Source organism: Streptomyces sp. NBC_01717, assembly GCF_036248255.1.
GTDB lineage: Bacteria > Actinomycetota > Actinomycetes > Streptomycetales > Streptomycetaceae > Streptomyces.
Map to the genome: position 1 here is coordinate 1821227 of NZ_CP109178.1, position 922746 is coordinate 2743972.

Annotated in this window: 792 protein-coding genes, 30 pseudogenes and 1 riboswitch (2 of these 823 only partly in view); of the genes and pseudogenes, 366 read left to right on the top strand and 456 right to left on the bottom strand. The window is 69.9% G+C overall.

Annotated features, from left to right (window positions below; translation table 11 throughout):
- From OHB49_RS08350 to OHB49_RS08370, 5 genes are all read right to left on the bottom strand, one after another.
- On the bottom strand, window positions 1-307 hold the start of the coding sequence (locus OHB49_RS08350; protein WP_030971982.1) for a substrate-binding domain-containing protein. 731 nt of this gene lie to the left of the window's left edge; 307 of the gene's 1038 nt are visible here — the first part of the coding sequence; it begins with the start codon at window positions 305-307; its stop codon lies beyond the left edge, outside the window.
- Between the two features lie 98 nt (window positions 308-405).
- Window positions 406-1455 (bottom strand): ABC transporter permease, encoded by a 1050-nt coding sequence (locus OHB49_RS08355; protein ID WP_030971981.1) that lies wholly within the window; start codon window positions 1453-1455, stop codon window positions 406-408.
- Window positions 1452-2987, bottom strand: a complete 1536-nt coding sequence (locus tag OHB49_RS08360; RefSeq protein WP_329159148.1) for a sugar ABC transporter ATP-binding protein — start codon at window positions 2985-2987, stop codon at window positions 1452-1454. Before OHB49_RS08360 ends, OHB49_RS08355 begins: the two co-directional genes overlap by 4 nt.
- 142 nt (window positions 2988-3129) lie before the next feature.
- Window positions 3130-4311, bottom strand: a complete 1182-nt coding sequence (locus OHB49_RS08365) for an ROK family transcriptional regulator (RefSeq protein WP_329166405.1) — start codon at window positions 4309-4311, stop codon at window positions 3130-3132.
- 387 nt (window positions 4312-4698) lie between these two features.
- Complete coding sequence (locus OHB49_RS08370) at window positions 4699-5145, bottom strand: MarR family winged helix-turn-helix transcriptional regulator (RefSeq protein ID WP_329159150.1); 447 nt, start codon at window positions 5143-5145, stop codon at window positions 4699-4701.
- A gap of 176 nt (window positions 5146-5321) precedes the next feature.
- Here OHB49_RS08370 and OHB49_RS08375 point away from each other — a divergent pair, with 176 nt between their 5' ends.
- Window positions 5322-6788: an MFS transporter gene (locus tag OHB49_RS08375; RefSeq protein ID WP_329159152.1), complete on the top strand. Its 1467-nt coding sequence runs from the start codon at window positions 5322-5324 to the stop codon at window positions 6786-6788.
- A gap of 96 nt (window positions 6789-6884) precedes the next feature.
- On the opposite strand, the gene OHB49_RS08380 is transcribed toward OHB49_RS08375, so the two are convergent.
- On the bottom strand, window positions 6885-7562 hold the full coding sequence (locus tag OHB49_RS08380) for a GntR family transcriptional regulator (protein WP_329159154.1): 678 nt from the start codon (window positions 7560-7562) through the stop codon (window positions 6885-6887).
- Between the two features lie 64 nt (window positions 7563-7626).
- A complete protein-coding gene (locus OHB49_RS08385; protein ID WP_030971962.1) occupies window positions 7627-8583 on the bottom strand; it encodes a beta-ketoacyl-ACP synthase III in 957 nt (318 codons plus the stop codon).
- A gap of 307 nt (window positions 8584-8890) precedes the next feature.
- Between OHB49_RS08385 and OHB49_RS08390 the strand changes: the two are divergent.
- Together OHB49_RS08390 and fdhD are read left to right on the top strand one after the other, a co-directional pair.
- A pseudogene (locus OHB49_RS08390) lies at window positions 8891-9037 on the top strand (2Fe-2S iron-sulfur cluster-binding protein); the annotation flags it as partial.
- Window positions 9038-9042: 5 nt separating this feature from the next.
- A complete protein-coding gene (fdhD, locus tag OHB49_RS08395) occupies window positions 9043-9891 on the top strand; it encodes a formate dehydrogenase accessory sulfurtransferase FdhD (protein ID WP_030971958.1) in 849 nt (282 codons plus the stop codon).
- Between the two features lie 161 nt (window positions 9892-10052).
- On the opposite strand, the gene OHB49_RS08400 is transcribed toward fdhD, so the two are convergent.
- Entirely contained in the window at window positions 10053-11126 is a 1074-nt protein-coding gene (locus OHB49_RS08400; protein ID WP_329159156.1) for a bile acid:sodium symporter family protein, read from the bottom strand.
- Window positions 11127-11243: 117 nt separating this feature from the next.
- Here OHB49_RS08400 and OHB49_RS08405 point away from each other — a divergent pair, with 117 nt between their 5' ends.
- From OHB49_RS08405 to OHB49_RS08420, 4 genes are all read left to right on the top strand, one after another.
- Window positions 11244-12146 carry a LysR family transcriptional regulator gene (locus tag OHB49_RS08405; RefSeq protein WP_030971954.1) on the top strand — a complete coding sequence of 301 codons (903 nt, stop codon included), beginning with the start codon at window positions 11244-11246 and terminating at the stop codon, window positions 12144-12146.
- A gap of 228 nt (window positions 12147-12374) precedes the next feature.
- A complete protein-coding gene (locus OHB49_RS08410; RefSeq protein ID WP_329166406.1) occupies window positions 12375-14174 on the top strand; it encodes an AMP-dependent synthetase/ligase in 1800 nt (599 codons plus the stop codon).
- Between the two features lie 108 nt (window positions 14175-14282).
- Window positions 14283-15119 carry an aldo/keto reductase gene (locus OHB49_RS08415; protein WP_329159160.1) on the top strand — a complete coding sequence of 279 codons (837 nt, stop codon included), beginning with the start codon at window positions 14283-14285 and terminating at the stop codon, window positions 15117-15119.
- Window positions 15120-15209: 90 nt separating this feature from the next.
- Window positions 15210-15692, top strand: a complete 483-nt coding sequence (locus OHB49_RS08420) for an RICIN domain-containing protein (RefSeq protein WP_329159162.1) — start codon at window positions 15210-15212, stop codon at window positions 15690-15692.
- A 49-nt stretch (window positions 15693-15741) separates the two neighbouring features.
- Here the strand turns inward: OHB49_RS08420 and OHB49_RS08425 are convergent, their stop codons facing one another.
- The 3 genes from OHB49_RS08425 to OHB49_RS08435 all read right to left on the bottom strand — a co-directional run bounded on the left by OHB49_RS08425 (window position 15742) and on the right by OHB49_RS08435 (window position 18426).
- Window positions 15742-16671 carry a class I SAM-dependent methyltransferase gene (locus OHB49_RS08425; RefSeq protein ID WP_329159163.1) on the bottom strand — a complete coding sequence of 310 codons (930 nt, stop codon included), beginning with the start codon at window positions 16669-16671 and terminating at the stop codon, window positions 15742-15744.
- A 162-nt stretch (window positions 16672-16833) separates the two neighbouring features.
- Window positions 16834-17577, bottom strand: coding sequence for a class I SAM-dependent methyltransferase (locus OHB49_RS08430; RefSeq protein WP_329159165.1), 744 nt, complete (start codon window positions 17575-17577; stop codon window positions 16834-16836).
- A gap of 75 nt (window positions 17578-17652) precedes the next feature.
- The gene (locus tag OHB49_RS08435) at window positions 17653-18426 is read right to left on the bottom strand and encodes a LysR family substrate-binding domain-containing protein (RefSeq protein ID WP_329159166.1); all 774 of its coding nucleotides are present in this window, start codon (window positions 18424-18426) and stop codon (window positions 17653-17655) included.
- 58 nt (window positions 18427-18484) lie between these two features.
- Between OHB49_RS08435 and OHB49_RS08440 the strand changes: the two genes are divergently transcribed.
- Window positions 18485-18889, top strand: coding sequence for a DUF5997 family protein (locus OHB49_RS08440; RefSeq protein WP_030971941.1), 405 nt, complete (start codon window positions 18485-18487; stop codon window positions 18887-18889).
- Window positions 18890-19113: 224 nt separating this feature from the next.
- Here the strand turns inward: OHB49_RS08440 and OHB49_RS08445 are convergent, their stop codons facing one another.
- Window positions 19114-19419, bottom strand: a complete 306-nt coding sequence (locus OHB49_RS08445) for a 4a-hydroxytetrahydrobiopterin dehydratase (protein ID WP_030971938.1) — start codon at window positions 19417-19419, stop codon at window positions 19114-19116.
- 62 nt (window positions 19420-19481) lie between these two features.
- Between OHB49_RS08445 and OHB49_RS08450 the strand changes: the two genes are divergently transcribed.
- Window positions 19482-20291: a helix-turn-helix domain-containing protein gene (locus OHB49_RS08450; RefSeq protein WP_030971936.1), complete on the top strand. Its 810-nt coding sequence runs from the start codon at window positions 19482-19484 to the stop codon at window positions 20289-20291.
- A 39-nt stretch (window positions 20292-20330) separates the two neighbouring features.
- Here the strand turns inward: OHB49_RS08450 and OHB49_RS08455 are convergent, their stop codons facing one another.
- The 10 genes from OHB49_RS08455 to OHB49_RS08500 all read right to left on the bottom strand — a co-directional run bounded on the left by OHB49_RS08455 (window position 20331) and on the right by OHB49_RS08500 (window position 33595).
- The gene (locus OHB49_RS08455; RefSeq protein ID WP_329159171.1) at window positions 20331-21074 is read right to left on the bottom strand and encodes a YoaK family protein; all 744 of its coding nucleotides are present in this window, start codon (window positions 21072-21074) and stop codon (window positions 20331-20333) included.
- A gap of 132 nt (window positions 21075-21206) precedes the next feature.
- On the bottom strand, window positions 21207-23516 hold the full coding sequence (secD, locus tag OHB49_RS08460; RefSeq protein WP_329159173.1) for a protein translocase subunit SecD: 2310 nt from the start codon (window positions 23514-23516) through the stop codon (window positions 21207-21209).
- A 51-nt stretch (window positions 23517-23567) separates the two neighbouring features.
- A complete protein-coding gene (locus tag OHB49_RS08465; protein ID WP_329159174.1) occupies window positions 23568-24065 on the bottom strand; it encodes a hypothetical protein in 498 nt (165 codons plus the stop codon).
- Between the two features lie 95 nt (window positions 24066-24160).
- Window positions 24161-24982, bottom strand: coding sequence for a rod shape-determining protein (locus tag OHB49_RS08470; RefSeq protein WP_329159176.1), 822 nt, complete (start codon window positions 24980-24982; stop codon window positions 24161-24163).
- A 182-nt stretch (window positions 24983-25164) separates the two neighbouring features.
- A complete protein-coding gene (gene ligA, locus OHB49_RS08475; protein ID WP_329159179.1) occupies window positions 25165-27279 on the bottom strand; it encodes an NAD-dependent DNA ligase LigA in 2115 nt (704 codons plus the stop codon).
- A gap of 27 nt (window positions 27280-27306) precedes the next feature.
- On the bottom strand, window positions 27307-29433 hold the full coding sequence (locus OHB49_RS08480) for a phage holin family protein (protein WP_329159181.1): 2127 nt from the start codon (window positions 29431-29433) through the stop codon (window positions 27307-27309).
- Between the two features lie 96 nt (window positions 29434-29529).
- Window positions 29530-29943, bottom strand: coding sequence for a hypothetical protein (locus OHB49_RS08485; RefSeq protein ID WP_030971923.1), 414 nt, complete (start codon window positions 29941-29943; stop codon window positions 29530-29532).
- A 148-nt stretch (window positions 29944-30091) separates the two neighbouring features.
- On the bottom strand, window positions 30092-31537 hold the full coding sequence (locus tag OHB49_RS08490) for a gamma-aminobutyraldehyde dehydrogenase (protein WP_329159184.1): 1446 nt from the start codon (window positions 31535-31537) through the stop codon (window positions 30092-30094).
- A gap of 76 nt (window positions 31538-31613) precedes the next feature.
- The gene (locus OHB49_RS08495; RefSeq protein ID WP_329159187.1) at window positions 31614-32024 is read right to left on the bottom strand and encodes a YybH family protein; all 411 of its coding nucleotides are present in this window, start codon (window positions 32022-32024) and stop codon (window positions 31614-31616) included.
- Window positions 32025-32056: 32 nt separating this feature from the next.
- Complete coding sequence (locus tag OHB49_RS08500; RefSeq protein WP_329159189.1) at window positions 32057-33595, bottom strand: purine-cytosine permease family protein; 1539 nt, start codon at window positions 33593-33595, stop codon at window positions 32057-32059.
- A 103-nt stretch (window positions 33596-33698) separates the two neighbouring features.
- Here OHB49_RS08500 and OHB49_RS08505 point away from each other — a divergent pair, with 103 nt between their 5' ends.
- The 3 genes from OHB49_RS08505 to OHB49_RS08515 all read left to right on the top strand — a co-directional run bounded on the left by OHB49_RS08505 (window position 33699) and on the right by OHB49_RS08515 (window position 36654).
- Window positions 33699-35150, top strand: a complete 1452-nt coding sequence (locus OHB49_RS08505) for a PucR family transcriptional regulator (protein WP_030971915.1) — start codon at window positions 33699-33701, stop codon at window positions 35148-35150.
- A gap of 104 nt (window positions 35151-35254) precedes the next feature.
- Window positions 35255-36037 carry an MBL fold metallo-hydrolase gene (locus OHB49_RS08510; RefSeq protein ID WP_030971913.1) on the top strand — a complete coding sequence of 261 codons (783 nt, stop codon included), beginning with the start codon at window positions 35255-35257 and terminating at the stop codon, window positions 36035-36037.
- Window positions 36034-36654 (top strand): DedA family protein, encoded by a 621-nt coding sequence (locus tag OHB49_RS08515; RefSeq protein WP_329159192.1) that lies wholly within the window; start codon window positions 36034-36036, stop codon window positions 36652-36654. The genes OHB49_RS08510 and OHB49_RS08515 overlap by 4 nt, the downstream gene beginning before the upstream one ends.
- On the opposite strand, the gene OHB49_RS08520 is transcribed toward OHB49_RS08515, so the two are convergent.
- Window positions 36644-37723 carry an MBL fold metallo-hydrolase gene (locus tag OHB49_RS08520; protein ID WP_329159195.1) on the bottom strand — a complete coding sequence of 360 codons (1080 nt, stop codon included), beginning with the start codon at window positions 37721-37723 and terminating at the stop codon, window positions 36644-36646. The genes OHB49_RS08515 and OHB49_RS08520 overlap by 11 nt on opposite strands.
- Window positions 37724-37827: 104 nt before the next feature.
- Window positions 37828-39120 carry an aminotransferase class I/II-fold pyridoxal phosphate-dependent enzyme gene (locus tag OHB49_RS08525; protein ID WP_329159198.1) on the bottom strand — a complete coding sequence of 431 codons (1293 nt, stop codon included), beginning with the start codon at window positions 39118-39120 and terminating at the stop codon, window positions 37828-37830.
- 260 nt (window positions 39121-39380) lie between these two features.
- On the opposite strand from OHB49_RS08525, the gene OHB49_RS08530 reads away from it, so the two are divergent.
- The 3 genes from OHB49_RS08530 to OHB49_RS08540 all read left to right on the top strand — a co-directional run bounded on the left by OHB49_RS08530 (window position 39381) and on the right by OHB49_RS08540 (window position 42617).
- Window positions 39381-40535 carry a mandelate racemase/muconate lactonizing enzyme family protein gene (locus OHB49_RS08530; protein WP_329159201.1) on the top strand — a complete coding sequence of 385 codons (1155 nt, stop codon included), beginning with the start codon at window positions 39381-39383 and terminating at the stop codon, window positions 40533-40535.
- Window positions 40532-41554, top strand: a complete 1023-nt coding sequence (locus tag OHB49_RS08535) for a zinc-dependent alcohol dehydrogenase (protein ID WP_329159203.1) — start codon at window positions 40532-40534, stop codon at window positions 41552-41554. Before OHB49_RS08530 ends, OHB49_RS08535 begins: the two co-directional genes overlap by 4 nt.
- Before the next feature lie 100 nt (window positions 41555-41654).
- Window positions 41655-42617, top strand: coding sequence for a hypothetical protein (locus OHB49_RS08540; protein ID WP_329159205.1), 963 nt, complete (start codon window positions 41655-41657; stop codon window positions 42615-42617).
- A gap of 48 nt (window positions 42618-42665) precedes the next feature.
- On the opposite strand, the gene OHB49_RS08545 is transcribed toward OHB49_RS08540, so the two are convergent.
- The 3 genes from OHB49_RS08545 to OHB49_RS08555 all read right to left on the bottom strand — a co-directional run bounded on the left by OHB49_RS08545 (window position 42666) and on the right by OHB49_RS08555 (window position 45027).
- On the bottom strand, window positions 42666-43508 hold the full coding sequence (locus tag OHB49_RS08545) for an SMP-30/gluconolactonase/LRE family protein (protein WP_030971898.1): 843 nt from the start codon (window positions 43506-43508) through the stop codon (window positions 42666-42668).
- A gap of 5 nt (window positions 43509-43513) precedes the next feature.
- The gene (locus OHB49_RS08550; protein ID WP_329159208.1) at window positions 43514-44287 is read right to left on the bottom strand and encodes an IclR family transcriptional regulator; all 774 of its coding nucleotides are present in this window, start codon (window positions 44285-44287) and stop codon (window positions 43514-43516) included.
- 149 nt (window positions 44288-44436) lie between these two features.
- A complete protein-coding gene (locus OHB49_RS08555; RefSeq protein ID WP_329159210.1) occupies window positions 44437-45027 on the bottom strand; it encodes a TIGR03086 family metal-binding protein in 591 nt (196 codons plus the stop codon).
- Window positions 45028-45108: 81 nt separating this feature from the next.
- Between OHB49_RS08555 and OHB49_RS08560 the strand changes: the two genes are divergently transcribed.
- The 3 genes from OHB49_RS08560 (at window position 45109) to OHB49_RS08570 (ending at window position 47956) form a co-directional block, all read left to right on the top strand.
- On the top strand, window positions 45109-46614 hold the full coding sequence (locus OHB49_RS08560) for a bifunctional phosphatase PAP2/diacylglycerol kinase family protein (RefSeq protein WP_329159211.1): 1506 nt from the start codon (window positions 45109-45111) through the stop codon (window positions 46612-46614).
- 115 nt (window positions 46615-46729) lie between these two features.
- Complete coding sequence (locus OHB49_RS08565; RefSeq protein ID WP_326745605.1) at window positions 46730-47539, top strand: class I SAM-dependent methyltransferase; 810 nt, start codon at window positions 46730-46732, stop codon at window positions 47537-47539.
- Window positions 47540-47602: 63 nt separating this feature from the next.
- Window positions 47603-47956, top strand: coding sequence for a VOC family protein (locus tag OHB49_RS08570; protein WP_030971888.1), 354 nt, complete (start codon window positions 47603-47605; stop codon window positions 47954-47956).
- 101 nt (window positions 47957-48057) lie between these two features.
- Here OHB49_RS08570 and OHB49_RS08575 read toward each other — a convergent pair whose 3' ends face one another.
- Window positions 48058-50028, bottom strand: coding sequence for a DUF5107 domain-containing protein (locus OHB49_RS08575; RefSeq protein ID WP_329159216.1), 1971 nt, complete (start codon window positions 50026-50028; stop codon window positions 48058-48060).
- A 214-nt stretch (window positions 50029-50242) separates the two neighbouring features.
- Between OHB49_RS08575 and OHB49_RS08580 the strand changes: the two genes are divergently transcribed.
- Window positions 50243-50584, top strand: coding sequence for a DUF6204 family protein (locus tag OHB49_RS08580; protein ID WP_329159217.1), 342 nt, complete (start codon window positions 50243-50245; stop codon window positions 50582-50584).
- A 173-nt stretch (window positions 50585-50757) separates the two neighbouring features.
- Here OHB49_RS08580 and OHB49_RS08585 read toward each other — a convergent pair whose 3' ends face one another.
- Together OHB49_RS08585 and OHB49_RS08590 are read right to left on the bottom strand one after the other, a co-directional pair.
- Window positions 50758-51879, bottom strand: a complete 1122-nt coding sequence (locus tag OHB49_RS08585) for a serine hydrolase domain-containing protein (RefSeq protein WP_329159218.1) — start codon at window positions 51877-51879, stop codon at window positions 50758-50760.
- Window positions 51876-52808, bottom strand: a complete 933-nt coding sequence (locus OHB49_RS08590; protein WP_329159219.1) for an IclR family transcriptional regulator — start codon at window positions 52806-52808, stop codon at window positions 51876-51878. The genes OHB49_RS08585 and OHB49_RS08590 overlap by 4 nt, the downstream gene beginning before the upstream one ends.
- A gap of 54 nt (window positions 52809-52862) precedes the next feature.
- On the opposite strand from OHB49_RS08590, the gene OHB49_RS08595 reads away from it, so the two are divergent.
- From OHB49_RS08595 to OHB49_RS08615, 5 genes are read left to right on the top strand one after another with little or no spacing between them, the layout of a single operon-like run.
- Window positions 52863-54437: an ABC transporter substrate-binding protein gene (locus OHB49_RS08595; protein ID WP_329159222.1), complete on the top strand. Its 1575-nt coding sequence runs from the start codon at window positions 52863-52865 to the stop codon at window positions 54435-54437.
- Window positions 54437-55426: an ABC transporter permease gene (locus OHB49_RS08600; protein ID WP_329159224.1), complete on the top strand. Its 990-nt coding sequence runs from the start codon at window positions 54437-54439 to the stop codon at window positions 55424-55426. The genes OHB49_RS08595 and OHB49_RS08600 overlap by 1 nt, the downstream gene beginning before the upstream one ends.
- Window positions 55423-56328 (top strand): ABC transporter permease, encoded by a 906-nt coding sequence (locus tag OHB49_RS08605; protein ID WP_329159226.1) that lies wholly within the window; start codon window positions 55423-55425, stop codon window positions 56326-56328. Before OHB49_RS08600 ends, OHB49_RS08605 begins: the two co-directional genes overlap by 4 nt.
- On the top strand, window positions 56325-57152 hold the full coding sequence (locus OHB49_RS08610) for an ABC transporter ATP-binding protein (RefSeq protein WP_329159227.1): 828 nt from the start codon (window positions 56325-56327) through the stop codon (window positions 57150-57152). The genes OHB49_RS08605 and OHB49_RS08610 overlap by 4 nt, the downstream gene beginning before the upstream one ends.
- Window positions 57149-57967 (top strand): ATP-binding cassette domain-containing protein, encoded by an 819-nt coding sequence (locus tag OHB49_RS08615; RefSeq protein WP_329159228.1) that lies wholly within the window; start codon window positions 57149-57151, stop codon window positions 57965-57967. The genes OHB49_RS08610 and OHB49_RS08615 overlap by 4 nt, the downstream gene beginning before the upstream one ends.
- 8 nt (window positions 57968-57975) lie before the next feature.
- On the opposite strand, the gene OHB49_RS08620 is transcribed toward OHB49_RS08615, so the two are convergent.
- Complete coding sequence (locus OHB49_RS08620) at window positions 57976-58938, bottom strand: ROK family protein (protein WP_329159229.1); 963 nt, start codon at window positions 58936-58938, stop codon at window positions 57976-57978.
- Between the two features lie 41 nt (window positions 58939-58979).
- On the opposite strand from OHB49_RS08620, the gene OHB49_RS08625 reads away from it, so the two are divergent.
- The 4 genes from OHB49_RS08625 (at window position 58980) to OHB49_RS08640 (ending at window position 62583) form a co-directional block, all read left to right on the top strand.
- Window positions 58980-59789, top strand: coding sequence for a creatininase family protein (locus tag OHB49_RS08625; RefSeq protein ID WP_329159231.1), 810 nt, complete (start codon window positions 58980-58982; stop codon window positions 59787-59789).
- 31 nt (window positions 59790-59820) lie between these two features.
- Window positions 59821-60948, top strand: coding sequence for a mandelate racemase/muconate lactonizing enzyme family protein (locus OHB49_RS08630; RefSeq protein WP_329159233.1), 1128 nt, complete (start codon window positions 59821-59823; stop codon window positions 60946-60948).
- Entirely contained in the window at window positions 60945-61349 is a 405-nt protein-coding gene (locus OHB49_RS08635; protein ID WP_329159235.1) for a RidA family protein, read from the top strand. The genes OHB49_RS08630 and OHB49_RS08635 overlap by 4 nt, the downstream gene beginning before the upstream one ends.
- A 724-nt stretch (window positions 61350-62073) precedes the next feature.
- On the top strand, window positions 62074-62583 hold the full coding sequence (locus tag OHB49_RS08640; RefSeq protein WP_329159236.1) for a hypothetical protein: 510 nt from the start codon (window positions 62074-62076) through the stop codon (window positions 62581-62583).
- 368 nt (window positions 62584-62951) lie between these two features.
- Here the strand turns inward: OHB49_RS08640 and OHB49_RS08645 are convergent, their stop codons facing one another.
- The 5 genes from OHB49_RS08645 to OHB49_RS08665 all read right to left on the bottom strand — a co-directional run bounded on the left by OHB49_RS08645 (window position 62952) and on the right by OHB49_RS08665 (window position 70074).
- Window positions 62952-63917, bottom strand: a complete 966-nt coding sequence (locus tag OHB49_RS08645) for an ABC transporter substrate-binding protein (RefSeq protein ID WP_329159237.1) — start codon at window positions 63915-63917, stop codon at window positions 62952-62954.
- A 1-nt stretch (window position 63918) separates the two neighbouring features.
- Window positions 63919-65880: an ABC transporter permease gene (locus OHB49_RS08650; RefSeq protein ID WP_329159238.1), complete on the bottom strand. Its 1962-nt coding sequence runs from the start codon at window positions 65878-65880 to the stop codon at window positions 63919-63921.
- A gap of 112 nt (window positions 65881-65992) precedes the next feature.
- A complete protein-coding gene (locus tag OHB49_RS08655) occupies window positions 65993-67042 on the bottom strand; it encodes a quaternary amine ABC transporter ATP-binding protein (protein WP_329159239.1) in 1050 nt (349 codons plus the stop codon).
- Window positions 67042-68568, bottom strand: a complete 1527-nt coding sequence (locus OHB49_RS08660; protein ID WP_030971838.1) for a GMC family oxidoreductase — start codon at window positions 68566-68568, stop codon at window positions 67042-67044. Before OHB49_RS08660 ends, OHB49_RS08655 begins: the two co-directional genes overlap by 1 nt.
- Before the next feature lie 21 nt (window positions 68569-68589).
- The gene (locus OHB49_RS08665; RefSeq protein WP_329159240.1) at window positions 68590-70074 is read right to left on the bottom strand and encodes an aldehyde dehydrogenase family protein; all 1485 of its coding nucleotides are present in this window, start codon (window positions 70072-70074) and stop codon (window positions 68590-68592) included.
- 247 nt (window positions 70075-70321) lie between these two features.
- Between OHB49_RS08665 and OHB49_RS45820 the strand changes: the two are divergent.
- Window positions 70322-70432: pseudogene (locus tag OHB49_RS45820) on the top strand (transposase); the annotation flags it as partial.
- Between the two features lie 53 nt (window positions 70433-70485).
- Here the strand turns inward: OHB49_RS45820 and OHB49_RS08675 are convergent.
- Both OHB49_RS08675 and OHB49_RS08680 read right to left on the bottom strand, forming a co-directional pair.
- On the bottom strand, window positions 70486-71322 hold the full coding sequence (locus OHB49_RS08675) for a class I SAM-dependent methyltransferase (protein ID WP_329159243.1): 837 nt from the start codon (window positions 71320-71322) through the stop codon (window positions 70486-70488).
- Between the two features lie 235 nt (window positions 71323-71557).
- Entirely contained in the window at window positions 71558-71707 is a 150-nt protein-coding gene (locus OHB49_RS08680) for a hypothetical protein (protein ID WP_329159245.1), read from the bottom strand.
- A 417-nt stretch (window positions 71708-72124) separates the two neighbouring features.
- On the opposite strand from OHB49_RS08680, the gene OHB49_RS08685 reads away from it, so the two are divergent.
- Window positions 72125-72922, top strand: coding sequence for a maleylpyruvate isomerase family mycothiol-dependent enzyme (locus OHB49_RS08685; RefSeq protein WP_329159246.1), 798 nt, complete (start codon window positions 72125-72127; stop codon window positions 72920-72922).
- Window positions 72923-73116: 194 nt separating this feature from the next.
- Here the strand turns inward: OHB49_RS08685 and OHB49_RS08690 are convergent, their stop codons facing one another.
- The 4 genes from OHB49_RS08690 to OHB49_RS08705 all read right to left on the bottom strand — a co-directional run bounded on the left by OHB49_RS08690 (window position 73117) and on the right by OHB49_RS08705 (window position 75838).
- Window positions 73117-73566 carry a hypothetical protein gene (locus tag OHB49_RS08690; protein ID WP_329159248.1) on the bottom strand — a complete coding sequence of 150 codons (450 nt, stop codon included), beginning with the start codon at window positions 73564-73566 and terminating at the stop codon, window positions 73117-73119.
- 499 nt (window positions 73567-74065) lie between these two features.
- The gene (locus OHB49_RS08695) at window positions 74066-74620 is read right to left on the bottom strand and encodes an SMI1/KNR4 family protein (protein ID WP_052189557.1); all 555 of its coding nucleotides are present in this window, start codon (window positions 74618-74620) and stop codon (window positions 74066-74068) included.
- A gap of 120 nt (window positions 74621-74740) precedes the next feature.
- Window positions 74741-75073, bottom strand: coding sequence for a hypothetical protein (locus OHB49_RS08700; protein ID WP_329159252.1), 333 nt, complete (start codon window positions 75071-75073; stop codon window positions 74741-74743).
- A 429-nt stretch (window positions 75074-75502) separates the two neighbouring features.
- Window positions 75503-75838 carry a hypothetical protein gene (locus OHB49_RS08705; protein ID WP_030971824.1) on the bottom strand — a complete coding sequence of 112 codons (336 nt, stop codon included), beginning with the start codon at window positions 75836-75838 and terminating at the stop codon, window positions 75503-75505.
- Window positions 75839-76725: 887 nt separating this feature from the next.
- On the opposite strand from OHB49_RS08705, the gene OHB49_RS08710 reads away from it, so the two are divergent.
- The 3 genes from OHB49_RS08710 to OHB49_RS08720 all read left to right on the top strand — a co-directional run bounded on the left by OHB49_RS08710 (window position 76726) and on the right by OHB49_RS08720 (window position 78602).
- Window positions 76726-77472: an ALF repeat-containing protein gene (locus OHB49_RS08710; protein WP_329159256.1), complete on the top strand. Its 747-nt coding sequence runs from the start codon at window positions 76726-76728 to the stop codon at window positions 77470-77472.
- Window positions 77473-77481: 9 nt separating this feature from the next.
- Complete coding sequence (locus OHB49_RS08715) at window positions 77482-77979, top strand: hypothetical protein (RefSeq protein ID WP_234432839.1); 498 nt, start codon at window positions 77482-77484, stop codon at window positions 77977-77979.
- A gap of 395 nt (window positions 77980-78374) precedes the next feature.
- Window positions 78375-78602 (top strand): DUF397 domain-containing protein, encoded by a 228-nt coding sequence (locus tag OHB49_RS08720; RefSeq protein ID WP_078852701.1) that lies wholly within the window; start codon window positions 78375-78377, stop codon window positions 78600-78602.
- 980 nt (window positions 78603-79582) lie between these two features.
- Here OHB49_RS08720 and OHB49_RS08725 read toward each other — a convergent pair.
- A pseudogene (locus OHB49_RS08725) lies at window positions 79583-79903 on the bottom strand (sigma factor); the annotation flags it as partial.
- 392 nt (window positions 79904-80295) lie between these two features.
- Between OHB49_RS08725 and OHB49_RS08730 the strand changes: the two are divergent.
- Window positions 80296-82494 carry a phosphocholine-specific phospholipase C gene (locus OHB49_RS08730; protein WP_329159262.1) on the top strand — a complete coding sequence of 733 codons (2199 nt, stop codon included), beginning with the start codon at window positions 80296-80298 and terminating at the stop codon, window positions 82492-82494.
- Window positions 82495-82567: 73 nt separating this feature from the next.
- On the opposite strand, the gene OHB49_RS08735 is transcribed toward OHB49_RS08730, so the two are convergent.
- On the bottom strand, window positions 82568-84766 hold the full coding sequence (locus tag OHB49_RS08735) for a SpoIIE family protein phosphatase (RefSeq protein ID WP_443079505.1): 2199 nt from the start codon (window positions 84764-84766) through the stop codon (window positions 82568-82570).
- Window positions 84767-85304: 538 nt separating this feature from the next.
- Between OHB49_RS08735 and OHB49_RS08740 the strand changes: the two genes are divergently transcribed.
- A complete protein-coding gene (locus OHB49_RS08740) occupies window positions 85305-86093 on the top strand; it encodes a VOC family protein (protein ID WP_329159265.1) in 789 nt (262 codons plus the stop codon).
- Between the two features lie 162 nt (window positions 86094-86255).
- Here OHB49_RS08740 and OHB49_RS08745 read toward each other — a convergent pair whose 3' ends face one another.
- The 5 genes from OHB49_RS08745 to OHB49_RS08765 form a co-directional block, all read right to left on the bottom strand.
- Window positions 86256-87404 carry a PP2C family protein-serine/threonine phosphatase gene (locus OHB49_RS08745; protein ID WP_329159267.1) on the bottom strand — a complete coding sequence of 383 codons (1149 nt, stop codon included), beginning with the start codon at window positions 87402-87404 and terminating at the stop codon, window positions 86256-86258.
- Between the two features lie 251 nt (window positions 87405-87655).
- Entirely contained in the window at window positions 87656-90109 is a 2454-nt protein-coding gene (locus tag OHB49_RS08750) for a SpoIIE family protein phosphatase (RefSeq protein WP_329159268.1), read from the bottom strand.
- Window positions 90110-90179: 70 nt separating this feature from the next.
- Window positions 90180-91016 (bottom strand): VOC family protein, encoded by an 837-nt coding sequence (locus tag OHB49_RS08755; RefSeq protein ID WP_329159269.1) that lies wholly within the window; start codon window positions 91014-91016, stop codon window positions 90180-90182.
- 34 nt (window positions 91017-91050) lie between these two features.
- Window positions 91051-91377: a hypothetical protein gene (locus OHB49_RS08760; RefSeq protein WP_030916455.1), complete on the bottom strand. Its 327-nt coding sequence runs from the start codon at window positions 91375-91377 to the stop codon at window positions 91051-91053.
- Window positions 91378-91627: 250 nt separating this feature from the next.
- Window positions 91628-92035 (bottom strand): DUF2795 domain-containing protein, encoded by a 408-nt coding sequence (locus OHB49_RS08765; RefSeq protein WP_030971803.1) that lies wholly within the window; start codon window positions 92033-92035, stop codon window positions 91628-91630.
- Window positions 92036-92285: 250 nt separating this feature from the next.
- Here OHB49_RS08765 and OHB49_RS08770 point away from each other — a divergent pair, with 250 nt between their 5' ends.
- From OHB49_RS08770 to OHB49_RS08785, 4 genes are all read left to right on the top strand, one after another.
- Window positions 92286-92597 carry a hypothetical protein gene (locus OHB49_RS08770; RefSeq protein WP_329159272.1) on the top strand — a complete coding sequence of 104 codons (312 nt, stop codon included), beginning with the start codon at window positions 92286-92288 and terminating at the stop codon, window positions 92595-92597.
- A 204-nt stretch (window positions 92598-92801) separates the two neighbouring features.
- Window positions 92802-93149, top strand: coding sequence for an ArsR/SmtB family transcription factor (locus OHB49_RS08775; RefSeq protein WP_030971797.1), 348 nt, complete (start codon window positions 92802-92804; stop codon window positions 93147-93149).
- A 97-nt stretch (window positions 93150-93246) separates the two neighbouring features.
- Entirely contained in the window at window positions 93247-95469 is a 2223-nt protein-coding gene (locus OHB49_RS08780; protein WP_329159273.1) for an NADP-dependent isocitrate dehydrogenase, read from the top strand.
- Window positions 95470-95757: 288 nt separating this feature from the next.
- On the top strand, window positions 95758-96471 hold the full coding sequence (locus OHB49_RS08785) for a carbon-nitrogen hydrolase family protein (protein WP_329159275.1): 714 nt from the start codon (window positions 95758-95760) through the stop codon (window positions 96469-96471).
- On the opposite strand, the gene OHB49_RS08790 is transcribed toward OHB49_RS08785, so the two are convergent.
- The 9 genes from OHB49_RS08790 to OHB49_RS08830 all read right to left on the bottom strand — a co-directional run bounded on the left by OHB49_RS08790 (window position 96360) and on the right by OHB49_RS08830 (window position 106936).
- Window positions 96360-97031, bottom strand: a complete 672-nt coding sequence (locus OHB49_RS08790; protein ID WP_329159277.1) for a GNAT family N-acetyltransferase — start codon at window positions 97029-97031, stop codon at window positions 96360-96362. The genes OHB49_RS08785 and OHB49_RS08790 overlap by 112 nt on opposite strands.
- Before the next feature lie 29 nt (window positions 97032-97060).
- Window positions 97061-97300 carry a lipopolysaccharide assembly protein LapA domain-containing protein gene (locus tag OHB49_RS08795; protein ID WP_030971788.1) on the bottom strand — a complete coding sequence of 80 codons (240 nt, stop codon included), beginning with the start codon at window positions 97298-97300 and terminating at the stop codon, window positions 97061-97063.
- A gap of 128 nt (window positions 97301-97428) precedes the next feature.
- Complete coding sequence (locus OHB49_RS08800; RefSeq protein WP_329159279.1) at window positions 97429-99243, bottom strand: CocE/NonD family hydrolase; 1815 nt, start codon at window positions 99241-99243, stop codon at window positions 97429-97431.
- Window positions 99244-99370: 127 nt separating this feature from the next.
- Window positions 99371-100315, bottom strand: a complete 945-nt coding sequence (locus OHB49_RS08805; protein ID WP_329159281.1) for a S66 peptidase family protein — start codon at window positions 100313-100315, stop codon at window positions 99371-99373.
- Window positions 100312-102300, bottom strand: coding sequence for a prolyl oligopeptidase family serine peptidase (locus OHB49_RS08810; RefSeq protein ID WP_329159282.1), 1989 nt, complete (start codon window positions 102298-102300; stop codon window positions 100312-100314). Before OHB49_RS08810 ends, OHB49_RS08805 begins: the two co-directional genes overlap by 4 nt.
- A gap of 22 nt (window positions 102301-102322) precedes the next feature.
- The gene (locus tag OHB49_RS08815; protein WP_329159283.1) at window positions 102323-103666 is read right to left on the bottom strand and encodes a M20/M25/M40 family metallo-hydrolase; all 1344 of its coding nucleotides are present in this window, start codon (window positions 103664-103666) and stop codon (window positions 102323-102325) included.
- Window positions 103659-104492, bottom strand: coding sequence for a M55 family metallopeptidase (locus tag OHB49_RS08820; RefSeq protein WP_030971770.1), 834 nt, complete (start codon window positions 104490-104492; stop codon window positions 103659-103661). The genes OHB49_RS08815 and OHB49_RS08820 overlap by 8 nt, the downstream gene beginning before the upstream one ends.
- A 213-nt stretch (window positions 104493-104705) precedes the next feature.
- Window positions 104706-105704, bottom strand: coding sequence for an alpha/beta fold hydrolase (locus tag OHB49_RS08825; RefSeq protein ID WP_329159284.1), 999 nt, complete (start codon window positions 105702-105704; stop codon window positions 104706-104708).
- A gap of 239 nt (window positions 105705-105943) precedes the next feature.
- Window positions 105944-106936: an aldo/keto reductase gene (locus OHB49_RS08830; RefSeq protein WP_329159286.1), complete on the bottom strand. Its 993-nt coding sequence runs from the start codon at window positions 106934-106936 to the stop codon at window positions 105944-105946.
- 117 nt (window positions 106937-107053) lie between these two features.
- On the opposite strand from OHB49_RS08830, the gene OHB49_RS08835 reads away from it, so the two are divergent.
- Window positions 107054-107956, top strand: coding sequence for a LysR family transcriptional regulator (locus tag OHB49_RS08835; RefSeq protein WP_329159288.1), 903 nt, complete (start codon window positions 107054-107056; stop codon window positions 107954-107956).
- A 7-nt stretch (window positions 107957-107963) separates the two neighbouring features.
- Here the strand turns inward: OHB49_RS08835 and OHB49_RS08840 are convergent, their stop codons facing one another.
- Entirely contained in the window at window positions 107964-109013 is a 1050-nt protein-coding gene (locus tag OHB49_RS08840) for a chitinase (RefSeq protein WP_329159290.1), read from the bottom strand.
- Window positions 109014-109323: 310 nt separating this feature from the next.
- Here OHB49_RS08840 and OHB49_RS08845 point away from each other — a divergent pair, with 310 nt between their 5' ends.
- From OHB49_RS08845 to OHB49_RS08855, 3 genes are read left to right on the top strand one after another with little or no spacing between them, the layout of a single operon-like run.
- A complete protein-coding gene (locus OHB49_RS08845) occupies window positions 109324-109728 on the top strand; it encodes a hypothetical protein (RefSeq protein ID WP_329159292.1) in 405 nt (134 codons plus the stop codon).
- 6 nt (window positions 109729-109734) lie between these two features.
- The gene (locus OHB49_RS08850) at window positions 109735-112014 is read left to right on the top strand and encodes a bifunctional polysaccharide deacetylase/glycosyltransferase family 2 protein (RefSeq protein ID WP_329159294.1); all 2280 of its coding nucleotides are present in this window, start codon (window positions 109735-109737) and stop codon (window positions 112012-112014) included.
- Window positions 112014-113120: an acyltransferase family protein gene (locus tag OHB49_RS08855; RefSeq protein ID WP_329159296.1), complete on the top strand. Its 1107-nt coding sequence runs from the start codon at window positions 112014-112016 to the stop codon at window positions 113118-113120. Before OHB49_RS08850 ends, OHB49_RS08855 begins: the two co-directional genes overlap by 1 nt.
- An 8-nt stretch (window positions 113121-113128) precedes the next feature.
- Here OHB49_RS08855 and OHB49_RS08860 read toward each other — a convergent pair whose 3' ends face one another.
- The 4 genes from OHB49_RS08860 to OHB49_RS08875 form a co-directional block, all read right to left on the bottom strand.
- Window positions 113129-113848 carry a class I SAM-dependent methyltransferase gene (locus OHB49_RS08860; protein ID WP_329159297.1) on the bottom strand — a complete coding sequence of 240 codons (720 nt, stop codon included), beginning with the start codon at window positions 113846-113848 and terminating at the stop codon, window positions 113129-113131.
- Window positions 113849-113959: 111 nt separating this feature from the next.
- Entirely contained in the window at window positions 113960-116407 is a 2448-nt protein-coding gene (locus OHB49_RS08865) for an ATP-binding SpoIIE family protein phosphatase (RefSeq protein ID WP_329159298.1), read from the bottom strand.
- 207 nt (window positions 116408-116614) lie between these two features.
- Window positions 116615-119089: an MFS transporter gene (locus OHB49_RS08870; RefSeq protein WP_329159299.1), complete on the bottom strand. Its 2475-nt coding sequence runs from the start codon at window positions 119087-119089 to the stop codon at window positions 116615-116617.
- A 188-nt stretch (window positions 119090-119277) separates the two neighbouring features.
- Entirely contained in the window at window positions 119278-119721 is a 444-nt protein-coding gene (locus OHB49_RS08875; RefSeq protein WP_329159300.1) for an SRPBCC family protein, read from the bottom strand.
- A gap of 148 nt (window positions 119722-119869) precedes the next feature.
- On the opposite strand from OHB49_RS08875, the gene OHB49_RS08880 reads away from it, so the two are divergent.
- The 3 genes from OHB49_RS08880 to OHB49_RS08890 all read left to right on the top strand — a co-directional run bounded on the left by OHB49_RS08880 (window position 119870) and on the right by OHB49_RS08890 (window position 123323).
- The gene (locus OHB49_RS08880; protein WP_329159301.1) at window positions 119870-120910 is read left to right on the top strand and encodes an Rv2578c family radical SAM protein; all 1041 of its coding nucleotides are present in this window, start codon (window positions 119870-119872) and stop codon (window positions 120908-120910) included.
- A 177-nt stretch (window positions 120911-121087) separates the two neighbouring features.
- Entirely contained in the window at window positions 121088-122686 is a 1599-nt protein-coding gene (locus tag OHB49_RS08885) for an alpha/beta hydrolase (protein WP_329159304.1), read from the top strand.
- Window positions 122687-122759: 73 nt separating this feature from the next.
- Window positions 122760-123323 carry a GNAT family N-acetyltransferase gene (locus OHB49_RS08890; RefSeq protein WP_107055311.1) on the top strand — a complete coding sequence of 188 codons (564 nt, stop codon included), beginning with the start codon at window positions 122760-122762 and terminating at the stop codon, window positions 123321-123323.
- Here the strand turns inward: OHB49_RS08890 and OHB49_RS08895 are convergent.
- Complete coding sequence (locus OHB49_RS08895; RefSeq protein WP_234432836.1) at window positions 123301-123897, bottom strand: adenylosuccinate lyase; 597 nt, start codon at window positions 123895-123897, stop codon at window positions 123301-123303. The genes OHB49_RS08890 and OHB49_RS08895 overlap by 23 nt on opposite strands.
- 333 nt (window positions 123898-124230) lie before the next feature.
- Here OHB49_RS08895 and OHB49_RS08900 point away from each other — a divergent pair, with 333 nt between their 5' ends.
- The 10 genes from OHB49_RS08900 to pssA all read left to right on the top strand — a co-directional run bounded on the left by OHB49_RS08900 (window position 124231) and on the right by pssA (window position 136080).
- Entirely contained in the window at window positions 124231-126012 is a 1782-nt protein-coding gene (locus OHB49_RS08900; RefSeq protein ID WP_329159305.1) for a 3-hydroxyacyl-CoA dehydrogenase family protein, read from the top strand.
- Between the two features lie 199 nt (window positions 126013-126211).
- The gene (locus OHB49_RS08905; protein ID WP_030971720.1) at window positions 126212-127033 is read left to right on the top strand and encodes a TetR family transcriptional regulator; all 822 of its coding nucleotides are present in this window, start codon (window positions 126212-126214) and stop codon (window positions 127031-127033) included.
- A 135-nt stretch (window positions 127034-127168) separates the two neighbouring features.
- Window positions 127169-127966, top strand: a complete 798-nt coding sequence (locus tag OHB49_RS08910) for a GNAT family N-acetyltransferase (RefSeq protein ID WP_329159308.1) — start codon at window positions 127169-127171, stop codon at window positions 127964-127966.
- 392 nt (window positions 127967-128358) lie between these two features.
- Entirely contained in the window at window positions 128359-129696 is a 1338-nt protein-coding gene (ccrA, locus tag OHB49_RS08915) for a crotonyl-CoA carboxylase/reductase (RefSeq protein ID WP_329159310.1), read from the top strand.
- Between the two features lies 1 nt (window position 129697).
- A complete protein-coding gene (locus OHB49_RS08920; protein WP_329159311.1) occupies window positions 129698-131710 on the top strand; it encodes a protein meaA in 2013 nt (670 codons plus the stop codon).
- Entirely contained in the window at window positions 131707-132672 is a 966-nt protein-coding gene (locus tag OHB49_RS08925; protein WP_030971713.1) for an HpcH/HpaI aldolase/citrate lyase family protein, read from the top strand. Before OHB49_RS08920 ends, OHB49_RS08925 begins: the two co-directional genes overlap by 4 nt.
- 2 nt (window positions 132673-132674) lie before the next feature.
- Complete coding sequence (locus OHB49_RS08930; protein ID WP_030916550.1) at window positions 132675-133202, top strand: MaoC family dehydratase; 528 nt, start codon at window positions 132675-132677, stop codon at window positions 133200-133202.
- A 2-nt stretch (window positions 133203-133204) separates the two neighbouring features.
- The gene (locus OHB49_RS08935; protein WP_030971711.1) at window positions 133205-134410 is read left to right on the top strand and encodes an acyl-CoA dehydrogenase family protein; all 1206 of its coding nucleotides are present in this window, start codon (window positions 133205-133207) and stop codon (window positions 134408-134410) included.
- A gap of 181 nt (window positions 134411-134591) precedes the next feature.
- Window positions 134592-135239: a phosphatidylserine decarboxylase gene (locus OHB49_RS08940; protein WP_030916556.1), complete on the top strand. Its 648-nt coding sequence runs from the start codon at window positions 134592-134594 to the stop codon at window positions 135237-135239.
- Between the two features lie 22 nt (window positions 135240-135261).
- Window positions 135262-136080: a CDP-diacylglycerol--serine O-phosphatidyltransferase gene (gene pssA / locus OHB49_RS08945; protein WP_176902275.1), complete on the top strand. Its 819-nt coding sequence runs from the start codon at window positions 135262-135264 to the stop codon at window positions 136078-136080.
- 171 nt (window positions 136081-136251) lie between these two features.
- On the opposite strand, the pseudogene OHB49_RS08950 reads toward pssA, so the two are convergent.
- Window positions 136252-138195: pseudogene (locus OHB49_RS08950) on the bottom strand (SpoIIE family protein phosphatase).
- Window positions 138196-138521: 326 nt separating this feature from the next.
- Here OHB49_RS08950 and OHB49_RS08955 point away from each other — a divergent pair.
- The gene (locus OHB49_RS08955) at window positions 138522-140861 is read left to right on the top strand and encodes a discoidin domain-containing protein (protein WP_329159313.1); all 2340 of its coding nucleotides are present in this window, start codon (window positions 138522-138524) and stop codon (window positions 140859-140861) included.
- A 147-nt stretch (window positions 140862-141008) separates the two neighbouring features.
- On the opposite strand, the gene OHB49_RS08960 is transcribed toward OHB49_RS08955, so the two are convergent.
- Window positions 141009-142124 carry a glycerate kinase gene (locus OHB49_RS08960; protein WP_329166409.1) on the bottom strand — a complete coding sequence of 372 codons (1116 nt, stop codon included), beginning with the start codon at window positions 142122-142124 and terminating at the stop codon, window positions 141009-141011.
- 153 nt (window positions 142125-142277) lie between these two features.
- On the opposite strand from OHB49_RS08960, the gene OHB49_RS08965 reads away from it, so the two are divergent.
- Both OHB49_RS08965 and OHB49_RS08970 read left to right on the top strand, forming a co-directional pair.
- On the top strand, window positions 142278-142772 hold the full coding sequence (locus tag OHB49_RS08965) for an NUDIX hydrolase (RefSeq protein ID WP_329159315.1): 495 nt from the start codon (window positions 142278-142280) through the stop codon (window positions 142770-142772).
- Between the two features lie 164 nt (window positions 142773-142936).
- Window positions 142937-143680, top strand: a complete 744-nt coding sequence (locus tag OHB49_RS08970; protein ID WP_329159316.1) for an SIR2 family NAD-dependent protein deacylase — start codon at window positions 142937-142939, stop codon at window positions 143678-143680.
- Window positions 143681-143801: 121 nt separating this feature from the next.
- On the opposite strand, the gene OHB49_RS08975 is transcribed toward OHB49_RS08970, so the two are convergent.
- Window positions 143802-144212 (bottom strand): (2Fe-2S) ferredoxin domain-containing protein, encoded by a 411-nt coding sequence (locus OHB49_RS08975; protein ID WP_329159318.1) that lies wholly within the window; start codon window positions 144210-144212, stop codon window positions 143802-143804.
- 369 nt (window positions 144213-144581) lie between these two features.
- On the opposite strand from OHB49_RS08975, the gene OHB49_RS08980 reads away from it, so the two are divergent.
- A complete protein-coding gene (locus OHB49_RS08980) occupies window positions 144582-145166 on the top strand; it encodes a TMEM165/GDT1 family protein (protein ID WP_030971696.1) in 585 nt (194 codons plus the stop codon).
- An 83-nt stretch (window positions 145167-145249) separates the two neighbouring features.
- Here the strand turns inward: OHB49_RS08980 and OHB49_RS08985 are convergent, their stop codons facing one another.
- Genes OHB49_RS08985 through OHB49_RS09000 form a run of 4 tightly spaced genes read right to left on the bottom strand, consistent with a single transcriptional unit; the run spans window position 145250 to window position 149292 of the window.
- Complete coding sequence (locus OHB49_RS08985; protein ID WP_030971695.1) at window positions 145250-145768, bottom strand: methylated-DNA--[protein]-cysteine S-methyltransferase; 519 nt, start codon at window positions 145766-145768, stop codon at window positions 145250-145252.
- Window positions 145769-145780: 12 nt separating this feature from the next.
- Entirely contained in the window at window positions 145781-147253 is a 1473-nt protein-coding gene (locus tag OHB49_RS08990) for an AlkA N-terminal domain-containing protein (protein WP_329159320.1), read from the bottom strand.
- 49 nt (window positions 147254-147302) lie between these two features.
- Complete coding sequence (locus tag OHB49_RS08995) at window positions 147303-147839, bottom strand: O-acetyl-ADP-ribose deacetylase (RefSeq protein ID WP_329159322.1); 537 nt, start codon at window positions 147837-147839, stop codon at window positions 147303-147305.
- Between the two features lie 37 nt (window positions 147840-147876).
- Window positions 147877-149292 (bottom strand): phytoene desaturase family protein, encoded by a 1416-nt coding sequence (locus OHB49_RS09000; RefSeq protein WP_329159323.1) that lies wholly within the window; start codon window positions 149290-149292, stop codon window positions 147877-147879.
- An 87-nt stretch (window positions 149293-149379) separates the two neighbouring features.
- Between OHB49_RS09000 and OHB49_RS09005 the strand changes: the two genes are divergently transcribed.
- Both OHB49_RS09005 and OHB49_RS09010 read left to right on the top strand, forming a co-directional pair.
- Window positions 149380-150192, top strand: a complete 813-nt coding sequence (locus OHB49_RS09005; protein ID WP_443079506.1) for a nucleotidyltransferase domain-containing protein — start codon at window positions 149380-149382, stop codon at window positions 150190-150192.
- Window positions 150193-150216: 24 nt separating this feature from the next.
- Window positions 150217-150642 carry a VOC family protein gene (locus OHB49_RS09010; RefSeq protein WP_329159325.1) on the top strand — a complete coding sequence of 142 codons (426 nt, stop codon included), beginning with the start codon at window positions 150217-150219 and terminating at the stop codon, window positions 150640-150642.
- Window positions 150643-150711: 69 nt separating this feature from the next.
- Here the strand turns inward: OHB49_RS09010 and OHB49_RS09015 are convergent, their stop codons facing one another.
- The 12 genes from OHB49_RS09015 to OHB49_RS09070 form a co-directional block, all read right to left on the bottom strand.
- Window positions 150712-151539, bottom strand: coding sequence for an inositol monophosphatase family protein (locus OHB49_RS09015; protein WP_329159326.1), 828 nt, complete (start codon window positions 151537-151539; stop codon window positions 150712-150714).
- A 63-nt stretch (window positions 151540-151602) separates the two neighbouring features.
- Window positions 151603-153444, bottom strand: coding sequence for a gamma-glutamyltransferase family protein (locus OHB49_RS09020; protein ID WP_329159327.1), 1842 nt, complete (start codon window positions 153442-153444; stop codon window positions 151603-151605).
- A gap of 70 nt (window positions 153445-153514) precedes the next feature.
- Window positions 153515-154471 (bottom strand): ABC transporter ATP-binding protein, encoded by a 957-nt coding sequence (locus tag OHB49_RS09025; protein ID WP_329166412.1) that lies wholly within the window; start codon window positions 154469-154471, stop codon window positions 153515-153517.
- An 80-nt stretch (window positions 154472-154551) separates the two neighbouring features.
- A complete protein-coding gene (locus OHB49_RS09030; protein ID WP_329159329.1) occupies window positions 154552-155643 on the bottom strand; it encodes an ABC transporter ATP-binding protein in 1092 nt (363 codons plus the stop codon).
- On the bottom strand, window positions 155640-156530 hold the full coding sequence (locus tag OHB49_RS09035) for an ABC transporter permease (RefSeq protein ID WP_030971661.1): 891 nt from the start codon (window positions 156528-156530) through the stop codon (window positions 155640-155642). The genes OHB49_RS09030 and OHB49_RS09035 overlap by 4 nt, the downstream gene beginning before the upstream one ends.
- Window positions 156527-157480: an ABC transporter permease gene (locus tag OHB49_RS09040; RefSeq protein WP_030971659.1), complete on the bottom strand. Its 954-nt coding sequence runs from the start codon at window positions 157478-157480 to the stop codon at window positions 156527-156529. The genes OHB49_RS09035 and OHB49_RS09040 overlap by 4 nt, the downstream gene beginning before the upstream one ends.
- Window positions 157477-159060, bottom strand: a complete 1584-nt coding sequence (locus OHB49_RS09045; protein ID WP_329159331.1) for an ABC transporter substrate-binding protein — start codon at window positions 159058-159060, stop codon at window positions 157477-157479. The genes OHB49_RS09040 and OHB49_RS09045 overlap by 4 nt, the downstream gene beginning before the upstream one ends.
- Before the next feature lie 273 nt (window positions 159061-159333).
- Window positions 159334-162363: an alpha-mannosidase gene (locus tag OHB49_RS09050; protein WP_329159333.1), complete on the bottom strand. Its 3030-nt coding sequence runs from the start codon at window positions 162361-162363 to the stop codon at window positions 159334-159336.
- Window positions 162364-162435: 72 nt separating this feature from the next.
- Window positions 162436-163689, bottom strand: coding sequence for a glycoside hydrolase 5 family protein (locus OHB49_RS09055; RefSeq protein WP_329159335.1), 1254 nt, complete (start codon window positions 163687-163689; stop codon window positions 162436-162438).
- Between the two features lie 53 nt (window positions 163690-163742).
- Entirely contained in the window at window positions 163743-164603 is an 861-nt protein-coding gene (locus tag OHB49_RS09060; RefSeq protein ID WP_030971650.1) for a carbohydrate ABC transporter permease, read from the bottom strand.
- On the bottom strand, window positions 164600-165568 hold the full coding sequence (locus tag OHB49_RS09065; RefSeq protein WP_234432834.1) for a carbohydrate ABC transporter permease: 969 nt from the start codon (window positions 165566-165568) through the stop codon (window positions 164600-164602). Before OHB49_RS09065 ends, OHB49_RS09060 begins: the two co-directional genes overlap by 4 nt.
- A gap of 34 nt (window positions 165569-165602) precedes the next feature.
- On the bottom strand, window positions 165603-166889 hold the full coding sequence (locus tag OHB49_RS09070; protein ID WP_329159340.1) for an ABC transporter substrate-binding protein: 1287 nt from the start codon (window positions 166887-166889) through the stop codon (window positions 165603-165605).
- A 408-nt stretch (window positions 166890-167297) separates the two neighbouring features.
- On the opposite strand from OHB49_RS09070, the gene OHB49_RS09075 reads away from it, so the two are divergent.
- Both OHB49_RS09075 and OHB49_RS09080 read left to right on the top strand, forming a co-directional pair.
- Window positions 167298-168338, top strand: coding sequence for a LacI family DNA-binding transcriptional regulator (locus OHB49_RS09075; RefSeq protein ID WP_329166415.1), 1041 nt, complete (start codon window positions 167298-167300; stop codon window positions 168336-168338).
- 109 nt (window positions 168339-168447) lie between these two features.
- Window positions 168448-169593 carry a PP2C family protein-serine/threonine phosphatase gene (locus OHB49_RS09080; RefSeq protein WP_443079650.1) on the top strand — a complete coding sequence of 382 codons (1146 nt, stop codon included), beginning with the start codon at window positions 168448-168450 and terminating at the stop codon, window positions 169591-169593.
- 130 nt (window positions 169594-169723) lie between these two features.
- On the opposite strand, the gene OHB49_RS09085 is transcribed toward OHB49_RS09080, so the two are convergent.
- Window positions 169724-170110 carry an ATP-binding protein gene (locus tag OHB49_RS09085; protein WP_329159343.1) on the bottom strand — a complete coding sequence of 129 codons (387 nt, stop codon included), beginning with the start codon at window positions 170108-170110 and terminating at the stop codon, window positions 169724-169726.
- 399 nt (window positions 170111-170509) lie between these two features.
- Here OHB49_RS09085 and OHB49_RS09090 point away from each other — a divergent pair, with 399 nt between their 5' ends.
- Entirely contained in the window at window positions 170510-171163 is a 654-nt protein-coding gene (locus OHB49_RS09090; RefSeq protein ID WP_329159344.1) for a response regulator transcription factor, read from the top strand.
- A 402-nt stretch (window positions 171164-171565) separates the two neighbouring features.
- Window positions 171566-172003 carry a hypothetical protein gene (locus OHB49_RS09095; protein WP_329159346.1) on the top strand — a complete coding sequence of 146 codons (438 nt, stop codon included), beginning with the start codon at window positions 171566-171568 and terminating at the stop codon, window positions 172001-172003.
- A gap of 80 nt (window positions 172004-172083) precedes the next feature.
- Here OHB49_RS09095 and OHB49_RS09100 read toward each other — a convergent pair whose 3' ends face one another.
- Window positions 172084-173088: a helix-turn-helix transcriptional regulator gene (locus OHB49_RS09100; RefSeq protein ID WP_030971634.1), complete on the bottom strand. Its 1005-nt coding sequence runs from the start codon at window positions 173086-173088 to the stop codon at window positions 172084-172086.
- Between the two features lie 385 nt (window positions 173089-173473).
- Window positions 173474-174736, bottom strand: coding sequence for an MFS transporter (locus tag OHB49_RS09105; RefSeq protein WP_329159348.1), 1263 nt, complete (start codon window positions 174734-174736; stop codon window positions 173474-173476).
- Between the two features lie 317 nt (window positions 174737-175053).
- On the opposite strand from OHB49_RS09105, the gene OHB49_RS09110 reads away from it, so the two are divergent.
- From OHB49_RS09110 to OHB49_RS09125, 4 genes are all read left to right on the top strand, one after another.
- Complete coding sequence (locus tag OHB49_RS09110; RefSeq protein WP_329159350.1) at window positions 175054-176151, top strand: baeRF2 domain-containing protein; 1098 nt, start codon at window positions 175054-175056, stop codon at window positions 176149-176151.
- A 126-nt stretch (window positions 176152-176277) separates the two neighbouring features.
- Window positions 176278-176808, top strand: a complete 531-nt coding sequence (locus OHB49_RS09115; RefSeq protein ID WP_030971629.1) for a nucleoside-triphosphatase — start codon at window positions 176278-176280, stop codon at window positions 176806-176808.
- 365 nt (window positions 176809-177173) lie between these two features.
- Entirely contained in the window at window positions 177174-179141 is a 1968-nt protein-coding gene (locus OHB49_RS09120) for a YncE family protein (protein WP_329159352.1), read from the top strand.
- 249 nt (window positions 179142-179390) lie between these two features.
- Window positions 179391-180632: a copper resistance D family protein gene (locus tag OHB49_RS09125; RefSeq protein WP_329159354.1), complete on the top strand. Its 1242-nt coding sequence runs from the start codon at window positions 179391-179393 to the stop codon at window positions 180630-180632.
- A gap of 162 nt (window positions 180633-180794) precedes the next feature.
- Here OHB49_RS09125 and OHB49_RS09130 read toward each other — a convergent pair whose 3' ends face one another.
- Complete coding sequence (locus OHB49_RS09130) at window positions 180795-181136, bottom strand: Ig-like domain-containing protein (RefSeq protein WP_329159356.1); 342 nt, start codon at window positions 181134-181136, stop codon at window positions 180795-180797.
- Between the two features lie 306 nt (window positions 181137-181442).
- Between OHB49_RS09130 and OHB49_RS09135 the strand changes: the two genes are divergently transcribed.
- From OHB49_RS09135 to OHB49_RS09145, 3 genes are all read left to right on the top strand, one after another.
- On the top strand, window positions 181443-181727 hold the full coding sequence (locus OHB49_RS09135; protein WP_030971622.1) for a hypothetical protein: 285 nt from the start codon (window positions 181443-181445) through the stop codon (window positions 181725-181727).
- A 63-nt stretch (window positions 181728-181790) separates the two neighbouring features.
- A complete protein-coding gene (locus OHB49_RS09140; RefSeq protein WP_329159359.1) occupies window positions 181791-182063 on the top strand; it encodes a hypothetical protein in 273 nt (90 codons plus the stop codon).
- A gap of 384 nt (window positions 182064-182447) precedes the next feature.
- Entirely contained in the window at window positions 182448-182723 is a 276-nt protein-coding gene (locus OHB49_RS09145) for a hypothetical protein (RefSeq protein WP_329159361.1), read from the top strand.
- A gap of 267 nt (window positions 182724-182990) precedes the next feature.
- Here the strand turns inward: OHB49_RS09145 and OHB49_RS09150 are convergent, their stop codons facing one another.
- Window positions 182991-183833, bottom strand: coding sequence for a helix-turn-helix transcriptional regulator (locus tag OHB49_RS09150; protein ID WP_329159363.1), 843 nt, complete (start codon window positions 183831-183833; stop codon window positions 182991-182993).
- A gap of 101 nt (window positions 183834-183934) precedes the next feature.
- Here OHB49_RS09150 and OHB49_RS09155 point away from each other — a divergent pair, with 101 nt between their 5' ends.
- Entirely contained in the window at window positions 183935-184738 is an 804-nt protein-coding gene (locus tag OHB49_RS09155; RefSeq protein ID WP_329159364.1) for an SDR family NAD(P)-dependent oxidoreductase, read from the top strand.
- Window positions 184739-185015: 277 nt separating this feature from the next.
- Here the strand turns inward: OHB49_RS09155 and OHB49_RS09160 are convergent, their stop codons facing one another.
- Window positions 185016-185609 (bottom strand): DUF4291 domain-containing protein, encoded by a 594-nt coding sequence (locus OHB49_RS09160; protein ID WP_329159365.1) that lies wholly within the window; start codon window positions 185607-185609, stop codon window positions 185016-185018.
- A 1178-nt stretch (window positions 185610-186787) separates the two neighbouring features.
- On the opposite strand from OHB49_RS09160, the gene OHB49_RS09165 reads away from it, so the two are divergent.
- The 6 genes and pseudogenes from OHB49_RS09165 (at window position 186788) to OHB49_RS09190 (ending at window position 191606) form a co-directional block, all read left to right on the top strand.
- Entirely contained in the window at window positions 186788-187630 is an 843-nt protein-coding gene (locus OHB49_RS09165; RefSeq protein WP_329159366.1) for a DUF6461 domain-containing protein, read from the top strand.
- Window positions 187631-188028: 398 nt separating this feature from the next.
- Entirely contained in the window at window positions 188029-188385 is a 357-nt protein-coding gene (locus OHB49_RS09170; protein WP_329159367.1) for a DUF805 domain-containing protein, read from the top strand.
- A 430-nt stretch (window positions 188386-188815) separates the two neighbouring features.
- Entirely contained in the window at window positions 188816-189736 is a 921-nt protein-coding gene (locus tag OHB49_RS09175) for a GNAT family N-acetyltransferase (protein ID WP_329159368.1), read from the top strand.
- 411 nt (window positions 189737-190147) lie between these two features.
- Window positions 190148-190312 (top strand): hypothetical protein, encoded by a 165-nt coding sequence (locus OHB49_RS09180; RefSeq protein ID WP_329159369.1) that lies wholly within the window; start codon window positions 190148-190150, stop codon window positions 190310-190312.
- A gap of 482 nt (window positions 190313-190794) precedes the next feature.
- Complete coding sequence (locus OHB49_RS09185; RefSeq protein WP_329159371.1) at window positions 190795-191001, top strand: hypothetical protein; 207 nt, start codon at window positions 190795-190797, stop codon at window positions 190999-191001.
- A 73-nt stretch (window positions 191002-191074) separates the two neighbouring features.
- A pseudogene (locus tag OHB49_RS09190) lies at window positions 191075-191606 on the top strand (transposase).
- A gap of 209 nt (window positions 191607-191815) precedes the next feature.
- Here the strand turns inward: OHB49_RS09190 and OHB49_RS09195 are convergent.
- The gene (locus OHB49_RS09195; protein ID WP_329159373.1) at window positions 191816-192166 is read right to left on the bottom strand and encodes an antibiotic biosynthesis monooxygenase family protein; all 351 of its coding nucleotides are present in this window, start codon (window positions 192164-192166) and stop codon (window positions 191816-191818) included.
- A 25-nt stretch (window positions 192167-192191) separates the two neighbouring features.
- Window positions 192192-192602 carry a VOC family protein gene (locus OHB49_RS09200; RefSeq protein WP_329159375.1) on the bottom strand — a complete coding sequence of 137 codons (411 nt, stop codon included), beginning with the start codon at window positions 192600-192602 and terminating at the stop codon, window positions 192192-192194.
- A 117-nt stretch (window positions 192603-192719) separates the two neighbouring features.
- Between OHB49_RS09200 and OHB49_RS09205 the strand changes: the two are divergent.
- A pseudogene (locus OHB49_RS09205) lies at window positions 192720-192821 on the top strand (LysR family transcriptional regulator); the annotation flags it as partial.
- 8 nt (window positions 192822-192829) lie between these two features.
- Here the strand turns inward: OHB49_RS09205 and OHB49_RS09210 are convergent.
- A complete protein-coding gene (locus tag OHB49_RS09210) occupies window positions 192830-193276 on the bottom strand; it encodes a DUF1772 domain-containing protein (protein ID WP_329159377.1) in 447 nt (148 codons plus the stop codon).
- A gap of 91 nt (window positions 193277-193367) precedes the next feature.
- On the opposite strand from OHB49_RS09210, the gene OHB49_RS09215 reads away from it, so the two are divergent.
- The 3 genes from OHB49_RS09215 to OHB49_RS09230 all read left to right on the top strand — a co-directional run bounded on the left by OHB49_RS09215 (window position 193368) and on the right by OHB49_RS09230 (window position 195112).
- A complete protein-coding gene (locus tag OHB49_RS09215) occupies window positions 193368-193946 on the top strand; it encodes a TetR/AcrR family transcriptional regulator (protein ID WP_329159378.1) in 579 nt (192 codons plus the stop codon).
- Between the two features lie 474 nt (window positions 193947-194420).
- Window positions 194421-194723 (top strand): ArsR/SmtB family transcription factor, encoded by a 303-nt coding sequence (locus OHB49_RS09225; RefSeq protein ID WP_030977991.1) that lies wholly within the window; start codon window positions 194421-194423, stop codon window positions 194721-194723.
- Window positions 194720-195112: a VOC family protein gene (locus OHB49_RS09230; protein WP_030977993.1), complete on the top strand. Its 393-nt coding sequence runs from the start codon at window positions 194720-194722 to the stop codon at window positions 195110-195112. The genes OHB49_RS09225 and OHB49_RS09230 overlap by 4 nt, the downstream gene beginning before the upstream one ends.
- A 97-nt stretch (window positions 195113-195209) precedes the next feature.
- On the opposite strand, the gene OHB49_RS09235 is transcribed toward OHB49_RS09230, so the two are convergent.
- The 3 genes from OHB49_RS09235 to OHB49_RS09245 all read right to left on the bottom strand — a co-directional run bounded on the left by OHB49_RS09235 (window position 195210) and on the right by OHB49_RS09245 (window position 197887).
- Complete coding sequence (locus OHB49_RS09235; RefSeq protein ID WP_030977995.1) at window positions 195210-195755, bottom strand: AAA family ATPase; 546 nt, start codon at window positions 195753-195755, stop codon at window positions 195210-195212.
- A 457-nt stretch (window positions 195756-196212) separates the two neighbouring features.
- Complete coding sequence (locus OHB49_RS09240; protein ID WP_329159381.1) at window positions 196213-196644, bottom strand: hypothetical protein; 432 nt, start codon at window positions 196642-196644, stop codon at window positions 196213-196215.
- 688 nt (window positions 196645-197332) lie between these two features.
- Window positions 197333-197887: a hypothetical protein gene (locus tag OHB49_RS09245; protein WP_329159382.1), complete on the bottom strand. Its 555-nt coding sequence runs from the start codon at window positions 197885-197887 to the stop codon at window positions 197333-197335.
- Between the two features lie 629 nt (window positions 197888-198516).
- On the opposite strand from OHB49_RS09245, the pseudogene OHB49_RS09250 reads away from it, so the two are divergent.
- Together OHB49_RS09250 and OHB49_RS09255 are read left to right on the top strand one after the other, a co-directional pair.
- A pseudogene (locus OHB49_RS09250) lies at window positions 198517-198696 on the top strand (serine/threonine protein kinase); the annotation flags it as partial.
- A gap of 681 nt (window positions 198697-199377) precedes the next feature.
- A complete protein-coding gene (locus OHB49_RS09255) occupies window positions 199378-200349 on the top strand; it encodes a hypothetical protein (protein WP_329159383.1) in 972 nt (323 codons plus the stop codon).
- Between the two features lie 328 nt (window positions 200350-200677).
- Here OHB49_RS09255 and OHB49_RS09260 read toward each other — a convergent pair whose 3' ends face one another.
- A complete protein-coding gene (locus OHB49_RS09260; protein ID WP_329159384.1) occupies window positions 200678-201256 on the bottom strand; it encodes a 3'-5' exonuclease in 579 nt (192 codons plus the stop codon).
- Between the two features lie 382 nt (window positions 201257-201638).
- Between OHB49_RS09260 and OHB49_RS09265 the strand changes: the two genes are divergently transcribed.
- Window positions 201639-201821, top strand: coding sequence for a hypothetical protein (locus OHB49_RS09265; RefSeq protein ID WP_329159385.1), 183 nt, complete (start codon window positions 201639-201641; stop codon window positions 201819-201821).
- Window positions 201822-201837: 16 nt separating this feature from the next.
- Here OHB49_RS09265 and OHB49_RS09270 read toward each other — a convergent pair whose 3' ends face one another.
- Both OHB49_RS09270 and OHB49_RS09275 read right to left on the bottom strand, forming a co-directional pair.
- Window positions 201838-202461, bottom strand: coding sequence for an NADPH-dependent F420 reductase (locus tag OHB49_RS09270; protein ID WP_329159387.1), 624 nt, complete (start codon window positions 202459-202461; stop codon window positions 201838-201840).
- A gap of 33 nt (window positions 202462-202494) precedes the next feature.
- On the bottom strand, window positions 202495-203229 hold the full coding sequence (locus OHB49_RS09275) for an SDR family NAD(P)-dependent oxidoreductase (RefSeq protein ID WP_329159389.1): 735 nt from the start codon (window positions 203227-203229) through the stop codon (window positions 202495-202497).
- A 144-nt stretch (window positions 203230-203373) separates the two neighbouring features.
- Here OHB49_RS09275 and OHB49_RS09280 point away from each other — a divergent pair, with 144 nt between their 5' ends.
- The 4 genes from OHB49_RS09280 (at window position 203374) to OHB49_RS09295 (ending at window position 206954) form a co-directional block, all read left to right on the top strand.
- Window positions 203374-203985: a TetR/AcrR family transcriptional regulator gene (locus tag OHB49_RS09280; RefSeq protein WP_329159391.1), complete on the top strand. Its 612-nt coding sequence runs from the start codon at window positions 203374-203376 to the stop codon at window positions 203983-203985.
- Window positions 203986-204585: 600 nt separating this feature from the next.
- Window positions 204586-205392 (top strand): hypothetical protein, encoded by an 807-nt coding sequence (locus OHB49_RS09285; protein WP_329159394.1) that lies wholly within the window; start codon window positions 204586-204588, stop codon window positions 205390-205392.
- Window positions 205393-205544: 152 nt separating this feature from the next.
- Window positions 205545-205766, top strand: a complete 222-nt coding sequence (locus tag OHB49_RS09290; protein ID WP_329159396.1) for a hypothetical protein — start codon at window positions 205545-205547, stop codon at window positions 205764-205766.
- Between the two features lie 123 nt (window positions 205767-205889).
- On the top strand, window positions 205890-206954 hold the full coding sequence (locus tag OHB49_RS09295; protein WP_329159398.1) for a lipoate--protein ligase family protein: 1065 nt from the start codon (window positions 205890-205892) through the stop codon (window positions 206952-206954).
- 213 nt (window positions 206955-207167) lie between these two features.
- On the opposite strand, the gene OHB49_RS09300 is transcribed toward OHB49_RS09295, so the two are convergent.
- Window positions 207168-207848 (bottom strand): response regulator, encoded by a 681-nt coding sequence (locus tag OHB49_RS09300; RefSeq protein WP_030978018.1) that lies wholly within the window; start codon window positions 207846-207848, stop codon window positions 207168-207170.
- A complete protein-coding gene (locus OHB49_RS09305; protein WP_329159399.1) occupies window positions 207845-208993 on the bottom strand; it encodes a sensor histidine kinase in 1149 nt (382 codons plus the stop codon). The genes OHB49_RS09300 and OHB49_RS09305 overlap by 4 nt, the downstream gene beginning before the upstream one ends.
- A 168-nt stretch (window positions 208994-209161) precedes the next feature.
- Between OHB49_RS09305 and OHB49_RS09310 the strand changes: the two genes are divergently transcribed.
- Window positions 209162-210145 (top strand): carboxymuconolactone decarboxylase family protein, encoded by a 984-nt coding sequence (locus tag OHB49_RS09310; RefSeq protein ID WP_329159400.1) that lies wholly within the window; start codon window positions 209162-209164, stop codon window positions 210143-210145.
- Window positions 210142-210951, top strand: a complete 810-nt coding sequence (locus OHB49_RS09315) for a class I SAM-dependent methyltransferase (RefSeq protein ID WP_329159402.1) — start codon at window positions 210142-210144, stop codon at window positions 210949-210951. Before OHB49_RS09310 ends, OHB49_RS09315 begins: the two co-directional genes overlap by 4 nt.
- An 11-nt stretch (window positions 210952-210962) precedes the next feature.
- Here the strand turns inward: OHB49_RS09315 and OHB49_RS09320 are convergent, their stop codons facing one another.
- Window positions 210963-212417, bottom strand: a complete 1455-nt coding sequence (locus OHB49_RS09320; protein ID WP_329159404.1) for an amidase — start codon at window positions 212415-212417, stop codon at window positions 210963-210965.
- A 201-nt stretch (window positions 212418-212618) separates the two neighbouring features.
- Here OHB49_RS09320 and OHB49_RS09325 point away from each other — a divergent pair, with 201 nt between their 5' ends.
- Both OHB49_RS09325 and OHB49_RS09330 read left to right on the top strand, forming a co-directional pair.
- Window positions 212619-213320 carry a hypothetical protein gene (locus OHB49_RS09325; protein WP_329159406.1) on the top strand — a complete coding sequence of 234 codons (702 nt, stop codon included), beginning with the start codon at window positions 212619-212621 and terminating at the stop codon, window positions 213318-213320.
- Complete coding sequence (locus OHB49_RS09330; protein ID WP_329159407.1) at window positions 213317-214345, top strand: nucleotidyl transferase AbiEii/AbiGii toxin family protein; 1029 nt, start codon at window positions 213317-213319, stop codon at window positions 214343-214345. Before OHB49_RS09325 ends, OHB49_RS09330 begins: the two co-directional genes overlap by 4 nt.
- A 102-nt stretch (window positions 214346-214447) precedes the next feature.
- On the opposite strand, the gene OHB49_RS09335 is transcribed toward OHB49_RS09330, so the two are convergent.
- Window positions 214448-214795 carry a hypothetical protein gene (locus OHB49_RS09335; RefSeq protein ID WP_443079651.1) on the bottom strand — a complete coding sequence of 116 codons (348 nt, stop codon included), beginning with the start codon at window positions 214793-214795 and terminating at the stop codon, window positions 214448-214450.
- A gap of 229 nt (window positions 214796-215024) precedes the next feature.
- On the opposite strand from OHB49_RS09335, the gene OHB49_RS09340 reads away from it, so the two are divergent.
- Window positions 215025-215798, top strand: coding sequence for a hypothetical protein (locus tag OHB49_RS09340; RefSeq protein WP_329159409.1), 774 nt, complete (start codon window positions 215025-215027; stop codon window positions 215796-215798).
- On the opposite strand, the gene OHB49_RS09345 is transcribed toward OHB49_RS09340, so the two are convergent.
- From OHB49_RS09345 to OHB49_RS09380, 8 genes are all read right to left on the bottom strand, one after another.
- Entirely contained in the window at window positions 215770-217329 is a 1560-nt protein-coding gene (locus tag OHB49_RS09345) for an NCS1 family nucleobase:cation symporter-1 (protein WP_030978037.1), read from the bottom strand. The genes OHB49_RS09340 and OHB49_RS09345 overlap by 29 nt on opposite strands.
- Window positions 217330-217428: 99 nt before the next feature.
- A complete protein-coding gene (locus OHB49_RS09350) occupies window positions 217429-218427 on the bottom strand; it encodes a TIGR03842 family LLM class F420-dependent oxidoreductase (RefSeq protein WP_030978039.1) in 999 nt (332 codons plus the stop codon).
- An 11-nt stretch (window positions 218428-218438) separates the two neighbouring features.
- The gene (gene hydA / locus OHB49_RS09355) at window positions 218439-219839 is read right to left on the bottom strand and encodes a dihydropyrimidinase (protein ID WP_329159411.1); all 1401 of its coding nucleotides are present in this window, start codon (window positions 219837-219839) and stop codon (window positions 218439-218441) included.
- A 462-nt stretch (window positions 219840-220301) separates the two neighbouring features.
- Window positions 220302-221585 (bottom strand): aspartate aminotransferase family protein, encoded by a 1284-nt coding sequence (locus tag OHB49_RS09360; RefSeq protein WP_030978042.1) that lies wholly within the window; start codon window positions 221583-221585, stop codon window positions 220302-220304.
- Window positions 221582-222424: a nitrilase-related carbon-nitrogen hydrolase gene (locus tag OHB49_RS09365; protein WP_030978044.1), complete on the bottom strand. Its 843-nt coding sequence runs from the start codon at window positions 222422-222424 to the stop codon at window positions 221582-221584. Before OHB49_RS09365 ends, OHB49_RS09360 begins: the two co-directional genes overlap by 4 nt.
- A 278-nt stretch (window positions 222425-222702) precedes the next feature.
- Window positions 222703-224100: a hypothetical protein gene (locus OHB49_RS09370; protein ID WP_329159412.1), complete on the bottom strand. Its 1398-nt coding sequence runs from the start codon at window positions 224098-224100 to the stop codon at window positions 222703-222705.
- 143 nt (window positions 224101-224243) lie between these two features.
- Window positions 224244-224633 carry a PPOX class F420-dependent oxidoreductase gene (locus OHB49_RS09375; RefSeq protein WP_329159413.1) on the bottom strand — a complete coding sequence of 130 codons (390 nt, stop codon included), beginning with the start codon at window positions 224631-224633 and terminating at the stop codon, window positions 224244-224246.
- 108 nt (window positions 224634-224741) lie between these two features.
- On the bottom strand, window positions 224742-225014 hold the full coding sequence (locus OHB49_RS09380; RefSeq protein ID WP_030978049.1) for a helix-turn-helix domain-containing protein: 273 nt from the start codon (window positions 225012-225014) through the stop codon (window positions 224742-224744).
- A gap of 75 nt (window positions 225015-225089) precedes the next feature.
- Here OHB49_RS09380 and map point away from each other — a divergent pair, with 75 nt between their 5' ends.
- Window positions 225090-225857, top strand: coding sequence for a type I methionyl aminopeptidase (gene map, locus OHB49_RS09385; protein ID WP_329159416.1), 768 nt, complete (start codon window positions 225090-225092; stop codon window positions 225855-225857).
- A gap of 56 nt (window positions 225858-225913) precedes the next feature.
- On the opposite strand, the gene ggt is transcribed toward map, so the two are convergent.
- Window positions 225914-227722 carry a gamma-glutamyltransferase gene (gene ggt / locus OHB49_RS09390; protein ID WP_329159418.1) on the bottom strand — a complete coding sequence of 603 codons (1809 nt, stop codon included), beginning with the start codon at window positions 227720-227722 and terminating at the stop codon, window positions 225914-225916.
- A gap of 103 nt (window positions 227723-227825) precedes the next feature.
- Here ggt and OHB49_RS09395 point away from each other — a divergent pair, with 103 nt between their 5' ends.
- Complete coding sequence (locus tag OHB49_RS09395; protein WP_030978055.1) at window positions 227826-228569, top strand: hypothetical protein; 744 nt, start codon at window positions 227826-227828, stop codon at window positions 228567-228569.
- A gap of 78 nt (window positions 228570-228647) precedes the next feature.
- Here OHB49_RS09395 and OHB49_RS09400 read toward each other — a convergent pair whose 3' ends face one another.
- From OHB49_RS09400 to OHB49_RS09420, 5 genes are all read right to left on the bottom strand, one after another.
- A complete protein-coding gene (locus tag OHB49_RS09400; protein WP_329159420.1) occupies window positions 228648-229175 on the bottom strand; it encodes a hypothetical protein in 528 nt (175 codons plus the stop codon).
- Window positions 229172-230608, bottom strand: a complete 1437-nt coding sequence (locus OHB49_RS09405; RefSeq protein ID WP_329159422.1) for a HAMP domain-containing sensor histidine kinase — start codon at window positions 230606-230608, stop codon at window positions 229172-229174. Before OHB49_RS09405 ends, OHB49_RS09400 begins: the two co-directional genes overlap by 4 nt.
- Window positions 230605-231288, bottom strand: a complete 684-nt coding sequence (locus tag OHB49_RS09410) for a response regulator transcription factor (RefSeq protein ID WP_030978061.1) — start codon at window positions 231286-231288, stop codon at window positions 230605-230607. Before OHB49_RS09410 ends, OHB49_RS09405 begins: the two co-directional genes overlap by 4 nt.
- 99 nt (window positions 231289-231387) lie before the next feature.
- Window positions 231388-233067 carry a murein biosynthesis integral membrane protein MurJ gene (murJ, locus tag OHB49_RS09415; RefSeq protein ID WP_443079508.1) on the bottom strand — a complete coding sequence of 560 codons (1680 nt, stop codon included), beginning with the start codon at window positions 233065-233067 and terminating at the stop codon, window positions 231388-231390.
- A complete protein-coding gene (locus tag OHB49_RS09420; protein ID WP_329159424.1) occupies window positions 233064-234236 on the bottom strand; it encodes a lipid II:glycine glycyltransferase FemX in 1173 nt (390 codons plus the stop codon). The genes murJ and OHB49_RS09420 overlap by 4 nt, the downstream gene beginning before the upstream one ends.
- Before the next feature lie 227 nt (window positions 234237-234463).
- Between OHB49_RS09420 and OHB49_RS09425 the strand changes: the two genes are divergently transcribed.
- Together OHB49_RS09425 and OHB49_RS09430 are read left to right on the top strand one after the other, a co-directional pair.
- Window positions 234464-235684: a L,D-transpeptidase gene (locus OHB49_RS09425; RefSeq protein ID WP_443079509.1), complete on the top strand. Its 1221-nt coding sequence runs from the start codon at window positions 234464-234466 to the stop codon at window positions 235682-235684.
- A 160-nt stretch (window positions 235685-235844) separates the two neighbouring features.
- Entirely contained in the window at window positions 235845-237440 is a 1596-nt protein-coding gene (locus tag OHB49_RS09430; protein WP_329159426.1) for an alpha/beta fold hydrolase, read from the top strand.
- A 58-nt stretch (window positions 237441-237498) separates the two neighbouring features.
- Here OHB49_RS09430 and OHB49_RS09435 read toward each other — a convergent pair whose 3' ends face one another.
- The 5 genes from OHB49_RS09435 to OHB49_RS09455 form a co-directional block, all read right to left on the bottom strand.
- Window positions 237499-238368: an amino acid ABC transporter permease gene (locus OHB49_RS09435; protein ID WP_329159428.1), complete on the bottom strand. Its 870-nt coding sequence runs from the start codon at window positions 238366-238368 to the stop codon at window positions 237499-237501.
- Window positions 238365-239009, bottom strand: coding sequence for an amino acid ABC transporter permease (locus tag OHB49_RS09440; protein WP_329159430.1), 645 nt, complete (start codon window positions 239007-239009; stop codon window positions 238365-238367). Before OHB49_RS09440 ends, OHB49_RS09435 begins: the two co-directional genes overlap by 4 nt.
- Before the next feature lie 16 nt (window positions 239010-239025).
- A complete protein-coding gene (locus OHB49_RS09445; protein WP_329159432.1) occupies window positions 239026-239937 on the bottom strand; it encodes a glutamate ABC transporter substrate-binding protein in 912 nt (303 codons plus the stop codon).
- 14 nt (window positions 239938-239951) lie between these two features.
- Entirely contained in the window at window positions 239952-240695 is a 744-nt protein-coding gene (locus OHB49_RS09450) for an amino acid ABC transporter ATP-binding protein (protein ID WP_313939881.1), read from the bottom strand.
- Between the two features lie 122 nt (window positions 240696-240817).
- Window positions 240818-241258, bottom strand: a complete 441-nt coding sequence (locus OHB49_RS09455; RefSeq protein WP_329159433.1) for a DUF6278 family protein — start codon at window positions 241256-241258, stop codon at window positions 240818-240820.
- A 286-nt stretch (window positions 241259-241544) separates the two neighbouring features.
- Between OHB49_RS09455 and OHB49_RS09460 the strand changes: the two genes are divergently transcribed.
- On the top strand, window positions 241545-241817 hold the full coding sequence (locus tag OHB49_RS09460) for a mycoredoxin (RefSeq protein ID WP_329159435.1): 273 nt from the start codon (window positions 241545-241547) through the stop codon (window positions 241815-241817).
- Between the two features lie 32 nt (window positions 241818-241849).
- On the opposite strand, the gene OHB49_RS09465 is transcribed toward OHB49_RS09460, so the two are convergent.
- The 11 genes from OHB49_RS09465 to OHB49_RS09515 all read right to left on the bottom strand — a co-directional run bounded on the left by OHB49_RS09465 (window position 241850) and on the right by OHB49_RS09515 (window position 252186).
- Entirely contained in the window at window positions 241850-242173 is a 324-nt protein-coding gene (locus OHB49_RS09465) for a hypothetical protein (RefSeq protein ID WP_329159437.1), read from the bottom strand.
- A gap of 75 nt (window positions 242174-242248) precedes the next feature.
- Window positions 242249-243028: an exodeoxyribonuclease III gene (locus OHB49_RS09470; RefSeq protein WP_030978079.1), complete on the bottom strand. Its 780-nt coding sequence runs from the start codon at window positions 243026-243028 to the stop codon at window positions 242249-242251.
- A 48-nt stretch (window positions 243029-243076) separates the two neighbouring features.
- A complete protein-coding gene (locus OHB49_RS09475) occupies window positions 243077-243733 on the bottom strand; it encodes an MBL fold metallo-hydrolase (RefSeq protein WP_329159440.1) in 657 nt (218 codons plus the stop codon).
- Between the two features lie 13 nt (window positions 243734-243746).
- On the bottom strand, window positions 243747-245009 hold the full coding sequence (gene pcaDC / locus OHB49_RS09480) for a bifunctional 3-oxoadipate enol-lactonase/4-carboxymuconolactone decarboxylase PcaDC (RefSeq protein ID WP_329166418.1): 1263 nt from the start codon (window positions 245007-245009) through the stop codon (window positions 243747-243749).
- 327 nt (window positions 245010-245336) lie between these two features.
- Entirely contained in the window at window positions 245337-245933 is a 597-nt protein-coding gene (locus OHB49_RS09485; RefSeq protein WP_329159442.1) for a hypothetical protein, read from the bottom strand.
- 12 nt (window positions 245934-245945) lie between these two features.
- A complete protein-coding gene (locus OHB49_RS09490; protein WP_030916796.1) occupies window positions 245946-247109 on the bottom strand; it encodes an ROK family glucokinase in 1164 nt (387 codons plus the stop codon).
- 135 nt (window positions 247110-247244) lie between these two features.
- The gene (locus OHB49_RS09495; protein WP_199919299.1) at window positions 247245-248111 is read right to left on the bottom strand and encodes an ATP-binding cassette domain-containing protein; all 867 of its coding nucleotides are present in this window, start codon (window positions 248109-248111) and stop codon (window positions 247245-247247) included.
- Window positions 248078-249133 (bottom strand): ABC transporter permease, encoded by a 1056-nt coding sequence (locus tag OHB49_RS09500; RefSeq protein WP_329159444.1) that lies wholly within the window; start codon window positions 249131-249133, stop codon window positions 248078-248080. Before OHB49_RS09500 ends, OHB49_RS09495 begins: the two co-directional genes overlap by 34 nt.
- A complete protein-coding gene (locus OHB49_RS09505) occupies window positions 249130-250143 on the bottom strand; it encodes a sugar ABC transporter substrate-binding protein (RefSeq protein ID WP_443079510.1) in 1014 nt (337 codons plus the stop codon). Before OHB49_RS09505 ends, OHB49_RS09500 begins: the two co-directional genes overlap by 4 nt.
- A gap of 176 nt (window positions 250144-250319) precedes the next feature.
- The gene (locus OHB49_RS09510) at window positions 250320-251333 is read right to left on the bottom strand and encodes a sugar ABC transporter substrate-binding protein (RefSeq protein WP_329159448.1); all 1014 of its coding nucleotides are present in this window, start codon (window positions 251331-251333) and stop codon (window positions 250320-250322) included.
- A gap of 94 nt (window positions 251334-251427) precedes the next feature.
- Window positions 251428-252186, bottom strand: a complete 759-nt coding sequence (locus OHB49_RS09515) for a GntR family transcriptional regulator (RefSeq protein WP_329159450.1) — start codon at window positions 252184-252186, stop codon at window positions 251428-251430.
- Between the two features lie 218 nt (window positions 252187-252404).
- On the opposite strand from OHB49_RS09515, the gene OHB49_RS09520 reads away from it, so the two are divergent.
- Window positions 252405-252824: a PPOX class F420-dependent oxidoreductase gene (locus OHB49_RS09520; protein ID WP_030978096.1), complete on the top strand. Its 420-nt coding sequence runs from the start codon at window positions 252405-252407 to the stop codon at window positions 252822-252824.
- Window positions 252825-252937: 113 nt separating this feature from the next.
- Here the strand turns inward: OHB49_RS09520 and OHB49_RS09525 are convergent, their stop codons facing one another.
- Complete coding sequence (locus OHB49_RS09525) at window positions 252938-254062, bottom strand: peptidoglycan recognition protein family protein (protein WP_329159452.1); 1125 nt, start codon at window positions 254060-254062, stop codon at window positions 252938-252940.
- Window positions 254063-254412: 350 nt separating this feature from the next.
- Here OHB49_RS09525 and OHB49_RS09530 point away from each other — a divergent pair, with 350 nt between their 5' ends.
- Window positions 254413-255417 (top strand): Gfo/Idh/MocA family protein, encoded by a 1005-nt coding sequence (locus OHB49_RS09530; RefSeq protein ID WP_329159454.1) that lies wholly within the window; start codon window positions 254413-254415, stop codon window positions 255415-255417.
- Window positions 255418-255432: 15 nt separating this feature from the next.
- On the opposite strand, the gene OHB49_RS09535 is transcribed toward OHB49_RS09530, so the two are convergent.
- Genes OHB49_RS09535 through OHB49_RS09550 form a run of 4 tightly spaced genes read right to left on the bottom strand, consistent with a single transcriptional unit; the run spans window position 255433 to window position 259037 of the window.
- Complete coding sequence (locus tag OHB49_RS09535) at window positions 255433-255849, bottom strand: PaaI family thioesterase (protein ID WP_329159456.1); 417 nt, start codon at window positions 255847-255849, stop codon at window positions 255433-255435.
- Between the two features lie 16 nt (window positions 255850-255865).
- On the bottom strand, window positions 255866-257044 hold the full coding sequence (locus OHB49_RS09540) for a cytochrome P450 family protein (RefSeq protein WP_329159458.1): 1179 nt from the start codon (window positions 257042-257044) through the stop codon (window positions 255866-255868).
- Between the two features lie 50 nt (window positions 257045-257094).
- Entirely contained in the window at window positions 257095-257814 is a 720-nt protein-coding gene (locus OHB49_RS09545; protein ID WP_329159459.1) for a response regulator transcription factor, read from the bottom strand.
- A complete protein-coding gene (locus tag OHB49_RS09550; protein WP_329159460.1) occupies window positions 257811-259037 on the bottom strand; it encodes a sensor histidine kinase in 1227 nt (408 codons plus the stop codon). Before OHB49_RS09550 ends, OHB49_RS09545 begins: the two co-directional genes overlap by 4 nt.
- 168 nt (window positions 259038-259205) lie before the next feature.
- On the opposite strand from OHB49_RS09550, the gene OHB49_RS09555 reads away from it, so the two are divergent.
- Entirely contained in the window at window positions 259206-259409 is a 204-nt protein-coding gene (locus OHB49_RS09555; protein WP_329159462.1) for a hypothetical protein, read from the top strand.
- Between the two features lie 5 nt (window positions 259410-259414).
- Here the strand turns inward: OHB49_RS09555 and OHB49_RS09560 are convergent, their stop codons facing one another.
- The gene (locus tag OHB49_RS09560; protein WP_329159464.1) at window positions 259415-260338 is read right to left on the bottom strand and encodes a DMT family transporter; all 924 of its coding nucleotides are present in this window, start codon (window positions 260336-260338) and stop codon (window positions 259415-259417) included.
- Between the two features lie 210 nt (window positions 260339-260548).
- Here OHB49_RS09560 and OHB49_RS09565 point away from each other — a divergent pair, with 210 nt between their 5' ends.
- On the top strand, window positions 260549-261379 hold the full coding sequence (locus OHB49_RS09565; RefSeq protein ID WP_329159465.1) for an aldo/keto reductase: 831 nt from the start codon (window positions 260549-260551) through the stop codon (window positions 261377-261379).
- Window positions 261380-261460: 81 nt separating this feature from the next.
- Here OHB49_RS09565 and OHB49_RS09570 read toward each other — a convergent pair whose 3' ends face one another.
- From OHB49_RS09570 to allB, 3 genes are all read right to left on the bottom strand, one after another.
- Window positions 261461-261790 (bottom strand): putative quinol monooxygenase, encoded by a 330-nt coding sequence (locus tag OHB49_RS09570; RefSeq protein WP_030978123.1) that lies wholly within the window; start codon window positions 261788-261790, stop codon window positions 261461-261463.
- 106 nt (window positions 261791-261896) lie between these two features.
- Complete coding sequence (alc, locus tag OHB49_RS09575) at window positions 261897-263027, bottom strand: allantoicase (protein WP_329159468.1); 1131 nt, start codon at window positions 263025-263027, stop codon at window positions 261897-261899.
- A gap of 2 nt (window positions 263028-263029) precedes the next feature.
- Complete coding sequence (gene allB, locus OHB49_RS09580) at window positions 263030-264373, bottom strand: allantoinase AllB (protein ID WP_329159470.1); 1344 nt, start codon at window positions 264371-264373, stop codon at window positions 263030-263032.
- Window positions 264374-264725: 352 nt separating this feature from the next.
- On the opposite strand from allB, the gene OHB49_RS09585 reads away from it, so the two are divergent.
- Complete coding sequence (locus tag OHB49_RS09585; RefSeq protein WP_329159471.1) at window positions 264726-265526, top strand: IclR family transcriptional regulator; 801 nt, start codon at window positions 264726-264728, stop codon at window positions 265524-265526.
- A 90-nt stretch (window positions 265527-265616) separates the two neighbouring features.
- Here the strand turns inward: OHB49_RS09585 and OHB49_RS09590 are convergent, their stop codons facing one another.
- The gene (locus OHB49_RS09590; protein WP_199919301.1) at window positions 265617-265919 is read right to left on the bottom strand and encodes a DUF5955 family protein; all 303 of its coding nucleotides are present in this window, start codon (window positions 265917-265919) and stop codon (window positions 265617-265619) included.
- A 302-nt stretch (window positions 265920-266221) separates the two neighbouring features.
- On the opposite strand from OHB49_RS09590, the gene OHB49_RS09595 reads away from it, so the two are divergent.
- Together OHB49_RS09595 and aceB (OHB49_RS09600) are read left to right on the top strand one after the other, a co-directional pair.
- Entirely contained in the window at window positions 266222-266791 is a 570-nt protein-coding gene (locus tag OHB49_RS09595; RefSeq protein WP_329166420.1) for a nucleotidyltransferase family protein, read from the top strand.
- Window positions 266792-267037: 246 nt separating this feature from the next.
- Complete coding sequence (aceB, locus tag OHB49_RS09600; RefSeq protein WP_329159474.1) at window positions 267038-268657, top strand: malate synthase A; 1620 nt, start codon at window positions 267038-267040, stop codon at window positions 268655-268657.
- A gap of 111 nt (window positions 268658-268768) precedes the next feature.
- Here the strand turns inward: aceB (OHB49_RS09600) and OHB49_RS09605 are convergent, their stop codons facing one another.
- A complete protein-coding gene (locus OHB49_RS09605; RefSeq protein ID WP_329159475.1) occupies window positions 268769-270127 on the bottom strand; it encodes a M20/M25/M40 family metallo-hydrolase in 1359 nt (452 codons plus the stop codon).
- A 107-nt stretch (window positions 270128-270234) separates the two neighbouring features.
- Entirely contained in the window at window positions 270235-271230 is a 996-nt protein-coding gene (locus OHB49_RS09610; protein WP_329159477.1) for a fibronectin type III domain-containing protein, read from the bottom strand.
- A 148-nt stretch (window positions 271231-271378) separates the two neighbouring features.
- Between OHB49_RS09610 and OHB49_RS09615 the strand changes: the two genes are divergently transcribed.
- Window positions 271379-271984, top strand: coding sequence for a TIGR03086 family metal-binding protein (locus OHB49_RS09615; RefSeq protein ID WP_329166421.1), 606 nt, complete (start codon window positions 271379-271381; stop codon window positions 271982-271984).
- A gap of 97 nt (window positions 271985-272081) precedes the next feature.
- Here OHB49_RS09615 and OHB49_RS09620 read toward each other — a convergent pair whose 3' ends face one another.
- On the bottom strand, window positions 272082-272765 hold the full coding sequence (locus tag OHB49_RS09620) for an alpha/beta fold hydrolase (protein WP_329159479.1): 684 nt from the start codon (window positions 272763-272765) through the stop codon (window positions 272082-272084).
- Window positions 272766-272882: 117 nt separating this feature from the next.
- Here OHB49_RS09620 and OHB49_RS09625 point away from each other — a divergent pair, with 117 nt between their 5' ends.
- Window positions 272883-273683 (top strand): chitosanase, encoded by an 801-nt coding sequence (locus OHB49_RS09625; RefSeq protein WP_329159481.1) that lies wholly within the window; start codon window positions 272883-272885, stop codon window positions 273681-273683.
- A gap of 234 nt (window positions 273684-273917) precedes the next feature.
- Entirely contained in the window at window positions 273918-274796 is an 879-nt protein-coding gene (locus OHB49_RS09630; RefSeq protein WP_329159482.1) for a chitosanase, read from the top strand.
- Between the two features lie 70 nt (window positions 274797-274866).
- Here the strand turns inward: OHB49_RS09630 and OHB49_RS09635 are convergent, their stop codons facing one another.
- The 9 genes and pseudogenes from OHB49_RS09635 to OHB49_RS09675 all read right to left on the bottom strand — a co-directional run bounded on the left by OHB49_RS09635 (window position 274867) and on the right by OHB49_RS09675 (window position 282226).
- Window positions 274867-276252 carry a nucleobase:cation symporter-2 family protein gene (locus OHB49_RS09635; protein WP_443079652.1) on the bottom strand — a complete coding sequence of 462 codons (1386 nt, stop codon included), beginning with the start codon at window positions 276250-276252 and terminating at the stop codon, window positions 274867-274869.
- A 294-nt stretch (window positions 276253-276546) separates the two neighbouring features.
- Window positions 276547-277935: an 8-oxoguanine deaminase gene (locus tag OHB49_RS09640; protein WP_329159485.1), complete on the bottom strand. Its 1389-nt coding sequence runs from the start codon at window positions 277933-277935 to the stop codon at window positions 276547-276549.
- Window positions 277936-277980: 45 nt separating this feature from the next.
- Window positions 277981-278163 (bottom strand): annotated as a pseudogene (locus OHB49_RS09645) (purine permease); the annotation flags it as partial.
- Between the two features lie 157 nt (window positions 278164-278320).
- Window positions 278321-279244 (bottom strand): factor-independent urate hydroxylase, encoded by a 924-nt coding sequence (gene pucL, locus OHB49_RS09650; protein ID WP_030978156.1) that lies wholly within the window; start codon window positions 279242-279244, stop codon window positions 278321-278323.
- 7 nt (window positions 279245-279251) lie between these two features.
- Window positions 279252-279656 carry a hydroxyisourate hydrolase gene (uraH, locus tag OHB49_RS09655; RefSeq protein WP_267000373.1) on the bottom strand — a complete coding sequence of 135 codons (405 nt, stop codon included), beginning with the start codon at window positions 279654-279656 and terminating at the stop codon, window positions 279252-279254.
- 5 nt (window positions 279657-279661) lie between these two features.
- The gene (gene uraD, locus OHB49_RS09660; RefSeq protein WP_329159486.1) at window positions 279662-280171 is read right to left on the bottom strand and encodes a 2-oxo-4-hydroxy-4-carboxy-5-ureidoimidazoline decarboxylase; all 510 of its coding nucleotides are present in this window, start codon (window positions 280169-280171) and stop codon (window positions 279662-279664) included.
- A 166-nt stretch (window positions 280172-280337) separates the two neighbouring features.
- Complete coding sequence (locus OHB49_RS09665; protein ID WP_030978162.1) at window positions 280338-280715, bottom strand: helix-turn-helix domain-containing protein; 378 nt, start codon at window positions 280713-280715, stop codon at window positions 280338-280340.
- Window positions 280712-280963, bottom strand: a complete 252-nt coding sequence (locus tag OHB49_RS09670) for a thiamine-binding protein (protein WP_267000380.1) — start codon at window positions 280961-280963, stop codon at window positions 280712-280714. Before OHB49_RS09670 ends, OHB49_RS09665 begins: the two co-directional genes overlap by 4 nt.
- Before the next feature lie 57 nt (window positions 280964-281020).
- Complete coding sequence (locus OHB49_RS09675) at window positions 281021-282226, bottom strand: lactonase family protein (RefSeq protein WP_329166422.1); 1206 nt, start codon at window positions 282224-282226, stop codon at window positions 281021-281023.
- Between the two features lie 236 nt (window positions 282227-282462).
- On the opposite strand from OHB49_RS09675, the gene OHB49_RS09680 reads away from it, so the two are divergent.
- The 3 genes from OHB49_RS09680 (at window position 282463) to OHB49_RS09690 (ending at window position 285903) form a co-directional block, all read left to right on the top strand.
- The gene (locus OHB49_RS09680; protein WP_030978169.1) at window positions 282463-283302 is read left to right on the top strand and encodes a TIM barrel protein; all 840 of its coding nucleotides are present in this window, start codon (window positions 282463-282465) and stop codon (window positions 283300-283302) included.
- 46 nt (window positions 283303-283348) lie between these two features.
- Entirely contained in the window at window positions 283349-284248 is a 900-nt protein-coding gene (locus OHB49_RS09685; protein WP_329159488.1) for a 2-hydroxy-3-oxopropionate reductase, read from the top strand.
- Between the two features lie 197 nt (window positions 284249-284445).
- Window positions 284446-285903 carry a catalase gene (locus OHB49_RS09690; RefSeq protein ID WP_329159490.1) on the top strand — a complete coding sequence of 486 codons (1458 nt, stop codon included), beginning with the start codon at window positions 284446-284448 and terminating at the stop codon, window positions 285901-285903.
- A gap of 341 nt (window positions 285904-286244) precedes the next feature.
- Here the strand turns inward: OHB49_RS09690 and OHB49_RS09695 are convergent, their stop codons facing one another.
- The 5 genes from OHB49_RS09695 to gcl form a co-directional block, all read right to left on the bottom strand.
- Window positions 286245-286916: a response regulator transcription factor gene (locus tag OHB49_RS09695; RefSeq protein WP_329159491.1), complete on the bottom strand. Its 672-nt coding sequence runs from the start codon at window positions 286914-286916 to the stop codon at window positions 286245-286247.
- Window positions 286913-288220, bottom strand: coding sequence for a sensor histidine kinase (locus OHB49_RS09700; RefSeq protein WP_329159493.1), 1308 nt, complete (start codon window positions 288218-288220; stop codon window positions 286913-286915). Before OHB49_RS09700 ends, OHB49_RS09695 begins: the two co-directional genes overlap by 4 nt.
- Before the next feature lie 10 nt (window positions 288221-288230).
- A complete protein-coding gene (locus OHB49_RS09705) occupies window positions 288231-289409 on the bottom strand; it encodes an acyltransferase family protein (RefSeq protein ID WP_329159495.1) in 1179 nt (392 codons plus the stop codon).
- Window positions 289402-290391 carry an alpha/beta hydrolase gene (locus tag OHB49_RS09710; RefSeq protein ID WP_329159497.1) on the bottom strand — a complete coding sequence of 330 codons (990 nt, stop codon included), beginning with the start codon at window positions 290389-290391 and terminating at the stop codon, window positions 289402-289404. The genes OHB49_RS09705 and OHB49_RS09710 overlap by 8 nt, the downstream gene beginning before the upstream one ends.
- Before the next feature lie 236 nt (window positions 290392-290627).
- The gene (gene gcl, locus OHB49_RS09715; protein WP_313939843.1) at window positions 290628-292412 is read right to left on the bottom strand and encodes a glyoxylate carboligase; all 1785 of its coding nucleotides are present in this window, start codon (window positions 292410-292412) and stop codon (window positions 290628-290630) included.
- 251 nt (window positions 292413-292663) lie between these two features.
- On the opposite strand from gcl, the gene OHB49_RS09720 reads away from it, so the two are divergent.
- From OHB49_RS09720 to OHB49_RS09730, 3 genes are all read left to right on the top strand, one after another.
- A complete protein-coding gene (locus OHB49_RS09720) occupies window positions 292664-293377 on the top strand; it encodes a hypothetical protein (RefSeq protein WP_030978184.1) in 714 nt (237 codons plus the stop codon).
- A 28-nt stretch (window positions 293378-293405) separates the two neighbouring features.
- A complete protein-coding gene (locus OHB49_RS09725; protein WP_329159501.1) occupies window positions 293406-293912 on the top strand; it encodes a GNAT family N-acetyltransferase in 507 nt (168 codons plus the stop codon).
- Between the two features lie 168 nt (window positions 293913-294080).
- On the top strand, window positions 294081-294323 hold the full coding sequence (locus OHB49_RS09730) for a hypothetical protein (protein WP_030978188.1): 243 nt from the start codon (window positions 294081-294083) through the stop codon (window positions 294321-294323).
- A 33-nt stretch (window positions 294324-294356) separates the two neighbouring features.
- Here OHB49_RS09730 and OHB49_RS09735 read toward each other — a convergent pair whose 3' ends face one another.
- On the bottom strand, window positions 294357-295970 hold the full coding sequence (locus tag OHB49_RS09735) for an AMP-binding protein (RefSeq protein ID WP_329159504.1): 1614 nt from the start codon (window positions 295968-295970) through the stop codon (window positions 294357-294359).
- On the bottom strand, window positions 295967-297643 hold the full coding sequence (locus OHB49_RS09740; RefSeq protein ID WP_329159506.1) for an AMP-binding protein: 1677 nt from the start codon (window positions 297641-297643) through the stop codon (window positions 295967-295969). Before OHB49_RS09740 ends, OHB49_RS09735 begins: the two co-directional genes overlap by 4 nt.
- Before the next feature lie 110 nt (window positions 297644-297753).
- On the opposite strand from OHB49_RS09740, the gene OHB49_RS09745 reads away from it, so the two are divergent.
- Together OHB49_RS09745 and OHB49_RS09750 are read left to right on the top strand one after the other, a co-directional pair.
- Entirely contained in the window at window positions 297754-298596 is an 843-nt protein-coding gene (locus OHB49_RS09745; protein WP_030978193.1) for a response regulator transcription factor, read from the top strand.
- Window positions 298597-298703: 107 nt separating this feature from the next.
- Window positions 298704-299351, top strand: a complete 648-nt coding sequence (locus OHB49_RS09750; protein ID WP_329159508.1) for a LysE family translocator — start codon at window positions 298704-298706, stop codon at window positions 299349-299351.
- Between the two features lie 7 nt (window positions 299352-299358).
- Here the strand turns inward: OHB49_RS09750 and OHB49_RS09755 are convergent, their stop codons facing one another.
- On the bottom strand, window positions 299359-300528 hold the full coding sequence (locus OHB49_RS09755) for a winged helix DNA-binding domain-containing protein (protein WP_329159510.1): 1170 nt from the start codon (window positions 300526-300528) through the stop codon (window positions 299359-299361).
- 127 nt (window positions 300529-300655) lie between these two features.
- Between OHB49_RS09755 and OHB49_RS09760 the strand changes: the two genes are divergently transcribed.
- Window positions 300656-301537 carry a DMT family transporter gene (locus tag OHB49_RS09760; RefSeq protein ID WP_329159512.1) on the top strand — a complete coding sequence of 294 codons (882 nt, stop codon included), beginning with the start codon at window positions 300656-300658 and terminating at the stop codon, window positions 301535-301537.
- Window positions 301538-301565: 28 nt separating this feature from the next.
- Here the strand turns inward: OHB49_RS09760 and OHB49_RS09765 are convergent, their stop codons facing one another.
- Complete coding sequence (locus OHB49_RS09765) at window positions 301566-302474, bottom strand: DUF2510 domain-containing protein (protein WP_329159513.1); 909 nt, start codon at window positions 302472-302474, stop codon at window positions 301566-301568.
- A 230-nt stretch (window positions 302475-302704) separates the two neighbouring features.
- Between OHB49_RS09765 and OHB49_RS09770 the strand changes: the two genes are divergently transcribed.
- The gene (locus OHB49_RS09770; RefSeq protein ID WP_329159515.1) at window positions 302705-303073 is read left to right on the top strand and encodes a nuclear transport factor 2 family protein; all 369 of its coding nucleotides are present in this window, start codon (window positions 302705-302707) and stop codon (window positions 303071-303073) included.
- A gap of 7 nt (window positions 303074-303080) precedes the next feature.
- Here OHB49_RS09770 and OHB49_RS09775 read toward each other — a convergent pair whose 3' ends face one another.
- The 9 genes from OHB49_RS09775 to OHB49_RS09815 form a co-directional block, all read right to left on the bottom strand.
- Complete coding sequence (locus OHB49_RS09775) at window positions 303081-304124, bottom strand: aldo/keto reductase (protein ID WP_329159516.1); 1044 nt, start codon at window positions 304122-304124, stop codon at window positions 303081-303083.
- Window positions 304121-308011 carry an ABC transporter ATP-binding protein gene (locus OHB49_RS09780; RefSeq protein ID WP_329159518.1) on the bottom strand — a complete coding sequence of 1297 codons (3891 nt, stop codon included), beginning with the start codon at window positions 308009-308011 and terminating at the stop codon, window positions 304121-304123. The genes OHB49_RS09775 and OHB49_RS09780 overlap by 4 nt, the downstream gene beginning before the upstream one ends.
- A complete protein-coding gene (locus tag OHB49_RS09785; protein WP_329159520.1) occupies window positions 308008-309393 on the bottom strand; it encodes an LLM class flavin-dependent oxidoreductase in 1386 nt (461 codons plus the stop codon). Before OHB49_RS09785 ends, OHB49_RS09780 begins: the two co-directional genes overlap by 4 nt.
- Complete coding sequence (locus OHB49_RS09790) at window positions 309377-310198, bottom strand: ABC transporter ATP-binding protein (protein ID WP_329159521.1); 822 nt, start codon at window positions 310196-310198, stop codon at window positions 309377-309379. Before OHB49_RS09790 ends, OHB49_RS09785 begins: the two co-directional genes overlap by 17 nt.
- Window positions 310174-311103, bottom strand: a complete 930-nt coding sequence (locus OHB49_RS09795) for an ABC transporter permease (RefSeq protein WP_329159522.1) — start codon at window positions 311101-311103, stop codon at window positions 310174-310176. Before OHB49_RS09795 ends, OHB49_RS09790 begins: the two co-directional genes overlap by 25 nt.
- A complete protein-coding gene (locus tag OHB49_RS09800) occupies window positions 311100-312164 on the bottom strand; it encodes an ABC transporter substrate-binding protein (protein ID WP_329159524.1) in 1065 nt (354 codons plus the stop codon). Before OHB49_RS09800 ends, OHB49_RS09795 begins: the two co-directional genes overlap by 4 nt.
- A gap of 77 nt (window positions 312165-312241) precedes the next feature.
- Window positions 312242-312754 carry a flavin reductase family protein gene (locus tag OHB49_RS09805; protein ID WP_329159526.1) on the bottom strand — a complete coding sequence of 171 codons (513 nt, stop codon included), beginning with the start codon at window positions 312752-312754 and terminating at the stop codon, window positions 312242-312244.
- 357 nt (window positions 312755-313111) lie between these two features.
- Complete coding sequence (locus tag OHB49_RS09810; RefSeq protein WP_030978219.1) at window positions 313112-314365, bottom strand: ROK family transcriptional regulator; 1254 nt, start codon at window positions 314363-314365, stop codon at window positions 313112-313114.
- Between the two features lie 368 nt (window positions 314366-314733).
- Window positions 314734-315561: an ArsR/SmtB family transcription factor gene (locus tag OHB49_RS09815; RefSeq protein ID WP_329166423.1), complete on the bottom strand. Its 828-nt coding sequence runs from the start codon at window positions 315559-315561 to the stop codon at window positions 314734-314736.
- Window positions 315562-315766: 205 nt separating this feature from the next.
- Here OHB49_RS09815 and OHB49_RS09820 point away from each other — a divergent pair, with 205 nt between their 5' ends.
- Complete coding sequence (locus OHB49_RS09820; RefSeq protein ID WP_329159528.1) at window positions 315767-318184, top strand: endonuclease/exonuclease/phosphatase family protein; 2418 nt, start codon at window positions 315767-315769, stop codon at window positions 318182-318184.
- A 144-nt stretch (window positions 318185-318328) separates the two neighbouring features.
- Here the strand turns inward: OHB49_RS09820 and OHB49_RS09825 are convergent, their stop codons facing one another.
- The 3 genes from OHB49_RS09825 to OHB49_RS09835 form a co-directional block, all read right to left on the bottom strand.
- Window positions 318329-319246, bottom strand: a complete 918-nt coding sequence (locus tag OHB49_RS09825; RefSeq protein WP_329159530.1) for an alpha/beta fold hydrolase — start codon at window positions 319244-319246, stop codon at window positions 318329-318331.
- A 21-nt stretch (window positions 319247-319267) separates the two neighbouring features.
- The gene (locus tag OHB49_RS09830) at window positions 319268-320521 is read right to left on the bottom strand and encodes a beta-ketoacyl-[acyl-carrier-protein] synthase family protein (protein ID WP_443079653.1); all 1254 of its coding nucleotides are present in this window, start codon (window positions 320519-320521) and stop codon (window positions 319268-319270) included.
- A 125-nt stretch (window positions 320522-320646) separates the two neighbouring features.
- Window positions 320647-320880, bottom strand: a complete 234-nt coding sequence (locus tag OHB49_RS09835; RefSeq protein WP_030978229.1) for an acyl carrier protein — start codon at window positions 320878-320880, stop codon at window positions 320647-320649.
- 356 nt (window positions 320881-321236) lie between these two features.
- Here OHB49_RS09835 and OHB49_RS09840 point away from each other — a divergent pair, with 356 nt between their 5' ends.
- The 3 genes from OHB49_RS09840 to OHB49_RS09850 all read left to right on the top strand — a co-directional run bounded on the left by OHB49_RS09840 (window position 321237) and on the right by OHB49_RS09850 (window position 325612).
- Window positions 321237-322874, top strand: coding sequence for an N-acetylmuramoyl-L-alanine amidase (locus tag OHB49_RS09840; RefSeq protein WP_329159532.1), 1638 nt, complete (start codon window positions 321237-321239; stop codon window positions 322872-322874).
- Between the two features lie 295 nt (window positions 322875-323169).
- The gene (locus OHB49_RS09845; protein WP_329159534.1) at window positions 323170-324210 is read left to right on the top strand and encodes a hypothetical protein; all 1041 of its coding nucleotides are present in this window, start codon (window positions 323170-323172) and stop codon (window positions 324208-324210) included.
- A 187-nt stretch (window positions 324211-324397) separates the two neighbouring features.
- Entirely contained in the window at window positions 324398-325612 is a 1215-nt protein-coding gene (locus OHB49_RS09850; protein WP_329159536.1) for an MFS transporter, read from the top strand.
- Between the two features lie 220 nt (window positions 325613-325832).
- Here the strand turns inward: OHB49_RS09850 and OHB49_RS09855 are convergent, their stop codons facing one another.
- The 6 genes from OHB49_RS09855 to OHB49_RS09880 form a co-directional block, all read right to left on the bottom strand.
- Window positions 325833-329594 (bottom strand): S8 family serine peptidase, encoded by a 3762-nt coding sequence (locus OHB49_RS09855; protein ID WP_329159538.1) that lies wholly within the window; start codon window positions 329592-329594, stop codon window positions 325833-325835.
- Between the two features lie 236 nt (window positions 329595-329830).
- The gene (locus OHB49_RS09860; RefSeq protein ID WP_329159540.1) at window positions 329831-330982 is read right to left on the bottom strand and encodes an XdhC/CoxI family protein; all 1152 of its coding nucleotides are present in this window, start codon (window positions 330980-330982) and stop codon (window positions 329831-329833) included.
- Window positions 330983-331019: 37 nt separating this feature from the next.
- Window positions 331020-332483 carry an NCS2 family permease gene (locus OHB49_RS09865; RefSeq protein ID WP_030917021.1) on the bottom strand — a complete coding sequence of 488 codons (1464 nt, stop codon included), beginning with the start codon at window positions 332481-332483 and terminating at the stop codon, window positions 331020-331022.
- A gap of 466 nt (window positions 332484-332949) precedes the next feature.
- Window positions 332950-335334, bottom strand: coding sequence for a xanthine dehydrogenase subunit D (pucD, locus tag OHB49_RS09870; RefSeq protein ID WP_030978241.1), 2385 nt, complete (start codon window positions 335332-335334; stop codon window positions 332950-332952).
- A 2-nt stretch (window positions 335335-335336) separates the two neighbouring features.
- Window positions 335337-335930, bottom strand: a complete 594-nt coding sequence (locus OHB49_RS09875; RefSeq protein ID WP_329159543.1) for a (2Fe-2S)-binding protein — start codon at window positions 335928-335930, stop codon at window positions 335337-335339.
- 2 nt (window positions 335931-335932) lie between these two features.
- Window positions 335933-336823, bottom strand: a complete 891-nt coding sequence (locus tag OHB49_RS09880) for an FAD binding domain-containing protein (RefSeq protein WP_329159545.1) — start codon at window positions 336821-336823, stop codon at window positions 335933-335935.
- 260 nt (window positions 336824-337083) lie between these two features.
- On the opposite strand from OHB49_RS09880, the gene OHB49_RS09885 reads away from it, so the two are divergent.
- Both OHB49_RS09885 and OHB49_RS09890 read left to right on the top strand, forming a co-directional pair.
- The gene (locus tag OHB49_RS09885) at window positions 337084-338838 is read left to right on the top strand and encodes a PucR family transcriptional regulator ligand-binding domain-containing protein (RefSeq protein WP_329159547.1); all 1755 of its coding nucleotides are present in this window, start codon (window positions 337084-337086) and stop codon (window positions 338836-338838) included.
- A 152-nt stretch (window positions 338839-338990) separates the two neighbouring features.
- Window positions 338991-339776, top strand: coding sequence for a hypothetical protein (locus OHB49_RS09890; protein WP_030978257.1), 786 nt, complete (start codon window positions 338991-338993; stop codon window positions 339774-339776).
- Between the two features lie 23 nt (window positions 339777-339799).
- On the opposite strand, the gene OHB49_RS09895 is transcribed toward OHB49_RS09890, so the two are convergent.
- Entirely contained in the window at window positions 339800-340240 is a 441-nt protein-coding gene (locus tag OHB49_RS09895) for a hypothetical protein (protein WP_329159549.1), read from the bottom strand.
- A gap of 87 nt (window positions 340241-340327) precedes the next feature.
- Window positions 340328-341173 carry a GntR family transcriptional regulator gene (locus tag OHB49_RS09900; RefSeq protein WP_329159550.1) on the bottom strand — a complete coding sequence of 282 codons (846 nt, stop codon included), beginning with the start codon at window positions 341171-341173 and terminating at the stop codon, window positions 340328-340330.
- A 146-nt stretch (window positions 341174-341319) separates the two neighbouring features.
- Between OHB49_RS09900 and OHB49_RS09905 the strand changes: the two genes are divergently transcribed.
- Both OHB49_RS09905 and OHB49_RS09910 read left to right on the top strand, forming a co-directional pair.
- On the top strand, window positions 341320-342165 hold the full coding sequence (locus OHB49_RS09905; RefSeq protein ID WP_329159552.1) for a (2Fe-2S)-binding protein: 846 nt from the start codon (window positions 341320-341322) through the stop codon (window positions 342163-342165).
- 191 nt (window positions 342166-342356) lie between these two features.
- Window positions 342357-343436, top strand: a complete 1080-nt coding sequence (locus tag OHB49_RS09910) for a DUF2637 domain-containing protein (protein ID WP_329159554.1) — start codon at window positions 342357-342359, stop codon at window positions 343434-343436.
- A 98-nt stretch (window positions 343437-343534) separates the two neighbouring features.
- On the opposite strand, the gene OHB49_RS09915 is transcribed toward OHB49_RS09910, so the two are convergent.
- Window positions 343535-343909 (bottom strand): ATP-binding protein, encoded by a 375-nt coding sequence (locus OHB49_RS09915; protein ID WP_329159556.1) that lies wholly within the window; start codon window positions 343907-343909, stop codon window positions 343535-343537.
- 262 nt (window positions 343910-344171) lie between these two features.
- On the opposite strand from OHB49_RS09915, the gene OHB49_RS09920 reads away from it, so the two are divergent.
- The 3 genes from OHB49_RS09920 to OHB49_RS09930 all read left to right on the top strand — a co-directional run bounded on the left by OHB49_RS09920 (window position 344172) and on the right by OHB49_RS09930 (window position 348327).
- Complete coding sequence (locus OHB49_RS09920) at window positions 344172-344564, top strand: ribonuclease domain-containing protein (protein ID WP_030978267.1); 393 nt, start codon at window positions 344172-344174, stop codon at window positions 344562-344564.
- Between the two features lie 103 nt (window positions 344565-344667).
- Window positions 344668-345057, top strand: a complete 390-nt coding sequence (locus tag OHB49_RS09925) for a barstar family protein (RefSeq protein WP_329159558.1) — start codon at window positions 344668-344670, stop codon at window positions 345055-345057.
- A 156-nt stretch (window positions 345058-345213) separates the two neighbouring features.
- Window positions 345214-348327, top strand: coding sequence for an alpha-mannosidase (locus OHB49_RS09930; RefSeq protein WP_329159560.1), 3114 nt, complete (start codon window positions 345214-345216; stop codon window positions 348325-348327).
- Between the two features lie 71 nt (window positions 348328-348398).
- Here OHB49_RS09930 and OHB49_RS09935 read toward each other — a convergent pair whose 3' ends face one another.
- From OHB49_RS09935 to OHB49_RS09945, 3 genes are all read right to left on the bottom strand, one after another.
- The gene (locus OHB49_RS09935) at window positions 348399-350141 is read right to left on the bottom strand and encodes a pyruvate dehydrogenase (protein ID WP_329159562.1); all 1743 of its coding nucleotides are present in this window, start codon (window positions 350139-350141) and stop codon (window positions 348399-348401) included.
- 62 nt (window positions 350142-350203) lie between these two features.
- Window positions 350204-351793, bottom strand: coding sequence for a protein phosphatase 2C domain-containing protein (locus tag OHB49_RS09940; protein WP_329159563.1), 1590 nt, complete (start codon window positions 351791-351793; stop codon window positions 350204-350206).
- Window positions 351794-351914: 121 nt separating this feature from the next.
- Window positions 351915-355691, bottom strand: coding sequence for a S8 family peptidase (locus OHB49_RS09945; protein ID WP_329159565.1), 3777 nt, complete (start codon window positions 355689-355691; stop codon window positions 351915-351917).
- Window positions 355692-355902: 211 nt separating this feature from the next.
- On the opposite strand from OHB49_RS09945, the gene OHB49_RS09950 reads away from it, so the two are divergent.
- From OHB49_RS09950 to OHB49_RS09960, 3 genes are all read left to right on the top strand, one after another.
- Entirely contained in the window at window positions 355903-356892 is a 990-nt protein-coding gene (locus OHB49_RS09950) for a helix-turn-helix domain-containing protein (protein WP_329166425.1), read from the top strand.
- 120 nt (window positions 356893-357012) lie between these two features.
- Complete coding sequence (locus tag OHB49_RS09955) at window positions 357013-357495, top strand: DUF456 domain-containing protein (protein WP_030974991.1); 483 nt, start codon at window positions 357013-357015, stop codon at window positions 357493-357495.
- A gap of 167 nt (window positions 357496-357662) precedes the next feature.
- The gene (locus tag OHB49_RS09960) at window positions 357663-360059 is read left to right on the top strand and encodes a glycosyl hydrolase family 95 catalytic domain-containing protein (protein WP_329159568.1); all 2397 of its coding nucleotides are present in this window, start codon (window positions 357663-357665) and stop codon (window positions 360057-360059) included.
- A 156-nt stretch (window positions 360060-360215) separates the two neighbouring features.
- Here OHB49_RS09960 and OHB49_RS09965 read toward each other — a convergent pair whose 3' ends face one another.
- Together OHB49_RS09965 and rsgA are read right to left on the bottom strand one after the other, a co-directional pair.
- Window positions 360216-361568 carry a DNA-3-methyladenine glycosylase 2 family protein gene (locus OHB49_RS09965; RefSeq protein WP_329166426.1) on the bottom strand — a complete coding sequence of 451 codons (1353 nt, stop codon included), beginning with the start codon at window positions 361566-361568 and terminating at the stop codon, window positions 360216-360218.
- A gap of 83 nt (window positions 361569-361651) precedes the next feature.
- Window positions 361652-362824, bottom strand: a complete 1173-nt coding sequence (rsgA, locus tag OHB49_RS09970; RefSeq protein WP_329159570.1) for a ribosome small subunit-dependent GTPase A — start codon at window positions 362822-362824, stop codon at window positions 361652-361654.
- A 366-nt stretch (window positions 362825-363190) separates the two neighbouring features.
- On the opposite strand from rsgA, the gene OHB49_RS09975 reads away from it, so the two are divergent.
- The gene (locus OHB49_RS09975) at window positions 363191-363691 is read left to right on the top strand and encodes a DUF5949 family protein (RefSeq protein WP_329159572.1); all 501 of its coding nucleotides are present in this window, start codon (window positions 363191-363193) and stop codon (window positions 363689-363691) included.
- A gap of 126 nt (window positions 363692-363817) precedes the next feature.
- On the opposite strand, the gene OHB49_RS09980 is transcribed toward OHB49_RS09975, so the two are convergent.
- From OHB49_RS09980 to OHB49_RS10005, 6 genes are all read right to left on the bottom strand, one after another.
- Window positions 363818-364228, bottom strand: coding sequence for a rodlin (locus OHB49_RS09980; RefSeq protein ID WP_329159574.1), 411 nt, complete (start codon window positions 364226-364228; stop codon window positions 363818-363820).
- 119 nt (window positions 364229-364347) lie between these two features.
- Window positions 364348-364551, bottom strand: a complete 204-nt coding sequence (locus OHB49_RS09985; RefSeq protein ID WP_329159576.1) for a hypothetical protein — start codon at window positions 364549-364551, stop codon at window positions 364348-364350.
- A gap of 301 nt (window positions 364552-364852) precedes the next feature.
- The gene (locus OHB49_RS09990) at window positions 364853-365263 is read right to left on the bottom strand and encodes a rodlin (RefSeq protein WP_329159578.1); all 411 of its coding nucleotides are present in this window, start codon (window positions 365261-365263) and stop codon (window positions 364853-364855) included.
- A 190-nt stretch (window positions 365264-365453) separates the two neighbouring features.
- On the bottom strand, window positions 365454-365744 hold the full coding sequence (locus OHB49_RS09995; RefSeq protein ID WP_329159580.1) for a hypothetical protein: 291 nt from the start codon (window positions 365742-365744) through the stop codon (window positions 365454-365456).
- 439 nt (window positions 365745-366183) lie between these two features.
- Entirely contained in the window at window positions 366184-366417 is a 234-nt protein-coding gene (locus tag OHB49_RS10000; protein WP_030917090.1) for a chaplin, read from the bottom strand.
- A gap of 294 nt (window positions 366418-366711) precedes the next feature.
- Window positions 366712-367122: a rodlin gene (locus OHB49_RS10005; RefSeq protein ID WP_329159582.1), complete on the bottom strand. Its 411-nt coding sequence runs from the start codon at window positions 367120-367122 to the stop codon at window positions 366712-366714.
- 432 nt (window positions 367123-367554) lie between these two features.
- Here OHB49_RS10005 and OHB49_RS10010 point away from each other — a divergent pair, with 432 nt between their 5' ends.
- On the top strand, window positions 367555-368349 hold the full coding sequence (locus OHB49_RS10010; protein ID WP_329159584.1) for a chaplin: 795 nt from the start codon (window positions 367555-367557) through the stop codon (window positions 368347-368349).
- A gap of 160 nt (window positions 368350-368509) precedes the next feature.
- Here OHB49_RS10010 and OHB49_RS10015 read toward each other — a convergent pair whose 3' ends face one another.
- From OHB49_RS10015 to OHB49_RS10030, 4 genes are all read right to left on the bottom strand, one after another.
- The gene (locus OHB49_RS10015) at window positions 368510-368968 is read right to left on the bottom strand and encodes a MaoC family dehydratase (protein WP_329159585.1); all 459 of its coding nucleotides are present in this window, start codon (window positions 368966-368968) and stop codon (window positions 368510-368512) included.
- 32 nt (window positions 368969-369000) lie between these two features.
- Window positions 369001-370344 carry an MFS transporter gene (locus OHB49_RS10020; RefSeq protein WP_329159587.1) on the bottom strand — a complete coding sequence of 448 codons (1344 nt, stop codon included), beginning with the start codon at window positions 370342-370344 and terminating at the stop codon, window positions 369001-369003.
- 224 nt (window positions 370345-370568) lie between these two features.
- A complete protein-coding gene (locus OHB49_RS10025) occupies window positions 370569-371798 on the bottom strand; it encodes an acetyl-CoA C-acetyltransferase (RefSeq protein ID WP_329159589.1) in 1230 nt (409 codons plus the stop codon).
- 150 nt (window positions 371799-371948) lie between these two features.
- Window positions 371949-372848 carry a LysR family transcriptional regulator gene (locus OHB49_RS10030; protein ID WP_030974970.1) on the bottom strand — a complete coding sequence of 300 codons (900 nt, stop codon included), beginning with the start codon at window positions 372846-372848 and terminating at the stop codon, window positions 371949-371951.
- Window positions 372849-372998: 150 nt separating this feature from the next.
- On the opposite strand from OHB49_RS10030, the gene OHB49_RS10035 reads away from it, so the two are divergent.
- From OHB49_RS10035 to OHB49_RS10050, 4 genes are all read left to right on the top strand, one after another.
- Window positions 372999-373910 carry a CoA transferase subunit A gene (locus OHB49_RS10035; protein ID WP_329166427.1) on the top strand — a complete coding sequence of 304 codons (912 nt, stop codon included), beginning with the start codon at window positions 372999-373001 and terminating at the stop codon, window positions 373908-373910.
- A 26-nt stretch (window positions 373911-373936) separates the two neighbouring features.
- Complete coding sequence (locus tag OHB49_RS10040) at window positions 373937-374698, top strand: CoA-transferase subunit beta (protein ID WP_329159591.1); 762 nt, start codon at window positions 373937-373939, stop codon at window positions 374696-374698.
- A 45-nt stretch (window positions 374699-374743) separates the two neighbouring features.
- Window positions 374744-376288: a 3-hydroxyacyl-CoA dehydrogenase gene (locus tag OHB49_RS10045; protein ID WP_329159593.1), complete on the top strand. Its 1545-nt coding sequence runs from the start codon at window positions 374744-374746 to the stop codon at window positions 376286-376288.
- A gap of 145 nt (window positions 376289-376433) precedes the next feature.
- Window positions 376434-376880 (top strand): VOC family protein, encoded by a 447-nt coding sequence (locus OHB49_RS10050; RefSeq protein ID WP_030974962.1) that lies wholly within the window; start codon window positions 376434-376436, stop codon window positions 376878-376880.
- On the opposite strand, the gene OHB49_RS10055 is transcribed toward OHB49_RS10050, so the two are convergent.
- Together OHB49_RS10055 and OHB49_RS10060 are read right to left on the bottom strand one after the other, a co-directional pair.
- Window positions 376817-377560, bottom strand: coding sequence for a helix-turn-helix domain-containing protein (locus OHB49_RS10055; RefSeq protein ID WP_329159595.1), 744 nt, complete (start codon window positions 377558-377560; stop codon window positions 376817-376819). The genes OHB49_RS10050 and OHB49_RS10055 overlap by 64 nt on opposite strands.
- A gap of 71 nt (window positions 377561-377631) precedes the next feature.
- Window positions 377632-378828, bottom strand: a complete 1197-nt coding sequence (locus tag OHB49_RS10060) for a YihY/virulence factor BrkB family protein (RefSeq protein WP_329159596.1) — start codon at window positions 378826-378828, stop codon at window positions 377632-377634.
- Between the two features lie 17 nt (window positions 378829-378845).
- Between OHB49_RS10060 and OHB49_RS10065 the strand changes: the two genes are divergently transcribed.
- The 13 genes from OHB49_RS10065 (at window position 378846) to OHB49_RS10125 (ending at window position 392401) form a co-directional block, all read left to right on the top strand.
- The gene (locus OHB49_RS10065) at window positions 378846-380483 is read left to right on the top strand and encodes an acyl-CoA dehydrogenase family protein (RefSeq protein ID WP_329159597.1); all 1638 of its coding nucleotides are present in this window, start codon (window positions 378846-378848) and stop codon (window positions 380481-380483) included.
- Window positions 380484-380727: 244 nt separating this feature from the next.
- A complete protein-coding gene (locus tag OHB49_RS10070) occupies window positions 380728-382008 on the top strand; it encodes a GAF domain-containing protein (RefSeq protein ID WP_443079511.1) in 1281 nt (426 codons plus the stop codon).
- 178 nt (window positions 382009-382186) lie between these two features.
- Window positions 382187-382777: a GNAT family N-acetyltransferase gene (locus OHB49_RS10075; RefSeq protein WP_329159598.1), complete on the top strand. Its 591-nt coding sequence runs from the start codon at window positions 382187-382189 to the stop codon at window positions 382775-382777.
- Window positions 382778-383126: 349 nt separating this feature from the next.
- On the top strand, window positions 383127-384824 hold the full coding sequence (locus OHB49_RS10080) for a nitrite/sulfite reductase (RefSeq protein ID WP_329159599.1): 1698 nt from the start codon (window positions 383127-383129) through the stop codon (window positions 384822-384824).
- A complete protein-coding gene (locus OHB49_RS10085) occupies window positions 384821-385000 on the top strand; it encodes a hypothetical protein (RefSeq protein ID WP_030917138.1) in 180 nt (59 codons plus the stop codon). Before OHB49_RS10080 ends, OHB49_RS10085 begins: the two co-directional genes overlap by 4 nt.
- The gene (locus OHB49_RS10090) at window positions 384997-385698 is read left to right on the top strand and encodes a phosphoadenylyl-sulfate reductase (protein WP_030974952.1); all 702 of its coding nucleotides are present in this window, start codon (window positions 384997-384999) and stop codon (window positions 385696-385698) included. Before OHB49_RS10085 ends, OHB49_RS10090 begins: the two co-directional genes overlap by 4 nt.
- 23 nt (window positions 385699-385721) lie before the next feature.
- Window positions 385722-386267 (top strand): adenylyl-sulfate kinase, encoded by a 546-nt coding sequence (gene cysC, locus OHB49_RS10095; protein WP_030917145.1) that lies wholly within the window; start codon window positions 385722-385724, stop codon window positions 386265-386267.
- A complete protein-coding gene (gene cysD, locus OHB49_RS10100; protein ID WP_329159601.1) occupies window positions 386264-387199 on the top strand; it encodes a sulfate adenylyltransferase subunit CysD in 936 nt (311 codons plus the stop codon). Before cysC ends, cysD begins: the two co-directional genes overlap by 4 nt.
- Window positions 387200-388543 (top strand): sulfate adenylyltransferase subunit 1, encoded by a 1344-nt coding sequence (locus OHB49_RS10105; RefSeq protein WP_329159603.1) that lies wholly within the window; start codon window positions 387200-387202, stop codon window positions 388541-388543.
- Between the two features lie 244 nt (window positions 388544-388787).
- Complete coding sequence (locus tag OHB49_RS10110) at window positions 388788-389903, top strand: ABC transporter substrate-binding protein (protein ID WP_030974943.1); 1116 nt, start codon at window positions 388788-388790, stop codon at window positions 389901-389903.
- A 38-nt stretch (window positions 389904-389941) separates the two neighbouring features.
- Window positions 389942-390733, top strand: a complete 792-nt coding sequence (locus tag OHB49_RS10115) for an ABC transporter ATP-binding protein (protein ID WP_030974941.1) — start codon at window positions 389942-389944, stop codon at window positions 390731-390733.
- On the top strand, window positions 390720-391628 hold the full coding sequence (locus OHB49_RS10120; RefSeq protein WP_329159605.1) for an ABC transporter permease: 909 nt from the start codon (window positions 390720-390722) through the stop codon (window positions 391626-391628). Before OHB49_RS10115 ends, OHB49_RS10120 begins: the two co-directional genes overlap by 14 nt.
- 8 nt (window positions 391629-391636) lie before the next feature.
- Window positions 391637-392401, top strand: coding sequence for a sirohydrochlorin chelatase (locus tag OHB49_RS10125; RefSeq protein WP_329159606.1), 765 nt, complete (start codon window positions 391637-391639; stop codon window positions 392399-392401).
- 35 nt (window positions 392402-392436) lie between these two features.
- Here the strand turns inward: OHB49_RS10125 and OHB49_RS10130 are convergent, their stop codons facing one another.
- The 3 genes from OHB49_RS10130 to OHB49_RS10140 all read right to left on the bottom strand — a co-directional run bounded on the left by OHB49_RS10130 (window position 392437) and on the right by OHB49_RS10140 (window position 394794).
- Window positions 392437-393069 (bottom strand): mycothiol-dependent nitroreductase Rv2466c family protein, encoded by a 633-nt coding sequence (locus OHB49_RS10130; protein ID WP_329159607.1) that lies wholly within the window; start codon window positions 393067-393069, stop codon window positions 392437-392439.
- 68 nt (window positions 393070-393137) lie between these two features.
- Complete coding sequence (locus OHB49_RS10135; RefSeq protein ID WP_329159608.1) at window positions 393138-393722, bottom strand: TIGR03086 family metal-binding protein; 585 nt, start codon at window positions 393720-393722, stop codon at window positions 393138-393140.
- Between the two features lie 70 nt (window positions 393723-393792).
- Complete coding sequence (locus tag OHB49_RS10140) at window positions 393793-394794, bottom strand: ketopantoate reductase family protein (RefSeq protein WP_329159609.1); 1002 nt, start codon at window positions 394792-394794, stop codon at window positions 393793-393795.
- 315 nt (window positions 394795-395109) lie between these two features.
- Between OHB49_RS10140 and OHB49_RS10145 the strand changes: the two genes are divergently transcribed.
- Together OHB49_RS10145 and OHB49_RS10150 are read left to right on the top strand one after the other, a co-directional pair.
- A complete protein-coding gene (locus OHB49_RS10145; protein ID WP_052189853.1) occupies window positions 395110-395433 on the top strand; it encodes an aldo/keto reductase in 324 nt (107 codons plus the stop codon).
- 14 nt (window positions 395434-395447) lie between these two features.
- On the top strand, window positions 395448-396335 hold the full coding sequence (locus OHB49_RS10150; protein WP_329159611.1) for an ABC transporter ATP-binding protein: 888 nt from the start codon (window positions 395448-395450) through the stop codon (window positions 396333-396335).
- On the opposite strand, the gene OHB49_RS10155 is transcribed toward OHB49_RS10150, so the two are convergent.
- The 6 genes from OHB49_RS10155 to OHB49_RS10180 all read right to left on the bottom strand — a co-directional run bounded on the left by OHB49_RS10155 (window position 396310) and on the right by OHB49_RS10180 (window position 401883).
- A complete protein-coding gene (locus OHB49_RS10155; protein ID WP_329159613.1) occupies window positions 396310-396690 on the bottom strand; it encodes a nuclear transport factor 2 family protein in 381 nt (126 codons plus the stop codon). The genes OHB49_RS10150 and OHB49_RS10155 overlap by 26 nt on opposite strands.
- Window positions 396683-397231 carry a DUF1697 domain-containing protein gene (locus OHB49_RS10160; RefSeq protein WP_329159615.1) on the bottom strand — a complete coding sequence of 183 codons (549 nt, stop codon included), beginning with the start codon at window positions 397229-397231 and terminating at the stop codon, window positions 396683-396685. The genes OHB49_RS10155 and OHB49_RS10160 overlap by 8 nt, the downstream gene beginning before the upstream one ends.
- A gap of 88 nt (window positions 397232-397319) precedes the next feature.
- Entirely contained in the window at window positions 397320-398522 is a 1203-nt protein-coding gene (locus tag OHB49_RS10165) for a S8 family peptidase (protein WP_329159617.1), read from the bottom strand.
- Between the two features lie 258 nt (window positions 398523-398780).
- Complete coding sequence (locus OHB49_RS10170; RefSeq protein ID WP_329159619.1) at window positions 398781-400088, bottom strand: ABC transporter substrate-binding protein; 1308 nt, start codon at window positions 400086-400088, stop codon at window positions 398781-398783.
- Entirely contained in the window at window positions 400088-400927 is an 840-nt protein-coding gene (locus tag OHB49_RS10175; RefSeq protein ID WP_329159620.1) for a carbohydrate ABC transporter permease, read from the bottom strand. The genes OHB49_RS10170 and OHB49_RS10175 overlap by 1 nt, the downstream gene beginning before the upstream one ends.
- Complete coding sequence (locus tag OHB49_RS10180; protein WP_329159622.1) at window positions 400924-401883, bottom strand: carbohydrate ABC transporter permease; 960 nt, start codon at window positions 401881-401883, stop codon at window positions 400924-400926. The genes OHB49_RS10175 and OHB49_RS10180 overlap by 4 nt, the downstream gene beginning before the upstream one ends.
- 125 nt (window positions 401884-402008) lie before the next feature.
- On the opposite strand from OHB49_RS10180, the gene OHB49_RS10185 reads away from it, so the two are divergent.
- Window positions 402009-402875: a phosphotransferase enzyme family protein gene (locus OHB49_RS10185; protein WP_329159624.1), complete on the top strand. Its 867-nt coding sequence runs from the start codon at window positions 402009-402011 to the stop codon at window positions 402873-402875.
- 116 nt (window positions 402876-402991) lie between these two features.
- Here the strand turns inward: OHB49_RS10185 and OHB49_RS10190 are convergent, their stop codons facing one another.
- Window positions 402992-403720 carry a 3'-5' exonuclease gene (locus tag OHB49_RS10190; RefSeq protein ID WP_329159626.1) on the bottom strand — a complete coding sequence of 243 codons (729 nt, stop codon included), beginning with the start codon at window positions 403718-403720 and terminating at the stop codon, window positions 402992-402994.
- 81 nt (window positions 403721-403801) lie between these two features.
- Window positions 403802-405034, bottom strand: a complete 1233-nt coding sequence (locus OHB49_RS10195; protein WP_037821892.1) for an SAV2148 family HEPN domain-containing protein — start codon at window positions 405032-405034, stop codon at window positions 403802-403804.
- Between the two features lie 358 nt (window positions 405035-405392).
- Here OHB49_RS10195 and glgX point away from each other — a divergent pair, with 358 nt between their 5' ends.
- Both glgX and treY read left to right on the top strand, forming a co-directional pair.
- Entirely contained in the window at window positions 405393-407582 is a 2190-nt protein-coding gene (glgX, locus tag OHB49_RS10200) for a glycogen debranching protein GlgX (protein ID WP_329159629.1), read from the top strand.
- A 159-nt stretch (window positions 407583-407741) separates the two neighbouring features.
- Entirely contained in the window at window positions 407742-410141 is a 2400-nt protein-coding gene (treY, locus tag OHB49_RS10205) for a malto-oligosyltrehalose synthase (RefSeq protein ID WP_329159631.1), read from the top strand.
- Here the strand turns inward: treY and OHB49_RS10210 are convergent.
- Window positions 410101-411120 (bottom strand): cytochrome P450, encoded by a 1020-nt coding sequence (locus OHB49_RS10210; RefSeq protein ID WP_329159633.1) that lies wholly within the window; start codon window positions 411118-411120, stop codon window positions 410101-410103. The two genes, treY and OHB49_RS10210, sit on opposite strands and share 41 nt — an antisense overlap.
- A gap of 245 nt (window positions 411121-411365) precedes the next feature.
- On the opposite strand from OHB49_RS10210, the pseudogene OHB49_RS10215 reads away from it, so the two are divergent.
- Window positions 411366-411521: pseudogene (locus OHB49_RS10215) on the top strand (dihydrolipoyl dehydrogenase); the annotation flags it as partial.
- Window positions 411522-411542: 21 nt separating this feature from the next.
- On the opposite strand, the gene OHB49_RS10220 reads toward OHB49_RS10215, so the two are convergent.
- Window positions 411543-412136, bottom strand: a complete 594-nt coding sequence (locus OHB49_RS10220) for a DUF1707 and FHA domain-containing protein (protein ID WP_329159635.1) — start codon at window positions 412134-412136, stop codon at window positions 411543-411545.
- A gap of 206 nt (window positions 412137-412342) precedes the next feature.
- Here OHB49_RS10220 and OHB49_RS10225 point away from each other — a divergent pair, with 206 nt between their 5' ends.
- Together OHB49_RS10225 and OHB49_RS10230 are read left to right on the top strand one after the other, a co-directional pair.
- Complete coding sequence (locus OHB49_RS10225) at window positions 412343-413302, top strand: GNAT family N-acetyltransferase (RefSeq protein ID WP_030974909.1); 960 nt, start codon at window positions 412343-412345, stop codon at window positions 413300-413302.
- A 179-nt stretch (window positions 413303-413481) separates the two neighbouring features.
- Window positions 413482-414393, top strand: a complete 912-nt coding sequence (locus OHB49_RS10230; protein WP_329159638.1) for a GNAT family N-acetyltransferase — start codon at window positions 413482-413484, stop codon at window positions 414391-414393.
- Here OHB49_RS10230 and OHB49_RS10235 read toward each other — a convergent pair.
- Window positions 414365-414526 (bottom strand): annotated as a pseudogene (locus OHB49_RS10235) (alpha-L-fucosidase); the annotation flags it as partial. The gene OHB49_RS10230 and the pseudogene OHB49_RS10235 overlap by 29 nt on opposite strands.
- A gap of 125 nt (window positions 414527-414651) precedes the next feature.
- On the opposite strand from OHB49_RS10235, the gene OHB49_RS10240 reads away from it, so the two are divergent.
- Entirely contained in the window at window positions 414652-415878 is a 1227-nt protein-coding gene (locus tag OHB49_RS10240; protein ID WP_329159640.1) for an MFS transporter, read from the top strand.
- Here OHB49_RS10240 and OHB49_RS10245 read toward each other — a convergent pair.
- Window positions 415867-417237 (bottom strand): GH1 family beta-glucosidase, encoded by a 1371-nt coding sequence (locus OHB49_RS10245; protein ID WP_329159642.1) that lies wholly within the window; start codon window positions 417235-417237, stop codon window positions 415867-415869. The genes OHB49_RS10240 and OHB49_RS10245 overlap by 12 nt on opposite strands.
- Before the next feature lie 158 nt (window positions 417238-417395).
- Here OHB49_RS10245 and treZ point away from each other — a divergent pair, with 158 nt between their 5' ends.
- The gene (gene treZ, locus OHB49_RS10250) at window positions 417396-419156 is read left to right on the top strand and encodes a malto-oligosyltrehalose trehalohydrolase (RefSeq protein ID WP_329159644.1); all 1761 of its coding nucleotides are present in this window, start codon (window positions 417396-417398) and stop codon (window positions 419154-419156) included.
- Between the two features lie 88 nt (window positions 419157-419244).
- Window positions 419245-420255, top strand: a complete 1011-nt coding sequence (locus OHB49_RS10255; protein ID WP_329159645.1) for an aldo/keto reductase — start codon at window positions 419245-419247, stop codon at window positions 420253-420255.
- Between the two features lies 1 nt (window position 420256).
- On the opposite strand, the gene OHB49_RS10260 is transcribed toward OHB49_RS10255, so the two are convergent.
- Together OHB49_RS10260 and OHB49_RS10265 are read right to left on the bottom strand one after the other, a co-directional pair.
- The gene (locus OHB49_RS10260; protein WP_329159647.1) at window positions 420257-421384 is read right to left on the bottom strand and encodes an aminopeptidase P family protein; all 1128 of its coding nucleotides are present in this window, start codon (window positions 421382-421384) and stop codon (window positions 420257-420259) included.
- A 71-nt stretch (window positions 421385-421455) separates the two neighbouring features.
- A complete protein-coding gene (locus OHB49_RS10265) occupies window positions 421456-422091 on the bottom strand; it encodes a nucleoside/nucleotide kinase family protein (protein ID WP_329159649.1) in 636 nt (211 codons plus the stop codon).
- Window positions 422092-422168: 77 nt separating this feature from the next.
- Between OHB49_RS10265 and OHB49_RS10270 the strand changes: the two genes are divergently transcribed.
- Window positions 422169-422558: a VOC family protein gene (locus OHB49_RS10270; protein WP_329159651.1), complete on the top strand. Its 390-nt coding sequence runs from the start codon at window positions 422169-422171 to the stop codon at window positions 422556-422558.
- A gap of 123 nt (window positions 422559-422681) precedes the next feature.
- Here the strand turns inward: OHB49_RS10270 and OHB49_RS10275 are convergent, their stop codons facing one another.
- A complete protein-coding gene (locus tag OHB49_RS10275; protein ID WP_329159653.1) occupies window positions 422682-423149 on the bottom strand; it encodes a winged helix-turn-helix transcriptional regulator in 468 nt (155 codons plus the stop codon).
- Between the two features lie 94 nt (window positions 423150-423243).
- Between OHB49_RS10275 and OHB49_RS10280 the strand changes: the two genes are divergently transcribed.
- Window positions 423244-423738 carry a PaaI family thioesterase gene (locus OHB49_RS10280; RefSeq protein WP_030974888.1) on the top strand — a complete coding sequence of 165 codons (495 nt, stop codon included), beginning with the start codon at window positions 423244-423246 and terminating at the stop codon, window positions 423736-423738.
- A gap of 159 nt (window positions 423739-423897) precedes the next feature.
- On the opposite strand, the gene OHB49_RS10285 is transcribed toward OHB49_RS10280, so the two are convergent.
- The 4 genes from OHB49_RS10285 to OHB49_RS10300 form a co-directional block, all read right to left on the bottom strand.
- Window positions 423898-424812, bottom strand: coding sequence for a LysR family transcriptional regulator (locus tag OHB49_RS10285; RefSeq protein WP_030974886.1), 915 nt, complete (start codon window positions 424810-424812; stop codon window positions 423898-423900).
- 110 nt (window positions 424813-424922) lie between these two features.
- The gene (locus OHB49_RS10290; protein WP_030974884.1) at window positions 424923-426116 is read right to left on the bottom strand and encodes a glycine C-acetyltransferase; all 1194 of its coding nucleotides are present in this window, start codon (window positions 426114-426116) and stop codon (window positions 424923-424925) included.
- Between the two features lie 38 nt (window positions 426117-426154).
- The gene (tdh, locus tag OHB49_RS10295) at window positions 426155-427183 is read right to left on the bottom strand and encodes an L-threonine 3-dehydrogenase (protein WP_329159655.1); all 1029 of its coding nucleotides are present in this window, start codon (window positions 427181-427183) and stop codon (window positions 426155-426157) included.
- A 281-nt stretch (window positions 427184-427464) separates the two neighbouring features.
- Window positions 427465-427602: a hypothetical protein gene (locus tag OHB49_RS10300; protein WP_329159656.1), complete on the bottom strand. Its 138-nt coding sequence runs from the start codon at window positions 427600-427602 to the stop codon at window positions 427465-427467.
- A 144-nt stretch (window positions 427603-427746) separates the two neighbouring features.
- Here OHB49_RS10300 and OHB49_RS10305 point away from each other — a divergent pair, with 144 nt between their 5' ends.
- Both OHB49_RS10305 and gap read left to right on the top strand, forming a co-directional pair.
- A complete protein-coding gene (locus OHB49_RS10305) occupies window positions 427747-428703 on the top strand; it encodes a GlxA family transcriptional regulator (RefSeq protein ID WP_329159657.1) in 957 nt (318 codons plus the stop codon).
- Window positions 428704-428804: 101 nt separating this feature from the next.
- Window positions 428805-429803: a type I glyceraldehyde-3-phosphate dehydrogenase gene (gap, locus tag OHB49_RS10310; RefSeq protein ID WP_030974868.1), complete on the top strand. Its 999-nt coding sequence runs from the start codon at window positions 428805-428807 to the stop codon at window positions 429801-429803.
- Between the two features lie 135 nt (window positions 429804-429938).
- Here gap and OHB49_RS10315 read toward each other — a convergent pair whose 3' ends face one another.
- On the bottom strand, window positions 429939-431159 hold the full coding sequence (locus OHB49_RS10315; protein WP_329159660.1) for an erythromycin esterase family protein: 1221 nt from the start codon (window positions 431157-431159) through the stop codon (window positions 429939-429941).
- A 58-nt stretch (window positions 431160-431217) separates the two neighbouring features.
- Here OHB49_RS10315 and OHB49_RS10320 point away from each other — a divergent pair, with 58 nt between their 5' ends.
- Window positions 431218-431967: a TioE family transcriptional regulator gene (locus tag OHB49_RS10320; protein WP_329159662.1), complete on the top strand. Its 750-nt coding sequence runs from the start codon at window positions 431218-431220 to the stop codon at window positions 431965-431967.
- Window positions 431968-432087: 120 nt separating this feature from the next.
- On the opposite strand, the gene OHB49_RS10325 is transcribed toward OHB49_RS10320, so the two are convergent.
- Window positions 432088-432720: a helix-turn-helix domain-containing protein gene (locus OHB49_RS10325; protein WP_329159664.1), complete on the bottom strand. Its 633-nt coding sequence runs from the start codon at window positions 432718-432720 to the stop codon at window positions 432088-432090.
- A gap of 144 nt (window positions 432721-432864) precedes the next feature.
- On the opposite strand from OHB49_RS10325, the gene OHB49_RS10330 reads away from it, so the two are divergent.
- Window positions 432865-433860, top strand: a complete 996-nt coding sequence (locus OHB49_RS10330) for an alpha/beta fold hydrolase (RefSeq protein WP_329159666.1) — start codon at window positions 432865-432867, stop codon at window positions 433858-433860.
- A 273-nt stretch (window positions 433861-434133) separates the two neighbouring features.
- On the opposite strand, the gene OHB49_RS10335 is transcribed toward OHB49_RS10330, so the two are convergent.
- Window positions 434134-435750: a PH domain-containing protein gene (locus OHB49_RS10335; protein WP_329159667.1), complete on the bottom strand. Its 1617-nt coding sequence runs from the start codon at window positions 435748-435750 to the stop codon at window positions 434134-434136.
- Between the two features lie 235 nt (window positions 435751-435985).
- Here OHB49_RS10335 and OHB49_RS10340 point away from each other — a divergent pair, with 235 nt between their 5' ends.
- Window positions 435986-436375, top strand: coding sequence for a VOC family protein (locus OHB49_RS10340; RefSeq protein WP_329159668.1), 390 nt, complete (start codon window positions 435986-435988; stop codon window positions 436373-436375).
- 203 nt (window positions 436376-436578) lie between these two features.
- On the opposite strand, the gene OHB49_RS10345 is transcribed toward OHB49_RS10340, so the two are convergent.
- The gene (locus OHB49_RS10345) at window positions 436579-437136 is read right to left on the bottom strand and encodes a hypothetical protein (RefSeq protein ID WP_329159669.1); all 558 of its coding nucleotides are present in this window, start codon (window positions 437134-437136) and stop codon (window positions 436579-436581) included.
- Window positions 437137-437255: 119 nt separating this feature from the next.
- On the opposite strand from OHB49_RS10345, the pseudogene OHB49_RS10350 reads away from it, so the two are divergent.
- Window positions 437256-437462 (top strand): annotated as a pseudogene (locus tag OHB49_RS10350) (transposase); the annotation flags it as partial.
- Window positions 437463-437578: 116 nt separating this feature from the next.
- Here OHB49_RS10350 and OHB49_RS10355 read toward each other — a convergent pair.
- The 5 genes from OHB49_RS10355 to OHB49_RS10375 form a co-directional block, all read right to left on the bottom strand.
- Window positions 437579-438019, bottom strand: coding sequence for a hypothetical protein (locus OHB49_RS10355; RefSeq protein ID WP_329159670.1), 441 nt, complete (start codon window positions 438017-438019; stop codon window positions 437579-437581).
- Between the two features lie 28 nt (window positions 438020-438047).
- Window positions 438048-442778: a putative T7SS-secreted protein gene (locus OHB49_RS10360; protein WP_329159672.1), complete on the bottom strand. Its 4731-nt coding sequence runs from the start codon at window positions 442776-442778 to the stop codon at window positions 438048-438050.
- Window positions 442778-443422, bottom strand: coding sequence for a hypothetical protein (locus OHB49_RS10365; protein WP_329159675.1), 645 nt, complete (start codon window positions 443420-443422; stop codon window positions 442778-442780). The genes OHB49_RS10360 and OHB49_RS10365 overlap by 1 nt, the downstream gene beginning before the upstream one ends.
- Window positions 443419-443880, bottom strand: a complete 462-nt coding sequence (locus OHB49_RS10370) for an SseB family protein (RefSeq protein WP_329159676.1) — start codon at window positions 443878-443880, stop codon at window positions 443419-443421. The genes OHB49_RS10365 and OHB49_RS10370 overlap by 4 nt, the downstream gene beginning before the upstream one ends.
- A 225-nt stretch (window positions 443881-444105) precedes the next feature.
- Window positions 444106-444663 carry a Uma2 family endonuclease gene (locus tag OHB49_RS10375; RefSeq protein ID WP_329159678.1) on the bottom strand — a complete coding sequence of 186 codons (558 nt, stop codon included), beginning with the start codon at window positions 444661-444663 and terminating at the stop codon, window positions 444106-444108.
- Window positions 444664-445097: 434 nt separating this feature from the next.
- Here OHB49_RS10375 and OHB49_RS10380 point away from each other — a divergent pair, with 434 nt between their 5' ends.
- On the top strand, window positions 445098-447518 hold the full coding sequence (locus OHB49_RS10380; RefSeq protein WP_329166430.1) for a GTPase-associated protein 1-related protein: 2421 nt from the start codon (window positions 445098-445100) through the stop codon (window positions 447516-447518).
- A gap of 173 nt (window positions 447519-447691) precedes the next feature.
- Complete coding sequence (locus OHB49_RS10385) at window positions 447692-448459, top strand: SDR family NAD(P)-dependent oxidoreductase (RefSeq protein ID WP_329159680.1); 768 nt, start codon at window positions 447692-447694, stop codon at window positions 448457-448459.
- Between the two features lie 62 nt (window positions 448460-448521).
- Here OHB49_RS10385 and OHB49_RS10390 read toward each other — a convergent pair whose 3' ends face one another.
- The 20 genes from OHB49_RS10390 to OHB49_RS10485 are packed head-to-tail and all read right to left on the bottom strand — an operon-like array spanning window position 448522 to window position 478013.
- Entirely contained in the window at window positions 448522-449406 is an 885-nt protein-coding gene (locus tag OHB49_RS10390) for a peptidoglycan-binding protein (RefSeq protein ID WP_329159682.1), read from the bottom strand.
- A gap of 28 nt (window positions 449407-449434) precedes the next feature.
- Window positions 449435-451015 carry a DUF6519 domain-containing protein gene (locus tag OHB49_RS10395; protein WP_329159684.1) on the bottom strand — a complete coding sequence of 527 codons (1581 nt, stop codon included), beginning with the start codon at window positions 451013-451015 and terminating at the stop codon, window positions 449435-449437.
- A 46-nt stretch (window positions 451016-451061) separates the two neighbouring features.
- Window positions 451062-453221, bottom strand: a complete 2160-nt coding sequence (locus OHB49_RS10400; RefSeq protein ID WP_329159686.1) for a hypothetical protein — start codon at window positions 453219-453221, stop codon at window positions 451062-451064.
- A complete protein-coding gene (locus OHB49_RS10405) occupies window positions 453218-456970 on the bottom strand; it encodes a putative baseplate assembly protein (protein WP_329159687.1) in 3753 nt (1250 codons plus the stop codon). The genes OHB49_RS10400 and OHB49_RS10405 overlap by 4 nt, the downstream gene beginning before the upstream one ends.
- Window positions 456967-460134 carry a putative baseplate assembly protein gene (locus tag OHB49_RS10410; RefSeq protein WP_329159688.1) on the bottom strand — a complete coding sequence of 1056 codons (3168 nt, stop codon included), beginning with the start codon at window positions 460132-460134 and terminating at the stop codon, window positions 456967-456969. The genes OHB49_RS10405 and OHB49_RS10410 overlap by 4 nt, the downstream gene beginning before the upstream one ends.
- Window positions 460131-460508, bottom strand: a complete 378-nt coding sequence (locus tag OHB49_RS10415) for a GPW/gp25 family protein (protein ID WP_030974834.1) — start codon at window positions 460506-460508, stop codon at window positions 460131-460133. Before OHB49_RS10415 ends, OHB49_RS10410 begins: the two co-directional genes overlap by 4 nt.
- Window positions 460505-460840 carry a hypothetical protein gene (locus OHB49_RS10420; protein ID WP_030974833.1) on the bottom strand — a complete coding sequence of 112 codons (336 nt, stop codon included), beginning with the start codon at window positions 460838-460840 and terminating at the stop codon, window positions 460505-460507. The genes OHB49_RS10415 and OHB49_RS10420 overlap by 4 nt, the downstream gene beginning before the upstream one ends.
- Window positions 460841-460878: 38 nt before the next feature.
- Window positions 460879-461406 carry a phage baseplate assembly protein V gene (locus OHB49_RS10425; RefSeq protein ID WP_313939730.1) on the bottom strand — a complete coding sequence of 176 codons (528 nt, stop codon included), beginning with the start codon at window positions 461404-461406 and terminating at the stop codon, window positions 460879-460881.
- A 40-nt stretch (window positions 461407-461446) separates the two neighbouring features.
- Window positions 461447-462586 carry a hypothetical protein gene (locus OHB49_RS10430; RefSeq protein ID WP_030974829.1) on the bottom strand — a complete coding sequence of 380 codons (1140 nt, stop codon included), beginning with the start codon at window positions 462584-462586 and terminating at the stop codon, window positions 461447-461449.
- A complete protein-coding gene (locus OHB49_RS10435) occupies window positions 462579-462929 on the bottom strand; it encodes a hypothetical protein (protein ID WP_329159690.1) in 351 nt (116 codons plus the stop codon). The genes OHB49_RS10430 and OHB49_RS10435 overlap by 8 nt, the downstream gene beginning before the upstream one ends.
- 3 nt (window positions 462930-462932) lie before the next feature.
- The gene (locus tag OHB49_RS10440) at window positions 462933-463598 is read right to left on the bottom strand and encodes a hypothetical protein (protein WP_329159692.1); all 666 of its coding nucleotides are present in this window, start codon (window positions 463596-463598) and stop codon (window positions 462933-462935) included.
- A 38-nt stretch (window positions 463599-463636) separates the two neighbouring features.
- Complete coding sequence (locus OHB49_RS10445; protein ID WP_329159694.1) at window positions 463637-464224, bottom strand: HEAT repeat domain-containing protein; 588 nt, start codon at window positions 464222-464224, stop codon at window positions 463637-463639.
- 4 nt (window positions 464225-464228) lie between these two features.
- Entirely contained in the window at window positions 464229-470792 is a 6564-nt protein-coding gene (locus tag OHB49_RS10450; RefSeq protein ID WP_329159695.1) for an eCIS core domain-containing protein, read from the bottom strand.
- On the bottom strand, window positions 470789-471085 hold the full coding sequence (locus OHB49_RS10455) for a hypothetical protein (RefSeq protein ID WP_329159697.1): 297 nt from the start codon (window positions 471083-471085) through the stop codon (window positions 470789-470791). The genes OHB49_RS10450 and OHB49_RS10455 overlap by 4 nt, the downstream gene beginning before the upstream one ends.
- Complete coding sequence (locus OHB49_RS10460) at window positions 471076-473238, bottom strand: ATP-binding protein (RefSeq protein WP_329159699.1); 2163 nt, start codon at window positions 473236-473238, stop codon at window positions 471076-471078. The genes OHB49_RS10455 and OHB49_RS10460 overlap by 10 nt, the downstream gene beginning before the upstream one ends.
- A gap of 33 nt (window positions 473239-473271) precedes the next feature.
- Window positions 473272-474114 carry a DUF4255 domain-containing protein gene (locus OHB49_RS10465; protein WP_329159701.1) on the bottom strand — a complete coding sequence of 281 codons (843 nt, stop codon included), beginning with the start codon at window positions 474112-474114 and terminating at the stop codon, window positions 473272-473274.
- 4 nt (window positions 474115-474118) lie between these two features.
- Window positions 474119-474841, bottom strand: coding sequence for a hypothetical protein (locus tag OHB49_RS10470; protein WP_329159703.1), 723 nt, complete (start codon window positions 474839-474841; stop codon window positions 474119-474121).
- On the bottom strand, window positions 474834-475580 hold the full coding sequence (locus OHB49_RS10475; protein ID WP_329159705.1) for a T4 family baseplate hub assembly chaperone: 747 nt from the start codon (window positions 475578-475580) through the stop codon (window positions 474834-474836). The genes OHB49_RS10470 and OHB49_RS10475 overlap by 8 nt, the downstream gene beginning before the upstream one ends.
- A gap of 29 nt (window positions 475581-475609) precedes the next feature.
- Window positions 475610-476134 carry a phage tail protein gene (locus OHB49_RS10480; RefSeq protein ID WP_030352235.1) on the bottom strand — a complete coding sequence of 175 codons (525 nt, stop codon included), beginning with the start codon at window positions 476132-476134 and terminating at the stop codon, window positions 475610-475612.
- A 28-nt stretch (window positions 476135-476162) separates the two neighbouring features.
- Entirely contained in the window at window positions 476163-478013 is a 1851-nt protein-coding gene (locus OHB49_RS10485) for a phage tail sheath C-terminal domain-containing protein (protein WP_329159707.1), read from the bottom strand.
- 508 nt (window positions 478014-478521) lie between these two features.
- On the opposite strand from OHB49_RS10485, the gene OHB49_RS10490 reads away from it, so the two are divergent.
- A complete protein-coding gene (locus tag OHB49_RS10490; protein WP_329159709.1) occupies window positions 478522-478983 on the top strand; it encodes a hypothetical protein in 462 nt (153 codons plus the stop codon).
- 39 nt (window positions 478984-479022) lie between these two features.
- Here the strand turns inward: OHB49_RS10490 and msrB are convergent, their stop codons facing one another.
- The 4 genes from msrB to OHB49_RS10510 all read right to left on the bottom strand — a co-directional run bounded on the left by msrB (window position 479023) and on the right by OHB49_RS10510 (window position 482241).
- Window positions 479023-479430: a peptide-methionine (R)-S-oxide reductase MsrB gene (msrB, locus tag OHB49_RS10495; RefSeq protein ID WP_329159710.1), complete on the bottom strand. Its 408-nt coding sequence runs from the start codon at window positions 479428-479430 to the stop codon at window positions 479023-479025.
- Between the two features lie 10 nt (window positions 479431-479440).
- Window positions 479441-480835, bottom strand: a complete 1395-nt coding sequence (gene murC / locus OHB49_RS10500) for a UDP-N-acetylmuramate--L-alanine ligase (RefSeq protein ID WP_329159712.1) — start codon at window positions 480833-480835, stop codon at window positions 479441-479443.
- A gap of 39 nt (window positions 480836-480874) precedes the next feature.
- Window positions 480875-481327: a hypothetical protein gene (locus OHB49_RS10505; RefSeq protein ID WP_030979276.1), complete on the bottom strand. Its 453-nt coding sequence runs from the start codon at window positions 481325-481327 to the stop codon at window positions 480875-480877.
- Window positions 481328-481476: 149 nt separating this feature from the next.
- The gene (locus tag OHB49_RS10510; protein WP_329159715.1) at window positions 481477-482241 is read right to left on the bottom strand and encodes a pyrimidine reductase family protein; all 765 of its coding nucleotides are present in this window, start codon (window positions 482239-482241) and stop codon (window positions 481477-481479) included.
- A gap of 36 nt (window positions 482242-482277) precedes the next feature.
- Here OHB49_RS10510 and zapE point away from each other — a divergent pair, with 36 nt between their 5' ends.
- From zapE to OHB49_RS10525, 3 genes are all read left to right on the top strand, one after another.
- Complete coding sequence (zapE, locus tag OHB49_RS10515) at window positions 482278-483369, top strand: cell division protein ZapE (RefSeq protein ID WP_329159717.1); 1092 nt, start codon at window positions 482278-482280, stop codon at window positions 483367-483369.
- A gap of 39 nt (window positions 483370-483408) precedes the next feature.
- The gene (locus OHB49_RS10520; protein ID WP_030979282.1) at window positions 483409-483834 is read left to right on the top strand and encodes an OsmC family protein; all 426 of its coding nucleotides are present in this window, start codon (window positions 483409-483411) and stop codon (window positions 483832-483834) included.
- A 126-nt stretch (window positions 483835-483960) separates the two neighbouring features.
- A complete protein-coding gene (locus tag OHB49_RS10525) occupies window positions 483961-485340 on the top strand; it encodes an alkaline phosphatase PhoX (RefSeq protein WP_329159719.1) in 1380 nt (459 codons plus the stop codon).
- Between the two features lie 148 nt (window positions 485341-485488).
- On the opposite strand, the gene OHB49_RS10530 is transcribed toward OHB49_RS10525, so the two are convergent.
- The 4 genes from OHB49_RS10530 to OHB49_RS10545 are packed head-to-tail and all read right to left on the bottom strand — an operon-like array spanning window position 485489 to window position 487917.
- Complete coding sequence (locus OHB49_RS10530; protein WP_030979286.1) at window positions 485489-485683, bottom strand: hypothetical protein; 195 nt, start codon at window positions 485681-485683, stop codon at window positions 485489-485491.
- A 10-nt stretch (window positions 485684-485693) separates the two neighbouring features.
- Complete coding sequence (locus tag OHB49_RS10535) at window positions 485694-486368, bottom strand: ABC transporter (protein ID WP_329159723.1); 675 nt, start codon at window positions 486366-486368, stop codon at window positions 485694-485696.
- Complete coding sequence (locus tag OHB49_RS10540) at window positions 486365-487195, bottom strand: ATP-binding cassette domain-containing protein (RefSeq protein WP_443079654.1); 831 nt, start codon at window positions 487193-487195, stop codon at window positions 486365-486367. The genes OHB49_RS10535 and OHB49_RS10540 overlap by 4 nt, the downstream gene beginning before the upstream one ends.
- A 44-nt stretch (window positions 487196-487239) precedes the next feature.
- Window positions 487240-487917 carry an AIM24 family protein gene (locus OHB49_RS10545; protein WP_030917714.1) on the bottom strand — a complete coding sequence of 226 codons (678 nt, stop codon included), beginning with the start codon at window positions 487915-487917 and terminating at the stop codon, window positions 487240-487242.
- A gap of 82 nt (window positions 487918-487999) precedes the next feature.
- On the opposite strand from OHB49_RS10545, the gene OHB49_RS10550 reads away from it, so the two are divergent.
- The 5 genes from OHB49_RS10550 (at window position 488000) to OHB49_RS10570 (ending at window position 493131) form a co-directional block, all read left to right on the top strand.
- Window positions 488000-488767: a peptidyl-tRNA hydrolase gene (locus OHB49_RS10550; protein ID WP_329159725.1), complete on the top strand. Its 768-nt coding sequence runs from the start codon at window positions 488000-488002 to the stop codon at window positions 488765-488767.
- 163 nt (window positions 488768-488930) lie between these two features.
- Entirely contained in the window at window positions 488931-489674 is a 744-nt protein-coding gene (locus tag OHB49_RS10555; protein ID WP_329166434.1) for a DUF4142 domain-containing protein, read from the top strand.
- Between the two features lie 146 nt (window positions 489675-489820).
- Window positions 489821-491194: a DUF692 domain-containing protein gene (locus OHB49_RS10560; protein ID WP_329166436.1), complete on the top strand. Its 1374-nt coding sequence runs from the start codon at window positions 489821-489823 to the stop codon at window positions 491192-491194.
- Between the two features lie 5 nt (window positions 491195-491199).
- Complete coding sequence (locus tag OHB49_RS10565) at window positions 491200-492237, top strand: TIGR04222 domain-containing membrane protein (protein ID WP_329159727.1); 1038 nt, start codon at window positions 491200-491202, stop codon at window positions 492235-492237.
- Between the two features lie 105 nt (window positions 492238-492342).
- Window positions 492343-493131 (top strand): TIGR04222 domain-containing membrane protein, encoded by a 789-nt coding sequence (locus tag OHB49_RS10570; RefSeq protein ID WP_329159729.1) that lies wholly within the window; start codon window positions 492343-492345, stop codon window positions 493129-493131.
- A 301-nt stretch (window positions 493132-493432) separates the two neighbouring features.
- On the opposite strand, the gene hemQ is transcribed toward OHB49_RS10570, so the two are convergent.
- Window positions 493433-494146, bottom strand: coding sequence for a hydrogen peroxide-dependent heme synthase (gene hemQ / locus OHB49_RS10575; RefSeq protein ID WP_030979298.1), 714 nt, complete (start codon window positions 494144-494146; stop codon window positions 493433-493435).
- 4 nt (window positions 494147-494150) lie between these two features.
- Window positions 494151-495626: a protoporphyrinogen oxidase gene (gene hemG / locus OHB49_RS10580; RefSeq protein WP_329159732.1), complete on the bottom strand. Its 1476-nt coding sequence runs from the start codon at window positions 495624-495626 to the stop codon at window positions 494151-494153.
- Window positions 495627-495753: 127 nt separating this feature from the next.
- Between hemG and OHB49_RS10585 the strand changes: the two genes are divergently transcribed.
- Entirely contained in the window at window positions 495754-496746 is a 993-nt protein-coding gene (locus tag OHB49_RS10585) for a DUF4349 domain-containing protein (protein ID WP_329159733.1), read from the top strand.
- Between the two features lie 46 nt (window positions 496747-496792).
- A complete protein-coding gene (locus OHB49_RS10590; RefSeq protein ID WP_329159735.1) occupies window positions 496793-498175 on the top strand; it encodes an FAD-dependent oxidoreductase in 1383 nt (460 codons plus the stop codon).
- 111 nt (window positions 498176-498286) lie between these two features.
- On the opposite strand, the gene hemE is transcribed toward OHB49_RS10590, so the two are convergent.
- Window positions 498287-499360, bottom strand: coding sequence for a uroporphyrinogen decarboxylase (gene hemE, locus OHB49_RS10595; RefSeq protein ID WP_329159737.1), 1074 nt, complete (start codon window positions 499358-499360; stop codon window positions 498287-498289).
- Window positions 499361-499452: 92 nt separating this feature from the next.
- Here hemE and OHB49_RS10600 point away from each other — a divergent pair, with 92 nt between their 5' ends.
- The 6 genes from OHB49_RS10600 to OHB49_RS10625 all read left to right on the top strand — a co-directional run bounded on the left by OHB49_RS10600 (window position 499453) and on the right by OHB49_RS10625 (window position 507134).
- Complete coding sequence (locus tag OHB49_RS10600) at window positions 499453-500112, top strand: DUF3000 domain-containing protein (RefSeq protein ID WP_030917737.1); 660 nt, start codon at window positions 499453-499455, stop codon at window positions 500110-500112.
- 259 nt (window positions 500113-500371) lie between these two features.
- The gene (locus OHB49_RS10605) at window positions 500372-501034 is read left to right on the top strand and encodes a helix-turn-helix transcriptional regulator (protein WP_024488613.1); all 663 of its coding nucleotides are present in this window, start codon (window positions 500372-500374) and stop codon (window positions 501032-501034) included.
- Between the two features lie 117 nt (window positions 501035-501151).
- Window positions 501152-502429: a ribonuclease D gene (locus tag OHB49_RS10610; protein ID WP_329159740.1), complete on the top strand. Its 1278-nt coding sequence runs from the start codon at window positions 501152-501154 to the stop codon at window positions 502427-502429.
- A 295-nt stretch (window positions 502430-502724) separates the two neighbouring features.
- A complete protein-coding gene (locus OHB49_RS10615) occupies window positions 502725-503945 on the top strand; it encodes a thiolase family protein (protein WP_329159741.1) in 1221 nt (406 codons plus the stop codon).
- Window positions 503942-506071: a 3-hydroxyacyl-CoA dehydrogenase NAD-binding domain-containing protein gene (locus OHB49_RS10620; protein WP_329159743.1), complete on the top strand. Its 2130-nt coding sequence runs from the start codon at window positions 503942-503944 to the stop codon at window positions 506069-506071. The genes OHB49_RS10615 and OHB49_RS10620 overlap by 4 nt, the downstream gene beginning before the upstream one ends.
- A 139-nt stretch (window positions 506072-506210) precedes the next feature.
- Window positions 506211-507134, top strand: coding sequence for an endonuclease/exonuclease/phosphatase family protein (locus OHB49_RS10625; protein WP_329159746.1), 924 nt, complete (start codon window positions 506211-506213; stop codon window positions 507132-507134).
- Between the two features lie 32 nt (window positions 507135-507166).
- On the opposite strand, the gene OHB49_RS10630 is transcribed toward OHB49_RS10625, so the two are convergent.
- The 3 genes from OHB49_RS10630 to OHB49_RS10640 form a co-directional block, all read right to left on the bottom strand.
- Window positions 507167-508684: a hypothetical protein gene (locus OHB49_RS10630; protein WP_329159748.1), complete on the bottom strand. Its 1518-nt coding sequence runs from the start codon at window positions 508682-508684 to the stop codon at window positions 507167-507169.
- Window positions 508677-512468: a bifunctional glycosyltransferase/CDP-glycerol:glycerophosphate glycerophosphotransferase gene (locus OHB49_RS10635; RefSeq protein WP_329159751.1), complete on the bottom strand. Its 3792-nt coding sequence runs from the start codon at window positions 512466-512468 to the stop codon at window positions 508677-508679. Before OHB49_RS10635 ends, OHB49_RS10630 begins: the two co-directional genes overlap by 8 nt.
- Window positions 512469-512794: 326 nt before the next feature.
- A complete protein-coding gene (locus tag OHB49_RS10640; protein WP_037853834.1) occupies window positions 512795-513778 on the bottom strand; it encodes a hypothetical protein in 984 nt (327 codons plus the stop codon).
- 394 nt (window positions 513779-514172) lie between these two features.
- Here OHB49_RS10640 and OHB49_RS10645 point away from each other — a divergent pair, with 394 nt between their 5' ends.
- Window positions 514173-515273 (top strand): LCP family protein, encoded by a 1101-nt coding sequence (locus OHB49_RS10645; RefSeq protein WP_030979324.1) that lies wholly within the window; start codon window positions 514173-514175, stop codon window positions 515271-515273.
- Between the two features lie 38 nt (window positions 515274-515311).
- Window positions 515312-515719, top strand: a complete 408-nt coding sequence (locus OHB49_RS10650; RefSeq protein ID WP_329159754.1) for an NTP pyrophosphohydrolase — start codon at window positions 515312-515314, stop codon at window positions 515717-515719.
- A gap of 1 nt (window position 515720) precedes the next feature.
- On the opposite strand, the gene OHB49_RS10655 is transcribed toward OHB49_RS10650, so the two are convergent.
- The 9 genes from OHB49_RS10655 to ngcE form a co-directional block, all read right to left on the bottom strand.
- The gene (locus tag OHB49_RS10655) at window positions 515721-517232 is read right to left on the bottom strand and encodes an amino acid permease (protein ID WP_030979328.1); all 1512 of its coding nucleotides are present in this window, start codon (window positions 517230-517232) and stop codon (window positions 515721-515723) included.
- 190 nt (window positions 517233-517422) lie between these two features.
- Complete coding sequence (gene dxs, locus OHB49_RS10660; RefSeq protein ID WP_030979329.1) at window positions 517423-519351, bottom strand: 1-deoxy-D-xylulose-5-phosphate synthase; 1929 nt, start codon at window positions 519349-519351, stop codon at window positions 517423-517425.
- A 175-nt stretch (window positions 519352-519526) separates the two neighbouring features.
- A complete protein-coding gene (locus tag OHB49_RS10665) occupies window positions 519527-520825 on the bottom strand; it encodes a sugar ABC transporter permease (protein WP_329159755.1) in 1299 nt (432 codons plus the stop codon).
- A complete protein-coding gene (locus tag OHB49_RS10670; RefSeq protein WP_030979331.1) occupies window positions 520822-521610 on the bottom strand; it encodes an ATP-binding cassette domain-containing protein in 789 nt (262 codons plus the stop codon). Before OHB49_RS10670 ends, OHB49_RS10665 begins: the two co-directional genes overlap by 4 nt.
- Before the next feature lie 231 nt (window positions 521611-521841).
- The gene (locus OHB49_RS10675; RefSeq protein ID WP_383373737.1) at window positions 521842-522909 is read right to left on the bottom strand and encodes a sugar ABC transporter substrate-binding protein; all 1068 of its coding nucleotides are present in this window, start codon (window positions 522907-522909) and stop codon (window positions 521842-521844) included.
- A 123-nt stretch (window positions 522910-523032) separates the two neighbouring features.
- Complete coding sequence (locus OHB49_RS10680) at window positions 523033-524232, bottom strand: ROK family transcriptional regulator (protein ID WP_030979334.1); 1200 nt, start codon at window positions 524230-524232, stop codon at window positions 523033-523035.
- Between the two features lie 199 nt (window positions 524233-524431).
- Complete coding sequence (locus OHB49_RS10685) at window positions 524432-525349, bottom strand: carbohydrate ABC transporter permease (protein ID WP_329159757.1); 918 nt, start codon at window positions 525347-525349, stop codon at window positions 524432-524434.
- On the bottom strand, window positions 525349-526272 hold the full coding sequence (locus tag OHB49_RS10690) for a carbohydrate ABC transporter permease (protein ID WP_329159759.1): 924 nt from the start codon (window positions 526270-526272) through the stop codon (window positions 525349-525351). Before OHB49_RS10690 ends, OHB49_RS10685 begins: the two co-directional genes overlap by 1 nt.
- Window positions 526273-526322: 50 nt before the next feature.
- Window positions 526323-527771, bottom strand: a complete 1449-nt coding sequence (ngcE, locus tag OHB49_RS10695) for an N-acetylglucosamine/diacetylchitobiose ABC transporter substrate-binding protein (protein ID WP_329159761.1) — start codon at window positions 527769-527771, stop codon at window positions 526323-526325.
- Window positions 527772-528273: 502 nt separating this feature from the next.
- Here ngcE and OHB49_RS10700 point away from each other — a divergent pair.
- The gene (locus OHB49_RS10700) at window positions 528274-532122 is read left to right on the top strand and encodes a GH92 family glycosyl hydrolase (protein WP_329159763.1); all 3849 of its coding nucleotides are present in this window, start codon (window positions 528274-528276) and stop codon (window positions 532120-532122) included.
- A 148-nt stretch (window positions 532123-532270) separates the two neighbouring features.
- Here the strand turns inward: OHB49_RS10700 and OHB49_RS10705 are convergent, their stop codons facing one another.
- Window positions 532271-532900, bottom strand: a complete 630-nt coding sequence (locus OHB49_RS10705; RefSeq protein WP_329159764.1) for a histidine phosphatase family protein — start codon at window positions 532898-532900, stop codon at window positions 532271-532273.
- Between the two features lie 247 nt (window positions 532901-533147).
- Between OHB49_RS10705 and OHB49_RS10710 the strand changes: the two genes are divergently transcribed.
- The gene (locus OHB49_RS10710) at window positions 533148-534128 is read left to right on the top strand and encodes a hypothetical protein (RefSeq protein WP_329159766.1); all 981 of its coding nucleotides are present in this window, start codon (window positions 533148-533150) and stop codon (window positions 534126-534128) included.
- Between the two features lie 242 nt (window positions 534129-534370).
- Here OHB49_RS10710 and hemC read toward each other — a convergent pair whose 3' ends face one another.
- A complete protein-coding gene (hemC, locus tag OHB49_RS10715) occupies window positions 534371-535306 on the bottom strand; it encodes a hydroxymethylbilane synthase (RefSeq protein WP_030979349.1) in 936 nt (311 codons plus the stop codon).
- Window positions 535307-535759: 453 nt separating this feature from the next.
- On the opposite strand from hemC, the gene xylA reads away from it, so the two are divergent.
- Window positions 535760-536929 (top strand): xylose isomerase, encoded by a 1170-nt coding sequence (xylA, locus tag OHB49_RS10720; protein ID WP_329159770.1) that lies wholly within the window; start codon window positions 535760-535762, stop codon window positions 536927-536929.
- Window positions 536930-537288: 359 nt separating this feature from the next.
- On the opposite strand, the gene acnA is transcribed toward xylA, so the two are convergent.
- Window positions 537289-540003 (bottom strand): aconitate hydratase AcnA, encoded by a 2715-nt coding sequence (acnA, locus tag OHB49_RS10725; protein ID WP_329159772.1) that lies wholly within the window; start codon window positions 540001-540003, stop codon window positions 537289-537291.
- A gap of 751 nt (window positions 540004-540754) precedes the next feature.
- Here acnA and OHB49_RS10730 point away from each other — a divergent pair.
- Window positions 540755-542284: a helix-turn-helix domain-containing protein gene (locus tag OHB49_RS10730; protein WP_030980745.1), complete on the top strand. Its 1530-nt coding sequence runs from the start codon at window positions 540755-540757 to the stop codon at window positions 542282-542284.
- Window positions 542285-542427: 143 nt separating this feature from the next.
- Here the strand turns inward: OHB49_RS10730 and OHB49_RS10735 are convergent, their stop codons facing one another.
- The 3 genes and pseudogenes from OHB49_RS10735 to OHB49_RS10745 all read right to left on the bottom strand — a co-directional run.
- Window positions 542428-543111: a tyrosine-type recombinase/integrase gene (locus OHB49_RS10735; RefSeq protein WP_329159774.1), complete on the bottom strand. Its 684-nt coding sequence runs from the start codon at window positions 543109-543111 to the stop codon at window positions 542428-542430.
- 617 nt (window positions 543112-543728) lie between these two features.
- Window positions 543729-544031, bottom strand: coding sequence for a helix-turn-helix transcriptional regulator (locus OHB49_RS10740; RefSeq protein ID WP_329159776.1), 303 nt, complete (start codon window positions 544029-544031; stop codon window positions 543729-543731).
- A gap of 67 nt (window positions 544032-544098) precedes the next feature.
- Window positions 544099-544341 (bottom strand): annotated as a pseudogene (locus OHB49_RS10745) (helix-turn-helix domain-containing protein); the annotation flags it as partial.
- 1078 nt (window positions 544342-545419) lie between these two features.
- Here OHB49_RS10745 and cutA point away from each other — a divergent pair.
- Window positions 545420-545746 (top strand): divalent-cation tolerance protein CutA, encoded by a 327-nt coding sequence (gene cutA / locus OHB49_RS10750; protein ID WP_329159778.1) that lies wholly within the window; start codon window positions 545420-545422, stop codon window positions 545744-545746.
- Window positions 545747-545812: 66 nt separating this feature from the next.
- On the opposite strand, the gene OHB49_RS10755 is transcribed toward cutA, so the two are convergent.
- Complete coding sequence (locus OHB49_RS10755) at window positions 545813-547054, bottom strand: helix-turn-helix transcriptional regulator (RefSeq protein WP_329159779.1); 1242 nt, start codon at window positions 547052-547054, stop codon at window positions 545813-545815.
- 130 nt (window positions 547055-547184) lie between these two features.
- Here OHB49_RS10755 and OHB49_RS10760 point away from each other — a divergent pair, with 130 nt between their 5' ends.
- The gene (locus OHB49_RS10760) at window positions 547185-547694 is read left to right on the top strand and encodes an ATP-binding protein (RefSeq protein ID WP_329166437.1); all 510 of its coding nucleotides are present in this window, start codon (window positions 547185-547187) and stop codon (window positions 547692-547694) included.
- A 62-nt stretch (window positions 547695-547756) separates the two neighbouring features.
- Here the strand turns inward: OHB49_RS10760 and OHB49_RS10765 are convergent, their stop codons facing one another.
- Together OHB49_RS10765 and OHB49_RS10770 are read right to left on the bottom strand one after the other, a co-directional pair.
- On the bottom strand, window positions 547757-548257 hold the full coding sequence (locus tag OHB49_RS10765) for an SAM-dependent methyltransferase (RefSeq protein ID WP_329159780.1): 501 nt from the start codon (window positions 548255-548257) through the stop codon (window positions 547757-547759).
- A gap of 72 nt (window positions 548258-548329) precedes the next feature.
- Window positions 548330-549718, bottom strand: coding sequence for a Tat pathway signal protein (locus tag OHB49_RS10770; RefSeq protein ID WP_329159782.1), 1389 nt, complete (start codon window positions 549716-549718; stop codon window positions 548330-548332).
- 255 nt (window positions 549719-549973) lie between these two features.
- Here OHB49_RS10770 and OHB49_RS10775 point away from each other — a divergent pair, with 255 nt between their 5' ends.
- The 29 genes from OHB49_RS10775 (at window position 549974) to OHB49_RS10915 (ending at window position 579505) form a co-directional block, all read left to right on the top strand.
- Window positions 549974-550402 carry a DUF6415 family natural product biosynthesis protein gene (locus OHB49_RS10775; protein ID WP_329159784.1) on the top strand — a complete coding sequence of 143 codons (429 nt, stop codon included), beginning with the start codon at window positions 549974-549976 and terminating at the stop codon, window positions 550400-550402.
- Window positions 550403-550635: 233 nt separating this feature from the next.
- Window positions 550636-552480, top strand: coding sequence for a glycoside hydrolase family 15 protein (locus OHB49_RS10780; protein ID WP_329159785.1), 1845 nt, complete (start codon window positions 550636-550638; stop codon window positions 552478-552480).
- Window positions 552480-553943 carry an ATP-binding protein gene (locus OHB49_RS10785; protein ID WP_329159787.1) on the top strand — a complete coding sequence of 488 codons (1464 nt, stop codon included), beginning with the start codon at window positions 552480-552482 and terminating at the stop codon, window positions 553941-553943. Before OHB49_RS10780 ends, OHB49_RS10785 begins: the two co-directional genes overlap by 1 nt.
- Window positions 553940-554350 (top strand): roadblock/LC7 domain-containing protein, encoded by a 411-nt coding sequence (locus tag OHB49_RS10790; protein ID WP_329159790.1) that lies wholly within the window; start codon window positions 553940-553942, stop codon window positions 554348-554350. Before OHB49_RS10785 ends, OHB49_RS10790 begins: the two co-directional genes overlap by 4 nt.
- Window positions 554347-554703: a DUF742 domain-containing protein gene (locus OHB49_RS10795; RefSeq protein ID WP_329159791.1), complete on the top strand. Its 357-nt coding sequence runs from the start codon at window positions 554347-554349 to the stop codon at window positions 554701-554703. The genes OHB49_RS10790 and OHB49_RS10795 overlap by 4 nt, the downstream gene beginning before the upstream one ends.
- Entirely contained in the window at window positions 554681-555283 is a 603-nt protein-coding gene (locus OHB49_RS10800; protein WP_175309475.1) for a GTP-binding protein, read from the top strand. Before OHB49_RS10795 ends, OHB49_RS10800 begins: the two co-directional genes overlap by 23 nt.
- Window positions 555280-556458, top strand: coding sequence for a cytochrome P450 (locus OHB49_RS10805; protein ID WP_329159795.1), 1179 nt, complete (start codon window positions 555280-555282; stop codon window positions 556456-556458). The genes OHB49_RS10800 and OHB49_RS10805 overlap by 4 nt, the downstream gene beginning before the upstream one ends.
- Before the next feature lie 13 nt (window positions 556459-556471).
- Window positions 556472-557704 (top strand): cytochrome P450 family protein, encoded by a 1233-nt coding sequence (locus OHB49_RS10810; RefSeq protein ID WP_329159797.1) that lies wholly within the window; start codon window positions 556472-556474, stop codon window positions 557702-557704.
- Between the two features lie 24 nt (window positions 557705-557728).
- The gene (locus OHB49_RS10815; RefSeq protein ID WP_329159799.1) at window positions 557729-558208 is read left to right on the top strand and encodes a helix-turn-helix transcriptional regulator; all 480 of its coding nucleotides are present in this window, start codon (window positions 557729-557731) and stop codon (window positions 558206-558208) included.
- Window positions 558209-558351: 143 nt separating this feature from the next.
- The gene (locus OHB49_RS10820) at window positions 558352-558945 is read left to right on the top strand and encodes an HAD family hydrolase (protein WP_443079513.1); all 594 of its coding nucleotides are present in this window, start codon (window positions 558352-558354) and stop codon (window positions 558943-558945) included.
- Entirely contained in the window at window positions 558942-560789 is a 1848-nt protein-coding gene (locus OHB49_RS10825) for a hypothetical protein (protein ID WP_329159800.1), read from the top strand. Before OHB49_RS10820 ends, OHB49_RS10825 begins: the two co-directional genes overlap by 4 nt.
- Window positions 560786-561742: a thymidylate synthase gene (locus tag OHB49_RS10830; protein ID WP_329159802.1), complete on the top strand. Its 957-nt coding sequence runs from the start codon at window positions 560786-560788 to the stop codon at window positions 561740-561742. Before OHB49_RS10825 ends, OHB49_RS10830 begins: the two co-directional genes overlap by 4 nt.
- Before the next feature lie 8 nt (window positions 561743-561750).
- Complete coding sequence (locus tag OHB49_RS10835) at window positions 561751-563469, top strand: carbamoyltransferase family protein (protein ID WP_329159804.1); 1719 nt, start codon at window positions 561751-561753, stop codon at window positions 563467-563469.
- The gene (locus OHB49_RS10840) at window positions 563466-564518 is read left to right on the top strand and encodes a glycosyltransferase family protein (protein ID WP_329159806.1); all 1053 of its coding nucleotides are present in this window, start codon (window positions 563466-563468) and stop codon (window positions 564516-564518) included. The genes OHB49_RS10835 and OHB49_RS10840 overlap by 4 nt, the downstream gene beginning before the upstream one ends.
- A gap of 96 nt (window positions 564519-564614) precedes the next feature.
- A complete protein-coding gene (locus OHB49_RS10845) occupies window positions 564615-565124 on the top strand; it encodes a topology modulation protein (protein ID WP_329159808.1) in 510 nt (169 codons plus the stop codon).
- A gap of 31 nt (window positions 565125-565155) precedes the next feature.
- Window positions 565156-566001 carry a class I SAM-dependent methyltransferase gene (locus OHB49_RS10850; protein ID WP_329159810.1) on the top strand — a complete coding sequence of 282 codons (846 nt, stop codon included), beginning with the start codon at window positions 565156-565158 and terminating at the stop codon, window positions 565999-566001.
- Window positions 565998-566765 (top strand): phosphotransferase, encoded by a 768-nt coding sequence (locus OHB49_RS10855; protein WP_329159812.1) that lies wholly within the window; start codon window positions 565998-566000, stop codon window positions 566763-566765. The genes OHB49_RS10850 and OHB49_RS10855 overlap by 4 nt, the downstream gene beginning before the upstream one ends.
- On the top strand, window positions 566762-567418 hold the full coding sequence (locus OHB49_RS10860; protein ID WP_329159814.1) for a histidine phosphatase family protein: 657 nt from the start codon (window positions 566762-566764) through the stop codon (window positions 567416-567418). The genes OHB49_RS10855 and OHB49_RS10860 overlap by 4 nt, the downstream gene beginning before the upstream one ends.
- Entirely contained in the window at window positions 567415-568251 is an 837-nt protein-coding gene (locus OHB49_RS10865) for an aminoglycoside phosphotransferase (protein WP_329159816.1), read from the top strand. Before OHB49_RS10860 ends, OHB49_RS10865 begins: the two co-directional genes overlap by 4 nt.
- Window positions 568252-568289: 38 nt before the next feature.
- Window positions 568290-569288 carry an NAD-dependent epimerase/dehydratase family protein gene (locus OHB49_RS10870; RefSeq protein WP_329159817.1) on the top strand — a complete coding sequence of 333 codons (999 nt, stop codon included), beginning with the start codon at window positions 568290-568292 and terminating at the stop codon, window positions 569286-569288.
- A 31-nt stretch (window positions 569289-569319) separates the two neighbouring features.
- Window positions 569320-570441 (top strand): adenosylhomocysteinase, encoded by a 1122-nt coding sequence (locus OHB49_RS10875; RefSeq protein ID WP_329159818.1) that lies wholly within the window; start codon window positions 569320-569322, stop codon window positions 570439-570441.
- Between the two features lie 4 nt (window positions 570442-570445).
- Window positions 570446-570994, top strand: coding sequence for an NUDIX hydrolase (locus tag OHB49_RS10880; protein WP_329159819.1), 549 nt, complete (start codon window positions 570446-570448; stop codon window positions 570992-570994).
- 33 nt (window positions 570995-571027) lie between these two features.
- Window positions 571028-571864, top strand: a complete 837-nt coding sequence (locus OHB49_RS10885; RefSeq protein ID WP_329159821.1) for a 3-deoxy-manno-octulosonate cytidylyltransferase — start codon at window positions 571028-571030, stop codon at window positions 571862-571864.
- 386 nt (window positions 571865-572250) lie between these two features.
- Window positions 572251-572718, top strand: coding sequence for an NUDIX domain-containing protein (locus OHB49_RS10890; protein ID WP_329159823.1), 468 nt, complete (start codon window positions 572251-572253; stop codon window positions 572716-572718).
- Window positions 572715-574697 (top strand): ABC transporter ATP-binding protein, encoded by a 1983-nt coding sequence (locus OHB49_RS10895; RefSeq protein WP_329159825.1) that lies wholly within the window; start codon window positions 572715-572717, stop codon window positions 574695-574697. Before OHB49_RS10890 ends, OHB49_RS10895 begins: the two co-directional genes overlap by 4 nt.
- A gap of 21 nt (window positions 574698-574718) precedes the next feature.
- The gene (locus OHB49_RS10900; RefSeq protein WP_329159826.1) at window positions 574719-575675 is read left to right on the top strand and encodes an NUDIX hydrolase; all 957 of its coding nucleotides are present in this window, start codon (window positions 574719-574721) and stop codon (window positions 575673-575675) included.
- An 89-nt stretch (window positions 575676-575764) separates the two neighbouring features.
- Complete coding sequence (fxlM, locus tag OHB49_RS10905) at window positions 575765-578104, top strand: methyltransferase, FxLD system (protein WP_329159827.1); 2340 nt, start codon at window positions 575765-575767, stop codon at window positions 578102-578104.
- Window positions 578097-579179, top strand: coding sequence for an NUDIX domain-containing protein (locus tag OHB49_RS10910; RefSeq protein WP_329159829.1), 1083 nt, complete (start codon window positions 578097-578099; stop codon window positions 579177-579179). Before fxlM ends, OHB49_RS10910 begins: the two co-directional genes overlap by 8 nt.
- Window positions 579173-579505 carry a hypothetical protein gene (locus OHB49_RS10915; protein WP_329159831.1) on the top strand — a complete coding sequence of 111 codons (333 nt, stop codon included), beginning with the start codon at window positions 579173-579175 and terminating at the stop codon, window positions 579503-579505. Before OHB49_RS10910 ends, OHB49_RS10915 begins: the two co-directional genes overlap by 7 nt.
- A gap of 140 nt (window positions 579506-579645) precedes the next feature.
- Here OHB49_RS10915 and OHB49_RS10920 read toward each other — a convergent pair whose 3' ends face one another.
- Entirely contained in the window at window positions 579646-580050 is a 405-nt protein-coding gene (locus OHB49_RS10920) for a DUF805 domain-containing protein (RefSeq protein ID WP_329159833.1), read from the bottom strand.
- Window positions 580051-580281: 231 nt separating this feature from the next.
- Window positions 580282-580959, bottom strand: a complete 678-nt coding sequence (locus OHB49_RS10925) for an SDR family NAD(P)-dependent oxidoreductase (protein ID WP_329159835.1) — start codon at window positions 580957-580959, stop codon at window positions 580282-580284.
- 129 nt (window positions 580960-581088) lie between these two features.
- Here OHB49_RS10925 and OHB49_RS10930 point away from each other — a divergent pair, with 129 nt between their 5' ends.
- The gene (locus OHB49_RS10930; protein WP_329159837.1) at window positions 581089-581805 is read left to right on the top strand and encodes a TetR/AcrR family transcriptional regulator; all 717 of its coding nucleotides are present in this window, start codon (window positions 581089-581091) and stop codon (window positions 581803-581805) included.
- A gap of 70 nt (window positions 581806-581875) precedes the next feature.
- On the opposite strand, the gene OHB49_RS10935 is transcribed toward OHB49_RS10930, so the two are convergent.
- The 5 genes from OHB49_RS10935 to OHB49_RS10955 all read right to left on the bottom strand — a co-directional run bounded on the left by OHB49_RS10935 (window position 581876) and on the right by OHB49_RS10955 (window position 585960).
- Complete coding sequence (locus OHB49_RS10935; protein ID WP_329159839.1) at window positions 581876-582082, bottom strand: hypothetical protein; 207 nt, start codon at window positions 582080-582082, stop codon at window positions 581876-581878.
- A 250-nt stretch (window positions 582083-582332) separates the two neighbouring features.
- A complete protein-coding gene (locus tag OHB49_RS10940; RefSeq protein ID WP_329159841.1) occupies window positions 582333-583769 on the bottom strand; it encodes an amidase family protein in 1437 nt (478 codons plus the stop codon).
- Window positions 583766-584974 (bottom strand): MAB_1171c family putative transporter, encoded by a 1209-nt coding sequence (locus OHB49_RS10945; RefSeq protein ID WP_329159843.1) that lies wholly within the window; start codon window positions 584972-584974, stop codon window positions 583766-583768. The genes OHB49_RS10940 and OHB49_RS10945 overlap by 4 nt, the downstream gene beginning before the upstream one ends.
- Complete coding sequence (locus OHB49_RS10950; RefSeq protein ID WP_329159845.1) at window positions 584971-585483, bottom strand: hypothetical protein; 513 nt, start codon at window positions 585481-585483, stop codon at window positions 584971-584973. Before OHB49_RS10950 ends, OHB49_RS10945 begins: the two co-directional genes overlap by 4 nt.
- A gap of 36 nt (window positions 585484-585519) precedes the next feature.
- The gene (locus OHB49_RS10955; protein WP_326746067.1) at window positions 585520-585960 is read right to left on the bottom strand and encodes an XRE family transcriptional regulator; all 441 of its coding nucleotides are present in this window, start codon (window positions 585958-585960) and stop codon (window positions 585520-585522) included.
- Between the two features lie 880 nt (window positions 585961-586840).
- Between OHB49_RS10955 and OHB49_RS10960 the strand changes: the two genes are divergently transcribed.
- The 8 genes from OHB49_RS10960 (at window position 586841) to OHB49_RS10995 (ending at window position 593778) form a co-directional block, all read left to right on the top strand.
- Window positions 586841-587746: a helix-turn-helix domain-containing protein gene (locus tag OHB49_RS10960; protein WP_329159848.1), complete on the top strand. Its 906-nt coding sequence runs from the start codon at window positions 586841-586843 to the stop codon at window positions 587744-587746.
- A 2-nt stretch (window positions 587747-587748) separates the two neighbouring features.
- Entirely contained in the window at window positions 587749-588465 is a 717-nt protein-coding gene (locus tag OHB49_RS10965) for a zinc finger domain-containing protein (protein ID WP_326746065.1), read from the top strand.
- 161 nt (window positions 588466-588626) lie between these two features.
- On the top strand, window positions 588627-589268 hold the full coding sequence (locus tag OHB49_RS10970) for a WhiB family transcriptional regulator (RefSeq protein ID WP_326746064.1): 642 nt from the start codon (window positions 588627-588629) through the stop codon (window positions 589266-589268).
- Window positions 589265-590914 carry a hypothetical protein gene (locus OHB49_RS10975; RefSeq protein ID WP_329159850.1) on the top strand — a complete coding sequence of 550 codons (1650 nt, stop codon included), beginning with the start codon at window positions 589265-589267 and terminating at the stop codon, window positions 590912-590914. Before OHB49_RS10970 ends, OHB49_RS10975 begins: the two co-directional genes overlap by 4 nt.
- Window positions 590911-591102 (top strand): hypothetical protein, encoded by a 192-nt coding sequence (locus OHB49_RS10980; protein ID WP_055493674.1) that lies wholly within the window; start codon window positions 590911-590913, stop codon window positions 591100-591102. The genes OHB49_RS10975 and OHB49_RS10980 overlap by 4 nt, the downstream gene beginning before the upstream one ends.
- An 89-nt stretch (window positions 591103-591191) precedes the next feature.
- Complete coding sequence (locus OHB49_RS10985) at window positions 591192-591428, top strand: hypothetical protein (RefSeq protein ID WP_329159855.1); 237 nt, start codon at window positions 591192-591194, stop codon at window positions 591426-591428.
- Window positions 591425-592042 (top strand): plasmid mobilization protein, encoded by a 618-nt coding sequence (locus OHB49_RS10990; protein WP_329159857.1) that lies wholly within the window; start codon window positions 591425-591427, stop codon window positions 592040-592042. The genes OHB49_RS10985 and OHB49_RS10990 overlap by 4 nt, the downstream gene beginning before the upstream one ends.
- Window positions 592039-593778, top strand: coding sequence for a relaxase/mobilization nuclease domain-containing protein (locus OHB49_RS10995; RefSeq protein ID WP_329159858.1), 1740 nt, complete (start codon window positions 592039-592041; stop codon window positions 593776-593778). Before OHB49_RS10990 ends, OHB49_RS10995 begins: the two co-directional genes overlap by 4 nt.
- A 23-nt stretch (window positions 593779-593801) precedes the next feature.
- Here the strand turns inward: OHB49_RS10995 and OHB49_RS11000 are convergent, their stop codons facing one another.
- The gene (locus OHB49_RS11000; protein ID WP_329159859.1) at window positions 593802-594020 is read right to left on the bottom strand and encodes a hypothetical protein; all 219 of its coding nucleotides are present in this window, start codon (window positions 594018-594020) and stop codon (window positions 593802-593804) included.
- Between the two features lie 188 nt (window positions 594021-594208).
- Here OHB49_RS11000 and OHB49_RS11005 point away from each other — a divergent pair, with 188 nt between their 5' ends.
- Window positions 594209-594652, top strand: coding sequence for a hypothetical protein (locus OHB49_RS11005; RefSeq protein ID WP_326746059.1), 444 nt, complete (start codon window positions 594209-594211; stop codon window positions 594650-594652).
- 79 nt (window positions 594653-594731) lie between these two features.
- On the top strand, window positions 594732-595427 hold the full coding sequence (locus tag OHB49_RS11010; protein ID WP_329159861.1) for a hypothetical protein: 696 nt from the start codon (window positions 594732-594734) through the stop codon (window positions 595425-595427).
- A gap of 665 nt (window positions 595428-596092) precedes the next feature.
- Here OHB49_RS11010 and OHB49_RS11015 read toward each other — a convergent pair.
- From OHB49_RS11015 to OHB49_RS11025, 3 genes are all read right to left on the bottom strand, one after another.
- Entirely contained in the window at window positions 596093-596914 is an 822-nt protein-coding gene (locus OHB49_RS11015) for a DUF317 domain-containing protein (protein ID WP_329159863.1), read from the bottom strand.
- Between the two features lie 15 nt (window positions 596915-596929).
- Window positions 596930-597220, bottom strand: coding sequence for a hypothetical protein (locus tag OHB49_RS11020; RefSeq protein WP_326746056.1), 291 nt, complete (start codon window positions 597218-597220; stop codon window positions 596930-596932).
- Window positions 597221-597324: 104 nt separating this feature from the next.
- Window positions 597325-597678, bottom strand: coding sequence for a DUF317 domain-containing protein (locus OHB49_RS11025; protein WP_326746055.1), 354 nt, complete (start codon window positions 597676-597678; stop codon window positions 597325-597327).
- Between the two features lie 224 nt (window positions 597679-597902).
- On the opposite strand from OHB49_RS11025, the gene OHB49_RS11030 reads away from it, so the two are divergent.
- Both OHB49_RS11030 and OHB49_RS11035 read left to right on the top strand, forming a co-directional pair.
- A complete protein-coding gene (locus OHB49_RS11030) occupies window positions 597903-599216 on the top strand; it encodes a hypothetical protein (protein WP_329159865.1) in 1314 nt (437 codons plus the stop codon).
- Window positions 599217-599365: 149 nt separating this feature from the next.
- Window positions 599366-600889, top strand: coding sequence for a gamma-glutamyltransferase (locus tag OHB49_RS11035; RefSeq protein WP_329159867.1), 1524 nt, complete (start codon window positions 599366-599368; stop codon window positions 600887-600889).
- 185 nt (window positions 600890-601074) lie between these two features.
- Here OHB49_RS11035 and OHB49_RS11040 read toward each other — a convergent pair whose 3' ends face one another.
- Complete coding sequence (locus tag OHB49_RS11040) at window positions 601075-601305, bottom strand: hypothetical protein (RefSeq protein WP_185298067.1); 231 nt, start codon at window positions 601303-601305, stop codon at window positions 601075-601077.
- A gap of 200 nt (window positions 601306-601505) precedes the next feature.
- Window positions 601506-601730, bottom strand: a complete 225-nt coding sequence (locus tag OHB49_RS11045; protein ID WP_326746052.1) for a hypothetical protein — start codon at window positions 601728-601730, stop codon at window positions 601506-601508.
- A 227-nt stretch (window positions 601731-601957) separates the two neighbouring features.
- Here OHB49_RS11045 and OHB49_RS11050 point away from each other — a divergent pair, with 227 nt between their 5' ends.
- On the top strand, window positions 601958-604558 hold the full coding sequence (locus OHB49_RS11050; protein WP_329159872.1) for a DEAD/DEAH box helicase family protein: 2601 nt from the start codon (window positions 601958-601960) through the stop codon (window positions 604556-604558).
- 526 nt (window positions 604559-605084) lie between these two features.
- On the opposite strand, the gene OHB49_RS11055 is transcribed toward OHB49_RS11050, so the two are convergent.
- From OHB49_RS11055 to OHB49_RS11160, 22 genes and pseudogenes are all read right to left on the bottom strand, one after another.
- Complete coding sequence (locus OHB49_RS11055; protein WP_329159874.1) at window positions 605085-605501, bottom strand: GFA family protein; 417 nt, start codon at window positions 605499-605501, stop codon at window positions 605085-605087.
- Window positions 605502-605789: 288 nt separating this feature from the next.
- Entirely contained in the window at window positions 605790-606794 is a 1005-nt protein-coding gene (locus OHB49_RS11060) for an MSCRAMM family protein (RefSeq protein ID WP_326746047.1), read from the bottom strand.
- 397 nt (window positions 606795-607191) lie between these two features.
- On the bottom strand, window positions 607192-607680 hold the full coding sequence (locus OHB49_RS11065; protein WP_326746046.1) for a hypothetical protein: 489 nt from the start codon (window positions 607678-607680) through the stop codon (window positions 607192-607194).
- 29 nt (window positions 607681-607709) lie between these two features.
- Complete coding sequence (locus tag OHB49_RS11070) at window positions 607710-608582, bottom strand: DUF317 domain-containing protein (protein WP_329159879.1); 873 nt, start codon at window positions 608580-608582, stop codon at window positions 607710-607712.
- Window positions 608579-609838, bottom strand: a complete 1260-nt coding sequence (locus OHB49_RS11075) for an ATP-grasp domain-containing protein (RefSeq protein ID WP_329159881.1) — start codon at window positions 609836-609838, stop codon at window positions 608579-608581. Before OHB49_RS11075 ends, OHB49_RS11070 begins: the two co-directional genes overlap by 4 nt.
- A gap of 25 nt (window positions 609839-609863) precedes the next feature.
- Entirely contained in the window at window positions 609864-610166 is a 303-nt protein-coding gene (locus OHB49_RS11080; protein ID WP_329159883.1) for a hypothetical protein, read from the bottom strand.
- Between the two features lie 32 nt (window positions 610167-610198).
- The gene (locus tag OHB49_RS11085) at window positions 610199-611434 is read right to left on the bottom strand and encodes an MFS transporter (protein ID WP_329159885.1); all 1236 of its coding nucleotides are present in this window, start codon (window positions 611432-611434) and stop codon (window positions 610199-610201) included.
- A complete protein-coding gene (locus OHB49_RS11090) occupies window positions 611431-611949 on the bottom strand; it encodes a regulator (RefSeq protein ID WP_329159887.1) in 519 nt (172 codons plus the stop codon). The genes OHB49_RS11085 and OHB49_RS11090 overlap by 4 nt, the downstream gene beginning before the upstream one ends.
- Window positions 611946-612788: a winged helix-turn-helix transcriptional regulator gene (locus OHB49_RS11095; protein ID WP_329159889.1), complete on the bottom strand. Its 843-nt coding sequence runs from the start codon at window positions 612786-612788 to the stop codon at window positions 611946-611948. Before OHB49_RS11095 ends, OHB49_RS11090 begins: the two co-directional genes overlap by 4 nt.
- A 40-nt stretch (window positions 612789-612828) precedes the next feature.
- The gene (locus OHB49_RS11100; RefSeq protein WP_329159891.1) at window positions 612829-613242 is read right to left on the bottom strand and encodes a hypothetical protein; all 414 of its coding nucleotides are present in this window, start codon (window positions 613240-613242) and stop codon (window positions 612829-612831) included.
- Window positions 613243-613252: 10 nt separating this feature from the next.
- On the bottom strand, window positions 613253-613696 hold the full coding sequence (locus OHB49_RS11105) for a hypothetical protein (RefSeq protein WP_329159892.1): 444 nt from the start codon (window positions 613694-613696) through the stop codon (window positions 613253-613255).
- Window positions 613693-614175, bottom strand: a complete 483-nt coding sequence (locus OHB49_RS11110) for a hypothetical protein (RefSeq protein WP_329159893.1) — start codon at window positions 614173-614175, stop codon at window positions 613693-613695. The genes OHB49_RS11105 and OHB49_RS11110 overlap by 4 nt, the downstream gene beginning before the upstream one ends.
- A gap of 101 nt (window positions 614176-614276) precedes the next feature.
- Window positions 614277-614624, bottom strand: a complete 348-nt coding sequence (locus OHB49_RS11115; RefSeq protein ID WP_329159895.1) for an SH3 domain-containing protein — start codon at window positions 614622-614624, stop codon at window positions 614277-614279.
- Window positions 614625-614772: 148 nt separating this feature from the next.
- Window positions 614773-615522: a hypothetical protein gene (locus OHB49_RS11120; protein WP_329159896.1), complete on the bottom strand. Its 750-nt coding sequence runs from the start codon at window positions 615520-615522 to the stop codon at window positions 614773-614775.
- 17 nt (window positions 615523-615539) lie between these two features.
- Window positions 615540-616238 carry a hypothetical protein gene (locus tag OHB49_RS11125; protein WP_329159897.1) on the bottom strand — a complete coding sequence of 233 codons (699 nt, stop codon included), beginning with the start codon at window positions 616236-616238 and terminating at the stop codon, window positions 615540-615542.
- Between the two features lie 18 nt (window positions 616239-616256).
- A complete protein-coding gene (locus OHB49_RS11130) occupies window positions 616257-616742 on the bottom strand; it encodes a hypothetical protein (RefSeq protein ID WP_329159898.1) in 486 nt (161 codons plus the stop codon).
- Window positions 616739-617290, bottom strand: a complete 552-nt coding sequence (locus tag OHB49_RS11135; protein ID WP_329166441.1) for a DUF4913 domain-containing protein — start codon at window positions 617288-617290, stop codon at window positions 616739-616741. The genes OHB49_RS11130 and OHB49_RS11135 overlap by 4 nt, the downstream gene beginning before the upstream one ends.
- A gap of 446 nt (window positions 617291-617736) precedes the next feature.
- Window positions 617737-617873 (bottom strand): annotated as a pseudogene (locus tag OHB49_RS11140) (IS5/IS1182 family transposase); the annotation flags it as partial.
- A gap of 538 nt (window positions 617874-618411) precedes the next feature.
- Window positions 618412-619617, bottom strand: coding sequence for a hypothetical protein (locus OHB49_RS11145; RefSeq protein WP_329159899.1), 1206 nt, complete (start codon window positions 619615-619617; stop codon window positions 618412-618414).
- Window positions 619618-620796: 1179 nt separating this feature from the next.
- Window positions 620797-621123: a helix-turn-helix domain-containing protein gene (locus OHB49_RS11150; protein WP_329159901.1), complete on the bottom strand. Its 327-nt coding sequence runs from the start codon at window positions 621121-621123 to the stop codon at window positions 620797-620799.
- Window positions 621120-622307 (bottom strand): tyrosine-type recombinase/integrase, encoded by a 1188-nt coding sequence (locus OHB49_RS11155; protein ID WP_443079515.1) that lies wholly within the window; start codon window positions 622305-622307, stop codon window positions 621120-621122. The genes OHB49_RS11150 and OHB49_RS11155 overlap by 4 nt, the downstream gene beginning before the upstream one ends.
- Before the next feature lie 37 nt (window positions 622308-622344).
- Window positions 622345-623112 carry a DNA-methyltransferase gene (locus OHB49_RS11160; protein ID WP_329159903.1) on the bottom strand — a complete coding sequence of 256 codons (768 nt, stop codon included), beginning with the start codon at window positions 623110-623112 and terminating at the stop codon, window positions 622345-622347.
- A 513-nt stretch (window positions 623113-623625) separates the two neighbouring features.
- Between OHB49_RS11160 and OHB49_RS11165 the strand changes: the two genes are divergently transcribed.
- The 39 genes and pseudogenes from OHB49_RS11165 (at window position 623626) to OHB49_RS11355 (ending at window position 657203) form a co-directional block, all read left to right on the top strand.
- Complete coding sequence (locus OHB49_RS11165) at window positions 623626-624759, top strand: C40 family peptidase (RefSeq protein ID WP_329159905.1); 1134 nt, start codon at window positions 623626-623628, stop codon at window positions 624757-624759.
- Between the two features lie 138 nt (window positions 624760-624897).
- Entirely contained in the window at window positions 624898-625212 is a 315-nt protein-coding gene (locus OHB49_RS11170; protein WP_011031268.1) for a DUF6112 family protein, read from the top strand.
- Complete coding sequence (locus OHB49_RS11175) at window positions 625212-625904, top strand: hypothetical protein (RefSeq protein WP_329159906.1); 693 nt, start codon at window positions 625212-625214, stop codon at window positions 625902-625904. Before OHB49_RS11170 ends, OHB49_RS11175 begins: the two co-directional genes overlap by 1 nt.
- 36 nt (window positions 625905-625940) lie before the next feature.
- A complete protein-coding gene (locus OHB49_RS11180; RefSeq protein ID WP_329159907.1) occupies window positions 625941-627317 on the top strand; it encodes an SCO6881 family protein in 1377 nt (458 codons plus the stop codon).
- Window positions 627318-627398: 81 nt separating this feature from the next.
- Entirely contained in the window at window positions 627399-628871 is a 1473-nt protein-coding gene (locus OHB49_RS11185; RefSeq protein ID WP_329159908.1) for an SCO6880 family protein, read from the top strand.
- A 94-nt stretch (window positions 628872-628965) separates the two neighbouring features.
- A complete protein-coding gene (locus tag OHB49_RS11190; RefSeq protein ID WP_329159910.1) occupies window positions 628966-629427 on the top strand; it encodes a DUF6238 family protein in 462 nt (153 codons plus the stop codon).
- Window positions 629428-629455: 28 nt separating this feature from the next.
- Window positions 629456-630970: a VirB4 family type IV secretion system protein gene (locus OHB49_RS11195; RefSeq protein WP_329159911.1), complete on the top strand. Its 1515-nt coding sequence runs from the start codon at window positions 629456-629458 to the stop codon at window positions 630968-630970.
- Between the two features lie 119 nt (window positions 630971-631089).
- Window positions 631090-631554, top strand: a complete 465-nt coding sequence (locus OHB49_RS11200; RefSeq protein ID WP_329159913.1) for a hypothetical protein — start codon at window positions 631090-631092, stop codon at window positions 631552-631554.
- A gap of 115 nt (window positions 631555-631669) precedes the next feature.
- Complete coding sequence (locus OHB49_RS11205; protein ID WP_329159915.1) at window positions 631670-631834, top strand: hypothetical protein; 165 nt, start codon at window positions 631670-631672, stop codon at window positions 631832-631834.
- Complete coding sequence (locus OHB49_RS11210; protein ID WP_329159917.1) at window positions 631824-632753, top strand: hypothetical protein; 930 nt, start codon at window positions 631824-631826, stop codon at window positions 632751-632753. The genes OHB49_RS11205 and OHB49_RS11210 overlap by 11 nt, the downstream gene beginning before the upstream one ends.
- Before the next feature lie 30 nt (window positions 632754-632783).
- The gene (locus OHB49_RS11215) at window positions 632784-633278 is read left to right on the top strand and encodes a hypothetical protein (RefSeq protein WP_329159919.1); all 495 of its coding nucleotides are present in this window, start codon (window positions 632784-632786) and stop codon (window positions 633276-633278) included.
- Between the two features lie 59 nt (window positions 633279-633337).
- A complete protein-coding gene (locus OHB49_RS11220) occupies window positions 633338-633562 on the top strand; it encodes a hypothetical protein (protein ID WP_328919855.1) in 225 nt (74 codons plus the stop codon).
- Window positions 633563-633856: 294 nt separating this feature from the next.
- Window positions 633857-634651, top strand: a complete 795-nt coding sequence (locus tag OHB49_RS11225; protein WP_329159920.1) for a hypothetical protein — start codon at window positions 633857-633859, stop codon at window positions 634649-634651.
- A gap of 152 nt (window positions 634652-634803) precedes the next feature.
- Entirely contained in the window at window positions 634804-635319 is a 516-nt protein-coding gene (locus OHB49_RS11230; protein WP_329159921.1) for a hypothetical protein, read from the top strand.
- Between the two features lie 48 nt (window positions 635320-635367).
- Window positions 635368-636111, top strand: a complete 744-nt coding sequence (locus OHB49_RS11235) for a glycosyltransferase family 2 protein (protein WP_329166445.1) — start codon at window positions 635368-635370, stop codon at window positions 636109-636111.
- Window positions 636104-637210: a hypothetical protein gene (locus OHB49_RS11240; RefSeq protein ID WP_329159922.1), complete on the top strand. Its 1107-nt coding sequence runs from the start codon at window positions 636104-636106 to the stop codon at window positions 637208-637210. Before OHB49_RS11235 ends, OHB49_RS11240 begins: the two co-directional genes overlap by 8 nt.
- Window positions 637211-637248: 38 nt before the next feature.
- Complete coding sequence (locus OHB49_RS11245; protein ID WP_329159924.1) at window positions 637249-637710, top strand: hypothetical protein; 462 nt, start codon at window positions 637249-637251, stop codon at window positions 637708-637710.
- Complete coding sequence (locus OHB49_RS11250; RefSeq protein WP_329159926.1) at window positions 637707-638897, top strand: hypothetical protein; 1191 nt, start codon at window positions 637707-637709, stop codon at window positions 638895-638897. Before OHB49_RS11245 ends, OHB49_RS11250 begins: the two co-directional genes overlap by 4 nt.
- 18 nt (window positions 638898-638915) lie before the next feature.
- On the top strand, window positions 638916-640184 hold the full coding sequence (locus OHB49_RS11255) for an MFS transporter (protein ID WP_329159928.1): 1269 nt from the start codon (window positions 638916-638918) through the stop codon (window positions 640182-640184).
- Window positions 640185-640232: 48 nt separating this feature from the next.
- Window positions 640233-640730 carry a hypothetical protein gene (locus OHB49_RS11260; protein WP_329159930.1) on the top strand — a complete coding sequence of 166 codons (498 nt, stop codon included), beginning with the start codon at window positions 640233-640235 and terminating at the stop codon, window positions 640728-640730.
- A gap of 105 nt (window positions 640731-640835) precedes the next feature.
- Window positions 640836-641261 (top strand): hypothetical protein, encoded by a 426-nt coding sequence (locus tag OHB49_RS11265; RefSeq protein ID WP_329159931.1) that lies wholly within the window; start codon window positions 640836-640838, stop codon window positions 641259-641261.
- Window positions 641258-642103 carry a relaxase/mobilization nuclease gene (locus OHB49_RS11270; protein WP_329159933.1) on the top strand — a complete coding sequence of 282 codons (846 nt, stop codon included), beginning with the start codon at window positions 641258-641260 and terminating at the stop codon, window positions 642101-642103. Before OHB49_RS11265 ends, OHB49_RS11270 begins: the two co-directional genes overlap by 4 nt.
- 13 nt (window positions 642104-642116) lie before the next feature.
- Entirely contained in the window at window positions 642117-642812 is a 696-nt protein-coding gene (locus OHB49_RS11275; protein ID WP_329159935.1) for a hypothetical protein, read from the top strand.
- A 23-nt stretch (window positions 642813-642835) separates the two neighbouring features.
- Window positions 642836-643594, top strand: a complete 759-nt coding sequence (locus OHB49_RS11280) for a hypothetical protein (protein ID WP_329159937.1) — start codon at window positions 642836-642838, stop codon at window positions 643592-643594.
- Window positions 643595-643679: 85 nt separating this feature from the next.
- On the top strand, window positions 643680-644087 hold the full coding sequence (locus OHB49_RS11285; protein WP_329159939.1) for a hypothetical protein: 408 nt from the start codon (window positions 643680-643682) through the stop codon (window positions 644085-644087).
- Between the two features lie 275 nt (window positions 644088-644362).
- Window positions 644363-644746 carry a hypothetical protein gene (locus OHB49_RS11290; protein WP_329159941.1) on the top strand — a complete coding sequence of 128 codons (384 nt, stop codon included), beginning with the start codon at window positions 644363-644365 and terminating at the stop codon, window positions 644744-644746.
- On the top strand, window positions 644743-645546 hold the full coding sequence (locus tag OHB49_RS11295; protein ID WP_329159943.1) for a DUF317 domain-containing protein: 804 nt from the start codon (window positions 644743-644745) through the stop codon (window positions 645544-645546). The genes OHB49_RS11290 and OHB49_RS11295 overlap by 4 nt, the downstream gene beginning before the upstream one ends.
- 26 nt (window positions 645547-645572) lie before the next feature.
- A complete protein-coding gene (locus OHB49_RS11300) occupies window positions 645573-645929 on the top strand; it encodes a hypothetical protein (protein WP_329159945.1) in 357 nt (118 codons plus the stop codon).
- The gene (locus OHB49_RS11305) at window positions 645920-646741 is read left to right on the top strand and encodes a DUF317 domain-containing protein (RefSeq protein ID WP_329159947.1); all 822 of its coding nucleotides are present in this window, start codon (window positions 645920-645922) and stop codon (window positions 646739-646741) included. Before OHB49_RS11300 ends, OHB49_RS11305 begins: the two co-directional genes overlap by 10 nt.
- A 169-nt stretch (window positions 646742-646910) precedes the next feature.
- Entirely contained in the window at window positions 646911-647327 is a 417-nt protein-coding gene (locus OHB49_RS11310) for a hypothetical protein (RefSeq protein ID WP_329159949.1), read from the top strand.
- Between the two features lie 2 nt (window positions 647328-647329).
- Window positions 647330-648109 (top strand): DUF317 domain-containing protein, encoded by a 780-nt coding sequence (locus tag OHB49_RS11315; RefSeq protein WP_329159951.1) that lies wholly within the window; start codon window positions 647330-647332, stop codon window positions 648107-648109.
- Window positions 648110-648139: 30 nt separating this feature from the next.
- A complete protein-coding gene (locus OHB49_RS11320) occupies window positions 648140-649933 on the top strand; it encodes a type IV secretory system conjugative DNA transfer family protein (protein WP_329159953.1) in 1794 nt (597 codons plus the stop codon).
- Complete coding sequence (gene trpA, locus OHB49_RS11325) at window positions 649930-650964, top strand: tryptophan synthase subunit alpha (RefSeq protein ID WP_329159955.1); 1035 nt, start codon at window positions 649930-649932, stop codon at window positions 650962-650964. The genes OHB49_RS11320 and trpA overlap by 4 nt, the downstream gene beginning before the upstream one ends.
- Window positions 650957-651424, top strand: coding sequence for a hypothetical protein (locus OHB49_RS11330; protein ID WP_329159957.1), 468 nt, complete (start codon window positions 650957-650959; stop codon window positions 651422-651424). The genes trpA and OHB49_RS11330 overlap by 8 nt, the downstream gene beginning before the upstream one ends.
- Window positions 651425-651458: 34 nt before the next feature.
- Window positions 651459-652382 carry a hypothetical protein gene (locus OHB49_RS11335; RefSeq protein WP_329166446.1) on the top strand — a complete coding sequence of 308 codons (924 nt, stop codon included), beginning with the start codon at window positions 651459-651461 and terminating at the stop codon, window positions 652380-652382.
- Window positions 652379-653641: a DNA cytosine methyltransferase gene (locus tag OHB49_RS11340; RefSeq protein WP_329159959.1), complete on the top strand. Its 1263-nt coding sequence runs from the start codon at window positions 652379-652381 to the stop codon at window positions 653639-653641. The genes OHB49_RS11335 and OHB49_RS11340 overlap by 4 nt, the downstream gene beginning before the upstream one ends.
- Window positions 653641-654759: a DnaB-like helicase N-terminal domain-containing protein gene (locus OHB49_RS11345; RefSeq protein WP_329159961.1), complete on the top strand. Its 1119-nt coding sequence runs from the start codon at window positions 653641-653643 to the stop codon at window positions 654757-654759. Before OHB49_RS11340 ends, OHB49_RS11345 begins: the two co-directional genes overlap by 1 nt.
- Window positions 654760-654825: 66 nt before the next feature.
- Entirely contained in the window at window positions 654826-656247 is a 1422-nt protein-coding gene (locus OHB49_RS11350; protein WP_329159963.1) for a DUF317 domain-containing protein, read from the top strand.
- 98 nt (window positions 656248-656345) lie between these two features.
- A pseudogene (locus OHB49_RS11355) lies at window positions 656346-657203 on the top strand (GNAT family N-acetyltransferase).
- Between the two features lie 720 nt (window positions 657204-657923).
- On the opposite strand, the gene OHB49_RS11360 reads toward OHB49_RS11355, so the two are convergent.
- On the bottom strand, window positions 657924-658766 hold the full coding sequence (locus tag OHB49_RS11360; RefSeq protein WP_329159965.1) for a GIY-YIG nuclease family protein: 843 nt from the start codon (window positions 658764-658766) through the stop codon (window positions 657924-657926).
- A gap of 118 nt (window positions 658767-658884) precedes the next feature.
- Between OHB49_RS11360 and OHB49_RS11365 the strand changes: the two genes are divergently transcribed.
- A complete protein-coding gene (locus OHB49_RS11365) occupies window positions 658885-660273 on the top strand; it encodes a DNA cytosine methyltransferase (protein WP_329159966.1) in 1389 nt (462 codons plus the stop codon).
- A gap of 4 nt (window positions 660274-660277) precedes the next feature.
- Window positions 660278-661099: a very short patch repair endonuclease gene (locus OHB49_RS11370; protein ID WP_329159968.1), complete on the top strand. Its 822-nt coding sequence runs from the start codon at window positions 660278-660280 to the stop codon at window positions 661097-661099.
- On the opposite strand, the gene OHB49_RS11375 is transcribed toward OHB49_RS11370, so the two are convergent.
- The 6 genes from OHB49_RS11375 to OHB49_RS11400 all read right to left on the bottom strand — a co-directional run bounded on the left by OHB49_RS11375 (window position 661080) and on the right by OHB49_RS11400 (window position 667522).
- Window positions 661080-661268 (bottom strand): AbrB/MazE/SpoVT family DNA-binding domain-containing protein, encoded by a 189-nt coding sequence (locus OHB49_RS11375; RefSeq protein ID WP_329159970.1) that lies wholly within the window; start codon window positions 661266-661268, stop codon window positions 661080-661082. The two genes, OHB49_RS11370 and OHB49_RS11375, sit on opposite strands and share 20 nt — an antisense overlap.
- Before the next feature lie 141 nt (window positions 661269-661409).
- Complete coding sequence (locus tag OHB49_RS11380; protein WP_329159971.1) at window positions 661410-661622, bottom strand: hypothetical protein; 213 nt, start codon at window positions 661620-661622, stop codon at window positions 661410-661412.
- Window positions 661592-662908 (bottom strand): sigma factor-like helix-turn-helix DNA-binding protein, encoded by a 1317-nt coding sequence (locus tag OHB49_RS11385; RefSeq protein WP_329159973.1) that lies wholly within the window; start codon window positions 662906-662908, stop codon window positions 661592-661594. Before OHB49_RS11385 ends, OHB49_RS11380 begins: the two co-directional genes overlap by 31 nt.
- A gap of 8 nt (window positions 662909-662916) precedes the next feature.
- Window positions 662917-663516: a hypothetical protein gene (locus OHB49_RS11390; protein WP_329159976.1), complete on the bottom strand. Its 600-nt coding sequence runs from the start codon at window positions 663514-663516 to the stop codon at window positions 662917-662919.
- Window positions 663513-665168, bottom strand: a complete 1656-nt coding sequence (locus OHB49_RS11395) for a DEAD/DEAH box helicase family protein (RefSeq protein WP_329159977.1) — start codon at window positions 665166-665168, stop codon at window positions 663513-663515. The genes OHB49_RS11390 and OHB49_RS11395 overlap by 4 nt, the downstream gene beginning before the upstream one ends.
- Before the next feature lie 5 nt (window positions 665169-665173).
- Complete coding sequence (locus tag OHB49_RS11400; protein ID WP_329159979.1) at window positions 665174-667522, bottom strand: ATP-binding protein; 2349 nt, start codon at window positions 667520-667522, stop codon at window positions 665174-665176.
- Window positions 667523-668251: 729 nt separating this feature from the next.
- Here OHB49_RS11400 and OHB49_RS11405 point away from each other — a divergent pair.
- The gene (locus OHB49_RS11405; RefSeq protein WP_329159981.1) at window positions 668252-669250 is read left to right on the top strand and encodes a hypothetical protein; all 999 of its coding nucleotides are present in this window, start codon (window positions 668252-668254) and stop codon (window positions 669248-669250) included.
- A 281-nt stretch (window positions 669251-669531) separates the two neighbouring features.
- Here OHB49_RS11405 and OHB49_RS11410 read toward each other — a convergent pair whose 3' ends face one another.
- The 5 genes and pseudogenes from OHB49_RS11410 to OHB49_RS11430 form a co-directional block, all read right to left on the bottom strand.
- On the bottom strand, window positions 669532-670176 hold the full coding sequence (locus tag OHB49_RS11410) for a hypothetical protein (RefSeq protein ID WP_329159983.1): 645 nt from the start codon (window positions 670174-670176) through the stop codon (window positions 669532-669534).
- Window positions 670177-670434: 258 nt separating this feature from the next.
- Window positions 670435-671778, bottom strand: a complete 1344-nt coding sequence (locus OHB49_RS11415; RefSeq protein WP_329159985.1) for an endonuclease domain-containing protein — start codon at window positions 671776-671778, stop codon at window positions 670435-670437.
- 251 nt (window positions 671779-672029) lie between these two features.
- Window positions 672030-672433: pseudogene (locus OHB49_RS45825) on the bottom strand (DUF5655 domain-containing protein); the annotation flags it as partial.
- A gap of 153 nt (window positions 672434-672586) precedes the next feature.
- Window positions 672587-673594 (bottom strand): hypothetical protein, encoded by a 1008-nt coding sequence (locus OHB49_RS11425; RefSeq protein WP_329159988.1) that lies wholly within the window; start codon window positions 673592-673594, stop codon window positions 672587-672589.
- A gap of 39 nt (window positions 673595-673633) precedes the next feature.
- Window positions 673634-673804 (bottom strand): hypothetical protein, encoded by a 171-nt coding sequence (locus tag OHB49_RS11430; protein WP_329159991.1) that lies wholly within the window; start codon window positions 673802-673804, stop codon window positions 673634-673636.
- Window positions 673805-673982: 178 nt separating this feature from the next.
- On the opposite strand from OHB49_RS11430, the pseudogene OHB49_RS11435 reads away from it, so the two are divergent.
- The 3 genes and pseudogenes from OHB49_RS11435 to OHB49_RS11445 all read left to right on the top strand — a co-directional run.
- Window positions 673983-674105 (top strand): annotated as a pseudogene (locus OHB49_RS11435) (IS5/IS1182 family transposase); the annotation flags it as partial.
- 13 nt (window positions 674106-674118) lie between these two features.
- Window positions 674119-674436, top strand: a pseudogene (locus tag OHB49_RS11440) (transposase family protein); the annotation flags it as partial.
- Window positions 674437-674521: 85 nt separating this feature from the next.
- A complete protein-coding gene (locus OHB49_RS11445; RefSeq protein WP_329159993.1) occupies window positions 674522-678169 on the top strand; it encodes a tetratricopeptide repeat protein in 3648 nt (1215 codons plus the stop codon).
- 989 nt (window positions 678170-679158) lie between these two features.
- Here the strand turns inward: OHB49_RS11445 and rpsN are convergent.
- Window positions 679159-679464 (bottom strand): 30S ribosomal protein S14, encoded by a 306-nt coding sequence (rpsN, locus tag OHB49_RS11450; RefSeq protein WP_329159994.1) that lies wholly within the window; start codon window positions 679462-679464, stop codon window positions 679159-679161.
- Window positions 679464-679700: a 50S ribosomal protein L28 gene (gene rpmB, locus OHB49_RS11455; RefSeq protein ID WP_329159996.1), complete on the bottom strand. Its 237-nt coding sequence runs from the start codon at window positions 679698-679700 to the stop codon at window positions 679464-679466. Before rpmB ends, rpsN begins: the two co-directional genes overlap by 1 nt.
- 62 nt (window positions 679701-679762) lie before the next feature.
- Between rpmB and rpmG the strand changes: the two genes are divergently transcribed.
- From rpmG to OHB49_RS11515, 12 genes are all read left to right on the top strand, one after another.
- Complete coding sequence (gene rpmG, locus OHB49_RS11460) at window positions 679763-679927, top strand: 50S ribosomal protein L33 (protein WP_225011871.1); 165 nt, start codon at window positions 679763-679765, stop codon at window positions 679925-679927.
- A 49-nt stretch (window positions 679928-679976) separates the two neighbouring features.
- A complete protein-coding gene (locus OHB49_RS11465) occupies window positions 679977-680234 on the top strand; it encodes a type B 50S ribosomal protein L31 (RefSeq protein WP_329160002.1) in 258 nt (85 codons plus the stop codon).
- Window positions 680231-681382, top strand: a complete 1152-nt coding sequence (locus OHB49_RS11470; RefSeq protein ID WP_329160003.1) for a CobW family GTP-binding protein — start codon at window positions 680231-680233, stop codon at window positions 681380-681382. Before OHB49_RS11465 ends, OHB49_RS11470 begins: the two co-directional genes overlap by 4 nt.
- Before the next feature lie 31 nt (window positions 681383-681413).
- Entirely contained in the window at window positions 681414-681650 is a 237-nt protein-coding gene (gene rpsR / locus OHB49_RS11475; RefSeq protein WP_329160004.1) for a 30S ribosomal protein S18, read from the top strand.
- Between the two features lie 46 nt (window positions 681651-681696).
- Window positions 681697-681867: a 50S ribosomal protein L32 gene (gene rpmF / locus OHB49_RS11480; protein ID WP_329160005.1), complete on the top strand. Its 171-nt coding sequence runs from the start codon at window positions 681697-681699 to the stop codon at window positions 681865-681867.
- A 5-nt stretch (window positions 681868-681872) separates the two neighbouring features.
- Window positions 681873-683048: a GTP-binding protein gene (locus OHB49_RS11485; protein ID WP_329160007.1), complete on the top strand. Its 1176-nt coding sequence runs from the start codon at window positions 681873-681875 to the stop codon at window positions 683046-683048.
- 315 nt (window positions 683049-683363) lie between these two features.
- A complete protein-coding gene (locus OHB49_RS11490; protein WP_329160008.1) occupies window positions 683364-683807 on the top strand; it encodes a Fur family transcriptional regulator in 444 nt (147 codons plus the stop codon).
- Window positions 683808-683927: 120 nt separating this feature from the next.
- Window positions 683928-684869 (top strand): metal ABC transporter solute-binding protein, Zn/Mn family, encoded by a 942-nt coding sequence (locus OHB49_RS11495; RefSeq protein ID WP_329160010.1) that lies wholly within the window; start codon window positions 683928-683930, stop codon window positions 684867-684869.
- A gap of 11 nt (window positions 684870-684880) precedes the next feature.
- Window positions 684881-685750: a metal ABC transporter ATP-binding protein gene (locus OHB49_RS11500; protein ID WP_329160012.1), complete on the top strand. Its 870-nt coding sequence runs from the start codon at window positions 684881-684883 to the stop codon at window positions 685748-685750.
- Window positions 685747-686628: a metal ABC transporter permease gene (locus OHB49_RS11505; protein WP_329160013.1), complete on the top strand. Its 882-nt coding sequence runs from the start codon at window positions 685747-685749 to the stop codon at window positions 686626-686628. Before OHB49_RS11500 ends, OHB49_RS11505 begins: the two co-directional genes overlap by 4 nt.
- A gap of 134 nt (window positions 686629-686762) precedes the next feature.
- On the top strand, window positions 686763-687788 hold the full coding sequence (locus tag OHB49_RS11510) for a permease (RefSeq protein WP_329160015.1): 1026 nt from the start codon (window positions 686763-686765) through the stop codon (window positions 687786-687788).
- Window positions 687785-688507 (top strand): TIGR03943 family putative permease subunit, encoded by a 723-nt coding sequence (locus tag OHB49_RS11515; protein ID WP_329160016.1) that lies wholly within the window; start codon window positions 687785-687787, stop codon window positions 688505-688507. Before OHB49_RS11510 ends, OHB49_RS11515 begins: the two co-directional genes overlap by 4 nt.
- Window positions 688508-688821: 314 nt before the next feature.
- On the opposite strand, the gene OHB49_RS11520 is transcribed toward OHB49_RS11515, so the two are convergent.
- From OHB49_RS11520 to OHB49_RS11565, 10 genes are all read right to left on the bottom strand, one after another.
- On the bottom strand, window positions 688822-690219 hold the full coding sequence (locus OHB49_RS11520; protein ID WP_329160017.1) for a salicylate synthase: 1398 nt from the start codon (window positions 690217-690219) through the stop codon (window positions 688822-688824).
- A 58-nt stretch (window positions 690220-690277) separates the two neighbouring features.
- A complete protein-coding gene (locus OHB49_RS11525) occupies window positions 690278-692035 on the bottom strand; it encodes an ABC transporter ATP-binding protein (RefSeq protein ID WP_329160018.1) in 1758 nt (585 codons plus the stop codon).
- Window positions 692032-693870 carry an ABC transporter ATP-binding protein gene (locus OHB49_RS11530; RefSeq protein ID WP_329160019.1) on the bottom strand — a complete coding sequence of 613 codons (1839 nt, stop codon included), beginning with the start codon at window positions 693868-693870 and terminating at the stop codon, window positions 692032-692034. Before OHB49_RS11530 ends, OHB49_RS11525 begins: the two co-directional genes overlap by 4 nt.
- Window positions 693867-694595: a class I SAM-dependent methyltransferase gene (locus tag OHB49_RS11535; protein ID WP_329160021.1), complete on the bottom strand. Its 729-nt coding sequence runs from the start codon at window positions 694593-694595 to the stop codon at window positions 693867-693869. Before OHB49_RS11535 ends, OHB49_RS11530 begins: the two co-directional genes overlap by 4 nt.
- 73 nt (window positions 694596-694668) lie before the next feature.
- On the bottom strand, window positions 694669-695502 hold the full coding sequence (locus OHB49_RS11540; protein ID WP_329160023.1) for a thioesterase II family protein: 834 nt from the start codon (window positions 695500-695502) through the stop codon (window positions 694669-694671).
- Window positions 695499-696764, bottom strand: coding sequence for a cytochrome P450 (locus tag OHB49_RS11545; protein ID WP_329160024.1), 1266 nt, complete (start codon window positions 696762-696764; stop codon window positions 695499-695501). Before OHB49_RS11545 ends, OHB49_RS11540 begins: the two co-directional genes overlap by 4 nt.
- A gap of 9 nt (window positions 696765-696773) precedes the next feature.
- Window positions 696774-698930 carry a Gfo/Idh/MocA family oxidoreductase gene (locus OHB49_RS11550; RefSeq protein ID WP_329160026.1) on the bottom strand — a complete coding sequence of 719 codons (2157 nt, stop codon included), beginning with the start codon at window positions 698928-698930 and terminating at the stop codon, window positions 696774-696776.
- Entirely contained in the window at window positions 698927-700099 is a 1173-nt protein-coding gene (locus OHB49_RS11555; RefSeq protein WP_329160027.1) for a saccharopine dehydrogenase NADP-binding domain-containing protein, read from the bottom strand. The genes OHB49_RS11550 and OHB49_RS11555 overlap by 4 nt, the downstream gene beginning before the upstream one ends.
- On the bottom strand, window positions 700096-705648 hold the full coding sequence (locus OHB49_RS11560; RefSeq protein ID WP_329160028.1) for a non-ribosomal peptide synthetase: 5553 nt from the start codon (window positions 705646-705648) through the stop codon (window positions 700096-700098). Before OHB49_RS11560 ends, OHB49_RS11555 begins: the two co-directional genes overlap by 4 nt.
- Window positions 705645-712403, bottom strand: a complete 6759-nt coding sequence (locus OHB49_RS11565) for a non-ribosomal peptide synthetase (protein ID WP_329160029.1) — start codon at window positions 712401-712403, stop codon at window positions 705645-705647. Before OHB49_RS11565 ends, OHB49_RS11560 begins: the two co-directional genes overlap by 4 nt.
- 187 nt (window positions 712404-712590) lie before the next feature.
- Here OHB49_RS11565 and OHB49_RS11570 point away from each other — a divergent pair, with 187 nt between their 5' ends.
- On the top strand, window positions 712591-714228 hold the full coding sequence (locus OHB49_RS11570) for a (2,3-dihydroxybenzoyl)adenylate synthase (protein WP_329160031.1): 1638 nt from the start codon (window positions 712591-712593) through the stop codon (window positions 714226-714228).
- 62 nt (window positions 714229-714290) lie between these two features.
- Here OHB49_RS11570 and OHB49_RS11575 read toward each other — a convergent pair whose 3' ends face one another.
- The 5 genes from OHB49_RS11575 to OHB49_RS11595 form a co-directional block, all read right to left on the bottom strand.
- Window positions 714291-715877, bottom strand: coding sequence for an ABC transporter ATP-binding protein (locus tag OHB49_RS11575; protein WP_329160033.1), 1587 nt, complete (start codon window positions 715875-715877; stop codon window positions 714291-714293).
- The gene (locus OHB49_RS11580; protein ID WP_329160035.1) at window positions 715874-716734 is read right to left on the bottom strand and encodes an ABC transporter permease subunit; all 861 of its coding nucleotides are present in this window, start codon (window positions 716732-716734) and stop codon (window positions 715874-715876) included. The genes OHB49_RS11575 and OHB49_RS11580 overlap by 4 nt, the downstream gene beginning before the upstream one ends.
- Window positions 716731-717681, bottom strand: a complete 951-nt coding sequence (locus OHB49_RS11585) for an ABC transporter permease (RefSeq protein ID WP_329160036.1) — start codon at window positions 717679-717681, stop codon at window positions 716731-716733. The genes OHB49_RS11580 and OHB49_RS11585 overlap by 4 nt, the downstream gene beginning before the upstream one ends.
- Window positions 717678-719264: an ABC transporter substrate-binding protein gene (locus tag OHB49_RS11590; protein ID WP_329160037.1), complete on the bottom strand. Its 1587-nt coding sequence runs from the start codon at window positions 719262-719264 to the stop codon at window positions 717678-717680. Before OHB49_RS11590 ends, OHB49_RS11585 begins: the two co-directional genes overlap by 4 nt.
- Window positions 719265-719415: 151 nt before the next feature.
- Window positions 719416-719637, bottom strand: a complete 222-nt coding sequence (locus OHB49_RS11595) for a ferredoxin (RefSeq protein ID WP_329160039.1) — start codon at window positions 719635-719637, stop codon at window positions 719416-719418.
- Window positions 719638-719952: 315 nt separating this feature from the next.
- Here OHB49_RS11595 and rpmF (OHB49_RS11600) point away from each other — a divergent pair.
- From rpmF (OHB49_RS11600) to OHB49_RS11610, 3 genes and pseudogenes are all read left to right on the top strand, one after another.
- Window positions 719953-720060: pseudogene (rpmF, locus tag OHB49_RS11600) on the top strand (50S ribosomal protein L32); the annotation flags it as partial.
- Window positions 720061-720115: 55 nt separating this feature from the next.
- Window positions 720116-720345 (top strand): annotated as a pseudogene (locus OHB49_RS11605) (hypothetical protein); the annotation flags it as partial.
- Window positions 720346-720434: 89 nt separating this feature from the next.
- The gene (locus OHB49_RS11610) at window positions 720435-721394 is read left to right on the top strand and encodes an ATP-binding protein (protein WP_329160040.1); all 960 of its coding nucleotides are present in this window, start codon (window positions 720435-720437) and stop codon (window positions 721392-721394) included.
- A gap of 1507 nt (window positions 721395-722901) precedes the next feature.
- Here OHB49_RS11610 and OHB49_RS11615 read toward each other — a convergent pair.
- The 4 genes from OHB49_RS11615 to OHB49_RS11630 form a co-directional block, all read right to left on the bottom strand.
- Window positions 722902-723699, bottom strand: a complete 798-nt coding sequence (locus OHB49_RS11615) for an 8-oxoguanine DNA glycosylase OGG fold protein (protein ID WP_329160041.1) — start codon at window positions 723697-723699, stop codon at window positions 722902-722904.
- A gap of 187 nt (window positions 723700-723886) precedes the next feature.
- Window positions 723887-725647 carry an Hsp70 family protein gene (locus OHB49_RS11620; RefSeq protein WP_329160043.1) on the bottom strand — a complete coding sequence of 587 codons (1761 nt, stop codon included), beginning with the start codon at window positions 725645-725647 and terminating at the stop codon, window positions 723887-723889.
- Window positions 725644-726390 (bottom strand): hypothetical protein, encoded by a 747-nt coding sequence (locus OHB49_RS11625; protein ID WP_329160045.1) that lies wholly within the window; start codon window positions 726388-726390, stop codon window positions 725644-725646. The genes OHB49_RS11620 and OHB49_RS11625 overlap by 4 nt, the downstream gene beginning before the upstream one ends.
- A 149-nt stretch (window positions 726391-726539) precedes the next feature.
- Window positions 726540-727226, bottom strand: a complete 687-nt coding sequence (locus tag OHB49_RS11630; protein ID WP_329160047.1) for a hypothetical protein — start codon at window positions 727224-727226, stop codon at window positions 726540-726542.
- Window positions 727227-727382: 156 nt separating this feature from the next.
- On the opposite strand from OHB49_RS11630, the gene OHB49_RS11635 reads away from it, so the two are divergent.
- Entirely contained in the window at window positions 727383-728318 is a 936-nt protein-coding gene (locus OHB49_RS11635; RefSeq protein ID WP_329166447.1) for a DUF5655 domain-containing protein, read from the top strand.
- 99 nt (window positions 728319-728417) lie between these two features.
- Here the strand turns inward: OHB49_RS11635 and OHB49_RS11640 are convergent, their stop codons facing one another.
- Window positions 728418-729164: a DNA-methyltransferase gene (locus OHB49_RS11640; protein ID WP_329160049.1), complete on the bottom strand. Its 747-nt coding sequence runs from the start codon at window positions 729162-729164 to the stop codon at window positions 728418-728420.
- A gap of 580 nt (window positions 729165-729744) precedes the next feature.
- Between OHB49_RS11640 and OHB49_RS11645 the strand changes: the two genes are divergently transcribed.
- From OHB49_RS11645 to OHB49_RS11680, 8 genes and pseudogenes are all read left to right on the top strand, one after another.
- On the top strand, window positions 729745-730890 hold the full coding sequence (locus tag OHB49_RS11645; protein ID WP_329160050.1) for a C40 family peptidase: 1146 nt from the start codon (window positions 729745-729747) through the stop codon (window positions 730888-730890).
- An 88-nt stretch (window positions 730891-730978) separates the two neighbouring features.
- The gene (locus tag OHB49_RS11650) at window positions 730979-731287 is read left to right on the top strand and encodes a DUF6112 family protein (RefSeq protein ID WP_011029048.1); all 309 of its coding nucleotides are present in this window, start codon (window positions 730979-730981) and stop codon (window positions 731285-731287) included.
- On the top strand, window positions 731287-731967 hold the full coding sequence (locus tag OHB49_RS11655) for a hypothetical protein (RefSeq protein ID WP_329160055.1): 681 nt from the start codon (window positions 731287-731289) through the stop codon (window positions 731965-731967). The genes OHB49_RS11650 and OHB49_RS11655 overlap by 1 nt, the downstream gene beginning before the upstream one ends.
- A gap of 28 nt (window positions 731968-731995) precedes the next feature.
- Complete coding sequence (locus OHB49_RS11660; protein WP_240136735.1) at window positions 731996-733405, top strand: SCO6881 family protein; 1410 nt, start codon at window positions 731996-731998, stop codon at window positions 733403-733405.
- A 132-nt stretch (window positions 733406-733537) separates the two neighbouring features.
- Window positions 733538-735007 (top strand): SCO6880 family protein, encoded by a 1470-nt coding sequence (locus OHB49_RS11665; RefSeq protein ID WP_329160058.1) that lies wholly within the window; start codon window positions 733538-733540, stop codon window positions 735005-735007.
- A 25-nt stretch (window positions 735008-735032) separates the two neighbouring features.
- Window positions 735033-735485, top strand: a complete 453-nt coding sequence (locus tag OHB49_RS11670) for a DUF6238 family protein (protein WP_329160060.1) — start codon at window positions 735033-735035, stop codon at window positions 735483-735485.
- A gap of 26 nt (window positions 735486-735511) precedes the next feature.
- Window positions 735512-737017, top strand: coding sequence for an ATP-binding protein (locus OHB49_RS11675; RefSeq protein ID WP_329160062.1), 1506 nt, complete (start codon window positions 735512-735514; stop codon window positions 737015-737017).
- 32 nt (window positions 737018-737049) lie between these two features.
- Window positions 737050-737370 (top strand): annotated as a pseudogene (locus OHB49_RS11680) (hypothetical protein); the annotation flags it as partial.
- Here the strand turns inward: OHB49_RS11680 and OHB49_RS11685 are convergent.
- A pseudogene (locus OHB49_RS11685) lies at window positions 737371-737571 on the bottom strand (ISAzo13-like element transposase-related protein); the annotation flags it as partial.
- Window positions 737572-737625: 54 nt separating this feature from the next.
- Window positions 737626-737718 (bottom strand): annotated as a pseudogene (locus OHB49_RS11690) (hypothetical protein); the annotation flags it as partial.
- Between the two features lie 118 nt (window positions 737719-737836).
- Here OHB49_RS11690 and OHB49_RS11695 point away from each other — a divergent pair.
- Entirely contained in the window at window positions 737837-738064 is a 228-nt protein-coding gene (locus OHB49_RS11695; RefSeq protein ID WP_329160064.1) for a hypothetical protein, read from the top strand.
- Window positions 738065-738244: 180 nt separating this feature from the next.
- Entirely contained in the window at window positions 738245-739483 is a 1239-nt protein-coding gene (locus OHB49_RS11700) for an IS256 family transposase (protein ID WP_329160066.1), read from the top strand.
- 57 nt (window positions 739484-739540) lie between these two features.
- Here the strand turns inward: OHB49_RS11700 and OHB49_RS11705 are convergent.
- The 6 genes and pseudogenes from OHB49_RS11705 to OHB49_RS11730 form a co-directional block, all read right to left on the bottom strand.
- A pseudogene (locus OHB49_RS11705) lies at window positions 739541-739954 on the bottom strand (transposase); the annotation flags it as partial.
- A 134-nt stretch (window positions 739955-740088) separates the two neighbouring features.
- Entirely contained in the window at window positions 740089-741294 is a 1206-nt protein-coding gene (locus OHB49_RS11710) for a condensation domain-containing protein (protein WP_329160067.1), read from the bottom strand.
- Between the two features lie 167 nt (window positions 741295-741461).
- A complete protein-coding gene (locus OHB49_RS11715) occupies window positions 741462-742208 on the bottom strand; it encodes a histidine phosphatase family protein (RefSeq protein ID WP_329160069.1) in 747 nt (248 codons plus the stop codon).
- A gap of 128 nt (window positions 742209-742336) precedes the next feature.
- Entirely contained in the window at window positions 742337-744127 is a 1791-nt protein-coding gene (locus tag OHB49_RS11720) for an ABC transporter ATP-binding protein (protein WP_329160071.1), read from the bottom strand.
- The gene (locus OHB49_RS11725; RefSeq protein WP_329160073.1) at window positions 744124-746031 is read right to left on the bottom strand and encodes an ABC transporter ATP-binding protein; all 1908 of its coding nucleotides are present in this window, start codon (window positions 746029-746031) and stop codon (window positions 744124-744126) included. Before OHB49_RS11725 ends, OHB49_RS11720 begins: the two co-directional genes overlap by 4 nt.
- Window positions 746032-746435: 404 nt before the next feature.
- Complete coding sequence (locus OHB49_RS11730; protein ID WP_329160075.1) at window positions 746436-747647, bottom strand: class I SAM-dependent methyltransferase; 1212 nt, start codon at window positions 747645-747647, stop codon at window positions 746436-746438.
- A gap of 1249 nt (window positions 747648-748896) precedes the next feature.
- On the opposite strand from OHB49_RS11730, the gene OHB49_RS11735 reads away from it, so the two are divergent.
- The 11 genes from OHB49_RS11735 to OHB49_RS11785 all read left to right on the top strand — a co-directional run bounded on the left by OHB49_RS11735 (window position 748897) and on the right by OHB49_RS11785 (window position 767483).
- Entirely contained in the window at window positions 748897-749937 is a 1041-nt protein-coding gene (locus tag OHB49_RS11735; RefSeq protein WP_329160076.1) for an inosamine-phosphate amidinotransferase 1, read from the top strand.
- A 423-nt stretch (window positions 749938-750360) separates the two neighbouring features.
- Complete coding sequence (locus tag OHB49_RS11740; protein ID WP_329160077.1) at window positions 750361-751245, top strand: aminoglycoside phosphotransferase family protein; 885 nt, start codon at window positions 750361-750363, stop codon at window positions 751243-751245.
- Window positions 751246-751324: 79 nt separating this feature from the next.
- The gene (locus OHB49_RS11745) at window positions 751325-752428 is read left to right on the top strand and encodes a phosphotransferase (protein WP_329160078.1); all 1104 of its coding nucleotides are present in this window, start codon (window positions 751325-751327) and stop codon (window positions 752426-752428) included.
- Window positions 752419-752718: a hypothetical protein gene (locus OHB49_RS11750; RefSeq protein WP_329160080.1), complete on the top strand. Its 300-nt coding sequence runs from the start codon at window positions 752419-752421 to the stop codon at window positions 752716-752718. The genes OHB49_RS11745 and OHB49_RS11750 overlap by 10 nt, the downstream gene beginning before the upstream one ends.
- A gap of 42 nt (window positions 752719-752760) precedes the next feature.
- Window positions 752761-754122, top strand: a complete 1362-nt coding sequence (locus OHB49_RS11755) for a DegT/DnrJ/EryC1/StrS family aminotransferase (protein ID WP_329160081.1) — start codon at window positions 752761-752763, stop codon at window positions 754120-754122.
- A 199-nt stretch (window positions 754123-754321) separates the two neighbouring features.
- Window positions 754322-757813, top strand: coding sequence for an amino acid adenylation domain-containing protein (locus OHB49_RS11760; protein ID WP_329160082.1), 3492 nt, complete (start codon window positions 754322-754324; stop codon window positions 757811-757813).
- Window positions 757810-758049: an MbtH family protein gene (locus OHB49_RS11765; RefSeq protein ID WP_329160084.1), complete on the top strand. Its 240-nt coding sequence runs from the start codon at window positions 757810-757812 to the stop codon at window positions 758047-758049. Before OHB49_RS11760 ends, OHB49_RS11765 begins: the two co-directional genes overlap by 4 nt.
- 503 nt (window positions 758050-758552) lie before the next feature.
- On the top strand, window positions 758553-760640 hold the full coding sequence (locus tag OHB49_RS11770; protein WP_329160086.1) for a non-ribosomal peptide synthetase: 2088 nt from the start codon (window positions 758553-758555) through the stop codon (window positions 760638-760640).
- Window positions 760641-760701: 61 nt separating this feature from the next.
- Window positions 760702-764220 (top strand): amino acid adenylation domain-containing protein, encoded by a 3519-nt coding sequence (locus tag OHB49_RS11775; RefSeq protein WP_329160087.1) that lies wholly within the window; start codon window positions 760702-760704, stop codon window positions 764218-764220.
- Window position 764221: 1 nt separating this feature from the next.
- On the top strand, window positions 764222-766678 hold the full coding sequence (locus OHB49_RS11780; protein ID WP_329160089.1) for a type I polyketide synthase: 2457 nt from the start codon (window positions 764222-764224) through the stop codon (window positions 766676-766678).
- Entirely contained in the window at window positions 766611-767483 is an 873-nt protein-coding gene (locus OHB49_RS11785) for an FkbM family methyltransferase (RefSeq protein ID WP_329160091.1), read from the top strand. Before OHB49_RS11780 ends, OHB49_RS11785 begins: the two co-directional genes overlap by 68 nt.
- Window positions 767484-767617: 134 nt before the next feature.
- Here the strand turns inward: OHB49_RS11785 and OHB49_RS11790 are convergent, their stop codons facing one another.
- The 3 genes from OHB49_RS11790 to OHB49_RS11800 all read right to left on the bottom strand — a co-directional run bounded on the left by OHB49_RS11790 (window position 767618) and on the right by OHB49_RS11800 (window position 772210).
- On the bottom strand, window positions 767618-768256 hold the full coding sequence (locus tag OHB49_RS11790; protein ID WP_329160092.1) for a hypothetical protein: 639 nt from the start codon (window positions 768254-768256) through the stop codon (window positions 767618-767620).
- A gap of 383 nt (window positions 768257-768639) precedes the next feature.
- The gene (locus OHB49_RS11795; RefSeq protein WP_329160094.1) at window positions 768640-770634 is read right to left on the bottom strand and encodes a SpoIIE family protein phosphatase; all 1995 of its coding nucleotides are present in this window, start codon (window positions 770632-770634) and stop codon (window positions 768640-768642) included.
- A 169-nt stretch (window positions 770635-770803) separates the two neighbouring features.
- Entirely contained in the window at window positions 770804-772210 is a 1407-nt protein-coding gene (locus tag OHB49_RS11800; protein WP_329160096.1) for a short-chain fatty acyl-CoA regulator family protein, read from the bottom strand.
- Window positions 772211-772597: 387 nt separating this feature from the next.
- Between OHB49_RS11800 and aceA the strand changes: the two genes are divergently transcribed.
- From aceA to metE, 4 genes and pseudogenes are all read left to right on the top strand, one after another.
- Complete coding sequence (aceA, locus tag OHB49_RS11805; RefSeq protein WP_329160098.1) at window positions 772598-773887, top strand: isocitrate lyase; 1290 nt, start codon at window positions 772598-772600, stop codon at window positions 773885-773887.
- An 81-nt stretch (window positions 773888-773968) separates the two neighbouring features.
- Window positions 773969-775561, top strand: coding sequence for a malate synthase A (aceB, locus tag OHB49_RS11810; RefSeq protein WP_329160100.1), 1593 nt, complete (start codon window positions 773969-773971; stop codon window positions 775559-775561).
- Window positions 775558-775671 (top strand): annotated as a pseudogene (locus OHB49_RS11815) (3-hydroxyacyl-CoA dehydrogenase NAD-binding domain-containing protein); the annotation flags it as partial. The gene aceB (OHB49_RS11810) and the pseudogene OHB49_RS11815, both read left to right, overlap by 4 nt.
- Before the next feature lie 49 nt (window positions 775672-775720).
- Window positions 775721-775936, top strand: a riboswitch (cobalamin riboswitch).
- Between the two features lie 163 nt (window positions 775937-776099).
- Window positions 776100-778418 (top strand): 5-methyltetrahydropteroyltriglutamate--homocysteine S-methyltransferase, encoded by a 2319-nt coding sequence (metE, locus tag OHB49_RS11820; protein ID WP_329160102.1) that lies wholly within the window; start codon window positions 776100-776102, stop codon window positions 778416-778418.
- Window positions 778419-778614: 196 nt separating this feature from the next.
- On the opposite strand, the pseudogene OHB49_RS45830 reads toward metE, so the two are convergent.
- Window positions 778615-778757 (bottom strand): annotated as a pseudogene (locus tag OHB49_RS45830) (iron chelate uptake ABC transporter family permease subunit); the annotation flags it as partial.
- A 355-nt stretch (window positions 778758-779112) separates the two neighbouring features.
- Entirely contained in the window at window positions 779113-779622 is a 510-nt protein-coding gene (locus OHB49_RS11825; RefSeq protein WP_329160104.1) for a MarR family winged helix-turn-helix transcriptional regulator, read from the bottom strand.
- Between the two features lie 116 nt (window positions 779623-779738).
- Here OHB49_RS11825 and OHB49_RS11830 point away from each other — a divergent pair, with 116 nt between their 5' ends.
- Both OHB49_RS11830 and OHB49_RS11835 read left to right on the top strand, forming a co-directional pair.
- Window positions 779739-780152 (top strand): organic hydroperoxide resistance protein, encoded by a 414-nt coding sequence (locus OHB49_RS11830; protein WP_313939670.1) that lies wholly within the window; start codon window positions 779739-779741, stop codon window positions 780150-780152.
- Window positions 780153-780415: 263 nt separating this feature from the next.
- On the top strand, window positions 780416-781909 hold the full coding sequence (locus OHB49_RS11835; RefSeq protein WP_329160106.1) for a DUF6056 family protein: 1494 nt from the start codon (window positions 780416-780418) through the stop codon (window positions 781907-781909).
- Here OHB49_RS11835 and OHB49_RS11840 read toward each other — a convergent pair.
- The 9 genes from OHB49_RS11840 to OHB49_RS11880 all read right to left on the bottom strand — a co-directional run bounded on the left by OHB49_RS11840 (window position 781884) and on the right by OHB49_RS11880 (window position 791541).
- Window positions 781884-782954, bottom strand: coding sequence for a PP2C family protein-serine/threonine phosphatase (locus OHB49_RS11840; RefSeq protein WP_329160108.1), 1071 nt, complete (start codon window positions 782952-782954; stop codon window positions 781884-781886). The two genes, OHB49_RS11835 and OHB49_RS11840, sit on opposite strands and share 26 nt — an antisense overlap.
- Before the next feature lie 140 nt (window positions 782955-783094).
- Complete coding sequence (gene mnhG / locus OHB49_RS11845; protein ID WP_030980210.1) at window positions 783095-783448, bottom strand: monovalent cation/H(+) antiporter subunit G; 354 nt, start codon at window positions 783446-783448, stop codon at window positions 783095-783097.
- A complete protein-coding gene (locus OHB49_RS11850) occupies window positions 783445-783774 on the bottom strand; it encodes a monovalent cation/H+ antiporter complex subunit F (protein ID WP_329160110.1) in 330 nt (109 codons plus the stop codon). Before OHB49_RS11850 ends, mnhG begins: the two co-directional genes overlap by 4 nt.
- On the bottom strand, window positions 783771-784403 hold the full coding sequence (locus OHB49_RS11855; protein WP_329160111.1) for a Na+/H+ antiporter subunit E: 633 nt from the start codon (window positions 784401-784403) through the stop codon (window positions 783771-783773). The genes OHB49_RS11850 and OHB49_RS11855 overlap by 4 nt, the downstream gene beginning before the upstream one ends.
- On the bottom strand, window positions 784400-786058 hold the full coding sequence (locus tag OHB49_RS11860; RefSeq protein WP_329160112.1) for a Na+/H+ antiporter subunit D: 1659 nt from the start codon (window positions 786056-786058) through the stop codon (window positions 784400-784402). Before OHB49_RS11860 ends, OHB49_RS11855 begins: the two co-directional genes overlap by 4 nt.
- Window positions 786055-786666 (bottom strand): Na(+)/H(+) antiporter subunit C, encoded by a 612-nt coding sequence (locus OHB49_RS11865; RefSeq protein ID WP_329160113.1) that lies wholly within the window; start codon window positions 786664-786666, stop codon window positions 786055-786057. The genes OHB49_RS11860 and OHB49_RS11865 overlap by 4 nt, the downstream gene beginning before the upstream one ends.
- Window positions 786663-789647 (bottom strand): Na+/H+ antiporter subunit A, encoded by a 2985-nt coding sequence (locus OHB49_RS11870; protein WP_329160115.1) that lies wholly within the window; start codon window positions 789645-789647, stop codon window positions 786663-786665. The genes OHB49_RS11865 and OHB49_RS11870 overlap by 4 nt, the downstream gene beginning before the upstream one ends.
- A gap of 335 nt (window positions 789648-789982) precedes the next feature.
- Window positions 789983-790384 (bottom strand): RidA family protein, encoded by a 402-nt coding sequence (locus OHB49_RS11875; RefSeq protein WP_329160117.1) that lies wholly within the window; start codon window positions 790382-790384, stop codon window positions 789983-789985.
- Window positions 790381-791541 carry an acyl-CoA dehydrogenase family protein gene (locus tag OHB49_RS11880; RefSeq protein ID WP_329160119.1) on the bottom strand — a complete coding sequence of 387 codons (1161 nt, stop codon included), beginning with the start codon at window positions 791539-791541 and terminating at the stop codon, window positions 790381-790383. The genes OHB49_RS11875 and OHB49_RS11880 overlap by 4 nt, the downstream gene beginning before the upstream one ends.
- An 88-nt stretch (window positions 791542-791629) precedes the next feature.
- Between OHB49_RS11880 and OHB49_RS11885 the strand changes: the two genes are divergently transcribed.
- The 4 genes from OHB49_RS11885 to OHB49_RS11900 are packed head-to-tail and all read left to right on the top strand — an operon-like array spanning window position 791630 to window position 795416.
- The gene (locus tag OHB49_RS11885) at window positions 791630-793255 is read left to right on the top strand and encodes an AMP-binding protein (protein ID WP_329160121.1); all 1626 of its coding nucleotides are present in this window, start codon (window positions 791630-791632) and stop codon (window positions 793253-793255) included.
- A 4-nt stretch (window positions 793256-793259) separates the two neighbouring features.
- Window positions 793260-794087 (top strand): PaaX family transcriptional regulator, encoded by an 828-nt coding sequence (locus OHB49_RS11890; RefSeq protein WP_329160123.1) that lies wholly within the window; start codon window positions 793260-793262, stop codon window positions 794085-794087.
- Window positions 794088-794127: 40 nt separating this feature from the next.
- Window positions 794128-794949 (top strand): GNAT family N-acetyltransferase, encoded by an 822-nt coding sequence (locus OHB49_RS11895; RefSeq protein WP_329160125.1) that lies wholly within the window; start codon window positions 794128-794130, stop codon window positions 794947-794949.
- Entirely contained in the window at window positions 794946-795416 is a 471-nt protein-coding gene (locus OHB49_RS11900) for a hypothetical protein (protein WP_329160127.1), read from the top strand. The genes OHB49_RS11895 and OHB49_RS11900 overlap by 4 nt, the downstream gene beginning before the upstream one ends.
- Here the strand turns inward: OHB49_RS11900 and OHB49_RS11905 are convergent.
- Complete coding sequence (locus OHB49_RS11905; RefSeq protein WP_329160129.1) at window positions 795403-797685, bottom strand: bifunctional salicylyl-CoA 5-hydroxylase/oxidoreductase; 2283 nt, start codon at window positions 797683-797685, stop codon at window positions 795403-795405. The two genes, OHB49_RS11900 and OHB49_RS11905, sit on opposite strands and share 14 nt — an antisense overlap.
- A 4-nt stretch (window positions 797686-797689) precedes the next feature.
- Window positions 797690-798517 (bottom strand): enoyl-CoA hydratase family protein, encoded by an 828-nt coding sequence (locus OHB49_RS11910; protein ID WP_329160131.1) that lies wholly within the window; start codon window positions 798515-798517, stop codon window positions 797690-797692.
- 235 nt (window positions 798518-798752) lie between these two features.
- On the opposite strand from OHB49_RS11910, the gene OHB49_RS11915 reads away from it, so the two are divergent.
- Window positions 798753-799184, top strand: coding sequence for an ATP-binding protein (locus tag OHB49_RS11915; protein ID WP_329160133.1), 432 nt, complete (start codon window positions 798753-798755; stop codon window positions 799182-799184).
- A 151-nt stretch (window positions 799185-799335) separates the two neighbouring features.
- Here the strand turns inward: OHB49_RS11915 and OHB49_RS11920 are convergent, their stop codons facing one another.
- The 17 genes from OHB49_RS11920 to OHB49_RS12000 all read right to left on the bottom strand — a co-directional run bounded on the left by OHB49_RS11920 (window position 799336) and on the right by OHB49_RS12000 (window position 817522).
- Window positions 799336-800802 (bottom strand): amino acid permease, encoded by a 1467-nt coding sequence (locus tag OHB49_RS11920; RefSeq protein ID WP_329160135.1) that lies wholly within the window; start codon window positions 800800-800802, stop codon window positions 799336-799338.
- A 191-nt stretch (window positions 800803-800993) separates the two neighbouring features.
- Window positions 800994-801998: an ornithine carbamoyltransferase gene (gene argF, locus OHB49_RS11925; protein WP_329160137.1), complete on the bottom strand. Its 1005-nt coding sequence runs from the start codon at window positions 801996-801998 to the stop codon at window positions 800994-800996.
- Window positions 801999-802150: 152 nt separating this feature from the next.
- Window positions 802151-803383, bottom strand: a complete 1233-nt coding sequence (locus OHB49_RS11930) for an arginine deiminase (protein ID WP_329160139.1) — start codon at window positions 803381-803383, stop codon at window positions 802151-802153.
- Window positions 803384-803451: 68 nt separating this feature from the next.
- Entirely contained in the window at window positions 803452-806031 is a 2580-nt protein-coding gene (locus OHB49_RS11935; RefSeq protein ID WP_329160140.1) for a polynucleotide kinase-phosphatase, read from the bottom strand.
- Window positions 806028-807506, bottom strand: a complete 1479-nt coding sequence (locus tag OHB49_RS11940; RefSeq protein WP_329160141.1) for a 3' terminal RNA ribose 2'-O-methyltransferase Hen1 — start codon at window positions 807504-807506, stop codon at window positions 806028-806030. The genes OHB49_RS11935 and OHB49_RS11940 overlap by 4 nt, the downstream gene beginning before the upstream one ends.
- Window positions 807507-807559: 53 nt before the next feature.
- Entirely contained in the window at window positions 807560-808525 is a 966-nt protein-coding gene (gene mmuM, locus OHB49_RS11945; protein WP_329160143.1) for a homocysteine S-methyltransferase, read from the bottom strand.
- A gap of 91 nt (window positions 808526-808616) precedes the next feature.
- Window positions 808617-809540, bottom strand: a complete 924-nt coding sequence (locus tag OHB49_RS11950; RefSeq protein ID WP_329160145.1) for an LLM class F420-dependent oxidoreductase — start codon at window positions 809538-809540, stop codon at window positions 808617-808619.
- 114 nt (window positions 809541-809654) lie between these two features.
- Window positions 809655-810191, bottom strand: coding sequence for a DUF6099 family protein (locus OHB49_RS11955; protein ID WP_329160147.1), 537 nt, complete (start codon window positions 810189-810191; stop codon window positions 809655-809657).
- Window positions 810192-810314: 123 nt separating this feature from the next.
- Window positions 810315-810674, bottom strand: a complete 360-nt coding sequence (locus OHB49_RS11960) for a nucleotide pyrophosphohydrolase (protein ID WP_329160149.1) — start codon at window positions 810672-810674, stop codon at window positions 810315-810317.
- Window positions 810671-811879 (bottom strand): ATP-binding protein, encoded by a 1209-nt coding sequence (locus OHB49_RS11965; RefSeq protein ID WP_329160151.1) that lies wholly within the window; start codon window positions 811877-811879, stop codon window positions 810671-810673. The genes OHB49_RS11960 and OHB49_RS11965 overlap by 4 nt, the downstream gene beginning before the upstream one ends.
- A 55-nt stretch (window positions 811880-811934) precedes the next feature.
- Window positions 811935-812333 (bottom strand): cell division protein SepF, encoded by a 399-nt coding sequence (locus OHB49_RS11970; RefSeq protein WP_030979259.1) that lies wholly within the window; start codon window positions 812331-812333, stop codon window positions 811935-811937.
- Window positions 812334-812437: 104 nt separating this feature from the next.
- Window positions 812438-813706, bottom strand: a complete 1269-nt coding sequence (locus OHB49_RS11975) for a cytochrome P450 (protein WP_329160154.1) — start codon at window positions 813704-813706, stop codon at window positions 812438-812440.
- A complete protein-coding gene (locus tag OHB49_RS11980) occupies window positions 813703-814317 on the bottom strand; it encodes a GTP-binding protein (RefSeq protein WP_030979256.1) in 615 nt (204 codons plus the stop codon). The genes OHB49_RS11975 and OHB49_RS11980 overlap by 4 nt, the downstream gene beginning before the upstream one ends.
- Complete coding sequence (locus OHB49_RS11985; protein WP_030979254.1) at window positions 814295-814648, bottom strand: DUF742 domain-containing protein; 354 nt, start codon at window positions 814646-814648, stop codon at window positions 814295-814297. The genes OHB49_RS11980 and OHB49_RS11985 overlap by 23 nt, the downstream gene beginning before the upstream one ends.
- Window positions 814645-815070, bottom strand: coding sequence for a roadblock/LC7 domain-containing protein (locus tag OHB49_RS11990; protein ID WP_030979252.1), 426 nt, complete (start codon window positions 815068-815070; stop codon window positions 814645-814647). The genes OHB49_RS11985 and OHB49_RS11990 overlap by 4 nt, the downstream gene beginning before the upstream one ends.
- Window positions 815067-816431 (bottom strand): ATP-binding protein, encoded by a 1365-nt coding sequence (locus OHB49_RS11995; protein WP_329160158.1) that lies wholly within the window; start codon window positions 816429-816431, stop codon window positions 815067-815069. Before OHB49_RS11995 ends, OHB49_RS11990 begins: the two co-directional genes overlap by 4 nt.
- A 92-nt stretch (window positions 816432-816523) precedes the next feature.
- Window positions 816524-817522 (bottom strand): MBL fold metallo-hydrolase, encoded by a 999-nt coding sequence (locus tag OHB49_RS12000; RefSeq protein ID WP_329160160.1) that lies wholly within the window; start codon window positions 817520-817522, stop codon window positions 816524-816526.
- Between OHB49_RS12000 and OHB49_RS12005 the strand changes: the two genes are divergently transcribed.
- Window positions 817512-817778: a hypothetical protein gene (locus OHB49_RS12005; RefSeq protein ID WP_329160161.1), complete on the top strand. Its 267-nt coding sequence runs from the start codon at window positions 817512-817514 to the stop codon at window positions 817776-817778. The two genes, OHB49_RS12000 and OHB49_RS12005, sit on opposite strands and share 11 nt — an antisense overlap.
- An 82-nt stretch (window positions 817779-817860) precedes the next feature.
- Here the strand turns inward: OHB49_RS12005 and OHB49_RS12010 are convergent, their stop codons facing one another.
- The 6 genes from OHB49_RS12010 to OHB49_RS12035 all read right to left on the bottom strand — a co-directional run bounded on the left by OHB49_RS12010 (window position 817861) and on the right by OHB49_RS12035 (window position 825782).
- Window positions 817861-819036, bottom strand: a complete 1176-nt coding sequence (locus OHB49_RS12010) for a ricin-type beta-trefoil lectin domain protein (RefSeq protein WP_329160163.1) — start codon at window positions 819034-819036, stop codon at window positions 817861-817863.
- Window positions 819037-819189: 153 nt separating this feature from the next.
- Window positions 819190-820362: a Gfo/Idh/MocA family protein gene (locus tag OHB49_RS12015; protein WP_329160166.1), complete on the bottom strand. Its 1173-nt coding sequence runs from the start codon at window positions 820360-820362 to the stop codon at window positions 819190-819192.
- Window positions 820363-820401: 39 nt separating this feature from the next.
- Window positions 820402-822042: a hypothetical protein gene (locus tag OHB49_RS12020; RefSeq protein ID WP_329160167.1), complete on the bottom strand. Its 1641-nt coding sequence runs from the start codon at window positions 822040-822042 to the stop codon at window positions 820402-820404.
- Window positions 822043-822097: 55 nt separating this feature from the next.
- On the bottom strand, window positions 822098-823057 hold the full coding sequence (locus OHB49_RS12025) for a carbohydrate ABC transporter permease (protein WP_329160169.1): 960 nt from the start codon (window positions 823055-823057) through the stop codon (window positions 822098-822100).
- The gene (locus tag OHB49_RS12030) at window positions 823054-824064 is read right to left on the bottom strand and encodes an ABC transporter permease (protein ID WP_443079517.1); all 1011 of its coding nucleotides are present in this window, start codon (window positions 824062-824064) and stop codon (window positions 823054-823056) included. Before OHB49_RS12030 ends, OHB49_RS12025 begins: the two co-directional genes overlap by 4 nt.
- Window positions 824065-824981: 917 nt before the next feature.
- On the bottom strand, window positions 824982-825782 hold the full coding sequence (locus OHB49_RS12035; protein ID WP_313939628.1) for a DeoR/GlpR family DNA-binding transcription regulator: 801 nt from the start codon (window positions 825780-825782) through the stop codon (window positions 824982-824984).
- A 185-nt stretch (window positions 825783-825967) separates the two neighbouring features.
- Here OHB49_RS12035 and OHB49_RS12040 point away from each other — a divergent pair, with 185 nt between their 5' ends.
- Window positions 825968-826852 carry an SIS domain-containing protein gene (locus tag OHB49_RS12040; RefSeq protein WP_329160170.1) on the top strand — a complete coding sequence of 295 codons (885 nt, stop codon included), beginning with the start codon at window positions 825968-825970 and terminating at the stop codon, window positions 826850-826852.
- A gap of 330 nt (window positions 826853-827182) precedes the next feature.
- Here OHB49_RS12040 and OHB49_RS12045 read toward each other — a convergent pair whose 3' ends face one another.
- The 8 genes and pseudogenes from OHB49_RS12045 to OHB49_RS12080 all read right to left on the bottom strand — a co-directional run bounded on the left by OHB49_RS12045 (window position 827183) and on the right by OHB49_RS12080 (window position 838979).
- Window positions 827183-828208, bottom strand: a complete 1026-nt coding sequence (locus OHB49_RS12045) for a TrmB family transcriptional regulator (RefSeq protein WP_329160171.1) — start codon at window positions 828206-828208, stop codon at window positions 827183-827185.
- A gap of 189 nt (window positions 828209-828397) precedes the next feature.
- Window positions 828398-832258: a S8 family peptidase gene (locus OHB49_RS12050; RefSeq protein WP_329160173.1), complete on the bottom strand. Its 3861-nt coding sequence runs from the start codon at window positions 832256-832258 to the stop codon at window positions 828398-828400.
- A gap of 285 nt (window positions 832259-832543) precedes the next feature.
- Entirely contained in the window at window positions 832544-833074 is a 531-nt protein-coding gene (locus OHB49_RS12055) for a hypothetical protein (protein ID WP_329160175.1), read from the bottom strand.
- A 374-nt stretch (window positions 833075-833448) separates the two neighbouring features.
- On the bottom strand, window positions 833449-833757 hold the full coding sequence (locus OHB49_RS12060) for a hypothetical protein (RefSeq protein ID WP_329160176.1): 309 nt from the start codon (window positions 833755-833757) through the stop codon (window positions 833449-833451).
- A gap of 5 nt (window positions 833758-833762) precedes the next feature.
- On the bottom strand, window positions 833763-834761 hold the full coding sequence (locus OHB49_RS12065) for an RNA polymerase subunit sigma-70 (protein WP_329160177.1): 999 nt from the start codon (window positions 834759-834761) through the stop codon (window positions 833763-833765).
- 102 nt (window positions 834762-834863) lie between these two features.
- A pseudogene (locus OHB49_RS12070) lies at window positions 834864-835371 on the bottom strand (transposase family protein); the annotation flags it as partial.
- 281 nt (window positions 835372-835652) lie between these two features.
- On the bottom strand, window positions 835653-837914 hold the full coding sequence (locus OHB49_RS12075) for an ATP-binding SpoIIE family protein phosphatase (protein ID WP_329160178.1): 2262 nt from the start codon (window positions 837912-837914) through the stop codon (window positions 835653-835655).
- A gap of 285 nt (window positions 837915-838199) precedes the next feature.
- Window positions 838200-838979 carry a VOC family protein gene (locus OHB49_RS12080; protein ID WP_030979222.1) on the bottom strand — a complete coding sequence of 260 codons (780 nt, stop codon included), beginning with the start codon at window positions 838977-838979 and terminating at the stop codon, window positions 838200-838202.
- A 390-nt stretch (window positions 838980-839369) separates the two neighbouring features.
- Between OHB49_RS12080 and OHB49_RS12085 the strand changes: the two genes are divergently transcribed.
- The 5 genes from OHB49_RS12085 to OHB49_RS12105 all read left to right on the top strand — a co-directional run bounded on the left by OHB49_RS12085 (window position 839370) and on the right by OHB49_RS12105 (window position 843876).
- Complete coding sequence (locus OHB49_RS12085; RefSeq protein ID WP_329160179.1) at window positions 839370-840920, top strand: esterase; 1551 nt, start codon at window positions 839370-839372, stop codon at window positions 840918-840920.
- A gap of 154 nt (window positions 840921-841074) precedes the next feature.
- Entirely contained in the window at window positions 841075-841497 is a 423-nt protein-coding gene (locus OHB49_RS12090) for an ArsR/SmtB family transcription factor (RefSeq protein ID WP_329160180.1), read from the top strand.
- 59 nt (window positions 841498-841556) lie between these two features.
- Entirely contained in the window at window positions 841557-842228 is a 672-nt protein-coding gene (locus OHB49_RS12095) for a DUF6445 family protein (protein ID WP_329160181.1), read from the top strand.
- A 48-nt stretch (window positions 842229-842276) separates the two neighbouring features.
- A complete protein-coding gene (locus OHB49_RS12100; protein WP_329160182.1) occupies window positions 842277-842903 on the top strand; it encodes an RraA family protein in 627 nt (208 codons plus the stop codon).
- 187 nt (window positions 842904-843090) lie between these two features.
- Window positions 843091-843876 carry an SAM-dependent methyltransferase gene (locus OHB49_RS12105; protein ID WP_329160183.1) on the top strand — a complete coding sequence of 262 codons (786 nt, stop codon included), beginning with the start codon at window positions 843091-843093 and terminating at the stop codon, window positions 843874-843876.
- A gap of 169 nt (window positions 843877-844045) precedes the next feature.
- On the opposite strand, the gene OHB49_RS12110 is transcribed toward OHB49_RS12105, so the two are convergent.
- Window positions 844046-845632: a Na+/H+ antiporter gene (locus tag OHB49_RS12110; protein ID WP_329160184.1), complete on the bottom strand. Its 1587-nt coding sequence runs from the start codon at window positions 845630-845632 to the stop codon at window positions 844046-844048.
- Window positions 845633-846184: 552 nt separating this feature from the next.
- On the opposite strand from OHB49_RS12110, the gene OHB49_RS12115 reads away from it, so the two are divergent.
- Window positions 846185-846577: an ATP-binding protein gene (locus OHB49_RS12115; RefSeq protein ID WP_030979208.1), complete on the top strand. Its 393-nt coding sequence runs from the start codon at window positions 846185-846187 to the stop codon at window positions 846575-846577.
- 191 nt (window positions 846578-846768) lie between these two features.
- On the opposite strand, the gene OHB49_RS12120 is transcribed toward OHB49_RS12115, so the two are convergent.
- Window positions 846769-846942 carry a hypothetical protein gene (locus OHB49_RS12120; protein ID WP_329160186.1) on the bottom strand — a complete coding sequence of 58 codons (174 nt, stop codon included), beginning with the start codon at window positions 846940-846942 and terminating at the stop codon, window positions 846769-846771.
- A 1218-nt stretch (window positions 846943-848160) separates the two neighbouring features.
- Here OHB49_RS12120 and OHB49_RS12125 point away from each other — a divergent pair.
- Window positions 848161-850146, top strand: a complete 1986-nt coding sequence (locus tag OHB49_RS12125) for a helix-turn-helix transcriptional regulator (RefSeq protein WP_329160188.1) — start codon at window positions 848161-848163, stop codon at window positions 850144-850146.
- Window positions 850147-850171: 25 nt separating this feature from the next.
- Window positions 850172-850594, top strand: coding sequence for an acyl-CoA thioesterase (locus OHB49_RS12130; protein ID WP_329166449.1), 423 nt, complete (start codon window positions 850172-850174; stop codon window positions 850592-850594).
- Between the two features lie 66 nt (window positions 850595-850660).
- Here OHB49_RS12130 and OHB49_RS12135 read toward each other — a convergent pair whose 3' ends face one another.
- The 15 genes from OHB49_RS12135 to OHB49_RS12205 all read right to left on the bottom strand — a co-directional run bounded on the left by OHB49_RS12135 (window position 850661) and on the right by OHB49_RS12205 (window position 865793).
- The gene (locus tag OHB49_RS12135; RefSeq protein WP_329160190.1) at window positions 850661-851842 is read right to left on the bottom strand and encodes an NAD(P)/FAD-dependent oxidoreductase; all 1182 of its coding nucleotides are present in this window, start codon (window positions 851840-851842) and stop codon (window positions 850661-850663) included.
- A 163-nt stretch (window positions 851843-852005) separates the two neighbouring features.
- Entirely contained in the window at window positions 852006-853064 is a 1059-nt protein-coding gene (locus tag OHB49_RS12140; RefSeq protein ID WP_329160192.1) for an LLM class F420-dependent oxidoreductase, read from the bottom strand.
- Window positions 853061-854008, bottom strand: coding sequence for an alpha/beta hydrolase (locus OHB49_RS12145; RefSeq protein WP_329160194.1), 948 nt, complete (start codon window positions 854006-854008; stop codon window positions 853061-853063). Before OHB49_RS12145 ends, OHB49_RS12140 begins: the two co-directional genes overlap by 4 nt.
- A gap of 115 nt (window positions 854009-854123) precedes the next feature.
- A complete protein-coding gene (gene fabG, locus OHB49_RS12150; RefSeq protein WP_329160195.1) occupies window positions 854124-854870 on the bottom strand; it encodes a 3-oxoacyl-ACP reductase FabG in 747 nt (248 codons plus the stop codon).
- 178 nt (window positions 854871-855048) lie between these two features.
- Window positions 855049-855303, bottom strand: coding sequence for an acyl carrier protein (locus OHB49_RS12155; protein ID WP_030979196.1), 255 nt, complete (start codon window positions 855301-855303; stop codon window positions 855049-855051).
- Window positions 855304-855367: 64 nt separating this feature from the next.
- Window positions 855368-856174 (bottom strand): SDR family oxidoreductase, encoded by an 807-nt coding sequence (locus OHB49_RS12160; protein WP_329160197.1) that lies wholly within the window; start codon window positions 856172-856174, stop codon window positions 855368-855370.
- Window positions 856174-857157, bottom strand: coding sequence for a beta-ketoacyl synthase N-terminal-like domain-containing protein (locus tag OHB49_RS12165; RefSeq protein WP_329160199.1), 984 nt, complete (start codon window positions 857155-857157; stop codon window positions 856174-856176). The genes OHB49_RS12160 and OHB49_RS12165 overlap by 1 nt, the downstream gene beginning before the upstream one ends.
- Window positions 857154-858473, bottom strand: a complete 1320-nt coding sequence (locus tag OHB49_RS12170; RefSeq protein ID WP_329160201.1) for a beta-ketoacyl-[acyl-carrier-protein] synthase family protein — start codon at window positions 858471-858473, stop codon at window positions 857154-857156. The genes OHB49_RS12165 and OHB49_RS12170 overlap by 4 nt, the downstream gene beginning before the upstream one ends.
- Window positions 858470-859441, bottom strand: a complete 972-nt coding sequence (locus tag OHB49_RS12175) for a beta-ketoacyl synthase N-terminal-like domain-containing protein (protein ID WP_329160203.1) — start codon at window positions 859439-859441, stop codon at window positions 858470-858472. The genes OHB49_RS12170 and OHB49_RS12175 overlap by 4 nt, the downstream gene beginning before the upstream one ends.
- A complete protein-coding gene (locus OHB49_RS12180; protein ID WP_329160205.1) occupies window positions 859438-860580 on the bottom strand; it encodes a beta-ketoacyl-[acyl-carrier-protein] synthase family protein in 1143 nt (380 codons plus the stop codon). The genes OHB49_RS12175 and OHB49_RS12180 overlap by 4 nt, the downstream gene beginning before the upstream one ends.
- Entirely contained in the window at window positions 860577-862121 is a 1545-nt protein-coding gene (locus tag OHB49_RS12185; protein ID WP_329160207.1) for a class I adenylate-forming enzyme family protein, read from the bottom strand. Before OHB49_RS12185 ends, OHB49_RS12180 begins: the two co-directional genes overlap by 4 nt.
- Window positions 862118-863086 (bottom strand): beta-ketoacyl synthase N-terminal-like domain-containing protein, encoded by a 969-nt coding sequence (locus OHB49_RS12190; protein ID WP_329160209.1) that lies wholly within the window; start codon window positions 863084-863086, stop codon window positions 862118-862120. The genes OHB49_RS12185 and OHB49_RS12190 overlap by 4 nt, the downstream gene beginning before the upstream one ends.
- Window positions 863076-864317 carry a beta-ketoacyl synthase N-terminal-like domain-containing protein gene (locus tag OHB49_RS12195; RefSeq protein WP_329160210.1) on the bottom strand — a complete coding sequence of 414 codons (1242 nt, stop codon included), beginning with the start codon at window positions 864315-864317 and terminating at the stop codon, window positions 863076-863078. Before OHB49_RS12195 ends, OHB49_RS12190 begins: the two co-directional genes overlap by 11 nt.
- Window positions 864317-864574, bottom strand: a complete 258-nt coding sequence (locus OHB49_RS12200) for an acyl carrier protein (RefSeq protein WP_329160211.1) — start codon at window positions 864572-864574, stop codon at window positions 864317-864319. The genes OHB49_RS12195 and OHB49_RS12200 overlap by 1 nt, the downstream gene beginning before the upstream one ends.
- Before the next feature lie 16 nt (window positions 864575-864590).
- Entirely contained in the window at window positions 864591-865793 is a 1203-nt protein-coding gene (locus tag OHB49_RS12205; RefSeq protein WP_443079518.1) for a 3-deoxy-7-phosphoheptulonate synthase, read from the bottom strand.
- Window positions 865794-866173: 380 nt separating this feature from the next.
- Between OHB49_RS12205 and OHB49_RS12210 the strand changes: the two genes are divergently transcribed.
- The 8 genes from OHB49_RS12210 to OHB49_RS45835 all read left to right on the top strand — a co-directional run bounded on the left by OHB49_RS12210 (window position 866174) and on the right by OHB49_RS45835 (window position 877932).
- A complete protein-coding gene (locus OHB49_RS12210) occupies window positions 866174-868105 on the top strand; it encodes an anthranilate synthase family protein (RefSeq protein WP_329160212.1) in 1932 nt (643 codons plus the stop codon).
- 254 nt (window positions 868106-868359) lie between these two features.
- On the top strand, window positions 868360-869898 hold the full coding sequence (locus OHB49_RS12215; protein ID WP_329160213.1) for an MFS transporter: 1539 nt from the start codon (window positions 868360-868362) through the stop codon (window positions 869896-869898).
- 584 nt (window positions 869899-870482) lie between these two features.
- Window positions 870483-873953: a phosphodiester glycosidase family protein gene (locus tag OHB49_RS12220; RefSeq protein WP_329160215.1), complete on the top strand. Its 3471-nt coding sequence runs from the start codon at window positions 870483-870485 to the stop codon at window positions 873951-873953.
- A 581-nt stretch (window positions 873954-874534) separates the two neighbouring features.
- Window positions 874535-874924, top strand: coding sequence for an LppU/SCO3897 family protein (locus OHB49_RS12225; RefSeq protein WP_329160218.1), 390 nt, complete (start codon window positions 874535-874537; stop codon window positions 874922-874924).
- Between the two features lie 141 nt (window positions 874925-875065).
- Window positions 875066-875950 (top strand): metallophosphoesterase family protein, encoded by an 885-nt coding sequence (locus OHB49_RS12230; protein WP_329160220.1) that lies wholly within the window; start codon window positions 875066-875068, stop codon window positions 875948-875950.
- A gap of 584 nt (window positions 875951-876534) precedes the next feature.
- Window positions 876535-877221 carry a hypothetical protein gene (locus OHB49_RS12235; protein ID WP_329160221.1) on the top strand — a complete coding sequence of 229 codons (687 nt, stop codon included), beginning with the start codon at window positions 876535-876537 and terminating at the stop codon, window positions 877219-877221.
- Window positions 877181-877348 (top strand): hypothetical protein, encoded by a 168-nt coding sequence (locus OHB49_RS12240; RefSeq protein WP_329160222.1) that lies wholly within the window; start codon window positions 877181-877183, stop codon window positions 877346-877348. The genes OHB49_RS12235 and OHB49_RS12240 overlap by 41 nt, the downstream gene beginning before the upstream one ends.
- 182 nt (window positions 877349-877530) lie before the next feature.
- Window positions 877531-877932, top strand: a complete 402-nt coding sequence (locus OHB49_RS45835; protein WP_443079520.1) for an IS3 family transposase — start codon at window positions 877531-877533, stop codon at window positions 877930-877932.
- 11 nt (window positions 877933-877943) lie between these two features.
- Here OHB49_RS45835 and OHB49_RS12245 read toward each other — a convergent pair whose 3' ends face one another.
- Window positions 877944-878987 (bottom strand): NAD(P)-dependent alcohol dehydrogenase, encoded by a 1044-nt coding sequence (locus tag OHB49_RS12245; RefSeq protein ID WP_329160224.1) that lies wholly within the window; start codon window positions 878985-878987, stop codon window positions 877944-877946.
- 118 nt (window positions 878988-879105) lie between these two features.
- Here OHB49_RS12245 and OHB49_RS12250 point away from each other — a divergent pair, with 118 nt between their 5' ends.
- The gene (locus tag OHB49_RS12250; RefSeq protein ID WP_329160226.1) at window positions 879106-880029 is read left to right on the top strand and encodes a helix-turn-helix transcriptional regulator; all 924 of its coding nucleotides are present in this window, start codon (window positions 879106-879108) and stop codon (window positions 880027-880029) included.
- Between the two features lie 220 nt (window positions 880030-880249).
- Window positions 880250-880954 (top strand): annotated as a pseudogene (locus OHB49_RS12255) (IS256 family transposase); the annotation flags it as partial.
- On the opposite strand, the pseudogene OHB49_RS12260 reads toward OHB49_RS12255, so the two are convergent.
- Window positions 880954-881328 (bottom strand): annotated as a pseudogene (locus tag OHB49_RS12260) (transposase); the annotation flags it as partial. The pseudogenes OHB49_RS12255 and OHB49_RS12260 overlap by 1 nt on opposite strands.
- Before the next feature lie 59 nt (window positions 881329-881387).
- Complete coding sequence (gene trhA, locus OHB49_RS12265) at window positions 881388-882173, bottom strand: PAQR family membrane homeostasis protein TrhA (RefSeq protein WP_443079655.1); 786 nt, start codon at window positions 882171-882173, stop codon at window positions 881388-881390.
- A 278-nt stretch (window positions 882174-882451) separates the two neighbouring features.
- On the opposite strand from trhA, the gene OHB49_RS12270 reads away from it, so the two are divergent.
- Complete coding sequence (locus OHB49_RS12270; protein WP_329160228.1) at window positions 882452-883012, top strand: hypothetical protein; 561 nt, start codon at window positions 882452-882454, stop codon at window positions 883010-883012.
- A gap of 273 nt (window positions 883013-883285) precedes the next feature.
- Here OHB49_RS12270 and OHB49_RS12275 read toward each other — a convergent pair whose 3' ends face one another.
- Both OHB49_RS12275 and OHB49_RS12280 read right to left on the bottom strand, forming a co-directional pair.
- Complete coding sequence (locus tag OHB49_RS12275; protein ID WP_019072426.1) at window positions 883286-883489, bottom strand: cold-shock protein; 204 nt, start codon at window positions 883487-883489, stop codon at window positions 883286-883288.
- Window positions 883490-883733: 244 nt separating this feature from the next.
- Window positions 883734-884072, bottom strand: coding sequence for a helix-turn-helix domain-containing protein (locus tag OHB49_RS12280; protein ID WP_326792779.1), 339 nt, complete (start codon window positions 884070-884072; stop codon window positions 883734-883736).
- 1377 nt (window positions 884073-885449) lie between these two features.
- On the opposite strand from OHB49_RS12280, the gene OHB49_RS12285 reads away from it, so the two are divergent.
- Window positions 885450-885842, top strand: a complete 393-nt coding sequence (locus tag OHB49_RS12285) for an ATP-binding protein (protein WP_329166451.1) — start codon at window positions 885450-885452, stop codon at window positions 885840-885842.
- 46 nt (window positions 885843-885888) lie between these two features.
- Entirely contained in the window at window positions 885889-886248 is a 360-nt protein-coding gene (locus tag OHB49_RS12290; RefSeq protein WP_329160231.1) for a hypothetical protein, read from the top strand.
- A 103-nt stretch (window positions 886249-886351) separates the two neighbouring features.
- Here OHB49_RS12290 and OHB49_RS12295 read toward each other — a convergent pair whose 3' ends face one another.
- The 6 genes and pseudogenes from OHB49_RS12295 to OHB49_RS12320 form a co-directional block, all read right to left on the bottom strand.
- Complete coding sequence (locus OHB49_RS12295; protein ID WP_030980872.1) at window positions 886352-886660, bottom strand: SCO5918 family protein; 309 nt, start codon at window positions 886658-886660, stop codon at window positions 886352-886354.
- Window positions 886661-886710: 50 nt separating this feature from the next.
- The gene (locus OHB49_RS12300) at window positions 886711-887115 is read right to left on the bottom strand and encodes a CBS domain-containing protein (protein ID WP_329160233.1); all 405 of its coding nucleotides are present in this window, start codon (window positions 887113-887115) and stop codon (window positions 886711-886713) included.
- A 46-nt stretch (window positions 887116-887161) separates the two neighbouring features.
- Complete coding sequence (locus OHB49_RS12305; protein ID WP_329160234.1) at window positions 887162-888682, bottom strand: DEAD/DEAH box helicase; 1521 nt, start codon at window positions 888680-888682, stop codon at window positions 887162-887164.
- Window positions 888683-889008: 326 nt separating this feature from the next.
- Window positions 889009-889212: a cold-shock protein gene (locus tag OHB49_RS12310; protein ID WP_030980875.1), complete on the bottom strand. Its 204-nt coding sequence runs from the start codon at window positions 889210-889212 to the stop codon at window positions 889009-889011.
- Window positions 889213-889677: 465 nt separating this feature from the next.
- A pseudogene (locus OHB49_RS12315) lies at window positions 889678-889861 on the bottom strand (cold-shock protein); the annotation flags it as partial.
- Between the two features lie 239 nt (window positions 889862-890100).
- Window positions 890101-890439, bottom strand: a complete 339-nt coding sequence (locus tag OHB49_RS12320) for a MerR family transcriptional regulator (protein ID WP_329160235.1) — start codon at window positions 890437-890439, stop codon at window positions 890101-890103.
- 705 nt (window positions 890440-891144) lie between these two features.
- Between OHB49_RS12320 and OHB49_RS12325 the strand changes: the two genes are divergently transcribed.
- Both OHB49_RS12325 and OHB49_RS12330 read left to right on the top strand, forming a co-directional pair.
- Entirely contained in the window at window positions 891145-891684 is a 540-nt protein-coding gene (locus OHB49_RS12325) for an HdeD family acid-resistance protein (RefSeq protein WP_329160237.1), read from the top strand.
- Window positions 891685-892061: 377 nt separating this feature from the next.
- Window positions 892062-892940, top strand: a complete 879-nt coding sequence (locus tag OHB49_RS12330; protein ID WP_329160238.1) for a hypothetical protein — start codon at window positions 892062-892064, stop codon at window positions 892938-892940.
- A gap of 184 nt (window positions 892941-893124) precedes the next feature.
- On the opposite strand, the gene OHB49_RS12335 is transcribed toward OHB49_RS12330, so the two are convergent.
- The 8 genes from OHB49_RS12335 to OHB49_RS12370 all read right to left on the bottom strand — a co-directional run bounded on the left by OHB49_RS12335 (window position 893125) and on the right by OHB49_RS12370 (window position 905061).
- Window positions 893125-896697, bottom strand: a complete 3573-nt coding sequence (locus OHB49_RS12335; RefSeq protein ID WP_329160239.1) for a glycoside hydrolase family 32 protein — start codon at window positions 896695-896697, stop codon at window positions 893125-893127.
- 82 nt (window positions 896698-896779) lie between these two features.
- Window positions 896780-898291 (bottom strand): glycoside hydrolase family 32 protein, encoded by a 1512-nt coding sequence (locus tag OHB49_RS12340; RefSeq protein WP_329160241.1) that lies wholly within the window; start codon window positions 898289-898291, stop codon window positions 896780-896782.
- Window positions 898288-899340: an ATP-binding cassette domain-containing protein gene (locus tag OHB49_RS12345; RefSeq protein ID WP_329160243.1), complete on the bottom strand. Its 1053-nt coding sequence runs from the start codon at window positions 899338-899340 to the stop codon at window positions 898288-898290. The genes OHB49_RS12340 and OHB49_RS12345 overlap by 4 nt, the downstream gene beginning before the upstream one ends.
- Window positions 899337-900302 (bottom strand): ABC transporter ATP-binding protein, encoded by a 966-nt coding sequence (locus OHB49_RS12350; protein ID WP_329160244.1) that lies wholly within the window; start codon window positions 900300-900302, stop codon window positions 899337-899339. Before OHB49_RS12350 ends, OHB49_RS12345 begins: the two co-directional genes overlap by 4 nt.
- Before the next feature lie 3 nt (window positions 900303-900305).
- Window positions 900306-901226 carry an ABC transporter permease gene (locus OHB49_RS12355; RefSeq protein ID WP_329160245.1) on the bottom strand — a complete coding sequence of 307 codons (921 nt, stop codon included), beginning with the start codon at window positions 901224-901226 and terminating at the stop codon, window positions 900306-900308.
- Window positions 901227-901240: 14 nt separating this feature from the next.
- Complete coding sequence (locus OHB49_RS12360) at window positions 901241-902218, bottom strand: ABC transporter permease (protein ID WP_329160247.1); 978 nt, start codon at window positions 902216-902218, stop codon at window positions 901241-901243.
- 95 nt (window positions 902219-902313) lie between these two features.
- Window positions 902314-903993, bottom strand: a complete 1680-nt coding sequence (locus OHB49_RS12365; RefSeq protein ID WP_329160249.1) for an ABC transporter substrate-binding protein — start codon at window positions 903991-903993, stop codon at window positions 902314-902316.
- A 75-nt stretch (window positions 903994-904068) separates the two neighbouring features.
- On the bottom strand, window positions 904069-905061 hold the full coding sequence (locus OHB49_RS12370) for a LacI family DNA-binding transcriptional regulator (RefSeq protein WP_328891204.1): 993 nt from the start codon (window positions 905059-905061) through the stop codon (window positions 904069-904071).
- Window positions 905062-905287: 226 nt separating this feature from the next.
- Between OHB49_RS12370 and OHB49_RS12375 the strand changes: the two genes are divergently transcribed.
- Complete coding sequence (locus OHB49_RS12375; RefSeq protein ID WP_030980335.1) at window positions 905288-906277, top strand: carbohydrate kinase family protein; 990 nt, start codon at window positions 905288-905290, stop codon at window positions 906275-906277.
- A 141-nt stretch (window positions 906278-906418) separates the two neighbouring features.
- Here the strand turns inward: OHB49_RS12375 and OHB49_RS12380 are convergent, their stop codons facing one another.
- Window positions 906419-906550, bottom strand: a complete 132-nt coding sequence (locus OHB49_RS12380) for a hypothetical protein (RefSeq protein ID WP_329160250.1) — start codon at window positions 906548-906550, stop codon at window positions 906419-906421.
- Window positions 906551-906975: 425 nt separating this feature from the next.
- On the opposite strand from OHB49_RS12380, the gene OHB49_RS12385 reads away from it, so the two are divergent.
- On the top strand, window positions 906976-907401 hold the full coding sequence (locus OHB49_RS12385) for a hypothetical protein (protein WP_329160251.1): 426 nt from the start codon (window positions 906976-906978) through the stop codon (window positions 907399-907401).
- Window positions 907402-907640: 239 nt separating this feature from the next.
- Here OHB49_RS12385 and OHB49_RS12390 read toward each other — a convergent pair.
- From OHB49_RS12390 to OHB49_RS12400, 3 genes and pseudogenes are all read right to left on the bottom strand, one after another.
- A pseudogene (locus OHB49_RS12390) lies at window positions 907641-908386 on the bottom strand (transposase family protein).
- Window positions 908387-908717: 331 nt separating this feature from the next.
- Window positions 908718-910076: a class I SAM-dependent RNA methyltransferase gene (locus tag OHB49_RS12395; protein ID WP_329160253.1), complete on the bottom strand. Its 1359-nt coding sequence runs from the start codon at window positions 910074-910076 to the stop codon at window positions 908718-908720.
- Window positions 910077-910166: 90 nt separating this feature from the next.
- A complete protein-coding gene (locus OHB49_RS12400; RefSeq protein WP_329160254.1) occupies window positions 910167-912215 on the bottom strand; it encodes an APC family permease in 2049 nt (682 codons plus the stop codon).
- Window positions 912216-912644: 429 nt separating this feature from the next.
- Between OHB49_RS12400 and OHB49_RS12405 the strand changes: the two genes are divergently transcribed.
- Both OHB49_RS12405 and OHB49_RS12410 read left to right on the top strand, forming a co-directional pair.
- The gene (locus tag OHB49_RS12405) at window positions 912645-913313 is read left to right on the top strand and encodes a potassium channel family protein (RefSeq protein WP_026242838.1); all 669 of its coding nucleotides are present in this window, start codon (window positions 912645-912647) and stop codon (window positions 913311-913313) included.
- Window positions 913313-913990, top strand: coding sequence for a potassium channel family protein (locus OHB49_RS12410; protein ID WP_030980341.1), 678 nt, complete (start codon window positions 913313-913315; stop codon window positions 913988-913990). The genes OHB49_RS12405 and OHB49_RS12410 overlap by 1 nt, the downstream gene beginning before the upstream one ends.
- A 119-nt stretch (window positions 913991-914109) precedes the next feature.
- Here OHB49_RS12410 and OHB49_RS12415 read toward each other — a convergent pair whose 3' ends face one another.
- From OHB49_RS12415 to kdpA, 8 genes are all read right to left on the bottom strand, one after another.
- Window positions 914110-914859, bottom strand: coding sequence for a DUF3159 domain-containing protein (locus OHB49_RS12415; RefSeq protein ID WP_327239703.1), 750 nt, complete (start codon window positions 914857-914859; stop codon window positions 914110-914112).
- Window positions 914860-914862: 3 nt separating this feature from the next.
- Complete coding sequence (locus OHB49_RS12420) at window positions 914863-915270, bottom strand: OB-fold nucleic acid binding domain-containing protein (protein WP_078853134.1); 408 nt, start codon at window positions 915268-915270, stop codon at window positions 914863-914865.
- 109 nt (window positions 915271-915379) lie between these two features.
- Window positions 915380-916072, bottom strand: coding sequence for a response regulator (locus OHB49_RS12425; RefSeq protein WP_030980344.1), 693 nt, complete (start codon window positions 916070-916072; stop codon window positions 915380-915382).
- A 64-nt stretch (window positions 916073-916136) separates the two neighbouring features.
- Entirely contained in the window at window positions 916137-918680 is a 2544-nt protein-coding gene (locus OHB49_RS12430; protein ID WP_329160256.1) for a sensor histidine kinase KdpD, read from the bottom strand.
- Window positions 918681-918879: 199 nt separating this feature from the next.
- Window positions 918880-919632 carry an ABC transporter ATP-binding protein gene (locus OHB49_RS12435; protein ID WP_329160258.1) on the bottom strand — a complete coding sequence of 251 codons (753 nt, stop codon included), beginning with the start codon at window positions 919630-919632 and terminating at the stop codon, window positions 918880-918882.
- A gap of 157 nt (window positions 919633-919789) precedes the next feature.
- Complete coding sequence (locus tag OHB49_RS12440; RefSeq protein WP_329166454.1) at window positions 919790-920458, bottom strand: potassium-transporting ATPase subunit C; 669 nt, start codon at window positions 920456-920458, stop codon at window positions 919790-919792.
- A gap of 16 nt (window positions 920459-920474) precedes the next feature.
- The gene (gene kdpB / locus OHB49_RS12445; RefSeq protein WP_329160260.1) at window positions 920475-922610 is read right to left on the bottom strand and encodes a potassium-transporting ATPase subunit KdpB; all 2136 of its coding nucleotides are present in this window, start codon (window positions 922608-922610) and stop codon (window positions 920475-920477) included.
- On the bottom strand, window positions 922607-922746 hold the end of the coding sequence (kdpA, locus tag OHB49_RS12450; protein WP_329158345.1) for a potassium-transporting ATPase subunit KdpA. Its footprint extends 1525 nt past the window's final position; only the last 140 of its 1665 coding nucleotides appear in the window; its start codon lies off the right edge, out of view; its stop codon occupies window positions 922607-922609. Before kdpA ends, kdpB begins: the two co-directional genes overlap by 4 nt.

Below are 922746 nucleotides of genomic sequence, written 5' to 3' on the forward strand. Positions count from 1 at the left end.
GGGTCTTGACCTGGCCGATCTGGGCGGCGGTGTCGTTGGAGCCCTCGGTGATCTCCAGGGTCACCTCGGAGTACTTCTCCGCCTGCGACTTGGCGTTCTCATTGATGGCGTTGAGCCACCCGTGGTCGGCCTGCGGACCGGCGAAGCCGATGGTGACGGGCTTGCCGGGCTTGTTGTCGGCGGCCGGCTGATCGGTCTGCGAGGTCTGCGGCTTCTTGGGCTCATTGCTGGTGCAGGCGGTGAGGAGGGCGCCCGCGGAGACGGCTGCGGTGCCGAAGAGCAGTCCTCTGCGGCTGGTTTCTGGCATGGCTGTGGAACCCTTCATCCGGTGCGTCGGTGGCATGCGGAACTGTGGGTGGGGCGGGATATGGGGTGAGGTGGGACGGGAGTGGGGAGAGCCGGGGCTCAGGTCTCCCCGTGGGCCGAGGTTCGGCGCTGGACCAGGACGGCGGCGACGATGATCGCGCCCTTGGCGATCTGCTGGACATCGCTCTGCAGATTGTTGAGAGCGAAGATGTTGGTGATGGTGGTGAAGACGAGGACGCCGAGGACGGATCCGACGATCGTGCCGCGTCCGCCGCTGAGCAGGGTGCCGCCGATGATCGCGGCGGCGATGGCGTCGAGCTCGTACAGGTTGCCGTTGGTGTTCTGTCCCGAGCCGGACAGGATGATCAGCATGAAGGCGGCGATGCCGCAGCACAGCCCGGAGAGCAGATACAGATAGAGCCGCTGGCGCCGTACATCGATCCCGGCGAGCCGGGCCGCTTCCGCGTTGCCGCCGACCGCGACCGTGCGGCGACCGAACGTCGTGCGATTCAGCACCAGCCAGCCGATGACGGTGACCGCGGCGAACGCCATCACCAGGGGCGGTATGCCGAGGACGTACGAGTCGGGCAGGCCCAGGTCCAGGACCGACTGGACGGTGACGATCTGCGTCTTGCCGTCGGTGAGCTGCAGGGCGAGGCCGCGGGCCGAGGCGAGCATGGCCAGCGTCGCGATGAACGGCACGATCCTCCCGTACGCGATCAGCAGCCCGTTGACGAGTCCGGCGCCGAGTCCGACGAGCACGGCAGTGAAGAGGATGCCTGCGAAGCCGTACTCCTGGGTGGCGAGCGTGGTCGCCCAGACCGAGGCGAGCGCGACCATGGCACCGACCGACAGATCGATGCCGCCGCTGGTGATGACGAACGTCATACCGACGGTGACGACGCCGATGACGGACGACTGGGTCAGGATCAGCTGCAGGTTCCCGGTGTCCAGGAAGGCGTCGGGCTCGGTGAATCCGCCGACGGCGATCAGTACGGCGAGGACGCCGAGCAGCGACAGGTTACGGACGTCCGCGCGCACCCCGAGAGCGCGCAGTCCGCCGCCCTTCGAGGGCGGCACCGAGGCCGGGGCGGGCGGGACCGCCTTGTCCGGCCCACCGTGCTGCGCCGAGGAGACGGGCTGTGTCATGACGTCGGGCTCCCTTCCATCACGAGGTCGAGTACGCGGTGCTCGTCGAGCTCCCGGGCGTCCGCCGTATGCACGACGCGGCCCTCGCGGAGCACCAGCACCCGGTCGGCGAGGCCCAGCACTTCGGGCACTTCGCTGGAGACCAGCAGGACGGCGAGGCCTTCGTCGGCCAGCCGGCGGATCACGGCGTAGAGCTCGGCGCGGGCGCCGACGTCGACGCCGCGGGTCGGTTCGTCGAGCAGCAGCACCCGGCAGCCGCGCAGCAGCCAGCGGGCCAGGACGGCCTTCTGCTGGTTGCCGCCGGAGAGAGTACGGACGGGGGTGTCCGGGTTGTCGGGGCGCAGCGACAGTTCACGGGTGGCGGTGCGGGCCGCCCGGCGCTCGGCCCCGCGGTCGAGCCAACCTGCCCTGGAGAAGCGGGACATGGAGGACACGGAGACATTGCGGGTGACGGATTCGAGCATCAGCAGGGCCTGCGCCTTGCGTTCCTCGGGGGCGAGCCCGATGCCCGCCGCGACGGCGGCGCGGACGCTGCCGGGGCGCAGCGGCCGCCCGCCGACCAGGACCCGGCCCGCGCTCGGCCTGCGGGCGCCGTAGATCGTCTCCAGGATCTCGGAGCGCCCGGAGCCGACCAGGCCGGCGAGGCCGACGATCTCGCCGGGCCGCAGCGCGAGGTCGAGCGGTGCGAACTCCCCTTCCCTGGCGAGCCCTTCGACGGTGAGTACGGGATCCTGCCGGGCGGCCTCCGTGACCTCCGCGGAGGCCTCGGGGCGCTGCGGGAAGACGTACTCGACGTTGCGGCCGGTCATCATGGCGACGATGTCCCGTGTCGGGGTGGACTTGGCGGGCAGACCGACCGCGACGGCCCGCCCGTCCTTCAGCACGGTCACCCGGTCGCCGATCCGGCGGATCTCCTCCAGCCGGTGGGAGATGTAGACGACGGCGACACCGTCGGCGGTGAGTGAGGCGACGATACGGAAGAGGTTGTCGACCTCGTCGGGGTCGAGGGCGGCTGACGGCTCGTCCATCACGATGAGCCGTACGTCGTGGGAGAGCGCCCGTGCCATGGAGACGATCTGCTGCTGGGCCGCGGAGAGCGCGCCGACCGGGCGGGCGGGATCGATCTCGGGGTGGCCGAGGCGCTTCAGCAGTGCGGCGGCCGCGGTCCGGCCCTCGCGGGTGCGGACGATGAAGCGGGCGGTGGTGGGTTCATGGCCGAGGAAGATGTTCTCGGCGACCGAGAGGCCCTCGACCAGGTCGAGTTCCTGGTAGATGGTGGCGATGCCGAGGCGCATGGCGGCGATCGGCGACTTCAGTGCGACGGGTGCGCCGCGCCAGGCGATCTCGCCGTCGTCGGGCTGGTGGGCTCCGGCGAGCACCTTGATGAGGGTCGACTTGCCGGCGCCGTTCTGCCCGAGCAGACAATGGACCTCACCGGCCTGGACCTCCAGGTCCACGCCGTCGAGAGCGCGCACACCGGGGAAAGACTTGGTGATGCCGGACATGGTGAGCAGGGGTGGTTCTGGTGCCATGACAAATCCCCTCGGCGAAACGGGCCCCTGCTCGAGCGAAGCCGAGAGCTTGGGGAAGGGCCGGTGAGCGGGCAGGGCTGTACCAGGTGCGGGTGGTGCTCAGTTGCCGTTCAATCGCTGGTGCCGTACGGCCGGCCGAGGATCAGGCCGGTGAGAACAGGTGGTCGCTGATGAGCCGGGCGGCGCCGATGACTCCGGCGGTCGGTCCCAACTCGCCCAGCACGATGGGAAGATTTCCGGTGGCCAGCGGCAGGGACTGCCGGTAGACCTGGGTCCGGACGCTGGCGAGGAGCGTGTGGCCGAGGCCGGTCACGCCGCCCCCGATCACCACCAGTCCGGGGTTGAAGAAGCTGACGAGTCCGGCGATGACCTGGCCGACCCGGTTGCCGCCCTCGCGGATCAGGTCGAGTGAGGTCGCGTCACCTGCCGCCGCCGAGGCGGCCACATCGGCGGCGGTGAGCCGGCCGGCCGACTCCAGCCGGGCCGCGAGTTCCTGCGACTGGCCCGTGCGCGCCGCGTCCTCGGCGTCGCGGGCCAGCGCCGCACCGCTGAAGTGGGCCTCCAGACAACCCCGGTTGCCGCAGGCGCATGCACGCCCGTCGGGTTCGACCTGGATATGCCCGATGTCGCCCGCACTGCCCGTCGTGCCGCGGTACACGTCGCCGCCGACGACGATGCCGCAGCCGATGCCGGTACCGATCTTGACGCAGAGGAAGTCCCCCACGGAGCGTGCGACGCCTGCGTGCTGCTCCCCCATCGCCATCAGGTTCACATCGTTGTCGACCATGACGGGGCAGCCCAGTTCCTGGCTGAGCGCCTCGCGGACCGGGAAACCGTCCCAGCCGGGCATGATCGGGGGTGCGACCGGTACGCCTTCGGGGAAGCGGACCGGTCCGGGTACGCCGATGCCGGCGCCGTCGAAGCCTTCCGCGAGCCCGGAGGCCCGGAGCTTGGCCGCCATGGACAGCACCTGCTCGAAGACGGCGACGGGTCCTTCGCGCACGTCCATGGGGTGGTTGAGGTGACCCAGGACCTCCAGCTCCGCGTTGGTGACCGCCACGTCGATCGATGTGGCGCCGATGTCGACGCCGAGGAAGCGCAGTGCGGGAGCGAGCCGGATGTTGTGCGAGCGACGCCCGCCGCGGGAGGCGGCGAGTCCGTCGGCCACGACAAGTCCGGTCTCCAGCAGCCGGTCCACCTCGACGGCGAGCTTGGAGCGGGAGAGATCGATCTGATCCCCCAGCTGTGCCCGTGAGTTGGGCCCGTCGTCGCGCAACAGCCGGAGCAGTCGCGCCTGATGCGCATTCGCGGGTCGTGCCGTCATACGTCTCACGCGCCCCTCCCCGCCACATCGGCTCATCCGTCGGGCTTTCGAGTGGAACGTAGCAGCGGTTGCCGGGAGTGGGAAGAAGTTGCGCAGGAATCCGCTACAACTTTCTCCACACCGAGGACAAAGCTGGTTGCCTTGTCAGGGGCCCGCTTCGGCACGGGTGCCTTCAGTGCACCGCGGCACGACGCGGCGGGGGAGTCAGCGGCGCCGGAACGGACCCTCCGGAGCCGCGCACACCGTGACCGCACATCGAATTGACCGCGCGTCGATCTCGCCGGCTTCGCGACGACTCCCTTCCCTACGGGCGAGCCGGGGCGGCCTCACCGTCTCGCGATACCGCCCACGCCGCCCTCAGCTCCCGGCCGCGGATCGCGGCCGCACTCAGTCGCGGGGCCAGGGACGGCCGTCGAGGCGCTCGATGTCGCGGTTGAGGCGCCCGAGGCAGTGCGCGAGCTGGGCCGCCTCCTCGGGCGTCCAGTCGGCCAGCACATGGGACAGGCCGTTCACGTTCTTGGCCCGGTCGTTGTCCAGGCGGCGCTTGCCTTCGGCGCTGATGGCGAACTTGCGGGCGATACCGCCCTCGGGGTCGGGGATGCGCTCGACGACACCGGCTCGCAGCATGGCGGCGGTCTGGCGGTTGAGGGTGGAGGTGTCCAGGCCGAAGGCGTCGCTGAGCTGACTGATGGACAACGGACCCTCGGCCTGGATGCGACTGAGGAGGATGTAGGCACTGCGGTCGAGTCGCCCGCTGCCCCGGTACGTGAGCAGATGCATGTACCGACTGAGAAGCATGGTCTCGAACTCGATCTGGTCAAGGGGCATGTCCACGCAGGGTTTCCTTCGGCCGCGGGCTTGCCTTCCTTTCAGGAAGGTCACCTTCCAGTAGATATATCACGAATTGCATGCATGATGCATGTGAAGTGCATGAAGCACATCAAGTGTAGGGTGCACATCGACTGCATGGTGCATCTCGCCATGGCCCCGAAAAGCAAGAGGGAGTACCCGTGGACAGTCCCCAGCCCGCAGCACGCTCAGGCGGTGTTGTCGGCATCCTCGCCTTCGCGGGCATCGTGGCCGCGATCACGCAGACCCTGGTGGTGCCGCTGATCGCGGAACTGCCGAAGCTGCTCGACACCTCCGCATCGAACGCCTCATGGGTGATCACCGCCACGCTGCTGGCCGCCGCCGTGTCGACGCCCGTCGCCGGGCGCCTCGGCGACATGTACGGCAAGCGACGCATGCTGCTGACCTCCCTGATTCCGCTGATCGCGGGCTCGGTGGTCTGCGCCCTGTCGTCCTCCGTCGTCCCGATGATCGCCGGTCGTGGTCTGCAGGGCCTGGGCATGGGCGTGGTACCTCTGGGCATCAGCCTCCTGCGCGACGTGGTGCCGGCCGAGAAGCTCGGCTCGTCCATCGCGATCATGAGTGCATCCATGGGGGTGGGCGGCGCGCTCGGCCTGCCCTTCGCCGCCGCGATCGCGGAGAACTCCAGTTGGCGGGTGCTGTTCTGGGTCGTCGCGGCCCTGGCCCTGGCCGTCGGCACGCTGATCTGGATCTTCGTGCCCGGGGACCGCGAGAACAAGGCCTCGGGCGGCTTCGACCTGCCCGGTGCCATCGGCCTGGGCAGCGCGCTGATCTGCCTGCTGCTCGCCGTCTCCAAGGGCGCCGACTGGGGCTGGGGCAGCGGCACCACACTCGGCCTGTTCGCCGCCGCTGTCATCGTGCTGCTGGTCTGGGGCTGGTGGGAGCTGCGCATCAGCGATCCGCTGGTCGACCTGCGGGTGACCGCCCGCCCGCAGGTACTGATGACCAACGCGGCCTCGATCCTGGTCGGGTTCGCGATGTACGCCCAGTCCCTGGTCGTGCCCCAGCTGCTGCAGCTGCCCGAGGCCACCGGCTACGGCCTGGGCCAGTCGATGCTCGCCATGGGCCTGTGGATGGCGCCGGCGGGCCTGATGATGATGGTCATGTCGCCGATCGGCGCCAAGCTCTCTGCCGCCAAGGGCCCCAAGGTCACCCTGGCCGTGGGAAGCCTGATCATCGGCGTCGGCTACGGCATCTCCCTGCCGATCATCAGCTCCGGCTCCACCTGGAGCCTGCTGGCCGTGACCATCGTCTGCAACACGGGCGTCGGCTTCGCCTACGGAGCGATGCCGGCCCTCATCATGGGTGCGGTCCCGCAGTCGGAGACCGCCTCCGCCAACAGTTTCAACACTCTGATGCGTTCGATCGGCAGCTCGGTCTCGGCCGCCGTGATCGGTGTGGTCCTGGCCCAGCTGACCACCGACTTCGGCGGTTACGCCCTGCCTTCCGAGGACGGCTTCCGCATCGCCATGCTGATCGGCTGCGGCGTGGGTCTCGCGGCTGCGGTCGTTGCTTCCCTCATTCCCGTGAGGGCGGCGGCACGGCCGGGGGCCACCGTTCCCCAGCACACGGCCTCCGAGGTGACCGAGGCCGAAGTCAAGGCCTGACCGGCCGCCCACCACCCGAGCGAGGTTGTCCTGTCCCGTCACGGGGCAGGACAACCTGCTGTTGCGTGGTGTCGGGCTGAGCGCCCCTCAGCTCGTCTAGCCCTGTTCGCGCTGGTGGTACGTCTTGCGCGTGTGCTCCGTGTGCGTCCGCATGATCTCCGTGGCCCGCTGTTCGTCCCGCGAGGAGATCGCCGCAATCAGTGCGCGGTGCTCGATCCAGGACTGGGTGCCGCGCTGGCGGGCCACCGGGGTGTAGTACCAGCGGACCCGGCGGTCCACCTGTCCGGCGAGTTCGGCGAGGACGACATTGCCCGCCAGTTCCATGACCTTGGCGTGGAACGCGGCATTGGTGGCAACGGCGAGATCCACATCGTCGTCGGCGACGGCCTGCTCACCCTTGGCGCAGAGCTCTTCGAGCGCGGCGATGCCGGCCGTGCCCGAGTTGGCCGCGGCCAGCCGGGCGGCCTCGGCCTCCAGGAGCGTACGGACCGACAGCAACTGGTCCGCTTCCTCCTCGGTGGGTTCATGGACGAACGCACCTTGCGCGGGCCGCAGATCGACCCAGCCCTCGGTGTTCAGCCGCTGCAACGCCTCGCGCACCGGCTGTCGCGACACGCCGAGGTGTCCCGCGAGTTCGCTCTCGACCAGATGCTGGCCGGGGCGGAGCGCACGCGTGGTGATCAGTTCGAGCAGCGCCTCATAGACACGCTCGCGCAGCGGACCGGGCCGTTCCAGCTTCGGCACAGCCCCTTGCGGCAGTCCTGTGGACAACATCGCGGTCCCCCTCCGGGCGACGAGCAATTGCTTATCGTCTACAGTCTACCGAGCACAATGGGGGTCAGGGACAGCGGATCACCTGACCTGCGTACGAAAGATTTCCGCCGAACCCGAAAAGCAGCGCCGGGGCACCGCTCTCGACCTCACCCCGTTCGACCAGTTTCGACAGCGCCATGGGGATGGAAGCGGCGGATGTATTGCCCGAATCCACTACATCGCGGGCGATGACGGCGTTGACCGCACCGATCTTCCGGGCGACCGGCTCGATGATCCGCAAATTGGCCTGATGCAGTACCACCGCAGCGAGATCCTCGGGGGCGACCCCGGCCCTTTCGCACACCTTGCGCGCGATGGGCGGCAGTTGAGTGGTGGCCCAGCGGTAGACGGACTGCCCCTCCTGGGCAAAGCGCGGCGGCGTCCCCTCGATCCGCACCGCACGCCCCATCTCCGGCACCGAACCCCACAGCACGGGGCCGATTCCGGGCGCGGCGTCCGCATCGCCCCGCGGATCCGCGACCACGACCGCGGCGCCCGCGCCGTCGCCGAGCAGGACGCAGGTGGAGCGGTCGGTCCAGTCGGCGATGTCGGCCATCTTGTCGGCACCGATCACCAGCGCACGGGTCGCGGCGCCCGCCCGGACGGCGTGATCCGCGGTGGCGAGGGCGTGGGTGAAGCCGGAGCAGACCACATTGATGTCCATCACGGCCGGGGAACCCATGCCGAGCCGGGCGGCGACCCGCGCCGACATGCTCGGCGACCGGTCCATGGCGGTGGAGGTCGCGACGAGGACCAGATCGATGTCCGTGGGGAGCAGACCGGCCGCGGCGAGCGCCTTGGCCGCCGCGTGGGCGGCCATCTCGTCCACCGGCTCGTCAGGGCCTCCCACATGGCGAGTCTTGATCCCGACGCGACTGGTGATCCACTCGTCGCTGGTGTCGACCATGGCCGCCAGGTCGTCGTTGGTGAGCACCTTGGCGGGCTGATAGTGGCCGAGCGCCACGACACGTGAGCCGGTCATGTAGAGGTTCCCCTCGCTACGTATGGCAGGAACTATCCAGTCTTGGTGGCTACCGCCCGGTACGGGTGCACGTGATCCCACAGGATTACCGGCCGAGGCTTGGAGGCTTGACAACACCCTTGACGCCTTTGAACGCATACTGTAGACAATATTCGGTCGACTTGACATCGTCTCCTGTTCCCGCGCTCGGTCCTTCACCGAACGGAGAGCCCCCGTGAAAGTCGCAGTTGTCGGTGCCGGTGCGAACGAGCGGCTGACACACCCCCCTCGTACGCGAGGCCGGAGGCACGCTGCCGTCCGCGCCACCCACTGCGGCGTGGGAGGCGATCTCACACTCCATGTGCAGCACAATGAAATCGTCGAGGTCACCTCACCGCACGACAACCCGGTGACCCACGGCAACCTCTGCATCAAGGGCCGTTTCGGCTTCCAACACGTACAGAATCGGGTTTAACCGCCATGGGACGGGTCACCGAGCGCCGCCGCACCATTCGCATCAGGGACGGGGTGGTCTCCGCCCGCCCCGACACACTTGTCGCCGAGGAGCCTCTGGAGATCCGGCTGAACGGCAGGCCGCTGGCGATCACGATGCGTACGCCGGGCGACGACTTCGCACTGGCCGCGGGCTTCCTCGTCAGCGAGGGCGTGATCGGTGACGGCTCCGAGGTGCAGTCGATCGTGTACTGCGCGGGGGCGACGGCCGACGGCGTGAACACGTACAACGTGGTGGACGTGAAGCTCGCGCCCGGCGTGCAGGTCCCCGACATCACGTTGGAGCGCAACGTCTACACGACGTCGTCCTGCGGGCTGTGCGGCAAGGCGAGCCTCGACGCGGTCCGCACCACGACCCGGCACCCGATCGCCGACACTCCCCCGGTCCGGGTCGAGCCCGCGCTGCTCTCGGCCCTTCCCGACCGGCTGCGCGAGGCGCAGCGGGTCTTCGACCGGACCGGAGGTCTGCACGCGGCGGCGCTGTTCTCCGAGACGGGGGAACTCCTCGACATCCGGGAGGACGTCGGCCGGCACAACGCGGTCGACAAGCTCGTCGGCCGGGCCCTGACCGACCACCGGCTGCCGCTGTCCCGGGCGATTCTGCTGGTGTCGGGGCGGGCCTCGTTCGAGCTGGCCCAGAAGGCGGTGATGGCCGGCATCCCGATGCTCGCCGCGGTCTCGGCGCCGTCGTCGCTCGCCGTCGATCTGGCGGCCGAGACCGGACTGACCCTGGTCGGCTTTCTGCGGGGTCCGTCCATGAACGTGTACGCGGGTGACCACCGCATCGCCCTGGAGGCGACGGTCGGCCAGGGCTGAGCGGCCCGGCCCGCAACACGGGTCAGGGACCCGGCCGGCGGGGAGCGCCCCCTGCGCCGGCCGGTCCCGCCCCGTGAGTACGTCATCGGCCCGTTCGGGGGCGACGGAATGAGCCGTCGGGCCACGCCACCGGTCAGCGGCTCACGCCGCGGGCGAGCCGGTCAGCCCACCGCGACCGGCTCCTCCGCCGCCGCACCGCTCGCCGGATTCCCTGACCGCTCCCGGCGCCCCTGCTGCGGGTCGCGCGGGTCGAGCCTCTCGAGCGGGTCGCGCGAGCGACGCTTCGCGATCACCGCGCACACCATCAGCTGCATCTGGTGGAAAAGCATCAGCGGCAGCACGGCCAGGCTCGCGTGTGCTCCGAAGAGCACGCTCGCCATCGGCAGCCCCGAGGCCAGGCTCTTCTTCGAACCGGCGAACTGGATGGCGATCCGGTCGCCCCGGTCGAAGCCGAGCCGCTTCGCCCCGTGCCAGGTCAGTGCGAGCATCAGTGCGAGCAGCACCGCTTCGGCGGCGAGCAACGCACCGAGCCGGGCCGGGGTGACCTGGTGCCAGATTCCGGCGACCATGCCCTCGCTGAACGCGGTGTAGACGACCAGCAGGATCGAGCCCCGGTCGACATAGCCGAGCACCTTCTTGTGGCGGGTGATGAACCCCCCGATCCAGCGGCGCAGCAACTGCCCGGCGACGAACGGCAGCAGCAGTTGGACCCCGATCTTCAGCAGCGCGTCCCCGGAGAATCCGCCACCGCTGTTGCCGAGCAGCCCGGCAGCGAGCAGCGGGGTGAGGAAGATCCCGGCTAGCGAGGAGAAGGAGCCCGCGCAGATCGCCGCCGGCACGTTGCCGCGGGCGATCGAGGTGAACGCGATCGACGACTGGATGGTCGACGGGACGAGGCAGAGGAAGAGGAAGCCGCTGTAGAGCTGGGGCGTCAGGACGTACGGAACCAGGCTCTCGCCCGCCAGACCCAGCAGCGGGAACGCGACGAACGTGCAGATCAGGACGGTGAGATGGAGCCGCCAGTGCTTGAGTCCGTCGAGCGCCTCGGCGGTCGAGAGGCGGGCGCCGTACAGGAAGAAGAGAAGGGCGACCGCTCCGGTCGACGCGCCGCCCGCCACGTCCGCGGCGGCCCCCGACGCGGGGAGCAGCGCCGCAACCGCGACGGTGCCGATCAGCGCCAGGATGTACGGGTCGATCGGCAACCAGGACGGCAGCTTCAAGGTGCGGCGGCTCATGTGCTCCACGTGTTCTCTCGTTCAGGTCGTGCCCTCTCCATCTTGCTCTTGATCACCGCGATCGGGAATCCCGCATACCGCTCTCACTGTCATCATGTTCCGCGATAACCTGGCACTATGTACGACCCTGCACAGCTCCGTACCTTTCTCGCCGTCGCCCAGACGCTGAGTTTCACCCAGGCCGCCCGTCGGCTCGGCGTACGGCAGTCCACGGTGAGCCAGCATGTGCGGCGGCTCGAGGACGCGACGGGACGGCAGCTGTTCACCCGGGACACGCACCGGGTCGATCTCACCGGGGACGGCGAGGCGATGCTCGGCTTCGCCCGGACGATCCTGCAGGCCCATGAGCGGGCAGCGGCGTTCTTCACCGGGACCCGGCTGCGCGGCCGGCTGCGGTTCGGGGCCTCCGAGGACTTCGTACTGACCCGGCTGCCGGAGATCCTGGAGTCGTTCCGCCGTGACCACCCGGAGGTCGAGCTGGAGCTGACCGTGGAGCTCTCCGGGACGCTGCACCGGCAGCTGGCGGCGGGCCGGCTCGATCTGGTCCTCGCCAAGCGGCGGACCGGTGACACGCACGGTGAGCTGGTCTGGCAGGACGCGCTGACCTGGATCGGCGCACCGCACGTGCGGATCGATCCGGACCGTCCGGTGCCGCTGGTCCTCTTTCCGCCGCCGGGCATCACCCGGGCCCGCGCCCTGGAGGTGCTGGAGGAGCACGGCCGGTCGTGGCGGGTCGCCTGTACGAGTACGAGCCTGAGCGGACTGATCGCGGCGGCCCATGCCGGGCTGGGCGTGATGGCGCACACGCGCGGCCTCATCCCACCGGGACTGACCCCGGTGCCGGCCAGGGCGGGGCTGCCGGAGCTCGGCGATGTGGATTTCGTCCTGCTGCACGGCCGCCGCCGGGACGCGGCGCAGGAGGCGGCGGACGCGCTCGCGGCGGCGATCCTGGCGGGAGGCGACCGGCTGATCCGCTCCGTCGGCGGGATCAACGCGATCGGCGGCCGGGAGGGCGCGTGACCGAGGCGTACAGATTCGGTGGAGATTCCGGCGCAAGCTACTTACTCCTCCGTCAGATGTGCGCCCGAGCCCTGCCCATGTGGCCGGATATTTGTGGCTGACCTGTACAGATGCCACGCTTTCCAGAGCCTCCGGGCCCTCCCGTCGCGCCGCCCGATCAGGTAGCGTCACGGCGCTGTGCGGAGCGCCACAAGGAGCAGTTCATTGCGCGAGTTCACGGTCCCACCCATGGCGGCCGCGCCCCACGTCGGCGGTCTGGCTGATGTCGTCTTCGACTACCCGGAGGAGGACCCGCATCGGATTGCGTTCGGCCGGAAGGACGCGAGCGGACACTGGCGTGACATCACCGCCGCGACATTCCGTGACGAGGTGCTGGCCCTCGCCAAGGGGCTGATCGCCCACGGCGTCCGGTTCGGCGACCGGGTCGCCCTGATGTCCCGTACCCGGTACGAGTGGACGCTCTTCGATTTCGCGCTGTGGACGGTCGGTGCCCAGTCGGTGCCGATCTACCCGACGTCCTCGGCCGAGCAGGTCTTCTGGATGCTGCACGACGCCGATGTGTCCGCCATCGTGGTCGAGCACGAGGATCACGCGATGACGATCGCTTCGGTGATCGACCGGCTGCCCGGGCTGAGACGGCTGTGGCAGCTGGACTCCGACGCGGTGACCGAGCTCGTCGACGCGGGCACCCATGTCGAGGACGAGGTGGTGCACCGGCACCGGCGGGCGGTGACGCCCGAGTCCGTGGCGACCATCATCTACACGTCCGGTACGACGGGCCGGCCCAAGGGCTGTGTGATCACCCACGCCAACTTCATGTTCGAGACGGACACCATGGCCGCCCGGTGGGAGTCGGTCTTCCACTCCAAGCCGGGCGACGAGGCCGCCACGCTCCTCTTCCTGCCACTGGCGCATGTCTTCGGCCGGATGGTCGAGGTCACGGCGATCCGCGGCCGGGTGAAGCTGGGCCATCAGCCGGAGCTGTCGGCGAAGGCGCTGATGCCGGACCTGGTGACGTTCCGGCCGACGTTCATCCTGGCGGTCCCGTACATCTTCGAGAAGGTCTTCAACGGCGCCCGGCGCAAGGCCGAGGCGGAGGGCAAGCTCGGGCCGTTCGACAAGGCCTTCGACGTCGCGGTGAGGTACGCGGACGCGATGGAGCACAAGGCGTTCGGAACCGGCCCCGGGCCGTCGCCGGGGCTGCGGATGCAGCACCAGTTCTTCGACAAGGTCGTGTTCAAGAAGGTCCGCGACGCGATGGGCGGCCGGGTGCGGCACGCCATGTCGGGCGGCTCCGGGATGGAGCGGCAGCTCGGCCTGTTCTTCGAGGGCGCCGGCATCACGGTGTACGAGGGGTACGGACTGACCGAGTCGACTGCGGCGGCCACCGCCAATCCGCCGGAGCGCACCCGGTACGGCACGGTCGGGCAGCCGATCCCCGGCACCACCGTGCACATCGCCGACGACGGCGAGATATGGGTGTACGGACGCAATGTCTTCGGCGGCTACCTGGGCGACCCGAAGGCCACCGACGCGGTGCTGTACGACGGTTGGCTGGCCACCGGCGACCTGGGTGCACTCGACGAGGACGGCTATCTGACCATCACCGGGCGGAAGAAGGAGATCCTGGTGACGTCGGGCGGCAAGAGTGTGTCGCCGGCCGGTCTGGAGGAGCGGGTGCGGGCGCATCCGCTGGTCGCGCAGTGCATCGTGGTCGGCAACGACCGGCCGTACATCGCGGCGCTGGTGACCGTGGACCAGGAGTCCGTGGACCACTGGCTCTCCATGCAGGGGCGGCCACCGATGAGGGCGGCGGACCTGGTGCGTGACCCGGATCTGGAGATGGAGGTCCGGCGGGCGGTGGTGGCGGCCAACACGGCGGTGTCGCAGGCCGAGTCGATCCGTACGTTCCGGATACTGGCGCATCAGTTCACCGAGGAGCACGGTCTGCTGACCCCGTCCCTCAAGCTGAAACGGAAGGCGATCGAGACGGCGTACGCCGCCGAGGTGGACGCGCTGTACCGGTGAGGCGTGCCCGGGGCCGCCGACCTGAAATGCCCCTCGCCGGGAATGCTTCAGGGCCGTTGATCGTTGACCCAGGGAATACCGAACCGACGACGTAAGGATCGACCGCTCGTGAGCCAGGTCCCCTCCATCACCCTCAACAATGGCGTCGAGATGCCGCAGCTCGGTTTCGGTGTCTGGCAGGTGCCGGACACCGAAGCGACGAAGGCGGTCACGACGGCCATCGAGTCCGGGTACCGGAGCATCGACACCGCCGCGATCTACGAGAACGAGCAGGGCACGGGCAAGGCCATCGCCGACTCCGGTGTCGCCCGGGAAGAGCTGTTCGTCACCACGAAGCTGTGGAACAGCCAGCAGGGCTACGACACCACCCTGCGTGCGTTCGACGCCTCGCTCGACAAGCTGGGTCTCGACTATGTCGACCTGTACCTGATCCACTGGCCGGTGCCGGCCAAGGACGCGTACATCGACACGTACAAGGCCTTCGAGAAGATCTACGCCGACGGCCGCGCGAAGGCCATCGGTGTCTCGAACTTCCTGCCCGAGCACCTGGAGCGCCTGCTCGGTGAGACCTCCGTGGTCCCCGTGATCAACCAGATCGAGCTGCACCCGCAGCTCCAGCAGGCCGAGTCCCGCGCCTTCCACGCCAAGCACGACATCGCGACCGAGGCCTGGTCGCCGCTTGGTCAGGGCAAGGGCCTCCTGGAGGTCCCGACGGTCGTCGCGATCGCCCAGAAGCACGGTCGCACGCCCGCGCAGGTGGTGCTCCGCTGGCACATCCAGACGGGCAACGTGGTGATCCCGAAGTCCGTGACGCCGTCGCGGATCGCGGAGAACCTCGATGTGTTCGGCTTCGAGCTGGACGCCGACGACCTCGCCGCGTTCGCCGCGCTGGACGAGGGCAAGCGCCTCGGTCCGAACCCCGGCGAGTTCAACCTCGGCGCCTGAGCCCCACCGCTCCACGACCGAATCACACGGAACCGCCGCCCGGTCTCGAGCCGGGCGGCGTCCGTATGCCCGAACCTGGAGGACCGCGCCATGAGCGGGGAGACCGCACCCGTCGTCGAACCGGGCCTGTACCGGCTGCGCAATGTGGGCAGTGGGCTGCTGCTGGAGGTGTACGGCTCCGCCAAGGGCAGCGGCGCCAATGTGCAACAGGGCAGCGAGAAGCGGGACGGGGTGGGCGCCCAGCACTGGCAGCTCTCACCGGTGCACGAAGGTGCCGCCCTCCACCATCTGACCAACGCGCACAGCGGCAAACGACTGGACGTCGCCAACGCGTCCACGGAGAACGGCGCCAATGTCCAGCAGTGGAAGGCCAACAACTACGGCGCCCAGGAATGGCTGGTCGAACAGCACCTGGATGCGCCGGGCACCGTGACCCTGGTCAGCTTCATCAGCGGACTCGTCCTCGAAGTGGCCGACGGCAGCACGGCGGACGGCGCCAACGTCCAGCAGTGGGAGGACACCGACTCCCCCGGTCAGTGGTGGCAGTTGGAACCGGTGTCCCAGGGGCGCTGAGGGCTGTCCCATCGGCCCTGGGCGCCCCACAGGGATGACGGGACAACCCTCAGGCGCGCCGGGCCAGGTGGACCGTGCGTGCCGTGAGCAGGAAGACGTCCGGGCGGTGGCGCAGCCCGGCCGGGTCGTCGGGATCGAGCAGCCGGTCGAGTACGGCGAGGTCGTCGGCGGCGAGCGCGTCGGCAAACATCTCGCGCCGCCGGGCGAATTCGGCGATGACATGGTCGCGGGCCTGGTCGGAGAGTGGTGCGGGCAGATCGAGCAGGAAGCTGCGGGTGCCCTGCGGAGCCAGCCCCACCGCGGTGAACAGGGCGCTCCAGTCCTCGGTCTCCCGCTTGGCGTCCGGAAGGGACGCCCTCATCTCCTCGAACCAGTCTGCGGTCACCGCGTCGAGCCTCGCCTCCAGGCCCGGCCGGCCGAACCCGATGTCGCGTGGCAGCTGACGGGGCGGCAGCCCGCCCTCGACCAGGGCGACGGTGCCACCCGGGCGCAGCAGCCCGGCGAAACCGGTGAGGACGGCGCGTTGGTCACCCATGTGGTGCAGCGCGTTGCCCGCCCAGATCAGGTCCGCGTCCCCCAGCTTCGCCAGTTCGTCCGGGAGCTCCGCGTGCAGCGTACGGACGCGGTCACCGAGGCCGAGCCGTACGGCGCGGGCCCGGGCGCGCTCCAGCAGCGCCGGGGTGCCGTCCACGGCGACGACTTCGGCTTCCGGGAACGCCTCGGCGAGCAGACACGCGATCACGCCGGGGCCACTGCCGATGTCGAGGACCCGGCGTACCCGCGAGGCGGTGGGAAGACCGGCGATCCAGCGGGCTGCCTCCCGGTACTGCGGGCTGCTGAGCTCGGCGTTCCGCTCCAGGATCGGACCCATGACGTCCCAGTCGAAGTCGGTGGTGTCGTGGTGAGGGCCGTGCCCGGCACGGTCGTGCCTTCCGTGGGCGATGTCGTGGTGAGGGCCGTGGTCGGCATGCTTCGTCATGCGGACAAGACTCGCCCCGTATCAGGTGTCCGGCATAGCCTTGTTGCCGATTCGGCAAGCCGCCGCCGCGCCGGTCCTGTGGACGACGCGGTCGTCGACGGCGCCGGCGCCACTCGTGCGCCAGGCACGTGTGCGCGCCGGCCACGCATTGCGGTCCCGCCGTCAGTCCCGGCGGCGGAACACCAGCAACCGGTACTCCGGGTCGCGGCGCGGCCGGTTCCCGTCGGGCAGAGCCAGCAGCGCCGCCGCGAGCCGGTCGGCCGCCGCCCCCGGCAGCTCCAGACGCGAGACGAAGTCACCCCTGCGCACACTTCGCGCCGCCGCCAGCGGTGTCCGCCCCTGTCCATGGCCGAGGAAGCGGGCCTCCCCCACCACGTCGAGCCCGGCTTCCGCCCCGTACGCGGCGACCAGTTCCTCGCTGTCCGACGGCTTCGGCCTCAGATAGGGGGCGAACGCCTCGTCGATGTCGCTGCCCACGTCGTGCGCCGCGTCCTTGTCGACCGTGGTGACGAACACCCCGCCGGGCCCCAGTACCCGGGCGGCCTCGGACACCACCGCTCGCGCGTCCCCCGCTCCCCGCAGCAGATGCAGCAGCCAGATCGCACCGACCGCGTCCACGGTCGAGGCGCCCAGCGGCAGCCGGCGCGCGTCGCCGAGCGCCACCGCGCCGATCCGCTGCCGGGCAAGCCGCGCCATTCCGTACGAGGCATCGGTGCCCAGCACCTTCAGTCCGGGCCGGGCCGCCGCGATCCGCTGGGTGACCAGCCCCGTACCGCAGCCGATGTCCAGCAGTGTGCGCGCGGACTCCGGGACCAGGCCCAGCACGGCGCGGGCCGCGGACTCGGCCCTGGGCACGCCACCGCGGGTCGCGTCGTAGACAGCCGCCTCGGTGTTGTAGTCGAGCATGCGGACGACTGTAGGACACCGGCCGGACCCAGGGTGGGGGCTGCCGGAAGACTGCGAATACGCGAGGCCGGGGCTCTACGACCGACGGCGCGGCTTGCCGCCCTTGCCGCCCTTGCCGCCCTTCGGGCCGCCGGCACCGCCCCGTGGACTCTTGCCGCCCGACTTGCCGGCCGCGGGCTTCCGCCGCGCGTCACCCGCGTCGGGGCGCTTGCGCTGCTTCGGCTGGGGCGGGGTGGCGGTGCGGCCCCGGGAGCTGTTCACGGTCCGCCCCCGGACGATCCCGATGAAGTCCTCCACCATGTCGGTGGTTGCGTCCTCCGGCCACGACAGTGCGACGCGCGACTCGGGAGCGCCGGTGACCGGCCGGTACGTGAGGTCCTTGCGGTGGTGCAGGCGCGCCAGCGACTGCGGGACGACCAACAGGCCCACTCCTGCAGCCACCAGTTCGATGGCGTCCGCCGTCGTGGCCGGGCGCTCGTTCGCGGGCCGTCCCGGCGGACGCTCCCAGTCGAGGGTGTCGTCGAGGGGATGCAGCACGATCTCGTCGGCCAGATCCTCGGCGGACACCTCGTCGACCGCGGCCGCGATGTGGTCCTTCGGGATCACGACCACCGTCGTCTCGGTGTACAGGGGGATCGCGCTGAGGTCCGTCCGGTCGATCGGCAGCCGCACGAATCCCGCGTCGGCGCCGCCGCCCCGCAACACGTCGGATGCCTCCGCGGCGGTCACCGCGACGAGGGTCAGGGGGATCTCGGGCAGCCGCTCGTTCCAGATACGCACCCACTTGGTCGGCGTCACGCCTGGTACATACGCAAGCCGGAAAGAAGGGGGGATCTCGGAGCCTGTCACCCCGCCAGGTTACCGGTCGTGGTCGGAGGTATCGCACACGCTCGCTACTCTTGACACCATGACGTCGCACCAGACCACCCAGACCATGAAGCCCGCGACCGCGGCGAAGAAACTGGGTGTGTACCTCGAGGCCACCCCCACCGAGTTCCAGGAGGGTGTCGTCTCGCGCAGCGAGCTCAACGCGCTGCAGGCCGATCCGCCCGAGTGGCTGCAGGAACTGCGGCGCAACGGCCCCCACCCCCGTCCGGTGGTCGCGGCGAAGCTCGGCATCTCCATCTCGGGTCTCGCGCGTGGCGGCATCACGGACGCCCTCACCACGGAGCAGATCGAGGCGCTGAAGAAGGAGCTTCCCGAGTGGCTGCAGAAGGAACGCGCCACCCAGGCCGAGGTCCGGAAGGAAGCGGTCCGCATCAAGGAGATGAACGCGGAGAAGCAGGCGGAGCGCGGCGACCAGACCCGCTGACCTCGTCTCCCCCGTGCTCGACGGCGGTGGGCGCCGCGTGCGCGGGCACACCCGGGAGGCGCACGGGGAGGCGGTGGAGCGCGACGACACCCCTACGCGTCGGCTCGCCGCGCACCCCGGGTTCGGCGCGGCGCCCTGACGAGCGCGGCGCCCTGGTTCCGCCGCCGTGACATCGCACCGTGCGCTGCGCCCCCCGTTCCGTCACCGGCGTCACTCGCGTCTCGTCAGTGCGCGCCGTGCACCGCAGCGACCGCCTCCACCCGAGCCGCCAGCGTCAGATCCTTCTCGGTGACCACACCGCCCGCATCGTGCGTGTGCACCGCCAGGGCAACAGTGTTGTAGCCGAGCGTCAGATCGGAGTGATGGTTCAGCTCGTCCTGGATCTGAGCGACATGGACGGCCAGTGCGGCGGCGGCGAAGTGCGAGGCGAGCCGGTAGGTGCGGGTGATCCGGTCACCCTCCAGCGCCCATCCGGGCAGCTCGCTCAGCCGGTCCTCGATCTCTTTCTGCGACAGCGGTTCGGTGGGCACGGGGCGGCTCCCTCACGAGGTCGGTTGCTGATGGGCGGTGGCGGTGACGTTACGGTCTCCGTATGACAACTGTCGCGCTAGACACGGGGGTAGGGCCACTGCTGCGCAGCTGGCGTCAGCAGCGGCGGATCAGTCAGCTGGAGCTGGCCCTGCGCGCCGACTCCTCGGCCCGTCACATCTCGTTCATCGAGACGGGCCGCTCGCGCCCCAGCGAGGAGATGATCCTGCGGCTGGCCGATCATCTCGACATCCCGGTCAGGGAACGCAACGCCCTGCTGTTGGTGGCCGGTTACGCGCCACGCTACGCGGAGACCGCGCTCGACGACCCGGCGATGGGCGCGCTGCGCGACGGCATGGACCAGCTGTTGCAGGGGTACGACCCGTATCCGGCGCTCGTCGTCGACGGCACCTACACCGTGGTGGCGGCCAATCGAGGCATCGCGATGCTGCTGGAAGGGGTCGCGGAGCATCTGCTCGCGCCACCGCTGAACGCCATGCGGCTCACCCTCCATCCGCAGGGTCTCGCTCCGCGCATCCGTAACCTGCGTGCGTGGCGGGCCGATCTGCTGGCCCAGATGGAGCGTCAGATCGCGCTGGCCCGTTCGGCGGAGCTGCGTGAACTGTACGAGGAGGTCGCCGCCTATCCGGTGCCGGAGGGCGCCGACGGTCGGGACGAGCCGGCCGGGCCGTCTTCGGCGCTGTCGTTCGCGCTGCCGCTGGTGATCGAGTACCGCGGGCGGGTGCTGTCGTTCGTCTCGTCCATCGCGACGTTCAACACGCCGATGGATGTCACGGTGGCCGAGTTGGCGATCGAGACGTTCCTGCCCGCCGATCAGGAGACCGCCTCGTATCTGCGCTCGCTCGCCTCCTGAGGTCCGCCGTCACGTGCGTCCCCGGCCGGGCACGAGGTGTCACTTCTTGGCGAGGGGGCGGGTCCACGGGGCGTCGGTGCGGGCCAGGACGGTCGCGGCCGCGCTCGCCGCGGCCAGGATGACCGCGGCGAGCAGCACGGGCAGCGTCGGGTGTCCGTTCAGGACGGCGAGGGCTCCGACGACGGCGCCGAGCAGCATGGCGCAGGCCGAGACCACCCGCCGGCCGGCCCTGTTGCCGCCTCCTCCGGTGAGATGGCTGTCGGCGGCGATGCCGGTGATCGTGAGGGTCAGCACGGTGGTGGTGAGGTCGGGAACCGCGAGAGCGCGGGAGACGGCGTTCTGCACGCCGAGGCCGAGGGCGAGCAGCACGATGAGGGTGAAGCGGGCCCCTCCCACGAACGGAGTGCCGGACACCACCGTGACGATCAGGGCGGCCGCGACGCACACGGTCTCGGCGAGGAGCGCGTACTGGAGCATTCTGCCCCGGTGGGCGTGCGTGCGGTGCACGAGCAGGCCGCCGAGCAGCGCCCCGGTGGCGAAGGCGGCGAGCGCGACGAGCGAGGCGGCGAGCGAGAAGCCTGCGGCCCCGGCGAACGCGAAGCCGGAGAAGACCACGTTGCCGGTCATGTTCGCCACGAAGACCCTGCCCAGCTGCAGATAGCTGACGGCGTCGACCAGGCCGGTGACGACGGTCAGGGCGAGCATCAGGGGCGGCAGGGGCCCGTGCCGGTCGCTCATGTCAGGCACGAGGGTGCCCCAGGCGTCACGCAGCAGGACGGGCATGGGCACGCTCCAATCACCGGGACGGAATCAGGATTGTGCCGTGAGCGGGGCGCGGAACGCAGGACCGCCGCAGCGTGTGCCGCCCCCGCACCGCTGGGCGGGGGCGGCACACGTCGTGGGAGCGCGAAGCGGTTATACGCGCGCCCCGTTGTCGAGCGGGTCCCGGCGTTTCGCTCCCGCGCCGGACGTGCGTCCGGAGGCGCGCTTGCGGGCGGGCGGCGGGGTCTTGGCTCTCTTCTCCAGGGTGAGAGCGACCGGTACGGCGGTCAGGACGGAGGAGTACGTACCGACGCCGATGCCGATGAGCAGGGCGAGCGCGAAGTCCTCGAGGGAGTCGCCGCCCAGCACGGCGAGGGCGGCCAGGATGAAGAGGGCGCCCATGCCGGTGTTGACGGTTCTGGGCACCGTCTGCACGACGGCACGGTTGGCGATGGTTTTCACGGGTTCGCGGCGTGCCTTCGCCCACAGTTCGCGGACCCGGTCGAAGACGACCACCGAGTCGTTGACGGAGTAGCCGATGACGGTCAGGAGTGCGGCCAGGAAGATGCCGTCGACGGTGCGGCCGAGCCAGGCGAACGCGCCGACCAGCAGGATGACGTCGTGGACGAGCGCGGCGACCGATGCCAGGGCGAACGTCCAGCGGAACCGGACCGCCAGATACACGAGTTGCACGAGGACGGCGACGGCGAGTGCGATCAGCGCATTGCGCCGGAGTTCGTCGCCGAGGCTGGGTCCGATGAGTTCGTCGCGGACCTTGGTGGTGTGGCCGCCCTCCTCGGCGAGGGCGGCACGCAGGGCATGCTCCTCGTGGTTGTCGAGGTCTCCCGTACGTACCGAGAGGTCGCCGGCGCCCGCCGTGGTGACCTCGGCGTCGCCGAATCCCGCTCCGGCCAGGACGGTGCGGGCGGTCTGCACGTCGACGGGCCGGCTGGTGGAGTACTCGACGAGCCGGCCGCCGGTGAACTCCACGCCCAGGTTGACACCTCGTACGACGATGCCGAGGACCGCGACGGCGATCAGCGCCGTGGAGATCAGCAGCCAGCGGCGGGGGGACCGGAACAGCTGCGGGTCACGCCGGGCCAGCCAGGTCCGTACGCGTCCGGGGCGTGCGATGCCGTTGACCCCCCGGTAGTCACCGACGAACCGCGAGCGGGACGCGATCTCGGTGAGGGCGCGAGCGATGACCAGCGCCGAGAACATCGACGCGAGAACTCCGATGGCGAGCGTGACCCCGAAGCCCTTGACCGGTCCCGAGCCGAGGAAGAAGAGCAGACCGGCCGCGATCAGTGTGGTCACGTTGGAGTCGGCGACCGCGCTCCAGGCGTTACGGAACCCGGCGGTCATCGCGGAGCGCAGGGAGCGGCCGGTCCGTTCCGCGTACTCCTCTCTGGCGCGTTCGAAGACCAGCACGTTCGCGTCGACCGCCATCCCGATGGCGAGGACGAATCCGGCGAGTCCGGGGAGGGTGAGGGTGACTCCGAGGGCGACCAGTGCGGCGTACGAGATGACTCCGTACGCGGCCAGGGCCACTGCGGCGAGGGCGCCGAAGAGCCGGTAGACGAACGTGATGAAGAGGGCGGTGGCGGCGGCGCCGATGAGGGCGGCCCGGGCGCTGGCGTCGATGGCGGCGGCGCCGAGCGTCGGGCCGACGGTCCGCTGTTCGACGATCTCGACGGGGAGGGGCAGCGCGCCGCCTTTGATGAGCAGCGCGAGATCGCGGGCCTCGTCGGCGCCGAAGGAGCCGGTGATCTGCGTGGAGCCGGACGGGAGGCCCACGTTGCAGCCGACGGACGGGGCGACCTGGGGCGAGGAGATGACCCGGTCGTCGAGGACGATGGCGACCCGCCGCCGTTCGTCCTGAGCGGGATGGCAGGCGGCTTCGCCGGTCAGCCTGGTCCAGTCCCGGCCCGCGCCCTTGTGGAAGTCGAGGGCGACGGTCCAGCCGGCGCCCTGCTGGGCATCGAAGGAGGCCCCGGCGTCCTTGACGCCCGCGCCGGTGAGCCGGGCCGGGCCGAGGGCGAGAGGGCGGCCCTCCTCGTCGGGCAGCGTCAGCCCGGCGGCCTTGCCCTTTTCCAGTTCCGTGCCCGGACCCGGGCCCCGGACGGCGTGGAAGCTGAGCTGGGCGGTCCTGCCGATGACTTCGGCGGCCTTGCGCGGGTCCTGGACGTCGGGCAGTTCGACGATGATCCGGTCCTCCCCGGACCGGGTCAGGGTCGGTTCGGAGACGCCGAGCGAGTCGATCCGCCGGCGCAGCACCTCAAGGGTCCGGTCGGTGCTCTCCCGGTCCGCCTTCGCGGTGGCGGAGTCCTCGGCCTGGAGCACCATCCTGGTGCCGCCCTGAAGATCGAGGCCGAGTCTGGGTGACATGGTCAGCGTGATGAGCACGGAGACGAGCAGCACGGCCGCAGCCAGGACCGCTCGCACCGAGGTGGCGCGAGTCATGGAAATCCTCCGAGGGACGCCGGCCGCCCTCACCTCGGCGAGGACGCGCCGTCAGATCTGTCGAGCAGAACGGTGGCCGAGGGAACGGTCCGTCCTCGGAGGGCCCCGTACGCCGGGGAGCGCCACGCGGAAGCGGTCGGCTGAGAAGGAGAGGGCGTCCGGCGCCTGTTGCCGAGCGGGAAGCGGTACCTGGATGTCGCCCGGCCCCGGCAACAGGGCGCCGCCGGGGCCGGGCGGCGGGAGCTGGTGCTGAATGCGGATATGGCCGGTGGCGACCCAGGGGCGGGGAACGGCCGGAAGGTCTGTGCGGTCGTGGCCGGTCGCCGTGGCCGTGCGGGTCCACCGGGTGTCGTGCGGGGGGCCGGTGCGCGCGGTCAGGTCGGTGCGCCGGGCGGGCGTCGGAGCGTCGGGCGTGTGCGCGGCGGCGGACTCGGGGCCGGACAGGGAGCGTGGCGGGGTTACGCCTCCGGTGGCCGCGATGGCCGCGGACGCGCCGCCGACGACGGTGAACACGACGAGGAGGAGCACGACCAGGGCCTGACGGGCCACCGCGGCACGCCCTCGGCCCGCCGTACGGGGGGCCGGGCTGGCCGTTCGCCGTCTCGGAGGTGCGTACCCCGCGGGCAGCGGCCCCAGGGAGGTGGTCACCTGACCGGGCCGGGCCGGGCGGGTGCCGCGCCGGCCTTCCGGAGCGCGGAGCCGAGGATCAGTCCCGCGCCGCGGACCACCGTGGTGGTCGGGTCGTCGGCGAGCCGCACCGGAACCCCGAGGCGGACCGCGATCCGGTTGGTGATGTCGGGGCGCAGCGCACCGCCTCCGGCGAGCAACGGCCCCTTGCGCAGGGCTCCGAGGACCGCGCCGTGCCGGTCCTGCCGCCACATCTCCATGATCATGTCCAGTGCGGTGCGGACGACGGCGGTGGGTGGCTCGGTGGGTCCGAGGTCACTGAGCCCGTTCTCGGCCTGGCGGGCGTCACGGACCATTCCATCGACCAGGAGGGTGACTTCGGTCAGCTCGGCGCCGATGTCGACGACGAGCAGCGGGCCGCCGTCCTGCGGTCCGGCGTATGCGGCGGCGGCTCTGGCGCTGTCCAGCACGATGATGCTCGTCGGCCCGAGTGCGGCGAGCAGCTCCCGCACCTCGGCCCGGTGTTCGGGCCCGGCGAGTACCGGGTGACTGAGGACGATCAAGCTCTCGCTCCGGTCGGCGCCCAGAGCCGTGTCGGCGATGCGGCTGAGCATCCGGCCGCAGGACTCGGGGTCGACGATGCGCCCGCGCCGGACCGGACGGACGTGACCGGACCCGTCGGGGCCACCGGTGGACTCGGCGTCGGTGACGATGCCGAGTCCGGGGATCCAGGCGCGGGTGCGGGAACTGCCGAGGTCGAGGGCGAGTCCGCGGGTGACACCGCGGTATCCGTCGCGGAGGCACCGGCCGTGTCGCCGTCCGTCGTGCGGAGAATGCATCGTCCCTCATCCCCCGGCCTGCCGCAGCAGCCGTTCACACACGCGTCGACCCGTCGATAGCGAGGCACGACCGAGCCCTCACTATGCAATAAGAAGGCAAAGAAAGCCACTCTCAGGCAAAATCCAAGGCCCGGCGCGCCGTCCGTCCACCCTCGCGGGCGGGCGCCCGAGTGTTCCGCCCCTCACACCTCCGACGGCAGGAACTCGGCGATCAGCTCGGCGAACTCGTCCGGTGCGGCGATCCGTACGCCGAGATCCTCCGCCTTGGTGCGCTTGGACCCGGCCTTCTCCCCGGCGACCAGCAGCGTGGTGCGCTTGGAGACGCTGGACGAGGACTTCCCGCCGGCCCGCTCGATCAGCTCGTTCATCTGGTTCCGCGAGAGCTTCTCAAGCGCCCCGGTCATGGCTCCGGTGACCACCACCGTCATCCCGTCCAGCGGCCGTTCGGCCGCCGCCTCGCCGTCCGCAGGGGCAGCTGCGCCCTCCGCGTTCTCCTCGCCGGGCTCCGGCGGCGGCGTCGCACCAGGCTCGGCCATGTTGACCCGGGCGGCGACCAGCTTCTCGATCAGCGGGGCGAGTTCCACCAGCTCCGCGACGACGGCCGCGGCCTTCTCCTTGCCGATGCCGTCCACCCGCTGGAGCGCATCGGCATCGGCGGCCCGGATCCGGTCCATGGTCGCGAAGTAGCGGGCGATCCGCCGCGACATGGAGCGCCCGGTGCCCCGCACCCCGAGCGCGCAGAAGACCCGGGAGAGCGGCCGGCTGCGCGCCGTCTCGATGGCGGCCAGCAGATTGTCGGTGCTGGTCTCGCCCATCCGCTCCAGGCCGAGCAGCTGCTCGCGTTCGAGCGTGAAGAGATCGGCGAAGTCGGCGACCAGTCCGGCATCGACGAGCTGGACGACGCGGGTCGCCCCGAGCCCTTCGATGTCGAGCTGGTCGCGTCCGGCCGCGTACGAGATGGAGGCGACCAGTCGGCAGTCCCGGCCCCGGACACAGCGCCAGCGCTGCTCACCGGTGTCGATCTCGGAGCCGCACTGCGGGCAGGTCTCCGGGAAGACGATCGGCTTCTCGTCCCCGGTCCGCAGATGGGCGACGGGGGCTTCGATGCGGGGGATGATGTCGCCCGCCTTGTAGACCATCACCCGGTCGCCCAGGCGGAGATCGCGGCGGGTGATGTCGGCCGGGTTGTGCAGCGTGGCGTAGCTGACGGTCGATCCGTCGATCTCGACCGGCTCCAGCACGGCGCGCGGCGCGATGATGCCGGTCCTGCCGACGTTCCACTCGACAGCGAGGAGCCGGGTGACCTTCTCGACGGCCGGGAGCTTGTACGCGATGGCCCAGCGCGGCGCCCGGGTACCCGAACCGGCTTCGCGCTGGTCGGCCGCCAGATCCGCCTTGATCACGATGCCGTCGATGCCGAACGGCAACGAGGCGCGCAGCGCGGCGACTTCCTCGACCCGGGCCTGCACCTCCTCGACGGTGGTGACGGTGCGCGGCGCCACGTCCGTGTCCGCCGCGGTGTGCACACCGAGCCCGGCGACGTACTCCAGGACCTCGCTGTGCGGGAGTTCGGCCAGGGTGCCGGTCAGCTCGCCGGACTCCGGCAACGGCAGGGCACCGTACGCGAAGAACGTCATCTCGACCGTGTAGGGGCGGTCCTTGGCGCGGAGGGTTCCCGCCGCGCCGTTCCTCGGGTTGGCGAAGGGGGCGCCGCCGTGCTCGGTGCGCACGGTGTTGGCCTGTTCGAACTGCTCGTTCGTCATCAGGATCTCGCCGCGTATCTCGATCGTCACCGGCTCGCCGAGCTGTTCCGGAAGCCCGACGACGGTGCCGATCGCATGCGACACGTCCTCTCCCGCGGTGCCGTCGCCCCGGGTGATCAGGCGCTCCAGGCGGCCCGACCGGTAACGGGCGGCGACCGCGAGCCCGTCGAGCTTCGGCTCCACGGACCAGGCGGCCACCGGTCTGCCGATCCGGCGCTCCAGGGACGCCGTCCAGGTGACGAACTGCTCGGCGGAGAACACATTGTCCAGGGAGAGCATCGGAACCGTGTGCGGCACGTCCCCGCCCGCTGCACCGCCGGCGACCTTGCCGGTCGGTGAGGCGGCCAGCACGTCCAGCGGATGCGCCTCCTCGTACGCGGCGATCCCGCGTACCAGCCGGTCGTACGCGTCGTCGTCGAGCGTGCTCTCGCCCGTGGCGTAGTACGCGGCGGCGGCCGCCGAGGCTTCTTCGACCGCGGCGGCGTAGGCGGCGGCATCGGCGAGCACAACAGCTGAGTTCGTCATGGCCCCCATCCTGCCGCCCACCACTGACAACGCCCCTCAGCCGGACGCCTGCACGGTCCCGTCCGCCTCGCCCGCGTCATCCGCACCATGGGACGTCAGCGGCACCTGCGGCCCGGAGCACTCCCGCAGCCAGCGCCGCAGCACCTCGTGCACCTGCTCGGCCCCCACCAGCTCCGCGTCCGGCTCCGCCGATGCGTGGAAGGCCACCGGATCCGACATGGACCGGGGCCAGAGCAGGAACGGCAGCGACTGCCGGCCGCCGAGTCCGCCGTGCGAGCCGATCTGTTCCTCGAAGGCGTGCACGCAGCCCGTGTCCGGGTCGTACATCGAGTTGACCATCACGTCCGCGACGTGCGGGAAGGTGTCGGTGCGCCGCACCGCGGCCGCCGCGCCCGGGCCGAACGGGGTCAGTGGGCCTTCCCCGTCCTGCAGTTCCGACACCGGGATCTCGGCGCCGCCGCGCCCCAGCACGACCGATCCGTGCCGCTCGCTGCGGACCAGCAGGAAGCCGATGCCCGGGTGGTTGGCCAGGGTGCGGAGCAGCGCGGGGTGCCGGCGGTCGAGCTGTTCGCGGGCCGCGCGTCCGTCGATGTCGGGGAAGGAGATCAGTCCGAGGTTGCCGGAGGCCAGGACGATCGGGTCCGACGGGGGTCCGGCGTGCTCCACCGCGCTCTCCTCGACGGGCCGGTGCAGGGCGATCCGTACCGCGTCACGCGCCTCCGAGGCACTCTTCGTATGCTGCGCCCGGCGCGGCACGGGCAGCCCGCAGCCCGCCCGCACCAGCTCCTTGAGCGTCAGCCCGTACACCCCCGCAAAGGTCTCCCCCGGGCTCTGTCCGTGGTCGGAGAGCAGCACGATCCGGTAGGTGCGCGGGGTGTGTTCGGCGACTTTGACGATCAGGGCGAGCGAACGGTCCAGCCGTGCCAGGACCTTCTCCGCGTCCCGGCTGTGCGGCCCGGAGTGGTGCGCCACTTCGTCGTACGCGACCAGGTCGGCGTAGACGGCGGTGCGCCCGGCGAACATGTCGCCGATGACCGCGGCGACCACCACATCGCGTTCGACGACGGTCGCGAAGGCGCGGATGAAGGGGTAGAGCCCGCCGCGCTTGATCCGGGGTGTGTCCTTCCGGAGCCTCGCCCGGGTCGACTGGACGATCTCCCGGACGACCTCGGCGACGAACGACAGCGCGGTACGGACGGCGTTGGCCGGGTCGGAGAAGTAGGCGAAGTAACCGGCCCGTGAGCGGCGGCCCTTGCCGCGCCTGGCGGCCATCGACAGCACGAGCGCGAGCTGGTCGGCGCCGCCGCTGAAGAGATTGCCGCGGCTGGCTCCGTCGAGGGTCAGCAGCCCGCCGTCATGGGTGCGCACGATGGCGCGCCGCTGCAGTTCGAGGGCGCTCGCGGGTCTGCTGGAGACCATGACGTCGCCGGTCTCCTTCTCGTACCAGCGGAAGGCGGGTATGTCGTAGTTGCTGCCGTGCAGAATGCCCAGCTGGCTGGCGCCGGTCTGGCTGGACCAGTCGGTGCGCCACGGGGTGAGCCGGTGGCTCGACCCGTCGCCGAGCCAGTGCGCGACGGTGGGCATCAGCCCGTCGGCGGCTGCCTGCGCGAGGACGTGGTGGCCGACGCCGTCGAGCTGGATGAAGACCGTTCCGGGTGGTCCATCGCGACCCGTGTCCACGCCCCGGCCCGTGCCGGTGCGACGGCGGCGCCGGTCGGCGAGGCGCGAGAGTCTGCGGCGGTAGGCGTTGTCGTCGCGTACGGCGAGCGCGGTGGATGTCGCGGAGGCGACGGCGGACATCACGGCGGCGACGACGACCGCGGTCTCGGGGTTGGCGGCGCCGCGCCCGTCCGGGGTGAGCCGCAGGGCGACCAGCAGCAGCGAGCCGTTGAGGAAGAAGACCAGCATCCCCAGGACGAGGGCGGGCACGATGAGCAGTGCCCGGACGAGAGCCGGCCAGACCAGCGCGGAGAGCAGACCGAACGCGCCCGCGCCCCAGGCCGCCGTGAACGCGATCCTGGTGATGCTGTCACCGTTGTCCGACTGGAGCTGGAAGTCCGGCAGAATCCCGGCGAGTACCAGCATCGTGAGGGTCGAGACTGCCCACACCACGATCACTCGCACGAGGGCGCTGCCGGCCGTTCGCCATCGCCCGTCACTCACGCCGTCCCACCTCACACGTCCGGGCCGCGTTGCTGCTGAGGGCCCGTCCCCAGCCTTTCACAGGGGGCTCGTACGGCGCGGAGCACCGGGCGGCGGTCAGCAGCCGTCGTAACCGGCGGTCGGCATGGAGAGCCTGCGGTGCACGCTCGCCTTCGTGCGGCTGCTGTACGACGGCTCGTCGAGACCGGCGAACTCCAGCCGTACGCCGCGCCGCTCGCACTCCGCGGCGAACTGCGGCACCGACGTCAGTGCCCGGGCGAGGACTCGGTCGTTGGGGGCCACGAACAGTTCGATGTCGCCGCCCTCGACATCCGACCACAGTGCGTGGTGGTCGGGGCGCAGGCCGTAGAAACGCAGCTCGCGCGTGACGACATAGCCCTTGTCCGCGGCCCACCGGGCGCACATGGCCTGCTGGCTGCGGGTGTCCACGAGGAACGGGTCGCTGTCGAGCTCCTCGAGCGGTGTGAGACTGGCGATCGCCGCCACCCGTACGTCCCGTACGTCCCCCATGGGCGTTCCCCCCGTGCTAGGCGTACCGGCGACCCTACCGCTCCGACACTCGTACAAAAAGGCGCATGTCAGGACGGGAGGCGTACGGGGCGGGAGCGCGCCGCCGCCCCCGCGCCGGGGCGGAACCCGGGGCGGGGGCGGCGGGAGGTCAGTCGTCGAGAGACGTCATGACGTGCTTGATGCGCGTGTAGTCCTCGAAGCCGTACGCGGAGAGGTCCTTGCCGTAGCCCGACTGCTTGTAGCCGCCGTGCGGCATCTCGGCGACGAGCGCCATGTGCGTGTTGATCCACACACAGCCGAAGTCGAGGTTCTTGGACATCCGCATCGCCCGTGCGTGGTCCTTGGTCCATACGGAGGAGGCGAGGGCGTAGTCGACGCCGTTGGCGTACGCGACCGCCTGGGCCTCGTCGGCGAACGACTGGACGGTCATGACGGGGCCGAAGACCTCGTTCTGGACGATCTCGTCGTCCTGGCGCAGGCCGGAGACGACGGTCGGGGCGTAGAAGTAGCCCTTGTCGCCGACCCGGTGGCCGCCCGCCTCGACCCTGGCGTGCTCCGGCAGCCGGTCGATGAAGCCGCTGACCTGGGCGAGCTGACCTGCGTTGTTGAGCGGGCCGTACAGCACGTCCTCGTCGTCCGGTCGGCCCGTCTTCGTGCCGGTGGCGGCCTTGGCGAGCGCGGTGACGAACTCGTCGTGGACCGACTCGTGGACGAGGACTCGGGTCGCCGCCGTGCAGTCCTGACCGGCGTTGAAGAAGCCGCCGACGATCAGGTCCTCGACCGCCTTCTGCAGGTCCGCGTCCTCGAAGACGACGGCCGGGGCCTTGCCGCCCAGCTCCAGGTGTACCCGCTTGACGTCCTTGGCCGCGCTCTGCGCGACCTGGATGCCGGCCCGGACGGAACCGGTGATGGAGGCCATCGCCGGGGTCGGGTGCTCGACCATCAGCCGGCCGGTCTCGCGGTCGCCGCAGATGACGTTGAAGATGCCGCGGGGCAGCTCCAGCTCCTCCAGCACGCCGCCGATGATCTCGGCGATCAGCACGGTGGACGCCGGGGTGGTGTCCGAGGGCTTGAGGACCACCGCGTTGCCTGCGGCGAGCGCCGGGGCGAACTTCCAGACCGCCATCAGCAGCGGGTAGTTCCACGGTGCGACCTGCGCGCAGACGCCGACCGGCTCGCGGCGGATGATCGAGGTCATGCCCTCCATGTACTCGCCGGCCGAGCGGCCTTCGAGCATCCGCGCCGCACCCGCGAAGAAGCGGACCTGGTCGATGGCCGGGGCCAGTTCCTCGCTGCGGGTGAGGTGGAGCGGCTTGCCCGTGTCCCGGCTCTCCGCCGCCACCAGCTCGTCGGCCCGCGCCTCCATCGCGTCGGCGATCTTCAGCAGGGCCAGCTGCCGTACGGAGGGGGTGGTGTCGCGCCATACGGGGAACGCGGCGGCAGCGGCCGCCATCGCCGCGTCGACGTCCGCGGCACCGGAGAGCGGGGAGGTGGCGTAGACGTCGCCGGTGCTGGGGTCCACGACATCGAGCGTGCGGCCGTCCGAGGCGTCGGCGAAGGTGCCGTCGATGTAATTGCGGAACGTGGTGCTCATGGAACCGGTCTCTCTCGTGGTCGGTCGGCGTGACGGGTGCGCCCCCGGTCGGGCGGCCGCACCCGTGAACGCCTCGTCAGGCGGTGGTGCGGGCGGACAGGTGCTCGTGAACGGCGGGCCAGCTGCCGTCCTCGGCGCGGGCGAAGACGATCGTCTCCCGCTCGTGGACGGTCTCCTCACCGGCCCGGGTGGCGATCCTGGTCTCGACGTCGTGGCTGAATACGCCGGTGGAGCCGAGGTGCTGGATCAGCTGTCCGGTGGAGGTGCAGCCCAGGATCCGGAAGTCGTCCTCGGCCACCCACCGCTGCCACAACGCGCGGTACTCGGCCGTGGAGGCGAGCCGCTGCGGCGTGGAGTGGAAGACGAACGTGGCGTCCGGGGCGAAGGAACCGAAGTAGTCGTCGAGGCGCCCCTCCGCGAAGGCGGCGACGAGCGCATCGGCGGCGGCCTGGATCTCCTGGACGGGGGTGCTCTCGGACGTGTTCATGGGTGGCTCCTGGTTACGGGCGGGGAGGGCGCTCAGTGAGCGGCGGCGGGTTCGGCGGCGAGGGACTCCTCCGGACCTCCGGTGATCGGCGGGACCTCGGTGTCCGACGCCCGGACGAGCCGGGGCCCATCCGGCCCGTACACCCCGCGCGGCTCCGGGAACACGGTGAGCAGGGCGAGGTAGAGCACGGCTGCCAGGGCGAGACCGACCGGCAGGGAGATGTCCGCGCCGTTCGCCAGGTTGCCGAGCGGGCCGACGAACTGGCCGGGCAGGTTGGTGAAGAGGAGCGCCACGACGGCGGAGATGACCCAGGTGGACATTCCGCGCCAGTTCCAGCCGTGGTTGAACCAGTAGCGTCCACCGATCTGGCGGCGGTTGAAGACCTGGAGGGCGTCCGCGTCGTACCAGCCGCGCCGGGTGAGGTAGCCGAGAGCCATGACGATCATCCACGGGGCCGTGCACGTGATGATCAGTGTCGCGAAGGTGGAGATGGACTGCGCGAGGTTGAGCGCGAACCGGCCGACGAAGATGAAGGCGATCGACAGGGCCCCGATGAAGAACGTCGACTGGACCCGGCTGAAGCGCGTGAACACGCTGGAGACGTCGAGCCCGGTGCCGTACAGCGCGGTCGTGCCGGTGGAGAGGCCACCGATCAGGGCGATCAGGCAGAGCGGCAGGAAGTACCAGCCGGGCGAGATGGCCAGCAGTCCGCCGACGTAGTTGGGGGCGGCCGGGTCGACGTACTTCGCGGCCTTGGCGGCGATGATCGAGGCGGTCGCCAGGCCGAAGAGGAACGGCAGCAGGGTGGCGATCTGGGCGAGGAACGCGGCGCCCATGACCCGGCGGCGCGGCGTGGCGGTCGGGATGTAGCGGGACCAGTCGCCGAGGAAGGCTCCGAACGAGACCGGGTTGGACAGGACGATCAGCGCGGAGCCGATGAAGGCCGGCCAGAAGAGCGGGTCGGCGGTCGAAGCGAAGGCTCCCGCGTACCCCGGGTCGAAGTCTCCGGCGAAGGCGAAGGCGCCGAGGACGAAGAGCGCCGAGGCGGCGACGACCGCGATCTTGTTGACCAGCAGCATGAACCGGAAGCCGTAGACACAGACGACGAGCACCAGTCCGGCGAAGATCGCGTAGGCGACGCCGTAGCTCACATCGGACTCGGGGAGACCGGCGAGTCGGTGGGCTCCGCCGACGAGTGCGTCACCGGAGGACCACACGGAGATCGAGAAGAACGCGACCGCGGTGAGCAGCGAGAGGAACGAGCCGACGATCCTGCCGTGCACGCCCAGGTGGGCGGAGGAGGAGACGGCGTTGTTGGTGCCGTTGGTCGGCCCGAAGAGCGCCATCGGGGCGAGCAGCAGGGCGCCGACGACCAGACCCAGCACGGTCGCCGCCAGGCCCTGCCAGAAGGAGAGCCCGAAGAGGATCGGGAACGCACCGAGCACACAGGTGGCGAAGGTGTTGGCGCCGCCGAAGGCGAGCCGGAAGAGGTCGAGGGGGCGGGCGGTGCGGTCCGCCTCTGGTATCCGCTCGACCCCGTTGGTCTCGACTTCGGTGATCGAGGAAGTCACGGACGCTCCACCTACTGTTCATGCACGGGGACTGGCCCCTCAGTCTGTGGTGCCGAACCGTGGGCGGCAATTGTGAGAATCACAAAGGGATACGCTGTTGTCTGTGGCCAGCGACAAACTCACCGTTGAGGATCTCCTCTCGTACCCCGCGCTCCAGCTCACCGTGAAGGCGGGCAGCAGCGGTCTGGGCCGCTCGGTCTCCTGGGCGCACGCGAGCGAGTTGGACGATCCGACGCCCTGGCTCCTCGGTGCCGAGGTGATCATGACCACGGGCCTGGCGATGCCGCGTACCGCGGCGGGGCAGCGTGCGTATCTGGAGCGGCTCGACGACGCCGGGGTGTCCGCACTGGCCCTCTCGGCACAGCTGCACATGCCCCCGCTGCACGACGCCTTCTTCCGGGCCGCCGAGGAGCGGGGCATGCCGGTCCTGGAGGTGCCGCTCGCCGTCCCGTTCATCGCGGTGTCCCAGGAGGTCGCCGCGTCGGTCCAGGAGGATGCCCGGCACCGGCTCGGCGCCCAGCTGCAGGTCTTCGGTTCACTGCGCTGGCTGGTCGCCGAGGACCTCGACACGCCGACGCTGTTGCGCCGCCTCGAACGCCTCTCGGGTTACGACGTCTACCTCTGTACGCCGCAGGGGCGCCCCCTCCTGCCCGGCGTGCCCGTGCCCGATCCGGGCGTCCTGCCCGCCTCCGTCGATGCTCCGCCGACCGTGCCCGGCGGGTTCGTGCTGCCCGTTCCGGCGCCCGGCGGCCCGGCGGGGTTCCTCGTCGCCTACGAACGGGAGGGCGCCCAGCCGGCCGGGCTCGCCGTCGTCCAGCACATCGCCACGGTGGCGGCGCTGCGGGTGGCGATGGTGCGCAACGAACGCGAGACGCTCCGCCGGGAGGGTGCGGAGACCCTCGCCGAGCTGCTGCAGGAGGTCCTCGACCCGGAGGCGGCCCGGCGCAGGCTCGCCCGGCACGCGATCGAGGGCGACACCGTGCTGATCGTGGTCCGGCGGACCACGGACGAGGCGCTGCTGCGGTGTCTCCAGGATCATCCGCACCTCCTGCTCACCTGGGGCGAGGACCGCTATGTGCTGGGTGCGCCGCAGCTGGCCGACCGGATCGGTGAACTGCCGGACGTGGCGGCGGGGATGAGCCGCCCGTTCCTGCCGGGCGCCGCACTGCGGGTGGCGCAGCGCGAGGCGCTCTGGGCGGTCTCGAAGGCCGTCGAGTCGGGCCGCCCGGTGATCCGTTACGGGGACGATTCGATGGGCCGCTGGCTGCCCGACGACCCGGCGGTGCTGACCGCGCTGGTCGAACATGTCCTCGGCGCGGTACTGCGTTACGACGAGGCGCACGACTCGCAACTGCTGGTCTCCGCCCGCACCTGGATGGAGCGCGACCGCCGCACGGATGCGGCGGCGGCCGCCCTCCACATCCACCCGAACACCCTCACGTACCGGCTGCGGCGGTTCGGCGCGCTGACCGACCGCGATCTGGCGTCGACAGGAGCGCTGGCGGAGGTGTGGCTGGCGATCCAGGCGGCGGGCGCGCTGGGGCTCACGGACTGAGATCTCCCTGTCGCCGGGCACAGCGGCGGCCGGACGCGCCCGGCTCCGGCATTACGCTCATGGCCAGGACCGGACGGCGGGAACCACGGGCGAGGAGGCAGACGGTGCCGGTGGAAGTCACCTGGTGGGGTCATGCCACCTGCACCATCGAGGACTCCGGAGTCCGTGTCCTGACCGACCCCCTCTTCGTGCGCCGCCTCGCCCACCTGCGCCGCCGCCGCGGCGCGCTCCCGGGCCCCGAGGCCACCGTCGCCGATGTCGTCCTCATCTCCCATCTGCACTCCGACCATCTGCATCTGCCGTCACTGGCCCGCCTCGCGCCCGGCAGCCGGCTGATCGTTCCGCTCGGTGCCGTCCGTTCCGTACCCGGGCTGCGGATGCTGCGCCGGGTGCGCGGGCTGCGGATCACCGAGGTGGCGGCCGGGGACGAGGTGCGGGTCGGCGGTGTGCGGGTACGGGCCGTCCCCGCACAGCACGACGGGCGGCGGCTGCCGGTGGGCCCGCACCGTTCACCCGCGCTGGGCTATGTCGTCGAGGGCGAGGCGCGCACGTACTTCGCCGGGGACACCGGGCTGTTCGACGAGATGGCGGAGGCGGTCGGCCCGGTCGACGTGGCGCTGCTACCGGTCGGCGGCTGGGGCCCGTATCTGGGCCACAGCCATCTGGACGCGGGCCGCGCCGCCCAGGCCCTGGCCCGGCTGGCACCGCGATCGGCCGTGCCGGTGCACTACGGCACGTACTGGCCGATCGGGATGGACGGGGTCCGGCCCCATGAGTTCCACTCGCCGGGCGACGAGTTCGTCCGTAAGGCGGCTCTGCTGGCACCGGACGTGACGGTGCACCGGCTGGCCCACGGGGAGCATGTGCGGCCGGAGGCCGCCAGGTGATCCAGGAGGTCGTGGGGCAGCTGCCCCCTGAGTCGACGCAGCAGGCCGTCGGCTATCCGTCCCTGTTCCTGCTGGTGGCGCTGGGTGCTCTGGTGCCGGTGGTGCCGACCGGGGCGCTGGTGAGTTCGGCGGCCGTGGTGGCGTTCCATCAGACGGACGCGTTCGCGCTGCTGGTGGTGTTCGGGGTGGCGTCATCGGCGGCGTTCCTCGGGGACGTCTGTCTGTACTGGCTGGGGCAGCGCGGGGTGCGGTCCAAGAATGGTTCGAAGTGGCTGCAGGTGATCAGCGACCGGGCGGCGCCGGAGCGTCTGGCCCAGGCGCAGCAGAAGCTGGACGAGCACGGTTCGGTGGTGCTCGTGCTGTCGCGGCTGGTGCCGGCCGGGCGGATTCCGGTGATGCTGGCGTGCCTGCTGGGCCGGATGCCGATGCGCCGGTTCGCCCGGGGGGATGTGCCGGCCTGTCTGGCGTGGGCGGCGACGTATCAGCTGATCGGCATTCTGGGCGGTTCGCTGTTCCCCGAGCCGTGGCAGGGCGTGGTAGCGGCGGTCGGCCTGACGCTGCTGATCAGCGGGGCGCCCGCGGTGTGGCGCAGGGCGCGGGCCCGGTTCAGCCGCTGATGCCCTGGGGTGGCTGGGGGTACCGCGGGGTGCGGGCCCCGTCCAGCACCCGGGAGCCACCGATCGGCAGGTCCCAGAGGTGTTCGCGCGGATGGCCGGCCCGCTGCCAGGCCGCATGGAGCCGGGTGAGCGGTTCGAGTACGGGCTCCGCGGAGAGCAGGAACGTCGCCCAGTGCATCGGTGCCATCGCGCGGGCACCGAGATCCTCGTACGCCTGCACGGCCTCTTCCGGATCGATGTGTACGTCGCCGAGCCACCAGCGCGGTTCGTACGCCCCGATCGGCAGCAGGGCCAGATCGATCCCGGGGTGCCGGCGGCCGATCTCCGTGAACCAGTGCCCGTAGCCGCTGTCCCCGGCGAAGTAGACCCGCTGTCCGTCGCCACCGCCGATGCCGTTGATGATCCATCCGCCCCACAGGGAGCGGCAGGTGTCGGTGAGGGTCCGCTTCGACCAGTGGTGGGAGGGCACGAAATCGAAGCGGACGCCGTTCAGCACCGCCGACTCCCACCAGTCGAGCTCGGTGACGCAGGAGAAGCGGCGGCGCCGGAACCACCGGCCGAGTCCCGCGGGGACGAAGAGCGGGGTGTCCTGCGGCAGTCTGCGCAGGGTGGGGGCGTCGAGGTGGTCGTAGTGGTTGTGACTGATGACCACCGCGTCGACGGCCGGCAGATCCTCCCAGCGGACGCCGACGGGCGTGATCCTGGCGGGTGTGCCGAGGATGCGGCGGGACCAGACGGGGTCGGTGAGGATGGTCAGCCCGCCCGTCCGGACGATCCAGCTGGCGTGTCCGACCCACGTCACGGTGGTCCTGCCCGCGCCGGTGTCGGGCAGCGGTTCGGGGGCGTAGGGGAGCCGGTGGACGCCGCGCAATCCCTCCGCGTCGGGCCGCACGGCGCGCTCATAGGCCAGTCTGGACATGCCCCTGACACCCGGCAGCGGGCCGGTGAGCCGGTCGGCGAACGTGTCGGGCCAGACCCTCACCTCGCCGAGGGGGCGCGGTGACACGATCCGGCCGAGGGGAGCCGGGCGCGTGGGCCCGTCGAGGGAGCGCTCGGTCTGTTCCGTCATCGAGGGACTCCCGTCGCGGAGTGCGTCGTCGAGTGGGTCGTCGCGGGTGCGGCGTCGCGCAGGCCATCGGGGACACCGTCGGGTATGCCGTGGGTATGCCTTCGTCAGCGGAGTTCGCCGAGAGCTGCTGCGAAAATGCTCAGCGCTCGGGCGACGTGCGGCAATTCAAGGGGCTCCACCGCAGTGAGGGACTCCATCTGCTGCTCCGGGGTCGAGCCGAGCAGCGGTCCGGTGCCCAGCCGAACCCGCAGCGCACCCAGTTCGTCGCCGAAGCGGTGGCCGCCCGGGGTGGGAGCGCCGAGGCGTTCGGTGAGGTACTCCTCCAGTTCCAGCGAGTCCGTGACACCTTGGGTGGCCAGCCGGGACCGGAGAGGGCCGAGGTCGGCGTAGAGATGGCGGCCGGCCTGCGGGGGTCTGGCCAGCGCTCCCGAGGCAAGCACCGCCCGGTGGGCCGCGGCCGCGACCTGCGCCTGCAGTCCGGCGGCCAGGCGGAGCCGCGCCGTGACGGGCTCCGGTTCACGCAGCGCGTGGGCGGCCGCGGCAGCCACCGGGCCCGCGACGAGGGCGCCGAGCGCGGTGAGGATGTCGAGGGTACGGGCGTGGCGCGTCGCCGCCCGTTCGGTGTCCGGGAATCTGGCGACCGCGACCGGCCAGGCGGACGGAGTCAGCGCACCGGCCAGATCACTGAGGACGGTGACGTCCTCGGGGCACATCTCGGCGGGGCTGAGCAGGACGGTGTCGTGCGGCCGGTGCAGTGTGTCGCGCCAGGTCTCGTCACTGACGATGTGCATCCCCTCGGCGACCGCGGCCTCGCACGCCTCGCGCACCAGCTCCGGCGGGGCGACGGTGGCGGTCGGGTCGTCGACGACTGAGATCAGCAGGAGCCGGGGTCTGCCGCCCTCGGCGCGCACCCTGCGTACGGTCTCGAGGAGCGCGTACGGATCGGGCACGCCGCCGCACTCGGCCGGGGTCGGCACATGGTAGGCGGGCCGGCCCAGCAGCCGGGCCTGCGGGATCCAGGTGGGGGGGCAGGGGCGCGGCATGAGGACATCGCCGCCGTGTGCGGCGATCAGGGCGAGCAGCAGGGGTGAGGCACCGGGGGCGGCGGCGATGTGCTCCGGTCCGCCGCGCAGACCGCGCCGGATCCAGTAGGCGGCGGCCGCCTCGCGCAGGGCCTCGCCGCCGCCGGTCGGTTCGGGCTCGCTGCGCCCGGCCGCGGCGGCGAGCACGTCGGCCAGTTCGGGCAGCACGGGCAGCCCGGGATCGGGGGCGGGTGGCCCGTACCGAACGGGCCCGCGGTCCTCCCGAAGGGTCCGGGCGGCGGCCCGCCCTGCGCCACTCCCGGCCGGTCCCGCATCCCCGTCCTGCCCGGCCCGCCCGGTCCGCTCCCGCGCCATCCCGGGCCTCCTTCGCTGTCGCTCGGTCACCCTGTCTCGCTCTCAGGGCCCTTTATACGGAGGTTTGAGCGACACCGCTTGCCCGGCCGGGCGACACACCGGCCACCCCCTGGCGGGCCGGCCGGCCGGGAGCACCCTCCCGACCGGCAATGCCACCGGGACCCGACGGCCCCATTGACACTCGACCCACCGCGTCATTACGGTCACGCCAGAATTTCGAACGAGTGACGAAATATCGAACACGTCGAGGGGCAACTCCCGTGCGCATCACCGGAATCAGCACACACGTCGTCGGCACCCCCTGGCGCAACCTCACCTACGTCCAGGTCCATACGGACGAGGGCCTCACCGGTGTCGGCGAGACCCGGATGCTCGGCCGCACCGACGCACTCATCGGCTACCTGCGCGAGGCGGAGACCAACCACATCACCGGCTCCGACCCGTTCGCCGTGGAGGACCTCGTACGCCGGATGAAGTACGGCGACTACGGGCGGGCCGGAGAGATCGTGATGTCCGGCATCGCGGTCGTCGAGATGGCCTGCTGGGACATCAAGGGCAAGGCGCTCGGCGTCCCCGTCTGGCAGCTGCTCGGCGGACAGGTCACCGAGCGGGTCAAGGCGTACGCGAACGGCTGGTACACAACCGAGCGCACCCCGGAGGCGTACCACAAGGCGGCACGGGCCGTCGTCGAGCGCGGCTACCGCGCCCTGAAGATCGACCCGTTCGGGACCGGCCACTTCGAGCTGGGTCAGCAGGAGACCCGGTACGCGGTGTCGCTGATCGAGGCGGTACGGGATGCCATCGGCCCCGACGCCGAGCTGATGCTGGAGATGCACGGCCGGTTCAGCCCGTCGACCGCCGTACGGATCGCCCACGAGATGGCACCGTTCCATCCGGCCTGGCTGGAGGAACCGGTGCCGCCGGAGAACCTCAAGGCTCTGAGCAAGGTCGCCGGCAAGGTCGATCTGCCGATCGCGACCGGTGAACGCATCCACGACCGGATCGAGTTCCGTGAGCTCTTCGAGTCGCAGGCTGCCGACATCATCCAGCCGGACGTCGGCCACATCGGCGGCATCCTGGAGACCCGCAAGCTCGCCGCGACTGCCGAGACCCACTACACACTGATCGCGCCGCACAATGTGGGCGGCTCGGTGCTGACCGCCGCCAGCCTCCAACTCGCGGGCTGCACACCAAACTTCAAGATCCTCGAACACTTCAACGACTTCGCGGACGCCGACATCAAGAAGGTCGTCAAGGGCGCCCCGCAGGTGGACCCCGCAACCGGCTGCTTCGAGCTCTCCCACGCTCCGGGCCTGGGTGTGGAGCTCGATGTGGACGCGGCCGCAGAATTCCCGCAGCAGCAGGCCCGGTTCGATCTGTGGGCCGACGGCTGGGAGAGGAGGCAGCCCAAGTGAGCGGCACCCGCTCACGGTCGGTCACGGTCGAGCGGCCCGGCGAGCACCGGCTGACCAGCGGCCCCGTTCCCGAGCCCGGTCCCGGTGAGGTCCGGGTGCGGGTCGCCGCGGCCGGGATCTGCATGAGCGACCGTGAGGTGTACGACGGCCACCGCGACCCGGCCTACGTCCGTTACCCGGTGGTGCCCGGCCACGAATGGTCCGGGGTGGTCGACGCCCTGGGTGCAGGCGTCGATCCGGCGCTGCTCGGCCGCCGGACGGTCGCCGAGGGCTTCCGGTCCTGCGGCGGATGCGAACGATGCCGGAGCGGGGAGACGTCGCTGTGCACGGCGGGCTACGACGAGACGGGGTTCACCCGGCCCGGGGCGTTCGCCGACCATGTCGTGGTCCCGGCACGGCTGTTGCACCCACTGGCCGACGACGCGGATCTGCGGGCCGCCGCCCTGCTGGAACCGGCCGCGGTGGTCGCTGCGGCCGTACGGGCCGGGGCACCCGAACCGGGCGAGCGCATCGCCGTCGTGGGCGCGGGGACGCTCGGGCTGCTCGCCGTGCAACTGCTCTCCGCCATGTCGCCCGGGGAGCTGACGGTGATCGACCCACGCGATGAACGGGCAGGCCAGGGCCTGGCGTTCGGGGCGAGCGAAGCCCGCACCCCGAAGGAGGCCGACGAGGTGCACGGCCGCTACGACCTGGTCGTGGAGACGGCGGGCGCGCCGTCCACCGCCGCCGACGCCTGCCTGCTGGCGCGGCGCGGCGGCCGGGTGGTGCTCACGGGCATGTTCGCACCGGGTGCCGCCGGTATCGATCCGGTACATCTGTCGCTGAGCCAGCTCACCGTGCGCAGCGTGTTCGGGGCACCGTCGGCGGCCTGGTCCTATGCGGTGCGGGCGTTCACGGCCGGGCTGCTCGATCCGGCGGCGCTGATCACGCACGAGTTCCCGCTGGAGCGGTTCGCGGATGCCGTGGCACTGGTCGGCGGGGGCGGTCCCGGGACGGGCAAGGTGCTGCTGCGCCCGTAGAGCCCCGCCGGCCCCACCGCTCTTCTCTCACCACGCCCGATGCAGCCCTACACCCGCCCACCCGAACCACGTCCGATATATCGAACACGAAAGGTCGCTCATGACCTCGTCCGACTCCCCCGCCCGCCGCCCCGGCGAGCCCGCGCTCACCGCGCTCGGGCTGGGCGCGCCCACCGCCGACCCGGCCGACACCTCCCCGTACGCCTTCCCCGACGGTGGCACCTGGCGGACCGAGGTCCCGTCCGTCGAAGGCCCCGAGGCCCTCTCCGTCGCCCTCAAGGAGTCCTCCCGGCTCGATGTACCGATCCATCGGATCAGCCAGGGCAGCGGCATCTGGATGCTCAGCGACGCCGAGATCACCGAGATGGTCGAGGGCTGCGCCGAACGCGGCGTCGAGCTCTGCCTGTTCACCGGACCACGCGGAAGCTGGGACACGGGCGCCGCCACCCGTACCGACTCGGGCGGCGCGGGGCTGCGCGCCCGCGGCCATGACGCGCTGGCCGGCTGTGTCGAAGACGCAGTGCGGGCATCCGAGTTGGGTGTGAAATGCCTGCTCGTCGCCGACGAAGGGGTGCTCTGGACACTGCACCGGCTGCGTACCCGGGGCGTACTGCCGGCCGATACGACGTTCAAGGTGTCGGCGCTCATCGGGCCGGTGAACCCGGCCTCCTTCGCGGTCCACGAACAGCTCGGCGCCGACTCGATCAACGTTCCGTCCGACCTGACTCTTGCTCATTTCACCGAGATCCGACGGGTGTCGGGCGCGCCGATGGACCTCTACATCGAGGCGCCGGACGACCTCGGTGGCTATGTGCGGATGTACGAGGCCGCCGAGCTGATCCGTCGCGGCGCCCCGATCTATCTCAAGTTCGGCCTGTCCAGGGCGCCGGGCATCTATCCGTACGGCGCGCATCTGCGTGACGTCGCGCTGGACACGGCCCGCGAGCGGGTGCGTCGGGGGCGGCTGGCCCTCGACCTGCTGGCCCGGCACGGCGCCGGCACGAACATGTCACCGCTCGGCTCCCGGCTGCCCGGCCCGCTGCGCCGCTTCACGGTTGAGTAGCGAGTAGCGCGCAGCGAGGTCGGGTTCCTCGAACCTCCCTCGCCCGATTCAGCCCGCGAAGGCCGCCCCCGGCATCCCTTGCCCCGCGCCCGGCAGCACCAACAGCGAACCGGACAGCGGGTGCGGGGCGGCGAGCCCCGTCCGGGCCGTGGAGATGTACAGGTCGCGCAGGTCCGTACCGCCGAAGGCACAGGCCGTCGGGCGCCGCACCGGCAGTGGGACGGTCCGGTCAAGCGCGCCGCCGGCCGTGTAGCGACGCAGCGCCCCTCCGTCCCACAGGGCGACCCATATGCATCCGTCGGCATCGACCGTCAGCCCGTCGGGGAAACCCGCCCCCTCCTCGACCGTCGCGAACGGCCGCCGGTTCAGGGCGCGCCGACCGTCGAAGTCGAAGACGTCGATGCGGCGCGTCGGGGTGTCGATGTAGTACATGAGCCGCCCGTCCGGGCTCCATCCGATGCCATTGCTGCAGGCAACCACGGGCAGCACCGGGGTGACCGTGCCGTCGGGCGCGATGCGGGCCAGGCCGCCACCGACCTCCGCCTCGTCGTAGCGCATGGTGCCCGCCCACAGCGCCCCGTCGGGCGCCACGGCCGCATCGTTGCCGCGCCGCCCGGGCTCGGGGTCGTGCACCAGCCAGCGGAAGGCGCCGTCGGAGTCGTAGAGTCCGATGCCGTCGCGCAGATTGACGACCAGCCCGCCGCCCGCGCGCGGCTTTGCCGCTCCGACATGCTGCTCGGTGGCCATGACCGTGCGGCGGCCGCTCGCCGGGTCGTAGGTGTGGACGCGGGCGGAAAGAATGTCGACCCAGATCAGCCGACCGGTCGCCGGGTCCCAGGTCGGGCCCTCACCGAGCTCGGCCCGCTCCCGCACGGCCACGTCGAGGCGCATCCTGCTCACTGCTCCCTCCGGTGGTGTCCGAGACGGGCGGAGAGGGCGTCCGCGCCGTCCACCGCAAGGACCGCCAGCTCCTGCTCGCGCTTCTCGCTCCAGCGGATCACCGGTACGGAGATGGAGAGCGCGGCGACGACCCGGCCCGCCCGGTCCCGCACCGGAGCCGCCACACAGCTCACATCCGGATTGGACTCACGGTGCTCCACCGCGATGCCCCGTTCCCGCACGCCGGTGAGCACGGTCCGCAACTCGGCAGGGTCCGTGATGCTGTTGGGGGTCATGCCGGTGAGTTCGCGGCCGTCGAGCCGGGCGTCGAGCTCCCGGTCGGGCAGGGTGGCGAGCAGCATCTTGCCGACAGAGGTGCAGTGGGCGGGCAGCCTGCGTCCGGCCGCCGAGACCATCCGTACCGCATGGGTGGAGTCCACCTTGGCGATATAGATGACGTCGGTGTCCTCCAGGATCGCCACATGAACCGTCTCGCCGCAGGTCTCGGCGACCTCGCGGGCCACCTGCTGTCCCTCCGCGGCGAGGTCGAGCTGCTCGGCGTACCGGCTGCCGAGCTGATAGGTGCGGACACCGAGGCGGTAGCGGCCCGGCTGATCCGGGAGCGCCACCAGGTACGAGCGGGCGGCGAGGGTGGTCAGCAGCTCGTGAACGGTGGTGCGCGGCAGCTGGAGTTTGCGGGTGACCTCGGGCGCGGAGAGTGTTCCGTCGCCGTGGAGGAAGAGTTCGAGTACGTCCAGGGCTCTGGTCACCGCAGGGACGAGTCGCCCCATGTTGTGCACCCACCTCTCGCGTTCGACACTCCGACCATTGGCCGGAATCGCGAACACAGGCTAGTCGTAGCGCACTTGTGACGGCAATGCCGCCGACCCGCCCCGACGCCCAGCCGAAACGTCGACATAAACCGTTTACTGCCCCTTTGTCACACCTGCCGCCCGAGCAGCGCGAGCAGCTCGGTCTGCGGGTCCGCGCCCTTCTCGGTCTTGACCGGCGGGGCGAACAGACCGGTCTGCGACAGTCCCTTCACGTACGGCCCGACCTCGCGCCGGGTGAACTCGACGAGGCCCTCCGGCAGCAGTTCGTCGGAGCCGATCGCCCGGGAGAGGTCCCAGGAGTGCACTACGGCGTCGCTCACCATCTGCGCGCAGTAGGCGTCGGCGGCGCTGTCCCCGTACGAGAGATTCACGGTCCGCTTCAGCGCTCCGGGGGCCGCGAACGCCTTGCGGGCCTCCGCCGCCGCACGGTCCCACACCGTCACCGGGTCGTCGCCCAGCACATCGCCGTCGAAGGCGTCACCGACCTCGGCGACGGTACGTCCCTCCGTCAGCAGCATCGGGACCCAGAGCTGCTCGGACGTGAGATGGGTGACCAGATCGCGGACGGACCACTCGGTGCACGGCGTCGATGCGGACCACTGGTCGTCGCGCACGGCATGCACCCGGTCCGTGAAGAGCTGGAGTGCCTCGGCGTGCCGGTCGAGCAGGTCGCGGGCGGAGGGAGTGTGAGATGCCATGTGACCACTGTCTCCGTCGGAAGAGCCGCGCGCGAGCGCGTCTGCTGCTTCGGCGCGGCCGAAAAGGGTATCCGCAGTCCCATGTCGTCTCCGAGCAACGCGTCCTCAGTCCCCTCGCCCACCGGACTCCGTACCTGGCTGCACCGGGGCGATCTCGCCGTCTTCCGGAGCGTGGCCGGCCGGCACTGGCCGGGCGCCGGCCCCGTACTGCCACGGCTGAGCCGCAGCGCCGATCACGGGCTGCTGTGGTTCGGCGCCGCGGCGGGCATGGCGGTACTGGGCGGCAGCGCCCGGGCCCGGCGTGCCGCGCTCCGCGGGGTGGTCTCGCTGGCCGTGGCCTCGGCCGCGATCAATACCGTGGGGAAGGGTGCGGTGCGCAGGGAGCGGCCGGTACTGGACGCCGTGCCGGTGATACGGCGGCTCACGCGCCAGCCGTTCACCACCTCCTTCCCGTCCGGGCATGCCGCGTCGGCGGCGGCCTTCGCGACGGGTGTCGCCCTCGAATCGAAGGGCTGGGGTGCGGCGGTCGCCCCGCTCGCGCTGGCGGTCGCCGCCTCCCGCGTCTATACGGGGGTCCACTATCCGAGTGATGTGCTGGCCGGTGCGGCGCTCGGCATAGGAGCCGCGTTCGCGCTGCGCGGTGTCGTACCGACGCGAGGACAGCTGCCCGCACCGGGCAGACCGCCCGCGCATGCGCCTGCTCTGCCGGGCGGCCGGGGCCTGGTGGTCGTCGTCAACCAGGAGTCCGGCTCGGCGACGGCCACGGCCTCGCTGGTGCGCGACTCGCTGCCGCTCGCCGAGGTGGTGGAGTGCGCGCCCGGCGAGCTCTCCGCCGAACTGGAGAAGGCCGCCGGACAGGGCCATGCGCTCGGGATCTGCGGGGGCGACGGCACGGTCAACAGCGCCGCTGCTGTCGCCGCTGCGCACCGTGTGCCGCTCGCGGTGTTCCCCGGCGGAACCCTCAACCACTTCGCCTACGACCTGGGCATCGAGACGGTGGACGACGTATGTGCCGCGCTGGCAGCGGGCGATGCGGTACGGGTGGACCTCGGCCGCTTCCGGCCGGGGCCGGACGGGCCGGCCGGCGCGCCGGGCTATTTCCTCAACGCCTTCAGCCTGGGGGCCTATCCGGAGCTGGTACGGACCCGCGAGCACTGGGCACCGCGTATCGGCGGCTGGCCGGCAGGCGTCCTGGCGGCGCTCCACGTACTGCGCGGCGATCGCCCGCTGGAGGCCGAACTGCAGGGAGAGCGACGGCCGTTGTGGCTGTTGTTCGTGGGCAACGGCCTGTTCCGGCGAGTGGGCCCGGCGCCGGGCCGACGCCACAACCTCGCGGACGGACTGCTGGACGTCCGGGCGGTGCACGGCGGCCGCACACCCGGTCTTCGCCTCCTCGCGGCTGCGGTCGCGGGCCCGTTGACCCGCTCCCCCGTGCATGCGGCGGTACGGCTTCGCAGGGTGCGGATCGCCGGCCTGACCCCGGGAACGCCCTATGCGTACGACGGCGAAGTAGCGCACAGCCAGAGGGAGTTGGTGATCGACAAGCTTCCGGAGGCGCTGACCGTCTACTGCCCGATGCCTGTGTGAGCCATCGAGTCGTCGTCCATATAACAAGACGCCCATCTCACGATCCGACATCTCGGCGTACCGTTGGTGCCACGCTCAGCGCTTCGCATCACGCTCCGAGAGGGGACGCACAGCCATGCCGAAGGAAACCGCCGTCTACACCCACGGCCACCACGAGTCGGTGCTGCGCTCGCACCGCTGGCGCACTGCCGCCAACTCGGCGGCCTATCTGATCGGCGAACTCCGGCCGGGCATGGCGGTGCTGGACGTCGGCTGCGGTCCGGGCACCATCACCGCGGATCTGGCGGCACTGGTCGCCCCCGGCCGGGTGACCGCCGTCGACACCACCGGGGAGATCCTGGACCAGGCCGCCGAGGTCGCCGCCGAACGCGGCCTGGACAACATCGAGTTCACCACCGCCGACGTGCACGACCTGGACTTCCCCGACGACTCCTTCGACGTCGTGCACGCCCACCAGGTGCTGCAACATGTGGGCGACCCGGTGCAGGCACTGCGCGAGATGCGGAGGGTGTGCCGCCCCGGCGGCATCGTCGCGGCCCGCGACAGCGACTACGCGGCGATGGCCTGGTACCCCGAAGTGCCGGTCATGGACGAGTGGCAGGAGCTGTACAGGCGGGTGGCCCGCACCAATGGCGGCGAGCCGGATGCGGGCCGGCGGCTGCTCTCCTGGGCCCGGCAGGCCGGCTTCACCGACATCACCCCGTCCGCCGCCGCCTGGTGTTTCGCCACACCGGAGAACCGGGTCTGGTGGAGCGGTCTGTGGGCGGACCGTACGGTCGGCTCGGTGTACGCGAAGCTGGCCGTGGACGGTGGCCATGCGACCACCGAGCAGCTGAACGACATCGCGGCGGCCTGGCGCACCTGGGGTGAGCAGGACGATGCATGGTTCATGGTCCCGCACGGCGAAGTGCTCTGCCGTGCCTGACCCAGCCGGGCCGGCCGCGGGAATCGATCACGGGTCGCGGCCTCGCCAACTACCCTGTTCCGCATGGAAATTCTGGGAACCACGCTGCGCATCTGCGTCGACGACCTGGAGGCCGCGGTGGCCTTCTACGAGGACCTCACGGCCAGTCCGGCGCTGCGCTTCGAGCGCGGCGGTGTCTCGGTCGCCGCGATCAGCTGCTTTCTGCTGATGAGTGGCCCCGAGTCGGAGCTGGAGATCCTGCGCAAGGTGACGGCCACGATCGCGGTGAAGAACGTCGACGACGCGCATGAGTCACTCACCCGCGTCGGCGCCCGGATACTCGCGGGCCCGGTGCCGACCCCGGTCGGCCGGAACCTGATCGCGGTCCACCCGGACGGCTCGGTCTTCGAGTACGTCGACCGGAACCTGCCGGCCTGATCCGGCAGGTTCCGCAACTCCTGACGTCGCTCCGTACCCACGCGCGCCGGCACCTCGCCGGCCGGTCCGCACGTGGGCCGCTCACTCCGACGAGTGTCCGGTCAGCTCTTCGGGCGCATCCGGTAGTTGTAGGCGTCGGGCAGCGGCTGGTCGGTGAGCGCCGACCAGACCTCGTCCAGGATCTCCGCCCCCTCCCGCAGATCCGCGACCTCGAAGCCCTCGTCGAAGACGGCCCGGGCCGCCGCACGGTCGCCCTCGGCGAGCAGGAGCCGGGCTTCCAGCAGGCGGAACCGGCCGCGCTGCCGGATCGCCGGCCGCAGCCCGTCCCACACCGTGCGTGCCCCGTCGGTCCGCCCGGCCGCCAGCAACGCCTCTATCGCCTCATGGCCGAGCGCCGTGGTGGCGGCGGTCCAGGCTTCGCCGTCGTCCCGGCGTTCCGCGCAGAGGTCCTCGAACGCCTCGGCGTAGTGGTCGGCGACCCTGTTCCGCTGGCCGCCCTCCTGGGCGGCGACGGCCAGGCAGCGCAGCAGCGGCCAGCGGGACGGGGCGAGGGCCAGACCGCGCTCCCAGCTGCGGACCGCCTGGGCGCGGTCACCGGCGTGCCACTGGGCGACGCCGAGGTGGTACTCGGTGAGAGGTTCGGCGGATGCCGTCTCCAGCATGTCGCGCCAGTGCGCGGAGACGAGCGAGGGTCCGGGCGGCGTCACGCGGCGCGGCTCGGGGAAGGCGCCCTGGTCGAGCAGGTGCAGCCAGGGTGCCTGCTGTTCGCCGAGGGTCGACTCGGCGAACGGTGTGCCCGGGAGTCGGTACTTGCCGCGCCGGACTTCGAGGGCGCCCCAGCCGGAACCGGTGGCGAGGGACTCGCCGGGCTCGGTGTCGGCGTGCGGGCGCCAGGCCGCGTACGCGGCGTCGACGTCGGCGCGCGGAAGGGCTTCGGCGAGGCGCTGTTCGGTCTCGGAGCGGGCCGCGGCCCAGTCGTCGCCGTGCACGACACCGGGGTCGGCGGTCAGCGGTCCGTACGACTCCAGCCAGCTGAACTCGGCGCCGGGTTCGAGCGGAATGTGCTCCAGCTGGGTACGGGCGAGTCCTGCCTGGATCTCCGCGTAGCCGACGGTGCCGGGTTCGGTGAGCCACTGCTGCCACCGTCGCCCGCCGGGCCCGCTGCCCCAGAGGAAGAGCTTGCGGCCGCGCAGCAGGTCGGTGGAGGTCTGGACGAGTCCGTGACCGTCCTCGTCGAGGGACGCGATCCAGCGGCGGGTGCCGTCCGACACCTCGTAGAAGTAGTCGGCGGGAAAGTCGCTGCGCAGCGGGTACGTACGGTCGACGGAACCGGTCTCCGGCACGGGGACCCGGGTCAGGGTCCGCTCGTAACCGAAGTGCCAGGCCTCGTCGGCAGGGGCCAGGACGCGGGACCGCGCGCCCTCGGGGACGGCGATGTTGGACCACCAGTAGACGGGCGCGGTGTGCTCGTGCGGATTGCGTATCCGTACCCCGACGTGGAGGAAGTCGGAGTCCTCCGGCAGCCAGAGGTCCACCTGGAACGGCAGGTCGCGGAGCCGCTCCCACTCCCAGAGCCGGACCATCTCACCGCCGTCGGGTGCGGGGACGCGGGCGGCGTGCACCGGGGCACAGGACAGTGTGGTGTGGCCGGTCGCACCGATGTTCCACTCGATGCCGCCGGAGAACCAGGCGCCGTTGAGGGCGAAGTCGGCAGGCTGCAGGACGGGGTTGGTGTAGAGCAGTTCCCGGCCGGTCGGCTTGTGGTGCAGGGAGTGGATCCGGCCGCCGAGGCCGGGCAGGACGGTGGCCCGGAGCCGGTCGTTCTCGATGACGATCGCGTCCAGGTCGGTGGGGGTCCGCTCGCGCCCGTACCCGTCGAGAATGCGCACCGGCAGGACGGTGGTCAGCGGCTCGTAGCCGAGCTGCCGAGCCATGTCGCGCGGCAGCCCGGCCCGGTCACGGTCGTCGACGACATGCATCTCGTCGAGCGGCCGCAACGCGGGCAGCGGGTTTTCCGGGCCCAGCGGTGCGGCGGGCAGAGTCAGTACGGCACGTCGTACGGTCGTGGCCAAAGCAACCTCGCTCCCTCGCGCGGGCCGCCGCAGGTCCGGGCGCCCCCCGATGACCATGGAACACTCTCGAAGCCGCCCCGACCAGGGGCGTCGCCGTCAGACTTCGGCAAAGGCCGTCACCGGCGTCGACGGCGACAATATTCCGTGTGCGTCCCGTCCTCGCCGTCGTAGCCTTCATCCTCAACGATTGATGCGACAGAGGCGGCAGAACGGGATGAGCACCCAGCACACCTACCGAGTGATCGTGCGCGGCACCTGGGAGGGCCTGACGGACGAGGCCCGCGCCCGCTTGCTGGCCGAGGTGGAGCAGCACGGCCTGGAGGCGATGCAGTTCACCGAGGAGGGTTCGCTCAGCTACGACACGGTGCTCAAGCACTTCAGCTTCCGGTACGTGGTCGTGTCGGACGCCGAGGACGGCGAAGAGATGGCATCCGCGATCGCCGAGGACCGGGCGGAGACGACGCTGAAGGAGCACGGGTACGGCTACGGACGGCTGCGCTCCACCGCGACGGACATGGACACCATGAAGATCAACTACAAGCTCCAGCGGCACTGACCTGCGCGAGTGTCCGATGAGCCCAGTCCACGACCCCCACGCCGATCAGATGGCGTGAACGTCGGCGCCTCAGGATCTCAGGAGTCACGCATGTGGCCCTGACCGACTCCCGCCCCCACCGGAAGATCGAGTGCCGGTGGCGAGACGGCCACCGGCCCGGACACTTCCCGCCGTCACCCTCCGATCGCGTGGAAGTCCCGCCGCAGCGCCGTGAACCCGCGCTCCTCGCGGCTGGGATGGACGCGGTTCGTGAGCAGGATCGCGTAGCGGCCGTCCGCCGGGTCGAGCCACAGGCTCGTGCCGGTGAAGCCCGTGTGGCCGTACGAGGTCGGGCCGAAGGTGTCGCCCACCGGCGAACCGATCGGGTCCTGCCCCTGCCAGGCCAGTGCGCGGCGCAGGTTGAGGTGGTCGGTGCGGGGGGCCGTCATCAGGGCCAGGGTGTCCGGCTTCAGCAGCGGTGGGCCGCCGCCGAGCAGGGAGAGGGCGAGGCGTTCCAGGTCCGCGAGGGTGGAGAAGAGGCCCGCGTGCCCGGCGACGCCGCCGAGTACCACGGCGTTCTCGTCGTGCACCTCACCGACGACGGTCCGGCCGCGCCAGGGGCAGGCTTCGGTTGCCACCGCGCGTGCCCGGTCGGCGGATTCCGGCCGGAAACGGGTGTCGGTCAGGCCGAGGGGAGCGCTGACGAGGTCGGTCATCAGCTGGTCCAGGCCCTGGCCCGTGGCCTGTTCGGCCATGAGGCCGAGCAACATGAACCCCTGGGAGGAGTAGGTGACATGGGTACCGGGCTCGGCGGTGCGCGGCAGTGAGCCGAGCGCCGTGAGCAGGGACTCAGAGGTGGGGTGATCGCGGTAGAGCGGCACGCCCCCGGGCAGCCCTGCGGTGTGGTCGAGGAGTTGGGCGACCGTACGGGCGGCGTGCGGACTGTTGGAGTAGCGGGTGAGGTGGTGTCCCACGGTGTCGTCGAGGCCCACGACACCGCGGTCGACGAGAGCCATGACGACCAGGCCGACCATCGGCTTGGTCACGGACGCGAGGTCCCACAGGTCATGGCCGTCCAGAGCTGGTCCGTCGAGCGAGCGGGTGCCGGTCCAGCCCCGGTCGTACGGGCCTGCCGCGTCGCCCAGCGACCAGGTGGCGCCCGAGTAGAGGCCGCGCGCCCGGCCGTCCTCCAGCAAGCGTCGGCGGACGGCCGCGTGGTGCGCGGAGCCGGTCGCGTCGGGCCTGGTGCCTATCGGGCCGGTGGTCGTCCCGCGGTCGCCGATGGTCGATGCCGGCTGCCGCTCCTCGGCGTTCATCGCTTCTCCCCCGCCGCTTCGACTCCGTTCGCACTCCCCCTGCGGCCGTTGCCGCCCGTCCCGCCCGTGGGGCGCTCCGGGCCCGCGACCAGTCCGAGCCGTGCGCCGGGCAGGGCGGCCAGGCTCGCCGAGACCGCGGCCGCGGCGGAGCGCACCATCGGCCCGTACAGCTGTGCGGCCGCGTCGTCGAGAGTGAAGGCCACGCCGGTCAGCACGAGGGCGCCGACAGCGTGGCCCGTCGCGTCGCGCACCGGGGCGGCGAGCGCGCGCCGGTCGAGCCAGGTGTCCGTGCCGTCGAAGACATAGCCGTCGCGGGCCGCGGCGGCCAGGGCCGCGTGGGTCGCCTCATCGGCGGGGGCGCCGTCGGGGCCGGTCGACAGGGACTCGCTCTCCTCGGCCGGCAGGGCGGCAAGCAGGGCGAGGCCTGCCGCGCCCGCGGTCACCGGTTCGCAGAAGCCGGGGCGCAGGTCGAGCCCGAGTCCCTGGGCGGGCGCACGGACATCCAGGTGGATCACCGTACGGTCGTCGCGCACCGCGTAAGAGGCGAACAGGCCGGTGCGTTCGCGGAGTTCGTCGAGGACAGGGCTGACCCGGCGCAACGCGGCGTCGTCGGCGAGGACGCTCGCGGCGAGTCCGAGGAGCCGTGGCCCCGGCCGATAGCTGCCGCCCGTGGCAGGTTCGGCGTAGCCCGTTGCGGCGAGGGCGCGGAGCAGGCGGTGCACGGTGGGTTTCGCGAGTCCCGTGTGACGGGCGAGGTCTGCGAGACGGTGTGGCGCACCAGACCGCGCGAGGGCCGCCAGAACCTCCATGGCCTTGTCCACCGGTCCGGGCGCGGGCGGCGCGGTGTCCACGCCCGGGCCGTCGGAGGCGATGGTGGACGCTGCTGCGGAGGCCTGCTTCTGCGAACGACTGTTGACCGGTTTCCCCATGTGGCCTACCTTACCCGAACTGCATTCCATTCACCGGAACGAGTGTGTTGCCTAATGGAACGAATACGTGAAGAGGGAGTAGGCCGGCGCGTCGGCTGCTCCCGCCGTTCGGCGCTGCGCCTGTGTGGTCTCGCGGTGCCCGCCCTTGCAGCCCCGGCCCTGCTGACCGGGTGCGGCGCACCGTCGGCGGCCTCCGCAGGCAACGTGCTGCGGGTCTCCCAGCCCGGGGACCCCAAGACGATGGACCCGCACAAGCAGGGCGACATGACGTCGATGAACGCCCTGATCAACATCTTCGACACGCTCACCACGAGGGGCCGCGACAACACCCTCCAACCACGGATCGCCGTGTCCTGGAAGGCCGTCGAGCCGAAGGTGTGGCGGTTCGAGCTGCGGCGCGGGGTCACCTTCCACAACGGCGAGCCGTGCGACGCCGAGGCCGTCCGGTTCAGCATCAAGCGGCTGCTTGCCCCCGCCACCAAGTCGCCCATCGTGGAGCTGCGTTACGTCGAGGACGTCAGCGTGGTCGACCGGTACACGGTGGACGTGCACACTTCGGTGCACGACCCGATCCTGCCCGCGAAGCTGTCCCTGTTCGGCGGCGTCGTGGTGCCCCCGCGCTACCTGGCCGAGGTCGGCGACGAGGGGTTCGCCGCGCACCCGGTCGGTACCGGGCCGTTCACGTTCCGGCGTTGGCAACGTGACCACGAGCTGCGCCTGGCCGCCTACGACCACCACTGGCACGGCCGCCCGCACGTCGACGAGCTGGTCTTCGTACCCGCCCCCAACTCGTCGTCCGCGCTGGCCGCCCTGCAGAGCGGCGGCGTCGACATCGTGGCGGGCATGACCCCGGACGCCGCCGAACAGCTGGCCGGATACCCGGGCGTGCGGATCGGCCACCACACCGGAATCCGCACCTCGTACCTGTCGCTCGACACGCTGACCGCGGGACCGCTGCGCGACCGGCGCGTACGGCAGGCGCTCAACCACGCCGTCGACGTGCCCCTGCTCATCAAGGCGGTGCTCGGCGGCAACGCCACCGAGGTCCCGGCGATGATCCCGCGCGGCGCGTTCGGTTTCGACGAGTCCGTGAAGCCGTTCGAGCGTTCCCTCACCAAGGCCCGCGCGCTGCTTGCCGAGGCCGGGCATCCCGACGGCATCAGCACCTCGATCACCGCCTCCAACCTGGACGCGAACGTCGCCGAGGCCATCTCGGGCCTGCTGGCCCGCGCCGGCATCCGCGCCAAGGTGAACCTGCTCGACCCGGGCACGTACTCCCAGCGCCTGACCTCCACCAACCACGGCGCGCTCGGCCCGATGTACCTGGCCGCGTCCACCGTCTGGACCATGGACGGCGAGAGCATGCTCCAGTCGAACGTGCGCAGCGACCGCCGGCAGAGTCGCTGGCACCACAAGCGCGCCGACCGACTCGTGGACCGCGAGGAGCTGTCCGTGGATCCGGCCGTGCGCCGCCGCGCCTTCTCCGACCTGCAGCAACTGATCAAGGACGAGGCGCCGTTCGTGCCCCTGTACCAGATCGACAACATCTATGTGCACAACACCCGGCCGAGCTGGACGCCCGGCACCGCAGGGGTGCTGGACATGGCGAGCGCGAAGGTGGCCGTGTGATGAGCCGGACCCTGACCGCGCCCACCGCCCCCACCGCGCCCGTCGCCGGACACAGCCGGGCCTGGACCGTGCTGCGGCCCGCTGCCGCCCGCCTGGGCACCGCGCTGCTGGTACTGCTGTGCACCGCCACCGTCGTGTTCTTCCTGGTGCGTCTGTCCGGCGACCCGGTGAAGGTGATGCTGCCGCCCGATGCCACCGCCCAGCAGGAGAGCGTGCTGCGGCACAACCTGGGCCTGGACCGGCCGCTCGTCAAGCAGTATCTGGACTACCTGTGGGGCCTGCCGCGCTTCGACTTCGGCAACTCCCTCTTCTACAACCAGCCGGTCCGCGCGGTCCTCGCCGACCGCATCCCGGCAACCCTGCTGCTCGCGGCGGGCGCCCTCGTGGTGACGCTGGTGATCGCGCTGCCCGCCGGCACGATCGCGGCGATGCGCCGCGGGAAGGCCGCCGACCGCGGTGTGATCACGGCCGTCCTGATCGGCCAGTCGACACCCGCCTTCTGGGTGGGCATCCTGCTCATCCTCGTGTTCGCAGTCGGTCTGCACGCGCTGCCCGCCTCCGGGTACGGCACGTTCGCCCATCTCGTCCTGCCGTCGATCACGCTGGCCGTCTACTCGGTCGCCGTCGTCGCGCGGCTGCTGCGCTCCTCGCTGATCGACGTGCTCGGCTCCGACCACATCCGCACGGCCCGCGCCCGGGGCCTGGGCCCGGTGCGCACCGTGCTGCGGCACGGCATGCGCAACGCGTCACTGCCCGTGGTGACGGTCGTCGGCCTGGAGGTCGGCAGCCTGCTCGGCGGCGCGATCCTCACCGAGCAGGTCTTCTCCTGGCCGGGTGTCGGCCAGCTGACCGTGCAGGCCATCGCCAACCGCGACTTCCCCCTGGTACAGGGCACCGTGCTGCTGTTCGCCGCCACGTTCGTCGTGGTGAACCTGCTCGTGGACCTGTCCTACGGCCTCCTCGACCCGAGGGTGAGGAACTCCCGATGACCACCACCGCCCCCTCCGCCACCATTGCCGCACCCGCCCCCGCCGCGACCCAGCCGTCCGTGTTGCGCTCGCTGCTGCGCAACCGGCTCGCCACGATCGCGCTCGTCTTCCTCCTGCTGATCGTCGTGTGCGCGCTGTGCGCACCTCTGATCGCTCCCGCCGACCCGGGCGCCCAGAACCTCCTCGGCCGGCTCCAGCCCCCCGCCTGGCAGTCCGGCGGCGGCACGGACCACCTGCTCGGCACCGACCAGCTCGGCCGCGACCTGCTCTCACGGGTCATCTACGGCACCCGGGTCTCACTGCTCGTCGGCGCCGGCGCCGCCCTTCTCGCCGGTGTCATCGGTACCGTCGCGGGCCTCGCCTCCGGCTACCTCGGCGGCTGGACCGACCGTATCGTGATGCGCCTCGCCGACGTCCAACTCGCCTTCCCCGCGATCCTGTTGGCGCTCGCCGTCGTCGGCTTCGTCGGCTCGGGCCTCGGTTACGTGATCCTCGTGATCGGCATCACCGGCTGGGTGTCGTACGCCCGAGTGGTGCGTTCCGAAGTGCTGTCGCTGCGCACCCGCGACTTCGTCACCGAGGCCCGCGCGATCGGGGTCGGGGACCTGGCGATCATGCGCCGGCACCTGCTGCCCAACGTCATGGCACCACTGGCCACCATCGGCACCCTGCACATCGCGTCGGCCATCGTCGCCGAGGCATCGCTGAGCTACCTGGGCCTCGGCGTTCCGAAGGAGACGGTGACCTGGGGCGGCATGCTCTCCGACGGACAGCTCTACCTCGGCACGTCCTGGTGGATCGCCGTCTTCCCCGGCATCGCGCTCATGCTCACCTCGCTGTCCATCAACATCCTGGGCGACGCGCTGCGCGACGTCGCGGACCCGAAGGCGTACCGCCGATGACCGACTCCGCACAGACCCCACCGTCCGCGCCCGTCCTCGAATTCCGGGACCTGCGTGTCGACTTCGCGCTCGCCTCCTCGACCGTGCACGCGGTACGCGGGGTGAACTTCTCGGTCACCGCCGGCGAGACCCTTGCCGTGGTCGGCGAGTCCGGCAGCGGCAAGTCGGCCACCGCCCTGTCCGCGCTGCGCCTCAACCCCGAACCCCCGTGCGTGTACGCGGGCGGCCAGGTGCTGCTCGACGGCAAGGACGTACTCGCCCTGCGCGAGAAGGAGTTGCGCAAGGTCCGCGGCGCCCAGATATCCATGGTCTTCCAGGACCCGATGACCAGCCTCGATCCGTTGCAGCGGGTGGGCGACCAGGTCGCCGAGGTACTGCGGCTGCACGGCGACCACACCCGCGTCGAGGCCCGCCGGGCGGCGCTGACCGCACTGGACGAGGTCGGCATCCCCGACCCGGAACGGCGCTACGGCCAGTACCCGCACGAACTCTCCGGCGGCCTGCGCCAGCGCGTCATGATCGCCTCCGCACTCGTCGCCCGGCCCCGCGTCCTCATCGCCGACGAGCCCACCACTGCGCTCGACGTGACAGTGCAGCGGCAGATCCTGGAGCTGCTCGTACAGCTCCAGCAACGCCACGGCATGGCCGTCCTGCTGATCACCCACGACCTGGGCGTCGTCGCCGAGACCGCCGACCGTGTCGTCGTCATGCGGCACGGCGAGGTCGTCGAGACCGGCGACGTGGAACAGGTCTTCACGCGCCCCACCGCCTCGTACACACGCGATCTGCTGGCCGCCACTCCCCGACTGGAGCCCGTCGCATGACCACGACCCCGCTTCTGGAAATCGACGGCCTGCGCAAGGAGTTCCCCGGCCGCCCGCCGAGCGTCGCCGTCGACGACGTCTCCCTCACCGTCCGGGAGGGCGAGACCTTCGCCCTGGTCGGCGAGTCCGGCTGCGGCAAGACAACGCTGACCCGGCTGCTGCTCCGGCTGCTCGAACCCACCGCGGGCAGCGTGCGTTTCGACGGCACGGACCTGCTGGCTCTGAACGGCGCCGCGCTGCGGCCGCTGCGCCGGCAGATGCAGGTCGTGCTCCAGGACCCGTACTCCAGCATGAATCCGCGACTGCGGATCGCCGACATCGTCGGGGAGCCGCTCGTCACCCACGAGGAGTGGGCGCGCGGGCGGCGCGGCCGGGCCAAGGTGCGCGACCGGGTCGGAGAGCTCCTCGACTCCGTCGGTCTGGACGCGAGCATCCTGGACCGGTATCCGCACGAGTTCTCCGGCGGGCAGCGCCAGCGCATCTCCATCGCGCGGGCACTGGCCCTGGAGCCACGCCTGGTCGTGCTCGACGAGCCGACCAGCGCGCTCGACGTGTCCGTGCAGGCCCGCGTCCTCGACCTGCTCGCCGAACTCCAGGGTCGCCTCGGCCTGACCTATTTCTTCATCTCGCACAACCTGGCCGTCGTCCGTCAGATCGCCGACCGGGTGGCCGTGATGCGGCAGGGCCGCATCGTCGAGTCCGGCACCGCCGACCAGGTGTTCACCGCACCCGAGGACGCGTACACCCGGCGGCTCCTGGACGCCGTGCCGGTACCCGACCCCAGCCGCCGGATCCTGAGGAGCGTCCCGGCATGAAACCTGCGCTAAGGCCGAGGCCCCGACAGGACCAGGCCCGCCGCCCCGAGCAGCGCGCCGGTGTCCGCGGCCTCGCCGAGGACCACGGTGGGAGCCTCACCGCCGCCGAGCACATCGGCGCGCAGCCGGGACTCGACCATGGCCCGGAACGGTTCACCGCCGTCGAGGGCCTCGCCGTGCAGCACGAACAGGCCGCACGCGAACAGCTGCTGGACGGTGGCGAGGCCGAGCACCAGGTTCTCCGCGTAGCGCGCGACGAGATCACCGGCGGCCGGGGCGTCGGACGCCACCAGCGCCGCCAGTGTGGCCGCCTCCGGAGCGAGGCCGTGCTCGGCGGCGCGCTCGCGCAGCCAGCGGGTCGTCGCCACGGTCTTCCAGCAGCCGCGCCGTCCGCAGGTGCAGAGCCGGCCGCTCGCGGTGACCGTCATGTGGGCGCCGCTGCGCCCACCGGTCGGGGCAAGCACCTCCCCCGCGTAGAGGATGCCGACGCCGAGGACCTCACCGGTCGCGACGGAGGCGAACGAGCGGCGGCCGCGCCCCGCGCCGAACCAGCGATCGCCGAGCACCTGCACGCGCGCCCGGTGCTCGATCCGCACCGGCGCACCGGCCAGCCCGGCGAGCCGGTCGGCCACCGGGTAGCCGCGCAGCGCCGGGGCGTCGTTCGCCTCGATGATCCGGCCCGCCGCCGGATCCACCACACCGGCCGCGGCCACGCCGACGCCGAGCAGGGCCTGCCCTGCGAACACCACCGTCGCCTCCCGCAGGGCCGCGTCGACGACGGCCGGGTCGAGGCTGCGCGCGTCGAAGCGGGCCTGCGCCCGCTCGCGTACGGCTCCGGCGCGGGTGAGCAGCGCGGCACGCACCAATCCGGGCAGCACCTCGACGGCGCCCAGCACACCGACGTCCCGCCCGGCCGACTCGTCCGGACGCGGATCGGGTACCAACCGCAAAGGAATACGTTCATGCGCCATGCGCCGACTCTGTCATGCCATCGATCCGGGGAGACAGCGGCATGACCCACCGGAATCTGACCGAGGCCACCTGGCGCGAGACGCGGGCAGCGGCTCCCGACGCGATCGCCGTCCTGCCGATCGGTTCGCAGGAGCAGCACGCCGAGCACCTGCCGATGGGCACGGACACGATGCTCGCCGACGCCGTGGTCTCCCGCGCCCTGGCTCTGCTCGACGAGCGGGCCGCCGCCGGTGACGACGTGCCCGATCTCGTGCGGCTGCCGACGCTGCCGTACGGGCACAGCCCGCACCATCTGTTCGCGGCGGCGCTGACGCTGTCCGCGCCAGTGCTCGGCATGGTCCTCGACGAGCTCCTCGACTCGCTGGCCGCCTGCGGCTACCGGCGGGTGCTCGTCGTCAACGGACACGGCGGCAACGACGAGATCATGCGGCTCGCGGTCAAGCGGTTCGCGCTGCGCGCCGACGTGACGGCCGCGGCCTGCTCCTACTGGACGCTCACCGACACCGGCGAGCCCGAGCAGGACGCGGACGCGCCGGACGAGAAGCACGCCGCGCTGGTGCCCGGGCACGCCGGCTGGTTCGAGACGTCGCTGATGCTGGCCGCACAGCCGGAGCTGGTACGTGCCGAGCGCGCCCGGCACGAGCCGGTCGAGCCGCCGCCGCTGTTCGACAAGCCGCCCTACCCCGGTCTGACCGTGGAGCGGCACGGCGAGTGGGAGCGGGTGGGCGGCGCCACCGACGACGCGGCCGGCGCCGACGCCGCGCACGGCGAGCGCCTGCTCGACCGGCGCGCCCGCGGCCTGGCCCGCGCGGTGCTCGCCTTCGACGCCGCGTCGCGGCCCGTCGCGTGACCCTCCACCACTTCACACGTAAGGAACGTTCATGAAGATCACCGAGGTCGACGTCCACGTCGTCAATCTGCCGCTGGTCAACCCGTTCACCAGCTCGTTCGAGACAAAGACCGGGGAAACACGCACCGTGGTGCGCATCAAGACCGACTCCGGCGTGGAGGGCTGGGGCGAGACGATGTGGGGCCGCCCGGTCGCCGCGATCGTCCGCGACCTCGCCGAGGACCTGATCGGAACGAGCCCGTTCGCCCTGGAGTCCTTCCACCGCCGCCACCACATGGTGCCGTTCTTCTACGGCTACCTGGGCTACGCCGCCCTGGCCGCGATCGACGTCGCCTGCTGGGACGCCATGGGCAAGGCCACCGGGCAGTCCGTGACCGACCTGCTGGGCGGCCCGGTGCGCCACGAGGTGCCGCTGACCGCGCTGATCACCCGCGCCGACGCACCCGGCGCCGACGCGGGCGACCTGCCGCGCATGCTCGCCGAGCACACCGAGCGCGTGGTGGCCGAGGGCGGCTTCACGGCCGTGAAGCTCAAGGGCACCAAGGACGTACAGGGCGACGTCGCAATCCTTCGGGCAGTGCGCGCCGCCCTGCCCGAGGTGAGTCTGCGCGTGGACCCGAACGCCGCATGGTCGGTGCCCGACTCGGTGCGCGCCGGTATCGCCCTGGAGGAGCTGGACCTGGAGTACCTGGAGGACCCGTGCGTCGGGATCGAGGGCATGAGCCAGGTCCGCCAGAAGGTGCGCATCCCGCTGTGCACCAACATGTGCGTGGTCCGCTTCGAGGACTTCGCGCCCGCCATGCGGCTCAACGCGGTCGACGTGATCCACGGTGACGTCTACAAGTGGGGTGGTATCGCGCCGACGAAGGCGCTGGCCGCGCACTGCGAGACGTTCGGCCTCGGCATGAACCTGCACAGCGGCGGCGAGCTGGGCATCGCGACGGCCGCACACCTCGCGGTGGTTGCCAGCACCCCGGTGCTGTCGCGTGCCATCGACTCCATGTACTACCTGCACGCGGACGACATCATCGAGCCGCTCACGCTGAACAACGGCAGTCTGCGGGTGCCGGACGGTCCGGGTCTCGGCGTCACCGTCGACGAGGACAAGCTCCGCCACTACGCCGAGGTGAACGCGCGCGAAGGAGACCTCACCAATTGACCACCGACAGTCCCCTCCCCGGGCGCCACGCCATCACGACCGCCGGGGCGCCCGCGCCGATCGGCGGATACAGCCAGGGCGTCGCCGCGGGTCCGTACCTGTTCACCTCCGGCTTCGGTCCGCAGGACCCGGTCACGGGCGAGCTGGGCGAGACGATCGACGAGCAGACCCACCAGGTGCTCGCGAATCTGAGCGCTCTCCTGGCAACCGACGGGCTCACGCTCGATGACGTGGTGAAGGCGACGGTCCATCTCCAGGACGTGCACCGTGACTTCGCCGGGTTCGACCAGGTCTACCGGAAGCACTTCAGCGACCCGCGGCCGGCACGCACGACGGTCGGCTCCGAGCTGATGGGTATCCTCGTGGAAATCGACGTGGTGGCGCTGCGCCGGAACACCTGATCCCGGGTACGTGGGCCGGGCCGTCCGACGACAGCCCGGCCCGCAGCGCTTGACTCGCGCGATCGGTCCTTGCCGTCCGGAGCGATCCGCCCCACCGGACGCAGCAGCGCGCCTCGAAGGCGTCACGGTCCTCGAAGTCGATCGCCCGGTACGCAGCCGACGCCGATCCGGGGTCTGCGCCGGACTCGGCCTCGCGTCAGATCCTGTGAAGGGTCCGGTCGAAGCCGAGCACCACGGCCTTGATGTTCGGTGATCCCTTGCGGGAGATGACGGGCAGGATCCGTCGTCGACGCAGTTCGTCGCGGTGGGCGCCGGCCTGCTCGATGCGCAGATCGCCGTGGTCCCGTCACGGTCGGGTCACGGATTCGAATATGCCCGAAAAAGTTACCCTGGGAAAACAAACATGTACCCAAGGTCACAAATCAGTGTCTTGGGGGCAGCCGTGGCAGATGTTGTACTGGCCGGAATCCTGGGGGCCGTCGCCCTGGCGGTATTCCTCCTCCACTGGGCGCACCAGAGAAGTCGAGAGACCATCACCCAGCTGCGCGCAAAGGTAGCCGCACAGAGGACTGCAGCAATGCCGCCAGGCCGAACGTCCGCTGTAGCTGCCTCTGACGCCCCGGAGGAGCCGGTCGGCCGCAGCGGCGGTGCAGCCGCCCTTCTCGCCTCGTTCAGCGACCGAGCCCGGTCTGCCTGGAGGGGACATCGCACGGCCACCATCACGGTGACAGCCGCCACCGTCGCCATCGTGGGCGCGCTCGCCCTGACGTCGGGCGGGAGCACACCCCAAACAGCCACGGCCGCGCCGTCCGCCACTGCCTCGGGCGCCATCCCGGACGCCCGCCAGGACAAGAAGGGGGATGGTCAAAATACGGAGCACAGCCCCGCCGAAGAGGGAGACGACACGGGCGTCACCCATGACGACAGCAACGCGCGGGCGTTCTCCGGCCCCGGATCGGTGGCCCCCCTCGAGGGGGAGCCCACACCTGGGAGCAGCAGCACGCCCGCCTCCGGCGGCGAGGACCGGACCGAGCCGCCCACCGGAGGCACCCCGGCCCCGGACCGGACGACGGTACCCGGCCCGCCCGGGACCACCGCACCCGGCCCGGGCGCTTCCCCCGCCACTACGCCGCCATCTCCCACGCCGAAGCCCTCAGCGCCCCAGAAGCCGGACAAGTGTGACGGCGTGATCGACCTCCACCTGCCACTGCTGCCGGACGTCTGCCTCCTGTAGCGCAGAGGGCGGAGCGCGCAGCCAGTTCGGTGATCTCGGTCTGGAGCTGCTGCGACACGTGGCCGTCAGGTGGCCCGGGCTCAGGGGTTCCGCCCTCTGGCGATCGCTCCGCCATCGTCGTGGCGTTGCTACCGGCATCGGCGGCATGCTCGCCCTGCGCCAACTCCCCCGGCTCAAGCCCGAAGCAGACCGCGGATCGGAGACCGCGCAGGCCTCGTGACGCTCAAAGGCGCCTCCGGTCGCGGGAGGGCATATGCCGTTCCGTCACATGCCCTCCCGCGACTCACATCGGTTGGCCGTCGTGGGCAAGTACGTCCGCCCTCAACCGGGTCGAACGGTCGTGGAGACTGCCGGTCCGCCCAACGACATCACTTGGGCAGCCAGGCGCGCCACGTCGACTCGTTCTTGTCGACCCACTTCTTTGCCGCCTCCTGAGGTGAGAGCTTCTGATCGGCGATCATCAGAGCCACCTCGTTCTGCTCCTCGGTGCCCCAGGAGAAGTTCTTGAGGAACTGAGCCGCCTTGCCGCCGTTGCCGGCGAAGCGCGCGTTGAGGTACTTCTTCAGCGGCGTGTGCGGATAGGCGCACTCGACCTTCTCTGCGTCGGCGTCGCAACCGTCCTTGTACGGAGGCAGTTCGATCTCCGTCATCGGTACCTTCTCGAACAGCCACTGCGGCTTGTACCAGTAGGTGAGGAACGGCTTCTTCTCCTTGGCGAACTGCTTGATCTGGGTGATCTGCGCCGCCTCGGAGCCCGAGAACACGACCTGATAGTCCAGGCCGAGGTTCTTCACGAGCGCCTTGTCGTTGGTGACGTACGACGGAGAGCCGTCCAGCAACTGGCCCTTGCCGCCGCTCTCGGCGGTGCGGAACCGGTCGGCGTACTTGTTGAGGTTCTTCCAGTCGGTGACGTCGGGGTGCGCCTTGGCGAAGTACGTGGGGACGTACCAGCCGATGTGGCCGGTGACGCCGAGGTCCCCGCCGGGCGTGATCGTCTTCTTGTCCTTGACGTACCGGGCCTCCTGGTCCGGATGGCCCCAGTCCTCCAGGATGGCGTCCACCCGGCCTTGGCTGAGGGCGTCCCAGGCGGGCACCTCGTCGATCTGAACGGTGTCGACGCGGTAGCCCAGCTCGTGTTCGAGAAGGTATTGGGCCACGGCGGTGTTCGCCTGGGCGCCGACCCATGACTGGACCGAGAGCGTCACGGTCTTGGCGCCCTGCGCGTTGGCGAACGGAGAGGGCTGGCGCGTCATGTCCGCCGCCCCGCAGCCGGCAACGGCTACCAGACCGGCGGCGCAGACGAGCGCGATCAGAGGTGTGCGCAGACGAGCCATGTCAGGCCCCCTTTTCGGTGCGGCGCTGTGTCGGCTGCGTGACACGGTCGAGCATCAGGCCGAGGCAGACGATCGCGGCACCTGCGACCAGACCGGTCGCGAGGTCGCCCTGGGCGAGGCCGAACACGACGTCGTAGCCGAGAGCACCTCCGCCGACGAGACCGCCGATCACGACCACGGCGAGTACGAGGACGACTCCCTGGTTGACGGCGAGCAGCAGTGCCGGGCGGGCCAACGGCAGCTGGACCTTGCGCAGCTGCTGCATCCCGGTGGCACCGAGCGAACGAGAGGACTCCATGACGACGGGGTCGACGCTGTTCATTCCCTGCGTGGTGATGCGGACGACGGCGGGCAGCGCGTAGATGACGGCGGCGGCCACCGCCGGTGCGCGGCCGACGCCGAACAGAGCGACCACAGGGATGAGGTAGACGAACTGCGGCATCGTCTGGAACACGTCGAGCACCGGACGCAGCAGGCGTTCCACCCGCTCGCTCCGGGAAGCGGCGATGCCGACGGCGAAACCGATCACCAGGGTGACGGCGACGCCGGCCAGCACCTGGGAGAGCGTGTTGAGCGCCGGGTCCCAGACGCCGAGCACGCCGATCGCGGCCATCGCGAGGACGGCGGTCAGCGTGGTGCGCCAGGTGCCGATCACCATGGCGAGTACGGCGACCAGCAGGAGCAGTGCCCACCAGGGCAGCCACTGGAGCCCGTCGCGTACCGGATCGAGGATCCAGGTGGTGAAGTGGGCGGCCCAGTCCGCCGTGCCGCCGATGACGGGCACGCCGGAGTAGAGGTGGTCGGTCATCCAGCCGACGGCCTCATTGACCGGCTCGGCGATGCCGACGGTCCAGGCGTCGGGCCAGGTCGGCTTGGAGGCGAGCCGTGCCACGACGGCGGCGCCGACAGTGCCGGCCACCACGACGGCCCAGCCGGACCAGGCGGGCCCGGCCTGCGGGGCGGTGGTGCCGATGCGGGTGCCGGCTGCGGCGGTGACCCGGTCGAGGACGACGGCGAGCAGCACGATCGGAATGCCGGCGGCGAGCGCGGCGCCGACGTCGACGGAGGCGAGGGCCTGGTAGACGCGGTCACCGAGGCCGCCCGCGCCGATCACGGAGGCGATGACGGCCATCGACAGGGCCATCATGATCGTCTGGTTGAGGCCGAGCAGCAGTTCCTTGCGGGCGAGCGGAAGCCGGGCGGTGAGGAGCCGCTGCCGTCCCGTCGCGCCGAGCGAGGCCGCGGCCTCCATGACGCCGGCGTCGGCGTCGCGCAGTCCGAGCGCGGTCAGCCGGGCCATCGGAGGTGCCGCGTAGATGACGGTCGCCAGGACGGCGGCAGGCACACCGATGCCGAAGACCAGCACCACCGGCAGCAGGTACGCGAAGGCCGGCATGACCTGCATGGTGTCGAGTACCGGGCGCAGAGAGCGGAACACCCGGTCGGACAGACCGGCGGCCAGGCCGAGCAGTGCTCCGAGGATCACGGAGGCCAGGACGGCGACGACCATCAGCGCGAGGGTCTGCATCGTGGGCACCCACATGCCGAGCAGTGCGCAGAGGATGAACGCGGCGACGGCGGTGAGTGCGAGCCGGACGCCGGCGACCCGCCAGGCGATCAGACCGGCGGCGACCGTGACACCGGCCCAGCCGGCGGCGAGCAGGACCAGGTAGACGCCGCGTACGGACAGCACGACGGCGTTGCTGATGTGCCCGAAGAAGTAGAGGAACAGCGGGTGGGTGTCGCGGTTGTCGATGATCCAGTCGCTGACGTGCCCGAGCGGACCGGTCAGATCGACGGTCAGGCTCCCGGGCCATGTCCCGCCGCCGATGAGGAAGGCGCCGAGTATCAGCAGTGCGAGGGCGCCGACCAGCACGACGCCGGTGCGGTGCCGCGCGAAGGAGGAAGCCGGTGTGGAGGCGTCCAGCCCGGTGGTACGCGGAGTGGTGACAGTGGCGGTCATCGCGGCCACCCCCCGCTCGTGAGCCAGGAGGCCCGCGCGGCGGCCCGGCATTCTGGCGCGGACGGGTCAGCTGACGTATGGCCCGGCGGAGCCGAGCAGGTACTCACATGCATCACGCGGCCTCCTTCACGGCCGGTATCCCGGCTACGACGCCGAGCAGGCAGGCGTGGTCGACCACGCCCAGGCAGCGGCCGTCGTCGACCACGCGTGCGGTCCTGCCGGTGCGGACGACTGCCTCGATCGCATCGGAGACCGTGGTACCGGGTGCAAGTGCCGGGCCCGAGATGCTCTCCTCTCCGTCGGCGGGACGCATGGCTGTCTGCACCGTCAGGACCTGCTCACGCGGTACGTCGCGCACGAAGTCCCGTACGTAGTCGTCGGCCGGCGTCCCCACGATCTCCTCCGGAGTGCCCAGCTGCACGATCTGTCCGTCGCGCATGAGCGCGATGCGGTCGCCGAGCTTGAGCGCCTCGTTCAGGTCATGGGTGATGAAGACCATCGTTCGACCTTCCTCGCGGTGCAGGCGTACGACTTCCTCCTGCATGTCGCGGCGGATCAGCGGGTCGAGCGCGCTGAACGGCTCGTCGAACAGCAGCACTTCGGGGTCGACGGCGAGCGCACGCGCAAGTCCGACCCGCTGCTGCTGACCGCCGGAGAGCTGTCCGGGACGGCGGTTCTCCATGCCGTCGAGGCCGACCTTGGCGATGAACTCGGCCGCCCGCTCGCGCCGCTTCGCGCGGCCCATGCCCTGGATCTCGAGCCCGTAGGCCACGTTGTCGATCACCGAGCGATGCGGCAGCAGGCCGAAGTGCTGGAAGACCATGGCGGCGCGGTGGCGGCGTAGTTCGCGCAGCCGGCCGGCGTCCATCGACAGCACGTCCTCGCCGTCGATGGTGATCTCACCGGACGTCGGCTCGATGAGCCGGGTGAGGCAGCGCACGAGCGTGGACTTGCCGGACCCGGACAGGCCCATGACGACGAACACCTCGCCCTTGCGGACGTCGAACGAGACGTCGCGCACCGCTGCGGTGCAGCCGGTGCGCTCGCGCAGCTCGGCCGGGGTGAGCGCACCGAGTTCGGCATCACCGGGGACGCGGTCGGCCTTGGGACCGAACACCTTCCACAGGTCGCGTACGGAGAAAACGTGCGGCGGCGTGTTCATCAGGCATGACCCCCAGTAGTGGCACCGAGCAGATCTGCGCATTTCTCCCCGACCATCAGCACGCCGATCATCGGGTTGACGGTCGTCATCGTCGGGAAGACGGACGCGTCGGCTATCCGGATGCCATCGAGGCCCCGGATCGTCAGGTCAGGTTCGACGACGGCGAGTTCGTCGTCGGCCGCGCCCATGCGGCAGGTTCCGGCCGGGTGGTAGACGGTGTGCGCGACCTTGCGCGCGTACTCGCTGATGTCCTCGTCGGAGGTGATCTCGGGCCCCGGGCAGACCTCGCGCTTCAGCCAGCCGGCCAGCGGTTCCTGCGCTGCGATCTCGCGGGCGATCCTGATCCCGTCGACGAGCGTGCGGCCGTCGTAGTCGTCCTCGTCGGTGAAGTACCGGAAGTCGAGTGCGGGTTTGACCTCGGGGTCGGGACTGGTCAGGTACAGCCGTCCGCGGCTCTTCGGCTTCGGGATGTTCGGCGTCATCGACACGCCGTGCGCGGGCCGCTCATAGCCGAGGCGCTCGGGGTTGTCGGTGAACGGGATCTGGTAGAAGTGGAACATCAGGTCGGGACCCTGGCTGTTCGGATCCCGCCGTACGAACAGCCCGGCGTCGCTGTCCATCGCTGAGTTCTCGGGAATCGGCCCGTGCGTCTCCCAGACGATGACGGACTCGGGATGGTCGAGCAGGTTCTCACCGACACCCGGCAGGTCGTGCACCACGGGGATGCCGAGCTTCTCCAGCTCCGCGCGGTGCCCGATGCCGGAGTGCATCAGCAGCCGCGGGGTGTCCACCGCACCGGCACACACCACCACTTCTCGCCGCGCCCGCACGAGCCGCTCCGCACCGTCCTTGGTCCGCACGTGCACGCCGGTCGCACGCGTTCCTGCCAGCTCCAGCCGGAACGCCCAGGTCTCCAGGGCGATGTGGAGGTTCGGTCGGTCGAGGAAGGGGTGCAGATACGCCACCGACGCCGAGGAACGCTTGTTGTTCTCGGGATGGTAGGCGAGGTCGAAGAAGCCGACACCGTCCCGGAAGGCCTCCTTGTTGAAGCCCTCGACGCGCGGCACCCCGAGTGTGGTCTGCGCCGCGTCGACGAAGTCGCGGGCGATGGCGTTCCGGTCGGCCTCGTCGACGGGGACGATGTTGTTGCGCAGCTTGTGGAAGTACGGGTCCATCGACGCCGCGTCCCAGCCGGCCGCGCCCGCCTCGGCCCACTCGTCCCAGTCGGACGGCAGCGGCTTGAAGGCGATGAGGGTGTTGTGGGACGAACAGCCGCCGAGGACCCGGGCCCGGCTGTGGCGGATGTTCGAGTTGCCGCGGGGCTGCTCGGTGGTGGGGTAGTCGTAGTCCAGCTCACCGCCGAGGAGGCCCATCCAGCGGCGCAGGGTCAGGACGTCGTCCCGACCCACGTCGCTCGGTCCACCCTCGATGAGGGCAACGGTGATGTCCGGGTTCTCGGTGAGCCGGGAGGCGATCACCGAACCTGCGGTGCCGCCCCCGACGATGACGTAGTCGTAATCGGTCATGTGCTTCACCTCTGCTCCCGTTCAGCCCGCGAACCAGCGCACGGGGCGCGGGGCGAGGTTTTGGTAGATGTGCTTGGCCTCGCGGTACTCGGCCAGGCCCGTCGGGCCCAGCTCCCGGCCGATGCCCGACTTCCCGAAGCCGCCCCACTCCGCCTGCGGCAGGTAGGGGTGGAAGTCGTTGATCCAGACGGTGCCGTGGCGCAGCCGGCCCGCGACCCGGCGTCCGCGGCCCGCGTCCGCAGTCCACACGGCGCCGGCGAGTCCGTACTCGGTGTCGTTCGCGAGGGCGACGGCCTCGTCCTCGGTACGGAAGGTCTCGACGGTCAGGACCGGCCCGAAGATCTCCTCGCGCACGACACGCATGGATCGGTCGCAGTGGTCCAGAACCGTGGGCCGGTAGAAGTACCCGGGGCCTTCGGGACGCTCGCCACCGGCCCGCAGCACCGCACCTTCCTTCAGCGCGGAGGCCACGAACTCCTCGGTCCTGACGAGCTGCTGCTCGGAGACGAGAGGACCGCATTCGACACCGTCGTCGGTGCCGCGGCCGATACGGATCCTCGCGGCGCGCCGGGCGAGTTCGGTGACGAAGCGGTCGCGGACCAACTCCTCGATGATCAGCCGTGAACCGGCCGAGCAGACCTGCCCGCTGTGGATGAAGGCAGCGTTCAGTGCCTGGTCGACGGCGGTGTCGAAGCCCTCGTCGGTGGCGCACGCGTCCGCGAACACCACGTTGGGGTTCTTGCCGCCGAGTTCGAGCGCGACCTTCTTGACGGTGTCCGCGGCGGCCCGCATCACCTTCGTACCGCTGGCGAGTCCGCCGGTGAAGGAGACGAGATCGACGTCGGGGTGGTCGGCGATCCGGGCACCGACGGCGGCACCGGCACCGGTGACGATGTTGGCCACACCTGCGGGCAGTCCGGCCTCGACGAGCAGCGCGACGAGGGCGACGGTGGTCAGCGGCGTGATCTCACTGGGCTTGATCACAAAGGTGTTGCCCGCGGCAAGTGCGGGCGCGATCTTCCAACTGGCTTGGAGCAGCGGGTAGTTCCACGGCGTGATGAGTCCGCAGACTCCGACGGGCTCGTGCACGACGACGCTGTGAATCTCGTCGGATCCGGCGTCGACGACGCGTCCGCCGCTCTCGTTCATGACGAGGTCGGCGAAGTAGCGGAAGGCGTCGCGCACGCAGTCCACGTCGACGCGTCCCTCTTCGAGTGTCTTACCGGCGTCCCGGCACTCCAGAGCGCCGATCTCCTCCCGGTCGCGCTCCAGCAGGTCGGCCACCCGTCTGAGCAGTGCGGCCCGCTCCGCGACGGGCGTGTGCGGCCAGGGCCCCTGGTCGAAGGCCGCCCTGGCTGCGGCGACGGCGGCGTCCGTGTCCGCGACGCCACCCTCCGCGACGACGGCGAACGCCGTCGCGTCGACAGGGTCGAGAATCTCGCGCGTGGCGCCGGAGGCGGCTTCTCGCCACTCCCCACCCACGTGGATGGTCTTTTGTACAGACACGTCGATCCTCGACCTTCTTGAGCTGGTTTGTCTGATAAGGGGGCATCCCAGTGATCTGGTCCTCTTCCCCGGAAGGTGAAAGCCATGCGCAACGATTGACCGAAAGTGACTCGGCTCACGCGTGTGCGCTGCTGCGGAGGCACTCCGCATGCGATCCCCACGCCAGGCGGCAGGGTCGGGCCGGTCGGCACGATGCGCGGAGTTCCGGCCCGAGGCGGCTCCTCGGCGGGAAACGTCACCCGGTCCTTCCAAGGTCCTGGCCTCGATGCCGGGATTCGGCGTGAGGATCGGAGCCCGCATCCTGATCGAGGTCGGTGACGGCAGCACTTTCCCGACCGCCGGCCACCTGGCCGCCCACTGAGTGACAGGTGTGTATGGGGACGTTCTGTCTGTGAGGGCTGGGGCGAGCAGTTACCCTGCGGTCGTTTGAGGTGACACCGCTCGCAGCGAGTAGAGGATCGGGAGATATGTGTCGCCGAACGGGAACCGGTAGTTACCGTCGGGTCCCTTGGGTAGGATACGGCGTCCGTTGAAGTCGGCCTCGGTGTGCTCGCCGAGCCGGTCCACAATCAGCCCTGCGCCGGCGGCCGCCGTCACGATCTCGCCCACCGAATGCGGGTACTGGACCACCTCTTGCGATGCCATCGGCAGGTCCGGATCTGCATACGTGCCCGTTACGGCTTCACGCTGGGGTTGACCGCCGCCGTAGGGCCAGTCGGCCACGAGCGGTTCGTAGCTGGCCAGTGTCTGGAACGCCGGGTGCAGGTCGACCAGCACCAGCCTGCCGCCGGGCCGCAGCGCCATTGCCGCACCATGCATCCACGCATCGAGGTCTCCGATCCAGCACATCACCCCGTAGGTAGCGATCACCAGGTCAAACCTGTCCGCAAGGTCGGACGGCAGGTTCTGTGTGTCCGCCTCGACGAAATCGGCGGTCAGCCCAGCCCGCTCGGCAAGCTCGCGTGCCCGGACGATCGCCGTCGACGAGAAATCGACACCGGTGACCCTCGCGCCCAGCCGGGCCCAGTTGAGTGTGTCCATGCCGAAGTGGCACTGCAGATGTAGCACATCCTGGCCGGTCACATCACCGGCCAGCTCCAGCTCGATTCCGTAGAGCGTCTGCCGGCCGGCCAGGAACGAATCGACGTCGTAGTACTTGTCGTTGGGGGTCGTGCCGTGTGCCCGGGCGCGGGCATCCCAGAGGGCACGGTTCGCGGCGAGCTCATCATCAAGCGGCTTTCCATTCATGCCTGCAGTGTGGCAAAGCCCCCACCGGCTCCCCCAACTGCCCAGGCGGGCACCGACATAAGGCGCCCGCCCGTTCGCATTCCTGTCGGGGGAAACGATCGAGCGGGCTCCGGGAACCAACGCTACCGGTCCCGGCCGCCCCCTTCACTACCGTGCTCACTCGAGCCCAGGACAGCCAGAAAACGTCACCCAATCGAGGGGGTGGGGCCAGCAAAAACCGTTCGTAAGTGAGCACCTACCCGGTGAACTGCATCCACCGCTTGATGACCTTGGGCTCAGCCTCGGGTGCCGGCCACACCTGAATGCGGACCCTCTCGGTGGTCTCGGGGCTCTCGTCGGAGTCGACATCGACCTCGGTAACCGGACCCAAGTTGCTCCGGGACACGCGAAGGCGGGTCCATCCGGCAGGAACTTCAAACCTGTCAGCGTCAATCGTTCGGTGGGTCAGGCCGCCGAGCGGTGCCATGACCAATCCTCACAGTCGTTCGTACAGTGGCGCGCTCCACCTTGACGCCCTGAACCACGCCCGCTCCACGATGTGTGGGCCGAAGGCGGACGGGATGGCAGCAGGGACAGTTGTGGCTCCTGTCGGAGCCAGACCCGCGAGTCAATCGGAAACCTCAAATTGGGCACGGTAAGAGCGGCTAATGAGGCCTTGCCGGTGCCGCGTTGCGTGACTCACTGATCGTTTCAGAATGTGGACACGGCGTCATCTGAGGGCGCCCGGCCCGTGCCGCGCGCTCGTTGCCTCCGCTGTGAAAATCACTGTCCGATTGTCGGAACACGGTGATAGAGAGTCCATGTGACAACGACACTTACGTTCCCCGTTCTGTTGCGACTGATCGACGAACGGTCGACTGCCTTCCGCGCCGCGGTCGCCTCCGCGCCCAGCCTCGACGTACAGGTGCCGACCTGCCCCGAGTGGACGCTGTTCGATCTGGCGCAGCACATCGGCGAGGGGCGCCGCGCCTGGGCCGCCACCGTCGCCGCAGGGCCTGCTCCGGCCAAGTCCGCAGCGGAGGGCGCCCCGGCTGCGCCTCGGGAGCGCGAGGCCCTGCTGGCCTGGTTGGCGGAGTCCACGGAGCAACTGCTGGACGCATTGCGGAAGGCCGGCCCGGATCGCGGTTGCTGGACGTGGTGGGGTGCGTCCCAGTCGCCGCAGACCTGTGGCGCCGTCGCCCGGCACCAGCTCCAGCAGATCGCGGTGCACACCTACGACGCCCAGGTCACTGTGGGTGCCCCGGAGCCGCTGCCGGATGAGGTGGCACTCGACGGTGTCGAGGAGTTCCTGTCCACCTGCGTCGCAACGACGAGTGCCTGGCCGCACAAGCCCACTGCCTTCGACTTCCACGCCACCGAGAGCCACTCCTGGCGCCTCACGGTCGACGGCGACGGCGCACGCTCCACCCGTATCTCCGCGCCCGGCACGACGCCTGTCGCCGCTGCCGACGAGGGCCCGAACGCGGCTGGCGTCTCCGTTCGCGGCACGGCCAGTGAGCTGGTTCTCTTCGTGTACGACCGTATCCCGGCGGACTCCCTGCAGATCGAGGGAGACGCAGGTTTGTTCGACCTGCTCCGCGCGTGGGACCCGGAGGAGTAGGACGGGTGCTGTAGAGCGGCGAAGTAAGCCTTGTCAAGACTGCATGCGGCGTCTGACACCAGCGGCTGACACCAACAAGCACGAACCGCAGCGGTCAGCGCCGGACCTCAGTGAACGATCGACCAAGGCGCAAGGGCCGTTGGCCGACGTTGACAGACCCCCGTGATCGACCTGATAAGGATGAGGCCACAGGTTCAAGTCCTACGGTCGGCCAGAGCGAGCGCCTTCTGGACTTCGGCGAGCCGGCCACGCCTGATGCCAGCAGACGCGTCACCCAAGGCGACAGCGTGGATCTTGAACCCGTCCCTGCGGTGGAACTCTGCGCCATGCAGGCCGTCGGTAACTGCGACGATGTCCTCCCGGTGCAATCGGTACGTGGCCAGCGGATTGACGATCACCACCACCTCGTCGCGTAGTTCCACTCGTGGCCGAAGAAGCACCAGCCACCAGATCAGTGACACCGCCGCGATGATCCCTGCTGCCACAGCGGCGCGCACTGCCCGCACCTCTGTCGGACCCACCAACCAAGCCAGCCAAGCTCCGACCACTGACAGCATGACCAGCGTCCACAACACCCCTGCCCAGACCATCCGGCTCGGGTGCACCCGCCACACTACGACCGCATCCCCGCCTTGTTCGCTCACGGGCTCATTGTGCCGCTGACCAACCTCGGAGTCCCCGTCCTGTAGGCCCCGGATCGAAAACGCCCATAGGTGGCGCGTAGTCGGTGCGGGTACCGGTGGGCTCATTTCCATCAGGAGGCGGTCGCTGCTCAGCTGCGTGAGCCGTTGGACGAGCCACCCCGAGACGCGCGGCCCGCCGCTTACTGCTCCGCGCTCGATGACCGTACGAGCGTGCTCGACCTCAAGTGCCAAGTCCCGATGCTCCGGCTAGAGCTATGGATCAGAAGGTCCCGTGCCACAACCGCGCCAGATCGGGCGGGGACTCACGGGGAACAGCGGCTGCTGACGGAGGCTGCACCCAGCAGCCGCCGAAGTCAGCATCCCGCAGGTCAGACCCCAACTCGCCCCACCTCGCTCCTAGGGCGCGTATCGGAAGTGGATCTCGAACGGTGCGGCGAAGGTTCAAATCACGGTGGGAGATGTCGGTCGGCACCGTGGGCCTACGTGCGTACGCCGATCATCAGTCCCAGATGAGCCTGCCGTCTTGAACACGTCCAGCAGCGCGCTGCTCCCCCGCGGAAATCTGCGCCATGAGGGCGACCATCTCGCTGAACAGAGCGGTCAGTGACTCGTGAACTCCGAAAGATGGCTCATCTCCATCGCCGAATGAACCGATCTGACCGCTACGCGCATCCAGGAACTTGCCGTAACAACTATCATCGTCCGAGATGATCGGAATCCACTGCTCATGCCAGAAGGGAAAGTCCGGATCGGGGGACGGGTCGTCGCGCTCGATCTCCATCTTGAAGTGGTACGTCCGCTCCATGGCCGCGAGTCCCAGCAAATCGCGGTTGTTGCCGGGCACGACCCCCTCCGTGACACCAACAGGGCCGTTGTCGGCCCCGGAGGCCAGGAGCCACGTCCGAAGGTCGACCGGGAAAACGACGCCCATGCGCTTCTCTGCCGCAGTGATCGCTGCCGGCGGAGCGGGAGCGAGAACCGACGATGCAGTCGTCGGTGCATTCGTCTCCAGCCAGTCCACCAGTCGCTGCCACGCCAGCTGCACGTCCCCCATGGCCATTCCTCTCTGAACGTCTACCTCGCGGCGCACCCTACGGCCCGGCAGCGAATCGCCCCCATCCGTCACTCAAGATCCACTTTCGATACACGGCCCAAAGCGGTGATTCTCGCCCACCTAACCCGAGGCCACGGCGTCGCCCTTCGGCGTGTTCGCTAGCCAGTACGCACCGAGCTGAGGGAACCAGTCGAAGCCGTCGAGCACCGCAACCGCCTTGGCCAGGAGTTCGTCGCCGCTCTCCGGCCAGGGCTCGAACCCACTCTCGCCCAGGTCGCCGACGTCCATGAGCCCGCTGCTCAGCAGCAGCGTCAGCAACTCGACCGCGACGCCGCGGAACTCGGCGCCCCGGTCCTCTGCAATGTCCTCGGCCAGACCGAGGAGCTGGTCAACCGGAACCCAGTCGTCCAGGCCCTCCTCGATCAACTCACGGAAGATGTCGTGGTCGTTCACCGGGCAGATGCACCTTCAAATCTTTCTTGCTCCCCGCCGGGGAGAGGTCGATCGTCTCTGACATCCACCGTTGACATCAACCGCGCCGGACGGAGACGCACCCCAGCGTTCTTGTCCAGCCATCGTGTCAGCTAGCGGTTGCAGCCGGAGCGGGCTCGGATCGAACTCCTCAAGCGGATGTCATCACACCACGGAGCGCCCTCCTGGGGCCGTCTCGGGGCCGTGGAAGGGCGCTCAACGGTGACCAACGCTGACAACTGCCGACAGCTCAGCAGCAGGTCACGGCGTCAATCGATGATGTGACCGCAGGTCGGAGACCCGGCATGTCACTTCTTCGGCTACTGAGCGCACCTCGGGCTCATGGCTACCCCATTGGGGGCTCCAGTCGATTGCCAGGAGGCCATAGACGACCTCATCGCGTTGGCCGAGTTATTGATCGCAGGAAATCTCAGCCAACCATTCCGGGGTGTAGCACTCAACGAACGACCACTTCTGGTCCGAGTAGCGGTCGACCGTGCTGTCGGTGTACACCTCAAGTGTGGCTTGCGGCGTCAAGCGGTAGTACTCGCGAATGGGGTCACCCTCCATTGTGGGAGAAGCCACCTTCAGTTCTGCGCCCTTACCGCTCTTGAGGGACCGCCGGAGGCAGGCGATTTCCCGAACCGCCTGCTTCTGCATCTCCTCACCCTGAGCCAAGCTCACCTCGCCACAGCTTGAAAACTCAGTTCTGGACTCCCAGCGGTCCTTGACCGGATCGTCCAGCATGCCGCAACCTCCAGCCAGCAAGGTCGTGGCCGCTACCACGACGAGCCGCGCACGGGCCGAAACAGCCGCCACACGGCGACGACGAGTACAGCTCTCACCTGTCGTCCGCGCCAGGTCCGCCGGCCCCACCCGTCGCAATTGGTCCGGCACGTCGCCGACGGAGTACACAGGCAGATCCGTCTTCGCTCCCAAATCCCCCCCAACCCAATACTTGATCGCGGCTGCACCACACCCGCCGGCTCCGAGATGCGATGCACGTCGAGTGGCTTGAACAGTGACGGCGCCCGGTACAGCAACGCAGTACCGCAACCACAACAACCGACACCGCCCGACAGCGTCCCTCTGGGGCCTCGAAGCGGCCAGTATGGCTGGTCGCTGACCGATCCAGATAGAGCTGAGCGGCCGTGCCATACGTGTGCCAGAACAACTGGCGAGCGGCGGTCTGTCGCGGTCACTCCAAGGGACGACCCTGACGATTGGCCACACAACTGGTACATCCGCCGTGGCTTCAACCCGATCGGCCGCTTCCACATATTCACCCGCACGGAGGCCGAGAGCTGAGCCGTGATCGACCTGATGAGGATGCGGTCAGACCGCAATGGCCGTGCCGGCGGGGCGCCACCTCCGACCGTTCTCGTTGGAGCCACGAAATCAAAGGCACCCGATCCCAATCACTCGACGACCTACCGGAGGCTCCAGCGATGCGTAGGTTCGGGATCGGCTTGGCAGGCGAAGGTCGTTGGGAGCTGACCGGCCCGGCACGGGGCTGACCGGGTATGCGGACGGCAACGACAGTCGACGAAGACTGCCTATTCCCGGCAATGACGTCGGTGGCCAACAGCGGCGAGGATCTTCCCACCGACAGCTCGACCACGGAGGCATCACCCATGAGACCGACCCGCGCTGCCCTGATCGTCGCGGCCACCGCCCTGACGCCGGCCCTCCTCTTCGCCACCCCGGCGTTCGCCACGGGCTCGACGGCCATGTCGACGACCGTGACGGCCACGTCCGAGACGCCGTTGGACGAGATGCCGGAGGAGGAACTCCGTATCGCGATCCTGCGCATCCTGGCAGACGAGGACAGCGGTACGGCGGTCGTCCGAGAGGCCAACAAGGCCCTCGACGGCACGGCGGAGGACATGCGGAACTTCCTGGAGACCGGCTACCGCCTTGCCCAGGCCGAGGACGACAGTGTCGCTGTCGTCCGCATTCTGGGCCTGGCGCAACAGAAGGGCGACAAGGCGGTCGTGCGCGAGGCCGGCAAAGCCCTCGACGACGGCAGCCCGGAGGCCCTGCGCGCCTTCCTGGAGACCGGCTACCGCATCGCCCAGGCCGAGGACGACAGCGTCGCCGTCGTCCGCATTCTGGGCCTGGCGCAACAGAAGGGCGACAAGGCGGTCGTGCGCGAGGCCGGCAAAGCCCTCGACGACGGCAGCCCGGAGGCCCTGCGCGCCTTCCTGGAGACCGGCTACCGCCTTGCCCAGGCCGAGGACGACAGCGTCGCCATCTTCCGCATACTGGCCGACCCGACCATCAGCGACGCCCTCCGCGCGGCTGCCGAGGAGGCCATCGAAGGTACGCCAGAGGAGCTGCGGTACTTCCTGGAGGTCGGGCAGTACAAGGTGGACGGCTAGACCGCAGCCATGGATTGGCGTGTCCGGCGTGCCGGGCTGTCCGGCGCTGTCGTGACGGCACTGCCCGCGGTGGTGGCGGTCGTCAGCTACGGGGCCAGGGCTGATCTGCCGTGGTGGGCGGTGGTGGCCGTGGCCTTGCTGACGGCGGGGCTCGCCGGTTGGACCGGGGCGCAGATCGGCCGCCGACGCGGCATCCGCAACGAGGTCCTGGAGCCCGGGGAGAAGATGCTCGGCACCTACACCGTCCGGCCCCCCTACACCGAACACACCCCGCCCGCAGCCCATGAGGGCCCGCAGTACCAACTCCGCGTGACCACCCGCGGCATGCAGATGTGGGAGCGCTCCGCCCTGCTGTGGCGTCACCCGTGGCCGGAGCTGCGCGTGATCGCCGACGGTCCGCGACTGCGCATCCACCATGAGGAGCGCGAGGTCGGGACGATGCTGCTGGAGCAGCCGGGCGCCGTGCACGAGATCTGTCATGCCGCCGGGCGACACGGGGCCAACTGATACGCGCCTTGTCGCCAGGCTGATCGGCCACCTTGCACTGTCGTCGCCAGAGCGGGGGCAACGCGGCAGCCCGACTACCCGCAAGCCCTACCGGGTGCCGTCTCGGTGGAGGCGGACTGCGACGTTGCAGAAGTGGCGGCCGACGCGTATGCGCTTGCCGGTGGCCTTGCAGCGGCGGCAGGCAAAGCCGAGCAGCCGGACGGCGGTGAGTGTCCAAATGCGTGACAACGCCGACGCACAGCAGCGGACAAGCGTGCAGGGGAGAGGCGCACCGACCGCTGGCCGGCCTTGCCAGTCGTCGAGATCAACGGTATTTGTCTCGCCGTTTGCAGGGCTGAAGCGAAAGGGTGAAGGTGGATAGAGAACACATCACCCGGCCCCGAACGGAGCATCTCATGCAAGCGAGAAAGGCTGAACTGTACGCGCTTGACCTGAGCCAAGCACGCTGGGTCAAGAGCAGCAAGACCCTCCCCTACCGGGACACCTGCGTCGAGGTGGCGGAGCTTGGTGGCGGAGCTGTTGCCGTCCGTGACTCGAACCATCGAGACCTGCCGCCTCTGCGGTTCACTGCAGAAGAATGGGCAGCCTTCAGAGATGGTGTGCGCCAGGGTGAGTTCGGTTAGAACATCTCCCAGCCAGGGACCGATCAGTCGAAGCGCCAGCGCCTTCTAAGAGGTCATCTCGTTTCGGACTGCCGATTCCTGCCGCCGAGGTTGGCGAATCACATACCACGGCCCAGACCGCACCTTGTTGCGGTCTGGGCCGCACCAATGCTCGGGGCGTTCGTCGGCGGACATTGGAAGGTGCTGCAGTTCCACCGGACCTGGGTAGAAAGCGGAGCTGTTGGGGCCGGCCATGTCTTCGCCGATCAGTTAGCGGTAGAGCCATTCGGCGAAGCTCACTGCTGTGGCGAGGGCGCGTTCCGGAACCCCTGGGAAAGCGTCAGGAGCTCGGATGCGGACTTCTTGTAGTCGCCCGCGTAGTCGCCCGCGACGAGCTTGCCGTCCGGGGACAGCCCCGCGTCGTTGAACCAGTGCACGTACTCCTCATTCACGGGCTTGGAGACCTCGTTGCCCTCGAAGTCGTAGTACTGCATGGTGGGATCCGTCGTGAGTCCGGAGTAGACCAGCTTGCCGTCGTGGCTGAAGGCGAAGTCCTGGCGGACGTTGAGGTCGTCGCTGTTGTACGTGGCCTCGCTCCAGGAGCCTTTGCCGGCTTCCATGTCGATGACATAGAAGCCGGTCCGGTTCGACTGACCGTACTGCGGCATCCAGTCGTTCTTCTTGCCGTCGCCGTTGCTGTCGTAGTCCGCCTTGTACCGCAGGTCGGGGTTCGTGCTGTACGTCGTCGCGACGAGCTTGCTGCCGTCGGGTGAGAACTCGACCCCCGCGACGCCGCGGTCGACCGGGATCCAGCGCTCGACCTCGCCGGTGAGCAGGTTGAGCAGGCCGATCCGCTTGGCGGGCAGGTCCTTTTCCAGGACGGCGGCGGTCCGCATGCCTGGAGCGACGTCGATGAAGGACCACTTGGTCGTCTTCACGTACTTGCCGGTCTTCTGGTCGAGGAGCCGGTAGGTGCGGACGGCGACAGCGCGGTCGTCCGTGACGATGCGCAGGTCGGCCGCGCCAGGCCCGTCGTCGGCGCCCTGGCGCGCGGGGCTCTCCAGCGGCTCGGGGACGCTCAGTTCGCGGCGCGGCCACTTCAGCCGCCAGCGGTTCACCTGCTGCCGGTGGAGGATCTGCCGTACGTACGCCTCGGGCTCGTCGATGCGGTGCCAGCGTCCCGCGGCCTTGATCAGTGCGTTCTGCAGCAGGTCCTCGGCCGCGTGCCGGTCGCCGCCGTTGAGCAAGACGGCGGTCTTCAGCAGCGCGCTCGACCTGTTCTCCACGAACTCCCGGAAGTTTTCCTGGCCCTCGGCATCCATCGTCACCTTCTCTTGTTGTTCTGGGATTTTCCTAAGGGCTGTCCCAACCTATGGGGAAACGGACACGGCCTTCCGTCGGCAGCTCGACCGGTCGTACGTCCTCAGCCTCATCGACAGAGGCGATCACGTCGCTCATCGACGCTTCCTTGATCAGGAGATGGACCGGTCACGGGGCAGCACCGTATCCGTCAGCCGACGCCGCGAGCCCGGCGCCGTGTTCGGCGCTGTTCATGCCGATCTTCCGCACGGTCGGTCAGGGTTCACCATGCCTTCCTAGCCTGTGCTGGCTGCAGCCGTCACCACACGGAAAGCTCCCGACCCCGGAGGCCGAAGTGTTTCCGGAGACGGTCCCTGTCCGGGCGCAGCCCCTCCACTGCGCGAAGGAATATGTCATGCCCTCACCAGCCAGTAGACGCGACTTTCTCCGCCGGTCGGCCACGACTCTGGGGGCAGCCGCCGCCGCGTCCGTGCTCCCCGGATCCATCAGCCGGGCCCTCGCCGTCGACGCGGCCGTCCGCACGGGAACGATCAAGGACGTCGAGCACGTCGTGATCCTGATGCAGGAGAACCGCGGCTTCAACCACTACTTCGGCACGATGCGCGGCGTGCGCGGCTTCGGTGACCGGTTCCCGATTCCGCTCGAGAGCGGCAAGCCGGTCTGGTACCAGTCCGATGGCGCGCGGGAGGTCCCGCCGTACCACCTCGACCCCGAGCGCTCCAGCGCCCTGCTCATCCCCTCGACACCGCACTCCTTCGCCGACGCGCAGGCCGCGTGGAACCAGGGCAAGCTCGGCCACTGGCCGAAGTACAAGACCGAGTACTCCATGGGGTACTACCGGCGCGACGACATCCCCTTCCAGTTCGCCCTCGCCGAGGCGTTCACCATCTGCGACTCCTACCACTGCTCCATCACCACCGGTACCGACCCCAACCGCATCACGTTCTGGTCGGGTTCCAACTTCAACCCCGAACTCGGCCGCCAGGGCGTCAACTCGGGCCCCGACCAGTCCGAGCCCAACAACCTCCGGTGCTGGATCACCGGCAAGTGGGTACCGGACGCGTGGCCGCAGACCTACAAGTACGCGAGCAACGCGTTCACCTGGGACACCATCCCGGATGTACTGGAGCGCTCCGGCATCAGCTGGCACATCTACCAGGACATGAACGACAACTGGACCGGCGCGATGAACGGCTGCCTGGCGTTCGAGAGCTTCCGCAACGCCCAGCCGGGCACGCCGGTGTACGAGCACGGCATGACCGGTGGCCCCGACTTCCTGGACCGGCTCCGCCAGGACGTGCTCGAGGGCACCTTGCCGCAGGTCTCCTGGGTGCTGACGACCGCATCCAACTCCGAGCACCCCGGCGCGGGTTCCAGCCCGACGCACGGCGGCAACTTCACCGCCGACGTGCTGGACGCGCTGACCGCCAACCCGGAGCTGTGGAGCAAGACCGTCTTTCTGCTCACCTTCGACGAGAACGACGGCCTCTTCGACCACGTCCCCGCTCCGGCCGTCCCGTCGTACAACCTCGACGGCACCCTCGCCGGCAAGTCGACGGTCCCGGTGGACGGCGAGTACTTCGACGCGTCCGGCAAGCCGTCGTCGTGGCTCAAGGCCGACGACACGGTCACGGGGACGACCCGCCCGTGGGGCATGGGCCCGCGCGTGCCGCTCTACGTCGTCTCCCCGTGGAGCCGGGGCGGCTGGGTCGACTCCGAGGTGTTCGACCACACCTCCGTCGGCATGTTCCTCGAACAGCGCTTCGGCGTCCAGATCGACGCGATCAGCCCGTGGCACCGCGCCGTCTCCGGTGACCTCACCTCGGCGTTCGACTTCAAGCACCCCAACAAGCAGCGGTTCCCGGAACTCCCCGACCAGAGCGAGTGGGCCGCCTCCGACGCCCACCAGCGCACCCTGCCGTCGCCGAAGGCGCCGACGGCACCGGAGCCGCTGTTCCAGGAGCGCGGGACGCGCTACTCCCGCGCGCTGCCGTACGAACTCCACACCGACGCCTCCACCGACCAGGGCGCGGGCACGGTCACCCTGCAGTTCCTCAACTCAGGTCACAAGGGCGCCGTCTTCCACGTGTACGACAGGCTTCATCTCGACCGGATCCCGCGGCGTTACACCGTCGAGGCCGGGAAGCGGCTCACCGACGTGTGGGACGCCATGGCGACGGACTCGGGCGCGTACGACCTCGAGGTCCACGGTCCTGGCGGCTTCTTCCGTTCCTTCGCCGGGAATACGGCCTCCAAGGCCGACCCGGAGCTCCGGGTTCGGTACGACCGTCATGGCAAGTCAGTCGTTCTCAGCGTGCACAATCCCGGACCCAAGGCGGTCACGCTGCACGTCGAGCCCCACGCCTACCGCTTCACCGAGCCCCGGACGATCCATGTGCCGTCGCGCAAGGAAGTCGATCGGCGCTGGTCGCTGAACCCGAGCGGTCACTGGTACGACTTCACCGTCACCGTGGACGGCTCATCGCTCGAGCGTCGCTTCGCCGGCCGCGTCGAAACCGGCGGGGACGGCATCAGCGACCCGGCCATGGCGGCCCACATCCAGCAGGCGGAGAGTCCCGTAGCCGCCGGCTGACACCGGCCCCGGGCGCCGCTGCGACACATCCTGCGGCGCCCGAGCCGGCTCGCACCACCAGTGGGCAGGAGTTTCACCCTGTGGGCTTGAAGGGCTGAGTCCGGGCGATGAGCAGGGCGACGTCATCAGGGTCGTCAGGACGTCGCAGCTCATGAAGGAGCCGGTCACAGGTTTCCTCCAGGGAACGGTCGGGCGCGTCCAGCACGCGGAGGAGAGTCTTGAGGCCCTTGTCGATGGGGTCGTGGCGGGTTTCGACCAGTCCGTCGGTGTACAGGACCAGCTGGTCGCCGGGGCCGAGGTCGAAGGTGGTGGTCTCGAAGGAGACGCCACCCACTCCCAACGGGATGCCGGTGGGCAGGTCGAGCAGTTCCGGATGCCTGCCGCTGCGCACGAGGACGGGGGGCAGGTGACCGGCGGTGGCGATGTGGCATTCGGCGCGGTGTGGGTCGTAGACGGCGTACACGCAGGTGACTATGGGATGCCCCAGTCCCGAGGTGATCTTGTCCAGGTGCTGGAGAACCTCGGCGGGGTCGAGGTTGAGGTCGGCGAAGGCACCGGTGGCGGTACACAGGCGGCCCATGGTGGCGGCAGCGCCGATGCCGCTGCCCATGACGTCGCCCACAACGAGTGCGGTCTTGTCGCCATCGAGCGGCAGGACGTCGTACCAGTCGCCGCCGACCTCGAATGCGGCCTGTGCGGGCCGGTACCGGGAGGCGACCTCCAGGCCGGGACGTCGGGGCGGGAGTTCCGGGAGGAGGCTGCGCTGCAAGGTCTCGGCGGCGTTGCGCACCCTCTGGTGCGAGCAGGCGTTGTCGATGCACATGGCGGTGCGAGAGGCCAGCTCACCGGCGAGGGCGAGGTCGTCCTCGTCGAAGGGCAGCGGGTTGCGCGCCCGGGTGAGACCCAGGAAGCCCAGGGTCTGGCCGTGCGCGGTGAGCGGGACTGCGATGTAGGAGTGCACGCCGGCGCGGGCCAGCAGGGCAGCGGCGTGGTCGTCGCGGGCGATGCGCGCCAGGTCGTTGTCATCCGCTTGGGTGATCAGGATCGGGCGGCCGGTGCGTACGCATTCGGTGGCAAGCCGGCCGATGCCATAAGAGGCCAGGTGGCCGGGTCGGTCGGCGGCCTCAGCGGCTTCGGTCGGGTATGCGGCCTTGACCGCGAGGGCGCGAAAGATCGCGGGGCCGTCGCGATCTGCCAGGTGACAGTCTTCCAGGACGGAATCCAGGACGTCGACCGCGACCACGTCGGCGAGCTCGGGAACGGTGACCTCGGCCAGCTCCCGGGCGGTCTTCCCCACCTCCAAGGTGGTGCCGATGCGAACGGAGCTGTCGGCGATCAGGGCCAGACGCCACCGGGCCTTGGCAGCCTCCATGGCCGCCTGTTGCCGGTCGGTGACATCCACCACCAGTTCGGCCACCCCGAGGACCCGCCCCTGGGGGTCCTCCAGCCGGTACAACGAAATCGACCAGGCATGCTCGTGCTCCGGGTCGGCGGGGGCGCGGCCGACGACGGTGGACTGGTCGATCATGGGGATCCCGGTCTCCAGGACCTGCTGCATCGCGGCCTCGACCACCTCGAACCTCGTGTGGGTCATGATCTCTCGGTAGCCCCGGCCCAGGTGGTCATCCGCGGGTATGCCATGCATCCGCTCCAAGGCGGGGTTGACGGACACGTACCGCAGGTCGGTGTCGAGGATCGCCAGCCCCATGGGGGACTGGGAGATCAGCCGCGTGGACAATGCGACGTCCCGCTCCACCTCACGCAACGTCGACTCGTCGGTGGCGAGCCCGAGGGCGTAGAAGTCGCCGTGGTCGTCCAGCAGCCTCGTGTTACGGAACTCCACCAGACGGGCGCTGCCGTCCTTGTGCCGGATGGGGAACGCTCCGGCCCAGCTCTCACCGGTCCCCATGACGTGGTCAAACAGCTTGATCATCAGTTCCCAGTGCTGTTCATGGACGAGCACCTGCACCGCGTACTGCCCGAGCACCTCATCAGCGGTATAACCGAACACCTTCTCGGCCTGCGGGCTCCACAGGACGATCCGCCCATCGCCGTCCAGCAGCAGCGCGGCGAAACCGAGGAGGTCCACCAGCCCGCTCGGCTGCGACGACCGCGCCCCCGGCCGACCGGCGTCAGCCACGCCCCCTTCGACCTCGCTCACCCGGGCACTCCTTCCACCGGCCGGCCGCGTGGGCCCTCCCACGCCCCGGTCCGTGACCTGACCACTTACCTGCGGCCTGTCCCCCTGTTCGCTGAATCCTTCAGCTTCCATGGTCCCCCGGATCGATCGAACACACATCCGTCCGCACGGGGACGTCGAACCGAGCCCAGCCGATGTGTCCTTCGACCGGCACCCGCGCGGCGGTCGCGCAACCCCGCCGAAGTCGTCCACGAGAACCGTGTCGGCCTCGATCCCGGACAGCGGCCGGGCCGCGAGCACCACGGCGCGTGGAGGCCGCACCGGTTCGGCACCCACTGCGCCGGCGCGTCCTCGGCGCACCGACCCTCGCCGCTGGACTGCTCCAACTCCTCATGCGCTTGATGAAGTCGGGACGCCGGTTCCGCGCGATCCCACCTGCCGTCATCCACGGCATACCGTCGGGCACCGGGCCGGTACCGACCGCCGGACAGCTCAAAGCCCTGACCGATACGCAGGCTCCCGGCGCCGCCCAGGCGGCCACGACGCCGCGTCCGCCCACGACAGAAGAATTGACCATATGTTCGAATTCTTTGCCGGTCAGGGTGCACGAACAACGAATAGCGTGGCCAGCCAGTCACCAGATGTCCCTCGACCAGGAGGCAGTCAGACCATGACCGCAAGACCTGAAGGCGCGCCCTGTTGGGCCGACGCGATGTTCCCCGACCTGGAGGCCGCCAAGGGCTTCTACGGTGAACTGCTGGGCTGGAGCTTCGGCGAGTCGTCGGAGGAGTACGGCAACTACACGCAGGCGTACTCGGACGGCAAGAATGTCGCCGCCCTCTCCCCCCAGATGCCCGGCTGGGAAGGCCCGCCTGCCTGGAGCATCTACATCGCCTCGTCGGACGTCGACGCCGCAGCCGCCAAGATCCGCGACAACGGCGGCGAGTTGATGATGGAACCCATGGCCGTCGGCGAGTTCGGCAAGATGCTGATGGCGAAGGACCCGAGCGGCGTCGTCTTCGGCGTCTGGCAGGCGGGCACCCACGAGGGCTTCGAGAAGCAGGGCGAGGCCGGCGCGTTCTGCTGGGCCGAGGTCACCACACGCGATGTCGAGAAGGCCGACGGTTTCTTCCCCGCTGTCTTCGGTTACGGCGTGAAGACCATGCAGGACGAGGCCGTCGACTTCAAGCTCTACGACCTCGGTGACGACACCGCGTTCGGCCGGATGAAGATGACGAAGGACTGGCCGGCCGAGGTCCCTCCGTACGTCAACGTCTACTTCGCCGTCGACAACTGCGACGACGCGATCGCCACCGTCACCGAACACGGCGGCCAGGTGCACTTCGGCCCGCACGACAGCCCGTTCGGCCGCTTCGCGGCCGTCTCCGACCCGCAGGGCGCGGCCTTTTCCGTGATCGACCTCAAGACTACGAAGGGTGAGATGCCCAAGATCACCTGAGCGACGGGGAACTGTCGCCCCTCCCTGCTCCGGTCCGCGGCCGCTCGTCGACCGCGGACCGACTGCGACGGACGCTGAGCGGCAGGATCGGTTCCGCACTTCTGCTGCTCCGGTCGTGGCTCGCCGCGCTCATCCCCGTGGTTCGATTCCGGAGCCGTGGCGTCACCCGTCAGTATGGAAGATCTTTCCGTGCGGGCGGTCCCGGTGGTGGGTGGGTGGCCGGTGGATCGCGATGAGGGCGGCGTCGTCACCGAGGCGCCCGCCGGCGTGAGCGAGGAGGTCATGCCGGATGTGCTGCAGGAGTGCCTTGGGGTTGCACTCGGCCCACTGGGCCGCTCTTTCCGCGAACGGATAGAACGCACCGGCCTGGTCACGGGCCTCGATGACGCCGTCGGTGTACAGGATGAGGGTGTCTCCGACCTCGAAGGTGAACACGTCAAGGGTGTGGGCCTGCCGCGTCAGACCGAGCCCCAGCGGAGGCGCGGGGTGCAGGCTCGGGACGGTGACGGAGTCGCCGGGGCTGAGCAGCAGAGGCGGGGGGTGCCCGCAGGTGGTCATCCGGGTGACGTGGTCGCCGTCGGGGATCTCCAGCAGCAGGGCGGTGACGAAGCGTTCTCCGACCTCACCCTCCGGCTCGGAGAATTCTGCCTGGTAGCGGTCCACACTCCGATCCAGGGCGTCGGCCAGTGCGGGCAGGGACGTGTGCTGGTGGGCGGCCTCACGGAAGGCGCCGAGAAGCAGTGCGGCCTCTCCGATGGCGGCCAGGCCCTTGCCCCGTACGTCCCCGATCATCACTCGGGTACCACCTTCGGTGCGGGTCGCCGCGTACAGGTCACCGCCGATCTCTGCCTCGTCCTCGGCTGCCAGGTACAGGCAGGCCGTCCGCAACGGACCGATCCGGTCCGGGATGGGCCACAGCAGCACATGCTGTGCGGCCTCGGCCACCGACCGCACCTGGTCCAGCGTCCTTTCGCGCCCCTCGCGCACCACGCAGAAGAACACGATCAAAGATGAGAGCACCGCCAGCGCGACGACCTGCACCACCGTGTTGCGGGAGAAGAGCAAGCCGACGTGCCAGCCGATGTACGCCTGGGCCGCCACGGCGAGGAGTCCGATCGCGCCGGTCAGCCGGGGACCGGCGAACGAGGCGGTGATCGCCGGTGCGATGACCAGCAGCGGACCGAGATGTACGTCGGCCGGGACCAGGATGTCCACGACCGTGATCACCACGATGAGGGCGATCGGGATGACCAGCAACGCATGGCTCGACTGCCATGGCCGCCAGCCGGCGAAGGGCTGCCCGCCTCCCATAACTTCCACAGTGCACCGTCCGAGGGAGGCTGACGAGCCGGGCCGGGCACACCATGAAGACATGGCCGGGCCGGGCAGCCGCCTCGCGGCGGTCGTCGAGCACGTGTATACGCGCTCTCCGACACCGCAGCGAGGTGCTGTCGCTGCCGTTGTGCGCCCGTCAGGGATCACGACGGCACGGTCCTGGGCCTCCGCCGCCTAGAGCCCGATCCTCCGGGGCGACCGCACGGCCGCGCCCCTGGCCCCGCAACTCAGTGCGGAAGGGACAGCTCGGCCCAGATGATCTTGCCGCGTGCGGCGTAGCGGGTGCCCCAGTGGTCGGTGAGCTGGGCGACGAGGAACAGGCCGCGACCGCCCTCGTCGTCGCTCTGGGCCCGGCGCAGATGCGGGGCCGTGCTGTTACCGTCGGACACTTCGCAGATGAGGTTCTGATCGTGGATCAGGCGCAGCCGGAGGGGCGGCTTTCCGTAGCGGATGGCGTTGGTGACCAGCTCGCTGACCACGAGTTCGGCGACGTACGTCAGGTCCTGCAGCCCCCACAGGTCCAGCTGCCGGGTGGCCGCGGCCCGCGCGTCCACCACAATGGCGGGATCCAACGGCAGATCCCAGGTAGCCACGCGGTCCGGGCCCAGTGCGCGGGTGCGGGCGACCAGCAGCGCGACGTCGTCCGGCGGCCGGAACGGCAGCAGCGCCGTGGTCAGCTGGTCGCAGACGTCCTCGAGCACGGGCTCCGGTCGGGACAGGATGCGGCGCAGCGAGTCCAGTCCGATGTCGATGTCCTGGTCCCGGGCCAGGATCAGCCCGTTGGTGTACAGGACGAGCAGGCTGCCCTCGGCAAGGTCCAGTTCGGTCGTCTCGAACGGCAGTCCCCCCAGACCCAGCGGAGGCCCGGCCGGCACCTCCGGGAAAGTGACGCCGCAGGGGCCGGCCACAGCGGGCGGATAGTGGCCGGCACTGGCGAGCGTGCAGCGCCGCTCGGCGGGGTCGTACACCGCGTACAGACAGGTTGCCCCGATCGCGGGCCCGTCGGCGTGGGGCTCGTCGCGGCCGCCACCACCTTCCTCCTCGGTGAGGCGGCCCACCAGGTCGTCGAGATGGGTGAGCAGTTCGTCGGGCGGCAGGTCCAGGTCGGCCAAGGTGTGTACTGCGGCGCGCAGTCGCCCCATGGTGGCGGAGGCCTGTACTCCGTGTCCGGGCACATCCCCCACCACCAGAGCGACCCGGGCCCCGGACAACGGGATCACATCGAACCAGTCCCCGCCCAGGTCGGTGTCCGAGCCCGCGGGCTGGTAGCGGCCGGCGACCTCCACCGCGTTGAGCACCGGGAGGCGTTGCGGGAGCAGGCTGCGCTGCAGGGCCAGGGCGGTGTTGTGTTCGCGCGTGTAGCGGCGGGCGTTGTCCATGGAGAGAGCGGCCCGGGAGGCCAGTTCGGCGGCCAGGGTGACGTCGTCGTCGTCGAAGGGCTCGGGATCCCGCCACCGGTAGAACGTGGCCACGCCCATCAGGACGTTCCGCGCGGTCAGGGGTACGGCGATGAGCGAGTGGACCCCGGTGGCCCGGATGATCGCAGCCCGCTTGGGATCCTCGTCCAGCCAGGGCGCCGTGAGGTCCAGGTGGGCGATGAACTTCGCCTCGAGATCGGCTACGCACAGGGCCTGGGGCGAGGCCGGATCGAAGCGGCTCAGTTCGCCCACGGTCAACACCTTCGGTGGCCGCATCGACTCGAATACGGTCTCGTGGGCCGCCCGACGCAATGTGAGGCCCTGGTCGGCCGGGCCGGGCGTGGGCGTGTCGCCCCGGAGCACCGAGTCCAGCAGATCCACCGTCACGCTGTCCGCCAGTCGGTGGAGCGCCACCTCCGCCAGTTCCTTTGCGGTTCGCCCCACATCCAGGGTGGTGCCGATACGTATGCTCGCCTCGTTGATCAGCTGCATCCGCTCCCTGGCCCGGTGGGCATCGGTGATGTCGACGACCGCGTGGCACAGCCCGAGCACCGTTCCCTCGGAGTCCTGGAGCCGGAAGATCCCGGTGGACCAGACGTGCTCACGGCTGGGATCGGCCGGAGTGAGGCCGCGCTGGATGAAGTCGAGCACCGGTTCGCCGGTGGTCAGGACGCGTTTCATCGTCGCCTCGACCTCGGCGACGTTCAGGTCGGGCAGCGCCTCGCTGATCCGTTTGCCCAGCCGCTCCCCGATCGGCACCCCGGTCATCCGCTCCAGTGCCCGGTTGCGCCGGGTACAGCGCAGATCGGTGTCGGAGACCAGCAGGCCGACCGGCGACTGGTTGAACAGGCCGGACAGTACCGCGAGGTCCTCCTCCCACCGCCGCGTCTCGGCCTCCTCGGCGGCCAGCAGCAGCCAGAACCGCGCCTCGTCCGGGCCCACCCACGGGTGGGCCCGCAGGACCACGGCCAGGTCTCGCCCATCCTTGCAGCGCAGAGTGGCACCGACCTGCCGCCCCTGTGCCGCCTCGTGGCCCAGGTCGGCGGCCGCCGTGAGGACTGCTGCGCGCCCGGCAGCGGCGAGCAGGGACACGGCAGGCCGCCCAAGAACCTCGGCGGCACCGTGGCCCAGCAGCTGCTCTGCACCCGCACTCCACCCGACGAGCACCCCGCGGGCGTCCGTCACCGCTGCAGCCGCCCGAGTCGCAGCGAACGGGCTGCCGGACGGACTGCCGACCTCGGTGTGGTGTGTGTCCGGTGCCATGCACCCCGTCCTTGCCGTGTCGTCCTCAGAGGCCTTTCCAAGAAGTCCTGCCGCGCGAATTCACTCCCGATTATCGTCCGCCGTGTCCGACGGGGCCTTCCCTGGTCACCGGCCCGGCCGGCACCGATCCGGTGGAGACGGTGAAGAGACCTCCACCGGGGTCGCTGATGACGGACTCGGCCCCGCCGCCCGGGGACGGAGCCTGGGGAGTGGCGGTTCCTCCTGCCGCGTGTGCGGCGGCGACGACCGGTTCCACGTCGTCGACCCGGAAGTGCACGTGCCAGCGCGGCCGCACGCGGGGGTCGGGAGATTCCCCGACGCCGCCTCCGCGCACGGTGGCCACGGTGTTCTTGGCCTGCCGCACGGTGACGATGTCGTTCTCGTACGCGTAGGCGACCTCGCAGCCGCCGGGCTCGCCGGAGGCCCAGTCGAAGATCTGTGCGTAGAAGATGGCGGCGTCGAACGCGTCCCGAGTGCGTAGCTCGAGAAAAGCCGGCCTGTTGCCGTGCTCGTCCGACCAGCGAAGGGCCCGGCCTTCCCAGAAGCCGAAGACGGCCCCGTCACGGTCGGCTGCCACCGCGCCCCGGCCCAGGCCGAATCGCACCGGGCCGACGGCGATGGTGCCGCCGCGCTCACGCACCCGGGCAGCGGTGACGTCCGCGTCCGCCACGGCGAAGTACGGGGTCCACGACCCGGCCACCGGCCGGCCGGGCGCCACCTCACCCAGCCCGGCCACCGGCTGCCCGTGGGAGGAGGCCACCGAGAAGCCCGTTCCCAGGTCGCCCGGCCGGAACTCCCATCCCAGAACGGCCGAGTAGAAGTCCTGCGTGGCTCGCAGGTTGTGGGTCATGAGGTTGACCCAGCACGGTGTTCCGCACACCGGCGTGACGTGCCCTGTGGGCGTCATCAGCGTTGTCTCCTCGCCCCCGCACGATGTGCTGTCAGCGGCCGAGCGCCTCGCGCAACTCCTGTTTGTTCATCGTCGAGCGGCCCTCGACGTGCTTCTTCTTCGCCTCTTCGTAGAGCTGGTCCTTCGTGGGCCCCTGCGCTCCGCGATGGGACCGCTCACCGCCACGCTGTGAGGCGGATTTCGGATCGCGCAGGGAAGTCCTGCTCGCCGTTTTCGCCTCTCCTGAGCGGGCCCGCTCCTTGTTGACGGTGCGTGCGGCGAGTTCCTTCGCACGCTCCTCGGAAGCGCCACGTTTCTCGGCGCTCTCCTTGATGTGCTCGTACTGCCGCTCCCGCTTCCGACTCGATCCTGCCGGCATCACATCGTTCCTTTCCTGCATCCGGCCCTGCGCGTGGCAGCCCTGGTGGCGATTCCCTCGCGCCGTGCGACGTCCCCCACGGGGCCGCCGCACGCACTCCACCCATACGCCCACCACACCCCGTACGCCACCCGGGACGGCGCCGGACTCCTGTCGCCGATCCGTCGCCGCTCCCGGCATGTTCACGCACTGACAGGTACCGAATGCCGCACGACCTCCGAGCTCCGCAAGCACATTCCGCCGTGCGCGTTCACACGCGGGGGTGGTAGCCGAGCGCCCGGACGATCTGCCCGGCGTTCCCGTACCGCTCGTCCGCGGGCAGGTCTCGTACGGCTTCGAGCAGCGGGTCCGGCACATGCTCCTCGGACAGGGTCCGCAGGAGTGATGTGCGGTCGGCGGGGAAGTCGCTGCGGTTCAGATGCCGTGCCAGGTCGGACCTGAGCCGTCCGGCCTCGGCCTCGGCACGCGCCCGGTCCCTTACTGCACCGGGCGGCGGAACGGGACCGCCGACGTCCACCGTCACATCGTCGTCGGCCGCCGGCTCGGGGTCGTACGACTCCACCGTGTGGGTGGGGTGTCCGGACCTCAGATAGTCCTTGAGCGCGTGCTTTCTCTCGTCGTCCACCCACGGACTGACCTGGCTGCTTCCTCGCTCCATGGTCAAGCACCTCCTAGGCCTCCGTCGCTGACACGGGCGCGACCTCGCTCAGCCTTGGATCTCATTGTGCTCTGGCTGTCCGTCGATGGCGATCTTGCGATCTTGTGGTCTCGCTGCGAGCCCGTCCGGCTGCGAACATCGCAGCCGCGACCGTCATCCCGCCCGGCCTCGACCGCCGAAGCGAGTGCACCGGGCTCCGGCGGGCCGATCCCGAGGGGCAACGGTACGGATGCCGACCGAAACTGGTTCCATGAACCCGTACGAGGGACTGGCAACGGTGAAGCGGGCGGACGACTCGACAGTCCGCGTGTGGGCCGAAGTCTCGCTCGACGAGAACCCCGACGACACCACCGGGCTGTCCAGCGACACGCCTCGATGGACAGCCCGTCTGACGGCCCCCGGCGGCGAAGCACTGCTGCTCCGGGGCTGTGTGACCCTGATCCTCGACTCCGGTGCCCGCTGGCCGGCCGAGGTGACCCACTCGCACCTGTCGTCCGGACCTCACTCCCCGAACTGGACCGAGGCCAAGGGCGCAGGCCCGGCCGTGAGCCGGACGACGTGAACGCCTGGTGCCCCTGCATCGCACGGAGCGCACCGGCGATCTCTTTCCCGCGCCCGCTGCGCGAGGCAGCGCCTCCGGCCGGCCGGACCCGGGCGACTTCTCGGCCCGACCCGTCGATCACCCCTCCGGCTGGACCGTCGGCGACTTCTCGGCCACCCGCAGCAGCAGCTTGCCCGTGGCACCGAGCACAGCGAGGAGAGCGGCATGGAGGACCCGACGACAGGCGGCGGACACCGCCCCGCCCCTGTACACACCGATCCGGACGAGGTTCCCCTCCTGGCGGCACTGTCCGCACTGGCCGATCCCGTACGCATCCAGCTGATCCGCGAGCTGGCCGGCTCCCCGGAGTGGACGCGCAGCTGCGGCAGCTTCGACGTGCCGGTCGGCAAGGCCGCGCTCAGCCACCACTTCTCCGTGCTGCGCGGCGCCGGCCTGGTCGAACAGCGCGATCAGGGGCCCAAGCGGGTCAACCGACTGCGGCGGGAGGAGTTCGACGCGCGCTTCCCCGGTCTCCTCGAACTGGTCCTGCGCGCCGACAGCCCTCGTCGGTGATTTCTGCCACCGGTCGGGGCAGGGCCCTGTCGAACGGGCGGGCGTCACGGGATATCTTGATGTCAAGCAATGTTGCAGACGTGGAGCGGAGCACCCGGTGACTGACTCGACCATCATCTATACGCACACCGACGAGGCCCCGGCGCTGGCCACGTACTCGTTCCTGCCCGTGATCGAGGCGTACGCCTCGACGGCCGGAGTCACCGTGGAGAACCGCGACATCTCCCTGTCGGGACGGATCATCGCCGCGTTCCCCGAGCGCCTCGACGAGAACCAGCGCATCGATGACGCTCTCGCCGAGCTCGGCGCGCTGGCCAAGACACCCGGCGCGAACATCATCAAGCTGCCGAACGTCTCGGCGTCGATCCCGCAGATGAAGGCGGCCATCGCCGAGCTGCAGCAGCAGGGTTACGCGCTGCCGGACTACCCGGACGACCCGCAGACGGACGAGGACAAGGACGTCCGCGCGCGCTACGACAAGATCAAGGGCAGCGCGGTCAACCCGGTGCTGCGCGAGGGCAACTCCGACCGCCGCGCCCCCGCCTCCGTGAAGAACTACGCCAAGGCGCACCCGCACCGCATGGGCGCCTGGACGGCCGACTCGAAGACGAACGTCGCGACGATGGGTGTCGACGACTTCCGCTCCACCGAGAAGTCCGTCGTGATCGCCGAGCCGGACACGCTGCGCATCGAACTCGTGGGCGACGACGGCACCACCACCGTGCTGCGCGAGTCGGTACCGGTCCTCGCGGGCGAGGTCGTGGACGCGTCCGTCCTGCGCGCCGCGCCGCTGCGCGAGTTCCTGACCGCGCAGATCGCCCGGGCCAAGGCCGAGGGCGTGCTGTTCTCCGTACACCTGAAGGCCACGATGATGAAGGTCTCCGACCCGATCATCTTCGGCCACGTGGTCCGCGCCTTCTTCCCGAAGACGTTCGCCAAGTACGGCGAGACGCTGGCTGCCGCGGGCCTGTCCCCGAACGACGGTCTCGGCGGCATCCTCAAGGGCCTGGACTCGGTGCCGGACCTGGGCGCCGAGATCAAGGCGTCCTTCGAGGCCGAGCTGGCCGAGGGCCCGGCCCTCGCGATGGTCGACTCCGACAAGGGCATCACCAACCTGCACGTCCCGAGCGACGTCATCGTCGACGCCTCCATGCCGGCCATGATCCGCACCTCCGGCCACATGTGGGGCCCGGACGGCAAGGAGGCCGACACCCTCGCCGTCCTCCCGGACAGCAGCTACTCCGGCGTCTACCAGGTCGTCATCGACGACTGCCGGGCGCACGGCGCGTACGACCCGTCCACCATGGGCTCGGTCTCGAACGTCGGCCTCATGGCGCAGAAGGCCGAGGAGTACGGCAGCCACGACAAGACCTTCGAGATCCCCGCCACGGGCACCGTGCGCCTCGTCGACCAGGCCGGCAACGCCGTGCTGGAGCAGCAGGTCTCCCAGGGCGACATCTTCCGCGCCTGCCAGGCGAAGGACCTGCCGATCCAGGACTGGGTCAAGCTCGCGGTCACCCGCGCCCGCGCGACCGGCGTCCCGGCCGTGTTCTGGCTCGACGAGACCCGCGCCCACGATGCGCAGGTGATCGCCAAGGTCAAGACTTACCTCGCCGACCACGACACCGATGGTCTGCAGATCGAGATCATGTCGCCGGTCGAGGCCACCGCGTTCTCCCTGGAGCGCATCCGCCGTGGTGAGGACACCATCTCCGTCACCGGCAACGTCCTGCGTGACTACCTGACCGACCTGTTCCCGATCCTGGAGCTGGGCACCAGCGCCAAGATGCTCTCGATCGTCCCGCTGATGGCCGGCGGCGGCCTCTTCGAGACGGGCGCCGGCGGCTCCGCCCCGAAGCACGTCCAGCAGTTCGTCAAGGAGAACTACCTGCGCTGGGACAGCCTCGGCGAGTTCTTCGCCCTGGCCGCCAGCTTCGAGCACCTGGCCACCACCACGGGCAACGCGCGCGCCCAGGTCCTCGCCGACACCCTCGACCGCGCCACCGGCACCTTCCTCAACGAGGACAAGTCGCCGAGCCGCAAGCTGGGTGGCATCGACAACCGCGGCAGCCACTTCTACCTGGCGATGTACTGGGCCCAGGAGCTGGCGAAGCAGACGGACGACCCGCAGCTCGCGGAGGCGTTCGCCGGTCTCGCCAAGACGCTGACCGAGCAGGAGCAGACCATCGTCGACGAGCTCATCGCCGTGCAGGGCTCGCCGGTCGACATCGGTGGCTACTACCACCCCGACGCCGCCAAGGCCTCGGCCGCCATGCGTCCGTCGGCGACGTTCAACGAGGCCATCGCGACCCTCGGCTGACCTTCGGGCCACCCGAGCCTGCGGTACTCGTTCCGCCCCGGCCGCGCTTCCGTGCGGCCGGGGCGGTCCCGTATCCGGGCACACCGCCGGCTCGGATCTGCTGGGGACGCCGTCCGTCGGCGTGCTCGCGTGCGAGCCGGCCCCGGTACGTGTCCCGGCCGACTGCCGTCGACGGAACAGCCCTTAGGCTGAGGATGACGCTTTTCATACCCGTGACCTGCACGTATGAAGAGGCCTGTGCATGCCTGACAGCTCTGTCGCCCACCGCCGACCGACCCGGAGTAGCACGTGTCCGCACCCTTGACCGTCGCCGTCGCCCAGCCCGTCTGTCTCCATCTCGATGTCGCAGCGAACGCCACCGCCCATGCGGCGGCGGTCGCTGAAGCCCGGGCTCGGCTGGTCGTCTTCCCGGAGCTGTCGCTGACCGGCTACGACCTCGCCGCCCCGGCCGTCTCCCCCGACGACGCCCGCCTCGGGCCGATCGTCTCCGCATGCCGTGCCACCGGGGCGACGGCGCTGGCCGGGGCCCCGGTGCGCGACGCCGACGGACGTGAGCACATCGCCACGCTCGCCGTCACGGGAGAGGGCGCGCGTGTCGTCTACCGGAAGATGTGGCTGCACGGCGAGGAGTTCGACCGCTTCGGCCCGGGCGAGAAGCCGGAGGTCCTGGTTGTCGACGGGGTGCGGCTGGGGCTTGCGATCTGTTACGACGCGGCTGTCCCCGACCATGCCGCCGACACCGCCGCTCTGGGCATCGACGCGTATGTGGCGAGCACTCTCTACGGTGCGGGCCCCGAATCGGCCACCCGGCGCGACGGGCACATGAGCGAGCGGGCCGCCGCCCACGACGTGTGGGTGGTGCTGTCCACCTCGGCGGGGGCCAGCGGAAACTATCCGCAGACGTCGGGCGGCTCCGGAATCTGGGCTCCTGGCGGTGCCGTGGTCGTCCAGGCCGGACCGGAGCCCGGTGCCATGGTGTCGGCGTCCCTCGGCGGGTCCTGACGCACCATCTCGGCCGTGATCGCCCACCGCTCGTGATCGCGCCACGCGCCGTCGATGAAGAGGAAGTCCGGGGAGAAGCCTTCGAGGCGGAAGCCGGCCCGGCGCACCAGGGCGATCGAGCCCGCGTTGGCGGGCTGGATGTTCGCTTCCAGGCGGTGCAGGCCCAGCGGGCCGAAGGCGTACCGCATCACCAGGTCGAGCCCCTCGCTCATCAGGCCGCGCCCGGCCGCGTGGGCGAACGCTCCGTATCCCAGCGCGCCGCAGCGGAAGGCGCCGCCGACGATGTTGTTGATGTTGATGAATCCCGCGATGGGGCCGCTCGCGGTCCCGTTCCCGTCGTCGACCGCACGTTCGCAGACGAGGAAGCCCGCCTTCGTGGCGTCCTCCGTCAGCCGGCCCGAGTACGCGGCGTACGCACGCGCGTCGTCGGGCGGGAACAGCCACGGATGGTGCATGCCGTGGCTCTCCTTGGCGCGATCCGTGAACTCTTCGGCGTCCGCGGGAGTGAAGGGGCGGATCGCGGTGCGCGCGCCCTCGGCCAGGTAGGCGTTCTCAGACATCCGGACAGCGTAGGCAACCGCCGTCGGCCTCACTTCGCGCGGCGTCGGAAGAGATAGCCGCCGCACACCAACCCGGCGACGAACATCGCCAGCAGCACCGCCGCGAGCGGCATCGTCACCAGGGGGATCAGCAGCCGGATCGTGACTTCATCAGTGTTCTCGACGATGAAGACGAGCGACAGGATCGCGATGACGAGGACAACGATGCGGGAAGGCGAGAACGCTCCCACGGCGCCCTTGCCGCCGCTCGACACGTCCTTCGGGCTCATGGTCCGGCCCCTTCTCTGGTCCTGATACGTCACCGCCCCCGGTACCAGGATGTCTCCATCCGGCGCCCAGGGGGCGGTGGTGAGCGGCCGTACGGGTGACGGTCCGGCCCGCGTCGGTCTGCCCGGTTTCAGTTCACCCGGCCGGCGACCACGGGCAGCTCCAGCACCCCCGTGTCGTCCGGGGCGCTGACGACCGTGACCGGCTTGATGCCACGGTTGCCGAAGTACGCGCTGTCGCTGGCCGCGATCACGAACTCGAGCCGGTGCCCCGCCCGGTACCGGTGCACGATGCCCGGCAGCTGCACGGTGAACTGCCGGGTGACGTCCGGTACCCGCACCGGGGACACGAGGCGGTTCACCAGTGTCCTGGAGCCGTCCGGCGACACGTCGTACACCTTGGCGAACAGGACCAGCTTGTCGGCGGCGTCACCGCTGTTCTGCACACGTTCCGTCTTCGGCGAGACCACCTTCAGGGTGGCCCTCGGCGCGCCGACGACGTCGACGGCGGAGGTCAACGGGGCGCTGGTCCAGCCGAGGTAGGTGCCATGGGTGTCGTACGGCTCGGGGTCGGGCAGTCCGACGATGCCGGCGAGCGAGCTCTCCGAGTGACTCGTCGGCACCAGCCAGTTGGCGTACTGGCGGCTGCCGCGGGTGACCTTGGAGCGGTTGTCGACGAGCTTGCCGTCACCGGAGAGGTAGACCTTCTGCGACAGCGAGGGCACGGCGGCCGCGGTGCCGTAGCCGCTCTCCCAGTCACGGTAGTAGGCGAACTCGGGTCCGGTGTCGGTGCTCCTGCTGTGCCGGAGGTAGCGGTCGAACCAGGCGAGTACGCGCTGTCCGACGTAGCTGGTCTCCAGGTTGCCTTCATTCAGGTCGAGTTCACCGGGCACCTGGCCGCCGCTGTGGCCCCAGGACTGCCAGATCATTTTTGTCGTGGTGCCCTGTGACTTGAGCGTCCGGTACGTGGCGGTGGCCTCGTTCAGGTTGAACAGGCTGTCGGTCTGACCCTGGACCAGCAGGGTGGGTGCCTTGACCTTGCCGAGGTAGGAGACCGGGGAGACGCTGCGCGCGTAGTCGAGCATCGCGCCGGCGCTGTCGGCCGGGTAGCGGCCGGAGTTGAGCAGCCGGATCGTGTCGCAGGCCTGCGCGGCGAAGTGCAGACAGGTGAGGTTGCCGAACCGGGACGGGTCGAGGCTGGGGGCGAGGATCGTCTGCCCCTCCCCCATCAGGTAGAAGCCGTTGGTCCACTGCCACTTGAAGACACCGGGGGTTTCCGAGGAGACGCCCTTGCTCGTGGCCGTGTTGTTGGGATCGAGCGCGTACGACAGGTCGTTCCAGGTGATCAGCGGGACGAGGGCGTCCACGCGGTGGTCGACGGCCGCCGTGGCCAGCTGGATGGCGCCGCCGTACGAGCCGCCGATCATGCCGACGCGCGGGTCGCCGTTGCCGTCCTTGGTGACGAAGTCGGCCTTCGTCCCGTCGTCGGCGGCGCGGGTCCCGGCGAGGAAGTCGATGAGTCCGGTGGCGGCCCTGCCGTCGATCGCCGGGTCGTCGAGCGTGATCAGGCAGCCGGACTTGCCGAAGCCGAGGCCGGAGTAGACGAGGCCGACATAGCCGCGGGAGGCGAAAGCCTTGCCGATGGCGTCGGTCGAGCCGTCGGACTTGCTGCCGCCGAAGCCGTTGGTGGCGAGGACGGCGGGGGCGGGGTGAGCGGCGTCGGCCCCGGCGGGGCGGTAGAGGTCGGCGTCGACGGTGCAGGAGCGACCGCCTGCCGCGACGGTGAACTTCAGTGCGGTGACGGTGTATTCGGAAGCGGCAGCCGTGGTGGCGGCGTGTGCCGCGCCGGTGAGGGCCAGAGGTGCGGCGAGCGCCGCCCCGGCTACGTAGGCGAAGGACTTACGGGACCGGGATCTGCGAACAGCGCGTGACACGAAGACCTCCACAGCGAGGGCAGCATACCGACCAGTAGGTACTGGGGCGCGCCCATGCTGTGATACGCGTCATAGCGATGTCAACGCTCGCGACAGCGTTTCCTGAAGGATGTTCAACTTCTTCGCATCCGGAGTACGTTCAGATCAGCGCGGGCACCTCGACCGTGAGGGTGCCCGGACCGCCGCCTTCCGGCGCGTCCAGCACCGCGGGCACACCGAGCGGGATCGTGAGCGCCGTCGGTCCGTGCCCGAAGCCCAGCTCCTCGACGACGGGCACGCCGAGCCCGCCGAGCCGGTCGGCGAGGACCGTACGCACCTGCTCGTACGGTTCGCAGCCCTGCCAGGAACCGCAGGCGACGCCGGATATCCCGGACAGCGCCCCGGCCCTGAGGAGTTGGGTGAGGATGCGGTCGAGGCGGTACGGATCCTCCGTCGTGTCCTCGATCATCAGCAGTCCGCCCCGCGCGGACGTCCGGGCGTGCGGGGTGCCGATGTCGGCGGCCAGCAGGCTCACGCATCCGCCGTACGTGATGCCGCGGGCCCGGCCGGGCACCAGCACCCCGGCCGTGCGAAGGCCGAGGGTCCGTACCGACTCCGGCTCGAACAGGGTGGCCCGCAGCGATTCCTGGGTGTCCGGGTCCTTGAGGAAGGTCTCCGTGGCGGCCATCGGGCCGTGCAGCGTCGAGAGCCCCATGTGCCGGGCGAACGCCTCGTGCAGCACGGTGATGTCGCTGTAGCCGACGAACACCTTGGGCCCGGCCGCGCGCATCGCCGCCCAGTCGACCAGGTCGACCATGCGGTGTGCGCCGTACCCGCCGCGGGCGCACAGCACCGCTTCGACCGACGGATCGCACCAGGCCTCCTGGAGGTCCCGGGCACGCTCCTCGTCCGCACCCGCGAGATAGTCCAACTCCTGGTGCATGGCGCGGACATGAGGCATCTCGAAGGGCTCAAGGCCCCAGCCGCGCAGCACATCGAGGCCTGCTTCCAGGCGGTCGACGGGCACCGGTCCGCTGGGCGACACGACGGCGACCCTGGCACCCGGTCGCAGGCGGGCGGCGCGAGTCAGAGGAGTCAGCGTCACTTCTTCAGCTCCAGTCGCGGTACGTCGGGGCGGTCGATCCCGAAGGTCTGTGCATAGAGGGAGAGTTCGGCCTCCAGCGCGGCGATCATGGTGTCGGCACGCCGGAATCCATGGCTCTCCCCCTCGAACGCCAGATACGCGTGCGGGATGCCTCGGCCTTCGATCGCAGCCAGGAACCGCTCGCACTGGGCCGGTGGGCAGATCACGTCGTCGAGCCCCTGGAGCAGCAGGAACGGGGTGGTCAGCCGGTCCGTCCCGTTGATCGGCGACCGTTCGCGGTAGCGGTCCGGGACCTCGGCGAGCGGGCCGACCAGGGACTCCAGGTACTGCGACTCGAAGTCATGGGTCTCGTCGGTGCCCCAGCCGGTCAGGTCGAGGATGGGGTAGCTGATGGTGCCGCAGGCATAGACATCGGTGCTGGTCAGCGAGGCGGCGGTGGTCCAGCCGCCGGCGCTGCCGCCGCGGATGGCGAGCCGGTTCGGGTCGGCGGCGCCCTCGGCTGCCAGCGCCCGGGCGACGGCGGCGCAGTCCTCCACGTCGACGACGCCCCACTGCTGGCGCAGCCGGTTGCGGTACGTCCTGCCGTAGCCGGTGGAGCCGCCGTAGTTGACCTCGACGACGCCGATGCCGCGCGAGGTGAAGTAGACGATCTCCAGGTCGAGGACGAGCGCGGCATGCCCGGTGGGACCGCCGTGCGCCCACACCACGTAGGGCGGCAACTCGCCTTCCGGACCGACCCGTTCGGGGTTGCGTGGCGGGTAGATGTGGGTGTGGACGTCGCGGCCGTCGGGCCCGGTGAAGGTGCGCTCGTGAGGTTCGGGGTAGTACGCGGGATCGACCTCGTCCCGGTGCCGGGCGCCGATGATCCGACTACGGCCGGTCGTGGTGTCCAGCTCCACGATCTCGTACGCGCTCCGCGGGCTCGCGGCGACACCGATGACCCGGCTGCCGTGCACGGCGAGCGTCTCGGCCCATTCGGTCCAGGGCCCCGCGATGTCGGCGAGTTCGCCGGTCTCCGGATCGAGGATGCCGAGGGTCGTGGTGCCCTTGCCGTGGATGGTGGCGATCAGTCCGTTCTCCAGTGGCCGGAACCAGCCGAGCCCGATCTTCCACAGCGGTCCGGCGAACTCCTGCTCCTGTGTGCAGAGCGCCACCGTGCCCCGGTGCGGATCGGCACGGTAGAGGTTCCACCAGCCGCTGCGGTCACTCGCGAAAAGGAGCTGTCCGTCGGTGGTCCATTCGATCTGTGGCACCGATTCCTCGGGTCCGCCGCCGAAGCTCCGGGCGCTGTGGAACGTGCCGTCGTCGGCGATGTCGGCGAGCATCACCTCGGTGCCGTCCCACGGCATCCGCGGATGGTCCCAGGCGATCCACGCCACCCGCCGCCCGTCGGGCGAGATCTTCGGTCCGGTGACGAAGCGGTGCCGGTCGTCGGAGAGTTCGCGCACCGCGCCGCGGTCGTCGGCCGCCGATCCGTCCAGCGGCACGGCGGCGATCACCCGTCGTACTTCGGTAGGCGCTTCGCCGGTGAACTCCTCCAGGACACACCACACTTCGCCCCGCTCGCCCCGGTCGAGGTGCAGTTGCGGGTCTACCCAGCGCAGTCCGCCGCCGACACCCGACAGCGGGGTGATCGGCCACGGCTCGCCGGCCCCGTCCGGCGCATACGCGTACAGCCGCTGGTCGGTGAAGTTCACGAAGACCACGAGCGGTCCGCCGTCGGTGCGCCCGGCGCCGGCCCAGGGCCGTCCGCCGTACTCGATGACGCGGCTGCGGACGTTCCACGGAACGGGCAGCACGGAGTCGGTGGTCCCGTCCGCCCGGCGGCGGACCAGGGCGCGGCGGCCCGCCTCGGCCGGACGCGGCTCCGTCCACCACACCTCGTCGCCGACCACGCCGACGTATTCCGGGCGGCCGTCGTGCGACGCGGCCAGCCGTGCGTCGACCGGTGACGGCCATGTTCCGTAGGCCCCTGTGGACACCATGATCAAATCCCCCCAGTGCAGGTCAGGCCGTGCGCAGATAGTGGTCGAGTACCCGGACGCCGAAGTGCAGCGCCTCGACGGGCACGCGTTCGTCGACGCCGTGGAAGAGCGCCTGGTAGTCGAAGCCCACCGGGAGCTTCAGCGGTGAGAAGCCGTAGCCGGTGATGCCGAGGCGGGAGAACTGCTTGGCGTCCGTGCCGCCCGACATGCAGTACGGGACGACATGACCGTCCGGGTCGAAGCGTTCGACGGCGGCGCGCATCTTCGCGTACGTCGGCGAGTCCACCGGGGCCTGCAGGGCGACCTCGCGGTGGTGGAACTCCCAGTCGACATCGGGTCCGGTCAGCCGGTCCAGGGTGGCGTGGAACTCGTCCTCGCCGCCGGGCACCATCCGGCCGTCGATGTAGGCGACGGCGCGGCCCGGGATCACATTGACCTTGTAGCCGGCCTCCAGCATCGTCGGGTTGGCGCTGTTCCTGACGGTCGGTTCGACCAGCGCGGCGGCCGGTCCGAGCTTGCCGAGGAGTTCGTCCACGTCGAATCCGGGAGCGTCGACATCCACCTGGATCCCGTGCAGCGCGGCGATCTCGGTGAGCGCCGCCCGTACGGTCGGGGTGAGCCGCACCGGCCATTCGTGCGCGCCGATCCGGGCGACGGCGGCGGCGAGTGTGCTGACCGCGTTCGCCTTGTTGACCTTGGAGCCGTGGCCGGCCTTGCCGTGGGCCGTGAGCTTCAGCCATCCGGTGCCGCGTTCGCCCGCGGCGATCGGGTAGAGCGGCATTCTCGGTCCGGCGTGGAAGGTGAAGGCACCGGACTCACTGATGCCCTCCGTGCACCCTTCGAAGAGTTCGGGGTGCTGGTCGGCGAGGAAACCGGAGCCGTCGGCGGCGCTGGCCTCCTCGTCGGCGGTGTACGCGATCACGATGTCCCGGCGGGGCCGGATGCCGGCCCGGGCCCAGGACCGGACGACGGCGAGGACCATCGCGTCCATGTTCTTCATGTCGATCGCGCCACGGCCCCAGACGACACCGTCGCGGACCTCCCCGGAGAAGGGGTGCACGGTCCAGTCGTCGGCCTCGGCGGGCACGACGTCGAGGTGCCCGTGCACCAGGAGCGCGTCCGCGGACGGGTCGGTGCCCTCGATCCTGGCGACCACGTTGGTGCGGCCCGGGGTACGTTCCAGCAGCTCGGGTGTCAGTCCGGCGGCGGCCAGCCGTTCGGCCACGTACTCGGCGGCCGGGCGCTCCCTGCAGTCGCCGGCGCCCCGGTTCGTCGTGTCGATCCGGATCAGTTCGGAGGTGAACGTCACCGATTCGTCGAGCGCCAGATCGTCGACGGAGTCCTGGGGGGTGGTCACCTCAGCCATACTGCTCCTCCACAGCGGACGACACGATCGTCGTCACCGCCTTGAACGTGCGAATGCCTTCGTACATCGTCGTACTGGTGTAGGCGACACGCCGCTCACCGCTCGGCGCCACGCCGGGGACGACGGTCGCGGCCGCCGCCAGGTGCTCCGCGTCGAACTCCAGCTCCACGGTGAACGAGCCGCCCCGCACCGGATCACGGCGCCCGGCAAGCGCGGTCGCCTCCTTGGCGGCAGCACGGATGTCGGCGGCGGTACGGGCCGGGGTGCGGCACACCGCCGCGTACCGCGACACATAGTCCTTCACCGCGACCTTGCGGGCCTCGGGGGCATATCCGTCCGCGTCCACGCAGGTCAGGTTGTCGCCGGTGACGAGGACGACGGGCACGCCGTACTCGGCGGCGACATGGGCGTTGAGCAGCCCCTCGCTGGCACGGACGCCGTTCAGCCAGACTCCGGTGATGGAATTGGCGAGATAGGTGTGCGCGAGCACGCCCTCCGTACCGGCTCCCGTGTGGTAGCCGACGAACGCGATCGCGTCGACGTCCCCGTGCTGGATGCCCTCCACCATGCTGAGGGACTTGTGCTTGCCGGTGAGCATCTGGACCCGGTCGTCGAGCCGCTCGAGCAGGAGGTTGCGCATGGACCAGTGCGCCTCGTTGATGAGCACCTCATCGGCACCCCCGTCGTAGAAGCCGAGGGCCGCCGCGTTCACATCGGAGGTGAACATCGAGCGGCAGCGCTCCCACTGCGGGGTGCCGGGCAACACGTCGGCCGGCCAGGTCACCCCCGTGGCGCCCTCCATGTCCGCGCTGATGAGGATCTTCACGATGTACCGGTCCTCTCACAGGTCAGAAGTCGTTGCGATCTTCCTGCCGCAACACCGTACGCGGCGGCGGAGTCCCAGGCCAGAGGTGTTTTCAGCTCCAGAGGTCCAGTCCAGTGCAAGACCGTCGGGATCTCGGAGCCGGGCGTGCGGCGATGTCGGCGCCGGCGGTACGCGGTCGGTGACCGGGCCGGCGGCGGGGCTCGGCGGTGCGGGTCAGCGCCCGGGTTCGCGTCGCTTGCGGGCTGCCCCGGAGAGGCCGAAGCCCATCAGTACGGTCCCGCCCGCGAGAACACCGAGGCCTGCCAGGACCAGGGTGTTCAGCCCCGTGCCGGCCAGGGCGGGCTGTGCATATGACCCGCCGCCGGTGGCGGCCTGGCGGATGAGATCGGTGACCGCGTCCGGGTGCGACACCAGGGCGACGTGGGACGCGTCGATCTCGACCGTCTGCGCGTGGGCGCGCTGCGCCTCGAAACGCTCGAGGGCCGGGGAGATGGCCTTGTCCCGGGTCGAGACCAGGGCCCAGGACGGGATGGTCTTCCACGCGGCTTCGGCAGCCTTGTCCATGAACGCGGAGGCGACGATGGGGCGTTGGGTGGCGGCCATCACTGCCGATACGGCCGCCGGGAGGTCCGCGGCAAAGGCCTGGTGGAACTTCGCGGCCCGCAGGTAGAGGTCGATACCGCTGGTGCCGTCGGCGTTGCGGAACGGTACGGGCTTGAGAGCCGCGGCGAGTTCACTGCCCGGGAACCTGTCGCCCAGTGCGCCGAGGGCCTCGCCCTTGTCCGGCATGAACGCGTTGACGAAGACCAGCGACTTCACCTGGGAGTTGCCGGCGGCGGCGGTGCTGATCACCGCGCCGCCGTAGGAGTGCCCGACCAGCACGATCGGTCCCTGGATGCTCTTGAGGAAGTCGGCTATGTACGCGGAGTCCCCCGCCAGTCCCCGGAGCGGATTGGCCGGGGCGACGACGCTGAACCCGTCGTGCTGCAGCCGTTCGACGACGGCGTTCCAGCTGGAGGCGTCAGCGAACGCACCGTGCACCAGCACGACGGTCGGTTTGGTGACGACTGTGGTACCCGTGTCGGCCGCTGCCGATCCGGCGGCTCCGGCGAGGACCGTCGCGGTCAGCGCCGCAGCGATCGCCTGCCCACGCCGGGAACGTGTCGGACGTATTCGCCGGTGCCGCGGCGCGTGAACGGGTGACACAGCCATGCGGTTCTCTCTTCAGGAGGAGGGGGCGACACATCCAGCGTTTCCGGAGCCGGCCGGTACGGCGCGGCCCGGGAAGCAGCCGGGTGACATCGGCCGACCGTCCGGGTGAAGACGGCTCCTGACCGCATGGCGACCGGCGGATCGGGTCACCTTTTACCGGCCGGTGGTACGGCCCCGTTCCCGGGCGGACCGGGCGGGCTGCCCGGTCCGCCCCCCTCCTCCGAAGGGCAGCACCCCCCTCAGGAGGTCTTCAGAAGTTCCTCGATCCGGGCCAGTTCCTCGTCACTGAACTCCAGGTGCCGCACGGCGTCGACGCTGTTCTCCAGCTGAGCGACGCTGCTCGCCCCGACCACGGCCGACGTGACCCGTCCGCCCCGCAGCACCCAGGCCAGCGCCATCTGCGCCAGGGACTGCCCGCGCTCGGAGGCGACCTCGTCCAGCGCGCGCAGCCGGCTGATCAGCTCCGGGGTGACCGACTCGGGCGTCAGGAACGGGCTGTCGCCCGCCGCGCGCGAGCCGGCCGGGATCCCCTGCAGATAGCGGTCGGAGAGGATGCCCTGTTCCAGCGGCGAGTAGGCGATGGAGCCGACGCCCAGCTCGTCCAGCGCCGTGAGCAGGCCGTCCTCGACCCAGCGGTCCAGCATCGAGTAGCGCGGCTGGTGGATCAGCAGCGGGGTGCCGAGGTCCTTGAGGATCCTGGCCGCCTCCCGGGTCTGTTCCGGCGAGTAGTTGGAGAGGCCGACATAGAGCGCCTTGCCCTGCCGTACCGCCGAGTCCAGCGCCCCCATGGTCTCTTCGAGCGGAGTGTCCGGGTCGGGCCGGTGGGAGTAGAAGATGTCGACGTAGTCGAGGCCCAGCCTGGTGAGGCTCCGGTCGAGCGACGAGAGTACGGACTTGCGCGATCCCCACTCCCCGTACGGCCCGTCCCACATCAGGTAGCCCGCCTTGGTGGAGATGACGATCTCGTCCCGGAGCCGGGCGAAGTCCGTCCTCAGGGCGCGTCCCATCGCGCTCTCGGCGGCGCCGGGCGGCGGGCCGTAGTTGTTGGCGAGATCGAAGTGTGTGATGCCGAGATCGAACGCCCGGCGCAGGATCTGCCCCTGGGTGTCCGCGGTCCGGTCGCTTCCGAAGTTGTGCCAGAGGCCGAGCGAGAGCGCGGGAAGCAGCAGACCGCTGCGTCCGGTGCGCCGGTACGGCATGGCCTGGTAGCGGTCGGGGGACGGGAGGTACATGCGGGCTCCACGGAGAGGGGAAGGGGTGCGGGATGCGTGGTTCTCCAGGCTCCCCGACATCGATCCAGCAGTCCAACAGAAGATTCAGGTTGGATTTATCGTCTATGTTTCTCAATCATGGAGTTGCGCCAGCTGGAACATTTCATCGCCGTCGCCGAGGAGCAACACTTCACCCGTGCCGCCGAACGGGTCGCCGTGTCGCAGTCCGGGCTGTCGGCCTCCATCCGCTCCCTGGAGCAGGAGTTGAAGACCCCGCTGTTCAGCCGGACCACCCGCACCGTGCGGCTGACCGAGGCGGGCCGCGCACTGCTCGTGGAGGCGGAGCGCACGCTGGCGGGCGCACGGGCGGCGAAGGACGCCGTCGACGCGGTACGGGGACTGCTGCGCGGCACACTGACGGTGGGGTTCGAGCAGTGTGTGGCCGGTGTGGGGGTCCCGCGGCTGCTCGCGGCCTTCCGTCGCAAACACCCGCAGATGGAGATCCGGCTCCGCCAGGAGGGCACGTCGAGTCTGGTGGACGGAGTGGCGGGCGGGCGGCTCGACGTCGCGTTCGCCGCGACGGTGAGTGCCGGGGAGTGGCGCGGCGAACTGATCCCGCTGGCGCGGGAGCGCATGGTCGTCCTGTGCGCCCCCGGCCACCGGTTCGCGCAGGCGCTCCGCGTCCCGTTCGACGAGCTTCCCGGTGAGTCGTTCATCGACTTCCATCCGGACTGGGGGCCGCGCCGCGCCGCCGACGAGGCGTTCGCGACGGCGCGGGTGCGCCGCACCGTCGGCCTTGAGGTGAACGACGTACACAGCCTGCTGGAGCTGGTGCACGAGGGGCTGGGGATCGCCGTGGTGCCACACCACTTCTCGCGCAAGCCCGAGGCCCGCGGGCTGGTCGCGGTGGAGCTGGACGGCGCCGACCAGCCTTTCTACGAGAGTGTCGTGGTGCTTCCGGCCGCCGGGGCCATGAGCCCCGGCGCCCGCTCGCTGATGGCTTTGGTACGCAGCGACGTACGCGACGGCGCCACGCGCTGACCAGCGGTCACCCGCCCAGCGCCGTCGCGAAGGCTCCTGGTTCCTGCTCGACCCCGCTGCACGTGTCGTTCGCCTTCGTGGTGTCCTCGTCGGTGCATTCCCGGTCGCGGAAGGTGGCCCACATGGAGAGCGCACCGACGCCGGTCCGCCGGGCGAAGGCGCGCAGGGTGGCGGCGTCGGCGAGGGTGAACGTCTCTCCGGCCGTGTCGTTGACACCGAGCATCACCGTGAGGTGCAGCGCCCGCCAGGCCTCGGAGTCCGACAGACCGAGTACGTCGGTGAGCTGGTCGTGGGTGGCTTCGGCGGCCTGCTGCGCGTAGTCGCTCATGTCGCCGTCGTGGGATGTGCTGTAGTTCATGGCCATGATGTTCACCGCGGAGAGGTCGACCTTCTGCTCGGCGGCGTCGCTCAGGAGGTCCGTCCCGGTGGTCTCCAGGCCGTCCGGCATCACGGGCAGGGTGTACGTGACGTCGAGGTGCCGCTTCTTCTGGAGCAGGCGGAGCGCCTTGTCCCGGAGGGTGATCGACGCCTGGTCGGTCAGGGCCTCGCCCTCGATGTCGAAGTCGGCCTTGGTGGCGCCCACGGCGTCGAGCACCCGGGCGTAGGCGTCGGCCAGGTCCTCGGCACTGTCGCAGGCGAGCGCCAGCTCGGACCCGGCGGCCCCGCCGAACGAGACCCGGATGTCCGCTCCGGTCGCGGTGAGTGCGGCGACGCGTGCGGCCACCGCACGGCTGGTGGGCTCGGCGGTGCCGCCCCAGAGCGGGGCGCAGGTGTCGTCGTCGGCGACGACGAAGGCGAGGTTGTACGTGTCCGGGGAACCGACGGAGTCGGTATCGGCCGCGGTCGTGGCGCTGACGTACGGGGTGTAGGCGGTCGTGGCGGCCGAGGCCGTGGGGCCGCCCGGGCGGGAGCGGGAGTCGCCGCCCTGGTTCGCCGCCGCACCCGTCGTGCACGCCGAGCAGGCGAGCCCGAGCGCGACGAGTCCGGCGACGACTGCGGTCGCCCGCCTCGCACGGCCCGCCGCTCCCTTCGGAGAGCCGTTCGGTGAAATGCGCATAAAGTTTGCACCTGCTCTCATGAGAATTGTCCCGAAACAGCAACAATGAAGAACTGGGAACACCGAAAACCTCTCACACATCACCATGTGTCGGAACCCGGATATTTTTTCCCCGCGGGTCCACCGAAGAGCCACCCCTCGATTATCCATTCCCCCTTTAAAAAAAGGGATATGACGGTACATCACATGCCGCCTATGAGGCCTGGCCCGCGGTCGCGTTCTCAGTGCATCCACAGACTTTCCGCGTTCTCACAGCGTTCGGCCAGGAACGGCTCAGACTTCGCACATCGCAGTTCGTCAGCATGCGCAAATGCATTCCGACACCGCCATCGAGAAAAATCCGACCGGACACGGCCGGCGCAAACACGCCGGCCTGCGCAGGCCCCTGGCCGGCACCGCGGCGCAGGAAGGTCCCGTCTTCGTGGACAGCTCCGGGCGCCGGGCCCGGTTGCTCCGCCGTGCGGGTATCGCCCTGGGCATCGCCTGTGCCGGCTACGCGGCCGTACTGGGCCTCGCCTTCATGGGTGGCATCTCCATGTCGCCCTCGGAGCTGCTTCCCTTCGACGGCGCGCCCTCCGCCCAGGGCGGCCGCGACGGGATCGCGCCTCCGGGAGTCACCGGCGCACCCCCGAGCGGCCCTCCCGCCGACGGGGCCGGCCCGTCGCCCTCGGCATCCGTGTCCGTGTCGGTGTCCGCGACCACGGGGACCGGCTGATCCTTGATGAACCGGAATCAGGTACGACCCCAGCGACGGCATGCCACGCCGAGCCGGATCGAACGCGTCCGCCGGCAGGCGGTTCCCAAGCCACGAGTGATCATCGCCCTTCTGCTCCTGCTGGGACTCGTCTCCGTGATGCTGCTCGACGGCTATCTGCGGGCCGAGGTCGGAAACGACCAGCGTGTCCGCTCCGACGCGAGCGCGAGCAAGGTGCCCGACAGCGTCCTCGACGGCGGGCCGCTCCTCAGCTTCCAGGGCGGCACGGCACGGACCCAGGCCGTGCCGGACAAGACGATCGTGCTCACCTTCGACGACGGCCCGGACCCCGAGTGGACCCAGAAGGTGCTCGACATCCTGGACGACAACGATGTGCCCGGCACGTTCTTCCTGGTCGGCTCGATGATCTCGCGCTACCCGGACGTGGTACGCCGGATGGTCGACGACGGCAACGAGGTGGGCGTCCACACCTTCACCCACGTCGATCTCTCGTACCAGAGCGCGGCCCGCGTCACTCGGGAGATCGCACAGACACAGCTCGCACTGGCGGGAGCAGCGGGCATCACGACGACACTCTTCCGCGCCCCGTACTCGTCGACGAACGACGCGATCGACAACTACAGCTGGCCCGTCTACAAGAAGCTCGGCGCGATGGGCTACACCAGTGTCTTCGTCGACACGGACAGCGAGGACTGGCAGCAGCCGGGCGCATCCAAGATCATCAAGTGGGCCACACCGAAGAGCGGAAAGGGCGCCTCGGTGCTCTTCCACGATGCGGGCGGCAACCGTGCCCAGACCCTCGAAGCGCTCCCCCGGTACATCAAGAAGATGAAGTCGAAGGGCTACACCTTCACCACGGTCAGCGGCGCCCAGCAACAAGCACAGGGACAGCAGGAACAAGGGCAGCAGGCACAGGGACAGCGGGCGCAGGCACCGCAGGGCACCCCCGCCACGGCGGGCAACGCCCGGCAGAGCAACCCGGAGCAGGCCGCGCACCGCACGGCCGACACCGCCACGCTCTGGGAGGGCCGCGCCCTCCTCGGTGCGGTCGCCGTCGCGGAGTGGACGGTGCCCGGTCTGGCCGCGGTGCTGGCGGTTGTGGGCGTAGCCGTGTTGGGCAGGTTCGCGATGATGCTCGTCCTCGCACGGCGCCACTACCGGCAACGCAACAGACGCAGGTTCTCCTGGGGGCCGTCGGTCACCGGACCGGTCAGCGTGATCGTGCCCGCGTACAACGAGAAGGAGTGCATCGCCAACACCCTGAACTCGCTGGCCGCCAGCACCCACCCGATCGAGATCGTGGTCGTCGACGACGGCTCGACCGACGGCACCGCCGAAATCGCCGAGTCCCTGGGACTGCCGAACGTGCGGGTGATCCGCCAGCCGAACGCGGGCAAGCCCGCCGCGCTCAACAACGGTGTGCGGCACGCGCGTTACGACATCGTCGTGATGATGGACGGCGACACCGTCTTCGAACCCGACACCGTGCAGCGGCTCGTGCAGCCGTTCGGCGACCCGGAGGTCGGCGCGGTCGCCGGCAATGCCAAGGTCGGCAACCGCACCACCGTGATCGGCGCCTGGCAGCACATCGAGTACGTGATGGGCTTCAACCTCGACCGCCGCATGTACGACCTGCTGCGCTGCATGCCCACCATCCCGGGCGCGATCGGGGCGTTCCGCCGCGATGCGGTGCTGGGGGTCGGCGGGATGAGCGAAGACACTCTCGCCGAGGACACCGACATCACGATCGCGCTGCACCGCGCCGGATGGCGGGTCGTCTACGCCGAGCACGCGCGAGCCTGGACCGAGGCGCCCGCCTCGCTGGGGCAGCTGTGGCGGCAGCGCTACCGCTGGAGCTACGGCACGATGCAGGCGCTGTGGAAGCACCGGAAATCGGTCACCGACCGGGGGCCGTCCGGACGCTTCGGCAGGGTCGGGATGCCGCTGGTGGTCCTCTTCCAGATCGTCACGCCCGTCTTCGCACCGCTCATCGACGTGTTCACGGTCTACGCGATGATCTTTGTGGACTTCAAGGCGTCGCTGCTCGCCTGGCTGGCGGTGCTGCTTGTCCAACTGGTCTGCGCCGCCTACGCGTTCCGTCTCGACGGCGAGCGGTACCGGTATCTGCTCATGCTGCCGTTGCAGCAGATCGCGTACCGGCAGCTGATGTATCTGGTGCTGATCCACTCGTGCGTCACCGCCGCGACCGGCGGCCGGCTGCGCTGGCAGAAGCTGAAGCGCACCGGCGAGGTCGGTACACCGGCCCCCGGCACGGGGGTGCGCTGATGGGAGGCGCACACCGCAGGGGTGGACCGCAGGTCGCGGTCCGTACGGAAGAGGTCGCGGCCGAGTCCGTGGTGCCGGCTGCGCAGAAAGGCGGCCGCGACCGCTACTTCGACGCGCTGCGGGCCTTCGCACTGGTCCGCGTCATCACGTACCACACGTTCGAGTGGCCCTGGCTGGGGCTGGTCTTCCCGTCCATGGGCGTGATGTTCGCACTCGCCGGATCGCTCATGGCTCGTTCGCTGGAGCGGCCCGCGCTGCGCGTCATCCGCGGCCGGCTGCGCAGACTGCTGGTCCCCCTCTGGGTGTTCGCGCTGGTCATCGGTACGGCGATGCTGCTGCACGGCTGGCTGCCGGGACCCGATGTCCTGAACTGGGTACTGCCGGTCGGCGATCCTCCCGGCAATGCGTGGGGCGAGCAGGCCTGGGCGGTGCTGTGGTACCTGCGCACGTATCTGTGGTTCGTGCTCCTGTCGCCGGTGCTGCTGCGCGCCTTCCGCCTGGCCCCGCTGCCCGTGCTCGCACTGTCCCTCGTGCCTGTCGTGGTCCTGGAGACCGTGGGGAGTGTGCCGGACGGGCGCCTCGGCAGTGCCCTCAGCGACCTGTCGGTCTTCCTGTTCTGCTGGCTGCTCGGCTTCGCCCACCGCGACGGTGTACTCGACCGGATGCGCCCCGCACTCGTCGTCACCGTGGCGCCGGCCCTGCTGGCGGCGGGCGCCTGGTGGGCCTTCCACCACCGGGTCGACGGTTCCTACGATCTCGACGACATCCCGCTCGCCCAGGCACTGTGGTCCGCGGGATTCGTCCTGCTGCTGCTCCGCTTCCGGCCCGACTTCGGCGGGCTCGCCCGGCATCGCGTGGCCGACCGGATCGTGAAGGTCTTCAATGCCCGTGCCGTGACGATCTATCTGTGGCACGAGGTCGCGCTGATGGCGAGCGTCCCCCTGATCGATCTGATGTGGAACGTTCCCGCGTTCGAGCGGGATCTGCCGCTGGACAGCATGTGGTTCCAGTTCACGATCGCCTGGGTGCTGATCGCGGCGGCCGTGGCCCTGTTCGGCTGGGTCGAGGACATCGCAGCGAAACGGGGGCCACGACTGCTGCCGTGATCCCCGTGTCAGCCGCCGGCGAGGACGAACCAGCGGGCGGGCAGGTCGATGCGGGTGCCGTCGGGCAGGTACTCGGTCTGGGCGAGTGCGGTGTCCCCGGTGGCCAGCGTCGTCAGCCCTGCCGCCCGCAGCAGCTCCGGAACCTCCTCCTCGGTGGCGCTCGCCGGCTTGAGCCCGTGCTCGAAGACCCGCCGCAGCTTCTCGGGCGGTCCGCCCGGCGCCTGGGCGGCCTGTTGGAGCACGGTCTTGGAGGCGGGGGTCAGCTCGGCGACGAAGGCCCGGCCGCGCTTGCCGATCAGCGTCGCGACGGCTGCGGCGACCACCGGCCGGGCCGGCGGCTCGCTCTGGTGGATCACCGCCCGCATATAGACGTTGGTGTCGCCGATCCGCTCGTGCAGAGCCCGCACCGCGTCCCCGTCGACGAGGTTGAGCTGGGCGAACTCCGCGACCCCCGCGGTGTCCGCGCGGCGTGCGTGCTCGATCGCCGCATGCGAGAGGTCCACGCCGATGGCGCGGGCGAAGCAGGTGGCGAGGTAGCGGGTCTGGGTGCCGTTGCCGCAGCCGAGGTCGACGACGGGCAGCGAGACGTCGGCATAGGGAAGCAGCAGATTGCTGTCGGGTACGGAGGTGAGGGACGGGTCGGAGTCCCAGATCGCCTCGCCGGGGGCGTCGGAGGTGGTCGACCAGAAGCCTTCCCACGACTCGCGGTAGCCCTGCGACACGTCCATACGCACTCCCGAATCCGTTGTATCCACCGCTGTCCGCTCTGCAACGGACTACCGCCCCGGAGCCCCCGGGGCAAGGGTGTGCGCGTCATCCGTCGTGCGGGGCGGCGTCTTTCACCTGATGTTCGACCGGGGACGCGGGATGCGGGTGAGTGCCTGTTCGAACCAGACGGTCTTGCCCCGTGCCGTGGTGCTCGTCCCCCATTCGCGGGCGAGGCCGCTCACCACCAGCAGTCCGCGGCCGAACTCGTCGTGGGCGGAGGCGTTGAGGAGCGCGGCCGGGGCCGGTTCGTCGTCGCTGACCTCGCACAGCAGGGCGCCGGTCCGGACGAGGCGCAGCCCGATGTGGTGGGTGCGCCCGTGCTTCACGGCGTTGGTGACGAGCTCGCTGACCATCAGCTCGGCCGACTCCACCGCCTCCGGCAGCTCCCAGTCGAGGAGCCGGCCGCGGACCAGCCGCCGGGCGCGGGCCACTTCGCGTGGGTCCAGCGCGAGTTGCCACTCGGCGACGTCGCCGTCCGGGATGCCGTTCAACCGGGCCATCAGCAGTGCCACGTCGTCCTTGCGGCCGCCCTTCGGGTTCAGGGCGCGGATGATCGTGTCGCAGGCGTCGTCCATCGAGGCGGCGGGGTGCGCGGCGGAGGCGCAGAGTGCGGCGAGTCCCGCGCCGATGTCCTGACCGCGCACCTCGACCAGACCGTCGGTGCACAGGACCAGCCGGTCGCCGGGCCGCACCTGCACGGTCGCGGTCTCGAAGGCGACACCGCCGACGCCGATGGGCGCACCGGTCGGCAGGTCGAGGAGCTCCGCCCGGCCGTCCTCGGCGCGGACCAGTACGGGCGGGATGTGCCCGGCGTTGGCGATCTGGAGCTCGGAGTGGATCGGGTCGTAGACGGCGTAGAGGCAGGTCGCCAGATACTGCTCGCCGAGGCGTTGTGCCAGGTCGTCGAGGTTGCGCAGCAGCTGGGCAGGCGGCATCTCCATGGTGGCCATCGTCAGTACGGCGGTGCGCAACTGACCCATCATCGCCGCCGAGTTGAGTCCGTGCCCCATGACGTCGCCGACGACGAGCGCGGTCCGGGAGCCGGGCAGTTTCACCGAGTCGAACCAGTCACCGCCGATCCGGCCGAGCCGGGCGCCGGGCAGATAGCGGGTGGCGATGTCGCAGCCCGCCATGCGCGCCTCCACCTGGGGCAGCATGCTGTCCTGGAGGGTGTCGGCGACATTCTCCTGGTACGTGTACATGCGGGCGTTGTCGAGTACGAGACCGGCGCGGGCGGCGAGTTCGGCGCCCGTGGTGCGGTCCATGTCGTCGAATGGCTCACGGCCGGGACGGCGCATCAGGACCATGAAGCCGAGCACCACGTCACGCGCCTTGAGCGGCACGATGAGCAGCGACCGGTGGGTGATCAGGGGACGCAGGTCGCGCTTCTCGAACTCGCCCGAGATCCGGTTGCTCATCTCCTCACTGACGTACGGGATGAGGACCGGCTCACCGGTGACCATGCACTGGAAGAACGGTGTGTGCTCGGGGAAGGCGATGGACTCGCCGACCGGGACGGTGTCGTCCCACCGGCCGGGTTCGTCGTTGTGCTCGACCCACACCCGGTGCCAGACGGTGGTGACGTCGGGCGGCCCGTCCGGGAAGCCCTCACCGGCGAGGACCGCGGCGCGCAGATGCGTACCCGCGAAGTCGGTGAAGCGGGGGACGGCGGCGCTGGTGACCTCGCGGATGGTGCGTTCGAGATCGAGGGAGGTGCCGATGCGGCCGCTGACCTCGTTGAGGAACTCCAGCCGTTCGCGGACCGCGCCGTACTCGAGGTCGAGTTCGGGGCGCGGCACGGCGCGGGGTGCGGGTGAACCGTCGCCGGTGGCCTCCGGATCCTCGGCCGGAGGGCGCGGCGTCCGGCGCGGCACCCCCCAGTCGGGAGTGACCGGGAACCGGTCACGGTGGCTGAACTCCAGGATCGGGTAGCCCAGTTCGAGGACCTGCGAGACGATCCGGGTCGCCTGGTGGACGCTCATGTTGGGCAGGATCTCGGGGAGCCGGCCGGCCAGGTCCTGGTAGCCGGGGAAGTCGGTGTGGAGCGCGAAGCCGGGGGCGATCGTCTCGCTGTCCCGGCTGCCGTTCGCCTCGGCGTCGCGCAGCTGCCCGGCGTCCGCGGCCAGGACGAGGAGCCGTTCGGGACCGGGGCCGACCAGCGGGTAGGCCCACCACAGAACGTCGATCCGGCCGCGCCGCGGCTCGTCGACACGGGCCCGCCCCGCCGCCGGATAGGCGACGCTCCCGCTGAGCGAACTGTCGAGTGGGTGGCCGAACCCGGCGTACGTACCGTCCGGCCCGGGCTCCCCGTCCTGCCGCAACGCCCCGGAGACCGGGAGGAGTTCACCGGCCGGGCAGCCGATGGCGTCCTCCCTGGAGACGCCGAAGAGCCGTCTGGCCCCGGTGGACCAGTGCGACACGAGTCCGGTCGCGTCGACGACGACCACGGCGAGCGGCACCCGTCCGGCAGTGGCGTCGCGCGGCTGTGGTGCCCTCTGCGGCGGTACACCAAGGTCCATGGGTGGAAGGCTCCTTCCCCACCGCAAGGCTCTGCGGCTTGTGACTCCACGGTACGGCTCCGTGTCCGGCCCCCGCCGGTCATCGGCGGAATCGACCCCGGGGTCGTGCGCCCCGCGCGCCCCACCGCGCACAACCGGGCGGGGGGCGACCGGAACCGGGTCCTCACAAGAGCCTGCCCCCCAGGGCTCCGACCATGGCCCCCTGCGTCAGTCCGCATGCCCGAGCTGGAGGTCGCGTTCGGTGCGCCCGCCGCCCGCGACCTGGAGCACGGTCGCCACCGGTGGATACCCGGCCGCGATCACCGTGTACTCGCCGGTCGACAGATCCACGAAGCGGAACGCCCCGTCGGGCCCGGTGGTCAGGGTGTCGACGACATTGCCCGCCGCGTCGAGGAGCGTGACCCGGGCGTCCTCGACGGGCCGCCCACCGCTCGCCCGTACGATGCCGCGCAGCACGGCGCCACCGGCCAGTTCGATGTCCTGCCGGGTCTCTCTGGCCGCCTGCACGCTGACCGGCAGCGCTGCGGGCCGGAAGGCGGGGGCGCTGGCGGCGAGGGTGTACTCGCCGGCCACCAACTCCGAGATCACATAGCCGCCCTCGCGGCCGCTGCGGGTGGACGCGACGACCTCACCGCGCACATCGGTGAGGGTGACGGCGGCGTCCCGCACCGGGATCCCGTCGGCCGTGACGACGGTCCCGGCCAGTCTGCCCGCGCCGCCGAGCACCACGTCGAGCTCGACGGGCCGTTCGCCGACGGTGACGCTGACGGCCTGCGGCTGGTGTCCGCCGGCCGCCGCGATCAGGACGTAACTGCCGGAGCCGGGCACGCTCAGCGCGTACCGCCCGTCGTCACCGCTCGCGCCCCTTCCGACCTGCTGCCCCTGGACGTCGATGAGGGTGAGGGCGGCGCGCGGGACCTTCGAGCCGTCGGCGTGCTGGACGCTGCCGCACACCGGCACGCCCGAGAGGTGGGCGGGAGGCGGCGGGGCGGCGGTAGTGCGTGCGCCGGGGATCGAGGCGGACTCGGCAGCTGAATCGGGGCTGTGGTGGGACACCAGCGGTTTCTCCTTGAGGAAGAAGGCGATGACGAGGCCGAGCGCGAGCACCGGCACGAGGTAGAGGAAGATCCGGGGCATCGCGTCGGCGTACGCCTGGATGTAGCTGTCGCGGAGCGCGGGCTCCATGGCATGAACCAGCTGCGGGGTGATCGACTCGGGGTCGGGGAGGTCGGCTCCGGACGGGAGGCGGACGGCGAGAGCGTCCGCGAGACGGCCCGCGAAGAGCGTCCCGAACACGGCGGCACCGACGCTGCCGCCGATCTGCCGGAAGTAGTTGTTCGCGCTGGTGGCGGTGCCGAGGTCGGCGGGCGGCACGGAGTTCTGCACGGCCAGGATCAGCACCGGCATGATCAGGCCGATCCCGATGCCGAGCACGGCCTGCGCAATGCTGTACTCGATGCGCGGAGTATCGGTCTCGAGGCGCGAGAGCAACCACATGCCGACCACCGAGATCGCACTGCCGATGATCGGGTACATGCGGTATCGGCCGGTACGGGAGATCAGCTGGCCGGAGACGACGGACGCCCCGACGATGCCGCCCATCATCGGGAGCATCAGCAGCCCCGATTCGGTGGCGGTGGCGCCGTCGACCATCTGCAGGAACGTCGGCAGATAGCTGGCGGCGCCGAACAGGGCGACACCGACGACCGCGCCGACGAGCGCGGTGACATTGAAGATCGAGTCGCGGAACAGCCGCAGCGGGATGACGGGTTCGGGTGCGTGGCGTTCGACCACGAGGAAGAGCAGTGTCGTTCCGGCAGCTCCGGCGGCCAGCCCGAGGATCGTGCGCGAGCCCCAGGCGTACTCCGTGCCGCCCCAACTGGTCAGCAGCACCACGCAGGTGGAGGCGGCGGCCAGCAGGAGGGCGCCGAGCACGTCGAGGCGGGGCCGGACCGTGGGCTTGGGGAGCTTCAGTACGACGGTGATGACGGCGAGGGTGACGAGGCCGAACGGGACGTTGATGTAGAAGCACCAGCGCCACGAGGCGTGGTCGGTGAAGAAGCCGCCGAGCAGCGGGCCCGCGACGGACGCAAGACCGAACGCGGCGCCGATCAGCCCCATGAAGCGGCCGCGCTCGCGAGGCGGCACGACGTCCGCGATGATCGCCTGGACCCCGATCATGAGTCCGCCGCCGCCGACGCCCTGGACGGCACGGAAGGCGATCAGCTCGTCCATGGTGCGGGACCAGCCGGCCAGCGCGGAGCCGACGACGAAGACGACGATCGCGAACTGGAAGACGCTCTTGCGGCCGAAGAGATCCCCGAGCTTGCCGTAGATCGGCAGTCCGATGGTGGAGGCGAGGAGATAGGCGGTGACCGCCCAGGACATCTTCTCCAGGCCGTGCAGCTCACCGACGATCTTGGGCAGCGCGGTGGCGACGATCATCTGGTCGAGCGCCGCGAGCAGCAGGGTGAGCATCAGCCCGAGGAAGACCAGCCGGATCCCTCGGGGGCTGATCTCCTGGGCGGCGGGATCCGTGGTGGTGGGATCCGTGGCGGTGGGATCCGTGGAAGCCGATGCGGACGGGGGCGCGGTCGCCGCGCCGGGAGGGGCGGCTGTCGGCTCCCCGGCGCCGCCCGCACCGTCCGGTTCGTCCTTCACCAGAGTGATACCACCCACCACGTGCCGCTCCCCTCGTCGCATCTGCGCCGCCCATTTCTCGCATTGCGCGACATAGAGAGGCAAACGCGACGGGGGGCGCTGACGGCGCACTCGGGGGGGCTTATGCCCCGGTGGGAGCCACTACGGCGCGCAACCGGCGGGCCGGGAAAACCACCCGAACCGGTGAGGCCGGCCAGGGGTGTCCGGTGCTACTTCTCGACCTCGGTCGCGAGGTTCTGCAGCAGCTCGTCGTAGATGCGCCCAAGCCCCTTGGGCGCAAAGGTCTTCTCGAAGAATCCGCCGATGCCGCCCGCACCGTTCCAGACGGTCGACACGACGGCCTTGGACTTGCCCTCACCGGCCGGGGTGACGGTCCAGGTGGTGACCATCGACGAGTTGCGGTCCTTCTCGACGAGCTGACCGTCGGTCGGCTCGCTGACCTCCAGCAGGCAGTCGCGGATCCGCTTGCTGGTGGCCTGCAGCTTCCAGTGGACGAGGGTGCCCTCGCCGTCACCGCCCTCGCGCACCTCGTACTCACTGAACTGGCCGGGCAGCACCTTGCCCCGGACCTCCTTGTAGTCGGCCAGCGCATCGAACACCGTTTCCGCGTCCGCCGCGATGATCCGCTCTGTCGTGGCCTCGACCTGCGCCATGGCTGCTCCTCCACCACTCGGTTGTTCGGGGTGTGCTGAGCCAATCACCTCCGGCACGCCGCTCAAAATCCGGGCCGGCACGAAGGGGAGGAAACGATCAAGGGAACAAGTGTTCTATTCTGTGCCCAGCGCTACCGAGGAGGCGTCCATGCGCTGGGACAATCTGGTCGAGAACACCCGGGAGACCGGGACCGGCGCGCTCTTCGCCGCGGATGCGGTGACCACGCGCACCTTCGACACCCCCGAATTCCGGGGAATCACCTTCCATGAGATCCGGGCCCGCTCGATCGTGAACCGGGTGCCGGGCGCATCCCGGATGCCGTTCGAATGGACCGTGAACCCGTACCGGGGCTGTACGCATGCCTGCGTCTACTGCTTCGCCCGTAAGACCCACAGCTATCTGGACCTCGACACCGGGCTCGGCTTCGACTCGCAGATCGTCGTCAAGATCAACGCCCCGGAGCTGCTCCGTCGTCACCTCGCCTCCAGCCGCTGGCACGGCGCGCACATCGCGATGGGCACCAATGTCGACTGCTATCAGCGGGCCGAGGGCCGCTACCGGCTGATGCCCGGCATCATCGAGGCCCTCCGCGACCACGCGAACCCGTTCTCGATCCTCACCAAGGGCACGATCGTCCTGCGCGATCTGGAGCTGTTGCGACAGGCCGCGGAGGTCACCGAAGTCGGCATCTCCGTCTCGGTCGGCTTCGTCGATCCCGAGCTGTGGCGCACGGTCGAACCCGGCACCCCCTCCCCCGAGCGCCGCCTCGACGTCGTGCGCACGCTGAGCGAGAACGGCATCGACTGCGGCGTACTGATGGCGCCCGTCATCCCGTTCCTCGGTGACCGCCCGGACCAGCTGCGGGCCACGGTCCGCGCGATCGCCGCCGCCGGGGCGACCTCGGTGACCCCGCTCGTACTCCATCTGCGACCGGGCGCCCGCGAGTGGTTCATGCAGTGGCTCGGCCGGCACCACCCCCAACTGGTGCGGCGGTACGAGCGGATGTACGCCGACGGGGCGTACGCGCCCACGTGGTACCAGCGCACCGTCACCCGCCGGGTGCACGAGCTGGCCGCCGAGTACGGCATCGGTCCGGCGCGGCGCGGAGAGCCCCGCCGGATCCCCGTACAGCAGGAGCAGCAGTCGCCGCTCGACGGTCCCGGCCCCACCCAGCTGACCCTGCTCTGACCTCGGCCCGCGCGCTGTTCCGGACGTCACCCCGAAGCTGTCGTGGGTCTGTACGAGCCGGGGTCGGGCAAATGGGTCAACTCTCATCAGAACATGTCCTTCCGTGTCCGAATGTGGGGAGCATGCGGCGGGGGCTGCACCACCCGCAGCCGCGTTCCCTCCACCACGGGAGGCCATATGACGAATCGTTCAGGAATTCTGTTCGCCGTCGGTGCGACAGTCGCCGGTCTGCTGACCGGCGTTCCGTCCCCGGCGGCAGCCGACGGAGTCGCGCCGGCTGCCGCGCAGCTCACATGGACCGGCTGCGCCACGAAGTCGTATCCGACGCTGCAGTGTTCAACCGTGCGCACCCCGCTCAATCATGACGATCCGTCGGGCAGGAGCATCACCCTCGCCCTGTCGCGGATCCCGCACACCGCGAAGACCTCGCAGGGCCCTCTGCTCGTCAACCCCGGCGGCCCCGGCGGCAGCGGGCTGACGATGGCCGGCTACGTGGCGGCCTCGCTGCCGAAGGAGACCGCCGCGCAGTACGACGTGATCGGGTTCGACCCGCGCGGGGTCGGGAAGAGTTCCCCGGCCCTGAACTGTGTACCGAAATACTTCGAGCCGCTGCGCCCCGACCCGGTGCCGCTGGACCTGCGGACCGAGCAGGCCAACCGCGACCGCGCCGCGTCTTTCGCCGCCGCGTGCGGCGCGAAGTACCCCGATCTGCTGCCGTACATGGACACGGTGAGCACCGCCAAGGATCTCGATGTGATCCGGCAGGCCCTCGGCTCCCCGCAGATCAACTACTTCGGATACTCGTACGGCACCTATCTGGGCGCGGTGTACGCCAAGCTGTTCCCGGAGCGGGTACGGCGTCTGGTGCTCGACTCGAACGTCGACCCGGACGGGGTCTGGTACGACGACAACATCGGCCAGGACTACGCGTTCGACGCCCGCCAGAAGGCGTTCGCCGCCTGGATCGCGAAGCACAACTCGACGTACGGACTCGGCAGCGACCCGGCGAAGGTCGAGGCCGCCTGGTACGCGATGAGCGAAGCGGTCAGGAAGGAACCCGCGGGCGGCACGGTCGGTATGAGCGAGCTGCAGGACACGTTCCTGCCGGGCGGCTACAACAACGGGTACTGGCCCTTCCTGGCCGATGCGTTCGCCTCGTACGTGAACCACAAGGACCAGGACGCGCTGGTCCGCGCGTACAAGATGCTCGGCGCCGTCGACGACAAGGGCGACAACGGCTACTCGGTCTACGCGGCCGTGCAGTGCCACGACGCCGAGTGGACACGCGACTGGAACACCTGGCGCAGCGAGAGCTGGAACGTGCACAGCAAGGCGCCCTTCTACACCTGGAACAACACCTGGTACAACGCACCGTGCGCATCCTGGCCGGTGGAGCCGCTCAACCCGGTGCAGGTCTCCAACGACGCGCTCCCGCCGGCGCTGCTCTTCCAGGCCACGGAGGACGCGGCCACGCCGTACGAGGGCGGGGTCACCCTGCACCGCAAGCTCCGCGGCTCCAGCCTGGTCGTCGAACAGGGCGGCGGCAACCACGGCATCACGCTGAGCGGCAACAAGTGCCTGGACGGGTACTTGGTGGACTACCTCGACAAGGGAATCGTCCCGCGCGCCAACGGCAGCAGCGCCGACGCGGACGCGGTCTGCCCGAAGTCGCCCGACCCGGAGCCGCCGGCCGCCGGGGCATCGGCGAAGACGCTGCGGAGCGCGACGGCAGAAGTAGGCGGCGCACTGCACGGGATGCTCGGCTTCCGCGGCTGACGGGAGAGGGGCCGAACTACGACCGCGGGGACCCGAGCTCACGCCCTCGGGGGCGTACGCCACCATGGTCCGTATGACGACACGGCCCATATCCGCGTACGCCCCCGACCTGTCCGTCAGAGCCATGACCATCGACGACTGCGAGGCCGTCGCGACGATCCGGGTACGCGGCTGGCAGGCCGCGTACACCGGGCTGATCCCGCAGGCGTATCTGGACGCGATGGACATCGCCGAGGACGCGCAGCGGCGGCGCGGCTTCTTCGCCGAACGCAACACGGTCGTCAATGTGGTGGCCGAGCGGCCGGGCCCGGGTGTGATCGGCTGGGCCTGTTACGGCCCGTACCGCGCGGACGGCAGGCGGCTCGCCCGCGGCGAGCTGTACGCCATCTATGTGCTGCCCGAGCAGCGCGGGACCGGGGTCGGTCGCGCCCTGATGGCGGAGATCCTGGCGCGCTCCGCAGCGGACGGGTTCCCCGATCTGTCGCTCTGGGTCCTCAAGGAGAACGCACCGGCTCGCCGTTTCTACGAGCGTGCGGGCTTCGCTCCGGACGGAGCCGAGGAACCCTTCCAGGTCGGCGGCGTCCTCGTGCCCGAGGTGCGTTACGTACGTCCGCTCAGCCCGCCGGAAGCCGGCTGATCGCCTCCTCGGCCGCGCCGCCGAGCCTCGGGTGCGGCAGCGCCGCCTGCAGGACCGGGCGGGCCTGCGCGTCGCCGAGCTGTCCCAGCCCCTCCACACAGGCCAGTGCGACCCGCCAGTGCGGCTCGTCCGGTGCCAGCAGCCGTTCCAGGGTGCTGATCAGCGTCGGGACGGACTCGGGGGCCCGCAGGGCGGTGAGCAGCCGCACCGGGTGCAGGGCGTAGGCGGTACGCAGGGTGTTGGTCGCGAGGGCGGCGGCGGCCCGGGGCGTGCGCGGGTCGCCGAGGCGCACCAGGGCATGGGCCGCGGAGACACAGCGCTCCGGGTCGCGGTGGTTGAGCAGCAGGACCAGCGCCTCGAAGGCCCGTCTGTCGCCGCCGCAGCCGAGCCGGAACGCGGCGATCTCGCGCGCCCAGAGCGGACGTTCGCGTTCGACGAGGACCCGGGCCAGTTCCTCGTCGTCCTCGGTGGCGAGCAGTCTGCGGTACGCCGCCGACTCCCCCGCCTCGTCCCCCAGCCGGTCGGCCAGCGACCGGAACTCCTCGTCCATGACCGTCAGCGTATCGGCGGACACGGCGAGTGTGAGCGGGCACACAACAACTCGGGACTGGCGCGCTCGTTACTCGCCGGTTAACCTCATATGAGCGGGACACACTCCCCGCCGACTCCAGTGGCCTGGTGACGCAGCCATCCGGAGTGCTTGTCGGTTCGGCAGCTTTGCGAGACGTGACTCCGGGACAGAGTCCGTCACCCCAATCCCGGGTCCGGGTGTGTTCGGTACACCCCGGGTCCTGAGCACCACGACACGCAATTCCCGCACGCCATGCGCCGGTCGGGCCCCTCGGCCCCACCGGATCCTTTCGCCTCGTGCGCCCACACAGTCGTCACTCATCCCTGGAGTCCCGTGATGGACATCCCGCTCTCCACCATCGCCGTCGTCGGCCTCGGCACCATGGGCACCGGCATCGCCGAGGTCCTCGCCCGGGCCGGCCGCGAGGTCATCGGTATCGACATCAGCGAGGCGGCCGCGCGTCAGGCCGTTGCCGCCCTGGAAGCCTCCACCGCCCGCGCCGTGCAGAAGGGGCGGATCACCGAGGGCGAGCGGCACGACGTCCTCGCTCGGTTCCGTACCTTCTCCGATCTGCAGGCCGCCGCTGACGCGCAGCTCGTCATCGAGGTCGTGCCCGAGTCGTACGAGATCAAGCAGCAGCTCTTCCGGGAGCTCGACGCGATCATCTCCCCCACCGCGATCCTGGCGACCGGCACCAACGCCCTGTCGGTGACCCGGCTGGCCGCCGAGTCGCAGCACCCCGAGCGCGTGCTCGGTCTGCACTTCTTCAACCCGGCGCCCGCGATGAAGCTGGTCGAGGTGGTCTCCTCGGTGCTGACCGCGCCGCCGGCCGTCGAGGCGGTCACCGAGCTCGCCCGTGAGCTGGGCAAGGAGCCGGTCGCGGTGGGCGACCGGCCTGGGTTCGTCGCCGACGGGCTGCTGTTCGGCTACCTGAACCAGGCGGCCGCGATGTACGAGGCGAGCTACGCCTCCCGTGAGGACATCGACGCGGCCATGAAGCTGGGTTGCGGGCTGCCGATGGGCCCGCTCGCCCTGCTCGACCTGATCGGGGTCGACACCGCCCGTACCGTCCTGGAGGCGATGTACTCCGAGTCGCACGACCGGCTGCACGCCCCTGCGCCGATCCTCAAGCAGCTCAGCGAGGCCGGGCTGACCGGCCGCAAGTCGGGCCGCGGCTTCTACACGTACGCGGCGCCGGGCAGCCAGACCGTTGTGCCGGACACGAAGACTCCGCAGGAGAGCACCGGAGCGGCGACCGGGCGCACCGTGCGGTCCGTGGGCGTCGCCGGCTCCGGAACGATGGCCTCGGGCATCGCGGAGGTCTTCGCGAAGGCCGGCTACGACGTGGTGCTGGCCGCGCGCAGTCAGGAGAAGGCGGACACGGCGAAGGGCCGGATCGCCAAGTCGCTGGAACGTTCCGTCACCAAGGGGCGGCTGACGGCCGAGGCGCGGGACGAGACCCTCGCCCGCATCACCGCGGCCGGTTCGCTGGACTCGTTCGACGACGTCGATCTCGCGGTCGAGGCGGTCGCCGAGGACCTGGCGGTCAAGCAGCAGCTGTTCGCCACGCTGGACAAGGTGTGCAAGCCGGGTGCGGTGCTCGCCACCACCACGTCGTCGCTGCCGGTCGTGGCGTGCGCACGGGCCACCTCGCGTCCGCAGGACGTCATCGGGATGCACTTCTTCAACCCGGCGCCCGCGATGAAGCTGGTCGAGGTGGTCCGTACGGTGCTCACGGACGACGACGTCCACGCCACCGTCCGTGAGGTGTGCGGGAAGATCCGCAAGCACCCGGTCGACTGCGGGGACCGGGCCGGTTTCATCGTCAACGCGCTGCTGTTCCCGTACCTCAACAACGCGATCAAGATGGTCGGGGAGCACTACGCGACCCTCGACGACATCGACGCCGCGATGAAGCTGGGCGGCGGCTACCCGATGGGCCCGTTCGAGCTCCTCGACGTCGTCGGGCTCGATGTCTCGCTCGCCATCGAGAAGGTGCTGCACAGCGAGTTCCGCGACCCGGGCCTGGCCCCTGCGCCGCTGCTGGAGCATCTGGTGGCCGCCGGCTGCCTCGGCCGCAAGACGGGGCGCGGCTTCCGCGAATATGCCCGGCGCTGAGGGACGGCGGGCTCCCGCCCGGCCGGTCGGGTCTCCGGCCGGGCGGGACCGCCCGGCCGGCTCCCAGCCGGCTCCCGGACCGGGAGTCGGCTGGGGAGGGCTGCTCGATCCGCCGCCACCGCCTTCGGCGTGGGAGGTGCCGCCCGGCGGCCCGCCCCCGCAGGCGCGCTCTCCTGCGCCGATGCAGTACGTTCACACCATGTCCCAGCCCGCCAGGTCCCCCCGTGTCTCCGCCGCACCCGACGCCCCGGAGAGTGCCGCCGGCACGCGCGCCGCCGCCCAACGGCTCAAGATGCGCCGCGAACTGGCCGCCGCAGCGATGGAGCTCTTCGCCACGAAGGGGTACGAGGCGACGACGGTCGACGAGATCGCGGGCGCCGCGGGCGTCGCCCGGCGGACCTTCTTCCGGCACTTCCGCTCCAAGGAAGAGGCGATCTTCCCGGACCACGACGACACCCTCGTCCGGGCCGAGGCCGTCCTCAATGCCGCCCCCGCGCACGAGCACCCGCTCGACACCGTCTGCCGCGGCATCAAGGAAGTCATGAAGATGTACGCGGCCAAGCCCGCGGTCTCCGTGGCCCGCTACAAGCTGACCCGCGAGGTCCCCACCCTTCGGGAGGCCGAGATCGCCTCGGTGGCCCGCTACGAGCGGCTGTTCACGCGCTATCTCCTGGGCCATTTCGACGAGCGCGACCACCATGTCGGCAATGACGATCCGCTGCTGGCGGAGGTCGCGGCGTCCGCCGTCGTCACCGCGCACAACCATGTGCTGCGCCGCTGGCTGCGGGCGGGCGGCCAGGGCGACGTGGAGGCCCAACTCGACCACGCGTTCGCGATCGTCCGGGACACGTTCGGGACCGGGATCGGCGCGGGCCGGATCGCCGGGACCGAGCCCGCGACCCCCGGCCCGGCCGCCGCTTCGGTGAGCACGGAGGGCGAGGTGCTGGTCGCGGTGGCGCGCACCGACGCACCGCTCGACGAAGTGATGCGCACGATCCAGCAGGCGCTCAAGGACCACTGAGCGGGGGCCTGTTGGCCGAACCGCTCCGTCGACCCCCGCATGCCGGACGGGCTCGCTGCCGAGCCCGTCCGGCATGCGCGTGCCCGGCCTCCGAAACTGGTTGCGGCCCGGACCCGCCGGTGTTGTGGTGGGCGCATGACTCATGATCATGACGCCCTGCTGTCCCTCTTCGACCACGAGATGCGCGAGCATGCGCGACCCGACGGCCCCGGTGTCCGCGTAGAGCGCACCGCCGATGTCGTACGTCAGGTCGGCGCGGCCGACGACTGGAACGGCGTCGTCTGGTCGGCGCCGGATCTGGACGCCGTCCGGGCGGACGCGGCGATCGCGGCCCAGGTGGAGCGCTTCACCGCGCTCGGCCTCGACGAGTTCGAGTGGAAGCTGTACGCACACGACCGGCCGGCGGACCTGGGGCAGCGGCTGCGGGCGGCCGGCTTCGTCGCGGAGGAGCCGGAGACCCTGCTGGTCGCCCCGGTCGCGGACCTCCCGACCGCGGTGGAGCTCCCCGAGGGCGTCCGGCTGCGTACGGTGACCGATGCGGCCGATGTGGAGCTGATGGCCCGGGCCCATGGGCGGGCGTTCGGCTCCGACTGGTCGCGGTTGCGGCATCAGGTGCTGGCCCGGCTCACCGAGGCCCCGGACAGCTTCGTCGGGGTGCTGGCCATGGTGGGCGACGAGCCGGTGAGCTCGGCCCGCATGGAGCTGTACCCGGGCACCGGCTTCGCGGGACTCTGGGGCGGCGGGACGGTCGAGCCATGGCGCGGGAAGGGCATCTACCGGGCACTGGTGGCCTTCCGTGCCGCGATCGCCACCGAGCGTGGCTACAGATATCTGCAGGTCGACGCGACCGACCAGAGCCGTCCGATCCTCCAGCGGCTCGGTTTCACCGCGCTGAGCACCACCACGCCGCACGTCTACCGGCACACGTCCTGACCGTACCGAGCGGGACAGAACAGCCCGAAACACCTCGCATGTTGCTCATACGTGCCGGCCGGATGACATGTGAGAGAAATTGTTGGCACCCAGTGCCTTGCCAGGTGTCACGGAGTGCCATACGTTGAAGTTGTCCGGGCGGCCGGCGTGCAGAGACCTCACGTACGCCGGCTGTCCCCGCAAGCCATGTGCCTGCGCGCCCGGACGCCTGCGTCACAGGCGAACCCTTCTGCTCCACCAGAGCAGGCCGAAGCCTTACCAGCCGAACCGACGGCAGCACCTCCACAACGCACCGCACCCCCGTTGGCAGGGACCCTCAGGCGTCCCTCGACGCCATTCCCCGAGCACTCGGCTCCGGTCGAGCAGGGGAGACACCATCCCGGAGGCACACCGTGAAGGAAATCCTGGACGCGATCCAATCGCAGGACAGCACAGCCGCAGATTTCGCGGCCCTGTCCATCCCTGAGTCGTACCGCGCGGTGACCGTGCGCAAGGACGAGACGGAGATGTTCGCCGGGCTCGCCTCCCGCGACAAGGACCCCCGCAAGTCGCTGCACCTCGACGACGTCCCGGTGCCCGAGCTCGGGCCCGGCGAGGCACTGGTCGCCGTCATGGCCAGCTCGGTGAACTACAACTCGGTCTGGACCTCGATCTTCGAGCCGATGTCCACCTTCGGCTTCCTGGAGCGCTACGGGAAGCTCAGCGAGCTCACCAAGCGCCACGACCTGCCGTACCACGTCATCGGCTCCGACCTGGCGGGCGTCGTCCTGCGCACCGGCCCCGGCGTCAACGCCTGGCACCCCGGCGACGAGGTCGTCGCGCACTGCCTCTCGGTCGAACTGGAGTCCTCGGACGGCCACAACGACACGATGCTCGACCCCGAGCAGCGGATCTGGGGCTTCGAGACCAACTTCGGCGGCCTCGCCGAGATCGCGCTCGTCAAGTCCAACCAGCTGATGCCGAAGCCGCAGCACCTGAGCTGGGAGGAGGCCGCCGCTCCCGGCCTGGTCAACTCCACCGCCTACCGCCAGCTCGTCTCGCGCAACGGCGCCGGCATGAAGCAGGGCGACAACGTGCTGATCTGGGGCGCCAGCGGCGGACTCGGTTCATACGCCACGCAGTTCGCGCTGGCCGGTGGCGCCAACCCGATCTGCATCGTCTCCAGCGAGCAGAAGGCGGACATCTGCCGCAAGATGGGCGCAGAGGCGATCATCGACCGCAACGCCGAGGGCTACAAGTTCTGGAAGGACGAGCACAACCAGGACCCGCGCGAGTGGAAGCGGTTCGGCAAGCGCATCCGTGAGCTGACCGGCGGCGAGGACGTGGACATCGTCTTCGAGCACCCGGGCCGCGAGACGTTCGGCGCCTCGGTGTACGTGACCCGCAAGGGCGGCACGATCGTCACCTGCGCCTCCACGTCGGGCTACAACCACGAGTACGACAACCGCTACCTGTGGATGTCGCTGAAGAAGATCGTGGGCTCGCACTTCGCCAACTACCGCGAGGCGTGGGAGGCCAACAGGCTGATCGCCAAGGGCAAGATCCACCCGACGCTGTCGAAGGTCTACTCCCTGGAGGAGACCGGTCAGGCCGCGTACGACGTGCACCGCAACCTCCACCAGGGCAAGGTCGGCGTGCTCGCGCTGGCCCCCCGCGAGGGTCTGGGTGTGCGCAACGAGGAGCTGCGCGAGCAGCACATCGACGCCATCAATCGCTTCCGGGACGTCTGACATGAGCGGGCGTCAGAAGGACCGCCCGTGGCTCATGCGGACGTACGCCGGTCACTCGACCGCCGAAGCGTCCAACGAGCTCTACCGGCGCAACCTCGCCAAGGGCCAGACCGGTCTGTCGGTCGCCTTCGACCTGCCGACCCAGACGGGTTACGACCCCGACCACATCCTCGCCCGCGGCGAGGTCGGCCGGGTCGGCGTGCCCGTCTCGCACCTCGGTGACATGCGGCGGCTGTTCCAGGACATCCCGCTGGAGCAGATGAACACCTCGATGACCATCAACGCCACCGCGATGTGGCTGCTGGCGCTCTATCAGGTGGTCGCCGAGGAGCAGGGCGCCGACGCCACGAAGCTCCAGGGCACGACGCAGAACGACATCGTCAAGGAGTACCTCTCGCGCGGGACCCATGTCTTCCCGCCCGGTCCCTCGCTGCGGCTGACCACCGACATGATCACGTACACGGTCAACCACATACCGAAGTGGAACCCGATCAACATCTGCAGTTATCACCTGCAGGAGGCGGGGGCCACTCCGGTCCAGGAGATCGCGTACGCCATGTCGACGGCGATCGCCGTGCTCGACGCGGTCCGTGACTCCGGGCAGGTGCCCGAGGAGAAGTTCGGCGATGTCGTCGCCCGTATCTCCTTCTTCGTGAATGCGGGCGTCCGCTTCATCGAGGAGATGTGCAAGATGCGCGCCTTCGGCCGCATCTGGGATCAGGTCACCCGCGAGCGGTACGGCATCACCGACGCCAAGCAGCGCCGGTTCCGCTACGGCGTCCAGGTCAACTCCCTCGGGCTGACCGAGGCGCAGCCGGAGAACAACGTCCAGCGCATCGTCCTGGAGATGCTGGCGGTCACCCTCTCCAAGGACGCCCGCGCCCGGGCCGTCCAGCTGCCCGCCTGGAACGAGGCGCTGGGGCTCCCCCGCCCCTGGGACCAGCAGTGGTCGCTCCGGATCCAGCAGGTCCTCGCACACGAGAGCGATCTGCTGGAGTACGAGGACATCTTCGCGGGTTCGCATGTGATCGAGGCCAAGGTGGACGCCCTGGTCACCGAGTCGTTCGCGGAGATCGACCGGATCCAGCAGATGGGCGGCGCCATGGCGGCCGTCGAGTCCGGCTACCTGAAGTCGGAACTGGTCTCCTCGCACGCGCAGCGGCGGGCCCGGATCGAGGGCGGCGAGGAGAAGATCGTCGGCGTCAACATCTACGAGACGACCGAGCCGAACCCGCTCACCTCGGACCTCGACGGCGCGATCATGACGGTCGACCCCGCCAACGAGGCCAGGGTCGTCGCGGCGCTCCACGAGTGGCGCGACAACCGTGACGAGGCCCGCGCCTCCGAGGCGCTGGCCGCGCTGAAGAAGGCCGCGGCCGGCACCGACAACATGATGGAAGCGACTGTGGAGTGCGCCCGGGCGGGTGTAACCACCGGCGAGTGGTCGTGGGCGCTGCGCGATGTGTTCGGCGAGTTCCGGGCCCCGACAGGCGTCTCGTCCGCACCGGTCGCGGTGACCGCGGAGGCGGGCACGCCACTCGCCCTGGTCCGCGAGAAGGTCGCCCGCACCGCCGGCGACCTCGGCACCGGACGGCTGCGACTGCTGGTCGGCAAGCCGGGCCTGGACGGACACTCCAACGGCGCCGAGCAGATCGCCGTACGGGCCCGTGACGCCGGGTTCGAGGTCGTCTACCAGGGGATCAGACTGACCCCAGAACAGATCGTCTCGGCCGCGCTCGCCGAGGACGTGCACTGCGTCGGTCTGTCGATCCTGTCCGGCTCGCACGCCGAGCTGGTGCCGGACGTGCTGAACCGGCTGCGCGAGGCCGGCGCCAACGACATACCCGTCATCGCGGGCGGGATCATTCCGCCCGCCGACGCCACCGCGCTGATCGAGGCGGGCGTCGCCGCCGTATTCACCCCGAAGGACTTCGGCATCACGGAGATCATCGGCCGTATCGTCGACGAGATCCGGAAAGCGAACAAGCTCGACCCTCTGGAGGTCCCCGCATGACCCAGCCTGTGAACCGTCTGCGTCCGCGTCGCTCCTGCCTGGCTGTGCCGGGCTCGAACCCGCGGTTCCTGGAGAAGGCCCAGGGCCTCCCGGCCGACCAGGTCTTCCTGGACCTCGAGGACGCCTGCGCCCCGCTCGCCAAGGAAGGCGCCCGGCACCACATCGTCGACGCGCTGAACAACGGCGACTGGACGGGCAAGACCCGGGTCGTGCGCGTCAACGACTGGACCACGCACTGGACGTACCGCGATGTGATCACGGTGGTCGAGGGTGCCGGCCAGAACCTCGACTGCATCATGCTGCCGAAGGTCCAGGACGCCCAGCAGGTCGTCGCCCTCGATCTGCTGCTCACCCAGATCGAGAAGACGATGGGCTTCGAGGTCGGGAAGATCGGCATCGAGGCGCAGATCGAGAACGCCAAGGGCCTGGTGAACATCGACGACATCGCCGCCGCCTCACCGCGTCTGGAGACGCTGATCTTCGGCCCGGCCGACTTCATGGCGTCGATCAACATGAAGACCCTGGTCGTCGGCCAGCAGCCGCCCGGCTACGGCGCTGACGCGTACCACTACATCCTCATGCGCATCCTGATGGCGGCTCGTACGCACGACCTCCAGGCGATCGACGGTCCCTTCCTGCAGATCCGTGACGTGGACGCGTACCGCGAGGTCGCCGGCCGTGCGGCGGCACTCGGCTTCGACGGCAAATGGGTACTGCACCCCGGCCAGGTCGACGCGGCCAACGAGGTGTTCTCGCCCTCGCAGGAGGACTACGACCACGCCGAGCTGATCCTCGACGCGTACGAGTGGTGCACCTCGGAGGAGGGCGGCAAGAAGGGTTCGGCGATGCTCGGCGACGAGATGATCGACGAGGCCAGCCGGAAGATGGCCCTGGTCATCGCGGGCAAGGGCCGCGCGGCCGGCATGCAGCGCACCTCCAAGTTCGAAGCTCCGGAGGCCTGACCATGCAGTTCGGGCGCACCTATGAGGAGTTCGAGGTCGGTGCGGTGTACAAGCACTGGCCCGGAAAGACGGTCACCGAGTACGACGACCACCTTTTCTGTCTGCTCACCATGAATCACCACCCGCTGCACATGGACAGCAACTACGCGGAGAAGACGACCGATTTCGGCAAGAACGTTGTAGTCGGCAACTACATCTACTCGCTGTTGCTCGGCATGTCCGTCCCCGACGTCTCCGGAAAGGCGATCGCCAACCTGGAGGTCGAGTCGCTCAAGCATGTCGCACCGACCTTCCACGGCGACACGATCTACGGCGAGACGACCGTCCTCGACAAGACTCCGTCAAAGTCCAAGAGTGACCGCGGAATCGTCTACGTGGAGACCAAGGGCTACAAGCAGGACGGGACACTCGTCTGCGTGTTCCGACGCAAGGTGATGGTCCCCACCGAGACGTACATCAAGGAGCGCGGCGGCGAGCAGCCCGGCCGCCCGGAGCTGAACCAGCCTTCGCAGAAGAACGTGGAGAAGTAGCCATGACGCGACTCGCCCAGACCGCCGGCCTGAACGACATCCAGCAGGAAATCCTCTCCACGGTCCGGGATTTCGTCGACAAGGAGATCATTCCGGTCGCGACCCAGCTGGAGCACCGCGACGAGTACCCGACGGAGATCGTCGAGGGGCTCAAGGAACTGGGCCTGTTCGGGCTGATGATCCCCGAGGAGTACGGGGGCCTGGGTGAGTCGCTTCTCACATACGCGCTCTGCGTCGAGGAAATCGCGCGCGGCTGGATGAGCGTGTCGGGGATCATCAACACGCACTTCATCGTGGCGTACATGCTCAAGCAGCACGGCACCCAGGAGCAGAAGGACACGTTCCTGCCGCGGATGGCGCTGGGCGAGGTCCGGGGCGCGTTCTCGATGTCCGAGCCGGCGCTGGGTTCCGATGTCTCGGCCATCACCTCCAAGGGCGTCAGGGACGGCGACGAGTACGTCCTGAACGGCCAGAAGATGTGGCTGACGAACGGCGGCACGTCCTCGCTCGTCGCCGTGCTGTGCCGAAGTGACGAAGGCCACCCCGAGGGGACGGCCCGGCACAAGTCGATGACGACCTTCCTGGTGGAGAAGGAGCCGGGCTTCGGCGAGGTCCGGCCGGGGCTCACCATTCCCGGGAAGATCGACAAGATGGGTTACAAGGGCGTCGACACGACGGAACTCATCATGGACGGACTACGCATTCCGGCCAATCGTGTACTCGGCGGCACCACCGGCCGAGGGTTTTACCAAATGATGGACGGTGTCGAGGTCGGCCGGGTGAATGTGGCCGCGCGTGGTTGCGGCGTCGCGCAGCGTGCATTCGAGCTGGGCGTTTCCTACGCTCAGCAGCGCCACACCTTCGGAAAGCCGATCGCTCAGCACCAGGCGATCCAGTTCAAGCTGGCCGAAATGGCCACCAAGGTCGAAGCGGCGCATGCGATGATGGTGAATGCAGCGCGCAAAAAGGACTCCGGGGAACGAAACGACCTGGAGGCAGGGATGGCGAAGTACCTCGCCTCCGAATACTGCAAGGAAGTCGTCGAGGACGCCTTCCGTATCCACGGCGGTTACGGCTTCTCCAAGGAGTACGAGATCGAGCGCCTCTACCGGGAGGCCCCGATGCTGCTGATCGGTGAAGGTACCGCCGAAATCCAGAAAATGATCATTGGGCGCCGACTCCTCGAGGAGTACCGGTTCCAGGGCTGATTGTCCCCTTCGAGGTGATTTAGCCGCGAAGAAGATCACACCCTGTCATCCTCAGCCGGTGCCTTCCAGCCGTCCGACTCGGCTGCTGGCTTGCCCAGTTGCGGCTCGCAACCGATAGCATCGCCGGAAAAGCCGCCGTCCCCCGTTGCCAGCGCGGCATCATCCGCTACGAAGGTCATCCATGCCCGACAGCCAAACCTCTGCATCACGCGGCGGAGTCCGCCTAGCGCGCGGAGCTTCGCCGTGGCTCCTCCCGACCGTCGCCACCGCGGCGCTCAGCCTCACCCGGGCCCGCAAGTCCGGACGCTGGGCCGCCGTGGCCGTGCCCACCACCGCGCTCGCGGCGGGCATGCTGTGGTTCTTCCGCGACCCCGAGCGCGAGATCACCCAGGGCCGAGTCATCTCTCCGGCCGACGGTGTGGTGCAGAGCATCATGCCGTGGAAGGACGGGCGCACCCGCGTCGCGATCTTCATGAGCCCGCTGAATGTCCACGTCAACCGTGCGCCCCTGGCCGGCACGGTGACATCGGTCGAGCACATCCCCGGTGGGTTCGTCCCGGCGTTCAACAAGGAGAGCGAGAACAACGAGCGCGTTGTCTGGCACTTCGACACCGAGCTCGGTGACATCGAGATGGTGCAGATCGCGGGTGCGGTTGCCCGTCGCATCGTCCCGTACATCCCGCAGGGCACGAAGGTGGAACAGGGCGAGCGCATCGGCCTGATCCGCTTCGGCTCCCGGGTCGACATCTACCTTCCGGAAGGTATCGATGTCGCGGTCGAGGTCGGCCAGGCCACCACCGCGGGGGTGACTCGAATTGACCGTGATTGATCCCGACACACAGGCCGGCTGGGTGCCGGAGGCCGAGTCGGAGGACGACGTCGAGGACATGCCGCTGTCTCTGCGGCTGTCGATAGCGGACACCCTCACTCTCGGTAATGCCACGTGCGGTTTCATGGCGGTGTACTTCACCACCACGGGGATCCTCATCCCGCACCTCACGGGCAGCGACGAAAGCGGCATGGCCCGGCATTCCGCGGCCACCGCCGTGATCCTGATGCTCCTCGCCGCGGTCTTCGACCTCTTCGACGGGCTGGTGGCGCGCAAGCTCCGCAGCTCGCCGATGGGCGCTGAGCTGGACAACCTCTCGGACCTGATCAGCTTCGGCCTCGCCCCGGCGTACTTCGTACTCGTGTACGGCATGGTCGCGGACGACGCACACCAGAGGGTGTCGGCGCTCGCGGCGATCGTCGTGCTGCTGGCCGTGGTGCTGAGACTGGCCAGATTCTCCTGCGTGACCATGAAGGACGGCATGTTCCAGGGCATGCCGAGCCCCTTCGGAGCGCTCACGGTCGTCTCGATCGTCCTCCTGGAGCTGCCCTTCGTACCGACGCTGCTCGCGATCGTCGGAGTGGCGTGGTTGATGGTCAGCCGGGTCGAGTACCCGAAGCCGCGGGGTGTCCTCGCGGTGGCGATGCTCAGCTGGATCGTCGGCGCGATGGGGCTGCTCGCCGCCTGGGCGTTCGACGCCCCCGGCGGTCAGCTGCTCCTGCAGACCGGCTGCGCGCTGCAGGTGGTCCTGGGAGCGGTCATCCCGCTCTTCGCGACGGCGCGGCGGGTGAACACCTTCCGCGACAACCGGCGCGAGGCACGGGCGGCTCAGCTGCCCTAGCGGTACAGCGCAAGACCTACGAGGGCCCGGGTGCTTCCCCAGCACCCGGGCCCTCCTGCATGTCCTGGTGACCGCTGCCTCAGCACCCGCGGTGAACGCAATGTGCTGACGTCATGGAGCAGGCCGGGCGCGCTGTCTCCCGGCCGACTCCGCGGGTCGGTGCGGCGACCGCTACGCCGGGTCCCAGCGGGCGGCGAGCAGCAGCGCGATGTCGTCGGGCCGGTCGGACTCCTGCTTCGCCTCCCGGATCACCAGATCCGCCATGTCGGCGAGCGACGGCAGGTCGGCTCGCTCGATCGTGGAGCGCAGCCGCTCGATGCCCAGATCGATGTCGGTCCCTGTGTGCTCGACCAGTCCGTCGGTGTACAGCGCCAGGATCTCGCCGGGGTCCAGGAGGAGGTCGCTGACCGGGTAGGACGCACGGGGGGCGACCCCGAGCACGATGCCGCCGGGCAGGTCCAGGACCTCGGTCGTGTGGTCGGGATGGCGGAGCAAGGGCTGCGGGTGCCCGGCCCGGACCGCCTGGGTGCGGCCGGTGACAGGGTCGAGGACGACGTAGCAGCAGCTGGCGATCTGGCCGGGGTCGAGGTCGATGAGCAGCCGGTTGGTGCCGCTCACCACCTCCTGGGGATCGTGCCCGCTGAGGGCGAAGGCCCTTACCGCGCTGCGCAGTTGGCCCATGGTCGCGGCCGCGGCGACGCCGTGCCCCTGGACGTCCCCGATGACCAGGGCCAGGCCGCGCTCTCGAGACCTGGCGTGCGGTGACGGCCTCCGTCAGCGCGATGGCGAGGGCGACCGGCCGGTAGAGCGCGGACGCCCGGTCGGCCGGGGAACCGATCCCCACGCCCGGTGTGACGACGGACCCCGGAGTGTAGGCCGGTTCCGTGGCGGCGAGCGTGACCGTCACTCCGTCGTGGCCCGGGTACAGGGACACGGACAGCCAGTCGTCGGTGGAGCGCCGCACGAGGAAGTGCACCGGGTCGTGGGAGAGCAGGGCGGCCCGGTGATCGTCGTCGTACGCGGGGTGTCCGAACCACGGCAAAACCTCCCACAGGACGCGACCGAGCAGGTCGGCGCGCGCCCGGTCGAGCAGCTCCTCCGCGAGATCGTTGACATAGGTGATCCGTCCGAGCCGGTCGAGCGAGAAGATGCCGCGCGGGAGCCGGTCGGCCGCCTCCGCGACGACCGTCCCGGCACCGAGGTCGACGAGGAAGCCGGTGAGATGACCGGCCGCGCCGTCACCGGGCGGTCGGGTCCCGGGGCTGGAGAGTTCGAGGAGGTTCGTCCGGCCGTCGGGGCCGCGCAGCCGCAACCGGCGTACGACCGGGCCGGGCGATCCGGCCGCCCCGCGGGCGACAGCACACAGCCCGCACACGTCCTCCGGGGCCAGCAACGCCGTCAGCGCGTCGACGGTGCCCCCGAACTGTGCGGGCTCCGTGGCGAGGATCGCGCACAGCTCCGCGTCGGCTTCGACGGCGCCGGTGTCGAGGTCCCACTCGAAGTGTCCGATCCTGACCGGTGGTGCGAGGGCCGAGGGGGCAGCTGGACGGGCACCGGCTCGCCGTCCCACACGACCTGGGTGCCCTCGCCCGCCAGCTCCGCGAGGTCGGAGCCGAGCTGCCGGGCCACCTGCTGAAGACTGTGCCGGTGGGCCGGCGATACCGGCCTCCCGGGTGTGGCGGGCCGCAGCACCGCCAGGACCCCGAACTTCTGGTGGCTGCCGCCGATGGGCACGAACAGCGAACCGAACGGGAACGGCAGGCCCGCCATCAGTTGCGGGAACCGGCGCATGGCCTCCTCGGCGTCGGGGAGCAGGATCGACCGGTACGAGCGGTAGGACTCGCACACCGGGAAGGGCCGGTTCACATGCATGCGCCACCAGGGGCGGAACAGTCGACCCGGCAGCCCCGCGAGCACCGCGAGCCGCAGCAGCTCAGGGTTCCCGGAGCGCAGATATACGCCGCCTGCGTACCCGTCGGCGGACTCGACCGCGCTCACTGCGGCCTGCGCGAGCACCAGGGACAGTTCGCCCGGCACTCGGCCGCCGTTCACCGCCCCGGGCACCGCCCTGCCTTCATCCCGCGGACTGTGCCGGGTAGCGCCGTACCAGGTCACACAGTCAGGATGCGCCCCGGCGGCCCTGCAGCGCACCCGGTGGACCGGGGCACGCAATGAACGAAATCTTCCAACATCATGTGAATCTTTTGCGTCAGAGGGCCGCTTGATCGTGTGCCTGGAGTCAAGACATGCCACGGGACACTTCGATACCCACCGTTGCGCACACCTATTTTTCTGGATGCTCTTCGCAAAAGCCCCCGACGAGAGTCTCAATTTTGAGTGATCAAGGCAATATTTTGCGAAGAGTATAGACGTCTTTGCGGTCCACTCCTAGCCTGTGGGGCGTCCGAAGAGCCCCCACGAGCCGCAAGGACGACGATCACGTGACCCCACCACCGAAACGCCTCCTGCTCAGACGCTCTCTGTCCGCTTCCCTCTCCCTGGCCCTCGCCGCGTTCGGCACCGCCGCCGCGGTCGTACTGTCCAGCGCCCCGCCCGCCCGGGCCGCGGGTGTCCCCGCGCCCTCCCCCCTCGCGGTCCCCGGCCGCGGTGCGACCGTTCCGTTCAAGGAGCAGGAAGCCGAGTACGCGGCCACGAACGGCACGCTGATCGGACCCAACCGGCTGTACGGCACGCTGCCCTCCGAGGCCTCCGGTCGGCAGGCCGTGACGCTGGACGCCGTCGGCGAGTACGTGGAATTCACCCTCACCGCCCCGGCGAACGCGATGTCCTTCCGCTACTCGCTGCCGGACAGCCCCGACGGAACGGGCCGTGACGCCTCGATCGACGTGCGCGTGGGCGACGGGGCGCCGAAGAGTGTCCCGGTCACATCGAAGTACGGCTGGTACTACGGCGGTTACCCGTTCAACAACAACCCGGGCGACACCAACCCGCACCACTTCTACGACGAGGCCCGGACCACGTTCGGGTCGGCGCTCCCCATCGGCACGAAGGTGCGGCTGCAGGTCTCCTCCACCGCCGCGTCGCCGACGTTCACCATCGACCTGGCCGACTTCGAGCAGGTCGGCGCCCCGGTCGGCAGTCCGTCGGGGGCGCTGGACGTGGTCAGCGACTTCGGCGCCGACCCGACAGGCGCGACCGACTCCACCGGCAGGATCCAGGCGGCCGTCGACGCCGGCCGGGCGCAGGGCAAGGAGGTGTACATCCCGCAGGGAACCTTCCAGGTCCGCGATCACATCGTCGTCGACAAGGTGACACTGCGCGGGGCCGGCCCCTGGTACAGCGTGCTGACCGGGCGCGATCCGTCGAACCGCAGCAAGGCGGTCGGTGTCTACGGCAAGTACGCCGCGGACGGCGGCAGCAGCAATGTCACCCTCAAGGACTTCGCCATCATCGGCGACATCCGTGAACGGGTGGACAACGACCAGGTCAACGCCATCGGCGGGGCGATGTCCAATTCGGTCGTCGACAACATCTGGATGCAGCACACCAAGTGCGGCGCCTGGATGGACGGACCGATGGACAATTTCACCGTCAAGAACAGCCGCATTCTGGACCAGACCGCAGACGGCGTGAATTTCCATTACGGCGTCACGAACTCCACCGTCACCAATACATTCGTCCGCAACACCGGTGACGACGGCCTGGCGATGTGGGCGGAGAACGTACCGAATGTGAAGAACAAGTTCACGTTCAACACCGTGATCCTGCCGATCCTCGCGAACAACATCGTGACGTACGGCGGCAAGGACATCACCATCTCCGACAACGTCATGTCCGACACGATCACCAATGGCGGCGGTCTTCACGTCGCCAATCGCTATCCCGGTGTGAATTCGGGTCAGGGCACGGCGGTCTCCGGCATCACGACAGCCGCCCGGAACACTCTGATCCGTACCGGGAACAACGACTTCAACTGGCGGTTCGGGGTCGGCGCGGTCTGGTTCAGTGGACTCAACGAACCCATCAACGCGACGATCAACATCACCGACACCGAGATACTCGACAGCTCGTACGCCGCGATCCATCTGATCGAGGGGGCGACCAACGGGCTGCATTTCGACAACGTGAGGATCGACGGCGCGGGTACCTACGCCCTGCAGATCCAGGCGCCGGGGACGGCCACGTTCACCAATGTCGTCGCCACGCACATCGCCCAGTCGAACCCGATCCACAACTGTGTCGGCAGCGGCTTCCAGATCACCCGGGGCAGCGGAAACTCCGGCTGGTACGCCGACCCGCCGGCCTGCACCGGCACCTGGCCGGACCCGGTGTGGACCAACGGCGGGGTGCCGGGGGGTGGCACCGACCCGACCGACCCGCCCACCGACCCTCCGGCCGATCCCGGCAACCTCGCGCTGGGCCGACCGGTCACCGAATCGGGGCACGCGGACGTCTATGGTGCGGCCAACGCCGTGGACGGCAATGCGAACAGCTACTGGGAGAGCACCAACCACGCCTTCCCGCAGACCATCACCGTGGACCTGGGCGCTCCCAAGGCCGTCAAACGCGTGGTCCTGAAGCTGCCCCCGGCGACTGCATGGGCGACCCGCACGCAGACGCTGAGCGTGTCGGGCAGTGCCGACAACTCCTCGTACAGCTCGCTCAAGGGGTCGGCCGGCTATGTCTTCGACCCGGCCGACGGCAATACGGCGACGATCACTCTGCCCGGCACATCAGCCCGCTATCTGCGGCTGACCTTCACCGCGAACACGGGGTGGCCCGCGGGTCAGCTCTCGGAACTGGAGGCGTACACCAGCTGAGGAATGCGACCGGTCGCCGGACGGGTTCGGGCCCGTCCGGCGACCGGTCGGACGTTCCGGGCGGGCCAAGGACCGTCCCGGCTCAGCCCACCTCGATCCGACTCGACTCGACTCGGCTCAGCTCAGCTCAGCTCAGCTCAGCTCAGCTCACGACAGGAAGTCGCGCGCGATCCCTTCCGCCACCCGCTCCAGCAGCGGGCCCGCCTGTGCCATGCACACGGCCGGGTCCGGCTCCAGCTCCGTGAGGGCGTACGCGCGCCGGATGCCGGCCCTGCCCAGCGCCTCCGGAGGCAGTGCCAGGCGGCCGCAGACCGCCACCACCTCCAGTCCCGCCGCGCGGGCGGCCGCCGCGACGCCCGCCGGGGCCTTGCCGTGCAGGGTCTGCTCGTCGAGCGAACCCTCGCCCGTGATCACCAGCGTGGCGCGGGCCAGTGCCGGCGCGAAGCCGAGTACGTCGAGCATGACCTCGATGCCGGGGCGGAACCGGGCGCCGAGCGCTACCAGCGCCCCGTAGCCGATACCGCCCGCCGCACCCGCTCCGGGGAGCTTCGCATGGTCCGGTCCCAGGATGGACGCGTAGTGGGCGAGCGCCGCGTCGAGGGTCGCGATGTCGTCCTCGGTCGCGCCCTTCTGCCGCCCGTAGACCTCCGGGGCGCCCTTCGGACCGGTCAGCGGGTTGTCCACGTCGCTGGCGAGGATCAGGTCCACTTCGGCCAGCCGCGGGTCGAGGCCGGACAGGTCCGCCTCGGCCAGCTTCGCGAGGCCGCCGCCACCGGGACCGACGGGCTTGCCGTCCGCATCCAGGAAGCGGGCGCCGAGCGCGGCCAGCATGCCCGCGCCGCCGTCGGTCGTCGCGCTGCCGCCGACCCCGAACACAATGGTCCGGGCGCCCGCGTCCAGCGCCGCGGCAAGCAGCTCGCCGGAGCCGTACGTGGTGGCCGTGAGCGGGGCGAAGACCCCTGCGGGAAGGTGCTGGAGACCCGAGGCCTCGGCCATCTCCACCACCGCGGTGGTGTCCCGCAGCGCGTACGCGGCGGTCACGGTCTCCCCGCGCGGCCCGGTCACACGCGCTTCGCGCCGCTCGAAGCCGGCAGCCACCGCCGCCGCCACCGTGCCGTCGCCGCCGTCCGCCACGGGCAGGGTCTCGACCTGCACCTCGGGGACGATGCGCCGCAGCCCGGCTGTCACCCGCTCCGCGACCTGTACCGCGGTCAGCGAGCCCTTGAACTTGTCCGCCGCGACGAGCACGCGGGCGGTCTCCATCACTGCTCCGTCCGTCACCTTGCATCCCTTGCTTTCGAACAGGCAGTCGCGCCGCCCCGACCCTATCCGGAGCGCCCGCCCTCTGCCCATGGGTGTCCGGGCCCTGGACCCGGGCTCCGGTGGCCGGCCCGGCGCCCCCACTACGCTGCGCACGTGACCACCACTGACTACGCCACGTACATCGCGGGACTGCCCAGGGTGCTGGCCGCCGCCGCAACCGTCTTCCAGGACACGGAAGGACGGGTCCTGCTCGTCGAGCCGAACTACCGCGACGGCTGGGCGCTGCCCGGCGGAACGATCGAGTCCGACGAGGGCGAGACCCCGCGCCGGGCCGCGCGCCGTGAGACTGCCGAGGAGATCGGCCTCGATCTGGAGCCCGGACGGCTGCTCGCGGTCGACTGGGCGCGCAGCCCCGCACGGCCACCGATCGCCGCGTATCTGTACGACGGCGGAGTCCTGGACGACGTCCAGTTGAAGGCGATCCGGCTGCAGGAGGAGGAGCTCCTGTCCTGGAAGCTGGTGGAGCGCGACGCTCTCGACCAGTATCTGCTCGGCCCGCTCGGAGACCGGTTGCGGGCGGCACTCGAGGTGAGCGACTCCGGAATCGGCGCCGTGGAGCTGGAGGACGGCAGGCCGGTCGCCCCCTGACCGTCCCGTTCGCCGGCGTCCCGGGCCGGCCGACGCCGGCGGGGACCATCGCTTCCCCCACGGGTGCCGCATCGGGACCGCCGGTGGACTCGGCCATGGGAGGGCCCTGACAGCGTGATCAAAACGCCTCGCGGGCGGTGGCCCTCGCTGCGTACGCTCGCCGTATGACTCTCGTCGCGATCCTCAGCGGCGCCGGCATCTCCACGGACTCCGGCATCCCCGACTACCGCGGGCCGAACGGCCTCTGGCGGAAGGACCCCGAGGCCGAGAAGCTCGTCACGTACGACTTCTACATGACCGATCCGGAGATCCGACGCCGTTCCTGGCAGATGCGCCGCACCAGCGCCACCTGGCACGCCGAGCCGAACGCCGCCCACCGGGCCGTGGCGGACCTGGAGCGGGCCGGGGTTCCGGTGCGGGTGATCACGCAGAACGTCGACGGGCTGCACCAGTTGGCCGGTGTCTCCGCCCGCAAGGTCCTCGAACTGCACGGCACCGCCCGCGAGGTGGTCTGCACCCGATGCCATGCCCGGTCACCCATGGCCCAGGCGCTCACCAGGGTCGAGGCGGGTGAGGCCGACCCGGCGTGCACGGTCTGTGGCGGCATCCTGAAGTCCGCGACGGTCATGTTCGGTGAGCGGCTCGATCCGGTGGTGCTCGGCGAGGCCATGTCGATCGCGAAGGCCTGCGAGGTGTTCATCGCAGTCGGTACGACGCTGCAGGTGCAGCCCGCCGCGTCGTTGGCCGGGATCGCTGCGGAGCACGGTGCGCGGCTGATCGTGGTGAACGCCGAGCCGACGCCGTACGACGAACTGGCCGCCGAGACGATCCGCGAGCCCATCGGAACCGCGCTGCCGTCGCTGCTCGGGCGGCTGACCGCCGAGGCGGGCGCGGGGGCCGGCGGCTGACATGCGAGGGACGGCGGCCGGCCGAGCGAAAGACCTGGCTGTCCCGTGATCCCTGGTCGGCGCGCGACGACGGTTGCGGCACCTCCGCGCGCTGATCCACCAGGGGATTACGGGACAGCCCTCAGGACGAACCGAGTTCCTGCTGTATGCGGCGCGAGGGGCGGAAGGTGTAGAGGTCGAGGATGTCGGGGGCGTCCGCGAGGCCAGGGCCACCCGCTTCGACCCAGGCGATGATGTCGGCGACGGCATCCGGGTCGTTGACGAGGCCGAGCCAGACCGGACGGCCCCCCGCCCTTCTGCCCTCGGCCGAGGGCTGCACGACGATGACATTGGCCTGCTCGCAGGCGTCCAGGCACTCCACGGCACGCACCGCGGCGATCTCGCCGAGGGACCGGCGCAGAGCTGCGAGCTGGCCGGCATGGTCCACGTCCGGGATCTTCGGCGTACCGCAGCAGCAGCCCCGGCAGACACTGACGGTGGGCCGGGATGCGCCCGGCGCGGACGTGGCGGCCTTACGGGTGCGGCGGCTCATACGGGGACGCTTCCGGTCGTGACGCGGGCGAGGGCGAGGGCGCGGATGATCACCGTGGGACTGTACCGAGCGCAGCGTGATGTCGAACACCTGAGCCCCTCCGGCACCGGTGGCTGCGGGCGGGTGAGGTAAAGTTGGTGGCTGCGAAGGGGAGTAGCCCCGCAAACCGGTCGTCGACACACTGGAACCCTCGGGTTCCCGGTGGCCGGGCTCGTAGATCGTTACGGGTGGGCGAGACCTTCGGTCAGGTATGACACGCCCGCGCCCTGTGGGCGCTGCAGTCATGCCGGGCCGAGTGGTCCTCCGAAAAGCCCGAGTGGCGCTTCGCGGAAAGACCCGGGGCCCGGCTCTCACAGAAAGCCACCCGGAATGCATCTCGACCCCCTGGCGATCGTCACCGCCTTCGGGCTGATCTTCCTCGCGGAGCTCCCCGACAAGACCATGTTCGCGTCGCTGGCCATGGGCACACGCATGCGGCCGCTCTATGTCTGGTTCGGCACCTCGTCCGCGTTCCTCGTGCATGTCGCGATCGCCGTCGGCGCAGGCGGGCTGATCGGGCTCCTGCCCGACTGGATCGTCAAGCTCGTCTCGGCGGTCCTCTTCGCGTTCGGCGCGTTCATGCTGCTGCGCGGCGGGGGGGACGACGGCGACGAGGAGAGCGAAGTCAAGACCGTGACCGGCTTCTGGCCTGTCTACTCGACCGCGTTCATGGCGGTGTTCATCAGCGAATGGGGCGACCTCACCCAGATCACCACGGCCAACCTGGCCGCCAGTAACGGCACGTGGTCCACGGCCATCGGATCCCTGGCCGCGCTGATGTCCGTCTCCGCGCTGGCGCTGCTCGCGGGACGCTTCATCGCGAAGCGGGTTCCGCTGGGCACGGTCCAGCGCATCGGCGGCCTGTGCATGCTGGGGCTGGCGATCTGGTCGGTGGTCGAGATCTTCGCGGCCTGAGCCGGTTCCGTAACGCAGCCAGAGCGAAGCCCGGCGGTCGCCCCGTGCGACCGCCGGGCTTCGCCGTGTCCGGATCACAGCCCTCAGAAGAGCATCGGGATGTCGTCCCCCGTGCCGTTCTCGAAGGCCAGCAGCCGCTGCTTGCGGTCGAGACCGCCGCCGTATCCGGTGAGGCCGCCGGAGGCCCCGATGACCCGGTGGCACGGAACGATGATCCCCACCGGGTTTTTGCCGTTGGCGAGGCCCACCGCGCGTGAGGCGCCCGGCTTGCCCAGCCGCTCGGCGAGTTCCCCGTACGAGCGTGTCTCCCCGTACGGGATCTGCCGGAGCTGCTCCCACACACTGCGCTGGAACGGCGTTCCGTCCAGGTGCAGTGGCAGATCGAACTCCCGCAGTTCGCCCGCGAAGTAGGCGTCCAGCTGGCGGATCGTCTCCACGAAGGGGCGTGGATCGGGGTCACCGAAGGTCTCCTCGGGCGGTCGGTGCCGCTGTTCGGTCATGAAGAGGCCCGAGAGGACGCCGTCGGTGGCGACGAGGGTGAGCGGGCCGTACGGGCTGTCGACGACCGTGTGCCGCCGGGTCGCGAGATGTGTCGCAGTCATGCGGGAACTCCCTTATACAGGCAGGTGGTTGATGGGGTGGTCGTCGACCGTCCACAGATACTGGACCGCGTACGCCCGCCAGGGCCGCCAGGCCGCGGCGCGTGCGGTGAGCGCCGCGGGCGTGGACGGGAGGCCGAGTTCCTGCGCCGCCCGCCGGATGCCGAGGTCGGTGGGGAGAAAGGCGTCCGGGTCGCCGAGCGCCCGCATGGCGATGACCTCGACGGTCCACGGGCCGAAGCCGGGCAGTGCGATCAGTTCGGCCCGGGCCTTCTCCCAGTCGCTGTCGGTGCCGAGCCGCAACGAGCCGTCGGCGAGCGCACCGACAAGTGTGGTGAGGGTGGTGCGGCGGCTGCGGGGCAGGGCGAGCTGCTCGGGGTCGAGGCATGCCAGCGCCTCGGGCGTCGGGAAGAGGTGGGTGAGGCCGCCCTCCGGGTCGTCGACAGGGATGCCGTGCGTGGTGACCAGACGGGCCGCGTGGGTGCGGGCGGCGGCCGTCGAGACCTGCTGGCCGAGCACCGCCCGTACGGCGAACTCGGCGCCGTCGACGGTACGCGGCACCCGCCGCCCCGGGGCCTTGTCGATCAGCGGCGCGAGCAGCGGATCGGCCCGCAGTTGGTCGTCGACGGCGACCGGGTCGGCGTCCAGGTCGAGCAACCACCGGCAGCGGCTGATGGCGCGGGTGAGGTCGCGCGGATCGGTGAGCAGGAGCCGGCACGCGATGTGGTCGGGGTGCGGAGTGAGGGCGACGATGCCGTGCCCGTACGGGAGGGTGAGCGTGCGGCGGTAGGCGCCGTCGCGCCACTCCTCGACGCCGGGTACCGCTGTCGCGGCCAGGTGGCCGAAGAGGTTGGACGGGTTGAGCGGGGCCCGGTACGGCAGCCTCAGCGCGATCACGCCCGGTGTCGCCGGCGACCTCACCGACCGGGCGGCGCGGGTGCGCAGCTCGCCGGGCGCGAGGGCGAAGACCTCACGGACGGTGTCGTTGAAGGTGCGGACGGACGAGAACCCGGCCGCGAACGCCACGTCGGCCATGGGGAGTTCGGTCGTCTCGATGAGCAGCCGGGCGGTCTGGGCGCGCTGGGCGCGGGCCAGGGCCAACGGGCCGGCTCCCAGCTCGGCGAGGAGCTGGCGTTCGATCTGGCGGGCGGAGTAGCCGAGCCGGGCGGCCAACCCCGGCACGCCCTCGCGGTCGACGACCCCGTCCCCGATGAGGCGCATCGCGCGGGCGACCGAGTCGGCGCGGGCGTTCCACTCCGGGGAGCCGGGGCTGGTGTCGGGCCGGCACCGCTTGCAGGCGCGGAATCCGGCCTGCTGGCAGGCGGCGGCACTGGGGTAGAAGGTCATGTTCTCGACCTTGGGCGGCACGACGGGGCAGCTCGGACGGCAGTAGATCCGGGTGGTCAGGACCGCCGTGAAGAACCAGCCGTCGAACCGGGCATCCTTGGACCGGACGGCCCGTACGCAGCGCTCGGTGTCGGTGTACATGCTTCAAGCATGGGTCACCGGAAGGGTGGGGGCTGGCGAGAATCCGACATCAACCTTGCGCTGCCAGGACCTCTTCGAACTCCACGAACGCATGTGCGTCGAAGAGCACGAACCGCACCTCCTCGACCGGCGCGGCAGCCTCCGCCAACACGGTACGGACGGCGATGCGCGCTCCGTCGTCCATGGGCCAGCCGTAGATGCCGGTCGAGATGGCGGGAAAGGCCACGGTACGCGCGCCCAGTTCGGCGGCCACACGCAGCGATTCGCGGTAGCAGGAGGCCAGCAGCGCGGACCGGTCCTCGGCACTGCTCCAGACCGGTCCCACCGTGTGGACCACCCATCGGGCGTCGAGCCTGCCGGCGGTCGTGGCGACCGCCTGGCCGGTGGGCAGCCCCTTCCCGTACTGCGAGGCGCGCAGCGCCCGGCACGCGGCGAGGATCTCCGGACCGCCGTGGCGGTGGATCGCTCCGTCGACCCCGCCGCCGCCGAGCAGCGAGGAGTTCGCCGCGTTGACGACGACATCGACGGACTGCTGGGTGATGTCACCGCGTACCAGAGTGACTCTGACGGTCGGAGGTGTGCTCATGCGGGCCATCATGCCGTCACCGGGCTGCTCCGGTGGGTCAGACCGCCCGGAGCCGTCGCCAGACCGCCTTCGCCGCATGGTGACCGGACATCCCGTGCACCCCGGGCCCGGGAGGAGTGGCCGAGGAGCACAGGAACACCGCCGGGTGCGCCGTCGCGTACGGCACGCGGGCGAGCTTCGGCCGGATCACCGTCTGCAGTCCGGCGAACGCGCCGCAGGCGATGTCACCGCCGACGTAATTGGCGTTGCGCGCGGCGAGTTGCGGCGGACCCGCGACGGCGCGGGCGAGCACCAGATCGCGGAAGCCGGGCGCGAACCGCTCCAGCTGCCGCTCGACGACTTCGGTGGCGTCGCCCTCCCAGCCCGCCGGGACATGCCCGTACGCCCAAAAGACATGGCGGCCCGCCGGCGCTCGCGACGGGTCGAAGAGGCTGGGCTGCGCGGTGATCAGGAACGGCACGCTCGGGTCGCGGCCCGCCACCGCGGCGCGCAGCGCCCCGTCGATCTCACCGGCCGTGGGACCGACATGGACGGTGCCGGCCCGCCGTGCCTCCTTCGCGGTCCAGGGGACCGGGCCCGACAGGGCATAGTCGATCTTGAAACAGGAGGCGCCGTACCGGTAGCCGCGGTAGGCGTTGCCCAGTCCGGCGATCCGCGCGAGAGCGGTCGGCGAGGTGTCGAAGACATAGGCGCGCGCGGGCGGGAGTTCGTCGAGGCGCTTGACCTCCGTGCCGGTTCGGATCGCGCCACCCAGTTCGCGTACGTACGAGGCGAGGGCGTCCGAGATGGCCTGTGAGCCGCCGCGCGGCACCGGCCAGCCGTTCTCGTGCGCGGCGAGTGCGAACAGCAGGGCGATTCCGCCGGTGGCGATTCCGCTGGTGGGAGCTATGGCATGGGCGGCGAGCCCGGCGAACAGGCCGCGCGCCTTCGCGCCCCGGAACCGGCGGGAGAGCAGTGTGGCGGGCTGGATCGCGGCCAGTCCGAACCGCACCCAGTGGTACGGATCGCGCGGCAGCCCGTCCCACGGGGTCCGCAGGAAGTCCTCGGCGAGCGTGTCCCAGTGGCCGAGGTACGGGGCGAGCAGTCTGCGGTACGCCCCCGCGTCCTGCGGCCCCAGCGACATGGCGCTCTCCCCCACCGACCCGGTGAGGATCGCGGCGGAGCCGTCCGGGAAGGGGTGGGCGAGCGCCAGCTCGGGCTGGAGCCACTCCAGGCCGTGCCGGGCGAGCGGCATCGCGGCGAACGCGGGTGAGCCGATGCCCAGCGGGTGCACGGCGGAACACGGGTCGTGGCGGAAGCCGGGGAGGGTGAGTTCCTCGGTGCGGGCGCCGCCTCCGATGGTCTCAGCCGCCTCGAACACCTCCACCGAGAAGCCACGGCGGGCCAGTTCTGCGGCGGCGGTCAGTCCGTTGGGTCCCGCCCCCACGACGACGGCATCGAGCATCGACGGCACCTGCGGACTCCTTTGTCAGCCGACGGCCATGAGACTGAAGGATATTCCGCCGCACCGACAGCCGGGCCGCGGGTAACGTCCCTGCCGATGAACAGGGATTCGGTGCCAGTATCACTCATCGGCGACATGGCGGCGCGACTGGCCGAACTGCCAGGTGTCCGGGCCGTCGTCCTCGGCGGCAGCCGCGCCCGTGGCACACACCGCCCGGACTCCGACTGGGACCTCGGCGTCTACTACCGGGGCGCTCCCGACCTGGCCGCACTGACCGCACTGGCGTGCGAGGTGCAGGGCTCCCCGGTGGAGGTGGCGGGGCCGGGCGGCTGGGGACCGTGGGTCAACGGCGGTGCCTGGCTACGGGTCGACGGGACACCGGTGGATTGGATCCTCCGCGACCTGGACCGGGTCGAGCAGGTCTGGTCCGACTGCTGTGAGGGCCGCTTCGAGGTGGGCGTCCAGCCCGGTCACCCACTGGGGTTCTGGTCCCCCTGTTATCCGGGCGAGGTGGCGCTCGGCCGCGTACTGGCCGATCCTTCCGGTGAACTGACGGGGCTTCAACAGGAGACCCGCAGCTACCCGGAGCCGCTGCGAAAGGCACTCGCCGACGCCGCCTGGGAGGCGGACTTCTCGGTGGCCGCAGCACGGAAATCGGCCTCCTCCGGTGACACCCTGCATGTCGCACTGTGCCTGTCGAGGGCGTTCGGCATCCTCGCCCAGTCCCTCCACGCCCATCACCGCACCTGGTGTCTGAACGAGAAGGGCGCGCTGGCGGCGGCCGCGCTGCTGCCGCAGACTCCGGCGGACTTCGCCGAGCGGGTGGGCGTGGCGCTGCGGGGGCTGGACGTGGCGGCGGTGGAGACGGCGGCGGCCGTGGTGCGCGATGTGCGGGCAGTGCTCCGGTGACCGGGTCCGGCTTAGGATCCGGTCATGATCGCCGAACTTCAGTGCGTGGTGCTCGACTGCCCCGATCCCGTACGTCTCGCCGAGTTCTACCGGTCGGTGGTGGGCGGCCGGGTCAATGAGCCGGACCGGCGGTGGGGGCTCGACGAGAACTGGGCGACGCTGCACACCGACACCGGTCTCGTCCTGGCGTTCCAGCGGGCGGCGGATCATCGGCCGCCGCAGTGGCCGGACCCGGCGCGGCCCCAGCAGTTCCATCTGGACTTCGGTGTGCCGGACCTGGACGCGGCGCAGGCGGAGGTCGTCGCGGCCGGAGCTTCCGTGCTCGACGACGGGAGCACGGACGGTGCCGGGGAGGCCGACCCGGAGCGGGCCCAGCGGCCGTGGCGGATCTATGCCGATCCGGCTGGGCATCCGTTCTGCCTGGTCCTGCACCGGGCGGAGCAGCCGTAGCCCGGTCTTCGCGGCAGACGGCCCGGCTCGTCGCGGACGGCCGGCCGACGCGAGTCCCGTGCGGCCAGGTCATCCTCCGGCGCGCAGTGCCTCCAGGATCCGCTCGGCCGTCGCCTCGTCACGGGCGGCCGTGAAGGGCAGGGCGTTGCCGCCGGTGATACGGAACGGAGCGCCCGAGAGCGTGGCCTGGGCGCCGCCCGCCTCGGTGACCAGGAGCAGGCCCGCCGCGTGGTCCCAGGCGTACTCCCAGTTGAAGGCGACCGCGTCCTGGTCGCCGCGGGCGACGGCCAGGTATTCGAGGCCCGCCGAGCCGCACGGGCGCGCGTTGATGCCTTCGGTGCGCAGGCCGAGCAGGGCACGCTTCTGGGCATCCGAGGTGTAGTCCGGGTGCGACATGGCCACCTCGAGCACGGCGCCCGGCACGGGCGATCCGGAACGTACGGGGACGCCGTTCAGCGTGGCGCCCCGGCCACGGACCGCGACCGCCATCTCGTCCAGGGCCGCGGCGTACGTCCACGAGGCGAGGAGTTCGCCGTGGTGGGCAAGGGCGACGAGCGTGCAGAAGCCTGGCTCGCCGCGGACGAACTGGCGGGTGCCGTCGACCGGGTCGACGATCCAGACCGGTGCCTCGCCGCCCAGGGCGTCGTACACCTTCGGATCGGCGTGGACCGACTCCTCACCGACGACCACCGAGCCGGGCAGGAGCCGGGTCAGGGACGCGGTGAGGTGTTCCTCGGCAAGGCGGTCGGCGGTGGTGACGAGGTCGTGCGGACCGCTCTTCTCGACGATCTCGTGTGCGGCGAGCTGCCGGTAGCGCGGCATGATCTCGGCGGCGGCCGCTGCGCGGACCGCCTCCTCGACCTCGGTCAGGTCCCCGGCAAGGAAGTCATCGATCATGACCCCAGCTAAGCACGGTCCACCGGGTCCCTGACGACCTGGTCATGACGTGAAGATGGCCGGTCAGCGGCCTACGGCGTACCCCTGCATGCCACGGGGGTTCGCAGCGGCGGAGAGCACCCCGGTCTCCGGGTCGCGGGCGACGGCGCACATCCGGCCCTCGGACCACGGATCGCCGACCGTGACGTCATGGCCGCGGCGGCGCAGCTCCTCGACGACCTCCGGGTCCATGCGCTCCTCGACCGTGACGCTGCCGGGCCGCATGCCGCGCGGGAAGAACGAGCCGGGGAAGCTGTCGTTGTGCCAGTTCGGTGCGTCGATGGCACCCTGCAGGTCGAGCCCGCCCCGGACCTCGGCGCGCAGCGCGACGGCGAGGAAGAAGTGGACCTGCCACTGGTCCTGCTGGTCGCCGCCGGGCGTGCCGAACGCCATCACCGGGACGCCGTCGCGCAGGGCGAGGGACGGGGTGAGGGTGGTGCGGGGGCGGCGGCCGGGGGTGAGGGAGTTCGGCAGGCCCTCGTCGAGCCAGGCCATCTGGAGGCGGGTGCCGAGCGGGAAGCCCAGCTCCGGCACCACCGGGTTGGACTGGAGCCAGCCACCGCTGGGGGTGGCGGAGACCATGTTGCCCCAGCGGTCGACGATGTCGACGTGGCAGGTGTCGCCACGGGTCGCGCCGTCCTCGGCGACGGTCGGCTCTCCGGCAGCGGCGCCGTCCTTCGCGACGGTCGGCTCACCGACACCCGCCGCAGGGATGCCCATGGCGTCGAACCCGCCCTCGCCGGAAGCGACGGCGTGCGCGTGGTCGCTGAGGACGGGGGTGCGGCCGCCGGGGCTGCCGGGGCGCAGCTCGCGCGACGCCTCGTCGGTGATCAGTGCGCGCCGCTCGGCGTTGTACGGCTCGGAGAGCAGCACGTCGAGGGGCACGTCGGCGGCGTCGCCGTACCAGGCCTCACGGTCGGCCATGGCGAGCTTGCAGCCCTCGATGAGCAGGTGTACGTACTCCGCGGAGCCGTACTGCGGGAGCTCGGCGGGGAGCAGGGCGAGCTGCTGGAGGAAGGCGGGGCCCTGACTCCAGCCGCCGGCCTTGGCGAGCGTCCAGCCGTTCCAGTCGTACGTGGCGGGCGCCTCGTACGACGCGGACCAGCCGGCCAGGTCGGCGGCGGTCAGGGTGCCGGTGTGGCGGCTGCCGCTGGTGTCCATGGTGGGGCGGGCGGCCTGGCGGACCAGGGCTTCGGCGATGAAGCCGTCGCTCCAGATCTTCCGTGCGGCGTCGATCTGGGCGATGCGGTCGTCGCCGCCGGTCTTCTCGGCCTCGGCGATCAGGCGGCGCCAGGTCGCGGCGAGGGCGGTATTGCGGAACAGCTCGCCCGGCTTCGGGGACTTTCCGCCGGGGAGGTAGACGTCGGCGGAGGAGTGCCACTCGGTCTCGAAGAGTTCGCGGACGGTCTCGACGGTCTGGCCGATCCGCTCGACGGGTGCGTGGCCGTCCTCCGCGTAGCCGATCGCGTAGCGCAGCACCTCGGCGACGGACTTGGTGCCGTGGTCGCGCAGCAGCAGCATCCAGGCGTCGAAGGCCCCGGGGACCGCGGCGGCGAGGGGTCCGGTGCCGGGGACGAGGTCCAGGCCGAGGGAGCGGTAGTGGGCGACGGTGGCGCCGGCGGGGGCCGGGCCCTGGCCGCAGAGGACCTGCACGTCGCCGTCGCTCGGGGCCAGGATCATCGGCACCTCACCGGCCGGGCCGTTGAGGTGCGGTTCGACGACGTGCAGGACGAATCCGGCGGCGACGGCGGCGTCGTAGGCGTTGCCGCCTTCCTCCAGGACGGCCATCGCGGACTGCGAGGCGAGCCAGTGGGTGGAGGACACCATGCCGAAGGTGCCCTGAAGGGTCGGCCGGGTGGTGAACACGGATGTGGCTCCTAGCTGCGACGTACTGTGCGACGTACTTGCGTGTGGTTCGGATCGTATGTACGGGAGGTCAGGAGGCCGCGTCCGGGGCGGTCCCGTCCTCCTCGACGAGGTGACACGAGACCTGCCGTCCGCCGGACAGCTCGCGCAGGGCCGGCACCTCGGTGCGGCAGCGGTCGGTGGCGAGCGGGCAGCGGGTGTGGAAGCGGCAGCCTGCCGGGGGATCGAGCGGGCTGGGCAGGTCGCCGTGGAGCACGATGCGCTCGCGGGAGCGCTGCTCGACCGGGTCGGGGACGGGCGCGGCGGAGAGCAGCGCCTGGGTGTAGGGGTGCTTCGGGGAGGCGAACAGTTCGGCGGTCGGGGCCTGTTCGACGATCTGCCCGAGGTACATCACGGCGATCCGGTCGGCGAGGAACTCGACGGCGGCCAGGTCGTGGGTGATGAACAGGCAGCCGAACCCGCGGTCGCGCTGCAGGTCGGCGAGCAGGTTGAGGACGGACGCCTGTACGGAGACGTCGAGCGCGGACGTCGGTTCGTCGGCGACCACCAGATCGGGGTCGCAGGAGAGCGCACGGGCGATGGAGATGCGCTGGCGCTGGCCGCCGGAGAGTTCGTGCGGATGCCGGTCGGCGTGCTCGGGGCGCAGGCCGACCTGGGCGAGGAGCTGCTCGACCCGGGCGCGCACCTCCTCGCCCCGGGCCTGGCGGTGCAGCTTGATCGGTTCGGCGATGATCTGACCGATGGTCATGCGCGGGTCGAGCGAGGACGACGGGTCCTGGAAGACCAGGTGGAAGTCCTTGCGCAGGGGGCGCACGGCACGGCGCGAGAGGTGGGTGATGTCGGTGCCGTTGATGCGAACGGTGCCGCCGGTCGGTTCGTCGAGGCGTACGGCGCAGCGGCCGACGGTCGACTTGCCACTGCCGGACTCGCCGACGAGGCCGACGACCTCGCCGCGGCCGATGGTGATCGAGACGCCGTCGACGGCACGGACGGTGCCACCGCCGGAGGCATCGAAGTGCCGTTCCATGGCGGTGATTTCGAGCACCGGTACGTTCTGCCCGGCGGCTCCGTCGCTGCCGCGGGGTGCGGGGACCGTCTGTGCGGTGGTCACTCTCCGGCCTCCTGGTCAAGTGTGTCGGTCGTGTCGGGTGCGGGGGTGGTGTCCGCGGCGGCGTCGGCGCCATAGGGGTGCCAGCAGGCCGCCCGGTGGAGGGCGTCCGCGCCTGCCTTCGGGTCGATGGCCTTGAAGCCGGGCCGGCCACCGGTGCAGGTGTCGTCGGCGCGGCTGCACCGCGGGGCGAAGGTGCAGGCGTCCGGCTGGCTGTCGAGGCTCGGCACCAGGCCGGGGATCTCGGGCAGCCGCCGCTTGCCCTCGCCGCCGGGCCGCAGGACGGCGCCGAGCAGGCCTTGGGTGTACGGGTGTCGGGCGGAGGCGAACAGGTCGTGTACCGGCGCCTGTTCGACGGAGCGTCCGGCGTACATCACCAGCACCCGGTCGGCGGCGTCCGCCACCACGCCGAGGTCGTGGGTGACCAGGACGATCGCCGTGCCGAGCCGTTCACGCAGCGACTGGAGGACTTCGAGGATGCCGGCCTGCACGGTGACGTCGAGTGCGGTGGTCGGCTCGTCCGCGATGAGTACGGACGGGTCGCAGGCGACGGCGATCGCGATCATCACGCGCTGCCGCATGCCGCCGGAGAGCTGGTGCGGGTACTCGTCGATACGGCGCTGCGGGGCTGGGATGCCGACCAGTTCGAGGAGTTCGACGGCCCTCGCCCTGGCGTCCTTCCTGTTCAGCCCCTGGTGCCTGCGCAGCACCTCGCCGATCTGCCGGCCGATGGTGAGGACCGGGTTGAGCGAGGTCATCGGCTCCTGGAAGATCATCGCGATGTCCTTGCCGCGGACCTTCTGGAGCTCCTTCTCGTGGGCGCCGACCAGTTCCCGGCCGCCGAGCCTGATGGACCCGCCGACGTGCGCGGTCGGCGGCAGCAGGCCCATCACGGCCATGGAGGTGACGGACTTGCCGCACCCCGACTCCCCCACCACGGCGAGGACTTCGCCGGGGGCGAGGTCGTAGGAGACACCGTCGACGGCGTGCACGGTCCGGGTGTCGGAGCGGAACGACACCGACAGGTCGCGGACGCTGAGGACCGGCTCACGCACCGGCTCCCGTACGGGTTCGAGGACGGTCTCGGTCATCGGGTGCCTCCGCGGGGGTCGAGGACGTCACGCAGTCCGTCGCCGAGCAGGTTGAAGGCCAGCGTCGCCGCGACGATCGCCAGGCCGGGGAAGACGGCGAGCCAGGGGGCGGGCGCCAGGAACGACTGGGCGCCGGAGAGCATCACGCCGAGCGACGGGGCGGGCGGCTGGACACCGAGCCCGAGGAAGCTGAGCAGCGCCTCGCCGATGATCGCGGCGGGGATGCCCACGGTCGCCTGCACGATGAGGGCCGACGTGGCGTTGGGCAGGATGTGCCGGAAGAGCACGGTGCCGTCGCCACCGCCGTTGGCGATGGCCGCGCCGACGTAGTCGACGTGCTTGAGCCGCAGGGTCTCGGCCCGGGTGATGCGGATGACTGCGGGGATCTGCGAGATGCCGATGGCGATGGTGGCGTTGGTCAGCGACGGGCCGAGGATCGCGGCCAGGCCGACGGCGAGCACCAGGAACGGGAACGCCAGCATGGTGTCGGTGAGCCGGGAGATGGTGCTGTCCGCGAACCGGCCGTAGTAGCCGCCGACCAGGCCGAGGGGTACGCCGATGACGAAGGCCAGCACGACGGCGACGAGTCCGACCTGCATGGAGGCGCGTGCCCCGTACACGATGCGGGAGAGCTGGTCACGTCCGAGGTCGTCGGTGCCGAGCCAGTGGGCCCAGCTGGGTTCGGCGAGTACGTTCCCGAAGTTCGGCTGGGCGGGGTCGTACGGGGCGATCAGCGGCGCGAGGAGCGCGACGAGAACGAAGACGGCGGCGATGATGCCGCCGGTGAGGGCGAGCCGGTTCTTGCGCAGGGCACGGAGCCGGCCGCTGCTCGGCCGCTTCCTGGTGGCCTCTGGGGTGGTGGGGAGCGCTGTGGTCGCGGTGGTCACCGGGCACCTCCGAGCCGGATGCGCGGGTCGATGACCGAATAGACCACGTCGACCAGCAGATTGATGAGGATGTACGCGGCGGAGGTGCAGAGCACCACGGCCTGAAGTGTCGCGTAGTCGCGGGTGAAGACGGCGTCGATGGTGAGCTTGCCGAAGCCGGGCAGGACGAAGATCTGCTCGGTGACGACGGCGCCGGAGATCAGGTGGCCGAGCTGGAGGCCGAGGACGGTCACCACGGTGACGAGCGAGTTGCGCAGGGCGTGCCCGCCGACGACGGACCGCTTCGACAGCCCCTTGGCACGGGCGGTGCGGACGTAGTCGGCGGAGAGCGAGTCGAGCATCGCGGCCCGGGTCTGCCGCATCACGACGGCGGCGAGTCCGGAGCCGAGGACGATCGCGGGCAGCACCATGCGGCGCAGGTTGTCGATCGGGTCGGTGCCGAACGGTACGTAGCCGGAGGCGGCGAACACCGGGACGGCGATGGCGAATCCGAGGACCAGCACGATGCCGAGCCAGAAGGTCGGCACGGAGAGGCCGATCAGCGCGATGACGTTGGCGAGCCATTCCTCCGGCTTGCCGCGCCGCACGGCGGCGACGACTCCGGCGCCGATACCGAGGACGACGGCGAGCAGCAGGGAGAGCGCCGCCAGTTCCAGGGTGACGGGCAGGGCCTGGCCGATGGCGTCGGCGACCGGGAGTCCGGTACGGGAGGAGGTGCCGAGGTCGCCGGTGAGGGCGTGGCCGATGAACCGTCCGTACTGCACGACGATGTTGTCGTTGAGCCCGTACGCCTCGCGGATCGCGGCGAGTGCCTCGGGGCTGCGTTCCTCGCCGGCGAGGGCGAGCGCCGGGTCGCCGGGCAGGGCCCGGATTCCGGCGAACACCACGATGGAGACGAGGAAGAGCGTGATGAGGGACTGACGAAGGCGCGTCAGCAGGTATTTCGTCATCGGGTGTACCCCGCAGTCTTGACCCGGACCAGACCGTCGCCGTAGACGCGGATGCCCGCGACGGACTTGGTGGCGACGACGTAGTTCTTCTGCCGGTAGAGGTAGATCATCGTGTGGGCGTCCTGAACGCGCCGGGTCAGCTCGTTGTAGATCTTGGTGCGCCGGGCCGGGTCGGCCACGGCGCGGCCCTCATCGATCAGCCGGTCGATCTCGGGGTCGCCGAGGCCGTAGGCGTTCATGGCGCCTGCTGTCTTGAGGAAGTTGGAGACGTTGCCGTCCGGGTCGAGCCGTCCCGACCAGCCGCTGGTGAAGACGTCGTAGTGCCCGGCGTCGGTCTCCGAGAGCATGGTGGCGTACTCGGTGGGCCGCAGGGAGAGGTCGAAGCCGGCCTCCTTGACCATGGCCTGGAGGACCTGCCCGACGCGCCCCTGTTCGGGGGTGGTGGAGGTCTTCAGCTCGATCTTCACCGGGGTCTTCACCCCGGCCTCCTTCAGCAGCTTCTTCGCCTTGGCGACATCACGCCTCGGACAGTCCTGGGGCTTGATGCCGGGGGCGATGGCGGACTGCGGGGAGATCGGGCTGCAGGCCGGCTCGTACATACCCTGGAAGACGACCTTGTTGAGGGTCTCGCGGTCGATGGCGAGCTCGAACGCCTCACGGACCCGAACGTCCCGGGCCATCGGGGTGTCGAGCTTGCCCGGCTTCTTGCCGAGGCCGTGCACATTGCCGACGTTGAGTCCGATGCCCTGGTAGCCGAGCGACGGCGAGTTGAAGAGCTGGAGTTTGGGCTCGGTCAGCGCGCTCTGGACGTCGATGGGGCCCATCTGGTCGCCGACCTGGAGGTCGCCGGAGCGCAGATTGGCGAGCCGGACGTTGCCGTCGGGGATCGGCTTGTAGACGACCCCGTCGAGGTGGACCTTGTCCGCGTCGTAGTAGTTGGGGTCCTTCTTCAGCACGATCCGGTCGCCGCCGACCCGCTCGACGAACCGGAACGGTCCGACGCAGGACGGGTGGTTCGTGAAGTTCTTCCCGTACTTCTTGAGCGCGGTCGGTGACATCACCATCCCGGCCCGGTCGGCGAGCACACCGGTGAGCGGGACGTACGGGTGGTCGAGTTCCATCCGTACGGTGTACGGGCCGGTGGCACGGACGGACTTGACCGGGGCGAGTTCGGTGCCGCGCGCGGATCCGGGCAGATCGCGGTGGCGCAGCAGCGAAGTGACGACGGCGTCGGCATCGAGCCTGGTGCCGTCGCTGAATTTCAGGTCGTGGCGCAGCCGGACGGTGACGGTGCGACCGTCGGCCGAGGTGGCGGGCAGTGCGGCGGCGAGCTGCGGCACGACCGCGCCGTCCTCGTCGATGTCGTAGAGCTTCTCGCACATGCCCGCGAAGACCGTGCGGCCGACGAGGGTCTGGGCCAGGGTGGGGTCGAGTTTGTCCGGGTCGGAGTTGAGAGCAACGGTGAGTGTCCCGCCGTCGCGTACGGACCGTTCATCGGTTTTCCGCACACCGCCGACCTCGGTCGCCGAGGACTGCAACGACGCGCAGCCCGAGGTGAGGGACACCAATGCAACTGCCACCAGGGCAACCGCTTGTCGGCGCACGAGGGCCTACCTCCTGCCAGAGGGTGATCAAGGAATATCGCCGACCGTATTTCGCATACAGTCCGCAGGGCAAGGGGGGTGTCCACATAGCGGACGGTTTTCGCTGACGATCGAATAACGAAAGGTGTAGGACACACACGGGCCGGGCGGATTGACCTGGATGCCCTGTTACGACATCGAGGTCAGTCCGCCCGGCCTGTTTCCACCGGTCCGTCGGGGCCCGGCCGCCCCGCTCCGTCCCGGCCCGGCTCAGCGGCGCGTCAGACGGACCGTGACCAGCTCGAACGGGCGCAGCGACAGCTGTACGCCGCCGTCCACCCGCACCGGCGCGTTCCCCTCGGCGAGCGGCCGCTCCAGCAGATCGGTCAGCTTCGGATCGGCGAACTCGAAGCCGGTGCCGAGCCGGACCCTGGCACGGCCGCCCGTCGACTCGTAGAGCCGTACGACGACATCGCCGCTCGCGTCGTCCGCCAGCTTCACCGCGCTGACCACGACCGCGTCGTTGTCGACGGTCACCAGCGGTGCCACCACACGGTCGCCGGTGACCCGGCGCTCCGGCAGGTTGATCCTGAAGCCCTCACGGACCGCGTCACCGATCGCGGCGCCCGGCGCGAGCGCGTGGCGGAAGCGGTGCACGCCCTGGTCGGTCTCCGGGTCGGGGAAGCGCGGGGCGCGCAGCAGCGAGACCCGGACGGTGGTGGTCGTCCCGGCGGTCGAGTCGCGTACGGTACGGGTCACGTCGTGGCCGTACGTCGAGTCGTTGACGAGCGCGACGCCCCAGCCCGGCTCCTCCAGGTGGACGAAGCGGTGGTTGCAGGCCTCGAACTTGGCGGCCTCCCAGCTGGTGTTGGTGTGGGTGGCCCGGTAGAAGTGCCCGAACTGCGTCTCGGAGGCGTACCGCTCGGCGTGGATGTCCAGCGGGAACGCGGCCTTCAGGAACTTCTCCGTCTCGTGCCAGTCGACCTCGGTGTCGATGTCGAGCCGCTTGGCGCCCGGGGCGAGCGTCAGCACCTGGGTGACCTGGGAGTCGCCGAAGCTGCGGACGATACGGACGCCGACCGCGCCCTCGTCCTCGACGGGGGTGAGCTCGTCGAGCTCCGTCAGATCCGTGACGGTGTTGCGGTAGAACGCGTCGACGTCCCAGGCGTCCCACATGTTCGGGAAGTCGGGGTGGATCTGCAGGAGGTTCGCGGCCTGCCCGGGCGCCACGGTCTCGCGCTCGGCACCGATGTCGTACGCCGACACCACCAGACCGCGGCCGTCGATCTCCACCTGGAGCAGGCCGTTGTCGAGTACGTAGCCGCCGGCCTCGCGCGGTGCGAGCCGGCCGGGGCTGCCGAGCGTGACCGCCCCGGCGCCACCGGCCGGAACCCCGCCGCGGGTGTGCGGCGCGGAGTTGAAGACAAGCAGTTCCCCCGATGCGGGGTCGCCCGCCAGGGCGCGCTGTGCGGCGGCGACGATGCCGTTCAGTTCGTCGGCGACGGCCGCGTACGTCTTCTCGGCCTCACGGTGCACCCAGGCGATCGACGAACCGGGCAGGATGTCGTGGAACTGATGCAGCAGCACCGTCTTCCAGATCCGGTCCAGCTCCGCGTACGGGTAGGGGAACCCGTTGCGCACCGCGGCGGTGGCGGCCCACAGCTCGGCCTCGCGCAGCAGGTGCTCGCTGCGCCGGTTGCCCTGTTTGGTCCTCGCCTGACTGGTGAGGGTGGCGCGGTGCAGCTCCAGGTAGAGCTCGCCGACCCACACCGGGGCGTTCGGGTACTCCGCCTCCGCCTTGGTGAAGAACTCGGCGGGCGTCTCCCAGGTCACGGTGGCCGACCCTTCGAGGCTGCGCATCCTGGCCGCCTTCGCGACCATCTCACGCGTGGTGCCGCCGCCTCCGTCACCCCAGCCGGTCGGCGCGAGGGAGTGCCGGGCGACGCCCTTGTCCTTGAAGTTCTTCGCCGCGTGGGCGATCTCGCTGCCCTTCATCGAGCAGTTGTAGGTGTCGACGGGCGGGAAGTGGGTGAAGATCCGGGTGCCGTCGATGCCTTCCCACTGGAAGGTGTGGTGCGGGAACTTGTTGGTCTGGCTCCACGAGATCTTCTGGGTGAGCAGCCACTTGGAGCCTGCGGCCTTGATGATCTGCGGCAGACCGGCGGCGAAGCCGAAGGTGTCGGGCAGCCATGCCTCGTCGTTCTCGACACCGAACTCGTCGAGGAAGAACCGCTTCCCGTGCACGAACTGACGGGCCATCGCCTCGGAGCCCGGCATGTTCGTGTCGGACTCGACCCACATGCCGCCGGACGGCACGAACCGTCCGTCCGACACGGCCTTCTTGACCTTGGCGTAGACCTCGGGGCGGTGCTCCTTGATCCAGGCGAACTGCTGGGCCTGCGACATCGCGAAGACGAAGTCGGGTTCGTCCTCCAGCAGGGCCGTCATGTTGGAGGTCGTACGGGCGACCTTGCGGACCGTCTCACGCAGCGGCCACAGCCAGGCGGAGTCGATGTGCGCGTGACCGACGGCGCTGATCCGGTGGGCGGACGGCTCGGCGGGTGCCGCGAGCACCGTGGCCAGCTCGGCGCGGGCGGCGGCCGCGGTGCCGTTCACGTCCTGCAGGTCGACCCTGTCGAGAGCGCGGCCGACGGCACGCAGGACGTCCCAGCGGCGGGCGCCCTCGACCGGAAGTTCCGCCATGAGTTCGCCGAGCACCTCCAGGTCCTGGACGAGGTTCCACACGTTCTCGTCGAAGACCGCGAGGTCCATCCGGGCGAGGGTGTACTGCGGTTCGCTGCCCGCGGTCTCCTTGTCACCGAGCTGCGTCGGCAGAAAGGGGTGGTAGTCGAGTATGACCGGATTGGAGGCGGCCTCGATGTGCAGCAGCACGTCCTCGCCGCCCGCGACCGGGGCGCCGATGCGCACCCACTGATTGCGCGGGTTGAGGCCCTTCACCGGGGTGCCGTCGGGCCGGTGGACCAGGCCTTCGCACTGGAAGCCGGGCATGTTCTCGTCGAAGCCGAGGTCGAGGAGCGCCTCGACGGTGCGGCCCGCCCATGCCTGCGGGACGGTTCCGGAGACCCGGAACCAACTGGTGCCCCAGGGCGCGCCCCACCGGTCGCCGACCGCGATGGGTACGGTCGGGGCCGCGAGGCCCTCGGCGACGGGGACTGGCTCACCGGGCGCCGTCCAGACGGCGACGTCCAGCGGTACGGACTCCGGGTGGACGGCGGGCCGGATGCGCTCGTCGAGTACGCGCTTCAGGCGCGCTTCGACCAGAGTGCGGTCGTCATGCATGAGGGTGACTCCGTGGTGGGTTGAGTGCGGGTCCTGTTGTGTGAGCGGGTCCGGTTGCGTGGCCGGTGTGCGTCAGCGGACCTGATCCGGGGTGAGGACGTCGGTGATCCCGCGGGCGGCCAGGTGTTCCTGGTTCCCGGCCCGGCTCGCGAGGACGGCGGTGGGCCGGGCCCCGTCCGCGGTGAGCCGGGCGAACGCCTCGAAGAACGCGCCACCGGGGGCGCATGTGGAGCGCCGGGGCGCGGTGTCGTCGTCTCCGGTGTCGACGACGAGTGCGGTGGTGCGGGGCGCCGGGCGGTACTCGGTGCCCCGCCGGTCCGCGACGATCCCGGCGATGGCCTCGCCGGCCGGCTTGACCTGCCGGTCGTTGGTCAACAGGCCGAGGCTGTACTCGAGTTCGGGGAAGTCGGCCAGCGACCGGGACACGTCGTGGGAGCACCACCAGGTGACGCCCCACACGTCCTCGCAGTCCAGTGCGTTCACCACGGTCGCCTCGGTGAACGCGGCCGCGTGCTCGGCGGGAACGAGCGGCGCCGGAGCACCGACCTCCTGCAGCCAGACGGGCCGGTGCGGGTCGGTGGCCCACGCCTTGGACAGTTCGATCAGATACGCGGCGTGGTGCTCGGTGGCGGTCCCGGTGCGGCCGTGTCGTTGGGCGGTGCCGTTGAAGACCCAGGAGTGCACGGCGGTGACCGCGCCGATCCGGGCCGCGTGGGCGGGCGTGAACGCGTGGTCGTCCTGATACCAGGCGGCGTCGTACTCGGCGTGCAGATGGAGCCTGCCAGGCGCTCCCTCCTCGCAGGCGTCGAGCAGGGTGCGCAGCCAACGGCCCGCCTGTTCGGGGGTGATGGTGTCCGGGTCGGGGTGCGGGGGGCCGGAGAACTGATTGATCTCGTTGCCCAGGGTCATACCGAGGAAGTTGGGCCGGTCGGCGAGGGCCGCGGCGAGCGTACGCAGGTATTCGGCCTGGCCCGCCACCACGTCCGGGTCGGTGAAGATGTTGCGCCGGTGCCAGGTCTGCGTCCACGCGGGCAGGAAGTCGAAGCTCGACAGGTGGCCCTGCAGTCCGTCCACGTTGACGTCGAGGCCGCGCTCGGCCGCGGCGTCGGCGAGCTGGACGAGCTGCTCGACGGCGCGCGGCCGGATCAGGGTGCGGTTGGGCTGGAAGAGCGGCCAGAGCGGGAAGACCCGGATGTGGTCGAGGCCGAGGCCGGCGATCGAGTCCAGGTCGGCGCGTACGGCGTCGAGGTCGAAGTCCAGCCAGTGGTGGAACCAGCCCTGGCTGGGTGTGTAGTTGACGCCGAAGCGCAGCGGGGAGTGAGGCATACGGTACGGGTGTCCTGGTTCTGTGGTGCGAAGGGGTGGGCAAGGCGGGGCGGTCAGCCCTTGACGGCGCCTTCGCCGACGCCCCGGAAGAAGAAGCGCTGCAGGCAGGCGAAGAGCACGATCAGTGGGAGCACGGCGATGATCGTGCCCGCGGCGACGAGCCGTTCGTCGTTCGCGAACGTGCCGTGCAGATAGTTCAGCCCGATGGTCAGGGTGAAGTTCGCCGGGTCGCTCAGCACGATCAGCGGCCACAGGAAGTCGTCCCAGGCCCCCATGAAGGCGAAGATCGCCACGACGGCGAGGGTTCCTCTGACCGACGGAAGGGCGATCCAGAAGAACCGCTGCCAGACATTCGCGCCGTCGACGAACGCCGCCTCCTCCACCTCGTGCGGAAGGTTGAGGAACGCGTTGCGCATCAGCAGGACGTTCATCGCGGCGACGGATCCCGGCAGCAGCACACCGATCAGGGTGTTGTTCAGACCGAGCTCACGCATGGTGGTGAACTGGGCGATGATGATGCCCTCGACGGGTACGAGCATGGCGAGGATGAACGCCAGCGTCGCGGCCCTGCGCCCCCGGTACCGCATCCTGGCCAGCGCGTAGCCGGCCAGTGCGGAGCCGACGCAGTTGGTGACCACATTGGCGGTCGCCACCTTGACGGAGTTCAGCGCGTAGTCCCAGACCGGGATGGTCTCGGCGACCCGCGTGTAGTTGTCCAGGGTCGGATGGCCGGGGAAGAACTTCGGCGGTGAGCTGAAGATGTCCTCGCCGGGTCCCTTGAGGGAGGTCGAGAGCTGCCAGAGGAACGGCCCTACGGTCAGCGCCAGTACGGCGAGCAGCAGGAGGTAGCGCAGCAGGAGTTGCCAGACCGGGATGCGTCGGCCGTCGGCGTCGGTGAGGGTCAGGATGCTCATGCGTCCTCCTTGCGGTCGGCGCGGAGCACCAGGAGCATCAGAGCGACCGTCACGACGAAGATGACGACGGAGATCGCGGAGGCATAGCCGACCCGCCCGGTCAGTCCGGTGCCGACGCGCTGGACGAGCATCACCAGGGTGGTGTCCTCACCGGCCGGGCCGCCGGATGGACCGGCCATCAGATAGACCTCGGAGAACGCCTTGAAGGCGGCGACCGAGGCCAGCGCCCCGACGAGGACCATGGTGGAGCGGACGGCGGGAACGGTCACGGTGAAGAACCTGCGGACAGCGCCGGCGCCGTCCACGGAGGCCGCCTCGTGCAGTTCCCTGGGGACGTTGGCCAGCGCCGCCAGATAGATGATCATGTAGTAGCCGAGGCCCTTCCAGACCGTGACCGTCATCGCGCTGAGCAGCAGCAGCCACTGGTCGCTCAGGAAGCCGACCCTGCCGATCCCCACCGCCTCCAGTACCGCGTTGATCAGCCCCCGGTCGTCGAGCATCCACACCCAGATCAGCCCCACGACGACGATGGAGGCGACGACGGGGGTGTAGAAGGCGGAGCGGAAGAACGTGATGCCGGGGATGTTCCGCTGGACGAGCATCGCCAGGAGCAGCGGCAGGAGAACGAGGGCGGGGACGACTCCGACCACGTACAGCGTGCTGTTCCGCAGCCCGATCCAGAACATCTCGTCGTGGATCAGCTCCTGGAAGTTCGCCAGGCCGACGAACTTCCCGGGCATCAGCGTCCGGCGGTCCGTGAAGGCGTTGACCAGGGTGCTGAAGAACGGGAACAGGCTGAAGGTCCCGACGACGAGCAGGCCGGGGGCCGCGAACAGCCAGGGGCTGGCGGGGAGATGGCGGCGTATCCGGTGGCCGGGGCCCCGGCCGGACCGGCGGTCGCCGGGACGTGCGCCCCGGGCCGCCGGTACCGCTGTGCCGGTGTCCCGGATCGGCGCAGATGCCATGGCCGATTTCACGAGGGGGGTCTTCACCGGGGGCTCAGCTCTGCTGCAGCAGCCGGTCACAGGCCTTGACAGCGTTGTCAAGAGCTTCCTTTGGGCTCTGCTTGCCCTGCAGCGCCTTGGCCACCTGGTTGCGCAGCTCGGTCTTCATCTGATCACTGAAGAGCACTGGCGTGTAATTGACCGCTGTCTTGAGGGACTTGGCGGCGGCGACCCGGACCCGGGTCACGTCGGTGCCGTCCTCCTCGGTGAAGTAAGGGTCGTCGAGGGATCCGGCGGTGCTCGGGAAGATGGCGACCTGCTTGGCGAAGTCCATCTGCCGCGTCGCGTCGGTCACGTAGTGGGCGAAGGCCACGGCTGCCGGCTTCTGCTTCGTCTGCGCGTTCACCATGACGCCCATGACGTACATGTTGGCCTTGCCGGTGCTGCTGATCTGGTCGGTGATCCCGATGTTCTTGTAGAGACTCGGGGCCTGCTTCTTGAAGTTCTCCAGGTCCAGTGCGCTGCCCGGGTTCATCGCCACGGACCCGGTGAGGAACTTGTGGCCGGACGACTCGGGGGTCGCGGTCAGCGCCTGCGGGTCGAGCGCCTTGGCGTCGTACAGCTCCTTGTAGTGGGTGAGCAGTTCGACACCCTTGGCGTCATTGAAGGCGAAGCCCGTACCTTCCTTGTTCATCAGCTGTCCGCCGTAGCGGCCGAAGTCCTCGATGGTGGGCACGTTGGCCAGCGTGGCGACCTTGCCCTTGCTCTTCGTTGCCAGTTCCAGACCTTCGTCGAAGAGTTCGTCGTAGGTGGTCGGCGGCTTCTCGGGGTCGAGTCCGGCGTCCTTGAAGAGGGACTTGTTGTAGAAGAGCGGTCCGGTGTTGAGGTACCAGGGGAAGGCGTAGGTCCCTTCCATGCCCGGTATCCGGTGGCTCTGCCAGGCGCCCGGCAGGTACTCCTTGCGGTACTTCGCCGCCGCCTTGTCGAGGTCCAGTGCGAGCCCCGCCTTGGCCAGTGGTGCGACCAGATCCGGCGAGACATTGACGACGTCCGGCAGCGTGCCGCCGGCCGCGTCGGCGCTGATCTTGTCCGCGTAGCCCTCGGCCGGCCGGTCGACCCACTTGACCTCGGTCCCCGGGTACTTCTTCTCGAAGTCAGCGATCACCCCGTTGAAGTAGTCCTTGAAGTTCGCCTGCAGGTTCCAGGTCTGGAAGGTGATCTTCCCTTCGACCTTGCCGGAGGCGTCGGACGAGCTGTCGCCGGACCCTCCTCCGCAGGCGCTCAGCGGCAGGACGGTGGCGAGTACGGCGGCAGCGGCTACTGCTCTGCGGGAGATACGCACGGTGAACGGCTCCTTTGCTCGGACCAGGCGTGCGCACGGCGGGCCGAGGTCGATGACGCTCCGGCTGCGTACGCCCAGCAGACCCTCCAATGCACACGGTGCAAAGTCAATACATTCGCTTGAAGTTAACCGCACCTCTCCAGATATTCGCAGGTCAGAGCGGTACACGAGCCTATTGATGACGGTTCACTAATGCGCTTTAGAGCGCCTGGACTCAAGCGCATTAGTTGACCGATCACTTCGGTCGACCAATACGCCGGTAAGGCTTACGATGCACCGGGGGCGAGCGAGCACCGCGTCTTCCAGGAGCAACGGGGAACGCAGGAAGAGGGGCACCGGGTGACACCGAAGGGGCCGCCGGCCGAGGAGACCCGGCCGGCCAGGCGCACACCCGCGCGACGGCCGACCATGAAGGACATCGCCCAGCGCGCCGGTGTGTCGGAGAGCGCCGTCTCCTTCGCGCTCAACGACCGTCCCGGCGTCTCGGCGATCACCCGGGACCGGATCCGGCGCGTCGCCGAACAGCTGGGCTGGCGGCCGAGCACCGCCGCCCGTGCGCTGTCGGGCGAGGGGTCGGCCACCGTGGGGCTGGTGGTGGCGCGCCCGGCGGCGAGCCTGGGCGTCGACTCATTCTTCCTCCAGCTGATCTCCGGCATCCAGGAGGTGCTGGCCGAGCGTCAACTCGGGCTGCTCTTCCAGGTGGTGGAGGATGTGGAGGCCGAGTGCGCCGTCTACCGGCGCTGGTGGGCGGAGCACCGCGTCGACGGGGTGCTCGTCGTCGATCCCCGCACGGACGACCCCCGCCCCGGCCTGCTGGACGAACTCGGGCTGCCGGGAGTCGTGATCGGCGCACTGCCCGGCAGTGACACGGGTCCGCACCCGGGGCTCTCGCAGGTACGCGCGGACGATGCGGGCGCCATGGCGGCGATCGTCGGCCGACTGCACGAGCTGGGCCATCGGCGCATCGTGCACATCGCGGGGCTGCCTTCCCTCGCCCACACCGACCGGCGCATCCGCTCCCTGCGCATCGAGGCCGACCGGCGCGGGCTGGCCGAGGCCCACTCGGTGACCACGGACTACTCCGACACGGAGGGCGCGGCCGTCACCCGCAGAGTGCTGGAACAGTCCACGCCGCCGACCGCGATCATCTACGACAACGATGTGATGGCCGCGGCCGGTGCCACGGTCGTCGCGGGCCTCGGCCGCTCCGTCCCCGGCGATGTCTCGGTCGTGTCGTGGGAGGACTCCGCGCTGTGCCGGCTGACGGTCCCCTGGCTGACCGCGCTGTCCCGGGACACGGTCGCGTTCGGACGGATCGCCGCACGGGAGCTGACCGCACTGCTCGACGGCGGCGCGGCCCGCACCGTGCAGGTACCGCTGCCCGGACTGATCGAGCGCGGAAGTACGGCACCGGCACCGGCGGCCCCTGAGTCGGGCGGGCGTGACTGACGACCGACGCCCCTCCCCTACCGGGTGCCTCACAGCCCCGCGGCGCGCTGCCTGAGCCCACCGACCGCCCATGGCCCATCGAGCTCGATGGGCGCTTCGTCACGATATGATGCGCTTTGTGATCACGCCCGGGCAGCTGCGGCGCCGTCGTCCTCCCTACGGCGGCCGGCTGGAAGCTGCTCCGCTGGCACCGGTGATCCTTACCGTCCTCATCGCCGCACTGGCGTTCTCCACACCGAGGGAGATCGCCGTCAGCCGCCTCCTGCCCGCCGCACCCGCCCTGGCCGCCGCGATGTGGCCGGTGCTTCCCACAATCCTGCTCGGGACGTTCTGCCTGCTGGTCATGGTCGGCCTCAGCCTCGTGTACACCGACCTGGGGACGCCGTACACGGCGGCCGCGATCGTCGCGGTCACCTTGGCCGCCGCATACGCAAGCCACGTCCGGCTCCAGCGGGAGGAGGCGCTCTTCCAGATCCGGCTCGTCGCCGACACAGCCCAGAAGGTGCTGCTGCGCCCTCTGCCGCGCCGCATCAAGAACATCGAGATCGAGTCGCTGTATCTGGCGGCTCAGGAGCAGGCCCGGATCGGCGGCGACTTCTACGAGGCGGCCGACACACCGTACGGAGTCCGACTGCTCATCGGCGACGTGCGCGGCAAGGGCCTGTCCGCGGTCGGGGCGGCCTCGGCGGTGATCAGCTGCTTCCGGGAGGCCGCATACGACGAGCCCGACCTGAGGGGCATCACCCACCGCCTGGACACCAGCATCACCCGCCACAGCGCCACGTTCCCCGCCCACGACCTGCCGGAGCGCTTCGCCACCGCTCTTATCGCCGAGATCCCGCACGGCGGCGGCCACGTCAGGCTTCTCAACTGCGGGCATCCCCCGCCGCTCATCGTGCACCTCGGGGAGATCCGCGTCCTGGAGCCCACCACTCCCTCACCGCCCCTCAACCTCGCGACACTGATCGGGGACCACTACTACGTCGACACCGTCGCCTTCGCCCCGGGCGACCAGCTGCTGCTCTACACCGACGGCGTAACGGAGACCCGGGACCGCACCGGTGAATTCTTCCCCCTGCCGGACTGGATGCGACGGCAAGGCCCGACGCCGCCCCGCGAGCTGCTCGACCGGCTTCACCGGGCCCTGCTCCACTACAGCGGCGGAAAGCTCAACGACGACATCGCGGCCCTCGCCGTACGGTGCCCGCATACCCGGACTCCGGGAACACTCCGTGCAGGTGGATGGAGGCCGTAGGCGGGGCCCGTCGGCCCCGCTCACAACGGCACGCCACGACCGAGGCGGCGCGCTGCCGAGTCTCGCGATGCCGCCCCTGGTGCCGGCCGGGCAGGCTCCGAACCGCCCGTGGTGGCTGAGGCCACCGGGTTCACGCTGCGGCGGTGAGACTGAACCAGATCCATTTGCCGTGGCTGTCGGGGAGGTAGCCCCAGGCGTCCGCGAGTGTGTCGATGAGGTGCAGGCCGCGGCCGTTCTCGGAGTCCACATCGGCCGCTCCGGTGGCAACGGGGGTGTGGGTGCTGCTGTCGCGGACGGCGCAGACGAGTTCGCCGGAGGCGTCGTCGTGGTCGAAGAGGACCCGTACCTGGTCGCTGCCGGTGTGCTCGACGGCGTTGGCGACCGCTTCGGAGACCAGCAGCTTCCCGTTGTCGGCGACGTCGCCGGCGGGAACCAGAGCCGCCAGGGCGCGGCGGGCCTGGCCGACGGAGCGCTTGCAGGCGGGGAGGTACAGGTGGGCAAAGCGTCGGACACGCATTGAGAACACTCCAGGGATCTTGGGGCGAGGGAGCGGTCCTGCGGTCCTGTGACCGCTCCGCTGCCGCCTGGTGATCGGCCCCCGATATGTGGTGCGTCCCCCACCTGCTCTCCACGGTAGGAGCCGGGCCTCTCCCGGCGGATCGGACGTTCGGCTGCTCCGGGGGCAGACGAAAGTACGACCCACCCGGACGGGCGCCACCTCCTGCGGCCCGGCCGTCCCGAGGCGGCCCCGCCGGGGAAGCGCCCCCGAGGGGGACGACCACTGCGCCACCCATGAGGACCATCCGGATGCGCAGCGTCCGCGATCGGTCGGACGGCCTTGCCCGCGCGGGCCGGAGTGCCGCCGACCGGGCCGTCAGGGAGGCTGTGATCAAGGACTCCACGAAACGGAGACGACGTGATCAAGGTGCTGCTCGTGGACGACGACCCCTACGTCCGTCATGGGCTGCGGACCATCCTGCAGAGCGACCCGGACATCGAGGTCACCGCCGAGGCCGGCGACGGGCGTCAGGGCGTCGAGGCGGCCCGCGCCCACGCATGTGATGTGGCTCTGGTCGACATCCGCATGCCGCACATGGACGGTCTGGCCGCCACCCGGGCCCTACTGGCACTCCCCGCCCCGCCGGCCGTGGTGATCCTGACGACGTTCCGGCTGGACGAGTACGTGGCGGAGGCCGTGCAGGCGGGCGCCGCGGGGTTCCTGCTCAAGGACACCCCGCCCACCGAACTGGTTCGTGCGGTACACACCGTGGCGGGCGGCGATGCGATGCTCTCCCCCGAGGTGACCCGGCAGCTCTTGGACACGGTGCGCCGCGTGCAGCACACCGTCAGCGCGGACGAGCGCACGAGGCTGGCTTCGCTGACACCGCGCGAAGGGGAGGTCCTGGTCCTGCTCGCCCAGGGCATGTCCAACGCCGACATCGCCAAGCACCTCTTCGCCAGCGAGAGCACCGTCAAGATGCACGTCAGCCGCATCCTGGCCAAGCTGGCGGTCGAGAACCGGGTCCAGGCGGCGCTTCTCGCCCGCAACGCGAACCTCGGCCAGGACTGACACACGCCCACGCAGTGAGCCGGTCGAGCCGGTTGCCACAAGTCGCTCGCCGAGGCTGTGCGCACCGCCGCAAGGAAAGTGCCAAGCGCCGGGCAGCATCCTGCTCCTTGCTCGACTTCACCGGCGTCCCTTCGTCCGCCGCCGTGCGACCGGCGACCGACTTTCGTCGGGGTGTGGTGTGCCCCCTCGGCCGTCTCGCAGTGATGGCACGGCTCCATACGTTGGTACACGGCTGCTGCGCAAGGCACGGGCCGGACCGTCGATCAGCGCGGTGGCCGCGCTTTGCCGCCATCACCGTGGCGCGGCGCCGCGGCGGACGACGCACCACCCGAGCGCGCTGCGCTTCCACACCGATTTCCCCGACAGTCCGAGATTCCCCCTGCCAGGAAGGGCGTTTTCAGCATGCCATTTTTCACCGCCATCCGCGGCCGTGCCCGTCAGTTCACCCTCGCCACGAGCATCGTCGTCGCCGTCGGCGCCGGCGTCCTGGCCCCCGCCGCCATCGCCCTCTCATCCCGGCCCGGAACACCCACAGCAGGAGTGACAGCCGTGGCCGACACCCGTGGCATCGACACGACGCACGACCATGCCTTCGCGTTCGAGATGGTCGACGCCGACGCGGTCCCCGTAGGGAACCAGAACGTCAGGGTCTGCACGGATACCAAGACCGTCGTCCCCTTCACCCATGCGCCCGAGACCGTGCTCCTCCCCACCGACCGCGGTGGCAAGGGGACGCATCCTGCCGGAGACGGCGGTGGCATCGGTGCAGGTGACGGGTGCACCGAAGCCGACTGCGGGGGCGAGCACCGGCACGAACGGCGGCACGGGGGTGCGGGCTGAACACACCGCGGGTGACTCGCCGGCCGACGGCAAGATCTTTGAGTTCGGTCCGGGAGCGAGCGTCGGTATGACCGCGCCCGCTACACCCAGCCCCGGCGAGCGGCCTGCCATGCCAGTTGCATGCGTGTTGCGGCGTCGGCGAACGTCATCAGCTGCTGGATGTGGCGTTGGACCGTGCGTCGGCTCAGGCCCATCTGGGAGGCGATCGCCTTGTCCGCGACACCTGCGACGAGCAGGGAGAGCAGCCGTCGGTCCGTTGCTGAGAGGGGGTCGGCGCCGACTACTCCGTCGGTGCCGCTGACCGTTCCTGAATCGTCGACGTGCAGGGGGACGGCATCGTCCCAGTAGCGCTCGAAGAGCGCGACGAGCGCCGCCAGCAGGCTGCTGTCGCGTACCAGGGCCGTGGTGGGTTCCTCAGGGCTGCCGTACGGGCCTCCCGGCACGAGGGGGCAGATCGCGATGGCGCGGTCGGACACGGCGAGGCGCAGCGGCAAGTGGGGGACGGCGCGGGCGACTTCACCTGCCCGTACCCCCTCGATAACGTTGTCCACGGCCCCCTCGTCGTCGAAGAACGCCTTCTCGTAGAGGACGCGATAGCGCACACCCCGCGCGAGGGCGTCGAACTCCTCGCTGTTGCTGCCCGAGGGCATGGCCACGTACTGCGCCTTGCAGAACCAGAGCATCTCGTCGCGGGTGTCCGCCTGGATGCGGCGCAGGTGCTGGCGCAGCGCGTCCGCCCCGGTGATCACCTCGATGAGCTGGTCGGCGTCGCTGCGGCGCATGGTGTCCCGGTAGATCTCCAGCAGTCCGGTGGCCGTGGCGCGGGCATGGTCGAGGGCGTCGGCCTGCTGTTTGAGCCGGGGCATGAGGGCCACGTCGGGAGGCGTTGCGCGGTACTGCCTCGGCACCGCGTCGGTGTGGCTGGCCAGTCCCTTGGCGGTCAGTGCCGTGAGTGTCTGTTCGGCGTCCGTGGTGTCGAGACCGGCTCGTACCGCGAAGTCGTGCGCCGAAGCCCGGCCCATCGTCACCAGAATCCGGTAGGCGGACTCCTCGGCATCGCTGACTCCGGCGGCTTCCAGTGTCACGGTGTTCTCCTTGATGCCACCCGTCCAACAGTTGAATACCGTACTACACCCCTCCAGTGCGGCGGGAGGTGTGCGGGCATGTTCAACGGCCGCGTACCTGCCATGTACAGGGGGGCTGACGTGACTACCCTCCGTGCAGGGAGGCGTGCACTACGGTCTGCCGGACGCTGGGGCCGGTTGGGTGGCGAGTGCGGGCACCGCGGAGGACGCAGCGAGGCGGATCGGTCTCATCCGTTCGGCACCTTTCCATGAATGCACGGCAATTGTTCATGCGGTGCTGCACAGAATCCGGTGACGGCGGGCGCAGTGTCACCGATTATCGGTGGCGCAGGTGGGACATGTCGCAACCGCGCCATCGTGAGCAGGCCGGCATCCCCGGACGGCGCTAGCCGCCTTGCACCGGATCCGCGCCGGAAGACTTCTCCTTTCCCTTCTGCCGGGCGGCGTGCACGAGCCCATCCGGCCCGATGGCAACGTCCTGGCGGGAGCCCGGCAGCGCCCCGCTCTCAAGGGTCGGGATCATGAAGCGCGCCGCGCCGGCCAGGACTCCGGCCAGCAAGAAGCCCCACGCATAGCCGGCCGAGCCGATGAGCCCGCCCAGCAGCGGCGGCGTCAGCGATGCGGCGAGATTCTGGCCGGTGTTCTGGACGCCCATGGCGCGTCCCGACCAGGAGCGCCCCGCGAGCTCGGCGGTGGCGGTGAAGGCCAGGCCGTTGGTGCTTGCGGTGATACCGCAGGCGACGATCATGGCGAGATCCGTCACCGGCGAGGGCCAGAGGGCGCCCAGCGCAGTCGCGCCCATGACGACGGCGATGCACACGGACAGCTGCCGCATCGGCCGCACCCGGCTGCCGACCCGGTCGGACCAACGGCCCGCCACGACACGCGAGACAGCCCCCAGCACCTGCGACACCACCAGGAGTTGACCTGCGTGCACGGCGCTCCAGCCCCGGACGTCGATCAGGAACACCATCGCGAAGGCGTTCGCCGCGAACTGTGGAACGCACAGCAGCGCACTGGACGCATGGATGCGCCACAGGCTGGAGTGACGGTAGGGGTTGGCGGCCGGCTCCTGCGCCGCGGACTGCACGGTGCGGGGCGGATCCGAGGCCAGCGAGCCGACGAGCACGGCGACGACACCGCACAACGCCGCACAGAACAAGACGGTCCCCTTCACGCCACTGCGCGCGGCGAGCGTGGGGACGATCAGAGCGGCAATGCCCATGCCCAGCGGGGTCGATGTCTGCCGGATTCCCATGGCGAGCCCGCGCTCGCGGGCGGAGAACCATCCGACGACGAGCCGCCCGCTGGCCGCGGAGACCGACGCGCTCGCCGCCCCGGCCAGCGCCAGGAGCACACCCAGGGGAACCAGACCGTTCACCACACCCCCCAGGGAGAGGAGGACGGTTGTCATGGCCAGACCGGAGGTGATGACGCCTCGCTCACCAAAACGGTCGGCCAGGGCTCCCCAGGCGACGAGGGTCAACACGAGGCCGACGGTCGGGCAGGCGATCAGCAATCCGACTTGCCCGAGTGTCAGCCCGTTGTCGCGTCTCAACGTCTCCGAGGTGTACGGCAGCCCGTAGAGGAAAGTGCACGCGACCGTCTGCGCCGCGGTCCCGAGAGCCAGCATCATCCAACGGCGCACAGCAGTCCTCCCCGGTGTGTGTGGGTTACAACTATGACAGCGAATCCATAATGCAAGACACTCCATCTCGCATAATGAGCAGCTCTTGGACGCCTCAGGGGTGGGCAGGTCGCCGCCACACCACCGCCCCCGCGGCCGTCAAGCCCTCCGCCCACGGCGACCTCACGGAAGCGTGCCGGCGCCGCGTGCCGCAAAGACCCCTTGGAGGGCCGTCCTGAAGCGTCGACGAATCGAGGCAACTCGAATAACCATTCGATAAAATGCTCAGTAGGAGCGCGCATCATCGAACGTGGGGAGACCGTCGACAAGGAGTGGCAATGAGGCTGTCGTTCCTGGAGCCCCTTTACGCGGAGCCCGGCCCGTTCGCCTCCGTGTATCTGGACACTTCGCGTGACGTCGAGCATCCGGAACGGGCGATCGCGCTGCGCTGGCAGCGGCTGCGGGACCGCCTGACCCGTCAAGGCGCGGATCGGTCCCTGCTCAAGGTGCTGGAGGAGGTGGTCGGCGCCGATACGGCGATACCGGGGATGCACGGGCAGGCCATCTTCGCCGCGCACGGGGCGCTCGTACTGGACGGGGAGCTGCCCAGGCCGCCGGCGCACGACTCCGCGCGCTACGGCACGCTGCCGGACGCGATGCCCCTGGTCACCCAGCACGTCCCGGAGATCCCCTACCTGGCCGTGACCGTGCACTACGGCGGACTGCCGACCGCCGAGACCCATGGCTGGGTGACGCTGGACGCGGAGACCGGGACCTGGCCGGCATCCAACGTCACCCCGGGTGAGCGGCTGCACCTCAGGGTCGCGGTGGCCACCTGGCACCGCACCGCGGTCCGGCTGGGCCATCAACTGGACGAATGGGCGCGCCGCGTCCACGCCGACGCGGTCGTCATGGGCGGGGACAAGTGGGCGTCCAACGTACTGATCCGCCGCCTCCCGCACGCCCTGCGGGACAGGGTCGTACGCGTAGGGGGTCCCACGGCGACGGACACCGGACGCGCCCTCCTGGAGCCGCAGCTGAACACCGTCTTCCACGGCCGCATGGCCGCGCACGACCGGGCGCTCGTGGACATCTTCATCGGCCGGCACGCACTGCACGGGGCCGCGACGGAGGGGTTGTCCGCCACCGTCGCCGCCCTCCAGCGCGGCCAGGTCGCCGCGTTGCTGCTCAACCACCCGCCCGGCCGCTCCCTGCGGCTCTGGGCGGGCCCCCAGCCCACCCTGCTCACCCTGACCGAGGAGGAGCTGATCTCCTTCGGCGTGCGGGCACCCCGCGAGGAACGCGCCGACGAGGCCCTGGTGCGGACCCTTGTTGGCACCAGTGCCGAACTGGTCGTCGTACCGGAGAGCGAGCTGCCGCTGGACGAGGGTGTGGGCGCGCTGCTTCGGTACGCCGACCTGGGGACGCCGTCCTGACGGCGATGAACGCGTACGCGGTTCGGAGCCCGGCCGGCCGTGTTGAGGAAGCCGCTCGGACACGGCGTACGGGCGAAAGAAGGAGCGGCGTTTCCCGTACTGCCAACGCCTGAAACGGAGTACGACATGCCGACAAGGGTCCTGCTGGAGGGACGCCCCGGGGTTGGGAAGACAACCGCAATCCGCCGACTGGCTGCGCTTCTGCACGGCCGTGACATCGTCGGCTTCACCACGGAGGAGATCCGGCAAGGCGGCGCCCGGGTCGGCTTCGCTCTGGAGACAGCAGCGGGACACCGTGCCGTGCTCGCCCATGTCGGCTTCCCGGGGCCGCCGAAGGTGGGGCGCTACGGCGTCGACCTGGGCGTCATGGACCGGTTGGCGCTGCCGGCGCTGATGGCGGCTTCGGCGGATCCTGTCCCCGGGCAGCTTGTGCTCATCGACGAGCTCGGGCGGATGGAGTTGGCCTCTGCCTCGTTCAGGGAGGCCGTCCGGTCCGTCTTCGAGGCCGGCGTCGATGTGGTCGCGACCGTTCATGCGCACAGCGACCCGTTCACCGACGCCCTGAAACGGCGCGCCGACACCGAGCTCATCGCCGTGACCCGGGCGAACCGGCACTCTCTCCCCGACGGGCTGGCGGCACGGCTGGAGTACCGGTGACGAGTTGGGTAATTCAGCGGAGCAACCACCGAAATCCAGTGGGAGTACCAGGAGTCGGACTGTTGGACTTCGGGTCGGGGAGGACGTGCCGGCGTCGCCTTGCCGCGTGGAGCGAGGCCGGAGTGCGGGACCGGTTACACGTCGTGCGGCCGGGCAGGCGGCACGCGAAGTACGCGGACGACGGGACAGGCGCGGAAGATCCGGAAAACCCGCTCCCCAACCGTCACTGCGATGGCTTACGCTGCGCCTGCGGCCGCGCCCTTCACGTCGTCTTCACATGGACGGCATTCGGGTGTCGCGCGGCCCGACTCATCGCCCGGTCTGTCCACCGGGCTTCTCTGTGGGGGGTACGAATCAACGTGCGCATGCGCACCGTAGCGACCGCGCTCGCGGTCCTCTTCAGCTCGACGGCCCTGGCCGCGGGCACCGTGGGTCCTGCTGCGGCGGACTCCAGCACGGCCCTGTCGATCTCCTCGTACGGCGACATCGCCGTGGACGGTGTCCACAAGCGGGTGTACATCAGCGATCCGGCCGGCAACAAGGTCGTCGTCACCGACTACGCGGGCAAGCTCGTGGCGACCGTCCCTGATCTCTCCGGGGTGCGGGACCTTGCGATCACGCCCGACTCCCGTACCGTCTACGCAGCTGTCCCGGGTGAGGACGCCGTCGTGGCCATCGAGACGTCCACCTCGACCACGGCCGCACGCTACTCGACCGGCGAGAACACCGACCCGCAGACCCTGGCGGTCGCGGGCGGCCGGGTCTGGTTCATGTACGGGCAACAGCCGTCGCACCACCTGGGATCGTTCGACCCTGCGCAGAGCACCCCCGAGATGGTTCTTGACCAACTCCCCGACCTGGGCTTCTACGACGCCCCCGAGTTGGAGTCGGCCGGGAGCACTCTCGTGATCGGTATCCACGGCACCTGGTCGGGTCTCGCCGTGTACGACGTGTCTTCCGGAACACCCGTGCTCCGCAAGCAGGGCATGCCGGCCGAGGCCGCGAACTACATGAACGACTTCGCGCTCAGCGCCGACGCCAAGCAGATCGTCGCCGCCTCCGGCGAATCGCCCTACGCGGCGACCGCGATCAATACCGATGACCTCAGCCGCACCGGCGGCTACCCGGTCGAGGCGGGCAACCCCAACTCCGCCGCGATCGCACCGGACGGGACGATCGCTCTGTCCACGTTCAGTTGGTACGACAAGGACATCTTCATCTTCAAGCCGGGCGCGAAGACGCCCTACCGCACTTATACGTACGACTTGAACACATCGGGCGGCGACACCATCGCCGGCCAAGGGCTCACCTGGGCCCCTGATGGAAGCAAGCTGTTCGCCATCGCGTCCGGCAACAGCGGTACCTATCTGCGTGTGCTCGACAACGCCACTCGCTACCCGGTCAAGGCGAGCGTTTCCGCACCGGCCAAGGCGACCCGCGGCAAGAAGCTCAGTGCCACCGGCAAGCTGACCTCCGACAAGTCCTTCCCGTCCGGTTCGACGGTCACCATCACCCGCACCGACATCGACTCGCCCAAGGGGAAGTCGCTGGGTACGAGGACGGTCAGTTCCTCCGGCACGTTCTCCTTCACGGACGTACCGCCCGCCGGCGGCAACGTCACCTACACCGCGCAGTACGGTGGCGATGCCACCCACGCACCGGCGTCGGGCAAGGACACGGTCGCCGTGTCGCGCACCGCCACCTCCCTCACCCTCAACCACAACGGCTCGCTGTACTCCTACGGCACCGATGTCTCGTTCACCGCGCACCTCGGATCCACGTACAAGAACCGCACCGTCGAGCTGTGGGTGAACCCGTTCGGCTCGGACAAGCCGAACAAGCTCGTGAAAACGGGCAAGGTCAGTTCCAAGGGCAACTTGTCCACCACGGTGGACATGACCCGGGACACCACGGTCACGGCGGTCTTCGCCGGTGACGCCCGCTCGGCCTCCAAGACGGTGAAGGCCACGGCCTACGCCAAGGTGAAGGTCTCGACCTCCGTCTCCAAGCAGTACAAGACGGCGAAGATCGGCTCCACGTCGTACGCGTACTTCCACAAGAAGACCAACCCGGTCTTCACCACGACCATGACGTACTACAAGAACCGCTCGCACAGGCTGAACCTGGAGATCTACTACCAGGGCAAGTGGTACGACGCGGGCTCGCAGTACTTCAAGCTCGGGACCAACGGCAAGTCCGTCGTGACGCTGACCGGCACGCACGACACCGGCTACCGGATGCGCATGCGCGCCTCGTACATCAACGGCTCGTCCGGCGACAACGTGAACTCCACCACCTACGGCGCCTGGAAGTACTTCTACTTCACGAAGTAATACGTCTCAGCAGTCACGGAAGGGCCCCACGGAAGTGGGGCCCTTCCGCTTTATCACCACTTGGAAGAAGTGCTCCACGCGTTGCCGACACCCCGTCCACCACCGATCGGCGGGTCGAACGCGTGGGCCCGGACGGGTCGGTGGATCGAGGTTCCGTGCCGAGCATGTCAATTTCCCGCATTGACCAGGGAACTTAGGCATGCCTAACCTAACTCGCCTGTATTTGTTCGCACACGAGGATGGCGAGCCATGCCCCTGCCCAGTCAGTTCCCCCATGCCCTGCCGCTTTCCGCGGCGGCTCCGTCGACCCCGCTCGGTCCGTTCGAGGACAGCGCCGTGGCCTGGTCGACCTGGGTGACGCTCATGGGATTCGTCGGCGTAACCGTCCTGGCCCTGGTGTCCGCGGGCCCGGTCGCCCGCGCGATCGGATCGGACACACTCACCGCGGTGACGGTGCGCCTGTCCCGACTGGCGGTTGTGCTAGGGGTCCTGGCCGCGCCGGCGGTGCTCGCCGGCCTCGCCCACAACGCATCGGAGGAGGGTGGCTACGACTTCGGCGCAGCATGGAACTCGCTGTACGACGGCAGCAACGCAGGCCGCCTGTCGGGACTGGAAGTGACCCTCGTCCTCGTCGGTGCCGCACTGATAGCTCCCCTGGCCGTCCGCAGAGTCGCGGCGAGACCGGCCCGGCAGTGGCTGCTTACGGCAGGACTGTGCGCGGGGGCGGTCGCGCTCGGTACGACCAAGTTCCCGGATGAGGTACCTGACGACTGGGGCCGCTCCAGTTTCGAGACGCTCATGTGGATGTTGCATCTGCTCGGCGGGGCGGTCTGGCTCGGCGGAGTGGCGGGCCTGGCGGTGCTCGCCCTTTCCCGCGTGGTCGCTCCGGCCGATCGAGGGGCCTTCTGGTCCCCTGTGATACGCCGCTTCTCCGCGGCCGCGATGAGCTGCGTAGCCGCCATCACACTGTCCGGGCTGTTCTTGTACTGGGGGCACGTCGACGGTCCCTCTCAGCTGTTCACGACGATGTACGGGCGCGTGCTCGGCGTGAAGATCCTTATCTTCGGCGCCCTGCTGCTTCTCGGCGTCTTCAACCAGTTCTGGCTGCACCCGCGTGTCGACGCACTGCGCGCCGCCGGTGACGAGCGCCCTCTGCGCAAGCTTCTCGTCCGGGAGTTCCCCGTCGTGATCACCGTCGAGGCGCTGCTCGGGATCGCGTTGCTGTTCGTCGCCCCCTTTCTTCATGGCTCGGCCCGTGATCAGGCATTCCAGGCTGACGTAGCCAAGCACTCCACGGTCGCGTTGGACGAGCTGCCAAAGATCGCTGACAAGGCGGTCAGCACGTCCACGTGGGTGTGGGGCACCACTGAGACCATCGCCGTCATCGCCGTCATGATCGTCGGTTACTGGATCTCCGGAACTATCGCCCGGCGCCGTACCATCGCCACATCCGCCACAGCAAGTAGCCCGGGCGATCTCGTCGAGGTGTGAATCCACGCCAACTGCCCTGCGGGCCGGGGGCCCTGGCGGGATCGCGGCCGCTTCCAAGGTCTGCTCCCGCCGTCGTGATCAGCAGGTCGCCCAGCATCGCGTGCAGCTGCAGAATGCCGACGGGGTGCCCGAGACTGCTCGGGCACCCCGTCATGGGTCAGGTCACTCGACGATGGCCTGGGCGCTGCCCGTGATGCCGCCGGAGGTCACCGAGACGGTGACTGTGCCGGGGCGATGGGCTGTCAGGGCGCGGGTGGAGGGGCCCACCGAGGCGACCTTGGGGTTGCTGGACGTCCAGACGTGGGAGGCCGGGTCGGCGATCGGGATGGCGAGCGGTGCGATGTTGTCGCCGGCGGTCTGGTCGCCGGTCGCGGTCAGGTTGACGTGGTCGCCCTTGGCGATCGGGTCCTTGGCACCCTTGACGGTGATCGACGCCAGAGCCGGCTCGACGGTGTCCTGCAGGTCACCGTCGTCGCCGCCATATGTACGAACCAGCTCCGACAAGCGACAACTCGGCCGCCGTTCGATCTAATTCGCACTTATACCAGCATGAACATTCTGGCCGAGATCACGGTGCCGGCACCTCGACCAAGGCCCGGAGCTGGTCGAAGCCATCCGGCGGCGACTGGCGGTGAACCAACTACTCACCGTTGACCGGGCGAGCGGCTTCAGGTGCCGGAAGCCGCCGTTCGGATCACGGATAGGGGGTCCTTCCGGTGAATGCGGCACGTATCGCACACGCCCTACGTCCTTCGGCGGGTAGGCCGTCTCCGCAGAAGACGGCGCAGCGATCCAGTGAGGAGATCAGCCATGTATGCAGTGGTTCGGCGGTACGAAGGGGTGACCGATCCTGCCGAGGCGGGACGCCAGGTGAACGAGGGATTCCTGCCGCTCCTTCGCCAAGTCCAAGGTTTCGTGGCCTATTACTGGGTCGATGCCGGGGGCGGGGTGATGGTCTCGATGAGTGTCTTTCAGGACCCGACGGGCGCCGAGGAGTCGACCGACAGGGCGGGCGATTTCGTACGGGACCGCCTCGCCGCCCTGCTCCCCAACCCTCCCCAGGTCACGGCCGGCGAGGTCGTGGCCCATTCGTAGCGGTCCGCCGGAAGGTGGCACGGCTGTGACGCCTCGAACCGCGCGGGTCGCCGCGTACGAGCAGTGCGCCCAGCACAGTCTGCCCACGCCGCCTTCTTCTCTGCATTGCGCGACGTCTCAGCAGGTAGGCGGGACGGCCGCCTCGCCACGCTCGACGACCCCCAGCGGTGGCAATGGCTCACCATCCCCACCCACTTCCCGCACGGACGCCGGACTCTCATCAGCTCCGCTCGCCACCTCGGCGCGGTGCGGGCCCTGATGAACCCCGAGACCCAGGACGGCAAGCACGCCATCGTCGTCGCCGGACACCGCGCGCCTCCACGGCCTCCGGCGTGACCCGTGCCCAGGCCGAGGTCGTCAACACGCCGTCCGACCTGCCCGGCAACACCGAGCGCCCGGTCGCCAACGGCATCTTCTCTTACCCCACCGCCAAGGAGGCCGGAGCGGCCGACAAAGTCGTGGTGAACGGTGGTAAGACGATCACCACCGTCGCCAGCGGCTCCATCCCGCTCCCCGTGCACTCCGTAGACCAGTTCGCCAACCCGGCAGCCGGCCAGGTCCACGTCCGGATCGTGCCCTCGTCCCTCGCCTCGTACGAGGACGGCAAGCTCACCCCGCACCGCACCGCACCGCACCGCACCGGCACAGGCCACGCTGTCCTTCGCCCCGGGCGTCGTTCCGTCGGAGTCCACCGCCGGCTCGCTGCGTCTCGACCACACGATGCCGGCCGCCTCAGGCGTCAAGCAGCTTGTCCTGGCGCCGCGGGTCACGCTGACGACGGTCGGCAACCGGCCGCACAACGCGCGCATGCTCGCGCACCTCGTCGACCTGGGCGACGGCGCGATCTCCGTGAACGTGGCGAAGAAGGTCCTCCTCGACGACGCCGGCGGTGTCGTGGCCCGTGCTCAGGGAGCGTGGGAGAACGCAGGCCTCCCGGGCACCGGCACGGTGACGGTCGCGCAATTCGAGAAAGCGGACGCAGAGCTGGAGGGCTGAGCCGCACCTGCAGCGCGGCCGACGGACCGGTGTCGCAGCCCGGTGAGCCTCCGGAACTCTGATAGAACGCGAGTTCGAAAGTAAGCACTATGACCACACCTGCACCAGTCCAGCGCAAGGCCTCCGCCGCCCTGGACTGCCCACCCGCGCACGTCGGCCGGTGCGCGCGCCGCCACCAGCCATGCCACCGCTACGGCTTCGGCGGCACCCCCCTGCGCCTGCCGGGCAACCGTCGAGGCGGCCCGACCACGGCGAGTGCCGGGCTGCTCAGGGACGGACCGCGGTGTTCCAACTGATCAGGATCGGCAGGACGTGGGCGGTGGCGGAGTCGGGCTCGGCCGTGTAGACGATCAGCCGCTGGTCGGGGTCGTGCGGCGCGCAGACGATCACGATGTTGAAGGACATCAGACCTGCGGCGGGATGCTCGACCCGTTTGGTGACCGATGCGTAGTCGCGGACGCCGTGGTCATCCCACCACCGGGCCACGTCGTCATCACTCGCGCGCAACTCCTCCATGAGCGCCATCAGGCGATTGTCGTAGGGGCGGCGCGCGATCTCCCGACGCATCGTGGCGACGGTGGCCGACGCGAACTCCGCCCAGTTCACGATCCGCTCGCGGGCGACAGGATCCTGGAACATGAAGCGCACAAACGACGACCCCGGCTCCAGCGGACGGCCCAGCACCTCCGGCAGCAGGGCGTTGCGGGCGAGGACCTCACCGCGATGGCCGAGCAGCAGCACCGGGACGTGGTCGAGCGCCTGCATCAGCCGCAACAGACCGGGATCGGGGCGTTGGGGGGCGTGCGGGGTGGCGGCGCGATGCTGTGCGGTGGGCGCGGCGAGGTCGCGGAGATGCGCGTGCTCGACCTCGTCCAGACGCAGTGCGCGGGCCAGCGCGTCGAGCACCTCGTCGGAGATGTTGGCCTGGCGTCCCTGTTCGAGGCGGCTGTAGTAGTCGGGGCTCAGGCCGGCCAGTACGGCCAGCTCCTCCCGACGCAGTCCCGGCACGCGACGGGCGCCGGGGAAGGCCTCGATGCCCGCCTGGGACGGGGTGAGTCGGTCCCGGCGGGAGCGCAGGAACGCCCCGAGCGCGGCGCGGTCGCGTGACATTCCTCCAGCGTAGGACGCCCGGCGGCGCCCTGGGTGGTCCTGCCGTGCCCAGGTTTGTCCTGTCCTGGCCCGGTACCTGAGGCCGCCGTACAAAAGGACTCATGACTTCTTCACTTCACACGAACGACAGCACACCTACCGCCCCCGGCTCCCGGCTCATCGGCCGCACTGCCGTCGTCACCGGCTCGACCAGCGGGATCGGCGAGGCGACCGCCCGGCTACTGGCCGCTGAGGGCGCCCACGTCGTTGTCAGCGGCCGGCAGCAGACCAGCGGCGAGCGGGTCGTCAAGGCGATCCGCGGCGCCGGCGGCCGCGCCGACTTCGTCGCGGCGGACCTCGGAGGCAGCTACGAACAGCTGCGCGCCTTCGTCGCGCAGGCCACGGAGACGCTGGGCGGACGCGTCGACATCCTGGTCAACAACGCCGGTATCTACCCGGCGACGCTGACCGAGGACCTACCGGACACCGACCTCGACGCCATGCTCGCGGTCAACATCCGCGCCCCGCACGTCCTGGTCGGCGCGATGGCTCCGGCCATGGCCGCCCGGGGCAGCGGCACCATCGTCACCATCGGCTCCTGGATGGCCCGTCTCGGCACTCCCTACGCGGCGATGTACAGCGCCACGAAGGCGGCTGACGAGCAGCTCACCCGCAGCTGGGCCGCGGAGTACGGGCCGCGCGGCGTGCGGGTCAACACCGTCGCGCCCGGAGCGACCCTCACGCCCGGCAACGAGGAGGCCCGCGCGGAGCTCGACGCGATGACCGCCACCACCCCGGCGGGCGTCGTCGTCCGGCCGGAGGACATCGCCAAGGGCGTTCTGTACCTGTCAAGCGACGACGCGGCCATGGTCCACGGCATCACGCTCTACGTCGACGGCGGGATCACCGCCACCCGCCTGGGCTGATCCTCGGCCGGCCCGCGGCCGGGCACATGCCGATCGTCTAGGGGCTCGACGGCGACAGGCAGTCATTGGTCACGACATCCGCCTCGAGTGGTGACTGGGGCGTTTCCCGGCTGAGGTTCAACGCCCCATGCGCGACGCCGAGCGCCGCTTCCACAACCACGCCATGGACCTGCTCGAAGAGGCCGCCGACCACGACGCCTGAGAGCACCAGTAGCCCTGCAGAGGCTCTTGACTCGGCCATTAAGACTCCACCGGCCGCGTCGTGGATCGGCGGCAGTCAGGAACGCAAGTGAGCCAAGAGGCTGTCCTCGACGGGATAAGGAAGTTCCTGAGGCTGTAGACGGACGGCGGCTGCCAGATTCTCGTCACGTACCAGCGCGTGGACCTTTTGAGCGAGCGGCGTCACGTCGGTGATGGCGACTGTCCACTCGTCTGCGTACCGGTTCGCTGCCTCTCCGGTGAGGCCGAGTTGTAGCGAGCGGTACGGCAGCGGCTGCATGTGTAGATCACGTTCGGGATCCCATTGCACGCGGGCGGGGGCTCGCTTCAGCTGCCGCTTCCATGCGACGCGGTCAGCATGCAGGCCCCGCTCATAGTGGGACAGACAGGCGTGACGGAGTGCCCACTCGAAGCCCTGACGGGAGATTTCGATGGCCAGGATGGTCTCCTGGCCTCCCTTGGTGGCCCAGCCGGAGCGGTACATCATCCACAGGAACGACGGCTTGATCCATGTCATTCGGTCTCGTTGCCAGGCTGCGGGGAAGCGTCCCTCCCGTGCTGCGGGCAGTCCGATCTCCGGGCGGTACGCCTGGTAGACGGTGACAGTGGTGGGCGTGTAGCACGCGCGAATCCCGTTCTTCGGTTCTTCCACGAATTGAGGATGAGGCAGGTTGCGTCGCGTGAACCACTCATTTAGCGATCGCCCATGCGGACCTGCGGCAATAGCAGATCAGGGCAACGGCGGTCCCAGCGCCGTGCCACACGCGTGCCCTCTCCCGCCGCGCGGCCGAGCGGCTGGGGCGCGCGCCATCAAGAAGCCGCCCCTGGCAAACGTACATTCTGCGCACGCTGCGCAGCGTCGCCCTTAGCATCGGTCTCTTCGTCTCGGGCTTCATACCGCTGGCCGTCAGTCTCGCCACCGCAGGCACGACCTGACCCGCGCCTCTCCGTACCCGCTACCCGCTACCCGAGAGCACCCAGACAGCGGCACACTGAACGGCTCCGGTCACCTCCGCACTTGGCCCGTGACATCCACGTCTGACTGTGAGGATGTCGATGGTGCCGAGGACATCGGCGGTCCCGGACGGAGCCAGTGCCTCATGTCGATGCTGGGACAGGGCCCGAGTGATCAAACTCCTGAAGCGTGTTCTCGGAGCCCCTTCCCCCAGGTGTGCCCCAGGGGTGTCCAGCGACGGAGAAGCTGCAGGTGAGAGGGGTTAAGGGGAGCCCTGCCGGCCTCGGCGGATCGGCGTCGTGCATGCGGTGCGCGTGCACGACGTCCCGCTCAGTCCCCAAAGGCAAAAGCGAGGCCAAGGACCATGAGGAGGAGCCCGCCCGGAGCGACCACACCTCCGGCAAGCCGGAAGAACCAGGGCCCAAAGATCGACTTTTCCATGAGCTCGGGTTGCATGGTCCGGGCTCCAACAGCGGCTCTCACCGCGTTCCGTCGCTGAGCTGCCTTGTCCGCCGCGCCGCGGACATTGAACAAAAAGACAACCCCCCAGGCTGCTCCGGCCAGGCCCATGACGGCCAGAAGTATTGCTGTCACTCCACACTCCCCCCACAGCTCCCATAGTGGAGCATCAAACCCAGCACCCTGAGCTGGGTAACCCGGCGCAGCCTCTCACCCTCCCCGCGCTGCCGACAATGCACAGGTGATCGAAAGGTGCTCGCCGAGATCCGGCCCCAACTCGCCCTATCTCACTCCTAAGAGCTCGTAACACGATCATGTTGCTGACACGGACTCGGCGGCGACCCGAGAACCAGCTCCGGCCGTAAGAACCGGCTTGGGACCGGGCGTTGTCAGAGGCATCAGGCACACTGCGCCGTATGAAATTGGTGACCGCGCACGACTACGCCTGGATCCGCACCTCGCCGCTCTTCCGCCACATGATGGAGAGCGGATACACCCTGACACTGATACGGGGGCGGACCCCGCGCGAGGTGCTGCGCGCGATGGAGGCGGAACCGCGCGGCACCGGGGAGGGAACGGCCGGGCTGATCGAGGCGGACGACGCTCACCGCGCCGAGGTGGATTACGACTACTGGGACGAGTCCTACGTCGCGGGTGCCTTCAGCGCTCCGGGCGAGAACGGAGACTGGACACTCGTCCTCGGCTTCGACGGTGGCCTGGGGACAGCGGCGCCGTGCGTGGAGACGCTGTCGAAGGGCGGCCGGGTCGTGGCGCACTCGACCAACGGCGGCAAGCCCATCCACCTCTTCCACTGGTTCGAGGACGGTGAGCTCCGTACGACGTTCGAGGGCCCCTCGTCGCGCGACGGCAACACCCCCGATGAACTGGTCCCCCTGCTGCGGGAAGTCGGCTTCCCTCTGACCTCCGAGGGAGAGCACGACGAGAGCACCCCGGACGTCGACCGGAAGGCGGCGGTCCTCGCTCTGGCCGAGAGACTCACCGGCATACGCGTCACCGAATCCCTCCTCCACGACGCTACGTACGAGCTGGGACTCGTCCCCGAACAGCCCGCCGAGGAGTGGACCGGCGTGGTCATCGACATCACCGATGCCCACGGGGAGCGCCTGCACAGGGAATGGACCTACCAGGAGATCGCGACGGCGTCGGACCGAGCGCGGGCGGAGGCAAACGCGCCGGTCGTGCTCACCTACAACGAGCCGCCGGCCATGGATCGTTCGCAACACGAGACAGGTGAGTAGCGAGCGAGCGCGTGGAGGGTGCCCCGGCGTACTCGCCGCCCTCTACAAGGGAACTTGCCGCCACGGGGGATTCCGCGATCATGGTCCGGCAGCCTTCTCGAGCCGTCGCCAGCAATGAGGCCGCAGCCCAGCTGCGGGTCCATGGCTGCCGGCCGGGCGGGGCAGCAGTCTCATCGACAGTCTCGTTCGCTGCCGTTCAACACTGCTGCAGGCAGTCCATGGCCCCGGCCGCGGGCGACTGGAGCTGTACGCGAGCCAACTCGTGAACAGAGCCACGCCGTCCCACAGCCGCGGTCACCGAGATGTGTCTTGACCTGCACGGGACAGGACAGGACCATACGTTCTGCCTGCTTGATCACCTCAGGACGGCGTCCAACGATGGCCGTGGGGGGCATCACATGCACTGGTACGTAGACGTGCTCAAGAAGTACGCGGTGTTCAGCGGGCGCGCGCGTCGCACCGAATACTGGGTGTTCAATCTGTTCAACGTCGCGATCAACATCGTGCTGTTCATGGTCGGACGCGCAATCGACTTCACCCCGCTTCAGGTGCTCTACGCGGTGGCGATGCTCCTCCCCTCACTCGCCGTGGGCGTCCGCCGCCTGCATGATGACGGGCGCTCCGGCTTGTGGCTCCTGATTGGACTGATCCCGCTGGTCGGCGACATCGTCCTGCTCTTCTTCTTCTGCAGCGACAGCCGGCCCGGAGACAACAAGTACGGGTCGGTTCCGAAGTACATCGGCGCGCACATCTGACCATCCGGCGGCACTGAGACCTCGTTACCAGTGAGGTACCGGGGTCGCCATCCCCGAACACGCGGCATAGCGGCACGAACGCCGACGGGGCCGTCGGGATCGCGCGCTCCGCCTTGACGCCCTGAACCACGCCCTGAACCACGGTGTGTGGGCCGAAGGCGGACGGGATGGAAGCTGGGGCGAGTGGTGGGTTGAGGTGTGGAACCCCCTGATCTCAGCGCCGCAGGTCGTGAGAGTCCACATTGGTGCCCCGACATGCGGCCATCGCGCTGACCGTCCGGCAAATCTGTTTCCGGATTGGAGTGAGCACTGCTAATCATGCCTGTGCGCGGTGGGTTGCCGTGTTGAGCAGCGATGGAGGGCTCCGATGCGGGCTGGATACGACGTACGAACACCGCGGGAATCTGATCTCCCGTTGATTGTCGATGCTGTGAACGCGGCCGCTCGGGCAAACGATTCGACGGCTGGGGCCCAGACCGAAGACGAGTTCTTGCGTGCCTGGGCACAGATGGACAGTGCCGAGGACGCGTGGGTTGTGACCGGTCCGAACGACGGGATCTACGGATACGGGCACGTGATCGCCGCATTGCCTGAGGGCCGGATCTTCGCCGACGCGTACACGCATCCCGACCATGTCGGCGCGGGAATCGGAACGACGCTCCTTACACATATCGAAGCTCGCGCCGCTGCGATAACACCTGGCATCGCCTCCGGTGACGAAGCCACAGACGTCGCCCTGGTGAACTACGTCCTGCTCGGCGGAGACGCCGATCGGATGCTCCGCGCCCGCGGATACCACCTGGCGCGAATCCACAAGCGCATGCGGACAACCCTGGACACACCACTGGTCGCGCCAGTCTGGCCCGGTGAGGTCAGTGTGCGCACGTGCACCGGGACTGCGGAGGATCTGAGGCGAGTACACGAGTGCGTCGAGGATGCTTTCGGTGACCGCTGGGGCCAGGCGCCGCGCTCGTATGATCAGTGGGCCGAGGACATGATCTACGAGGGGTTCGACCCTGCGCTCTGGCTCGTCGCTGAACGCGCCGGGCGAGTAGTCGGTGCGTCCCTGTGCCGTTTCCGCCAGGTCGACGACCAAGTCGCCGGCGAGGTCAGTCAGCTCGGCGTTCGGCGCGAAGCCCGACAGCTCGGGCTCGGCCGGGCGCTGCTGCTGGCCAGTTTCGCGCTCTTTGCCGAACGTGGTGCCACTTCCGTCGGACTTGATGTCGACAGTGAGAGTCCTACCGGCGCTCACCGCCTCTACGAACGATCCGGGATGACCACGACAGTGGCCATCGGACAGTTCGAACTACGGATACGCGATCTCCGGCACCCTGGAGAAGTCGCTCGTTGAGATCTTCATGCCCGACCTCGGTGGTCGTCCGGAGCAGGCACGGCAGCGTTTGCCAGACGCCATGGGTGGCGAACGAGGACGAGGAGGTAGAGGCGACACAAGGCGTGTCAAGAGAGCCAGCTGGCGATGACATCAGCGGCTGACACCAACACTGCCGGTTACCGGCGAACCCCGCCGGACTCACGCGGCAGGTGGACCCAGCACCGTCCAGGATTGGCCGTGGTGCGCGACGCCCACGGACCGACCTGATAGGGATGCGGTCAGACGGCAAAGGTCGTGCCGTCGGGGCTCCGCCTGCAACTGGTGGCCGGCGCCCAATGGGGAATGAGCGTCGACAGCACAGGGGAGAGTCGTTTGAGTGACTGGGGCGAATGCCTATGGCAGGCGGTCTTTGGGGCCGCCACATTGATGGTGGCACTTAACATTCGCGACTCCGCCCTGCGGATCCATGACTTCATGGCGAACTGGACCGGGATCAACAGCTTGATCACCCCCATGTCGGTGAGGGTCACCTGCGGGGTCCTCGGCGCCATCTCGATGGTGGACGTCGCAGTCAGCCTGGCCCAGGCCGCGTAGCCTCGCGCCCCGCGTGGGTCTGGCCAGAACTAAGGATCAGATGTTCCCCGTGCCACAACCGCGCCAGATCTGGCGGGGAGCCACGGGGAACTGCGGTCGCAGACAGTGCGCGCAGCCTGTGTCCGTCGAAGTCGGCATACCGCAGGTCAGACCTCAACTCGCCCCACCTGGCTCCTAAAGCGGGGGTCGCAGTTCGGATACTCCTCCGGTCGACCGACAAATTCTCCGTCGGCATTCCGCCGAAGAGGGCCGCCACGGACAGCATCAGCTGCGCCGCTGCCACGAAGCAGCCGAACGTCCGGTTCGGAGGAAGCCGGGGCAGCGCCCCCAGGCGACGGGCAGCAGTTACGAACTGGCCCTGCATACAAGTCCGGCCGAGCTCAGAAGATCCTCAAGCTTTTCAGCCCTGGATACCGCGAGCCCGAAGAGCATGTCATGGTCATCCTTCGCTGAATGAACTGAGCAGCCACAGAGGGGGATCCTTGATCGAGCTTGGCGTCATGTTCGGACTCATGGGTGTGACGGCGGTTGCCCTGGTCGTCAAGCTGCTGCGGCGCAACCGCACAGAGAACGTCGACGGATTCCTCATCGAGCAAGCGAGCCGGGTACGGGCGCGGACCGACCGGGTTACCTACAGCTCCGCCGCAGTACATAACTCTTCACCGACGGTGCGCGACTACCGCCCCTAGGGCGCGTATCGGATCGTGATCAATGAGCGGGTTCTCCCCTCGCGCTGATCTTCGATCCGGTAGATCGCCTTGCATGACCCGTATGCAACTGACCGATGTGGAGCGGGAGTTCATCGGGCCGTACCTGCCGATCGGCGAGTATGGCCCGTACCCGGTGCGGCTGCGGCAGCAGTTCGAGGGGGTGATGTGGCGGTTTCGGACGGGCGGGCAGTGGCGGGAAATGCCCGCCGAGTTCGGTGCCTGGTCGGCCGTCCCCGCACCCGCCCGGACGCGGTCGCCGGGGACAAGACATCCCGCGGCAACCGCGCCCACCTGCGCAGGCGCGGCATCAAGGCCGTCATCCCGGAGAAACGGGACCAGGCCGCCAACCGGAAGAGGGAGGGCCGCAAAGGGGGACGCCCCGTCGACATCGACGCCGAGCTCCACAGGGAGACACCGTCGAGCCCGTGATCAACAAGCTCAAGGCGTGGCGGGGTATCGCGACCCGCTACGACAAGACCCCGGAAAGCTACCTCGCCGGGCTTCAGCTGCGTGCCTCGGTGATCTGGATCAAAGACCTCACCCGAACCAGAGCCGATAGCCGCGCAGGTCATCGAGGGACGTAGCTTGTCGGGATCGCAGTTGTGGACTGTCTGCGGCAGCCGCATTCCCGGATGTCGGGAGTTCGGTGGCCCGCTGCCGCCCGAGGAGTGGGGGTCGTGCGCCACCAGCGCGGTGTCGGCCCGCGGTGTCGCAGGAGATCCGGAGCTGGATCGCCCGCCCGCAGGTCTGAGCACGAGGACATCACCTCCGTCACGCGGCTACAGCTGCCGTGTCATGCGTCGATCTGCTCGAAGATGTGTGGGTACGACACGATGTCGTCGGGGAACTCGGCCGCCATGCGCTGGAACTCCGGGCTGCCGAACGCCGCGGCGAGCGCCTCGGTCGACTCCCAGACCGCGACGTTCATCAGAAGCTGACTGTCCGCCGTTCCCTTGTGCATCTGCAGGGAGACGAATCCCGGCTGAGCCTTCATGAACTCCGCCTGCCTCCGAAAGAGGGTCAGGAACACTTCAGCCCTCTCCTTCGGGACGACGAAGGTGTTGGCCAGGACGATGGGCCCGGTCTTCTCCTTGAACTGCGCGAACATCGGCGTGTGCGGGTCGAGACTCTGCAGCTTGGCCATTTTCGGTACTTCCTCTCGCTATCGGTCAGTGGGTGTCGCTGGGGCCCGCGTCCTGGGGATACCAGCGGAGTTCGAGGGTGTTGGTGTCCGGGTCCTGGATGTAGATGGAGGTGGCGGTGCCGCGGGCACCGAAGCGCTGGACCGGGCCCTCCAGGACGGTGAAGGTGCCCGACTTGATGACCTCGTCCCAGTCGACCGGATTCACGGTGAGGCAGAGGTGGTCGACGTTGGACTCGCCGCGCGGGCCGGCGACCAGATCGATGATGGTCTCCGGGGTGATCCGCACCGACGGGAAGGGGAGCTTGCCGGCCCGCCACTCCGCTACGCGCATCGGCTCCAGGCCGAGCAGGTTGGTGTAGAAGTCCAGGGACCGTTCGACATCGGCGACGTTGAGGACCAGGTGGTCGAACGCCTTCACGCGAACCGTAGTGACCATGGATTTTCCCTTCGGGAGGGTGCTGGGGTGATGCCTCTTATGGTCTGCCGCCCGGTGGGCCTCAACAAGGCACCATCGACGTACGGTCGTTGGACCGTACTCAACGCCGGAGGTGCCCTGCCGGAGCGCGCGGAGGCGGAGGCTTTCCTGACACTTGCCGAGGAACTGCACTTCGGGCGCACGGCCGAGCGGTTGCGGCTGACGACCCGGCGGGTGACCCCGCGGGCTCAGGCGAGGGCGGCGACCAGCAGGGTGAAGGCGGCGATGATGACGGCGACGCGGACGTAGTGGAAGCGGTCCCAGCGATTCTGCTGCTCCTTCCAGTCCTCGGGCCGATTCTCGGGGGTCCATGTCTTGCCCCGGTTGTTGATCGGGACGAGCAGCAGGATCGACATGACCACGCTGAGGATCAGCAGCGCGCCGGCGATGACGACGAGGCCGGCGCCGGGGCGGCGCCATCCGGCGACGGCCCAGACGGCGGTGAGGACGAGCGAGGTGATGTACCAGACCGGCATCAGTGCGCCGAGCATCCGGCCCCCGTGGGCGCGGCCGAGCACGCCGCTGTCCTCGGGGAGTCCGTTGAGGATCGGGTTGATGACGAAGGCGACGGAGAACTCCACCCCCACCATCAGGCCGACGACCACGGTGGTGAACACCTCGAGTGCGTTGAGCATGATGACCCCTCCAGGGATCTAGCGCTGCTAGCCGATGAGGCAACGCTAATACTACTGCCGCTCGATTGTCTAGCAGTGCTAGGATCGAATAATGTCGGTACAGGAACGCAAGGAGCGCGAACGGGCGGGCCGCGAGCGCCTCATCGTGGCCACGGCCCGCGAACTCGCCGAGCAGCAGGGCTGGGACGCGGTCACCACCCGCCGGCTCGCCGAGCGCATCGAATACAGCCAGCCCGTCCTCTACAGCCATTTCCGCGGCAAGCGCGAGATCATCGGCGCCGTCGCCCTCGAGGGTGCCACCGAGATGGCCGCGGCGCTGCGGACCGCGACCTCCGCCGCAGACGGCCCCCGCATCCGGGTCACCGCCCTCGCCCGCGCCTACCTCGACTTCGCCGAACACAACCCGGCGGTCTACGACGCCATGTTCCAGCTCGACGGCGGCCTGGCGTTCGCACACGAGGACACCCCCGAGCCGCTGAAGGACGCCTTCGCCGCCCTGCTGGAAAGCCTCGGCGAGGTCGCCGGGGACGGCGTCCACCCGGCACTGTTCACCGAGGTGTTCTGGGCAGGCCTGCACGGGCTGGCCACCCTGACCCGGGCGCGACGGCTCCCGCCGGAGGACACCGAGCGCAGGGTGGAACTGCTGGTGGACCGGCTCGCCATGGTCTGACACACCGTCCCGCCGGGCACGCAGCCGGGGTCCCATGACCCCGCTGCCTGCCTCCGGCATCGCTCCCGGTCACTCGCGCCCACACGGCGCAGCCGCAGATCGCCGGGCCCCGCCCCCCGACGGGGCACCCGCCCCGGAAGCCGCGGCAGGTTCCGGGAGCTCTCGCGGGACGCGCCGCTCATCAAAACCACGACCGCGGACTGAGGACTGGTCGTTCGGGCAGTCGCTGGTCAACCCACGTTGGCGCGGGCAACGACCTGACGTAGGGGCTTGTCAGCGGCGTGCTTGTTCCGCCAGATGATGTAGGGCCGGCAGCTGCTCCCCATCCAGCTCGCCACCGGCCGCCCCGAGGCCGCCCATTCCACCCATCGCGTCCTCGCCACCCGCGGGCCTGATGCCGCCAACGGCGGGTCGACTCGGGACGCAGCCCACCTCGACTTGATAGGCAAGTGAATACTTGCTTATTCTGTGGTCGTGGCCGACGACCTTTTCAAAGCCTTGGCCGACCCCACCCGCCGCACCATTCTCGACGAGCTCACGGAGAAGTCCGGACAGACACTGTTCGAGATCTGCTCGCGACTGAGCATGAAGCACCAGCTCGGCATCTCGCGCCAGGCGGTCTCCCAGCACCTCGCCGTACTGGAGGCCGCAGGGCTCGTCGAGACCAGGCGGGAGGGCCGCTACAAGTTCCACGACCTGAACACGGCCCCGCTGCGGCAGATCGCTGAACGATGGCTCGTGCACGATACGTCCGAACCAAAGGAGAGCACCCCGTGAAGATCCATCTGACCAGCGTCTTCGTTGACGACCAGGCCAAGGCTCTGCGCTTCTACACCGAGATCCTCGGCTTCGTGAAGAAGCACGACGTCCCGGTGGGCGAGAAGGACCGGTGGCTGACCGTCGTCTCGCCCGACGAGCCCGGCGGCACCGAACTCCTCCTGGAGCCCGCCGGCCACCCGGCCGTCAAGCCCTACCGCGACACCCTCGTCAAGGACGGCATCCCGCTCGCCCAGTTCGCCGTCGACGACGTGAAGGCGGAGTACGAGCGCCTGCACGGCCTCGGAGTCCGCTTCACCCAGGAACCCCTGGAGATGGGCCCCGTCACCACCGCCGTCTTCGACGACACCTGCGGCAACCTGATCCAGATCGCGACGAAGCCGCAGTAGGCGGTCGGCCGTGTGCGGGGCTCGGTCGCGCCGGCGGCTGGACCCTCGCCCTGGGGTTCACCGGCGGGGTGGGCCTGACTCCGGCTGGGGACACGCATCACGTGAGCTGCGAGATGGTGTCTGCGATCATCGCCACCCGGTTGACCACTTCACCGGCTGGGACATCGACGAGCTCGTAACCGAACTGCCGATAGCTCTGTTCGTGGATCCGCTCGAAGGCAAGCGACTCCTGGAAGCTGATCCGGCGGGCAGCGGTGGGCTGACAGAAGCCGATGTTGCGAATGAAGAAGACCTGCTGCTCGTAAACCCGCTCCCGGGTGATCCTGTCGATCTCGGCGGAGAGCGTCTCTGGGACGGGGCGTCCGAGATAAGTGCTGAGGGCGTGGGTGCAGATCGGAGACCTGTCGTAAATCTGGAGGGTCACGTCGCTGCATGCGGACTGCATTTGTCGCTGACGCTGCAGGGCGACCACTGCCACGACGAAGGCTGCCTGGGTCCAGGGCTCGGCATTCCCCTCAGCTTGCTCGCGCGTGATGATCGCAGTCGCTGCCTCATCGACGACGTCGAACCCCTGCTCTTGCAGCTGCCGGAGGATCGATGTCTTACCTGCGCCGGGTGCGCCGGTGAGGATGAACCGCTTCATGGCAAGTCCTTGGGTCTTTTCCGGTGGTTGATGTGGAAGTTCGTCCACCCCCATCACGGGCGGTGATGCGGGCGGTGAGGTAGGCGCTCCAGTCACGCTGAGCGTGGTGGGCCCAATTGAGTGCGGTGTGGATGTGGACATCAAGCAGCTCGGCCAGGACTGACGGGGGCAGTTCGGCGGCGCGTGCGATGAGGGCTGCTGTCCGAGCCGGCCTGGCCTGGATGCCGTGGCGCGCGAGCTGGTCGTTGAACGCCTTGCGGCTGAGGGGATGGCGGGGCAAGCACGCCGGGGAACAGCCACGGAATCCGGTGGGCCGGGCGACGGGAGAGATTGGAGCGCTGCCGGGGTGCTTTGGCGAGTTGGTGAAGGAGTTCAGCCAGGCGGGGCGCAATCCACAGCCGTGCATTTCCGAGCTGGAGGAACATCCTATCCGAGGTGCCATGTTTCTGGTCGGTGGTCAGGTGACGCAGACGTTCGCCGGGGATGCCGTGGAGGAGGACGAGGGATCCGGCGACGCGGACTTCCAGTGGGAGCGCGGTGTCGGTGAGGCAGCGGCGGAGTTGCTGCCAGCGCTCTTCCTCGGCGAGGACGGGGCGGCCGTCGCGGTTGGTGGGGTGGCGATGGTGAATGGATCGGTGAGGCCGCGCTGGGCAGCCCAGTCGAGGAACTGCTTGACCTCGTAGTGCGAACGGTTTGCGCTGAACCAGGTGTCGAGTCGGTTCTGGTCCAGCGTGGCCAGGTCGAGGTGGTGGGCGTCGAGCCGGTCCAGGAGGAGCAGCGCTTGGCGTACGCGGCGGCGGATCCGCTGGGGTGCCGAGGTGGTGTGTAGGCGTCCTCCGGCTTGACGCCGGGCGCGCCGAAGTAGCACCCAGGTGGTGAACGGGCGCACGAGGCGGCCGTGGTGCGGGGCCGGTCGGCAAGTAGGCCGTCGAGCCAGGTGGGGATGCGTTCGAGGTCGCCGTTCCGGGGCGGCAGGATGCCGGTGGCGATCAGCAGGTGGCGCAGGTATCGCTCGGCGTGCCCGGATGGAAGTTCGTCCAGCAGGTCGTGGGTGATCGGCCGGCGGTCGGCGGCCAGGCGGATCAGCAGCCGGGCGGAGGGCTGTCGGACAGCCGGTGCAGGGTGCCGGCCGGTTCCGTCGTGTCGTCCAAGGTGCGGAGGAGTGGCTCGAGTTGGGGATGCTGAGTGCCATCGGGGCAGGTGATGCGGTCGCGGACCCGCCGATGCACCCGGTAGCGCAGGCATTGGCCGTCGGCGTAGGCACCCTCCTCGCTTCCGCAGGTGGTGCAGGGTGCGGCGGGGCCTGCTCCGGCGCAGGGTCCGCAGATCGCGGCCTCGCTGGGGAAGTGAGCGGTGCCGGTGAGGGGGCGGCGGGCGCCGCAGCGCGCGCAAGGTCCGGGGCGGCTGCGGATGCGGTCGTAGCAGGGTGGGCAGACTGGGCCCATGGGCCAGTTCGCCCACGGTGAACGGGCTTTCGACCGCCACGCTTCTCCACCCCCGACCTCGATGGCCCGATGCCTTTCGCGCTCCTCAGGACCGGATGCACTGGAAGTGCCCGGGCTGGCAAGCAGGCCGTGTCAGGTGGGAGGACTGCGTCGTACTGGGCGGGGTCTGCGGGGAAAGAAGGTGTAGCTGAAGGACCATGCGAAGTCGATCATGAGAATCAAGGCCCAGGAGCCGACGAGGCCGATCAGCGGAGCGGCGCGGTGAAGGTCATGGACCATCGCGGTGTCGAGAAGGATCAGGCAGCTACCGATGCTCCAGGCAAGCAGGTGACGCAACCACAGGCGTCGTTCACGGGCCGCGTGCTCTCGACCCGCGCGCGGTAGCCGACTCGGGGTCGGTCCACCGAACCGAGGGGCGATGCGGCTGTCTGCCCATGCCACCAACTGCCCGCCGAAAGCGATTGATACCCCCAGGTAGACCGCCGCCAGTCCGTGCGCCGAAGTCGGGATCGCGCCTCGTGCGAGGTCGACGGTGGATGCCGTGAAGAGCAGAAGGTCGATGGCGGGAAGCGTGAGCAGCAGCGCGGTACTCACCCGTGTCCAGCCTGCGCCGTAGCGGCACAGGAGAGCGGTCACCAGCACCACCCAGAAGGAGATCTCGCACCCGACGATCAACAGGTAGAGCACCGGCCCCCCAGTTTTTCCTCTGGGTCAGGCACGGCGACGCGGTGCGGGTGGGGGCCGAGGTGCAGGAACCAGCAGGCTTGAGGTCAGTCCGGCGGGTTGCGCCCCGAGTCGTTGCGACGACGGCTCGGGCACCACTGCCACGTGGAAATGCCCGAGCCGCCATCCAGGCGCAGGAGCGAGCTGGCACGGGGGCCAGCCCGCTCCTGCTGTCGGCGCCCACATACCTCCCCATGAGAGCAGGCGCCCCGACCCGCGTGATCGAGTCACTTTGTCCAGCGCACCGCGCGTCGGAAACATCACCGGCGATGGGGGACGGTCACGGAGTCAACACTCTTGCGAGGAAATCCGCTTGAGACCGTCACGACTCAGTCGCCTTCCATGCACGTATCCCGGTGAGCGCCACGCTTCCCACAGGATCGGCGCGACGCGCAACTCGGCAACTCTGCGTCGTAAGTGTCGTACCGTTCGATTTCGCACGGGCGCCTCCTGGAGGGGGTGTCGGCTCCGAATGCGGCCCTCACGGGAGCAGGTGCGCTAAGGCCGCTGCGGCGCCCCCTTTCATCCGTGCTCTCGCGGTCATTCATGGCCTGCGGCGATCAAGACGGCTTCGGGCATGAGGAAGAGACACGGTGCTGATAGCGGACCGATACCGGCTGCGGGACGCCATCGGGCGCGGAGCGATGGGCGAGGTCTGGCGCGCCTTCGACGAGACACTGGACAGACCGGTAGCCGTGATACTGATTCTCACCCGGGATGCCGACCCCACCGCGGCCTCCCGCTTCCGCCTCGAGGCGCAGACCGCCGGCCGACGACACAAAGCCGAGGCCCGACAAGCCGGACAAGCACGGCGGCAAGGGCAAGCGCTGACGAGAGCCGGGGCGTTGGCGCTGCTCTGGCGTGGTGCAGTCCTCCCCGACAGTGACCGTCTTCTCACCGACTCCCGTCGCCCCGGGTCGCCCCGCCTCTCGGCAGCAGGTGCCAGAACCTCCGTCCCAACTCGAACGTGCTGCACGTCCACGGCTGCTGTCCGGGCAGTCCAGCAATCTCATTCGCAGCCGTTCGGGGACGTTCAGCCCTCCGGCAGCCCCCTCTGGGGCCCGGCCCGCGAACGACCGGAAATGACGGCGAATGGGTCCGTGCAGAGTCGGAAGGCGTCCGCCGCCCAAGATGGCACCCGTCGTCGCTCACGCTCAGCCGGGTACGCGGTCGCAAAATAGGCCGAGAAACCGGGCCCGGAGGACTCTGCCTGGCCTCCGAGATCACTGACAGGTGAGGCACACAGCCAGGCGAGGCAAAGCACCGCCCGGGTTTCAGATCGCATGGGCGGAGCGTTCTGACGCCTGCCGGAGATGCGTCAGCGCCTGCCCCTCGGCCGGTTCGCGTCGGCTCGCTGGTCGACTCCGGACTCGATCCGATCGACTCGCAGTCGCTGCCATCGTGCGGATGGCCGCCGAAGCGCTGCAGGGCGCGCTGGGGTTCAGGTCGAGGCTGTGAGCACCCCGGCGCTCAAGCGGGACAACAACCGCCTCGATCTCTTCTACCGGCAGCACGTCGTGGAGGTGAAGCCGGCCTTCCGCGAGGTCACCGCCGGTCACGAGGAGCCATCGGCTCGCAGAGACTCGCTCGACTGCCCGTTCCAGCTTGCCACCGAGTTGCCCGCCGCAGTCCTCGCACCCTCGGCATCGACATCACCGCCGCCGTCAAATGGCAGCGAGCCGCCCCCGGAGACCGGGCCACCAACGCTGCCGATGTCAGCAGCGGAGACCCCCAGCAACCTGACTGAATGGCCAGGCACAACAATCGCGCCCCACTGGCAACGCGCACCGCTTGGCCACCAGAATCACGCCATGGACGCAGGACTTGCAGGACTCCTCGGTGGCGTCATCGGCGCCGCGGTCGGCGCAGTCGGCGCTACGGCATCCGCCTGGATCACCGGAAGGAAGGCAGAGCAACAGGCCAAGATCCAGTCCGAGACACAGTTAGGGCAAGTCCGCCTTCAGATAGATGCTGAACGGACTCGTGCTCTTCTCGGATCTCGCAAGAGTGCCTATCTGGCCTTCGCCGAAAGCTGTCACCTGGTACAGGGGACGCTGAGCGAAGCGAGCATCAAACTTGGAGGCATCGAAGCAAGCGACCCTCCCGAGGAACGCGAAGAGCGCCGCCAAGCCGCCCGCCGCCTTTGGAACGAAGCACGAACGCTGAACCGCCAACTCGACCGCCTTCAGCACATTGTTTTCATGGAAGGTCCCAGCGAGATGGGCACTGCCGCGCAAGCGGCAACGGGCGCCTTGGTGCCGTATTTCGGTGCAGTCATCGACTGGCTGCACGCGGTTGACCATGAAACCGAAACGCCGCAGCACGGGGCAGAGTCGAATAGAGCGCACAGCGAGGCATACGGCAAGCTCCTGAAGTTCCTCTATGCCGCCGCGGATACCACCTTGCCGGACATCCAGGACCGGTGAGCCTGGGGTATCCCCTGATACGCCCACGCCCTGAGAGGTGGATTCACGTCAACGCGGCGTCGGCATTGCGTCAACAGTCGACGAGTATCTGCACGGGAGGCCCCAGCCGACTCCCTGGAGGGAGTTGGTGGAGTGCCAGGCTGCAGTTGCAGCGCCTCGGGCCGCACGGCTCGGCGCCACTGGCCTTCCGCCTGTGGCTATGCCCATGAGAACGGGTTCTGGTACACACTCTGTGGTCGGCGACGCTGCAGCCCAGCAGGCGGCCGAACCCAACAATCTGCGTAAGCCAGCGCGCTGCGCCGTTCGCCCGTCACCAGAGCGTGGGTGCCTAGTCTGGTGCGCCGGGCATGCCGGGCGGAACGGCAACGGCAACGAGCTGATCCCAGGTCTCGTAGCAGCTCGCCATCGCGACGAGGAGCTGTGCCGTGGCGTACGCGTCGTAGGTAGCACGATGCCTGCGAGCGGGGGCTGCTGAGAGGTCCGGCTGAACATGCTCGATCAGGGCGTCGAGTCCGTATGACGGCAGGTTCGCGTACGTGGCATTGGCGAGGCGGAGGGTGCCAATGACCCCGGCCGGCGCCCACTTCGGCAAGTGCGCGGTCAGCGCGCGGTAGTCGACGTGCGCGTTGTGGGCGCAGATCCACGCTGTGCCCAGGACGCCGTGGACCTGATCGGCAATCTCCCGCCATGCCGGGGCTTTCGCCAGAACCTCGTTGGTCAGGCCGTGCACGCGGGCCGCATAGGGCGTGACAGGGCGGGGCGGGCAAATCAGCCACGCCCCGGCTGTGCTGGTGTCCAGATTCCCGTCACGAACAGGCAGCGCGGCGACTTCCACCAGGTCCGGCGGATGGGTGCCGTTGCCCTCAACGTCCACGACGAGCAGTGCGGGCCAGGTGGAGAAGTTCATCATGCAGACGTCTCTCAGTTCTTCCGTGCGGCGAGGGCGGGTCAGCCCTGCAGCTCTGTCCGCGCCCGCTCCAGTTACCGTCACCGTGCCCGCGCCCGTGAGGGCTGCGCCTTCCCACGCTCCCTGAGCACGGGCCACGACACCGGTTGGGGAGTCACTTTGCCCCAGGGGCGTGTCGGAATGTTCACGAGAACTGGTTCTGGCTCAGGTTCCGGGTTCCGTGATGCGCGCATGCCGGGTTGCGGTCGATCGCCGGCCTGAGGTGGTGTCACGTGCTGGCGCTGTGGCGCGTCCGCGGCAGTGGGCGAATGCATTGCAGCACGCCTGGATCGCCCACCACCGGGCTACGGCCTTGACGAACAGCCAGACCTACACGCGCGTGATGAGGCTGCTTGCCGAGTTCACCGACGGCTGCCTGGCGGCCCGGGGGCTGGAGGCGGCCGAAGCACGACTGGACGGAGCGGTCATTGACCTGACGGAAGTGATCTTCGCCTTCGAGAAGGACGTGCAGGACCGCTACCCCACCGACTCGCCAACGGGCTCACTTGGCGACTCCCTTCGGTGATCCGTCAACCGTTTACTCAGACGGCAAGTTCGGTGATGCTGAGGGCGAAGTCCAAGTTCCCCACCCCGTGGTTGGCGAGGCCCACCGTGACCACGCCCGCTCCTTCCAGCCAGTGCGCCATTTTCAGGCCGCCGACGTCCAGCGGGCGCAGCCCGAGGCTCTCGATGAACGCCTCCACACTTGCCTTGGCCTGCGCATTATCGCCAGCGATGAAGACGTCGGGCCGACCCTGCTCCAGAACATGACGGAAAATGGTGTTGAACGCCTTCACCACGCTGGCGCTGGCCGGGGCCGCCTTGGCGACTTCCTGCGCGATCGAGGTCTCCTCGCGGTGGGCTAGCCCGTCGAACGTGGAGTTGAAGGGATTGCTGATGTCGACGATGACCTTGCCCGCGAGAGCGTCTCCGTACTGGGCGACGACCGGCACGACGCCGTCGTACAACAGGGCCACGATGACGATGTCCCCGGCCGGGGCGGTGCCCCATTCTCCCGTCGTGGCGCCGCCACCGAGAGCTTTGGCCAGGTCAGCGGCCTTGGACTGATCGCGGCCCATGACCTCGACGGTGTTGCCGCCCGCTATCGCCCGCGCTCCGATGGTGCGGGCCATGTTCCCGGTGCCGATGATGCTGATGTTGCTCATGAGATGCCCTGCCCTGGTTGTGTGTTGTTCGGTTTAGATGACGGTGGTGCCGCCGTCGGCGACGAGTTCCATGCCGTTGACGTAGCTGGAGTCGTCGGAGGCGAGGAAGAGGGCGGCGGTGGCGATTTCGTCGGGGCGGCCCATCTGGCCGCGGGGGATGAGGGACTCGAACTGGCGCTTGGTGGCCTCGTCGAAGAGTTCTTCCTGCTTGGCGGTGGCGACCTGGCCGGGGGTCAGGACGTTGACGCGGATGCGGCGGTCCTTGAGCTCGTTGAGCCAGACGCGGGCCCATGCCTGCTGGACGGCCTTGCTGCCGGCGTAGACGCTCCAGCCGGGGAAGGCGCCGAGGGAGGCGTTGGAGCCGGTCATGAGGATGGAGCCGCCGTCATTGAAGAGCGGGAGGGCCTTTTGGACGGTGAACAGGGTGCCGCGGGCGTTGAGGTGGAACGCGGCGTCGAAGTGGGCCTCGGTGATCTCGCCGAGCGGGGCGGGCTCGCCCCCGCCCGCGCTGGCCCACAGCACGTCGAGGCTTCCCTTCTCCCGCTTGACGGTGTCGTACAGGCGGTCCAGGTCGTCCAGGTTGGCGGCGTCGCCCTGGACGCCGGTGACGTTGCGGCCGATCCGCTTCACGGCCTCGTCCAGGGCGTCCTGGCGGCGGCCGGTGATGAAGACGTGCGCTCCCTCGTCGACAAACAGCTTCGCGCCTGCCAGCGCCATGCCGGTGGTGCCGCCGGTGATGACCGCGACCTTGCCGTCAAGCTTTCCCATAGTCATTCCCTTGGGTCGGTGGTGTCGTGTGTACCTGGGCCGACGGCGTTAAGTACACCGCCCTGTGTGCTTACGGTACTGGGCGGGCGGGCGGGACGCAAACTATGTACACCGGTCGTTACCTAGCTGCGGTACGATGGACCCATGACGGAGTTGGAGAAGGGCCCCACGGGCCGCCGCCGCGGCCGGGGCGCCCGCGAGCGCATCCTCAGCGCGTCCCAGCAACTGTTCCGCGAGCAGGGCATCAACGGCACCGGCATGGACCAGCTTTGCGCGGCGGCCCAGGTGTCCAAGCGCACGGCCTACCAGCACTTCACCGGCAAGGACGAACTCGTCGCCGAGTACCTGCGCCGGTTCGACCCCTCTGTTCTGTCCGGCGTGTTCGACCGCACCGACCTCACGCCCCGCGAACGGCTCCTCGCCGCCTTCGACATCCCCCCCACCACGCCGCTGTGCCCCTACATCGCCGCCGCCGTCGAACTCCACGACCCCGAGCACCCCGCATCCCAGTACGCACGCGACTACAAGAAGGCCGTCGCCGCGCGGCTCGCCGATACCGCCCGCGAAGCCGGCGCCGCCGACCCTGAACAGCTCGGCGAGCAGCTCGCGCTGCTCATCGACGGCGCCGCGGCCCGCACCCGGGTCCTCAACGCCGACGCCTTCCCCACCGCCGCCGCCATCGCCGCCGTCCTCATCGACAACGCCATCCCCGCCACAGCCAGCGATGACCGGCGACGGGAGGAAGTGTCGAGTTAACGTGGCACTCCGCGGCCGGGCTGGACGCGCTGCCGGTCGGGCGGCTGCACCGGCTGGTACGCGACACCAGCCGCCCGGCACCTGACCCGGACCTGCTGGCTTTTACGGAACTGGCCGGCCCGCCTGCCCGCGACCGACCGGGCCGCGCAATTCCCACCGGGTGCCGAGTGACCAACCGGCTACACCCGGGCATCGTGGTGAAGCGGGAGGACACCAAGAAAACGCCGGGGCAACCTGCTCGGCGCGCGCTGACGACCCCGGAGCCCGAACTGCGGTGGACCGCCGCCGACGACCGGATCGACGATCGCAGGCCGAAGCCGGCGGCACCCCGTGGGCGTCGCGAGCACATCGCGCGGCTCCGTCCTCAGGCATCCCGAGGCGGTGGACCTCGCCGCACTGTTCCAGCTCCGCCAGGAAGCCCTTGCGCTCCAGGGGCGGCGCCACATTTGCCTGCCACCCCCACACAACTCAGTTGAGAGGGGATCGGTTCACCCTGGTCAACCTTGCGCCTTGTGAGGAGTTCCTCAGGTCAACTACAGAGTCCTCTTATGAACGGCCGAAAGACTCTGCGCAGTTGCACAAGCGATGAGGAGAGCCGTCATGAACGACTACGACGCAACAAGACACTCGCCGGCCGGGTCAGCCCCGGGAACCGTGGCCGTGCAAGCACGCCGGCCGAGCGTACGGCGGTTGCTGTCGAAGAAGAGGGGTGGATGGATCGTGGCCGCCGGGCTGACGTGTGCGGTGGCCGGACTCACCGATGCCGGCCCGTCCGCGGCGGCGGAGTTCCCGTCGTCCGCGTCGTCCCTTTCGGCCACAGCCACGTCTTCACCGACCGTAAGGCCCAGCCTGCCCACGGGCGGTGGGCCAGTGTCCGGGCCGGCCGCCGGGGGTGCGACCGGCATCGTCGAAACCACGTCCACGTCGGGCTTCACCTTTGCGACGGCAACGGGTGTGGAGGTGACCGTCACCGAGGCGTCCTCCACGAAATACACGAGGGGTACCCACCGCGCCTCGGCCCGCGCCGTGAAGAAGGGTGCAAGCGTCCTCGTCCTGGGGACGGTCGACAGCGCGACCATCGCGGCTGCGCGGGTCATCGTGCAACCCCGGGGTGACGGCGGAGTTGCGGCTGCCGAGGCGGCGGGGGTGATCCCCTTCAAGCAGGGGACGCCGTCACCGGCGAAGTCGGTCGGTCGGATCCCGGACTACACCGAGGGAGAGGGGACGATCGTCAGCGGGGCGGCGGCGGACAAGGCGACGAAGGCCGCGCAGGCCATCGTCCCCGGAGGCATCAACGACCGGGTGGTGAAGCTGAGCAACGGCGAGTACGAGGTCCACAACATCAGCGTCAACTGGCCGCACCACGTCTTCGTAAGCAAGAACTTCAAAGTCCTCGGCTACGAGTAGCCGCCGCTATAACGCGCCGGTGCCCGTGACCCGCGCTTCGGGACCCACGGTGGGCTTGTGCCAGCGCGGAGGTCAGCTCTGCGCTGGCACAGGTCCATCCGGTAGCGGTCCCGCTCGAGCAGGCCGAGGGCCCTCAGCGTCCGCCAGGCGGGATGGCCCAGGCGCGCCCGGCTGATGGTGCGGCGGGCCAGCGGACACAGGGCCTGGGCCGCCTCCCGCAGGAGTTGCCGCGGGGCGAGCAGTTCGTCCCGGAGCTGCTCTACGGCCCTTCGCTCGGCCACGTCCGCCACGGCGAGGTAGCCACCTCTCCCGGCGTCCACGTGCTTGCTCAGGCTCCGAACGCGCTCACCGGCCGGCCCGCAACCTTCGGTTGACGTGATCCCGGACAACAGCTTCATCAGATTGAATATGCGGATTAAACCGCATGGCGGCTGGGTTATGTCGGTCGGAGCCGATTCGTAGATGGAAGCGAGTCGGGCGGATCTGGAGGCAGGGCCGTGCACGGTGAGTACAAGGTTCCCGGCGGCAAGCTGGTCGTGGTCGATCTGGACGTTCAGGGCGGCGCGCTGCGCAACGTACGGGTTGCCGGCGATTTCTTCCTGGAGCCCGACGAGGCCATCCTCGCGATCGACGCGGCCCTGGAAGGCGCCCCGGCCAACACCGACGCCGCCGGGCTCACCGCCCGCATCGACGCGGCACTCCCCGCCTCCACCCTCATGCTGGGCCTGACCTCCGAAGGCATCGCCGTTGCCGTACGCCGGGCCCTCGCACAGGCCACCGAGTGGAGCGACTACGACTGGCAGCTCATCCACGAGGCGCCGCAGTCCCCCGCACTCCACATGGCGCTCGACGAAGTCATCACCGCCGAGGTCGCGGCCGGCCGCCGGCCGCCTACGCTGCGGGTCTGGGAATGGGCCTCCCCCGCCGTGATCATCGGCAGCTTCCAGTCCCTGCGCAACGAGGTCGACCCGGCGGGCGCCGAGCGTCACGGCGTCAGCGTCGTCCGGCGTATCTCCGGCGGCGGCGCCATGTTCGTGGAGCCCGGCAACACCATCACGTACTCGCTCTCCGTCCCGGACGCCCTCGTCTCCGGCCTCTCCTTCGCGGACAGTTACGCCTACCTTGACGACTGGGTGCTCGAGGCGCTCGGCGACATGGGCATCAAGGCCTGGTACCAGCCGCTCAACGACATCGCGACCGACATCGGGAAAATCGCCGGAGCGGCCCAGAAGCGCATCGTGGGCCCCGGCGGCGGGCCCGGCGCCGTGCTGCATCACGTCACGATGTCCTACGACATCGACGCCGACAAGATGCTCGATGTCCTGCGCATCGGCAAGGAAAAGATGTCCGACAAGGGCACGACGAGCGCCAAGAAGCGCGTCGACCCACTCCGCCGGCAGACCGGCCTGCCGCGCGAGACTGTCATCGACAACATGATCGACTCCTTCCGCAAGCGCCACGGCCTCACCCAGGGGGCAGTGACCGCTGAAGAGCTGGCAGAGGCGGAAGAACTCGTGCGCATCAAGTTCGGCACTCCCGAGTGGACGGCACGGGTGCCGTAGCAGTTGTCGACTTGCTCCGAGGCCGTGTCGCTCCGTCCAAGTACTGTCAGTTCAGGGCCTCTTGCTGTCGCCGGAGAAGCATTGTGGTGTTTCGCCGTACGACCTTCGTGGAGCCCGGCAGCACTCTCACGTACTCGCTCTCCGTCGTGAGAACTGCGGTCGGGCGAAGGTACTTGCGGGGCCCCGTGATTCCCGTAGGCCGACCCGGACCTCTCAGTGTGGGTCCCGTGGCGTGACGAGGCCGGACTCGTAGGCGAAGACGACGAGTTGGGCCCGGTCGCGGGCGCCGAGCTTCGTCATCGCCCGGCTGATGTGGGTCTTCGCGGTGAACGGGCTGATCACCATGTGCGCGGCGATCTCCTCGTTGGTCAGCCCCCGTGCGGCCAGCGCACTCACCTCGCGTTCGCGGCGGGTCAGGGTCTCGAAGCCGGGGGCCGTGGCCCGGTCGGGCGGCCGGGAGACGAACTCGCCGATCAGCCGACGGGTGATGGCGGGCGACAGCAGGGCGTCGCCGCGGGCCGCTACCCGGATGGCCTGGAGGAGTTCGGCGGGTTCGGTGTCCTTGAGAAGGAACCCGGCGGCCCCGGCGCGCAGCGCGTCGAAGACGTACGCGTCGAGCCCGTAGTTGGTGAGGATGACGACGTGCACACCGGCCAGTAGCGGGTCGGCGGCGATCTCGCGGGTGGCCTCGATGCCGCTCATCACGGGCATCTGTACGTCGACGAGGGCCACGTCCGGGACATGGCGGCGGGCCAGTTCCACTCCTTGACGGCCGTCGGCTGCCTCTCCGATCACTTCGATGCCGTCCTCGGCGTCCAGCAGGGCGCGGAACCCGGCACGCATCAGGGCCTGGTCGTCGACGATCAGCACCCGGATCGTGTCCTGGTGGTTCATACGATGGTTCCCGATGTCTGCAGGGGAAGTTCGGCCCGGACGGAGAAGCCGCCGTCCGGGCGTGATGCGGCGGCAAGGGTGCCGCCGAGGGCCCTGACACGTTCTCCCATGCCGGTGAGTCCGGTGCCCGCGGTGACGGCTTCGCCGGGGGCGCCGGGGGCGCCGGGCCCCTGATCGTCGACGCGCACGGTCAGCACATGTTCGCCGTAGACCAGTTCGATGGTTGTCCTGGCGCGGTCGGCGTGCCGGGCCACATTGGTGAGTGCTTCCTGCACAATGCGGTACGCGGCCCGGTCGACGTCCGACGGCAGGGTGCGTTCGACGCCCGTCACGGTGACGGAGAGTTCGATGCCCGCGGTACGGGCCCGCTCGGCCAGCTCGTCGATGCGGTCCAGCCCCGTGCCCGGCGCCACCACATCGGTGCGCAGTACCTCCAGAGTCGCCCGCAGTTCCCGCATCGCCTCGCCGCTCGCCTCCTGAATCGCGAGCAGCGCCGGCTCCACCTCGCTGCCCCGCTTGCGCGCCAGGTGCACCGCAACTCCCGTCTGGAGCTTGACGATCGAGATGGAGTGGGTCAGCGAGTCGTGCAGCTCCCGGGCGATCCGTAGCCGCTCCTCACCGGCACGGCGCAGCGCTGTCTCCTCTCGGTTGCGTTCGGCGTCGAGCGCCCGCTGCTCGGTCTGGCGGAGATACGCCTGCCAGTTCTTGTCGATGAGTCCGGTGACCCCGGCGCAGAGGAACCAGCCGAGCAGCAGCAGCGTCCGCTCGACGGTGTCCTGCGTGCCCGGTGCGGCGATGATCAGTACCGTGAAGTAGCCGGCGAGGAAGAGGGTGCCCGCGGCGATGGCCCACGCGCGCCGTCCGCCGCGCGCCGCCGTGTGCACGGCTGCCAGCACGGGGAACGCGGCCCAGCTGCCGGGGTGCGCGTGCACGACGTACCCCAGCATGGCGACGGTGGTGACGGCGAGCACGGCGCGCGGAGCCCACCGGTGCCCGGCAAGCGCCAGGGTGCCCGCTGCCATGAGCAGCAGGTCGAGTGTGTCCGGTCTGGATGCGGCACAGGCCGCGGCGAGGACCGCCGCCCCGATGGCGACGGCGAGCGCCGCGTCCAGCAGGCGAATCCGCCGGTCGATGTCCCCCTGCATGAGCCGGACCCTAACTCCCGCACGACAGCCCCGTCATCATCCTGCTGGACGGGCTCCGCGCTACTCCCGGGGTAGTAGTCGCGGCCGACTCCGGTCGTCCGGAATCACCCTCAACTGCCTTCGGAGGTACGACGACCGGGCACGGTGCGGCGGGCGAGCATCGTCGCCATGACCGGAACCTTCCGATACACCTCACCCGAACCGCCGAGAGCAGCGACGGGAGTGGTCGCCGATGTGTACGCACAGCTGGCCACCGACTTCGGTATCGATCGCGCCACGACCTTCGTCGTCCTGTCCGCATCGCCACCTCTGCTGGCCGGCACCTGGGCCGTCATGCGGGAGTCCCTGCTGGCCGGGCAGGCATCGCGCACCGGCAAGGAGGTGGTGGCGGCGGGGGTGTCGCTCGCCAACCGGTGCCCGTACTGCGTCACCGCGCACACCGTGCTCCTGCATGCCACCGGCGACCACGCGCTGGCCGAGAGAATCGCCCGTGGCGAGCAGCCCGAGAACCCTGAACACCGTCAACTGCTGGCGTGGGGAAAGGACATGAGTACGTCACAGCCGTTCCCTTCCGGGCAGGCACCGGAGTACATCGGGACGGCGCTCGCCTTCCACTTCATCAACCGAATCGTGTCGTCCCTGCTGACGGAAGACATGCTGCCCGGGGGCGCCCAGAAATACCGCCTGGTACGGAGCGTGGCGGGCCGCTCGCTGGCCCGTACGGTCCGTCGTGAACTTGTTCCCGGCGAGAGCCTCGTCCTGCTGGAGACGGAGGGAGCGGCGCCCGGGTGGGCGGCGGACACCCCGATCGGCACCGCGTTCGGCGCGCTGCGTAAGGCGGCGCACCTGGGTGCGGGGCTGCTCAGTGACGAGGACGCGGAGCTGGTACGGACATCGGTGGCGGCCTGGGACGGCGTCTCACCGTTCCCCCTGCAGGGTGAGGGGCTGCCGGACCGGGCGGAGCGGCCGGGTGCACGGCTGGCGCTGCTCGCGGCGCGCGCCCCGTACTGGATCACGGACGAGGACGTGGCGGCCTGGCCGGCACCGCCGTTCACCGATCACTGCCTGGTTCATCTGATCGCGTTCGGCGCGATCTGCGCCGTCGAGCGCATGGAGGCCACCCTGACCGCACGGACCGAGGAGCACGCATGACCGTCACCGACGCGTGGAACGGGCAGCTCGGCCGGCACTGGGCCGACCATCCCGACCGCTACAACGCCATGGTGGCCCGCTTCGACGAGCCGCTGTTCGACGCCGCGGCGATCGGCACGGAGGACCGGGTGGTCGACATCGGCTGCGGCAGCGGGTTCTCGACCCGGCGCGCCGCGCGGCGCGCCCCACGGGGCCGGGTCACCGGCGTCGACGTCTCGGTGCCGCTCCTAGAGCGCGCCAGGGCCGACACCGACGCCGGGGAGTACCCCTCGGTCTCCTACGAGTTGGGGGACGCGCAGGTCCATCCCTTCGAGCCGGCCGGCCATGACGTGGCGATCAGCCGGGGCGGCGTGATGTTCTTCGCCGATCACGTCGCGGCGTTCACCAATATCGCCCGTGCCCTGCGCCCCGGCGGCCGGCTGGCGTTCATCTGCCCGCAGCCCCCGTCGCCGGACGGCGAGGAGCGCAAGGCGCTCGGGCTGCTGGCTTCCCTGCTGGGACAGGAGCACGCGGTGGAGAACGCCGTGGCGGTGGCGATGGCCTCGCTCTCGGACCCGGAGCGCGTCCGGAAGGTGCTGGGCGCGGCGGGTTTCGAGGAGATCGGCATCGTCCCCGTGACGGCCACGACCCGCTGGGGGCGGGACGCGGCGGACGCGGTGGACTTCTTCGTCTCCCGTACGCCGGGTCTCACCGTCTCCGACGCCACCCGGGCCTCGATGATGGACACCCTGCTGCCGTACGAGACCGCGGAGGGCGTACTGCTGAGGGCGGGGGTGTGGGTGGTCGGCGCCCGCCTGCCGCTCTGACCGGCGATGGGTCACGAACCCCCGGAGGCCGGCGGCCGGTGCTCGTACCACCGCTGATCGGCCTCCAGCTGGGCCGCCAGGGAGATCAGCAACTCCTCGCTGCGGGACGGGCCGAGCAACTGGGCACCGACGGGAAGTCCGTCGGCCGTGAACCCGGCCGGGACATTGATGCCGGGCCAGCCCAGCACATTCCACGGCCAGGCGTACGGGCACGCCTCGGTGATCGCAACATCGGTACGCCAGGCGCTCAGGCCGTCGAATGCGCCGATCCGGGGTGGGGGCTCGGCGGTGGTCGGGGTCAGCAGCACGTCGTACCCGGCCCCGGCCGGGGAGGTCCGGAAGAGCCTGCCGATCCTGCGGTGCTGGCGCACCTCCCGTGCCCTGGCCGCTCGCACCACCCGGCCGCCGAGCCGGGTGCCGGTGCGCAGGGCGCTGCGGGTGCGCGGGTCGAGGAGGGCGGGTTCGGGGTGGAGCGCGGCGAGTTCGGCGATCCCGGCGGTGGCGCGGGGGACGAAGCCGAGGCCGATCAGCCCGTAGCGCGGCCTGGCCTCCTCGACATGGTGGCCGAGCCGGGCGAGGGCCTCGGCGAGCGCGGTGACGGCCCGTCGTACGGCCGGGTGGGGGGCCGAGCCGGTGAGGGTGAGCGGGGGCCGCCAGGCGAGGGCGATCCGCAGCCTGCCCGGGTCGCGCCCCGCAGCGGCCGAGGCGGCGACGGGCGGCGGCCGGTGCAGGTCGTCGGGGTGCGCTCCGGCTACGGCGTCGAGCAGCAGTGCGGCATCGGCGACGGTCCGGGCCAGCGGGCCGTTGACGGTGAGGCCCTGGAAGGCGTCGTGGTGCGGGTGGACGGAGATCCGGCCGCGCTGCGGTTTGATACCGACGAGATGTGTCCATGCGGCGGGGATCCGGACGGACCCGGCACCGTCCGAACCGAGCGCGGCGGGCACCAGCCCGGCGGCGACGGCCGCCGCCGAACCTCCGGACGAACCTCCCGGGGTGTGCCCGGTGTGCCACGGGTTACGGGTGGCGCCGAAGGCGGGTCCTTCGGTGAAGGGCCACTGGCCGAGCTCGCAGGAGTTGGTCTTCCCGACGATCACTGCCCCGGCGGCGCGCAGCCGGCGCACGACCTCGCTGTCCTCGGCGGCCGCGGGCAGATCGCCGCGACAGCCGAAGTGGGTGGGCATCCCCGCGATATCGGTGTCGTCCTTGACCGCGACCGGCACCCCGAGCAACGGCAGCCGCTCACCGGCGGCGAGCCGCCGGTCGGCTTCCTCGGCTTCGGCAAGCGCGGACGTGGCACGCAGATGACGGAACGCGTTGAGAGTGCTCTGGCTCGCTTCGATCCGTGCGAGGGCCGCGGACACCTGCTGTGTCGAGGTGGTGCGGCCGTTGGCCAACGCCCGTGCGGTGTCGACCAGTCCGGCCGAATCGGTCGGCTCGGTGAGTTCCACGGCTTCTGCTGAGGACATGGGGTGCCCGCCTCCCGCATATCGGTGCGTGCCCGCACCTGACGGCCCGTACAGACTTACTGGAGGGTAACGAGTGGGGGCGGTCCACTCAACCGATCCACGCGGAGTGCAGGGCGTGGCGCTGAGTGTCAGTGCCGGTTGCTACGTTCTCCGAAAGCGGGCCGAGACAGCGCGCGCAGCACAACGGGGCAGGTGGGGCCAGTGGGAACAGTCGTCGAGAGAGCGTTCCGGGGAGAGTTCGAGACGCACCTGACGGTGCGTCCCGATGCCCACACCGTCAGCGGCGCACGCCTGGAGCGCTGGGCCGGTCAGCACGGCCTGAAGCTCACCCGCATCGTCCTGGATCGCGGCGCCGTGCCCGACCAGCCCATGCTGACCGAACAGGGCCGGGGCACCCTCGCCGAGCAGCGGGCCACCGCCCGGCTCCGGTCCGCCGAACTGCGGGCGGCGGGCTTCTCCGTCGTACGGGTGAAGATCGAAGCCGCTCCCTGGAACGAGGACATACCGCGGACGGCGGACGAGGCGGCCGAGCTGTCGTCGGTCTGCCACTTCGAGCACCACGTCAAGCTGCTGCTGTCGGATGAGCCGGAGGTGTCCGCGGCGCGGGACGTGGCCGAGCGGCACAGCGCACATCTCTCGCGCAACGCCCGCCGCACCGCCGGGCACGGGCGCCACGAACGGTTCGTCACCCAGCGCTGCCGCGGGGTCGGCCGATCGGAAGCCCGTGCCCGGCTCGACGACCTGCTCGGTGCGCTGGCCGCCGCCGGTTTCGAAGTGGCTGAGGTCGAGGAGGAGTTCGTGGTGTACGACGACCATCCGGCAGTGGACGCGGGCTGGATCGACGAACGGACCGAGCGACCGGCCGGGGAACGAGGCGAGCGGTGGCCCGAGGTGACCGTATGAGCGCGCCGGACCGGCCGTTCCCCGGCGAGCCGACATTCCGCGACCCCTCCCTCGCACCGCGCTGGCGGACCGCCCGGCGCACCGTTCAGGACCATCTGCTCCGGGTGATCACCGAGTCGTCGTGGGGCGACGGCCTGATCCTGCGCGGCAGCCTGCCCCTCCAGGCCTGGGTGGGCGCTGCTGCCCGGGAACCGGGCGATCTGGACTGGATCGTGCTGGAGCCCTCGGCGGACGACTTCGTCAACCGCCTCGACCCCTATCCGTACGTCGACGGGATCGACGTCGTCCAGCAGTGGCCCGAAGCCGCCGACGGCGCGGCCGCCCCCGAGCTGTGGACGGACGGAGACTGCCACGCCACCGGCGGGGCCCGGCCGGCGCTCGCACCCGACGGACTGCACTGGCTCGACTCCGACGCCCTGGAGCCGAGTTCCGATCCTCGGGACGAGGTCGTCGCAGCGCTCAAGGCGGGTCCGCCACCGCCCGAGGGCCTCCGGATCGAGCCCGGCGCGGTGACGTCGGACGGCGTGTGGATGTACCGGACGTACGAGACGCCCGGGGTCCGAGTCGTCGTCCCCTGGCAGGCGGACGGGCTGCCGCCGGGTGAGCTGCGGATGGACTTCGCCCAGGACGAGCGGCTGCCCGAAGCCCCTGTGTGGACGGCCTGCCCGCGCATCGACGGCGGGCAGCCCATACCGGTGCGCACGGCGAGTCAGGGGCTCTCGCTCGCCTGGAAGCTGTTGTGGCTCTCCGAGGACCAGCAGGCGGAGGGACGTTCGGCAGCCAAGGACCTGTACGACGCGGTGCTGCTGGCGGAGCACCCGCGGACCCTGCTGCCGTCGCGGCTGCTGCGCGCGGTGCTCGGCCCGCACGCGGCCGGCTTCAGCCCGGAGACGGTACTGGACTGGCTGGTGGACTGGTCGGCGTTCCACGCGGAACACCGGTGGGTGGAGGGCGATCCGGACGGGCTGCGGGCGCGGTTGGCCGGTGCGCTCGCCGCTCTCCTGGATCCGGCTCCGGAGCGCTGATGTCCCGGACGACGGGTCGGAGACGGTCTCGGGGCCGGTACCCGCGGTGGCGCACGACATCGGCCGCCACAGGGACCGGACCCGACTTGTCCCGTGCAGGCCTTACGGCTGGACGCTGATCTCGCCGATCCCGGTGCCGAGGCCGGCGCAGTGCGCGGTGGACTGGCCGGACTGGCCCGGGTTGAGGGTGACGTGTTCACCGTCCACGTCGGGCGACCAGCCGCAGACCAGGTGCACCCAGAAGGTCTGCGCACCGGTGCCGTTGTTCCGGCACAGCGCGTATCCCGTGTAGTCGTCGATCTCGTGCTTACCGGTCTCGCAGGACAGACCGGGCGGCGTCGCCAGGGGCGTGACGGCGGTGGCCGAGGTCGCGGGTACCGCGAGGGCGGCGGTCGCCCCCGCGACCACGGCGCTCCGCAGCACGGCCCTGGACGCACTCCCCATGGACATGGACATCGACATGAACGGCTTCATGTTTCGTTTTTCCCCTTCGCGGTCACGAACTCGGTGCCCCGACACCGTCCCCCACGGTCCGTGACCAAAAACAAGGCAGGACATCACCCTGTGTACGCGGGTGGAGGTCCCGGGCCGAAATCGCGGCCGACCCCACCGCGGCGTACGCTCAAAAAGTCGGACCGCGGACCTGAACGGTCCGACAGCCCCTGCCGAGGGAGGCGACGTGACCGGCCCACACATCGGCATACGCACGACCGTCTGGGCAGCGACCGTCGTGCTCGGTCTCACGAGTGGCGGCGTGCTCGGCTCAGGTACGGCGCGGGCGGACGACCCCATCGACACACTCTCCGCCCGGCAGATCGCCGACCGCTCCAGCGACGCCCTGCGGGGCGCGCGTTCCATGCACCTCAGCACCCGCAGCGCGCCGGCCGACGGCGGCGCGCCGACGACCCTGGATCTCATCGTGGACCGGGCCGGCAACTGCACGGGGTCGGTGGGCCTCGGCGGGAAGCAGGGGTCCGTGCGGATCGTGAAGCGGGGCGACACTGTCTGGGTCAGACCGGATGCCCAATTCTGGAAGAACCGGGACCCTGACGTCGGCTCCGCCCTCGCCGCGATTCTCGCCGGGCGCTATATGAAGGGCTCGGCCTCGGACCCGCGGCTGAGCAGCCTGTCGGGCGCCTGCGACCTGGCCACGTTCCAGAAGGTGGTCAGCGACAACGCGAAAAGCGACAAGGGGACGCTGACGAAGGGAAAGAAGACCACACTCGCGGGGGCCCCGGTCGTCCCGCTGGTCCGGACGTGGCACGGTCAGAAGGTGACGATGTACGTCGCGGCCACGGGCAAGCCGTATCCGCTGAGGATCGATGTGACGGGCGGCTCGCCGAAGGCGGACGCAACCGTGGGCTTCTCCGCCTTCGACAAGCCGGTACCCACGACCACGCCGCCGCCGGACGAGACCGTCGGCATCAATGTGCAGGAGACCCGTGCGACCTGACGGCCGGCCTGCCGCTGAGCAGCACGTACAGCACCAGTGAGGAGGCCAGGCCGACCGCCCAGCCGTAGTCCGCGAGCGGCTTCAGGAACGGGATCAGGCCGTCCGCCGGGAACGGGCCCTTGCCGGGGGCCGAGTGGGAGCCGCCGATCGCGAGGATGCCACCGACGGCGAAGGCCACGACGGCGCGCCAGTTCCAGCCCTGCGTGTACCAGTAGCGGCCGCCGGGGCGGTAGAGGTCGGCGAGGTCGAGGACGGTGCGGCGGACGATCCAGTAGTCGGCGATCAGGATGCCCGCGACCGTACCGAGCAGACCCCCGACCAGGCCGAGCCAGGTGAAGATGTACAGCTCGGGGGTCTCGGTGAGCTTCCACGGCATGATCAGGACGCCGACGACCCCGGTGATCAGCGCTCCCGTACGGAAGTTGATGAGCTTGGGGGCGAGGTTGGCCAGGTCGTACGCGGGTGACACCACGTTCGCCGCGATGTTGACGGAGATCGTCGCGACCAGCACCGTCACCAGGGCATAGAGCAGACCGAAGACGTTGTCGGTCCTGGCGACGAGCTGGACCGGGTCCCAGATCGCCTCGCCGTACACGGCCTGCGAGCCGGAGGTGACGAGGACCGAGAGCAGCGCGAAGAGGGTCATCGTGGTCGGCAGGCCCAGCGACTGGCCCCAGACCTGGGCGCGTTGGCCGGCGCCGAAGCGCGTGAAGTCGGGAATGTTGAGCGATAGCGTGGCCCAGAAGGCGATCATGCCCATCAGGGACGGGAAGAAGACCGGCCAGAAGTCCGCGCCCCAGCCGAGCTTCGACGGCTGGTCGAGCAGCGGGCCGAAGCCACCGGCCTTGACGGCGACCCAGATCAGCAGCACCACGGCGCCGACGATGACGAACGGCGCCGCCCAGTTCTCGAACCGGCGCAGGGTGTCCATCCCCCGGTAGATGATGGCGAGTTCGAGTGCCCAGAAGAGGACGAAGCAGAGCCAGAGCGTCCACGGCTGCCCGCCGATCTCGGAGGCGCTCGCCCAGCCGCCGAAGATCTTCCCGAGCAGCGTGAAGATGCCGACGCCGCCGATCCAGGTCTGGATGCCGAACCAGGCGCAGGCCACCGCGGCGCGGATCAGCGCGGGCAGATTGGCGCCGCGCAGGCCGAAGGATGCGCGGGCCAGAACGGGGAACGGGATGCCGTACTTGGGTCCGGCGTGGCCGGTGAGCAGCATCGGGCCGAGCACGATCAGGTTGGCCAGCGCGATGGTGAAGACGGCCTGCTTCCAGTCCATGCCGAGGGCGACGAGGCCGGAGGCGAGCAGCCAGGACGGGATGTTGTGGGCCATCCCGACCCAGAGCGCGGCGAAGTTGTACGTCGTCCAGTTGCGCCGTTCCAGGGGAACGGGCAGCAGGTCGTCATTGGTGAACCGGTTGTCGGCGGGGACGGAGCCGGGTGCGAGTTCCACGCGTCCTGACAGATCGGCTATCAGGTCCTGCGATGGGGACGGTGGAGTCGGCGGGGTGGGTGGGGCTGTCGATGCCATGGCGGCTGGACCCTTCGCTCGGGAGCGGTGCCGTGCGGGGCTGTGGGGCGCGGGGTGTGGGGCGGGGGTGTGACGACGCGGGGGATACGGAGAGGCGGGTCAGGACAGTGCGGGGATGATCTCGGAGCCGTAGGCGTCGATCGTCGCTTCACGCGCGTCGTGCATGTTGTAGACCGCGAACTGGTCCACGCCCAGGTCGCGCAGTGCCTGCAGCTTCTCGATGTGCGCCTCGGCAGGGCCCAGCAGGCAGAACCGGTCGACGATCTCGTCCGGCACGAAAGCGGTGTCCGGGTTGCCGGTGCGGCCGTGGTGGCTGTAGTCGTAACCGGACCGCCCGGCGATGTACTCGGTGAGCGCGTCCGGGACCAGACCGGAGTGTGCGCCGTACCGGGACACCAGGTCCGCGACATGATTGCCGACCATCCCGCCGAACCAGCGGCACTGCTCCCGGGCATGGTCGAGGTCGTTGCCGACATAGGCGGGGGCTGCGACGCAGATGGTCACGGCTTCCGGGTCGCGGCCCGCCTCCGCCGCCGCGTCCCGTACCGCCTTGATCATCCACTCGGTGAGGAACGGGTCGGCGAGCTGGAGGATGAATCCGTCGGCCTTCTGCCCGGCGAGGGCGAGCGCCTTCGGACCGTACGCGGCCATCCAGACAGGCAGTTTGCCGTCCTTGATCCACGGGATCTGGACGCTCTGCCCGTCGACGGTCGCCTCCCGGCCCTCGGCGAGGTCGCGGATGACATCGATGGCCTCGCCGAGGCGGGCCAGGGTGTTGGGCTTGCGTCCGGCGACCCGCATCGCCGAGTCGCCCCGGCCGATGCCACAGACGGTGCGGTTGCCGTACATGTCGTTGAGGGTGGCGAAGGTGGAGGCGGTCACCTCCCAGGTGCGGGTGCCCGGGTTGGTGACCATGGGCCCGACGACGAGGCGTTCGGTGTGTTCGAGGATGCGGCTGTAGATGACGAACGGTTCCTGCCAGAGCACCGCCGAGTCGAAGGTCCACCCGTAGCGGAACCCGTTGCGCTCGGCGCGGCGCATCAGACCGACGACGGCTGAGGCGGGCGGGTCGGTCTGGAGGACGAGTCCGAAGTCCATGACAGGTGCTCCTAGTCCAGATACTGGCTGGTGGCGCGCGGGGTGTACATGCCGTGGCCGGCTCGACCCGTGAACTTCCGCTGGTCGATGACGACTTCGCCGCGCGAGAGGACTGTGTCGACCTGCCCGGTGAGCCGCTTGCCCTCGTACGCCGAGTAGTCGACGTTCATGTGATGGGTCTCGGCGGAGATGGTCTGCTCGGCGTGCGGGTCGTAGATGACGACGTCGGCGTCGGCGCCCGGGGCGATGGTGCCCTTCTTCGGGTAGAGACCGAACATCCTGGCCGGGGACGCGCAGGCGATCTCGATCCAGCGGCGGCGGGAGATGCGGCCCTCCACGACCGCCTGATGCAGCAGGTCCATCCGGTTCTCCACACCGGGCATCCCGTTCGGGATCTTCGAGAAGTCGCCGCGGCCCATCTCCTTCTGACCGGAGAAACAGAACGGGCAGTGGTCGGTGGAGACGACCTGGAGCTCGTTGTTCCGCAGGCCCCGCCAGAGCGCCTCCTGGTGTTCCTTGGGCCGCAACGGGGTGGAGCAGACGTACTTGGCGCCCTCGAAGTCCGGCTCGGCGAGGTTGTCGGTGGAGAGGAAGAGGTACTGCGGACACGTCTCGCCGAAGACCGGAAGTCCCTTGTGGCGGGCGGCCGCCAGTTCGGCGACGGCCTCGTCGGCGGAGACATGCACGACGTACAGCGGGGATCCGGCGACGCGGGCGAGCTGGATGGCGCGGTGGGTGGCTTCGGCCTCCAGCGCCACCTTGCGGACGTCGCCGTGGTAGCGCGGGTCGGTGCGGCCCGCGGCCAGCGCCTGCTCGACGAGGACGTCGATCGCGATGCCGTTCTCGGCATGCATCATGATCAGCCCGCCGTTGCCGGCGGCCCGTTGCATGGCCCGCAGGATCTGGCCGTCGTCGCTGTAGAAGACACCGGGGTAGGCCATGAACAGCTTGAAGGACGTGACGCCCTCCGAGACGAGCAGGTCCATCTCCTTGAGCGAGGACTCGTTCACGTCGGAGAGGATCATGTGGAAGGAGTAGTCGATGGCGCACTTGCCGTCGGCCTTCGCATACCAGGCGTCGAGTCCTTCCCGGACCGCGCTGCCCACGGACTGGATGGCGAAGTCGATGATCGTGGTGGTGCCGCCCCAGGCGGCCGCCCTGGTCCCGGTCTCGAAGGTGTCGGCCGCGTTGGTACCGCCGAACGGCATCTCCATGTGCGTATGCGCGTCGACACCGCCGGGGATGACGTACTTGCCGGTGGCGTCGATGGTCCGGTCGGCGGTCCAGCTCTCGGCCGCGTCGGTGCCGTGCGCGGCGAGTGCGGCGATGCGGCCGCCCTCGATGAGTACGTCTGCGTGGAGTTCGTCGGACGCGGTGACGACGAGGCCGCCGTGGATGACGGTGCGGCTCATGTACCCCTCCTCACTGTGGCGGAATGGGTCTACGCACGTAGACAAAGTGCGTGGTGAAGAACGTAGAAGTGGGCTACCCACTGTGGCAATACCACTGCGGCTAACCGCTGAAGACGTTTCCGTTTCCAGGTATGGCGTACACCGTCGGCCCAAAGCCGACACCGCGTCACGTCGTATACATCGGTGCGTCGATGTGGCGACAGGTGAGCCGTCCGGCACGACGGTCCAGGTCCTGGTGAGCGAGTCCGCCGCACCCCACGGGGCGGGGTCTGCCGGGGCGCCGGAACCGGAAACGACGGCGTCCTGGCCCCGGCCCGTGATCAGAAACGAATTCATCGCCTCGGCCGCGGCGTGCGGCCCCGGGGGACGCCGGTTCAGGCGTCCCCCTTCGGGGGCGTCCGACGGATCGCGGCCGGACACTCGCCGACCGTCATTCCGGCCCGTGCCGGTCAGTCGGGCACCTCACTCCACCGCGTGCAGCGCGTCGGCGAGGATCCTCGCGCCCTCCTCCGCCTCGGCGATGGACAGCGACAGCGGCGGGGCGATCCGCAGCACGCTGGTGTTGTGCCCGCCGCCCTTGCCGATGAGCAGCCCGCCCTCGCGGGCCGCTTCGAGTACGGCGGTCGCGGCCTCCGGGTCGGCCTCGTCGGTGCCGGGCTTCACCAGCTCGATGCCGATCATCAGACCCCGGCCGCGCACTTCGCGTACGCACTCCACTCCGGCGCCGATCGCCCGCAGCCGCTCGATGAGCAGCCCTCCGACGCGTCGCGCGTTGCGCTGGAGGTCGTGTTCCAGGAGGTACGAGAGGTTGGCCAGGCCGGCCGCCATGGTGACCGGAGAGCCGCCGAACGTCGAAATGGAGTTGGCGTCCAGGCAGTTCATGACCTCGGCGCGGGCCACGACACCGCCGATCGACATGCCGTTGCCGATGCCCTTGGCGAAGGTGAGCATGTCCGGCGGGCCGTTCCGGTCGTGCGCCTGCCAGCCCCAGAAGTGTTCGCCGGTACGGCCCCAGCCGGTCTGCACCTCGTCGGAGATCCACAGGATGCCGTGCCGGCTGAGCACTTCGCGGAACGCCGCGAACAGGCCGTCGGGCGGGGAGGTGAATCCACCGACGCCCTGGATGGGTTCGGCGATCAGCGCGGCGGCGCCGCGGGTGTGGCCGAGCAGATCCTCCAGATCGGCCACGCACGCCTTGATGAACTGTGCGTCGCTGAGTTCCGCGTACGGCCCTCGGGTGCGGACGCCACCGTGGACGTACAGCGTCTGCAGCGGGGACAGACTCGTGGGCGACCAGGCCTTGTTGCCGGTGATGGAGACGGCCGAGAACGACCTGCCGTGGTAGCTGTTGCGCATCGCGAGGATCTGGTTCGAGCTGCGGTACGTGGTGGCGAGCAGCAGGGCGGTGTCGTTGGCCTCGGTGCCGGAGGTGGTGAAGAAGACCCGGGCGTCCGGGATGCCGGAGAGCGTGGCGATGCGCTCGGCGAGTTCGACCATCGGCCGGTTGAGGTAGAGCGTCGAGGAGTGGATCAGCCGCCCGGCCTGCTCACTGACCGCCTTGGTCACTTCGGGCAGGGCATGTGCGGTCATCGTGGTGAGGATGCCGCCGAAGAAGTCGAGGTAGCGGTTGCCGTCGGCGTCCCAGACGTGGCGGCCCTCTCCGTGGGTGAGCTCCAGGGGGTGCCGGTAGTAGAGCGCGAGCCAGTCGGGGCTGACGGCGAGATGACGGTGGTGGAGACTGCTCACGGCTCGACCAGTCCTTCGTACGCGTCGGGGCGGCGGTCCCGGTAGAACGCCCACTGCTGGCGCACCTCCTCGATGAGACCGAAGTCGAGGTCACGGACGAGGAGTTCCTCCACCTTGTCGCTGGCGACCTCCCCGACGAACTGGCCGCGCGGGTCGACGAAGTAGCTGGTTCCGTAGAAGTCGTTGTCGCCGTACTCCTCCTGACCGACGCGGTTGATCGCGGCGATGAAGTACTCGTTGGCGACGGCGGAAGCGGGCTGTTCCAGCTGCCAGAGGTAGCTGGACAGGCCCCGCGAGGTGGCCGACGGGTTGTAAACCAACTGGGCTCCGTTGAGACCGAGTTGACGCCAGCCCTCGGGGAAGTGCCGGTCATAGCAGATATAGACACCGACCTTGCCGACGGCGGTGTCGAAGACCGGCCAGCCGACGTTTCCGGGCTTGAAGTAGTACTTCTCCCAGAACCCCTTGACCTGCGGGATGTGGTGCTTGCGGTACTTGCCGAGGTACGAGCCGTCGGCGTCGATCACGGCGGCGGTGTTGAAATAGAAGCCGGACTGCTCGATCTCGAAGACCGGCACGACGATCACCATGCCCGTCTCACGGGCGAGCTCCTGCATCCGCCGGACGGTCGGCCCGTCCGGGACGGCCTCGGCCCAGCGGTAGTGCTCGGGCTCCTGGACCTGGCAGAAGTAGGGGGCGTTGAACACCTCCTGGAAGCCGATGATCTTCGCCCCCTGCCGGGCGGCCTCGCGAGCATGCTCCTCATGCTTGGCGATCATGGATTCGGTGTCGCCGGTCCAGGTCGCCTGGACGAGTGCGGCGCGTACGACGTGGGACATGAGCTGCTCCTTCGACGCGGCGTCAGAGAGCCTCTACGCGTTTTCTACGCACGTAGACTCGGTGCATAGGAGGAGAACGTAAGCCCCGCCACACGGTGGGGCAAGACCATCGCCGTGAACCGGCTGAGTCGATCATGTTTCGTACCCGTGCGGTCCACACTTCCCCCTCACCTCGCGACCCGGGTGCACTCTCCGGCCCCACGGGCGGCGCCGCGCCGCCACCCCGCGTCCCGACCCCCGTGACGTCACCTCGGCGGACTGCGCCCTCACCGAATGCTCTAAGGGGTGTCCGCGATGCCGGCGACGCGCAGGGCGTGCACCACGTCCCACTCCCGCTCAGGTGACACCGCACGGGCAGCGGCCAGCAGTTGCGGAACGAGTTGGCGCGGATCGCCCGCCGCGATCAGGGCCGCATCCTCCGGGGTGCGTACGCGGACGAAGGCGCCCATCAGCGCCTGCGCCTCCGGTTCGAGACCGGCCCGGTCCAGAGCCAGCACCGCGTCGGCGATCTCCGCCGCGGGCCGCGCCACGCCTTGGCGCAGCAACTGCCCGCAGTCGTCGGTGCGGCCCGCCGCGGCCAGCGCACCGGCCGCGGCGGCCAGCTCGACGGGCGGCAGCGAGGACACCTCCCACAGCAGGGTCGCCCAGTCGGCCGCCAGACCCGACCTGTGCAGCTCCACGGCGAGCAGGGGCAGCCGGTCCGCAGGCCAGCCGGCCGCCTCGCACAGCACGCCATGGGCCTCGCCGCTGCGACCCTCCGTACGGAGCCGCACGAGCATGTCCACGGCCTCGGTGGCGGCGCGTCGCGCGACCGGGTCCGCGGCGGGCCGGGCGGCATCACGGCCCCGGGCGTCGGCCCCCGCCGCGGTGGGGGCGCCGCCGAATCGGGCGCCGCGCGGGACGGCGGCGTCCGTCGGCGGGACGGGGAGCACGGGGACGGCGAGGGGGGCGCCGGTGTCGTCGTCCACCTCGAGTCCGGCGAAGCGGGCGCCGCGCGGCTTCTTGCGCTTGGGGGCCGGGGGTTGGGGCATCCCGGGGGCGGAGAACGACGGTCCGGTGGCAGGGGACTTCCGGGCGGCGGGGGCCCGCTCGCTTCCTGCTGCGGGGCCGGGTGCGGTGCGCGGGCCCGGCGCCCGTGGCCTCGCGGGTTCGGCGGGGGACTCCTCCTCCGGCCGGAACCACCCCTGCGGCACAGTCACGGCCGACAGCCGCTTGCGCAGTTCCGTGCAGCGGGCCGAGGCGCGCGTGTGGTCGTCCTGGGCCCATGCCAGCGTGTCCGGGTCCGGTGGCTGCGCGCCGTTGTCCACCCCGGCAGCGCGCACCCGCTGGGCGGCGTACGCCTGCTCGCGGAGCATCAGCTCCAACCGCTCGACGAGTGCCTGCCGCCCGCCCGGCCGCCGGTCGTGGGCGGCGGCCGATGCGGAGTACAGCGCGGCGGCGCGTACCGACTCACGCGCCGCGAACGCGGCGCCACGCTCGCCGGCCAGGTCCTGCAGCAGTGACTCCACCACGTCCCACGGCGGTATCTCCGCGCCGTCGAGGCAGGCCCGCATGCCGGCGGGATCGCGTCGGCAGAACACCCCGTACCAGCCGCGCCCCGGGTCGAGCAGGGCCGTGAGGTTCCGCAGATATTGCGCGAACTCGGCTACTTCTCCAGCAAGTTGATGCACCGTCATCGTCGCCCTCACCCACCGTCGACTGGAGCACTCCAGTCCGCAGGCATTCGACCGCAGGCGTGTTACGGGACGGCTACGCGCACTTTTCGGCGAGGGTGCGGTCGGCGCAACGCCGCCACCGCACGCGCCCGCGGCAGGCCGGATCAGAAGGTGACGGCGATCCCGATGTGCGGGCGCTTGCCGAGCCGGACGACGGTCGCCGGCCAGTCGACCAGCCAGAACTTCCAGGCGTACTTGCGGGCGAGCAACTGGCGCACCGCACGTGTCCCCGCCTCGTCGAGCAGCCGCGCCGTTCCCTCGGCGCTCGGCGCACCCTCCGCGATCCGGCCGCGCACGTCGCAGACGGTGACGACGACCCGGCTGTCGTTGCGCAGCCGTTTCACCTTCCACGAGTCGGCGCGGGTCCAGATGAACAGCTCCTCGCCGTCGGCCGCCGCCCACACGGGCGTGGCAACGGTGGTGCCGTCCTTCCGGTACGTGGTCAGGCTGACGTACTCGCTGTGGGCGAAGTCCTGCGGAGTCCGGGAAGTCACGGCGGTGACCCTACGCGCCCGAGTGCCGGGTACGCACCTCCCGTGGGTACCGACCGGTCGACGGGCGCAGGCAGCCGCCGGCCGGACGACACCGCTACGGATCCGCGGTCAGCCGGCCAGGGGGACGGCCACGTCCGGTTCCGGGGCGCAGCGGATCAGCAGCTCGTCCATGGAGAGGCCGAGCGCCCCGGCCAGCGCCGCGACCGTGAAGAACGCAGGGGTCGGGGCGCGCCCCGTCTCGATCTTGCGCAGCGTCTCGGCGGAGATACCGGCGCCGGCCGCGATCTCGACCATGCTGCGGGCGCCTCGCGCCTCGCGGAGCAGTCGGCCGAGCCGTTCGCCGCGCAGGCGTTCTTCCGGGGTCAGAGGCGTTCGTACCATGCCGACAGTCTAGTACTGCCGTTATTCTCATACCGCCGTTATTCTCATACCGCTTTCACCGGTATAGTAATTGGCATGGTTCAGCTCAAGACGGATACATCCATAGAGGCGATGCGCGAGGCGGGCCGGGTCGTGGCCCAGTTGCTGGCGGCCGTACGGGAGGCGGCGGCGGTCGGCGTGTCGCTGCGCGAGCTCGACGAGGTGGCGCGCGAAGTGCTGCGCGAAGCGGGCGCCGGGTCGCCGTTCCTCAACTACAAGCCGCATTTCGCGCCCACCCCGTTCCCCGGCGTGATCTGCGCGTCCGTCAACGACGCGATCGTGCACGGCATCCCGACCGACCAGCGGCTGCGCGACGGCGATCTGGTGAGCATCGACGCGGGCGCGACGCTCGGCGGCTGGGCCGGCGACTCGGCGATCAGCTTCACCGTCGGCCGCGCCCGGCCCGCCGACAGCCGGCTGATCGACACGGCCTTCGAGGCGCTGGAGGCGGGGATCGCGGCGGCAGTCGTCGGCAACCGGATCGGTGACATCGCGCATGCGATCGGCACGGTCTGCCGGACGGCCGGATACGGCATCCCGGAAGGCTTCGGCGGCCATGGCATCGGCCGGTCCATGCACGAGGACCCGGCCGTCCCCAACGAGGGACGACCGGGTCGCGGCATGCCACTGCGGCACGGGATGGTGCTGGCGATCGAGCCGATGCTGATCGGCAGCGGCCGGGACGCGTTCCACCCCGACCGGGACGGCTGGACACTGCGTACGTCCGACGGCAGCCGGGCGGCGCACGCCGAGCACACGGTGGCGATCACGGACGCGGGGCCCCGCATCCTCACCGCGCTCTGACATCGCCGGACAACGCGCCATGAACCGGCTTCGAGAGCCCGGCTATTGACGATCCGTCACGGCTTTGCGCTCGGCCTCACGACCATCGCCGAACCACCACCCCGCCGGACCTTCTCCGCCGCGGCGAGCCACCGCCCGTCCGGCAACCGTTGCACACCCGTGGCCGCCCCGATCTCGGGGTTGAGCTTGAAGGCATGCCCCAGCGACTCCAGCTCGCTCCGCAGCGGACTGTTCCACAGCCCCGGTTCGAGCTCCGTCGTCGGCGAGTTGCGCTGGCTGGCGCGCGGCGCCGCGATCGCGTCGACCAGCGGAAGGCCCCGGTCGACCGTGCCGATGAGCGACTGGAGCACGGTGGTGATGATCGTGGCGCCGCCCGGCGACCCCAGAGCCAGCAGCGGCTGCCCGTGCTTCAGCACGATCGTCGGCGAGATCGACGACCGAGGCCGCTTGCCCGGACCCGGCAGATTCGGATCGTGCACCGCAGGGTCGGCCGGGGCGAACGAGAAGTCCGTCAGTTCGTTGTTGAGCAGATAGCCGCGCCCCGGCACGGTGAGGGCACTGCCGCCGGTCTGCTCGATGGTCAGGGTGTACGCGACGACATTGCCCCACTTGTCCGCGGCCGTCAGATGCGTGGTGTTCTCCCCTTCGTACGTCGTCGGGGCGGCCGTTCCACGGTTCGCGCAGTCGGCCGGGTGGCGCGGGTCGCCGGGGGCGAGCGGGCTGGTCAGCACCGCGTCGTCCTTGATCAGGCACTCCCGCGAGTCGGCGTACCGCTGACTGAGCAGGCCGCGCGTCGGTACGTCCTCGAACGCCGGGTCGCCGACCCACCGCCCACGGTCCGCGAACGCGATCCGGCTCGCCTCGATGTAGCGGTGCAGATACTGCGCCTCGGTCGCCCGCGAAAGGTCCGTGGACTCGAGGATGTTGAGGGCCTCACCCACACTCGTACCGCCGGACGAGGACGGCGCCATGCCGTACACGTCGAGGCCTCGGTAGCCGACCTTCGTCGGCGCCTGCCGCACTGCCCGGTAGGACCGCAGGTCCCGCGCCGTGAGGTCGCCGGGACGCACCACCCGGGTCGCCTCCGGGTCGACCGGCGGGTTGCGCACGGTCCGTACGACGTCGTCGGCCAGGTCGCCGCGGTACAGCTCGTCGATGCCCTCGCGGCCCACCTTCTCGTACGTACGGGCAAGATCGGGGTTCTTGAAGACGGAGCCGACCACCGGCAGCTGCCCGCCCGGCAGGAAGAGCTTCGCGGTGTCCGGGAAGTCGGCGAACCTGGCCTGGTTGCCCTCCGTCTGCGAACGGAACGTGGAGTCGACGACGAAGCCGTCCCGGGCCAGGCGTTCGGCCGGCTTCAGCAGCCTGCCCAGCGACTTGCTGCCCCAGGCGTCGAGGGCGGTGCCCCAGGTGGCCGGGGTTCCCGGCGTGCCCACGCCCAGACCGCTGGTGACGGCGTCCGCGAAGGCGAGCGGCTTCCCGTTCTCCAGGAAGAGCGAGGAGTCCGCGCTGCGCGGAGCGGTCTCGCGGCCGTCGATGGTCTCCACGGTGTGCTTCTTGGCGTTGTAGTAGACGAAGTAGCCGCCCCCGCCGAGGCCCGCCGAGTACGGCTCGGTCACGCCGAGCGCGGCTGCGGTCGCCACGGCGGCGTCGACGGCGTTGCCGCCCTCACGGAGCACCTCGATCCCGGCGGCCGTCGCGTCCGCGTCGACGCTGGCGACCGCGCCGCCGTATCCCACCGCGACGGGGGACTTGGGCGGTGGCACGGCCGATGGCGACGAAGTGGACGGTGCGGCCGCGCCGACCGTGACAACAGCGGCGAGCACACTTAACAACGACACATTCCGTGCGACTGAACGTCGCATGCGCACCTCCAGTGAAGGATCGTCCGCGCAGGGTAACTCCGCCTCACCTGTCTCGTCAGGGCCACCGTGAACATGGTCCGGATGACCGCTAACATGCCCGCCCATGACTGACGACGTACGCAACATCGTGCTGGGCGTGATAGCGGCCGGCTTCAGCGCCGCCCTCGGCTGGGCGGCCCGCACCTATCTCTGGCGCCGCAGACTCCGACGGAAGCAGGCGTTCTTCGGGCTGCCCGGGAACTCCGAGTGCCTGCTCGTCGTCAACCGCGACGCGGGCGGGGACGGCGCCGTCCACCGCCACGACGTCTTCGCCCTGCTCGAACTCTCCGCGCTGATCAAGGACTGCTCGGCGCATGCCCAGATCGTGTCCCACGACACCGCCCAGCAGGGCTTCGGCGAGCGCACCGAGTTCTGCGTGGGCGGCCCGGTCTCCAACCGCCGGATGGCCGCCCATCTGCATTCCCTGCTGCCCGGCGTGAAGGTGAACACCGAGCCGGAGCCGGGCCCGGACCGTGGTGCCTTCCAGATCGGAACGGAGCGCTACCGGGCGGAGAAGGGCATCGCCGAGCACGTTCTGCTCGCCAGACTGACGGCCGGTCAGGATGCCCGCCCGGTTTTCCTGTTCTGCGGACAGCAGGCGATCACCAACCAGGCGGCGTCCCGCTATCTGGCCCGCAACTACGAGAAGCTGTCCCGCAAACATGGCAACAACACGTTCTGCCTGCTGCTCAAGGTGGTCAACTCGCAGGCGTACGGCCCCGATGTGGTGGAGCTGGTCGCCGACGTGACGCGGGCCGCGCAGACGCCCGTACCCGCGCAGCGCACTTCGCACCGCGCGTCGAGCTGATCCGCCCGCGGTCCCGGGCCGCGCCCGTCCGGCCTCCCGTGCTGCCCCACTCCTGCGCGGGGGGGGGCGGCCCGGCGATCAGACGGAGCAGCGGGCCGGCCCGATGGATCCGTCCGATCCGAGCACCGTCACTGTCGTGCCCTGCTGGGCGCCGCGCTCGTACGCGACGGTGCAGATCAGCTGCTGCCGGGCGAGTTCGGAGAGCTGGTTGACGGCGGAAGTGATCCGGACCCGTACCCCCTCCTGGCTCGTGGTCACACTCACCTGGTCACTGCTCATGGGGAGTTCGGTCCGCAGTCCTGCCTCCCTCTCCGCCGGGGAAGGCCCCTTGAACAGCAAGGCGAGCTGCTTGCCCCGGCTTCGCCCGTCATCCCCTGTTCCCGAGGACGAGGTGGCCGACGGAATGTCGACCTGCCGTACGACGGGGAGCAGTCCGCCCGGGGACGACGGCGAGATGAAATACAGCACCGTGCCCTGCCGGGCGCCCGGGGCCACCTCCACGGTTGCCGCATCACCGACCTGGACGACGTCCGTGGACCTGATGCCGCACCCGGTTGCCAGCAGCACAAGGGGCAGCAGAGCGCCGAGGACCCGCCCGCGCCTCATGCCCCCTCCAGCGGAAGCTCGACCGTGAACACAGCACCGCCGTCAGGCCTGTTGGCGCCGTGGACGGTGCCGCCGTGCAATCGTACGTTCTCCTGGGTGATCGCCAGTCCGAGTCCGCTGCCCGCCGACCGGGTCCGCGCCTCGTCGGCCTTGTAGAACCGGTCGAAGATGTGCGGAAGGACGGCCGGTTCGATCCCGGGACCGCTGTCCTCGACCTCCGTCACCAGCCAGTCCTCCCCGTCCCGCCGCTCTGTCCGCAGCCGTACCCGGACGGGCTGTGCGCCGTGCCGCAGGGCGTTGCCGACCAGGTTGGCCACGATCACATCGAAACGGGGCGGGTCGAGCACCCCCCTCACCCCGTCGGGGAGGTCGGTGGCGACCTGTTCCTCCCAGTGCCTGGCCTGCAGGGTCTTGCGGATCGTCTCGGCGACGTCGACCTCGTCGAGGTGGAGGCCCGCGGCCTTCGCGTCGAAGCGGGAGATCTCCATCAGGTCGTCGACGAGCGTGGCCAGCTTCCCCGTCTCCGCACTGATCAGCCGGACGGCTGCCGCAGTGTCGGAGTTGAGCTGGGCGGCATCCTCGTCGAGGACTTCGGTGACGGCAAGCATCCCCGCGAGCGGGGTGCGCAGCTCGTGCGAGACGTCGGAGGCAAAGCGCCGGGCCCTTGCCTCCGCCCGTTGGAGCTCCTCCACGGACTGCTTGAGCTTGGTGGACGATTCGTTGAACGTCCAGGCCAGTTCGGCGAGTTCGTCGGATCCCTTCACCTCGATACGGGTGTCGAGCTCGCCCCGTCCGATCCCGGCGGCGGCCCGGCGCAGGTCACGGACCGGGCGCAGCACACTGCGGGCGGCCAGCAGGGCCGGCACCAGCGCGATGAGGAGGGCGGGCAGAGCGCCGTCGCGGGCCGCGGTGACCATGGCGTTGACATTGGCCTGCTCGGGGCGGAGCGGCATCACCGCGAAGAGGACGAGCCCGGTGCGACGCGGGCCGTAGCCCCGGTCGAACATGGCGGGCATCCCGATCGTCAGCCAGGGCTCGCCGTTCTTGACGACCCGCTGGAACGAGGCGTGCGCGTTGGTGCGGGCAGCGGCGCGCAGTTCGGGTGTGATCACGTTCGAGGTGGACCGGTCCGACGACGAGATCCGCAGGTCCGCATATTCGGCGAAGACGATCCAGGTGTGCGGCTTGCCTTCCCGGGCGAGGGTCTGGCACACCTGCCGCAGCTGGGCCGCGTCCAACGGGAGGGTCAACGTCTGCGCGGTGACCCGGTCGCGGAACTGGGCGACCGCGGTGTCCTGGGCCTGCTGGAGGATCGCGGACCGGGCCTCGCGGTAGGTCAGAGTCGCAGTGGTGATCGCGCTGATCGCCGCGACCAGAAGAAATGCCGATATGAGACGGGTCCGCAGACCGAACCGGGCGCCGAGAAACTTCATACGAGCGGCCCGAACCGGTACCCGAAACCGCGGACGGTCTGGATGTACCGGGGGCTGCCCGCCACATCCTCGATCTTCTGCCGCAACCGCCGTACACAGGCGTCGACCAGTCGCGCGTCGCCGTGGTAACTGTGCTCCCAGACGTACTCGAGGAGCTGCTGCCTGCTGAAGACCTGCTCGGGAGAGGCCGACAGATGCAGCAGCAGTTTCAGTTCGGACGGGGCGAGCAGGATCCGCTCTCCCGCCTTGGCGACGGACAACCCGGCACGGTCCACGACCAGTTCGCCATGGAACTCGATGCCGCTGCGTCCGGCGGGTTCGGCGAGCCGTCGCAGCACGGCCCGGATCCTGGCCTCGATCACTTCGGTGCGGGCGGGCTTGACGATGTAGTCGTCCGCGCCTGCCTCCAGCCCGACGACCACATCGAAGTCGTCTCCGCGGGCGGTCAGCATGATGATCGGCAGCTGGCTGGACTCCCGTATGCGACGGCAGACCTGGACGCCGTTCATGCCGGGCAGCATCAGGTCGAGGAGGACGAGATCGGGCCGGAACTCCGCCAGCGCGCCGAGTCCCGCCTCGCCGGTCTCCACGGCCCGGAGCTCATGACCGCGCCTTCGCAGCCCGAGCTCGACCCCTTCACGTACGGAGGGGTCGTCTTCGATCAACAGCACACGCGGCATGGCACCAGTATCCCAACGATCACTATCGAGCCAACCGGCACGGACGAGCCGTCCGGCACCAGCAAGGACAGGTCGGCCACCGGACGGCCCCGGCGCCCGCTAACGCCGCATCCGGCCCCGTCCCGCGGCCAGCACGGCACTGACCTCGGCGAGCCGCAGCGGCCGCGCCAGCACCCCCACCACCGCCAGAAGCACCATCACCCCCGCCGCCGTTGCCACCACGTCCCCGGCCCCGTCGCATGCACGGGCCACCGCGTAACCGAACGCCCCCGCGGGCACACAGGCCACCACCAGCCGCGCATGCGCCCACAGTCCCGGCGACCGCCACAGCGCAGGCCACCGCTCGCCGGATCCGCCCGACACCCTGCGATGCAACACATACGCGGTGACCGCGAACCCCGCGAAGAGTGCCACCGAGTACGCCGCGGCCATCCCCGTCACCGCCCACCGCGCGGGCAGCATCAGATACGCGACACCGGACAGCCCCGCGTTGAACGCCGCGATCACCAGGTTCAGAAGGAATGGCGTGCGGGTGTCGCCCATCGCGTAGAACCCCCGGGACAGCACGTACTGCCCGGAGAACGCGATCAGTCCCGGCGCGAACGCCATCATCATCCCCGCCATCACCGTGATGTCGGCGGCGCCGGTTTGTCCGTAGCCGAACACAGCCCCCATCACCCACGGCGCGAGCGCGAACAGCGCACCCGCTGCGGGCACCACCACCGCGGCCGTCGTCCGCAGCGCATAGGAGACATCGCGACGCACCCCGGCGAGATCGCCCCCAGCCGCCGCCCGGCTCATCCGCGGCATCAGCGCGGTGACGAGCGAGACGGTCACGATGCCCTGCGGCACCACCCACAGCTGGTAGGCGTAGCTGTACGCGGTATAGCCCACGCCGCCTGCCACGCCCTGCTCCACGGCGTGCTGCCCGGTGAGGGTGGAGAGCCGGGTCACCACCCAGTAGGCGACCTGGTTCGTCAGCACCAGCATCACGAGCCACCCGGCCGACCGTAGCGGCCGGGTGAGACCGCTCCCCCGCCAGTCGAACCGGGGCCGCCAGCGGAACTTCGCGGCCCGCAGCGCGGGCACCAGGGCCAGCGTCTGCACGGCGATCCCGGCCGTCGTCCCCCACCCCAGCAACTGGGCATGCGCGGAGGTCAGCGTGCCGTCGGAGCCTGCCGCGACGCCCAGATAAAACCCGAACACAGAGATGATCACAAGGTTGTTGAGGACCGGGGTCCACATCATCGCGCCGAACCGGTTGCGGGCATTCAGTACTTGACCCAGGAGCGTGAACAGCCCGTAGAACAGGATCTGCGGCAGGCAGTAGCGGGCCAGCGCGATCGTGAGCTGCGCCTGCTCACCCGAGTAGGGGGTGTAGACAGCCACGATCAGCGGGGCGCCGACGACAGCGAGTCCGGTGAGGGCGACGAGGCCGACCGCACAGGCGGTGAGCAGCCGGTCGGTGTACGCGGCTCCGCCATCGGCGTGTTCCTTGGCGGCCCGCACCAGTTCGGGGACGAACACCGCATTGAGGGCGCCGCCGATGAGGAGCATGTAGAGGATGTTGGGGACGGTGTTGGCGACCGCGTACCCGTCGGCCTGGAGTCCGGTGCCGAGCGCGGCGACGACGACCGCCGAGCGTATGAACCCGGTGGCCCGCGAGACGACCGAGCCGGCTGCCATGACGGCGCCGCTGCGCAGCACCGATCCCGACCTGTCCGTCGCCTTCCGCTGCTCGTCCTCTGCGACCTCTCCCGTCGCCTCGGTGGCGGTCACCGGCGCGCCAAGTACGCCTGGAACGCGCGGTACAGCGTGTTGTTGGCGGCTCCGCCCACCGATGTCTCCCACTCTCCGAGGGTTTCGACGACCTGTCCGCCGGTGCCGAATTTCCAGCGCAGCAGGCCGAAGGAGCGGTCGTCGGGGTCGAGGGTGGAGGGTACCCCGCGCATGTCGTACACCTCGGCGCCGAGAGCCAGCGCGTCGAGCATCATCTGCCACTGGAGGGCGTTGCTGGGGCGGACCTCGCGGCGGTGGTCGGCGGACGCGCCCGTCTGGTACCAGACCCGCCGCCCGGTGCTGATCATGGTGTGTGCGGCAAGGATCTCGCCCTCGTGGACGGCGAGGTAGAGCTGCATCCGGCCGGGCTGTTCGGCGTTGAGCACGGCGTACTGCTGCTGGTAGTAGGCGAGGGAGCGGCCGAGGCGGAAGCCGTCCCGCTCCTCGGTCACCCGCAGCAGCCGGTGGAACTCGGGCAGTTCGGCCGCACCGCCGACGACTGTCCGGACGCCGCACTTCTGGGCCTTGCGGACGTTGCGGCGCCACTCCTGGTTGAGCCCCGCCCACAGGTCGTCGGGGGTGCGGCCGGCGAGCGGCACCTGGAAGACATAGCGCGGCTGGGCGTCTGCGTCGTTCCCGGCGTCGCCGTCCCCGCCGCACCGGTGCCAGCCGCGTGCCCGGAGCCGTTCGGCGACGGCGCTGCCGAGCGGGTCCACCTCGGTGGCCAGGACGTCGCCGACCTTCCGGCGGGGCCCGGTGGCCGCCTTGAGCCGGGCGGTGTCCCAGCGGCGGTAGGCCGGTGACGGACCGATCCGTACGGCGAAGGCACCGGCCTTCCGCAGATGCGCCATCAATGGCAGGAGCCAGCGGTCGATTTCGGGATCGGCCCAGTCGGCCACCGGTCCTTCCGGCAGATAGGCAAAGTATTTCCGGGTGCCGGGGAATTGCCGGTAGAGCACGAGGGCGCTGCCGATCAATTCAGCACCGTCGCCGTGCCATCCGACCATTTCCGACTTCCATTGATCCTTCACCCCGGCCCAGGACGGATACTGCAGAAAGCTCGCCCCGGCGCGCGCGGTCACACATGCCCGGTGCTCGGCAGCGGTGAGACTGCGTATCCGTAGCCCCTGTTCACCCCTGCGGTCATCGGTCGCGAGCAGCGCTGACATGTCCGTGGCCCTCCCCTGGCTCCGCCCTGCCGACGGCTCGGCGGGGCTGCACAGGATGCTCACAGCAGCCTATGACGGGTCCGCGCGGCGAATGTGACCGAACGATGACCGTTGCGCTGCATTCCATGTCACACAAGGGAATCCATGGTTTTCCGGGTATTTGCGGAACCTATGGTCGAGTACATGCCTCTCCACCGATGAGAAGCACTGCCATGGAGGTTTTTCCGTTGATCTCTGTATGCCGGCGCATACGCCGCACCACCTCGCCCGCCCGCCCGACCCGGCTGACTCTGATCGCAGGTACGGCGATGCTCGGCGCCGCACTCACCGCCTGCTCGGGCGCCGCCGCATCGGACTCCGCTTCCGGGTCCGATGACGGTGCCGGGGCCGCCAGGACTCCGGACACCAGGATCGCGGTGAACCTTCAGGGCACGAAGGCCGCCGCGGGCAAGCCGGTGACGGTGACACTGGCCGACGGAAAGCTGAGGACGGTGAAGGTGACCGCCGCCGAGGGTGACGCGCTGACCGGCCGGATATCCGGCGACGGCCGGACCTGGACTTCGGACCGGGTCGCCGCACCGGGTACCGAGTACAGCGTCGAGGCCACGGACACCGGAGGCGGCACCGACCGCGCGGGGTTCTCGACCGCAGCGGCCGGCAAGGTCAACAAGCTGACGCTGGCCCCCGGCAAGAACACCACGGTCGGGGTGGCCCAGCCGCTGTCGATCGTCTTCGACAACCCGGTGAAGGACAAGGCCGCCGTCGAGAGAGGGCTGAAGGTCACCACGTCGAACAACACCGAGGGGTCCTGGGGCTGGCTGCAGGACTACTCCGGCAAGGACAGGATCGACTGGCGTCCCAAGGAGTACTGGAAGTCCGGTACGCGCGTCACGCTCGACGCCGATCTGAACGGCATCGACTCGGCGGCCGGCGGCTGGTTCGTGCGTGACTACGCGACGACGTTCACGATCGGGCGCAACCAGGTGGTCAAGGTCGACCTCGACCGGCACCGGCTGGCGTTGCACCGGGACGGGAAGACGGTCATGGACGTACCCATGTCGGCGGGCACCCCGGGCGGGGACAAGGCGTCCTGGCGGGGCACGGCCGTACTGATGGCGAAGGAGGGCACGATCAACATGCGCTCCGAGACGGTCGGCCTGGGCGACGCGTACGACAAGATGGTCGACTCGTCGATGCGGCTGACCTGGTCGGGGATGTACGCCCATGCCGCGCCGTGGAACGCCGCGTACTTCGGGGTCGCCAACCACAGTTCCGGATGCGTGGGGATGAGCGACGCGAACGCCGCGGAGCTGTATCAGAAGGCGCAGGTCGGCGACCCGTTCGAGATCACCGGCGCGGACGCAAAGGGCACGGTCGCGGAGGGCAACGGCTACGGGGCGTGGAATGTGTCCTGGTCCGACTGGCAGGCGAAGAGCGCCCTCGGCTGATCCCGAGTCTCCGGACGCCTCTGATGTCATGACTTCGCGTCACCGCTGACACCACGTCCAACAATCGTTACGCTCACGAAACTTACCGGGGAGTTACCAACGGTAAACAACCAGGGTTACCGTCGGGTCACTTTGCACCGACACGCGTGAGGAGTGACCCGTGGGACGTCCGTACCCGGCTCTGCGCACCACCGCATCCATCGGAACCGCCGCCGTCCTGATCGCCGGAGCCGCCCTCGGCGCCGCTCCGGCGGCCGTCGCCCAGCCCCTCGCCGCACCCGTGGCGGCGTCGGCCCCGAGCCTGAAGTTCTACGACATCCCCGGCTCCGGCGGGATCACTCTCAAGGGCAACGTCTTCACCCCCGCCGGTGCGCGGCCGGGCGACAGGAACCCGCTGATCGTGCTGCCCTCCAGCTGGGCGACGCCGCAGATCGAGTATCTCGCGCAGGCACAGCAACTGGCCGACTCCGGTTATGTGGTGGTCAGTTACACCTCACGCGGTTTCTGGCTCTCCGGCGGGAGGATCGAGGTCGCCGGGCCGCCGGACATCGCCGATGTCTCCGCCGTCATCGACTGGGCCCTCGCCCACACCCCCGCCGACCGGCAGCGCATCGGCATGGGCGGCGTGTCGTACGGAGCGGGTATCAGCCTGCTCGCGGCAGGCCACGACAAGCGGATCAAGGCCGTGGTCGCGCTGAGCGGTTGGGCCGACCTCATCGACTCCATCTACAGCGGCCGTACCCAGCACCTCCAGGCCGCCGCACTGCTCGGTGGGGCCGGTCTGCTCACCGGCCGCCCGAGCGACGAACTGAACACGACGCTCGCCGACTTCCTCGGGTCCGACCTGGCCAAGGAACCGGACATGATCGCCTGGGGGAAGAAGCGCTCCCCCGTCACGTATCTGGACGAGATCAACGCCAACGGCGCCGCCGTCATGATGGGCAACGCGTGGGGCGACACCATCTTCCCACCCAACCAGTACGCCTCGTTCTACGAGAAGCTCAGCGGCCCCAAGCGCCTGGAGTTCCGCCCCGGCGACCACGCCACCGCCGAGGCCACCGGTCTGCTCGGCCTGCCCAACGACACCTGGACCGACGCCCACCGCTGGTTCGACCGCTACCTCAAGGGCGAGCGCAACGGCATCGACCAGGAACAGCCGGTCCAGCTCAAGTCCCGGACGGACAGCGGCTACGAGGGCTACCCGGACTGGAAGTCGGTCGGCGCCGACCGGAAGCGGATCGCGCTGAGCGGTACGAAGAAGATCTACGCGAACGTCGACTCGGGAGCCGACGGCGGCATCGTGATGCTGTCGAACGCCCTGGACCAGTTCGTGAAGCTGCCTCCGGTCGCCTCGATCCCCCTGCTGCCGCGCACCTTCGCGGGTGTCTGGCAGTCCGAGCGGTACGGCTCCGCACAGCACATCCGCGGCACGGCGAAGCTCCACACCACGGTCACCAGCAACAAGGAGAGCGGCACCCTCGTCGCCTATCTATACGACGAGGGGCCGCTCGGCCTCGGCAAGCTGGTCAGTAACGCCCCCTATACCTTCCACGGACAGACGCCGGGGCGACCGTTCGGCGTGGACCTGGAGCTGTTCTCCACGGCCTACGACCTTCCGGCCGGTCACCGACTCGCCCTGGTTGTCGACACGGTCGACCCGCTCTACATCGAGCACAACCCGGCCGGCTCACAGCTGACCTTCTCCTCGCCGGACACGGACCCCTCGTACCTGTCCGTTCCGTTGCGCGAGAAGTGATCACCGGCTGCTGCCGGGCGGGCACCGCTCCTCCAGACCGCTGTACGGCCGGTCTGGGCTACTGCGCTCCCGGCAGCAGCGTTCCTGGTCCGGCCGGTGCGACCTCCACGGCCTTGGTCTTCGGGTTGCGCCGCTCCCGCTTGGCCACCCAGTTGGCGAACCAGGAGAGCAGCATGCACATCCCGATGTAGATCGGCGAGATGACCATCACCACGGGGATGAAGGGAAGATCGTAGTCGAGGTTGGACGCGATGAGTTTGCCGGCGTGGAGGAATTCCTCGTACGTGATCAAGTATCCGAGCGAGGTGTCCTTCAGCGCCACCACCAGCTGGCTGATGATGGCGGGCAGCATGGCGCGAACCGCCTGCGGTGCCAGCACGAAGGTCATCACCTGCGTCTTGCGCATACCGACGGCGTACGCGGCTTCGCGCTGGCCGCGGTCCACCGAGTTGATGCCGGTGCGGAACACCTCGGCGAGCACCGAGCCGTTGTAGAGGGTCAGTCCGGTGACCAGCGCGGGCAGCGGCTGCACCTTCAGCGCCACGAAGATGAAGAAGATCATCACCAGAACGGGCATGGCCCGGAAGAACTCGACGACGAGCGTGGCCAGCCAGCGCACCGCCCGGTGTTCGGAGAGCCGCCCGACGGCGAGGACCGCCCCGAGTGTCAGCGAGAGCACCGCGGCGTACGCGAACGCCTTCAGCGTGTTGCCGAGACCGCGCAGCAGCAGTTCCTGGATGCCCTTGTACTCGAAGGGTGTCCACTTGGCGCTGGTGAACTGCTCGGTGGCGAAGAGCAGATAGATGATCCAGCCGACCAGGGCGAGGATCAGGACCGTGGAGACGATCCCGTACACCCTGTGGCGTTTGCGCGTGACCGGGCCCGGGATGTCGTAGAGCGCGGTCGCTGCGGGGGCGTGGGTGGTCATCGGGCGACTCCCCAGCGCTTCTCCATCACGTTGAAGAGCGCACTGATGGACAGGGTGATGATCAGGTAGCCGACGGCGATCCAGACGAAGGTCCAGATGATGTTGTAGCCCAGCTCGTTGAGGGTCTTGTAGGTGCCGAGCAGCTCGATGACGCTGAACGCGCCGGCGATCGCCGAGTTCTTGGCGAGGGCGATGAGCGTCGAGCCGACCGGCGGGATCACCGAGCGGAACGCCTGCGGCAGCACCACGGAGCCCAGTGTCTGTCCGAAGGTCATTCCGAGGCTGCGGGCGGCCTCGCCCTGCCCCTGCGGCACGGTGTTGATGCCGGAGCGCAGCGCCTCGCAGATGAATGCGGAGGTGTAGCAGCCGAGCGCGAGGATCGCGAAGACCTTGAACGGCAGGACCAGGCCGAAGCGCGGCAGGCCGAGGAGGACCGCGAAGAAGAGCAGGGTCAGCGGGGTGTTGCGCAGCACCATCACCCAGACGGTGCCGAACACCCGGAGCGAGCCGACGGGCGCCACCCGGAACGAGGCCATCATGAAGCCGAGCACCAGCGCCAGGATCGAGGCGAAGACGGTGAGTTCAAGGGTGCCGAGGAAGCCTTCGGCGTAGGTCGAGAAGTTCTCTGTCAGTACGTCCATGGTGTGGCCCGTCCCCTCAGGTCGCCGGGTAGCGGTCGATGGGCGGCGGAGTCGGGGCGGGCACTCCGGACAGGCCGAGGGTGGCCTCGAACGCCTTCTTCCAGTTGCCGTTCTTCTCGTTGGCCTCAAGGGCGTCGTTGAGTGCGAACCGAAGCGCGTTGTCGCTGCGCGGTACCCCGATGCCGTACGGCTCCTCGGAGAACGGCTTGCCGACCACCTTCAGCTCCTTGGGTGCCTTGGCGGCGAAGCCCAGCAGGATGGCGTCGTCGGTGGTGACGGCGTCGACCTGGTAGGTCAGCAGGTTGTCGACACAGATCGAGTACGTGTCGTAGGAGACCAGGATCGCCTTCGGGTAGTCGGCCGCGATCCGCTGGTACGGGGTCGAACCTGCCGCCGAGCAAACCGTTCTGCCGGCCAGGTCCTGCGGGCCGTTGATGTCGTGCTCGTCCGTGCGGACGAGCAACGACTGCCCGGCCATGAAGTAGGGCCCGGCGAAGCCGACGAGCTTCTTGCGCATCTCGTTGATGGTGTAGGTGCCGACGTAGTAGTCGATCTGGCCGTTCTGCAGCGCGGTCTCGCGGTTGGCGGAGGCGATCGTCTTGAAGCGGATCGTCTTCGGGTCGAAGCCGAGCGAGGCGGCCATCATCTTGGCGATCTCGATGTCGAAACCGGAGTAGAGGCCGGTGGCCGGATCCCTCTCCCCCAGGTACGGCTGGTCCTCCTTGGCCCCGACCCGGAGGTAGCCGCGCTTCTTCGCCTTCGTCCAGGTTTTCGACTCGGGCAGCCGGAAGCTGGTGTCGACCTTGTACACGGGCAGCTGCGCGGGCTTCGGCCCCTTCACCGGAGGGCTGCCTTCCTTGCCGCAGCCGACCGCAAGGACGGCCAGCAGGAGCCCCGCACAGGCGGCCAGCACTTTTCTCGTACGCAACTGGGGGCCTCCCGTCAGTGCTTGAGGATCTTGGACAGGAAGTCCTTGGCGCGCTCGCTCTCCGGGGCGGTGAAGAACGCCTCCGGGGTGCGGTCCTCGACGATGCGGCCGTCCGCCATGAAGACCACGCGATTGGCGGCGGATCTGGCGAACCCCATCTCGTGTGTGACGACGACCATGGTCATGCCGTCCCTGGCGAGCTGTTGCATGACCTCGAGCACCTCATTGATCATCTCCGGGTCGAGCGCCGAGGTCGGCTCGTCGAAGAGGAGGGCCTTGGGGTCCATGGCCAGTGCGCGGGCGATGGCCACCCGCTGCTGCTGGCCGCCGGAGAGCTGGGCGGGATACTTGTCGGCCTGGGAGGCGAGCCCGACCCGCTCCAGGAGCTCCCGGGACCGCGCGTCGGATTCGTCCTTCTTGCGTTTGCGGACCTTGAGCTGGGCGAGCGAGACGTTGGCCAGCACGGTCTTGTGTGCGAAGAGATTGAACGACTGGAAGACCATGCCGACTTCGGCGCGCAGCTGCGCGAGCCCCTTCCCTTCCTCCGGGAGGGGTCTGCCGTCGATCGCGATATGACCCGACTCGATCGTCTCGAGTCTGTTGATGGTCCGGCAGAGCGTGGATTTACCGGAGCCGGAGGGGCCGATGACCACCACCACCTCCCCGCGGCCGACGGTGAGATTGATGTCCTGCAGTACGTGCAACGCTCCGTAGTACTTATTGACGTCCCGCAGCTCGATCAACGGATCGACGGCCATACGCTGCCCTACCCACTTATCGCTGTGTCGAGTTCAGCGCAAACTATCCATCCCGATAAGGGACTTCGCACCCGACACGCATAAATGGGGCATAAGGCGTTTTATTTGGTTTTGGTGGTGAACTACCCTTCGGCCGACTCCGCGTACACCTGCGAGAGCTCGGGGCTGCCGGTCATCGCCCAGTCGAGCCCCGCCTCGACGACATCGATCTCCCGCCCGGAGGCGAGCCGCACCACGGGCTGACCGCTCGGCCAGATGTGCCAGGCCGCGCCAGGGACGTTGCGCACGAGGACGGTGCCGAGATACAGCCCGGCGTCGTTGCCCAGCCAGGGCAGCTCCTCGGGGTCGTCGCGCCAGCGTGGTGGCAGCTGGTCGAGCGCCGTCAACGAGGCCGGGGTGTCGTCGAGTCCCAGTCCTCGCTGCCCCACTCGGACACGCAGCAGCTCACACTCGGCGAGCAGCTCGGCGACGCCCTCCGGGTCGACCTCGACGGCGGCCGCGAGGCCCGCCCCGCGCGTACCGTCGTGACGCTTACGCCAGTTGTCCAAGAAAGGGATGTTCATACCACTCAGGGTCGCATCCCGGCCGGGATACGCACCACAGGGCGCGCGGCCTGTCGTTCGAGGACTGAACCCGGTGCACGCACCCGGCCGCGCGCCGCCGCACACGCCGTCCGCGCGCCCCGCCCGGCGCTGAACGGGCGGGGCGCGGTGCGCGCCTTCGCGAGCAGCCGACAAGCGGGACAATGACAGGATCCACCGTATCGGCGACCACGGTCAGCGCCGCCCGCCCGGGCTCCGGCCGGGCCGGTTAGGATCCACCACACGCCTACGCGAACGGGGGACCCGCATGGCCGAGAACCACGACGGGATGGTCGTCTACTGGCGGCCCGGCTGCCCGTACTGCATGAAACTGCGGCTGCGGCTGCGATTCAGCCGCCTCACCTACACCGAGGTGAACATCTGGCGGGACCCCGAGGCGGCGGCGTTCGTCCGCTCGGTCGCCGACGGGAACGAGACCGTGCCGACGGTGTCCGTGGCCGGCCACTCGATGGTCAACCCGTCCAAGCGGCAGGTGCTGGCCGCGGTCCGGACCCACGCGCCGCACCTGGAGGCGTCGTAGTCCTCTCGTTCCGATCACGCCGGGTTGCGCGGTCAGGGGCGGGGCGAGGGTGGGTCGCCGACCGTCACCTTCATGCCGCCCGGTTCGTCCTCCAGGTCCTTGGCGGCCTCTCTCGTCGCGTCGCCGATATGGGCGTTGAAGAGGTCCTCGACGAAGCCGGCCAGGACCTTGTCGTCGATGCCGTTGCACTCCGGCGGGACGGTGCCGTCGGCGGTGTTCTCCACGAACCGCTTCTCCATGACGGCTCTGCAAGCCTTGGGATCGGCCTCGGCCGGCTCGTCGCCGCAGCCGGTGAGGACGAGGAGCAGGGCGGCGGCGCCGGTGGCGGCTGCGACGGTGCGGGTACGGCTGTGCATGGTCCCCCCCAGGACTTTGCATGATCAGGCCGTCATCCTGCGCCAGGATCAGGCCGTTCGTCACCGGTCGACGGGTCACAGCTCCAGGTCGACGACCACCGGCGCGTGGTCGGACGCGCCCTTGCCCTTGCGCTCCTCGCGGTCCACGTAGCTGTCCTTGACCGCCACCGTGAACGGGGCGTTGCCGTAGACCAGGTCGATCCGCATGCCCTTGTTCTTCGGGAAGCGCAGCTCGCGGTAGTCCCAGAAGGTGTACGCGCGGTCGTACTTGAGCGGGCGCGGCATGACGTCCGACAGGCCCTCCTGGCGCAGTGCGGCGAGGGCGGCGCGCTCGGCGGGGGTGACATGGGTGGCGCCCTCGAACAGGGCCGGGTCCCAGACGTCCTCGTCGGTCGGGGCCACGTTGAAATCACCCAGCACCGCGAACGGCTGCGAGCCCGCAGCGTCGGCGGCGACCGCCTTCTGCAGGGCCTCGAACCAGCGCAGCTTGTACGCGTAGTGCGGGTGCTCGATCTCGCGGCCGTTCGGCACGTACACCGACCAGACGCGGACCGGGCCGCAGGTCGCGGAGATCGCCCGGGGCTCCTGCACGCCGTCGTAGTCGGGCCCGTCGGGCAGCCCCATGACGACGTCGGACAGGCCGACCCGGGAGACCAGCGCCACCCCGTTCCACCGGCCTGTGGCGTTGACCGCGGACTCGTAGCCGAGCTCGCGCAGAGCGTCCGCCGGGAACTGCTCGGCCGTGCACTTGGTCTCCTGGATGCACAGCACGTCCGTGCCGGTGCTCTCCAGCCAGGCCAGCAGCCGCGGGAGGCGGGCGGTGATCGAATTGACGTTCCACGTGGCGATGCGCATATACGTAAACCTAGCGGCTCCCACTGACAGTCGGCGGACCGGCGCCGGTCAGAGACCGGTCGAGTCCCCGGGGATCAGCCGACCGTGGTCGGCGCCGCCGAGGCTGCCGATCTGCCGGTCGTAGATCGGGCGGGCGAGATCGGTGAGCAGCGCGTCGTGGATGTCGATCGCCCGGCGCGGTTTGACCTCGCGCACGTAGTCGATGACCTCGGAGATCTTGTTCCACGGGGCCATCACCGGGAGCATCAGCGTGTCGACGGGGTGGTCGGGGACGGTGAGCGCGTCCCCCGGGTGGAAGAGCGAACCGTCCACCAGGAAGCCGATGTTGGTGACCCGCGGGATGTCGGGGTGGATCACCGCGTGCAGTTCGCCGTGCACCTGTACGTCGAACCCTGCGGCGGTGAACGTATCGCCGTGACCGACGGTGTGCACCCGGCCGGGGAAGGCCGCGGAGAGCTGTTCCGCGACGCTGCGCAGGGTCCAGACCTCCGCGGCCGGGTTCGCCTCCAGACCGGCCCGCAGCCGGCCCTCGTCGAAGTGGTCGGCGTGCTCGTGGGTCACGAGCATCGCGTCGGCGCCGAGTGCCGCGTCCTGCTCCGAGAAGCCGCCCGGGTCGATGACGAGCGTCCGCCCGTCCTTCTCCAGCCGGATGCAGGAGTGCGTCTTCTTGGTCAGGGTCAGGTGCAGAGGGTTCGCAGCGTTCATGATGCTCATCCTGCTACGGCCGGGGCGTGGTTTCTTCCTGAATCACCGACTGGGCGATGGTGAAGGCGGCGCCCGCGGCCGGTATGCCGCAGTACACGGCGGTCTGCAGCAATACTTCCTTGATCTCGGCGGGGGTCAGCCCGTTGCGCAGGGCGGCCCTGATGTGCGGCGCGAGACCCTCCAGATGCCCGGAGGTGACCAGTGCGGTGAGCGTGACGCAGCTTCGGGTACGGCGATCCAGGCCCTCCCGGGTCCAGGTCTCGCCCCAGGCGTAGCGCGTGACGAGCTCCTGGAACTCGCCGGTGAAGTCGTCGGACGCGGCCATGACCCGGTCGACGTGGGCGTCGCCGAGCACTTCGCGGCGGACCTTCATCCCCGGGTCGTACGGGTCCCGGCGGCCGGAGGTCGCGGCGTCGGGCGCGGCCGTGGCGGAGGCGATCTCCGCGATGGGCAGGATGGGGGCGGAGAGCGTGGGGCCGGTGCCCGGGACCGGGATGGCGGCGAGGGTGTCCTGCCAGCTGGTGGAGAAGTGGGTGAGGAGCAGGTCGGTGACGGCTCCGGGCTGCTCGACGGGGGCGAGGTGCGAGGCTCCGGGCACGAGGGCGAGCCGGGCGTCGGGTATGCCCGCGACCAGCGTGCGGGCCTCGGCCGGCCCGGTGACATGGTCCTCGGCGCCGACCAGGACGAGGGTCGGGACGCTGATGCGGCCGAGTTCGGGACGGATGTCGAAGGCGGCGAGGGCTTCGCAGGCCGCGATGTAGCAGCCGGGGTCGGTGGTGCGGACCATCTGGACGGCCCACTCGACGATGGCGGGCTGGGCGGCGGCGAAGCCGGGGGTGAACCACTGGTCCGGTGCGCTGCGGGCCATCGGCTCCAGGCCGTTGGTGCGGACGATCACTCCGCGCTGGCGGAACTCGTCTGCGCTGCCGAACCGGGGCGAGGCGGCTACCAGGGCCAGCGCGGCGACCCGGTGCGGGTGGCGCAGTGCGAGGTCGGCGCCGATCGCGCCGCCGATGGAGCAGCCCGCGTATCCGAAGCGCTGGACGCCGAGGCTGTCGAGGGTGGCCAGCAGCCGGTCGGACAGTTCGCCGACGGCGGTGGCGGGATGGGCCGGGGCGCCGCCGTGGCCGGGCAGGTCGAAGCGGAAGACCCGCCAGTGCTGGGAGAGCTCCGGTATCTGGCGGTCCCACATGTGCCAGGTGGTACCGAGCGAGGGGCCGATGACGAGGACGGGGGCGTCCTGCGGGCCGTCGAACCGGTACTGGAGGGTGTGCATCGGCAGGGCGCGGGATCCTTGCGGGATCGGCCGGGGCTGGGCGGCCGGCGCCGACTGCGGGGGCACGGGCTGCACCGGCTGTGCGTGCGACGGCTGCAGCGGTACCTGCCCGGTCTGCGTGGCCGACAGCGGCGGCACCGGCTGCAGGGTGTGCCCGGGCTGCCCTGCCTGCGGTCCCAGGAACGGCTCCAGCGTCTGCGGGCCCTGGAACTGCTGCGCCGCAGGTACGGACTGCGCGCCCGGGAACGGCTGCGCGGGCTGCGGGGTATTCGTCTCACTCACGTCGCTCACTCGCTCCAGGTTAGTGAGCGGTCGGTCGACCTCCGGTCAGGGGGTCGCCGCAGATACGACATATACGACAGGAGATGCCGGATCGGTCATGTCGACGGTGATGTTCTGGGTGGGGCGCGGGTCCTTGTTGGTGTGGGTGGTGCCCGCCCAGTCGACGCCCTGGCCGAAGTACCAGCCCGCGATCTTGGTGTCGCGTGCGCCGACGGTGACGTCGCCGTCGGTCAGGGCCGCGCGGCCGGAGCCCAGACGGGAGAGGAAGCGGTCGAGCCCGGCGGACGACGTGCGGAACTGCGCGTACATCCGGCTGGCCTTCCAGTTGTTCGTCTCGTAGTACTGGACGTCCACCGCGTCGCCGGGGATCGGCACCTCGAAGATCCGGCGCTGCATCCGGGACGGCCAGCCCTCGCGGAGCCCATGCGCGGAGGCCTCGGCCTCCTTGTCCTGCCCGGAGCGGCGGCTCTGGCCGGCGGAGATCAGCAGATAGCCGGCCGGGACGCCGATCAGCAGGACGATGGTGGTCGCCGTGATCAGGCGTCGCCGGATCATCCGGCGCCGGTCCTCCGGGCGCCGTCCGCCGCCCTCGTCGGGCGGCGAGGACTGGCGCGGCAGGACGGGATGCTCTGCTGTGGTCATGTTCTGGGGCCCCTAGGAGGTGCGGGTGTTGCGGGTGGACCGGATGGTGCTCGCGGCCTGGTCGTAGATCTGCGCGTACCGCTCGTACCGCTCGACACGACGGCGGTTGGTGCGGCGGAACCGGCGGGCGACCAGCCGGGCCAGGTCCGCGGCGCCGACCATACCTGCCTCCGGGCCGAGCTCGGCCTTCGCGATCCGGGCCTCGGGGCGGTAGCCGCGGCCGGTGAGGTGGCGCTTGAAGGCGTCCCTGGCGGGACCGATCAACAGGTCGTCGGCGGCGCTGACACCGCCTCCGATGACGAAGCAGGAGGGGTCGAGCGCGGCGGCCAGATTGGCGATGCCAACACCGAGCCACTGGCCGATGTCCTGGAGGAGCTCGATGCACATCGCATCGCCCTCGCGGGCCAGTTCGGTGATGAGCGGCCCGGTGATTTCGGGGATGTTCCCCTTGACCCGCTCGATGATTCCGTGAGCGACGGGCGAGTCGGCGGCGGCCAGCTCCCTGGCCTCGCGGACGAGGGCGTTGCCGGAGCTGTACTGCTCCCAGCAGCCGCGGTTGCCGCACGGACAGCGGTGCCCGCCGGGTACCACCTGCATGTGGCCGAACTCACCGGCGACCCCGTACTTGCCGCGCTTGACCTGACCGTCCTCCAGGATCGCGCCGCCGATGCCGGTGCCGAGCGTGATCATGACGAGATGGTCCTCGCCGCGGCCCGCGCCGAACCGCCACTCCGCCCACGCCGCGGTGTTCGCGTCGTTGTCCACCATGACGGGGACGACCAGGCGGGAGGCGAGGGCGTCGCGGAGGGGTTCGTCGCGCCAGGCGAGGTGCGGGGCGAACAGCACCTTGGAGCGGTCGGCGTCGACCCAGCCCGCCGCGCCGATGCCGACGGCATGCACGTCGTGCCGGTCGGAGAGGTCGAGGACCAGCTCGACGATGGTGTCCTCGACGACCTTGGGGCTCTTGGACTTGTCCGGCGTCTCGGTGCGCAGCTGCTCCAGGATGTTCCCGTCGGCGTCGACGACGCCGGCCATCACCTTCGTACCCCCGATGTCGATGCCGACGGTGGGTACCCGGGGCGCCGTGAGGTGCGAGCGCCGCTCCCGGGTGCCGACGGTCCGCAGGACGGTGGCGCGGGCGGAGCCGCGGTGTGTGAAGTCGCGGTACGTGCTCATCGTCCCTGCGTTGTCTGGGGGGACCGGGTGGTGACAGCTCCCGGCGGCGGACGGCGCCCGTCGGGCTCGATTCTGCCACTGCCGGAGCGTCGGGGCGGGCGGTCGGGGCGGGCGGCACCCCGCCCGCGCCCTCTCCTACGGGGTGTCGTCGGTGACCGGATGGCCGCCCAGGTGGGTCGGCGAGGGGGCCCGCTCGAGCTCGTGGCTCAGCTCCTCGAGCTCGCTGCCACCGGCCATCTGGCGGGTCAGCTCGTCCAGGGTGATGGAGTCCTTGGTGTGGCTGCCGGACATGGCGCCCCGCTTGAGCAGCACGAACCGGTCGCCGACCAGATAGGCGTGATGCGGGTTGTGCGTGATGAGAACCACGCCGAGCCCGGCGTCCCGGGCGGCCGCCACGTACTTCAGCACGACCCCGGACTGCTTGACGCCGAGTGCAGCGGTGGGCTCGTCCAGGACGAGGACCTTGGCGCCGAAGTAGACGGCCCGCGCGATGGCGACGCACTGGCGCTCGCCGCCGGACAGGGTGCCGATCGGCTGGTCGACGTCGCGCAGGTCGATGCCCATGCGCAGCAGCTCGGAACGGGTCGTCTCGCGCATCATCCGGACGTCGAGCCGCTTGAACGGGCCGACGCCCGTCGTCGGCTCGGAGCCGAGGAAGAAGTTTCGCCAGACGGGCATCAGCGGAACGACGGCCAGGTCCTGGTAGACCGTGGCGATGCCCCGGTCCAGGGCCTCGCGCGGGTTGGCCAGAGCGGTCTCCTCGCCGTCGACGAGGAACCGGCCCGCGTCGTGCCGGTGCAGCCCTGCGATGATCTTGATGAGGGTGGACTTGCCGGCGCCGTTGTCGCCGAGGACGCACGAGATCTCGCCCGCGTGGACCTCCAGCGACACGTCCTGGAGGGCCTTGATGTTCCCGTAGAACTTGCTGACGTGGTCCAGCTCGATCAGCGCCCGGGGGGCCGCGGTCGTCATTTCGTCGCCTCCGCGCGCTTGCGTACCCATGCGTTGAGCAGGGTGGCCAGGAGCAGCATGGCTCCGAGGAAGAACTTGAACCAGTCCGGGTTCCACTCCGCGTACACGATGCCCTTGCTGGTCATGCCGAAGATGAAAGCGCCGATCGCCGAGCCGATCGCGGAGCCGTAGCCGCCGGTGATCAGGCAGCCGCCGATGACGGCCGCGATGATGTACGTCAGCTCGTTGCCGACGCCCTCGCCGGACTGCACCACGTCGAACGAGAACAGCAGGTGCTGCCCGGAGACCCAGGCGGCGAAGGCGACGCCGAGGTAGAGACCGACCTTGGTGCGGATCACCGGGACACCCACGGCGCGGGCCGCGTCGGCCTCGCCGCCGACCGCGAAGATCCAGTTGCCGAAGCGGGTACGGAGCAGGATCCAGGTGGCGATCGCGACGAGCACCGCCCACCAGAGAATGGTGACCTTGAGCTCGACCCCGCCGACGGTCCACTGCGAGGCGAAGACCTTGCGGGCCGAGTCGAAGCCCTCCATGTCGGCGATGGACTTCGTCGACACCGTTCCGCTGATCAGCTTGGTGAAGCCGAGATTGAGGCCGGTCAGCATCAGGAACGTACCGAGCGTGATGATGAAGCTCGGCAGTTTCGTACGGGTCAGCATGAACCCGTTGAACGCACCGACGGCCAGCGTCACCAGGAGCGACACGAAGACGCCGACCCAGACATTGGCCGTCATCTGGTAGCTGAACATCGAGGAGACCAGCGCGGAGCTGGTGACCAGGACACCGGCCGACAGGTCGAACTCACCGCCGATCATCAGCAGCGCCACCGGCGCCGCCATGATCCCGATGGTGGACGCCGCGTACAGCACCGTGCCGAAGCTGGAGGCGCGCAGGAAGCTGTCGGCGATGATCGAGAAGAAGATGAAGACGGCCGCGGCGCCTACGACCGAACCGAGTTCGGGGCGGCCGAGCAGCCTGCGCAGCGCCGAGGTGTGCAGCAGCCGCTCGTCGGACCCGGCCGCCGGGGCCGGTGGTTGTTCCGTCGTGGTCATCGGGTCCCCCGCTTCGTGTACTCCGCCAGCTCGGCGGCGTCCTTCGAGGTGATGATCTGCGGGCCGGTGAGGACGGGGCGCCCGCCACCGAGCACATTGCGGTTGTAGCGGTAGAGCCAGAGCAGGTCGACGGCCTCGTACCCCTGGAGGTACGGCTGCTGGTCGACGGCGAAGCCCAGGGTCTTGTCCTGCAGTGCGGTGGCGACCTTCGCGTTCAGGTCGAACGTGTCGATCTCGGCCTTGGAGCCCGCGGTCCGCTTCGCCTTCACGGCGGCGTCCGCGAACGGCGCGCCGAGCGTGACGACCGCGTCGATGCTCTTGTCCGCCTGGAGCTTCGCCTCGATGGACGCCTGGACGTCGGGCATGTTGGTGCCCTCGACGTACAGGTTCTCCATCTGCCCGTCGAACGCCTTCTTCGCCCCGGCGCAGCGCTGCTCGTGGCCGACGTTGCCCTGCTCGTGCAGGATGCACAGGGCTTTCTTCCGGCCGCGCGCGTTGAGCTCGTCGCCGACGGCCTCGCCGGCGATGGACTCGTCCTGGCCGATGTGGGTGAGCGCGCCGAACGCCTTGGACTCCGCGGAGCCAGAGTTCACCGTGATCACCGGGATCCCGGCCCTGGTGGCCTTGGCGACGACGTCCTTCATCGCGTCGGGCTTGGCGAGCGAGACGATCAGCCCGTCGACCTTCTGGTCGATCGCGGCCTGGACGAGCTGGGCCTGCTGCTGCGCCTCGTCGTTGTGCGAGTACAGGAACTTGATGTTGTCCTTGACGGCCGCCTGCTCGGCGCCCCGCTGGACGATGTCCCAGAACGTGTCGCCGTCGCCCGAGTGGGTGACCATGGCGAAGGTCCAGCGGGGTGTGTTCACCGCGGACCGGCCCTCGGCGGCGGCCCGGGCCGCGCGCTCCTCCGCCCGCTTGCCACCGGTGCTGCTGCATCCCACGAGGGAGGCCCCGAGCACCGCCGCAAGCACGGCACCCATCGCACGTACCCCTGTCCGAACCCTTGCCACGACGCCGTGCCCTTCTTGTGCTGCTCGCTGTACTGCTTGGTGCCGCCTGGGGGTATCGCCTCCCGGTCCGGCTGGCCAAGTATCCCCGAGCCCGAGTCGGCGCCGCCCGGCAGGGGCGGGACGTGTGCGTCGGAAGGGGGTGTGCACAGTGGTGTGCGCGGTGGCGCGTACGGCGGTCATCGGGTGCCGCGCGCGGTGTACTCCTCCAGCTGCGGGACGTCGTCGGCGGTGACGATCGCCGGGCCGGTGAGCACCGGCTTCCCGCCGCCGATGACGTTGCCGTTCGTCTTGTTGAGCCACAGTTCGTCGACGGCGAGATAGCCCTGGAGGTAGGGCTGCTGGTCGACGGCGAAGCCGACCTCCGCCGCCTTCAGGCGTTTGACGACCTCGGCGTTCAGATCGAATGTGTCGACCTCGGCCTTGGAGCCGGAACCCTCCTTGGCCTTGACGGAGGCGGCGGCGAACGGCGCGCCGAGGGTGACGATCGTGTCGATGCCGTGATCGGCCTGGAGCTTCGCCTCGATGGAGGAGGTGGAGGCGGGCATGTTGGTGCCCTCGACGTTGAGGTTCTCGACCGCGCCCTTGAAGGTCTTCTTCACCCCGGCGCACCGCTCCTCGAGCGACACATTGCCCTGTTCGTGGATGACGCAGACGGCCTTCTTGCGGCCGCGCTCGTTGAGTTCCTCGCCGACGGCCTCGCCGGCGACCTTCTCGTCCTGCCCGATGTGGCTGAGCGCGCCGACCTCCGCGGAGAACTGCGCGCCCGAGTTGATCGTGACGACGGGGATGCCGGCCTTCACCGCCTTGGCGACGACCGCCTTGACGGCTTCCGGTTTGGCGAGCGTGACGACGATGCCGTCGACCTTCTGGTCGATGGCGGCCTGGACGAGCTGGGCCTGCTCCTTGCCCTCCTTGTCGGCGGAGTACAGGAACTCGACGTTGTCCTTGGCCGCGGCCTGCTTCGCACCGCTGCGGACGATGTCCCAGAAGGTGTCGCCCTCCCCCGCGTGCGTGACCATGGCGATCTTCATCCGGGGTGTGGAGACGCCTTTGACGCCCTGCCCGCTGCCGCTCCCGGGCTTGTCCTCCGCGCTCTTGCCGCCGGAGCTGCTGCATCCGGTCAAGGTGGTGAGCGCGAGGCCGATGGTGCAGATGGCGATCAGGGTTGCTGCCTTGCGAGGGGTACGCATGGTGGGTCCGCCTTCTCTCCCGGCCGCCCGAGTGCGGCTTGGGGTGTTCTAGCGGGGTGCGTCGGCGTCGTCAACGGGGCCTCCGCAGAGCTCGTCAGCGTACGAGGAGCTGGAAGTCGAAGGCGTAGCGCGAGGCCCGGTAGACATGGGAGGCGAATTCGACCGCCCGCCCGGTGTCGTCGTACGTGGTGCGCTCCATCGTCAGCAGCGGCGCGCCCTCGGGCTCGGCGAGCTGGGCGGCCTCCTCGGCCGTGGCGAGGCGGGCGCCGACGTTCTGGCGCGCGCTGTGCAGGGTGATACCGGCAGCGCGCATGATCCGGTAGAGGCCGGTGGCCTCCAGCCGTTCGGTGCCCAGGTCGACCAGGCCGGCCGGCACGTGGTTGCGCAGCAGGGCCATCGGTTCGTCGTGCGCGGACCGCAGGCGCTCCACGAGGTGGACGTCGGTGCCTTCCGGGACACCGAGGGCGGCGGCGACCCTGGCGGTGGCGGGCTCGAGCCGGTTGCACAGGACGCGGGTGGCGGGGCGCTGGCCGGCCGCCTCGAGATCGTCGTACAGGCTGCTCAGTTCGAGGGGCCGCTTGACCTGGCTGTGGACGACCTGGGTGCCCACCCCGCGGCGCCGGACCATCAGGCCCTTGTCGACGAGCGACTGGATGGCCTGGCGGACGGTGGGCCGCGACAGGCCGAGCCGGGCCGCGAGGTCGATCTCGTTGCCGAGGAGACTGCCTGGGGCGAGGCGGCCCTGTTCGATGGCCGCCTCCAGCTGCTGGGACAGCTGGTAGTAGAGCGGGACCGGGCTGCTGCGGTCCACACCGAGTTCGAGGGCGGCGGGGTCGGCGACAGGTTTGGGCACGGCAGGAGCGTAGCCCTCATGTCAGGACCACCGGTAGTCAGGTCGTCCCGTTGTCCGGTTGTCCTGACAACGTTGCTCAGGAGATGCGATACGCCCGGGGTCACCCGATCGCGGGCGGCTCGGCGGGCGACCCGGGCGGGGTGATCGTAGTGTGCGGGTGGGGTGCTCCGGGGGCGCACCACCGGTGCCGTACGACGGGTCGATGTGAGGGAGAGCAGATGTCCAAGCCACCGTTGCCGGACGAAGCCGTGACCATGCTGAAGAAGGCGAACCCGGCCGTCATCACCACGCTCCGCCCGGACGGCCAGCCGGTGTCCACCCCGACCTGGTACCTCTGGGACGACGGCCGGGTGCTGGTGAACATGGACGAGGGCCGCAAGCGGCTGGAGCACATCCGCCGCGACCCGCGCGTCACTCTCACCGTGCTGGACGAGGCGGGCTGGTACACGCACATCAGCATCATCGGCCGCGTCGCCGAGACACGCCCGGACGAGGGCCTCGCCGACATCGACAGGCTGGCCCGTCAGTACTTGGGCAACGACTACCCCATGCGGGACCGCGACCGGGTGAGCGCCTGGATCGAGATCGAACGCTGGCACGGCTGGGGCACCCTGAAGGACAACAGCCAACCGGGCTGACCATCCGCCGGGGCACCGGCCCCGCCACGGCCGGCCGGCCGGCCGGCCGTGAAGCGAAGGCCCGCAGGCCGGCGGGTCTTCGCACACGTGCCGGTCGGCTGCCGCGGACGGGTTCAGACCTGGAACGCCTGCCGTACCGAGCCGCCGACGACGGCGCACCACGTGCTCTTCCCGACCTTGCCGTCGGGAACGAGGCCGTGCAGTCGCTGAAGGCCCTGGACGGCTTTCATGGTCCCGTGGTCGTACGTGCCCGTCGGTGCGGCATCGGCGTATCCCTTGCGGACGAGCATCTCCTGCAGGGCCACGACGGGCAGGCCGGTGGCGTGCTTGCCGAGGGTGGGTACGAGCGCCTCCCAGGTGGCACGGTCGAAGGTGCAGTCCGGGTCGACCGGTATGCCGTTCCTCGCCTGGAAGTCGTTCACGACCGGGTTCATGTCCTGGCCGAAGACGCCGTCGGCGGCCAGTTCGTATCCGACGTCGGCGAGCAGGTACTGCGCCACCTTGACGACGGGGCCGCCGACGAACCGCCAGATGTCCGGCCACCGACGCTCCGGTATCGCGCCGGCCGGCGTGCCCAGCGCCTTGAGGACGCGCGAGCGGATCATCGGGAACTGCGCGTAGAAGGCGATGCCCGGGCAGTCGGTGTCGCGGAAGTCCCAGTGGCCGAAGACGTCCCAGGCGTTCAGCTCGAACTTGCGGCACACGGCGGTGCACAGCTCGACCAGCGAGTCGAGGAGGGCCTCGGGCGGGGTCTCCGTGATGTAGGTGCCCTCGTTCTCGATCCCGATCGCGTTGCCGTTCTCGCCGGGACAGTGGGCGGCGGTCACCTGGTGTTCCCCGGCTTCCAGGGTCTCCAGACTCCGGTGACGGCCCTCCAGGACGTAGCCGCCCCGGCTCACGGTGAAGTGCTGGCCGGTGTCCGCCCAGCCATTGGTGTCCATGTGCAGGTCCTGGCAGTCCTTGGCCAGCTGGACGGCGTGCTCGCGCGAGTAGTCGGTGACGTTCGGGAACGCCATGTGGTGCAGGATGATCTTGTTGGTGGTGTTGCCGGTGATCTGGATGGTGCTGGACGGCGGCCTGGCGCCCCAGCTGTCGCAGTCGATGATCCAGGGGAATTCCGCCGAGGGCGCCGCCTGGGCCACGGCGGGGAGCGCCAGTTCGGTGCCGACGACCGCAGCGACCGCTCCCCCCAGGCCGAATCTGAACAGCGTACGGCGGTCGACTTCGTGCTCGCGCATGGCCATGCGGTCCCCCCAGGGGTCACGGCAGCCTCTTCCGGCTACCGACGGCAACGGGAGATTATGTGGCCCACACACGCAGTACCAGTCTTTCCGAAGATCGTTACGAGCCCCGCGGGGGCAGGACGGGGCGAATGGGCGCAAGTCACCACTCGCCTTTGCGAACCTTCGGCATCCATGGCGATTTGACGGGCCGCCAGATCAGCCGGACAGGGCCGCATCGCCGGAGGGCCGGGCGCTGAACGACGACCGACCGGGGTCCTGCCCCTCTGAGGACCGGCACCCGAACACTCTCTCGTTTGTCAGGACATATAGTTGACAGCGCAGCCGGTGGGCGGCACGTTGGGTCCATGCGTATCGGACTCATCGGCACCGGCCGGATCGGTTCCTTCCATGCGGGTGTGCTGGCCCGCCACCCCGCCGTGGACACGCTGGTGGTGACGGACACCGACGGGGCAAGGGCAGCCGCCGTCGCGGCCCGGACAGGCGCTTCAGCCGCCGGGTCCGTGGCCGAAGTGCTGCGCGCGGGGGTGGACGCCGTCGTGATCGCCTCGGCCACGTCGACGCACGCGGAGCTGATCGGGGCGGCCGCGCGTGCGGGGCTGCCCGCCTTCTGCGAGAAGCCGATCGCGCTGGACCCTGCGGGGACGCTGAGCGCGCTGCGCGAGGTCGAGCGGGCCGGGAGCGTGCTCCAACTGGGCTTCATGCGCAGGTTCGACGCCGGGTACGCCGCGGCGCGCACCGCCGTACGGGGCGGAGCGCTGGGCAGGCTGCACACCGTGCGGGCCGTGACGTCCGATCCGGCGCCGCCGCCCGCCGCGTATCTGCCGCACTCCGGCGGTCTGTTCCGGGACTGTCTGGTCCATGACTTCGACATCCTGCGGTGGGTGACGGGCCGTGAGGTGGTGGAGGTGTATGCCACCGGATCGGATGCCGGGCCCGCGATGTTCCGTGCGGCAGGCGATGTCGACACGGCGGCGGCCCTGTTGACCCTCGACGACGCCACACTGGCCACCGCGACGGCGACCCGGTGCAACGGCGCCGGGTACGACGTACGGATGGAGCTGGCGGGCGAGCTCGGTCAGATCGCGGTCGGGCTCGACGAGCGCACTCCGCTGACATCGGTGGAGCCACAGGGCCCCGCCGCCCCGGCCAAGCCCTGGCCGGGGTTCCTGGAGCGGTTCGCCCCGGCGTACGAGGCGGAACTGGACGCGTTCGTACGGGTGGTGCGGGGCGAGGTGGCCAACCCGTGCGACGGCCGGGAAGCTCTCTACGCACTGCGGATCGCGGAGGCGTGCGAGCTGTCCCGGCGCGAGCACCGACCGGTGGCGGTGGCGGAGATCCCGGCCGACTGAGGCGGAATGTCCCCGTCAGCTCCGGGCGGGGAGCACGGTCCCCTGGGCGACCGCGCACAGGGTTTCCGTGCCGTCGTCCGCTGCGGCGAACAGATCGCAGCGCACGACGGCCTGGCGGCGGCCGGTGTGGACGACGACGGCGCGGGCGATCAGGGTGCGGCCGGTGGCGGGCCGGATGTACTGGATCGAGAAGCCGCCGGTGAGTACGGCCGGTCCGAGGGTCGTCCCGGCGGCGAACGTGATCGAGTTGTCGGCGGCGTAGGAGAGCACTCCGCCGTGCACGAAGCCGTTCTGCTGCTGGAGTTCCGGACGGATGTCCACTTGGAGGGTGGCCGCACCGTCCCCGAAAGCGGTTATCCGTGCCCCGACGAGCCGGCTGAACGGCTGGCTGTCGAGGACCTTCTGTGCCATCTGCAAATCAAGTCCGGTCATGACACGCTTTCCTACCTCACCAGCGCACCGGCAACCGTCGCACCCCTCGGATCAGCATCCCCGGCAGCCAGTCGAGCTCCCCGGTTTCCGGGGCGAGTTCGAGATCCGGGCAGCGCTCCAGCAGCGCGCGGATCGCGATCCGGCCCTCCATACGGGCCAGCGGCGCCCCCATGCAGAAGTGGATGCCGTGTCCGAACGCCAGATGCCCCTGGGTGTCGCGACGGATGTCGAAACGGTCCGGTTCCGGATAGCGGGCGGGGTCGCGGTCGGCTCCGGCCAGGGCGATCAGGACCGCTTCGCCGGCCGGAATGACCCGGGAGCCGATCCCGACCGGTTCACGGGTGAAGCGGAAGGTGGCGGTCTCCACCGGCCCGTCGTACCGGAGCATCTCCTCGACCGCACCGTCGATCAACCCGAAGTCGGCGCGGAGTGCGGCCAGTTGATCAGGGTGGGTGAGCAGCGCGCGTACCCCGTTGGAGATCAGGTTGACCGTGGTCTCATGACCGGCGACGAGCAGCAGGAAGGCCATCCCGACGAGTTCGTCGGACGACAGACCGTCGCCCTCCTCGTCACGCGCCCGGATCAGTGCACTCAACAGGTCGTCACCGGGCGAGCACCGCTTGTCCTCGATGAGCTCGACCAGATAGGCGCCCATCGAGCGGACCGCCTCGCCCTCCTCCTGCGCCGTCTTCGGGGCGACGATGCCGTTCGACAGCCGGCGGAACTCGTTGCGGTCCAGGTCCGGCACACCGATCAGCTCGCAGATGACCGTCATGGGCAGCGGGAAGGCGAGCGCGTCGACCAGGTCACCGTGCCCGGCGGGCACCATCGCGTCGAGCAGCTCATCGGTGATCTGCTGGACGCGCGGCCGCAGCGACTCGATCCTGCGGGCGGTGAACTCGCGGGCGACGAGCTTGCGCAGCCGGGTGTGGTGGGGCGCGTCCATCTCCAGCATGTTGGCGTTGATCGGATCGCCCGCGCCCGTCGCGTACGGCGTCGTCCGCCAGTCCTTGCCGAGCCGCTGGTCGGCGAGGGCCGCGCGGCCCTCCTCGTAACCGACGATCAGCCAGACCCGCTCGAAGTCGTCGGTACGGATGGTGTGCACCGGTCCCTCGGCGCGCATCTTCGCGTAGTACGGATACGGATTCGCGGTGAAGTCCTGGATCCCGCGAAGATCGACGTCCACTGCGGACACGGTCCGCCCCCTCCCGGCCGGTTCGGTCGATCTGCTCGGATCGACCCCCCTCAGCCTACGTCGCCGGTGGCGTCGCCCTCCTCGTAGAGCAGACCCGCGTCGTGCACCAACAGCGCAATCTGAACGCGGTTGTTGAAGCCGAACCTCGCGAGAATGCGCGACACATGGGCCTTCACGGTGGCCACGCTGAGATACAGGGTCGCGGCGATCTCCGCGTTGGACCGGCCTCGCCCGACGGCGACCGCGACCTCGCGCTCCCGCTCGGCGAGGGAGGCGATCCGCTGCCGGGCCCGTTCGGCCCGGGCCGGCCGGCCGTCGGCGCCGCCCGCGGCACGAGCCATGAGCTGCCGGGTGACGGCGGGCGACAGCACGGGGTCACCGGCCGCGACCCGTCGCACCGAGTCGACGATCTGCGCGGGCGGGGTGTCCTTCAGGACGAATCCTGCGGCTCCGGCGCGGATGGCCCGCAGCACCTGCTCGTCGGCGTGGAACGTGGTGAGGACGACGACCTCGGGCGCGTCGGGTCTGCCGCGCAGCGCCTCGGTCGCGGTCAGCCCGTCCATGGTCGGCATCCTGATGTCCATCAGCACCACATCGGGGCGGTGCCGGTCGACGAGATCCGCGACCTCGGAGCCGTCCGCACCCTCCCCCACGACGGTGATGTCGTCGACGCCGCCGAGCATGAACGTCAGCCCGGCACGTACGAGTGGGTCGTCGTCGACGATGAGCAGCCGGACGGGGCGCGCCACGGGATCCCTGGGGATGGTCATGAGGACCACGGTAGCCAGGCCCGGACGACGAAGCCGCCGTCGGGTTCCGGGCCGTGGTCGAGGCGGCCGCCCGCGAGGGTGGCACGCTCGGTGAGACCGATGAGGCCCTGGCCGGAGCCGGGGACCCGCTCGAACGGTTCGACGGGTGCCGGGTTGCGTACCTCGACGGTGAGACCGTCGCCCGGTCCACCGGTGACGGTGACGGTGACCTCGGTGCCGGGGGCGTGCTTACGGGCGTTGGTCAGGCCCTCCTGGGCGATGCGGTACACGGTGCGGCCGGTTGCGGCGGGGGCGGTGACCGGGTCGGCGACGCGGTTGTCGAGGGTGACCTTCATCCCCGCCAGTCGGGATTCGGCGATCAGTGCGTCCAGCGTGGCGAGGGTGGGCTGCGGCCGGTTGCCGTCCCCGTTGTCGCCGTCGCCGGGGCTCCGGAGGACGCCGATGATCTCGCGCAGGTCCTGGAGCGCCTCGTGCGCGCTGTCCCGGATGACCCCTGCGGCCCGGGCGACCTCGGCCGCCGGCGCGTCGGGGCGGAATTCGAGGGCGCCCGCGTGGACGCTGAGGAGGGTCAGCCGGTGGGCGAGCACATCGTGCATCTCGCGCGCGATGGCCTCGCGGGCCAGCCGCTGGGCCTGCTCGGCCCGGAGCGCGGCCTCCGCTTCGGCCCGGCGGGCACGCTCGCGCAGCGTGACGACGAGCTGGCGTCTGGACCGTACGACCATTCCCCAGCTCAGCACCAGCAGGACCAGCAGCGCCCCGACAACCGTGGACGCGAGGAACGAGGTTGCCGGGTCGGGGCGCAGATACGGCTGTACGGGCGCGACGGCCAGCGCGAGCACGCCGACGGCGGCCACCGGTCTGAACGGCCGGTGCACCGCCACGCTGAACAGCGCCACGAGCAGGGCCCCGGCGGCTACCGGTTCGACGACCGAGACCAGTGTCAGGGTCACAGCCAGGCCGACCGGCCACCGCCGCCGTGTCCACAGGGCGCAACAGGCCGCGGCGCCGACCAGCGAGTCGATGAAGACGACCCCGTCGGGGGTGGTGCGGTCGGCGTCGATGGCGCCTGCCGCGGCCGCGCCGATCGCCGCCGCGCAGAGGAACGCCGTGATGTCGACGACCCAGTCCCGTACCGTGCGGCGCGCTCTGCGGCCCTGGTCACCGGGCAGCTCGGGATCGGCCATCGCCGAGGGCAGCAGCCAGGGGTACTCCGTGCGCGTCATATCGACAAAACTACTCAGGTGGCGGGCTGGTACCGGCCGTACGGGAGCGGGAGGCCACCGAAGTCGCCGGACCGGAGACTTCGGTAGCACCGGATCGGAGACTTAAGTCGCAACGGGGCAGACCGGCGGCCGACGCGGCGGTGGGACCCTACGCGCGAGGCTCACGGGATGAAGAAACTCTGTGAGTCGGTCGGCTTCATCGTCTTCATCCAGGGCGTCACCGGGCTGCTCCACGAATGGACGGGCTGGTTCCGGCTCTGGGCGGTGGTGCGGAGACTGGAGTTCCTCGGTGGGTACGCGGTGTTCGTCAACGTCGTGCTGGTGATGACGGGAGCCGCTGTCATGGTGGCAGCCGACCGGCTCAAGGAGTAGCCGACTCAAGGAGCCGCGGGGGTTGCCGCGCGGCGGCCCCAGCCGGTTCCGGCGAGGACGAGCACGGCGCCCAGTACGCCGAGGGCGGAGAGTCGTTCACCGCCGATCGCGATACCCGCGGCGGCCGCCCACAGGGGTTCCGTACCGAGCAGCAGACTGACCCGGGACGGCGAGGTGCGGCGTACCGACCACATCTGCACGAAGAAGGCGAACAGCGTGCAGAAGACGGAGAGGAACAGCAGCCCGCCCCACTCCCGGACGCCGAACCCCGCGGCCACCGACCAGGGCGACTCCCCGGTGCCGGGAACGGCGGCGAGCACGGCGAAGACGGCGACCGCGCTGCCGAGCTGCACGGTGGTCAACGACAGCGAGTCCGCCGCCCGGACGGACTTGATGCGGGCCATCATCAGCACATGCACGGTACGGGCGAGGGCCGCCACGAGCATCAGCAGATCGCCCACCGACGGGCTGGTGAAACCGCCGCCCTGGGTCAGTAGCACGACACCGGCGACGGACAACGCGGCGGCGGCGAGGAACGCTCCGGTCGGCCGGACCCGGGTCACCGCGGCCTCGGCGAGCGGCGTGAAGATCATCGTCAGGCTGATGATGAGTCCGGCGTTGGTCGCCGAGGTGTGCACGACGCCGTACGTCTCCACCAGGAAGATCCCGCTGAGGACCAGCCCCAGCAGACCCGCGCCGCGCCACTGCGCCGCGCTGAGTGCCCGCAGCCTGCGCCACCCGGCGACGGCCAGCACGGGCAGCACGATGACGAAGCGCAGCACGAGGACCGCGACGACGGTGGACGTCGTGGTGATGCCCTTGGCCGCGAGATAGCTGGCGCCCCAGACGACCGCGACGAGCAGCACGGGCAGATCGGTGAGCCCGGCCCGGCGCGGTGGTGCGAGGGCGGGCAGGGCGACAGCGGACACCTGGTTCTCCTGATTCTCCACAGCGGGAAACGATGTGGAGACCTCACCGGCTCACACGCGGAACGATCACGGTACCGGGCGGCCCACGGCTGCGGGAACACCCGTCTCAGCGCTCGAGGTCACCGATCCCCGCCGTGGCCGTCCGGACGGGTGGACCACCGCTGTCCGTCCTACCCTGGCCAGGAAGGTTTCCGAACGTAAAGGGAGATCATGATCGAGACCCCGGCTCGCACCCTCAACGACGGCCGCACCATTCCCGCCGTCGGGCTCGGCACCTGGCCGATGGACGACGACGCGGCCGAGCAGGCCGTCGCCGGGGCGCTGGGCCTCGGATACCGGCTCGTCGACACCGCGCTCAACTACCGCAACGAGACAGGCACCGGTCGCGGGATCGCCCGCAGCGGCGTGCCGCGGGAGGACGTCTTCGTCACCACCAAGGTCCCGGGCAGGCACCACGGTTATGAGAAGACGCTGGCGTCGTTCGAGGAGTCCCGGCGCAATCTCGGGCTCGACTACGTGGATCTCTATCTCATCCACTGGCCGCTGCCCCGGGCCGATCTGTACGTCGACACCTGGAAAGCCATGATCCAGCTCCGCAAGGACGGTCTGGTGCGGTCGATCGGTGTCTCCAACTTCACCGCGGCCCATGTCGAGCGGCTGGAGCAGGAGACCGGGGTGCTGCCCGCCGTCAACCAGATCGAGATGCATCCGCGCTTCCCGCAGGAGGAGCTGCGGGCCGTGCACGAGGCGAAGGGCATCGTCACCGAGAGCTGGAGCCCGCTGGGCCGCGGACACCGGCTGCTGGCGGACCCGGAGATCGTCGCCGTCGCCGAGGCACACGGCGTGACACCCGGTCAGGCCGTGCTGCGCTGGCACACCCAGCTCGGTGCGGTGCCGATCCCGAAGTCCGCAGATCCGGGGCGGCAGCGGGAGAATCTGGATCTGTTCGGCTTCGAGCTGACGGCGGACGAACTGGCCCGGATCTCCGCCGGTCCGCGGCGGCGGTTCGGCGGCGACCCGGAGTCCCACGAGGAGTTCTGACCGGCGGCGCCTCACCGGCCGGGGCTCACCCGTGGGATCTCACCCAGCCCGGCTCACCGGCCGGCGCTCACCGTTCCCGGGTCACTCACCGCGGGGCGCGAGCTCCGCCATCAGGGACCAACCGTCGCCCGGGACCTCGACGTTGATGATCTCCGGGGTCCGGGCGACGAGGTCCGCCATCCCCTCCATCGCCGCCGCGAAGTGCTCGGACTTCACATGCGCCTCGCCCGCTTCCGGGGACGCGAAGGCCTCCAGGAGCACGAACTGGTCCGGATTCTCGACGCTGTACGACCACTCGAAGAACAGATTGCCCGGTTCCTGGCGAGTGGCGAGAGTGAAGGGCTCGACGGCCGGAAGCCAGTTGTCGCGCTCGGCGCTGCGGACGGTGAACTTGACGGCGATGAAGATCATGGCGACTCGACTCCTGCTCGGGACATGCGATCCGCCCAGAGTCCCATAAGCGCTGGATCCGAACGCATCGGGCACACCTGGAAGGAACCGGAGTCACCCGTCCTCGTCAGCCGCCCAGCTCGCGGTGGCGGGCGGCCAGTCGCGTCGCGCCCTCCGCCGTCAGTGAGCCGAACAGCCGCAGCCGCGAGATGCCGCCGTCCGGGAAGATGTCGATCCGGACATGGGTGGCCCGTACGGCCTCCGGCAGGACGAAGCGGTGGTTCGTGTCGGGCTGCAACCGGGTCCGCGGCAGGATCTCGGTCCACTCAGCGCCGCCCCCGTCGCCGCTCCCCCCGTCCATTACCGAAAGGCTCGCCCAGCCGGCCGAGTTGCCCTTGAGGTACGCGGTGTCGATCTCGACGGCCCTGATCTCCGACTGCTCGGCGAGCCGGTAGCGGATCCAGTCGTTGCCCTTGTCGCGCCGACGGCGGGTCTCCCAGCCGTCGTCCATCTGCCGGGAGCGGCCGGGCTGGATCGTGTTGGTGGCCGGGGAGTAGAAGCGGTCGGAGGCATCCTCGACCTGACCGCCGTTCTCCAGCGCCGCGAGGTCGAAGGTGGACAGGGCGGCCAGCCAGGCGGGGTCCGGGACGACCTCTCCGTGGACCCGGAGACGGGCGATCCCGCCGTCGGGGTGCTGATTGACCCGCAGATGGGTGACGCGCTGTTCGACGTCGATCGCGAACCCGTTGGCTGCGTGGCCGCCAACTGCCGTACGGGGTACGAGTGTTGTCCACTTCACGTCCGGCGCGAGGAGTTCCTCGGGCGACGGGGAGCCGACGACGGAGGCCGCCTCGACGGAGACGGCCTGCGGGTAGTTGCCGCGGAAGTGGGCGGTGTCGACGACGATGCCGCGTACGACGCCGGGCGCGCCGAGCCGCACCAGCGCCCAGTCGTGGTCCTCGTCCGTGGGGTGCGGCTGCGCGGCGCCGACGCCACGGCGGCGGCGCGTCTCCCAGCCGTCCATGATCTTGCCCTTGTGCCCGAAGTGCTCCGGGTCGAACTCGGCGGGCCCCGGCTTCAGCAGGTTCTCGCGCTCGGCGAAGAACTCGTCGTTGGCGGCGATCACGCCCGCGCCGAGCCGCCGGTCGGCGAGGTCGACGAGGTGGGTGAAGGGGAAGTCGGCGGTGCGGTAGTCGGCGTACGGGTCGCCGCCGCCGTACGGATCGGCGTCGCCGGTGAAGTGCGCTGTCGCCGTCATGGTCAGTGGTTCCTTTCGAGGAGGCGGCCGGCGGGTTCGGTGAGGACGCCGTCCGCCGCGATCCGCCGACCGCGCAACCAGGTCGACTTCACCACGCCGTGCAGGGTCCGTCCCGCGTAGGCGGTGACCTGGTTGCGGTGGAACAGCTCGGCCGGGTCGACGGTGAAGGTCTCGTCGGGGGCGAGGACCGCGAAGTCGGCGTCGCGGCCGGCCTCGATGACACCCTTGCGGGTCAGCCCGGCCAGCGTGGCGGGGGCGGCGGACATCCAGCGGGCCACGTCGTCGAGCGAGTGGCCGCGCCGGCGCGCCTCGGTCCAGATGGCGGGCAGGCCGAGCTGGAGGGAGGAGATGCCGCCCCAGGCGGAGGCGAAGTCCGGCGTCTTCAGGTCGGTGGTGCAGGGCGAGTGGTCGGAGACGATGCAGTCGATCGTGCCGTCGGCGAGCCCGTCCCAGAGCGCGTCCTGGTTGGCGGCTTCCCGGATCGGCGGACAGCACTTGAACTCTGTTGCGCCATCCGGGACTTCCTCCGCGGTGAGAGTGAGGAAGTGCGGGCAGGACTCGACGGTGACCCGCACGCCGTCGCGCCTGGCGGCGGCGATCAGCGGCAGCGCGTCGCCGGACGACAGATGCAGGACATGGACGCGCGCGTTCAGCCGCCTGGCGTGGGCGATGAGGCCCTCGATGGCGGTGTTCTCGGCGTCGCGCGGCCGGGAGGCCAGGAAGTCGGCGTACGCGGGTCCGCTGCGCTGCGGCGCGGCCGCCAGATGGCGCGGATCCTCGGCGTGCACGATCAGCAGCCCGCCGAAGCCGGCGATCTCGGCCATGGAGCGGGCCAGCTGCTCCTGGTCGAGCTCGGGGAACTCCTCGACACCGGAGGGCGACAGGAAGCACTTGAAGCCGAATACCCCGGCCTCGTGAAGCGGCCGCAGATCCTTGACGTTGGCCGGGACGGCACCGCCCCAGAAACCGGTGTCGACGTGCGCCTTGGCGGCTGCCACCTGCCGCTTGGTTCGCAGATGGTCGACGGTGGTGGTCGGCGGGAGGGAGTTGAGCGGCATGTCGAGCAGGGTGGTGATGCCGCCCGCCGCGGCGGCGCGGGTGGCGGTCCAGAAGCCTTCCCACTCGGTGCGGCCGGGGTCGTTCACATGGACATGGGTGTCGACGAGGCCGGGCAGCAGGACGTCGTCGCCGAAGTCCTCCAGCCGGGCGCCGGCCGGCACCTCGGTGTCGTACGCCAGGACGGCGTCGATCGTCCCGCCGGCGACCGCCACCGCTGCGGGGCGCGTCCCCTCGGGGGTGACGACGCGCGTCGAGCGCAGTACCAGGTTCACGTCCGCACCGGACACCCGTGCTCCTCACTTCCGGCCTCTCGGCGGCCTGAGGCCGCCGAAGAAATTCAACGAACTGTTGAAGGAGTCTTCACGTGGGATTCCAGCCCGTCAAGACCCCACCCTCCTCTCCGCACGGCAGGACGACCACCCACATGGGCGACTGAAGAATTCCACAAAGTAAAAGAGCAATTTCGGAGAGCGGAACGTAGCATGGGTCAGGTACGGCTTCACAGCACCGTCCCGTGGACCGCGGACACCCGGACAAACAGGCCCTGACCGGCCAGGACGCCGTGCCGGAGCAGTGGGCCGATCGGGAACCTCCCGGTAGGCTGCTGCCTTGCCCTTCCGCCTCGAAAGGACCGTTGACGTGCCGCCGTCCCACGCCAGCACATCCGACTCCAAGCCCGCCGGTCCCAGCGGCGGCGTGCAGTCACTTGAGCGCGCCTTCGATCTGCTGGAGCGGATGGCCGACGCCGGGGGCGAGGTCGGGCTGAGCGAACTCTCCGCGAGCAGCGGACTCCCGCTGCCCACCATTCACCGGCTGATGCGCACGCTGGTCGTATGCGGCTACGTGCGCCAGCAGCCCAACCGGCGCTATGCGCTCGGCCCGCGCCTGATCCGGCTCGGAGAGTCCGCGTCCCGGCTGCTCGGGACCTGGGCCCGACCGTATCTGGCGCGGCTGGTCGAGGAGACCGGCGAGACCGCGAACATGGCGCTGCTCGACGGCGACGAGGTCGTATACGTCGCACAGGTGCCGTCGAAGCACTCGATGCGGATGTTCACCGAGGTGGGCCGGCGGGTACTCCCCCACTCCACGGGGGTGGGCAAGGCGCTCCTCGCGCACACCTCGCCGGATGAGGTACGGGCGCTGCTGGCCCGCACCGGAATGCCGGCCGCCACCGAGAAGACGATCACCACCCCGGACGGTTTCCTGGACGCGCTGGACCAGGTCCGCCGCGCGGGATACGCGGTGGACGACAACGAGCAGGAGATAGGGGTCCGCTGCCTGGCGGTCTCCGTACCTAACTCCCCCACCTCGGCCGCGATCTCGATCTCGGGCCCGGCGGGACGGGTCACGGAGGCGGCGACGGAGCGGATCGTGCCGATCCTGCAGCAGGTCGCCAAGGAACTGTCGCAGGCGCTGGCCAGCAGCAGCCCCACCGGCTGAGGCTGGTCGGACATGACAGTGCCCGCCGGGCAGGGACCCGGCGGGCACTGTCATGTCGGCGGGCGTCCGCCGCGCCCCACTTGCGGTCCGTCAGCGACGCGGCGGCTCACCGAAGAGGTCCACGGCGATACGTACGTCCCTGAGTGCGGATGCCAGTGCGCTGACCGAGCCGACCGCCCCCGCGATCAGCAGCAGTGAGCGGCGCAGCCGCGGGATCTCGGGCACGCCGGTGATGGCCATGGCGTCCAGTGCGGCCAGCTCGTCCTCGGCGATACCCCGGTCGGGGAACTCCGCAGGATGCCCGGCCAGCTCGCGACGGAGCCGGGAGACGGCCGTACGCAGCTCCGTCACCCTTGGATCCTCGCCACTGCTGGTCACCCGCGTCTGCCCCACGCTTCGCAACAAAGCACTCCCCCTCGCACATCCTTGTGCCGGTGTTTCGACCACGTCCCGAGCCGTGGTCAAGTGCCCGGGGGTGTGCGCAAGTTAACGCCATGACAGGTGCCGCGCGCCACTCCACGGACAGAAATCAGGGTGACCACCGGGGGACGCAGCGTACTGGCCGGTCCGATAGGAAATCACCGGTGCGGTGAGGTATTCAGGGCCTCATGGCTGATACACCCCACACCCTGTCCACTTCCGCCGCTCCGCAATCGTCCCGTCCCTCCGACGGGGGACAGCCGGTGATCGCCGGTCTGCTGCTGGCCGCGGGCGGCGGCCGCCGGCTCGGCGGCCGACCGAAAGCCCTGCTCGAACACCGCGGCCGGCCGCTCGTCGAACACGCGTTGCGCGCGCTGCGGAACGGCGGCTGCGGCCCCGTACATGTGGTGCTCGGCGCCGCGGCGGAGACGGTACAGGCACGGGCCGACCTCTCCGGGTGCACGGTGACCGTCAATCCGCAGTGGCCGGAAGGCATGGGTTCGTCGCTACGGGCGGGTCTGGGCGCACTCGCCGGCACGGGGGCGGATGCGGCACTCGTCCTGCTGGTGGACCAGCCGGGCATCGGCCCGCAGGCGGTGGCACGAGTGCGGTCGGCGTACCGCTCCCGGGTGAGTCTGGCGGCGGCCTCGTACGACGGGGAACGCGGTCATCCGGTGCTGTTCGGGGCCGACCGGTGGGCGGATGTCGCGGCGGGTGCGGTGGGCGACCAGGGTGCCCGGACGTACCTGCGGACGCACCGCGATGCGATCACGCTCGTCGAGTGTTCCGATGTGGCGGAGGCGTACGACATCGACACGGCGGAGGACCTGACGCACCTCGAATGAACGGGTTGTGCGCGCACTGGCACGCTGCGCCAGTCCCGCGCCACTTCTGTCGACCCGGAGAATCTCGACATCAACAAACCATTGAACTTCCACCATGAGGAAACTACTATCCACTGGTCAGAAGCGCTTTGTATCCCAGACGGCGCCCACGGCCACGTTCCGGAGCCCTGGCACGCCGTGCCATTTCTGGCGGCCCGGCGGCCGCAGAAGCGCCGCCCGCACCGCCCGCTGAAGGAGTGACAGCTCATGTCCGCACCAGCGCCGTCCCCGCTGGCCATCGTCGATGCCGAGCCCCTGCCCCGGCAGGGCGAGGTCCTGACCGACGCGGCCCTCGCGTTCGTGGCCGAGCTGCACCGGCAGTTCACGCCCCGCCGTGACGAGCTGCTCGCCCGCCGCGGCGAGCGCCGCGCCGAGATCGCCCGCACCTCCACGCTGGACTTCCTGCCCGAGACGGCGGCGATCCGCGCGGACGACTCCTGGAAGGTCGCGCCGGCCCCGGCCGCGCTGAACGACCGCCGGGTGGAGATCACCGGTCCGACCGACCGCAAGATGACCATCAACGCCCTGAACTCGGGCGCCAAGGTCTGGCTCGCCGACTTCGAGGACGCGTCCGCCCCCACGTGGGAGAACGTCATCCTCGGCCAGCTCAATCTGATCGACGCCTACGAGCGCCGCATCGACTTCACCGACCCCACGTCGGGCAAGTCCTACGCACTGAAGCCCGCCGACGAACTCGCCACGGTGGTCACCCGCCCCCGCGGCTGGCACCTGAACGAGCGTCATATCCAGCTCGACGGCACCCCGGTGCCCGGTGCGCTGGTCGACTTCGGCCTCTACTTCTTCCACAACGCCCATCGTCTGATCGACCTCGGCAAGGGACCGTACTTCTACCTCCCGAAGACGGAGTCGCACCTGGAGGCCCGCCTCTGGAACGACATCTTCGTCTTCGCCCAGGACTACGTCGGCATCCCGCAGGGCACCGTCCGAGCGACCGTCCTGATCGAGACGATCACCGCCGCGTACGAGATGGAGGAGATCCTGTACGAGCTCCGCGACCACGCCTCCGGGCTGAACGCGGGCCGCTGGGACTACCTCTTCTCCATCGTCAAGAACTTCCGTGACGGCGGCTCGAAGTTCGTCCTGCCGGACCGCAACGCGGTGACGATGACCGCCCCGTTCATGCGCGCGTACACCGAACTCCTCGTCCGCACCTGCCACAAGCGCGGCGCACACGCGATCGGCGGCATGGCGGCGTTCATCCCGTCGCGCCGCGACGCCGAGGTCAACAAGGTCGCCTTCGAGAAGGTCAAGGCGGACAAGGACCGCGAGGCGAACGACGGCTTCGACGGCTCCTGGGTCGCCCACCCGGATCTCGTCCCGATCGCGATGGCCTCGTTCGACGCGGTCCTCGGCGAGAAGCCGAACCAGAAGGAACGCCTGCGCGAGGACGTCTCCGTGGCGGCGGGCGACCTGATCGCGATCGACACCCTGGACGCCAAGCCCACGTACGACGGCCTGCGCAACGCCGTTGCGGTCGGCATCCGCTACATCGAGGCGTGGCTGCGCGGAATGGGCGCGGTGGCCATCTTCAACCTGATGGAGGACGCCGCCACCGCGGAGATCTCCCGCTCGCAGATCTGGCAGTGGATCAACGCGGACGTGGTCTTCGAGAACGGCGCGCACGCCACTGCGGACCTGGCCCGCGAGGTCGCGGCCGAGGAACTCGCCGCGATCCGGGCGGAGATCGGCGAGGAGGCGTTCGCGTCCGGCAAGTGGCAGCAGGCCCACGACCTGCTGCTCCAGGTGTCGCTGGACCAGGACTACGCGGACTTCCTGACGCTGCCGGCCTACGAGCAGCTGGTCTGAGTCCGTCCGATCCCGTAGCACCCCGCGCCCCCGGTACCGCACAGCACCGGGGGCGCGGTTGCGTGCGCCCCCGTCACCGAGTGCCAGTGCCTGTTTCCCGCCCGGTACGCGTCAGGGCCTGTCACCCGCCCGGTAGGCCTCCGCGTACTCCCGCAGAAAAGCCGCCTCGGCGATGACCGCCGAGCGCAGCTCCGAGAACAGCAGCCGCTCGTTCGGGGCGTGCAGATTGCACATGCTGTCCTGGGCACCGAAGAGCAGCACCTCGGCGCCCGGCGCCGCCTTGGACAATCCGTTGACCAGCGGGATCGAGCCGCCGCTGGCGACGAATTCCGGGTCCTTGCCCCAGCCCTCGCGCAGCGCGGTGCGGGCTGCGCGGTAGGCCGGGCCCTCGGTGGCCGGCTCGAATCCGGGGCCGGCGTCGCCCGAGGTGACGGTGAGCGGAATTCCGAACGGGCGCATCGACTGCAAATGGGTGACCAGCAGGCCCTGCGCCTCCTCCGGGTCCTGCTGCGGGTGGAAGCGAAGGTTCAGCTTGGCCCTGGCGTACGGGACCACCGCGGACGCGGCGTGGTCGACGCCCGGGGCGTCGATACCGATGACGGTGATCGCCGGTCCGCTCCACAGCCGCTCGCCGAGGCTTCCCGTACCCATAAGCGGCAGGCCGTCCCGGACCCCGGCAAGAGAGCGGAACTCCTCCTGGGTATACGCGGTACCGGTCCACTCCTCGCGGCGCAGCCCCTCGACGGCGACATCGCCGTGCACGTCGTGGAGGGTGCCGAGGGCCGTGAGCAGGACGAGCAGGGCGTCGGGGGCGGCGCCGCCGAACTCCCCGCTGTGACGGGCTTCGTCGAGGGTCCGCACCTCGACGAAGACCTCCGAGGCGCCACGCAGACCTGCGGTGAGGGTGGGGCTGCCGGGGCGGACGTTGCCCGTGTCGGCGATGACCATGGCGTCGCAGGCGAAGCGGTCGGGGTCGGTCGGCGGGTAGTCGTCGAACGCGCTCCCGTACTCCTCCTGCCCCTCCAGGACGATCTTGAGGCCGACCGGGGGCTTTCCCTCGTAGGCCCGCAGCACGCCGAGGTGGACGATGATGTTCGCCTTGTCGTCGGCGACGCCGCGGGCGCGCAGCCCGAGCCCCCCGTCGATGGGCGTGGGCTCGAAGGGAGGCGACTGCCACAGGCTCTCGTCACCGGGCGGCTGGACGTCGTAGTGGCCGTAGAGCAGCACGGTCGGCGCACCGGGGGACGGCGGAGGCACCTCGGCGACGATGATCGGCGCGGTGTCGGGGAGGTCGAGCCGCTCGATGCGCTCGACGCCCGCGTCGCGCAGGAGGTCCACGAGCAGGTCGTGGGCCTGTTGCAGGGGCTCCGGCGGAAATCCGGGGAACGAGACCGACGGGATGGCCGTCAGCCGCTCCAGATCCGTCCGGAGCCCGTCCATCAGCGTGTCGACGCGGGAGCCCAGATCCATCACCGTTCAACCCCTCTTCCTCATCCTGCTCATCCATGAGGTTTCCGGGATCAATGGACCATACGGTTCCACTCCCCGCACGCCATGCCTGACGGCACGACCTCCTGTCAGTCGCCGAGGACGACCGTGCGCCGAGCGGAGAAGTCGCCCCACTTCCCGTCCGGCAATTTGGCGCGGATCTTCATCGAGTAGCGGGTCCCGCGCGGGTCACCGACGGTGAGCCGGTAGCTCGCCCGGCCGGTCGGCGGCTTGCCGCCCCACACGATCGTGGTGGTGAGCCGGCCATCGAGGAAGAGCTGGTACGCGGGGATCTCACCGCCGGTGTCGGGCTGCTTCCAGTCCAGGTCGATCGTGTACTCCTTGCCCTGGGCCCTGGTGGTGATCCGCAGATCGGTGGGGGCGGTACCGGCCGACGCGCCCGGGGCGGAGGGCGTGGTGAGGTCAAGTGCGTCGCTGTCCGGCGAGGACGTGTCGGCGGCGTCCCGGGCCCGGACGGTGAAGGTGTAGACGGTGCCGGGGCGCAGTCCGGTCAGACGGGCCGTGGTCTGCGTCCCGGGCACGCTGTGGATGCGGGAGTCCTCCTGGTAGATGTCGTACGAGGTGACGCCCACGTCGTCCGTCGAGCCGCCCCAGGACAGGGTCGCCGCCCGGCTGCCGTCCGCCTTGCCGCGCAGCCTGACCGGCCGGGTCGGCGGCTCGTGGTCGGCGGGTGTCGGCGCGGGCGTGGTGACGGCGACGGCCCGGCTGGGCGCGGAGAGGTTCCCGGCGGCGTCCCGGGCCCGGACGGTGAAGGTGTAGGCGGTGGACGGGGTCAGCCCGTCGATGTCGATCATCTGCCGGGCCGCCGTGACGGACTTGACCCGAGTGCCCTTGCGATACACCTGGTAGCCGGTGATCGCCTTGTTGTCGGAGGCCGGGTCCCACATGACGTGGACGGAGGTGGCGCTGCTCGCCTGCGCCGTCACCCCGCCCGGGGCGGTCGGTTTCTGCCTGTCGGCGGCGTCGGCGGTGTCGCCGCATGCGGTGAGCGTGACGAGGAGCAGGGCGGCGGAGGTGGCCAACGCGGCGTGTGCGTGGGGGCGTTGCACGGTTTTGCCTTCCATCCGGCAGCAATGGTCTGGACCTGTATGCCACGGCTGGCGGGTCCCGGACAAGAGCGCGGAGCGGCGCCTTCCGCAATGTGCCGGTCTGCACCGCGGATGCGTGGTGCGCAGAGCGATGAGTTCGGACCGCCACGGCGGTCTGAAGAACATGGATACAGAGAACGGAACGACGCCCACACTCGATCTCGAACCCGCGGCACGGCAGATCGCCGGACTGCTCGACGGCATCGAGGACAACTGTCTGACCGACCCGACACCCTGCCCCGACTACGCGGTACAGGAGCTGCTCGCCCACCTGGTCGGGCTGGTCACGGCCTTCCGCGACGCGGGCCGCAAGAACCTCGGGCCGACGACCGACACCTCTCCGGACGCCGCGCTTCCGGTCCTACCGGAAGGCTGGCGCAAGACACTGCCGCCCCTGCTGGACGAGCTGGTGGCCGCCTGGCGCGACCCCGCCGCCCGGCAGGGGATGACCAGGGCCGGTGGCGTGGATCTGCCGGGTGAGGTGGCCGCGATGGTCGCTCTGAACGAGCTGGTGATCCACGGCTGGGACCTGGCCAGGTCGACCGGACAGAAGTACGAGGCGGACGAGGCGAGCCTGCGGGTCTCCCTGGCCTTGACGACGCCGAGCGACGACAGCCCCCGGCCGGGACAGCTCTTCGGGCCGCCGGTCCCGGTACCTGCGGACGCGCCCCTCGTCGACCGGGCGGTCGCGATGAGCGGCCGGCGCCCGGACTGGCAGCCGGACCGCTGACGCCCTTTCCCCGACGTCGACGGACGATGGCGGCAGAGAACAGGACTCCGGCCGCGCCCATGACGTGCGGCCGCGGGGATTCCACCGGCCGCTGGGGTCAGCTGGTGAAGAACTCGGTGATCTGCTGGGCGACCTGGTCGGCGTGGATCTCGTGGACCCGGTGGCCGCCGCCGAGCGTGATCAGCCGGCAGTCCGGGATCAGGGAGGCCATGTCGGCCAGTCGGCCCTGCGGCATGCTGCTCTCCGGGCCACCGGCGATCATCAGCGTGGGTGCGACGATCTCACCGAGACCGTCCGCCCACTGCGGGTCGGGGTCGGCGATCCGGGCCCGGATGGGTGCGACGACGTTCCAGTCGTAGTCGACCGGCCCTTCGGGCTGCGCGGCGGGCCTCGGCTCGCTGGGGAACGGCGGCGGGGTCTCCACCAGCACCAGCCGCTCCACCCGGTCCGCGTGCTCCTGGGCGAGCAGATGGGCGACGACGCCGCCCATGGAGTGGCCCACCAGGCCGACGCGGTCGAGCTCGCACTCGTCGAGGAAGCCGAGGACGTCGTCCCGCATCAGCTCGAAGGAGTACTCGTCGGGCCAGTCGCTCTCCCCGTGCCCGCGCAGATCGAGGGCGTACACCCGCCATTCCTCACCGAGCAGGCTCCCGACCGCTTCCCAGCTCGCGGCGGAACCGCCGAGGCCGTGCAGCAGCACGACGGGCGAGCCGAACGGGTCACCCCAGGTCCGGTACGCCAGCCGCACATCACCGACATCCACAACAGACTGATCTTCCATGCCCCTGACGCTACAGCCGAATGGAACAAGATCCTTCTCCGCGCCTGGCAGGCTGGCGAGGTGAAGTTCGTTCCGCATTCCCGTCTCGCCCCCGCCAGGTCCCTTGTCACGGCTCTCATGACTGCTCTCGTGACGGCTCTCGTCGCGCTGTCCGGATGCTCCGTGTCCGGGGCCGGTTCCGGAAAGGGATCCGCGGGCCCCGGGCTCGACGATCCGGCGAAGAAGGAGATCGCCATGCGGCTGGTCTCCAGCGCGGAGAACGCCACCCTCGACTGGAAGGCCCAGTACAAGTACATCGAGGACATCGACGACGGCCGCGGCTACACCGCGGGCATCATCGGATTCTGCTCCGGCACCGGCGACATGCTGAAGGTCGTCGAGCGGTACGCGGCGACCCGCCCCGGCAATCCGCTGGAACGGTTCCTGCCCGCGCTGCGAGCCGTCAAGGGAAGCGACGCGCACGACGGTCTCGGCCGCCCGTTCACCGACGCGTGGGCGAAGGCGGCCGCGGACGCCGCGTTCCGGTCGGCGCAGGACGCGGAACGGGACCACTCGTACTTCGATCCGGCGGTGCGCCAGGCCAAGGACGACGGGCTGGGAGCTCTCGGTCAGTTCATCTACTACGACGCCTATGTGATGCACGGTGCGGCCGACTCGGGGGGCACGGTCGGCTTCCGTACGATGCGCCGCGAAGCTCTCGCCACGGCCGAACCGCCGTCGCGGGGCGGTGACGAGACGACGTATCTGAACGCCTTCCTCGACGCCCGCGTCACCGCGATCCGCAAGGAGCCGTCGCACTCCGACACCAGCCGCATCGAGACGGCCCAACGGGTCTTCGTACGCGAGGGCAGATTCCAGCTGGAGACGCCGCTGCGGTGGAAGGTGTACGGCGACAGCTACCGCATCGACGGCCCGTGAACCGCTGATCGGGGGCGCACGAAGCGCCCGTTCGACGGACGACGTGCGCCACCGGGCTCGGCGTACCCCGGACCGGATTCGGGTGCCCCGGGGTCAGAACCCTGATGGCCGCCTCCGCCGCCTCAGGAGTGAACTCAACTCGCTTGTGTCGAAGGGGTGTACGATCCGCGTTCGACTCTGATAGGAAAGCTTCCTAACAGAACAGCCCAGCGACGAACTCCCTTTGGAGGACTGGTGCACGCTCCCCATAAGCGCACCGCACGTCGAAACACCCGCCCCGTCCGGCTCGCGCTGGTCGCACTCGGGGTGACGCTCACGGCGATCCCCGCCACCGCCTACGCCGGTGCCCCCACGCATCCGGCGGTCCATCAGGAAGCCTCCGCCACCCGGCAGGTGGCCGCCGCAACCGGGCTCGACGATCCGGCGAAGAAGGAGATCGCCATGCAGCTGGTCTCCAGCGCGGAGAACTCCACTCTCGACTGGAAGGCCCAGTACAAGTACATCGAGGACATCGACGACGGCCGCGGCTACACCGCGGGCATCATCGGATTCTGCTCCGGCACCGGCGACATGCTCGACCTCGTCGAGCTCTACACCCAGCGCAAGCCGGGCAACGTCCTCGCGAAGTATCTGCCCGCGCTGCGGGAGGTGGACGGCACCGACTCGCACGACGGCCTCGACCCGAACTTCACCAGGGACTGGGTCACCGCCGCGTCGGACCCAGCGTTCGAGCAGGCGCAGAACGACGAGCGGGACCGGGTGTACTTCAACCCGGCGGTCAGCCGGGGCAAGGCCGACGGTGTCGGTACGCTCGGCCAGTTCGCGTACTACGACGCCATCGTCATGCACGGCGACGGCGACGACAGCACCAGCTTCGGTGCCATCCGTGAGCGCGCTCTCGCCAGGGCGAAGCCGCCGGCGCAGGGCGGCAACGAGGTCACCTACCTCAATGCCTTCCTGGACGCGCGGGTCTGGGCGATGCAGCAGGAGGAGGCCCACTCGGACACCAGCCGGGTGGACACCGCCCAGCGGGTGTTCCTGAACAACGGCAATCTGAACCTGGATCCGCCGCTCGACTGGAAGGTCTACGGCGACAGCTACCACATCGGCTGAGCCCTGCCGCGATGCACCGGTGGCGCGTACGGCACTCGCCGTACGCGCCACTGCGCCGTACCGGATGCGCTCAGTGCGCGCCCACCGGAGCCGTTGCCTCAGTCACGGAGGGCTCCTCGGCCACCGGTTCCGGCTTCCTGCCCAGGTGGTTGAAGGCCAGATTGAGGACGATCGCCACGACGCACCCGGTGGAGATCCCCGAGTCCAGCACGACGAGGAGATCCTTGGGGAACGCGTGGTAGAACTCCGGCGCGGCGATCGGGATGAGGCCGATACCGACGGCGGCCGCGACGATCAGCGCGTTCTCGCCCTTCTCCAGGGCGGCGCCGGCCAGCGTCTGGATGCCGCTCGCGGCGACCGAGCCGAAGAGCACGATGCCCGCACCGCCGAGCACCGGCAGCGGCACGAGCGCGATGACGGACGCGCCGACCGGTACCAGGCCGAGCACGACGAGGATGCCACCGCCCGCGGCGACGACGAACCGGCTGCGCACCTTGGTCATCGCCACGAGGCCGATGTTCTGCGCGAAGGCGCTGCACATGAAGCCGTTGAAGAGCGGGCTGACCGCGCTGCCCAGGGTGTCGGCGCGCAGGCCGCCCTCGATGGTCCGCTCGTCCGCCGGCCGGCCGACGATCTTGCCGAGTGCGAGCATGTCCGCGGTGGACTCGGTCATGCAGACCAGCATCACGATGCACATGGAGACGATGGCGGCGACCTCGAACTGCGGCGCCCCGAAGTGGAACGGGGTCGGGAAGCCGACCAGGTCGGCGTCCTTGATCGCGCCGAAGTCGGTGATGCCGACCGGGATCGCGATCAGGGTGCCGGCGACCAGTCCGAGCAGGATCGCGATCTGCTGGAGGAAGCCGCGCAGCAGTTTGCGCAGCGCGAGGACGATCACCAGGGTGAGGGCCGCCATGGAGATGTTGGTCGTCGACCCGTATCCGTCGGCAGCTGCGTTGCCGCCCTGCGACCAGTTGAAGGCGACCGGCAGCAGGGAGATACCGATCAGGGTGATGACGGTACCGGTGACGACGGGCGGGAAGAAGCGGACCAGTTTGCAGAAGTAGGGGGCGAGGACGAAGCCGAGCAGGCCGGCCACGATGATCGCGCCGAAGATGACGGCGATGCCGTCGTGTCCGCGATCCTTGCCGATCGCGATCATCGGTGTCACACCGGCGAACGAGACGCCGTTGACGAACGGCAGCCGGGCGCCGATGCGCCAGAAGCCGAGGGTCTGGAGCAGGGTGGCGATGCCGGCGGTGAAGAGGCTCGCCCCCATCAGGAAGGCGGTCTCCTTGGGGGTGAGGCCCACGGCGGGTCCCACGATCATGGGCGGGGCCACCACGCCCGCGTACATCGCGGCCACGTGCTGCAGTCCGCTGGTGAACATCTTCAGTGGGGGGAGGGTCTCGTCGACCGGATGCCTGCCGTCGGCGACCTGCGGGTCGTCCCGTATCGGCTCCTGGTCGGGTCCTGCGACTGCGTCGTTGCGAAACCTGGGCTGTGCTGCCACGGCGGTTCCTCCGGTCGGTTACACGTCGAAGCGACGCGGGTGTCTGGGAGGTGGTGCGTTGGTGCAGGTGGGGCAGGTCGTGCAGCTGATGCGGCAGCTTCGGTCACCGGTCCGGCGGGCGCGTACGTCTGCGTACGTGCCCGCCGGGTCGGCTGCCGTGGACCCCGCTCGGGCCCACGGCGGCCGGCCAAGGGCCGTCCCCCTTCGGCCGGCCGTTCTCGGGGGCGCCCCGGAGCGTCAGGCTCCGGCGGCGATCTGCGCGAGGCGGCGGGCCTCGTCGCGGGTGGTACGCGCGATGGCGTCCTCGTCCACCGTGGTCAGGTGGTTGCTCTCGACGACCGTCTTCCCGTCGACGAGGGAGAGGGTGACGGGGGCCGCCGCGCCGAACACGAGCGCGGTGACCGGGTCGGCGATGGAGGAGTGGGCGAGCGTGTCCAGCTTCCAGAGCACCAGGTCGGCGAGCTTGCCGACCTCCAGGGAGCCGATCTGGTCGGCGCGACCGAGTACCTGGGCGCCGCCGTATGTGCCCAGGCGCAGGGCCTGACGGGCATTCAGGGCCCGTTCGCGGTGGGCGCCGAGGCGGTTGATGAGGAGGGCGTTGCGCAGTTCGGTGTGGAGCTCACCGGACTCGTTGGAGGCGGTGCCGTCGACGCCGAGGCCCACCGGGACACCTGCGGCGAGCATGTCGGGGACCCGTGCGATGCCTGCGGCGAGGCGGGCATTGGAGGACGGGCAGTGCGCGACGCCCGTTCCGGTGCGGGCGAACGCGGCGATGTCGGAGTCGTTCATATGGACGCAGTGCGCCATCCACACGTCGTTGCCGAGCCAGCCCGTCGACTCGAAGTAGTCGGTCGGGCCCATCCCGAACAGCTCGTGGCAGAACTTCTCCTCCTCCACGGTCTCCGAGCCGTGGGTGTGCATCCGGACGCCGCGGCGGCGGGCCAACTCGGCTCCCTGACGCAGCAGTTCGGTGGAGATGGAGAAGGGCGAGCAGGGCGCGACGGCGATCTGGGTCATCGAGTCGAACGATCCGTCGTGGTGCGCGTCGATGGTCGCCTCGGTGGCGGCGAGCGCACCGTCGAGCGTCTCGACGGCGAAGTCCGGCGGCAGTCCGCCGTCCTTCTTGCTGCGGTCCATGGAGCCGCGGGCCAGGGTGAACCGTACGCCCATGTCGCGGGCCGCCCCGATGATGGCGCCGGACAGGTCGCCGGAGCCCTGCGGGTAGACGTAGTGATGGTCCATGGCGGTGGTGACGCCACCGCGGACCATCATCGCGAGTGAGCCCTGCGCGGCCGCGCGGACCATCGGCTCGTCGATGCGCGCCCATGTCGGATAGAGCGCGACCAGCCAGTCGAAGAGGTTGTGATCGGTCGCCAGGCCCCTGGTGATCCACTGGTAGAAGTGGTGGTGGGTGTTGATGAGGCCGGGAGTGACGAGGTGCCCGGCGCCGTCGATGCGTCGTACGACATTCTCCAGGTCCTCGGGGGCCCGGCCGGCGCCGACGTGCTCGATGCGGTTGCCGGCGACGACCACATGGCCCGAGGCGTACTCGGTGTCGTCGGCGTCGACGGTCGCGATCGAACAGTTCTCGATGACGATGCGTTCCACACGATCAGGGGCTGCCATGGCGCTTCCTTCTTCTCTCTGCGGGGACGTGGGCACGGCAGGACCCTAGGAGGATTTGAGTGCCACAGCCGTGCGGCCGTGGGTGCCGAGATGGTGGAAGAACAGGTTGAGCGGGACGGCGACGAGCGCTCCCGCATCGATCCCGGAGCGCGGCACGGTCCGCACCCAGGGCGGGGATCCGGCATGGAGGCCGGGCCCGTCGGGCGTCAGCGGGACGGTGGCGGGTCCGGCGATCAGCAGGCCGCCCAGATGCGTGGAGCTCTCCGGGGATGTGCTGCACGGGCCTTCTGCGGCCGGCCCCGTTGCGTGGTGTGCCATGGGGGGGGTTCCCTCCGGTCCGGCCGGTCCCCGCCCGTCGGCGGGCGGGAACCGGTTCGGTGCCGCGTCAGAGGTTGGTCATGTCGACCGGGATCTGCGGCTCTGTGCCGTCGCGCAGCACAGTGGCCTCGATCAGGCCGTACGGGCGGTCCGCGGCGAAGTAGACCTCGTTGTCGTTCTTGAGGCCGAACGGTTCCAGGTCCACCAGGAAGTGGTGCTTGTTCGGCAGCGAGAAACGGATCTCGTCCACCTCGCTGCGACTGTTGATGATGCGCGAACCCATCTGGTAGAGGGTCTGCTGCAGCGAGAGGGAGTACGTCTCGGCGAAGGCCTGGAGCATGTGCTTGCGCGTCTGCTCGTAGGACTTCTCCCAGTTCGGCATGCGCGCGTCGTCGCTGGTCCAGTTGTACCGCCACTTGGCGGACACCTCGGTCGCGAGGATGCGGTCGTACGCCTCCTTGAGCGTCGTGTACTTGTCCTTGACGTATCCCCAGAACTCGGAGCTGGTGGAGTTCATCACCACGAGGTCCTTGAGACCCGAGATGACCTGCCACTTCTCGCCGTCGAAGGTGATCTGGGTGGTGCGCGTCTCCTGGCCCTTGCGGACGAAGGAGTGCTTGACCTCGTCGGCGCCGATGAACTGCGAGTTGCCGTCGGAGGTGGCGATGCGCTCCCAGGCGTACTCCTCGATCCGGATCCGCGCGGTCTTGATCGGCTCCTGCGACGTCACGAAGTGACGGGCGAGGTGGATGCCGAACTGCTCGGCGGACTCGATGCCGTGCTCCTTGGCGAACGCGTACACCGTGTTCTTGGTGGTGTCGGTCGGCAGGACGTTGGCGTTGGAGCCGGAGTAGTGGACGTCGTCCATGTCGCCGGAGAGGGCGACCGAGACGTTCAGGTCCTTGATGTGGTGGGTGTCGCCGTCCCGCGTGATCCTGACGACGCGGTTCTCTGCTTTGCCGTACTGGTTCTGGCCGAGAATCGTGGGCATGTCGGTGCTAGCTCCCTCGGTAAACGGAGTAGCCGAACGGGTTGAGCAGCAGCGGTACGTGATAGTGCTCGCCCGGTACGACGGCGAAGGTGATCGCCACCTCCGGGAAGAACGCGCCGCTGTCCCTTACGCGGGGGGCGTCCTGCTGCGCCTCGGCTTGCTTCTTGGAACTGTGCTCATTGGAGAAGTACGTCTCGGTGTCGAAATCGAGCCGTACGTGGGTGGTGCCCTCCGGCAGCGCCGGCAGGTCCTTGCATCGCCCGTCCGCATCGGTCGCGGAGCCGCCGAGCGTCACCCACTGCGCGTCGCTGCCGCTGCGGACGGCGAGCGAGACGGGGACGGCCTCGGCGGGGCGGCCGATGCTGGTGTCCAGGATGTGTGTGGACACCGATGCGGTGGTGTCGGTGCGCAAGACCGTCACTCTCCTTCTGTTACGAGACGGGTCAGCCGGATGCGGTTGATCTTGCCCAGCTCGGTGCGCACGATCTCGCGCTCCTGCTCGGGCGAGTTCCCGATCCGGGACTTCACCGCGTCGCGCATCTGCTCACCGGTGGCGCCGGTGGCGCAGATCAGGAAGACATGTCCGAACCGCTCCTGGTAGGCCAGGTTCAGTTCGAGCATCTCGGCCTTGAGCTCCTCGGTGGCGCCGGCCATCCCCCGCTGTTCGCGTGAGGAGGTGGGGTCCCCGGGCTTCGGGCGGCCGATCGGGGGGTGTCCGGCCATCGCGTCGGCGAGTTCGTCGTCGGTCAGCTCGGCCGTGGCGGCGTCACTGGCGGAGAGAAGGGCTTCTGCGGTGGCGTACGGGCGCCGGGAGAGGATCGCTCTTCCCCATGCCCCGCTGGCACACACGTCGTGCAACGCGGTGATGGCCTCGTCGTCCGCCAGGATGTTGAACCGGGCGAGGCCCGGTGTGGAGCTCGAAGTCACGGGAGCCTCCGTGGCTGTTCTTCGCTGTGCGTTGGTCGGGCTGCGGATAGCTAACGCCTTCCGCAACACCACGTCAACACTTTGTTGAAATTACCCGAACAGAAAAGGCCGTCGCCGGGCGATCCGGACAACGGCCTTCCATGTGCTTGTGCGCCTCTTCGCTCAACTACTCACCTTTGGCGGCGTTTTCCCGGTTGAGATAGTTATAGACGGTGAAGCGGCTGACACCCAGGGCCCCGGCCACCGTCTCCACGCCATGCCGGACGGAGAAGGCACCGCGTGCCTCCAGGGTCCGTACGACCGCCTGCTTCGTCTTCCGGTCCAGGTCGGCGAGTGGTATCCCGTGCTGTCGCTCCATGGCCGCCAGGATGTGGTCGAGCGAGTCCGACAGCTGCGGCAGGCGTACGGCTATGACGTCCTCACCCTCCCAGGCCAGCACCACGTCGTCGGCCCGTGCCTGCTCGGGCCCGACCAGCTCGGCGCCCATGGCGTCGACGAGCGGCTTGACCGCGGTGACGAGGGGGTGGTCCGCAGGTTCGGTCACTTCGAGTCCTCCCCGACGACGTTGACCTGGAGCGATATCCGGGTGGCACCCGACTCCAGAGCCTTTCGCAGCAGGGAGTCCACCGCGGTGAGCACCGCGTCCGCGTCGCCCTCCGCCGTATTGCCGAAGGGGCCGACGTCCACGGCGTCCAGTTCGGCCGACTGGATGACCTCGCGGGCCACCACCGCGTGTGCGGGTGCTTCGTCGAGATCGAACGGCTCGGTGGTGAACTCCACTCTCAAGCGCACTGTGCCTCCCTCATCTGCTCGCCGTGCGCCCAGGGGCCCCGCGGCTCGGCCCCGACCCTAACGGACCGCCGCCGGGCCCGACGGCGGGAGCGGCAGCACACAGGCGGCCATCGGGGCGGCGAACGGGGTTCCGGTGCGGCGCAGGCCGCCGTCCGCCCGGTCGACGTCGAAGACCGTCACCGTCCCGGACCGCTGATTGGCGGCGAAGAGCAGCGCCTCGTCCGGCGAGAAGGCGATCTGCCGGGGGAAGTCACCGCCCACCGGCACAGTGTCGATCAGCCGCAGCGCGGCCCCGCCCTCCTCGACGGCGTAGCGGGTCAGGCTGTTGTGGCCGCGGTTGGCGAGGTAGGCGAAGCGGCCGTCGTCGGTGACCAGGAGCTGGGCGGGATAGTTGGTGCCCGGGCCGGTTCCGGTGGGCTGCCCGGCCCCCGGGGTCACGGCGCCGGTGGCGGGGTCGTAACGGCAGACGACGACGGTGTTGTCGACCTCGCAGGCGAGGTAGGCGAACCGGCCGCTCGGGTGGAAGGTGAGGTGGCGCGGTCCGGCGCCCGGCCGCAGCGCGGCATAGGAGAGCTGACGGAGCGTGCCCCGGCGCGTGTCGAGCCGGTACGTGTAGACGGTGTCGTTGCCCAGGTCGACGGCGAGGACATGGCCGCCGTCGGGGGCGGTGACGATCTGGTGGGCGTGCGGCCCGTCCTGGCCGGGGCCGGGGGCCGGGGCCGTATGGACGACCAGGTCGGTGCGCTCCCCGAGCGAACCGTCGGCCGCGATCGGGTGCACGGCGACGCTGCCCGAGGTGTAGTTGGCGCTCAGGAGCCATCGGCCGCTCGGGTGGACCGAGAGATGGCAGGGGCCGGCGCCGCCGGTGGAGCGGGTGCCGAGCACCCGGAACGTTCCGTCCGAGGCGAGCGCCACGGCCGTCACACCGCCCTGTTCCTGCTCGTCGACGGCGTACAGCGTGGTGCCCGAGGGGTGCAGGGCGAGGTACGAGGGGTTGTCGACGCCGGTGATCGTCGTGCGCCCGGTGATCGCCCCGGTCTCCGGGGCGTACCCGGCGACGCCGATCCCCGTACCCCCTCCGGCGGTCGAGGTGTAGGTCCCCAGGAAGAGCGTCCCGGCCTTCAGGTCACGGGCAGCCGGTGCATCCGGCGCGTCCGGCCCGGCCGTCGGACCGGTCGGCGCGGGCGGGGCAGGAGAGAAGGAGACTGCGGCGCCCGCCAGGAGCGCTCCGAGAAGCGTGCGTCGGCTGGTGCGGGTCGTCATGCGCGGCACCTCGGGGTCGGCTGCGTCGGACATGTCAGCCACACTCTCCCGCCCCGACCGAGGCCGCAAGTGGCGCAATTCCGGTTGCATCCTCCGCAACCACCATGCACGGCGCCGCGCGCGCCGCACCCGGCGGCCCGATGTACGGACCGCCTCTTGACAGCCCTCCCATCAGCCATGCAATCTTCCGTTAAGCAGAAACTAACTTCCGCAATACGGAAGGAGCGCCTGACCTCATGGGACACCCGGACCAGCGCTTCGATGTGAACCTTTCGATCCTCTTCACGGAACTCCCGCTCCTGGAGCGCCCCGCGGCCGCCGCCGCCGCGGGCTTCACGGCGGTCGAGCTGTGGTGGCCCTGGATCGAGACCCCCACCCCGCCGCAGACCGAACTCGACGCCCTCAAGAAGGCGCTCGACGACGCGGGCACGCAGCTGGTGGGGCTGAACTTCTACGCCGGACAGCTGCCCGGCCCCGACCGCGGCGCACTCTCCGTACCCGGCGCGGAGTCGGACCGGTTCCGCGCCAATATCGACGTGGCGGCCGACTTCGCCGCCTCGGTCGGCTGCAAGGCGCTGAACGCGCTCTACGGCAACCGCGTCGACGGCGTGGACCCGGCCGTGCAGGACGAACTCGCCCTGGAGAACCTGGTGCCGGCCGCCCGCGCGGCCGACCGGATCGGGGCGGTCCTGCTGATCGAGACCCTGAACAAGCCGGAGTCACCGCGCTACCCGCTGGTGAGCGCACCGGCCGGGATCGAGGTCGTCGACAAGGTCAACTCCGCGACGGGCCTCGGCAACGCCAGGTTCCTGCTGGACCTGTACCACCTGTCGATGAACGGCGAGGACCTCAGCCAGGTGATCGCCGCGTACGCCGGGAAGACCGGCCACGTCCAGATCGCCGACAACCCGGGGCGCGGCGCGCCCGGCACCGGCTCGCTGCCGCTCGAGCAACTCCTCGACGAACTGACGAAGGCCGGTTACGACGGCTGGGTCGGCCTGGAGTACAAGCCGGGCGACCGACCGAGCTCCGAGTCCTTCGACTGGCTTCCCGCCGAGGCGCGCGCGGCCCGCTGAGGGCGTCGGACCCCCCTCGTACACACGTTTTCAGGAAGGCACCCTCATGAGCAACAACCTCCCCAAGGTTGCGTGGATCGGACTCGGCATCATGGGCTCCCCCATGTCCGAGAACCTGATCAAGGCCGGATACGACGTCACCGGTTACACCCTGGAGCGGGACAAGATCGACCGGCTGGTCGCCGCCGGCGGGAACGGCGCGGGCTCGATCGCCGAGGCGGTCCGGGACGCCGATGTCGTGATCACGATGGTGCCGGCCTCCCCGCAGGTCGAGGCCATCGTGTACGGCCCCGACGGCATCCTGGAGAACGCGAGGTCCGGGGCCCTGCTGATCGACATGTCCTCGATCACCCCGCAGACCTCCGTGGACCTCGCGAAGAACGCGAAGGACCGGGATATCCGCGTGCTGGACGCCCCGGTTTCCGGTGGCGAGGCCGGTGCGATCGAAGCGGTGCTGTCGATCATGGTCGGCGGCGAGCAAGCCGATTTCGACGCCGCGCAGCCGATCCTCCAGGCGCTCGGCAGGACCATCGTGCTCTGCGGTCCGCACGGCTCCGGCCAGACGGTGAAGGCCGCCAATCAGCTGATCGTCGCGGTCAACATCCAGGCCTGCGCCGAGGCCGTCGTCTTCCTGGAGAAGTCCGGGGTCGACCTCTCCGCCGCGCTCGACGTGCTGAACGGTGGGCTGGCCGGCTCGACCGTGCTGACCCGCAAGAAGGACAACTTCCTCAAGCGGGACTTCGCCCCGGGCTTCCGGATCGATCTGCACCACAAGGACATGGGCATCGTCACCGACGCCGCCCGCAATGTCGGTGCCGCGCTGCCCGTCGGTGCCGTGGTCGCGCAACTCGTCGCCTCGCTGCGCGCACAGGGCGACGGCGGCCTGGACCACTCGGCGCTGCTGCGCGCGGTCGAGCGCCTCTCAGGTCAGCCCGTCCAGGCCTGACCGGCCTGCCCCCCAGACTTCCGGATGGTGTCGGCGCCGACACCTGTCCTGTCGCGCCCAGGCGTCGGCACCATCCGGAACACCTCACTCTCAATTTCAACAAACTGTTGACGTTCGGTTCGGAGCGTACTTACGCTCCTGGAGCCCCCAGGGCGTCGCAGTTCAGCAGCTCCCGTACGGAAGGTCGCCCCGACACCATGACGCAGCGTGTGCTTACGACCGAGTCAGGCGCCCCGGTCGCCGACAACCAGAACTCCGCCGCCGCAGGCGTCGGTGGACCGATCCTCCTCCAGGACCAGCACCTGCTGGAGAAGCTCGCGCGCTTCAACCGGGAGCGCATTCCGGAGCGCGTGGTCCACGCCCGCGGCTCCGGCGCGTACGGCTACTTCGAAGTCACCGACGACGTCACCGGTTTCACCCGTGCCGACTTCCTCTCCGCCGTCGGCAAGCGCACCGAGACCTTCATCCGGTTCTCGACGGTCGCCGACTCGCTCGGCGGCGCCGACGCCGTACGCGATCCGCGCGGCTTCGCCCTCAAGTTCTACACGGACGAGGGCAACTACGACCTGGTCGGCAACAACACCCCGGTGTTCTTCATCAAGGACCCGATCAAGTTCCCCGACTTCATCCACTCGCAGAAGCGCGACCCCTTCACGGGCCGTCAGGAGCCGGACAACGTATGGGACTTCTGGGCACACGCCCCTGAGGCGACCCACCAGGTGACCTGGCTGATGGGCGACCGCGGCATCCCCGCCTCGTACCGTCACATGAACGGCTACGGCTCGCACACCTACCAGTGGACGAACGCCGAGGGCGAGGCCTTCTTCGTCAAGTACCACTTCAAGACGAACCAGGGTGTGCGCTCCCTCTCCAGCGAGCAGGCCGCCGAACTCGCGGGCAGGGACGGCAACTCGCACCAGACGGACCTGCTGCAGGCCATCGAGCGGGGCATGAACCCGTCCTGGACCCTGTACGTGCAGGTCATGCCGGCCGCCGAGGCCGCGGACTACCGCTTCAACCCGTTCGACCTCACCAAGGTGTGGCGGCACAGCGACTACCCGCTGCAGCGGGTGGGCCGGCTGGTCCTGGACCGCAACCCGGACAATGTGTTCGCCGAGGTGGAGCAGGCCGCCTTCTCCCCGAACAACTTCGTGCCCGGCATCGGCCCGTCCCCGGACAAGATGCTGCAGGGCCGCCTGTTCGCCTACGCCGACGCGCACCGCTACCGGCTCGGCGTCAACCACACCCAGCTCCCGGTGAACGCGCCACGGACCGCCGTCGTCGACAACTACGGCCGCGACGGTCTGCACGCCACCCGCAACGGTGCGCGGCACGACAAGAACTACGAGCCCAACTCGTACGCGGGCCCTGCCCAGACCGACGCGGCGCTCTCCGCCCCGCTCGCCGTCCACGGCTGGACCGGCGCCCACGCGACGCCCGCCCACGCCAAGGACGACGACTTCTTCCAGGCGGGCGAGCTCTACCGGCTGATGTCCGAGGACGAGAAGGGCCGCCTGGTCACCAACATCGCCGGAGGCCTCTCGCAGGTCACCCGCGACGACGTGATCGAGAAAAACCTCGCTCACTTCCACGCCGCGGACGCCGAGTACGGCAAGCGCGTCGATGAGGCGGTCCGCGCCCTGCGCGAGGACTAGAACATCCCGACCGCGCAAAGGATATGACGGGAGGTCATTTCCCTTGCGCTGTCCGTCCGGCCGGCCCTGAGGGGTGTCCGGCGGGACGGACGTGACTGAGGGCCGCGGCGGCGTGCGAGCCAGTGCGGTGGTGAAGGCGGCCGGCGGTCGCTCTCGACCTGACAGAGAGCGAACCCGGCCGCCCATCGCCCGTCGCCGCGGTCCCGGCACAACCTGCACACAGGACTCCGCCCGGCGGCGCGAACGAAACGGTCGCGCCGGCCTCTCGCCGTCGGGCGGTCACCACGCTCACGGGCGGGGAGTACGGACGGTCCCGCACTCCCCGCCCTTTCGTGTGTACGTCAGTAGCCGGCCGGGCGGACTAGGCCCGTCTCGTATGCGAAGACCGCCGCCTGGGTCCGGTCTCGCAGCCCCAGCTTGGCCAGGATCCGGCTCACGTGGGTCTTCGCCGTCTGCTCGGCCACCACCAGGCGTGCGGCGATCTCCGCGTTCGACAGCCCCTGAGCGATCAGGGACAGCACCTCTGTCTCGCGTTCCGTCAGGTCGCCGACGCGGTCCCTGAGCGGAGCCCTGGGCGCGGCGGTCACCCGGGAGAACTCGGCGATCAGCCGCTTGGTGACGTTCGGGGCGAGCAGCGCATCACCCGCTGCCACCACCCGCACCGCATGGGCGAGTTCCTCGACCGAAGCGTCCTTGAGCAGAAAGCCGGACGCACCCGCGCGCAGCGCCTCGTACACGTACTCGTCGAGATCGAAGGTGGTCAGGATGAGCACCTTGACCTGGGCGTCGTACGGTGACGTGATGCGACGGGTCGCCTCGATACCGCCGAGCACGGGCATCCGGACGTCCATCAGGACGACATCCGGGGCGAGTTCGGCGACCTTGGAGACTGCGTCGAGGCCGTCCACCGCCTGCCCCACGACCTCGATGCCGGGTTCGGCGTCGAGCAGCACCGTAAATCCCTGACGGACCATCACCTGGTCGTCGGCGATCAGCACGCGGATGGTCGTCACAGTGTGTCCTCAGCAGGTAAGGCGGCCAGGTCAGGGGCGCTCACCGGCAGGATAGCCGTGACCTCGTAGCCGCCGTCCGGGGTCCGTCCGGTGACGAGTTCGCCGCCCAGCATCGCGGCGCGTTCGCGCATACCGAGCAGTCCGTGACCCATGCCCCGCGACGGCGCCGCGGGTCCGTCCGACGCGGTGTTGGTGATCCGGACGGTGAGCCCGGCCGTCCCGTAGGCCGTCTCCACCCGCACCTGGGCACCGGGCGCGTGCCGCATCGCGTTGCTGAGCGCCTCCTGGACGATCCGGTACGCCGACAGCTCGACACTCGGCGGCAGTGGGCGCGGCGTGCCGGTGGTGGCGGTGGTGACCACGAGCCCGGCGCCGCGCACATTCGCCAGCAGTTCGTCCAGGCGGTCGAGAGTGGGCTGCGGAGCGTGTCCCGCCCCCTTCGAGAGGGCGTCCTCGGAGCGCAGTACGCCGAGCACATGGCGCAGTTCGGTGAGCGCCTCGACAGCGTTCTGACGGATGCCGGCGAGGTTCTCCCTGAGTTCGTCGGACGGGTTCTCGACGAGATGCGGGGCGACCTGCGCCTGGATGGAGATCACCGACATGTGGTGGGCGACCACGTCGTGCAGCTCGCGGGCGATCCGGTTGCGCTCCTCCAGCAGGGTGCGCCTGGCCCGCTCCCCGGCGGTGAGTTCCTCCTGGACGACCAACTGGGTGCGGGCCACCCGCAGGCCGCGCAGCGAGGCGCCGATCACCACGCCCGCGATCAGGACCGGGGTGCCGCGGTCGAGGACGTAGTGGTGTGCGCGGGTGGTGACGACGGTGCAGGCCAGGGCCGCGAGGAGGGTGATCACCAGCGCCCCGGCCGCCCGACGGGGTCGGACCCGCAGTGCCAGCAGGAACAGCACTCCGCACTGGATCAGGAGCCCCGAAACGGTCCAGGGGAAGAATGCGTCCGGGCTCGACCCCGGCTCCGTGATCCGCGCGGTGACGACCATGAGGACCGTCGACGCCCACCAGGCGGACACCGGGAGGAACATGCCGACGATCAGCACCGCCGCCTGGCCCATGCCGAGCAGCACCGCGTACCCGGGGACGGCGCCGCCGTCGACCGGTGCCAGAGCGCTCACCTGGGCCACCGCGAGGGCCACGGCGCAGAAGACCAGCACCATCCCGAACACCGGCCGCCAGACCGGCCATCCGGGACCCCCCATGGCAGGCAGCGGATCGGCGGGCGTCGTCAGATCCTCGAACAGGGCGCGCGGGGCCCTCCGCAGCGCGGCCCTCAACCGCTGTTCGTCCCCCACCACTGACCCCCTACTCCAGTCCCGACCAGGCACGGCGCATCACCGACTTCCGGGCAGGACGCCCCTCACGGACGATACGGCCGCCTTTCCGCGGCCGTCCCTCCTCGTACTTGCGGAACGCCGCCCAGCACACCAGCAGCGCCACGGCGAAGACCGGCAGCCAGGCCAGCCGTGCGAACACCCAGCCGAAGTCCCTGGGCACGGTGTGCAGACCGGGCAACGCCTCGCCCGCGAGGAGTCCGACGGCGGTGACCGCCATCATCGCGGTCTGGTGCCAGAGGAAGACGGTCATCGCGGAAATGTTGACCAGCGCCACCGCCGCCCAGGCCGCGGGTCGTCGCAGGACTCGCCGCAGCGGGCCGAGCAGCAGCCGGGCCGCGCCGCACTGGGCGAGGCCGAAGGTGACGGCCGCGAGGGTGGGCGGGTCGAGGTTGGAGATCCTGGAGCCGGGCACCCCGACCATGGACGCCGGGTAGCCGGCCCACAGGACGAGTCCGGCGGTGGTGGCGGCGCCGATGAGCAGCAGGGCCCATCCGGTCGACCGGCTCCGCAGGCCGCCGCGGGCCCAGCTCGCGCCCAGGCAGTACGGGACGAGCCAGCCGGCCGCCACATTGATCCAGCCGAGCCCGGCGGGACCGCCCAGCCCGAACCGGATCAGGTCGACATGGAGCACGACGGCGAGCGGCCACAGCGGATGAAGCTTCGCCACCAGCGGGGTCACCGCCGTCAGCGCCGCGAAGACCAGCAGGAACCAGAGCGGTGACAGCACCAGTTTGAGCAGCGCGTGCACGGTCTCCGTGCCCACCCCGGAGGCGAGCAGCGCGCCCGCGATCACGGCCCACACCACCAGCACGGCGGCGACCGGCCTGAACAGCCGGACGGTACGGGCGCCGAGCCACTCCCTGTACGTGGTGCCGCGGGTGCGGGCAGAGGCGTAACTCTTCGCCCCGACCTGACCGCCCACCAGGAAGAACACCGCGAGGGTCTGGAACAGCCAGGAGATCGGGGTGAGTTGGGGCATGTGCTGGAGAGGACTCGCGGCGCGCACCGTGCCGGTGTCGGCGATCAGGGCGGTCACCAGCCAGTGGCCGAGCACCACGCCCAGAATGGCGAGGGCGCGCAGTGCGTCGACGGCGCGGTCGCGGTCGGGCGGGGTGGCGGCGTCGATCCGCCGGACGAGTTCACGCATGACGGCCCTCCTCGGCAGGGGCCCGGCCGGAGACGATCCGGGCGATGTTCTGCAGCGACAAGGAGCCGGGCTTCAGGTAGTCGCTGTGGCCGCCGTCGCCCGCCGCGAAGTGCCGGGCACCGAACTCCGGGGAGACCGGGTCCGTTCCGAACCCGAGGGTGACGAAAGGCAGTCGGAGCTGTACGTGGGGCACCTCGGCGATCCAGTCGCCGCCACCCCGGCCTGCCCAGACGGTGGCCGGGGTGTCGAGTGCGGCGACGTTGTCGACGCCGGTGCCGGGGCTCCCGTAAAGGACGATGTCCGCCACCGTCAGCCCTGGCGCTGCCTCGGCACAGACGACGGATCCGTAGGAGTGGCACAGCAGCGAGGTCCGGGCGTTCGGCTCGGCTCGCCGCAACTCGGCCAGGAATGTACGCAGTTCCTTCGAGGCGGCGTCGGCCCGGCCCGTCGTCACCGACGCCCGGCTCACCGTGTCCGGCGTCTCGTAGCCGAGCCAGCCGATGACCGCAGCCCCCTCGCCCATCTCCCGGCGCAGGGCGACGGCGCCCGCCCGCAGCCGCCCGTACCGGTCGAGGCTGATGCCCGCCCCCGGGACCAGCACGGCGATCCGGCGCGCCCTGGAGAGGTCGCCGAAGACCTCGGCGCTGCGCCCGCCGTCGCGGCCGTCGAAGGAGAAGAAGTGGCGCGCCGGGTCGGCGAGTCCGCGCAGCGCTGTGGCCCGCTTGCCGTCGCCGTGGCGGGCGGCCATCCGCTCGGCCGCGAGGACGGAGCCGCGGTTGACGGCGTACCGGTCGGCAAGGTCTGCGGCGGTCGCGTCGCGGAGCGGGGCAAGGGCGGCCGGGGCCGGCGCCGGGACGGCCGAGGGCCGGGCCGCGCCCGCCATGGGCACGGCGACCGCAGCGATGACGAGCGCGGCGAGCAGCGTCCGGACAGCGCGCGGAAGGTTCCTGCGCGGATGGCTCCTGGGCGGGCTGGGCGCCATGAGGGATGGTCCTTCCGTACCGGATGTCCGTGGAGATGGTCAGTGGTGCTTCCGGTACAGAAGCTAGGGAGCGGGCCTCGTGGTCGGCGTCCACCTGGGGAGGGCACCTTCCCGGTAACCCTGAAGTACTACGGGTAGGGGGAGTTGGCGCTTTCGCGAGGCCCGGACACACGTGTGGGGGCGGACCACCGGGTTCCGGTGGTCCGCCCCCACACAGGCCGCAGAGGAGAGAGGCGTCAGCTCGCGACGAAGGGGCGGATCGAGGTCGGGGCGTGCCCCGGCTCGGTGGCGATGTCCTCCCACTCGTTGATGGCGTCGATACCCGCGGCGCCCATCGAGATGTTGGTGACCCGCTCCAGGATCGCCTCGACGACCACCGGGACACGGAACTCGGCGGCCAGCTTCTTGGCCTCCTCGAACGCGGGCAGCAGCTGGTCCGGCTCGGTGACCCGGATCGCCTTGCAGCCCAGGCCCTCGACGACCTTGACGTGGTCGACGCCGTAGACACCCAGTTCCGGGGAGTTGATGTTCTCGAACTCCAGGTTGACCTGGAAGTTGATGTCCAGGTTGCGCTGTGCCTGGCGGATCAGCCCCAGGTAGGAGTTGTTCACCAGGACATGCACGTACGGGATGTTGTGCTGTGCGCCGACCGCCAGCTCCTCCAGCATGAACTGGAAGTCGTAGTCGCCGGAGAGCGCGACCACCTGGCCCTCGGGGTCGGCGGTGGCGACGCCCAGCGCGGCCGGGATGGTCCAGCCGAGCGGACCGGCCTGACCGCAGTTGATCCAGTGGCGCGGCCTGTAGACGTGCAGCATCTGCGCGCCGGCGATCTGGGAGAGGCCGATCGTGGTGACGTAGCGCGTCTCCGGTCCGAAGGCGCGGTTCATCTCCTCGTACACGCGCTGCGGCTTCAGCGGCACGTTGTCGAAGTGGGTACGTCGCTGCAGCCGGGCCTTGCGCTCCTGGGTGGAGGCGGCCCACGCGCTGCGGTCCGGCAGCCTGCCGGCGGCCTCGAGCTCCTTCGCCACTTCGACGAAGAGCTCCAGCGCGGCTTTGGCGTCGGAGGCGATACCGAGGTCCGGTGCGAAGATCTTGCCGAGCTGGGTGGGCTCGATGTCGACGTGGACGAACGTGCGGCCCTTGGTGTAGACGGCCAGGTCGCCGGTGTGCCGGTTGGCCCAGCGGTTGCCGATGCCCAGGACGAAGTCCGACTCCAGGAAGTTCGCGTTGCCGTAGCGGTGCGAGGTCTGCAGGCCGACCATGCCGGCGTTCAGCTCGTGGTCGTCGGCGAGGATGCCCCAGCCCATCAGGGTCGGGATGACCGGGGTGCCCGTCAGCTCGGCGAACTCGACGAGGAGTTCGCAGGCGTCGGCGTTGATGATGCCGCCACCGGCGACGATCACCGGGCGCTCGGATGCGAGCAGGAGCCCGATCGCCTTCTCGATCTGGGCGCGGGACGCGGCCGGCTTGTAGACGGGCAGCGGCTGGTACGTCTCCGGGTCGAATTCGATCTCCGTCAGCTGGACGTCGATCGGCAGGTCGATGAGGACCGGGCCGGGGCGGCCCGACCGCATCAGATGGAAGGCCTGCTGAAAGACGCCGGGCACCTGCGCGGCCTCCAGGACGGTCGTCGCGGCCTTGGTCACCGGCTTGGCGATGGAGGCGATGTCGACGGCCTGGAAGTCCTCCTTGTGGAGCTTGGCCACCGGCGCCTGGCCGGTGATGCAGAGGATCGGAATGGAGTCGGCGATCGCCGAGTAGAGCCCGGTGATCATGTCGGTCCCGGCGGGCCCCGACGTACCGATGCAGACGCCGATGTTCCCTGCCCTGCTCCGGGTGTAGCCCTCGGCCATGTGGGACGCGCCCTCGACATGGCGGGCGAGCGTGTGGTCGATGCCACCGCCGGCCTTGAGCGCCGCATAGAACGGGTTGATCGCTGCGCCCGGCACGCCGAACGCGTTGGTGACGCCTTCCAGCTTGAGGATCTCAACTGCCGCTCGGGCAGCGGTCATTCGAGGCATGGAGTACTCCTGCTCGGACGGGTGGAGTCGGGCTCTGTCGCGCCACCTGAGAGCGCCTATTCCGCATTACGAAAGTTTGTTTCTGCTATACGGAAGCAATCTAAGCTGCGGTCGAGTGGCCGTCAAGACCGATGAATCCGCCAAGTCGCTCCCCCGCGCCTCGCTCTTGGTGGACCATGGGGACGGAGCACAGGGGACACGGGGCGCGGAGGCCCCGGGGCGGCGCCGGGGGGCGCCGGAGGGAGACCACAGTGGAGTCCGTGCCGGTACGCTGCCCGGCCTGCGGCCGCGATCACGCCTACCTCACGCCGGTCTACCCGTGCCCGTGCGGGACCCCCATCGCCCCGCCCGTGCTGGGCGGCGGGGTGGTCGAGCCGATCACCCACCGCACCTGGAACGAGGACTGGGTGACGGTGCGCTGCCGCACCTGCGGACGCCACGACCAGTGGCCTCAGCCGGAGCTGTGCTGTCCGTGCGGTACGGTCCTGCGGATCCCGGTCCGCCCGGCCACGGCGTCCGCGCCCGGCCCGGACGCCGGGACTCTGCCCACCCACATCCCGCTGCCGCGGACGGCGGCGGCGCCCCGCCCGGCGTTCCGGCCGATGACGATCCGGACCGGCCGCGACGCGGTCACCGCCGCCGCGATGTATCTGCGGTGGCTCGGCTACCGTGACGTCGTACAGCCCGCGGAACGCCCCGCTTCCCGGATCGATCTGCGCGCCGCCGGGCTGATCGCCCAGGTCGACTCGACCACCCGGCCGACCCCCCTGCGCGATGTCGAATGTCTCTGGCTGAACGGCTTGAACGCCTCGGTGACCAGTGTCTTCTTCTCACTGGCGGGCTATGCGCAGGACGCCAGGGCGCGGGCGGACGGTCTCTGCCTCCCGCTCTTCGTGATGGACCTCACCGGGACCCCGCAGCCGGTCAACGGCCCGGCGGACGAACTGCTCTCCACCGGCGCCTGACCACCGTACCGACCGCCATACTGGCGGCATGCGCATCCGTCCCGCCCGCCGCTCCGACCTTCCACTGCTCCAGGAGATCGAGCGCGCCGCCGGCGAACCCTTCCGCACCCTCGCCATGTCCGCCGTCGCGGACGACGACCCGCCGCCTCTCGATCTGCTGGACGAATACCGCAAGGCCGGCCGCGCCTGGGTGGCCGCGGACGCCGACGACCGTCCGGTCGGCTACGTGATCGCCGATCCGGTCGACGACGCGGCCCATGTCGAGCAGGTCTCGGTCCATCCGTCCGTCGCCCGGCGCGGCGTCGGCAGCGCGCTCATCGACCACCTCGCGCTCTGGGCGGGCGAGCACCGGCTCGAAGCCCTCACCCTCACCACCTTCTCGCACGTCCCGTGGAACGCGCCGTACTACACGCGCCTCGGCTTCCGCACGCTCACGGAGGCCGAACTCACCGACGGACTGCGGAAGATCAGGGCGGAGGAGGCCGAACACGGCCTCGACCGCTGGCCGAGGGTCTGCATGCGACGCGAACTCTGACACGGCGACACGATTCGGATGCTTCCGCGCGGGCCCCCGTGCCGGCCCGGACACCCGCCCCGACGCCGCAGCGGAACCGGCCGGCAACAGCGAGTGCAATCCGTCACGTTCGGCCCTGCGGCCACAAATGTTCGGTCGCTGTCAGTGGGCGGCCGTAGAGTGGGGCGCATGGTCTTAACTCCACGACTCTCACCATCTTTCGCCCCGCCAAACACCGCACAGAGCGTCGAACAGTCCGCACAGCCGACCCACCCGGCCGCCGTCGAGGCGAACGAGGCGATCCGTGCGCTCGTGGACGCACGAGCCGGCCAGGACTGGTCCTCCGTGGAGTCCGCGGCCTACGAGGTGCTGCTCATCGAATGGGCGGCGGCCACTCGGGGCGCTGCCGGCGACATCATCGAAGCCGCCTGACAGCGCCCGTCGGCGCCACTCCGGCCGGGCCGCCTAGCCATAGTTCTCCCGCAGTTCGATCTTCCGGACCTTCCCGCTCACCGTCATCGGGAAGGTCTCCAGGATCTGCAGCCGTCGCGGAATCTTGTAGTGCGCCAACTGCTCGCGGCAGTACTCCGTCACCTCCTCAAGAGTCGGCGGCTGCGCCGGGTCCCGGGGGATGACGCAGGCCAGGATCTCCTCGCCGTACGTCTCGTCCGGTACGCCCACCACCTGCACGTCGGCAATCTTCGGATGGCCGTAGAGGAACTCCTCGATCTCCCGCGGATACACGTTCTCGCCCCCGCGGATGATCATGTCCTTGATGCGGCCGACGATCTGCACGTAGCCGTCCTCGCGCATCACCGCGAGGTCACCGGTGTGCATCCAGCGCCCCGCGTCGATCACTTCCGCGGTCCGCTCGGGCTGCTCCCAGTAGCCGAGCATCACGCTGTAGCCGCGGGTACAGAGCTCGCCGGCCGCGCCGCGCTCCAGGGTCACGCCCGTCGCCGGGTCGACGACCTTCACCTCGATGTGCGGCATCACGCGGCCGACCGTTCCGGTGCGGCGCTCCAAGTCGTCGTCGCGGCGGGTCTGGGTGGAGACCGGGGAGGTCTCCGTCATGCCGTAGCAGATGGACACCTCGTCCATGTGCATCTCGGCGACGACCCGCTTCATCACTTCGACCGGGCAGGGTGATCCGGCCATGATCCCGGTGCGCAGCGAGGAAAGGTCGTACGAGGCGAAGTCCGGATGGTTCAGCTCCGCGATGAACATGGTGGGGACGCCGTAGAGCGAGGTGCAGCGCTCCGCCTGGACCGCCGCGAGGACGGCGGCGGGCTCGAAGGCGGGGGCCGGGATCACGATGCAGGCGCCGTGCGAGGTGATGCCGAGGTTGCCCATCACCATGCCGAAGCAGTGGTAGAAGGGAACGGGCAGACATACCCGGTCCTGTTCCGTGTAGGCGACCATCTCCCCCACGAAATAGCCGTTGTTGAGGATGTTGTGGTGCGAGAGGGTGGCGCCCTTGGGGAAGCCCGTCGTGCCCGAGGTGTACTGGATGTTGATCGGGTCGTCGCAGGACAGCTCGGCTTCTCGGGCCGCCAGTTGTCCGGCGGTGACGGCTGCGGCCGCTGCCGTCAGCTCGTCCCAGGACGGATCGCCGATGTAGTGCACGGCGCGCAGGGCGGGGCAGTTGGCCCGGACCTGGCCGACGAGGGCGCGGTAGTCGCTGGTGCGGTGGGCGAGCGAGGAGATCAGGAGGGAGATCCCGGCCTGGCCGAGCACGTACTCCAGCTCGTGCGCCCGGTAGGCCGGGTTGATGTTGACCATGACCGCGCCGATGCGGGCGGTGGCGTACTGGACGAGCACCCACTCGGGACAGTTGATCGCCCAGATGCCGACGCGGTCGCCCTTCGCCACTCCGGAGCCCATCAGAGCGCGCGCCAACTCGTCGACGGCGGCGCCGAATTCCGCGTACGTCCAGCGTCGTCCCGAGGCGACGTCGACAAGCGCCTCACGCTCCGGGTACGCCTCGATCGCCCGGTCGAGATTGCGCCCGATGGTGTCGCCGAGCAGGGCCGTGGTGCCGGTGCCGTGCGCGTAGGAAAGGCCGGTCCGTCCGCTCATCGCAGATCCCCCTCGTCGAATTCGGTGCCGACGCCCTCGGCCGTACGCTCGCGCAGCTCGATCCGGCGGATCTTGCCGGACACGGTCTTCGGCAGTTCGGCGAATTCCAGCCGGCGGATCCGCTTGTACGGGGCCAGCACCGCCCTCGAGTGCGCGAACAGCACCTTCGCGGTGTCCGGGCCGGGCTCCCAGCCCTCCGCGAGCACGACGTACGCCTTCGGGACCGCGAGCCGGACCGGGTCGGGCGCGGGCACGACCGCGGCCTCGGCGACCGCTTCGTGCTCCAGCAGCGCGCTCTCCAGCTCGAACGGCGAGATCTTGTAGTCGGATGCCTTGAAGACGTCGTCGGCGCGGCCGACATAGGTGATGTAGCCGTCCTCGTCGCGGGAGCCGATGTCGCCGGTTCGGTAGTAGCCGCCCGCCATCGCCTCGGCCGTACGGTCCGGGTCGCCGTGGTATCCGGTCATCAGGCCGACCGGACGGTCCGACAGGTCGAGGGAGATCTCGCCCTCCGTCGCGCCGGGCCGGCCGGTGACCGGGTCGAGGAGGACGACCTTGAAGCCGGGGCTCGGCCGCCCCATGGAACCGGACTTCAGCAGCTGGCCGGGAGTGTTGGCGACCTGGACGGCGGTCTCGGTCTGGCCGAATCCGTCCCGGATGGTGACGCCCCACGCGCGCCGGATCGTCTCGATGACCTCGGGGTTCAGCGGCTCGCCCGCCGCGACGACCTCGCGCGGCGGGGTCCTCAGCTGGGAGAGATCGGCCTGGATCAGCATCCGCCAGACGGTGGGCGGGGCACAGAAGCTGGTGACGCCCGAGCGGTCCATCTCGGCCATCAGCCGGCCCGCGTCGAACCGGGTGTAGTTGAAGATGAAGACGGTCGCCTCCGCGCTCCACGGCGCGAAGAGGTTCGACCAGGCGTGCTTGGCCCAGCCCGGCGAGGAGATGTTGAGGTGGACGTCACCGGGCCTGAGGCCGATCCAGTACATCGTCGACAGGTGGCCCACCGGGTACGAGACATGGGTGTGCTCGACCAGCTTGGGGCTGGCGGTCGTGCCGGACGTGAAGTACAGCATCAGCGGTTCGTCGGCGTCGGTCTCCCGGTCCGCCTCGAAGCTCTCCGGCTGCTCGTCGGCGCCGCTGTACGGATGCCAGCCCTCGACCTCGTCGCCGACGGCGAGCCGGGTGTAGTCACCGGGCACCTCGTCGAACTTGGCGGCGTCCGCGTCCCGCACGATCACATGCCGGACCCGGCCGCGGTCCACCCGGTCGCGCAGGTCGACGGGGCCGAGGAGCGGCGTGGCGGGGATGACGACGGCGCGCAGCTTCATCGCGGCGAGGGCCGTCTCCCACAGCTCGACCTGGTTGCCGAGCATGACGAGGATCCGGTCCCCGGCGCGTACCCCCTGGGCACGCAGCCAGTTCGCCGCCTGGTTGGAGCGGGCGGACATCCGGGCGAAGGACGCCTCGGTGCGCCGGCCGTCCTCCTCCACGATGTGCAGAGCCGTGCGGTCGTTGTTCTCCGCGATGACGTCGAACCAGTCCAGCGCCCAGTTGAAATGGTCGGCCCGGGGCCAACGGAAACCCTCGTAGGCCGCCGCATAGTCCTCGCGGTGCTGCAGCAGAAAGTCCCGGGCGGCCCGAAACGTTTCCGTCGCGTTCGTCGCCGACATGTGCCCTCCTCATTGCGGACCGGACCGGTCACTTAACATCATGAAAACAGTGACCCAGGTCTCACCACCCCCGAACGGGGGTACAGAGAGCGGGGCGGAGGGGCGACAGCGTGCCGGAACCGGTCGATACGGTCGAGATGCAAGCGGCGCTGCTGCGGCTGCGCCGGACGAGCGGACTGCCCGTCACGTTCGGCGGACTGCTCTCGGACCCGCGCCACGCCAGGATCGTGGAACTCAACGGGGCGCAGACCACCGCGCTGCGCGGGCTCGTCATATCGGCCGGCAGCGGGCTCGGCGGCAAGTCGATCGCCCTGTCGCGGCCGTGCGCGGTGACCGACTACCCGTCGTCGCGGCACATCAGCCACGAGTACGACACCGCGGTCGCCGCGGAGGGCCTGCGCTCGGTGGTCGCGGTCCCGGTCGTCGTACGCCGGAGGGTACGGGGCGTGCTGTACGGGGCGCTGCGTGAGCCGCTCACCCTCGGGGACCGTACGTTCGACGCGGCAGTCGCGGCGGCCCGCGACGTGGAACAGGCCCTTGTCGTACGGGACGAGGTGCAGCAGCTCCTGTCCGTCACCCGGGACCAGGTGACGGACCCCCGGGCCGCTCCGGGGGCCTGGGAGGACGTCCGCGAGGCGCACCGCGAACTGCGCGCGCTCGCTCCCAAGGTGGCCGACCCGGCGCTGCGCGAGGAGCTGCTCTCGGTGTGCGCGCGGCTGGCCTCGGCGTCCGGGGCGCAGGAGACACACTCCCGTGAGGTGCTGCTGGCGCCGCGCGAGGTCGACGTCCTCGCCTGTGTGGCGTCGGGCGCGACCAACGCTGTGGCGGCCGGCCGGCTGGGCCTTCGGCCGGAGACGGTGAAGGGGTATCTGCGCTCGGCGATGCGGAAGCTGGGGGCGCACACCCGGCTGGAAGCGGTGGTCGCCGCGCGCCGGGCGGGGCTGCTGCCGTAGACCGACCGGCACATGGCGACGCCCCCATGCGCCGGTCGGTCCTGGTCGCGTGCCTGACGTCGGCGGTGGCTTCTGCCGTACCGTCGGGGCCGAGGGGGGTGACGGACATGGTGTCCACGCATCAATATCTCGCCTTCGCGGCGATGTCCCTGCTGGTGATCGTGATCCCTGGGCCGAGCGTGCTGTTCGTGATCGGCCGGGCACTGGCCCACGGCCGCCGCACCGCGCTGGCCACGGTGCTGGGCAATGTCGTCGGCTCGTACGGCCTGGTGGTGGCGGTCGCGCTGGGGATCGGTTCGCTGGTCGAGCGCTCGGCGGCGGTCTTCGTGGCGGTGAAGCTGGCGGGTGCCGCGTATCTGGTCCTCCTGGGAGTGCAGGCGTTCCGGCATCGCAAGGAGATGAAGCTGGAGGCCGTCCGTACGTCGCCGGAACGGCCCGCCCGCGGTGATCTGCGGACGGTGGCGGACGGTGTGGTCGTCGGTGTCACCAACCCGAAGGGAATCGTCTTCTTCGCCGCCGTACTCCCCCAGTTCGTGGATCCGTCGACGGGTCATCTCCCGGCCCAGATGCTGCTGTTGGGCCTGGTTCCGATCGCCATCGGTCTCGTGACGGACACGCTCTGGGGGCTCGGCGCCTCGGCCGCCCGGAGTTGGTTCGCCCGGTCGGAGCGGCGGCTGTCGTTGATCGGCGGGGCGGGTGGCTTCGCGATGATCGGCCTGGGCGTGACGGTGGCGGCGACGGGCCGAGCCGACTGAACCCGGTTCACTGCCCGAAGTCGATGAACGGCGCGAACCGGATGTCGTGCGCGGGTGCCTGCGTGGGCGCCATCGTGGCGAGCATCCGCAGGCCCTCCTCCGTCACGGCGTCGCGCTCGGCCCGGCTGAGCTTCCCCAGCGCCTGCACCGTGACGATCCCTTCGCCGACGGACTTCCCGCCGGACTTCTTGCCGGGCGCGCCGATTCGCCAGATCGCGGCGAGGAACCCGTCGACCAGCACGGTTCCGTACGTCTGGTTGCCGTTCCCGTTGCGTCCCCGGTACTGCGGTGGGATGACGCGCGTACGGTCGGCGTGGCCGAGCAGCACGTTGTCGAACTCGGGCAGGAAGCGCGGCGGGGCAGGGGTGTCCGCGTCGGGGCGCGGGGCGTCCGGCAGGTCGAAGAGCTCGACGCCGTTCTCGTCGCGGAAGGTGGTCAGCTGCGACCGCAGCCGTTCGAAGGCCTCCCGCAGCCGGGTCAGCCCCGCCCACGTCTGCATGTCCTTCACGGAGGCGGGGCCGAACGCCCCGAGGTAGCGCAGCACGGTCGCGTCGGGTGTGGGCGTCGGCTCCGCCGGCCGGCCGAGCCAGTGCTCCGCGGTGGTCAGCGCGACCTGGCCGCTGCGGCCCCACAGCCCGCGCGGGGTGACCTGGACCAGGGGCAGGACGCAGCGGGCTGCCACGGTCAGGGCCTGCGGGTCGGCGTCCGGCCACTCGGCGAGCAGCGCCTCGCGGATCTCCTTCGGGGTACGGGGCCGGGCCTCGACAAGCTCCCTGCCGAGCGCCGCGAGCCGGTCCGGATCCACACCGACGAGCCCGTTGCGGAACATCTTGAGCTCCCGGTCGCGGGCCGGCTGGACCAGCGGGCGCAGGGTGAGCGCGTCGTCGGCGGTGTGCGTGTGGATGGTGGACCGCAGGGTGACGATACGGACCACCTCGCGGGACTCCATCAGCCCCGAGAGTTCGGCGGGGTCGAAGCCCTCGAGCCGGGCGAAGAGCTGGTGGTAGGGCGGCTTGGTGTTCTGTGCCTGGAGCCCGACGAGATGTCCGACGGCGTCCTTCGCGGACATCGGGCTCCGGCGCAGGAGCAGTTGGCGCGCCAGGGTGGCGCGGCCCAGTGCGCGGGGCGACAGCACGGGGAGCGAGGCGCGTGCGGCGGAGTATGTCTTCGCGGCCATGAACGGCACGCTACGCGGGCTTGCGGACATCTTCGGTCCGCGACTGCGCATCTCTCCCCTCCCCGGGCCGCCGCACCGAGGACGGCAGGACCCGGGATTGTGGGCGGACCGCCCGCATCATGGTCCGGTGATCAGTGTCCTGTTCGCCATCCTGACCGCACTCAGCAACGGCGCCGCCTCTGTGCTGCAACGCCGCGCCGCCCGCTCGGTACCCGACACCGAGGCGATGCGTCTGTCGCTGATCGGCCATCTGCTGCGCCAGAAGGTGTGGCTGGCCGGGATCGGCCTGGTGATCGTCGCCGCCGTCTGCCAGGCCACTGCGCTGGCCACCGGGCCGATCTCGGTGGTCCAGCCGATCTTCGTCATCGAGCTGCCGGCGACGCTGCTGCTGGCCGGGTTCGTGATGCGGATCCGAGTGCCCCGTGGGGTCTGGTACGGGGTCGCTGCCGTGACGTTCGGACTGGCCCTCGGCATGGCCTCCGCCGCACCGGGCGGCGGCAGTTCCTCGGTGCGGGGCGCGGCGTGGATCCCGGCGCTGATCCTGACGGGGATCTTCGAGGCGGCGCTGATCGCCGGAGCACGGTCCACCCGCGGCAACCCCCGTGGGGCGCTGCTCGGTCTGGCCGCCGCATGCGGGTACGCGCTCACCGCCGCCCTGATGAAGGACGCCATGGGGCGGCTCGGCGACGGCGGCGGGGCAGCCGCTCTCATGACGTCCTGGCAGCTGTACGCCACCGCCGCCGCCGGGGTGGGATCGCTGTTCCTCCTTCAGAACGCCCTGCAGGCGGGCACCCTGGTCGCCGTACAGCCGATGCTGACGCTGGGCGACGCGATGATCAGCATCCTGTACGGCGTGACCCTGTTCGGCGAGCATCTGCGTACCGACTGGTGGCTGCTGCCCGAACTGGCGGCGCTCACCCTGATCGCCCTGGGCTGCGTCGAACTGGCCCGCTCACCGCTGGCATCCGGCAACGCCGTACCGCCCTCGCGCGGCACCCGCGTGAAGTGACGGCCCGCCTGCCGGGAGGTGAGGCTCCTCAGGCGGTCTGTCCGGATCCCGACCCTGTACCGGAAGCGGCCTTGATGCCCTTCGTGATCTCGTCCATCACCGAGAGCGAGGGCGCCTTGGAGCTGATGTCGAAGCCGGAGCGCACGACGACCAGCATGTCCGCGGAGTGCGGGGACGGGAGGACCAGCGACTGCACGTACCCGTCGTCGCCCTTCTTCGTGACCACCTTCCAGCGCACCAGGTAGCCCTTCTGGCCGGCGACGGTGACCGGCTCGGACTTGAGCTGCTGGTGCGAACTGATGGCGCCGTAGGCCTTGCCGCCGTACGACTCCTTGGCGTTGACGGCGATGTCCGCCTTGGCAGCCGCCTCCGCCGTGCTCTCCGTGATCTTCAGCGCCTGGGCCGGGGCGGCGAACACTCCGCCGCGCTCACACTTCTGCGAGGTGTCGGCCGGGCAGGTGTAGGTGCCGGTGCTCACCGACGCACCGATCGTGGCCGACTGCCCCTTCCAGCCGTCCGGCACCGGAAGGCTGACGCCGCTCATCACGTCCGTCACATAGCCGTCCTCGGACGGCGGCTGCTGCGGTTGCTGCTGGTCGGGCGCCGGGCTCCGGCCACCGTCGCCGGGACCACCCCGGCCGTCCTGGCCGTCCTGCCCGCCGGGAAGACTGGGCGCGGGCGACGCGGCGTCGGAGGAGGTGTTCTTCGTACGGCCGGAGTCGTCGGTCAGCATCAGGACACCGCCCGCGATCGCGGCGAGGACCACCACACCGGCGGTGACACCGACCCCGATCCGGATCCGGCGGCGCCGGACGACCGCGGGCGGCATGCGGAGCTGATCGGTCCACCGGCTCCCGTCCCACCAGCGTTCCTGAACGGGGCCTGTTCCTGTGTACCCGGGGTCCGTATGCCAGCCGGGGGGGCTCATCTCGGTCACGACGTCCACCGTAGAGGCCCTCCGTGAAAATCAGATGAAACCGGTCCGCCGAATCCGGCCGTGCCCCTACCTCACGGAGCTTCCCACGAGGACCGTCCGACCGTGACCGGGGAGGTGCCGACCATGACCTGGGAGGTAATCGACGCCTTTTCCCCCGTCGGACATCGTGTTCCTCACGAGCGGCACCGGAGCTCGGCCGCAGGGCCGGGACATGACGGAAGGACAGCACGATGACCGCATACGAGGACGCCGTCCGGCGCTACTTCGTCGCCTGGAACGCGGCGACGCCCGAGGACGTCGCCAAGGCCGTCGCCGCCGCGTTCACCGAGGACGCCACCTACACCGACCCGCTGGCCGACGTACGCGGCCACGACGGGCTCGCCGCCGCGATCAGTGGTGCCCGTCAGCAGTTCCCGGGCTTCGAGTTCAAGCTGACCGGCACCCCCGACGGGCACCACGACATCGTCCGTTTCAGCTGGGACCTGGTCTCCACCGCCGATGGTTCGGCGCCCGCCGCCGGGTCCGACGTCATCACCCTCGACGATGACGGGCGCATCAGCTCCGTCAGCGGCTTCCTGGACCGGGTCCCCGGCGCCTGAGCGGGCGCTACGCGGACCTGGCGGACCGGCGGCGCAGCGCGGGGTCGGTCAGCGCGGCCGGTTGGTAACCGGCGTCGCGGGACGACAGGTTGGTGCCGGGAGGCACGATCTTGTCGATCTGATCGAGAAGGTCCCCGCTCAGCCGCACCTGGTCCGCGCCGAGCTGGCCCGCCAGCTGTTCGAAGGTCCGCGGGCCGATGATGGCGGAGGTGACCGCCGGGTGCTCAAGGACGAACGCCAGGGCCAGCTGTACGAGGGTCAGCCCGGCGTCCTCGGCCAGCCGGGCGAGGGCTTCGGCGGCGTCGAGCTTGGCGTTGTTCTCCGGGGACGCGATGTCGAAGCGCTCCGCCTGCCGTTCGGCACGGCTGGAGACGGGCTGGCCCGACCCCTTGCGGTAGCGGCCGGTCAGCCAGCCGCCGGCGAGCGGGCTCCAGGAGAGCACCGCGAGTCCGTACCGCTGGGCGACGGGCAGCACCTCGCGTTCGATGCCGCGGGCGAGCAGCGAGTACGGGGGCTGCTCGGCCACGACGCGTTCGCGGCCGCGGCGCTCCGCGATCCACTGGCCCTCGACGATCGCGGACGGTTCGAAGGTGGACGTACCGATGTAGCGGATCTTGCCCTGGTGCACCAGGTCGGAGAGGGCACCGAGCGTCTCGTCGAAGTCGGTGTCCGGTTCGGGGCGGTGCACCTGGTAGAGGTCGATCCAGTCGGTGCCCAGTCGGCGCAGGCTGTTCTCGACCTCGCGGATGATCCAACGGCGGGAGTTTCCCTGCTCGTTGGGGTCGTCGCCGAGGCTGCCGTGGAACTTGGTGGCGAGCACGACGTTGTCGCGGCGGCCCCCGGCGAGCGCCTTGCCGACGATGGTCTCCGACTCACCGGCGGAGTACACGTCGGCGGTGTCGACGAAATTGATGCCGGAGTCCAGGGCGTGGTGGATGATCCGGATGCTGTCGTCGTGGTCCGTGTTGCCGCGGGCGCCGAACATCATGGTGCCCAGACAGAGCGGGCTGACCTTCACTCCCGTGCGTCCGAAGTTGCGGTACTCGGTCATCGTGCACTCTCCTTGACGAGTTCGTTGATCTGCGGATGGCCGTCGGCCGGGGCCGGGTCGCCGCTCTGACGGAAGGCATCCCAGAGGCGGCGGTACGGCCCGGCGGCGGCGAGCAGTTCGGCATGGGTGCCGGTCTCGACGACGGTTCCCGCGTCGAGGACCACCACCCGGTCCGCGCGGGCCGCCGTCGTCAGCCGGTGGGCGACGACGACGGTGGTACGCCGGCGGGCCAGCACATGTGTCGCGGCGGCGACCCGGCGTTCGGTGGCCAGGTCCAGCGAGGCGGTCGCCTCGTCGAGCAACAGGACGTCCGGGTCGACGAGTTCGGCCCGGGCGAGGGCCAGCAGCTGGCGCTGTCCGGCGGAGAGGTTGCGGCCGCGCTCCCCCACCGGCTGGAGGTAGCCCAGTCGCAGCCCGGCCACCATCTCGTGGGCACCGACCGCGCGGGCCGCCGCCTCCACCTCGGTGTCGGTGGCGTCCGGGCGCCCGTACGCGATCGCGTCCCGGACCGTGCCGCTGAACAGATGCGCCTCCTGCGGCACCACGCCCAGTCTGCGGCGGAAGCCGGGCAGGTCGAGCTCGCGCAGATCGTGCCCGTCGACGCGGACCGTGCCCGCCGACGGGTCGTAGAACCGGGCGAGGAGTTTGACGACGGTCGACTTGCCCGCGCCCGTCGCCCCGACCAGGGCGACGGTCTCGCCCGGTGCGATACGCAGACAGACACCGTGCAGGACCTGCCGGCCGCCGCCGCCCGCGTATCCGAAGGAGACCGAGTCGAGTTCGATCTCCCCGCGCAGCTTCCCGACCGGCCGTGCGTCGTCGGCGGGCGGGGTGCCGGTGGGCGTCTGCATCAGCGTCCGGAGCCGGCCCAGGCCGACGACGGCCTGCTGATAGCCGTCGAAGACCTGGGAGAGCTGCTGGATCGGCGAGAAGAACAGCTCGACGTAGAGGAGGAAGGCGATGAGGGTGCCCGCGCTCAGTGCTCCCGAGCGGACCTGTCCCGCGCCGACGGCCAGTACGGCTGCCGTGGACAGGGTGCCGAGGAACTCGACGAACGGGAAGAACGTGCCCATGTAGCGCTGGGCGCGCAGTCTGGAGTCCCGGAAGGACCAGGCCAGTTCGGCGAAGTCGCGGGCGTTGCGGCGCTCGCGGCGGAACGCCTGGGTCACGCGGATGGCGGTGACGTTCTCCTGGAGGCAGGCGTTGACCGCGCTGATCCGTTCCCTGGCCTCGCGGTAGGCGGGGACCGAGTGGTGGCGGAAGAGGGCGGTCGCGGCGATCAGCAGCGGCAGTGCGGCCAGCAGCACCAGGGCGAGCTCCGCGTCGATCACCAGCAGCGTGACCAGGACGCCGAGGACGGTCAGCAGGCTCACCACCGCGGTGATCAGACCGGTCTGCAGGAAGTTCGACAGGGCGTCCACGTCGGTGGTCATCCGGGTCATGATCCGGCCGCCGAGCTCGCGCTCGTAGTAGTCGAGGCCGAGCCGCTGCAGCTGCGCGAAGGTTTTCACACGCAGGGTGTAGAGGAGGCGTTCGCCGGTGCGTCCGGTGGTACGGACCTGGGCCACGCCGATCAGCCAGTTCGCGGCGACGACGAGGGCCGCGGCAGCGGCGGCGGCCAGCAGGACGCCCCCGGCGTGGTGGGCGACGCCGTGGTCGACGCCTTGTCTCACCAGGACGGGCACGGTGATCTGGGCGAGGGCGTCCAGGGCGACCAGGACCAGGCCGAGCAGCAGCGGCAGGCGGAACGGGCGGAGCAGCGTGCCGAGGTGGAAGGCCGGGTCGGCGGCGACGGCCTGCCCGGTCGGTACCTGCGGGTCGGCGGCGGGCAGGGGGAGCCGGGCGAGCCCGGCGATGAGTTCGGCGCTGGGCGGGGCGGAGCCGAGGACCCCGCCGCCGGGCCCGCCACGCCCCGGCCCGGAGGTGGCCGCCGCCTCGGCGAGGGCCTGGGCGGCGCGGACGGCGGTGCCTTCGAGCTGGTCCGACGGGGAGTCGTCGGGGCGGTGCCACAGGTGGGGGGTGAGGGTGCCGCCGGCCGGTTCCGGCACGTCCGCTGCGGGCTCGGCTCCATCCGCGGCCGTCACGCCCTCCGTGTCCTCGGCCGCGGCCTCCGCCGTCGCTTCCGCCGTCGCTTCCGCCGTCGAGAGCAGGTTACGGAACAGGCCCGACCTGGACCGGAGTTCGTCGAGGGTGCCGGTGTCGACGATCCGGCCGTCGTCGAGGACGGCGATCCGGTCGGCGAGTTCCAGGGTCGATCTGCGGTGCGCGACGATCAGCGTGGTGCGGCGCCGGGTGTCCTCGCGCAGCCTGTGGTGGATCTGTGACTCCACCCGGGCGTCGATGGCCGACGTGGCGTCGTCGAGGACGAGGACCGCCGGGTCGCCGATGAGCGCGCGGGCGAGAGCCATCCGCTGGCGCTGTCCCCCGGAGAGGGTGAGGCCCTGTTCCCCGACGACGGTGTCGTACCCCTGCGGCAGCCGTTCGATGAACTCGTCGGCCCGGGCGATCCGGGCCGCCGCCCGCACCTGCTCGTCAGTCGCGTCCGGGACGCCGTACGCGATATTGGCGCGCACGGTGTCGGAGAGCAGCAGGCTCTCCTCGAAGACGAAGCCGATCCGGGAGCGCAGGGACGCCAGGGCGAGTTCGCGGACATCGCTGCCGCCCACCCGTACGGAACCTGCCGGAACGTCGTAGAACCGGGGCAGCAGGGCCGCCGCAGTCGACTTCCCGGAGCCGGCCGGACCGATCAGGGCCAGCGTCTCGCCCGGGCGGATGTCCAGGCTGAAGTCGCGGAGCAGCGGTGCGCCGTCCCCGAATCCGAAGGTGACGTTCCGCCAGGAGAGGGCCGGGGGTTCGTCGGGCAGTTCCCGGGCGTGCGGCGCGTCGGTGATCACCGGTGCTTCGTCGACGACCTCCAGGACCCGTTCGGCGCCGGCCCGTGCCTGCTGCCAGACGGTGAGGAGGGTCGCCACCTGGCGGACCGGGGTGACGAAGGAGCCGAGGTAGGTGGTGAAGGCGAGAAAGGTGCCCAGGGAGATCCGGCCGTGCAGGGCCATCCAGCCGCCGAGAGCGAGGACGGCGACCTGGCCGAGGGCCGGGACCGCCTGGAGAGCGGGGTTGTAGCGGCTGGTGAACCCGACGACCCGCAGCCGCGAGGCGAAGAGCTTGCGGGCGCGCTGTTCCAGCCCGGCGAGTTCGCGCTGTTCCTGGCCGAAGCCCTTCACCACGCGGACGCCGGTGACGGTCGCCTCGACGGTGGAGGCGACCTCGGCGGCCTCCTGCTGGGCGTGCCAGTTGGCGGGGAAGAGGTCGCGGCGCGAGCGCAGGGCGATCAGCCAGAGCAGCGGTCCGACGACGAGGGCGACGACGGTCAGCAGCGGTGACAGGAGCGCCATGAAGACCAGCGAGAAGAGGAACATCAGGGCGTTGCCCGTGAGGTTGGGCAGGAACTGCAGCAGTGTCTGGATGAGCGTGATGTCCGAGATGGACCGGCTCACCACCTGCCCGGTCCGCAGCTCGTCCTGCTGGGCTCCGCCGAGCCGCAGCAGCGCGGCGAACGCGTCGTTGCGGAGGTCGTACTGCACGCCGAGGGAGAGCCGGCCGGAGCGGTAGCGCCGGGTGAAGCTCGCCCCGAAGCGGACCGCGCCGATGGCGGCGAGGAGAACCGTCCACGGGAGCAGCGAGGCAGTGGTGCCGGCTGCCACCCCGTCCACCACGTGCCGCAGGACGAGTGGCAGCGTGGCGGTGGCCACGGCCGCGATCACGGCGGCGCCGAAGGCGAGGAGCAGGTCGGTCCGGTGGCGCAGACAGTAGCCCAGCAGCCGCCGCGCCCAGCCGGGCGGCGGCTGCCGGTGCGTACCGGTTTCCGGGTTCGTACAGTCCGTCACCGGACCTCCGCCAGACCGATGCCGAAGTGGCCCTCGCCGCGGTCGACGGTCTCGAACAGCCGGTTGGCGGGCCGCGGCAGCCCGTAGTGGCCGCGCAGCGTGCGGGCGGTGTACTCGGTGCGGAACAGGCCGCGTTCCTGGAGGATCGGCACCACCCGGTCCACGAAGACCTCCAGGCCGGACGGGAGCACGGCGGGCATGATGTTGAAGCCGTCGGCGGCCCCGCTGTCGTACCAGTGCTCGATGGTGTCGGCGACCTGCTCGGCCGTTCCGGCGAACGTACGGTGTCCGCGCCCGCCCCCGAGCCGCCCGATCAACTGGCGTACGGTCAGCTTCTCGCGCCTGGCGAGCTCCACGATGAGCGTGTAGCGGCTCTTCGCGCCCTCGATCTCGTCCTCGGTGGGGATGTCCTCGGGCAGCTGCGCGTCGAGGTCGAGGTCGTCGGGGGCGATCCTCAGCCGCTGGGCGAGCTGCCGCTTCGCGTACTCGGGGACGATCAGTTCCTCCAACTCGGCGTCCAGGGCCCGGGCTTCGGTCTCCGTGTCACCGATGACGGGAACGATGCCGGGCAGGATCTTGATGCCGTCCGGGTTGCGTCCGATGGCCTCCGCGCGCTGCTTGACGTCCTTGTAGAAGGCGATGCCCTCCTCCAGGGTCTGCTGGGCGGTGAAGACGGCTTCCGCGTACCGCGCCGCGAAGTCCTTGCCGTCCTCGCTGGAGCCGGCCTGCACCAGCAGCGGGTAGCCCTGCGGCGGGCGTTGCACGTTGAGCGGGCCGTCGACCCGGAAGTACTCACCGGTGTGCTCGATCCGCCGCACCCGCTCGGCCAGGGCGTGCACGCCGCGTTCCTTGTCGGCGATCACGGCGTCGTCCGCCCAGCTGTCCCAGAGTTTGGTCGACACCTCGACGAACTCGGCGGCCCGGCGGTAGCGGTCGCGGTGCAGCGGGGTGTCGTCGAGGCCGAAGTTGCGGGCCGCGTCGGCGCCGGCCGTGGTGACGATGTTCCAGCCGGCCCGGCCGCCCGAGATGTGGTCCAGCGAGGCGAACCTGCGGGCCAGGTTGTACGGCTCGTTGTAGCTGGTCGACGCGGTGGCGATGAGGCCGATGTGCTCGGTGGCCCCGGCCAGCGCGGTCAGCAGGACGGTGGGCTCCAGCTTGGCGGCCGGCCGGCGTCCGGGGTCGCCCATCAGGACGGGGCTGTCGGCGAGGAACAGCGAGTCCAGCCTGCCGCGTTCGGCGATCCGGGCCAGGTTCTTGTAGTGCTCGATGTCCGAGTTCGCCTCGCCCGGGCTCTCGGGCAGACGCCAGGACGCTTCGTGATGGCCGGTGGACATCAGGAAGGCGTTCAGGTGGAGCGGCTTGCGGTCAGGCTTGCGGGACATGGGTTTCCTTCGCTTCGGAACGGGTCTGGGGCTGTGTCACGCCGAGCGCGGTGAGCAGGGTGTCGCGGTACTCCTGGAACCGGGGGTCGCGTCGCGAGCGCGGGGTCGGCAGGTCGACGGTGAGGTCGACCGAGATCCGCCCGTCCTCCAGGACCAGCACCCGGTCGGCGAGTTCGACGGCCTCGTCGACGTCATGGGTGACCAGCAGCACCGCGGGGCGGTGGCGCTCGTACAGTTCACGCAGCAGGCCGTGCATCTTGATCCGGGTGAGGGCGTCGAGGGCCCCGAACGGCTCGTCGGCCAGGAGGAGTTCGGGTTCGCGGACGAGCGCCCGGGCCAGGGCGGCCCGTTGCTGTTCGCCACCGGAGAGTTCATGGGGCCAGGACCGGCCGCGGCCCTCCAGACCGACCTCGGCGAGGGCGGTCAGTCCGCGTTCACGCACCTTGGGGCCGCGCAGACCGAGTACGACGTTGTCGAGCACCCGGAGCCAGGGAAGCAGCCGGGAGTCCTGGAAGGAGAGCGAGACCCGGTCCGGGACGGTGAGTTCGCCGGAGCCTTCGACGGTGTGGTCGAGCCGGGCCACGGCCCGCAGGAGGGTGGACTTGCCGGAGCCGCTGCGGCCGAGGAGTGCGGTGAACTCCCCCGGCGCCACGGTCAGATCGAGTTCCTTGAGTACTTTCCGGTCGCCGAACCGGCGGACCAGGTTCCTGGTCCGTACCGCCACCGGCCGTATCGCGGTTCCGGTCCCGGTCCCGGTCCCGTTCTCCTCGTGGGTGCCGGTCAGCCCGCCAGAGTGCGTCGCCATGACAGGGCCCTCCTCTCGACGGCGCGTACCGCCGCGTCCGAGGCGAAGCCGAAGATCCCGTAAGCCACCAGCCCCACGATGATCACGTCGGACTGGGCGTACTGCTGGGCCTGGAACATCATGTAGCCGATGCCGCTCGTGGCATTGATCTGCTCGACCACGATCAGGCCGAGCCAGGACGCGGTGACGCCGAGCCGCAGACCGACGAAGAAGCCGGGCAGCGAGCCGGGTACGACGACCTTGCGGATGAACTGCCGGCGGCTCAGGTCGAGCCCCTCCGCGAGTTCGACGTACCTGCTGTCGATTCCGGTCAGCGAGGAGTACGTATTGATGTACATGTTCACCGCGACGCCGAGCGCGATCACGGTGACCTTCATCTGCTCACCGATGCCGAGCCAGAGGATGAGCAGCGGGAGCATCGCCAACGACGGGATGGCGCGCTTGATCTGGAGCGGCCCGTCGAGGAGGTACTCACCGGTGCGGCTCAGACCGGCGGCCACGGCCAGGATCACCCCGGCGGCCACCCCGAAGAAGAGGCCGAGGCCGGCTCGTTGGAGCGAGATCAGCACATTGTCCTGGAGGCGGCCGCTCTGGATCAGGTCCGTCGCGGTGGACACCACGGCGCCGGGTCCGGACAGGATCCGGGGATCGAGATAGCCGGCGGCGGAGGCTCCCCACCACACGGCGACCACGAGCACCGGGCCGATCAGCCGGCCGAAGGGGAGGGACCGGCCCGGGCCGAGCCGCCTTCGGGTGGAGCGGGCGACGGCGACGGCCGGCGCCGCGGGAACGGTGAGGGAGACGGCGGCCGGCCCCTGCGGACCCTGCGCCCGGTGCGCGTCCGGCGAGCCGTTCGGCGCGGCGGTCCCTGCCGCCGGGTGTGCCTTCGACAGCAGCTCGGTCATGACGTCTCCCGATACCTGGCCGGTACGGCCTTCGCCGCGAGCCCCTCGAAGCGGCGGTCGAACAGCCCGGAGACGTCCTGCTTCGGTACGAAGCCGCCCTCGGCCATCAGGTCGGCGGTCTCCTGCTCCCACGCGATCGCCTTGTCCCAGCTCACCGGGAACTGAGGCTCGTGCAGGGAGGCGACGATGCGCTTGCCGTCCGCCTTCGTCACGCCCTGGTCCTTGACGTAGTACGTGTCGATCCACTCGTCGGTGTTCTCCCACGCCCAGACCAGGCCGCGGGACCACAGCGGGACGAAGTTGCGGATGGCCGCGGCCTTCGCCTTGTCGTTCAGCACCTCGTCGGGTGCCCACAGGACGGAGAGCAGGTCCACCACATCGGTGGTCACTCCGCGGGCGCCGTCCTTGGCGTACTGGCTGAGGTACTTGGTCAGTGTCGGCTCGCCCAGCGGGGCCACATCGACCTGCTTGGACTGCAGCGCGGTCAGGAACTGGGTGCTGGGTAGGGCGACCAGCTCGACATCGGTGTTCTTCAGGCCGGCCTTCTTCAGGGCCCGCAGCACGACGACGCCCTGCGCCTGCCCCTGGGAGAAGCCGATCTTCTTGCCGCGGAAGTCCTCCACCGTTCTGATGCCGGAGCCGGGGGCGGTCGCGAAGACATAGGACGGGTGGTTGCGCACCTGTACCGCGACGATCTTCGCTCCGACGCCGATGGCCTCGGCCTGGATCGGCGGTATTCCGGCATTGGCCGCCAAGTCGATGGAATGCGCCCGGAATCCCTGGATGATGTCGGGCCCGGCGCTCAGATTCGGCCACTGCGAAACGGTGAACGCGAGATCCTTCTGCAAACCGGCCGGCCCCAGTTGAAGGTGTGTGGTGCGTACGGCGATCGACAGCTTGGTGCCTGGCGGCGGAGCACCGGAGGGAAGCTTTCCGGCAGGCTCCGCACTGGCGACCGTCCTTGCCTGCGGAGAGCAGGCGGCGAGGCCCAGGATCGCCCCGCCCGTTAGGGCGAGGAACGACCGGCGGCCGACTGCGTGGCGTACATCGTTGCGTGGCATGGTGAATTCCCGATCAGTGGTCATGAGAAGTCGCTGGAGGTGCCGAGCGGTCGCGAGGCAGCGAGTCGTCTCGGCGGTCAGAGGGTGTGGTACGTGCCGTTGTGGAAGAGGAGCGGACTGCGCCCCTCGTCGAGCCAGGAGTCCACGACCCGTGCGATGACGATGCGATGGTCGCCCGCCGGGACGGTCTGCTCGATCTCCAGCCGCAGCCAGCCGGCCACCCCGTCGAGCACCGGTTCGCCCTGCGGCAGCCGCCGCCAGCCGGTCGGTGCGGCGAACCTGTCGATCCCGCTGGTGGCGAACGTCGTTGCCAGCGAACGCTGTTCGGCGCCGAGGAAGTTGACGACGGCCGTGTCGGCACGCTCGATGTGGGGCCAGGACGAGGTGGTGGTCCCGATCCCGAAGGAGACCAGTGGCGGGTCGAGCGACAGCGACGCGAGCGAAGTCGCGGTGAAACCGACGGGTCCGTGGCCGGCGTCGGCGGTGACGACCACCACACCGGCCGGATAGCGGCGGAAGGCCTGCTTGAACCGGTCCGGGGCAATGCCCGTCGTGGCCGTCGCAGGATATGAGGGCACAGTGACAGTCAACGTCTCTCCCGAGTCGGAAAAGGGCGGAGGGAATGGAGAAGGGAAAAGACAGGAGGGGGGAGGGATGCCAGGAGAATTCTGCGCAAGTACTGGAGCGCAGGCCTGATCGAGGCAGCGCGCATCCACGCGTAACCGTTCGCGAAAATCAGCGGGTGGTTATCGGCAACCCGGACAGGAGCGACAACAGGAACGCCGGACGGCGATACGTACCGGCGCGGCCGCGCGGCGGTGGCACGCCGCTGAGGGCGCGTACCGGGAATTCCGCTGCTGGCTGGTCATGAATCCATCATCCCGTTCGGGCTCGGGCCCGGTCAACAATGCAACTTCCTGAATTAAGTCGAATACCGTGCCGCTCCGTCAGGACACCGCGGGCAGCGCGGGCCAAGGGCCGAGCGGGTCCATGTACAGGGCCCCGAGCGCCACCGCGCCGCCCGCGGTGGCCAGTACGGAGCCGGTGAAGCTGCTCGGCACGACCGCGCGCTCCGGGTCGTCGCAGACCCAGGAGCGTTCCGCGACCTGCTCGCGGAGGTCGGCCAGACACTCCGGGATGCGGCCCGCTCCGGGTTCGACCACGACGAGTACCGCGGGGTCGAACATGTCCAGGAGCAGAGCCGCGGCCCGGCCCACCAGTCCGGCCCGGCGCCGGAACAGCGCCACCGCCCGGGCTTCGCCGGCCAGGGCCTGGTCCAGCAGCTCCTTGAACGAGGCGACCAGCAGCCCCTGTTCGGCCGCGCGCCGCACCATGGCCCGCTCCGACACCTCGGACTGAAGACAGCCGGACCGCCCGCACGAACACGGTTCGGCGCCACCGGATCCGCCTGCTCCGAGCGGGAGATGGGCGATGCTGCCCGCTCCGGAGCGCGGCCCCCGGTGCATGGCGCCCTCGGTGGCGAAAGCAGCGTCCACGACCGCGCCGATGAACAGCAGCACCATGCTGGCCCGGGTCGACGCCTCGCCGAACATCTGCTCGGCCCGCGCCAACGCCCGGGAGTGGCTGTCCACATGGACCGGCAGCCCGGTCGCGGCGGAGAGGACGTCCCGTACCGGCACATCGCGCCAGCCGAGCAGTGGATGTTCCACGATCATCCCGGCGACGGGGTCGACCCGGTGCCCGGTGGCGACGCCGAGGGCCAGCACGGTCCGCCCCGCAGCGCGCGCGGACACCAGGCGGGGCAGGCGCTCGGCGAGGCCTGCGAGCAGCCGGTGCGGGTCCGTGGTGCGGTGCGGCTGCCGGTCCTCGGCGACGATCCGGCCCCGCAGATCCATCAGGGACACGGTCGAGTGCGCCACGGCGATGTGCGCTCCGGCCACCAGGTAGCGGCCGGTGTCGATCTCCACGGGGATGTGCGGCCGCCCGAGCCCCCGGGGGCCTGCGGTCTCCGCGCTCTCCCGGACCAGTCCGCGGGCGAGCAGCTGGCCGACGTGACCGGTCACGGAGGCGGGCGAAAGGCCCGTCAGCCGGGCGACGGTGGACCTGGCGACCGGACCGTGGTCGAGGATCGCGCTCAGCACGGAGCCGGTGCCCGTGACGCGGCGGGCCGGGCCGGCGGCGGGTATGTCGGAACGGAGCAGGGGGGTGGCTCGGCGGGTGGCCGCAGACAGACTCTTCACAGTGTCTTCCAGGTCCTCGGTGGCAGCGGGTGACGCGGTGCGCGCTCATCGGGGAAGGAGCGCGTGGCAGACCGCTGCTGCCGTGCGTGGCACGGTGCGCGGGCTCTGCTTCTCCCGTGGAGAGGAACACCCTGCGAAGATCCGGTGGGCTGCACCCGAGGGTTCGCCTGTGGCCGGTCGCGCGGGCGCCGTACTCTCAGGCCTGGTGACACGCGGCGGAGCACACACGCTTGAGGTCGACATGACCTCGAGTCGTCAGGTGCGCGGATCGCTGCATGGCGGGCAACGTAGCCGGAATGACGTAACCCGGTCAAACCACTGCCCGCATCATGGACAACCATGCGTGGCGAACTGTGCGTTCGGAAGCCTTACGCGGACACGTCCCGGCCCTGGTCGGAGACGAACCTGCCGCCCTCCAGCAGGGTCTTGAGCGTCGAGAGGATCATGATCCAGCCGCCGCTGACACCCTCCAGCATCTTGCTGTCCGGACTGTCGAAGCCATCGTGCGTAATGGTCAGCTTGACGCCCATCGCGGCCTCCTCGGCGGGCTCGATGTCGAACGTGACCTTCGACCGCTCCTTGACCGCCTCGGCCCACTCCTCGTCCGACATGAGACCGAACATCTCGCGGTGCATGGGCTGCAGGGTGTGCCAGGTGTACGAGAGTCGCTTGCCGGGTTCCGCCTCCAGGACCCGCTGGCCGACCTCCTCGAACTCGCCGTCGGGGTCCATCTTCCAGCGGACCGGCGCGCCGACCTCCCAGGTCGACTCGGGGCCGTAACCGCCCATGTAGATCTTGATGAACTCGGGGTCGATCAGCGCCTGGTAGAGCTTCTCCGCCGTGGTCTGGATGTACGTGACGTAGACGAACTCGGGCTTGTCCATGACCGGACTTCCTTCCAGCGTGCGTTTGAGATGGGACAGGGCGGTCATACGGCCGCGCCCGTACCGGCCTATCCAGCGGTCGGCGACTTCCTGGACGGGCACGGGGTTGAGGTGGTGGAGCTTCTCGCGACCCCTGCGGACGGTGGTGACCAGCAGGGCGGACTCCAGGACCGCCAGATGTTTGCTCACCGCCTGCCGGCTCATGGCAAGCCCTTCACTCAGCTCGCGCAGAGTCTGCCCGCCGCGCGCGTTGAGCCGGTCGAGGAGCTGCCGACGGCTCGGATCGGCCAGTGCCTTGAATATCGCGTCCATCGCCGCCGCGGTCGCCATCGCCTCTCCGCTCTCCGGTCGCCGCCGCCACTATAGGCAACCTTTTGGTTGCCTGTCGAGCGACGGGCGGACGACCGGACACCAGGGCGTCGGAACGATTTCTGGAATTAACCTCTGATGCCTTGTCATGGGCGGTTCTACGCGCATAGCTTGTGGCCCCTCATCACACTCTGAGGGGCAGCTGACCGTGCACATATCCAGATCGCGTTCCGTCCTGCTGGCCGGTGCGGTCGCCGTGACCCTCTCGGCGACCGCTCTGCCTGCCGCCTTCGCGGCCCCGTCCTCGACCGCCGTGATCTCCGAGGTGTACGGCGGCGGGGGCAACTCGGGTGCGACGCTCACCCGCGACTTCATCGAGCTGGCCAACGCCGGCTCCGCCGCATACGACCTGTCCGGCTTCAGCGTCCAGTACCTGCCGGGCTCGCCGTCCGCCGGTTCCCTGTGGCAGGTCTCCGCGCTGACCGGATCCGTCGCTCCCGGCGGCCGCTACCTGGTCGCCCAGGCCGCCGGCACCGGCGGCACGGTCGCTCTGCCGACCCCGGACGTCACCGGCACCGTCGCGATGTCCGCCACCAGCGGCACCGTCGCCCTCGTCTCCGGCACCACCCCGCTCACCTGCAAGACCGCGGCCGACTGCGCAGCGGACACCCGCATCGTGGACCTCGTCGGCTACGGCTCCGCGGTCGTACGCGAGGGCAACGGGCCGGTGACCGGTACCTCCGCCACCGCCTCCGTGGCGCGCGCCGCATCGCTCGCCGACACCGACGACAATGCGGCCGACCTGTCCGCGGGGGCCCCGACACCGTTCAACACGGCCGGTGAGACCTCCGGCGGTTCGGGACCGGGCGACCCGGGCAACCCGACCGAGCCCGGCACCGTGCGGGTGCACGACATCCAGGGCACCACCCGCGTCTCGCCGCTGAACGGCCAGTCGGTGACCGGCGTCCCCGGCATCGTCACCGGTGTGCGGACCAGCGGTTCGCGCGGCTTCTGGATCCAGGACGCCACGCCGGACGCGGACCCCCGTACGGGCGAAGGGGTCTTCGTCTTCACCGGCTCCGCCGCACCGGCCGTCGCCGTGGGCGACTCGGTACTGGTCAGCGGCAAGGTGGACGAGTACTACCCGTCGACCACCACCCAGTCGATCACCGAGATCACCGCCCCCAGGGTCACGGTCCTGTCGTCGGGCAACGCGCTGCCCGCACCGGTCGTGCTCAACGCCGCATCGGTACCGGCCGCATACGTCCCCTCGGCGGACGGCGGATCGATCGACGCGCTGGCCCTCGACCCGGCGACGTACGCCCTCGACCTCTACGAGTCGCTCGAAGGCACCCGCGTCGAGATCGCCGACACCCGGGTCACGGGCGCGACGACCGCGTACCACGAGGTCTGGGTGACCATCAAGCCGAAGGAGAACCCGACCCGGCGCGGCGGCACGCTGTACGCCTCGTACACCGACCAGAACACCGGCCGCATCAAGGTGATGTCGCTCGACACCACCCGCCCGGTCCCCGTCGCGAACGTGGGCGACGTGCTGTCCGGCACCACCACCGGTGTCCTGGACTACGACTCCTTCGGCGGCTACAACCTCCAGGCCACCGAGCTCGGCACGCTCACCGACCACCACCTGCGGCGCGAGGTCACCCGGAAGCAGAAGGGCAAGGAGCTCGCGGTCGCCACGTACAACGTGGAGAACCTGGACGCGCTCGACGAGCAGGGCAAGTTCGACACCCTCGCCGCCGGTGTCGCGGTCAACCTCTCCTCGCCCGACATCGTGTCGCTGGAGGAGATCCAGGACGACAACGGTGCGGTGAACGACGGCACGGTCGGCTCCGACGCAACGCTCAAGCGGTTCACCGACGCGATCGTGGCGGCGGGCGGCCCCCGGTACGCGTGGCGCTACATCGCCCCCGAGAACGGCAAGGACGGCGGCGAGCCCGGCGGCAACATCCGTAACGTCTTCCTCTTCAACCCCGAGCGGGTCGACTTCGTGGACCGCCCGGGCGGCGACGCGACCACTGCGGTGACGGCGGTCAGGACGAAGAAGGGCGTCACCCTGTCGGCCTCGCCCGGCCGGATCGCCCCGACCAGCGACGCCTGGGACGACAGCCGCAAGCCGCTGGTCGGCGAGTTCCGCTTCCATGGGAAGCCGGTCTTCGTCATCGGCAACCACTTCGCCTCCAAGGGCGGCGACCAGCCCCTGCACGGCCGCAACCAGGAGCCGACGCGCAGCTCGGAGACGAAGCGGGTGAAGCAGGCGACGGAGGTCAACACCTTCGTCAAGTCGCTGCTGGCGGCGGACAAGTCGGCGCGGGTCATCACGCTCGGCGACCTCAACGACTTCGCGTTCTCGCCCACGATGGCCGCGCTGACCGGCGGCAAGGCGCTCAAGCCGCTGATCACGACACTGCCGAGGAGCGAGCAGTACAGCTACGTGTACGAGGGAAACTCGCAGACACTCGACCACATCCTGGTCAGCCCCGGTGTCCGCCGCTTCGACTACGACGTGGTGCACATCAATGCGGAGTTCGCCGACCAGGCGAGCGACCACGACCCGCAGATCGTGCGCGTGGACGTGAACGCTCCGGACCACGGTCACCACTGACCTGACCGGGCCGACCGGCCGGTATCGGGAGGCGTGCGGGCGTCAGGTGCTGTACGGCCCCGCGCAGCTCTCCCCCGGCTCGGCCGCAGCGTGCGAGGATCCGACGATGCGGTCGAGCCGGGAGCCGCGAAATCACCGGCCGGTTCAACACTTCGGGGCCAACCCGGGGGCCGTCGCGCCGTCCCCCGCCCGGCGCGGGCGTGGCAGCGCGGCGAGCCCCGGGGCGGTTTCGAGGGGGCGGTCGGTGAAGAAGCGGGCCACGAGATCCGCCACGTCGTCGGGGCGTTCGAGGACCACCCAGTGGTCGGACTCCGTGATGGTGAGGAACCGGCTCCCCTCGATGGTGGCGGCGAACTCCCGTTGCTGTGCCGGGGAGCTCACCGTGTCGTGCTCGCCGGCGAAGACCAGAGTGGGTACGCCGGCGAGGCCGCCGGAGAAGTCCGGCGGATCTCCCAGCACCCGGCACAGTGAGTCCGCGGCATGCGGGGAATGGCACAGCGCGTGCAGGAGCGAGCGGCGCACATAGCGCAGCGCCAGCTCCCTGCGGTGGACCGTGCGCTCCGGGTCGAGGCACATCAGCCCCTCGGCGGCGAGGGTCGCGGCGCCCTCGAGGTCACCGGCCTTCAGCCGGTCCTCGACCCGTCGCCAGTGGGCGCGTTGGCTGTCGTCGATGTGGGACGGCACGCCGCCGAGGATCAGCCGGGCGATGCGGCCCGGGTTGCGCTGAGCGCACTGCAGGGCGATCGAGGTGCCGTAGGAGTACCCGAAGAGATTGACCTTCTCCACACCCAGGTCGTCGATGATCCGGGTGAGGGCGGAGCGCATGATCCCGGCACTGGGGACGGCCGGGAGGGCGTCCGCCCCGCCCATGCCGGGCAGGTCGGCGGTCACGACGTCGGCGACTGCCCCCACATGATTGTCCATCTGGGGCCAGCCGAACATTCCCTGGAGTGCGCCGCCGAGGATGACGACCGGTTCGGTGTGTGGTGCGGGCTGCTGCAGGAGCCGGTAGCCGTACCGCAGTCCGTACGCCGACAGCGTCCGGACAGTCTCCTCGGGCATGCGGGGTCTTCCGTTTCTGCGTCAGGCCCTGGTGAGGACGAGTGCGGCGTTGTGGCCGCCGAAGCCGAGCGACGTCTTGACGGCGACGTCGAACACGCTCGGCCGGGCCTCCTTGCTGACCACGTCGACGGGGATCGCCGGGTCGGGCGCGTCGAGATTGACCGTGGGCGGCACGAGTTGGCGCTGGAGCGCGAGCACGGTCAGTGCCGTTTCGATGCCGCCCGCGGCGCCGAGGGTGTGTCCGGTCATCGCCTTGGTCGAGGTGACGAGGGGATGGTCGCCGAGGACCCGGTGGAGCATCGTGCCCTCGATGAGGTCGTTGGCCACCGTCGAGGTGCCGTGGGCGTTGACATGACCGACGTCCGCGCCGTCGACCCCGGCGTCGGCGAGGGCGGTGCGCAGCGCCCGCTCGATGCCCAGCCCTTCGGGGTCGGGGGCGACCGCGGAGTACGCGTCGCTGGACGCCCCGTATCCGGCGATGCGGGCGCGGACCGTGGCCCCGCGGGCACGGGCGTGTTCCGGGCGCTCGAGCACCAGGAGGCCGGCGCCCTCGCCGACGACGAAGCCGTCGCGGTGGGTGTCGAACGGGCGGCAGGCCGTCTCGGGGTCGTCGCGGCGGGTGGAGACGGCCTTCAGCTGGCAGCCGCTGGCGATCAGCAGCCGGGAGCAGACCGATTCGGCGCCGCCCGCGATGACGATGTCGCAGGCGCCGGTGCGCAGCATCTGGTGGGCGGTGCCGATCGCGACGGTGCCGGAGGAGCAGGCGGTGGAGACGGCCTGGCTCGGGCCGCGGGCGCCGAGGTCCGTGGCGACGCTGCTGGCGGCGCCGTTGACGACGGTCAGCGGGGCGAGCTTCGGGGAGACGCGGCGCGCACCGCGCCCGGCGAGAGTGGCGTGCTGCTGGTCGTAGAAGGGCAGTCCGCCATGTGCGGAGCCGATGACGACAGCGACCCGTCCGCTGTCCCAGACCGAGGGATCGAGCCCGGCGTCGGCGACGGCCTCGCGGGCCGCGATGACGGCGAGCTGCGAGAAGCGGTCCATCAGCCGGTACGTGGCCACACCGAGCACGGCCTTCGTATCGAGCCCGGTGATCGTGTACATGAAGTCGCAGGGCAGGTCGGCGAGTTCGGGTCGCCGCAGGACGGAGGGCGCGGTGGCCGCCTCGGAGACGGTGCGCCACGTGGCGTCGGCGCCCACGCCGGCGGAGGTGACCAGACCGATTCCGGTGACGGCGGCGCTGAACGGCTCCGGACGCTGCGGCGGGATCCGACGCACGGCGACCGGACGGGCCACCGGGTGCTCGCCGGCCGGCCGGGCCACCGAGGTCTCGTCGACCGGACGGGCCACCCGATTCCCGATGACCGGCCGGGCCACCAAGCTCTCGGTGGCCGGGCGCGTTGTCACGCGGCCACCTTGCCGTGGATCGTCTCGACCAGCCGGCCCCAGGTGTCCCGCGAGGTCAGCTGGACGTCGTCCAGATCGACCCCCATCCGGTCCTCGATCAGGAGCCGCAGCTCCTCCAGGGCCAGTGAGTCCAGGCGGAGCTGATGGAGCGGCACCTCGGGCGCGATCGCCAGGGGATCGGTGCCGAAGTTCGACACCAGCAAGTCGCTGATCTCTTCTGCTGTGCTCATGGGGCACTCCTCCGCTGTCGTACACGGTGACGCCTGCCGCGCGAGGTGCACGTGCCATCGGGGGACGCCGGCCGGTTCCGGGGGGACCCTTTATACGCCTTCGCGGTGAGGTGTCCGGTCCGCTGTCCCTCGTGCGGTGGTTGACCGTCCAGGTGTACGAATCCACAGTTCCGCACGGAAGGGCCCCGGACTGTCGGCCAACCCCATTGGAGTGAAAGGGAGTTCGACACGCCTGAAGATCATTGTCATGCCCTGGACACATGAATACCTTGGCCGGGCTTCGTGGCCCCCGGCCCACCCCACCAGGGTCCGGGGGCCGTTCGTTCTTCTCTCCCCCCCACAGAGCAGGAGCAGGTATGCCCAGACGAGCCGCAGCCCACACCGGGCGCCGCGCATCCGTCCTCGCGGCCCTCGCCGTCACCGCACTGAGCGCGACCGGCACACCGGCCGCCGCCGCAACGGCCGCACACCTTCCGGCGACACCCGCCGACGGCCGACACACCGTGAACCAGGCGTTCGTGCGGGCGGCCGGAAGGTTCGACGTACCGCGTGATCTGCTCGCCGCCGTCGGCTACGGCGAGACCCATCTCGACGGCCACACCGGGCAACCCAGTCAGGCGAACGGGTACGGCGTGATGCACCTGGCGAGCAATCCCGCGAACCGGTCGCTGGAGAAGGCGGCCGCCATCACCGGCGAGCCGCTGTCCCGGCTGCGGCGGGACACCGCGGCCAACATCCTGGGCGGTGCGGCCGTGCTGCGTTCGTACGCGGACCGGCTGGGCCTGGACGGCGACGAACGCGACGACATCGACGCCTGGTACCCGGCCGTCGCGCAGTACAGCGGCACGACCGGCCGTGCCGCCGCCCGCTACGCCGACACCGTCTACGCGTTCCTGACACACGGGTTCGCCGCCACCGTCCCCGGTGGCGAGCAGATCTCGGTCACCGCACGCCCCGTCGCGCCGGACAAGGGCACCCGCTCCGCAACCGTCGCGCCGGAGAAGCGCACCCTCTCCGCCACCGTCGGACGCGCTCCGATCACCCCTTACCCGTCGGCACTGTGGGTCCCGGCCGACGCACACAACTTCACCGTCGGCCGGACGGCAAAGATCGACAAGGTGATCATCCATGTCACGCAGGGCTCGTACGCGGGCTCCATCAAGTGGTTCCAGGACCCGACGGCCGAGGTGAGCGCCCATTACGTGGTCCGCTCCTCCGACGGGCAGGTCACCCAGACGGTGCGCGACAGCGACACCGCGTACCACGCGAAGGAGGCCAACGCATCGGCGCTCGGCATCGAGCACGAGGGGTACATCGACGACCCGTCCTGGTTCACGGACACGATGTACCGCGCCTCGGCCGCGCTGACCAGTGCGCTGTGCGACAAGTACGGGATCCCGAAGGACCGGACCCACATCATCGGGCACAGCGAGGCGCCGGGCACCGACCACACCGACCCGGGACGGTACTGGGACTGGAACCGCTACATGGGCTTCGTCGAGGGCGACAGCAGCAGCGGGAACGGCGGGAGCAGCACCAGCGGCAGCAGCAGCGACGGGCTGGGGTTCGCCTCGTACCCGCTCCTGCAGAGCGGGGCGTCGGGCGCCCAGGTCACAGCGGTGCAGCAGTTGCTGAACACGCAGGGCTTCGCCGCGGGCGGCGCGGACGGGAGCTTCGGCGCGGCCACGTTGAGCGCGGTGAAGGCGTACCAGACGTCCCACGCGTTGCCCGCGGGCGGCATCGTCGGCCCGAAGACCTGGACCGCGCTGCTGTCGGCCGGCTCCACGCCGACGCTGCGGCAGGGCGACTCGGGCGCCGATGTGAAGCGGCTCCAGCGGTCGCTGACCGCGGCGCTCGGCACCACCGTGGACGCCGTCGGAACCTTCGGTCCCGTCACGGCGGAAGCGGTGCGCACCTACCAGACCCGCCAGGGGCTGGCGGTCACCGGGATCGTGAGCAGCAACACGTGGGCAGCGCTGCACGCAGGGCGCTGAACCCGCGTGCCGGAACACAGCCACTGAACGGCGGCCACGAGAGATGGTGCGCCGGAGGCCGTCCCGGCAAGGCATTCGGATGGAGCGTCAGGTGCCCGACTCCTCTGGCCTGTTGGGCACCTGACTCTGCTCCCGCACAGCGGCTGCGACCCGGCAGCCCTCCGTCCGGCGCGCCGGCGCATAGCCCGCCCCGGCCCGCCCGGACACTCGACCGCTCACCCTCGGAGGACTCGGAGGACACTGGAGACAACCGCCGATATGTGTGGGCCACGGGATGTCACCGAGGAGAGCCGTTGTGAGAGTCGGAGCCGCCCGATCCGCCGCGACCCGGTGGGTCGCCGAGCACGCCCGGACCGATCCCGGGTTCCGCGGTGCGTACTTCAGTGGTTCGACGGTCGGCCTGCCGGACGACGCCGAGCTGTCACCGTCCTCCGACGTCGACATCATGGTCGTCAGGGCCGAGGACAGTCCTCCGGCCAAGCCCGGCAAGCTCCGCTTCCGCGACACGCTCCTGGAGGTCAGCCATCTGCCGTGGGCCGAGCTCTCCTCTGCGGAAGCCGTCCTCTCCTCGTACCACCTGGCCGGGAGCTTCCGCAGGGACACGATCATCGACGATCCGACCGGCCGGCTGCGCGCCCTGCACGCGGACGTCTCCCACCGGTTCGCCGAACCCGCCTGGGTCCGCCGCCGGTGCGAGGACGCCCGCCACCGGGTCGAATCCCGCCTCGCCGCGTTCGACCCCTCCGCACCGTTCCACGAGCAGGTGACCGGCTGGCTGTTCCCGACCGGGGTGACCACCCACGTCCTGCTGGTCGCCGCGCTGCGCAACCCCACCGTGCGCCTGCGCTACGTCGCGGCCCGCGAGGTTCTCGCCGCGTACGGGCACGACCATCTCTACCCCGAGCTGCTGGAACTCCTGGGCTGCGCACGGCTCTCCGCCCCCGTCGTACGGCACCATCTGGACGAGCTGGCCGACACCTTCGACACCACCGCCCGGGTGGCCAGGACGCCGTTCCCCTTCAGCAGCGACATCACCGCGCAGGCACGGCCGATCGCCATCGACGGGAGCCGGTTGCTCATCGACCGGGGCGACCACCGCGAGGCGGTCTTCTGGATCGTCGCCACGTTCGCCCGCTGTCACACCATCCTGTCCGCCGACGCCCCGGAGCTGCACGCCGCGCGCACCCCGGCCTTCCGGGCGGCGGTCGCCGCTCTCGGCATCACGTCCACGGACGATCTTCTCCGCCACGCCGAGGACGTGGGCCGGTTCCTGCCCCGGCTGTGGCGGACCGCCGAGGAGATCCTGGACAAGTCGGTGGGCGCACCGGCCGTTTGAGGGCTCCGGCAGACACCTTCTGCGGGGTGTCCGCACCGACCGGTCGCCTGCTACGTTGCACGCATGTTCCTCCCCCGTGCCTAGGACCCCGCACCGACCGCACCCCGCCACACCGGGTGCGGCACTCCGGCGTCCCTGTACACGCACAGCGCGTGACTCCGCGCTGCCTTCCCGAGGAACTGTCCTCATGCTTTCGCCTTCGCACCCTCCTTCGTACGCAACCGTCCTGCGCACCCGTCATGCCTGCCGCACCTTCGGCGCCGCACTGCTGGGACGGCTCTCGTACGGGATGGTCTCCCTCTCCCTGATGCTGGCGGTCAAGGATGCCACCGGCTCGTACTCCGTGGCGGGCGCCGTCATGGCGCTGTTCGGCACGACCAGTGTCTTCCTCTCACCCGTCCGTGCCGCGCTGATCGACCGGTACGGGCCACGCCGGGCGCTGCCGCCCATGGGGGCCACCTACGCACTGCTCCTCTCCGCTCTGGCGTATGCCACCTGGCAGCCCGGCGCCTCGGGGCTCCGGCTGGGGGCGCTGGCCGTCACGGCCGGTGCCTGCACCCCACCGCTCGGGCCCGTGATGCGGACCGTGTGGAGCAGCCTCGTACCCGACCGGGAACTGCTGCAGCGCGCGTACAGCCTGGACGGGGTGGCCGAGGAGCTGCTGTTCGTCACCGGGCCGTTGCTGGTGGGTCTGCTCGTGAGGTTCGCCGAGCCGGCGGCCGGTGTGGCCGTCAGCGCCGCGCTCGTACTCGTCGGCGCGTCGGCGCTGGTGTCGTCCCCGGCGCTGCGCTCTACGGGCGGCCGCCCGTCCGGGGCGACGCCCCTGCCGACTTCCGGACCGTCCGGGAAACGGCTGCTCGGGAACGTCGGGCTGCGTCACGCCGCCGTGGTCTCGGCCGGCGTGGGACTGTGCCTGGGCGCCCTCGACCTGCTCCTGGTGGCCTTCACCGAAGAGCGTCATCAGGGCGCCTCGGTGGCCTGGGTGCTGGCGGCGCTCTCCGCGGGGAGCGCGGTCGGCGGTCTGGCGTACGGCGCCGTCTCGTGGCGCATGCCGAGTCGGCTGCGGCTGACGGTACTTGGCACGGCCCTCGGGGTTTCCTCGGTCGCCGCGGGGGTGTCGCCGAACGTGTACGTCCTGGTGGCCGTGGTCGCCGCAGCCGGGCTGTTCGTCGCGCCGGCCATCACCACCGCCTATCTGATTGCGGACGAGTCCGTCGGCGCGGGCAGCCGTACGCAGGCCGGCGCCTGGGTCAACACCGCGCTCAATGCAGGGTCTTCCGGTGGTACGGCCGCGATCGGTCTGCTGGTGGGCCGGCTGCCGCTCACGGTGTGTTTCACGCTCGCGGCGGCGGCCCCGGTGCTGCTCTGCGCGGCGTTCGCCTTCAGCCGGGACGGACAGTGATGTTCTCGCTGCCCGCACTCCACACGGTGGCGGACGCGGACGGGCGTGCCCGGCCGTCCCGTGGGACGAACGGCTCGGGCCGGTGGTGAGCGACATGAGGAGGTAGCACCGTTCCCTCCACCGCACCGTTCCTCCGGAACGCGAAGAGGCGGCTCCGCTCCCCGGCAGGGAGTGCGGAGCCGCCTCGAGCAGCGTGCTCACCAGGCCACTTCGGCCGAGGTCACTTCAGACCGAACGCCCGGATGATCTCCTGGTCGATGCCGAGCCCGTTCCCGGCCTCGCTGTGCGCCTTGACCGAGACGAAGCCGCCGGCCTTCTTGGGCGTCTTGAACCGGGCGGTCCAGTTGCCCTCGAAGGTCTTGCGCAGCTCCGTGGCGCTCCAGGTCCTGCCGTCGTCGTAGCTGACCGACAGCGAGGCCTTCTTGGCCTTCACCGCACCGTCCAGCCACTCCTGCGTGCCGGAGGAGAGACCGATCTCGGTCCACCGGCCGCCCTCGACATCACCGGCGAGGTCGGTGTCGACCTTGTAGTCCAGCTGCAGCAGCGGGAGGTCGGCCTGCCAGGGACCGTTCTGGTCCATCTGGCCCGAGACGAAGCTCCACTCGGTGTGCGTGCGGGTGGAGGTCTTCCACACGTCACCGTCGCGGGTGGAGTCGAGGACGAAGCGGTACGGCAGCTTCTCCGCCGACAGGTCCCCGATGTATCCGGCCCGGCCTGCGACCTTCCGGATCAGCGTGTCGCCCTGGTAGAACGCGGTGGTGGTGGTGTCGTACTCGTCCTCCGGCATGGAGCCCGAGTGGCCCGCGCCCGAGTCCGTCCACGGGGTGAAGTTGAACTGCATGTCGTTGGTGACGGAACGGAACGGACCCCAGTAGCCGGTGCCCAGACGCGGCCGGCTGATCGGCGCGAACCAGTCGGCGGGGTAGGTGCGACCCGCCGTGTAGTCCATCTCGCCGCTGCGCATCTCGTGCGCGAATCCGGTCTCCGTGGCGTTGAAGACCGAGTGGTCCTCGTACCAGAAGGAAGCGCCGGGAAGCGGGGTGACCCACTCGTCGCGGGTGCCGGGGAACTTCTCGTACTCCGCGAAGCCGAGGCCCGGCCCGTAGTCCGGAATGTCGTAGCGGTAGCCCCCGCCGAGCGTGGCCTTGTGGCCGTAGAAGGCGTTCTCCACCTTCGCCAGCTCACCGGTCCTCGGGGCGAACGCCAGCGAGCGGTCCGGGACGCTGCCGTTGTGGCGGTCGACCAGGTCGTACACGTACCGGGCGAACCTGCGCTGGGTCATGGAGAGCTTCTCGCCCCGCGTGACCGCCTTGATCAGGGTCTCGCCGGCCAGCTGCTGCACCGAGGCGACCGGGATGGTGGTCGTGGTGCCGTACTCGGTGTACCACTCCATCGCCACGCCGCGTCCGTCGTTGACGACGAAGAGCGCCTTGGCGCCTGCGGCGAGCGCGTTGGCGAGCCGGTCGGCCGCGGCGACCTCGTCGCTGCGGCGGACCACGACAGCCTTGCCCCTGGCGTTCAGACCCTTGTAGTCGGCCTCGGCACCGTTGCCCGCGAAGACCGCGGCCAGCTTCTGGCTGCTGTCCTCGGCGACGGGCGCTCCGCCCTGCACGGTGACCGGCACATCACGGCCGTCGACCGACAGGTCGATCTGCTTCTCGCCCTGGCGCCAGCGGGTCAGGAAGCTGAAGCTGCCCTGGGTGACCTTCTTGGTGGGGCTTGCCCACAGCTGGTCGTACGCCACCGGGATCTGGTAGGCGTCACGGAAGACCCCGCCGTTCGGTGTGGTACGCGCCATGTCGTAGCGCAGCTGCCGGGTCTCGGTCTCCTTCGGCGTCCGCACACTGATCTTGCGGGCCTTGGACGCGTCCAAGGTGACGGTGGTCGGCTTGTCGAGGACCGTCTCGGGCTCCGCGAGGAAGGCGACGGCCTTCGAGTCCGGGCGGTCACCGTCGACGTCGACGGCGGCCCAGGAGGTGTAGGTGCCCGGGGGCAGCCGCAGCGTGCTGTCGCCGGAGACCGGGACGACATTGAGGGTGAGGAACGGGTCGCTCAGTTCGCCGAGGACGACATAGCCGTCCATCGGCTTGCCCGCGCGGTCGCGGAGCTTGAACGTGAGGTCGTAGAGCTCCTGCTCCTTGTTCAGGGCGAAGCCGGTGTGCGCGACTGTCGCGCCGGACGCGTCCTTCGCGACGACCTGACCGGAGAACGTGGTGCCGGCCGCGACCTTCGACGGGTCGAGCGAGAGCACGGCGTCGGCGGTGGAACCGGCGGGGACGGTCAGCTTCGACGCGGACAGCGTGTACGCGGCCGAGTCCGTGTCGGTGGCCAGGTCCAGGGTGACGTCCTGCGTACCGGTGTTGCGGTACGTGATCGTCCGCTCGGCGACCGCGTCGGAGGCGCTGTGCGGCCAGTCGTACGAGGCGACGGTGACGGAGCCGGTGGCCTCGATCGTCGTGTCGACCGCCGCCTTGACGTCGAGCCGGCCCGTGCCCTGCTCGTACGGCGTGTAGTCGGACAGCCGCTTCGACGAGGTCATCAGCGCGTCCTTGATGCGCTGACCGGACCAGTCGGGGTGACGCTGCTTCAGGATCGCTGCGGCGCCCGCGACGTGCGGGGTGGCCATCGACGTACCGGACATCTGCTGGTACATACCGCTGATGCCCGGGACCGCCTGCGAGGCCGCGGCGTTGATGTCGACGCCGGGGGCGGACAGGTCGGGCTTCAGGCCGTACGACCGGGTGAGCGGGCCCATGGACGAGAAGTCCGCGCGGGCGTCCTGCTTGTCGACGGCGGCGACGGTCAGCGCCTTCTCGGCCGAACCGGGCGAACCGATGGTGCCCGCGCCGTACGCGTTCCCGGCGGCGATCACGAACAGCGGACCACCGTCCGCCGAGAGGGCGTCGACCGCCTGCGACATCGGGTCGGTGCCGTCGTCCGGGATGCTGGAGCCGAGGCTCATGGAGACGACGTCGGCGCCTTCGGCCTTCGCCCACTCCATCGCGGCGATGATCCCGGAGTCCTCACCGGAGCCCCCGTTGCTGAGGACCTTGCCGATGATCAGGTCCGCGCCCGGGGCGACTCCCTTGTTGACACCGTCCGACGCGGCACCGGAGCCCGCGATGGTGGAGGCGACGTGCGTGCCGTGGCCGTTCTTGTCGAGGACTTCCTCACCGGGAACGAAGCTCTTGGACTCGAGAATGCGGTCCTTGACGTCCGGGTGGGTCGGGTCGATGCCGGTGTCGAGGACGGCGACCTTGGCGCCCTTGCCGTCATATCCCTCGGCCCACGCCTGCGGGGCATTGATCTGCGGCACGGAGTCCTTGAGCGTGGCCTTCGCGCGGCCGTCGAGCCACAGCTTGGCGATGCCGTCGTCCAGCGAACGGGCGTCGGACGGACGCGCGATGTCCTTCCAGAAGGAACGGGCGGTGTCCTTTTCGGCCTTCAGCGCGGCGCCATGGATGCTGTCGAGCCGGCGGACCGTCCTGGCACCACTGGGGGTGGCGGGCAGCGAACGGGACCGGCTCGCCGAGTAGGTGGCGATCAGCGGGATGCCACCGGTCCTCTTGTCGTCGTAGCCCATCTTGGCGAGGGCCGTGACATTGAACAGCCGGCGGTCCAGCTTCCCGGCTGCCAGCAGGGGGGTCGCCTCGTCGGGCAGGACGTAGATGTCATCTCCCGCCTGCTGCACATGCACACCACCGACCGCGCCGTCGGGCCGGTCCACCGTGACGGTGTCCTGCTTGCCGACGCCGTCCACGTAGTGGACGACGTCGCCCGTGAGCAGGGTGATGTCGTACTGACGGACGGGGGTCCGGGAGTGTCCGGTGGCCTCGGGGGCGGCCTGCGCCGCCGAAGCGACACCTGCCGCGGGCAGCAGGGCGCCACTGACGAGAGCGACGGAGGTCGCTATGAGCAGGGCCCTGCGTCCCGCACGCACGGGTCTCGCCCGGCCGGAAGCGGAGGAGGGTGTGAATGTCATGGGGGTTGATCTACCGGCAAATCCCCACCCGCGTCTGCGCCCATGGCTGGCGGGATGCCGCCGTGGCGGCATCCCGCCCTTTCAGGAGTTCCGGCGGACACCCCCTCAACTGCACCTCTTTCAGACCGTTTCACCTGGCCGGCGAGCGATGGCTCATGCTCACTCGGCGGCGTCACGCCGCGTTCCGGTGAGCCCGCTCGCCCGCGCCCGATTCCGTGTCGCAGTCCGGGTGCCGGTCAGGCCACCGAGGAGATCCGTCCGGCCACCGACCGGCCGCTTTCGTGATGGATCGGGGTGTGCGCGCCGGTGAGTGGGACTCCGCTGCCGCCGCGCCGCTCGGCGACGATCTCGGCGGCGATCGACAGGGCGGTCTCCTCCGGGGTGCGTGCGCCGAGATCGAGACCGATCGGCGAGTGCAGCCTGGCCAGTTCGAGTTCGGTGACGCCGACCTCGCGGAGCCGCTCGTTGCGATCCAGATGGGTGCGCCGCGAGCCCATCGCCCCGACGTACGCGACCGGCAGCTTCAACGCCGTCTCCAGCAGCGGGACGTCGAATTTCGCGTCGTGGGTCAGCACGCACAGGGCCGTGCGCGCATCCACGGCGGTGGCCGCCAGATAGCGGTGCGGCCAGTCGACGACCACCTCGTCGGCGTCCGGGAAGCGGGCCTCGGTCGCGAAGACCGGCCGGGCGTCGCACACGGTGACGTGGTACCCGAGGAATTTGCCGACCCGGACCAGGGCGGCGGCGAAGTCGATGGCCCCGAAGACGATCATCCGAGGCGGTGGGACGCTCGACTCGACGAGCAGCCCGAGCGGCCGGCCGCAGCGCGATCCCTCGGCGCCGATCGTGAGGGGGCCGGTCCGGCCCGCGTCCAGCATCGCGCGGGCCTCGGCCGCCGCGGTGCGGTCCAGCTCCGGATGCCCGCCGAGCCCGCCCTCGTACGAACTGTCGGGATGGACGAGGAGGGGGCGGCCGAGGAGTTCGGCAGGCCCGTCCGTGATCCGTACGACCGCCGCCGCCTCCCCTGTCGCCGCGGCGGCGAGCACGGCGGCGAACACCGGGCGTGCGGGGTCGTCCGCACGTACCGGTGTCACCAGGATGTCGATGACGCCGCCGCAGGTGAGACCCACGGCGAAGGCGTCCTCGTCGCTGTAGCCGAACCGCTCCCGTACGGTGGTGCCGTCGTCGAGGGCCTGTTGGCACAGCTCGTACACCGCGCCCTCCACACACCCGCCGGAGACCGATCCGACCGCCGTGCCGTCGCGGTCGACGGCGAGGGCGGCTCCCGGCTGCCGGGGCGCGCTCCCGCCGACCTCCACGACGGTGGCGACGGCGAATTCGCGTCCCTGCCCGACCCACCGATGTAGCTCTTCGGCGATGTCCAGCATGGCGTGTCTCCTTAAGCGTGGTGTTCAGGGTCGGGGGTCAGTTGACGCCCAGCCAGCTTTCGATCGGATGCAGAGCGAAGTAGACGACGAAGATCACCGTCAGGCCCCACATGAAACCGCCGATCTCACGGATCTTGCCCTGTGCCACCTTGATCGCGACATAGGAGATCACACCGGCGGCGACGCCCGGGGTGATGCTGTACGTGAACGGCATCAGCACGACGGTGAGGAAGACCGGAACGGCGATCGCGCGGTCGCTCCAGTCGACGTGCTTGGCGTTCTGCATCATCATCGCGCCGATGACGACCAGGGCCGCGGAGGCGACCTGGGGCGGCACGATCGCGGTGAGCGGGGTGAAGAAGAGGCAGGCCGCGAAGAACAGGCCGGTGACCACGGAGGCGAGGCCGGTCCGTGCGCCTTCGCCGACGCCGGTCGCCGACTCGACGAACACGGTCTGGCCGGAGCCGCCCGCGACACCGCCGATCGCACCGCCTGCGCCGTCGATGAACAGCGCCTTGGACAGGCCCGGCATCCGGCCCTTGTCGTCGGCCAGCCCGGCCTCCGTACCGACACCGATGATGGTGGCCATCGCGTCGAAGAAGCCGGCCAGCACCAGGGTGAAGACGATGAAGCCGACGGTCATCGCACCGACGTCGCCCCAGCCGCCGAATTCGACCTTCCCGAAGAGGGAGAAGTCCGGGGCGGAGACCGCACTGCCGCCCAGTTCCGGTGGCGACATGTTCCATGCCTTGGCGTCGAGACCGGCCGCCTTGTGGACGACGACCGCGATCACGGTGCCGACGACGATGCCGATCAGGATCGCGCCGGGGACGGCGCGGGCCTGCAGCATGAAGATCATCAGGAGGGTGACGCAGAAGATCAGGACGGGCCAGCCTGCGAGCTCGCCGTTGATGCCGAGCGTGACGGGCGGTCCGGTCGGCGAGCCCTTGCCGACGAACCCGGCCTTGTACAGGCCGATCAGGGCGATGAAGAGCCCGATACCCATGGTGATGCCGTGCTTCAGCGGGAGCGGGATCGCGTTCATGATCAGCTCACGCAGGCCGGTCACCACCAGGAGGCAGATCACCAGGCCGTACATCACGCACATACCCATGGCCTGCGGCCAGGTCATGGCGGGGGCGACCTGCGACGCGAGAACGCCGGAGACGCTGAGACCGGCGGCGAGCGCCAGCGGCACCTTGCCGACGAAGCCCATCAGCAGGGTGGTCGCGGCCGCGGCGAGCGCGGTGGCGGTGATCAGTCCCGGCTGGCTGAGCAGATGTCCTTCGACGTCCTTGCCGCCGAGGATGAGCGGATTGAGCAGCAGGATGTACGCCATGGCCATGAAGGTCGTGACGCCGCCGCGCACTTCGCGCGCGACGGTCGATCCACGCTCGGATATGTGAAAGTACCGGTCGAGCCAGGATCTGCCGGCGGGGATGCGCGAGCCGGGGCCCGCCTCCTCCGCGATGGTCCTGGGCTCCACTGACTGCTGGGTCATGATGCCTGACTCCCAAGGTTCACAGGGGCACCCGCGATGGAGACTCGGAATGCGGGATTTGGGATGACTGCTTGGCTGCACGACCCGGGGGACGGCCCGAGACGAACTGTTCATGCAGAGTGGATGTTCGGGTACTGCTCGGTGGTGCGGGTGTTTCCGGCACAGCGGTACTGCGGGTACTGCTGGGTGTTGCCGAGGACCGCGAGCGGTGCGGTACCCCGGGTCTCCGGGCGGTGCCGGCGGCGGAAGTGTGACGTTCCTGGAAGGCACGCACCGCCCGGAGAGTTCGGCGGGAGCCGCTCTCAGAGCCTGTCGGGTGACCTTCGATCGGAGAGCGGACGCGGCATGGTGCGTGCGATTCCAAGGCGCCGAGATGTCCTCGTAGCGGAGCTACCAGGGTATTTCGGCAACGCCGGAAGCGTGCGCGCCAGGGCGTGGCCGCCCGGTCAGGTCACCCGACAGGCTCTCAGGTGCCGGTGAGGTGCTCGGGGCGCACCGGCGTCCTGTTCAGCTCCAGGCCCGTCGCGTTCCGGATCGCCGCGAGGACGGCCGGGGTCGACGACAGGGTCGGGGCCTCGCCGATGCCACGGAGCCCGTACGGGGCGTGGTCGTCGGCGAGTTCGAGCACATCGACCGGGATGGTCGGCGTGTCGAGGATGGTGGGGATCAGGTAGTCCGTGAAGGACGGGTTGCGCACCTTCGCGGTCTTCGGGTCGACGATGATCTCCTCCATGACGGCGACCCCCAGTCCCTGGGTGGTGCCGCCCTGGATCTGGCCGACGACGGACAGCGGGTTGAGCGCCTTGCCGACGTCCTGGGCGCAGGCCAGTTCGATGACCTTGACCAGGCCGAGCTCGGTGTCGACCTCGACGACCGCGCGGTGCGCGGCGAACGAGTACTGGACGTGTCCGTTGCCCTGTCCGGTGCGCAGGTCGAACGCCTCGGTGGGCCGGTGGCGCCACTCCAGCTCGATGTCGACCGCCTCGTCCTCCAGTACGTCGACCAGATCGGCCAGCACCTCGCCGCCGTCGGTGACGACCTTGCCGCCTTCGAGGAGCAGATCGGCGGTGGCCCAGGCAGGGTGGTACGAACCGAACTTGCGGCGGCCGATCTCCAGGACCTTCTCGCGGACGGCTTCGCAGGAGTGCTTCACGGCGCCGCCGGTGACGTAGGTCTGCCGGGATGCGGAGGTGGATCCGGCCGAGCCGACCCGGGTGTCGGCCGGTTGGATGGTGACCTGGGCGACGCCGAGCTCGGTGCGGGCGATCTGGGCGTGGACGGTGACGCCGCCCTGCCCGACCTCCGCCATCGCCGTGTGCACGGTGGCGACCGGTACGCCGCCGACGACCTCCATCCGGACCCGGGCGGTGGAGTAGTCGTCGAAGCCCTCGGAGAAGCCGACGTTCTTGAGGCCGACCGCGTAGCCGATGCCGCGTACGACGCCTTCGCCGTGGGTGGTGTTCGACAGACCGCCGGGCAGGGCCCGCACGTCGGCCTGCTCACCGGCGACCTCCCACTGGCGCTCGGGCGGCAGCGGCCGGGCCTTGACCCGGCGCAGCAGCTCGGCGACCGGGGCCGGCGAGTCGACGACCTGCCCGGTCGGCAGGAGGGAGCCCTGCTCCATGGCGTTGAGCTGCCTGAACTCGACGGGGTCCATGCCCAGTTCGGCGGCGAGCTTGTCCATCTGCGCCTCGTAGGCGAAGCACGCCTGGACCGCGCCGAAGCCGCGCATGGCGCCGCACGGCGGGTTGTTGGTGTAGAGCGCGATCGCTTCGATGTCGACGTCGTCGATGACGTACGGGCCGACGGAGAGCGAGGAGGCGTTGCCGACGACGGCCGGGGAGGCGGAGGCGTAGGCGCCGCCGTCCAGCACGATGCGGCACTTCATGTGGGTGAGCTTGCCGTCGCGGGTGGCGCCGTGCTCGTACCAGAGCTTCGCGGGGTGGCGGTGGACGTGTCCGAAGAAGGACTCGAACCGGTTATAGACGATCTTGACCGGCTTGCCGGTGCGGAGCGCCAGCAGGCAGGCGTGGATCTGCATCGACAGGTCCTCGCGGCCGCCGAAGGCGCCGCCGACGCCGGAGAGCGTCATGCGGACCTTGTCCTCGGGCAGGCCCAGGACGGGGGCGATCTGGCGGAGGTCGGAGTGCAGCCACTGCGTGGCGACGTACAGATCGACGCCGCCGTCCTCGGCGGGGACCGCCAGGCCGGACTCGGGACCGAGGAAGGCCTGGTCCTGCATGCCGAAGACGTACTCGCCGCTGACGATGACGTCGGCGCGGGCCGCTGCCGCGTCCGCGTCGCCGCGGACGATGGGCTGGCGATGGACGATGTTCGGGTGCGGGACGTGCCCGGCGTGGTGGTCGTCGCGTCCCTCGTGGACGAGGATCGCGTCGGGGGCGGTGGCGGACGCCTCGTCGGTGATGACGGGCAGCTCGCGGTAGTCGATCCTGATCTTCGCGGCGGCGCGGCGGGCCGTCTCCGGGTGGTCTGCGGCGACGAGCGCCACCGGTTCGCCGTGGTGACGGACCTTGCCGTGGGCGAGGACCGGGGTGTCCTGGATCTCCAGGCCGTAGTTCTTCACCGAGGTCGGCAGGTCGTCGTAGGTGAGTACGGCGTGGACGCCGGGGGTGGCGAGGGCCTGGGAGATGTCGATCGAGACGATCTCTGCGTGCGCCACCGTGGAGCGCAGCGTGTGGCCCCAGAGCATGTCCTCGTGCCACATGTCCGAGGAGTACGCGAATTCACCGGTGACCTTCAGGATGCCGTCGGGGCGGAGCGTGGACTCGCCGATGCCGCCCTTGGTGCGAGTGCCCTGGTGGATGTTCGTGGGGGAGCCGGTAACGCCCATCGTCACACCGTCTCTTCCGCGCGGGCGGCCGCGAGGCGGACCGCGTCGAGGATCGTCTCGTAGCCGGTGCAGCGGCAGAGGTTGCCGGAGAGCGCCTCGCGGATGTCCGCGTCGGACGGATCCGGGTTGCGTTCCAGCAACTCGTCGGCGGCGACCAGCAGGCCGGGGGTGCAGAAGCCGCACTGGACGGCGCCGGCGTCGATGAACGCCTGCTGGATCGGGGAGAGTTCGCCGGTGTTGCGGGACTGTTCGGCGGCCGGCTTGGCCTCCCACCGGCGGGCCTGGTCGAGCGAGGTGCCGCAGGCGCCGGAGGCGCAGCCGCGGCCGGGGTGTGCCTCCGACCGGTGGGCGGCGAAGTCGGCGAGGCCCTCCACGGTGACGACCTCGCGGCCCTCCACCTGGCCCGCGGCGACCAGGCAGGAGCAGACGGGGACGCCGTCGAGGCGGACCGTGCAGGAGCCGCACTCGCCCTGCTCGCAGGCGTTCTTGGAACCGGGCAGGCCCATCCGCTCGCGCAGCACGTAGAGGAGGGACTCGCCCTCCCAGACGTCGTCGGCCTCGTGCTTACGGCCGTTGACCGTGAAATTCACGCGCATGATCAGGCAGCTCCTTCGGTGCTGCGGCCGTTGCCGCGGTACGACTCCCAGGTCCAGCCGAGGGTGCGGCGGGCCATGATTCCCACCGCGTGCCTGCGGTAGCTCGCGGTGCCGCGCACATCGTCGATCGGGTTGCAGGCGCCGGCGGCGAGCATGGCGAACTGCGCGGCGATGGACGGCGTGATGATGGTGCGGCTGTCCCAGAACCCGCCCTCTTCGAGCGCGGCGTTCAGGAATTCCTCCGCCTCCTTCGCCCGGACGGGTGTCGGGGCCGCGGAGCCGATGCCGGTACGGACCGTGCGGGTCTCGGGGTGCAGGGCGAGGCCGAAGGCACAGACGGCGATGACCATCGCGTTGCGGGTGCCGACCTTCGAGTACTGCTGTGGCCCGTCGGCCTTCTTGATGTGCACGGCCCGGATCAGCTCGTCCGGTTCGAGGGCGTTGCGCTTGACGCCGGTGTAGAAGGCGTCGATCGGGATCATCCGGGTGCCGCGCACGGACTCGGCCTCGACCTCGGCGCCCGCGGCGAGCAGCGCCGGGTGCGCGTCACCGGCGGGCGACGCGGTGCCGAGGTTGCCGCCGACACCGCCGCGGTTGCGGATCTGCGGGGAAGCGACGGTGTGCGATGCGAGCGCCAGACCGGGCAGCTCGGCCCGCAGGTGCTCCATGATGTGGCTGTACGGCACGGAGGCGCCGAGCCGCACGTCCTCCTGGCCCACCTCCCACTCGGACAGCTCACCGATGCGGTTCAGGTCCAGGAGGTACTCGGGCCGCCGGTGGTCGAAGTTGATCTCGACCATCACATCGGTACCGCCCGCGATGGGCACAGCCGTCGGGTGCTCGGCCTTGGCGGCGAGCGCCTCCTCCCAGCTGGCGGGGCGAAGGAAGTCCATGAGTGGCTCTCTTCTTCTCAATCGGGTCGTTCGCTGGGGCTGGGGACGGCCGACCCTCGATTGGCTTGTTCATGTGCTGTTAACGCGGTGTGTGGCCCAGTACACAACCGGGACTCCACGCGGTGCAGTCACCGAAACCATGAAGGAGTTGGCTGGTCTCCGTCCTCGTCTTGTAGATTCGAACGAATGGCGGGGCTCAGTAACCTCACCGCAATACCCAGTTTTCACCCGCATCAACGAAAGAGATCGGCGGCAACGACATGCGGCTGCGCGCACTGCTGGAAACCGATGCGCTGGGTCTGCGGCTGCTCGGCGGCGAGCACGAGCTCGACCGGTCCGTCCGCGGCGTCATGACCACCGACCTGCGGGACCCGAGCCGCTATCTGACCGGCGGCGAGCTGGTCCTGACCGGCCTGGCCTGGCGCCGGGACGAGGCGGACTCGGAACCGTTCGTACGGATCCTCGCGGGCGCCGGGGTCGCCGGGCTCGCGGCCGGCGAGGCGGAGCTCGGCGAGATCCCGAGCGATCTGATCGAGGCGTGCGAGCGGCATCACCTGCCGCTCTTCGCCGTCCACGAGACCGTCGCATTCGCAACGATCACCGAGTACGTGGTGCGTCAGGTCTCAGGCGAGCGGGCGGGCGATCTGGCGGCGGTCGTCGACCGGCACCGCAGGCTGATGACCTCGGGTCCGGCCGGTGGCGGCCCCGAGGTGGTCCTCGACCTGCTCGGCTCCGACCTCGACCTGCACGCCTGGGTGCTCTCCCCCACCGGCCGGCAGATCGCGGGCGCCGGTGCGCCGCTGCCCGGGCAGGTGGGCTCGACGCTGGCGGGCCACCATCTGGCCGCCACCCGCACCGGCCGCCGGGGTCCGCACCGGGCCACGGTCGACGGCGTCACGTATTCGCTGTTCCCGATCCGCAACACCAGCCGGGGCGCGGCCCCCGCCTCCCGCGACGTCCGCGAGTCGGTGCTCTCCGACTGGCTGCTCGCCGTCGAGGCCGACGCGAGCGACTGGCCGACCGCCCGGCTGGATCTGCTCCAGGGCGTCACCCAGCTGATCGCGGTGGAACGGGACCGGCGCGACGCGGCCCGTACGGTACGCCGCAGGCTCGCCCAGGAAGTCCTGGAACTGGTCCAGACGGGCGCCGCACCCACCGAGATCGCGGCCAGGCTGCGGGTCGCCGCCCCGGTCCTGCTGCCCGGCCTGGGTACCGCGCCGCACTGGCAGGTCGTGGTGGCCCGGGTCGAGTGGGGCGCGGAGGGTGCGCCGGGCCCCACGGGCGGGCCGGTCACATCCGGCATCGCGGGCGGCCCGGTGGCCCAGGCACTGCTGGAGGAGATCCTCGTCGACCCGGCGGTCACCGGCCCCGACTCCGCCGACCGGATCGCGGTCGCGCACACCGGCGACGAGGCCATCGCCCTCGTACCGCTGCCCGCTCGCGCCGCATCGCCCGCCGACGCCACGGACCTGGCGGAGGCCGACGACACAGGCGGCGCGACGACGGCCAAGGACGACCCGGCGCTGCACGCCGACGCACTGCTCGCCGCCGTCCGCGAACCACTGTCCGCGGGCCTCGCCGACGACGGCCGCCTGACACTGGGTGTCAGCGCCGCCGTGCACTCCCCCGAGGGTCTGCGCGGCGCACTGGAGGAGGCCCGGCACGCCCGCCGGGTGGCGGCGGCCCGTCCGGGCCGGGTCTGCGCGGCCGGTCACCACGAGTTGGCCTCGCACGTCCTGCTGCTGCCGTTCGTCCCCGACGATGTGCGCCGTGCGTTCACCGCACGGCTGCTCGACCCGCTGCGCGACTACGACCGCCGCCACCGCGCCGAACTCATCCCCACGCTGGAAGCGTTCCTGGACTGCGACGGTTCGTGGACCCGATGCGCGGCCCGGCTGCACCTGCACGTCAACACTTTGCGCTACCGGGTCGGGCGAATCGAGCAGTTGACGGGGCGTGACCTTTCCCGCCTGGAGGACAAGCTCGATTTCTTCCTGGCCCTGCGTATGAGCTGACTCGGCGGACCTACCACAGCCCTGCCCGCGACCGACCGATTGTGAATTCATTCACCTGACCCCTTGGCCCGGCGTGCCATTCCGTGCTGAGATGCCGCCAGACTCAACAGCTCAATGGCGTGCTCGGGGAGGGCAATGTGGCGCATACCGCCATGTCTGGTTCCGGAACGACAGCAGATGACGATCCGCCGCTCCAGACAGCGGTATGGCGGCTGCGGTCACGCGCCTGCTGGACGGATGCCGCCGCTCTGCTCGAGCACGACGCCGCCGCCGATCCGGCCGCGGCGCTCCAGCGGACGGCGCTGCTGACCGAGCGGTGCCTGTACACCGGCCAGGGCTGGACCGAAGCCGAGGACGCCCTGCGCACCGCCGAGGCCCTCGCCCACGACGACGCCGAGCGAGGGGCCGCGGCTTGTGAACGGGGTCACCTGGCGTACGCGTCGACGCTTCTCGGGGTACGGGACCGGGCCGACGAGGCCCGGGTCGCGCTGAGCCGGTCCGCGGCGCTGCTCTCCCCCGCCGCCCCGGCGCGCCCGCTGCTCGACTTCCGCCGGGGCCTGATCGCACAGAACATCGCCGATTCGCCGCAGGCCGCCCGCGCCGCCTACCGCAGGGCGCACGCCGGGGCCACGGCCCAGGGCGACGAGCTGCTGCTCTCCTCCACCTGGCGCCATCTCGCGCTGCTCTCGCTGCGCGAGGGCGAAATGGCCGAGGCCCGGCACGGGTTCGCCGAGTCGCTGCGGATAAGGGAGGAGCTGGGCTACCTGGTCGGCACGGCCCCGGCCCTCATCGCCCTGGCGGACACCGAACCGGAACCGGAGGCGGCTGCGCGGCTGCGCGCCGAGGCGGGCCGGCTCTTCCGCCTCCTGGGCGGTGTCCCCACCTGGCTGGCCCCGCACCTGGACCCGCCCGCCGCGGGGACGGCCGAGGCCAACTGAGCACGGGCCGCCACGGAGGACCGTCAGGCACGGCCCTCGACCGAGTCGCCCGGCTGCCGGCCCGCGTCGCTCCACTCGGGGGTCGGCGTCGGACGCGGTGGCGCGGGTGGCGGGGTCGGGCCGCGGTTCGGGTTCTGCGGGACCGCGGCGGCGGGTTTTCCGTTCTGCCCGCCGCCGTCGCGCCGGGGCGGCGTGACGGGGGATTTCGGCGGTGCGGGCTTCCTCGTCGGCGGCACGGAGACGGCGACCGCGGCGGAGGCGGACGGGCTCGCGGAGGGCGTCGGCGAAGGCGCGGCGGAATCGGCGGGTGTACGGGTGGGGCTCGCGCTCGGCGACGGCGTCGCGGGAGCGGGCTTCCCGGGAGGCTTCCGGGTGGACTTGCCGGACTCGGAGCAGCCCGCCGCCGCCAGTACCAGCACCACCAACAACGCGGACGCCGACCGAGGCCCTCGGTTCCGTATCATCCCCGCCCCTCGAAAACGATCATGCGATGAGAGGCACAGAGTATCCACAGCGGTCCGTGGATGTGGCGGCAGCCCGGACGAGGCAGGTCAGCGGTCCGCGCCGGCGAAGTGTTCGCGTACCAGCGACTGCACGACGGGCAGGTCCTCGGCGATCAGCGCGTCGAGCAGCGCGGTGTGTTCCACGGCGTCGGCGAGGAGGTCGGCCCGGCGGGTGGCCGGGTTGTGCCCCAGGGGCCACTGGGAGCGGCGGTGCAGGTCGTCGGCGACCATCACGAGTTGCTGGTTGCCGGAGAGCGCGAGGACCGCTCGGTGGAAGGCCCGGTCGGACTCCGCGTAGCTGGCCCGGTCGCCCACCGCGGCGGCCGCGACCGTGGCATCGGCCAGCGGGCGCAGGGCGGTCCAGCGGGCCTGGTCCACGGTGCGGGCCAGCCGCAGCATGACGGGGACCTCGATCAGGGCGCGCACCTCGGCCAGCTCGGCCAGCTCGTGCGGGCCTCGCTCGGCGACCCGGAAGCCCCGGTTCGGGACGACCTCCACGGCACCTTCGATGGCGAGCTGCTGCATCGCCTCACGGACCGGTGTCGCCGAGACACCGAAGCGGGCGCCGAGCACCGGGGCGGAGTAGACCTGGCCCGGCAGCAGCTCACCGTCGACGAGGGCGGCGCGCAGTGCGTCCAGGATCTGCCCGCGTACGGAGTGCCGCTGCACCACGACGCGGGGCACGGGCGACTCGCAGTGGGTGTGCTCCCCGCGGGCCTGCTCGCCGCATGGCTGTTCACCGGGTGACTGCGCAACGGGTTGCTGCTCGTCCCGCGCCCGCGGGGCGCGCGCCTGCCCCGGCACCCGGTCGGGGGCCGCGGCCGACTGGGGGGCCGCGGATGCGGTGGACGTGTACGGCGGACGCACCTGCTGATGCGCTCTGCCCTGCTCCACTCCGACCTCCTCGGCCTGCTCCGGGCCGGCCCCGCCTGCGCCATGCCTCCTGTGCACGATAGGCGGAGGAGGGCGCAGTTCAAACATCGATCTCTTCGGGTAAGGTAAGGCTAACCTGCAAACGATCGCGATTCGGTGGTCCCTGCATGACCCTCCCCACCCTGCTTCCCGGCACAACGACGTCCGCCGTGTCGGACGCGTACATCCGCCTGGCCGAGGTCTTCCCCGGGCTGCGTGCCGAGGTTCTCGGGGACGGCGAACCGACTCCGTCCGGTGTCGGCTGGGTGGGCGCCCACGAGCTCGCGACCGGCGGCGCCGCCCTGGACACGTTTCTCGCCTGGGACAACGCGCAGGTGCTGCGGGACTACGGGCAGCCGGCGCGGCCCGATGTGGTCGCCAGCTTCGGCCTGCACCGCTACGCCTGGCCGGCGTGTCTGCTGGTGACAGTGCCGTGGTTCCTGCACCGGCGGGTGCCGCGGATCCCCGTCGAGGATGTGTCGTTCCAGCGGGCCCTGGGCCATCTCACCGTGCGCGTAAGGGAGTTCGCCTGCCTGCCGGACGATCCGGCGGCCGCGCTGCCGGGGGCCAGGGTGGTGGCGGACGAGGCGGCACTGCGGGCCGAGGTGCTGGCCGCGGTGGCCGAACACATCGGTCCGGTGCTCGACGGCTTCGGCCCCCGGATGCGCCGCGGCAAGCGGGCCCTGTGGGGCATGGCGACGGACGAGATCGTCGAGGGCCTCTGGTACATCGCCCATCTGCTCGGCGAGGAACGGCGGGCGATGACCGAGCTGGAGGCGCTCCTGCCGGGTACCACCAAGCCGTATGTCGGCACGGCGGGCTTCCGCGAACTGACCGGGCCGAACGGCGAGTCGCTGCCCACCCGCGACCGGGCCAGCTGCTGCCTCTTCTACACGCTGCGGCCCGAGGACACCTGCGTCACCTGCCCGCGCACGTGCGACACCGACCGGGTACGGAAGCTGACGCCCGCCTGATCCGTGCCGCCCGCACAGCTGGCGAAATTCGAACACAACTCGGTTGCCACAGACGGGCGTTCGAGGAGTTTCAGTCCATCCGTACGGCCCGCCACCCCAATGGCATTCTCTTGCCCCGAAACCCCCTGAGCCCGAAGGGATTTCCGCCACTATGGCGCCCGAAACCCCTAACGCGATGCAAGGGACCGCGCATGAGACTGACCGACATATCGCTGAACTGGCTACTTCCGGGCGCAGTCCTGCTGGTGGGGGTCATGGCGGCGGTGGCGATGGTCGCGCGTGGCAAGCGCGCCGCTGACAAGTCCGCGGCCGACGACAGCTGGGAACGCAGCGAGGACCGACGCAGGCGCAAGGAGGCGCTTTACGCCACCGCCTCGTACGTGCTGCTGTTCTGCTGCGCGGCAGTCGCCGCCGCGCTCTCCTTCCATGGACTCGTCGGCTTCGGCCGACAGAACCTCAGCCTCTCCGGAGGCTGGGAGTACCTCGTCCCGTTCGGGCTCGACGGGGCGGCGATGTTCTGCTCCGTGCTCGCCGTGCGCGAGGCCAGCCACGGTGACGCGGCGCTCGGCTCCCGGCTGCTGGTGTGGACGTTCGCGGGTGCGGCCGCCTGGTTCAACTGGGTGCACGCGCCGCGCGGCATGGACCACGCGGGTGCCCCGCACTTCTTCGCGGGGATGTCGCTGTCCGCGGCGGTGCTCTTCGACCGGGCACTGAAACAGACCCGCCGGGCCGCGCTGCGCGAACAGGGCCTGGTGCCCCGCCCACTGCCGCAGATCCGGATCGTACGGTGGCTGCGCGCACCCCGGGAGACCTTCGGTGCCTGGTCGTTGATGCTGCTTGAGGGCGTACGCACGTTGGACGAAGCAGTCGACGAGGTACGCGAGGACCGGCGGGAGAAGGAGCAGAACCGTCTCCGCAGGAGGGACCAGGAGAAGCTGGACCGGGCCCACATCAAGGCCCTGAACCGGCAGAACCGGGCCTGGGGCCGGACCGGCCGGGGCGATGCCCAGATCGACGTATCGGCCATCGCCCCGGTGGCGGGCTCCGCACAGTCCGTCGTGGAACCCGCCGTACCGGAGCCGGGGCAGCTGCCTCTGCGACTCAGACCATCCCTGCAAGCCGTGAACGGCGCGAGCTCGAAGGGCTCCCCGGACCGCGGCACAAGTGATCCGAGGACCGTCGACCTCACCGCCGAGGACGACACCCAGGCCCTGCCCCGGCTCGACTCGCTGGAGCGGAAACTCAAGGACCTGGAGCAGCAGTTCGGCTGATCGAGACCGTGCTCCGCGGGACCCGGACGGTCAATGTCCGTGCGGCTCAAGGCGGAAGGCCCCGTCCGGCATCCGGCTCGTCCGGACCGCCAGGATCCTCAGGGCCTTCCGCCGTCCAGTTCGAACCAGACGACCTTGCCCAACGCGTGCGCCTTCACGCCCCAGGCGTCCGCGAGATTCCGCACCAGGATCAGCCCCCTGCCGTGCGTACCGTCGTCGGCGTCCGGTACGCACGACATGGGCAGTCCGGATACGAAATCCCGCACCTCGACCCGCAGCGTCGCCGGCGCCACGGTCACCGTGACGACCGCGCCGTGCCGCGTATGGACCAGAGCGTTCGTCACCAGTTCGCTCAGCAGGAGCTCCGCCACTTCGGCCGACTCCTCGCGCCATCGGTATCGTAGGAATTCCCGCAGCGCACAGCGCACTTCGGAGATGTCCGCCAGACCGGTATGAGCCAGTCTGCGGTGCATTCGAATCAGCTGCTGACGCTCCATCGTTTCCCCCGCGTGCACAGTGAATCACCCCCTTCTCGTCGAACACCTTCCCGGGATGCATGCCCCGCACGCGGCGCGTCACGCTTGTCGACTCATCAATAAGCACATATGGGGACGGGGCAGCCCTCCCGCCCTCGGAAACACGGCCGACACATTCCCGTCGCCGCGGTTAACTTCCAAAAAATTCACACGGGTTGGCGTTGACGAGGACATGTCTACGCGCGTCATCATGGTGGGCATGCGAATCCCCCCACGGATCACGACGCTCGGCGGTGTCGCCGCCCTCCTGTCCGTCCTCTTCGTCGGCGGCCCGATCACGGCGTCCGCCACCGCCGCCACCACATCGGTCGGCAGCATCTGCTACTCGGACCTGCCGTCCCAGGCACACGACACGCTCGATCTCATCGAGGCGGGCGGCCCCTACCCCTACTCGCAGGACGGCATCGTCTTCCAGAACCGGGAAGGCGTGCTGCCCAGCCGGAACACCGGCTACTACCACGAGTACACGGTGATCACCCCGGGCTCGCCGACCCGCGGCGCGCGACGCATCGTCACAGGTGAGCAGAGCCAGGAGGACTACTACACCGCCGACCACTACGTCACGTTCGACCTCGTCGACTACGGCTGCTGAGGATCCACCGGCAGCACCCTCCGGACCGGTCCGCGCCGTAGCCCCCCACCTGCGGCGCGGATCACCGGACCGACGAGACGGCGGTGCCTTGTACCCTGCGCCCATGACCGTGACCTATGTGATCGACGGCTCCGAAGTCACCGGACTGGAACGGTTCTGGCAGATGATCGGCGAGGCGGTGAACGGTTCTGGTGGCTACTTCGGCCGCAACCTCGACGCCTTCGCGGACTGCCTGAGCGGCGGCATGGGGACACCGGACGACGGCGACTTCGTCATCGAGTGGCGCGACCACGCAAGCTCCGCACGCGCCCTGGGCCACGAGGAGACCGCACGCCACGTGCGCCGACTGCTCGGCCGGGCGCACCCCACCAACCGGCCGGCCCTCCAGCGGAATCTGGACGAGGCACTGGCCGGACACGGTCCGACGCTCTTCGACCAACTGGTGGAGATCATCGAGGAACGGACCGCGCCCGGCACACTGCGACTGCGCTGAACCGTCGCCGCGCCTGCACCCGCGCACCGAGTGCGTACGCCTCCGGTGCCCACCGGGCTACGTCGTCCGTCACGGACCCGCACCAGGGGTGCCCCGCGCGTCGCCGGGGAAGTGGTGCCATGAGCACCCCGCAGCTGCCGACCCCGAGGAGCCGTGATGCACGACGACCGCACGCTGGTGGAGGGCCGCCTGGAGCGGGCTCTCCACCAATTCATCCGCCCCGCCCAGTACGCGGACCGGTCCCCGCTCGGTCTCTCGGTGTGGCATGCCCCGGGCGAGCCGGTGCCGGTGGCGGAGGCCATGAAGGGGACGTACGAGCCCTTCACGACCGGAACCGAGTGGGGCAGCCCCTGGTCGACCAGCTGGTTCCGGCTGGAGGGCACGGTGCCCGAGGCATGGGCGGGACGCCATGTCGAGGTGGTGGTGGATCCTGGTTTCTCCGGTCAGGGCCCCGGCTTCCAGGCCGAGGGGATGCTCTACGACGCCGAGGGCGTACCGCTCAAGGGCATCCATCCGCACAATCGCCATCTGACCGTCTCGGCTTCGGCTGCGGGTGGTGAGCCGGTCTCCCTGCTGCTGGAGGCGGCGGCCAACCCGGCCGTCCTGGAGCACGGCTTCGAGCCGACTCCCCTCGGTGACATCCTGACGGCGGGCGACCGGCCGCTCTACAGGTTCGCCTCCGCGGACCTAGCCGTGCTGGACGAGGAGGTCTGGCATCTCGTCCTGGACATCGAGGTGCTGTCCGAGCTGATGCACGAGCTGCCCGCCGACCGGTCGCGGCGCCACGAGATCCTGCGGGCGCTGGAGCGGATGCTCGACGCCCTGGACCTGCACGACGTGGCGGGCACGGCGGCCGCGGGCCGCGCCGAGCTGGCCGGGGCCCTGTCCCGCCCGGCGTCGGCGAGCGCACACCGGATCTCGGCGGCCGGCCATGCGCACATCGACTCCGCGTGGCTGTGGCCGCTGCGCGAGACGGTACGGAAGGCCTCGCGTACGTTCGCCAACGTCACCGCGCTCGCCCAGGACTATCCGGAGCTGGTCTTCGCGTGTTCGCAGGCCCAGCAGTACGCCTGGGTGCGTGATCACCAGCCGCACATCTGGGAGCGGATCAAGCGGGCGGTGGCGGACGGGCAGTGGGCGCCTGTCGGCTCGATGTGGGTGGAGTCCGATGCGAACATGCCGGGCGGCGAGGCGCTGGCACGGCAGATCGTGCACGGGAAGCGATTCTTCGAGCAGGAGTTGGGGGTGGAGACGCAGGAGATCTGGCTGCCGGACTCCTTCGGCTACACAGCTGCTTTCCCGCAGCTGGCACGGCTGGCGGGGGTGAAGTGGTTCCTGACGCAGAAGCTGTCCTGGAACCAGACGAACAAGATGCCGCATCACACCTTCTGGTGGGAGGGCATCGACGGGACCCGTGTCTTCACCCACTTCCCGCCCGTCGACACGTACAACGCGAACTTTCACGCACGTCAACTCGCCCATGCGGAAAAGAACTTCGCGGACAAGGGGCGGGCGACCCGGTCCCTGGTGCCGTTCGGCTGGGGTGACGGCGGGGGCGGTCCGACCCGGGAGATGCTGGAGAAGGCGCGCAGGCTGCGGGATCTGGAGGGTTCGCCGCGGGTCGAGATCGAGAAGCCGTCGGCATTCTTCGCGGCGGCCGAGGAAGAGTACGCGGAGCAGGCGCCGGTCTGGTCCGGCGAGCTGTACCTGGAGCTGCACCGGGCGACGTACACCACCCAGGCCAAGACCAAGCAGGGCAACCGGCGCAGTGAACACCTGTTGCGCGAGGCCGAGTTGTGGGCGACTGCGGCGGCCCTGCGGGCGCCCGGATACGCGTATCCGTACGAGACACTGGACCGGGTGTGGAAGACGGTCCTGCTGCATCAGTTCCATGACATCCTGCCGGGCTCGTCGATCGCGTGGGTGCACCGCGAGGCCCGAGACACGTACGAACAGGTGCGGGCGGAGCTGGCGGACCTGGTGGCGGAGGCGGTGACGGAGCTGGGCGCGGCGGATGGACTCGTCGCACTGAACTCCTCCCCGTACGACCGAAGTCAGGTGATCGAGCTCGACGCGGAAGCGAGCGCGGTGCTGCCGTCCGGTGCACAGGTGCAGCCGCTGGACGAGTGGCGTACTGCGGTGTTCGCCCGGTCGCCGGGACTGGGCGCGGGGCTGCTCGACGGATCGGCGGTGCCGGAGCGGGAGGCGGTGACGAGCCGCACGGCGGACGACGGGTTCGTCCTCGACAACGGGCTCCTGCGGGTCACCGTCGACCGCGACGGTCTGATCGCGGCCGTCCGCGATCTCGACGCGCACCGCGAGGTCGTCGCCCCCGGCCACCGGGCGAACCTCCTTCAGCTGCACCCTGATCACCCCAACCACTGGGACGCCTGGGACATCGACCGGCACTACCGCCGCTCCCGCACCGATCTGACCGATGCCGAATCGGTCGAGCTGGTCGAGGAAGGGCCGCTGCGGACGGCAGTGCGTGTGGTGCGGACGTTCGGCAAGTCCCGGATCGTGCAGGAGATCCGGCTGGCCGCGGGCAGCCGACAGGTCGACATCGAGACCGAGGTGGACTGGCAGGAGTCGGAGAAGGTCCTCAAGGCGGCCTTCCCGCTCGATGTGCATGCCGAACGGTCCACGGCAGAGATCCAGTTCGGCCACGTCCACCGGGCCACTCACGACAACACCGGCTGGGACGCGGCCCGTTTCGAAATCTGTGCGCACCGCTGGCTGCGGGTGGCCGAGCCGGGATACGGGATCGCGGTGCTCAACGACTCGACGTACGGGCACGATGTGACCCGGACCCCGCACGAGTCGGGTCTCGCCACGACCGTACGGCTGACGCTGCTGCGCGCCCCGCACAGCCCGGACCCGGAGACCGACCTCGGCACGCACCGGTTCCGGTACGCACTGGCGCCCGGCGCGGAGGTCACGGACGCGGTCCGCGCGGGGCTCGCGCTCAATCTGCCACTGCGGGCGGCGGTGGCCCCGGTGGTGCCGTCGCTGATCACCACCGGTCATCCCGCGGTGACCGTGGAGTCGGTGAAGCTGGCCGAGGACCGCAGCGGCGATGTGATCGTGCGGCTGTACGAGTCGGCGGGCGGCCGCGCCACGACGACGCTCCAGGTCGGCTTCCCCGTCGTACAGGCGCAGATCACCGACCTGCTGGAGCGGCCCCTGCACGAGGCGACGGCCGATGAGCACGGTCTCGTGGTCGCGCTGCGGCCGTTCCAGATCCTGACGCTACGGCTGACCCCGGCCTGAGCGACCGCCCCGCCCCGGACCGGCTCAGAGCCTGTCGGGTGACCTTCGATCGGAGGTCACCCGACAGGCTCTCAGGGGCGGGGCATGTTCCGCAGGTTGGAGCGGGCCATCTGAAGCATCCGGCCCACACCTCCGTCCAGCACGATCTTGCTGGCGGAGAGCGCGAACCCGGTCACCATCTCCGCGCTGATCCTCGGCGGGATGGAGAGCGCGTTGGGGTCGGTGACGACGTCGATCAGGGCCGGGCCCTTCTGCTTGAAGGCGTCCTTGAGGGCGCCTTCGAGCTGCTTGGGCTTCTCGACCCGTACGCCGTACGCCCCGGCGGCCCGTGCGATCGCGGCGAAGTCCGGGTTCTTGTTGGTCGTACCGAACGACGGCAGACCGGCGACCAGCATCTCCAACTCCACCATGGACAGGGAGGAGTTGTTGAACAGGACCACCTTCACCGGCAGGTCGTACTGGACGAGGGTCAGGAAGTCGCCCATCAACATGGTGAATCCGCCGTCGCCGGACATCGACACGACCTGCCGGTTCCGGTCGACGAACTGGGCGCCGATGGCCTGCGGCAGCGCGTTGGCCATCGAGCCGTGACTGAACGAACCGATCACCCGGCGCTTTCCGTTCGGCGACAGATAGCGGGCCGCCCAGACGTTGCACATCCCGGTGTCGACGGTGAACACGGCATCGTCGTCGGCGAGTTCGTCGAGCACCGAGGCGACGTACTCCGGGTGGATCGGGATGTGCTTCTCGACCTTGCGGGTGTACGCCTTGACCACGCCCTCCAGCGCCTCGGCGTGCTTCTTCAGCATCCGGTCGAGGAATTTCCGGTCGGTCTTGGCCTTCACCCGCGGCGTCAGACAGCGCAGCGTCTCGCGGACATCGCCCCACACCGCCAGATCCAGCTTGGAGCGGCGGCCCAGGTTCTCGGGGCGTACATCGACCTGGACGATCTTCACATCGGTGGGCAGGAAGGCGTTGTACGGGAAGTCGGTGCCGAGCAGGACCAGCAGATCGCACTCATGGGTCGCCTCGTACGCGGCGCCGTAGCCGAGCAGTCCGCTCATGCCGACGTCGTACGGGTTGTCGTACTGGATCCACTCCTTGCCCCGCAACGCGTGCCCGACCGGGGCCTTCACCCGCTCGGCGAACTCCATGACCTCGGCGTGGGCGCCCGCGGTGCCGCTGCCGCAGAAGAGGGTCACCCGTTTCGCCTCGTCGACCATCCGGCAGAGCTTCTCGATCTCCTCGTCGCCGGGCCGTACCGTCGGCCGCGAGGTGACCAGGGCATGCTCGATCGACTTCTCCGGCGCCGGCTGGGAGGCGATGTCACCCGGCATCGAGACGACGCTGACGCCGCCTCGGCCGATCGCGTGCTGAATCGCCGTCTGGAGCAGCCGTGGCATCTGCTGCGGGTTGGAGATCATCTCGTTGTAGTGGCTGCACTCCTGGAAGAGCAGATCCGGATGCGTCTCCTGGAAGTAGCCGAGACCGATCTCGCTCGAAGGGATGTGCGAGGCGAGGGCGAGGACGGGAGCCATGGAACGGTGGGCGTCGTAGAGGCCGTTGATGAGGTGCAGATTGCCGGGGCCGCAGGAGCCCGCGCAGGCGGCGAGGGAGCCGGTGATCTGGGCCTCGGCACCGGCGGCGAACGCGGCGGTCTCCTCGTGCCTGACCTGGATCCACTCGATGGCGGAGTTGCGGCGGATGGCGTCGACGACCGGGTTGAGGCTGTCGCCGACGACGCCGTAGAGCCTCTTGACGCCCGCCCGGACGAGAATGTCGACGAACTGCTCCGACACGTTCTGCTTGGCCATGGGTGCGTATCCTCTCCGCGCCGGCAGCGCGCTAGGAATCCATCAACCCATGGCCCGCACGGTTACGCCTCCCAGACGCCGACACTCGTGCGGTCGTCGGCGTACCCCTTCACCCTGAGCTGGGTGTCCGCGAGGAAGGCCGCCAGGCCGGGCGGTTCCGGGGGCGTCCAGCGTTCGGCGAGCTCGTCGGCGAGGGCGGGCTCGCCGCGCAACGGCTCGGCCAGCCCGGTGCTGCAGAGCAGCAGCGTGTCCCCCGGTCGGGCCACCGAGGCGCGGAACCGGAAGGGCTCCGCCGGTGGCGGGGGCGGGCTCTCGATGTACGGGGACGGGGGCGTCGTGATCCCCAGGTCCATGGTCAGCCGGTCGCCGTGGGGCCCGCTCTCGGGGGACGCGGATCCGAAACCGACGACGGGCTCCCCGGTGACGGCCCCGGGCGCCGGAACGTCCGGTTCGAGGTCCCGCCAGACGCCGTCGCGCAGCCGGAAGAGCCCGCCGCCGCCCACTCCGAAGAAGACCCGGGTGCGGCAGTCGGGGTCGGCCGACAGGAGCAGGCAGCGCAGGCCCGCGGTGTACTCGTGCGGTTCGAGCCCCAACTCGGCGGCGCGGGCGCGGAGCCTGCCGTAACTGCGGTCGGTGAGGCGCTGCAGACCGGACTTGAGGTCGGCCCGGCGGCCTGCCCTTATGTCCTCGGCGAGGCGGGCGTGGCTGCGGCCGACAGCACCGCCGATCCAGCGGCAGGCGTCGGCGGCCGCGAGATGGGCGCCCTCGGCGGCGCGGGCGCCGCTGGCGACGGCGATGAGCACGAGAGCGTTCTCGGCGGCGCCGAAGCGCACGGTGAGCAGGGCGTCGCGCCGGGGCTCGCCGCGGAACCGCGCGGAGTCCCCTCGCACCGAGGCGGCACGCAGGGTGTACGTGCCGTACCTGGCTCCGTCGAGCACGGTGTCGGCGACGAGCCCGTCGAGTTCCTGGGGGGTGGTGGCGGGCAGGGCGGTGGGCTCTGCGTCGTAGGTGGGCGGCCGGTCCCCTACATACATGAGTCCGGGGCGGGATGTGGGGCCGGGAGCAGCCGGGGCGGGGCCGGAGCCGGAATCGGTCGCCCCTGCGGGTGCGGGGTCATCCGGGGCCTCGGCCCGCTCGGCGACCGGCCGCCTCGGCAGAGGCGGCACGTGCTCGGGCGGAGGCGGGGCCGGGACGGGTGGCGGGGCCGGGACGGGTGGCGGGGCCGGGACGGGTGGCGGTCCATCGACGATCCCCGGCCGCTCGGCGCCGGGCGGCGGGACCGGGGGCGGCGCATCGACGAGCGGCGACGCAGGAGCCGGTGGTACGGCGAGGGTTCGTGGCTGTGCGGCGCCGCTCGGTGGCTCCCACGGGGCGCGCTCGGCCTCCGCCGGCGGCTCCCATGGCGCACGCTCCCGTACAGGTGGCGCGGGCGGCGTCCGAGGATCGGGCACGGCCGCGTCCGTCCCGCCGTCCCCGTCATCACGACCGGGCCCGCCCCGCCCCGCCGGACCCACCGCGTCCGAGGCCGAGTCGAAGCGGTCGTCGAGACTGTCGGCCGCGTTGGTCGACCCGGCGTCCGCGGCGGTTTCGTCGTACAGCCTGCGCCACCAGTCGTCCTCGTGGGCGGCGGGCCTCTCCCCCTGCTGACTCATGCCCTTATTGTCCACCGCACGGGCCGTACGAAAACGGGTCATCGGGAAAAAAGAGGTCCGCCGGGCGACCCCACCCCCCACGGGAAGGACGCCCGGCGGACCGGTTCTGGTGTGACCCGGGTCAGCGCACCGCGTATGCGTCGACGATGGTCTGGACGACGGAGTTGCCGTTGGCGTCCGTCAGTTCCGTCTTCAGCGTGACCGGCTTGCCGGCCGCGCCCGCGTGGTTCACGGTCGCGGTCCAACGCCCGTCCCGCTGTGCGGTGGTGGCCTGGGTCCAGGTCGTGCCACCGTCGTACGAGTACGAGACCTTGGCCGCGGTCAGCTTGCCGGGTGTGTAGCCCGCGTGGCCGGTGACGCTCAGGCCGATCTTCTGACCGTCCTGTGCCGCCAGGGTCTTCATCCCGTCCGTCGCCAGGTCGTAGCCCGGGAAGAGGAGCGGGATGCCCTGAGAGTACGCGTTCTCATCCCGCTTCGAACGGAATTTCCAGGTGGTCTCGGTCTGGGTGGACCGCTTCCACACGGCCGCGGGGGAACCGACCTTCATGGTGACCATGGTCAGCTCGTACGGTGCGTCCTCGGCCGGCACCTCGAACACGCCGGACGGGTACCCGCTGCTGCCGTAGTTCTTGTCGCCGCTGGTCAGTGTCATGTTGCCCAGGTCACCGAACGAGCCCTGGATACCACCATGTTCGCTGTCGGCCCAGAAGCCCGGGGCGACGCCGATCAGGTTGTCCTGCCGCTCGGCGGCGAGCACCTCCTTGCCCTGGAAGTCGCGCGGAGTGGACGGACCGACGATCCCCCGGTACCAGCTCTCCGTGCGCTGCGAGCCGGACTTGTAGGTGTGGGCGGGGTCCACCATGGACTCGCCCCAGGGGAAGCTGGAGGAGACGAAGCGCTCCCAGGCGCTGTCGCCCGCCGAGTAGTACTCGGTGCGCTTGCCCGGGACGGCGACGGTGTCGAACGCGGCGGAGAAGCGCCCGCCGTACGGCCGGTCCATGACCACCGAGTCGACGTAGTCGGCTGCCACGCCCATCGCCTCGTATGTGGCGGTGGACTTGCCGAGCTTGCTGTCACGGACCTTGTACGTACGGTCCGAGGTGACCGGGCCGGTCTCGGGGAAACTGAGGTTGTAGACGAACGGGCTGGCGGCGGTGGCCTTCCAGCGCAGCGTCACGAGACCGTCGGCGAGGGCGGCGGTCAGGCCGGCGGCCTCACTCGTCTCGATCGCGAGGGAGGGCAACGGCGCCGAGCCGAAGCCGAGGGACGGCAGCCAGGTGCCCGCGGACGGGCGGTACACGATGATCGCCTTGGCGCCGGCGGCCTTGGCGTTCCGCGCCTGGACGGTCATGAATCCGTCGTCGGCGACCTTCACCAGAGCGATCTTGCCCGCGACGCCGGCGGCCTTCAGCTCGTCCGGAGTGCCGGTGCCCGCGTCCACGAGCGCGGCCTCGCCCGTACCGTCGAGGCTGACGGCGCTGGTGCTGGCCGTCTGCGGGTGCAGCTCGGCACCGCCGACGACCGAGAGCTTCTCGATCTGCGGGGCGTACGCACGCCAGAAGCTGGCGAACTCGAAGTCGCCGTCGGTGGCCCTGCCCTCGACGTCGGCCAGGTAGTTCTTCACGACGCGGCTGCCGGTGACGGAACCCGAGTGCAGCCAGACGTCGTCCCAGCTGCGTCCGAAGCTGAGGGTCGTCGAGCGGTTCTCGGACCTGCGGTCCTCGGTCTTCACCTGGATCCGGTGGGCCTTCCGGGCGTCCAGTACCAGGGTGGTGTCCTTGGTGACGTTCAGCTGCGGCCTGGCGAGGTAGCCGACGGACTCGACCATCCTGCCGGTGGCGTCCTTCAGGTCCGGCGACATGACGAAGCTGGAGACGAAGTACGCACCGGGGCGCACCTGGTACACCTGGTCGGCCGCCCCGTCGTTGAAGCGGCGCTCACCGCTGGCGGTGTCGGTGCCGATGACGTCCAGCGAGGAGGAACCCGCGGCGGGCTTGCCGGTGCGGTCGATGAGCTTGACGCGCAGGGTGACCGTCTCGGCGCCGACGTACAGCGAGAACGGGGTGGAGACCTTGACGCCGTCGGCGCCGGTGGCCAGTACGCGCCCGGTGACGTCGCCGTACTGGGCGGCCTTCAGCTGCGCGGTCGGGTCGATGTGCAGCGGGACCTTGACGGTCGCTCCGGCCGGCACGGTGACACTGCTCGCGTCCAGCTTGGCGACGGAGGAGCGGACCGCCGAGCCGTCGTTGCCGGTGACGCCCTGGACCTTCAGCGACAGCTTCACCGGCTTGGTGCCGGAGTTGGTGTACGGGACGTCGACCGTGGTGCGGTCGCTCCTGTCCTGCGGCCAGTTGAACGTGCCGCCCTGGACGGCGGGGGCGCCGACGACGGTGGTGTCGATGGCGGCCTTGACATCGAGGCGGCCGCCGCCGGTCTCCCGTACGTCGCCGGGGATGTCGCTCTTCGCGGAGGACACGAGAGCGGCCTTGATCTGCTGTGCTGTCCAGTCCGGGTGACGCTGCTTCACGATGGCGGCGGCGCCCGCGACATGCGGGGTGGCCATCGACGTACCGGACATCGTCCGGTACGCGTACACCCCGCGGCCACCGGCCGCTGCGGCCGAGATGTCGACGCCGGGGGCGGAGATCTCGGGCTTGAGGGTGTGCGAGCCGATCACGGGTCCGCGGCTGGAGAACTGGGCGGTGGAGTCGTCGCGGTCGACGGCGCCGACGGTCAGCACACTGGGGGCGCAGCCCGGCGAGGAGACAGTGTTCAGCGTCGGGCCGGAGTTGCCCGCCGCGATCACGAACAGGGTGTCCTTGCTCTGGGCGAGTTCCTCGGCGGCGACGCTCATCGGGTCGGTGCAGTCGGTCGGCGTCTGGCTGCCGAGACTCATCGAGACGACGTCGGCCTTCTGGTCGACGGCCCACTGCATACCGGCGATGATCCAGGACTCGGCGCCGGAACCGCTGTCGTTGAGGACCTTGCCGGCGAGCAGGTCGGCGCCAGGGGCGACGCCCTTCTTCTTCCCGTCGCTGGCCGCGCCGGATCCGCCCACGGTGGAGATGGTGTGGGTGCCGTGGCCCTGCCGGTCGTCGGTGGTGCCGGAGTCGGTGAAGTTCTCCGAGGCGGCGATCCGGCCCTTGAGGTCGGGGTGTTCGGCGTCGACACCGGTGTCGAGCACGGCGACCTTGGTGCCCTTGCCGTCGTAACCGGCGGCCCAGGCGAGGTCGGCGCCGACCTGCTTCGTCGACTTGTCGAGAGTGGCCTGAACCTTGCGGTCGAGCCAGAGCTTCTTGAGACCGGAGACCGAGCGGGAGCGGGTGTCGGTGACGTCCGACCAGAAGTCGGCGGCCTTCTCCTTGTCCGCCTTGAGCGCGACGCCGTCGATGGCGTCGAGCGCGAGTCCGCGCTTCGCTCCGCGCGGGGTGACGGGCGCCGAGCGGGCCAGGTCCTGGCCGTACACCGCGATCAGCGGCAGCGACTTGGTGCTCGCGTCGTCGTAGCCCTGGCGGATCAGTCCGGTGACGTTGAAGAGTTCTTCGTCGACCTTGCCCGCGGCGAGCGCCTCGGTCGCGGTGTCCGGGTAGACGTACAGGTCCTTGCCGGACTGCCGGGTCTGGATGAGCGGCACGGTGCCGTCCTCGCGTGGCAGCGCGGTGGCGGACGCCGCCCCCGAACGGTCCGTGCTCACCAGAACCTTGTCCCCGGTGACCAGGGTGACGGTGACCGGCTTGCTGCCCTTCCCGGCGGCGGCAGCGGTGGCTGCCGCACTTCCGGTGAGCGGTCTTGTCGCGGCGGGCGCGTCCTGTGGCACGGCCACGGACGGCGCTACCACGGTGGCGGCCAGGACGGCGGCTGTCGCCGCTCCCAGCGCCGTACGCGATATCGGGCGCATCGCTCTCCCCAGGTGATTCCGGAAGAAGGGCACACAAAGGCCTTGTTTCCGGAGGTTGTTGGTACTGCGGTGGCGCCACATTGGCAGAGGTACGTGCGATACAGGGATGATGTACACGGCGGGTTTACGCCGTGGCCGCTTTCCGCCACCGCCGACCTGCCGAAGAGTGCGCAACGATGCAGAAATGACGCGTCCGGGGAGGGGTCCGAAGGTGCTGGGAGCCATAGGTCTCGACGAGAGACAGGAGTCCGCCTACCGTGCGCTCGTCGCGATGGGGGCGGCGGAGGTCAACGACCTCGCGCACCGGCTGGGGCTTCCCGAGTCGGAGACCGAGCGGGCGCTGCGCCGGCTGGAGCAGCAGGGTCTCGCCGCCCAGTCGTCCGCCCGCACCGGCCGGTGGGTGGCGGCGCCTCCCGGGGTCGCCCTGGGTGCGCTGCTCACCCAGCAGCGCCATGAGCTGGAGCAGGCGGAGCTGGCGGCGGCGCTGCTCGCCGAGGAGTACCGGGCGGATGCCGCCGAACCCGCCGTGCACGACCTGGTCGAGGTGGTCACGGGCGCGAGCGCGGTGGCGCACCGCTTCCACCAGTTGCAGCTGGGGGCGGCGAGCGAGGTGTGCGCGCTGGTCACCGGGAACCCGATCGCGGTCAGCGGTCTGGAGAACGAGTCGGAGGAGCGGGCCGCCACCCGTGGAGTGTCGTTCCGGGTGGTGATCGAGCGCGAGGTGCTCGCGCTGCCGAGCGGGATCCTGGAACTGTCGGCGGCGCTGAGCCGGAACGAGCAGTGCCGGGTCGTCGACCGGGTGCCGACCAAGCTGGTCGTCGCGGACGCCTCGCTGGCCATGGTGCCGCTGACGGGTCGCGGCGCCGAGCCGGCGGCGCTGGTCGTCCATGCCTCCGGGCTGCTGGAGTCGTTGATGGGGCTCTTCGAGGCGGTGTGGCGCGAGGCCATGCCGCTGCGGCTCGGCGAGAGCGGCTGGGCTCAGGAGACCACCGTCGGACCCGATCCGACCGACCTGGAGATTCTGTCGTTGCTGCTGGCCGGGCTGACGGACGCGAGCGTGGCGAAACAGCTGGAGCTGGGGCTGCGGACCGTCCAGCGGCGGGTGAAGGGCCTGATGGAGCTGACCGGCGTGTCGACGCGGCTGCAGCTGGGCTGGCATGCGTACGAACGGGGCTGGGTCTCCCGCAGCCCGCGAGCCTGAGACAGGCTGTCCGGCAGGGTCTCGCGATCGCCCCCCATTACGCCTCTGATCTGCATCTTCGGCTCCCGCCGGGCACCTTGCCGCCGGGCGGGACCTGCCGGACTCCGGCAGGCTGGTCAGATGGGTGTGTGGCAGCTCATCGCCGTGGGCCTGGTCATTCTGCTCGGCCTGGTCGGCGTGCTGGTGCCCGGGGTGCCGGGGCAGGCGATGGTCTGGGCAGCCGTGCTGTGGTGGGCACTCACCGAAAGGACCCCGGCCGCCTGGGGCGTACTGATCGGCGCCACCGCGCTCCTGCTGCTGAACCAGGCGCTGAAGCCACTGCTGCGGCCGCGCCGCCCGCGCGAGTCCGGCGCCCCGCGCAAAACGCTGATGCTGGGCGGGATCGCCGGGATCGTGGGCTTCTTCGTGCTGCCCGTGGTGGGCGGGATCGTGGGGTACGTCGGGGCTGTCTATGGTGCGGAGCGGCTGCGGCTCGGCAGCGGCGGGGCGGCCCGGGCCTCGCTCCGTTCGGTGATGCGGGCCACCGGCTACTCCGTGCTCGTCGAGCTGTTCGCATGTCTGCTGGTGACGGGGACGTGGCTGGTCGCGGTGATCCGGAGCTGACCGCTCACATCTCTCTCGGTGAACATCAGGCTGGACGCTGTCCAGATAAGCGGTAACACATCGGATCTCTCCCGCTCTATTGACGCCAGGATCACCCTTGCCTACCTTCCGTGAAGGAATAGCTCGGATGAATTGATGTGCCTGCGATCGAGTCGCCAGGAGACGCCTTGCCCACAGCACCGGACCCTTCCTGCACGCCCCGGACTCTCCGGACGGCCTCTTCGCCGCCGTCCCCCTCCCGAAGAACTGTTCTCGCCACCGGCACGGCGCTCGGCGGCGCCCTGGTGGTGGGCGGCACGGCCGTCCCCGCCCAGGCAGCAGCCGCGGCCACCGCACCTGCCACCTCCGCCGCGCCCGTCGTGCACTCCCCCGACGACAGCTGGCGCACCGTCCTCGACGACGCCGATCTGCTCTGGCAGAAGCTGCCGACGACCTGGTACGAGGGCCCGTATCTGGGCAACGGCCGCCTCGGCTCCGGCATCTACGCCGAGCCGGGCGCCACGACCACGGCCGTCCGTTTCAACGTCCAGCACTCCGAGGTCCAGGACCACCGCCCCGAGTTCGGTTCCCTCTTCGGCCTCGCCCGCCTGCCGATCGGCCACTTCACCCTGGAACCGGCCGGCACCATCACCGGCATCGAGTGGTGGATGCGACTGCGCACCGCCGAGCTCGAAGGCACGATCACCACCACCGTGGGCACCCTGAAGCTCCGCGCCTTCGTCCACTCCTCCAGCGATCTGCTCGCCGTCGAAATCACCCCGAGCGAGGGCGAGCAGGGCTTCCGCTGGCTCTTCCACCCGGCCGACGCCATCAGCCCGCGTGCCGACTTCAAGCCTCTGCCGGACGGTTACACGGGCAACCCGCCCGCCGTCATCGAGCAGCACGGCGAGGTGACCGCCGCCGTCCAGCCGTTGCTGGCGGGCGGCCGGCACGTCACCGCCTGGCGGGAGCGCACCAGGGGCGACAGCCGCACGCTGTACGTCACCGTCACGCACTCCCACCCGAAGACGACCGCACGTGACCGCGCGCTGCGTACGGTCAAGACCGCCTCCGCCCTCCCGTACGCGCTGCTCGCCACCCCGCATCGCTCCTGGTGGGACCGGTTCTACCGGAAGAGCTTCCTGTCACTTCCGGACGCCCGGCTGCAGCGCTTCTACTGGATCCAGCTCTACAAGACGGCGTCGGCGGCCCGCAAGGACGCGCCCGTGATGGCGACCTCGGGCCCCTGGCTGGAGCCCACACCGTGGCCGAACACCTGGTGGAACCTCAACGTCCAGCTGGAGTACTGGCTGATCCACGGCTCCAACCATCTGGAGCTGGACGCCGTCACCCGCGCCCTGAGCGAGTTCCGGGAACAGCTCTCCCGCGAGGTGGCGGCCCCCTACCGGGCGGACTCGGCCGGCATCCCGCGCACCACCGACCCTCAGCTGGTCAACGGCGCGTCCGTGACCGACGGCGGCTACGGCGTCGGCATCCCCGGCCAGGACCCTCCCACTCCCGAGGTCGGCAACCTCACCTGGGCGCTGCACAACGTGTGGCTCTCCTACCGGCACACCATGGACGAGTCGATCCTGCGCGACACGCTGTTCCCGTTGCTGCGCAAGGCGGTCAACTACTACCTGCACTTCCTGGCGCCCGGTGCGGACGGCAAGCTGCACCTCCCGGCGACGTTCTCCCCCGAGTACGGCGTCAACGCCCCCGACTGCAACTACGACCTGATGCTGCTGCGTTGGGGCTGCCGCACCCTGCTGGACTCGGCCGAGCGACTCGGCGTCCACGACCCGCTGACGGCCCGCTGGCAGGAGGTGCTGGCCAAGCTCGCGCCCTACCCGGTGGACGCCAATGGGTTCATGATCGGCGCCGGGGTTCCGTTCGCGAAGTCGCACCGCCACTACTCGCACATGCTCGCGGTGTATCCGCTGTACGAGCTGACGGGTGCGACGCCCGACGAGCGCGCCCTGATCGAGAAGTCCCTCGCCCACTGGGTGGGGTTCGAAGGCGCCCTGCAGGGCTACACCTTCACCGGTGCCGCCTCGATGTCCGCGCTGCTCGGCAAGGGCGAGGACGCGCTGAAGTACCTCGGCCAGCTGATGAGCCGCTTCATCCAGGCGAACACCATGTACAAGGAGTCGGGCCCGGTCATCGAGACCCCGCTCTCGGCGGCCCAGTCGCTGCACGACATGGTGTGCCAGTCCTGGGGCGGCACGATCAGGGTCTTCCCGGCGCTGCCCGCCGCCTGGCGGGAGCTGACCGTCCATGACTTCCGTACCCAGGGCGCGTTCCTGCTCAGCGCGGTACGGGGAGAAGGCCGGACCCGCTGGGTGCGGGTGACCAGCGAGGCCGGCGCCCCCTGCGTCGTACGCCACGGCATCGACGGCCCGATCGAGATCCGGGACCGCCACGGACGGCCGGTGAGGTATGAGGATGTCGCGGACGGCACGGTGCGGATCGGCCTCCGCAAGGGCGACTCGGCGCTGATCACGGCCGCGGGCGACCGCCCGGACCTGACGATCCGTCCGGTCGCCCCGAACGCGGCGGCGCCGCGTTGGGGTCTGCCGGTCTGAGCCGGTCCGGTCGCAGGCCGTAGGACCACGGTCCGGTGAAACGACGGCCGACGGGGCGGTGGGGCGGTGGGGTCGGCGTGCGGGGACGGATGTGCTGGGAAGCCGGTCCCGGATTCCGGCCGGTGAAGGAAATGCGGCCCCTCGACGGGGCCGATGTCACCGGCAGTCCAGATGGCGCACGGCGTACGAGCGCCAGGGCCGCCACCGTTCCGCCCCGGGCGACGCGTCCGGATCCACATCGGGATCGCCGAGTGCCCGCATCCTGATCAGCGTCGCGGCTGCCGGACCGATCCCCGGCAGCCGCAGCAGCGCCTGCTCGGCCTCGTCGCGGTCGGCGCCGGCGTCGAGACGCACGGTCCCGTCGGCGAGCGCGGCCGCCAGTGTCCGCAGCGCCGGATCGTCCGCCGCGCCCGCCAGCACTCCCGGCTCCGGGAACACATGGGTCAGACCGCCGCACGGCACGTCGAGGACCTTCCCGTACGTCTCCACGAGCCGCTCCGCCGCTTCCCGGCCGACGAGCGTCCGTACCGCGAACTCCTCGGGGTCCGCGGCTCCCGGCGACCTCAGCCCGGGGCGGGCCGCGACGCACGGTGCCAGCCCGGGGTCGGCGCCGAGCCGCTCGTCGACGGCGTACGGATCGGCGTCCAGGTCGAAGAGGCGCCGCAGCCGCTGCACGGCCGTGGTCAGATCGCGCAGATCCGTGAGGTTGATCCTGGCGTCCAGCCATGCCCCGGCGGACCGCTCGTCGACGGCGACGACGCCCGTGCCGTACGGCAGCCGCAGGGTGCGCCGGTAGGTGCGGGCACCGGGCTCGCCGCTGACCTCCTCGACCCGGGCGACCGCCTCGCCGGCCAGCAGATCGAAGACCTCCCGGGCGGCGTACGGTCCCCGGTGGGCGAGCCGGAGCGGGATTCCGGCCGTGCGCGCCTCCCGTATCCCCGCCCCCGGTCCGGTCCCGGCCTCGGCCCGCAGCGCGCTCGGCGTGCGGGCGTAGATCCGCCGGATCGTGTCGTTGAACTGACGCACGCTGGCGAAGCCGGACGCGAACGCGATCTCGGTGACGGGCAGCCCCGTCGTCTGGAGCAGCACCCGTGCGGTGTGCGCCCGCTGGGCGCGGGCCAGCGCGACGGGTCCGGCGCCCAGCTCGGCGTTGAGCTGCCGCTGCACCTGGCGCGAGCTGTAGCCGAGCCGGTGCGCGAGCCCGGGCACGCCCTCCCGGTCGACCACGCCGTCACCGATCATCCGCATGGCACGGCCGACGACATCGGCCCGTACGTTCCACTCCGCGGACCCCGGGACGGCGTCCGGGCGGCAGCGCCTGCACGCCCGGAAGCCGTTGCCCTGGGCAGCGGCGGCGGTCGGGAAGAACCGGACGTTCTTCCGCTTGGGGGTGACGGCGGGGCAGCTCGGCCGGCAGTAGATGCCGGTGGTCTCGACGGCGAAGAAGAACTCCCCGTCGAACCGTGCGTCGCGGCTGCTCACCGCCTCGTACCTGGTCCGTTCGTCCATCACGCCGTCCAGTGTGCGCCACCGAGCGGTGGCGCACTCGCGGTTTTCGGACGTCGACCCGGCCCCCAGACCGGAGCGCGGCGCTACCGCACCCGGCCCCGCTTCGCGTCCATGGCGGCCCGGCCCGCGGCCCCCCTGCGCTTCCATTCGCGCAGCATCTCGGACCGTACCCGGGCATCGGTCTTGGCCACGATGCGCTGGTTCTCGCGCAGCAGCTTGCGGAAGCTGTCGAGGCGCCGCTCGGAGAGCGAACCGTCATCGATCGCGGCGAGTACCGCGCAGCCGGGCTCGGACTGATGGGCGCAGTCGTGGAACCGGCATCGCCGGGCCAGGTCCTCGATCTCCGAGAAGACCTGGCCGACGCCGGTCTCCGCGTCCCAGAGGCCGACCCCGCGCAGTCCGGGTGTGTCGATCAGTACGCCCCCGGCGGGCAGAACCAGCAGATTGCGGGTCGTGGTCGTGTGCCGGCCCTTGCCGTCGACGTCACGGGCGGCCTGTACGTCCATCACGTCTTCGCCGAGCAACGTGTTGGCAAGGGTCGACTTGCCCGCACCGGAGGCCCCGAGCAGCACGCTCGTGCCGCCCGAGACGATGGCGCCGAAGACGTCGAGCCCCTCACCGGTGGCTGAACTGACGGGCAGCACCTGCACCCCGGGCGCGACGGCTTCGATGTCCTGGACGAAATACGACAGCGTGTCGGCGTCCGGCACCAGATCGGCCTTGGTCAGCACCACGATCGGCTGGGCTGCACCGTCCGTGGCGGACGCACCGTCCCGCAGCAGCGCGTCACCGCTGGAGCTGGACATGGCGAGCGCGAGGAAGCGCTCCACCCGCCCCAGGTCGAGCTCCACGGCGAGCGAGACGCAGATGGCGATGTGGTCGACGTTGGTGGCGAGCACCTGCCCTTCGGAGCGCTGTGACGACGTCGAGCGCACGAAGGCGGTGCGTCGCGGCAGCAGTGTCCGGACGAACTGCGGATCACCGTCGGGGTCGACGGCGACCCAGTCGCCCGTGCAGACGATCCGCATGGGGTCGCGAGGGACGACGAACGCGGTGTCCGCGCGGACGGTGCCGTCGGGCGTGACGACATCGCACTGACCACGGTCCACCCGAACCACCCGTCCGGGCAGCAGCCCCTTTGCGGCGTGCGGTGCGAACTCGGCCGCCCAGGCGTCGTCCCAGCCGTACGGCGACAGCGGATGCGACGAGGACGGACCGGTGTTGGAGGAGAGCGGGGAAAGCGGGGAGAAAGACAAGGGAAACCCTTCGGAGGGTGGCCCCGGCAACGCGCACTCGGGCGCGGAGAAGTACGAAAGAAGGTCAGCCGGCGACCACGGGGGCGAGAACGATGCTCTTCCGGTTGTGGGCAGCGCCCATCGCAACGACAGTCATCAATGTCCTCACCTCCTGGTTCACAGCACGGGCCGACACCGGCGGTATGCCCGCCGGCCGCAACACTGCACACGATAGCCGGGGGCCGCCCGACGCCGTCAACGCATTTTTCGCCCCAGGTCCTCGCGGGCACATCGGTCCGGGGCGTTCGTCGGAGTTGCCACGAAGTCTCCCTCGATCAGGTGAAACAGGCGCACAACGGCCGGTCCGTTGCCGTTATGGTGCCGAGCATGACCTCACCCCAGACGGCCATCAGCCCGTTCACACAAGCCCAGTTGGGCACGCTCTCCCTGATCGGGTGGACCGGCGAGCACCCCGATGGCGGACCCGATGTCGCCTTTCTGCTCGTCTACTCGCTGGGCGACGGGACGGACGGCCCGGCCGCCGGTGAGGCCGCGATGAGGGTGGCTCTGGAGCGCTGCGGGCTTCCGGTCGGCGCCGGTCTCGTACGCGCCGCCGAGACGCCGGGCCTCCCGGTCACGCTCCTGGTCCAGGCCGGCCAGGCGGTACTGACACTGCCTCACTTCACCGCGCAGTACCGGGTGCCGCCTCAGTGGCTGGTCGCGGCCCGCGACCGGGGGGAGGTCTACGCGATGTTCGCCACCCGCCCGTGGCCGGCGGCGGTGCCGGGCCGGCCGGTCGGCGAGGAGCTGCTGCGTTCCTTCGCCGCGGACGAAGAGGTCGTCATGACTTCCGCCCACTGTCTTCTGCCGGTGCGCTCCCTGGGCTGATCCGCCCGGCCCGGCCGATGTCCACCACCCCCCGTTGAGCGGTGGGCATCGTCGTGCGCGGCGGTACCGCATGGGAGAGCAGGCGGTCCGGGCGCTCACCCTGGACCGTCCGCGGCTCACGCGGCGTCAGCGGTTGTCGGCGCCGTTGCCCGACAGGACCGGGACGTCGTCCACGATGTGTGAGAGAGCCTCGTCGCCCTTGGCCTGGGTGGAGTTCTCGGCGCACTGCTGGTTCTGCGGCGAGTGCAGGGCGTTGACGTCCTGGACCGCGACGGGCACCAGCAGACCCACGACCGAGCCGGCGTTGGCCTTGGCCGGCAGGCCGACGCAAGCCTTGTTCAGCGAGCCCTGGACGAGCTGCAACTGCGGGCTGCGGTCGCCCTGGGTCACGCTGTTGCCGAACGACTGCTGCGTCCCGTTGCCGTTGACCGACGTGGTGCCCTGGTCATTGCCGATCGCCATGGCCGAGGGGGCCGCGGCAGCCGACAGACCGACCAGGGATACGGCCACTGCCGCGCCGGCCATCAACTTCTTCATCACGCTTCACCTTTCAGAGCGTCCCGCTCTGGGACGCACTGATCAACCGGATATGGAAGCGTCGGTTCCGCGGTACCACTCAAATGGTTCGGATCCAGCGTGAGTTCGGCCCGGCCCGGTCAGTCACCGAGCGTCTCGCCGGACGTGCGCGCCGCGGGGACGAGGCGACCCACGTAGGGCGGATCGGACTCGGGGCGCGGCGCACCCAGCTGCCTGGCCCGCCGGGCTGCCTCCCATTCGGCGAGCAGCCGGTCGTAGATGGGGGTGACGTCCTCCGTGTGCCGGTGCCGGCCACACGGGCGCTCACTGTCGTAATGGTCCATGACGGGCCTCTACCCGGTGCGGCAGCCGAACGCAGCCGGCACTACGGCAACCGGCCCAGTGCGCCCCTCCAACGAGGGTTTTCGGCGGGCTGAGGGCCGTCCCGCACCCCCTGGCGAATCGCCCTCGGTCGCACGACGAGGGGCCGGTCCGTCCGGGCCGCCGAGGAACGGCTGCCGCGCGGATGAACCGGCCCGATCCGAACGAAAGACCCCAAGGACCGTCCCGTGATCCCCGGCGGGCGCGCGACAACCGCTACGACACCTCGCCGCGTTGCCGGAACGCCCGAATTCGGGACGGCCCTCAGCTGTTGCCGGTGCCGTTGCCGGACAGGACCGGGATGTCGTCCAGGATGTGCGACAGGGCCTCGTCCCCCTTGGCCTGGGTGGAGTTCTCGGTGCACTGCTGGTTCTGCGGCGAGGACAGAACGTTGACGTCCTGGACCGCGACCGGGACCGCACCCAGGAGCGAACCGACGTTGGCCTTGGCCGGCAGGCCGACGCAGGGCTTGTTGAGCGAGCCCTGGACCAGCGCGAACTGCGGGCTCCAGTCACCCTGGGTGGCCGAGTTGCCGAACGACTGAGTGTTGTTGTTGCCGTTGTACGACGTCGTGCCGGTGTCGTCGCCGATGGCCATGGCCTGCGGGGCGATCGCGGCGGAGACGCCGACGATCGCAGCGGCTGCGGCCGCCGAGGCCATAATTTTCTTGATCATGAAATAGCCCTTCTGGGGTTTCCGTTGCCCGCCTGTCCGGAGCGCTTTGATCAACTCGCGACGGCAGGTTTGGATGTGACGCTTCACCCGAACGGTGCTTCTGCCGTCCGGATGTTGCCCGATGCGCGGTAGCGATACCGGAGAATTGCCATCACCACGAATGCGCTGGGAACTGCCGCCTTTTGACGGATCAGCCACCGAGGGGCACGCCACCGAGCAGCGGAGCCGCACTCTTGGCCGCACGGGTGGCCTGCCCGGCAACCTTGGTGACGGTGCCCTTCTTCTGCACCGAATCCGTGGCGCCACCGACGGTGTCGACGATCGGGTCGACGCCCTGGGGGGCTGCGGCCAACACCTGGTTGACGCCGCCGTCGAGGCTGAAGCCGGGCGCCGTGGCGGTGGTAACGGCGAAGGCGGGAGCAGCCGTTCCGAAAGCAACCACGGAACCGGCAACGAACGCAGCAGTCTTCGCGTACTTCACTTTGAGGTTCCCTTCTGCAGCGGCATCTGTTTCGGTCGCGTCCCCGCGCCGCACAAGCCTTCTTTACCTGTGACTTCTGCCGCTTTCGACCTGGGTAACGAACCGGTTCCGGTCGGGCAACTGCACGGCCCGCTTTTTCTGGGGGACCACTCGATCGATCGCATGACTAATCACCGGAACGAGTGTTGCGGGGGTTCCACGGCCGGAGTGAGTGGTGCACTGTCAGGTGCTCCGTTCCGCGCAGCTGTCCGGGTGTCCGCCTCCAGCCGCCGGCGCACCGCGCCTCGGGCGATACGGAACGACTTCGGCCGTTCCACCGCATCCGGAAGCACGGCGAACGCGCGGAACGGAGCACGCGGAAAGAGGAAAGCCCCGGATCGCGCACGAGGCGCGATCCGGGGCGGACGGTCGGTGAGCTCTGGGCTCAGCCGACCGGCATTCAGCCGTTGGAGCAGGCGTTGCCGAACGCGGGGTTGAGCAGACCGATCACGCTCAGCGTGTTGCCGCAGACGTTGACCGGGACGTGAATCGGAACCTGAATGACGTTACCGGAAAGGACACCCGGGGAGTTGTTGGCCGCGCCCTCGGCACCGGAGTCGGCGAAGGCGGGAGTTGCGGCACCGATCGCCATCAGGGTTCCGGCGGCGATGGCGGCAACCTTGGTGTACTTCACTTTCATCCCTTTCTTTGACGGAGTCCGGAGCGGCCACGACTTTCGTGCCGCACGAGCGCAGTCCTGAACGCTCGTAACTCCGCCACTACAATTCGTAACGACTTGAGACCGGGCGCGAAACTCTCCAAGAAGAAGATTCTTGAAAATCCGCCCGAATGATGCAACATTCGCTACTCGGCACAACCTCAGGGATCATTGGATTTCCCGATGTGCCGAGGGACCTACAGGCAACAGCAGGCCTGAGCCGCACGGAGGGAGGAACCCCGGCGGGCCCGGGCCTTGGGTCCGGCGGACTCAGCTGTTGCCGGTGCCGTTGCCCGAGAGCACCGGGATGCTGTCCAGGATGTGCGACAGCGGCTCGTCACCCTTGGCCTGGGTGGAGTTCTCGGTGCACTGCTGGTTCTGCGGCGAGGACAGGACGTTGACGTCCTGGACCGCGACCGGGACCACACCGACGAGCGAACCGGCGTTGACCTTGGCCGGCAGGCCGACGCATGGCTTGTTCAGGCTGCCCTGAACCAGGCCGAACTGCGGGCTCCAGTCACCACGGGTCTCGGAGTTGCCGAACGACTGCGAAGAGCCGTTGCCGTTGACCGAGGTGGTACCGGTGTCGTTGCCGATGGCCATCGCCTGCGGCGCGAGCGTCGCCGAGACGCCGACGATGGAGGCGGCGACAGCGCCCGTAGCCAGGACCTTCTTGATCACGATTCACCCTTCTCGTACTTGTTGCCCCGCGTTGGAGCACCCTGACCAACTCACCGCCGGGCGTTTGGTTCTCTCCATTCACCCGAATGCCGGGTAGCCACGGGCGCTCACACCGAGACGCGTCGCGGATCACGTCGCGCCGTCCCTGTCGCAGAACGGCGAACACACGTACGTAATCCGTCCGGGTGGTTACATAATTTCCACGGAATTCTGAGTTTCCCCCACCAAATCTTTGTCGTTATGGCTGTCGTCAAGCGCGACTTCGGGACGCGTGTCAGAGGAGTCCGTGTGAGTTCCGCTGAGCCGTGACCGCCGCTTGCCGAATCGCGTATGGCGAGCCGCCGGGGCGATATCCCCGGTGGTAGCTGCACCGCCTGATGAATGAACTGTGGGCGATCCGCCCGCGCGAAATGTCCTAAGGAAGGGCAACCAATGCGAAAAGCTTTGAGTAAGAGCATGCTCGTCATGGCGGCGGCGTCAGGCATCCTGACCGCGGCAGGCGGATATGCGCAGGCGGATGCTTCGGCCGACGGCTCCGCTGCCGGCTCGCCGGGCGTCGGATCGGGCAACGCCGTACAGGTGCCGGTGCACGTTCCCGTCAATGTCTGCGGCAACACCGTCAATGTGGTCGGTCTGCTGAACCCGGCATTCGGTAACTCGTGCGAGAACGCGAGCGACCGCTCTGACGACGACGGTGCCCAGGGCGCGAGTGCCGTCGGTAGCACGAGCAACTCCCCCGGCGTGCTGTCGGGCAACCTGATCCAGGTTCCTGTCGACGTCCCGGTCAACGCCTGCGGCAACACCGTCGATGTCGTCGGCGCGCTGAACCCCGCGGTGGGCAACCGTTGCTCCAACGGCGGCGGGCCGTCGACGGGCGAGCCGCCCGTCGTGGAGCCCCCGGTCGTCGAACCCCCTGTCGTGGAGCCCCCGGTCGTGGAGCCCCCGGTCGTCGAACCGCCTGTCGTGGAGCCCCCGGTCGTGGAGCCCCCCGTCGTCGAACCGCCCGTCGTGGAGCCCCCCGTCGTGGAGCCCCCCGTCGTCGAACCGCCCGTCGTGGAGCCCCCCACCGTGGAGCCCCCCACCGTGATCCCCGCCGGCGTGAACACCCCCGGCTCTCAGCTGGCCCGCACCGGCTCCGCCGACCTCGGGGTGGCGGCCGGTGGCAGCGCAGCTCTTCTGCTCGGCGGCACTCTGCTGATGCGCCGCGCCCGCGCTTCGCGGAACTGACGCATACGCAGAACTGGCGTGACAGGGAAATAGCGACAGGTCCGGCAGGACAGCCTCAGCTGTCCTGCCGGACCTGTCGCGTTCCGCCCGCCACGCGTACATGCCGGGCATCATGCTGTGCGTGCGTCACCCGGCAGCCGGTGCGCACGCGGCCGGGCCCCTAGGGGTAGAAGCGCGTCAGCGACTCGGCGACGCAGGCCGGCTTCTCGGACCCTTCGAGTTCGAAGGTGAAGGCGCGGGTCATCTGTACGTCGCCCCGCGCGACCTCCTTCACCCCGACCACCGACGCATGCAGCCGCACGCGGCTGCCGACCGGTACCGGCGCGGGATAACGGACCTTGTTCACTCCGTAGTTGAGCGCCCGGCCCACCCCTTGCACCTGGAGCAGTTCACCGAACATCGGGATCCCCCAGCTGAGGACCATGTACCCATGGGCGATGGTGCGTCCGTAAGGGCCCGTCGCGGCGCGTTCGGTGTCGGTGTGGATCCACTGGTGGTCCCCGGAGACGTACGCGTAGGCGTCGATGAGTTCCTGGGTGATCTCCTTCCAGCCGGAGTGGCCCAGGTCGCGCCCGCTCAGGGTGAGGATCTCCGGGATGCCGTGCACGGTCAGCGGCATGGTCCGCGCTCCGTTCTCGCTCGCAGTGGAAGTCAGGCGGTGACGGGAGCGGTGCGCGGTGCGGCAAGCGGCTCCGCGGCCCGTTCGTCGTGGTTGGGGCGCTTGAGCAGGAGCAGCATGCAGCCCAGGGTCAGCACCACCTGGAGGACGGCGTAGGCGATGACGGCGGTGATCGAGCCGGTGCGGTTCAGCAGGAACTGGCCGATGATCGGGGTCGTTCCACCGAGGAGCGTGCCGCAGAGCTGGTAGCAGAGCGAGATGCCGGTGTACCGCAGGTGGGCCGGGAAACGGCTGGCGAGCATGCCGGCGAGAGCGGCGTAGTAGAGGCAGTGCGGGATGGTCGCGACGGCGACGCCGACCATCGCCAGACCGTAGTTCTCGGTGCCGATCAGGACGAACATCAGCGGCATCAGGACCAGTTCGGGCAGCAGCATCACCGTCACCGCCCGGGACCAGCTCTTCATCCGGGTGGCGATGAGCGCGCCGAACGGCTGGACGACGACCTGCGTGATGTTGGCGACCAGGATGATCGTCAGGAAGGAACTGCGGTCGAAGTCGAGCGACGAGGTGGCCCAGGACAGGGCGAACGTCGACTTGAAGTACGTCGCCGACAGGCCGATGGTGCAGGCGCCGATGCCGAGGACGATCAGCATGGGCTGGGTGCGCAGGACTTCGGTCAGCGGAACCTTGACGACCTCCTTCTTCTGGATGAGGTTCGCCATCGCCGGGGACTCGGCGACCTTCAGCCGGACGAACAGTCCGACGATGACGAGGGCGGCGGAGAAGAGGAACGGCAGGCGCCAGCCCCAGGAGACGAACGCCTCGTCGGGCAGCTGGCTGATCGCCAGGAAGCTCAGCGTGGAGAGGGTGTTGCCGACGGGCGAGCCCTGCTGGGCGAAAGCCCCGTACAGCACCGACTTGCCCTTCGGGGCGTGCTCGGAGGCGATCAGGACCGAGCCGCCCCACTCGCCGCCGAGGCCGATGCCCTGCACCATGCGGATGGCGACCAGCAGGATCGGGGCAGCGATGCCGATGGAGGCGTAGCCCGGCAGCAGACCGATCGCGGTGGTCGAGATGCCCATCATCAGCAAGGTGATGACGAGCGTCTTCTTGCGGCCGAGGCGGTCGCCGTAGTGGCCGAAGATGACGCCGCCGATGGGGCGGGCGAGGAAGCCGACCCAGAAGGTCGCGAAGGCGACGAGGGTGCCTATGGCGCCGTCCAGTTCCGGGAAGAAGACCTTGTCGAAGACCAGCGCGGCCGCGGTGCCGTAGATGTAGAAGTCGAACCATTCGATGGTCGAGCCGATGAAGGCTCCGAATCCGGCACGGTTGGCGGCTCTGGTGCGCTCTCGTGGGGTGGCGGTGGACGCACTCATGCATGGCTCCCGTGAACGTCGTCGATCAAGCGGATTGGTGGGGGCGTCGCCCGAGACGCCTGTGGCGGCAGCGCAGGGAGGGACCTGGGGACGGCTGCCGGGTGCGGTGGCGGTTACGGTGCCGGCCGGGACCTAGTAAGGTCCAATACCGAATTGCTGGTGCAGTGAGACGTCGAGCGTCTCACTGCCGGTCAGCTGCCGTTCGTGCGACGAGGCTGTGCCCGTCAGACCGCGATGCGTTCGAAGATCGCGGCGAGGCCCTGGCCGCCGCCGATGCACATGGTCTCCAGGCCGTAGCGCGCCTCGCGGCGGTGCATCTCCCGGGTCAGCGTGGCCAGGATGCGGGCGCCGGTGGCGCCGACCGGGTGGCCGAGGGAGATGCCGGAGCCGTTGACGTTGATCCGCTGCTCGTGGTCGGTGTCGCCGAGGCCCAGCTCACGGGTGCAGGCCAGGACCTGGGCGGCGAATGCCTCGTTGAGCTCGATCAGGTCGAGGTCGGCGAGACCGAGTCCGGCGCGGGCGAGTGCCGCACGGGTCGCCGGGACGGGGCCGATCCCCATGGTCGCGGCCGGAACTCCGGCGCGGGCGAAGGAGACCAGACGTACCAGCGGAGTCAGACCGAGGCGTTCGGCTGTCGCCGCGCTCGTCACCAGGCAGGCGGCAGCCGCGTCGTTCTGTCCGCTGGCGTTGCCCGCGGTGACGGTGGCGTCCGGGTCGGACTTCAGCATGATCGGACGCAGCGCGGCGAGTTGTTCGGCGGTGGTGTCGGGGCGCGGGTGCTCGTCGGCGGTGACGGTGGTCTCGCCCTTGCGGGTGCGTACGGTGACGGGGACGGTCTCCGCGTCGTAGCGCCCGTCGGCCGCGGCCCGGGCGGCGCGCTGCTGCGAGCGCAGGGCGAGCGCGTCCTGGTCGGCGCGGCTGACGGCGTACTCCCGCCGCAGGTTCTCCGCGGTCTCGATCATGCCGCCGGGGACCGGATGGTTGACGCCGCCCGCCGTGACCCGGCCGCGGGCCAGGGAGTCGTGCAGCTGGAGGCCGGGGCCCTTGATGCCCCAGCGGCCGTCGTGCGTGTAGTAGGGGGCGGCGCTCATCACGTCGACGCCGCCCGCTATCACGACGTCGCTGAAGCCTGCCCGGATCTGCATCGCCGCATCGAGTACGGCCTGCAGGCCGGAGCCGCAGCGGCGGTCGATCTGGGAGCCGCTCACGGACTCCGGGAGTCCGGCGTCGAGGGCGGCGACCCGACCGATGGCCGGGGCGTCGGAGGACGGGTAGGCGTGGCCGAGGATCACTTCGTCGACCTTCGCCGGGTCGATGCCGGTACGGGCGACTATCTCGGCGATCACACGTGCGGCGAGCGCGGCCGGTGTCTGCTGGGCGAAGGCCCCGCCGAAGCGGCCGATGGGGGTGCGCAGCGGTTCACAGATGACGATGTCGGGCTGCTGGTCGGGCACGGCGGGACCTTCCGGTGGCACGGGCGGGTGACGGGGACGAGTGCGCGTCCATGGGGTCGTGAATGCACTGGCGGGTGTCCACCGACCCTCGCACCCGGTGACTGAGTCGGTCCAATATCCAGTTCACCCTGGTTCAAGACGCCACGCGTCTCAATGACCGACCGGGGTCGGCAGCGCGCCCTCCGCGACAGCGAGTACCGCGCGCAGGGCGGCGGACGGGTTGTCGGTCCGCCAGGCCAGCGCCGCCTGAAGCCGGATCGGCGGCCCGGCCAGCGGTCGGTAGACCAGGCCGTTCTGCTGGATGTGCTGGCAGGAGGTGACGGTGAGCGTCACGCCGACGCCCGCGGCGACCAGGGCCAGGATGGTGTACGAGTCGGGAGCCTCCTGCACCACGCGCGGGTTGAATCCGGCCGCCTCGCACGCCCCGACGGTCGCGTCCCGCACGGTCGAGCCGGTGTTGGCGGGGAAGGAGACGAACGGTTCCTGGGCGAGCACCTCGAGCGGGATCTGCTCCAGCCTTGCGAGCGGGTGGTCGGAGGGCAGGGCACAGACCAGCTCCTCCTCGTCGATGACCCGGTACCGCACGCCCGGCCGGGTCACGGGCAGCCGGACGAATCCGAGGTCGAGCGAGCCGTCCGCCACTCCTGCGAGGGCGACATCCGCGTACGTCTGGCCCTTCATGACCAGCTCCAGGGCGGGATGGGCGGCGCGCACCGCCCTGGTCAGCAGTGGAAGCGTCTCGTGACTGGAGGCGCCTGCGAAGCCGATGGTGACCCGCCCGTACTCGCCGCGGCCGGCCGCCCTGGCGGCCCGTACCGCCGTGTCGAGGTCGTCGAGCACGGTCCGCACCGGCTGGAGGAACGACTCCCCCGCGCTGGTGAGCCGCACCGAGCGGGTGTTGCGCTCGAAGAGCTGGACGCCGAGCTCCTTCTCCAGCTGCCGGATCTGCTGGCTCAGGGGCGGCTGGGCCATCTGCAGGCGCTTGGCGGCCCGGCCGAAGTGCAGTTCCTCCGCCACTGCGATGAACGCGGACAGATGACGCAGCTCCATTCCCCACCTCATTCATAAACCAGGAGTCTTGATTCGACCTTAATTTGGTATTGGACAGCAATCAATGGCCGCTGACACGGTGGGGCGACGCGCACGCACACGCAGAGGAGCACCGTGGCCACAACGGACAGGGCGGACAAGACGCTGTCGATGAGGGAGGCCATCGCCTCCTTCGTCCACGACGGCGACACCGTCTGCCTCGAAGGCTTCACCCATCTCATCCCGACCGCCGCGGGCCACGAGATCATCCGTCAGGGCCGCCGCGACCTCACCGTCGTCCGGATGACCGCCGACATCGTCGTCGACCAGATGATCGCCGCGGGGTGTGTCTCACGACTGGTCTCCTCCTTCGTCGGCAACTCCTCGGCCGGTTCGCTGGGCGAGCTGCGGCGGCGCGTCGAGACCGGCGATCCCGCGCCGCTCGCCTTCGAGGAGTACAGCCACTACGGCATGATCTGCCGCTATCTCGCCGGCTCCCAGCGGCTGCCGTTCTATCCGCTGCGCTCGTACGGCGGCAGCGATCTGCCGTCCGTCAACAGCGATCTGCGGAAGGTCACTTCGCCCTACCCGGGCCCGGACGGCGAACCCGAGCAGATCTATGTGGTGCCGCCCGTCAACCCGGATGTCACGATCATCCACGCACAGCGGGCCGACCGCCGCGGCAACACCCAGATATGGGGCCTGACCGGCATCCAGGCGGAGGCCGTGTACGCGGCGGACAAGGCGATCGTCGTCGTGGAGGAGATAGTCGACGACGAGGTGATCCGCTCGGACCCGAACCGTACGCTCGTCCCGGCCCATGCGGTCGACGCCGTCGTCGCCTGCCCACGCGGCGCGCACCCCTCGTTCGCGCAGGGGTACTACGACCGGGACAACGCCTTCTACCGGGCCTGGTCGCAGATCAGCAAGGATCCGCAGCGGCTGCAGGAGTGGCTGGACGAGTGGGTGCGCGGGACGGCCGACCACGCCGAGTACGTCGACAGGCTCGGCGACGAGTTCTGGGCGGGTCTGGCGGCCGGCGAGGCGCTCAGCGAACCGGTGAACTACGGGCGGCGACTGTGAGTACGGAACACGAGAAGGAGCAGAGCATGGCCACCGTCACCTCGTCGGAGCTGCTCTCCGTCGTCGCCTCGCGCGAACTGGTCGCGCGCCGCACCGTGTTCGCCGGCATCGGCCTGCCGACGCTCGCCACGGAGCTGGCCCATCTGACGGTCGCTCCGGACATCGAGGTCGTGTACGAGTCCGGGGTCTGCGGCGCGCACCCCTCCCAACTGCCGGAGACCATCGCCGACGCCGTCCTCATCACCGGCGCCGAGGCGGTCCTCTCCATGCCGGCGCTCTTCGGCTCCGTACTGCAGGGCGGCCATATCGACGTCGGGTTCCTGGGGGCCGCGCAGATCGACCGCCACGGCAATCTCAACACCTCCGTGATCGGTGACTGGGACAGCCCGACGGTCCGGCTGCCCGGCTCCGGCGGCGGCGTCGAGGTGATGGCCAACTCCCGTGAGGTCTTCGTGGTGATGCGCCGTCACAACCCGCGCTCCTTCACCGCGGCCCTCGACTTCTGCACCACGCCCGGACCCGACCGGGCGCTCGCCGAGGGCATCCGGCCGCTGGGCATCGGCGTCACCCGGGTCATCACCGAACTGGGCATCCTGGCCCGCGGGGGCATCGGCGAGGAACTGCGGCTGGTCGCCGTCCAGCCGGGTGTCACGGTCGAACAGGTACGGGCGGCCACGGGCTGGGACCTGTCGGTCGCCGACACCGTGGAGACCGTACCGCCGCCCACCGCCGAGGAACTGCGACTGCTGCGCGAGGACGTCGACCCCGAACGCGTCTATCTTCGCTGAGACGACTGCACCCGCTCACCCGCACCCGAGAGGACCCCAACTGCCATGCGTATCAGGATCGTCGGCGCCGGAGCCATGGGCCGTGGCATCGCCCAGTGGGCCGCGACCGCCGGACACACCGTCGAGCTGTGCGACGTACGCACCGAGGCGGTGACCGCGGCCCTCGACTTCGTACGGTCCATGCTCGACCGCGCCGTACAGAAGGGCCGGCTGTCCGCCGAGGACTGCGCCGCCACCCTGGAACGGCTGGTTCCGCTCAATGATCCGTGGGCGGACGGGCCGGAGGTCGAGCTGGTCATCGAGGCGGTGCGGGAGGACCTCGGCACCAAGGCGGAGGTCTTCGGCCGGCTGGAGCAGGCACTGCCCGCCTCGGCCGTGTTCGCGACCAACACCTCCTCCCTGTCGGTCACCCGGATCGCCGCGGCGCTGAAGGACCCGACTCGCCTGGCTGGGCTGCACTTCTTCAACCCGGTGCCGCTGATGAAGATCGTCGAGATCGTGCCGGGCGCGGCCACCCGGCCGGAGATCCCGCCGGCCCTCACCGCGCTCGTCGAGGGCTGCGGGCACCGGGCGGTGACGGTCGCCGACACCCCCGGCTTCCTCGTCAACCACGCCGGTCGTGGTCTGGTGACCGAGGCGCTCGCGCTGCTGGAGGAGTCGGTCGCCGACCCGGCAGGCATCGACCGGATCGCGCGTGACGTGCTCGGCCTGCGGATGGGCCCGTTCGAGCTGATGGACCTCACCGGTCTGGATGTGACGGCCGCAGTCATCGACTCGATCTGGGAGGGCTTCCGGTACGCGGACCGGCTCCGCCCCTCGTACCTCACCCCGAACCGGGTGGCCGCGGGGCTGCACGGCCGCAAGACCGGGCACGGCTGGTTCGCGTACGGCTCCGACGCACCCGCCGCCGCTCCGGAGCCGCCGGTCACCGGCGATGCGGACCGGCCGGTGTACGTCGTCGGGGACGCGGCGGATTCCGGCGCGGCCGCGCTGCGAGAGGCGCTGGCCGCGGCGGGCGCCACCGTCGAGACCGGCACCGAACCGTCCGCCGACGCCCTGGTGCTGGTCCCGGTCTGGGGCACGACCGTGGCCGCCGCGGTCGCCGCGTACCGACTGCCCGCCCGGCGCACCTTCGGAGTGGACCCGCTGCCTCCGGCCGGCCGCCGCCGGGTACTCGCCGTGACGGCGGCGGCGGACCCGGCCGCCGCACGGGACGCCCGGGCGGTGCTGGCCCGGGCGGCCGAGGACGACGACGAGCCGTACACGGTGTCGGTGGTACGGGACACGGCAGGTTCGGTCGCCCAACGGCTGCTGGCCTCGATCGTGTCCGTCGCCGCGTCGATCGCCGAGCGCTCCCTCGCCACCCCGGCCGATATCGATCTGGCCGTCACGACCGGTCTCGGCTATCCGGTGGGGCCGCTGGCCTGGGGCGACCGGATCGGCGCGGACCGGATGCTGGAACTGCACCGGGCGCTGCACGCGACGACCGGTGACCCGCGCTACCGCCCGGCCCGCTGGATCACCGAGCGCGCCCAGCTGGGCCTGGCGCTGACGGACCCGGGGACTTCCCCGGGCGACTGCCTGGGCTGAGGGCCGACCCGTTCGGATCGGGCCCGATCGGGCCCGATCCGGTCTCCCGGTCGTGGATGACGCCGAAGCCTGCCCCCTATCCCAGCGCAGCGGTCACGGCCGGTTCAACCGCTTTTTTCACGGCCCCACCATGCCGGGGCAGCGCATGACCGATTCGTACAAGACGCACCGCGCGGCCGCGTTCTACGTTCGGACCATGACTCCACGACTCGACGCGATCGGCATCACCACCGCGGATCTGGCCGCATCGCTCGCCTTCTACCGCCGGCTCGGGCTCGACATCCCCGCCGGAGCGGACTCCGCACCCCATGTCGAAGTGACCCTGCCGAACGGACAGCGCATCCTGTGGGACACCGAGGACGTCATCCGCTCCTTCGACCCCGGGTGGGCCGGTTCGCAAGGAGGTGACCGGGTCGGGCTCGCGTTCGTCTGCGACAGCCCCGCGGAGGTGGACGCGGTGTACGACGACCTGACCGGCGCCGGGTACCAGGGCCATCTGAAGCCGTGGGACGCCGTGTGGGGGCAGCGTTACGCGGTTGTCCTCGACCCGGACGGCTGCGCGGTGTCGCTCTTCGCCAGCGCCTCGCAGTAGGCGGTCAGGGTCGTACCGGCCAGTTCGCGCATCTCCCGCGCGAGGTGCGCCTGGTCGGTGCACCCCGCTGCGAGCGCCGCGTCGGCGTACGGCATGCCGGTCCCTACGAGTGCCAGTGCACGCTGCAGTCGCAGGACCCGGGCCAGGGTCTTGGGCCCGTAGCCGAAGGCCGCCAGCGATCGGCGGTGCAACTGCCGGGCGCCGAGGCCGGCCGTGTGCGCGGTGGCGGCGACCGACCGCCCCTGCGCGAGCTGCCCGGCGACGGACCGCATCAGCGGATCCGGCGGCTCGGTGGCGGCCGCCCGCCGCAGCGCCAGGGACTCGAGTGCGGCAGCGGGGTCGGCGGCGTCGGCGATGCGCTCGGTGAGTATGCGCACCTGGGCGCCCGGCCACAGATCGGCGAGGTCGACCCGCAGGTCACGCAGTTCGTACGCCGGTACGCCGAGGAGGGCCGGGGCGGTGCCGGGGGCGAACCTGATGCCGGTGAACCGGCCGCCGGTCCCTTCCGAGGGTTCGTACGCGTGGCTGTCGGGCCCGGCGACGATCAGCCGCCCGTCGATCCAGAGCAGGTCCAAGCAGCCGTCGGGCAGCACGGGCCGGACGGGCCCCTGCGGCACGTGCCGCGTCCAGACGATCGCCCCGTCGAAGCGGGACTCCCGCTCTGCGTACCATTCGCCCATACCTCACACGCTAAGGGCTGGCCCGGGCGACCGGTTCAGCTTGCCGGTCGCCCGGTGCGACACCTGCGGCACTACGGCCGCGGCTTCGGGTGCCCCTTCCCCTCCCGCTCCGCGTCCTTTGACGTGTGCTTCGCCGACTCCTTGTCGCGGCTCGGCTGCCGCAGCCTGGACCTCACGTCGTCCGGCGGCAGGAACCTCGACCACCGCTCCGGGAACTCGGACGGCATATAGGGGGTGTCGCCTTCGTCGATGTCGTCCCAGTCCGCCTCGGCGTTCTCCGCCTGCGCCCGCGCCAGGAGCTCCGCTGCCTGGGCCGCCCGTACCCGGTCGTTGGCCGCACGCGCCGCCGCCGTCGCCAGCGAGGGCCACACCCGGTCGATGGCGGCGTTGACCGCCGCCCCCACCAGCACCGCGAACGCGGAGATGCCGATCCACAGCAACACGGCGATCGGGGCGGCGAGCGAGCCGTAGATCGTCGGCCCCTCGACCGTGCTGGTCAGATAGATCCGGAGCAGGAAGCTCCCGACCACCGACATCACGAACGCCACGAGCGCACCCGGCACGTCCTCGATCCACGGCGACCGGACCGGCACGGACACGTGGTAGAGCGTCGTCAGGAACGCGATCGACAGCAGGATCACCAGGGGCCAGTAGAAGACGCTTATGACCTCCGTGCCCCACGGGATGAACTCCACGACCCGGTCGGGGCCGACCACGAGCAGCGGCAGCACGACCGCTCCGAGAAGCAACGCCACGATGTACAGCAGGAAGGAGAGCAGCCGTGTCTTGACGATGCCGCGATGGCCGTCGAGGCCGTACATCACGGTGATCGTGTCGATGAAGACGTTCACCGCGCGGGACCCCGACCAGAGCGCGATCGCGAAGCCGATGGAGATGACATCGGGGCGGGCGCCGGTCGTGACGTCCGCCAGGAGCGGCTTGGCGAAGTCGTTGACGCCCCGCTGGGACAGGACCGTCTGCGCCGCGTTGAGGATGTTGCGCTCGATGGACGCGACGGTGGTGGTGTTCGTCCACTCGTCGACGTAACCGAGCAGTCCGATCAGTCCGAGGAGCAGCGGCGGAAGCGACAGCAGGGTGAAGAACGCCGCCTCGGCCGCGAGTCCCAGGATGCGGTACTCCATGCACGAATTGACGGTGTCCTTTAGCAACTGCCAGACCATCTGCCGCTTGGATACGTTGCGGTAGAGGACTCGGGCCCGGTGGAGCCGCCCCGGTGGCCGCTCGGGTGTTTCATTTGCTGCCTGCACGTCCTTACCGTATCGGCATGGCTGCCACCACCCACACAGTGTCCAACCAGGTCCCGCCCCTGGTCGACTACGACGTCTTCGCCGCGGACCGTGCGCTCACCGAGGCCGTCGAGCGGCACCTCGCACCGGAGCTGCTCGCCGGTGCACGCGACGAGCTCGGCGACCTGGGCCGGTCCGCCGGGTCCGCGCAGGTCCAGCGGTGGGGTGCGCTGGCGAACGAGTACCCGCCGAAACTGCGTGCCCATGACCGGTACGGGCATCGCATCGACGAAGTGGAGTTCCATCCGGCCTGGCACCGGCTGCTGGGGCACGCGGTCACCGCTGGGCTGACCGATGCCTGGGGCCGACCGGGCGGTCATGTGCGGCGCGCCGCCGGATTCCTGGTGTGGACGCAGCCCGAGGGCGGGCAAGGCTGCCCGCTGTCGATGACGCATGCGGCGGTGCCCGCGCTGCGGACCGACCCGGTGCTGGCCGCCGAGTGGGAGCCGCGCCTGACGTCGTGGGTGTACGAGGAGGGACTGCGGCCCCCCGCGCAGAAGGCCGGGGTGCTCTTCGGAATGGGCATGACGGAGAAGCAGGGCGGCTCCGACGTGCGGGCCAACACGACGCGGGCCGAGCCGCTGTCGGCCGACGGCGAGTATCTGCTGACCGGGCACAAGTGGTTCTGTTCGGCGCCGATGTCCGACGGCTTCCTGGTGCTGGCGCAGGCGCCCGGCGGGCTGACGTGCTTCCTGCTGCCCCGGGTGCTGCCGGACGGCACCCGCAACGCGTTCGCGATCCAGCGCCTCAAGGACAAACTGGGCAACCGGTCCAACGCGTCGAGCGAGGTCGAGTTCGACGGGACGTGGGCGCGCCGGGTCGGTGACGAGGGGCGCGGGGTGCGCACCATCATCGAGATGGTCGCCGCGACCCGGCTGGACTGTGTGCTCGGCTCGGCGGCGCTGATGCGGCAGGCGGTGGCGCAGGCGATCCACCACTGCACGTACCGCAGCGCGTTCGGCGGGGTGCTGATCGAGAAGCCGCTGATGCGCAATGTGCTGGCCGATCTGGCGCTGGAGTCGGAGGCGGCGACGGTGCTGGCGCTGCGGCTGGCCGCCGCGTACGACGCCGATACGGAGACGGAGCGGGCCTTCCTGCGGATCGCGGTGCCGACGGCGAAGTACTGGGTGACGAAGCGGTGCACACCGTTGGCCGGCGAGGCGCTGGAGTGTCTGGGCGGCAATGGTTACGTCGAGGAGTCCGGGATGCCGCGGCTGCTGCGCGAGGCGCCGCTCAACTCGATCTGGGAGGGCTCGGGGAACGTACAGGCGCTGGATGTCCTGCGGGCGCTGCAGCGCGAGCCGCAGGCGCTGAACGCGTTCCTGCAGGAGGTCGGCAGGGCACGCGGCGCGGATCACCGGCTGGACGGGGCGATCAAGGACATGCTGACCGAGCTGGCCGATCTGAACGGGATCGAGGCGCGGGCCCGGCGCCTCGTCGAGCGGATGGCGCTGGTGCTGCAGGGTTCGCTGCTGGTGCGCTGGGCGCCGCCGGAGGTGGCCGACGCGTTCTGTGCGTCACGGCTGGGCGGGGACTGGGGTTCGGCGTTCGGCACGCTGCCGCACAGCCTGGACCTGGCCTCGATCGTGGAGCGAGCCCGGCCCGTCGCGCGCTGAGGAGGAACAGCGACGAAGGGTGGTGCTGCGCCGACACGGCACCACCCTTCATGCTGTGCACACCGAACAGCGGGGCACAGGCTCCGCTGCGCGGTATTAGGCCACTCTCGTACGTATCGACACGCGACCGCCAGAGTTGCAAAGGGTTGCAACGAGTGTGTGGAGTGCGCAGTATCGGGAACCCCACAACGACAGGATGGAAGCGGCGGGCCGTGGACGGCTCCGGCAGCTGGGGGGATCGACGGTGGAGACAAGTCCGGTCGAGGTGACACGGCTGGCCGCCCTGGGTTCGGACCGGGCCACCCACTTACTCCACAAGGCCCGGGAGGCGAAGCTCGCCGGCGACCGTCCGCCCGTCGCACCACGGGCCGAGATCGGTGCCTCCTGGGATCGGGTGCTGCGCAGCGGCATCGACCCCGAGCAGTCCACCCAGAGTGTGCTGCTGGAGACGGACGAGATCGAGCACCGGCGCCGCAGTTCCGCGCTGGGTGAGGTGATGCCGCTGCTCAGCGACGGTCTGGTCTCCATCGCCGACACCGCGCAGCAGATCATGGTCGTCACCGATACCGAGGGCCGGGTGCTGTGGCGGCAGGGCAATCCGGGGGTGCTGCGCCGGGCCGACAGTATCTGTCTGGAGGAGGGCGCGTCCTGGGCCGAGACGATCACGGGCACGAACGCCATCGGTACGGCGCTCGCCTCGCGCGCCCCGGTCCAGGTCCACTCGTCGGAGCACTTCGTCCGCAGTCTGCACTCCTGGACGTGTGCGGCGACCCCGGTCCGTGACCCGCGCGACGGCCGGCTGATCGGCATCGTCGACATCAGCGGCCCCGCGACCACGTTCCATCCGATGACGCTGGCACTGGTCGGTTCGGTGGCCCGGCTCGCCGAGAACGAGATCCGGACCCGGCATCTGGTCGCGGTCGACCGGCTGCGTTCGGTTGCGGCGCCGCTCCTCGCCCGGCTGGGCGGCCGGGCGCTGGCGGTGGACCCGCACGGCTGGCTGGCCGCCGTCACCGGAATGCCGCCGGTCGACCGGCTGCCGCTGCCGAAGTCGCTGCAGGCCGGCCGGGTGTGGCTGCCGTCGCTCGGTATGTGCCGGGTGGAGCCGCTGCCCGGCGGCTGGCTGGTGCAGGTGACGGACGAGCCGTCGGATGCGCCGCCGCGCCGGGTGGTCCTCGATCTGGGCCGGCCGCCCGGCCTCACGGTCACGGTGACGGGCCCGGTCGGCTCGTCGACCCAGCGGCTCTCGCCGCGCCATGCCGAGCTGCTGTACGCGCTGGCGCTGCACCCCGAGGGACGTACGGCATCGGAGCTGGCGGAGGACATCTTCGGCGATGCGACCCGGACGGTGACGGTGCGGGCGGAGATCTCACGGCTGCGACGCCATCTGGCCGAGGTGCTGGCGAACCGGCCGTACCGCTTCGGTGAGGGCGTCGCTGTGGAGGTGATCCATCCGGAACACCCGGGCGATCTGCTGCCGCGCTCGACGGCGCCGGTGGTGGTCAGGGCCCGTACGACGGCGTGACGGGAGCCGGGTCGGCACCGGAGCCGGGCAGGCGGTGCTCGGCCGGGGGCCCGGCCGGCCGGGCGGTGACCGGAGCCGGGCCGCCGGCCGGGCCGTGATCGCAGTCGCAGTCGCAGTCGCAGTCCAGGCAGCGGGACAGGCTTTGGCCAGAGCTGTACAGCGTGATTCCCTGGCAGGCATGAACAACCCTGAGCCCGCGCCTGCCGCCGCCGAGGTGACCATCTGGTCCCTGGAACAGACCTCCCCCGACGACCTGCGGCCCGCCGCGGCCCCCGAGGGTGACGTCCGGATCGTCCGGTCGGCGGTGCCGCTGCCGGAGTTCAGCCGCTTCCTGTACACGGCGGTCGGCGGTGACATCCAGTGGACCGACCGGCTCTCGATGACGTACGCCGAGTGGCAGGAGGCCCTGGACCGGCCCGGGGCGGAGACCTGGGTGGCGTACGAGAACGGGACCCCGGCCGGTTACATCGAGCTGGACCCGCAGGACGACGGCGTGGTCGAGATCATGTACTTCGGCCTGATCCCGGCTTTCCGGGGGCGCCGGATCGGCGGTCACCTTCTCGCGTACGGGGCCGCGCGCGCCTGGGACCTGGCGGAGCGCTGGCCGGAGCGGCCGCCGACGAAGCGGGTGTGGCTGCACACCTGCTCCAAGGACGGCCCGCACGCCATGGACAACTATCTGCGCCGCGGGTTCAGGCTCTTCGACACCAAGGTCGAGCTGGAGGCGGACGTGGCGACGCCGGGGCCGTGGCCCGGCGCGGCCCGGTAGAGCGGTACGTTTCGGCCATTACCTCCATTACGGACGCCGCGACGCAGGCGGGCGAGGTGACGGCCGCCACATCGTCTCACCTTTCGGGACAGTCTCGTCCACATCATGGATAACGGTGGACTGTCCCGAGAGGCGCGTGACACGCTTCCGTCATGTCTGGAACTGGAATTGCCTTGGTGAGTCGACGCCACGTCGACTTCGGCCGCATGTCCAGCGCCATCTGTCCGGCGGGCTGAGAGTCCCAGCACCGCCGCGATCCCCTTTCTCTGCAACACCTGCGCACCGCCGCGCCTCCGCGCGAGTGTGCAGTTCAGAGCCGCCCTCCTGCAGTCCCGAAGGACGTACTGTCATGGCCGCTACCCCGGAACAGCCTGCGACCACCACGCCCCGCCGCAAGGCCGGACGCCACCGTGGCGAAGGCCAGTGGGCCGTGGGGCACCACACTCCGCTCAACGGCAATGAGCAGTTCAAGAAGGACGACGACGGTCTCAATGTGCGGACGCGCATTGAGACGATCTACTCCAAGCGGGGTTTCGACTCGATCGACCCGAACGACCTGCGTGGACGCATGCGTTGGTGGGGTCTGTACACCCAGCGCAAGCCCGGGATCGACGGCGGCAAGACTGCGGTCCTGGAGCCGGAGGAGCTGGACGACAAGTACTTCATGCTGCGGGTGCGGATCGACGGCGGCCGGCTGACCACCGCGCAGCTGCGGGTCATCGGCGAGATCTCGCAGGAGTACGCGCGCGGCACCGCGGACATCACCGACCGGCAGAACATCCAGCTGCACTGGATCCGCATCGAGGACGTCCCGGCGATCTGGGAGAAGCTGGAGGCCGTCGGGCTCTCCACCACCGAGGCCTGCGGCGACTGCCCCCGCGTGATCATCGGCTCCCCGGTGGCGGGCATCGCGGCCGACGAGATCATCGATGGCACGCCCGCCGTCGACGAGATCCACGACCGCTACATCGGCAGCAAGGAATTCTCCAACCTGCCGCGCAAGTTCAAGACCGCGATCTCCGGTTCGCCGGTGCAGGACGTGGTGCACGAGATCAACGACATCGCGTTCGTCGGCGTGGTCCACCCCGAGCACGGTCCGGGCTTCGACATCTGGGTGGGTGGCGGGCTCTCCACCAACCCGCGGCTCGCGGAGCGGCTGGGCGCATGGGTGCCGCTCGACGAGGTGCCGGACGTCTGGGCCGGAGTCATCGGCATCTTCCGCGACTACGGCTACCGCCGACTGCGCACCCGCGCACGGCTGAAGTTCCTGATGGCCGACTGGGGCCCCGTGAAGTTCCGCCAGGTGCTGGAGGACGAGTACCTGAAGCGCCCGCTGCTCGACGGCCCCGCCCCCGAGCAGCCGAGCAACCGCTGGCGCGACCACGTGGGTGTCCACGAGCAGCAGGACGGCCGTTTCTACGTCGGGTTCGCACCCCGGGTCGGCCGCGTGGACGGCACCACGCTGGCCAAGATCGCCGACCTGGCGGCCGCGCACGGCTCGGACCGGCTGCGCACCACCGTCGAGCAGAAGATGCTCATCCTCGACGTGGAGCGGGACCAGGTGGACTCCCTGGTCGCCGGTCTCGAGGCGCTCGACTTCCAGGTGAAGCCCTCGCCGTTCCGGCGCGGCACGATGGCCTGCACCGGCATCGAGTTCTGCAAGCTGGCGATCGTCGAGACGAAGGCGCGCGGCGCCTCGCTGATCGACGAACTGGAGCGCCGCCTGCCGGACTTCGACGAACCGCTGACCATCAACGTCAACGGATGCCCCAACGCCTGCGCCCGCATCCAGACCGCGGACATCGGCCTCAAGGGCCAGCTCGTCCTGGACGCCGACGGCAACCAGGTCGAGGGCTTCCAGGTGCACCTGGGCGGCGCACTGGGTCTGGAGGCCGGCTTCGGTCGCAAGGTCCGTGGCCTGAAGGTCACTTCGGCCGAGCTGCCGGACTACGTCGAGCGGGTTCTCGGCCGGTTCCAGAAGGAGCGCGAGGACGGCGAGCGGTTCGCGACGTGGGCGGCGCGGGCCAGTGCGGAGTCGCTGTCATGAGCGGCCGCGCCGCACCGTTCTACTGCCCGTACTGCGGGGACGAGGACCTGCGCCCGCACGAGACCGGGCACGGCGCCTGGGAATGTGCTTCCTGCAACCGCGCGTTCCAGCTCAAGTTCCTGGGTCTGCTGACCCGGGGACTGCAGCGTAACGACGTCGAAGGGGACGGGATATGACGGACACTCTGACGACCGATGACCTCAAGAGCCTGGCCGAGCGCGCGGGCCGGGAGCTGGAGGACGCCGCCCCGCTGGAGATCCTGAAGTGGGCCGCCGACACCTTCGGCAAGCGGTTCTGTGTCACCTCCTCGATGGAGGACGCGGTCGTGGCGCACCTCGCCTCCCGCGCCTTCCCGGGCGTCGACGTGGTCTTCCTCGACACCGGGTACCACTTCGAGGAGACGATCGGGACCCGCGACGCGGTGGATGCCGTGATGGACGTCAATGTCATCACGCTGACCCCACGTCAGAGCGTCGCCGAGCAGGACGCCGAGTACGGGCCGAAGCTGCACGACCGCGACCCGGACCTGTGCTGCAAGCTGCGGAAGGTCAAGCCCCTCGAGGAGGGCCTGACTTCGTACGCGGCCTGGGCGACCGGGCTGCGTCGCGACGAGTCCCCGACCCGGGCGAACACCCCGGTGGTCGGCTGGGACGAGAAGCGGCAGAAGGTCAAGGTCTCGCCGATCGCCCGCTGGACGCAGGACGACGTGGACGCGTATGTCGCGGAGCACGGGGTCCTCACCAACCCGCTGCTGATGGACGGGTACGCCTCCGTGGGCTGCGCGCCCTGCACCCGCCGGGTGCTGGAGGGCGAGGACGCGCGCGCCGGCCGCTGGGCCGGACGGGGCAAGACGGAGTGCGGGCTGCACGACTGATGACGACTGATCAGGAGACTTCGATGAGCGTGACGGAGACGGGAGCCACCATCTGGCTGACCGGTCTGCCGAGCGCGGGCAAGACCACCATCGCGTACGAACTGGCCGGCCGGCTGCGTGGCGAGGGGCACCGGGTGGAGGTGCTCGACGGCGACGAGATCCGGGAGTTCCTCTCCGCGGGGCTCGGCTTCTCCCGCGAGGACCGGCACACCAACGTCCAGCGGATCGGCTTCGTCGCCGAACTCCTGGCCGCCAACGGCGTGAAGGTGCTGGTTCCGGTCATCGCCCCGTACGCGGACAGCCGTGACGCCGTACGCAAGCGCCATCAGGCGGAGGGCACCGCGTATCTCGAGGTGCATGTCGCGACTCCGGTCGAGGTGTGCTCCGTACGCGATGTGAAGGGCCTCTACGCCAAGCAGGCGGCGGGCGAGATCAGCGGGCTCACCGGGGTCGACGACCCGTACGAGGCGCCCGAGTCACCGGACCTGCGGATCGAGTCGCACCAGCAGACCGTGCAGGAGTCCGCGGCGGAGCTGTATGCGCTGCTGAGCGAGAGGGGTGCAGCGTGACGACTGTCGCGACTGTGTCGGAAGGCACCGACAATCCGTACGCACTCAGCCACCTGGACTCCCTGGAGTCCGAGGCCGTGCACATCTTCCGTGAGGTGGCCGGGGAGTTCGAGCGGCCGGTGATCCTTTTCTCCGGCGGCAAGGACTCCATCCTGATGCTGCACCTGGCGCTCAAGGCGTTCGCGCCCGCGCCGGTGCCGTTCGCACTGCTGCATGTCGACACGGGACACAACTTCCCCGAGGTCCTGGCGTACCGCGACCGCACGGTCGCCGAGCACGGGCTGCGGCTGCATGTGGCCTCCGTGCAGGAGTACATCGACGCCGGGAAGCTCCGTGAGCGCCCCGACGGCACACGCAACCCGCTGCAGACCGTGCCGCTGACCGAGGCGATCCAGGAGCACCGCTTCGACGCCGTGTTCGGGGGCGGCCGCCGCGACGAGGAGAAGGCGCGCGCCAAGGAGCGGGTCTTCTCGCTGCGCGACGAGTTCTCCCAGTGGGACCCGCGCCGCCAGCGCCCCGAGCTGTGGCAGCTGTACAACGGCCGGCACGCCCCCGGCGAGCACGTCCGGGTCTTCCCGATCTCCAACTGGACCGAGCTCGACGTCTGGCAGTACATCGAGCGCGAGGGCATCGAGCTCCCGGCGATCTACTTCGCCCACGAACGCGAGGTCTTCAACCGCTCCGGGATGTGGCTGACCGCCGGTGACTGGGGCGGCCCCAAGGAGGGCGAGCGGGTCGAGACCCGGCAGGTGCGCTACCGCACCGTCGGCGACATGTCCTGCACCGGCGCCGTCGATTCCGACGCCACGACGCTCGACGCCGTGATCACCGAGATCGCCGCCTCCCGGCTCACCGAGCGGGGCGCGACACGCGCCGACGACAAGATGTCCGAGGCCGCGATGGAAGACCGCAAGCGCGAGGGGTACTTCTAAATGACCACAGTCACCCAGCACGCAGAGCAGTTGTCGACCACGACCCTGCTGCGGTTCGCCACCGCGGGGTCCGTCGACGACGGCAAGTCCACCCTCGTCGGACGCCTGCTGCACGACTCCAAGTCGGTCCTCACCGACCAGCTGGAGGCCGTCGAGCACGCCTCGCGCAACCGGGGCCAGGAGGCGCCGGACCTGGCGCTGCTGACCGACGGGCTGCGGGCCGAGCGCGAGCAGGGCATCACCATCGATGTCGCCTACCGCTACTTCGCCACGCCGCGCCGCCGGTTCATCCTGGCCGACACCCCGGGGCATGTGCAGTACACCCGGAACATGGTGACGGGTGCCTCGACCGCCGAGCTCGCCGTCGTCCTGGTCGACGCCCGCAACGGTGTCGTCGAGCAGACCCGCCGGCACGCCGCCGTCGCCGCGCTGCTGCGGGTGCCGCACGTGGTCCTCGCCGTCAACAAGATGGACCTGGTCGACTACGCGGAGCCCGTATTCGCCGCCATCGCCGAGGAGTTCACCGCGTACGCGGCCTCGCTCGGCGTCCCGGAGATCACCGCGATCCCGATCTCCGCGCTGGCCGGCGACAACGTCGTGGAGCCTTCCGCGCACATGGACTGGTACGGCGGACCGACGGTGCTGGAGCACCTGGAGACGGTGCCGGTCAGCCACGACCTCACCGCCTGCCACGCACGCTTCCCCGTCCAGTACGTGATCCGGCCGCAGACCGCCGAGCACCCCGACTACCGGGGCTACGCGGGCCAGATCGCCGCCGGCGCGTTCCGCGTGGGCGAGGCCGTCACCGTCCTTCCGTCCGGCCGTACGTCGACGATCGCCGGGATCGACGCGCTCGGCGAGAGCGTCGACATCGCCTGGGCTCCCCAGTCGGTGACCATCCGGCTGGCCGACGACATCGACGTCTCGCGCGGTGACCTGATCGCACCTGCCGACGACGCACCGGCAGTCACCCAGGACGTCGAGGCGACCGTCTGCCACGTCGCTGACCAGCCGCTCGCCGTCGGCCAGCGGGTGCTGCTCAAACACACCACCCGCACGGTCAAGGCGATCGTCAAGGACATCCCGTCCCGGCTGACGCTGGACGACCTCTCGCAGCACCCGGCGCCCGGCCGGCTCGTCGCCAACGACATCGGCCGGGTCGTCGTCCGTACCGCCGAACCGCTCGCGCTCGACGCCTACGCGGACTCGCGCCGCACCGGTTCGTTCCTGCTGATCGACCCGGCGGACGGCACCACGCTCACGGCCGGCATGGCGGGCGAGGCGTTCGCCGCCACGGCCCCGGGCGAGGAAACCGCCGCCGACGACGCCGAATGGGACTTCTGATGAGTATCGACATCTTCGCGACGTTCGCGAAGGAGGGTGGTCGAGTCGGCAGCGGCACCCTCGGCAGCGGCCAGGGCGGGGTTGCGCGATGTGCGCGATGACGTACGCGCACTGCCTGCGCGCCCGCTTGCACCAACCGCACCGCCTGTACCGCCAGTTCAGACGAAGACATGCCGACTTCCCGGCCGCGTCCCCGTAACCGACGAGGGACGCGAGTACCGGGCCAACGAGAGGAAAGCCTCCCGTGCCTGCCACCCGAATCACCCTGCGCCGCAGCCTCGCCGCTGCCGCCGCTCTGCCGCTGCTCGCCGTGGCGCTCACCGCCTGCGGCTACGGCTCCGAGGCGAAGGACGACGACGCCAAGAAGGCGAACGTCTCCTCCGACGGCAAGAAGCTCTCAGCGGACACCGTGAAGATCGGCTACTTCCCGAACCTCACGCACGCCACCGCCCTGGTCGGCATCCAGGAAGGCCTGATCGCCAAGGAGCTCGGCGGCACGACGGTCAAGCCGTCGACGTTCAACGCCGGGCCGTCCGAGATCGAGGCGCTCAACGCGGGGTCCATCGACATCGGCTTCATCGGCCCCTCCCCCGCCATCAACGGCTTCGCCAAGTCCAAGGGCAAGAGCCTGCGGATCATCGGCGGTTCGGCGTCCGGCGGTGTGAAGCTGGTCGTCAACCCCAAGAAGATCAAGACCCTGGACGACCTCAAGGGCAAGAAGATCGCCACCCCGCAGCTCGGCAACACCCAGGACGTGGCGTTCCTCAACTGGATCTCCGAGAAGGGCTGGAAGGTCGACGCCCAGAGCGGCAAGGGCGACGTCTCCGTGGTCCGTACTGACAACAAGGTGACCCCGGACGCCTACAAGTCCGGTTCCATCGACGGTGCCTGGGTCCCGGAGCCGACCGCCTCCAAGCTGGTCGCGCAGGGCGCCAAGGTGCTCCTCGACGAGTCGACGCTCTGGCCGGACAAGAAGTTCGTGATCACGAACATCATCGTGTCGCAGAAGTTCCTCAGCGAGCACCCGGACGTCGTCGAGGCGGTGCTGCGCGGTTCGGTCAACACCAACGCGTGGATCAACGCCAACCCGGACAAGGCGAAGGCCTCCGCCAACGCCGCGCTCAAGGAGCTGTCCGGCAAGGCGCTGCCGCCCGAGGTCATCGACCCGGCGTGGAAGTCCGTCCAGTTCACCGATGACCCGCTGGCCGCCACCCTCGACACGGAGGCCAAGCACGCGGTGAAGGCCGGTCTGCTGGAGCCGACGGACCTGAGCGGCATCTACGACCTGAAGCCGCTGAACAAGATCCTCAAGGCCGCGGGCAAGCCCGAGGTCGCCGACGCCGGTCTCGGCGTCAAGTAACCCCCGACCGATCCAGGATCTCCCAGGAGGTGACGACCATGGCGACGACCACTCTCACCAAGGCCGAGGACCGTGTGTCGGCCGGGCACGCCGCCCGTATCGCGCACGTCTCGAAGTCCTTCGGCGGACCGGAGGGGACGCAGCTCGTCCTGGACGACATCACGCTCGATGTCGCTCCCGGCGAGTTCGTCACCCTCCTGGGAGCTTCCGGGTGCGGCAAATCGACGCTGCTCAACCTGGTGGCCGGACTCGACCGCCCGACCGCGGGGTCCATCGAGACCCCCGGCGGGCGGCCGGCCCTGATGTTCCAGGAGCACGCCCTCTTCCCGTGGCTGACCGCGGGCAAGAACATCGAACTCGCGCTGCGGCTGCGTGGCGTGCCCAAGTCCGACCGCCGCGCGGAGGCGGAGCGGCTGCTCGAACTCGTACGGCTCGGCGGGGCGTACGGGAAGCGGGTGCACGAACTCTCGGGCGGCATGCGCCAGCGGGTGGCGATGGCCCGCGCACTCGCCCAGGACAGTCAACTGCTGCTGATGGACGAGCCGTTCGCCGCACTCGACGCCATCACCCGGGATGTGCTGCACGACGAGCTGACCCGGATCTGGCGCGAGACGAACGTCTCGGTCCTCTTCGTCACGCACAACGTGCGGGAGGCGGTCCGGCTCGCCGAGCGGGTCGTCCTGCTGTCGTCGCGGCCGGGCCGGATCGCCCGCGAGTGGACGGTCGACATCGACCAGCCGCGCCGCATCGAGGACACCGCGGTGGCGGAGCTGTCCGTCGAGATCACGGAACAACTGCGTGGGGAGATCCGCCGACATGGCCAGCACTGACACGACCACCACCGAGGACGCCGCCGTCAAGGACGCCGCCCAGGATCTGGCCGGCCTCGAGGCGGGTCTGGACGCACTCGACGCGGTGCGGGTGAGCCGCACCCCGGTGCGCCAGGTGCTGGTGCAGAAGGTCCTGCCGCCGGTCGCGGCCATCGCGCTCGTCCTGGTCGTCTGGCAGATCCTGATCTGGGCGAAGGTCACCGACGACTACAAGCTGCCGTCGCCCACCCAGGTCTGGGACGAGGTGAGCAACGCCTGGGCGCAGGGCACCCTGCTCGGCTACATCTGGACGAGCATCTCGCGCGGGCTGTTCGGCTTCCTGCTGGCGCTCGTCATCGGCACCCCGCTCGGGCTGCTGGTGGCCCGCGTGAAGGTGGTGCGCGCGGCGATCGGACCGGTGCTCTCAGGTCTCCAGTCGCTGCCGTCGGTGGCCTGGGTGCCGCCCGCGGTCCTCTGGCTGGGGCTCAACGACAAGATGATGTACGCGGTGATCCTGCTGGGCGCAGTCCCGTCGATCGCCAACGGTCTCGTCGCCGGTGTCGACCAGATCCCGCCGCTTCATCTGCGGGCGGGGCAGACGCTGGGCGCCACCGGGCTGCGCGGTACCTGGCACATCGTGCTGCCCGCCTCGCTGCCGGGCTATCTGGCGGGGCTGAAGCAGGGCTGGGCGTTCTCCTGGCGCTCGCTGATGGCCGCCGAGATCATCGCCTCGTCCCCCGATCTGGGCGTGGGACTGGGGCAGTTGCTGGAGCAGGGCCGGGAGACCAGCAGCATGTCGATGGTGTTCCTCGCCATCTTCCTGATCCTGATCGTCGGCATCGCCATCGACCTGCTGATCTTCAGCCCGCTGGAGCGGTGGGTGCTGCGCAGCCGCGGCCTCCTCGTCAAGAACTGAGTACTGTCATGGCTTCCCCCGTTCTCCTTGTCATCGCCCACGGCAGCCGCGATCCGCGGCACGCGGCGACCGTTCACGCGCTCACCGCGCGGGTCCGGTCGCTGCGACCGGGGCTGCGGGTGGAGACCGGCTTCCTGGACTTCAACGCCCCGTCGGTGCCGCAGGTCCTTCAGCGGCTGGCCACGGACGGAGCGAAGGACGTCATCGCGCTCCCCCTGCTCCTCACCCGGGCCTTCCACGCCAAGTCCGACATCCCGACGGTGCTGCACAAGGCCCGGACCGGACTGCCGCGGCTGCACGTCCGGCAGGCCGAAGTGCTCGGCCCGTCACCGCTGCTGAACGCCGCTCTGGAACAGCGGCTGTACGGAGCCGGGATCCGTCCCGGCGACAAGAGCTCGACCGGGCTCGTCCTGGCCTCGGCGGGCTCCACAGACCCGGAGGCGATCGCAGTGATCGCTGAAATCGCGCGGGAGCTGCGGCACACCGGCTGGTGTTCCGTGCGGCCTGCGTTCGCCTCCGCGGCATCTCCCACCGGGTTCCCCCGCACCGAGGACGCGGTACGGGCCCTGCAGGCCGAGGGCGTGGGCCGGGTGGCGGTGGCGCCGTACGTCATCGCGCCCGGCCGCCTCCCGGACCGTATCGCTGCGGGTGCCCGGGGGGCGGGGGCGGACGTGCTGGCCGATGTGCTCGGTCCCTCGCCGGAGTTGGCACGGCTGCTGCTGCTGCGCTACGACGAGGCAGCTGTGCCGCGCGTGGCGGCGCTCACCGCCTGACGGGGAACAGCAAGTACCGGCGAGAGCGAGTGACTTCAGCTGAAGTCGAGGCTGCCCGTGCGGGTGCGCTTGAGCTCGAAGAAGTCCGGGTAGCCGGCCATCACCCGGAGGCTGTCGAACAGCCTGGCCGCCTCCTCGCCGCGCGGGACGGAGTTGAGGACCGGGCCGAACCAGACTCCGCCGTCGACATGGATGGTGGGGGTGCCCACATACGCGTCGGCCTCCGGGTCCTTGCCCGCGTCGTGGCTGCGGCGCAGCGCCTCGTCGTACGCCGTGGAATGCGCGGCCCCGGCAAGCCCGTCGGGCAGCCCCACTTCGGCGAGCGCCTGGGCGACCACCTCGTCGAAGTCCGCGTTCTTCTGTACGTGGATGCGGGTTCCCAAGGCGGTGTAGAGCTCCCGGAGCACACCGTCGCCGTGGTCGGCGGCCGCGGCGACCGCGACCCGCACCGGGCCGATCGACTTGTCGACCAGTTCCCGGTACCAGTCGGGGAGTTCATTGCCGACGTTGTGCAGGAAGAGGCTCATGACGTGGAAACGGAGCTCGATGTCGCGCTGCTGCTCCACCTCCAGCATCCAGCGGGAGGTGATCCAGGCGAACGGGCAGGCCGGGTCGAAGTAGAAGTCGACGGCGGTCCTGCCCGTAGCCGGGGTGGGGTGAGTGGTCATGCGTCGAGCCTATCCGGGAATTGGCGTACGGCTCCGGGCCATTCACCACTCGATCCCCTGGGCCACTTTCAGGCGGCGGTCCAGTGCGGGTCGCGTCCGCTGTGGGCCAGCGCCCGTTCGAACACCGGCGCCGAATCGGACACCGGGACCTCATCGGCGAAGCCGTCGTACTGCCGGTAGAGCGCCGCGGAACCGTCGACGACATCGAGGACGAAGGCTGCCGCCGCGTCGGAGAGCCGGAACTCCTGCCCGGTTGCCCGGGCCACGTCCCAGCCGTGCAGGGCCGTCTCCTCGATGAGCATGGCGGCGATCTCGGACGCCGGGGACGTGGAACCCCCGAGGTCGATCTCCCCCTCCCAGACGGCCGGGTCCGACCAGGCGGCGACGGCGCGGTCCAGCTGCGCCGCGTACCTCTCCGCCCAGTCGGCATCCGCGGTGAAGTCACGGGTGGTGAGCTCGTCGGGCAGATCCTTGCGCAGGGCGCGGTGCTCCAGGCCGTACGAGGTGTAGAGGACCCAGTGGTTGATCAGCCCGCGCACGTCCCAGTCACCGCAGGGCGTGGCGGAAGCGTCCAGCTGTTCGGCGCGGACGGCACGGGCGATGCGGGCCGCTTCGGCGGCGCATTCGGTCAGGTGAGCGTGCTCGTTCTTCATGCACAGCACGCTAGAGCGGCCGCTGCCACGAGTATTGAAGAAATGCGACAGCGGCCGGGCCTCGGACCGGTCAGGAGGCCGCGTCGATCAGTGCGGTGAGTTCGGCCACCGACATCGATCCGGGTTCCCGCCGCTCCCGCGCGAAGGCATTCGCGGTGCGCTGGAGTACGTCATTGACCGGTGTGGGCACCTCGTGCTCCCGGCCGAGCAGCACGATCTCGCCGTTGAGATAGTCGGCCTCGATCGTGCCCGTACCCCGGCTGAGGCTCTGCCAGGACGAACCGGCGCCGCGCGGGGAGCCGTCGAACGGCTCGAAGCGGATGCGGTCGCCGCGCGCCTTCGTCTGTTCCTCCTGGCCGACCGCTTCGACACCGGCGGCCGCCAGCACGGCCCGGCCCTCGGCGAGCGCCCGCTTGAACAGGGCGACGGCGTCGTCCCCGGTGAGCAGGCCGGTGACGGCCTCGATGGCGTTGGCGAGGTTGGAGAGCAGCTTGCCGTACTTCCAGCGCATCACGTCCGGCACGACCGGGGCGAGCAGCTTCGACTTCTCCAGGTCGGCGGCGATCAGCCGGGCCGTCTCGTCGGTCCCGGTGGGATAGCGCCCCAGGTGCAGGATGCCGGTCAGCGGCGTTCCGGCAGCGGACACCTCGCCGGGTTCGACGAACGTGGCGGGGAGCCAGACGCACATGCCGTACACGTGCCGGAAGCGGCGCAGCGCGAGACGTTCGCTCTCCACGCCGTTCTGCGCGCAGATCAGGGGCAGCCGCTCGCCCGCGGTACCCCCGCCCGCCACCGGCCTGACGCTCCAGGCGTCGAGCGCGGCGGTGCTGTCCTGTGTCTTCACTGCGAGTACGAGTACGTCGTCCGCGGTCAGGTCCAGTGCGTCGGGCCGGTCGACGACGGGGAGGGAGTGGGTACGGGGGCCGTCCGGCGTGGTGAGCCGGAGTCCGCCCGTGCGCAGCGCCTCGTACTGCGCGCCGCGCGCCACCAGGACGACGTCGTGGCCGGCCTCGGCCAGCCGCCCACCTATGGCGCCGCCGACGGCGCCCGCTCCCACGATGATGTAGCGCATGTTGGCTCCGTCCGGTGCGGCCGTGTGTCACATATGGCGGTCAGATCCTATGCGGGGAGGCGGACCTGTCGAAGGCCGCCCACCGGGGCCGGGAACCTGACGGCCGTGGCCCCGCGCCGTTGCGGGCGTTGGGCTGCGGACGGACCGGATCGATCTCCACCAACTGCACCGGCTGGACCCGGATGTCCCCATGGCCGATCAGCCGGGCGCTCCGGATGCGCCGAGGCGGGGAGGTAAGATCCAGTTCATCGGTCCGGAAACACCCTCACCACCGACCAGCTGGGGCAGGCCCTCTCCCTGACCGGGATCGCCTCGGTGCAGAACCGCTTCGCTCTCCTCGACCGCGCGTCGGACCCGGTGCTGAAGCTCTGCGAGACCCATGGCCTCGCCTGTCTGCCCCGCCGTCGGCCAACGGCCGCCCTGACCGGTTACGCCGCCGAGGCGCTCGCCGGTATCGCCGAACGGCACGGTGCCAGCCGCGGGCAGATCGCCCTCGCCTGGCTTCCGCACCGCTCCCCCGTACTGTGCCCGAGACCGGGCACGGGTCCGCCCGTCCATCCGGCGGAGGACCTCGGGGCTGCGGAGATCCGGCTGTCCGCCGAGGACATGAGTCGCCTGGAAGCGCTCGCATCCGTATGAAGGAGTACCCGCCCGTGACCACCACCGCCACCCTCACCACCTCCGTCCCCGCGGCCCCGGTGCCGGTGATCCGGGCCGACGGCGTCCGGCTCGTCCGGGACGGCAACGTCCTGCTCGACTCGGTCTCGCTGACCGTGCGCAGCGGTGAGCACTGGGCCCTGCTCGGCGCCAACGGTGCCGGAAAGAGCACACTGCTCGGGCTGCTCGGCGCGGTCACCCACCCCACCCATGGATCCGTGGAGGTCCTGGGACGCACGATCGGACGGGTCGACCTGCGGGAGCTGCGGACCCTGCTGGGGCACGTCAACCCGCGTCATCCACTGCGTTCACCACTGTCGGTGCGCGAGGTGGTGCTCACCGGTCTGACCAACTCGGTCGAGCCGGTGCCGCGTTGGTCCGCCAGTGTCGAACAGCAGGAACAGGCCGACCGGCTGCTGAAGATGCTGGGCATGCAAGGCAAGACCGGATCGCGTTGGCCGTCGCTCTCCCAGGGCGAGCGGGGCCGTACGCTCATCGCCCGCGCTCTGATGCCGCAGCCGCGGCTGCTGCTCCTCGACGAACCGGCCACCGGTCTGGATCTCGCCGCCCGCGAGCAGCTGCTGGACGCCCTGGACACCTTGCGCCAGGAACACCCCGGGCTGGCGACGGTCCTGGTCACGCACCATCTCGAGGAACTGCCCGCCTCCACCACGCATGCGATGCTGCTTCGGGAGGGGCGGTGTGTGGCCTCGGGTCCGGCCGACCACGTGCTGACCACGGATCAGGTCAGCGACTGCTTCGGGCATCCGGTGCGGATCGTCCGCACGGACGGCCGGTGGACGGCGCGGGCGCAGGCGTCACGCGCGGCTGACGGCAATGGATCGCCGACGGACGCCGTCAGCCGACGGACGGTACGGCGATGAACGGCGTGGCCTGGTGGAAGTAGAGGAGCCAGCCGCGCTCGGTCAGCCGCCACAGTGAACTGCGGTGGGCGCGGAGCCCCTTGACCTCGGAGTCGAAGGTCAGATGGACGAGTTCGTCGGCGAGCTGGACTCCGCGCATCCGTGACGCGGTGAGCTGTCCGGGCCGTGGGGCCTCGCCCGCGGTCAGCGAGGCGATGGTCGCGTCGCGGTCCCAGCAGCGGCCGGCGGTGTCGATCTCGTGGAACTCCGGGTGCAGCACCTGGACGAGGAGATCGGCGGAGCAGCGCACCAGCGGGTCGAGGAGTCTGAGCTCGCCCTCGACGGCGGCGGCCACGCCGGGCTGCTGTTCAGTCACGCGTCATCTCCACGAGTTTGGCCACGGTGTTCCAGTTACGCGTGGTGGCGATGAGGCCCTTGGTGCGGGAGGGGCGGTGGAGCGCCTCGGCGAGCTTTGAACGGCCCAGTCCGTCGGGGGCATAGAGATAGAGCGCACGGTCGCCGAGCCGGAACTCCTCGGGGCGGAAGGCGTCGGCGTCGATCGCGGCGAAGCGTGCGGCGTCCACCGGCCGGTCGAAGTAGGTGACGTGCAGCTGCTTGCCCTCGACGGTGGCGGCCGGGAACGGGCAGGCGTCGGCGACCGATGCGAGATAGGGGCCGTTCCGGATCAGACACGGGACGGCGAAGCCGAAGCGTTCCTCGATGGACTGCTCGAGCTGTGCGGTGAGCGCGTCCTCGTCGCCCGACGCGCTGCTGAAGACGGCGTTGCCGCTCTGCAGATATGTCCGGACGTCCGCATGGCCCAGCTCCGTGAGCAGCGTGCGGAGTTCGGCCATCGGGACCTTCTTGTGGCCGCTCACATTGATCCCGCGCAACAGCGCCGCGTACCTGGTGGTCATGGGCACACCATAGGACGATCCGCCGGAGGTGTGCGGCCGCCGCGCCCCGTGGGGGAGAGCGCGGCGGCCGCCGTCTCGGTGCTGCCTGCTACTCGACGATCTTCAGCAGCTTGTTCGGTGTTCCCTCGGTCGCGTTGGAGATCGCGTCGGGGGTGGCGCCGTCGGTGAGGGCCGTGGCGACCTCCGCCGGGGTGGCGTCCGGATGCCCGGCGAGGTAGACGGCGGCGGCACCGACGACGTGCGGAGTCGCCATGGACGTACCGGAGATGGTGTTCGTCGCGTCGTCGCTGTCGTTCCAGGACGAGGTGATGTCCGAGCCCGGGGCGTAGATGTCCACGACCGAGCCGTAGTTGGAGAACGACGACTGCTCGTCGTCCACCGTGGACGAGGCGACCGTGATGGCCTCCGGGACGCGGGCCGGGGAGCCCTCGCTCGCGTCGGCGGACTCGTTTCCTGCGGCCACCGCGAAGGTGACTCCGGAGGCGATGGCCTTCTGGACCGCGGCGTCGAGAGCCGGGTCGGCACTGCCGCCAAGGCTCATGTTGGCGACGGACGGGCCCTCGTGGTGCGCGGTGACCCAGTCGATGCCGGCGACGACCTGCTCGGTGGTGCCCGAACCGGAGTCGTCGAGGACCCGGACGGCGACGATCTTCGCCTTCTTGGCGACGCCGAACGTCGCACCGGCTATGGTGCCGGCCACGTGGGTGCCGTGGCCGTTGCCGTCATCCGCACTGTCGTCGTTGTCCACGGCGTCGAATCCGGAGGTCGCCCTTCCCTCGAACTCCTTGTGCGTGAGCCGGACACCGGTGTCGATGACATACGCCGTGACGCCTTCGCCCGCGCTGTCCGGGTAGGTGTACGCATGGTCGCCGGCGGTCTCGGTCTGGTCGATCCGGTCGAGACCCCACGACGGCGGGTTGTCCTGGGTGGCGTCGATGTGGAACTTCTTGTTCTGGACGACCTTGGAGACGGCCGGGTCGGCCGCGAGCTGCTTGGCCTCGGTCTGCGAAAGGCCGTTGGCGGAGAAGCCGTTGAGGGCGGAGCTGTAGGTGCGCTTCAGCTTGCCGCCGTACTCCTTGGCGAGCTTCGCCTTGTCGGCCTTCTGGTCCAGCATCACGATGTAGCTGCCCGAGACGGCGGTCGCCGCGTCCGCACCGTAGACCGTCCCCATCGCGGGAGCGGGTGCGGCTCCGGCGTAGGACGTGCCCAGCAGGGTGACTCCGGCAACTGCGGCCGCCGCGGCGATCGCCGCGGTCAGCTTGGTCCCGTTTGTGCGCTTGTGCATGGCCATGAAGAGGGATCTCCTCGGCATTGTTTGTGGGGGGATTGGCCCTCGGCCGGAAGATCTCCGGGGGCTGGCTCGAAACCCTTACCGATTGACACGCTCAGATCAACCCCTTCATACAGCTGTGACTTACTCAACAAGGTTTCGTAATAAGAAATCGGCCAGCGGTGGTCAAGTCGGGCGTCCGACCCCAAAGCCCCATGCGCGTAAGGGCCTTGCACGTGCGTGGGGCGCCGAGTGGAGAACGGCCTCGGTCGGTGGTCCTCAGCGCTGGTAGCGGGCCAGTACCCGGTTCCCGTCGTCGACCAGGCGCCTGTTCAGCTCGTCCCGGCCGATCGCCCCGCTGTAGTACTCCTGCAGTGCGGGCGTGGCGACCTTGTCCTTCCACTCGGGGTAGCCGCGCACCGACTGGGCGGGCGCCGAGCGCAGCCCCTTCGCCAGGGCTGCGCCGGTCGCCCAGCCGTTCTCGGTGGTGTGCAGGGCCGGATCCGCGAGCGCCGCCGTGCCGGTCGGCAGCATCCAGTCGCCCTCTGCCAGGCGCACCATGTTCGGTGGACGCAGCAGGAAGTCGATGAACTGCACGGCCGCCTTCTTGTGCGGGCTGGACTCGGCGACGGACAGGGTCTGCGGGCTCACGCCCTGGGCGAGCCCGTCGCTGCCGGCCGGGGCGGGCAGCACCGTCCAATCGAAGCCCTCAGGCGCCTGTTCGACGACCTGTTGACGGTACGAGAACCCCAGCGGGACCATCGCGTACCGCCCGCCGAACAGCCCGGGGAGGGTGTCGGAGCCGCCCATGCCGAGCGCGGTGCGGGCAGCGCTGTGGTCGGTGTTGACCTGGTCGCGGATGGTGCCGGGGACCACCTGGTCGCCTTCGTCGAGGCGGATGGTCACCTTGCCGTCGGCGCCGCGGTGGAAGAGCTGCCCGCCGCTGGAGAGGCCGAGGTTGAGGGTGACGGAGACGGGTTCCTTCAGCGGCCAGGCGACGCCGTACGTCGCCTTCCCCTCCCCCTTGCCCGTCAGCTCCTTGGTGACCTGCCGGAATTCCTCCCAGCTCCAGGGGTTCGCGGGGGTCGGGATACGGACCCCGGAGGCCTTGAGGATCTTGGTGTTGGCGATCAGGACCCGGGGTTCCTGGAGGAACGGCACCCCGTAGACGCCGTCACCGAAGGTCGTGGTCCGCCAGCTCTGCTCCGGGATGTCGGCGGTCAGCCGGTCGGGCAGGAGGGCGCGCAGCTCGGCGAGATAGCCGCCGTACGCGAAGTCGGCGAGGTCGTCGGAGGCGTCGTGGATGACGTCCGGCGCCTCGTCGCCCTCGAAGGAGGTGAGCAGTTGGTCGTGGACGCTGTCCCAGCTGCCCTGGACGTACTCGACCTGGATGTCGGGGTGGGTGGCGTTCCACTCCTTGACCAGCTGCTTGTTGGCGTCGACGGACTCCTTCTGCCAGGCCAGCGACTGGAAGCGCAGTTCGATCTTCCCGTTGGTGTCCGTTCCGCCTCCGTCACCACTGCAGCCCGTGAGCAGGAGGGCCAGCGCGGTGGCTGCGGCGGCCGCCGTCCGTACCGGTGCGCGCATCAGCTCTTCACCGCCCCGGCGAGCATGCCACCGGTGATCCGGCGCTGGATGACCGCGAAGAGGACGAGGGACGGCAGGGTGGCAAGGAATGCGGCGGCGGCGAGCGGCCCGAGTTCGGCCGCCCCCTCCGCGCCGAGGAAGTGGGTGAGTACGACCGGCAAGGTCTGCTTCTCCGGTGTCTTGAGCAGGACGAGTGCGAAGAAGAACTCGTTCCATGCGGTGATGAACGCGAAGAGCGCGGTGGCGACGATTCCTGGGGCCAGCAGCGGAGCGGTGACCGAGACGAGCGTCCGCAGCCGGCTCGCGCCGTCGACCGAGGCGGCCTCCTCGAGTTCGGGCGGTACGGCGCGGACGTAGCCGACCAGCATCCACAGCGCGAACGGCAGCGCCCAGACGACGTACACCATGATCAGCCCCCACAGGGAGTTGATCAGATGCAGATTCTTGAGAATCAGGAACAGCGGAATGATCAGCAGCACGAAGGGGAACGCCTGGCTGACCACAACCCAGCCGGTGGCGGCCGCCGAGAGCCTGGTGCGGTGCCGGGCCATCACATAGGCCATGGGCGTCGCGATGACGACGGCGATCAGGGCGGCGGACAGTGCGGCGATCAGCGAGTTGGCCGCGGCCTGGAGCAGCGGCTGCTCGTCGAAGGCCTGCCGGAAGTTGTCCAGGGTCGGATGCTCGGGGATCCAGGTGGGGTGCAGGGAACCCAGTTCGCGGGCCGGTTTGAAGGCTGTGGAGATCAGCCAGAGGAACGGGAACGCCAGGAAGACGAGGTAGCCCAGGAGCGCCACGTACTGTCCGGTGCGGGCGGATCTGCCGGTACGGATACTCACTGGTCCTCGCCTCCCTTGAGCCGGCCGACGAGATGGAAGGCGAGGACGACGGAGATCACCGCGACCATCACACAGCCCATCGCCGCGGCGTAGCCGAACTGGCCGTAGCGGAAGGCCTCCTCGTACGCGAAGAGCATCGGAAGCCGGGTCCGGCCGCCGGGGCCGCCGTTGGTCAGGACGTAGACCAGGGCGAACGAGTTGAAGTTCCAGATGAAGTTGAGGGCGGTGATGGCGAGCGCGACCGGCCGGAGAGCCGGCCAGGTGACGGTACGGAACCGGCGCCAGGCGCCCGCGCCGTCCAGGGCGGCCGCTTCGTGGAGTTCGTGCGGGGTGTTCTGGAGCCCCGCCAGGAGTGCGACGGTGGTCTGCGGCATGCCCGCCCAGACACCGACGACGATCACGGCGGGCAGTGCGGTGGCCAGTCCGGTCAGCCAGTCCCGGCCGTCACCGAGCCCGAGATCGCGGATGGTCTCGTTGAGGACGCCGGCGTCCGGGTTGTAGACGAGCCGCCACATGATGCCGACCACGACTTCGGGCATGGCCCAGGGGATGATCGCCAGGGCGCGCGCGAGCCAGCGCATCCGCAGGTTCTGGTTGAGCAGGAGGGCGAGTCCCAGCGCGAGCAGGAACTGCGGGACGGTGACGCCGACCGCCCAGACCAGGCCGATCCGGAACGAGTCCCAGAACAGGGTGTCGTGGAGCAGGTCCTGGAAGTTCAGTCCGCCGACCCACTGGGTGGACCGGGTGCGGCCGGACTGGGCATCGGTGAACGCCAGGGCCACGCCGTAGAGCAGCGGGCCGACGCTGAGGATCAGGATCGGGATCAGGGCGGGGAGCACCAGGAACCAGGTGCCGGCGTTCCGGTTGATCCGCGGCGCCTGTCTGCCCTGTCGGGACCGCGGACTGCCGGGTGGACCGTGCTGTCCGGACTGTACGGTTGCATTCGCCAACGTCATGAATTCGACCCCCTTGCGTCATTGGATCGCTTTCATCCAGTTCCGGCCGCTCAGGTGGCCCCCGCCATGGTGCTGACGGGCCGTCGGTTCGTCAAGGCGGTGTGCACGGATGCGAAAATCGGACCATGAACGAGATGCGTGCGCGCGAGGTGCTGACCGCTGCCGGGCTTTCCGGCGACGCCGAGCTGATCGCGCTGGGCGAGAACGCGGTGTTCGCCGTCGGCGACCTGGTGGTCAAGGTCGGCCGGGACGCCGTTAGGAACCCGGAGCTGCGCAGCCGGGCCGAGCGCGAGGTGGCCGTCGCGCAGTGGCTCGCCGCTTCGGACATCCCCGCCGTGCGGGCGGCGGAGTCGGAGGCGCGGCTTGTCGAAGGACACCCGGTGACGGTCTGGCACCGGCTCCCCGACGCGGTGCGCCCCGCCGAGCCGCGGGATCTGGCGCCGTTGCTCGCCCTGGTCCACGCGCTGCCCGCCCCGGACGGACTGGCGCTGCCGCGGCGGGAGCTGCTGGGTGGGGTGGAGCGGTGGCTGCGGATCGCGGGCGACGCGATCGATCCGGCCGACGCTGCATATCTGCGGGAGCGGCGGGACGGGTTCGCCGCGGCAGCGGCCGCGTTGGTGCCGCATCTGCCGCCGGGGCCGATCCACGGTGACGCACTGCCGCGCAACGTCCATGTCGGTCCGGACGGGCCGGTACTGGTGGACCTCGAGACCTTCTCCGCGGATCTGCGTGAGCACGATCTGGTGGTCCTCGCACTGTCCCGCGACCGGTACGGGCTGACGGCGGAGGCGTACGACGCGTTCACCGCCGTGTACGGCTGGGACGTCCGGGAGTGGGACGGCTGCGCGGTGCTGCGGGGCGCCCGGGAGACGGCCAGCTGTGCGTGGGTCTCACAGCATGCGCCGGGCAATCCGAAGGCGCTTGCTGAGTTCCGGCGCAGGGTTGCGTCCTTGCGTGACGGTGACCCCGAGGTGCGGTGGTATCCGTTCTAGCGGTTGCTGCCGGGGTCTCCCAGCGGCCGCTATGTCCTGAATCTCCCCTATGGCCTCCAGGAGATGGGAGACCTCGGGCTCGGATCTGCGGGCGGGCTCGGGCTTGTAAATGGGGATCAGGTGGTGATCTGCGCCGGTTCCCGTACGGGCCAGCGGGAGTCGATCACTGCGTCCGGAGTGCCCTTGCGGCGCAGGAAGGACTGGAAGCCGGACGCCCAGTCCGCGTACCAGATGATCTGGCGCTCGTGCAGTTCGGTCGCCGTCAGCGCGGCCACCGAGCCGTGCCGTTCGGCTATCGCGTACGCCACGCGCACCGCGGCCAGCGCGTCAGCGCCCGCGTCATGGGCGCCGCCGTGCACCACCCCGTACTCGACGCAGACCGCCTCCAGCGTCCGCTTGCCCTTGCGGTAGCGGTCGACCGCCCGGTCGATCGTGTACGGGTCGACGACCGGACCGATCCCGCCGCCGTCGAGCCGGTCACTGAGGGACGGCAGCCCGTGCCGGCGCAACTCGGCCGTCAGCAGCGTCAGATCGAAGGCCGCGTTGTACGCGACGACCGGCACTCCCTGGCGCCAGTGGCCCACGAGCGTCTCAGCGATCTCGTCCGCCACCTCGCGCGCCGGCCGCCCCTCCGCCGCCGCCCGCTCGCTGCTGATGCCGTGGATCGCCGAGGCCTGTGCCGGGATGCGAATCCCCGGATCGGCCAACCAGATGCGCTGCCGCACCGGCTCCCCGTCCCTGCCGTCGACGCCGACGACCGCAGCCGTCACGATCCGGGCCTCCAGCGGCTCCGTGCCCGTCGTCTCCAGATCGAAGCCGACCAGGGCCTCCCGGTGCCAGCTCATCCCGTACCTCCTTCGTGGTGCTCTCCCCCAGGTGATGACCACCCTGCCATGCACCACTGACAACGGTCGCAGGCGGTTGGCTCAGGAGACCGGGCGGGAGTCCGTCCATACGGATTCGAACTCCTCACGGTATGTCTCGAACAGCCCGTGCTCGTTGTCCTGCCCCGCGCGGACCACCGCCCGCCCTCCGCCCCGCAGCACCAGCACCGGCGCCTCCATGCCGCGTGCGCGCCGCAGATACGGCTGGACGACGCCCACCGCGTCCGCCCCGTCCCCGTCCACCAGATAGGCCGTGAAGCGCGGCGTCTCGTCGAAGACATGGATCTCGAAGGCGCCCGGATCGCGGAGCTTGGAGCGGACCCGGCGCATATGGAGGATGTTCATCTCCACGGACCGGCTCAGCTCGCCCTTCTTGAGGCCCAGTTCGCGCTCGCGGCGCTTGACCGCGCTGCTCGCCGGGTTGATGAAGAGCAACCGGATCCGGCAGCCCGATTCGGCCAGCCGGACGAGCCTGCGGCCGGAGAAGTTCTGCACCAGCAGATTGAGGCCTATGCCGATCGCGTCGAGGCGGCGCGAGCCGCCGAAGAGGTCCTCGGCGGGGAGCTGGCGCTGCAGCCGGACCCGGTCGGGGTGGACGGAGACCACATCCGCGTAGCGGTCGCCGACCAGTTCCTCGACGGCGTCGACCGGCAGCCGGTCGGCGGACGGGACCGCGGCGCCGCTGCCGAGGATCTCCAGGAGCCGCGCCGAGGCGCGCTCGGCCTGGGCGAGGACCGCCTCGTTCAGTGCGCGGTTGCGGGAGACCACGTTGCGGGCGACCTCCAGCTCGTCGAGTGCCAGCTCGACGTCGCGCCGGTCGTCGAAGTACGGCTCGAAGCAAGGCCAGTGCTGGATCATCAGCTCCCGCAGCTGCGGGAGCGTGAGGAAGCTGAGCACATTGTCGTCGGCCGGGTCGAGCAGATATCCCTTGCGGCGGGAGACCTCGCGCACGGCGACGGCGCGCTGCACCCATTCCTGCCCGGCGGGCCCCGCGGCGGCCACCACCCAGTCGTCGCCGTGCACCGGTTCGTAGATGGGCCGCAGCACCGCGGCGACGACGGCGCGCAGCCGCTGTTCCACGAGATTCAGCCAGATGTAGGCCCGCCCGGCGCGCTGGGCCCGGGTCCGGACCTCGCTCCAGGCATCCGCGCCCCAGTCCAGTTCGGCGCCGATCTCCATGGGCTGCGCAAGCGATACCGCCCCCGGCGGGGCGTCGACGGATTCCCCCTCGTGACCTGCGTCACCTGGGGGCAGCTCGAACCCTCCCGAGCTCACCCGCGCACCGCCTTCCGCTCCCCCACCAATGATCAAGGAAGGGTACTCCGGGAGCGGGAGCCGGTGCAGCCGGATGCACAGGCTCCTTTCTCAACTCCCTCATGAGTAAGGCCTGTTCCCGCTGGCGAGATCTGCCGGAGTGAGCGGATTCACGGTGATTGGGCACCCCGTCAGGTGCCGCATACCGGACGTACGGCCCGGTCAGGTTCTCGGATTCCGGTTCCGGGCGACACGGAGAGGACCGATGTTGACAGGACCGGCCGACGTCCTAGGTGCGGGGCACTCTTTCGGGGAAGATCTGGCCGGGTCGGTCCCAAGTGCCCCCAGCACCCGGATCAGAAGTGGAAGAGTCATATCTATGCAGGTCTGGCCGGGACAGGCGTATCCCCTCGGCGCCACGTACGACGGCGTCGGCACCAACTTCGCGGTCTTCTCGGAGGCCGCCAACAGGATCGAGTTGTGCCTGCTGCACGACGACGGTTCCGAGACGGCGGTGGAACTGAGAGAGACCGATGCCTTCGTCCGCCATGCCTATCTGCCCGGGGTGATGCCCGGGCAGCGGTACGGGTTCCGGGTGCACGGACCGTACGAGCCGCAGCACGGAACCCGCTGCAACTCGGCGAAGCTGCTGCTCGATCCGTACGCGCGGGCGGTCTCCGGGCAGATCCGGTGGGGCGAGGCGGTGTACGGCTATCCGTTCGGCCGCCCCGACGCGCGCAACGACCTCGACTCCGCGCCGCACACGATGACGTCGGTGGTGGTCAACCCGTACTTCGACTGGGGCGACGACCGGCGGCCCCGTACGGACTACCACCGCACGGTGATCTACGAGGCCCATGTGAAGGGCCTGACCATGCTCCATCCGGGACTGCCGAAGGAGCTGCGCGGCACCTACGCGGCGCTGGCCCACCCGGAGGTCATCGCACATCTGACCGAACTCGGTGTGACGGCGATCGAGCTGATGCCGGTGCACCAGTTCGTCCAGGACCACCGGCTGGCGGACGCGGGGCTCGCCAACTACTGGGGCTACAACACCATCGGCTTCTTCGCCCCGCACAACGCGTACGCCTCCCGCGGCGACCGCGGTGAACAGGTGAGCGAGTTCAAGCAGGCGGTACGGGCGCTGCATCAGGCGGGCATCGAGGTCATCCTCGATGTCGTCTACAACCACACCGCGGAGGGCAACCACCTGGGGCCGACGCTGTCGTTCCGGGGACTGGACAACGCCTCGTACTACCGGCTCGCGGACGACCAGCGGTACTACATGGACACCACGGGCACCGGCAACTCGCTGCTGATGCGGTCGCCGCACGTGCTCCAGCTGATCATGGACTCGCTGCGGTACTGGGTGACCGAGATGCACGTGGACGGTTTCCGCTTCGATCTGGCGGCCACGCTGGCCCGCCAGTTCCACGAGGTGGACCGGCTGTCGTCGTTCTTCGACCTTGTGCAGCAGGACCCGGTGGTCAGCCAGGTGAAGCTGATCGCCGAGCCGTGGGACGTGGGTGAGGGCGGCTACCAGGTGGGGAACTTCCCGCCGTTGTGGACCGAGTGGAACGGCAAGTACCGGGACACCGTGCGCGATCTGTGGCGCGGCGAGCCGCGGACCCTAGCCGAGTTCGCGGGGCGGCTGACCGGCTCCTCGGACCTCTACCAGGACGACGGTCGACGGCCGCTCGCCTCGATCAACTTCACCACCTGCCACGACGGGTTCACGCTGCACGACCTGGTCTCGTACAACGACAAGCACAACGACGCGAACGGCGAGGCCAACCGGGACGGCGAGAGCCACAACCGGTCATGGAACTGCGGCGTGGAGGGCGAGACGGATCAGCCGGAGGTGCTGGGGCTGCGCGAGCGGCAGATGCGGAACTTCATCGCCACGCTGATGGTGTCGCAGGGGGTGCCGATGCTGAGTCACGGCGACGAGTTCGCCCGCACGCAGCGCGGCAACAACAACGCTTACTGCCAGGACAACGAGCTGTCGTGGGTGCACTGGCCGGAACCGCGCAAGGCCGGCGCCCCGGGCGAGGACGGGGACGGGGAAGAGGACGGTGCCGAGGACGACGCCGGGGCGGAATCCGTCGCTGCCAGCACTCTGCTGGAGTTCACCCGGGCGATGGTCTGGCTCCGTCGCGACCACCCGGTCTTCCGGCGTCGCCGGTTCTTCCACGGGCGGCCGGTGGAGGGCACGCACGACGAACTCTCCGACATCGCCTGGTTCACGCCCGAGGGCAGTGAGATGACCCAGCGCGACTGGCAGGCGGCGCACGCCAAGGCGCTGACGGTCTTCCTGAACGGGTCCGCGATCTCGGAGCCGGGGCCACGCGGTGAGCGGATCTCCGACGACTCGTTCCTGCTGATGTTCAACGCGAGCGCCGACACGCTGGAGTTCGCCGTCCCGGTGAACCATGGGCGGCAGTGGTCGATCGTGGTCGACACCGCCAGCCCGGACGGGGTGAGGCCCGGAGCGGGGCCGAAGGTGGCGGCGGGTGAGCGGGTGACGTTGGTGGGGCGGAGCATGGCGGTGCTGCAGCGCCCGGCCTAAGGGCTGTCCTCCTTCCGATGCGGCATGGCCCGGAGGAGCGAACCGGGTGGATGAGAGCGGCGGCAGAGGCGCCCGGGCTGCTCTGTGGTGACCGCTCGTCCGGATGGATGGGGCGAATACGGTGTCACAGTCGGCGTCAGGCTGGGTACGTACGTTCGCATGACGCCCACCGCCACGTACCGGCTTCAGCTCCAGCCCGACTTCCCGTTCTCGGCCGCCGGGCACGCGGTGCCGTATCTCGCCGCGCTCGGCGTATCCCATCTGCATCTGTCCCCGGTTCTCGAAGCCGTGCCCGGCTCCACACACGGCTATGACGTCGTCGACCACAGCCGTGTCCGGGCCGAGCTCGGCGGTGAGGAAGGGCTGCGGCAGCTGGCGCACACGGCGCGGGAGCACGGACTCGGGCTGGTGCTGGACATCGTGCCGAACCATATGGCCGCTGTCCCCCGGCACAACCGCGCGCTGTGGGAGGTCCTGCGCGAGGGCCCCGGGTCCCCGTACGCCCGCTGGTTCGACATCGACTGGGCGGCGGGCGACGGCAAGGTGCTGCTGCCGGTGCTCGGCGGCCGGATCGGCGACGAGACGGACCGGTTCCGGGTCGACGGGGAGGTGCTGCACTACGGCGAACAGGAGTTCCCGCTCAGGGCCGGAACCGCCGGCCTGCCGCTGACGAAGCTGCTGGCTGCGCAGCACTACCGGCTCGGCTGGTGGCGACTGGCCCGTACCGAGCTGAACTACCGGCGGTTCTTCACCATCTCCGACCTCATCGGGGTGCGGGTGGAGGATCCCGAGGTATTCGCCGCCACCCATGGCAAGATCCTCGAACTGGTCCGGGACGGTGTGGTCGACGGGCTGCGCATCGACCATCCGGACGGACTCGCCGATCCCGCCTCCTACCTTGAGCGGCTCGGCGAGGCGACCGGCGGCCGGTGGACGGTCGTGGAGAAGATCCTCACCGGCACCGAGCCGCTGCCGGCGGGCTGGGCCGTCGCCGGGACGACCGGGTACGACGCCCTGCACCGGGTCGACGGGCTGTTCGTCGACCCGGTGGGCACTGCCGAGCTGGCCGGCATGTACCGGGAGTTCGCGAGTCCGGCCGGGGACCGCGGCGGCTACTGGGCGGCGACGGTCCGCCGGGCCGCGTACCGGGTGGTGACGCACGAGCTGGCCGCCGAGACAGAACACCTGACCAGGCTCGCCGTGCGCATCTGCGCCGAGGACCCCGCGCTGCGCGACCACGCCCCCTGGGCGCTGCACACCGCCGTGCGCGAACTGCTCGTCCGGGTTCCGGTCTACCGTCCGTACGTGACGGCCGGCGGGCCCTGCACGGCGGCGGCGGAGGCGACGCTGCCGGACACGGCCGTACGGGAGGCCAGAGCGGTGTTCTCCGTGCCGCAGGAGGCGACGGCCGTCGATGTGGTGCGGAATCTGGCACTCGGGCGGCTCGGTGACGGGCCGGAGCGGGCGGCGTTCTGCGCTCGGTTCGCACAGACCGCGTCCGCGCTGCGGGCCAAGTCGGTCGAAGACACGGCGTTCTACCGGTACGCGCCGCTGATCTCGGCGGCCGAGGTGGGCGGTGATCCCGGGTCCCCGGCGGTGGCTCCGGAGGAGTTCCATGCGTTCTGTGCCCGGCTGGCGCGCGACTGGCCCGCCACCGGGACGGCGCTGACGACCCATGACACCAAGCGCAGTGCGGATGTGCGGGCCCGGATCGCGGTGCTGTCGGAGTGCCCGGATCAGTGGTCGGAGCTGCTGGCGGAGCTGGGGCGGGCGGCGCCGACGGCGACCGCACCCGATCCCCAGCTGGCCTGGCAGGCCTGGCAGACGGCGTTCGGCTGCGCGGGGCTGCCGGCCGCGGAGAGAGCGAGGCGGTTCGAATCCGCACTGCTCAAGGCGGTTCGCGAGGCAGGTCTCTTCACAAGCTGGACCGAGCCCGATCCGGTGTACGAGCGGGCGGTGACGGATTTCGTCGCAGCGGGACCGGCCGCCGGCACGGGCCCGGCGCGGGCGGTGCTGGAGCGGTTCGCGGCCGCGCTCGAACCGTTCGCGCAGGCCAACATCGCCGGCGCGGCGCTGGTGCAGCTGACGATGCCGGGGGTGCCGGACCTGTACCAGGGGACGGAGCAGGAGTACACCGCCCTCGTCGACCCTGACAACCGGCAGCCGTTCCGGCGGCCGCCCGAGGACGAGCCCGTCGGTGAGAAAGCCGCGCTCACACTGGCCGCACTCCGGCTGAGGCGCGAGCGGCCGGAGCTTTTCGGCGAATCGGGGACGTACACCCCGCTGACCGCGAAGGGTCCGGCGGCCGTGCACTGCCTGGCCTTCTGCCGCTCGGGCGAGGTGGTCACGGCGGTGACCAGGCTGTCGCTGCGGCTGGCCGGGGCGGGCGGCTGGCGCGGGACGGAGCTGACGCTGCCGGACGACGGCACGTGGACCGATCTGCTGACGCCGGGCCGGGAGTTCTCCGGCGGTGCGGTCGCGGTGGCCGAGCTGTTCGCCGAGCGGCCGGTGGCGCTGCTCAGCCGGGCCGGACGAGGAGGGTCCGCGGACCGCGGGTGATCAGACCGGTGCCGGCCGGGCGGAACCCGTCCGCCCAGCGGAGGCGGGGCATGGCGTCGAGCAGGGCGCCCAGTCCCTGCTCCGCCTCCAGCCGGCCGAGCAGGACGGCCGGGCAGGACTCCGGTCCGGCCGTGGACGTGCCCTGGTCACGACGGAACGGGTCGAAGAGGTCGGGTGAGGCGTACCGCTCGGGATCTCGGACCGCGGCGCCGATCAGACAGGCGACGGGCGCACCGGCGGGGAGCGTGCCACCGCTGACCCGCACCTCGGCGACGGTGCGGCGCAGCACGAACTGCACGGGAGGGTCGCGGCGCAGCGATTCGGTCCAGGCGCGGTGGGCGAGGGCGGGTTCGACACGCAGGGCGGCAAGGAGGTCGGGGTCGTCCAGCACATTGGCGAGGAAGGAGGCGAGCGCGGTCTCACGGAGGCCGGTCTGCCGGGTGCAGGGGACGGTGGCGGCGTTGCGGGGCAGCGGGCCCAGGTCCGGGTACGCGCCGGCGCCGACGGGCAGCCAGTGGCAGAACTCCTTCACGAGGTCCGCCTGTTGCCGCCCGGCGATTCGGCGGGCGAGGACGTAGGCGGTCCGCCCCACGTGCTCGGTGAGGTGACGGGGCGCGGTCGCTGCCGCCCGCGCGATGTCCTGCGGCCGGGGCCCGCAGAGCACAGTGCCATGGCAGAGCCCACGCGGCGCGGGCCCGCCGCGGGGCGCCCCGTCGTGCGGGAAGCCGGTGAACCGCGGGTCGGTGAGGGCGGTGGTCACATCGGCGTACCGGCTGAGCAGCCAGGCGCCGAGGAGTGCGTCGTAGCTGAGCGGGTACTCCTCGCGCAGCACGCGGTAGAGCCGGTACGGATCGTGCGCGGCGCCGGGGGCGAGGAGGCTCGGGCCGGTGCCGGGCCGGGCGGCGCGGTGGCCGAGGCCCGCTGCGGGCGCGGGCACAGGCGTGGGCACGGGTATGCGGTCGGGCTCATCAGCCGGCATCCGTACCCCCCTGGATCGGTGCGCCGCGGTATGGCGCGGATGATTCCAGGGGACCATCGCGGCGCACTCACTGCACTGGCGGTACGGCCATTCGGGTAACAGGAGGCGCCGGGAGCGGCTACCGACCGTGCCCCCGCCCGCAGCGGTGCGAGCCGGCTGAGCCGCGTGCCCCCGGCCCGCCCGCAGCAGCTCCGTGAACGCCGCAGCGGCGCCCGTCGGCTCCACTCGGGAGAACACCACGAGATGTCTCCGAGATGATCGCCGAGAGCCGGATGACCGTCGGCCGGGACGCCGATCCGTCCGATGTGGCACACCACGTCCACGCCCGTCCGACGCCCTCCGAGGCGGTCGGCGAGGCCTCCCTCACCCTCGCCGGACGCGGCCTCCACCAACAGGCCTGATCCGCAGCCGGCCCATCGGCATCAGACCGGACGCCCGGGAATCCCAGGAAACTCGGGAGGCTTGAGTACGGGCGCGGAGAGCCGGAAGGTGATCCTGCCGAAGCTCACCTGGTCCCCGTCGCGCACCGACACCGCCCCGGTCACCCGCTGCCCGTTCACACACGTGCCGTTGGTCGAGCCGAGATCGCGCAGGATCCATCGGCCACCCTGCACCGTGAGTTCGGCGTGCATCCGCGAGACGGTCTCGTGGGTGAGCCGCAATCCGTTCGCCGGGTCGCGGCCGATCAGCACGGGGTACGGGGTGGGCGCGGGCAGCAGCAACTTCGGCAGCCGCTCGGCCTGCCAGGCCCTGCGCACCCGCGCGGGGAATCCGGAGACCGCGCCCACCACCTGGAACAGCCCGCGTGTCCAGCGGCCTTCGGTCCTCAGGTCGGCGGTGAGTGCCTCCAGCTCCTCCGAGCGGTCGACGGACAGGGCCAGTTCCATGCGCCGCATGAACGTGTCATGGGACAGCTTGCCCTGGGCCGCGCCTTCTCTGAGCACACCGAGAACACGGTCGCGCTGGGCGTCGGAGACCCGCGCGGGATACGTGTGGAACTCGAAGGAGGACGTCACAGGACCGATTGTCGGGCCGACCGCCCCGGAGTGTCCAGAACATGCCTGCTTTCCGCCCGCCTGACCTGCGCGCGCGGCATGGCTGCGCAGAACGCCCGTGCCGAAAGTCGGGGGCGGTGTCCGGCGAAGGTTGCTACTGTCTGCCGCCGCGTGCCGTGCGCTGAGAACCGGTTGGCCGGCACGCCTCAAGGAGACATGGAGACTTGGTGACCCCTGCACCACTGGAGCTGACCGTCCGTCCGCTCACCGGGCCCGACGAACTCGGGCTCTTCCGAAGCCTGTTGTACGTCCTCGACCACGAACTGGCCGACGACCTCGCCACCGGGCGCCGCCGCCCGGAGTGGCTGTGGTTGGCGCTGCGCGGCGACCGGGTGGTGGCGCGGGCCGGCTGGTGGAGCCAGGGCGGGGACGTACCGCTGGCGCTCGACTTCTTCGACGTCGACGACACGCTGCCCGAGCCCGAACGCACCGAGACAGGTGTCCGGCTGCTGGAGGCGGCGACGGCGGCCGTCGTTCCCGCCGGGGTCCCGCGGCCGGAGTACGGGCGATTCGTACCGCCGGACTGGCGCGAGGACCCGGTGGCCCGCGACATCGTCGAGGCCCGGATCCGGGTGATGGAGCGCACCGGTGCGCGGATGCTGGTCGAACGGCTGCGCCTGGAGTGGCGGGCAGGTACGCCGGTCCCGGCCGACACCGGCCGGCTGCGCTTCCGTCCGGTGGCCGGGCGCGAGGATCTGCTCGCGCTGATGACCCCGGTGATGGAGGGCACCCTGGACGCGCACGGCCAGGAGGATCTCGCGTCGGGCCTGTCCGCGCGCAAGGCGGCGGAGAAGCACTACGACGAGGAGCTCGCGGAGTACACCACCCCGCGGGAGTGGTGGCGGATCGCCGAACTCCCCGACGGTGAGCCGGTCGGGTTCGTGATCCCGGCCCGTAACAGCTACAACCCGATCATCGCGTACATCGGAGTGCTGCCGGCGCAGCGCGGTCGCGGCCATATCGACGAGCTGCTCGCCGAGGGCACGCGGGTGCTCGCCGCGCAGGACGGCGTGGAGCGGATCCGGGCCGCGACGGACCTCGGCAATGTGCCGATGGCGAAGTCGTTCGAGCGCCTGGGGTACGTCAACTTCGAGCGCGCGTTCAACATGATCTGGGAACCGGCATGAATTCGGTGGACCGTGCGCCGTGGGGCCGGTTACGGTGGGCGCCCGCCCGAGGATCGAGGAAGGAGGCGAGAACAGTGCGTACCAGTACCACTTCATTCCCGCGCTCCCGTCCCGTTCGCCGGGCGGTTTCGGTTTCGGTCTGACCGGGAGCGCATCGCTTCTTCCGGAGGACTTTTTCCATGACCGATCTGGTCGTTCGCGCTCTCACCGAGAGCGACGCACATCTTTTCCGCACCCTGCAGGACCCCGGTCTCGTCGGCCGCGCCGCCTTCGGCCACAGCTACGCCACCGTGCACGAGGGCGGCGAGTACCGCCCCGAGTGGACCTGGGTCGCTCTACGCGACGGTGTCGTCGTGGCCAGGGCCGCCTGGTGGTCGGGGCCCGATGACACCGAGCCGGTGACGCTCGACCGGTTCGACTTCGCCGACGGCGAGGACGAGGCGGGCAGCGAACTGCTGCGCCGTGCACCGCTGTACGCCGAGTACGAGCTGATGCTGCCCGCCGACTGGCGGGAGCGGCCCGATGTCACGGCCGCCGCCGAGTCGAGGATCGCCGCCGCCCGCGCGGCCGGCATGGAGCCGCTGGTGGAGCGGTACCGGTACGAGTGGACACCGGAGTGCGGGCTGCCCGAGCGGCCCGGCCGGCTCGTGTTCCGCCCGGAGCCGGACGACGCGGTGATCCTCGATGTGCTGCGCCGGGTCCACTCCGTCACGCTGGACGCGCACGCCCGGCGGGCCATCGAGGGCCCCGGCGGACTGGAGCAGGCGGCGCAGGAGGAGCTCGACTTCTTCCACTGGTGCCCCTCGCCGCGCTCCTGGTGGCAACTGGCGTACACCCCCGACGGCGAGGTGGCCGGCATCCAGGTGCCGGCCCGTAACCCGGGCGGTCCGTGCATCGGCTTCATCGGCGTCGTGCCCGAACAGCGTGGCCACGGCTACGGGTACGACCTGCTCGTCGAGTGCACGCACTTCCTGGCGGCCGAGGGCGCCGAGTTCATCGCGGGCGCCACCGACCGGGGCAATGCGCCGATGGCGGCCGCGTTCGCCCGGGCCGGCCATCGGGTCATACAGGAACGCATCCATCTGGTGTGAGGTGCGAGGTGAGTTCCGCCGGCCGGTAGAGGCGGAGCTGCTGCGCGGCGGGGATGGTCGCATCCTCGCCGCGCGGTCCCACCTTCAGCAGCAGGTTGCCTCCTGCGGCCGCCGTCCCGGTCTCCAGCGCGGTGCCACCACGAGGACCATGGCGCGAAGTATTGATCGCTCAGGGGGTCGTTCGTAGGATCCGGGCACCTCCGGGGCACCTCCGACCGTGATGGCTACGCGCACCACCGAGCTGATGGCGAGCGGCCGATGACCGTGGACGACACCCGAACGGAACCGCAGTCCCGCGTCGGCGGCGGCTGGATCAGCGGTCTGGTGCTGGCCAACCTGGGCCTGTACATGGCTTTCCTCACCCCGATCCAGGTGCTGCTGGCCGAGCAGATCGACGATCTGACGACGTCCGGCAAGGAGGTGGCGCTCGGCTGGGCGACGGGTGTCGGGGCGTTGGTGGCGGTGGTCGCCAACCCGGTCGCCGGTGCGCTGTCGGACCGGACGGGCGGGAGGTTCGGGCGCCGTCACCCGTGGATCGTGGGCGGCGCGCTGGTGGGTGCGGTCGGTCTGGTGGTGACGGCGGCGCAGACGACCGTGGTCGGGGTGGCGCTCGGCTGGTGTCTGGCGCAGCTGGGGCTGAACGCGATGCTGGCGGGCACGAATGCGGTGGTGCCGGACCAGGTGCCGGTGCGGCAGCGGGCGGCGGTGTCCGGGTTCATCGGGATACCGCAGACGCTGGGGCTGGTCCTCGGCGTGCTGCTGGTGTCGGTGGTGGTGACCGGGATCGCCTCGGGGTATCTGATGCTGGCGGGTCTGGTGGTGCTGTGCGCGGTGCCGTTCGTGCTGCTGACGCGTGATCCGGCGGTGCCCGGGATTCCGGGGTCGGCGGTACGGCTGAAGGACTTCTGGGTGAGTCCGCGGCTGCATCCGGACTTCGGCTGGGCGTGGCTGACCCGGTTCCTCGTCCAGCTGGGCAATGCGATCGGCACCCTGTATCTGCTGTATTTCCTCAAGGACGCGGTGCATTACCCGGACCCGGACATGGGTGTGCTGTATCTGACGCTGCTCTACACCGGCGGCGTGGTGGTGACGGCGGTGGCGGGCGGCATCGTCTCGGACCGGCTGGGCAAGCGGAAGATGATGGTCAGCGCCTGTTCGATGGTGATGGCGGTGGGTTCGCTGCTGCTGACGTTCTGGCACACCTGGCCGGCTGCGATGGGCGCGGCGGTGCTCCTCGGGCTCGGCTACGGGATCTATGTGGCGGTCGACCAGGCACTGATCACCCAGGTCCTGCCGGCGGCCGAGGACCGGGCGAAGGACCTGGGGGTGATCAATGTCGCCAACTCCGCGCCCCAGGTGCTCGGTCCGGCGCTGGCCGCGCCGATCGTGGCGTACGCGGGTGGCTACGCGGGGCTGTACCTGGCGTCCACCGTGGTGACGGTGGTGGGCGGGGTGCTGGTGTGGCGGATCAGGTCAGTCCGCTGACTCCACGGTCCGTGCGGCCTTCTGGCTGCGGATGACGTCGCGGTACCAGGCGTACGACTCCTTGGGGGTCCGGCGCAGTGTCTCGTAGTCGATGTGGACGAGGCCGAACCGCTTGCTGGCGCCCTCGATCCACTCGACGTTGTCGGTCAGTGACCAGGTGAAGTAGCCGCGGACGTCGACGCCCGCGTCGATCGCGGTGCGCAGGGCGCCCAGGTGGCCTTCGAGGAAGGCGATCCGGCGGGTGTCGGTGACGGCCTCGTCGACGGCGCAGCCGTTCTCGGTGATGTAGAGGGGAGGGAGCCGGTCCCCGTAGCGGGCCTGCAGCTGGACGAGGGTTTCGCGCAGTCCGTCGGGGACGACGGGCCAGCCGAAGTCGGTCTTCTCGTAACCCTCGATCTCGCGGATGCCGAAGGGGAGTTCGGCGGGCATCCCGAAGCCGGAGAACGTTTCGAGCGCGTCCGCCCTGGGGGCGCCGACGAGGGTGGGGTTGTAGTAATTGACCCCGTACCAGTCGAGCGGGGTGGAGATCGTCCTGAGGTCGTCCTCCACCGGTCCGGGCATCAGCGCGGCGAAGTTCTCGTCGGGGTAGCGGCCGGTGAGGATCGGGTCGGCGAACATCCAGTTGGTGAGGGTGTCGTACAACTCGGCACCGAACCGGTCTTCGTCCGACTCACCCGCGGTCCACACCGGGGTGTGCGAGACGGCGACGCCGATCTCGGTTGCGCCGGCCGCCCGCAGCGCGCGGACACCCAGACCGTGGGCGAGGAGCTGGTGGTGGGCGGCGGGCAGCGCGTCGAAGAGGAGGGTGCGGCCCGGGGCGTGCTCGCCCAACGCGTAGCCGAGCATGGTCACTTCGGCGGGTTCGTTGATGGTGATCCACATGGGTACGCGGTCGGCGAGCCGCTCGGCGACGATGCCCGCGTACTCGGCGAAGCGGTAGGCGGTGTCCCGGTTCAGCCAGCCGCCCGCCTCGTCGAGCGGCAGCGGGGTGTCCCAGTGGTACAGGGTGGGGGCCGGGGTGATGCCGTGGGCGCAGAGTTCGTCGACGAGCCGGTCGTAGAAGTCGAGCCCTGCCGGGTTGACGGCGCCGCTGCCGCCCGGCACCACGCGCGGCCAGCTGACGGAGAACCGGAAGGCGTCGGCGCCGAGACCGGCCAGCAGGGCGACGTCCTCGCGGTAGCGCTCGTGGAAGCCGGTGCCGCGGCTGGTGTCGGTGCCGTCCTTGATCCGTCCCGGCTGGGCGGCGAAGGCGTCCCAGCCGGAGGGGCCCTTGCCGTCGGCGTCGGCCGCTCCTTCGGTCTGGAAGGCGGAGGCGGAGGCTCCCCAGAGGAATCCCGGCGGGAACGTCGGCACAGTCATCTCGGCCTCCAGCAGCCGTACGTATGAGCCAGAACCTGGCAGGGCAATGATCAGAACCAGACCTTAATCGCCAGTAATGGGCTCGATCCAGTGTCGTGGGCCGGTGATCGCGACTTCTGCCGACCATGGGGCCGAGGCGACGAGACGAGGAGCGATGCATGCTGTTCGAGGTATGGGCACCTGAGGCGGACTCGGTCCGCCTGCGACTGGCCGGCGCGCTGCGGCCGATGACGCGTGACGAGGTGCGAACGGGCTGGTGGACGGCCGATGCGGAGGCCGCGGACGGCGACCGGTACGGCTTCGTCCTCGACGACGGCCCCGTGCTTCCCGACCCGCGTTCGCGCCGCCAGCCCGACGGCCCGGACGGCGAGAGCGCCGTCGTCGACCAGGAGGCGTACCCCTGGCGCGCCGCGTGGACGGGGCGCGGGCTACCAGGCGCCGTCCTGTACGAGCTGCACATCGGTACGTACACCGAGGAGGGCACCTTCGACGCCGCCGCGGCGCGCCTGCCGCACCTCGCCGAGCTGGGCATCACGCATGTGTCGCTGATGCCCGTCTGCCCGTTCCCCGGCACTCACGGGTGGGGGTACGAAGGGGTGTCGCTGTGGGCCGTGCACGAACCGTACGGCGGCCCGGACGGACTGAAGCGCTTTGTCGACACGGCGCACGGGCTCGGCCTTGCGGTGGTCCTCGACGTGGTCCACAACCACCTGGGCCCGTCCGGCAACTACCTCCCGGCGTTCGGCCCGTACTTCACCGAGACCCACCACACGCCGTGGGGCGCCGCGGTCAACCTCGACGCCGCCGGCTCGGACGAGGTCCGCGGGTACCTGCTCTGCAGTGCGCTCGGCTGGCTGCGCGACTACCGGCTCGACGGGCTCCGGCTCGACGCCGTCCACGCCCTCGCCGACACCCGGGCCCTCACCTTCCTGGAGGAGCTGTCCACGGCGGTCGACGCACTCGCCGCGGAACTCGGCCGCCCGCTGACCCTGATCGCCGAGTCCGACCTCTGCGACCCGCGCACCACGACGCCGCGCGCGGAGGGCGGGATCGGTCTGCACACCCAGTGGAACGACGACTTCCACCACGCCCTGCACACGGCTCTGACCGGCGAGTCCCAGGGCTACTACGCCGACTTCGCCACCGCCCCGCTGGCCGCCGTCGCCAAGACCGTGACCAGAGCCTTCTTCCACGACGGCACGTACTCCGCCTTCCGTGGCCGCACGCACGGCCGCCCCGTCGACACCGTCCGCACCCCGGCCACCCGCTTCGTCGGCTACGCACAGACCCATGACCAGATCGGCAACCGGGCGCTCGGCGACCGGCTCTCCGCCACGCTCTCCCCCGGTCTGCTGGCCTGCGCGGCGGCACTGGTGCTGACCGGCCCGTTCACCCCGATGCTGTTCATGGGAGAGGAGTGGGGTGCCCGCACCCCCTGGCAGTTCTTCACCGACCACACCGATCCGGCACTCGCCGAGGCGGTACGCAACGGCAGGCGGCGGGAGTTCGCGGCGCACGGCTGGGCGGCGGACGACATCCCGGACCCGCAGGACCCGGCCACCCGCGACCGCTCCTGCCTGGACTGGACCGAACCGGAACGCGAACCGCATGCCCGCCTCCACGCCTGGTACCGCGAACTGATCGCGCTGCGCCGCACCATGCCCGACCTGTCGGATCCGGATCTGGCCGCGGTGAAGACCGCCCACGACGAGCAGGGTCGCTGGCTGGCGTACCGCAGGGGCGACCTGCGGATCGCGGTCAACCTCGACGAGAAGCCGGCCACGATCCCGCTCGGCGGTGGACGGAACCGGACCGGCATGGGCAGGGTGCTGGCCGCCTGGGAACCGGTGGCGGCGCCGGACGCGGACGGGCTGCTGCACCTGCCGCCGGAGTCGAGCGTGGTACTCGCCGACGACTGACGCGGCGCGGCACAGCACGGGGAACGGGACACGTGGGCCGTCGGGACCTCTTGCCTTCGTGTGCGCTTCACCTCGTACGGTCGGTGCCATGAAGCAGCGATTTCTCGGCGGGACCGGACTCCAGGTCAGCGAACTGTGCCTGGGCACCATGACGTTCACCAGGGCGGGCGACGAAGCGGCCGCCCACCGCGTTCTCGACACGTTCACCGAGGCGGGTGGCACCTTCATCGACACCGCGGACATGTACGACCGCGGTGGCTCGGAGGAGGTGCTCGGCCGCTGGCTGAAGGGCCGCAACCGCGACGATCTCGTCATCGCGACCAAGGTGTGGGGTCAGATGGGCGACGGCGCGAACGACGGGGGGCTGAGCCGCAAGCACATCCTCTCCGCCGTCGAGGCGAGTCTGCGCCGCCTGAACACGGAGTACATCGACCTGTACCAGACCCATCTGTGGGACGCGACGACGCCGATCGAGGAGACCCTCGCCACGCTCGACACGCTGGTGAAGGCCGGCAAGGTCCGCTATCTCGGCGCGAGCAATCTCGCCCCCTCCCAGCTCCAGAAGTCACTGGACCTCGCGCGACGGCGCGACTGGACTCCGTACGTGTGCCTCCAGCCGCTCTACAACCTGCTGCACCGCGAGGTGGAGTGGGAGCTGGCCCCGCTGAGCGTCCAGGAGGGCGTCGGAATCATCCCGTGGTCCCCGCTGGACGGCGGCTGGCTGTCCGGCAAGTACCGGCGCGGCATGACCGAGGCGCCCGCCGGCTCCCGCGCCGCCGTCCGGCAGGAGAACGGGAGCGACGACTGGCGGCTCCGCGACAACGAGGAGACCTGGGGCGTCGTGGACGCCGTCGTCGCCGTCGCCGAGGAGGCCGGACGCACACCCGCCCAGGTCGCGCTGCGCTGGCTGCTCGGAAGGCCGGGGGTCACTGCCCCGATCATCGGGGCCCGTACCGTCGAGCAGCTGACCGACAATCTCGGCGCCGTCGGCTGGGAACTGACGGCCGAGCAGACGGCGCGGCTCGACGGGGCGAGCGCGCGGCCGCTGCCGTATCCGTACGCGACCCTGGAGCGCCTCAGCAACCGCGGCGGCTCGTGAACTACTCGACGACTGCCAGCTCGCGCGCGGTGGTGTTCAGCCGCCGCCCGCCGTCTTCGGTGACGGTCACGATGTCCTCGATGCGCACGCCGAACCGGCCCGGCAGATAGATCCCGGGCTCCACGGAGAAGCACATCCCGGGCACCAGCAGCTGCTCCTCGCCCTCGATCATGTACGGGGGTTCATGGGTGGTGACGCCGATGCCGTGGCCGGTGCGGTGGATGAAGCGCTCGCCGTAACCGAATTCGGTGATGACGGCGCGGGCCGCCCGGTCGATCTCCTGGCAGGCGATGCCGGGCCGGACGGCGCGGCAGCCGGCCTCCTGCGCCTCCCGCACGATGTCGTGCACCCGCTGCTCCTCGGCAGTGGGCTCGCCGACATGGACCGTGCGGGAGGTGTCGGAGCCGTAGCCGTGCTTGAGGCCGCCGAAGTCGAGCACCACCATGTCGCCGCGCTCGATGGTGCGGTCGCCCGCCTCGTGGTGCGGGTTGGCGCCGTTCGGGCCGGAGCCGACGACGGTGAAGTCGACCTGCGAGTGTCCGAACTGCTTGAGCAGTGCGGCGAGATCGGCTGCGACGTCGGTCTCCTTTCGGCCGGAGAAGCGGACCTTCAGGATCTCCTCGTACGTGGCGTCGGCGGCGGCCCCGGCCGCGGCGAGGCGTTCCAGCTCGGCCGCGTCCTTGACCGCCCGCAGCATCGGCAGGGCCTCGGTGAGGGAGACGTACGAGGTGCCGGGGAGGAACTGCTGCAGTCCGAGCAGATGCATCGCCCAGGCGTTGTCGCTGATCCCGAAACGGCCGTCCGCGTCGAGCAGCGGGGCGGCGACGGCGTACGGGTCCTTGCCGTCGGTCCAGTCGCGCAGGGTCAGGGCCGGGGAGCCGACGGCCTGCTCGGCGTCCGGCGCCTCCAGGGTGGGGACGACGAGCACCGGGTCCTCGCCCGCCCTGAGGACGAGGAGAGTGAGGCGTTCGGTGTTCACGGGCCGGTAGCCGGTGAGATGGACGAGGTCCGGGCCCGGTGCGACGAGGACGCCTGCGAGCCCGGCTTCGGCGGCGGACTCGGCGGCCCGCGCCATCCTCGCCCGGTAGTCGTCGGCGGTGAACGGCACGGGCTGGTTCGGGCTGGACATGCGGAACCTCCTGGCGAAGCGATACGGCACACAGCATCCTGCCCGGCGGCGGGGACAGGCGCGAGCGTGGGTCAGACGGCGGGTCGCAGTCGTACGACGAGGTCGGCGCGGTCCCGGCCACGGTCGACTAGCCGGGCATTGGTCTCGTCCGACTCCGCGACCCAGCGCTCGGCGTGCGGCCGGGGCTTGCCGAACCGCACATGGCGGTCGACGAGTCGGCGGACCCTGACGTCCGGTTCGAGATCCAGGAACCAGACCTCGTCGAGCAGCCGGCGCACCGGAGCCCACGGCCCGTCGTCATGGAGGAGGTAGTTGCCTTCGGTGACGACGAGCGGGATGTCCGGGGGTACGGGAACGGCCCCGGCGATCGGCTCCTCCAGGGCGCGGTCGAAGGCGGGGGCGTAGACGGGCCCCTGATCCCCGGGTGTGCGCAGGCGTCGGAGCAGGGCGGCGTATCCGGCCGCGTCGAAGGTGTCGGGGGCGCCCTTGCGGCCGGCGCGGCCGAGGCGGTCCAGTTCGGCCTGCGCGAGATGGAAGCCGTCCATCGGGACGAGGACGGCGCGCCCGCCGAGCCCGTCGACCAGCCGCTCGGCGAGCGTGGACTTCCCGGCGCCGGGCGGCCCCGCGATGCCGAGGATGCGGCGGCGGCCGGGGACGGCGAGCCGGCGGGCGCGGGCCGACAGTTCACCGACGTCACTCGTCTGCATGCGGCGCATTGTCCCGGCACGAGCGGCATCCTGGGTAGTGTTACGTATAACCGACTCAGTACCCTCGAGGAACCGCCATGTCACACATCGCCCTGGTCACCCTGGTCGTCCGCGACTACGACGAGGCCATCTCCTTCTACACGGACGCGCTCGGCTTCGAGCTCCTGGAGGACACCGACCGCGGGGACGGCTCCCGCTGGGTCGTCGTCCGGCCGCGCGGCGCGGCAGAGGGAACGGGGCTCGTGCTGGCCCGCGCGAAGGACGACGAGCAGCGGAGCCGCGTCGGCGCACAGACCGGCGGCCGGGTCGGCTTCTTCCTGCACACCGAGGACTTCGCGGGCGACCATGCGCGGATGCAGGCAGCCGGAGTGCGCTTCCTGGAGGAGCCGCGCCACGAACCCTACGGCTCGGTCGCGGTCTTCGAGGACCTGTACGGCAACCGCTGGGACCTGCTGCAGCCCGCGTGAGCCGCCCCGAGATGTTCCCTCTGCCGAGGACTCCGGCGGGATGGGAGCGATCCGTCGTGCGGCCGGGCCTCGGAACGCATGTGCTGTCGACCGCCGCGAAGGGGTCAACTCGCCTGCAGCCACTCAGCCGTGAGGCCTGGCCGCAGGCCCGGGCAGGACCGTGACCTCGGCCGGGGTGAGTGCGGCGTGCTCACCGGAGCACTCGACCACGACCTGCACCGGGGCGCCGCAATCGCTGTGCCGCATGTCCAGGACCGGCCCCTCGGCATCGCCGACGTAGGTCTCGCCCCACTGCCTGAGCGCCACGAGAACGGGCCACAGATCCCGGCCCTTGCGGGTCAGGCGATATTCCTGCCGGGTCCGGCTGCCCTGCTCCTGATACGGGACGGTCTGCAGGACCCCGGCCGCGACCAGCTTGCGGAGCCGGCCGGCCAGGACCGCCTCCGAGAGCCCCACATGCCGGCGGAAGTCGTCGAAGCGGCGCACCCCGTTGAAGGCGTCACGCAGGATCAGCAGCGTCCACTTCTCGCCGACCACGTCGAGGGTGCGCTGGACCGTGCAGTTCTCCGTGCTCATCTCCAGCCACTTCATTCCGTCATGGTAGCCCGCCTGGCTTCGATATTGACAGTCAGCTGCACCGACAGCTAGCTTCATCGAACAAAGCCAGATGAGGAGGATCAGCCGCATGGGACGGTCACGTACATACGAATGGGAAGATCCGGCGGTCTCGGCGGCCGCCGTCGGACAGACCACGGGTCTGGAGTTCCTGCGCGAGATCGCCACCGGACGGCTGCCCGGCCCTCCGATCGCCGCCACCCTGGACATCACTCTCGACGAAGCCGAGCACGGGCGTGTGGTGTTCTCGCTGGTCCCGGGCGAGGAGCACTACAACCCCATCGGCAGCGTGCACGGCGGGGTCTACGCCACACTGCTCGACTCGGCCGCCGGTTGCGCGGTCCAGTCCACCCTGCCGTCGGGCATGGGGTACACGTCGCTCGACCTGACCGTGAAGTTCCTGCGCCCCGTCACCGTCGACACCGGCAGGATCCGCGCCGTCGGCACGGTCACCAGCAGCGGCCGCCGCACCGCCCTCGCCGAAGCCCGGCTCCTCGACGAGAAGGACCGCCTGCTCGCTCACGCCACCAGTACGTGCATGCTGTTTCCGCTGCCGTCGTCCTGAGGGCTTCGAAGGCCTTGGGCCGAGCCCTATGTGACGGGGCTAAGACCTTCATGAAGCCCGCGAGGTGGCGGGCCGACAAGCCGGGGCCGATTGCGCAGACGACGCGATGCAAGCCCGCCGGGCGATCGACGGCAGAGCCCGTCGCGGGCGCACGCGCGCTCAGCCCGCAGGCAACCGCACTGCCGCGCCCCGCAAAGCGTCGAGCACCGGTCTGATCAGTGGGTGGCCCTCCGCCCCGTGCCGTACCGCTGCGAACACCCGTCGGGTCGGTGCGCTGCCCTCCACCGGCCGCACCACCACGCCCGCCAGGTCCATGCCGCGCAGCGCCCACCTCGGCACCAGTGCCACTCCGGCCCCCGCCCCGGCCAGCGCCACCACCGCCCGGAAGTCGTCCGAGGAGTGCTCGAGTCTCGGCTGGAAGCCGGCGAACTCGCAGGCCAGGACCACCACGTCGTGGCACGGGTTGCCGGGATACTGACCGATCCACGGGTCCTTCTCCAGGTCCGCGATCGTCACCTGGTCCTGGCCGGCCAGCCGGTGGCCCACCGGCAGCACCGCGTCGAACGGCTCCGAGTACAGCGGTACCCGGGTCAGCCGCCGGTCGTCCTCGTCGGGCGCGCCCCGGTATTCGACGGCGACCGCCACATCCACCTGCCGGTCGAGCACCATCGGCACGCTCGCGTCGCCCTCCGCGTCCTGGACCCGGACCCGGATGCCGGGGGCGGTCAGCGTCAGCTCGGCGATCGCGGGGGCGAGCACCAGGCCGATGCCCGTGGCGAACGCGGCGACCGTGACCGTACCGGCGTCCCCCGCGCTGTACGCGGCTAGCTCGGCCTCCGCCCGTTCCAGTTGGGCGAGGACCGCGTTGGTGTGGGTCAGCAGGATCTCGCCGGCGGCGGTGAGCCGGACGCCCCGGGCGCTGCGGTCGACCAGCCGGTGGCCGGTCTCCTGTTCCAGCGCGGCGAGTTGCTGGGAGACGGCGGAAGGGGTCAGATACAGCGCGGCGGCTGCCGCGGTCACGGTGCGGTGGTCGGCCACCGCACGGAGAATACGCAGCCGCCGTGCATCGATCATGCGATCCATTGTCCCAGGTCCCGTGGGATGTCCCGGCCCTGGGACGGGGCGGGGAAGCCCGGGATCGCCGGAGGCCCGGGACCGTACGGTCCCGGGCCTCCGGCGGGGACCTACTCGCTCAGCGCGGCCCGCGCGTCGACGAACGCGTCCACCGCACGGTTCACATCGTCCGTGGAGTGCGCGGCGGACAGCTGCACGCGGATGCGTGCCGCGCCCTGCGGGACCACCGGGTACGAGAACCCGATCACGTACACACCGCGCTCCAGGAGCAGCTCCGCCATCCGGCCTGCCTTCGCCGCGTCCCCGATCATGACGGGGGCGATGGCGTGGTCGCCGGGCAGGATGTCGAAGCCTTCCTCGGTCATCCGGGTACGGAAGAGCGCGGTGTTGGCGTTGAGCCGCTCGCGCAGGTCACCGGCGGACTCCAGCAGGTCGATGACCTTCAGCGAGGCCGCCGCGATGACCGGGGCGAGCGAGTTGGAGAAGAGGTACGGGCGGGACCGCTGGCGCAGCAGCGCGACGATCTCGGCGCGGGCCGCGACGTAGCCGCCGGACGCACCGCCGAGCGCCTTGCCGAGGGTGCCGGTGATGATGTCGACACGGTCCATGACGTCGTGCAGCTCGGGAGTGCCGCGGCCGCCGGGGCCGACGAAGCCGACGGCGTGCGAGTCGTCGACCATGACCATGGCGTCGTACCGGTCGGCCAGGTCGCAGATCTCGCGCAGCGGGGCGACGTAGCCGTCCATGGAGAACACGCCGTCGGTGACGATGAGCCGGCGCCGGGCGCCGGACGCCTCCTTGAGCTGCTTCTCCAGGTCGTCCATGTCGCGGTTGGCGTAGCGGAACCGCTTGGCCTTGGAGAGGCGGATGCCGTCGATGATGGAGGCGTGGTTGAGGGCGTCGGAGATGACCGCGTCCTCCGGGCCGAGGACGGTCTCGAAGACACCGCCGTTGGCATCGAAGCAGGAGGAGTAGAGGATCGTGTCCTCCTGGCCGAGGAACGACGAGAGCCGCTGCTCCAGCTCCTTGTGAACCTCCTGGGTGCCGCAGATGAAGCGGACCGAGGCCATCCCGTAGCCCCAGCGGTCCAGCGCCTCGTGGGCGGCGGCGATCACGTCGGGGTGGTCGGCGAGGCCCAGGTAGTTGTTGGCGCAGAAGTTGAGCACCTCACCGGGGCGGCCACCCGCGGTGACGGCGACGGTCGCGGACTGCGGGGTGCCGATCACGCGCTCGGGCTTGTGGAGTCCGGCGGCCTTGATCTCGTCGAGGGTGGTGCGCATGTCGTCGCGTACGGAGTCGAACATGAGGGGTGTCTCCCGGCTCGATAGCTGGATACGGGTGGTCAGGAGGTCCAGTCGAGGATGACCTTGCCGCCGCGTCCGCTCGCCGCGTCGTCGAAGGCCGCCTCGAAGTCGCGGTAGCCGTACCGTCCGGTGATCACCGGGTGGAGGTCGAGGCCGCCCTCCAGCAGTACGGACATGGCGTACCAGGTCTCGTACATCTCGCGCCCGTAGATCCCCTTGATCGTGATCATCGAGGTGACGATGCGCGACCAGTCGACGGCGAACTCCTCGGACGGCAGTCCGAGCATGGCGATCCGTCCGCCGTGCGTCATGTTCGCGATCATGTCGCGCATGGCCTCGGGGCGGCCGGACATCTCCAGGCCGATGTCGAAGCCCTCGCGCAGGCCGAGCTTCTGCTGACCGTCGGCGATCGTCTGCTCGCCGACGTTGAGGGCGAGGCTGACGCCGACCTTCCGGGCCAGGTCGAGCCGGGCCTCACTGACGTCGGTGATCACGACGTTGCGGGCACCCGCGTGCTTGGCGACGGCAGCGGCCATGATGCCGATGGGACCGGCGCCGGTGATCAGGACGTCCTCGCCGACCAGCGGGAACGACAGCGCGGTGTGCACGGCGTTGCCGAACGGGTCGAAGATCGCGGCGATGTCGAGGTCGACGGGGACCCGGTGCACCCACACGTTGGAGGCGGGCAGCGCGACGTACTCGGCGAATGCCCCGTCGCGGCCCACGCCGAGTCCCAGGGTGGAGCGGCACAGGTGGCGGCGTCCGGCCAGACAGTTGCGGCACTTTCCGCAGACCAGGTGGCCTTCGCCGCTGACCAGGTCGCCGACGGTGATGTCGACGACGTCGGCGCCCATCGCGGCGACCTCGCCGACGAACTCGTGGCCGAGGACGAGCGGCGTCTTCACGGCCTGCTGGGCCCAGCCGTCGTAGTTGCGGATGTGCAGGTCGGTCCCGCAGATACCGGTACGGAGCACCTTGATCAGCACGTCCGAGGGGCCGATCTCCGGCTCGGGAACGTCCATCAGCCAGAGCCCGGGCTCGGCCTTGTGCTTCACGAGTGCCTTCACGGCTGCGGCTCCCTGTACGTGGTACGTGGTGATTGCCCCGGGCCGGGGGCATGCCTGAGGCAGCCTGCGGCCCGGGGAAGAAGGAGGGACGACATGGCAGCGCGCGGTGATCGGCTGCCGCGCACCATCCTCTGCCGTCACGGAGAAATCTGCCGTACCCCGCGCCCCAGGTCCATCGAGGTTTTCTTAAGCGCAGCCGCAGCTCCGCTTCATGCCGCACCGGACGGGAGGGCCGGCCGCCCTCCGGAACGGGCGACCGGCCCCCTGGACCGAGCGGACGATCAGTCGCCGATCTCCTGCGGCGGGGTGTCGCGGCCCGGCACCTCATCGGGTGAGAGGACCCGGTCGTCCCGCGGGTACGGCTTGGTCCATCCGGTGGACGCGTGCCAGGTGATCCGGTTCGGCTGCGCCGGGTTCACTCCGGATCGGCACGAGCCGGCGCGCGCTTGTCGTCCGGCTCCCCGGCGGCCGTACCGCGCTCTCGCGGGCGTCCACCGGGCAGGGGACGAAGCCGCCGACGCGCTGACCGTGAGCGGGCCCGCACCCCTGCGTACCCTGTCTCCGTGTCAGCCTCCCGCCTGCGTCGCGTCGCCGTTCTTGTGCTCGAGGGTGCGAAGCCGCTCGATGTCGGGATCCCCGCGCAGGTGTTCACGACGCGCGCGAGCATGCCGTACGAGGTGCGGTTGTGCGGCGCGGCACCTGGTCTCGTGACCGGCGGCGACGGCCTTTCGTACCACGTCGCCCATGGCCTCGACGCACTTGCGTGGGCCGACATCGTCTTCATCCCCGGTTACCGGTTCCCGGACCGTGACGATCCGCCGCAGGCCGTCGTCGACGCGCTGATCGCTGCCCACGACCGGGGCGCGCGGCTCGCCGCCATCTCGACGGGCGCCTTCGCGCTCGCCGCCACGGGCCTGCTCGACGGCAAGCGTGCCACGACGCACTGGCACTACTCACGGGCGCTGGCGGCGAAGCATCCGCTCGTTCAGGTCGACGAGAACGTTCTGTTCGTCGACGAGGGCAGCGTGCTGACGTCGGCCGGCGCCGCCTCGGGCATCGACCTGTGCCTGCACATTCTGCGCGGCGACCTCGGGGTGGCCGCATCGAACCACGCGGCGCGGCGACTGGTCGCAGCCCCCTACCGCAGCGGCGGTCAGGCGCAGTATGTGCCGCGCAGCGTGCCCGAGCCGCTCGGTGAGCGGTTCGCCGACACCCGCGAGTGGGCGCTGCACCGGCTCGATGAGCCTCTCACTCTCGAGGTACTGGCGCGGCAGGCAGCGGTCTCGCCGCGTACGTTCTCGCGGCGCTTCGTGGAGGAGACCGGGTACACCCCGATGCAGTGGGTCATGCGAGCCCGCGTCGACATGGCCCGCGAGCTGCTCGAGCGTTCGCAGCGCAGCGTCGAGCAGATCGCCGCCGACGTCGGTCTCGGCACCGGTGCGAATCTGCGGCTGCACTTCCAGCGCATCCTCGGCACCACGCCGAGCGAGTACCGGCGCACCTTCGCCCGAGGCGAGTAGCCCCGCCGCCTGGCGCGATCCTTTTGAACGGTGGCGATCCCGCCACTGTCACGGGCGGGTGCCGCGAGCGAGCCTGGTGGCGAACCGAAGGGACAGCACTTATGACTCGCATCGCCATCAACGGATTCGGCCGCATCGGACGCAACGTGCTGCGCGCGTTGCTCGAACGTGACAGCACCCTCGAGGTCGTCGCCGTCAACGACCTCACGGAGCCCGCCACCCTCGCACGACTGCTCGCATACGACACGACGGCCGGCCGGCTCGGTCGCCCGGTGACCGCCGACGGGGACGCCCTCGTTGTCGACGGCCGTCGCATCAAGGTGCTCGCGGAGCGTGAACCGGCGCAGCTGCCGTGGGCCGAACTCGGTGTCGACGTCGTCCTCGAAGCGACCGGCCGCTTCACGTCGGCCAAGGCCGCCCGCGCCCACCTCGATGCGGGCGCGAAGAAGGTGCTGGTCAGTGCTCCGTCGGACGGTGCCGATGTCACGCTGGCATTCGGGGTCAACACCGACGTGTACGACCCGACCGTGCACACGATCGTCTCCAACGCTTCGTGCACGACCAACGCGCTTGCACCGCTGGCGGCGGTACTCGACGAACTCGCCGGGATCGAGCACGGCTTCATGACCACGGTGCACGCCTACACGCAGGAGCAGAACCTTCAGGACGGTCCGCACCGCGACGCCCGTCGCGCCCGAGCTGCCGCCGTCAACATCGTGCCGACCACGACGGGCGCCGCCAAGGCGATCGGTCTGGTCCTGCCGAACCTGGAAGGCAAGCTGTCGGGCGACTCGATCCGGGTGCCGGTTCCGGTGGGCTCGATCGTCGAGCTCAACACGACGGTCGCCCGCGACGTGACGCGCGACGACGTACTGGCGGCGTACCGCGCCGCGGCGGATGGACCGCTCGCCGGCATCCTCGAGTACTCGGACTTCCCGCTCGTGTCCTCCGACATCACGGGCAATCCGGCTTCTTCGATCTTCGACTCGGACCTCACCCGGGTCGACGGCCGGCACGTGAAGGTGGTCGCCTGGTACGACAACGAGTGGGGCTTCTCGAACCGTGTGATCGACACACTCGAGCTCCTCGCCACCCGCTGACCGGAGCCTGTCCGGCCGCTGCGGGCCAGGAGCGCGTCGGTACCCGACCGGGTCAGGACGCGCTCCGCACACGGACCTGCGCAGCGCCGCCCCGCCCCGCCCCGGGGGCCGGCTCCCGTCGGCGATGGGCAGGAACTACGGGCTCCGGAGGACGTCCTTGACGAACACGATGCCGTCGCTGTCCGCCAGGTGGGCCGGGTCGAACGGGGCGTAGCCGAACCAGGGGGACACGCGGGGCGCGGGCCGCGTGTCGCCGAGGGCGGTGGCCAGCCGCGGGGCGTCGATGACGCAGCGGTCCTCCGGGAGCGTGTACAGGAGTCCTTCGACGGTGTCCGGCGGCGGCGTGTCCACTCCCTGGTGCCGGATCGTGCCGAGGGTCGTGGCCACGAAGGCGTACTCCTCGCCGAGTTGGGCGCTCACCAGCGCACCGGCGCTCCACCACTCCAGCGGCATCCCGCCCATCCGCATCGTGCTCTTCTCCCGCTGGAGATGGGAGTTGTGGGCGTGGACGAGTGCCGGGCCCCGAGCGGCGACGGCGAGGAGGTTGTGGGCCATCATCTGGTCCCGCACACCAACCAGCCGGGTCATGCGGGCCGGTGAGGTGTCGGCCATCCAGTAGTGGTAGCGCAGCAGACCGAGGGCGGTGCGCCCGTACAGTCGCGCCCGGTCCCAGTCGTCCCGCGGGGTCTCCGTGATCAGGTGGGGCGTCTGCGCGTCGAGCAGCGCCACCAGATCGTCGGCGAGCAGCCGCAGTTGGCCGGCCTCGGCCGACTGCCCCGTGGACCGGGGCGGGTCCATCATCGCGGCAGGATCGGTCCACCGCTCTTCGGTGCCGAGCAGGCGGTCGAGTGTGTCCGCGGTGCAGGGGAGCAGGTCCGCGTCCACCCGGGCCGCGAGGTAGTTGTGGAGTGCGGTGAGGGCCTGACGGGGGCTCGCGGCGTGGGTGATCTCCAGCGGGCCGTCGAAACCGGCGAAGCGGAGCCGCTCGGACGCGGGCCTGCCGTCGTTGTCGGCGCGGACGTTGTAGGCGCGCATCCAGCGCAACAGCTCGCGGTTGGCCGCGAAGGTGCCCCAGCCGTGGCTGATCCCCTGCTCCATGACCTCGTCGAGAGTGCCCGTGCCCGAGGTGACGTAGTCGTCCACGACCAGGCCCGTCATGCAGTCGCTCTCGATCGCGATCGTCCGGTAGCCCTCCTGCTCGACAAGCTGCCGGAAGAGCTCGTTACGCAGGTCGAGCAGAGCGTCCTCGCCGTGGGTGGGCTCGCCCAGGGCGAGCAGCCGAGGCCGGCCCGGGAGCAGCCTCATGACGGCGGCAGCCTCGACGGCATGGGCGGTGTCCTTGATGTCGGTAGCCATGCCTTCAACGGTATCGTTGAACCTTCGGTTGAAACTTTCCCGCGATATCGTCAGTCGCATGGGGAGAAACCTTCAAAGCGGCGATCGGCTCAGGCCGGTTGATCTGGCGCGCGGGCACGGTCTGTCCACGCAGGCGATCAGGAACTACGAGGAGGCCGGCATCCTTCCGGCCGCCGGTCGCACACCCCACGGCTACCGCACCTACACCTCGCTGCACGCGGGGGCCCTGCGCGCGTTCCTTGCCCTCGTGCCCGGCCACGGCCACCGGACAGCGACGTCGATCATGCGGGCCGTGAACCAGGGCGCGGTCGACGGGGCGTTCCGCCTCATCGACGAGAGCCACGCCCAGCTCCTCGACGACCGGCAGACCCTCCAGGCCGTGGAGGGCGCCCTCCGCGACCTGGAGCCCACCACGGCGCCCGAGCCCGGTGTGGGGTCCGAGCCGGCCGCGGTGTCCGGGCCCGGCGGCACGTTCATCGGGCCGCTGGCGGACAAGCTCGGAATCCGGCCCGCGACGCTGCGCAAATGGGAGCGCGCCGGGCTGATGCGCCCGCACCGCGACCCGCGGACCGGGTACCGCGTCTACGACGAGGCCGACGTACGGGACGCCCGGCTGGCCCACCAACTCAGGCGGGGCGGCTACTTGCTGGACCAGATCGCCCCGCTGATCGCCCAGGTGCGGGCGGCCGGCGGCCTGGAGCCGCTGGAGGCCGCACTGCGCGACTGGCACGGCCGGCTGTTCGCCCGCGGGCGAGCGATGCTGACCGGGGCCGCAGAGCTGGAGGCGTACCTGCGCGAGCGCGGATGAGACTTCGGCCGCCTGCCGGCCGAAGAGAATCAGGAGTCACCACCGGTGATGCCGATACGTGGGCCTCGGCGACGACCCCGCGCTCACCATCAACTCTTAACAACGGTCCGATCCGCTACCTCACCTGCTCGCACCCGGTTCCGGTTGGCCTGGTGCGATGGCGTTGGCGTCGGTGTGCGGTCGCAGGCGTTCGCCTTGGGGCCCGAACATGATCAGGTATTCGACCGGTCCGTCAGGTCCGGCGTTCGCGATTCCGTGAGGGGTGCGGGTGTCGAACTCGGCGACTTCCCCGGCGGTGAGGACGAGGTCGCGTTCGCCGAGGGCCAGCCATAGCCGTCCGTACAGCACGCACAGCCATTCGTACCCTTCGTGGGACTCCTGCCGCGGCCGCATGGGCTGTTCGCCGGTGGCGGGCAGGACGTGCTTGTGGGCGTGCAGTCCACCGACGTACCGGGTCAGCGGCAAGACCGCCTTGTCCTCCCCCGGACGCCGCGGCGCGGAGGTACGCGCTCCGGCCGACGTGGCGGATGCGGTGCCGGCCAGTTCGTCCAGCGAGACGCCGTACGCCTTCGCCAGATGCAGCAGTGCCTCCAGGGTCGGCTTGCGCCGGCCGGTCTCAATCCGCGACAGCGTGCTCAGCGAGATGCCGGTCGCACGGCTGACGTCGGTGAGCGTGGCACCGTGCCGCTCGCGCAGGGCCCGCAGCCGGGGGCCCAGGGTCGCCAGCGTGTCGGCTGTGCCGTCGTCCGTCATCGTCGCCCTGCTCTTTCCAGCCGGGCCGCGTCCACGGCCCTGTCCTGCAAGTTTGCCCGAATGGCAAGGAGAGTCGCGTCTCTCGGCTGCCGCACCGCATGATCGGTGCGTAACCGCGGCCGCCCGTGAACCCGAGGAGAAGCCATGCAGCAGCCCACGCCCTCCGCTGACCTGCGCCACCGCACCATCGAGGCACCCGCCGGGCGGCTGCACCTGGTCGAGCAGGGGACCGGGCCGCTGGTCGTGCTCGTCCATGGCTTCCCCGAGTCCTGGTACTCCTGGCGCCGGCAGCTTCCGGTACTCGCCGCGGCGGGGTACCGGGCCGTCGCTCTCGACGTGCGCGGCTACGGCCGCTCCTCCAAGCCGGCCGCGACGGACGCGTACCGGATGCTCGCCCTGGTGGAGGACAACGTCGCGCTCGTGCGCGCCCTGGGCGAGGAGACAGCGGTGATCATCGGCCACGACTGGGGCTCGAACATCGCGGCGACCTCCGCCCTGCTCCACTCCGAGGTCTTCCGTGCCGTCGGGTTGCTGAGCGTCCCTTACGCCCCGCCCGGCGGGCCCCGCCCCACCGACGTCTTCGCGCAGATGGGCGGCGACCAGGAGTTCTACGTCTCGTACTTCCAGGAGCCCGGCCGTGCCGAGGCCGAGATCGAGCCCGACGTCCGGGGCTGGCTCGCGGGCTTCTACGCGGCCCTGTCCGGCGACACCATGCCGACGCAGGCCGAGTCCGACCCGCACTTCGTGAACCGCACCGGCGGACAGCTGTGCGACCGCTTCCCCGGCGGCCGGCTGCCCTCCTGGCTGACCGAGGGCGACCTCGACGTGTACGCCGGGGAATTCGAGCGCACCGGCATGACCGGGGCGCTCAACCGCTACCGCAACATGGACCGCGACTGGGAGGACCTCGCCCCGTACAGCGGCGCCCCCGTCAAGCAGCCCTCCCTGTTCATCGGCGGCGGCCTGGACGCCTCCACGACCTGGATGGCCGACGCGATCAACGCCTACCCGGCAACACTCCCCGGCCTGGCCGACTCGCACATCCTCGACGGCTGCGGCCACTGGCTCCAGCAGGAACGCCCCGACGAGGTCAACCGCCTCCTGATCGGCTGGCTCGATTCCCTGCGCCCCACCGCATGACCCGCCCCCTCCGAGGCGGCGGCGTAGCCCGCATGCGTCTGCACGGCTCGCTGACGGGTACGGGCGCTGGCGAACTGAGCAGCCCATTACGAGGAGTTGAGCACGTGACCCTCATCTACTCCCGCCCATCGGACGGCTGCGCAACGGCGCTTGCCCGATTGGCGGGGAGCGGATCGAGCCGCGGCCGCCACGCAAGGAACGCCGATTCAGGCACCCTGGCTGCGAGCTGAGTCGATCAAGGAACACTAAGCACAGCGACGTAAGACGCCAAGCTCAGGGCGCGGGTACCCCTGTGTCCGCGGGGGCCGCCGCGGCGTGCTCCAGGGCGCGCAGGACACGGGCCAGATCGTCCGGGGCGGCGGAGAGGCGCACGGGCATGCCCGCGTCGTCGAACTCGGCGATGTGCCAGTCGCGGGGTACCCCGTCGCCGTCGGCGCCCCTGGCCCGCCGCACACGGTGGAGGGTCAGCCGCTCCACAGGCACTCTGCGCACCCCGAACCGTCCGGGGCCGGAGTGCGGCGACACCGCGAGCACCTCGCCTCCGCCCAGCACGACATGGGTCCCGAAGTCGTACGGGTTGTACTCCGTGTGCTCCAGGAAGCGGGCGGGCAGGAAGACCTCCTCCCAACCGGCGTCGTCCGTCCCGTCCGTGGGCCCCGCGACTCCGGGAAGCCGGACGCGGCTGGCGCGGAAGGCCAGGACGAGGAGCCCCACCGTCACCGCCGTGCCCGACACCGCCCACGTGATCGTCGCGGGCGAGCCGAGCGGGTCCGTGGGGTGCAGGACGCAGAGCGGCAGCAGCCACAGGGCGGTCATGAGCAGGACGCCCGCGAAGGGGAGGGCCGAGGGGAGGACCTCGTCGTCCGGCAGCCGGCGTCCACGTACCCGCTGTACGGCACGGGCGGCGGGGTAGCAGGCGGCGAGCGCGAACGCCACCGCGAGAGCCAGCAACTGCCCTGCCGGAGCCCGGTATTCGTGCCACGCCCCGTGCGCGCCGACGACTGCTCTCGGCCTGCCGCGCCAGAAGGTCACCTCGATCGGGTCGCCCGGGGCGAACGCCCCGGCCGTCTCGTGGGACACGCGTATCCGTTCGGGCCCCCGACCGGCCGAGAGATAGAGCGAGTTGTACTTGCTGCGCTCGTGGACATCGGTGCGCAGAACCACCCCCGGGAGCGTGGCCAGGCACTCACCGCGATCTGCGACGGGCGTCGCGGCGGTGCACGGGACGGCCGCCCGCCACGCGCGTTCGTCCGCGAGGGAACGGGGCACCGCCCAGAGGGCGATCACCATCGCCACGATGAGTAGCGGAGCGCACCAGGCGATCGGTCCGAACACGCTGTGCCCCCCGGTGCGGGCGGTGATGACGTGCAGGTGCTCCGGCTCTTCGGGGGTCCCGTGGCGGCGCTGCAGCGCCCGCAGCGCCTCCACCTTGGCGTCGAATTCCGGGTCCGTGGTCTCGTAGCTGCAGGGCTGGGGCAGTTTGCGGAAGCGCCCATCGCGCAGCAACAGGCTGACCCGCCGGTACTCCTGGTACCGGGAGCGGACGAACGTCCGGTGGACGCGCACGGCCGCCACGTCCTGCCACGGTATGGTGTGGCGCCGCAGCGGTGTCCGGTAACGCACTCCGTCCGCGTCGGCGTGCACCACGGGAGCAGCGCTCCCGAGTCCGACGAGCGACCACACTCCTCCGGCGTCGGAACGGTAGTTCAGGTGCGGGTCATCGGCCATACGCGCAGTCTGCCACCGGCCGGCCGGTTCGGTGCGGAGCTCTTCGTCGGACATCTCGTCCACCGGCATGGTGGAGCCGCCCGTGCCGGCGCTCGTGTGGCGGAAGTACGCTTCGATGCCCTCCCGCGTGCCGGGACCGCCGTTGAGATGGCGAGCGAGCAACTCATCCTCTCCCGTGAGGTGCACCTCCACATCGACCAGGCGCAGCGGGGACAGAGTGACGATCCCGTCGGACAGTCCACGGCAAGGCCCCCATACCCGGACAACGCTGAACTCCTGACGCGGACACGGTCACCAGAACCGATGCACTTGTGTTGGCCGTTGTCAGTCAAAAGGATCTCGGATCTGACGGACATGCGGCATACCCTGAGCCCCGTCCGCACTATCTGGGAGAGTCATGACAAGTAGGTTCACCGAGTTGGTCGTTGACTGCCACGATCCGGAGATGCTCGCGGCCTTCTGGTGCGCGGTCCTGGACTTCAAGGTGATCGAACGGAGCGAGGGCAAGGTCGAGATCGGCTCCTGGGTGCCGACCGTCGAGGATGTCCGGGCCCGCCAGATGCCGCCCACCCTGCTGTTCATCCAGGTGCCCGAGGGTAAGACCGTGAAGAACCGACTTCACCTCGACGTCAGCCCGATCGACGGCAGCACCGAGGACGAGGTGACCCGATTGCTCGGCCTCGGCGCCACCAAGACGGATGTGGGTCAGGGCTCAGACGGAAACTGGGTGGTCATGGCAGACCCCGAGGGCAACGAGTTCGACGTCCTGCGCACCCTGGCACCGTAGGACCAGGGCCTGTCCGGAGTCGTGATCAGTGCGGTCTGTATCGGACCCGAGGGGAACGCGGAGCTGGTGGAACGCCGCGGTGACGCGACGTGAACTGAGCGATGGCGAGTGGGAACTGTAGAGCCGTTCTCGCCGATAGGCCGGTGCGGCCCCGTCCCGCAGCGCCTGCGCGAACAGTTCGAGGGGGTCATACGTATGGCAGCTCAGCTCAGCTCGAACGAGCTGGCCCGGTTCTGGCAGCCGTCATTGCGTAGGTCCGCCTGCATGTGAATCCACCGGTTGCCGCACTCGCCCTCAAAATTGATGTCGGACGAGAACCACACATCGCAGTGCGTGCCGTTGCCCATCTGCGTGGTCACCGAACTGACCCTGTCGTTCCAATCTCCAGGCATCTCCGCAAGACGCAAGTCCTTGTCGCCGGTGGAGGCGGTGCAGTCCCTCGGCATGATGATGACCAGCGTGTCGCCGGTCCTGTTGTTGTACCCGAGCCCGTCGTAGAACACAGCCACGCCATAGCCCACAGAATTGGCGTAACGCAGCGATTCCGCATACGAGATGTGGGTCCCCAATGACCCATTCAAGGCGTTGTAGGTTTCATGGTACGGAGCAGCCTGAGCCCCATCCGGCGCGGTTGGTGCCCCGGCAAGAAGCGCGAGCGGAGCAACAGGCGCCGCGAGAGACGACCCCTGGCTCAACGCTGTCGCCCCCAAAGCCAGGACCAAGACCGCCAGGATCCGGCCAACCACATGTGTGATCTTCACGCGCTTCCCCCTTACCCGCGGACCTCACAACGCGTGAGCCCGGCCATCGCCACAGCGGAATGCTCTGAGGTACACCGGCGAATCCATACCCACCCTCAGCAGTCGTCATCCGGGCACATGAGACCGACTACGCCCGCCTGCTGGACGACACACACCAGCAGCTCGGCGGCGGTCCCGTCGTCCTGGTGTGGGACAACTTGAACACGCACGTCAGACGCACCATGCACCGGCTGATCGCCGCCCGGTCGGGGCTGATTGTCTACCAGCTGCCGTCGTACGCACCCGAGCTCAATCCGGTCGAGGGCGTGTGGTCACACCTGATTCGCATGGCAACCCCTCGTCGAGCGCCCCGAGTCCCTTTCTTGCCCCGATGATCCGGACGTGCTGTCGACATTCTTTCGGCGGGCGACGAAGAGCCAATCGTCCGGTCGGGTCGCACATGTCACGAAAAATGGTGTGTAACGATCCAGTCCTCTTCGTCTTCGATCGATACTGCGCAGAGTTCTTTTCCGTCCAACGACACCGCAATGAATTCACGATATCCGGTGGCCATCGCCACCCGAGAGGGGAGTCTTTCATTGACGAGATCCTTTACTTGAATCCACCCTCGGGCTTCACTACTTGGGTCCGAGAGTCGAAGGAGGAGCTTCCCGTCATCGCCATAGAGACGGATCCTGTTTGCCTGTTCGTGCCAGTGTCGATCTACTTGGTCCTCAACATCCGAGTCCGACTGAGGAATTGAAACTGTCGCTTGGACGTAGAACCCGGTCACCGCGAGGATGGCAGACAAGGGGGGAGGTGCAGTTGCTGGAATTTCACCCTCAATGACCAGCATTCCTTGCTTCTCCAAAGCAGCGCGAATCTCATTGTCGTCAGGATTCATGCGAACGGTGCCTCTCTGATCTGCTTGCTCACCATGTCCCCCAACCTTCCTCGTAGAAGAAGTGGTGATCGCCGCCGGATTTATTTATCTTCTGATACTTTTCGAATGTGTTGGTGTATCGATAGAATTCACCAGGAGAATTATCCCATCCGAAGTTTACACCTGCACGGTTGGCGCCTTGCTTCGGCATCCCGGCGTGGAAATGTGCTCCTTGCCTGTCGAAGGTATGCTCCACCACGACGCGCGATCCGCCGTCGGTTTCGAATTGACGGAATCGACCCCAGTGCGTCGGGTTGTCAGAATAGAAGAATCCAGGCATGTGGGCGTTGACAACATTCCCTGTCACGATCCATTCAGCATCGGGAATCGTTCCATCCGGAACCCCTGCAGCCTCAAATGCTGCACGCTCGGCCTCGCTCCGGTGCTTGAAAGGGTTGCTTGCCTCACCCTTCGGTGGGCAGCCATCCGGAGCCAGCCCCAAAGGGTCGGCCCAAGTATTCGGGTTATCAACGTAGCCCACCGGATTGGGGGAAGGCATGAGGCCGAGCGGGTCCGGGGCGAGGTAGCGCGCCGATTCCGGGTCGTAGTAGCGGAAGTAGTTGTAGTGAAGGCCCGTCTCAGGGTCGAAGTGCTGGCCGGGGAAGCGGAGTGGGGTATACGCCGTGCTGGCCGTGGACCACGTTGTTGTGCCCCATAGCGTGCTGCGGGTGTGCCACGCGAGGGCGCCTGACTCGTCGATGAGTTCGGTCGGGGTGCCGATGAGGTCCGTGACAATGGCGAAGAAGCGTTCATCGACGGTGCCCTGCGGGGAGTCCGTCGACAGGATGCGTTCGGTCTGGGCCAACGGACGGAAGCCGTCGTGGTCCCAAGTGAGGGCGACCTGGTTGGGCAGCGCTTCTGCTTCGGTGATCTGCTCGCACAGATTGGTCCCATCCCAGACGAAGGAGACCTGCTCCACCACGGAATCGCCGTCGGCAGCCAGTCGCCGTTTGGCTGTACGGCGACCGAGAGGGTCGTAGACGTAGCGCCAGCGGGTGCCGTCAGGCGTGGTGACAGAGGTGAGCCGGTCTTCGCAATCCCAGGTGTAGCGCCAGGTGTCAGGCGTGCGGGACAGCCTGGTCTTCTGGCGTAGCACCATGCGGCCCTGGGCGTCGTGTTCGTATCGGACGCGCCCGGCGCTGGTGACGCGTGTGCCTGTGTATGAGCGTTCCCCTGTCGCTTCCTGGCCCGGATGCGAGACGGGCCACGAAGCCTGGATCTGGTTACCCGCTTCGTCGTAGGCGTAGGTCTCCGTCCAGTTCGCTCCGGAAACGGCGGTGACTCGTCCTGCCGCGTCCAGTTCGAAGCGGCGATTGCCAGAGATCTGATCGTGGATACCGACGAGGTTGCCATCCGCACGGTATGCGTAGGTGCGATGCTGCAGGCTGTGGCCTCCGGCCGATACCTGCTGGCCGGCGAGACGGCCGACCGTGTCGAACTCGTGCGTGAGGACGATCGTCTCGCCGATGCGACGAGCAGTCTCCTGGCCCACGGCATCGTGGGCAAACGTCAGGATTCGACCTGACGTCGTGAGACTGCTGCGTCGGCCAACCGCGTCGTACATCCAGGTGCTCGCCGCACCGGAGGGAGTCGTACGGGAGACACGCCGCCCCAACGTGTCGTGGGTGTAGGTGAGCGTGCGCCCGTTCACGGTCTCCGACCTGAGTCGTCCGTGCCGGTCGCGCAGCCAGTTCAGTGACGCGTCCGCACTGGTGGCTACGGCGAGCTGGTCGAAGATGTCGTACTCGAAGGTGGTGACCGAGCCGTCCGCGTCCTTACTGAGGAGCTGTCCGAGTTCGTTGCGCTCGTAGCGGATGGTCTCGCCGGCGCCGTTGGAACGGGTAGTGAGTCGGCCCGCGCGATCGTGGGTGTAGGAAAGCGTCCGTCCGTCGAAGTCGGTCTCGGCGGTGAGGCGCCCGGCCGCGTCGTAGACATAACTCCAGACCGCCCCCTGAGGGTTGGTGACTTGTGTCAGCTGGAGATTGCTGTCGTGGTCGAATTCGTAACGCGCTCCGTCCGGCTCGGTGCGGGCCACCAGCAGGTCGAAGTCGGTGTATTCGAAGCGACTGACCGCACCCATTGCGTCGGTGTGGGACAAGCAGTTTCCCTCACCGTCATAGACCCAGGTCTGCTCGCTTCCGTCACGTTCGATACGCCGCGTGAGTTGGCCCTCCACCGTCCACTGACGACGGCTGATCGCCCCGAGGGCATCGACGAGAACGACCGGGCGTCCGAAAGCATCGCGTTCGCAGCGGGTTGTCGCACCGAGCGCATCGGTGATCTCGACAGGCAGCCCCGCCGGATCGTTGCGCACATGTGTGGTGTGCCCGAGGGCGTCTGTCACCGAAGTCAGGTGTCCGGCGTCGTCGTACGTGAAGCGGGTGGTGGCGCGTGATCCATCGGTGACCGAGGTGCGATTGCCCTGTGCGTCGTATGTCTGGCGCACGACGAGACCATCCGTGCCGGTTACCTTCAGAGGGAGGCCGAGTTCGTTGTACTCAGCGGTGGATCGGCGGCCGTCCGCGCGGACCACCGCAGTCGATCGGCCCGATTCGTCGTACTCGAAGCGGCTCTCATGCCCGAGCGGGCCGGTGTGGGAGAGCAGTCGGTTGTAGCGGTCGTACTCGAAGCGGGTGACAGCACCGGTCGCGTCGATCTCGCCGACGACCTGGGCACGTTCGTTGATCACATAGCGGCTGGTGTGGCCCAGTGAATCGGTGAGTGCGGTGATGCGCAGACCGGTATCCGGGGCAGGGTCGTCATAAGTGAGGCGCGAGTTCAGATGACCGTTGGCGCCGGACTGGGAGATACAACGGTCCTCCTCGTCATAGACGTAATCGAAGCGGCTTCCGTTGGTGTCGGTCCAGGACGTGATGCGACCGTGTTCGTCGCAGCCGAAGCGCAGCGGCCGGCCCGAGGAGTTGGTGACCTCGGTGAGGTGACCGTCGGTGTAGCCGTAGCGGAGGATCTCCTGATCACTGCCGTCCGGGGCTCCTCCTGCCAGGTGAAGGGCGGATATTCGGCCCTGGTGAGTGCTGAACTTCAGGTGATAGCCGCCGTGGTGCACGATCGAGGTCGGCGTGCCTTCGTTGTCGTACTCGAAGGTGATCCACTGTCCGTTGCGATCGTCGATCTGGACCAGTGAAGCCTGGTCTTCCCGGTGGCCGGTGAAGTGCCAGACCCGGCCGGTGTCAGGGTCGGTGACCGTGTAGTCGCCGTCGGAAGTGCGGTCAAGCGGCCAGCGCTGTCCGTGTACGGGCATGACGGGGACGCCCGGGGCGGGATGGGGATAGGCCAGCAGGCTGCCGTCCTCCCGGACGAAGATCACACCTTGGGAATCGATCTCCAGGCGCTGATCGATCGTGCTCGCCCACGCCGTGCCGAACCAGCGGCCCGCACGGTAGGAGGACTCGAAGGAGCGCTGGAAGACCAGCGGCAGCGAACCGGGCAGCGCGATATCTGTCTGCGGCAGCACCATCCGGCCAGTGGCGACGTCGATCGGGTCGATCTTGCATGTCTTGTCCCCGGGGCGTCTCGCGGAGGCCTCTGGCTCGCGGTCGACCCCGCGCCGCGCCGCCCTCCGCGCGCCCGCCTCGGCGCTGTCCTTCATCCCGGCACGGAGGAACGACTTGAACCCTCCGGCGCCCTTGGTGGTGAGGAGTTCGGGTACCAATCGGCCGAGGAACTCGCTGGGATCCCCCTTGGCGGACTCCCACGCGCCCTTGAGAGCGCGGTCGGGGTGGGCCGCGGTGGAGGCCAGCCCGGCGAGGGTCATGTTGACGCTCTTGTAGTACTCGGCCGGGTGGGAGATGTTGTACGGGTCGAGCGGGTAGATCGAGCGGACGAAGTTCGTGATGCCGACGGTGCCCTTCACGATGCCGCCGCCGAAGTGCATGAGCTCCACGCCCTGGCCGGTGCCGTAGTCCGCCAGGTCGAACTTGGCCCGGTCAGTCGCGGAGGGCTCCGCCGGTGCATGGGCGAGGGCCGCCGAGACAGCCTTCTGCGCCGTGCCGGCCGCCTCGTCGCGCTGGCTGCGGGCATCCGCCAGGATCTCCTGCGCGCGATCCCGCTGGGCCGTGCCCGGGTCCACGAACGCACCCGGCTCAGGAAGCGGGTCCTTGCTGTCGTATGCGTCCTTGTAGGCGTCGACCGCCTTGTTGTACGCGGTGGCCGCCGACTTCGAGGTCGCATTGCCCTGCTTGTAGAGGGCGATCGCCTCCTGCGCCTTGTCCTGCGCCCAGGTCACAGTCGTGGCATACGCCTCCAGAGCCCTGGCCGCGTCGTCGAAGGCGTCCGCGGCCCGCATCCAGTCGGTGGGGAGTGTCGTGAACTTCTCCCGGAACGCGTCGGCCGCCGCGCCCTTCCAGTGACTGGAGTCCAGCCCCTTCATGCCCCGGCCGACCAGATCGAACGCTGCTTTGAAGTCCCGCAGATTCTTCACACTCGCGTTGATCTTGCCCACGTTGCCGTGAATCAGCTCGTTGGCCTGCTCGCTCCGGCCGAGCTGCTGCTCACCGACCTCCGCACCCAGCGACGAGGCCGTACGGTCGCCCCAGTCCTCGATGACGTCCGCCATCGCGTCCTGGTGCACGTGTTCAAGGCCGTCACCGACCTTGTCCGTCGCCCAGTCGACTCCCTCGCCGACCTTTTCCTTCCCGGCCTCCCAGCCGTCCTCCAGCTTGCCGAGCCCCTTCTCGACCAGTCCGCCCCAGTCCGGCATCAGCGATCCCCCCAATTCGGCTGCTGGGCCTGCTGGACCGCCTCTTCGGACGGGGCGAACGTCTCGCGGGACTGCCCGTCGATGGCCTCACGCACCTCCGGTGAGATGACTCCGGAGTTGCGCATCGAATCGAGCAAGCCGTCCTGCACGTCGTACCCCGTGTCCCGCCACGTCTGCTCGACGTCGTCCTGCGCCTTCGAAAACGACTCCCGGCTCCAGTCGGCGCCGTCGTACGGGGACTGCGTACTGATCTCGTCCCAGTTCTTCTGCTTGACCTCGTCCTCGGTCAGATGCGGATTGCCGTTCACCCCGTTGACCGCGATCTTGAACGTGTCCTTGATGTACTGCTCCTGCTCATGGACCGCCCCGGCCGACAGGCCCACTGCCGACGCGAACCCGTTCCCCCGGATCATCAGGGCGCGTACGCCCCACTCCCAGCGCTCGCAGAATGTCTGGAACCCGGCGGTCAGACCCTCGTGCCCCAACTCCAGTCCCGACAGCGCCAGATCGGAGAAGCCTCGCCCCATCGATGCCTCGCCGATCATGCCGAGGTCCTTCAGTTCCCCGTGTGCTTTGTCGATCCCCTGCGCAATCAGCGCGAGCGCCTCCGGCGGTACCTCCAGATCCGGCCGATCCCCGCTCATGCCGGCTCCTCGAGATTCACCGCGACCGCGTCCGGCACAATCCCGGCCACGGGCGGGAACAGCATCCCGTCCGTACCGCCCGCGTCCAGTGCCACCCCGGCCGGGCCCGGCAGCAGCGGCACCATCACGTCCAGCAGTCGCGCGCCCAAAATCGTCCGGTACGTCCACTCCCGATCGGCGTCGCCCTGTGCGCGGGCAAATCCGGCCAGCGCTTGCTCGTCGGAGAACGCGCAGATCCACCGCACGCCGTTGTGGTCGGCCGACCACAGACTCCCGGAGGCATCGAGCGGAACCAACACCGACGTACGCCGGAACTCGCTCAGCAGCACCGCGAACTCTCTGCGAGCGTCAACGCCTGACGTCTCGTCCGCTACCCCCGCAACCGGCGCCGGGCCCGCCAAGTCGGCCAGACGAAGCCGTCGTTGCTGCCCCGGCAGTCCATCCCCACCCATGGTCATGGGGGAGATCATCACACAGCCCAATTTACAGCTGCAATGCGAGGTGACGCGCTGACCGAATGCGGTGGCTGTGACGGTGCCCCCTCGGCGGTACCCAGTCCCGAGAACTCGGTTCGCCCAGCTCAGGCACGTGGTGATCGGGACCCGTACCAACGGCCCCGATACTCAAGGCCTGAGCTAACGCCCGTGGCGTGCCCGGGTCACCACCCCTAGCCCCCCCTTTTCTCACAACTCGCCCGTGTCCAGGTCCAGATCGAACGGCCCCGGAAGGTGCAAGACGGTCCCGAACGGGTGCGGTCCGTCCACCCGCGTGTACCCCAGCCGCCCGGGCTCGGCAAACAGGGTGACGCTTCGTTCCACCCGGTCGACCAGCAGGTACAGCGGCGCGCCGTACTCGGCATACCGTTTCCGCTTCACGATCCGGTCCGTTTCCGCATTGGACTCGCTGGTGACCTCGACCACGAGCAGCGTCTGATCGGGCAGCAGCGCACCGGCGCCCTTCGCGTCCGCAGCCGGTACGACGGCGATGTCGGGTACGTACCAGTTCGACGAGCCGGGCAGGTCCAGGTTTCCCGAGCCGGTGACGCATCCCAATTCGCCAGCTCGCGGCTTGATCTGGTCGCGGATCGCCTCGGCCGTGGCCTCGTGATCCCAGATGGGCGACGCCGGCTCGATGATCCCTTCGACAATCTGGGCGCGATCGCCCCGGATGTACTGGACGGCATACTTCAGAGCACGTTCGGGATCGATGCCTCGGCTGTAGTCGGCAGGCTCGGCGGTCATGTGCCCAGAGTGCCCCATTTTCGATCGCCACGACAAGCATTACCGGCCGGTGGGAACGGTCAGCGCAACCAGCACAGCAGGTCCAGCTCGGCGCGGACCGTCTTGCCCGGTTGTACGCGGTCCACCCACCGCCCATCGGCCGGCCGGTGCCTCGACCAGATCAGCCCGTGCCCGCTGCCGGAACCGGGCGGTGGCGCCGCCGGCTCCCCCGACAACCGTCGGTCCGAATGCTTCCGTGGCAGTTGCCCAGATCACGTTTCGGGAGCGTGCCTGCGGGACCGCCGCACCTTGATAGCGTCGCTCCCGCGATTGCGGACCGTTCCCCGCCGGGGTCGTCGCCGCGCCCGTACGGCCGGTCCATGACGGATGGCCGACGAGGGCGGGGCGTGCTGACGCACGGGGACGTACGTGGCAAGGACGAAGAGGGCCGACGCATGAGCCTCGCGCAGTTGCACTACACCTCGGCCTCCGCGGGGGAAGACGGGGTCGGCGCACGGTTCACGGCGGTTGGTGGCGGCATACCCACGCCGGTGCTGACCGAGGCGGAGCAGCTGCTCGGTTACGAGCCTCCGACCGGGGCGCCGTACCATCCGACCGCCGCTGAACTCCGTGCGTTCCCCGAGACGTTCAGCTTCAGCGCGCTCTCCGACGGCAGCCATCTGCTGAGTCGTACCGTGGCAGTAGGGGGTTCCGGTGCCGGTCACTTCCACGCGCATGCGGTACATCTTCCGGCCGGCACGCGCCTGCCGGGGGACGCCCTCCCGATCACGGCGTGGCGGTCGCCGCGCTGGGCATCGACCACGCCCGACGGCGGTACGCCGGACCGCATATCGGCCCTCCCCGCCTCTGCCGCCTTCGGCCAGGAGACGCTCAACGACTTCGCGGTCTCCCGCAGCCCCTGGCTCGCGGCGGTCTTCGCCGATCTGCGCAAGGTGAGCGAGAAGCCGTCGTCGGCGCAGATCGTCCTCGTGGAGCGACAGAGCGCGGACGTGGCCCGGTGGATCGCGCTGGCCGGGGCCGTGCTCCCGCCGGAGGTCGCACAGCGGCTGACGTTCACCACGTACACCCGCCGCCCGGCACACTCCCCGCACCAGGTGATCGGCGTAATGCCGGACGACGCACACGAGCTGACCGGCCCGGGCTTCCGTGTGCACGCGTGCACCGGCCGCGCCCCGGAGGGTCCGGTGGACGATGCCTGGGCGGAGACGGTGGCCCGGATCTGGCGCGGCCGCGCACCGGAACTGTTCCGGGCAGCTGCCGGGCTGCCCGGCGAACCCTTCGCCGCCGGACCACTCGCCTTCACCGCACTGCACGCGGGCATCGCGCTCGGCCCCGACGGGCGTGCCGCGGCCGCCGATTGGGCTGCCGAGAGGCCGTACGCGCTGGACGAACAGCAGGTGCACCGGCTGACCACCGCGCTCACGGCACCGGCCGACGACCGTACCGCCGCCGAGTCCGCGTCGGTGGCCCGGCTGCTGGCGGCACTCGAGGGACGTGTCCCTGCCACCGCCACGGCACCGCTCGCGGCACTGCTGGTGACGGAGGCGGTGCGGCGCAGCGACGCCGTGCTCGCGCTCCCGCCCCGGTCGGCGTTCGCCGAACCCGCCGCCGTCAAGGAGCTGGCCGAGGAGCTCGGTCCGGACCTGCTCGCCGAGCTCACCTCGGAAACGACGGAATCCACGGTCGGGGAGACCATCGGGCGCCAGGTGCAGTTGCTCCGGATCGCCCGGCTGCTCGACATGGATCTGACGGACCAACTTCCCTCGGTGGCCCGGCACATGGCCCGGACTCTGCTCGCAGCTCCGGCGCCGGGCAGCGGCCCCGCACTGCTCGACCTCCTGGACGAGCAGTTCGACGTCCGCACGGCGCTCCTCGGCGAACTCGACCAGCTCGCCCTGACCGCCCCCTCAGCCGCCGAAGAACTCCTCACCCGCGTCGCCCTCCCCTTCACCGGCGCGCAGGCGCTGCCGCATCTGCGGATGTGCGCCGAGGCGCCCCGCGCGAAGGAGCAGGGGTCCGACCGCATCATGGCGCTGCACACGGTGCTGCGCGCCGCCGGGTTCTCGCCCTTCGCCGAGCCGCTGGTACTGCGTACAGCCGTCGGGCTGATCTGGGGCGATGCCACCCCGACGGCGGGCCAGGCACGGCTCCTGCTCGGCGAGTCCGGCTCCGACTCCCACCGGACGGCCGGTACGTGGTCACACCTCGTCGCCGCGGCACTCTCCGCGCCTTCGGACGACGCGGAGGCCGCCGAACTCGCCCACGATCTGCTGCGCTGTTTCCCTCAGGAGATCGACGCGCGGGGCCGCGGTGCGCTGCGGCTGCTGGAGTTCGCCCGCGACGTCAGGTCCGGTGAGTCGGCGCCCGGCTGGCCCGACCGCGCAAAGGCTCTGCGCGCCCGCGCCGAGCCGGTGGAACCCACCGTGTTGGAGCACGCCTACGGCACCCTTGCCCACCGCCTGCTCGCATCGGAGCGCCCTGAGGCGGAGCTGTACGCATTCGTGCACAGCGACGACCCTGACCTGATCGCGGCCTACGGCAGGGCCGCCCGCCACGACACCGTCCTGGCCCGGCTGCGGTCCGAACCGGCTTACGTGGCGGACTGCTTCACCGTCTGGACCTCCCACCCGCACGCGGGCCGGGCCTGGAGTGAGACCCGGGCCGCGCTGCTGGAGGAGGTGCTGCGTCCAGTGGTGCGCGACTTGTCCGGCAGCGAGATCGCGGCGGTGGAGAAGGCCGCCGAACGGACGGGCAGCAGCCGCACGGCGGAGGCGTTCCGGACCTGGCGCCGTCGGCCGGGCACCTTCGGCAGACGACTGGGAAGCCGACTGGCGGCGCGGGTGCGGCGGAGCTGAGGGCTGTCCCGGTCTCGCTGCGGATCACACCACGCGACGTCGGCTGCCCCGCTCGTCTTCAGCTGTCCGGTCACGGTCTGTGGTCGGCGGTTCGCCATCTCTGCGAGAGCTGATCGTGGAGCCCGGACCCAATTCGGTTGGCAGCAGCGCGCCCATGCCGTGAACTTCAGCCCATGACTTTCATAACTGAGGTGCGACGCACGGCCATTGTCACCGGCGCGGCACGCGGCATCGGTGCCGCGGTGGCCAGGCAGCTGGCCCACGACGGCCTGGCGGTCGGCGTGATCGACCTGGACGAGGCGGACTGCGCCGGCACGGTGGATGCCATCAGGGGCGACGGCGGGTGGGCGGTGGCGGTCGCCGCTGATGTCGCGGACGAGGCCGCGGTGACCGCCGCTGTCGCCCGGGTCACCACCGAACTGGGTCCGCCGACGGTGCTGGTCAACAACGCCGGTGTCGGTCCCCGTGCCGATCTCGTGGAGATGACCACGGAGCAGTGGGACACGGTCCTGGGGATCAATCTGCGCGGCCCGTTCTTCGCCACCCGAGCCGTCACCCCACACATGATCACGGCCGGCTGGGGGCGGATCGTCACCATGTCGAGCATCTCCGCGGTCGGCGACGCCGCCCGTGTCGACTACGCCAGCGCGAAGGCGGGTCTGGTCGGCTTCACCAAGTCGCTCGCCCTGCAGCTCGGCCGGCACGGCATCACGGCCAACGCCATCGCCCCGGGCTTCGTGGTGAGCGACATGACCAGGACCTCGGCTCGCCGGCTGGGCCTCGGCTTCGAGGAGTTCCAGCGCAACGCGGCGCAGTCCATTCCGGTCGGCAGAGTGGGTCAGCCGGAGGACATCGCCCATACCGCGTCCTACCTTGTGAGCCCCGGGGCGGCGTTCGTCTCCGGCCAGGTCATCTATGTGGCGGGCGGTCCGGTGGACTGACATCACCGTCCGGGCGGCCCTTTCGAGGAGAGGTCCGCCCGGCCGGCGACGGGTGCGGTGGATCAGACGTTGGGCACCTTGAGCCTGTCCCAGCTCGCCTTGCCCGGAATGCCGTCCGCGTCGGTCCCCAGGTAGCCCAGCTTGCGCTGCCACGCGGCGTACGACTTGCGGTCCGCCTCCGACCAGTCCGGACCCGGACCGACCTCGTACCTTCCGCAGCCCTCGGCCACCAGTCTCTTTCCCATCGCTGTGATGACGGCGCTGTGCCGGCCCGCCCGGAAGAACGTGGCTCCGGGAAAAGGCTCCAGCTTCGCCGGGGGCTTCGGCGCGGGCGGCTTCGACGGGCCGTCCGGCGTGCCGCCGAGACGTGCCCCGATCCGGCTGCGCATCGAGTCCATGGTGAACCCGCGCGGGTCGATCTTCCCCGGCTGCCACTCCTTGTGGCCGATCACCGAGCGTTGGGACCAGCCGTGTGCCCGGCAGATCGCGGCCGCCGCCTTCTCGATGGCCTCCAGCTGAGCCGCCGGCCACGGGTCCTTGCCGTCGCCGAGGTTGACGCACTCGAAGCCGTAGAAGGAGCGGTTGCCGTCGGTGTTGGCCTCGTTGTCGGAGGGCAGGGCCGACTCGTTGATCACCGCGCGCAGGACGTCGTCGTCGCCGAGCCCGGCGTGATTGGCGCGGCCATGACCGACCAGGTGGACCGTGCCGTCCTTGGCTATCACCCCGTGACACAGCGGCCCCGGCAGGCTGGAGTGGCCGTTGTAGCAGATGTCCACGGAGTTCTGGGTGCCCGAGGTCACGGTGTGATGGATCATCACGCCGTGCATGGGCCCCCATGGGCCCTTGTGGTTGCGGTTGTGCGTGCGCCAGCTCCGGTGCTCGACGACGCGCAGACCTTCGTCCCGGAGGGCCTTGAGCAGTCTGTCGGCGGACAGAGGCGTTGCCATCGTGGTGCTCCTTTTCTCTGGTGATGCGTCAGTTCCCGTGCTGGGCCTCGTCGTCCTGCGCCGTCGTCGGCACGCCCGGACCGGTCGCGGCAGCGGCCTCCGCCGCCTTGGCCTCCGCCTCGGCCGCGGCCTCCGCCGCCAGCTCCTCCTCGTTCGCGGCGGGGATGACGGCAGCCAGCGGTCCGAACGTCATCCGCAGATCCGGGACCGAGCCCTCCCCCAGTACCCAGGCCAGTGGCGCGTAGTGGACCTGGATCCCCATCGGGGACTGCAGCAGCGGCCGGCGGGCCGCGTCCGTCGGCCATTCGACATTCCCCGTCGCCGTACGGGCCGGGACGGTCCAGAAGTCACCGGCCCGATACGTCCTGCCCGGCTCGAAGTACACGAGCACTCCGTCCTCCAGCGGCAGCCAGCCGCCTTCCTCGATACGGAGGGCGCCACCTCGCAACTTGGCCGCCGTCTGCTTCGTACGGCCCGCTCCTGCCCCGTACCGGGAAGCGGACCGCTGGTCCCAGCGCCGCAGGAACGGGTGGAGTTCGGGTCGCCGTCCGACCGAAGGATCCGGCTCGCCGGAGAGCCGCACCCGCCGCCCCGGCAGGTCGACCTCCTCGACGCGCAGCAGTGGCAGCGGCTCGCCCCGGCTGGTGTAGGCGGTGTCCACGAGCTCCACCCAGTCGCCCACATTCAGGTCGAGCTTGTCGTCGCTGCCGAGGGAGGCCAGCTCCACCCACGTACCGTCGAGTCCGTCGACCGGGAAGGTCACCGAGCCGTTCTCCCGCGACCACTTGAAGGTCGCCTCCTTGGCCGTTCCACCCTCGTGGATCTCCACGCGGTACATCTGGTTCTCCTGGCCCCGGTACCGGGCGTCCGGCTTCACCAGGCAGGGGTCCTCGTCGGCGTGCTCAGGCCGCTCGCTGCGCGCCGCCATCCGTGCGGTCGGCGCCTGCGCGGCCGCCCACTGCGCAAACGCGGCGCGGACCTCGTCCTTGCTCGCCCCGTCCGCCAGGTCCAGCTGTGTGCCGGGCAGCGGCAGCACCTGCCAGACGGTCTTGAGCCGGGCTGCGGTGTCGGGCATCGCCGAGCCCAGCGCCACCTCACGCAGCAGCGGGTCCTCGGCCGCGGTCACCGAGCGCTCCCACACCTTGAGGTAGGCCAGATAAGGGAATTGGCCGGGCAGCCGGTCACCGGGGCGTTCCGCGTCGCGGTATCCGTCGGGCTGGTCCCAGTACGTCCAGGTCGCCGCAGGCTGCTCGTCCGCCGGGGCGTCCTTGTCGCCGTCCTCCGTGGCGTGTCCGGCGTCGACGACCGGGACGCCGGCCTGCGGACGCGTCGCGTCCACCAGAATGCCGTCCACGTAGTAGCGGCCGCCGCCGATGGACAGATCGTCCAGCTCCCGGCCGCCGCTCACGAAACCAAGCGCGAAGCCGGTTGCGCCGCCCGGGCCGCCGTGCTGCCCGATCAGATCGGCTGCGGTCGTACGAGCCTGCAGCAGCTGGATGGCGGCCTGCTCGTTGGCGTCCGCGTCGAGCTGTACCCGGCCCTGCTGTGCGATCACCGCCGAGTAGTGCCGGTCCGGCCGGAAGGTGTTGCGGGAGATGTCTGCGTACATGGGAAGGGGTCCCCCTCGGAAGTTCGTACGTCGGTGAGAAGTCGTGTCAGGTGACGGGGATGATCCCGGCGTCGGTACCGGCCGGGGTGTACTCGGCGAGGCGGGCCCGCAGGCTGTCCTCGCGCTGCGGCTGGTAGAGGTCGTGGAAGGCGCCCATCTCGGAGCCGTCCTCGGCACCGCGCCTGATCTCGTCGGCGCAGCCTGCGGCCGGCTGTCCGTAGGCGGGAGTGCCGTACCGCTCGCCGGCGAACAGCGGTCGTACCCGCTGAGCCTCCTCGTGGCCTGCCAGGTCCGGTTGGCAGCGGTGCCGGCGTGGCGTCCGGGACCCGGGCGGCACGTACGAGAAGCGCACGCAGCCGATGCCCCGCCGGGCCACTCGCATCGGCCCGGTGAAGATGCTGTTCTCGGCGATCTCCACCGCGTGGGTGTGGACCTCGCCGATGACGGTGGTGCGGTGCGCGTACAGAACGGCATGCGCATGGCGGCAGTCCGGCGCCGAGAGCGCCGCCCGGTCGTGTCCTGTGGCATCGAGGATGCTGTCCCGGATGTGGATGGGCAGCGGATCGTGGCGTACTTCGTCGCCGATGACCTCGATGGTGCCCAGGATGCTGCGCTCGATGGACACGCACGCGGTGGTCCGGTCCAGGACCAGGCTCGGTTCCTCGGGCGAGTGCGGGTCGCACTCCGGCTCCAGCGACCAGCCCGGTACGAGCGTGCAGTGCCGCAGCACGACCGCGCCGACCGGACCGGTGACATTGAGCCCGCGACCGGTGATCAGCAGACCGTCGAGCACGATCCGCGGAGGCTCACCCTCGCAGTCCTCCTGGGCACGGATGTTGAGCGCGTCGGGCCGGTTGCTGTACCAGTCGAGCAGCCGGATCACCGGCCGTGTGCCCTCGGCGGCCCGCACTTCGAGACGGTCGCCCGGATCCAGATCGAAGTCCAGCTGCTCCTGGTAGGCGCCGCTGTGCGTGATCTCGATGATGCCGTCGGGGCCGCACCGCCCGGAACGCCGGTCGCGCTGCCAGTCGTTGTACGCGTCCGTGATCCGCTGGTAGCTCTGGCCGGGGCCGACGCGGTAGAACTTTGCGGCCGTCGGTGTCTCCCGATCGCGCGGGTACTCTCCGCCGCCCATGTCGTCCGCGAACGCGTAGTGGTAGGTGACCCAGACGCCCTGCCGCGGCGCGGACCGCGAACCGAAGGCGATCCGGCCGAGCGCCGGATCGACGGCCACCTGGCCGCGCTTGGGCCGGTAGCGCCAGTGGGTCAGATCCGCCACCACGATGTCCGACAGCGGCACCGGCTCGTCCTGGCCGTCACGCCAGATCGTGAAGCTCTTGCCCGGCCCGTAGTAGTCGGCGAGCCGGTCGGCGAGCTGCCGGCGGCGGATGTACGCGGGAACGTTGTCGATCGTCGCGATATGGGTCGCGGACGGCTCCGGCACCGGCTTGGTCACCAGCGGAGCGTCATTGCCGAGAATCGAGAAGGTGTAGAGGTTGCGGGCCCGGTCGATGCAGTACGCGGGCGAGCCCGTCAGGTGATACGGCTTCAGCCGCCAGACGAAAAGGCCTACCCCGGCCGGCGAGTAACCGCCTTGGGTGCGTGCGGAGTCGGTCCGGCGCACATTCACCGACTGCGCGACCGTGCCGAACGGCCCGCCCGCCAGGTCCAGCGCGGCCCCTTCCCGTACGTCCACGAGCCTGCCGCGCTCCAGGCGGCGCCCGTCGGCGGCCTCCGTGCCCGATCCGTACAGCTTCACGGGCTGCTGGTGCGAGACGAGCCGGGAGAACTCCACGGCCCGCGAAGGCCATCCGGCCACGTCCTCCGCCAGCTCCTCGAGCAGCGCGAGGGTGCCCTTGCGCCGTCGGTTGGCGACCGTGGCGGCCACATCGCGGCGCGGCGCCAGGGCCTCGGCGAGGCGCAGCCGCGAATCGGCCCCGCCCTCGCCCTCAAGTCCCTGTGCCTGTACCCGTTCATAGCCCGGCAGGGGTGAGTAGCCGACCAGATCGCCCAAGTACGGAAGGACCCAGGGCGCGGCCGTCTCGACGAACCAGTCCTCGTACCCCTGCTCGACTCCGTCCCGCACCCGGTCCACCTGCTCGGCCATCACCGCGAGCAGCGCGCGCAGCGGCTCGCCGCCCTCCGCGTCCCGCAGGCGGTGCCACTGCGGGAGCAGATCCGCGAGGCCGTCCGGTTCCCTGGTCATGAAGTGACCTCCGTCAGAATCAGCGTGTCCGCGACATGCGGGAAGAGCAGGGCGAGCTGGGCCGGCCGGATGCCGCGGAAGACGAACACGGCCCGGCCCTTCTCCAGCCGCCGCACATCGGTGATGTCCGGGTTCAGCCGCAGCAGTTCGGCGAGCGAGATGCCGTACCTGGCGGCGACCTGGGTGAGCGTCTCGCCGTCGTCGGCGGTGACGCGGTGCACGTCCTCGTCGTATGCGGCGAGCCGGGCCCCGACGGCGGTGCGCGGCCGGGCGAGCGAATCCGCGAGTCCGGCCAGCTCATCGGGTGTCACGGACGCGGGCACACCGGTGAAGACATCCACGTCGACGTAGTCGACGCCGGGCACCGCGTGGGCCGTCGCCAGCACCTCGGACAGTCGCGCGGGCCGACCCAACTCACTTCGGCCGCTTCCGAATTGGGTCAGCAGCGCCTGACGCAGCCGTGGTTCGACGACACTCCAGGTGTGGCCGGGGGCGACCTTCACCTTCGCCGCGAGGAGCAGCAGCACCAGTTCGCGTACGTCCACCCGGACCGGAAGGCGCGAGTCGCCGTACTCGACGAGCGAGGAGCGCAGAGCCCGCAGCACCTCGGAGTCGTCCGCGATCGCGATGTCGTCGACCCCGGCGACCGTCATGTGCAGGATGCGCCGCCGCCCGTCGACGATCTCGCGCGCCGCCGCCCGGCCGATGCCGGCCCGTGAGCGGGCGAAGTCCTCGTAATCCGTGAGGGAGACGAGGCGGTCCAGCGCGGAGACCGCGAGCGGAATCGTTCGGCGGGTCAGGCCCGGGCCGTCGGTCTCGGCGCCGCCCGTGGCGGGCTGTGGATTGGTGACGGCGGTGACCCCCAGCGGCCGGGTGATGGCCTGGGTGATGCGGTCCGCCCCGACGTTGGCGGCCCGGCCGGTGCCGAAGCGGTACTGGGCCCGGACGTTCTCGTGACCCGTGGGCAGCCGCGCGCCGTGCATCCCGTCGCCGAACGTCACGGTCGTGCGCCCGTCCCCGGCCCTGCCCGAGACATAGACCCGCTCGCGCGGCCCGCGTCCGGCCAGGCTGTCCACTTCGTGCCACAACAGCCCGTCCACGCGCACCTCCAGCGTAGGGGTGGCCCCCAGCGGATTGTCGGCCGGAAGCCAGGTCAGCGGTGACTGCCAGAGCGTGAGCGTCTGGTTGGTCCGGCCGGCGTCGCCGCTGCCGATCGGCTCGTCACGGCTCTCGCCGTGCGTCGCGGGCACGACATTGCCCTGAACGCGCACCGTGTCGCGCCGGTAGCGGTAGGCCAGGTCCGTGGTGAGTGTCAGCCTGGTGTGGACATGGTCCCCGGGCAGCTGCGGGTCGAACCGCTGCTCCACCGAGGCGATCACCACCAGTTCGGTGCCGCGGATCCCGGCCGTGTCGGGGATGTCGGTGCGCTCGCCCGACACCACCAGATGACGCCCGGGGCGCAACCCGTCGTACAGTTCGGCCAGTTCGAGTTGATTTCCGTGAACGTCCTCGCCCAGCGGCTCGTCGGCGGGGCGCAGCGCCTCGCCGCCCGCGTGGACGGTCGCGTCCCGGATCGCCGAGAGCAGCACGTCGTGCTCGTCCAGCCACGGATCGGCGAGTGTCAGCTCGGTGCCGCGGCCGGTGATCCCGTAGTTGGTGTACGCGGCCGTGCGCACGGCGGTGACACGGGTGGTCACGAACGCGAGCTTCTTGTCACCCGGGATGCCGTCGGGTTCCCCGGAGCCCTTGCGGGGACGCTCGATCGCGACCCAGCTGCCGACGGTGATCCCGTCCTGTACGGAGTCGAGCGGAAGCACATGACGGTTCGCCTGCTCCGGCACGGTCACGATGCCGATCTCGACATTCGCGGGCTCGCTGCCGACCGTGTACCGCGCCGTCACCTCGACACCGCCGTGGGTGACCTGCTTGTGCTCACCGGGAGCCAGCAGCCAGTTGAGCGGCGTGCCGTTCTGCACGGCCACATGTACCCGCCCGTCCTCGGCCGGCCTCGACACGAACAGCGTCCGTTCCGGCAGCCCTTGGGAGAACTCGGCTGTCACACCGGGCTCCTGGGAGTCCGCGGGGCGCCTGGTCAGCCAGCTCAGATCGTGGTCCTGGCCCACCCGGGTCTGCAGCGAGACCTTGCCCGGCCCCAGACCGAAGCTCGTGTCCGCGGGCAGATTCTCCGAACGCTGCCAGGACGACCCCGTCTCGATGTGCTGGAACTCGGCGCGCACCGGAACCCGTCCGGCCGTGTCGTACACGATCCGCATCGTGGTGAGTTCCCCGCCGCTCACGGGCCAGTCCGTCTGCCGGATCACCCGCCCGCGCTCGTCCTGCACGGGCTTGAGCGGCGCCGTCGCCCCGAACGGCGCAGCGGTCACCCGCATCGCCTGAAGCTCCCGCAGCAGCGCGGGCACGGCAGGCGCCGCCTGCCGCCACGCCGGGTACAGGCCGTCGACGACCCGCGGATCGAGCGCCGACAGCAGCTGCGCACCGAGATCGGAACCCGGCGCGAAGTACCGGCCAGGATCGAGGGAGAGCGTGCGCGCCCCCGCCGGCGGCCGCACCACACGGGTGCGCAGCGCGGGAAGTACGGCCCCCAGAGCCCGCATGGCCGCCGAGTTGGAAGCGGCCGCGGGCGCATCCGAGCGGGAAGGCTCCAGATCGGCCGCGTGCTCGATCAGTTCACCGATCACGGCCTCCAACTGTTCGAACCAGGTGGCCACTTCCTCGTACGGCGCGGCTATCGCCTGCGCCTCCGCGAGCCGGTCGTGCGGCTCGACGAGCCGCGCCGCGAACTGCGCGGGCGTCTTGATACCGGCAAGATCCGCACGCAGCGGCGCGAGCACCTGAGCGTCGAAGTCCTCGATGATCCGGCTGACAGGGCGCGGGTTGGGGTTGTCGGGGGTGGGCTCACCCTCCTCGACTTCCCGCTCGTCCTCGGTGATCCACTCGCGCAGCTCGGACACCAGCTCGGAAAGCGAGGGCGGGGCGGACTGCGGCAGCCCGATCGCCGTGACCGCGTCGTCCCGGTCGATGCGGATACGCGCCACCGGAAGCATCAGCCGCTGCCCGGGGATGTCCTTGTCCCCGCTGAAGACGAAGAGCAGCCTGTCCCCGGTCTGCAGGGAGATGTCGGTCCCGGAGACGAAGATCTCCGGGCGCTTGCGCAGATCGTCCGGCGTGAGCAGCGCCGGCCGCCGCCGGCGCACCGCCAGCTCGTTCCACGCCCAGCGCGCGATGAGGTCCTCGCTGGTCTCGAAGGCCTGCGACTCCTCGTCGGAGGTGCTGGGCACGCTGTTGGCGCGCGCGCCGCGCGGGATCAGCACCGGAACGTCCTCGGCCCGCGGATCCCTGTCCAGCGTGTACGCGAGATGGGTGTCGGCGGCGATGCCCGGCCGCGGCCGGTGCCCCACGAGACGCCCCAGCAGAGCCAGCGAGCGGTGCTCGTCGGCCGTGCGCAGATATCCCTCGTCGGCGATGCGCTCGGAGTGGAAGGTGAGCAGATCGCCCACGACCGCCCACGCGTCGAGCAGTCCGATCGACGGATCGTCCGGGGTGCGGACCGTCAGCCCGCGCAGCGCCGGATAGGCGGGTGAGGCGAGCCGGTCGAGCATTGCCGCCAGGAACGAGCCGTACTCGCCGACCCGGTAGTCGAGGGCGGCGCGACCCGGCGCGTTGTACAGGGCCTTGGGCGCGTGGCGTTCGTCGTGCCCGCCGCACCCGCAACCGCAGGAGCCGCTCATCGCGTACCTCCGCCGAGCTCGATCGAAAGCCGGCCCGGCTCGGGCCGGTCGGGGTCGTTGTCGCAACGCGCGATCTCCAGCGGGCCGAGCCGCAGCACGCCTGCCTCCAGTGCCGTGTCATCGAGTGGATCTTCGTGGAACAGTCGGCGTAGCCGGGTCACCCGTACGCTCTCCACGCCTTGCACCGCCGCGGCCACCGCCACCAGACGGCTGAGCCGCACCGGTTCACCGAAGGTCAGCGCGTCGGGATGGAAGAAGCCGAGACGTCCGCCGGTCAGCCGGCGGTTGCCGAGGAGTCGGTACAGCTCGGCGAGGATCTGGCCGTGCTGATGACCGGGCGCCGCGCACACCGCCAGCACGATGTCCAGCGGCACGGACCGCGCGGGCCCCACCACCAGGTCGTGCCCGATCCTGCGGTAGCTCTCCAGCGCGTACGCCACCGAGTCGAGCAGCTCGGGGGACGGTTCCCCCTCCCCCAGAGCGTCGACGGCGACGTGCGCCTCCTGCACACTGCCGGTCCAGCGGATCTCCGCGGCTGCCCGCTGCACCCCCGGGAGCTTTGTTGCCAGAGCCGCGTAGTCCTCGGCGGTGACGGCCCGCAGCCGGGTGCGCTTCAGGTCGAGCGGGGCGAGCTGACGCACTTGCTCGACCGGTTCGGGCTCCGTGCCGCCGACGGCGGGCAGCGGATTGCGTACGCCCGCCACGGGCATCGGATCACCCGCGTCCGCGTCCCCGGGATCACGGCACAGCACCAGATGGTTGATGGCCTCGGCGCCGACATTGCCGGCGGTGCCGCCGCCGAGCCGGTAGTGCAGCTCCAGCCGGGCGCCCGGCTGCGGGCGGGCGCCGTGGCGCCCGTCCCCGAACCGCAGCGCGATCCGGCCGTCGTCCTCCAGCTCACCGACGAAGTGGCGCTCGCGCGCACCCGAGTCGAGCAGATCCCGCTTCGCGGTCCACCACTTCTCGCCGTCCGCGACCGTCACGGCGGGAAGCGCGGCCCGCGGATCCTGTACGAGCGCGGCCGCGGGACCCCGCAGCACCGGATCGTCCGGATCGATCCCCGCCGCGTACTCGGCGCCCCAGGTGTGGGTGATCTCCCAGGCGATCGAATCGTCCAGCACCGCTCCGGCCCGCGCCCGGGCCGTCAGCACCTCCAGACGACGCAGCTTCGCGGCCAGCAGCCGTTCGCTGCGGTGCAGCAACTCCCGCAACGCGCGCACCGGATGACGGCGCAGCTCGAAACGCTCCAGCACGCGCAGCCCGAAGAGCACCGTCAGTTCGGCGATTTCGGGCTCCGTGAGTCCGTCGCAGTCGCGGGCGCTGCGCCACAGCTCCACCAGCCGCTGCCGGACGCGTCCGGGGATGACGGCCAGCCGGGTGGACTGTCCCGCCGAGACATGACGCGGGTCGGGGAACGGCACCGACTGGACGACGGGGAAGCGCTGCAGCACCGGCCGGAAGCGTGCCGGGATACCGGGGTAGACGACCTGAGCCAGCAGGGTCTCAAGCGCCTCGGCCTGCTCGTAGGCGGTACCGGGGACGACCTTCTCCCGTCGGCGACCGGCGAGTTCCAGGCCGAGACCGGCGCGTGCCGTCCGGTCCTCGCCGACGACGGTGAACAGCTCCCGTATCTGGTCAGCGGTCAGAAGCCGACCACAACGGGTCTGTTCCAGTGAGGCGTTGATGAGATCCGCTGTGGCGTTTCCCTCCTTGCGGTCCCAGCAGCCGAAGCCGGACGGATCGCAGGACCCGAGGACGGCGGGCGCGGGAGGCACGGTGGCCGTCTCCGACGTCCCCCCGCAGAACGTCAGTGAGCGCCCGTGATCGACGAGCACCACATTCCCGCGCGCCACGCTCACATCCTCGACCGGCTCGCAGTCCGTGCCGCCCCGCGTCGACAGACGGACGGGGAAGGCCAGCGCGTCCTCCTGCGCCCAGGTGACCTCCAGTACCGGCTGGTCGACCAGCCGGTCCACGCCCGGCGTGACCGAGGTGAGGCGCACGGCCTGACGGTGGGCGGGGTCGGCGTCGCCCGGCGTGCCGGAGCGTGCCCCCAGCACCTCCTCGATCAGCAGCAGATCGCCAGGAGCCAGCTCCAGCGACCTGACCTGGCACTCCTCGTCCGCCCACGCATCCCGCAGTGTCGCGGACGTGACGCCCTTGGGCAGCGAGCACACCTCGTCGCCCCAGGTCCAGAAGCGGATGGTGTTGTGCTCGGGGCGCAGCGCCAGCGGTTCGTCGGCCACGACCGGCTCGAACACCTCGACCGATCCTCGCTCGTCCAGTACGGCCAGGTCCCGGTCGTCGATGACGGTGCCGATCGCGGGCCTGTCGCGCGGCCCCAGGCTGCGGACGTCGACGGCCGCGAAGCGGTATGTGCCGGGCCCCAGCGTCAGCTCCCGTACGGTCTCGACCGCGACGAAGGCACGTGCGTTGACGCCGTCGTGCATCGGGTAGTCGATGAGCCGCACATGGCGGCGTACGGAGACGCGGCGGCGGGCGGTGTCGAGATACGCCTCCGTGGCCACCGCGTCCTGCTGATAGCTGATCCGGTCGGCGGTGTGGGCGAGCAGCTCGACCAGCGTCGTGCCGAGGTCGGCAGGGTTGCGCTCCACCCAGTCCGGCGTGGTCAGCGCCAGCCGGTCCAGGATCAGGCGGCGGATCGTGTCGTAGTCGCGCGCGGTGTAGTCGATGACCGGCGCGGCGGGGAAGGCAGGCGGGCAGTCGGGCTGCTCGTCCTTGCAGTCGAAGGGGGTCGGGCAGTCGGGCCGGAAGTCGAACCCGGCGGAGAAGTACCGCTGGTCGAAGCCGGGAAAGGGCGCGGTGCCGGGCCGCCCGTACGGATCGGTGTCCACCACGGAGAGCGTGTACCGGGATGTGTCGCCGGTGCGGTCCAGCGTGACGTACAGCCGGTCGTCGAGCTCCGGGTCCTCCTCGCGCTCGACGGACACCTCGACGGCCTCGATGCCGGTGATCCGCCGGCCGCCGTCGATGCGTATGTTCTCCGGGCACAGCCCGTGGGGCGCCTTGCCGAGGAAGGTGACGGTGAGGGTCAGCCCGTCGTCACCGACCTCGACGGCGTCCACGCCCCCGAGCTGCGCAGCCCGTACCTTGACGCGCCTGCCGTCCGTACGGCAGACCAACTCGTTGCTCGTACCGCTCATGCCGGGCCGCTCCCCTCGAACACGTCGTCGCGCCGGCTCGCGGTGGAACGCACCACGTAGCGCAGATACACCCGGACCACGTTCTCCTCGCTGACCACGTCCAGGGACTCCACCTCGATCAGCTCCCCCAGCCAGCGCTGCAGGGATGCCTGCACCGACAGCTCCAGCGCGGAGGCCAGTTCGGGGCTGTTGGGCGTGAAGACCAGATCGAGCAGCCCGCAGCCGAAGTCGGGGCGCATCACACGCTCGCCGGGACTGGTGAACAGCAACTGCTCGATCAGGTCGCGTACGTGCTCGTCATGAGCCGCGTGCGCGGTGCGTCCCCGCCGGTCGGTCCGGAAGGGGAAGGCGATGTCGCTCCTCGTCCGCGTCATCGGGAGGACACCCCCCGTGCGGATGCGGTCACGACCGGCGGGCCCTGCGGCACGAGCGCGGCGCTGAAGCAGAGCGCTGACGAGCTCTCCAGCAGCACGGGCCGGCCGTCGATCAGCACACCACCACGCTCCGGCGTCCAGCGGACCGTCACGCACGGATGCGGTACGCCGTCGACCGTGTGCCGACAGCCGCTCACCGCGAAGACATCCGTCGCGGCGGGCACGGACAGCCCGTCGATCCGGACTCCGGACGACGGGGCGGAGGCGGGCGTGACACGGCCGCCGTGCGGACAGCTGATCGCCGAGCCGCTGCTCACGAGATTCCCGGACACCACGTATCTCCCCGTTCCTGTCGTACTCGTCGCTGTGGTCATCGCTTCTTCGGCACGATCAGCCGGCCCTCGTTGATATTGACCTCGTCGCCGGTCAGCACGATCGACGCACCCTTGCCGGTGCCGATGGTCACGCCCTTCTCATCTATCTGGATGTAGGCGCCGCCCTTGGCCTCCAGCAGAATCCCCGTGCCACCGGGCACGTCCGACATCACCAACTTGTGCTCGCCCGGTGTCTGGATCACCACCGGCTGCGATCCGGGCAGTTCCGCGCTTGCCCGGGGAGGCAGCTCCGAGGCGTCCCCGTACCAACTCCCGGTCCAGATCGGGAAGCTCGGATCGCCCTGTTCGAACTCCATCCACACTCCGGAGCCGATCTGCGGGACGACGTACTGCCCAGCGTGCCGGCCGGTGAACGGCAGACAGGGCAGCGCCCACGTGGAGGCCTCGTCGCCGAGCACGTCCGGCACCTGGGCCGTGATCCGGCCCAGCTTGAGCGGATCCCTGTTGTCGATCACCCGGCCCCGGAACTTGCCGAGAAACCGGTTGTTCGGTCCTGCAGCCATGCGAAGTTCTCCTGGTCCTTACGTCTTTGCCGACGCGTCTTTACGGACGCACTGTCCTGCTGCGGGCGATGAGGCCCTCGCGGGAGAGCGTGAAGTTCTGCTGGTACGAGCCGGGCCTGAGGTTGTGCGTCACGCTCTTGACGTAGTAGTCGCCGTCGTACGTCACGCCCGAGCCGCGAACCCCCACCAACTCCCGTGGCCGCAGGACGTATCCATGCCGATTGACATCCAGCGACCCTGACCCGGAAATCGCGTCCGCCGAGGTAGCAGCCCTGGCCAGCGTCTCGGCCTCGGCCTGCCCGAGCTCCTTCTTCGCGGTACCGGACAGCGTCCTGCGCTTCAGAGCGGGTGAGACCCGCAGGCCGAGGGGCGGCCGCAGCGGGCTGATGTCGGGCTGCGCCAGGAGGCGGACATCACGGGTGCGCGGGTCCTGGACGCGTGCCTGGGGCTCTTCCCTGGCCGTCCCGTCGTACGCGAAAGTCAGCTGGTCGACGGTGGAGTTGTTGTCCATGTTGACGTTCAGCGCGTGCTGACGCTGACCGAGCCGCTGCTCGGGACCCCAGAAGGCGATGGACCGGCCGAGGCCCGGGCCCGGCTCCAGGTAGAAGGTGTATCCGTTCGCCCGCGCGAGCTCGTTCAGATACTGCAGATCGGTGCCGGTCTGGTAGTCCACGCGCAGCTGCTCGCGGGGTGGCTGATGGATCTGCTCACGGATGATCCACGGGTCGATTCCGTAGTCGGCGTACCTCCGCAGAATCCGTTCGACCCGCTGGGCGGGGGCGAGATTCGGATACCTTTCGGTGCGCTCCTCGAGGTCCATCAGCAGCGTCAGATCCTCACCTGTGACGGTGAGAGTGCTCTGCCCCGGCTGATTGCTGGCACCGACCTCCTGTCGCACGATCAGCCCGTCCAGGATCACGGTCGGCGTCCCCTTGACCGAGGTCGCGACGATCACCCTGGTCTTCGGGTCGAAGAACCCCTCGGGCAGCAGCCGTTGTGTGATCAACCCCCGCTTGGTGAGATCGAAGGCGAGCTGGAACCCGCTCCGTTCCCCGGCCGTCATGGTGATCTGTGCGGATAACAGGGCTTCGGCCACCTCGGCCGGCACCGGGCGGGTGAGCTTGGGGCCCATGTGCAGGGTGAGATGGACGGGCCCGCTCCCGATGGGCTCGTCAGCCATGGAACCCACCCGGCAGAGGGATGTCGATCGTCCGCCCTGGCTCTGCGGTCAGCTCCTGCGGGTCGAGTACGGGATTGGCATCCGCGATCTGCCACCACTGCCCGGGGTCGCCGAAATAGCGCTGCCCGAGATGGTCGGGCCGCTCGCCGCTGCTGACGGTGTGCGGGGCGGTCTCCTCGGCGGCCAGGCTGAGCGGAGGCAGCAAACGCCGCTTGGTGTACCGCACTTCGGTGCCGTCCGGGAGGCGGTGCACGCCGATCTCCGCGTCGTGGTACCGGCTGGTGCGGGGGTACGGATGTGCCCCCGGGATCGCGTCCAGCGCACTCTCATAAGGATCAATCACGTCTTACAGCCCCCGTCCCAGACCGAGCTCGGCCAACCGACCGCCTCGCGCGGCGGCGGCGAGTCGTTCCTTCTGCGCCAGATGTGCGAGATACAGGTCGGCCCCGCGGTGCCCTGCGGGCAGATCACTCACGCTGAGCACCTTCATGCCGATGCCGAGGCTCGCCCTGATCGGATTGAGACCGACGTCGAACGCCGACTCGTTGATGGACAGTTCGGTGAGCCGCACCGGCATGACGCGCTTGCTCCCCCAGGTGAAGAGAGTCAGCGGCATCTCGATCGGGCTGATCTCGATGGTGCCCTTCTGGGTTCGCCGGGAGGCCTCGCGGAGCTGGGCGCTGGTGGGATGCACCAGCATCTCCAGCATCGCGAGCTGGGGATGGATCCCGTCGGGCGCGGCGACCTCGAACTGATCGGTGGCATCGATCTCGGCCGTGAACTTCCAGCTCTCCTCGGCAGGGCCCTTGAGCCGGAGAGCCTCGTTACGGTCCCCTCCACTTCCGCCTCCGCCGGCGTCACCGCTTCCGCCCGCGGATTGGGGCGCGAGGGAGCGTTCGAGGGTGTCGGGGTTGAACTGGAGGACGATGATGCGCTGAGGGGTTCCGCGCTCGGGGTCGACGACGACGATGCCGGAGCGGATGGGCTTGGGTATGTCTGCGTAGCGGACCATTCCCTATCTTCCTGTTGTGAAACATACCGGAGCGGTGCTTACTGAATGTCGAGCTGCTCATAAACATCGAGGATGGTCCGCGCTTCCTCGCGGACTTCGACGGATGCATCGTTTCGCAGAGCTTCAGTCAGCATGGGAATGTATCTGCTGGACGGCGAATAAGTGGTGGCGAATACTGCGGCCTTCCGCACTTCAGCACTCTCGTCCCGCAATGACTGATCGATGCTCGAAATGACGATTTCATTGTCTTGATTCGGTCCGCCGAGTGCTACGGAGAGAATGGCGCGGCGCCTTTCGTCCGGCGTCGTCGAATTTTCGAGATCAGCGAGCAGTTCGGACTGAGGTACCGGGTTCAAGTGGTTCTGCAAATGCGCCTGCATCGCGTGACAGGAGTTAATTGAATCGGCGGCCGCGAAGACATAGGGGCGTTGAGTGAAGTCGTCCGACATAAAATGCACGGCAACATCCTCGGAAACCTGCCAGATACTTTCCTCGATCGTACCGCTTGCCGGATCCTCGGGAATGGTGGTCCCATCCCATCCGTAGCGATCTGTGTATTCTTGAACGGACCTCTTAGCCCTGTCCGTATCGCCGCGCAAAATCATTCGCCAGGAATAATGGATCACGGGTTCACGCCTCCGCGTCGAACTCATCAAGATGCATTCTCGTGCTGAGCGAGGACAGGAAGCCCTGATCGCTCGTCAAACTACTCGCTCCATACATATCCAGAATCCTTCGCCGAACCTCCAGTATCAGCTCATCCTGCTTCATCTTCTCGCCCCGGCTGTCTGCGACCTTTAGATCATCGAGCGACTTGAGCCACAGATCAACCGTGTGCAACTCGCGGCTGGCCAGACGGTTGGCCTCAGCGAACCCCTTGAACTTGGTGAGCGGACCACCCCCGGGCGTGTTCTCCTGGTCGCTGCTTGCATCCAGGTAATTCGACAGGGTTCGTGACCTGTTCTGAGATCTCTTGGGTTGCATCGCGAACATGCCGACACTGTTTTCCTGATTCTTTCCGGTCAGCCGATTGCCGTTCCTGTCTCGGGCCCAATCGTCGGCCACGGCGTCCGCGGGTGATGATTTGCCACGGTTCATCATGTCGACAACCATGCCATGGGTGGATAGCGCCGCGATATTCCGGTGCCCCTCCTGCTGAATCAGCCATGCCTTCAGCTGGAATGCCAGTGAGAGGTGTGCGCCCGAGGGGGCGCCGCCACGGGCAATCCTCATGATGTCGGACAGCAGGTCGGAAACGGCCTGAGGGCCGAGGTTTCTGCGCATCTCGGCCAGCCGGTCGGGGAGATCCTTGTAGGCCAGATCCTCCAATGGGTGACCAGGGAACTGCACCTTGACGATGCGATTCGCTCGCGGGTATTTGCCTCCGCCCGGGTTGCGCTGTGCATCGAGCGTGCCGCCATTCGGAGTTTCCTGGCTGACGATGTCGCCCTTGGTGGGATCCAGATTCTGCCGATTTCGGTAGATGGCCTGCATCATTCCGCCCTTGGTTCCGTGCGGCTGCTGCTGAGACCCGCGTGTGGCGCCACCAGCCAGTGTCCGGTCCCGCTCCAGCTGGCTCATACCGCCGGCGCCGTGCATATCGTCGAGGCCACCCAAGTAGACCTCCAGCGACATCTGACGCAGCGCGCGAAGCAACCGATTTGCCTCCACCCGGACGCCGGCGATGTCGACTGTCTGGCCCAGGACCACTGGTTCCTGTGGATTCAGCGCCGCGGTGATGGTGAACCGCTCGGCCGTTCCATAGGCCAGGCTGGTCAGCCGATACCACAGGCGCATGGCAGCGAGCGCCGACCGAAGCCCGATTCCGCGGACGCCCTTACGAAGCATGGTCTGGAGGCGTGGACGGATGCGAGAAACGATCTTCTGGAGGCGGGCCTCCTTGGACTCCTTGGACTTCTCGTCCTTCCTCCGCTTGTCCTGGTTCTGCTTCTTCTGGTCCTGCTGGTTCTTCTTGTTGTCGCGCAGGTTGTCGCGCTTCTGCTTGAAGACGTTGCGCAGCTTCGACGCGCTGTTCTTCAGCGCCTTGCCCGGCTTGCTCTTCTTGAGCTTCTTGCCCAGCGTCTTCGCCGCGTTGCGGACCTTCGTCAGGGCCGACTTGACGGCCTTCTTCGCCTTGCCCAGGGCGTTGCCCAAAGGAGACTTCGGCTTCTTGGGCTTGGTCGGCTTCGGACCCTCGATTTCCCTCTTGTTCTTGGGAGTCCGGGGGGTGCTGTCCTTCTGGCCGTCCGGGGTCTTGTCCTTCGACGGACCCGGTGTCGTCTCCTTCGGCTTCGCCGGTGTCGGCTCCGGCTTCGCAGGGGACTTCGGCGTCGCCGTGTCCTTCGGTTTGGGCGGGGCCTTCGGGTTCGGGGAAGGCTTCGCCTTCGGCTTTGGGGACACGGCCGGCTTGTGCAGGGTCTGCTTGGCGTTCCGGATCGCGCCCCGCGCCTTGTTGACCGCCTCACCGGCCGCCTTCTTGGCGCCCTTGCCCGTCTTCTTGAGGCCCTTCATGATCCTCTCGGCCATCGCCTTGAGGCGTTTGCCGACCCCCTTGGTCGCCGAACCGAGGCGCTGCAGGAGGAAGTTGGCGATGAAGTCGAGCAGCGCGACAACGCCTGCGGCCACCGCCTCCGCGAACAGACAGGCCGCCGGGCCCGCCTTGACCGCCTTCAAGTAGGCCCAGAATTTGCTGAAGGCCGAGAGGATCGAGCTGACGCTCTGCCAGGCCGACATCAGGCCCTGGACGATCGTGAGGATCGCTCCCGCCGCGGGGACGATCATCGAGACGACCTTCTCGATCACGAGCGAGGCGATCATCATCGGCAGCGAGGCGATGATCGCGTCCCACGCCATCTTCCCGATCTGCTTGATCGAGACGCAGCCCTTCACCAGGACGTCGATCACGGCCTTGCCCAGGCCGAGGATGCCCTCGACCTTGGTGTCGAACCACCGCTTCACGCCCGTCTTGATGGCGCCCCAGAGGTGATCGGTGATGCCCGTCTTCGCCGAGCTGCCCGCCTTGCTGATCCAGCCACCCGGGTCCGGTGCGATGTCCGCCACAAGAGCCGCGAACTTGCCCAGCGCCTCGATCGCCGCCTGGGCGAACTTGATCGCGCCCAGAATCACGGCCTGGTAGATCTTGATGACGGCCTTGATGCCCGCTTCCAGCACGTCGAGCAGCGCGTTCAGGCCCGCCGCCAGGGCGTCGAGCAGGGCGTTCACTGCCTTCTTCAGACCGTCCGCCAGCGCGTTGACCGCCGCGATCGCCTTGTCCCGCAGGCCCTCGATCGCCTTGCGGAACTTGTCCCGTAGCTCGGGGAAGGCCGCCAGCAGTACGTCGCCGATGGCGATCAGCGCATCCGCCAGGACGTTGATCGCCTTGATGGCGAGGTCCCGTACGAAGTCGATGGCCTTGTTGGCCCAGTCCTTGAACGTGTCGATGATGCCGTTGACAAGCTTGCGCGCCGCGTCGAAGACCTTGGTGACCGCGTCGAGGATCGCATTGAAGGCGCTCTTCACCTTGTCGGCGACCCAGCCGAAGAAGCCTCCCGAGGGCTTCTCCTCCTCCTTCTTCTTCTCGGCCTCCTTCTCCGCCTTCTCACGCTCGGTGTCGATCTGCGCGTTGTCCTTGTCCTTGCGGTCGCTGACCTCCTTGTCCTTGTCGTCGCGGGCCTTGACGATTTCCTTGTTCTTCTCGGTGTGTTCCTTCTCGGACTTCCTGTCCGCGTCCTCGATCTTCTGGTCCTGCTCGGTGCGCCAGCTCTCGCGCTCGCGCTGGGCATCCTCCGCCGCGCGGCCGCGCTCGCCCGTCTGCTTCTCCGCGTTCCGGGTGACTTCGCGGTCGATCTCGGTCTGCTTCTCCTGCTTGGCCTGCTGCTCGCCCTGCTGCTGTTCCTTCTCCTTGGCGACCAGGTCGCCCTGAGCCTGGCCCGCGGCTCCCTGCATCTCGCTGCCGCGCTCCTGCTTGGCGACCGCACCGACGCCGGGCTTGGGCTTGGATCCGGCCTGGAGTCCGCCCCCGCCGCCCCGTTTTCCGCCTGCCGTGGCCTTGCCGACCAGCTGCTCCTGGGGCGCGTTCGGGAAGATCTGGTCCTCGCCCATCGGCTTGGCCGCGTCCTCACGGCCTGTGCTCTGGATGTCGGACTGCTTCTCCTTGAGCGCCTTGGCCTGGTCGTCCGTGCGCTTGGGGTCGCTCTCGCCCTCCAGCCGGATCTTGGGGGCGGGGCCGACCGTCTTGTTCTGCAGTTCCGGGTCCACGGTCGGGACCGCGTCGGCCGCGGCGTCGACGTTCTTGGCCTCTTCCGCGGTCAGCTTGTCCGCCACGGGCGCCGGCGGCGGGGGAGTGTTGTCGGTGGGCTTCGCGCCCTCCGCCTTCTCACTGCCCTTGGCCTTCTGCTTCCCGATGCGGTCCTCGGGCCCGAGCTTCTCGACCTTGCCCGTCACCTGTTCGGCCGGAGCGGCCGCCTCGGGCGGGCCCGACCGAGTCTGCGGCGCACCCGAAGGACGTTCCCGCTTCGGTGGGTTGGCGTCCAGCCGCCGCTGCTCCTCGCCGACCTTCTTGTCCGCCGCGGCGTCCACACCGGGCATGGCGGCTGCGGCCTGGTCCGGCGCCAGCTTGCTGACCGTCCCGATGGCGGCCTTCGGGTCCTGGCCCGAGACGTCCGGCGGCTCCTCCTGCTTCTCCTCGGGAGCGGCTCCACCGCCGCCTCCGCCGCAGCTGCCGCCTCCCTCTTCCTTCTCCGCCGCGGGCTCAGGCGGGGCGCAGCCGCCGCCGTCCTTCTCCAGCGACGCCTCGGGAGCAGCCTGGGCACCTTCCGGTGCGGGCGCGCCCATCCTGCCGGGGCTGTCGGTCTGTTCGCCCGCAGGGCTGACCGCCGCCTGTGCCGCGGACGGGGCCGCGCCAGGTCCCGCCGCGGCCGTCGGACCGGCCTGCTCGCCGCCGCCGACCGTCCCACGGGGAGCCGCACCGGGGCCGGTCTCCTTGGGGATCCGGCTCTGAGGTCCGGCCGCTTCCCGCTCGGACCTGGGCGGCTCGGCGTCACGCCGCGCTGCGGGGGAAGGGTTTCGGTCCTCGGCGGGCGCCTTCTGCGTCTGCGCACCCGCGGGCCGCATCGCCGCCGGGCCGGGCGACATGTCCGGCGCGGAAGCGCCCTGCGGCTGCCCCTGTTCGCCTCGCTGTTCCTGTTGCCCGCGCTCCTTCAGCTCCTGCTGCTCGTCCTGCGCGTCCTTGGCGTCCGGCCGCTCCTCGCCTTCGCCGGAGTCCTCGCCCCTGTCCTCCTGGTCCTGCTGCTGCGCAGGGTCCGTCTTCTCAGCCTCGGGCTCCTGCTGGTCCTTCTCAGTGGTCTCCGGGTCGGGGCCGACCTCCTGATCGGTCGGCTTCTCCGGCTGCAGGTCCTTCGCGCTGCGGTCCTGGGCCTCGGCCGCGGGCCCGCCCTCGGGCTTCGGAGCCTCGCCCTCGACCGGACCCACGTCCTCGCCCGGCGCCTTCGCCTCAGGCCCGGCGGAGTCCTCGTCCTCCTCGTTCGCCTCGTTCTCCCGCTGCTGCTCGACCCGTTCCGCCTTGGTCGGGGGCGGCGAAGGGAAGGTCGGGACGGACGGTTCCGCGGCGCCGGGGGTCATCCGGTCTGCGGTCGGTACGGAAGAAAGGTCCAGGTCGGTGTCGGGCAGATAGTCCTCGGGCTTCAGCTCCGGACCGCTCTTGGCGGCACCGCCCCTGTCATCGTCCTGCTCGCCGCCGATCTCCCCGTCCGCGCCCGCCTCCAGCCCGAGCGGCTTCTCCTCCTCGCGCGGCTCGTCCTCATCCTCGTCCTTCTCGTGCAGGCCGTGCTCGGACAGCGCGCTGTCCCGCTGCTCAGCCCGCTCGTCCACCTTCTCGGGGCGTACGGGACCGGGCCGGCCCTTCGCCTTCGGGTCGAGGTTCTCCTGCTTCGATCCGTCCGCCGGCTTCTTCGCGTCGTCGTTCCGCTTGCGCTTGTCTGCACCGGGGGCGTTCGCCTGCTCCGGGTCCTGCTCCTCCCGGTCGCGCTGCTCCTTGCGCTCCTCCTTGGTCTGCTCGGCGCCGTCCGCCTGGCCCTGCGCGCGCTCGTCCGCGGCCTCGTCGACCCGCTGACGGTCCTGGCCCTGCTTCTCCTCCTCCTGCCGCTGCTCCTGCGCGGCCTGCTGCCGGGACTGGGCCCGCTCGTCCTCCTGCTCCTTGCGCTGGGCAGCCTCCTGGTCCTCGGCCGCCGCGTCGGAGCGCGCCCTACTCCGGTCGCCGCTGCGCTTCTCGTCCCGTACCGCGGCGTCCTTCTGCTCCTCGCGCGAGTCCTCGGCCTGCTTGTCCTTCGAACTCCGCCCGCTCTCCTCCTGCCGCTTCCACCGGGTGCGCTCGACACCCAGCAGCTCGAAGAGGTCCGTCTCCGGCTCGGGCACCTCGGCCGGCTGGAGGTCCACCGGCTCGGTCTCGGACTCCTCGGCGAGGTCGAGGAGCCGCTCGTACTCGTCGGAGAGCAGCCGCACTTCCAGCCGGTCCAGCACCGAGTCCTGCAACTGCGGTGACATCCGTGCCAGTTGGAGTCGTACGCGTCCCGACAGGTCCGCCGGGTCACCGCGCAGCGAGCGCAGCACGCCGTTCGCGAGACGGTCCACCAGCGTTGCCGGATCCAGCTGTTCCATACGGGAGCGGTCGGCGTCGACCGTGGCGTACCGCAGCCAGCCGGGCGTCGATTGCTCGGGCTCCACTTCGGGGGCCTGCTGCTCGTCGCGTACGAGAGCCTGCGCCGCCGACTCCGCCTCGCGCTCCATCGCCTGCTGCGGAAGGCTCACCGCCCCCAGATCGCGGCCCGCGCGCAACGCGCCCAGACCGTCCGGGTTCTGCACCGTGTGCAGCAGCTCATGGGCGAGCAGCCGCTGCCCGTCCGCCGTACCCGGGCGATAGGCACCCTCGCGGAAGAAGATGTCCTGGCCGACCGCGACCGCGTCCGCGCCCAGCAGTTCCGTCAGCGTGCCCGCGTCCCGGTCGGTGTGCAGGCGTACCCGGCTGAAGTCGTGGCCGAGCCGCTCCTCCAGCTCCCGCCGTACGCTCAGATCGAGCGGATGTCCGGCTCCGCTGACGATGTTCTTCGGCTCCGGCGTCCGGGACGTGGCGCGCTCCTTGCGCTTGCGCCGCCGTTCGGCCTGGGCCGCCTGCGCGTCCTGCGCATGTGACGTACTCATCGAGACTCGCCCCGCCCCGAGAGTCCCGCGTGCACCGCACGCGCCAGCGCCTCACCGAGCCGCCCCGGCGAGGTGGTCGAAGGCAGCGGCGGCAGTCCGGACAGTGCGTCCAGGGCCTGGCCGCCGTCAGCGGCCAGCGGCACGCCACGCTCCCGTACGAGCCGGGACAGCTCCGCCTCGAAAGCGGCCGAGACCCGGTCGGGGTCGAGCCGCTCGAAGCCGTCGAGCACCAGCTCGCCGATGTCCACGCGGATCGTGCGCTCCGAGGGGCGCGGTACCTCGTTCAGACCCATCCGTGGACCTCCGAGGGTGTCAAGGAGCGGTCCAGCTTGAGGTATTCGGTACGCGCCGCCTCCAGCATGTGACGCATCTGGAGCCGGTCGCCCTCCTCCGCCGCGAGGAAGGCTCCCGACAGCGCGATATTGCGAATCGAGCCCCCCGCCACGGTCAGCCGGGCCAGCTGCTCGGGATCGATGTCCTTCATCGGGGCCCGCGCGGGCAGCACCCGCCGCCAGATCTCGGCGCGCTCGCTCTCGCCGGGGAAGGGGAAGTCGACGACGAAACGGATACGCCGCATGAACGCCGTGTCCAGCGCCTGCTTCATGTTCGTCGTGAGGATCGCGAGCCCCCGGTACGCCTCCATCCGCATCAGCAGATAGCTGACCTCGAGGTTGGCGTACCGGTCATGGCTGTCCTTGACCTCGCTGCGCTTGCCGAACAGGGCGTCGGCCTCGTCGAACAGCAGCAGCGCGCCGCCTCGTTCAGCCGCGTCGAAGACCTTGCGCAGATTCTTCTCGGTCTCGCCGATGTACTTGCTGACCACCTGCGAGAGATCGATGATGAACAGATCCAGGCCAAGCTCCTTGGCCATCACCTCGGCGGCCAGGGTCTTTCCGGTGCCGGAGCCGCCGGCGAAGAGTGCGGTGACGCCGAGTCCGCGGCGCAGCGTCTCGGCGAAGCCCCACTCCTGGTACACGGTCGAGCGCTGACGCACATGCGCGACGATCTCGCGCAGAATCCGCAGCTGCCGCTCGGCCAGCACCAGATCGCCCCACGCCGCCTGCGGCTCGATCCGCCGTCCCAGCTCGTCCATGCCCATCCGGGCCTCGGTGAGCCCGGCACGCCAGGCCAGACCGGTCGCGTCCACCTCGTCCTCGCCGGGCAGATCCCGTACGACCGTCGCTCCGGCGGACTGGATCAGATGCGGCGGCAGCGAGAACTGCGCGACGAGATCCCGCAGATCGTCCTCGCTCACCTCCGGTACGTCCGCGAACGCGTCGGCCCACACGCCCAGTTGCTCCTCCGTGTCCAGCGGCGGCACGGTCACGCGCTCGCCGCGTGGACGGGCGGTCTGCCGGGGATCGGGGCTGGAGACGACGAGCGGAACGGCCGCGCTCTCGATGAACGCGTCCGTGGCCGCCGCCTGGTCGCGGTCGAGCTCGCCGACCTCGACGAGCAGCGCGGCGGGCAGCATGACGGCCTCGCGCTGCCACAGCCGTGCCAGCCGGTCGCGCTCGGCCGGATCGGTGGGCATGTCGTCGGCGGCCATGGCGTACAGACCGAGCCCCGAACGGCGCGCCGCCGCCGCGGCGATGTCGGTACGGGTCCGCAGATCGCCGCCGACGAGCTCGATCCGGAACGGAGCATGCGGCCCGGCACCCGCCCAGCCCGCGGCGACCTGGCTCGCCGCCAGGTCGTACGAGGCGGGCAGCGACTCCGGTACGGGCGCACGGCGCAGCAGTCCGTGCAGTCGGGAGTCCAGATAGGGCGAGCCGACGAGGAAGTGCAGGATGCGCTCGTCGAGGCGCAGCCGTGAGGTGGTCAGCCGGGTCTCGTCGTCGAGCTCGACGAGCCGCCAGCGGCGCAGCGGGGCGACGGGGGTGAGGGCGCTCCAGTGCGCACCGTCGAGGGCGGCGAGGGCGAGCGAGAACGTGGGGTGGGCGCGCTCGGGGTCCCCGCCGGCGGCGGCACACCGCCCACCGGTGGTGGGGTCGAGCTCCGCGGCGGCGGCGAGCAGGACGACGTCGCGCTCGAAGGGGCTGAGCCCGAAGCAGGCGACGAGCGAGTCGAGCGTGGCGGGCGCGCGCACACCGGGGGCGGCCGGTTCGCCTCCGGCTGGGGCGGTGGGGGTGCTGCCTTCGGCAGTGAGTTCGCTCTGTCGCGGGGGCGCTGCGGCGCCCGCGTCGCCGTCTCGCCGGACGGGCTCGGCCGCGGCCTTCGCGGCGGGGCGCTCCGCACCGGCGCCCGGAACGGCACCGTCCGCGGGTGCGGCCCCCGCGTGCGGCTGGTCCGCGGTGCCCTGTCCGGAGCCGGGCCCGCCGGGGCGGCCCTGTGCCCGGGCCGCGTGGGCGTCCACGCGGGCGAGCACGGATCGTACGGCCGCGAACAGCGCCCGTCCGTCCGCACCCGCGTTCGCCGACGTACCAGTTGACTCATACGTCCCCATACCCTCACCCGCCCCCGTGTCGCGCACCGTGTCTCAGCTCTCCTTGTCGTCCGCGCCCGCTTCGGTGCCTTTCCGGGCACGAGCGGGCGCGGCCCGTTTCGCCACGGGCTTCGCGGCAGCCTTCGCGGTCTTGGCCGCGGCGCGCTTTCGCGTGGGAGCGGCCGCCTTTGGCGCCACGTCAGGCGCGGCCTCCGGTTCGGGCGAGGGCTCGGGCGAGGTCTCGGGTTCCGCGGCCTCCGGCCGCCCCGGCGGCACCGGCGCGCCTGGTGCCCCGAACGGCAGCACCTTCACCGTCCGCCGCTCCACCGGCTTCGCCGGGACCGGCCTCTCGCGGCCCTCGATCAGGACCAGCGACGCCTGATACGCCACCGACAGGGTGTACGGGGTCTGGTGGAGCATCCCCCACAGCTTCGACGTCTCGTCGATGTCCATCACCGTCGGCGTGAACCGCACCTTCTGCGGCGAGTCCGCCAGATCAGTGCCCGCGAGATACGGCCGCTCCGCCGCGAGTTCGATCAACTCCTTCGGCAGCAACGGGATTTCGTGGAGTGTCCGCACCACGCAGCCGATCAGCCGATGCCCGACCAGCTCCGCCTCCTCCCCGTACGCGCTGATCAGAAAATGCAGATCCAGCGCGGTGGCGGGCCGCTTGAGCAGCGTGCCGTCCGATGCGCGCGTCGGCAGGTCGGTGTGGCGCATCGAGGGGTTCGGGGTGACCTGGTACAGGAAGACGTTGATGGTCGGCTCGGCCGGCGGCTCGGCCGGCGGTTTACGGGTCTCGACCTTTACCGCGATGTCCATCTCGGGGCTCAGGTTGTTCTCGATCAGCAGGGCCAGTGCCTGGGTGACCGTCGCGATGGCGAGTGCGTTGCTCATGACCTCAGTCCCTCTTCTCGCCGCGTGACAGGTAGTCGTCCAGCGTCAGCGCGGGCGCGCGCCGTCCGGTGTGGTCGGGGTGGCCGCCGGCGGGACGGCTCGCACCGGGCGGTGGGGCCGCGCTCACCTCCAGGCGGCCGATCTGTACGTGTACGACGCGTTCGGCGGGCCGCGGCGGGCGCCGCCCCACTCCGTTCTGCGCCGCACCCCGTGCCGCGGCCGTATCGGCGCCGCGCGGCCGGGCAGGTGCGGAGGCGGCCGGGGCAGCCGTGTCCGCCGCGCGCGGCACGGCAGCGGCCCGCGTCCGCGGCGCATCGGCCACCGGTACGGCGTCACCCCGCCGTGCCGCCCGCGGAGCATCCGAGTCGGCCGGGCGGGTCGCCGAGGGGGCGGCCGTGGCCGGTCGCAACAACGGGCCCGTGACCGGCGCGGGTGGCGCCGCCCGCCGCTCGGGTTCACCCGGAACGGCCGCCGCCTCGGTCCGTACGACGGTCTCGCGATCCGTCCGTACCTCGCGCTCGTGCCGTACCGACTCGGCCGGTCCGAAGGCAGGCCGGGGCGCCGACGGAATCAGCGCCGCCGGCTCGTCCGGCTCCGGCGGCCCGCTCCGCACCGCCTCGACCCGTTCGAACGGGCCGGGCAGCCGCGGCCGGACCCGCGCCGCGCCACCGCCGGCCGCGGGCACCGGTGTGTACCGGGCGAGCAGCCGGTCGAAGTAGTCAGGCATCTGCGCACAGCTCCAGGTAGTAGCGACGCCGCAGCGGGCTGAGCGCCAGAATCTCCGGCTCGCTCCACCCGTAGGCGGTGGCGAGCAGATGGACGTCGAGCATCAAGTCACGTGCCCAGGTGTCCAGTTCGGTCCACAGGTAGGAGGTGATGTCCAGCTCGGCCGGGGTGGCCTCACCGCACTCGGGGCAGGCGACGTTCAGCGTCACGTCGGACGCCGGGTCCGCCGAAGCCGCTGTCTCCGCGAGCTGTCGCTGTACGCGCTCGGACAGCAGGGCGGCCAGCCGCTCGGGCGAGACCGCCTCGCCGTCCCGTACGGCCGACACGGTGCAGCGCGCCATGAGCAGCCGACGGGCTCCGTCGGGATCGGGCACCGCGCCGGCCACCGCGAGGTCGGCGACGGTGGGCAGCCGGAACTCGATCGTCCACCCGTCCTCCTCCACTCGCAGCGGCCCGCCCGGCGTCCGCGTGCGGGTGCCGAACAGCGTCGCGTCGAGGTCGAACTCCATGGCCTCGCCGCACTCCGTGCACTCGACCCGCACCTGCATGCGCTCGCCGAACAGCGCCCGGCGCAGCGCGAACAGATCCGCCTCCCGTTCGCCGATCGGCATCGACAGCAACGCGTCGGTGCCGGCCCCGGGGCGGGCCGCCCGGTGCAGCAGCAGAGACCTTCCCGAGTCGTGCTGCGCAAGCCCGGCCTCCCAGGTGGCGAGCAGTTCGGCCGGCCCCGTCGGCGTCATCCCTCATTCCTCCGGTGCAAAGACGTCGCTCAGGCGGGATGGGTGAACGAGGGCTCGACCGGCTCCTCCACCTCGTAGTCCCGCTCCCAGCCCTCGCATTCGAGCTTGACGCTCTGGATGGCGACGGCATTGGCGTTGGCATCCAGCTCGCCGAGGACCTGGTATTCGCTGACCCAGGCCCGGTAGAGCTTGTGCGAGACGGCCACCTGCCCGGCCTCGTTGAGGACCTGGATGATGATGTCCTTGCGGAAGTCCCGCAGCGAGACCTCCGAGCCGAGCCCGGCCCCGACCTGCCAGACCTTGTTGGCCCACCGGTCGAATTCGGGGTCGTGGGTGACACCGCGTTCGAGCGTGACGCCCTCGAACTCGGAGCGGCCCGGCGACTTGCGCGGTGAACTCGGGTCACCGCCGTGGCGGTGCTTGACCACCTCGGTGGTGCGCTTCAGAGGACTGATCTTGCTGATGCCCGCGACCGTTCGACCGTCCCAGAGGACCAGGAACTTGAAATTCTTGTAGGGGTCGAAGCGATGGGCGTTTATCTGGAACTCAGCCATCGGTTTCCTTCGTGTTCCTTCTTCTTGGTTACGGGAGGTCGAACTGCCCGGCCATCTGCTGGATCTTCACGATGACGAACTCCGCGGGCTTCACCGGTGCGATGCCGATGACGACGTTGACGACACCGGCGTCGATATCGGCGTCCGTGGTGGTGTCCTTGTCGCACTTGACGAAGTACGCCTCGCGCGGAGTACCGCCCTTGAACGCACCCTGCCGGAACAGGTCGTTGAGGTACGCGGACGCCTTCAGCCGGATCTGCTGCCAGAGCTGCTCGGCGTTGGGCTCGAAGACGACCCACTGCAGACCTCGGTACAGGCTCTCCTCGACATGCAGCGCGAGTCGGCGCACCGGCACGTACTTCCACTCGCTGTCGAGCGCATCCGCGCCTTCGAGCGTGCGGGCACCCCACACCAGCGGGCCGACCACGGGGAAGGTGCGCAGGCAGTTGATGCCCAGCGGATTGAGCAGCCCGTTCTCGCGGTCGGTGAGCTTGACCGTCAGCGACCGCACGCCGGCGAGCCGCGCCTCGGTCCCGGCCGGCGCCTTCCAGACACCGCGCTCGCCGTCGGTCCGGGCGATGACACCTGCGACGGCACCCGAGGGCGGGAAGGAACGCAGCCGACCGGTCAGCGGGTCGTTGAGCTGCAGATGCGGGTAGTACAACCCCGCGTGATTGCTGCGTACGGGCTCGAACGCGCCGATGCCGGCCCGCGCGGCGTCCACGCTGCCCCAGGTCGACGGCGAGTCGACGAGCAGGAAGATCCGCCGCTCCCGGCACAGCTGCTCGGCCGCGGAGAGCACAGTGACCATGTCATCGGTCGACTCGTACGCCGAAAGCTCGGGCAGGGCCAGCAGGTTGACGTCGTCCACGTCACGCAGTGCCTGGACGCCGGTCTTGCGCACCTCGCTGCCGATCAGGTCGCGCGGCCCGGGTGGGTCACCGTCCTTGCCGCCCTGCAGCGGGAAGACGGGCGGGTTGACCGAGGCTTCGAGCCCCAGATCGTTGGCGCACTCGCCGATGAAGCGCACCACGTCGTCGGGATCGACGGACCCGGCGACGACCTGGAGACGCCGTCCGAAGGCACTGACCTCGGCCCCGGCGAAAGCGTGCTTCCCCGGAGCGTCCGGCAGCGCGCGCAGCTTGCGCTCCAGCAGCAGGGCCAGCTCGGTCACGTTGCTCGGCGGCTCACCGTCGCGGTCCGGTTCGTAGAGCGTGAACTCGCGCTCCACATCTCCGAACTTGACTTTCAACTCGACGTTCAAGTCAGGCAGTCCCGCCGCGAAGGGCTTGGATACCGTGCCGGACGGGTCGGGCCTGCCCTCGTCGAGGGCCTTCGCCCGGACGAGGGAGGAACCCGCGTTGACGACCGTCTCCACGAAGCGGCCGTGGCCGGCGTCCATCGAGAGCCCGGTGAACGACTCGCGGGCCCCGCCGCGGGCATCGAGTATCTGGAGATTGAACGTTCTGTCCGGATCCGGGGTGTCGTGGTCGACGGCCACCCGCAGGCCGGAGCCCCAGACGCCGGGCTCCTTGGCGTGCACCTCCAGCACCGGGCACTCACTGCGTCCCTCGGTGGAGTGGAGGGTGACGCAGGCATCCTCACCGGTACCGCTCTTGGCCACCCGGACGACGACCGCGACCGTGCCGCCGTTGCCGAAGAACTGATGCACCGCATAGCCGACCGCACTCTGTGAGGTGAGTCCGCCGAAGCGACGCTCGAAGTCCGCGAAGCTACTGACCCGCACCGGTTGATTGAGCGGACCTCGGCGGGTGTGCCCCACGAACGCGGTCACCGAAGTGGTGACCGATGCGATGGTGCGGATGCTGCTGGGAAGTTCCTCGATGTAAACGCCGGGATAGCCCATGTGCGTCGGCATTCCCCCTCCATTTCCCCTCGCGCACCGAGCAACGGCGAGAGGAAGTGAAGGAAATGTGCACGCGCGCACCCAGCCGCATACACGATCCCCTTTTGTTTCCCCCGTCGTTCACCCCGTGCAATATCGGTCTCGCAGGGCCATCTGCATGCGCAGGCGCCGGTGGCTCCTGATGCATGAGTTCCTCAGGGGAGTCTGTTACGCGCCCCAAGGGCAGGTCAAGGGAGTGAATAGGCCATCCGGCGATGACTGTCGGAGGAATCGACCACGGGTTATTTCACGTGGTCAGAGCATTTCACCGGCGGAATATGAAGATTGAATTCACGACCGCTTCACAGGAAGGTCGGCACCTGGGAGGGAAACAAGCCGAATGGGCTAGTTGACGGCGCGCCGCCTTCCATTCCGCCGGATCCGGGGCAGGAGTGCGGGGCGCAGCGGTGCCGGCGGCAGGTACCGTAGAAGAACGATTTCGTGGGCCTCCTGGCGGGCTGCGTACACCCAGGAGGAGTTCATGACGACGAACCGCGGACGCAAGGACGTCATCCGCGACCGGATGGCCGCCACCGGCGAGTCGTACAACGTGGCCGCCCGCAATCTCAAGGCGATGAAGGACATGGGCGCCACCCGGGACGCCGTCCTCACCCAGCGCTGGCATCCGGCGGACTCGCTCGATGTGCCGTGCCCTTGCGGCGGGACGTGCGAGCCGGGCGAGAGCTGCGAGCGCTGTCACGCCCGGCACCGGCACGTGGCGCGCTACCCCGGCAGCGTCACCGACGTGGAGACGTGGGTGGACCGGTACGACTGTCTGGGCTGCTCGTCCTCGTACACGCTGACCGTCGTGCTGCGCGGCCGCCCCTGGGGCGTCGCCGAGACCGTGGTCCAGGGCGGGGCGGCGGAGCCGGTGGTCAGGGCGCGGGTGTTCCCCGGCGTCGCCCATCCGCTGCTGCGCCCCGAGACCTCCCAGGACGACTGACCGGCTGCGGGCGGATGCGCCTCGCAGCCGGGCGTCGCGTCAGCTCTCGTCCGGTGCCAGGCGCAGCGAGATCGAGTTGATGCAGTACCGCTGGTCGGTCGGCGTGGGGTACCCCTCGCCCTCGAAGACGTGCCCCAGGTGCGAGCCGCAGCGCGCGCACCGCACCTCGGTGCGGACCATGCCGAGACTGCGGTCCTGGATCAGCTCGACCGCGTCCGTGTCCTTCGGGTCGTAGAAGGACGGCCAGCCGCAGTGCGACTCGAACTTCGTGTCCGAGCGGAACAGCTCGCCGCCACAGGCCCGGCAGGAGTAGACGCCGGCCGTCTTCGTGTCGGTGTACTCACCGACGAACGCCGGTTCGGTCCCGGCCTGGCGCAGGACCGCGTACTCCGCGGGCGTCAGCTCCGCCCGCCATTCCTCGTCCGGCTTCTCGATGTCGTACGACACGGTGGCTCCCTCAGCTCGACAGGTGGTCCAGGATCTGCGGGCCGAGGTCCGTGACGTCGCCCGCGCCCATGGTGAGAACGAGGTCGCCGGGCTTCGCCATTCCCGCGATGGCCTCGGGGACCGCCGACTTGTCGTGGACGGCGGTGACGTCGGCGCCGGCCGCCTTCGCCGCGTCGATGATCAGGGTGCTGGTGACGCCGGGGATCGGGTCCTCGCGGGCCGGGTAGATGTCCAGGACCACGGAGGCGTCGGCGAGGGCGAGGGCCTGGCCCATCTCCGTACCGAGCTCCTGGGTGCGGGAGAAGAGATGCGGCTGGAAGACGACCAGCAGGCGCGAGTCGGAAGCGGCGCCGCGCATCGCTTCGAGGTCGGCGGTCATCTCCGTCGGGTGGTGCGCGTACGAGTCGATGACCTGGACGCCCGCAGCCTCGCCCTTGAGCTGGAGGCGGCGCTTGACCCCGGTGTACTTGCCGAGCGCTGAGGCCAGGTTGTGGGCCGGGATGCCCAGTGCGACACCGGCGGCCAGCGCGGCGACCGCGTTGTGGGCGTAGTGGCTGCCCGGGACGGAGACCGTGAAGGTGAGGAACTTGCCGTTCAGGACGACCGTGACTTCGCTGGTCAGACCGCGCGGGGTGATCTTGTGGACGCGTACGTCGGCGGTCTCGGACTCGCCGTACGTGACGATGTTCAGGGAGGAGAGATCGCGTACGCGCCTCGTCAGCTCGACCGCGCCGGACTGGTCCGCGGAGACGACCAGGGTGCCACCGGGGACGATCTTCCCGACGAACGTCTCGAAGGAGTCGTAGATCTCGTCCATCGAGGCGTAATTCGCGTGGTGGTCCAGTTCCACGTTGAGAACGATCGCGACCTCGGGGTCGTACTTCTGGAAGCTGCGGTCGCTCTCGTCGGCCTCGGCGACGAAGATGTCGCCCTCGCCGTGCGTCGCGTTGGTGCCGGGGCCGGCCAGGTCGCCGCCGATGGCGTACGACGGGTCGAGGCCCAGCTCGGAGAGGGCGACGGCCAGCATCGACGTGGTGGTCGTCTTGCCGTGGGTGCCGGCGACGGCGATGGCGCGCAGGCCCTGCATCAGCGAGGCGAGCGCGTCCGATCGGTGCACGACGGGGATCGACAGCTCGGCGGCGCGCAGCAGCTCCGGGTTGTCGGCGCGGATGGCGCTGGAGACGACCACGCAGGTCGCGTCGTCCGCCAGATGACCGGCGGCGTGCCCGACCTGGACGGTCGCGCCCAGTGCCCGCAGGGCCTCGGCCGTACCGGACTCCTTGGCGTCGCTGCCCGCGACCTTCGCGCCGCGCCGGGCGAGGATCTTCGCGATGCCCGACATTCCGGCGCCGCCGATGCCGATGAAGTGCGGTCGTTCCATGGCGGCAGGAATACCGGGTGCCATGCGCGTATCTCCCAAAAGTTGTGGTGCGACGCCTCCAGCCTATTCGCTGTGCGCGAAGAGTTTGAGCACGGGGACGCCGACCTTGTGCCGGGCCCTGGACGCCCAGTCGCGGTGGAAGAACTCCTCCACGTAGTGCGGGGCGGTCAGCACGATGACCTCGTCGGCCTCCGCCTCGTCGACCACGGCCTTCAGCTTGTCCAGCGGGTGGTCCTCGACCACCTGCCCGACCGCTTGGGAGCCCGCCTTGCGCAGCGCGGCGAGCGAGACCTCGAGGGCCAGCTCGGCGGACTGCCTGGCGTCCTTGCCCTCGGGCTCCCCGAGCTCGCGGGCCGCTTCCTTCAGCTCGCCGATGGCCACGTCGTCGATGGCGCGCAGCAGTACGTCCGCCTGGTCACCGCGCGGCTGCATCAGTACGACGAACGAGGTCCCCTCGTCCCCGTGGAGGGTGGTGACGAACTCGACGTCCTCGGAAGTGAGGGGCTTCTCGATCATCAAAACGCTGGTGAACACCACAGGCGCCCTTCTGCTCCATCGGCCGTCGCAGGCCGCTGCCGAAACCGTCCTTCCCCGTGCGGGCACGGGGACTGCGAGAGCTATTGTGCCCACCGGAAGCTAACCGGAACGGGATATTCCGATGATTGTCAGATCCGACGGTACCGAGTGAACAGGAACCCGGCCTCCTCCAGCAGCGACGCCAGGGTGAATCGTTCCGGCACCGCCACCGCCGGACCTCCGGCGATCCGCTGGGCGTCCCCGGCGGTCAGCATCGGCGAGAGGGTCAGACACAGCTCGTCCAGCACCCCCGCAGCGATGAACTGACCGAGCAACCGGGGTCCGCCCTCCGCCAGCTGCCGGTCGAGCCCGCGGTCCGCGAGTTCCCGTACGGCCCTGACGGGGTCCACCCGGGAGCCCTCCCCCGCGGTCACCACCTCGGCGCCCGCCTTCCGGGCCGCTTCGATCCGAGCCGGCGGCGCGCCGTTGCCGGTGAGGACGAGGGTCGGGACGAGCGGCGAGACGAACAGCGGAAGCGAGAAGTCCAGATCCAGACTGCCGCTGACCACGGCGATCGCCGGTGCGGGCCCCTGCCCGGCCGCCGCCCGCCGCGCGGCGAAGGCCTCCCGGGCCCGGGCCGGCCGGTAACCCTCCATGCGCACGGTCTCCGCACCCACCACGACGACATCGGCCAGCCCGCGCAACGTACCGAAGATCCGCATGTCCGTCTCGCAGGAGATCGGCTGCGAGCGGCCGTCGTGCTGGGCGGCGCCGTCGAGCGTGGAGACCATGTTGGCGCGCAGCCACGGACCGTCCCCTTCGGGGTACGCATAGGCGTCGGCCAGCTCGTCCAGACTCCACTCCCCCGCTTCGGCAGCCGGTGTCTGGTCGGTCACAGGGAAGAGGCGTCGCATTCGTGCAGTCTCGCACGGCGCTTAAGCTTGACAGCTGTGTCGTCATCCACCGCCGTGCCTGGGCAGAGTCCCATAGCCGAAACGGCCCCGCTGTCCCTGTGCGCCCTTGAGCCGCACGTCCCTGCCGACCGTCTGGTCGCCGAGATGGTGCCGCCGCCGCGCTTCGACTCGGTGCGCTTCGACACGTACGTCCCCGACCCCGACCAGCCCAGTCAGGTCGAGGCGGTCAAGGTCCTCAGCGGGTTCGCGACCGGGCTCGGCGGCGCGCACGCGACCGGTACCGGCAAGCGCAAGTGGTTCGGCAGGAAGGCTGCGCCGGTGGCCGGACCGCTCGGCGTGTATCTCGACGGCGGTTACGGAGTCGGCAAGACGCACCTGCTGGCCTCGCTCTGGCACGCCACGCCCGCCGCCCCGTCGCTCAAGGCGTTCGGCACCTTCGTGGAGCTGACAAATCTGGTCGGCGCCCTGGGCTTCCAGCAGACCGTGCAGACACTCAGCGGGCACCGGCTGCTCTGCATCGACGAATTCGAGCTCGACGACCCGGGCGACACCGTCCTCGTGTCGTCGCTGCTCAGCAGGCTGGTCGAAGCGGGGGTCGCGCTGGCCGCCACCTCCAACACGCTGCCCGGCAAGCTCGGCGAGGGGCGCTTCGCCGCCGCCGACTTCCTGCGGGAGATCCAGGGCCTGTCCTCGCACTTCCGTCCGCTGCGGATCGACGGCGAGGACTACCGGCACCGTGGGCTGCCCGCGGCCCCCGCCCCGTACTCCGACGAGCAGGTCACCAGGGCGGCGTACGCCACCGCGGGCGCGAGTCTGGACGACTTCCCGGCACTGCTCGACCATCTGGCCCGTGTCCATCCGAGCCGGTACGGGGCGCTGACGGACGGCGTCCGGGCGGTCTGCCTCACCGACGTGCAGCCGGTGCCGGACCAGTCGACGGCGCTGCGGCTCGTGGTACTCGCCGACCGGCTGTACGACCGGGAGATACCGGTGCTCGCCTCCGGGCTCCCGTTCGACCGGCTGTTCAGTGACGAGATGCTGAACGGGGGGTACCGGAAGAAGTACTTCCGGGCGATCTCCCGGCTGACGGCGCTGGCGCGCGACGCAAAGGGACTGGTGGCGCAGTAGGTTCGGATGCGGTAACTCCATCATCCGAAGGGAACCAGCATGGCAACCACGCGTCAGGCGCACACGGTCTGGGAAGGCAACCTGATCGAGGGCGAGGGCGTTGTCACGTTCGACTCCTCCGGCATCGGGGACTACGCGGTGTCGTGGCCGTCCCGCGCGGAAAAGGCGAACGGCAAGACCAGCCCGGAGGAGCTCATCGCGGCGGCGCACTCCAGTTGCTTCTCGATGGCGCTGTCCAACGGTCTGACCACGGCCGGCAACGCGCCGACCCGGCTGAACACCCAGGCCGAGGTCACGTTCCAGCCCGGCACCGGCATCACCGGCATCCACCTCACCGTGCAGGGCGAGGTGCCCGGTCTCGACGAGGCGGGCTTCGTCAAGGCTGCCGAGGACGCCAAGGCGAACTGCCCGGTCAGCCAGGCGCTCACGGGCACGACGATCACCCTGACCGCTTCGCTCGTCTGATCCCACGGGCCACGGCAGGCCCACGACGCGTCACCAGGCACAGTGACCCGCATGGTTCCCGCGCGGCGATGCGCGTGGTACACACATGCGGGTCACTTCTCCTGTCCGCCAGCAGGGAGTTGCCTCATGTCATCTGCACCAGCACGACGACTCGCAACACGCCGACAGGTCCTGGCCGGCAGCGGCGCGACCGCTGTCTCGATCGCCTTCGCCGGGGCCTTCTCCGAACTCTTCGCGGGCACCGCCGCCGCCCGTGGCCACAGGGGCTACGGACCGCTGGTCCCCGACCCGGACGGCCTGCTCGACCTGCCGAAGGGGTTCCGCTACCGGGTGCTGTCCCGGGAGGGCGACCGGCTCCGCTCCGGCGAGGGCCCGGTGCCCAGCAACCACGACGGCATGGCCGCCTTCGCCGGCCACCGGGGCCGCGTCCACCTCGTCCGCAACCACGAGAACCGGGTCACCGCGAAGATCGCGGTCCCGGCCGTCGACGGCCTCACCTACGACCCGATGGGCAAGGGCGGCTGCACAGCACTGGAGCTCGACAGCCGCGGCGCCGTCCTCGGTGAACGCGTGGCCATCGCCGGCACCGCGGTGAACTGCGCGGGCGGCCGCACCCCTTGGAACACCTGGCTGACCTGCGAGGAGACCGAGGACCGGGCCGGCACCAACGGCTACACCAAGGACCACGGCTTCATCTTCGAGGTGGACGGCGCCGACCCGCACCGCACCGGAGCCGTGCCACTCACCGCGATGGGCCGGTTCCAGCACGAGGCGATCGCGATCGATCCGAACAACGGGATCGTCTACGAGACGGAGGACGCGTTCGAGAAGCCGTTCGGGCTCTTCTACCGCTTCCTGCCGGAGAAACCACTGGGCGGCACGGGCTCCTTGCGGGCCGGCGGCGAACTGCAGGCCATGCGGGTGCCCGGCGTCCCCGACCTCTCCGTCATCCAGGAGACCGGTGCGAGCTTCGACCGGATCGAGTGGGTCCCCGTACCGGATCCGCAGGCCGCGGGAACGCCCATCCGGCTGCAGGACTTCGGCCCGAAGGGCATCACGCATGCCCAGAAGCTGGAGGGCTGCTACTGGGGCGGCTCGTCGGTCTACTTCGTCTCCAGCTTCGCGCAGAGTGCGGCGGGGTCGGCGGCCGACCACTTCGGCCAGGTGTGGCGGTACGAACCGAAGCGCCGCCGCCTCACCCTGGTGGTCGTGTTCGGCCCGGGTACGGATGTCCAACTGCCCGGCGAGTCCCCCGACAACATCTGCCTGACGTCCGACGGCGGGCTGATGGTGTGCGAGGACGGCAACGGCGCCCAGCATGTGTTCGGTGTGACGCGGAGCGGCGAGGTGTACGCGATGGCGCGCGGCCGGCAGAACATCGGTACGCCCCAGGAGCCCGAGTGGGGCGAGTTCGCCGGGGTCACGTTCGCGCCGGACGGCGGAACGATGTTCGTCAACTGCTACACGCCCGGGACGACGTTCGCCGTGACGGGCCCTTGGCGCTGATGCGCTGAGCGGTACGGGGCGGCGGGCGGCACCGTCCGCCGCCCCGTACCGGATCGGTCCGCGGGCGCCCGCCTGGGGCCACATCAACTCCAGGAAGGACAGCGGCTGATGCCTCGGTCGGCGTCCTCCGTGCGCGTCCGGTGGCTCGTCAGCCCGAGCAGGCCGTGCGCTGCGCCTCCTGCCACTCGCAGACCGGGCAGAGCGTGATCCCCTTGACCGACTCCGGATACTCGGTCGGCTCCCGGCACAGCACACACTCGGCGTACGGAGGTCCTGATTCCGCTGCGCCGGCAGCCACCGGCACCGGCCTCGCGCCGGGCGTCTCGCAGTACGACTCGTCCATGCGCACGAGCCTAAGGGCTGTCCCGCAGCGAAGTGAGCCGGCAGACGACCGTCCCCACCGCCGCGGCCACGGCGGCGGCGCAGATCAGCGGCACGACAGGGATGTGGACCGCCCCGGTCAGCGATCCGGTGACCAGCCCCGTGACCGCGTACTTCGCGGGCGAGCCGGTGGTCACCAGGGACAGCAGGGCGGCGAGCGCGGTGGCCGCGATCGACCAGCCGCGGCGGTGCAGCACCGGGCGCGTGCACAGCGCGCCGACCGCCGCTCCGAGCAACGCGCAGCAGGCGGCGGCGAGCAGCCCGGCGAGTCCGGCGAGCAGCAGCGGAACGCGGACCGTGTGGTCGGCGTTGGCCGGATCGCTGATCAGCAGCACGATCGCGGTGGCCGCCGTACCCAGCAGTCCGGCGCAGCCCACGGCGGTGAGCAGCGATGCCAGGTGGACCTTCGGCTGCCCGGCCACGGCGGCGGCGACGGTCCGGGCGGCGGGCGGCTCCTGGGTGGCGCAGAGCTGGACGAGCCAGGCGGTGACCGGCAGGAGCGCGGCGGCGGCGTAACCGAGTGAGTCGAGCACGGGCTGCCCCGACTGGACTCCCACGGCGAGGAGGACCGCGTACAGCAGGACGGGGGCGAGCCAGCGCTGGGAGCGGAGCAGCAGGGCGGCCTGGTAGCGGATCAGCGCGGTCATGGGATCCGGGACGATTCGGTTCGGGGTGCCGGTTCCGGTGCTGCCGCCGCCGACAGCTGCCGGATGTGCCACGGCGGCCGGGCCGTCAGCAGGGCACGAAGGAGCGCGTCCGAGTGCACGGCCGCGACCATGAGCCGCAGGGTGCCGTCGGGTCCGGGTTCCTGCACGGGGGCGCCGGGCAGCCCAGCCGGAAGGGTGGTCCCGGACGCACCGGTGACCTCGATCCGTACCCGCGGCCCGGTCTCGTACGCCGCCTCCCGCGCCGCTACGGGGACGAGCCCGAGCCCCTCGACCCGGTGGGTAGTGTCGATCACGCCCGCCAGCCGGCGCGGATCGTGGTCGACGAAGACGACGGTGGCTCCGGCCGTGACCCGTTCCGCGACGGCGCGGTCCAGTTCGTCGCGGGCGGCGGTGTCCAGGCCGGTCCATGCCTCGTCCAGGACGAGGAGTTCCGGTTCGGCGAGGAGGGCCTGGGCCACGGCGACCTTCTGGCTGGTGCCCTTGGAGAGTTCCGACAGCGGTGTACGGGCATGGTCGGCGGCCCCGAACCGGGCCAGCCATGCCTGCGCCCGCCCGGTCGCCTCGGCGGTGCGCAGGCCGTGGATCCGGCCCAGGTGGACGAGGTACCCGGCCGCGGTGAAGGGCAGCGCCGCCGGGAAACGCTCGGGAACGTAGGCCGTACGCGGCCTGCGGCCGGTGATCCGCCCCTCGGTCGGGGCGTCGATCCCCGCGAGCAGCCTCAGCAGGGTCGATTTGCCCGAACCGTTGGCGCCCTCGATCCGGATCAGGGTGTGCGCGGGCAGGTCGAGGTCGACCCCGCGCAGCACCCACGGTCCGCCGAGGCCGTAGCGACGGCCCACCCCGGTCAGGTTCAGTTGGCCGATGCCTTCTCGGGCTTGAGCTCACTGGGCCGTACGATCACGAACCCCTCGCCGTCCAGCCTCAGTTGGACGGCCTCCCCGGAGCCGCCGCGGATCATCGAGCCGAAGCTCTGCGAGCGGTGCAGCGACGTGGCCAGTTGGCTGCTCCAGCCGACCACGGCGTCCGTATCGACGCACACCGGCTGCTGAGCCGTGACCGGGATCACTATGGGATGCCCCTCACACATCAGGCCGAGCTTGCCGTAGCCGCTGAAGACGCTGTTGAAGATTCCGCCGCCGGTCATTCCGGCACCCTTCACCGTCTTGATCTCGTACGAGAGCGTGGCGTCGAAACACAGGACGTTGCGACCGTTGATGGTGAGGACGTCGCCCTGCTCCATCTCCACGATGAAGCAGTTGGCGGCCTCGTGGGCGAACCACGCCTCGCCCTGGCCGCGGACCGCCATCAGCGGCAGGCCCTCTCCGGTGACGGCGCGCTTGAGCATGCCGCCGAGGCCCTGCCCCTTGCGCTCGAACTGCAGATCGCCGCGGAAGGCGACCATCGATCCCTGCCGTGCGTGCATCTCGCCGTTCACGGCGTACTTGATGGACTTCGTGTTCTGCAGGGTCATTCCCGGGGCGGTTGCCGGCTTGACCATGTTCTCGCTGGAAAAGAGATCGCTCTTCATGCGGTGCATCCTCACCCGGAGCGATTCATTCCGCCAAGGAGCCGGGAAACCCGGGAGAGGGACGGCTGGCAGACTTGGACGAGTGAGCAGCAACGACACCTCCCCTCCCCTGTCCCAGCCGGACTCCTCGGCCCGGTCGGGCGCCACGTCCACGTCCGTCTCCCCCTTCCAGTCCGAGCGGAACAGCCGGGACGACGCCCCGCAGTACGTACTGCCGCTGGTCGTGCACATCGAGAAGACCGACCCCCCGGCCCGCACCGACGCACTGCGCACCGCCGCCCGCGCCGTCCTCGTGATGCTCTCCGACGAGCGGTCCGTCGGCGAGGGCGAGTGGGCGCAGGCCATCCACGACTGGCAGGACGCCCGGATCCGCAAGGTCGTGCGCCGGGCGCGCGGCGCGGAGTGGCGCAAGGCGTCCGCTCTTCCCGGCATCACGGTCACGGGCGAGAGCGCCGAGGTACGGGTGTTCCCGCCGGTGCCGCTGGACGGCTGGCCGAAGGAGCTGGCCAAGCTCCAGGTGTCGGGCACGGACCTGGACGACCCCGAGCCGCCCGCCGCACCCGACCCGTCCGGCCCCGTGCTCTGGCTGAACCCGGAGCTCGGCATGTCCGCGGGCAAGGAGATGGCGCAGGCCGGGCACGGCGCACAGCTCGCCTGGTGGGAGCTGTCGGAGACGGAGCGCAAGGCCTGGCGCGAGGACGGGTTCCCGCTCTCCGTCGCCACCCCGGACGCCGCCCGCTGGGCGGAACTCACCGTGAGCGGACTTCCGGTGGTGCGCGACGCCGGCTTCACGGAGATCGCCCCGGGGTCCTGCACGGTGGTCGCCGACCATCCGGCGCTGCGTCGCTGAGCGTCCGGCATGCGCCGTTGAACGCTCCGGTGCGCCGCTGCGTATCTCCCGATACTGCCCCACCGACGCTACTGACCAGTATCTTGAGCGACCAGTCAGGCGCCGGTCGTTGGAACCGGCAGTCGATTCGACGCCGTCACACCTCGGCCCGGGAGAAACCTTGTTGCGACGCATCAATGGAACGGCCCTCATCATCGCGGCACTTGTCGCCACGCTCGGCGCGCTCGCCTATCCCGTCTGGTCCTACGCCGACCGTTCCGGTACCGGTCAGGCCAATCTCAACGCGTCGTCCGTCGCCACGCAGTGGGGTCCGCTCTCCGCGACCGACCGGGACTTCCTGGTGAGGGTGCGCCTGGCAGGGCTCTGGGAGCTCCCCGCCGGGCAGCAGGCCATCGAGCGTGCGCCGAGCGAGGCGGTCAAGGCCGCCGGGGACCATCTGGTGGTCGGGCACTCGGACCTGGACCGCCGGGCCCGGGACGTGGCCGCCAAGCTCGGGGTGGAACTGCCGAACCAGCCGACCGAGCAGCAGCAGGGCTGGCTGCGCGAGCTGACTGCGGCGAGCGGCGAGGACTACGAGCGCAAGTTCGCCAATCTGCTGCGGGCCGCGCACGGCAAGGTCTTCGCCCTGGTCGCCCAGGTCCGGGCCACGACCCGGAATTCACTGATCCGTCAGCTGGCGACCGACGCCAACCAGACCGTGCTGGACCACATCACCATGCTGGAGGGCACCGGCTTCGTCGACTTCGACGCGATCGCGCGCGACGCCGCGGCAGCGGCGACGGCCAGTCCGACCGGGCCGCCCCCGCCGGCCGGCGGGACGGTGCCGGCCCAGCCGGTGCCAGCCGAGCCGACCGGGGACCAGTCGTTCACTTCGCGTCCGTCCACCATGCCGATGCCGATGCCCTGATCCGTCCACCTTGCGGATGCCGATGCTCTGATCCGGCCCTGCCCACGGCCGGAACCTCAAATCCTGCTCTGAACGTCCCCCCCTTCGGATTGGCCCCCGCCCGACGGGGCCATTACCTCTGCACGGAGTGGATGGAGGGGGACACCATGGAGCTGGGCATCGGTATCGGCTGGCGGCCGGAGATGGCGGACGCGGTGGAGGCGCTGCCGGGGATCGACTGGGTGGAGGCGGTCGCGGAGAACCTCTGCACCGACCATCTGCCCGACTCCCTGGTACGGCTCCGCGCGCGCGGCGTGACCGTCGTCCCGCACGGCGTCTCACTGGGCCTCGGCGGGGCCGACCGCCCCGACCCCGCCCGACTCGCCGACCTCGCCGCCCGAGCGGTGCTGCTGGACACGCCGCTGGTCACGGAGCACATCGCGTTCGTGCGGGCCGGGGGGCCGCGCACCGCGTCTCCGAGGCTCGAAGCGGGCCACCTGCTGCCCGTGCCGAGGACCTGGGAAGCGCTGGACGTCCTGTGCGAGAACGTGCGGATCGCCCAGGACTCGCTGCCGGTGCCGCTGGCGCTGGAGAACATCGCGGCGCTGATCTCCTGGCCCGGCGAGGAGCTGACAGAGGGCCAGTTCCTGGCGGAACTGGTCGAGCGCACCGGGGTCCGGCTGCTGATCGATGTCGCCAACCTGCACACCAACCACGTCAACCGTGGCGAGGACCCCGCTAAGGCGCTCGACGAACTGCCGGTGGAGGCGATCGCGTACGTACATGTGGCGGGCGGCGTCGAGAAGGACGGCGTCTGGCACGACACGCACGCCCACCCGGTGACCCGGCCCGTCCTGGACGTACTCGCCGAACTCCGCTCCCGGATCGCGCCGCCCGGAGTTCTGCTCGAGCGCGACGACGACTTCCCGCCCGCGGAGGAACTGGCGGGCGAACTGACCGCTGTCCGCGCCACGTTGGAAGCGGCGGGGAAGGCCCGGTCGGGCTCCACGTCCGAGACGGGGGCATCCGGCCACGGTGGCATCGCCCCGGCCGCCTCCCCGGTCGAGTCCGCGGACGACACCACCACGGCCGCCACCAGCACCCGGGTCACCGACACCGGTGTCGCCACCGATGGAGCACGCGACCGCGCCGCCGTCGCCCAGACCGCGTTGCTCTCCGCACTCGTGGCCGGCACCCCTGCCCCCGAGGGCTTCGACCACCGTCGCCTGGGCGTCCAGAGCCGTGCCCTGGCCGCCAAGCGGGCCGACGTCGTCGCCAAGGTGGCGCCCGAGCTGCCCGGGATCCTCGGCGACGGCTACCGGGACGCCTTCCTCTCGTACGCCAGGACCCGCCCCATGTCCGCCGGATACCGGCGCGACGCACTGGACTTCGCCGAGCAGCTGCTGATCACCGGCCGGCCCGCGGACGACGCCGCCCGGCGTCGGTTGACCCACTGGTGGCAGGACCGTGCGGCCGCGAGGCCGCCCCGTCGCACCACCCGGCTGGTACGGGCCGCCCGCGCCGCGATCGCCGGAAGGTGACCGGAATGAACGTCGTCGCTCTGCTCGTGACGCTCGGCGTCGTCACCTCCTCGACGCTCCTGATCGTGGGGCTCTCGAAGGCCCGGGGCGGACCGGGTGGCCCTGTGCACGACCTCTACGAAGTGGCCTTCCTGAACGGCGGGCCCGGCAGGGTGGTGGACACCGCGCTCACCGCATTCCAGGCGGACGGACGCCTGGTGGTCGGTGGCCCGGGCATCGTCGCCATCACGCAGCCGGTCGCCCATGACCCGGTGGAGAGGGCCGTGCTACAGGCGCACGCCGCCGCTCCCAGCGGCGCGCTGCACACCCTGCGGGACGCGGCCATGCGGCACCCCGCCGTGCAGGAGGTCGGCGACGGACTCGCGGCCCGCGGTCTGCTGGCCGCACCGGAGGCCACCCGGAAATGGCGCCGCTGGGGCTTGTTCCAGGGATTCGGCTGCCTGCTGGCCATTCCGGTGTCTTTCGCGGTGACGGTGGCTCAGGTCGTGACGCAGAACGACCCGACCGGTTTCACCGTCCCCTTCATCGTCAAGGTGCTTCCTGCCCTGTTCGTGGGCATCCCGATCGGGCTCGTCTGCGCGGGCATTGCCCGTGCCCGGATCACCGGGGCGGGCAGGCAGGCGGCCCGGCAGTACCGCGCCGCCCACGTCGGCACCGCGGAGCCGGCCCATCTGGTGGCGACGCTCGGACTGCGTGCGCTGCCCGATCCCGTACTGCGGACGCAGCTGGTGACGGCGGCACGGATGCGGACGGCCGCCGGGCGGCGGCCGATGTCGCCCTCGCACCCCTCCTCGTCCTCCACCGGCAGCGGTGACTACCTCATGGCGACGGCGTGGTGCGCCGGTTCGGGCCCGGCCGACTCCGGTTGCGGAAGTTCCAGCGGAACCCCGGGCGGCGGAGGTGGCGGTGGTGGTTGCAGTTCGGGGAGCAGCTGCGGTTCGGGAAGCAGCTGCAGTTCCGGCTCCAGCTGCTCCAGTTCCAGCTGCTCCAGCAGCAGTTGTTCCAGCAGCAGTGGTTCGAGCTGCAGCAGCAGCAGTTCCTGAACGGGCGGCTCCGCGGCCTCCACTGCCGCTTCGGTCTTCCCGGTGCGCGTCCGTATGTTGGAAAGCCGTGGCGCTCCACCATCCGCCTCGCATAGAAATCCCGACATGCTCTGGGTTCTGTTTCTGCTGGTCGCGTGGGGCGCTGCGGCCCTCTCCTGTCTCCGGCTCTGTCTGGCCGCCGCGTCCGTCGACCGGGCGCGGGACCCCGGGGACGTCGAACTGACCCTGTACGAGACCGCGTTCCTGACGGGCGGCCCGCACCGGGTCGCCGACCTCGCCCTCGTCACGATGCATCTGCGCCGTCGACTGCTGCTCGCCCACACCGGCTGGGCCACCGTCGTCGACCCCGAGGGCCGGGACGAGGTCGAGCGTACGGTGATCCGTGCCATCGGCCCGGAGGGGCAGTCGCCGATACCTCCGATACGTTCGGCGACCGCCGCCGCCGAAGCCGTACGCGCCCTCGCCGACCGCCTCGTCCGGGCAGGGCTGGCCCTGCCCGGCGGTGCACGGACCGACATCGCGTCGGCGGTGCGCGCGGTACGTGGATCGGCCCTGCTGGCGGCTGTACTGACGGGTGCCGCGCTGCTGCTCCCCGGACAGGAGCGGGGGCTCGGCAGTCCGACAGCGGCCGAACTCGTCTGGTTCGGGCTGCCGCTCCTCCTGACGCTCGGCGCTCTGGCCATCGCCCGGATGGAGATCCATCCGTACAGCTCCTGGGCCTCGCCCACCGGGCAGCGGCTGCTGGACTCGGTCGCCGCACCGGCGGGCGGCGCGGATCACGACGTCCTGGCGGCGGTCGCCGTACGAGGTGTCCGTGCCGTCGACGATCCGGCGCTGCGCGCCGCGCTCTCGATCGGCGTGCACCCGGCACATCTCTCGCACCAGGGCCGTTGAATACGGCGCGGCAGGGGCGACCTCCCGCCGGGCCGGCGCCCAGCACATGAGTGGGCCGGCCTTCGAGAAGCCAGGACTGCCGTACTCCCACGGGAGCAGGTGACCGGCCCGCGCCGGGGCGGGGCCGAAGACGAGCGGGGAAGGACGTGTCACTCCCCCGCCCGTCCCGGGAACGCTGCAGGTCAGGACCTACGGCGTGCCCGGAGCCGAACCCGGTGTCGCTGGAGCGGCGGGCAGCGCACAGCCGTGCGCCGGCGCCCGCCGTCTGATCTTCCGGGTTGGGGTGGTCGGAGCCCGCTCGCTACGCGAGCCCGGCCACCAGGTCTGCGACGGACTTCCTGCGGCCCGTGTAGAAGGGGACCTCCTCGCGGACATGCATCCGCGCCTCGGAGGCCCGCAGGTGACGCATGAGGTCGACGATGCGATAGAGCTCGTCGGCCTCGAAGGCGAGGATCCACTCGTAGTCGCCGAGCGAGAAGGAGGCGACGGTGTTGGCGCGGACGTCGGGGTAGCCACGGGCCATCTTGCCGTGGTCCGCGAGCATCCGGCGGCGGTCCTCGTCGGGCAGCAGGTACCAGTCGTAGCTGCGCACGAAGGGGTAGACGCTGATGTAGTTGCGCGGCGTCTCGTCGGCCAGGAACGCCGGGATGTGCGCCTTGTTGAACTCGGCGGGGCGGTGCAGCGCCATGTTCGACCAGACCGGCTCCAGCGCCAGGCCCAGCTTGGTGCGCCGGAAGAGGTTGTACGCCTCCTGCAGCTCGTCCGCCGTCTCGGCGTGCCACCAGATCATGACGTCGGCGTCGGCACGCAGGCCGGAGACGTCATAGGTGCCACGGACGGTGATGTCCTTGGCGCCGAGCTGGTCGAACAGCTCCTGGACCTCGTCGGCGTAACCGGCGCGGTCGGCAGGGAGCACATCACGAAGCTTGAAGACGGACCACAGCGTGTAGCGGATGACCTCGTTGAGGTCCTTGGCCTTCTTGCCGGCGTTGGGGATCTTCTCAGGCGCACTCATACGGCTATTGTCCCGCCTCGCTCCGTGTGCCCTGAACCGGGGTGGGAGTGGCAATGATCTCTCCCGCGAGATCGGCGGCGATCTCGTCCGCGGCCCGGTGGGCACTGGCGATGCACGCGGGGATGCCGACGCCGTCGTACACCGCTCCGCAGACCCGCAGCGCCGGCAGCTTGGCGACCTCGTCGCGGATCCGGGCGACCCGCGTCAGGTGACCGACGGGGTACTGGGGCAGTCCGCCGATCCACCGGGTGACCTCGGTGTCCACCGGCTTCGCGGCGAGTCCGGTCGCCTCGGCGAGGTCGCGCAGCGAGACGTCGACGAGTTCGGCGTCCTCGCGGTGCAGGTGGTCCTCCTCGCCGTACCGGCCGACGGAGGTGCGCAGGACGAACAGGTCAGGGGCTGCGTCGGCGACCCACTGCCACTTGTGGGTGGAGAAGGTGGAGGCCTTGATGGTGCGGCCGTCGACCGGCGGTACGAGGAAACCGGAGCGCCCGTCGAGGGCGCCCGTGGCAGCCACGTCGGAGCGCCGGAACGCCAGGGTGACCAGCGCCATCGACGCGTATTCGACGCCCGCCAGCTCGACGGAGGCGGCCGGGGACTCGGCGGCGAGCAGCGTGGAAGCGGACCAGGCGGGGGTGGCGAGGACGATGCCGTCGGCGGTGATCACCCGGGTGTCGGTGCGGATGTCCCAGCCGTCGGTGGTACGGGTCAGCCCCAGCACGGGCGTGGCGGTGAGGATCTCGCCGCCCGCCGCGCGCACGGCGTCGGCGACCGCGTCCGGCAGGGTGCCGATGCCTCCGTCGATGCCCTGGAAGACCGGGCCGGTCTGCCGGCGGTCCGCCGCCTGCTGCTGGATGCGCTGCACGCCGTCGAGCAGCGAGCCGCCCTCCCGGGCCACCTCGAAGAGCTGCGGTACGGCGGCACGCATCGAGAGCCGGTAGGCGTCGCCCGCGTAGACCCCGCCGAGCAGCGGTTCCACGAGCCGGTCGACGACCTCGCGGCCCAGCCGGTCGGCCACGTACGCACCGACCGCGACGTCGTCGCCGACGGCCGTCGGGGTGAGGTCCCGCTCCTGCGCGATGCGGGCGAGGCCCTCCGGCGACAGCACCCCGCCGAGCGCGGCCGGGTCGCCCGGCACGCCCATCACGTGGCCCTTGGGCATCGGCCGCAGTTCGCCGCGCGTCCAGATCGCCGCCGTGGCCGTGGCCGGCGGCTGCAGCCGGTCGCCGAGCCCGACGGCCCGCGCCAGGTCGACCGCCTCCGGCCGTCTGGCCAGCATCGACTCCGCACCCAGATCGACCTGGGTGCCCGCGATCCCACCGGTCATGAGCTTGCCGCCGAGCCGGTCGGTCGCTTCCAGGAGGGTGACCCGCAGCCCGGTGGCCAGGAGCCGGTGGGCGGCTGCGAGTCCGGCGATGCCGCCGCCGATGACGACGACATGACCCGTACCTGTGTCCACGCGGTTTGTTGAACGCTGCATGCCTCCACTCTCTCAAACCTCTTCCGAGTCCCGAACGTGACCGCTTCGAAACCGGTAACGGGCAACCCGAACCCCGGTCCCGAACGTCGAACCGGCACCATCAACCACCCGCCCAGGGGGAGCAGTTATGCAGCCAGGACGCCATCCGGACCGCTTGTCCGCCCACCGTTCGCGCACGGTCCTCGCCGCCGGGACGCTCGCCGCACTCCTCGCACTGAGCGGCTGCGGGGGGAGCGACAGCGCGGACAGCAAGGGCGTGGCGGGAGACAACGCCAAGTACGCGGCCCCCCGCGCGGAACGTGGCGACGCCGCCGCCGGGGCTGCGGACCAGGGGTCCGCCGAGAGCAGCTCGGCGGAGAAGAAGAAGCCCTCCGCGCTGTCCACCCCCCATGTCATCCGCAAGGCCTCGCTCTCCGTGGAGGTGAAGAGTGTGCCGAAGGCGGTCGCGGCCGCCCGAGCGGCGGTGGAGAGTGCGGGCGGTCTGGTGGCGAGCGAGTCCACCGAGCGGCTCGACGCCACGCATGAGGCGTCGCACATCGTGCTGCGGGTGCCGCAGGGTGAGTACGACGCCGTGCTGCAGGAGCTGGCGGGTGGCGGAAAGCTGCTGTCCCGGACCACGACGGCGAAGGACGTCACCGATCAGGTCGTCGACGTGGAGAGCCGGATAGCCACCCAGCGGGCGAGCGTCACCCGGGTGCGGAAGCTGATGGACCGGGCCGACAAACTCGCCGATGTGGTCACCCTGGAAGGGGAACTGAGCAACCGTCAGGCCGAACTGGAGTCGCTCCTCGCCCAGCAGGAGTCGCTGAAGGACCGCACCACCCTGGCGACGATCACACTCAGCCTCTCCGAGCCGGAGTCCCCGTCGAACAAGGAGGACGACGATCCGGGATTCATGGACGCGCTCGGCGGCGGCTGGCACGCGTTCGTGACGATGGTGCGGTGGATCGCGATGGCCGTGGGTGCGGCGGCGCCGTTCCTGGCCGCGGCGGCGGGTCTGCTGCTGCTCGGGCGGCTGCTGCGCACCTGGCTCGCCCGACGCAAGGTGTCCCAGGAACCCCAGGCATCCCAGCCGGATGAGCAGGCTCCCACAGCACCGGAGGCTCCGACCGCCCCCTGAGCGTCGTAGCGTGGACCTTCGGAGTCGACGCTCGAAGGGACCCGGCATGACAGCGGAGCGACTGGTGGTCATCGGCGGGGACGCGGCGGGCATGTCCGCCGCGTCCCAGGCCCGCAGGCTCAAGGGACCGGAGGAGCTGAGCATCGTCGCCTTCGAGCGGGGCCACTTCACCTCGTACTCGGCCTGCGGCATCCCGTACTGGGTCAGCGGCGACGTGGCGGAACGGGACGCCCTCATCGCCCGTTCGCCCGAGGAGCACCGGGCCCGCGCCATCGACCTGCGGATGCGCACCGAAGTGACGGAGATCGATGTCGCCGGGCAGCGGGTGCGGGCGCTCGACCGGGAGAGCGGGGAGACCTACTGGACCGGCTTCGACAAGCTGGTGATCGCGACGGGGGCCCGGCCGGTGCGTCCGGCCCTGCCCGGCATGGACGCGGCGGGGGTGCACGGCGTGCAGACCCTGGACGACGGCCAGGCGCTGCTGGACTCCCTGGACCGGGCGCCGGGGCGGCGCGCGGTCGTCGTCGGCGCCGGATACATCGGTGTCGAGATGGCGGAGGCGCTGCTGAAGCACGGCTTCCAGGTGACGGTCCTCAACCGCGGCGAGCAGCCGATGGCGACGCTCGACCCCGACATGGGGCGCCTGGTCCACGACGCGATGGACGGGCTGGGCATCACGACGGTGAACCGGGCCGAGGTCACCAAGATCCTCACCGGAGCGGACGGCCGCGTGACCGCGGTCGCCACGAACGACGCGACCCACCCGGCGGATGTGGTGGTGCTCGGCATCGGTGTCGAACCGGAGACGACACTGGCCCGCGCGGCCGGCCTGCCGGTCGGCCCGCACGGCGGTCTGCTCACCGATCTGTCGATGCGGGTCGTCGGACACGACAACATCTGGGCGGGCGGCGACTGCGTCGAGGTCCTCGACCTGGTGGCGGGCCGCACCCGCCATATCGCATTGGGCACCCATGCAAACAAGCACGGCCAGATCATCGGGGCCAACGTCGGCGGCGGCTACGGGACGTTCCCGGGGGTGGTGGGCACCGCGGTCAGCAAGGTCTGCGATCTGGAGATCGCCCGGACGGGGCTGCGCGAGAAGGACGCCCGCGCGGTGGGGCTGCGGTTCGTCACGGCGACGATCGAGTCGACGGGCCGGGCAGGTTACTACCCGGGCGCCCGGTCGATGACGGTGAAGATGCTCGCGGAGTACCGCACGGGCCGGCTGCTCGGGGTGCAGATCGTGGGCCGGGACGGGGCGGCGAAGCGGGTGGACGTCGCCGCGGTCGCGCTCACCGCAGGGATGACGGTGGAACAGATGACGGCGCTCGACCTCGGGTACGCCCCGCCGTTCTCGCCGGTCTGGGACCCCATTCTGGTGGCGGCGCGGAAGGCGGTGACGGCGGTACGGGGGGCCGGCACCGCCTGACGTCCGTCCGGCACCGGCGGCGACGCCCGCGTCCGGTCCCCGAACGCCGCCGAGGGCTGAGCCCGGACCGTACGGGCGCCCCGGGGCCGGAAAGACCGTACGGGACAGCCCTCAGCGAGCGGTCTGCGTGTGTACGTACTCGACGAGCCGCGTCAGCGCGTCCGGGTCGGTCGTCGGCATCACACCGTGGCCCAGGTTGAAGACATGGCCCTCCAGACCGGCGGCCGCGTCCAGCACCTCGCGCGTCTTCGCCTCCACCGTCGCCGTCGGCGCGAACAGCACCGCCGGGTCGAGGTTGCCCTGCAATGCCTTGCCGGGTCCGACCCGACGCGCGCCCTCGTCCATCGGGACGCGCCAGTCGACGCCGACGACATCCGCGCCCGCCTCGCCCATCAGCCCGAGCAGTTCGCCGGTGCCGACACCGAAGTGGATGCGCGGGACACCGTACGGAGCGACGGCGTCGAAGACCTTCGCGGAGGCCGGCATCACGGAACGGCGGTAGTCGGCGGGGGCGAGCGCACCGACCCAGGAGTCGAAGAGCTGCACGGCCGAGGCGCCCGCCTCGATCTGCACCTTCAGGAACGCGCCGGTGATCTCGGCCAGCCGGTCGAGGAGCTCGGCCCAGAGCTCCGGCTCGCCGTACATCATGGCCTTGGTGCGCTCGTGGTTGCGGGACGGACCGCCCTCCACGAGGTAGCTCGCGAGAGTGAACGGCGCACCGGCGAATCCGATGAGCGGCGTCGGGCCGAGCTCGGCGGTGAGCATGCCGATGGCCTCGGTGACGTAGTGGACGTCCTCCGGCGTGAGGTCGCGCAGCCGGGCGAGATCGGCGCGGGTCCGGATCGGGTCGGCGATGACCGGGCCGACACCGGGCTTGATGTCGAGGTCGATCCCGATGGCCTTGAGCGGGACGACGATGTCGCTGAAGTAGATCGCCGCGTCGACCTTGTGGCGGCGGACGGGCTGCAGCGTGATCTCGGTGACCAGCTCCGGCATCATGCAGGAGTCGAGCATGGCGATGCCCTCGCGCACCTTGAGGTACTCGGGCAGCGACCGCCCTGCCTGACGCATGAACCAGACCGGCGTGTGCGGCACCGGCTCGCGGCGGCACGCCTTCAGGAACGGCGACTCATGGGTGGCGGAGGTCTTCGTCTGCTGGCCCGAGGGGCGATCGTTGGCGCTCACGCACAGAATCTTCGCACGAAGCGGTAAGGAGCCGGGTCCGCGCCGGGTGTCCCTCCCTGCACGAGGCTCCGGTTCCGCCTACTCTTCCCCGCATGGCTCCGGCTCAGGGACAATTTTCCGAACAATCCGATGGCGCTGACAGCAAGGACAGTGCGGAGGGCAGTTCCGTCCCGCCCGCGTTCCGGTCGGCGGTGGAAGCGTTGCGCTCGGCGCGGCTCCGCCCCGAGCTGGAAGTGGAGCCGACTCGGCCGCCTCAGCGTCTCGCTCCGTACGCGTACGCCGTGGAGGCGGCGGTCGTCGACGGCGAGGACGATCTCGCGGACGGCCGCCTTGTGCTGCTCCACGATCCCGCTGGGCACGAGGCGTGGCACGGCACGTTCCGTCTGGTGACGCTGGTCCGCGCCGAGCTGGAGCCGGAGATGGCTTCCGACCCGCTGCTGCCGGAGGTGTGCTGGTCCTGGCTGACCGGTGCGCTGGAGGCGCGCGGCCTGTCGTACGGGGAGGCGGGCGGCACGGTCACCCGGGCAGGTTCGCACTACTTCGGTGCGCTGTCCGAGCGGCGCCCGGCGACACAGATCGAGATCCGGGCGTCCTGGACGCCGCGCGAGGGGCGGGGCGGAGCACCGGACACGGCGGCGCATCTGGTGGCGTGGGGGGATCTGCTGTGCCAGATCGCCGGTCTGCCGCCGTCGGGTCCGGCCGACGCGGCGGTGGTGACGCTGCCTCAGCGGCGCGGCCCGCAGGTTCCGTAGCCGGCCGTTCCGCTACTACACCTTTTGGCGCAGACCGAAACATATCGGTAACAATCCGTCACAGGTTTCACTCGGCTGCCGGGATTCTTTTCGTACAATCGATCGCCCGTCCGATTTGCCCGAATTGTTACTCACTAAATCGTGATCTTCCTCTAAAGGAGGACGGGTCTGCTGCCGAAGAGGTCAATGACCCTTCAAGCACGGTTCGCCCCGGCTTCATCCCCGAGCCGGCCCGTCCCGCCACTCCCCAGGAGGCCTGGTGTCCGTTCTCCTCGAGCAGCCCGCAAGCCTGGTCGCCTACCGCCCGAACAAGCCGACGGCCATGGTCGTCGTGGCCGACCCGCGCGTCCGTTCCACCGTCACCCGCCATCTGTGGGCACTCGGAGTACGTGACGTCATCGAGGCGTCGTCCATCGCGGAGGCCCGTCCCCGCGTCGGCAACCCGCGCGACATCTGTGTTGCCGACGTCCATCTGCCCGACGGTTCCGGGCTGACCCTGCTGTCCGAAACCCGAGCCGCCGGCTGGCCGAACGGCCTCGCCCTCTCCGCCGCCGATGACATCGGCGCCGTACGCAATGCCCTCGCGGGCGGCGTGAAGGGCTATGTCGTCACCGGCACACGCACCAATATCGGCCACCCCACCCGCCCCGGCGTCGCTCCCATCGGCGCCAATGCCGCCCGTATGCACCGCCGGCCCCCCGGCACCCCGAGCCACCCGGGCGGCTACCGCGAACTGTCCGGCCGCGAGGTGGAGGTCCTCCGGCTGGTCGCCGAAGGGCAGTCCAACAAGGCCATCGGTGTCTCCATGGGGCTGTCCGCCCTGACCGTCAAGAGCCACCTCGCCCGCATCGCCCGCAAGCTCGGCACCGGAGACCGCGCCGGAATGGTCGCCGTGGCCCTGCGCACGGGCATCATCCACTGACCCGCACACCCCGGCCGGCCGACAGAACGTTGCGGACCGGCTGGTTTACATTCATCGGCGCCCGTCGACGGAACGTTCCGTCGACGGGCGCCGTGCATACACAGATACCCTTGACACGTGACCGACGCCCAAGAGACCGCAGCAGACACTTCACTGCGAACCACCGGGGGCGCTCCCCCGGACGACGTCGCCCCGGCGCCGATCCCCTTGCTCGAACCTCGCGAGGGCATTCCCCCGGTGGTGGCCTCCGACGACGCCCTCGCCCGAGTGGTCGCGGCTTTTGCCGCGGGCACCGGCCCCGTCGCCGTCGATGCCGAACGCGCATCCGGCTACCGCTACGGCCAGCGCGCCTATCTCGTACAGCTGCGGCGCGACGGCGCGGGAAGCGCCCTGATCGACCCGGTCGGCTGCCCCGACCTGACGTCGCTCGGCGAGGCGCTGCGCGGCAGCGAGTGGATCCTGCACGCCGCCACCCAGGACCTGCCCTGCCTGCGCGAAATAGGGATGGCTCCCACCGAACTCTTCGACACGGAGCTCGCCGGACGGCTGGCGGGCTTCCCGCGGGTCGGCCTCGGCGCGATGGTCGAGAACGTGCTCGGCTACGCGCTGGAGAAGGGGCACTCCGCCGTCGACTGGTCCACCCGCCCGCTGCCCGAACCCTGGCTGCGCTACGCCGCGCTCGATGTCGAGCTCCTGATCGATCTGCGCAACGCCCTGGAGGAGGAGCTCGACCGGCAGGGCAAGCTGGAGTGGGCGCAGGAGGAGTTCGACGCGATCGCCTCGGCGCCGCCCGCTCCCCCGCGCAAGGACCCGTGGCGCCGCACGTCCGGTATGCACAAGGTGCGCCGCCGTCGTCAGATGGCGGTCGTACGGGAGCTGTGGAACGCCCGTGACCAGGTCGCACAGCGCCGGGACATCTCGCCCGGCAAGGTCCTCGGCGACGGCGCGATCATCGAGGCGGCCCTCGCCCTCCCGCCGAACACCCAGGCGCTGACCACCCTGCCGGGCTTCGGCCACCGCATGGGCCGGCGTCAGCTGGAGCAGTGGCAGGCGGCCATCGACCGGGCCAAGGCGCTCCCCGAGGCCGAGCTCCCGCAGCCTGGCCAGCCCCTCCTCGGCCCGCCGCCGCCGCGCGCCTGGGCCGACAAGGACCCGGCGGCCGCGGCCCGGCTCTCGGCGGCCCGCGCCGCGGTGTCGGAGCTGGCCGAGCGGCTGCACATGCCGCAGGAGAACCTGATCACACCGGACACCGTGCGCCGGGTCTGCTGGGAACCGCCGAAGAACCCGACGCCGGACGCGGTCGAGGAAGCGCTCACCACGTACGGGGCCCGGCGGTGGCAGATCGAACAGGTGGCGCCGCTCCTGCTGCGCGCCCTGACGACGGCGACGGCCTGAGCCCTCGCACCTCCCCTTTCCGCACGAATTCGCCTGGACGACGCGCTACGACCTCGTGCGACGAAAACGCCCTCGGCCGACCGGCCGAGGGCGTTTTCGTCTGCCGGAGTGCGGCCGCGGGGCGGTCGGGGACGATCGGAATCACGCCACCTTGTCCCCGTCCCGGCATGTGACGTTCGCCGCTCCCGCCGTTGGGGGTGGGCAGTCTGGTTACCCGCAAGTAGCATGATGGTGGCGGCGCGCTTCCGGGCGTGCCGCGCAGCAGTGCCATCCCGCACCCTGGAGGAGAGCCATCGTGCCTCGTACCATCCGGGACGTCGTCTTCGTCGACGGCGTCCGCACCCCGTTCGGCAAAGCGGGCCCGAAGGGCATCTACCACGAGACCCGCGCCGACGATCTCGTCGTGAAGGCCATCCGGGAGCTGCTGCGCCGCAACCCGGACCTGGACCCGGCCCGTATCGACGAGGTCGCCATCGCCGCGACCACCCAGATCGGCGACCAGGGTCTGACGCTGGGCCGGACCGCCGGAATCCTGGCCGGTCTGCCGCAGTCCGTCCCCGGTTACTCCATCGACCGCATGTGTGCGGGCGCCCTGACCGCCGTCACGTCGACGGCCGGTTCCATCGCCTTCGGCGCGTACGACGTCGTCGTCGCCGGCGGTGTCGAGCACATGGGCCGCCACCCGATGGGCGAGGGCGTGGACCCGAACCCGCGCTTCGTATCGGAGAAGCTGGTCGACGAGTCCGCCCTGTTCATGGGCATGACCGCGGAGAACCTGCACGACCGGTACCCGCAGATCACCAAGCTCCGCGCCGACGAGTACGCGGTCCGCTCGCAGGAGAAGGCCGCCAAGGCGTACGCCAACGGCAAGATCCAGCAGGACCTGGTGCCTGTCTCCGTGCGCCGTACCAACGCCGAGGCCGGCGAGACGGGCTGGGGCCTGGTCACCGCCGATGAGCCGATGCGTCCGGGCACCACGCTGGAGTCCCTGGCCGGTCTCAAGACCCCGTTCCGCCCCCACGGCCGCGTCACCGCCGGTAACGCCGCGGGTCTCAACGACGGCGCCACCGCCTCCCTGCTCGCCGCCGAGGACGTCGCCCGCGAGCTCGGCCTCCCGGTCAAGATGCGCCTCGTCTCGTACGCCTTCGCCGGTGTCGAGCCCGAGGTCATGGGGTACGGCCCGATCCCGTCGACGGAGAAGGCCCTCGCCAAGGCCGGTCTGTCGATCGGTGACATCGGCCTGTTCGAGATCAACGAGGCGTTCGCCGTCCAGGTGCTCGCCTTCCTCGACCACTACGGCGTCGCCGACGACGACGCACGCGTCAACCAGTACGGCGGCGCCATTGCGTACGGTCACCCGCTGGCCTCGTCCGGTGTGCGTCTGATGACGCAGCTGGCCCGTCAGTTCGAGGAGCAGCCGCAGGTCCGCTACGGACTGACCACCATGTGCGTCGGCTTCGGCATGGGCGCGACGGTCATCTGGGAGAACCCGAACTTCGACGGAGGCAACAAGTGAGTTCCACCACTGAGCTTCTGAAGGGCGCAGCCGAGCTGTTCCCGGGCGAGGTCGTCACGCAGGCGCACGTGCGCCACCTCGACCTGCCGGCGGGCGCGGGCAGGTTCGCCCTCATCACGCTGGACAACGGCCTGGACCACACCAAGCCGACCACCTTCGGACCGCAGTCGCTGGCGAACTTGAACGCCGCCATCGACCAGGTCGAGAAGGAGGCCGCCGAGGGTGCGATCGTCGGTATCGGCATCACCGGCAAGCCGTTCATCTTCGCGGTCGGCGCCGACCTCAAGGGCGTCGAGCTGCTGAAGAAGCACGACGACGCGCTCGCCATCGGCAAGGGCGGCCACGACGTCTTCCGGCGTCTCTCCGGCCTCGCTGTCCCGACGTTCGCGTACTACAACGGCGCGGCGATGGGCGGCGGTGTCGAGGTCGGCCTGCACTGCTCGTACCGCACCGTCTCCAAGGCACTGCCCGCGTTCTCGCTGCCCGAGGTCTTCCTCGGTCTGGTCCCCGGCTGGGGCGGCTGCGCCCTGCTGCCGAACCTGATCGGCGCCGACCGCGCGGTCTCGGTGATCATCGAGAACTCGCTGAACCAGAACCGTCAGCTCAAGGGCAAGCAGGTCTTCGAGCTCGGGATCGCCGATGCCCTCTTCGAAGGCGCGGACTTCCTGGAGCAGTCGCTGATCTGGACCGCGGACGTGCTGAACGGCACGGTCACGGTGGAGCGCCCCGAGGTAGACCGCGGTGACGCCTGGGACCAGGCCGTCGCCCGTGGCAAGGCCATCGCCGACTCCAAGGTGCACGGCGCCGCCCCGGCCGCGTACCGCGCGCTGGAGATCATCGCCGCGGCGAAGGACGGCGACCTGGGCGCCGGCTTCGACGCCGAGGACCAGGCCCTCGCGGACCTGATCATGGGCGGCGAGCTGCGCTCCGGGATCTACGCCTTCAACCTGGTCCAGAAGCGCGCCAAGCGCCCGGCCGGTGCCCCGGACAAGAGCCTGGCCCGCCCGGTCACCAAGGTCGGCGTCGTCGGCGCCGGTCTGATGGCCTCACAGCTGGCGCTGCTCTTCCTGCGCCGCCTGGAGGTGCCGGTCGTCCTGACCGACATCGACCAGGAGCGCGTCGACAAGGGTGTGGGCTACGTCCACGCCGAGATCGAGAAGCTGCTGGGCAAGGGCCGGATCAACCAGGACAAGGCCAACCGCCTCAAGGCCCTGGTCTCCGGTGTGCTGGACAAGGCCGAGGGCTTCTCCGACGCCGACTTCATCATCGAGGCCGTCTTCGAGGAGATCGGCGTCAAGCAGCAGGTGTTCGCGGAGGTCGAGGCGGTCGCCCCGGCGCACGCGATCCTCGCCACCAACACCTCGTCCCTCTCGGTCACCGAGATGGCGTCGAAGCTGCAGCACCCCGAGCGGGTCGTCGGCTTCCACTTCTTCAACCCGGTCGCCATCCTCCCGCTGCTGGAGATCGTGCGCGGCGAGAAGACCGACGACGCCTCGCTGGCCACGGCGTTCGGTGTGGCGCGGAAGCTGAAGAAGACCGCGGTGCTGGTGAAGGACGCCCCGGCGTTCGTCGTCAACCGCATCCTCACCCGCTTCATGGGCGAGATCCAGAACGTCATCGACGAGGGCACCCCGGTCGAGGTCGCCGAGAAGGCCATCGAGCCCCTCGGCCTGCCGATGTCCCCGCTGGTCCTCCTCGAGCTGGTCGGCCCGGCCATCGGTCTGCATGTCTCCGAGACCCTGAACCGCGCCTTCCCGGAGCGTTTCACCGTCTCCGAGAACCTCGCGGCGGTCGTCAAGGCCGGCAAGCGCGGCTTCTACGTGTACGACTCCGGCAAGCCGGAGCTCGACCCGGAGGTCGCCGCTCTCCTCGAGCAGGGCGATGTCGTCCTGTCCGAGGAGCAGGTCCGCGACCGCGTCCTGGACGCGGTGGCGCAGGAGATCGGTCTGATGCTGGACGAGGGCGTCGTCGCCGAGGCCCAGGACATCGACCTCTGTCTGATCACCGGTGCGGGCTGGCCCTTCCACCTGGGCGGCATCACGCCGTACCTGGACCGTGAGGGCGTCTCGGAGCGGGTGAACGGCAAGAAGTTCCTGGCGCAGGGCGTGGCGAGCGTTCCGGCGTAAGTCCGGCAGGCCTGCCTGCGTGACAGGCCGGTCGCAGGGCTGGATGGACCGTACGGGATCATGTCCCGTACGGTCCGTTCGCATTCGGGCTGACGAAGAGTCCGGCGGGAAGAATCCGGGCAGAGGGAGAGGCCGCGTCATGCCGCGTCGTCCCGGGCTGCTGCCAAGGGTCTCCGCCGCGGCGCCACGCTCGCGAGCCCCCTGGCTGACTCTGGTGGCCACGGCCCTGGTCGCACTCGTCGTGGTCGCGCTGTCCGACCGGCCCGGCGCCACGCGCGCGCCGCTGTCGGACGCCGTACCGGCGGAGCTGCGGATCGCGACCTGGAACATGTGCGGCGTACGGCAATGGAACTGCGAGGACACGGGGAGCAGCCGACGGAAGATCCAGGCGCTGAAGCGGCTGGCCACCGTCGACGGCGCACGGGTGATCATGCTGCAGGAGGTCTGCGCCGGAGATCTCGCCTCGGCGCGGAAAGAACTGGGCCAGGGCTGGCGCAGCACCTTCCGGGCGTACGCCTACCGCGACGCGCGGGGGCGGCAGACCGAGGTGAGGTGCGCAGAGCGGCGTCAGGGACAAGCGGGCTTCGCGATCCTCGCCTCGTCGCCGCTGTCCCGTGTCGCGGTGGTGCCCACGCGGCAACCGGCCGTCGGACTGCGCAGGGGCGTCCTCTGTGCCACGGTCGCCTCCCACGGCGTCCAGGTGTGCAATGCACACCTGACTCTGCCCGGCAGCGACCGGGCGCACCCGGACTGGGAATACCGTGACGACCAGCTCTCGTCGCTGGTGGGCGCGGCGGACGCGCGCACGGTATTTGGCGGGGACCTGAACAGCGCGCCGCCTTCAGCCGGGAGCCAGGACAGCTGGATCTGGCCGTACGACATGTACCGCAGCTACCGGGAGTGTGACCAGGGGCCGGCCTCCTCGCGCAGCGGCCGGGCCACTCATCTCACCGGTCACAAGGTGGACTACCTGTTCACCGCACTGCCACGAACGCACTGCTCGGTACGGGCGACCGCGGCATCGGACCACCTGGCGCTCGTCATGGGGGTCAGGGCCTACTGACAAAGCGGTCGGTCCCCCTGCCGGGCGCAGCGTCAGTAGCCGGGAGCCAAGTGCTGCGCCGGGGCCGGTGAGGCGTAGGCGTTCACCACGCTGAAGGTGACCGCGGTCCGCTGAGACTTGTTGCCGCCCATGTCCACCGCGTGGCACTCAACGGTGTGCGGCCCCTCGGTCCAGGACCAGCCCGATTCCCACGACCAGCTGCTGTCCGGGGCCACCGGTGCCATGCCGAGCGGCATCCCCTCCTCCGCGAACTCCACATGCACCGCGCCCTGCGCATACCCCATGAGGCCGATGACCGGGCCCGGCACCTGCTGACCCGGAGCCGGCACCGAGATGACAGGGGCGGGGGCCGAGGGGCCGGCCGTCTGCTGCACCGGGAGCTGTCCGCCGGACGCCGCGTGCGGGCCCGCGGACGGGGAGCTCTGCGCCTGGACGGTGAAGACCGCTTCGGTGCGCGCGCTGTGGAATTTGTTGGCGTCCACTGCGAAGAGCCTGATGACGTGCTTCCCCTCGGCCCAGGTCCTGTCCGGTGCCCAGCTCCAGCTGCCGTCGGGGAGCACCTGCGACGAGCCTAGGTACTTGCCGTTCTCCCACAGGCTGATGCGCACAGCACCCGGAGCGCTTCCGACGAAACGTACGGCGTTTCCCGGCACCTCCTGATGGGGCACCGGCGTAGAAACCACGGGCGCGGGGAACCTATCACCGCGCATCTGGGAAGTGGACGAGAGATATGAGTCGATGGCGGATGTGTCGCACTCCGGCTGCTCCTGGCCGTTGCTGACCACGCCTATGCGGGGAGTGATTCCGTCGACAAGGAGATTCAAGAGTCCCATAATGGTCGGGAGATTCCGCAGGGTGACTTTTCCATGACTCGCGATCAGAGGAGAGTCGTTGTAGACGAAATTGAAGTTCGTGTATCCCTGGAAGAGCCCGAGGAAAGGTTCGACATGGCGCGTGTACTGCTCGTCCTGGGGTGACGAGATGAGATAAATATTGGCATCGCGATACGTTCCCGACCCCACCACGTTGGGGAGCACGGAGTCGAGGATGTGCACCTTCTCGTCCGTCACTTCGCCCATCATCAACCGGGCCGCGCCCGGCATCGATTCCTTGACATAGGTGCCGACCCTGAACTGAGGCACACTCGCCACCACGTTCCGGAAGCCGTACTTCAATCCGAAGTACAGTGCTGCCGTGCCGCCCTTGGAGCTGCCGAACATGGTGCAGTCGTCCGGTGTCAGGGAAAGTGCGTTCATGACGCGCGAGATTAGTTCGATGACAGACCTCTCCAGCGAAAAGTCCATCCCTTTACACAGGTAATAGCTATTCTGGCCGTCGAACTGGTCACGGATCCACAATATGTTCGCACGGGTCTTGTCGAGTACCCCGTTCGCCCATCCCCACTCACCTGGGGCACCGAGGTTGGCGAAAACGACGAGCAGATGCCGGTTTCCGTTCTTCGCGTGGGAGAACCTGTACTCGATGGGAACTGACCCGGAGGCTTCGACACCGCTGAACACGGCACGTCCGGCCGGGGCTGCATTAGACATGTAGGGAATCCACTTCCTGCCGGTCCGGCTCGGCTGTAGGGCTGTTCATCAGCTGCCTGGGCACCACTCCGCCGCCACGGAGGGCCCGCTCCCTCGCCTGGGCGGAGTTGTAGCCGGAGCTGTAGGGCGTCACCGTCCCGACGGCCGGTGCCATCGCCTGCGCAGCGTCCAGGTCCCCGCCGGCGACCAGAATCCGGTCGGCGAGCCTGGCCGAGGCGTAGCCGTCGTCCAGGTCGCAGAACTCCTCCTGGAACCACCGGTATCGGTCCGCGTAGCCCTCCTGGATCCGGTCGATGTCCCGGATCGCGGATATCAGTTCGGCGGATTCGAAGACCAGCGGCCCCGGGGCACTCTCCTCGAAGTCGAAATAGAAGCCACGCAGTGTGTCGCGGTAGTGGTCCAGGTCGTAGGTGAAGAACAGGATCGGGCGCCCCGTGTTGACGAAGTCGAACATCAGGGACGAGTAGTCCGTGATCATCACATCGGCTATGAGCGAGAGGTCGGCCATATCCGGATAGTCGGAGACGTCATAGACGAAGCCGTCCCCGGCGCCAGGAACCGGGTCCACCACATTCGGATGGCGACGCACCATCAGCACATGGTCCGTACCGAGCCGCTCCCGCGCGTCGTCGAGATCGATACGGAAGTCGAACTTGTACTTCCCGGGTGCGTAGAACTGGTCGTCGCGCCATGTGGGGGCGTACATGATGACGCGCTTGCCCGGCGGCAGCCCGATGCGCCGACGGATCTCCATCGCCCTGCGGCCTGTGTCGTGACGCCTCAGGATGTCGTTGCGCGGGTAGCCGCACTCGACCATTTCTCCGGGGAACCTGAAGGCCCTCTGGAGGATCGGAGTGGAGAAACTGTTGGGCGATACGAGCATGTCCCAGTTCTGGACTTCCTTCTCGACCCGCTCCAGATACCGCTGGTCCGCGAAGTGCACTGATTCGATGTCATGGCCGATGCGCTTGAGCGGCGTGCCGTGCCAGGTCTGGACGACGACCTGCTCGGGACGCTTCTGGAACCAGTCCGGGAGGTGGTTGTTGGCGACCACGTAACGCGAAGTCGCCAGGGCCTCGTACCACTCCGGCGACCACATGCGCACAGGTCTGGCGGTCGGAGGCACATCGACCTGGTCGTCACGCACCACCCAGAGGTGCTCCAGCGCGACCCCGCGCCGGACCATCTCCTCGTGCACCGCCCGAGGGCTGTCCGAGTACTGCGTTCCCTTGAAGGCGTCGAAGAGCACGGCCGGTCGAATGTCCTGACGCCGAGCCTGCGGGTACGCCCTGGTCCGCAGCAGCTTCTGCCGGTACGGACCTCGAGCCTCCTCGGGCATCGCGGACTGCACGAGCATCGAGAGCCTGTCGTAGGCCTCGGCCTGGAGTTCGTACCCTCGGTCGCCCTGTTCCATGTTCTGGGGCATGGAAGCGATGAGCTCCTGCTCGACCTTGATCATGAGGTCCGGCGAGCGGTCGTCCGGGGCTACGACGGAGGGGTCCTGACGGCGCAGGAAGAAGTCCCAGCGGCCCGCGGCGAGAGGGATGTCACCCGCCAGCGTCCTCATCGCGGCGGGGGTGAGGACACAGCGGAACCTGTTTCCGTCCCACTGGATCGGCACGGCCCGTTCGGCGCCATGAGCACGGGAGCGGACGACCACGTGGGCGGCGACCCGCTCGGCAGGACCGAGCAGGTCGGCACACGAGTAGCCACAGACGAGCTCCAGCGCACCGCCCTCGAGCCAGGCACCGTCCGAGAGGAGGGGCAGGGCAGCGCGTTCGAACAGCACCACATACCCCGAACCGTTCCGGTGAACGACGATCTCGCGGTCGCCATCCTCCGTCTGCAGAGATACCGGCATGCGGTAGTGGCCGTCCTGGGCCTCCTCGGCCATCACCGGGTAGAGAGGCGTCTTGCGCCCCTCCATGTGCACGGTGACCTTCCAGCCGTTGCTGCCCATGGTCCACGCCTGAGGCACCGCATCGCCCGTGGCCCGCGAGCCGGGCACCACGTTGGCCAGTGGGACACGGGTGACGAACGTGCACCAGCCCTCGCCGCCGGGCTGGAAACTCAGCCAGGAATCATGGCGGCCCGCACCATTCATGCTGGTGACACGGAACTTGCCCCACTCGGGAATCGTCGGACCGAGATAGACACCGCCGATTTCCAGATGCTCGCCGACGACACGGTGCCTCGTGATGCGGCACCGGACGACCTCCACCCGGAGCTTCAGACTGCCCTGCACGAACAACGGAACGATGCGGGTGTTCTTGTCGACGTACCGGTACGGCGGGTTGGCCGCCGTACCGGCGCCACCGCGGCCGATGCTCTTGTAACGGAACAGCCCGCGACTGAACACACCGGCTGCGACATCCCAGGTTCCCTCGACCCACTCACCCTTCTTTTTCAGCCGGGTGGTGTCGAAGCGGCTCTCGAAGCCCGCCCAGTCGTAGCAGTAGCGGTTCTGGTTGGAATGCTCGGTCGCCTGGGGGTAATACGTCGTTTTGGCCAGGTTGACGAGGGTGCTTCCGGTCTTCTTGTTGCGCAGTGCCAGCATTTTCGTTGACATGTGCCGCTTGTGCACATTGATGAAACGCACATAGGCGGAACCGGTCAGCGTCAGCCACTCGCCGTTCCACTGCACCCCGGTGGCCGAGCTGTAGGGCGACAGTTCCTTGTCGAGCCGGTAGTCACGCTTGTAGAGACCCGTCTTGCGGTTCCCCAGATGCGGATAGTTCAGGTACCGGTGCAGTCGGCGGCGTACCGGAAGCGGCCCACCCTTGCGCTCGAACTCGACGACGTCGAGCAGTTCATCGAGCTGACCCTGGTGGACAAGGAGCCACTTGATGCGGGCGTCCGCGGGAAGCTCTTCGATGATGCCCTCGTCCGCCTCGCTCAGAAACTCCTGGGCCCAGTGCATGAAGGCATCGCGATATTCCTCGTCGGCGTCGGGAAGCACCTTCAGATGGAGCATGAGGTCCGACTTGAGGCAGGCGAGGTCGTACTTGCGCTTGTGGTCCCTGAACGACCGCGACCGGTGCTGCCCGAGGAAGCGGCTCACGGACTGCACGGCGGCGACCCGGTCACGCAGATTGCTGAGCTCGGTGTGCCGCTGGGTGATGGAAGGGGCGGCTCCGCCTTCCCGCCGGCGCCAGAAGTACACGATGTCGGTGATGACATCGACCTTCTCGGCCCGGAAGTGGGCGAACATGTTCACCCAGGAGTCCTCGTACATGACTCCTTCGGGGAACTGAATGAAGTGATAGTCCCAGAAAGAACGGCGGAACACCTTGTTCCAGACGGTTCGGTCGTAGATCAGTGCCTCGAACCGGGTGATGTGCGTTCCACGGCGGTCACGCTGCATCGGCCCCTTGTGAAGAGGAGACTGCCACTTCGTGGTGGAGTTCATCATCTGGACATTGCCCGAAACGAAATCCGAACCGGACTCCGTGAGAGTGCGGATGAGCAACTCATAGGCGTATTCCGGAATGACGTCGTCGCCATCGGCGAAGACCAGGAACTCACCTGCCGGATGCATGGCACGAAGACCTGTATTGCGAGCGTGGCCGGGGCCGTGCGACTCCTGGCGTATCAGCCGGAAGCGGGGGTCCCGTGCGCAGAATTCCTGAGCGATCTGGGTGGACTGATCGGTCGAGCCGTCATCAACCATGATGACTTCGAACTCACGGAACGTCTGGCGTGCGATCGACTCCAGGCACTCGGCAAGATAGATCTCAACATCCTGAAACGGGACGATGACACTCAGGCGCGGCCCGTCGGCCATGCTTCACACTCCAGTTCACGGCGGCAGAGCGCGCCAGCGCCACCACCAACATCCAACTCTGCGCACCGCCTTCGCCGAGCCATGGGGGGCCCAGGGTCGGACCGAACCGACCGCTGGTCGCTCAACTCTTGAAACTGTTGCGTCAGACGCAAAGCTTAAGTGAACATTAAAGGATGTCAATGTGCAGGTTCCGCGAGGGTCCACGAAACGCTCTGGACATGTGAGAGTGATTGAAGTCATGGCGCTCGCCGTACAACCCTTACGGGGTGTCATGAATGCGCCGTAGATTGCCTACCGAGTGTGAAAGAGAGTCCGGTCGGCTCTTCTCAGAGGGTCTGCCACTCGGCGAGCGTGAGTCCCGGGCCGTCCGTCTGCCGGGCCACTCGGGGTTCCCCACTGTCGTCGATCACGGCCATGACCACCCTCCCGAAGGCGTCCTCAGCCAGCGCCGGCGAGCCCGAACAGGACATTCCGGTGTCCGACCACCACATGCCGTTGCTCTCGCCCTCGGTCACTCCCACACCGATCACCGCTGTGCCGTTCGCCCCCCGGTGAGCCAGCAAGGTGCAGTCGTAGCCGTCCACGAACGCACGCACGGTCGAATGGGGACCGTCGCCCGGAGCCCCACCGAGCGGCATCGGCCAACCTCCGGCCCGGTACGCCACCACACCGAGGCCTCCGGGATCGGTCCAGTAGTAGGTGGTCCGGTCGGGACCCGTCTCCAGACCGGCCGCCGTGCCGGGGCACACCGCGAACCGTGAGGGCTGCGCTTCGCCCCATGGCCCGCCGGGCTTCTGCTGGCTCCAGTGCGCCGTACCCAGCTGCGTCGACGCGAAGATCTCGACCCGGTCCGTCGAGAGAGCGACGATCGTCGGAGCGGACTCGATGCCACTGCCCCCGAGGTCCTCCCAGGCCCGCCACTTACCGTCCGGCTGCTCACGGCGGAGAGCGAGACCGCCATGAGCGTTCGGCAGACAGATGTGCACTACGCCCGACGGCGTCACCACGCCGACCGGCACCCCGATCCCACGGGACGATTCCGCGTCCTTGTGCGGGTTGCCGAGGGAGCGCCACTGCGAGACCGGGCGGCCCGTCTGGTACTGGATGGCGTACATGATGTCGGCCACCGCCGACTTGCCGGCAGCACGCCGCTCGCGGCGGGCGATGAAATGCACATAGCCGTTGCTGTCCTGCACGAGAGACAGGTCGGTCAGATGCGGCGCCGCGAAGAACTCGGGACGAGTCCACCCTGGACCACCGGGGCTCTGTTCGGTCCATCGCTGCAGACCGCCCTCAGCCGAGGCGTACACCGTGAGCCGGCCATCCCTGCCCCGGGTGAGCCATGCGCCCCGAAGTGCACGAGAGCCGACGGAAGCCCTTGAGGTCTCACGAGTGCCGTGCTCCAGCATGGGTCTGCAGCCACCTTCCAGAACTGACATCCGACGACTCGCGCAGTATTTCGAATCTGCCACATCTTAAACCCCCGTATCCAAAGGCGTTCCAAACCTGTGGCCTGTCACAACGAAGCCTCGCCGAGATCCGGAAGTCGCCGGTCCACCGCACACCGCTTCACGCCACTCGTACGCACATCCGATCGACTGTCTATAGTTCACAGTCACCAGGAAAAGACGGACCGGCTCTTCCCCCCACCCGAGTCCACCCCACCCAGCCCTTCCGGGCGACGAGACAAGGGACTCGAGCAGGATGAGCCACGACGCCATGCCCCCGGGCCCGCGCGCCTCCCGACGAGCAGGAACTCCGCAGCAGGGCCGCAAGAAGGACCGCAAGCGCCACCGCGGCCTCAAGATCACGCTCGGCATTGTGCTCGTGCTGCTGCTCGCCGCCGGCGGCACCCTCTACTGGATGTACAGCCAGCTCGACGGGAACATCAAGGGCGTCGACATCAACAAGGCGCTCGGGGACGACCGCCCGGAGAAGCTGCCCACCAGCGGTCAGAATCTGCTGGTGCTCGGCTCCGACTCGCGGGCCGGTGCCGAGAACAAGGAGCTGGGGGGCGGCGGCAGCGTCAGCGGCGCCCGGTCCGACACCGCGATGGTGGTGCACATACCCGAGGGCCGGCAGAAGGCCGTCGCCGTGTCCATTCCGCGCGACACCCTCGTCACCCGGCCCGAGTGCACCAAGGCCGACGGTTCGACGACACCGTCCGCGAACCGTGTGATGTTCAACTCCGTCTACTCCCAGATCGGTCCGGCCTGTGTGGTCAAGACCGTCGAGAAGATGTCCGGGGTCCGGATCGACCACTACCTGGAGATCAACTTCGCCGGGTTCAAGGACCTGGTGGACGCCATCGGCGGGGTCACGGTCGATGTCCCGCAGGATATCCGCGACACGTCGTCCGGTCTCGACCTCACGGCAGGCCCGCACAAGCTCGACGGCACCCAGTCCCTCGCGTACGTCCGCACCCGGCACGGCATCGGCGACGGCAGCGACCTGGGCCGGATCGGGCTCCAGCAGCAGTTCCTCCTCGCGCTGCTGAGCGAGGTCAAGTCGCAGGATCTGCTGGGCAGCCCGACGAACTCGTACAAGATCGCCAACTCGGCCACCAAGTCGCTGACCACCGACTCCGGGCTCGCCTCGCTGAAGTCCCTCGCGGAGTTCGCCCGGTCGATGAACGGCGTGGACCCGAGCACGATGGAAACGATCATGCTTCCGGTCGCGTACGACAAGCAGGACCCCAACCGGGTGGTGGCGGCCCAGCCGCAGGCCGGTGACCTCTGGAAGGCGATCCGCAAGGACGGCACGATCCCGGAGTCGGCGAAGAAGTCCCCCGCCACCGGCGGCTGACGGACCGTGCGGCGGCCGGTGCGTGACACCCTTTTGGGATGCTGACCGAACGGACCCTGGTGATCGTGGACGCGGCCAATGTGGTCGGGTCGGTGCCGGACGGCTGGTGGCGGGACCGGCTCGGGGCAGCCGAACGGCTGCGGGACTCCCTGGTCCCGTTCGCCGCGGCCGGTCTGCCCGGGCATCCCGGCCCCGTCGAGCTGGTGCTGGTCGTCGAGGGCGCGGCCCGTGGCATCGCGTCGGTGCCGGGGGTACGGGTGGAGTCCGCGCCCGGCAGCGGGGACGACCGGATCGTCGACCTCGTCGTCGCCGAGGCGGCTCCGCCCGCGAACCGCGACTGTGTCGTGGTGACGGCCGACCGGGAGCTGCGGCAGCGGGTGGAGGCGTACGGGGCGCAGTGCACGGGCCCCCGTGCCGTACGGCCACTGCCGCCTCGCAAGGACTGACCTACGGCCGGCCGACGGCGTCATTGATGCGGCTGTGCCGGCGCCCGTACGAGAAGTAGATGATCACCCCGAGGGCCATCCAGATGGCGAACCGGAGCCATGTCTCCGCCGGCAGGTTGAGCATCAGCCACACCGAGGCGGCCACCGAGAGGACCGGGATCAGCGGCACCCACGGGGTGCGGAACGCGCGGTGGAGATCAGGACGGGTGCGGCGCAGCACGAGAACCCCCAGGGCGACCACCACGAACGCGAAGAGCGTGCCGATGTTCACCAGCGTCGCCAGCTCGTCGATGCTGGTGAAACCGGCCACGATCGCGATGATCACGCCGAGCAGGATGGTCGGGCGGTACGGGGTGCCGAACTTCGGGTGCGTCTTGGAGAAGAACCGCGGAAGCAGCCCGTCACGGCTCATCGCGAAGAACACCCGGGTCTGCCCCAGCAGCAGGATCATGCACACCGTCGTGAGGCCGACCGCGGCTCCGAAGCTGATGACGCCGGCGTAGAAGGGATGCCCGATGGCCTTGAAGGCGTCGGCCAGCGGGGCGCTCACGGACAGTTCGGTGTAGTGCTGCATGCCGGTGACCACCAGTGACACGGCAACGTAGAGCACCGTGCAGATGAAGAGCGAGGCGAGGATGCCCCGCGGCATGTCGCGCTGCGGGAGCTTGGTCTCCTCGGCGGCGGTGGCCACGACATCGAAGCCGATGAAGGCGAAGAAGACGATGGAGGCGGCGGTGAAGATGCCCAGGACGCCGAAGTTGGTCGGTTCGTAGCCGAACATCAGCTGGATCAGCGGCGCGTTCAGTCCTGAGCCGGTCGTCTGCGGCTCAGCCGGCGGGATGAAGGGTGAGTAGTTGGCGGCCTTGATGAAGAAGAGCCCCGCGATGATCACGATCAGGACGACGGCCACCTTGATGGCGACCACTACGGTCGTGACCCGGGCGGAGAGCTTCATACCGAGCACCAGGATGACGGTCAGGACGAGTACCAGGACGAAGGCCAGGATGTCGAAACCGAATCCTGCCGCCGCATCCGGCCCGGCGATCACGTCGGGCATGTCCCAGCCGACGTTGTCCATCAGCGAGCGGACGTAGCCGGACCAGCCGACAGCCACCACCGCCGTGCCGAGGGCGAATTCCAGCACGAGGTCCCAGCCGATGATCCAGGCGATCAGTTCGCCCAGCGAGGCGTACGCGAAGGTGTACGCGGACCCCGCGACCGGAACGGTGGAGGCGAACTCGGCGTAACAGAGTGCGGCAAGGGCGCAGACGATGGCGGCGGCCACGAAGGCGAGTGCGGTGGCAGGCCCCGCCGATTCCTTCGCGACCTTGCCGGTGAGGACGAAGATGCCGGTGCCGATGATGACGCCCACTCCGAAGACCGTGAGGTCCAGGGCGGAGAGGGACTTCTTGAGAGCGTGCTCCGGCTCCTCGGTGTCACGGATGGACTGTTCCACCGTCTTGGTCCGGAACAGCCCGCCTTTGGTGGGTGGTGTGTCCTGCTGCGCAGTCACCGGCGTACCTCCACGCACTCGTCGTGAACGCCATGATTGGGACATCGCAGGTGGAGCAGGGCTCCACATCGAGCGATTTCACGCGAATGGGCCGGTCGGACCACTCGTACAGGGTGGTCCGACCGGCCCATTGGCCGTATCGCTCGTCGCTCGTTCGGACCCGTGCGGGCACGGGTCCGTGTCGGGCGGATCAGTCCCGGGCGGGCTCGATCACGGAGGGCGTGCCGGCGTCGCTGTCGTAGCGGCCGTCCAGCTTGGCGACGAGACCGGTGACCTGCCGGGCGATGTCCGGCGCGGTCAGCCCGATCTCCGCCATGACCTCCTTGCGGGAGGCGTGGTCGAGGAAGCGCGGCGGGATACCGAAGTCGCGCAGCGGTACGTCGACTCCCGCGTCGCGCAGCGCCTGGGCGACGGCGGAGCCGACACCGCCGGCCCTGCTGTTGTCCTCGACGGTGACGACGACACGGTGCTGTTCGGCGAGCGGGGCCATGGCCTCGTCGACCGGCTTGACCCAGCGCGGGTCGACGACCGTCGTCGTGATGCCCTGGGCGTCCAGCAGATCGGCGATCTCCAGGCACATCGGGGCGAGCGCGCCGACGGAGACCAGGAGGACGTCCGGGCGGGCGGTGTCCGCCCTGCGGAGCACGTCCATGCCACCGACCCTGCCGACGGCCTTTACGGACGGGCCGACCGCACCCTTGGAGAAGCGGACCACGGTCGGGGCGTCGTCGACCTCGACGGCTTCGCGCAGCTGGGCGCGGACCTGGTCGGCGTCGCGCGGGGCGGCGATCCGCAGGTCCGGCACGCACTGCAGGATCGACATGTCCCACATACCGTTGTGCGAGGCGCCGTCGGTGCCGGTGATCCCCGCCCGGTCCAGGACGAACGTGACACCGCACTTGTGCAGGGCGACATCCATCAGGACCTGGTCGAAGGCCCGGTTGAGGAACGTGGCATACACCGCGAACACGGGGTGCAGTCCGCCGGTGGCGAGACCCGCCGCGGAGACCGCGCCGTGCTGCTCGGCGATGCCGACGTCGTAGATCCGGTCCGGGAATTCCTTCTCGAACTGGGTGAGGCCGACCGGCTGGAGCATGGCCGCGGTGATCGCGACGATGTCCTTGCGCTCCTTGCCGAGCTTGACCATCTCCTCACCGAAGACCGAGGTCCAGTCGAGGCCGGAGGTGGCGACGGGGAGGCCGGTGTCGGGGTGGATCTTGCCGACGGCGTGGAAACGGTCGGCCTCGTCGAGAAGGGCGGGGGTGTAGCCGCGGCCCTTCTCGGTGAGGCAGTGCACGATGACCGGCCCGCCGAAGCGCTTGGCCCGCTGCAGCGCGGACTCCAGGGCCTCGATGTCGTGGCCGTCGATCGGGCCGACGTACTTCAGGCCGAGGTCCTCGAACATGCCCTGCGGGGCGATGAAGTCCTTCAGCCCCTTCTTGGCGCCGTGCAGCGTCTCGTACAGCGGCTTCCCGACGACGGGGGTCCGCTCCAGGATGTCCTTGCCACGGGCCAGGAAGCGCTCGTAGCCGTCCGTGGTACGCAGGGTGGCGAGGTGGTTGGCGAGGCCGCCGATGGTCGGGGCGTAGGAGCGCTCGTTGTCGTTGACGACGATGACGAGCGGGCGGTCCTTGGCGGCGGCGATGTTGTTCAGCGCCTCCCAGGCCATACCGCCGGTGAGAGCGCCGTCACCGATGACCGCGACGACGTGGTCGTCCTTCTTCAGCACCTCGTTGGCCTTGGCGAGGCCGTCGGCCCAGCCGAGGACGGTGGAGGCGTGCGAGTTCTCGATGATGTCGTGGTCGGACTCTGCGCGCGAGGGGTAGCCGGACAGGCCGCCCTTGCTCTTGAGCTTCGAGAAGTCCTGGCGACCGGTGAGGAGCTTGTGTACGTAGCTCTGGTGGCCGGTGTCGAAGAGCACCTTGTCCTTCGGCGAATCGAAGACCCGGTGCAGGGCGATGGTCAGCTCGACCACACCCAGGTTGGGGCCGAGATGGCCGCCGGTCTTGGAGACTGCGTCGACGAGGAAGGTCCGGATCTCCTCGGCGAGCTGTTCCAGCTGCTCAGGACTGAGCCGGTCCAGGTCGCGCGGTCCCCCGATGCGGGTCAGCAGGGCCACCCGTGCCTCCTTGCGTTTGAGCTGGTCGAGCATGCCGATCCGCTGAGTCTAATGTTCCGTCCGGGGCCCCGGTCATCGGGCGGTGTTTTCGGGTGCGGATCGGTGCGTGCGTACATACGAACACGCAGGTGCCCGGCACCACGAAGGGTGCCGGGCACAGGCGCGGGTACCGCGGTCAGGCGCGGCCCGCCGTCTTCTGGGTCTTGCGCGAGACCGAGTCGATGATCACGGCGATGAGGAGTACTCCGCCGGTGATCATGTACTGGATCGCGTTCGACGACAGGTTCATCTGGTTGAGGCCCTGGACGATCGACTGGATGACCAGGATGCCCAGCAGCGCGGACCAGACCTTGCCGCGTCCGCCGAACAGGGACGTACCGCCGATGACGGCTGCGGCGATGCACATCATGAGCTGGTTGCCGCCACCGAGCGAACGGTCGGCGCCGCCGGTCGCGGAGGCCAGGAAGAGACCGCCGACCGCACCGAGCGTGCCGGAGATCATGAACACCGAGATGCGGATCCAGGACACGTTGATACCGGCACGACGCGCTGCCTCGATGCCACCGCCGACCGCGAAGATCTGACGGCCGTAGGTGGTGCGGCGCAGAACGAAGTCGGTGAAGACCAGGATCGCGAGGAAGATCACCAGGGAGAGCGGGAGGCCCTGCTCCTGGTTGAACGCATACGCGGCGAGGAGGCACAGGACGGCGATCAGCACGGTGCGCAGGATGATCTCGCTCTGCGGGCGGTGCGGCAGCTCTGCGGCCTTGCGGCGGCTCGAGTCGCGCAGCTGCGTGAGGTAGAAGGCGACGATCACGACCACGGCGAGACCGTAGGCGGCGGCGACGTCGGCGAAGTAGTAGCTGGTCAGGTCGCGGACGAAGCTGCCGAGCGGGGTGGTGATGGTGGACTTGTCGCCCATCACCCAGGTCTGCAGACCGGCCCAGCCCAGGAAGCCTGCCAGCGTCACGACGAACGCGGGCACGCCGATCTTGGCGAAGACGATGCCGTGGAAGGCGCCGATGACCGTGCCGGACAGGATGCCGACCACGATGGCGAGGGAGTCGGGCATGTCCGTGCCGAGCACGGCCCACACCGAACCCGCGAGACCCGCGACGGAACCGACCGCGAGGTCGATCTCGCCGAGCAGCAGTACGAAGACGATACCCACGGCCATGATGCCGGGGCCCGCCGCGTACAGCGTGATCTGGTCGAGGTTGTACGAGGTGAGGAAGTTGCCGGTCTCGGCCTGGAAGACGATCCCGATGACGATCAGGCCCACCACGACAGGCAGCGAGCCGATCTCGCCCGAGCGCACCTTGCGCTTGAACTCGGTCCAGTAGCCCTTGAAGCCCTGCTCACGGATGAGCAGGCGGGGGTCGACGACCTTGACTGCGCCGGCCGCTGCTACGGGAGCCTCGGTGGCCTTTGCCTGGGCCGGGACCTCGGCCGAAGTCTTGCTGATCTTGCTCACTTGGATGCCTCCGCGCTGCGGGACTTGCGACGGGTCACGGCGTTGTCCGTGGCGCCCGTGATCGCGGCGATGATTTCTTCGTGGCTGGTCGTCGCCACGGGGAAGATGCCGTTGTTGTGGCCGAGTCGCAGCACGGCGACCTTGTCGGCGACAGCCTTCACATCGGCCATGTTGTGGCTGATGAGGATGACGCCGAGGTTCTGCTCGCGCAGCCGCTCCACCAGGTCGAGGACCTGTGCGGTCTGCTCGACGCCGAGGGCCGCGGTGGGCTCGTCCAGGATCACGATCTTGGGGTTGCCGACCAGGGCACGGGCGATGGCCACGACCTGGCGCTGGCCGCCGGAGAGCGCGGCAACCGGGATACGGACGCTGGGGATACGGATGGAGAGCGTGGACAGGAGGTCCTGTGCCCGCTTCTCCATGGCGACCTCGTCGAGGACGCCACCCTTCTTGATCTCGCGACCGAGGAAGAGGTTGGCGACGACATCCAGGTTGTCGCAGAGCGCAAGGTCCTGGTAGACGGTGGCGACGCCGAGGTTCTGGGCGTCGTGCGGACGGTTGATGTCCACCTTCGCGCCCTCCCACTCGATGACGCCCTCATCGATGGGGTGCACGCCGGCGATCGTCTTGACCAGCGTGGACTTTCCTGCACCGTTGTCGCCGACCAGGGCGACCACTTCTCCGGCGTGGACTTCGAGATCGACACCGGAGAGGACCTGGACCGCTCCGAATCGCTTGAAGACTCCACGCAACGCCAGCACGGGCGTCTGTGACACGTGAACCATCTCCTTCGCCGCCTGACCGGCGGGGATGTGCCGCCTGACCGGCGGAGACGCCGCGCCACGAGGGGCAGCGTCGATGTACTGGAAGTACTGGGGGAAGAATGTCCGGCACCCGGCCGGCAGCGGGGTGTGGGCCGGCCGGGGCCGGACAGTCATGGGGCGGGCGGACTCCGGCGTGCGGCGCGGATCAAACCCGTACGCGCCAGGGCCTGTTGGCCCTGGCGCGAGGAGGGACTACTTGATGCCCAGTGCGGTGCACTTGGCGGCGATGTCCTTGACGCAGATCGCGGAGGCCTGGTAGATGCCGTCCTTGACCACGGTGGACTCGATGTTGTCCTTGTTCACCACGGTCGGCTCGAGCAGCGTGGAGGGAACGCCGTCCGTCTTGCCCGAGGCGCCGATGTCCTTGCCCTGGAGCAGGTTGACAGCGAACTGGGCGGCCGTCGGGGCGAGCTGCTTCGGCGACTTGTAGATCGTGAAGGTCTGCGTACCGGCGATGATCCGCTGGATACCGGGGAGCTCGGCGTCCTGGCCACCCACCGGGATGTCCTTGATGCCGGCGTTGCTCAGGGACGTGATGATGCCGCCCGCCATGCCGTCGTTGGCGGAGTAGACCGCGTTGATCTTGCCCTTGCCGACCGAGGAGATCGCGGCGGTCATCTTCTCGCCGGCGATCTTCGGGTCCCACTCGCCGGACGCCTCGTAGGCAATCTTGATCTTGCCGTCGAGGGCCTCGTGAGCACCCTTCTTGAACAGGCCGGCGTTCGGGTCCTTCTCGTCACCGTTGATCATGACGAGGTTGGAGCCGGCCGCCTTGGAGCCGAGGGCGTCGAGGACGGCCTGGCCCTGGAGCTTGCCGATCTTCTCGTTGTCGTGGCTGACGTAGGCGTCGGCACCGACGATGGCGCGGTCGTACGCGACGACCTTGACGCCCTTCTTGTGTGCGTCGGCAACCCACGCGGCGGACTTCTCGGCGTCGACGGAGGAGATCGCGATGACCTTGATGCCGTCGGCTATCTGCTGCTCGAACTGCTGCTTCTGCTGGCCGACATCACCGGCCGCGTTGTTGTAGACAACCTCGCAGTCCGCGCAGTCCTTCTTGACCGCTTCGATGAACAGCGGCTTGTCCAGCGTCTCGTAGCGAGCGGTCTTGTTCTCCGGGAGCAGCAGACCGATCTTGGTCTTGCTGCCCGAGTCCGCCGAGCCCTTCTTGTCGTCGCCCGCCTTGCCACAGGCAGCGAGGGAGACGGCCATCGAAACTGCGGCCGTGCCTATGACGATGCGTCGCGTCATTGCGTTCATTGCGGGTGTGCCTCCCTGACGAGGCCGCAGCGTTGCGGCCGAGGTGGCTGGAAGTCAACTCGGCTGCGAAGCCGACGTCAAGGAGTAAATCCTTAACGAGATGACAACGGTGCCATTCGTTATCTAAGTGAAGGCAGGGGTCGTCGTCGGGAGAGTGCTCTCCAAAAGGGTCGAATCCCCCATTTCGCTCAGCACCAGGGCCAGCGCACCCAGCACCTCCGCCCGAGCTCCCAGCGCTCCGGGAAGCACCGAGAGCTGCCTTCCGGCACTGGGAATGGCGTAGCGCGACACCGAGTCGCGGATCGGCGCGAGCACCAGTTCGCCGGCCTCGGCGAGGGACCCGCCGAGGACCACTCGGCTCGGGTTGAGCAGGTTGCACAGGTTGGCGACACCGCTGCCGATGTGCCGTCCGACGTCCCCGATCACCCGGCGGCAGCCCGGATCGCCCTCCCGCGCCAGCTGGACCACGCGTTCCATCGTGAGATCGGGCCCGTGGCTCGGCCTGAGCAGGGGCAGGACGTACCGCGCGGCCGTGAAGGTCTCCAGGCAGCCCCGGTTGCCGCAGCGGCACACCGGGCCCGATTCGTCGAGCGTGATGTGCCCGATCTCGCCGGCCGTGCCGCCCGGCCCCCGGTAGATGTGCCCGTCGATCACCAGACCGGCGCCGACACCGCTCGCGACCTTGATGTACGCCAGATCCTTGACGCCCCGGCCGCTCCCCCAGACCAGCTCGCCCAGCGCCCCGAGATTGGCGTCGTTGTCGACGTACACGGGCACGCCGAGCCGCGCGGCGAGCTCCTCGCTCGGGTTGATGCCCGTCCAGCCCGGCAGGATCGACGTGGAGCCCAGCGTGCCGGACTCCACATCGATCGGGCCGGGAACGCCGAGGCCCACGCCGATCACCTTGCCCGGGCTGATGCCGGTCGTCTCGATCAGCCGGTTGACCAGCTGTTCCGCCCGTCCGAAGCCCTGCGCCGACGAGGCGTCGACGTCCAGCGGCTCGGACTCCTCGGCGAGCACCTGGTGGGCGAGGTTGCCGACCGCCACCCGCAGATGCGTATGGCCGAAGTCGACTCCGATCACGATGCCCGCGTCACCGCTGAGCGAGACGCTGCGCGCCCGGCGGCCACCCGCCGAGGTGGGGGTCACCTCTACGGTGCCGCCGTCCTTCAGTTCGCGAACGATATTGGAGACCGTTGCCGCGGAGAGGCCCGTGCTTCTGGCGATCTCCGCCTGGGTGAGCGAACCCGCCATACGCACGGCACGCACGACCCGCTCAAGGTTGGCGCGATGCAGAGATGTCTGCGACCCCGGAGTCTCCATCGACTCTCTCACTCCTGCCAGTTTCTCCAACATGTGAACTCTAAGCTGACCTTTTTGGGGCGCTCCCCGTCAAGACCTTGAGCAGTGGGAGCCTCGGATGAGCGGGCTGCCCCGGACGGAACGGCCGCGGAAATCAGACGAAACCGCCTGCCGGCACAGGGCCGGCAGGCGGTTTCGTCTGCGTACGGGGGCGGGCCCGCTACTTCACCGCTCCCGCGGTCAGGCCCGCGACGACCTGACGCTGGAAGATGATGTAGGCCGCAAGGACCGGCAGCATCGCCATCACCAGACCGGCGAAGAGACCGGACCAGTCACCCTTGTAGCCCTGGCTGTTGGCCAGTTCGACCAACCCCTGGGAGAGCACCCGGTACTTCGGATCGGTGTTGAGCACCGTGGGCAGCATGTACTGGTTCCACTGCCCCAGGAAGTTGAAAATGCCGACGCTGATCAGGCCGGGCTTCGCCATCGGCAGCATCACCTGGAAGAACGTCCGGGTGTGCGACGCCCCGTCGATCATCGCCGCTTCCGCCACCGAGCTCGGCAGCGTCCGGAAGAACGAGGTGAGGAAGAAGACCGTGAACGGCAGCGAGTACGCGATATAGACCAGGATCAGTCCGTGTCGCGTGTTCAGCAGGCCCATGTTGTTCATCACGAAGAACAGCGGGACCAGCGCCAGGATGATCGGGAAGCTCATGCCGCCGATGAACAGGTAGTACAGGAAGCGGTTCCCCGGGAAGTCGAACCGGGCCAGTACGTACGCCGCCATGGAACCGAGCAGCAGCGTGCCGACGAGCGAGCCGCCCACCACGATGACCGTGTTGAAGAAGTAATCGCTCATGTGCGCCTGGCTCCAGGCGCGCGACCAGTTCTCGAAGTGAAGCTTGTCGGGGAGCGCCCACGGCGTCGACAGGATCGAGTCGTCCGTCTTGAAGGACGCCATCACCGCCCAGAGGAGCGGCATGACGACCAGGATCGCCCAGATGATCAGCACACCGTGCGAGAAGACGTTGAGGACCGTGCCCTCGCTGCTCTTCTCCTTCTTGCCGCCGGGCACGGTCACTGTGGACACGGGCACGCGGTCCGCCGCAGGCGCGGGAGGGGTGTCAGTGGTCTTCATCAGAACTCCAGCCGCTCGCGCCGGCCCAGTCGCATCACGATGGCGGCGAAGGCCATGGTGACGATGAGCAGTCCGACACCGATCGTTGTTGCGTATCCTGCCTGGCCGTCACGGAAAGCGGTCTGGTACACGTACAGCGGCAGGACCGTGGTCGAGTAGTCGGGACCACCGGGACCCACGGTCATGACCTGTACGGCTGTGAAAGCCTCCACGCCGAGCGCCAGGATTCCCATGTAGACCCAGCCCGACTGCACCGTGTCCCAGAGCAGCGGCAGGGTGATCCGGAAGAACGTCGTGAAACGGTTGGCCCCGTCGAGGAGCGCCGCCTCGTAGAAGTCCTTCGGGATGGACGCCATTCCGGCGGAGAACAGCACGACGAAGAATCCGACCGTCGACCAGATCAGTACCGACATGACGCAGACGAGCGCGAGACTCGGATCCCCCAGCCAGTCCGGCTGGACGGAGCCGAGGCCGATCCCCTTCAGCGTCGCATTCAGCATCCCGTCGCGGGGGTTGAAAGCAAATTGGAAGAGCAGGGCGACAATGACGATCGAGAGCACCTGGGGGAAGAAATAGGCGATCTTGTAGAAGCCCGAGCCCCGCACGCCGGCGACCGTGGCGTTCTTGCGCCGCCGGCCGCCGACATTGAGCATGAAGGCGAAGAAAAGCGCCAGGCCCAGCGTCACCAGCGGCAGCAGCAGTACAAGCAACACGCTGTGCTGCAACGACTTCCAGAAGATGTCGTCCTTCAGCATCCTGGTGTAGTTGTCGAACCCGACCATCTTGAAGTCCGGGCTCAGACCGGTCCAGTCCGTGAACGAGTAGTAGATGGACTGGATGAACGGCCAAATGACGAAGACCGCGTACAACGCCAGTGGGACGATCAAGAACCCCACAATGAACCGGTACTTGCCGTGCTGCATCGTTTACCGACCCCGATCTTTCCGCGGGTGCCGCCGCTGGTGACGGTTGCTCACTGGTGCTTGTAGTGCTTGATGGACTGGTCCTTGGCCGCCGCGTCCGCGAAGGCCTGGATCTTCTTGATGGCTTCCGCCGGGGTCGCGCGGCCCGCCATCATCTCGCCGATGCCGGCGACGCCGATCTGCTCCTTCTGGAGCTTCACGTACCAGTCCTGCAGACGCGGGTTCACCACGTTGTCGCCGGCCTTCTTCAGCGCGTCGACGCCGGCCTGCATGGCCGTGGACAGGGTCAGACCGTCGGTGCCACCGTTGAAGGCGCTCAGGGACTTGACCTGCTTGGTGAAGTTCTTCGAGGACTCCTCGGAGAGCATGATGCGCAGCTGCTCCATGCCGCCCTCGGGGTTCTTCGCCTTGGCCGGGACGACGAAGGGCTCACCGCCGGAGGCCCAGATGGTGCCGAACGGCATCTTGTCGGACGAGTCCAGGCTGGACGGCGCCGAGACCATCATCTTGAAGTCCTTGGGCGTGGTGGGCGCCGCCTCGTTCTCCACCCACGAACCGTTCGGGATGAAGAGCGCCTTGCCCTTGGTCCACTCGGTCTGCGACTGGATGTGGGTCAGACCCGGGGTGCCCTTGAGGATGTACCCCTTCTTGTACAGCTCGTAGTACGCCTCGAACGCCGCCTTGACCGCGGGGTCCTTCCAGGCGTTCGGCTCCAGGTTGTCGATCTTGTCGAGAACCTCCCGGCCGCCGATCTTGCCGATGAACGGGTAGAGCGAGAACGGCAGGTAGTAGGGGTACTTACCGGCGTACGTCCAGCCGGCGATGCCCTTCTTCTTCGCCTTCTCGCAGAGGGCGAGCATGTCGTCCCAGTTCTCGGGGTACTGCGCGTCGAGGTTGTCGAGCGCGGTCTGCGAGTACCAGACGCCGTAGACCGTGTACGCGTAGTACATGATCCAGACCGGGTCGCCGTCGAACTGGCCCATCTCCAGGACACCGGGGCGCAGCGTGTCGCGGACCTTCTTGCTCGGGTCGTCGATGGACGGGGCGTCCATCAGCGGCGTCAGGTCGAGCAGCTGCTTCTTGCCGACGAGGACACCCATGTCCATCTGCTCGGCGCCCGAGTTGTCGATCAGGTCCGGCGGGGTGCCGCCGTTGAAGCGCGGCTGCAGCTGCGACTGGATCTTCTGGGTCGCGGTGTGCTTGACCTTCGGGGCCTTCGGGAAGGCCGCGTTGTACTTCTTCTCCGCGTCGATCGCGTACTGCTGGCCGAAACCGCCATCGAAGATGACGACATCGAGGGCAGCGGTCTCGTTGACGCCGAGCGGGTTCTTGGCGCTCGTCTTGCCCTTCTTGACCGAGTCGTCAGTGCCGCTGTCGCTACTCGCACACGCCGACAGGAAGCTCATTGTCGGAACGGTGATCAGACCGAGTGCGGCAGACCGCTTGATCACGTCGCGACGGCCAAGGCCCTCATTCTTGTGGGCGGAGGTGGATCCCATGCTCAAGTCCTCGCCTTCTCCAGGACTCAGGCGGTGTGTACCGGTCGCCCGTCGAAATTCGCCTCAGGCGAAGGGCCCCGCCACCGCGGTCAGTTGCGCTTGGGTCGTGCTGATTTGCAGGCTAGCCAGATGCAGTGCGGGATTCCGGAGATCGAACCGATGGATGCAGCGATGGCGCCCCCCGGCCGTTCCCCCCGGCCCCCCTTGTCCGCGTCCGCGTAGAAAACGGCGGGGCAGACGCCGACAGGTATAGTCCACTTGCAGCCAACTGAGCAAGATCGAATGCAGGTTTGAGCGGCAGTCTTTCCCGAGTTGAGACCTCGCGGATACATGGGCCCTGCACGCCCTCGTCCGGGTGTAACGATTTCCGCAATACGGTCGATTCACCCGCGCGTCCGCGTACAACACCCTTGACACATCAAGCCACTTGCCTCCCTACTGGATCCTGCACATCGCCCTGACAACGTTGTCCAGTGCGCTTCCTCGGGAGGAATGGCTCGGCATGCAGCCCCGACATGGTTCTCGTAAGAGACAAAACCGTACGGCCGCACTCATCGCGGCTTCACTGGTCCTGGTGGTGACCGCCCCCACCACGGCCGCCGCACAGTCGGCGAGGTTTGCCGAAAAGGGTGAAAAGCCCACGGGCGACCAGACATTCAGCTCATCGTTCGAAGCGGACGAAAAGCAGCCGGACTGGCGCAATACCGTGGAAGAGGGTCCGGACGGGAAGAAGCGGGCATCGGGTATCGACGGCGGCTTCTCCGCCGGAATACCGGGCAATGTCACCGACAAGGTCACGGATCTGCGCGCCAGCGGCGAGAACACCGGCGGCGGCGAGGTGAAGGAGAACCTCGTCGACGGGGAGTCCTCCTCGAAGTGGCTGACCTTCGAACCCACCGGCTGGATCGAGTTCGACCTCGTCGAACCGGTCAAGGTCGTGACATACGCGCTCACTTCGGCCAATGACCACGACGAGCGCGACCCGAAGGACTGGACCCTTCAGGGCTCCGCCGACGGCAAGACCTGGAAGGACCTCGACTCCCGGACCGACCAGTCCTTCTCCGAGCGCTTCCAGACGAAGTCGTACGACTTCGCGAGCGACACGGCCTACCAGCACTACCGCCTGAACGTCACCAAGAACAACGGCGCTTCGGACGCGACCCAGCTGGCCGACGTCCAGTTCTCCGACGGCAACACCAGCACCCCCGCCCCCGAGGAGATGCGCAGCCAGATCGACCGCGGCCCGTCCGGCTCGCCCACCGCCAAGGCCGGCGCGGGCTTCACCGGAAAGAAGGCCCTGCGGTACGCGGGCACGCACAAGCCGGACGGCCGCGCGTACTCGTACAACAAGATCTTCGACGTCGACACCGCCGTCACCCGGGACACCGAGCTCTCCTACCTCGTCTACCCGCAGATGGGCGAGACGGACCTCTCGTACCCCGCCACCCATGTCTCGGTCGACCTGGCCTTCACCGACGGTACGTATCTGAGCGATCTCGGCGCCACCGACAGCCACGGCGGTCAGCTGACCCCGCAGGGACAGGCCGACGCCAAGCGGCTGTACGTCAACCAGTGGAACAAGGTCGCCTCGCGCATCGGCACGGTCGCGGCAGGAAAGACCGTCGACCGGATCCTGGTGGCGTACGACTCCCCCAAGGGCCCGGCGAAGTTCCAGGGCTGGATCGACGACATCAAGCTCGCCCCGAAGGCCCCCGAGAAGCGCCGGGCGCACCTGTCCGACTACGCGTCGACGGTCCGGGGCACCAACTCCAGCGGCGGTTTCTCGCGAGGCAACAACTTCCCCGCCACCGCGGTCCCGAACGGCTTCAACTTCTGGACGCCTGTCACCAACGCCGGCTCGACGAGCTGGCTGTACGACTACCAGCGCGCCAACAACGACGACAACCTGCCTACGCTCCAGGCGTTCAGCGCGAGCCATGAGCCGAGCCCCTGGATGGGCGACCGGCAGACGTTCCAGCTGATGCCGTCGGTGGCCAAGGACGAGCCGGACGCCTCCCGCACGGCGCGCGCGCTGCCGTTCAAGCACGAGAACGAGACGGCGAAGCCGCACTACTACGGTGTGACGTTCGAGAACGGCCTGAAGGCCGAGATGACGCCGACCGACCACGCGGCACGGATGCGGTTCACCTACCCCGGTGACGACGCGTCCGTCGTCTTCGACAACATCTCCAACGACGGCGGGCTCACCCTCGACCCGGGAACCAGCTCCTTCACCGGCTTCTCCGACGTGAAGAGCGGCCTCTCCACCGGCGCCACCCGGCTCTTCGTCTACGGCGTCTTCGACGCCCCGGTCACCGCGAGCGGCAAGCTCAAGGGCGGCGGCGGTGACGACGTGACGGGCTACCTCCGCTTCGACGCCGGCAAGGACCGTACGGTCAACCTCCGCCTGGCCACTTCGCTGATCAGCATCGACCAGGCTAAGCAGAACCTCGCCGCGGAGATCCCCGCGTCCCGCTCCTTCTCCCGCGTCGAGGACCAGGCGCAGCACGCCTGGGACGACATCCTGGGCAAGGTGGAGGTCGAGGGCGCCGACGCCGACCAGCTGACGAGTCTCTACTCCAGCCTGTACCGCCTGTATCTCTACCCGAACTCGGGCTTCGAGCAGGTCGGTGGCAAGGACCGGTACGCCAGCCCGTTCTCGCCGCAGATCGGCTCCGACACCCCCACCCACACGGGTGCGAAGATCGTCGACGGCAAGGTGTACGTCAACAACGGCTTCTGGGACACGTACCGGACGACGTGGCCCGCGTACTCGTTCCTCACGCCGAAGAAGGCCGGCGAGATGGTCGACGGCTTCGTCCAGCAGTACAAGGACGGCGGCTGGATCTCCCGCTGGTCCTCCCCCGGCTACGCCGACCTGATGACCGGCACCTCGTCGGACGTCGCGTTCGCGGACGCCTACGTCAAGGGCGTGAAGTTCGACGGCGAGGCGGCCTACGAGGCGGCCCTGAAGAACGCCACGGTGGTTCCGCCGTCGTCGGGCGTCGGCCGGAAGGGCATGGAGACGTCCCCGTTCGCGGGCTATGCGAACACGTCGACGCACGAGGGCCTTTCCTGGTCGCTGGAGGGCTACCTCAACGACTACGGCCTCGCGCAGATGGGCCAGGCGCTCTACAAGAAGACGAAGAAGGAGCGGTACAAGGAGGAGTCGGAGTACTTCCTGAACCGGGCCCGCAACTATGTCGAGCTGTTCGACTCCAAGGCGGGCTTCTTCCAGGGCAAGGACGCCAAGGGCGACTGGCGGGTCGCCTCCGACAAGTACGACCCGCGCGTCTGGGGCTACGACTACACGGAGACGAACGGCTGGGGCTACGCGTTCACGGCCCCGCAGGACAGCCGCGGCCTGGCGAACCTGTACGGCGGCCGCGACGGCCTGGCCAAGAAGCTCGACACGTACTTCTCCACTCCCGAGACTGCGGGCCCGGAGTTCGTCGGCTCGTACGGCGGTGTCATCCACGAGATGACGGAGGCGCGTGACGTACGGATGGGCATGTACGGCCACAGCAACCAGGTCGCGCACCACGTCACGTACATGTACGACGCGGCGTCGCAGCCCTGGAAGACCCAGGAGAAGGTCCGCGAGGTCCTCGGCCGCCTCTACACGGGCAGCGAGATCGGCCAGGGCTACCACGGCGACGAGGACAACGGCGAGCAGTCGGCCTGGTACCTCTTCTCCTCGCTCGGCTTCTACCCGCTGGTGATGGGCAGTGGCGAGTACGCGATCGGCTCGCCGCTCTTCACGAAGACGACCGTCCACCTGGAGAACGGCCACGACCTGGTGGTCAAGGCTCCGAAGAACAGCGCGAAGAACATCTATGTGCAGGGCCTGAAGGTCAACGGCAAGAAGTGGACGTCCACGTCGCTGCCGCACGACCTGCTCGCCAAGGGCGGTGTCCTGGAGTTCGACATGGGCGCCAAGCCGTCGGCGTGGGGCACGGGCAAGGACGCGGCCCCGACGTCGATCACCAAGGACGACCAGGTTCCGTCGCCGAAGAAGGACGTGCTGAAGGGCGAGGGCGCCCTGTACGACAACACGTCCGCCACGACGGCGACGGTGAACGGCCCGGTGGAGCTGCCGGTGCCCGCATCGACGAAGGCGGTCCAGTACACGCTGACGTCGGCCGCGGCGGCGAAGGCCCCGAAGGGCTGGGTCCTGCAGGGCTCGTCGGACGGCACGACCTGGAACGATCTCGACAAGCGATCGGCGCAGTCGTTCGCGTGGGACAAGCAGACGCGGGTGTTCTCGGTGAGCAGGACGGGAACGTACGAGCACTACCGCCTCGTGCCCGAGGGTGAGGGGACGCTGGCGGAGGTGGAGCTGATCTCCTGACCTCTGCGCTCCTGTGAACGGCCGGTACCTCGGGTGAGGTACCGGCCGTTCATTCATTCCACGGTGCGGACGAACTCGTTCGCGGCGTGGCGTTCGCGACCACGCCCCTGCGGCGTCGCCGTCAGGAGCCGCGCGCACCGGCCCCGTCTCACTCCGGCGCTGCCGCGCGGAAGAGACTCTCGGGAAGGGCCACATTCCAGGCGGTGATGACCGGCTTCCCGTGCTCGGTGCCGAGCCGGGAGACGGCCCCCGTGGCGAGCTGGAACAGTGTGCCACCGGCCGGCGTCAGCCCGAGATAGCGAGCGGTGAACACGCGAAGGAAGTGGGAGTGCGCGACGAGGGCGATGTCCGCGTCCCCCAGTGATTCGGCCGCCGCCCGGATCTCGGTGAGCATCCGGTCGGCCCGCTCCCCCACCTGAGCCGGCGTCTCCCCGGGATGCGCCTCCGGGCCCGGGGCGACCCCGTCGGTCCACAGGTTCCAGGACGGCCGGGTGCGGTGGATCTCGACGGTGGTCACGCCCTCATAGCCGCCGTAGTCCCATTCACGCAGGTCAGGAGTGATGCGGGGCGAGGCAAGCCCGGCAAGTTCGGCGGTGCGCCGGGCCCGCAGGGCCGGGCTGACCAGGGTGAGCCCGATCTTCCGGTCGGCGATCAGCGGCACGAGAGCACGGGCCTGCCGCTCACCGAGGGCGGTCAGCGGCAGATCGGTATGGCTCGTGTGCCGCCCGGACCGGGACCACTCCGTCTCGCCGTGCCGGATCAGAATCAACTCGCCCATGGGTGCCGTCCGCTCTCTGTTCTCCGCGCTGTTCGCGCCGCCTGCTGCGTAGCTACGAAACTCGCTGAGCCACGGTCGCATTCCGGACCGTCCACGCAGGGGTGGCCGGTAGGTCGTTTCGCGGCGCGGCGGCCCCGTATCCAGCCGTGTGCCGATTACGTGATCATCACGTATTGATGGGACGTCTTGTGCTAGAGGGGCACGGCTCGTGAGATGTCTACGACAGTGGACGAGAGTGGGGCGGGGCATGCCGGATCCGGTGGACTATGTTGCGCGGCTGCGCGCGGAGCGCGAGGACGCGGGCCGGGAGGAGACGTTGCGGAGGGACCGGTCCCGGCGCCGGCTCAAGCGGGGGCTGGCGGGAGGCATGGCGGCCGCAGCGCTGGTGGGTTTCGCAATGTGGCTGGTCAGCAGCACGTCCGGAGAGCGGCCTGCCGACGAGCCGTTCGCCGCCGGCCTGATGCCTGAAGGCACGTGGCCCGACGCGTGGCCGGCAACGACCGATCTGCCGTTTCGGGGTTCGCACGCCGCCGACTGGGCGACCGATGACACCGGTATCCAAGTCCCGGATGTCAAGGCCGTGAACGGGATACCGGAGGAGCGGGTTTTCGACGCGCTGAACCGGACCAAGGATTTCTTGATCGCGGCCAATCTGGATCAGGCCGTGCTCCATGGCGAGTGGCCCACCAAGGCCCTCAAAATGCTTGACGCGCAGGACTCCGCCCGCACCCGGCTGATCCGCCATCTGCGCGAACCGGGTGCGCAGGGCGGTGATCCCACCGAGATGTTCACCCGCTTCGACCCGGCAGAACTCCGTGTGGTCGATGACGGCATCAGGGTGCACGGCCGAATGGCCTTCGGGGCAGGGAGCGAGCCGGGTCAGTTGCGTGTACGAGCCGACTACACCTTCGTGTACGCGGTGGGACGTGCGGACTCGGTCGCCGCCGAGCCGGGGCCGTGGGGAGGCACGGAGGAGGTGGCGCGCACAGTCGTGCGGCGGCAACTAGTCCTGGACCTCGACGAGCGAGCGGCACCCGGAAAGCTGGTTCCGGTCGAGTACCGGCGACTGCTCGGCAACCATGACTGCCTCACGGCCGACGGCTTCGTCCACCCGTACTTCTCCAGGGAGGCGGCGCGGGCGGACCGGCCGTGGCCTGTCGTCGACCCGTACGACTCGGGCAAGGACATCGCCGACGACCGGGTCTGCATCGTGCCCTCGCGGACCTGATCAAACAGTTCCTCGGTCCGGGGCGGGGCCAGGGCGGGCCGGCGCTCAGAGCCTGTCAGGTGACCTTCGATCGGATAGCGGACGCGGTCTGGTGCGTGCGATTCCAAGGCGGCGGGATGTCCTCGTAGCGGAGCTACTAGAACATTTCGGCAACGCGGGAAGCGTGCGTGCCAGGGCGTGGCCGCCCGATCAGAGGTCACCCGACAGGCTCTCAGGGGCACCGGCTGGTGCGCCGGCCCGGGTCAGTGCGGGATTCCGTCGATGAGTTCGCGGGCGCCCTGGCGCAGGAGGGCGACGGCGACGGACGTGCCGAGCGTGGCCGGATCCAGGCGGCCCGCCCACTCGTGGGCGTTGAGGATCACCTTCCCGTCCGGCGTGAACACCTTCGCCCGTAGCGACATTTCGCCGCTGCCCTCGGTGCGGGCGTATCCGGCGATGGGGCTGTTGCAGTGGCCCTGCAGCACGTGCAGGAACATGCGCTCGGCGGTGGCCTCGCGATGGGTGGCGGGGTGGCCGAGGCCGCTGATCGCGTCGATCAGCTCCCTGTCGCCCTCACGGCACTGGAGGGCAAGGATCCCGGCTCCGATCGGCGGGCACATCACCTCGACCGAGAGGACTTCGGTGATCACATCCGTACGGTCGATGCGCTCCAGTCCGGAGACGGCCAGAAGCAGCGCGTCCGCTTCTCCTGCGGCGAGCTTGTCCAGTCGGCGATTGGCGTTGCCCCGCATCGGCACGCACTGGAGGTGCGGGTGGGAGGCGGCGAGCTGGGCGCTGCGCCGTACGGAGGAGGTACCGATCCTGGCTCCGTCGGGGAGCTGGTCGAGGGTGAGACCGCCGGGGTGTACGAGGGCGTCGCGAATGTCGTCCCGTCGGAGGAAGGCCGCGAAGGTGGTTCCGGCGGGCAGCGGCCGGTCGGCCGGGATGTCCTTGACGCAGTGCACTGCGAGGTCCGCCTGGCCCGAGACGAGGGCGGCGTCGACTTCCTTGGTGAACGCACCCTTCCCTTCGACCTGGGCGAGATCACCCATCCATTTGTCGCCGGTGGTCTTGACGGCCACGACTTCGGTGGCGGTGCCGGGGTGGAGGGCGGCCAGCTCGGCACGGACGCGCTCCACCTGGGCGAGAGCCATGGGCGAGTCGCGGGACACGATGCGGATGAGTTCAGGGGCGGACATGGCGCCCACGATAGACCGTCCGATGCAGGTTCCCGGGCGCACTGCGCGTACCCATGTCGTCGCAGTGTCAAGCCAGTTGGAGCGCTCGGGCAGGTGTGCGACCCGCTTCGGTGGCGACATGGCGCACCGTCCCGCGTCCGCCGAAAGCCTCCGATGAAAGTCATGGGCCCCTCAGTGGTTCCAGGAGGCCTCGGTGCCCGTGTATCTCGATTTTGATCGTATGCAAAACAAATCTGGCGGAATTATCAAGACATGAGCGGAGTGGTTCTCCGATCTGCCCCATTTGAGTGCCACCTGGAGCAGGGCGAAGCCGTCACGTTGCCCCTATGTGACTGATGTGTCACGGAGACGGGCTGGCGACAAGGGCCGCGATGCAGTATTAGTACTGTCAGTAAACAAATCGGTCGGTCGGCGGTGCAGCCGTCCGGGCCCTCGTCGACAAGAGGCAGATTCATGTCGGACCGCTTCACCCCCACCTCCGCGGACAAGTTCACCTTCGGTCTCTGGACCGTCGGCTGGCGCGGCAACGACCCCTTCGGTGACGCCACCCGTCCCGCGCTCGACCCGGTCGAGTCCGTCGAGCGACTGGCGGAGCTCGGTGCGCACGGCGTGACCTTCCACGACGACGACCTGATCCCGTTCGGCTCCTCGGACAGCGAGCGGGCCGCGATCATCACCCGGTTCAAGGACGCCCTGGACCGCACCGGCCTCAAGGTCCCGATGGCCACGACGAACCTGTTCACCCACCCGGTGTTCAAGGACGGCGGCTTCACGTCCAACGACCGCGACGTGCGGCGGTACGCGCTGCGCAAGGTCATCCGCAACATCGACCTCGCCGTCGAGCTCGGCGCCGAGACCTACGTGGCGTGGGGCGGCCGCGAGGGCGCGGAGTCCGGTGGCGCGAAGGACGTGCGGGTGGCGCTGGACCGGATGAAGGAGGCCTTCGACCTGCTCGGTGAGTACGTCGTCGAGCAGGGCTACGACCTGCGGTTCGCGATCGAGCCGAAGCCGAACGAGCCGCGCGGCGACATCCTGCTGCCCACCGTCGGTCACGCCCTCGCGTTCATCGAGCGCCTGGAGCGCCCGGAGATGTACGGCGTGAACCCGGAGGTCGGCCACGAGCAGATGGCCGGGCTGAACTTCCCGCACGGCATCGCGCAGGCCCTGTGGGCCGGCAAGCTCTACCACATCGACCTCAACGGCCAGTCCGGCATCAAGTACGACCAGGACCTCCGCTTCGGCGCCGGCGACCTGCGCCAGGCCTTCTGGCTCGTCGACCTCCTGGAGACGTCCGACTACGAGGGCCCGCGCCACTTCGACTTCAAGCCGGTGCGCACCGACGGCATCGACGGGGTCTGGGAGTCAGCGAAGAACTGCATGCGCAACTACCTGATCCTCAAGGAGCGCACCCTCGCTTTCCGCGCCGACCCGGCCGTCCAGGAGGCACTGACCGCCTCCCGCCTCGACGAGCTCGCGCAGCCCACCGCCGAGGACGGCCTCAAGAGCCTGCTCGCCGACACCACCGCGTTCGAGGAGTTCGACGTCACGGCCGCCGCCGAACGCTCGATGGCCTTCGAAGCCCTCGACCAGCTCGCCATGGAACACCTGCTCGGCGTCCGCTGAGCCCGCAGGAGGCCAGGGTCCGTCCATGGGCGAGCCCTGGCCCCCTGACCCGCCACGCCCGGGTGCGGATCCATCGGATCCGCACCCGGGCGTGTCCTGTTTCCCGGAGCAGCGAAGTCGGCCTCGCCGAGCTGGGAGCCTGGCTGGTCCTCGTGCCGATCCGCGCGGCTGTCCGGGCGCGTCGTTGCTCGCCCCGCGCCCGGTGGCGTGGTTCGGACGGTGGGCACCGTCCTCGGCGGACTGCCTCCGGGCGCCAGGCCCGGGCGTGCTGTTCGCCGTGGTGGCGCAGGCCCCGTCGGGGACACGCCGAAGGGCCGCACCCCCTGCGGGGTGCGGCCCTTCGCGACGTACCGGACTGCCTACTTGCGGATCAGGCTGCGGAGCACGTACTGCATGATGCCGCCGTTGCGGTAGTAGTCCGCCTCACCGGGGGTGTCGATGCGGACGACCGCGTCGAACTCCACACCGGTGTCGGTGGAGACCTTCACCGTGCGCGGCGTCGTGCCGTTGTTCAGCTCGGTCACGCCGGTGAAGGAGAAGGTCTCCTCGCCGGTGAGTCCGAGGGCCTCGGCGGTCGCGCCCTCCGGGAACTGGAGCGGGAGGACGCCCATGCCGATGAGGTTCGAGCGGTGGATGCGCTCGTACGACTCGGCGATGACGGCCTTGACACCGAGGAGCGCGGTGCCCTTGGCGGCCCAGTCGCGGGAGGAGCCGGAGCCGTACTCCTTGCCCGCCAGGATGACCAGCGGGGTGCCGGCGGCCTGGTAGTTCTGCGAGGCGTCGTAGATGAACGACACCGGCGCGTCGGCCTGGGTGAAGTCGCGGGTGAAGCCACCCTCGGTGCCCGGGGCGATCTGGTTGCGCAGGCGGATGTTCGCGAAGGTGCCGCGAATCATGACCTCGTGGTTGCCGCGGCGCGAGCCGTACGAGTTGAAGTCGCGGCGCTCGACGCCGTGATCCGTCAGGTACTTGCCGGCCGGAGTGTCGGCCTTGATCGCACCGGCCGGGGAGATGTGGTCGGTGGTGACCGAGTCGCCCAGCTTGGCGAGCACGCGGGCGCCGGCGATGTCGGCGACCGGGGTCGTCTCCATCGTCATGCCCTCGAAGTACGGGGGCTTCCGTACGTAGGTGGACTGCGGGTCCCACTCGAAGGTGTTGCCGGTCGGGATCGACAGCGCCTGCCACTGGGCGTCGCCGGCGAAGACGTCCTGGTAGGACTTGTTGAACATGTCCTCGCCGATGGAGTTGGCGACGACGTCGTTGACCTCGGCCTCGGAGGGCCAGATGTCCGCGAGGTGGACCGGCTTGCCGTCCTGGTCGATGCCCAGGGCGTCCTTGGTGATGTCGACCTTCATCGAACCGGCGATGGCGTACGCGACGACCAGCGGCGGGGACGCCAGGTAGTTCATCTTGACGTCGGGGTTGATCCGGCCCTCGAAGTTACGGTTGCCGGAGAGCACCGAGGTCACGGCCAGGTCGTGCTCGTTGACCGCCTTGGAGACCTCCTCCGGCAACGGGCCGGAGTTGCCGATGCAGGTGGTGCAGCCGTAGCCGACGAGGTTGAAGCCGACCTTGTCGAGGTACGGGGTCAGACCCGCCTTGTCGAAGTAGTCGGTGACGACCTTGGAGCCCGGGGCGAGGGTGGTCTTGACCCACGGCTTGCGGGTCAGGCCCTTCTCGACCGCCTTCTTGGCCACGAGCGCCGCGGCGACCATGACGTACGGGTTCGAGGTGTTGGTGCAGGAGGTGATCGCGGCGACGGTGACGGCGCCGTGGTCGATCTCGTACGTCGTCCCGTCGGGGGCCGTGACCGTGGTCGGACGCGACGGCACACCGTTGGCGCAGGCCGGGGCGTCGGAAGCCGGGAACGACTCCTTGCCCGACTCCTCGTCCTCGGAGACGTAGTTGCGCACGTCCTGCGCGAACTGCTCCTTGGCGTTGGCCAGGACGATGCGGTCCTGCGGACGCTTCGGGCCGGCGATGGAGGGGACGACCGTGGAGAGGTCGAGCTCCAGCTTCTCGGAGAAGTCCGGCTCGGCGGCCGGGTCCAGCCAGAGGCCCTGCTCCTTGGCGTACGCCTCGACGAGCGCGACCTGCTGCTCGTCACGGCCGGTCAGACGCAGGTACTTCAGCGTCTCGTCGTCGATCGGGAAGATCGCGGCGGTGGAGCCGAACTCCGGCGACATGTTGCCGATGGTGGCGCGGTTCGCGAGGGAGGTGGCGGAGACGCCCTCACCGTAGAACTCGACGAACTTGCCGACGACGCCGTGCTTGCGGAGCATCTCCGTGATGGTCAGCACGAGGTCGGTGGCGGTGGTGCCGGGCTTCAGCTCGCCGGTCAGCTTGAAGCCGACGACGCGCGGGATGAGCATGGAGACCGGCTGGCCGAGCATCGCGGCCTCGGCCTCGATGCCGCCGACGCCCCAGCCCAGCACACCGAGGCCGTTGACCATGGTGGTGTGCGAGTCGGTGCCGACGAGGGTGTCGGGGTACGCCTGGCCGTTACGGACCATGACCGTACGGGCCAGGTGCTCGATGTTGACCTGGTGGACGATGCCGGTGCCCGGGGGGACGACCTTGAACTCGTCGAAGGCGGTCTGGCCCCAGCGCAGGAACTGGTAGCGCTCCTTGTTCCGGCCGTACTCCAGCTCGACGTTCTGCGCGAACGCCTCGTTGGTGCCGAACTTGTCCGCGATGACGGAGTGGTCGATGACCAGCTCGGCCGGCGCGAGCGGGTTGATCTTCGCCGGGTCGCCGCCGAGCTCCTTCACGGCCTCACGCATGGTGGCGAGGTCCACGACACACGGAACGCCGGTGAAGTCCTGCATGATCACGCGGGCCGGCGTGAACTGGATCTCCTGGCTGGGCTGGGCCTGGGAGTCCCAGCCACTCAGCGCCCGGATGTGGTCGGCGGTGATGTTCGCGCCGTCCTCGGTGCGGAGCAGGTTCTCCAGCAGCACCTTCAGGCTGTAAGGGAGGCGCGCGGAGCCCTCGACCTTGTCCAGCCTGAAGATCTCGTACGACTCGTCGCCCACGCGCAGCGTGCTGCGGGCGTCGAAGCTGTTCGCCGACACGACAGTCTCCTTCATCAATGTGCGCGTACCACCGCGCCACGCCTCATTACGGCGGGCGCCGCGTGGTGCCGCCTACGGCTTCTCGACCATCCGCTAAGGTAAGGCTTAGTTAGGTAACCCTTACCGTTCGGCGGCTGCGGTGCGCCTTCGGCAGATATCTCGATGTCGAGATAACCCTAGTACATCGCCGCCGAAGGGTCATGCCCGGCTGCCCGTGCGGCACCGTCCATCTCATGCGATCGAGGCGCCTCCCCCGCGGGCCCGGCCGCTCGGCCTTCATATGGCGATGCCGGAGCGAGGTCCGGAACCTCCTCCAAGGCCACCGAGCACCGACCGTGTGCGCATGGAGATCGTCGGCGATGATCAGCGGTGACACGGGCGGACCGACGAGGAGTCGCCCGCCCCGGTCCCCGATAGCACTCAGGAATTCTCGGCCAGGACCTCGTTGCGCGGCACGGCGCTCCCCCGCTCCTGCACGTGGGCACAGCCGCGGAGGCTCCGCCGTCGACGGAGGCCCGGCACACCGGAACACCCGCATGGACGCACACGGCGTGCCTGACCGGCGCACCGCGCGGACGATGGGATGTGTGGCGCACGCATGTCGGGCGCCTCCATCGCGTCACCGCACCCCACAGCCCCTATCACTCCGCCCCTGCATCAGCCCCACGCCCGTCGCCGTGTCGCCCCATCCACCACCCGAACACCACAGCCCCACCGAGTGCTCATCTCATATCTGAGATAACCTGGCGCCATGTCAGACGACTACCTCGCACGCATCGGCAAGCTCATACGTGACGCCCGTCAGCACCGGGGCTGGACGCAGAGTCAACTTGCCGAAGCGCTCGGCACCAGCCAGAGCGCCGTCAACCGCATCGAGCGCGGCAATCAGAACATCAGCCTTGAGATGATTGCCCGTATCGGTGAAGCACTCGACAGTGAGATCGTGTCGCTCGGCTATGCCGGACCGATGCACCTGCGGGTGGTCGGCGGACGCCGGCTCTCCGGCTCGATCGACGTCAAGACCAGCAAGAACGCGTGCGTGGCACTGCTCTGCGGCTCGCTGCTCAACAAGGGACGTACGGTCCTGCGCCGCGTCGCCCGTATCGAGGAGGTCTACCGTCTCCTCGAAGTTCTGAACTCCATAGGCGTGCGGACCCGGTGGATCAACGACGGGACCGATCTGGAGATCGTCCCGCCGGCCCGGCTCGACATGGAGGCCATCGACGCGGACGCGGCCCGCCGCACCCGGTCCATCATCATGTTCCTCGGCCCGCTGCTGCACCGCATGGACCAGTTCAAGCTGCCGTACGCGGGCGGCTGCGACCTCGGCACCCGGACCATCGAGCCGCACATGATCGCGCTGCGCCGGTTCGGCCTGGAGATCGCCGCGACCGAGGGCCTGTACCACGCCCAGATCGACCACTCGGTCACCCCCGAACGCCCTATCGTGCTGACCGAACGCGGCGACACGGTGACGGAGAACGCGCTGCTGGCGGCCGCCCGTCACGACGGCACGACCGTCATCCGTAACGCGTCGTCCAACTACATGGTCCAGGACCTGTGCTTCTTCCTGGAGGCGCTGGGCATACGCATCGACGGCATCGGTACGACGACGCTGACCGTGCACGGTGTGGCGAACATAGACGTGGATGTCGACTACTCCCCCTCCGAGGACCCGGTCGAGGCGATGAGTCTGCTCGCCGCCGCCGTGGTGACGGAGTCCGAGCTGACGATCCGCCGGGTGCCGATCGAGTTCCTGGAGATCGAGCTCGCGGTGCTGGAGGAGATGGGTGTCGACTGCGACCGCACGACGGAGTACGCGGCGGACAACGGCCGTACCCGGCTGGTCGATCTGACGGTCCGGCCCTCCAAGCTGGAGGCGCCGATCGACAAGATCCACCCGATGCCGTTCCCCGGTCTCAACATCGACAACGTGCCGTTCTTCGCGGCCATCGCCGCCTCGGCGCACGGCAAGACCCTCATACACGACTGGGTCTACGACAACCGCGCCATCTATCTGACGGACCTCAACCGGCTGGGCGGCCGACTCCAGCTCCTCGACCCGCACCGGGTCCTGGTGGAGGGCCCGACCCGCTGGCGCGCGGCCGAGATGATATGCCCGCCGGCGCTGCGCCCCGCCGTGGTGGTACTGCTCGCGATGATGGCGGCCGAGGGGACCTCCGTACTGCGCAACGTGTACGTGATCAACCGCGGTTACGAGGAACTGGCGGAGCGCCTCAACTCGGTGGGCGCGCAGATCGAGATCTTCCGCGACATTTGATATGAGGATGCCGCCGCACCCCGTCTGACCTGCTACTTAGCGGGTCAGGGAGGGATGCGGCGGCACCTCTGGGACTTCTCTGGGACTTTTGGGCCGCGGTGGGCTACGAGCCGCGCTCCACAGGCTCTGCCGACCGGCCGCGGCTACGCGAAGATCGCGTCGATGGCGGCGCTGCCCCGTGCGCCCGCGCGGGGCAGGAAGTGGGAGTACTTCCGCAGCGTGAACCCGGGGTCGGAGTGCCCCAGCCAGCGTGCCAGGGAGACAACCGATTCGCCAGCCTCCAGTTCCTCGGAGGCGAAGAAGTGGCGCAGGGCGTGGAAGCCGTGCTCCCGGGACGGCTCCCACACGCGAGCGCCGTCGGTGCTGCCCTCCTCCAGCGGTGCGATCACGCCCGCCGCGGCCAGAGCCGGCTTCCACACGTAGGAGTTGAAGTAGTTCCGGTTGATGGCCTTCCGCTCGCGTCCCGTCACCAGGAGGTTGTAGGTTCTCGGCCGCCGGTGTTTGGAATCCACCGGCGTCTCGGCAGGAGTCGGGTCGTCCCAAGGCAGCGTGACCGGGACCGGCGCGAACTGCTCCGTGTGCTGCTGGATGGCCCGGGCCACGCTGGACGGCAGCGGCACGTCCCGGACCTTGCGACCCTTGGGAAGGGCGAAACACAACCTCGCCCGCACCATCTTGACCTGCCGCCGGACGTGGACGACTTCCTTGGCGAAGTCAATGTCCTCCAGGGCAAGCCCGAGCGCCTCCCCTTGCCGGAGCCCAAGACCCGCTCCGATCACGAGGAGGAGCCGGTAATGGTCCGGCAGGGCCGCCCGTACTGCCAGCACCCGTTCGGGCGGCCACGCCTCGACCCTGCCAGGCGTGGCGGCCGGAGGGCCGACCGTGCTGGAGCGGCACGGGTTGCGTCCGAGGCGACGGTCCTCGACAGCGGCCTGGAGGATGCTGGAGAGCGTCGCCCAGACGAGACGGATCGAGGTCGGACCGAGGTCCTTCTCCAGCCGCTTCTTCCAGTGGCGCAGGACTTCCGTGCCGATGGCGTTGAGCGGCTGAGCGCCCAGGTGGGGAACGATGTGCCGGCGTACCCTCTGCTCGATCCGCTCGATCGTGGACGGGTCACCGCTCTGGGTGGGCCACCAGTGGGTCGCGATGTAGTCCTTGAGAGAGATGGCCCCATCGCGCGGATCGACGAACTCGCCACGGCGAGCGTCGGTCTGAGCCTGGGCGAGCCAGGTCTTGGCGTCCTGGAGGGCATCGAAGGAACGGTCCTTGACGCCGGGGATGCTCTTGACGCGGTAGCGGGTGCACTTGCCATACAGGGCTGTGCGTTCGCGTTTGCCGGTTTTCGGGTTGGGACGCTTCTTCAGCCATCGGTCTTCTATGTAGCCGGCCAGGTGGAACTCCTTGGTGATGGGGATGGAGACAACGCTCTACGGCGCTTGGGGCTTCAGGCGCCGAGGAAGCGGCTCGACCGCTCCTGCAGGGGGGTGTTGAGCGGGTTGAGGGCCGGGTTGGAGCGGGAATCGGCCTGTTCCTGTTCGCGGACCCAGGCGTCGAGCACTTCGAGCCGGTACATGACGCGACCGCGAGGTCCCATGCGGAAGCTCGGGGGTCCCTGGCGACGGTGGCGCCAGACGTAGAGCGTGTGGGGTGAGAGGCCGAGATAGTCGGCGGCGTCCTTCACGGTCAGGAAGGCGGCGGATACGGCGCCTGAGGAAGCGGTGGCGGCAGGCAAAGATCGTCCAGGCATCGATGGTTCTCTGTGAGGTTGGGGAGGAGTGAGCCCGGGTGGGCGGACCGCGCCCCTTTTGGCGCCAGTCGTAGAAGGTGGAGCGAGCGATCTGCAGTTCGGCGCAGACTTCGTCCACCGTCAGCTTCTGAGCGGGCCTCGTTGCTACTGCCATGCGCTCATCGCCCCTCGCGAAGCAATCGGGGAGCTTGGCAACTTCCCCGAAGGATCGGTCCACTGGACTCGAAGGAGGGCAGGGGGTATCGCGGATCGGCGCATGGGCGGGATTTCCTTGCTGAGGTACGAGGAGCGACAGAAACGGCGGCAGCACAACTTCGCGCGACGTGCGCTAGGACAATCGCCTGCCGGCGATCCGTGCTGCCCACGGCAGGACTGCCGTGGCAGAACCGCTCCGCGCCCCCTCTCGACTGCACGAAGCTGCCTGCGTTCGCCACGGCTCCACCGCCAAGCGCAGCCGAATGCGAACACCTCAATGGTCTTGACGATCGCCGGTTTGGCTAACCGGCGATCGTCGGCTATGTTGCGCGTCGCCTCAGATGACGCCCCCGGCCGTCTGCCGTCAGGAAGCCAACTGATACGAGCGCAAAGCCGGGGTCTCGTCGTCCGATGCGACCGCCAGTAGGCCGTCACCCGTGAGCCGGTTGAGACTTCGCGCAGCGAGGCGCTCGGGAATTCTGATGGCCCGTGCCACTCGCCGTGTTGTGGCACCGGGATGTGCCGCTACATACGCGAGGACGGCACGATCGCCGCAATAGCTCCGTTGCAAGAGATCCTCGCCGAACAGACCGGCCGCGCAGACGCAGACGCAGAGTCCGGTGGATACGGCAAGGTAGTCACCCACCGTTTGGCCAGCCCAAGCATTCAGTCCGCCAAGGACAAAAAGTGCGGGTGAAGTGAAGCGGGCGGAACGGATAGCGGATTCAGACAGACACGCCTCCCAAGTACGGACCATGCCAGCGCGGCAACCTCGCACGGTTGGGTTTTAGAGTGGTTCATCACCCTGCCGTGTAGCCCCACCGTCTGACCTGGTGTTTTTCCGGGACGTTGTACGTTGACATGGTCCCGGCGGAGGTTTCCAGTCCTGTCGTCCTATTTCTCGTCTGCCGTGAGCGAATGCCCGCCGACCGCCTGCATGAAGTCCTCCTGTCGTGGACTTATGGAGGCGCAGGGAATGCGCCGACGCCTGCATCATGCAGCCGCACCACCTCGTTGATGAGTGGACCTGCCACCGCAGTGCCGAAGCGACGCGCAACCCCGATTGACACGCCGCCGTCTGACTGATCCACGTCGTGGTCGAGCCCAACTCACCTTCACGGCCGGCGACCGGCTTTCGGTGTGCCCTGGACGGCTGGGTAGGGTCGCGGTACCCGAGCTGGAGAGGTAGTTGCATGGCCAACGATATTGTGATTGCGCAGACGACCAGCGACAACGAGGATCAGGCGAAGGCACTGGCCCAGGGCGCGGTCGAGAGCAAGCTGGCAGCGGGCGTTCACATCGACGCGCCGATCACCGCCTTCTACTGGTGGAAGGGGAAGGTCGAGGCGGCGCAGGAGTGGCGGATCTCGTACATGACTACGACGGACCGTCTACCGGCGCTGGAAGCGTGGCTGCACGAGAGGCACCCGTACGACGTCCCCCAATGGATCACACTGCCCGTGACCAGCGGGTCGGAGGCGTACCTGTCCTGGGTTGTCGAGGAGACGGCACAGGACTGAGGAGCGACGGGCCGGACGTACGACAGCATTCGCGTCCCGGGTTTGCCGCGTACCGCCGGAGGGGGCTCAGGATGCGAACTGCCGTAGATAGCCAGCGAGTTCTCGCTCTCTGTCGGGGAGCGAGGCTGCGATAGTCTCTGCGCGCTCCTTGCCCATCGTGTTGGGCTTGGCCTGTGCCGCCGTAGCGAATTGGCGTGACACGTAGACTCCTTGGTCGACGTCGCCTCCACGCAGTAGGGCCGAAGCGAGATCGCCGAGAACCACCACGCCCCCGTCCGGTAGTTCGTCCCCTAGACGGTCGACTGCGGTATCTGCTGTGGACGTGAGTTCGGGACGCCCCAACTGGCCGTAGACGGAGAGGGCCAACGAGTCCATGCGGTACGGGGTCACGAACCGGACCCACGCCTGCTCGCTGGTGTGATCCGCGAAGTCGTAGGCGAAGCGCGCTCGCTCCAAGGCCCGGAGTGCCCCCGTCTCGTCGCCGGCCGCCGCAGCTTCCTCCGCGTGCCTGCCGAGGACCCAGGCGGCAGCAGTAGCGTTGCCGTGGCCTCGCACGTCGCTAGCCGCTTGAGAAAGGAACTCCAACTTCGCCTTCGGCGTCGAGGCGCCGTAGCTGGTGTAGGTCAGGGCCAGGGCTCGGAGTGGAGGGTGCCCGGCGGTCGCCGCGCACTGCGACGTGACCTTGTAGTAGGCGTCGGCTTTGTCGTGCTCGCCCAGGTCCCAGGCCACCCAACCAGCCAGAGCGGCAGTTTCTCCGGCGGCGATAGTGAGAGCCCGTTCGTGTTCGCCGGCACGGGGCAGGGCCGCGGTGATCGCGTCAAGATGTGACTCGACCGTGTTTTGTAGTCGCCGGGCACTGAGATTGAGTTCCTGGACGTGCAGTTCAGCGGCCCGGTCGATGAGCGCGACGGCGGAGGGCGAATCGATCTTGGACCCCTTACTGAGGGCGAAGGCCAGGCGCCCCCAGGGCTCGGCAGCCGCGCTCACGCCGATGGCGGCACCACCCAGCAGCGTGCGACGCTTCACGGCGTCCTGATCCTCCCCTGCATTGGCATGCCCCTCTCTCTTCCGAGCGCGGGCAGCCCTAGCCTCCCGCTGTAGTTCCTCGAAGGGGACACCGCAGGCCGCCGCGATATGGCCGATTGTGTGATTGGTAGGAATGTTCTCAAAGTTCTCATAGCGGCTGATCTCTCGGCGGGTCATGGTGTCCCGGCCGGAGACAGCGTTGATCGCGTCTGCCTGCTCCTCCTGCGTCCGGCCCGCATCCTGCCGAAGCCGGAGGAGCAGGTCGGCGAACGGATCTGGCATGAGTGTGACCTCTGTTGGTGGGCGGAATCCAATCATGGCCTCAATTCCCCCTCTGGTTTCCCCCCTTGACAGATTTTCCCCCTCTGGATTCCCCTGGTCGACGGCGTCGCCGCGCGGTGCGATAGCCCCCATGACCAGGCTCCAAGAGGCGACCCCGCCCGGCGGGGGCATCCGTAGTTCTGCGGCCACAGCAGGCACGTCGTGTGTGAGGCCGGCCCAGGAGGACCGACGCAGCACATCGGCATGGGCCGACATACCGGCGGCACCCCATGCCTGTCAGGCGGCCTTTCTCCCGGATCCCACGAAAGCTGGGGAGATGCGGCAGACAACCAGGGCGTTCCTGCGACGGTGCCGCGTTTCGCAGCCGGTGGCGGGGTTCGTCGTGCTGGCCGTTTCGGAGCTGGTCACCAACGCCATGGTTCACGGTGAGGGCGAAGTCGTGCTCCGGATCACGGTGACCGTCGACGTGGTGCGGGTCTCGGTAACCGACCGCAACCCTGCTCCCGCTGTACTCAAGGAAGCCGGACCCGACGGTGAATCCGGTCGCGGGATCCGGCTTGTCCATGCGATCTCAGACGCGTGGGAGAGCAGCGGCGAGGAAACGTCGTGTGAGTTCCGGTACGCGAGGGCTGCGACTTGAGTCAGACCTCCAGCTGGTCCCCGACCAGCCAAACGACGAGCAGCACAGCTCAGTCACTCCCGTTACGCAGGGCGCTCCGAGGGCCGTTCGCTTGCCTTCGCCCAGTAATTCGGTTCGAGCATCTCGCCAGGCCATGCGGGCTGATGGATCGGGCCCCGAGGCCCCATCTGTTCGAAGTACGGTGCCAGGTCGATCACGGGCGTTCCGTCTACGGCGTCGAGATCGGTGACCAGAAGGTCCCGGCCTTCGACCTTGAGCAACCGCGGGTAGCTGATAGCCAGTTGGTTGGGGCGCCGGTGGTTGCGGTGGACGAACGTACCTGTCGGCGGCCAGTTCTGGTTTCCCCGTGGGCTGCGTGCGTGGAGCTCGACGTCTTCGGGTCGCGCCAGGTGGAAGCGCCACGTCACCGTCAGGTGGGAGAACTCTCCGATTCCCTGCAGCGTTTCGAGGGGGTACGCGTCGTCGAGCCGAATGATCGATTCGACCCCGCCCTGGTAGTCGTCCTGAACGCGGGTGTGGCCCCCGACGACTGTTGCGATCGACTCGACCTCGTACGTCGCCATCGGCGCTCGTTCCTCTCCCTCGGCGTAGCATGCACGGCGGCCCCCGGCCAGCGCCGCGAACCCGCTCTGTGGTCAGCCTATGGTGCGCAGCATGCCCCGTGCCCGGTGGTCCAGTTCGGTGACATGTCGGCCTCCGCGTTGCCGGACGGGCGAGAGGTCGCTCTGGATGCGGACGATGACGTCGCGGGCACGGCCGGACTGGACGCCGGCCATGGCGTCGAGTGCTTGGTTCCAGGTGGCGCATGCCTCGTCGAGGCGGCCTTGCTGGACCTGGACGGCGCCGAGGTAGCCGAGGGTCACGCTGTGCGTGCGGGCGTACTGCTGGCGGCGGCGGGTGGCCACGCTGCGCTTGAAGTGGATCTCCGCGTCCAGCGGCTGGCCCATGTCGCGCAGGGCGCAGGCTGTCTCGTGGGCCAGGGAGGCTTCCTGGAAGAAGCTCACGCGGCTCGGAGCCTCGCTGTTGTCGGCGCGGGAGAGATCCCGCTCCGCGCGGCTGATGGCCGCGAGAGTGCCGGCGCGGTCGCCGTCGGCTGCGAGGGCGCGTGCGTGAACGATCGCGAGCAGGGCTTTCTCACGGTGGCTAGCTTGGCCGTAGCGGTCGCGGTTCATGGAGGCGTCGGCCAGGACGAGGGCGCGGCCGGGGTGCCCAAGGTCCACGGCTTGGTGCGCGAGGGCGCGCAGGATGTGGCCGCCGAGCGGCCCGTCGACCGCTTCGGCCGCTATGCGGGCGGCGAGAGTGAGGTAGCGCTGGGCGGTGCGGTGCTCGGAGGCGTCGAAAGCCATCCACCCCGACAAATAGGCCATCTCCGCCACGGCCGAGTAGGTGTCGCGACGAAGCTGCTCCGTGCGGAACCTGCTGCCGAGCAGGGGCACCGCTTCGTCGCGAAGATGGCCGGCGAGGGCCGATCGGCCAGAGGCGCCGCCTCGCTGCTGGTCACGCGCGGAGTAGAAGGTCGTCAGATCGCGGACGTCGTCGATGTCGGCCTGCGTCACCAGCCGGGAGGAGACTGCTGGGCGCTTCGCCGCCGCGGCAGGAGCGGCTGCCCACCACGAGGCGGTGGGCAAGGCCAGGCCGGCGGCCGAGTACGCGGCGGTCGCCAGCAGCTTGCGTCGGTGCATATCGAGGTCGTCGCTTCCCAGCTCGGCCAGCACGGTCAGAGGATCGACGCTCCAGTCGGAACCGCTGTCGGTTTGGCCTGTGCCTTCACCTTCCAGCCCGAGGTCGGCCAGGGTGAGGCGGCGGCCGAGCCTGCGGGACAGCGTCTCGCGAAGGATATGAGGTGCCTGACCGCTCGGCTGCGTGCCCTGCACCCACATGGCGATGTGCGAGCGGGAGATGGCCTCCAGCTCACGCACCGCGCTCTCCGCGGCTACCCGGGCGACCGCTGCGGCTGCTTGCGGCTGGGACCAGCCCGCTTCGCGCAGAAGTGCGGCGAGGGCGACGTTTCGCACACGGGCCATGGGCTGCCCCTCGGTTCCGAAATGATCTTTGACGCCTTTGACGGCCTCGGCGGTCGCGCAGGCATACCCCCCAGCGGGGATTCACGGTTCGCTCAACGTAGCGACCGGATCACTCACTTTGCACGACGACCGCCACCTCCGCACGGCGAACCCCAATCAACTTGGCCTGATCCGAACAGGAGTTGTGTCATGCGCCTCTCGCTGGCTCCCCGCCAGGACGCCTGTCAACAGTTCGCGTCCAACAGGAAGGGCCGCATGGCTGTCGAGCCGGTTTCACCGCGCAATCAAGCGGTGGCCGCGGCCGAGACAGTGGCGCTCGTGCTGGACGAGGACTCGCCGCTGCCGGAGACCACCGCCGACGTTGAAGACCTCGCGAGGCGTCTGCGCGGTCACATCAATCGACTCGGCGTCATGCTGCCCAAGGAGGAGCCAGCGCTGCGCCGCGCGCAACAGCTCGGCTCGGCGGGGGTCCCCGACGGCTACATGCCCAGCAGGGCGCATCTGGTCCAACTGGCCGAGGCGGCCCAGGAGCTCGTGGCGACCGTGGAGGCCCACGGCACCGGCCGTGCGATGCGGCAGCGGGGACGGCGTTGGCGGACACCGCCGATCAACCTGCTGCGCGGCACAGTCTTCGCGATCGCCTTCGCCTGTCTCGTCCTGGCCGCGTCGGTGCCCCGGGCATGACCGCCACCGGGGCGGTTCTGATCGTCCTGATCCTTGGTCCCACGACATGGCTGGTTCTCCGCGGTGATCGCGCAACCAGTTCCCCGTCAGCGGACGAGGAACCCGCACCGGCGCGGAGCGAGTCGCCGCCTCACCGGTGACCACCGGAGTCTCGCCTCACCGACAGTTCGCCGGCCGTTTCGACGGCCCTAAAGCCCTCCCCGGACTCGCGGGGCCTAACGGAGATCTACACGATGAAACGCCTTCCGCGTATCGAGCACTACGGCCTGATCGGCGACGTGCAGACCAGTGCCCACGTCTGCGACGACGGCTCGATCGACTGGCTGTGCCTGCCCCGCTTCGACTCGCCGGCCCCCTTCGCTGCGCTGCTTGGCAGGCAGAAGCACGGAGCGTGGCGCATAGCCCCGGCCGCTGCGCACGAAGAGGGAGCCGGTGCGACTGCCGAGCGGCGCTATGTCGGTGAGTCCCTCGTGCTGGAGACAGTCTGGACGACGTCCTCCGGCAGCGCGAAGGTCACCGACTTCATGCCGCCGCGCGACGGGGCACCGCAGGTCATCCGGATCGTGGAGGGAACGGCTGGCCAGATCGCCATGGCTTCCACGCTGCGCGCCCGCCCCGGCTACGGCCGGGTCAGCCCGTGGATCCATGAGCTGGGCGGACGCATGATCGCTGAGGGCGGCGGGGACGCCCTGTGGCTGGACACGTCCACCGGGCAGGTTGAGAAGGACGGCGCGATCGTCAGCTCCTTCACGGTCACCGCCGGCGAGAGCGTCGCCTTCGTACTGAGCTGGGGGCCCTCCCACGGTGTCGCGCCGGAGATCCCGGATCCCGACGCGGCGCTCGCGGCGACCCTCGCCTTCTGGGAAGACTGGACGAGCCAATGCACCTACGACGGCCCGCACCGGGAAGCAGTCGTCCGGTCGCTGATCACCCTGAAGGCGATGACGTACGCCCCCAGCGGCGGCATCGTCGCAGCGCCGACCACGTCGCTGCCGGAAGAGATCGGTGGTCGCCGGAACTGGGACTACCGCTACACCTGGCTGCGCGACGCCTCCACCACCCTAGGCGCCCTGCTCGGTTCGGGGTACTGGCAGGAGGCCGAGGCGTGGCGGCGGTGGCTGCTGCGGGCCGCGGCCGGCGATCCGGAGAACCTGCAGATCATGTACGGGATCACCGGAGAACGGGATCTCCAGGAGCGGGAGCTGCGGTGGCTGCCCGGCTACGAGAACTCCGGCCCGGTACGGATCGGCAACGGGGCTGTAGACCAGTTGCAGCTCGACGTGTACGGCTACGTGATCGAGACCCTGTACCTCGCCCACCGAAGCGGGGTGGCCCGCTGCGGCGACACCGCGGTCCTGCACCAACGGCTGGTCGAGCACCTCGCCGAGCGGTGGCAGACGCCCGACGAGGGAATCTGGGAGATCCGAGGTGAGCGCCGCCACTTCGTGCACTCCAAGGTCATGGCCTGGGCCGCGATCGACCGGACCATCCGCCTGGTCGAGGCCGCCGTCCTGGACGCCGACCTGTTCGCCCTGATTGAACTGCGCGAGGCCATCCACCAGGAGGTGTGCACGCGCGGATTCGATCCGGTCCGCAACACCTTCACCCAGTCCTACGGATCACAGGAGGTCGACGCCGCCCTCCTGCTGATCCCCAGGGTGGGATTCCTGCCTCCCGACGATCCCCGAGTGCTCGGGACGGTGGAGGCAGTACGTCAGCAACTGTCCACCCCGGAGGGCCTCGTCCGGCGCTACCCGACCGCCGGCGACCGCATCGGGCTCGACGGCCTGAACGGTGACGAGGGGACCTTCCTGCTCTGCTCGTTCTGGATGGTCGATGCGCTCGCCCTGACTGGCCGCCCGGACGAAGCCCACGCGCTCTTCGACCGGCTCCTGGCCCTGCGCACTGACCTCGGCCTGCTCGCCGAGGAGTACGACCCCGCCACCGGGCGACAACTGGGCAACTTCCCGCAGGCGTACAGCCACATCGGGGTGATCGGGTCCGCGCTCCTGCTGCAGCAGCTCGACTCGGGGGCGCCCGCAGCCGAGGCCGACGTGCTCTTGGCGGTGGGTGTCTGATGAACACGACCGCCACCACCATGGTCATCGTGCTCGCCGCCGCGGCCATCGTCGCGGTGGCAGCGGCCCGGGTTAGCCACCGCCGATGGCAGAAGACGCGGCAGCGGGCACACCTCTTGGCCCGCGAACAACAGGCCACCGAGGGTGCCCTGCAGAAGCTGGTCCACGAGACGCTGCCCCAGATCCACCAGTCGGGCGGTCGGATCACGATGCCGGCCCCCGCACCGGAACTGGCCGGCACCGCAGTCGGTGAACACCTGACCAACGTGGTCAAGGCCACCGCCGGCGTCGTCCAAGCCGTGATCCGCGACATCCAGTACGCGGCGCACCAGGAGATCGAGCAGGCGAAGACGCTCGGGGCGGAGGAGTTGCGGCGTTCGCACACCGCCGCCCAGGAAGAGATCGCTCGGGTAAGTTCCACTGCTGTGCGGTCGACCGAGGCCGCAGTGCGCAGTGTGTCGTCGGCACTCGTGGGCATGGCCGCCAAGACCAGCCGCAAGGTCAGCGAGGGCGTGCGCGAGCACGAGGACGACGCCGCGTTCGAGACGCTGACCGATATCGACCACACCGTGCAGCAGATGCTGCTGGTCGCTCAGGGCTGGACCATCCTGGCCGGCGGCAAGCTGACCCGGCACTGGCCCACGACGACGCTGACCGATGTGGTGCGGGCCGCGATGGGCTACGTCGAGGACTACCAGCGCGTACAGCCCCAGGAACTCACCGTCGCGGTGAAGACCCGCGTGGTCGGGCCCGTGGTGCACGCCCTCGCGCTCCTGCTGGACAACGCGCTGCGCTTCTCGCCACCACAGTCGAGAGTGCACGTGTCCTTCGAACAGGGCCACCACGGAGTCACCGTCTTCGTGGACGACAGCGGCCTACAGATGACGCCGGAGCAGCTCGACAGCGCCCGGGACATCCTCACCGGGCAGCGCACGGACGACATAACGCAGCTCGGCGCCCGCCCGCAGACCGGGTTCCGAGTCGCCGCCGCCCTCGCGCGCGCCTACGGATTCCGGGTCGATGTCCAGGCGCCCAACTCCCTTCTGGGCACCCGCGCGCTCCTCACCCTTCCCCAGGACCTCCTCACCACGGCGCCCCAGGCGCCGCCGGCATCCTCGCAGCCGGTGCAGAAGGATCCGCCAGCTGCTCTCGCCTCTGCCGCGTCCGGCCGGCTCCCTGCTCTCGCCCCGGTTCCGGTAGCCACACAACCCGCGCTCACCCCCGTCCCGCCGACGGCCGGGGAATCCGACCAGGAGCGTTCCACTGCCCGCACGACCGCCAGCGGACTGACGGTGCGCAGCCGCCGCGCCGCACCCGCCTCCGCCCCCGTTCCCCGCCCTGCCAACGCCGAGCCGGGGCGAGCGAGCGTGATCGCCGCCTGGGCCCGTGGCACTCAGCGCGCCCGCGCCGAGCAGGGCACCCACGTCCCCACTGCCGACAACGACCAAGGACACGACGCATGACCGACAAGAACATCGGCTGGCTCCTCGAAAGCCTGGAGGAGACCGCTGGCGTGGAATACGCCGTGCTGGTCGCCGCGGACGGCATGAGCCCGGCCTACACCGATCGGCTGCCGCGCGAGCGCGCCGAGAAGATCTCGGCCATCGCCTCCACGCTGTGGGGAGCATCGCGGGCCTACGACCGGGAGACGAACGGCGGGGGCGTCCGCCAGTTCGTCATGGAGTCGGTCGACCACATCTCCCTGCTCATCCCGGCTGGCGAGAACACCATGCTCGCCGTCCGCACCGACAGCCCTCACGCGGACATCGGGGTGATCAGCGAGGCCGCCCTGCGCTTGGCCGCGAGCGTGGGCGAACAGCTGGGTGTCCAGACACGCATCGCCGGCGGCACGGAAGCACCGCTGGCATGAGCAGGCCGCGGCAGGACCCGGATCTGGTCAGGCCCTACGTCCGCACGGGCGGACGCACCCGCCCCAGCAAGGACGTGCGCCTGGAGAGCCTGGTCTTCGCCGCGACTGGCACCCGTCCCGGCCTCAACCCGGACGCACGGCGCGTGCTCGCCCTGTTCGCACCCGCGCAAGGCGGAGGGCTGGCCGTCGCCGAGATCGCCTCCGCACTCGCCCTCCCGCCCTCGACCACCCGGATTCTCGTCGCCGACCTCATCGGACACGGACTGATGACCCTCGCCCAGGGCCAGGACGACGACCGGCCCCCGGCCTCACTCATCGAAAGGGTTCTTCATGGACTCCGCGCTCACGCCTGACCGGTTCGTCGCGCGCACGGTGACGGCTACCGCGAAGATCGTGGTCGCCGGAGCCTTCGGCGTGGGCAAGACCACCTTCGTCGGCAGCGTCTCCGAGGTGCCTCCGGTCCACATGGAGGAAACCATCACCCGGGCGAGCGCCCTGGTCGACGACCTGGCCCGCACGCCTGCCAAGTCCACCACCACCGTCGGCGTGGACTTCGGACGCAAGCACCTCAGCGACGACCTCGTGCTCTACCTGTTCGGTACCCCCGGCCAGGCCCGATTCAGCTTCCTGTGGCAGGAGTTGATCATCGGCGCCCTCGGCGCCCTGGTCCTCGTCGACCCCCGCGACCTGGACGCCTCCCACGAAATCCTCGGCCTCCTCGAAGAGAACGGCGTCCCCTACGCGGTCGCGGTCAACCAGTTCGACGGCGCGCCCCGCCACCCGCTCGAAGAAGTCCACGAGGCCCTCGCCCTGGAGGGACACACGCCGCTGACCGTGTGCGATGCCCGCGAGCGAGCGTCCTGCATGCAGGCCCTGATCCAGCTCACCGAATACCTCGCCCGTCTCGCGCACCGTCTGGAGCCCCGACCGTGAGCACCGCGACCCACCGCATCCCCCTGTACGAACCGGACTTCGCCCAGAATCCGCACGCCGCCTACCAGCGCATGCGCGAGCAGTTCGGCCCTCTGGTCCCCGTAGACCTGGCCCCCGGCGTGCCCGCCACGCTGGTCGTCGGCTATGAGGAGGCCCGCCGCATCCTCGGCGACCCGCAACGCTTCCCCGCCGACCCGCGCCAGTGGCAGACCTCGGTCCCCGACACCTGCCCCATCCGGCCGATGATGGAGTGGCGCCCCAACGCCCTGCGCTCGGCCGGCGCCGAGCACGCCCGCTACCGGGCCGCGAACACGGAAGCCCTCGGGGCTGTCGACCAGCACGCGCTGCGAGCCCGCGTCGAACTGGTTGCCGAGCAGACCATCAACGCCTTCAGGGGCAGCGGCAAGGCGGACCTGCTGTCCCAGTACGCCTGGCCTCTCGCGTTCCAGACGCTCAGCCACCTGCTCGGCTGCCCCGACGAGGTCGGCCACCGGATCGCGGACGGAATGGCGAAGATCTTCGACGGGGTCAACGCCTCCATCGGCAACCAGATCATGGCTCATGCCGTGGCGGACCTCGTCGCCCTGCGCCGCCGAGAGCCCGGTGACGACGTGACCAGCAGGCTCCTCGTCCATGTCGCCCGGCTGGACGACACCGAGATGGGCCAGCAGCTCATCACCCTGTACGGGGCGGGCATCGAACCCCTGACCAACCTGATCACGAACACCCTCCTGGAGATGCTCACCAACAGCGAGTTCTCCGGTGACCTGCACGCCGGCGACGCCTCCGTCCGCGAGGCCCTGGACAGCGTCCTCTATCGCGACCCGCCGCTCGCGAACTTCGCGATGTCCTACCCGCCCCGCCCGGCCGACATCGGCGGGTACCTGCTGCCCGCCGACCAGCCGGTGGTCATCAGCTATGCCGCCTGCAACAACGACCCCGCCCTGGGAACCCACCGGCCACTGGGCAACCGGGCCCACCTCGCCTGGGGCGCCGGCCCGCACGGCTGCCCTGCCAGCACGCACGCCTACCTCATCGCCGAAACCGCCATCCTCCACGTCCTCGACGCCCTGCCCGAGATGGACCTCGACGGCCACCGCGACGACCTCGTCCGGCGCCCCGGCCCCTTCCACCGCTCGCTGGTCGCCCTCCCCGTCACCTTCCCCTCAAGCTGAAAGAAGCCCCAACGTGTCCGAACGGCAGATACTCGTCCTCGACCCCACCGGATCCGACCCGGACGCCGAACACCAGGCCCTGCGCGACCGCGGCTCCGCCACTCTCGTGGACATCCTCGGCGTGCGCGCCTGGTCCGTCTCCGACCCGGCCCTCCTTAAGCAGCTTCTGACCAGCAAGGACGTCTCCAAGGACGGCCGCGCCCACTGGCCGGCATTCGCCGAGACGGTCCCCACCTGGCCGCTGGCCCTGTGGGTGGCGGTGGAGAACATGTTCACCGCCTACGGCGGCAACCACAGCCGCCTGCGGCGCATGGTCGCCCCCGCCCTCTCGGCCCGCCGTACCGCCGCCCTCCAGGCGGACATCGAGCTCCTCGTGAACGGCATCCTCCACGACCTCGCCGCCCTCCCGGCCGATGAGGTGGCCGACCTTCGCGAGCACCTCGCCTACCCGCTCCCGATCGCCGTCATCGGCAAGCTCATGGGCGTCCCCGCCGACCGGCGCACCGAGTTCCGCACCGTGGTGGACAACGTATTCGCCACCCACCTCTCCGCCGAGGAACAAGCCGCGAACACCGCCACCCTGTACGGCCTGCTGGACGCCCTGATCGAGATCAAGCGCACCGAGCCCGGCGAGGACATGACCTCGCTGCTGATCGCCGCCCGCGACGAGGAGGGCGACGGCTCCGCCCTCAGCGACGCCGAGCTGCGCGACACGCTCCTGCTGATGATCAGCGCCGGGTACGAGACCACCGTCAACGTCATCGACCAGGCCATCACCACCCTGCTCTCCGAGCCAGAGCAGCTGGCCCACGTCCGGGACGGCCGCTGCACCTGGGAGGGCGTAGTCGAGGAGACCCTGCGCCACCAGCCCGCGGTCAAGCACCTTCCCCTGCGCTATGCCCGCACCGACATCGCCCTCCCGGACGGGCAGACGATCAAGACCGGCGAGGCGATCCTCGCCTCCTACGCCGCCGCCAACCGGCACCCCGACTGGCACGAGGACGCCGACCGCTTCGACGCCACCCGCCTCAGCAAGGAACACCTCGCCTTCGGACACGGCGTCCACTTCTGCCTCGGCGCCCCACTTGCCCGACTCGAAGTCGCCACCGCCCTGCGCCTGCTCTTCGAACGCTTCCCCGACGCCCAACTCGCCACGGACAGGACCGATCTGAAGAGGCTGCCGAGCCTGATCAGCAACGGACACACCTCCGTCCCTGTGCGCCTGCGCCCGCCGTCGAGCCGCTGACCGATACCGACGAGGAAGACCACCATGACCGCCCCAGCCCCGACCACACCGCTCACCCCGGCCGAACGGCGCATCGCCCAGCATGTGGTGAACGGCCTACCAACAGGCCAGATCGCCGACACCGAGACCCTGTCGCACCACACGGTCCGCGCGCACATGGTCTCCCTGCGCAGGAAGCTGCACTGCCCCGAACGCTGCTCCCTTGCCGTAGTCACCCACCGTCTGCTCAGCGCCAACGAGGCCACGGCCCCGGCACCGGACACGCCAGCCCCCGACTTGAGCACCGAGCAGACGAACCTGCTGAAGGCCGTCGCCGAGCACACCAAGCCGCTCGACATCGCGCGCGCCGCCAACATGGCACCGGCGGACCTCTGCGCGGCGCTCCTCCAGTTGCTCGCTGATACCGGGGCACCGGACACCACCCGGCTGGTCGCCCGGGCCCACGGCTGGAACCTGCTGACCGCCCAGCAGACCAGCACGGTGCGGAGCGGAGCGAGCAAGTGACCACGTCACCCGTTCCCACGGCCTCCGAGCAGTCCTCCGCGCCCCTGCACCATCGCCCGAAACCGTCGGCACTCCAGCCTCCCGATGCTGAACGGGCACTCCTTCTTGACCTGGACGGTGTCCTACTGGACACGCGGCCGGTGATGCGCGAGGCGTGGAGGAAGGTCCAGGAAGACCACGGCCTCGCTATCCCGTTCGCCGCGTACGAAGCCCACCTGGGGCGGGAGTTCAGCGACATCATGGAGCGGCTCGGTGTCGTCGACGCTGACGGCGTCCACCGGACCTACGGAGCCGGCTCGACAGCCGCAGCGCATTTGGCCCAGGAGTTCATCGGGATCACGGACGTCCTGCACGCCTTCGTGGCAGCTGGCTGGCGGCTTGGAGTCGTGACATCCAAGCACGTCGATCGGGCCGCGCCCCTCCTGGCGCAGCTTGGTTGCCCCTTCGGCACCGTGCGGACACCCGCGGGTTCCGGGCGGTCGAAGCCGGCGCCGGACCCTCTCCTCCTCGCGTTGGTGGACCTCGGAGTCGACCCTGCGTCGGCCGTGTACATCGGGGACATGCCGGTGGATCGGGAGGCAGCAACTCGTGCCGGCGTCCCCTACATTCATGCCGCCTGGGGGTACGGCGAGCCCGGCCCTCCTGCTGTGGCGGTCGCCCAGTCCCCAACCGACCTGCTCGACCTCCTCCACCAGGCCACGGCATGCACTCCCATTGTCGAAGGGAGCCTGGCGTGACCACCTCGGCATTCGGAGACTTGGGCCTTGTCCGAAGAGAAGACGGCCACCGGCCCGCCTGGGTCCTAGTCGGCGCCAGCCGCTTTGACGTCGCCGACTCCCTCCGCATCAGAACGGGAGATCTGGAGGCGCTGCCGCTGAACCAGCAGGACCTCCGCTCGTTGACCGAACGCGTCATGGCCGCCCTGCACGAGTACGGCGGCGGCCGAGCCCACACGCCCGGCGGAGCTGACTGGCTCCATGTCCAGCACGTACCGGTCCGCCGACTGGTCACGCAGGTCCTGCGGAAACTGCTGGCATTGAGCCTCTGGGAGCCATTCGTCACCGCACCCGGACCCATCACCCCGGTGCCGTACGAAGGTCTCGTCGGTGTGCGGCCGAGCAGCTCTCAGGAGTACCGCACCTACACGGTCACCTGGTCGGGCATTGCCTATCTGCTTGGCGGCACGGCGGCACACAATCCGCCGCACACTGCCGAGTTGAGCACGCTCTTACCCGCCGACGTGGCTATCACCGAGCCGCACCCGCTCCCCACGGGCCTGCACCGGGGCGGAGTCGTGGCCCTTTCTTGGTCGTCCCGCCACGCCGAGACCCTGATGCCGGTTCTTCGGGAGTTGGCGCGCAAGGGGCACGACAGCGTGCTCATCGACCTCGCCACTGATCCCGGTCAGCGCTGCTTGGCCGAGGGCAGCGAGAGCGTGCGGGTGTGTCCTGCACCGGTTGGGCTCTTCCGGCTGTCAGGCGAGACGGACGGACTGCGTCCCGCGGATGACGACCGGACCGTCGAGGTCGGTCCGCACGCGATCCGCCTGTCCCGCCTCGTCCGGTTGTTGTCCACGCTGCTGGCGATGAGCGGCGGCTGCACGCAGCCATCCTGGCCTGCTCTGGTCCAGGCGGAGAACTGGCTGGGCCGCGTTCTGAGAGCCGTTCGTCCGCACTCCGTCGTCCTCAGCAACGACACAAGTCCGCTCGGGGCGTTGGCGGTTCACCTTGCTGATCGGCACGACTCCAACACGGTGCACGTCCAGCACGGCGCCTGGACGGAAGAGTCCGTCGCGTGGCCCGCCCTCCACAGCCGGGACGTGGTCGTGATGGGCGAGCGCGACCATCCGCTCGCCCTCGCCTGGGCCAAGCACCCGAAGAGTGAGGTGCACGTCCTGGGGCAGCCCCGCTTCGATGCCCTGGCCGCTTTGGGCCGTGGGGCACAGCGCCGGTACCTGGAAAAGCTGTTGTCGGTCGGCACACGGCGTGCCCCGTCGAAGATCGCCGTGTGGGCCTGCCAGCCCTTCCGGCCCGAGCATCTCGCCCGCCAGGCCGAACTCCTCCTCGGCGGGCTGCGGTCGGCCGGCCCGGACTGGGGACTGGTCATCGCTCCGCATCCGGCGCAGCGCGACAGCGTGTTCGCCCCGCTTCTTGAGCAGGCGACCGGTCTTCCGGTGGCCGTCGCCGACACTCGGGTTGGAGCACGCGGGTGCCTGGCCGGCGCGGATGTGGTCGCGAGCGCCTACTCGACATGCGGCATCGAAGCCGCGCTGCTGGGCGTGCCCGTCCTTGAACTTGCCGCCCCGGGCGAACGGACCCTCGGCCTGGCCGACCACGGCATCGCGCAACGGTGTGGCTCCGCGGACGAAGTCGGCATCGCCCTCGCGGAGCTGCCCCGCTCTCGCCCGCCGGCCGGAGCCGCCGATTCGGTGTGCCGGTGGCGCGGCGACAGCGCCGCCCAGGTCGCCCGCCTCATCGATCACCGCGCCACGCACCCCGAGCTGCCCTTTGACCCCCTTCACGACGATGCCCGCAGCACGCCGCCCGTGCCTGAGCAGGGCGAAGGAGTCCCAGCCTCATGACCCATCTGACCGCCGACAACATCGCCGAGTTGTTCTCCGGAGCCGTCACGCTGACGAAGTCCGGCGACAAGGTCAGCCCGCGCGGCATGCCCACGCGGGAAGTCCGCGACATCCACTTGCTGCTCACGCAGCCGCGTGCCCGCCTGCTGTACGCGCCGCCGGCCAGGATCCTGAACCCGGCGTTCGCCGTGGCCGAGAGCGTCTGGCACCTGTCCGGCTCGGACGATCCGTGGATCTTCGACTACAACGCGCGGCTCCGGCAGTACGCCGATGACGGGGTGTTGCTCGGCGCGTACGGCCCCAGGATGCGGAACTGGGCCGGCAAGGTCGATCAGCTCAGCCGTGTCGTGGAGATCCTCAAGGAGGACCCCGACTCCCGCCGCGCCCTGATCCAGCTCTACGACCCGGTTCAGGACGCCGCCGGGCACAAGGACGTGCCCTGCACCCTCGGCTTCCGCTTCCATCTGCGTGCCGGCCGACTGCACATGGCGACCATGATGCGGGGCCAGGACGTGTGGATCGGCATGCCGTACGACGTCTTCTTCTACACCGTCCTGCACGAGCTGGTCGCCGGATGGCTCGACGCGGAGCTGGGCGAGTTCCACCTGCACGTGGGGTCGCTGCACATCTACGAGGAGCACCTCGACCAGTCCGAGCAGCTGGCCTCGCTCACGGCGAGCCCCGTCATGCCCGACCTGCGGACACCGTGGACCGGCTTCGCCGGTCTGCTCGATCAGGTCGCGGCCCGGGACGTGACCGGCCACCCCGGCTGGGACGCGATGGCCGGGACGCTGCGCAGCTACCGGCTGTGGAAGGACGGACAGCACCAGCAGGCGTGGCGCGTGGCCGACGGCATCGACGGCCCCCTCGGCCAGGCCCTCACCGCCTGGTATGGCGAGCTGAAACGACGCTCCCGCCAGCCCGCGGCTGCGACGACGGCCGGGGCGAGGTGACGGCCGCCATGAAGCGCACTCTCTCGGTCATCCTCGGCCTGTGCTCCTACACCCACGACTCGTCGGCAGCTCTCCTGGTCGACGGCGAACTCATCGGCTTCGTCGAGGAGGAGCGCCTCTCCGAGCAGAAGCACACCAAGCTCTACCCCGCTCACGCTGTGGACTGGCTGCTCGGCCGGGCCAAGCTCACCTCAGCCGACGTGGACACTGTCGCCTACAACTTCCAGCCCGCCCGCTACCTCGCCGAGTCGCCCGCCGCCCTGCGCATGGCGCTCTCCCCGACAACTCGTGACCGGGCGTTCGCCCGAGCGCACGGGTTCGCCAAGGTGGCCGTGCGCACCCAGCGGCGCCTGCGGCTGATCGGCAGGCAGTTCCCCGCCGCCCGTGTTACCCCGGTGCTGCATCACCGCGCCCACCAGCTCACGGCCTTCGCCGCCTCGGGCTGGGACGAAGCCGCCGTGCTCGTGGTCGACAGCCTCGGCGAGCGGCAGACCACCACCATCGCCCGCTGCCACGACACGCTCCGTCCCCGCGCGCAGACCCTAGAGGCGATCAACGACCCAGCCTCCCTGGGGTACGTGTACGGCGCCGTCACCGAGCACCTGGGCTGGCGCCGGGGCGACGAGGAGGGCACCGTGATGGCGCTGGCCGCCCTCGGCGACCCCGCTCGCTTCCGCTCCCTCTTCACCCACGCCGTCCACACGACCGCAACCGGCTTCCGCATCAACCCCGCCTACTTCCCCACGCGCACCCTCACGTCGGGATACGAGCGGACGTCCCGCCGTTTCGTCACCGAGACCTGCCCCGAACGGCACCCGGGCGAGTCCCTGGCCGACGTCCATCGGGACCTGGCGGCGGCTCTCCAGGAGCGGACCGAGCAGGTCATGGTGCACCTGGCCCGCCGCGCTCGCGTGCTCACCGGCTCCCGGCGCCTGTGCGTGGCGGGCGGTGTCGCCACGAACTGCGTGAGCATCGGCCGGATCATCGAGGCCGGCATCTTCGACGAGGTCTTCGTGCCTCCTGCGCCCGGTGACGCCGGTACCGCGATCGGCGCCGCCCTCGCCGTGCATATCGGCGGACGCAGCCCGCGACCGGTGGCCGGCGTCGCCCGCACCTGCTACCTCGGCCCGTCCTACGAGGACCAGGCCCTCGACCTCACGCCCTGGCCCGCCCTTCACCAGAAGACCCTGGGCATCGAAACCGCAGAGTTCCTCGCCGACCAGCTGGCCCACGGCACGATCGTCGGCCTGTTCCAGGGGCCCGTCGAAGCCGGGCCGCGAGCCCTGGGCAACCGTTCGATCCTCGCCTCTCCGCTGGAGCCCGGCGTCGTCGAGCGGCTGAACGCCACCGTGAAGTTCCGCGAGCCGTTCCGGCCCTTCGCCCCCATGGTCCTGGCCGAGCGCGCCCGCGAGTTCTTCACCCTCGGCCAGCAGGCGCCGTACATGTCCATGGCCTCCGGCGTGACCGACAAAACGCGCGAGCGCATGCCGGCCATCGTGCACGCCAACGGCACCTCCCGCCTGCAGACCGTCACCAAGGCGCAGAACCCGTTCATGCACGCGGTCCTGACCGCCTTCGGCCGCCGGACCGGGGTGCCCGTGCTGATCAACACGTCCCTCAACGTCAAGGGCAAGCCGATCTGCGGAACACCGGAAATGGCCCTGGATTGCCTGGCCAACTCCGGGCTCGACGCCCTGCTCCTCGAAGGGCGGTGGATCACAAAGTGAAGATCGGATACAGCTTCTGGGGCTTCCTCGGCAACGGGGTCACCGACACCCCGGACGGGGGACGCAGCCACCGCCGCCCCTTCATCGACGCCCTCATCGCCCACGGTCACGACATCGTCTTCCTGCAGGCCGACCGCGACCGCCTCGAAGCGGGCGAGGACCTCGGCGGCGCGTACACCTTCGACGACGGCGTTCCGCACATCGACGCCCTGTTCCTGGAGTGGCGCTGGGCGATCCCCGGCCGCAACACCACCATGTGCGGGAGCGAGGGGCACACCTGCGACCTTCACCGCCAGGCCCAGCTCATCAACCACTACACCGTGCGGCACCAGACACCCACTGTGATCTGGGACAAGGACCGCACCCTGCGAGCCGAGAGCGTGTGGCGCACCACGTCGCACACCCGCGTCTGCGAGGCCGCCCTCGCCCCGACCCACGGAGCGCACTCGCTACTCTTCCCCGTCGCCGAGAACCTCCTCACCCAGGCGGACCCCGTGGCCCTCGCGGCACAGCGGCGGGACCTCGTGCTCGGCTACGTGGGCAACCAGTACGACCGCGACGAGCCCTTCGACCGCTTCTTCGCCCCAGCCGCCGCCCGCGTCGAGCACCTGGTCGCCGGGAAGTGGACGGAGACCAACCGCTGGCCGCACGTCCACTTCCTGGGCCGGATCCCGTTCGAGGCCGCCGCCGGCGTATACGGCAGGTCCCTGGCCACGGTGCTCATGCTGCCCGAGCGGTACGCCGCCGTCGGGCAGATGACCCAGCGCATCTTCGAGGCCGTGCTCGCCGGGTGCCTGCCCCTGGCCCCGGCGGACATCCGCTACGTCAACCGGTTCGTCCCGGACGAGCTGGTCGTGCGCTCCGGCCGGGACGTGATCGAACGCCTCTCCCACCTCCGCGAGATCGCCGGCACCCAGCAGCACGCCGACCTGATCGCCGCGTGCGTGGACCGTCTGCGCCTGTTCGGCCTGAGCAAGCAGGTCGACACCCTGGAATCCCTTCTGCACGGTCTCGTGAGGCCGGGCACGACCGAGCGGGGAGCTGCCTGATGCCGACCGCTCTACAGGCCATGGCGCCTGGATCATCAAAACGTGTCCTGGAGGATGGCTCCGCCGGACACCCGAACCTCTCTACGCTGGAGCACCATGAAGAAGGTCGCCATCGTCGGCTGCGGAGGCAGCGGCAAATCCCACGTGGCCCGCGAACTGGGCAAGATCCTCGACGCCCCGGTGACGCACCTGGACGCCGCGTTCTACGACGACGAGTGGAACGCGCTCCCCATGGACAAGTTCACCGCCGTGCAGCGCGAGCTGGTCGCGCAACAGCGGTGGGTGATCGACGGCAACTACAACTCGACGCTGCAGGTGCGGCTCGAAGCCTGCGACACGGTGGTCCTGATGGACGTGTCGACCGTGGCGGCGCTGTACGGGATCTTCGCCCGGCAGATCCGGCACGGCGCGGGACACAAGGGCAACGGGGTGCACAACCGCATCCACTGGGGCGTGATCAAGTACGTCGCCACGTACCGCCGCAAGATGCGGCCCCGCGTGATGGCGAAGATCGAGGAGTTCGGCGCGAAAGCCGACGTGGTGCTGCTGGCCAACCGGCGCCAGACGCGCCGCTGGCTGCGGAAGGTGGCCGCCGAGCAGTCCTGAACGACCCGCGCCCCCGGGCAGGGGGTGCGGCATGAAGGAGCCCAACGCCTTCCTGGACCCCGCCCGGCAACAGGAGCTGTACGGGAACCCCTCCCGGCTGTCCGGGCGGACCAGCGCCCTGATGCGCGCGAAGACCTCCGGCAACCCCGTGCCCGAGACGATCGTCAGCCTGGTGCAGACCCACCACGCGCAGCCGGACCGGCTCGGCGTGGTGCTCGACATCGGCTGCGGTCGCGGCACGAGCAGCCTGGGCATCGCCGAGCAGCTCCGGCCGCAGCGCGTCGTCGGCCTGGACGCCGCCCCCGCCCTGCTCGCCCAGGCCCGCGAGCGCGCCAAGGAGCTACCCGACATCACGGTGGACTTCGTCAAAGGCGACTTCCACGACCTCCCGTTGCCCGCCGGGTCGTGCGACGTCGCCGTCGCCGCGTTCTGCCTCTACCACTCGCCGCAGCCCAAGGACGTCATCGCGCAGATCGCCAGGGTCCTCTCCCCCGGGGGCTTGGCCGTGCTCGTCACCAAGGCACTCGACAGCTACCGGGAGATGGACCAGCTGGTCGCTTCGGCCGGCCTCGACGCGCGGGGCGATAAGCACGAGAGCCTCTACACCGCAGCGCACAGCGGCAACCTCGCCGACCTGACCGCCTCCTCGCTCGACGTGATCGCCGTCCTGGACGAGGAGCATGCCTTCACCTTCGACGGCCACGACCACACGGCGCAATACCTGGCCACGAACCCCAAGTACCACCTCGCGCCCGGCCTGTACGGCAACCCCGGGGCTATGGCGGCGGCCTTGCACGAATTCCTTCCGGACCAGCCGCTGACCACTCGGTCCCTCATCACCTTCGTCGTCGCCCATCCGAAGAAGGGGCAGGCATGACCCTTCCGCCGTTCACCAAGCACTACGAGACACCGGAGCGCACGGCGGCGGCCGTTCGCCACTACCGGTGGATCAACGAGCACGCGAAGCCGCTGCGGCAGCCGGCCCTCAAAGTCATCGGCCCTGCCAGCCTGACTTTCGAACGGGTCGAGGGGCGCTCCGTACGCCCCGAGGATCTCCCGCGCACAGCGGAACTGCTGGGCCACGCTCACGGTGCCGCCTGGCGCAGTGACCTGCAGGCCGCGTCGTTGAACACTCCGCATCGTTTCCAAGACGGCACGACGTTCGATGACTACCTCGGCCCGCGCAAGGTCGCGCTCCGACGGCGCCACGAACAGGGCTACCTGCCGAACAAGGTGTCCTTGCACGCGATGCTCGGCCTGCTGGAGGAGACGGCGCAGGGGCCCTGTGCCTTCTACAAGGACAGCAACCCGCGGAACTTCATCATCACTGCCGCCGGGGACATCGTCACGGTCGACACCGACGATCTCAGTCTCGCGCCCATGGGCTACGACCTCGCGAAGCTGGTCGCCACGCTTCTCCTCACCTACGGCCCCCTCGCGAGCGAAGCGATCGACGACGCCTGCGACATCTACAGCCAGGCGCTCCGCCAGCACGCCCCACAGCTGGATCCCATAGACCGAGAACGCCTGGACGACGGCTTGGCGCTGCACGCCGTACTCACCGCGCCCTACCTCGGCCGGAACGGCTACTGCCACATCTGGCCCGCCCACATCCGTCTCCGCCTTCAAGGAGCATCGTGATCACCACCGAACTCATCTTCGTGCGGCACGGTGAAGCCCAGTGCAATGCCGACGGACTCGTCGGAGGTCCTCGCACCTGCACGGGACTGACCAACCTGGGGTATGCCCAGGCCGAACAGGCCGCGCGCCGCCTGTCCACCGAGCACCTGAAGAAGCCCTTCGACATGGTCTACGCAGGTCCGCGGATTCGCCTCGTCCAGACCGGCGAGATTATCGCCCAGACGCTCCAGATCCCGCTGCACATCGACGACCGGCTCGACGGCCCCGTCCACGGCGATGCCGATGGCAAACCCTGGGATGCGGTGAAGACGGCCGCCAACGGCGGCCCGCATGCGCACCCCGACACTCCCTGGGCCGCTGGCTCAGACACCTGGAACGGGTACCTGAAGCGCGCCAGCAAGAACCTGAGTCAGCTCATCGAGGAGAACGAGGGGAAGCGCATCGTGTTCGCCGCCCACGGAGAGACCGTGATCACCGCGCACACCCTGCTCCTCGACATCCCGATCGGCTCGCCGGCGGGCTTCACGCACAACCACGCCTCCATCACCCGCTGGCAGCACCACCGCAACCGCCTGGGCCAGACCCGCTGGATGCTCGATCGGCACAACGACACCGAGCACCTCAGTCTCCTCACGCCGGAGCCGACCCCGTGATCGCGACATCGGACGATCCCCGGATCCAACTGGCGCACTGCCTCCTCGGCGCAGTCGAGATCGCGCCGGACCCCTTGCTCCCTCCCCGGGTCGTGCGCGTGGTGGCCGGCGACGGGCGTCACTTCGTCGCCAAGCAGCATGCCGAGCACGACCGGTACGCAGGCGAACTCCACGCCTACCGGACATGGGGCACCCAGCTGACCGGCCACGCGCCGAAGCTAGTCGGCCGTGACGACGCCACCCGCACCCTTCTGCTGACCGCGCTCGCAGGCGCTCGGGCGGACACCGCAGCCCCGGGCTCACCCGAGGAGGAACTGGCCCATCACGAGGCCGGCCACGTCCTCGGCAAGCTCCACCGGGCCACCTCCATGCCCCAGGGCGGCGCCGTCGGCGCAGCACTCGCCGAGCGCCTCCAGAGCTGGATCGACCGGGCCGTTCACGCCGACCTGATCGACACGGCCGAGCGAAACCTGCTGAAGCACCATGCGGGCATCCTGGGCAACAGCCTCATGGACGGCGCGGTCTGCCACCTCGACTACCAGCCGCGGAACTGGCTGGTCGGAGACGACTTCGGTGTCTGCGACTTCGAGCACATGCGACGCGACGCCCGCGTCCGCGACTTCGCGCGGCTCGAGTTCCGACGCTGGCAAGCCGCACCCCACCTCCGAACGGCATTCCTCGACGGCTACGGGCGTCCGCTGACCGACGCCGAACGGCGCCTCCTGGAGTCCTTCGGCGCCATCGAGGCGGCCACCGCCCTGGTCAAGGGCCACAAGGAAAACGACCTCACTCTGAGCGCGCACGGCCGAACCGTCCTGTCCCGCCTCACCTGACCTTCCCCCCCTTCGACCACACCTCTCTGGAGATTCCCGTGCCGCAGCACGAGCAGCACCCGACCGCCGCTGCCCCCCGCCGAGCCGTGGTGACCGGCTCCGCCGGATTCATCGGTTCCCACCTCGCCCACGCCCTCGTCCAGGCCGGCACCACCGTGATCGGCGTCGACCGCCGCGACCCGTCCACCGACCACACGGCCGGTGCCAACCTCGCCGCCCTGCGGGGCCTCCCGGGTTACCACCACGTCACTGCCGACCTCCTCCACTGCGCGATCGACCCTCTCCTGATCGACGCGGGCGCGGTCTTCCACCTCGCCGGAATTCCCGGCGTACGGCCTTCCTGGGGTCCGCAGTTCGGCGACTACCTCGCGTCCAACGTGCTGGCCACCCACCGGGTCCTGGAAGCCTGCACGCGCATCGGCGTTCCGCGGCTGATCGTCGCCTCCTCCTCCAGCGTCTACGGGCCGACCGACGGCGGCGCGAGCGTCGAAGCCGACCGCCCGCAACCGGCGTCCCCGTACGCGGTGACCAAACTGGCCGAGGAACAGCTCTGCCTCGCCTACGCCACGCGCCCCAACGGTCCCAGCGTCGTCGCCCTGCGGTACTTCACCGTCTACGGCCCCCGCCAGCGCGCGGACATGTTCACCCACCGCGCCCTGCAGGCAGCTCTGACCGGACAGCCGCTGTGCCTGTACGGAGACGGCCACCAGCGACGCGACTTCACCTACATCGACGACGTAGTCGCCGCCACGATCGCCGCCGCCGTCGTGCCGACCGCGCAGGGCGCGATCAACGTGGGCGGCGGGTCGAACGCGTCGCTGCTGGAAGTGATCAACATCGCGACCAGCCTCATCGGCCGCGACATCCAGATCGAGCAGAACCACGCGCGCAGCGGTGACGTCCTCCTCACTCGCGCCGACCCCAGCCGTGCCCGAGAGATCCTCGGCTGGCAGCCGCGAGTCGACCTCCACAACGGGCTGCGCGCTCACATGCAGGCTCTGGCCGCACAGGTCCCCAACTACAGCCGAGCCGCATAGTTCCGCGACCCGGAGCCCGAGAGGAGACGCAATGGAAAGTCCCGAGCGAGCCCGGCTGGACGCCTTCTTCCGGCAGATCACCGCGCAATTCCCCGCGGGCGAGGCGATCACGACGCTGGTCATCACGCATCTGCTCCCCGAGCGGCCGGCGTTCCTGCGCGCCATGACCGAGGTGTCCACGGTCGGCGCCGTACTCCCCAAGCCCCGGTCGATCCACCAGCCGACCCTCGACGACGTCCGCCGCACCCTCCCAGTCCACGACCTCACCCGAGAACGGTTCACCGACGAGACCCAGGCTCTGGACTACCTGGAGGACACGGCCGGCGGCCGGGACGTCGTCCTGGTGGACATCGGCGGCTACTTCGCGGCGAGCCTCGACACCCTCGTGAGCAAGTTCTCCGGCCGCATCCTCGGCGTCGTCGAGGACACCGAGAACGGACACCAGCGATACGCGGCGCTCGACTCCCTGCCGTGCCCGGTCGTCTCCGTGGCCCGCTCCCCGCTCAAGGACTGCGAGGACCACCTCGTGGGTCGCTCGATCGTCTTCTCCACCGAGGCTCTTGTGCGCGGGCGCGGAGATATTCTGACCGGCCGCAACGCCTGCGTCATCGGCTTCGGGAAAGTCGGGCGCGCTATCGCTCAGACGCTGCGGGCGCTGGACCTGCGCGTCACCGTGTACGACAAGGACCCGGTCAGGCAGGTGCAGGCGCACTCGCTGGGCTTCCGTACCTGCGCGTCCGCCGCGGACGCGGTCCGCGAGGCGGAACTCGTCTTATGCGCGACCGGCAATCTCGCCCTGCAGCAGGGTGACTTCGCGGCCCTGCGCAACGGCGCGTATCTCGGATCGGTCACCTCCTCGGAGGACGAACTCGAGCTTGGAAGCCTCCACAGCCTCTATCAACGCACACCTATAAGCCCGGAGTTGACCCGGTACGAAATCACCGGCCACTACTTCTTCGTGCTCGCCGACGGCGGCGCGGTCAACTTCGTGCACGGCGCCGCAGTCGGCTCGTACATCCATCTCGTCCAGGCCGAAATACTCGCCGCCACAGCAGCTCTTAGCCGCGACCAGTTCGAGCCCGGCATGCACGAGATGGCGGCCTCCGACCGTCACGCCATCGCCAGGACCTGGCTCCACCACTTCGAAAGGTAATTCCGTGCCCCCTTCCGTACAGCACATCCGCGCCATCACCGAGACGTACCTCTCCCGGTACCCGCACGAACGCGACGGGCTGGCTCCACTCTTCACCGCACTCGCCGGCGACGACGATCCCACGAGCCGCAAAACGTTCCCGGCCCACGTGACCTGCAGCGCCATCCTCCTCGACCACGACAAGAGGATCCTCCATATCCACCACAAGGCTTCCGGGAAGGTCCTCGCTCCCGGGGGCCACAACGAGGCAGAGGACCCCGACCTCCCCACTGCGGCGCTGCGCGAACTCCACGAAGAAGCCGGCATCCCGCCGAGCGCCGTTGTCGCTCTTCCCGGATTCGCAGACATCCCTTTCGACATCGACGTTCACGCGATCGACGCAAACCCGTCCAAGGGCGAGCCCGATCACAAGCACATCGATTTCCGCTGGATCTTCCGCCTCCGTTCGGAGCACGACGTGACCTTGCAAACCGCGGAGGTGGGCGGCTACGAATGGCGCCCCTTCACCGAGGCCGCCGCGCCCACGGTCCGCACCAAACTCGCCCTTCTCTGACCTCCGACACCCAGCCGACCGCTAGGAGACTCCGTGGCCGCCACCACAGCCTCACCACCGAAAGCATCGAGGCGCCGGCACATAGCCGTCATCCCCTGCCGGTGGGGGGCTTCACGTTTCCCCAGCAAACCCCTGGCCCGCCTGGGCGACAAGCCGCTGCTCTGGCACGTTCACCAGCGCTGTTTGGAAGCCACGTCTCTGGACAGCGCCGTAGTGGCGACGGACGACGAGCGCATCGAGGCAGCGTGCCACGAGCTGGGCATCGACTGCGTACGGACCGGCGAGCACGCCACCGGCACCGACCGCGTCGCAGAGTGCGCCGAGCGTCTCCGCGCGGACGCGTACATCAACGTCCAGGGCGACGAGCCCTTCATCGAGCCGTCAGCCATCGACGCCTTATCCGACGCGCTCGCCGACCTCGACAGCAGGACCCTGGCCGTTAATGCGTACGCCGAGCTGAGCGACACCGCGGCCGTACTCGACCACAACGTCGTCAAGGTTGTCGTCGGAACCGACAGCCAGGCGCTGATGTTCTCTCGGCAGCCCATCCCTTACCCCCGCAGCAGCCGGCCTTCCTTCCTGCGACAGCTCGGCCTTTACGGCTTCACACGCGAGGCTCTCGAACGCTTCCGGCAGCTCCCGCAGGGCCCTCTCGAACAGGCCGAGGGCGTCGAGATGCTCCGGTTCATCGAGCACGGCCACCGAGTGCAGATGCTGCCCGTGTCCGACAGCGGCATAGCGGTCGACACCCCAGAGGATCTTGAACGCGCCGCCGCGATGTTCGCCCGCCGCAGCGCATCACACCAACGACTTCGGTCGCCTACGTCGCCTCGGCTCGCCACGGCCGCAGCGCCCTCGCGACCTGCCTGACGGCCCATCACCTCTCACCGCCGCAACCTCCGACACGGCGGCGAAACCGCGTCGCCCCCCACACGCGTGACGAACTTGAGGCCCGCCTCCCGGAGGACGCGGGAGCACCTGGCCAAACTCCCAGAACAGCACATGCGTTCCAAGAAATACCCCTTCTGTGCCCCGAACGACTGGCCCAGCAGGCCGTTATTCCGAGCACCTGTCCGAGAGCACGCACACCGAGGAGGCCGTATGCCCCGCCAGATGATCGCCATTGGCGCGCACACCACGCTCGAATTCCATGCGCCCGTGCGCCTCGGACCTCCGCCTGGAGCCTGTCCCCCTCATCCCTGTGCGCCCGTCGGCGCTACGGAGCGCCTCGGAGCAGCATCCGAGGAGGCGTTCGCGTGAGGGACCGCTACACCAGCATCGTCGACGTGCTCATGCTCCCGTACCGCCAGGACGGACGGATGCCGCTTCTACGGCGTGCACAAGATCAGTACGCGCCCGGACAACTCACAGTGGTGGGAGGCCACTTGGAGGAGGGCGAGTCGCCTCTGGAAGGGGCGATCCGGGAGGCCGAGGAGGAGCTGGGGATCCGGATCAGCCCCCACGACGCCGAGTTCTGCGGGCTATTCCAGTTCGTCGCGGCAGACGGTTCTCGGCGGCTCGGGACGGCCTGGGTAACGCGCTCCTGGGAAGGAACCCCGACGAATAGCGAGCCCGACAAGCACTCGGAGCTCCTGTGGGCCGAACCCGGCGACCCGCCCCAGGACTGTCACCCCTACACCCAGGGCGTGCTCCGCCACTTCGTCGAAGGGACCCTGTACGCCGTTATCAAAGCCGACCCCACCACTGCGGGTGACGCCGCATGAGGCTTCTGCGCCGTCCCCGAGTGGAGGAGCCCAAGGTCTCCCGTTCCGAACAGGAGCTGTTCGGAGGACCGCTTCGCTATGACATGGGGTGGACCGAACACGAGCACGCTCGGCTCGAGTTGACGCTATGGAGCGCACTTCGTTCCATGCCCCGGCAGGTGTGGGGCACACTGCGGCGAGCCTGGCGGGCCGACCGGGGCGCTCTGCTGAGCGTCGGCGCCTGCGAGATCGGCCAGGGCATCGTCGCCGCGGTGAACCTCCTCGTCCTCAACGCAGTGATGCATGCACTGCTCGGCGCGGGCAGCCCGGCGGACCGCCTCGACGCGGCGCTGCCGGCGATGCTCGTCGGGGCAGGCGCGGCCGTGGTCAATTCAGGTCTGGCCAGTTGGTCAACATCGCGCGCCGGCCGTCTGGAGCCACTCGTCGAGCGGATCGCCACGACGGAGTACCTGGACGCGGCGCAGGCCGTCGAGCTGGAGGCGATCGAGGACCCAGCCTTTCGCCGGCTGCTCGACGTGGCCTACTACGGCCCCACGTACGCGCGCCGCATGATCTCCACCTGCGTCGCCGGCCTGAACAGCATGATCGGGCTCATCTCCACGGCCGGCATCCTGCTCGTGCTGCACTGGGCTCTCATCCCGATGCTGCTGCTGATCGTGGCCCCCCGGGGCTGGGGCGCCATGAGGGTGGCGCAGCGGCGCTACGTGTCGGTGCTGAACTGGGTCGAGCACCTGCGGGCCAGTCGTCTCATCGGCAACCTGCTGACCGAGCGCAGCGCCGCCCAGGAGGTGCGTCTGCACGGTGTGGGCCCTTATCTGCTGGCGCGCTACCGGGACATGGCCGAGAACGCGGAGGAGGAACAGCAGCGGCTGGCCAACGGGAAGGCGGCGACCGAGTTGCTGGCGCAGGCGATGTCTGGCATCGCGACAGCGGCGACCTATGCGGTGATGTTCTGGCTGGTCACGGGCGGGCAGATGAGCCTGGCCGTCGCCGGCACGGCGGTGTTCGCCATCCGCTCCGGCTCGGCCAGCCTCGGCGCCCTCGTGATGAACGTCAACGACCTGCACGAGGAGTCGTTGTACGTGCAGGATCACGAGCGCTTCCTCGTCGAGGCAGCCCGGCGCACCATTCCGGACGGCGGGGATGACCTGCCGGAGCGGGTCGACGCGATCGTGCTGGAGCAGGTCGGCTACCGCTATCCCGACCGGGATGAACCGGCCCTGGACAAGGTGTCGTTGACTCTTCCCATGGGCAGCGTGACTGCCGTGGTCGGCGACAACGGCGCGGGCAAGTCCACGCTAGTGAAGATCATTAGCGGCCTCCTGGTCCCGACCACCGGCTCGGTCTCCTGGGGCGGATCCCCGGTCACCCAGCTCAACCGCTTCAAGCTCTTCGAGCGGGTTGGGCAACTGACACAGGACTTCCAGCGGTGGCCGATGACCGCCTCGATGAACATTCGGATCGGCCGTCCCCACCGCACCTCCACCGATGAGGAGTTGAATCCATCGGTGCGCTTCGCGGGTGCAGCGTCGGTGCTCGACAAACTCCCGGAGGGGCTCAACACGCTGCTGGCCCGCATGTTCCGAGGTGCGACCGAACTGTCCGGCGGAGAGTGGCAGAAGGTCGGTCTGGCGCGGTCGCATTGGCGCACCGAGACCTCCACCGCGGACAGCCTCCTCATCGTCGATGAGCCCACCTCCGCCCTGGACCCCGAGGCCGAGATCCGTACCTTCGACCGCATCCGAGAGCTGGCCGCGCCCCACCGGGCCGTGGTGCTGGTGACACACCGCATGTCCGGCGTGCGGTGGGCCGATCAGATCTACGTCCTGAACAACGGGCACGTCGCCGAGCACGGCACCCATGACGAGCTGATCGAAGCGAACAAGCAATACGCATCCATGTTCCGCGCCCAGGCCGCCCAGTACGCCCCCGTCCTGCCCCGCCCCGCCCGGCCCACGGCCGCCTCCGAGTCCGCCTGACCAGCCCTCCGAAGGAGCATCGTGTCCTTTCAGTCCACCGACACCGTGCACAGCCCCGGCCACGCGGAACTACTCCGTGGAAGTGGCACCGCCGCGCTTCTCGTCAACGACAGCGGTGAGTACCTGCTGCACCTGCGCGCGGCTAACAAGCCAATCTGGCGCGCCGGCCACTGGTGTCTGCTCGGAGGCCGCCTCGACGCTGGAGAGAGCAACGACGACTGCATCAGGCGTGAACTACAGGAGGAGATCGGTCTTGTCGTAGAGGACCTCGTCCCGTTCCGGACCCGGGACACCGTCGATGCCAACGGTGTCCTGACCAACCGTGTGCATGTCTACCTCGGCACGCTCAACCGGGCCGTCCACGAGATCGAACTACGCGAAGGCATCCAGTTGCGGTGGACGCGCATCGACGAGACGGCCGAGATGACGATGGACCCCGCCACCATGGCGACCCTCGACGAACATCGACGCCTTCCACAGCCCCTCCTCGACGGCTCGGGCATGCCCGCGATCGTGAAGGTGACGGAGCCGGACGAGCACCGAGATCGCAGCATCGTCGGAGCGCATCTCGTCCTTGTACGCGACGGCGCGGTGCTGCTCGGCCAACGCCACCCCGACAGCGCCTTCGCTCCCGGCGCCTGGCATCTGCCGGCCGGACACCGAGAGGCCGGCGAGTCTGCCCTGGCCTGCATGGTCCGCGAAACGGCCGAGGAGGCCGGGCTCACCATCGCCGCTGAAGATCTCCGCCTGGCCCACACCCTGGATCTCCTCGATCCCGGCAGCTCCACGTCGCGTATCCAGCTGTTCTTCACCGCCTCCCGTTGGAGCGGCGAGCCGCGCGTGCTCGAACCCGAGCGGTGCACCCAGTGGCGGTGGTGGCCGCTCGACGCCCTGCCCGAGTCCCTCGTGGAGTACACCCGCGTCGCGCTGCGAGCTATCGCCCGCGACGAGCCGTACACGGCGATGGGGTGGAGCTGACCCATCCCTCAACGGCCCCGCCGTTCCGACCCTGCTGGCTATGGCCGACGCCTCTCCAGCCACCCCTCAAAGGAAGGATGTGCCACTCGTTGTTCACCTCGCAGGATGAATGGAACAGCGGTTATGCCGAGGGACGCCGCTACCGGCCTCTCGACAAGGACGAGCGCACGTTGCTCGCCCAGCACGTGCCCGCTTCCGATGGAGGCCGAGCACTCGACGTGGGGTGCGGGACCGGCGAACTCGCCCTGCACCTGGCCTCCATGGGCTACGCCGTCGACGCCGTGGACTGGGCCGACGCCGCCTTCCCCAGCACCGACGCGCACCCGGAAGACCCCTCGCACGGAGCCGTTCGCTGGCTGCACCTGGACATCGAGCGCGCCAACCTCTCGAAACTGCACGCAGACGGCTACGACCTGGTCGTCCTGCGGATGGTGTTCGCGTTCCTGCGCGACCGCACGCGCCTGACCCGCACGCTGGGCCGGCGGCTACGCAAGCACGGTGCCCTCGTCGTCATCACACCGCTCGCCGCGACCACCCCCGCCGAGCGCCGGGGCATCGCCCTCGACGAGGACGAGGTCGCGCACCTGATGAGCATGTGGGAGCAGGCACAGCGCTTCGACGCGAACGGGATGGCCGTCCTGGTCCTGCGCGGGCTGAAGAAGCCCGCCGTCCAGATCACGAACACCACTCTCCCGCAGTCGAGTTCGGTGACCGCGGTGCACGTCGTGGGCACCGACGCCCTGGGGCGCGTTCTGCTGGGGCGCTCGCAACAACAGGAGTGGGAGCTGCCCGGCGCCATGGCCGAGCCCGGGGAAGGATTCGAGCAGACTGCGGTGCGCGCCCTGGCCGAGCAGACCGGCGTGATGGCCGATCCGGCCGACGCGCACGTCCTCGGACTGCACCTCGATGCCCCGGACGGCCTCTTGCGTACGAGCGTGGTGGTCCGCGTCACGTCTCACACCGGGCAGGCCCAGCTGCTGAAGCCGAACCGGTTCGGGCACGTGGACTGGCGACCGCTGCACACCCTGCACCGTCTGGACCGGCTGCCAGCCACCTCAGCGCGGGCGCTGGACCTGGTCTGGCCGGGAGTCCTTCCGTACGTGCCGTCCGCGCACGCCTATCCGGTCGACAACAGCTGCCCGCCGGTGCCCGGCGAGCCGCCAGAGGCGATCGAGCGACGCGAGCAGATGGCTGACCGGGTCATTGCCGGCGCCTGGGCCCCCTCCCCGCCGATCCAGCAAGCGCTCCGCTCGGTCCCGCGGCACCGCTTCACCCCCGAGAGCCCTTTGCGGACCGCGTACCACAGCAACCTGGCCGTGGTCACCGAGTACAACGACCTCGCTCAGGTGACCAGTTCCGTGTCTGCGGCCTGGCTCCAGGCCGACATGGCGGAGCACCTGCATCTGGCCGAGGGGATGACGGTATTCGAGGGAGGCTCGGGCGGCTACAACGCCGAACTGATCGCACACGTCGTCGGGCCGACCGGCCGCGTGATCACCGTCGACCTCGCGCCGTATGTCGTGCGCCGCACGCGGCGGCTGACCGCCGAGGCCGGCAGCGGTCGCGTCACAGCGGTGCTCGGCTCTGCCAGCGACGGCGCCGTCGAGCACATGCCCCGCGGGGGTTTCGATGCTGCGGTAATTACTTACAACTGCTGGGATATCGCTCCCGCTTGGCGTGACCAGCTCGCCGACGGCCGCTATCTCGTCCTCCCACTGGAAGTCCATGACTACACCCGCGCCATCGCCTTTCAAAAGCACGGCCCGGTGCTGCGTGCTACGGACTTCACGTTCTGTGGGTTCATCCGCGACCGCGGGCCCGCGGCCCGCGCCGTCCCCGCCGTCGACCTCGCCGACGGCGAACTGCAGCTCCGTTTCCCCGACGGCGTCCCCGCCGAGACCACCGGTCTGGACGATGCCCTCGCTGGCCCTCGCCACGAAGTGGCCACCGGCGTGACCGTGGCAGGCAACGAGTCGTTCGAGACCCTGCAGCTCTTCCTCGCCACCACGCTGCCCGGCTTCAGCCGCCTCGCCCGCAACCGTGATCAGAGCAGTGGCATCACCGCGCTGCCCAAGGGCTCGGACGCCGCCGCGATCACAGCGGCCGGCTCCCTCGCCTACCTGACCCACGTCCTGGTCCAGGACGGCCCCACGGCCGAACAGCGCCGCTCGGAGTTTCTGGCTCACGGCTTCGGGCCATCCGGGCCTGCTCTGGCCGAACAGCTCACCTTCGCCGTGCGTCGCTGGGACGTCCACGAACGAGCCCACGGCTACCCCCAGTTGGAGGTTCATCCCACCGGAACCCCTGACACCGAACTACCCGCAGGCCACGTGCTGGACAAGACCCACAACCGGCTCGTGTGGACGTGGCGCTCCGACACCGCCGACGCCCCGGCCGCGCATGCAGAGAAGGTGAGCGCCCATGACTGAACCGGCACCCGACCAGGTCGAGCCACAGCACGGGCTGGGCCTGTACGAGCGCTACTACGCCCAGGTGGAATCCGGCCGCAAGACCATCGAAGTCCGGGTGCGCACACCCCGGATGACGGACGTCTCGGTCGGCGACGTGCTCGTATTCCACGGCGAGGACTCCGGCCGCGAACTCGGCGTAAGGGTCGCGCGGATCACGCCGCACGCCTCGTTCGCCGAGCTGCTCGCCGCGGAGGACACCTCCCGCATCGACCCTGACGCCACAGAGGCCGAGCAGCTCGCCAACCTGCGCCGCATCTACCCACCAGAGAAGGAGGCCCTGGGACCGCTCGCGATCGAGTTCGACCACCGGCCGGCACTCGCGGGGCAGCCGATGCCCGTATCCCCCGAGGCATACGTACAGACCGTTCCGCACCACACGGTGTACAGCTGCTTCTACGTACGCGACGACCGCGATCGGCCCGTCATGCTGCGTTCGGTGTACGGCGGTCGACCCTGGCAGTTTCCAGGCGGGAACAGTGACGCCGGCGAGGATCCCCTGCAGACCGCGCGCCGCGAAACGGCCGAGGAAACCGGGCTCGAGCTCGGCCAGGGCCAACCCCGTCTGCTGCTCACGCACTACCTGCACCCCGGGCCCCGCTGGCCCATGGGCAAGATCGGCTTCATCTTCGACGGCGGCAGCCTCACCCCTGAACAGCTGCGGCAGATTCGCCTCGCCCCGGCAGAGCACGACATGTGGGCGATCCACGGCCTCGACGAGTGGCGACCTCTGCTGGCCGAGGGAGCGTTCGCCCGCCTGGAGGCCATCGAGCGGGCCCGCACCGGCCTCGCCACCCAGGGACTCGGCGTGTCGATGGCCTCGGTGGCCCGCGAGGCCGACGTCGGCAAGGCCACCCTGTCCCGCCGCTTCGCCACCCGCGAAGACCTCATCACTGCCGTCTTCGCCGACCGCATGGACGCCTACGCCACCGCCGTCACCGAAGCCCTCGCCGACCCCGACCCCTGGCACGGCTTCACCGGCTACATCCACGCCGTCTGCGCCATGCGGGCCGCCGACGCTTCGCCGACGTGCTGACCATGACCTTCCCCGCCGCCAAAGCCCTGGAGGCCCGGCGCACCGAGGCGTGCAACGGCTTCCTCGAACTCATCGACCGCGCCAAGGAAAGCGGCCACCTGCGCTCCGACTTCACCAGCCAGGACCTCGTCATCCTGCTCATGGCCAACGCCGTCGTCGTCAGCGCCACTGGTGACGCCGCCCCCGACACCTGGCGACGCCTCGTCGCGCACATGCTCCGCTCCTACGCCGCCCCTGGCGCCCCACTCCCCCCGCTGCCCGACGCGCCCGCGCCCACCGCCCTGTACCGCGCGATGGTCCGCCTCAGCCGCTCCGGCACACCTTGACCCCCGCCCGCGTCGGCTATGCGGCGCGTACGGCGATGTAGGCCCCGGCCCGGGAATCCCGCCACGCGGAACTCCGCCGACGGCGCCCATGCCCGCACGCCGGGAGCCGGGGCCACCGCGACGCCCGGGACTTGGCCCGGTCAGTCGGCGGACCGGTCGGCGGTCTTGGGGGAAGGGCCGTACCGGTTGGGGCCCGCGGCGCTGTCCATCGTCATGCCCAGCAGGTAGACAACGGGACCGACGACCGGGATCAGAGCGATGAGCATGCTCCACCCGGACTTACCGGTGTCGTGCAGCCGTCGCACGGACACACTCAGCATCGGCACGAGGAACGGCACCAACAACACGGCGAGCCACGGAACCTCCATCGCGAAGCCAGCCCCGCCGATCACGGCGACAGCACCCACGTACACAAGTGCGAACCACCAGTACTCCGCACGCCGGGCACGCCCGGAGAACGTGGCGAACTTGAAGGTGAGGCACGTGCGTGCCGCGTCGGTAAACGACATGCTGGCGGTCACAGCGGTCCTTTCGGAAAGTGCCATGGGGGGCACGGTAAACAGATCGGGTGGCGAGGGCGCGGCCGCGCCCTCGGCTCCGGCGCTCTCGCCGTCCGGGCCCTGCGAGCAGGCACGCAAGCGGCCCGCGTGCCGACGACACGTCGTGCGGCACGGCCCGAAAGGTTACGGGAGGCCGCTTTCGGGCCGTGCTGCTGCAGCACGAAGAGCTGCGGTACGGCTGGGCCGCGATGAACGACGGCGGGAGCCTTGTGCGGCTCAGAGACTGAAGACGAGTTCGGCCTGGTCGCGCTTGGTCGTGTGCAGCTCGAAGTAGACGGGGGAGATCTCCTCGGGCTGCGCTGTCGGGAAGCCGGGCACGGCTGGCGTGCCGATCGACACGTCGATACCGACGTGGGCGGCCTGGACGCCCGTGCCGTCCAGCTCCTTGTGCAGATTGATCACCCAGTTGCGCAGCGCCGCCGCAGCGGCATTGACGTTGGCGACCTGCGGCACCGGGTCGATGGAGCCGGCGCCGGTGGTGAACAGCAGGGTGCCCGCACCGGCCTCGCGCATGGCGGGCAGCACCGCACGCGTGGCAGCGATCGCCCCGTAGAGCTGGAACTCCATCTCCCGTTGCACGTTCGCGGGCTCGGTTGCGCTCGGGGTGGTCAGGACGGTCGAGTCGAACCCCCCGACCGGGGAGTACTCCAGGACGTCGATGGAGCCGAAGCGGGCGGCGGCGTCCTTCAGCGACTGGGTGAGCGCGTCGCGGTCGAGGACGTCCGCGGGGAAGGCCGCGGCGGTAATGCCGTCGGCGGCCAGCTCGCCTGCCAGGTTCTCGAGCTTGGCGAGGTTGCGGGCGATCAGTGCGACGTCGTAGCCGCGGGTGCCGAAGGTACGCGCAATGGCAAGACCCAGCTGGGGACCGGCACCGACGATGGCAATGGTGGGCATGAGACGACCTTCCGTTGAGGTGTAGATGGATAGGGCTATCCGTTTCGGATCCGGAAAGCCCTATCCGGTTCACGGTCGACCGTAACACGGAAACCGGATAGGGCATTCCGGTTTGCTAGCCTGGCCGACATGAACCCCCAGGACCAGCGCGCCGACGGCACTGGCAACACGGCCCGCCCGACCGCGCCACCGCCCCTGCGCAGCGACGCGGAGCGCAACCGGGAGCGGATCATCGCCGCCGCACGCACAGTCTTCGGGCGCGACGGGCTGAGCGCATCGATGGCCTCGGTCGCACGGCAGGCCGGAGTCGGGATCGCCACCCTCTTCCGCCACTTCCCCGGCAAGGAGGACCTGGTCGCCGCGGTCTTCGCGGACCGAATGGAGACGTACGCGCAGGCCACCGCCGAAGCCCTGGACGACCCAGACCCGTGGAGCGGCTTCACCGGCTACATCGAGAAGGTCTGCGCGATGCAGGCCGCCGACCGCGGCTTCGCCGACATCCTGACCATGAGCTTCCCCGGCGCCGAGGCCCTGGAGGCCCGGCGCACCGAAGCGTTCCACGGCTTCCTCGCACTCATCGGCCGCGCCAAGGACAGCGGGCAGCTACGCGAGGACTTCACCAGCCGGGACCTCGTCCTGCTGCTGATGGCCAACGCCGGCGTCCTCAGCGCCACCGGCGACGCCGCCCCGGACGCCTGGCGCCGCCTCGTGGCGTGGATGATCCAGTCGTTCAGAGCACCCGCCCGCGGCACGCTGCCGGACCCGCCCGACGACGCCGCCCTGTACGAGGCCATGCGCCGCGCCAGCCGCGGCGTCAACTCCCCCGAGGCCGGGAAGCGGCACTGAGAGATCGTCTGGTGGCCCGACTTGGCTCCGGCTCATGACGACCGACCAGCGCTCCGGCGCGCACTCGCCGCTAGGGCTCTCGGCAGCAGTCGGGCACGGCGAAATGACGCTGCATGGAACCGCCCGGGGGGCCTTCGACCCACCAGGGGTTCTGGCGCAGCGTCAACTCATGCCGCTCACGGCGCACTTCGATGACCTCGGCGGACATCTCCGGCGGGGGCACGACGTTGGCTGCCGAGACGGGCTCGGCGCGGCGGGCGAGTTGGTCGGTGAGCACGGCGCCGGCGAGGGCTAGCTAGCGAGTCGTTTGCGGCGAGCGGCAAAACGCCGCCCGCTGACCGTGGAACCTCCGGCTCCTTGATCCGACTCAGCCTGGGCCGAGGAGGTCCATCACCTCCCCGGCCGGTACGGCGTCGACTAACCCGAGCACACCTGCTTCGACGGGGCAGCGTCCGTCGCAGCAGCGGTGCGCGCGCAACTCATGCTGCACATCCATTGGCCGATCCGCGTACCGCTGGCCACCGGCGTCAAAGACTGAATCCCTCGGCCATCCCTCCGAGGAGCGACGCCAAGTCTTCCGCCATTGCGAGCAAGGTCCGGTCCGAATAGGTCGGTCCCACGAGCTGTACGCCGATCGGGAGGCCGTCCGCGTTTCGCGCGACGGGCATGACCAGGCTGGGCAGACCAACGTGGCTGGTGAGGTTGGCCCAGCCGGTCTGGTCGAAGAAGCTCCGCTCGACGCCGTCGACCGTGAGAGCGCGGGTGCCGGCCGGGATCGCTGCGGTGGGAGCGGCGGGGGTGATGAGGACATCGTGCTCGGCGTCGGCGAAGAACCGGTGCCACGTCTCCCGAAGCCGGAGACGCTCCTCGTTGGCGCGGAGCCAGGCGCGGTGTGTCTGCGTTCGGTGGCGGAGGAAGGTGGCCCGCGGGCTCGCGTCATCCTCTTGCAGGTCACGCGCCGCCTCGAGTTCGGCCGCGCCGGCTTCGTGGTCGGTGGCGGCCGTCGCGGTGGCGTGGAGGAGCTGCTCGAAAAGGCGGAGAGAGTCGGCGAAGCCGACCGGTCCCGCGGTGCGGATGACGTTCGCGCCCGCGGAGGCCAGTGCCTGCTCGACGGCGGCGAGAGCAGCTGCAGTTTCACGGTCGACGGGGCAGCTCGCGTCCTCGGCCCACACCGCTACCCGGAGCTGGCCAACTGCGCGGCGCGCCGAAGACAGCTTCACGAGCCAGGGGCTGTTCTCGGCGGGTGACGGTGTCGTCAGCGCGTCGAGGAGCAGGCCGAGGTCGCGGGGGTGGCGGGCCAGGGGGCCGGGCGTGACCATATCGCTGCTGGTGATCCATCCCGGCGGGCGGGGGATGTGGCCGCGAGCCGGGACGAGTCCATGCGTAGGGCGCAGGCCGTAGACGCCGCAGTAGTGCGCCGGAAGCCTCAGTGAGCCAGCGAGGTCGCTGCCGAGGTCGGCGGGAGTCAGGTGGGCGGCGACTGCGGCGGCGGGGCCGCCGGAGGAGCCACCGGCAGTGCGCTCAGGATCATGGGGGTTGAGCGTGGGGCCGAACAGGCTGTTGTCGGTGTGCAGGTCCTGGCAGTACGCCGGCGTATTCGTCTTGCCCATGATCACGGCGCCTTGATGGCGAAGACGGGCGACCGCATCGGCGTCCCGTGCGGGTACGTGACCCGCCAGGTCCTCGGCGCCGCTGGTGGTGCGCAGGCCGGCCGTCTCGAAGCTGTCCTTGATCGTGAGGGGAAGGCCGTCGAAGGTTCCCCTGCTTTCGTTGCGGGCGCGACGTTCGTCTGCTGCTCGCGCGGCGGTCCGGGCCGCGTCGTCGTCGCGGGTGACGACGGCGTTGACGTGGCTGGCATCGATGCGGTCGAGATGGAGGTCGAGCAGCTCGCGGCTGGAGATCTCGCGACGGTCCAGGGCCTGGAGCTGGACGTGGGCGGGCTGGTGGGTGAGGTCGGTCGTCATGCGGAGACTCGCTCAAGGTGGGGGGCTCGTGCGGGCTGGCGGGGCAGGTGGCGAGCGACGTCGAGGAGGGCGTCGATGTCGTCCATGGGCCGGCTGGTCTGGCGTTCGGAGTCGGCGAATTCGGTGAGCTGGTCGGGCGCTGGGCGGGCGCCTTCGGCCCTCGCGGCGATTCCGGCGAGGATCTGGTCGGCCGTGACGGCGGCAGACAGCTCCTGGCCGTGGAGTCCTCGGGCCCGGTGGTGGGCTTCGCTGGCCTCGCGGACAGCGGCGTCGAGGTATTGGCGGATCACGAACCGGCCGTCCCGGATCTCGACTGCTCGGCGGTAGAGCCGGATCGAGATGCGGCGGAAGCGACGCCTCTGGGCCGGGTCGACGCGGTCGATCGGCAGCTCGATCTCGGGCGCTTCGCTGTAGAACGCCAGCCACAGGGGGCGCAGGCCGTAGTAGCTGCGGTACACCTTGATCCGGTACTGGACGCTCTGGGCCTGGTCGCTGATGGTGGGCACGAGCCAGCCGATGAGCGTGAGCATGGCGCCGACATCGCCGCAGGTCCAGGCGAAGCCCTCCCAGCCTGCGAGGGAGGTGTCGAAGGCGCCAGCGATCACGTTGCCGATGCGGACCGCGCTGTATCCGAGGGTGACGGTGGCCCCGAGGGCGACGATGCGCAGGCCGTAGCGGACGGACCCGCGGATGCTGCGGCGGGCCAGGCGCCAGCAGGCGCGGGCGAGGAACAGCTCGCCGATGGTGTAGGCCGTGACGTACAGGGTGAGGTACGCGGCGTACCAGTCGTCGTGCGCGTAGTACAGCGTGAAGTCGATCGGATGCGGCGCACTGGGCGTCAGCAGGGCGAACAGCACCAACAGTCCGGCGATCACCGCGAAGCTGGCCCCGAGCCACCGGCGACTCCGCCGGCGGGCGACATCGGGCGGGGATCCCCAGTACGTGAGGACCACCTGCTGACAGGCCAGGAGCGCGACCACGCAGCCTTGCGCGAGGGGCACGGAGAGGTTGACGGTGGCGAGGACTCGGTCGAGGTAGTTCCACATCGGCGTGATGGAGAACAGGAACGACAGTCCTGACAGCAGGAAGACGGCGGCCAGCGCGGTGGAGGCCGGGTCTCGGCGGCGGGTCGGCACGTCCCGCAGGAGGCAGAGGAAGCCGAGCGTGGCGACGACGAGGCTGATCGGATGGAGCAGGTCCTTCACGTCCGGGCCTCCCGTCGGCGCAGCAGCGTGTGCGTGACCCGGTCCTGCACCTCGTCTCCGGAGGACTCGTCGCTGCGCAGCCACCGGTCGATGATCCGGCGCTGGAGCAGCGAAGCGAGGAGTTCGGTGTCCCGCTCCTCGTCCTCCTCGTACTTGGTACGCCCCAGCATCATCTGCACGGTGGCCGGATCCACACTGGTGATGAAGGACGGAGCCAGCGCGGACACCGGCCGGTTCTCATGGTGACCGAGCAGGAGGTGGCTGAATTCGTGGGCGATGATGTGGTCCTGGTGCAGGGAGCTGGTCCGCGGGTCGTAGAAGACGTGGACGGCACTCTCCGTGACGGCGCATGCCCCGCACACCGAGGGCGCCTGCTCCCGGGGCTCTAGGACCACCTTCCGTCCGGTACGGCGGGAGACCTCGTCGCTGAGATCGCGGATATTGGTGACGTGCGGGAGCTTCAGCTCGGCCAGAAGGTCAGGCCGGCGCAGCCTACGTGCAGACCACATTGCTTTTCCTTGATCACTTACTGAACTAAGGCCGTTTTACGCGCCAGTTGAGGGCGGCAACCCCTCGGATTTTCGTACGCTCTCGACAATCCCCAGGACGGCGTCTTTTCCGTCCGCAGAGACGTCGGATAGGCGAAGAAGAACGTTTTTGATCTTCGCGTCCCGAAGCAGCGCGAGCAACTCAAGCTCCTGCACGGTCTTTTCAGCGACGGCATCGTCGAACCAATAAGCGGGATCCACCCCGAAAAACCCTGCGAGCGCTTCGAGATGACGCTTCGTCGGGTTATCGCGCTGCCCCGTCCGAAGGAGCCACAGGTACTGGGCCGACAGTTTGCCCAGGCCCCGCTTCTCCATCAGCTCGGCCACTTCAGCATTGCTGAAGGGGCCGCGATCGGGCGGGTGCACCGTGTCGAACAGGCGGTTTAGGCGGTCCATGAGCCCCTTGGGGTTCACCTGACCTTCGATGGACTCTTTCATGATCCTTTCCTGGGTGGACTTCGCAGCAACTTCAACCACCCTACCCCGCCATAAACGCCAGTTGACGGGTTGATCCCCCATATGGAAAGTTCTTCCTCACCAGCACGTTTCCGTGTGGCACGCCGCCTGTTTCAGGTCGACCTGTCCGTTTCTACCGGCAGGGGTACGCCGGAGGACGTGGCGCAAGCCACGTTCACCCAGCGACATGCGTCACGTCTGGCCCGCAAAACTTTGATCCTCGACCAGAAAGCGCGGAGGCGACGGTGGAAACACCTCATCCACATCGCATTTCCGCTGCGGAGGACATTAGACACTCGTTCCAATTCGGACACATTGGCACGATCTCGACAGTCGGGGCAACCGCGGCAACGGTGCCCCTCGACGCCGGAGGGCGGCCCGCGCCGAGCCCCACAGGGGGCTCCGGCGGCAGATCATGCGGTGACTCTCTGCAACCAGTACAGAGTTTAAGAACCAAGTCTGGATCTTGACACGGGTCCGTGCGTATGTTCGTCGTCCCCGGGCAGCCCGCCTGCGAGGACGGACGTGAGGAGCCCGAGAGCACGGACCGGACCGAGTAGGTCCCGCAAAACAGCGACGGCGCCCGAGAGCGTGAACTCCCGGACGCCGAACGCTAAGTGGCACGTCCGCCCCGGCAAGGGCGGAGATTGCCCACCATCACCACGCTGAGTCCTTCCAGGGGCGCACCAGCGTGGCAACACTGCAAAGGGGAGTATCGCATGTCTCCTGCCCTGCGCGAAAGGCCCTTCCGCCTGGCCTGCGCGGCAGCCACCTCCGTCTCGGCGCTTCAGCGCGCCGAGCCGAACCACACCATCCCGGCCCCGGCGAACCGCCGGCACCGCCCGCTCATCGGGAGCGGCCGATGAGCAGCGAGGCCCGCGAGTGGGTGTGGGAGCACAGCTCCAGCCGGGGAGCGGCGCGCCTGGTCCTGCTCTCGATTGCCGACCGTGTGGCCGACGAGCAGTGCGTCTCCTGGGCCTCGCTGTCCAGCCTGGCCAAGCGCACGCGCGCTTCCGTGTCCACGGTGCGCGAGGCCATCGACCGCCTGGTCGACGCCGGTGAGCTGGAGCAGCTCGACGACCTCGTCGGCCCTCAGCGCAGCACGGTCTACCGCCTGCCTCTCGCCGCCGTAGCGGTTGCACAGGCTCTGCGAGCGCAGCAGCAGGGCGAGGTGGGGGACAGCGACACGGCAGCGTCAGACGAGCCCGCTGTCCCTCTGAAACTCCGGCTCTCAGCTCTGCGCCGATTCGGAATCCGTCCGCGTGAGGTGCCGGATTCCCCCGCGAGGGTCCGGAAACCGGCAGTACCGGAAACCGGCAGGTCCCGACGGAAACCGGCACCTCGACGTACCGGAAACCGGCACAGCGATGTACCGGAAACCGGCACACAGAACCGTAGTGAACCTGATTTGAACCGGAGGTACAGCAGTGGTGGTGCGGCTGTCACCTCGGCTGCCGAGTGGCAGGTCGACCCAGCCACCCATGCGTGGGCCCGCCAGCAGGGACACCTCGATCGCCTCGGCGAGGAGGGTCTGCAGGCGGCCGACGCGAAGTGGCGTGCCCACCGCGCCGACTTCAAGCCGAGGCCGGCGGATGCCTGGGCTGCCGACTGGCGCTCCTGGGTCGCCCGAGAGCACGCCCCCAGTCGCCCGAACCTCTATGCCGTGCCCGGCAAGGGTCCGGCTGCACCCGGCGGCATGACCCGGGCCGAGGCCCACACCGCCGCTCTCCTCGCCGCCCTCGACGAGCCGACCGGAACGGAGGGCTGACCGTGGACCGCCGCGAAATCGCCGCCCTGCTGGCCTACATCGGCCGACTCGACCCCCGCACCATCCGCACCGACCAGGGCGAGGCCCGCGACCAGCTCGCCCAGTGGCACGAGCTGCTCGGCGACGTGCCGATGGTCACCCCGCACGGCTGGGACGCCCGCGTCGCCGCCCGCCAGCACATCCGCACCTCGCCGTTCCAGATCCTGCCCGCGGACGTCGCCCGTCCCTGGGAGAGCTACCGGCGCGACCGCCTGGCCCGGCACTCCGACCCCACGCCGTCCGTCGACCCGGACGACCAGGCCGCCTGGACCGCCGAGCTGGTCGGCACCCGACGCGCCGTCGCCGCCGGCACCGCGCAGCCCGCACAGGCCCGGGCGATCACCACCGGTCGCGACGGAATCGACCCAAAGCTGGAGTCCCGGCTGCGGGAGATCGGCTCCTGCATACCGCCCGCCGCCCGTGCCGCCCTCGCGCCCTACCGGCCAGCGCGAGCAGCTCGTGAGGCCGCCGTCGCGCAGGGGCTGCCCGACGCTCTGAGCGTCCGGTGCGAGTGGTGCCTGGCCCAGCCCGGCGAGCCGTGTCGTCGCCGCCGGATCGGCCCCGACGGCGGAGCGCGCGGGACCGCCCCGCGCGCCATCCCGCACCCCGGCCGCCTCGACCTCGCCGCCGCCCAGCAAGCCCAGCCGAGCGAGCAGGTCCAGCAGCCCGCCATGGCCTGACCGGCGCATCCGGCACGTGCACCCCGTCCGGTGCACCGCCACCCAACACCACCGTCCCGCCCCGGCTGCGGCGCACGCCCTCGCACCGCAGCCGGCACCCGACGCCGCATCCGCCCAGCACCGCCCCAGCCGGCCGCCGCGGCAGCACATCGGAGACCCCCTTGCGCCACATCACCACCCACGACGCGCCGGCCACCGGCCTGCGCGGCGTCGGAGACACCAGCTGGCACACCCGCGGAGCGTGCCACGGCATGGACGTCGAGGACGCCAACGCCGTCTTCTTCCCCGGGCCCCGGGACCACGAGGACATCGCCGAGGCGAAGGAACTGTGCGGCTGGTGCCCGGTACGCCGGGACTGCCTCGACTTCGCCCTGGAGAACGTCCTCAAGGAGGGCATCTGGGGCGGCCTCACCGAAGCCGAGCGGCGCCCCCTGCACGACGGACTGCCCCAGCGCCTCGACTACCGGCGCGTGACGGCCTTCTTCCAGGGACGCGACGTGCACCTGACCGAGGCCGAGCGGCAGGTCGTCATCGACCACGCCTACGTACGCGGCTGGCGGCCCGACCGGCTCGCCGCTGCCCTGCAGATCAGCCACAAGCACGCCCGTGACCTGCTCCGGCAGGCTGCCAACAAGGTGTTCGACCGCGACCGCACCTACGGCGTGCCGCGGCCCAAGAAGAAGCGGAAAAAGACCACTCCGGCAGCAGGGAGCCCCGCGCCCGCCGCACCCGGCACACAGCAGCCGGTATCCCGCCCGGCAGCGTCGACTCCGGCGCACGCCCCTCTCGGAAAGGCCGCATGACCCACCCCGTCCTGGCCCTGAGCGCCGCTCCGGATCTCCCTCTCCTCCTCGCCGTCGGCGTGCCCGCCGCCCTCGTGCTGGTGCTGACCGCCTGGGCGTTCCGGCGCCGAGGAACCCGCCCGCAGAAACGTCTCGGCGGCCCAGCGGTCAAGGTCGCCGCCCTTGCCGCCCTCGGCTGCACCGCCTACAGCGCAGACACGAGCTGGCGTTTCGCCGCCGACTACCTCGACATGGCCGGCACCGCAGAGCGAGCCGGGATGTTCGCCGCGGCCGAGCTGGCGCTCTTCGCGACCGCGTTGATGGCACGGCAGAACCTGGCCGCTCAGGGCGCCCCCGGCCTGCCGGGCACGCTGGTCTGGGTGATCACAGGAGTGCAGGTGATCCCCGCCTACGCCGAGAGCGGCCCTGTCGGCGGCACGGTCCGGGCCTTCGTCGGGCCGGTCATGGCTGCGATGCTGTGGCACCTCGCCATGGGAATCGAGCTGCGTCTGCGCACCCCTGGCGCCGCCTCCCACGGACTGATCGCCGTCCTGGGCCGGGAGGCACGCGAGCGGCTGCTGTCCCGCCTCGGTATCGCCGCGCGAGACCGCGACGCCGCGCAGATCACCCGGGACCGGGCAACCGCCCGCGCGGTCGCCCTGGCCGCCCGTCTCGCCGAGCGCACGCCCGAGCAGCAGCGGAGTCGGAGCGGCCGTCGGCTCACGCGGCGCTTGTCGAAGGCGGTCGGCAGGGCATCGGTCGGGACCGACGCCCGCCAGCGCGCGCAGCTGCTCGACCAGCTCGCCGCCCGCCGGCACGCCCTCGCGCTCGCTACGGTCCCGCTGCCCTCTCCCTGGTCCCCGGTGCACAGCACCGCCACGGCAGCCACGGTCCCCTCGCAGCCCGCCTCGAAAGCGCCGGTCCCCGTAGCCGGTCCCGACGAGTCGGGCGGGGACCGGGGACCGTGCAAGCCGAGGGGACCGGTCCCCGAAATCGCGGACTCGACGGAGTCGTCAAGCGCGGGGACCGAAGGCGAGGACGCGGGGACCGAAGGCGAGGACGCGGGGACCGAAGGCGAGGACGCGGGGACCGAAGGCGAGGACGCGGGGACCGGCGTGGGGACCGAGGCCCCAGAAAGGGACGCGGTCCCGGGGACCGGTCCCGCCGATTCGGAAGCCTCGGCGGGGGACGCCGGAAGCGTGGGGACCGACCTTCCTGCGCGAGAAGTACCTGCTCAGGGCGCCGATTCGCATCGGGGACCGACCGACACCAACACGGGGACCGAGCCCACCGGGGACCGGGGACCGACCGACACCAACACGGGGACCGAGCCCACCGGGGACCGGGGACACAACGTCCCCCTCCGGCGGAAGACGACCACGAAGACCAGGACGAAGAACAAGGGGAAGCGCGGCCGGTCCCGCACCCCGCAGACACAGCGCCCGCCACGCGAGCCGGAGCAGTCGGTGGACCAGCTCGTCCAGCAGGTCCGCCCCCACGTCCCCGCCCTGCTCGAACGGGACGGAAACGAGTCCGTCACCCGAGTCCAGCTGCGGGAGATCCTCCGCCGCGAGGGCCTGAAGGGCGGCCGGAACGACCGGCTGAGCCTCGTCCTCCAGGAACTGCGGAGCGACGACACCACCAAGACAAGGAGCACCGCCCGATGAAGACCTGCCACCAGTTCGACACCGTCCGCGCGGAGTACGAGCGGGAGATCGGCTTCATGCTCGCCCACTCCAAGCGGCACGAGGGCAGGCCGGCGGCGAAGTCCAGCGCAAAGCAGGCTGCCTCGACGAAGCAGCGGATGGCCCGGGCCCTCAACAGCCACGTCGGGCGCTGCCCCGAGTGCGGCTGAACCGCGCCAAAGCCCCAGCTCAACGCCCCTATCCGCAACAGGTGGCCCGGATCCGTGCCGGGCCACCGTCCCGCTTAAGGAGGTACGCCGTGATTCCGCGTCCCCCTCGTTCATCCGAGCCCACCGCCGCCGAGGCCAGCGCCTGGGCAGACGTCCTGGTCCGCCGGCGACTCCTGCACGCCGCCGTCCTCACGCCGACCGGCCAGTGGCTCGTCCAGGACCACCCCGACGAGCCCGTCCGCGTCCTCACGGGACCGGCCGACGTCCTCGCGCTGGCCGCGACGATCCAGCACCACACCCGCTCCACGAGGTCCGAATCCCGATGACGAACCCCACCCAGAACGGCAACACCCCGGTACCTGATCCGGACTCCAACTCGGTCTCGGGGCGAGCAAGATGGAGGTTCGGACACTCCCCCGAGGGGGCAGTGTCCGAACCCGTCCCCGCCCCTGGGGTGGCGGGGCCCGACTGGCACCAGGGGGCGCCAGTCGGGAAGACTGCGACCGAGGGCGGATCGCAGCCAAAAGCCGCCCACAAGGGGCGGCCGAAGGGGCGAGCGCGTCCGCGCGACAAGAAGCAGCGTCGCGCACACAGCGTCCGCCTCAACCCGTCCGAACTCGCTCTCATCCAGGCCGGAGCAGACGCCGCCGGTATGAGCGTGGCGGGGTTCCTCGCCTACGCCGGGCTAGCCATGGCCCGCGACCAGTCCCGTACCGCCGTCGCCATAGCCACCGAACGCGACGTGCTCACCGAACTGTTCGCGATGAGGCGGCAGCTCGGCTGGGCCGGCAGCAACCTCAATCAAGCCGCCAAGATCCTCAACTCCGGCGGTGACGTTCCCCAGCTGACCCAAGTGATGGCCGACGTCCACCGAGCGGCCGACGCGGTGAGGATGGCTGCCGACAAGGTAGCCAACCGGCAGGCAGACGAGGCGCCTTGATTCCACAGATCCACAAGCAGGGCAGCCACACCCTGGGCCTGCTGTACTACCTCTACGGCAAGGGAACCCACGAGGAACACGTCGATCCACATCTCGTCGCCTCCTTCGACGGCATGTCGCCTGACCCCGGACGCGATGCGACAGCTACCCAGAAGGATCTCGGGCAGCTGCTCGACCAGCCCCTCCATCTTCTTGCCGCGGATCAACGCCCCGACAAGCACGTGTGGCACTGCTCGGTGCGTGCTGCGCCCGACGACCCGATCCTGACCGACGACCAGTGGGCGGACATCGCGCGTCGCATCGGCGCCGCCACAGGGATCGACCCGCGCGACGGCGCGGGCTGCCGCTGGGCCGCCGTGCGGCACGCTGACGACCACATCCACATCGTTGCCACCCTCGTGCGCGAAGACGGCCGACGCCCCGACCACCACCGATCCGGTAAACGGGCGCAAGCCGAAGCCCGTCTCATCGAGAAGGAACTCGGGCTCCGGCAGGTCGCCCCCGGCGACGGCACCGCCGCACAGCGGCCCACCAGTGCCGAACGGCACAAGGCCGAACGCCAGGGTCGCGAGCGCACCGCCCGCGAGGAGCTGCGCGAGACGGCACGGCGCGCGGTGTCCGGTGCGAGGAGTGACGAGGAGTTCTTCGACCGGCTCGCCGCCGCCGGCCTCCTGATCCGTAAGCGCGCCGCGCCCTCCGGAGACCTCCTCGGATACAAGGTCGCTCTGCCCGACGACCTGAACAAGGACGGCGAGCCGGTGTTCTACCCCGGCGCGCGCCTGGCCCCCGACCTGTCGCTGCCCCGCATCCGGGAGCGCTGGTCCGGCGACACCGGGCCCGATCCGACTCCACGGCAGGAGGATACGGTCCATACGGGGCCCGGCACCCCGGCCTCCGCCCGCCGCAGGACGGCATCGGCCGCGTGGCAGGCCGTGCTCATCGTCGAGCACGGCGACGACGCGGTCGCCGCCGCCCACATCGCCGCCGCCGGCGAGGTCCTGGACGCGCTCGCGAAGACCTCCGCCGCACACACCCGCCGCGATCTGCGAGACGCCGCAACAGCGTTCGAGCGGGCCTCCCGCTCCCACGTACGCGCCGTACGGGGGCACGACCGCGCGCTGCGGCAGGCCGCCCGCGACCTCGTCCACGGCGGGCCCGCCCTCGGCCGCGGTGAGGACGGTGCCACCACCGCGATGGCGATCGACATGCTGTTCTTCCTCATCACCGCCGCTGCCCACTGGCACGCGAGAAAGGGCCACGCCCAGCAGGCCGAAGCCGCCGCCCATGCCGCCGAGCACCTGCGCACCGCCTACCAGGCCGCCGCCGCCCAGCCCCTCGGCGTGCTCTACCAGCGAGGCCGACGTTTGAGCCGACCGGTACTCCAGCGGCAGACGGTGCTGCTGCGCGAGGCGCTGCCAGGGCTGGCCGAGCAGATCCTTGCCGAGCCCGGCTGGTACGCACTGGCCGCGACCATCGCGGAAGCCGAAGCCGCCGGCCACGATCCGGCCGCTCTTCTGTCCGACGCGGTAGAGCGTCGCGAACTCGACACCGCGGACTCGGTGAGCGATGTACTGGTGTGGCGGATGCGACGGACAGCCGATCTGCCCGCCGACGCCTCAAGCCTGCCCGAGACCAGCACCGCTGGGGTCCAGTCCGCAACACGCAGGACGACGACCAGGCCCTTCGCACCCGGACGTCGCCGCAGCGGAGAGGAGACATCGAGCAAGACCCGGTGAGCCTGCCGAGTGCCGGGGCGGTATCAGCGCACCACCGAGACCAGGGACACCGCCACCGCCCCGCACGCGACCCACAGCATGGCCATACGCCACACCGGCCCCCGACGGAGTGCAGGCCCGAGCTGTGGGGTGCGGGCGCCGGAGCACGCGCAGGAGGGAAGGGAATGGCGCAGGTGCGGCGAGTCGAGCCAGTAGGCGCCGCGCAGTTGGGCGGTGGGAGAGGACGAGATGTGTTCGGGCACACCGTGGCAACGTCACTCTTCCGCTCGGAGACACGCGCCGTGGCCAACTCGTCATCCTCCGGCCTCGGGAGGCGAGGAACTGCCCGATGACCTGCCCGAAGGTGACTGTGGACTTTGTGAATTGAAACCGCCAGAGGCGTAGTGCACGATCATGAAGCGAGCAGGACGAGGCAAAGGAGGACGCCAGGGTGTTTCACCGAATACGCCGCCGGGCCAAGGAGCCCAGCGAGGCGCAGCGCCAGATCGCCGAGCTGCATGCGCGGCTGCAGAACCAGGTCCCGCCCGGGTTCGGGGTGTCGCCGGTCGAGCCGGAGCGCACCGAGCCGACCACCGTGGTGGACGACTTCCTTCCGCCGGAGCTGCGAGTGCCCAGCCACGACCAGGTCGACGGCAAGATGATGCCGTGGAAGCAGCCGCTCGTCCTCGATGGTGAGATGGTCGCCTGCGTCGAGTGCGGCGCGTATCGGGACTGGCTCATCCTCTCCACGCGCGACCAGATCTGGCTGCGCTGCCGGGTCGGCCACCAGCAGCAGGAGACCAGACTCGACACCGCCTGGTTCAACCGGAACTTCGGGCCGGCAGACGCGACGCACGCCACGTTCGAGGACTGCCTGCGCCACCTCGGGCACTGACCCCCACTCCTACGACCCCACCGGGCCCGCGGGCCCGCACTGACCACCCGTCGCCTAGCACCAAGGGGTCAGTTCCGTCATGCGCGTTCGCGTCGCCACCACCGCCCTCGGCATCACCGCCGCCCTCCTCGCCGTGCCCGCCTGCTCCACCGACACCACCGGCACCAAGCCCGACACCGCTCCCTCCGCCCGTACCGGGAAGCCGGCCGACGCAGCCCAGCAGGCTGCTCCGCTCGCGTCGGCCGCGCTGGAGACGCGCCTGCTCGACCAGAGCGACCTAGGCAACGGCTACCTGCGCAAGCCGGAGCGCCCCACCCAGAACGACGACGTCACCGTCATCGGCTGCCCGGCCCTGAGCGAGCTGGGCGGCGACGCGGCGACCGGCGGCACCCTCACCTTCCCGCACAAGGCGAAGGCGTCCTTCACCTATGGCGGCAGCTCCTCGGAGGTCTCCGAGGAGCTGTACAGCGACAGCGTGGAGAAACTGTCCGGCGGCATCGACCGGATCTTCGACGCCATGACCGGCTGCCCGACCTATCAGGTCGTAGCGGGCGGCACCCCGATCGACATGGCCTCGCAAAAGCTGCCCGCACCCCGCGGCCTCGGTGACGAGCAGTGGAGCCAGCTCTTGACGTTCTCCACCGGAGGACGCAGCATCGTGGTCAAGCAGACCGCGATCCGCGACGGCAGCCTGCTGCTGATCGTTTCCGGCTCCCCGGCCCTCGTCGACCGCCACCTCGGCAAGGCCCTAGACAAGGCCACGGCGACGAGCTGACCTGCCCGCCCGCCATGCTGCTGCCCCCGACCACGGTGGTCGGGGGCAGCAGCGCGTTACTGGCCGACCCGCTGAGCGGCGCGAGCAGCTTGGCCTGACACCCAGGCTCGAACCTGTCCGGGCTGTACGTAGAGCACGTTCGGGTTGTGGTTGTGAGGCCCATAGCCGCTGGAAGCATTGACGAATACGCGCCTGCGGGAACGTGCCAGTTCCAGAACCAGGCATCCTGTTGCCGACTGGTATCGCACCAGGTCACGACGGCCTTCGAGCCACGGCGTCCGTGCTGATAGACCCGCGTGACCTGGAGAAGTTGCCCTTGCCCGGAACTCCGGTGCTGTTGGAATGCCTGCCACTGAGCCGCGAGGGCGGCCGTGCGCTTGCGACGTGACCGGACCGACAGCGCGACCGTCACGGCGACGACGAGAGCGATGGCGACAAGGACGCCAGGGCTGGGGTGCATTGCCGCATCCTGCATCGTGCCGTCACAGGGTGGCAAACCCCGCGGGAACACCGAAGGCCGGCCGCCCGGCGACAGCGCCTCACGCCGGGCCGGTCCTCCCGACTGCCGTAGTGCACACCGGCGTTTACGGCTCTGGAAGCAAAAAGCCCGGCCCCTCCAAACTGGGAGGGCCGGGCTGCGTGCGTCGGGAACCGAGCGCGGGATGTTAGATGGCTGGCGCGCGCAGGAGGCGCTCCTGGGTGGCCTCGGGCAGCACCCGGCGCAGGACCGGCGCGGTCGAGCTGAGGGAGGCGGCGAAAGCTGCCACGAGGTCGTGCGGGACGCTGGCCCCGAAGGAGGCTGCCCACAGGCAGGGTGCGCCGAGCGCGGGCTCGGCCCATGCCTGCCATCCGGCCGGTCCCGCCTCGTCGGCCTCGGTCGTCAGGGCGCGCGGGTCGGCGTCCTGGATGAGGGGCGGCACCTCCCCGAGGCAGATGTGCGAGGTGAACATCGGGTCCGTTGCTGCCGCCTGGGGCTGGTCGATGTCGCGGAGCCAACCGTGGGCGGCGACTGCGTCGAGGACCAGCTCGGGGCCGGCGAGCGGCACGGCGGGCTGGTCGCGGGCGTCGAGCGCGACGAGGAAGTCGGCCACAGCCTCGCCGGGGACGTCGGTGGTGAAGTAGGCCGACCACTGAGCGAGCGGGCTGCTCGTGTCCGCGCGGGCGGAGATCTGCCAGGCGATCGGCAGTTCTCCCAGGTGGAACGGCTCGTCCGCCAGACTCCACTGCGCCCATCGGAGGGCGTCGGGGCTGATGTGCAGGACGGTGCTGCGCAGGACCTGACGGTCCTCCGGTGCCTCGTCCGGCTCGTGCCGTCCGCGGACGATCGTCAGGCTCGTCCAGCCAAGGCCGGACAGCGTGTCGGCGATGGCGTCGTAGAGGCGCCCATCGTCACCGGCCAGATGCCGGGGACCGACCCAGAACGCGGGCTGGTCGCCGCTCGGGGTGGACGCGTCGAGCGGGAAGTCGGGGTACAGGGGCGCCTCCAAGGGCTCGGTTCGGGTCTAGTTGCCGCCGGCACTGCGGCGGGGGCGGCGCGGAGGTGCCTGGACGGGGCCCTGCCAGGTCAGGGCGACGGCGACCTCGGGCGGCAGATGGCCGAGTTGTGCGTCCTCGTCCCGCCCTTCGGCGAGGTAGACGACGGTCCGGCCGGTTTCGTCCACCGACTGCACGACCTGCGCCAGGCGGTGTGCCATCGGAAAGAAGGGGTTCATGGCCTGGCGGACCGGAGCACTCCGGTCGCAAGCGGACAGCAGGTCGATGAGATCACCGACGGTCATCTCCGGGGACGTCACGAACAGCCTCCTGGGGTGAGGGGAAACGGGGGAGCGAAGGAACGGGCCGGCGGCCGGCAGTTAGCCAGCCCTCCGAGTGAGTCCTTCCGGTGGGCTCTGCACGGTCATACGCGACGCGACGTCTCCAGCACGCGCGCCACGGCGGCGGCGACAATGTCGGCCGGCGTCTCGGTGTCGAACGACAGGTGATAACCGGGCACCTTGGCCGTGCCGGTGACTGCGATCGTCCATCCCTCACCGTCGGTGCCGGGGCGACCGAGCGGGAACCAGCCGAGGTAGAAACGGCCATCCTTCGAGCTGACGTGCACGTCCCCGCGGTCGTCCACAATCAGGTGGAAGTCCTCCGCGGAAAACTGGTCCATGACGAGCGTGGGCTGGCCGGGGCCGAGCTGCCACTCACGCAGCCGCAGGGCTTCGACGGTGGTGGAGAAACCGGGGCCCACGGGCGCTACGGTCACGGGCAATCACCTCTCTGACCTGGGGTTTCTTGCAAGGTCGTCTACGTTGACATGCCCTCGCCCGCGTTGGCCAGTCTTTCCGCGATCTTTCCTGTCTGCCCCCGGCGAACTGCTATTCCAAGTCACTTCGCGTCGAACTCACGAAGTCACCCGACGGGAAACGGGTGGCCGACCGGGGGCCTATAGGTGCATGCTGGCCCGTTTCCCATCGTGAGGAGAAGTACATGGAGATCCGGCCGCTTGAGGATTTGCGCGCCGCGGACGATCTATCGCTGGCGTTCAACCCCTATGGGCTCGGCGGCCGTATGAAGCCCGAGGACGCTGCGGAGTTCCAGCAGCGGCAGATCGCCGACTGCGACCTGGCGAAGAGTGTCGCGGCTGGAACACGCGACTCCTTCGAGCGGCTGCGCACCGTCTTCGCCTACGGCGTGCTGTGCTACGACGTGTACACCATGGTCGGCGACCAGGCGCTCCTCATCTACGAGCAGGCGTTGCGCGACCGCTTCATGGAGTGGTGCGCCGGCACCATCACCTTCCGGCTCCCCCAGGCCCCGGACGTCTCCTACACCGTCACGTCGTACGACGACGTCAAGAAGTGCGCGGACAGGATGGCGCGACAACGCGCGAAGCTGGTCGTAGCCACCCACGCCATCGACTTCAACGGGATGCTGCACGGGCTCCGTCTGTGGGCGCGTGCGGCGGGTCTGCTTCGCGGGCGGCGCAGCCGCGCGGTCGAGGACGCGCTTGCCAAGTTGCGTAACTACGTTGCCCATCCCTCCGGCCACCATGTCGACACCCCCGTCGGGGCGGCCCGAACGGTGCGGGATCTGGCGGAGCTGATCAACCAGCTGTGGGGGCAGCCCACTCCCAATGGGCGCCTGTACCCGGCCCCTCTGCGCCGGGAGATCGCCGTGCTGAGCTGGAACGAGTCCGGGCGGACGCGGATGGAGCCCGCCGACGCTCTCACCGTCCCCGACCCCGTGGAAGATCAGGAGGGCGACGAGTACCAGCACGTCGTGGTGCGGACCATCCCCTTCGTCCCGGGCAATCGCTGGGATGACGCTCACTGGGCGGAGTACGACACCCGCTACGAGACCACACGGTTCCCGACGGATTACCTGTGGGGGCCGGGCACCCGGGAGCAGGCCCGGGCGTGGCTGGAGCAGGAGCGCCCCGAGGGGGACAGCGTCGACTTCACCGACCGGGTGTTCCTCGTCCAGGACCACGAACGCCTGCTGCCGCCGATGCGGCCGGCGGTAGCGGCCGGGCTGCCCGACAACAAACGCGTCGGGATCTGGCATGCCGTGCGGGCCGACTTTCCCGACGACGCCTTCACGCACGTCCGAGGCTCCGCGGATCGCAGCGCCGGTCATGCCCGCCGCCCCGGTGACTGTTCTGCCTGTTCCGCCGAGGTCCTTGGTTTCGGCTCCTACGACGAAGCCCTTCGCGCTGCAGCAGCCGCTCTCGGACCGATCCGGGCGGTACAGCTGCCCTCCGTCCGGCTGCCTTCGTCGACCTTCTGGCCCGACCGACCGTGAGCGGCGCATCGCGGTGAGGCGGGTGGCAGGCCAACAACACCCGTCGTCATCGGACATGGCCGCGACTGCGCAATGACGACGGGAGTCACAGATCGGCGGCCCGCTGCCCGGCATTCGGAAGGGTCCTGTCCCGTGCCAAAGTGATCCTCATGATCCCCGCACACATCGTCGACGAGCCGCCGCTCACCTACGCCGACAGCTTCGACGTACCGGTCCTGTTCCGTAACGGACCCGCGAACAAGCCCAAGAGGCAGTGGCGCACGGCGAAGCATGAGGCGTGGAGCGCGTCGGACGGGTTCCCGGCAACCGATGGCTGGTACGCCCCGACCACCACGTGGCGGGAGATCATCAAGGCCGCCACCGAGGTCGGCCGCGACGTCACCCCGCACCTGCAGAACCAGCCCCGGTACGCGCACGGGGAACTCGTCGCCCGGGTCTCCCCGCTGTACGCCTACCTTGGCACCCACCCCGTCACACCCCGGCACCCCGTACCGGGCGCAAAGGGCCAGCGCCTGACCCTGAACCCGGTGTACGAGCACGGCACCGAGCGCACTGCGAAGAACGCCGCCGCCTACCGGCTGGGCATGACGATGACCGAGTGGGCGTGCCGCTCCCTGCTCAGCCTCGGACAGACTCACCACCTCGAACTGGGCGGCCCCATCCCCGCCCTGAGCGGCACGTTCAAGGACCCGAAGAGGACGCTGCCCGACCTGTGGGGACGGCACGAGGCGGAAGAGATGTACTGGCTGATCGAGGCCAAGGGCGGCAGTGTCGGCGTCGGCGAGCTCCGCAAGGGGTGGGTGCAACTGGAGGCCGGCAGCAAGATTCTCGGCTCCTACAAGCACCGCATCGTGCTGGTCGGGGCGTCCGTGCGGCCCGGAGACGACCTCTTCCTCACGATCGACCATGACCTGCGCTCCGGCGAGCCGCCCCTTCCCCCTGCCGGATCCGGCGCTGACGACGCAGCGGTCGGCCCCGGCAACCTCGAAGACCACCTCGGGGACAGCGACGAAGCGCTCATCGGCGCCGCCCGTGCCCAGATGCTCGCTTACCTGGCGCTGCGCTCCGCTCCCGCCTCTCAGTTGCGCACGGTACCGGTACCGGCCGACCGCGCTTCCCGCCACCGGCGTTCCGGACTGACCACCCCCTTGGAAAACGACGACCTCACCCTCGCCATGCGGGCGGACGCCCGCGGAGCGGCGCTCCACATCGAGTCGCACACCCTGCGCGCCCAGATCCGCTCCTGGGGGCTCGACGACTTCCTCACCTGCCGCATCCCTGGAACCGAGGTCCACCTCGGCATGTCCAGAAAGCTGTTCGCCGCCTGCGCACGCCTCCACGAAGAAGATCTGGCCATCGCCCAGCGCACCCCGGGACTGCGCGCCGAGGATCAGCCGGCCCTCGACCACGGGCTCAGCGACGAAGCCCAGGAAGTACAACGGCTCGCCCAGCGACGGATCTTCCGCGAGCAGCAGGAGGAAGCCCGCCCACGGCTGCGCCCCCTGCTCCGCGACGCCTACGAGCGGGGAGCGACGAGCGACTGGAGCGACCTGCTGCGCCGTCCCCAGGAGCCGAAGCTCGACCTGGAGGACGACGAGGGTCTCCTCGAAGCGGCCACGCCGGAAACGTACCTGGCCGTCAGCCGCTACGACCTGCCTCCCGCACGCGCCTAGTCCGGCCCGGGCGGCGTCCGGGGTGCTGCGTCTGTGGGTGGTCTGCCGTGTGGACGGGCACCGGCCGTGGCGCACCAGCGTGGACGTGCTCCCCGACCAGGATGTCCTCGCCACCATCGGGTAGGCGGCCGGCTCGGACGATGGCGACTGCTTGGCAGCGCAGCTTTACCCGGCCGGCCCATGGTCTAGCAGGCTTCGGCAGTTCCGCCCTCGGGCCTGAAGAAGGCAACGACGGCCCTGCGCAGCTGCGTAGCCAACTTGCGGGCGTCGCGTAGGTGACTGCGTGCTGCTTCGGCTTCCTTGTACGTCTTGGTCACCCCACGCAGCGTTCTCGTCACCTTCTCGCTGAACTGGGCGAGACGCTCGAGAAGCTCGATGCATGAGGACACGATGGAGGGGCGGGGTTCTGTAGCCATGCGATCAGTCTTATCGCCCGTTGGGCGTCTTGTCCGGGCATTGCGTAATGAGACGCCCCAGCCCGAACGGGGTGGGAGCATCGCGCTGAATAGGCGTTAGGACGGCAGCAGGTAGCGTCGGAAACGGTTCGTCCGAACCGTTTCCGGGACTTCCGGTCGAGACGCGGTAAGGCGTTCAGGAACTGGTTCGGTCGAAGCAGTCAGAGCTCCCAGTCCGCCGAGGCGAAGGTGGCCTCGCTGATCGCAGATGAGGGCTGCGCTTTGCGAAGGACCCACTGTCCGTCCCGGGTAACCTCGCCAGGGTCGAGCCCTGGCGTGAGGCGCATATCCAGAGCGACGTGCCCATCGGTGATCCGGTCGCCGTGGACCCAGACCTTGCCCTCATTGACGACCCAGTCGCAGAGCCGCTCCATTGACGCTGTCACTCGTTGGGCTCCCAGGAGAGATCGTTGCCCTTCCGCAGTAGGGCGGTGTGACTGAGCAGCCCAGTTGGCCACTTTGAGCACCACAGTTGGCCACATGTTCTGGCCGACAGAGGAAGATCCCGTTTGATGGCCCGATGATTCGAACTGCCGTCTGCGGACGGAAAATAGCGCGTCCGAGTCACCGCCCAGCGCCATAGAGTTCTCACCTCACGAGTGAGGAGCGAACGGTGGCATACGCAGCTAAGCCGAACTTCGAACAGAATCTCGCGGATTTCGGATCGGCGAGGTTCACTCAGCTTCGGCCTGGTCAGCGCCAGGTACTCGCGGCGTACGCGGAGCAGCACCTCGACGCTACAGACCTGGCCATCGAGATGCCCACCGGCGAGGGCAAGACACTGTTGGCGTTGCTGATCGCCGATCATGCCCTCTCACGCGGGTGGTCAGTGGCGTACCTGACCGGTACCCGGCAACTCGCCGAGCGGGTTGAAGAGGAAGCCGAAGTGTTGGGACTGGATGTCGTCCGCTTCGCCGCAGGGGAATACGGCGGCGCCAAACTCGACGACTACCATCAGGCCCAGGCCGTCGGTGTGATGAACTACTGGGTCTACTTCAACAGCAGCCCCGTCCCCAAGGCCGCCGACCTGGTCATCTTCGATGACGCCCACCTCGCCGAGCAGCCCCTTAGCGGGCTGCAGACCCTGCGCATCCCCGACAAGCTTGGTCCCGCTCGCCAGCTCTACCAGACGATCTGCGAGCTGGTGGTGGCGCACACCGATGCATATCCCGGCCTGCGCGCGATGCTCGACGGCACTGCCCAGCCCGGCACCCCACCCGAACTGCTGTCCTTCCGGGACTGGGACGCGATCGCGGGTCCGACGCGTGACGCCATTGAGGCGTCACCACTCGTCACAGACCGAGAGCTCAAGTACGAGGCAAGGTACGTCTGGCCCAGCGTCCGCGACCACCTCACTCAGTGCGGCATCCTCATCGGCCCCTCTGGCATCGAGATCCGCCCCTACCACCCGCCCACTGCCCTCAACACCCAGTACGGCCGGGCCAAGCAGCGCATCTACCTGTCGGCCACCCTCGGCTCGATGGATGACCTCCAGCGGCGAGTCGGCGGCGAGCCGGTCACTCGCCTGACTACCGCCACGCCGCTGCCGTCTGGCGCGACGGGCGAGCGACTGCTGGTACTTAACCCAAGCGCCGAGCACCCGTTCGACCCGAAGGTCCTCGGCTGGGCTCTCGCCCAAACCCATGCGGCCGGCGGCCGAGCCGCCTGGTTGTGCGCCAGCCACGCGGAGGCCGACACCCTTCAGGAGACCCTCACCGCCTATGGGCAGCAGGTCTACCGTCTTCGTCCCGGCGACGACTCGATGGTCGAGACCTGGAGCGGAGTCGCCAGCGGACACCTGATCACTGCCGGCCGCTACGACGGGCTCGACCTCGCGGGCGACCTCTGCAAGTTGGTCATTATCACCACGGTCCCGCAGGCCAGCAGCGAGTTCGAGCGGTTCGTCGTTGCCTACCTTGGCGACGCCAGCTTCATGCGCCACCGCGTCGGTCAACGAGTCACCCAGGCACTGGGCCGCGCCAACCGCGAACCGACTGACCGCTCCCTCTACCTCGGACTGGACCCGAGCTTCGCCCAGATGCTTGCCGACCCGGCAGTCCGCAAGTCGATCCCCGCAGGCACCGAACCCACCATCCGCGCTGCACTGGAGATCTACGATCAAGGCTGGGAAGGCTCGTTGCGGGCCTGCGCTACTTTCTGGCAACCAGCCGCGCAGCCCACCGCAGCTGCCGAAACCGCCGCCCCAGCGGTTCCTCGTCGCAAGTCTCGGCCCGGCCGTAGCGCCAGTGGGAACAGCGACGTCTCCAGCGCCGACGCCGAGGTCTCCGCAGCGACCGACCTCTGGCTCGGCGACCACGCGGGAGCGGCCCAGAAGGCGGGCGAAGCAGCCGCCCAACTCGCCATGGCCGGAGAAACCGAGCATGCAGCGTTCTGGCGCTACGTGGAGGCCCACGCCCACTTCGACCGAGGACGCCCTCAAGACCGGGTCGCCGCGCGCAGAGCTCTGGAGGACGCCATCGCTGGCGGGCCCCGGACCACCTGGTTCCGCCGCCTGGCTCGCACCGTCGCCGACCTCGAAGGCTACGAACACACCGCTGACGACACCGACCGATTCTTCCTTGTCTGGGACGAGTGGCGGCGTGAAACCGGTGTCCGGCTCGACCGTGTCCTGGCTGAAGGGCGCGCGCTGCTCACCGGTAGCCACGATCAGCAATGCGAAGGATTGACCAGGCTTGCCCGCCTCGTGGGTGCCATCGGCGAACGCCCTCCGAGGAAGGAACAGAGTGCTACCGACTGCCGCTGGACGTGGTCCACGGTCAAGCGGGCCGAGCGCCGCGTCTGGGAGGTCAAGACCGTCCCGGAGGGAGAGCCCCATCCACTCAACCGCGGCGACGTAAACCAGCTGCTCGGGCAGATCGAGGTCGAGACCAGGCGCTCTGCGAAGACCCGCGTCTTCGGCTGTCTGCTCACCCCAGCGACCACCACCCAGGACGATGCGGCCGAAGCGGCTCACGACAAGATCGTGTTGGTCAACCACGGCGCGGCTGTGAGGCTCTACGACGTGCTGGCCGACCGGCTCCGCCAGTACGACGCGCTGTGCGGTGGCAACAACGCCGAAGCGCGCGGTGCAGCCCGCACGAAGATCGAGTCGCTCCTGCCACAAGAAGACCGCTGGCTGGGCAAGCTGCTCGCTCCCTCGCGTGGGCGACTCATCACGGTAGATGACGTAGGCGCCATCTTCCCGTCGGTGTGACGCCGAACTGCGCTGCTCAGGCGGTGTCGCGGTCCGCGGCACCGCCTCCGGTGCGGCCATCAGATTGGCGGGTAGCGCACTGGACACGCCCTAACGGCCATAGATGACCACGTATGTCGTGCGCAGGGTGGCCAACTGGATCACTCAATGGCCAACTAGGCCGCTCAGTCACAGGCGGGGAGGACGAAGGGCCGACGAGAGATGCATCCAAAATCGAACAAGTGCTTGAATGGATTCATGGGGACCGTGCCCTACCCCGACGACCTGCGGCATGCCCAACGCGAGTGGCACCGCACATACGAGGCACTCTCCGCACTGCCACCCACCGCGGGGGCCACGGCACTGCGGCGCCGACTCCTCCTGCTGTCGTCACGGATCGCCCGACACCCTCACTGGTCAGCGCAGCGTTGCTCGTCAGCCGCTCGCGTGGAGCTGCGCCGCGCGGTCCGAGGACAGGATCGCCCGAATTCGCCGTGAATGCCCGCGGGGACGCGCCGATCTCGTAACCGGGGCTCAGCGCAGACCGTCATGTCCGGCGCTGCGGGTCGGGCGCGAGCGTGATGGCCATCCAAGGCGCCGCCTCCTCGCGGTAGCTGTGTCCGACCGGGGCCAGTTCAGCGCTGCGGGAGAGACTGAAGATCGCAACCATGATCATGTCCGAGCCGTCCGCGACGGAGGTGAGCTGGGTGCGGCAGCGCTGGCAGGACCCTCGATGAAGCGTCGGCCAGGTGGAGAAGTACGTCGGCTCACCTACCGGGCCCGTCCACTTCAGAGCGTCCCTGTGGAATCCGACCCACGCCATCGCCGGCGCACCGGACAGGCGCGTGCAGTGCTCGCACGAGCACAAGTGGGGGTCGTTCGGAATACCGGACGCCTCGTACGCGTGGTCGCCGCACTGGCAGTGCCCGGTCCATAGGTCGGGGACGACGGCCAACTCGGCCATGGGGGCTCCTCTGGTGCGAGAACTCTGATTTCCCGCGGCAGCTTGCCGCACCTCTGCACGCTCGCGCTGGCGTTCGGTATTGCCCGACACCAAAGAGGCGGCAAGTCCACCCCTGACGGTGAACGCGCGTACGAGTCTTCACGGTTCGGCGATACGCAAGGGCCACGCATGGGCGGCGGGTGAATCGACCGCATTGCACACCGCCTCCGCTCGCATCGGATACGCATCCACGACAGAGCCCCCGGAATCGAATGATTCCAGGGGCTCTGCGTCGTGCCGTGAGTAGGGTCAGCTCTCGCTGGAGCCGTCGTCGGTGGAGTTGTCCGTGCGTCGGCGGCGAGCCGCAATGAGGGCGCCTCCGCCAGCAGCGATCAGAACTCCGGCACCGCCAATCAGCCACGGGGTGGCGTCGGCGCCTGTGTGCGCGAGCGAGCCCGCGGGGGCGGGCGCCGCGGTGCTCGACGCGGTCTTGTCGGCGGTCGGGGTACCCGAGGCGGATGGCACCGAGGCGTCCTCGTCCTTGCCGGGCTTGCTCGGGGAGGGCTTGTCGCCCGGCTTGTCGGTGGGCCTGTCGGTCGGCTTCTGCGGGGGCGGCGGGGTGGTCGCGGCCTTGGCGTTGGTGACGGTCACAGTCACCGGGGCGCCGGGGCCCGCGCTGAACGTCTTGGACGGCTTGTAGAGGTCGTAGCCGGCGGGAGCCTTGATCTCCTTGACCCAGAACTGGGTCTTCCGGCTAGGCACCGGCAGCTCTCCAGAGGCGGTGCCCTTGGAGCCGGTGGTGAGAGTGAGCAGCGTCGAGTCGCCGGTTCCGATGTTCACGGTCGCGCCGGGCAGGAGCTTGCCGGACTTGTCGTCCTTGGCCTGCAGGAGGACCTTGGCGGCCTTGAACGGGTCGGTGATCGACAGCCGTGTGGTCGCGCCCGGGGTGACGATGACGTCCTGGTCGGCGACGACCTCGTGGAGCGGGCTGCCGGAAGCCGTCTCCTTGAGCCGGTAGACGCCCGGCTCAAGGTCGGGGAAGGTCAGCTTCCCCAGTGCGTCGGTCTTCCCGCGTCCGGCTTCCTGGCCGGTGGAGTCGAGCAGCAGGAACGTGGCGCCGGGGAGGACGTCCCCGGCCGTGTCCTTCGCGGTGATCTCGACGCTGCCCGCGTCCGGGGCTGGTGTCTCGGCGGGGGCGGCAGAGGCCGAGGGGGTTGGTTCGGAGGGCTGGGCGCTCGCGGCCGGCGCCCAGGTGAGGGTGGCGGTCACCGCGACAGCGACGGCGGCGGCGGATCGGACGAGACGTGCGTGCACGAGGAAGAGGACTCCTTGGTCAGTAGGGGGACGGTCAGCGAGTGCGGCCACGGCGTGCGTCGGGGGCGGCAGAGCGGGCGTCGGATAGCTGGGCGACTGCTTGGCAGCCGCAGCTGGTGCGGCGACGAAGAGGTGACGGCGGGTGTGGAAGGGGACCTCTTTGATGGCCCGGTGCAGGGGCTCGGTGGAGATCAGGCAGACCTTCCTCCCTCCGGAGGGCCTGGGCAGCGTGCGCCACCATGTGGCCGGGACCGGCGAGGTGACCCGGGCGAACCCTCACGGTCTGGGCAGGGTCGAGGTCCTTGAAGGCGTCGGTGAGCGGTTCGGGCAACACGAGGAGAGGCTCCTGCCGGGAAGACTGCGCGGAACTGAGCTGCGCGAGGATCGGTACGTGGACTCAGCGGGTGCGGGCCCCGGCGGGGGCGGCCGGCGGGACGGGAGTGCTGCGCGGGGTACTGCCGGCCGTGCGCCTGGGCGCGGACGCGGTCCAGGCGCCGGGGAACCAGACGGCGGTGTACCGCTCAATGGCATCGCGCAGCCCGGTGGTGACGGCCCCGTCCCACGGGGGTCGGCCGGGGCGGTGGTACGTGTCGAAGGTGCCGTACTGCTTGGTGTTCGGCCGGGTGTTGGTGGCTTCGTCGCGGCGGTGGAAGATCCCGTGGTCTACGAAGCTGAGCGCCACCGCGTCGATCTCGCCGCGGTCCGGGTGGACGACCGCCACACGCAGCCCGCCGTAGGTGTCCGCGTGGATGGTGCCGGTGAAATCGATTCGCAGCCGCAGCGGTGCGTCGGGGACGGGGGCGGCGAAGTAGGTGTTGCCCACGACGGTGTGGTCGTGGAAGGGGAGGCACAGCTCGGCGAAGAACTCGGGGGCTTGCAGGGACAAGAAGGTCTCCGGTCGGGGTTGGGCTGGTCCTACCGGCGTGGGCCGGGCAGGGCCGGTCGGCTGGCGGTGCTCCAGCGCGGGACGCTGGGAGCAGGGAGCGCGGCCGGGCGGCGGGATGCGACGGCCCGCTGCACGTCGAGCGGGGTGGGGGCCGGCGGTCCTGGCGGAAGGATCGGGGTGAGCTGGGCCATCCCCTTGATGTAGCTGAAGGTCTCCTCGCGCCAGCGGGGCAGCGGAGCCGGATCGGCGACGCACTCGGTGACGGCGGTGAGCAGGGCGACGGGGGTGTCGGTGCTGGCCGTGGCGTACCAGACGGGCCGGTCGATGGACTTGCCCGCCCACAGCTGCCAGCGGGCGTCCCGCGTGGTCAGCTCGGCTTCCGGATCGAGGTCGCCGGTGGTGAACTCCATGCCGGCGAGCCCGTCCGGGGCCTGGACCGCGAAGACGCCCCAGCGCGGGCGGTCGATCTCCCAGCCCTGTTTCAGGAGCGGGACGACGGCGAGAAAGGGATCGTGCTCGTCGATGCCGGAGACCGGCCGGGCGAGGTAGGCGTCCGGCCCCTGCTCGTACGCCGTGGCGAGGACGGTGGTGAATGCCTGGACGAACTCGGTGGGGACGCGGTCGTTGAAACAGACGCCCCATGCCGGCGGGCCGAACGAGTCCTTGTAGGCGTTGATGCGCCAGAGCCCGTCGTCTTCGCCTTCGGGCAGGTAGCCCAGGCGCACGCGCCCGTCGGGAGCGCTTACGTACACGTTGGAGTCCTCGTCGTACCGAAGGTCCCAGCCGAGGTCGAGGAGCGGCGCGAGGGCGGGGTCGCCGGTCCCCGTGGTGGAGGCGAGGTGGCGCGGGGAGACGTAGACGTCGCCGTCGATCTCACGGCGCGGATCGGGCTGGTGGCTCATCGGTCCGTCCTCGTGGCGATGGTGATCTCGTCGGCGGCGGTGTCGAGGCGGTCGGTGACCTCGGCGGTGTTGCGGCCGGTGACGATGTAGAACCCGGCCCGGGCGGTGAACAGGTCGCCGTCGGGCGGCAGGAGGAGCTGCTCGCCGATCTCGCGGATCCACTGGATCTGCCGCAGCCACGGGGTGTGGGCGGCGAAGGGTTGGTTGATGTGCCGTGCGGTGAGGGTGCCGGAGGCGTCCGGGTAGAGCATGCGGATGCCTGCGGCTGCGCTGCGGGTGGGGGTGAGGTCCGGTGCTCGGCCGCAGGCAAGGTCGGCGGCGGCCTTGGGCAGGTCGATTCCTGTGGCGAGGCGGACGAGGTGGCCGATCATGTCACCGCCGACGCGTGCGTTGACCTCGATCAGCCGGGGCCTGCCGTCCACCAGGCGCAGCTCGACGTGCTGCACGCCGTCGGTGACGCCCAGGGCCTTGACCGCAGCAGCGGCTGCCGGGGCGACCTGGTCCAGGAGCGGGTCGGCGGCATCGACGGTGTGGCCAGTCTCGACGAAGTACGGTGCGGGGCCCAAGTCCTTGCGGGTCGCGGCGACCGCAGTGGTCACGCCGCGGTGGGTGACGCATTCGACCGACACTTCCGGCCCGTCGAGGTACTCCTCGACCAGGACGCCGGTGTCCTCGCGGCTGCGGCTCGCGCCGGCCGAGGCGAACGCGAACGCGGCGGGCAGTTCTTCGGGACGGTCAACGCGAATCACGCCGATGCTGCCCGCGAACGCGGCGGGCTTGATGACGGCGGGGTAGCCCAGTGTCATCGTCGCAAGGCCGGCCTCCAGCAGGGTCCGCGCCTTCATCGAAGCAGCCGACGGCACCCCATGGCGGGCGAACAGCGTACGGGCGGTGGCCTTGTTGCGGCAGGCCCGCATCACCTCGACCGACGTCGAGGACAGACCGAGCGCGCGAGCGAGGCCGGCGGTGGGGACGAGGTGCCACTCGTCCCAGGTGACTACGCCGGCCAGGTCGTGGCGCTCGGCCAGCGCCCGGCCGCCAGCAAGCAGTGCGGCGGGGTCGCTCAGGTCGACGACGGCGTGGTCAACGATGAACGGCTTCTCCCACGACGGTTCGGCGCCGGTGAGCAGGACTACGTCGTACGCAGTGGCCACCTGCTCAAGGCAGTAGCCACGATAGGTCTCGTCGCCTGGAGAAACGACGAGCACGAGGGGACGAGCGGACAAGAAGGGGATCTCCGTATCGATGGACGGCATGACGAGAGAAGAGAGAAGGGGTGTCTCAGGCGGCGCGGCGACGGCGCAGCTCGAACGCCCCAGCCCAGTGAGGGTGGTCGTCGATCAAGCGACGGGCGTAGAGGGCGGTGTAGTTGTTGTTCAGCCCGGCGACGCCGTAAGGGAGTTGGCCGCGCAGGTCTTCGAAGAGGTCCCTGAGGCTGACCCGTGTGGCGCCGGCGGCCAGGCGGCGGGCGGCCATGCGCTCCAGAGCGCGGTAGACGTGGGGGTTGTGGGCGTCGAAGGCGTGGAACTGTTCGGTGATGGTGCGACCGCTCGCGCGGTTCGTCTCGAGGACGGCGATGGGCATGAGGTTCTCCACAGGCTGGGGATGCAGCAGGGTCAGGTGCGCAGGGCGGGATCGGTGCGCAGGCGGGCGAAGGCGCAGAACAGGCCAAGGGCCTGCAGGGCGGCGCACACGGTGATGACGTGGCCCAGGGCGTCGGGCGGAGTGAGCGCGGTGAGCACGCCGGCGACGGGGAAGGGCAGCAGGAGGATGAGGATGGTCGCCGACAGGGTGCTGCCGAACTTCTCCGGGGGGATCAGGCGGGAGCGCAGGGTGCGCAGGACGACCGTCATGCCGCCTTCGCCCGCCATGAGGACCGCGACCAGGACCAGGTAGGACCGGTAGTCGGGGGCCTGGGCGGCGGCGAGACAGGCGAGCGAGGCGAGGGCGGCGCCGGCGGCGCCGACCGGCCACAGGCCCAGGCGGTCGATTGCGAACCGGCAGATGGTGACGGCCAAGAGGGTGGCCGCCGCGGCGGCGGACCAGACCAGGCCGACGGCGGTGGTGGACTGCCCGAAGTGCTGGACGACGATCACGGGACCGGCGGCTTGGAGAAGGCCGGTGGCCAGGTTGGACAGGGTCAGCCCGGTCACGAGCCAGCCGAGCGCGGGAATCGAGCGGATGGTGCGCCACCCGGTGAGAAGTCCCGCGCCGGGCTGCCCCTTCGGCGCGCGGGCCGGGGCGACGGGCGAGGGCGATGTGCGCAGGGCGAGCAGCGCGGCCAGAAGCGAGAGCACGGTGATCACCGCGAGCATCGGCGATGGCCCGGCGAGCAGGAGTACTCCTGCGAGCGCCGGGCCGGCCAGGGTCGCGGTCTGGTCGATGCCGAGCAGGACAGTCTGGACGCGGTGGGCCCGCGCCCCCGCTCGGCGCCCGGCGGCGGCGCCCGCGGTCTCGGCGGCGATGTAACTGAACTCGGTGAGCACGCCGGTCGTCGCCGCGAGCACCATGACGGTCACACAAGCTGCGGTGCCGGACGGGTGCAGGTGGAGCAGGACCGCGCCGGCGGCGAGGGCCAGCGCGCGTCCCAGGGAGGCGAGGTGGAAGACGACGGCCGCCCCGCGCCGGTCGACCATCGATCCGGCCCACCCGAACGCCGCCAGACGCGGGATCCACTCCAGGGCGAAAGCGGCGCCCGTCAGCGCGGCGGAGCGCGTGGTTGCCAGGACCAGCAGCGGGATGCCGTAGGTGGACATCGCGAACGCGAGGGCGTCCGCAGTGCGCGGCAGGTAGATGCTGCGCATTAGCCCGGCGGTGTGGCGTGCATGCCGGGGTGTGACCGCTGCGCTCACGCGACCGGCTCGGGCTCGGACACCCGGGTGACCTGGGCGTTGCCGGCCAGCCACTGGATCAGGAGAGCGCGGGGGCGGGCAAGGTCCGCCTCGGCCTCGCCGCTGGGCAGGCGCGCGGCGGACGGCCGCGAGAGGCCGTCGGTGTTCTTGGTCATAAGCGAGGGCGCCAGGAGGTCGAGGACGTGGCGGATGCGACTGCTGAACTCGCAGACCGGGGCGGGGTAGGCGTGGCGTCGGGCCCAGCGTGCAGCCGCGTCGTACAGGTCGGCCAACTCCGAGCCCGACTCGGTGAGTTCCAGACCGGAGCCGGGCACGGTCCGGACGAGACCGTGGGCGCGGGCTGCTTCGGCAGCGCGGCGCAGCTGGTGCGAGGAAAGGTCGGGGAGGGTACCGGCCAGCCGTCGCGGCGGTATCGCCCCGTTGTCGTCGATCTCGGTGACCAAGCGGATCAAGGAGCGCGAGGCCAGCAGCTCGACAGCGTGGCGTACTTCGACAGAGGTGAAGAGGGTGGTCATCGGCGCGGACCTCCCGCCGGGATGGCCGCCTTCGGACGGGCGGTCGTGGCGTGCGAGAAGAGATCGCGGTTGTGCCACGCCGTAGAGGACTCACCCGTCCGGGTCTGCGGGAGGGCTGCGGGGGCCGGCCGGAACGGGCTGCTGACCCACGGCCTCGGCGCGGGCCTCACCTGCGGGTGCCCCCAGACCGGGTGCTGGGCTGCCTGGTTGAGGGGCTGTCCGGCGGACCACGCGGACAGGGCGCCGAGAACGGGGCTCAGGCCGTCGCCCGCCGCGGACAGCCGGTAGGGCCGGCCGATGCCCTCAGTGTCGACCAGGCCGTCGGCGACGAGCTGCCGCAGCGGCGGGTACACGTTGGTCCAGTCGCTGCTGGGCATCACGATCCGTGCCAGGGCCCTCCCGCTGACCTCCTGGCGGGATTTGAGCACCCACAGGGTGGCGGCGGCGTGGCGCCGGGTGAGCAGGGTGAGGCTGTCCTCGATCTGCTCGATCGCGGGCAGCGGGCGGTCCGGCTTCTCCAGATGCTCCTCGGCCCAGGTGACGATCATCGGCAGGACCGGCAGCAGGGCGACACCACGCTCGGTGTGCCCGTAGGTCACATGGCGTGCGGTGTGTTCGGTGCGCTCGACAAGGCCCGCGTCGCACAGCGCCTTGAGCTTGGGGTGGAGCTGGCCGTTCTGCAGCCAGGACACCTTGGCCGCCAGCTCGCTGTAACGCAGCGGCGGTCCGGAGAGAGCCAGCAGGATCCTCACGTTCCAGCGCGGGGTGATCATGGCGAGGGCCTCGGTGACCCGGGCGATGTCGGCGTCGGTGTCGGGAGGCAGAGCAGTGATGGCCAAGGGAGGAACTCCTGGGTGAGTAAGGGAAATCGCCTGCGGATCAGCGGCTGGGTGCCGTGCTCTGGGCCGAAAGGGGCGGAGCCGGAACGGGCGGCGAGGGTGTCGGCGGGGACGGCGCTGGGGCCGGGACGCGGGCCAGGCTCTGCAGAACGGCGGCGACCGACTTGGCCTGGACGTCGCGGACGGCGACTGCCTCAGCGAGCCGGCGGGAGCCGTCGAGGAGATGGGAGACCTCGTGCCGGCCGATCTGCCGCTCGGGGTGGATGAGCCGGGCGAGGTGGTCGCGGTGGAAGTCGATGCTGCGCTCGGCGAGGGCGAGGGCGTCGTGCATGCCGAGCAGGGCGGAGAGCATGCCGGGCGGCTGGTCCTGGGCGTGGGCTTCGAGGTCGTCGAGCGGTGCGCCGTACAGGTCCTCGATCCGTCCGGCTATCTCGGTGGACGTGAGGTGGGGCAAGCGGGGGCTTTCACGGTCGGCGGGCCCGGGCCGCCCCGGCACGCTGGGGTGCCGGGGCGGCGGACGGGGGCAGGGTTGCGGTGGCCCTGAGTTGTGCCGTGCGGACGGGGCGGCCCGGCTGGTCGGGCGGAGGCATGGTGGCCAGGAGTTCGCCGAGGGCAGCGCGGTAGCCGTCGCGGGCGTCGAGCGCCGCTTCCAGCCACTGCGCGTCGAAGCGGAGCTTGTCCGCCGACAGCTCGCCCATGTCGCGGTCCGGATCCATGTCCGCGTGCACGCGGTCGCGGACGCGGGCGACCTGTTCCTCGGTCAGAGCCAGGAAGGAGCGCAGTTCCAGGGCACGGGCGAGGGCGGGCGAGGCATCGTGGCCGACGGCCGCCTCGTACAGCTCCGGGACCTGGTTCCCGAAGACCTTCTGCAGGTCGCCGTCCATGGTGCTGGTCTTGACCCGGCTCAACGGACGGGCCTTCCCGCCCGCCATGCCGACGTCGGCGCAGGTGTCCCCGGGGGTCGTTGGGAAGCGCTGGTCTGCACCGCCGGCCCGGTTCGGGGGCGAAGGCGGGCGAGTCGTTCGGCGGCGAGGTCCTTCTTGCCCGGAGCGTCCGGGTCCAGGAGCCATCGCACAACCATGGCCCGGCCGTCGCGTGCGGTGACGGCGGCGTTGACGCGGTGGGCGAGTCCCATCGTCGGGTCGTCGACCTCGCTGGGCTGGGTTTCCAGCGCGGCGAGGAGGTCGTCCTCCGCGCGGTCGAGCACGGACTGGGCCTGGACGAGAAGGCCGTGCCACTTGACGACGTCGGTGGCGTCAGGGTTCGCGGTCGGCGCGGCTGCGACCGCCGCCTTCAACTGGTCCATGCCCATGTCGAAGCGCGCTTCGATCCGTTCGGTGAGCACGCCCACGACATCCTCAGCGTCATCGGATATGCCGTCGGACAAAGGGAAAACTCCTGTTCTGGAAAGGCCGATGCCTGGGGGGATGTGCGAGGGGCGGCCGTACCCGGCAGCTCAGCCGCTTACGGGCAGGTGCTGAATTCCTGTCAGTCCAGGCACATACGGACGTCGCGGTAGACGTACGTGCCGGACACCCAGCCCTTGACGCCGGTCGTCTTGTCCTTGATGTAGACCCAGTTGCCGCTCTTTTTGGACACGCTGAACTTGTGGCTCTTGTAGAGCACGCCGACCGCGGTGGACTTCGAGCTGGCCTTGGACCGGATGGTCACGGCCTTGGCGTGCACCGTGTACGGCAGCGGCGGCAGGTCGTAGCAGCCGCTCGCGGGGGCCGCAGTTACGGCGGCGGGTACCGCGCTGGCGGTGGTGGCGGAGAGCACCGGCAGGGCGAGCGTGCCGAGCATCGCCGCGGATATGGCAATTCGGGTGGAGCGCATGCGGAAGGAACCTCCGTGAAGGCATTGGGATTGTGTGGAATGGCGCCGCGGGAGTTGTTCCGGCGGCTGTATAAGAGTCCGGAGAATCGCCGGTTTGGCTAACCGGCGATCGTCGGCTATGTTTCGCTGCCCGCGTCGGCTTTGGCGCTCAGCGCGAGCGGCCGGGCGGGCGCGGAGCAGGGGCCTTCGCCACACCGGCCGGGCGGCTGGCTGCGGCTGCCGGGCGGATCGGCGGGAGAGGACCGGCCTCGCCGGTGAGCCGGTCATCGCACCACTGCAGGGCCTCGCCCACCGTGTCGAAGCCGCCCTCGCGCAGGGTGTGCGTCCAGGCGTCGGTGTCGACCTCCTCGACCACGACGCGGAACGGGCTGGGGGCTCGCTCGTCCAGGGCGCGCAGTGCCACGACGGTGACCATGTCGTCCGGGTCGTCGGCGGTGTAGGAGTAGCCCATGGCGTAGTGGTCGCCGTCGTCCGCGAGGCGCCGCTCCAGCGCACGCGTGGCCTCGTCCGCCGGCGGTGGCCCCAGCTCGAGGTCGAGACCGACGGCATCGTGCGGGCAGCCGCGGTGGATGAGCCAGGACTGCGCCATCGCGGGCAGCGGCAGCAGGGCCTGCTCGAAGTCGAAGGTGTCCTTCTCCCGGTCCCGCTTCAGATGAACGGCGACGTACTGCGGCATGCCCGGGTGCCCGTAGGTGGCGGTGCGGTCGAAGAGGACGTAGTAGCTGTGTGCGCCGTTGGGGGTGTGATGTTCGGCGAGGGGGACGAGCATGTCCTCGCGGACGGCGACCTGGCGGTAGAAGTCGAGGTACTTCTCCTCGTCGGCGTCGAAGTCGTCGAGCTCGAAGTCGACTTGGGGGATGGACTTCCGAGCCGGCGCCGGTTCGGTGGGAGACAACAAGGGCCTTTCGGTGGGGTTCAGCGCCGCTGCGCCAGGGTGGACGGCGATGTGCCGGGGCGGGCCGGGACCTGCGGCACCTGGGTCGTAGGCATCCGTCGGGCGGCGAACAGTGCGGCGCGTCCGGCGTCGGTGAGGGCGACTGGCTGGCCGGCTTGCACAGGGTGGTCGGTATCCCGGACGACCAGGCCGGCGTCCTCCAGCCGCTGGAGCTTGGCGTGAGGGATGCGGGTGCCGGAGGCGGCTGTGACGGACATCCGGCCGGTCAGCAGGTGTTCGTAGAGTTTGGCGCCGCCGGCGATGGCGAGCAGCGCCGCTTGGTCGTCCGTCGAGAGCTGCTTCGCGTCGGGCACGGAGGCCGGCGCGGCGGCCTCGATGGGCTCCAGGGCGGCGAGCACCTTCCGGGCAGCGGCGTTCCGCGCGTTGGTGGCCTCCTCCAGCTGGTCCACGGTGTGGTCGATACGCGTGAACAGGGCGTCATCGACGTCGAACTCGCCGCTGGAAAGGCGATTGAGGAGTCTGAGGTAGAAGGCGACGCCGATCTGGGACTTGGCCAACTCGCGGTGCCGGTCGACCAGGTGGGCATGTGGCTCGTCGAGGACACCGCGGTCGCGGTAGGCCCACAGGGTGTCGATGTCGTGGCCGGTGACGGCTTCGATGCGATGGTCGAGCGGGGAGACCGCACGCCGGGCTGGTGTCGGCGCGGGTTCAGGGGGCATAGGCGACGCTCCGTGCGTTCAGCGGGTGTGATGGTGCGCAGGGTTCTGTGCGGGACGGGGCAGACCCGGCAGTGCGGTGGGCGGTGGACCGGGCCGAGGCGCGGGAGTGCGGGTGGTCAGCTGCGGGGAACGGGAGCGTGCTGCGTGGGTGCGTGCGCTCAGCGGCCGCCGGGTCATCCCTAGGCGGCGGCCGACCTCGTCGTAGACGTCGTTGCCCGCACGCGGCCGGACCGCGACGACGTGGATCTCCTTCTGGTGCGCGGACTCCGCGGGCGCCATTCGGACGCCGTAGACGACGCGCCAGTCCTTGCGCGAGTCCACGAACAGCTTGCGGTAGCCCTCCAGGTCACCGTCGAGGCGTAGCCCGAAGCGCTGCGCGTTCACGACTTCCTGCAGGTAGGCGAGGGTGAGGTCGCGGATATCGCTGGGGGCCTGGAGGAGGTCGGTCAGCGCGCGGGGGTCGAAGCTCAGGCCGAAGGCGGGCTGTCCCCGTCGCGCGGTCATGACGTCGGCTCGTCCGGGTCCGCGGGCCCGGCGGCTTCCGCCGTGGCCGCCGTCTCCGTGCGCACGGACGGCGGCGGGCCGGGCAGAAGGCGGTGCGCGGGCCGGTCGGGAGAGGTCATGCAGGCCGACAGCGGCCCGCCCGGTGCGCGGATCGCCGCAACGGCGTGGGTGAGGAAGTCCCGGTGCCACACGAACAGGCCGGAGAGTCCGGCTTCGGGGTCCTTGTGCTGCTGGTAGGCGAGCCACAGGGCGTGGAGCCAGGCCACGACATCGTCGTGCTCCTGCCATTGCAGGCACCAGGGCGCCGCGGTGGTGACTTCCGACCCGTACACCGGGAGGAAGAAGTCGTCGACCCAGTCCGACAAGGCGTCGAGTTCGTCCTCCCTTTCCTCCCCGTCGAGTTCCAGGATCGGGCGGGGCTCCGGCGGAGCGGCGGCAGGCGGCCCGCCGAGCCCCGGCATGCCGAACGCGGCGAACGGCGATCCGTTCGGCTCGGGGGCGGACGCGAGGTGGTCGAGTTGCTGCGCCTGTTGCGCCGACTGCTCCATGAGCCGTCGAACGCTCGCCTCGATTCCCTCCAGCTGCGGATCGGGAATGCGAACCGGCTCCAACTCCCCATCGTCAGACGGTTTTATGGATTCGGGCATGAAAAAGTTGGGCCTCCTACGAGACGCTGAATGAGAGAGGGCGAAAGCGGCGATGCGCGGAGCGCCAGCGAGTTACAACTCCGCTTCGTCGGATTGCCGACTAGGGCGCCGGCCGCCTTGACGGGAAGCGCGCTCGCGGCTCAGACGGTGAGAATCACGTCGTCTTGCGTGAGGGTCGCGCGGATCGTTTCGGTGAGCCGGTCGGCAACTGGTGCAGTGCAGTTCTTTCGGATGGGGACTATTCCCATCGGACCGGTGTGTAGCGTGACGCGGGGGTCGGGACTGGGCGGTGTGAGGTCCGTTCCGTCCGACGGAACCTTTCCAACTTCAGACTGACGCCGTGAAGTAAGCGCGAGAACTGCTTTGACCAGGTCGGATATGCGCGCGGTGCTGTAGCGGAGCTTGCGCAGGACGCGCCAGTTCTTGGGGTAGCCATAGCCTGCTCTCCGACGGCGCGGATCTCGACGTCGGAGACGTTGACGGAGATGGCCTCCTGGTTGGGGAAGTCGGGTCCCGTCGAACCGGGGTTGTTGAAGGGCTGGTAATGGTCTCGATCTGCTTGGATGATCGGCAGAGGTGGGGTCCGCGCGCAGGCGAAATGGGATGCGGGCGCTCAGGAGACAGCGGGAGGGGCCCATGGAATGGGTCGTTGGAAGTGGCATGCTCGGGGGCTTGCTACTGATCGCCCTGGGCACGGCGTCGATACGCACCGGCTGGACGTTGCCCAGGGTGGGCCGCCGCGTCACCCGACCCTCGATCTACGGTCTCGGAGTGCTGTTGGTGGGCGTGCCCTGCGTGATACAGGGTCTGTTTTACTTCCGAATCGTGCCAAGCCCGCCTTGGGAGGTCCACTTCTTCGGCGCGAACGCCCTTGTGATCTCGGGGCTGGTCCTTATGGGAGTTGGTCAGATGCTGCCGTCGCGCCATAGGAGCTGAGTGCGTGCTTGTCACCCCGGCCATCGTTGTTCATCGATTCCTGGCAGCCCTTTGGGCTGTCGGTGTGCAGGTCAGGCCGCGGGTCATCAGGGGTGATGAGAGCGCAGGTCAGATGGGCTTTGCTGTGTTGCGGAAGCCCTTCGTAGTCCCTCCTCGTTGCGTTCGGACTCGGTTGCCTTCGGTGCGGCAGTGCGGGCGGCGAGGTAGGAGCTCCAATCGCGTTGTGCGTGGTGTGCCCACTTCAGGGCCGTGTGGATGTGGACATCGAGGAGGGCCGCCAGGACGGGAGCGGGTAGTTCGCCAGCGAGCGCAATCAGGGCCGCGGTGCGCGCTGGCCGGGTGTGAATACCCCGGCGTACGAGTTGGCTATTGAACGCCTTGCGGCTCAGGGGCTGCCCGGGCAGCACGCCGGGGAACAGCCACGATGCCTGGTTGCCCAGCGGGCGTGTCAGGGTGGAGCGTTGGCGCGGTGCCCGTACGAGCTGGTGGATGAGCTCGGCCAACCGGGGCGGTATCCATAGCCGGGCCCGGCCGAGTTGGAGGAACGTCGTTCCCGCGGTGCTGCCTCGGATGTCGTCGGTGGACAGGTGCCGCAGGCGTTCTCCGGGGATGCCATACAGAAGGATAAGGGAGCCGGCAACGCGGACCTCGAGCGGCAACGTCGTGTCGCTCAAGCACTGGCGGAGCTGCTGCCAGCGCTCTTCTTCGGCGAGGATCGGCGCCGCGGTGGCAGCGGGCGGTGTGACGATGGTGTGCGGGACGGCGAGGCCACGCTGGGCAGCCCAGTCGAGGAACTGCTTGATGTCGTAGTGCGAGCGGTTCGCGTCCAGCCAGGTGTCGAGCTGGTCCTGGTCCAGTTGGGCCAGGGTGAGGTGGCGGGCATCGAGCCAGACCAGGAAACCCAGGACGAGGCGGACGCGGCGACGGATGCGCTGGGCTGCAGAGGTGCTGTGCAGCCGTTCGCCTGCTTGGCGACGGGCGCGGCGGAGCAATACCCAGGTGGTGAAGGGCCGCAGCAGCTGGCCGTGGTGCGAGGGCTGATCGGCGAGCAGTGTCTCCAGCCAGACGGTGATGCGTTCGAGGTCATCATTGCGGGCCGGCAGGATGCCGGCGGCGATGAGGGTATGCCGCACATAGCGTTCGGGGCGTCCGGGAGGCAGCTCATCCAGCAGGGCGTGGCTGATCGGCCGGTGGTCGCCGGCCAGCTGGACCAGCAGCCGGGCCGAGGGACTGTCGGACAGCCAGCGCAGGGTACTGACGGGCGAGACAGTGACAGCCAGGAGCGTTACCAAGGGCGCGAGTTGAGGGTGCATGGTGCCGTCGGTGCGGGTGAGGCGGTCGCGGACACGGTGACGTAGAACACAGTGCAAGCACTGGCCGTCGGCGTAGGCGCCCTCATCGGTTCCGCATGTGGCGCAGCGGCAGATCGGACCGGCTCCGGCACACGGTCCGCAGATCGCAGCTTCGCCGATGGTGGGGAGGTGCGCGGTGCCAATGAGCGTGCGGTGGGCACCGCATCGTGCGCAGGGGGCGGGCCGGGTGCGGATGCGCTGGTAGCAGGGCGAACAGACCGGGCCCATCGGCCAGTTCACGGCCACCATGCGTATGCGGCGGCAGCGGGAGCAAAGCCGCTGTGGCAGCGGGCGGCAGGCCCAGCATGTCAGCGTGCCATTGCGCTGCCGGTAACAGGGACGGCGCCGGCCGCAGACCGCGCACGACGTCTCGGTGGTGGGACGCCGGTAGCAGCGGTAGCAGATCTCTCCGCCCGAACTGGCCGGGTCGCTGGCGCGGCGACTGATCCGGGTGAGCTCACCGCAGCCAGAACAGATCCGGCGCGGTTGGCGAGTTCGCGCATAACAGGGCTGACACAACGGTCCGTCCGGGCCGTTGGTCTTGGTCGGAGCGTCCAAGCCGCAGATGGCGCAGGTGCGCACGGGCCGTCGCCAGCAGCATGCACAGACCGGCGAGCCCTGCTCGTCGCGGCCAGCCGGCGCTCGTCGCTTCGTGCAGCGCACGCAGGCGACCAGCACCGCCGGGTCGCGCACGTAGCACCGATTACAGATCCCGCCCTCGGGCCGGCGGGCCATGATCAGCGCAGTTCGGCCGCACCGCGCGCAGGTCTTCGGCTCCCGCTTGGGCGCACATCCTGGGCAGACCCGCCCCTTCGGGCTGCGGCGGAGGTTGGTCGTCAGCGCCCCGCACTGGGCGCAGACCGGGAGCACGACCGGATATCCGGCGGCGTGCAGGCAGTGCGCGAGGCGAACCCACGCCAGTGGGAAGTCCCCGACGGCCCGGCTGGCGGCGTCCGGGTGGCGCAGGAAGACCTCCAGCTCCTTGAGCGGCCGGACCTCCAACGCCCGCGCCTCGGCGAGCAAACCGGCCGTGCTCTTCGCATCCAGCCCCGCCACCCGCGCGGCCAAGGCGGCGACCACCCGCGCTTGTATCTCCACGAGCAAGGCCGCGGCCACGACTCACAGTCCCTGCGGGCGACGAATCCGGGTGCGGCGGACCGGCGGAGGCGGGGTGCCGACGCCGGACTCGGCACGCTTGGGGACCTCCGTGGCGGCCGTGGTGATCTCGATCAGATCGTTCGGCGTGCAGCCGAGGACGTCGCAGAGCGCGGCCAGGGTGTCCATGGACAGCCGCTGCGGGGGCTGGGTCACCAGCCGGTAGACCTGCTCGCGAGACAGGTGGATGCCCCGCTCGGCCAGGAGCGGTCCCAGCTCCGAGGTCTGGAACATCCCCGCGTCCGCCATCAGCCTCCTCAGGTGCCACTGATAGCCCATCTTCTTGATCACGCCGGTGTCATCCCCAACTCATCGCCGTGCGCTTGAAGCGCCTGCACCAGCAGACGGTTCCGGAACTCGTCCGACACGCCCGTGTACAGCGCCGTCGTCGAAGCATGGGCGTGCCCGGCCTGGTCGGTCACGAATCGCTCGGGATAGCCGAACTCGACCAAGTGCGTGATGTACGAATGGCGCAGACAGTGCAGGTCCAGCTCCTGCGGCAACCCTGCTGCCACCCGGGCGTGCACGAATGCCTGGTTCGCGCAGTGCCGCGACAGCCGGCCACGCCGCTCGGTCATCCACAGCGCCGGATGCCGCCCTGGCGCGAACAGCGGACGAATCTCGTCCACCCACTGCTCCAGCACCGGCACGATCCAGTCCATCTCCGGCACGGTCAGTACCGTGCGTCGCTTCGGCGCCCCGCCCCGCGACGCCTTGCCATACCGGACGAAAAACGCCCCGAAGCGGCCGAAGGCCGTCGCCTTGGGATTGTGCCGCAGATCGACCAGATCCAGGCCGCACGTCTCCTGTCGGCGCAGCCCGTAGGCGTACACCGTCTTGAGTACCGCAGCATCCCGCATCGCCGCCAGCGTTCCCTTGCGCCGCCTGGACCGAATCTCCTCCACCCGCCCGTCCGCCGCGTCGAACAGCAACTGCACCTCGTCGTAGCTCAACGGACGCCGCCGGGCATCGCCCTCGTACTCGCTGACGTGGCTGATGCTGTTCCACTCGTGGAAGATCTGCTGTGGTGCCCCGCCGAACCGACGCAGGCACTCCGTCGACCAGCCGTACCGGCGGTCCGTGACGAAATCGCAGAACAGCTGCAACACCACCTGATAACCGCGGGCGGTCGACACCGCGACCGGCCGCCCCGACGCCGTACGCAGTTGGCCGATGAACGCCTCGCCCTCGGCCGGCTGCCACTCCCATGGGTACTGGCCCGAGAACTCGGCGAGCCGGCGCACCAGCGCGATCCGCGGGGCGATCGTCTGGGACTCCTGCAGAAACCGGGCTCGTTGCTGCCGCGCCCACCCCGACAGCATCGCCTCGAACACCGCGGATGCCGGGTCCAGCAGGGCCACATCCTCCACCAGCTCCAATCGCACGGAACCGGCTAACTCACCTGAATTCGCCACCTCGACCTCCGTTGTATCGAATGCAACATTGTTGAGGCTGACGCAGCGTCGGGTCAACACCTGAGGCAGAAGTCCCGGGCGCAGACCCGATGCTCACTCACCTGTCGCCGGGACCAGCAAGTACGAAGTCCTCGCGCGAGAGACTATGTTGCGCTGCCTGCAACAGTCGCTGTTCCGCGATTGACGCGTAGTGCTCGGTCTTCTCCACGCCGATGAAGTCCCTGCCTTCCAGCAGAGCTGCCACCCCCGTGGAGCCGGAGCCGGCACAGAAGTCGAGCACCGTGCCGCCCTCGGGGCTGATCTTGACCAGCTCGCGCATCACCTCGACCGGCTTCTGCGTGATGTGCTGACGCTTCGCCCCCGAGGGCTGCGACGCCGAGTACAAGCCGGGCAGATAGACCGGGTTCCGGGAGCCGTCGATCGCCCCCTTGCTGGCCCAGACAATGAATTCACAGTTCTGGGTGAACCGACCCTTCTGCGGCCTGGCCTGCGGCTTGTGCCAGGCCAGCACGCCGCGCCACAGCCATCCGGCCGCCTGGATCGCGTCCGTCGTGGTGGGCAGCTGGCGCCAGTCAGTGAACAGCAACGCGGTCCCGCCGGTCTTCGTGAGACGGTGGGCTTCGGTCATGATCTGCGTCAGCCAGAACGAGTAAGACCTCTGGTCCATGTTCTCGCCGGTGAAGTCAGCGAGGTCGTTCTTGGAATCGGCAGAGGTGTACTTCTGCTTCGCGGAGCGGGTGGTGCGCTCCTTCGCGGTCCGACCGCCGGAGTTGTACGGCGGATCGGTAATGACAGAGTCGACGCAGCCGTCCGGAAGGCCGGCGAGAACACTGAGGGCGTCGCCCTGGTGCAGGGAGAAAGGCAAAGAGGAACCCCTAATCGGGTGCGGAGTCGCGGAGGGAACTACCCGTCTCGCACAGGAGTCCTCGCGGGCCGGAAGTGGGCATGCAGAAGCCCAGGGCCGCAGACTGAGGAGGGCGAGGGGAGTCCAAAAACTGTAGAGGCGAATCCGCCGACGACCAAGAAGTGCGTTGCTGAGGTGCCGGATTCCGGTACCTCACGCCCACTTTTTGGTCAACCGCCGATCCGCGCCTACTGTTTTTGAACCGCCCGGCGCACACCGCCGCTGGCTACCCTTCCGCCACATCTCACGGAGGTACCCCCTTGCCCCGGCACACCTAGCTCACGGCCCGGCCACGCGGAGCGAGCGGCAACTCGCCCGCGCCGGCCCGTCCCGATCGCCCACCCCGGCCGCCGCGCCCTTCCATCACGCCTCGCGCACGCGGCACGCCGGACACCGCACCTCGAAGGACACGCTCATGACATCTCGCTACCCGCCCATGCCCGAAACCGCTGACCGGCGAGCGATCCGCTCCGGTTGAAGGCGCTCGCCGCCGGCATCGGCGTCGTCTTCCTTTCTCCGATCCTGATCGCCGGCACCGGCATGATGATGGCCTCCTCCGCCGACGCCGTGCAGAGCAGCGGCTCCTTCAGCAGCTGCCTGACAGACATCGACACGGACAAGGTCGCCGAGCAGGTCACCAAGATCCTCGACGGGGCGTCCGGCAAGAACGTCCACATCAAGGGCCTTGATCTGCCCGCCGAGCAGGTCCCCAACGCCCAGACGATCGTGGCCGCCGGCCTCTCGCTCGACGTCCCCAAGAAGGGACAGATCGTCGCGCTCGCCACGGCGATGCAGGAGAGCCGGCTGCGCAACCTCAACTATGGCGACAGGGATTCCCTCGGCCTGTTCCAGCAGCGTCCCTCTCAGGGCTGGGGCAGCGCCCAGCAGATCCGCGACCCTGTCTACGCCTCCGAGCAGTTCTACAAGCACTTGCTCAAGGTCGACGGCTGGCAGCAGATGACCGTCACCCAGGCCGCCCAAGCCGTGCAGAAGTCCGGCCTGCCGGACGCGTACGCGCAGTGGGAGAACCTGGCCACCGCGCTGCAGGACGCTATCGCCAAGACCTTCCCGGGCGGTGGCAACGACGCGGACGGCAAGGACGCGGACCAGGGCAAGAAGCCGTCGACCAGTACGACCGGCTGCGCGCCGGGCCAGGACGGCTCCGGCTTCGGCCGCATCCCCGAGGGAAGCGTCCCGAAGGGCTACGCGATCCCCAAGGACGCCGATCCGAAGGCGCGCAAGGCCATCGAGTGGGCGATGCACCAGCTCGGCACGCTCTACCAGTGGGGCGGCTCCTGCACGAACTCGCACGGCCCCGACCCCATGGGTCGCTGCGACTGCAGCTCGCTGATGCAGCAGGCGTACGCGCATGTCGGCGTCACGCTCACCCGCACCACGTACACGCAGGTCAATGAGGGTAAGGCGGTATCGCCCGCCCAACTGCAGCCCGGTGACCTGATCTTCAGCCGCGGCAGCGCCGCACGGCCTGAGCACGTCGGCATGTACATGGGCGAGGGCCTCGTCATCGAGGCGCCGCGCACCGCCAAGCCAGTCCGGATCACCCCGATCAAGGACTGGACGATTCTCGCCGCCCGCCGCGTCCTCTGACGCCGCCTCCCGCCCGGCACCGCTCCGGGCGGGCCGCCGGCGCGGCCCCTTCCGCGCCCCGAGCGCACCTCCCCCTCCGCTTCCCCTTTCCCGCCGGCCCTCGCCTGGCCCGTGTATGCAAGGAGCCTCGCCACACCTATGTCTGTCCCTCTCGCAGACCGCGTCATCCAGCTCGCCTACGACCCAGGAATCTCGCCCAAGGGCGGTGGCCTGCCCGGCCTGAGCGTGCTGAAGAACGTCGTCAACAGCATCAACATGTTCGGGATCATCGCCGTCGTCGGCGCCCTCGCCGTCTCGCTCGGCGTATGGGCCTGGGGTCACCACACCGGTGGTCACCAGGCCGAGGCCAACGGAAAGAAGGGCGCGGTCGTAGCCGCGGGCGCCGCCCTCGGTCTGGGTGCCGCGAACGGCATCGTCGCGTTCTTCTCCGGCCTGGGGTCTCAGGTCCATTGATGCGGAACCGATTCCCGTCCTTTTCGCTGTCCTCGTACGGAACGGGCTGGTCGGCCAACCGGCGCATCGCGATCGTCGCCTCAGCCGTCGCCGTCCTGCTCGCCATCGCCGGGATCGTCGCCCTGCTGACCGGCGGCGGCAACGGCCACCAGGCCCCGGACACCGCCGCGCCCGCCCCGACTGGCAGCCCGTCCTCCTCCGAGGCCGCCCCCAAGCCTTCCTCCGGATCCGGTTCGGTGCCCAAACCCCCGCAGATCGCCGAACCGGTCGCCTACGCCAAGGCGGCGGCCCAGATGCTGTGGTCCTACGACACCCGCGACACCAACCGCGACCAGCAACTGGCCGGCATGCGCGCCTGGATGACCACCGAGACCAAGTACGCCGACTGGGCCTCGGTCTCCGGCCAGGTCCCCGATCCGCTGCTGTGGTCGCGGATGGCCGACCAGGACCAGCACGCCACCGCCAGCATCACCGAGGGCCACTACCCCTCCGCGTTCAAGGCGGCCCTGGCCGACGACCCGTCCGCGATCACCCAGGCATACATCTACGTCGTCACCGTCAACGGCAAGCAGACGCTCAGCTGGAAGAAGGGCGGCGGCGGAGCCGAGGAGAGGGCAGTGACCCTCGCCGTGCAGTGCCGCCCGAACCACGACTGCACCCTGGCCGCCATCGCACCGAGCGTCACGCAGTGACCCGCGCCTGAGACAAGAAAGGAGGAGTAACTCCTCGTGGGTTTCTGTGATTTCCCCTTGGCAGACAAGCTGTGCGCCGTCGGCGACGCGGTGGATTTCGCCTCGGACCCCGGCAAGGCCATCGGTGACTGGATGGCGAAGTCCGCCGGTGAACTGGCAGCCGCCGCAGCCGATTTGGCCGCCGAGGCCGTCAACACCACCACGAAGGTGGACCTGAACGCCGGATGGTTCGTCGACAACTACGAGATGTTGCTGCCACTGGGCCTGGTCCTGCTGGTCGCGACGTTCTGCGCCCAGCTTGTCCGGGCAGCCATCCGGCGCGACGGACATGCGCTGACACAGGCGTTCACCGGCACCATGAGCGGCGTCCTGTTCGCCTTCTGTGCCATCGCCTTCACCACGGTCGCCGTCGAAGTGGTCGACGCCGTCAGCGACGGCCTGTTCAAGACCGCACACCTGAACATCGAGTCGGCCGTGCGCCGCATCGTGAAGGTCAACCAGATCGGCGGCCTGTCCGGCTTGGGCTGGCTCGTGCCAGTCGTCGCCGGCCTCGGCGCAGCCATCGGCGCCTTCCTCTACTGGTGCGTGATGATGGTCCGCAAGGTCGGCATCCTCGTCATGGTCACGCTGGCCGTCTTCGCATCCGCCGGCGGCGGCTGGGAGGTCGCCCGGCGCTGGCGCAAGGGCTGGATCGAAGCCACCGCCACCCTCGTGGTCTCCAAGCTGCTGATGACCGTGATCTTCGTGCTCGGGATCGCCGCCATGGGCAAAACCGAGGCCAAGGACGGCATCGCCGCTCTGGCCGACGTCATGTCCGGCATCGTGATCACGGTCTTGGTATTGCTCTGCCCGTACGCCGTCTTCAAGTTCGTCCACTGGGCAGCCGACGGCACCGACGGCGAGTCCATCCACCGCGCCGGCGGCGCCGGAGCGCAGATCGCCAAGGCGCATGCCGAGAAGGCCGCCCGCAAGGCCGCCGCAGCTGCCGCCACCGCCGGAACCGGTGGCGCTGCCGCCGGAGCAGGCGCCGCACCGCAGGGCCCCGACGCCAGCGGGGGCGGCTTCCCCGGCGACGTCGCCGCCAACCCGACCGGCGGCGGCGGAGAGGGCAACGAAGGTTCGCAAAGCGGCGGAACGGGCGTCTCGCCCGGTGGCGATGCCGTCAAGTCCGGTCTGGAGAAGGCCGTCCAGCCCGCGCCGACGAGCGTGTCCGACGACACCAGCAGCCAGGTGGGCGGCAGCCCGGGGCCGGGAGGATCCGGCGCGAATGCCGCATCCGGCCAGGGCGGCGGATGGCAGTCCGCTCCGCCGACCACGACTCCGCCGCCGCAGGGCGCACCCCCGTCCTCCGGCTCACAGAACGCCACGTCAAGCGGGTCGGCCTCACCGCCGCCGCCTCCGACCAGCCTCTGATCCCCTGCCCGCCTACCGGGGGCGGGACGTGCACGCCACCTCCCGCCCCCGGGTTCCACCCGCGCCTCCAGGACCCGCCCCTTGACTGATCTCTCCGTCGCCCCGGTCACGGTGAAGTTCCCGCACCGGTCCCGCCGCGGCATCCTCCTCGGCCTCTCCCTACCCCAACTCATCCTCGTTTCCTGCACGTTGGCGGTGCTTCTGATGACGGTGGTCTCCACCGGACTGCTCGGCGCCGTCGCCCTGGCGCCGCTGTGGGCCACTTCCGGTGCCCTCGTCGCGATCCGCCGTCACGGCCGCTCCCTCATCGACTGGGCACCGATCGTCACCCGCTACGCACACCGCCGCCGTACAGGCCAGACCCTCTGGCTCGCCCGGCCCGTCACCCGGCCCCGGCAGGACGGCGTCCTCCACCTGCCCGGCACCACCGCCTCCCTCAAGGTGGTCACCCCCGGCGACTCCGCCAACCAGGCTGCGGCCGTCCACGACCCGCACCAGCAGACCCTGACCGCCATCGCCCGCGTCAGCAGCCGCGCCTTCGCCCTCCTCGACCCCGCCACCCAGAACCACAACGTGAGCAGTTGGGGACGCGCGCTCGCAGGCATCGCCCGTACCGGTCATATCGCCACCGTGCAGGTGCTGGAGCGCACCGTCCCCGACAGCGGCGACACCCTCACCCGCCACTGGACCCAGAACGGGCAGCCCCAGACCCCCGTCGCCGGACAGATCTACTCCGAACTGGTCTCCTCGGCCGGCCCCGCCGCAGCCCCGCACGAGACCTACCTCGCCATCTCCCTCGGCCTCAAAGCCGCCCGGCGCCTGATCAACCAGGCCGGCGGAGGCTTGCCCGGGGCGTTCACCGTCATGGAGCAGACCACCGCCTCCATCGCCCAGGCCGCCCGCAACGCCGGACTCCAGGTCACCGGGTGGCTGACCTCGCGGGAGATCGCCGCTGTCATCCGCACTGCCTACGACCCCAAGGCCCTCGCGGCCCTCCAGCAGTGGTCCGAGAGCGGCCGCGCCGAGGCCGACCCCGCAGCCGCCGGGCCCGTCGTCCAGTTCGAGGAGTACGACCGCCTCGCCACCGACAGCGCACGGCATGCGACGTACTGGGTGGAGAACTGGCCGCGCACCGAAATGGGAGCCGGGTTCCTGCACGGGATCATGTTCACGGCCGGAGTGCGGCGCAGCCTCTCCCTTATATACGTGCCGCAGGGGCTCGAGTCCGCGCTGCGGGACGTCCAGAGGAAGAAAGCGGCGATCATCGCCGACGCCAACGAACGGGCCCGCCGGGGGCAGGTCGACAGCGAGGAAGACTCCGTCGAGTACGCCGACGTCAAGCAGCGTGAGCGCCAGCTCATCGCCGGGCACGCGGACGTGGCCCTCACCGGCCTGGTCACCGTCACCGCCGAGACCGACGCCCTCCTGGACGCCGCCTGCGCACAGATCGAGACCCACGCCGTCACTTCCGGCGTCGATCTCCGACGGCTCAACTACCAGCAGCCAGACGCCTTCGCCCTCACCGCGCTCCCGCTCGCCCGGACCGCCCTGTGAGCCGGGCCCGTCCCCGCCGGTCAGCACTGTGGCGCCCGCTGCTCTTCGACCATCCGTCACCACCCCTGCCTCCCGGCAGGAAGGACCACCACCTTTGACCTCTCCCACGCGTCCGGACGACGGGCACCCCTACCTCCGCGCCGCGAGCGCCGGGGTCCGCCACCACACCCGGGCCCTATCGCCGTCGGCCGCGAACCCGCCCCGGCCGGCGGACCGGCTGCACCTTGACGTGCTGCACGCCCACCTCACCGCCCTGCACCAGCTCTTGGACCGGCTCGCCGAAAGCACTCGGCCTCCGCACCCCGCCGCCGGCCGCCACCTCGCCACCGCGCACACCCGCCTCTGGCAGGCCACCAGCGAGGTCCACTCCGCCTTCCACCTGCTACCCAACAACACAGCAGCAGAAGCCGAGTCGAGCGCATGCCATCCAGAGCGGCTGCCCGAGGGACCGCCCGTGCTCACGATCTGTCAGCGCCACCTCGCCGCCGGACACGTCATCCGCCGCAAGACCACCCCCACCGACCTCCGCCCGCACACCACGGCCTGCGTGCGATGAGCACCACCCGCAGAAACGAGGGCCACCGATGAGCCACCGGCCCGCCCGTCGCGCACGCCGCGCGTCCGCCAGCCCGCTCTTCACCCCCCACGGCACCGACCGCGCCAGCCGCAAGGCCGCCCGTCGCCAGCTCGCCGAGGCCACCGCAAAAGCCCGCGCGGAAGCCAGCGCCCACCAGCCCGAGAGCACATCCGCCGAGCACGAGATGCCCACCGCGCTCTACCCACCGAGCGGACGTCCCGGACCCGCCTCCGCGCGCAACAACCGGCTGAAGCTGCCCGCCCACCGCATGACGACGGCCGTCGCCGCCGGCGCATACCCCTTCCTGGCCGAAGGCGGACTCGGCGCCGAGGGCATCTACATCGGGCGCGACGTCCACGCGGAAGCGTCCTTCGTCTTCGATCCGTTCGCCCTATACGGCAAGGTCGAGGGATTCACCAACCCGAACCTCTTGCTCGCCGGGGTGATCGGCCAGGGCAAGAGCGCGCTCGCCAAGAGCTTCGCGCTGCGTTCGGTGGCCTTCGGATACCGCGTCTACGTGCCGTGTGACCCGAAGGGCGAGTGGACGCCGGTGGCGGAAGCCCTCGGCGGCCGGTCCGTCGCTCTCGGCCCCGGACTGCCCGGACGGCTGAACCCCCTGGACGCGGCCCCGCGCCCGGAGGGCGTCTCCGAGGCCGACTGGGTCGGCGAGATCCGCAAACGGCGCCTGCTCCTGCTCGGCTCCCTGGCCCGGACAGTCCTGGGCCGGGACCTGATGCCCATGGAGCACACCGCCCTGGACGTCGCCCTGGACGCCGTCGTCACCCGCGCCGTCGACACCGGCCGCACCCCCCTGCTCGGCGATGTCGCCGCCACCCTCAACAGCCCGAGTGCGCTCGACGAGGCCGCCGGGATGATGTCGGGCCAGCTTGGCGACGCCGCACGCGACCTGGCCCACGCGATGCGCCGCCTCGTCCACGGTGACCTGGCCGGCATGTTCGACGCCCCCTCCACCGTCGCCTTCGACCCGACCGCGCCGATGCTCACCATCGACCTCTCCCGGCTCGGCGGCTCCGGCGACGACACCGCCCTCGTCCTGGCGATGACCTGCGCCTCTGCCTGGATGGAATCCGCCCTCTCCGATCCGTCCGGCGGCCGGCGCTGGATCGTGTACGACGAGGCGTGGCGGTTGATGCGGCACGTCGGCCTACTGCAGCGCATGCAAGCCCAGTGGAAGCTCTCCCGCGGTCTCGGCATCGCCAACCTGATGGTGATCCACCGGCTCAGCGACTTGCTCACCGCCGGCGACGCCGGATCACAGGGCCGCGCTCTGGCCGAGGGCCTCCTCGCCGACTGCAGCACCCGAATCATCTATCGCCAGGAGACCGACCAACTCCAAGCCGCGGGCTCCCTGCTCGGCCTGACCTCCGTGGAGATGGACGCCATCGCTCACCTCAACCGAGGGCGTGGCCTGTGGAAAGTCGCCGGACGATCTTTCATCGTGCAGCACCTCCTGCACAGCCACGAACTGGCGCTCTTCGACACCGACGCCCGCATGCACTGAAAAAGCAAGAGGCCCGTGAAACCCGACATCCAACGCGAACTGATACCGCGCGACGACACTGTCCACCTTATCGGCGCGCTCAACGCGACGAAGGACAAACTACTCGATGCCGCCCAGCAGTGGTAGCTGCTGGACGAGAGTGGGCACGTCCCGGCCGCCCCCTCCACACCGCGCTGCTCCAGCATGCCGCCGACGCGCAGGACCTCTCCCGCGACGTCCTCCGGCTGACTGCTGACTTCGCCCGGAGCCCGCACAGCACGACCCGCGCCGGCAGTGCCGTCCTCGCCCATCTCGCCACGGCGGCCACCATGTCGAGCCACGCAGCACCGCACTTCACCGAGACCGCGGAGGGCGCCCTGTCCCTGCCACGGTCCTCCAACCCGACCGACCGGCACTACCTCAAGAACCGCATGGTCATCGATCACGCCTCGGCGCGAGCGTTCCTGCGGCGCACGTCGGAATCGCTCCGCGACGCGGCCAAGGAACTCGACGACCACCTCGGCTTCCACCGCTTCCTCTCGACGCTCACCCCTCGGGAAAGCCCTGCGCTTCCACCGCCCCGGCCGAGCGGTCGCCACCGCTAGCCCGCCTCGAATCACCGGCATCACCACCTCAAGGAGTCCCCTGAACCGCCCCGCTCATTTCAGCGACGCCGACTGGGCCGAGTACCAGCAGTGCCAGGCCGAGCACGATGACCTCATGGCGCAGGTCGCCGAACGCGAAGCCCAGATGGAACACGACCTGATCGCCTCCTACGACGGGTACGAATTCGACTTCAGCCCGGCCCCGGAGCCCAGCCCCGCCCACCGGACACCACCGCCGCACCGCACGCCCGCCTCCCGCAGGAGGAGCCGTGGGCGCTGACGACGAAAACACCCTTGCCAGCGACCGCACGGGCCCGCTCGCGCCGCTTCCCGACCATCGCAATGCGGCCACCCCGTGGTGGCAGGAGCTCTGGCGCCGCCACGCGCACATCACCACGCCACTGCGGCAGCGTGGGCTGGAGTGCGACATCGAGTTCGGCCTCAGCGCGTACATCGTGCGCGTATCGCTCCCCGACGACAGCTACTTGATCATCAGTCCGCCGCAGGAGCCCCCCTCCGACCGCCCGCCAGGAAGCCCGGAGGGCTGGATAGCGACCCGTGAACACCCGGACGACCAGGCGCTGTTCGAGGTCGTCTACGACTCGGCTTCATCCGCCGACCCTGGCGCCCCCCAACGGCCCGAGGCTCGCCACGGCGGCAGCGTCCAGCCCCTGATCGAGACGATCGACCATCGCCTTGCCCAGCTCGGGCTGCTGCCGAATCCCGTTGCATCGGCCGGAGGCCGGAGCGCGCTCCCAGCTACGCCGACGCTCCACGCGCCCGAAGTCCCGGACGTCCCCGACCCCGCCGGCCGCGCCTCCGTCTACGTCTACGGCGACGCGCTCCGCGCTCTGACTGACCGGCTCAACGGAGCCGAGTCGCATGCGGAGGCCGCTGCCTTCCTGCACCAGATCTTGGAGCCCAGCGACGGCCTGCTGGCACAGCTCGGGGAGTTCTTCGAAGCGGCCGGGGAGAAGGCCAAGGAAGCCGAGGAGGACGACGGCTTCGACTTGTCCTACGACCTCGCCGACGCCGCCGCCGAGATCCGCAACCTCGGCGAGGTGCTGCACGTGGCCGAGGACCGGATGCGGGCACTGACCCCGCTCATGCCGGCCCCGCGGCTCACGTCCACCCCGGGGCGTCCGCCGTCCCTTCCCCCGCGAGCCCTCCCGGCGGCACAGCCGCGGCACACGCGCTGACGCCGGACCACCGTCTCCTTCCAGGAACACATGACCTCACACCGCACCGCCCTGTCCGCCTTCGCTGCCGGTCTGGCCGCCCGTCTGCCCGGCACCTGGACCAGCAAGTACCAGCGCCACGCGCAGTACGCGGACCAGTTCCCCCGCACCGACGAACTCTGGGACACCGGCCACGTCGACTACATCGTCAGCCAGTACGTCCTCACCCACGACGCCGTGCTCCACGGGCCCGCCGACCAGCGGCTGTACGTCACCGACCGGCCCCGCTACCCGCACCAGTTCGTCGTCGCCCCGCTCGCCCCCGACGGCCCGCACATCAAGCCCCACCACTTCGCCGCAGTCGAGGAACCCAACGGCATCGCCGTTCCCAAGGACCCCGCGCGGGCGGCGGGACAAGTCACCCGACGGGTGCTGAGCCGCTACGAACCGAACAGGCCCTGCAAGCGGTGCTCGACAACGCGGCGGCCCAGCCCGACCCCCCGCACCGGCCCGGCCCGGCACAGGTCGACCAGGTCCTCACCCTGACCCTGTACAGCGACGGAGCCCTCGGCGCGCCGTACGAGAGCGTGCCGGTCGATGCCCGCATGACGCTGTACGCCCACGGATTCCAGTACCACCCGCACCAAGCAGCGTTCCTCCTGCCCACCGCCTACGGGGACAGCGGTCGCGCCCTGCGCGTCCACAGCGTGGTTCAACAGCTCACAGCCAAGGGCATCGGCGTGAACCTGCGCCACTCGGCGCCCACCACCAGCGCCGCCCTTCCGCCAGCGTCACCGAAGGCCACACCCTCGGCCGGCCGTACGCGCTGACTCACTCCCCGCCTGCAGATCCTTGGAGCCTTCATCCGCATCGCCCGACGCACCCTGCCGCTGTTCGCCAGCGCAGCCTGCCTCACCCTGGCACTCACCGGCTGCACCACCGACCACGGCACCTCCGACGCCAAGCCGGCTCCCGGCGCCAGCACCGCCCCGAAGCCGACGGCCGCCCTCAGCGCCGCCCTTGCCCGCGACGTCATCACCCACTACTCGAAGATCAACAACGAGGCCAACGCCGACCGGAACCGCGCCCTGCTCGACACGGTCGAGGACGGCCCGCTGTACGCGATGTCCGTCTCGGACTACACCGAGACCGAAGGACTTCCCGCAGCGGACCGCAAGCCGTACAAGCCGTGGTCCTACGACTCCGCGAACGCCAAGCTGTACATCCCGCGCCTGGTCGGCGGGCAGGACCGCTGGTTCGCCGCCGCGCTCTCGGACCAGAAGGGCAAGGCCCCCTCGCGTGTGGGCGTGTTCGCCGAACAGCCCCAGCACAAGCGCTGGGAGCTGGTGTCCGTCGTCGACCTCGACGGCCAGAAACTGCCCGACATCGCCCTCGACCGGGACGGGTACGCGACGGCCGTCGCCGCCGACGGCAACAAGCAGCTGGCAGCCGGCGCCGACCTGCTGCGCACAGGCGTGCTCGACAACTTCGCCACCGGAGGCGCGAACAGCGGGACGAAGGTCTTCGCGCCGACCAAGGCGAGCAAGCAGCAGATCGAGGTCCACGACAAGACCGGCACCCGCTACGGGAACCAGGGCACCACCGTCTTCGCCAGCGCCGCCAACCGCTACAAGGACGCCTACGCCCTCAAGACCACCGATGGCGGCGCGTTGATCCTCTTCTCCCGCACGCACACCCAGACCGACGCCGTCGCGCACTCCGGCCTGCAAATCAACCCCGGCAAGGACGACCGAGCGTGGCTCCACGATGTGCCCCGCACCTCCATCACGTACACGTTCGTATGCAACGACGCCGCCACCGTCCCCGCGAAGGCCGAGCCGTCCCGGCTGATCGGCTACACCTGCGCCCGCACCGACGCCTCCGGCCCTCCGGTCGCCTCCTGGTCGGACCGCGCTTAGACGCGTCCCCTCCCACGCGGCACACACCACCTTGATGGCCGTCGAACGTCCCCAGCCCCTTACCCGATGCGGAGAAGTCCCTGTCCACACGTTCCTTCATCGCCCGCCCCACCGGCACGGGGTACAGCGGCATCCACGTCCAGCTCGACGGCGTGCCCAGCCACCACCTGCCCCTGCTCCTGGCCGCCTACCAGCACAAGTTCGGGCGCGACGTGGAGGCCATGTCCCGTCACCTCATCGACGACGTCGCCGTCGGCTGGGACGAGCTGGGCACCGACCTCCTCGACGGCGCACCGCCCACGCTCGTGGCCGAGCTGACCGGCGGCGAGCACTGCCCCAGCCGCACGCTCGACCACTTGATCACCCCGGACGGCTCCCCGCCGGTACGTATGACAGTCACCGACGAGACCGCCGACGCGCAGGACATCCAGTGGGGCTACGTCCTGCACCAGCAGGGCATCGAGGTGATCAGCCTCCTGCACGAGGACATCGGCCCGCTTGTCGACTGGGACATCGACCCGCGCACCGCCTTCAACGACCACCCGGCAGCGTGGTCCTCCCTCGACCCCGCGCCGGCCATCCGGGCATCGCGCAGCACGCCGCTCCCGAGCGCTCCCGCCGCATCCCCGGCGAAGGCCGGCGCCCCGCGCCCCGCCACGCGCCGCTAGTTTCCCCTCGTCTTCCCGGAGCCTTCCCTGCCCCCGCACACCACGCCCCTGATCACCGTCGTCATCGCCAGCCGCCTGCGCGAAGACCGGCTCGACTACCTGACCGCCATGCACGCCAGCCTCACCCGGCAGTCCGTGGGTTGGGAGGCCATAATCGCGCTCGACGGTGCTTCACCCGATCGTCTGCCTGCCCCGCTCGCGCAGGACCCCCGCGTCCGCACCCTTGCGCTGCCCCGCCCGGTCGGCGCCGCCTGCGCCAGGAATCTGGCCCTCGCCCACGTTCGAACCCGGTATACGAACTGGGCGGACGACGATGACGAGTTCACCGACGACGCCATGTCCGTACGGCTGAACACCCTGGAATCGACCGGGGTCGGCTGGTGTGCGGGATGGAGCGAGGACCAGTACCCCGACGGCTCGACCACCTTGTGGCGCTGCCCCACCCCGCCCGGCCGCCACGAGGCCGGCGATGTGTGGACCTACTGGAAGTCCCCGGCGGACACCATCCCCATCGGGCCGACCACGATCCTCGCCCGCACCGACCTCGTACGCGCCGCACCGATGGGCGGCCTCGTCCAGGGCGAGGACTACTGCGCGGCCCTCGGCGTGACCACTCTCGCGCCCGGAATCCTGCTGCCGGTCCCCGTGTACAGATACCGCAAATGGGGCGGGCAGATGACAGCCCAGGTCGGCTACGACCAGCTGGAGGCGGCAGCCCGGGAGCATGCCTGGCAGTACGGCCGCAGCCTGCGCGCCGTCCTGCGCCGCAGCGAGGACCTGGTCCATGGCTGAGGCGCAGATGATGCTGTCGCACAGCCGGGATTCGGGCATCGTCGTCATCGCCACGGGCGAGCAGTACCCGTGGGCGCACACCGCCCTCGCGGAGAGCGGCTTTCGGCGGGACGACGACGGCGTCTACCACCTGCCCGCGGACGGCAACCAGACCACCGTGGTCGACTTGGTCAAGTGCGCGAAACGGCACCGCACCAGCGTGCACACAAGCAGCCAGCGCTTCATCGGCGACGCCGCCCGCGACCTCGCGCGCCACCTGCCCGGCCAGTGGAACACGTCGGTCGAGATCTACTCCCACCCCGCCTGGCAGGAAGACCTCGTGCCTTGGATCTGGGACAGCGGCGAACTCGGCCGCGCCCTCCAGAGCGAGCGGATCCCCTACGCCGCCACGCTCACCGACACGGTGAACGGCACCACGCTGCTGTTCGTCGAACGCCCTGGCCGCCAACTCGACTATCTAGTCGGCACCTTCGCCCCCGAAGGGCTCGAAGAGGGCTACGGCGATCCGCACGCACCGCGCAGCATCGTCCTGCCGCCGTTCGCCGGACGGGCGGCCCAGGCCGTCGCCGACCGGTACCTCCCCTCCTACGAGCAGGCCGTCCACGCCCGCCGGACCTCGGCCAGCGCCGCCGTACTCGGGGGCATCCGCTCCGAACACGACACCTGGCAGGCCATGGTCGCCTCCGGCCGCTACAGCGACGCCACCCCGCTGAGCGCCGCCGCCCTCGGCGCCGCGACCGAGGAATTCCTCGACCACTCCTGGCGCCGCTTCCTCACCGTCGTCGACCACGCCCCGACGCTGATCGACCGGTGCCGTCCCGCCAGCAGCCCGTGGCCCGACGACGCCGCGACGCTCTCCCGCCTGGCCGACGCCATCACCGATACCGAGACCCTGCTCCACGAGGTGGTCCACGGCGGTCCTATGCCGTCGCAGGAACGCAACGCCCGCGCGTGGCCGGCCATCGAGACCTGGCTCACCGACGGCGAGATCTTCCTTCGCCAGGCCCGCGTGAGCGCACCCCACCGCCGCCCCGCCCTCCCCGTCTCCGCGCCAGCACGCCCCCTTACCGCAGCCCGTCCCATGCACCGCAGCCACTAACCGCTCCACCCCGACAACGTGAGGAGAACCTCGCCCCCTTGCAACCCGGCACCCACTTCGCCTTCGGCGACCACGAGGAACACGGCTTCGTCGCCTCCTTCACCTCCTCCCTGCCCGCGCACCTCGCCCACTGGTACCTGGAGCGCGAGCAGTTCGAGCCCGTCCCCGATCAACCCGGGCTGTACCGGCTCAGCGAGCCCGAGCGGGACGGTCCCCGCCGGACCCGTCAGGCCGTCCACGATCTTCGCCGCCAGGGCTTCACTGTGCAGGCCGACATTCGCCTCGACCCGGCTAATTCCGCCAGCCCACCACGCCCGGTCCGGGCGAACGGACTCCGGGAGCGCCGCAGCCGTCTCGCCGAGGCCGCCGCCGGCCGAACGACTCAGCGTCGCGCCACACCGCCCACCACCTCCCTGCCGTCGGCCCGGCCGATCCCACCGAAGCCCACCTACGCACCGACCGTCCACCTGACGGCCTCGGGCGGCGGGCGGTCCCGATGACGCCCGCAAGCAACCCGGACCCCGACGGCCCTCTGCCGGTGGCACCCGAACTCCCCAACGCTGCACGCGATTTCCGGCTGCGGATGGCGGTCATCGACCGCGAGACCGAGACCGCGCTCGACATGACACGCGACCGCTACGGCCGCATCGTCCACGCAAGCGCCGCGGCAGCGGCTCGAGCCCAGCGCGACAAGGCTGCGGTGGAGGCGTACACCACGCACCTCGCCCCGCACGCCGACGCTCTGCTCGATGCCGCCCGCCGTGCGCTCGACGAGCTGCCGCCTGCCCGGCACCTGGCCGGGTGGCGGGCCGTGCTGGACGGCCTGGCCGCCTCCGCCACCGAGATCCGCCCGGCCCTCGACCGGCCGGCCGCCCCCGGCTCCCAGGCCGAACGCGCGCAGCACTCGGCCCTGTGGCCGCACCTCACCGCATGGGCGGATCACAGCTTCATCGCCAGCAACCTCGCCGACCAGAGCGATGGCCAGCACCACAAGGCTCCGCTGACCGAAGAGGAACAGCGGATGTGGACCGAGCGAGCTCAGGCTGCGCAGAGGCGAGGCGAGCTGGAGCTGACCGAGTCGTGGTACGCCGCCGGCGGGCAGCCGATCACCCTCGCCCACCTGGTCGAAGACGACGACTCGACGCTGGTCGCGCTGCGAGGAGACCCAGACGCACCGGGCTGGCAGGTGATCGGGCACTACGCCCACGAATACGAGGCAGGGCAGTCACTACCCGCCCCGGTCCCGCCCGGCGTTCTGCGCGCCGATGTCTCGGGGTTCAACCGGTCCGAGCCCGCCCCCGAGATCTCGCTGCAGGAACTCACCCGCGACGTCGTCGAGGCCCAGCACGCCGGTGACGCGTCCAACGCGCTCCTCAGTGCAACCCAGCGCGGATACGACGCAGGGCCGATGGTCCGTCTCCAAGAACTCCTGGAAACGAGCAGCCAGTTCGCCAGCGCGCTGGAGACCGTGCAGGGCCGCCAGATCGCCGCCCGCCTCTCGGCGCTCGGCCGGCAGATTGAGTTCCTCACCCGCGAAGTCGAAGAAGCGGCCGAGGACCTTGGCGCGACCGTCGCCGTCCTGCCGCCGCACCGCACCCCCGTGCTGCGCGTCCGCCAGCGCCCTGCCGTGGACACCACACCACCCACACCGCCGCCCCGCGCCAGCACGCCCGCCCGCCACCGCTAAGCACCGAGAAAGCACCCGTTGTCCCTGACCGCACCCCCGGCCCCGGCACCGCGCATCACCTACGGCGCGGTGCTGGGCAGCCCGTACGTCGCCCGCCTCCTCGGCGGCACCCTCACCGGCCGACTCCCCAATGGCATGGCGCCCGTCGCCATCCTGCTATGGGCCACCGCGAGCGGCAGCAGTATCGCCTTCGGCGGGCTGCTCAGCGCCCTGTACGGGCTGTCGTCCGCGCTGGCCCAGCCGGTCAAGGGACGCCTCATGGACCGCCACGGCCAGAGCGCGGTGCACCTTCCGGCCGCCCTACTCAACTCGGCCCTCCTGGTGGCCCTGCCACTGTCCGGACCGTACGGCGGACCGGGCCTCGCCACGGCCATCGTCGTCGCCGGCGGTCTGACCACGCCTCCGCTGGAGGCCGGGCTGCGGGCGCTGTGGCCGAGCGTGTTGCCCGACCCCCGGCTGCGGCACGCCGCGCTCGCGCTCGACACCGGCACGCAGGGCCTGCTGTACATCGTCGGCCCCCTGCTCGTGGCCGCGCTCGCCTCCGCGTACAACCCCGCCATCGCGCTCGCCGTCACCGCCGCCCTCGGCCTGGCCGGCACCGCCGCGGTCGCCCTCGCGCCGCCATCGCGGCGCTGGCGGCCCGAACGGTTCGAGGGCCAGGACGCTGCCCATTCACAGCAGTTGGCCTCTCCCGCCGTGTTGCTGCTGTTCGTCTCCCTCACCGGCATCGGGTTCGCGATCGGAGCCATGAACGTGTGGTCCATCGCCATGGCCGAGCACCACCACCAGGACATGCTCTCGGGCATCATCCCTGCCGCGTTCTCCACCGGCAGCTTCCTCGGCGGCCTCATCTACGGAAGCCGCACCTGGTCGGGCACCACCACCAGGCGCCTGATCATCGCCGCAGCCGCGTTCCTGGCCGGGTGGCTCCCGCTCCTTGCCCTTCCGGGCCCGTATGCGGCCATCGCCGCGGTCACCGTGCCCGGTGCGTTCCTAACCATCGTCGTCGCCTGCGCCTACATCACCACCGACGCCCTCACTCCGGCGGGCCGTACCAGCGAGGCGTACGCGTGGCTGATCCTCGCGATCGGCGCCGGGCAGTCCGCCGGCACCGCCCTCGCCGGACGCCTCGCCGAGCAGCCTCTCGCCAGCGCTGCGCTCCCCGCCGCCGGCGCGGCCTTCGCTCTCACCGTCCTTCTCGCCGCGCGCCGACGTCTCGGCCCCACCGGACACATGCAGCGTGGCCGGCATCGCCGCCCGCTCCGATGCCGGCACAAGACGCCCTGATCAGGGCGCAACCCCCCTACTTTCCAACCCTTTTGAGGAGATCCATTTATGGCCGTCCGTACGCAGTGGACCGTAGAGCACGCCTGCTCCCACCAGGTGGTTCATGACCTGTCCAACCGTCCTGCCGACAAGCGGGCCGGATTCGCCCGCTGGCTCGCAGGCCGGGACTGCACCGACTGCTGGAAGGCGGCACGCGACGCCGATACCGAGTCCAAGGAGGAGTGGCTCGCGGCCAAGCGCGCCGCCGAACAGGAGGCGGCCGTCGCGTGGGCGAAGCAGTTCGACATGCCGCAGTTGGAAGGCCCGGCCAAGGCCCTGGACTGGGGCGAGCGCTCCCGCCACCAGCTGATGACGGCCGCGCACACCGCGCTGGTCGTGGAGGGGGCCTGGGACGAGGCGGACTGGGCGGAGCTGGAAGAGAAGGCCCGCGCCATCACCCGCGCCGGGTGGTGGATCGACCAGCGCGACACAGAGGGCACTGACCTGCTCGAACTCCTCGACGCAGCCACCGAGGCGGACCGCGGGACGGAGAACCCGTTCCGCTGATCGCGGCGGAACATAGCCGGGAAACGCCGGTTAGCCAAACCGGCGTTCCTCCGGACCATTGTTCCTCCCACCCCGCCACCGATTGCGTGGAAGGAACCGAACCGCATGTCCCAGCCCCCGCCCACCTCGGCCTTCGCGCCGACACCGGACCCGCTCACCCCCGACCGGGACATCACGCACCAGCACTTCCAGGCCGGTGACACTGTCGTCGTCCTCAAGGGGGTGGCTAGCGGTGAACTGTGGGGAGACGCGATGCGCGTCGTCGCCCCGTCCTGGCACACCCCGACCGACGAGGACGGATGGCGGCTGCGGGATGCGACCGGCGGAGCCCAGTCCTACGTCACCGGCCATCCCCGCTACCTCGTGCACCTCTCGCGCCGCTGCCCGGACTGCCTGATCTACCTGCGCGCCATGGAGGACGCACTCCTGCCGCGGTACGCCGGTCGCAACGAGCTGATCGACTGCGGCTGGTACACCACCACCGCCCTCAACCAACTCGTGCACATAGCCGACATCCGGGGCGGCCGATGATTCCCCGCCTCCAGGAGCGGACCCACACCGCGCACGACCCGCTCGCCGAAGCGCTGGGGCGGCCGGTCTCGCCGAACGAGGGCCTGACGGAGTACACGGTCGTCGCCCACTGGCCGGGCCTGGATTACTTCACCCTGGACGACGAGCAGAAGAACTGGACCGCCGTCGAATGGGCCGAGCACCTCGAAGACCCCTATCTGGAGCATCCGTTCGCAGCCAGCCCGGATGATGACCGGCGGGCGATCCTCCACCTCGACGTCCGGCTTCACCCGGACGACCGGGAGCTGACCGGCCCCGAGTGGGCCGAATCCGCCCACCGGCTCGCCCGGGCCGCCGGCATCGAGATTCCCGGCAAGGAGCACGGCTGCCGGTGGATCGCCGTTCAGGCCCAGTCCGGACGCCTCGATTTGATCGCCAACCTGATCCACCTCGACGGCGCGTGGCACGCCCCGCCCACGGACATCCTGCGGCGCCTGTCGGACGAGGCACGCCGCATCGAGCAGGACCTCCACCTGATCCCCGTCCGCACCGGCACCACGGCGCGACCCGCCATCCGCACGGCACCCACGGCATCGGCCCAGCTCGCGAGCCTCCTTACGCAGCTCGCCGACGAGCAGGCCGGCCCGCTGGCCACGGTCCGCGGACTCGTCGAGCACACCGCGCACCGGATCGCCCGTCAACCGGGAGCCGCCAGCACCGATGCGGCGCACCGCCTGGAGCTGATCGCCCGCCGCCTCCACGCCATCCAGCAGGACCTGGACAGCACCGCCGCGCGCCTGGTCCAGCCCCGGGTCGCCGCCGTACCGCCCGCCACCCGGCACACCGCCCACCGATCGCCGTAGGAGAAACGTCTCGTTGCCCCGTACCGACCGCTTCCTGGACATCCGCCGCGATCCGCACTCCGAGGAACTCCTCGCCCGCGGCGGGGACTCCGAGGCGCACAGCGTCCTGCAGCGCGCGGGTTTCATCGCTGTCGTCCGCGTCCACGAGACCTACCACCGCGCCCCCACCGGCCTCACCGAGGAAGACGAGTCCCGTCTCGCCACCGACGCAGTCGCCCGCCTCCGGGTCGCCGGGTATCACGTCGACTGCGAAGAGGACTTCGACACTGGCTCCCGTCCGGCCAGTCACCTGCCGCTGGGCTCCTCCGTCGCCCATATCGCCGAGCGGATCCGCGAGGCCACCACCACGGATGAGGCGGCCGACGCCCTGATCGAGCTGACTGCCGCCCACGACGGCATCCTCGCCGCGCTGGACGAAGTGCTCACCGCCACCGCCGACTTCCACGACGGGCTCGGCCAGGCGGCCGACCCTTACATCGCACGGCGGTTGCGCTACCTCGCCGACGAGCACCTTCGCGTCATCCGCACCGACCTCGCCGACACCCGCAACACGCTCGCCGACCGGCACGCCCCCCACCCCGGCCGCAGCACCTGCAGCGGGGAGGTCCCCGCCACCGAACGCGAGCGCTCCGCCGTGTGCGCCTGCCCGCCCTCGCCGCGCACGCTCCCGGCTCCGCCGCCCCCGGTGGCCGCCGGACTGCGTCGCTGACTCCCACCTCGCCCAAGGACACCATGCACGACCACGACACCTCCGAGCGCCTTGCCTCGTACGCCGACGTCCTCGCCGGCAAACTCCCCGACAGCTGGTCCAGCTCCCACCTGCCGGCCGACGCCAAGGACGATCTCGCCGAACTCTCCGACCGCATCTGGGATCTGGACCTGGTCGCCGCCTCCCTCGCCGAGCACCCGCTCCAGCACGCCGCCGTCCTGAGCCGCCCGGACGGCGCCCAGCTCGTCGTCCTTCACCGGCATGACGAGCGCGACGGATTCCTCATCGCCGCCGTCGCCCCCCGCGCCCTGCCCGACGAGGCGTACCGCGCCGTCCCCGAGCCCAACGGCATCGCCCTGGCGGACGACCCGTTCCTGAGCGCCGAGCAGGTCGCCAGCGACCTGCTCGCCCGCTACGACAGCGCCCTCGCCCAGGCCCGGCACAACGCCCTGGGCGGCATCCAGCCCTCCCAGCCGGACCGGGTCGTCCTGACCTGGCAGCCGGACGGCAGCGTCGCCACCGCCCCCGTCGACGACCGCGCCGGCGCCGTCCTCGTGGCCAACGGCTTCGTCCAGGACCCGCAGAGCGGCATCTACCGCCTCAACGGCGACGACACCAAGGCGCAGGCGCGCGCCCTGCGCGAGATCGGCCCGCGGCTCGACCGGCTCGGCATCGGCACCGCCCTGCAGCACCCCGCAGGCCGGACCGCACCCACCTCCACCCCAGCTTCCATGCCGCCGGCCCCGGCCGGCACCCGCACGCCGGGCACCAGGGCTCGATGAAGCAGACGGAGCCCGACATCTGGGTGCTGGAGTGCGTCACACCATCGCCAAGGCCCCCAACACCGTTGACCCCGAAGAGAGGCCCATGGCCAATTTGGCCGACGAGTACGGCACGGACGTCGAGATCTACATCAAGGCCCTGACGACGACCATCCACGCCGACACCCCGACCGGCGCCCCCGCACACCTCCACGACTTGCTGGAACAGCTCGGCCTGGAACGCCACGAATACCCCACGGGCGGGCCGCTCTACATCTGGCACACCGTGCCCGAACACCTCAATGCCGACGAGCAGAAGCGCCTGGCGACCCGCGCCATCCCCGCGCTGCTCGTGGCCGGTAACGAGGTCAACTGCACGCCCGACGTCTTCGACGAGGCCACCTACCGGCAGGCCGTGCGCGACATGCGCACCCGTGCGGCCCGGCCTGCCGGGCAGCATCCGGCACCGGCCCGTTCCCCCTCGCGCCCCGCACCGGCCCGCCGCGCCCCGTAAGACGCCCGGGCGGCCCCGGCACCGCGCCGGGGCCGCCCATCGCACCGCTCGATCCCCGGAGAAACCCGTAGCACCCCGCACACCCCCACCGATCAGCAACCGGCTCAAACCCCGACTCGCGACAGCTCTGTTCCGCCGCTACCTGCGCGCCTGCATCCCGACCGGCCCCGACCGCGCCTCCCCGCTGGCCGGCGCCCGCCCGGAGGCCGTCCTCGCCGAGACGCAGCGCGTCGGCAACCGTCACCACCACTGACCGTCCACCGACCCGGAGGAGCATGTCCCACCCCACCCCCTACCCGGTGCGACTGGCCGGCGAGATCACCCGCCAGCTCGGCCAGCTCGCCGACCACCTCTCGCAGCTCCCCCCGCCCCAGGCCGCGCAGGTCATCGCCCGCGTCCTCGACGCGGACGCCGGAGTCCTCGGCGGCATCACCCACCTCGTCGCCACCGGCAGCGTGCTCGCCAAGGACCAGGCAGAGCGAGGCGTCCTCCCCGCAGAGGTGTGGCTCGCGCTGGGCCGCGCCTCGAACGAACTGCACGACATCACCCTCGACCTGGACGAACACAAGGACACCCTGCAGCACGTCGGCACCCAGCCCGCCACCACTGCGGCGAAGCCCCCGGTACCCGCACCGCTCGTCGTCCGGCGGCGCCGGTGAAGAAGAAGCAGTGGCAGGGCTGGGGGCCAGGCGAGCAGGCCGAGCAGCACTACCTCGTCCAGCCCCGTGCCCTGGCCGGCGGCGGCGACGTCCGGCACGTCTCGGAGTTCCTGCGCGCCTCGGGATGGCGGGACAAGTCCAAGTCGGGCGGCCCTTTGTTCATGGAGAGCCCGGACCGCACCGTCCGTGTCGCCTACGACCCCTACGTCCTTCCCGGCGGGTGGACCATCCACGGCAGAGCGGACGGCCCCAGCGGCGAGTGGTCGGCGCACCTGGGCCGGCAGACCCCGGTGGAGATCGTCGCCGGTCTGACCGACGCCCTCACCCGTCCTCGCTCCGCCCACGCTCCCAACGTCTGGGCGCCGTTGCAGGAGCAGAACTGGCACACGCGTTTCGAGGGCGAGCACTACATGGCGACCAGCCCCGACGGCACCGCGTGGATGCAGTACCACCAGGGCGCCGACGGCATGGCGATGTGGTGGACCGGAGCGAAGGACAAGCAGGGCAACGGCTGGACGGCCAACTTCACGCCGAACACGCCGATGCACCTGGTGCAAGCCTTCTCGACCGAACTCGCCGGCCCCGATCCCGTGATGCGCCCGCGCGGACGCGTTCCGCACAGCGCGCAGATCCGTACCTGGTCGGTCTCCGTCAAGCCCTCCCAGCTCAGTGCGTGGCAGCAGGCCCGGATCACGGCCGCCCGCGCCGCCACCTGGGCCCGCAACAGCGCCCGAAGTACCCGGCCGCGCACCAGCGCCCGTCCCTACACCCCGGCCGGCGGCGCCCGGACCCGCCGCTGACCCGCCGCCCCGTCCCAAGGAGCCCGATGCCCGCACTCACCCCGGACACCATCCACACACTGACCGAAACGCTGTCGGACCTCACCGACTACCTGCGCGAGAACCCCGACCCCGTGCAGGCCCTCGCACTCGTCGAGCCTCTCCTCGACGAGTACACGGGCCTGCCCGTCCAACTCGCCGACACGCTGCGCGCCCTCGCCCGTGCCCTGCAGGAGCACCCGGACGTCCCGCGCACCGCGCAGGTCGACCTTCTGATCACCGAGTTGCGCACGGCCGCGTGGGAGCAGACCGACCAGCACACCCTCCACTACGTCCTGGACGACCTCCGCGGCCTGTACGGCAGCGCCGGCACGAGCGAGCCGGGGTGCTGCCGGTGCCGCTGAGCGAACGGCAGCTCGCCGCGTTCGCCGACAAGCACGCCTGGCGCATCCCGTTCGACACCAGCCCCCGCCACCTCGCCGGCCCCGGAGACGCCCGCCACGTCACCCACGGTCTGTCCGCCGCCGGATGGAGCCCCGTCTCCGACCCCCTGAGTGCCGAGATCGTCTTGCGCAGCCCAGACATTCGCCACCGCCTCCAGTTCGACCCGCAGTCCGCCACCTCCGCGTGGTGGCGGCTGCGGGCGGAGCCCACCGACACCGAGCCCGGCTGGTACGCCGAGTTCGGCGAACTCGTGCCCGCCGAGGTCCTCGCCGGCTTCACCGACGCCCTCGTCGTCCCGCCGCCACAGCTGCCGGACCCGTGGCAGCCGGTGACCTCGGCGGGGTGGCACCGCGCTTCAGACGGCACAGCGCGCTCGCCAGACTCCATGTGTCACATCGAACTGCGCCCGCTGAGCGAATTCCGCGGCCGGCCGTCCTGGCACGTCGAGACCCGTGAGCCCGGCCACGGAGAATTCCACGGCCCGCGCATCTGGCACGCCTACTTCGACGAGCACACCCCCGCCCACCTGGTCGGATCGTTCCTCACCGCACTGGCCGACCATAGCCCCCTCCAGCGCGGCATGTACGACCGCACCGGCCACTACAGCGCTGTGCAGGAGCCCAGCCCACTGCGCCCACAGCAGGTGGTCGACGCCCACGCCACGCGCCTCAAGTCCCTCCGCGCGCACGCACGCTCCGCCCTCCGGCAGCAGACGAAACCCGCGACGACCCCGGCGAACGCCGGCACCACGCAGCCGGCCGCTCGCCGCTGAACCGACAGGACTCCACCTCATCTCCACCGACCACCACGCACACCGCGACTTCCTCCGTCACCTCGACGACTATCTGAGCGACAGCAAGAAGATCCTCAACGGCTGGGACGCCTACTCCGAGGAGCACACCGACCTCGACGGCTGGCCCTACGACGACCACGCCTACGGCATGCGCGCGAGCCAGCGCGACGCCGACACCCTCACGGCGTTCGAGCCGCTCCGCTACGGCGCCCGTCACCTGCTGGCCACCGCCGAGACACAGCTGGCGCAGCTGCCGGAGTACACGGTGCAGAGCCGCTGGGTCTACCAGTTGGGCGTTCTGCACGCCGCCCTCGACCGGCTCGACGAACTGCACGAGCAGTGGCTGGAGACCCGAGACGCTCTCCCCGCCACCGCCAAGCCCGGCACCGCCGACTTCGACGACGCCCTCGCCGAGCATCACGCCGAATCGTGGAGCTACCTCGACGACTGGGCCACCCACGGCAAGGCGCTCCGGGAGATCAACTCCGCTGCTCGCAAGGCCCGTTCGCCTCTGGCCCCTATGCCGGCCCCCGCACGCGTCCAGCGATCTGCGGCACGAAAGTGAGCATGTCCCCGACTCCCGAGACCGTCGAGGTCGACTTCATCGCCCCGCGCCACCTCGCGGGCGGCGGTGACCCCGCCTGGATCACCGTCCCCCTCCACCGTGGCTGCGGCTGGAGCTACGGCGACGACCCCCTGATGCCGCGCGTCATGCTCTCCAGCCCCGACCAGAAGGCCCTCCTGCGCCTGGAGCCCGACCCCGATGGACAGTGGTGGACGTTGAGCCACGCGGCGGGGCCGGACCACGCCGCCTGGTACGCGAGCTTCGGTGCCCGCACGCCGGTCGAACTCATCGCGGCCGTCACCGACGCCCTCACCGACCCGGCCCCGCCGGCGGGCGCGCCCTCCGATCCGTACGAGCCGCTCCAACAGATCGGCTGGACGCCCGTCTCCGCGGACAACGGCCTCGTGTCACCCGACGGCACCGCGTACCTCCAGCGACTGGGCAGCGCGGAAGAAGCGGGCGCCTGGTTCGTCACCGCCACGCTCGGTCTGGACCGGCCGGTGTGGCAGGCCCGCTTCGACGCGCACACTCCCGCCCGCCTGGTCGCCGCGTTCGCCGCTGCACTCGCCGATCCGAAGCCCGTGCCGCGCATCGACAGCGGGCGTAGTCTCCCGACCCACGACCCGAGCGTCGTCACCCGTAGGACCACGGACGTGCTCGCTGTGTACGTCGCCGGTGCGCTGGAAGAACGCGTCCACTCCCTGGCGGCCCGGCGCGCCGCCCCGCCGACGAGCCCGATCCCGACGCGACAGCCGCCGGCCAAGAACAACCGCAGCCGCTGACCCCCGTCCCCGCCCGGAAGCACGTAGCCCTTGCCCCCTTCCTCCTCCAACAGCAACACCGACGGGTACGACCTCGTCCTGCGCCTCCTCCTCGGCGTGCTCGCCGTCGTCGTCCCCCTGTCCCACCTCGCCTGGCTGTCCGGCAACATCACCGCCTACCTCACCGGCACCGCCTGGGCTCCCTACCAGCCGACCGAAGCCCTGCTCCATCCCGAGCAGGTCTGGCCCAACGCGGGAGAAATGTCCCTGCTGATCGGTGCCCGCATCGTCCCCGTTGTTCTACTCCTCGCCCTCGGTGTGGGGGCGGGCGCCCTGTGGGCCCGGCACAAGAACCGAAGCGGCGGCCGGAAGAAGAAGATCACCGACATGGCCAAGGCCCGGGACATCGAGCCGCTAATGGCCAAGGCGATCACCGACAAAGCCCGCTCCTTGCGCCCAAGCCTGAAGGACAGCAAGCGCATCGACGCGAAGGACACCGGCATCCTCCTCGGCAACCTGCAGGGCAGCCGCCACGAGGTACGGATGGGGTTCGAGGACGTCGCCGTCGCGATCATGGCGCCCCGGTCCGGCAAGACGACCTCGCTCGCCATCCCCTCCATGCTCAGCGCGCCCGGCCCGGTCCTGCTGACCTCGAACAAGGCCGCGGGAGACGCCTTCACCACTGCCTACGAGGCCCGGGCGGAGGCGGGGGCGGTGTGGACCATGGACCCGCAGCAGATCGCCCATGCCGCACGCGAGATGTGGTGGAACCCTCTCGCCAGCGCGAGAACCCTGGACGGGGCGAACCGGCTCGCCGGGCATTTCCTCGCAGCCTCGGTGGATGCCTCCCAGCAGGGCGACTTCTGGTCGAAGGCCGGCAGCAACATCCTGTCCCAGTTGCTGCTGGCCGCGGCGCTCGACGAGCGGCCGATCACCGACATCATGCAGTGGCTGGCCTTCCCCGCCGACCGCACTCCGCTCGATATCCTCCGCGACCATGATTTCGCCGCCGTCGCCGCTCAGCTCAAAGGCACCGTCGAGGGGCCGCCGGAAACGCGCGATGGAATCTACGAAACGGCGAGACAGTACGCCTCCGCGCTCCTGAATGCGGAAATCGCCGCGTGGGTGACACCGCAGAAGGACGTCCGGGAATTTCGACCGGAGCAATTCGTCACCTCCACTGACACGCTTTTCCTGCTCAGCAAGGACGGCGGCGGCGGCGCCTCGGCGCTGATCGCCGCCTGCGCGGACTCCGTGATGCGTGCCGCAACCGCGCAGGCCGAACGCGCAGGCGGACGCCTTGACCCGCCGATGCTCGCGATCCTCGACGAGGCCGCGAATGTTTGCAAGATTTCAGACCTCCCGGATTTGTACTCGCACCTCGGAAGTCGCGGGATCATCCCCATCACCATTTTGCAGTCCTACCGCCAGGGTCAAAAGGTTTGGGGGGACGCCGGCATGGATGCCATGTGGTCTGCCTCGACGGTAAAGGTAATCGGCAGCGGCATCGACGATCCCGATTTCGCGGACAAGTTGAGCCGTTTGATCGGCGACCACGACGTGGAGACCACGTCCACCTCGCACTCGGAGTCCGGCAAGTCGACGTCGGTCAGCATGCGGCAGGAGCGGATCCTGCCCGCCGACGCGATCCGCGCCCTCCCCAAGGGCACCGCGCTCTGCTTCGCCACCGGCATGCGGGCCGCCATGCTCGACCTGCGCCCGTGGTACCTGGAGCCCGGAGCAGAGGAGTTGTCCGCAGCGTCCGCCCGCGCGTCGAAGGCGATCACCGCCCGCGCCGTGGCGAAGCACGCGCCGACGCGGTCCGACTTCGGGAAGGCCGTGTGAGCGACGTCCGGCTACACCTGGTGCCGGTCCGCTCACGTGAGGCGAAGGACTTCGTGCGCGCTTGGCACCGCCAGCATCCGCCGCCCACCGGGCAGACCCACCACAGCCACCACGCCCGGGCCACAACCCACTCAACGCCGGAGCGCCACTGCTCCCGCGACCACCCCGACTCCACCGGCCGTACGCCAGCGCTGACCTCTGGCGACAGGACCACCACCGGGAAAGGCACCACCCTGACCACCGACGACCCCCTCCACACCCTCCTCACCCAACCCGCCTGCTCACTGGGCGTGTTCGTCCCTGCGGGCATGCACACGGCAACCGCAGAACGCCGTCACCTCGACGCACTCGCCCACGCCGGGTGCGCACTGTTCGAGATCGGACTGGCACACCACACCGCTGTCCTCGACGGACCCGTCATCCAGAGCGCGTACCGCCGCGCACTGCAAAGCGGCAGCATCCTCGACCGCACCCTCCGCGCGGTCGAGCATGCCGCCAGCCTCCGGCCGACCGTCGTCATGACCTACTGGGAACCCGTCAGCCGCCACGGCCCCGCACACCTGGCCCGCCTGCTCGCCGAGGCCGGTGCGACCGGGGTGATGGTCGTCGACCTGCCCAGCCACCAGGCGGCCCGCTGGCAGGCCGCCGCGCAGGGCGCGGGCCTTCGCACCCCACGCCTCGTCCCACGTCACACCACCGACACCGATCTCGCCAACGTGGTTGCCGGGGCGTCGGGGTGGCTCTACGCGCCCGCCAGCATCGCTCCCACCGGCTACCAGGGCCCGCTCGACATCCCGGCCCTCTCCAGCTTCACCCAGCGCCTTCGCGCCGCGAGCCCGCTGCCCGTGGTCTCCGGGGTGGGGATCTCCGCCCCTGGCCTCGCAGCGCGCGTCGCCCCGCTGGTGGACGCCGTCGTCATCGGCACCCCCATCGTCCGCGCCCTGGCCACCGCCCCCGGCCACGCCCCTGTCCTGGCCGCCGCGTTCGCCCGGGCCCTGCGCCTGACCAGCCTCACGGAGAGCCGTGCCTGACCTCCTCGCACCGGCCGAGACCCTCTCTCGCCTGACCACCGACGCGCTTGCCCTGCACCGCGCCCTGCGCGCCGGCGGCAGCGACCACGCCCGCACGCTGGCCGCCCGGATCACGGACGCCCAAGTCATCGCCCAGACCGCCCTGGGGCTGTTCCTCGACCTCGCCCAGCACACGCCACACACCACGCCCGAGGACCTGCTGCTCCTCGACCGCGTCACGCACATCGCCAAGACGGCCCAGGACGCGGGCGCCGAACTGACCGCAGCCCTCGCCCGTGCCGTGGAGAACCGGTGCCGCCGAGCCGACGCCGTGTCAGGGCGAGTCGTCCTCATCGGCCCCTCATCCCGGCAGTTCATCGAGTCGGCCACCGACCTCCTCGACCGCATCCCCGCCCTCTACCACGCCATACACCGCGACCGGCTGATCCCGCCCAGCCCGCTGACGCACCAGCCGTATTGAGGGCACCCCCGTTTCCCCACCCCCAGGACAGACCATCTCAGATCAGCCCCGATTCCGCGCCCTTTCTCTTGGCGCGGGAGTTCAATCCAGCACCCTCCTCGCACTGTCAGTCGAGGGAATCCTCCCGAAGGCCGACTACGCAATATTCGCCGACACCGGATGGGAACCCGAAGCGGTCTACGCCCATCTGAACCGCCTGGAAAAGGAGATAGCCAAGCCCGCTGGCGTTCCAGTTCTTCGAGTATCGTCCGGGAACATTCGCAGCGACGCCCTGAACCCCGATCGCCGATTCGCCTCCATGCCCCTCCATATCCTGAACAAGGACGGGCGGCCTGGAATGACCCGCAGGCAGCGCACAGGCGAATATAGGGTAAAGCCGATAAAGCAGAAGGTCCGCGAACTGCTCGGGCATCCCTATCCTTCACGCATCCCCAAGGGGGTGTTCGTCGAGCAGTGGGTGGGAATCTCCACCGAGGAGTTCCACCGGGCCAAAGACGCCGACGTGAAGTACATGCGCAATCGGCATCCCCTCCTGGATCTAAATTGGAGCAGGGCGGACTGCATCCGCTACTTGACCTCACTCGGGCTGGCCGAAACACCGAAATCGAGTTGCCTCGGATGCCCGTTCCACGGGAATGCGCAGTGGAGGCATATCAGGGACTCATCCCCGTCCGAGTGGGCGGACGTCGTCGAATTCGACGCGGCCATCCGGCAAGGAAATGCCCGCGCCAACGCTGCGGGCAGTCGGCTGCTCGGCGAGGCGTTCCTGCACCGCTCCCGTGTCCCGCTGAGCCAAGCGCCGATCGACCACGTCACCGCCGCTGAACGAGCCGCCCTGCGCATCGGCGCGGACGAGGCCGACCAGTTGGAGAACGGCGTCGTGGACGGCTGCTCGCCCTGGGCATGCCGCGGGGATGCGGACGCGCTGACGCAGGACGACTTCGGGCTGGCCACGTGATACTCGACCTCTTCGCGGGGCCGGGCGGCTGGAGCAGGGCCCTGGGTGTCCTCGGGGTGCGCGACGTCGGCCTGGAATGGGACGAGTGGGCGTGCAGGACCCGTTCTGCCGCCGGGCAGTTGACGGTACGAACCGACGTGGCGATGTATCCGACGTGGCCCTTCATCGGCCGGACGCGCGGTCTGATCGCGTCCCCGCCGTGCCAGGCGTGGAGCATGGCCGGCAAACGGCTCGGCCTGGTGGACCAGCCCCTGGTGCACGCGGCGGTCGAGGACCTCGCCGCCGGACGCGACACCCGCGAGCGCCTCCTCGCATCCTGCCGGGACGAGCGCTCCCTGCTCGCGGCCGAGCCGATGCGCTACCTCCACGCCCTGAACACGGTCGGCGAACCCGAGTGGGTCGCCATGGAGGAGGTGCCCGACGTCCTGCCGCTGTGGAAGCAGTACGCGGCCGTCCTACGCGGCTGGGGATTCTCAGTCTGGTACGGGATCCTCAACGCCGCCGACTTCGGCGTTCCACAGACCCGAAGGCGGGCGATCCTCCTCGCCTCCCGGGTCCGTACGGCACAGCCTCCCACGCCGACGCACTCCCAAGTCGCCGAGCCCGACTCGCTGTTCGGTCCAGGCCGCGCCCGCTGGGTCAGCATGGCCGAGGTCCTGGGATGGGGCGCAACCGACCGGCCCGTCCCCACCGTCTGCGCCGGCGGCGGACCCGGCGGCGGCCCCGAACCGTTCCCTTCGGGCTCCCGCAAGACGCTGTCAGACGCCCGTGAGCGCGGCACCTGGATGCCGCGGCCGGACGGTGTGGTCCTGCAGTCCCGCCGCGAAGGAGCTGGGTGGGCGGCACGGCACGGTACCCGTGAGAATCGCGCTGCTACCGCCCCGGCGCTGACGTTCACCGCCGAGGCCCACCGCTGGTCCTGGTCTCTGCGCAGCAACAACCAGGCCAACGCCACCATCCGGTCCATCGAAGAGCCGGCGGGCACGTTGTTCTTCGGGCACCGCGCGAACGAGTGCACCTGGGTCGCCGAACCGGCCCCGGCGCATACGGAGGACACGGACGCTCCGGAGCCGATCCGGATCACCGCCCGCGAGGCCAGCCTCCTGCAGACCTTCCCCGCCGACTACCCCTGGGCAGGCAACAAAGGCCAGGTCTTTGGCCAGATCGGCAACGCCGTGCCCCCGTTGCTCGCCGGCCACCTCCTCGCCCCGCACCTCGGGATCACCCTCGACCCCGACGACTTCACTCTCGCCGCCTGATGCCCCACACCCCCGAACCCGACGAAGACGATCTCGACGCAATCGCACCGCCGCAGCCGGTGTTCCACGTCGAGCAGGCCCTCCTCGGCGCCTTCCTCCTCGATCCACACCGTCTCAGCGACGTGACCGGCATCTCCGCCGACTCGTTCTCCACCGCCGCACATGCCGCCCTGTTCGCCGCGATCAGCGCACTGCCTCCGCCCAACCCCGCCGAGCACGCGAAGAACACCAAATGGCTTGACCACGTGCTGGCCATGGGGCGCGAGCAGGCGCGTGGACTGACCGCCTCCTACCTGCACACCCTCATCCAGGTCTGCCCCTGGCCCCGCCACGCACCGGCCTACGCGCGGATGGTCGAAGCCGAACACGCCCGCCGCCGTCTGCAGGCCGCCGCGGAACACCTCGTCCAGACCGTCCACGATGCCTCCCTCCCGCACCCCGTCCAGACGGTGCTCGCCGAGGCCGACGCGCTCGCCGCGGTCGTGGACGACATCGCGAGCCGTTTCCCGCCGCGCGCCGGTGTCCTGCCCCGCACCGCGGCATCGCCGCAGGCCATCGCGCCCGACCACACCGAGGCCGTCGAGGAGGAGCAGCTGCTGCTCGCGACCGCCACCGCCCACCCTGCGGACGTCAAGTCCGTCCGGTGGCTGCTTCCCGAGGACTTCAACCGGCCGCTGCACTCCGGCCTGTGGCAGTGCCTTACTGCTCTCGCCCGCCGCCACGAGCCTGTCGACCCCGTCACCGTTCTGTGGGAGGCCCAGCAGCGCGGTCTGCTGGACGACGGAAGTGAACCGGGCGAGGTGCTTCGCCTGCTGGCCGAGCCGGCTGGTTCTGTGGAGCACTGGGGCGAGCGGGCCCTGCAGCGTTCACTCCTGGCCACCGCCGATCACACCGGCCGGCGCATCGAGGCGTACGCCGGCGACCCGGCGAACACCCCGTTCCAACTCGTCGTCGGCGCCCGCCGATCCCTCGCCGACATCGGTGCCGTCCGCACCCGCTGGCAGCATGCAACCGGAACGGTCCCGCCGCAGCGACCGCGCCCGGCGCCCACCACCCGCGCCGGCCCGCCGACCACCACGGCCGCCCACACCGCCCGCGCCGCGCGGGCAACCAGATAGCACCCCGCATACGCCGGTGGCCGGACCCGAAGGCCCGGCCACCGGCAGAAGAGACGACACCCCAACGTGACCACCACACTCCCCGTCGACGCCCACGTCCGCCTCGACATCCACCCCACTCATCCCAGCGCCGTGACCGCCGTCCTGACCGGCTCCCAGGCCCACATCCCCCACGTGGGTCTGGAGGCTGCCGACTGGACCGTCGTGGCCAAGAACGTCTTGGTGCTGGTCCGCATCGATCACGAGGAGCCGTACTGGGCCGAGAAGGCAGCCCAGCACCTGGCGGCTGACGGGATCATCGTCGAGATCACTCCCCGGCTCCGGGAAGCCATGGACAAGGAATGGACCTGGGCCAACTACCCGATGCCCTGGTGCACCCGCAGCGAGATCCGCGAGGTCTCCAGCGAGGCCCAGAAGATCTACGACGACATCCGCAACGGCCAGCTCCTCATCCACGCCCACGCCGAGGACGGCCACACCACCGTCGCGGTCGGCACCTACATCGGCAGCGGCAGCGGCAGCGGCAGCGGCAGCGGCAGCGGCAGCGGCAGCGGCAGCGGCAAGAGCGTCTACCTCCGCGGCGAGGACCACCTGCGGCAGGTCGCCGACGTCTTCGACTCGCCCGCCCAAGCTCTGGTCGCCTTCGAGAAGTTCCACGGTGCCGACATGCGCCCCGGCCCGGCACCCATGACCGATGCCGAGCGCGCCGCCGCCGAAGCCCGCACCCCGCGCGCCCTACCCGCGCCCGAACCTGAACCCGCACGCCCCGTACCGGAAACCGTCCCGGCGTACGCGGCTGACGCCGGCGACCACGACGCCCTCCTCGACGCGTTCCTCGACGCACACGGCGACTGGGAGAAATGGAGGACCTGGTCCGATGAGACGACCCACGCCATCCACGAATCCCAGACCCTGCGCATCGAGCGCATCCACGAAGCCCACCCTCGCGAGACTGCCTGGACCGTGGCCGCGTACGAGACGCCCGTCTCCGACCGGATGTGGCACCTCACCGCGACCGGCACCACCCCCGCCCCCGTGCTCCAGACCCTGCTGCACCACCTCGCCGAAGGCGACGTGTGGGACACCGCCATCGGTAGCCTCGTCGACGAGAAGACCGTCACCGCCGCCACGGAGCCCCTCACCGACGCCGGCTGGAAGCACACCGTCGACGGACGCTGGATCCGCTGGACGAACCTGTCCGGGGACGCCGGCATCCAGTTCGACGCCTTCGCCGCCCAGCAGCCGAGCAGCACGCTCGTCACCTGGACCATCTGGGCCGGCCTCAGCATCGACCACCCCACCTGGACCGTCACGGCATCCCCCTACGCCCCCAGCTCGCTGCTGGCCGACCTCGCCGACAACCTCGCCCACGGAACCGGCACCCACCAGACCAATGCCGCACCGCGCGAGCCTCACGCGCGACTCGGCACCACGCCACCGGCTATGCGGCCGGCAACGGCTGGCCACACGAGCGGCCGAACCCTCTGACGATTCCAACCGATTGGAGATCGACCGACGGCTCACGGTGCGTCCCGCCCCAGCGGAAAACCACGGGCACACGCCAATGGCAGGAGGGATCATGAGGCATGCGCCCGGACAACTGGCACCTCACCGACGACCTCGACGGCTTTCTCGCCCGAGCCGGAGACTTCCTGTGCTCGCGCCCCGCCCTGCATACCGTCCCGCTGACGGTGACCGAGGCGCTGCGTTACACGCGGGGCGGACGCATACGGCGCGGAAGCCCCCATCTTCGGCCGACTGGAGCGGGCGGGCGAGGTCCGCGCGACCTTCTTCCGCACCCCGCCCCGCCGCCTGAAGCTCACCCCCCTCACCCCCGAGGAGGCCGACACCCTCGCCGCCCACCTGGCTGGCCTCGGCCACACCCTCCCCGGCGTCAGCGCGGACCACGACACCGCCATCGCCTTCGCCGAGGCTTGGCAGCGGCACACGGGCGCGACGCCGACGCTTTATGAGCGGCAGCGCCTGTACCACCTCGGCACGCTCACGCCACCGGAGCCGCTCCCAGAGGGTCGGGGTCGAGTCGCAGGCGAGCAGGACCGCGAGCGACTCATATGCTGGTACCGCGAGTTCGTCGCCGCCATCGGAGAAGTCTCCTCCACGGACGCCGGCTCCTGGGCCGACACGCGCATCGCCAACAGACGCATCATGTTCTGGGAGACCCCGGACGGCACCCCCGCCTCCATCGCGGGCATAACCCCGATGGTCGCCGGCTAGATCCGGGTGGCCCCCGTCTACACCCCGACCCACCTGCGCGGCCGCGCGGTTACGCGGGCGCCGCGACAGTCGAGGTGAGCCGGGCCGCGCTGGCCGCGGGCGCGGCGGAAGTCCTGCTGTTCGCGGACCTGGCCAACCCCACCAGCAACGGCCTCTACCAGCGGATCGGCTACCGCCCGGTCACCGACTTCGCGGTGTACGACTTCTAGTCTGCCGCGCCAAGATCCGTTGAAGAAGCCTGGAGGGTCCCGTGGCGGGCAGCACATGTACGACGCCTAATCCGCGAGGCCCAGTCCCCGGCCGACCTGCGGGCGCGCCTGAACGCCGGTCTCTTATGCCAGCACTGGACGGACCTGTTCCTGCCCGCTCCGGCCCGCAGGGCCTGGCAGTCCCGCTTCCCCGAACTCGCCGCAGATGCGGGTGGCGGACAAGTTGCACCGTCGACTGATGCCCATCGGTCGACGCAGTCGGTGACGACTTCAGTTCCACCCTCCCAGCCCGCAACGGTTCAGGGAAGTCGCACCCGCAGGCCGCCCGGCTCCCCGGAAGCACCGCTGGCGCTTCCGGAAAGCCGGTGACGGCTCGGAGCATATAAACGCAGCCCGCTTCGAAGCGGAGCAACCTAGCGCGGGATCGCCGGTTAGCCAAACCCGATCCCGCGCATCATTGATGGTCCACCGCCGCTACCTGCCCGTACGTCGGAAGGAATGACCACCACAACATCCAGAGCGGCCCAGTCCCGTACCGAGCCCGAGTAACCGGCCCGCATCAGCACTGCCGATGACGTGACGGTGAGGATGCTGGGGCTCTCATGATGAAACCCGGTCCTCAACACTCATCTGTGAGGCGCAGGTCCCCGTCCGCAACCTGCGCTCGGCAGGCACCCAGCGGGCGCCATCCCCGCTGGAGCGACGTCGCCTCGCGGGTCCTTATTCGATGTCGCCGAGGTCCTCGGGTGTCAGAGGCGCCGAGGACTTCTCCGGCTCTTGATCAACTACCTCACCGGCCCGGTAATAACGCGACGCGCTCTTGTACTGCTCCTCCTCCTCATACATGATCACGTAGTTCAGGAGTGCTGTGATCTGCCAGGAAACGGGCAGGGCGGCGGAGGCCAGGCGGAACGCTTCATCCGCCGTGACGGGACCGTCCGGCACCTCAACGGGGACGTCCGCCGCGCACGGGGGCTCCACGTACCGGAAGTTGTAGGGCAGGCCGACTTTGAGCTTCTTCAGAAAGGTCCGCAGATCGTTCGTCCCAGGGGTGACCCCTTGGACCAGTGCGTCGAGGTTGATGGGGTACTGCACGTCGAAGTGGTCCTTCTTGAGGACCGTCGTGTCACGTCTGCGCCCGGGATCCTTGCTCCCGAATCCGCTGTTGTTCCACGGGATCCCGCCCCGCTCCTTGTAGTGGTTGATGAGGAGCTGTTCGGGGGCGAGGGCGGAGAAGTCCTCGTCCACGTAGAGACATGAGAAGGTGACGTCGACGAGGTCGAGGTTGCGCCGACCCGACAGCTTGCGCAGGTGGTTGCGGAGTCGCCCCGGAAGCCCTTTGTGCCGTCGGTCCGCCTTTCCCACATAGACGAACGCGTCGTTGACGTAGAGCTGGTACACTCCCGGCCGCTCTTCCAGCTTGGCCAGGCTCTCCTCGCTGAGGGGCGCCCGCCCGAGGCTTCTCAGCGCCTGGGCGAGCTGGTCTCCGAGGGCCTTGGTGATACTCAGCCGGAAGTCGTCGTGGAACACCCCCCGACCGTCCGCCCCGCTGCTTCCCGTCATCCTTACTCTCTTTCCTAGGATCTGGGTCGCGGCCTACTCTATGAGCTTCCCCACTCATCGATCACTCGTTCGAGTGAAACGCTCCGTTTCCCAAGCCACTCCGCGGTACGATTCGGCCATGGGTGACCAGCCAGAAGAGACCAAGATCCATCGCAGTCGCACGAGCGTGGAGCTGTTCGCGGGCGGGGGTGGCCTCGCCATGGGGGTCCACCGCGCGGGCTTCCGCCCGCTCCTGTTCAACGAGTTCAACAGGCGAGCCTGCGAGACGCTCCTCGCCAGCGCCCGCAGGACTCTCGGCGATGACGGGCTCGTGGAGGTCAGGGAGACGACTCTCGTTCCGCCAAAGGTCGGCGAGCCCGCGCCCCTGTACCCGGGAGACGTGCGCGACCTGGATCTTCGGAAGTTCGAGGGCGAGGTCGACGTCCTCGCCGGCGGCCCTCCCTGCCAGCCGTTCAGCGCCGGGGGTGTCGCCAAGGGCGACGAGGACAAGCGGAACATGTTCCCCGCCGTGTTCAACGCCGTCCGCGAGATGAGGCCGAAGGCCGTGATCTGCGAGAACGTACGAGGACTCCTGCGCCCGTCGTTCAGCGGCTACTTCGAGTACATCAGGAACGAGCTGCGCCTGCCCTTCATGGAGCGCGACCCCAGGAAGACCTGGCAGGAGCACAACGGCGCCCTCATGGGGGCGCTCGGCGATCCGGACCCGGCGGGACACAAGCTGGACATCGACGGCGGCCTCCCCGTTGACGACAGGAGCGCCGACCGTTACAGGGTGATCGCGTTCCCCGTCAACGCGGCGGACTACGGCGTCCCTCAAATCCGCAACCGGGTCGTCATCGTCGCCTTCCGCGCCGACCTTGGCGTCGACATCGTCAGGGATTTCGCGGCGCACGTGAGGAGGCGCCGCTACTCGGACGACGCCCTCCATCGCTCCATGCGGGACGGTTCCTACTGGGCGCGCCATGACGTGCCCCCCCACGTCAAGGAGCGCGTCATGGCGCGCCTGCCCGAGGTGATCAAGGAGGACAAGTGCCTGCCCTGGCGCACCCTCCGCGATGCCATCAAGGGCTACGGCACCGACGAGGAGCTCCCGGCTCTTCCCAAAATCGACCTGACCCGCCTCGAGGAGAAGCACGACTTCGGCGGGGAGAGGTTCCCCGGACACATCGGCTGGCCGGGCGCGAGAATCTACAAGGGCCACACCCCGAACGAACTCGACCGCCCCGCCAAGACCGTCAAGGCTGGCGTTCACGGTGTCCCCGGTGGTGAGTCCGTCATGGAGCTCGACAAGCGGTTGGAGGACCTCACGTCTCCGGGGGGATGGCGTTATCGCCACCGCTACATGACCGTCCGCGAGACCGCCCGAGTCATGACCTTCCCCGACGAGTGGATCGGCTCCGGCCCCCGTGGGGAGCAGATGCGGCAGCTCGGCAACGCCGTCCCGGTGGTCCTCGGTGAGTTCTTCGCCAGGGCCGTCGCCGACGCCCTGGATGCGGCGGGTCAGTAACGCCATGCCTCGGCCGACAGGACACGCCGGGCACTGGAAGGAGAGCCTTCCCCCCGAGCGCGCGTACAAGCGACGGGCGGGCTCCGCCACTCCGACGCTGGAACAGGACCGCGCCGCCGGCGGTCGTGACCGGCGCGCCGTCGCCCTCGGCGACGGCCGCTACGCGTGCGCCTCCATCGCCCTCAAGCTGTACCGGCGGACACGCCGCATCCGGGCCTATCTCCGCTGGTCGCAAGACGGCGGCACACGGGAGCGCTATGTCTGCGAAGTGGACCATGCCACTCGCGGGGAGAACCTCGCCGAGGCGTGGCGCCAGGCCCGGGAAATGGGCATGGTGAGCGATCGCCCCCTGCCGGCCGACTCCAAGGCGTCCTCCACCAGCGTTCGCGCCGTGATGCGAGCCAATCGCGGCAAGGACACCGGTCCAGAGCTCGCCCTGCGGAAACTGCTGTACCGGCGCGGCCTGCGTTACCGGGTGGACACGCGCCCCATTCCCGAGATCCGGCGCCGGGCGGACCTCGTGTTCTCTGGTCCCCGGGTCGCGGTGTTCGTGGACGGCTGCTTCTGGCATGGCTGTCCCGAGCACTACCGTGCCGCGACGAGGAACGCCGAGTTCTGGCGGGACAAGATCGAGGGCAACAAGAACAGGGATGTCGAGACCACCGAGGCTCTCCGCTCCGCAGGCTGGGCCGTGATCCGGGTCTGGGAGCACGAGGCCCCGGAGTCGGCGGCCGAGCTGATCGCCCACGAGGTCCAGGCGCGGCGGGCGGGGGCAAGGTCCAAGCCCACAGGCGTCGACGCTCTCGCTAGAGGGGACGGCCACTGAGCAGGTCGTCGATGGCGTCCGTCAGACGCCGCAGGACGATCCGCCCGTCGTCCGTGCTCGCGGCCATTACCTTCTCGCCTGGGTTGAGGCCGGCTTGGGCAAGAAGGCTGATGGGCAGTACGACGGTGCCGTCGTCGCGGATGGTCACTTCTTGCGGGTCCTGGATCATCGGCATAGTGTCTCACCCCCTCCCCCAGCCCCCACCTGAGAATTCGGGTGGCGCTCCCGTCACCCCTACGACGTGCTGGTCGCTCTCGACGCGCGCAACCGGCCTTGGTCATCCGCTTTGGTGATGTCCAGGGCGAGCGGGTCACTCCTTGCCGTTCCGGGCCCCCACGACGTTCTCCACAGGCCGCTCACCGTTGATGACCAGCGAAGGGCCGTGGCCATGCTCGATCGCGTTGCGCGAGAGTCGGAGTGCGTCGCTACTTGCAATGTCATCGGTCACGGCCCCGGCGGCGCATGAGGTTTCGAGCTGCCAGAAACCCCTGATCAGGTCGAGGACGTGGCCCTCGCCGGACACGCTTCCTCCTCGCAACCGTGGTGGACCTGGGCACTGCCCTCCCTGAGGTTCAGGACGAGGGCAAGGACGCAGCCATCGACCACTCCGAGTTCGAGGGCGTGACGGCGGAGACTGGAGACCTGAGCGACGCTCGTGCCGCGGCGGACGCTGAGGGGCGCGTGCCCCCCGAAGGTGGCGAACGTGCGGCTCATGGGGGCTTGGCGGAGGCCCAGGCGCCAGGTCAGCCAGGAGTTCACTCGCACTCCGCTTCCACGCAGGACATCCCGGTCAACGGGGATTCGGGCGCCCAGCACATCACCGTGGACGGCCATGGTGGCCGGCTGGGCCGGCTCCGCCTCCTCGATCGGCTGGGCGCCACGGGTGACCAGGTCGATGAGGCCGTCGGCGGTTTCGCCGATCTGGTCGCTGAGCAGACACTGTGTGAGCCGCCACGCGGTGACGGGGTACAGCTCCGTGACCTTCGCGAAGAGGGATCCTCGGGCGATTGGCCCGTGTTCGGTGACCACCGCGACCAGGGCCTCGACGGCGTTACTGAACGGGGTGAGACGCAGGTGTGACCACTCGGCCAGGGCCCAGGACCCCTCGGGCCGGCTCAGAACGAACCGGTCGTCACGACGCAGCGCCTCCCGCGCCGCCTTTTCCGTCGCCACGGACATGGGCTTGAGCAGTTCCTCGGCGGTACAGGGACGCCCGGCCTCCAGCAGGTACAGGTACGCGGAATCGCGTCCCCTCGCCTTGCGGCGAACCCAGTGCCTGTCCGCGTTGGGCGCGACCTTGGAGCGGGGGTCGTCGAGAAGGCCGGTCAAGGGGATCCCCTCGGGCACGCCCGCCGTACGGGCCGCCTCGCGGAGCGCGTCGCCGGCCAGGGGAGCGCTGGCCACCAGTCGGCGCAGCGCGGCGTCGAGCGCGTCGGGGTGGGCGGTCCACCAACCCCGTAGGGGGCCAACCCACGTGTGCGGGGCGTTCAGGCCGGCCTCCAACAGGTTCAACTCCAGAACGACGTGGTCTCTCACTCCCAGGGCTGCCGCGAAGGCTTCTCTTCGGACGGCGGGCGCCGCTCCGACGGCCCGCAGAGTCTCACGCCACCCTTGGTGGGCGATATCGGTCATGGCGGCGTGCCTTCGCTGCAGCTGGGTGATGATCTGTCGCACCCGTTCCCGGCTCACCCTGAACTCGGCCCCGGCCTCCTCCAAGGTGCGGCCCGCCGCGCGGGCCTCGACGATGGCCCGGGCGCGGTCGTCGAACCCCGAGTGCCATGCCTGGATCATCCACCCCTCGTCGAACATGGCTGCCTCTACATCTCGTTGAAGTAGATAACCCGCACGCCCAGGAACTTGGCCAGGCGCTCGTGCTGGGCCTTGTCCTCACGTGTGAGGGGGTTGAGGAAGGGATCGATGACGCAGATCGTCCACGGCGCGGTCTCGCCACCGGAGCGGTCGAGGGTGGCGGGCCACACCAGGTGCTTGAAGCTCGCGTCGGGACCGGCCACGAAGTGCAGTTCGTCGTCCTCCGAGCCGACCCTGCGAACCTTGGCTCGCATCGGCTTCTGCCTCTTGGATCGGGGAACTATCTCCCACTCCCCTCCCAGCGTCTTCGCGATGATCTCGTCGATCGTCGCGGCGGGCCTCTTCACGTACTTGGCGTATTTGCCCACGCCACGGCGGGCCCGCTGGTACTCCTTCATCGGACCGTCCTTGAGCCACGGCCGGACGTTCGCGGCCAAGCCGACGAATCCGATCAGCCGGCCCCCGACCTCCGGGTCGTCCGTCCACTGCTGGTAGAGGCGGGTGCGATCGCCGTCCTGCAGGTTGAGCCAGTCGGCCTCGGCGGCCTGCTCGAAGACCCGGGTGAGGACGGCGGCTTCGACCTCGGTCGGGATCTTGTAGTCGGTCACAGGATTCCTTTCGGCATGGGGAACTGGAGGCGGACCTCGTCCGCCGCGGTCTCGAGGTCGGCGGCGTCCTGGATCCACATGTCCATGAGGGAGCCGACGGTCTCGTCCTGGAACTCGATCCGGGAGGTGTGGGGGAGATCCAGGTGTTCCGTCTCGGTGGCCTCCAGGGTCCGGCGAAGGTTCAGGGCCGCAGCGGCGCGGCGGATGTCTGTCACGAAGTCGAGGACCCTGAGCGCCTTCTTGCCGGGGCTGAGGCGCAGCCCGCGGCCAAGCTGCTGCACGAAGATTCTTCGGCTGTGGGTGACGCGCAGGAACGCTATGAGGTTCACGTCGGGCACGTCGACGCCTTCGTTGAACACGTCGACGCAGGTGATGACCGGGACACGCCCGAGGCGGAACTCGTTCAGCAGGACGTTGCGGTGACGCTTGGTCAGGCCGCTGTGGAGATAGGAGGCGTTGACCCACTGCGGGTCGGAGACCGAGAGGAGCTCCGCCATGTGCTCGGCGTGTTCGATCGTCTGGCAGAAGACGATGGCGCGGGGCTCGGTGGTCTCCCGCCAGGCCGCCCGCAGGTGCTCCACGATCTCCTCGTCCCGCTGGGGAAGGAAGAGGTGCCGGTTGAGGTCCTTGATCGAGTAACCGTGACGGCTGATCTCCTTGACGGCGTCCCATTCGACACCGTCGGCATACAGTCGGTAGTCAACGGCGGACAGGAAGCCCGCCGCCATGCCCTCGGCGATGCCCATGGTGAAGCTGGGATAGCCGAAACGGGCCGTGATGTCGAACTTGTCGCCGCGCCAAGGGGTGGCGGTCACTCCGAATTGCGCCGCAGCCGAACACAGATCGAGGAGTTCCGCAAACCTGCCGGTCTCGGCCACGTGATGGGTCTCGTCGATCATGATGAGATCAGGACGGTAGCCGTTTCGCGTGGCGGCCAGCGCCGACTCGACGGTCGCGACGACCACCCCGGCCAAGTCCCTGGGCTTGCTCTCACCGGTAAGGAGGCGGGTGGGAACGGTCTTCGGGATGTGCCGCCACAGCGCCTTCTCAAGCTGTTCCACGAGGTCGCGCATGTGCGCCACCACGAGAACCTTGGCCTGCGGACGGGACTTGAGGAGATTGCTGATGACCTCCCCGCCGACGACCGTCTTCCCCAATCCGGTCGCCAGGACGAGGAGGGCCGAGCCCTCGGCCGCCAGGTCGCGCTCAATGGCCTCCACCGCCTCGGCCTGATAGGACCTCAGCTTGTAAGGGCTCGGCACGCGCTCCGGCATGCGCTCACCGATGGCCGCAAGCGTGGCGCCGTGCCACAGCGCGATGTCGACGCCGACGCCCGCCAAGGCGCGGCGGCGCGCCTCGGCCGACGAGGTGATGTTCGTATTGGTCGCCAAGACGGCCTTGTCCGCCCGGTAGTGGGTACGGGCCCGCTCGAGGTCGTCGACGCCGGCGTGGTCCGCCGTGCCGTGCGCCTTCCACTTGCTCTGGAACACCCACTGCTCGCGGTTCCGGACAGCGAGGAGATCCGCGCCGTGGTCGTTGGCGCCGTCCACGACACGAACGTCATGGAACCCCAGGTGCCACAGAGTCCGCTCGAGTGCCTTGGTCAGTCCCGCCGGGCCACCATCCCGCAGCTCGGCAGGGGACAGGAACACGGCGTTCACTCGTCACCGGCCAGCTCGTCAGCGAGCAGGGTGATGCTGAGGCGGGCACGCTGGAGCTGGAGGGCGGTGGCCTCACCGGCGAAGGTTCCGATGGTTGCCACGTCGGCCAGGTAGCCCGTGACGCGGGCCAGGCTCAGGGAGCGCGCGGACGGTGACTTCACATCAGCGTACGGGCCCCGGAAGACGCGGCGGTCCAGGAACGCCTCGGGCATCACCTCCACCAGGCGAACGAGCGCCAGTGCGGGGAGGTAGGAGATGAACCCGGCGTCCTGGCCCAAGCGTCCGACCTGGCCGACACGACCGGAGGCGATCATCGACTCTTCGACAGCCGTCCTCTCCTCCTCGCTGAGGTGGCCGAAGACCTCGCGGTACTCACCGGAGCGGTTGAGTTCGGCGACCGTGCGGCTGCGGATCTCGTTCAGCAGGTCACGGGCCTCCGCGCCGACCGTGTTGCCGTCCAGCGCGCTCTCCTTGAGGGACTGGGCGCGGATGCCGGCGACCAGCTGGGACGGGCCCCACTGGGAGCGCGCGCGAACTTTCAGCAGAGGTGCCAGTTCGGCCAGGAGGAGATCGGCGTAGTCCGCGCCGAACCGCTGGAACACCTCGTGGTCGGCATCGACGAAGGCGGTGAGTTCGTTGCCCGCGCGCTGGTCGAGAAGGACCGGGACGGCCTGTCCCGAGTCGTCGAGGAGAGGCTCACCGCTCTTGAGAAGGCGCGTCTCGACGTTCAGGTAGCCGAGGTCGGGGTGGCCGAACGGGCGACTGAGGTACGAGTGCCGCGTCGAGGCGTTCTCGTAGCGGGCCAGGCGCTCGCTTCGCGTCTCGATCTTCCCCTTCGCCTCCTTCGTCATGGTGGTCGTGCCACCGCCGCCCGCCTCCGGGCCGGCCGGCTGGGTGGCGCCGGAGGCGGGCGCGTCGGCGGGCACGCCGAGGGCATCCATGACCGCCTGCTCGTCGGGCTGGGTCGGGACGCTGGCCGTCGTCTTGGCCTGCTTCCCCTTGTTCTTGCTCTCCTCGTGTTCGAGGATCGCCTGCCACCAGCGTTCGTCCGTCTGGAAGTCCGGGTTGCCCTTATGGAACTCGTTGCCCCAGCGGCGGGTCTCATCGTGGATGGGCTTGCGGCCGTCACCGGGTACCAGGCAGCGCAGGCCGGCGTCGTTACGGCGGTATCCCTTGAACAGCAGGGCGAGCGGGCTCAGGTTCTCCGGGTAGCCGAGGGCTTCGGCCCTCTTGGGCTGGAGCGGTGCCACCCCACGCAGCAGTTCCACAGCGCTGCGCCAGCTCCGGTCCGCGTACTCGAAGGCGTCCTTCTGGTAGGTCACGGGGACGTGGTCGAGGTGGATCTCGCCGATGATGCGGCCACCCTGGTGGGCAAGCTCGACAGGGTACTCGGGGTCCTCGTTGCCGGGAGCGCCGTCGGGATTGTTCCAGGTGAACAACTGCCTGTCCCAGCGCAGGATCTTGCGGCCGTTGCGAAGGAAGTCGATGCCGTAGTCGGTCTTGTGGAGGTAGCGCTGAATGCCGAGCCAGCCCCAGATCCGGCGTTTGCGGACGGTAAGCTTCTCACTCCCGCAGTCGGCGCAAACGTCGCCGTGAGTCAGCTGCCACTGGCCGCAGTCGGAGCAGGCCACCCCGTCCTGGAGCTCCTCGTCAATCTCGATGTACGCGGGGATGCGCTCCTTGCCGTTGTAGAGCACGAAGCGGTCGTCCCCCCAGCGGCAGTGCCGGACCGGCTTGACCCGGGTCCCGGCCACGTAGAGCTCGAAGCCGCGCGCGTCCAAGATCCACGAGTACACGGAGCCCAGCATGTTGCGGAGGGCTTGCCCGTTGCGGCGCATCCACTCCGCCCGCGTCCGGTTCAGCCGGTCGATGACGATCCGCGTGCCGTGCTGAGCGGGGTCGCTCTTCGGCTCGGTGATGTCCGTCGCCTCGAAGTCGTCCTGGATGTGGTCCAGGTCGATCTCGACGCCGATCCACTCGCTGTCACCGGCCCGCGTAGTGAGGACGCGGGTGCGCTTGCCGAGGCGGGCGGTGGCCACGTTGAAGCCCATGCCGAACAGGCCGAGCTTGTCGTGCATGTCGTTGCCGGACCAGCCGGCCCGCACCGCACGCTCCAGACGCTCGTACGTCATGCCCCGACCGGTGTCGGCGATGACGAGTTCCCCGTTGGCCGAGGACGGCAGGGACACGCTGACCTTGTACCCGTCGGGCCACTCCACTCCGGAACGGACGATCTCGCTGAAGTCGTCGAAGGAGTTATCGACGAGCTCGGCCACGCACTGCCACTCGTCGAACTCGATCTCGCCCAGCATGCGCAGCACACGGGCGGAAGGGGTGATCTTCACTCCGGCGGAACCCTCTCCTGGTTAAACAGACGCGCTAGAGAACCGCTTCCGCACGTCAGCGCATGGCGAAGCAGACCGACTCGGACGAGTCACGCGTCGATCCCGAGGGTATAGGCGGCCACTGACAGCCCGTCTGCCGCTTTCGGAATCCGGGCCGTTAGGCCATCTGGCGGGCTGGCATAACGGGCGCCGGAAGGCGACGAAGTCACCTTCCGACTCGCTGTGCCCAAGACGGACAACCCGGCCGACTGGCCATGTACGTCCCCAACGACGCCTCCACGCCCGCATCACCATCGCCACCACCTGGCCAGCCATCGTCCGCCTCGCCGAACTGATGGAGGAATACATCCTGTGAAGTGCCCGGGCGGCCACGCCGGTGCGCGGCCATACCCCGGCCGTGCACCGGGGGATCACCACAGCGAAACGTCTGCGAACACGGCAGTCTCGTGGTGGTGCGGCGGGCGCCCCTCGGCGCGACCGAGGGTCGCATGCCACCCCAACGGCGGAGGTTGATCAGCTCCTACGCATAGCCCCCGGCCAGGCAGGACAGGTACCACCCAATGTGTCCAACCGCTCCTGATATCCAGCAGATAGCCGTGGAGGAGCCCTGTAAGTGACGTACTACAGATACGACGCCAAGCGCCATGCCCTGACCGCTTCTTGGGGACAGGCGCGGGGAACACCGCATTCGACGTCTCGGTGGTGGCTGCGTCGGCTGAGCCCGATCCGATGCTTCGTCTGGCTCAGGCTCTCGGGCATCTCTCGCAGGCCGCCTGGCGCACGTACACGCATCCCGCCTCGGCCAGTCCGAGCCTGGAGGCCAACAGCGAAGGCTGGCGCCGACAGCGTGAGCGCGATTCCTTCGCCGAAGCGCTCCAGGCCGTGCGGGAACCGCACCTACTCGACGACGTCGGCGGCCTGATCGTCTCCTACAGTCCCATCGTCGAATCTGGACACCGGATCGGACGCGCACTCCACGCTCTCGGGGACGCTCAGCTCATCAAAGTCGTCGCCGACGAAGCGGAAGCCGAACTCGGCGACCTGACCGGGCGGGCCCGCCAGGCAGTGCTGCTGACCCGCCAGGACGCTTCCCCTGTTCAAGTCGCCTCCGCGGATGCGCTGCTGCGCACCAACCCGTTCGGTGTGCCGGAGCTGTTCACCGACCTCGACCCCACGGCCGCCGCTGTCGCCGCCTCGCACTGGCTCCAGGCTGCCGCCGACGTTGCAGGAGAAGCCTCCGGCCTCTATTCCACCAATGTCGTCGTGGAGGCCGACAACATCGAAGCCCTCCCGCACGAGACCCCCACGCTCGTCCTGGGACTCGTAGATGCCGGGGCATCGCCCCGCGAGGCCGTGGTTGGTCTCATCCGGGACGCTATGGAGGTCGCCGAGGGGCGCGTGCCTGACCTGGCCCGCCTTCTGGAGCAGATCCAAGAGACTGAGGACCTCGTACGCCAGCATGCTGGCGCCGACCACGCGCTGGCGGCCGAACTCCGCCGCTTCCGCATCACGCCGCTCGACCCTCAACGGCCTGCCCGCGACCTTCTCGAGGACCTGCTGTCTGGCATCCACGCCTGCTGGCTCATCTTCGAGGAGCACGCCGGGCTGCCGGACCGCGAGGAGCAATGGGACGAGGCCGACGACGACGCCTGGCAGGCCGAGCAGCAAGACACCTTCGTCGGCCTTGTGCGTGCGGCGGCTACAGCCGAACACGACCGCATCCTGTGAGCGCGACCAGCGACCCCACCGCACGACTCGCTCTCTACACGCATGCAGATTAGTAGCGAGGCCCACGTCTCAAGTGCAGCTTTGGCAAGCTCATCGAGCGCTTGTGAGCACACGGCCGGCAGGGTACGTTCGCACCCACAGACGGGTACGGCTCAGCAGGGCAGGGTGTCTGCATACGGCCGCGAGGACAGCGAGTGGGACTCGCTGGTGGACGCAGGACGAGATTTTCTCGTTGAGCGGGCGAAGCTAGGCAAGCTCACCTCTTAGGGCTCATCGCGAAATCAGCCGCCGTAGCCGTCATCGGTCGCCCGCTTCCGGTGACGATCAGGGTCGTAGATCGCGGTGAGAAACGGCGTAGTTCCCAGGGCATAGAAGCCGTACTCCAGTTGCTGGTACCACGCTCGTTCGCTCTCAAGCTCCTTGGACACCTGAACGGGTACTCCGCCGGTGTGGTCGCCGGTCGACACCATGACGACGAACGACGTGCCCTCGTCTGCTGGGTCAGACGGATTAGCGATCACCGTGAAGTCCCAGGTTGCTGCACCGGGGACGTCCGAGCCGGCATCCAGGCGCCGCAGGACGAACGTCGGCTGTCGCAGCAGTACTCCGGACTGTGCCCGGATCGCCATCGTCTTCTGTCCCACGATCCGCCAGGGTGGCTCTGGGCGCGTGTGGTGAACGTCGGAAAAGAGTTCGTCCCGCAGTTCCGAGTACTTGGCTGCTGTCTGGGCGAAGGCCCTTGCGTCCTCGGCCAGTTGACGTCTGGTGTCGCAACTGTCGAGCAGACCGCCCAGTGAGTGAAGTCTGTCCCGGATCCATGGCTTGAGGAAGCGGTCAAGGGCGCCCAGCCGGTAGGCGTCCTCGGCAGACTCAACAACCAACAGCGCACCACGCGCCAAAGCCTGACATCCGTCTGCGAGATCCATCAGCTCCCCTCCCCGAGACGACAATCACCTCTCACCGTATCGATCAACAAACCGAGAGCGAAAGCTGATCGGACAGAACGCGACGGTCCGTCGCAGTGCCCCGTTCCGGCACCCTTGGTGACAACCAGCGCGCCGATCTTTGTGACGCACACCGCGCCGCGGAACTCTGCTGGGCATTTCTCTAGGGCGTGCGGGGTGACCGTGTCGGGGCCAGCAGCTGCGAGGCGACGGTGGGGTGACAGGTCTCCCGGTGCCCGCTCAAAACAGTTCTAGGTCCCCGCCGCTGGTGTCCACGATGACTGGCCGGAACTGGGCAGGGAGGCCGTCCAGGCGATCAGGACCGGCTGCGGCGGCCACGGCAGGGGCCGTCTCGGCCAGCCAGGCACGAAACCGCTCGGCGGCTTCGCGGTAGGGGACTCGCGTTAGGACACGGTGCTCGCCGGAGGGGCAGAAGTCGACGGCGACGGTGAGCAGGCAGGAACGGGGTGCGTTCTGACTGCCCGTCCAGGATACGCGCAGGGCACCGCAGGGTTTGCGCCCGCGGGGGGCGCGGTGGGTGGGGCGCAGCGATCGGCAGGCTATGTGGGCGGTCCATGCGGCGAGGTGCGGCAGGGGCAGGGTGGTGCGTGCGCGGCAGCCGGGGCAGCGGTGCCAGTGGCGGAGCCAGTCGTCGGTGTCGGTGTGGAAGAGGCGTGTGTATCGGTTCGCCACGCGGATGTCGTTGCTGTACAGGTGGTCGGGGCGTTCTTGTGTGTTGCAGGACTGGCAGACGGGGGCGCGGACGTAGCCGTGTTCGTGGCAGTGGTCGAGCACGGTGGCGGGCGCGGTGCGGCAGACGGCGCACGCCCACCCGGCCACCCTGCGGGAGGTACCGGGCTTCCTGCTGAGCACCGAGTACAGCTGGCCTTCCAGCTCTTTGTTGTACGGGCGCGGTGAGGCGGTGGGGCCCTCGGGGCTCGTCGTCTGCCGACCGCCGGCGTCTCGGGCCTGCCGGGGGTGGGAGGGCGGCTCGGTGACGGCTGCGCTTGCCTGGCGGGGCCGCGCGGCTTGCACCCACTGCGTTTCGGCGTGCTCGGCCGCGTCCAGCAGCCTGACCACAGCGCGCGGCAGCCACCACGTGCGCTGCGTCCCGTCGCGGGTCTGCTCCACGAGCATCTGTCGCCAGTCGATTCCCGCCAGATGGTACGGTCTGCCGACTTCACGTCGTGCTGCCCGCTCGGGGTCGCCCAGCTCCTGCAGTTCCCCCATGATGCGCCGGCGCCAGCGCAGCCGCGTTTCCTCGTTGCACTCCTGCCTCGGCGCCCCTCGAAACGGACCGATGCGGACCAGGTCCTGCCTATCCATCCCAACCGCGTTCAGTTCCGCGGCCGCCCGGCGCACCTCAACCTCCGGAACACTCCACTGACCGCCGCTCGCCCTCACCATCGCCACCACATGGCCGCCGAGCAGGACGTACCCCACCCGGGCACGGGCAGGGGAGCGGGTGAATGCCCCAGGAGCCGTCGGCGCAGCAGTGTCGGCCGTCAAATGGACCCACAGAGCGTCCGCGGCAACCAGGGTGATCAGGCCGTCCGTGCGACCGGGCATGACACGCTCTGACATACCGACAGGCTAACGGCCTGCAACGCGGCAACGGGTCCCAAGCGCCTCGATCAGCCGGGCCACCTCCCGCAACTCCATATCCCTGAATATCTGGTTCGTCAGCACCTCCCGTGCCCGTAGCCTCACCACCAGAACGTCAAGAACCGGGCAAGTCGCCCTCGCACATCAGCGGTCCCCGAGCCCAGACGAATTGAGCAACAAAGTCGCCGACGAGCGAGCGGCTAAGGGTTACCTACTGGGGCTGATCGTGGAACGAGACCAGCAGATCGCCCCCTCTGACCCTCGACAATGACCGGCGACCCATTCTCGTCCAGCCCGAGCGAGTCGATCCGGCCCCGTGAACCGGCCCGGTGCCGTACTCACTCGCCAGGAACCGGACCCCCAGCAGCGTCTCCATGTGCGCCTAGACAAGGCCCTGCACATCCGCCTCGACCTCAGCCAGACGGGGCATGACCTCGGCCACGCCGCTATTCGTCGTGTCCGTGCGGAACAGCTTCAGGCTCGACACCTTCTCCTCCTCGGTTCGGAGATCATCAACGCCGAGCCGGGGCAGGGTTGTTTCCGCGAGGGGCTTCGAGGGTGTGAAGAAAGCTACGTCCGGGCCGCCGTGAGGCACCCGTGTCCCACGGTTCCCGGGGATCGCAAGATCCCACATACGTCCCACAGCTTCGCGGGACGAGCGCCTGGAAGACTGCGTTTTCGCAGGTCAGCCCCCGTAGCTCAGTGGATAGAGCAGGTACCTTCTAAGCACCTACTCCATCGGCTCACATCCGCATGGTCCCTCCTGCGCTGGAGGAAGCGTGCCGTATCACGATCCCTTCTCCCGCTTGATCGGCCACTCCATCTCCGTGTCGAAGAACTTAATGACCGACGTAACCAGCATGAGCCCCATCACCGCGTTGATCCGGCTGTACTGGGCGCGCGAGACGGCATGTGTGGTCGGGTGCCTTCCAAAGGTGCGCGGGATCGGGTCGCCGTCTTCCGTCTTGTATTTCGCGTGCGCACACCACACTGGTGCGAACGTAAAAGCCGCCCGGATCTTGTAATCGTCCAGGTTGAAACGAACACCGCTCTTCTTGAAGTTGTTGCGCGTTACCTCAAGCCGAGCCGCGTTATCGAAGTTGCTGCGCAAGACACTGTCGAGAAGGTTTCCGGCAAGGGCCTGCGCCGGTGCCGTGTGCCCCTCCTGGAGAGCCCGCACGCAATCGAGCCCGAACTTCTTGGAGTCCTGCAAACTGGGGTGAGTCACGTCGCTCAGCACCGTCTCGCAGTCAGTGACTATTCCCTTCCAACGACGACTGATGATGCGCCGCCGCTCTGCGGCCGTGGAGGCATCCAAGAGAGCCTGAATGACCTTCGGGCCAGGAACCCACATCAAGGCGACGCCCTCATCAATCAAGAGAGACTCGAACTCTTCAATGCCCGGACGACTTACACCTTCCCAGTTTTCTGGGAAGATGCGCGACTGGAAGTCTCTGATCGACTCAAAGATGCGCTCCCACTGCGGCGCATACGCACGGTTGACCGACTCAATCAGCGTGCGTAGAGAACTGTTGAAGGTGTACATCCCCCGCAACTGCTCCTGAAGCTGCGTTACCTGGGCAGCCAACGGCGGCACGATCGTTGGGAAATTCTTCGTTAGGTTCAGCCTGAACGCGGCCGACTCCTGAAGCATCCTGCTGATTGGCGGGAACATGTTCCCTGCCCAGTTCTCCCGCCACTTGACGAGTGGGTCCATAGAACCTCGGAAGCGCTCAAGCGCCTTGTTCAGGTCCTCATCGTCGGATCCCTCGTCCGGCTCGTGCTCGTCGTTCATGGCGTCATGCTGCCACTGCCCCGCCCGCTGGTCGACGGATTACTTCCTCTCGTACTGCTTTCCGTAGGTCTTGGTGACGTACAGCTCCAAAGCGTCGTCGAGGGTCATCCAGAACTTGCGCTTCTCTATGTACGCCAGGTCGCGCAGCTGCTCGTGTCGCGACGGCCGCATCTGCGTGCCACGCGCTTGGGGTGACTCGTCACTGTCCACGATCGTCAGGTTCAAGGGCCGGTCGCCGGCGTCTGGTTGGCCTCGCCACCGTGGGACTTAAATACAGGGGGGACACAACATACCAAAGCGCCGTTCGACACATCCGAGCCCCCTTCCGAAGCCGCGGGCTCCAGCGATGGAAGCGACGGCCAACACCACCCACGTTCAGGTCCGGTGCAGTGACGAGCAGGCCATGGCCGTCCTGAAGGGCTGGCGCCTACTGCGCAAGCTCCGCTGCAGCACCAACCGGATCACCGACGTCATCAAGGCCGTACCCGTCCTTCACCACGCCTCAACATGAGGTTGGAAGAGGCTCACTGCCCGGCCGCGCCCGCCACCTGACTGCGGCCGGCGCCCACCGCATCTGCGAACGCCAGGGAATCGATGCTCGCCGACCTCGCCTACAGCGGGGCCAGCTCTTGGGCGACCAGACCAATCAGGCGACTCCCGCACCAGGACCTCACGACGACCCAGCAGACGATCACCCCCGGCCCCTGCCAGCCGCACGAGCACCCGTTGAACGCAGCCTCGCAAGACTGAAGTCCTGGCAGATCCGCCGCAGAGCCCGCTGCAGCCCCTACCGCATAACGGCCCTCGCTAAATCCATCCTCGCCCTGGAACGTCAATGCTGAAAAGGCTCGATGTCAGACCCCGGCGATAGGGTCCGTCCGTGAGGTGTCGGGGGCATGTGACCCAGTGCCGCGTCGGGGAGGACACATGGCGCTTTTGACTTCCGCGCTGCTGGCGAAGGCAGCCATGCCGTGGGCTGGCAGGCTTGCGCTGAGCGGGTTCACGAAGGTCATTCGCAGACCCAGGGTGGCTCGTGCCGCGGCCAAGCGGGCAGCGGAGGCTGGGATTCCAGTGGCGGCGAAGTCGCTGCGGATCTGGCTGGCGCGCAAGGACACCGGCGCACAGCTGCGCAACTGCAGCGAGGCATCGCTCGACCAGGCGGCCGGACGCCTCGCCTTCGTGATGCCCGGCGGCAGCGCTGAGGAGCGCCGTCACAATGCGCTGCAGGTGCTGTGGATGGTGATGGAGGAGTCGGTGCGTGCCGCCGATCCCTCGCAGGCGGCCCTTCTCGTCGGTAGCTGGGGGCTGCAGACCACGCAGGAGGAGGGACGGAAGACCCGGGACCACCTCCGGGAGCTCCAGCAGGACGTGCGAGGCCGCGACGTTCTCAAGCAGGCCGTACGCACGCTCAGTCCCTGGGCCGCAGAAGAAGCCCTTCTGCTCGCCACGTCGTGGCCCGGCGTGACCAAGTGCATGGACATCCTGTCCGCCTCGGGGCGGCAGCGCGGCGATGTCCTGCGTCAGTGGGCGGACACGCACCCGGCGTGGCTTGAGGACGCCCCCGCCGGCGCCTACGCCTGGCTAGGCCACCTTGCCGCCGACTACGACGCTTCTGGCGCGTCCCGGCACTTCTTCGAAGCGTGCCTGCGAGAAGGGGGACACCCCCGGGACTATTACACGATGTTGGCGGCGCTTCAGGAGGAGGACGGCACGGACGAGGGCGCATGCCGCTACCTCGATACGCACGGAGACGGCGGTTCATCTCCTCTCCTGGCAGCGCTTCGCGGCCTTCTCGACGGCGCGTGGGAGCAGGGCCTGGTGGATCTCAGGCAGTGGGAACCACACCATGCACGAGCAGCAGCCATTGCGACCCAGCTTGAGGCAAAGGCGCTGCTCCACCTCCAGCGGCCGGGGGAGGCGCTGGCCGTACTGCGGGCGGCCGACGAGACGTCCAGCGGCACGGGAATGGCCTTGGCCGCCGCGCTTCTGGAGTATGCCCGCCACAGCCGGACCACGAACAGGCTCGGTGCAGGCCAGGAGGCCCTGGCCGTGGCTCTCCGCGCCAGGAACAGTCGTCGGAGCTGGTCGGGCGACAGCACCGAAGCGGCCGTGTTGGCCGTACAGGCGGCCGTGGTGAGCGAGGACTTGACCCTGGCGTGGAAGCTGGCCCGGCCGGCTCCGGAAGGGGAAGCCGAACCGCACGAGGCGGAAGACTCCCGCATGAGCGCACAGACCGCCCTGGTCGCCGCCATGACGGGACGGTGGCGGGAGGCCGAGGAACTGGTGCAGTGCATGCCGCAGGGGTTCGCGCGAGTGCACGCCGCGGCGGTTCTCGCGGAATCGACGAAGGGGCACGGCACCAATGCCGCGGATGTCCGGCGGTTGTGGCAGGAGGCATGGGAAGTCGCCGTCTCGGAGGGCGAGCAGTTCACGGCCGCGGCCGGCCTAGCCTCCAGCGGTGCGGACCTGCCCGACCTAAGCCACCTCGCACCCCTCTTCGGCGAGCGCGTCCACGAACTCGAGCTCCTCGCCCGTGCTCTGCACGCTGAGGGAAGTGATCCGCTGAGCCTGCTGCGCGCCCACGTCACCAGGAGCCCGGTGATCGTGGTAGCGCTCGCCGAGCGCTACCACCGTGCCGGAGACATCGCTCTGGCTGCCGAGACCCTCAGAGACGGTTCCGTCGAATGGAACGACGCGCGGCTGATGGCCATGGCCGCGAGCCTGTTCCTGGAGACCAAGGACCATCCGCAGGCCCGTGAGTGCGCGCAGGAAGCACTGCGGATGGCGGGACCCGGTTGGGCGGGGCAAGGACGCATGTACGCGCTCCTCGTCGATGCCGAATCCGCCGACGGACGCATCGACCGTGCCACGGACGCGGCCCTGCGCCTTCTCGAACTCGACGCCTTGGACATCGACGCCCGCTGGGCCCTGGTCAAGTGCTACGCGCTCCGCGGCCTGCTTGACCAGGCGTGGCAGGCTCTCACCACCGGCGGGCAGGGACGGCCCCTCGATCCGCGCAGTTTGGACGAGACGGCCCTGTGGGTCATGCTCGGGGCACGCTTCACCACCGACCCACACTTCACCGGGCGGGCCCTCGCTCTGACGCAGCGTTGGCGTGACGACAGCGACCTAGTCGGTAAGGTCCTGGCCAACCTGCACTGGCGTGCCGTCCAGCCCGCGTCGTCCCTCTCCGAACAGGACGTGGAGCAGCTCCGCACCGCCACCGCCGCATACCTGGAGCGCTTCCCCGACAGCACCGTCTTTCGAGCCGTCCAGCTCGGGCCCGAGGACGATCCTCTCAAGAACGTCGCCGAAGAACTGCGCCGTTCTCACGAGAACGCCAGGGAGCTTCACCGCAGGACCGCCGTCGGCGAGCTGCCCGCTGGCATGCTCGTCCTGTCCTCCGGTCGCAGCTACGCCGAGATTCTGCTCCGACCCTCCGCCGAACGCCCGCACGTCTACGCCGCTAACGCCGTCACTGATCCTGCGGAGGCCGAAGTCATGCAGGCTGCCCGCTCAGGGCGAGTGGTCGTAGATACCAGCGCCGCCGTCACCCTAGCCCTCTTGGAACCGGGCGTAGCCGAACGGCTCATGGGTCACCCCCGGTCGCTCGTGACGACCGACCAGCTCTTCACCGACGCACTGCACGCTCAGGAATCACTCGCCCTGCGCACCGATATGGAGCTCACCTGGGACGAGGGCGACGCCCGTCCGGCCGTCCGCACCACCTCCGCCGAGCGCCTCACCCGCATGCGAACCACCTCGGCGCGTCTCGTCGAGGTGGTTCGGGCAATGCCTCACGTGCCCCGGCCGGAACTGCGCAGCCTGCGGCAGCTACCCGTCCACAGGAGCAGTACGCAGTGGCTGACGGCCCTCGACCACGCCAAGGAGTACGGTCTCGTCCTGTGGTGCGACGACCGGGTCCTGCGGGCCGTCGCGCGGTCCGAAGGAGTGGCCGCCTTCGGCACCCTCGCGCTCCTCGACGCCCGTGTCAACGCCGGCCTGACCACGCCAGAGGAAGCGCTGCTGACCAAGGCCGAGCTGCTGCGGAACCACTACGTCGACATCCCCTTCTCCGCCGACCTCTACCATCTTGCAGCGCTGGCCGACGGATGGCAGGCCAGAGCCGTCGCCGTGGCCCTCTCCCGTCCCTCCGCCTGGGCCGATGCGAAGGCGACCGCCGCCTTCGCGCTCGACGCCGCCTCGCGCGCCGTTGACACTCTGCCGCACGAGGCCACAGGATGGATCAGCGCCGCCTACGGCGGTCTTCACCGGGCCACGCCGCCCGCGTACCGGCAGCGCAACCTCCAGGCGTTCTCGCTGCAGGTCCTCACGCAGCCCTGGATCTCGTCGTCCACCCTTCCCTTCGCATGGGCGGGGCTACGCGCCGGTGTCGAAGCCGCAGGCGACAGCGACGCTCCTCTGGAAGCGGCACTCACCCTCTACCACCGGGCCCTCGCCGAGGAGCTGACACCCTTGGTCGCCGCCGGCACCTTGACGGCCGTGTTCGTCCACACCGACGAGGCGGACCGCGCCATGGCAGCCCGCGTCGTGCTGACCTCTGCCGAGTACTGAGCCCGCGGCCCTCGGCGATGAGCCGCTCCATCAGCTCCTGTGCCTTCGCCCGCCGGGCTCGCGCGACAGGCCGCTCGCCATAGGGCGTGCGAGGGTTGACCGGCACCGTCGGCTCACTGCCATCGGCGGCCGAAGAGTTGTCGTCGATCATCAGGCCCACGATCCGGCAAGGCATCGGCTGAGCGCCAGGCGCTCGACAACCAGGTTCCAGTGCTCTCGTGGCTAAGGAGGCGGCCGACGAGCCCGTACTGCCGTATAGAGCCGAAAGACACCCGTCAGCAGTGGGATCCCTCTGGGACTTTTCTGGGACTTCCAGCCCCATCAACCGGCACGAGCGTGATACAACCGAAAGACCATTCGTGCAGGTCAGCAGCCGTCACACGCCCATCACGGCAGGTCACGGCGCTCGCTGGTCTCTTCCGGGACATCTGAAAGCTCTCAGAAGAAGCAACACGAAACCCCTCCTGAACTGCACAAATGCGAGGCGGGAGGGGACTTGTGGGTGCCCCTGGGACTTTTCTGGGACTTCTGGCCGGGCGAGGAGGTTCCGGGTGGCGGGCGCTGCACATGATTCGTCATCGGAAAGATGTCGCACGAGCAGGATCGAGAGAAGCAGCAGGTCAGACGATATTTCTAGGCACTTCGGGCGAGCAGCAGCGTTCTCGGCCGTGACGCTCGTTTGACGCTCTGATGCCCCGGGGCCTCCAGGAGACCCATCGATTTTCCGTCTCACGCTGACCGCGAGCGCCCGGCGCTAGAGTGGCCATCCCGGTTCCCGGCGGTGCGCAGGTCCCCCTCTCCGCTCGCTTCTGAGAGGAGCCTGCGATGACCGAGTCAGCAGGCACACCCGTCCTCGCCTGCGACTGCGGCACCGAGCGGCCTCGTCCGCGCTTCACCCCCGTTTCCGGCCCGACAGCCGGAGACACGCGCGCGGCACGCCGCGGGGTGGGGGACGCCACCAATGTGTCGCCCCCCACCCAACGGGTCGTTCACCAGGAGGACTTCGTCACCCCGGGTAGGTAACCGGCATGGGCCTGGGCCCGCACGTTCACCCGGGAGAGGCCGAACTTGCGCAGGTGGCCACGAGGGCGGCCGTCAACGCTGTCACGGTTGCGCACCCGAGTCGCGCTCGCGTCCCGGGGCTGGCGGCGGAGTTCCGCCTGCGCGGCGGCCTTCTCCTCGTCCGTGGCCCGCGGGGACGCCAGGACGGCCTTGAGTTCGGCGCGCCGTTGCGCGTAGCGGGCCACGATCCGCTTCCTCTTGTCATTCTTCGCGATCTTGCTCCTCTTCGCCATCAGACACGCTCCCCGCGGGCCCGGATCCGGGCGACGGCGCCCTCGACGCCGATGGCGTCCACAGTCTTGATGGCACGCGCGCTCAGCCTCAGACGGACGTGCCGCCCCTCGCCGGGCAGCCAGTAGCGCTTGTTCTGGATGTTGGGGTCGAACCGGCGCGAGGTGCGCCGGTGCGAGTGGGAGATCTTCTTGCCGAAGACCGGCTGGGCGCCGGTCAGCTGGCAGTGGGCGGACATGCAGGTTCTGCCTTTCTCTCCACCGTTATCGGTAATGGAAATCATTGTCGTATGCTACCCGCATGGCCCGCAACGAGGTACGCCCGATCATCAAGCTCCGCTCCACCGCCGGAACCGGCTACACGTACGTGACGCGCAAGAACCGCCGGAACGACCCGGATCGGCTGGTCCTGCGCAAGTTCGACCCCGTCGCCCGACGCCACGTCGAATTCCGCGAGGAACGTTGACCGCATCGGCTCCGCCCGACTGTCGGCACCCGATCGAGAGACCACACCCATGAAGCCTGGAATCCATCCCGCCTACCGCCCGGTCGTCTTCCGCGACAAGGCCGGTGACTTCGCCATCCTGACCCGCTCGACGATGACCAGCGACAAGACGATCGAATGGGAGGACGGCCACACCTACCCGGTGGTCGACGTCGAGATCTCCTCCGCGAGCCACCCCTTCTATACCGGCACCGCCCGCGTGCTGGACACAGCCGGCCGCGTCGAGCGCTTCGAGCGCCGCTACGGACGGGACGGGGGCCGCCGATGACCCCCGACGGACCGATGCCCGTGGTGATCGTCGGCGGACTGCACGCCGACACCCGCCATGCCACGGTCGAACGGCTGTTGCGCGAGGTGTCCGACAGCGTCGCCCTGCACCACGACCTGTCCACCGGTCCGGCGGGCACCGTGCGCCGCAGCGTTCGCGACTCCACGGGCGAGACCGGGTGGGGCGAGACGGCCCTGGTCAACGACTGCGCCTGCTGCGCCATGCGCGAGGACCTCGTTCCCGAACTGGAACGGCTGGCCGACAGCGGCCTCACCCGCCTGGCCGTCGTGGAGCTGTGGGACTCGGTGGAACCCCGCGGCATGGCCGAGGCCATTGCTGCCCACGGCGGCGACGCCTTCCGGTTGACCAACGTGCTGACCGCCGTGGATCCCGCCCTCGTCCTGGCTTGCCTGTCCAACGGCGATGACCTCGCGGAGGCCGGACTCGCCGCGGCCGCCTCGGACCAGCGCACCGTCGGCGACACCTTTGCGCGGCAGCTGGAGTACGCTCCCGTCCTCGCCGTGGCCGACAGCGCCGCCACCGGACTGGACGACCTGGCACTTCTGCGGCAGTTGCACCCCACTGCACAGCAGGTCGGCATCGAATCCGGCCAGTTGGGCGTCACGGCGGTCGCCGGCTTCGACGTGGACGCTGCGGCGGCCGCACAGCATCCGGCCTGCGCCCGTCTCCCCCACGACTGTGACGAGGAGGGAATCAGCACGCTCGTCTGGCGGCGCCGTCGTCCCTTCCACGCCGGTCGCCTCTACGAGGCGTTGGAGGATCTGTGCTGCGCGGCGGCCCGTAGTCGGGGGAGGTTCTGGTTGGCGGACCGGCCCGACAGCCTGCTGGCCTGGGACGCCGCCGGAGGCGCGCTGTGCGTGGAGAGCGCCGGGCCGTGGATGGCCGCGCTCCCTGACGCCGCCTGGGAGATGATGCCGGCCGAGCGCCGCACGGCGGCAGCCCTTGACTGGCACCCCGAGCACGGCGACCGCTGCCAGCACCTCGTCTTCATCTCCCCCGACCTGGACCGTGCGGGGCTGCTCTCACTGCTCGACTTCTGCCTGCTCACCGACGACGAACTCGCGTCCGAACCCGACACCTGGTCCCGGCCCACCGGCTTCGACCAGCTTCTCAACCCCGTCGCCTGACCCGCCCCATCACACCAACGAGGAAGCCGTCATGCCCCGCCCTGCCAAGACCGCGCTCGCGCGCAAGAGCCGGCCGAACCCGCTCGACGCGGCCGGCATTACGTACATCGACTACAAGGACACTGACCTGCTGCGGAAGTTCATCTCCGATCGCGGCAAGATCCGCAGTCGCCGCGTCACCCGGGTCAGCCGACAGCAGCAGCGCCAGATCGCCACGGCCATCAAGAACGCCCGCGAGATGGCCCTGCTCCCCTACTCCAGCCGCTGACCTCCACGACTCCCACCGACTTCCCCCTCCGACGAAAAGGACCGTCATGGCCGTCCCCAAGCGCAAGATGTCCCGGAGCAACACCCGCCACCGCCGCGCCCAGTGGAGGGCGAGCACCCCGGTGCTCGTCCCTGTCACCGTCGACGAGAGCACCTACCTGGTGCCCCAGCATCTGAGGAAGGCGTACGAACGCGGCCTCCTCCGTCCGGAGGACTGACCAGCATGCCGCACGACCGCCTGCCGGTAACCGTCCTCTCCGGCTTCCTGGGAGCGGGCAAGACCACCCTGCTCAACCACCTGCTGTCCAACCGCGAGGGGCTGCGGGTCGCTGTCATCGTCAACGACATGAGCGAAATCAACATCGACGCCGCACTGGTGCGCGGCGGAGATGCTGCTCTGTCCCGTACGGAGGAACGACTGGTCGAGATGACCAACGGCTGCATCTGCTGCACGCTCCGGGACGATCTCCTCGAAGAGGTGGAACGCCTCGCCAGGGAGGGACGCTTCGACTATCTCCTGATCGAATCCAGCGGTATCTCCGAGCCCATGCCGGTGGCAGCCACCTTCTCCTTCGCACGCGACGACGGGGCGACGCTCGACGACCTCACCCGGCTCGACACCATGGTCACCGTGGTGGACGCGGCCAACTTCCTCGGCGAGCTGGGAACCGGCGACGAGCTCGCTGCGCGCGGAGTCGCGCCCTTCGAGGACGACGAGCGCACCGTCAGCGATCTGCTCATCGACCAGGTCGAATTCGCCGACGTGATCGTCCTGAACAAGCTCGACCTCGTCAACGAAGCATCGGCAGAACGCCTGCGCGGCATCCTCACCCAGCTCAATCCGGGCGCCCGCCAGCTGGACGCCGTCCGAGGGCAGGTACGTGCCTCCGACGTGCTCGGGACCGGCCTCTTCGACGTCGAACAAGCGCAGCTGGCCCCGGGCTGGGTACAGGAGCTCAACGGTGAGCACGTCCCCGAGACAGAGGAGTACGGGATCTCGTCCACTCTGTTCCGCGCCGACCGGCTCTTCCACCCGCGTCGACTCTGGCAGCTGATCACCGAGCGGCTCGACAGCGGCGAGTTCGGAACCGTGTTGCGCAGCAAGGGCTTCTTCACACTGGCCGGACGCGCAGGTGTGACGGGACTGTGGTCCCAGGCGGGCAGCGTCGCCCGCTTCGAGCCCGCCGGGACCATCGACGCCGAACGGCCGGAACAGCACGCCCAGGAGCTGGTGTTCATCGGGTCGGACCTGGAGGCGACGGCCCTGCAGACCGCCCTGGAGAGCTGCCTCCTGGACGGCGAATGGACCGGCGGTGAGGACCCCTTCCCGCAGTGGGACGCCCCGGAAGCTCACGACACCTGCGCCCACGAGCAGGGCGGGGCGGCACCGCTCGTCTGAAATCTCCGGGCCGGGTGGTGGTCGCAGCCACGGCATTACCCAGCCCGGTCAGGCGGATGGACCACTCGGCGGTGCGGGGGCCTTACGGGCTCGTACTGTCCCGGCCCCTCACGATCGCGTTGCCATCACCATTCCGAATTTCAACCAGTCACGGAGTTCAGGACCGCCGGGACCGAACGCCGCACGCCTTCCCTCCCCGGGCGTCACCACCGCAGCTACGCCCGCCTCGGGCCCCGAACATTAGTAGTCATGGAATTCATTTTCATCTAGCCTGGGCGGCGGATCGATCCCCAACCCCCGCGGGAGGCAGGCGTCATGGACGGTGTGTCGACCGGCGAGCGCGTGTCGACGTGGCGGTCGACCCGGCAGCGGGCCGCCGTTCTCCGGACGCTGCTCGACTGCCGCGATTTCGTATCAGCAAGGGACTTGCACGCGACACTGACCGCCGGCGGCGCCACGGTGGGTCTGACCACGGTGTACCGGACCCTGCGGATGCTGGAGCGGGACGGGCACGTGGACGTCGTACGGGAACAGACCGGTGAGCGCCTGTACCGACCCCGCCCCGCAGACGGGCATCGCCACTATCTCGTCTGCCGGAGCTGCAGCTTCAGCCTGGCCGTCGAGGCGGAAGCCGTCGAACGCTGGACCAACGACGTTGCCACGGCGACCGGCTTCGCCGAGATCGAGCACACCGTCGAGCTCTCGGGAGTCTGCGACCGCTGCCAGAGCCAGTCCGACAGGCAGGCGCCGCACCCATAGCCGGACGTCAAGACTTGGCAACGATTGTCATTTCTATCGAAGCGAACATGGTGGTGACATTCGTTTTCAATTAGCGTGAGGGGTCGAGCACCCCTTTCACTTCTGTCCTGGAGGAATCCCATGCCCACGTCCCCGTCCCGGCGCCTCGCGCTGATCACCGGCGCTTCCCTGGCTCTCCTGGCGGGCTGCGGCAACTCGTCGTCCGACTCCGGCAGTGATAGCAGCACCGCGCAGGGCGCCGCCTCCTCTTCAAAGGTCAAGGTGGTCGCCTCCACCAACGTCTACGGCGACATCACCGAGCAGATAGGCGGCGACAAGGTCGACGTCACGTCGATCCTCAGCGACCCCGACCAGGACCCGCACTCCTTCGAGGCCAACACCCAGAACCAGCTGGCCCTTTCCAAGGCCGAGGTCGTCATCGAGAACGGCGGCGGCTACGACGACTTCGTCGACCGCATGCTCAAGAGCAGCAACAACTCCTCCGCCGAGTTGATCAACGCGGTGAAGGTCTCCGGCAAGGCCGCCCCCGAAGGTGGCGAGCTCAACGAGCACGTCTGGTACGACTTCCCCACCGTTTCCAAGATCGCCGACCGGATCGCCGCCGCTCTCGGCAAGGCTCACCCCGCGGACGCCGCCACCTTCACCAAGAACGCCGAGACCTTCAAGGACAAGCTCGCCGCGCTGGAGGCGAAGGAAGCGGACATCAAGAAGGCGCACAGCGGCGAGGGCATCGGCATCACCGAACCCGTACCGCTGTACCTGACCGAGGCGAGCGGGCTGGTCAACAAGACGCCCGACGAATTCAGCGAGGCCATCGAGGAAGGCGACGACGTCGCCCCGAGGGTCCTGCAGGAGACCCTGAAGCTGTACAGCGACAAGCAGGTTCAGGCGCTCGTCTACAACGCGCAGACCTCCGGGGCCCAAACCGAGAAGGTCAAGGATGCAGCCAAGGCGGCGGGCATCCCCGTCGTCCCCGTCACCGAGACCCTGCCCGAGGGCATGGACTACCTCGGCTGGATGACCGCCAACGTCGACGCGCTCGCGACCGCGCTGGACAAGTGAGGCAGCACGGCATGGCCCACGTACCCCAGGCCCGCCGGGGCAGCACCGATCACCGGGGAACCGGCTCCGCCCCGGTGATCGGCCTGCGGGGCGCCGCCCTGTCCTACGGCGAGCGCACGGTGTGGCAGAACCTCGATCTCGACGTACGGCCGGGCGAGTTCCTGGCCGTGCTCGGGCCGAACGGCTCGGGCAAAAGCAGTCTCGTGCGAGCCCTTCTGGGTCGGCAGCCCCTGTCCGCCGGAACGCTGACCGTCCTTGGCCGATCCCCGCGCGAGGCCGCCCGGCACATCGGCTACATCCCCCAGCAGGCAGAGCTGTCCGCCCAGGCGCTCCTGCGCGCCCGCGACCTGATCCGCTTCGGCATCGACGGGCACCGCTTCGGACCAGGTCTGCGCACGGCTGCCGTCCGCCGCCAGGTGAACGAGATGCTGGAGGCGGTCGGTGCCTCCGCCTACGCCGACGTCCCACTCGGCATGCTGTCCGGTGGCGAACGCCAACGCGTACGCATAGGCCAGGCGTTGGCCACCGACCCCCGCATCCTGCTCTGCGACGAACCGCTGACTTCGCTCGACCTGCACCACCAGCGGGCGATCACCGAACTGGTCGACGCCCGCCGCCGCACCCACGACACTGCGGTCGTCTTCGTCACCCACGAGATCAACCCCGTGCTCGACCTCGTCGACCGCGTCCTCTACCTGGCACCGGGCGGCCACCGCGTCGGCACCCCCGACGAGGTACTCACCTCCGAATCCCTGTCCCAGCTCTACAACACCCAGGTCGACGTCGTCCGGGTACGCGGCCGCGTCGTGGTCGTCGGCACACCCGACGATCCGGCCGCCCCACCCCACCACACCGACGCCAGGGAAGGAGTACGTCCATGACGTTCGCCGACGGGATCTGGCATCAGATCTTCAGCTTCGACAACTACGGCGAGCTCCTCGCCCTGGTCCGCAACTCCCTCATCGCCGGCGCCGCGCTCGGCCTCATCGGCGGCCTGGCCGGGGTCTTCGTCATCATGCGCGACCTGCCCTTCGCGGTCCACGGCATCAGCGAACTCTCCTTCGCCGGCGCCTCGGCCGCCCTGCTGCTGGGCACGAATATCGTCGCCGGCTCCATCGTGGGCTCACTGCTCGCCGCCGGCGTGATCGCCCTCCTCGGGACACGGGCCCGCGACCGCAACTCGGCCATCGGCATCCTCATGCCGTTCGGCCTGGGCCTCGGCGTGCTCTTCCTGGCCCTCTACAAGGGCCGGGGGGCGAACAAGTTCGGTCTGCTGACCGGCCAGATCGTGGCCGTGGACGCCCCGCAGACGGCCTGGCTTCTCGGAACCTCCGCGGTGGTTCTCGCCGCGCTGGTGGTGATGTGGCGTCCGCTGACATTCGCCAGCGCCGACCCGGACGTAGCCGCGGCGCGAGGAGTCCCGGTACGCGGCCTCTCGTTCGCCTTCATGATCGTGCTCGGGCTCGCCGTGGCCCTCTCCGTACAGGTCGTGGGCGCACTGCTGGTCCTCACGCTGGTCGTCACCCCCGCCGCGGCCGCGGCCCGCGTCACCGCCTCGCCGGTCCTGCTTCCCCTGCTCAGCGTCGTCTTCGCCGTGGCCTCGATCGAGGGCGGCATCCTGCTGGCCCTGGGCAGCTCCATCCCCATCAGCCCCTACGTCACCACCATCTCGTTCGGCATCTACGTGGTCTGCCGATTCGCCGGCACCTGCCGTGCCCGACGGTGGGGCAGCCGCACGGCGGCTCCACAACCCGCCTGAGATCGGGTCTCGGTACGCCTGTTGTCAAGAGGCACTCCTCATGACGGCCCTCTTCGACCGGAAGTCCGCGTGGCGCACGGCCGCCGTCGCTAGAGTGCGGCACGGTCGTGGTCCTGTGCGGCGAAGCGAGTGGTGTGAGCGAGCAGAAGAACGAGGGAAACCGGCTCGGGTTTGCCGACGCCGTGCGCCTGTTGGTACGGGCCGTCGTGTATGTGGTTCTCGGCGGGCTCTCGCTCGCCACGCTCGGCACAGTCGCCGGCTTCCTCGGACCGGTGCTCGCGCTCGACCTCTACACCCCGCCCGTCGCTGCCTGGTGGACCGTTTTCACGGCTGTCGTGGTCCAGGGAGTCCCCTTCCTGTTGCTCGGCACGGTCGTCTCCGCTGCGATCGGCGTATTCGTCCCAGAGCGCGCCTTCAGCCGTCTGCTGCCACGCGCTCCGGCACTCGCTGTCCCCGTCGCGGGTGCGGCAGGTGCCCTCCTGCCGGGGTGCGAGTGCGCGTCCGTTCCGGTGGCCGGCAGCCTCATGCGGCGGGGGGTACCACCGGCCGCCGCGCTCGCGTTTCTGCTCTCCGCACCGGCCATCAACCCCGTTGTGCTCGTGGCCACTTCGATCGCGTTCCCGGGGCAGCCGATGATGGTGGTGGCCCGGCTCGCGGCATCTCTCTCCACCGCCGTCGTGATGGGCTGGCTGTGGGCACGCTTCGGCCGTCAGGAGTGGCTGCGACTGTCGAAGGGGGGAGCGCCACGAGCCGGCGTCTCCCGATCCGGTGACTTCGCAGCCGGCCTGCAGCACGACTTCCTGCACGCGGGAGGCTTTCTCGTGCTCGGCTCGGCAGCCGCGGCGACCTTCAACATCGCGGTGCCGCGCTCGGTCCTTGACCTCTTCACCGGATCGCCCTGGCTGTCCGTGCCGTTCCTTGCGCTGCTCGCCGTGGTGCTGTGCGTCTGCAGCGAGGCCGACGCGTTCGTGGCCGCGTCGCTCGTCGGGTTCCCGCGAAGCGCGCAACTGGCCTTCATGGTGGTCGGCCCTGCGGTCGACCTGAAACTGATCGCACTGCAAGTGGGCACCTTCGGCCGGACTTTCGCCGTCCGGTTCTCCTCGGTGACCTGGGGGGTCGCACTGGCGGGCAGCGTAGTGGTGGGGTGGTGGCTGCTGTGAGGCGGTACCTGTCAGCGGTCGTGTTGCTGCTGGTGGGCGGCGCGGTGCTGCGGATCTCGCTGTTCAGCGCTCTGTATCTGCGGTACGTGCAGCCGGGGCTGCGGCCGTATCTGGTCGTGTCCGGGGCGCTGCTGGTGCTGCTGGGCGCGGCGGCGGGGGTGAGGGCCGCTCGGGAGGTCCCGGACGAGACGCCGCACGGCCACGGGCACCCTCACGCCGACACGGCCGCGCCACGACTCGCCTGGCTGATCGCCCTTCCCGCCGCCGCCCTCCTCTTCTTCCCGCCGCCCGCTCTCGGCTCCTACAGCGCGGAACGTGAACAGGCGCAACGCGAGGCGCAAGGCGTCGGCACGTTCCCGGCACTGCCTGCCGGTGACCCGGTGAACCTGACCATCGCCCAGTTCAGTTCACGGGCCGTCTACGACAGCGGACGCTCCCTGAAAGGGCGAACCGTCAGGTTCACCGGCTTCGTCACAGGGGATGACGACGACCGCTGGTACGTGACCCGCCTACTGGTGTCCTGCTGCGCGGCCGACGCTACGACGAGCAAAGTGCAGATCCGTGCTGCGGACGCCCCGGCCAAGGACACCTGGGTGACGGTCACGGGCGTCTGGCGCCCGGAGGGCAGGCTGGGTTCGTCGACGGCCTGGCCCCCGGTGCTGGACGCGAAGACGGTCAGGCGGGTGGAGCAGCCCACGGACCCGTACGAAAAGCGCTGATCCACGAGAGGCACGGACACAGGGACAGTGCTGGACGCGACACGACCGCCCTGCGCGTTGCAGATGTCCACAATTGGGAGCCTCCGCGCTGATCGCCCTCCCGGCTTTGCCAACACGGCGGCGCGCGGGCGGGCGTAATGCCAGCCGACTGACCGGGCTGAGCCGGCAAGGGTCCGCCGTCCATCGAAGGTGTGCCCGACGATCACCGTACGGCCGCCCCGGGGGGCGTGGCCCGCCTGACGTCCTGCTCGGCCCGGACCGCACCACGGTCCAAGCCGATCACGACGTCGGGCAGCTCTGCGGAAGATGCTGGCTCAGTCCTCGGCGAACCTGAGGTGCGGAGCGACACTACGCAGTTTCTCGCAGGTTTCCTCGATCTCCCGCTCGGGGCTGGACTGAGTGGTGACTCCCGCGCCCGCCCGCAGCCACGCCTCGCTTCCCGCGCCGATGAGGGTGCGTAGGACGAGGGCGGCGTCCAGAGCGCCGTCGGTGCTCCCCCGGAACACCGCGCCGCCGTACAGTCCCCGAGGTCCGTCCTCATGGCGGGCCAGAGCCTGAAGGGCGGCGCGTTTGGAGACGCCGGTGGCAGTGATCGCGGGGAAGAGGGAGGCGAAGGCGTCCCACGGTCCGGCGTCCGGCCGAAGCCGGCCCGTCACCCGCGAGGCCAGGTGCTGCACCGACCCTCGCGGGCGGACCGCCATGAACTCCTCGACCACGACGGAGCCGGGGCGGCACACGGCCGCCATCTCGTCCCAGGCCAGGCGTACGGACACGGCGTGTTCGTGTATCTCCTTGGGGTCGCTGAGCAGTTCTGCGCGCCGACGCTCGTTCTCCGCCGGGTCGGGTCCCAGTGCGCGAGTGCCCGCGAGCGGCTGGGTGCTGACACGTCCGTCCTCCCCGATCTCCAGAACGGTCTCGGGGCTGAACCCGGCCGCCCGGTAACCGCCGAGGTCGAGCAGGTAGGAACGTGCCGGTGTGTTGGCCCGGCGGCCCGCGAGATAGGTCGCGGGAAAGTCCGGGCGGGGCTCGGCAGGCAGCGGGACCTTCCGGGAGACCACGGCCTTCTCCAGGAGGCCCGCGCGGATGTCCTCGACCGTACGGGACACCGCCTGGCCGTAGGCGGCGGTGCCGGCGGCGATGACGCCCTCGGTCCTCTCCCGCGTCGGCTCGTCGGAGGCGGTCCGTCCTGCCGCGGGCTCCGCGAGCAGGTCGGCCACCTTGCGCGCCCATGCCTCGTCCACCGCACGGACCACCGTCCGGTCGTCGGTGAGGGTCACCTCGACGGACGGGATCAGCGCGTGCAGCAGGGGCTGGTCTCCGGTCGTCGCGGGGTCCGCGTGGAGGAGGTGGGCGAGTTCGAAGGCCGCCCAGCCGTAGAAGTGGCGTCCTTCGCCACCCGCGCCTCGCAGGGCGGACAGGGCGGTGGCGAACGCCGTCAGTGGTTTCCGGTCGGTGCGCGAGGTCCAGGTCCGCCCGGCGGCCTGCGCTGTGATGCCGGTGGCGCTGGCGGTGACGCTCACGGCGGAGCCGGCCGCGAAGTGCCAGACGCCGCCTTGCGCCTCGTAGACCACGTACTGGTCGGCGAGTCGCGCCTGTGCGAGGCGGGTGGTGGTGGCCGCCGGGTCGTGGCAGGGCTCCTGGGTGCTCGCGCACGCGAGCGGGGGGACGGACCTCGCCCATGCCTCCCAGGTGTTCCGGGATCCGGTGCTCATCGTGTCGTGCCTTCTCTCTGCCGCTGGGTCCGGTTGATCACGGGTGCTGGGTGAGGGGTCACGACGGTGCCGCCTCCAGTCGCCAGCCGTGGGCGCGGGCCCGTCGTTCCCAGAAGGCGGCATAGGTGCCGCCTGCCGTGACCAGGTCGTCGTGCGTGCCCCGTTCGGTGATCTCGCCGTCCTCCAGAACGAGGATCTGGTCGGCGCTCACGACGGTGCTCAGCCGGTGCGCGATGACCAGGAGGGTCTTGCGGTCGGCCAGGGTGCGCACGGCCTCGGCGAACAGCGCCTCGTTCTCCTGGTCGAGTGCGGCGGTGGCCTCGTCGAGGATGAGGATCGGGGCATCCTTGAGGAAGGCGCGGGCGATGGACACGCGCTGTCGCTGTCCGCCGGACAGTCGCGCGCCGCCCTCCCCCACCTTCGTGGCCCAGCCGTCGGGCAGCTCCTCGATCACGCGGTCCAGTCCGGACAGGGCCGCGGCCGCGGCCAGGTCGCCAGGGCTCGCCTCGGGGGCGGCGATGCGGACGTTCTCCTCGATCGTGTCGTCGAAGAGGTAGACGTCCTGGAACACGAGGGAGACATGGGCCGCCAGGTCGTCGGCGGCGATCTCGCGGACGTCGACGCCGCCGATGTGGACGGTGCCCTCGGTGGTGTCCCGGAAGCGGGCCAGCAGCCCGGCGACCGTGGTCTTGCCCGCGCCGGAGGGCCCGACCAGGGCCGTCATGCTGCGCTCGGGCAGGCGGAAGGTCACGTCGTGGAGGACCGGGCGTGCGGCTGCCCCGTCCGCCGAGCCGCCGTCGTAGCAGAAGCCGACCCCGGTGAACTCCACGCTCGCGTCGCGGGGCATCTTCGGCTCGGCGGGCTGGGGGAACGGCGGTTCCTCCAAGACCGCGCCGAGCCGTTCCAGGGTATTGCGGGCGATGCGCATGCCCGCGCCGGCCTCGGCGGCGGACGACACGCTGTCGATCAGGCGGACCAGCAGCACCAGGAGCGCCAGCAGGGTGGGCACGGTGAGCGATCCGTCGAGCTGCCAGGACACGCCCAGCGCGAGCAGCAGGGCGAACACGAGCCGGGTGGCGAACGAGAAGGAGACCAGTCCGGGCAGGCCCCGCGCGATGAGCCGCCGGTCCGCGCGCGCCTCGGCCACCAGGGCGTCGTCCAGCGCCCCGTAGCCCTCCGCGGTCCGGCCGAACGCCCGCAGCACCGGCTGGTTGCGCGCGTACTCCAGGACCCGGTCTGCGGACTCGCCGATCGCGGCGTCGCGGCCGAGGTCGAGCCGGCGCATCACCGCCGTGCTCGCCGACTGGACGGCGAGTAGCACGGGCGCGCAGACCAGCAGTACCAGGGCGGTGCGGACGTCGAAGAAGAAGGTGGCGATCACCAGCGTCACCGGGGTGAGGAGGGAGCTGATGAACGGGCGCAGCAGGTGGGCCGGTGTGCTCATCACCTGGATGACGTTCTGTCCGGCCAGCCTGCTGAACTCGGCCGTGCGACCGGCGGTGAACCAGCCGAGGGGCAGACGCAGGGCTTGGTCCGCCATACGGCGGTGGAGCACCCGGGAGAGCTGGGAACCGACCCTGAACCCGCCGCTGATGGCCGCGCCTTGGAGCACGGCGTACGCGAGCGCGCAGCCGACGAACGCCGTCAGCCAGGGCCACACGTCGTCGGGGTCCGGGCCGAGCAGGGACCGCAGGACGGGCACTAGCAGGGCGAAGGCCACGCCCTGCAGGACGGCCGCGCCGCACTGGAGGACGAGCAGCCGGTTCAGCGGGCGGGAGCCCTCAGGCCCCAGGACGCGGTAGAGCTGACGGATCATCGTGCACTTCCCTCTCGGATGTCGTCCGCCGCCCGGTCCGGCTGTGCGGTCCGCTGGGCTTGCCACAGCGCGGCGTAGCGGCCCTGGGCGGCCAGCAGGTCGTCGTGTCGGCCCTGTTCGGTGACGCGTCCGTCCTCCAGCACCACGATCCGGTCGGCGGAGCGGATGGTCGACAGCCGGTGGGCGATGACGAGCAGGGTGCGGCCGGCCGCGAGCGCGGACAGCGCGTCCTGGATCAGTGCCTCGGAGTGCGGGTCGGCGTACGCGGTCGCCTCGTCGAGGACGAGGACGGGGGCGTCGGCGAGCAAGGCCCGTGCGATGGAGAGGCGTTGTGCCTCACCGCCGGAGAGGGTGACGGCTGTGCCGAGTTCGGTCGCGTAGCCATCGGGGAGGGCCATGACGCGGTCGTGGATGCGGGCGGCGCGGGCGCACCGCTCGACGTCCTCGTCGGTGGCGTCGGGGCGGCCCAGGCGGATGTTGTCGGCGACGCTCGCGCGCAGCAGCCGTACGTCCTGGAGGACGAAGCCGACCCGGCGGTACAGCTCGGTCGCGGGGATGTCACGGAGGTCGGCGCCTCCGAGGGTCACCGTGCCGGCCGTGACGTCGTGGAAGCGGGGCAGCAGCGAGGCCAGGGTGGACTTGCCCGAGCCGGAGGGGCCGACCAGTGCGGTGACCGTGCCGGGCGCGAGGTCGAGGTCGACGCCGCTGAGGACGTCGGTCTGCCCGTCGTAGGAGAAGGACAACCCGCGCATAGAGATGTGGTGGCCGTCAGGCAGGGCGGGGGTCGTGGGCTCGGGGAGCGTTGAGGTGTGCAGCAGCTCCGTGATGCGGACGGCGGCGGCCTGGCCGGCCCGGATCTGCTGGATGCGGGGGCCGACGACACCCATGGGGGCGGCGACGGCGGGGCCGAGCAGCAGGAAGGGGACGAGTTCCGCGCCGGTCATCCAGTCCTGGGTGACGAACACCGCGCCCACCACGGACAGGAGCAGCAGGACCACGGCCGGGGCGACCACCAGCACGGCGGCGGTGGAGCTGACCAGGGTGGTCCGGACCCAGCGGGAGAAGAAGTCCGCGAAGCCCTCGGTCGCGTCGACGAAACGCTCATGGGCCTTGCCTCCGCGCCCGAAGCTCTTGAACACGGCAATGCCGGCCGCGAACTCCACGGCGGCGGCGGAGATCCGCCCCAGCGCGGCGCCGAACTCGGCCATCTGTGCCGCCGCGCCCGCCATGGCACGGCTGAACAGGAACGCGCCGAGCAGCAGGGGCACGACGCTGGCCAAGGCGAGGCGCCAGTCGACCGTGAACAGGTAGGCCAGTGCCAGCACCGGGGCGGTGAGCACGGCGACGACGTCGAGCAGGGTGTGGGCGAACAGCGTGTGCAGCGCGCTCACGTCGTCCTGCACCGCCTGCTTGACCTCGCCGGTGCCCCGGTCGGTGAGCCTGCCGAGGGGCAGCCGCCCGATGTGCCGGGCGAGGCGGCGGCGGAGGGCGAGCTGGAGGTCGTTGTCGGCGACGTGGGCGAGGGCGCCGGCCGCCGTGCCGCACACCAGGGCGAGCAGACCCGCCGCGCAGGCCAGGATGACCAGTGGCCACAGGGCGTCACCGTCGGCGGGGGACCCCCCGGTGAGACGGTCGGCGATCTGGGAGACGGCGATGAACGGCACCACTCCGGCGAGGGCCGCGACGGTCTGAAGGCCGACGGCGACGGCCAGTCGGCCCCGGACGGGCTCGGCCAGCGCGCGGAGCGGGCGCGGGGGCGCCTCGGTGCCCCCGCCGGGGGCTGCCGGGTCTCGGGATACCGAGTCCGGGCCGGGCTCGGACGGTTGTGACTTCACTTGACGAGTACTCCGATTTCGGGGATGGGCCTGCCGCCCGCCTCGGTGATGCGGCGGCTGGTCATGCCTGCCTCGCGGGCCAGCCGGGCGACGTCGAAGGTGTGCCAGTCGTAGCTGTCGGCGACCTCGCGCACCGTGCGGCCGTCGCGCAGCACCTTCCAGGTCGTGGTGAACCGCATGGCGTCGCCCTCGGTGGGTTCGCCGCCGATCCACCACTCGTACGTCTGGCGTCCGATGGTCTCCCTGAGGGACATCACCGGGGGGATGACGCGGGGTGAGGAGACCCCCATCAGTTCCACGACGATGGGCGCCCCGTCCGGCAGGCGGGCCGCTAGCCGCTTCCAGAGCGCCACGCGTACGGGGACGGTGAGATGACCGGCCACGCCGAAGATGACGACTGCGGAGAGCCGTTCGGGAAGGACGAGGTCCTGGGCGGCGCCGTCGACCACCGTCACCCGGCGCCGCAGGTCCGGGTCGCGGGCGACCCGGGAGGTGAGCACGGCCCGCATGGTGGCCGACGGCTCGGCCGCGAGGATCTCCGCCTCGGGCAGCGCGGAGGCGATGACCTCGGTCACGCGTCCGGTGCCCGCGCCGATCTCCAGGACGGGGCCGTGCGACACGTCCAGTCCCGCGAGGACGCGGGTCAGCGGCGGACCGCTGCTGGCGGTGTGCCGGGTGGCGACCAGCTCGTAGAACTCGGCCGAGGTCGAGTAGTAGTCGATCACGACAGTCTCCAGGCGGGGGTGGCCGAAGGGGCAAACGTGGCGGGCCGGGTGCGGGCGGCCGGGCGGTGGGGGCTCACGGGGTGCTCGGCCAGGTGCGCCGGCCGCCCGTGGTCAGCGAGGGATCCACCCTCCGCAGGACGGTGGCGACCACCTCACGGCGTCGCGGGGTGAGATAGAAGTGGTCACCGGGGAAGACGCGTACCTCGGTACGGGCGGTGGTGAGGTCCGCCCAGCCGCCGGCCCGGTCACGGCAGCGTTCCTCGCCGAGTTCCGGGTCCGCGCTGCCGGTCAGCACATGGATCGGGCAGGCCAGCGGCGGCCGGTGCGCCGGCCGGTGGGTCTCGATGATCCGGTAGTCGTGGCGCACGGCCGTCAGGATCAGGGAGCGCAGCCCGGGATCGTCGAGGACCTCACGGCTGGTGCCGCCCAGCCGGCCCAGTTCCGCGCACAGTACGTCGTCGTCCTGGCGGTGCAGTTGCCCGGTCACCGCCGTGCCGGGGGCGGCCCGGCCCGACGCGAAGAGCCGGCGCGGGCCAGGGGCACCACGGCGGTCCAGCTCATGGGCCAGTTCCCAGGCCACGGCGGAGCCCATGCTGTGCCCGAAGAGGGCGTACGGCCGGTCGAGCAGCGGCAGGACGGCATCCGCCACCGCGGACACCAGCTCGCCCATGCCCGCGCACTCCGGGTCGTCGAAACGGTCCTCGCGACCTGGGTACTGGATGCCGATAAGTTCGACCTCGGGGGGCATCAGCGCCGCCCAGGGCCGGTAGAAGCCCGCGCTGCCGCCGGCGTGCGGCAGGCAGATCAGCGTGAGCCTGGACGCGGACCCCGCGCCCCACGGCCTGATCCACGGGCTGTCGGCGCGCGCGGCGCGGGCGGAGGCGTTCGGCGAAAAGGATGCGGTCACCAGGTCACCATCAGTTCTTCGAGGCCGAAGGTGGCCGAGTCGTGCTTGAACGCGACCTGGTCCCGGTCCCCCGCGAGGCGCAGCGTGGGTACGCGACGGATGAGCGTCTCCAGGGCGACCTCCACCTCCAGCCGCGCCAGGTGCTGCCCGATGCACTGGTGCACGCCGTAGCCGAACGCGACGTGGTGGTTGTCCGTGCGGTGGAAGTCGACCCGCTCCGGGTCGTCGAACTGCTCGGGGTCGTGGTTGGCCCCGGCGAGGAGGGCGATGACACCGTCGTCGGCGGGGACGGTCCGGCCGGACAGCTCGATTTCCTCGGCCGCGACGCGCAGCGGAATGGAGTCGGCGACGGACAGGACACGCAGGAGTTCGTCGACGGCGGCGGGCATCAGGGAGGCGTCGCGGCGCAGTTCCTCCATCAGCTCCGGCTGGTCCAGGAGGAGCAGGGTGCTCAGGGCGATCATGCTGGTGGTGGTCTCGCGGCCGGCGTTGATCGTGATGCCGAGGGTGGACAGCAGCTGGTCCATCGTCACGTTGTCGGTGATCAGGTGCTCGGTGACGAGCTTGGAGATCAGGTCGTCGCGGGGTTCCTCCCGCCGCTCGGCGATCAGCTCGGCGAGCAGGCCGAAGAGGCCGCCGAGGGCCTCGGACACCTGTTCGGCTGTGCTGTTCCGGGAGCCGGAGATCCGGGTGACGTCCCGGAAGAACTCCAGATTCTTCCGGGGGATGCCGAGCAGTTCGCAGATCACCGAGGTGGAGACTGCGTTGGCGTACGCGGAGACGAAGTCCGCCGGGCCGCCGACGGCCAGCATGCCGTCCAGGATCTCGTCCACGCGTGCCTGCACGGCGGGCTGCATCGCGCGGACCCGGCGCACTGTGAACACCGGCAGGAGCATCCGCCGGTACCGGGTGTGCTCGGGGGCGTCGGTGCGGATGAAGGGCCGGAACCTGGCCCCAGCCTCCTGCTCCCCCTCGCCGAGGGCCGGGAAGTTGGGGCGGCGGATGTCGGCGCTGACGCGCGGGTCGGAGAGCAGTTCGCGTACGTCGTCGTAGCGGGTCACCACCCAGGCTTCCCGCTTGGTCGGCAGGGTGACGCGGGCGACCGGGTCGTCGACGCGCATCGCGGCGTACTCCGCGGGTGCGGCGAAGGGGCAGCCGCGCTGGATCGGGAAGTCGCGGGGCGGGGCGGCGGGGTCCGACGCGGCACCGGTGGTGGGCTCGTCGGGGGTGTCGGACGCCGTCAGGGATGCGGGGGTTGTCATGGGTGGTCCTCAGCCGTCGGTGGAGGAAGAGACGAGGGGGGTGGCGGTGCGCGGGGTGTCCGGGTTGTCGGGTGCGGTCCGCGCGTTCGGTTGGTCAGGCCCCTCCGGTGCGGTCCGCGTATTCGGCAGGAACGGTTCATTCGACGCGTCCGGTGCCCGGGTGAGTACGGCCAGCGGGGGTGCTCCGGGGCGGGTTAGCAGGGCGCGTGCGGTCATGCCGGATTCGGCCACCACGTCCTTCAGGCCGAAGGGCGCCCAGCGGTAGGAGTCGAGCACCTCGCGCTCCGCCTCCGTGGCGCCGTCCCGGAAGACGCGCCAGGTGGAGTGCAGGTGCATCACGCCGTCCTCCGTCTCGTCCGGTGCTCCGCCGAACGACCACTCGTAGCGGTGCCGCCCGGCGGTGGCGGTGGCGAGCCTGGTCTCGGGGAGGGTCAACGGCTCCTCGAACTGCATGAGTTCGACGACCACGAGCCCGCCGGGGGCCAGCCGCCGGGACAGCCGCCGCCACAGCCGGGCACGACCGTCGGCGTCGAGATGGCCGAGAACTCCGCAGAGCAGGACGACGCTGACCTGGTCCGGAAGGTCCAGATCGGGAGCGGCGTCCGCGGTGACGGTGACCCGGGAGCGCAGGTCCGGGTCGCTGAAGACCCGGCTGGTGAGCACGGCGCGCATGCCGACCGCCGGCTCGCAGGCGAGGATCTCGGCGTCCGGCCGGGCCCGGGCGACGGCCTCGGTCACCAGGCCGGTGCCGGCGCCGATGTCGACGACCGGTCCGGTGCTCAGGTCGGCGTCGGCGAGGAGCGCGACGATCGCGGGCGCGCTCGCGGTAGCGGTGTGCTCGGCGGCGACGAGGTCGAAGAACTCCGCCGACGGGGTGTAGGACGAGGTGTCCAGGGGGCCGGACGGGGCTGGTTCGCGCGCGGTGTCCACAAGGCCCGGCATGGCTGAGGCCGTGCCCGTACGGCACCGGACCGGTCCGGGACGGCCGCCTGGGCGCGCGTCCGAACCGGGGTGTCCGGTGCCGGGACGCGCACCGGCCGGGGTCCGGTCGGCACGGGCGCGGTTCGTGCCGGTGCGGGTCTGCTCCGGAACAGGGAAGACATCGCTGACCGCCAGCGGCCGCGGGGTGACCGGTCGGACGATCTCGGGCGGTCCGAGCCGTGCCGCGAGGTCGGCCCAGATGCGGCACACGGCCAGCTCGTACTGTCCCGAGCGCAGGGCGTCACCCCCCTGTTCGACGGCCTCGCGGAGCCCGTCGAGTGCACTGCCGATCGCCTCTGGCCACAGGTCGGAGAAGACCGTACGGAAGGTTCCCGTGTTTCCGACGACGGCCGTGGTGCCGAGCCCCAGGCCGCCGGTGCCCGGTCCGTCCAGGACGAAGCGCCGGTCGGCGTCGCGTCCGATGTGCAGACGGGAACTCCACAGGACCGGCCCGTGGGTGTCGGCCAGGGTGAGGACTCCGCCTTCCGTGCCGAGGGAGATCCGGTGCCAGTGGAGGGCGTGGTTGTCCCGGTCGGACGGGTCGAGCTGGTGGTGCACCCGCAGGGTGAGCGGTACGCCGGCGAACACGCCGTGCAGGGAGCGGAACGGCTGCGGCCCGATCTCGGCGGGCAGCGGTGCCGGGTCCGCGAACCGCCAGGGCCGCAGGGTGCCCATCGCCTGCCCGAGGATGTCCACCAGGGGGTGCATCAGGTGAACCGGGGTGGCAGCGTCCACGAAGAGCGGTCGCTGTTGTGCGACGAGCCCGCGGGCCGCCTCGATGAAGCCGCGGACCGGAGCGACGTGCGGGTAGTGGGTGTTGAGGCGGTACTGCACACCCCGGCGGCGTGCGTGTTTGAGGTTGTCCGTCAACTCGGCGAGATGGACGGGGTGTTCCTGGAGGACATGGATGCCCCGGTCCATGAGCGCCTTGGCCAGCTCGGTGCCCTGGCCGCCCGATATGGAGGAACTCACCGCCACACAGGCGGCGTCGATGTCGGCCGGGAGGTCGTCGGGGTCCGTGTAGTAAGGGACGCCAAGACTCCGGGCGTACGCCCGGGACGCGGCCGAACCCCGGCTGAGGATGCCGGCCAGGGCGTATTCGGGGCGCCGGCGTGCCGCCTCGGCGTAGAAACGGCCGAAGTTGGTGCCGCAGACCAGCACCCGGAAAGGCGTCGGAGTGCTCACAGCGCACCCTCTTCCACCGGCTCGGCGCCGGCCGCCGCTCCGGTGAGCCGGAGGTCCGCGACCCCCTGGGACCGCACGTGCCGCACCACTGTGTCGGGGTCCAGCACGTCGCAGGCGAAGTGCACGCCGACCGGGACCTCGGCCCGGAGCACGGCGTCCACCGCCAGCGCGCCCACGGTCGCGGTGAGCCGGTAGCTGCTGGCCGCGCGCAGCGTCAGTCCCGTCGTCGCCGGCTGTCCGGAAGCGGTGCCCGACAGCGCGAAGTCCATGACGTAGTACGGCTTGCGTCCGGCTAGGTCGAGGTCGGCGGCGAGGATCAGGCGGTCCGCAAGCTCTGCCGGATCGTCTCCGGCGGCGAGGCTTCCCGGCAGGAGATTGAGCAGCGCGCGTACGGCGGGACCGGGGTGGACGTTGTACCAGTCGAGCCGGTCGAGGCCCAGGACGCCGGCGAGGCGTTCGCTCTCACCGCTGAGATAGGGCTGCACGGCCACCCGGCCGGGGAAACCGTCGCGTTCGGTGTCCTCGGCGGTGCGCAGGGCGCGCGGGACGCGCCGGCCGCCGCGGACGGCCGCGAGAGCCTCGCCGTAGGCCGCGCCGTCCGCCCCACCGGAGGTGAGGGAGAGCATGAGGTCGCGTGCCACCGTCGGCGAACAGGTCTCCAGGCCGCCGCAGTGTGCGGTCAGCGCGGAGACACTGTCCAGGCCCTGCCCGGCCAGCCAGCGGGGCAGGAGGCTGGACAGGCCGGGCAGGGCGCCCGCCGACAGGACGACCGTGCGGCCGTCGCGGGCCGGATCGCCGTCCTTGAGGAGGTCCTCGGCGGCCGGGTCATCCCCGGCCACGTCGACGCAGTGCGCTCCGGCGGCGAGTGCCGCCGAGGCCACCGTGGCGCGGAGCAGGTAGGTGGGGCCTACGCAGTTGAGGACGATGTCGCAGCCCTCGGTGAAGGCGCGCAGGCCGTTCGGTGCGGTGGCATCCGCCCAGACGCTCTCGTCATGGCCGGTGGGGTCCTCATCGGCGACCGCGCACAGGGCCGCCGCGGTCCGGCCTCCCAGGCGGAGTCCGGTGTGGCCGAGCGCGCGCAGTTCGCGTACGGCGGCCCGGCCGACCGCCCCGGAGGCCCCCAGGACCCCGATCAGAGGCTTGTTCCCAGCCGTCGTGTTCCCGGTCATCGGGTGATCGCCCCCTGGGTCAGTTCACCGAGCGTCTTGAGGATGCCGGGCGCGTGCTCGACGGACAGGCAGCTGTAGTGGTCGCCGCCGATGTCGACGATGTCCAAGTCGCCCAGAGTGAGTTCCTCCCAGTACGTGGTGACGGCGTCCTTGCTGCCCGGGAAGGGGTAGGCGCCGTCGTGCCGCAGGAAGGTGATGTCGCCCGCGTACGGCTCGGCGTCGTAGCGGGTGATGGCGAAGACGCTCTGGCGGAAGGCGAGGAAGAGCCGCGTCATGTGGTCGGGCTCGTAGCTGCCGGCCGAGGCGGGCACCGCCTCGCACATCCGGGCGATACGGGTGGCGCGGGGTACGTCGGTGAGTCGCCGGAAGCGGCTCGCGACGTCCTCGTACTCCTCGGGCAGGGCGGCGAGTCCGCCGTCCGGCAGGACGCCGGGGCTGGCGGCCAGGACGGCGTCGGCCGCCACGGCCACCCGGTACTGGTCGTCCGGGAAACCGAGTTCGGCCGGGTCGATGCCCATCATGACGGCGAAGGAGTACTCGGCGAGCAGTTCGTCGTCCAGCCGGAAGCGGGGGCTGTGGCTGCTGATGACGGTGAGGCTCTCCACCTCGGCCCCGGACTCGGCCAGGTTGCGGGCCACCTCGGTGGCGATCAGGCCGCCCAGGCAGTAGCCGACGACGTGGAAGCGGCTCCGCCCGTTCGCCGTCAGGGCCCGCGCGTAGTCGGCAGCCAACTGCTCGATGAGCCCTTCCGGCGGGGCGGCGAGGAACCCGTTCAGGTCCGGGACCTCCACACCGACGACCTCGGCGAGGCCGGGCGAGCGGCGCCTGATCTCGGTGATCAGCGCCCGGTACGGCATGATCGTCGCGGTTCCCGCGTGCACCAGCACGGTCGTCGGCTCGTCGTCCGAACGGGCGCCGTGCAGGTGGATCACCGGGTCCGTGCGCACGGGAGCTGACGCGGGCGCGTCCTCCGGGCCGGTCAGGCCGCGCAGGAACCCGGCGAGACCGGCGACCGTGGGGCGGCGCAGCATGTGGCGCAGGACGACCTCCCACTCCAGGTCCGCCGCCTGCGGTACGCGCTCACGCAGCCGGCCCACCATCCGGGCCACCAGGAGCGAGTCGCCGCCGAGGTCGAAGAAGTCGTCGTTGCGGGTGACGCGTTCGACCGCGAGGAGTTCCGCCCACAGGTCGGCCAGGCTGTTCTCCAGCTCGTCCTTCGGCCGCTCGTCCACGACGACCGGTGTGCTCTCCCGGGTCAGCCAGGTCTGCAGGCGCGCTCGGTCGGTCTTGCCGTTGGCCGTGCGGGGCAGGGTGTCGACGACCTGCCACACCGAGGGGAGCATGTACTCCGGGAGCCGGGTGGCCGCCGTGCGGGCCAGCTCCCCCACCGGCACGTGGTGCCGGTCGGTCTTCATCGTGGCGATGAACACCTCCTGCCCGGTGAGCGCCAGGGCGTCCTGGGCGTCGGGCAGCGAGGTGGCCTCGGACGCGGCGTGTCCGTCGAGGAGTTCACGCCACTGCGTGTGGGTGAGGAAGGACTGGCCGGTGTGCTCGCGCACGTCGGTCCACGCCCGGCCGGCGACCTCCAGGAACTCCATGGAGACCAGCAGCGGGAGGTTCTCGTCGCGGGTGTTCTCCACGAACACGAGCTGTCCGCCCGGCACGAGCAGCTCCCGCAGCCGTCCCACGGCCGCGTCGGCGTCGGCGGCGGCGTGCAGCGTGTTGGCGCAGACCACGACGTCGAAGGTGTTGGGCAGCAGGTGCTGGGCGCGCGGGTCCTCGTCGACGTCGAAGCGCTGGTAACGGACCCAGGCGTGGTCGGCGAAGCGCTCGCGGGCCTCGTTGAGGAAGAAGGCCGAGGCGTCTGTGAACAGGTAGTCGACGCCGTACTCGGCGAGGACGGGTACCAGTTCGCCGGTGGTGCCGCCGACGCCGCCGCCGACCTCCAGCACGCGCAGCCGCTCCTCGCCGGTGTGGCTCGCGGCGATCTCGCGCAACGCGGCGACCACCGCGCGGTTGAGGTGCCGGATGGCGAGGTTGTCCCGGTAGGCGGCGTCCGCGGCCTCCGTCGCCGCGCCTGGGAAGAGCAGGTCTCGGATACCCACCTCCCCGGCGACCAGCTCGGGCAACCGCTCGGCGCAGGTGCGCATGACGGTCAGCAGCTCGGTGCTCCACCCGACCTCGTGCTCCAGCTCGGCGGCCAGCCGCCAGCGACGCTCCGCCTCGGGCGCGGAGACGGGGACGAGGCCGACGTAGGTGTCGTCGGCATCCCTGTGGCTGAGCCGGTCCCGGGCGGCCAGGGCGCGCAGCCAGCGCCGCACAATGTGCCGGTGGCGGGGCGTGGCGCGCAGCGCGGTGCCCACCTCCTCCGCCGTGCGCGCGGCACCGTCCCGGAACGCTCCGCAGCCCGCCAGGACGCGGGTCATCTCGGCGAGCGCCACCTCGTCGAGGGCTGCCAGGAAGTCCCCCAGCCGTGCGGCGTCGACGGCCGCCGAGGCTTCGCGTACGGCGTCGGCGGCCGCCGCGCGCGCCTGCTCCCGGCTCGACGCGGCAGGCCCGCCGCCGTCCTGGCGTGCCGTCTCGCCGTCCTTGCGTGCCGTCTCCACGAACGCGGCCAGGCGTCGCCCGCCCGCCGCCGAGTCGTCGACGATGACCGCGCCCGCCGCCACCGCCGGGTGGGCCTGTACGGCGGCCTCCACCTCGGCGAGTTCGACCCGGTAGCCGCGGATCTTGATCTGGGCGTCCTCCCGGCCCAGGAACTCGATGGTCCCGTCGGGGAGGTATCGCCCGAGGTCGCCCGTACGGTAGAGCCGTTCTCCGGTGACGGGGTCGGTGAGGAACCGCTGTGCCGTGCGGTCCTCGTCGCCGAAGTAGCCCAGGGCGACGCCGGCGCCGCCGATATACAGCTCGCCCGGCACCCATTCGGGCCGTGGCCGCCGGTGCCGGTCGAGCACGGCGAACGTCTGGTTGGTCAGGGGCTTGCCGTACGGGATGCTCGGGCGGGCGGTGTCCACCTCGCCGATCGGGTGGGCGATGGACCAGATGGAGCCCTCGGTGGCTCCGCCTAGGGAGATGATCTCCAGCCCCGGCAGAAGTTCACGGGCCTGGTCCGGCAGGGCGACGGGGATCCAGTCGCCGGATATCAGCGCGAGCCGCAGCGAACCGTGCTTGGTGGGAGGCTCGGAGCGGAGCCAGTCGCACAGCATGTGGAGCTGGCCGGGCACGGAGTTCCACACCGTGACGCCGAAGTCGCGGACAAGTTCGGCCCAGTGGGAGGGGTCGCCGCGCCGGTCGGCCTGGGGCAGGACGAGGGTGCCGCCCACGGCGAGCGGCCCGAACAGGTCGTAGACGGACAGGTCGAAACCGAGTCCCGCGATGCCGAGGACACGGTCGCGCTCGGTGACGGCGAAACGGCGGTTGATGTCCTCGACGGTGTTGAGGGCAGCCCGGTGGCTGATCATCACGCCCTTGGGCGTGCCGGTGGAGCCCGAGGTGTAGATGACGTAGGCGAGGTCGTCCGGATCCCGGCGGACGGCGACGGTCGTACGGTCCGCGGCGGCTGCCTCGACGAGGTCCACGGCGACGGTCGACACGCTCGCCGGGAGGTCATCGAGGTCGGCGAGCCAGGACTGGGTGAGGACCGTGCGGACGCCGGCATCAGCGAGGATCGTGTCCCGGCGGGCGGGCGGCTGGGCCGTTTCGACAGGCAGATAGGCACCGCCCACCATGAGGGTGCCGAAGACGGCGACGACCTGCTCCCAGCCCTTGTCCATCCAGATGGCCACCGGCTCCCCGGGGCGCAGTCCGGAGGCTGTCAGCGCCTCGGCGAGGCCGCTCGCACGGGCGACGAGCTGCCGGTAGGAGAGGGTCAGTTCGGGTGTGCGGACCGCGATCGCGTCCGGTGTGGCCTGTGCCTGGGCGAGTACGGGTTCGTGGAGCAGGGCGTCCGGCAGGGGCCCCTCGGTCGCGTTGACCGCGTGACGGCGCGCCGCCTGCGCTTCCGGCAGGGCGATGCGGGCGGGCGCGTCCCAGGCGGCCTCACCGGCCTCGCCCTCGGCCGACAGCGACCGCACGAGTGCCGTGTACGCCTCGAACATGGCGTCGGCCACGCCGTGGCTGAGCGCGCCCTCCCGGATGTCCCAGGAGAGGCTCAGCGTGTCGCCGCGGTGCATGACCTGGCAGTCGAGCCACACCTGTGGCGTCCGGGTCACGGCGTACGTCACCTCGGGGGGTACGCCCTCGGAGGTGGTGCCGGTGCCCAGGGCGCTGGTGAAGACGACCGGCATCAGCACCGGGGCGCCGGCTCTGCGGGAGAGCTCGGCGAGCACCTCCGAGCCGGTGAACTGCGGATGGGCCAGGTCTTCGAGGAGCTGCTGCCCTACGGCCCTGGTCCGCTCGGCGAAGGTGGCCGGGGCTTCGAGGTCGACGGCGAGCAGTTCGAGCGAGGTGAAGTCACCGACGAGGCGGTCGATGTCCTCGTGCAGGGCGGGCCGGTCGACCGTGGGCACGTTGAGCGTGAACCGGCTGGTCCGCGACCAGGTGCCGACCGTCTCGGCGTACGCGGTGAGCAGGGCCGTCGACACGGTCAGCCCGCGCCGCGCGGCCCGTTCGATGAGGCGGTCCCGGTCGGCCGCGGGCAGCAGGATCTCCCGTCGGCGGAATGTCACCGCATCGCCGGGAACCGGGGTGTCGCTCGCTTCCCCCGGGTCGCGCACGGCGGCCTCCCAGGCTTCGGCGAGGGGCAGTTCGGGGGCGGGCGGCAGGGTGTCGAGCCGTTCGGTCCAGTAGGCGCGGTCGCGGGCGTGGCCGTCGGTGTCGGCAAGGGCGCGGCGGGCCAGGACGTAGTCGCGAAAGGTGATCCGAGGTGGCCCGGAGAGGGCGGCGCCGCTGTAGCTCCGCTGGAACTCGGCGAGCAGGATGCGCAGGCTGGCGTGGTCGACGACGAGCATGTCGAAGGCGAGGTGGAGTACGGCCCGCTCGGCGGTCTGGGTCACGTGCACGTCGAAGAGGGGCCACTGGTCGGTGGGTGCCTCGCGTGCGCACAGGCGTGCTCGGGTGCGCTCGACCTCCGCCTCGGCGGTGGTGGCCGGTAGCGCGGTCAGGTCGTCGGCTCCGACGTCGAGGGCGGGGACGTCGGGCAGGATCTGCTGGTAGCCGTCGTGCTGGATGACGGCGCGGAGCATGTCGTGTCGCTGGACCAGCTCTCGCCAGACGACGGTGACGTGGTCCACGTCCAGGTCGGGGTATTCCAGTTCGACATAGGCGTGGCAGCCGACGCCCCCGTAGGCGTAGGCGTCGGTGCGGCCGATGAGGTAGGCGGCCTGGATGTCCGTCAGCGGGAAGGGTTCGTGCCGGTTCTCCGGGTCACCGTGCAGCGCCGGCTTCTCGGTCTCCAGGTGGCGGAGGATGGCTTCCTTGTGGGTGCGCAGTTCGGCTCGGTGGGTGTCGGTGAGCCGGCCCTGGGGCGCCCGGAAACGTAGTTGTCCGTCCTGGGCCCACAGCACCACGCCCTCGTCGGCGTAGCGGGCCAGCAGTTCAGCGATGTTCACAGCTCTCCGGTCTCGTAGGCGGTCTCGTGGGCCGCGAGCGTTCGGGTGACATCCGCGGCGAGCGCGGCGATGGTCGGTGCGGCAAAGAAGCGGCGGACGGGCACGGTGGCCCCCAGGCGGCGCTCGATCGCGGTGAGCAGGCGCAGCGCGGTGAGGCTGTCGCCACCGACGGTGAAGAAGTTGGCGTTGCGGTCCGGCACCCAGTGCGGCAAGTACTCGTGCCAGAGCGCGGCGAGGGCCGTCTCGGTCTCGTCCTGTGGCGGCTCGGCACCCGCCGACACCGTCTCCGGCCCCGCCAGGCCGGCCAGGGCTCCCCGGTCGACCTTGCCGTTCGCGGTGAGGGGCAGGGCGGGCAGGAGGAGGATGCGGGACGGGAGGGCGTAGACCGGCACCCGCTCCGCCAGCAGGCCGAAGAGGCCCTCGGTGAGTTCGGGGTTCTCGACGGGGGTGACGGACGCGGTGGGAACCGGCTCGTCAACAGATACGCCGCCTGCGGTGGGGTCCTGCGGTACGGCGAAGGCGACCAGGCGCTTCGCGGTGCGCTCCCCCACGGCCAGGACGGCGGCCCGTGCGACGGTCGGGTGTGCTTCCAGCGCGGTCTCGATCTCGCCCGCCTCGATGCGGTGGCCGGCGATCTTCAGCTGGTTGTCGAGCCTGCCGAGGAACTCCAGCAGTCCGTCGCCCCGGAACCGGCCGAGGTCACCCGTCCGGTACCAGCGTCGCCCGCCTTGTTCGACGAACTTCTCGGCGGTGCGGACCGGGTCGGCCAGGTAGCCGCATGCCAGTCCCTCGCCGCCGATCCACAGTTCGCCGGGCGTCCAGTCGGGACAGTCCCGGCCGTCCCGGTCGACCACGCGGTAGTGCTGCCCGGTCAGGGGACGTCCGTAGGGGATGGACATCCACCGGGGGTCCAGTTCGGTGACGGTGAGGGTGTTGGACCAGATGGCGGCTTCCGTGGCTCCGCCCATGGCGACGAAGGCGCAGGGCCGCGCGGTTCGGGCCCGTAGCCGGGCGGGCAGGTCGAGGCCGATCCAGTCGCCGGAGACCAGTGCGGTCCGCAGCTTTCCTATCCGGCCGCCTTCCCGTCCGCCCTGTTCGTCGGCGTCGAGCAGCAGGTCGGCCAGGGCCGGGACGGTGTTCCAGACGGTCACGCCGTACTGCTCCAGCAAGCTCGGCCAGCGAGCCGGTTCACGACGCTGGTCCTCGGTCGGTAGCAGGAGGGAGCCGCCCGCGGCGAGCAGGCCGAAGACGTCGTACACGGACAGGTCGAAGTCCAGTGCCGACAGGGCGAAGACGCGGTCCTCACCGGATATGCCGTGCCGGGCGTTGATGTCAGCGATCGTGTTCCAGGCGGCGGCGTGGGTGATCTCGACTCCCTTGGGCTCGCCCGTGGAACCCGACGTGAAGATCACGTAGGCGAGCGCCTGAGGGGACGTCTCACACGGTGCGGGCAGTGGCTCGCGGCCCTGCGTGTCCGCGAAGGACAGGCTGCGAGGGCCGGTTCCCTCCGGAGCGGGCCAACTCCCCAGGACCACCTCGAATCCGGCGGTGGCGTGCACCCGCTCCAGCCGTGCGGCGGGCTGTCCGAGGCTGAGCGGAACGTAGGCGGCGCCGGCCGCGAGGACGCCGAGGACCGCCGCGATCTGTTCCGGGCCCTTGGGCAGGGTGACCGCGACCAGGTCGCCCGGGCGTACGCCCGCGTCCGCGAGCGCGGCGGCGGTGCGCAGCGCCTGTTCGGCGAGGGTTCCGTACGTCACCTCCTCCCCTGCCGTCGTGACGACAGCGGTGCGGTCGGGGGTGGCCGTCGCGTGGGTGAAGAACGCCTCGTGCAGCGGGCGCGGCACCACCGGTTCCAGTGCGGCCTCCCGTGCGGCGGCGGCCCGCCGTTCGTACTGGGAGGCGGGCAGCAGGTCGGGGAGAGGCGCGTCCCAGTCCCCGGCCACGAGATACCGCAGCAGCCGTTCGTAAGCGGCGAACATCGCGTCCAGCACGCCCTCGGCGAACAGCTCCTCGACGGCGTCCCAAGTGACGACCAGGTTCCCGGACTCCTCGGTGACCTGGTTGTCCAGGCAGACCTGCGGCGACTGGGAGATGCCCCACACCTTCGCGGGGAAGCCGGTGCCCGGTCCGGCCAGCGTCGCGTCACCGACGCCGATGGCGCTGGTGAACACCACGGGTGCGGCGGCGTCCACCGTGCCCGTGCGACGGCCAAACTCCCGCAGCAGCCAGTCGATCGGCACGTCGGCGTGGTCGAGGTCCTCCGCCTGACGGCGTTGCAGCGCGACCGCCGCCGCCAGCCAGGACGCGCCTTTGCGCCGGTGACCCGCGAGGGACAGGGAGGTGAAGTCGCCCAGCACCCGGTGGATGTGGGGGTGGACGTCACGCCGGTTGAAGAGAGTGAGCGTGACGGTCAGGGCGTCGGTTCCGCTCCAGGCCGCCAGGACCTCCGCGTACAGGGCCAGCAGGACGGTGGAGGGTGTCAGACCGTGCCGGGCCGCGCCCCGCTTGACCGCCTGCCAGTCCTCTACGGGCAGGCTCAGCCGGCGCCGCGTGAAGACGGGCGCGTCGAGCGTCGCCGGATCCCGGTCGAAGGGCAGGGCGGGAGGCGGCGGCAGCTCGGACAGCCGGGCCTCCCAGTGGGCGCGGGCCCGCGCGGCCGACTCCCGGTCCACCGGGCGACGAGTCAGATAGTCGCGGAACGACACGTCCACGGGCGGTGGTTCGTGGTCCGGGTCGGCGTAGAGCGCGTTCAGTTCGGCGTAGAGCGTGGTGATGGAGAGCGCGTCGAGCACCAGGTAGTCCAGGCCGACGCCGATACGGGTCCGTACCGCGCCGCCGTTCCCCCCGGCGCCTTCGTCCTCGCGGTAGCGCACCGCCTCGACCGCGAAGAGCGGCCACCGGGCGGGGTCGCGGACCTGCTGGGACAGACGGGCGCGCAGGCTCGCCAGGGCCTCGGCCGCGCCTTCGGCGGAGGCGTCCTGCACCGGTATGCGCACCGGCGGTACGTCGGGCAGGACGCGCTGGTGTCCGTCCTCGACGACCGCGCGGAGCATGCCGTGCCGCCGTACGAGGGTGTTCCAGGCGCGCTCCAGCCGGTCCAGGTCGACGTCCGTGCCGTCGAACTCGGTGTAGTGCCAGGTGCCGACGCCGCCGAGGGTGAAACGGGGGTCGCGGCCGGTGTGGTAGGCGGCCTGGACGTCCGTCAGTGGGAAGGGCTCGTGGGCGCGGTCCGGGTCGGGCACGAGGACGGGAGCGGTGGCCGGTGCCGGCTCGTCGTCGGCGGTCGTCGCCGGGTGCAGCGTCTCGCAGAAGTGCTGGAGCACGGGGCGGGCGAAGAGGTCGGCCACTCGGGCGCCGGGGAAACCGGCGGCGCGCAGCCGGCCGATCATGCGCGTCGCCACAAGCGAGTCGCCGCCCAGCAGGAAGAAGCTGCTCTCGCGTCCCACTTCGGCCACGGCGAGCAGGTCGGCCCACTCGGCCGCCACGGCGGTCTCCACCGGGCCGGCCGGCGCCGACATGCGAGGTCCGTCCTGGCCGGCGGCCTCGGTCAGCGCCTGGCGGACAGCCGCCCGGTCGAGCTTGCCGTTGGCGGTCAGCGGCAGGTCGCGAAGGACGAGGACGCGCTCGGGGACCATGTAGGCGGGAAGTCGTTCCGCCACCCGGAGCCGGACCGCGTCCGGGTCGGGTGCCTCGCCACGGGCGGACACGGCCGCGGCGAGGTGACGCACCGGTGTGTCGAGGACGGTGGCGACCGCGTGGAGGACGGCGGGGTCGTCCTCCAGCGCGGACTCGACCTCGCCCAGTTCGATGCGGTGGCCGCCGATCTTCACCTGGTGGTCGGCGCGCCCGAGGAACTCCAGCACACCGGCGGACCGGTAGCGGGCCAGGTCACCGCTGCGGTACCAGCGTTCACCGTCGTGCTCGACGAAGCGTTCCGCCGTGCGCTCGGGGTCCGCACGGTAGCCGTTCGCCACACCGGGGCCGCCGATCCACAGCTCCCCGGGGACGAGATCGGGGCAGTCCCGCCCGCGTCCGTCCACGACACGGGCCCGCATGTTGCGCAGCGGAACGCCGTAGGGAACGGACTTCCAGGCCGGGTCGGTCTCCTCCACTTCGAACACCGTGGAGTGGACCGCGGCCTCGGTCATGCCGCCGAGTGCCACGAAACGGCAGCCGGGTACCAGGGCCCGCAGCCTGCGGGGCTGGTCGAGCCCGACCCAGTCCCCGCCGAGCAGCACCATGCGCAGGGAGTCTCCGAGGCCCTCGTCCTCTCCGGCGGCCATCAACAGGTCGAGGAGGGCGGGCACGCACTGCACCAGCGTCACCCCGTGCGTGCGCACCAGCCGTGCCCAGTGGTGGGCGTCCCGGCGGTGCTCCTGTCCTACGGCGACCACCTGGCCGCCGAGGGACAGCGGGGTGAAGATGTCCCAGGTGGCGAGGTCGAAGTCCAGCGCGGAGATCGCGAGCGTGCTGTCCGAGGGACCGAGCCCGAGCTGCTCCTCCATCGCCTCGATGGTGTTGACGACGGCCCGGTGCGACACCTCGACGCTCTTGGGCAGTCCGGTCGAGCCGGACGTGAACAGCACGTAGGCGGGCAGGGCGGGGCCCGGCTGGACGACCGGTGCGGGCTCCGCCCCCGACGCGTCCTCCAGGAGCAGCACCGGGGCCGAGGAGACGTCCGCGCAGAGATGGGCGTGGTTCCGGTCGGTGAGTACGGCGGACGCGCCGGCCACGGAGTGGATGCGTTGCCGGCGCACGGCGGGCTGTTCCACGCCGACGGGGGCGTAGGCCGCGCCTGCGGCGAGGATGCCGAGGACCGCGGTGATCTGGTCGGCGCCCTTGGGCAGGGTCACCGCGACGGTGTCGCCCTCGCGGACACCGTGGTCGCGCAGCAGTGCGGCGATCCGCCGTGCCGCGCGGGCGAGTTCGCCGTAGGTGAGCGTGTCACCGGTCGTGCGGACGACCGCGGTGCGGCCCGGCTCGGTCTCCGCGAGCTGGAAGAAGTGGGTGTGCAGGGCACGGTCCGGGACGGGCGCGGGAGGCAGGGCCGCCGCCGCGCGGCGGGGCAGGACGTCGGCTGCGAGCAGGCCGTCCACCGGCCGGGCCCAGGCGGCGGGGTCCGTCACGAGACGGGTGATGAGGCGGCGGTAGGCGTCGAACGCGGCGTCGGGGACGCCGGCCTCGAACACGCCGTCCCGCACGTCCCAGTTGAGGAGGAGTCCGCCGTCGAGTTCGGTGACCTGGGCGTCCAGGTAGACCTGCGGGCCCTGGGAGATGATCCAGGAGGGGCGGCCGAAGGACTTCTGGACGTCCTGCTCGAAGATCTCGCCCAGGCCGATGGCGCTGGTGTACACGACGGGAGCCAGCACCGGGGCCCCCTCGACGCGGGCGAGGTCGCGCAGCACGTCGACACCGCCGTACGCGCCGTGGGAGATGCCCTCCTGCAGGCGTTCCTGGAGGCCGCGGGCCTGCCGGGAGAACGCGAGGGACGCGCTCATGTCCGCGTCGAGCAGGACCGAGCTGCTGAAGTCCCCCACCAGGTGGGCGACCTCGGGGGTGAACATCTCCCGGTCGAACAGCGGGAGGTTGAGAAGGAAGCGCCGGCTGTCGTTCCAGGCGGCGATGACCTCGGCGAAGGCGGTGGCGAGGGCGGCAGCGGGGGTGATGCCGTGCCGACGGGCCGCGCTGATCAGCGCCGCCTTGTCGGCGGGGCCGAGCCAGTGGTGCAGGCGGCGGGAGTGGGTCAGCGCGCTGTCGTCCGCGCTGACCGGGGTGAGCGGGTCGACGGTCGTCGGCAGCCGTGGGGCGCGTGGCAGATCCGGCAGGCGCTCCCGCCACCAGGCGGCGTGCTGCTCGCGTTCCGCCCTTCGCCGGACGTCGTGCTCAGCGAGGTAGCGGCGGTAGTCGAAGTCGATCTCGCGCGGCGGGTCGTCGGGACACTCGTAGAAGCGGCACAGGTCGGACAGGAGGACCCGCAGGCTCAGCGCGTCGCCGGCCATCATGTCCAGGTCGATCTGCAGCCGGGTCCTGCGGTCAGGGAGCAGGCACAGGGCCGCTCGGAAGACGTCACCGGCGGTGATGTCAGGGAGTGCGTGCGTGTTGCGCTCGCGCAGCAGCTCCAGCTCGGACTCGGCCTCGGCGGGGGTGCGTTCACGCAGATCGTGGACGGTGAGCGGCGCACCCGCAGGACCGAAGCGCTGGCGACCCTCCTCGTCGAAGACGGCCCTGAGCATGCCGTGCCGCCGCACGAGTGCCCGCACAGCGGTGTCGAGCCGGGCCGGATCGACCTCGTGGCCGTCGAGTTCGACGTAGAAGTGCGCGGCGACGCCGCCGAGGGGCTGTCCGTCCTGGCGCCCGATCCAGTAGGCGTGCTGCATCGTGGCCAGTGGGAAGGAGTCGGACTCCGCCTCGGTGGCCGCCGCGTCGAGCGGCGCGGGCGGGGCGGGTCGTGCGGGGGCGGGTGCGTCGTCGCACCGCATCCGCCCGAGCAGGGCCGTCCAGGCCCGCAGGGTCGGCTCGCGCGTGAGGTCCTGGAAGGTGACTGTGCTGCCTTCGCGCCGCCAGGTGCCGACCAGGGACATCAACATCAGTGAGTCGAGACCGAGTTCGAAGAGGTCACGGTCGTCGTCCAACTCCTGTGGCGCCATCTCCAGCGCGCGCGCCACCGCTTCACGCACCGCCGCAGGCGCGTGGAGGTCACGACTGCCGAAGTCACCTTCCGCTGTCCGCGCCTGGACGACTGCTTCATCGCTCACTGGTGCTGCCTTCCGGTCGGATGGGGTGGGAGTCGCGTCGAGGGCGGCGGACGTCGCGAACTCCCTCACGCGGGACCGATCCCACGCTAGATAGAAATGATTATCATTTCTATAGTTCACATCGTAATCACACGACGGGACTCGGCGCCAGAGCGCGAGGCCCGGCAATGAGAGGCAGCGAAGCCCCATGACCGAGACTCAACAGACCTGGTCCGAGGCAGAATCGGCGCGCTACCGAGCCGCTGGGCACTGGCAGGGGGTGACCTTCGGAGCCCGTCTGCGCCACTGTGCAGCCCACCATGGAGGGCGCGTCGCCCTGGTCGACGGGCACCGGCGGTGGACCTACGCGGAGCTGGACGCCGAGGTGGACCGTGTCGCCCGCGGACTGCGCGGACTCGGGATCGGGCGGGGTGACCGCGTGGTGGTCCAGCTCCCCAACTGCGCCGAGTTCGTGCTCGTCTGGTTCGGGTTGCAGCGGCTCGGTGCGGTCCCGGTGCACGCCATGCCCGGCCACCGGCGCCGGGAGATCGGTCATCTGGTGCGCGTGGCGGGCGCCGTGGCCTGTGTGGTGCCCGACCGGCACGCCAGGTTCGATCACCGGGAACTGATGCGCGAGGTACGGGCGGAGCTGGGGCCGGGCGGCTCGCTGTGGCACGTCGTCGTGGTCGGCGATCCGGGCCCGGACGACGGCTTCGTCCCGTTCGAGGCGCTGCGGGTGGACCCGCCGTCCGCGTCCGGCCGCGGCTCCGACGACGGCGGAGCGGACCCCGGCGATGTTGCCCTCCTGCTGCTGTCCGGCGGCACCACGGGGCTTCCCAAACTCATCCCGCGGACGCACGACGACTACGCCTACAACGCGCGCGCCTGCGCGCAGGTCTGCGCGCTCGACGCGCGGACCGTGTACCTGGCGGTCCTGCCGATCGGGTTCAACTTCACCTTCGCCTGCCCCGGTGTGCTGGGCACCCTCATGGCCGGGGGGACCGTCGTCGTCGCGGCGGACCCCAGCCCGCAGACGGCGTTCGCCCTCGTCGAGCGGGAGGGCGTGACCCTGACCTCCCTGACCCCGCCGCTCGTTCCCCACTGGATGGCCGAGGCCGCGTCCGGGTCCTGGGACCTCGGGAGCCTCACGGTGGTGCAGGTCGGCGGGGCGCGGCTGCCGGAGGACCACGCCCGCAAGCTCGGACCGGCACTCGGGGTGAGCGTGCAGCAGGTCTTCGGCATGGCGGAGGGCCTGATCAACCTCACGCGCCTCGACGATCCCGAGGACCTCGTCTGCACCACCCAGGGCCGGCCCGTCTCGCCGGACGACGAGGTTCTCGTGGTGGACACCGACGGCAGGCCCGTGCCGGACGGTACGGCGGGTGAACTGCTCACCCGGGGCCCGTACACGCTGCGTGGCTACTATCGCGCCGAGGAGCACAACCGCACGGCGTTCACCCCGGACGGCTACTACCGGTCGGGAGACGTGGTACGGCGTCTGCCCACCGGACACCTCGTGGTGGTGGGGCGGATCAAGGACCAGATCAACCGTGGCGGCGAGAAGATCGCCGCGGTCGAGGTGGAGGAGCAGTTGCTGACGCATCCGGCGATCACGGCGGCGGCGCTGGTCGGTGTGCCGGACGAGCGGTGGGGTGAGCGGTCCGTCGCCTTCGTCGTCTGCGCGGGCGCGGTTCCCGGCGCGCGGGAGGTCGCCGCCCACCTGAGGGAGCGTGGGCTGGCCGGTTACAAGACGCCGGACGAGGTCGTCCAGGTTCCCGGCCTTCCGCTCACCGCCGTCGGAAAGGTCGACAAGGTTGCGCTGACACAGCAGTTGCTCCGGTCGTAAGGCGTGGCGCGGAGGAGCGCCCGGTGAGCGGGGCGCTCCTCCTGTCGGCCGTAAGCAGTCCTTCACCGCCGCTGCTCCGGCACGGCGAGGACGGGCCCGTCGGCGTAGAGGAGCAGTTCCCTGGTGACGGGGTGCTCCGGGGCCACCAGCACCCGGTCGACGGGACCGGCCTCGACCACCCGCCCCGCGTCCAGGACGACGGCCCGCTCCGCACGGCGGGCGGCGGCTGTCAGGTCGTGCGTCACCATCACGACCGTCAGTCCCAGCGTCCGCCGCAGGGAGCCCAACAGGTCCAGGACCTCGCTCGCCGTCTCCGGGTCCAGCGCCGAGGTGATCTCGTCACAGACCAGGACGCGTGGCTCCGCGGCCAACGTCCGTGCCAGAGCGATGCGTTGGCGCTGGCCGCCCGACAGCTCCCCTGGCCGGCGTGCCAGCACTTCCGCGTCCAGCCCGACCAGGCCGAGCAGCCGTACGGCTTCGTGGGACGCGTCCTGAGCGGAGCGGCCCCGCACACCCCTGAGGGGGCGTATGAGCGCGGCGCTCACGGATTCCCGTGGGTTGAGGGCGCCGCGGGCGTCCTGCGCGACGAGCTGCACCGCGGCACCGCGCGCTCGCTCCGCACCGTCCTCCCGCCACTCGACACTGCCCCGTGCGGGCCGGTGCAGCCCCGCGAGACACCGGGCGAGGGTGGTCTTCCCCGACGCCGAGGGACCCACGACGGCGGTGCAGGAGCCTGCCGGGACGGTGAGAGAGACGTCGTGCAGCACGGCATCACGACCGTGGGCGGCGTGCAACCCGCGCACCGACAGCCCTCCGACGGCGGCGGCCGTGCCGGCATTCCGCGGGTTCTCCGGACGGGAGCCGCCGGTAGGAGGTCCCGCGTGCGTCAGGACGGGCATCGGTGTCTTTGCCTTCCCGACCGCAACGATCCGGCCCCCGTCCAGGCGGATCACGTCGTCCGCCACGGACGCGATCCACGCCGGGTCGTGGCTGACCAGCAACGCGGCGCGGTCACCATCGGACAGGACCTCGGCCAGCAAGCCGCGCATCCCCTCCGCCAGGACCGTGTCCAGACCGCTGGTGGGCTCGTCGAGGACCAGCAGACCGGGCGTACCCGCCAACGCGAGGGCGAGGGCCACGCGTTGGGCCTGCCCTCCCGACAGCTGCCGAGGCAGCCGTCGCCGAAACGCCCGGTCGGCCGGCAGCCGCACGGACAGCAGCAGTTCCTCGACCCGCGCACGGACGTCGTTCGCACGCTTCGCGGACGAGCGCAGGCGCACCGCCTCGGCGATCTGCATACCGATCCGGAGCGCGGGGTTGAGCGACGAGGCGGGGTCCTGCCCCAGGAACGACACCGCTCGCCCCCGCAGTCGGCGGGCGTCCGCACGGTCGAACGGATCGAGGCCGGCCACCCGGACGGTTCCGGCACGGACCTCCAGGCCGGGACGCACATGTCCGAGCAGGCTGTACGCCAGGCTGCTCTTGCCGGATCCCGACCTGCCCGCGACCCCCAGCACCTGCCCACGCGACACCGACAGGCAGGCGTCGTGCAGGACGGGCGGACCGCCGGCCGCCGGTCCGAGCGACAGACCGCTGATCTCGGCGAGCGGGTCCGCCCCTGACAGGCGGACGGTCACGTGGCCGGTCATGCGGCCCCCCGTCCCACCGTGTCCGCCAGCCGTCCGGCCAGCAGACCGACGCAGACGGACAGCAGTACGAGCAACAGCGCCGGAGCGAGGAACGGCGTGGCGGCTAGTGTCGCCCCCGGGACGTTCTCGCTCACCATGCGCCCCCAGTCGGGCGCCGCTCCCCCCTGCCCGAGGCCGAGGAAGCCCGCGGTGGCGGTGAGGTGCAGGGAGGCGACCAGGCGCAGAGCGGTGTCCATCAAGGCCGGTCCGGCGATGTTGGGCAGCACGTCGTGGCGCAGTACGGCCCGTCGGGTATCGCCCCGGGCCACGGCGGCCTCGACGTACCCGGTGTTCAGGACGGTGTCCGCCGCGGCGCGCAGCACCCGGGTGGAGAAGGGGGCGGTGGCCAGGGCGACGGCTGCCACGAGAGCCGCGTCGCTGCCGGGGAATCCGGCGGCCAGGACGAGGACGACCAGGAGTGCGGGGAGGACGGCGAGGGCGTCCACGCAGCGGACCAGCAGGTCGCCCAGCCGGCGGGACACCATGGCCGCCAGGACGCCGGCGGTCATCCCTACGGCACCGGCCGCCGCCGTCCCCGCCAGCGCGGTGAGCACGATGGTGCGGCCGCCGCTGAGCACCCGGCTCGCCACGTCCCGGCCCAGCACGTCGGTGCCGAGGAGGAATTGGCCGTCCGGCGGCTGGAAGGGCGCGGCGAGCTGCGCGGTGGGGCTGTGCGGCGCGGCCAGCGGTCCCAGCACGGCGAGCAGGAGCAAGAGCAGTGTGCCCGCGCTGGTGACCAGCGGTGGTCGGCGGCGCCCGGGAGTGCCGGGACGGGCCGTGCGTGTCCGCCTCCGCGGTGGTGTCAGGACCGTCGTCATCGGCTGTGCTCCCCCCGTGCTCCCAGCAGACGTGCGCAGATGTCACCCAGGAGCAGCACCGCGAGCATCACCGCGACGAGAGCGGTGGCGATGCCCTGCACCATCGGTACGTCCCGTGCCGCGACGGCCAGTTGCAGTTCCCGGCCGATGCCCGGGTAGTCGAAGACGTTTTCCACCACCACCGCCGAGCCGACCAGCGCCCCTGTGGTGAGGGTGAGCGCCTGCACGGCCGGTCCGGCGGCGTTGGGCAGGATGTGACGCACCGCGAGCCGCGCGCCGCGTACACCGTTGAGCCGTGCTGCTTCGCAGTAGGGGGTGGCCGCGGTGTCCGCGACGGAGACCCGCAGCAGTCTGGTGGCCACCGCGAGGCCGACCGCGCTGAGCGTCAGTACGGGCAGGATCAGCGCGCGCGGGGCGTCGAGCGGCGTACATCCCAGGGGGATGACGGAGACGCGCGGGAGGACCTCCAGCCACACCGCCAGTACGGCGACGAGCAGCGCGGCGATGACGAACTCGGGTACGGCGGCCAGGATTTGGGCGGACGTCGAGACCAGGCGGTCGGCGCCGCCGCCGCGCAGCCCGGTCCACAGGCCGAGTAGCGCGGCGAGCGGAGCGGTGACCGCGAGCGTCAGTCCGGCGAGGAGCAGGCTGTTGGGCAGGCGGGTGGCGAGGACGTCGGTGACCGGTCGCTCCCCCACGAAGCCGCGGCCCAGGTCCCCCCGGAGCGCGTCGGCCGCCCAGTCCGCGTACCTCTCGGCGGCGGGCCGGTCCAGCCCGAGTTCGGCACGGACTTCGGCACGTTGCGCCGCGGAGGCGTCCACACCGGCGACCGCGCTGACGGCGTCTCCCGGAAGGACCGCCGTGGCCGCGAAGACCGCGGCCGACAGCAGCACCAGCAAGACGGCCGCCCCCGCCAGGCGACGGGTGACGAAGGGGAGCAAGTTCACGCCAGCGATGCCTGGGAGAAGCCGGGGAACTGTTCGAAGAGGTCGTCCCGTATCCCGTCGACCCCCTTGGCCTGGGCGTTCAGGTTCGGCTTGAAGACCGGCAGCACCTGGTTTCCCTCCTCCCAACGCGTTCGCTGCGCCTGCGTGCCCAACGTCTTCGCCTGGGCCCGGTCGCTCTCCGCGCGGGCCTTCGCTACGAGGGCGTCGGTCTCGGACTCCTTCCAGCCGAACGCCGACGGCGAGCCGCCCGCCGTGCTCATCTGGTAGGTCGACAGCGCGGGGATGGGCATCTGGTACGACCCAGCCAGCGGCAGCGCCGCGTACGCGGGGAAGTCGGCGTAGAGCTGTCCCGGGGGCAGTTCACGGACCGACGCCTGCACACCGACCTTCTTCAGGTCCTCGACGAAGAGGGTGGCCATCTCCACCATGCCCGGCGTCTCGGGACCGGTCGTCAGCGTCACCTTCATCCCGTCGGCGCCGGCCTCCTTGAGGAGCTCGCGGGCCCGCTCCGGGTCGTGGGCGCGCTGGGGGAGGCTCTCGGCATAGTCGGGGAAGCCGATGGAGGGCAGGTCGTTGCCGACCTCGGCGTTGCCGTAGAACACCGTCTTCACCATGGCTTCCCGGTCGACCGCGAGCTTGAACGCCTCCCTCACCCGCGGGTCGTCGAAGGGCTTGACGCTCATGTTCATCTGGAAGGAGAGGCCGACCAGGTAGGGGCTCTTCGTGGGGACGAGTTCGACCTTCGCGTTGTCCGCGAGCGTGCGCGCGGTGACGGGTGAGAGGTCGTGGACGAAGTCGATCTCACCGCTCGTGAGCGCGCCCGCCCTGGCGGTCGAGTCCGCGATCGACCGCAGCTCCAGGCCGTCCAGGTGGGGCACGTGACCGTAGTGGTCGTCGTAACGCTCGAACGCCGATCCCTGGCCGGCCGTGAACTCGGTCAGCCGGAAGGGGCCGCAACTCGGCATGCCCTTGCGGAAGGCCTTGGTGCCGTCCTTGACGACGAGGAAGTTGCCCTGGCAAAGGATCGTGCGGCCGTCGGCGATGGGCCGCATGGTGGGCAGTACGACCTTCAGATCCCCGTCGGCCTTGGCGTGAGCCAGGTCGAAGTTCGCGGCGGCGAGCCGGTACACAGGCAGTTTGCTCTTGGCGGCGAGGGCGCTGAGCGAGTGCAGGATGTCGGCGGAGGTCAGTTCGGAGCCGTCGGTGAAGCGGACGCCGGGTCGCACATGCAGCGTGTAGGTCGAAAGGTCGTCGGAGATGTCGATGCCCTTGAGCACGCCGTAGCGCACCCCGTCGGGCCCGGTGGGGTCCAGGTTGCCCAGGGTGCCGTGCCAGGCCCGGGCGCGCACGAGATCCAGTGCGGAAGGGCCGTTGAAGAGGTCGAGCGTCTCGGAGGCGCCGCCTCCGACGAAGGCGGCCCGGAGCGTACCGCCCGAGCGGGGCGAGGAACCTGCCCCGGACTTCCGGTCGGAGCCGGGCTCGTCGGTGGAGCACGCCGCCAGCAGGCCGGGGCCCACCGCCAGAGCCGCGGCACCCGCCGCGCCACGGCGGAGGAAGGCACGGCGATCTATCTGTCTGGACATGCTTCTCCTTGACGTTCTGCTGAGCTGAACCGAGCACCGGGAGACGTCCGCGGCGCGTGAAGTGATGCCAAAACACGGGCAGGTGGATGGTGGACGACGAGCGCGTGCTGACGGGCTGTACCGTCCTCGCCACAACCGAACCGACTGTGAACTACCGCAGGGTGAGCGCCCCGGCCGGGCAGGCCCACACGGCGTCGCGTACGGCGTCCGACTGGGACGCCGACGGCCACTCGGCGAGGACGAGCACGAGCCCGTCCTCCTCGTCCTGGTCGAAGACGGCCGGCGCGGCGAGCACACACTGTCCCGCCCCCACGCACCGATCCCGCTCCGCGCTTACTCTCCCGGCTCCGGACGCCTGGTCCGCCAAGGTCATGAGGGCCCCTCCCCTGCAGCCGCGCACGCGGTCGCCGATGCGGCAATCAGACGATAGTCGAAAACGACTTCCATATTCAACAAGCTGGCACCCCCCGGTCGGGCACCAACGACCGCGACCGACTCCCGAAGCCAGGCGCGCGCGTTCGGTTTGCGCCACTGGCTCAATCTCCTCCACAACGAGCCTCGCTGCAGCCCCGTCACCCCTGCGCATCCATTCGGATGCAGAGCTCGAACCCACCCTTCTTTAGTAATGGAATCTATTTTCATCTAGCGTTTGGTGTCGCCACCCCACCCACCCAGCCAGGAGATTGCCATGGCCGTTCCCAAGCGGAAGATGTCCCGCAGCACCACCCGTCACCACCGCACCCAATGGGGGGCCACCACCCCACAGCTGGTGCCGATCACCGTAGACGGCGCCGCCTAACTGGTACCGCGGCGAACGACCAAGGCATGCGAGCGCGGCCAGCTGCACCCCGGCCCGCCGCCTGGTGGTGCAGAACCTCGCGATCGCCGGCACGCTCATCTCCGGCCTCGCCATCTCGGATCCGGCAGGACGCCCGCCCCGCTCGGAGTCCTCGGCCACGAAGGCTCCACCATCCTGGTAGCCCTCAACGTCCTTCGCCTGCTTCGCAACGGCGCCTGGAACCGAGCCGCGGTCGCCAGCAGGCACCAGTCACCCGTCCCACCTGACTCAGCTACTTGGTAGGCCGGTTGAGTGAACGGCGATTTGACAGGCGATCAGCCGCTCCATTAGACCAGCCATATGACATTCATTTTCAACAGGGATGGTTAGTGGTGCGCGTTGCTTTCGTCGGAAAGGGCGGCAGCGGCAAGACCACGCTGTCCGCTCTCTTCTCCCGTCATCTGGCGCGCTCCGGCGCGCCCGTCGTCGCCATTGACGGCGACATCAACCAGCATCTGGCCGAGGCTCTTGGCCTCGGTGCCGGCGAATCCTTCGCTGCCCCGCCTCTCAGTGCACGGCTGGGCGAGATCAAGGACTACCTGCGTGGCACCAATCCGCGCATCGCCTCACCCGAAGCGATGATCAAGACTACTCCGGCCGGGCGGGGCTCAAACCTGCTGCGCCTCCTCGGCGACGACGAGGTACACACCCCTCACGTGCAGCGCGTGGACGATGTCCCACTGATGGTGACCGGCGTGTTCGACGAGAGCGACCTCGGGGTGTCCTGCTACCACTCCAAGCTCGGCGCCGTCGAGCTGTACCTCAACCATCTCGTCGACGGGCCCGGCGAGTACGTCGTCGTCGACATGACCGCCGGCGCCGACGCCTTCGCCTCCGGTCTGTTCACCCGGTTCGACATGACTTTCCTGGTCGCCGAACCCACCCGCAAGGGTGTCTCCGTCTACCGGCAATACCGCAATCACGCTGCCGAGTTCGGCATCCCGATCGCCGTGGTCGGCAATAAGGTCACCGGCGAGGACGACCTGCTCTTCCTCAGGGAGCACGTCGGCGACGATCTCCTCGCCTACTGCGAGCACTCCTCCTGGGTACGGGCCCAGGAACAAGGACGCGCCCATGGCGACCTGGAACCCCACAACCAGCAGACCCTGCGCCAGCTTCGCGCCGCACTCGATGCCCGCACGAAGAACTGGGCGGCCTTCCAGCGGCACGCAGTCGAATTCCACCTGCGTAACGCCACCGCCTGGGCCAACGAGGCCACTGGCACCGATCTCTCCACCCAGGTCGACCCCGACTTTCAGCACGGCCCTGCCGCGCTTCCGGCACTCGCCTGACTAGAGCCCCAGACACTTCCCCGCACACCGCGTACATGAAACCCCGTCAACCCGCCCTGACCAGCTAGTCAGTACCTCCTGCACAGCGGGGGAACCTCATCCTTGAACCTGGCGTGTGAGAAGAGTGGGCTTCCGAGGACCTGCTGTCGTGCCGGGGCCATTGGAGTGGCAGGTAGATGCACGCACGCGTGGGGGTAGCCACTTGAGCTCCGGGGCCGTGTCGTACCGAATGTTGTGGCCGCACCACCAGCAGGGCCACTCCCTGCTACACGTCGCCGAGGACCTCACGCCGGGCCGCGTAGCGGCTGACCCAGAGCCCTGAACCAAGCGTCATTTGAGCGTCAAGAATCTTCGAACGAGTCGTTGACGGCGTCGCCGGTGCGCTCGCCTCCCGACGAAGTCGCAGGTCAGGAATTGTTGACGAGCAATCTATCCACTCAACCCGCTACACAGAGGGAAACAGGTCGAGCGAACCAACGAGGCGACAAAACCGCAGGTCAGGCACCCTTTTCTGCAGGCCCCAGAATCGCCACGCACTCCACGTGCGAGGTCATAGGAAACGCATGGAGCCGCTGCCAGAGCGTGCGCTGCCGTTCAGTCAAGGCGGACCACCGATGCACGAGCCCCAAGCCCACACCGCAGCCCCGCACGCTGCATAGAGCCGAAAGACTGGCCGCTGGCGGTGGGAGTCTCCTGGGACTTTTCTGGGACTTCCGGCTGCATCAACGGGCATGAGCGTGAAACAGCCGAAAGGACATTCACACAGGTCAACGCCCCGCAGGGGTTCGTCGTGGCAGGTCACAGGGCTGGCTGGTCTCTTCCGCGACATCTGAACGGCGCGGTGCCGTGCCCCTTGAAGGCAAGGGGCACGACACCACAACCCGCCAGCTGACCTGCGGATACCCACCTTCACAACCCTCCATTGATCACTGTTGTTTTTCAGCACCTTGTGCAACGCACGTGCAAGATGATCTCGAATGGGTGACGACACGTCAGAGATATCTGAGCACCCGTCAGCCTTCACGGAGAGTCGTCGTCGAAGTGGCCTCGCAACGTCCGAGGAGCGGCGGTGACGGTGGCGTCCCACGTCCCCGTCGGCGACCCGCAAGTGCGGTTCGTGTCGATGCAGTCGCCGCCCACGAAGTATCGGCCCGTGTTCGATCCGCACCTGTACGCGTTGGTCGCGGCGATCCGTACGGCTCGACCGGACGTCGGTGCAGCCATCCTGATAGGGCGAGTAGACATTCATCCAGATCGCGTCCCAGGACGCCCTCCGTGGAAGGCGGCAGCCCGCCAGGCGTCCTGCTGAGGCGGGCCGGACACCTGCCCCGACATAGCCACGCCCCGATCTGCGGGTTCCGGCGCTTGATCCCCTACACCACCTGGCGGGACCATCTCCAAGATAGAACGGTCATCGTCTGCTGACGTTCGAGGCCTCGGGACTTGGCTGCGGCCATGGGCAAGCACCTGAACCAAGGCCTCACAAGGTGAACACCCGGCGATACGGTTATTCCGGGTCCCAGGCGGCGCTGAAGAGGGCCAGCTCGAGCACGTCTGGGGCTGCGGGCCAGTCGATAGACGCGGCCGCGAGTCGCTCGTTGGCGGCGTACATCCACCGGAGGTAGACGTCGTAACGGTGGGAACTCCAGCCGCTGTCGCGCCAGATCCACTTGGCGATCGCCTCGGACCACTCGTAGCCAACCGCACGTCCAACCTTCGTGGCGTGCCTGCGCAGGACCCCGGCGAGCACGCTGTCGAGGATCAGGGGACGCGGGCCCTTCACGTCTGGCAGCGCCTGGCCCGCGAAGTAGAGGAATTTGGTGAGGAACGCCGGACCGAGGCCATCGAGAGTGTTCAGCACCTCGTAGGCTGCGACCGCGCCCTCGTCGACGAGCAGGGACACCGCCTCGGTGAGGACGGCCTCAGCGCTGGGCTGGGCGAGCACCTGACGAGTGCGGTACGGGCCGTAGCCTGTAACACCGTAGCCCCACACCTGCGTGGCCACGAACGCCTCTGTCCAGCTCTCGGACTGCTCCGCGGCCCGGACCGCGGCCACGACCTCGGCTCGGCTCACCGAGGCCGAATCGGCCGCCGCCCGGTCGGCAAAGGTGCCGGGCCACGGCGCTACGACTATCCACTTGGATGGCGTGTACGGGATGCTGTGGGGGCCACACCCGTTCGCGTACCGCTGACCGCGCTCTGGGTCGGCTAGCCACAGCCCCAGTGGCTCCACCGCGCTTTCCGGCAGCAGCAGTTCGACCATCATCTCATCAAGCTTGTCCGCCCGGCTCTGGTCGTACCGCATGGCTAACGTCGCCCCCTCTTCCTCATCTGACGCGTCATCGTGGTACGACCTACCTGCCTTGATTTCTTTGGCAGCTGTTCTTCCTTGATCGGGAGTTACAGCGAAGAAGACCGTATAGTCCCGTCGCAGACAGTGGAGCGAGCTACTGGCGCACCCAGGAATTTCCGCCACAGAGCCCAGAGGCTGGTCAAAGTCCCCCCGTCACCACTCGCTGCGGCTCGCCGTTGACCGTTACGGCAGGGTCGGCCTCCACCACGCGCACGGACATGTCGATCGGTGCGGGGCGGGCGTTGGCCGTTTCGGCTGCCGAGCGGTGTCGGACGTTGGAGGAGCCGTCGGCGAACGGGCGGACGGTGTGGGCCAAGAGTCGGGTCAGTTCGTCGTCGAGGCCGTGCTGCAGTGGGGTGCCGTCGGGGCCGAAGGAGTCGATCTCGCGCTCGGCGAGCTGCTTGCCGGTGGCCGCGTGGGTGGCGGTGAAGCGCAGGATGCCGCTCTCGTTGTAGCGGAACTTGACCTCGATCATGTTCCGGCGGACGTCCTGTTCGCGGGTTGGGAGAGGCACCTCGATGTTGGCCAGGGGGAAGGCACGGTCGCTGTCGGCCGGGTAGCCGACTTCGCCCTCGATCACCGACACGCGCACGGAGGAAGCGCCCGGCGTGTCCGGGTAGAAGTTGGCCGAACCCTCCGCAGGGAGCGTGGCATTGCGTCGGATGATGGCGCGGAAGCCCCTCTGCTCGCCCGCGCTCACGGCCGTGCCCAGGTCGTAGCTGGTCACCAGGGAAAAGTCGCTGTCATCGCCGAGTTCGCCGTCGAGGGAGGCCGCATAGATGGCCGCGCCTCGGGCGACGGCGGTCATGGGTCGGCACAGGCCGCTGTCGACGATGCGGTCGTGGCCGAGGAGCTCGCCCAGAGCCTGACGCACCTGGGGGATCTGCGAGGTGCCGCCGATCATCAGTACGGAGTCAATGTCGTCCGGGGTGATGGCCAAGTCTTCCAGGGCCTGCTGGACCGGCTCGAGGGCGCGGATGATGAGCGGGGTGATCGCCTTGGTGTACTCGGCCGCGGTGATCCTCACCTCACGCCTCGAGATCAAGGGGGCGAGGCCGACCGGGAGGTCGAAGAAGAGCGCGCCGTCCATCGGCACGGAGGACAGGGCGATCTTCGTCAGCTCGACCGACCGGCGCCACCGGCGTCGTTCGGCCTTGGTGAGCTGGTCCGCGGTCAGACCCATCTTCTGCTGGATCAGCTGGGCCAGCGCGTTGTCGAACTCCAGGCCTCCGAGGGCGGTGATACCGCGGGAGGTCTGCTCCTCGAAGAGGCCGTCGTCGTATTCGAGGACTGTGACATCGATGGTGCCGCCGCCCCAGTCGAATACGAGGAAACGGCCGGGGATCGGGACGTCGTGGGCGTACGAGATCGCAGCCGCGGTGGGCTCGTTGAGCAGGGCCCGAACCTTCACTCCGCCGAGTGCTGCCGCGGCACGGGTGCGGTAGCGGGCGCCGCCTGTGGCATTGGCGGGGACGGTGACGACCGCGTCGGAGAGGTCGAGCAGCTGGGCAGAGACGCCTTCCTTCATCCGGCTGAAGAGGGAGGCGGCCGCGACCGTGCTGTGGAACTTCTCCGAGCCGACCCAGACGTGGTGCTCCTCGAGCTGGGCCGTGACCTCGAGGCCGTCGATGTCGCCGTCCTTATCGGCACCGGAGCGCGTGCCGAGCATGCGCTTCACTGCGTCGAGCGGCTCGCTCGTGCCGGTCTTCGCCTCCCAGCCGAAGCAGAGGGTGCGCTGGAGGTCGCGGACGGACAGCACGGAGGGGAAGAGCTGCTCGAACTCGGACATCTGCCACTGGGCGGGCACGTTGTCGCCGTCGACCGGCAGCACTTCGGTGGTGTGCCCGTTCCAGTGGGCCACCACGGAGTTGCTGGTGCCGAAGTCGATACCGAAAGTCATCGCGTTCCCCTCCGCTTCGTCCGGCGGTCCCCGTTTCCTTCAGGACCGGGGCGCGACCCGCCGTTTCGCTGCCCGTTGCCTCTGTTCTGCTGCTTTTCGGGTTCCTGACCCCGGTGGTACTTCTTCCTCTCCTGCTGTGCAGGAGCCTCCTTCTCAGGCTGCTTCTTCTCACCTTCGGCATGGGTTGCTCTACGCCTCTGCCGGGGCGTCATTTCCTCGGGTGGAACCTTGGCAACGGCTCGCAGCCAGCCCCGTTCGACAAGCTTCCCGGACTCCTTGTCGACGTAGGCCGGCGCGACGAGTTCAAGGGTGACCGGGCCCTTCTTCATGACACCGGGCGGGTCCTCCACGACGTTGAACAACGACTGATCGCCCGAGTCACCGACGATCTGCAGGCCGGCCTTCGCCGCCAGGTGGTCGAGGCGGGTCACCACCACCTGCAGGCTCTTCGCATCCAGCGCCTGCCGGTGCAGGACGGCCAATTGAGCCAAGTGCATCTGGCGTGTACGGACACTCTCCAGCACACCCGCGCGGACTGCTTCGGTGAACTGGGGAAGCACTCGGCGCATCAGCTCGGCCCGGAAGACGGAGACCAGATCGGCCTCGGTCTCCTTGTCGGCCAGCGCTGCGCCCAGTCTTTCCGTCGCCTGCTCCAACTCTCTCTCCACCACGGGCAGGAGCGTCTCGTTGACCGACTTCAGGATCGCGGCGGCGTCCAGGCTCCCCGGGACGAAGCCGGGCATGTGGCTCTCAGCGAACCGCCAGGGAGCGGCCTCGGCCGCCCTTCGCTCCCCACGGTTCCGCGCGCTTCCGCTGTTCGGCCCGCGTCCCCGTTTCCGCTGGGATCCGTCAGGGGAGCGAGAACCACTGTCGCCTTTACCGGCTCCGTTGCTCACGATGTGCTGCTCTCTGAGTCTTCAAGGGCTGCGGGGTCTTCAGCAGCCAGGGAAAGGCGTTCTGTCGCCCTGGTGATTATTTCTCGGGCCGCCTCGGAGCGAGACCACGCGCGGTCGCTGTCCGTGGGCGGCGCGGTGAGCCTCTGTAGGGGCTCTGGCGGGAGTTCCAGCCGGTGGCTCGTGCCGGTGGGGTCCTTCCAGCGGTGTGGGGCGAGCGGAACGGCAAACCGGGGTACTTCCTGCTGCTCCCGCTCGGCCTTCTCGATCATGTCCTTGGCGCCGTTGATCCGGACGCGGCCGCTGTCGTCGAGCTCCTTCCTCAGGGCGCGCCAGGCCTTCTTCCAGTCGTCCGCCCCGTCGGGTACGCCGAGCACCAAATACGGGTTGAGCGGCTGGTCGCGTTCTCCGAGGGGCCGGTCCTCCAGGAAGCTCCGATTCTTCCGCAGCATGGCCACGGCACCTCCGCCGAGTTGGTCCCGCACTGGGGGACGGCCTTCGGCATCCTGCTCCAGGAGTTTGAGGGACTCCGTCATCTCCTGGCCGGCGCGCAGGTAGGCATGGACGTTCTGGGCCTCCCAGCGCACCGGCTGTGAGTGGTGCCGAAGCCTCGCGGCCATGGTGAGCGCCGCCTTCCTCCGCTGTTCCGCCGTCTCGCCGTCCCCGCGGAGGAGGGCACGGTGCATTAGATGCTCGATTACAAGGGCAACCGGCCACGCAGGCGTCTTCCGCTACCCCTCAGCATGAACCGGCCCCACCAGACTGTCCGGCGCGCTAGAGGTGGAATAACCAGGGCGTTCGTTCGATTGGCCTCCATGCAGAGATCGCGGGAGGGGGCGCTGGTGGCCGAGCTGATGATGTTCCGGCAGGACGCGGACGGACGGGATGTCGAGCTGGCCGGCTCGACGGTGGCGCTGGAGGTGGAGCTGCAGCGGCGGGTCGAGGCCGGCCTGGAGCAGATGCTGGGCGTCCGTTTCCTGGCATCGGAGTATCCGACTGGCCCCTGGCACCGGGGGCGGATCGACACCCTGGGGCTCGATGAGAACGGCAGCCCGGTGGTGATCGAGTTCAAAAAGGGCTCGGACAGCGGGGTCATGTCCCAGGCGGTCTCCTATCTGTCCTGGCTGGAATCGGCACACCACGAGTTCGAGGCGCTCGTGCGGAAGGTGCTGGGGGCGGAGGCCGCCGAGTCTGTCGACTGGCGCCGTCCGCGGATGATCTGCGTCGCGGCGGGCTTCTCGCACCACGACCGGGTGGCGGTGCAGAGGTTGCCCGAGCGGATCGACCTGGTGCGCTACCGGATCTTCGACGGTGGCCTGCTGGGGCTGCTGCTCGTGGACGCCGCGACCGGCTTCCCGAGCGCTGCCTCGTCTCGCCGGGGCCGGGAGCGGGCACCCGTGGCGGACAGCGTACCGACGGCTTCGGCGGTCTCTCCGCCCGCGGGTGGAGGAGGGGTGCCGGAGTGCCTGCGGGACCTGTACGCGGAACTCGACGAGGCGCTCACGGCATGGGGCGAGGTGGAGGTGGCGCCGTTGCGGCACTACATCGCCTACCGGCGGTTGGTGAACGTGGCGTCGGTGATCTTCCGTCCGAAGCACGAGGCGATCCTGGTGTACCTCAGACTCGACCCGGAAACGGTCGAGTTGGAGGAGGGCTTCACCCGGGACATGCGCGGTATCGGACACCTTGGGACCGGCGACCTGGAGGTCCGCGTCGTCTCGGCAGCCGACTTGGAGAAGGCGGCGCCGCTGATCCGGCGGGCGTTCGAGGCGGCCTGACGTAACAGGAGGGGCGGCTGGTGCATCGGTTAGTCGATGCTCCAGCCGCCCCTTTGGCGTCTGTGGGCCGCCGGCCCTGGCCTCTCTTCGCTCTCACGCTCATGCCTCCGGTCCGGCCAGCTCGAAGTCGTCCTTCGTCAGTTCGGCCCGCAGCCGCTCATTGGCGACGTCGGCGTAGTGCGCGGACAGCTCGACGCCCACGAAGCGGCGTCCCTCGCGCAGGGCCGCGACCCCGGTGGAGCCGCTGCCGGTGAACGGGTCGAGGACGGTGCCGCCCTCGGGGCAGACCTGGACGAGCTGCTGCATGACCTCGACCGGCTTCTGGGTGATGTGAACCCGGCCCTTGCGGGGCTGGGAGGCGATGTAGTGCCCCGGCAGGTAGAGGTCGCGGGTGTTGTCGAGGGAGCCCTTGACGCCCCAGATGATGAACTCCGAGTCCTGCTTCGGCCCGCCCTTGCGGGGCCGGCTGGACGGCTTGATCCACGGAATCGTGCCGCTCCAGGTCCATCCCGCCATCTGCAGGGCGTCGGAGGTGGTCGGCTCCTGTCGCCAGTCGGTGAAGACCATCGCGACCGCGTGCTCGGTCGAGGCCCGGTACGCCTCGGTGAGCAGTTCGGTGAGCCAGGAGCGGTAGGAGCGCTGGTCGCGGTTCTCGCCGGGGAAGTTGGCGAGGTCGTGCGCCGAGTTGCTGGTGACGTACTTGGCACGTGCGGTACGGCCGGTCCGGTCGGAGCTGGTGCGGCCCCCGGAGTTGTACGGCGGATCGGTGATCACCGCCTGGACGCTCTCGTCCGGGAGGGACTTCAGGACGGTCAGGGCGTCGCCTCGGTGCAGCGTGTAGCTCATGGCAAGGGCCTCTCTTCGGGCGCGGCGGAGTCTGGACCTGCTCCGGGCAGCGCTCAACGGCGTGCATCCGGTGCGAGGTTGCAGCGGAGGTTAACGGCGAATTCCGGCCGCGCCTAGCGAGGCGGCTCCCTGCTTCGGACCCCTGGATGGCAGTCGTTTGGCGCGGCCGGAATCCCGGTCTACTGTCTCGCCGTGCCACCGGGAAGGAGCACTGCTCCACCCCCGTTGAGCTGTGCTTATCCGTGCCGTCTCGGCCAATCGAGCAGCGTCGGAGGCATGTTGCCCATCTGCCCGCGAGCGCCGTGAGGAGGCCCACGTGCACTGCCTGAGATTACGAGCGCGGCTGGCTGCCGCGCGTGACCTGAAACCGGCGTCCTGGAGCTACCAACTCCTCTGACCCGGGCCCGCCGAGAGGCGGATGCACATCGGCGCGGTGCCGACGGCTTTGCACGAGAAGTCGGCACCGCGTCTCCTTCGAACACCGAGGAGCCGCTGCGATGCAGCATGCCCTGACACACCCACGCCCCGACCCACCTCCGTCGCCCCGTCCGCACCGCCGTCGCGCTGCACGGCGGCGGCCGTGAAGAAGACGACGGGAGCCCTCGTCGGTCTGTGCGCCACCGGACCGCTCCTGCTGGCACTGCCGATCCTTGGCATCGGTGCCGGGACCGCCTCGGCTTCGTGCTCGACCGACGGTGCACAGGGTGTGGACGCCTCCGCCGTCGCCAAGCAGGTGAAGGCCATCCTGGACGGCGGCGACAAGGGCTCGGTCTCCGTGCCGGGTCTGGACGCGCCTGCCGACCAGGTGCCCAACGCCAAGACGATCCAGGCCACGGGCGTCGCGATGAACATCCCCGCCCGAGGGCAGGTCGTCGCCCTGGCGACCGCGCTGCAGGAGAGCGGCCTGCGGAACCTGACCTACGGCGACCGCGATTCGCTGGGTCTCTTCCAGCAGCGGCCGTCGATGGGCTGGGGTACGGCCAGCCAGATCCTCGACCCGGTGTACGCCTCGACGAAGTTCTACGAAGGGCTCAAGAAGGTCTCCGGCTGGCAGTCCCTCTCTGTCACCCAGGCCGCCCAGGCGGTACAGAAGTCGGGCTTCCCGGAGGCGTACGCCAAATGGGAGCCGCTGGCCACCGCCCTGCAGAAGGCCATCGAGCCCCTGCTGCAGAAGGCCGGCGGCTCATCGCCGAGCCCGTCGCCGTCCGGCTCTGCCGACACCGGCAGCCCCTCTCGCGATTCCGCGGGGGGTTGTTCGGCGGACGGCGACGGGACGGACTTGGGCACCATCCCGGCGGGCGCACTGCCGGAGGAGTACAAGATTCCCGCCTCCGCGCCGCCGAAGGTACAGACGGCGATCCGGTGGGCGCTCGGCCAGCTCGGTACCCCGTATCAGTGGGGCGGCACGTGCACCGACTCCCACGGCAAAAACCCGATGGGCCGCTGCGACTGCTCCTCCCTGATGCAGGGCGCGTACAAGGCCGCCGGGGTCACCCTGACGCGGACCACGTACACGCAGGTCAAGGACGGCAAGGCCGTCTCGGTCGATGCCCTCAAGCCGGGCGACCTCCTCTTCACCGAGGGGACGGCCGCCGTACCGGAACACGTCGGGATGGCGATCGGGCAGGGCCTGATCGTCCACGCCCCGCACACCGGTGACGTCGTACGGATCACCACCGTCGCGTCCTTGAAATCGCGGATTCTCGCGGCCCGCCGAGTCGTCTGACCGGCCCTCCTCCCCCTCCTCACCTCCCCTCGCACCGCTGGTTCGCCCCTCCGGGCTTTGGCGTGTGCTCATTCGAACTGGAGTTCCCGTGTATCTCGCTGAACAGGTCATACAGCTCGCCTACGACCCCGGAATCAAGCCCAATGAGGGCGGGCTCCCTGGCCTCAACGTCCTCAAGCAGGTGATGGGCTCGATCAACTTGTTCGGACTCATTGCCGTGGTCGGAGCCCTCGCCGTCAGTGCGGGCGTGTGGGCCTGGGGTCACCACTCCGGTGGTCACCAGGCCGAGGCGAACGGGAAGAAGGGCGTGCTGGTCAGCGCGGGCGCGGCCCTTCTTCTCGGTGCGGCCAACGGTGTAGTGGCGTTCTTCTCGACGCTCGGGACGCAGGTCCACTGATGGCTCAGCACACCACCCACCCCGGCGGCGCATCTCGCGTGCGCCGCCGGGCGCTGCTCGGCACTGCCGTCCTGGCGGTGCTCGTCGCCCTCGCCGGCCTGGCCGCCTACCTCACCCGCGAGGGCCGAAGCCCCTCCGATACTGCTTCCCCACCGCCGAGTTCGCCCACGGCGTCCTCGTCGCCCGCGGCACCGTCCGGGCCGCACACACGGCCCCGCGCTCTGCCCGTTCCGCCGAAAACCCACGACCCGATCACGTACGGGAAGGCCGCCGCAGCAGCGCTGTGGTCGTACGACACCCGCGCGTACTCGCAGCCCGAGCTGCGCAAGGCGCTGCGCGGCTGGCTGACCACGGAGTCGAAGTACGCCGACCCGGCCTCCGTCGACCAGGCGGTCCCCTCGGCCGTGCTGTGGAAGGAGATGGCGGCCAACAAGCAGGTCGCCACCGCAAAGATCAACGAGGGGCACTTCCCGCACGCCTTTACCCAGGCTCTCCAAGACGACCCCGGGGCGATCACCGAGGCGTACGTCTACGCCGTCACGGTCTCCGGCAAGCAGTCGATTCGCTGGAAGGGCTCGGCTGCCGGCGGCGCGGAGAGCCGGTCCACCACCCTCGCGGTCCAGTGCCGGCCCAACCACTCCTGCGCCCTGGTCGGCGTCATGCCGTCCGTCGCGCCCTGATCCTCGCCCCAGAACGGAGGTACGACCCATGGGAGTCTGCGACTTCCCGCTGATGGACAAGGTGTGCGGCGCTGTCGACTTCGCCACCAACCCCGCCGGCACCGTCACCGACGGTCTCGGCGCGTGGATCGCGAAGTCGGCGGGCGAGCTGGCTTCCAGCGCGGCCGACTTGGCCGCCAAGGCCGTCAACAAGACGACGGCCATCGACCTCAACGCCGGATGGTTCCGCGACAACTACGAGCTGCTGCTGCCCATCGGCCTCGCCCTGACCGTCGGCATCTTCTGCATCCAGCTCATGACCGCGGCCTGGCGCCGAGACGAACGTGCCCTCGCCAAGGCGGCGTTCGGCACCATGACCGGAGTCCTCTTCAGCTTCTCCGCCATCGCTTTCACGACCGTCGCCATCACCGTGGTGGACGCGCTGTCCGACGGCCTCTTCAAAGCCGCCAACACCTCGATCGACGACGCGATCCGTCGTGTGATCAAGGTTGATCAGATGGGGGCCATGTACGGCCTCGGCTGGGGTGTGCCCGCGCTGGTGGCCTTCGGGTGCGCGATCGGTGCCTTCCTCTACTGGGGCGTGATGGTGGCCCGCAAGGTCGGCGTCCTGATCATGGTCGCGCTCGCGGTGTTCGCCGGGGCGGGCGGCGGCTGGGAAGTCGCCAAACGGTGGCGGCGCGGCTGGATCGAGGCCACCGGCACCCTGATCGTCTCCAAGCTGTTGATGACCGTGGTCTTCCTCATCGGCGTCTCCGCCATGGGCAAGACAGACGCCAGCGACGGAATGGCGGCCCTGTCCGACGCCATGGCCGGCATCGTCGTGATGGTCCTGGTGTTGCTCTGCCCCTACGCGACGTACAAGTTCGTCCACTGGGCCAGCGACGGCGGCGGCCACGACGACATGCACCGCACCGGTGTCGCCGGCATGGCGGTCGCCGCAGGAGCCGCAAAGACCGCAGGCAGCCTCGCGCTGCGGGCCGGTACCGGCGCCCCCGCTCCGCAGGGTCCGAACCAGGTCCCGGGCGCGGGCACCGATGGCGTCGCCTCCGGCATCAACCCCTCCGGCGGCAACCTGAGCAAGGAGGGCATCGACGCCGGGCCGCCCAAGCAGCAGACCCGCTTCCGGTACGGCGAAGACCCGGACGCGAGCGGCGACAAGGGCCGGGCTCTGATCCAGCGCCCCGGGATCCCGCCACTGATCACACGTCCTGGCGAGGACGAACCGGAAGGGTCCGAATCGGCTGCCCAAGGCGTTGCGGGCGGATCCGGTCACCTCGCAGCCGCATCGGCTCCGGGCGGCGACATGACCTCCATGCCGCCAGCCGACCCCGGACCTTCGGCCTCGGGCACTCCGGCGTCCGCGTCCGGACCGTCGGCCACCGGCTCCGCGACGCCGACGAACTGGGTGTATCCCACCCAGCCGCCGTCGGGTTCCTGACCCATATCCCCCGGGGGCGGGCCGCACTCCACGGCCCGCCCCCGCCCCCCACCAGCAGGAAGGTTTCGCCATGACGTCCAGAAGAGCGCCGCGCGCCCCGTCCTCCGCCCGCTCCCACCGTCTGGAACCACCATGTCCGGCAAGCACCAGTCCTCCACGCCCACCGTGAAGTTCCCGCACCGCAGCAGGCGCGGCGTCCTGCTCGGCCTGTCCGTCCCGCAGTTGGTCGTCGCCGGGCTCACCGGCCTTCTCCTTCTCGCCGTGATCCTTGCCCGCGGTGTGGTCGGCGCCCTCCAGCTCATCCCGCTGTGGGCCGTGATCGCCCTGCTCGTCTTCGTCCGCCACCGAGGCCGTGCTCTGGCGGACTGGGCCCCGATCGTCGTCCGGTACGCGCTGCGCCGGATGCGAGGCCAGCTCGTCTGGCTCACCCGGCCCTCCCGCCGGCCGACCCGCGAGGGACTGCTCCACCTTCCCGGCACCGCTGCCAGCCTGCGCGTGACCACCGCTCCCGACGGCAAGTACGGCGCCGTCCACAACCCGCACACCGGGACGCTGACCGCGGTGGTCAAGGTCTCCTCCCGCGCCTACGCCCTGCTCGACCCCGGCACCCAGCAGGCCAACGTCGGCGGCTGGGGACGCGCGCTGGCAGCTCTCGCCCGTACCGGGCAGATCGCCCGCATCCAGGTGATCGAGCGCACCATCCCCGACTCCGGCGACGCGCTGCGCCGCTACTGGGAAGAGCACGGCCGCCCCGACACCCCGATGGCCGGCGCGATCTACAACGAGCTGATCCAGAGCGCCGGTCCCGCAGCCGCCCCGCACGAGGCGTACGTCGCGGTGTCCCTGGACACCAAGGCGGCCCGTCGGCTGATCAACCAGGCCGGCGGCGGTCTCACCGGTGCCTTCAGCGTCCTCGCCCAGCTCACCTCCACGTTCGACCAGGCGGCGCGGACCGCCGGTCTCACCCCGACGGGCTGGCTCACCGCCCGCGAGATCGCCGCCGTGGTGCGCACCTCCTACGACCCGAAGGCGCTGGCGACACTCGACCGCTGGTCCACGGCCGGTCGCCCCGAGGCCGAGCCCGCCGCCGCCGGCCCCGTCGTGGTCGTCGAGAAGGCGGACCACATCGCCACCGACTCCGCCGTGCACGCCACCTACTGGGTGGAGAACTGGCCGCGCACCGAGACCAGCGCTGGCTTCCTGCACCAGCTCCTGTTCACCGGCGGCGTCCGGCGCACGCTGTCGCTCTCCTACGAGCCGAAGAACCTCGACGCCGCCCTGCGCGACGTGCAGCGCAAGAAGTCCAGCGTGATCGCCGACGCCGCCGAACGGACCCGGCGCGGCCAGGTCGACTCCGAGGCGGACTCGATCGAGTACCAGGAGGACATCAAGTCCCGCGAACGCCAGCTCATCGCCGGGCACGCCGATGTCGCCCTGACCGGTCTGCTGACCGTCTCGGCCGACACCGAGGACGAGCTGCGCACCGCCTGCGCCGTCGTGGAGACCGCCGCTGTCAGCGCCCAGCTCGATCTCCGGCCGCTGACCTGGCAGCAGGCCGAGGCGTTCACCGCCGCCGCCCTGCCGCTCGCGCTCGCTGCCTGACCCTTCCCCTCGAAAGAGCACCCTCATGTCCCGCACCGCCAGCCCGACCGCGCAGGACTTCGTGCCCTTCGCCACCGCCGCGCTCGACTTCCACCGGGCACTCAACATCCCGGGCGGCCCGCTGGTCACCACCCGGGCCGAGCTGGACACCCTGCACGCCCACCTCGTCTCGCTGTACGGGCTGCTCGACGCCCACACCGGTCGCACCGGGCAGCTCGTCGCGGTCGAGGGCGACCAGCTCCGTACCGCCCGCACCCGCATCTGGCAGGCCGCCGAGCACCTCCACGCCGCCTACCACGCGGCGCCCCGGCCGGACTCCGGCGAGATCCCCGCACCGGAGGCGTGGCAGGCCAGCCTTCCGGAGGGAGCACCGGGCCTGACCATCTGCCAGCGCCACCAGCGCACCGCTCATCTCGTCCGGCAGCGCACCACCCCGGCCGACCTGCACGCACCGTTCACCGGCCTCGTCCGCCGCTGACCCACCCCTCATCTGGAGAAACGCTCATGCCCCGTACCCGCGCCAGCGCCTCCCCTCTGTTCGTGCCCCGTAAGACGACACGCGCCGAACAGCGAGCCGCCCGAGCCGGTTTCACCGAAGCCCGCCGCCAGGCACGCCTCGCCGGAAACCCGCCCAAGCACCGCGCCGAGCAGACCCTCGACCCGGATCTGCGGCCCACCTACCCGCCCGCCGGTCGCCCCGGTCCGGCCTCCGCCCGCGGCGGCAAGCTCGACCTGCCCGCCCACCGGATGACCACCGCCACAGCCAGCGGCGCGTACCCGTTCGTGGCCGAGGGCGGCCTGGGCGCCGAAGGGGTGTTCATCGGCCGCGATGTGCACGCGGAGGCGGCCTTCTGCTTCGACCCGTTCTCGCTCTACAACAGCGGCAGGGTGGAGGGCTTCACCAACCCCAACGCGGTCCTGGCCGGGATCATCGGCATGGGCAAGTCGGCGCTGGCGAAGTCGATCGCCACCCGGTCGATCGCCCACGGCTACCGGATCTACATCCCCTGCGATCCCAAGGGAGAGTGGACCGGCGTTTCGCAGGCCCTCGGCGGCTACAGCATCGCCCTGGGCCCGGGGCTCCCCGGCCGGTTGAACCCGCTGGACGCTCCGGCCCGGCCCGCCTCCGTGAGCGAAGAGGACTGGTTCACGGAGGTTCGCAAGCGCCGTCTGCTGCTGCTGGCCAGCCTCGCCCGCACCGTGCTGAAGCGCGACCTGCTGCCGATGGAGCACACCGCTCTCGACCTGGCCCTGGATCTGGTCGTCGCTGACGCCGCCGCCCGAGGCACGGTGCCGCTGCTCGGCGAGATCGCACACGTACTCGGCTCCCCCGAACGCCTCGACCAGGCCCTCGGCCACCAGGCGGGGCACCTCGGTTCAGCCGCCCAGGACCTCGCCCACGCCCTGCGACGTCTCGTGCACGGCGACTTGAGCGGCATGTTCGACGCGCCGTCGACGGTGTCGTTCGATCCGACGACGCCGATGCTGTCCATCGACCTCTCCCGTCTCGGCGGATCCGGTGACGACACGGCACTGGTGCTCGCGATGACGTGCGCGAGCGCGTGGATGGAGTCAGCACTCAGTGATCCCGATGGCGGTCGGCGCTGGGTGATCTACGACGAGGCGTGGCGGCTGATGCGGCACGTCGGGCTGCTGGAGCGGATGCAGAGCCAGTGGAAGCTCTCCCGAGGGCTGGGCATCGCGAACCTGATGGTGATCCACCGCCTCAGCGATTTGCTCTCGGCGGGCGACGCCGGGTCGCGCGGCCGGGTCCTGGCCGAGGGGCTCCTCGCGGACTGCAGCACGCGCATCATCTACCGCCAAGAGCCCGACCAGCTCACCGCCGCTGCATCCCTGCTCGGCCTGACCGGCGTCGAGACCCAGGCGGTGTCCGCCCTGACCAAGGGCCGAGGTCTGTGGAAGGTCGCCGGCCGCTCGTTCATCACCCAGCACATCCTCCACCCGGCCGAGCGGGAGCTGTTCGACACAGACGCCCGCATGGCCGCCTAGCCCAACGACCAGCACAGCAACGGGAATCGATCATGTCTGCTTCTTCCACTCCTTCCTCCGGTGACAACCAGCCGTCGCAGGCCACCGACCCTTTGGCGTGGCGACGGCACCTCCCGGCATTGGCCTCGGCCGCCGCCGGGATCAACGAGGCGTGCGACGCCTGGGACGCGGTTTCGGACTCGCTCTGCGACGCGGACGGCTGGCCGCTGGACGACAAGGTCTACGGGGACGGGAAGGTCAAGCGGGACGCCGAAGTGTGGAAGCACGCCGAGGTGTTCCTCGACCACGGACCCGAGGTGCTGGCCGGGGTCCGCGCCGCCGCCGACGGCCCCGACTACGTCGAGGGGCCGATCGTCGAGTTCAGCTCTCACACGCAGTCCGGTGCGGGTGGTGGTCGCGGCGATCGACTGCACGGTGACTTCGTGGCTCGTCAGCGGGCGGCCGCTCCAGTTCATGGTGATGTGCGAGAAGAGCCGGTGCTCGATTTTGTTCCACTTCGAAGTGCCTGGTGGTAGGTGACACACGGTGATCGTCAGCCCGGATTCAGCTGCGAGCTGGCGCATGCCGTGTCCGTGGGCGAACTCGTTGACTGTGCTCTCCACTCCGGAGCGGACTGCGTAGCGAGCCTTCCACTCGGGTGTCTGTTGCTCGGTACGGACGCGGAGTTGCAGGTCGCGGAGTTCTCGCGGGGGAAAACCCACGGTGCGGGCGCTGTTGGCGGTTCTGGTGCACTGGGTGCGGGCCGGGGCGACGCTGGCTCTTGGTGAATCGTGCCACGATCAGTGGGGCCGCGGTGGGTGAGGAGGTGGGGTAGGGGTCGTGCCAGCCCGCGCTGACCTGGGCCTGGGGGCAGGTGACCTGTCGGCGGTCGTAGTCGATGTGGAAGTCGTCCCGGCAGAAGCCTTCATTCTGGCGGTGCTGGCGGGTGGGGTTGCCCGGCAGCGGTCCGGTGACGGTGACCCGATGCTGTCGGGCGGCCTGGTACGAGGGGGTCTGTACGGTGAGTGGCTCTGGGATAACTTCACCTTCCGTCACCACCGCAGGTGAGACAGGCCTGGACACCCTCGGATGGTGTCCCTCGTTGTGGTGTATGGGATCAGCGGCCGGGAGTGCGCGGGCGTCTGCCCGGGGCGCACTTCCACGAGCGAGTACCGCTCCCTGAACAGGAGGCGGGCCACCGCGTAACTCTTCTTGGTGAACGCCCAGTTCAACCACGAGGAGTGCACGATGGCCCTGTCCCAGTCTGAGCTGATAAGGCTCCTTGAGTCACTACGTTCGACCGACGGAATCGAGTTCATCCGCGCCGTAGCCCAGCGAATGGTGCAGGAGCTGATCGAGGCCGAGGCGACCGCACATGTCGGCGCGGAGTGGAACGAGCACACGCCGACGCGGACCAACGTCCGCAACGGGCACCGCGAGAAGGTGCTGACCACGCTGGCCGGCGACCTGGACCTGGAGATCCCCAAGGTCCGCACCGGCAGCTTCTTCCCCTCACTGCTGGAGCGACGGCGCCGCATCGACCAGGCTCTCTACGCGGTGATCATGGAGGCATACGTGCACGGCGTCTCCACCCGCAGCGTGGATGACCTGGTCAAAGCCCTCGGCGGGGACAGCGGCATCTCCAAGTCGGAGGTCTCGCGGATCTGCACGACTCTGGACGAGCCGCTGACCGCGTTCCGCACCCGCCCGCTGGATCATGTCCGCTTCCCCTACGTCTACCTGGACGCGACCTACTGCAAGGCGCGGGTGAACCACCAGATCGTCTCGCGGGCCGTGGTGGTCGCCACCGGCATCACCGAGGACGGAGGCCGCGAGGTCCTCGGGCTGATGGTGGGAGACAGCGAGAGCGAGGCGTTCTGGAAGGAGTTCCTGCGCTCGCTGCGTGAGCGCGGCCTGTCCGGGGTCCGCCTGGTCGTCACCGACCAGCATGCCGGACTGGTCGCCGCGGTCCGCAAGGTGATGCTCGGCGCCGCCTGGCAGCGGTGCAGGGTTCATTTCCTGCGCAATGTCTTCAGCGTGATCGACCGGGATTCCGGTGAAATGGTCGCCGCGACGATCCGCACGGTCTTCACCCAGCCCACCGCCGGCCTCGTGCGCACTCAGCTGGACACCGTCGCCGACATGCTCGGCGCCCAGTTCCCCAAGGTCAAAGCGATGCTGTTGGAAGCGAAGGAGGATCTGACCGCCTTCGCGGACTTCCCGCCCAGGCACTGGAAGGAGATCCAGTCGACGAACCCGCTGGAGCGGGTGAACCGGGAGATCAAGCGCAGGATCGACGTCGTCCAGGTCTTTCCCAACGACGACGCGCTCATCCGGCTGGTCACCGCCGTGCTCTTCGAGATGCACGACGAATGGATCGCCTTCCCCCGCCGCTACCTCCCCGAAGGCAGCATGGGCGAGATCTACCGCGAACTCCCCGAAAGCGCCCCGGCGCTGCCCAACACTCCAAACACGCCCCCCGGTTGATCCCCAACACCACGACGAGGGACACGACCCACCCTCGCGGGGCGGCTGGCCACTCTTCGCCCAGCAGGTGCTGTGCGCGGCGACCTTCCTGCGGACGGCTTCGGCGAGGTTGTGCCAGATGTGCCACCGGTCACCGACCTGCACCGCCTCGGGCAGTGCCCGGCGTATCGCCTCGGCGTAGGCGGCCCAGCCGTCCCGGCACACGATCTCGACACCCGGATGCTTACGCAGCCACCCCTCCAACACCTCGACGGTGCGGCCGGGCAGCACGTCTAAGTCAACGGGAACGTCCGCGACGGTCCGTACGTGGTATCTGTGCACCCGCCCCGACCGGGCACCACAGTGCGGGCAAAGTGCCTTCCCGCACGGCGTCCGCGCTCGAACCACTATCCGCTGGCCCTCATCCCGCGCATCCTCGATGACCAGCGGAGACAGGTCTGAAAACACCGTACACAGGCTCGTTGATGTCATGCATGCAACATCAACGATGCCGGTCACTCTCCGTCACCACTGCAAGTAAGACAGAGCCGTTTACTACACAGACCTCCTCCTGGCATCGCCTACCCGCCCGCGAATACGAGACCCGCCCGGACGCGCTCCGACAGCTACCGCTCAACCCCCAGGACGCGCTCCACCTCAAGCGCGATGTCCCTGACGACCGCCTCATCGACCACGTCAGATTGTGAGATCAAGGAGTAGGCGACATCTTTGTGCGAAGGCTGCCAGGCCCACAGTAGCCTGCGCCAGTACCGTGGGGCCGGTTCATCGATGGACAGTTCTCGTAGACCCATGGCCTCAGGGGTATCCGCGATCCGATGCGCCTGGTTGATCTTCAATAGGGCGGGATGGCCGCACTCCATCGCGATTTTCTCGAATGGGATGGCAGCGTAAGGCTGACTCCGCTTGAGCCCCGCCGACAACTCCGCGATCACAGCACTGACGGCGCCTTCCTGGACTCTCAGGCGGACCACTCGGGTCGATACCAAGAAACCTAGAATCTCCCGAGTCGCGGACGCCTCACGATTGGCGGTATCGGTGCCGATCAGCCAGTCTCGATCACCGGTAACCCGCGAAAGCGCGAGCGTTGACGTAGCTGCCAGCGCGGTGAAGAGCGACGTCCGGGCCTCCCGCGCCAAGCCTTTGGCGGCATGGAACGCCTTCTCGCTGAGCCGGAACGCATCGGTCCTCATTTCGTAGGCCGCCGGGCCCGGGCCATTAGGGGACACCGACTGTGCCAGGAGCGGAGGCCGGTAGCCCTGAAGCTCGCGTCGCCAGTGGCTCAACGCCTCTTCCCCGAGGCTGGCCCACGCCGCATATTGGCCGGCTGCCAGGGGTGACGCCCTCGGAGCTGGTTCAACAATGGTCTCGCCGTCGGCGCCTACGGCGGCCTCATGTATTGCCTTCAGGTCCCGCCACAGCACACCCAACGACCAGCCGTCGTAGATGAGGTGGTGAATGGCGAGTACCAGGTAAGTCTGCGTGGAGTCAGCAACGAGCCTGGCCCGGAAGAGAGGTGCGCGGGGAAGAGGGTAGCCGTAACGGACGTCGCGAGCGAATTGCCGCACTTCGTCCAGGTTGGCCCGATACTCGAGCGGTGGAATCGAGGCTTCGCTGTCGTCGAGTTCAACGAGCGTCGCAGACCCCGGGTCGTAGGCGAGTCGGAGCGATTCGTGTCGCCGCCACAGCAGCTCAAGGGCTCGACGCAAGGCGATGACGTCCGTGCCATCTGCCACGCGGAAAAGGAAAAGCGCATCATAGAAGTGCGCGGCCTCGGGATGCCGGCCGATCTTGGCCATCAGGTCGAGCTGCACGTAGCTGAGAGGGAGACCGGGGCTTGAAGATGAATATGCTTGTTTCGTGTGATCCATTATGTGAACCAGGCTCCAAGAATCTTCATGATTTCATCAATGGTCTTGGTGAAATGATGCGCCGCTGACGCCCACGTCGCGCACCTGTTCGCACGCAAAGCCGCATATTTTCAGTTCGAAATGTCCTCTGGTTCAAGGTGCTCGACACGGTTGAGCCAGTCAAGGCCGGCGGGGCCACCGTCAAATCTCAGTGACAGGTGCCCGGTGTTGTCCAGCCGAAAGCGTTGCCCCTGCGGCCCGTCCAAGCCAAGCGCCGCCGCCAGCAGGAACTGGCTGAAATGCTGATGAGTCACCAGGAGCACGACGTCGTCGGGCTCGTGCGCCTCGCGCAGTCGGGCGAGCAGACGCTGAGCGCGGGGGCCGGCCTGCTCGTCCTGGGTCTCGAGCCCACCACTCCACGGCTCGTCAGATGCGTGGAAAAGGCCGGGCGGCGCCTCGGCACTCGGACAGTGCTGGAGAAGCTCCATCAGTGTCGCCCCCGAACGGGCCTGGCGCGTGCGCGTCGGAGGGTCGAACACATGGATCCCACCGACTTCGTAGGCATCCGGTTGCAACAGCACAGGCCGCCGGGCGGCGTCGGCGAGCGGACGGACGGTCTGCACCGCCCGTATCGTCGGGCTGGCGTACAGGTGCGTCGGCGTGAAGGGAGCCCGCTCGTCGAGCAGTGCCCTTCCCAACGCCTCAGCCTGCCGCATGCCGAGAGCGGACAGTGGTGGGTCGGGCACCCGGCCCCGGTAGTGATTCACGTCTGCGGTGATCCGCTCGTAGGCTGGACTCCCCCTGAGTCCGGCTGCCAGTGCCTCGGCGAGCCGCACGTTATTGGTGGACTGACCGTGACGGACGAGAATGAGCTGCATGCAATCACCATTCCGCTGACCTTGTCGACGTCGTGACCAGGAGCTACCTGACTACGCCATGACCCTCCGGGGCGCCGCCGTTGGGGAATCGGACCTCGCGCGGCACGCCGCAGCGGGGCACCCATCACTCACGAAGTCGCGTAACCCTTCTCCTGGATTCCGTAAAGCTCGGCATAGCGTCCGCCCTTCTTCATGAGCTCGGCGTGGCTGCCGACCTCGACGACCTGCCCATGAGCCATCACTACGATCACATCCGCAGAAGTGACGGTGGAAAAGCGGTGGGAGACCAGGAGGGTGATAGCCCCGCTGCGTGTGGCGATTGACCGTGAGAAGGCGCTGAACTGCTCGAAGATGGCGTGCTCACTGGGTGCGTCGATTGACGCCGTGGGTTCGTCGAAGACGACCAGGAGCGGCTTCTGGCGCATGCTGGCTCGCGCGAGGGCGACGCGTTGCCACTGCCCTTCGGAAAGCTCGATGCCACCGACCTCCGATCCCACCACCGTGTCGAGCCCCGCAGGCAGTTTCGACAGCATGTCGCGGGCCTGTGCTCCACCGAGCGCACGGTCGAGTGCGGCGTCATCGTCCATGTTCGGCAGGTCACCCAGTCCGATCCCGACCCGCACCGGCACATGGAACCGGCCGAAGTCCTGGAACGCTCCGGACATGCGCGTGCGCCAGGCGGCGGTGTCCACCTCGTCCAGGCCCACGCCGTCCACCAGAATGGCACCCGAGGTGGGTTCGTAGAACTTGCAGAGCAGCTTGACCAAGGTCGTCTTGCCCGATCCGTACTCACCGACGAGCGCCACGGTCGAGCCTGCTCGCAGGGACAGCGAGATGTTCCGGAGGCTCGGCGACTGCGCGCCGGTGTAGGAGAAGCTGACATTGCGCAGTTCAATGCCGTCCACGAGCCGTTCGGGCGGAAGCCGGTCCGCTGAGCTACTCGTCGCGGCCCGTCGCGTTTCGCGGAGCCACACATACGGCTCGATCATGCGGGAAGCGCTGGACACCGTGGCGAAGCTGTCGACGGTCGTCGCGATCGACTGCCGCAGCGTCGCGGCGACGACCACGGTGAGCGTGATGTCTCCGAGGTTGACACTGCCGTTGACCGCCTGCGAAACGGTCCAGATCAGCCCCGCCAAGAAGCCGCCGGCGTAGCACGCCCATCCAGCGGTGCTCCACACGCTCGCGCGAAACTGCGCGCGGGAACGGCGCGCCATGAGCGAGTCCCATGTCGATCGCTGTTGCTGGAGCAACTCGTCCGCTACCCCCGCGGTGCGTATCTCCTTCACGTGTCGGGCGTTGGTGAGGAGCCCGTAGAGGTGCTGCTGATGGCGGAACATCTCGGCCGTCTCCAGATCCGTGGCCTGGACGACACGCTGACCTCGGGCGTCACACCAGACAGGAACGATCGCGAGGAGCGCGAGGAGTCCCAGCCACGGGGTGACGGCGCCCAGGAGGACCACCATGATGAGTACCTTCAGCATGTTGGAGCACGCCGTGAGGAAGGTCCACAGGCTGGCCGCCAACGGGGAAGACCCGCCTCTGAGGAGGGTTACGCGGTCGAGGTAGTCGCTTTTCTCGAGGTGCTCCATCCCCTCCATGGCCGAGATGTCGCGATGGATCTCCGGATGGAGCACGAGCCGTCCGAACCGGTCGGCCGTCGTGCGCACGAGTGCGTCCGTCGCGTCCTGGCAGGAGATGCTGAGCGCGTACGCCCCGGCCGCCAGTGCCGCAGCGGTCATCGCCCGCGTAACGTCCCCCTCCGTGCTGGCGTTGACGGTCGCCCATACCGACAGTGCCGTGGCGGCCACGACGAATGTGGAGATCGTCAGGGCCGCCAGCGAGGCGGCCGTGTAGCCCGGCATCAGCCGGCCACACCGTTTCAGCATCTCCCATCTGATCGCCAGTCGCTTGGTCACGAGTCCTCCTCGAGCATGGTGAAGCCCTTGCTGAAACGCTCGGCTTGAATCCGGAACATCTGCGCGTAGTGCCCGTCGAGTCGCATGAGCTGCTCGTGCGTTCCCGCCTCCTCGATCCTGCCTTCACGGAGGAAGAGGATGCGGTCGGCGTCGCGGGTCGTGGACAGTCTGTGGGTGATGAGCAGCGTCGTCGTGGTCCCGCGTCGGGCGTTGAGGCGCAGAAACGTCTCCCGTTCGGTGTTCACGTCGAGATGGGCCGTGGGCTCGTCGAGGACCAGCAGTCCCGGCGCCCCGCCCAGCCCCATCAATGCCCGGGCCAGCACCACCTGTTGCCACTGTCCACCGGACAGGTCGACTCCGCCCTCACGGTTGCGCGACACCATGGAAGCCAGCCCGCGAGGCAGCCGGTCGATGACCGGTTGCAGTCCGGACTCCGCGACAGCCGCTGCCAAGGCATCGCGGTCGGTCGGCAGTTGGGACTGTCCGAGCACGATGTTGTCCTCGAGCGTGGACTCGTACTTGATGAAGTCCTGGAATACGGCGGAGATCCGGCTTTGCCAGACGGCCTGCGGGACACTCGCCAGGTCAACGCCGTCGACCAGGATGCGACCGGAGCTCGGGCGGTAGAGCTGGGTCAGTAGCTTGACGAGGGTGGACTTGCCGGCGCCGTTGAGTCCCACAAGTGCCACGGTGGCCCCCGCCGGGATCTCGAAGCTGGCTGCTGCCAATACGGGCGGCAGGTGCGGGGCATAGGCGAACGACACGTCCTCGAACACGATGTGAGGGGGCCCGCCGGGGCGCCGGGCTGCGCGTGACGACGGATTCGCGGTCTCCGTGAGGCGGGCACGGCTGCGGTCATCGGGGTCCGCCAGAGCCGTCCGCAGCTCCTGCGTCGCGTTGCGCAGATTCGTCGAGCCCGACATCTCGATCAGGTCCCAGCTCGACGAGGTGGCCTGGTGAAGCGACCAACTGCCCATCAGTACCGCGGTCAGCACCCCGACGGACGTCTCGCCCAGTGCGGTCGAGTGCGCCGCCAGGACGTACGCCGGCACCAGGCCGGCGACGATGAGCGCGAACTGGGTCCACTCGGTTCTGACCAACCGGATGGCGTAGGTCCACAGCGGGAGGTTCGCCTTGAGAATGTGGGAGTGCATGGTCTCGACGGTCCAGTCGGCCAGGCCGAACAGCCGGATGTCCTTGGCCTCCGGGCCCACTGTGGCGCGCCGCCACACGTCGGCCGGTGCCTCGCCGCCGGCGGCCCACTTCCAGCGGGCGGCGACGCCGAACGCCTCGCGCTTGCGCAGGAACCGGTTGACCAGGGCCGGCACAGCCACGATGGGAACCAGCCACCACGCGTACCAGCACAGCGCGAGAGCCGCCGTGACCGCAGCGGCCACGTTGACCAGCCACCTGAGCTCTGCCGTCGCGCCCTTGCCGGGAGTGGCCTCGAACCCGAGCATGGGATCGGCCGCGACCTCGCGCAGCAGCGCGTGGGTCCCGGATGCCTCCAGGGCGACGACGTCCAAGGTGGACGAGGCGAGCCTGGCAACCTCGGTGCGGTGCGCCCCGTCGATGGCGGCCGCTGCCGCGAAGGTCAGGCTCGGGGCCCACGCGTCCGCCAGGTGCCCTGACACCAGAAGCACGCCGAACAGCGACAGCGGGCCGGTCAAGGGGCCGAGCGAGCCTATGGCATCGGCGCGCTGCACCCCGCGGACCGTCAGCCCGAGGGCGACGCCGACCAGCGGTGGGGTCGTGCAACGGATCAGGAGCACGAGTGTCAGCAGCACGGTGCGGCCTCGCGGCACGTCGCGGAAGAGGCCGAGCAGATCTCGACGGTCCGCCCACGTGTGCCGGGTCGGTCCCGTCTTACTCTGCAACAGAGCGTCGAACTGTGCTTCGGTCACGGCTGTATCTCCCGCCATCGCGTCGATCCGTCAATTCGCACGGTGATGCCCCTCCAGCGGCGGCGTGGAGGAGGCGCCGAGCCATCCCTCCACGGACGCGGGGGTCCGGTCCTCCACGCGGTCTCGCCGCAGGCCGGGGCACCCTGCCCGCTGCGGGGTCCGTGCACCGTACGCCACCCACCGGCAGGGAGCGGCACGGGGCGCTGGGCGTCGGTCGAAGCTGCCGCGGACGCGGCCGGGTGCGCAGTCGGGGCAGTTGAGGGGCGCCGGGCGGGCGCCGCCTTCCAGCAGGTGCTCACGAGTGAGCGCGCACCAGCTGCGCCCCGCGCGCAGAAGGGCTGCAACGTCCCGGTAGGCCCCAGCGCCGGGCACGCTGCAGCTGCGACATGAGCCTGCCAAGCGATTTACACCTCCGGGCGGGGCGCGCCCGCGAAGTCCGTGTGTACCCGGCGCAACGCATCCAGGGGGCTGGTGGAGGGCGCAGCGGAGGTGAACCACGCATCCTCGGTCTCCGCAGAGCCGCGCGCGCCGATCTCGACTCCCTCGGCGCCCCGGTGCAGTACGGCATCGAAGGAGCCGTCCGGCAGGCAGGAACGCCAGGAGAGCTCGGAAGCCAGGCCGTGACTCTCCACGAGCTGCCGCAAATCCCTGGGCCCTATCGCCCAGCGGTGAGCCGGTCCACGCTCCGAGCCGGTGCCCGCGGACGCTCGGATGTTCGCGTTCGCGATGCCGGTGATTTCCAGGGACTCAGCGCCCCGCGCCTCCGACCCGAACTCTTCGACGAGGACGCGCAGCGCCTCATTGCTGCCGATCGTCTCCCAAGCCCTCGAAGTGCCGGCGCGCTGCGGAGGCTGGCCGTCTACGGTGAGGACGACGTCGTACCTGAACCGTGCCATAGCGGTGCGTGGGTGGATCGTCTTGGGACGCACTCGGACATTCGTGACCCGCGGGTGGATTTCCTCGAACACCGTTGGCCGTACCGCCAGTTCGTTGCCCTGCCGATGGGCACGCACCCGATGGCGCAGACGCTCCGGGTCCAGGGGGACCCCCTCGCCCGCGTCGAGTTCGGCCGCCGCCTGGGCGTCCAGCAGGTCCACGTGGCGTACATCGCCCACGAACACGTGTCCTGTGCCCGCCACAGCCTCAACAGCCTGGTGGAGCACGTCACGGAGGTAGTCGAGTCCAGGAAAGTACTGCACCACCGAGTTCAGGACAACAGCGTCGAAACCGCCGCCGAGGCTGTCGATCTCGTGTGCGGGCAGCTGGTGCAGTCCCTCCACTGTCGCGTCGGACGCCGCGGCTGCCCTGGTGAGCGCTGCGGCGGAGAGGTCGGTCCCCACATACCGGCAGTCATGGGCGAGGCGACGCAGCAGCAGGCCGGTCCCGCAGCCCACCTCCAGCAGACGGCCGGGGCGCAGCGCCGACACACTGGCAGCCGCATCGTCGGCCCACTCCCGCATGTCGGGGTCGGGAATCTGCTGGCGGCCACCGCTGTCGGTCCAGCCGGCGTAGTCGTCGACCGCACCCGCCGCGGACGACGAGGTGTACGTGGCGTCGAAGACGGACTGCCACACAGAGATATGACGCTGCTCCAGCTCGGGTTTCCTAGAGTGCATTGCCACCCTCGTCATGAGATCCGGCGACCGCGTTCCGCGGGCGCGCACGAAGTGCCTGGGCGACGCTCGGCGATCGGCCCCGACACACGACGAGTCGGTGTGAGACGGACCTGCCCCGATGCGCGTCAGGGATAAGCGCACGCGCTTTACGGGCGCGCCGAACCCCGACTTCGCCACGAACATGGCGAAGAATTGGAGCGCCCTGAGTCAACGGTGGTCTGATGCGGCAAATGCGGCACATTGTCGGCAGAGAAAGGCAATGCTGCATGAAACCCCCATGGCTGATCGCAGGATGCTGAGAACACTGCAAATGTGGTCTCCGTCGGAAATAGGCTCTGCATCGTCCGAGGCTCCGCAATCCGTGCCGCTACCAGGCCGCGTCGGCCTCCTGTCCCATCGCGGTACTTGATCACATCTCATGCGCCAGGGCAAGGGCCGCTTTTGGCCCGCCCGTTGAGTCCGATTGCGGCCGACCCGCTCCTTGTGCGTTGCCGCGGTGAGGAAGGTGACTGCCGATTTTAGGGCGCTTTTGGCGGCATTGCGCAGGGTCGCGTGGTGCAGCCGGTGGAGGCCGGAGTGTCCGAGTGCCTCGGCCAGGAACCAGCGGTGTCGGGTGCCCGGCTCCCTCGGCGTCGCCTCGGAAACCCCGCCCGGAGCACGCAGTTCACCATGCAGTTCACCGCGCCCGAGGCCGTCCGCGATCCCCTCCGTCACCCCTGCCGGCGCAGCCGCACACTCCACGCTCTGCCCCTGGGGCCCTCGCTGCACCCGGTCTTGACGCACCGTCACGGGCGTTCGTGTACTGGGCACCCATACCCGCAGCCATTCGGGCCTGTGACCACCTACGAAGCTCTTTCGGCCGGAACTCTGCGCTGTGCCTGACTCGCTCTGCTTGCCTCCCGGTTTCCTTGTGGTGATGCATCAAGTGTGGTTAAGTTCCGGTGCTCGCGGGGATGGTTGGTCTGGGCGTCAGGGAATTCGGCGCTGAATAGAGCGGCTGAACCCTGGGTGTCCGAGGCGATCGATAAGGTGCGCCGGCTCACAGGTGTTTGAGACACGCCTTGCCGGTTCAGGGACCGTGCCCCCGTCCACGGTAGTTGGGCTGAGGAACGGCGCTCCGGCCCGATGTCGACGGGGGTTGACGGGGGTGCACCGCGTCCCTCTTCCTGGATCCCTTGTCACGGACATACTTCCCGCCGTCGCGACGGATGAGACTCGACTCGCGGAAGCCCTAGATCGGAGATACGCAATGAGCCTCGTAAATGTCCACAACGAATGGGACCCGCTGCGCGAGGTCATCATCGGTACAATCCGCGGGGCACAGATTCCCCGCCCCGGCACCGACCTGCACACGGTCGAGTACCCCACCTACCAAGACCCGCAGGACATTCCCAGCGGATCGTTTCCTCAGCACGTGGTCGACCAGACCGCCTATGAGCTGGACCAGCTCAGCGCGACGCTGACCGAACTCGGAGTCACGGTTCGCCGCCCCGGCCCGCGCGATCCGTCAGCCGTGTTCAGCACGCCTGACTGGAGCACCGACGGCTTCTACGACTACTGCCCCCGCGACGTCCTCCTCGCCGTCGGCCAGACGGTCATCGAGACGCCGATGGTGCTGCGCTCGAGGTTCCTGGAGCCCTTCGCCTACAAAGATCTGCTCCTGGAGTACTTCGACAGCGGCACCCGGTGGCTGTCCGCCCCCAAGCCGCGGCTGGCCGATGATCTGTACGACCTGTCCCGCGAGGCCGGGAGCCGGCTCCTCAACACCGAGCCGGCGTTCGACGCGGCGAACGTTCTCCGGTTCGGAACCGACATCCTCTACCTCGTCTCCGACAGCGGCAACGAGCTTGGTGCCCGCTGGCTGCAGTCCACGCTCGGCGAGCCCTACACCGTGCACGCGTGCCGGGGGCTCTACTCGTCCACCCATGTCGATTCGACCATCATCCCGCTGCGTCCGGGCCTGGTCCTGCTCAACCCGGAACGGGTCAACGACCAGAACCTGCCGGCCTTCCTGCGCGGCTGGGACAAGATCTGGTGCCCTGAGCTCGTGGACATCGGCTTTGTCGGGGACAACCCCTACTGCTCAGTGTGGATCGGTATGAACCTGCTGGTGGTCAGCCCGGGGGTGGTCATCGTGGACGACCGCCAGAAGGACCTGATCCACACGCTGGAGGCCCACGGTGTGGACGTGATCCCCCAACGCCTGACGCACTCGCGGACGCTCGGCGGCGGATTCCACTGTGTCTCGCTCGATGTGCGCCGGGACGGGACGCTGGACACCCATCGATGACGAGGCCAAACGGCGGGCCTTCCTATGCGACGGGAAGTTGAAGTGGTGACAGGCACGCTGTCAACGTCTCTCCGGGGTCAAGGGCCGCCCCGGTCCGCAAGGGCCGCGGCGGAGATCGGAGTGGCGATCTGGGACCAGCGCGGAGAACGGCGGCTCGTCGGTGAGCGAGGCGATGATCCCTCGGTGTACGGCCTGTCCGAGCCGGTCACCGAGGAGCAGCCGGAGAGTGTGGCGCTGGTGGTACGTGAGGAGTTGGGCCTGGAGACGGTGCTACTGCGGGTGACGGGCCGAACTTCCGTCGAGGTCGAATCGACCCAACCCGCGGCAAAGCCGCCCACGGGGTTCCGCTGGGTGGACGCTCAACTGTCCCCACCCGCCGACCTGCGGTCGCAGTGGCACCGGCCCGGCTGGTACCGATCGGTCGTGGAAGAGGTCAATGTCCGCCTGGGAGAACTCTCGTTGTCTCCGATCGAGCCTCCCGTACAGCGTCGCCATACGTCCTTGACCGGGCTTCTGGAGATTCCGCTGCAGGAATCCAGTCTCTGGCTCAAGGCAGTGCCACCCATCTTCGGGCATGAGGCCGGTGTGATCCGATGGCTCGGACAGCACTTCTCCTGGCACGTTCCCGAGGTCGTGGCGGATGGTCGCGGCTGGTGGCTGTCGCGCGGATTCCCGGGGGTGGCCCATGAGCCACCGGCCGAGGACTACGTACAGATGCTCGCCCGGATGCAGATTGCCTCGATCGGCCACGCTGAGGAGCTGCAAGCGATCGGTTGCCCTGTCCGTTCGCCCGCCGGACTGGCTGCGGCGATGGAACGGCTGGCCGCCCGCGACGACCTGCTGGACGCTGAGACGCGCAAGGCGCTATCTGCCTCTTTGGGTCAACTGGAACGGTGCGTGAGCGAGTTGAACGCTCTCGACATCCCGCCCACCCTGATCCATGGAGACGCGCATCAAGACAACGTCCTGGTGACATCGCGCGGATGGTTCCTCTTCGACTGGACGGACTCCTGCATCAGCAATCCCTTCATCGATCTGGCCGTCGCGACACGCCGTCTGTCCTCCGCCCAACGGGTCCGGCGGGCCCGGGCGTTCGCCCTTGAGTGGGAAGCGGTCCTGAAGGCATCAGTGGTTGACCGTGCCGTCGCCGCTGCCGATCTTGTGGGTGCGGCGCATGAGGCGGCCAGCTACCAGTGGTTCCTGACCGAAATCGACGTGAGTGCCGAGGACGCCGCCGGGCGGAGCCGGCAGAGGGAATCGCTGCGCAGGTGGACCCACCAACTGATCCGCGAAGTGGACGGGTTGTAGCGCGTTGGAGCTCGATTTTATGCGATCGCGTGGAATGCCCCCGCCCGAAGCACCTGCACGGCTGGAGGGGGAAGAGTCGATGAACCTCACCACAATCAGTAGGGAGCGCCTGGTGAAGCCCGAGGGAGGTTCCCTGGGCGAAACCAGCATCGATGGCGACGAATTCGTGAAAACCTATGGCGGCGGACTGGAACGCGGCTACGAAAAGCTGCGCTTGGAATATGAGTTCCTCCGGGAACTCCCGCCCGAAGTTGCCGCGCATTTCGCGCGGGTAACGGGTTTCCACTACGACGAGTCTGCGTCATGGGCCGAGTTGCGCCTGGAGCGGATCAGGCATCCCGCTTTCGCGAAGGCCATCCTGCGTCGCGTCATCACTCCGGCGCGCACGTCGGAATTGCTGTCCATGATCCTTCCCTTCCTGATCTCCGATCTGTACCCGATACGTGGCGGCGAGATATCGGGGGCCGCTCTCTACAAGGAGTTTCACGGGGACCGTATGCTCAGATCCCTGGATCTTCTCACCGCGCACCCGGAGCTTCGCAAGCTGGCAACCGCGCCGACGTGGGTGGTGAATGGCATCACGTGCACTTCGGTCGGGGGTGTTCTGGAGTGGGTGAACAGCCACGCGTCCGAGTTCTTCCAGGATTCCCATCGTCTGGTCGCCGGCCACGGCGACGCCCATCTGGACAACATGATGATCACGGAAGTGGGTGCACCGGACTTCCTTCTGATCGATCCTCGGGGGGAATCACTCCTGCCTCCCCACTACGATTTCGCCAAAATGTTGAAATCGCTCCGTACTGGTTATGACCTCGTGCATTACGGATTGTATGGGATCGATGTGCGGTATACGTCTTCGGCGCCGACGATCTCGCTGAGAATCAGCGGCTCATACGCTGACTACTACGGCGCAGGAATGGACGTCCTCATTTCGCTGCTGCCCTCCTTCTGTCAAGCCGAAGGGGTCTCGGAATCCGTCTTTGTCCGTGTGGTCGCACTGGCCGAGATTGCGCACGTGATCTCTTTGTCCTCGTACCATGCGAACCGCCCCGGCGGCTGCGACGTGAAGCGCGTGTCGGCCTACCTGGCCATCGCCGCCCTGCTCGCCCACGAGCTGATCATGAAGGTCCCGGACCTCGCTCGACCACTGCCCATCTGGGACAAGGGGACAGAATGCCGGTAATCCTGGTGAACGCCGAATCGCTCAGCGACGGAGAGCGTGCGTCCCTCGCCGCCGTTCTCACGACGACGGCAGTAGGTCTCGCGGAGGTGCAGCCCGAAAAGGTTCAGGTGTTCTTCGCCGAGACACCGGACGGGCCGAACACCGTCCATGTCCTTGCGATCAAGCACGGACCCGGCGCCGACACATGGGAGGCGGCGTTTCGCCATGCGACTGGGCGCCGCCTGGAGGTTCGCGTCCACCTCTATCCGGCCGACCGAACCGCAAAAGGAGGAGTGCTCCGTACACCCTGACGTCACACGGGCCGGGTTCCGAGTGAGCCTGAAAGGAAAGAAATGACCAGCAAGGAACTCACCATCGAGGGCGGCAGCCCCGCCGTCACCCGCAGCTCGCCTCTGCGGTGGCCCAACATCGACGACGAGGACAAGCAGGCCGTCATGGCGGTGCTCGACGGACCGCCGAGTGACCTTGGCGGACCGCACAGTCGATGGAACCGGAAGTTGGAGGCAGCTTTCGCCGAATTCACCGGTGCTCAAAACTGCGTCTCGCTCTCGTCGGCGACGGCAGCTCTGTACGCCTCCCTCCTCGTTCACGGAATCGGGCCGGGGGACGAGGTCATCGTCCCCGGTCTGACCTGGGTGGCCACCGCGATGGTGGTCGCCCAACTCGGGGCCACGCCCGTGTTCTGCGACATCGACCCCGTGACGTTCAACATCGACCCGGAAAAGGCGCGAGCCCTGGTCACGCCTGCGACGCGCGCGATCATCGTGGTGCACGCGCACGGCCTTCCCGCCGATATGTCGCAGCTCTCGGTCCTGTGCCATCAGCGCGGTCTGTACTTGATCGAGGACGCGGCCCAGGCGGCGGGTGCGACCTATGCAGGGCAGGCGGCCGGGACGTTCGGAGCAACCGGTTGCTTCTCGCTCAATTACAAGAAGGCTTTCACAGCGGGAGACGGTGGTTTGCTGGTCACGGACGACGCCGCATTGCTGGAAGCTGTAATGAGCTACGCGAACTTCGGATTTGAGCCGGCCCCGGCCCCGGCGAAGGGCGAGACCGCCTCCCACTGGTCCCGCTGGCTCGGGACCAACGACCGGCTCAGCCCGATGGCGGCGGCGCTTGCCCACTCGCAGCTGCGTAAACTACCCCGATTCATCGAAGTCGCGGCGGAGAACGCCGCTGTCCTGGCGAAGATTGGCGAGTTCACGGGCTTCCAGCCGCCCGAGATTCCGGAAGACCGCAGCAGCACGCACCACCTCTACCGTGTGGTGATCGATGCGGAAGCGCTCGGCTGGCAGGGCCCGGCCTCCGAGTTGCGCGACCGGATCATCTGGGCCCTCCACGCGGAAGGCGTCACGGCCGGCTACTGGGGACGCGCGCCTCTCAACCGGATGACCGCCTTTCGCCGCACGACTCCGAGGTTCCGTACCGTAGCCCCGGACGACCATCGCCCGGCCCTGGCTTGGGAACCCGAAGCCCTTCCTGTGACCGAGCAGGTTCTCGACACGTCGCTCGTCCTGGGCCGCGCTCCCGAAACCCTGCACATCGCGGACCGCGAACGCGTGACCCAATGGGTTCACGCCTTCGCCAAGATCGCCGACCGCATCGACGTGGTGATGAGTGCACCGCACTTCAGACCCCTGCGCCCGCAGCCACCGGTGCCCGAGCTGGAGGACCGACTGGTGGTCTCACCATGAGGTCCGGAGTCGACTCGGGCAGGTCATGCCGCAGGCGAGCGTTCTCGGACCGAGCCGAGGACACTGCGCTCGCCCCAGATCTGCGGGAAGCCGGCACGGCGCCCCGAAGAGGATGACCAACGCACCTCCCAGCACGACAGCACGATCGAACGCGACGGTGTCGAACGCGGCATCGAAGACGAAGTGGGAGAAGACGAGGATGAACAGTGGGTCGCGGTCGGAGACCCCTCTCCTGCACGAGCGCTTTGAAGAATGGACTCGTCGCGAGCCGCATCGGGTGGCCCTGAGATACGAGGGTGTGCAGCTGAGCTATGGGGAACTCGACCGGCGCGCGGACGAACTCGCCCTACGGTTGGCGGAGCTCGGCGCGGGGCCGGAGCAGGCTGTGGCGCTGCTCCTGCCGCGTGGGGTCGCTCAGATCGCGGCCATTCTGGCAGTCCTCAAGTCCGGCGGGGCCTACGTGCCGCTCGACCCCGCGTATCCGGTCGACACGCTCACGTTCATGCTGGGAGACAGTGCCCCTGCCGTTCTGGTGGCCGAACGCGGCACTCTGCCACCGGGCCTGTCATTCAGCGGCCCGACGCTGTGGCTGGACGAGCAGGCCGAATCGGCGCCGTCGACCGCCCCCACAGCAGCCCACCCGCCCGCCCTGGCCCACCCGGAAAACCTCGCCTACATCATCTACACCTCAGGCTCGACCGGACGCCCCAAAGGAACGGCGGTCTCTCATAGGGCCATGTCGAGGCTGTGGCAGGGTACGGACTTCATGAGGCTCGGACCCGATGAGACCGTGCTGCAGTACAGTTCGGCCTGCTTCGACGCCTCGGTACTGGAGATCTGGGCGGCGCTCTCCCAGGGGGCGTCCCTCGTCATCGCGCCGGATGTGGCCGTGGCGGACCTCGGCACCTTCATCGCGCGCGAGGGCATCACCCTGCTCTGGTTGACCGCTGGGGCCTTCCACGCCCTGACGGACGCGGATCCGGCAGCGTTCTCCGGCGTTCGTCAACTCCTGGTGGGCGGAGACGTGATCTCGCCCGAGCGAGTCCGGGCGGTGCTGACCGAGTCCGACCCGCCCGTGGTGATCAACGGCTATGGTCCCACCGAGGCCGCGACGTTCACCACCACGCACACGATTCGCGAACTGGCCCCGGACCTCTCGTCCGTACCCATCGGCGTTCCCGTGTGCAACACGACCGTCCATATCCTCGACGGCGACCTGGACCCGGTGCGGCCGGGCCAGACCGGGGAGCTGTGCGTCGGCGGCCCCGGAGTCGCCAGGTGCTATGTAGGCCGGCCGGATCTGACGGCGGAACGATTCGTGCCTGATCCGTTCCGTACGGACGGCGGAATCATGTACCGAACGGGGGATCAGGTCTGGGCGGCTCCCGACGGCACCATCAATTATGTCGGTCGAAGCGACGACCAGGTCAAAGTGCGCGGCTTCCGCATCCAACTGCGCGACGTGGAAGCCCGGTTGTCCGAACATCCCGAGGTCCGTGAGGCCGTGGCCCTGGCGCCGCGCAATGTGCACGGCGACCGGGTGCTGACCGTGTTCTATACCGGCGGGCCCGGCGCGCGACCTGATCGACTGCGTACCTGGCTTCGAGAGCGGGTCCCCGGCTACCTGATTCCGTCCGAGCTGCGGCAGATCGACAGGCTGCCGCTCTCGGCGAACGGAAAGACCGACCGGATGGCATTGGCCCGCGCCGTCTTCGCCGGTGGCACCGACGCGGCCAGTGGCACCAACGAGGCGGATTCGCTGGAGGCTCGAATCCTCGGCGCGTTCGGTTCAGCCCTGGGACGTACGCTCCACGATCCGGAGGCGAACCTGTTCGACCTCGGGCTCGATTCGATCAGCGCCGCGCGGGCCACCCTGCTGCTTCGCCGCGATCTCGGGCTGGACATCTCCAGTCAGCTGGTCTTCGAGCAACCGACGGCACAGGCCATCGCGCACAACCTCAGAGAAGCATCGACAGATGGCACAGCGGCCGTCGAACTGATCGACGACGGCCCCTTCTACTCGCCCTCCTTCGGCCAGAGGAGGTTGTGGACGGCCGACCGGATCGACCCCGGGTCGACCATGTTCAACGTCGGCGGTCACGTCCTGTTGGCCGGAGCCGTGGAACCCGCCGCGGTCGAGGCCGCGGTCGCACGGCTCGTGGAACGGCACGAAACGCTGCGCACCGACTTTCCCGTAGTCGACGGAGAACCCGTGCAGCGCGTTTCGCCTCCCACGGTGCCGGTGCTTCCGGTCTTCGATCTGCGCTCCCGCTCGACCGAGCTCGCGGCCAAGGCCCTCGACGCGCTCACAGCCGACGCGACCGGCCGGCCGTTCGTTCTCGACCAAGGTCCTCTCTGGAGACTCGCCGTCGTCCTGTTGCCCAATGGAACCGCGCTCAGCGCCGTCTTCCACCACATCCTGATCGACGGTTGGTCGGTGACCGTCTTCTTCCAGCAGCTGGCGGACGAGCTCAAGCGGCTCGACAGCCCAGCGCCGGAGGAAGTCGCGCCAGGCGGCACCGACGGTCTCACCAGGCGGCGGGCCTACCAGTACCGTGATTTCGCAGCGTGGCAGCGACAACTCGCCGGCACCGAGCGGATGGACCGAGACCTCGCCTACTGGCGAAATCTGCTCGACGGGGCGAGTCGGGACGCATTGCCGGCCACGGCGACCCACGGTCACGCGCTCGCGCACCGCGGCAACCGCGTTCCTGTGCGGTTCGATCCCGCGCTTGTCGGCCGCCTCGGCGAACTGGCCTCCATGGGGAAGACCACGCTCTTCCCGGTGCTGCTGGCCGCGCTGCAGATCATGCTCGCGAGGCGGGGCGGGCGGGACGACATCTGTGTCGGTTTCCCTGTCGCCTACCGTACCCGGCCTGAATTCCTCGACCTGATCGGGTACATCGGCAACAACTTGATCGTACGGGGGCGCATCAGTCCCGACGATACGGCGGCCGAGGTCGTGCTGCGTGCGGCTGTCGCTGTCCGCGACGCGCTCGCCCACCAGGACGTGCCGCTCGAAAGGCTCGTCCAAGAGCTCGAGCCCGGTCGGTCGGGCGCGCTGAGCCCGCTGTTCCAGGTGCTCTTCGCGTTCCAGAACGCCAGCCGCGAGATGCCCCCGTACACGGGGTTTGGCCTGACCGTGCTGCCCGGCGAACGGGTCACGGCCAAGAGCGACCTGATGATCTCGCTGGTCGAACGGGATGGCGGGATCGACGGTTACTTCGAGTACAGCGAAGCAGTCTTCGACCGCGGTTCGATCGAAGTGCTCGTCGCCGACTACGAGATCATCGCCTCGCGCATCGCGCTCGAGCCGGAGATCCGACTGGCGGAGCTCGGGATCCGCGCCGAGAGGACGGAGAAGCGGCAACTGGGGACGCCGCGTGCCGCGGGTGTTCCGGTCGCGCGTCGCCCGGCACCGCCGGGAGGCTCCCGTCGGCAAGTCGAGGAGCTGATCGAGGAGGCATGGTGCTCGGTCCTCAACCTCGACCGGGTCGGCCGGACCGCATCGTTCTTCGAGCTTGGAGGCAATTCCTTCCTGCTGGCCAAGCTGCACCTGCTCCTTGAGCCCAAGCTGCCCGGCCTCACGCTGATCGACATGTTCCGGTACCCGACCGTGAGTTCGCTGGCGGCTGCCCGTACCCGGCAGCCGCCCCCGCCCCACCCATCGCACTCGGAGGGACAACCATGACTTCATCCGCGAGCACGGCACAGTCCGAGATCGAGTATGCCGTCGTCGTGAACGGCGAGGGCCACCACTCGATCTGGCGAACGAACCGGCCCATACCGGGCGGCTGGTCCCCGCTCGGATTCCAGGGCTCGAAGGAGGCTTGCCTGGCGCACGTCGCGGAGGTGTGGACGGACATGAGACCGCTGTCGGTGCGCGAATCGACGACCGGCCCGCTGCCGCGAGGCCGGACCCGATGACCGGGTTCCCGCCGCCCCCCCGCTCAGCGAGCCCACCGCGCACACCGGCGTCGGTCCTGTGCGCCCGCTCCGGGCCGGTAGCGCCCCCGCCCCGGATCACCCAACCGGCCGTTTCCCCATCGGACTGGGAGTAAGGAAGCCTATCCATGCATGCCCTGGATTCGTTTGACGTTCGGGTGGCTCAGGAACTGCCGCCCGGATCGCTGGAAGCGTTGTCAAGGCTTTCGCTTCGGCTGGCCGGGCATCCAGTGGTCGCACCCGCAGTCGTGTTCGCGGTAGCCGTAGCGCGCTGGTTCGGTGACGCCGAGGTGACTCTCGCTCTCGTGGCTCACGAGGAGAGCGCTGACGGGACGCGCGTTTCCACGGGGCCTGGCGTGTCTCTACGCGTGGACGACACCCTCGCCGGGGTGCTCCACCAAGTTTCCGGCCGCCTTGGTCTGCGTTCCAGGCCGGCGGACGCGCCTTCGGATCTGCTCGGTGACGTCGCTGGTCAGCCACTTCGCTTGCAGCTGTCCTCTGCTTCGAACGCATATGTGCTGGAGTTCGAGTTCGGGACCACGGTACCGGCGAACCGTATCGAGCTCGTCCGACGCGCGGGCTCCTTCGCCGAGCGGGAACTCGCGCGCATGTGCCGTCACTTCGTCGCCCTCGCTGCCGGCGCCTGCGCGGAGCCCGAAGTGGGACTGCTCTCGCTGTCCGCGGCGGACGCGGATGAACGGGACGAGGTGCTCGGATACGCCAACGCGGGCCCGCACCCACGGGTCGAGCCGGTTTCCTCCGTCATCGCCCGCTTCGAGGCCGCAGTCGCCCGGCGCCCCGACGCCCCTGCGGTGCGTTGCCGTGGGCGGGAACTCAGCTACGCCGAACTGGACGCGGAGAGCCGTCGGATCGCGGCATCTGTGCGAGAGGCCGGTGTCGCGACCGGGGATGTCGTCGGGCTTGTGCTGGAACGCTCGGTGGAGGCGATCGCGGCGATCATAGGCGTGCTGAGGGCCGGTTGCGCCTACCTGCCCCTCGATCCGCAGCTTCCGGCCGAACGGATCAGGCTCATCGTCGACGACGCGTCCCCGCGCCTGCTCCTCACACAGAACAGCACGACCGCGGCAGTTCGGGAGTTGTCGATCGCGCGATGTTCCGTCGATGCTCAACCCGAGTCGGCGACGCGGGCCGGGACGGAGGCCCCCGAGCCGAAGCAACCTGCTTACGTCATGTACACGTCCGGCTCTACCGGTCGTCCCAAGGGTGTCGTCGTCTCCCATGAGAATGTGGGGGCACTTCTGGACGCCGCTGCCGAGCACATCGTCTTTCGCGAGGATGACGTCTGGATGTGTTCGCACGCCCTGAACTTCGATGTCTCCGTCTTCGAGATCTGGGGTGCCTTGGCGCACGGCGGTCTCCTCGTGCTGGCGACTCGCGAACAGACAGTGGACCCGATCGCGTTCAGCCGTCTGATCGCTGAGCAGCGGATCACCGTGTTGAGTCAGACCCCGAGCTCCTTCTATCGGATGGGCCAACGCATTGCCGCCCTGGCGGATGCCGGCGAGCTGTCGCTGCGCCTGGTCCTGTTCGCCGGCGAGGGGCTCAGTTGGGGCAAGACCGTGAGTCTGCTGGCGGACCATATGCCCGAGCTCGTCTTGGTCAACATGTACGGAATCACCGAGTGCACCGTGCATGTGACGGCACTCAGCACGCCGGTGAAGGCCGCGAATCTGGTGGCAGAGGGCTCCATCGGGCGGCCGATGTCGCACGGGGCCTGCTATGTGCTGGACGACTCCGGCAACCTGTCCGCCGTGGGCGAGAGCGGCGAACTCCACGTCGGCGGCCGGGGTGTGGCGCTGGGATACGTGAACCGTCCCGAGGAGATGGAGCGGCGCTTCATACCCGACCCCTTCGCAGGGCCGGGAGCCGTCATGTACCGCAGCGGAGATCTGGCCAAGTGGACACTCGACGGTGAGCTCATCTACCTGGGGCGCCGCGACCGGCAGGTCAAGGTTCGCGGATACCGCATCGAGTGCGCCGAGGTGGAGGCGGCGCTGGCGGGCTGCCGAGGCGTCACCGGATGCACCGTCGCTCAGGCGGGTGACGAGCTCGTCGCGTTCGTCACGTGCTCTGACGGTACGGGGGACATCTCCGAGCGGCTACGGCGCGTGCTGCCGGACTACATGGTGCCGAGCCGTGTCGTCGAGGTCGACGAACTGCCGCTCACCGCCAACGGGAAGATGGACGTCGAGGCACTCAAGGCCCTGCTGCCCAGCACCGCGGCGTCGCCGCGCGGCGCGGGGCGGCTGACCGAGCAGGAGCGCAGGGTCCGGGAGAAGTGGGCATATGTTCTCGGCCACGACGAGTTCACACTCGAATCGAACTTCTTCGACGTAGGTGGACATTCCTTCGCCGCAGCCATGTTGCAGGGGCTGTTCGTCGCCGAGGGCGTGGACATCACCGTGCTCGAAATCATGCGCTATCCCACGGTCAAGACTTTCGCCGCGTTCCTGGCCGACGGACATCGATCAGCGGACGACCACGGTGTGGTGGACCGGGCACGACGGCAGCGGCAGGTGGTCATCAATCTCGCCCGCGGCACGAAGTCCTGATGGGCGAGGAAAACGGCGGCCTGAATCCGGGCGCCGTACGGACTGACGAGAGGCGGGCCTCATGAACAGCGGTAGCGTGGATCAGTTGCCGGCCGTCTGTGTCCACGAGCTCTTCGAGGACTGGGCACGCCGTGCCCCGGAGCGGGTAGCCCTCAGACACGAGGGCGCCGAGATGTCCTACGGCGAGTTGGACCGGCGGGCCAATGCGCTGGCGAGGCGGCTCATCGCCCTCGGGGCCGGTCCGGAACGCCGGGTCGCCTTCCTCCTCCGACGAGGGCCGGCGCAGATCATCACCGTTCTCGCGGTGCTCAAGGCCGGCGCGGCGTACGTGCCCCTCGACCCCGCGTATCCGGCCGAAGCCATCGACTACATGCTCGCCGACAGCGGGGCCTCGATCCTGGTCACCCAGAGCGGCGCCGAAGCGCCGGGACTCCGCTTCGACGGTGCCCGGGTCCAGCTCGACGAACTCCGGGACCCGGTCGGTCCCGCCCCAGCGGTGCGTGTCGAGATCGATCCGCTGAACCTCGCCTACATCATCTACACATCGGGCTCGACCGGGCGGCCGAAGGGGACTGCGGTCTCCCACCGGGCGATGCTTCGACTGTGGGTCGACACGAACGTAGTCCGGCTCGGCTCCGACGAGACGGTGATGCAGTACACGTCCATCTCCTTCGACGTGTCCGTCTTCGAGATCTGGGCCGCTCTCACCCAGGGAGCGAGGCTCGTGATCGCGCCCGGCGGGGCCGCGGCCCTGTCCGATCTCGGCGCCTTCATCAAGCGGGAGCGCATCTCGCTGATGTGGCTCACCGCGGGTGTCTTCCACGCCTTGGCCGACGCGGACGTCGAAGTCTTCGCAGGCGTTCGACAGCTCGTCGTCGGCGGTGACGTGGTCTCCGCTCGCCATGTCAGGGCGGTGCTCGCGCTGCCCACACCGCCGACGGTGATCAACGGCTACGGTCCCACCGAGGCCGCCACCTTCGCCACCTTCCACCCGATGCGGGAGCTCTCCCCAGAGGTGCTCTCCGTGCCCATCGGCGGCCCCGTGCGCCACACCGAGCTGCACGTTCTGGACGAGGATCTGAATCCAGTGGCTCCAGGCGACGTAGGAGAGCTCTACATCGGCGGCCCAGGGGTGGCCCGCGGCTATCTGGGCGCCCCCGCGTTGACCGCGGACCGGTTTCGCCCCAACCCGTTCTCGGGCGACGGCGGCGTGATGTACGCGACCGGAGATCTGGTCGTCATCGCGACGGACGGCTCTCTCATACTCAGGGGCCGCAACGACGACCAGGTCAAAGTCCGTGGGTTCCGGGTCGAGCTGCCCGAGGTCGAGGCGCGTCTCTGCCGAGTTGCCGGGGTGCGTGAGGCGGCGGTGCTGGCGCCGCGAAACCGAAACGGCGACTGCGTACTCGTCGGATTCCTCACCGCGTACCCCGGTCTGGAAATCAACGATGTACGGGCCGAACTGCTCACCCAGGTGCCGGCGTACATGGTGCCCACGCAGTTCCACGTCGTGTCCGAGATGCCGTTGACCGGCAACGGGAAGGTGGACAAGAAGGCCCTGCTGGCGCGGTACCGATCGCCGGCCGGCGACGCAGCGCCTGCCCCGGCCGACGCCGATCCCCTGAAGGCAGTGATCCTCCGGCACGTCGCACACGAGCTCACCGAACCCGCCTCCACGGACGGGAATCTCTTCGAGTTCGGGATGGACTCCATCAGCGCGGTTCGCATCACGCTGCGGTTGCGGCACGAGCTGAACCTCGACATCCCGGCGGCGATGATCTTCAACCACCCGACGGTCGAGGGGCTCGCTCTGGCACTGCGTGGTCTGAACGGGGAGGCGGTGGCCCTCCCCGACGACTCGGAGGACGACACGCCGTGTCCGCTGTCGCCCGGGCAGCAGCGACTCTGGCTATTGGACCGGGCTGCGCCTGGTTCCGTCATGTACAACGTCTCCGGCCACGTTCGACTGCCGGTCGCGTGCGAGGTCGAGCAGTTGGAGCGAGCACTTGTCTCCGTTGTCGAACGCCACGATGCGCTGCGCACCGTGTTCCCCATCGAGAACGGCGAACCGGTCCAGCGAGTCGTCGAGGCGAATGTCTTCCCGCTCCCCGTGTTCGACCTCGGCAGCCGCGAGCAGTCCGTTGCCGAGGCGGCGCTCGGGTCGATCGCGGTGGAGGCTGCGGCAAGGTCGTTCGACCTGGCCACCGGACCCCTCTACCGCTTCACGATGGTGCGCATGCCGGACGGCTCGGTCAGTCTGGTAGCCGTCTTCCACCATATCGTCGTCGATGGCTGGTCGATCTCGGTCTTCTTCCGCGACCTGCTCGTCGCGCTCGACAGCGAATGCCGAGGTGGACCGGGCCTCGGAGAGGCGCCCGGCAGCCAGTACCGGCGATTCACGGCCTGGCAGCGGCAGTTCGCGCGCTCGGAGTCAGCACGGCGGCAACTGGACTTCTGGCGCACGCACCTGGCCGGCGCGTCCATGACGGTACTCCAGCCCTCCGAGAGCGGGGCGGAGCCGCGCTCGGCCCCGCAGGCCGTCCGAATCCCCGTGCGGCTCGAGGGCAAGGTCGTTGCCGACTTGCACGCGTTGGCCCGCCGTAATCGGACGACGATGTTCGTCGTGCTGCGCGCCGCCCTCGACGTGCAGCTGGCCCGCGTGAGCGGGTCCACGGACATCTGCGTCGGAGTGCCCGTCGCGAACCGGTCCCGAGCCGAGTTCCTGGGCATCGTCGGATATCTCGGAAACGCGCTGGCGGTTCGGACGCTGCTTGATCCCGAGGCGGACTTCGAGGGCACCGTGCGCGTGGCGACGGAGGTGATGAGGCAGGCCCACGCCCACCAGGACGTGCCCTTCGAGCAAGTCATCGAGGCGATACAGCCCGAGCGAGGCGTCAGCGCGAACTCGATCGTCCAGGTGCTGTTCGCCTTCCAGAACGCGACGGACTTCATGCCACCCTTCGTCGGGTTCGGTCTGACAGAGCTGCCCGGTGAGCGCGTCGAGGCGAAGGCAGACCTCGTGCTGACCCTGATCGAACTGGAGGGGGCGCTCGAGGGGTATTTCGAGTACCGTGCCAGTGCCTTGTCGGCGGACCACGCCAACCGCCTCGCCGCGGAGTACGTCGAGCTGCTCCGAGAGGTGGCTGCCGACCCCCGCGTGAGTCTGCGTGCTCTCGGCGTGTCGGCTCGGCAGCCCACCCCCGCGAATACCGGTGCCGGCCACCGCCCGGGCCGGGATCCCGTGCCTGCCACCGTCCCCGTCGCGCGTTCTGAGCGAGCGCGACTCGAACAAGTGGTCAGCCAGGCTTGGTGCACGGCACTGGGCGTCGAGCAGGTCGACCGGAAGACGTCGTTCTTCGATCTCGGCGGCAACTCGTTCGCTCTCGCGAGGGTTCATGTCCTGCTCGAACCTCATCTCCCTGGGCTGGCACTCACCGATCTGTTCCGCCACCCGACCGTGCAGGCCATCGCCGCCGCGTGGCTCGGTGAACCGGCGCGGGAACAACGCATACCGCACACCGGGCGCCGAGTCAGGGTCCCCGATCTTCCTGTTCCGCCCCGCCCCGCGAGGAGAGACTGACGTGTCCAATGCCTACAAGATTGCCGTCATCGGGATGGCGGGCAGGTTCCCAGGAGCCCAGGATCTGACAGAGTTCACGGCCAACCTGCAAGCAGGCGTCCACTCCGTACGCCGCATTCCTGAGGACGAACTACGCTCAGGAGGCGTCAGCGAGGCACTGATCAACGACCCTCGCTACGTGCCGGCGCGAGGGACGATAGCGCAGCCCGACCACTTCGACGCGGAGTTCTTCGGCTTCACGGCGGCCGATGCGGCCGCGATGGACCCGCAGCACAGGCTGTTCTTCATGACCGCATGGCATGCGCTCGAGAACGCTGGTTACGCGGAGCCCGAGTCACGCAGGCAGACCGGCGTGTTCGGCTCGTGCAGCCCTGTCACCTATCGGCACTCCTTCGACTCGAGCAGGACGTCCGGGGCCCTGCAGGAGCTCATCGCGTCGACCGGAGACCACCTGAGCACCAGGCTCTCGTTCAAGCTCAATCTGCAGGGGCCCAGCCTCACGGTGCAGACTGCCTGCTCGAGCTCTCTGGTGGCCGTGATGATGGCAGTGCAGGCCCTGCTGCTGCAGCAGTGCGACCTCGCGCTCGCCGGCGGCTCGTCTGTGCACTTTCCCGTCGAGGGCCACTACTTCGAAGAGGGAGCGATCTTCTCGCCGGACGGCGTGTGCAGGGCTTTCGACGCCAAGGCCGCCGGCACCGTGATGGGCAACGGCGTCGGCGCGGTCCTGCTCAAGCGACTCGACGACGCGCTCGCCGACCGTGACACGATCAAAGCCGTGATATGCGGATACGGCATGAACAACGATGGTGGCGACAAGGTCGGCTACGCGGCGCCGAGCGTGTCCGGCCAGGCGAACGCGATCGCCACCGCGTTGGCTACCGCAGACCTCGAGCCCACCGACATCGGGTACGTCGAGGCGCACGGCACCGGCACCGCGCTGGGTGATCCGATCGAGGTCGCCGCATTGCGTGAAGTCTTCGACGTCAGCACCGACCGGCGCCAGTACTGCGGACTCGGCTCGCTGAAGAGCAACATCGGGCACCTCAACGAGGCGGCAGGTATCGCGAGCCTTATCAAGGTCGTGACCAGCATCGAAGCAGGGGTGATCTTCCCGAGCCTCCACGTGGAGAAGCCGAACCCGATGATCGGCTTCGAGGAGAGCAGTTTCTTCATCCCGACAGCGGCCATGCCCTGGCCGGGTCCCGGACCACGCCGGGCCGGCGTCAGCTCGTTCGGTGTCGGCGGCACAAACGTGCACCTCGTACTGGAACAGGCTCCCGCTCCCGCACCGCGGCGGCCTGTGACCGGTCAGCAGGTCTGGCCGGTGCTGGTCAGTGCGCGCAACCGTGATTCACTCACCTTGCAGTGCGCCGATCTCGCTCGCGCGTTCGACTCGGATGTCGATCTTGCTGATGCGGCCTATTCGCTGGCCGTGGGGCGTGAGATGTTCGAGTACAGATTCGCCTGTGTCGCGGGCGATTCTCGTGCCGCCGCGCGTGCGCTGGAGTCGTCGGCGCCCTTGGAACCGCGGCCCGTCGACGAGGTGATCTTCTCCTTCGGGGCCGGGACCATGCCGCCTCCGGACGCCGTGCGGGAGCTCAGCGCCTGGCATCCGAGTTTCCGGACGGCATGGCAGGAGTGCGAGGAGGCCGCGGCACCGCTGGGTCTCACGCTCGCAGTGGCGGACGGAGCGTGGGAGCCGTCCGCGGCGTGTGCGTTCCAGTACTCGCTCGCCCGACTCTGGGCGGCCCACGGGCTCTACCCCACCGGCATCGTGGGCGTGGGAGACGGTGACTACGCCGCCGCCGCGTTCACGCAGGAGATCAGCCTCGGCGAGGCGCTTCGGCGAGTCAGTGAAGGTACGTCCTTCAAGGAAACCACCGAGCCCGCGGAGCCGGGAGCGGGACTGTGGATTTCCATGACGCAGCCGCACTGGATCGGCGTACACGGACGTCGGGTCGAGACGGGCGAACCCGCATCGGGCCCGGTCCACGCCGTCGCGGCATCGCTCGCGGAAGCGTGGGCGGCGGGAGCGGAGATCCGATGGGAGCCGCTGTTCGCGCCTCTGGACTGCGGCCGTATTCCGTTGCCCGGGTACCGGTTCAAAACGGAGAGCTACTGGTCTCACACACAGCCGGAACACCCGGCCGGGCTCATGCCTGATGGGCCGTCGGCCGCGGCCTCCCTTGCCGGCCCGGTCTCCGACGAAGAAGCGGCCGAGCTGGTCGCCTCCGCCTGGGCGAAGGCCCTTGGCAAGCCCCCCGCCAGTCCCGACGAGGACTTCTACGACGCCGGTGGTGACTCGCTGGCCGCGCTTGAACTGGTTGCCACACTCGACGCCTCGCTCGGGATCGAAGTGCAGGTGGACGACATCTTCTCAGCGCCTGCTCTTGACGCCCTCACTGCCAAGATCCTGGCTCAGCTCGGCGCTTCCGGACGCTCGACGAATCGGGGGTGAGACTGTGGCTCTTCCTGTACGCGAGCTGCCCAACGGCTGGACTGTCGCCAGCGTCAATCGCAGCGAGACGGACTACCTCTACAAGGAGATCTTCGTCGATGAGACCTACCGCAGCGGACTGCGCGACCTGACGGCAGACCGGCCAGTGGTTTTCGATGTGGGCGCGAACATCGGCTTGTTCTCGCTGTACGCTGCGCAAGAATGGCCGGAGGCGCGCATCTTCGCCTTCGAACCCGCACCCGAGGTGTTCGAAGCCCTCGAGGAGAACATGCGGATCGTGGAGAATGCCTCACTCTTCCGGCTCGCTCTCGGGGAACGCGGCGAGGAGAGGGAATTCTCCTACTATCCCGGATACACGATGATGTCAGGCTTCGAGGCCGACCCCGAAGCCGATCGAGTACTGGTGGAGTCGTTCATCGAGAACCAGGTGAACAGCAGTGTCGCGGACGCGCAACGGCGGCCGGCCCTCGTGGATTCGATGGCGAAGACGCTTGACGGCAGGTTCCGGCAGGAGAAATTCCCCGTACGGGTCGAACGACTCGCCGATATCGCAACCGCCCACGGCGTGGACCGCATCGACCTGCTGAAGCTGGACGTCGAAGGATCGGAGCTTGATGTCCTACTCGGCATCAGCGCTTCGCTCTGGAAAGGGATCGGTCAGGTCGTCGCGGAGGTGGCCGATCGGGATGGCGAACTCGCAGCGGTCACGGACCTCTTCACCCGGCATGGCATGCTGACGCGGGTCGAACAGTCGTCGGAGTATGCGGGAACCGGTCTGTCCATGGTGTTCGCATGGCGGCCATAAGGCACTGAGCGTCTCAGCGTGGCCACTGCTCGTGTGACGGGCGGTGGGGGTTCCCCGTGCGCGACGGACAGGGCTCCCGTGCCGTTGAGGGAGGTATGCGGCACCTCGACTCAGCGACACGGGAGCACCGGTCTCTACACCGGCTCGACCTCCAGCACGTAGACGCGGGACAGCTCCTCGACGCGCTTCGCCACCAGTTGCGGGTCCGCCGCGGCGAGGAACACCAAGCCGGTGGTCGAGGCGGAGTGCAGCCGTGAGCTGATGACGTCCCCCACTCGCGTGGACATCCGCGCCTCGAGCACGTCCGGTACCTTCGCCAGCTCCTCGGGAGTGGAGATGCGCACGACGCGGCCGGGTCGTACCGGGAGGTCGCAGTTGGCGACGATCTCGCTCCGCAGGGGTGCCACCGGCCCGCTCACACCGGCCGAGCGGCCGAGGGCGGTGTCCATGAAGACCCGCCACAGGTCGACGCCGTACTGCATCTTCACCGCGTCGACGATTCCGCCGCCCGCCGGGCGGCAGGAGATCTCACCGATCACGAAGCCGTCGCACGTCTTGAACACCTCCATGTGCGTCACGCCGTTCGCCAGCCCCAAGGCGTCCACCGCGGCCTGGTGCAGAGCACGGATCGCTGCGACGTCCGGGGAGTCCTCGGGAAGCAGGTACGAGCCGGTGAAGTCGTCCGTGTGCCCCAGCAGCGGCATGAAGTAGCGCAGGCGACGATGAAGTCGGCTCTGGCCGCAGCCGGTACCGAGTGCCGGCTTGAGCACCACCGGCCAGCCGAGCCTGTCGGCCGCCTCGGCGGCCTGCGCCGGCGAACCGATGACCTGGTATGCGTAAGTACGTGCACCGGGTCGTGGGAGCCGGTTCCAAGGTCCGCATCGCGGTCCGGAGCGCCTACACCCGGGCCGCGTGACTCCTGCACCGTTCGGCTTGTGCAACAACCGTGCAAGACGATCTTCGAGAAGGGTTGTTTGCGCAGGTCAGAAGCCTCGTCCATGAGTTCCGCGACATTTGATTCGGCCCCAGGTAAGGACCACGTTCCCTCTGTCCTGGGCCGTCCGTGGGCCGTCGTCGGTGTCTCCGCCCTCGCGGAAGACGCCGTCGACGGCCCCCGACCGCGCACCCACCATCAGGGGCGCGGGGCCGGGAGTTGTCATGTGCGTCGGATGACCAGCACGGCCACGTCGTCGAGGTGGTCCACCGCGACCGCGGAGTCGAGGATGCGGTCGGCGGTCTCCTCGGCGTTGAGTCCGTCGTGGAGGGCCGCGCCGGCCAGTCTTCCGACTCGTTCCAGCCCGGCTTCCAACGTGAGGCCCGGTCCTTCGACCACGCCGTCGGTGACCATGACCAGCGCGCTGTCCTCGTCCAGGGTGAAGGTCTCCTCGCGGTACTCGGTGTCGGGCACGACTCCCAGGACCGGCCCGCCCGGCAGCTCGTGGATGCTGTGATTGCCGTCCTTGCCCGCGCACAGCACCGGCACATGACCGGCGCTGGCGCCGGTGACCTGTCCGTCGCGCGGATCGATATGCAGCATGGTGCAGCTGGCGAATCGTGCCGTGTCCATCGTTACGAGCAGCTCGTTGGTGCGCGTCAGCACGGTTGCGGGATCCGGTTCGTGGGCGGCGATCGCGCGCATGGAGGCGCGTACCTGTCCCATTGCTGCGGCGGCGTCCACGTCGTGCCCTTGGGCGTCACCGATCTCCATTGCGACCGTGCCGTCGGGCATCACGAAAGCGTCGTACCAGTCTCCGCCGATGTCCAGCCCGTCCCGGCTTGGTCGGTAGCGGGCGGCGACCTCCAGGCCCGCGAGGTGCTCGGGCAGTGTGGGGAGCATGGTCTTCTGCAGCGCGGTGGCCAGCTCGACACGTGCCTGTTGCAACCTGATGCGCCTAAGTGCCTGACCTGCCAGGTCGGCCAGAGTACCCATGAGGGTCATCTCGTCCAGGGACGGCCGGTATCCGCTGCCGTGGATCACCAGCCACGCCCCGAGCGGTTGATTGCCGGTCTCGCTGAGGGGGGTGATGGATGCGGTGTAGTCGGAGCCGAGTCGGCTGAGCCGCGGAAATTCGGCTCCGTGTGGCCAACGGCGGATGTAATCCTGCCGGTCGAGGATCAGCTGCGGCTTGCCGGTGCGGATCGCCTCGGGCAGGGCGCTTGGATGGTCCAGCGGCAGGCCGTGCAGGACGTCGACCTCCCACATGGCTATCCCGGCATCGGTGGAGACGTGCAGGCGGCCTTCGTCGACGAGTGCGAGCAGGGCGCCGGTGGCGCCGAAGGTTGCGGCGAGCCGGGTCAGGGCGATTTGCTGCAGCTCCTGCTCCGTGGCTGCGGTGATCAAGGCGGAGGAGAAGTCGGCGATGTCTTTGGCACGCTGTCGCTCGGCAGTCAGTGCGGCCTGCGCCTTCTCCTTGCGCTTCTCCTGTTTGGTGTCGTCGCGGACCATTCCGAAGACCCGCTCCGGGCCGCCATACCCCAACTGGATCCGACGGGTCTGGGCGGCCAGTTGGTGCCAGCCCTCGTGCTCGGGAAGGTACCGCAACCTCACCCAGGAGGACTGGGCGGAGGCCGCGTGCAGGAGCTGCCGCAGGGCCTCCCGGTCGTCAGGGTGCACTGCCGATATCACTGTGGAAAGTGAAATAGTGGTATCCGGAAAGAGCGTGGCCAGGGCGGGTGCGCCACCGAGCCACTCCAGCTGGTGCTCATGGGGTGAATACATCCACAGGCCGAGGTGGGCGGCCGTGGTGGCTATCCGGAACGGGATCATTAGGCTGGCCAGGTCGTTTCGCGCGTCCAGTGCGTGCACCCAGACCAGTTGCTCGTCACTTGCGGGATCCTTCACTTGCTGCGCCTGCATCAAGCAGGCAACGGGTGCTCCGCCTGGCCCGGGGAAGTCCAGCACCCGCATCGCGACCGTCTTCGTCCTGGCGGCGTGGGCCACGAGGCTCTCGGCCGACATCCGCTGGCTTGCGGGCCACACATCACTGAAGTCACGTCCCAGCAACTGCTCACCGAAGTCACGTCCCAGGCACTGCTCCGCCGGCCCGCCCAGCGCTGTGGCCATCGCAGCGTTGAGGCTACGGATGGCACCGTCCAGCGTCAGAAGAGCCGCCGGGTCAGCTCCTCGAAGGAGTTCGTCCGAGGCGTCCATCTGTGACCTCCCAGGCAAATACCAAAACAGCCTCTTCGGTCATTTTCGCGCATTTTGCCGCGATGTCTTGGGCGAAGGGTGTGTTTGACCGGCTGCGTCGAGTGACGACGGTAAGGGAACCCGCTGGAAACGGTGGACAGCCGCCCGTGAAGAGGTGTCGACGGGCGGTTCACCCCGTGCTGTCGGCCACCGGATAAGGGACGAACGTGCTGCTGTTCTCGTCGATCGTGAGCGGGCGGCCCAGCGGGGGTACCGCGCGCTGGGGGCAGTCGAGGCGTTCGCAGATGCGGCAGCCCATGCCGATCGGGGTGGCGGCGGAGGCATTGCCGAGGTCGAGCCCGTCGGAGTAGACCAGACGTGAGGCGTGGCGGATCTCGCAGCCCAGGCCGATGGCGAAGGTCTTGCCGGGTTCGCCCCAGCCGCCGCGGTGCCGCGTGATCGCTCGCGCGGTCCACAGATACCGCTGCCCGTCGGGCATGGCCGCCATCTGAACGTGGATGCGGCCAGGTGCCGCGAATGCCTCGTAGACGTTCCAGAGGGGGCATGTGCCGCCGGCCCTGGAGAAGTGGAAGCCGGTGGCCGACTGACGTTTCGACATGTTCCCCGCCCGGTCGACGCGGACGAACGAGAACGGCACCCCCCGCAACCTCGGGCGCTGGAGGGTGCTCAGGCGGTGGCAGACGGTCTCGTAGCCGAGCCCGAAGCGGTCGGTGAGGCGCTCGATGTCGTAGCGCACTTCCTCGGCAGCGGTGTGGAAGGCACCGTACGGAAGGATCAGGGCCGCTGCGAAGTAGTTGGCGACGCCGATGCGGGCCAAGGCGTGCGTCGGGGACCCTGGCGGGAAGTCCTCGGTTGCCAGCCGGTCGATTTCGCTGCCGTACTCGAGCAGGGCGAGCTGTGTCGCCATGCGGAACGCCTGCTGGCCCGGTCGGAGGCGACTCGACAGGTGCAGGGTGCGTGAAGCGTTGTCGTAGTGATGCAGGCGCTCGGCCGCCCGCGTCGCCGGCCGGACGCCGTGCTTCTCGGTGAGCCGCTGCGCAAGCACCCTGACGACATCTCCCGGGTGGATGCCGATGCTGTGGGCCAGCCCCTCGGCGGCAAGATCCGTGTCGTGCAGGTAGTTCTGGCGCCGGTAGAAGAACTCCCGGATCTCTTCGTGCGGTGAGCGCGGAGCCAGGAGCCGGCCGTCGCGGTCGTCGGTCTCTCCGGCAATCCGTTCGGCGAGGACCTGCCCACGGCGGCTCAAGTCGAGCAGCACCCTCGCAACAGCCGGCATCCGGGAAGCCAGTTCCGCGAGGTCGGTCGGCGAGACGCGTGCCTCGGCCACCTCGCCGGCCAGCGCCTCGCGCAGGTCGGCCACGAGTCTGCCCGTGTCGCGTTCGGAGAAGAAGCCCGGGTCGACGCCGAAGGCTTCGGTGAGCCTGAGCAGCACGGGGACCGTCAGCGGACGGGAGTCGTGCTCCATCTGGTTCAGGTAGCTGGGCGAGATACCCAGAACACGGGCCAGTTCGGCTTGACTCATACGCCGTTCCTCCCGCAGACGCCGCAGTCGCGCGCCGGCGTACGTCTTGCTCACGGCACCTCTCCCTCCGTACTCCCACCTGGTGGGCAGCCGCGGGCACCCCGGCCCCGTCACTGTCGACACCCTACGCGGAGACCCGGCTCTGCGGACCTTCGCAATCATGGCAATCAAGCAACGAAAGATGTGCAGAACTTGGCAGACGTCCCTCATTGAAGGCACTCAGTGCCAGTGTCAAAGTTGCCCTGCGGCCCGCCGAACTCCGGCGGGCGGAGCGGAATCTGGGCACGATTCGTGCCCTGATGCCGGAGATCCCGACCCTTCCGTCCGACTCGGCAACATTGCTTCCGATGCCTACCACGGAGCCGACGGGCCGCATCCTTGGAGCAGTTCGGCACCGAGTGCCAGACATTTGCATAGTTCACGAACCTACGGGAGATGGCCATGAAGCAGGCAGGGACGACGACGGCGACGGCCGAGGTACTGGCCGGCCGGTGGGCGACCGACCCGCGGTGGAAGGGGATCGAGCGCACCTACACCGCCGAGGACGTGGTCAGGCTCTCCGGCAGCGTCCGCGAGGAGCACACTCTGGCCCGGCGTGGCGCCGAGCGACTGTGGCGCCAGTTGCACGAGCAGGACTACATCCACGCGCTCGGCGCACTGACCGGTGGCCAGGCCGTGCAGCAGGTGAAGGCCGGGCTGCAGGCGATCTACCTGTCCGGCTGGCAGGTGGCCGCCGACGCCAACCAGGCGGGTCACACCTACCCCGATCAGTCGCTCTACCCGGCCAACTCGGTTCCGCAGGTGGTCCGCCGGATCAACAACGCACTGCTGCGCGCCGACCAGATCGCCACCGCCGAGGGAGGCCAGGACACCACCGACTGGCTCGCGCCGATCGTCGCCGACGCCGAGGCCGGCTTCGGCGGACCGCTCAACGCCTTCGAGCTGACCAAGGCGATGATCGCGGCCGGTGCGGCGGGCATCCACTACGAGGACCAGCTGGCCTCCGAGAAGAAGTGCGGTCACCTCGGCGGCAAGGTCCTCGTTCCCACCGCCCAGCACATCCGCACCCTCAACGCGGCACGCCTCGCCGCCGACATCGCCGACGTGCCCACCCTCATCGTGGCACGGACCGATGCGCTCGCGGCGAACCTGCTGACCAGTGACGTCGACGAGCGCGACGCGCAGTTCGTCACGGGTGAGCGCACCGCGGAAGGCTTCTACCGAGTGCAGAACGGCATGGCACCCGTCATCGCGCGCGCCCTCGCCTACGCCCCGTACTCCGACCTGATCTGGGTCGAGACGGGCACCCCGGACCTCGCACAGGCCCGCGAGTTCGCCGAAGCCGTCCATGCGCAGCACCCGAACCAGATGCTGGCCTACAACTGCTCGCCGTCCTTCAACTGGAAGGCAGCCCTGGACGACGACCAGATCGCCAAGTTCCAGCGGGAGCTGGGGGCGATGGGCTACCGCTTCCAGTTCATCACCCTGGCCGGCTTCCACTCCCTCAACCACGGGATGTTCGACCTCGCACGCGGCTACGCCGAGCACGGCATGACCGCCTATGTCGACCTCCAGGAGCGCGAGTTCGCCGCGCAGTCGCAAGGTTTCACTGCCGTCAAGCACCAGCGCGAGGTCGGGACCGGCTACTTCGACCTCGTTTCCACCGCCGTGAACCCCGCCTCCTCGACCACCGCGCTCGCCGGCTCCACGGAGGAGCAGCAGTTCCACTAGGCCTCTCGGGCTCCAGTCCGTGGGCCGGCACGCCCGTCTCCGTGCCGGCTCTCGCTCCGCTCCCCCGACCAGGAGAACCTGATGTCCACCAGCGCAGTGACACACCGCGTCCGGGTCCTCGCGGCACCCGGCGATCGCCACGAGGAGATCCTGACCCCCGCGGCCCTCGACTTCGTCGGCCGGCTCGCAGCTGCCTTCGGGGGGCGTCGCCAGGACCTCCTGAAGGAGCGCAAACGACAGGCGATCCGGCTCGCCGCCGGATCCCCTCTCGACTTTCCCCTCGCCACCGCCTCCGTCCGCTCGGACCGGTCGTGGCGCGCGGCGCCGCCCGGTCCCGGGCTGGCGGACCGCCGCGTGGAGATCACCGGCGCTCCCGACCGCGGCATGACCGTCAACGCCCTCAACTCCGGGGCGAACGTGTGGATGGCGGACTTCGAGGACGCCACCTCCCCCACCTGGCACAACATCATCGGCGGTCAGCTCAATCTGCTCGATGCCGTGGAGCGCCGGATCGACTTCCGCACCCCCGAGGGCAAGGAGTACCGGCTCGGCGACCACGTCGCGACGATCGCGGTCCGCCCGCGGGGCTGGCACCTTGCGGAGGAGCACCTGGAGTTCGACGGCGGACCCGTGCCGGCTGCACTCGTGGACTTCGGTCTGTACTTCTTTCATTGCGCACGGCGCCAGATCGATGCCGGCTCGGGCCCGTACTTCTACCTGCCCAAACTGGAGAACCGCTACGAGGCCCGTCTCTGGAACGACGTCTTCGTCCTGGCGCAGGAGCTGCTCGGCATCGACCGCGGCACGGTCCGCGCCACGGTCCTGATCGAGACGATCACCGCCGCGTTCGAGATGGAGGAGATCCTCTACGAACTGCGCGAGCACAGTTCCGGCCTCAACGCCGGACGCTGGGACTATCTCTTCAGCCTGATCAAGACGTTCGGCCACCGCACCGACTTCCTGCTGCCCGACCGGGCCACGCTGACGATGACCGCCCCGTTCATGCGCGCGTACACGGATCTGCTCGTGCGCACCTGCCACCGGCGCGGCGCCCACGCCATCGGGGGAATGGCCGCCCACGTGCCCGGCACGGACCGGGCCGCCGACGAGGTGGCGCTGACCAAGGTCCGGCTGGACAAGGAACGCGAGGCAGAGGACGGCTTCGACGGCTCGTGGGTCGCCCATCCAGGACTCGTTCCCGTCTGCCGTGAGGTCTTCGACGGCGTCCTCGGAGACTGCAGCCATCAGATCGAACGCACCCGCGAGGACGTGGAAGTGACAGCGAAGGACCTCCTGTCGGTGCGCAAGCTCAGCGGTCCGCCCACCCCGGAGGGCGTCCGTACCAACATCGCGGTGGCGTTGCGGTACTTCGACGCCTGGCTCCGCGGCAGCGGGGCGGTCGCCCTGCACGGCCTGATGGAGGATGCCGCGACAGCCGAGATCGCCCGCGTGCAGATCTGGCAATGGCTGCGGCATCGCGTGGTGGGCCGTGAGACGGTGCTGGAGCTGCTGGACGACGAGCTCGCCGCCCTGGGCGCCGAGTACCCCTGGGCAGCTCTCGACGAGGTACGGATGCTCTTCGAGCAGAACGCTCTGAGGGCTGAGCTGCCGCTCTTCTTCACCCCGGACGCCTACACGCAACACATCGTCGAGCGCACGGAGGCACGGTCATGAGCCGGGACATCCGCCGGGTCGGCGTGGTCGGCGGCGGTGGGGTGGGCACCGGCATCGCAGAGGTGTGCGCGCGGCCCGGCCTGGACATCGTCGTGTGCGAAGTGGACGCGCATTGTCCCGGAATGTGAACAGCGGCGCCTCAGGAGCGGCCTGACCTCTAGTCTGGCCGGTGCAGCTGGTTCGCCCTGTCCGCCAGGCAGGCGCGTCGCAAGAGGGAACCCGGTGGAAATCCGGGACTGCCCCGCAGCGGTGAGTGGGAACGACCGCCGTCATACGCACTGGATCCGGTCGGATCCGGGAAGCGACGGCCAGTAGGAATCTGCCTCGGCAGGTGCGCCCGCGAGTCCGAAGACCTGCCCGTTGCCCGTACGTGACCGATCGCGTGCGGATATCCCGGTGACCTCGTGGGCGGGTCGGCGTACATACCAGGTGGACGACCGCGCCGACGGCGCGAGTCCCGTCCGTCCGGTTCGTCATCCCTTCGCGCCCGTGTCCCGTCTCCGGGATCCTCAGGAGTCATCTCGCGAAGGAGATTTCCGTGACAGCCAAGACCGCAGCCGCGGCAGCACGGGCCACCGTGTACGGCTACCCCCGCCAGGGCCCGAACCGGGAACTGAAGAAGGCCGTCGAGGGCTACTGGAAGGGCCGTGTCACCGCCGACGCCCTCCGTCGGACCGCGGCGGATCTGCGCCGGTCCACCTGGCAGCAACTGGCCGACACAGGCATCCACGGGGTGCCGACCGGTGACTTCTCGTACTACGACCATGTCCTGGACACCAGCGTCATGGTCGGCGCCGTCCCTCAGCGACACCGTGCGGCCGTCGAAGCCGACGCGCTCGACGGCTACTTCGCCATGGCACGGGGCACCCAGGACGTGGCGCCGCTGGAGATGACCAAGTGGTTCGACACCAACTACCACTACCTGGTGCCTGAGTTGGGACCCGAAACGGTATTCACCACTGACTCCACCAAGCAGGTCGGGGAGCTCAAGGAGGCGATCGCTCTCGGCCTCGCCGCCCGGCCTGTACTCGTCGGTCCGGTCACTTATCTCCTGCTCGCCAAGCCGGCTCCCGGCGTGGCCGCGGACTTCGAACCGCTGACCCTCCTGGACCGGCTGCTGCCCGTCTACGCCGAGGTGCTGGCGGACCTGCGCGCGGCCGGTGCCGACTGGGTGCAGCTCGACGAGCCCGCACTGGTCCAGGACCGCTCGCCGGCCGAGCTGAACGCCGCCGCCCGTGCCTACCGCGACCTCGGTGGCCTGACCGACCGCCCCAAGCTGATCGTCGCCTCCTACTTCGACCGGCTCGGCGACGCCCTGCCCGTCCTGGCGAAAGCCCCCATCGAGGGCCTGGCCCTCGACTTCACCGGCGCCGGCGCCGCCAACCTCGACGCGCTGGCCTCGGTGGGCGGACTCACCGGCAAGCGCCTGGTCGCCGGAGTGGTCGACGGCCGCAACATCTGGATCAACGACCTCGAGAAGTCCCTGGCCACCCTGGGCGCGCTCCTCGGCCTCGCCGATCAGGTGGATGTGGCCGCCTCCTGTTCCCTCCTGCACGTACCGATCGACGCTGCGGCTGAGCGGGACATCGATCCGCAGGTCCTTCGCTGGCTCGCCTTCGCCCGGCAGAAGACGGACGAGATCGTCACCCTGGCCAAGGGCCTGGCTCAGGGCACCGACGCCATCGCCACGGAGCTCGCCGCCAATCGCGCCTACCTCGCCTCCCGCGCGATCTCCCCGATCACCCACGACCCGGCTGTAAGGTTCAGGGCCGCCGCCGTCACGGACGCCGACGGCCGCCGCTCCCAGCCGTACGAGGAACGGTCTGCTGCCCAGAGCGCCCACCTCGAACTGCCACCGCTGCCCACCACCACCATCGGATCGTTCCCGCAGACGAGCGAGCTGCGCACCGCCCGTGCCGATCTGCGCGCAGGGCGCATCGACACTGCCGCTTATGAGCAGCGCATCGAGAGCGAGATCCGCGACGTCCTCGCCTTCCAGGAGGAGGCCGGCATCGACGTCCTGGTGCACGGCGAGCCCGAACGCAACGACATGGTGCAGTACTTCGCCGAGCAGCTCACCGGCTACCTCGCCACCCAGCACGGCTGGGTCCAGTCCTACGGCACCCGCTATGTCCGCCCCCCGGTGCTCGCGGGCGACATCTCCCGGCCGGAACCGATGACGGTGCGCTGGACCTCGTACGCGAACTCCCTCACCGACCGACCCGTCAAGGGCATGCTGACCGGTCCGGTCACCATGCTCGCCTGGTCCTTCGTCCGCGACGACCAGCCGCTCGGCGATACCGCGCGCCAGGTCGCGCTCGCCCTGCGCGACGAGGTGAACGACCTGGAGTCAGCGGGCACTTCGGTCATCCAGGTCGACGAACCCGCCCTGCGCGAGACCCTTCCCCTGCGCATCGCCGACCGCCCCGCCTACCTGGACTGGGCCACGGAAGCCTTCCGCCTCACCACTGGCGGCGTACGTCCGGACACCCAGATCCACACCCACATGTGCTACGCCGAGTTCGGCGACATCGTCCAGGCCATCGACGACCTCGATGCCGACGTCATCAGCTTGGAGGCAGCCCGCTCCCACATGCAGGTCGCACGTGAACTGGCCGCCCACGGCTACCCGCGCGAGGCCGGGCCCGGCGTCTACGACATCCACTCCCCGCGCGTGCCCAGCGCCGAGGAGGCGGCCGCCCTCCTTCGGAAGGGACTTGAAGCCATCCCGGCCGGGCGCCTGTGGGTCAACCCCGACTGCGGCCTGAAGACCCGCGGCTGGCCCGAGACCCGTGCCTCGCTGGAGAACCTGGTCTCCGCCGCCCGCACGGTCCGCTCGGAACTTCCGCACTCCTGACATGAGTCGAAGGCCGAGAGGGTGTGGTGGATGCACGTCCCTCTCGGCCCCTTCCCCCGCCTTCACGCAGGGCTGTCACACCCAGCCGGCAAATCCATCGGTTCCGTACTGGAAGTTCCTCAGGTCCGTGGCGAGTGAGGTTATGGCTGCGGGATTGCGCGGGCTCTCCACCAGGTCCGCGTGAGAACAGCGTGCGGGGAACCATGAGCCCGACGAAGCCGATCGCGCCGCTCACCGCGACGACCGCCCCCGTGACGGCCGCGGAGGAGCAGCTCCTTGCGGCAGCCTCCCCGCGTCCACCCCCAGCGCGGCAGCGGTCTCGTCACCCACGGCCGCTGCCCACATCAAGGGCCGCGTCCGGAAGCCGTCGGCCGAACGATGACCTCCTCCGGACGCCTTACGGACTGAACTTCGGGACCCTGCCGACCGGGCACCCGAGTGGCAGCCCGGTTTGCGATGAAACAGGATGAATCGGAAAACCGAGGAGGTCCGCCAGTGACTGCACCGCATATCCCGTCCCGGGTTGCCGAGGCCCCCGTCCTGCCGGAACGCGGTCCCGGCCCGGTGAGGGTCACGCTGTCGATCAACGGCGCCGAGCACGCGATGGAGACCCGGGCAGGCACCGGTGTCCGACTACGCGGCCGGGCTCGTCCCACACCATGGGGCAGAACAAGACCCGGAGCAGCAAGTGATGCTACTTCTCGAACTCCCTGTCGGCGCAGCTCAGGTCCTCGTCCAGTGCCGCCGCGTTCAGCGCTGCCGCGAGTCGGTTGAGGCGGCCCTGCAGATCCGTGATCTCGTCAAGGTCGAAGCCGGTCGCCGCGGCGATCCGGCGCGGCACGGCCAGCGCCCGCTCGCGCAGCGCAGTGCCCTCGTCCGTGAGGTGGATGTGCACCGAGCGCTCGTCCCGGGTGCTGCGCTCGCGCCGTACCAGGCCCGCCGTCTCCAAGCGCTTCAGTAGTGGCGACAGCGTGCCGGAGTCGAGTCGCAGGTACTCCCCCAGCTTCTTCACCGGCAGCTCGCCGTGCTCCCAGAGCACCAGCATCACCAGGTACTGGGGATAGGTGAGTCCGAGGTCCTTGAGGAGCACGCGGTAGACGCTGCCGAAGGCACGCGACGCGGCGTTCAGGGAAAAGCAGATCTGCTGGTCGAGGCGGAGGTAGTCGGCCTCGGACGGGGCTTCGCGGCTCGGACTGGAGGTCATGGATCCCAGCATAACCCCGCATGCCATTGAGTTGTGCACAACTCAGTTGTGTGCTTTCCTGGAGTTGAGCGGCGGGCAGCGCCGCCGGAACATGAGTTTCGAGAGGAATGGTTTCCATGGAAGCGCTCTACACCGCCGTCGCCACTGCCACCCACGGTCGCGAGGGCCGCGCCGTCACCTCCGACGGCAAGCTGGATCTGCAGCTGGCCATCCCGGTGGAGATGGGCGGCAGCGGCCAGGGCACGAACCCTGAGCAGCTGTTCGCCGCCGGTTACGCCGCCTGCTTCGCCAGCGCCCTGGGACTCGTCGGCCGTCAGGCCAAGATCGACGTAAGCGACGCCGCCGTGACCGGTGAGGTCGGCATCGGCAAGCAGGGCGAGGGTTTCGGCCTCGCGGTCACGCTGCGCGTGGAGCTGCCCGAGACCGTCGACGAGGCCACCGGCCGCAAGCTGGTCGAGCAGGCTCACCAGGTCTGCCCCTACTCCAACGCGACCCGCGGCAACATCCCGGTCGAGCTCGTCATCGAGTAGCTGACCCTGGGGGCGACGGGCCGGCCTCGCCCTGAGCCGGCTCCACCCCGCTCGCACAGCGAGCGGGGTGGAGCCGGCTCTGCCGCTTGCCCTCGCAGGAGCGGGGTCAGGGTTCGATGATGAGGTCCGCGGCCGGTGCCGGGGACCTGTGTGCATGGGCGTCCGCCATTCGCATGGAGCTGGGGCCGAATGGCGTGTGCGGGGCCCGGGCAGGCCGCCTCGCCGTATCAGATAGCGGTAATGATCACGGCAGGGGAATCGCAATGACGGCCGCCGGCCCGGTTCCGACCGGGCTGCAGTCGCGCGAGAGGGAGCGGCCGGTCGCCGGTGGGGCGGAGGGCGCGGAAGCCGTACGGCCCCGGACCGGTCGCCGGCCGGCCGCACTCTGTCTTCTGCCGCTCGGACTCCTCGGTGTGGCGGTGTGGTTCGGAAGGTGGGTCCGCCCCGGGGGCGACGAGTGGTGTTTCCTGCCCGTCGTACGCGACGAAGGTCTCTCGGGGATGGTCGGCAAGTTCTATCTCGGGGACAACGGCCGGATCACGAATGCCGTACTGGTCTGGGCGTACGCGAGGTTCGGTGTCGCCGGGCACCAGTGGTTCGGGCTGGTCAGCGGGGGCGTCATGCTGGGGATCCTGTGGGCGGTGACCGTATCGGCGCTGCGCAGGGCCGGTCTCACGGCGCCGCGTGGAGTCCCGTTGTTCGTGGCGTCGATGGTGACGGCCGTCTTTCTGTTCGCGACGCCCAATACGTACAAGACGTTCTACTGGCCCGCCGCGTCCGTCTCGCACACCATGGCCCCGGTGCTCGCCTGTGCCGCGGCCTTGCCGCTGCTCCGGGCCCGGTCCCGCCGGGGGCGGCGCGTTGCGCTGGTCACGGTATTCGTGGCCGGTCTCTGCATCGGGACGCTCTCGGAGGAGACGTCCGTCGTCGCGCTCGTCGTGCTGTCGGCCGTTCTTCTGGTCCTCGCCGGGCAACGCCGTGGCTATGCACGGGGCTGGTGCCTGACGGGGATGGCGGGAACCGGGATCGGGACGCTCGTGCTCTACACGTCGCCGGGTGCCCGGATCCGGCGGGGGCGATTCGGCACGGACGGGGTGTCCTTCCTCGCGCCGGACTCGCTCCTCGGGTCCCTGCGCGGTTTCGGGCACATTCTCGGGACGCTCCTCACGACGTGGGCCTATCTGGGCGCGGTCGCGGCCGGGCTCCTGCTGGGACTCCTGATCAGGGGGCCGGGCGGGCGGCACGTCGTCCTGCCGGTGCGCCGACGGCGGTTGGCCTTCCTGGCCGTTCTCGCGTTTCTCCTCTCCGGGTACCTCTGCACGCTCGTCGCGTATCCCGTTTTCGGGGAGAGCGTGACAACCTCTACGCGGATCTGGAACGACTACCTCCTGCTGTACATCGCTGTACTCGTCGGTGCCGGTGCGCTGCTGGGACTTGCCCTGGGGCAGCGGACACGGCACACCGGTGCGGTGCAGGCGGCCGGTGCGGCGGTGTGCGTCGCCGTGTGCCTCGCACTTGCCGTCCCACTGTGGCGGCTCGAAGCGGACATGCGCGTCCGGGCTGTGAAGTGGGATCACCAGGACCGATGGATGCGGGCCCGGGTGGCGGCCGGTGACCGGGTTCTCCCGTACACGCCCGTGTCGGTCGCCGGAATGGTGGAGCCGTTCCGTCAGCACGGGCGAAGGGTCTGGCCGGCCCCTTGTGTCGCCGACTACTACCACCTGGAGCGGGTCACCTACTCGCTGCGGCTCCCCTGACGTCACCGGATGTCCTCGTGACCGCGATCATCACGGCGTCGTCGCCCAGGCGCCCGCCGACGTGGCGCAACAGGTCGTCGTGCAGGTGGCGTACCAGGGGCTCGGGGCCGGTCCCCGTCCAGGCGGCGAGCCGGTCGGCGAGGGGATAGAAGGTGCCCTTGCGGTCGCGTGCCTCGATGACGCCGTCGGTGTAGAGGAGCAGGAGGTCGCCGGGTCCGAAGTCGAATGTCTCGACCTGGTACTCGCTCTCCGAAGGGGCGCCGAGCCCCAGCGGCAGCGCGGGGTCGCTGACCTCCAGTGTCCGTACGTGCCCGGCGCGCAGGATCATCGGCGGGGGATGCCCGCAGTTCACCAGCTGAACGCTGTGATCGTCGTCGTGGACGTCGAGCACCAGCGCGGTCACGAACGACTCGTTGTAGCACGGTTCCACCTCGGCGAGCTGCGCCATGTTCCAGTACGAGGCGTTGGCGATGTGTGACACGACACCGGGCAGCGAGAGGTTCCGGTACGCCGACCCGCGGAACGCCCCCAGCACCACCGCGGCGTCCCCGAAGGCGGGGAGGCCACTGCCCCGGACGTCGCCGATCACCATGCGGGTCACGCCCGGGGCGGGCACCACCGCGTACAGGTCCCCGCCGATCTGGGCCCCCGACTCGGCCGCGATGCACACGGACGCGATGCTGAGCGGTCCGATCCGGCGGGGCAGCGGGCGGAGCAGGCCCTGCTGCGCGACGATCGCCACCGAGCGCACCCGGCCCAGTTGTCGCTCGTACCGGTCGAGCAACCCGCGGAACACCACGAGGAACACGGAGATCACGAGGACGGCGGCGATCTGCGCCTCGTGGTTCGGTGTCGAGACGCCGCCGTGCAGCGCGGCGATGACGATCTGGGCCACGACCGCCAGCGCCCCGACGGCCGCCGTCAGTCCGGGGCCGGCGAACGCGGCGGTGAGCGCGGGCGCCGCGATGAGGAACGGACCGAGGTGGATGGTCTCCGGGGTGTTGATGTCGATCAGCGCTGTCGTCGCGATGATCGCGAGCGGCACGATGAGGAGTCCATGAGTAGGGCGCCACGGAGAGGTGAAGCGGGTGACGCTGTGCCGGAAGCGCATATCTCCTGCTTACACCTGTGATGTCCGGCTCGCCTCGTAGGTGGGTCCGGCCGCTGCAGTCGACTCTCCCGGGTTCAGCGCTCTTCGGTCAGCTGTGCGTCCAGTTCGTCGAAAAGCAGCTCGCCGTGGTCGATCTGACCGGTCCGGTACGCCGATCGCGCGACCAGATGCGCGGCGACCGGTCCGGTCATCAGCTGGAAGAACCCGATCAGCGCGAGCGTGGCGAGGTCCATGCCGCTGCGCAGGCGCAGTGCGACTCCGGCGAGGACCAGCAGCAGGCCGAGACTCTGCGGCTTCGTCGCGGCGTGGCTGCGCGACAGGACGTCCGGCAGCCGCAGCATGCCGATCACCCCGAGCAGGCAGATGGCCGCGCCCATGAAGACCAGTAGCGCACCGGTCGTGTCGACGATCTGGAGCCAGACGTTCACTCCGGTTCCTCCTCGGTCCTCGTCCGGTCGCGTACGGCTTTCCTCGGCCGGTCGCGTACGGCGATGAAGCGGGCGATGCCCACCGAGCCGGTGAAGCCGAGAAAGGCCAGCACCAGCATGATCGGGAAATAGAACGCGTCGCGTGCGACGGCGGACTTGGCGCCGAGGCCGGCGATGATGAGGGCGGCGCACACATCCAGCGAGATCGCCCGGTCCAGCATCGAGGGGCCGCGCCAGATGCGGCCGAGCAGCGCCGCCCCGGCAATGACGAGCACCACCACGGCGGCGGTGAGAAGGACCCGGTCGACGGTCTCCGGAGCACTCATGAGCCCGCCCCCGCCCCGTCCGTCCGCGGCGTCGGCGGTGGTGGTTCGGCCACCCGGACGATCTCGTCAGGGGTGCCGAAGGCCCGTACCGTCAGTTCCTCCAGCCGCCAGACGGAGCGCCGGGCCGCCTCGAGCACGGCGGGCCGGTCCGCGTCGAGGACGTGGACGAAGACGGTGGCCGTGGCACGGCGTACCTCGACGACGGATCCGCCGGGCACGTTCGACACGGCGACGGCGGTCGCCGCGAGCATCAGGTCGGAGCGGCAGCGCAGCGGTACGGCGATGACGGCGGCCCGGTGCGGATGGTCGACGAAGATCTGCCGGGTGACCTTCACGCCCGAGGTGTACATGTCGTAGAGCAGATAACCGGCGAGCAGCACGATGCCCCACGGGTGGAGCCGGAGCCCGAGATCGACGCGGGGCAGCGGGAAGGCCAGACAGACCGCCACCGCGACGACGACGCCGGTCACCACATTGGCCCAGCTCAGACTGGACCAGAGCAGCACCCAGATGACGGTGAGCCAGGCGATCAGCGGAAGGTCGAGGACGCGCCGTCGACGGCCGGCGAATTCGCAGCTGAAGGGCGGCAGTTCCGGGTTCCGGTAGGACAGGGTGATCCAGCGTTTCACCGGCCGAGCACCGCCTCGATGTAGGGGGAGCGTGCGAGGATTTCGGCGGCCGTGCGGTCGGTGTACGAGGTCAGCGGTCCGGCGAGCACGGTGAAGGAGAGCCCGAGGGCGACGGCTGCCGCAGTGGCGGCGGTCATGAGCGTCGGCAGCTTCGTCGTGGTGGTGACGGCATGACCGTGGAGGGTGGCCGCGACCGCGAGCCCGGCGGGCTGGTGCCGGTGGAGGATCGGTTCGTCGCCGGTGCCGGGAATGCGGTCCGGGCCTTCGTCGGCGTCCTCGTCGCCGCCGTTCTCGTCGTCGGACTCCAGGACGGTGCCGTCCGCGGCCTGGCCGGGTGGTGCGGCCCGCCAGAACGCCAGGTTCCAGACCTTGGCCATCACGTACAGCGTCAGCAGGCTGGTCGCCACCGAGCCGACGACGAGGATCCAGGCCCAGACGCCGCCGTCGGCCACACCGGCTCGCATGAGGCCGAGCTTGCCGATGAAGCCGGACAGCGGCGGGATCCCGGCGAGGTTCATGGCGGGCACGAAGAAGAGGGCGGCGAGCAACGGGGCGGCTCTGGCCAGTCCGCCGATCCGGGTGAGTTCGGTGGTGCCGGTGCGGCGCTCGATCAGTCCGGCGACGAGGAACAGCGTCGTCTGGACGGTGATGTGATGGGCGACGTAGACGATCGCGCCGCCGTACGCCTCGCGGGAGGCGAGGCCGATACCGAAGACCATGTAGCCGATGTGGCTGATGAGGATGAAGGAGAGCAGCCGCTTCAGGTCGGTCTGGGCGACGGCTCCGAGGATGCCGATCATCATCGAGGCGAGCGCGGCCGCCATCAGCAGGTCGCCGAGCCGGTTGCCGGGGAAGAGCAGGGTCTCCGTACGGAGCATGCAGTAGATGCCGACCTTGGTGAGCAGGCCCGCGAAGACGGCGGTGACGGGGGCGGGTGCGGTGGGGTACGAGTCGGGGAGCCAGGCGGCGAGCGGGAACACGGCTGCCTTGATGGCGAACACGGTCAGCAGCATGGCCTGGATCAGGGTCTGTACGCCGAGCGGGAGTTCGCCCAGCCGCTGGGCCAGCTGGGCGAGGTTGGCGGTGCCGGTGGCCGCGTATGTCATGGCGATCGCGGTGAGGAACAGCATCGACGAGAAGAGCGAGATGATCACGTACGTGGAGCCGGCCCGCACCCGGGGGCCGGTGCCGCCGAGGGTGAGCAGCACGAAGCTCGCCACCAGCATGATCTCGAAGCCGACGTAGAGGTTGACGAGGTCACCGGCGAGGAACGTGCAGGAGACTCCGGCGACCAGGATCAGATACGCGGGGTGGAAGACCGCCACGGGTGTCTCTTCGTCGCGGTCGGCCATGCCCTGGCCGAGGGAGTAGACCAGCACGCAGAGGGTGACGGCCGAGGAGACGGTCAGCATCAGCCCGGACAGCCGGTCGGCGACCAGGGTGATGCCGAGGGGAGGGGCGAAGTCGCCGAGGTGGACGGTGAGGGGGCCGCCGGAGTCGGCAGCGATCATCAGGGCGACGGAGAGCGCGAGCACGGCGGTGAGCACGGCGACGCTGATCATGCGCTGGAACTGTTTGAGCCGGGTGCCGAAGGCGAGGCTCAGGCCGGTGGCGCAGAGCGGCAGCAGCACCGGCAGCGGGACGAGTGCGTTCACCCGGTGTCTCCTCGGTTCGCGTCCGCGGCAGGGGCTTCGGTACGGGCTTCGGCGTAGTCCTGCGGGTCGGCGCCCAGCACGTCGTGCCAGAGGTCTCCGCCGGCGTCCCGGCCGCGGGCCTGGAGGGCGCGGTCGGCGCGGAGCCGGGCCCGGAGGCGTTTGCGTTCCTCCCGGTACCGGGCGCGTTCCTCCGCCGTGCGTTCGGACGCGGACCGGTACTGCTCGCGCAGTTCGTCCCGCTCCCCCAGCACCTCGGCGCGCAGCGCGATACGCCGGTCCTCCAGGTCGTCGTGGACCTCGTCGGTACCGGTCAACTGGTGGCTGCGGTACGCCATCGCGAGGAGGAACGCCGTGGTGGCGAGCGTGATGACGATCGCGGTCAGAGCGATGGCCTGCGGCAGCGGGTCGGTGACCTGCCACAGCGGGACGCCGTACAGGAGGGGCGCCCTGCCCGCCGATCCCGTGGCGGACAGGACGAGCAGGTTGATGCCGTTGCCCGCGATCACCGCACCGAGCAGGATGCGGGTGAGGGGGCGGGTGAGCATGAGGATGCCGCCGACGGCACACAGCACGGCGGCCGTGGCCAGAAGAGAGGCGCTGACCGTCATCCGGGTGCACCTCCGGCCTCGGGCGCCGTGCCCGGTCCTGCTTCCGGATCGGGCTCGGCTCCCGGTCCCGCTTCCCCCGGGGGCGCCTTCTTCTCCCCCGCCGCGTTCTCCGCCGCGGCCTTCTCCGCGGCGGCCCGCTCGATCTGACGGTCGATCTTGGCTCCGAGTGCGCGCACGATGTCCAGCACCACGCCCAGCACCAGGAGGTACACACCGAAGTCGAAGAGGACCGGCGTGCCCAGGTGGTACGGGCCGAACACGGGCAGCCGGCCGTGATATGTCCAGGCGTGCAGCACGGTTCCGTCGGCGAGGCCGAGCAGCGCCACTCCGGTGGAGATGAACAGCCCGAGGCCGGTGAAGAGCCCCGGCTGCAGCGGTGCGGCTTCGGCGAGTTCGAACCGGCCGCCCGCCAGATAGCGGGTGATCAGCCCGACACCGGCGACGAGTCCGGCGACGAACCCGCCGCCCGGCATGTTCTCGGCGCAGAACAGCAGGTAGACGGAGAGCACCAGGATCGGATGGAACAGCAGCCGGGCCACGACCTCGAAGACGACCGACCGGTGTTCGGGGGCGAGCGTGGCGCCCGCCGCGAGCCAGCTCCGCTCGGGCGCGCCCTCGTCGCCGTGCGGAAGGCCGGTCAGTCCGCGCTCCGTCAGCGACCAGGCCGTACGCCCGGGGACCTCCTCGCGCAGCCCGGATCCGTCCGCCCGGCGGTGCAGATAGATCAGGCTGGTCACGCCGATCGCCGCGGCGGCGAGCACGGCGGACTCCCCCATCGTGTCCCAGGCCCGCAGGTCGACCAGGATGGTGGCGACCACGTCCTTGAGCCCGTGGTGCGCGGTCTCCTCGACCATGGCGGCCCCGGCGGGGTCGGCGGTACGTGCGGCCGCCGCGACCCACACCACCACGCTCAAGGTGGCGGCCGCGGCCAGCGCCACAGGAATGCGTACCGCGCGCCGCCACGTACTGACCGACTCCTGGAAGTGCACCGGCATCCGCCGCAGCACCAGCACGAACACGACCATGGACACCGTCTCGACGCAGAACTGGGTGAGCGCCAGATCGGGGCCGCCCTGGACGACGAAGAGCAGCCCGGTGCCGTACCCCGTCAGCCCCGCCAGGACCACCGCCTTCATCCGGCGGCTGACGGTGAGGCAGAGAAGCGCGGCCGCGCAGGTCAGGACAGCCACGGCGCCCTGCAGCGGAACGTCCCAGAGCCGCGGCGCCGAAGCCCCGTGCCACGGCCGGTCCACCCCCAGCACGGCGAGCTGTCCGGCGAGCATGACGAGCAGAGTGATGGCGAGATAGCCGGAGAGCGAGCCGCGCTGGACGAAGCCGGTGATCTCCAGCGAGGTCCGCTCCAGGCCGAGCAGCAGACGGCCGAAGACCCGGTCGGCGGTCGGCCAGGCGATCCGCCGGGAGAGCCGGGTCACGGTGGTACGCCCGGCGAAGAGCACCGCACCGCCGACCGTGGCGACGGCCGAGAGCAGCAGGGCGGTGCCGAACCCGTGCCAGAGCGCGAGGTGGTACGGATGCGCGGGTACGGGGAACTCGTCGGCGTACGCGCTGAGCAGCCGCTGGACCCGGCCGACGCCCGGCCCGAGCACCAGGCCGCAGAGCGCCAGCACGGCGGGCGGGGCGAGGAACGCCCAGCCGACCCGGTGCACCGGGGTGTCCTCGACGCCGGGTTTACGGGCGAACGCGCCCCAGACGAACCGTACGGCGTAGGCGACGGTCAGCGTCGAGCCCGCCACGGTGACGGCGAGCGCCCAGCGGTCCGCGGCGTCGCCGTGCAGCAGCGCGTCGAACGCGGCCTCCTTCGCGGCGAATCCGAGCAGCGGGGGCAGTGCGGCCATGGACGCGGCGGCGAGCACGGCGACCGCGCAGACGTACGGCAGCGCCCGGCCGACGCCCGAGAGTCTGCGCAGATCGCGGGTGCCCGCCGCATGGTCGACGATGCCGGTGACGAGGAACAGCGGTGCCTTGAACAGGGCGTGACTCAGAATCATGACCGCGGCGGCGAGAGCGGCGTCGCGGTTGCCGATACCGGCGAGCAGGGTGAGGAAGCCGAGCTGGCTGACGGTACCGTAGGCGAGGACGAGCTTGAGGTCGTTCAGCCGAAGCGCCCGCCAGCCGCCGAGCAGCATGGTCGCTCCGCCGAGGACCAGGACGACGGGCCGCCATACGGGGACGTCGGCGAAGCCGGGCGCGAGGCGTGCCACCAGGTAGACACCGGCCTTGACCATGGCCGCGGCGTGCAGATAGGCGCTGACGGGGGTGGGGGCGGCCATGGCGTTCGGCAGCCAGAGGCTGAAGGGCCAGATCGCCGACTTCGACAGTGCTCCGCAAAGGATCAGAACCACGGCCACCGAGATGGCGAGGCTGGTGGCCGGCGGGTCGGCGACGATCGCGGAGATCCGGTACGTGCCCGCCGCCTGACCGAGGATCAGGAAGCCGACAAGCATCGCCAGGCCGCCGAGCGTGGTCACGGTGAGCGCCTGGAGCGCGGAGCGGCGGCTGTGCTTCTGTTCGCTGCTGTACCCGATCAGCAGGTAGGAGAAGACTGTGGTCAGTTCCCAGAAGAGATAGAGCGTGATCAGGTCGTCGGCGAGGACCAGGCCGAGCATGGCACCCGCGAAGGCCAGCAGGTTCCCGGCGAAGCCGGCCAGTCGGGGGGCGTCGTCGGAGAAGTACGAGGCGCAGTACAGCAGGACGAGCGCGCCGATTCCGGCGGCGAGCAGCACCATGAGTTCGGCGAGCGCGTCGAGGCGCAGTTCGACGAAGACGTCGTACGCCGGCATCCACCGCCACGACCAGGTCACGGATCCGCCGGACGCCGCGGTGTTCCACTGCGTGGCCGCCCACACCGTGGCGGCCGCGGGCGGCAGCGCGAGCACGACGAACGCGCGGCTGCCGAGGCGCCGTACCAGCGGGGCCGCGCACGCGGCGAGGACGAAGTGGCAGACGATGAGCGCTGTCATACGGCCCCGGTGGGCGTCCCGCGCCTGCCCGCGGGGGGCGTCCGGGGCTTGGGCGAAGCATCACGGGCATAGGGCACTGAATAGAGATATATCCCCCACCTCCTATCACCCGTACGGCGCGCCGCGCAGATGCAGGACACCGCTTCGGACGCGGCTGTACGCCGACCGTCACGTCCCCGCGTGCACAGGCTTCGCCAACTGGCGGGTGACGGTGCCGCGTCAGCCCGAGACGCGGGGGGTGGTGAGGGGTGCCACCGGCAAGGGCGCCGAGGCGCGACTCGCCTCGATCACCGACGAACCGATGTACCCGGCGGGATCACGCCCGTCCGGTCTCCTCACGGCAGTACGGCCATCCCGTCGAGCTCCACGAGAGCCTGTTCGTCCCAGAGCCGGGCCACCCCGACGACCGCCATCGCCGGGTAGTCGCGGCCCGCCAACCGCCGCCAGATCAGACCGAGTTCGGGGGCATGAGCGCGGTAGTCGGCGACGTCGGTGGCGTAGACGGTGACCCGGGCCAGATCGGCCGGGGAGCCACCGGCCGCGCGCAGTGCGACGAGCAGATTGGTGAGGGCCGTCGTGAACTGTTCGGGCAGTGTGTCGCCGATGACCTTGCCGTTCCGGTCAAGAGCCGTCTGCCCGGCCAGGAAGACCAGTTGACTGCCGGTGGCCGTGACGGCGTGCGAGAAGCCTGTGGGCGGGGACAGCTCGGCGGGATTGATTCGGTGGATCGGACTCATGCGGACGGCTCCTGGTTCCCGGACGGCTCCTGCTGCGCGGTCGGCGCCGTCGCGTACAGCTCCTTGGCGATGATCGTGCGCTGGACCTCGCTGGCCCCCTCGTAGATCCGCGGGGCGCGCACCTCCCGGTAGAGGTGTTCGAGCAGATGACCGCGCCGCAGCGCACGGGCGCCGTGCAGCTGGACGGCGGCGTCGACGACGTACTGCGCCGCCTCCGTGGCGTACAGCTTCGCCATCGCCGCTCTGCGCGGAACCCCCGGTTCCCCCGCGTCGTACGCCGCCGCGGCCGCGTACACCAGGAGCCGGGCGGCCTCGGTGCGGGTGGCCATTTCGGCGACCTGGTGCGAGACGGCCTGCAGATCCTTGAGTGGGCCGCCGAACGCGGTGCGTTGCGCGGTGTGGGCCAAGGTCGCGTCGAGGGCCGCGCGGGCCATGCCGACGGCGAAGGCGCCGACGCTGGGACGGAACAGGTTGAGGGTGTTCATGGCGACCCGGAAGCCGCGGCCGGGTTCGCCGAGTACGTCGTCCGGGGTGACCGGCACCTCGTCGAAGGTCAGCGCGCCGATGGGGTGCGGGGAGAGCATGTCGAGCGCTGTGCCGGTCAGCCCCGGGCGGTCGGCGGGGACCAGGAACGCGGTGACGCCGCGGGCTCCGGCGCCGGGCGTCGTGCGGGCGAAGACGGTGTAGAAGTCGGCCTCGGGGGCGTTTGAGATCCAGCACTTCTCGCCGGTCAGCCGCCAGCCGTCCCGGGCGTGCGCCGCGCTGAGGGCGAGGGCCGCCGCGTCGGAGCCGGCGCCGGGCTCGCTGAGCGCGAAGGCTGCGACCGCGCGGCCCGCGCGGACTTCGGGGAGCCAGCGTTCACGGTGGGCCGGGGTACCCGCCTGGACCAATGGGTACGAGCCGAGTCCTTGGAGGGCCAGCGCGGTCTCGGCCTCCGTGCAGCCGCGGGCCAGGGACTCGCGCAGCAGACAGAGGTCGAGGGCTCCGGAGGAGAACAGCCGGTCGAGCAGGCCCAGTTCACCGAGGGCGGCGACGAGTGCGCGGTTGACGTGACCCGGTTCGCCCTTCTCTGCGAGGGGGCGCAACTGCTGCTCGGCCAGGGCGCGCAGCTCCTCGCACCAGGCGGTCTGTGACGGATCGAGCGAGAATGCCGACATACCGGCGCCTCTCCTGGATCGTATCGCGAAGTATTGACTACCGTCATTCAAACGATACGCTCCAAGGGCGACAAGGGGGCGATCCGTTATGGACCCGAAGACCTCAGCGCACATCGACAGCTTTGCCAGAGAGCATCTGCCACCCCAGGACCAGTGGCCGGAACTGGTCTTCGGTCTCCCCGAGCTGGACTATCCGGACCGGCTGAACTGCGCCGCCGAACTCCTCGACACCACGGTCGCCCGTCTCGGACCCGACCGCCCCGCCTTCCGTACCCCTGACGGCCCGACGTGGAGCTACGGCGAGCTCCAGGACCGGGTCGACCGGATCGCCCATGTCCTGACCTCCGATCTGGGGGTCGTCCCCGGCAACCGGGTCCTGCTGCGCGGCCCCACCACCCCCCATTTGGCCGCCTGCTGGCTCGCCGTGCTGAAGGCGGGCGCGATCGCCGTGACCGTACTGGCACAGCAGCGATCCCAGGAGATCGCCACCATCTGCTCGATGGCCCGCGTCGGCCATGCGCTGTGCGATGTCCGGTCGGTCGACGATCTGGTGAAGGCTCAGGTGCCGGGGCTGCGGATCACCGCGTACGGAGGGGACGGGGCGGACGATCTGCTGCGGCTGGCCGAGCTCCGGCCGGGGCCGTACCCGGCTGTGGACACCGCCGCGGACGATGTCGCGCTGATCGCGTTCACCTCGGGCACCACCGGGCGTCCCAAAGGCTGCATGCACTTCCACCGCGATCTGCTGGCCATCGCCGACACCTTCTCGCGCCACGTCCTGCGGCCGGGCCCCGAGGACGTGTTCGCGGGCAGTCCACCGCTCGGCTTCACCTTCGGGCTCGGCGGCCTGGTGGTCTTCCCGCTGCGAGCCGGCGGTTCGGCGCTGCTGCTGGAACAGGCCGGTCCGCGGCAGCTGCTGCCCGCGCTGGCCACCCACCGCGTCTCGGTCCTGTTCACCGCCCCGACCGCGTATCGCGTGATGCTCGACCATCTCGGCGAGCACGATCTGTCCGCGCTGCGCCGCTGCGTCTCGGCGGGCGAGAACCTGCCCGCGGCGACCTGGCACTCCTGGTACGAGCGGACCGGTCTGCGCATCATCAACGGCATAGGCGCCACCGAACTGCTGCACATCTTCATCTCCGCCGCCGACGACGCGATCCGCCCCGGCACCACCGGGGTTGCGGTGCCCGGCTGGCAGGCGCGCGTGCTGGACCGGGACGGCCGCGCGGTGCCCGACGGGGAGCCGGGGCTGCTCGCCGTACGCGGCCCGACGGGGTGCCGCTATCTCGCCGACGCACGTCAGACGGAATACGTGCAGCACGGCTGGAACCTCACCGGCGACACGTACACCCGCGACAGCGACGGCTACTTCCACTACGTCGCACGCGCCGACGACATGATCATCTCCTCCGGCTACAACATCGCGGGCCCCGAGGTCGAGGACGCCCTGCTGCGCCATCCCCAGGTCGCGGAAGCAGCGGTGGTCGGCCGGCCGGACGAGCTGCGCGGCCAGGTCGTGGTGGCGTACGTAGTGCCTCGCGAGGGCGCCGCACCGTCGGCCGACGACCTGCGCACGTACATGAAGGGCGAACTGGCGCCGCACAAGTGCCCGCGCGTCATCGAGTTCCTGCCCGCTCTCCCCCGGACCGCCACGGGCAAGCTGCAGCGGTTCCGGCTGCGTAGCGAGGCGGACCGGAGCCAGGCCCTAGAGTGATCACGTGGCCGACCTGCACACCCCCCGATCCCTGATCGTCACCCTCTACGGTGCGTACGGTCGCACCCCCGGCGACACACCGCTGCCGGTGGCCGAGCTGATCCGGTTGCTGAACGCCGTCGGTGTCGACGCCCCGTCGGTGCGCTCCTCGGTCTCCCGGCTGAAGCGGCGCGGGCTGCTCGTACCGGCGCGGACCGCGAACGGCGCGGCCGGATACGCGCTGTCGCAGGACGCCCGCCAGCTGCTGGACGACGGCGACCGGCGGATCTACGCACATCCGTCACCACCGCTGCGGGACGGCTGGGTGCTCGCCGTCTTCTCCGTACCGGAAGCGGAGCGGCACAAGCGGCACCTGCTGCGCTCCCGGCTCTCCCGACTGGGCTTCGGCACGGCCGCGCCAGGGGTCTGGATCGCACCCGCCGCACTGTACGACGAGACCCGGCACACCCTGGAGCGGCTGGAACTCGCCCCGTACGTGGACCTGTTCCGCGGGGAACACCTCGGCTTCGCCGCCACGCGGGAGTCGGTGGCGCGCTGGTGGGACCTGGAGGCCATCGCCCGGCTCCACCTGGACTTCCTGGCCCAGCACGAACCGGTGCTGCGGGCCTGGGAATCGCGTACCGGGGAGCCGGACGCGGAGGCCGCCTACCGGGACTATCTGACCGCCCTGGACTCCTGGCGGCGGCTGCCGTACACCGATCCGGGGCTGCCGGAGGAGCTGCTGCCGAAGGACTGGCCGGGGGGCCGGGCGGCGGAGGTGTTCGGGCTGCTGCACGCCCGGTTGCGGGACGCGGGGGCGGAGTTCGTCCGAGGCGGGCCGGGCGGCTCGTAAAGCGTGTGCACAGCCCGGTCCCGACTGGTCATCATGGACCATGACCTGGACCTTCACTGACGACGTCGATGTGTTCCTGGACACCGCCGGTGCGTGGCTTGCGACCCGGCCCGCCGAGAACACTCTCGTACTGACCATCACCGCGACCCTGCGCAGCAGCGGCCCGCATGCGTACGGCGGGGACGCCCCGGTGCTGGGCTGGTGGCGCGGACCGGACGGCGAGGTCGCGGGGACCCTGGTGCAGACCCCGCCGTACCGGCCGCTGCTCGGCGTCGTCGCCCCGGAGGCCGTCGGTCCGCTGGCCGCCGCGTTCCCGCTGACCGCCGTCAACGCAGACCGGGCCACCGCCGAGGCGCTGGCCGCGGGGTGGCCCGGCCACCAGGTCGAAGAGGTACAACGGCTGTACCTTCTGGACGAGTTGGTCCCGCCCTCCCCCGCGCCGCCGGGCGGTCCCAGGTCCGCCACGGCCGCCGACCGGGCCCTGCTGGTGGCCTGGCATCGCGCGTTCGCCGCGGACGTCGGCCAGCCTGACGCCCACGCCGAGCGGATGGTCGACGAGCGGACGGCGTCCGGCGATCTGACGCTCTGGGAGACCGGCGGGGTCCCGGTGTCGATGGCGGGTGTCTCCCCGCGAGTCGCCGGCGCGGTGCGGGTGACGGCCGTGTACACGCCACCCGAGCACCGGGGCCACGGGTACGCGGCGGCGGTGACGGCCGAGGTCAGCCGGGCGGCGCGGGAAGCGGGCGCGCAGGAGGTGCTGCTTTTCACGGATCTCGCCAACCCGACGAGCAACGGGGTCTACCAGCGCATCGGCTACCGGCCGGTCTCGGACCGGCTGTTGATCACTGCGGAGTCGACGTGACGGGCGGGGCCGAGAAGGCGCCGCTGGAATCGGGCTGGCTGATCGCCGCGAATGTGGTGCGGTGGCGACGGTACGGGGAGGGCGGGCAGGAGCTGCGGCCGGGCACCAAGTCCTACCGGGGAGGCTCGAAAGTGCATGTGATCGACACCTACGCGGGGACGGGCCACGAGACGCTGACCACGATCGGACGCGCGCGCCACACCGGCAGGTACATCACGATCGACATGGCGACGCGCAATCTGCACACGTTTCGGGCCGTGCCGGTCTACAGCCCGACCGTGCTGCGGCTCTGCGCGGAGGCGGAAGTGGGCGGCTGCTGGGACTCCCGGGAGGACGCAGAGCAGCTCGCCGCCCGGCTCGGACGTCTGGCGGCCGAGTACCGCGGGTCCTGGTGGGACGGCGCGCCCCATCCCGTCCCCTGCCGCTGCCACGACTGCTTGACGGGCGGGGCGCTCACCCCAGCGTGAGCCGCGGCTTCGGTGCGTCCGTGCGGCCGGTCGGCGGTGTGCGGCTGCCCGCGCGGTACGGAAGCGGCCAGGGCGCGCCCGGTCCGCCGTAGCCCTGGTCGGCCGCCGCGTGCAGGGTCCAGTGCGGGTCGTACAGATGCGGGCGGGCCAGGGCGCACAGGTCGGCACGGCCTGCCAGCAGCAGCGAGTTGACGTCGTCCCAGGAGGAGATCGCACCGACCGCGATGACGGGCACGACCAGGGCGTTGCGGATCCGGTCGGCGAACGGGGTCTGGTACGAGCGGCCGTACTCGGGGTCTTCGTCCGGGACGACCTGGCCGGTGGAGACGTCGATGGCGTCGGCGCCGTGCGCGACGAACGCGCGGGCGATCTCGACGGCGTCCTCGGCCGTCGTGCCGCCGGCGGCCCAGTCCGTGGCGGAGATGCGGACGGTCATGGGCCGGTCGTCGGGCCACCGGGCGCGGACCGCGTCGAAGACTTCGAGGGGGAAGCGGAGTCGGTTCGACAGCGGTCCGCCGTAGATGTCGGTGCGGTGGTTGGTGAGCGGGGAGAGGAACCCGGAGAGCAGATAGCCGTGGGCGCAGTGGAGTTCGAGCAGGTCGAAGTCGCAGGTGGCGGCGTGCCGGGCCGCTGCGGCGAACTGGTTGCGGATCACGTCGAGCCCGGCGCGGTCCAGCGCGTGCGGGACCTGGTTGACGCCTTCCCGGTACGGGACCGGGGAAGCGGCGGACAGCGGCCAGTTGCCCTCGTCGAGGGGCTGGTCGATGCCCTCCCACATCAGCTTGGTGGAGCCCTTGCGACCGGAGTGGCCGAGCTGGATGCCGATCGCCGTGCCGGGGGCGGAGGTATGGACGAAGTCGGTGATCCGGGTCCAGGCGGCGGCCTGTTCGGGGGTGTAGAGCCCGGTGCACCCGGGGGTGATCCGGCCCTCGGCGCTCACGCACACCATCTCTGTCATGACGAGCCCGGCGCCGCCGAGGGCGCGGGCGCCCAGGTGGACGAGGTGGAGGTCACCGGGGACGCCGTCGACGGCCGAGTACATGTCCATCGGGGAGACGACGACGCGGTTACGGAGTTCCAGGCCGCGCAGCCGCAGCGGGGTGAACATCGGCGGGGTGCCGGGGGCGCAGCCGAACTCCTCCTCGACGGCGGCGGTGAAGCCGGCGTCGCGCAGCCGCAGGTTGTCGTGGGTGACGCGGCGGCTGCGGGTCAGAAGGTTGAAGGCGAACTGGCGGGGCGCCTGGTCGACGTACGTACCCAGCTCCTCGAACCAGCGCAGGCTCGCTGCGGCGGCGCGCTGGGTGGAGGCGACGACGGGCCGCCGCTCGGCCTCGTACGCGGCGAGGGCTGCGGGCAGGTCCGGCTGCTCCTCGATGCAGGCGGCGAGCGCCAGGGCGTCCTCGACGGCGAGCTTGGTGCCGGACCCGATGGAGAAGTGGGCGGTGTGGGCGGCGTCGCCGATGAGAACCGTGTTGCCGTGCGACCAGTGGGCGTTGACGACGGTACGGAAGGTGAGCCAGGAGGAGTTGTTGGAGCGCAGCGGGCGGCCGCCGAGGGCGTCGGCGAAGATCTTGCCGCAGCGTTCCGTCGATGCTGCGGTGTCCATGGCGTCGAAACCGGCCGCGTGCCAGACCTCCTCGCGCATCTCGACGATGGCGGTGGAGGCACCGGCCGAGAAGGGGTAGGCGTGCAGCTGCATCACGCCGTGTTCGGTCTCGGCGATCTCGAAGCGGAAGGCGTCGAACGCGAAGTCCGTGGCGAGCCAGATGTAGCGGTTGCGGTGGGTGGTGACGGTGGGCCGGAAGGTGCCGGCGTACGTCTCACGGGTGGTGCTGTGCACGCCGTCGGCCGCGATCACCAGGTCGTGCGTCGCGGCGAGCTCGGCGGCGGGCGGGGCCTCCGCGCGGAAGCGGAGCCGTACCCCGAGGGACGCGCAGCGCTTGTGCAGGATCTCCAGGAGCCGGCGGCGGCCCAGCGCCGAGAATCCGTGGCCGCCGGACGTCTGGGTCCGGCCGCGGTGGACGATGTCGATGTCGTCCCACCGTACGAATTCGGCCTGCAGCGCGCGGTACACCACGGGGTCGGCGTGTTCGATGCCTCCGAGCGTCTCGTCGGAGAGGACGACGCCGAAGCCGAATGTGTCGTCGGGGGCGTTACGCTCCCAGACGGTGACGGAGCGCTCGGGGTCCAGGCGCTTGAGGAGGGCCGCGGCGTACAGCCCGCCGGGGCCGCCGCCGATCACCGCGATCCGCCTCGTGTCGGAAGCCATGGCGCTACCTGCCCTGCCATTTCGGCGGGCGCTCCTCCGCGAACGCGGCGTGGAACTCGGCGTAGTCGTCGCCGTGCATCAACAGGGCCTGGGTGGCGGCGTCCATCTCCACGGCGGCGGCGAGCGGCATGTCGAGTTCGGCGGTGAGCAGCGCCTTGGTCTGGGCGAGGGCGAGGGCGGGGCCTTCGGCGAGGCGGCGGGCGAGCTCCGCGGCTCGGGCATCGGCCTGTCCCTCTTCGGCCAGCTCGCTGATCAGCCCGATCCGTTCCGCCTCGGGGGCGCGGACCGGCTCGCCGAGCATCAGCAGCCGGGTGGCATGGCCGAGGCCGACGACGCGCGGCAGCAGATAGGCCGCCCCCATGTCGCCGCCGGAGAGCCCGACCCGGGTGAAGAGGAAGGCGAACCGGGCGGACGGGTCGGCGACACGGAAGTCGGCGGCCAGCGCGAGGACCGCACCGGCGCCCGCGGCGACGCCGTGCACCGCGGCGATGACGGGGAAGGGGCACTCGCGCAGCGCCCGCACGACCTGCCCGGTCATCCGGTTGAAGTCGAGCAGTTGCGCGGTGTCCATCGCGAGCGTGGCACCGATGATCTCGTCGACATCGCCGCCGGAGCAGAAGCCGCGCCCCTCACCGGCCAGCACGAGAGCGCGCACGGAGCGTTCGCGGGACAGCTCGGCGAGGAGGTCGCGCAGGTCGGCGTAGGCGCCGAAGGTGAGCGCGTTGAGCTTCTCGGGGCGGGCCAGGGTGACGGTGGCGACGCCGTCGTCCGTCGTCAGCCGCAGATGGTGCCAGTCATCGGTACGGCGGGCGGAGCTGGGAAACGGGCTCATGGAGGGTGGTCCCCTTCAGCCGTCGGGCTGCTACCTGCTCTCGAAGTTATCACCCTTACGTGACTTCCGTCACGAGTACGCGATAGGTGCCGATCGGAATGTGGTGAACGTCCCTTTCGGACCGGACCGCAGCCCCTTGTCTGTGTCGTTGCGCTTCGTAAGGTTGAAAGGAAGAAGTCTTGAGCTCCAGAAACTCGAGCTCCGGACAGCCGTACCTCCGGAACGGAACCCCGTCTTGCCGCCCGATGGACCGATGCCCGCCTCCTGGCGTATCGCGCTGCCGCACTCCACGGCCGCAGTGCCGATGGCCCGCACCCTGATCCGTACGGCGCTGGCGGACATCGACACACCGGCCGACACCACCGACACGGCCGAGCTCCTCACCGCGGAACTGGTCGCCAACGCCGTGAAGCACACCGACGGCGACGAGCCCGTCGAGCTGGTGGTGGAGCTTCTGGAGACCGGCTGCCAGGTGGAGGTCCACGACCGCGACCCGGCCCCGCCGGGCGACCTCTCCCGGCCCCGGCCCGGCAGCGAGCCGGACCCCTGGCAGGAGCACGGCCGTGGCCTGCTGCTCATCCGCACGCTCAGCTCGTCCTGCGGTCATCGCACGACGGAGCACGGCAAGGCCGTGTGGTTCACGCTGCCGCATCAGCACCGTCGGTAGAGGGCGCTTCTCGCCGCTCGTTACCGCCCTTCAGCGTCGATCGGCGCCCCCCGGCACCGCCCCCGGTGCCTCTGCGCATCCCCCGGCACCCCGGTGCCTGTGCATGTTCCCCCCGGCACCCCGGTGCCCCTTGGCGCTTCCTCGGTGCCTCTCAGTCCTCGTCCGCGCCGGCCAGCCGCGACCGGCTCCGGCTGTAGCCGGCGTACACCGCCGCGCCGACCACCAGGAACACCGCGAACTGCACCCAGGTCGCCCAGCCCGTCCCGTACATCAGATACAGGCAGAAGAGGACACCCAGGATCGGGCTGAGCGGGTAGAGCGGCACCCGGAAGGAGCGCTTCAGCCCTGGGTTGCTGCGCCGCAACGCGATCACCGCGACATTGACCGCCACCATGATGCCGAGCGTGCCGATGGTCGTCAGATTCACCACCACGTCGAGGGACGCGAAGGCTGCCGGCACGGCGAAGACGACGGCCACGATCCAGGTGTTGGCGACAGGCGTCGCCGTCCGCGGCGAGACACGTTCGAAGACCCGCGGGACCAGGCCGTCGCGGGACATCGACATCAGGATGCGGGTCTGCCCGTACATCACCGCGAGCACGACCGACGCGATGGCTACGACCGCGCCGAACGCGATGATGCCGCCACCGACGGTCGAGCCGGTGACCTGGTCGACGATCAGCGAGAGCGCGGCCGGCTTGTCGGAGACGGCGTCCGCGCCGAGTGCGCCGATGGCCGTGAGGGCGACCGCGCAGTAGAGCAGGGTGGCGACCCCGAGGCAGATCAGGATCGCGATCGGGATGTTCCGCCGGGGGTTCTTGACCTCTTCGCCCGCGGTGGTGATCGCGTCGAAGCCGATGTACGAGAAGAACGCCAGCGAGGCACCGGCGGTGACCCCGGCCGGACCATGGGTGGCGAACGGCGTGAGATTACCGGCCTCGAACGCGGTGAACGCGATGGCGCAGAAGGCGATCAGAATGCCGATCTTGAGGACCGCCATCGCGGCCGTGGCGCCCGCGCTCTCCCGGATGCCGCGCACCAGCAGGGTGGCGGCCATCATGATCACCACGATGGCGGGGAGGTTGATCACACCGCCGTCGCCGGGCCCGGCGGACAGGGCGGCGGGCAGGTGCCAGCCGACGAGGCTGTTCAGCAGTTCGTTGACGTACTGGCTCCAGCCGACCGCGACCGCGGAGACCGAGACGCCGTACTCCAGCAGCAGACACCAGCCGACGAGGAACGCGATGCGCTCGCCGAGAGTGGCGTAGGCGAAGGAGTACGAACTGCCGGAGACCGGGATCGCGCCGCCCAGCTCGGCGAAGGAGAACGCGGTGAAGATGCAGGTGATCGCAGCGAGAACGAAGGAGAGGACGACCGCGGGGCCGGCCTCGGCGACGGTGTCGGAGAGGCCGACGAAGATGCCGGTGCCGACGATGGCTCCTACGCCGAAGCACACGAGCTGGAACAGCCCCATGGTGCGCTTGAGGCCGTGCCCCTCCAGGTCGGCGCCGGATTCGGCGACCAGCTGGTCGGGGCTCTTGATGCGCAGGCCGGGCCGGGGCGACAGGCTCGGCAGGCGGAGCGGACTCACGGGGCGATCTCTTCTCTGGTGGAGCATGTGGGGGGCTCGTGCGGACGGAGCGGGTGGGGGGCTCCGGTCCTCCGGTCCTGCGGGGGGACGGCACGAAAATGGGGCTCGAGCGTGCGAGCTCGAACCCCACCAAGTGGAACCATGGTAGCCACTTCTTCGCATGTTCACCCAATCGGGCGCATGATCATGCGTTGCTCGGCGCCCCTGGCCGTGCCGGGTCAGGCACCGGCCAGTGTCGCCACCAGGACGGCCTTGATCGTGTGCATCCGGTTCTCGGCCTCGTCGAAGACGACCGAGTGTGCGGACTCGAAGACCTCGTCGGTGACTTCCAGCTCGGTCAGACCGTGGCTGTCGTGGATCTCGCGGCCGACCTTGGTCCCGAGGTCATGGAAGGCCGGAAGGCAGTGCAGGAACTTCACGTCGGCGTTGCCCGTGGCCTTCAGGACGTCCATGGTGACGGCGTACGGCGCGAGCGCCGCGATGCGCTCGTCCCAGACCTCCTTGGGCTCACCCATGGAGACCCAGACGTCGGTGGCGACGAAGTCGGCGCCCCGGACGCCCTCGGCGATGCCCTCGGTGAGAGTGACGGTCGCGCCGCTGGACTCGGCGAGCCGGCGGGCCTGCGCGACGATCTCCTCGGCCGGCCAGTAGGCCTTCGGAGCGACGATCCGGACGTCCATGCCCAGCAGCGCGCCCGTGACCAGGTACGAGTTACCCATGTTGAAACGGGCGTCGCCGAGGTAGGCGAAGGCGATCCGCTCCAGCGGCTTGTCGCTGTGCTCGGTCATCGTGAGGACGTCGGCGAGCATCTGGGTCGGGTGCCAGTCGTCGGTGAGCCCGTTGAAGACAGGCACCCCACCGTACGCCGCCAGCTCCTCGACGGTCGCCTGGCTGTCACCGCGGTACTCGATGCCGTCGAACATCCGGCCCAGAACACGGGCGGTGTCCTTCACCGACTCCTTGTGGCCCATCTGGGAGCCCGTGGGGTCGAGATACGTCGTGGAGGCACCCTGGTCGGCGGCGGCGACCTCGAAGGCGCAGCGAGTACGGGTCGAGGTCTTCTCGAAGATCAGCGCGATGTTCCGACCGCGCAGCCGCTGCACCTCGGTGCCCGACTTCTTGGCCGTCTTGAGCTCGGCGGCCAGCTCGATCAGGCCGCGGAACTCCGCGGCCGTGAAGTCCAGCTCCTTGAGGAAGTGGCGGCCTGCGAGGTCTATCGCCATGGTGGCTGCTCCTGGGTCGGGCGAGGGTCGCGCGTACAGTCCTGGAAGTCTATACGAGACAACGCATCGCTATACAGCCCCTGTGCTGCGTGTCCGCGCGATCCACCGTGTATCCGGTCGGCCCCCGCGTCTTCCGTACGGGTGCGCCCCGGCTACACGGGGTCACGCACCACCGGGCAGCTCATGCAGCGGGGGCCGCCCCGGCCCCGGCCCAGTTCGCTGCCGCGGATCTCTATGACCTCGATGCCTTCCTTGCGCAGATACGTGTTGGTGGTGGCGTTGCGTTCGTAGGCGATGACGACACCCGGCTCGACGGCCAGCACGTTGCAGCCGTCGTCCCACTGCTCGCGCTCCGCCGCGTGCACGTCCTGGGTGGCCGTGAGCACCCGGATCGAGTCCAGGCCGAGTGCCGCCGCGATGGCCCGGTGCATGTGCTCCGGGGGATGGTCGGTGACCTTCAGATCCCGCGGTCCGCCGCCGGGCTCGATGGTGTAGGAGCGGAGCATGCCGAGCCCCGCGTACTGGGTGAACGTGTCGCCGTCGATCATCGTCATCACCGTGTCGAGGTGCATGAACGCCCGGCGTTTGGGCATGTCGAGCGCCACGATCGTCCGCGCGGAACCGGCGTCGAACAGTCCGCGCGCCAGCATCTCGACCGCCTGCGGGGTGGTGCGCTCGCTCATCCCGATGAGGACGGCGCCCTGGCCGATGACCAGGACGTCGCCGCCCTCGATGGTGGACGGATAGTCGTCCTGGCCCTCCGACCAGTGGTGGAAGGCCCCGGCCTCGGCGCCGGTGAAGAGGGGGTGGTGGCGGTAGATCGCCTCGAAGTGGACCGTCTCGCGCTGCCGGGCCGGCCAGCGCATCGCGTTGATGGACACCCCGTCGTAGATCCAGGCCGAGGTGTCCCTGGTGAAGAGGTGGTTGGGCAGCGGACCGAGCAGGAAGTCGTCCAGTTCCATGACATGGAAGCGGACGGAGGTCGGCTCGCTGTGCCGCTCCAGGAACTCCCGCTTCGTCATCCCGCCGACCAGCGCCTCCGCCAGCTCGTCGGTGGACAGCTCCTCGAAAGCGGCCCGCAGATGTTCGGTGGCGAGCGGACCGTACTCCTTCTCCTCGAAGACCCGGTCCAGCACCAGCCGATTGGCCACCGGAATGTCCAGGGCCTCACGGAGCAGATCGCCGAAGAGATGCACCTCCACTCCGCGGTCGCGCAGGACGTCCGCGAAGCCGTCGTGCTCCTGCCGGGCGCGGCGCACCCACAGCACGTCGTCGAAGAGGAGCGCGTCCTTGTTGCTGGGGGTGAGCCGCTTCAGTTCGAGATCGGGGCGGTGCAGTATGACGCGGCGCAGCCGCCCGGCCTCGGAGTCGACATGGAATCCCATGCCTCCATCCTCACCGCGCGGAGCGCCGTTCACCCGGCGAATCGCCACCTGCCTCTTCGTCTTCGGGATCAGAGCCGCGGGTCGACGGGCTCCGACTCCAGGGCGAGCACCGCGAACACCGCCTCGTGGACCCGCCACAGCGGCTCCCCGTCGGCGAGCCGGTCCAGCGCCTCCAGCCCCAGGGCGTACTCACGGAGCGCCAACGACCGCTTGTGGCCGAGGAACCGGGACCGCAGCCGCTCCAGATTCTCCGGACGCGTGTACTCGGGGCCGTAGATGATCCGCAGGTACTCCCGGCCGCGCACCTTGATGCCCGGCTGGACCAGCCTCCCCTTCTCGTCCCGGACGAGCGCCCCGAGCGGTTTCACGACCATGCCTTCGCCGCCGTTGCCGGTCATCTCCAGCCACCAGTCGATGCCGGCGCGGACCGATGCCTCGTCGCCGGTGTCGACCACGAGCCGCCGGGTGACCTGGAGCAGGCCGGTGGGGTCGTGCTCCACCAGGCGGTCGAGCCAGGCAAGCTGCTCGTCATGCGGTACGGAGGCCAGTGACCGGCCCCGCACGGCGAGGACCTGGAACGGGGCGATCCGCACCCCGTCGAGGCCCTCGGTGGACCAGCAGTAGCGACGGTAGGCGTCGGTGAACGCCGCCGCGTCGGCCGTCCGGTCCTGCTGACGCGCAGCCAGGTCGGCGACGTCGACACCGCGGGCCGCCGCTGCCGCCAGCGCCGCGTTGGCCCCGGGGAGGACGGCCCCGGACGCGGCGCCGACCGCCGCGTACTGCGAGCGCAGCAGGCCGCCGGCCTTGAGGGACCAGGGCATCAGCTCGGCGTCGAGCAGCACCCAGTCGGTGTCCCACTCGTCCCAGAGTCCGGCGGCGGTGACGGCCGTGCGCAGCCTGCCGAGGATCACCTCGGTCAGGGCGACGTCGTCCAGGAACGGCCGTCCGGTACGGGTGTGCAGCGCCCCGGTCGGGCCCTCGACCCCGAACCGCTCCCGGGCCGCTTCCGCGTCGCGGCAGACCAGGGCCACCGCGCGCGAGCCCATGTGCTTCTCCTCGCACACGACCGTGGCGACACCGTCCGCCCGGTACTGGGCGAACGCCTCGGCCGGGTGCTCCAGAAAGCCTTCCTCGTGGGAGGTGGCGGTCGGCGCCATGGTCGGCGGCAGGTAGCCGAGCAGCCGCGGGTCGACGGCGAACCGGCTCATGACTTCGAGCGCCGCCGCGGCGTTCTCCTCGCGCACCGAGATCCGGCCCTGGTACCGGGTCTCCACGATCCGGCGGCCCTGCACATCGGCGAGGTCCAGCGGGCGGCCCTCCCGGCCCCCGGGTGCCTCGGTGGTCAGCGGCTTGGCGGGCTCGTACCAGACCTTCTCGGCCGGTACGTCGACGAGTTCGCGCTCGGGCCAGCGCAGCGCGGTCATCTTCCCGCCGAAGACCGCACCGGTGTCCAGGCAGAGGGTGTTGTTGACCCAGGATGTGCTGGGCACGGGCGTGTGGCCGTAGACCACGGCTGCGCGGCCGCGGTACTCCTCGGCCCACGGGTAGCGCACGGGCAGGCCGAACTCGTCGGTCTCGCCGGTGGTGTCCCCGTACAGCGCGTGCGAGCGGACCCGTCCGGAGGTGCGCCCGTGGTACTTCTCGGGCAGCCCGGCGTGGCAGACGACCAGCTTGCCGCCGTCCAGCACGTAGTGGCTGACGAGCCCGTCGATGAACTCCCGTACCTGCTCGCGGAAGGCCGGGTCCTTCGCGTCCTCCCGGTCCAACTGCTCGATGGTCTCGGCGAGTCCATGGGTGTGCTGGACCTTGCGGCCCTTGAGGTAGCGCCCGAGCTTGTTCTCGTGGTTCCCCGGCACGCACAGGGCGTTGCCCGCGGACACCATGGACATGACGCGGCGCAGCACACCGGGGCTGTCGGGGCCGCGGTCGACGAGGTCGCCGACGAAGACCGCCGTACGCCCTTCGGGGTGCGCGCCGTCGACGTAACCGAGCTTGCCGAGCAGGGACTCCAGCTCGGAGCTGCAGCCGTGGATGTCCCCGATGATGTCGAACGGGCCGGTGAGATGACGGAGGTCGTTGTAGCGGCGCTCGAGCACCACTTCGGCGTGCTCGGCCTCCTCCTCCGTGTGCAGGACGTGCACCTTGCGGAAGCCCTCGCGCTCCAGGCCGCGCAGCGAACGGCGCAGCTCGCGACGGTGGCGCTGGACGACGTGGCGGGGCATGCCGGCCCGGTCGGGGCGGGCTGCGTTGCGCGCCTGGCAGACCTCTTCGGGCAGGTCGAGCACGATCGCGATCGGCAGCACGTCGTGGCTGCGGGCCAGCTGCACCAGCTGCTTGCGGCTCTCGGCCTGGACGTTGGTGGCGTCGACGACGGTCAGCCGCCCGGCGGCGAGCCGCTTGCCCGCGATGTAGTGCAGCACGTCGAAGGCGTCGCCGCTGGCGCTCTGGTCGTTCTCGTCGTCGGCGACGAGGCCACGGCAGAAGTCCGAGGAGATGATCTCGGTGGGCTTGAAGTGCCTGTGCGCGAAGGTGGACTTGCCGGAGCCACTGGCCCCGACGAGAACGACGAGGGAGAGGTCGGTCACCGGCAGCGTGCGGTGCGTGCCTGTGTTCTTCTCGGTGTCGTTGCCGGTGTCGTTGTCGGTCATGCTGCCTTCGCCTCCTTCTTCTTGATGTCGTCCTCGGCGGTCTTCGTGAAGACGGCCAGCTGCGTGGGCGGTCCCACCTCGGGGTCGTCGGGCCCCACCGGAACGAAGTCGACTCCGTATCCGTGCCGCTGTGCCACCTCCTGCGCCCAGGCCCGGAACTCCGCCCTGGTCCACTCGAAGCGGTGGTCGCCGTGGCGCACATGCCCGGCCGGGAGACTCTCCCAGCGGACGTTGTACTCGACGTTCGGTGTCGTCACGAGCACCGTCTGCGGCCGGGCCGAACCGAACACCGCGTACTCCAGCGCGGGCAGCCTCGGCAGGTCGAGGTGCTCTATGACCTCGCTGAGCACTGCCGCGTCATAGCCGGCCAGCCGCTTGTCGGTGTACGTGAGCGAGCCTTGCCGGAGCGTGACGCGGCCGGCCTGGCGCTCCCCCATCCGGTCGAGCTTGAGGCGGCGCGAGGCGATGGTGAGAGCGCGCATGGAGACATCGACGCCGACGATCTCCGTGAAGCGCACGTCCCTCAGCAGCGCCTGGACCAACTGCCCCTGTCCGCAACCGAGGTCGAGCACCCGGCTCGCCCCGGCGGCGCGCAGGGCCTCCAGGATCGCCGTGCGCCGCTGCTCGGCGAGCGGCACCGGCTTCTCCTCGGTGTCCGTCGTCTCGTCCACCGCGTTGTCGATGCTCTCCACCGCGAGGTCGTCCAGCTCGGCGAGCCGCACCAGCTCCAGCCGTTCCATCGCCTGCCGGGTCAGCCCCCAGCGCCGGGACAGATAGCGGCTGGTGATCAGCTTCTGCTCGGGGTGGGCGGCCAGCCAGCCGTCACCGGCCCGCAGCAGCTTGTCCACCTCGTCGGGCGCGACCCAGTAGTGCTTGGCGTCGTCGAGCACCGGCAGCAGGACGTACAGCTGCCGCAGCGCGTCGGCGAGCCGCAACTCGCCCTCCAGCACGAGCCGTACGTACCGCGAGTCGCCCCACTCCGGGAACTGCGCGTCCAGCGGTACGGCCACGGCGTCCACGCTCGCCCAGCCGAGCGGCCCGAAGAGCTTCGAGACCAACTCAGGCCCACCGCGCGCCGGGAGCGCGGGCACCTCGATCCTGAGCGGCATGGGGTCCGCCGCGCGCTCGGGCCGGGCCCGGCACACACCGTTCAGAGCGGACTTGAAGACGGCGCTCATCGCTACGGAGAGCAGCGAGGACGCCGCGTACGGGCGGTCGTTCACGTACTGCGCGAGCGCCGCGTCCGGGGCGCCGCCCCGGCCCTTTCCCTTGCCACGCCGCACCAGCGCCACCGGATCCACCTCCAGCAACAGCGCGGCCGTGCAGCGCTCGGCCGATGCCTCGGGGTAGAAGACGTGCGCGGTGCCGTGGGACGTGGAGAACTGCTGCGCCTTCTCGGGGTGCTTGTGCAGCAGGAAGCCGAGGTCGGTGGCGGGTCGCTCCGGCGTGCCGGTCGTACTGATTGTCAGGAACACACGTCCGAGTATGGTCCGGTTCACTCGCCCCCCACCAGGCATTTTGTTGATGTCTACGGTTCCGGTGTTCCTCCAGCCCCTGCTGTCCCTCCAGACTGTCCTGTCCGTCCCGTCCGTTCCGCCTCCAGCAGCTCGGCCAGTTTCGCGATCGACGCCGGGCCGACCCGGCAACAGCCGCCGACCAGCCGGGCGCCGGCCGCCTGCCAGCCCCGCACCCGACCCGGGTCGAAACTGGCACCCCCGGTCCACACCCGATCCGCGGCGTCCCAGCGCTCACCGCTGTTCGGGTACACGACGACCGGCTTCCCGGTGACCTCCGCCGCCGTCTCCACCGCACGGTCGGCATCGGCCGGATCGCAGCAGTTCACTCCCACAGCCACCACGCGCTCGTGCCCGGCGGCGAGCGCGAAGGCCGTCTCCAGCGGCTGCCCGGCCCGGGTCCGGTCCCCCGCCACGCTGTAGGAGAGCCAGACGGGCAGCCCGCACCCCTCGACCGCCCGCAGCAGTGCCTCCGCCTCGTCGACGTCCGGCACCGTCTCCAGTGCCAGCACATCGGGTCCGGCGGCGGCCAGCGCCTCGATCCGGGGCCGGTGGAAGCGCTCCAGCTCCCGGACCGAGAGGCCGTACCGGCCGCGGTACTCGCTGCCGTCCGCGAGCATCGCCCCGTACGGGCCGACCGAGGCGGCGACCCAGATCTCCCGGTCCGTCGCGCCACCGGCCCGCCGGGCCAGCTCCACGCTGCGGGCGAAGAGCTCCGCCGCCCGGTCCCGGCCGATCCCCCGCCGCGCGAACCCCTCGAACGTCGCCTGATAGCCCGAGGTGATGAGCACCTGCGCACCCGCCCGCACATAGGCCCGGTGTGCGGCCTCGATCTGCCGGTCCTCGTCGAGCAGCAGCCGGGCCGACCACAGCTCGTCGGACAGATCGCAGCCCTGCGCCTCCAACTGGTTGGAAAGGCCTCCGTCGAGCAGGACCGTGGACTCTGCGAGCGCGGCGGCCAGCGGGCGGTCGGGTTGCACAGGTGCTCCTCTCAGCGACTCGTGTTCAGCTACTCCTGTTCACCGGTCCGGTGTCCGCCTCGGTCCGGTGTCCATCTCGCTCGGGACCGGCTCAGTTCAGCTGGGACTGAACCTGCGAGGAGATCAGCTCCAGGTGGTCCAGATCGTCCAGATCGAGGACCTGGAGGTAGATCCGCGACGACCCGATCTCGCCGTACCGGCCGATCTTGTCGACCACTTCGGCGGGCGAGCCCGCAAGTCCGTTCGCCTTCAGCTCCTCCACATCGCGGCCGATGACCGACGCACGGCGGGCCACCTCGGCGTCGTCCTTGCCGACACAGACCACCAGGGCGTTGGAGTACACCAGGTCGTCCGCGCCGCGCCCGGCCGCCGTTGCGGCTTCCCTGACCCGTCCGAACTGCTTCTCACTGTCCTCCAGCGAGGCGAACGGGATGTTGAACTCGTCCGCGTACAGTGCGGCGAGCCGCGGTGTACGCGTCGCACCGTGACCGCCGATCAGAATCGGCACCTTGGCCTGGGCCGGCTTGGGCAGCGCGGGCGAGTCGGTGAGCTGGTAGTAGGTGCCGTCGTAGTTGAACTTCTCGCCGACCCCGGTCGCCCAGAGTCCGGTGACGATCGCCAGCTGCTCCTCCAGCCGGCCGAACTTCTCCTTGGGGAACGGGATGCCGTACGCCTTGTGCTCCTCCTCGAACCAGCCCGCGCCCAGGCCGAGTTCGACCCGGCCGCCGGACATCTGGTCGACCTGGGCGACCTGGATCGCGAGGACACCGGGAAGCCGGAAGGTCCCCGCGGTCATCAGCGTGCCGAGCCGGATCCGCTTGGTCTCGCGCGCCAGCCCGGCCAGGGTGATCCAGGCGTCGGTCGGGCCGGGCAGCCCGTTGCCCGCGCCCATGTGGAGGTAATGGTCGGAACGGTAGAAGGCATTGAAGCCGAGGTCCTCGGCAGCCTTGGCGACAGTGAGCAGAGTGTCGTAGCTCGCCCCTTGCTGGGGCTCCGTGAAGATTCGAAGATCCATGGATCCATCCTGCACCTCCGAACGCCGGTCGTGCCTCCTCCCACTGCGTGTGCGGCCCGGCGGCGGATCCGAGCACGGTCGGTCAGGTGCGGCCAGGTGTGCCCGTGGCGGCGGTCACGGCTGGCCCGCCGCCGAGCCTGCCGGTCCGCGGACCGCACCGCGCGGGCCGTCCCGCCCTCTCCCCCGCTCCAGATCGTGCTGCCGTTCCCGGTCCTGCTCCGCAAGGCGCCGGAGCATCCCGTGCACCCGGTCCAGCGACTCGTCCGCGGCGTCGATCGCCTCTATGCACTGCCAGTAGAGACTCTCCTCGTCGGTGTCGCAGGCCACCGCGACGAGAGCCATCCCCACTTCCCCGAGCAGCGCGCCGAGACCGGTCAAAGTCGCGTGCGGATCGGCCACCTCGGAGAGCTGGGCAGCCCGTGCCACACCGGTCCGCACCACCGGATGGTCCGGCGCCCCGCTGCCCCTCCCTCCGATCTCACTGAGCCCTCGCGCCTCACCGCGCAGCTCCTTCGGCCCGCTCGCCGCCAGCCGGTCGCCGATCGCCTGAGCCAGTGCCTGAGCCTGCCAGGCCTCCGCCATGATGGACGGCGTACCCCGGCTCTGCGCCAGAGCTCGCCGACTTACCCCTATGAGCCGCTCCGCTTCCATGCGTGCCCCCGTCCGTACGAAAACCCGCTCACCTCATCCATTACCCACAGTGAGGGGAGTGGCACCGAAAGGCCAGGGGATTTCGGAAATCTGTGGACAGGAAGTCGATTGTGGATAAGTCGATCACTCCGAAGAGTGACGATCTTGGGGATCTGGCCGCTCCGGAACCGGAAACCGCGCCTCGTTCCGATCGATTTTCTCCGCGAGCGCCGCCAGCGCATCGATGCCCAGCACCTCGCAGAACTGCAGCAGATACGCGAGCACGTCCGCGACTTCGTCCGCCACCCGATGCGCCGTCTCGGGTTCCTCCATCACCCGTGCCGACTGCTCGGGCGTCAACCACTGGAAGATCTCGACCAGTTCGGATGCCTCGACGCTCAGCGCCACCGCCAGGTTCTTCGGGGTGTGGTACTGCTCCCAGTCCCGTTCGGCCGCGAACGCGGCGAGCCGTCGCTGCAGTGTCTGCACGTCAAATTCTGTCACGGTTCCAGGTCTACCACCGTCACACCGGCCGTCCCGCGGGCCTCGGAGGCGGCCGCCTCCGCGACCGTGCCCACCAGCCGGAGATGTCCGGCCGCGCCGATCGACGCCGCCAGGGCCAGCAGCCGGCGCAGCTGACGTCCGTCCAGGTCCCGGTCGAGTCCGTCGGCCAGCACGGTGAGGGTCTGCATGGCCGACGGCACCTCCCCCGCCGCCTCCATGTCCAGCACTCCGGGTCCGGTGAGCAGCACCAGGGCCAGTGCCAGATACCTCAACTCGCCGTCGCCGAGCCGCCCGACAGGGGTGCGATGTCCGCCGTCGCGCTCGACCAGGGCGTGCACCTTCCCGTCCGCGAGCCGCTCGACGCCCAGACCCGTCACCGTCCCCGCGCATCCGGCACCGGCCGCCGCGACGAGGCGGGCATGCCGCTGACCGCACTGGGTGTGCGTACGTTCCAGCACCGCCGCGAGGTTCTCGCAGCCGCGACGCAGCCGGTCCTCGCCGCTCGGCACCGGTGCCCGCATCCGCTGCGGCTGCGGTTCGCACGCGAAGACCGACCGCAGGGCCACCACCATCTGTTCGGCGGCGGCCAGGACCCGTACCTGCCCCTCGGTGGTTCCCGCGACCCTCAGCGGCAGCAGCGCCGTGCCGAGCACGTCGTCCGGCAGTGGGGCGCGGGTCACCGGGACCGTGCCTGCCGTGTGCCAGGCCGCCTGGACCGTCGAACGCCCGGGATCGCGCAGGGCGGTGGTGAGCAGGGTCTCGCCGCCGCCGGTCAGCCGTTCGCCGACGATCCGGAGAGTGGGTTCGGCCTGGACGGCGAGATCGAGCCGGACCGGACCGGCCGGGCCATCCGTCGTGCAGCCGATCCGGAAGCCACGGCGGCCCTGCGCGTCGGCCCCGGCCCGTTCGGGTACGTACGCCTCCGGGTCCGGGAACACCTCGGCGAGCGGGTCGCCGGCCCCCAGCCGGGCCAGTGCCTCGTATGCCCGCAGCGCGCTGGACTTGCCGCTTCCGGCGGCACCGGCGAAGAGCGTGAGCGGACCGATCGGGAGGACGGTGCCCCGGTGCGAGGCGAAGGCGGAGAGCCGCAGTTCGCTCACGACGGGGCCGGCGGAACGGGCGGGCCCGGCGGCGGACGGTAATCCGGAACGGACATCGGGGGCAGCGGGTGGCGGCGGGGTGGCCCCCGGGCAGAGTGCAGTCATGAGCGGACCGTACTCACGCCGTCGACCGGCGAACCGTTCCGCCAGGCGGACCTTCCTACGATCGAGGTACGCCCGCCGTCGCAACCCCCTCGACCTCCATGCCGACCGGCGACAGCAGAAAGACGTTCCGGTCGACCCGGTGCATTCCGCTGCCCAGCCCGAAGACCACACCGCTGGCGAAGTCCAGGATCCGCTTGGCCACATCGGTCTCGGCGCCGGTCAGATCGAGCAGCACGGGGATCTGTGCGACCAGGTACTCGGCCACCTCCCGCGCGTCCGCGAAGACCTGCACCCGCAGCACGACCATGCGGCGCTGTTCGGCGGTCTCGCGGTCGTCGGGGACCGTGCGGTGGTCGACCCGGGACGGCCACTCGTTGCGGCTGCGCAGCGGTACGACCTGGGCCAGCCCCTCCCACTGCTCGTCCGTGACGTCGTACCTGTCGTATCTGCTCACCGGACCACCCCGTCTGTGCTTCGGTCGGCGTTGCGCCGGCTGCGCTCGCTGTTCATCGGGCAATTCTCTCGCCCCTCACCCGTTCGGCGTACCAGCGACACGGGTCAGTGGCTGATCGACACCTCCGACGGACCCGCGGGCTCCGCGTCCGGGTTCACCTCGAGCGGGGTGAAACGGACCGGCAGATGCACCAGCGCGCGGTGGAACGGGCCGGGCCGCCACATCAGTTCGCTCGCCGGGACGGCCAGTTCCGCATCGCACAGCTGGCTGGTCAGTTGCTCGATCGCGGTCATCGCGATGAGCAGCGCCGGCTGCTTCGCCGGACACCGGTGCGGCCCAGTCGACCAGGCCAGGTGCGCACTGCCGCCGGAGCGTACGCCGGGGTCAGAAGTGGCCGCCGCGGACTGGGTGTTGGCCGCCGCGTAGGAGACCAGGAGCAGCTGTCCGGCACGCAGCCGGACGCCATGGAACTCGGTGTCCTGGCGCGGGTAGTGGGCGGCCAGATTGGCCAGCGGCGGGTCCTGCCAGAGGACCTCGTTGATGGCCTCGTGGGCCGTCATCGCACCGCGTTGCAGCGAGCCGGCGTAGCGCGCGTCGGTGAGCATGTGCAGCAGCGCGTTGCCGATCAGATTGGTCGTCGGGTCGTGGCCCGCACTCATCACCAGGGTGATCTGACGCACAGTCTCGTCGTTGTCGAGACCGGCCGGGTGGCCGAGGAAGTACGAGGTGAGATCGCGGCGGGGCCGGGCGCGCCGGTCGGCGACGAGGCGGGTGACGACGGTGACGAGATCGGCGTACGCGGCGGCGGCGTCATCGGCCGAGTTGAACATGCCGCCGATGCCCTCCACGATACGTTCGCGGTCCTCGGGCGGTACGCCGAACCACGTGGTGAAGACGTGCAACGGGAGCCGTCGCGCGTACTGGGCTACGAGGTCGCCGCTGCCGGAGGCGGCGAACTCCCGGATGAGCCGGCGGGCGACGCGGGCCACCTCGGCCCGCAGGACGTGCGGTTCGATCATGGCGAGGCCGTCGTTGATGGCGTCGCGGTAGCGGGCGTGCACGTCGCCGTCGCTGAAGAGTGCGGTCGGCCGGTAGCCGAGCATCGGCAGGACCGGCGAGTCGGCGGGGACGGTGGCCTGCCAGGCCCGGGGGTCCTTGGTGAAGGTGTGGGTGTCGCGCAGCAGATCGACGGCCGCCTGGTAGTCGGTGACCAGCAGCGCGTCGATACCGGCGGCGATCCGGACCGGGGCGAGCGGGCCGTGATCCCGCAGCCGCCGGTAGTGGCCGTGCGGATCGGCGGCGAAGTCCGGGCCGTACAGCGCGAGCGGCTGCGGCGGCTGTACGGAGCGCACGGTGGCGGCGGGAGGTGTCATGACGGGTCCTGAGGCTGGGGCAGGCGGGTCAGCACATGCTCGGCGAGGGCGATCAGGGCGTCGATGCTGCCGCGGCGTTCGCGGGCGTCGCACTGCAGCAGAGGTGTGTCGGGGTGGAGATCGAGGTGTTTGCGCAGCACCTCGTCGGGGTGGTCAGGGGCGTCCGGGAAGCGGTTGACGGCGACGGCGTACGGCAGTCCTTGCTCCTCGACCATGTCCATGACCGCGAAGGAGTCGCCGAGCCTGCGGGTGTCGACCAGCACGAGGGCGCCGAGGGCGCCGCGCGCGATGTCCTCCCAGAGCGGGAAGAACCGTTCCTGGCCGGGGGTGCCGAACATGTAGAGCACCAGGTCGTCGGGGACGGTGAGCCGGCCGAAGTCCACGGCGACCGTGGTGGTGGTCTTGTCCGGCAGTCCCGCGGTGTCGTCGAGACGGGTGCTGGACTGGGTCATCGCCTCTTCGGTGTGGAGCGTGGGTATCTCCGACAGCGTACGGATCAGGGTCGTCTTGCCCACGCCGAAGGGACCCGTGACGACGAGCTTCATCAGGGTCTGGTCGGCGTGCGGCAGATAGCCGATGCCGGTCCGGTCAGTGGAGGGAGCGGAGTCCAACGAGCAGCCTCTCGACGAGCGACCGGTCGGTCTCCCCGGCGCTGGGGATCGGCGGTCGGGTGTGCAGATGTCCGGCGGCCGCGAGGTCCGTGGCCAGGAAGACGGTGGCGCTGACCGGAAGGTCCAGGTGGGCCGCGCATTCGACGACGCTGAGGGCGCCCGGTTCGAGCAGCTCGCACAGCCTGCGCTGTTCCGAGCCCGTGTCGTCGGGCAGGGCCGAGTCGGTGCGTACGAGCACGGCAAGCCGGTCGAGTGCGGGGCCGGTGGGCCGGGTCCGGCCACCGGTGACCAGGTAGGCGGGGATCAGACGGCGTCCTGGACCCGGGGTCATGGCCGGGCGGCGGTGTCCGGTCGGCGGGCGGGTGCGTTCATCGCCCGGGTCAGCGCGGTGACCTGCACCTGCATCTGGTACGCGATGTCGCCGAGCTTGGCCCCGGGTTCCGCGAACAGGGCGAGCGTGGTGTTCTTCCCGGCCGGGACGACGATGGCGAAGCCCTGATCGGACTCGACGACCGTCTGGGCCAGCTGCGGCGCCTCGACGTCGGTGAACGCGGTGGTGAAGGCCCGGGCCGCGGCGTGCAGGGTGGCGGTCATGGCGGCTACCCGCTCGGCGGACGCGCGGTCCAGGCCGGGTGAGGCCCCTTCGACGAGGCCGTCGCCGGTGGCGACCACGGCGTGCTGCACACCGGGAAGTTCCAGCAGCGGGGTCAGCACCCATGCGAGGTCACCGGTGGTGGGGGTAGGGGTGCTCACGTCTCGTCGTCTCCTTGGTCGTTCCGGTCGTCCTGGCCGTCTTTGTCGTCGTGGTGTTGCGCTTCCGGTGGGGCGGCGGGGGCGCTGCGGCCGCTGAGGGTGCCCTGCTGGAGCGCCGCCCACGACGCCTCGGCCTGTTCGGGGGTACGGGGCGGCGGTGGGGCGGCCGGGGTGGCGGCGGGCGCGGACCGTACGAGTGCCGGACGGGGTGCGCGGCGGCGCCGGCTGGGCAGTCCGTCGCGTTCCTCCGCGGCGGGCTCCGGCTCGGCGGCGGTCTCCGGCTCGGCAGCAGCCGTGGTGGCGGTGTGCGCGTGCACCGGCTTCGGGGCGAGGGCGGAGAGGCTGCGGTCGTCCTCCAGCACTGTCAGGAGGTGGGCGGGGACCCGCAGGATCGTACGCATCCCGCCGAACGGTGAAGGCTCGATATGGCAGCTGAGGCCGTACTGGACGACCAGTCGGCCGACAACGGCGAAGCCGGTCTGCGGCGGATCGCCCAGCTCGGTCAGGAGTACTTCGGAAGGGCCCGCCAGCAGGGCGCGGGCCCGTTCGAGCGCGTCGTCGTCCATCCCGATGCCCGCGTCGTCGACCACCAGGAAGGCGCCGCGGCCGCCGCTCTGCTGGACCGTCACCTGTACGTCGGTGTCAGGGTGCGAGTACGCGGTGGCATTGGCCAGCAGTTCGGCGAGGGCGATCGCGAGAGGTTCGGCGGCACGGGCGACGACGGCGAGCCACTCGTCGCGCAGATGGTTGGCCACCTTGATGCGTTCGTAGCCGGCGACGCGGGACTGGGCGCCGAGCACGATCTCGACGAGCGGCGAGTTCTGCCGGGCCAGGCCCGGCCAGGCGTCGCAGAGCACCGCGGTGGCCTGGGTGCGGCGCAGCGCCAGTTCGTTACGGAAGTCCAGCTGCAGGATCCGCGGATCGTCGTACTCGTGCTGAAGTTCGTGCAGCAGTTGCTGGGACTGGTTGAGCAGGGACTGGATCTTGGCGGAGGTGCCGCGCATCGCCGCTCGGGCGGCCGCGTCGACGCGCTGCCGCTCCTCGATGACCGCGGCTCGGGCCGCCTGGACCGCCTCGGTCAGCAGCCGTGCGGAGCCGCCGTCGACCTCGGCCGCCTCGCGCAGGCCGGGCACCGGCGCACTGGGGTGGGAGAGGGCGAGCGCGGCGGCGGGTATTCGCTTCTGGGCCAGCTGCCGGATCTCGTCGGTGAGGGCGGTGGTACGGGCATCGGCCGCCTTCGCCTGGCGTTCGGCCAGCTCGACGCGGGCCCACGCCACATTGGCGTCACGGGCCGCGTTCTGGGAGCGGACCACGGCCGTCACGGCAGCGACGACGGCGATCAGCGCCACGATCCATGCCATGCCGTCACCGCATTTCTGTTGTCGGGTCCGTCTCCCTGCCCGGGCGGCGGGAGATCCGGCTGTCACCCCGCGCGGCCTGCCGCCCCACGGGACTACTCCCCTTCTTGCGCGGAGAGTTCTTGAGCGGCGACTTCCTGAGCGACGACGGCGACATCGGTCATCACCTGCAGCACACCGGGCAGTTCGGACCCGTCCAGCTGCCGGTACTCGCTACCGATCGTCACCACGAGCCGTTCGGCCAGGCCGAGTTCGGGGTGTCGCCGCTCGCCGATCACCCGGCGGGCCGCCTCCAGCGCAGGCACCCCGGCCGCGTGGAGGGCGTGGGCGCGATCCCGTACGTACTCGAGGTAGCCGATGTGTGCGCGCACCCCGGCCGGGTCGAGGACCGGACCGTGGCCGGGGACGATGGTCTCGGCACCGGTGGCCAGCACCTGCTCGCAGGCCGCGATCACATGGGAGAGGGGACCCGCCCAGTGCACCGGGTGGTCGCCCGGCTGCTGCGGTGTGGAGGCGAAGATGACGTCGCCGCTGAACACGGTGCGCTGCGCCGGCAGGTGCACGATCAGGTCGCCCGTGGTGTGGGCGGCGGGCAGGGCCGAAATCTGGACCGGGTACTCCCCCAGGGTCAGTTCGAGCTCCCCGGTGAAGTACGTGGTCGGCTGCACCGGTTCGGTCTGCGACCAGTCGAAGGTGCCGAAGTGGCGCTTGAGGTATTCGCCGAGCGCGGTGGCCGGGTCGCCTCCCTGGACCAGCGCGTGCTGCTGTTTCGGGGTGGGTTCGTAGTGGATGTGTTCCCGGGCCTCGCGGGTCGCGATGATCTCGGCGTCCGGGAGCACGCCCGCGCCCCAGAAGTGGTCCCCGTTGGCGTGGGTGACGATCACCCGGTCGATGGAGGCACCGTCGGGCAGTCGCTTCGTGGACTCGGCCAGGAACTGGCCGGCGAGTACAGGGTCGTACGGGGTGTCGATCCAGATCGCTCCACGCGGCGAGGTGAGCAGGCCGCAGTTGGCGAGACCCCAGCCGCGTTTCGGCGGGAGCCACGCGTACAGGTCCCGCCCCAGCTCGACGAAGTCTCCACCCGTGATCGACATGGACGCGATTATGCCGACCGCGATCCGGCCACGCGTTCGAGCCTGGCCGAGACGCGCCCTGGTTGGCGCAAAATCGATGGTTGCGCTCGGCGGTGGCAGTCCGACGGTGACGGTACGAGACCGGCCGCCGGTGCCTCCGAACGACATCTTCCGGACGATCCACTTCAATTCACCCGACAGTGCCACGCATCGCAGCGACGGCCGATCGGGCGGCCGCCGTACCGGAATGCGCCGATTACCCACCGAGCATGGCTGAAAACAGATGCAGAGAGACCCCCGGTGACGGCGCCCGACGGCGCCGCCCCCGGAGATCCTCTCGAGATCGTGGCCGGGTGTCGCTAGTACGTGGCGGGCACCGTCCACTGCTGGTTGGCGCCGCCGTGGCAGTCCCAGAGATCGAGTGCGGTCCCACTGGTGCTGTCGCTGCCCGGGACGTCCAGACAGCGGCCGGAGGCCTTGTTGACGAGCGCGTGCGTGGAGGAGTTGTACGTCCACTGCTTGGCCGTGTCCGTGACGGCGCCCCCGGCACCCGTACCGGCGCAGTCGCGGACCAGGACGGCCGCTCCGTTACCCGTGCCGGTCGCGGTCAGGCAGTAGTCGGAGGGCAGCCGCAGGGTGCCGTCGGCCGCCTTCACCCATGCCTGGTTGTCGTTGCCCGAGCACCCGTAGAGATCGGCCACCGTTCCGTCCGAGACGCCGCCCGACGCATCCACGCACTTTCCGGCCAGACCCGTCACCGGTCCGCGCACCGAGTTGCCGACGGCGAGGTTCTGCACCGTGCCGCCGCTGACCGTGTCGGTCCGGGTCATGGACGCGCAGGCGTTTCCGCTGTTCGAGGTGGACGAGACGGCGGCGGTGACCGTACCGCCGTTGCCCTTGGGCAGCCCGAAACGGGCGTCACTGAACGGCTGGTCGTAGCAGGTGGCACGCGGGTCGTTCCACTCGAAGTACTCCGTCCAGTCGACCATGCCGGACGGCGAGATGGCGGTGGCGGGCGTCTTGATGCTGCCCAGCTTGTACGACGTCCCCGCCGTGGTGTCCGCGACGGTGGCGCCGAACCAGCCACCGCCTTCGGCTGCCACCTTGAAGGTGTACGTGTGACCGGCGGTCCAGTCGAGGTTCATCCGGCAACTCATGCCCTCGCCCTCGCCGCCGAAGCTCTGGCACCAGGAGCCGGTGGAGCCGGCCGTGGCCTCCGAGACGTCCCAGACGGAGAAGAGGAGCACCCTGCTCGACCCGCCGTTGGACTGCATCCCGAGGTAGGCGCCGTTGCCCTGGTTGAAGCCGAACTGATGGCTCCAGAAGACGTTGGCGGTGTATCCGGGGTCGTGCAGGACGGTCGTGGACCAGGTGACCTCGGTCAGGACCGGCGCGCCGGAGAAGGAGTAGTTGGTGTACGTGCCGGGAGTCGTGCCGAGGTCCGCGGCATGGGTGGGGCCGGCCACGCCGAACAGGGCCAGGGCGCCCGCGGCGGTCGTGGCGAGGGTGGTGCCGAACAAGTGGCGCAGAGTCATGCGTTGCACCTGCTTCTGATGGGGGGGAATGGGGATCGTGCTCTCTTGCCTGCACCTCCGAGGTGAGGAGGTGCACGATGTGCGAGTGAGATCCGCCGGACAGGGCCGAAGCCCTGTCCGACACTTCCCGGTCAGAATCCGGCCAGAAGTTTCCTAGCGAACCTGACCGCGTTCGAAGTACGCGATCAGCTCGGGGTCGAGAGCCGGCACGTCGTACGGTGCACCGCCCTCACGCAGCGAGCGGGTCGCGAGCACACCGGCGGCAACGCTCATCCGGGCGGCGACCGGAGAGGTGTCGGTGACGCCGCCGTCGCGGACGAACCGGCAGAACTCATCCATGATCCGGCTGTCCCCGCCGCCGTGCGAGCCGTTGGCCTCCGGCACCCGGTAGGTGATGTCGGCCTCGGCGCGGTATCCGCTGGGGCCGGTGTTCCAGACCTTGACCTCGTCACCCGGGCTGTCGCCGAAGTTCTCCAGCCGCCCCTCGGTGCCGATGACGGTGTAGTTGCGCCAGTAGTCCGGGGTGAAGTGGCACTGCTGGTACGCGGCCACGACGCCGTTGTCGAGCTGCATGTTCATCACCGAGACGTCCTCGACGTCCACGATGTGATGCAGGTCCTTGCGGGCCGTCGGCGGCCAGTCGAACTCCCGCAGCCAGTTGTCCGGTCGCGGGGTGTCCGCCTCGCGGCGCGGCAGGTCGCCGTAGACGAGGAGGTCACCGAGGGCGTTGACCCGACGGGTGTAGCCGCCGGCCAGCCAGTGCAGGACGTCGATGTCGTGCGCGGCCTTCTGGAGCAGCAGTCCGGTGGTGCGGGTCCGGTCGGCGTGCCAGTCCTTGAAGTAGTAGTCACCGCCGTAACCGACGAAGTGTCGCACCCAGACGGCCTTCGGCTCGCCGATGTCACCGCGGGCGATGATGTCGCGCATCAGCCGCACGACGCCCATGTGGCGCATGTTGTGGCCGACGTACAGCCGGGTCCCCGTCTCGTACGCGGCGCGCAGGACGTTGTCGCAGCTCTCGACGGTGATCCCGAGCGGCTTCTCGACGAAGACCGCCTTGCCGGCCCGCAGGGCATCGATGGCGATGACCTCGTGGGTGTCGTCCGGGGTGGCGATGACGACCGCGTCGAGATCGTCCCGGTCGAGGAGCAACTTGTAGTCCTCGACCGCGACATCGGTGCCGAAGCGCTCGGCTTCGCGCTGCCGCACCTCGGGGTCGACGTCGCAGACGGCGGTGATCGCCGAACCCTTACCGGGGTGGTGGGCGGAGATCGCAATGGAACGGCGGAGGCCGAGCCCGATGACGCCGAGTCGCAGGTCTGACACGGGAGTCCCTTCTGTCTGTGCGGGTGGTGCGGGCGGAGACTACTTACCGGCGATCGAGGCCTCGTACTCGGCACGCATCTGGTCGCCGCCGCCTGAGCGCCACTTACGCAGCTCCTCCTTGTAGGCGGAGATCGGCTTGCGTCCCGCCATGATGTCCTTCTGGCAGTCGCTCATGGCCGTGGTGAGCGACGCGTATTTGCGGGTGTACGTGTCGGAGAAGTGGCCGCTCGTCGGGTTCGACTGGTTGTTCTTGAGCAGTTCCTGCTGCCAGGCGTGGATCTGACCGGCCATCGCCGCCTTGCCCGGGAGGTACACGTACTCGGGCCCGTTGGCCAGGAAGGCCAGCGGCATGGCGGTGGTGACCGCCTCGGAGTTGCCCTTGCCGGTGAGCTTGACGTCGCCGCTGGAGGTGCGGGTGAAGTGCTTGCCCTCGATGCCGTTGTCGAGGAAGAGACGCTCCTCCGTGCCGAACGGGGCGGCCAGGTAGTCGAGGACGCCGAGCAGCATCTTGACCCGCTTCTCGTCGGCCTTCTTGGAGATGGCGGTGTAGCCGACCGAGCCGTAGCCCATGCTGTACTTCGGCTTCGCGCCGGCCTGGGCGGCGAACGGCACGATGATGCCGAAGGGGAAGTCGTACGTCTTGGCGTCCACCAGGAAGCTGGGGAAGGACTGCACGTAGGCGCCGAGGGATCCCTGCGCCATCTTCTCCATGGTGGTGGAGAGGTTGGGATCGGGCCAGAAGAGACCGGCCTTGGCCACCTTGACGCCGAACGCCAGGGCCTCCTGGTACTCCTCCGTCTCGTACATGTGGGTGAGCTTGCCGCCCTCCAGCCGCCAGCCGCTGGGGGCGCCGAACCACTGTCCGAACATGCCGACGTGATTCACGTACGCCGGCTCCAGGACGTACTTGTTGCGCTTGGCGTCGAGCAGCTCCTTGCCCTTGGCGAGGAAGTCCTCTGCGCTGGTGAACTCGGCGCCGCCGACCGGCTTCCAGAAGTCCTGGTTGACGACGTAGACCTGGCCCATGGAGCCGTACGCGACGGCCACACCGCGGATCTTGCCGTTGATGACGGCGGTCTTCCATGCGGTGGTGGGCAGGTTCGCCAGGTTCGGATACTTCTTGACCGCGTCGCCGGACAGGTACGGGGTGAGGTCGTGGAACTTGGCGTCCAGCAGCTCGGGCACGCGCTGCAGGCCCTGGTTCGGCGGGAACCAGACCAGGTCGGGGATGTCACCGCTGGCCATCATGGCGTTGAACTTGGTGAGGTAGGCGTCGACGCCCTGGTCGACGACAATCGTCATGTCGAACTGCGCGCCGAGGCGCTTGTTCAGCTCCTGCCAGTAGGCGTTCTTGGCCTGCGGCGGCGCAGGCGTCGTGAAGGTCTCGGTCAGCGCCGTGATGCGGCTGCCGTCGCCGGGGGCCTTGGCCACCGACTTGGTCAGCTTCTTCGGATAGCGCAGGTACGTGGCATCCAGCCCGGCCGCATTGCCCGCGAGGTCGGCCGGCGCGGTCTGCGCGGCCACGTACGTCGGAAGCTTCAGCTTGGCCGACGCCTTGGCGCCACCCTTGCTGACGGTGGCGCCACTGCCGCACGCGGTCAGCGACGACAGGCCCGCCACGGTCAGCCCGGCGATCCCCGCCGCGCCCATGAAACCGCGCCTGGACAAGTTGATGGACATGGTTCTCCTTGAAGTGTGCGAAGTGCGGGGGGGGGGAGGGGCTGCGGCGGGCGGATCAGCCCTTGATCGCCCCGGTGAGGACGCCCTTGACGAAGAACTTCTGCAGGAAGGGGTAGACGCAGAAGATGGGCACGATCGCGATGATCAGTACGGCCATCTGCAGCGAGGTCGCGGGCGGAATCGCATGCACGCCCATGGCCTGCGCGTTGATGCTCTGACCGTTCAGGACGTACGAGCGCAGGATCACCTGGATGGGGAACTTGCCCGAGTCGTTGAGGTAGAGCACCGCGTTGAAGAAGCTGTTCCAGTAGCCGACCGCGTAGAAGAGGCCGACGACGGCGAGGACGGCCTTGGAGAGCGGGAGGACGATCCGGAAGAGGACGGTCACCTCGCCCGCGCCGTCGATCCGCGCGGCGTCGTACAGCTCCTCGGGAATGCTCTGGAAGAAGGAGCGGACGACCACGATGTTGAACGCGTTGAGAAGTACGGGAAGGATCAGCGAGGCGTAGGTGTCGAGCAGTTGGAACTGCTGGACCGCCAGGTACGTCGGGATGATGCCGGGGGCGAAGAGGAAGGTGCCCAGCACCAGCAGCAGGATCGGCTTGCCGAGGACCGTGCCGGGGCGCGAGGTGCCGTACGCGATGAGCACCGTGCACGCCAGGCTGAGCGCGGTACCGATCAGCGTGATGAAGATGGAGACCACCGCGGCCTGCGTGACGACCCCGCCGGAGAGGATGACCCGGTACGCCTCCAGCGTCGGGTGCTTCGGCAGCAGGACGTAGCCGCCGTTGGCGTTGAGTTCCTCGCGACCGGCCAGGCTTGTGCCGATGGCCAGGACGAACGGGTAGAGCACGATCACGGTCAGGACGACGAGGGCCGCTGCCTTCGCCCCCTGTCCGTACCAGTGCGGACGCTCCATCCACGGCGGACGGCCGGACGAGGCGCGGCCGCGGGCGGTGGCGCGCGGGCCGGACCCGGCGGTGCGCAGCCGACTCGCAAAGGTCGTCTGACTCATCGGTACACTCCCTGCTCACCGAAGCGGTGGGCCAGCTTGTTGGCGGCGAGGATCAGGGCGAATCCGATGACGCCCTTCATCAGACCGGCGGCCGTGCTCATCCCCCAGTCGCCGTCGATGACGCCGTGGAAGTAGACATAGGTGTCCATCACCTCGGAGGCATCCGGGCCGACCGCGTCGCGCTGCAGGATGATCTGCTCGAAGCCGACCGAGAGGATGTCGCCGAGCCTCAGGATCAGCAGCATGAGGATCACCGGCCGGATGCCCGGCAGGGTGATGTGCCAGATCCTGCGGAGCCAGCCGGCGCCGTCCATGGCGGCGGACTCGTACTGGCCCATGTCGATCGACGCGATCGCTGCCAGGAAGATGATCGTGCCCCAGCCGCAGTCCTTCCAGATGGCCTGTGCGGTGATCAGCAGCTTGAAGGTGCCGGGGTCCGTCATCACGTTGCCGATGGTGACCCCGTGCTCCATCAGGAGCGTGGTGACCGAACCCGCGCCGCCGAGCACCTGCTTGAACATCGCGACCACGACCACCCACGACAGGAAGTGCGGGAGGTAGACGATGGTCTGGACGAACCGCTTGATCTTCTCGCTGATCAGCGAGTTGAGCAGCAGCGCCAGGGCAATCGGGGCCGGGAAGTAGAGCAGCAGCTGAATCGCGGTGATCTGCAGGGTGTTGGAGACCGCGGACCAGAACTCCGGCTCGGAGAGCAGCGCCGTGAAGTTGGCGAGGCCGACGAACGGGCTCTGCTTGAAACCCAGGAACGGCTGGTAGTCCTGGAAGGCGATGACGTTGCCCGCGAGCGGCAGATAGAAGAAGAGCACGAAGTACAGGACGCCCGGCAGGCAGAACAGCAGGAGGGCTCTGTCCCGCCTCAGGCGATGACGCAGCGGCTGCCGTATTCGGGCTTTGGTGCGCTTCTTCCCGGCGGGTGAGTCCGCGTCATCCGGGTCGCGGGGCTGCGGCACAGGCGACCGCACGGCTGAGACCGGCGCATCTGCCATCGTCACAGGCACCTCCAGGGCTGATGGAGCAGAGAAAGTCCCGCAATACGGAGGCGGCACGCACCACCGACGGTGCGGCCGCTGCTCCGTCGCGGCGACAGCCACATAGTTCACGACGGTGCACCTGGATGGCAAGAGTTGTTCATTTCGCAGAGGTAACGAACATCTACAGACATCGGAATGCGAACGTCCGTTTTGAGTCAGTTGAGGCCTAAAGCTGGATGAAAGGGACGTACCAGGGGTGCGGGAGCACTCGACGAGCTGCCCGAGCCTATTGCCAGGGAGTTCGTCGCGGGACGAGAAGATCCACTGTGCTCGATCTTGCGTCGACAGCCACCCCTCCCCGCATTCTCAAGCAGGGAGGGTTTTCCCGTGTCTGTGCCCGACCCCGGCCGACTCGGTCCGATCGATTGGATCGGTCCGCTCGGCCCGATCGTCGGAAGTTCCTTCGCGGCCCTGGCACTTGCGGCCGGGCCAGGAATGCCCACGGCACACGCAACCCGACTCGAGTGAGCCGAGGACGCCGATCCGGCCGCCGACGTGGACCGGGCCGCCGTCGTGGAGACCTGCCACAGACGCACCGAGGAGGGCTGGGTGCGCGGCGCCGACCGGACCCTGCGTCCGGCGAACAACTCCTGCCCGGCCACCGCACCGGAGAGGTCCGGAAACGCCAAGAAGGCGCCGGCCACGATCACGACCTGCGCGGGCACCCCGGGACCACTGACGACCTGGACGTACGGCGCACACGGCTCGGCCGTGGACGATGCGACGGCCAGTGCCTGTACACGCCGGTCGGCCACAGGCCCGGACAGGGCTCGGAGTTGCGCCTCTTCACCGGCAAGGCGGACCAGCGGTGGACCGCGCCGCGCAACTGATCCTGCGCGACCGCATCCCCGCCGGACGGGCCGGTGTCACCGTCACACAGCGATGACGGTGACACCGGCCTCGGTGAAGCGGGCTTTCGCCTCGGGGGTGATGCCGGTGTCGGTGACCAGGAAGTCCACCTGGCTGAGGTCGCAGACCCGGGCGAAGGCCCGCTTGCCGATCTTCGAGGAGTCGGCGGCCACGACCACGCGCTGCGCCTGCTCGGCGAGCAGCCTGTTGATGCTGGCCTCGCCCTCGTGGTGGACGTACGCCCCACGCTCGGTGTCGATCGCGTTGACGCCCAGCACGGCGACGTCCAGGGTGATTTCGCCCAGCACGCCGCTGGCCAGCGGGCCGGTGAGCTCGTACGACTGGGGCCGGGCCACGCCTCCGGTCACCACGATCTTTATCTGCGGCCGGATCACCAGCTCATTGGCGATGTTGAGGGCGTTGGTCACCACCGTCAGCGTCGGCTGGCCGCCGGTCCCGGGGCCGGTGTCACCGACGAGGTCGGAGCGCACGGCCAGCGAGCGGGCGACCTCGGTGATCGTGGTGCCGCCGGTCAGTCCCACCACTTCGCCCACGGCGACGAGTTCGGACACGGCGCGGCCGATGGCCTGCTTCTCCGGGGCGTGGCGTCCCGTCTTGTAGCGCAGCGCCAACTCGTACGAGACCCCGTGCGCGACGGCGCCACCGCGGGTACGGGTGAGCAGCTGCTGCTCGGCAAGCTGGTCCAGGTCACGGCGGATGGTCGCGGCCGAGACGTCCAGCGTCGTCGCGGCGTCCTCGACCTCCACCCTGCCGTGCTTCCCGACCAGCTCCAGCAGCGCGTTCCACCGGGCATCCCTGGACAAGAGAACTCTCCTTACGGATCCGGGATTCGAGCACCCATCCCCTTGGGCACGGTCACCGGACACGCGCAAGCGTCGCACAAGGCTCTGATCAGTCAAGTCTCCTGCAACGAGAATGCTTGATAATGCTTGTAGTTCACTTATAACGTGCGTGAACGAGCATCCCATCACCTGTACGGAGTGCAAAAGTGTCGTTTGTCGAGATTGAGACAGCCAGCCAGCCGGAGTGCTGGCGTCGCGCCGCGGAGCTGGCACCGAGCCAGTCGGCCGCACTGCCCGCCACCGGCGAGCGCATCGCCGTCGTCGGCTGCGGCACATCGTTCTACATGGCTCAGGCATACGCCGCGCTCCGCGAGGAATCCGGTCAGGGCGAGTCCGACGCGTTCGCCGCATCGGAGTTCCCCTTCGGCCGACGCTACGACCGGGTCGTCGCGCTCACCCGCTCGGGCACCACGACCGAGGTGCTGGACCTGCTGGGCCGGCTCCGCGGTGTCACCCGTACCGTCGCGATCACGGCCGACCCGAACACGCCGGTGATGACCGCGGCCGACGACGTCGTCGTACTCGACTTCGCCGACGAGCAGTCCGTGGTGCAGACCCGGTTCGCCACCACCACGTTCACGCTGCTCCGCGCCCACCTCGACCTGCACACCGACGCCGTGGTCCGCGACGCGGAGACCGCACTAGCCGAGCCGCTGCCCGAAGGCCTGCTGGACTGCACCCAGTTCACCTTCCTCGGCCGGGGCTGGACGGCCGGCCTCGCCAACGAGGCCGCGCTCAAGATGAAGGAGGCGTCGCTGTCCTGGACGGAGGCGTACCCCGCGATGGAGTACCGCCACGGCCCGATCAGCATCGCCACCGCCGGCACCGCCACCTGGATGTTCGGCGCCGCGCCGGAGGGGCTCGACGATCAGGTGCTGTCGACCGGGGCCCGCTGGGTGGAGAGCGGCCTGGACCCACTGGCCGAGCTGGTCCGCGTACAGCGCCTGGCGATCGCCCGCGCCGAGGCCGCCGGCATCGACCCGGACAGCCCCCGCCACCTGACCCGCTCGGTGGTCCTCGCGGACGCCTGACCCGCGGATGGACATCGTCGAGCGCGCGCTCACCGTTGCGCACAACGGTGTCCGCGGCGGCGCGTGCGAGGGGTTCCTCGCCGCGCCGGTACGGGGCAGCCGGGCAGGCGTCCTCGTCCTTGCCGGGTCGGCGTCTACCCGACGGCAGCTCCTCATCCCCCGTGTCGACCGGGCGGGTCGGGTCCGCCGACCAGGCGGACCAGGACCCGGGGTACGGGGCGGCCGAGCCGATCCCCGCCCGTGCCGGCGCCGGCAGGTCGTGACGAGCGGTCACCCCGCCGCCGTTCCACAGGTTTCGTTCGGCATTATCCGGCCCCGGCCATAAGGACGTCAGGCCTCCGTCAGGCGACTGCCCGGACCGACGTCTTCCGGAGTGGCCCCCATCGGGTCCCCCGGCCCGGCGATCCATCCCAACCGGGCCGCCTGCCAGCCCAGTTGGATCCGACTGGTGGCAGCGGCACGGTCCATCAGATCCCGCACCCGGCGCTGCACCGTCCGTCTTCCCATCCGCAGCTGTCGGGCGATGCCGGTGTCGGTCAGTCCGGAGAGCAACAGGGTCAGCAGCTCGATGTCGTCGTCCGTCAGTTCGCTGCGCGGCTGGACGGCCATGGGGTGCAGGGGCAATGCGGATTCCCACACGAGCTCGAACAGCGCGACCAACGCTTCCAGCAGCGGACCGGGGTGGATGTGGACGACCCGCTGTGTACACGATTCGCCCGAGCGCATCGCAAGAAGGGCCGTCGAACCGTCGACGATGACCATCTTGACCGGCACATGATTCAGAACCCGGCCCTGCTCCCCCGCCTCCGCGTACTGGAGGACCTCCTCTCGTGACCCGTCCGCCTCCAGCCCCAGCCGGTCGTAGACGGTCCGGAACCTCACCCCCGCCGCCAGCTGTTCGATCTCGACCTCGTTGACGGCTTCGGATACCACGTACGGCGGGGCGTCGAACCGTACGACCTCCCTGCGGGCCCGAGCCTGGATCTGCTGGTACCGCAGCGCCACCTCCTCGTCGGGGACGACCTCGGCCATGTCCCCCGAGATGTCCGGGCGGGGCGCGCTGCGGTACTCGTCCGCGAGCCGGTCCAGAGCCCCGCGGGCCTTCGTCAGCTCGGTCATCCGCGCCAGGAGGAGCACCTCCCCCGCTATGTCCGGAGGTGATGGAATCAGCTGTGCGGGCCGGTCGTCGGTGGCTGTCACCAGACCCTTCTCGACGAGTCCGCCGATGGTCTCGGCCGCGTGCCCGGCGCTGAGGCGGAGAAGGTGCCGGATCCGGTCCGCGTCGGTACGTCCTGTCCGAACGAGCAGTTCGTACACCTGCGACTCGGTGGTGCTCAGACCGAGCGTCTCCAGCATCTCCGCACTCTCCCCTCGCAGGCTCCCGAGGAGCCCCCTTCACCCATGCAGCGCGTCACGGCGTGCCCGAAGCATCCGTGAACGCGATGACAATACGGCCGTTTACACAGGCAGGGCGCCCGGCGCAGGGAATCTCTCATCCCTGTGCCGGGCGCCCGGTACTGTCCGACGGACTTCCGGATCAGGACCTCACTTGAGGGCGTAAGCCCGGGTGATGGTCTGGACGGTGCGGCTGCCCGCAGAGTCCCAGACCTCGGTCTTGAGGGTCACGAAGCCATTGGTGTCGGCCAGCTTGGGGTGCCACAGCAGTGCCTGGAAGGAGTTGTCGTCCTTGCGCAGCATCGCGGCGGACTTCCAGGTGGCGCCGTCGTCGTAGGAGACGGAGACCTTGGCGCCGGCGACCGCCGTGGAGCCGGCCCAGCCCTTGGGGCGTCCCGCGTCCACGGTGAAGGTGTACGGCAGTCCGGCCCGTGCCTGGTTGAGCACGTTCAACGGCAGGTCGTAGTCGAGCAGGATCACGGGCATGGACTCACAGACCTTGGGCGTGGGGATGAACGCCGTGTCGCAGTCCTTGATGGCCATCGTGGTCGGTGCCGCCTGGCTGAAGTTCCACTCGGTGCGTATCTGGCGGCCCAGGGTGACGCCCGGGACGTCGGTGGTCAGCTTCTGGTCGAGGACGTACCGGTAGTCCGCCTTCTCCTGCGCCAGCTGACCGAAGCCGGTGATCGGCTGCCCGTTGAGGTAGTAACTCCAGGTTCCGGTCAGGCCCGACAGGGTGTGGGTGGGATCGTTGTCGGCACCGTTGCTGCCGGGCAGCTTCTGCCAGACGTCGGTGCGGCAGAACACACACGGCCCGAACTCGTACTGGGACAGGCGCATCGGCGCGTCGAACCAGCTCCGGGTGTAGGACTTGCCCGGGGTGAGGTAGGTGCCGCGGAGGCTGTTCATCCGCCAGGTCGAGGAGTTGAAGTTGGCCGACACGCTCGTCTGGTACGTCACCCCGGTGCCCGCGAGGAAGTAGTCGTCGCGGGTGGTGCCCTGGTAGAGGGGCTGGCCGACGGAGCCCGTGCTCACCTGTAGGGGACCCCAGACGTTCATGTTCTCGGCGCCCAGGCGCCGGGCGCCGTCGGAGTGGAACGTGTTGGTGACCTTGGCGAAGTCCTTGACGTCGACGGTCTTGGCCAGGTCGGCGGGGATCCGGTCGTCGGTGAAGTGCGGGTTGTAGGTGTAGCGGGACTCCAGGACGCCCTTCAGCGCGATCCGGACCTTGCCTTTGGCCACCAAGCCCTTGAGGGTTGCGGCGTTGTCGTACGTGGCGTGGGCGACCGGGATGGTCTGGCCGGCGGGGACGCCGCTGCCGCTCGGGCCTGGGTCGGCAGGGGCCACGATCATCGCGACGGCTCCGGCAGTCGCGGCCCTGGCGGCCTGGTCGTCGGCCTTGGTGACATCGGCCACGGAGACCAGAACGGTCTTGCCCTTGACGTCGGCACCGGCGAAGTCCTGCTCGGCGCCGGCGCCCAGGTCGACCAGCTCGGTACGCTTGGTGCCCTCGAAGCGCTTCGCGTTCACCGAGGACTTCAGCGGGATGCTCACGTGCCCGGGGCCCGTCACCTCCAGCTGGACCAGCGGTTCGCGCCGGGCCAGGGAGGTCTCCAGGCGCAGCGCGCCGGTGGTGGCGCCGGCACTGGGGATGGCACCTTGCCTGGTGTCGGCGAGGTTGAGCAGGTTGCCGATGCCGACGAAGTCGGCGTGGCCGTTTGCGGTGCCGTCGTCACGGACGATGAACGTGGTCACCTGGCCGTTCTCCAGTGGCCGCTTCTCACCCTTGACCTTCACGCTGAGGTCGGTGGCGGTGGTGCCGTCGACGGTGAAGGTCTGGTCCCGGTCACTCACTTCGATGTCGGGCACGGTGAACAGGTCGGCCGCGTAGGAGACAGCGCCCCCGGCGGGGTCAGCCGTGTAGAGCGAGCCTTCGATGGAGTACTTGCCGAGCGGTACCGACAGGGTGGCGGTGCCGTTGTCGTACATGGTCTGGGTCTGCCAGAAGTTGTTGTCCATCCCGTGCAGGGTGAACTTGAGCGCCTTGGGGGCCTTGCCGAAGCGGTCGGTGACCTTCAGCGTGACCTCGTGCTGCTCGACGGAGGTGACGAAGCCGAGCGCGGCGTGCACCGACTCGCCGCTGTCGGAGGTGGCGGTGACCGATCCGCCGTACTGACCGGCCTTCAGGCCGTTGTTGTCGAGCGTGACGGTGACCTCGGCGGTCCCGCCGGCCGGGACGGTGACCCGGCCGTCGGACAGGCCCGCTCCCGACAGCGACAGGGTCCCGGCCGGGACCGCGGTGCCGCTCGCGTCCTTGGCGGAAGCCACCAGGGTCACCACGGTGTCGTTCGCGGCGTCGTTGTGCAGCGTCAGTGTGCGGCTGCGGGCGGGGTAAGTGCCCTTCTGCCAGGGTATGACGCGGAAGTCGGCGGTGCCGGACAGCTCCAGCGACGGGTCGAGGGCGGCGGGTATGTCGACCCGCCCGTAGCCCTGCTGGTAGACGGTCTGGTCGGCGGCGGCCTTGGCGTGCGCCGTCAGCGCCTCCTTGATGCGCTGCCCGGTCCAGTCGGGGTGGCGCTGCTTGAGGATCGCGGCGGAGCCGGCCACGTGCGGGGTGGCCATCGAGGTGCCGCTGGCCGCCGTGTAGTTGGCGTCCACGGGCGTGCCCATGGTGGTGCCGGCCGCGCGGGCGGCGACGATGTCCACGCCCGGGGCGGTGATCTCCGGCTTGATCGCCATGTCGCCGAGGCGCGGGCCACGACTGGAGAAGTCGGCGAGCGCATCGGACTTGTCGACGGCGCCGACGGTGAGGGCCGAGTCGGCGGCGCCGGGGGTGCCGAGGGTGCTCTCACCGGGGCCGGAGTTGCCGGCGGCGATGACGAACAGGACGTTCGAGGAGGCACTGAGCGAGTTGACCGCGTTGGTCAGGACGTCCTCGCCGGGGGCGTCAGGACCACCGAGGCTCATGCTGACGACGTCGGCGCCCTGCTCGACCGCCCACTCCATGCCGGCCAGGATGCTGGAGTCCGCTCCCTGGCCCGAGTTGGACAGGACCTTGCCGACCAGCAGGTCGGCGCCGGGGGCGACACCCTTGTACCTGCCGTCGGAGTTGGCGCCGCTGCCCGCGATGGTGGACGCGACATGGGTGCCGTGGCCGTGACCGTCCTGGACCGTCTGGCCGTTGACGAAGCTCTGGCTCCCGACGATCTCGGACTTGATGTCGGCGTTGTTCAGGTCGGCCCCGGTGTCCAGCACGGCGACCTTCACGCCCTTGCCGTCGTAGCCCTCGGCCCAGGCCTCCGGGGCGCCGATCTGCGGCACGCTCTTGTCCAGTGAGACCTTCGCCTTGCCGTCGTACCACAGCTTGCTCACCCCGGCGGTGCCGGGCGTGACCGCTTTCCCGGCGCTCCTGGTGAGCGAGCGGGTGGGCTTGACGGCCTGCCAGAAGCCCTTCGCGCTGTGCTTGTGGACGCGCAGAGCGGACAGCCCGAGCCGGGGCATGACGCCCCCGCTGTCGCTGCCCGGCAGATCCTCGGTCTTCTCCTTGAGCGAGGCGGCGGCCGGCTTCCCCTGGAAGTCGACGATGGCGGGGACCTCGTCGGTCTTCGCGTCGCCGTAGCCGTCCCTGACCATCCGGCTGATGTTGAACAGCTCGCCGTCCACCGTGCTGGAGGCGAGGGCGGCCATGGCGTCCTCGGGGTAGACGTACAGGTCGCCGTTCTGCCCACTGGCGGTCTGGAACGTCTTGGACGTTCCCCCACCGGAGACGATGTTCACCGACTGCTTGCCGTCCGGCCCGGTGGTCAGCGCGACCTTGTCCCCGGTGACCAGGGTCAGTGTCGAGGTGGTCGACCCGTTCCGGTGCGTGGACGGTGCGCCCGAGGCGCTCGGGCCGGTCGACGGCGGGGCGGCTGCTGCCGCCCAGGGCTGGCTTGTCAGCGACAGGACGACCGCCACTGCCGCCCCGCCGACGACAGCTGTACGCCGTCGTCTCGCGCGGGTTGTACGCATCAGGATTCCTTCCGCAGGCTGAACGGGCATGCGCGCCAACGGAACTGATGCTCGGTCGGGCCATGGTCGACCGACCGGACGTCCGGATGATGCCGCGCCCGCCGGAACCTAGTTGCGTGTAGACCGCAGGATCCAGAGGCGAAGTGGCGGCTCTGTGCCAGATGGCGCCTTGTCGCCACACAGGGCCGTTCGCGTGGCAGCTCCACAACCACGAAGGGGCCCGACGGCCTTCACGGCCGCGGGCCCCGCCCCCTTGCCGCTGCCGACGGGCAGGGCTGTCGTCGGCTACTCCTCGAAATAGGCGTCCAGTACGGCGTCGAGTTCGTCCGCCCATTCCTTGAGGCTGCTCCTGGCTGCCGCCTCGACTTCGGCATTGAACCAGCGGTTGGTCGACATATGGACGGTGACGGTGAACCGGCGCCCGAACCGGGGCGACTTCACCTCGACCGCACCGATTTCGTCCCAGCGGAAATCGGCCTCCTGATCGTCCAGCGTGAACCGGATGCCATCACGGTCCGCGGTGATCGAACCCCGGCGGTCGCTGACCTCGAATACAGGTCCGTCCGCTGCCTTCTCGTCCTCCTCTCCCCCCTTCTCGCCGTCCGTCGCGTCCAGCGCGTCCTGCGCGCCGGAAGCGGCAGCCTCTACGGCGGCCAGGTCGTCGGGGGCGGCGTCCTCGGGCGCCTGCTCCTCGGTCTTCCCCTGGTCCGCGTCAGGCGTCCCCGCGGGGCGGGGGGCCGTGAGACCAGGGATGTACGCCGGGTCTGTCCCTGCGGCGTACGCGGGCTGAGTGTTCGGATCTATGCGCTGCTCCACGGCGGGCAGTATGGCCGACGAACCTGTACGAGACCAGCAAGCGCCGGACGGAGCCGTCGGTGCCGCGCACGCCGGCATGCCCCCGGGCGAGCGCGGACCTCGTCGCACGGGACACAGGGGCCCGGCCGACATCGGCGGTCCGCGCACCGACACGACGGTCAACACCACTGGTCACAGAGAGATCTGACCCGGCATTCACCCCCTCGCCGAGAAGGGGCGGACACGGCATCCGTGCCCGCCCCCACATGTCACCGACCGATCATTCGGTGGAATTGACGACCGCAGCCGCGGCGAGCTGGGAAGCGCATCGCCGCGGTCGCCGAGCGCGACGGACAGGACCCCGACCCGATGCCGGGCCTGCGACGACCCCGATGTCATTCATGCTGTTCATGTCGTTCCTCCATCATTCGGTAACTGGCGTACGGGTGTGTTGACTGGCCTGCGACGGTCCTGGCTCTGGGGGTGACGATGCGCACCCTCGCCGTGCGACGGCCGGGGTTCCGCAGGGCGCGGACGCCGGTACCGCGGAGCCAGAACCCGGCGTCGCGTCCAAGGACTGGCCCGGGCTCGCCGTCGTGCAGCTCCAGCTGCACCCGCCCGCGGGTGACGACGCCGAACGCGTCGCACCATTCCGCCGCGACCACCGCGACACGCGCGCCACCGCGCAGCGTGAGCGTCCACACCGGGACTACTCCGTGCCGTCCGCCGGCAGGCGCTCCGGCAGCCCGAGCCGCGGGAACTGGTCGTCGTGGAACGTGACGATCTCGGTGATCGCCCCGCCGGTGACGCGCAGGACGTCGATCGTCAGCGGCAGGTACGCGCCCTCCCGCTTCCGCCAGAGGTAGAAGGCGGCGGCGGGCTGGCGGTTTACGGAGGTGAGGACGGCGCGCAGGCCCTTCATGCCCTCGAAGCCGCTCTCGACCCAGTCGTTCACCACCGCGTCGCGGCCGACGTACAGGCCCGGCGTGGGCGGCATCGAGCAGCGGACGTCGTCCCGCAGCAGTGCGGCGAGCCCGTCGACGTCCGTGGCCACGCTGGCGTCGGTATAGCGGCGCACCAGCTCGCGCGTCCCGGCGTCCTGTTCGCCGCCGGTCCAGTCCTGCCGCTCGGCAGGCAGGTGCTCCCGCATGCCGGCGCGGGCCCGCTGCAGCGCGCTGTTCACGGAGTTGACGGAGTCCCCGAGGAGCTCCGCGACGTCCTTCGCCGGCCAGCCGAGCACGTCCCGCAGGATCAGCACGGCCCGCGGGCGCGGTGCGAGGTGCTGGACTGCGACCAGGTACGCCAGCTCGATCGTCTCCCGCGCGACGGCGACGGTCTCCGGCTTGTCCGCGTCGCCTGCGGGCAGCTCGTCGAGCAGCCGGTCCGGGTAGGGCTGCAGCCACAGCACCTCGCCGCCGGTCGCAGGCTCCGGACGGCACTTGGCAAGCAGGTCCAGGCAGGCGTTGGTGGCGATCCGGTACAGCCAGGCCCGGAACGTCGACCGCCCCTCGAAGGTCTCCCGCCGCCGCCAGGCACGGAGGAACGTCTCCTGCACGGTGTCCTCGGCGTCCTCGAACGACCCGAGCATCCGGTAGCAGTGCACGTGCAGCTCCCGCCGGTGCCGCTCCGCCAGCCCCGAGAACGCCGGCTCGTCGACCTCGCCCAGCCCGCTCACGCCCAGCTCCTCCAGCCGCGTGTCCGCACTCATCACGTCATCCTTCCGCCTCGTCGTGTCCCGTCGTAGGTGTGACGGGTGCGGGCGTGAAAACTCATCACCAGGTCGGTCGGCATGGCTGAGCGTTCCTCATCCTTATCCTTGGTAGGCCGGGTTTTCGACGTGGTGGAGAACGAGGATCGCCTGGACCATTGCGGTCGTCCGGGACGGGCTGCAGCGCAGCTTGGTCAGGACTTTCCAGGTCTTGAGGGTGGCGACGGCGCGTTCGCCGCGGCGGCGGATCCGGGCGTGGGCCTTGTTTCAAGGCCTTCTGCCGGCGCGGCAGCTTCGGCCGGTGGCGGTGCCGCCTGAACGGGATACGCACGGAACCGCCGGCGCCTTGATACGCCTTGTCCGCGAAGGTCATCACGTCAGCGTTGGTCACCGCGGCGACGATGCCGTGGGTTCGCGCAGCAGTCAGGTCGTGTGCCGAGCCGGGAAGTGCCGCCGACGCCCAGACGAGGCGTCCGGCCGCATCCGCGATTACCTGCACGCTCATTCCCTGCCGTCGGTGCTTTCCGGAGTAGTACGGCTTCTGATCGTGCACGCGGTCGATCGGGATCAGCGTGCCGTCGAGGATGACGTAGGCCAGCAGCCGGAGCCGATTCGTTCTTCGCGATCAGTGATTTCTGGTGGGCGGTCTCCACCCCGAACCACACGCCGACCGCATTCGTCCGCTTCTTGCATGCGACATCGGCGGTCGCGACCTTCATTTCCTCCGGTACGGGCGTCCTCCCCGGACAAGTCGATTCGCCTGCCGGCGATCGCGACGATCAGCACCATAAGTCGCGACAAAGCGGAAAGCTCAACCGCCCATCCGACACCAAATCGGGAATTTTTCTCGCTCGGTATCTCCTGCCATCGCGAGATGGCGCATCAACACCGTCATTCAGCCGGAATCGCAATATCGAACCAGGTCGTTTTTCCGCGCCCCGCCGGCGAGCTACCCCAATCGCCGGCCAGCGCGTCGACAATCAGCAGGCCACGCCCGGACTCCGCTTCCTGGTTGTTCTCCTCGTCCGCGACGATCGCGGTGGGCACGGGTGGATGCGGGTCGCTGTCACGAACCTCGACCCGGATCCGGTCCGGGTACTCCCGCAGCCGCAACTCCACTTCACTGTCGGCGTGGATCAGGGCGTTGGTGACGACCTCGGACGTCAGCAGTTCCAAGGTGTCCAGCATCGGCAGCAGGTCCCATTGGCGCAGCAGGTCCCGCAGGAATTCCCGCACCTGCGCGACCCCCTGCAGGTGGTGACGCTGCACCGACATCCGTGCCACCCGCCGGTGCTCCCGGGACTGCGCTCCCTCGTACCGCACCAGCAGCAGGGCTGCGTCGTCGGCGAGAACCCGCCATCCGCGGCGGTCCTGGACGAGACGGTCGGCCAGCACCTCGAGGTTGTCGCCGCAGTGATCGGCCAGCACACGGCCGAGTCTCTCCATCGCCGCTTCCGATCCCAGCAGCCGCCCGTCCAGCAGACCGTCGGTGAAGAGTGCCATCACCGACCCCGCCACCACCTGCACCTCGCTCTGCTCGTACCGGGCCTGCGCATCGACACCCAACGGCACCCCCACGGGCAGCGATTCGGTGACGCCGTTTCCGTCCGCGTCGACGATGAGCGGGCTCGGGTGGCCCGCGGTCGCCGTGGTGGCGGTCCCGCTCGCCAGGTCGAGCCAGACACAGCAGCACGTGGCATACAGATCCGTGCCCAGCCCGGAGAGCAGCCGATTGCTCCGTTCCAGCACGATGGCCGGATCGTGCCCCTCGGCGGCGTACGCCCTGACGCCACTGCGCAGTTGGCCCATCACCGCCACCGCCTCCAGGCTGTGGCCCTCCACATCGCCGATGACCAGGCCGATTCCGCCACCGGGCAGCGAAACGATGTCGTACCAGTCGCCTCCCACGTCCGCCCGATCGGTCGCCGGGAGATAGCGGGCCGTGGCGACCGCCTCGGTCATGTGCGGGAGGCTGCGCGGCAGCAGGCTGCGCTGCAGGGTCTGGGTGAGCGCGTGCTCGATCTCGTAGGAACGCGCCCGCTCCAGGGACTGGCCCACCTGCTCCAGCATGATCGTCAGTACGGCGAGCTGCTCGGGGGCGAACGGAGGCGCGGGTTCCGGGAACTCCAGGACGCAGCAGCCCGTGGCCCGCCCCTTGGACACCAGAGGGAGGTAGGCGCGGGCCTGGACCTCCGGATCGGGGTCGACGTCGGGATAGGCCTGCCGCAGCGCCTCGGCCGACGGGAAGGAAAGGATCTCGATCGCGCGGAGCGTGTCCGTCTCCGGTGTGTGGCGGGACAGCAGAGTGCCTTCGACCCGCTGGACCGACTCGCGTGAGAACCCTGCCGCCCCGACCACATGGAGCCGCCCCTGCTCGGCGAGGCACAGCATCACCGCCCGGCCGCCGAAGGGCCGGACCACCTGGGTGTCCGCGGCGGCGAGGACGTCCCGGATGTGCACCGCGGCCGTGAGTTCGGCGGCGAGCCTCTGCAACTGGTAGAGAAACGTGCTGCCGGTCGGCTTGGGAACGACCGGCACCTCCGGCCGGCGGGGGCCGGCTTCCGCAGCCGCTCCCGTGGCCGCGGCGGCGGCCCGGGCACGCGACACCTCGGCGATGAACAGCGGCACATACGGCGCCTTCATCCACACGCCCTGATCCGCGAGGTCCGTCAGCTCGACGGCCAGGTCGTCCGCGACGGCCTGAAGGAAATCCAGCGAATCGGTGGCCACCGGCCGGGGCGGCACCCAGCGCACACTCAGCGCACCGAACCGGTACCGGAGGGTCCGCACCGGCGCTGAGGCGACCATCATCGGGTACGGATTGTGGATGAAGAGGGCCGGAGACCGACGGGTCAGCTCCTGGAGATCGGTGTTCTCGAACAGCACCAGTTTCCCGGCCTGGTGCGCCCTCGCCGTGCAGAAGTTGCGGTCGTCCGCCGCCATGCCCGACGGAACGGTGAAGCTCAGTGTGGTGTCCACCATCATCGCTGCTGCGAGCGCCCGGTCGTCGTCGGTCAGCAGATAGGCCGTGCACGTGCTGCAGTCGAGGCCGCGGTTCAGCCGCCGCAGCGCAGCGGCGATGACGCGGTCGCGGTACATCAACTGCGGCCCGGTCGGCCCCTTGGGGTCTGCCGCGGAGGATGGGGAGTCCATGAGATCCGCCCCGGGGCATCGACGACAGGTGGGGGTGCGGCTACCCCGCTGCTCGGCGACATGCGCCTTAGCCATTTCAGTATGGGCGCAAAACGCCAGGTATGCGCCCGCGCGGTGCCATCCGGGTACCCGCACGGCAGCCATGACCGGATACACCCTGGACAGCGGCGTCACGCGCCCGCCGGAATGCCGCTGTCCGTGTACGGCTGCGGGCAGGCCGGGACGCTGCTCCGCCCGTCGGGCCGATGGGCGGAGCAGCGTCCCGGAGGGTGTGCGGCTTCCTCGTCAGGCCGACCGGGGTGCGGGCTTGAGAACGGCGAAGGGAGCGCCGAACGGGTCGGCGAGCCAGACGATCCGGCCGACGTCCGGCACGTCCTCCGCGGGCATCAGCACCGATCCGCCGTTCTCCTGTGTCCTGGCGACGATGTCGTCGGCGTCTGCCGCAGCGAAGTACGGCATCCATCGCGGCTCCATGGTCTCCTGGGCCTGGGCGAGACCACCGAAGCTCGCGTCCTGCTGATCGCCGCCTGCGGTGGAGAGCACGGTGTACGTCATTCCGGGGGCTTCCATCTCCTGGCTCCGCCAGCCGAACAGCGACCGGTAGAAGGTCAGTGCCGCGGAAGTGTCGCCGACGTGCAGCTCGACCCAGCACAGCGTGTCGGGCTCCGAGGTCTTCTCCAGGCCCTTGACACCAGCGGGCTGCCAGACCGAGAACTCGGCACCGCCCGGGTCGGTGAAACAGGACATCCGTCCGGCGTCCATGACATCGAGCGGGGCGACCCGAACGGTGCCGCCGCCCTGCTCCACGGCTTTGGCCGTCGCGTCGGCGTCGGGGGTCTGGAAGTACACCGTCCAGGCCGGACTCGCGCCCTCCTCCGTGAGCGGGCCGACAGCGGCGACGGTCTTGCCGTCCTTCCGGAAGAAGCCGTAGCCGCCTGCCTCGGGTCCTGCCGAATCAAAGCTCCAGCCGAACACGGCGCCGTAGAAATCCGCGGCGGCCGCGGTGTCGGTGCTGCCGAGGTCCAGCCAGCTGGGTGCGCCGGTCGCGAAATGAGTGCTGAGCACGGGGGTGTCCTCCTTCGACGGATCGACGCGCGACCGGTCCCGTGGGACCGCGCTCACGCTGCCGTAGCGACCGGACCGAGTCCCGCACGGGTCGCCCCGGAGATGGTCATGGCCATCTGACACCCAAAGCCCGGGTGACAACGGAATGACGCTCCGCAATCCTCCGGATCCTGAGGTTCCTCCGAACGATCTCGATCCGGCGCGAACGGCGCGCACGGACCACAACGACCCCAAAGTGATCTTCTTCGGAAACCCGGACACACCCTACGTACAACCCTTGTGCCTCATGCGCTGTCATACACGGCACCGGACAAGGAACGGGCCCTCTCCGGTCACCCCCGCGCCCCCGAGCTAGCCCGGCCCTTCGTGAACCGAACCAAGGAGCCGCTCATGCGCAAGTACCGCTCGGCCGCCGTCGCGGCGGCATCGTTTCTCCTCGTCACGGGCGCGGCCATCGCCTCGGCCCCGTCCGCCTACGCCGGTACACCCGGCGGCACGCACGCCAACGACCGCAACACCGACTTCAACGGCGACGGCTACGACGACGTGCTCGTGGGCTCTCCCGGTGCGGCGGTCGGTGGGCGCAAGGGCGCGGGCATGGTCACCGTGCAGTACGGCGGACCCAAGGGCATGGGCACGACCAATGTCAGGGCCTTCAGCCAGAACTCCTCCGGGGTGGCCGGAGCCGCCGAGGCCGGCGACAACTTCGGCAAGGCCGTGGCCAGCGGCGACCTCGACGGCGACGGGTACGACGACGCGGTGGTCGGTATCCCCGGCGAGGACATCGGCGCCGTCTCCGACGCGGGCGGCGTGGTCGTCCTGTGGGGCACACCCAAGGGCCTCACCGGCTCTGTGAGCAACTGGCTTCAGGCCGACGATCTCACCAAGAGCGGCAGATTCGGCGCCTCGCTCGCCGCGGCCCGCTTCTCGGACACCACACCCGGCGACCTACTGGCGGTCATGGACTCGGTCGGACTGACCACCTACCAGTTCGAGCCGGCCACCGAACCCGGCGCGAAGAGCGCCGTCCCGCAGTCGCGGCAGCCGCACCAGAAGGCGCGTACGACGCTCACCTCGCCGCCGAAGAAGGCGCTCGCCAGGTCCGGTGCCGACGAACCGCAGGGCATCCAGCCCAAGTCGATGACCACCGGCGACTACGACAACAACGGCTACGCCGACCTGATCGTCTCCGGCACCAGCGTGGGTGACGAACCGGGCCACGGCTGGTCGTACATCCTCCCCGGCACCGCCTCCGACGACGAGCCGCTGCCGGTCACCGCGGTACGCGGCGGCCCCGTCGTCGCCTCCGGCGACATCAACGGCGACGGGTACGACGACCTGGTGACCGGTGAGCCGCACAGCCCGGACGACGGCGGCGAGAGCATGACCGGCGGCATGGTCGGCGTCTACTACGGCAGCGAGGCCGGACTCGCAGGCCAGGAGGGCCCTGGCACCCCGCCGGTCTGGTGGACCCAGGACTCGTCGGGCGTGCCGGGCACGAACGAGCGGGGCGACGGCTTCGGCACCGACCTCTCCGTCGGCGACACGAACAAGGACGGATTCGCGGACCTGGCGATCGGGGTCTCCGGCGAGGACATCGGCACCGTCCCGGACGCGGGCGCCTTCATCGTCCTGCGCGGTTCGGCCCGGGGCCTGACGGCCACCGGCGTGCTGTCGGCGAACCAGGGGACCGCCAACGTCCCGGGCGCCGTCGAGAAGGGCGACAAGTGCGGCGGCCAGGTCGCCTTCACCGACCCAAACGACGACGGCCGGTTCGGCCTGCTCGTCTCGGCGCCTGGCGAGAACACGAACGACGGCTTCGTCTGGGTCTTCTCCGCGGGCACCGGCGGCATCACCACCTCCGGTTCCTGGAGCTACGGCGCGGGCGACTTCGGCGGCCCGACGACGGATGCGTTGTACGGGGCGGCGATCGACGACTGACCCGCGCACCGGACACCCGTCCACCATGCGTCACCGGTGCCCTGGACAGTTTCTCCGGGGCACCGGGTTCTCCCGCACCTTGACCGCTGCCGAACCCACCGCACATGAATGCTTGAACATCCATTCATGTGTTCATCTCCGTAGCATGGTGACCATGGGCAACGGAGTGAACGCCCCCGACAGCAGTGCCGCAGCGCCGCACGCCCGTCTGACCCCGCAGAACGCACCGCAGGTCGCCGCCATGTTCCAGGCGCTGTCCACGCCCTCCCGGCTGCTGATCCTGGCCCGGCTGCGCGAAGGCCCGTGCGCGGCGACCGAGCTGGCGACCGCTGTCGGCATGGAGCAGTCCGCCTGCTCGCACCAGCTTCGCCTGCTGCGCAATCTCGGTCTGGTCACCGGCACCCGGCGGGGCCGCTCCGTGGTCTACACACTCCACGACGACCACGTCGCCGCACTCCTCGACCAGGCCCTGCACCACGCGGAACACCTCCGCCTCGGCCTCACCGATTCCCCAACCCGCGTTACGGACACCCTTTTTGACGATACGTCAGAGGCGGCTCGCTTGGGCAGCCCTTGACGCAAGGTTGACCGCTTGCGTGGAGATCCGAGGGACCCCGGGCCGCTACGGTCCCTCCCATGTCTCTGAGACCTCCTCCCCTCCCGGTCCTCCCGTACCGCAAGCCGACGCGCGGCCGGGACTACTGGGTGCTGGACGACGTGTTGCCGGATCCGGACGCCACCCGGGAGCGCTGCCTGGCCAGGGAGGACTGGACGGAGGGCTACCCGCACAAGCCCGAGAGCTGGCCGGGACTGCGCGCCATGCCGGGGCTCGAGCCCGGTGAACTGGCGCAGGTGGAGCGGCTGGTGAGAAAGGCGACCGGCGCCCGGGAACTCTGGGCCGAACGCCCTTCGGGCGGCGGCACGTTCAACCACAACTGTGTCCAGGTCGTCGGGGAGGGCGAATGCGAGCCGCGCCCCCACACCGACTCGCGGACACTGTGCCGCTACGCCGCGGTGCTCTATCTCAACCCCGGCGTTCCCAAGGACTGCGGAACCAGTTTCTACCGTCAGAGCCTGCCCGGTGGAGTGCTGGGCGGCAACCAGGTGACCGCGCCGCACAACAACCTCGTCGACGCGCTGGGCACCCGCTTCGTGTCACCGGACTCCTTCGTCGAGGACGTACGGGTCCCGCACCGCGCCAACCGGCTGCTGCTCTACTCCGCCAATATGATCCACAGCGCCACCGGTTACTCGGGTCACACGCTGAAGGAGAAGCGGATGACGGCCGTCTTCTTCTGGAAGGCCTGACCCGACGGCCCACGGTGGGACGAGCACCGTAGCGAGCGAAGGAAGAACATGAGCGATGTAACCGGGTTCGAGGACATCTCACCGACCACCCTCGCCGACGTCCTGGGACGCGAGCAGGTCATGAACATCGGCATTCGCCCTCTGTGGCCCTCGATCCCGCGCATTGCCGGCCCGGCGTTCACCGTGCGGTGCCCTCCGGGGGACAACCTCATGCTCCACGCGGCCATCCATCGCGCGGAGCCCGGCTCGGTCATCGTCGTCGAAGCGGGTGACGTGGACTACGCACTCGCCGGAGGAAACGTCTGCGCCGTCGCCCAGCGCCGAGGGGTCGCCGGGTTCGTGCTCGACGGGGTGATCCGTGACCTCGCCGAGGTGCGCGAGATGGGCTTTCCCGTCTTCGCCAGGGGGGTCATCCCCATCCCGGGAACGAAGTCGGCCGTCGTGCCACTGGGTGGTCAGGTGCGGTGCGGCGGCGTGAACGTACACGCCGGGGACATCGTGGTGGCCGACGAAGAGGGCATCGTGGTCACACCCCGCGCCCGCCGGGAGCAGGTACTCCTCGATGCCCGGGCGAAGTTGGCCAAGGAGGCCGGTGAATCCCTCGATGCGTGGGAGGAAGCGCATCGCGCCCGCATCGACAAGATCCTTGGCGAGTACGGCAACGGCATCGTGTAGCAGCCCACCTGCTCCGGAGAGGTCTTCAGCCGGACCCGGCTCCGCTTCCTGCCGCTGCTCCGGAACCCACGAGCGCGCAGTACAGGCCATTTCGTCGACCGGTTGTCAACGCGCGTGGATCGGCGCCGAGTTGCTGTGACAGACTGCGCCGACGCGGCGGTTCGACCCATCGGTGACGGAGCACGGCATGACGACAGGGATGTCCCACACCTCGATCGACACCAGCAAGCCCCACTCCGCGCGGGTGTACGACTGGCTCCTCGGCGGGAAGGACAACTACCCCGTCGATCAAGCGGTGGCGGAGCACCTGCCGGCCGAGGCGAAGATCGGGGCGCTTCAGAACCGTGCGTTCATGAGCCGTGCGACGGCCTGGCTGGCCGGCGAGGGCATCGGGCAGTTCCTGGACATCGGTACGGGCATCCCGACCGCCCCGAACCTGCATCAGACAGCCCAGGAGATCAACCCGGCCGCCCGGGTCGTCTACTGCGACAACGACCCCATCGTCCTGCGTCACGCGGAGGCGCTGCTGATCAGCACGCCGGAGGGGGCGACCGACTACGTTCCGGCGGACGTGCGCGAGCCCAAGGGGATCGTGGAGGCCGCGCGCCGGACTCTGGACTTCGACCGGCCGGTCGCCGTGTCGCTCCTCGGCCTGCTGCACTTCCTGCCGGACGAGGACGATCCGTACGCCATCGTCCGGACCTTGGTGAGCACACTGGCTCCGGGCAGCTACGTGGTGCTGTCCCAGGGAGCATCCGATGTGAATCCCGAGCGGGGAGAACAGGGCGCCGCCGAGTACCGCAAGGGTGGCATCCGGCTCGCGCTGCGCACCCGCGACGAGTTCGCCCACTTCCTGGACGGCCTGGACATCGTCGAACCGGGTCTGGTGACGGCGCCCGAATGGTTCCGGGGCACCCCCGCGCCCCGGCCCGAGGCCAGCGGACTCTACGTCGCGGTCGCGCGGGTCCCGTAGGCCCTCGGGCGACCACGCCCGTCTCGAGGAGGGGCCCTTGTGCGGAGCCCCGGTCGGCCTGCCGACACCCGGGCACGGTTGCTCATATGCGCAGCAAGCAGTACCCGGGCAGCGGCGGGAGCGGGCCGGCTCGCCTTCCGACCGCCCGCAGCGTGCCCCGCAGTCGCGGTCAGTCCGTCGGCTCGCGCCCGGACAGCCGTACCTCCTCGATGTCGAGGGCTGCCTGCAGTCGGCGCAGCACGGTGTCGTCGATGCGGCGTTCGTCGCGGAGCCGGACCACGGTGGCGCGCTTGTGGGAGATGAGGGCGAGGCGCAGCGCGGTGTAGAGCTGGTTCCGGAGCAGGGCCTGGTCGTCGCCGGCGCCTGTGCCCTTGGCGCGTACGACTGCCAGTTGCGCCTCGTACTCGTGGCGCAACGAGTCGACCACCTTCGGATCCGTGCCCAGGTCGGCGGCGAGCTGCGGCAGCGCCGCGAGTGCCCCTTCCACGGCGAGGGTCTCGGCGAGGATGTGTTCCTCCTCGACCGACGTGTCGCGGGGCAGCCGGGCCCAGCGCACCACGCCGGGGAGCAGGAGTCCCTGCACCACCAGAGTCACGACGATGACGCCAGAGGTCACGAAGACGATCAGGTCACGGTCGGGGAAGGGCTCACCCGAGTCGAGCGTGTGCGGCACCGAGAGCGCAATGGCGAGCGACACCGCGCCCCTGAAGCCGGCCAGCCCGCTCACCACCCGGGCGCGGTGGCTGATCCGAAGCAGCCGCTGCTGCGGACGGCGGTCGATCATACGAATCAGGTACACGGAGACGAACAGGAAGGCGAGGCGCACCACGACGAGTGCCGCAGAGACGAGGCCGACCACGATCAGGGCGTGGTTGAAGTCAGCGCGGCTCAGAGTGCGGACGGCATCCTGAAGCTCCACTCCCACAAGGACGAACAGGGCGCCGTTGATCACAAACGTCGCCATCGGCCAGAACGCCATCGCCTGCCGGCGTGCCTCGGCCCGCACCACGCGCGGGGCGGTCTGAGACATGATCAGTCCGCTCACGACCACCGCGAGGACGCCGGAGGCTTCGATCAGGTCGGCGAGCAGGTACGCGGTGAAGGGTGCCAGGATCATGACGAGGTTTCCCAGCAGGGGGTCGGGCAGGCGTCGGCGCAGGTACGTGTTGACCCACGCGACCACCACGCCGACTGCAGCACCGCCGCCGTACGCGAGCAGGAACAGCCCGCCGATGTTCGGGATGCTGAGGTGGTCCGCGCCGACCGTGATGCCGACGGCGAGACCGTAGATGACGAGCGCAGTCCCGTCGTTGACCAGGCTCTCGGCGCGCAGCACGGTGACTTGGCGGCGTGGCAGGGCCCGGCCCAGGACGCCGACGGCCGTCGCGTCAGTGGGTGCCACGGCCGCGCCCAGCACCCACGCCGACCCCCACGGCAGCCCCAGGGCGTGCCCGGTGGCCGCCACGGCCCAGGCCGTGAGGATCACGAGCGCGGTGCTCAGCAGCACGATGCCGCGCAGGTTGGTGCGGATCTCCCGCAGGGACGTCGTCAGACTCTCCCAGTACAGCAGGACCGGCAGGAAGAGCAGCAGCACCACCTTCGGCGGCAGCTGCGCCTGCCGCACCGCGGGGACGAACCCCAGCAGCACACCCACGATGAGCAGCAGGACGGGCGGGGCGATGCCGAAGCGCTGCGCCAGGGCGTTGCCCACCAGGACGGCCACGCCCAGGAGCACGACGAGTTCGAGACCGAGCATGGTTTCTCCTGTGCAGAGGGCTACGACGGACCCGAGGGACGGATGACACCGTTCATCGCCGCGAACGACGACTGGCTAACGGTTTTACTTCCCCGCGTACGCGCCCGACCTCAACGACCCGTTCCGGATCCACTCGCCTCCACGGAGTCCGGGTCGCTTTCGTCGACGTCCGGCGGAATGGTGACGAGCGTCGGTACGTAGCACGCGTCCACATCCCACGTGCCGCCTCGCTTGTGACTTCGGTATCCGTACGTTCACCGACGCCGGGACCGGCCGCCGCTTCGCCGCTGCGTCTCGGGCCGTGATCGTCAGCGGGCTCATCTCAGGTCTTCACTCGCGGGGGGGAAAGCGGGGCGGGCACGCCGAGGGCGACCGAGCAGCGCCGTTACGCCACCCACCGCGAACACCACAGCCTGCCCGTCCGACTCCGTCGATGATCGGCCTGACACGCTCCACAGCCGGAAGGTACCGAGCGGTTGATGCGCCACAGGCCGGGCACAAGCACGGGCAGACAGGACCGTGCACTGACAATGCGGAGGCCGGGGAGGCCCGATGGACACGATGAGCGTCAACGTGGCAACCGCCCGCCCCGCGGCATCCCTCGCCGGGGCACGCGAGAGTGCCCGGGCTTTCCTCGAATGTCTGGTACAGCCGGCGATCGCAGCCGAGGCTGCCGACACCGTGGTCCTGGTCGTCTCGGAGCTCGTCACCAACGCCCTGCGCCACGGCGGCGGCACCTGCACCCTGGACCTGACCGCGCACACCGACAGCATCGAGGTGTCCGTGCGTGACCGCAGCCCGCAGGTCCCGCGCATGCGCACCCCCGACCTGAACGGCGGCACCGGGGGTTTCGGTTGGCCCATGGTCAACCGCCTCGCCCGCGCCACCGCGGTGACCCGCCGGACGGCCGGCGGCAAGACCGTAAGCGCCCTTCTCGCCCGGTAGCACCAAGGCGCCGCTGCCAACCCGCGACGGGTGACCTCCCCAAGACCTGGCTGCTGCCCCAACGGTCCAGGTGATGTGTCGGCACGATGTGTGCTGGGGGCGAGCCGTTGCGGCGCCGAGCCCGGCTGCGCACCGCCGGACGCACGAACCTGCTCAGGCCACGCACCGGCTCCGCCCACGACGTGGCGTGGTCAGCGCCTGAAGCTGTCCTTCGACCTCTCCTTGATGTCCCGGGCCTTGCCCCGGGCCTCCAGTGCGGCTCCCTTGGCTGCGGTGGTCTCGTTGCCCACCGCGTGGGCCACCTTCCTCACGACCTTCCCGACAACCTGCTCCGCCTTGGCCTTGGCCTTCTCCCCGGCACTCATGTCGGTCCTTTCGTAGGCACTCACTCATCCGCCTGCCCCTGGCCCGGAGCGGAAACAATGGGCATCGCTGCGCCACACCTCCTCCGACGGCCGTGCTCTCCAGCAGCTCGCCGCAGCGATGCCCACACACTTCATTGTGTTCCCGGCAGGCAGACGAGCAGCACTGCACCGCGCTTCCACCGCAGGTGGCATCGCCGTCGTCGACGGACTGCGCGAGCGGATCGCCGCGGCCATCGAACGCGGCCGTCAAATGCCGATTGTCCCCGCGCCACGTGCCCGATGTGATCTCGCCGATCCCGGCGACCGCCCGGCAGGAGGAGCACACCGGCCCAGCGACACCCGGTCGCCACAAAATATTCAGAAACGGAACCATGTAAATTTTACGGAATCCTGGAACTGAGACGAAGGTCACACGTCAAATTGGACGAGCCGTCTCCATTTTCCGACGGTCCGCATGTCAGTCTGGGCTGGCGTTGACCCGCCATTCGACCGCCGTCACGGAGGGAGAATTCCATGACTTGCCACCCGCCGTTACCCGACCCGACGTCCAGGCCTTCACTCGAACCGAAAGCCTGAGGCACCATGACGGAACGTACTGAATTAATTCAGACTTTCGGCCGGAAAACAGAAATAGATCGAATAGCGAAATTACTCGGCGGCGGTTCTGCGGGGTACAGCGGCACTCTCATCGTCCAGGGGCCGCCAGGAACAGGTAAGACCAGGCTGCTGCTGGAGTCCCAACGGGCCGCCGAGCGACTCGACTTCGCCGTCTCCTCGTTCTTGAACCCCGCTGCCGGTGGACCGGCGGGACGCCATGAGGCCGCGTCCCTCATGGCGGTGCTCGACTCCGCCGCAGTGAGCTCCAAGCCCCGGCTGGTCGTGGTGGACAACCTGCACAACGCGCCCGAAGAATTGTCCGAGGCAGTGGCGTCCCTGGCGCACTACGAGCCCCCAAAAAATTCCCGGACGGCTCCCCTCATTCGGATGATCGGGCTTCGCACTGGATTACAGAACCCATCGATGCGTCGCCTTTCCAGTGAATTCGCCGGGTGCCATCGAATAGAGCTCGGCAGGCTTTCCGAAGCCACTTCCACGGAACTCGCCGCCGACGTCATGGGCGCTGCTCCCGACCCGAAGCTCACCGCCATGATCTCCGGCGCTGGAGGAAATCCCCTCCTGATCGTGGAACTTGTCCAGGGGTTACGCGAAGAGGGTTCTGTGGAGATTTCCCACGAGCGGGCCCGGCTGTTGGACGAACGCATTCCACGACGGGTGCGCGACCTCGCGCAGCACTGGCTGGACTCGCTCTCGGACAAGGCCCGCCAGCTCGTCCAGGTGGCCGCGGCGGTCGGCGGGTCCTTCATGGTCGTCGAGGTCGCCTCGATGCTGCGGGAGACCACGGCATCGATGCTTCCCGCGCTGAACGAGACCATCGCCTCAGGCTTGCTGATCTGTCCGGGCGAGCAGACGGTTTTCCAGCACGAGCTGGTGCGGCGTTCCATCGCCGACGCGCTGCCCGCCGCGGTCCGGCAGGCACTGCGGCAGGACGTGAGCGCCCTGCGCAGGCAGCATTGTCTCCAGGTGCCGATGCCGCCGGAGTTCCTGGTCACCGGCGGCCGTCCGGCCGGCACGCCGGTGCCGGGGTCCACGGACGCGCCCGCCCCGCTGCCTGCGTCGGCCCCCCTGCCGGCGTCGTCCACGGAACCCGGGATCGTCCACCGGCTGCTGCCCGCCCTGCTGATGGCCCGCAGCACCCGCACCGAACCCCTGCCGTTGGGGCTCGCCGATGAGTTGCGAGCCGGCCTGACCGCCGTACTGCAGGCCCACTACGCCGACGTGGAGCTCACCGGGACCGCTGACGCACCGCTCGCGGACCGGGCCGACCGGATCACCCGCAACACGGTCTCCCTCTTCGCCGACGGTGTGCAGCGCGCCACCACCCGTGCGCGGGCGATGCTCGCCGCCCACCAGGGCCGCGACGACGAGGCCGACGCGGTGACGGCCACCGTCGTCATGTCCAACCTGGAATGGGCCGTGGGGAACCTCGCCGAGGGGCTCAGATGGGGGCAGCGCGCCGTCCAGTGCCTGGGCCCGGCCACCCCGCCGATGTGGTCCCCGTACGTCAGGCTGGCGCTGGCCACCAAGCTGTCCGACATCGGCCGCTTCGACGAGGCCGAGGGGCTCATCCGCACGGCCCGGACGGAGGCCGAGGCGCTTGGCCAACCGCACACGGCGACGCCGTCGATCGCCAGGGCCATGCTGCTGCTCCAGTCCAGCCGGCTCCAGGAGGCCCAGGACTCCGCCCGGACCGGGCTGGAGGTCGCGGCGAAGACCGGCGGCGGCTGGGTCGTACCGGTCGGGCAGGCGGTGCTGATCCTGGTCGCGCTGCGCCGCGGCGACCTGGCGTCGGCCGCCGACTACGCGTGGCGCTGCCGGGCCGCTGTCGGCGCCGACAGCACGGTCTTCCCCTCGATCCACTTCGATTGGGGGGAGTGTCTGGTGGCCACCGCGCAGCTCGGCGCGCGGCGCACGGCGGAACTGCTGACCACCACGTACGCCCATCTCCTCACCTCTCCCCAGCTGTTCGTGGAGGAGGCGGCGGCTGCGGCCTGGTTCGTCAGGCTCGCTCTGGCGGCGGACGACATGCCGCTCGCGTCGACCGTGGTGACGGCCGCCGAAAGGTTCGCGGCTGCCAACCCCGGGCGCCCCACCCTGGCCGTCGCCGCCCTGCATGCCAGGGGGTTGCTGGAGCGGGACTCCGAGGCCCTGCGCCAGGCCGCGCGCGAGCACGTCAGCCCGTGCGCGGGGGCGCTCGCCGAGGAGGACCTGGGGATACTGCTGAGCGCGCGGGAGGAGAAGAACGGCGCTCTCGGCGCCGCCGCGCTCCGGTCCGCGCTGCAGCGCTTCGTACAGATCGGTTCGCAGGGCGACATCGAGCGTATCCGGGCCTTCATGGAGGAGCACGGGACGCCCGTCACGAACGCTCCCCGCCAGGGCAGGGCCGCCACCGCGGGCTGGGAGGCGCTCACGGAGACCGAGCGGTCCATCGCCCACCTGGTCAGCGACGGGCTGACCAACCGCCAGGTCGCACGGCGGGTCAGCCTGTCTCCGCACACCGTCAACTACCACCTCAGGGCGATCTTCCGGAAGCTCGGCATCGACTCACGGGTGGAAGTCGCCCGCCACATCACCCACAGCGCATGAAATGCGCACCGCAGAAAGGAAGAACATGGCCAAGCCGTTCACGGTCCGGGTCACCGTTCGCGTCTACGAGACCGACGCGCAGGGACACCTCAATGGGAACGTGTACCTCCAGCACGCAGAGCACGCGCGCTGGGAACTGCTGCGCGCGGCCGGGATCAACCAGGGGGACCTGCTGAAGAAGGGCGTGAGTCCGGTCAACCTGGAGACGACCATCAGGTACCACCGTGAGGTGGTCGCCGGTGACGAGGTGGACATCAACTGCGTCTTCGTCTTCAGCGAGGGCAAGAGCTTCCGGGTGGAGCAGACCATGACCAGGGCCGACGGCACACTCGTGGCGGAGGTCTTCAACGTGGGCGGCATCCTCGACCTGGACGCTCGCAGGCTCGTCTCCGATCCCCGGGAGTGCTTCCGCTCGGTGGCGGCCAATCCGGCAGTGGCCGGGCTCTGACCGCGCTGCCGCCCCGGGCGGCGCCGGTCTCCTCGCTTCTCCTCGCGGGGGGACCGGCGCGTCGCGTCACACCCCGACGCGTTCCCTCAGTTCCGGTGTCATCAGCTCGTTGGAGGGCAGCACTCCGGAGATGGTGGAGAAGAACCGCGCGGTCATCTGCGAGTCGTCCACGATGGCGCGCATCAGCGGCAGCCGACGGCCCGGCCGCAACTCGGCCGCGGCCAGGGTGTCCCGGTATCCGTCCATGACCAGGTCGTCCCGCCGCTCGCCGTACCGGCGCAGCGACTTGTCCAGCCTGGGCTCATCCCGCAGCCCGTCGCCGACGGACTCGACGAGTGCGGTCGCCTGCCGGAAGGCGTCGGTGATGCCCTTGCCGGTGAGCGAGTCCTTGTGGTGGCCCGCGTCCCCCACCAGCGCCCAGCCGGGGCCGGCGGCCTGGCGGAAGAAGTTGCGCTGGTCCCCGGTGCCGAAGAGCCGGTCCTCCTGCGTCGCGCCTGCCATCCGGTCGGCCAGTACGGGTGTGATCGCGAAGATGTTCTCCAGGTAGGCGGTACGGGCGTCCGCGCGCACCCGGTCGTAGTCCGCCATCGGGAAGTAGGTGCCGACCAGGGTCAGGCCGTCGTTGGTGGGGACGAATCCGGCCCACTTGCGGGTGCTCTCGTACACCTCGAAGCCGGTGTCGATTCCCGACCAGAACGAGTAGTACGCGCAGGTCAGGATGGGATCCTCCAACTCGGTTCGGGCACCGGCGAGTTCGGCGACCTTGGAGCGCATCCCGTCCGCACCCACCACGAGACGGGCCCGCTCCTCGAACTGCCGCCGGCCCGAGCGGTAGCGGACGCCGACCACCCGGTCTTCCTCGAACACCAGCTCGTCGACTGTGGACTGTTCGCGGAACTCCGCGCCGGACGCGACCGCCTCGTCGGTGAGGATGCGGTCCAGCAGGTAGCGGCGCGGGGCGTACGCGGCTGTGACGCCGTCGGCGGGCCACGAACAGCCTTCGAGCACCACGTCCTTGACCTGGTGGCGGGCGTGGTCGAGCGGCGGGCAACCGGTGGCGGCGACCGTGTCGAGCACGCCCCAGCGGTTCAGGTGGGCGACGCCTGGCTGATGGATGTAGAGGGTCGAGAGGGTGTCGCGGGGGTGGCGGATGCGGTCCAGCAGCAGCACGCGGTATCCGGCGCGGGCGAAGAGCATCGCTGTCGGGGAACCGGCGGCCCGCGCTCCCACCACTATGACGTCGTACACGGGGCGACCGTGCCTTTCCTGGGATCGGAGGTCCGGGGGCTGAGTCCGGGGGCTGAGGTCCGGGGGACGGCTGAGGTCCGGGGCGGGACGGCTGCGTCGCGGGACGCAGCGCGCGGTGCCCGGGCGGGTACGGGCGCCGGGTGACGTCCGGGGGTAGGGACGGTCAACCCACGCCCGCCTTCTTCAGCGCGTCGGCGAGTGCGCGCAGGGTCCGCAGGCCGTCCTCCGCGTCGACGGGGAAGATCATTGCGGAGAGCGTGGTGACTCCCGCCCCCGCGTGCTCCCGCAGGGTGTCGGCGATGCGCTCGACGGGGCCCAGCAGACAGGTCCGTTCCAGGAACTGCTGGGGGATCGCCGCGGCTGCCTCACGCGGGCGGCCGTCCAGGTACAGCTCCTGGACGCGCTGTGCGGCGTCCGGATAGCCCATGCGGGCGGCGAGACGGTTGTAGAAGTTCTCCTTGCGGGAGCCCATGCCGCCCAGGTAGTGCGCGGTGTACACGCGGACGCGGTCGGCACAGTCCGCGACGTCGTCGCCGACGACCGCGGGCATCGAGGAGACGACGTCGAACCCTGTCAGGTCCCGGCCCGTCCTCGCCCGCCCGGCCCGCAACAGCGGCAGGTGCTCGGCGACGGTCTCGGGCTGGAAGAACACGGACAGCCAGCCGTCGGCGATCTCCCCGGCCAGCTCCACGTTGCGCGGCCCGACCGCCGCCAGGTAGACCGGCACGTCCTTGCGGCGCGGCCGGGTGCCGAGGCGCAGCGGCTTGCCCGGTCCGTCGGGCAACGGGAGCCGGTAGTGCGCGCCGTCGTAGACGACGTCCTCTCTGCGCAGTGCCATGCGGACGATGTCCAGGTACTCGCGGGTGCGCGCCAGCGGCCTGTCGAAGCGCGCGCCGTGCCAGCCCTCGGCGACCTGAGGCCCCGAGACGCCCAGGCCGAGCCGGAAGCGGCCCTCGGAGAGGATGTCGAGGGTGGTGGCGGTCATCGCGGTCATCGCGGGGCTGCGGGCCGGGATCTGCATCGCGGCCGTGCCGAGTTCGATGCGGCTGGTCTGCGCGGCGAGGTAGCCGAGCAGGGACACCGCGTCCGAACTGAAGGCCTCGGCGGTCCAGGCCACCGCGTAGTCGAGCCGCTCCGCCTCCTGTACGTACCTAGCGGAGGTCCTCGGGTCGGCGCCCGCGCCGAGGTTGCCGAGGTAGCGCAGGTTCAGTCCGAGTCTCATCGGTGCACCGTCCTGTTCGGATCGACGACCGCCTCCGGGTCGTTCCCGGTCCGGGCGCAGGCACGGTCCAGGAATTCCAGGACGGTCGAGGTGTAACGCTCCTTGTCGGCCCACAGGCCGCGCAGGTGGCGGGCGTCGGGGAGCACGAGGGTCCGGGCGTGCGGGTAGCGGCGGGCAAGCCGCAGAATCTCGTCGGCGGGCACCACGGCGTCCGCACCGCCGCCGATGAACAGCATCGGGGTGGTGGCGTATCCGGGCGCGGCCGGGGCGGGCGGCCAGTCGGCGCCGCCGATGGTGAGGTGGTTGAACAGCTCGAAGGACCGCTCGGCGACCGCCCCGGCCCTTCCGCCGCGGGTCCGCTCCGGCAGCGGGAGCAGACCCTCGCGCAGCAGGTTGGGAGAGATCGCCGGGGGGTCGCAGGCGGGCCCGCTGTCGCAGACCACCGCGTCGACGACCGGGTGCAGCTTCTGCAGCGCGCGCAGCATCGCGAACGAGGAGAGCGAGAAGCCGTACAGGACGAGCCGTGCGCCGGCGTGCTCCGGCAGGGTGGTCACGTACCGGGCAGCGGCGACGGTGTCCTGCCCGAACTTCCGCCCGAAGCCGGCGAATCCGCGGTCCTGGAAGCTGTCGCCGTGGTTGCGGTAGTCGAACAGCAGCACCGTGTGTCCGGCCCTGTGCAGATAGCGGGCGTAGGGCAGGCTGCGGGACTTGTCCAGGCCGAGCCCGTGGCCGAGCAGCACCACGCGGTCCGTACGCTCGCCCCGGCAGAGCCAGCCGGCGAGCGTTCGGCCGCCCCTGCCCGCGGGGATGGTCACCTCCTGCGCCCTGAGCCCGAACTGCTCGGGTCGGCGGCGGCGTTCGGGCCTGGGCGGATGGAACGCGGTGTACGCGGTGCGCATTGCGTCGAGCGGCGCCGTGAGCAGCGCGGCCGGCCGGTTGCTCATGTCCATTTCCCGGATCCTGGCCTCCGGCTCCCCGGTCCGTGCGTCCGGTTCCCCGCCACGGGCGTCCGGCGGGCGTCGTCGCGACGCGTGCGGCGGTTCGTACCGATGATGCCGCTCACACCACCAGACCTCCGTCGATGCCGAGCACCTGGCCGCTGATGTACGCGGCCCGCGGCGACACCAGGAAGGAGACCAGGTCGGCGACCTCGTCGGCCGCCCCGAAGCGGCCCAGTGGGACCTTGCCCAGGATCTGCTTCTTGACGGCGTCGGACATGTCGGCCGTCATGTCGGTCTCGATGAGGCCGGGCGCGACGGAGTTGACGCGGATGCCGTACTTGCCGACCTCTCTGGCGAGGGAGCGGGAGAAGCCGATGATGCCGGCCTTGGACGCCGCGTAGTTGCTCTGGGTCGCGTTGCCGTGCACGCCCGCCACGGACGACATGGTCACGATGGTGCCGGTGCGCCGCTTCATGAAGGAGAAGACCGAGGCACGGCAGATGGTGTAAGTGCCGTCGAGGTTGGTGGAGATGACGTCGCGCCACTGGTCGTCGTCCATCAGGACGAGCGGGTTGTCGCGCACGATGCCCGCGCTGGTGACCACGGCGTCCAGCGGGCCGAGATCCTCCTCGGTCCGGTTGACGAACTCGCGAGCCGCGGCCGGGTCCGCGACGTCCAGCGACTGGGTGAGGACCCGCGCGCCGAGCGCTGTGGCCTCCTTGGCGACCTGCTCGGCCGCGCCGGTGTCGGAGCGGTAGCAGAGCGCCACGTCGAAGCCGTCGCGGGCGAGCCGGGTGACCACGGCCCGTCCTATCCCGCGGGAGCCGCCGGTGACGAGGGCGACCGGTCGTGCGCCATCTGACATGTTGCTGCCTTTCGGTGGGCTTGCGGGTCGGTCTTTCGGGGGCGTTGCTTCGGAGCGGCGTCAAGCACAGTTGTCCGGGCCGGTAGGTGGCACGGACCGGATGCGCGGGGCCCTGCGACGGGCGCGGGGCCCCGCGAACACCGGTCGTACGGCGCCTGCTTGAGCATCCGTACGACGACTACTTGAGCTTCGAGTCGACCAGCGCGCGCACCTGGAGCAGGTTGGAGACCTGTTTGAAGTCGGACTCGGCGACCTTGATGCCGTACTTCTTCTCCAGGTTGACGACGATCTCCAAGGCCATGAGCGAGTCGACCTGGAGGTCGTCGACGAAGTGCGCCTCGTCGGTGACCTCTTCGACGGGGAGCTCCAGTGCGTCGGCGACGAGCGAGCGCAGTTCCTCGGTGTCGACGGCGACGGCGGTGTTCTCGGACATGTGGTGACTTCCTTCCGTACGGATCTACTGGGCGTTGCGAGTGGCGTGCGGTGGTGAAGGGGGGTCAGGCGGTGAGGATTTCGCCGCCGTCGATGCCGATGACGTTGCCGGTGAGCCACGACGAGTCGGACATCGACAGCAGGACGATCGCCTCGGCGACGTCCTCGGGCTCGGTGAGCCGCTTGTGCGGGTTGCGGGCCCGGCACACCTCGGCATACGCGGCGCTGTGCGGGATCTTCTCCAGGGCCGGCGTGAGCGTGGTGCCCGCACGCAGGGCGTTGGCCGCGATGCCGCGTGGCGCCAATTCGGCTGCCAGCTGGCGCAGATGGGCCTCCAGGGCCGCCTTGGCGGCGGAGACGGGACCGTAGCTGTCCAGGACCTGGGTGCTGCCCGCGCTGGTCATTCCGTAGATCTTCGCGCCGCGTCGGAGCAGGCCTGCGGCGAGCAGGTCCTGGGTCCAGTAGACGAGGCTGTTGGCCATGACGTCGAGGGTCATCGCCAACTGCCGGGAGTTGACCGTCTCCTGGTCCTGCGGCCTCTCCTGCGAGGGCACGAACGGCAGCAGCGTGCCGAACGCCAGCGAGTGCAGCAGGATGCGGACGCCCTTGTCGCCGGCGAGTTCGACGGCCTGGCCGACCACCTCCCTGCGGGTGCTCGCGCTCGCCGCGTTGAGGTTGAAGAAGTGCGCGGACACTCCGGTGTCCCGGAGTTCGTCGGCGAACTTGGCGGCGGCCTCCGCACCGTCGGCGGTGTCGAAGTGCACACCGATGACGTTGCCGCCGCGTTCGGCGAGCGCCCTGGCGACGGCCCGGCCGAAACCGCTGGAGACGCCCAGGACGAGGGACCAGGACCCCTGGATTTCTGTGATCATTATCGGCTCCCGTTCTGCTGGGGGTGGATGAGGGGGACGTGCGCGGAGGCGTCCAGCCGGGCGAACGCCACGTTGCCCTCCGCCGCGGCCGTCACGACGATCCTGCTGTGGCCGTCCCGGGCGGCGAGTGCGGCCGCGAGGTGGCGCAGCGGGGTGAGTGCTCCGGCGCCGGCCGGTGAGACCGTGAGGTCCGCACACCGGTGGCCGAGCCAGGCCTTGACGGCCTCGCCGACGGGCGAGTCGTCGACGACCGCGTCGACCCGTAAGGGCCTGTCCGCGTCGTCGGTCAGGGCGCGCCAGGCGTTCTCCAGCGCGCGGCAGGAACGGGTGCCCGGCTCCAGGAAGGCGTCGCGCACCCGCACGGTGCCGTACGAGGACGCCGGGGGCGGACCGCCTGCGCGGGCGCAGACCAGCGCGACGGCTCCGGTGTCACTGCCGTCGGCGCCCGGTTCGCCGACGGGCAGCGATTCCTCGGTCGCTCCGACGACGAGCACGTCGGCCCGGTCGGCGGCGAGTGCCCTGGCACCGGCGCCGAGCGCGTCCAGGGCGGCCGTGCGCGGCGAGTTGACGGTGAGCGTGAAGCCGTTGACCTGATGCTCCGTGGCCAACCGGGACGCGAACAGGCTCATCGCGAAGTACGGCGCGGTCAGCGGGGCGATGGCGTCCGCGCCTTGACCGATGATCGTGCGGTCCTGCTCGTCCAGCAGGGCCATGCCCGCGTTGTCCGTGCCCACGACGACGCCACGGCGTTCGGCGGGGACGGCGGACAGTGCTCCGTCCGCGTCCGCCAGAGCGTTCCCGGTGGCGGCAAGCAGGTACTGGCAGGCCGAGGGCAGCCGCTTGTAGCCGCGGCCCGGCAGCGCGGCGGCCACGTCGAGCCAGCCGGGGCCAGGGGTGTCGGTGACGGCCGGGGACAGGGCCTCGGTGGGCTTGTCGGTGCCGGGCAGGCAGACGCCCACCCCGAGCACGTCGAGAGCGCTCATGCGGCGGCTCCCCGCGTGCCCGTGTCCTGGTGTACGGGATCGTGACGCGGGGTGGCCGCCCGCCCCGCCGTGCCCTGGTGTTCGCGCTCGGATCCGGCTCCTGGCACACCCGACAGGACGAGCGAGACGTTGTTGCCGCCGAAAGCGTAGGCGTTGACCAGTACGGCGGACGCGGTGAGCGGCACCGGCCGGTCCTGCGGCAACCACACCGCGCACCGCGGGTCCTGCGCGGTGACGGGCGCGTTGGCCGGGACGCGCCCGTGGTGCAGCATCAGCGCCGCTGTCAGCACGCCGAACGCGCCGGCGACTCCCGCCGTGTGCCCGATCATGGCCTTGAGGCTGAACAGGGGGAGCTCGTCGCAGAGTTCGCCGAACACCTCGCGCAGCGCCTCGCTCTCCACGACGTCGTTGAGCGGGGTGCCCGTGCCGTGCGGCACCACGCCCCCGACGTCGTCGGGCCGCAGACCCGCGTCGGCCAGGGCCCGGCGCATGCCGCGCACGGCCTGGGTGCCGCCGGGGTCGGGGGCGGTGGGGTGGTGGGCGTCGCAGCTGAACGCGGCGGCGGACAGTTCCGCGTACACCGTCGCCCCACGGGCCTCGGCGTGCTCGGCCGACTCCAGCACCAGCATCGCCGCGCCGTCGCCGAAGAGGGTGCCCTGCCGGTCGGTGTCGAAGGGCCGGCAGGCGACCGGGTCGGCCGCGCCGATGCGGTTGAAGACGCCCATGCCCACACGGGTCGGGCCCTCCGCACCGCCGGTGAGGACCATGTCCGTCTCCCCGGCCCGGATCATGTCCGCAGCGATCGCCGCCGCGTAGCCGCTGGCCGCACAGGCGTTGCCGACGCTGGTGCTGCCGCCCGTGGCACCGATCGCGGCCGAGACCGCGGCGGAGGTCACCGTCATCGGGGACCACTTGCCGACGGCCCGGCGGATCGGTGCGCCGTGCTCGGCCGCCCGCCGGGCCTCGTGCCGGCCGGCGTTGCCCATCTCCACGCCCAGTACGACGGAGAGCCGTTCGCACTGCGCGTCGTCCAGCCCGGCGTCCGCCACCGCTTCGTGGGCGGCGGCGATCGCCATGCGGGGTCCCGCGGCGAGCTCCACGTGGGCGTGCCGCTCGGGCCCGTCGGGTACGTCGGCCGCGGGCACCAGGTACATCAGCCGGTTGGCCATACGGGCGTCCGGGTCGGTCACGGGCCGGGGTGCGCCCCCTCCTGAGGTCAGACCCTGCCAGAAGGCGGGCACGCCCGAGCCCAGACAGGAGATCGCCCCGAGGCCGGTGACGACCACCCGGCGGCCGGTTGCTCCTTGGGCGCTCACGCCGCCTCACCGGCTCCGGTCAGCACCAGTGCGGCAGCCGCGTCGTCCGTCTCTCCCCCGCCGCTGGTGGCCAGTACGGGGCCGGGGCCGCCCGCGGCGAGGTGGGCGACGCCCGCCGCGGCCTGGACGACGCCGAGCGCTCCCGAGCAGTGGCCGAGCCGTGTGGTGAGGTCCACCGCGGAGGCCGCTCCGGCGTCCTCGGCCGAGCCGAGCCACAGTCCCGCGGCGGGCGCGCCCTCGTGCAGCGCCTGGGCGAGGGCCGTCGCGGAGTCGGCGGCCCGCACGGTGCGGGACAGCATGGCCAGGGGGCGGGCGCCGCGTTCGGCGACCCGCTCGGCGGACTCCAGGACCAGCGCCGCCGCCCCGTCGAGCACGCCGCGGCCCGAGCCGTCCTCCAGCAGCCTGGCGGCGGGCTCGGTGTGCGGCTCGACCCCGATGACGACGACCGTCTCGGCCCTGCGCACGGCGAGCAGGTTGCGCGCCCAGTACAGCGCGTCGGCCCCGCTCGTCGCCCCGTTGCACACGGTGAGGTTGGGCCCGCGCATCCCGTACCGGATGGCGATCCAGCCCGCGATCACATTGGACGAGGTGTGCGGCAGGCCGAGCGGGCTCAGTCCGGTGACCGTGTGTTCGGTGATGGTCTCGACGAAGTCGCAGACGCTGTCGAGGTTGCCGAGGTTGGAGGAGATCACCACGGCCGTGGTGTCGCCGGGTCCGGTGTACGTCTCACCGTCGTCGGACAGCAGGCCTGCCTGGCGCAGTGCGGGGCCGACGGCGCGCAGAGCGAGGCGCGAGGCACGGTCCTTGTGCCGCATCGCCCTGCCCTTGAGGCCGGTGGCCGGGTCGAATCCCCCGTCGGGGGCGTCCGGGCAGAGAAGGTCGGCGGCTTCCGTCAGGCCGGGGATGGCGATGCCCACTCCGGTGATCACGACGGCTTTCGCCGCACCCGCTTCGTGGCGCGCGGTCACGGGCGGTCCCCCTTCTCCAGGACGGCCACGGCGTTGATGCCGCCGAAGCCGAACGCGTTGATCTGTGCGGTGGACAGTCGGGCGGTGGCGGCCCTGTCGCGGACCAGGCGCAGTCCGGCCGCCTCTTCGATCGGGTCGGTCAGGCCCAGTACGGGCGGGACGACGCCGTGCCGCAGGGCGAAGGCCGCGGTGATCAGGCTGAGCAGTCCGGAGCCGCCCAGAGTGTGTCCGGTCATGGACTTGACGGCGGTGAGCAGGGGGCCGACGCCGGCGCCTTCGAAGACGCCGGACACCGCGGTCGCCTCGGCCGAGTCGTTGAGCTGGGTGCCGCTGCCGTGCAGCATCACCAGGTCGATCTCGTCGGCCTTGAGCCCGGCCCTCCGGTGCGCGTCCCTGATGGCCCAGGAAATGGTCGTCGGGTCGGGGGCGGTGGGGTGTGCGGCGTCGCAGTTCATGCTGACGCCGCGGACGACGGCGTGAACTCCCCTGCGGGCGGCCCCCGTTCGCTGGACGACGACGGCGACCGAGCCCTCGCCCATCAGCATGCCCGCGCGGGCCCGGTCGAACGGCCGCAGTGCGCGCGGCGTCTCGTTCTGTACACGGTCGAGCGTCCCGAAGGCGCTCTCCGTGATCGAGTCGGTGCCCGCCACCACCACGGTGTCGGCCAGTCCGAGCTCGATCATGTCGGTGGCCATGCCCAGCGTGTACAGCGTGGCGGCGCAGGCGTTGGCGAACGTGTAGCTCCGCGCCGTGCCGAACCGGTCCCGCAGCGCACTGCCGAAATGCAGGTCCCGCACGGTCAGCGGTGCGCCGTCGCGCCACCACAGCTCGGCCGAGCGCTGTTCCCGCAGCGTCGTCCCGACGAGGACCGGGATGTCGTCGACCGCGGTGTCCAGACCGGCGTCGGTGAGGGCCTGTTCGACCGCGGTCTCCAGCCACCGGGTGGCGCGCAGCGGGCGGTCGACGCCGTCCGGGCCGCGGTCGTCGATCTCGTACGCCTGCTTCGCCCGGTACTTGTCCCCGTCGAAGGAGTGCAGGTCGGTGAGGCCGCTGCGGCCCGCGCACAGCGCGTCGTAGACGGCGCGCGGGTTGTCGCCGATGCTCGCCACGGCCCCGAGGCCCGTGATGTCCCAGCTCATCGGTCGACCACTGCTTCCCGGCCCGCCGACTCCCGCAACCGGTTGCGGGCCAGCTTTCCCGTGGACGTGGTGGGCAGTACGTCGATCACCTCGACCCTTGCCGGGCGTTTGAAGGCCGCCAGGCGGGTGCGGAGAAGGGCGAGGATCGCCTTGCGGACGACGCTGGGGTCGGCGCCCGGCACGGGGACGGCGTAGGCCACCGCCTGGTCGAGTCCGTTCTCGTCGCTCACGGCCACGACCGCGCACTCCGCCACCTCGTCGGCCTCGCGCACGACCGCCTCGATCTCGCCGGGAGCCACCTTGTAGCCGCCCATGTTCAGCAGGTCGTCGGCGCGGCACAGGTACCAGAGCTCGCCCGCGTCGTCGCGGCGGACGATGTCGCCGGTGTACACGCCCCCGTCGGCGAAGGTGCGGCGGGTGGCCTCGGTCCGGTTGAGGTAGCCGAGCGCCACGGACGGCCCGGCCACGTGCAGCCTGCCCTCCGTTCCTTCCGGGACCGGTCCGCCGTCCTCACCCCGGACGGTCGCGGTGGTGCCCGGGACCGGGAGACCTGTGGCCCCCGCGGTGATGGCCGCGGGCGGGGTGGCGACGACGAAGTGCAGGGCCTCGGTGGCGCCCAGGCCGTTGACGAGCGGCACGCCGAACGTCTCGCGCACCCGTTCGGCCAGCGCGGCCGGGCAGTGTTCGCCCGCGGTGGCGGCCAGCCGCAGCGAGGCGGTCGCCTCGGTGCCGTGGCCGGCGGCCAGGGCGAGCAGGGCGACGTACATCCTGGGTACGGAGAACAGCACGGTCGGCCGGTGGCGGTGCAGCGCGCTGTGGACCGCGTGCGCGTCGACACCGCCGCGCAGCACCACGGTGCGGGCGCCGGCGGCGAGCGGCAGGATGACGGAGTTCCCGAAGCCGTACCCGAAGGACACCTTGGCGGTGGAGAGCACCACGTCGTCGGGGCCGAGCCCGAGCAGTGAGCCGACCGAAGCGGCGACGGCCTCGATGCCGGTGGCGGCGTGCAGCACGCCCTTGGGCGATCCGGTGCTGCCCGAGGTGTACTGGATCAGAGCGGGCTGCCCGGCGGCCCAGTCGGCCTCCTCGGCCGCCGCTTCGGGGGCGTACGCCTGAGACTCGATGTCGCTCCTGAAGATCGTGCGGACCTCGTCACCCGTGGTGTGCGGCAGCCGGTCGATGTCCGCGCCCAGCTCCCGCCGGGCGGCGTTCGGTACGTCGAAGTGCGCGAACCCGGCCTCGCTGTCGGCGGCCATGAAGCGCAGTTCGGGGTCGGACAGCGCAGGGCTGACCGGCACGGGCACACAGCCGTGCCACCACAGGCCCAGGATCGCAGCGGTGGTCGCCACCGAGTCGTCGGCCACCACCAGAGCCCGGGTGCCCGCGGGCACCCCGCGCTCGCGCAGGGCCCCCGCGTAGCCGGCCATGGCGTCGTGGAGCTGCGCGTAGGTCACCTCGCCGACGTCGGGGTCCACATGGCTGACGCGGTCCCCCGCGCCTGCCGACACGTGCTTGCCCACCAGTAGTTCCACCAGTTTCATCGCGGACCTTTCCTTCGGGACGTCACTTCCACGGCGACGGCGTTGCCGCTGCCGAGAGCCAGCGCGAGGACGCGCGGGCCCGGTTGTTCCAGAGGGCCGGGGGCGGCCGTCAGGGCGACCGCGGTGACCATCGCGGCGACGCCCCCGGCGGCCCCCAGGTCGCCCAACCGCTCCTCGACCCGCAGCAGCGGCGCGGCACACAGCAGGGCCAGGGCGCCCGCGGCGCGGGTGTCTGTCGCGGGCGCGGACAGGACCAGGTGGTCCGGCGGCCCGTCCAGTCGTTCCAGGCAGGAGCGGACGAAGGCGTCGATGCCGTTTCGGGCCGTACGGGCCCTGAGGACCGGCCCGACAGTCGCTCCCCCGCCGTACGGGGCGTGCCGCTGGAGCACCGCACACAGCGCGCCCTCCGCCGGGTCGCCGCCGGGGCAGGACCGCCACGTGGACGTGTCCGCCGAGCCTCCGACCACGACGCGCTCGCACCGGCCCCGGGTCAGCATCCGTACGGCTTCGGTGACGGCGTGGGCGCCCGCGTCCTGCTCCCCGGTCACGTTCAGGTACGGCCCGTCGAGGCCGAAGCGCACGGACACCGCCGTCACGGGCGCGGTGAACGCGGAGTGCGCGGTGCGCCGTGGGGAGACCCGTCCTGGCCCGAACTCCGGGATGTCGGCGCAGGTCTGCGCGTAGGCGGCCAGGCCCGCGGTGGACGAGGCCCACACGGTGGCGGTGCTGCCGCCCGCTCCCGGCGCCCCGGGTGTGCGGGTGGACGCGGCTGCTATGGCGTCGGTGGCGGCGGCGAGCGCGTGCTCGTGCTCCGGTGCCTCGTGCGCGAAGCGACGGAGGGCGGACGGGACGAGCAGACCGGACAGTCCCGCCGCTCCCGGGAGTCGGACGCCGAGCCCGCCTACAGCCACCACGGTCTGCCGCGCGGGGGCGCGCAGGACGGTACGTACGGTCTCAGACTTCATCGTCGCCCCCGGCCGCGCCGAGCAGGAGCGCGGACACCCCGCCGCCCAGCCCGAAGGCGAGGCTGAGCACGGTGGCTACCGCGGCCTCGCGACCCCGCGGCGGCACCAGGTCCAGGCCGGCGCAGGCCGGGTCGGGCCGGCGGAGGGTGGCGTTGCCCGGAAGGTGTCCTGCGGCCATCGCGAGCACCGCCACCACCGCTTCGAGCACTCCAGCCGCGCCCTGGGTGTGGCCGAGCATGCCCTTGAGCGAGGACACGGCGGGCCTGCGCCGCCCGGGTCCGCCGAGGGCGGAGACGATCGCCCGCGCCTCGACGCCGTCGCTCGCGAGGGTGCCGGTGCCGTGCGCGCACACCCAGTCGATCTCCTCGGGTGCACGGCCCGCGTCCCGCAGACAGGTGCCGATCGCCTCGACGAGGGCGTCACCGGTCGGCCGCGGCCGGGTGAGGTGGTACGCGTCGGCTGCAGCACCGTGCGCCAGGAGGACGGCCAGCGGCAGGCCGCCGCGTGCGGCGCAGTGCTCGGCGCTCTCCAGGATCAGGACGGCGGCGCCCTCGGCGGGCTGCATGCCGAGCCGGTCGCCGTCGAAGGGGCGGGCGACGTCGGGGGCGAGCGCCCGCAGCGAGGTGAACATGGCGAACACCTCCTGGGAGAGCTCCTCGGCCCCACCGCAGATCGCGACGTCCACCTCTCCCTCGGAGATCGCGGCGGCTCCGCATGCCACGGCGTCGCCGCCGACGGAGCAACCGGAGGCCAGCAGCACCATGGGCCCGTCAACGGGTACGACCTCGGGCACCAGGTCGAGCAGCCGTCCCGGCTCGGCCCAGTCGGTGCCCTCGGCCGTCAGTCCGGCGGAGGTGATGCCGTGGTCCAGGACCGGCCTGGTGCCCATGACCGTCCCCGCGAAGACGCCGGTACGGGCGCGGTCCCCGGTGCGGGTGAGCCCCGCGCCATGTGCCGCTTCCGCCGCGGCGGCGGCCAGGCAGCGTGCGGCGAGCGAGCGGTGCGGCGGCACGAGGGAGTCGAGCCGGGACAGCGTGGACCGGGGGATTTCCCCGGCGCGGTGCGAGGGATGGCGGGAGGTGTCGAAGCGGGTGACGGGTCCCGTCGTCACCCGGCCCCCGCGAACGGCGTCCCACAGCGCCCGGTGACCGAGTCCGGCCGGCGACACCGCGCCGACCCCCGTCACCACGATGCCGGCGCGCCCGGGGGGGCACTCGACGGCAGTCGCCATCAGACCACCTTTCCCTTGTCGCGCAGCAGTGCCAGCACGGCCGACGCCGACTTCATTTCGGCCGCCTCGTCGGGACTGACCGAGATCGCGAATTCCCGCTCCACCCGCACGGCGATTTCGACCTTCTCCAGGGAATCAGCCGCCAGGTCGTCGTAGAAACTCGCGTCCGGTTCCACGCTTTCGATGTCGATCTCCAGGATTTCCGCGACGATGCCACGCACACGGTCGAGAGCGGCAATGCTCTGCACATCGGACATTGACCGTCCCTCAATTCTAGTTCGCAACGGCGGCAATTGCTTGTTCCGCGTTCAGTCGGGGATCGCACAGCGTGGTGGAGCGGCCGTCGCAGCTGGTGAGTTCCGACGTGTCGGCGACGCATTCGGAAACCTTGTCGGGGGTGGTCTCCAGGTGAAGTCCACCCGGAAACACGCCGATTTCGCGCAGGGCCGCCTGAAATTCGCAGATCTCCTGGGTGACGGAGCTCAGCAGCCGCGTCTTGCGGCCGTTGGTGGCTCGTACGGTGTTGCCGTGCATCGGGTCGCACAGCCAGACCACCGGGTGCCCTGCCTCTCGCACCCGGGCAGCCAGTGCGGGCAGACGGCGGGCCGCCTCTCCGGCTCCCATCCGAGAGATGAGCGTCAGCCGCCCCGGCCTGCGCGCCGGGTCCAGGAGCGCGCACAGCCGCAGGAGTTCCTCCTCCGTCATGCTGGGACCGACCTTGCAGGCGACCGGATTGGAGACCGCGGCCAGCATGCGGACATGCGAGCCGTCGAGCTGGCGGGTGCGGTCGCCGATCCACGGCCAGTGGGTGGACGTCAGCAGCATGTCGCCCTCGGAGCCGCGGCGCAGTTGCGGCAGCTCGTAGTCCATGACCAGTGCCTCGTGGCTGGTCCACACCGGCACCCTGGTGATCTCCTGCTGCTTGCGCAGGTAGGTCATGGCGGTGGTCGCGGCCTCGTGACAGGCGAGCATGCGCAGCGGATCGGGCCTGCGGTCCTCCTCGGTCTCCTTCGGGCCGTTGACCAGATGCCCGCGGAAGACCGGAAGTTCCACGCCGTCGACGACCTCGGTCGGGCCGGACCGGGGCTTGGCGAACTGGCCGGCGAAGCGGCCCACCCGCAGCACAGGCAGTCCGGAACCGATCTGCATCACTCCGGCAAGAGCGTCCAGCAGACCGGTCTTCCTGCCCAGGTGGGCGGGCGTGCACTCGGCCGGGTCCTCGGCGCAGTCGCCCGCCTGGACGACCTGCCGGCGGCCGGCCGCGACGTCGGCCAGGGCCGAGCGCAGCGCGTGGATCTCGTCGGCGTCCACAAGTTCCGGCAGGCAGGCGAGGTCCCTCCTGATGCCGGTGACGAGCCAGTCGTCGGTCCAGGCGGGCTGCTGACGGGACGGCAGCAGCCGCCAGGACCGCATCTCGTCCTCGGTGAGTGCGGAATGGGATTCGGTGAGTCCGGCCCAGTTGATGGCGACGTTCATAAAGGTTCGATCCCCGTATCCCCTGTCGGCTTCCTTGGAATAGGCGCAAGCGTGAATCGCGAATGTCCGGCTGGTTACTGCCGGATGACGGCGAAACCGGCCGAGCGCTACGGCCGAATTTCCGGCGAGAACGGCCGAGTTCGGCGCAGCCAGCCGATTTCGACTGTAGCCGTGCGGAAGCCCCTGAGGACTACCCATGTGAGTAGCCGGGAGCGGTTGACAACCTACTCGTCGACCGCAGACCGCGGCGCATGTGAGTAGTGGCCCGCACACCCGCCCGACTGTCAGGCTGATCGAAACGCAGGAGAAGCCAGGGAAAGAAAAGCAGGACAAGAGGTGGCAGTCATGACCTGTACCGTGCGAGTTTCTGGGGAGTTCTCGTGAGTGAGACGAATACGGCACGTCTGCATGCCCTGTTGAGTCCCGGTGCACCGCCGTTCGCCCTGCTCCACCGACCGCATTCCGCGGGCCACGACGACGTCGAGCTCCTGCTCGGTGACGTCACAGAGGTTCCGGGGCTGGGCGACCTGCCGCTGCCCTCGGGCCCGCCGTCGCACAGCGCCGACGGCCGCCACGACCTGGTGGTGCTGGTTCCGTACCGTCAGATAGCGGAGCGCGGTTACGCGCACCAGGACGACGGCACTCCGCTGCTCGCCATGACGGTGGTCGAGCAGACCAGGCTGAGCGTCGAGGAGACGCTCGCCACCGTCCCCGACCGGCCCTTCGAGCTGGCCGACGCCGGCTTCGACACCGACGACGCCGAGTACGAGACGATCGTCCGCAAGATCATGGGCGAGGAGATCGGGCGCGGCGAGGGCGCGAACTTCGTGATCAAGCGCTCCTTCGTCGCCACGGTCCAGGGACCTCCCACCGAGGCCGCGTTGACGGTGTTCCGTCGCCTGCTGGCCGGTGAGGCCGGTGCGTACTGGACCTTCCTCGTGCACACGGGGACGCGCACTCTGGTGGGCGCCACCCCCGAGCGGCACGTCGCACTGAACGACGGCACCGTCACCATGACCCCGATCAGCGGCACCTACCGCTACCCCGCCGACGGCCCCACCGTCCCCGAGACGCTCCGCTTCCTCGCGGACCCCAAGGAGACCGACGAGCTGTACATGGTCGTCGACGAAGAGCTGAAGATGATGGCGCGCATCTGCGAACCCGGGGTCCGGACGGAGGGACCGTACCTGCGGGAGATGACGCGGCTGGCCCACACCGAGTACCACCTCAGCGGGCGCACCACGCTGGAGGTGGGCGAGATCCTGCGCGAGACGATGTTCGTGCCCACCGTCACGGGCAGCCCGCTGGAGAACGCCTGCCGGGTCATCAACCGGTACGAGACCGACGGCCGCGCCTACTACAGCGGGGTGCTCGCCGTGATCGGCCGGGACGAGGTCGGCACCAGGCGGATGGACTCCGCGGTACTCATCCGCTGCGCCGACATCGACGCGCGCTCCCGGCTACGGATCGGCGTGGGCGCGACACTGGTGCGCCACTCCGACCCCGGCTCCGAGGTCGCCGAGACCCGTGCCAAGGCGGCGGCGGTGCTCCAGGCCCTGCACGGCGGCGTCCAGAAGGGATCGGCCGAAGGCCCCGCGCTCGCCGCGGACCCCGGAGTCCTCAGTTCCCTGGCGGACCGCAACCGGACCCTCGCCCGGTTCTGGCTGGACCCGTTCGACAAGGAGGCGCACCGCGGCCACCGGGAGGTGCTGGCCGGCCGGCGGGTCCTGCTGATCGACGGCGAGGACACCTTCACCGCGATGCTCGCCCACCAACTCCTCGCCCTGGGCCTGCGCGTCACCGTCCGGCGCTTCGACGACTCGTACGAAACGGCCGACGACGACCTCGTGATCGTGGGCCCCGGCCCCGGCGACCCGCGCGAGCAGAACCACCCGAAGATCGCCGCCCTGCGCCGCACCGTCCGCGAACTGCTGGCCGCGCGGCGGCCGTTGCTGGCGGTCTGCCTCGGACACCAGGTGCTCTGCGCGGAACTCGGGCTCGACCTGATCCGCAAGAACCCGCCCAACCAGGGGGTCCAGCGGCGGATCGACCTGTTCGGCCGCCCGGCCAGGCTCGGCTTCTACAACACCTACGCGGCCCTCTCCCCCGCCGACCGCTTCAGCGCCCCTCAGGTCCCCGAGGGCATCGATGTCAGCCGGGACCCGGACAGCGGCGAGGTCCACGCGCTGCGCGGCGAACGGCTGCGCTCGACACAGTTCCACCCGGAGTCGCTCCTGTCCGAGGACGGACTGCGCATCCTCGCCGACGACCTGTCGGCGCTGCTGCCCGCCCCTGTCCGCGCGACGGGCTGACCGGAGAACGGGTCGATGCCCGGCACGACTCCCGTCCCCCGCCGCGATCCCGGCGCGCGGGCGGCCGCGTGCCACGGCCCTCGTCTCCGCCACGGATCCACCGCGCGGGCGGACGCATTCCACGCCGCCGTGGTGGGCGCCCGGCACCGGTCCCGTCCCGCCGCTCCCCCGCCACGCGCCGCTGCCCCGGCGCGTTCCGCGAAGGGGTCCCGCCCTCCAGTTCACGTCGCAGACCTCACCCGAAAGCGCACTTGATGTCACTCACCCACAGGCGCCCGGCCACGGCGGAGTCCGGTGGACGCGGTCTCGTCCTCGCGCTGGGCCTCTCGGCCATGATCGTGTCGATGATGCAGACCCTGGTCGTCCCGATCCTGACCGTGGTCCAGAAGGACCTGTCGCTGTCCTCCTCGAGTACGAGCTGGCTGGCCACCTCGACGCTGCTGTCCGCCGCCGTGTTCACCCCGCTGCTCGGCCGCCTGGGCGACATGCGCGGGAAGCGACCCGTACTCCTGTGCGTGCTGGGAGTGACCGTCGTCGGGTCCGCGCTGGCAGCCACCACCAGCTCGCTGCCACTGCTGCTCGTCGCCCGCGCGATGCAGGGAGCTTCGACGGCGATCTTCCCGCTCGCGCTGTCGGTACTGCGCGACGAACTGCCCGCGCGGCGGCTGCCGGGGGCGATGGGGCTGGTCAGCGGGACCCTGGCGTTCGGCAGCGGTCTCGCCCTGGTCGGCGCGGGGCTGCTCACCCAGGGCCCGCACCCGGACTACCACCGGGTGTTCTGGCTGGCGACCGTACTGTCCCTGATCGCGCTGGCCACCGTGGCGATCGCCGTCCCGCCGTCGCCCTCCTCCACCGGCGGCCGTACGGACTGGCTGGGAGCGACGACACTCGCCGGCGCGCTGGTCCTGCTCCTGCTGCCCATCTCTCAGGGCGGTACATGGGGTTGGACCTCGGCGCGCTGCCTGGGGCTGCTGGGGGGCGCGGCGGTACTGACCGCCGTGTGGGCGGTCGTCGAACGCCGGGTGCGCCAACCTCTGGTGGACATGCGCATGTTCGCCCTGCGGCCGGTGGTCTTCACCAACCTCGCCGGGGTGCTGCTGGGGTTCGGCATGTTCACCCAGTTCATCGGCATCTCGTACTTGGTGCAGACGCCCCACCGGATCGCGGGGTACGGCTTCTCGGCGTCGGTGCTCGATGCCGCTGTGGTCTATCTGCTGCCCGGCACCGTCGCGTCGTTGATCGCCGCACAGTTCGGCGGTGTGCTGGTCCGGCGGATCGGCGCCCGCGTCACCCTGGCCGCCGGGGCCGGGTCGGGTGTCCTGGGCTTCGGCTGGCTGGCCGTCAGCCACGGCAGTCCCGGGGGTGTCGTGGCGGCGGGGCTGCTCACCGGCATCGCGGTCAGCTTCGGCTTCGCCACGCTGCCCGCGTTCATCGTGGCGGGCGTTCCCGTCCATCAGAGCGGCATCGCGAACGGCATCAACTCGATCGCCCGGTCCCTGGGCAGTTCGCTGGGCAGCGCCGTGATCACCGCGCTGCTGAGCGCCCGCCTGCTGACCGGTCTTCCCCCCGGTACGCCCGCGGTGCCCGCCGAGGGCCAGTACACGCTCTCCTTCGCCCTCGGCGCCACCGCCTTCGCACTGGTCGCCCTCATCGCTCTCACCGGCCTGCGGATCGAGGCCGTCCCGCACCACAAGGTCGTAGGGCCCGCAGGCCCGGGCGCCCAGGCTCCCGAAGGGATCCGTCCGACGCCGGGTCCCCGGCACCGGGCCCGGCGCAATTCGGGACAGCGATAGCTGGGGCGCGGACGTCGGCGCGCTCCGGGCGACCTGCTCAGGCGCGCCTCAGAAACTCCTTGATGAATCCGCCCTCGGCAAGAGGGCCGCGAAGCCCCGCCCTCCGCTTCACGCTCCGGGCAGCAGGACGACCCCGTCCTCGTCCGCGTGCAGCACGGTTCTTCGAGGCCCGCCCCGTCCGCACGCGCGCCGACCGCGAGGAACGTCAGCTGCCCTCGTACGACCACCGGATGCCGGGCGCCCTGATCGGTCACCGTGATCCTGCTGACGCAATGACACGAGCCGTCTCCATCAGATCAACGCGCATCCGAGGAGGCCGGCCCGTACCGGGCGTGGCTGACAGTCCGGAGCGGCCGGCTTCCTGGGTCATTCGAGCACGGGCCTGGAGCATGGGCCGCCGCCTACGCAGTGCGCCTCGCACTCCCAGGCAGGCCTCATACTCGACCCCCGCCGCCGGCGGTGGTGGATCACTTGATTGTTCACAGACAGCTTCCTCAAAAATCACTCGCTTCTCGGCACGGCGTGGCCAACGGCGCGTCAACTGTGCGACGACCTTGACATTTCGTACAGAAGGAAGTCACCAAGTGCCGCTCCCCCATGACCTCGCCCTCCCGCGGCCGCGTTCCGCCGCACGGCGCGGCGCTGTCGTCCTGGCCCTGGCCACCGCCCTCAGCATCGGCGCCGGGATGATGACGACCGCCCAGGCGCTCGCCCCCGAGCACCTGATGCCGGTGACCACCGGTACGCCCAAGCCCGGTGCCCCCGTCCAGGGCCTGATCCCCAGCGCCCCCGGTCAGTCCATCATCACCCGTGAGACCCGCACGCCGATCGCACCGGGGCTCAACCTGACCCACTTCGACCGCTTCGAGACCGACGGCTGGGTGCGCGGGCAGGTGCTCGTCGCGAACCTCGCCGAGAAGCGGCTGAAGGTGGACTACATCTCCTCCGGGACGGTCACCGGCAAGTCCCGCGTGACCGAGCAGGCCGAGCACACGGGGGCGATCGCCGCGATCAACGGCGACTACTTCGACATGAACGACACCGAGGCCCCGATCGGCGCGGCGGTGTCACGCGAGGACGGCCTCATCAACTCGCCCACCGAGGGGCGAAATCAGGCCGTCGCCATCGGCGCGGACGGACTCGGCAGGCTCGCCCAGGTGTTCCTGCAGGGCGAGGTCACGATCGGCGGCGGTCAGCCCCTGAGACTCTCCGGTGTCAACTCTCCCACTCTGGCCTCTGACGGCATCGGCCTGTTCACCGACCAGTGGGGCGCATCGCCGCGCACCAAGCCGGTCAGCGGCGCCGACCGGATCACCGAGGTCTGGCTGCGGGACGGCAAGGTCACCGAGGTGCACACCTCCGTCAGCAGCAAGCAGGTACCGGCGGGCACCAGCGTGCTGCTCGGCCGGGAGGCCGGCGCCGACGCGCTGGCCGGTCTCATACCGGGCGACACCGTCGACGTCGCGTACCGTCCACGCGCCGACTTCGGCGACGTGGCGGTCGCGGTCGGCGGCGGCCAGGTCCTGGTCGAGGACGGCGTGGTGAAGCACTACACCGACGGCGACACCGTCACCGCCACCTCACGGACCGGCGTGGGCTTTTCCGCCGACGGCCGCACGATGTATCTGGTCGCGATCGACGGCAAACAGACCGACAGCCGTGGCATGGACCTCAACGAACTCGGCGCCTTCATGAAGGGCCTCGGCGCCGTGAACGCCCTCAACATGGACGGCGGCGGCTCGACCACCATGGCCGCCCGGCTGCCCGGCGAGAGCCGGACCGGCCTCATCAGCAGCCCCTCGGACGGCTCGGAGCGGGAGGTCGCCAACGGGCTCGGCCTCTTCGCCGCCCCCGGGTCCGGCACCCTGCACGGATTCCGCGTCCTGCCCACGCTGACCGCCGACGGCTCCAACAAGATCTTCCCCGGACTTCGCCGCACCGTGCGCGCCCGCGCCCACGACGAGACGTACGCGCCGGTGCCCGCTGGGCGCGTGCACTGGCGCGAGGAACACCGAGGTGACGGCAGCGTCTCGGTCGACGCGGGCAACGACGGCACGGCCGTGGTCACCGGCCGGCGCTCCGGCATAACCCGGATAACGGCCTCGGGCGGTCACCGGGCGGAGGGCACAACCGAGCTGACCGTGCTCGCACCCGCCGTGCGGATCGCGCCGAGCAGCGGGCTGGTGGCACTCGACGCCGCCGGGGACACCGCCCGCCTCACCGTCACCGGCTACGACGCCCTCGGTGACTCCGCCCCCATCGAGGCGTCCGACATCAAGGTCACCGGTGGCGACGGCGTGGTCGCCCTGGACAGCGCGACGGACGGGACGTTCACCGTACGCGGCCTGACCGACGGCGCCTCCACGACGCTGCACCTCACCGTCGGGAAGATGACCACCGACGTGGCCGTCACCGTCGGTCTCTCCGAGAAGACCTTCGCGGACCTGTCGGACGCGGCCTCCTGGACCTCGGCGAACGACCGCGCCCCCGGCGGATCGGTCACCCCGGCCGAAGGTCATGACGGCGCGCCCGGCGTGAAGCTGACGTACGACTTCACCCGGTCCACGGCCACTCGCGGCCAGTACGCCGTGCCGCCGCAGCAGATCCAGCTGCCCGGCCAGCCGCAGGCCGTCACCATGTGGATCAACGGCGACGGCAACGGCGCGTGGCCGCGGCTGCAGTACCGCACCGCCGCCGGTGTCACCGCCAACCTCGACGGCCCGCTCATCAACTGGACCGGATGGCGGAAGGTCGACTTCCCGGTGCCCGTCGGCACCCCCTACCCACTGACCTTCCAGCGGGTGCGGCTGCTGGAGACCAGTGCGACCCGCTCCTACACCGGCCAGGTCACCGTCAGCGACCTGAAGGTCAAGGTCGCCCCTGACGTGGAGCTGCCCGTCCAGCCGAAGGTCGCCGACCCGGTGGTCGTCACCAACGGCACCGTCGACGACCGCCCGCTGCGTGTGGCGGTCATGTCCGACGCCCAGTTCGTCGCACGTGACCCGGAGAGCCCGCTGGTGCAGGCCGCCCGCCGGACGCTGGCCGAGATCGCGGACGCCAAACCCGATCTGCTGGTCATCAACGGCGACCTCGTCGACGAGGGTTCGACGGCCGACTTCACGCTGGCCCGCAAACTCCTGGACGAGTTCGACGCCCGCACCGGGGGGAAGATCCCCTGGCACTACGTTCCCGGCAACCACGAGGTGATGGGCCCCGGCACCACGGTCAACTTCAAGGCCGAGTTCGGGGACACCACGTCCGTCTTCGACGCCGAGGGCACCCGCTTCATCACCCTGGACTCCTCCAGCGGCACCCTGCGTGGCGGCGGCTTCGCCCAGCTCCAGATGCTGCACGACCAGCTCGCCGCGGCGGAAACGGATCGTTCCGTCAGCGGTGTCGTGGTGTTCGAGCACCACCCCACCGAGGACCCGCTGCCGGACAAGGCCAGCCAGCTGGGCGACCGCAAGGAGGCCGCACTCGTCGAGCAGTGGCTCGCCGATTTCCGGGCCAAGGGTCACAAATCCGCCGCGTTCGTCTCCGGCCACGTCGGCGCCTTCTCCGCCACGTCGATGGACGGCGTCCCGTACCTGGTCAACGGGAACTCCGGCAAGAATCCGGCCAGCACGCCCGACAACGGCGGCTTCACCGGCTGGACGATGCTGGGCATCGACCCGCGGAACGGCCGGATCGACGACCCGTTCGACGTCCCCACGCGCGAGTCCGAGACCTGGCTGCGTGGAGAGGTGCACGTGCGCACCGACGCGGTGGACCTCAGCGCGCCGGAAACCCTCAAGGCCGGCGACCGGTCCCGCGCGTCGGCGACGGTCACCCAGGACGGCGATCGCACCGTCCCGGTGGCCTGGCCGGTCAGCGCCACATGGGCCGGCACCCGGGTGGAGGTGACCGGGACCGGGTACGACCACCGCGGCGGCGCCGCCGTCGTCTCCTACGACCCGGCTTCCGGAACGCTCACCGCACTGCGTTCAGGCACCGCGGTCCTGCGCGTGACCGTCAACGGCAGGACGACGGAGCGGACCATCACGGTCGGGCGCTGACCCCCTACCTGACCCCGGGTGCGCCGCCTCCGGCGAGGCACCTGGGGTCAGGAACCTGACGCCTCATCAGGACGATGATCCAAGCGCGCACACAAAACCGCAGGTCAGGCGCCCTTCTCAGCAGGCTCCAGGATCGCCACGCACCCCACATGATGCGTCATCGAAATCATGTCGCTGGAATTGGAGACGGGAGAAAGCACAGGTCAGGCGAGGTTTTGCTGCCTCGGGGGCGGCCAGTGAGGCAGCCGGAGCGCCGAACGAGCGTCACGGCCCGGCACGCTCCTCGGCGGCGACTGACCGTGCCGTACGGCAGCCCGTCGTCGGCGCGGACATCAGTGAACTGAACGCAGGTGAGCGGCGGTTCCGCTCCAGCCACGCCGCAACGACCGGAGACCTCGGGCTCCCGGCCGGCACAAGACGGAGTCTCCGCTGGAGCGCCGAAGTCGCCCACCAGTCTGTTGACGGCCTGCCCGAAACCGGATCAGCGGCCCCGGTAGTCGCTGGCTGGTCCCAGTGTCGCGTCAATGATGGTATTTTCTGCCGCCGATTGACCTTGCCCACGACATCTCAGGGGGACCCCGATGACCACTCCGCCGCCCGGCCAGAACCCGTACAGACACCCCGCCGCCCCGGCCCCCGCCCGCCGCTGGAGCGTCAAGCGCGTCCTCAAGGGAGTCGTCAGCGTCGTCGTGGTCGGTGTCGTCGTATACGGCGGCTACACGACCTGGTTCGGGGGCGCCGCGACCGCCAACGCGGGTGATTGCCTGCACGCCGGCAACGCGGCGGCCACCGCGGTGATATCCGTCGGCGATCCCGAGTTCGAGATCGTGGACTGCGGCACACCCGAAGCCCAGTTCAAGGTCGCCAGCCGCGCCTCCGGCACGGACGGAACCTGCGACGACCAGTACCAGCGCTACACCCAGGGCGGCGCGGGCCGGGACTTCACCCTCTGCCTCGAACCCCTCAAGTGAGCCCTCACACAACGGGGTGAGGTTCCTGGCGCCGGCCGCCGGCGCCAGGAACTTCACGGCACCGCGCCGCGCGTCGTCAGGTGCCGCAAGGTCGCCGTGGCAGTAGTGACGCTCCGTCAAAGCGACGGTATTCTGTGCGGGATGCGGATCCTTCACATATCCGACATCCACATCGGCCCCTCCGAGGCGTCCAACTCCCGCGGCATCAACGCCAGGGAGTCACTGCGCCGGATGCTCACCGACCTGGAGACCGTCCCGGACGTCGACGTCGTCGTCGTCAGCGGGGACGTCGCCGACGACGGCTCCGTGGAGGCGTACACGGCGGCGCGCCGCATGGTGCGGGGGTTCGCCCTCCGCAAACGGGCCGCCGTGGTCTTCTGCACCGGCAACCACGACGAGCGCGGGGCTTTCGCCAAGGTGCTGGGCAGCGGACACCTCGGCGCCGACGGGAGCGACCTGGCCGCGACGGTGGTCGACTCCCCCGAGGGCGAGCGTGGCGCGGCGAGCGTCATCGGCGGCCGCCGCTTCATCACGCTCGACTCACTCGTCCCCGGCAAGGTGTACGGCCGGATCGGCGCGCGCCAACTCGACTGGCTGCGCGCGGTACTGGCCGTGCCCGCGCCCCACGGGTCCGTGGTGGTCCTCCACCACCCGCCGGTTGCCCTCGGCGTCGAGGTCCAGAAAGCCCTGGGGCTGCAGAACGGCTCCGATCTGGCGGACGCCGTACGCGGCACCGATGTACGGCTCGTCCTCTCCGGCCACTTCCACCTGCAGCTCTTCGGCCACCTGGCGTCGGTCCCGGTGTGGGTGACCCCCGGGGTCCTCAGCCGCGTCGACCTCACCGGACCGCCGGGGACCGAGCGGGCCGTTCGCGGGGCCTCGGCGACCCTCGTCGACCTCGACGGTCCCCACGCCCCGCTGTTCCACGTGCTCCACGCACGTGACCCGCGGGCGGGCGAGACGGTGTACGAACTCGACCGCGAACAGCTCCGCTCGGTCATCGACCGGCTGGGCCCCGGCGCCTGATCAGGGGCCAGGAGCCGGTGCGCCAGCTCACCGTCGGCACGGTCCTGAAGCCCGGACGTACCCTGACCGTGTGCCGACGACCAATACGCGCCACAAAACCGCAGGTCAGGCGCCCTTCTCAGCAGGCTCAAGGATCGCCACGCACTCCACGTGGTGCGTCATCGGAAAGATGTCAGCCTGAACACGTCACAGAAAAGACCAGGTCAGAGCCTCCTTCTAGGCTCATCGTGCTCTGTGCGGGTACCCAGAGCGTCAAACGAGCGTCAAGACGCTACCGACTCAGGGAGGGGCCCGGGATAGGGACGAAGGCCCCGGTGTGGGCCAAGCTCCACCGCTTGGCCTACGACGAACCCGGCCCCGGGGCGAGTTGGACTGCTCCCACTGTGCGAACTGGGGACAGGAATCGGCTTCTGGGCGCCGGGAACCGGGGACCGGGACTCGACGTCGCCGGGGACCGCGGACCAGCCGTCGAACCGAGGACCGACACCACCACCGCTGGGGACCAGGGGCCGGGGACCGTACACACCAGGGACCGGGGATCCGCCAGCGAGGATCGGGAGCGTGAGGCGAAGGAGCAACGTGCCGTGGAGGAGCTGGTGGCGAAGGTTCGTCCGCACGTGCCCGCGCTGCTGAAGCGGGACGGCAACGAGGCCGTCACCCGAGTCCAACTGCATGAGATCATCCGCCGCGAAGGACTCGTGGGCGGCCGAAACGACGGCTGGGACTCGTCCTGTGTCGCAGCTGCGCAGCACGCCCACGACCACGAGCAGGAGCAATACGTGAGGACCTGCCGCCGCTTCGTCCGGATTCGCGACGAGTTCGAGCGCGAGATCGCCGCGCTGAACAGCCGCGCACACAGCCATGCCGACGAAGTGTCGGCGGAAATCAGCGCCGCCCACGCGCGAAACGCCCGACAGCAGATGGCCAAAGCGCTCGCCAAAGCACGTCAGCCGTTGCCCCGCGTGCGGCTGACTCGCCCCCGAAACCCGCAGCTCATCCCCTCATTCAGCACTCTGGTGGCCCGGCGGCATACCGGGCCACCAGCCCCTCACCTACGAAGGAGAACACCGCGCCGCAGTCCACCAGCGCCCGCCTTCGGAGAACACCTCGTCCGGGCATTCCTGCACACTTTCGTGCAGTTCGGGCTGATGACGCTCTGCGCATCAGTCAACTACACACGACCTTCCCCTCGTAGCGTAGACACCTTGACTGCAGGGGAAGTTGGGAGTCATGGCGGAGAAGAGGCCGAAGTTCCACGTGGAGTTCCGTGAGGGGGCCGTGCGGATTGTTGCGCTGGTCCGGTTGCGCCGATTGGACGCGGAGAAGAGCAAGCGGATCAGGGAGCTGGAGATGGAGCGTGATGTCCTCAAACGCTGCATGGTTCTGTGGGTGAAGTAGCTGAGGGGGAACCGGCATTGCTCGTCAGGGTGATCAGCGACTAGAGGACCGAGTACGGCATCCCGCACACCGTCGCCTGCCGCGCGTTGGGCCTGTCGGAGGCATGGTTCTACAAGTGGCGCCGGGGTCCGGCCGAGCCGACGAAACGCGAGGTCAGGAGGGCGCGATGGGAGGAGAGGATCATGCACTTCTTTCGTGAGTCGGGCGACACGTATGGCTCGCCGCGGATCACGCTGGACCTGTGGGCCGAGGGCTGGCAGGTGTCGATGAACACCGTCGCCGAGATCATGGCCGACCTGGGCTCGCAGGGCCGTAAGCCGCCGCGTCGGCGTCGCTCACTGACCCGGCAGGGCAAGAGCCGCTCCACCCACTCGCCGGGCTTGCCGTGCGAGAGGAAGCACCCACCGTACGGCTCGAAGGTGCCCTGCACGCGCTCGATGTACTCCAGAACTCGGCGTGCACCGGGAGCGTGGGACGCAGAACGGCTATGCCGTAGGCGATCATCGGCGAGCCCTCCTCGAGATCTTGTGGATATGGGCGATCCTGCCGGAGCCCGGGGAGGGCGTCGATTACCCGCTTGGTAAAGCCGCGAAACTCAGATCGTCGCCGTGTCGATCACGAAGCGGTAGCGCACGTCCGAGGCGAGGACACGCTCGTACGCCTCGTTGATCCGGCTCGCCTCGATCAGCTCGATCTCGGCACCGAGGTCGTGCTCCGCGCAGAAGTCGAGCATCTCCTGGGTCTCGGCGATGCCGCCGATCATCGAACCGGCGAGGGTCTTGTTGCCGCCGATCAAGGAGAACAGGTTCAGGGCGACGGGCTCCTCGGGGGCGCCTACGTTCACCAGGGCGCCGCCCGTCTTCAGCAGGCTCAGGTACGCGCCGAAGTCCAGGGGCGCCGACACTGTGGAGAGGATGATGTCGAAGGTACCGGCCAGGTTCTCGAAGGTGGCGGGGTCGCTGGTGGCGTAGTAGTGGTCGGCGCCCAGCTTCAGGCCGTCGTCCTTCTTGCGCAGCGACTGGGAGAGGACCGTGACCTCGGCGCCGAGGGCGTGCGCGATCTTGACGGCCATGTGGCCGAGGCCGCCCAGGCCGACCACGGCGACCTTCTTGCCGGGGGCCGCGCCCCAGTGCTTGAGCGGGGAGTACGTGGTGATGCCGGCGCAGAGCAGTGGCGCGGCCACGTCCAGGGACAGCCCGTCCGGTATGCGGACGGTGAAGTTCTCGTCGACGACGACCTTCTGTGAGTAGCCGCCGTAGGTGGGCTCGCCGTCGCGGCCGATGGCGTTGTACGTGCCGACGTTCCCGCGCATGCAGTGCTGCTCCTGCCCGGCCTTGCAGTTCTCGCACTCGCGGCAGGAGTCGACCATGCAGCCGACGCCGACCCTGTCTCCGACCTTGAACTTCGTCACGCCGGAGCCGACCTCGCCGACGACGCCGGCGATCTCGTGGCCGGGCACCATCGGGAAGATGGCCTCGCCCCAGCCCTCGCGGGCCTGGTGAATGTCGGAGTGGCAGATGCCGGCGAACTTGATGTCGATCAGGACGTCGAACTCGCCGACTGTGCGGCGCTCGATGGTGGTGCGCTCCAACGGGGCCTTGGCGCTGGGGGCGGCATATGCAGCAACAGTCGTGGTCATGCTCTCCACAGTGCCTCCTCACAGCCGGTTCACCCAGGTCACCGCTGTGCGTACATCCAGTGGTCCTGCTACTGACGGGGTCAGGCTCCTGGTCGTAGGACCGGGAATACTTGGTGTCATGGACGAGACCCCCGCCACGGACGACGGACAGGCAGCCCTCCCCGACGGCCTCGACCGCCGGGCCGAGCTCAGCGAATTCCTGCGCACCCGGCGGGCCCGGCTCAAGCCGGACGACGTGGGAATCCCCGCGCACGGGCGGCACAGGCGGGTGCCGGGGCTGCGGCGCGAGGAGCTGGCACAGCTGGCCGGGGTCTCGGTGGCCTACTACACACGGCTGGAGCAGGGCAACGGGCGCAATGTGTCGGCGGAGGTGCTCGACTCGATCGCGCGGGCCCTGCGCCTGACCGACGCCGAGCATGCGCATCTCACCCACCTCGCCAAGCCGAAGCAGCAGCGCAGCAAGTACCGGGCACCCAAGCGGCAGCAGGTGCGGGTGGCCCTGCAGCAGCTGCTCGAGTCGATGGAGGGCGTGCCCGCGTACATCGGCGGAGCACGCTCGCAGATCCTCGCCTGGAACCCAATGGCGGCGGCGCTGTTCGGCGACTGGGGCAAGCTGCCGCCCGGCGAACGCAACTGGGCGCGGCTGACCTTCCTCTCCCCCGAATACCGCGAACTGTTCCTGGACTGGGACTCCAAGGCGTCCGACATCGTCAGCTATCTGCGACAGTACGCGGGCCAGCACCCGCAGGACCCCGACCTGTCAGCACTCGTAGGTGAGCTCTCCGTCAAGAGCGAGGAATTCAGGCGGCTGTGGGCCACGCACGACGTAAAGGAGAAAGGCCACGGCGTGAAGCGGATGCGGCATCCACTGGTCGGCGACCTCACCCTTGCCTACGAGACAATGCACCTCCCGGACGACAACGAACAGTTCCTGTGCGTGTACCACGCCGAGCCCGGCTCCACGTCAGCGGAAGCCCTGCGCCTCCTCGCGAGCTGGGGCACGAACACAGTCCAGACAAACAGCCACACACCACACCCCTGAACCCCCGCGGAAACGACACCGTGTGTGCCGAGGGCGACGGTCATCGTGGTGTGGTGACGCAGGCCGGAGCGGTGCTGCTGGGGTTGCGTCCTTGGAAGTGGTGTACGGGTTCGACCCGATCCGGGGGTTTGTTTCGGCTTCAGAGATGACGCCCGCATAGATGAACGGCCACCGGCTGATCCTTCAAGACGACCAAGTCTTTGAAGGAGAGATCAGCACGATGACCGCACCTGACAGTGTGCCCCTGCACGCCCTCACGGAGGACAATCTCGCCGCGGCGAGTCCGGATCTGTTGCGCGCGATGGTCAAGACGTTCGCCGATGCGTTGATGTCTGCGGAGGCCGACGCCCTCTGCGGCGCCGAATACGGGCAGGTCAGCGACGAACGCGTCAACCACCGCAACGGCTACCGCCCGCGCGAGTGGGACACCCGGGCCGGCACCGTCGAACTCGCCATCCCCAAGCTGAGGCAGGGCAGTTACTTCCCGCACTGGCTCCTCGAACGCCGCCGCCGGGCAGAGCAGGCCCTGATCTCGGTGGTCGCCACCGCCTACCTGCTCGGCGTCTCCACCCGCCGGGTCGAGAAACTCGCAGAGTCCCTCGGAGTGACCCAGCTATCGAAGTCCCAGGTCTCGGCGATGGCCAAGCACCTCGATGAACACGTCGCCGCCTTCCGCAACCGGCCACTGGACGCCGGCCCGTACGCGTTCGTCCGGGTCGACGCCCTGCCCCAGAAGGTCCGCGAGGGCGGCCGGATCATCAACGTCCACGCGCTGATCGCGGTCGGTGTCAACGCCGACGGGCACCGCGAGATCCTCGGCATCGACGTCGCCACCGTCGAGGACGGCGCCGGCTGGCTCGCCTTCCTGCGCTCGCTCATCACCCGCGGCCTGGCCGGCGTCCAGCTCGTCATCTCCGACGCGCACACCCCGACGACGTCGGTGCGGCGGCGGATTTCCTTGTTCAGGCGTTCTTGTGGGTTGTTCGGCCAGATCTGCCGCCAGACCTCGCGCGGGAAGGCGGTGAACGCCAGCAGGTCCGACCGGGCGGCGTTCAAGTGGTCGGCGGCTTTAGGGAACTTGGCCTCCAGGGCGTCCATCAGGTGTGTCATCTGGGCGTGGACTGCGTCAGTGTCCGGCTGTTCGAAGACCGTCCGCATCAGGGTCGCGACCCACGGCTGAGCGGACTTGGGGACCTGGCAGAGCAAATTCCGGGCGTAGTGGGTGCGGCATCTCTGCCACGAGGCGCCCGGCAGGACGGCGCCGATCGCATTCACCAGCCCGGTGGCCGCCCAGCCCGTCGCGGCCCAGCGCGTGGCAACGTGGGTGACGAGCGACGCGAGCCGGAACGCTGTCGCGGTCAGTAGGTGGCCAGGGAGATGGCGACGTAGTGCGCGGTGAAGGCGGCCACGGTCAGCGCGTGGAACACCTCGTGGAAGCCGAACCAGCGGGGCGAGGGGTCGGGTCGCTGGAGGGCATAGACGACCGCGCCCGCGCTGTAGAGGAGACCGCCGGCCACGATCAGGGCGAGTACGGCCGCTCCGCCGGTGTGCAAGAAGTCGGGCAGGTAGCTCACCGGTGCCCACCCCAGGGCCAGGTAGCACGGGGTGTACAGCCAGCGCGGAGCTGCGACCCACAGGACCCGGAACGCGATGCCGGCCAATGCGCCCGCCCACACGATCCACAGCAGCACGGACCGCTGTTCCGGCGGGAGGAGGAGCACGGCCAGGGGGGTGCAGGTGCCGGCGATGATCAGGAAGATGTTGGCATGGTCGAGACGTCGCAGAAGAGCCTCGCCCAGCGGCCCCCAGGTGCCGCGGTGGTAGATGGCGCTCGTTGCGAACAACAGCCAGGCGGTGACCGAGTACACGGCGCAGGCCACGGCCGCCTGCGGGGTACGAGCCAGGCAGATGAGCACGATGCCTGCGATCAGTGCGGCGGGGACCATTCCGGCATGCAGCCAGCCACGCAACCTCGGCTTGATCGGTTCGGCCAGGTCTGCCACCCGCTCCACCAGAGCGGCAACCGAGTAAGCGTTCCCCCCTGCATAGTCACCTTGTGATCCGCAGGGCAGCCCGTCTTCACGGCATTCTCCACGCACTGAGGCGACGTGAATGTATTCGGCTTCAGCAGCGTCGCGAGACACAGCCTCTCGTCCCCCCTCGGACTCCTGGGCATCACCGGCAATCATGCGGTCATGCTAGGAGACCTCACCCAGACAGCATTCTGGGAGGTCGGTCTCGAACCCCAGGCCCACATCGCCGGGCATGGGCTGCTTCGCCGCCGCGTGAACCCCAGCCCCGTTGATCCTGCCGCCAATTGAGTCTGCCGAAGCCGAGTAGATCGGCTGGTCATGGCAACGATCAGGGCTCCCGAACGGCTCCCGAACGGGCATCTCCGCTCGCTTACGCACAAGGATCGCCGATGCTTCCTGAGGTCCGCCCCCACGTATCCAGCACCCTCGCAGACCAGTTGGAACACCAATTGGGCCTGGCCCCGCATCTCGAAGCCAGCCACCTCAAGGTGGAGGGCGTCGCCGGCATCGCAGTCGTCGCAGCTGCCCACTCCGACGGCTATGCGGCCACCGGCCATCTTCTCGGCCTGCTGGCCGCGCTACCTGCCCCCACCACGGCAGGAGAACGGTTCTGGTCGGACCTGTGGACGTCCTCGGGCACCGCGTACCTGCTACCCGTCAACATCAAGGCTCTGGTGCTGCGTTCCCTGGCAGGAGAGGGAACCGCCCTGGCCCGACAGATCCTCTCGGCTGTCGATGAGATGACCCCGCCCCAGCGCATCGCAGCCGGGGAGGTGATCGGTCAAGCCCTTGTCGAGTCCGACCATTTTCCCGACCTCAAGACACAGGTCATCGGAGAACTGTGGCTCCGAGATCTCGAGCTCACCGCCTGGCGCGTCCTGCATGCGGACCGCAGATGGGACGATCCGGCTGGACGGAAAGCTTTCGTCGACGCCTGGACGAGCGTCTGAACGTCTGCTCCTCCAAGCTGCACGACAGCCGTGCAGGGCATGCGGCGCCCGAGCCCGACGACGCTTGAAGCGACTGAGGTCAGGAAGTTCCGGGCCGAGGTCGCACCGGCCCCGCGCCTCAACCGATCAGGGCCGCACAGCAATGGCTGCGCGGCCCTGATCCTGTGCACGCCCGGCGCGAGAGCAGGCGCCTTCGTCCGGGTGAGCGGCACGGCCCACACGGGCGGCGGTCACCGGACGCGTGTGTGTGACCCCTCGTGCAAGGTCGAGAGGTCAGGCCGGGTTGATGTTCTCGGCCTGCGGGCCCTTCTGGCCCTGGGTGACGTCGAACGTCACGGCCTGGCCCTCCTGGAGCTCACGGAAGCCCGAGGAGTTGATCGCGGAGTAGTGCGCGAAGACATCCGGGCCGCCGCCGTCCTGCGCGATGAAACCGAAGCCCTTCTCCGCGTTGAACCACTTCACAGTTCCCGTTGCCATGTCTTATGCCTTCCAGTCGATGAACGCCTCCCACTCCATGTGGAAGGCAGAGGTGATCGCCCTGGTTCCTGCGGCACAGCACAGCAAAGCGCCCACACCAAAGGCGTGGGCAAGGGAGAATTCCGAACCACGACAGCTGACGCAGACGCTACACGCCCACACACCGCGTCACCATAGGAAACGATCACGCCTCACACCGAGATCGTGCGTGCGGTGCCCGCCGACGCTGACGGGCACGCTCATCTCATGCAGCTGCCGTTGGGTTTGGTGATTCGGCGGTGCGGCGGTGTTCGGCGTTGATGCGCTGGGCTTCTTCGAGCTGGTCTTCGAGGATGACGATGCGGCAGGCGGCCTCGATGGGGGTGCCCTGGTCGACGAGTTCCCGGGCGCGTGCGGCGATGCGCAGCTGGTAGCGGGAGTAGCGGCGGTGGCCGCCCGCGGATCGGAGCGGGGTGATGAGGCGGGCTTCGCCGATGGCGCGGAGGAAGCTCTGGGTGGTGCCGAGCATTTCGGCGGCCCGGCCCATGGTGTAGGCGGGGTAGTCGTCGTCGTCGAGACGGCCGTACGAGTCGTCTGCTGTCATTGCACCTCTCTGTGGAACGTGTGGAGGGGCCCTGGTGCCGTACTGGCACCAGGGCCCCGAAGGAACTGCTACACCATCTGCCGGCCCTGATACTGCGCCGGCCCTCTGTTTCCGCGGACCCGACCGGAATGCTGTCGGGGGTGCGGGGATCGCGGTTGCTTGACCGGAGACCACCTCACTATCGATGTCCTGCGGTACCCGGGTCCAAGACTTCCGCCCGGGCGATCCTGATGGTGCCTGGCTCCTCCGTTCTTCCCTCTGGGATCAATCACTTACCAAGCGGGGTACTGCGTACTGCTGGTGATGCGAACTACCCAGTGGCCTGCGACAGCGCCACTCTTCGGCAGCCAGCCCCGTCGCCCGTCCTGCATCTGCTTTGGCTTAGAACCCCACTGCCGAACCTCCCGGTGCGCGCGTCCGCAGCCGACGCCTTCACCGAGGAACCAATGACAACCACGCTGCTGGTACTAGGAACTGCACTTACACAACTGCTACTGCACTACTGCTCACGGCGGCCCCTGATCACTGCGGGCCACCCGGTCCGGCCGTCAGCCCCGTCACCAACAGCCCTGGCTTCGGAACTCCACCACCGCACCGTCCTGCGCACTGCAACTGCGTGTACTACTGCCCGGCAGTTCGTCTCTGCCGGGCCTTGCTGATCTCGGCTACGAGAGAAACCATAGCCACACCACCACCCAATGTCTACTCCAGCGGGCATAGATTTCCGCGCACTCGAAGATGAGGTAATCCGCGTCGACCGGTCTATGGATGGTTCAAGCGGCTCCGAAGCTCAGTCCGGCGCCCGGAGTGACGCACAGCCGCGCAGCACGTCGGGCTGAGCGTGACGTCGCCGACTGCGCCGCGGCTACCGTCGGCGGGCACCGGCCAACACTGGGCAGTGACTGACACACCGACCGGGGACGGACGTTTCCGGCCGTATCACCCCACAGGTCTGCCGTTGACGGGCGTGGCACAAGGACCTGCGCCGCCCTCGACGATCCCGGCCCGATGATCGAGCAGCTCGTGGAAGCGTGCGTGCAGGCGCCGCGATCCGCAGCCTGGCGCTCCTGCTGCCGCGTCAGTGCCTTGTCGAGGATCTGTTTACTCGTCCCGCGGTCACTCTCGTGCTCGCCCGGCCGGTGGCATCGCCGGGGATGGGCCGCCTGCTCGAATCGGCGCGAGCCCACGACTCGGGCAGGCCGTGGGCCGGCATCGTGACACGGGCGCACGGCAGCGTGCGGCCACGCGTCGACTGTGGTCCTCAGTCCCCTTCGGCAAGCACTGTGGCTCTGCCGGGTTGGCGGGTGGAGGGGCGGGGCACAAGGGTCGGGTAAGCGAAGGCCGGGCATGGACGATCCACAGACCAGGGTGACCCTGATGAACATGATGACCGTCAATGCCACAACCGCCCGTTCCACGGGAGCCGTTGCCGACGCGCGTGACGCGGCTCGGGCCTTCCTCGAAGGCTTGCGGCAGCCGGCCGTGGCCCCTGACGCCGCGGACTCCGTGGTCCTGGTCGTGTCCGAGCTCGTCACCAACGCCCTGCGCCACGGCGGGGGCACCTGCACATTGGAACTGACTGCGCACCCCGACACCATCGAGGTGGCCGTCCACGACCCCAGCCGGCATGCGCCGCGCATGCGCACCCCTGACCTGAACGGCGGCACCGGGGGCTTCGGCTGGCCCATGGTCAACCGACTCGCCCGCGCCACCGCGGTCACCCGCCGGGCCTCCGGCGGCAAAACCGTGAGCGCGCATCTTGCCTGGTAGCGCCACCGGTCAAGCAGCCGGATGGCCGGTGAATATAATCTGCCTCATGTCGAAGCCTGACGAGCTGCTCTTTGACGTCGCTGCCCTGGTGGAGTCCGGGCAGAGCAATCAGATGTCCCTGACCGTAGTCACCGGTGGTGCTGTCATCACCGGTCGGCTGGCTCCCGAAGCCGTGTGGAGGCTGAGGGTGTCGGAGGTGCTGACGGACTCCGACCGCCTGGGAGAGTTCTCCTCCATCTTCGACGCCCCCACGAAGAAGGACGGGCCGCCCACGCATCTGCACTTCCATGTCGCCCGGATCCTGCAGGGCACGGTGGGCATCCCGGAGACGGGCGGGATGTACCGGGTCGCGATCGAGGACGTCAGCGCCTGGACCGTGGGCGACTTCAGCTATTCCGACCACTGAGCAAACCAGTGCGGCGGGAACCCGTCGCACGCAGTGTGGGCCCGACCGGCGCGCCGGTCGGGCCCACTGCCGTTCAGGTGTCGACTCGTGCCTGTTCCGTCGGTCAGACGGATACGGGAGTGCCGAGCATCGCGGAAGCTCGCTGGAGCGAGCTGAGGATGCGCACGGGTGCGGCCTCGGGGAGGGTGCGGCAGGTGAAGCCGAGCTGAGTCATGGCCCGGAGTACCTCGGCGGCGCTGAAGTCACGGCGGTCCTGGCGGGTGACGACCTGGCCGACCTGCTTGACGGGGTAGCGGCGGCGGCCGATGGTCACGGATTCGCCGGTGCCCGGTTCGGGCTTGATGCCCTTCATCGATTCCAGCACGCCGCTCTTGGTGAGCTCGAAGGGGAAGCGGGCGATGACGCAGCGCATGTGGCCTCACAGGGAGAAGGGGGAAAACGGTCCGACCAGGGTGAGGCGCTTCAGCGAGAGAGGGCGAGGATGCCCAGGGCGCTGCCTTGCTCCTCGACCACCGGCAGGGCACCGAGCCGGAGGCAGTGCATCGCGTGCTCGGCTTCGGCCGCAGTGGTCACGGGTGAGGTGAACGCGCCGTGGTCGCCGAGGATGTCGCGCAGGCGGACACGGTCCGTGTAAGCGGAGCTGTCACAAACGGCAGCCAGTTCGGTCTGGGTGACCAGGCCGGTGCGCAGGCCGTCCTGGTCGCAGACGACCAGTCGACCCGTGCGGGCGGCGGCCATGACGGACAGCGCCACCTCGACGCTCATGTCGTCACAGACCTGCGGTCCGGCCGCGTCCATGGTGTCGGCCACCGTCCTGTGCACGGGAGTGGCGCCCGCCGGGCGGGCTTGCATCTGAACCAGCGTCAAAATGTGCCTCCTGCAGAAGTGGGTCAGTTCCCTGATCACGAACGTTCTAGGCCGCCGCGTCGAAGGAGGACTGCCGTACGGTCACGCGCCGGGCCGCCGAAGCGGGGCTGCGTCGGCCTCGGGAGGCCGCGCTGCGGCTGCGCGGACGCCGCTCGGCCACCGGCGCGGTGATCGTCACGGGAATGCCGGAGGGGGGCTGGGCGCCGGTAATACGGCTGAGTGCCTCTTCCCCGGAGCGGACCTGGGTGGTCCGGGGCACGATGCCGGCGGCTGCCATGAGGCGGGTCATGTCGCGGCGCTGGTTGGGGGTGACCAGGGTGACGACGCTGCCGGACTCGCCGGCCCGCGCGGTGCGGCCGCCGCGGTGCAGGTAGTCCTTGTGGTCGGTCGGCGGGTCGACGTTGACGACGAGGTCGAGGTTGTCGACGTGGATACCGCGCGCCGCGACGTTCGTCGCGACGAGCACGGTGACGTGCCCGGTCTTGAACTGGGACAGGGTCCGGGTCCGCTGCGGCTGCGACTTCCCGCCGTGCAGCGCGGCGGCCCGCACCCCGCTGTTCAGCAGGTCCTGCGTCAGCCGGTCGACGGCGTGCTTGGTGTCCAGGAACATGATCACCCGGCCTTCGCGCGCCGCGATCTCCGTCGTCGTCCGGTGCTTGTCGGCGCCGTGGACGTGCAGGACGTGGTGCTCCATCGTGGTGACCGCGCCTGCGGACGGGTCGACGGAGTGGACCACCGGGTCGGTGAGGTAGCGGCGGACCAGGAGGTCGACGTTGCGGTCGAGGGTGGCGGAGAACAACATGCGCTGGCCCTCGGGGCGGACCTGGTCCAGGAGTGCGGTGACCTGGGGCATGAAGCCCATGTCGGCCATCTGGTCGGCCTCGTCGAGGACGGTGATCGCGACCTGGTTCAGCCGGCAGTCACCCCGGTCGATGAGGTCCTTCAGGCGGCCCGGCGTCGCGACGACGACTTCGGCGCCACCGCGCAGTGCGTTGACCTGCCTGCCGATCGGCATTCCGCCGACGACGGTGGCCAGGCGCAGCCTCACCGAGCGGGCGTAGGGGGTGAGGGCGTCGGTCACCTGTTGTGCCAGCTCACGCGTCGGTACGAGGATCAGGGCCAGCGGCTGGCAGGGCTCGGCGCGCTGTCCGGCGGTGCGGGCCAGCAGGGCCAGGCCGAAGGCGAGGGTCTTGCCTGAGCCGGTGCGCCCGCGACCGAGGACGTCGCGGCCCGCGAGGGTGTTGGGCAGGGTCGCGCCCTGGATCGGGAACGGGATGCGCATGCCTTGTGCGATGAGCGAGGCCAGCAGCCGCTCGGGCATGTCGAGGTCGGCGAACGCCTCGACGGCGGGCAGCGCTGGGGTGATCGTCTCGGGCAGGGCGAACTCGCCCTGGGCCGCCGCGGGCCGCCGACCCTGGCCGCCCATGCGGCTCGGCCCTCCGGAACGGCGCGGGGCGGGCGAGCCGAAGCGGCTGCCCCGGGGCGAACCGGCGCCGGAGCCAACAGCGGGACCGCCGGTCCGGCTGCGGGTGCGGGAGGAGCGGTTGTTCGTACGTGAGGGGTTCATTCAGAACCTTCCTTGATACGGCACGTATCAAGGAATTCTCGCAGCAGAGGAACAGCGCGGGGAATCACAAGAACGGGCCGAACGAAATGCGAAAGCAGATCTGGCCTGCGGTGACTCCGGCACAAATGCAGGCAATGAAGCGGGTAACGTCATGCGGACGTTAAATCCCGGACGGCTACGGGCGCATCTTTAAAGAGGCCCGCGTTCTTGGAAAAAGGTCCGTAGGTGTCGTTGCGGCACAGGGGAAGCCCCAGGGAATGACCGTAGGTGGGGCCCGGCCCGCACCCCGAGGGATGCGGGCCCCAGCTACGGAGTGCGCGTCAGCGTCAGGCGGGAACGATGTTCTCGGCCGTCGGGCCCTTCTGGCCCGGCGCGATGTCGAAGGTGACCTTCTGACCTTCGAGCAGCTCACGGAAGCCCTCAGCCGCGATGTTCGAGAAGTGGGCGAACACGTCAGCGCCGCCACCGTCCTGCTCGATGAAGCCGAAACCCTTGGCCGCGTTGAACCACTTCACTGTGCCAGACGCCATGTCATATCTCCTTGTGGGGCAGTACGCCGAGACCCGCAATCCACGGATACCGGGTCGCCGCGATGATGCCCCGCCCGGAAAATGACCGGAAATACAAAACGCTTCCCGCGGCCGAAAAGCCCGGCGGAAGCGTTGAAGTTTTTGGGAACCACGACTGCAACTAGGAGCGACAGTAGCATGCGGTAGTGACCTGTGTACGGTTAATAATTCCGCTCTGTTCGTTGCAGCAAACACACTGTCCGCGCGGCGCATAAAACTCTCGTCTCGCGGTCATAGATATTGGCCCACCCAAAATGCAGCTTTCCAGAAAGGGCGGTCGCTGTTTACGGCTCGGAAGGCACAATTATTGCGGGTGGCACCGCCCTGCAACATCACCCCCATCAGCCCGTACGCCGGTCCCGACGCAGATCAGCGCCGCGCAGCGCTCTCACCAGTGCCCCAGATCCCACCACCGTCGACTGAGACTGAAGGGGGCGATGTCTCGGCCCGGGGCCTCTTCTGGCCCTGGGTGACGTCGAACGTCACGGCCTGGCCTTCCTGGAACTCACGTAAGCCCGCGGGCTGATCGCCCTACGGTGGGCGAACACGTCCGAGCCGCCGCTGTCCGGGCGATGAAGCCGCAGCCCCTCTGCGCGTTAAACCACTTCACAGTTCCCGCGGCCCTTGCCTCACGCCCTCCTGTCGATGAATGCGTCCTACGACATGCGGCAGACGAAGGCGGCCACCCTGGCCCCTCCGCCACAGCAGAACGCCCACGACGAAGGTGTGAGCGAAGGGAACTTCCTGTCAAGGCAGTTGGCACAGAAGCCACGCGTCCGCACGGCCTGTCACAACATGACGCGCCACACTCCCGACAGGCGTGTGCGGTACCGGCGGACACGCACCACCTCAGCCCTCGGTCGTCGGGTTCTCAGATTCGGCGGCGTGGCGGTATTTGGCGTTGATGCGCTGGGCTTCTTCGAGCTGGTCTTCCAGGATCACGATGCGACAGGCGGCCTCGATGGGGGTGCCCTGGTCGACGAGCTCCCGGGCGCGGGCAGCGATGCGCAGCTGGTAACGGGAGTAGCGGCGATGGCCGCCCTCGGAACGCAGCGGGGTGATGAGGCGGGCTTCACCGATGGCGCGGAGGAAGCTCTGGGTGGTGCCGAGCATTTCGGCGGCCCGGCCCATGGTGTAGGCGGGGTAGTCGTCGTCGTCGAGACGGCCGAACGAGTCGTCTGCTGTCATTGCACCTCTCTGTCGAACGCGTGGAGGGGCCCGGATGCCGTATGGCACCCGGGCCCCGAAGGAATTGCTACACCATCTGCCGACCCTGATACTGCGTCGGCCTTCTGTGTCCGCTGACCCGACCTGAAAGTTGTCGGGAGTGCGGGGATCGCGGTTGCTTGACCGGAGACCACCTCACTATCGATGTCCTGCGGTACCCGGGCTCAAGACTTCCACCCGGGCGATCCTGATGGCGCTCGACTCCTCCGTTTCTTCCCTCTGGGATCAATCACTTACCTACCGCTGGTACTGCTCTCCTGCGTACTGCTCTGTGGCCTGTGACAGCGCCACTCTTCGGCAGCCAGCCCCGTCGCCCGTCCTGCGTCTGCTCTGGCTTAGAACCCCACTGCCGAACCTCCCGGTGCGCGCGTCCGCAGCCGACGCCTTCACCGAGGTGCTGCTCACTGACTTCACTGCCGGGTACTGCGAACTGCGCTTACGGGTACTGCGTGAACTGGTACTGCTCACGGCGGCCCCTGATCACTGCGGGCCACCCGGTCCGATCGTCAGTCCCGTCGCCGTCCTGCAACAACCCTGGCTTCGAAACTCCACCACCGCACCGTCCTGCAAACTGCAACTGCGTGTACTGCCGCCCGGCAGTTCGTGTCTGCCAGGCCCCGCGGTCTCTCTGGGCTACGAGAGAAACCATAACCACACCACCACCCAATGTCTACTCCAGCCGACATAGATTTTCGTACGCTAGTCAGAGAGATAGTCGACCTCGACCTCTTCGGCGTCTATCTGCTGGCAACCGGCGTCTTCGAGCTGGCCGGCGCCTTCGGCACCCACGTGCCCCGGCATCTTCGGGTGATGCATTTCCTCACAGGCTCGCTCTCCATCCTGCTGGGGTTGATCTGCTTCCGAGGCGCCCTGGAGTCGATCCTGCTGCTCGCCCTGTGGATCGGCTTCAGCTGGCTGCTGCGCGGCACCATGGAGACGGCCGCGGCTGCCTCCGCCCAGGACATGCCGGCCCGAGGCTGGCATGTGGCTTTCGGGATCATCAGCGCTCTGGCGGGCATCGTGCTGATCGTCTCGCCGTTCGCCTCGATCGCGGCACTCACCCTGGTAGTGGGCATCATGGCCATAGTCCTGGGCCTGACCGAGGTGGTCCGCGCCGTCATGATGCGCGTCAAAATGGGCCGTCTTGCTCCGGCCCCCGCCGCCCAGCGGCGCCCCCTGTTCCACCGTCCGCACACCCAGCACTGATCACCGGAGCCGGATCGGCCGGCCACCGGCGAACAGCGAAAAGCCGCACGGCCGCCCGGCGAGTCGGGCAATCTGTGGACCTGCCCGGTACAGCACGACGTTCGGCCATGATCTTCGAGGCTCGCGCGCTCCCGCATTGCCCGTTCTGTCTGGAACCTGCTGCGCGACTCGTCGCCAGCCAGGGCCGCGCCTGGACGGTGAAGCCGTCACCCTGCCGGCTCCCGTGCGGTGCCGGATCAGTTCCGGGACGCTACGGGTACGGCTGCGCGCTACCGACCGCCCTATGGCCCGAGTGGACCTTGCGGCTTTCCCCAAGTCACCCCAGCGGCAAACCCGTTGCTCAACGCATCGATGAACTCCTCACCGTCGCCTGCCTGTTGGCTGGCAACACCACCTCGATCCGCGCCGCGGTCCACCTGACCGGCACCACCGTCAGTAGCCACAACGTGTCCACGTTCCTCGCCGGCCTCACCCGCCACCAGGACGGCGCCGATGTCCTGCACACATTGATCCTGCTCGCCGACCACCTCGATGTGCACGGCGCCCCGATCGACTATGCACGTCGTCGTGCGCTGTTCGCCGCGCGCTCCCCCTTCATCGACGTGCAGACCTGGCTGGATCTGCAGCGGCGGCTGCGATCCAACCCCAGCCTCGACGCCGTACACGCACAACGCTGGCTATTCCACACCCTGACCGGATCACCCGCGCACCTCGCCCACCCGGACATCGCGCCCGCCACCCCCGTTCAACGCCAGCAATACCAGCGCTTTCGCTGGCGGATCCTGCCCCCCGAGGCCAAACTGCTCCACCGCACCGCACAGAACCTCCTCGAGGAGCACACCATCGACGAGCCCGTCCAATGGGCACCGCGGCTCCCCGCCCGCGCACTGCACGACCTCGTGCTCCCCGGGCCCGACACGGACAGCATCAGCGTCGCCCAGCTCCACCAGGCCGTTCCCGGCGGCGACTTCTCCATCGCCCAGCTCGCGCACACCTTGAACACCACCACCGCCCACGTCACCTACCTGCTGTCGAAGCACCCCGTCGACTGGAGCCCACCACGGTTTCGGCGCACCCAGCACACCGCCACCCGCGTCGGGCAGTGGCGCATCTGGTACGAACACGACCGCCTATCGCTGCAAGCCATCGCCGATCGAGAGGAGGCCAGCCTCGCCACCGTCCGCCTCGCACTGCTGAAGAACGGCACCGAGCTCCGCCCTGCCGGGTCTCAGCAGGGCCGCCAGCGAAGGAGGTGAGCTTTCCGGGAGCGGAGACAAGTGGGCCCTTCCGCGGGGCGTCGCCGAGGGCCGATCTCGCCAATTCGGGAAGGGGTTCCGAACCCACTCACAGCGGATTGTCCTTCCAGCGCGCAGAGGCTCCGCCCCGCTACTCGGGGGGTGGAGCCTCGCGGGCATTGCCGTAGGTCGGCCGGGTCCGTGGTTACAGCTGCTTCACGTACGTGTCCTGGTAGGCCGCCCTCCCTCCGAACACGTTGAGGCCGATGTGTCCGCTCGTGTACGTCGTGTCCGTCACGTCGATGATCCGCTCGCCGTTGAGGAACACCTGGATGCGGTCGCCCTCGGTGAGGATGCGGACGGGGTAGGTCGTGCCGCGGCGGAGCAGGGCCGGGACGCGGGCGAGGGCGGCGCCGTCGTCGAAGAAGCCGTTGGCCTTGGCGACCAGGCGGATCACGCGTAGGTCGGGGTCGATGTTGAGGCAGTAGGCATCGGTGCCGTCGGAGGAGGCGCGCCAGAGGAGGGAGAGGGCGCCGCCCGTGTCCGGGTCGGGGCCGCCGAGCCGGACCAGGGTGGTGAGGTCCAAGTCCGTCGCCGTGTGGGACGAGATCGCGTTGGAGTCCTTGTCGAAGCTTCCGGCGCGGCCCGCGCTGTCCGTCGACCAGCGGCCCGCGGGGGTGATCGTCAAGTTGCCGAGGTCCGAGCGGAATTCACCGCCGGTCGGGGCGGCCACCAGCGGCTTCACCCGATCCACCAGGCGGAAGGTGCTGTCCAGCCTGTGCACCTTGAGCGACTCGATGTGTGCGGTGCCGCCCTTGGCATAGAAGGCCATGCCGTCGGCGTCCGGGCCGGGGAAGATCAGGCTGGTCACGGCGGCCTGTCCGTCCCCGCCGAATGCCTCGACCGAGGACGAGTCAACGTACACGCGCAGGGTCACGCGGCCGTCGGTCGTCTTCATCGGCGCGACCGTGCGGCCCGTGAAGTACTGCGTGAAGTCACTCAGGCCCGATGCCGAGCGGTCCACGAACAGCTCCTGCGCCTCCGCGTGGTAACCGACCGTCGTGTGCTGGTCGCCGTCGGTCCGGAGCCGGAAGCCGACCTCCGTGGCAGTGCCAAGGGTGATCTCGGCCTCGATCTCGTAGGCGATACCCGTGACACGTGTGAGCGGATTCGCCGAGTCGGGGCCGACGGAGAGGTTCTTGCGGGTCGTGGCAGAGGAGCGCAGGGCGGTCAGCTCGCGGACCGGGCGCTGCACCAGGCGTACGCCGTCGGCGGTGTTCGTGAGTGTCAGTTCGCGGGGGGTGCTCAGCTGGCCGTTCCAGCCGCCGGTCGGGGCGCTGAAGGGGTAGTCCCAGTTGCTCATCCAGCCGAGCCAGACGCGGCGGTCGTCGGGCAGGCCGTAGAAGGACATGGCGGCGTAGTAGTCACGGCCGGAGTCGGCGCGCAGGACCGTGCCGGCCTTCTGGTCGGGAGTGAAACCGGTGCCGTTCCAGTCACCCGTGAAGTACTGGGCGGCCGAGCCGTTCGTGGCGCGTACGGCACCGGTGCTCAGGGTGAGGACCCACTTCACCTTGTCCTTGTCGCCGTCGACCGGCAGCGGGAAGAAGTCGGGGCACTCCCAGACGCCGGGCGTGGCCCAGTCGCCGTAGCCGAAGGAGCTGACCTGGGTCCAGGTGAGGAGGTCGGTGGAGGTGAAGAAGCGGATGTGGTCGCCGCCGGAGACGACCATCAGCCACTGGTCGTGAACCTCGTCGCGGATGACCTTCGGGTCGCGGAAGGTCCAGCCGGCGTCGGGGCCGCCCGGGTTCTGCACGGCCGGGGTCGAGCCGCCGTGCAGCTGCCAGGAGCGGCCGTTGTCCTTGCTGTACGCGATGCGCACGCTGGCGTTCCCGCCCGGCTTGTCCGGGTGGTAGCTCGTGTAATAGGCGATCAGGCCCGAGCCGCCGTCGAAGAGACCGGAGGTGTCGTCGGCGTCCACGACCGCGCAGCCGGTCCAGCAGTGGCCATAGGCGTTCCAGGGCAGGGTGATCGGCAGGGGCTGCCAGTGGACGAGGTCGGTGCTGACCGCGTGCGCCCAGCGGCCCTCGTCCTGGTGGAAGAGGTGGTACTCGCCGTCGTAGTGCAGCAGGCCGCAGGGGTCGCTGGTGGAGCCGGTGAGCTGGGAGTAGTGGTACGTGGGGCGGTACGGCTTGGTGAAGTAGTCGGCGGTGCTGTGGACCTCGACGTTCTGGAAGTACGACGTCCCGTGCGCGGCGGCGGTGCCGAAGGTGGCGCCCTTGGTGCGGGACACGCGGGTCTTGAGCGCCCGTACGCCGTCCACGTACACCTCGATGGTTCTGCCCGTCGCGCGGGCCTCGACGCGGTACGTGCTTCCGGCCGTGATGCGCCGGACCGGGCCGGAGGCGGAGGCGAGGCGGGCGCTGGAGGAGCGGTCCAGCAGGACGACGGCGTTGCGGCCGGCTTCCAGGCGGGCTTCGTAGCCGCCGGAGCCGTTCGCGGACGCGCGCAGGACGAGGCCGGCCGAGGAGGAGCGGTCGCCGGGGGTGATGTCGGCTCTCGCCACCAGGTCGCCGTCGGTGGAGGGGGCCGTGCGCAGGCCGTTCTCGCCGCGGATGCCGCGCAGGTCGGGGGTCCAGGTGCCGGAGCGGGCCGTCCAGCCCTGGAGGCCGGTGGCGAGGTCGGCGGCGGCGATGTTCTCGAAGGACACCTCGCCGGCCGATGCCGAGACGGCGAGTCGGCCCTTGGTGTGGGTGGAGTCCTGGGCGGTGATGACGGGGCTGTAGCCGTCGGGAGAGAAGAAGTTGGTCTGCCAGTGCACGCGCAGTTCGTCGTGTTCGGCTTCGATGCGCAGGCGGTAGACCGTGTCGGCCTTGATGGTGGTCGCGTAGGTGCCGAGGGTGACGTTGCCGTCGATGCGGTAGAGCCTCAGCCTGCCCTGGTCCGTGTCGACTTGGACGCCGTATCCGTGCGTGGCCGTGGCGTCGGTGCGCACCAGCAGTGAGGCGATGGCGGAGGCGTCGTGCAGGAGCAGGTCGGCCTGGAGCGCGGTGTCGTACGTCTGGGTCGTGGTGATGGCGCGGGCGGTGGCTCCCTGGGTTGGGGCCGCGCGCCAGCCCAGCAGACTCGCCGTCCAAGTGCCGCCGCTCGTGGTCCAGCCGGTGAGGTTGGTGGTGACTGAGGAGAGGGAGGGCGGGCCGAAGGTGACCTTGCCGCCCTGGGCGAGCAGGCCCACCGAGCCGGTGTCGTGGCGGTGGTCCTCGGTGTGGAGGAGCCGCTTGCCGTCGACATGTACCGTCAGCTCGGGTCCGTCGACTGCCACTTCGAGGTCATGGGGTCTTGCGGCCGCCGCTCCTGGAAGCGGAGCGGTGGCGAGTGTGTCGCCGCCGGCCAGGTCGTAGAGCCGTATGCGGGAGCGGCCGGGGTCGAGGGCGATCGCGTATCCAGTCGAGCCGTCGAGGGCGGCCCGGAACACCAACGCGCCTACGGAGGAAGAGGATTGGGGCGTTATGCGGGCCGCGTACGTGCCCTTGGCCGCGAGTTGCTGCTCGGACAGGGCGAGGGCGGGCCCGCGACGGCCGGCTGTCGCCTTCTGGCCGCCGTCGGAGGTGCGGGTCCAGGTGCCGGTGACGGGGATGGGGTCGGGAATCGGGGTGGCGGCGGGGGTCGCTCCGGCGGCGCTCGGGGCGGCGGCCTGTGCTGCGGGGAGGATGCCTCCGAGAGGCAGCAGGGTGGCGGCGGTTCCTCCGGCGAGCAGGAGGGTACGGCGGGACACGCTCATGGCGGCTCCTGAGGGAGAACAGGGAGGGGGCCACGGCCCGGGGGGACGTCCACCCCGCGGGCCGTGGTCGTGTGTAAGACGGTCACGGCCACAGCGGCCGGGGTCCGTCGGTGAAGGCCGACGCCATTTGCCAGGCGTCGAACCGCTCCAGGGCCACGTCGCCGTCGGCACCGATCCCGACGCCGACGGCCTCGTCCGGGCGGGTGGGGTAAACGCGGGCGGTCAGGGCACGCCCGTTGGCGAAGATCTCCAGTGCGGAGTGGTCGACGAGGACGCGCAGGTCGACCCGCCCGTCGGTGCCCAACGGCAGGTCGCCGTACCTGGGTTCGGTGTCTACGGTCGGGTCGAGGCTGCTGTTCTCGCGGTGCAGTCGGAGCGTGCCCGCTCCGTCGTGGGCCCTGCTCACCTCCACGACCGTGCGTTCCGCGCCGTCCGGTGTCTCTCGGACCACGAGCCGGGCGGTCGCTCCGGTGCCCAGGCGCAGGGTCGTCTCGATGTCCAGCTGCTCCCCGCGCACGGCGGGCAGCCGGCTGTACGGGTCGTCCAGCCGGCCTGGAGCCACCTCTACGCGTTCCCGCCGCAGCACGGTCAGTTCAGGTGCGGGGGCCTGGTGCAGGCTGCCGTCCGTGTCGAGCGTGTCGACCCTCGGCAGGGACATCACGCCGCACCAGCCGGCCTGTGCGTTCGCCTCGTCGGTCCGGCCTTCCTGGAGCCAGCCGAACATGATGCGTCGGCCGTGCTCGTCGCGGGTGGACTGGGGGGCGTAGAAGTAGCGTCCGCCGTAGTCGAGGCGGTGGAGGGCGGTGGGGGTGAAGGTGTCGCCCTGGTAGCTGCCGGTCCAGTACAGGGGGTGGTGGGTGGTGCCCTCATCCCAGGCGGAAAAGACCAGGACGTCGGCGCCGTCGATGCCGAAGAGGTCGACGCACTCCCACATCGTGCCGGTCCAGTCGAGCTCGCCCTGGTTCTGCGAGGCGTCGCCGGTCAGCAGGGGGCCGACGTAGCGCCAGCTGCGCAGGTCGTCGGATTCGTACAGGAAGGCCGTTCCGCCGACGCCCCGGATGCCCGAGCCCACCAGCTGGCGCCACACCTGGCCCTCCCGCCAGACGCAGTGGTCGCGGAAGGCCGTGATGTCGACGCCCTCGGGCGGGGTGGTGATGACCGGGTTGGCCTGGTCTTTGGTCCAGTACCGCAGGTCGGCCGATCCCCTGGCCACGCAGGGGAGTTCGTGGGCTCCGTGCCTGCCCGAGTAGACGAGCGTCGGCACTCCCCCGTCGTCCACCAGGACACCGGACCAACAGCCATCGCGGTCCGGGCCGTCCGAGCCTGGCACCAGGGCGACTGGCTCATCGGCCCAGTGCACGAGGTCGGTACTGGTGGCGTGGCCCCAGTGGATGCGGTGGTGGGCGGCGGCGAGCGGGTTGTACTGGTAGAAGAGGTGGTAGACGCCGTTCCAGTGGCTCAGCCCGTTGGGGTCGTTGAGCCAGCCGCCGGGCGAGGTGAAGTGGAAGCGGGGGCGGTGGGGGTCGCGCAGGGCGCGTTCGGCCAGCCCCTCGGCGACGGGAGTGCCGGACGGCAGGGTGAGGTCGTGGGTCATGCGGCGGTGGTCTCTGCTTTCTCGGTGTCTTCGGTGGCCTCGCAGTCCGGCCGGTCGGTGGCCTTCAGGACGCGGCGGGCGATGTCGGAGGCGGGTGCGCGCAGATGGCAGCGCACCCAGTGGGGCTGTCCGTCGTCTTCGCCGACGATGTGGCGGACAGGCTCGGTGCGGCTGCACGCGCCGTCGTCGCCGTAGGGGCAGGACGTGGGGTTGAGGATCTCCTCGCGCAGCCGGGCGCGTTCGACCGGGTCGTAGCTGCCGGCCCGCTCGGGGTCGGGCACGGCCGACAGCAGGAGGCGGGTGTAGGGGTGGGCGGGGGCGTCCATGACGGCCAGTGCGTCTCCGCCCTCGACGAGTTCGCCGGCGAACATGACCATCGTGGTGTCCGCGAGGTAGCGGGCGGAGCCCAGGTCGTGGGTGATGTAGAGCATGGCGATGTTCCGCTCGTCGCGCAGGCGCCGCATCAGGTTGAGCACGCCGACGCGCACGGAGACGTCCAGCATCGACGTCGGTTCGTCGGCCAGGATCAGGCGCGGCTCCACTGCCAGCGCACGGGCGATGGAGACGCGCTGACGCTGGCCGCCGGAGAGTTCGTGCGGGTAGGACTGGAGCATGTCCTCTGTCAGGCCGACCGTTGCCATCAGCTCGCACAGCGCCTCGCGGGTGGCGGGGCGGCCGTGCACGACGAGGGCCCGGGTGAGGAAGTGCTCGATGCGGTGGACCGGGTTGAGCGAGCCGAAGGGGTCCTGGAACACCATCTGGACCTTGCGGCGGTACGCCCGTGACACCCGGCGCCGCTCGGTGCGCAGGACGTCCTCGCCGTCGAGCAGCACCTGTCCGGCCGAGGGCTGTTCGAGGCGGGCGAGGCAGCGGGCGATGGTGGACTTGCCGCTGCCGGACTCGCCGACCAGGGCGGTGATCCGGCCGGCCGGGAGATCGAAGGAGACGTCGTTGACGGCACGGACGCGGCGCCGGGAGAAGACGGTGCCGACCTGGAAGTCCTTGGTCAGGCCGCGTACGGAGAGCAGGGGTTCGGTCGGTTCGGTCATCGGGAGGCTCCTTCCGGACTGGGGGCCACACTGCGGGCCACCCAGCGGCCGGGCGCGACCTCGCGCAGGTCGGGGATGGTCATGGAGCAGTCCGAGCGGTCCTCGGGACAGCGGACGTGGAAGCCACAGCTGTCGGCGGTGCGCGGGGCGTCGAACAGGCCGGTGAGTTCGCGGCGCGGGCCGGTAAGCGGCGGGAAGGCGTTCATCAGCGCCTCGGTGTACGGGTGGAGGGGCCCCGCGAACAGGTCCTTGGCGACGGCGAGTTCCACGATCCGTCCGCCGTACATCACGCCCATGCGGTCCGACAGCTCGACCATCAGGGACATGTCGTGAGTGATGAAGAGGATGGAGAAGCCCAGCTCCCGCTGGAGGTCGCGGATCTGCGCCATGATCTCCTGCTGCACGACCACGTCGAGCGCGGTCGTCGGCTCGTCCATGATCAGCAGCCGGGGGCGGAGCGCGACGGCCATGGCGATGACCACGCGCTGGCGCATACCGCCGGACAGCTGGTGCGGGTACGCCTTCAGCCGCCCCGGGTCGATGCCCACCAGCTCCAGGAGCTCTCCCGCCCGCTCCCGCGCGACCCGCTTCTTCAGCTTCTCGTGGGTGGTGAAGATGTCGACGATCTGCTCGCCGATGGTCAGAACGGGGTTGAGGGAGTTCATCGCCGACTGGAAGACCATCGCGATCTCCCGCCATCGGAAGGCGCGCAGCTCACGTGCGTCCAGGGCGAGGACGTCCCGCCCCTGGAAGCGGATGCTGCCCGCGGTGATCTCCGCCGGGGGCTTCAGCAGCCGCATGACCGCGTTGGCGATGGTCGACTTGCCGCAGCCGGACTCTCCGGCGAGGCCGAAGATCTCTCCGGCGCCGATGGAGAAGGAGACGTCGTCGGCGCCGACCACGGTGCGTCCGTCGCCGCGGTATTCGACGCGCAGGCCGCTCAGTTCAAGTACGGGTTCCATGGCTCAGCCCCTCCTCTCGCGGCGGGCACGGCGGTTGCGCAGCCTCGGGTTGGTGATCTCGTCGACCGCATAGTTGACCAGCGCGAGCGCGAACGCGACGAGCGCGATGCACAGTCCGGAGGGGACGAAGGCCCACCAGGCGCCGGTCATCAACGCGCCGTCGTTGCTGGCCCAGTACAGGTTGGTACCCCAGCTGACGACGCTGCTGTCGCCGAGGCCGAGGAATTCCAGGCCGGCCTGGGCGCCGATGCCGAAGATCACGCAGCCGAGCAGCGTGGTCATCACCACGGACGCCATGTTGGGCAGGATCTCGCGGAACATGATCCGCAGCGGGCGCTCCCCGGTGACGACCGCGGCGGCCACGAAGTCCTTGCCCCGGATCGACTTGGCCTGCGCGCGCAGGACCCGGGCCGAGCCCGCCCAGCCGGTGACGACGAGGACCAGGATCACGGTGGAGGTCCCGGGCGGCAGGAACGCGGCCAGGATGATGAGCAGCGGCAGTCCGGGCAGCAGCAGGAAGATGTTGGTGACCAGGGTCAGCGCGTCGTCCACAATGCGGCCGAAGTAGGCGGCCGCGAGGCCGACGACGATGGCGACCGCGGTCGCCACCAGCCCCACGGTGAACCCGACGAAGAGCGAGCTGCGCGCGCCCCACAGGGTGAGGGCGAGCACGTCCTGTCCCTTGGCGGTCGTACCGAGCCAGTGTGCGGCCGAAGGGACCTGGCTGCCCGTGGAGTTGATGAGCGACGGTTCACCCGGGACGAGGACGGGAGCGAGCAGAGCCAGGAGAGCGAAGAGAGCGAGCAGCATCAGCCCGGTCATCGCCTTCTTGCTGTCGGTGAGCTGGCGTAGCAGTCCGCGCCGGCGGGAAGGGCGCGCGGGGACTGTCGGCGTGGTGGCCGTTGCGATTTCGATGGCGGTCATGTCGGCAGCCCCCTTCAGCGGACGCGGACGCGCGGGTCGAGGCGGACGTAGACGAGGTCGACGAGGAAGTTCGCAATCAGTACCGCCGCCGTGATCGTCAGGAAGATGCCCTGCATCAGCGGGTAGTCCAGGCCCTGGACAGCCATCAGCAGCTGATAGCCGATGCCGGGGTAGGCGAACACGACCTCGGTGAGCAGGGCGCCGCCGACGACGAAGCCGAGTGCCATGCCGAAGTTGGTAACGGAGGGGAGCAGGGCGTTGCGGGCGGCGTAACGGAACATGATCCGCGAGGGGCTGAGCCCCTTGGCCTCGGCCATGGTGATGTAGTCCTCGGCCGTCGTGGCGATCATGGTGTTGCGCATGCCGAGCATCCAGCCGCCGATGGAGACCAGCACGATGGTCAATGCGGGCAGCACCAGGTGGGTGGCGACGTTGGAGAGGAATTCGCCGTTGAAGCCGGGGGTCAGTCCGACGTCGTAGGCGTGCCGCAGCGGGAACCAGCCCAGGCTCACCCCGAACAGGTACAGCGCGCCCATCGCCAGCCAGAAATAGGGGAACGAGCCGACAAAGATCAGCAGGGGCGGGAAGGCGGAGTCGAGGACGCCGCCGCGTCGCCAGGCGGCGACGATGCCGAGCAGGTTGCCGAGCACGGCGGCGATGACGAGCGCGACGCCACCGAGCAGCAGGGTCCAGCCGATCTGCGAGCCGATCACCTCGGAAACCGGGGTGGGGAAGCGGGTGATGGAGATGCCGAGGTCGCCGGTGAAGACGCTCTTGACGTAAGAGACGTACTGCTCCCAGAGGGGGCGGTCGTCCAAGCCGAAAAGTTTCCGCAACTGGGCTATCTGGTTGGGCTGCATCGTGCCCTGGGCCTGCGCGAACATCCGGGAGACCGGGTCGCCCGGCATGAAGCGCGGGAGAACGAAGTTCAGGGTGATGGAGGCCCAGAAGGCGAGCAGATAGAACCCCAGGTTGCGCAGGATCAGACGCACGGGTCGTGCTCCCTGTCAGTGGGGGGTGAACGTGTGGCTCGGTGCGCGGGGGCGGCCTTCCGGGGAGGAGAGCGGCCGCCGGTCCGCGGGCGGCGTCAGCCCTTGACGGGCTTCAGCGAGGTGAGCACGAGGATCGTGCTGCCGTTGCGGTTGCCGAGGGTGGCGTACGGGTTCTTCTCGGTGGGCCAGCCGGTGAAGCGGGCGTCCGTGTACGCGCCCCACTCGGGGCCGGTGAACAGCGGGACGACGGGCGCGTCCTTGTTGTACAGCGCCTGCAGACCGTTCATCTGCTCGCGCTGCGCACTCTCGTCCGTGGCGGCGGCGAAGGCGTCGATGAGCTTGTCGGCCTTCTTGTCGCCGAAGCGGTGGTAGTTTTCCGTGGCCTGCTTGCCGACCGGCTGCACCATCTTGGTCGACATCACGCCGCGGAAGTACTCGTACGGCGTGGCGCCGTTGTTGCTCCACACGATGCCGGTGTCGAAGGTGCCGGTGTTGTACGAGGACGAGACCGCCGACCAGTCGGGCGTCTTCACGATGGCGGTGATGCCGACCTTCGCGAGGTTCTGCTTGATGATGTTGGCGACCGATATCCAGTCGGAGGAGGCGGAGCCGACGGAGATGTCGAGGGTGAAGTTCTTGCCGTTCTTCAGCTTGCGCTTGCCGCCGCTCTCCTTGTAGCCGGCCGCATCCAGGGCCTTGGCCGCCGCGTCGGTGTCGTACTTCGTCCAGGTGCAGGAGGCGGCCAGCGACGTGTCACGCCACTTGTCGTACGTGCGGGCCAGGCCCGTGCAGTCGGCGGGTTCGGCGTAGCCGTTCATCGCGACCTTGGTGATCTGGTCGCGGTCTACCGCCATGCTGAGCGCCTTGCGCACGGCCGGGTCGTCGAAGGGGGCCTTGGTGGTGTTCAGCTGCCAGTTGATCATGGCGCCGGTGGCCGGGAACCAGTAGTGGTTGTGCTTCTTGTCCTTGGCGACGAAGGACTTCTCGATGTCCGGGATGAACGACTGCGTCCAGTCCACCTCGCCGTTGGTGAAGGCGATGTTGGCGCTGTCGTTGCCGGAGAAGGCGAGCATCTGGATGCCGGTGATCTGCTGCTTCGCCGGCTGCCAGTAGTCGGGGTTCTTGCGCAGCTCGTACGACTGGCTCTGGAACTTCTCGATCTTGGTGTAAGGGCCGGTGCCGACCGGGTTCGGGTTGGTGAACTTCGCCGGGTCCTTCACCTTGGACCAGATGTGCTTCGGCAGGATGTAGTGGCCGCTGATCTCGAAGAAGGCGGTCGAGAACGCCTTGTTGAAGGAGAACTTCACCGTGTGGGCGTCGACCGCGGTGACCTTGTCCAGGTAGTCGAAGCCGCCCAGCACCTTCTTCTGGAGCTCGAAGGTGTAGACGACGTCGTCGGCGGTGAGAGCCTGGCCGTCCGACCACTTGACGCCGTCGCGCAACGTGAAGGTGAGGGACTTGCCATCCTTGGCCTGCTCCCACTTGGTGGCCAGCCACGGCGTGTCCTTGGCATCCGCCATGCTGTGCACCGCCAGCGGCTCGTAGACCGCCTGCAGGGTCATAGGGGCGGCCTGCGGGGAGAGCGGGTTGAAGTTGCGCGTGAACGTCGCCAGATCCTCGCGCGGGATGGTGAGCAGCTGGTTGCCGGAGGTGTCACCGCCGGCAGTGCCCGAGCCACCCGTACAGGCGGACAGGACCAGGGCTGCGGCGGCGGTCGCGGTGACCGCTCTCAGGACGGCTCGGGGCCGCCGTGAAGGTATGCGGGAAGGTGCCATAATGGAGACTCTTTTCCTCTCTTCAACACACAGGGCGAAGACTGGGATGGGATTCCTCGGCGGGCTGATTAGCGGTCAGACCGACGAGCGTTCGAGCAGCGGGCAGTCGATCGTCACCCGGTGGGTGTCGAGCGGCTGCCCGGCTGCGAGAGCGGCGAGCATGTCAATGCCCTTGGTGCCCATGGCCTCGAAGGGCAGGGCGAGCGTCGTCAGCTTCGGCCGCAGATAGGCGGCGATGAGTTCCTGGTTGTCGAACCCCACCACGGCCACGTCGTGCGGGATGCGCAGTCCACGTTCCTTGATCGCGTCGTACGCGCCCATCGCCATCCGGTCGTTTCCGCAGAACAGCGCGGTCGGCCGGTCGCCGGCCGGGCGGTCCAGCAGTTCGCAGGCGGCGGTATAGGCGCTGTCGGCGGTCGCCCAGCCGGGGACGACGAGGGAGGTGTCGGGGGTGATCCCGGCCTCGCGCAGGGCACGTTCGTACCCTTCGCGCCTGCCGATGGCGGCCGGGATCGCCGGGTCGAGGTTGATGAACCCGATGCGGGTGTGACCGGCATCCAGGAGCCGGCGGGTCGCCTTGTATCCGCCCGACACCTCGTCGGGCAAGATGCACGGCAGCTCACCGTCCGCGTCGTAGCAGTTGACGAGCACCGTCGGCACCTCCCGGGCGGCCTTGGGCAGCGTGACGGCGCGGTGCCAGGTCGTGGCGTACAGCAGCCCTTCCACCCGGTGCTCCAGCATCTGGTCGAGCGCGGCGGCCTCCTGGGCGGGATCGCCCTCGCTCGCGGCGATCAGCAGGAACCTCCGGTCACCCCAGGCGCGGCTCTGCGCGCCCGTGATCACCTCCCCCGCGAACGGGCCGGTCACGATCTCGGTGATCAGCCCGAACCACCCGCTGCGGTTCGCGGCCAGCGCCCGCGCCCCGGCGTTGGGCCGGTAGCCGAGCTCGTCGATCGCCTCCAGGATCCGCCGACGGGTCTCGTCAGGGATGGAGGCACCGGGCTTGTCGTTCAGGACGAAGGAGACCGTGGTCCGCGAGACACCCGCATGGCGGGCCACATCGCTCATGGTCACGCGATGCGTCCTGTTCGTGGCCACTTCCAGTCCCTTTCGGCTAGCCGGAGACGAGACACCGCCTCCAGTTTCGCGCTTTAATAACGCGTGTTACTTCCTTGTGGCAGGGAAGTTACGTCCGTCTTGAGCGGCATGTCAATACCTGCGCAATGGGCTGCATCAGGCCACCGTCCCGGTGCCCTTCGCCACCCGCGCTTCCTGAGAGAGGCAGACAGTCACCATGGCCCGACCCCAGGCCCCCGTCAGTGTCACCGTCCTCGGCGAGTGCGTCGCCGACGCCTTCACCGACCCCGCCCGGTCCAGCTCCGATGAACTCGCACTGCGGGCCCTGCCCGGTGGCGGCCCCGCCAACACCGCCGTCGCTCTCGCCCGGCTCGGCACCCCCACCCGCTTCCTCGGCCGGTTCTCCCACGACGTCTTCGGCACCCTCTTCCGTGCCCGCCTCAGCGCCTCCGGCGTCGATCTGACCGGCAGCGTGACCGCTCCCGAGCCCAGCACCCTCGCCGTCGCCGACCTCGACGACTCCGGCCAGGCCACCTACACCTTCTACGCCGACAGCGCCGCCGACTGGCAGTGGACCACCGACGAACTCGCCGCCACCCAGCAGGACGACGCGGCCTGCCTGCACACGGGCTCCCTGGCACTCATACGCCAACCCGGCGGCACCCGCATCGAGGACCACCTCGCCCAGGCACGCGAGCACGTCACCGTGTCCATCGACCCCAACGTCCGCCCCCTGCTCGTACCCCCCGCCGCCTACCGCGAACGGCTCCCCCACTGGTGCGCCCTCGCCGACATCCTTCGCCTCAGCGAGGACGACCTCGCGCTGCTCCTGCCCGGTGCTGGCGCCGAGGAGGCGTGCGACACCTGGCACGCCGCCGGCGCGCGCCTCGTCGTCATCACCTTGGGCGGACGGGGCGCCCTCGCCTCCCTCGACGGTCTCCGCGTCACCGTCGCGGCCCCGGCCATCGACGTCGTCGACACCGTCGGCGCCGGGGACTCCTTCACCGCGGGCCTGCTCCACCGGCTCGCCGCCCTCGGCCACCTCGGCGGCCGACTCGACGCACTGAGCCTCGAAGACCTGACCGACGCCTGCTCCTTCGCCACTCGCGTCGCCGCCCTGACCTGCTCAGTCCCCGGCGCGAACCCGCCTCTGGCGGATGCAGTGGGGCTGAAAGCCGGGGTGGATGGGCTCCTGCCCCATGCCTGAACGCGGCACGCCCGTTCCCGCAGCCATGACTGCGGGAACGGGGGCGCCGAATCCAAACTCCCGGCACCCCGTACGCGCTGTTGCCGCGGCGTCGCCGGTGTTGCGAGGCCGGAGCGCCGGGGAGCCGAGCGGTGCTTGAGATCAGGCGCGGCTATCGGCGAGGTCGGCGAGGAGCGCGGTGATGACGGGGCCCACAGCGGCCATGGCGACCGAGCCGGAGGCGAGCAACCACTGGACCGGGAAAGGACTTACGTCGCCCATCTGCCCGGACATGCCATGCGGATCGCCGTCCTCTGCCCAGGCTAGGAAAGCGCCACCATCCTGAGACAAAAGCACCCGTCCGCCGCGTGAGACGGTCCGGAGAACAACTGGTCAGCGCGATGCTCTCTGCCGCAAGTCGCGAGAACCTACATCAACGAACCCAGTCGTCGTCTCAAGGAAGCGAGGCGACTGGCCTCCCGTCTCATTCAACACAGTCGCCCCAGGTCGGGGTCTGCTCGACTCGCTTTCCAGTCAACGGCCACTGGGTGTGGCGAAAGCCCTGTTGGGCGTGCGCGGTGTGGGACAGGATCAGACTCATGGATCCTGCTGTGACGGCTGCTCTCATTACCGCCCCTGTAGCTATCACCGCGGCTGGTGCTGCCTTCGCTGCCGGGCTAGTGCAGGGGCGGGGGGCTCAACGAGGGCCGGTAGACGCAGTGCGCCGACAGCATCAGCGCGACGCCTATGCGAGTCTTCTGGCCGCATTGCATGTCTACGAGCGTGAGGCTGAGGTTGGGGCTTGCGAAAAGTTGGCTCGGGCCGAGTTACAGGCAGCTGGGGTGAGTTACACCCCGGAGGACCTAAACAGGCGCACGCTGGAGTTGGTAGCGGATGTCCCGATCAAAGAGGTTCTGGCGCGTGCCGCTGTCGTCGAACTAGAGGGGCCCGAACCCGTTTCCGACGCCGGCACCGAGGCAATGGTGGCCGTTTGTGATGTCCACTACAGCGCGGCCGCGACGAGAACAGGTATCGATGCCGCCATGCGCAACGTCCTGTCTGAGCACGACAAGGTCTATCCGGCTCTCAAGAAGTTCACTGAGGCAGCGAGCGCGGAGCTCAATGGCGTTGTCGCCGCGCATTGAGCGGATCGTCTTCTCTGTGTCCGCGGTCTGCTGGCGGGCGGAGGGCCCGGCCTCCTTGCCCAGGCCAGTGTGTCAGTCGCCTCACTTCCTTGAGACGACGACTGGGTTCGTTGCCACCGGACAACTGCTGTCCCTCGTCATTCAAGCGAGGCGTTTGACAGCGAACCCAGTCGCGTCCGCCTCACTGTCGCCGCCCTGTCATTCGGCTGCACGCAGCTCCCCCTTGTCAGTGAGCATTTTCAGCGTTGCCTCGCCAGGGTGAGGACGGTCTTGGCGACTGACGTCATGCGGTTGGGGCTGATCCGGGGTCCTCGGAAGATCCGCCAGGACTTCAGCAGTGCCATGCCCTGTTCGACGGGTGCCCAGGAGGAGGCCAGCGCCCGGTGGGTCGTCTGCTGTGGGGGTCAACTGCCCGCCGGGCGGCCGTCTGCGCCCGGTGGTTACCCAGGGGCTGGCGCCCTGGTAGGCGCGGTCGGCCAGAACGGCCACGCCCTGGCGTTCGCAGATCCGGATGATCCTGTGGTGCGGGCCGCGGTCAGGTCATGGCACCGGCCTGGCAAGGCCGGCGAGATCCACAGCACCCGCACAGCCGGGTCGGTCACGACCTGCACGTTCACGCCGTGGCGACGGTGCTTGTGCGAGTAGTCGGCCCGGCCGTCGCCCACCCGGTCGCACTCGGCGAGCGTCCCGTCGAGCAGTGCGTACTCCGGTGCGTGCTCGCGCAGGACCTTGAGCAGGCCGGGCGCCCGCGCGGCCAGGAGATCGATCACCGCGGCCGTGTAGGCGTGGGCGGTGCCGACCGAGATGCCGAACCCGGCCGCTATCTGGGCCAGGGTGTCGTGCTTGCGCAGGTACAAAAGACCGACAAGCGCGCGTTGGGCGGCAAAAGCTTGCAGCGGCGGTCACCCTCGCGGGTGACGATGAGCATGGTGACCCACTCGACCAGCGCATGAGGCAGGTCGAGTGCGGCAGGATAGGGGACCAACGAGGCACCTGCGCTGGTGAGTTGAGACTTCGAACACCTCCCTCAACGGCACGGGTGCCTCGTGCCGTTGCCCCCTCGCCGCCGTCACCCCATCGGTGACCACGCTGAAAACGCTCATTCGCTCGTGGCCGTAATCCCGGGGCGTGGCGTGGCGTGCAACTCGGCGAGGATCGTGATCGACGTACGGACCATCCCGATGGCCAGGGGCGGGGTCAGCACGGCATGGGTGGAACTCGCAGGTCAGACCGCCTCCGCAGCTACGCCGACCGCGCCACCCGTTGCTTGCCCGGAAACAGGTCGGGCAAGCCGACAACATGCGAAGAACCGCAGGTCAGAGGCCCTTCTGAGCCGGCTCAAGAATCGCCACACACTCCACGTGCGAGGTCATCGGGAACAGGTCGAACGCCCGCAGCGTCCGCACCTTGTAGCCGCCCTCGCGGAAGTACGCCAGGTCGCGCGCGAGTGCCGCCGGGTCGCAGGCGACGTAGGCGATGCGGCGGGCGCCGAGGCCGGCGAGGTGCTTCACCGTCTGCTTGCCCGCGCCCGCGCGCGGCGGGTCGAGGACGATCAGGTCGCACTCGGTGATGCCGGTGCGGGGCAGGATCTGGTCGACCTTGCCGTGCTCGATGCGGACCCGGTCGAGGTCCTGGAGGTTGTGGCGGGCGTCCTCGACGGCGCGCTTGCCGGACTCGATGCCGAGGACCGCGCCCTTCTCGCCGATGCGCTGACCGATGGCGCCGGCGAACAGGCCGACGCCGCAGTAGAGATCGAGGGCCATGTCGTTCTTGCGGGGCAGGAGGCCCTGCATGACCGCGCGGACGAGGGTGTTGGCAGCCTGCGGGTGGACCTGCCAGAAGCCGCCCGAGCCGACGCGGTACGTGCGGTCGTCGGCGCGTTCGCGGACGAAGCCGCGGCCGTGGACCCGGTGGATGCCGCCGTCGTGTTCGTCGACGCGCAGGACGGAGACCGGCTTGTCGAGCTCGACGAGCGGCAGCCGGGCGCCGGGCTTCGGGGTGAGGATGACCTGGCGGTCGTTGGAGCCGGTGGCGGTGATGGCTTCCACCGAGGCCATGCCGGTCCAGTCGCGCTTCTCGATGCCGAGTTCCGAGACGCCGGGCGCCGCGATCATGCAGTGCTCGATCGGCTCGACGTCGTGCGAGCGGTGCTTGCGCAGGCCGGCGCGGCCGTCCTCGTCGATGGCGTACTGGACGCGGGTGCGCCAGGCGGGCACCTCGCCCTTCGGGAGCTTGTCGCCCTCGGCCGGCATGACCGTGCCGTCCCAGCCGGCCTCTTCGGGGGTGAGCCCGGCGAGGCGCTGGAGCTGTTCGGCGATGACTTCGCCCTTGAGCCGGCGCTGGGCGCCGGGCTTGGCGTGCTGCCAGTCGCAGCCGCCGCACTTGCCGGGGCCGGCGTACGGGCAGGGCGCCTCGACGCGGTCCTTGGACGGTTCGATGATCGTGACGGCGTCGGCGCGCAGGAAGCGGGAGTCCTTGTCGCCGTCGGTGATCCGGGCGATGACCTTTTCGCCGGGGAGCGTGTGCCGTACGAAGAGGACCTGGCCCTCCGAGGTACGGGCGATGCAGTGGCCGCCGTGGGCGACGGGGCCCACCTCGACCTCGTATTCCTCGCCGATCAGTGAGTCCCCGGTCTGCGAGTCCTCGGCCGGCGACGAGGTGGATTCGTTCTGCATGAGGGGGTGGCTCCAGGGATCAAAGGGAAACGGCCGGACAACAGCCCACCAGTCTACGTGGGTGTCGTCCGGCCGCTTACCACAAGCGTGTCAGCTCTTGCTGCTTGGCTCCTTGGCCCTGCGCTCCACGGGGCCCCGGCGGACCGATCCGGGAGCGTTCCATTCCGCACGCTTCCTGGCGCGCTTCTTCGCGGCCTCGGAGGACTCCAGCTGGTACGGGACCGACGTCACCATCACACCCGGGGTGAACAGCAGCCGCCCCTTGAGGCGCAGGGCGCTCTGGTTGTGCAGCAGATGCTCGTACCAGTGGCCGACCACGTACTCCGGGATGTAGACACTGACCACGTCGCGCGGGCTCTCCCGGCGCAGCCCCTTCACGTAGTCGATGACCGGCCGGGTCACCTCGCGGTACGGGGAGTCGAGGATCTTCAGCGGGATGTTGATGCCGCGCCGCTCCCAGTCCGCCTTCAGCGCCTTGGTCTCGGCCGGGTCGACGCTGATGGACAGCGCCTCCAGATGGTCGGAGCGGATCAGCTTGGCGTACGCGAGCGCGCGCAGCGTGGGCCGGTGCAGCTTGGAGACCAGGACGATCGAGTGGACCCGGGAGGGCTTCATGCTGTCGTCGGAGGGGGCCTCGTCGGCGGCGATCTCCTCGGCGACGCGGTCGTAGTGCCTGCGGATCGCGGTCATCGTCCCGTAGAAGATCACCATGCCGAGCAGCGCCACCCAGGCGCCGTGGGTGAATTTGGTGGCGAGTACGACGACGAGCACCAGGCCTGTGAAGAACGCGCCGAAAGTGTTGATCGCGCGGGAGCGGATCATGTGGCGGCGCTTGGCCGGATCCTTCTCGGTCCTCAGATGACGGTTCCAGTGCCGGACCATGCCGGTCTGGCTGAGGGTGAAGGAGACGAACACACCGACGATGTACAGCTGGATCAGCCGGGTCGAGTCGGCGCCGTAGATCCAGGTGAGCAGGATGGCCGCGCCGGCCAGCAGCACGATGCCGTTGGAGAAGGCGAGCCGGTCGCCGCGGGTGTGCAGCTGGCGGGGCAGGTACCGGTCCTGGGCGAGGATCGAGCCGAGCAGCGGGAAGCCGTTGTACGCGGTGTTGGCGGCCAGGAAGAGCACGAGTGCGGTGGCCCCGGCGAGGATGATGAAGAGGAACGAGCCGTCACCGAAGACGGCGGCCGCCACCTGGGAGATCACCGGGTCCTGGACGAAGCTCGAACCGACGGCGGCGCCGTTGTGGATCAGGTCCTGGGCCGGGTTCTCGGCCATCTTCACATCGGTGGCCATGGCCAGGCCGATGATGCCGCAGAACATCGTGACGGCCAGCAGGCCCATCATCGCGAGCGTGGTCGCGGCGTTCTTGCTCTTCGGCTTGCGGAAGGCGGGCACACCATTGCTGATCGCCTCGACGCCGGTCAGCGCCGCACAGCCGGAGGAGAACGCCCGCAGCAGCAGGAAGACGAGGGCGAAGCCGGCCAGGCCCTGGTGCTCGGGCTTGATCTCGTAGTCCGAGGTCGGGGCGTGCATGGTGTCGCCGAGGACAAGACCGCGGAACGCGCCCCAGACGATCATGACGAAGACGCCGGCCACGAAAAGATACGTGGGGATGGCGAAGAGCTTGCCGGACTCCTTGACGCCCCGCAGGTTCATCAGGGTCAGCAGCACGATGGCCGCGATCGCGCAGAGCGTCTTGTGCTCGACGACGAACGGGATCGCGGAGCCGAGGTTCTCCACGCCGGAGGCGATCGACACGGCCACGGTCAGGACGTAGTCCACCAGCAGGGCGCTGGCGACGGTCAGACCGGCCTTGGGACCGAGGTTGGTGGTGGCGACCTCGTAGTCGCCGCCGCCGCTCGGGTAGGCATGCACGTTCTGCCGGTACGAGGCGACGACCGTGAACATCAGGACCACGACGGCGGCCGCGATCCACGGGCTGAAGTGGTAGGCCGACACGCCCGCGATGGACAGCACGAGGAGGACTTCTCCTGGTGCGTACGCCACCGAGGACAGCGGGTCGGATGCGAAGACGGGGAGGGCGATGCGCTTGGGGAGGAGCGTTTCCCCCAGCTTGTCGCTGCGCAAGGCCCGGCCGATCAGGATCCGTTTGGGCACGTCGGTCAGTTTGGACACGCTGAGGATCGTAAGGGTTCCGTATGGAGGCCGCCCACACACCACCCCTGCGGTCCTGCAATCTCCTGCACTCAGCCGGAATCGGCACGGAATCCTTAACGGAATCCTTGCACTCCCCCCTTATGGCATGAGCGCGCTGTAACCGTTCCGTCCCGGTCGGCCACGGAGACGTGGTGTACCGGACGGTGGCGTTCCAGTGGATCTCCCTTCCCGCTGTTCCGTCACCCGCTCCCCTTTACCGCGCCTTTGCAGCTACGGACGTGGCGAAAGCACACTCGAATGAGGCAACGCGTCGGTGGCCGCATAAGCTCATCCCGGGCAACGCCGAAAATCGTTGCCCCGTTGTTTGCCCGGCAAGCCGAGGAAAGAGTGTGAGCAGGGTGTTTTCGCAGGTCAGCCGGACGACCAGGACTGCGAGGTAGGCGCAAGGTGCACATCGTCATCATGGGCTGCGGGCGAGTAGGAGCCGCTCTCGCGCAGACCCTGGAGCAGCAGGGGCACACGGTCGCCGTGATCGACCAGGACCCCACGGCGTTCCGCCGTCTCGGGTCGGGGTTCGGTGGCCGGCGCGTCACCGGCGTCGGTTTCGACCAGGACACCCTCCGTGAGGCGGGTATCGAGGAGGCCGGCGCGTTCGCCGCGGTGAGCAGCGGCGACAACTCGAACATCATCGCCGCCCGGGTGGCCCGCGAGATGTTCGGCATCGAGAACGTCGCGGCGCGGATCTACGACCCGCGGCGCGCCGAGGTCTACCAGCGCCTCGGCATCCCCACGGTCGCCACCGTGCGCTGGACGGCGGACCAGATGCTGCGGCGGCTGCTGCCCTCGGGCGCCGAGCCGCTGTGGCGCGACCCGAGCGGCGGTGTTCAGCTCGCCGAGGTGCACACCACCCCGTCCTGGATCGGACACAAGATCAGCACGCTGCAGGAGGAGACGGGCGTCCGCGTGGCGTTCCTCACCCGACTGGGCGAAGCCATTCTGCCGTCGTCGCAGACGGTGCTGCAGGAGGGCGATCTCGTCCACGTGATGATGCGTACGGACGAGATCGCGAAGGTCGAGGCGGCCTTCGCCGAGGGTCCTGAGGAGGGCGGTCACTGATGCGTGTCGCGATTGCCGGGGCCGGCGCGGTGGGCCGCTCCATCGCCGGCGAGCTGCTGGAGAACGGCCACGAGGTGCTTCTCGTGGACAAGGCGCCGACCGCCATTTCGGTGGAGCGGGTGCCCATGGCCGAGTGGCTGCTCGCGGATGCCTGCGAGATCACCTCGCTGGACGAGGCGGCGCTCCAGCGCTGCAACGTGGTGATCGCCGCGACCGGCGACGACAAGGTGAACCTGGTCGTCTCGCTGCTCGCGAAGACCGAGTACGGCGTGCCTCGGGTCGTCGCCCGGGTCAACAACCCGAAGAACGAGTGGCTGTTCAACGAGTCCTGGGGCGTCGATGTCGCGGTCTCCACGCCGCGTCTGATGTCCGCACTCGTCGAGGAGGCGGTGAGCGTCGGCGATCTGGTCCGGCTGCTGCGCTTCAGCCACGGCGACGCCAACCTGGTCGAACTGACGCTGCCCCCGGAGTCGGCGCTGGCCGGTACCCAGGTCGGCGATGTGGCGTGGCCCGAGGACACCTCGCTGGTCACCATCATCCGCGGTACGCGGGTGCTGACCCCGGGCTCGGAGGAGACGCTGGAGGCCGGTGACGAGCTGCTGTTCGTGGCCGCCCAGGCGCGCGAGGAGCAGCTGGAGGACCTGCTGTCGGTGCGTCGCGAGGTCACCGACGACTGAGGACGGCCGGCCGGCTGACCGGCCACGCCTTCGGTACGTCGGCCCGCACGACACCCCGTACGACGAAGGGGCCCGGAACCGTATGTCACGGTTCCGGGCCCCTTCGCTGTGGCTGCCGGTCAGGCCTCGGTGTTGCGGGCCGCGGCGGCTTCCTCCTTGCGGGCCTTCTCGGCCTGCTCCTCCGCCTCCATCTCGGCGAAGACGTCGATGGGCGGCGGCGCCTTGGCGAGGAAGACCCAGGTCAGGTACACCGCGAGCAGGAACGGCGGGATCTTCAGGGCGACCAGGACCCAGCCGAGCTGGGCGGTGTCGGCCCACCAGTAGAGCGGGAAGAGGATCGCGCACTTGGCGAGCAGTATCAGACCCCAGGCCCAGCTGGCCTTGGCGTACGCCTTCTTTCGGCCGGGGTTCCGGGTGCGCCAGGAGAGGTTCTCCTTGAAGACCGGCCCGAGGATCAGCCCTATCAGCGGCACCCCGGCGATCGTCGTGACGATGTAGGCGAGGGCCAGCCCCAGCGTGTAGATCATGCCGGGCAGGTAGAAGTCCTTGGCGTTGCCCGTCATCATCGCGAAGACCACACCGAAGGCGACGCCGAAGACCCCGCTGAAGGCGTGCTTGACGGTGTCCTTGCGGATCAGCCGTACGGCGACGAGGACCAGGGACACGGCCAGGGCCGCGATGGCCGAGGTGTGCAGATCCTTGTTGATGGTGAAGATCGTGACGAAGAGCAGCCCGGGCAGGACTGTCTCCACCATCCCCCGGATGCCGCCGAACGCCTCGAAGAGCGCGGCTTCGGTGACCGCCTTCGCGTCGGCCTCCTGCTGGTCGGTGCGGTCCGTATCGGGTGTCGGCTTGTCGAGAGACGTCACCGGCTACTCCTTGCCGAGCGGTCGGAGTTCGTATTTGGGGTTGAACAGCACCCGGCGTCCGTGACTCATGGCGATCCGGCCGGAGGCGATGAGCTTACGGCCCGGCTCTATGCCCACGATGGAACGCCGGCCCAGCCAGACCACGTCCAGCGGGGCGGTGCCGTCGAAGAGCTCCGCTTCCAGGGCGGGCACTCCGGCGCGCGGCCGCAGGGTGACGGTCCGCAAGGTACCAGTCACCTTGACGATCTGGCGGTCGTTGCAGTCGGAGATCCGCGTGCATCCCGATGCCTGCGAGTCCTCCTGCAGCTCCTCCGATTCCAGGTCTTGCTGGGAGCTGGACAGCCGGTCGAGCATCCGACGGAAGCGGCCGGACGGCCGCTCCGCCTTCTCGGAACGAGGGACAGCACTCATACCCGAAGGGTACCGGGCCTGGGTGGTCCGGGCAGGTGTCCGTTCTCTCACCCTGACGGGCGACTCGCGACGGAGCGAAGCTGACGACAGTCCGACGCACGCACAGTGCTCAGCCGCGTTCGAAGCGGTAACCCATGCCCGGTTCGGTGACGAAGTGCCGGGGGTGCGAGGGGTCCGCCTCCAGCTTGCGCCGGAGCTGGGCCATGTAGACCCGCAGATAGTTGGTCTCGGTGCCGTACGAAGGCCCCCACACCTCCTGCAGCAGCTGCTTCTGGCTGACGAGCCGGCCGCTGTTGCGCACCAGCACCTCCAGCAGATGCCACTCGGTCGGGGTGAGCCGCACGTCGCGTCCCTCGCGCTGGACCTTCTTCGCCGCCAGGTCGACGGTGAACCCCTCGGTCTCGACCATCACGATGTCGTCGGCGCCGTCCTGGCCGACCGGTTCGGCCCGCCGGACCGAGGCGCGCAGCCGGGCCAGCAGCTCGTCCATGCCGAACGGCTTGGTGACGTAGTCGTCGGCTCCTGCGTCCAGCGCCTCGACCTTCTCGTCGGAGGTGTGGCGGGCGGAGAGCACCAGGATCGGCACCCGGGTCCAGCCGCGCAGCCCCCTGATCACCTCCACGCCGTCCATGTCCGGCAGTCCGAGGTCGAGGACGACGACATCGGGGTGGCGCGCGGCGGCGAGCTGGAGGGCGGTCGCACCGTCGGGCGCCGCGTCCACCTCGTACTTGCGTGCCTTCAGATTGATCACGAGGGCGCGTACGATCTGCGGCTCGTCGTCGACCACAAGCACCCGGGTCATAGGGAACCTGCCTTTCTGCTGTACGGAATTGCTACGGAGAGCGGTACTGGTATCAGTGCGGCGATCACGAGACGGCCTGCGCGGGCAGATCGGTACCGGTCGGAACGTATCCCGATACCGCCTTGAGCGTCAGGACCATGGTCATGCCACCACCGGGGGTGTCCTCGGCGTCGAGAGTGCCGCCCATGGACTCCACGAAGCCGCGGGCGACGGCGAGCCCCAGGCCGACGCCGGCGCCGCGCGGGGCGTCGCCGTAACGCTGGAAGGGTTCGAAGATCCGCTCCTTGCCCTCGTCGGGGACGCCGGGACCGCGGTCGGCCACCCGGAGCTCGACCCGGGAGCCGAGCGCGCTGGCGGCCACGGTGACGCGCTCCCCGTCGGGGCTGTACTTGACGGCGTTCTCGACGATGTTCGCGACGGCCCGCTCCAGCAGCCCCGGGTCGACGGCGACCATCGGCAGCGTCTCCGGGATGTCCAGGTCGACGCTGCCCTCCGGTACGCCTCCGAGCGCCATCGGGACCACCTCGTCGAGGTCGATCTCGCGGATCAGCGGGGTGACGGTGCCGGTCTGCAGCCTCGACATGTCGAGGAGGTTGCCGACCAGATGGTCGAGCCGGTCGGCGCCGTTCTCGATGCCTTCGAGGAGCTCCGCCTCATCCGCCTCCGACCAGGCAACGTCGTCGGAGCGCAGCGAGCTGACGGCGGCCTTGATGGCGGCCAGCGGGGTCCGCAGATCGTGGCTGACGGCGGCGAGGAGCGCGGTCCTTATCCGGTTCCCCTCGGCGAGCCGACGGGCCTCCTCCGCCTCCCCGACCAGGCGCTGCCGGTCGAGTACGACGGCGGCCTGGGCGGCGAACGCGCCGAGTACCCGGCGGTCCTCGGCGGGCAGCACCCGGCCGGAGAGCGCGAGCGCCATGTGGTCGCCCACGGGCATGTCCACATCGGCGTCCTCGGGGCGGGAGACGGGCGCAGGGCCGACACTGCCCGCACAGGTCCACGGGTCGACGTCGCTGCGCCGCTCGAGGAGCGCCACGGACTCCATCGCGAAGGTCTCGCGGACCCGGTCCAGCAGGGCGTCCAGGGCGGTCTCGCCCCGCAGCACGCTGCCGGCCAGGAAGGACAGGATCTCGGACTCGGCTCGCAGTCGGGCCGCCTGATGGGTACGGCGGGCCGCCAGGTCGACGACGGAGGCAACTGACACCGCGACCGCGAAGAAGATCACGATGGCGACCAAGTTCCTCGGGTCCTGCACCGTCAGGGTGTGGGTCGGCGGGGTGAACCAGTAGTTCAGCAGCAGCGAGCCGACGGCCGCGGACGCGAGGGCGGGCAGCAGCCCGCCGAGCAGGGCTGCTGCGACCGTCATGAAGAGGAAGAGCAGGACGTCGTTGGCGAGCCCCGGACCGTTCGTCATTCTGGTCAGGAGCAGCGTGAGCAGGACCGGACCGCCGACCCCGGTCAACCAGCCCCAGATGATCCGGGCCCGGCCGAGCCGGGCGCCGCGGGCGATCGGCAGTCCGCGGCCCTTGGCGACCTCGTTGTGCGTGACGATGTGGACGTCGAGGTCGGGGCCGGACTCGCGGGCGACGGTGGCGCCGACGCCGGGGCCGTAGATGTACTGCCAGGCCTTGCGGCGGCTGGAGCCGAGCACGATCTGAGTGGCGTTGACACCCCGGGCGAACGCGAGGAGTGCCGAGGGTATGTCGTCGCCGATGACGTGGTGGAACGTACCGCCGAGGTCCTCGACGAGGGTGCGCTGAGCGGTGAGTTCCTTGGGCGACGCGGAGGTCAGTCCGTCGCTGCGGGCGATGTAGACGGCGAGGATCTCGCCCCCTGAGCCTTTTGCGGCCATCCGGGACGCGCGGCGGATGAGCGTACGGCCCTCGGGTCCGCCGGTCAGCCCGACGACGATGCGTTCGCGAGCCTGCCAGGTGGTGCTGATGTTGTGTTCGCCGCGGTACTGCTGGAGGTACTCGTCGACCCGGTCGGCGACCCAGAGCAGGGCGAGCTCGCGCAGGGCGGTGAGGTTGCCCGGGCGGAAGTAGTTGGACAGGGACGCGTCGATCCGGTCCGGCTTGTAGATGTTGCCGTGGGCCATCCGGCGGCGCAGTGCCTGGGGTGACATGTCGACCAGCTCGATCTGGTCCGCCCGGCGGACGACCTCGTCGGGGACGGTCTCACGCTGCCGCACGCCGGTTATGGACTCGACGACGTCGCCGAGCGACTCCAGGTGCTGGATGTTGACGGTGGAGACGACGTCGATGCCCGCCTGGAGGAGCTCTTCGACGTCCTGCCAGCGTTTGGCGTTGCGGGAGCCCGGCACATTGGTGTGGGCCAGTTCGTCCACCAGGGCGACGGCCGGGGCACGGTCCAGGACCGCGTCGACGTCCATCTCGCTGAAGACGGTGTCCCGGTATTCGATCGCGCGGCGCGGGACCTGCTCCAGGCCGTGCAGCATCACCTCGGTGCGCGGCCGGTTGTGGTGTTCCACGAACCCGACGACGCAGTCGGTGCCCCGCTCCACCCGACGGTGGGCCTCGGAGAGCATCGCGTACGTCTTGCCGACGCCCGGTGCCGCGCCCAGGTAGATCCGAAGCTTGCCGCGTGCCATGGCCCCATTGTCTTTCAGATGAGCGACTGCGGCCGATGCGGCAGCCGCTGACGAAGCTACCTCGAATATTTACGACAAAAGGGACGCAAGGTCGGACAGGAGACCGAATTGACAGAATTCTGATGCCCCTGAACGGGGAGACAGCGCATATCACGACAGGTAACGAAAAAGTGCCCGGACGAGCCCGGACACCCCTCCCCTACGCGTGCTGCTCGGCGACAAGCCCGTCCCTCAGCTCCAGCACCCGGTCCGCCAGCCCCAGCAACTGCGCATCGTGCGTCGCCACCAACGCGGTCACCCCCTCGCTCCGCACCACCGCCCGCAACAGCTCCATCACGGCGAGCCCCGTCTCCGCGTCGAGCTGTCCCGTCGGCTCGTCCGCGATCAGCAGCGCGGGCCGGTTGGCGAGCGCACGAGCGATGGCGACGCGCTGCTGCTGGCCGCCGGAGAGCTCCCCGGGTCGCTGCGCACCGTGGTCGCCGAGCCCGACCAGGGAGAGCAGCAACGCCACCCGGTCCTCCCGCTCGCGCGGGTCCGCCTTGCGCAGCCGCATCGGTACGCCGACGTTCTCCGCGGCGGTCAGGATCGGGATCAGGCCGAACGACTGGAAGATGAAGCCGATCCGGTCCCGGCGCAGCTCCAGCAGCCCGTCCTCGCCGAGCTCGGAAAGGTCCGTGCCGTCGACGGTGATCCGGCCGCGGTCGGGGCTGTCGAGGCCGCCGACCAGGTTCAGCAGGGTCGTCTTGCCGGAGCCTGAGCGCCCCTTGAGTGCGACGAGTTCACCGCGCGGCACGTCGAAGGAGATCCCGCGCAGCGCGTGGACGGCGCCCGCGCCGCTTCCGTACGAGCGGTGCAGGTCCTCGATGCGGACCATCGGCCCGCGGGCCGGGTCCTCGGCGACCGCCGTGCCGCCCTGCCCGCCCGTGCTCTTTTCGCCGGTGCTGTCGGTCATGCGCTCCCCCATGCGTGGTTGGTCCTCGTCGGCCGCCAGTATGTGCATGAGGCACACGGCCGGGCAATGCCCGAGATCCTCCGGGCGGACACGGCGTCGGGCCGCCGTGGTCCGTACAGCATGACCACGGCGGCCCGGCACATCCGTCGGCGGCGAATCAACCCCCGTTCACCAGCTCCTTGAGTGCGATGTTGAGCTTCAGGACGTTGACCCGGGGCTCCCCCACGAAACCGAGGGTCCGGCCGTCGGTGTGCTGTTCCACCAGCTTCTCCACCTGGTCGACGCCGAGGTGGTTCCGCTCGGCGACGCGGCGTACCTGGAGCTGTGCGTACTGCGGGGAGATGTCCGGGTCGAGACCGGAACCGGAGGAGGTGACGGCGTCGGCCGGCACGGCCGAGGGGCTGACCGCGTGGCCGGGCACGGAGTTGTCCTTGACCACGGCGGCCTTGGCGGCGGTGACCCAGTCGATCAGGTCCTTGTTGTCGCCGGACCGGTTGGTCGCACCGGAAAGGATCAGCTTGTACTGGGTGTTGACGCTGTTGCTGCCGAGGCCGTTGGACGGGCGCGGCTGGAACCACTTGAGGTCCGGGGCCGCGGTCTCCTCGCCCTTCTTCAGCGGCAGGTCGTAGCGCTGGCCGATGAGTTCGGAGCCGACGACCTTGCCGTTCGCCGTGATCTCGGACCCGTTGGCCTTGCCCGGGAGGATGCCCTGGGCGACACCGGTGACGGCGAGCGGGTAGATCACGCCGCAGACGATCGTCAGGACGAGCAGGGCGCGCAGCCCGGCCCAGAGCAGCCGAACGGTGTTTCCTGCGGAGTTGTTCATGGAGGTCATGGCGCGATCAGCCGATTCCGGGAATGAGGGAGATGAGCAGGTCGATGATCTTGATGCCGATGAACGGGGCGACCAGGCCGCCGAGGCCGTAGATCCCGATGTTGCGGCGGAGCATCGAGTCGGCGCTGCTCGGCCGGTAGCGCACGCCCTTCAGGGCGAGCGGCACCAGCGCAATGATGATCAGCGCGTTGAAGATGACCGCGGACAGGATCGCGGACTCCGGCGAGGACAGCTGCATGATGTTCAGCTTGTCCAGGCCCGGGTAGACCACCGCGAACATCGCCGGGATGATCGCGAAGTACTTCGCGACGTCGTTGGCGATCGAGAAGGTCGTCAGCGCGCCGCGGGTGATCAGCAACTGCTTGCCGATCTCCACGATCTCGATGAGCTTGGTCGGGTTGGAGTCCAGGTCCACCATGTTCCCGGCCTCCTTGGCGGCCGAGGTACCGGTGTTCATCGCCACGCCGACGTCGGCCTGGGCCAGCGCGGGCGCGTCGTTGGTGCCGTCACCGGTCATCGCGACGAGCTTGCCGCCCGCCTGCTCACGCTTGATGAGGGCCATCTTGTCCTCGGGCGTGGCCTCGGCGAGGAAGTCGTCGACCCCCGCCTCCTCGGCGATGGCCTTCGCGGTCAGCGGGTTGTCACCGGTGATCATCACGGTCCGGATGCCCATCCGGCGCAGCTCGTCGAACCGCTCCCGCATCCCTTCCTTGACGACGTCCTTGAGATGGATGACGCCGAGGACCCGGGCGCCCTGCTCGTCGTCGACGGCGACGAGCAGCGGCGTGCCGCCCGCCTGGGAGATCCGGTCCGTGAGCGTGCGGGCGTCCGGCGAGACGGTGCCGCCCCGCTCCTCGACCCAGGCGACGACCGAGCCGGTCGCACCCTTGCGGATCCTGCGTCCCTCGACGTCCACACCCGACATCCGGGTCTGTGCGGTGAAGCCGACCCAGTCGGCCCCGACGAGCTCGCCCTGGTGACGCTCGCGAAGCCCGTACTTGTCCTTGGCCAGTACGACGACGGAGCGGCCCTCGGGCGTCTCGTCGGCGAGCGAGGAGAGCTGTGCGGCGTCCGCCAGCTCGGCCTCCGTCGTGCCCTTGACGGGTACGAACTCGGCGGCCTGCCGGTTGCCGAGCGTGATCGTGCCGGTCTTGTCGAGCAGCAGCGTCGACACATCGCCGGCGGCCTCGACGGCGCGTCCCGACATGGCGAGCACATTGCGCTGGACGAGGCGGTCCATGCCCGCGATACCGATCGCGGAGAGCAGCGCGCCGATCGTGGTCGGGATCAGACACACCAGCAGGGCGGTCAGCACGATCATCGACTGCTTGGCACCCGCGTAGATCGCGAACGGCTGCAGGGTGACGACCGCGAGCAGGAAGACGATGGTCAGGGACGCGAGCAGGATGTTCAGCGCGATCTCGTTGGGCGTCTTCTGCCGGGAGGCACCCTCGACCAGACTGATCATCCGGTCGATGAACGTCTCACCCGGCTTGGTGGTGACCTTGATGACGACGCGGTCGGAGAGCACCTTCGTACCACCGGTCACGGCCGAGCGGTCGCCACCCGACTCCCGGATGACCGGCGCCGACTCCCCGGTGATGGCCGACTCGTCGACGCTGGCGACACCCTCGACGACGTCACCGTCGCCGGGGATGATGTCGCCCGCCTCGCAGACCACCAGGTCACCGATGCGCAGATCGGTGCCGGGCACCTGCTCCTCGGTCCTGCCGTCCTTGGACAGCCGGCGCGCGACGGTGTCGGTCTTGGCCTTGCGCAGCGTGTCGGCCTGAGCCTTGCCACGGCCCTCGGCGACCGCCTCCGCCAGATTGGCGAAGATCGTGGTGAGCCAGAGCCACGCGGCGATCGCCCAGCCGAACCAGTCGGTCGGGTCCATGGCGGCCAGAACGGTGGTGACCACCGAACCGACCAGCACCACGAACATCACCGGCGACTTGATCATCACCCGGGGGTCGAGCTTGCGTACCGCGTCGGGGAAGGATTTGAGCAGCTGCTTCGGGTCGAACAGACCTGCGCCGACACGCCCTTCATCCTTGTGCCCCGTGGGCACGTCGCTGTGCGGCGCCCGAGTGGGAGTAGTCGTGGACACGATGTCCTCTTGCTTCTCTATTCGAGTGGTCATGACGCCAGCCCCTCGGCGAGCGGTCCCAGTGCCAGCGCGGGGAAGAAGGTCAGACCGGTGACGATCAGGATCGTGCCGACCAGCAGACCGGTGAAGAGCGGCTTGTGCGTACCGAGCGTGCCCACGGTCGCCGGGA

What these genes read in the sequence shown, in the direction of transcription:
- OHB49_RS08355 (WP_030971981.1), bottom strand. Translation starts at nt 1,455, where the DNA reads ATGACACAGCCCGTCTCCTCGGCGCAGCACGGTGGGCCGGACAAGGCG.
- OHB49_RS08360 (WP_329159148.1), bottom strand. Translation starts at nt 2,987, where the DNA reads ATGGCACCAGAACCACCCCTGCTCACCATGTCCGGCATCACCAAGTCT.
- OHB49_RS08365 (WP_329166405.1), bottom strand. Translation starts at nt 4,311, where the DNA reads ATGACGGCACGACCCGCGAATGCGCATCAGGCGCGACTGCTCCGGCTG.
- OHB49_RS08380 (WP_329159154.1), bottom strand. Translation starts at nt 7,562, where the DNA reads ATGTTGTCCACAGGACTGCCGCAAGGGGCTGTGCCGAAGCTGGAACGG.
- OHB49_RS08385 (WP_030971962.1), bottom strand. Translation starts at nt 8,583, where the DNA reads ATGACCGGCTCACGTGTCGTGGCGCTCGGCCACTATCAGCCCGCCAAG.
- fdhD (WP_030971958.1), top strand. Translation starts at nt 9,043, where the DNA reads ATGGGACGGGTCACCGAGCGCCGCCGCACCATTCGCATCAGGGACGGG.
- OHB49_RS08400 (WP_329159156.1), bottom strand. Translation starts at nt 11,126, where the DNA reads ATGAGCCGCCGCACCTTGAAGCTGCCGTCCTGGTTGCCGATCGACCCG.
- OHB49_RS08405 (WP_030971954.1), top strand. Translation starts at nt 11,244, where the DNA reads ATGTACGACCCTGCACAGCTCCGTACCTTTCTCGCCGTCGCCCAGACG.
- OHB49_RS08410 (WP_329166406.1), top strand. Translation starts at nt 12,375, where the DNA reads ATGGCGGCCGCGCCCCACGTCGGCGGTCTGGCTGATGTCGTCTTCGAC.
- OHB49_RS08420 (WP_329159162.1), top strand. Translation starts at nt 15,210, where the DNA reads ATGAGCGGGGAGACCGCACCCGTCGTCGAACCGGGCCTGTACCGGCTG.
- OHB49_RS08425 (WP_329159163.1), bottom strand. Translation starts at nt 16,671, where the DNA reads ATGACGAAGCATGCCGACCACGGCCCTCACCACGACATCGCCCACGGA.
- OHB49_RS08430 (WP_329159165.1), bottom strand. Translation starts at nt 17,577, where the DNA reads ATGCTCGACTACAACACCGAGGCGGCTGTCTACGACGCGACCCGCGGT.
- OHB49_RS08440 (WP_030971941.1), top strand. Translation starts at nt 18,485, where the DNA reads ATGACGTCGCACCAGACCACCCAGACCATGAAGCCCGCGACCGCGGCG.
- OHB49_RS08450 (WP_030971936.1), top strand. Translation starts at nt 19,482, where the DNA reads ATGACAACTGTCGCGCTAGACACGGGGGTAGGGCCACTGCTGCGCAGC.
- OHB49_RS08455 (WP_329159171.1), bottom strand. Translation starts at nt 21,074, where the DNA reads ATGCCCGTCCTGCTGCGTGACGCCTGGGGCACCCTCGTGCCTGACATG.
- secD (WP_329159173.1), bottom strand. Translation starts at nt 23,516, where the DNA reads ATGACTCGCGCCACCTCGGTGCGAGCGGTCCTGGCTGCGGCCGTGCTG.
- OHB49_RS08470 (WP_329159176.1), bottom strand. Translation starts at nt 24,982, where the DNA reads ATGCATTCTCCGCACGACGGACGGCGACACGGCCGGTGCCTCCGCGAC.
- ligA (WP_329159179.1), bottom strand. Translation starts at nt 27,279, where the DNA reads ATGGGGGCCATGACGAACTCAGCTGTTGTGCTCGCCGATGCCGCCGCC.
- OHB49_RS08485 (WP_030971923.1), bottom strand. Translation starts at nt 29,943, where the DNA reads ATGGGGGACGTACGGGACGTACGGGTGGCGGCGATCGCCAGTCTCACA.
- OHB49_RS08490 (WP_329159184.1), bottom strand. Translation starts at nt 31,537, where the DNA reads ATGAGCACCACGTTCCGCAATTACATCGACGGCACCTTCGCCGACGCC.
- OHB49_RS08495 (WP_329159187.1), bottom strand. Translation starts at nt 32,024, where the DNA reads ATGAACACGTCCGAGAGCACCCCCGTCCAGGAGATCCAGGCCGCCGCC.
- OHB49_RS08520 (WP_329159195.1), bottom strand. Translation starts at nt 37,723, where the DNA reads ATGACGGAACAGACCGAGCGCTCCCTCGACGGGCCCACGCGCCCGGCT.
- OHB49_RS08525 (WP_329159198.1), bottom strand. Translation starts at nt 39,120, where the DNA reads ATGGCGCGGGAGCGGACCGGGCGGGCCGGGCAGGACGGGGATGCGGGA.
- OHB49_RS08540 (WP_329159205.1), top strand. Translation starts at nt 41,655, where the DNA reads ATGACCTCGTCCGACTCCCCCGCCCGCCGCCCCGGCGAGCCCGCGCTC.
- OHB49_RS08545 (WP_030971898.1), bottom strand. Translation starts at nt 43,508, where the DNA reads ATGCGCCTCGACGTGGCCGTGCGGGAGCGGGCCGAGCTCGGTGAGGGC.
- OHB49_RS08550 (WP_329159208.1), bottom strand. Translation starts at nt 44,287, where the DNA reads ATGGGGCGACTCGTCCCTGCGGTGACCAGAGCCCTGGACGTACTCGAA.
- OHB49_RS08555 (WP_329159210.1), bottom strand. Translation starts at nt 45,027, where the DNA reads ATGGCATCTCACACTCCCTCCGCCCGCGACCTGCTCGACCGGCACGCC.
- OHB49_RS08560 (WP_329159211.1), top strand. Translation starts at nt 45,109, where the DNA reads ATGTCGTCTCCGAGCAACGCGTCCTCAGTCCCCTCGCCCACCGGACTC.
- OHB49_RS08565 (WP_326745605.1), top strand. Translation starts at nt 46,730, where the DNA reads ATGCCGAAGGAAACCGCCGTCTACACCCACGGCCACCACGAGTCGGTG.
- OHB49_RS08570 (WP_030971888.1), top strand. Translation starts at nt 47,603, where the DNA reads ATGGAAATTCTGGGAACCACGCTGCGCATCTGCGTCGACGACCTGGAG.
- OHB49_RS08580 (WP_329159217.1), top strand. Translation starts at nt 50,243, where the DNA reads ATGAGCACCCAGCACACCTACCGAGTGATCGTGCGCGGCACCTGGGAG.
- OHB49_RS08585 (WP_329159218.1), bottom strand. Translation starts at nt 51,879, where the DNA reads ATGAACGCCGAGGAGCGGCAGCCGGCATCGACCATCGGCGACCGCGGG.
- OHB49_RS08590 (WP_329159219.1), bottom strand. Translation starts at nt 52,808, where the DNA reads ATGGGGAAACCGGTCAACAGTCGTTCGCAGAAGCAGGCCTCCGCAGCA.
- OHB49_RS08595 (WP_329159222.1), top strand. Translation starts at nt 52,863, where the DNA reads ATGGAACGAATACGTGAAGAGGGAGTAGGCCGGCGCGTCGGCTGCTCC.
- OHB49_RS08600 (WP_329159224.1), top strand. Translation starts at nt 54,437, where the DNA reads ATGAGCCGGACCCTGACCGCGCCCACCGCCCCCACCGCGCCCGTCGCC.
- OHB49_RS08605 (WP_329159226.1), top strand. Translation starts at nt 55,423, where the DNA reads ATGACCACCACCGCCCCCTCCGCCACCATTGCCGCACCCGCCCCCGCC.
- OHB49_RS08610 (WP_329159227.1), top strand. Translation starts at nt 56,325, where the DNA reads ATGACCGACTCCGCACAGACCCCACCGTCCGCGCCCGTCCTCGAATTC.
- OHB49_RS08615 (WP_329159228.1), top strand. Translation starts at nt 57,149, where the DNA reads ATGACCACGACCCCGCTTCTGGAAATCGACGGCCTGCGCAAGGAGTTC.
- OHB49_RS08620 (WP_329159229.1), bottom strand. Translation starts at nt 58,938, where the DNA reads ATGGCGCATGAACGTATTCCTTTGCGGTTGGTACCCGATCCGCGTCCG.
- OHB49_RS08625 (WP_329159231.1), top strand. Translation starts at nt 58,980, where the DNA reads ATGACCCACCGGAATCTGACCGAGGCCACCTGGCGCGAGACGCGGGCA.
- OHB49_RS08630 (WP_329159233.1), top strand. Translation starts at nt 59,821, where the DNA reads ATGAAGATCACCGAGGTCGACGTCCACGTCGTCAATCTGCCGCTGGTC.
- OHB49_RS08645 (WP_329159237.1), bottom strand. Translation starts at nt 63,917, where the DNA reads ATGGCTCGTCTGCGCACACCTCTGATCGCGCTCGTCTGCGCCGCCGGT.
- OHB49_RS08650 (WP_329159238.1), bottom strand. Translation starts at nt 65,880, where the DNA reads ATGACCGCCACTGTCACCACTCCGCGTACCACCGGGCTGGACGCCTCC.
- OHB49_RS08655 (WP_329159239.1), bottom strand. Translation starts at nt 67,042, where the DNA reads ATGAACACGCCGCCGCACGTTTTCTCCGTACGCGACCTGTGGAAGGTG.
- OHB49_RS08660 (WP_030971838.1), bottom strand. Translation starts at nt 68,568, where the DNA reads ATGACCGATTACGACTACGTCATCGTCGGGGGCGGCACCGCAGGTTCG.
- OHB49_RS08675 (WP_329159243.1), bottom strand. Translation starts at nt 71,322, where the DNA reads ATGAATGGAAAGCCGCTTGATGATGAGCTCGCCGCGAACCGTGCCCTC.
- OHB49_RS08695 (WP_052189557.1), bottom strand. Translation starts at nt 74,620, where the DNA reads ATGGGGGACGTGCAGCTGGCGTGGCAGCGACTGGTGGACTGGCTGGAG.
- OHB49_RS08705 (WP_030971824.1), bottom strand. Translation starts at nt 75,838, where the DNA reads ATGCTGGACGATCCGGTCAAGGACCGCTGGGAGTCCAGAACTGAGTTT.
- OHB49_RS08710 (WP_329159256.1), top strand. Translation starts at nt 76,726, where the DNA reads ATGAGACCGACCCGCGCTGCCCTGATCGTCGCGGCCACCGCCCTGACG.
- OHB49_RS08715 (WP_234432839.1), top strand. Translation starts at nt 77,482, where the DNA reads ATGGATTGGCGTGTCCGGCGTGCCGGGCTGTCCGGCGCTGTCGTGACG.
- OHB49_RS08720 (WP_078852701.1), top strand. Translation starts at nt 78,375, where the DNA reads ATGCAAGCGAGAAAGGCTGAACTGTACGCGCTTGACCTGAGCCAAGCA.
- OHB49_RS08730 (WP_329159262.1), top strand. Translation starts at nt 80,296, where the DNA reads ATGCCCTCACCAGCCAGTAGACGCGACTTTCTCCGCCGGTCGGCCACG.
- OHB49_RS08735 (WP_443079505.1), bottom strand. Translation starts at nt 84,766, where the DNA reads ATGGAAGCTGAAGGATTCAGCGAACAGGGGGACAGGCCGCAGGTAAGT.
- OHB49_RS08740 (WP_329159265.1), top strand. Translation starts at nt 85,305, where the DNA reads ATGACCGCAAGACCTGAAGGCGCGCCCTGTTGGGCCGACGCGATGTTC.
- OHB49_RS08745 (WP_329159267.1), bottom strand. Translation starts at nt 87,404, where the DNA reads ATGGGAGGCGGGCAGCCCTTCGCCGGCTGGCGGCCATGGCAGTCGAGC.
- OHB49_RS08750 (WP_329159268.1), bottom strand. Translation starts at nt 90,109, where the DNA reads ATGGCACCGGACACACACCACACCGAGGTCGGCAGTCCGTCCGGCAGC.
- OHB49_RS08755 (WP_329159269.1), bottom strand. Translation starts at nt 91,016, where the DNA reads ATGACGCCCACAGGGCACGTCACGCCGGTGTGCGGAACACCGTGCTGG.
- OHB49_RS08760 (WP_030916455.1), bottom strand. Translation starts at nt 91,377, where the DNA reads ATGCCGGCAGGATCGAGTCGGAAGCGGGAGCGGCAGTACGAGCACATC.
- OHB49_RS08765 (WP_030971803.1), bottom strand. Translation starts at nt 92,035, where the DNA reads ATGGAGCGAGGAAGCAGCCAGGTCAGTCCGTGGGTGGACGACGAGAGA.
- OHB49_RS08770 (WP_329159272.1), top strand. Translation starts at nt 92,286, where the DNA reads ATGAACCCGTACGAGGGACTGGCAACGGTGAAGCGGGCGGACGACTCG.
- OHB49_RS08775 (WP_030971797.1), top strand. Translation starts at nt 92,802, where the DNA reads ATGGAGGACCCGACGACAGGCGGCGGACACCGCCCCGCCCCTGTACAC.
- OHB49_RS08790 (WP_329159277.1), bottom strand. Translation starts at nt 97,031, where the DNA reads ATGTCTGAGAACGCCTACCTGGCCGAGGGCGCGCGCACCGCGATCCGC.
- OHB49_RS08795 (WP_030971788.1), bottom strand. Translation starts at nt 97,300, where the DNA reads ATGAGCCCGAAGGACGTGTCGAGCGGCGGCAAGGGCGCCGTGGGAGCG.
- OHB49_RS08810 (WP_329159282.1), bottom strand. Translation starts at nt 102,300, where the DNA reads ATGGTGTCCACAGGGGCCTACGGAACATGGCCGTCACCGGTCGACGCA.
- OHB49_RS08815 (WP_329159283.1), bottom strand. Translation starts at nt 103,666, where the DNA reads ATGGCTGAGGTGACCACCCCCCAGGACTCCGTCGACGATCTGGCGCTC.
- OHB49_RS08825 (WP_329159284.1), bottom strand. Translation starts at nt 105,704, where the DNA reads ATGGCTGTGTCACCCGTTCACGCGCCGCGGCACCGGCGAATACGTCCG.
- OHB49_RS08830 (WP_329159286.1), bottom strand. Translation starts at nt 106,936, where the DNA reads ATGTACCTCCCGTCCCCCGACCGCTACCAGGCCATGCCGTACCGGCGC.
- OHB49_RS08835 (WP_329159288.1), top strand. Translation starts at nt 107,054, where the DNA reads ATGGAGTTGCGCCAGCTGGAACATTTCATCGCCGTCGCCGAGGAGCAA.
- OHB49_RS08840 (WP_329159290.1), bottom strand. Translation starts at nt 109,013, where the DNA reads ATGCGCATTTCACCGAACGGCTCTCCGAAGGGAGCGGCGGGCCGTGCG.
- OHB49_RS08845 (WP_329159292.1), top strand. Translation starts at nt 109,324, where the DNA reads ATGCATTCCGACACCGCCATCGAGAAAAATCCGACCGGACACGGCCGG.
- OHB49_RS08850 (WP_329159294.1), top strand. Translation starts at nt 109,735, where the DNA reads ATGAACCGGAATCAGGTACGACCCCAGCGACGGCATGCCACGCCGAGC.
- OHB49_RS08855 (WP_329159296.1), top strand. Translation starts at nt 112,014, where the DNA reads ATGGGAGGCGCACACCGCAGGGGTGGACCGCAGGTCGCGGTCCGTACG.
- OHB49_RS08860 (WP_329159297.1), bottom strand. Translation starts at nt 113,848, where the DNA reads ATGGACGTGTCGCAGGGCTACCGCGAGTCGTGGGAAGGCTTCTGGTCG.
- OHB49_RS08865 (WP_329159298.1), bottom strand. Translation starts at nt 116,407, where the DNA reads ATGGACCTTGGTGTACCGCCGCAGAGGGCACCACAGCCGCGCGACGCC.
- OHB49_RS08875 (WP_329159300.1), bottom strand. Translation starts at nt 119,721, where the DNA reads ATGGCGCAGGTCGAGGCCACGACAGAGCGGATCATCGCGGCGGACGCG.
- OHB49_RS08880 (WP_329159301.1), top strand. Translation starts at nt 119,870, where the DNA reads ATGCGCTGGGACAATCTGGTCGAGAACACCCGGGAGACCGGGACCGGC.
- OHB49_RS08885 (WP_329159304.1), top strand. Translation starts at nt 121,088, where the DNA reads ATGACGAATCGTTCAGGAATTCTGTTCGCCGTCGGTGCGACAGTCGCC.
- OHB49_RS08890 (WP_107055311.1), top strand. Translation starts at nt 122,760, where the DNA reads ATGACGACACGGCCCATATCCGCGTACGCCCCCGACCTGTCCGTCAGA.
- OHB49_RS08900 (WP_329159305.1), top strand. Translation starts at nt 124,231, where the DNA reads ATGGACATCCCGCTCTCCACCATCGCCGTCGTCGGCCTCGGCACCATG.
- OHB49_RS08905 (WP_030971720.1), top strand. Translation starts at nt 126,212, where the DNA reads ATGTCCCAGCCCGCCAGGTCCCCCCGTGTCTCCGCCGCACCCGACGCC.
- OHB49_RS08910 (WP_329159308.1), top strand. Translation starts at nt 127,169, where the DNA reads ATGACTCATGATCATGACGCCCTGCTGTCCCTCTTCGACCACGAGATG.
- OHB49_RS08920 (WP_329159311.1), top strand. Translation starts at nt 129,698, where the DNA reads ATGAGCGGGCGTCAGAAGGACCGCCCGTGGCTCATGCGGACGTACGCC.
- OHB49_RS08925 (WP_030971713.1), top strand. Translation starts at nt 131,707, where the DNA reads ATGACCCAGCCTGTGAACCGTCTGCGTCCGCGTCGCTCCTGCCTGGCT.
- OHB49_RS08930 (WP_030916550.1), top strand. Translation starts at nt 132,675, where the DNA reads ATGCAGTTCGGGCGCACCTATGAGGAGTTCGAGGTCGGTGCGGTGTAC.
- OHB49_RS08935 (WP_030971711.1), top strand. Translation starts at nt 133,205, where the DNA reads ATGACGCGACTCGCCCAGACCGCCGGCCTGAACGACATCCAGCAGGAA.
- OHB49_RS08940 (WP_030916556.1), top strand. Translation starts at nt 134,592, where the DNA reads ATGCCCGACAGCCAAACCTCTGCATCACGCGGCGGAGTCCGCCTAGCG.
- OHB49_RS08960 (WP_329166409.1), bottom strand. Translation starts at nt 142,124, where the DNA reads ATGGAGACCGCCCGCGTGCTCGTCGCGGCGGACAAGTTCAAGGGCTCG.
- OHB49_RS08970 (WP_329159316.1), top strand. Translation starts at nt 142,937, where the DNA reads ATGACTCTCGTCGCGATCCTCAGCGGCGCCGGCATCTCCACGGACTCC.
- OHB49_RS08975 (WP_329159318.1), bottom strand. Translation starts at nt 144,212, where the DNA reads ATGAGCCGCCGCACCCGTAAGGCCGCCACGTCCGCGCCGGGCGCATCC.
- OHB49_RS08980 (WP_030971696.1), top strand. Translation starts at nt 144,582, where the DNA reads ATGCATCTCGACCCCCTGGCGATCGTCACCGCCTTCGGGCTGATCTTC.
- OHB49_RS08985 (WP_030971695.1), bottom strand. Translation starts at nt 145,768, where the DNA reads ATGACTGCGACACATCTCGCGACCCGGCGGCACACGGTCGTCGACAGC.
- OHB49_RS08990 (WP_329159320.1), bottom strand. Translation starts at nt 147,253, where the DNA reads ATGTACACCGACACCGAGCGCTGCGTACGGGCCGTCCGGTCCAAGGAT.
- OHB49_RS08995 (WP_329159322.1), bottom strand. Translation starts at nt 147,839, where the DNA reads ATGAGCACACCTCCGACCGTCAGAGTCACTCTGGTACGCGGTGACATC.
- OHB49_RS09005 (WP_443079506.1), top strand. Translation starts at nt 149,380, where the DNA reads ATGAACAGGGATTCGGTGCCAGTATCACTCATCGGCGACATGGCGGCG.
- OHB49_RS09010 (WP_329159325.1), top strand. Translation starts at nt 150,217, where the DNA reads ATGATCGCCGAACTTCAGTGCGTGGTGCTCGACTGCCCCGATCCCGTA.
- OHB49_RS09015 (WP_329159326.1), bottom strand. Translation starts at nt 151,539, where the DNA reads ATGATCGATGACTTCCTTGCCGGGGACCTGACCGAGGTCGAGGAGGCG.
- OHB49_RS09025 (WP_329166412.1), bottom strand. Translation starts at nt 154,471, where the DNA reads ATGGAACGGCACTTCGATGCCTCCGGCGGTGGCACCGTCCGTGCCGTC.
- OHB49_RS09030 (WP_329159329.1), bottom strand. Translation starts at nt 155,643, where the DNA reads ATGACCGAGACCGTCCTCGAACCCGTACGGGAGCCGGTGCGTGAGCCG.
- OHB49_RS09040 (WP_030971659.1), bottom strand. Translation starts at nt 157,480, where the DNA reads ATGACGAAATACCTGCTGACGCGCCTTCGTCAGTCCCTCATCACGCTC.
- OHB49_RS09050 (WP_329159333.1), bottom strand. Translation starts at nt 162,363, where the DNA reads ATGCATGACGACCGCACTCTGGTCGAAGCGCGCCTGAAGCGCGTACTC.
- OHB49_RS09055 (WP_329159335.1), bottom strand. Translation starts at nt 163,689, where the DNA reads ATGCCTCACTCCCCGCTGCGCTTCGGCGTCAACTACACACCCAGCCAG.
- OHB49_RS09060 (WP_030971650.1), bottom strand. Translation starts at nt 164,603, where the DNA reads ATGAGCATCCTGACCCTCACCGACGCCGACGGCCGACGCATCCCGGTC.
- OHB49_RS09065 (WP_234432834.1), bottom strand. Translation starts at nt 165,568, where the DNA reads ATGGCATCTGCGCCGATCCGGGACACCGGCACAGCGGTACCGGCGGCC.
- OHB49_RS09075 (WP_329166415.1), top strand. Translation starts at nt 167,298, where the DNA reads ATGAAGGACATCGCCCAGCGCGCCGGTGTGTCGGAGAGCGCCGTCTCC.
- OHB49_RS09080 (WP_443079650.1), top strand. Translation starts at nt 168,448, where the DNA reads ATGCGCTTTGTGATCACGCCCGGGCAGCTGCGGCGCCGTCGTCCTCCC.
- OHB49_RS09085 (WP_329159343.1), bottom strand. Translation starts at nt 170,110, where the DNA reads ATGCGTGTCCGACGCTTTGCCCACCTGTACCTCCCCGCCTGCAAGCGC.
- OHB49_RS09095 (WP_329159346.1), top strand. Translation starts at nt 171,566, where the DNA reads ATGCCATTTTTCACCGCCATCCGCGGCCGTGCCCGTCAGTTCACCCTC.
- OHB49_RS09110 (WP_329159350.1), top strand. Translation starts at nt 175,054, where the DNA reads ATGAGGCTGTCGTTCCTGGAGCCCCTTTACGCGGAGCCCGGCCCGTTC.
- OHB49_RS09115 (WP_030971629.1), top strand. Translation starts at nt 176,278, where the DNA reads ATGCCGACAAGGGTCCTGCTGGAGGGACGCCCCGGGGTTGGGAAGACA.
- OHB49_RS09120 (WP_329159352.1), top strand. Translation starts at nt 177,174, where the DNA reads ATGCGCACCGTAGCGACCGCGCTCGCGGTCCTCTTCAGCTCGACGGCC.
- OHB49_RS09125 (WP_329159354.1), top strand. Translation starts at nt 179,391, where the DNA reads ATGCCCCTGCCCAGTCAGTTCCCCCATGCCCTGCCGCTTTCCGCGGCG.
- OHB49_RS09135 (WP_030971622.1), top strand. Translation starts at nt 181,443, where the DNA reads ATGTATGCAGTGGTTCGGCGGTACGAAGGGGTGACCGATCCTGCCGAG.
- OHB49_RS09145 (WP_329159361.1), top strand. Translation starts at nt 182,448, where the DNA reads ATGCCGGCCGCCTCAGGCGTCAAGCAGCTTGTCCTGGCGCCGCGGGTC.
- OHB49_RS09150 (WP_329159363.1), bottom strand. Translation starts at nt 183,833, where the DNA reads ATGTCACGCGACCGCGCCGCGCTCGGGGCGTTCCTGCGCTCCCGCCGG.
- OHB49_RS09155 (WP_329159364.1), top strand. Translation starts at nt 183,935, where the DNA reads ATGACTTCTTCACTTCACACGAACGACAGCACACCTACCGCCCCCGGC.
- OHB49_RS09165 (WP_329159366.1), top strand. Translation starts at nt 186,788, where the DNA reads ATGAAATTGGTGACCGCGCACGACTACGCCTGGATCCGCACCTCGCCG.
- OHB49_RS09170 (WP_329159367.1), top strand. Translation starts at nt 188,029, where the DNA reads ATGCACTGGTACGTAGACGTGCTCAAGAAGTACGCGGTGTTCAGCGGG.
- OHB49_RS09195 (WP_329159373.1), bottom strand. Translation starts at nt 192,166, where the DNA reads ATGGCCAAGCTGCAGAGTCTCGACCCGCACACGCCGATGTTCGCGCAG.
- OHB49_RS09200 (WP_329159375.1), bottom strand. Translation starts at nt 192,602, where the DNA reads ATGGTCACTACGGTTCGCGTGAAGGCGTTCGACCACCTGGTCCTCAAC.
- OHB49_RS09210 (WP_329159377.1), bottom strand. Translation starts at nt 193,276, where the DNA reads ATGCTCAACGCACTCGAGGTGTTCACCACCGTGGTCGTCGGCCTGATG.
- OHB49_RS09215 (WP_329159378.1), top strand. Translation starts at nt 193,368, where the DNA reads ATGTCGGTACAGGAACGCAAGGAGCGCGAACGGGCGGGCCGCGAGCGC.
- OHB49_RS09235 (WP_030977995.1), bottom strand. Translation starts at nt 195,755, where the DNA reads ATGAAGCGGTTCATCCTCACCGGCGCACCCGGCGCAGGTAAGACATCG.
- OHB49_RS09260 (WP_329159384.1), bottom strand. Translation starts at nt 201,256, where the DNA reads ATGAACTTCTCCACCTGGCCCGCACTGCTCGTCGTGGACGTTGAGGGC.
- OHB49_RS09265 (WP_329159385.1), top strand. Translation starts at nt 201,639, where the DNA reads ATGAGGCTGCTTGCCGAGTTCACCGACGGCTGCCTGGCGGCCCGGGGG.
- OHB49_RS09270 (WP_329159387.1), bottom strand. Translation starts at nt 202,461, where the DNA reads ATGAGCAACATCAGCATCATCGGCACCGGGAACATGGCCCGCACCATC.
- OHB49_RS09275 (WP_329159389.1), bottom strand. Translation starts at nt 203,229, where the DNA reads ATGGGAAAGCTTGACGGCAAGGTCGCGGTCATCACCGGCGGCACCACC.
- OHB49_RS09280 (WP_329159391.1), top strand. Translation starts at nt 203,374, where the DNA reads ATGACGGAGTTGGAGAAGGGCCCCACGGGCCGCCGCCGCGGCCGGGGC.
- OHB49_RS09285 (WP_329159394.1), top strand. Translation starts at nt 204,586, where the DNA reads ATGAACGACTACGACGCAACAAGACACTCGCCGGCCGGGTCAGCCCCG.
- OHB49_RS09290 (WP_329159396.1), top strand. Translation starts at nt 205,545, where the DNA reads ATGGCCCAGGCGCGCCCGGCTGATGGTGCGGCGGGCCAGCGGACACAG.
- OHB49_RS09300 (WP_030978018.1), bottom strand. Translation starts at nt 207,848, where the DNA reads ATGAACCACCAGGACACGATCCGGGTGCTGATCGTCGACGACCAGGCC.
- OHB49_RS09305 (WP_329159399.1), bottom strand. Translation starts at nt 208,993, where the DNA reads ATGCAGGGGGACATCGACCGGCGGATTCGCCTGCTGGACGCGGCGCTC.
- OHB49_RS09310 (WP_329159400.1), top strand. Translation starts at nt 209,162, where the DNA reads ATGACCGGAACCTTCCGATACACCTCACCCGAACCGCCGAGAGCAGCG.
- OHB49_RS09315 (WP_329159402.1), top strand. Translation starts at nt 210,142, where the DNA reads ATGACCGTCACCGACGCGTGGAACGGGCAGCTCGGCCGGCACTGGGCC.
- OHB49_RS09320 (WP_329159404.1), bottom strand. Translation starts at nt 212,417, where the DNA reads ATGTCCTCAGCAGAAGCCGTGGAACTCACCGAGCCGACCGATTCGGCC.
- OHB49_RS09330 (WP_329159407.1), top strand. Translation starts at nt 213,317, where the DNA reads ATGAGCGCGCCGGACCGGCCGTTCCCCGGCGAGCCGACATTCCGCGAC.
- OHB49_RS09335 (WP_443079651.1), bottom strand. Translation starts at nt 214,795, where the DNA reads ATGTCCATGGGGAGTGCGTCCAGGGCCGTGCTGCGGAGCGCCGTGGTC.
- OHB49_RS09345 (WP_030978037.1), bottom strand. Translation starts at nt 217,329, where the DNA reads ATGGCATCGACAGCCCCACCCACCCCGCCGACTCCACCGTCCCCATCG.
- OHB49_RS09350 (WP_030978039.1), bottom strand. Translation starts at nt 218,427, where the DNA reads ATGGACTTCGGACTCGTCCTCCAGACCGACCCGCCCGCCTCAGCCGTC.
- hydA (WP_329159411.1), bottom strand. Translation starts at nt 219,839, where the DNA reads ATGAGCCGCACCGTCATCCACGGCGGCCTCGTCGTCACCGCGTCCGAC.
- OHB49_RS09365 (WP_030978044.1), bottom strand. Translation starts at nt 222,424, where the DNA reads ATGTCCCACGTCGTACGCGCCGCACTCGTCCAGGCGACCTGGACCGGC.
- OHB49_RS09370 (WP_329159412.1), bottom strand. Translation starts at nt 224,100, where the DNA reads ATGACGGTGCATCAACTTGCTGGAGAAGTAGCCGAGTTCGCGCAATAT.
- OHB49_RS09380 (WP_030978049.1), bottom strand. Translation starts at nt 225,014, where the DNA reads ATGGTACGAACGCCTCTGACCCCGGAAGAACGCCTGCGCGGCGAACGG.
- map (WP_329159416.1), top strand. Translation starts at nt 225,090, where the DNA reads ATGGTTCAGCTCAAGACGGATACATCCATAGAGGCGATGCGCGAGGCG.
- ggt (WP_329159418.1), bottom strand. Translation starts at nt 227,722, where the DNA reads ATGCGACGTTCAGTCGCACGGAATGTGTCGTTGTTAAGTGTGCTCGCC.
- OHB49_RS09395 (WP_030978055.1), top strand. Translation starts at nt 227,826, where the DNA reads ATGACTGACGACGTACGCAACATCGTGCTGGGCGTGATAGCGGCCGGC.
- OHB49_RS09400 (WP_329159420.1), bottom strand. Translation starts at nt 229,175, where the DNA reads ATGAGGCGCGGGCGGGTCCTCGGCGCTCTGCTGCCCCTTGTGCTGCTG.
- OHB49_RS09405 (WP_329159422.1), bottom strand. Translation starts at nt 230,608, where the DNA reads ATGAAGTTTCTCGGCGCCCGGTTCGGTCTGCGGACCCGTCTCATATCG.
- OHB49_RS09410 (WP_030978061.1), bottom strand. Translation starts at nt 231,288, where the DNA reads ATGCCGCGTGTGCTGTTGATCGAAGACGACCCCTCCGTACGTGAAGGG.
- OHB49_RS09420 (WP_329159424.1), bottom strand. Translation starts at nt 234,236, where the DNA reads ATGTCAGCGCTGCTCGCGACCGATGACCGCAGGGGTGAACAGGGGCTA.
- OHB49_RS09435 (WP_329159428.1), bottom strand. Translation starts at nt 238,368, where the DNA reads ATGACCACCCACGCCCCCGCAGCGACCGCGCTCTACGACATCCCGGGC.
- OHB49_RS09440 (WP_329159430.1), bottom strand. Translation starts at nt 239,009, where the DNA reads ATGGACGTACTGACAGAGAACTTCTCGACCTACGCCGAAGGCTTCCTC.
- OHB49_RS09450 (WP_313939881.1), bottom strand. Translation starts at nt 240,695, where the DNA reads ATGGCCGTCGATCCGTTGATCGAGCTGCGGGACGTCAATAAGTACTAC.
- OHB49_RS09455 (WP_329159433.1), bottom strand. Translation starts at nt 241,258, where the DNA reads ATGAACATCCCTTTCTTGGACAACTGGCGTAAGCGTCACGACGGTACG.
- OHB49_RS09460 (WP_329159435.1), top strand. Translation starts at nt 241,545, where the DNA reads ATGGCCGAGAACCACGACGGGATGGTCGTCTACTGGCGGCCCGGCTGC.
- OHB49_RS09465 (WP_329159437.1), bottom strand. Translation starts at nt 242,173, where the DNA reads ATGCACAGCCGTACCCGCACCGTCGCAGCCGCCACCGGCGCCGCCGCC.
- OHB49_RS09470 (WP_030978079.1), bottom strand. Translation starts at nt 243,028, where the DNA reads ATGCGCATCGCCACGTGGAACGTCAATTCGATCACCGCCCGCCTCCCG.
- OHB49_RS09475 (WP_329159440.1), bottom strand. Translation starts at nt 243,733, where the DNA reads ATGAACGCTGCGAACCCTCTGCACCTGACCCTGACCAAGAAGACGCAC.
- pcaDC (WP_329166418.1), bottom strand. Translation starts at nt 245,009, where the DNA reads ATGCACACCCTCCAGTACCGGTTCGACGGCCCGCAGGACGCCCCCGTC.
- OHB49_RS09485 (WP_329159442.1), bottom strand. Translation starts at nt 245,933, where the DNA reads ATGACCACAGCAGAGCATCCCGTCCTGCCGCGCCAGTCCTCGCCGCCC.
- OHB49_RS09490 (WP_030916796.1), bottom strand. Translation starts at nt 247,109, where the DNA reads ATGAGCACGTACCGCGACTTCACACACCGCGGCTCCGCCCGCGCCACC.
- OHB49_RS09495 (WP_199919299.1), bottom strand. Translation starts at nt 248,111, where the DNA reads ATGGGTACGCAAGCGCGCGGAGGCGACGAAATGACGACCGCGGCCCCC.
- OHB49_RS09500 (WP_329159444.1), bottom strand. Translation starts at nt 249,133, where the DNA reads ATGACCACGACGGAACAACCACCGGCCCCGGCGGCCGGGTCCGACGAG.
- OHB49_RS09510 (WP_329159448.1), bottom strand. Translation starts at nt 251,333, where the DNA reads ATGCGTACCCCTCGCAAGGCAGCAACCCTGATCGCCATCTGCACCATC.
- OHB49_RS09520 (WP_030978096.1), top strand. Translation starts at nt 252,405, where the DNA reads ATGTCCAAGCCACCGTTGCCGGACGAAGCCGTGACCATGCTGAAGAAG.
- OHB49_RS09525 (WP_329159452.1), bottom strand. Translation starts at nt 254,062, where the DNA reads ATGCGCGAGCACGAAGTCGACCGCCGTACGCTGTTCAGATTCGGCCTG.
- OHB49_RS09530 (WP_329159454.1), top strand. Translation starts at nt 254,413, where the DNA reads ATGCGTATCGGACTCATCGGCACCGGCCGGATCGGTTCCTTCCATGCG.
- OHB49_RS09535 (WP_329159456.1), bottom strand. Translation starts at nt 255,849, where the DNA reads ATGACCGGACTTGATTTGCAGATGGCACAGAAGGTCCTCGACAGCCAG.
- OHB49_RS09545 (WP_329159459.1), bottom strand. Translation starts at nt 257,814, where the DNA reads ATGACCATCCCCAGGGATCCCGTGGCGCGCCCCGTCCGGCTGCTCATC.
- OHB49_RS09550 (WP_329159460.1), bottom strand. Translation starts at nt 259,037, where the DNA reads ATGACGCGCACGGAGTACCCCTGGCTGCTGCCCTCGGCGATGGCCGAT.
- OHB49_RS09555 (WP_329159462.1), top strand. Translation starts at nt 259,206, where the DNA reads ATGAAGAAACTCTGTGAGTCGGTCGGCTTCATCGTCTTCATCCAGGGC.
- OHB49_RS09565 (WP_329159465.1), top strand. Translation starts at nt 260,549, where the DNA reads ATGATCGAGACCCCGGCTCGCACCCTCAACGACGGCCGCACCATTCCC.
- OHB49_RS09570 (WP_030978123.1), bottom strand. Translation starts at nt 261,790, where the DNA reads ATGATCTTCATCGCCGTCAAGTTCACCGTCCGCAGCGCCGAGCGCGAC.
- alc (WP_329159468.1), bottom strand. Translation starts at nt 263,027, where the DNA reads ATGACGGCGACAGCGCACTTCACCGGCGACGCCGATCCGTACGGCGGC.
- aceB (WP_329159474.1), top strand. Translation starts at nt 267,038, where the DNA reads ATGTCCGCACCAGCGCCGTCCCCGCTGGCCATCGTCGATGCCGAGCCC.
- OHB49_RS09605 (WP_329159475.1), bottom strand. Translation starts at nt 270,127, where the DNA reads ATGGATCTGGGCTCCCGCGTCGACACGCTGATGGACGGGCTCCGGACG.
- OHB49_RS09610 (WP_329159477.1), bottom strand. Translation starts at nt 271,230, where the DNA reads ATGGAAGGCAAAACCGTGCAACGCCCCCACGCACACGCCGCGTTGGCC.
- OHB49_RS09615 (WP_329166421.1), top strand. Translation starts at nt 271,379, where the DNA reads ATGGATACAGAGAACGGAACGACGCCCACACTCGATCTCGAACCCGCG.
- OHB49_RS09620 (WP_329159479.1), bottom strand. Translation starts at nt 272,765, where the DNA reads ATGGAAGATCAGTCTGTTGTGGATGTCGGTGATGTGCGGCTGGCGTAC.
- OHB49_RS09625 (WP_329159481.1), top strand. Translation starts at nt 272,883, where the DNA reads ATGACTGCTCTCGTGACGGCTCTCGTCGCGCTGTCCGGATGCTCCGTG.
- OHB49_RS09640 (WP_329159485.1), bottom strand. Translation starts at nt 277,935, where the DNA reads ATGGCAGCCCCTGATCGTGTGGAACGCATCGTCATCGAGAACTGTTCG.
- pucL (WP_030978156.1), bottom strand. Translation starts at nt 279,244, where the DNA reads ATGCCCACGATTCTCGGCCAGAACCAGTACGGCAAAGCAGAGAACCGC.
- OHB49_RS09675 (WP_329166422.1), bottom strand. Translation starts at nt 282,226, where the DNA reads ATGACGACCCGCACCAGCCGACGCACGCTTCTCGGAGCGCTCCTGGCG.
- OHB49_RS09680 (WP_030978169.1), top strand. Translation starts at nt 282,463, where the DNA reads ATGGGACACCCGGACCAGCGCTTCGATGTGAACCTTTCGATCCTCTTC.
- OHB49_RS09685 (WP_329159488.1), top strand. Translation starts at nt 283,349, where the DNA reads ATGAGCAACAACCTCCCCAAGGTTGCGTGGATCGGACTCGGCATCATG.
- OHB49_RS09690 (WP_329159490.1), top strand. Translation starts at nt 284,446, where the DNA reads ATGACGCAGCGTGTGCTTACGACCGAGTCAGGCGCCCCGGTCGCCGAC.
- OHB49_RS09705 (WP_329159495.1), bottom strand. Translation starts at nt 289,409, where the DNA reads ATGCGTGAACTCGTCCGGCGGATCGACGCCGCCACCCCGCCCGACCGC.
- OHB49_RS09710 (WP_329159497.1), bottom strand. Translation starts at nt 290,391, where the DNA reads ATGGCGCCCAGCCCGCCCAGGAGCCATCCGCGCAGGAACCTTCCGCGC.
- gcl (WP_313939843.1), bottom strand. Translation starts at nt 292,412, where the DNA reads ATGCCTCGAATGACCGCTGCCCGAGCGGCAGTTGAGATCCTCAAGCTG.
- OHB49_RS09725 (WP_329159501.1), top strand. Translation starts at nt 293,406, where the DNA reads ATGCGCATCCGTCCCGCCCGCCGCTCCGACCTTCCACTGCTCCAGGAG.
- OHB49_RS09730 (WP_030978188.1), top strand. Translation starts at nt 294,081, where the DNA reads ATGGTCTTAACTCCACGACTCTCACCATCTTTCGCCCCGCCAAACACC.
- OHB49_RS09735 (WP_329159504.1), bottom strand. Translation starts at nt 295,970, where the DNA reads ATGAGCGGACGGACCGGCCTTTCCTACGCGCACGGCACCGGCACCACG.
- OHB49_RS09740 (WP_329159506.1), bottom strand. Translation starts at nt 297,643, where the DNA reads ATGTCGGCGACGAACGCGACGGAAACGTTTCGGGCCGCCCGGGACTTT.
- OHB49_RS09750 (WP_329159508.1), top strand. Translation starts at nt 298,704, where the DNA reads ATGGTGTCCACGCATCAATATCTCGCCTTCGCGGCGATGTCCCTGCTG.
- OHB49_RS09755 (WP_329159510.1), bottom strand. Translation starts at nt 300,528, where the DNA reads ATGGCCGCGAAGACATACTCCGCCGCACGCGCCTCGCTCCCCGTGCTG.
- OHB49_RS09770 (WP_329159515.1), top strand. Translation starts at nt 302,705, where the DNA reads ATGACCGCATACGAGGACGCCGTCCGGCGCTACTTCGTCGCCTGGAAC.
- OHB49_RS09775 (WP_329159516.1), bottom strand. Translation starts at nt 304,124, where the DNA reads ATGACCGAGTACCGCAACTTCGGACGCACGGGAGTGAAGGTCAGCCCG.
- OHB49_RS09785 (WP_329159520.1), bottom strand. Translation starts at nt 309,393, where the DNA reads ATGTCCCGCAAGCCTGACCGCAAGCCGCTCCACCTGAACGCCTTCCTG.
- OHB49_RS09790 (WP_329159521.1), bottom strand. Translation starts at nt 310,198, where the DNA reads ATGGCGACGCACTCTGGCGGGCTGACCGGCACCCACGAGGAGAACGGG.
- OHB49_RS09795 (WP_329159522.1), bottom strand. Translation starts at nt 311,103, where the DNA reads ATGACCGAGCTGCTGTCGAAGGCACACCCGGCGGCAGGGACCGCCGCG.
- OHB49_RS09800 (WP_329159524.1), bottom strand. Translation starts at nt 312,164, where the DNA reads ATGCCACGCAACGATGTACGCCACGCAGTCGGCCGCCGGTCGTTCCTC.
- OHB49_RS09815 (WP_329166423.1), bottom strand. Translation starts at nt 315,561, where the DNA reads ATGGACGCGATATTCAAGGCACTGGCCGATCCGAGCCGTCGGCAGCTC.
- OHB49_RS09825 (WP_329159530.1), bottom strand. Translation starts at nt 319,246, where the DNA reads ATGCCCGAGGAGACTGTCCGGACGCTGTCGGCGTACGGACTGCGGTAC.
- OHB49_RS09835 (WP_030978229.1), bottom strand. Translation starts at nt 320,880, where the DNA reads ATGAGCACAGCAGAAGAGATCAGCGACTTGCTGGTGTCGAACTTCGGC.
- OHB49_RS09840 (WP_329159532.1), top strand. Translation starts at nt 321,237, where the DNA reads ATGCCCAGACGAGCCGCAGCCCACACCGGGCGCCGCGCATCCGTCCTC.
- OHB49_RS09850 (WP_329159536.1), top strand. Translation starts at nt 324,398, where the DNA reads ATGCTTTCGCCTTCGCACCCTCCTTCGTACGCAACCGTCCTGCGCACC.
- OHB49_RS09855 (WP_329159538.1), bottom strand. Translation starts at nt 329,594, where the DNA reads ATGACATTCACACCCTCCTCCGCTTCCGGCCGGGCGAGACCCGTGCGT.
- OHB49_RS09860 (WP_329159540.1), bottom strand. Translation starts at nt 330,982, where the DNA reads ATGCTGGACATCGCCGAAGAGCTACATCGGTGGGTCGGGCAGGGACGC.
- OHB49_RS09865 (WP_030917021.1), bottom strand. Translation starts at nt 332,483, where the DNA reads ATGACCCAGCAGTCAGTGGAGCCCAGGACCATCGCGGAGGAGGCGGGC.
- pucD (WP_030978241.1), bottom strand. Translation starts at nt 335,334, where the DNA reads ATGGGCGTTACCGGCTCCCCCACGAACATCCACCAGGGCACTCGCACC.
- OHB49_RS09875 (WP_329159543.1), bottom strand. Translation starts at nt 335,930, where the DNA reads ATGCGCGTGAATTTCACGGTCAACGGCCGTAAGCACGAGGCCGACGAC.
- OHB49_RS09880 (WP_329159545.1), bottom strand. Translation starts at nt 336,823, where the DNA reads ATGGACTTCCTTCGCCCCGCCAGCTGGGAGGAGGCGCTCGCCGCCAAG.
- OHB49_RS09885 (WP_329159547.1), top strand. Translation starts at nt 337,084, where the DNA reads ATGCGGCTGCGCGCACTGCTGGAAACCGATGCGCTGGGTCTGCGGCTG.
- OHB49_RS09890 (WP_030978257.1), top strand. Translation starts at nt 338,991, where the DNA reads ATGTCTGGTTCCGGAACGACAGCAGATGACGATCCGCCGCTCCAGACA.
- OHB49_RS09895 (WP_329159549.1), bottom strand. Translation starts at nt 340,240, where the DNA reads ATGATACGGAACCGAGGGCCTCGGTCGGCGTCCGCGTTGTTGGTGGTG.
- OHB49_RS09905 (WP_329159552.1), top strand. Translation starts at nt 341,320, where the DNA reads ATGACCCTCCCCACCCTGCTTCCCGGCACAACGACGTCCGCCGTGTCG.
- OHB49_RS09910 (WP_329159554.1), top strand. Translation starts at nt 342,357, where the DNA reads ATGAGACTGACCGACATATCGCTGAACTGGCTACTTCCGGGCGCAGTC.
- OHB49_RS09915 (WP_329159556.1), bottom strand. Translation starts at nt 343,909, where the DNA reads ATGCACCGCAGACTGGCTCATACCGGTCTGGCGGACATCTCCGAAGTG.
- OHB49_RS09920 (WP_030978267.1), top strand. Translation starts at nt 344,172, where the DNA reads ATGCGAATCCCCCCACGGATCACGACGCTCGGCGGTGTCGCCGCCCTC.
- OHB49_RS09925 (WP_329159558.1), top strand. Translation starts at nt 344,668, where the DNA reads ATGACCGTGACCTATGTGATCGACGGCTCCGAAGTCACCGGACTGGAA.
- OHB49_RS09930 (WP_329159560.1), top strand. Translation starts at nt 345,214, where the DNA reads ATGCACGACGACCGCACGCTGGTGGAGGGCCGCCTGGAGCGGGCTCTC.
- OHB49_RS09935 (WP_329159562.1), bottom strand. Translation starts at nt 350,141, where the DNA reads ATGGCCAAGCAGAACGTGTCGGAGCAGTTCGTCGACATTCTCGTCCGG.
- OHB49_RS09940 (WP_329159563.1), bottom strand. Translation starts at nt 351,793, where the DNA reads ATGAGTCAGCAGGGGGAGAGGCCCGCCGCCCACGAGGACGACTGGTGG.
- OHB49_RS09945 (WP_329159565.1), bottom strand. Translation starts at nt 355,691, where the DNA reads ATGCGCCCGATATCGCGTACGGCGCTGGGAGCGGCGACAGCCGCCGTC.
- OHB49_RS09955 (WP_030974991.1), top strand. Translation starts at nt 357,013, where the DNA reads ATGGGTGTGTGGCAGCTCATCGCCGTGGGCCTGGTCATTCTGCTCGGC.
- OHB49_RS09965 (WP_329166426.1), bottom strand. Translation starts at nt 361,568, where the DNA reads ATGGACGAACGGACCAGGTACGAGGCGGTGAGCAGCCGCGACGCACGG.
- OHB49_RS09975 (WP_329159572.1), top strand. Translation starts at nt 363,191, where the DNA reads ATGACCTCACCCCAGACGGCCATCAGCCCGTTCACACAAGCCCAGTTG.
- OHB49_RS09980 (WP_329159574.1), bottom strand. Translation starts at nt 364,228, where the DNA reads ATGAAGAAGTTGATGGCCGGCGCGGCAGTGGCCGTATCCCTGGTCGGT.
- OHB49_RS09985 (WP_329159576.1), bottom strand. Translation starts at nt 364,551, where the DNA reads ATGGACCATTACGACAGTGAGCGCCCGTGTGGCCGGCACCGGCACACG.
- OHB49_RS09990 (WP_329159578.1), bottom strand. Translation starts at nt 365,263, where the DNA reads ATGATCAAGAAAATTATGGCCTCGGCGGCCGCAGCCGCTGCGATCGTC.
- OHB49_RS10010 (WP_329159584.1), top strand. Translation starts at nt 367,555, where the DNA reads ATGCGAAAAGCTTTGAGTAAGAGCATGCTCGTCATGGCGGCGGCGTCA.
- OHB49_RS10015 (WP_329159585.1), bottom strand. Translation starts at nt 368,968, where the DNA reads ATGCCGCTGACCGTGCACGGCATCCCGGAGATCCTCACCCTGAGCGGG.
- OHB49_RS10020 (WP_329159587.1), bottom strand. Translation starts at nt 370,344, where the DNA reads ATGAGTGCGTCCACCGCCACCCCACGAGAGCGCACCAGAGCCGCCAAC.
- OHB49_RS10030 (WP_030974970.1), bottom strand. Translation starts at nt 372,848, where the DNA reads ATGGAGCTGCGTCATCTGTCCGCGTTCATCGCAGTGGCGGAGGAACTG.
- OHB49_RS10035 (WP_329166427.1), top strand. Translation starts at nt 372,999, where the DNA reads ATGAGGGAGGCCATCGCCTCCTTCGTCCACGACGGCGACACCGTCTGC.
- OHB49_RS10040 (WP_329159591.1), top strand. Translation starts at nt 373,937, where the DNA reads ATGGCCACCGTCACCTCGTCGGAGCTGCTCTCCGTCGTCGCCTCGCGC.
- OHB49_RS10045 (WP_329159593.1), top strand. Translation starts at nt 374,744, where the DNA reads ATGCGTATCAGGATCGTCGGCGCCGGAGCCATGGGCCGTGGCATCGCC.
- OHB49_RS10050 (WP_030974962.1), top strand. Translation starts at nt 376,434, where the DNA reads ATGACCGATTCGTACAAGACGCACCGCGCGGCCGCGTTCTACGTTCGG.
- OHB49_RS10055 (WP_329159595.1), bottom strand. Translation starts at nt 377,560, where the DNA reads ATGGGCGAATGGTACGCAGAGCGGGAGTCCCGCTTCGACGGGGCGATC.
- OHB49_RS10065 (WP_329159597.1), top strand. Translation starts at nt 378,846, where the DNA reads ATGGCTGCCACCACCCACACAGTGTCCAACCAGGTCCCGCCCCTGGTC.
- OHB49_RS10075 (WP_329159598.1), top strand. Translation starts at nt 382,187, where the DNA reads ATGAACAACCCTGAGCCCGCGCCTGCCGCCGCCGAGGTGACCATCTGG.
- OHB49_RS10080 (WP_329159599.1), top strand. Translation starts at nt 383,127, where the DNA reads ATGGCCGCTACCCCGGAACAGCCTGCGACCACCACGCCCCGCCGCAAG.
- OHB49_RS10085 (WP_030917138.1), top strand. Translation starts at nt 384,821, where the DNA reads ATGAGCGGCCGCGCCGCACCGTTCTACTGCCCGTACTGCGGGGACGAG.
- OHB49_RS10090 (WP_030974952.1), top strand. Translation starts at nt 384,997, where the DNA reads ATGACGGACACTCTGACGACCGATGACCTCAAGAGCCTGGCCGAGCGC.
- cysC (WP_030917145.1), top strand. Translation starts at nt 385,722, where the DNA reads ATGAGCGTGACGGAGACGGGAGCCACCATCTGGCTGACCGGTCTGCCG.
- OHB49_RS10105 (WP_329159603.1), top strand. Translation starts at nt 387,200, where the DNA reads ATGACCACAGTCACCCAGCACGCAGAGCAGTTGTCGACCACGACCCTG.
- OHB49_RS10115 (WP_030974941.1), top strand. Translation starts at nt 389,942, where the DNA reads ATGGCGACGACCACTCTCACCAAGGCCGAGGACCGTGTGTCGGCCGGG.
- OHB49_RS10120 (WP_329159605.1), top strand. Translation starts at nt 390,720, where the DNA reads ATGGCCAGCACTGACACGACCACCACCGAGGACGCCGCCGTCAAGGAC.
- OHB49_RS10125 (WP_329159606.1), top strand. Translation starts at nt 391,637, where the DNA reads ATGGCTTCCCCCGTTCTCCTTGTCATCGCCCACGGCAGCCGCGATCCG.
- OHB49_RS10130 (WP_329159607.1), bottom strand. Translation starts at nt 393,069, where the DNA reads ATGACCACTCACCCCACCCCGGCTACGGGCAGGACCGCCGTCGACTTC.
- OHB49_RS10135 (WP_329159608.1), bottom strand. Translation starts at nt 393,722, where the DNA reads ATGAAGAACGAGCACGCTCACCTGACCGAATGCGCCGCCGAAGCGGCC.
- OHB49_RS10140 (WP_329159609.1), bottom strand. Translation starts at nt 394,794, where the DNA reads ATGCGCTACATCATCGTGGGAGCGGGCGCCGTCGGCGGCGCCATAGGT.
- OHB49_RS10160 (WP_329159615.1), bottom strand. Translation starts at nt 397,231, where the DNA reads ATGACCACCAGGTACGCGGCGCTGTTGCGCGGGATCAATGTGAGCGGC.
- OHB49_RS10165 (WP_329159617.1), bottom strand. Translation starts at nt 398,522, where the DNA reads ATGGCCATGCACAAGCGCACAAACGGGACCAAGCTGACCGCGGCGATC.
- OHB49_RS10170 (WP_329159619.1), bottom strand. Translation starts at nt 400,088, where the DNA reads ATGCGCGCACCGGTACGGACGGCGGCCGCCGCAGCCACCGCGCTGGCC.
- OHB49_RS10180 (WP_329159622.1), bottom strand. Translation starts at nt 401,883, where the DNA reads ATGACGTTGGCGAATGCAACCGTACAGTCCGGACAGCACGGTCCACCC.
- OHB49_RS10185 (WP_329159624.1), top strand. Translation starts at nt 402,009, where the DNA reads ATGAACGAGATGCGTGCGCGCGAGGTGCTGACCGCTGCCGGGCTTTCC.
- OHB49_RS10190 (WP_329159626.1), bottom strand. Translation starts at nt 403,720, where the DNA reads ATGAGCTGGCACCGGGAGGCCCTGGTCGGCTTCGATCTGGAGACGACG.
- glgX (WP_329159629.1), top strand. Translation starts at nt 405,393, where the DNA reads ATGCAGGTCTGGCCGGGACAGGCGTATCCCCTCGGCGCCACGTACGAC.
- treY (WP_329159631.1), top strand. Translation starts at nt 407,742, where the DNA reads ATGACGCCCACCGCCACGTACCGGCTTCAGCTCCAGCCCGACTTCCCG.
- OHB49_RS10210 (WP_329159633.1), bottom strand. Translation starts at nt 411,120, where the DNA reads ATGCCGGCTGATGAGCCCGACCGCATACCCGTGCCCACGCCTGTGCCC.
- OHB49_RS10230 (WP_329159638.1), top strand. Translation starts at nt 413,482, where the DNA reads ATGACCGATCTGGTCGTTCGCGCTCTCACCGAGAGCGACGCACATCTT.
- OHB49_RS10240 (WP_329159640.1), top strand. Translation starts at nt 414,652, where the DNA reads ATGACCGTGGACGACACCCGAACGGAACCGCAGTCCCGCGTCGGCGGC.
- OHB49_RS10245 (WP_329159642.1), bottom strand. Translation starts at nt 417,237, where the DNA reads ATGACTGTGCCGACGTTCCCGCCGGGATTCCTCTGGGGAGCCTCCGCC.
- treZ (WP_329159644.1), top strand. Translation starts at nt 417,396, where the DNA reads ATGCTGTTCGAGGTATGGGCACCTGAGGCGGACTCGGTCCGCCTGCGA.
- OHB49_RS10255 (WP_329159645.1), top strand. Translation starts at nt 419,245, where the DNA reads ATGAAGCAGCGATTTCTCGGCGGGACCGGACTCCAGGTCAGCGAACTG.
- OHB49_RS10260 (WP_329159647.1), bottom strand. Translation starts at nt 421,384, where the DNA reads ATGTCCAGCCCGAACCAGCCCGTGCCGTTCACCGCCGACGACTACCGG.
- OHB49_RS10265 (WP_329159649.1), bottom strand. Translation starts at nt 422,091, where the DNA reads ATGCAGACGAGTGACGTCGGTGAACTGTCGGCCCGCGCCCGCCGGCTC.
- OHB49_RS10270 (WP_329159651.1), top strand. Translation starts at nt 422,169, where the DNA reads ATGTCACACATCGCCCTGGTCACCCTGGTCGTCCGCGACTACGACGAG.
- OHB49_RS10275 (WP_329159653.1), bottom strand. Translation starts at nt 423,149, where the DNA reads ATGAAGTGGCTGGAGATGAGCACGGAGAACTGCACGGTCCAGCGCACC.
- OHB49_RS10280 (WP_030974888.1), top strand. Translation starts at nt 423,244, where the DNA reads ATGGGACGGTCACGTACATACGAATGGGAAGATCCGGCGGTCTCGGCG.
- OHB49_RS10285 (WP_030974886.1), bottom strand. Translation starts at nt 424,812, where the DNA reads ATGATCGATGCACGGCGGCTGCGTATTCTCCGTGCGGTGGCCGACCAC.
- OHB49_RS10290 (WP_030974884.1), bottom strand. Translation starts at nt 426,116, where the DNA reads ATGTTCGACTCCGTACGCGACGACATGCGCACCACCCTCGACGAGATC.
- gap (WP_030974868.1), top strand. Translation starts at nt 428,805, where the DNA reads ATGACTCGCATCGCCATCAACGGATTCGGCCGCATCGGACGCAACGTG.
- OHB49_RS10315 (WP_329159660.1), bottom strand. Translation starts at nt 431,159, where the DNA reads ATGGCTACCGACATCAAGGACACCGCCCATGCCGTCGAGGCTGCCGCC.
- OHB49_RS10320 (WP_329159662.1), top strand. Translation starts at nt 431,218, where the DNA reads ATGGGGAGAAACCTTCAAAGCGGCGATCGGCTCAGGCCGGTTGATCTG.
- OHB49_RS10325 (WP_329159664.1), bottom strand. Translation starts at nt 432,720, where the DNA reads ATGACGGACGACGGCACAGCCGACACGCTGGCGACCCTGGGCCCCCGG.
- OHB49_RS10330 (WP_329159666.1), top strand. Translation starts at nt 432,865, where the DNA reads ATGCAGCAGCCCACGCCCTCCGCTGACCTGCGCCACCGCACCATCGAG.
- OHB49_RS10340 (WP_329159668.1), top strand. Translation starts at nt 435,986, where the DNA reads ATGACAAGTAGGTTCACCGAGTTGGTCGTTGACTGCCACGATCCGGAG.
- OHB49_RS10355 (WP_329159670.1), bottom strand. Translation starts at nt 438,019, where the DNA reads ATGAATCCTGACGACAATGAGATTCGCGCTGCTTTGGAGAAGCAAGGA.
- OHB49_RS10360 (WP_329159672.1), bottom strand. Translation starts at nt 442,778, where the DNA reads ATGCCGGACTGGGGCGGACTGGTCGAGAAGGGGCTCGGCAAGCTGGAG.
- OHB49_RS10365 (WP_329159675.1), bottom strand. Translation starts at nt 443,422, where the DNA reads ATGAGCGGGGATCGGCCGGATCTGGAGGTACCGCCGGAGGCGCTCGCG.
- OHB49_RS10370 (WP_329159676.1), bottom strand. Translation starts at nt 443,880, where the DNA reads ATGACCATGGGTGGGGATGGACTGCCGGGGCAGCAACGACGGCTTCGT.
- OHB49_RS10375 (WP_329159678.1), bottom strand. Translation starts at nt 444,663, where the DNA reads ATGACCGCCGAGCCTGCCGACTACAGCCGAGGCATCGATCCCGAACGT.
- OHB49_RS10380 (WP_329166430.1), top strand. Translation starts at nt 445,098, where the DNA reads ATGAGCCTCGCGCAGTTGCACTACACCTCGGCCTCCGCGGGGGAAGAC.
- OHB49_RS10385 (WP_329159680.1), top strand. Translation starts at nt 447,692, where the DNA reads ATGACTTTCATAACTGAGGTGCGACGCACGGCCATTGTCACCGGCGCG.
- OHB49_RS10390 (WP_329159682.1), bottom strand. Translation starts at nt 449,406, where the DNA reads ATGGCAACGCCTCTGTCCGCCGACAGACTGCTCAAGGCCCTCCGGGAC.
- OHB49_RS10395 (WP_329159684.1), bottom strand. Translation starts at nt 451,015, where the DNA reads ATGTACGCAGACATCTCCCGCAACACCTTCCGGCCGGACCGGCACTAC.
- OHB49_RS10400 (WP_329159686.1), bottom strand. Translation starts at nt 453,221, where the DNA reads ATGACCAGGGAACCGGACGGCCTCGCGGATCTGCTCCCGCAGTGGCAC.
- OHB49_RS10405 (WP_329159687.1), bottom strand. Translation starts at nt 456,970, where the DNA reads ATGAGCGGCTCCTGCGGTTGCGGGTGCGGCGGGCACGACGAACGCCAC.
- OHB49_RS10410 (WP_329159688.1), bottom strand. Translation starts at nt 460,134, where the DNA reads ATGAGCGGTACGAGCAACGAGTTGGTCTGCCGTACGGACGGCAGGCGC.
- OHB49_RS10415 (WP_030974834.1), bottom strand. Translation starts at nt 460,508, where the DNA reads ATGACGCGGACGAGGAGCGACATCGCCTTCCCCTTCCGGACCGACCGG.
- OHB49_RS10425 (WP_313939730.1), bottom strand. Translation starts at nt 461,406, where the DNA reads ATGGCTGCAGGACCGAACAACCGGTTTCTCGGCAAGTTCCGGGGCCGG.
- OHB49_RS10430 (WP_030974829.1), bottom strand. Translation starts at nt 462,586, where the DNA reads ATGGCTGACGAGCCCATCGGGAGCGGGCCCGTCCATCTCACCCTGCAC.
- OHB49_RS10440 (WP_329159692.1), bottom strand. Translation starts at nt 463,598, where the DNA reads ATGGTCCGCTACGCAGACATACCCAAGCCCATCCGCTCCGGCATCGTC.
- OHB49_RS10450 (WP_329159695.1), bottom strand. Translation starts at nt 470,792, where the DNA reads ATGAGTACGTCACATGCGCAGGACGCGCAGGCGGCCCAGGCCGAACGG.
- OHB49_RS10455 (WP_329159697.1), bottom strand. Translation starts at nt 471,085, where the DNA reads ATGGGTCTGAACGAGGTACCGCGCCCCTCGGAGCGCACGATCCGCGTG.
- OHB49_RS10460 (WP_329159699.1), bottom strand. Translation starts at nt 473,238, where the DNA reads ATGGGGACGTATGAGTCAACTGGTACGTCGGCGAACGCGGGTGCGGAC.
- OHB49_RS10465 (WP_329159701.1), bottom strand. Translation starts at nt 474,114, where the DNA reads ATGAGCAACGCACTCGCCATCGCGACGGTCACCCAGGCACTGGCCCTG.
- OHB49_RS10470 (WP_329159703.1), bottom strand. Translation starts at nt 474,841, where the DNA reads ATGCCTGACTACTTCGACCGGCTGCTCGCCCGGTACACACCGGTGCCC.
- OHB49_RS10475 (WP_329159705.1), bottom strand. Translation starts at nt 475,580, where the DNA reads ATGACGCCGACGGGGCCGGCCGAACTGCTCGCCACCTGGGAGGCCGGG.
- OHB49_RS10480 (WP_030352235.1), bottom strand. Translation starts at nt 476,134, where the DNA reads ATGGCTGAGTTCCAGATAAACGCCCATCGCTTCGACCCCTACAAGAAT.
- OHB49_RS10485 (WP_329159707.1), bottom strand. Translation starts at nt 478,013, where the DNA reads ATGCCGACGCACATGGGCTATCCCGGCGTTTACATCGAGGAACTTCCC.
- OHB49_RS10490 (WP_329159709.1), top strand. Translation starts at nt 478,522, where the DNA reads ATGACGACGAACCGCGGACGCAAGGACGTCATCCGCGACCGGATGGCC.
- murC (WP_329159712.1), bottom strand. Translation starts at nt 480,835, where the DNA reads ATGGCACCCGGTATTCCTGCCGCCATGGAACGACCGCACTTCATCGGC.
- OHB49_RS10505 (WP_030979276.1), bottom strand. Translation starts at nt 481,327, where the DNA reads ATGATCGAGAAGCCCCTCACTTCCGAGGACGTCGAGTTCGTCACCACC.
- OHB49_RS10510 (WP_329159715.1), bottom strand. Translation starts at nt 482,241, where the DNA reads ATGCGACGCCTCTTCCCTGTGACCGACCAGACACCGGCTGCCGAAGCG.
- OHB49_RS10520 (WP_030979282.1), top strand. Translation starts at nt 483,409, where the DNA reads ATGGCAACCACGCGTCAGGCGCACACGGTCTGGGAAGGCAACCTGATC.
- OHB49_RS10525 (WP_329159719.1), top strand. Translation starts at nt 483,961, where the DNA reads ATGTCATCTGCACCAGCACGACGACTCGCAACACGCCGACAGGTCCTG.
- OHB49_RS10530 (WP_030979286.1), bottom strand. Translation starts at nt 485,683, where the DNA reads ATGGACGAGTCGTACTGCGAGACGCCCGGCGCGAGGCCGGTGCCGGTG.
- OHB49_RS10535 (WP_329159723.1), bottom strand. Translation starts at nt 486,368, where the DNA reads ATGACCGCGCTGATCCGCTACCAGGCCGCCCTGCTGCTCCGCTCCCAG.
- OHB49_RS10545 (WP_030917714.1), bottom strand. Translation starts at nt 487,917, where the DNA reads ATGAAGAGCGATCTCTTTTCCAGCGAGAACATGGTCAAGCCGGCAACC.
- OHB49_RS10560 (WP_329166436.1), top strand. Translation starts at nt 489,821, where the DNA reads ATGGAGCTGGGCATCGGTATCGGCTGGCGGCCGGAGATGGCGGACGCG.
- OHB49_RS10565 (WP_329159727.1), top strand. Translation starts at nt 491,200, where the DNA reads ATGAACGTCGTCGCTCTGCTCGTGACGCTCGGCGTCGTCACCTCCTCG.
- OHB49_RS10570 (WP_329159729.1), top strand. Translation starts at nt 492,343, where the DNA reads ATGCTCTGGGTTCTGTTTCTGCTGGTCGCGTGGGGCGCTGCGGCCCTC.
- hemQ (WP_030979298.1), bottom strand. Translation starts at nt 494,146, where the DNA reads ATGAGTGCGCCTGAGAAGATCCCCAACGCCGGCAAGAAGGCCAAGGAC.
- hemG (WP_329159732.1), bottom strand. Translation starts at nt 495,626, where the DNA reads ATGCAGCGTTCAACAAACCGCGTGGACACAGGTACGGGTCATGTCGTC.
- OHB49_RS10585 (WP_329159733.1), top strand. Translation starts at nt 495,754, where the DNA reads ATGCAGCCAGGACGCCATCCGGACCGCTTGTCCGCCCACCGTTCGCGC.
- OHB49_RS10590 (WP_329159735.1), top strand. Translation starts at nt 496,793, where the DNA reads ATGACAGCGGAGCGACTGGTGGTCATCGGCGGGGACGCGGCGGGCATG.
- OHB49_RS10600 (WP_030917737.1), top strand. Translation starts at nt 499,453, where the DNA reads ATGGCTCCGGCTCAGGGACAATTTTCCGAACAATCCGATGGCGCTGAC.
- OHB49_RS10625 (WP_329159746.1), top strand. Translation starts at nt 506,211, where the DNA reads ATGCCGCGTCGTCCCGGGCTGCTGCCAAGGGTCTCCGCCGCGGCGCCA.
- OHB49_RS10630 (WP_329159748.1), bottom strand. Translation starts at nt 508,684, where the DNA reads ATGTCTAATGCAGCCCCGGCCGGACGTGCCGTGTTCAGCGGTGTCGAA.
- OHB49_RS10635 (WP_329159751.1), bottom strand. Translation starts at nt 512,468, where the DNA reads ATGGCCGACGGGCCGCGCCTGAGTGTCATCGTCCCGTTTCAGGATGTT.
- OHB49_RS10645 (WP_030979324.1), top strand. Translation starts at nt 514,173, where the DNA reads ATGAGCCACGACGCCATGCCCCCGGGCCCGCGCGCCTCCCGACGAGCA.
- OHB49_RS10650 (WP_329159754.1), top strand. Translation starts at nt 515,312, where the DNA reads ATGCTGACCGAACGGACCCTGGTGATCGTGGACGCGGCCAATGTGGTC.
- OHB49_RS10670 (WP_030979331.1), bottom strand. Translation starts at nt 521,610, where the DNA reads ATGGTTCACGTGTCACAGACGCCCGTGCTGGCGTTGCGTGGAGTCTTC.
- OHB49_RS10675 (WP_383373737.1), bottom strand. Translation starts at nt 522,909, where the DNA reads ATGAACGCAATGACGCGACGCATCGTCATAGGCACGGCCGCAGTTTCG.
- OHB49_RS10680 (WP_030979334.1), bottom strand. Translation starts at nt 524,232, where the DNA reads ATGGAGACTCCGGGGTCGCAGACATCTCTGCATCGCGCCAACCTTGAG.
- OHB49_RS10685 (WP_329159757.1), bottom strand. Translation starts at nt 525,349, where the DNA reads ATGAAGACCACTGACACCCCTCCCGCGCCTGCGGCGGACCGCGTGCCC.
- OHB49_RS10690 (WP_329159759.1), bottom strand. Translation starts at nt 526,272, where the DNA reads ATGCAGCACGGCAAGTACCGGTTCATTGTGGGGTTCTTGATCGTCCCA.
- ngcE (WP_329159761.1), bottom strand. Translation starts at nt 527,771, where the DNA reads ATGGGATCCACCTCCGCCCACAAGAATGAGGGCCTTGGCCGTCGCGAC.
- OHB49_RS10700 (WP_329159763.1), top strand. Translation starts at nt 528,274, where the DNA reads ATGCAGCCCCGACATGGTTCTCGTAAGAGACAAAACCGTACGGCCGCA.
- OHB49_RS10705 (WP_329159764.1), bottom strand. Translation starts at nt 532,900, where the DNA reads ATGGGCGAGTTGATTCTGATCCGGCACGGCGAGACGGAGTGGTCCCGG.
- OHB49_RS10710 (WP_329159766.1), top strand. Translation starts at nt 533,148, where the DNA reads ATGCCGGATCCGGTGGACTATGTTGCGCGGCTGCGCGCGGAGCGCGAG.
- hemC (WP_030979349.1), bottom strand. Translation starts at nt 535,306, where the DNA reads ATGTCCGCCCCTGAACTCATCCGCATCGTGTCCCGCGACTCGCCCATG.
- xylA (WP_329159770.1), top strand. Translation starts at nt 535,760, where the DNA reads ATGTCGGACCGCTTCACCCCCACCTCCGCGGACAAGTTCACCTTCGGT.
- OHB49_RS10730 (WP_030980745.1), top strand. Translation starts at nt 540,755, where the DNA reads ATGTCAGACGACTACCTCGCACGCATCGGCAAGCTCATACGTGACGCC.
- OHB49_RS10740 (WP_329159776.1), bottom strand. Translation starts at nt 544,031, where the DNA reads ATGCCTGGACGATCTTTGCCTGCCGCCACCGCTTCCTCAGGCGCCGTA.
- cutA (WP_329159778.1), top strand. Translation starts at nt 545,420, where the DNA reads ATGGCCAACGATATTGTGATTGCGCAGACGACCAGCGACAACGAGGAT.
- OHB49_RS10755 (WP_329159779.1), bottom strand. Translation starts at nt 547,054, where the DNA reads ATGCCAGATCCGTTCGCCGACCTGCTCCTCCGGCTTCGGCAGGATGCG.
- OHB49_RS10760 (WP_329166437.1), top strand. Translation starts at nt 547,185, where the DNA reads ATGACCAGGCTCCAAGAGGCGACCCCGCCCGGCGGGGGCATCCGTAGT.
- OHB49_RS10765 (WP_329159780.1), bottom strand. Translation starts at nt 548,257, where the DNA reads ATGGCGACGTACGAGGTCGAGTCGATCGCAACAGTCGTCGGGGGCCAC.
- OHB49_RS10770 (WP_329159782.1), bottom strand. Translation starts at nt 549,718, where the DNA reads ATGGCCCGTGTGCGAAACGTCGCCCTCGCCGCACTTCTGCGCGAAGCG.
- OHB49_RS10775 (WP_329159784.1), top strand. Translation starts at nt 549,974, where the DNA reads ATGGCTGTCGAGCCGGTTTCACCGCGCAATCAAGCGGTGGCCGCGGCC.
- OHB49_RS10780 (WP_329159785.1), top strand. Translation starts at nt 550,636, where the DNA reads ATGAAACGCCTTCCGCGTATCGAGCACTACGGCCTGATCGGCGACGTG.
- OHB49_RS10785 (WP_329159787.1), top strand. Translation starts at nt 552,480, where the DNA reads ATGAACACGACCGCCACCACCATGGTCATCGTGCTCGCCGCCGCGGCC.
- OHB49_RS10790 (WP_329159790.1), top strand. Translation starts at nt 553,940, where the DNA reads ATGACCGACAAGAACATCGGCTGGCTCCTCGAAAGCCTGGAGGAGACC.
- OHB49_RS10795 (WP_329159791.1), top strand. Translation starts at nt 554,347, where the DNA reads ATGAGCAGGCCGCGGCAGGACCCGGATCTGGTCAGGCCCTACGTCCGC.
- OHB49_RS10800 (WP_175309475.1), top strand. Translation starts at nt 554,681, where the DNA reads ATGGACTCCGCGCTCACGCCTGACCGGTTCGTCGCGCGCACGGTGACG.
- OHB49_RS10815 (WP_329159799.1), top strand. Translation starts at nt 557,729, where the DNA reads ATGACCGCCCCAGCCCCGACCACACCGCTCACCCCGGCCGAACGGCGC.
- OHB49_RS10820 (WP_443079513.1), top strand. Translation starts at nt 558,352, where the DNA reads ATGCGCGAGGCGTGGAGGAAGGTCCAGGAAGACCACGGCCTCGCTATC.
- OHB49_RS10830 (WP_329159802.1), top strand. Translation starts at nt 560,786, where the DNA reads ATGACCCATCTGACCGCCGACAACATCGCCGAGTTGTTCTCCGGAGCC.
- OHB49_RS10835 (WP_329159804.1), top strand. Translation starts at nt 561,751, where the DNA reads ATGAAGCGCACTCTCTCGGTCATCCTCGGCCTGTGCTCCTACACCCAC.
- OHB49_RS10845 (WP_329159808.1), top strand. Translation starts at nt 564,615, where the DNA reads ATGAAGAAGGTCGCCATCGTCGGCTGCGGAGGCAGCGGCAAATCCCAC.
- OHB49_RS10850 (WP_329159810.1), top strand. Translation starts at nt 565,156, where the DNA reads ATGAAGGAGCCCAACGCCTTCCTGGACCCCGCCCGGCAACAGGAGCTG.
- OHB49_RS10855 (WP_329159812.1), top strand. Translation starts at nt 565,998, where the DNA reads ATGACCCTTCCGCCGTTCACCAAGCACTACGAGACACCGGAGCGCACG.
- OHB49_RS10875 (WP_329159818.1), top strand. Translation starts at nt 569,320, where the DNA reads ATGGAAAGTCCCGAGCGAGCCCGGCTGGACGCCTTCTTCCGGCAGATC.
- OHB49_RS10895 (WP_329159825.1), top strand. Translation starts at nt 572,715, where the DNA reads ATGAGGCTTCTGCGCCGTCCCCGAGTGGAGGAGCCCAAGGTCTCCCGT.
- OHB49_RS10910 (WP_329159829.1), top strand. Translation starts at nt 578,097, where the DNA reads ATGACTGAACCGGCACCCGACCAGGTCGAGCCACAGCACGGGCTGGGC.
- OHB49_RS10920 (WP_329159833.1), bottom strand. Translation starts at nt 580,050, where the DNA reads ATGGCACTTTCCGAAAGGACCGCTGTGACCGCCAGCATGTCGTTTACC.
- OHB49_RS10925 (WP_329159835.1), bottom strand. Translation starts at nt 580,959, where the DNA reads ATGCCCACCATTGCCATCGTCGGTGCCGGTCCCCAGCTGGGTCTTGCC.
- OHB49_RS10930 (WP_329159837.1), top strand. Translation starts at nt 581,089, where the DNA reads ATGAACCCCCAGGACCAGCGCGCCGACGGCACTGGCAACACGGCCCGC.
- OHB49_RS10940 (WP_329159841.1), bottom strand. Translation starts at nt 583,769, where the DNA reads ATGACGACCGACCTCACCCACCAGCCCGCCCACGTCCAGCTCCAGGCC.
- OHB49_RS10950 (WP_329159845.1), bottom strand. Translation starts at nt 585,483, where the DNA reads ATGTGGTCTGCACGTAGGCTGCGCCGGCCTGACCTTCTGGCCGAGCTG.
- OHB49_RS10955 (WP_326746067.1), bottom strand. Translation starts at nt 585,960, where the DNA reads ATGAAAGAGTCCATCGAAGGTCAGGTGAACCCCAAGGGGCTCATGGAC.
- OHB49_RS10960 (WP_329159848.1), top strand. Translation starts at nt 586,841, where the DNA reads ATGAGCAGCGAGGCCCGCGAGTGGGTGTGGGAGCACAGCTCCAGCCGG.
- OHB49_RS10975 (WP_329159850.1), top strand. Translation starts at nt 589,265, where the DNA reads ATGACCCACCCCGTCCTGGCCCTGAGCGCCGCTCCGGATCTCCCTCTC.
- OHB49_RS10980 (WP_055493674.1), top strand. Translation starts at nt 590,911, where the DNA reads ATGAAGACCTGCCACCAGTTCGACACCGTCCGCGCGGAGTACGAGCGG.
- OHB49_RS10990 (WP_329159857.1), top strand. Translation starts at nt 591,425, where the DNA reads ATGACGAACCCCACCCAGAACGGCAACACCCCGGTACCTGATCCGGAC.
- OHB49_RS11010 (WP_329159861.1), top strand. Translation starts at nt 594,732, where the DNA reads ATGCGCGTTCGCGTCGCCACCACCGCCCTCGGCATCACCGCCGCCCTC.
- OHB49_RS11030 (WP_329159865.1), top strand. Translation starts at nt 597,903, where the DNA reads ATGGAGATCCGGCCGCTTGAGGATTTGCGCGCCGCGGACGATCTATCG.
- OHB49_RS11035 (WP_329159867.1), top strand. Translation starts at nt 599,366, where the DNA reads ATGATCCCCGCACACATCGTCGACGAGCCGCCGCTCACCTACGCCGAC.
- OHB49_RS11040 (WP_185298067.1), bottom strand. Translation starts at nt 601,305, where the DNA reads ATGGCTACAGAACCCCGCCCCTCCATCGTGTCCTCATGCATCGAGCTT.
- OHB49_RS11055 (WP_329159874.1), bottom strand. Translation starts at nt 605,501, where the DNA reads ATGGCCGAGTTGGCCGTCGTCCCCGACCTATGGACCGGGCACTGCCAG.
- OHB49_RS11070 (WP_329159879.1), bottom strand. Translation starts at nt 608,582, where the DNA reads ATGAGCCACCAGCCCGATCCGCGCCGTGAGATCGACGGCGACGTCTAC.
- OHB49_RS11075 (WP_329159881.1), bottom strand. Translation starts at nt 609,838, where the DNA reads ATGCCGTCCATCGATACGGAGATCCCCTTCTTGTCCGCTCGTCCCCTC.
- OHB49_RS11080 (WP_329159883.1), bottom strand. Translation starts at nt 610,166, where the DNA reads ATGCCCATCGCCGTCCTCGAGACGAACCGCGCGAGCGGTCGCACCATC.
- OHB49_RS11090 (WP_329159887.1), bottom strand. Translation starts at nt 611,949, where the DNA reads ATGACCACCCTCTTCACCTCTGTCGAAGTACGCCACGCTGTCGAGCTG.
- OHB49_RS11115 (WP_329159895.1), bottom strand. Translation starts at nt 614,624, where the DNA reads ATGCGCTCCACCCGAATTGCCATATCCGCGGCGATGCTCGGCACGCTC.
- OHB49_RS11125 (WP_329159897.1), bottom strand. Translation starts at nt 616,238, where the DNA reads ATGCCCCCTGAACCCGCGCCGACACCAGCCCGGCGTGCGGTCTCCCCG.
- OHB49_RS11130 (WP_329159898.1), bottom strand. Translation starts at nt 616,742, where the DNA reads ATGACCGCGCGACGGGGACAGCCCGCCTTCGGCCTGAGCTTCGACCCC.
- OHB49_RS11135 (WP_329166441.1), bottom strand. Translation starts at nt 617,290, where the DNA reads ATGGAGCAGTCGGCGCAACAGGCGCAGCAACTCGACCACCTCGCGTCC.
- OHB49_RS11170 (WP_011031268.1), top strand. Translation starts at nt 624,898, where the DNA reads ATGTCTGTCCCTCTCGCAGACCGCGTCATCCAGCTCGCCTACGACCCA.
- OHB49_RS11175 (WP_329159906.1), top strand. Translation starts at nt 625,212, where the DNA reads ATGCGGAACCGATTCCCGTCCTTTTCGCTGTCCTCGTACGGAACGGGC.
- OHB49_RS11195 (WP_329159911.1), top strand. Translation starts at nt 629,456, where the DNA reads ATGAGCCACCGGCCCGCCCGTCGCGCACGCCGCGCGTCCGCCAGCCCG.
- OHB49_RS11205 (WP_329159915.1), top strand. Translation starts at nt 631,670, where the DNA reads ATGGCGCAGGTCGCCGAACGCGAAGCCCAGATGGAACACGACCTGATC.
- OHB49_RS11215 (WP_329159919.1), top strand. Translation starts at nt 632,784, where the DNA reads ATGACCTCACACCGCACCGCCCTGTCCGCCTTCGCTGCCGGTCTGGCC.
- OHB49_RS11220 (WP_328919855.1), top strand. Translation starts at nt 633,338, where the DNA reads ATGACGCTGTACGCCCACGGATTCCAGTACCACCCGCACCAAGCAGCG.
- OHB49_RS11225 (WP_329159920.1), top strand. Translation starts at nt 633,857, where the DNA reads ATGTCCGTCTCGGACTACACCGAGACCGAAGGACTTCCCGCAGCGGAC.
- OHB49_RS11240 (WP_329159922.1), top strand. Translation starts at nt 636,104, where the DNA reads ATGGCTGAGGCGCAGATGATGCTGTCGCACAGCCGGGATTCGGGCATC.
- OHB49_RS11250 (WP_329159926.1), top strand. Translation starts at nt 637,707, where the DNA reads ATGACGCCCGCAAGCAACCCGGACCCCGACGGCCCTCTGCCGGTGGCA.
- OHB49_RS11260 (WP_329159930.1), top strand. Translation starts at nt 640,233, where the DNA reads ATGGCCGTCCGTACGCAGTGGACCGTAGAGCACGCCTGCTCCCACCAG.
- OHB49_RS11265 (WP_329159931.1), top strand. Translation starts at nt 640,836, where the DNA reads ATGTCCCAGCCCCCGCCCACCTCGGCCTTCGCGCCGACACCGGACCCG.
- OHB49_RS11270 (WP_329159933.1), top strand. Translation starts at nt 641,258, where the DNA reads ATGATTCCCCGCCTCCAGGAGCGGACCCACACCGCGCACGACCCGCTC.
- OHB49_RS11280 (WP_329159937.1), top strand. Translation starts at nt 642,836, where the DNA reads ATGCACGACCACGACACCTCCGAGCGCCTTGCCTCGTACGCCGACGTC.
- OHB49_RS11285 (WP_329159939.1), top strand. Translation starts at nt 643,680, where the DNA reads ATGGCCAATTTGGCCGACGAGTACGGCACGGACGTCGAGATCTACATC.
- OHB49_RS11290 (WP_329159941.1), top strand. Translation starts at nt 644,363, where the DNA reads ATGTCCCACCCCACCCCCTACCCGGTGCGACTGGCCGGCGAGATCACC.
- OHB49_RS11300 (WP_329159945.1), top strand. Translation starts at nt 645,573, where the DNA reads ATGCCCGCACTCACCCCGGACACCATCCACACACTGACCGAAACGCTG.
- OHB49_RS11310 (WP_329159949.1), top strand. Translation starts at nt 646,911, where the DNA reads ATGCGCGCGAGCCAGCGCGACGCCGACACCCTCACGGCGTTCGAGCCG.
- OHB49_RS11315 (WP_329159951.1), top strand. Translation starts at nt 647,330, where the DNA reads ATGTCCCCGACTCCCGAGACCGTCGAGGTCGACTTCATCGCCCCGCGC.
- OHB49_RS11345 (WP_329159961.1), top strand. Translation starts at nt 653,641, where the DNA reads ATGCCCCACACCCCCGAACCCGACGAAGACGATCTCGACGCAATCGCA.
- OHB49_RS11360 (WP_329159965.1), bottom strand. Translation starts at nt 658,766, where the DNA reads ATGACGGGAAGCAGCGGGGCGGACGGTCGGGGGGTGTTCCACGACGAC.
- OHB49_RS11365 (WP_329159966.1), top strand. Translation starts at nt 658,885, where the DNA reads ATGGGTGACCAGCCAGAAGAGACCAAGATCCATCGCAGTCGCACGAGC.
- OHB49_RS11370 (WP_329159968.1), top strand. Translation starts at nt 660,278, where the DNA reads ATGCCTCGGCCGACAGGACACGCCGGGCACTGGAAGGAGAGCCTTCCC.
- OHB49_RS11375 (WP_329159970.1), bottom strand. Translation starts at nt 661,268, where the DNA reads ATGATCCAGGACCCGCAAGAAGTGACCATCCGCGACGACGGCACCGTC.
- OHB49_RS11385 (WP_329159973.1), bottom strand. Translation starts at nt 662,908, where the DNA reads ATGTTCGACGAGGGGTGGATGATCCAGGCATGGCACTCGGGGTTCGAC.
- OHB49_RS11405 (WP_329159981.1), top strand. Translation starts at nt 668,252, where the DNA reads ATGCTTCGTCTGGCTCAGGCTCTCGGGCATCTCTCGCAGGCCGCCTGG.
- OHB49_RS11410 (WP_329159983.1), bottom strand. Translation starts at nt 670,176, where the DNA reads ATGGATCTCGCAGACGGATGTCAGGCTTTGGCGCGTGGTGCGCTGTTG.
- OHB49_RS11415 (WP_329159985.1), bottom strand. Translation starts at nt 671,778, where the DNA reads ATGTCAGAGCGTGTCATGCCCGGTCGCACGGACGGCCTGATCACCCTG.
- OHB49_RS11425 (WP_329159988.1), bottom strand. Translation starts at nt 673,594, where the DNA reads ATGAACGACGAGCACGAGCCGGACGAGGGATCCGACGATGAGGACCTG.
- OHB49_RS11445 (WP_329159993.1), top strand. Translation starts at nt 674,522, where the DNA reads ATGGCGCTTTTGACTTCCGCGCTGCTGGCGAAGGCAGCCATGCCGTGG.
- rpsN (WP_329159994.1), bottom strand. Translation starts at nt 679,464, where the DNA reads ATGGCGAAGAGGAGCAAGATCGCGAAGAATGACAAGAGGAAGCGGATC.
- rpmB (WP_329159996.1), bottom strand. Translation starts at nt 679,700, where the DNA reads ATGTCCGCCCACTGCCAGCTGACCGGCGCCCAGCCGGTCTTCGGCAAG.
- rpmG (WP_225011871.1), top strand. Translation starts at nt 679,763, where the DNA reads ATGGCCCGCAACGAGGTACGCCCGATCATCAAGCTCCGCTCCACCGCC.
- OHB49_RS11465 (WP_329160002.1), top strand. Translation starts at nt 679,977, where the DNA reads ATGAAGCCTGGAATCCATCCCGCCTACCGCCCGGTCGTCTTCCGCGAC.
- OHB49_RS11470 (WP_329160003.1), top strand. Translation starts at nt 680,231, where the DNA reads ATGACCCCCGACGGACCGATGCCCGTGGTGATCGTCGGCGGACTGCAC.
- rpsR (WP_329160004.1), top strand. Translation starts at nt 681,414, where the DNA reads ATGCCCCGCCCTGCCAAGACCGCGCTCGCGCGCAAGAGCCGGCCGAAC.
- rpmF (WP_329160005.1), top strand. Translation starts at nt 681,697, where the DNA reads ATGGCCGTCCCCAAGCGCAAGATGTCCCGGAGCAACACCCGCCACCGC.
- OHB49_RS11485 (WP_329160007.1), top strand. Translation starts at nt 681,873, where the DNA reads ATGCCGCACGACCGCCTGCCGGTAACCGTCCTCTCCGGCTTCCTGGGA.
- OHB49_RS11490 (WP_329160008.1), top strand. Translation starts at nt 683,364, where the DNA reads ATGGACGGTGTGTCGACCGGCGAGCGCGTGTCGACGTGGCGGTCGACC.
- OHB49_RS11495 (WP_329160010.1), top strand. Translation starts at nt 683,928, where the DNA reads ATGCCCACGTCCCCGTCCCGGCGCCTCGCGCTGATCACCGGCGCTTCC.
- OHB49_RS11500 (WP_329160012.1), top strand. Translation starts at nt 684,881, where the DNA reads ATGGCCCACGTACCCCAGGCCCGCCGGGGCAGCACCGATCACCGGGGA.
- OHB49_RS11505 (WP_329160013.1), top strand. Translation starts at nt 685,747, where the DNA reads ATGACGTTCGCCGACGGGATCTGGCATCAGATCTTCAGCTTCGACAAC.
- OHB49_RS11520 (WP_329160017.1), bottom strand. Translation starts at nt 690,219, where the DNA reads ATGAGCACCGGATCCCGGAACACCTGGGAGGCATGGGCGAGGTCCGTC.
- OHB49_RS11525 (WP_329160018.1), bottom strand. Translation starts at nt 692,035, where the DNA reads ATGATCCGTCAGCTCTACCGCGTCCTGGGGCCTGAGGGCTCCCGCCCG.
- OHB49_RS11545 (WP_329160024.1), bottom strand. Translation starts at nt 696,764, where the DNA reads ATGACAACCCCCGCATCCCTGACGGCGTCCGACACCCCCGACGAGCCC.
- OHB49_RS11555 (WP_329160027.1), bottom strand. Translation starts at nt 700,099, where the DNA reads ATGACCGGGAACACGACGGCTGGGAACAAGCCTCTGATCGGGGTCCTG.
- OHB49_RS11570 (WP_329160031.1), top strand. Translation starts at nt 712,591, where the DNA reads ATGACCGAGACTCAACAGACCTGGTCCGAGGCAGAATCGGCGCGCTAC.
- OHB49_RS11575 (WP_329160033.1), bottom strand. Translation starts at nt 715,877, where the DNA reads ATGACCGGCCACGTGACCGTCCGCCTGTCAGGGGCGGACCCGCTCGCC.
- OHB49_RS11580 (WP_329160035.1), bottom strand. Translation starts at nt 716,734, where the DNA reads ATGACGACGGTCCTGACACCACCGCGGAGGCGGACACGCACGGCCCGT.
- OHB49_RS11590 (WP_329160037.1), bottom strand. Translation starts at nt 719,264, where the DNA reads ATGTCCAGACAGATAGATCGCCGTGCCTTCCTCCGCCGTGGCGCGGCG.
- OHB49_RS11595 (WP_329160039.1), bottom strand. Translation starts at nt 719,637, where the DNA reads ATGACCTTGGCGGACCAGGCGTCCGGAGCCGGGAGAGTAAGCGCGGAG.
- OHB49_RS11615 (WP_329160041.1), bottom strand. Translation starts at nt 723,699, where the DNA reads ATGCGGTACGACCAGAGCCGGGCGGACAAGCTTGATGAGATGATGGTC.
- OHB49_RS11620 (WP_329160043.1), bottom strand. Translation starts at nt 725,647, where the DNA reads ATGACTTTCGGTATCGACTTCGGCACCAGCAACTCCGTGGTGGCCCAC.
- OHB49_RS11625 (WP_329160045.1), bottom strand. Translation starts at nt 726,390, where the DNA reads ATGCCCGGCTTCGTCCCGGGGAGCCTGGACGCCGCCGCGATCCTGAAG.
- OHB49_RS11630 (WP_329160047.1), bottom strand. Translation starts at nt 727,226, where the DNA reads ATGCACCGTGCCCTCCTCCGCGGGGACGGCGAGACGGCGGAACAGCGG.
- OHB49_RS11640 (WP_329160049.1), bottom strand. Translation starts at nt 729,164, where the DNA reads ATGAGCTACACGCTGCACCGAGGCGACGCCCTGACCGTCCTGAAGTCC.
- OHB49_RS11655 (WP_329160055.1), top strand. Translation starts at nt 731,287, where the DNA reads ATGGCTCAGCACACCACCCACCCCGGCGGCGCATCTCGCGTGCGCCGC.
- OHB49_RS11660 (WP_240136735.1), top strand. Translation starts at nt 731,996, where the DNA reads ATGGGAGTCTGCGACTTCCCGCTGATGGACAAGGTGTGCGGCGCTGTC.
- OHB49_RS11665 (WP_329160058.1), top strand. Translation starts at nt 733,538, where the DNA reads ATGTCCGGCAAGCACCAGTCCTCCACGCCCACCGTGAAGTTCCCGCAC.
- OHB49_RS11670 (WP_329160060.1), top strand. Translation starts at nt 735,033, where the DNA reads ATGTCCCGCACCGCCAGCCCGACCGCGCAGGACTTCGTGCCCTTCGCC.
- OHB49_RS11675 (WP_329160062.1), top strand. Translation starts at nt 735,512, where the DNA reads ATGCCCCGTACCCGCGCCAGCGCCTCCCCTCTGTTCGTGCCCCGTAAG.
- OHB49_RS11700 (WP_329160066.1), top strand. Translation starts at nt 738,245, where the DNA reads ATGGCCCTGTCCCAGTCTGAGCTGATAAGGCTCCTTGAGTCACTACGT.
- OHB49_RS11715 (WP_329160069.1), bottom strand. Translation starts at nt 742,208, where the DNA reads ATGCAGCTCATTCTCGTCCGTCACGGTCAGTCCACCAATAACGTGCGG.
- OHB49_RS11730 (WP_329160075.1), bottom strand. Translation starts at nt 747,647, where the DNA reads ATGCACTCTAGGAAACCCGAGCTGGAGCAGCGTCATATCTCTGTGTGG.
- OHB49_RS11735 (WP_329160076.1), top strand. Translation starts at nt 748,897, where the DNA reads ATGAGCCTCGTAAATGTCCACAACGAATGGGACCCGCTGCGCGAGGTC.
- OHB49_RS11745 (WP_329160078.1), top strand. Translation starts at nt 751,325, where the DNA reads ATGAACCTCACCACAATCAGTAGGGAGCGCCTGGTGAAGCCCGAGGGA.
- OHB49_RS11750 (WP_329160080.1), top strand. Translation starts at nt 752,419, where the DNA reads ATGCCGGTAATCCTGGTGAACGCCGAATCGCTCAGCGACGGAGAGCGT.
- OHB49_RS11755 (WP_329160081.1), top strand. Translation starts at nt 752,761, where the DNA reads ATGACCAGCAAGGAACTCACCATCGAGGGCGGCAGCCCCGCCGTCACC.
- OHB49_RS11760 (WP_329160082.1), top strand. Translation starts at nt 754,322, where the DNA reads ATGAACAGTGGGTCGCGGTCGGAGACCCCTCTCCTGCACGAGCGCTTT.
- OHB49_RS11765 (WP_329160084.1), top strand. Translation starts at nt 757,810, where the DNA reads ATGACTTCATCCGCGAGCACGGCACAGTCCGAGATCGAGTATGCCGTC.
- OHB49_RS11775 (WP_329160087.1), top strand. Translation starts at nt 760,702, where the DNA reads ATGAACAGCGGTAGCGTGGATCAGTTGCCGGCCGTCTGTGTCCACGAG.
- OHB49_RS11795 (WP_329160094.1), bottom strand. Translation starts at nt 770,634, where the DNA reads ATGGACGCCTCGGACGAACTCCTTCGAGGAGCTGACCCGGCGGCTCTT.
- aceA (WP_329160098.1), top strand. Translation starts at nt 772,598, where the DNA reads ATGAAGCAGGCAGGGACGACGACGGCGACGGCCGAGGTACTGGCCGGC.
- aceB (WP_329160100.1), top strand. Translation starts at nt 773,969, where the DNA reads ATGTCCACCAGCGCAGTGACACACCGCGTCCGGGTCCTCGCGGCACCC.
- OHB49_RS11825 (WP_329160104.1), bottom strand. Translation starts at nt 779,622, where the DNA reads ATGACCTCCAGTCCGAGCCGCGAAGCCCCGTCCGAGGCCGACTACCTC.
- OHB49_RS11830 (WP_313939670.1), top strand. Translation starts at nt 779,739, where the DNA reads ATGGAAGCGCTCTACACCGCCGTCGCCACTGCCACCCACGGTCGCGAG.
- OHB49_RS11835 (WP_329160106.1), top strand. Translation starts at nt 780,416, where the DNA reads ATGACGGCCGCCGGCCCGGTTCCGACCGGGCTGCAGTCGCGCGAGAGG.
- OHB49_RS11850 (WP_329160110.1), bottom strand. Translation starts at nt 783,774, where the DNA reads ATGAGTGCTCCGGAGACCGTCGACCGGGTCCTTCTCACCGCCGCCGTG.
- OHB49_RS11865 (WP_329160113.1), bottom strand. Translation starts at nt 786,666, where the DNA reads ATGACGGTCAGCGCCTCTCTTCTGGCCACGGCCGCCGTGCTGTGTGCC.
- OHB49_RS11870 (WP_329160115.1), bottom strand. Translation starts at nt 789,647, where the DNA reads ATGACAGCGCTCATCGTCTGCCACTTCGTCCTCGCCGCGTGCGCGGCC.
- OHB49_RS11875 (WP_329160117.1), bottom strand. Translation starts at nt 790,384, where the DNA reads ATGAGTCCGATCCACCGAATCAATCCCGCCGAGCTGTCCCCGCCCACA.
- OHB49_RS11880 (WP_329160119.1), bottom strand. Translation starts at nt 791,541, where the DNA reads ATGTCGGCATTCTCGCTCGATCCGTCACAGACCGCCTGGTGCGAGGAG.
- OHB49_RS11885 (WP_329160121.1), top strand. Translation starts at nt 791,630, where the DNA reads ATGGACCCGAAGACCTCAGCGCACATCGACAGCTTTGCCAGAGAGCAT.
- OHB49_RS11895 (WP_329160125.1), top strand. Translation starts at nt 794,128, where the DNA reads ATGACCTGGACCTTCACTGACGACGTCGATGTGTTCCTGGACACCGCC.
- OHB49_RS11905 (WP_329160129.1), bottom strand. Translation starts at nt 797,685, where the DNA reads ATGGCTTCCGACACGAGGCGGATCGCGGTGATCGGCGGCGGCCCCGGC.
- OHB49_RS11910 (WP_329160131.1), bottom strand. Translation starts at nt 798,517, where the DNA reads ATGAGCCCGTTTCCCAGCTCCGCCCGCCGTACCGATGACTGGCACCAT.
- OHB49_RS11920 (WP_329160135.1), bottom strand. Translation starts at nt 800,802, where the DNA reads ATGCTCCACCAGAGAAGAGATCGCCCCGTGAGTCCGCTCCGCCTGCCG.
- argF (WP_329160137.1), bottom strand. Translation starts at nt 801,998, where the DNA reads ATGGCGATAGACCTCGCAGGCCGCCACTTCCTCAAGGAGCTGGACTTC.
- OHB49_RS11930 (WP_329160139.1), bottom strand. Translation starts at nt 803,383, where the DNA reads ATGGGATTCCATGTCGACTCCGAGGCCGGGCGGCTGCGCCGCGTCATA.
- OHB49_RS11935 (WP_329160140.1), bottom strand. Translation starts at nt 806,031, where the DNA reads ATGACCGACAACGACACCGGCAACGACACCGAGAAGAACACAGGCACG.
- OHB49_RS11950 (WP_329160145.1), bottom strand. Translation starts at nt 809,540, where the DNA reads ATGGATCTTCGAATCTTCACGGAGCCCCAGCAAGGGGCGAGCTACGAC.
- OHB49_RS11955 (WP_329160147.1), bottom strand. Translation starts at nt 810,191, where the DNA reads ATGGAAGCGGAGCGGCTCATAGGGGTAAGTCGGCGAGCTCTGGCGCAG.
- OHB49_RS11965 (WP_329160151.1), bottom strand. Translation starts at nt 811,879, where the DNA reads ATGACTGCACTCTGCCCGGGGGCCACCCCGCCGCCACCCGCTGCCCCC.
- OHB49_RS11975 (WP_329160154.1), bottom strand. Translation starts at nt 813,706, where the DNA reads ATGACACCTCCCGCCGCCACCGTGCGCTCCGTACAGCCGCCGCAGCCG.
- OHB49_RS11985 (WP_030979254.1), bottom strand. Translation starts at nt 814,648, where the DNA reads ATGACCCCGGGTCCAGGACGCCGTCTGATCCCCGCCTACCTGGTCACC.
- OHB49_RS11995 (WP_329160158.1), bottom strand. Translation starts at nt 816,431, where the DNA reads ATGGCATGGATCGTGGCGCTGATCGCCGTCGTCGCTGCCGTGACGGCC.
- OHB49_RS12000 (WP_329160160.1), bottom strand. Translation starts at nt 817,522, where the DNA reads ATGTCGATCACGGGTGGAGACTTCGTCGAGCTGGGGCGGGACCTGTAC.
- OHB49_RS12010 (WP_329160163.1), bottom strand. Translation starts at nt 819,036, where the DNA reads ATGACTCTGCGCCACTTGTTCGGCACCACCCTCGCCACGACCGCCGCG.
- OHB49_RS12020 (WP_329160167.1), bottom strand. Translation starts at nt 822,042, where the DNA reads ATGTCCATCAACTTGTCCAGGCGCGGTTTCATGGGCGCGGCGGGGATC.
- OHB49_RS12025 (WP_329160169.1), bottom strand. Translation starts at nt 823,057, where the DNA reads ATGAGTCAGACGACCTTTGCGAGTCGGCTGCGCACCGCCGGGTCCGGC.
- OHB49_RS12030 (WP_443079517.1), bottom strand. Translation starts at nt 824,064, where the DNA reads ATGGCAGATGCGCCGGTCTCAGCCGTGCGGTCGCCTGTGCCGCAGCCC.
- OHB49_RS12045 (WP_329160171.1), bottom strand. Translation starts at nt 828,208, where the DNA reads ATGCTGGAGACGCTCGGTCTGAGCACCACCGAGTCGCAGGTGTACGAA.
- OHB49_RS12050 (WP_329160173.1), bottom strand. Translation starts at nt 832,258, where the DNA reads ATGCGTACAACCCGCGCGAGACGACGGCGTACAGCTGTCGTCGGCGGG.
- OHB49_RS12065 (WP_329160177.1), bottom strand. Translation starts at nt 834,761, where the DNA reads ATGAGTGCGGACACGCGGCTGGAGGAGCTGGGCGTGAGCGGGCTGGGC.
- OHB49_RS12075 (WP_329160178.1), bottom strand. Translation starts at nt 837,914, where the DNA reads ATGGACTCCCCATCCTCCGCGGCAGACCCCAAGGGGCCGACCGGGCCG.
- OHB49_RS12085 (WP_329160179.1), top strand. Translation starts at nt 839,370, where the DNA reads ATGCGCAAGTACCGCTCGGCCGCCGTCGCGGCGGCATCGTTTCTCCTC.
- OHB49_RS12090 (WP_329160180.1), top strand. Translation starts at nt 841,075, where the DNA reads ATGGGCAACGGAGTGAACGCCCCCGACAGCAGTGCCGCAGCGCCGCAC.
- OHB49_RS12095 (WP_329160181.1), top strand. Translation starts at nt 841,557, where the DNA reads ATGTCTCTGAGACCTCCTCCCCTCCCGGTCCTCCCGTACCGCAAGCCG.
- OHB49_RS12100 (WP_329160182.1), top strand. Translation starts at nt 842,277, where the DNA reads ATGAGCGATGTAACCGGGTTCGAGGACATCTCACCGACCACCCTCGCC.
- OHB49_RS12105 (WP_329160183.1), top strand. Translation starts at nt 843,091, where the DNA reads ATGACGACAGGGATGTCCCACACCTCGATCGACACCAGCAAGCCCCAC.
- OHB49_RS12110 (WP_329160184.1), bottom strand. Translation starts at nt 845,632, where the DNA reads ATGCTCGGTCTCGAACTCGTCGTGCTCCTGGGCGTGGCCGTCCTGGTG.
- OHB49_RS12115 (WP_030979208.1), top strand. Translation starts at nt 846,185, where the DNA reads ATGGACACGATGAGCGTCAACGTGGCAACCGCCCGCCCCGCGGCATCC.
- OHB49_RS12120 (WP_329160186.1), bottom strand. Translation starts at nt 846,942, where the DNA reads ATGAGTGCCGGGGAGAAGGCCAAGGCCAAGGCGGAGCAGGTTGTCGGG.
- OHB49_RS12130 (WP_329166449.1), top strand. Translation starts at nt 850,172, where the DNA reads ATGGCCAAGCCGTTCACGGTCCGGGTCACCGTTCGCGTCTACGAGACC.
- OHB49_RS12140 (WP_329160192.1), bottom strand. Translation starts at nt 853,064, where the DNA reads ATGAGACTCGGACTGAACCTGCGCTACCTCGGCAACCTCGGCGCGGGC.
- OHB49_RS12145 (WP_329160194.1), bottom strand. Translation starts at nt 854,008, where the DNA reads ATGAGCAACCGGCCGGCCGCGCTGCTCACGGCGCCGCTCGACGCAATG.
- fabG (WP_329160195.1), bottom strand. Translation starts at nt 854,870, where the DNA reads ATGTCAGATGGCGCACGACCGGTCGCCCTCGTCACCGGCGGCTCCCGC.
- OHB49_RS12155 (WP_030979196.1), bottom strand. Translation starts at nt 855,303, where the DNA reads ATGTCCGAGAACACCGCCGTCGCCGTCGACACCGAGGAACTGCGCTCG.
- OHB49_RS12160 (WP_329160197.1), bottom strand. Translation starts at nt 856,174, where the DNA reads ATGATCACAGAAATCCAGGGGTCCTGGTCCCTCGTCCTGGGCGTCTCC.
- OHB49_RS12165 (WP_329160199.1), bottom strand. Translation starts at nt 857,157, where the DNA reads ATGAGCGCTCTCGACGTGCTCGGGGTGGGCGTCTGCCTGCCCGGCACC.
- OHB49_RS12180 (WP_329160205.1), bottom strand. Translation starts at nt 860,580, where the DNA reads ATGAGCTGGGACATCACGGGCCTCGGGGCCGTGGCGAGCATCGGCGAC.
- OHB49_RS12185 (WP_329160207.1), bottom strand. Translation starts at nt 862,121, where the DNA reads ATGAAACTGGTGGAACTACTGGTGGGCAAGCACGTGTCGGCAGGCGCG.
- OHB49_RS12190 (WP_329160209.1), bottom strand. Translation starts at nt 863,086, where the DNA reads ATGAAGTCTGAGACCGTACGTACCGTCCTGCGCGCCCCCGCGCGGCAG.
- OHB49_RS12195 (WP_329160210.1), bottom strand. Translation starts at nt 864,317, where the DNA reads ATGGCGACTGCCGTCGAGTGCCCCCCCGGGCGCGCCGGCATCGTGGTG.
- OHB49_RS12200 (WP_329160211.1), bottom strand. Translation starts at nt 864,574, where the DNA reads ATGTCCGATGTGCAGAGCATTGCCGCTCTCGACCGTGTGCGTGGCATC.
- OHB49_RS12205 (WP_443079518.1), bottom strand. Translation starts at nt 865,793, where the DNA reads ATGAACGTCGCCATCAACTGGGCCGGACTCACCGAATCCCATTCCGCA.
- OHB49_RS12215 (WP_329160213.1), top strand. Translation starts at nt 868,360, where the DNA reads ATGTCACTCACCCACAGGCGCCCGGCCACGGCGGAGTCCGGTGGACGC.
- OHB49_RS12225 (WP_329160218.1), top strand. Translation starts at nt 874,535, where the DNA reads ATGACCACTCCGCCGCCCGGCCAGAACCCGTACAGACACCCCGCCGCC.
- OHB49_RS12230 (WP_329160220.1), top strand. Translation starts at nt 875,066, where the DNA reads ATGCGGATCCTTCACATATCCGACATCCACATCGGCCCCTCCGAGGCG.
- OHB49_RS12240 (WP_329160222.1), top strand. Translation starts at nt 877,181, where the DNA reads ATGGCGGAGAAGAGGCCGAAGTTCCACGTGGAGTTCCGTGAGGGGGCC.
- OHB49_RS45835 (WP_443079520.1), top strand. Translation starts at nt 877,531, where the DNA reads ATGCACTTCTTTCGTGAGTCGGGCGACACGTATGGCTCGCCGCGGATC.
- OHB49_RS12245 (WP_329160224.1), bottom strand. Translation starts at nt 878,987, where the DNA reads ATGACCACGACTGTTGCTGCATATGCCGCCCCCAGCGCCAAGGCCCCG.
- OHB49_RS12250 (WP_329160226.1), top strand. Translation starts at nt 879,106, where the DNA reads ATGGACGAGACCCCCGCCACGGACGACGGACAGGCAGCCCTCCCCGAC.
- OHB49_RS12270 (WP_329160228.1), top strand. Translation starts at nt 882,452, where the DNA reads ATGCTTCCTGAGGTCCGCCCCCACGTATCCAGCACCCTCGCAGACCAG.
- OHB49_RS12275 (WP_019072426.1), bottom strand. Translation starts at nt 883,489, where the DNA reads ATGGCAACGGGAACTGTGAAGTGGTTCAACGCGGAGAAGGGCTTCGGT.
- OHB49_RS12280 (WP_326792779.1), bottom strand. Translation starts at nt 884,072, where the DNA reads ATGACAGCAGACGACTCGTACGGCCGTCTCGACGACGACGACTACCCC.
- OHB49_RS12285 (WP_329166451.1), top strand. Translation starts at nt 885,450, where the DNA reads ATGAACATGATGACCGTCAATGCCACAACCGCCCGTTCCACGGGAGCC.
- OHB49_RS12290 (WP_329160231.1), top strand. Translation starts at nt 885,889, where the DNA reads ATGTCGAAGCCTGACGAGCTGCTCTTTGACGTCGCTGCCCTGGTGGAG.
- OHB49_RS12295 (WP_030980872.1), bottom strand. Translation starts at nt 886,660, where the DNA reads ATGCGCTGCGTCATCGCCCGCTTCCCCTTCGAGCTCACCAAGAGCGGC.
- OHB49_RS12305 (WP_329160234.1), bottom strand. Translation starts at nt 888,682, where the DNA reads ATGAACCCCTCACGTACGAACAACCGCTCCTCCCGCACCCGCAGCCGG.
- OHB49_RS12310 (WP_030980875.1), bottom strand. Translation starts at nt 889,212, where the DNA reads ATGGCGTCTGGCACAGTGAAGTGGTTCAACGCGGCCAAGGGTTTCGGC.
- OHB49_RS12320 (WP_329160235.1), bottom strand. Translation starts at nt 890,439, where the DNA reads ATGACAGCAGACGACTCGTTCGGCCGTCTCGACGACGACGACTACCCC.
- OHB49_RS12325 (WP_329160237.1), top strand. Translation starts at nt 891,145, where the DNA reads ATGTCTACTCCAGCCGACATAGATTTTCGTACGCTAGTCAGAGAGATA.
- OHB49_RS12335 (WP_329160239.1), bottom strand. Translation starts at nt 896,697, where the DNA reads ATGAGCGTGTCCCGCCGTACCCTCCTGCTCGCCGGAGGAACCGCCGCC.
- OHB49_RS12340 (WP_329160241.1), bottom strand. Translation starts at nt 898,291, where the DNA reads ATGACCCACGACCTCACCCTGCCGTCCGGCACTCCCGTCGCCGAGGGG.
- OHB49_RS12345 (WP_329160243.1), bottom strand. Translation starts at nt 899,340, where the DNA reads ATGACCGAACCGACCGAACCCCTGCTCTCCGTACGCGGCCTGACCAAG.
- OHB49_RS12350 (WP_329160244.1), bottom strand. Translation starts at nt 900,302, where the DNA reads ATGGAACCCGTACTTGAACTGAGCGGCCTGCGCGTCGAATACCGCGGC.
- OHB49_RS12355 (WP_329160245.1), bottom strand. Translation starts at nt 901,226, where the DNA reads ATGACCGCCATCGAAATCGCAACGGCCACCACGCCGACAGTCCCCGCG.
- OHB49_RS12365 (WP_329160249.1), bottom strand. Translation starts at nt 903,993, where the DNA reads ATGGCACCTTCCCGCATACCTTCACGGCGGCCCCGAGCCGTCCTGAGA.
- OHB49_RS12370 (WP_328891204.1), bottom strand. Translation starts at nt 905,061, where the DNA reads ATGAGCGATGTGGCCCGCCATGCGGGTGTCTCGCGGACCACGGTCTCC.
- OHB49_RS12375 (WP_030980335.1), top strand. Translation starts at nt 905,288, where the DNA reads ATGGCCCGACCCCAGGCCCCCGTCAGTGTCACCGTCCTCGGCGAGTGC.
- OHB49_RS12380 (WP_329160250.1), bottom strand. Translation starts at nt 906,550, where the DNA reads ATGTCCGGGCAGATGGGCGACGTAAGTCCTTTCCCGGTCCAGTGGTTG.
- OHB49_RS12395 (WP_329160253.1), bottom strand. Translation starts at nt 910,076, where the DNA reads ATGCAGAACGAATCCACCTCGTCGCCGGCCGAGGACTCGCAGACCGGG.
- OHB49_RS12410 (WP_030980341.1), top strand. Translation starts at nt 913,313, where the DNA reads ATGCGTGTCGCGATTGCCGGGGCCGGCGCGGTGGGCCGCTCCATCGCC.
- OHB49_RS12420 (WP_078853134.1), bottom strand. Translation starts at nt 915,270, where the DNA reads ATGAGTGCTGTCCCTCGTTCCGAGAAGGCGGAGCGGCCGTCCGGCCGC.
- OHB49_RS12425 (WP_030980344.1), bottom strand. Translation starts at nt 916,072, where the DNA reads ATGACCCGGGTGCTTGTGGTCGACGACGAGCCGCAGATCGTACGCGCC.
- OHB49_RS12430 (WP_329160256.1), bottom strand. Translation starts at nt 918,680, where the DNA reads ATGGCACGCGGCAAGCTTCGGATCTACCTGGGCGCGGCACCGGGCGTC.
- OHB49_RS12435 (WP_329160258.1), bottom strand. Translation starts at nt 919,632, where the DNA reads ATGACCGACAGCACCGGCGAAAAGAGCACGGGCGGGCAGGGCGGCACG.
- OHB49_RS12440 (WP_329166454.1), bottom strand. Translation starts at nt 920,458, where the DNA reads ATGAACAACTCCGCAGGAAACACCGTTCGGCTGCTCTGGGCCGGGCTG.
- kdpB (WP_329160260.1), bottom strand. Translation starts at nt 922,610, where the DNA reads ATGACCACTCGAATAGAGAAGCAAGAGGACATCGTGTCCACGACTACT.